Origin of the sequence: Pseudomonas sp. JDS08PS003, from assembly GCF_045013505.1 — a bacterium.
GTDB lineage: Bacteria > Pseudomonadota > Gammaproteobacteria > Pseudomonadales > Pseudomonadaceae > Aquipseudomonas > Aquipseudomonas protegens_B.
In genome coordinates, this window is the sequence record NZ_CP120724.1 from 1,140,669 (window position 1) to 2,055,837 (window position 915,169).

Sequence of the window (915,169 nt, forward strand, 5' to 3'; positions counted from 1 at the left end):
GAGCATGCAGCTCGCGTTTGACCTGGGATTTGCTTTTCTCCCCATCGAGGGAGTCGTCGTAAGAATCAACCATGGTGGCAGTCCGCAAAGAAACGCCGCCATGATAACCAGTCGAGGGCCGCTTGTCCGGCCCGGTCGCTCGCCGGCCTTAATCGAAAGCAGAATTTGAGTGGAGAACAGCATGAGTGCAGCACAAAGCGTCGGCCCACAGGCTTTGCCGGCCCTGCAGGAGCAAGTCGAGCAGATCGTTGCCGAGGCCAAGCGCCAGGGGGCCAGTGCCTGCGAAGTAGCGGTGTCCCTGGAGCAGGGGTTGTCGACGTCGGTGCGCCAGCGGGAAGTGGAGACCGTGGAGTTCAACCGCGACCAGGGCTTTGGCATCACCCTCTATGTGGGCCAGCGCAAGGGTTCGGCCAGCACTTCTGCCAGCGGCCCCGAGGCCATTCGTGAAACCGTGGCCGCGGCCCTGGCGATCGCCAAGCACACCTCCGAAGACGAGGCCTCGGGGCTGGCCGATGCATCCTTGATGGCCAAGGACCTGAAGGACTTCGACCTGTTCCACGCCTGGGACATCACCCCAGAGCAGGCCATCGAGCAGGCCCTGGCCTGTGAAGCAGCGGCCTTTGCTGCCGACAGCCGGATCAAGAATGCCGACGGCACTACCCTGAGCACCCACCAGGGCTGCCGGGTGTATGGCAACAGCCACGGTTTCATCGGTGGTTATGCTTCCACCCGCCACAGTCTGAGCTGCGTGATGATTGCCGAGGCCAATGGCCAGATGCAGCGCGACTACTGGTACGACGTCAATCGCCAGGGCCAGTTGCTGGCCGACCCTGCGAGCATTGGTCAGCGTGCCGCCCAGCGCGCAGCTAGCCGGCTTGGCGCCCGTCCGGTGCCGACCTGCGAAGTGCCGGTGCTGTTTTCCGCGGAACTGGCCGGTGGCCTGTTCGGCAGTTTTCTCGGCGCGATTTCCGGTGGCAACTTGTATCGCAAATCATCCTTCCTTGAAGGTGCATTGGGCCAGCAACTGTTTCCCCAGTGGCTGACCATCGATGAGCGTCCGCACCTGATGCGCGCCATGGGCAGTTCGGCGTTCGATGGTGATGGCCTGGCCACTTACGCCAAGCCGTTCGTCAAGGATGGGGAGTTGGTGTCCTATGTGCTGGGCACCTATTCCGGGCGCAAGCTGGGCATGCCGAGCACCGCCAATGCCGGTGGGGTGCACAACCTGTTCGTCACCCATGGCGACGAAGATCAGGCTGCGCTGCTGCGGCGCATGGGGCGTGGTCTGTTGGTGACCGAGCTGATGGGGCATGGCCTGAACATGGTCACTGGGGATTATTCCCGTGGTGCAGCGGGTTTCTGGGTCGAGAACGGCGAAATCCAGTTCGCGGTACAGGAAGTGACCATTGCCGGTAATTTGCGGGACATGTTCAAGCAGATCATTGCCGTGGGTAACGACCTGGAACTGCGCAGCAACATTCGCACCGGCTCGGTGCTGATCGAACGCATGACTGTCGCCGGCAGCTGACCGCCGTCCTGAGTCACCCCAACGCGCCACCTCCCCGGGTGGCGCGTTTTTTTATGCCTGGCGCTTTGTAGAGCTGGCTTGCCAGCGAAGGCGTCCTGACGTCCGACACCAGGCGCAAGAGCCCATTCGCCGGCACGCCGGCTCCTACAAAAGTTGGGCGAAAATCGTACAAGCCAGATTGATTTGATTCTCAATATCATTTAATAATGAAAATCATTATTCAATGAGCCCAGGTCATGAGTTCTGCCTTGCACGAGCAGCCCTACCTCGAAAGCTGGCGCTGGATGAGTCGCCAGATCCGTTGCGCACTGGAACCGGACGAACCGCGTCTGATCGAGCATTACCTCGCCGAGGGCCGCTACCTGGCCTGCTGCACCGCGATGTCGGCCTGGACCGTCGCCGAAACCTCCTTCCGTTTGTTGATCGATACCGCTACCGATACTGCGCTGCCCTGGCACTGGCGAAGCCTGTGCCTGGATCAGGCCTGGCGGCCTTTGCGCGACATGGAGCGGTTGTCTTTGTGCAAGTGCCGGCTCAAGCGCTGGCAAAGCCATGCCTGGCAACTGGCGACCTGCTCGCTGCTGCCTTCCATTCCTCTGATTGAACTGGTGCAAGGATTTCCCGATGAGTAATACCCGTATCGAACGCGACAGCATGGGCGAGCTGCAAGTCCCGGAGCAGGCCCTGTATGGCGCGCAGACCCAGCGTGCGGTGGATAACTTTCCCATCAGCGGGCAACGCATGCCGGCAGCCTTCATTCGTGCGCTGATCCTGGCCAAGGCCGCGGCGGCCAAGGCCAACGTCGAGCTTGGGCAGCTCAGCGCGTCCCAGGGCAAGGCCATCGTCGATGCCGCCCAGGGCTTGCTGGAAGGCGACTTTATGCAGCACTTCCCGGTGGACATCTTCCAGACCGGCTCCGGTACCAGTTCCAACATGAACGCCAACGAAGTGCTGGCGACCCTGGCCAGCCGCTTGTTGGGCGAGCCGGTCAACCCCAATGACCACGTCAACTGTGGCCAGAGCAGCAACGACATCATTCCTACCACCATTCACGTCAGCGCAGCCCTGACCCTGCATGAGCAATTGCTGCCGGCACTGGTGCATCTGGTGGAGGTCATCGAGCGCAAGGCGGTGCAGGTGCACCCCTTCATCAAGACCGGTCGTACCCACCTGATGGATGCGATGCCGGTGCGAATGAGCCAGGTACTGGACGGTTGGGCACAGCAGCTCAAGGCCAATATCGCTCACTTGCAGGACCTGCTGCCGAGCCTGCAGGCCCTGGCTCAGGGCGGCACCGCGGTGGGCACCGGAATCAACGCTCACCCCGAGTTCGCCGCGCGCTTCAGTCAGCAGTTGAGCAAGCTGACCCAGGTGCAGTTCACCCCGGGCAAGAACCTGTTCGCCCTGATCGGCTCACAGGACACGGCGGTCACGGTATCCGGCCAGCTCAAGGCCACTGCGGTGTCGTTGATGAAGATCGCCAACGACCTGCGCTGGATGAACTCCGGCCCATTGGCGGGGCTTGGCGAAATCGAGCTGGAGGGGCTGCAGCCGGGTTCCTCGATCATGCCGGGCAAGGTCAATCCGGTGATTCCGGAAGCCGTGGCGATGGTCGCAGCCCAAGTCATTGGTAACGACAGCACCATCACCGTGGCCGGGCAGTCGGGCAACTTCGAGCTCAACGTGATGCTGCCGATCATCGCCCAGAACCTGCTCGGCAGTATTGAGCTGCTGGCCAACTCCAGTCGCCTGTTGGCGGACAAGGCGATTGCCAGCTTCAAGGTCAACGAACCCAAGCTCAAGGAAGCGCTGTCACGCAACCCGATCCTGGTGACTGCTCTGAACCCGATCATCGGTTATCAGAAGGCCGCAGAAATCGCCAAGACCGCCTACAAGCAAGGTCGCCCGGTGATCGACGTGGCGCTTGAACTCACTGATCTGCCACGCAGCCAGCTTGAGGTCCTGTTGGACCCGGAAAAACTCACCGCAGGCGGCGTGTAATTCCAACACCGCTTTGGAGGCTCACCATGGAGCACTGGAAACGCACGATCGAAAGGGCCAATCGTCTCTTTATGCAGGGCGAACTGGTGGACGCTCGCGAGTTCTACCTGCAGGCATTGGCCTTGGCCCAGGTGTTGTTCGAGCGCTGGGGGGATGCCGACGAGGCGGTGGCAGCCTGTGTGATTTCCCATCACAACCTGGCAGACCTGCATTTGCGCCTGAACCAACCGGAGGAGAGCGCGGAGTACCTCTGCGCGATCCATCAGCGCTTGCTGCAAACCATGCAGGACAACCGCCTCAGCCCTGCCTTGCGCGAAGCGGCTTTGCGCCAGAGCAGCAAGACCTACGTCGAACTGCTGAATTTCATCGGTGATCACGGTGAGTACCCCCGTACTCATCGTTTGCTGGACAGCAACGTCGCGGGCCTGTCAGCCGACAGCCCGCTAGCCGACAGCCCCTCTTACGGAGCCCATTGATATGTCCTTTACCTTGCCTGCACTGCCTTATGCCTATGACGCGCTGGAACCGCACATCGATGCGCAAACCATGGAGATTCACTACAGCAAGCACCACCAGACCTACATCAACAATCTCAATGCCGCTGTAGAGGGCACTGAATGGGCGAGCTGGGAAGTCGAGAAACTGGTGGCCAGTGTCCAGCAACTGCCGGAAAAACTTCGGGCCGCGGTGATCAACCAAGGGGGAGGCCACGCTAACCATTCGCTGTTCTGGGCGGTCATGACCCCAGCAGGTGGCGGTAAGCCCGAGGGTGCCCTGGGTCAGGCAATCGAGCAGCAACTGGGTGGTTTCGAGAGCTTCAAGGAGGCGTTCACCAAGGCTGCGCTGACCCGCTTCGGCAGTGGCTGGGCCTGGCTCAGCGTGACTCCGGAGAAAAAACTGGTGGTGGAAAGCAGCGGTAACCAGGACAGCCCGCTGATGAATGGCAACACGCCGATTCTCGGTCTGGACGTGTGGGAGCACGCCTACTACCTGCGTTATCAGAACCGTCGGCCGGAATACATCAATGCGTTCTACAACGTGATCAATTGGCCGGAAGTCGCGCAACGCTATCAGGCCGCGATGGCCTGATACCTCCATTCATAACAAGATCTAAGGCCGATTATGGGCACTGAAACACTGGCGATCAGCAGCGGACGGATGTTTCGTTATGCCTTCGGTTCGCTGTTGCTGTTGGCGGGGACCGCGTTGCTGGTGGCTCAAGGGCTGAGCTGGCTGAATCTGGAACCAAGGTTGTTGCGCGCCTTGCAGGGTGGCTCGATCTGCGCATTGGGCACGGCACTAGGGGCGGTCCCGGTGCTGGTGATCCGCAGAATGCCGATGGCCGTGAGCGATACGTTGCTGGGTTTTGGCGCTGGGGTGATGCTGGCGGCGACGGCGTTTTCGCTGATCGTTCCCGGTATTGCCGCCGCTCAAGACTTGGGTTTGTCTGCCTGGGGCTCCAGTGGCCTGGTTTGCGCCGGCATCATGCTGGGTGCCTTTGGTTTGTTCCTGGTGGATCGCAAGGTCTCGGGCGCGAGCCCCGAAGTCCTGGTCGGCACGGCGGAACATCCGGTGATTGCGCCACGCATCTGGCTGTTTGTCTTCGCCATCATTGCCCACAACATTCCGGAAGGCATGGCGGTGGGGGTGTCGGCAGGGGGCGGCATGGCAGATGCGGACAGCCTGGCCATGGGGATTGCCCTGCAGGATGTGCCGGAGGGACTGGTGATCGCACTGGTGCTGGCGGGGGCGGGGATGTCGCGGGTCAGGGCATTCCTGATTGGCGCCGCTTCAGGTTTGGTGGAGCCGGTCTTTGCCTTGCTCTGTGCCTGGTTGGTGAGTCTGGCGCAGGTGCTGCTGCCGCTGGGGTTGGCCCTGGCGGCGGGAGCCATGTTGCTGGTGGTGACTCACGAAGTGATTCCCGAGTCCCGTCGCAATGGTCACGAAAAGCTCGCCAGCCTCGGCTTGTGCATCGGCTTTTGCCTGATGATGGTGATGGATACGGCGCTCGCCTGAGGGGCGCTTGGCGAGTGGCCCGGAGGGGCTTACTCGCCCTCGTCGAAGTAGTTGTTGATCAATGCCACCAGCGCATTCAGCGCTTCCTGTTCCTGCTCGCCTTCGGTCTTCAGATGAATCTTGGTGCCCTTGCCTGCGGCGAGCATCATCATGGCCATGATGCTTTTGCCGTCCACCATGGATTCCGGGCTCCTGCCGGCGCGGATCTGGCAGGGGAACTGCCCCGCTACGCCGACGAATTTGGCTGAGGCACGGGCATGCAGGCCCAGTTTGTTGATGATTTCGATTTCCAGAGCTGGCATCGCGGGGTAGATCCTTTCAGCTAAGGTCGCGGTGGCGAACCTGGACGTTCTTCAGGGATTTTTGCAGGACCTGGCCCAGGCGCTCGGTCAGGTACACGGAGCGGTGGTGCCCGCCGGTGCAACCAATGGCAATGGTTACATAAGCGCGATTGCTGGCAGCGAAACGTGGCAGCCACTTGAGCAGATAGCTGGAGATGTCCTGGAACATTTCCTCGACATCGGGCTGTGCGGCCAGGTATTCGGCCACAGGTGCGTCCAGCCCGGATTGGGCGCGTAGTTCGGGCTTCCAATACGGATTGGGCAGGCAGCGCACGTCGAATACCAGATCGGCGTCCACCGGCATGCCGCGCTTGAAACCGAAAGACTCCACCAGGAACGCAGTCCCGGGTTCGGGTTGGTTCAGCAGGCGCAGCTTGATGGTGTCCCGCAGTTGGTAGAGGTTCAGATTGGTGGTGTTGACCTTGAGGTCGGCCAGATCGACGATGGGGCCCAGCAGCTGGGTTTCATCGTGGATGGCTTCGGCCAGCGAGCGATTGGCACTGCTCAGCGGGTGACGCCGCCGGGTTTCCGAGAAGCGCTTGAGCAGGGTTTCCTCGTCGGCGTCCAGATAGAGCACGTCGCACTGGATATGCCGGCTGCGTACTTCTTCCAGCAACTCGGGGAAGCGCGACAGATGGCTGGGCAGGTTTCGGGCGTCGATGGAAACCGCCACCAGAGGTTGTGCCAGTTCCGTGTGAATCAACGCGCGCTCGGCCAGCTCGGGCAGCAAGCCGGCGGGAAGGTTGTCGATGCAGTAGTAGCCGTGGTCCTCAAGAACATCGAGGGCGGTGCTTTTACCTGAGCCGGAGCGGCCGCTGACAATGATCAAGCGCATGATTACTGACCGTTTTGCTCGTCCAGGACAACCTGATACAAGGCTTCATTGCTGGTGGCACTGCGCAGTCGGTCACGGACTTCCTTGCGATCGAGCATGCTGGCGATCTGCCGGAGCAGTTCCAGGTGTGCGTCGGTAGCGGCTTCCGGAACCAGGAGGACGAACAGCAGATCCACAGGGGCACCGTCGATGGCGTCGAAGTCGATTGGAGCGTCCAGGTGCATCAGCGCACTGATAGGCGACTCGCAGCCTTTGAGGCGGCAGTGGGGAATGGCGATGCCGTTGCCAAAACCGGTGGAACCGAGTTTTTCACGGGCGATCAGGCTCTCGAAGACATCCTGCATCTCCAGATCAGGCACTTCGCGGCTGATCAGGTTGGCAATTTGTTCGAGGGCGCGTTTTTTACTGCCGCCCGGCACGTTCACCAAGGAACGGCCGGGGGTCAGGATGCTTTCAAGTCGGATCATGGGAGGGGAGTGTTAGCGACCCGTGCCTTGGAGAAGGTGGAGTTGCTTTTCCTTATGCTTTTTCAGTTGGCGGTCAAGCTTGTCCGTGAGCAGGTCAATTGCGGCATACATATCGTCATGTTCTGCATTGGCGACGACCTCCCCACCGTGGATGTGCAGGGTGGCTTCGATTTTCTGCTTCAGCTTCTCGACAGCCATGGTGACCTGCACATTGGTAATCTTGTCGAAGTGCCGCTCCAGCCGGTCGAGTTTCTCGCCGATGTAAGCGCGCAGAGGTTCAGTCACTTCGAGTTGGTGTCCACTGATGTTGACTTGCATACAGCTTCTCCTTCGTTGCCAGTGCATAACGCGGCAGGCTGGGTTGCCTGCCACCTAGACCGCGTTTGAAACCGACTTTCGACCTGTTTCAAACACACTCTGAAACGCTGTGGCCAGCCCGGCGGCTACATCAACCGCTTCCGTTCGCTGGAAGGCGCGATCCCAAGGGATTCGCGGTACTTGGCGACGGTACGACGGGCTACCTGAATGCCTTGTGCCTCCAGTAAACCAGCGATCTTGCTGTCACTCAACGGCTTTTTCTGATTTTCCGCAGCCACCAGTTTTTTGATGATCGCGCGGATCGCCGTGGACGAGCATTCGCCGCCTTCGGAGGTGCTGACGTGGCTGGAGAAAAAGTATTTCAGTTCATATATGCCCCGGGGGGTATGCATGAATTTTTGCGTGGTCACACGGGAAATGGTCGATTCGTGCATGCCCACAGCTTCGGCGATGTCGTGCAGAACCAGAGGTTTCATGGCTTCATCGCCGTACTCCAGGAAGCCCCGTTGGTGCTCGACGATCTGAGTGGCGACTTTCATCAGGGTTTCGTTGCGGCTCTGCAGGCTCTTGATGAACCAGCGAGCTTCCTGCAACTGATTGCGCATGAAGGTGTTGTCGGCACTGGTGTCGGCGCGGCGAACAAAGCCGGCGTACTGTGCGTTGACCCGCAGGCGTGGCACGGACTCCTGATTCAATTCCACCAGCCAGCGCTCGTTGTCCTTGCGCACGATGACGTCCGGGACCACGTATTCGGCTTCGCTGGATTCGATCTGTGAGCCCGGGCGCGGGTTGAGGCTCTGCACCAGTTCGATGACCTGACGCAGTTCGTCTTCCTTGAGCTTCATGCGGCGCATCAGCTGGCTGTAGTCGCGACTGCCCAGGAGGTCGATGTAGTCACTGACCAGGCGCTGGGCTTCGCTCAGCCAGGGAGTTTTTGCTGGCAGTTGGCGCAGTTGCAGCAGGAGGCATTCGCCCAGGTTGCGGGCGCCGATGCCGGCCGGCTCGAATTGCTGGATGCGGTGCAGGACGGCTTCGATCTCGTCCAGTTCGATGTCCAATTCCGGATCGAAGGCCTCGAGAATTTCTTCAAGGGTCTCGTCCAGGTAGCCCTGATTGTTGATGCAATCGATCAGGGTCACGGCGATCAGGCGGTCGGTATCCGACATCGGCGCCAGGTTCAATTGCCAGAGCAGGTGGCTTTGCAGGCTCTCGCCGGCCGATGTGCGAGTGGTGAAGTCCCACTCATCGTCATCGCTGCTGGGCAGGCTGCTGGCGCTGGTCTGGTAGACGTCTTCCCAGGCGGTGTCCACCGGCAGTTCGTTGGGGATGCGTTCGTTCCATTCGCCTTCCTCGAGGTTATCCACCGTGGGGGCGGTTTCCTGGTAGGAGGGTTCCTGGATCTCGGTGTTGGGTTTGGACTCTGTGTTGTCGGCCAAGGGGTCGCTGTTGTCGAAGTCTTCGCCATCTTCCTGGCGTTCGAGCATCGGGTTGGACTCCAGGGCTTCCTGGATTTCCTGTTGCAGGTCCAGGGTCGACAATTGGAGCAGGCGGATGGCCTGTTGCAGCTGCGGTGTCATCGTCAGCTGCTGGCCCATTCTCAGGACTAGCGATGGTTTCATGGCAGGGGCTTAACACCTTATTTGCCGGCGCACATGCGCCATCCACTACAGGGCGCCGGAGCGCCAAACATAAGCAAATTATATGCCTGAAACTGAAGTGTTTGCCTAGAGCGCTGTAACAATAAAATTTGTAGGGATTTATTGTTCCTGGCGCTCTGGCATCTAGCCCGACACCTCAGCCTTTACAGGCGGAACTCATGGCCCAGGTAGACTTCCTTGACCAGTTCGTTGGCCAGGATGGTCTCGGAGTCGCCTTCGGCGATCAGTTGCCCGTCATTGACGATGTAGGCGGTTTCACAGATGTCCAGGGTTTCGCGGACGTTGTGGTCGGTGATCAGCACCCCAATGCCCTTGGCCTTCAGGTGGTGGATGATCTGCTTGATATCGCCGACCGAGATCGGGTCCACGCCGGCAAAGGGTTCGTCCAGCAGGATGAACTTGGGGGCAGTGGCCAGGGCGCGGGCGATTTCCACGCGGCGGCGTTCACCACCGGACAGGCTCATGCCGAGGTTGTCGCGGATGTGATTGATGTGGAATTCCTGCAGCAGGCTTTCCAGTTCCTGGCGACGGCCGGCCTTGTCGAGTTCCTTGCGGGTCTCGAGGATGGCCATGATGTTGTCGGCCACCGACAGCTTGCGGAAGATCGAAGCTTCCTGGGGCAGGTAGCCGATGCCGGCGCGAGCGCGACCGTGCATCGGTTGGTGGCTGACATCCAGGTCGTCGATCAGGACGCGGCCCTGATCGGCCTGGACCAGGCCGACGATCATGTAGAAGCAGGTGGTCTTGCCGGCGCCGTTGGGGCCGAGCAGGCCGACGATCTGGCCGCTGTCGATGGACAGGCTGACATCACGCACGACCTGGCGGCTCTTGTAGCTCTTGGCCAGGTGCTGAGCTTTCAGAGTTGCCATTACTGGGCCTTTTGCTCGTCGGTTTTCTTTTTCGGCTGGATGACCATGTCGATCCGCGGACGTGGTGCGGTGACCGAGCTGCCATTGGCGCGACCGGCGTTAGCCACTTGCTTGACGGTGTCGTAGACGATCTTCTCGCCTTCGGTGGTGTTGCCGTCGTTGATGACCTTGGCCTTGTCGATCAGCACGATGCGATTCTGCTGAGCGTGGTACTGGATGGTCACAGCGTAGGCCTGAACCGGTTTCGGGTCGGTCTGCTTCTGCAACTGCTCGAAGTAGGCGAGGTTGCCCACCGACGTCACTACGTCGATTTCGCCGCTCTTGGCTCGGGTGATGGTCACGGTGTTGCCGGTGATCTTCATCGAACCCTGGGTGATGATCACATCGCCCTTGTAGGTGGCCACGCCGTTCTTGTCGTCCAACTGGGCGTCGTCGGCCTGGATGCGGATCGGCTGTTGGCTATCGTTCGGCAGAGCCCAGGCGCTCACGCTTCCCAGTGCTGCGCCCAGACTGAGCAAAATAGGGAGGGTTTTAACGAGCCTCATACTGTCCTCTTACGTTCGATAGCAGGTTCATCCTGCCGTCTTTCAAATACGCTTTCATTCCCTTGGCCGTAGTCACGCCGCCGGCGCCGTCGATTCTAACGGCTTGCTCGGTCTGCGCATATTGCTTCTGCGGGAATACTGTCATGCGGCTGGTGGTGATCAGCAGGTTGCGGTTGTGCTCATCGGTGCGGGAAACCCGTACCGAATCGATCAGTTCGACCTCGGTGCCGTCCGGATTGACTTCGCCTCGCTCGCTCTGGACGTGCCAGGGGAAAGTGGTGCCGCGGTACATCTGCAGGTCCGGTTTGGTCAGCAGCGTCACTTCGCTGGCCTTGACGTGCTCCACTTTGTCCGAGGTCATTTCGTACTGCAGCTTGCCGTCAGGCAGGTACTGCACGCTGCGGGCGTTGATCACGTAATAGTCGATGGCGTTCTCGTCGACCTGCACTACCGGCTTGTCGAGGAAGCGCTCTGGGCTGATGTTCCAGTAACCGACCGCCGCGAACAGCAGGGCGATGATCCCGAATATCAGGATGTTGCGAATCTTTTTACTCAGCATGGGTGGGCTCTATAGGTAAGCGGCGTTGGCTGCTTCAAGGCGGTCCTGGGCTTGCAGGATCAGCTCGCAGAACTCCCGGGCAGCGCCTTCGCCGCCGCGGGCTACGGTGGTGCCGTGGGCGTGCTCGCGGACAAAGCCGGCTGCGTTGGCCACCGCCATGCCCAGACCGACACGGCGGATCACCGGCAGGTCGGGCAGGTCGTCGCCCAGATAGGCGACCTGTTCATAGCTTAGGCCCAGTTGGGCAAGAAGTTCGTCCAGCACCACCAGCTTGTCTTCACGACCCTGGTACAGGTGGGGGATCCCCAGGTTCTTGGCCCGGCGTTCCACTACTGGAGTCTTGCGCCCGCTGATGATCGCTGTCTGCACTCCGGCGGCCATGAGCATCTTGATGCCCTGGCCGTCGAGGGTATTGAAGGTCTTGAACTCGCTGCCGTCTTCAAGGAAGTACAGGCGACCGTCGGTCAGTACGCCGTCGACGTCGAAAACCGCCAGCTTGATGTTTTTACCGCGTTGCAGCAGGTCGGTACTCATTACATCACTCCCGCGCGCAGCAGATCGTGCATGTTCAAGGCGCCGATCGGACGGTCTTCCTTGTTCACCACCACCAGGGCGCTGATTTTATGGTCTTCCATGATCTTCAGTGCTTCGGCTGCCAGCATATCGGCACGTGCAGTCTTGCCGTGAGGGGTCATGACCGAGTCGATGGTGGCGTGATGGATATCGATGGCACGATCCAGGGTGCGGCGCAGGTCGCCGTCGGTGAAGATCCCGGCCAGGCGGCCATCGGCCTCCAGGATCACGGTCATGCCCAGGCCCTTGCGGGTCATCTCCATGAGCGCGTCCTTGAGTAGGGTGCCCCGTTGCACCTGCGGCAGCTCAGTGCCTTCGTGCATCACATTCTCTACCTTGAGCAGCAGGCGGCGGCCCAGGGCACCTCCCGGATGGGAGAAGGCGAAGTCTTCGGCGGTGAAGCCGCGGGCTTCCAGCAGGGCCACGGCCAGGGCATCGCCCATCACCAAGGCAGCTGTGGTAGAGGAGGTAGGGGCCAGGTTCAGCGGGCAGGCCTCATGCTCGACATGCACATTGAGGTTGACGTCCGCGGCCTTGGCCAGCGGCGACTCAGGGTTGCCGGTAAGGCTGATCAACTGGATGCCCAGACGCTTGATCAAGGGCAGCAGGGTGACGATTTCGTTGGTGGAACCGGAGTTGGAGAGGGCCAGGATCACGTCGTCGCGAGTGATCATGCCCATGTCGCCATGACTGGCTTCGGCCGGGTGGACAAAGAAAGCCGTGGTGCCGGTGCTGGCCAGGGTGGCGGCGATCTTGTTGCCGATGTGCCCGGATTTGCCCATGCCGACCACTACCACTCGGCCTTTGCTGGCCAGAATCATCTCGCAAGCGCGTACGAAATCTGCGTCGATATGGGGCAGCAAGCCTTCTACTGCCTGAAGTTCGAGGCGGATGGTGCGTTGTGCTGACTGAATCAGGTCGCTGGATTGGCTCATGTCTGAAATCGTATAGCCCGATGAAAAGGCGGCGATTATAGCGGTAATGAACAAATCCCTCACGCAAGTTCGTCAGCCTTTATCCGGCTGGTATTGGGATTCATCCGATTATGCCTGTCTTGGACCTGAACGTTCACGGCTTCGGCCTTGGGGGCTCCGTATCAGCAGTGATATAGTTCGCCGCCAGTTCGGCCTGCCCAGGGGCACGTACTCCCGGCAGGGAGCCAAGCGTCCGAGTGATAGGCTGCATCGCAAGGAGTTTAGATGAGTGCCGATAACGCCTACGCGGTCGAGCTGAAGGGATTGTCCTTCAAGCGCGGTACGCGCAGCATTTTCAATAACGTGGATATCCGTATTCCGCGGGGCAAGGTCACCGGCATCATGGGGCCTTCAGGCTGCGGAAAAACCACCCTGTTGCGCTTGATGGGCATGCAGTTGCGGCCCAGCAGCGGCGAAGTGTGGGTCAACGGCCAGAATCTGCCGACCCTCTCGCGCAGTGATCTGTTCGATGCGCGCAAGCAAATGGGCGTTCTGTTCCAGAGCGGCGCGCTGTTCACCGACCTGGACGTGTTCGAGAACGTAGCCTTTCCGCTACGTGTGCATACCCAACTGCCGGACGAAATGATCCGTGACATTGTCCTGCTCAAGCTGCAGGCCGTTGGCCTGCGCGGCGCAGTGGACCTGATGCCTGACGAGCTGTCCGGCGGCATGAAGCGCCGTGTTGCTCTGGCTCGTGCCATTGCCCTGGATCCGCAAATCCTCATGTATGACGAGCCCTTCGTTGGCCAGGACCCCATCGCCATGGGCGTATTGGTGCGCCTGATCCGTTTGCTCAACGATGCCCTGGGCATTACCAGCATCCTGGTTTCCCATGATCTTGCGGAAACCGCGAGCATTGCCGATTACCTCTATGTAGTAGGTGATGGCCAGGTACTGGGGCAGGGAACTCCTGACGAACTGATGGACTCCGACAATCCGCGTATCCGTCAATTCATGAAGGGCGATCCCGACGGCCCGGTGCCGTTTCACTTTCCAGCGACGGATTACCGCGCAGATCTCCTGGGGAAGCGCTGATGCGCAAAATATCGTTAATCGAGAGGATTCGCCTCTTCGGTCGTTCAGGCATCGATGTCCTGGCGGTACTGGGGCGTTCCACGCTGTTCCTGTTTCATGCGCTGCTGGGGCGTGGCGGCATTGGCGGCAGCTTTGGCCTGCTGGTCAAACAGCTGCACTCCGTGGGCGTGATGTCTCTGGTGATCATCGTCGTGTCCGGGATTTTCATCGGCATGGTGCTGGCGCTGCAGGGCTTCAATATTCTCTCCAGCTACGGTTCGGAGCAGGCCGTCGGGCAAATGGTTGCCCTGACCTTGCTGCGGGAGTTGGGGCCGGTGGTGACTGCGTTGCTGTTTGCCGGTCGTGCCGGTTCGGCGCTGACCGCGGAAATCGGCAACATGAAGTCCACCGAGCAACTCTCCAGCCTGGAGATGATCGGGGTCGACCCGCTCAAGTACATCATTGCGCCACGCCTGTGGGCGGGCTTCATATCCCTGCCGTTGCTGGCGATGATTTTCAGCGTGGTGGGTATCTGGGGCGGTTCCTGGGTGGCTGTCGACTGGCTGGGCGTCTATGACGGTTCCTACTGGGCGAACATGCAGAACAGCGTGACCTTCAGTGGTGACGTGCTCAACGGTGTGATCAAAAGTATTGTTTTTGCGTTTGTAGTGACCTGGATCGCCGTATTCCAAGGCTACGACTGTGAGCCCACTTCAGAGGGGATCAGCCGTGCCACTACCAAGACCGTGGTGTATGCCTCGTTGGCCGTACTCGGCTTGGACTTTATTCTGACCGCCTTGATGTTTGGAGATTTCTGATGCAAAACCGCACCCTGGAAATCGGTGTCGGCCTTTTCCTGCTGGCCGGCATCCTGGCTTTGCTGTTGCTTGCCCTGCGGGTCAGTGGCTTGTCTCCGACTGCGAGCACCGATACCTATAAACTTTACGCCTACTTCGACAATATCGCCGGTTTGACGGTCAGAGCTAAGGTGACCATGGCCGGTGTGACCATCGGCAAGGTCACGGCGATCGATCTGGACCGTGACAGCTTCACCGGCCGGGTGACGATGCAACTGGAAAAACGTGTGGATAATCTGCCGACCGACTCCACTGCATCTATCCTGACTGCTGGCCTGTTGGGTGAGAAATACATCGGTATCAGCGTGGGCGGGGAAGAAGCCTTGCTCAAGGATGGTGGAACCATCCACGACACCCAGTCGTCGCTGGTGCTGGAGGACCTGATCGGTAAATTCCTGCTCAATACCGTTAGCAAAGACGCCAAATGAGGAGTTTTTCGATGATCTCTATCTTGCGACGTGGCTTGTTGGTCTTGCTGGCGGCCCTGCCGTTGCTGGCCAATGCGGCAAGCACGCCTTCCGCGCATGATCTGGTGCAGGACACGACCACTCGTCTGCTGGCGGACCTGGCGGCCAATAAAGAGAAGTACAAGCAAAGCCCGAACGACTTCTATAACGCCTTGAACGGTATTGTCGGGCCGGTGGTGGACGCCGATGGCATCTCTCGCAGCATCATGACCGTGAAGTATTCGCGCAAGGCAACCCCGGAGCAGATGACGCGCTTCCAGGAAAACTTCAAGCGCAGCCTGATGCAGTTCTACGGCAATGCCTTGCTGGAGTACAACAACCAGGGCATCACGGTTTCTCCTGCCAAGGATGAAAGCGGTACCCGTACCAGCGTGGATATGCAGGTCAAAGGCAACAACGGCGCGATCTACCCGGTGTCCTACACCCTGGAGAAGATCAACGACGAGTGGAAAGTGCGCAACGTGATCATCAACGGCATCAATATCGGCAAGCTGTTCCGTGATCAGTTCGCCGACGCCATGCAGCGTAACGGCAACAACCTGGACAAGACCATCGACGGCTGGGCCGGCGAAGTGGCCAAGGCCAAGGAAGTCACCGAAGACGCCGCACATAAGGCTGCGCAATGAGCGAGTCCGCCGTACGCCTCGGGGACGCCGGGGAGTTGCTGATCAGCGGTGTGCTGGATTACCGCAGCGGCCCGGGTCTGCGCAAGCAGGGCCAGGCATTGATCAAGTCGAGCCCGGCTGCGGCATTGGTGCTGGATTGCTCGGCAGTGGAAAAGTCCAGCAGTGTCGGCCTGGCCCTTTTGCTGGCCTTCATGCGTGATGCCCAGGACCTCGGCAAGGCGGTGAGTGTGCGTGCCTTGCCCGAGGACATGCGGGAAATTGCCGAAGTATCCGGGGTCACCGAGATCCTCCTCCATCCGTAGTAACCCACATCTATATAGAAGCCCCCCGTCAGAGTCCTGCTATGCGGGGTTCGCAGGCGCGGGGCTTTTTTGTATGATGTCCGACCCGCGCGCACAGGGCGCCGATTGAGGTTGAGCATGCAGGCCAACGAAGTGAAGAGCTTTCTTGAGGGAAAGCTGCCCGGAGCTCAGGTAGAAGTTGAGGGCGAAGGCTGCAACTTTCAGCTGAACGTGATTAGCGACGAACTGTCGGCCTTGAGCCCGGTGAAGCGTCAGCAAAGCATCTATGCCCATTTGAATCCATGGATTGCCGATGGCAGCATCCACGCGATCACTATGAAATTTTTCAGCCGCGCGGCCTGGGCCGAGCGCACCTGAGCCCAAGGGCGTCGAGACTGTTATGGATAAATTGATTATTACCGGCGGCGTTCGCCTTGATGGCGAGATCCGCATTTCCGGGGCCAAGAACTCCGCGCTGCCGATTCTGGCGGCAACCCTGCTGTGCGATGGCCCGGTCACCGTGGCCAACCTCCCGCACCTGCACGACATCACCACCATGATCGAGCTGTTCGGTCGCATGGGCATTGAGCCGGTGATCGACGAGAAACTGAGCGTCGAAATCGATCCGCGCACCATCAAGACCCTGGTGGCGCCGTACGAGCTGGTGAAAACCATGCGCGCCTCGATCCTGGTACTGGGCCCGATGGTTGCCCGTTTCGGCGAAGCCGAAGTGGCCCTGCCTGGCGGTTGCGCCATCGGTTCGCGTCCGGTGGACCTGCACATCCGTGGCCTGGAAGCCATGGGCGCAGTGATCGACGTTGAGGGCGGCTACATCAAGGCCAAGGCGCCTGAAGGCGGCCTGCGTGGCGCGAACTTCTTCTTCGATACCGTGAGCGTGACCGGTACCGAAAACATCATGATGGCCGCCGCCTTGGCCAAGGGCCGCAGCGTGCTGCAGAACGCCGCCCGCGAACCTGAAGTCGTCGACCTGGCGAACTTCCTGATCGCCATGGGCGCGAAGATTTCCGGTGCCGGCACCGATACCATCACCATCGATGGCGTCGAGCGTCTACATTCGGCGATCTACAAAGTGATGCCTGACCGTATCGAAACCGGTACCTACCTGGTGGCTGCAGCCGTCACCGGCGGCCGGGTCAAGGTCAAGGACACCGATCCGACCATCCTTGAAGCCGTTCTGGAAAAACTCAAGGAAGCGGGCGCTGAAGTTACCACCGGCAGCGACTGGATCGAGCTCAACATGCACGGCAAGCGCCCCAAGGCGGTCAACGTGCGTACCGCTCCGTACCCAGCGTTCCCGACCGACATGCAGGCGCAGTTCATTTCCCTGAACGCGATTGCCGAAGGCACTGGCGCGGTGATCGAGACCATCTTCGAAAACCGCTTCATGCATGTTTATGAACTGCACCGCATGGGCGCCAAGATCCAGGTCGAAGGCAATACTGCCATCGTCACTGGTACCGAGATACTCAAGGGCGCGCCAGTCATGGCCACCGACCTGCGGGCCTCGGCCAGCCTGGTGATCTCGGCCCTGATGGCCGAAGGCGACACCCTGATCGATCGCATCTACCACATCGACCGTGGTTATGAGTGCATCGAAGAGAAGCTGCAGATGCTCGGCGCCAAGATCCGCCGCGTACCGGGCTAGTTGCATGGGCACAAGGAGGTGCCCACAGTCGAATCTGTTCCACGTCGAGCCTGTCTTCAGGCTCGACGCATGTCTGGCGCCGTTTGCGTCCGGGCATCAGTCGCCGCATAAGGACTTACGTTACTCATGTTGACCATCGCACTGTCCAAGGGCCGTATCCTCGACGACACGTTGCCGCTTCTGGCTGAAGCGGGCATCGTGCCAACCGAGAATCCGGACAAGAGCCGCAAACTGATCATCCCCACGACCCAGGACGACGTTCGCCTGCTGATCGTACGTGCCACTGACGTGCCGACCTATGTCGAGCATGGCGCTGCCGACCTCGGGGTGGCCGGCAAGGACGTCCTGATGGAGTACACCGGCCAGGGCCTGTACGAACCGCTGGACCTGCAGATTGCCCAGTGCAAGCTGATGACTGCCGGTGCTATTGGCGCCGCAGAACCCAAGGGCCGCCTGCGTGTGGCCACCAAGTTCGTCAATGTGGCCAAGCGTTACTACGCCGAGCAGGGCCGTCAGGTAGACATCATCAAGCTTTACGGCTCGATGGAGCTGGCACCGCTGATCGGTCTGGCAGACAAGATCATCGACGTGGTCGACACCGGCAACACCCTGCGGGCCAATGGTCTGGAGCCTCAGGAACTGATTGCCACCATCAGCTCCCGCCTGGTGGTCAACAAAGCTTCCATGAAGATGCAGCACGCCCGTATCCAGGCGTTGATCGATACCCTGCGCAAGGCAGTGGAATCGCGACACCGCGGCTGATTCACATGCGTGGCCTTGAGCCGCGCCCATCTATCCGCGTCATAGCCAGAATGCTCAGGTGCCCACGCGGATGGCTTGGTAGTCTTGCGGCGCCTGAGCTTTGCAAATCCAAGCTTGCCCTTTTGTGCACTCGCCAATCATTGAGGCCTTCGCTATGACCGCTCCGACTGCAATTCGCCGACTCAACGCTGCCGACCCGGATTTCGCCCGTCATCTGGATCATCTGCTGAGCTGGGAAAGTGTCTCTGACGATTCGGTCAATCAGCGGGTGCTGGATATCATCAAGGCCGTGCGTGAGCGCGGCGATGCGGCGCTGGTGGAGTTCACTCAGCGCTTCGACGGCCTGCAAGTGGCTTCCATGGCAGACCTGATCCTGCCTCGCGAGCGTCTGGAACTGGCCCTGACCCGGATCACCGTGGCTCAGCGCGAAGCCCTGGAAAAGGCCGCGGCGCGGGTGCGCAGCTATCACGAGAAACAGAAGCAGGACTCCTGGACCTACACCGAGGCCGACGGCACGGTGCTGGGCCAGAAGGTCACGCCGCTGGACCGCGCCGGCCTGTATGTGCCGGGGGGCAAGGCCTCCTACCCGTCGTCGGTGCTGATGAACGCGATTCCGGCCAAGGTCGCGGGTGTCACCGAGGTGGTGATGGTGGTGCCGACCCCCCGTGGTGAAGTCAACGAACTGGTGCTGGCCGCCGCCTGCATCGCCGGAGTCGACCGGGTGTTCACCATCGGCGGCGCCCAGGCTGTGGCCGCGCTGGCCTATGGCACCGAAAGCGTGCCCCAGGTGGACAAGGTCGTCGGCCCGGGCAACATCTATGTGGCTACCGCCAAGCGCCACGTGTTCGGCCAGGTCGGCATCGACATGATCGCCGGCCCGTCGGAGATCCTCGTGGTCTGCGATGGCCAGACCGATCCGGACTGGATCGCCATGGACCTGTTTTCCCAGGCCGAGCACGACGAAGACGCCCAGGCGATCCTGGTCAGCCCGGACGCCGAGTTCCTCGACAAGGTGGCGGCGAGCATCGCCAAACTGCTGCCGACCATGGAGCGCGCGGAAATCATCAACACCTCGATCAATGGCCGTGGCGCCCTGATCAAGGTTCGTGACATGCAGCAGGCCATTGAAGTGGCCAACCGTATTGCCCCCGAGCACCTGGAGTTATCCGTGGCCGACCCGCAAGCCTGGCTGCCGCAGATCCGCCACGCCGGGGCGATCTTCATGGGCCGCCACACCAGCGAAGCGCTGGGGGATTACTGCGCCGGGCCGAACCACGTGCTGCCAACCTCCGGCACTGCGCGCTTCTCTTCACCGCTGGGGGTGTATGACTTCCAGAAACGCTCGTCGATCATCTTCTGCTCCGAGCAGGGCGCGTCCGAGCTGGGCCGAACCGCCTCGGTGCTGGCCCGTGGCGAGTCGCTGACTGCCCACGCCCGCAGCGCCGAATACCGCATCGTCGATGACCAAGACCAGGGGCAATGAACATGAGCAAATTCTGGAGTCCGTTCGTCAAGAACCTGGTGCCCTACGTGCCGGGCGAACAACCCAAGCTGACCAAGCTGGTCAAGCTCAACACCAACGAAAACCCCTATGGCCCGTCGCCCAAGGCCCTGGCGGCGATGCAGGCCGAGCTCAATGACAACCTGCGCCTGTACCCCGATCCCAACAGTGACCTGCTCAAACAGGCGGTGGCCTGCTATTACGGGGTGCAGGGCAACCAGGTATTCCTCGGCAACGGTTCCGACGAAGTCCTGGCGCACATTTTCCATGGCTTGCTGCAGCAGGATAAGCCGTTGCTGTTCCCGGACATCAGCTACAGCTTCTACCCGGTCTACTGCGGCCTGTACGGCATCGACTTCGAAGCGGTGCCGCTGGACCCGCAGTTCCAGATCTGCGTCGCTGACTATGCCAAACCCAATGGCGGGATCATCTTCCCCAACCCGAACGCGCCCACCGGCTGTCTGCTGGCCCTGGACGCAGTGGAGCAGATCCTCCAGGCCAGCCCGGATTCGGTGGTGGTCGTGGACGAGGCCTATATCGACTTCGGTGGCCAGACCGCCATCAGTCTGGTGGACCGCTACCCAAACCTGCTGGTGACCCAGACTCTGTCCAAATCCCGTTCCCTGGCTGGCTTGCGGGTGGGCCTGGCGGTGGGGCACCCGGATCTGATCGAGGCCCTGGAGCGGATCAAGAACAGCTTCAACTCCTACCCTCTGGATCGTCTGGCCATTGTTGGCGCAGCAGCGGCCTTCGAGGATCGCGAGTACTTCACCCAGACCTGCCAACTGGTGATCGACAGCCGTGAGTGGGTGATCGCGCAGTTGCAGGCCAAGGGCTTCGAAGTGCTGCCATCGGCAGCCAACTTCATCTTTGCCCGCCACCCGCAGCACGACGCAGCAGGTCTTGCCGCCAAGCTGCGGGAGCAGGGGGTGATCGTGCGTCACTTCAAGCAGGAACGGATCGCCCAATTCCTGCGGATCAGCATCGGCACGCCGGAGCAGAATCAGGCGCTGATCGACGGATTGGGGCAGCTCTAAGCCGCAAGCCGCAAGCTAGAAGCCCAGAGCAAATGCTTGGAGCTTCTCGCTTGCAGCCACAAGCTTGCCGCTTGTTGCTGCAGCCCCCGGCTGCCCTCATTCGTGGTGCGGTTCGCCGAGGAAGGTCAGGGAGCTGAACAGTCCGCGTGACGCCACATCCGGGTTGTCCTTGAGCGGCACTTCAAGCTCGGCAGCGATCACGTTCAGGCCTTCATTTCTCACCAACACTTGAGCGCGTCCCTGGGCATCGGTTTCGGTGCTCAGGGTGCTCGGTGCATTGCGGTAGTCTCCAATCAACTTGACCCCGGCCACGGGCTGCCCATCCAGCAGTACCCGCACCGGCAGGCTGTTGCCCTGGCCCACGGTCAGCGGGTCGACTTCCGGCAGAATCAGCAGTTTGAGCTGTTCCAGTTTGGGCAGCTTTGCCCCCGGCTGATAGATCGCCAGGCTGTACTTGAAGGTGTGGGTCGAGGCGATAGCCCCCGGGACTTTACTGCGCCCCTGGTTGATCCAGCGCTTGTCCGCCGTCTGCGACCACGGACCGTTATCCAGTGCCACGGCCAGGGCCGCCGGTGGTTTGAGTGGTTGCAGGCGCGCGTGGTCGGCCAGGCGTTGCACGCTCACCGGAATCATTCTGGCCGCGCCGTCGTAGGCCCAGGCACCGCTGACCTTCTTGGCCTTGAAGGCGTCGTCTTCGGCACCGTGGCCGTAGACCACTTCGATATTGCCGCGGCGCTGTTCGGTCCACAGACCGTGGGCCCAGGCCTGGGTTGTACCCAGCGTAGCGAGCAGGCCCAGAAGGGCGATTGATTTGAGGTTGTGCATGGCGATTTCCGGCTACAGGTTGAGTGTCAGGCTGACGGTGAAGTTGCGCGGCTCGCCGGGGTTGACCCAGTAGTTGCTGTAGGAGCGCTCGTAGTACTTCTCGTCGAACAGGTTGTTCAGGTTCAGGCCCAGGGTCAGGTTATCGCTGGCCTTGTAGTGAGCCAGCAGGTCCAGGGTGCGGTAGGCCGGCAACTCGAAGCTGCCTCCGGCCTCGCCCGAGCGATCGCCGACGTAGGTCAGGGCGGCGCCGACGTCCGAGCCTTTGAACCGGCCGTCCTGGAACTCATAGACGCCCAGCAGGCTGCCACTGTGTTTGGCCACGCCGAGTATGCGGCTGCCGGCAGGGATCGCCCGATCGCCCTTGGTGACCTCGGCATCGATCAGCGCATAGGCACCGATCACCCGAACCGCGTCGGTCAACTGGCCGGTCACTTGCGCATCGAAGCCCTGGCTGCGGGCCTTGCCCATGGCGCGGCTGGCGTCGGTGCCGGGGTCCAGGGCCAGGACGTTTTCCTTGTCGATATGGAAGGCGGCGAGGGTCGCACTCAGGCGTTCGTCGAACAGCTCGCTCTTGATCCCCACTTCATAACCGACGCCTTCCTCGGGCTTGAACGACTTGCCTGCCGCATCCAGCCCGTTGTTGGGCTTGAACGAGGTGGAGGCGTTGGCGAACAGCCCCAACTGCGGAGTCAGTTGATACAGCAGGCCGGCGCGCTGGGTCAGGGCGTCGTGAGTCTGGCGGCTGCGCTTGCCGGTGGTGTGGTCGTCGATCTTTTGCTCGAAGTGTTCAAAGCGGGCGCCGATCATGCCGCGCAGGCGGTCAGTGAAGATGATCTGGTCCTGCAGGTTGAGGGCCTGGCTTTCGACATGCTCGAAAAAGTCCGTGCCGGAGCGTTTGCCGTTGGGCTTGGCCTGACCGTAGATCGGGTCGTAGATATCGACGGCATAGGCGCCGCCGGCAATGGTGGTGACCCGCTCGTTCTTGCGGTAGTTCTCATATTCGCTGCCGATCAGCAGCTCGTGCTGCCAACTGCCGATGTCGAACAGGCCGCGCAGTTCCAGTTGGGTGATGCTGTCGTGCCAGTTGTTATCGCGCTCGCGGTAGCGCCGGTTGACTGTGTGCTGGTTGGCATTCAGCGGGCGGGTTTCCGAGGCAAAGCCCCACAACTTGCCTTCCTTGTAGTGGCTGGCCAGGCGCAGCTTCCAGCTGTCGTTGAGGTGATGTTCCAGGGCGGCCTGGAGCATGTTGTTGTGGTTGTCGATGTTGCCGTCGCTGGGTTCACCGAGGAAGGTCGAGCGCGAGACGCCGCTCCAGCGGTTGTTGGGCGCGACGATGCCGCGGTCGAAGGTCGAGCTGTGACGCACGAATTCGCTCTCCACCAGCAGGCTGGTGTTCGGGTTCAGTTGCCAACTGAAGGAAGGGGCGACGAACACCCGGCGGCTGTCCACGTGATCGCGGAAGCTATGGTTGTCCTCGACTGCCAGGTTCACCCGGGACAGCAGGTTGCCCTGGTCATCCAGTGGAGTATTGAGGTCCAGAGCGGTGCGGTAGCGATCCCAGCTGCCGGCGCTGGACTGCAGGGTGGCGAAAGGCTCGGGCTGGGGTTTCTTGGTGACGATGTTCACCGTGCCGCCGGGATCGCCTCGGCCGTAGAGGCTGGCCGCCGGGCCTTTGAGTACTTCGATGCGCTCGATATTGGCGGCATCCGGGGTGCTGGGATAACCGCGGTTGGCGCTGAAACCGTCCTTATAGAACTCCGAGGTGGTGAAACCACGGATGCTGTACTCATATAGGGTCAGCCCGCCGAAGTTGTTCTGCTTGGAGACTCCGCCAGCAAACTCCAGGGCCCGTTCGACATTGCTGCTGCCCAGGTCCTTGAGCACGCTGGCGGGGATCACGCTGATGGATTGCGGGATGTCACGAATGGCTGTGTCGGTCTTGGTGGCGCTGGCCGAGCGAGTGGCACGATAGCCTCTGACCGGGCCGGTGGCCGATTCGTATTCGGTGGTGATGCGGGTGGTTTCAAGTTCCAGCGACTGCGGTTCTTCGGCGAGCAGGGGGTCTGCCAACAGGCCTAGGGTCAGGCCTGCCAGGGGGAGGATTTTTCGGGACGTCATCGGGCTGTTCCAATAGCAATATTGAAACAATATAACATGACCAATGAGAATGTATGCTGTTAGCCCGGCATGGCCGGGCGCACATTCACTCTTCTTCTTTGACCGGTGCGGGTGGCGGACGCAGGCCGATTTCTGCGGTCAGCTTGAGCTCCTTGCCGTTGCGCATGACCTGGATCGAGACTTTGTCCGTCGGCTTGATCCGCGCCACTTGATTCATGGAGCGACGACCATCGCCGGCGGGTTCGCCGTCGATGCTGAGGATCACGTCTCCCAATTGCATACCGGCTTTCTGCGCCGGACCGTCGCGGAAGATCCCGGCCACCACGATCCCGGGACGCCCGGCCAGGCCGAAGGACTCGGCCAGCTCCTGGGTCAGCGGCTGCACTTCGATGCCCAGCCAGCCACGGATCACCTGGCCATGCTCGATGATCGATTTCATCACCTCCATGGCCAGTTTGATCGGGATCGCGAAGCCGATGCCCTGGGAACCGCCGGATTTGGAGAAGATGGCGGTGTTGATCCCGGTCAGGTTGCCGTTGGCGTCTACCAGTGCGCCACCGGAGTTGCCCGGATTGATCGCGGCGTCGGTCTGGATGAAGTCTTCGTAGTTGTTCAGGCCCAACTGGTTGCGCCCGGTGGCGCTGATGATGCCCATGGTCACGGTCTGGCCGACCCCGAACGGGTTGCCGATGGCCAGGGCGACGTCGCCGACGCGAACGTTTTCCGAGCGGCCGACAGTGATCGAAGGCAGTTTTTTCAGGTCTATCTTGAGCACCGCCAGGTCGGTTTCCGGATCGCTGCCGATGACCCTTGCCAGGGTTTCACGGCCATCCTTGAGCGCCACCACGATCTGTTCGGCACCGGAGGTCACGTGGTTGTTGGTCAGCAGGTAGCCTTCGGGGCTCATGATCACCCCCGAGCCCAGGCTCGACTCCATGCGCTGCTGCTTGGGCAGGTTGTCGCCGAAGAAGCGTCGGAACTGGGGGTCCTCAAACAGCGGATGCGCAGGCTTGTTGATCACCTTGGTGGTGTACAGGTTGACCACCGCAGGCGCGGCAATCACGACCGCATCGGCGTAGGACACGGGCCCCTGCTGGGTGCTGGTGGTTTGCGGAGCTTGCTGCAGGTTGACGTCCAGGCTGGGCAACCCGACCCATTGCGGATAACGCTGAATAATCAACAACGCGATAAGCACGCCGGCCAGTAGCGGCCAGCCAAAAAAACGCAGAGCCTTGAGCATTGAGCAAGTCCTGGGTGGTTACGAAGGGCTGCGCACGGCCCATAATGTCGCGCATTATACGAGGCCGCGCGCGCCTCTGAACGGGATATTTAGGAGTCTTTTATGGCCGTTGCCCTGAGCACATTGGTGGAAGAAGCGGACCGCTACCTGGGTAGTTCACGCATCGCCGACTACTGCCCCAATGGCTTGCAAGTCGAAGGACGCCCGCAGGTGATGCGCATCGTCAGCGGCGTGACCGCCAGCCAGGCGTTGCTGGACGCAGCGGTGGAGGCCAAGGCCGATCTGGTCCTGGTGCATCACGGTTATTTCTGGAAAGGCGAGAACCCCTGCATCACCGGAATGAAGCAGCGTAGGCTGAAAACCCTGCTCAAGCACGACATCAGCCTGCTGGCCTATCACTTGCCCCTGGACCTGCACCCAGAGGTAGGCAACAACGTGCAACTGGCCCGCCAGCTGGATATCACCGTGGAAGGCCCGTTGGACCCGGGCAATCCCAAGGTCGTTGGCCTGGTGGGCTCACTCAGCGAGCCCCTGACTGCACGGGATTTTGCCCGGCGAGTGCAGGAAGTGATGGGCCGCGAACCGTTGCTGATCGAAGGCAGCGAGATGATCCGCCGGGTCGGCTGGTGCACCGGCGGCGGCCAGGGCTACATCGACCAGGCGGTCCAGGCCGGCGTCGACCTGTATCTGAGTGGTGAGGCTTCGGAACAGACCTTCCACAGCGCCCGGGAAAACGACATCAGCTTCATTGCTGCCGGTCACCACGCTACCGAGCGTTATGGCGTCCAGGCCCTGGGCGACTACCTGGCCCGGCGCTTTGCCCTGGAGCACCTGTTCATCGACTGCCCCAACCCGATCTGACCTCGTGTAGGGGCCGGCTTGTCGGCGAAAAGGTCTTGAGCCTTGAGGTGCGTCTGAAAGCGCCTTCGCTGGCAAGCCAGCTCCTGCGTCGGCCGTCTGGTCAGGTGTTTTGATGCCTAACCGGGCGGTATATTCATATATCGTTTCGTTCTAGTTGGCGCCCTGATTAGAAGCAGGTCGCTGTGCTAGCATGCCCCGCTCGAACACGGCCCGATGGCCGTCCATAAGAAAGCTTTCGTGAGTAGCCATGGTCGACAAACTGACGCATCTGAAACAGCTGGAGGCGGAAAGCATCCACATCATCCGCGAGGTGGCCGCCGAGTTCGACAACCCGGTGATGCTGTACTCCATCGGTAAAGACTCCGCCGTGATGTTGCATCTGGCCCGCAAGGCGTTCTTCCCCGGCAAGCTGCCGTTCCCGGTGATGCACGTCGATACCCAGTGGAAATTCCAGGAAATGTACAAGTTCCGCGACCGCATGGTCGAGGAACTGGGGCTGGACCTGATCACCCACGTCAACCCTGACGGCGTGGCCCAGGGCATCAACCCCTTCACCCACGGCAGTGCCAAGCACACCGACATCATGAAGACCGAGGGCCTCAAGCAGGCTCTGGACAAGCACGGTTTCGACGCCGCATTCGGCGGTGCCCGTCGCGATGAAGAGAAGTCCCGCGCCAAGGAGCGCGTCTACTCGTTCCGCGACAGCAAGCACCGCTGGGACCCGAAGAACCAGCGCCCCGAGCTGTGGAACGTCTACAACGGTAAGGTCAACAAGGGCGAATCGATCCGCGTGTTCCCGCTGTCCAACTGGACCGAGCTGGACATCTGGCAATACATCTATTTGGAAGGCATCCCGATCGTGCCGCTGTACTTCGCCGCCGAGCGTGAAGTGATCGAGAAGAACGGCACCCTGATCATGATCGATGACGAGCGCATCCTCGAGCATCTGTCCGATGAAGAGAAAGCCCGCATCGTCAAGAAGAAAGTGCGTTTCCGTACCCTTGGCTGCTACCCGTTGACGGGCGCGGTGGAGTCCGAGGCCGAGAGCCTGACGGACATCATCCAGGAAATGCTCCTGACGCGAACTTCCGAGCGCCAGGGCCGGGTCATCGACCACGATGGCGCCGGCTCGATGGAAGACAAGAAACGTCAAGGTTATTTCTAAGGGGCTGTCATGTCGCATCAATCTGATTTGATCAGCGAGGACATCCTCGCGTACCTGGGCCAGCACGAACGTAAAGAGCTGCTGCGCTTTTTGACCTGCGGTAACGTCGATGACGGCAAGAGCACCCTGATCGGGCGTCTGCTGCACGACTCGAAGATGATCTACGAAGACCATCTGGAAGCCATCACCCGGGATTCGAAGAAGGTCGGCACCACCGGTGACGACATCGACCTGGCGTTGCTGGTGGATGGCCTGCAGGCCGAGCGCGAGCAGGGCATCACCATCGATGTCGCCTACCGCTATTTCTCCACCGCCAAGCGCAAGTTCATCATCGCCGACACCCCCGGCCATGAGCAGTACACCCGCAACATGGCCACCGGTGCTTCCACCTGTGACCTGGCGATCATCCTGGTGGACGCCCGCTACGGCGTGCAGACCCAGACCCGTCGCCACAGCTTCATCGCCTCGTTGCTGGGGATCAAGCACATCGTCGTGGCCATCAACAAGATGGACCTCAAGGACTTCGATGAAGGCGTGTTCGAGTCGATCAAGGCCGACTACCTGAAATTTGCCCAGGGTCTGAAGCTGCAGCCCACCAGTCTGCACTTCGTACCGATGTCGGCGCTCAAGGGCGACAACGTGGTGAACAAGAGCGAGCGTTCGCCCTGGTACACCGGGCAGTCGCTGATGGAAATCCTCGAGACCGTGGAAGTGGCGGGCGACCGCAATTTCACCGACCTGCGTTTCCCGGTGCAATACGTCAACCGTCCGAACCTGAACTTCCGTGGTTTTGCCGGCACCCTGGCCAGCGGCATCGTGCACAAGGGCGACGAAGTCGTGGTGCTGCCGTCGGGCAAGAGCAGCCGGGTCAAGTCCATCGTCACCTTCGAGGGTGAGCTGGAGCAGGCCGGCCCCGGCCAGGCCGTGACCCTGACCATGGAAGACGAGATCGACATCTCCCGCGGCGACCTGCTGGTGCATGCCGACAGCGTGCCGCCGGTCACCGACAGCTTCGAAGCCATGCTGGTGTGGATGGCTGAAGAACCGATGCTGCCGGGCAAGAAGTACGACATCAAGCGTGCTACCAGCTACGTGCCGGGCTCGATTGCCAGCATCGTTCACAAGGTCGATGTGAACACCCTGGAAGAGGGGGCGGCCAGTGCGCTGCAACTGAACGAGATCGGCAAGGTCAAGGTCAGCCTCGACGCGCCGATCGCCCTGGACGGCTATGAAAGCAACCGCACCACGGGTGCTTTCATTGTCATCGACCGCTTGACCAACGGCACCGTCGGCGCCGGCATGATCATCGCCCAGCCAGTGGCCCATGGCAGCGCCACCCACCACGGCAAGCTGGCCCATGTGGCCACTGAAGAGCGTGCTCAGCGTTTCGGCCAGCAACCGGCAACCGTGCTGTTCAGCGGCCTTTCGGGCGCGGGCAAGAGCACCCTGGCCTACGCGGTGGAGCGCAAGCTGTTCGACATGGGGCGCGCGGTGTATGTGCTCGATGGCCAGAACCTGCGGCATGACCTGAACAAGGGCCTGCCACAGGATCGTGCCGGGCGGACCGAGAACTGGCGTCGTGCGGCTCACGTTGCCCGCCAGTTCAACGAAGCCGGCCTGCTGACCCTGGCCGCGTTCGTGGCGCCGAGTGCCGAAGGGCGCGAGCAGGCCAAGGACCTGATCGGCAAGGATCGTCTGTTGACGGTTTACGTCCAGGCATCGCCTGCGGTGTGCGCCGAGCGTGATCCGCAGGGGCTGTACGCTGCCGCTGGGGACAACATCCCGGGCGAATCCTTCCCGTATGACGTGCCGCTCAATGCCGATCTGGTGATCGACACCCAGGCGCTGTCGTTGGAAGACGGCGTCAAGCTGGTGCTGGATCTGCTGCGTAAACACGGCGCGATCTAAGCCGTAGCAAAAAGCCCGCAGCCGAGTGATCGGCTGCGGGCTTTTTTGTGCGCTTCAGATAGCGTTCGCCGGCAAGCCGGCTCCTACGGACCTCTGTGTAGGAGCTGGCTTGCCAGCGAAGAGGCCCTCAGGGTTTGGCCGGATACTCGCGATGCAGCACTTCCAGCAGCGCATCCTTGTCCAGCCACTGCTGGTTGATCCAGCCCTGGAATTCCTGGCGATAGGCCGTGTCCTGCTCGTAGTTCTTGCCAATGAACTGCGGCGGAATCTGCACTTCCTCAAAGCGCACCACCACATCCTTGACCCTGCCGCACAGCAGGTCCCAGAAACCGGGGCGTCCAGCGGGGTAGTGGATGGTCACATCGATGATCGATTGCAATTGCTCGCCCATGGCATCCAGGACAAAGGCGATACCGCCGGCCTTGGGTTTGAGCAGGTAGCGGAACGGCGACTGCTGCTGAGCATGCTTGCCCTCGGTGAAGCGTGTGCCTTCGACGAAGTTGAAGATCCCCACCGGGTTGTTGCGGAACTTCGCGCAGGTCTTGCGGGTGGTTTCCAGGTCCTTGCCCTTTTTCTCCGGATGCTTTTCCAGGTAGGCCTTGGAGTAGCGCTTCATGAACGGAAAGCCCAGGGCCCACCAGGCCAGGCCAATCACCGGTACCCAGATCAGCTCCTGCTTGAGGAAGAATTTCAGGGGGCGGATACGCCGGTTGAGCACGTACTGCAAGACCATGATGTCGACCCAGCTCTGGTGGTTGCTGGTGACCAGATAGGAGTGCTGGTAATCCAGGCCTTCAAGGCCGCTGAGGTGCCAGCGGGTGCGGCACACCAGCTGCATCCAGGCCTTGTTGTTGCTGATCCAGGCTTCATGGGTGTGATTCATCAACCAGTGGGTAAAGCGCTGGGTGAGGGCGAAAGGCAGGGCCTTGAAGATCGCCACGCAGAACAGGAACGAGCACAGCAGGATAGTGTTCAGCGCCAACAGGATGGAGGCGATGATCCCGCGCACTACGGCAGGTAGGAATTCCAGCATTTAGACATCCATAGGTCGGTTGGCGGCTTGAATTGCGGTCAGGGCAATGGTGTAGACGATGTCGTCCACCTGGGCGCCCCGGGGCAGGTCGTTCACAGGCTTGCGCAGGCCTTGCAGCATCGGCCCCAGGCTCACGCAGTCGGCGCTGCGTTGCACGGCCTTGTGCGTGGTGTTGCCGGTGTTGAGGTCGGGGAACACGAAGACCGTGGCCTTGCCCGCCACCTGGCTGTTGGGTGCCAGTTGCCGAGCGACGTTTTCGTTGGCCGCGGCATCGTATTGCAGGGGGCCGTCGATCAGCAGCGAGCGCTGGGCTTCATGGGCCAGCAGGGTCGCCTCGCGGACTTTCTCCACTTCTTCGCCACTGGCCGAGTCGCCGCTGGAGTAGCTGATCATGGCCACCCTTGGGGTAATGCCGAAGGCCGCTGCCGAGTCGGCACTCTGCAAGGCGATCTCCGCCAGTTCGCTGGCGCTGGGGTGTGGGTTCATCACGCAGTCGCCGTAGATCAGCACCTGCTCGGGGAACAGCATGAAGAATACCGAGGACACCAGGGTGCAGCCCGGGGCGGTCTTGATCAGTTGCAGGGCCGGACGGATGGTGTTGGCGGTGGAATGAATGACCCCCGATACCAGGCCGTCCACTTCGTCCAGGGCCAGCATCACGGTGCCGATGACCACCGGGTCTTCCAGTTGCTGCTCGGCCATGGGCGCGTTGAGGCTCTTGCTCTTGCGCAGGGCCACCATGGGCTCGATGTAGCGCTCGCGAATCAGGTCCGGGTCGAGAATCTCCAGGCCTTCCGGCAGTTCGATGCCCTGGGCCCGGGCGACCGCGTGAACCTCTTCCGGCTTGGCCAGCAGCACGCAGCGGGCAATGCCCCGAGCCTGGCAGATGGCGGCGGCCTGTACGGTCAAGGGTTCGCTGCCTTCAGGCAGGACGATACGCTTGTTGGCTTCCTGTGCCCGCTGGATCAACTGATAGCGGAACACTGCCGGCGACAGGCGCATTTCCCGCGGAGTGCCGCAGCGCTGGTGCAGCCAGTTGGCGTCCAGGTGGCTGGCGACGAAGTCGGTGATGATTTCCGCGCGCTCGCGGTCATCGATGGGGATTTCCTTGTTCAGGCCATTGAGCTGGTTGGCGGTGTCGTAGGAACCGGTGCTCACCGAAAGTACCGGCAAGCCGGCGTTCAGGGCTCCACGGCACAGCTCCATGATCCGTGGATCGGGCAGGGTGTCACTGGTCAGCAGCAGGCCGGCCAGGGGCACGCCGTTGATGGCCGCCAGGCTCACGGCGAGGATGATGTCGTCGCGATCGCCGGGGGTCACCACCAGCACGCCGGGCTTGAGCAGTTCCACGGTGTTGCGCATGGTGCGGGCGCAAATGATGATCTTGGTCATGCGCCGGGTTTCATAGTCCCCGGCATTGAGCACCTGGGCGCCCATCAGGTCCGCAACGTCACGGGTGCGCGGTGCGTTCAGTTCCGGCTGGAAGGGAATGCAGCCCAGCAGGCGGAAGTCGCCGCTGCGCAGTAACGGTGAGTGCTCCTTCAAGCGGGCGGAGAACGCCTCCATGCTTTCATCGGTACGCACCTTGTTGAGGATCACCCCCAGCACTTTCGGGTCCCGCGGCCCGCCGAACAACTGCGCTTGCAACTCGACCCGGCCGGACAGTTCGGTGAGCACTTCGTTTTCCGGAGCAGAGACCAGGATCACTTCGGCATCCAGGCTTTTGGCCAGGTGCAGGTTGACCCGGGCGGCGTAGCTGGCGCTGCGGGTTGGCACCATGCCTTCGACGATCAGTACATCCTTGCCGATGGCGGCCTGCTGGTAGAGGGTGATGATTTCCTCTAGCAGTTCATCCAGCTGGCCATCGCCGAGCATGCGTTCCACATGGGCCAGGCCCAAGGGCTGCGGTGGTTTCAGGCCGTGGGTACGGGCCACCAGTTCGGTGGACCGCTCGGGGCCGGTATCACCCGGATGCGGTTGGGCAATGGGCTTGAAAAAGCCGACCTTGAGGCCGGCCCGTTCCAGGGTACGCACCAGCCCGAGGCTGATGGAGGTCAGACCCACACCAAAATCGGTGGGCGCGATGAAAAAAGTTTGCATGCGAATTCTCAGAAGGTGCATGGCAAAGGCGACGGTCTAAGGCCGTCTGCCTGCTAGTCAGACGCTAAGGTTATCGTTTCCCGGGTCCTGAGCACACCAGCCGCAGGCAAAGGGCTGGCCTATTTTTTCTGTGCGCTGCCTTGGGTCCAGGACCCAGGCTCGGGATTGCCAGGGCGGCTGGTGGCGCAGGTGCTGGGTGTGGCCGCAGGACAGTTGCGCCACCCAGTGGCCGTCTTCATCCTGATGAAATCCCAGGATTGTCGACGGATTTTTCCCGTTCCGTTGGTCTGGGTTCCGTTCGCTTTCGAGCGATTGCTTCGCTAAACTTGGACGTTCTTCATTCTTATGCAAAAGGTCCCGCCCCATGCTGATCGCCGCCAATAAGGCTGTCTCCATCGACTATACCCTCACCAACGACGCTGGTGAGGTCATCGACAGCTCTGCCGGCGGCGCCCCGCTGGTTTACCTGCAAGGTGCAGGTAACATCATTCCTGGTCTGGAAAAGGCTCTGGAAGGCAAGCAAGTCGGTGACGAACTGAAAGTTGCCGTAGAACCTGAAGATGCCTACGGCGAATACGCCGCCGAACTGGTCAGCACCCTGAGCCGCAGCATGTTCGAAGGCGTCGACGAACTGGAAGTGGGCATGCAGTTCCACGCTTCCGCTCCGGACGGCCAGATGCAGATCGTGACCATCCGTGATCTGGACGGCGACGACGTTACCGTCGACGGCAACCACCCGCTGGCCGGTCAGCGCCTGAACTTCCAGGTCAAGATCGTTGCCATCCGTGATGCCAGCCAGGAAGAAATCGCTCATGGTCACGTCCATGGCGAAGGTGGCCATCACCACTGATTTTCTGCGCTAAGCTCAAGCTTACTGGAGAGGCGCCCGAGGGCGCCTTTTTAGTCCGCGGCTTTTGGCTGTACTGTCGAGAGGCTGTTTTCTGTAAGAACACAGGAATTTGGAGTTCGTCATGAGTGCTTTTCACGACCTTAAATTGAAAGCCCTGGATGGTCAGGAGCTGCCGCTCGCGCCCTTCAAGGGGCAAGTCGTGCTGGTGGTCAACGTCGCCTCCAAATGTGGTCTGACACCACAATATGCGGCGTTGGAAAATCTCTACCAGCAATACAAGGCCCAGGGATTCAGCGTGCTGGGGTTACCTTGCAACCAGTTCGCTGGGCAGGAACCGGGCACCGAGCAGGAGATCCAGGAATTTTGCAGCCTCAACTACGGGGTGACCTTTCCCTTGAGCAGCAAACTGGACGTGAACGGTCCCGAGCGCCATCAGTTGTACCGTTTGCTGGCGGGCGAGGGCGCCGAGTTTCCTGGGGATATCACCTGGAACTTCGAGAAATTCCTGCTGGGCAAGGACGGTCGGGTACTGGCGCGTTTCTCGCCCCGTACCGCTCCCGATGATCCGACAGTGGTCCAGGCCATCGAAAAGGCCCTGAGCTAACCACTGACGGGCACCTCTTTCACGCCGCTGCAATGCGGCGTTTTTGCATCTAAATCACTCAAATCAATAATGCTGTGCAGCGCTATGAGGGGGCAATATTATCCTCATCATAAGTGCGCCGGGGCAGGTACCCGGCGCAGTCTTGTGCGTCGAGTCTCGACTCAAGCCTTTTTGTCGGAGTGCAGCATGCCTGTTCAAGCCTTGTTCAAACCCTTTCAACTCGGCGCGCTGGAGCTGCCGACCCGCGTAGTGATGGCGCCGATGACCCGTTCGTTTTCTCCGGGCGGCGTGCCCAACTCCAAGGTCATCGAGTATTACCGCCGCCGTGCTGCTGCGGGTGTCGGCCTGATCATCACCGAGGGCACCACGGTGGGCCACCAGGCCGCCAATGGTTACCCCAATGTGCCGCAGTTCCATGGCGAGGCGGCCCTGGCCGGCTGGAAGAAGGTGGTGGATGCGGTCCACGCTGAAGGCGGCAAGATCGTTCCGCAACTGTGGCATGTGGGCAATGTGCGGCGCCTGGGCACCGAACCGGACGCCAGCGTGCCCGGTTATGGCCCGACCGAGAAGCTCAAGGACGGTAAGGTGCTGGTGCACGGCATGACCCACCAGGACATCCAGGAAGTGATCGCTGCCTTCGCCCAGGCCGCCAAGGATGCCCAGAGCATCGGCATGGACGGCGTGGAAATCCATGGCGCCCACGGCTATCTGGTGGACCAGTTCTTCTGGGAAGGCGCCAACCAGCGCACCGACGAGTACGGCGGCGACCTGGCTCAGCGCTCGCGTTTCGCCATCGAATTGATCCAGGCGGTACGGGCTGCCGTCGGCCCGGATTTCCCGATCATCCTGCGCTTCTCCCAGTGGAAGCAGCAGGACTACAGCGCACGTCTGGTGCAGACCCCGGAAGCTCTGGGCGCCTTCCTCAAGCCGCTGGCAGATGCGGGTGTGGATATCTTCCACTGTTCGACGCGACGCTTCTGGGAACCGGAGTTCGAAGGTTCCGATCTGAACCTGGCAGGCTGGACCCGCAAGCTCACCGGCAAACCCACCATTACCGTGGGCAGCGTCGGCCTGGACGGCGAGTTCCTGCAGTTCATGGTCGACACCGACAAGGTGGCGCAGCCGGCCAGCCTGGAAAACCTGTTGCAGCGTTTGAACAATGAAGAGTTCGACCTGGTGGCCGTGGGCCGTGCCTTGCTGGTGGACCCGGATTGGGCGCAGAAAGTCCGTGACGGCCGCGAACAGGACATCCTGCCGTTCAGCCGTGAAGCACTGATGTCCCTGGTTTAACGCCTGGCTCCGGGCGGTGAGGGGGGCAGCCTCCTTGCCGCGCCGAGTGCTTCTGTGGCGCTGCGTGGTTCCAGCACCGCCTCGATCATCCCTTCGTAATCCGCTGCCGGTGCTTGCTGGCAGGCACTGCGCAACTGATCCTCGAACTGTTCGATCACAGCCGGCCAGCCCTGGCGGCTGGCGTGTTGACGGGCGTTGAGGCGTACCCGGCGCAAGGTTTCCACTTCTTCCAGCAACCAGCTGGCGGCATCACAGAACGCGCCTTCATCTCCGGGCATGGCCAGCACGCCGTCATAGCCATGGCGGATATGCTGGGCGGCGGCTGCCTGATCGTAGGCCACTACCGCCAGCCCGGAAGCCAGGGCCTCGAGCACCACATTGCCGAAGGTTTCGGTGAGGCTGGGAAACAGGAACACATCCCCCGAAGCGTAATGGGCTGCCAGGGCCTCACCACGCTGACTGCCACAGAACAGGGCTTCGGGCAGGCTCTTTTCCAGGGCCGCCCGTTGCGGTCCGTCACCCACCACGATCAGTTTCATGTTCCGCTTTGGATAAGTGGCCTTGAGCTGCTCGAAGCAGCGCTTGAGCAGGCCCAGGTTCTTCTCCGGAGCCAGGCGCCCGACATGGATCACCGCCAGGTCATCGTTGCCCAGGCCCCAGCGCGTGCGCAGCTCATTGAGGCGTTTGGCCGGATGGAACAGTTGGCTGTCGACGCCCCGGGACAGCAGGGCCAGGCGTTCGAAGTGCCGACGCTCCAGTTCCAGGCGCTGGCTGGCGCTGGGCACCAGGGTCAGCTTTGAGCGGTTGTGGAACCAGCGCAGGTAATGGGTCAGCAAGCGAGTCAGCAAACCCAGGCCGTACTGGGTGGAATACTGCTGGAAGTTGGTATGGAAGCCACTGACCACCGAGATCCCCAGGCGTTTCGCCGCCCGCAGCGCGGACAGTCCCAGTGGGCCTTCGGTGGCGATGTAGAGCACGTCCGGGCGTTGGCGTTTCCAGCGCCGCAGCAGTTTGTGCATCGACGACTGGCCCCATTGCAGCCCCGGATACCCCGGCAGCGGCCAGCCGCGGCACAGCAGCAGGGCCTCGTCGCTGGGGCGGCTCTGATCACATCCCTGGCGCGGGCGCACCAGTTCCACTTGATGCCCACGGGCACGCAGGCCATCACACAGGCGACCAAGGGTATTGGCCACGCCATTGATTTCCGGTGGGAAGGTTTCAGTGATGAGGGTGATGTGCAGAGCTGTCGTCATGGCCTCAGTGTCGACTGAGGCCATGTCGTCATTGTGACGTCTGGATGATGGATTTATGACGCTCCAGCCTTATTTGGCCGGCAGGTTCTCCACCCCGCGCTCACGGACCCAGAACAGCGTCGCACCGGCCACGGCGGCCGGCATCATCAGGATATTGACGAACGGGATCATCAGCGCCAGGTAGACGATGCCGCCAAAGCCCAGGCTCTGCCAGCGCTTCTGGCGCAGCCAGGCGAGCATGTCCTGCCAGCTCATCTTGTGGTTGTCCGCCGGGTAGTCGATGTACTGGATAGCCATCATCCAGACGCCGAACAGCAGCCACAGCGGCGCGGCGATCAGGTTGACCACCGGGATCAGCGACAGGATGAACAGGCCGATGGCCCGGGGCAGGAAGTAGCCGAGCTTGCGCATTTCCCGGGACAGGGTGCGGGGGATCATGGCGATCAGTTCGCCCCAGCTGAAGGGCGGGAAATCATCGGTGCCACGGACCACAGTTTCGACTTTTTCCGATAGAAAGCCGTTGAAGGGGGCGGCGATGATGTTGGCCAGCATGGTGAAGGTGAAAAACACCATCAGCACCACCAGCACCATGAACAGCGGCCAGAGGATGTAGCTGAGAAAGCTCAGCCATTGCGGCAGGGTCGGCATCAAGGTGTCGATCCACAGGCTGAACTGGTGGCCGGCGAAATAGATCAATCCGACGAACAGCACCAGGTTGATCACCAGGGGCAGTAGCACGAACAGGCGCAGGCCGGGACTGAGGACCAGCTTCAGGCCCTCACGCAGGTATTGCGGGCCGGACAGTACGGGGGCGGGCATAGAGTGCTCCGAGCAGTTGGAAAACGCGCCGACCTTACCGGCTTTGCGCAGGGGGCGAAAGCACCGTGAACAGGTCGACATCAACGGTAACAAAGACCCTTTCAAAGGGGCCTGCTGAGGATAGAGACCGCCTATGAGCTGGATTGTTAAACCGTATTTCCTTAATCTTCGCCCCCTCTATACGCTTCACCCATTATTTTTTGGACGGGCGAGTTCAAGCCTTCCCCAAGGTTTCGCCGTCCTTTTTTATTCCAGCCGGCAATCCGGCGTTCCGCGCCAGGTCACCCGGGCCGGTCGATAGGAGTGAGTCATGTCTGAAGTACGCCATTCGCGTGTGATTATTCTCGGTTCCGGCCCTGCCGGTTACAGCGCTGCGGTCTATGCCGCCCGCGCCAACCTGAAGCCGTTGCTGATCACCGGCATGCAGGCCGGTGGCCAACTGACCACCACCACCGAAGTCGACAACTGGCCTGGCGACGTACACGGCCTGACCGGCCCGGCGCTGATGGAGCGGATGCGCGAGCACGCCGAGCGTTTCGAAACCGAAATCGTCTTCGACCATATCAATGCCGTGGACTTCGCCGCCAAGCCTTACACCCTGACCGGCGACAGCGCGACCTACACCTGCGATGCGCTGATCATCGCTACCGGCGCCAGCGCCCGTTACCTGGGACTGCCTTCGGAAGAAGCGTTCATGGGCAAGGGTGTATCGGCCTGCGCTACCTGTGACGGTTTCTTCTATCGCAACAAGCCAGTGGCTGTGGTCGGTGGCGGTAACACCGCTGTCGAAGAAGCCCTGTACCTGGCCAACATCGCCAGCACCGTGACCCTGATCCACCGTCGCGAAACCTTCCGCGCCGAGAAGATCCTGATCGACAAGCTCAACGCCCGCGTGGCCGAAGGCAAGATCATCCTCAAGCTCAACGCCAACCTGGACGAAGTCCTGGGTGACAACATGGGCGTTACCGGTGCCCGCCTGAAGAACAACGACGGCAGCTTCGACGAGCTGAAAGTCGACGGCGTGTTCATCGCCATCGGCCACACCCCGAACACCTCGCTGTTCGAAGGCCAGTTGACCCTCAAGGACGGTTACCTGGTCGTGCAGGGCGGTCGTGACGGCAACGCCACTGCCACCAGCGTCGAGGGCATCTTTGCCGCCGGCGACGTGGCCGACCACGTGTACCGTCAGGCCATCACCTCGGCCGGCGCCGGCTGCATGGCAGCACTGGACACCGAGCGTTACCTGGACGGTCTGCAGAACGCTGCACACTGATACCCAGGCCATAAAAAAACCGGCGTAAGCCGGTTTTTTTATGGGTGTTGCATTGTAGGAACCGGCTTGCCGGCGAAGAGGCCCTCGAGCCTTGCGCTGCCTATGTTGGCGCCTTCGCTGGCAAGCCAGCTCCTACAGAGTGCGGCTCAGCGGCGGGTCAGCGGTTGGGCTGCGAACTTCACCCCGGCCAGGCCGTGAGCGATCAGGGCGCGGATATTGCCGTGGTCAGTGCCTTCGGGGGTGGCCAGTACCGAGCGGTAGTGCTCGCCGAAGGCCAGCAGCGCCTCTTCGTCGCTCAGGCCTTCCAACAGGGCCAGGCCCAGGGTCTTGCACGAGCCTTCGTTCTGCCCGGCGGCGTTTTCCACGCCGCCGTTGTTGAAGGCCTGGGGCTGGTAGTCGTAACCGGCGGCGACAAAGGCCAGGGTGTCGGCAAAAGCGTGTTCACCGCTGTTCAGGCTGGCGCGCAGGGTGTTCAGATCAGTCATGGGGCTTTCCTTTGGCGAACGCCGCTTGCTGCTCGGCGCTGGCTTCTTTCTGGTAGAGATTTTTCCATTCGGCGTAGGGCATGCCGTACACCACTTCGCGGGCGTCATCGAGGCTGACCTCGATCTGGCGTTCGTCGGCCTCGGCCTTGTACCACTTGGACAGGCAGTTGCGGCAGAACCCGGCCAGGTTCATCAGGTCGATGTTCTGCACGTCCTTGCGGCTGTCCAGGTGGGCCACCAGGCGGCGAAAGGCCGCGGCTTCCAGTTCCAGGCGTTGTTGTTCGGTCATGGGTTTCTCCGGGACATTGGCAAGTGCCAAGACAGGCACTTGCCGCTGTGGCTGTTCTCTATGCGCCAGCGCGGCTGGCCGCGAGGGTGATCGATACCGATTCGGCAAAGCGCAGGGCGTGGGGTTTGTCGACTTCGACCTCGGCGTACTGCACCGAGAGGTTGCTCATCACCAGGTCCAGCAGTTCCTGGGTCAGGCGCTCCAGCAAGGCGAAGCGATTGCCTTCAACGTGGGCAATGATTGCCTTGGTGATGGTGCGGTAGTTCAGCGCGTGATCGATGTCGTTGTCGCGCACCGCATCCTGGGCGGGATACAGGATGGTCAGGTTGATCAGCACATCCTGCTTGTTGAGGATCTCTTCCTCGTTGATTCCGATATAGGTCCGCAGGAGCAGGTCCTTGACTCGGATACGAGCCATTCCTGGCTGAAGTTGTGGCATTGCTACTTGCTCCGTCCAATCAATTGCAGGAATTCCTGGCGAGTGGTGCTCGAGTCGCGAAAGGCGCCGAGCATCACCGAGGTGTGCATGGTGGAATTCTGTTTCTCGACGCCGCGCATCATCATGCACATGTGCTTGGCTTCGATCACCACCGCGACGCCCGCGGCCTGGGTCACGCTTTGCACCGCGTCGGCGATTTCCCGGGTGAGATTTTCCTGGATCTGCAGGCGCCTGGCGAACATATCGACGATCCGGGCGATCTTCGACAGCCCCAGCACCTTGCCAGTAGGAATATAAGCCACATGGGCCTTGCCGATGAAGGGCAGCAGGTGATGTTCGCACAGGGAGTACAGCTCGATGTCGGCGACTATCACCATTTCGTCGCTGTCGGAGGCGAACAGTGCGCCATTGACGATCTCTTCCACCGACTGGCTGTAGCCATGACACAGGTACTGCATGGCCTTGGCCGCGCGCTTGGGGGTATCGAGCAAACCTTCGCGCTCGGGGTCTTCACCGAGGCCCTTGAGGATCTCGCGGTAGTGTTGGGGCAGGGAAAGGCTCATGCAAGGTCCTCGTGGGGGCCGGCTTATTTGACGTGCCGCCCGCCGTTGACGGTCAAGGTGGTGCCGGTGACATAGGGGTTGTCCAGCAGATAGCGCAGGCTCTGGTAGATCACTTCGCTGCCGGGTTCGATGCCCAGCGCGGATTTGGCCAGGGCCTTGGTGCGGTACGCCGCGTCGTCGTCGGGGTTGAACAATAGCAGGGCGGGAGCGATGCCGTTGACCTTGATTGTCGGGGCGTATTTGGCCGCGAAGGACAGCGTCAGGCTGTCCAGCCCGGCTTTGCTGGCGCAGTAGGCGATGTGCTTGCTGCTGCCCTTGCGGGTCACGTCGTCGCTGATGTGGATGATGTCCGCCGGGCTCGAGCGCTGCAGCAACTGCGCGCAATGCAGGTTGATCAGGTAGGGCGCGAGCATGTGCACGTTGAACATCTGGGTAAAGGCGGCGGTTTCCTGGCCGGGGCTTTCTTCCAGCCATTGCGAGGCGTTATGGACGATGGCTCGCAGGCGATCGGTGTGGCTTTTCACTTCGCTGATCAGGGCCAGGATTCCGGCTTCGCTGGAGAAGTCGGCATGCAGCAGGATCGCACCCTTTTCCCGCAGGGTCTGCAGGCCCGGGCGGTCGCTGCGGTAAGTGACAATCACCGGCTGCCCGTCTTCCAGCAGGCGCAGTGCGCAATGCAGGCCGACACGCTGGCTGGCACCAGTGATCAGGATCGGGGCGGGGGAGGCGTTCATGGAGGGCTCGCGTCGCGGGTAGGGGAAAACTATACCAGCGGGGAAGGCCTTGTGCCTTTAGGCAAAGGGCTTCGCTGGCAAGCCAGCTCCTACACAAGCCAGCTCTTGCGCAGTATGTAGGAGCCGGCTTGCCGGCGAATCACGGATTCTGCGTCGAAGGGGCGCTCGGAAGCGGGCGGGCCGGTGTGCTGTTGAGCCAGTTGGCCAGTAGGCGGGTGGACAGCGGAATGAAGAAGTAGACCATCAATGGGGTCAAGGCCAGGGTGCTGACAAACACTCGGGGCAACAGGCTCAGGTCGCTGAGCAGGGGGCCGAGGACGAAGTTGAACAGCAGCGATACCGGGAAGAACGCCAGCCAGATGGCGACGGCCTGTTTCCAGCGCGGTGGCCGTTGCCCGGCTGCGCCGAACCAGCCATCGATACCGCTGACCCGATGTTCCGATGGGTGGGCAAACAGGTCGCTGCCCCGAGCCAGCCAGGCGGTACGCGAAGCGGAGTGTTCCCAGGTGTGCAGGGTCTGTTCGTCGGCGAAGCGGAAGATGATCTGGAATTCGTCGTCGTCAGGTGGCGGGGCCAGAACGCCGGAACCCAGATAGCCGGGAAAATCGGTGGCCAGTTGTTCGCCTTCGCGCAGCCAGGCGATCAGGTCCTGGTAACGGCCGTCGGCAACGCGCCGGGCAACCATCAGGGTGACGGGTGAGGTAGACATTATGTATCTCCGTAAAACCAATGCGCGGCCTGGGTAAGGCCGTCGCTTGACGTGGCACCGGGGTAGTGGGCCGCGCCTGAAACAAGCAAGGATTATTCCTGATTGGCGCGATGGTACCAATGACACCGGTCGGTTTTTCTCGCGCTTGAAGCATTTGCACCTGGGGGGAGTAGAATGGCCGCCACTTTGTTTATCGGTGTTTTCTCCCCAGATGCCCGTCATGACTGAACTTGCCCCCGTCGCTCCGGCTCCTGACCCCGCCCGTCAGGATGAGCTGTTTCCGATCCGTGAGGTGGCGCGCCTGACCGGAATCAACCCGGTGACCCTGCGGGCCTGGGAGCGCCGCTACGGTCTGATCCAGCCAACGCGCACCGAAAGCGGGCATCGCCTGTATTCCATGCACGATGTTGAGGCGGTGCGAGAGATTCTTGGTTGGATCGAGCGCGGTGTGGCGGTGAGCAAGGTCGGCAAGATTCTGGCCAAGAGCCGGGCGGCTCAGGCGCAGGTCAAGGCGCCGGTGGACGACGGCCTGCAAGGCGAATACGACCAGTGGCGCGATCAGTTGAAACTGGCGGTGAACGCTTTCGATGAAGAGCAACTGGAACGCCTCTACGGGCAGGTCTTCTCCAGCTACACCTTGCCGGTCGTATTCCAGGACATTTTCCTGCCGTTCTGGAAGCAACTGCTGCAGGACCGGGACACTTTCGGCCAGACCAGCGAGTGGTTGTTCCTGGATGGTTTTTTGCGGGCGCGGATCACACAAAGGCTGTTGTTGCAGCGTGCCACTCAGCGCCAGCAACTGCTGCTGACGGCGCTCAACCCGCAGTGCCGCGAACTGGAGTTGCTGGTGGCGGCGCTGATGCTCGGGCATGACCAGATCGGTGTCCGCCTGCTGGGGCCAGGAGCGCCGTTGGATGAGCTGACCCTGGTCTGCGAAAAACTCAGGCCTGTGGCCTTGGTGGTGTTCTCCAATCATGCGCCGACGGCGGAGTTGCCCAAGCGTCTCAAGCGTCTGGCGCTGACCCTGGACTGTCCGTTGATGCTAGCCGGGGATGCGGCGGACCTGGCTCAGGAAAGCTTCAGCGGTTCGCCGGTGGCGTGCCTGGGCAATGAGGGGCGCTTGATGCAGAAGCGCCTGCGGCAGTTCCTCAGCGGTCGCCTGGACACCTGAAGCCGCTGCCGCTCAGTCTCAGGCGTGCAGGGCCGGATGGGTATGGCGGTGCTGCTGGAGGATGAACTGGCGCAGGCGTTCGGTTTCTTCCGCGTCGCTCTGATCCAGGCGATAGGCGTAGAAACCGGCTTCGGTCTGGCGCTCGAAGCGCCCGTGCAGGGCAATCCGTTCATATCCCGAAGGGCTGAACCACTGGGCGAACTGCTTGGGCGGACGGGTCCGGTTGCGGATCTCCAGCAACACGCCCTTGAACGACACTTCCCGCACCCACAGGCGTCCGGGCTGGCCACGGGAGTTTTCCAGGGCCACCGGCTCTTCCAACGCTAAGCGCCAGGGCCGGATCATGGGGCCGTCCTCGAAGATGCTCGGCACCCCCAGGCGCAGATGCAGGGCATGGAACTCGTCTTCCACCAGATGCAGGGGGAAGGTCATCTGCTGATTGTCGAAGTGGGCCTGGATGGTGACCTTTTCATTGGCAGCCAGACGGGTCAGCAGGTCACGGATCTGCGAGCCGCCATTGACCAGCAGGCTCGATGTGGCATCGCGCACATTGAGCTGCGGGTTGTGCTGCATGGTCTGGATGAAGTCCAGTTCATCCTGGGTGAGGAGAGCGTCACGCTGCATGATGTTGCTCGAAGGGTGGAGGACAAATCGGCGGGGAATATCCCTACAGACCACTAAACCTGCGACTTATTAGAGCCGTCGGTCGCCTTGAGTGCGGCGAGTTCGGCTTGCACTGCGGCCAGCTGCTGCTCCAGCTGGAGCAAACGTTGCTGCGCCTTGATCTGCACGCTGACGTCTTTCTGCACACCAATGAAATAGGTCAGTTGATCGCTGTCGTTGAATACCGGGGTGATCGACAGCTCGTTCCAGAAGTGGCTGCCGTCCTTGCGATAGTTGCGCAGCACCTCGCGGCACGGCTGACCCTGGCTCAGGGCCTGGCGAATCCGTTCCAGCCCCGGCTGGTCACGGTCTCCGGACTGCAGGAAACGGCAGTCCTGATACAGCACTTCGTCGGCGCTGTAGCCGGTCAGTCGCTCGAAAGCCGGGTTCACGTAAATCACGATGTTGTCTTCGCCTTCCTGTTCCGCGACCACAATCCCGTCGTTGGAGGCGTTGATCATCTTTTGCAGCAGATGAGCGTTGATCATCCCGAAGTTCCGCTATCGATCAGCAAGTGCTGGATTCTAAGGCACGCTGGCACGCTGTCCACAGGCACTTTTGAGCTGTGCGGGGCACCAGAAGCGGGATTTTACTCCGTAGCTGGTAATATCCCAGTCTTTTAGTCAGCTTCAGGAACAGATTGATGAAAGTCGCCATCCTTTCCGGCTCGGTGTACGGCACGGCTGAAGAAGTCGCCCGGCACGCCGCCAAGCTCCTCAACGCCGCAGGTTTTGAGGCCTGGCACAACCCGCGGGCCACTCTGGCCGAGCTTCAGGCCTTCGCCCCGCAGGCGTTTCTGGCCGTGACCTCGACCACCGGCATGGGAGAGTTGCCGGACAACCTGCTGCCGCTGTATTCGAGCATTCGCGATCAGTTGCCCGCCGCCTGGCGCGGGCTGCCCGGAGCGGTGATCGGCCTGGGGGATTCCAGCTACGGCGATACCTTCTGTGGCGGTGGCGAGCAGATGCGTGAGCTGTTTGCCGAGCTGGGAGTGGAAGAAGTGCTGCCGATGCTGCGCCTGGACGCCAGCGAGAGCGTGACCCCGGAAACCGATGCCGAGCCCTGGCTGGCCGAGTTGATCAGCGCACTGCGGGGCTGACCGGCTGTTCCCGTAGCAGCGCCAGCCAGGCTTGCGCTGCCTTGGACAGATACGCGCCCTGGCGCCAGATGAAGGCAATGTCCCAGCGCAGATAGTCCGGGGCCTTCAGCGTCAGGCGCACCACCCCCGGCCGCACCAGGCCGCGGGCCACCACACTGGGCAGCAGCACCACGCCTTGACCGGCGGCCACCAGCGCCGCGAGAAAGTCCGCCTGGCCGCTGCGTCCCCCTTCCTTAGGCGTGAAGCCCACCTGCTGGCAGGCCTGGAGCAGCCGGTCGTTGAGCACAAAGCTGCGCTGATAGAGGAGGAAGGGTGTATCCGCCAGTTCTTCCAGGCGCACCTGGGCGTTCATCGCTAGGGGATGCTCGGCGGGCAACAAGGCATCCAGGGGCTCATCGCAGAAGGGTTGATAGGCAAATGCCGGGTCCTTGGGGGTCAGGCTGCCTCCCAGTTCCAGCTCACCGTTGCGCACCGCCTGTTCCACATTCAGGCTGCCCCCTTCGAGCAGTTGCACCTGGATATTCGGGTAGCGCCGGCGGTATTCGGCGAAACGGCTGGCGAACAGTGCATCGCTGCCCAGCAGCGGCAGACCCAGGCGCAGTTCACCCCGTGCCAGTTGGCTCAGGTCATCCAGTTCGCTGAGCAGTTCATGGCGCAGACGCAGCATGCCCTCGGCCCGTTGCAGCACCACGCCACCGGCGGCGGTGAGATGGATGTGCGAGCCCTGGCGCTCCAGCAGGGGCGTGCCGAGGCTCTGTTCCAGTTGCGCGATCTGCTTGCTGACCGCCGACTGGCTGATGTGCAGCGTCCTGGCCGCCTGGGTGAAACCGCCCTGGCGGATCACTTCGACGAAACTGCGCAGTTGTTTGAAATCCATGGTGGTGATTCCAGATTGGAATGGTTTCAAGTCTAACAATTCGCTTCGGTGATGCAGGGGCTTTTCATAAAATAGGCCCTTGAGAGGACTGAACCACCATGAACATTTCCACCTGCAAACGCCTGGGCCGCCTGATCTGTGAACTGGCGGTGCTGCTGGCCATTTACTTTCTCGGTTGCCAGCTGGCCATCTGGCTGCCCTGGCCGATTCCCGGCGGGGTCATCGGCCTGGCGCTGTTGCTGCTGGCCTTCGCCCTGGGCTGGGTCAAGCCGGCGGCGTTGCAACTGGGGGCCGGCCTGCTGATGGCGGAGATGCTGCTGTTCTTCATTCCGGCGCTGATGAGCTTGCTGGACTACGGCGGCCTGCTGCGTCAGGACGGCTGGCGGATTCTGCTGGTGATCGGCATCAGCACCCTGCTGGTGATGCTGGTGACCGCACTCACGGTGGAGATGGTCTGCCGCTGGAGGGTGCGCCATGAAGCTTGAACTGATGCCGATGTTCTGGCTGGCCCTGACCCTGGGGGCGTATCTGTTCAGCCGCTGGATCTATCGGCGCACCGGGCGCTACCTGCTGTCGCCGCTGATCCTGGTGCCGGCCCTGCTGTTGGCGGTTGCCGTGCCGCTGCACACCGCCTATGCCGAGTACGCCGCCAACACCCACTGGCTGATGCTGGTGCTGGGGCCGGTGACCGTCGCCTTCGCCATTCCCATCTGGCAGCAGCGGCAGTTGCTGATACGTCACTGGTCGGCCCTGTTGCTGGGCATGCTGGCGGGCAGCGCCGCGTCCATCGGCAGTTCCTTCGGCCTGGCCAAGGCCCTGGCCCTGGACAGCTCGGTGACCCTGTCCCTGGTGCCACGCTCCATCACCACGCCGTTTGCCATGCCCCTGGCCCATGACCTGGGCGGCGTGCCTGAGTTGACGGCGGTGTTCGTGATGTTCACCGGGGTGTTCGGCGCCATGCTCGGGGGTGTGCTGCTGCGCTGGCTGCCCCTGCGCAGTGCCCTGGCCCGGGGCGCGCTGTTTGGCGTCGGCGCCCACGGAGCCGGAGTCAGCCGGGCCCATGAAGTCGGTGGGGAAGAGGGTTCGGTGGCCGGTCTGGTGATGGTGCTGACCGGGTTGCTGAACCTGTTCGCCGCCCCTTTGCTGGCGTCGGTGCTTTGACGTAAAGCCGCGGGCCAGAGCCTGTTTGCCGGCTGACCCGCTCGGTCATCAAGCTGGCTGCCAATGCAACTCCGCAGCCGACGCGGGCTGTCTAGACTCTGAGGGTTCTCTCATCCAATAAGAACCATCACCGAGGTCCTTGCCGTGAGCCTAGCCCCCGTTCAATCGACACCGAGTGTAAAAAACCAAGTCAGCGCCATCGAGTGGCAAACCCGCCTGGATCTCGCCGCCTGCTACCGCCTGGTGGCCATGCATGGCTGGGACGACCTGATCTTCACCCACATCTCCGCCAAGGTACCGGGAACCGAAGACTTCCTGATCAACCCGTTCGGCATGATGTTCCACGAGATCACCGCCTCGAGCCTGGTGAAGGTCGACCAGGCCGGTAACAAGCTGATGGACAGCCCCTACGAGATCAACCCGGCGGGCTACACCATTCACAGTGCCGTGCACGCGGTGCGCCACGATGTGCTCTGTGTGCTGCATACCCATACTGCCGCAGGGGTCGCGGTGTCGGCGCAGAAGCAGGGCGTGCTGCCCATCAGCCAACAGTCGCTGTTCGTGCTGTCGAGCCTGGGCCATCACCCTTATGAAGGCGTGGCCCTGAACCCCGAAGAGAAAGAGCGGCTGCAGGCCGACCTGGGGGACAACAGCTTTCTGCTGCTGCACAACCATGGCTTGCTGACCTGCGGCGCCAGCATCGCCGACACCTTCCTGATGATGTTCACCTTCCAGCGTGCCTGCGAGATCCAGGTGCTGGCGCAGAATGGCGGCGCCGAGCTGATCAGCATTCCCGCGTCGATCCTGGCCGGGGCCAAGGCGATGATCGCCGGGGTCACCCGCAGTGCCCAGGGCATGGGGGGCGTACTGGCCTGGCCGGCCCTGTTGCGCAAACTCGATCAACTCGACCCGGGTTATAAAGTCTGATGCCTATCGCCGAGATTCCTCTTTGTGTCTGGCGCAAGCACGGCAAGGACTTTGTGTTTCGCGGCCAGCACATTCGTTACTGGGTGGCGGGGCAGGGCGAACCGCTGCTGTTGATCCATGGATTCCCCACGGCCAGTTGGGACTGGCATTACCTGTGGCAACCCCTGGCGCGGCGCTATCAGGTGATCGCCTGCGACATGCTCGGCTTCGGCGATTCGGCCAAGCCTCTGGACCACGAGTACAGCCTGCTGGAGCAGGCCGACTTGCAGCAGGCGCTGCTGGCTCATTTGCGGATCCAGGAGCCGCTGCACCTGCTGGCCCATGACTACGGCGACAGCGTCGCCCAGGAACTGCTGGCCCGGCATTACGAAGAGCGGATCGAAATCGCCAGCTGCGTGTTCCTCAATGGCGGTCTGTTTCCGGAAACCCATCGCCCGGTGCTGACCCAGAAGCTGTTGCTCAGCCCTGTGGGCTGGATGCTCGGGCGGGTGTTCAGCCGCCAGGGGCTGGCGAACAGTTTCCGGCAGATCTTCGGCCCCCAGACGCGCCCCAGCGAGTCGGTCCTGGATGATTTCTGGAGCCTGGTGCAAAGCAACAACGGGCCGCGCATCCTGCACAAGTTGATCGCTTACATCCCCGAGCGGCGGGCCCAGCGCGAGCGTTGGGTCGGCGCCATGCAACGCGGCGAGGTGCCGCTACGGGTGATCGATGGCGCCCAGGACCCGATTTCCGGGGCGCACATGGTGGAGCGCTATCGTCAGTTGATCGCCGAGCCGGACACGGTGCTGCTGCCGGGTATCGGCCATTACCCACAGATTGAAGCGCCGTTGCCGGTGCTCAAGCATTACCTGGGGTTTCGCGACAGGTTGCTCGCGCCGCCACGCCAGGCAGTGGGCTCCTGAGCGCCAGGGCCACTGTGTGGCCCAAGGCAGGGGCGCGGTCTTGAGCGGGCGGGGCGATTATCCCGCTGTCTTATTGGGCACCATTCAGGCCCGGACGTTTTTATTGTGACCGCCGGCCGCCTGCCTGACACTCGAAGGATTGTCCATTGGCCCTGCTGGAGTTCGGTATGAGTGAGTCTGTGCGCTTGGAAGACAAAGTGGTGATCATCACCGGAGCCGGCGGAGGCTTGGGGCGGGCCCATGCGTTGCTGTTTGCCAAACATGGGGCCAAGGTGCTGGTCAACGACCTGGGGGGCTCGGCCCAGGGCGAGGGCGCCAGTGCCTCGGCCGCGGATCGGGTGGTGGCGCAGATCCGCGAGGCCGGGGGCATCGCCGAGGCCAACCATGACTCGGTGACCGATGGCGAAAAGATCGTGCAGAACGCCCTGGATGTGTTTGGCCGGGTCGATGTGGTGGTCAACAACGCTGGCATCCTGCGGGACAAGACCTTCCACAAGATGGAGGACACCGATTGGGACCTGGTGTACCGGGTGCATGTGGAAGGGGCCTACAAAGTCACTCGCGCCGCCTGGCCGCACCTGCGGGACCAGGCGTATGGACGGGTGATCTTCACCGCCTCCACCTCGGGCATCTACGGCAACTTCGGCCAGTCCAACTACGGCATGGCCAAGCTGGGCCTGTATGGCCTGACCCGGACCCTGGCGATCGAGGGGCGCAAGAACAATATCCTGGTTAACGCCATTGCCCCTACCGGTGGCACGCGCATGACCGAAGGCCTGATTCCGCCTCAGGTGTTCGAGCAGCTCAAGCCGGAACTGGTGAGCCCGCTGGTGGTGTACCTGGGCAGCGAGCAGTGCGAGGAAACCTCCGGCCTGTTCGAGGTAGGCGGCGGCTGGATCGGCAAGGTGCGTTGGGAGCGCAGCCTGGGCGCCGGTTTCGATCCGCACCAGGGCTTTTCGCCGGAAGATGTGGCGGCCCACTGGCAGCAGATCTGCGATTTCGAGGGGGCGTCCCACCCCAAGGACAACATCGAAGCGCTGAAAGAGATGATGCAGAATCTGCAAAAGTACGCACTCTGACTTCCATCCGGGGAGGTCTTGCGGTCCGGTGATCGGCGCCCTGCGTTGCTGATCACCGGGCGGTCTTTCCAGGCTTGAAAATAGCCGGTCAATGACGCATCGGGCCTTGAGCCCCGGCGGTTGTACTCCTGCAGCGTTCGTCTCTATGCTCGACGGTTACCGAACGAACAAGGAGCGCTTGATATGTACGAGTCAAAGGACCAGCCGGTATTGTCGAGATTGCTGTTTATCCGACGCTTATGTGTTCACGGCCTGGTGGTTCTGGCCCTGATCATCTTTTCGGTTTTGCTGGGTATCAGCGGTCTGCTGTACTTCGAACAGGACATTTCCTTTCACGACGCCTTGTATGACGCAGCCATGATCCTTGGCGGCATCGGGCCCATCAACATGCCGCAAACCCCTGGCGGCAAACTGTTTTTTGCCACGTACGGGCTTTATACCAATCTGGTTTTTGCCGCCACCCTGGGCTTGATCCTGTCACCGGTGGCGCACCGTCTGCTGCACAAGTTTCATTACGATGAAAGTGATGACGACCGCCTGTAAGTGCAACTTGGCTTTTATATTCCAGGCATAAAAAAGGCCGCTGCAAGAGCAGCGGCCAAAGTAAGACGTTAGATCAAGGAGCTACAAAATCAACGTCGGTGAACCTGGGGTAGCGGCCTGAACTGAAGCCCTTCAAGCCTGCTGGAAATCTGTTTCGGGAAACGGCCGCCGGGCGCTTTGCGCGGCAGTGGCGTGGCGCTGTTTGCCGTGACTGCGAGGCAAGAATAAGCCCTGGCGTGACCTGGAAAAATAGCGATTCAGGACAAGGACTGTTACAGCATGAGCAACAGTCAAGAGGGGGCGCAGCACCTGTATCGATGCACTTGATGGGCTCGTATCCAGCCCGTGGATACGCCTCTGAGCGGCCCCCGTGGCAAGGGCACTCATCCTTTCGGGCGACAACTCGAATACCTCCTTGGTGCGCTTATCGGCCGTGGTACCCCGGCAGTAGGGTGAGCCTCCTGTCACTCACCGGGGAAGACGCATGACAAGAACAACAATGCGCGCCATCTTCAAACCGCAGGCGCTGGCCGTCGCGGTGGCGTTGGGCTGTAGCTCCCAGGCTCAAGCGGTCTCGTTCAACATCGGAGAAATCGAAGGGCAGTTCGACTCGTCGTTATCGGTCGGCGCCAGTTGGGGCATGCGCGATGCCGACCGGGCGTTCGTCGGTACGGTCAACGGCGGCACCGCGCAGTCTTCCACCGGCGACGATGGCCGCTTGAACTTCAAGAAGGGCGAGACCTTCTCGAAGATCTTCAAGGGCCTGCACGACCTTGAGCTCAAGTACGGCGACACCGGCGTCTTCGTTCGCGGCAAGTACTGGTACGACTTCGAACTCAAGGACGAAGACCGCGAGTTCAAACCCATCAGCGACCACAACCGCAAGGAGGGCGCCAAGTCCTCGGGGGCGCAGATTCTCGACGCCTTCGTCTACCACAACTACTCCATTGCCAACCTGCCGGGTACCGTGCGCGCCGGCAAGCAGGTGGTCAGCTGGGGCGAAAGCACCTTCATCGGCAACTCCATCAACAGCATCAACCCGGTGGACGTCTCGGCCTTTCGCCGCCCCGGGGCCGAGATCAAGGAAGGTCTGGTGCCGGTGAACATGCTGTTCGCTTCCCAGGGCCTGACCAACCAGTTGACTGTGGAAGGCTTCTATCAGTTGGAGTGGGACCAGACCGTGGTGGACAACTGCGGGACCTTCTTCGGCAACGATGTGGTGGCCGATGGCTGTACCACCGGCTACACCGTCGGCAGCCCGGCGATCGCACCGTTGCAACCGGTGGCAGCGGCCTTCGGCCAGGGCTTTCAGGTAACCCGCGAGGGGGTGATCCTGCCCCGCGGCGGTGACCGCGACGCCCGGGACTCCGGGCAGTGGGGTGCGGCCCTGCGCTGGCTCGGCGACGACACCGAGTACGGCTTGTACTTCATGAACTACCACGCGCGCAGCCCGGTGGTGAGTACCACCACGGCCAACATCAGCCCGGCCACCTTGGGGGCTATCGGCGCCGCGGGAGCCGCGGCCGCTCCCACTGTTCCCGGCGCGGGGGCCAGCCTGGTGCAAAGCGTGATGCTCGGCCGTGGCCAGTACTACCTCGAATACCCGGAGGACATCCGCCTGTATGGCGCCAGCTTCTCCACCACCTTGCCCACGGGCACTGCCTGGACCGGCGAGATCAGCTACCGGCCCAATGCCCCGGTGCAGGTCAACACCAACGACCTGACCCTGGCCCTGCTCAACCCCATCGCCGGGGGCGCGGCTTCACCGATCAAGACCGCCATGGGCGCCGACAACACTGGCTACCGGCGCAAGGAAATCACCCAGATCCAGAGCACCATGACCCAGTTCTTCGATCAGGTGCTGGGGGCCGATCGCCTGACCCTGGTGGGCGAAGCGGCGATCGTCCGGGTCGGTGGCCTGGAGGACAAAAGCAAGCTGCGCTACGGCCGTGATTCGGTCTACGGCCAGTACGGCTATGGCGGCGACACCGACGGGTTTGTCACCGCCACCTCATGGGGCTATCGCGCCCGGGCCATCCTCGACTACAGCAACGTGATCGGCGGGATCAACTTCAAGCCCAATCTGTCCTGGTCCCATGACGTCAACGGCTATGGCCCCAACGGCTTGTTCAACCAGGGCGCCAAGGCCCTCAGCGTTGGCGTCGATGCCGATTACCGCAACACCTACACCGCCAGCCTCAGCTACACCGACTTCTTTGGCGGGCGCTACAACACCCTTACCGACCGGGATTTTCTCGCGTTGAGCTTTGGCGTGAACTTCTGAATCGGCTCAAGAAGGAGAACTTGAATGCGCAAGATGATTCTGCAATGCAGCGCCCTGGCACTCGGCCTGTGGGCGGCCAACCTGATGGCCGCAGTGAGTCCGGAAGAAGCCGCCAAGCTGGGCACCAGCCTGACTCCCGTGGGGGCGGAAAAGGCCGGCAACGCCGATGGCTCGATTCCGGCCTGGACCGGCGGCATCCCGAAGAACGCCGGGGCAGTGGACAGCAAGGGCTTTCTCGCCGACCCCTTCGCCACTGAAAAGCCGCTGTTCATCATCACCGCGGCCACAGCGGACAAGTACCAGGACAAGCTTTCCGCAGGGCAGTTGGCGATGTTCAAACGCTACCCGGACAGCTACCGGATTCCGGTCTATCCCACCCATCGCAGCGTCGGCCTGCCACCGGAGATCTACGAATCGGCCAAGCGCAGCGCGCTGAACGTGACCACCACCAACGACGGCAACGGGTTGGCCAATTTCACGGGCAACCGCTACTACGCCTTCCCGATTCCGAAGAACGGCATCGAGGTGCTGTGGAACCACCTGACCCGCTATCACGGCGGCAACCAGAAACGCATCATCACCCAGGCCACCCCCCAGACCAACGGCAGCTACACCTCGATCCGCTTTGAAGAGGAAGTGGCGGCGCCCCAACTGATCCCCGACCTGGACCCGGCCAAGGGGGCCAACGTGCAGAACTTCTTCAAGCAGTCGGTGACCGCTCCGGCGCGGCTGGCGGGTAACGTACTGCTGGTCCATGAAACCCTGGATCAGGTCAAGGAGCCCCGTTCGGCCTGGATCTACAACGCCGGGCAGCGCCGTGTGCGCCGCGCCCCACAAGTGGCCTACGACGGTCCGGGGACCGCGGCCGACGGGCTGCGGACTTCGGACAACTTCGACATGTTTTCCGGAGCGCCCGATCGTTATGACTGGAAACTGGTGGGCAAGAAGGAGATGTACATCCCCTACAACAGCTACAAGCTGGACTCCCCGAGCCTCAAGTACGACGACATCATCAAGGCTGGGCACATCAACCAGGACCTGACCCGTTACGAACTGCACCGGGTCTGGGAAGTGGTGGGCACGGTCAAGCCCAACCAGCGGCATATCTATGCCACCCGGCACATGTACATCGACGAGGACAGCTGGCAGGTGGCGCTGGTGGATCACTACGACGGTCGTGGCCAACTGTGGCGAGTGGCCGAAGGGCACGCGCAGTATTACTACGACCATCAGGTTCCGGCCTACACCCTGGAAGCCCTGTATGACCTTAACGCTGGTCGCTACCTGGCCCTGGGCATGAAGAACGAGGAAAAGCACAGCCTGGAGTTCGGCTTTGCCGCCAAGGCTGCCGACTACACACCGGCCGCGTTGCGCGCCAGCGGGGTGCGCTAGGCAGCGGTGACGCACGAGTACAAAGGCGACCGTGCGGTCGCCTTTTTTATGGGGCTGGATCAGCCCGCTGAATACTTCTTCAACAGGTCGGGAGGTCGGGGCTAGGGTGGGAGCACGCTGGCTAAAACTATAAAAAGGCATGCTGCAATGACTGCCATGACTCGTTGTCCAGAGCGTTCCGGGTTCATGCCCCGTTTGTCTTCCCATCATTTTCCACGTGGCCACCTGAGTACGCCGTTGCTGGCCTCCAGTGCGCGGGTCAAGTTGTTGTGTGCACCCGCCGGCAGTGGCAAGACTGCACTGCTCAGCGAATGCCTGCAGCAGGCGCCCGCTTCGTGCCGGGTCATCTGGTTGCCTCTGGGTGGTGCGCGCCAGAGTCCGGAAGACTTGTGTCGTGCCCTGGCCGCGGCCCTGGGCCAGGCCGATGCCGATCCGACCGCGTTGCTGCAGCACCTGGCCCATCTGCCCAGTCCGGCCTGGCTGTGCATCGATGACTATTGCCGGCTGCCGGCGGCGGACCTGGACGGGCTGCTGGACCGCTTGCTGAGCATCGACAATCCCTTGCTCACCTGGTGGATCGGCAGTCGCCGTCGCCCCCAATGCAACTGGCCCCGCCTGTTGCTGGACGACCAGCTCTACGAACTGGACGGCAGCGCCCTGGCCTTCAGCCAGAGCGATATCGAGCAACTGTTGCAACGCTTGCCGCAACCTTTGTGTGCGCAGACCGCCAGCCGCATCCTGCAACGCAGTGGCGGCTGGTGTGCCGGGGTGCGTATCGCCTTGCTCGATGGCAGCGAGCGGGTGACCCAACCCTGCAAGCCAGGGCGCCCCAACACCTTGCTGGAATACCTGGAGCACGAGCTGTTCAGCGTGTTGCCGGCGGAGCTGGCGGAGGTCTGGCAAGTGCTGGCCCATATGCCGCGGTTCAACGCCGAGCTGTGCGAGCATCTGTTTGGCGCCGGGGAAGGGGCCCAGTACCTGCGTACCCTGCAGGACCTGGCCTGCTTTATCGAACCCTGGGAAGGCAGCGCCGACTGGTTGCAGGTGTTCCCGCCCCTGGCCCGGCTGATGCGGGACGAAGCCTGGCCCACCGGGCGCTCCTGGCATCGACGGGCTTGCCAGTGGTTTACCGCTCAAGAGGACTGGCAGTCGGCCTTTGAGCAGGCGCTATTGGCCGAGGAGTATGACGTCGCGGTCAGCTTGCTGGAGCATTTCAATTTCGAGTTCCTGTTCCAGCAGCACAACGGGTTGTTGCTGTTGCAACTGCATGAGCGGCAGGGCGCCGAGTTGCTGCTGGGCAGTCCGCAGTTACTGGGGTTGCTGGTGGCGGCCATGCTGTTCGCCGGACGCTTCGAACAGGCCGGGCAATGCATGGCCCAGATGGCACGGTTCGCACCGCAACCTTCGGCCGTTGAACAACGCCAACTGCTGGCTCGCTGGCAGGCACAACAGGGTTGGCTGTTGCATTTGGCTGGGCGGATGGACGCCGCGCGGCAGCACTTTCTCGACGCCTTGAGCGAACTGGCAGACAGCGCCTGGACCACCCGTTTGCTGTGCCTGTCCGGGCTGACCCAGCAAGCACTGCTGTGCGGTGAGCTGGATGTGGCCCAGTCCCTCAATCGCGAGGCGCTATGTCTGGCCCGGGCCCAGGATGCGTTGCTATTCGAAGGCTTGCTGGAGCTCGACCATGCCCAATTGCTGGAGCAACGCGGCGCGCCCCATCGAGCGCAAAGCTTGCTGGAGCAGGTGATCGAGCGTTTGTCCGGGCAAGCGCTGCGTGCCACGCCCTTGCTCGGGCGCCTGGCCTTGCGCCTCGGCCGGCTGGCGTTGCGCCAGGGACACGATGGGCAAGCGGCCGAGTATTTTCGCCGAGGGCTCGAGGACTGCCTGGTCAGTCATGACAAGCGCGCTTTGTATGGATTTCTCGGTGAAGCCCAGTTGGCGGCCAACCAGGGCGACTACGCCCAGGCGTTCGTTCGCCTGCGGGACGCCGAGCGGCTGATGCAGCAACGGCAGATCCCCGACACTGTCTACCGTGGCGTGCTGTTGCAGGTCAGCAGCCAGCTCTGGCTGCAGCAGGGCCGGCCGGAGTTGGCCCACGAAGCCTTGAGCCGGTTGCTCCGGCACTTTCGCGGGCCCCAGGCCCTGCAGGCGCCGCCGGCCACCCTGGAGTTGATCCCGAGCATCGAGTACCTGCTGGTGTTGGCCGAGGTTGATCTGGGGCGGGCCCAGGCGCCGGTCGCCACGTTGCAGGGGCTGCTGGCGCGGGCCCAGCGCCACGGCATGCTGGGGCTGGAGGCGCAGGTGCAGTTGGCCCTGGCCGAGGTGGCCTTCACCCTCGGCGATCAAACCTTGGCGGCGCAGGCGTTGCAGGCCGGGCAGGAGCTGGTGGCACGCTGCAATCTGCCCCAGGCCCTGCATGAGTTGCACCTGCGGCAGCCGGCGTTGTTGCAGGCGCTGGACCGCTCACAAACCACGCTTGCGGTGGCGCCGCAGGAGAGTCAGGACAGCCTGCTCAGCCTGCGGGAGTTGCAAGTGCTGCAATTGATCGCCCAGGGCTGCTCGAACCAGCAGATTGCCGAGCAGCTGTTCATTTCCCTGCACACGGTGAAGACCCATGGGCGCCGGATTCACAGCAAGCTGGGGGTGGAGCGGCGGACCCAGGCGGTGGCCAAGGCCCAGGCCCTGGGGCTGATGAGTTGAGGCGCGCCGGTTATTCGGGCTGCGGTTGATAACCCATGCGCCAGCTCACTGCAGAGCTGGCCGCCAGCAGGCGTTGGGCTGCGGGTCCATGTTCATCGGCGTGAAACAGCGATGTCGGCCCTACCACTGTCAGCACCGCGGCGATCTTGCCGGTGGCATCGAACACTGGCGCCGACAGTGCATCGACCCCAGGCATCAGCAAACCGTGGACATGGTGCAGGCCGCGCTGGCGAATCTGCTCGGCCAGTGCGTCGTGGACCTGTGGATCGGCCAGCGCATGGGGGCTGCTTGTGGACAGCTCCTGCTGACGCAGATCGAGGGTTTCCCGCTGTGGCAGGTAAGCGTTGAACACCAGTCCGGTGGATGAGCTGAGCAGGGGCAGCACCGAACCCAGTTGGGTGACCACGGTCACCGCCCGCACCGCCGGCTCGATGTGCACCACGGTCGCGCCCTGATTGCCCCACACCGCGAGGAAGCAGGTTTCGTTCAACTCATCCCGCAGCTCCGCCAGGGGCAGGGCGCCCACCTTCAAGACATCCATGCTGCCCAGGGCCGCCAGTCCCACCCGCAAGGCTTCACGACCCAGGCCGTAATGATTGGTGGCGGTGTTCTGTTCGGCAAAGCCGCTGGCGATCAACGCCTGCAGGTAACGGTGCACCTTGCTCGCGGGCATCTGCACATGTTCGGCCAGGCGCGAAAGAGAAGTGGCCGGTGACAGTTCGGCCAGGGCCTTGAGGATGTCGGTGCCGACTTCGGCCGAGCGGACTTTCTGTTTACCGGTGCTGTCGCTGGTGCTGCGCGGCTTTTCCATGGAGGTGTTGGGGTCCCGTGACAAGTGGCGGTCTTTATAGCTTGACGCTCCTGGGCAATCAAATTACGTTATGCGTAATTTGATTACGATAAAAATAACCCAGGCGTGCCGATAACTCTTGTTAAGGAGTGGTGGGCCCCTGCCTACTCCAACTTCCAGGAGGCTCCATGAACCTCGATTCTTCGGCGTCGGCCCTCAGCTATCAATCGGGCTTCGGCAATGAATTCGCCAGCGAAGCCCTGCCAGGCGCGCTGCCCGTCGGCCAGAACTCCCCGCAGAAAGCGCCCTACGGCCTGTACACCGAACTGTTTTCCGGCACCGCCTTCACCATGACCCGCAGTGAAGCCCGGCGTACCTGGATGTACCGCATCCAGCCCTCGGCCAATCACCCGGCGTTTGCCAAGCTCGAACGGCAACTGGCGGGCGGCCCCTTGGGAGATGTGACCCCCAACCGCCTGCGTTGGAACCCGTTGCCGATCCCTGCCGAGCCCACCGATTTCATTGATGGCCTGGTGGCCATGGTGGCCAACTCTGCAGCGCAGAAGCCTGCGGGCATCAGCGTCTATCACTACCGCGCCAACCGTTCCATGGAGCGAGTGTTCTTCAACGCCGACGGTGAAATGCTCCTGGTGCCGGAACTGGGCCGCCTGCGCATTGCCACCGAATTGGGCGTGCTGGACCTGGAGCCCCTGGAAATCGCCGTGCTGCCCCGGGGCCTGAAGTTCCGCGTCGAGCTGCTGGACCCACAGGCCCGTGGCTACATTGCCGAAAACCATGGTGCGCCGCTGCGCCTGCCGGACCTGGGCCCCATTGGCAGCAACGGCCTGGCCAATCCCCGGGACTTCCTGACCCCGGTGGCCCACTACGAAGACCTCAAGCAGCCCACCACCCTGGTGCAGAAGTTCCTCGGCGAACTCTGGGGCTGCGAGCTCGACCATTCGCCGCTCAACGTGGTGGCCTGGCACGGCAACAACGTGCCCTACAAATATGACCTGCGCCGCTTCAACACCATCGGTACTGTCAGCTTCGATCACCCGGACCCGTCGATCTTTACCGTGCTGACCTCACCCACCAGCGTGCCTGGCCTGGCCAACCTCGACTTCGTGATCTTCCCGCCGCGCTGGATGGTGGCCGAGAACACCTTCCGTCCACCGTGGTTCCACCGCAACCTGATGAACGAATTCATGGGCCTGATCCAGGGCGCCTACGATGCCAAGGCCGAAGGTTTCCTGCCCGGCGGCGCGTCCCTGCACAGCTGCATGAGCGCCCATGGTCCGGACGGCGAGACCTGCACCAAGGCGATCAACGTCGAGCTGCAACCTTCGAAGATCGACAACACCATGGCCTTCATGTTCGAGACCAGCCAGGTGCTGCGTCCCAGCCAGTTCGCCCTGGAATGCCCTGATCTGCAGAACGACTACGATGCTTGCTGGGCCTCGCTGCCCGCCACCTTCAACCCGAATCGGAGATAACCCATGACCTCAACCATCACCCGTAGCTGGGTCGAGTCCGCCAACGGTCACCCCGACTTCCCGTTGCAGAACCTGCCCCTGGGGATCTTCAGCACCCAGGGTTCGGCGCCCCGCAGTGGCGTCGCCATTGGCGAACAGATTTTCGACCTGGAAGCGGCGCTGGACGCCGGCCTGTTCGAAGGCCAGGCCAAGGCCGCGGTGCAAGCCGCCCGTGGTGGTCAGTTGAATGCTTTCTTCCAGCTTGGCCGTCCAGCCCGTGTTGCCCTGCGTGAGCGCCTGCTGGAACTGCTGGGCGAGGGCAGCAGCCTGCGCGGCAAGATCGAAGCCCAGGGAGCGAAGCTGCTGCCCCTGGCGGCGGACTGCCAGATGCACCTGCCGGCCAAGATCAATGACTACACCGACTTCTATGTCGGCATCGAGCACGCGCAGAACGTCGGCAAGCTGTTCCGTCCCGACAACCCCCTGCTGCCCAACTACAAGTACGTGCCCATCGGCTACCACGGTCGCGCCTCGACCATCCGCGCTTCTGGTGCCGATGTGCGCCGGCCCAAGGGTCAGACCTTGCCAGCCGGGCAGAGCGAGCCGACCTTCGGCCCATGCGCACGCCTGGACTATGAACTGGAACTGGGTATCTGGATCGGCCAGGGCAACGAGATGGGCGAGCCCATCGCGATTGGCGATGCAGCCGAGCACATTGCCGGTTTCTGCCTGCTCAACGACTGGTCGGCGCGAGACATCCAGGCCTGGGAATACCAGCCGCTGGGGCCGTTCCTGTCGAAGAGCTTCATCACCAGCATTTCGCCCTGGGTGGTGACTGCCGAAGCCCTGGAGCCGTTCCGCCGGGCCCAGCCCCAGCGCCCTGAAGGCGACCCGCAACCCTTGCCGTATCTGCTGGACAAGCGCGATCAGGACGCAGGTGGCTTCGACATCGAGCTGGAAGTGCTGCTGATCACCCAGGCCATGCGCGAGCAGGGCTTGCCGGCGCACCGCCTGACCCTGAGCAACACTCAGCACATGTACTGGACCGTGGCACAGATGGTGGCGCACCACAGCGTCAACGGCTGCCAGTTGCAGGCCGGCGACCTGTTCGGTTCGGGCACTTTGTCCGGCCCGCAGAGCGGACAGTTCGGCAGCCTGCTGGAGATCACCGAAGGCGGCAAGAAACCTATCGAGCTGGCCTCCGGCGAGGTGCGCAAGTTCCTCGAAGACGGCGATGAAATCATTCTGCGCGGGCGTTGCAGCCGCGAAGGTTTCGCCTCCATCGGCTTCGGCGAATGCCGGGGCACTGTCCAGCCGGCCCGCTAAGGGGAGCGCCTTATGCAGCTCTATACCTACTACCGTTCCACGGCGTCCTACCGGGTGCGCATCGCCCTGGCCCTCAAGGGCCTGGAGTTCCAGGCCATCCCGGTCAACCTGCTGGTGCCCAAGGGCGGGGCGAACCGCCAGCCGGAGTACCTGGAGATCAACCCGCAGGGTCGGGTTCCGGCCCTGCGCACCGATGAAGGCGATCTGCTGATCCAGTCACTGGCGATCATCGAGTACTTGGAGGAGCGTTATCCACAGGTGCCGCTGCTGTCCGAGGATCTGGTCAGCCGCGCCCAGGAGCGGGCGGTGGCCGCCATCATCGGCTGCGACATCCACCCGCTGCACAACTCCAGTACCCAGAATCTGCTGCGGGAATGGGGGCATGAAGAAGACCAGTTGCTGGTGTGGATCGACCATTGGATCAGCCAGGGTCTGGCCGCCCTGGAGCAACTGATCGGTGATCACGGCTTCTGTTTCGGCGATGAGCCGGGGCTGGCCGATGTGTTCCTGATTCCCCAGCTGTACGCCGCCGAGCGCTTCAAGGTGTCCCTGGACGGCTATCCACGGATTCTCCGGGTCGCGGCCCTGGCCGCGGCGCATCCGGCGTTCCAGGCCGCGCACCCGGCCAACCAGCCCGACACCCCGGCCTGAGCCTGCACGCTGCCCCAGCTTTCGGGGCAGCGTGGCATCCGTATTACCTAGGCCCCGCAACGGGGCCTGAGCGGTCACCACCTGTGACCTGCGCAACACTGCTGCTCATAACCATAAAAAACGAACAGGTACCTTGCGATGCAAAATCAGATTGCCAGCTTTCGTGCTGCGCTCGACGCCCGCCCGGTGTCCCGCTATCAGTGGTTGCTCCTGTTGCTTCTCGCCTTGTTGCTGGTCACTGACGGCTACGATGCCCAGGTCCTGGGTTATGTGGTGCCGGCCCTGGCTCAGGACTGGGGCCTGGAAAAGTCCGCCTTCGGTCCGGTGTTCAGTGCCAACCTGCTGGGCTTGACCCTCGGCTCTCTGGCAGTGACACCGCTGGCGGACCGTTTCGGGGTACGGCGGATTCTGCTCTGTTGCGTGCTGATCTACGCCAGCCTGACGGTGCTGATGGTGTTCGCCAATTCCCTCCACAGCCTGATGGCCGCGCGCTTTATCTGCGGGATCGGCATGGGCGGTGCGATGCCCAGCGCCATGGCCCTGATGTCCGAGTATTCGCCGCCGCGCCTGCGCACCTTGATGGTGACCCTGGCCGCCTGCGGTTTCTCGTTCGGTGGCGCTGCCGGTGGTTTTGTCGCTGCCGGTTTTATCGATCGCTTCGGTTGGGAGGCGGTGTTCCTGGCTGGTGGGATCACGCCCTTGCTGCTGTTTCCGTTCTTGGTCTGGCGCCTTCCCGAGTCCCTGCCGCGCTTGCTGCGGGACGCGCCGCCCTATGCGCGCTTGCGCAAGGTCACAGCGCAGATGCTTGCGGACTGGCAGCCACCGCCCGTTGTCAGCGGCCCCGGTGAAGCACCGGCAGGCAGCAAGCTCACAGTGGTGGAGCTGTTCCGCCAGGGCTATGCGCGACCCACGCTGCTGATCTGGTCGACCTTTTTTGTCAGCCTGATCCTTCTGTATTTCATGATCAGTTGGTTGCCGACCTTGCTGCTGGAAAGTGGCCTGGCCCTGAAACAGGCCAATCTGGTGACCTCAATGTTCCTCTTCGCCGGCACCCTGGGGGCGATCTGCATGGCCTGGTTCGCCGACCGCCTCAAGCGCAAGGTGCGCCTGCTGGCGGCCGTGCTCGGCGCCGCGGCTCTGTGCACCGTGCTGCTGGGCCTGAATCACGACAACCCGCGTTATCTGGTGGTGTTCGTGTTTGCTGCCGGCTTTTGCATCATCGGCGGGCAACTGACCCTCAACGCCTTCGCCAGCAATTTCTATCCGGCGCAGGTGCGCGCCACCGGTACCGGCTGGGCGCTGGGGGTGGGACGCTTCGGTTCGATCCTGGGGCCGTTGTTCGGCAGCATGCTGCTGGCGATGCATATCCCGGTGCAGCAGATTTTCTTCTTCTGCGCGATTCCGGCGGTGCTGGCGGCCGTGCTGATCATCCAGGTGCGCTCGCCGTCCGAGGCTTGCGCGGGTGACGCGGGAGCGGCCCCCGAGCTGCAGGCGCCGCTCAAATCCTGAGGTGCTGTCGGTTCAGCGTGCCAGGTGCTTGATCATCGGCACGCAGGCCAGGGTCAGGCCCCGGGGTGACTGGTACTGGGCGATTCGCTCGCCGACGAAACCGCAATGACGGTAGAAGTCGGCGGCATTCAAGGTCGAATCCAGGATCAGGTGCGGCAGCTCGGCTTGCTGTGCCCGCTCTTCAAGGTACGCCATCATCTGCCGGCCAATCCCCTGGCCCATGTAGGCCGGGTCGACGAACACTGCGTCGACCTGTCCGGTCTCCAGGTCGAGCAGGCCGCTGGCGGTTACCAGGTCGTCGATGACGGCCACGTAGCCGGTGCTTTCCACCACTTCGATGAAGTAGTCCGCCAGGCTGCCGGCGGTCCAGATCTGCAAGTCGGCGTCGGGGTAGTGGCCGCGGCACTGGTGGTTGATGGCTTGGTTACGAATGTCGAAGACCCGTTGCGCGTCATCGCCATGAGCTTTTCTGATCAGCATGCTGTACCCGTTCCGTGGAGTGAGCCGAGCATCCTGCCAGAGCCCGGGAGGGGCTGTCATGCGGCCCTGGCCTGGATCAGCAGCAGCCCCCAGCCGGTCAGCAGCGTACCGTCCGCTCGCAGCAAGGGTTGCATGGCCTTGTGCAGCTCGTCCTTCAACAGTGTGCAGGTGGCGGGTGTCAGGCGGTCAAGGTCGTAGGTTTCCCCCAGGGCGTCCCAGAACTCCTCGAAGGTGGGGGTCCATTCAAGGTCCAGTTCTTCGAATTGCACGTCACGGAAATGGCGCGCCAACAGCTCTCGCCAGCCACTCTGGGACTGGGTGCGTGGGTCCACCAGAGGCAGGGGCGCTAGCCGGTCGCGTTGGGCGGCGGCACGAAAGGCCTGCAAGTAGCGCAGGCCCGGTTCGCCGAGGAGAAAGCTGCGGCCGACGATGGCCGACAGTTGTCCGCCCCGGGCCAGGACTCGATGCACCTCGGCCAGTACCTGTTCGATATCGCTCATGAGCATCAGCGCCAGGTGCGAGACCACGGCGTCGATGCTGCCGGTGGCCAGGGACAGGGATTGGGCGCGCTCATTGAGCAACACACTGCGCTCCCCGAGACGGGCGCGTGCAGCCTGCAGTTCGGTGCTACTCATGTCCACGCCGATCAATCGCGCCTCGGGGTACTCGCCGGCTAGCAGGTCCAGCAGAAAACCGTCGCCGCAGCCCAGGTCCAGGAGTTGGGCGCCAGGCCGAGCGGTGGCGAGTGTGGCGGTCAGCATGTCGTAGGAGGAACCGCGTCCCGGCAGGCTCAACCCGGAAAAGGCCGGTGGCGTGGTGCCGGGGCGCCGCTGGTGAAAGTCCTGAAGAAAGCGTTCGGCACTGTTCATGCTGTTCATCCTTGATGCAAGCGGTGAGTGGAGGTGGCGCGCGGGTATTGTTGCACGCAAGCAGTGCCCAGCTCTCAATGGACGATGTTGTTGGGCGGCAGATGCCCCAGACGTTCGGTCAGGCGCAGACGCTGGATCGGGTCGTCGCTGAGCAGCAGCGCGTGTTCCAGGTCGAAACGCTCGGCATTCGGGCACTCCAGGCGTTGATAGAGGCTGGCCCGGGCCAGGTAGTCGGCGGCGCTGCCGTTGCCCAGCTCCAGCACGCGCTCGGCATTGATCAGGGCCCCCAGGTTGTCGTCGTAGGACAGGTGCAGCTGGCGCAGGTTGCGCGACAGGCGCTGGAACATCTGCAGCGGCTCGGCACTGGCCAGGTGTTCGGCGCTGAGCTTGATATGGGCGCCGTACTGGCGTTGCAGCAGTTCCCGGCAGTCGGCGGGGTACAGCCGGCGTCCGCCGCAGGGGTTCAGCAGATGGTCGGCGCCGGGCACCCGCAGCAGAAAGTGCCCGGGGAAGTTCACCCCCACCAGGGGAATCTGCAGCCGTTGTGCCAGCTCCAGAGCAATCAGCGCCAGGGCCAGGGGTTGCCCGCGGCGCGATTCCAGGACCTTGTCCATCAGCGCCGCCTGGGGACGCAACGGAAGGTGCTCGTCCTGCTGAAAGCCCAGGTCGTTCATCCGCCGCAACAGTGGCTGGCCCAGTTCGTTCGCCGGCAGATGAGGCAGGCTGCTGCCGATCTGCAGCTGGATCTCCTTGAAGGCTTCCAACTGACGCTCGGGCACCAGTTGCGGTGCATGTTCGGCGGCAATCCACAGGGCCGCTTCCAGCAGGGCTGGGGGCGAGCGGTGCAGGCAGGCGAAAAAGGCTTGGCGCGGGTTCATCTCAACCTCCGACGGATGCCTCGTTTTAGCCTCGTGGCGCAGGTTCGTCCAGTGCTGACACAGGTGGTAGCAGGTTATTTCCCAAAGCCTGCAAATGCCTGCGGCTTATTCCAGCGTGGCGCAGCAAATTCCAGGCGCAAGCCTATACTGGCGACTACAAGAAGTGATTCGGGAGCCCGTCGATGTTCGCTCTCATGCACAGCACCCGCCTTGAATCGCTGCACCTCAGCGTCGACCCCAGCACCGGGTTGAAGGCAGTGATCGCCATCCACAACAACCGCCTGGGGCCCGCCCTGGGCGGTTGCCGTTATCTGGCCTACCCCGACACCACCAGTGCCGTGGAGGACGCTGCGCGACTGGCCCAGGGCATGAGCTACAAGGCGGCCCTGGCTGGCTTGCCTCAAGGTGGCGGTACCGCGGTGATCATCCGTCCCGCCCATGTGGAAAACCGCGCGGCGCTGTTCGAGGCCTTTGGCCGTTGCATCGAGCAACTGGACGGGCGCTACATCACCGCCATCGACAGCGGCACCTCGGTGGCCGACATGGACTGCATCGCCCAGCAGACCCGATACGTCACCAGCACCAGCGCCGCCGGAGATCCGTCGCCCCACACTGCCATGGGGGTGTTCGCCGGGATTCGCAGCACCGCCATGGCCCGCCTGGGCAGCGACAATCTGGAAGGTCTGCGGGTGGCGATCCAGGGCCTGGGCAACGTCGGCTACGCCCTGGCCGAGCAACTGCACGCCGTCGGGGCCGAGCTGCTGGTCAGCGACATCGATGCCGGCAAGGTGCAGTTGGCCATGGAGCAACTTGGGGCGCATCCCGTCGCCAATGATTCGCTGCTCAGCACCCCTTGCGACATTCTCGCCCCCTGCGGTCTTGGCGCCGTGCTCAACAGCCTCAGCGTGGCCCAGTTGCGCTGCGCGGCGGTGGCCGGTTCGGCCAACAATCAACTGACCAACCTGCAAGTTGCCGATCAACTGGAACGGCGCGGGATTCTCTATGCGCCGGACTACGTGATCAATTCGGGTGGCCTGATCTATGTGTCCCTCAAGCATCGCAATGAGGAACTCCCGGTGATCACGGCGCACCTGTCGAAGATCAGCCTGCGGCTGACAGAGATCTTCGCCCACGCCCAGGCGGAAAAACGTTCCCCGGCGCGGGTCGCGGACGAACTGGCGGAACGGGTGCTGTACCGCTAGGCCTCCCTGTCTTAACCCTGGGGCCTGCCCTCTGTAGTATCTGGGCCCGGGCAAGGTTGCAGGGCTGAGCCCAATCCCTCACGGCCCCACTGACAAGGAATGTATTCGACGATGCCTCAAGTGCTGGATAGTGGTCTGGATGAGCAGTTGTCTTCGCTGTTGCGCTCAGGTGCGGATATTCGATCGATATGCCAGCTTCTTGTGCGATACCGGAATAGGGGCTTTGGCGCGCAGGCTGTGTACAACTTTCTGGCGTCGTTCAGGCATGACGCATCGGATGAACTCGAAGACAGAGTCCTGGAAGCCATGGATATAGCATCCGGATATTGCCCGCCAGGCTGCCGGGTGTGGGAGGTCGCGCCATGACCGCAGCCAATACGGACAATCTATCGAGCAGGTGTTCTGTCAGGGATCTGCAGTTGTACGCTGCGGCGTGCCTGGAGGCTTACTGCCTGAGTAAAGGTATTGCTCATCCTGCTGTAGATGACTTGATAAAGCACCTTGAGAACTACCCGGAAAAAGATCGTTTACTGGCCTGGGACAGGGCCGGAGCGCAACTGGCATTGAATGGACGAGGGGATGACTTGCCACCGAGTCTTGTTGCTTTGATAGCGCCTGAAGATATCGAGGCGTTCTCCAGCATCGTCGACAGCGCGGTTGAGGTTGGAATGGTCGACCTGTATGGAGGTGCGACCGATTTGCCTGTGATGTTCATGGGCCAGATCACTGCGATATTGCGTCGCAACCTTATCGATTTGCCCGAGCCCCAAGGCGCGTCAGTCGTTTAACCGGCGGCTGCATAACGGGCGCTCCATGATCGGCACACATGAAAAAAGCCCTGTGCCATGGACACAGGGCTTATTCAATTCGCGTGAAGCCTATTTCGCAGCCTTGGCTGCTTTCGCCGGCTTGGTCGGCGCCTCGACTTCAGCAGGTTGCTGCGCTTGAACCACCTCCACCACGGGAGCGGGGGCGCTGAGCAACTCGGACAATGCATCCGGCTGGCTCTTGAAGGCCCTGGCAAATACATCGCGGTTCTTCGCCATGTAGATCCCGGCTTCTTCCACTTGTTGTTCGCTCAGCGACGGCACTGCTTTTTGCAACACTTGCGCCAGCACTTCAGCCAGTTCGAGCATTTTGTCATGACGGTCAGCTTCGGCTTTATCCATGAACAAGCGCTCCAGATCTCGGCTGCTGCGGTATACCACTTCGACGGCCATTCACCACCTCACATGCCTTCACGATAATGGGTCTGTATAAATACTGTATCTATATACAGGTCGAGAGAATAGGCGAAACCTTTTCCCTTGGATAGTGGCTTTTTAATGTAGACGGAATTTTTTTCCCGGGCCGATTGTTACGCGGCCGTGCCTCGTTGCGGGCGGCCACCATCTCATTGACGGCTCCTGGCCTTTTTTCTGCATGCAGAACAACCGTCACGTCCAATCCGCATCATCCGGTCGAACCGACCTAAGGAAGAACCATCGTGAAAATCAATTGGGCCGAGAACCTGCGGCAGAACGTCCATCAACTGGCCGAGTCCCTGGGCAACCTGTTTGTCGAGTCGTTCCACTACCTGGCGCTGTTCGCCATCGGAGCGGTGACCGCCTGGGCGGCAGTGATGGAATTCCTGCAGATGATCGAGGCGGGCCACATCAAGATCGATGACATCCTGCTGTTGTTCATCTACCTGGAATTGGGGGCGATGGTCGGTATCTACTTCAAGACCAACCACATGCCGGTGCGCTTTCTGATCTACGTGGCGATCACTGCGCTGACCCGGCTGCTGATTTCCAACGTTTCCCACCACAACCCGCCGGACCTGGGGATCATCTACCTGTGTGGCGGGATTCTGCTGCTGGCCTTCGCCATTCTGGTGGTGCGCTACGCCTCGTCGCAATTTCCTTCGGTGAAGATCGAGCATCCGCAACGCAAGATCGGCGCGGGCTCCGGCGAGCACCCGGAAGTGGAGAAAGGCGAGCTCTAAAACCTCAAGGCCTGGGGCGCAGGCTTTTGGCCGACGGGCGGCAGCAGTGCGAGGCTGTCGCCATTGGTCATGGCTTCGAGGATGGCTACGGCGCTGTGGCCCTGCTCGATGGCGATGCCGAATTGAATGCTTTGCACCAGGCGCTTGATGCGCTGCGGGTCATTGCGCTGGGCTGCGCTGATCATGCGCTTGGCCACCACCCGGCCGGCCTGGGACAGGGTCAGCATGATGCTGCCGTCCAGGCCCTGGATGCTCAGGTTGACCTGATAATCCGGGGTGAAGGTGTCGGTAATCAGTTGAAAGGGGTTGTCCATGATGCGTCACCGCCTGATTGGATCGTGCAGTCATTGACTGGCAGGGCGCGGAATTAGTTCGCGATTCCAGACCGCTGACCGGTCGTTTGCCGAGGCTTGCCTACGTCCGTGTTGCTCAAGGATGAACAAAGCAAGGGGCATGCCGGGAACCTCGACGGGCAATGATTGCGGGGACAAAAAAGCGGACCACAAGGTCCGCTTTTTTTATTCCGGCCCGTTTCAGGGCACGACCGAGTAAATGATCGCAGACAGTGCGATCAGGCCGATCAGCACCACGAACAGGTTCGACAGTTGACCCGAATACTGGCGCAGCGATGGCACGCGCCGGATCGCATACATCGGCATCAGGAACAGCAGGCAGGCGATCACCGGTCCGCCCATGGTCTCGATAATGCGCAGAATGCTCGGGTTGAAGGTGGCCACGGCCCAGCAAGTGAGGATCATGAACAGCGCGGTGATCTTTTCCAGGCGGGTGGACGACAGCGAGCGCCCCCGCAGGTTTTTCACGATCAGCCCCTGGAAGCCTTCGCTGGCGCCGATGTAGTGGCCCAGAAACGACTTGGTAATGGCCACCAGCGCGATCAGCGGTGCGGCGTAGGCAATCACCGGGGTCTGGAAGTGGTTGGCCAGATACGACAGGATCGAGATGTTCTGCTCCTTGGCCGCCGCCAGGTCCGCCGGCGACAGGGCCAGCACGCAGCTGAAGCAGAAGAACATCACCGTCAGCACCATCATGGTGTGGGACATGGCCAGGATGCCGCTGCTCTTGCGCTCGGCCTGGGCGCCGTAATGGCGCTTCTGATCCACGGCGAAGGCCGAGATGATCGGCGAGTGGTTGAAGGAAAACACCATCACCGGAATCGCCAGCCACAGGGTCTTGAAGAACAGCGGCAGGGGCATGCCCTCGCTGGCCGAAGCGAAGAACGCGCCGTTCCAGTTGGGGATCAGGCTCAGGGCCAGCAACAGCAGAGCGGCGACGAAGGGATAGACCAGCAGGCTCATGGCCCGCACGATCACGCCCTGGCCGCAACGCACAATCGCCATCAGCCCGAGGATCAGCAGCAGCGACAGCAGCGCCCGGGGCGGCGGCGTCAGGTGCAACTGGTGCTCCATGAAGCTGCTCAGGGTGTTGGTCAGGGCCACGCTGTACACCAGCAGAATCGGGAAGATGGCGAAGAAGTAGAGCAGGGTGATCAGCTTGCCGGCACCGACCCCGAAGTGTTCTTCCACCACCTCGGTGATGTCCCCGGAGCGTCCGGAGAGGACGAAGCGGGTCAGGCCGCGGTGGGCGAAGAAGGTCATGGGGAAGGCCAGCAGCGCCAGTACGATCAACGGCCAGAAGCCACCGACCCCGGCGTTGATCGGCAGAAACAGGGTGCCGGCGCCGATGGCGGTGCCATACAGGCCAAGCATCCAGGTGGTGTCGTGCTTGCTCCAGCCTTGCCGGGCTGTTGCGGTGTCGCGTGATGTGGCTACAGCGGGATTTTCGGCAGCAGGTGTGGGTACATCGGTCATCGGTATCGCCTCGTTATTATTTTTGCTCGGGCTCACGTGTTACGGACGGTCAGGGAAGGCTCCTCAGCATTCCACCCAGCTCACCGCCAGGCCGCCCCGTGAAGTTTCTTTGTATTTGTCATGCATGTCGGCGCCGGTATCGCGCATGGTGCGGATCACCCGGTCCAGGGAAATGAAATGCTTGCCGTCACCGCGCAGGGCCATCTGGGTGGCGTTGATCGCTTTCACCGCGGCAATTGCGTTGCGCTCGATGCAGGGCACCTGCACCAGGCCGCCCACTGGGTCGCAGGTCAGGCCAAGGTTATGTTCCAGGCCGATCTCGGCGGCGTTTTCCAGTTGCTCGGGCGTGGCACCGAGGACTTCCGCCAGGCCCGCGGCGGCCATGGCGCAGGCTGAACCCACTTCACCCTGGCAGCCGACTTCGGCGCCGGAGATGGAGGCGTTCTTCTTGCAGAGGATGCCCACTGCCGCGGCTCCCAGGAAAAAGCTCACGACGTCGTCGTCAGAGGCCTGGGGATTGAACTTCATGTAGTAGTGCAGCACCGCCGGGATGATCCCCGCCGCACCGTTGGTAGGGGCGGTGACCATGCGTCCGCCGGCGGCGTTTTCCTCGTTGACCGCCAGGGCATAGAGGTTGACCCACTCCATGGCCGAGAGGGTCGAGGTGATGACATTCGGCTTGCCGATTTCCAGCAGGCTGCGGTGCAGCTTGGCGGCGCGCCGCGGTACATCGAGGCCACCAGGCAGGATGCCTTCGTGGCGCAGGCCCTGTTCCACGCATTCGCGCATCACCGACCAGATATGCAGCAGGCCGCTGCGGATTTCGGCGTCGCTGCGCCAGGCTCTTTCGTTGGCCATCATCAGCTCGCCGACGCGCAACTGGTGGGTCTTGCACAGCGCCAGCAGTTCAGCCGCGCTGTTGAAGTCGTAAGGCAATTCGACGCTGGCGCCGGCTTCGGTTCCGGCCTCGACCTGGGCCGCTTCGATGATGAACCCGCCGCCTACCGAGTAGTAGGTCTGCTCCAGCACGATGCCCTGCTCGCCGAGTGCGGTCAGGGACATGGCATTGGGGTGGTAGGGCAGGCTTTGGTCCAGCAGGAGCAGGTCCTGTTGCCAGTCGAAGGCGATGTTCCTGCGCCCCCCCAGCAGCAATTGGCCGCTGTCGCGCAGTTGCTGGATGCGTGGGCCGATGCTGCCCGGATCGATGCTGTCGGGCCATTCGCCCATCAGCCCCATGACGCTGGCGCGGTCGGTGGCATGGCCGACACCGGTGGCGGAGAGGGAGCCGTAAAGGCGGATCTGCACCCGCTGTACCTGATCCTCCAGGCCCAGGTCGAACAGCGCCTGGGCGAAAGTGGCGGCGGCGCGCATCGGGCCCACGGTGTGGGAACTGGAAGGACCGATACCGACTTTGAAAAGATCAAAAACACTGATAGCCATGCTAAAGCCTTACAAGCAATGGAAGGTGGATCGCTGCCATTTTTTGTAGGCCAAGCGCAATGTCGGCGATACTGCCCGGGTCGGTCGATACTGACCAACGAAACTTCCTAAGAGATCCTTTAGCAGGACTAAACGATGAGCCGTCAGTTTCATGCCCAGACCTATGTCTGGCTGCATGTGTTTTCCTGTGCCGCGCGGCACCTGTCCTTTACCCGTTGTGCCGAAGAACTGCACATCACTCCCGGGGCGGTCAGCCAGCAGATCCGCCAGTTGGAAGAGCGCCTGGGTTTGCGCCTGTTTCACCGTCGGCCCCGGGGTGTGGAACTGAGTGCCGAAGGCCAGCGGCTGGCGCTGACGGTGAGCGAGGCCTACGGCAGCATCGATGCGGAACTGCGGCGCCTGGACGCGGGAATGATCAGCGGCACCCTGCGTCTGCGTTCGATCCCCTCGTTTCTTGGCAAGTGGCTGACGCCCCGTTTGCCGCGGCTGCAACAGCGTTATCCGGAGATCCAGCTGCGGCTGGTGGCGGAGGACAGCAGCGTAGCCCTGCATGAAGGCGACTTCGATCTGGCCATCGACCTGAACGACGGCAGCTACCCCGGCTTGCAATCCACCGCGTTGCTGGACGAGCAGATCTTCCCGGTCTGCGCGCCGACTCTGCTAAGGGGTCGTCCGCCGTTGCACGGACCGGCGGACCTGGCGCATTTTCCATTGCTGCACGACATCACCGCCTGGCGCGGCAGCTATGAATACGCCGAATGGGAGTTCTACCTGAATGCCATCGGCTTCGAAGGCGCGGATGTGCGTCGTGGCCACACCTTCAACCGCAACCACCTGACCATCGAGGCGGCGATCGCCGGCATGGGCGTGGCGATTGCCCGGCGTACCCTGCTCAATGACGAACTGGAGCGCGGCACCCTGATCGTGCCTTTCGGTCTGGCAGTGCCCAACCACAAACGCTACGTGTTGCTCTATGCGCCGGGCGCCCTGAGCCATCCGGGTGTGCGCGCGGTGCATGACTGGCTGGTGGAGGAAGCGGAGATCTTTCGCGGTTTGCACCCTCTGGGTGAGGGGCAATTGTGAGGGTTTGAGCGAGGAAGCTGAATCGAGTCAACTCCCGACCTTAACAGCGCCTTTGCAGTTTGTCCGGCTTTATTTGCGTATGAATATTTATCTTTTTTAAGGGGTTGAAATGTTCGCCGCCGTGCCTAATTGTGTAATCAAGAGGTCACGAAATGCAGGTTCCAACACACTGCCTTGACCCTCTTACGAGCAAGCTGAAATAAGGGAAGAACTATGCAAATCCAAGTCCATAGCGATAACCATATTCAAAGCAGCCTTCGGATGGAGGAGTGGGTGCGCAGCACCGTTGAAAGCACGCTCGAACGCTACGAAGAAGACCTGACCCGGGTAGTGGTCCACCTGCGGGACGAGAACGGCGGCAAGTCAGGTCCGGACGACATGCGCTGCCAGCTGGAAGCCCGTCCGAAAGGTCACCAACCGATTTCCGTGACCCACAAGGCCGACACCCTGGAACAGGCCCTCGATGGCGCCACCATCAAGCTGGAAAGTGCCCTGGAGCACATGTTCGGTAAACTGCGCGGCAAACGTGCGGCGGCGGTGCCCAGCAGCGATGGCACCGAGGCGGATGCTCTGCTCGAAGAAGAATTCCTGGAAAACCAACAGGCCGCGCTCAATAGCTGACGGCTGAGTTTCTCCCCCAACCAACGGGCCTGCATTGCAGGCCCGTTTTGTTGTGGGCGAGAAAAAGTCAGAACGCCACTGAAGTCTGTACGTAAAGGGTGCGCGGCTCACCCACGTACTTGCCCTTGTTGTTGTCGTCGAAGGAGCGGGTGAAGTACTGGTGGTTGAAGATGTTCTTCACGCCCACCGCGACATTCAGGTCCGACAGCTGCGGACCGAAGTCGTAGCCGGCGCGAGTGCTGAAGAGCATGTAGCCGGGGATGCGGCCGTTGCTGCCGTCAACGCTTTCGCGTGACGTGTTGGCGTTGTCGGCGAACTGGCCGCTCTGGTAGCTGCTGTCGAGGTTGAGCTTCCACGGACCTTCGGTGTAGCTCACCCCCAGGGTGCCCTTGTGCTTGGAGGAGAAGGGCACGCGGTTGCCCTTGTTCGGGCCGTCCTCACGAATCGTGGCATCGACGTAGGCATAGGTGGCGTAGACGTTGAAACCGGCCAGCGCCGGATCGAGGCCGTCCAGGGCGTAGTTGATGCTGCTCTCGATGCCCTGGTGGCGGGTTTCACCCCGGGCGATCACCGTGTCGTTGGTCTGGTTGCTGTCGTACTGGTTGTCGAAGTTGATCAGGAAGGCGCCGATCTCTGCCCGCAGGGTGCCGTCGTCATAGCGGGTGCCCAGTTCCCAGGTACGGGCCTTTTCCGGTTTGACCTCGCCGCTGGCCACGCGGTTGGGCATCTGGCTGTACTGCACGCTGCCGAAGGAGCCTTCGGTGTTGGCGTAGAGGTTCCAGCTCTCGTTGAGGTGATACATCACATTCAGCGCCGGCAGCGCGGTGTTGTAGTCGCCTTTGTATTTAACATTGGTGAGGTTGTTGCTCTGCTGCGACTCGATCATCTCGTAGCGGATGCCCGGGGTCAGGGTCCACTTGCCGATATCGATCCGGTCGTCGACGAAGAACGCGTGGGCCTCGGTGCCACCGCGGGTATCCCGGTCGTTGCGGCTGTTGGTGGTGGGCAGTTGCTGGTTGGCGGTCAGCGGTGTGCGATAGCGCAGTTCATGCCCGGCTTCGTTGATGTAGCGGTAGCCGACGCCCACTTCATGGCTGCTGTCTCCCAGGTCGAAGCCCTGGGCGAAGCGGGTTTCCAGGCCACGTACCCAGTACTCGCGGGGTGACAGGGAGAGGAAACTGCCCTGGTCCAGATAGCCGCTGCGCAGGGTCTTGGTGAAGAAGCTGTTGACGGTGAACTCCCGGCGATCTTCCTGATAGCGATAGCCGACGTTGAACATCGTGCGTCGACCCCAGAATTTGTCATAGGGACGGGTGGACTGATACGGGTCGGCCTTGTAGTTCGCCACGTTCAGGCCACCGGGCATGTCCGCTTCACCCTCGTAGTACTGGGCCATGGCATTGAAGCTGTTGGCCTCGTCGAGCTGGTACTTGCCCTTGAGGATCAGGTCGTCGATCTGCGTGTCGCTGTGTTCGCGCCAGTCGCCGCCGCGGGTGCCGGAGTACAGCAGGGCGCCACCCAGGCCGTTGTCGGCCGTGCCGCCGGCCAGCAGGTTGGCGCTGGTCTTGAAACCGTCATGGCTGGAGGAGGGGCTGGTCTCGGTCTGAAAACCACCCTTGACCGTCGGTGCGTCGGGAATCGCCCGGGTCACGAAGTTGACGATGCCGCCGACGTTCTGCGGGCCGTAGCGCACGGCGCCGCCGCCACGCACCACGTCCACGGCATCCATGTTGCCCATGCTGATGGGGGCAAACGACAGTTGCGGCTGACCGTAGGGGGCGAAGGGTACCGGGATGCCGTCCATCAGCACCGTGGAGCGCGAGGCCAGACGCGGATTGAGGCCGCGAATGCCGAAGTTCAGGGCCATGTCGTGGCTGCCGGTGCCGTTGTTGTCCGGTGCATTGACCCCGGGAATCCGATTGAGCACGTCCCGGGCCTGGGTCGCGCCCTGACGCTCGAACTCTTCCCGCCGAATTACGTCCCGGGCGCCGGGGTGCTCGAAGACATCGCTCTGCTGGGCATCGCCGAGCCAGTCACCGACCACGCTGGAGGCTTCCAGCTGCACCGACGCCGGGGCAGTCTCGGGGCTGGCCGGTTGCAGGCTGAAGGCGTTGCTGCCCTCGGCTCGGGCTTGCAGGCCGGTGCCTTGCAGCAGGGCGTCGAGGCCTTGCTGCGGGCTGTACTGGCCTTCCAGGCCACGGCTTTGCACACCGCTGGTGACCTGTGAACCGAAGGAAATCAGCACCCCGGCTTGCCGGCCGAACTGGTTCAGCGCGTTCTCCAGTGAGGTCGGGGCAATGTGATAACTCTTGGCCTGGGCCTCGGCGGCTTGGACCAGGGGCAGGCTGGCCAAGCTCAGGCTTGCCCCCAGCAGCAGGTGACGCAGGGTGCGGGCCAGGGGCGTGAGGCGGGTGGGTTGCTCGGTCATGAACGGTGATCCTGAGAAGGGGGAATCAAGGTGGCTTTCCTTCTCTGTCACCCGAGCCCTGGAAAACGGCTCACCTGAATTGAAAGTTTTTTTCCGGTATGGAAAACACTCAGCCAATCACCGGCCAGACTTAGGCCCGCGCCTGGACGGTGACCCAATAACGGGTAAAGCGCCGCACCCGCACCGGCAGGCTGATTTCCAGCAGCTCGAGAATCCGCTCGCTGTCATCCAGGGGATAACTGCCGGAGATCAGCAGGTCCGCCACCTGGGCGTCGCAGTTCAACTGGCCACGACGGTAGCGCCCCAACTCGTCGAGGAAATCCGCCAGGCGCATATGGGCCGCCACCAGCATGCCTTCGCTCCAGGCACCGCTGCCGGCATCCAGGGCCCGGGGCGGCTTCCAACTGCTGTGGGTGAAATTCAATTGTTGTCCGGCCGCGACTTGAGGCGGCAGTGCGCTGTAGTGCGAAGGCGTCACACTGACCGTTCCGGAAAATACCGCCAACTGACTGTGCTCCTTGAACTGGCGCAGGTTGATCCGTGCGGCAGCGGGTCGTACCTGCCCCTGGGCGGTCTGTACCAGCAGCGGCCGGGCGTCCTTGCCGGCGCTGAGCATGATCTCGCCCTCCAGCAGGCGGATCAGTCGTTGCTGTCCATCGAAGCGCACATCCACCGCGCTGCTGGTGTTGAGCTGCAGCTGGCTGCCATCGCTCAGTTGCAAAGTGCGCCGCTGGCCCAGGGAGCTGCGGTAGTCCGCCAACAGCGGCGGCAGCGGGTTGTGTTCCCGCAGGCCCCAGGCGGCGGCCGAGCCGGCACCGAGAATCAGCAGCAGCTTCAAGGCCTGGCGCCGGCTGGCGGACTTCGGCGCATTCAAGGCCGCGTGGGCCAGGGGCGAGGACAAGCCGCGCAAGCGCTGATTGACCCGTTGAATATGCTCCCAGGCTCGCTGATGTTCGCTGTGGGCGTCGTGCCATTGCTGCCAGGCCGCTTGCTGGCGCGGGCTCAAGGCGCCGCCTTGCATTTCGATCAGCCAGTGCACGGCCTGTTCGGCCACGGGGTTGCTGAAGTCGGGCTGGCCATTGAGGTGTGGATTCATCGAGGCGCTCACAGGGCGAAATAGCAGCGCATGGCGGCTTTGTTCAGATGACGTTTGACCGTGGCGATGGAGATGTTCAATTGCTCGGCAATCTGGCCGTAGGTCAGGCCATCGAGCTGACAGAGCAGAAAGGCCCGCTTGACCGGGCGTGGCAGGCCGTCGAGCAAGGCGTCCAGCTCCATCAGGGTCTGCAGGATGATGGCCCGCTCCTCTTCGGAGGGGGCCACCTGCTCCGGCATCTGCGCCAGGGTTTCCTGATAGGCCCGCTCCAGGTCCTGGCGTCGGAAGTGGTTGAACAACACCCGTTTGGCGATGGTGGTGAGAAACGCCCGGGGTTCGATCAGGGTCGGAGTTTCCCGGGCACTGAGTACGCGAATAAAGGTGTCCTGGGCCAGGTCGGCGGCACTGTGGGGGCAGCCGAGCCGGCGCCGCAGCCAAGTGTTCAGCCAGCTGTGATGGGCTTGGTAGAGGCCTTCGACGGTAGCGCAATGGGACAAGTCGGACGCTCCTGCACCTATAAGGCGCATAAGAGAACAAGAATTGTTCGCATTGTAGTGGTGCGACATGGCATTCGGCAATCAGCCCGGACCGACGGAAACGAACGGTTTTGTCAGTGTTTTTTTGCGCATGAGAATATTTATCATTAGTATTGTCCGCCTGTTTCTCCCCGACGGCCTGTGCAGTGCCCCGGGCATCCCCTCGCTTCAAGGTTCAAACATGAAAAGCAAGGCCGGCGGAATTCCCGCTTCCTATCGTCTGGCAGTGGTGTCGCGGGTCTGTGCCGCGGTCCTGGGTGGTTATCTGCTGGCGGCGCTGTCCAGCGTCTGCCTGACCCTGCTGCTGCCCATTCCCAGGGCCGACGCCGTGCTCAGCGGGATGATGGCCTCCTTTGTGTTCTATCTGCTGGCGGTGCTCTGGTGCTTCTCCTGTCGCACTGCCTGGCAGGCCTGGTTCGGCCTGTTGCTGCCAAGCCTGGTGCTGGCGCTGGTCGCCGGCAGCGCCTATTGGGTGGCATTGCCATGAAGGAAGGTTTCCGTCAGTCCATGGCCTGGCTGCACACCTGGGGCGGGCTGGTGTTCGGCTGGTTGCTGTTCGCGATTTTCTTCACCGGGACCCTGTCCTACTTCAAGGAAGAAATTACCCACTGGATGCAGCCGGAAGCCCCGGTCCGGGCCGTGAATGCCGATACCAGCCTGGATCGCGCCCAGCGTTACCTGGAACAGCACGGCCAGGGTGCACAGCGCTGGTTCATCAGCCTGCCCGATGCGCGCCAGCCGCTGCTGTCGGTGGCCTGGCAGGCGCCGAGCGCCCCGGGCGAGCGTGGCGACTTCACGGAAAAACTCCTGGACCCCAGCACCGGCAGCGAACTGCAGGTGCGCGATACCCGTGGCGGCGAGTTCTTCTATCGCTTTCACTTCCAGTTGCAAATGCCTTATCCCTGGGGGCGCTGGTTGTCGACCCTGGCCGCCATGGTGATGTTCGTGGCCCTGATCAGCGGCATCATCATCCACAAGAAAATCTTCAAGGACTTCTTCACCTTCCGGCCCCGCAAGGGCCAGCGCACCTGGCTCGACGGGCACAACGCGGTGGGCGTGCTGGTGCTGCCATTCCACCTGATGATCACCTACAGCAGCCTGGTGATCTTCATGTCCATGGTCATGCCGGCGAGCATCCTGGTGGCGTACAAGGGCGACAGCAGTGCTTTCTTCAAGGACTTGCGGCCTGCCAGCAACAGCACCCCGGCGGCCGGGCAGCCGGCAGCGCTGACGGCCCTCGACCCGCTGCTCAAGCAAGCCCTGGAGCATTGGCCGGGGGGCCATGCGCAGCGGCTGGTGGTCAACCACCCGGGGGATGTGAACGCCTCGGTACACGTCATGCGCCACAGTGCCGACCGGGTGGCCCGGGATCTTGGCAGCACCGTGTCGTTCAACGGGGTCACCGGCCAGCCGTTGGAGGCCAGCCCCGAACAGTCCCTGCCCATGGCCATCGGCGGCAGTTTCTATGGTTTGCACATGGGCCTGTTCGCCGGTCCGGTGTTGCGCTGGCTGTACTTTATCTGCGGCCTGGCGAGCACCGCGATGATCGGCACCGGGCTGGTGATCTGGCTGGGCAAGCGCCAGCTCAAGCACGCCAAGAGCGGGGTCATGCCCTTTGAGCTGCGCCTGGTGGAAGTGCTGAACATTGCCAGCATGTCCGGGCTGGTACTGGCGGTGGCCGGCTTCTTCTGGGCCAACCGGCTGTTGCCGGCAGCCTTCGCCGAGCGCGCCGACTGGGAGGTCAACAGCTTCTTCATCCTGTGGGGCCTGAGCCTGGTGCATGCCGTGGTCCGGCCCGGGCGGCGAGCCTGGGTCGAGCAATTGAGTCTCGCCGCCTTGCTGTTCACCTGCATCCCCTTGCTGGACGCTGTGACCAGCCCGAGCCTGATGGACGGCTTCATGGTGCGTGGCGACTGGATGCTGGCGGGCTTCGACCTGGCCTGCCTGAGCAGCGGCCTGTTCCTGGCCTGGGCGGCGCGCAAGATGCATCGCGGCCAGCAAGCACCGGCCCGTGCTGCGCCCCGTGCGGCACGGCAACGGCCACTGGCCCCTGAAACCAAGGTGAACTGATGTTGCTGGCGCTGCTGCTGTGTTTTGCCGGATTCACCGGCCTGTGCCTGTCCCTGGACCGGCATCACGGCGAGCTGCTGGGGCACAAGCCCACGACTCGGCGCCGCCATGGCCTGCGCCTGGGAGGCTGGTTGCTGCTGGGCCTGTCGTTGGCGGCGGCAGTGCAGGACACCGGCTGGAGCCTGGGGCTGGTGCAGTGGTGCGCCGTGCTGATGTGCAGTGCCTTGCTGCTGGTGTTGCTGCTGCCCTATCGCCCGCGTCTGGTGCTGTCGATGGCGGGGGCCAGTCTGTTGGCCAGCCCCCTCGCGGCCCTGGCCCAGTTCTGAGGGAGCGGCCCGTGATGAGCGCCCTGCCGCCGGAGCCCGGCGATCTGGATCACCCCGATCTGCGGGGCAGTCGTGCGCATTTTCTCCAGGTGTTCCTGTCCCAGCGTTCGCAGATGGAAGCCCTGGTCAGCCGCCGGGTCGGCTGCCGGGCCACCGCCGCGGATCTGGTGCAGGACCTGTTCCTGCGCTTCTGGCGCCGGCCTCTGGTGCAGGTCGAAGAGCTCAGCACCTACCTGCTGCGCTGCGCCGGCAACATCGCCATCGATCATTTGCGCAGCGAAGGTGCACGGGTGCGGGTCAGTGAAGGCTGGCTGCCGGAGCAGCAGGACAACCAGGGCTGCGAGCCCCAGGCCGCCCTGGAAGCCGGCAACGACCTGCGGCACGTGGAGGCCGCCCTGCGCAGCCTGCCGCAGCGGACCCGGCAGATCTTCCTGCTCAACCGTATCCACGGGCGCAAGTACGCCGAGATTGCCAAGGTCATGGGCCTGTCCCAAAGCGCCGTGGAAAAACATATGATGCGCGCCCTCGAAGCCTGCAAGGCCAGCCTGCGGGAACCCTCGACCACGCGCACGCCAAGGAATGCACCGTGAATCAGCGCTCCAGTGTCATCCCGACGCCCGCCCAGGAACAGGCCGCCCTGGCCTGGCTGAGCCTGCTTCACGACCAGCCCAGCAGTGGCGACCAGGCCACCTTCAGCCAATGGCTGCAGGCCGATCCGGCCCACGTCGAAGCCTATGCCCAGGCCCAGGTGCTGTGGGAGTTGAGCGAACAGCCGGCGCGGACCCTGGCGGATGAAGACGCCCTGGCCCTGCAGGGCCTGCTGCGCGCCATGGATGGAGCCAGGGCTCGGGCCCGGCGGCGCTGGTCGGCGGGGTTGGCCATGGCCGCCAGTGTACTGCTGGTGGTCGCCCTGGGCGCCGGCTGGCAGCCGGGCCGTTGGGTCGATGACCTGGGAGCCGATTACGTTTCGGCACCGGGCCAGGTCCGCACGGTGATTCTTGCCGACCAGAGTCAGGTAACCCTGGACGCCGACAGCGCCATTGCCGTGGACTTCAGCCGCGGCGAACGGCATGTGCAGCTGCGTCGTGGCGCTGGTTTCTTCAGCGTCAGCCACACCGGCGCGCCCTTTGTGGTAGCGGCCGGGGAGGGCGAAGCGCGGGTCCTGGGCACCCAGTTCGAAGTGCGTCTGCAAGCGGACGGTGCCCAGGTTACGGTGCTGTCCGGGCGTGTCGGGGTCACGGCTGCCCAAGGCGCGGCGCAGCAGGTGCTCGGTGCCGGCCAGCAGGTGGCGTACGGTCATGGTCAGGCGACCCCGTTGCAGGGTGTCGACAGCGAGGCGCAACTGGCCTGGCGCCAGGGTTGGCTGAACTACTACCACGCGCCCCTGGCCGTGGTGGTGCAGGACCTGCGGCGCTATTTCCCCGGACGCATCCTGCTGCTCGATGACCAACTGGCAGCGCGTCGGGTCAGTGGCAGTTTCTCCAGCAAGGACCCTCAGGCGGTCCTCGATTCCTTGCAGGCGGCCCTGGGCTTCGAACAGCACCAACTCCTCGGCAGGCTCATAGTCCTGCGCTGAAAGGCCCGTCCCAGAGCTCCCGAACATTCATCGATATCACACGGTTCTGTCACCAAACCGTTACATCAGGCGCGGATGATCTGCGGATTCCTGAGCACATGGTCAGGATCGGCGAGGGTTGTGATTCAGCTCTCACAAGGGAGGGAAGGCTGAAGCGGGAGCAAGACGATGCGCAGCTGGGATGTCGCTAAAAAGAAGAAGGCCCACATCGAAATCATTCCGATGATCGATGTGATGATGTTTCTCCTGGTGTTCTTCGTACTGATCAGTCTCAACGTGATTCCCGCCGTGGGAATCAAGACGCAGTTGCCGGTCGCCAGTACCGCGCAACAATTGAAGCCGCAAAACAAGGCGGTGATTACCCTGGGCTTGCAAGAACGCCTGCAACTCGACGGCCAGGATCTGGATGAAGGGGCGCTGTTGGCACAACTCAAAGTGCTGAACAACGGCAGCGAAAAGTTGGTGATCATTATTAATAGCGATCAGGGTGTTGAAGTTAAACGCCTGGTTTCGGTGATGGACTTGCTCAAGGGCAATGGCTTCTCTTCCGTCTCCATCGCTACGCGCAAGTCCTGACGCCATGTTCGGTTTATATAGAACTCGCAAGTGGCTTGCGTGCCTGCTGCCGGCCGGCCTGCTGTTTCTGCTGATCTATGCCAGTCAGTTGCAACAGTTGCAGATCAAGCCGGTGTACGACGAAAGCACGGTGGAAATTGCCCTGGTGGATGCGGCGGAACTGGTGGCCGCGGCAGAGCCGCCACCGCCTGAACCCGAGCCGCTGCCGATCGAGCCCGAGCCACCGCTGGTGGTGCCCGACGAAGAACCGCTGGTGATCGAGCCGCCCAAGCCCAAGCCGGTGGTCAAGCCCAAACCCCCAGCGCCCAAGCCGTTGCTGGCCAAGCCGCAACCGCCCAAGCCGGCTCCGGCTCAGGTGGCCAGGAGTGCCCCCGCGCCGCAGCCTGCGGTGGTTGCAGCGCCGCAACCGGCGGTGGCGCCAGCGGCTCCCGCACCGGCTCCGGCCCCCGCACCCGCGGCGCCCGCCAGTGCCATCAAGGAAAGCCTGTACACCGCCGCTTTGCGCAAGGAACTGGAAAAGCACAAGCAATACCCCAGTGGCCGCGAGGCCTCGCTGCAACGTCCCCAGGGCGATGTAGTGATCTGGCTGGAAGTCGATCGGGCCGGCAACGTGCTCGACAGTGGCATCGAAAACAAGGCGCCGAACATGTTGCTCAATCGCGCCGCGCAAACCAGTTTGCGCCGCGTGGAGAAAGTTTCACCGTTTCCCTCGGACGCGTTCTCCGGCAAGAACAAGCAACGTTTTACCGCGACCTTTAGTTACAACGTGGAATAAACCCATCACCTATTAACGAAAGTTGTAAGCAAGGGATTGACCCGTGAAGATCAATAAACTTTATGCCCTGCTTCTGGCATCGGGCCTGGGCAGTTTTGCGCCATTGGTTATGGCCGACGATACAGTGGACGTCGGTTCGGTGAACGTTGCCGGTAAACAGACCCTGGGCAACGGCCACATGATCAAGGAAGAAAGCGCCAAAGGGCGCTCCACCGTGACCAAGGAGGCCATGGATCAGATGGCCCCCACTGCCAACGCCGTGGACAAGCTCAAGTACACCCCGGGGATCAACGTCTCCAGCACCGACGCCACCGGCCTGAGCGGCACCAACTTCACCATGCGCGGGATGAACTCCGACCAGGTCGGGCTTTCCGCCGACGGTTTCCCGATCAACGATTCGGGGGACTACAGCATCTACCCGAACCTGATGGGCGACCCGGAGAACTTCAGTGAAGTCTTCGTCACCCAGGGCTCGTCGGAAGCCGACGGCCCGCACATCGGTTCCAGTGGCGGCAACATCGGCCTGGTGACCGTGCGCCCGACCAAGGACTTCGGCGTCTTCGCCAAGCAGTCCATCGGTTCGAACAACGTGCGCAAGAGCTTCGCCCGTCTCAACACCGGTGACTTGGGCGGCTTCAAGACCTGGGTCTCGGCGTCCCACACCGAGGGCGACAAGTGGCGGGGCAAGGGCACCCTGCGGGCCGACAAGGTCGAGTGGAACACCCTGTTCGAAGACGGCAACGGCAACTCCACCAATGCCATCGTCAAGTACAACCTGCAGGAAAACTACAACTACAACAGCCTCAGCAAGGCCCAGTTCCAGAATCAGGGCCGGCGCCTGGACTACTCGGAAAGCACCGTGTTCAAGAACGGCAGCGTGTCCCAGTCCTACAAGCTCAACCGCAACCCCTTCGAAAGCGTGACCGCCTCGGTCACCCAGCGCTTCCAGCTGCGCGATGACCTGAGCCTGACCTTGAACCCGTACTACGTGTGGTCCAACGGCGGCAGCTTCAGCGGCCAGACCGCCACCAGCTTGTCCGCCTCGTCGAACAAGGCCGGCAACTACAACTTGGCCGGCTTGCCCAGCGGCACCTACTACCGGCCTTCGTGGACCGAAACCTGGCGCCCCGGGATGACCACCAAGCTCAAGTGGGACCTCAACGAAGAGCACAGCCTGGACGTCGGCTACTGGTACGAGCGCGCCCGCCAGCGCCAGACCCAGCCCTTCATCGGGATCAAGGGCAATGGCGCCCCGGAAAATGTCTGGGGCGACTACAACGGTTCCGACCAACTGGTGGACCGCAACGGCGCCACGGTCCAGGGCCGTCACCAATACACCGTGACCCCGGCGCAGAAACTCTGGGTGCAGGACACCTGGCAGGCGACCCCGGACCTGACCCTCACCGGGGCCCTGGCCTACCAGTACGTGGAACGTGACGGCAACAACCTCGGCAGCCTCACCGACAAGCCGGAAAAACGCGACGCCAAGTACCACGAGTTCCTGCCCAGCTTCAACGCCAAGTACCAGATCGACCCGAGCAACCAGGCCTTCTACAACGTCACCCGCAACATGCGCACGCCGCCCAACTACGTGCTCTACAACAAGGGTGATTCCATCAGCCTGAAACCCGAGCTGAGCTGGAACCAGGAACTGGGTTGGCGCTACAGCGAAGAGAACATGGCCCTGAGCGCGACCCTGTTCTACATCAGCTTCAAGGACCGGCAGATCTCCACCACCGACGTCAACGGCGACTACGTAGTGGCCAACGTCGGCGAAGTGAAGAACCGCGGCCTGGAGCTGGAGTGGAGCGGCAAGTTGCCACACAACTTCAACTACTACGCCTCGTACACCTACACCAAGTCCGAGCAGATGGACGACCTGAGCAACAAGAACGTGCTGCTGCCCACCTCCGGCAAGCAACTGGCCAACGTGCCGGAAAACATGTTCAACCTGAGCCTGGGCTACGACGACTCGCGCTACTACGGCAACGTCGTCGGCAAGTACGTCGGCGCCTTCTACGGCGACCTGACCAACGACGAGAAGATCGCCGGACGCACCGTGGTGGATCTCAATGCCGGTATCCACTTGCCGGTGGACAAGAAAGTGCTGAAGTCCGCGACCCTGCGCTTCTCCATGCTCAACGTGTTCGACAAGGAATACCTGGCCTCGACCCGCACCGTGTCGTTCAACACCCAGCGCACCAATGGCCTGGCACCGAGCACCGCCTACTACAACGTCGGTGAGGAACGCACCGCGATGGTCTCCCTGGAAGCCGGGTTCTGATCCGTTTCAGGCACACGAGGAAATGACGATGGACATGAATCTGCTGCACGACATCACCTTCTACACCATGTACGGCGCTGCTGCGATTGCCGCCTTTATCGCGGTAGAGCGGGGCATCTACTTCAGTTTCAGCCTGCGCCAGGCGAAGAAACTGGAGGCCGTGCTCAACCCGAAGATGCACAGCGTCGACGACCTGCCCGCCGAACTGCGTGAGCGCAACAGCCTGCCCCTGGAAATGGTCGCCGAGCTGTTTGCCCACAAGCAGGGACTGGCCAGCCACAAGGACCTGGAAGACCTCAGCGAGTCGATCTACATCGCCACCCGCAGCAAGCTGATGCACGGTCTGTGGCTGCTGGAAACCGTGGTCACCGCCGCGCCCCTGCTGGGGCTCTTGGGCACCATCCTGGGGATCATCGACACCTTCAAGGCCTTGGCCGAGACCGGCGTCAGCGATCCGGGCGAAGTGTCCAAGGGCATCGGCACCGCGCTCTACGCCACGGCCCTGGGTATCGCCATCGCCCTGGGCAGCATGATCTTCCACAACCACTTCCAGGACCGGGTCGAGCGCATCACCGACCACCTGAAGATCCTCCTGCTGCGCGCCGGCATGGGCACCGCGCTGAAAGCTCCAACGGCCGCACCAGCGGTGCATGGCGGCCTGCAAACCGCCTGATGAGTTGCCCTCTGTAGCCGCTGGTGATCGACGCTGGGGCCCCTGTTGTTCAGGGGGCTGCGCCGGCTGATCACCAGCGGTCTTTTTTTGCCGATTTGCCAAGGACTCTATCCATGTCCCGTCTTCGTCCCATGCCCCGGATGCTGGGTGCACTGACCCTGGCCCTGGTCACCCTGGCCGGTTGCAGCTCGGTGCCACGCGAGCCGCAACCGGTGGCGGTGAACATCGTCGCCATCAACGACTTGCACGGCTATCTGCAGGCCAACCCCTTCAGCGTCAAGGATCCCCAGGCCCCCGGCGGTGTGCGCAAGCTGCAGGCCGGGGGCATCGCCACTCTGGGCGGCATGCTGACCCAGTTGCGCCAGCAGGACCCGCAATTGCTGTTCATCGGCGCCGGCGACCTGGTGGGCGGCAGCCCGCCGCTGTCGGCCATGTGGGCCGACGAACCGACCCTGGAAGCCCTGCGCCACATGGGCATGAAGCTCAGCGCCATCGGCAACCACGAACTGGACAACGGCAAGGCCGAGTTCCTGCGCCAGCTCAACGGCGGCTGCCAGTCATCACGGCCGGACAAGGCCTGCCAGTTCCGAGCGAATTACCCGGGCAGCGGTTTCCCCTACCTGGCGGCCAACCTGCTGGACAGCGACACCGGCAAACCGCTGTTGCCGGCCTATCGCATCGAAGAGGTGCGCGGGGTCAAGGTGGCCTTCGTTGGCGCGGTGCTGCGGGACGTGGCTTCGGTGGTCAGCGCCAAGGGCATGCGTGGCCTCAAGGTTGCCGATGAAGCCGAATCCATCAACCAGCTGATCCCCGAGCTCAATGCCCAGGGCGTTAACGCCATCGTCGCCGTGGTGCACCAGGGCGGCGCGACCCCGGAACCGTTCGACAAGCAGGACTGCTCGCAACTCGGCGGCGATATCGTCGACGTGGCCAAGCGCCTGGACCCGGCGGTGGACGTGCTGATCAGCGCTCACTCGCATCAGGGCTACCTGTGCAAGGTCGGGCCATTGCTGGTGACCCAAGGCAATTCCTACGGCCACCTGCTGACCCATCTGACCCTGCAAGTGACCCCGGGCCAGCACCGGGTGGCGAGCATCCAGGCGCTCAACCTGTTGGCCGACCCGGCCCGTTATCCACAGGACCAGGACTTGGCGAAGCTGCAACAGGAGGTCGAGGCCCGCAGCAATCAGGTGCTGCTCCAGCCGGTGGGGGCGATTGCCGCCTCGCCGATTGCCCGGCGCGCCGACAACGCCGGGGAAATGCCCATCGGCGACCTGATCGCCGATGCCCATCTGGCGGGGGGCCGGGCCAACGGTGCGCAAATCGCCTTCATGAATACCGGCGGCATTCGCAGCGATCTGGCCCTGGAGCCGGGGCAGACCCAAGTGAACTACGGGCAACTGGCGACCCTGCAGCCGTTCAACAACAACCTGATCGCCTTCGACCTCACGGGGCGGCAGATCGAACAGGTGCTCAACCAGCAATGGAAGGGCGCGGACGATGCCAATATCCTGCAAGTGTCCCAGGGCTTCAGCTACCGCTGGGATGCCAAGCGTCCGCTGGACAGCCGCGTGGTGCCGGGCAGTGTGCGTCTCAATGGCCAGCCACTGCAGGCCGACGGCAGCTACCGGCTGGTGATGAATGGTTTCCTGGCCGACGGCGGTGACCGCTTCAGTCTGTTCAAGAGCGGCCTGAACCGCAGTGACCTGGGGGTTTCCGACCTGGAGGCGATGTTGCAGTACCTCAAGGCCATGGACCAGCAGCGTAGGCCGGTGGGTTCCAGCAGCAGCGCCGGGCGTATCCAGCGCAGCAACTAGCGCCCTGCGATCCCTGTAGCCGCCGGTTGCCGCGGCTACAGGAGACGCTCCCGAGCCGCGCCGGGGGGCATGCTTGTCAGGTCCCTGAAAATATTTTCAAAAAACAGGTGAGGTCTTTGCGCTCGACGTCCGTGTAATGCTTGAAAGTGCGATTAATTCGCATTCACAGCGCTTTTACACACGAGTCTCAAGCATGAAGTCCAGGGCACATTCGGCGGCAAACGGTTCGGTCAAACGGTGGTTCGGCGCTTCGGCGCTGGTGGTGTCGGGGTTGGCCTTGCTGCCCCTGAGCGTGGCGCAGGCGGCCGAGGCCGGCAGTGCGCAACACAATTCGCTGTTCAACTTTGCCATCGCGGCCAAGCCGCTGCCCCAGGCCCTGAGCGATTTCACCCGGGTGACCGGGATCAGCGTGGTCTACACCGACGAAGCGCCTTATGCGTTCAAGGCACCGGCCCTCAGTGGCCAGTTCAGCGCCGAACAGGCCCTGCAGCGTCTGCTGGGCGGTTCCGGCTTCACGTACCGGCGCAGCGACGCGCACACCCTGGTCCTAGAACCCTTGCCCAACAGTGGCGCACTGAACCTGGGGGCCACCAGCATCACCACCCAGGGCATCGACGACAGCACCAGCTACCAGCCACCGGCCACCACTTCGGTGGCCCGTTCCCAGGCGCTGAACCAGGAAATCCCGCAGATCATCAACGTAGTGCCGGCTCAGGTGCTGCGGGACCAGACCCCGCGCAATCTGGATGACGCCCTGAAGAACGTCAGTGGCATCACTCAGACCAACACCCTGGGCGGCACCCAGGATGCGGTGCTGCTGCGTGGTTTCGGCGACAACCGCAACGGCTCGATCATGCGCGACAGCATGCCGGTGGTGCAGGGCCGCTCCCTGAACGCCACGGCGGACCGGGTGGAAGTGATCAAGGGCCCGTCGTCGCTGCTCTATGGCATCCAGGACCCGGGCGGGGTCATCAACATCGTCAGTAAGAAGCCTGAACTGCAGCAGTCCACGGCCCTGACCGTGCGTGGCTCGACCTACGGCTCGGGCAAGAACGGCAGCGGCGGCAGCCTCGACACCACCGGACCGCTGGGTGATTCCGGGCTGGCCTACCGCTTGATCGTCGACCACGAGGACGAAGACTACTGGCGCAACTTCGGCACCCATCGCGAATCCCTGGTGGCGCCGTCCCTGGCCTGGTACGGCGAGCGCACCAAGGTGCTGCTGGCCTATGAGCACCGTGAGTTCCTGACCCCCTTCGACCGTGGCACCGCCATCGACCCCAAGACCAACCACCCGCTGGACATCCCCGCCACCCGACGCCTGGACGAGCCGTTCAACAACATGGAAGGGCGCTCGGACCTGTATCGCTTCGAAGTCGACCACGAGCTCAGCGACGACTGGAAGGCCCACTTCGGCTACAGCTGGAACCGCGAGACCTACGACGCCAGCCAGGTGCGCCTGACCGCGGTGAATGCCAACGGCACCCTGACCCGGACCATGGACGGCACCCAGAACGCCCTGACCACCGACCGCTACGCCACCGTCAGCCTGGAAGGCAAGGTGCAGCTGGGCGGCATGCGGCATGATCTGGTGTTCGGCCTGGACGACGAGTACCGCAAGATCTACCGCGCCGACCTGATCCGCGGCAAGAGCACCAGCTTCAACTACCGCAACCCGGTGTATGGCCAGCAAGTGGCGGGAACCAACGTCAGCGCCCCGGACAGCGACCAGACCGACTTGCTGCGCAGCGACTCGCTGTTCTTCCAGGACGCCATCCACCTCACCGACCAGTGGATTCTGGTGGGCGGCGGGCGCTTCCAGGAGTACGACCAGTACGCCGGCAAGGGCCGGCCGTTCCACGTCAACACCAACAGCAACGGGCAGAAGTTCGTGCCCCGTGCCGGCCTGGTGTACCGCTACACCGACCAGCTGTCGTTCTATGGCAGCTACACCGAGTCGTTCAAACCCAACTCCAGCATCGCTCAACTGGCCGGGGGCAGCGTGGTGCTGGACGGTTCCATCGCTCCGGAAGAAGCCAAATCCTGGGAACTGGGGGCCAAGCTCGACATGCCAGGGCGCATCACCGCCAGCGCGGCGCTGTTCGACATCATCAAGCGCAACGTACTGGTGACCACCGCCACGGCCACCGAGACCGTTTCCAGCGTCGCCGGCGAAGTGCATTCCCAGGGCCTGGAACTGGACCTGACCGGACAGCTCACCGATCAGTGGAGCCTGATCGGCAGCTATGCCTACACCGACGCCGAGGTCACCAAGGACACCCAATACAAGGGCAAGCAACTGCAGAACGTGGCCAAGAACACCGGCTCGCTGTCGGCGGTCTACGACTTCGGCAGCCTGATCGGCGGCGACCGCCTGCGGGTGGGGGCCGGGGCCCGCTACGTGGGTGAGCGTGCCGGTGACGCGCCCAACAGCTTCGACCTGCCGGGCTACACCGTGGCCGATGCCTTCGCCACCTACGACACTCAGGTCGAAGGGCAGAAGGTCAAGTTCCAGCTCAACGTGAAGAACCTGTTCGACAAGACCTACTACACCTCGTCGGTGAGCAAGTTCTTCGTGTCCATGGGGGACGCTCGCCAGGTGTCGCTGTCCAGCACCCTGGAGTTCTGATGAGAACCCTGATCCTGGGCTGGGCCTTGGCGTTCTGTGGCGTGGCCCAGGCGGCCGTGCCGACGGATGAACGCCTCTACCACCGTGAGCAGCAAGTGCTGTTGCCGGGGTCCGGCAGCAGTTGGGGCTTCATCGCCCTGGACCCGACCCGGCCCTACCTGTTCCTGGCGCGGCGGGAAAACGGCCTGAGCGTGTTCGATGTCGACAAGCAGCGCCCGGTGCGGACCATCGAGCAGTCGCAGGGGGCCAACGGCGTCGTGTTCGTCCCGGAGCTGGATCGCCTGCTGTTGCTCAATACCGACGGCAGCCTGGGGGTGGTGGAGTTATCCACACTCAAGCTGCTCAAGCGTATCGCCGTGACCAAGAGCAACCTCAACAGCGCGGTGTACGAGCCGCGCACGGGGCAGGTGATCATCGTCAGCGGGCGCCGGGCCGATCGTTCGACCCTGTTCGTCTTTGATCCCAAAGAGCAGCGGATCAGCGCCGCCCATGAGTTGGCGGTGAAGAAGATCGACCCGTTGCTGCTCAAGGGGGATGGCAGTTTCTTCTTGCCGATGCGCGATGAGGGCGTCGTGGCGCGGCTGTCCTCCAGCAGTTTCAAGGTCCTGGATCGCTGGCAGTATTCCGACTGCCCGCGGCCCAGTGCTCTGGCCCAGGATGAACAGCGCGGGCGGCTGTTCGTTGCTTGCCGCGGTGAACGGCCGGTGCTGCTGGTGCTCGACCGTGACAGCGGCGCGCTGAAAGCCAGCCTGCCGATCACCCGCGACGTCAACGCCCTGGCCTACGATCCGCAGGCTCGGCGCTTGTTGATTGCCAGTGGGGTGGACGCCAACCTCAGCGTCATCGTCCAACTCGATGCCGACCGCTACCGGCCCCTGGGTACCGTCAGCACCCAGCCCATGGCCTACAACATGGCGTTCGACCCGCGCAGCCAGCGGGTCTATCTGGCGGCCATGGACTTCACCCAACCGGCCGCCAGCCCGGACGAGCCAAGGCCGGACCCGCTGTTTCATGCCAATACCTTCAAGGTCATCACCCTGGCGCCCTAATCAGCGCCAAGTGCCAGGGCTTGCGCTTGCGTCGCACAGTCGCCGCTGGCGCTCAGGCCCTTGGCGCGAACGGCCAGCAGCTCTTGCCGGGCGACGGCGAAGTCGGCCTGGAAGGTCGGGTTGGTGTGCAAGCGGGCCACGGTGGTTGCGCCAATCTCACGGCCTTCACGCACATCGCTGTACCAATGCACGTTGCACACCATGCGACTTTCCGAATAGGCCCGGCCGCGGGCCCAGAGCGCGTTGCCGTGTTCGGGGGCCAGTTCGCTCAACAGCAGCGCCCAGGTCCAGCCGATGGCGCTGTGGCCCGAGGGGTAGGAACCATCTGCGGCCAGCTTCGCCTCATCTTCCGGGGTGCAGCTGGGCTGCTGGTTATAGACGAAGGGCCGGGTGCGCTGGTAGCGCTTCTTTGCGCCATAGGTGGCCAGCCCGGCATCGGTCAGGGTCCGCCGTAAGACTCTGTACAGCGCAGGTGTTTGCTGCTCGCTGATTGGCGCATTCAGGGCACAGGAAAACGTCTCTGCGGCGGCGGGGAACTTCAGGTTGGCATCGCTGGCGGCCAACTCCCAGCGTTTGCTGCCACGCAAGGCCTGGCTTTTTTCAGCCATGCTCTGGTCCAGCGCGAAGGCTGGAGTCCCCACCGCAGGAGGTGGCGGTAACAGCGACAGACTATTGGGCAGGTCCTGCTGTTTCAGATAACCGATCAAGTAACCCGGTCGGAACTCCGGGACACTTTCCGGTTGAGCACTTTGTTCGGCCAGCGCTGGGTTGATCAGGCTTAAAAACAATAGACCGGCCAAACGTTTTGATAGAAGACGTTGCATGTGGATATCACCTCTAAAAGTTAGATCCGCTACATCGGTTCTGCTTGTTGGATTACTTGATGTTCCAGGCGTAATTGAACATCAGTCGCGTATCATCGGTATCGCGGATGAAGTTTTTGGCATAGTTGGAGCGATAGAGCGCACTGCGCAGGCGCACACTTAAATTCTTTAGTGGACCTTGTTGCACGACGTAACGCAGTTCGTTATCCAACTCCCATGACTTGCCAATGGTTCGGCTGCCGGTGATCTCGGCATGGCTGCCGGATATATAACGGCTGTTGAAACTCAGGCCCGGCAAGCCCAGGCTGGCGAAGTCATAGCCATAACGAAGTGCCCAGGAACGTTCCTTGGCATTGGCGAAGTCGCCCAGTACCGATAAGTTGATCAAGTTGGCATCGGCACCCAGGATGTTGGCATAACCGGTGTCTCCCAACATTCGCTGATAAGCCAGGCCAAGGCTGTGGCCTTTATAGGCATAGCCGAGCAACCCCTGCAGGGCGCGGTTGTCGATCTTGCCGCCTTTGGCATTGCCGTAGTCGTTCATCAGGCTCAAGCGCAGATCGCTGCTGAACGTTCCCGCTCCCCAGGGGCTCTTGTTGACCAGGGTGAAAACCTGCTGGCGGTAGATGTCCTCCAGTTGGGCGACATGCAAGCGAGCCAGCCATTGCTTGTGGAATCGGTAGTCGACGCCCGCCATGTCGAAGTGTTCCGCCGTCGCACCCTGGCCCTGAAAGCGTCGGTTCAAGGGGCTCAAGGTCAGCGGCGTGTACTGCGTGGCGTTGCGCTGCATGACCCGGCTCAGGCGTCCGGCGGTAAACTCCAGGTCATCGATTTCATTCGACGTCAGCAGCCCGCCTTCAAAAAACTGCGGAAACAGGCGGCCGTCATTGGGTTTCAGCGTCGGCAGTACCGGCGGCACCAGCGCGCCGAGCTTGAACAGGGTCTTGCTGGCCTTGAGCTTCCCGGCCAGGGCCAGTTTCGAATAGTCATCCTCTGCCCGGCCATCGCGTGCCACCTTCAGCAGCCCGGTGCCGGTTCGGCCGGGCGCGGAATCCAGCTTGATGCCGAGCATGCCGATGGCGTCGGCACCCACACCCAGGCTGCCCTCGGTAAACCCCGAATCCAGGCGCAAGAGGAAACCTTGTGCCCATTCTTCACGGGTGGGCGCGGTGCCTTCGCGATAGTCCCGGTTGAAGTAGTAGTTGCGCAGCTCCAGGCGCGCGCTGCTGTCGTCAAGCAGTTCGGCGTTTACTGGGAGGGCCAGCACCGAGGCATACAGTAGAGTGGAGCGATTGATCCATTGTCGTGGCAAGTGTCTTGAAGGCATTTCATCGTTCTCTGTTTTTGTTGTTTTAGGAACAAGTCGATTGGGGCTTATGTGTCGAGTCTTTGCAGCTTTGTTTAAATGTTATGAGGGGTGGGTGGAAGTTGTGGGTATTGCTTTTTTGGGGGTTGAAGTTGATTGGGGTGAAAGCCTGCGGCTGCTTGTTGAATTTTTGCGTAGTGCCTGGGATTCAAGGCCTAAAGACTAAGTTGGGCCTGGTGTTAAACAAGAATCATCAGCTCTGTGAATGGGGTGATAACTGAAGTTGTAAAATAATGACCTGTTTATTTTTTTGATTGTCATACAGGTACTTGTTGAAAGTGCTCTTTTGCGGAGAACTGCGTAGGAGTTTCTTAATTGTTTGGTAAGAGTTTTCCTGCTTAGGTAAAGAATTTGAGTAATTTACTTTTTCAGGCGTGCTGATGCGGGCTTTGGCGTAAGCAGTGGCATGCAGAGGAGGGGTATGGGTAATCCGAAGCTCAGCGCAGGAACGCCAGGCGGTAGTCCCCCGGTGTTCCCCCCAGGGCCTGGCGGAAGCGATTGTTGAAGTGGCTGGCACTGGCAAAACCACAGGCCAGTGCAATCTCCCCCAGGGGCTGGGCAGTGGTGCGCAGCAGGTGCCGGGCCCGGCTCAGGCGTCGGGCCAGCACATATTGGTGGGGCGGCAGGCCGAAGCTTGCGCGGAACATGCGGGCGAAGTGGTATTCGGAGAGGGCGCACAACCCCGCCAGTTGGCCCAGGCTCAGGGGCGCTTCCAGCTGGCTGTCGATGTAGTCCACCAGCAGGCGCCGCTGGTGCGCGGCCAGCCCGCCCTTGAGCCGGGCACCCTGGCGTGGGCCCACTTGATGGAGCAGGGCATGGCTGAGCATCTCGTGGGCCAGGCTGCTGGTCAGCAGGCGCTCGCCGGGCTCGTCCCAGTTCAGGCGGATCAACTGCGCAAAACGCCGGGTCTGCTCGGGGTCGTCGAGAAAGGTGCTTTCCCGCAGTTGCAGCTCCCGGGGCTCGCGGTCCAGCAGGGTGACGCAGCCCAGGGCGAATTGCTCCGGGCTGAAATACAGATGGGCCAGACGGATATCGCCGTTGATCACCCAGGCCGACTGGTGCTCGGCGGGCAGGATGCACAGTTTGCCCGGGCCGCCCTTGCTGCCGGGCTGGTCGCGGCGAAAGGTGCCGGTGCCACCCGCCAGATAGCAGGACAGGGTGTGGTGGCTGGGCGCCTCATATTCCTGGGCGTCGTGATGGTTGCTCCACAAGGCTGCGGACAAGCCGTCACCGAGCTCGGCGCTGTGCTCCAGGCGAGCATTGGGCGAGCGGTTGAGGGCTTGGAAGACTTGCAGGGTATCCAGTGCGGGCATGGTGGTGACGTCAACATGGGTGCGGTTGCCGGTGTTTCGCATCCTACTCCGTAGCACCCGTGCTGCCAGCCCGGCACCGATAAAAAGCGCAAGTTTGTGCAAGCGCGGGCAGGGGCGGCGCTGGAAACTGTGCTCCTTATAGAGGAGTCGTGCCATGAACCTATCGCTGTACCTGTTGACCGTGCTGATCTGGGGCACCACCTGGATCGCCCTGAAACTGCAACTGGGGGTGGTGGCGATTCCGGTGTCCATCGTCTATCGCTTTGCCCTGGCGGCCCTGGTGCTGTTCGTCCTGCTGTTGCTCAGCCGCAAGCTGCAGCCGATGAACCGCCGTGGCCACCTGATCTGCCTGGCCCAGGGACTGTGCCTGTTCTGCATCAACTTCATGTGCTTTTTGCACGCCAGCCAGTGGATTCCCAGTGGTCTGGTGGCGGTGGTGTTTTCCACCGCGACCTTGTGGAACGCCCTCAATGCGCGAGTGTTCTTCGGCCAGAAGATCGCCCGCAACGTATTGCTCGGCGGCGGTCTGGGGTTGCTGGGGTTGGGGCTGCTGTTCTGGCCAGAACTGGCTGGCCACAGCGCCAGTCCGCAAACCCTGCTGGGCCTGGGCCTGGCCCTGCTGGGCACCTTGTGCTTCTCGGCGGGCAACATGCTCTCTAGCCTGCAGCAGAAAGCCGGACTCAAGCCGCTGACCACCAATGCCTGGGGCATGGCCTACGGCGCGACGATGCTGGCGGTGTATTGCCTGTCCCAGGGCATTGCCTTCGACGTGGAATGGACCACCCGCTATATCGGCTCGCTGCTGTACCTGGTGATACCGGGTTCGGTGATCGGCTTCACCGCCTACCTGACCCTGGTCGGGCGCATGGGCCCGGAGCGCGCGGCCTATTGCACCGTACTGTTCCCGGTGGTGGCGCTGAACGTCTCGGCCGTTGCCGAAGGCTACCAATGGACCGCCCCGGCCCTGGTGGGGCTGGTGCTGGTGATGCTGGGCAACGTCCTGGTGTTCCGCAAACCCAAGCCGTTGGTGACAGCCAAAGCAGCCACCGCCTGACCAGGCGCCGGCTTGTGTAGGAGCTGGCTTGTCAGCGAAAGCGGTTTCAAGGTTTGCGCAGAACTTGCGGGCCCCTTCGCCGGCAAGCCGGCTCCTACGGGGGAGGCGTTGCCAGTGAAGAGGCCGTCAAGGTGAGCCGATCAGCCCTTCCACACTTGCGGGTTGACCAGGTCTTGCGGCCGTTCACCCAGCAGGGCACTGCGCAGGTTGCTCATGGCGCGCTCGGCCATGGCGTCGCGGGTTTCATGGGTGGCCGAGCCAATGTGCGGCAAGGTCACCGCATTCTTCAGCTGGAACAGCGGCGACTCCGCCAGCGGCTCTTTCTCGTACACATCCAGGCCGGCGCCACGGATCTGGCCCTTCTGCAAGGCTTCGATCAGCGCCGGCTCATCCACCACCGGGCCCCGGGAAATGTTCACCAGGATCGCACTGGGCTTCATCAGCGCCAGTTCCCGATGGCTGATCAGGTGCCGGGTCTTCTCGCTCAACGGCACTACGAGGCAGACGAAGTCAGCCTCCGCCAGCAGCTGCTCCAGGCTGCGAAATTGCGCCCCCAGCTCCTGTTCCAGGGCGGTCTTGCGGTTGTTGCCGCTGTAGAGGATCGGCATGCCGAAGCCCAGGCGGCCACGCCGTGCTATGGCCGCGCCGATATTGCCCATGCCGACGATGCCCAAGGTCTTGCCGTGCACATCGCCGCCGAACAATGCCGGGCCGACGCTGGCCTGCCATTGCCCGGCCTTGGTCCAGGCGTCCAGCTCGGCCACCCGGCGGGCGCTGCTCATGAGCAGGGCGAAGGCCAGGTCGGCGGTGCTTTCGGTGAGCACGTCCGGGGTGTTGGTGAGCATCAGCCCGCGTTCGTTGAAGTAGCCCAGGTCATAGTTGTCGTAGCCCACCGAGATGCTCGACACCACTTCCAGCCGCGCGGCATTTTCCAGCTGCGCGCGGCCCAGCTTGCGGCCGACACCGATCAGACCGTGGGCCTGGGGCAGGGCTTCATTGAACTGCGCGGCGATGTCCCCGAGCTTGGGGTTGGGCACTATGACCTCGAAGTCCTGTTGCAGGCGTTCGGTCATCTCGGGGGTGATGCGGCTGAAGGCAAGTACAGTCTTTTTCATCGCGGGAAGACTCGTCAGGCGGGAGAGAATGCCAAGCAAGCTAACATTTTTGCCGCCGCTACCAAAGCACCCCGCCACGGGCCTGCGTGTGTAGGAGCTGGCTTGCCAGCGAAGGCGGCATCCAGGTTTGCGCAGGACGTGCGGGCCTCTTCGCCGGCAAGCCGGCTCCTACGGGGTGGGTGGACGCCCCGGCGGTCAATTGGCCAGGCGGGCACCGCTCAGGCTGCCACTCGGTTCATAGGCCGCCAGTTCCGCCTGGTGCGCGGCGAGGATCTCCGGCAGGGAACCGCGCAGGTATTCGACCCAGGTCTTGATCTTGGCGTCCAGGTACTGGCGCGACGGGTAGATGGCGTACAGGTTCAGTTCCTGGGAGCGGTACTTGGGCATGACCCGTACCAGGGTGCCGTTGCGCAGGCCTTCGATGGCGGCGTACACCGGCAGTACGCCAACCCCCATGCCGCTGATGATCGCGGTCTTCATGGCGTCGGCAGAGTTCACCAGGAACGGTGAGCTGTTGATGGTCACCATCTCCTGGCCCTCGGGACCGTCGAAGGTCCATTTCTCCAGGGGAATCACCGGGCTCACCAGGCGCAGGCAGGCATGGTTGAGCAGGTCGCTGGGCTTGTGCGCGCAGCCGTTGGCTTTCACGTAGGCCGGGGACGCGCAGACGATGCTGTAGGTAATCCCCAGGCGCTGGGAGACGAACCCCGAGTCCGGCAGCTCGCTGGCCAGGACGATGGACACGTCGTAGCCCTCGTCCAGGAGGTCCGGCACGCGATTGGCCATGGTCAGGTCGAAGGTCACGTCCGGGTGGGTCTTGCGGTAGCGGGCGATGGCATCGATCACGAAGTGCTGGCCGATGCCGGTCATGGTGTGCACTTTCAGTTGGCCGGCGGGGCGGGCGTGGGCGTCGCTGGCTTCGGCCTCGGCTTCTTCGACGTAGGCCAGGATCTGCTCGCAGCGCAGCAGGTAGCGCTTGCCGGCTTCGGTCAGGGCGATACGGCGGGTGGTGCGGTTGAGCAGGCGGGTTTGCAGGTGAGCCTCAAGATTGGAGACTGCGCGCGAGACGTTGGCCGTGGTGGTGTCCAGTTGCACTGCAGCGGCGGTGAAACTACCGGCTTCGGCGACGCAACTGAAGGCGCGCATGTTTTGCAAAGTGTCCATGGGGTGCTCTCAGGGGAGATGGCAAATTGTGACACGAAGTTACGGGGGCTTGGATAGGCGACCAAGGGATTATCGCGTTTACGGTAACAAAGATTCACAGGAATCCCAGCTTATCGCCGCCCCGACCGCCCCCTAGAATTGCGCCGATCCGTAGGGGCCGGTTTTTCGGCGATCCGCGCAACGCGGTGTAGCAGGCGTATCGCTGCGCCGGCCAGCCGACTTCTACGAGAGAAATATTCCCCCCCGATCTCAGGAATTCGCAGCAGTGCCGCGTCGCATCAGCAGAGGGTTCAAGACCCTCAGTGTTTGGGCTTTATCGTTAGCAATCAGCGGCTGCATCGGAACCGGAGGCATTGCCCCACAAGGCAAGACACTTCCCGCTAATACATTGGCCACCGACGAGGCGATCCGGAGCGCCGCGCAAGATGCCCACTGGCCCAGTGCCCAGTGGTGGCAGGCCTATGGCGACCCGCAGCTGAACCGCTGGATCACTCTCGCCGTGCAGGGCAGTCCGAGCCTGGCCATGGCCGCTGCCCGGGTGCGTCAGGCAAAAGCCCTGGCCGGTATCGCCGAGTCGGCCGAGTCGCTGCAGGTCAAGGGTGACGCTACCCTCAAGCGCCACAACTGGCCCACCGATCAGTTCTACGGCCCCGGGGCCCTGGCCAACACCACCACCTGGGACAACAACGCCGCCCTGGGCTTGAGTTATGTCCTGGACCTCTGGGGCCGGGAAAGCAACAGCACCGAGCGCGCCGTGGACCTGGCCCACATGAGCGTGGCCGAAGCCCGCCAGGCCCAGCTGGAACTGGTGAACAACGTGGTGCGCAGCTACATCCAGCTGTCCCTGCATTTCGCCCAGCGCGACGTGGTCCAGGCCACCTTGAAGCAGCAGCAACAGATTCTCGAACTGGCGCAACGGCGCCTGGACGGCGGCCTCGGCACCCATTTCGAAGTCAGCCAGGCCGAGGCGCCGCTGCCGGAAACCCATCGCCAACTGGACGCCCTGGACGAAGAAATCGCCCTGACCCGCAACCAACTGGCAGCCCTGGCCGGCAAGGGCCCGGGAGAGGGCGCGCAGTTGCAGCGGCCAAGCCTATCCCTGGGCGCGGCGCTGAAACTGCCGTCGGCCCTGCCCGCCGAACTGCTGGGCCAGCGCCCGGACGTGGTCGCCAGCCGCTGGCAAGTGGCGGCCCAGGCCCGTGGCATCGATGTGGCCCACGCCGGCTTCTACCCCAACGTCGACCTGGTGGGCAGCATCGGCTTCATGGCCACTGGCGGCGGGGCCCTGGAGTTCCTCACCGGCAAGAAACTCAACTACAACGTCGGCCCGGCCATCAGCCTGCCGATCTTCGACGGCGGACGCCTGCGCTCGGAGCTGGGTGAGGCCAGCGCCGGCTACGACATGGCCGTGGCCAAGTACAACCAGACCCTGGTGGACGCGCTGAAAAGCATCTCCGACCAGTTGATCCGCCGCGAGTCCATGGACAAGCAGCAGGCCTTCGCCGCCGAGTCGGTGGCTGCTGCGCAGAAGACCTACGACATCGCCACCGTGGCCTTCCAGCGTGGCTTGACCGACTACCTCAATGTGCTTAACGCCCAGAGCCTGCTGTTCCACCAGCAGCAGATCCAGCAACAGGTGCAGGCCGCGCGCCTGACCGCTCAGGCGGATCTGGTGACGGCCCTGGGCGGCGGCCTGGAGGCTGGACGCGACGTCCCGTCAGAAAGCCAGACTCAAGCGCCCAAGACCCCGGCGGCCCTGGCCGTCTTTGACCACTGAAGCAGGCCCCCATGACTTCCTTGCCCGCCCCTTTGCGCTGGCTGTACTCCCTAGAATGGCGCCGGGGTTTCTTCGACTGGGCGCGCAGCGACGGCGTGACCTGGGTTTATATCTTCAAGGTCCTGGCCGCCGCGTTCCTCACCCTGTGGCTGGCCATGCGTCTGGAGTTGCCGCAACCGCGCACGGCGATGATCACCGTGTTCATCGTCATGCAGCCGCAGAGCGGACAGGTGTTCGCCAAGAGCTTCTACCGCTTTCTCGGCACCCTGACCGGCTCGGCGGTGATGGTGGCGCTGATCGCCCTGTTCGCCCAGAACACCGAGCTGTTCCTGGGTTCCCTGGCGATCTGGGTCGGCATCTGCTCGGCCGGTGCCGCGCGTTATCGCAACTTTCGCGCCTACGGTTTCGTCCTCGCCGGCTACACCGCGGCGATGGTCGGCTTGCCGGCCCTGGCCCATCCGGAAGGCGCCTTCATGGCGGCGGTGTGGCGGGTGCTGGAGATCTCTCTGGGGATTCTTTGCTCGACCCTGGTCAGTGCCGCGATCCTGCCGCAGACCGCCAGCGCCGCCATGCGCAACGCTCTGTACCAGCGCTTCGGCGTGTTCGCCCTGTTCGTCACCGACGGCCTGCGCGGGCGCAGCCAGCGCGACAGCTTCGAAACCAGCAACGTGCGTTTCATCGCCGAGGCCGTGGGCCTGGAAGGGCTGCGCAGCGTCACCGTGTTCGAAGACCCGCACATGCGTCGGCGCAACGGCCGCCTGAGCCGCCTGAACAGCGAGTTCATGGGCATCACCACGCGCTTCAACGCCCTGCACCAGTTGCTCGAACGCCTGCGCAGCAGCGGCGCCGACCATGTAGTGGCGGCGATCAAGCCCGGCCTGCAGGACTTGGCGGAGCTGCTGGACGGCTTCTCCGGCCGGGCCCTGACCAGCCCCGACGCCGCGCGCCTGGTCACGGCCCTGGCGGCCTACAAGGCTGAGCTGCCGGCGCGGGTGCGCAGCCTGCGGGCCGCTTTCCAGGAGAGCGGCCCAAGCGACGCCGAGCAGCTGGATTTCCACACCGCCTACGAACTGCTTTATCGCTTCGTCGACGAAATGCACAGCTATGCCCAGACTCATGCGTCCCTGGCCGACCACAGCCACGAGCGCGAGCGCTGGGACGAGCCCTACACGCCGCAGACCAACTGGCTGGCCTGCGCCGCCTCGGGCATCCGCGCGGCCTTTGTGTTGGTGGTACTGGGCAGCTACTGGGTGGCCACCGCCTGGCCCAGCGGCGCCACCATGACCCTGATCGCCGCCGCCACCATCGGCCTCTCGGCGGCCACGCCGAACCCCAAGCGCATGGCGTTCCAGATGGCCTGCGGGACCTTTATCGGCGCCCTGGTGGGCTTCGTCGAAATGTTCTTCGTGTTCCCCTGGATCGACGGCTTCCCGTTGCTGTGCCTGATGCTGGCGCCGGTGATCGTGCTCGGTTCGTTCCTTGCGTCCAGGCCCAAGTACGCCGGGGTCGGCCTGGGCTTGCTGATCTTCTTCAGCACCGGTTCGGTGCCGGACAACCTGACCGTCTACAACCCCTACACCTTCATCAACGACTACATCGCCATGGTCATGGGCATGCTGGTCTGCGCCGCGGCCGGGGCGATCATCCTGCCGCCCAACAGCCGCTGGCTGTGGCGGCGCCTGGAGCAGGACCTGCGCGGCCAGGTGGTGTACGCCATCAGCGGCAAGCTCAAGGGCCTGGCCTCCAGTTTCGAAAGCCGCACCCGCGACCTGCTGCACCAGGCCTATGGCCTGGCGGTGGGCCAGCCCAAGGTGCAGAGCGAACTGCTGCGCTGGATGTTCGTGGTGCTGGAAGTCGGCCACGCCATCATCGAGCTGCGCAAGGAACAGGCGATCCTCCCGGTGCACCCGGCCTATGCCGAATCCCAGCCCTGGCGCCAGGCGATCCGGGTCATGGGCCGCTCCCTGGTGCGGCTGTTCCTGCAGCCCAGCCAGAGCAACCTGGAACGCGGGCTGATCGCCGTGGACCACGCCATCAGCCGGGTCCAGGCCACCGACGAACCCTTTGCCCCGCACTTCGACACCTCGGCCCTGCGCCGGGTCAAGAGCTACCTGCACTTCATCCGCACTTCACTGCTCGACCCGCAATCGCCGCTGGCGGCCTATGCCGTGGCCAAGCCGGCGGCGCCTGCACCCCAAGGACTTGACCATGCCTCGTGAAATCGCCTTCCACGGCGTTTACATGCCCACCATGACCCTGATGTTCTTCATCGCCGCGGCCCTGGCCTGGGCCCTGGACCGGTTCATTTCCGGCTATGACCTGTATCGCTTCTTCTGGCACCCGGCGCTGCTGCGCCTGAGCCTGTTCTGCTGTCTGTTCGGCGCCATGGCGCTCACTGTCTACCGTTGAGACCCCCGCAATGAAAAAGTTTTTCAGCCTGCTCGCCACCCTGCTCGTGCTGGCCTTGGCCCTGTGGATCGGCCGCACCCTGTGGGAGCACTACATGTACACCCCCTGGACCCGTGACGGCCGGGTGCGCGCGGACATCATCAACGTCGCCGCCGACGTCACCGGCGAAGTGGTGGACGTGCCGGTCAAGGACAACCAGCTGGTGCGCAAGGGCGATCTGCTGATGCAGATCGACCCCGAGCACTACCAGATCGCGGTCAAGCAGGCGCAATCGCTGGTGGCGTCGAAGAAGGCCACCTGGGAGATGCGCAAGGTCAACGCCCGGCGCCGCGCCGACATGGACAACCTGGTGATCTCCAAGGAAAACCGCGACGACGCCGGCAACATCGCCGACTCGGCCCTGGCCGACTACCAGCACGCCCAGGCCCAGCTGGAAGCGGCGGAACTCAACCTCAAACGCACCCAGGTGCGGGCGGCGGTGGATGGCTACGTCACCAACCTCAACGTGCACCGTGGCGACTACGCGCGCATTGGCGAGCCGAAGATGGCGGTGGTCGACATGAACTCGTTCTGGGTCTACGGCTTCTTCGAAGAAACCAAGCTGCCCCACGTGCGCGTGGGGGATAAAGCCGACATGCAACTGATGAGCGGCGAAGTGCTCAAGGGCCACGTGGAAAGTATTTCCCGCGGCATCTATGACCGCGACAACCCGGAAAGCCGCGAACTGATCGCCGACGTCAATCCGACCTTCAACTGGGTGCGCCTGGCCCAGCGCGTGCCGGTGCGCATCCACATTGACCAAGTGCCGGAGGGCGTGCTGCTGGCCGCCGGCATCACCTGCACCGTAGTGGTCAACCCCGAACCCCTGTAGGCGCAGGCTTGTGTAGGCGCAGGCTTGCCAGCGAAGGCGTCGTCACAGGCGGTGCAAGGCTTGCGGGCCCCTTCGCCGGCAAGCCGGCTCCTACGGGAAACTGCGCGGTCTATCTGACAGCTGTAGGAACTGGCTTGCCAGCGAAGGCGCCGGCCCAGGCGATGCAAGACTCAAGGGCCTCTTCGCCGGCAAGCCGGCTCCTACGGGGGGCGGTTATTTGTAGCTTTTCTGCATGATCGCCAGGGACTTCTTCGCCGTGGCTTCCAGGCCGTCGTTGACGTGGTTGATCGCGGCCACCAGCTTCGGGTTCTGCAGCACGTCGACACCGGGGTAACGCTGCTGGGCCAGGCGCGAGACGATGATGTACTGGGTCACCGCGTAATGCAGTTTGAACTGGCCGCTGTCCCGGGCCTTGGCGATGGCCGCTTTGACAAAGGCCTGGCGCTCGGCTGTGGTCATGCCCTGGAACAGGTCGGGGAGATCGAAATGGATCTCGGCGGAGAAAATCGCCACCTCCTCATCCCGCGCCTCGTCATACATCACCTGCTTGCTGGTCACCCGCGCCTTCAGCTCGCCAAAGCGCTGTTCGCCTGCGGCCAGCTGCTCAGGGCTCATCTTGCCTTTCAAGGCATCCAACTGGCTGGTGTCTTCGGTGTTGTCGATAACCTTCAGCCAGGCGTAGGCCTTCACCAGATCGCCGGACTCTTCGGCGGCGTCGGCCAGGCTCTGCTGTGGTTCCGGGTTGCCGTGCAGCGCCGAGCGCTCCAGCCAGCGCAGGGCCAGGTCCCGGTCCTTGGGGATGTCCTTGTCGCCGAACCAGTAGGTGGCGTACATGCCGTACTCGGCGCACCAGTCGTTCTGCGAGGCGGAGTAGGCGATGTAGTTGAAGGACTCGCGGTCGCGCTCGGCCTTGGGTTTGTCCGTTTCCTGATCGGTGGTGGTGGACAGGTAGCAGAAGGCCCGGGTGTAGTGCGGCGCGGCCATGGCGAAGCAGCCCTTGGCGTTCTTGTAGTCCTCGATCTCGTTCAGCTTGTAACCGATGCCGTACAGCAGATCGGCCTCCATGGCCGGGTTGCAGTACTCGTTGGCGCTGACCTTGGGCAAGACGCTGTCCAGCGTCAGCTTGGGCAGGGTGTCATTGAGTTCGGGGACTTTCGGTTCGGTGTTTTCCGGAGCCGTGGAGGCGCAGGCCGCCAGCAAGACAGCCAATGCCAGTGGCAGCGCGTTGAACAATTTCAATGGATATTCCCTGATCGGCGAATGAAAAAGGCGCGCATGAAATCAGGCTGGGACGGGAGAAGGACGAGCGTTAGCCATTCCGTGCTTGGGTGTCGACACCAGCGATTCCATGCTGCATGAGCCCTAAGGGCTCAAGGTCGCGCATTCTACTGGGATTGAGAGGGCGTACAACCCAAACCGCGGCATCTGGTTGACCGCGGCAAGGGGCCCTGAGGCCTTGAGCGGGTGACACCTCGGCGACGGCTTCAACAGCGTTAGCGCCGCCGCTCCCGTTATGGCTTGCGCTTGGCCAGAATGATTTTGGCCTTGGCTACGGTGTCTTCCACGCTCAGGTCATCGTCCTCCAGCAAGGCCTGCAGCCCTGGGTCTTGCCACAGGTCCACGGCCGGGCCGGCGCTTTGCACAAGGCGGGAAATCAAGGCGTAGGCCACCAGTTGACCGCGCGTGTGGAACTTCGGGTAGAGGTCCTGCATGTCCACCAACTGGGCGACGAAAGCATGCCGTTGCTCAGCGGACATGCCCTCGAACACCTCCGGGTTGCTGTAGTACAGATCCCCTGTGCCCAGGACAATGACGTCCTGGCGCAGCGCCTGCTCAATATCCTTTTTGGGGGTGAGTTGGCTGAGCAGCCGGGTGTAGTGCTGCTCGCCTTCGGCCATCTGCTGAGGGCTCATCTTGCGTTTCACCGCTTCGAGCGTTTGGGCGTCATCCAGGGTTCGGGCCCAGGCATAGGCCTGCGGGAAATTATTCTGTTCGCTGTTCCAGCGCACCATCTCCTGTTGCGAGTCCTGGTCGCCGTGCCGAGCGGCGCGTTCCAGCCAGCCCATGGCCAATTCCTTGTTCGGGGGCTGGTCCAGCTTGCCGACGTTATAGATGTCGTACAGGCCAGCTTCCGCGCAGGATTCATTCTGCTTGGCGGCGTAGGCGATGTAGTTGAAGGCTTCGCTTTTGTCATAGTCCTTTTGCCTGGAGCCGACAATCCCGCCCAGGATGCACAGGCTGCCGGTGGCGCGGGGGGCGGCCATGATCAGGCAACTGCGGGCCATTTGGATTGCCTTGCTCGCCAGCAGGGTACGGCTTGAGCCATGCAGCACCTCGTCCTCATTGAACAGTCGGATGCCCAGGCCGACCAGCCGTTCGCTGTCCATCTCCGGCGTGCAGTAGGGGTTGGCCTCGACCTTGGGCAGGATCTGTTCGAGGCTCAAGTCCGGCAGGGAGGCATTGAGTTTTTCGTCCGGTGACGAGGCATTGCAGCCCAGTAGCAAAGCGAACAGGGTCAACGGCAGCGCATGACGACATTTCAATGGGGCAGATCCCTAATCGGCGAATGAACAAAGGTGTGCCGCGCCACCGCTGTAGGCGCTGGCCTGCCAGCGAAGGTGGCCGCAAGGTTTGCACCCGACTTGTGGGCCTCTTCGCCGGCTAGGCGGCTCCTACGGGAGGCACGCAGCACACCCGAAAAACGTGGTAGCTGGCTTGCATGCGTGGGGATCAGAGCTTGGCGCTCAATCCAAAACGCTTCATCAAGCCCTTCTCCAGCAGACCCTTGGGCAGCAGATTGGCCAGCAACGGCAAGGCGCGGCTGCCATTGCCCAGGCGCACCAGGCGCGGCGGATTGTCCTGCTGCACCGCCTTGAGCAAGCCCGCGGCAAATTCGCTGGCCGGGGTCGGCTTGTCCTGGGAGGCCTTGGCCCGGGAGCGGATGCCTTCGCGCAGCGGCCACCAGGGCGACTGTTCGTTGAGCAACTGTTCGGCTTCATGCCCGGCGTTCTTGGCAAAACTGGAAGCAATGGCCCCGGGCTGCACTTCCATGACCCGGATGCCGAACGGCGACAGCTCCATGCGCAGGGCGTCGCTCAAGGCATGCACCGCGGCTTTCGAGGCGCAGTAGGCGCCGGCAAACGGCGTCACCAGCACCCCGGACACACTGCCGATATTCACCACCAGGCCGCGGCTGCGGCGCAGTACCGGGAACATCGCCCGGGTCACCCCGACCACCGAGAACACATTGGTTTCGAACTGGCGTTGCATGGCTTGCACGCCGCCATCCAGCAGCGGGCCCATGGCGCCGTAGCCGGCGTTGTTGATCAGCACATCGAGGCCGCCGTATTGCTGGTTGATCTCCTCGCCCAGGGCGCTAAGGGCCAGGCCGTCATTCACGTCCAGTTGCACGGCCTTGAAACCGGCGGCTTGCAGGGTGTTCACGTCCTCGGCTTTGCGAGCGGTGGCGAGCACGGTGAAACCGGCGTTCTTGAAGGTGTCTGCCAGGGCGCGGCCGATGCCGCTGGAACAACCGGTGATCAACGCTACGGGCATGGCGCGGTCCTTGTGCTGGGGTGAGGGGCGGGGCGAATCAGTCGGAGAAACTACCCTGTAAACGCTCGGCGCGAAACTCCAGGGTTTGCGGGCGATAGCCCGGGCGCAGCGGTGGCAGCGGCAGGCAGTCTTCCCAGCTGGCTCCGGCCTGCAACTCGCCGGGGCCACGGTAGCGCGGGGCGCTGTACTGGTTGTCGGCGAGGTTGACCGTATCCCCCGGGGCGTAGGCAGCGACCCGCCAGCGCAGTTCGACCAGGGGCACCTTGTTACCGTTGTTGAGCTTGACCTGCAGTGGGCGGTCGGCGGGGCAGTGTTCCGGCGCGTAGGTCAGGCGCAGCTCCAGGCGCGCCAGTTGCTGGGCTTCGCGGTTGTCCAGCCAGACCACCCAGCAGGCCACCAGGGCCAGGCCGAAAGCAGCAGCGAGGGACACGGGAAGGGCTTTGGCGGGGTAGCGCAGAAGCAGGATCAGCCAGGTGATGACCAGCAGAACGCCGATGAACATGACGCGAGCCTCGGGGAAAAGGAGGGGACATCCTACCTAAGCGTAGGTGGGCTTGGCGATGGAGTAGGGCTAGGACAAATTATTACTCAAGACGATGAAGGTTGATTTTTTGTGGATAACATAAGGTCTCTTATTGGCTTTCTTTGCCTATAATGGATCTTATATTGTCCATAGTTTGAATAATTTATCAGCCGGTCGGAGGCAGACGCATTCTTATGTCGCTTACCCGTTTTATGTACACACCGTCCGAGATTACGGCCGAGATCGGAAAAAACGCGCAGGCCCTCAGGTTGTCAAAAAACCTGTCGCGCAAAACCCTGGCTGAGAAATCCGGGGTGCCGGCGTCGACCATCAAGCGTTTCGAGCTGCAGGGAGCCATTTCCCTCGAGTCGATGGTGCTGATTGCGGCGGCGTTGGATGAACTCGATCCGCTGCTCAAGTTGTTCAAGCCACCTTCGCCAAACACGCTGTTTGAGCTGCAAAACTCCAAACGCCAGAGGGGCACCCGATGACCGAGCCAGGCGTCAAGAAGTACAAGCCGATCGAGGAACTGGGTGTCTTCATGCACGGCCGGCAGGTGGGAGTACTGAGCTGGAATCGCCAGGGCTGCTACTTCACTTATGCCAAGGACTGGTTGAGCCGGGGCTTCAATCTGTCGCCGCAACTGGCCTTCGACGAGAAGCCGCAGCAACCCGATAGCCAATTGTTCCTGGGCATTCATGGGGCCTTCGCCGACTCCCTTCCCGATGGCTGGGGCTTGCTGCTGATGAAGCGTTTTTTCACCGCGCAGTATGGATCGCGGGTCGCCAATGGTCTGACTCAACTCGATCGGCTGGCCTACATCGGCAACCGTGGGATGGGCGCCTTGGAGTACTACCCCATGGCGGAAAAAGTGGAGCGCGAGCCCATCAGCCTTTCACTGCTGTACGAGGCTTCGGTCCAGGTACAGGTGGGGGAGACGGTTGACGTTCTGAAGGCACTGCGGATTGCCGGTGGCTCGCCAGGTGGCGCAAGGCCCAAGGCCGCCGTTGCCCTTTCGGAAGATCTGGCGCATGTCGTTTCGGCTTTCGACCCCTTACCGGAGGGCTACGGGCACTGGATCGTAAAATTCAGGGCCCTGCAGGAGCCCTGGTCCATGGGCGCGATTGAGTATGCCTACGCCCGCATGGCTCGCGCGGCGGGGGTCGAAATGGCCCATTGCGAGCTGATAACGGTGCCCTCTGAAAAGGGATGGAACGAGCGCTTCTTTGCCAGCCGGCGCTTTGATCGCAGGCACAACGAGAAAGTCCACATGATGACCGCTGCCGGAATTCTGCATGCGGACTTCAGAGTTCCGTGCCTGGACTACAAGGACTTGTTGAGGCTGACATTCGCGCTGACCAGGAGCGCCAAGGAAGTGGAGAAAATGGCCCGGCTCATGGTGTTCAACGGCCTGGCCCATAACTACGACGATCATGCGAAGAACTTCGCCTTCCTCTACGAAGAGGGGCAGGGCGGCCAGGACGGGCAGTGGCTTCTCGCGCCCGCGTATGACCTGACCTTCTCCACCGGCATGGGCGAGCACACTACCGCGTTCGACGGCCAGGGGCGCCCGTCCAGGAAGGCGATCAGGCGCTTGTGCGCGGACTACAAGTTCCTCAAGCCGGATGACTACATTGATCAGACGCTGGAGGCGCTGGGCAACTGGGAAGTGGTGTTTGGCGAAGTGGATGTTCCGGCCGTCGATGGAAAGGAGATATTCGAGACGCTAGAGGATGTTCGCCAACATCTTTAAGAATAAAACCTGGTGAAAAAAGCCCCCCTGGCTAGGAACTCCCCTGTACCCAGTGTGTTGAGGGTTTACTCACCCGGGCCTCTGTGTTCCGCGCAACTCGCCCATCTCCATCAGCTGTTTTCGAGCCATCCTTAGGTTTGAGCTCACGCATGGGGGCGGATCGGCTAGTCAGGTGTATTTCAGCAAACCTGCGAACTTGATTGGCTAATTCCTGGTCGCGGGATATTCAAAACTAATGTTCGCGAAATGTTTTGTAATATTTTATAGGGGCATGCCCTATAAGTTTTTACCCTCCTCGTTTGTCCTGTATTTGATCAAGGCGAAAAACCACGATCGCTTGGAATGCGTTAGTGAAAGTAATAGCGCGCTAGAGCCATATACGGAAATTTGATCAGAGGGTTGCACGATGCCAGACCACTTTATTAGTGTGAGAAACGAAGAGACGCTATCTACAACTTCAAATCCTACACCCGGAATGAATTTTTCAAATCGATCGTCATTTACCATACATGCAGCGAAGGCGGGGTCGAGCATGGGTAATAACACGACCAAGACCGGGCATGTTTTTTTAGAGATTGATACGCCTGGCTATCGAGGTTCTATAGGTTTTAGTCCAGGTGAGAAATACGACACCTCACGTGACAATATTTCGCTCAATGATCGAGAGATTTACAAGGAAACAAGTTCCCATCGATTTGAACTTCCTGGTAGTCCGAAGTTTGAGAATATGATGAATATTCTTACGGCGCAGGTTAGAGGCTATGCAAGCGGTGCAATAGACCCTGGGGACTACAATCTCTTGTTCAATAACTGCATCCATTTTGTAGAGAAACTGCTTTCAAAAGCGGGTATAGAAATTGATCTGGCCACAACGCCGGATGGGGTGGCCAAGGAAATAAGCAAAGTTCCGGAAAAACTTAAAACCCCACTCCTTATCGATTTGGATGGGAGCGGTATAGCTACCTTGCCAATTGAGCACGGTGTCAAATTCGACTTTGATGGAGAGTCGCATCCTATTAATACCGGGTGGGCAGGTACAAACAGTGGGTTTCTTGTCATGGATAGAAATAATGACGGCATCATAAATGATGGGACAGAGCTTTTCGGAGACCGTACGCCTTTGCCAACCGGTGGAACGGCTGCAGATGGTTTCATTGCACTCGCTGCTCTAGACAGCAATCTTGATGGGTTTATCGACAAGAATGATAGCGCGTGGGCGGATCTGAAGATCTGGCAAGACATCAATAGCAACGGGGTTTCGGAGGCAAGTGAGCTTTACTCATTGATCGACATTGGCTTGAAAAATATTGATCTGTCCTTTACCAGGGATTCAATTTTAGATAAGCACGGAAACATCCACGAATTAAATTCGTCGGTAACCTGGAATGATGGTCGGGTCACGGATATAACAGATGTTTTGTTCAAGGTTTTTGATCCTGAGGAAAGTAATGATCTTTTGAGTTTCATTTCGCAGGACTTTTCGATTGATGTGGTCGGGTCAAGATTCGCTGCTGAAGAGGTTTATTCATGATGAGCCGAACGCCCGTCAGCTGCGCTAGCATTGTCTCTTTATCGTTGCTACTTCTATCCATGCCGGCAGCCTCGGATAATCATATGAAAAATACAGCTTTTACCTTGCCCCCGGCAATTGTTAAGAAATTGGACTATCCGCCGGGTCTGCAAATAAACAATTACCCTAAGGACAGCGAAGAGTTTTCCAATGTGCTCAAGCTCTCCAGCATGGGTAACGCGCACTTCAACTATATTCTTGGCAGGATTTATAGCGACGATAGGCTGGATGAGTCGGAAAAAGACTATAAAACCAGTCTGCTCTATTATGAAAAAGCGATTGGTTTGTATCCGCGCCACCCAGACGCGCTTACAAATCTAGGCGTTCTCTATCAGCGTGGTTTAGGAACAAAAAAAGATATTGATAAAGCAATCGCCTTGTATGAAAGAGCTGGCGAGGTTGGGTCGATTATAGCCTACAATAACTTGAGCGTTATCTACGCTATGGGTAATGAAGTTCCGCAAGATTTCAAAAAAGCAAAAATATATAATCAAAATGCTGCTCATTTGGGTGATGCGCAAAGTATAGAGCTGTTAAAGCATTGGGATTACTATGTTGAGGTGTCTTCAACACAAGATGAGAAAAAAATAGAGCAGATTGCAGAGAAGTATAAAAAGATCGAATCGCAAAAAGTACCGAGTCAATAGGCCGTATTTTATAGTCAATAGTTGAACTGCCCCCTACCTGGAAAGGCAGGGGGCATCGAGATAAATCTGCCCCCTTTTTTGTAATGCATGCTGCAAAATCAACAGGTTTCTTACGTTGTCGGTTCCGTCATTCTATTGCGAGCAACAAGCGCGGAAGACTTGCAGCGACGGCAAGAACCGCAGCTCACGCACATGGCTATTTTCAGCAACTTTCCTGGCGGAGATGGGCAAGGCGCTGATCGATGATGTGGGATTGGGGATGAAGGATGAGGTATTGCAGGCCTGATCGTTGCTTCTTGATCAGGACGTCGAAAGGGCGCTACGTCTTTGTGGGAGGGGGGGTAGTGCTTTTTCTTGCCGCTTGAAGCTCGCCCCTTGCCCCTGCTTCCAAAAAAAATCCCCCTGTCCAAGCGCCTGCGGATAGGGGACGCAGGCGCCTGGAAAGGGGGAGCACAAAGGTCTTGCTGCCAACGACTCCCTGCTTTTACTTGCAGCTTGCCGCTTGAAGCTTACGGCTGCATCTACTCGCAGCTTGCCGCTTGAAACTCGCCGCTGTTACTGAGCGATGGTTTTCACCGAGACGCCACGTTCCACCGGCGTCGAGCGCCCGTAGATATCTTCAAAGCGCTCGATGTCGTCTTCGCCCAAATAGCTGCCCGATTGCACTTCGATGATCTCCAGCGGAATCTTCCCGGGGTTGCGCAGGCGGTGCACCGAGGCAATCGGGATGTAGGTGGACTGGTTCTCGGTGAGCAGGAACACGTTCTCGTCACAGGTGACTTCGGCGGTGCCGCTGACCACGATCCAGTGTTCGGCGCGGTGGTGGTGCATCTGCAACGACAGGCAGGCCCCCGGCTTGACCGAGATGTGCTTGACCTGGAAGCGGCCGCCCATGTCCACGGAGTCGTAGGAGCCCCACGGGCGATAGACTTCGCAGTGGTTCTGGGTTTCGCTGCGGCCCTGTTCGTTGAGGGTGTTGACCATCTGTTTCACCCCTTGGACCTTGTCCTTGTGGGCGATCATCATGGCGTCCTTGGTTTCCACCACGACGATGTTGTCCAGGCCGATCACCGACACCAGTTTGCCGTTGCCGTGGATCATGCAGTTGTGGCTGTCCTGGATCACTACATCGCCTTTGCTGACGTTGCCGTTGGCGTCCTTTTCATGCACGTCCCACAGCGACGACCAGCAACCCACGTCGCTCCAACCGGCGCTCAGGGGCACCACGCAGGCGCGCTGGGTTTTTTCCATCACCGCGTAGTCGATGGAGTTGTCCGGGCAGCAGGCGAAGGTGGCTTCGTCGATGGTCACGGTGTCCGCGTCCTGCTGGCTGCGTTCCAGGGTCAGCAGGCAGGTGTCGTAGATGTCCGGGTCGTGTTTCTTCAGCTCTTCGAGGAAGCGGCTGGCGCGGAACAGGAACATGCCGCTGTTCCAGAAGTAGCCGCCGGCCTCGACGAATTCGGTGGCGCGCTTGACGTCGGGTTTCTCGACGAAGTGCGAGACCCGGCTCACGCCTTCCGGCAGCAGCGCGTCGTTGCTGGACTTGATGTAGCCGTAGCCGGTTTCCGGTTTGGTTGCCGGGACGCCGAACAGCACCATCTCGCCACGCTCGGCGGCCACGGTGGCCAGGGCCAGGGCCCGTTGCAGGGCTTTCTGGTCGTCCAGGACGTGGTCGGCGGGCAGCACCAGCATCAGTTCATCGCGGCCTTCGTTGACCAGCATCATCGCGGTCAGGGCCACGGCGGGCGCGGTGTTGCGGCCGAAGGGCTCCATGAGGATGCGCTGGGATTCGAGTTTGCGCGTTGCCAACTGCTCGTTGACGATGAAGCGGTGGTCCTTGTTACAGACCACGATGGGGGTGTCCATGCCTTCGAACACCAGGCGCTCCAGGGTTTGCTGGAACAGCGTGTGTTCGCCGGTCAGGGCGAGGAATTGCTTGGGGAATTGCTTGCGCGAAAGCGGCCAAAGACGTGAGCCGCTACCACCTGACAAGATCACCGGAATCATGTTGTTACTCCTTCAAACATCGTATGGGTTAGAGCTACTGCGTTCTGTCGTTTCACTCTTGTTTTTGTTTGGTGCCCGGATGCCTTGCCTGTCCATTGTAGGAGCCGGCTTGCCGGCGAAGGGGCCTTTGAGCCTTGTGCTGGGCTTGAGGACGCCTTCGCTGGCAAGCCAGCTCCTACACAGGGGGCGCGGCGTGCATCCGGAAATTCGTTAGCGGGTCGACACTGGGCGTTTCACCCACACCGGCGACAGGCTGCTGCCGTTGCCGGTGACGTAGAGCACCGCCGCTTCGCCGCGCTCCAGGGCCACGGGCTTAAGGTCGCTGACTTTTTTCTCACCGTCGTACAGGGCGAAGCTGACCTTCACCGGGTTGATTTCGCGCTCGCCGCGGCCTTTGGCGGCCACGGCCTTGACCACGTCGGTCTTACCGTCGGCGGTCTTCAGGGTCAGGGCCTTGTCGCTGAGGTTCTGCACCCGCACCAGGGACTTCTGCTTGTTCTTGAACGGCGGCTCTTCGATCAGTTGTGGCTGGCCGCTGGCGTTGTTGACCAGGGTGTAATAGTGGTCGGCGGCGAGTTTCACCGGCACGGTCTGGCTGCCCACTTTGGCGCTGTAGTCGCCACCGGGCATGAAGCTGAAGTCACTGCTGGCCAGGGGCGCAACGTCGCTGACGTTGGTGCTGCCAACCGTGGCGCTGACTTCGCTGTTGCTGGCGTTGTACAGGCGCACGAAGGTCGAGCCTTTGGGCGCGGTCGGGCCGTACAGGGCGGCGTCGCCACCGGCGAATACCGGAGCTGATAGCAGGCCCAGGCCCGCGGCCAATACGGCAGCTTTCAGGGATTTGGCAGCGAGACGACGAGGAGTAGTAGTGAAAGTCATGAGTGTTACCTCTTTTCAGTTTTGCGCCCGGTCGGGCGTCTCGGATTTGTTGAGTACAGCTACGTTCTGTTGGCGAGCACCGGCTTGCTTGAGCTCTGCGACCCACTGCGGGTCGGCGTCGCCGATTTCGTTGTTCACAGGCAGATAGCGTTCAGGGAATTCCCAGATCAGCACCTGGGGCGGGTTGTTCTTGAAGTCGTCGCTTTTCAGGTAGCTGAGCATCGGCAGGATCGGGCCGTGGCCGTCTTCGGCGTAGCTCAGCACGTCGCTGTGCAGGGCCTGTTTCAGGGCGCCGACGAAGTTCCAGCTGGGGTTGGCGCTGTAGCTGGTGCCCACCAGGGTCACCGGTACTTCGCGGTCGGCAAACAGCGCGTCGTCGGCGGCCGGCTGCTCTTCGCTGGCCCGGGTCACGCGCTTTTGCAGGGGCTCTTCGGCCGGCATCAGGTTTTCGAACAGCGGGTCCAGGGGCAGGAAGCGGCGCAGGTCGCCCTTATGTTCCACGGTCTCTTGGGTCTCGGTGACGAAGCGCTGTGGCTGACCGCTGAGCGGGGTCTTGGCGGCGATGGTCAGGGCCAGTTGGCGGGCGACGATCTCGGCGCCGGCGGGGGTCCAGTGGGTGTCGGTGCGCAGGAACACTTGCTGGCCCTGTTGCTTGGCCTGTTGCAGGGGGCCCAGCAGGTCGGGGGCGAGGATCTTGTCGGCGGCGACCCGGGCGTGGAAGTCCTGGTAGAGGTTGGCGTGGATCCGCGCCGGGCGCACCTCGTCCAGGTGTTCCGGGTACAGGCGCACCTTGGCCGGGACGATCGCCATCACCAGTTTCACCCCGTGCGCCTTCAAGGTCTGGCGCACGCCTTCCACCAGGGCGTAGTTGCCCTGCAGGTTGAGCTCCTCGTTGACCACCGGGTTGAACTCTTCATCGCTGTACAGCCACTGGTCACGGCCCAGGACCACGCCCGGACGGCCTTCGTTGAACAGCTTGAGGTCCAGGGCGGCCCAGAGGTTGGTGCCCAGGCGCTTGATCGGAAACTCTTCGTCGTAGTGAGTTTCCACAGCTTTGGTCCAGCGCCCGTTGAGCACCGTGGCCTCGGCGTTGGTGCTGAAGCCGAAGAAGCTGCGCACCGACCACAGGCCCAGGACCGTCAGGGTCAGCAGGAACAGGGCGATGTAGAACAGACGTAATGAGCGGGTCATGTCAGATCCCTCAGAACTGGAAGTAAAGGAACGGCGAGAAGCTTTGCGCCGAGAGTTTGAGAATCGAGGCGATGAACAGCAGCAGCACCAGGCCCCGCATCACGTAGCGCGACCAGTCGGTGGTCCAGTAGGCCGGTTGCACCTGGGCCTCGGTGCCCACGGTGTAGCCCGGTTGATGGATGCTGCCGGGGTTGTCGCCGGGTACGGCCTTGATCAGCCCCGGTTGTGCGCCGGCCGGGCCGTCCGCTTCGCTGCCTGGTTCAGGCTTGGCCTTGTTCGCTGGCGGGTTGCGGTAGAGGTCGCGCAGGCCGAAGAACGCCAGGGTGGCGTAGGCCAGGACCAGGGTCGCCACTTGCAGGCCGGTGAGGCTGGCGCGGTTGAGTTCGGACAGCGACCAGTCGCCAAAGCTGAACATGGCGCCGTACATGCGCCCGGCCACGTGCAGGTTTTCGGCACGGAAGATCACCCAGCCCATGACCACCAGGAGGAAGGTCAGGGCCCAGCGGATCGGGTTCAGGCTGCGTGGGGTGGTGTTGATGCCCAGGGCCTTTTCGATGGCCAGCCACATGCCGTGCCAGGCGCCCCAAACGATGTAGGTGATGTTCGCACCGTGCCACAGGCCACCGAGCAGCATGGTCAGGAACAGGTTGCGGTAAGTCATCAGCGTGCCTTTGCGGTTGCCGCCCAGGGTGATGTACAGGTAGTCGCGCAGCCAGGTGGACAGGCTGATGTGCCAGCGCCGCCAGAACTCGGTGATCGACTGGCTGATGTAGGGCTGCTTGAAGTTTTCCATGAAGCGAAAACCCATCATCAACCCCAAGCCGATGGCCATGTCGCTGTAGCCGGAGAAGTCGAAGTACAGCTGCGCGGTGTAGGCCAGGGCGCCGAGCCAGGCATCGCCCGTGGTGGGGTTTTGCAGGGCGAAGCAATGGTCGGCGACCACCGCCAGGGTGTCGGCGATAAACACCTTCTTGATGAAGCCCTGCATGAAGCGGGTGCAGCCTTCGGAGAACTTGTCCAGGGTGTGGGTGCGGTTGTTGAACTGCTCCGCCAGGTCGCGAAAGCGCAGGACCGGGCCGGCGATCAGGTGTGGGAAGATCGCCACGAACGCCGCGAAGTCGATGAGGTTGCGGGTAGCCGGGGTGTCGCCCCGGTAGACGTCGATGATGTAACTGATGGACTCGAAGATGTAGAACGAGATCCCGATCGGCAACAGGATGTGGGTCAGGATGAACGGTTCCAGACCGTAGGAGGTCATGATCGCGTTGATGCTGTCCACGCCGAAGTTGGCGTATTTGAAGTAGCCGAGGATGCACAGGTCGACGCCGACGCCGAGCAGCAGCCAGCGTTGGGCGGGTTTGGTCCGGACCCCAGCCGCACCGACTTTCAGGCCGATCCAGTAGTTCCACAGGGTGACGCCGGCGAACAGCGCCAGGAAGTCCACCCGCCACCAGGCATAGAACACATAACTGGCGATCAGCAGCAGCAAGTTGCGATAGCGTTGCCCGCTCAAGTAGTACAAGCCGAGAAAGATCGGCAAGAACAGAAACAGGAACACATTGGATGAAAAAACCATCCCGATCTCTCCGTGTTTAACCAATAGTCAGAGGCCGGAGCCCCCCCAAACCCCCCCGTGAAAAACCGGGGGAAGCGGTACTGCGTGTAGCGCGACCTCTGTAGGAGCCGGCTTGCCGGCGATGGCGGTCTTGAGAGCGAAGACGTCCTTGAGGGCCCCTTCGCTGGCAAGCCAGCTCCTACGGTGGGTTGTTCCCATGTGCAGCGTGGGAACGATTCGAATCAGGAGCCTTTTTCGTGGGCCGGGTCGTAGACCTTGGTCAGGTCGCCCCCCAGGCGGAAGGTCTTGAACGGCTGCATCTTGTGTTTGCGCTCCAATACATCCGGGGCGCAGGTGTAGAGGCTGCAGAAGGGTTCGAGCCAGGCGAATTTCGAGTCGACCTTGAGGTCGCTCATGTCCTGCTGCTTACCGTTCTTCTTCTCGAAGTCGTCCGGGTCTTTCACCCCAGCCAGCACTCGGTCACCCAAGCGCTTGAGGGCGCCGTTGTTTTCCTGGCGCAGATCCACGCCATTGACCTGGGCGAAGCTGGCGATCATCGCCAACGGCGGCAGGGCGTAGTTGTGGTAGGCCAGGGCGCGCTGCTGACGCTTGAGTTCGTTGGGCAGAAAGCCGTCGGCGTCGATCTGGTTGGCGCCGACCTTGTATTCCTTTACGGCCCAGTCGAACAGGTCGCGGCGGTTGGTGGCGATGGAGGTCGCCATCACTGACCAGGCGGCCCAGTAGGAGTGGTTGTTGGTCTTGTCCAGGGGCAGGTTGTCCCAGTCGCTGACCACCTGATCGGCCATCTTGCTGAACCAGGCCTCAATCTTCTGTGCCTGTTCCTGATGGGTGGCCAGGGGATGGGAGTCGGAGAATTTCAGCCGCAGGTAGGCCGAAGCCATGCTGCCCAGGGCCCATTTGCGCATGGACTTGCCGGTGTGGTTGAAGTCCTTGGACATCAGCGCGTCGGCCTGGGCCCAGGCACTGAGCCAGCTCAGGGTGCAGTCCAGCTGTTGCGGGCGGCCGTCACGCATGAACTGCATGACCCTTTTGCTGGTGCCGCGCTCGATCTTGGTGATGTCCGCGGTGGTGTCGCGAAAGGCCTGTTCGGACTGGGTATTCAGGGTTGCCCGGGCCTTGTCCGAGCCTTCGTACTTGCTGCGAAATTGCAGGGCGCCGGTGTAGGGCGCCGGCATGGCGTCGCAGCCTTCGCTGTCGTCACCGCTCTTGAACTTGTCCACCGGGGCGTAATAGCCCTGGGGTGGACGCAGCGGCGCGGCGGCCTGGGCGCTGCCGGCGAGGATGGCCAGGCCCAGCAGGCTGGGCATCAGCAAGTGTTTCAAGGATGTGCTTTGCATAGGAAACCTCATTGCCCGATCTGCGCGGTGCGTTGCTCGGCGCCCGGGAATACGTTGCGTTTGCAAATTTTCGCTTCGACCTTCTGCCCGGCAGTGCCCGCTTCCGGGCCCTGGATTTCCACCGCCAGCAGGTTCTGCATGGCCCAGTCTTCGTCAGTGCGCAGTTCGAAGGCGAAGCGTCCGTCGGTGTCGGATGTTTCCGGCTTTTCGATCTTGATGTCCTCGTGGCGCCCGTTCATGTACCAGAGGGTGGCTTGCAGGGTTTTCACCGAAGGGTCGGCGAAGCGGATGTCGACCTGATGGCCGCTGTTGCGCAGGTCCAGGTTCTTGCTGTTGACCAGCAGTTCGTTCTTGCCCGGCTTGAGGGTGGTGCTGCCGGTCATCTGCGCATCCTTGCCCTCGCAGCCGTTGTCCAGCAGGGCCATCATCTGTCGGTAGATGGTTTCCTGATCCAGGCGGTACAGCGGCGAGAACTCCCAGATCAGGATCTTCGGCGGGCTCTTCTGGAATTCCTCGCTGCCCAGGTACTGCAACATCGAGCCTTCCAGGCCGCCGCCGGGGAAGGCCACGTTGAGGATGTCGGCGCCGATGGACTCTTCCAGGAAGCCGGCGAAGTTGTAGTTCTTGCCACTGTGGCTGGTGCCCACCAGGGTGATTTGCGGGTTGCCGGAATCACCGAACAGGTCGCCGTCCGCCGCTTCGCCCTTGGGCTCGGTGGTGAACTGGTCCATGTACTGGATGGCGTAGCTGGTGCCGCACAGTTGCCCGGCCATGTTGTGCAGGGTGCCGGTCTTGCCCATGCGCCCGGACTTGTGGGTCTCGAATTCACGCCGTGGAATGTCGGCGAAGGCCGGCAGTTGCTTGACCTTGTCGGCGACGATCCTGGCGGTGCGTTGGGCGCCGTAAGGCGTCCAGTGCTGGTCGCCGCGGAAGTAGAAGTCGTGGGCCGGCAGGGTGTCCGGCAGTTCTTCGTTGGTCAGCGGCGACAGGTCCGGCACCACGTAGCCCATTTGGGCGAAGCGCCCGAGCATGGCTTTGTAGTTGGTCAGGGCCTTGTCGTAGTCGAAGCGGGCCTTTTGCGCCGGGTTGAGCTTGTTGCGGTTCACCAGGCCACGGGTCGGCTGATAGACCACCACCAGCTCCACGCCCTTGCTCTTGAAAGCTTCGTGCAACTGCTTGAGGCGACGGTAGCCTTCCGGTGTGGTGTTGAATTCGGTGCGCAGGTCTTCCTGGGTGCGGAACAGCCAGTCGCCCTGGGCTTGCACCAGGGTGGTGAAGTTCTGCTGGTAGCGGGTGGTGTAGTTCTTCGCATCATGGGCGGCCGGGCACAGGTTGCAGCACGGCTCGGCGGTGAAGTTCGGCGCCTGGGGCTCATCGGCGCGGGCGCCGGCGCTGGCGGCGAGAATGCCGGCGGTCAGCGCCGACAGGCTCAACAGTTTGATCAGGTGTGGGGGCATGACAGTCATCCTCAATCGCGCATTTCGGTCTGGCGTTCGACGGGGTCGATCAGCACGGCTTTTTGCTGGCGAACCATCAGGTCGAGGATTTCATCCTGGCGCTCGCCAAGGATCCCCGAGAAGCTGATGCCGCTGCTTTTGGTCGGCGCGAGCATGGACACGCGATACAGCTCCACGCTCAACGGCGAGTCGATGGACAGCGGGCCGCTGCCATTGGCCGCCAGTTCGCCGCCGACCACGATCAGCGAAACCTGAGCGTCGAACGGGTCGAGCTTGATGTCGCGGTCGGTGTCGGAAAGGTCCTTGATGTGGCCGTAGACGCCGGTCAGGCCGTTGGCCATGGCGACGTTTTCGTACAGGCGAATATTCACGCTGTTGCGAATGCGGATGCCGTGGCGTTTGTTGCTGATCACCTTGTTGCCCCACAGCAGGTTGTCGGCACTCTCGTAGAGGGTGATGCCGTCGGTGTGGTTGCGGTAGATCTCGTTGTAGGCAATCAGGTTGTTGACGCTGTTACGGTCGATCACCAGGCCCGAGAGTTTGTTGTCGTAGCTACGGTTGTTGAAGATGAAGCTGTCGTTCACTTCCCGGGAAATGATGATGCCGTGCTTCTTCTTCGTCCCGTGGACGGTGTTGTCGGCGATGATCAGCCGGTGCGAACGGTCGTGGGGGTCGATGCCGTAGACGATGTTGTCTTTGTAGGTGTTGCCCTTGACCACGAAGTCGCGGGTTTCGTAGCAGTAGAAGCCGTACCACATGTCCGAGAATTCCGAGCCGATGATCCAGCCGGTGGGTTCATCGCGCTTGAGTACCTTGGCCATGTTCGGCGTGTACTGGGAAATACTCACGCCGTAGGACTTGGAGTTGGCGTAGCCGAAGCTGGCCATCTGGCTGTTGACGATGTAAGTCTCGGTGCCGCCCCAGGCCAACAGGAACGGGCGGAATTCCTTGGGCGAGCGGAAGGTCGCCGGGCCGTTGTCTTTCTCGCGCCAGCCCGTGACCTTGGTGTCGCGCACAAACAGCTGGCCATCGTTGACCAGGAACGAGCCGCCCTCCTGGGACAGGCGCAGCTCCTGGGTCTGTTTGTCGATTTCCAGGATGCCCTTGCGTCCGACCACGATCGGCAAGCGCGCGAGGAATACACCCGGCGCGGTTTCGCTGATGTACTGCTTGGGCAGTTTCTTGGCCAGGTCTTTGAGGTTGATGTAACCGTCGTCGATAAAGATCGCCTGGGGAATGCCGTGTTGGCGCACCACCCATTCGGCCATCTTGTTGTCACCGCCGATAAAGTCCTTCAGGGCGTCTTCCTGCATCATCCGGCGCACGCTGATCTTGCCCGGCTTGCTGCGCACGATCTTCGCCGCAGCGGCCTCGGCGGTGTAGCCGGAGAGGTCGGGCAGGGTCGGCGTGGCCAGGTTCAACGGCTCGGTGGGCGCGCTGCTGACAGTGTAGGTCTTGGCCTGTTGCAGCTCCTTGGCGACGATCGGCGCCTTGGCCGGCTCGACAGTGGCGAACGCCGAGCTGCTGGCCAGCAACAGGGCGCCGGCCAACAGGCTGATGGCGCCTTTCGCAGCGGGGCTGTTCATGGGGTAGCAGTTCATTTCGGGCACTCCCTTCGCGGCTCGCATCAGAAGCGCCAGATCACGTCGATAAAGGCGCGGTGCATGTACGAGTCGACGTCTTTGCCATAGGCATCGCCGGGCTTGAACACACCGCCACGAAAACGCACCAGGGCCGACGGCTCATCGATGGACTGGCTCAGGGCCGCCGGCAACAGGCCCTGCTTGAAGTACTTGGTGACCACCAAGTCCATTTCCTGCCCCAGGTCTTTCTTGCCGTCTTGCAGCGGCAGCGAGGTGCTGGAGAGCAGGTTGCCGTCGCCGTCATAGTCGTTGTCCACGGCGTTGATGCCGTTGCTGCCGACGGCCTTCTTGCCGTCCACGCGCCAGAACTTGTGGTAGATCAGGCTGGCGTCGTATTCGTCGTTGAGCATCCAGGAACCGAACAGGGTGGCGGTCTGCATGTTGTTCATTTCGCCGCGATAGGCTTCGCCGAAACGGTGCACGCGGGAGCGGGTGCCGGTGTAGTTGGAGCGGTTGCTTTCCAGGCCGTTCTGCTCGTAGTCGCCGCTGGCGCGGGCATAGGCGGCGCCGACTTGCCAGTTCGGGTCCAGGCGCAGGCGTACGCCCAGGTCCGTGGCCCAGCCGTCGAGGTTCTCGCCGCGCTTGGCCTGGGCCGGGCGGTTGCCATTGGCGTCCAGTGCGTTGACCGTGTCGCGGTCGCCGCGCATGCCGGTCAGGCTGGCCCAGTAGTTGACGGTGTTGGTGTTGCGCCAGTTGTAGGCGTCGCTGTCGGCGGTAAGGCCGAGCCAAGTGAGGTCGCCGTTGTCTTTCTTGTCCAGGGAGTCGGCTGCTTCGCCGGGCACCGGATAGTCGAGCTTGCCGTCATCGTGGGTGTGATGACCGCGAATCCCCACCCAGTTGCCTGGGGTCCACTGGTAAGCCGCGTCGCCGTAGACGTGCAGGCGGTCTTTATCCTTGGGCGCCAGTTCCTTGAGGTCGGTGCGGTACTCGCTGAAGCGCTCGGCGGCGCCAACGTTGGCCCGCAGCAAGGTGGTGTCGAAGGTCCAGTTCAGGGCTTCGATGTTGGTGTCGCGCCACTGGCCGTCGTCGTTGCGCAGGCGTTGGCGGCCCAGTTTCAACTGCTCGCCGGGGTAGGGCGTGAAGCCGCTGTAGCCGATCCAGAACTCACGCAGGGCCAGGTAGTTTTTCTTGGTCTTGCGGTCGTCGTTGCTCGACTGCTGGGTACCGTCGGCGTCCGACTGCTGCAGGGTATCGGTTTCGATGATGTCGGTGGAGGTCACCGCCTGGCCCATGGCGTAGGCGCTCCAGGCACCGCGTTCACCGTAGACCCAAGGCCGCAGGTCCAGGCCCAGGCCGTTGACGTCGCCGCCGCGCTGGGTGCCGAGGTCGCGATCATCTTCGGATTGGCCGGTGATCTTCACTTCCAGGCCGAAGTTCTTGGTGTCGGTGATGGCTGCCAGCGACGGGGTCGCCCAGATCAGCGCGAAGCCCAGGCTCAGGCCCAGCTTTGACAGGCTGAAGCGGCCAGGGGCGGCAGTGGTGAGTGGAAACTTGAGCGTCATAGGGATTCCTCGCCGTCTTCTTCCTGCAGCGCGTGCAGTTGCAGCGTGTTCTGGGTCAGGGCGCCACGCACCGCCTGTTCCTGTTGCAGCAGGCGCTGGGCTTCGGCGCGCTGGCCGGGGGGCAGTTGTTCATCCAGCTGTTGCGCCAGTTCGTTGGCCTGGGGCGTGTCCTGGACCTTGGCCAGCTGGCTGAAGACGTAGGCGTTGATCGGGTTGGGCGCGGTGCCGCGGCCCTGGGAAAACAACTGGGCAATGGCGAAGTCGGCGCTGTTCTGGCCATTGCGGGCAGCGGTCAGCAGGTGGTCCAGGGCCTTTTGCGGGTACACCTGGCCCAGGTAGCCACGGCGGTAGATCTGCCCCAGGTAGTAGTCGGCGGCGACTTCGCGGCCCACGGCTTTCTGGAAATGCGCCTCGGCCACCTTGGCGTCGGCGGGCACCCATTTGCCTTCGTAGTAGAGCTTGCCCAGCAGCAGTTCGGCGCGGGGCTGGTCGGCGGCGCGGCCGTTGTCCAGGTATTCCATCATCTTGTCGACGTCACCCAGTTCGGGGAAGTCGTAGAGCAGTTGGGCCAGGCTGACCCAGGACGCCGGGTAGCCTGGGGCCACTTGCTCCAGCAGGGCCTGGGCGGTTTTTTCATCCGGCTTGCCGAGGCTGGCATCGCCCAGCACGCGGGCCACGCTGTCGACTCGCTGGGCGCTGACCGTGCCACGGCTGTAGCCAGCCTGCAGCTGCTTGAGCAGCTCGGCCTGTTGCTCCGGCTGGCCGCGTTTTTGATAAACGGTGGCCAGTTCCACGTAGCAGATGTCGGTGCTGTTGAGTGCGGCCTTGCAGATGGTTTCCACCTCCGCCAGGTGCTGGTCGTAGCTGCCTTGGGTGCGGTACAGCAGCACCTGGGCCAGGCCGGCTTCCGGGTAACCGGCGCTGCGCCATTGGCTGATCTGCTGCTGGGCGTTGATGTTGGGGAAGCTGTGGGGGTATTGCAGGTACAGCATCGCCAGGGGAATCAGGGTGTTGCCTTCACCGTTGGCAAAGGCTTTTTTCAACAGGCCTTCGGCTTCGTGCTGCTCGGCCTCGGTGGAGCCGGGCTTGGCCACCAACAGGCGGCCAAGGCGCGCCTGGGCCCGGGGCGACACATCAGCCGCAGCGCGATAGGTGGCCTCGGCCTGCTTGATCTGCGCCGGGTCGCGGCTGTCCACCTGGATGTCGGCCAGACCCACCTGGGCTTCGCTGTAGCCCAGGTCTGCCAACTGGCGGTAGTTCTGTTCGGCCAGGGCGGTGTCGCCGCGCTTCAGGGCTTCGTTGGCCAGGCGCTGGTCCGGCAGGCCGGCGCAACCGGCCAGGCTCACGGCCAGGGCCAGGGCGCACAGGGCCAGATGGCGGCGGCCTTGAGGCTTATCGAGTGCGCAGCACTCGCCAATGAAAAGACTAGTCACAGGCATGTCCTCCGCTCAGAGACCGGCGGCCATGGCTTTGTCGATCAACCAGTTCATCGAGGGACCGCGGTCGCTGCTGACTTCCACCGGGCGACCGGCGAAGGCGCTGCTCAGGGGCGCGTCGGGTTTGATCTGCACGCGGATGTCGGAGGACAGGTCGTTGCTGTTGAGGCTGGTGCTGCTGACGATGGTGCCGCGGCGCACGGTGTCTTCATCGGCAATCTGGAAGTTGACCTTGGTGCCTGGGCGGACATCAGCGAATTGACGGTAAGAGAAGCGCGCTTCGACGTTGGCCTGGCTGCCCCGCGGGACCAGTTGGAAGATCACGTCGCCTTTGCTGGCGTACTGGCCGTCGGCGACCATTTGCTGGGCCACGGTGCAGTCGCAAGGGGAGGTCAGGGTGCCGGTCATTTGCTTGCCGAACAGCTCCTCGACCTTGGCCGGTTGCAGTTGGTCTTCATCCAGGTGGCCTTTGAGCACGTCGAGCATGCTGGTGCTGAAGGTGGCCAGTGGCGCGCCCTTGGCGGCGATACCGTCGCTCTGCACCAGGCTTTGTACGGTGCCGTCGCGCGGCATGGTGACGTTCATCCCCGGGACGCTGACCAGGCCGGCCTGGGCGTGGCTGACGAAGTACATGCCGTACACCGACTTGAGGATGAAACCGAACGCCGCCAGGCCCACCACGAAGATCCCGGCGCTGAAGGTCACGGCCCGCAGACGGCCCATGGCGGTCATGCCGCTGCCGCTGTCCTTGGTCTTGCGCGCCTTGGTGAAGTTGTCGCGCTGCAGGGTGGCGAGCACGTCGCCCATGCTGACGATGTCGCCGGCCAGGTGCGAGGTGATCAGGTGGCGCAGGGTGGAAATGTCCTGGGGCTCGAGGTTCTGGAACTGGCAACCGACGCGCCCGTTCTGACGATCGAAGGAGCGGATCTGCAGTTCAACGTCCATGGCCAGGCCGAGGTTGTCGATGACGAACTGCAGACGGCCCTTGTGTACTTCGCCGACCTTGAGCATCTGCTGCCCGGCGTTGAAGCTCAGGCCACCGGCAGAGAGGTCGTGGACCCGCACTTCAAGGGGTTTGGCCTCGTTCCCGAAGAAGCGCAGCTTGGCCGGGATCTTGACCCGGGCGTGCTGGCGTTGGGCTTCGGATTCATGCACTACGTTGACGTTCACGGCGGTGTTCATAGAGTCGATTTCCTAGTTAATTCAGGCAAGTCGGGTCAGACCATCAGCAGCAGCACGGCGACGAATACGCTGCCGGCCGAGAAGGTCATGGTTCGAGACGACCAGGTGTTGAACCAACGTTGAAAGCTGGCGAGATCACGGGTCAGTTTGGTGTCCTGGCGGGTCCAGGATTGCTGGTCGAGGCGGAAGAACACATAGATCTTCACCAGGGCGCCGACGATCTGGTTGTAATAGAGAATCAGCGGATAGGCCGGGCCGATCCGGTGCCCCGAGCAGGACAGCAACAGGGTCAGGATCAAGCGGGTGATACCGATCCACAGCAGGTACGCGAGGATGAAGGCGGTGCCGTACTTGAAGCTGGCGATGATGGCCACGGTCAGGCCCAGCAGTGAGGTCCACATGGACACGCGCTGGTCGAACAGCACCACGCTGGTGAACAGCCCCAGGCGTTTCATGCCCAGGCCCAGAGCCCGGGCGTTCTGCCGCAGGTTGTTGCCGTACCAGCGGAACATCAGCTTGCGGCTGGCCTTGATGAAGCTCTTTTCCGGCGGGTGCTCCACGGTGTTGATCGCAGCGTCGGGCACGTAGAAGGTGTCGTAGCCCAGGCGCATCAGGCTGAACCAGCTGGACTTGTCGTCGCCGGTGAGGAACTTGAAGCGGCCCAGGCGCCAGTGTTGCAGGGAGTCGCTTTCCACGTCGGCGATGAAGTCCGGGTCGGTGACCACGGTGGCGCGGAACACCGACATGCGTCCGGTCATGGTCAGCACGCGCTTGGACAGGGCCATGGAGCACATGTTGATGTGGCGCTGGGCGAAGCGCAGCTTGTGCCACTCGCTCATGATGTAGCCGCCGCGCACTTCGCAGAATTCGTTGGTGGTCAGGCCGCCGACGTTGTCGAACAGCTGGAACCAGGGCACGGTCTTGCGCACGACGCCTTCGCCGAGCACGGTGTCGCCGTCGATCACCGCCACTACGGCGCGGTTGTCCGGCAGGTGGCGGGAGATGGCGCGAAAACCGAAGGCCAGGCCGTCGCGCTTGCCGGTGCCGGGGATGCGCACGAAGTCCAGCTTGACCCGCTCCGGCGGGTTCATCCGCGCCCACAGGCTTTTCACCAGCAGCTCGTCGGACATCTCCACGATCGAGCAGACCACGGTGGTGGGGAAGCCGCAGTCGATGGCTTCGCGGATCACCGAACCGTAGACCTGGGCGGTGGTCAGCGCATCGATGCGAAAGCTGGTGACCATCAGGAACACGTGGGACGGGTCCGCCGCGCTGCCGAGCTTGCGCACCTTGCGCCGCAGGTGCGGGTAGACCACGTAGAGAAACAGCATGCCGCGCACGAAGTGCGTGGCACCCATGGAGTAGCGCCAGATGCCCACGGCGCCAATCAGGAAAATGAAGTCCTTGGACTGCGAGTCGAAGGTCGATGTGGGCAGCAACAAGGCCATGCCCATCAGCAAACTCAAGTAAAACAGCCAACCGGCGGCCTGAAGCAGGCCGTGCTTTAGCCTGTGCATAATCTGCGTCCATCAAGGTCTCGGGCGAGCCTGTGGGGTGGCCCGAGGGGGGTTAAGGCAGGCATGGAGATTTGGGAGGGCCAGATCGCTGGCAAGCCAGCTCCTACGGGGATGGGGTAGGAGCCGGCTGGCCGGCGAAGCCTTACCAGCAGATCCCTTCGGTACGGCCTTTGGCGCAGGTGGCCTTGGACATGAAGCCCACCAGGTCGATGACCTGCTTGCCGTGGGGCACGTCTTCGGCCAGGGCGCGGAACTTCTCGTCGCGGTTGCCGAGGATGATCACGTCGGAGTTGCCGATCACCGCGTCGAAGTCCGAGTTGAGCAGGGACGAGACGTGGGGGATCTTCGACTCGATGTAGTCCTTGTTGGCACCATGGACCCGGGCGTATTCGACGTTGCTGTCGTAGATGCTCAGGTCGAAGCCCTTGCCGATGAGCATTTCCGCCAGCTCCACCAGCGGACTCTCGCGCAGGTCGTCGGTGCCGGCCTTGAAGCTCAGGCCGAGCAGGGCGACCTTGCGCTTGTCGTGGCTGGAAACGATGTCGAAGGCGTTCTGCACCTGGGACTCGTTACTGCGCATCAGCGAGTTGAGCAGCGGCGCCTCGATGTCCAGGGAGCTGGCGCGGTAGGTCAGGGCGCGCACGTCCTTGGGCAGGCACGAGCCGCCGAAGGCGAAGCCGGGGCGCATGTAGTACTGGGACAGGTTGAGGGTCTTGTCCTGGCAGACCACGTCCATCACTTCACGGCCGTCGACACCCACCGCCTTGGCAATGTTGCCGATCTCGTTGGCGAAGGTGACCTTGGTGGCGTGCCAGACGTTGCAGGTGTACTTGATCATCTCGGCGACTTCGATGTCCTTGCGGATGATCGGCGCGTCGAGTTCTTCGTACAGCGCTTGCAGCACGTCACCGGAGGCCTGGTCGAACTGGCCGATCACGGTCATGGGCGGGAAGTCGTAGTCTTTGATCGCGGTGCTTTCGCGCAGGAACTCGGGGTTCACCGCCACGCCGAAATCCACCCCGGCCTTCTTGCCCGAGCAGTCTTCGAGAATCGGGATCACCACGTTCTTCACTGTGCCCGGCAGCACCGTGCTGCGTACCACGATGGTGTGGCGGGTGGCCTTGTCGCGCAGGACGAAACCGATCTCGCGGCACACCGATTCGATGTAGTCCAGTTCCAGGTCGCCGTTCTTCTTGCTCGGGGTGCCGACGCAGATCATCGACAAGTCGGTATCGCGAATGGCTTCGGCGAAGTTGGTGGTGCCGCGCAGACGAGCGGTCTGGATTCCTTGCGCCAGAAGTTCACCCAGACCCGGTTCGACGATGGGCGATTTGCCGGCGTTGATCAGGTCGATCTTGTCTTTGGAGATATCTACGCCAACCACTTCATGGCCCCGTGCGGACAGGCAACCGGCACAGACTGCACCGACGTAACCCAAACCAAATATGCTGATGCGCATCGCATTTACCTCTGTGTTATTCACGCCATTAAATGGCCGGAGTTAATGTTTGCCAGCTGTTGTTGCGCACTCGGAAGTACAACGAAGTACGTTGTAGTGCCGTGTGCAGGCAGACTAAGTTCCGAGTGACTAAATAAATGCACTCAAGTTGTGCGCAACCGATCCTTGTTGTTTTGACTTGCCCTTGAATGTTGCCGGCGGCTCCTGCTACAGGTTTCCCGAGAAAAACCACTCGATGTCCTTCGAATGGCTGGAGGCCATGTATTCAGGGCTTTCCAGTTGATTTCTGCGGTCCTTGAAGGCCAGCTGTTCCTTGGCTCGTTAGGGGATAGTTGAGGTGCCTTATCTCCTGTTGTTTACCCGTTAGTTCAAGTTTGTGACTCATTGGTCAAACCAGTGTCGGAACTTGATTGGTTTTACTGAGCCCGTGTAAGTCATCTCTTACAACCTCGTTGAGAATCGTTACCGGTGGTATGAGCGGTGTCTGAAGGCATAGTTCCTGCCCACTCATCCTGTTTTTAGAAATTTCTTGAAATATTGAGAAAGATGGCACTGCTCTCAAACTGATAGCACTTAAGGTTTGAGCCTTTAGTTATGGGGAGTTGAAGCGAGGGGGTACTTTTGTGCCACTACTGAATAAAAAAAGTGGTGCCACTACTGAAAAAAATCAGCGCTGTCGAGTGAAAGAAAAGTTATAGAAATAGATGAAAGTTTCATGGCGCCAAAAAAATGGCTTTATAAAGGCGGGGAATGTGCGGGTGATCACATTCTGGCGCGCTCGCCGGGTGGAAACGAGCGCGGCAGGGGAACGCTTTATTCCGGTGCGTGGTCGCGCAGGAACACCAGGTTGTCGGCTTTGGATTGTTCCGCACTGAAGCGGTAGCCCTGGACGTCGAATTGCTTGAGTTGCGCTGGATCGTTGATGCGTTCCTGGATGACGAAACGGCTCATCAAGCCCCGGGCCTTCTTGGCATAGAAGCTGATGATCTTGTACTGGCCGTTCTTCAGGTCCTTGAACTCGGTATTGATGATCCGCGCGTTCAGGGCTGTGCGTTTGACTGCCGAGAAGTACTCGTTGGAGGCCAGGTTGAGCAACAGGTCGTCGCCCTGATCGGCCAGGGCTTCGTTCAGCCATTCACTGATGCGGGTGCCCCAGAAGGCATACAGGTCCTTGCCCCGGGCGTTGGCCAGCTTGGTGCCCATTTCCAGGCGATAGGGCTGCATCAGGTCCAGGGGGCGCAGCAGGCCGTAGAGGCCGGAGAGCATGCGCAGGTGTTGCTGGGCGTAATCGAAGTCCGCTTCGCTCAAGGATTCGGCGTTGAGCCCGGTATAGACGTCGCCCTTGAAGGCCAGCAGCGCCTGCTTGGCGTTGTCCGGAGTGAAGGCCGGGGTCCAGCTGCCGAAACGCGCGGCGTTGAGCCCGCCGATCTTGTCGGATACGTGCATCAGCTCGCTGATCTGTGCCGGGGTCAGTTCCCGCAGTTGCTGAATCAGTTCCTGGGAGTGGTCGAGGTATTGCGGCTGGGTGAAGCGCTGGGTAACCGGCGGTGTTTCGTAATCGAGGGTCTTGGCGGGTGAAATCACCATCAGCATGGGGTCGTCTCCTTTTGGCGTCGGGGGATTCTAGGGGCTCGGGCGTTCGGACTCCACCTATGATGGCGATAGCCATGACCGCTGATCGCGGTTCGCCGGCAAACCGGCTGCTACACGGCCCTGCAGGAGCTGGCTTGCCAGCGAAGGGGCCCTGATTCCTGGCGCAGATCGGCTATAGTGCCGCGCGGGTTTTGTTCTGGAGGCATCCCTTTGCGTATCGCGTTTTTCTTCTCGGCCTGGCTTCTGAGTTTCAGTGTGCTGGCGGCGCCCAATGATGTGGCGACCCTGGATCGCAGCACCTGGCCGGAAAAGCTCGACAATCCGACCCTGTTCGACGTCGCCTCGCGGGCCGAGATCCTGACCTTTGCCCGCACCTTGCTGATCAGCGAGGCCTGGGACGAGGCTTCCCTGAAGCAGCGCCTGGGCTTGCGCATGATCAACATGGAGGCGATCTTTGAGCTGCGCGAGCATCTCTGGAAGCGCCTGCTGGACAACTACAACTTCGCCCAGCAGAGCTGCGACCAGGACGCTTCGTTCTGCTATCTGGTGGAAAACATGCAGCAACTGCGCAAGCAGGCCGGCAAGTTCCACCTGGCGGAGGATTCCTACTACGCCCGTTGGGGCGAGCCGAGCCGGACTTTCCATGAGCAGTACCTGGACGAATTGCTGCGCAAGGCGGCGCTGGCCCCTCAGACCAGCAGCGAGGTGCTGCGCTACGGCGACTACGAACGCAACGGCGACGAACTCAACGACCGGCTGTTTCTGCTGACCTTCGACAGCGCCGCCAACCTGGCGCCGGACAACACGCCCTGGCTGACCAGTTACCTGCGCAAGGCCAATCTCAGCGGTACGTTCTTTGTCCTGGGCAACGACATCCAGAACCGCCTCGACAAGGCGTCGGTGGCCAGCCTGCAATCCCTGTACTCCAGGCAGTGCGTTGGCGTGCAAGGCTGGGAGTTCCGCTCCCACAGTCACTGGCAGGACTGGCAGTACTCGATCCAGCGCAGCGCCGATCTGGTGAAGAGCAAGCTGCCGGAGAACTACGTGCCCTTGTTCCGCCCGCCCTTTGGCCAGCGTCGTGCCGATGCCCAGGACTTCTTCAATGCCCAGGGCATGCAGGTGGCGTTGTGGGACATCGACGCCCAGGATGGCGCCGGCAAGCTCAAGGCCGAGGACAGTGGTCAACGGGTACTGACCTTGATGTTGCTATGGCGACGCGGGGTGATTGCCTTCAATGCCAAACAGGATGGGGTCAAGAGCAGCTTGCCCTGGTTGCTGGCGCAGACTGCGCAAAGCGGCATCGGTTGGGAGGATTGTCAGGACGCGTTTCGCTGAAACGGCCAAGTGCCCGGAAACACGGGGTATGGGCGCTAAAGGGGGCGGATTTCAGCGGGATTTCGAGGCAGGCGGACTTTCGACTTTAACGGTGCTGGGGCAACGCGCCAAGGGCTTTTCGTCACCCTGAAAAATAAACATCAAAAAAGCGTCAAAGTGCGTTTTCCTGTCACGGTTTTTGGAGTATTACGAACTTAGACCGCCGAAACCTGCGACACAGGTGGCGTCTCCCAAGACTCCTTGTGTGTGCAGCTCACCTGAACCCCTGCGGGTGAATTCGGTGGTCATTCGAGGCGCGATACCCCATGGTATTGCGTCGACTGGCTCCCACATAAGGTGACCGAGTATGGATGACCACGGACGTAGCTCTTCTTCCAACCAGCCAATCCTTTATGTACTCGATACCAATGTATTGATTCACGATCCCAACGCCTTACTGAATTTCGAAGAACACCACGTCGCCATCCCCATGACCGTCCTCGAAGAGCTGGACAAGCTCAAGAGCGGGCACCACAGCGTTGCCGCCGAATGCCGTCAGGCGATCCGTCTGATCGACAAGACCCTGGGCGAGGCTTCCCCCGAGGACGTCGAGCTGGGGGTTCCGATCCAGCGCGGCAAGAGCGGGCCCAAGGGCTTGCTGTCGATTCTGATGAGCAAGCGCAACGAGCCCAACAGCCTGTTGCCGGAAAACCTCAACGACAACATCATCATCAACCAGTTGATCGACCTGCACGCGCGCAACAAGGACTTGCCCGTGGTGCTGGTGACCAAAGACATCAATATGCGCCTCAAGGCGCGGGCCTGCGGGATCGCCGCCGAGGACTACAGCACCGACCAGCTGGTGGACGACGTGTCCCTGCTGCCCAATGGTTTCCACAACATGAGCGGCTCGTTCTGGGACCGCGTGAGCAAGGTGGAAACCCGTCAGGACCACGGCCGCACCTGGCACCAGGTGCAGTTGATCGACAACCTGCCGGCGGTGCATATCAATGAATTCATCATCGACGAACAGGGCTTTGTCGGCTGGATCAAGGAGATCCGCGCCGATGTGCTGCTGATCCTCGATCTGCATCAGGAACCCCTGTTGCACCAGGAAGCCTGGGGCCTGAAACCGCGCGACATCTATCAGGGCCTGGCGCTGTACGCGTTGCTCGACCCGGACATCCACCTGGTCAACCTGTCCGGCGCCGCCGGTTCCGGCAAGACCATCCTGGCCCTGGCCGCTGCCATCGAGCAGACCATGGTCAGCAAGCGCTACCGGCGCATCATCGCCACCCGCAGCGTGCAGGGGCTGGACCAGGAGATCGGCTTCCTGCCGGGCACCGAGGCGGAGAAAATGGAACCCTGGCTGGGTGCCATTACCGACAACCTCGAAGCCTTGCATATGGATGACGAGAACACCCATGGCAGCGTCGATTACATCCTCAGCAAGGTGCCGTTGCAGTTCAAATCCCTGAACTACATCCGCGGTCGCAGCTTCCAGCAGAGCCTGATCCTGATCGACGAATGCCAGAACCTGACCCCGCACCAGATGAAAACCATCATCACCCGTGCCGGCGCCGGTTCCAAAGTGGTGTGCCTGGGCAACCTGGCACAGATCGACACCCCTTACCTGTCGGCCACCAGCTCGGGGCTGACCTACCTCACCGAACGCTTCAAGGACTTCCCCAATGGCGTGCACATCACCCTGCAAGGGGTGCCGCGCTCGATCCTGGCGGAGTACGCGGAAAGCCACCTGTAACTTCAATCCTTCCAGCACGGGCGACCTTCGGGTCGCCCGTTTTGCATTCGGCCTGGGGCACTGGGTTATTCTGCGGCTCCCCGCCGCCGAGCGCTTCCCAGTTGGAAAACACCGGATGACCCGCGTTTCCCTGCGCAATATCGATCTGAATCTGTTGGTGGTGCTCGATGCCTTGCTGACGGAAAAGCACGTGACCCGCACCGGCGAGCGCCTGCACCTGAGCCAGCCGGCGATCAGTCATTCCCTGGGCAAGCTGCGGGTGCTACTGGATGACCCGTTGCTGATCCGCCAGGGCAACGATGTGCTGCTCAGCCCGCTGGCCCGCAGCCTGCAAGCGCCCCTCAAGGACATCCTCAGTCAGATCGAAACCCTGTTCGGCAAGTCCCTCGACTTTGATCCGGCCAGTTCCCAGCGGATCTTTCACCTGGCGATGTCGGATTACGGTGCGGCGATCGTACTCCCCAGGTTGCTGGTGCGCCTGCGTGGCGAGGCGCCCTTGATGCGCCTGGTGGTGACCCAGGGCAGCCGCCACGAGATGTTCGAGCAGATCGCCCTGGGCAAGATCGACCTGGCCCTGGGGGTGTTTCCCAGCCCTTCGGATGAGATCGTCAAGGAGGTGTTGTTCGAGGAAACCTTTTCCTGCCTGGTGGACCGCGCCACCCTCGATGGTGACGGCGGCCTGGACCTGACGGCTTATCTGCAGCGTCCCCATCTGCAGGTGTCGATGGACGGCTGTTTCAATGGCGAAGTCGATCACCGCCTGGGGGATGAGGGACTGCAGCGGCAGATCGCGGTCAGCGTGCCCCACTGGGGCATCGCGCCGGGGATGATCCGTGGCACCGACCTGATTCTGACCGTGGCCAGCCGCACCCTGGACGAGATCCCGCTGCAGGAAGGGCTGCTGCGGCTGCCCCCGCCCTTGAACATTGCGCCCTTCAAATTCGTGCAGATCTGGCATTCGCGTTTCAACGATGACCCGGCCCATCGCTGGTTGCGTGAACAGGTCAAGCTGGCCAGCCAGGCCAAGGCCTGAAATGACGCCTCAGCCGCGGGTGGTGATGACGAAACCGCCGATCACCACCAGCACGCCAATGAGTTTCTGCAGGCTGATGTCTTTGCGTGGCAGGCCCACCAGCCCGAAGTAGTCGATGATCAGCGAGATCAGCAACTGGCCGATGATCACCGCCATGATGAAGTTCAGCGCCCCCAGGCGTGGCGCCATCAGCAGTGCCACGGTGATGTAGAGCACTCCGGCCATGCCGCCCATCCAGATCCACCAGGGGCCTTGCAGCGCGGCCATGAGATTGGGCTTGGGCACTTTGATGAACAGCAGCAGGCCACCCAGCACCAGCAGGCTGACCAGCAAGGAAACGCCGGTGGCCCACAATGGATGCCCCAGCAGGGTGCCCAGGCGGGCGTTGGTCCCGGCCTGGAGGGGCACGGCGAAACCGGCGAGCAGGCTGAGCAGGATCGAAACGAACAAGGCCATGAAGCGACTTCCTTTTGCGGTTTTTTGCGCTGTTGTACGTTGATCCGCAGTCGGGCTCCAATTCGTTGTTTTGATGCGGGTTATTCGCCAGGCTGATTGCCGGTTGGCGCTGCCGGGCGCCGGGCAGATGCCCCGTGCGAAAAACTGGCCTGCAGGTTTACAATCGGCCCACCTGATCAGGAGTAACACCGTGCTGACTCATCTCGATTCCCAAGGTCGCGCCAATATGGTCGACGTCACCGATAAGGCCGTGACCTTCCGCGAGGCAGTGGCCGAAGCCCGGGTGCGCATGCTCCCGCAAACCCTGCAAATGATCGTCAGTGGCGGTCACCCCAAGGGCGATGTGTTCGCCGTGGCGCGCATCGCCGGAATCCAGGCGGCGAAGAAAACCAGCGACCTGATTCCCCTCTGCCATCCGTTGATGCTCACCAGCGTCAAGGTCGAGCTCAGTGCCGAAGGCGAGGACAGCGTGCGCATCGTGGCGCGTTGCAAACTGTCGGGGCAGACCGGGGTGGAGATGGAGGCGTTGACCGCCGCCAGCGTCGCCGCGCTGACGATCTATGACATGTGCAAGGCCGTGGACCGCGGCATGACCATCGAAGGCGTGCGGGTACTGGAGAAAACCGGCGGCAAGAGCGGTCAATACCGGGCGCGGGCGGCTGACGCATGAAGATCCAGGTCAGGTTTTTCGCCCGTTACCGTGAGGCACTGGGGCTCGACGCCCTGGAGATTGAAGGGTCGTTCGCCTGTGTCGACGATGTGCGCCAGGCGCTGTTGTCCCGTGACGGGGCCGCCGTGCTCGCCGAACAGAATCTGATGTGCGCCCGCAATGAGGACCTGTGCTCGCTGGACGAGCCCTTGGCGGACGGTGATGAAGTGGCGTTCTTTCCCACTGTGACCGGAGGCTGAGATGGCGATCCGAGTGCAATCCGCGGCCTTCGATCCGGGAGCTGAAGTCAACGCCATGCACGCCGCCGATACCGGGGTTGGCGCAGTGGTGAGCTTTGTCGGTTACGTGCGCGACTTCAATGACGGCCAGGATGTCCACGGCATGTTCCTCGAGCATTATCCGGGCATGACCGAAAAGGCCCTGGCCAAGATCGCCGCCGAAGCTCAGCAGCGCTGGCCGCTGTTGCAGTTGGAGGTGCTGCACCGCATCGGTGCCCTGGAGCCGGGCGAGCCCATCGTCTTCGTCGGCGCGGCCAGTGCCCATCGCCAGGCGGCTTTTGATGCCTGTGCCTTTGTCATGGACTACCTCAAGACCCGTGCACCGTTCTGGAAAAAGGAAAACACCGCCGACGGCCCCCGTTGGGTGGAAGGCCGCGACAGTGATCACGCTGCGGCCGATCGCTGGAAAGAATGATCCCCTGATCCTCGCTGGTGGGGCCTGAGCAGGCCGCCATTCAACCTTCAATCGACTGCGACTGTTCCCGCTAACCGCTGGGGATAAGTCGCTGCGCGCGTCGTTGACGATGTGTACGTAAAAGTCCAGTATGGATTAACAAGTACAAGTTGAGTCTTTACCGTTTTACCTCTTCCTTCTGTCTTGCCAAACCAACAACAACCCGCGAGAGAACGAACATGAAAAAACTCCCCCTCATCAGTGGCCTGGTCTTGAGCCTGTTGGCGTGCAGCAGCCTGATGGCCGCCGAGAAAACCCTGCGCCTGGGCATCGAGGCGGCGTATCCGCCGTTCGCCTTCAAGACTGCCGACGGCAAGATCGGTGGTTTCGACTACGACATCGGCAACGCCCTGTGCGCGCAGATGCAGGTCAAGTGCGAGTGGATCGAGGGTGAGTTCGACGGCCTGATTCCCTCGCTGAAGGTGAAGAAGATCGATGCCGCGCTGTCCTCCATGACCATTACCGCGGAACGGCGTAAATCGGTGGATTTCACCCACAAGTACTATTTCACTTCATCGCGCCTGGTGATGAAGAAGGGCGCGGTGGTGGACGACCAGTACGCCAGTCTCAAGGGCAAGACCGTGGGTGTGCAGCGTTCCACCACCACCGATCGCTTCGCTACCGAAGTCTTCGAGCCCAAGGGCATCAAGGTGGTGCGCTACAGCAACAACGAAGAGATCTACATGGACCTGGCGGCCGGGCGCCTGGACGCGATCTTCGCCGACACCATTCCTCTGGATGATTTCCTGTCGATGCCACGGGGCGCCGACTACGCCTTTGTCGGTCCTGAGTTGAAAGATCCGAAATACGTCGGCGAGGGCGCCGGAATTGCTGTGCGCAAGGGCAACGGTGAACTGGTGGGCGAGTTGAACAAGGCCATCGATGATATTCGCGCCAATGGTGAATACCAGAAGATCCAGGCCAAGTACTTCAAGTCGGATATTTATGGGGATTGAGAGATTGCGGCGTTCTTGAGGACGCCTTCGCGAGCAAGCTCGCTCCTACAGGTGTTGTGCAATTGCGTGTAGGAGCGAGCTCGCTCGCGAACCTTTATTGTCCCTTCAATTCCTTCAGGTGCTTGTACACCGTCGCCCGGCCCATGTTCAGCACGTTGGCCACATAGTTGGAGGCGCTCTTGCCCTTGAAGGCACCTTCGGCGTGCAGGGCCAGTACCAGTTCGCGCTTGTGATCGCGGGTCAGCAGGTTCAGCCCCAGCTGGCGCTCGCGCAGCCAGTTGTGCAGGAAGGTGTTGATGCGCTCTTGCCAGTCATCACGAAACAGCGAGTCGGGCTGGGGAATCAGTTTGCTGGGTGAGAGAAACAGGTCCAGCGCGGCCTTGGCATTTTCGAACAGCGAGATATTCAGGTTGATGCACAGCACGGCCATTGGCTGACCGTGGCTGTCGCGCAGCACGCTGCTGAGGCTGCGGATCTTCTGGCCGTCCCAGTTGAGCTTTTCATAGGGGCCGATGTTGCGTTCGCTGCTGTCGCCACTGAGCAGGTCTTCCAGGGCCGCATCGTCGCCCACTTCACGCTTGGACAGGTTATTGGCGATGTAGTCGATTTTCTGCGTGCGCAGGTCGTGGAGCACCACCTCGGCATGGGGGAAGAACAGCGTGGCAATGGCGTCGGCAATCGCCCGGAAATTGTCCAGGGCAGGGTCCTTTGCGGGTGAGGTCATGGGTCGTACTCCAGGCGGCTTCAGCGCCCGCCGCTAGCGGGCGCTGGGAGTGTGCCGCAATCGTTCGGGCGCGTCACCCCGAGGGCGGGTTCAACCGAGGCGGGCAGGGGAGAGCATGGCGGACTCCAGGCCGAAGCGGGTCAACTGTTCCGGCAGGGGTTGGCCACGTACCAGGGCGGCGCTGGCCTGGCCCATGGCCGGAGACGTCTGGATGCCATAGCCGCCTTGTCCGGCGACCCAGAACAGCCCGGGTACCTGTGGATCGAAGCCGGCCAGCAAGTCACCGTCGCTGACGAAACTGCGCAGGCCGGCCCAGGTCCGGGTCGGACGACGAATGCTCAAGGTGGTGGCTTCTTCGATCTGGTAGATGCCCAGGGCAATGTCCAGCTCTTCGGGCTGCACATCATGGGGCTCCACCGGGTCGGCGTTGGCCGGCGAGCCGAGGAACATGCCGGCGTCGGGCTTCATGTAGAAGGATTCGTCCAGGCTCACCAGCATCGGCCAGCGGTGGCTATCGAGCCCTTCCGGGCCGGCGAAGATAAAGGCCGCCCGGCGCTTGGGTTGCAGGCCCTGGGGGCGGGCACCGGCCATGACGCCGATCTGATCGGCCCAGGCCCCGGCAGCGTTGATCAGCACCGGAGCGCTGAAATCCTGGCCGCTGGTTTGGACCTGCCACAGCCCTTGTTCATCACGACGCAGTCCCAGCACTTCATGGTCGGTATAGAGCTGGCCCTGATGACGGCGGATGCCCCGCAGGTAGCCCTGATGCAGGGCGTCGGTGTCGATGTCGCTGGCACTGGGGTCGTAGAGGGCGCCATGGACCTTTTCGCGACGCAGGATCGGCAGACGAGCGCAGGCTTCGTCTGCACTGAGCAGTTGCATCTCCGGCACCGTGGCCTTGGCGCTCAGGTACTGGTTGTTCAGTTCGGCCGGATCGCCGGTGAAGTCCACGGTCATTTCTCCTCGTGGCGTCAGCAGCGGGTGGTCGCAGAAACCCTCCGGCGGGTGGTCGAAAAAGTCCCGGCTGGCCAGGGTCAGGGCCCGCACCTGGGCGGTGCCATAGGCGGCGGTGTAGAGCGCGGCAGAGCGGCCGGTGGAGTGATAGGCCGGGTGAGACTCGCGCTCCAGCACGATGACGCGGCCGTGGCGCGACAGCCAGAAACCGGTGGAGGCCCCGGCGATACCGCCGCCGATGATGATGAAGTCTGCCTGGATCATTCAAAGCTCCTGGAAAAGTGCAAGTGACGGGCCCTTAGTGCGGCTGCCGCAGGTGGTACAGGGCATTGGCCAGGGCGATGTCTTCCAGGCCCAGGCCGATGGAGCGGAAGAACACATGGCGTTCGGCACTGGGGCGTTGAGCCTGGTTGCTCAGTAGCTCCGGCAGGTCGCCGAGAATTGCCGCGCTGTCCCAGCCGTGCTGTTCGCCGGCAATCAGCATCTCGCCGGCCGAGCCCGGGGTGGTACGGCGATAGTCACAATAGACCTGCATCTGCTGCAGTGCGGCGGGCGGCACTTCATGGGCCCGTGGTGCATTGGTGCTGATGGAGGTGATCAGCGCCGGCTTGCTGAGGGTGCGTGGGTCGATGACCGGTCCGGCGGACGAGGTGCAGAGCATGATCACGTCCGCATCTTCGACAGCCTCTTCAAGCTGCTGGACGATTTGCAGGCGCGGATCGAGGGCCTTGAGGTGCGCATGCTCTTCGGCGGATTTACTGGCCAGGCTTGGGGAATAGAGACGGATGCTCTGCCATGGGCGCAGGTCTTTCACGTAGTGCAGATGAGCCTGGGCCACGGCGCCGCTGCCGATGATTGCCAGGTGCCGGGACTCGGGCGTAGCCAGTGCCTCGACGGCGACCGCCGTAGTGGCGGCGGTGCGTGCGGTGGTCAGTTCGGCGGCGTCGCACAGCAGCAGGGGCTGGCCGCTGTCCATTGACATCAGCAGGGTCCAGGCGGTGACCAGCGGGCCTTCGGCGCGAACGATGTAGGGCGAGGTCTTGACCCCGTAGACCCGATCTTCAGCCAGCACGCCCAGGTAGTTGATGAAGTCGCCGGCGCCCTGGGGAAATTCCACCAGTTGTTGTGCCGGTTGTACGGCGAGTCCGGCGGCCAGGTCGCGAAACAGTTTGCGCAGGGTCTGCGGGACGTCGATTTGCGCGAGCAATTGGCGGGCTTCGGTTTGGGCAATCAGGTAGGGCGTGCTGGGCATGTAGGCGTTCCCAAAGAATTAAACTCATTTGTCCATTATGGACTTTTAGTTTCTGCGGGCAATATCCAGGCAAAAAAAAACGCAGCCTGTGGTCGGGCTGCGTTTTTCAGATGGGCTAGGCGCTCTGGGAGCGCCGGTTATCAGGCTTGCGGGCGTTTGCGCTCCACCGGGCGCAGCAGTTCTGCGGGCGGCATCTCGCAGCTGATCTTGCGCCCCAGCAGGGCTTCGATTGATGGCAGCTGGTAGGAGTCGTCCTCACCGGCGAAGCTGATGGACACGCCGTCGGCCCCGGCACGACCGGTACGGCCGATGCGGTGCACGTAGTCGTCCGGCACTTCCGGCAGGGTGAAGTTGATCACGTGGCTGATGCCGTCGATGTGAATGCCGCGACCGGCCACGTCGGTGGCTACCAGGACCCGGATCTTGCCTTCGCGGAAGCCTTCCAGGGTCTTGATCCGCTTGTGCTGCGGTACGTCGCCGGACAGCTGGGCGGCGTTCACGCCGTCGCGAACCAGGCGTTCTTCGATGCGCCGCACTTCATCCTTGCGGTTGGCGAAGACCATGACCCGCTCCCAGCCGTTGTCGGTGACCAGGTTGTACAGCAGCTTGTACTTGTCGGCCCCGGCGACCGCATAAATGTGCTGTTCGACGTTTTCGCTGGCGACGTTTTCGGACTCGATCTCGACGATGGACGGGTCGGTGGTCCACTGCTTAGCCAGGTTCATCACGTCTTCGGTGAAGGTGGCGGAGAACAGCAGGGTCTGACGTTCGCTCTTGGGCGGGGTCTGACGAATGATCTGACGCACTTGCGGGATGAAGCCCATGTCGAGCATGCGGTCGGCTTCGTCCAGCACCATCACTTCGACCATGTCCAGGTGCACGTCACCGCGCTGGTTGAAGTCCAGCAGGCGGCCCGGGGTGGCCACCAGGATGTCGCAGTGGCGAGCTTCCAGGTGCTTGAGCTGCTTGTCGAAATCCATGCCGCCGACGAAGGTCATGACGTTGAGGCCGGTGTATTTGGTCAGGGCCGCGGCGTCCTTGGCGATCTGCACCACCAGTTCCCGGGTCGGGGCAATGATCAGCGCCCGTGGTTCGCCCATGTAGCGTTCTTTCGGCGGCGGGGTCTGCAGCAACTGGGTGATGATCGAGATCAGGAACGCAGCGGTCTTGCCGGTGCCGGTCTGGGCCCGGCCGATGGCGTCTTTGCCCGCCAGGGTAAAGCCCAGTACCTGGGCCTGGATCGGTGTGCAGTAGGGAAAGCCCAGGTCCTGGATGGCGTGCATCAGTTCCGGAGCGAGCTTGAAGTCGTGGAAACGGGTCTTGCCTTCCTGGGGTTCCACCACGAAGTCTTCGAGTTTCCAGGTGCTGACCGCTGGTTTTGGCGGCCGCGGGCGGCGCGGTTGCTCAGGTTTGGGTTGCTCGGCCTTGGGCTTCTCTTGGCGCGGCGCTGTGGGAGCGGAAGGGGCGGCCGGTGTGTTCACCGGTTCTTTTTTAGCTGCGGTAGCAGGTGCGCTCCGTTCCGGCTGACGGCCGTCATTACGGCTGCTGGAACTGGGGGAAGGGGCACTGGGGCTTGGCGCGAGCGGCTCAGCCTCGCTTTTACCGAAGATTTTCTTGAGTGCTTTGAGCACGGTCATCTCATCAATTGGTTAAGGAATGTACGCCGGCCAGTGTAATGCAAGAAACGGGCGCGGCGTAGTCTGTTGCTCGTGGTCCAGGTGCGAGGCGTTTGTTCTAGCGCAAACGCTCGCTCAGCCAGGTGCCGATATCGCGGATTTCCTCCGGTAACACCTCGTGTCCCATTGGGTATTCCTGCCATGTCACGGTGACACCATGCTGTTTCAGGTACTCATAGGCGGTGCGGCCCATGGCGTTCTGCACCACTTCGTCGTACTGGCCGTGCAGTGACAGCACCGGAATCCGCTGTTGGCTGGCGCAAAGTTGCAGTTCATCGCCAAAGGTCGGTGCGTAGGTGGAGAGGGCAAGTACGCCACCCAAGGGACCCTGCCATTTGAGGAAGGCGGTGTGCAGTACTACGGCGCCACCCTGAGAGAAACCCGCTAGGAAAATGCGCGATGCGTCTATTCCGCTGGTGCGTTGTTCTTCGATCAGTCTGATGACTTCGTCAGATGATTCGTCGAGCTGTTCGCGACTGATCGCACGAGCCGGGTTCATGGCCAAAATGTCGTACCAGCTGGGCATGGCGTATCCGCCATTGATGGTCACGGCACGGGTCGGTGCCTGGGGCAGGACGAAGCGGGTGCTCAAGAGTTTTTCCTGCAGCATCTCGGCCACCGGCAGGAAGTCGTAACGGTCCGCTCCCAGGCCATGAAGCCAGATCACACAGGCGTCTGCGGGCTTGCTGGGCTGAAGAATCAAGGGCTCGGTCATGGCTGCTCCATTTGTGTGCGTGCGCGCTGATTGAGTGCGAGGTTAAGGGGCGCGCCCGGTTGATCGGTGAAGAAGATGTCGCACGGTTGAACGTTTTGCTATTGACCACTGGCTGAAACGCTTTAGCCGAAACTGTGGTACGGGCTTTGCTATGGCTCGGAAAGAGGAGCGGATGTGATAGCACGCTCTGCCGGCGGTAACACTAACAGGCTACCGCGGGCGATGGCATACCCAGCTCCTCTGATACAGGTTCGCCTACGGCCGCTACGGGCTCTGTGAACTGCAAAGGGCTACAGCCCGTTCGGCCGATTGGTGAGATGTAGGTCCCCCATTACGTGGATTTCTCCTACTAGACTCATAGCGAAGGTCTTACGCCGCTTGACCCTATAAAAAAGCCGACACGGGTCAACAGCGCCTCATGAGGGTGCGGCAGGACTCAAGCTCCGACACAACAAGAGCAAAACTGGAGGTTTGAATGAAGATGTTGAAATCCACCCTGGCCGTCGTGACGGCGGCCACGGTACTGGCTACAAGCGGTTTCGCACAGGCGGGTGCGACCCTCGATGCAGTACAGAAGAAAGGTTTCGTACAGTGCGGCGTCAGTGATGGTTTGCCGGGATTCTCGGTACCGGACGCTACCGGCAAGATTCTCGGCATCGACGCCGATGTCTGCCGTGCCGTGGCCGCAGCCGTATTCGGCGATGCGACCAAGGTCAAGTTCAGCCAGTTGAACGCCAAGGAGCGCTTCACTGCGCTGCAATCCGGTGAGATCGACGTGCTGTCGCGCAATACCACCTGGACCAGCTCCCGCGATGCGGGCATGGGCCTGATGTTTGCCGGCGTCACTTATTACGACGGCATCGGCTTTCTGGTGAACAACAAGCTGGGTGTGAAAAGTGCCAAGGAGCTGGACGGTGCGACCATCTGTATTCAAGCCGGTACTACCACTGAGCTGAACGTGTCGGACTACTTCCGCGGCAATGGTCTGAAATACACCCCGATCACCTTTGACACCTCCGATGAGAGTGCCAAGTCCCTGGAGTCCGGTCGTTGCGACGTACTGACCTCCGACAAGTCCCAGCTTTACGCACAGCGCAGCAAGCTGGCGACTCCGACCGATTATGTCGTACTGCCGGAAACCATCTCCAAGGAGCCTTTGGGCCCGGTGGTGCGTAAAGGCGACGAAGAGTGGTTCAGCATCGTCAAGTGGACCCTGTTCGCCATGCTTAACGCCGAAGAGGCGGGCGTCACTTCGAAAAACGTCGAAGCTGAAGCCAAGTCCACCAAGAACCCTGATGTAGCACGTCTGCTGGGCGCGGACGGTGAATACGGCAAAGACCTGAAACTGCCGAAGGACTGGGTAGTACAGATCGTCAAGCAAGTAGGTAACTACGGTGAAGTGTTCGAGAAAAACCTCGGCAAGAGCACGCCACTGGCCATCGACCGCGGCCTGAACGCGCTGTGGAACAACGGCGGCATCCAATACGCACCACCTGTGCGCTGATGGTTCTATCACCCGGCGGGCCAACCGCCGGGTGATGTTCTGTTCCATTATTCCTGGGGCACTTCATGCAAAATACAATCGGCGCACCCAAGCAGAGGCTTAGCCTCAGCGACCCGCGTGTGCGCGCCTGGTTATTCCAGATCATCACCATAGTGGCGGTGGTTTCGCTGGGCTGGTTTCTGTTCGACAACACGCAAACCAACCTCCAGCACCGGGGTATTACCTCGGGTTTCGACTTTCTTGAGCGCAGCGCCGGTTTCGGCATCGCTCAACACTTGATTGCCTACACCGAAGCGGACAGCTATGCCCGGGTCTTCGTCATCGGTCTGCTCAATACGCTGCTGGTGACTTTTATCGGGGTGATCCTGGCCACCTTGCTGGGGTTCATCATCGGGGTGGCGCGGCTGTCGCAGAACTGGATCATCAGCAAGCTGGCGACGGTGTATGTGGAAGTGTTCCGCAACATTCCGCCGCTGCTGCAGATCCTGTTCTGGTACTTCGCGGTGTTCCTGACCATGCCGGGGCCGCGCAACAGCCATAACTTCGGCGACACCTTCTTCGTCAGCAGTCGTGGCTTGAACATGCCGGCGGCGCAGATGGCTCCGGGGTTCTGGGCGTTCGTTGCGAGTGTGGCGCTTGCCGTGATCGCCATCGTGCTGATGTGCCGCTGGGCCAACAAGCGCTTTGAGGCCACCGGGGTGCCGTTCCACAAGTTCTGGACCGGCCTGGCGTTGCTGCTGCTGATTCCGGCATTGTGCACGCTGGTCTTCGGCTCGCCCGTGCATTGGGAATTGCCGAAGCTGCAGGGCTTCAACTTCGTCGGCGGCTGGGTACTGATCCCCGAACTCTTGGCCCTGACTCTGGCCCTGACCGTCTACACCGCGGCGTTTATCGCCGAGATCGTGCGTTCCGGGATCAAGTCGGTCAGCCATGGCCAGACCGAAGCGGCGCGCTCCCTGGGGCTGCGCAACGGTCCGACCCTGCGCAAGGTGATCATTCCCCAAGCCTTGCGGGTGATCATTCCGCCGTTGACCAGCCAATACCTGAACCTGGCGAAGAACTCGTCCCTGGCGGCGGGTATCGGTTACCCGGAAATGGTTTCGCTGTTCGCCGGTACGGTGCTCAACCAGACCGGTCAGGCCATCGAGGTCATTGCCATCACCATGAGCGTGTACCTGGCAATCAGCATCAGCATTTCCCTGCTGATGAACTGGTACAACAAGCGCATTGCGCTGATCGAGCGGTGAGGAAGCGCCCATGACGACTCATACTTTCAAGCCCGATATGCCGCCGCCCAGCAGCAGTATCGGTGTGCTGGCGTGGATGCGCGCCAACATGTTTTCCAGCTGGCTCAACACCCTGTTGACCCTGTTTGCCTTCTACCTGATCTACCTTGTGGTGCCGCCGATCCTGCATTGGGCGATCCTCGACGCCAACTGGGTCGGCACCAGCCGTGCCGACTGCACCAAGGACGGCGCCTGCTGGGTGTTCATCCAGCAGCGATTCGGCCAGTTCATGTATGGCTACTACCCGGTGGAGCTGCGCTGGCGGGTGGACCTGACCGTGTGGCTGGCAGTGATCGGCGTGGCCCCCTTGTTCATCTCGCGCTTTGCCCGCAAGGCGATCTACGGCCTGTGTTTCCTGGTGTGGTACCCGGTGGTGGCCTACACCCTGTTGCACGGCGGCTACCTGGGTCTGAGCAATGTCGCCACCAGCCAATGGGGCGGCCTGATGCTGACCCTGGTGATCGCCACCGTGGGGATTGCTGGAGCCTTGCCGCTGGGAATCTTGCTGGCGCTGGGACGGCGTTCCAACCTGCCGGCGATCCGCGTGGTCTGCGTGACCTTCATCGAGTTCTGGCGCGGCGTGCCGCTGATCACGGTGCTGTTCATGTCCTCGGTGATGCTGCCGCTGTTCCTGCCCGAGGGCATGAACTTCGACAAGCTGCTGCGAGCGCTGATCGGGGTGATCCTGTTCCAGTCGGCCTATGTGGCCGAGGTGGTGCGTGGTGGTTTGCAGGCCATTCCCAAGGGCCAGTACGAAGCGGCCGCCGCCATGGGCCTGGGTTACTGGCGCGCCATGGGCCTGGTGATTCTGCCTCAGGCCCTGAAGCTGGTGATCCCCGGCATCGTCAACACCTTCATCGCCCTGTTCAAGGACACCAGCCTGGTGATCATCATCGGCCTGTTCGACCTGCTCAACAGCGTCAAGCAAGCCGCCGCCGACCCCAAATGGCTGGGCATGGCCACCGAAGGCTATGTCTTCGCGGCCCTGGTGTTCTGGATTTTCTGTTTTGGTATGTCCCGCTACTCCATGCATCTGGAGCGTAAGTTGGACACAGGCCACAAGCGTTAGGAGTACCTCCATGAGTGAAGCGAGCAAAAAGCCTGTGGGCCCTGAAGGCATTATTCAGATGCAGGGTGTGAACAAGTGGTACGGCCAGTTCCACGTGTTGAAGGACATCAACCTCAACGTCAGGCAGGGCGAGCGCATCGTCCTGTGCGGGCCCTCGGGTTCGGGCAAATCCACCACCATCCGTTGCCTCAATCGCCTGGAAGAACACCAGCAGGGGCGCATTGTGGTGGACGGCGTGGAGCTGACCAACGACCTCAAGCAGATCGAGGCCATTCGCCGGGAAGTGGGCATGGTGTTCCAGCACTTCAACCTGTTCCCGCACCTGACCATTCTGCAGAACTGCACCCTGGCGCCGATGTGGGTGCGCAAGATGCCCAAGCGCAAGGCCGAGGAAATTGCCATGCACTACCTGGAGCGGGTGCGCATTCCGGAGCAGGCCAACAAGTACCCGGGCCAGCTTTCCGGTGGTCAGCAGCAACGGGTGGCGATTGCCCGGGCGCTGTGCATGAAGCCCAAGATCATGCTGTTTGACGAACCCACCTCGGCCCTGGACCCGGAAATGGTCAAGGAGGTGCTGGACACCATGATCGGCCTCGCCGAAGACGGCATGACCATGCTCTGCGTGACCCACGAAATGGGCTTTGCCCGCACCGTGGCCAACCGGGTGATCTTCATGGACAAGGGCGAGATCGTCGAGCAGGCGGCACCGAACGACTTCTTCGACAACCCGCAGAATGATCGCACCAAGCTGTTCCTGAGTCAGATCCTGCATTGATCCTGCTGCAGGACCCGCGCTGAAGATAAACCCGGACTGGCTCCGGGTTTATTTTTGCCCGGCGTTCAACTGCCGGCAGCGCCGAGCTGTTGTTCGGATGAGTCGCGGGAGGCAGAGGGCGCCAGTTGCGGTTCGCTGAGATCCAGTACGTCCTTCATCAACTGCGGGTGGCGATCCAGCAGGCGCATCAGCATGTACAAGGGCTGAGGTGCGCTGACTTCGCCGCGCTCGTAGCGGGAAAAGGCATTGTGCCCGCCGCTCGAAAGCAGCCTGACGGCTTCTTTCTGGGAAAGGTGCAGCTTGCGGCGGATGCGCTTCATGTCTGCAGCGACGATCTGCCGATACTCCTCCAGCAATTGGTCGCCCGCGGCCGCGTAACGTTCTGCGCTCGCTGCGTCGAATTCGATTTCATTGCATTCCTGGCATTCCCAGCCGGCCAGGCCATGGAGGTGACGCAACAGGTGCCGGTAGTCGATGAGCTCGCTGCGTTGCTCGAACGCCAGCATGCCGCTCGGGGCGCCGCAGCTGTAGCACTGTTGTCGTTTCATGTTTCTGCCTCCTTGAAGGAGATCACTGGAGGCCCATGCCGGGGCGCTGGGTGATCTTGATGTAGAGCGTCCGGTTATCGATGCCGGTGTAATACACGTCCTGCCACACCCGGTGATCGTGATAGGTGGTCATCGATTTGTAGAACATGCTGCCCTGGAGTCCGGCTATCACTCGTTGCATGGCGGCCAGGGACAATCCGAGTTCCTTGCCGCAGAGCAACGCACTTCGAGTGAAGGCTTGTGCCCCTTGCCGAACGACCTGTGCCTTGATCAACGACAGGTCGTAATGAGGTGTTTTCTTTTCCATGAGACACCCTTGAGGCTTGACCGAAACTACCCTTATAGGGTTTTTTGTCAAGGCCTGTTTGAGATGGCGAAAGTGCCTCCTCCAGCCTAAAACGTTGAACTCTCGGAAAAGCCTGAATACCATGTCGGGCAATTCGTCCGATGATTGGATGAAAGAGTGAGTTCAATGAGCGAAATTTCCCCTCTGATCAAACGTTCCCTGGTCGATCAGGCCCTGGAACAGCTGCGCCTGCGCATCACCAATGGCGCCTGGGCTGTCGGCCAGCGCTTGCCCACCGAACCGGAACTGGCCAGCGAACTGGGCATCAGCCGCAACACCGTGCGCGAAGCCATGCGCGTGCTGGCGTTCTCCGGGCTGATCGAGATCCGCCAGGGCGACGGCAGCTACCTGCGGGCGGTGGCCGATCCCCTGGACATGCTCCAGGCCCTGTCCCAATGCTCCCTGGAACAGGCCCGGGAAACCCGGCAGATCCTAGAAGTGGAGGCGGTTGGCCTCGCGGCCCTGCGTCGCACCGACGACGACCTGCGCACCTTGAACGAAGCCTTGCAGGCCAGCGGCGGGCATTTTCATGGCGATCTGGAAAGCTACATCGCCTGCGATCTGGTGTTTCATCAGGGCCTGGTGGATGCCGCACACAATCCGACTCTCAGTCAGCTGTACCGCTATTTCTCCAGTGTGGTGGGCGCCCAGTTGCGCCAGGCCTTGACGGTCACTCCGCGTCGCCAGGACGTCTTCGATCTCCACCAGCACCTGCTGGATGCCATCGAGCAGGGCGACCCCGAGCGGGCCAAGCACCTTTCCCGCCAGTTGATCAACGAATCCTGAATCCGAGACCTATATGTCCAACCACCAGGCCCCCCCGAACACCCCGTCGCCTCCAGAGTTGTTGATTGACGCCGAGGCCGATGACGAAGAAGTCCAGCAGGCTCCGCCACCTTTGCGGCGGCCCTGGCTGTTGCTGCTGGGGCTGATCCTGGTGGCGTTGAACCTGCGTCCGGCGCTGTCGAGCATGGCGCCGTTGCTCAGTGACGTATCCCAGAACCTGGGCCTGTCGGCCGCCAAGGCGGGGTTGCTGACCACCTTGCCGGTGTTGTGTCTGGGGCTGTTTGCTCCTTTGGCGCCGCTGCTGGCCCGGCGTTTCGGCGCCGAACGGGTGGTGCTGGGGATTCTCCTGACCCTGGCCCTGGGCATTGTCCTGCGCAGTTCCCTCGGTGAGTTCGGCGTCTTTGCCGGGAGCATCCTGGCAGGGGCCAGCATCGGCGTGATCGGGGTGCTGCTGCCGGGCATCGTCAAGCGCGACTTCGCCCGGCATGCGGGAACCATGACCGGGGTCTACACCATGGCCCTGTGCCTGGGGGCGGCCATGGCGGCAGGGGCGACAGTGCCCTTGAGCCATCACTTTGATGACAGCTGGGCCATGGGCCTTGGCTTCTGGGTGGTGCCGGCGTTGGTGGCGGCGCTGTTCTGGTTGCCTCAAGTGGGGCAGAAACACGGCGCTCACCATGTCGCCTTCCGTGTCCGCGGGTTGCTGCGTGATCGTCTGGCCTGGCAGGTGACCTTGTACATGGGGCTGCAATCGTCCCTGGCCTACATCGTGTTTGGCTGGTTGCCGTCGATCCTGATCGGTCGTGGTCTGACTCCAACCCAGGCCGGACTGGTGCTGTCGGGTTCGGTGATCGTGCAACTGGCCAGCTCCCTGGCGGCGCCCTGGCTGGCGACTCGCGGCAAGGATCAGCGTCTGGCCATTGTGATTGTCATGTTGATGACCTTGGGCGGCCTGTTCGGCTGTCTCTATGCGCCGCTTGACGGCTTGTGGGGCTGGGCCATTCTGTTGGGCCTGGGGCAGGGCGGCACTTTCAGCCTGGCCCTGACCTTGATCGTCCTGCGTTCACGGGATACCCATGTGGCAGCCAACCTGTCGAGCATGGCCCAGGGCATCGGCTACACCCTGGCGTCCATGGGGCCGTTTGCCGTGGGGCTGGTGCATGACTGGACCGGCGGCTGGAACGCCGTGGGCTGGATCTTCGCTGTGCTGGGCAGTGGGGCGATCATTGCCGGGCTGGGCGCCGGCCGTTCGCTGTATGTGCAGGTGCAAAGCGAGAGAATCTGATGGGCGTCACTGTCGGTATTTGCACGGCAAATGCCGATAGTTTTCTCAAGGTGTGCGGATTATTGTGCAGGCATCCCTTTGCCCTTTCGGAGTCCGCCCATGAGTGATGCCCACCGCGCCCTGATCACTGAGTTCTATCAGGCCTTCCAGCGGCTCGATGCCGAGGCCATGAGCGCTTGCTATACCGAGGACGTCGTATTCAGTGATCCGGCCTTCGGCGAATTGCGCGGGCGTGACGCTGGCGACATGTGGCGCATGCTCACTTCCCGGGCCAAGGACTTTTCCCTGACGTTCGATCAGGTGCATGCCGACGAGCGCTCGGGTGGTGCGCACTGGGTCGCCACTTACCTGTTCAGCCAGACCGGCAACACGGTGGTCAACGATATTCAGGCGCGCTTCGTGTTTCGCGATGGCAAGATCTGTGAGCACCACGACCATTTCGACATGTGGCGTTGGGCGCGTCAGGCCCTGGGAGCCAAGGGGCTGCTGCTGGGCTGGACGCCGTTCTTGAAAAATGCCGTTCGCGCCCAGGCCCGCAAAGGCTTGAAGGCTTTCCAGGGCGGCCGTTGAAAACCATCCTCTGCTAAGATCGCGGCTTGTTATCCACAAGCCTCGATGCCCTTTGTGACCAGCCCCGATCCCTCTCCCGTCGTTGAAGCCGCTTCGCCAGTGGCGGACAGCAAACCCTGGTTCGTCTACCTGGTGCGTGCCGCCAATGGGGCCTTGTATTGCGGCATCAGCGATGATCCGCAGCGGCGTTTCGCCAAGCACCAGAGTGGCAAGGGCGCGCGGTTTTTTCTCTCCAGCCCCGCCGTGGCGCTGGTCTATACCGAAGCCTGCCGGGACAAGAGCGAGGCTCTGCGCCAGGAGCGGTTGATCAAGAAACTCAGGAAAAGCGCCAAGGAATGCCTGGTGGCTTCTGCCGGTGCAACCGCATCAATCTGACTGATAGGTTCTCATCAGTTGGATCTGTAGGCCGTCCACGGATTGCGCGCTAAGCTCAGCGTTCTCCCTCTTCCGGCGGAACCCAGCATGTCAGAGTTGATCCTGCACCATTACCCGACTTCTCCATTTGCGGAAAAAGCCCGCCTGCTCCTGGGCTTCAAGGGCCTGTCCTGGCGCTCCGTGAAGATTTCCCCGGTGATGCCCAAGCCTGATCTGACTGCCCTGACCGGTGGCTATCGCAAGACGCCGGTACTGCAGGTCGGTGCTGATATCTATTGCGACACGGCTTTGATCGCCCGGCGTCTGGAGCAGGAAAAGGCCTCGCCGGCGCTGTTCCCTGAAGGCCAGGAAATGATCAGCGCGACCTTCGCCGCCTGGGTCGACTCGGTGGTGTTCCAGCATGCAGTGACTCTGGTGTTCCAGCCCGAATCGGCAGCTGCACGCTTTGGCAAGTTGCCGCCGGAAGCAGTCAAGGCCTTCATGGCCGACCGCGCCGCGTTGTTCAGTGGCGGCAGCGCCAGCCGTCTGCCCCTGGAAGTGGCCAAGCATCAATGGCCAACCATCATGACGCGTCTGGAGCAGCAACTGCAGCGCGAGCCGGGGGACTTCCTGTTTGGCGAACCCTCGATTGCCGATATCGCCCTGGCTCACCCGCTGTGGTTTCTCAAGGGCACGCCGGTGACGGCGCCGCTGGTGGACGCGTATCCGGCGGTGGCCGCCTGGTTGGCGCGGGTGCTGGGCTTTGGTCACGGCTCTTTCACCGAAATGAGCGCCGAAGAGGCGCTTGAGGTGTCACGCAGCGCTACCCCGGCAGCCCTGCCTGATGAGCCGTTTGTCGATCCCAACGGCTTCGCGGCGGGGCAGCAGGTGGTGATTGCCGCCACCGATTATGGTGTTGATCCTGTAGCGGGAGAGTTGCTGTTCGCCGGCACTGAAGAGTTGATCCTGCGTCGCGAAGACTCCCGAGCCGGTGTGGTGCATGTGCACTTCCCGCGGTTGGGTTTCCGTATCCAGGCGCAGTGATCGAGGAGAAGCAGGCTGGTGTAGGAGCTGGCTTGCCAGCGAAGGCGCCCTCAAGATCGGTGCACGATCTGCTGGCCGCGCCGCCCAGCTCCTACTGACGTTGCAGCGCAGCCATGATGGCCTCGGGGTCGTAGGTGCGCAGCAGGGTTCCATTCACATCCAGGATCGGAATCCCGGCACCGCCCAGTTCGGTATAGGCCTTGCGCGCCTCGGCATCTTTCTCGATGTCGAACTCCTGATAGGGAATGCCCTTCTGATCGAGAAAGCGCCGGGTGGCCTTGCAGTAGCCGCACCAGTCGGTGGCGTAGAGCACGACCCGGGCCTGGCTACGGATCTCTTCGCTGACCACCGCCGAAGGGTTGAACAGTCGTTCGATCTTGCCCCAGTTCTGATAGACCACCACCACCAGCAGGATCAGCAGGAACTTCTTCAGTACTCCCTGGAGCATCAGTTGCGGCGCTTGAGCTGGTCAGTCAGTTGGGTCGGCAGGCCCTTGATGATCAGGGTTCCGGCTTCTTCGTCGTACTCGATCTTCGAGCCCAGCAGGTGGGCCTCGAAGCTGATGGACAGGCCTTCGGCGCGACCGGTGAAGCGGCGGAACTGGTTGAGGGTGCGCTTGTCTGCGGGAATCTCCGGCGACAGGCCGTAATCCTTGTTGCGGATGTGATCGTAGAACGCCTTGGGACGGTCTTCGTCGATCAATTCAGAGAGTTCTTCCAGGCCCATGGGTTCGCCGAGTTTGGCCTGGCTGCTGGCGTAGTCCACCAGGGTCTTGGTCTTTTCCCGGGCCGAATCTTCCGGCAGGTCTTCGCTTTCGACGAAGTCGCTGAAGGCCTTGAGCAGGGTACGGGTTTCGCCCGGGCCGTCGACGCCTTCCTGGCAGCCGATGAAGTCGCGGAAGTACTCCGAGACCTTCTTGCCGTTCTTGCCCTTGATAAAGGAGATGTACTGCTTGGACTGCTTGTTGTTCTGCCACTCGGAGATGTTGATCCGCGCGGCGAGGTGCAGTTGGCCCAGATCCAGGTGGCGGGACGGGGTCACGTCCAGCTGGTCGGTCACGGCCACACCTTCGCTGTGGTGCAGCAGGGCGATGGCCAGGTAATCGGTCATGCCTTGTTGGTAATGGGCAAACAGCACGTGCCCACCCACCGACAGGTTGGACTCTTCCATCAGCTTCTGCAGATGCTCCACCGCCACCCGACTGAAAGCGGTGAAGTCCTGGCCGCCGTCCAGGTACTCCTTCAGCCAGCCGCTGAAGGGGAAAGCGCCGGACTCGGGATGGAACAGGCCCCAGGCTTTGCCCTGTTTGGCGTTATAGCTTTCATTGAGATCGGCGAGCATGTTTTCGATGGCCGCGGACTCTGCCAGTTCGGAGTCTCGGGCATGAAGAACTGCGGGGCTGCCGTCGGGTTTTTTGTCGATCAGGTGGACGATGCAATGACGGATCGGCATGGGCTTCTCGGCTGATTGAAGGGGGAGGGCGGGCTCCCCGAAAAAGTGCCCAGTGTACCGCACCCGCTGGTTTTGGCGTGGTTTGCCAGGCGATGAACGGCCTGTGGGTAAGGCTTATGCATTTTTTTACCGATTTAGAGCAATAAAGCTGACCAAATGGCTAGGTAGAGGCGGATATTTCCCCGTCTGTGTGCTAGTTTTGCCCCGTCTTACGCGATGTCTCAGCGTTAAGCGTGCATTCAGCATTTGTCGGGTCGAACCAAACCCTGATTTCGGTATCTATAACCCCGATCTGTCGTGGTTGTAACCGGGGTGCCAGATTCACAAGATCTGGCTCGATGGCTGACACTGCACTCTGCAATCCAAATGAATTTGATAGGGAAGGAACACCACAATGGCTATTACTAAAGACCAACTGATCGCTGATATCGCTGAAGCTATCGACGCGCCGAAAACCACCGCGCGTAACGCCCTGGACCAACTGGCCCAGATCGTTGCTGATCAATTGGAAAATGGCGGCGAAATCACTCTGCCAGGTATCGGCAAACTGAAAGTGACCGAGCGTCCTGCCCGTACTGGCCGTAACCCATCGACTGGCGCTGCCATCGAAATCGCTGCCAAGAAAGTTATCAAGCTGGTTGTGGCTAAAGGCCTGACCGACGCTGTTAACAAGTAATACTTGCAGTGAAACCGTGCTCAGAAGTCTTCCGGGCACGGTTTGTGTGACACCGATTCACGCAAGGTGAATCGTCTTTGAATCCCCCGCCTCTTTAGCTCTTCCTAACCCAGCGTTCCTGACCCCAGGCCTGTTGCTGTGCCTTGTCCTTGAAGGTCCAGGCGACGAAGCGGCTCTGTTTCTGTCCCTGGGACATTTCCACCACTTGGCTTTCCAGTACTCCGGCTTTTTTCAGTGCGCTTTCAATGGCTGGCAGGTTTGAAGCCTTTGACACCAGGGTGCTGAACCACAGCACTTGCTGGCCGACGCCTGCGCTCTCGCTGATCAACTGACTGACGAAACGGATCTCACCGCCCTCGCACCAGAGTTCCCGTGCCTGGCCGCCGAAGTTCAGCACTGGCAGCTTGCGCTTGGGATCGGCCTTGCCCAGGGCTCGCCACTTGCGCTGGCTGCCGCGTGTCGCTTCGTCCAGGGAGGCATGGAAGGGTGGGTTGCACATCGTCAGGTCGAAGCGCTCGGTACTTTCCAGCAGGCCGGTGAGGATCTGCCTGGGATTGCCTTGCTGGCGCAGGCTGATGGCCTTGTTCAAGCCGTTGGCCTGGACGATGGCCTTGGCCGCAGCCAGGGCGGTGCTGTCGATGTCCGAACCGAGGAATTGCCAGCGGTAGTCGCTGTAGCCGATCAGGGGGTAGATGCAGTTGGCGCCGACGCCGACATCCAGCACCCGCACGGCCGCGCCACGAGGGATTTCACCCTGGTTGTGGCTGGCCAGCAGATCGGCGAGGAAATGCACATAGTCGGCGCGGCCGGGCACTGGGGGGCAGAGAAAGTCCGCCGGAATGTCCCAGTGGGCAATGCCGTAGAAGGCCTTGAGCAGGGCCCGGTTGAACACCCGCACGGCGGCCGGGTCGGCGAAGTCGATGCTTTCCTTGCCATAGGGGTTGAGGATCACGAATTGCCCCAGCTCCGGGGTGCTCTTGATCAGTTGTGGGAAGTCGTAGCGCCCCTGGTGGCGATTGCGCGGGTGCAGGCTGGCTTTTTCCCGGGGGGCGGCGGCTTTGGCTGGGGAGGCAGGCTTGGGTTTTTTGCGCGCAGGCTTGGGAGTGTTGGGGGCGGTCATGGGGGGATCGATTCGGGGCTGGTTCAAAGTGGCGGGCATTGTCCCATATCTTGCGGCGTTGGGGCGGGAGGCTTCGCCGCCGGCAAGCCGGCCCCTGCCAAAGCACCGTCTACCGGTAGGAGCTGGCTTGCCAGCGAAAGCGATCTGCCGCCAATAAAAAAGGGAGGCCTTTGCGGGCCTCCCTCTTTCACGCTGCGCGAATCGCCGTTACAGGCTGGAGATCCGTGCGTGCTGCTCTGCCAGCTTGCCCAGAGCCTGTTCGGCTTCGGCCAGTTTGGCGCGTTCCTTCTCGATCACTTCGGCCGGAGCCTTGTCGACGAAGGAGGCGTTGGACAGCTTGCCGCCCACTCGCTGCACTTCGCCTTGCAGGCGCTGGATTTCCTTGTCCAGGCGCGCCAGTTCGGCGCCCTTGTCGATCAGGCCGGCCATGGGCACCAGCACTTCCATCTCGCCTACCAGAGCGGTGGCGGACAGCGGCGCTTCGTCGCCGGCACCCAGCACCGTGATGGATTCGAGTCGGGCCAGCTTCTTCAGCAAGGCTTCGTTCTCGGTCAGACGACGCTGGTCTTCAGCGCTGACGTTCTTCAGGAACAGGGCCAGGGGCTTGCCCGGGCCGATGTTCATTTCCGCGCGAATGTTGCGAGTGCCGAGCATCAGGCCTTTGAGCCATTCGATGTCGTCTTCGGCGGCCTGGTCGATGCGGGCTTCGTTAGCCACCGGCCAAGGTTGCAGCATGATGGTCTTGCCTGTACTACCTGCCAGCGGCGCCAGGCGCTGCCAGATTTCCTCGGTGATGAACGGCATGAACGGATGCGCCAGGCGCAGGGCCACTTCCAGCACACGTACCAGGGTGCGACGGGTGCCGCGCTGGCGTTCAACCGGCGAGTTCTCGTCCCACAGCACGGGCTTGGACAGCTCCAGGTACCAGTCGCAGTACTGGTTCCAGATGAACTCGTACAGGGCCTGGGCGGCCAGGTCGAAACGGAACTGGTCGAGCTGACGGGTGACTTCGGCTTCAGTGCGCTGCAGTTGCGAGATGATCCAGCGGTCCGCCAGGGACAGCTCGTAAGCCTCGCCGTTCTGGCCGCAGTCTTCGCCCTTGTCCAGCACGTAGCGCGCGGCGTTCCAGATCTTGTTGCAGAAGTTGCGGTAACCCTCGACGCGGCCCATGTCGAACTTGATGTCGCGACCGGTGGTGGCCAGGGAGCAGAAAGTGAAGCGCAGGGCGTCGGTGCCGTAGCTAGCGATGCCGTCGGCGAATTCGGCGCGGGTCTGCTTCTCGATGGCTTTCTGCAGTTTTGGCTGCATCAGGCCGGTGGTGCGTTTCTGCACCAGGGTTTCGAGGTCGATGCCGTCGATGATGTCCAGCGGGTCGAGGACGTTGCCCTTGGACTTGGACATCTTCTGGCCCTGGCCATCGCGGACCAGGCCATGGACGTACACCGTCTTGAACGGAACTTGCGGCGTGCCATCCTCGTTCTTCACCAGATGCATGGTGAGCATGATCATCCGGGCGACCCAGAAGAAAATGATGTCGAAGCCGGTGACCAGCACGTCGGTCGGGTGGAAGGTCTTGAGGAAGTCGGTCTGTTCCGGCCAGCCCAGGGTGGAGAAGGTCCACAGGCCCGAGCTGAACCAGGTGTCGAGCACGTCGTTGTCTTGTTGCAGGGCAACGTCCGGACCGAGGTTGTGCTTGGCGCGGACTTCGGCTTCATCGCGGCCGACATAGACCTTGCCCGACTCGTCGTACCAGGCCGGAATCCGGTGGCCCCACCACAGCTGGCGGCTGATGCACCAGTCCTGGATGTCGCGCATCCAGGAGAAGTACATGTTTTCGTACTGCTTGGGCACGAAGGCGATGCGACCGTCTTCCACGGCAGCAATGGCAGGTTCTGCCAGCGGCTTGGTGGAGACGTACCACTGGTCGGTAAGCCATGGCTCGATGATGGTGCCGGAGCGGTCGCCCTTCGGCACTTTCAGGGCGTGGTCGTCGACGCTGACCAGCAGGCCGGCGGCGTCGAAGGCGGCAACGATCTGCTTGCGCGCCTCGAAGCGATCCAGGCCCACGTACTCGGCCGGGATCTTGCCGTCGATGGTTTCGTTGAGGCTGCCGTCCAGGTTGAACACCTGGCAGGCCGGCAGTACGGCGGCGTTCTTGTCGAAGATGTTGAGCAGCGGCAGGTTGTGGCGCTTGCCGACTTCGTAGTCGTTGAAATCGTGGGCCGGGGTGATTTTCACGCAGCCGGTGCCGAACTCAGGGTCGCAGTAGTCATCGGCGATGATCGGGATGCGACGGCCGACCAGGGGCAGTTCGACGAACTTGCCGATCAGCGCCTTGTAGCGCTCGTCTTCAGGGTTCACCGCGACGGCGGAGTCGCCGAGCATGGTTTCCGGACGGGTGGTGGCGACGATCAGGTAGTCGTTGCCTTCAGCGGTCTTGGCGCCGTCGGCCAGCGGGTAGCGCAGGTTCCAAAGGAAGCCTTTCTCGTCGTGGTTTTCCACTTCCAGATCGGAAATCGCTGTGTGCAGTTTGGTATCCCAGTTCACCAGGCGTTTGCCGCGGTAGATCAGGCCGTCTTCGTGCAGGCGGACGAAGGCTTCCTTCACCGCTTCCGACAGGCCGTCGTCCATGGTGAAGCGCTCGCGGCTCCAGTCCACGGAGGAGCCCAGGCGACGGATCTGGCGGCTGATGTTGCCCCCGGACTGATCCTTCCACTCCCAGACTTTTTCGAGGAATTTTTCCCGACCCAGATCGTGGCGATTCTGGCCCTGGGCTTCGATCTGACGCTCCACCAGCATCTGTGTGGCGATACCGGCGTGGTCGGTACCCGGCTGCCACAGGGTGTTGCGACCCTGCATGCGGCGGAAGCGGATCAGGGCGTCCATGATCGCGTTGTTGAAGCCATGGCCCATGTGCAGGCTGCCGGTGACGTTCGGCGGCGGGATCATGATGGTGTAGGAGTCGCCCGCGCCTTGCGGGGCGAAGTAGTTCTCGGACTCCCAGGTCTGGTACCAGGAAGTTTCAATGGCGTGCGGCTGGTAGGTCTTATCCATGCGCGGCGGGACCCTATTGGCATTTATTCAGGAAAAGCCGGGAAGTATAGCGGAGGGGGGCAGTTGCAAGCCACTGGACAGCAGTCCAAGTGGCAAGCTTTAAGTCGCAAGGAACGCCTGGTCGTATTTTTCCGGCAGCTTGGGGGGGGAGGCGCAGCTTGTCGCTGCGGCTACGGCTTGCCGTTGGTGGCTGCTGCGAGCAGGCGTTCCAGGCGGGCGTCGAGGCGGCGCTTGATTTCGGTTTCGATGTGCGGAGCGAAATCGTCGATCACGTCTTGCATGATCAGCTGTGCGGCGGCGCGCAGTTCGGTATCCAGGTGCAGCAGGGCATCGGCACTGTTGCTGGCAGGGGCGGATTTGGCTACGGGAGCCGGTGCTGGAGCAGGGGCTGGTGCCGCCACTTGAACTGGGGCAGGGGCCGGTGCAGCTTGCGGTTTGGCTTGCGCTGCGGGAGCGGCTTCGGTTTCGGCAGGTTGCTGGCTGCCCACCATGTCGAACAGCAGGGGGATTTGCACTTCGCCGCTCACAGTCTCGGTAAGCAGCGGCGGTTGCAGATTGTCATCGCCGAGCAGTTGGCGGATCGACTCGAGATCGTCCAGCAGATGCGCGGGCTTTTGCAGCGGGTTGGGAGTGTCCATCGGGTGCTCAGAGTCGCTGTAAACGGTGATCTTGCAGAGGATAGCCCTGTTCGCGATAGAAACGGAAACTCTCGCGGGCCGCCTGACGAATAGTCGGATCTTCCACCACCACTTCGGCAATTCGGGCAAAGCGCGGTGCGAAGGTCGGTACTTTCAGGTCCAGGTTCACCAGCAGGTCGTTGTGGTCGCCGGGGTCCTGGCCCAGGCCGAGCACGATCAGGCCGTCGGCTTCGCTTTCCGCCGAGCCGTGGGGAACAAAGGCTTCGCCCTTGAAGCGCCACAGGCGGGCATCGAGCTCGTCCCGTTGTTGCGCGTCGCTGCAATGCAGGTAGATGCGATGGCCCATGCGCCAGGCCTTGTCGGTGAGTTTGCAGGCAAAATCCAGGCGCGCAGCAGGGTCCGCGCTGGGAAGAATATAGAAGTCGACTTTGGTCATTGGGATTCCTGAGCCGGGGAGGGCGCTGCCTTCAAGCGACGCCCTCCGCAGTCATGGTTTTCAGGCTTTGGCGCGGTCCAGCAGGTATTGGGTCAGCAGGGGCACGGGACGGCCGGTGGCGCCCTTGTCCTTGCCGCCGCTGGTCCAGGCGGTGCCGGCGATATCCAGGTGCGCCCAGTTCAGGTTCTTGGTGAAGCGCGAGAGGAAGCACGCGGCAGTGATGGTCCCGGCCTTCGGCCCGCCAATGTTGGCGATGTCGGCGAACGGGCTGTCCAGTTGCTCCTGGTACTCATCGAACAGCGGCAATTGCCAGGCGCGGTCGTCGGCTTGCTGGCCGGCGCTGAGTAGTTGGCCGATCAATTCGTCGTTGTTGCCCAGCAGGCCGGACGTATGGGCGCCCAGGGCGACCACGCAGGCACCGGTCAGGGTGGCGATGTCGATCACGGCCTGGGGTTTGAAGCGTTCGGCGTAGGTCAGGGCGTCGCACAGCACCAGGCGGCCTTCGGCGTCGGTGTTGAGGATTTCCACGGTCTGGCCGCTCATGGTGGTGACGATATCGCCAGGCCGTGCAGCGCCGCCGCTGGGCATGTTCTCGGCGCAGGCCAGGATGCAGACCAGGTTGATCGGCAGTTGCAGTTCGAGCACGGCACGCAGGGTGCCGAACACGCTGGCGGCGCCGCCCATGTCGTATTTCATTTCGTCCATGCCGGCGCCCGGCTTGAGGCTGATGCCGCCGGTGTCGAAAGTGATGCCCTTGCCCACCAGGGCAAACGGCTTCTCGGACTTCTTGCCGCCGTTGTACTGCATGACGATCAGGCGTGGCGGCTGGTCGCTGCCCTGGCCTACGGCATAGAACGAGCCCATGCCCAGTTCCTTGATCTTCTTCTCGTCGAGGACTTCGACTTTCAGACCCTTGAACTCCTTGCCCAGGGCCTTGGCCTGTTCACCCAGGAACGTCGGGTGGCAGACGTTTGGCGGCTGGTTGCCTAGGTCGCGGGTAAAAGCCATGCCGTTGGCGATGGCCTGGGCGTGGGTCACGCCGCGCTCGACTTCAGCCTGGGCGGCCTTGATCGTCAGCAGGGTGATTTTCTTCAGGGCGCGGGGTTCTGCTTTCTGGCTCTTGTAGCGGTCGAATACGTAGCCGCCGTCCACCAGGGTTTCCGCCAGCAGACGGGTCTTGCCGTAGCTGTCGCGACCTTTGACCACGACTTCATCCAGAGCCAGCACGGCATCGCTGCCACCCAGCCCCTTGAGGGTGGCGAGTACACCACTGATGATCTTGCGGAACGGGCGGTCGCCCAGCTCCTCATCCTTGCCGACGCCCACCAGCAGCAGGCGTTCCGCCTTGAGCTTGGCCACACCGTGCAACAGCAGGCTCTGACCGACCTTGCCGGCCAGGTCGCCGCGCTTGAGCACGGCGCTGATGGCGCCGCCGCTGAGTTCGTCGAGTTGCTTGGCCACGTTGCCGAGTTTGCGGCCTTCGCCGACGGCGACCACCAGGGTGGCGGTCTTCAACGTTTCCGGGCTAGCGCTTTTTACAACCAGTTCCATGTCTGGGTCCCTGAATGAATGGTCAAAGAGCGCAGGAAAGACTCCGGCGCGGGGCTTATCTATATAGAAGAAGACGTCGCGTGCTGCCGACGACAAAGCCGCCAGTTTGAACCTCGCCGCTTGCGGCTGACAACCCTCGTCTTGGCCAAGTTCGCCGCTTTAGAGCGCCGGGTGAGCATCCTCCGTGACAGGCGCGCGCAATCACAGGATAATGCGCCATCTTTTTTCGGCGGCCCTGCATTTGGGGTCGGCTCGATACGTTTGCTTGTTCGGCCGCCTTAGCCTGACAACCCTGGAGTGTCTGGTTTGATCGTCTTTCGTTATCTATCCCGCGAAATCCTGCTGACCCTGAGTGCCGTGAGTGCGGTGCTGCTGGTCATCATCATGAGCGGGCGCTTCGTCAAGTTCCTCGCACAAGCCGCCTCGGGCGCCCTGGACCCGGGCTCGCTGTTCCTGATCATGGGCTTTCGCCTGCCGGGTTTTTTGCAGCTGATCCTGCCATTGGGGCTGTTCCTGGGCATTCTCCTGGCTTACGGCCGGCTCTATCTCGAAAGCGAGATGACCGTGTTGTCGGCTACCGGCATGAGCCAGCAGCGTCTGCTAGGCATGACCATGATCCCGGCGGCCCTGGTGGCCTTGCTGGTGGCCTGGTTGAGCCTGAGCCTGGCGCCGCAGGGGGCCAACCAGTTCCAGTTGCTGCTGAACAAGCAGGACGCCCTGACCGAGTTCGACACCCTGGTGGCCGGGCGCTTCCAGGCGCTCAATGATGGCACTCGGGTGACCTATACCGAGCAGCTGTCCGAGGATCGCACCAATCTTTCCGGGGTGTTCATCTCCGAAAAGCGTCTGAGCCGGGAGAAAAAGGACCAGGGCATTTCGGTGCTGGTGGCCGAGAAGGGGCACCAGGACATTCGTCCCGACGGTAATCGCTACCTGATCCTGGAAAACGGCTATCGCTATGACGGCAATCCAGGTGAGGCCAACTATCGGGTGATCAAGTACGACACCTACGGCGTGCTGCTGGAGCGACCGGATGTCAGCGACGAAGTCACCGATCGCGATGCCATGCCCACTGCTGACCTGATCGGCAAGGATGACCTGCGGGCCCGTGCCGAGTTGCAATGGCGTCTGTCCCTGCCGTTGCTGGTGTTTATCGTGACCTTGATGGCGGTGCCGTTGTCCCGGGTCAACCCGCGCCAGGGCCGCTTCCTCAAGCTGATCCCGGCCATCCTGCTGTATATGGCGTACCTGACCATCCTGATCGCGGTACGTGGCGCCATGGAGAAAGGCAAGATCTCGCCAACCCTGGGGCTGTGGTGGGTTCACCTGCTGTTCCTGGGCATTGGCCTGGGCTTGATGTACTGGGAACCGTTGCGTTTGAAAATGGCGAGTCGTCGCAGCATGAAGGAGATGGCTCGTGGTTAAGCTCGATCGCTACATCGGTAGCAGTGTGTTCATGGCTATTCTTGCGGTCCTGGGGATCATCCTCGGGCTGGCTTCGCTGTTTGCCTTCATCGATGAAATGGGCAGTGTCAGCGATACCTACACCGTGATGGACGTGATGAGCTACGTGGTCCTCACCGCCCCGCGCCGGGTTTATGAAATGTTGCCGATGGCCGGCCTCATCGGCTGCCTGATCGGTCTTGGCTCCCTGGCCAGCAACAGCGAACTGACCATCATGCGTGCTGCCGGCGTCTCTGTCGGTCGTATCGTCTGGGCGGTGATGAAACCGATGCTGGTGCTGATGCTGGTGGGTGTGCTGGTGGGCGAATACGTAGCGCCGGCCACCGAGACCCAGGCTCAGGCCAGTCGCGCCCTGGCCCAGGGTTCCGGTGATGCCCAGAGCTCCAAGCACGGCCTGTGGCACCGTCAGGGCGAGGAGTTTATCCATATCAACGCAGTGCAGCCCAATGGCCTGCTGTATGGCGTGACTCGCTACCACTTCGATGACAATCACCACATGTTGTCGTCGAGTTTTGCTCGTCAGGCACGTTTCCACGAAAACTACTGGCAGCTGACGGATGTCACCACCACCTATTTCCGTGAAGGTCACACCGAGGTCATCAGCGTTCCCGACGAGCGTTGGGACGTGGCTCTGAGCCCGCAACTGCTGAGCACCGTGGTCATGGCGCCGGAGTCTCTGTCTATCAGTGGTCTGTGGGGCTATATCCATTATCTGGCCGACCAGGGCTTGAACAATGGTCGTTACTGGCTGGCGTTCTGGGTCAAGGTGCTGCAGCCGCTGGTGACGGCGGCCCTGGTGCTGATGGCGATTTCCTTCATTTTCGGACCGCTGCGTTCGGTGACCCTGGGTCAGCGAGTGTTCACGGGCGTATTGGTGGGTTTCACCTTCCGCATCGCTCAGGACCTGCTGGGGCCTTCGAGCCTGGTGTTCGGTTTCTCGCCGCTGTTCGCGGTGCTGGTGCCGGCGGGTATCTGTGCCATTGCAGGCTTCTGGCTATTGCGCCGGGCCGGCTGATTCAGCGGCTCTGTCAGGTTTTTAGCGCAACGCCCCGGTCCCTGGATCGGGGCGTTTTTGCATTTGACAAACGCTGACAGGCGAGCGTGACGCTCGTGCCGAGTATCAGGTACAATTCCCGGCTATTTTTCGGCGGGCCCTGCCTGCAGCCTTTTTGAGTGTTCATCCGTGAGTGATTTGAGTCATATCCGCAATTTCTCCATCATCGCCCACATTGACCATGGCAAGTCGACTCTGGCCGATCGCTTCATCCAGATGTGCGGCGGCCTGGCCGAGCGCGAAATGGAAGCCCAGGTTCTGGACTCCATGGACCTTGAGCGTGAGCGCGGGATCACCATCAAGGCCCACAGCGTCACCCTCTATTACAAAGCCAAAGATGGCATTACCTACCAGCTGAACTTCATTGATACCCCGGGCCACGTGGACTTCACCTATGAAGTCAGTCGCTCCCTGGCGGCCTGTGAAGGTGCACTGCTGGTGGTGGACGCTGGCCAGGGCGTTGAAGCCCAGTCGGTTGCCAACTGCTACACCGCCATCGAGCAAGGTCTGGAAGTGATGCCGGTGCTGAACAAGATCGACCTGCCCCAGGCCGATCCTGAACGGGTCAAGGAAGAGATCGAGAAAATCATCGGTATCGATGCCACTGACGCCGTGACTTGCAGCGCCAAGACCGGCCTGGGCGTGGACGAGGTGCTCGAGCGCCTGGTGACCACCATTCCGGCACCGACCGGCAATATCGAAGACCCGCTGCAAGCGCTGATCATCGACTCCTGGTTCGACAACTACCTGGGCGTTGTGTCCCTGGTGCGTGTGCGTCACGGCCGGGTGAAGAAGGGTGACAAGATCCTGGTGAAATCCACCGGCAAGATCCACCTGGTGGACAGCGTCGGCGTCTTCAACCCCAAACACACCGCCACCACTGACCTCAAGGCCGGTGAAGTGGGCTTCATCATCGCCGGCATCAAGGACATTCACGGTGCGCCGGTGGGTGACACCCTGACCCTGAGCTCGACCCCGGACGTGGAAGTGCTGCCAGGCTTCAAGCGCATCCAGCCGCAGGTCTACGCCGGCCTGTTCCCGGTCAGCTCCGACGACTTCGAGGATTTCCGCGAAGCGTTGCAGAAGCTCACCCTCAACGACTCGTCTCTGCAGTACACCCCGGAAAGCTCCGACGCCTTGGGCTTCGGTTTCCGTTGTGGCTTCCTCGGCATGCTGCACATGGAGATCATCCAGGAGCGCCTGGAGCGCGAATACGACCTGGACCTGATCACCACAGCGCCGACAGTGATCTTCGAGCTGCTGCTGAAGAACGGTGAAACGATTTATGTCGACAACCCGTCCAAACTTCCGGATCTGTCGGCGATTGAAGACATGCGCGAGCCGATCGTGCGGGCCAACATTCTTGTGCCGCAAGAGCACCTGGGCAACGTCATAACCCTGTGCATCGAGAAGCGCGGCGTGCAGCACGACATGCTGTTCCTCGGTAGCCAGGTCCAGGTGACCTACGATCTGCCGATGAACGAAGTGGTACTGGACTTCTTTGACCGCCTGAAATCCACCAGCCGCGGCTATGCTTCGCTGGACTACCATTTCGACCGTTATCAATCGGCTAATCTGGTCAAGCTGGATGTGCTGATCAACGGTGAGAAAGTCGACGCCCTGGCGTTGATTGTCCACCGTGACAACGCCCATTACAAAGGGCGTGCGTTGACCGAGAAGATGAAGGAGCTGATTCCTCGGCAGATGTTTGACGTGGCAATCCAGGCCGCCATTGGCGGGCAGATTGTGGCGCGGACAACCGTCAAGGCTCTCAGAAAGAACGTACTGGCCAAATGCTACGGCGGCGACGTCAGCCGTAAGCGCAAGCTGTTGGAAAAGCAGAAGGCCGGTAAGAAACGCATGAAGCAAGTGGGCAACGTGGAAATTCCACAAGAAGCCTTCCTTGCTGTGCTCAGGTTGGATAGTTAGGTCCTATGTCACTAAATTTCCCGCTGTTGCTGGTCATCGCTGTCTTTGTCTGCGGTCTCTTGGCGTTGCTCGACCTGGTGTTTCTGGCACCGCGTCGGCGCTCGGCCATCGCCAACTATCAGGGCAGCGTCAGCCAGCCGGATGGGCTGGTGGTCGAAAAGCTGAGCAAGGAACCGCTGCTGGTTGAATACGGCAAGTCGTTCTTTCCGGTGCTGTTCATTGTCCTGGTGCTGCGTTCGTTCCTGGTGGAACCGTTCCAGATTCCATCGGGCTCGATGAAGCCGACCCTGGATGTGGGCGACTTCATCCTGGTGAACAAGTTTTCTTACGGGATCCGCCTGCCGGTGATCGACAAGAAAGTCATCGAAGTCGGTGATCCGCAGCGCGGCGATGTCATGGTGTTCCGCTACCCAAGCGACCCCAACGTCAACTACATCAAGCGTGTAGTCGGCCTGCCGGGTGATGAAGTGCGCTACACCAGCGACAAGCACCTGTTCGTCAACGGCCAGTCGGTGGCAGAGCAGTTGGTTGGGGCTGAACCCGGCACCTTGGGCAGCGCCGAGCTGTACAAGGAAAAGCTCGGTGCCGTCGAGCACTTGATCCGCAAGGAAATGAGTCGCTACCGGCCCGCGCCGGACGGGCGTTGGGTGGTGCCTGCCGGGCATTACTTCATGATGGGCGACAACCGCGACAACTCCAACGACAGTCGCTACTGGGACGATCCGAGTATTCCCAAAGACCTGCTGGGCATGGTTCCCGACAAGAATATCGTCGGCAAGGCCTTCGCAGTCTGGATGAGCTGGCCCGAACCGAAACTCAGCCACCTGCCGAATTTCTCGCGGGTTGGCCTGATCAAGTAATCACACACGGCGCTGTTGAACACAGCGCCGAATGCTTTTCTGGCTCTTGTATAAAACGCCCTTGCCCTCGGGCATCGCGTAACAGCCTTATGGCCAGAAGCATGCAGTCAACGATATTCAGGATGTGGATTTGAACACAGCGTTAATTGCCACCCGCACCTCGTGCGCGGCCCCTAGGATGGCGAGTTTCGGCAACGAAATCAGCGTGGGTAAACCGTGAGCGTTTCTTTGAGCCGTCTCGAGCGTCAGCTCGGTTATACCTTCAAGGATCAGGAGCTGATGCTCCTGGCACTCACCCATCGCAGCTTTGCCGGGCGTAACAACGAACGCCTGGAGTTCCTCGGTGATGCCATTCTCAACTTCGTGGCCGGCGAGGCGTTGTTCGAGCGCTTCCCCCAGGCCCGCGAAGGCCAGCTGTCGCGTTTGCGCGCACGCCTGGTGAAAGGTGAAACACTGGCGGTACTGGCCCGTGGTTTCGACCTGGGCGAATACCTGCGCCTGGGCTCCGGCGAGTTGAAGAGCGGCGGTTTCCGTCGTGAATCGATCCTCGCCGATGCCCTGGAAGCCCTGATCGGTGCGATCTACCTGGACGCCGGCATGGAAACGGCCCGTGACCGCGTGTTGTCCTGGCTGGCCTCGGAGTTCGAGAGCCTGACCCTGGTAGACACCAACAAGGACCCCAAGACCCGGCTGCAGGAGTTCCTCCAGTCTCGTGCCTGTGAACTGCCGCGCTATGAAGTGGTGGATATCCAGGGCGAACCGCACTGCCGGACATTCTTCGTTGAATGTGAAGTCACCTTATTGAATGAAAAAAGCCGAGGTCAGGGTGTGAGCCGTCGTATTGCCGAACAGGTAGCGGCCGCCGCAGCACTGATTGCCCTGGGCGTGGAGAATGGCCATGACTGATTCAACCGCAACACGCTGTGGCTATGTCGCCATCGTCGGCCGCCCCAACGTGGGCAAGTCGACGCTGCTCAACCACATCCTCGGCCAGAAGCTGGCGATCACTTCGCGCAAGCCTCAGACCACACGCCACAACATGCTCGGGATCAAGACCGAAGGCGCCATCCAGGCGATCTACGTCGACACCCCCGGCATGCACAAGAGCAACGAAAAAGCCCTCAACCGCTACATGAACAAGACCGCTTCGGCGGCCTTGAAAGATGTGGACGTGGTGATCTTCGTGGTTGACCGCACCAAGTGGACCGACGAGGACCAGTTGGTCCTGGAGCGTGTCCAGTACGTGCAGGGTCCGGTGATCCTGGCGATCAACAAGACCGACCGCATCGAGGACAAGGCCGAGCTGATGCCGCACCTGACCTGGCTGCAGGAGCAACTGCCGAACGCCGAGATCGTGCCGGTTTCCGCGCAGCAGGGGCATAACCTCGAAGCCCTGGAAGGCCTGATCGCCAAGCACCTGCCGGAGAACGAGCACTTCTTCCCGGAAGATCAGATCACCGACCGCAGCTCGCGTTTCCTGGCTGCCGAACTGGTGCGCGAGAAGATCATGCGCCAGTTGGGTGCCGAGCTGCCGTACCAGATCACCGTGGAAATCGAAGAGTTCAAGCAGCAGGGCAAGACCCTGCATATTCACGCCTTGATCCTCGTCGAGCGCGACGGTCAGAAGAAAATCATCATTGGCGACAAGGGTGAGCGGATCAAGCGCATCGGCATGGAGGCGCGCAAGGACATGGAGCTGCTGTTCGACTCCAAGGTCATGCTCAACCTCTGGGTCAAGGTCAAGGGCGGCTGGTCCGACGACGAGCGCGCCTTGCGCTCCCTGGGCTACGGCGACCTCTGATGCACTTCGCCGGCAAGCCGGCTCCTACACCTTCCTGTAGGAGCCGGCTTGCCGGCGAACAGCTGCAACCCCTTCTTCGGACCCGGTTCCCTCTCTTCCCCTGAGATCCCCCGCAACCATGTCCAGCAACGCCCCAGTCGGCCAGCTCGCCTACGTCCTGCACAGCCGCGCCTACCGCGAAAGCAGTGCCCTGGTGGATTTCCTTACCCCCCAAGGTCGCCTGCGTGCTGTCCTGCGTAATGCACGGGGCAAGGCCGGTACCCTGGCGCGACCCTTCGTCCCTCTGGAAGTCGAGTTTCGCGGCCGTGGCGAGCTGAAGAACGTCGGACGTATGGAAAGTGCCGGCATTGCATCCTGGCTCAATGGCGAAGCGCTGTTCAGTGGTCTGTACCTGAATGAACTGCTGATCCGCCTGCTGCCGGCGGAAGATCCCCATCCGGCCGTATTCGACCACTACGCGGCAACCTTGCTGGCCCTGGCTGAAGGGCGGCCCCTGGAGCCGCTGCTGCGGGCCTTCGAGTGGCGTTTGCTGGATGATCTGGGTTACGGCTTCGCCCTGGACAGTGACATCCACGGGGCACCCATTGCTGCCGATGGCCTGTATCGCCTGCAGGTGGATGCCGGCCTGGAGCAGGTGTTCCTGCTGCAACCGGGTCTGTTCAACGGCACCGAGCTGTTGGCCATGGCCGAGGCCGACTGGAGTGCTCCTGGCGCGTTGTCGGCAGCCAAGCGCCTGATGCGCCAGGCCCTGGCAGTGCATCTGGGCGGGCGTCCTCTGGTCAGTCGCGAGCTGTTTCGCAAGCCCTAGGCGTGGCTGCCGTTTTGGCCGCTCGCCGCGATAGCCCAGCTGGCGCCGTCATTCTGCGTTCGAGCAAATGGCAACAGACCCTGTTCTCCCCGTATGCTGTGCGCCGAATCTTCATTCATTCAGGAGCGCTTTCGTGACCACCAGCAATCGCATTCTTCTTGGCGTGAACATTGATCACGTTGCCACCCTGCGCCAGGCCCGCGGCACTCGTTACCCTGATCCGGTCAAGGCCGCGCTGGACGCGGAAGAGGCGGGCGCCGACGGCATCACCGTGCACCTGCGCGAAGACCGTCGGCATATCCAGGAGCGCGACGTGCTGCTGCTCAAGGACGTGCTGCAGACCCGCATGAATTTCGAGATGGGCGTCACCGAAGAAATGATGGCTTTTGCCGAGCGCATCCGCCCGGCGCATATCTGCCTGGTGCCGGAAACCCGTCAGGAGCTGACCACCGAAGGCGGTCTGGATGTGGCGGGTCAGGAGGCGCGGATCAAGGCGGCGGTGGAGCGGCTGTCGAAAATCGGGTCCGAAGTGTCCCTGTTCATCGACGCCGACGAGCGTCAGATCGAGGCCTCCAAGCGCGTCGGAGCGCCGGCCATCGAGTTGCACACGGGCCGCTATGCCGACGCCCAGACGCCGAGTGAAGTGGCCGATGAGTTGCAGCGTATCGTCGACGGGGTTGCCGTGGGTCTGGCACAGGGGCTGATCGTCAATGCCGGTCATGGCCTGCATTACCACAACGTTGAAGCGGTGGCAGCGATCAAGGGCATCAATGAACTGAACATCGGCCATGCCCTGGTGGCTCATGCCCTGTTCGTCGGTTTCAAGGGCGCGGTGGCCGAGATGAAAGCGCTGATCCTGGCGGCTGCGGCCAAGGCCTGAATGGACTTCGCCGGCAGGCCGACGCCTACACAACCTCTGTAGGCGCCGGCCTGCCGGCGAATGCTTTTAGAGCGGCGGATTCTCTTCCGTCGGCTTGGTCTTGTTGACCCCCGGCACATGCAGGTTGCCCTCGGCAACCTGATCGCCTTCCAGCTGCGGCTGGGTCACCCAGGTCAGGATGTCGTAGTAGCGGCGGATGTTGGCCACGAAATGCACCGGCTCGCCGCCTCGGGCATAGCCGTAGCGGGTCTTGCTGTACCACTGCTTCTGTGACAGCCGCGGCAGCATCTTCTTCACATCCAGCCACTTGTTCGGGTTCAGGCCTTCCTTCTCCGCCAGCTTGCGGGCATCGTCCAGGTGGCCGGTGCCGACGTTGTAGGCCGCGAGGGCGAACCAGGTGCGATCCGGCTCCTCGATCTTGTCGTCCAGTTGTTCCTTGATATAGGCCAGGTACTTGGCGCCGCCGCTGATGCTCTGCTTGGGGTCCAGACGGTTGGACACCCCCATGGCCTGGGCGGTGTTCTGGGTCAGCATCATCAAACCGCGTACGCCGGTCTTGGAGGTCACCTCGGCCTGCCACATGGATTCCTGGTAACCCACGGCCGCCAGTAGTCGCCAGTCGACCTTTTCCTGCTTGGCCGAGGCCTTGAAGTGCTTTTCGTACTTGGGCAGGCGCTGCTGCAGGTGCTGGGCGAAGGTGTAGGCGCCGACATAACCGAGCACGTCCACGTGACCGTAATAGCGGTCCTTGAGGCGTTGCAGGGTGCCGTTCTTCTCGACCTTGTCGAGGAAGCTGTTGATCTCGTTGAGCAGGCTGTTGTCGTCACCGGCGGCCACCGCCCAGCTCTGGCTGCGGGCGTCCCCAAGGTCGAAGGCCACCCGCACATTGGGGAAGTACACCTGGTTCATCGCCAATTCATTGGAGTCCACCAGGGTCAGGTCGATCTGTCCCTCGTCCACCATGCGCAGCAGGTCCACGACTTCCACGGCGTCGGACTCTTCGTATTCGATACCGGGGTACTTGAGCTTGAGCTCCGCCAGTTGCTCGGCGTGGCTGCTGCCCTTGAGCACCATGATGCGCTTGCCCAGCAGATTTTGTGCGCTGGTGGGGCGGGACTGGCCATTGCGATAGATGACTTGCGGGGTGACTTGCAGATACGGATGGGAAAACCGGACTTGCTGCTTGCGCTGTTCGCTGCTCACCAGGCCGGCGGCGGCCAGCACCGGGCCCTTGGGTTGGCCCAGCTGGTTGAACAGATCGTCGAGGTTGTCGGCGGTCTCGATCTTCAGCTCCACCCCCAGATCGTCGGCGAAGCGCTTCACCAGCTCGTACTCGAAGCCGGTTTCGCCGTTGCGGTCCTGAAAGTAGGTGGCGGGGCTGTTACGGGTGATCACCCGCAGCACACCATCCTCCTTTACGCGCTCAAGGGTGCTGGGTTTCTCAACACAGGCGCCGAGCATCAGGAAGAGTCCGGTTACGATGAGCCACTTGGCGCAGCGCGGACGTAAAGCCATAGGGGAAAACATTGGCGCAGTATACGCAAAGGATAACGGCCGCCATATCTCGACAGCGAAGGGCTTGTCTGCTAGCGCTGGGCGGCCTGGGCTGGAGGCCTCAAGAATGGGGCTTCGGCCGTCAATGTGACGATTAAAATAACCCACGGTAATGACCTTGATGAGCCTTTGTTATAGGCCGTCGGGGCCGGACCGACGTCCGGGGGCGCCCCGGTTTGCGTTTCGAGTGCCGATGCCAACGGTTTACGTTAGAATGCACGGCCTCAAAGCACACCCCCTTCCCGAGGCTGTCCCGAAGATGTTGATCCTGCGCGGCGCTCCTGCCCTTTCTGCCTTTCGCCACAGCAAACTCCTTGAGCAACTGAGCCAGAAGGTTCCGGCTGTCAGTGGCTTGTATGCTGAATTCGCTCACTTCGCCGAAGTCACCGGCGTCCTGACCGGCGACGAACAGCAGGTGCTTGCGCGCCTTCTGAAGTACGGCCCCAGCGTTCCGGTACAAGAGCCGACTGGTCGTCTGTTCCTGGTCCTGCCACGTTTCGGCACCATTTCTCCGTGGTCGAGCAAGGCCAGTGATATCGCCCGCAATTGTGGCCTGGCGAAGATCCAGCGCCTGGAGCGCGGCATTGCTTTCTACGTCGCCGGTGAATTCAGCGACGCTGACGCACAGTTGATCGCCGAAGCGCTGCACGATCGCATGACCCAGATCGTCCTGGGTAACCTGGAGCAGGCTGCCGGCCTGTTCAGCCACGCCGAACCCAAGCCGCTGACGGCCATCGACATTCTCGGCGGCGGTCGCGCAGCGTTGGAAAAAGCCAACAGTGAGCTGGGCCTGGCCCTGGCCGAAGACGAAATCGATTACCTGATGAGCGCCTTTCAGGGCCTCAAGCGCAATCCCCACGACATCGAACTGATGATGTTCGCCCAGGCCAACTCCGAGCATTGCCGCCACAAGATCTTCAACGCCAGTTGGGATATCGACGGCCAGAGCCAGGAAAAAAGCCTGTTCGGCATGATCAAGAACACCTACCAGATGCACAGCGAAGGTGTGCTGTCTGCTTATAAGGACAACGCGGCGGTCATCGTCGGTTCCGTTGCTGGGCGTTTCTACCCGAACCCTGATACCCGCCAATACGGTGCGGTGCAGGAGCCGGTGCACATCCTGATGAAGGTCGAGACCCACAACCACCCGACCGCCATTGCTCCATTCCCCGGCGCTTCCACCGGTTCCGGCGGCGAAATCCGTGACGAAGGCGCCACCGGTCGCGGCGCCAAGCCGAAAGCCGGCCTCACCGGCTTTACCGTGTCCAACCTGCAGATCCCGGGCTTCGAACAGCCTTGGGAAGTGCCGTATGGCAAGCCAGAGCGCATCGTCACCGCCCTCGACATCATGATCGAAGGCCCACTGGGTGGCGCGGCGTTCAACAACGAATTCGGCCGTCCGGCCCTGACCGGTTATTTCCGTACCTTCGAGCAATCCATTACCACGCCTCGTGGCGATGAAGTTCGTGGTTACCACAAGCCGATCATGCTGGCGGGCGGCATGGGCAACATCCGTGACGAGCACGTACAGAAAGGCGAGATCACCGTCGGCTCCAAGCTGATCGTCCTCGGCGGCCCGGCCATGCTCATCGGCCTGGGCGGCGGCGCCGCATCTTCCATGGCCACCGGCACCAGCTCGGCGGACCTGGATTTTGCTTCGGTACAACGTGAAAACCCGGAAATGGAACGCCGTTGCCAGGAAGTCATCGACCGTTGCTGGCAGCTGGGGGACAACAACCCCATCAGCTTCATCCACGACGTGGGCGCCGGAGGCCTGTCCAACGCCTTCCCGGAACTGGTCAACGACGGTGGCCGCGGCGGTCGCTTCGAACTGCGCAACATCCCCAACGACGAGCCGGGCATGGCCCCGCACGAAATCTGGTCCAACGAATCCCAGGAACGTTATGTTCTGGCAGTGGGCGCGGCAGACTTCGAACGCTTCAAGGCCATCTGCGAGCGCGAGCGCTGCCCATTTGCGGTGGTCGGCGAAGCCACTGCCGAGCCACAGCTGACCGTGACCGACAGCCACTTCGGCAACAGCCCGGTGGACATGCCTCTGGAAGTGCTGCTGGGCAAGGCCCCGCGCATGCACCGTTCGGCGGTTCGGGAAACCGAGTTGGGTGACGATTTCGATCCGAGCACCCTGGACATCGCCGAGAGCATCGAGCGCGTCCTGCATCACCCGGCGGTGGCCAGCAAGAGCTTCCTGATCACCATCGGTGACCGCACCATCACCGGCCTTGTGGCTCGCGACCAGATGGTCGGCCCGTGGCAGGTGCCGGTGGCTGACGTGGCCGTGACCGCCACCAGCTTCGACGTCTACACCGGTGAAGCCATGGCCATGGGCGAGCGCACTCCGCTGGCCCTGCTGGATGCCCCGGCGTCCGGCCGCATGGCCATCGGCGAGACCCTGACCAACATCGCGGCGTCGCGCATCAACAAGATCAGCGACATCAAGCTCTCGGCCAACTGGATGTCCGCTGCCGGCCACCCGGGTGAAGACGCGCGTCTGTATGACACCGTCAAGGCGGTGGGTATGGAGTTGTGCCCAGAGCTGGGCATCACCATCCCGGTGGGCAAGGACTCCATGTCCATGGCCACCCGCTGGAACGAAGAGGGCGTGGACAAGAGCGTCACCTCGCCGCTGTCGCTGATCGTGACTGGCTTCGCACCGGTCGCGGACATTCGTCAGACCCTGACCCCGCAACTGCGCATGGACAAGGGCACCACCGATCTGATCCTGATCGACCTCGGTCGCGGTCAGAACCGCATGGGCGCCTCGATCCTTGCCCAGACCCACGGCAAGCTCGGCAGCCAGGCGCCGGACGTTGATGACGCCGAGGACCTGAAAGCTTTCTTCGCAGTGATCCAGGGCCTCAATGCCGACGGTCACCTGCTGGCTTACCACGACCGTTCCGACGGTGGTCTGCTGGTCAGCGCCGTGGAAATGGCCTTCGCCGGTCACTGTGGCCTGAACCTGAGCCTCGACGCTGTAGCGGAAAACGCTGCGGAAATCGCCGCCATCCTGTTCAACGAAGAGCTGGGTGCGGTGATCCAGGTGCGCCAGGATGCCACTCCTGATGTGCTGGCCCAGTTCAGCGCCGCCGGTCTGGGCGACTGCGTGGCCGTGATCGGCCAGCCGATCAACAACGGTGAAGTGAGCATCTCCTACAACGGCGAAAGCGTATTTACCGGCCAGCGTCGCCTACTGCAGCGTCAGTGGGCAGAAACCAGCTACCAGATTCAGCGCCTGCGGGACAACGCCGAGTGCGCCGAGCAGGAATTTGACGTCCTGCTGGAAGAAGACAACCCGGGCCTGAGCGTCAAGCTGGGCTTCGACGTCAACCAGGACATCGCCGCGCCTTACATCAAGAAGGGCGTGCGTCCACAGGTGGCGGTACTGCGTGAGCAGGGCGTCAACGGCCAGGTGGAAATGGCAGCGGCCTTTGACCGCGCCGGCTTCAACGCCATCGACGTGCACATGAGCGATATCCTCGCTGGTCGTGTCGACCTCAACGACTTCAAGGGCATGGTTGCCTGCGGCGGCTTCTCCTACGGCGACGTACTGGGCGCCGGTGAAGGCTGGGCCAAGTCGGCGCTGTTCAACAGCCGCGCGCGGGATGCCTTCCAGGGCTTCTTCGAACGTACCGACAGCTTCACCCTGGGTGTGTGCAACGGTTGCCAGATGATGTCCAACCTGCACGAGCTGATCCCGGGTAGCGAGTTCTGGCCGCACTTCGTGCGCAACCGCTCCGAGCAGTTCGAAGCCCGGGTGGCCATGGTCCAGGTCCAGGAGTCGAACTCGATCTTCCTGCAGGGCATGGCGGGTTCGCGGATGCCGATCGCCATCGCCCACGGTGAAGGCCATGCGGAGTTCGAAAGCGAAGAAGCGCTGCTGGAAGCCGATCTGTCCGGTTGCGTGGCCCTGCGCTTCGTCGACAACCACGGCAAGGTCACCGAGCGTTACCCGGCCAACCCGAACGGTTCGCCGCGCGGGATCACCGGTCTTACCAGCCGCGACGGTCGCGTCACCATCATGATGCCGCACCCTGAGCGGGTATTCCGTGCCGTGCAGAACTCCTGGCGTCCGGATGACTGGAACGAAGATGCGGCGTGGATGCGCATGTTCCGCAACGCTCGCGCCTGGGTGAACTGAGGCTGATGTACAAGCTCAGCTTCTTCGTGCCTCCCAGCCATGTGGAGCCGGTCAAGAGCGCCGTATTTGCCGCCGGTGGCGGACGTATCGGCGCCTATGACCAGTGCGCCTGGCAGGTGCTCGGCCAAGGCCAGTTTCGCCCGTTGGATGGCAGCCAGCCGTTTCTCGGGCAGACCGGTCAGGTGGAGCGAGTGGAGGAATGGAAAGTCGAGCTGGTGGTGGCCGATGAACTGATTGCTGATACAGTGGCGGCCCTCAAGCAGAGCCATCCCTACGAGACGCCGGCTTATGAAGTCTGGCGCCTGGAAGCGTTCTGAGGTTGTCCACCGATAAAAAGCCCGCTGAACCGGAGACGGTCAGCGGGCTTTTTTGTGGGTCTTTGCCTGTAGGAGCCGGCTTGCCGGCGAAGGCTTCTTCAGGCTCCCGCCTCCACCTTCCTGTGCAGCAGCGTTTGCAGAGCCGCTTGCAATCCCCCGGCCTTCTCGCCAATCACCACGTGCCAGATATCTCCCTCCATGCGCCGCATACCCTGGCAGCCCAGGCTCTTGAGCGCCGACTCCGACAGGCTGCGGCTGTCACTCAGTTGCACCCGCAACCGGGTCAGGGCCACGCAATCCATCTGTAGCAGGTTGTCCCGGCCTCCCAGAGCGCTGAGCCACTGCTGGGCTTCCTGGGTGGAAATGTCGATCTGCTGTGGTGCTTCTACGGGCGACGGCGTCACCGTGACGTTGGCCGAGGCTGGCAACGCCAGGCGGATCTGGTCGGCAATGCTGTCGGCCATTGGTCCCACCACCACCTGCAAACTGCCACCCTTGCCGGGGCGTACCACGGCCATGGCGCCCAAGGTTTTCAGTTCGGCGTCCGCGGCCAGGTTGCGATCCGCCAGCTCCAGGCGCAGGCGAGTGGTGCAGGCGCCAACGGTGATCAGGTTGCGCGCACCGCCCAGGGCCTTGATGTAGGCCGCGGCGCGCTGATCGGCGTTGAGTTCGGACTTCTCGCCGGAGGGGCTGTCCTCGCGTCCCGGCGTTTTCAGGTTGAAGCGGCGGATACAGAAGTCGAACACCAGGTAGTACACCACCGCATACAGCAGCCCCACCGGAAACACCTTCCAGCCATTAGTGGAACGGCCCCAGCCCAGGGCCATGTCAATGGCGCCTCCGGAGAAGGTAAATCCCAGGTGGATGTTCAGCAGATTGGTCAGGGCCATGGCCAGCCCCGTCAGCAGTGCATGCACCAGGTACAACAGTGGTGCGAGGAACATGAAGGCGAACTCGATGGGCTCGGTGACCCCGGTGAGGAAGGAGGTCAGGGCCATGGACAGGAAGATCCCGCCCATCACCTTGCGCCGCTCCGGCACGGTGTTGCGGTACATCGCCAGGCAAGCGGCTGGCAGGCCGAACAGCATCATCGGGAACATCCCGGTCATGAACTGGCCGCCCTTGGGATCGCCGGCGAAATAGCGGGTCAGGTCGCCAGTGACCACCGCACCGGTGCTCGGGTCGGTGAAGCTGCCGAAGATGAACCAGGCCATGTTGTTGAGGATGTGGTGCAGGCCGGTGACGATCAGCAGGCGATTGAACACACCGAAGACAAAGGCACCGAAGCTGCCGCTTTCCAGCAGTAATTGGCCGAAGCTGTTGATGCCGTGCTGGATCGGCGGCCAGATCAGACCGAACGCCACCCCCAGGCCCACGGCGGTAAAGCCGGTGGCGATGGGCACGAAGCGGCGGCCGCCGAAGAACGCCAGGTACTCCGGCAGTTTGATGTCCTTGAAGCGGTTGTACAGCGCGCCGGCCATCAGCCCGCTGATGATCCCGGCGAGCATGCCCATGTTGATGCTGGCATCCAGCACCTTGAGGGTCGAGATCATCACCAGGTAGCCAATGGCCCCGGCGAGTCCGGCGGTGCCGTTGTTGTCCTTGGCAAAGCCCACGGCGATGCCGATGGCGAAGATCAGCGCCAGGTTGCCGAAGATCGATTGCCCGGCATCGTGAATGATGGCGATGTTCAGCAGGTCGGTATCACCCAGGCGCAGCAACAGGCCGGCAATGGGCAGGATGGCAATGGGTAGCATCAGCGCCCGGCCGAGGCGTTGCAGGCCCTCGATGAAATACTGGTACATGGCGTCTCTCCTGGAATTCTTGTTATGAGTGCAGAGGCCAAAGCCGTTCGCAGGCCTGACGGACTGCGGCAGCGCCGGGCAGGTTGAGCAGCGGTTGGCTGAGGTGGCGGCATTGGCCGGCGTCCAGTTGGCGCACCCGGTCCTTGATCTCGCCGACCTGAGACGGGCTGACCGACAGCTCGCTGACCCCCAGGCCAATCAGGACGGGGGTGGCCAGCGGATCGGAAGCCAGTGCACCGCAAACCCCGACCCAGCGACCATGGCGCTTGGCGCCGGCACAGGTCTGGGCGATCAGCCGCAGCAGGGCGGGGTGCAGGGCGTCGACCCGCGCCGCCAACCCGGCATGATCACGGTCCATGGCCAGGGTGTACTGGGACAGGTCGTTGGTGCCGATGGACAGGAAGTCGGCATGCTCCGCCAGTTGCTCGGCCATCAGCGCGGCAGCCGGTACTTCGATCATGACTCCCAGCTCCGGGCGCTGGCTCAGGCCCAGTTCCACCGCGAGCTGATCCAGGCGCTGACGGATATGCAGCAGTTCGGCCACTTCGGTGACCATCGGCAGCATGATCCGGCAGCGCTGCACGGGGCTGACCTGGAGCAGCGCCCGCAGTTGCTGGTCCAGCAGTTCTGGGCGGGCCTGGGCCAGGCGGATGCCCCGCAGGCCCAGCACCGGGTTGGCCTCCACTGGCAGTGGCAGGTAGTCCAGTTGCTTGTCGCCGCCGACATCGATGGTGCGGATGATCACTGGCTTGTCGCCCATGGCATCCAGTACCGCCTGATAGGCCTGTAGCTGTTCGGCTTCATCCGGAGCGGTCAGGCGATCGACGAACAGGAACTCGGTGCGCAGCAGGCCGACGCCATCGGCACCACCCTGGTGGGCGTCCCGGGCTTCATCGCTGGAAGCCACATTGGCCGCCACCTCGATCTGCTGGCCGTCCTGGGTCAGGGCGGACTCATGGGCATGTTGCTGTTGCAGTGCACGGCGCTGGCGCTGGGTTTCACCAGCCTGTTGCACCTGTGCGATGCGCTGCGGGCCGGGCGCCAGTTCCAGGCGCCCGCCGTTGGCATCCAGCACCACCTGGCGGCCAGCGTCGATGCACAGCACCTCCGGACCCAGGGCCACCAGGCAGGGCAGGCCTTTGCCCCGGGCGAGGATCGCCACATGGGAGGTGGCGCCGCCGGCGGCCATGCACAGTCCGGCCACGCCCTGGGCGCTAAGTTGCAGAAGATCGGAAGGGGTCAACTCCTCGGCGGCGACGATCGCCCCGGGCGGCAGATCGTAGTGCCAGGCCTCCCCCAGCAGGGCGCGCAGTACACGTTGCTGCAGATCCCGCAGGTCGTTGGCGCGTTCGGCCAGCAGTGCGCTGCCCAGTTGCTGGAGGATTTGGCATTGCTCGGCAATCGCCGCGCTCCAGGCATGGGTGGCTGCGCGCCCCCGGGCAATGGCGGCTTCGGCGGCGTCCAGCAGGGTCGGGTCTTCGAGCAGGGCCAGGTGGGCGCTGAAGATGTCCTGTTCCTGCTGGTCGCGGCGTTGCCGGGCCTGCTCCAGGGTGTGGCGGATTTCCTCGCGCACCTGGTGCAGGGCTGCGCGCAATGCTTGCCGTTGGGGCTCGGGCGGATGCTGACCGTGATCGTCAGCCAGGACCATGGCGTTGAGTCGCACCAATGGCCCGCACACCAGGCCTGGCGCGGCGCAGACGCCCGGCAGCACGCCATCTTCCACGGGGCGTTGGACGACTGGGGCCGGTGCCGGGATTTCGCCATGGGCATCTGCGGCCATCGCGGTACCGAGGGTCTGCAGCATTGCCTGCAAGGCATCCTGGCAATCGGCGCCCTGGCAATTGACCAGCACTTCATCCTGCTCACCGATGCCCAGGCTCATCAGGGCGATCAGGCTGGTGCAGGGGGCGCTCTTGTCCTTGAAGGTCAACTGCGAATGGCTGTTGAAACTCAGGGCGGTCTGGCGCACCAGGGCGGCTGGGCGGGCATGCAGACCGCCGCGATGGGCAACCTTGATTCGGGCGCTGGCCTGCTGCTCGGATTGCTCTGGCGCCAGCGGTTGCGGGTCAGCGTTGGCACGGCGGCTGATGTGCAGCAACGGCTCGCCCACCTTGACCGCGGACAGGGTCAGCGGGCGCAGGTCGAAGCCCTCGCCGTTGGTCAGGATCAACAGGCTGATCAGGCTTCGGCAATGCTGCGCCACATGGTCCAGGTCAACCCGCAGCAGGGGCTGGCCGGCGCTAACCTGCTGGCCTTGCTCCACCAGCAGGGCAAACCCTTCACCTTGCAGTTCGACGGTGTCCAGGCCCAGGTGCAGCAGCAGTTCGGCGCCGTTGGCCGCCCGCAGGGTCACGGCGTGTCCGGTGCGAGCCACTTGGATCACTTCACCGGCGCAAGGCGCGTGCAGGGTGTCATTGAGCGGGTCGATGGCAATCCCGTCGCCCATGGCGCCGCTGGCGAACACCGGGTCGGGGACGTTGCGCAAGGGCACTACAGGCCCGCTTAACGGGGCACTGAGCGTCAGGTCGTTATTGTTGTTGTGCATGGCGCAGTACTCATCGATCAAAGGGGCTTAGTGCGTGCGGGTCACTTTGCTCAGGTGACGCGGCTGGTCGGGGTCCATGCTGCGGGCCTCCGCCAGGCCGGCGGCCATCACATAGAAACTCTGGATTGCCAGGATCGGGTCCAGCGCCGGGTGTTCGGCGCGGCTCAGGGTCAGGTCCCGTTCGCCGATGTCATCCGGTGCTGCCAGCAGCACCTTGGCGCCGCGCTGGCGCATGTCGGCAGCGAGGCTCAGCAAGCCGCCCTGTTCCGCGCCACGTGGGGCGAACACCAGCAACGGGTAGTCGTGGTCGATCAAGGCCATCGGGCCGTGGCGGACTTCGGCGCTGCTGAAGGCTTCGGCCTGGATCGCCGAGGTCTCCTTGAGCTTGAGCGCGGCCTCCTGGGCGATGGCGAAGCCGGCGCCGCGGCCGATGACCATCAGCCGCTGGCAATCGCGCAGGGCGTTGATCGCCAGGTCCCAGTCCTGGGTCGCGGCTTGCTGCAAACCTTCGGGCAATGCCAGGCCGGCTTCCAGCAACTGGTTGTCCTCGTTCCAGTGACCGATCAGGCGGGCGCTGGCGCTCAGGGTGGCGATGAAGCTCTTGGTGGCGGCCACGCTCTGCTCGGCACCGGCGTACAGCGGCAGGGAGAATTCGCTGGCGGCTTCCAGAGGGCTGTTTTGCGCATTGACCATGGCCACGCTCAGGGCGCCGCGTTTGCGCAGCAGGCGCACGCTGTTCACCAGGTCCGGGCTTTGTCCCGATTGCGAGAATGCAAACACCGCCTGGCCGCTGACCCGCAGGGGCGCCTGTTGCATGGTCACCACCGACATCGGCAGCGAGGCCACCGGGATGCCTACCTGTTGCATGGTCAGGTAGGCAAAGTAGCTGGCGGCATGGTCGGAACTGCCCCGGGCCACGGTCATTGCCACTTGTGGTGGCTGGCGGCGTAGGCGGCCGGCGACTTCGATTAGCGACGGGTCCAGGTGCTTCAATTGGCTGCTCACGGCAGCGTACGAGGACAGCGCCTCTTCAAGCATTTTTGAAGTCAATGTCTTCTCCTTCGACCATGACGGCGGTCAGTGTGAGTGCGCGGTCCAGGCGCACGCTGTCGGCCCAGCTGCCAGGTTGCAGGCGGCCGCGTTCAGGGATGCCGAGGTAATCGGCGGGAAATTGCGACAGGCGCTGGGAGGCTTCGGCCAGGGGCAAACCGATTTTCACCAGATTGCGCAGGGCCTGGTCCATGGTCAGGGTGCTGCCGGCCAGGGTGCCGTCGGCCAGGCGTACACCCCCCAGGCACTTGGTCACGGTGTGGCTGCCCAGCTTGTACTCACCGTCGGGCATGCCGGCGGCCGCAGTGGAGTCGGTGACGCAGTACAGGCAGGGGATCGAGCGCAGGGCCACGCGCATGGCGCCGGGATGCACGTGCAGCAGGTCGGGGATCAGTTCGGCGTACTGGGCATGAGCCAGGGCCGCACCGACGATGCCCGGTTCGCGGTGATGCAGTGGGCTCATGGCGTTGTACAGGTGGGTGAAGCTGGTGGCACCGGCGGCAAGGGCGGCCACGCCTTCTTCGTAGCTGCCCAGGGTGTGGCCGATCTGCATGCGCACGCCGCGGGCGCTGAGGGCGCGGATCAGTGCGTCGTGGCCGGCGATTTCCGGGGCGATGGTGATCACCCGGATGGGCGCCAGTTGCAGGTACTTCTCCACTTCCGCCATGAGCGCGGTGTGGGCGAAGTTGGGTTGTGCACCGAGCTTGCCGGGGTTGATGTAGGGGCCTTCCAGGTGCACCCCGAGGACCCGGGCACAGCCATGGGGGCGCTGCTCGGCGTAGGTTCCAAGCTCAGCCAGAACCTGGCTGATTTCTTCGCTGGGGGCGGTCATGGTGGTGGCCAGCAGCGAGGTGGTGCCGAAACGCACATGGGTACGGGTGATGGTCTCGAAGGCTGTGCGGCCTTGCATGACGTCCTTGCCGCCGCCGCCGTGTACGTGCAGGTCGATGAAGCCCGGCAGCAGGTAGGGCAGGTCGTTGTCCGCCGGGTCGCAGGGGCTGCCTTCGATGGCGCTGACCTTGCCGTCCCGATGAATCAGGCGGCCACGGACCCAGCCTTGGGGCGTGAGGATATTGTCTTCGGACATGGGCGTTTCTCTGGCTCCAGGGGGCGGATTCAGCGTCGCAGTTCAGCGACGAAGTCGTAGTAGTCGTTGCGGCAGTAGGTGTCGGTGACTTCGATCGGTGTGTTGTCTTCCAGGTAGCCGACCCGGGTCATCAGCAGCATCGCGGTGCCGGGGGCAATGCCCACCAGGGCGGCGAATTCGTCCGAGGCATTGATCGCCTGGATGTGCTGCAGGGCTCGGACCACGGGACGGCCGATGCTGTCGAGGTACTCGTAGAGCGAATCGCCGACGGCCTCGGGCTGGGCAATGATGCTGGCCGGCAAGGTACTCATCTCGATCGCCATGACCGCATCGTCGGCTTTGCGCAGGCGCTTGAGGCGCGCCACCTTGTCGTTGGGCGACAGGCCGAGGCGGATCAGCTCTTCGTGGGTCGGCGGGGTCAGTGTGCGTTCCAGCCATTGCGAGCCGGGGACGAAACCTTTCAGGCGCAGCATTTCGCTGAACCCGGAAAGGCGCGACAGCGGTTGCTCAAGGCGCGGGGTGATGAAAGTGCCGGAGCCCTGGCTGCGCCGAATCAGGCCCCGTTCGAAGAGGACTTCCAGGGCCTTGCGCGCAGTCACCCGGGAGATGCCCAGCAGTTCGCTGAGGTTGCGTTCCGAAGGCAGTGCCTGCTCGGCTTTCCATTGGCCGGAGTGAATCGCGGCTTCCAGGTTGCGCGCCAGTTGCAGGTACAGCGGGGTCGGCTGAGTGTCGTCGGGACGCAGGGGCAGGAGGTGGTTCATCTGTAGGTTTTCCGATGCGGTTATTAGGTTGTTGTCGCCCGGTAATGCCGAAAAACTAATACCACTTAAATACCATGTCAACGCCACTGATCGGGTGTTGGCGCCGTAAATCGGGCACTTTCGGGGTGCTTTAGAGGATAAAGGATTGAAGTGGTATTAGGCAGGTCTGGCAGCGATGGCCAAAACCTCAGGCGGCGACCCGCAGCGGATCGCCAAGTGGTATGCGCGCTCTCGGGGCGCGCCAGGGAGGAAAATATTTTTTGCGCAGGAGGGATTAAGGGCGGATTTCGATCATGGTGCCGTCTTTGACCAGGCCCCAGACTTCGCGCATGTCGACATTGCGCATGGCGATGCAGCCGTCGGTCCAGTCGAGAGTGTGAAAGTACTGCTCGGGAAACTCTTCGGTGTCCGGGGTGCCATGGATCATGATCATGCCACCGGGGTTGACCCCTTCACGGCGCGAGCGCGCGGAGTCGGTGATGTTCGGGTAGGAGATGTGCATGGCCAGGTTGTAGCGATCACTGGTCTTGCGCCAGTCGAGCCAGTAAAGGCCTTCCGGGGTGCGTTTATCGCCTTCCATGAGCTTGGGGCCCTTGGGTTTCTTGCCCAGGGAAATCCGGTAGGTTTTCAGTGGTTTGCCGCCATTGATCAATTGCAGTTGATGGGCGGATTTGAGCACCAGGACTTTTTCGATGACCTTGCCGTCCAGGGTTTCCACCGTGGAGGCTTGAGACAGAGCGACGAAGGAACAGCACAGCAGGGCAAGCAACCAGCGCATTGACACGATATCCCCAGGCGCGCACAGGTTCCGTGCACGTTTTTATTGTTTAACTGATGGCAGGCTGAGAGAGCGGCGGAATGGATTCGGAGCGCACGGCAAATGCCTGTGTCCGCCGGTCAGCGAAGAAGCATTCTAAGGTACGGCCGACGGTGCGGAAAGCCAGCTCGGACCAAGGGATATCGGCTTCGTCGAACAGCTGCACTTCCAGGCTCTCGGGGCCGGCGGCGAAGTCCAGGTCGGCCAGTTCCGCGCGAAAGAACACGTGCACCTGGCTGATGTGCGGTACGTCGATCAGGGTGTAGATGTTCAGGTTGCGTACCCGGGCGCAGGCCTCCTCGTAGGTTTCGCGGATGGCCGCCTGTTCCACGGTCTCGCCGTTCTCCATGAAGCCTGCCGGCAGGGTCCAGTAGCCCAGACGCGGCTCGATGGCGCGCCGGCAGAGCAATACCTTGCCCTCCCAGGTGGCCAGGCACCCGGCGACGATGTTGGGGTTCTGGTAGTGAATGGTCTGGCAGTGATTGCAGACGAAACGCAGGCGCGAGTCGCCTTCGGGAATGCGCTGGGTCACCGGGTTGCCGCACTGGCTGCAAAATTTCATGTGGGGTATCCGAAAAGGCTGGGGCTATCTTGGCGCGCCGCCCGGTTGTCGGCAAGTTGTCGTTACAGGTGCGGGGGTTGGGCCTCTGATTGGATTGGTGCATGATGCACGGTAGCCAACAGATCGAGATGCCTCATGCTGGACGAGCTACTTCATCGGGTAAGCCATTACACGCCAAGAACGCTGGAGACCGACCGTCGTTTTCCCGAGGCTGCGGTGCTGGTGCCCATCACCCGCAGCGATGAACCGGAGCTGGTGCTGACCCTTCGCGCCAGCGGGCTTTCGACCCATGGTGGTGAAGTGGCCTTTCCCGGTGGCCGGCGCGATCCGGAAGACCCGGACCTGATCTTCACCGCGCTACGGGAGGCCGAGGAAGAGATCGGCCTGCCGCCGGGATTGGTGGAAGTCATCGGGCCCTTGAGTCCGCTGATTTCCCTGCATGGGATCAAGGTCACGCCTTACGTCGGGGTGATTCCCGACTATGTCGAATACCAGGCCAATGATGCCGAGATCGCCGCCGTTTTCAGCGTCCCCCTGGAGTTCTTTCGCCAGGACCCCCGTGAACACACCCATCGCATCGACTATCAGGGTCGCAGTTGGTACGTCCCCAGCTACCGCTTCGGCGAGTACAAGATCTGGGGCCTGACCGCGATCATGGTCGTCGAACTGGTCAACCTGCTGTACGACGCCAAGATCAGCCTGCATCACCCGCCGAAAACCTTTATCGATACCTGAAGCCATCGCCTCGCATGGCATGAACCCGCGGCTGCCTGAGCCATGAGGACAATAAGATGAAATACCGCCTGGGCGATGCCCGAGTCGACACCCATCCACAGAGCTGGGTGGCCCCGAATGCCACGCTGGTGGGCAAGGTCAAGCTGGAGGAGGGGGCCAGCGTGTGGTTCAACGCTGTGCTGCGTGGCGACAACGAGTTGATCCTGATCGGCAAGCACAGCAACGTCCAGGACGGCGCCGTGATGCATACCGACATGGGGTTTCCGCTGACTCTGGGCACCGGCGTGACCATTGGTCATAACGCCATGCTGCATGGCTGCACCGTGGGCGACTACAGCCTGATTGGCATCAACGCGGTGATTCTCAATGGCGCGATGATCGGCAAGAACTGCATCATCGGCGCCAACTCGCTGATCGGCGAAGGCAAGGAAATACCTGACGGTTCGTTGGTCATGGGCTCGCCGGGCAAGGTGGTACGCGAACTGACCGAACCCCAGAAGAAAATGCTCGAAGCCAGCGCTGCCCACTACGTTCATAATGCTCAACGTTATGCCCGAGACCTGGTTGAGCAAGAACAATGACAACCCCTGAAAGACCCGTTGCCTCGCCTTGCGTGAGCATCTGCGCCCTGGACGAACAAGACATCTGTACCGGTTGCCAGCGCACCGTGGATGAAATCACCCGCTGGAGCCGCATGGACAATACCGAGCGCCGTGCGGTCCTGGCCCTGTGCCATGAACGGGCCAAGTCCAGCGGGCTGCTGTGGATGATCGGCTCCAGTTCGGCGAGCTGATCCGCCCTTGTCGCCGGCAAGCCTGGTGTGGGTGGCTTGCCGGTGAAAGGGTTTCTTGGCCCAAACCCGCGCCTGCAGTAACCTGTTCACCTTCCTGACAGGTACTTTTCGCCCTCATGCTCTTCCTGATCACCTATATCAGCAGTGTCGTGCTGATCAACTATGCCTTTTCCGTTGCCCCGCACCTGGACATCATCTGGTCGGCCTGGGGCGGGCTGGTCTTCGTCCTGCGCGACATGGTGCAGACCCGCTTTGGCCACGGCGCCATCATTGCCATGCTGGCGGCCCTGGTGCTGTCCTACGTGACCTCCGACCCCACCATCGCCCTGGCCAGTGCCACCGCCTTTGCCGTTTCGGAATGCATCGACTGGCTGGTGTTCAGCATCACCAAGCGACCCCTGCACGATCGTCTGTGGATAAGCTCGGCCCTGAGCATTCCCCTGGATACTTTCATCTTCTTCGGCATGATCGATGCCCTGACCCCGGGGGTGATCTTCACCGCCCTGGGTTCGAAATTCGCCGGGGTCACCGTGGTCTGGTTGGCCATGGCTTGGCGTTTGCGCAAAGCGGCGTGCGCCGGCTGAGCCAAAGGCTGCGGTTCATGTAAAATGCCGCGCTCTTTCCCCATGGGTCGCCCGCCTGGCGCTCGGCCCTCGATGATCCGCTCCTTTGAGGACCTTCAGATGACTCGTATCGGAACTCCATTGTCGCCAACCGCGACCCGCGTCTTGCTTTGTGGCTGTGGTGAGTTGGGCAAGGAAGTGGTGATCGAGCTGCAACGCCTGGGTGTCGAGGTGATTGCCGTGGACCGCTACGCCAATGCGCCGGCGATGCAGGTGGCCCATCGCAGCCACGTGATCAACATGCTCGACGGTGCGGCCCTGCGGGCGGTGATCGAGGCCGAGAAGCCGCACTTTATCGTTCCGGAAATCGAAGCCATCGCCACCGCGACCCTGGTGGAACTGGAAGCCGAAGGCTTCACCGTAATCCCCACCGCCCGGGCCACCTCCTTGACCATGAACCGCGAAGGCATCCGGCGCCTGGCCGCCGAAGAGCTGGACCTGCCGACCTCGCCGTACCATTTCGCCGACACCTTCGAAGACTATTCCAAGGCCGTGCAAGACCTGGGCTTCCCGTGCGTGGTCAAGCCGGTGATGAGCTCCTCGGGCAAGGGCCAGAGCCTGCTGCGCAGCGTCGACGACGTGCGGAAAGCCTGGGACTACGCCCAGGAAGGCGGCCGTGCCGGCAAGGGCCGGGTGATCATCGAAGGCTTTATCGACTTCGACTACGAAATCACTCTGCTGACCGTGCGCCACGTTGGCGGCACCACCTTCTGTGCCCCGGTCGGCCATCGTCAGGAAAAGGGCGACTACCAGGAATCCTGGCAGCCCCAGGCCATGAGCCCGAAAGCTCTGGCCGAGTCCGAGCGCGTGGCCAAGGCGGTGACCGAAGCCTTGGGCGGCCGTGGTCTGTTCGGCGTGGAGCTGTTCATCAAGGGTGATCAGGTGTGGTTCAGCGAAGTGTCGCCGCGTCCCCATGACACCGGCCTGGTGACCCTGATTTCCCAGGATCTGTCGCAGTTCGCCCTGCATGCGCGGGCGATCCTCGGCTTGCCGATTCCGCTGATCCGCCAGTTCGGGCCATCGGCTTCGGCGGTGATTCTGGTGGAAGGCAAATCCACTCAGACCGCCTTCGCCAATCTGGGGGCTGCCCTGAGCGAGCCGGACACTGCGTTGCGTCTGTTCGGCAAGCCGGAAGTCAACGGTCAGCGGCGCATGGGCGTGGCCCTGGCCCGTGATGAGTCCATCGAAGCCGCCCGGGCCAAGGCGACCCGCGCTGCGCAAGCGGTAGTGGTCGAGCTCTGAGAAGCATCGCGAGCGAGGTCGCTCCCACAAGGTTTGCATTGAACCTGTAGGAGCGAGCTCGCTCGCGAAGCGGCCGCTCAGGCAATCCGATTCAGATCGTTATTCCGCGTTTCCTTCAAGCACAGCACCGCGATCAAGCTCAGGATCGCCGCCCCCGAAACATAGCCACCCACCCAGCTCAACCCGCCCATCGTCACCAGTTTCTGGGCGAAGAAGGGTGCCGCCGAAGCACCGACAATGCCCCCCAGGTTATAAGCCGCCGAAGCGCCGGTATAACGCACGTGGGTCGGAAACAGTTCCGGCAGCAGAGCGCCCATCGGGGCGAAGGTCACCCCCATCAGGAACAGCTCGATGCACAGGAACAGCGCCACGCCGGCGGTGGAGCCCTGAGTCAGCAAGGGTTCCATGGTGAAGCCGGAGAGAATCGCCAGCACGGCACCGACAATCAGCACCGGTTTGCGCCCGAAGCGGTCACTGGCCCAGGCCGACAGTGGAGTGGCCGCAGCCATGAACAGCACGGCGAAACACAGTAGGCCGAGGAAGGTTTCCCGGCTGTAGCCCAGGGTCGAGACGCCGTAGCTCAGGGAAAATACCGTGGAGATGTAGAACAGCGCGTAGCACACCACCATCGACGCGGCGCCCAGCAGCACTGGCAGCCAGTACTGGCTGAAGAGCTCCACCAGCGGCATCTTTACCCGTTCCTGGCGTGCCACGGCGTTGGCGAATACCGGGGTTTCGTGCAGCTTCAGGCGCACATACAGGCCCACCATTACCAGCGCGGCACTGAGCAGAAACGGAATACGCCAGCCCCAGGAGCGGAACTGCTCGTCATCCAGGCCCATGGCCAGGGCCAGGAACAGGCCGTTGGCGGCGAGAAAGCCGATGGAGGGCCCCAGTTGCGGGAACATGCCGAACCAGGCGCGCTTGCCTTGCGGAGCGTTCTCGGTGGCCAGCAGGGCAGCCCCACCCCATTCGCCTCCCAGCCCCAGTCCCTGGCCGAAGCGCAGTACGCAGAGCAGGATCGGCGCCCAGGCGCCGATGCTGGCGTAGCCTGGCAGTACGCCGATCAGGGTGGTGCACACGCCCATCAGCAGCAGCGAGGCAACCAGGGTCGACTTGCGTCCAATACGGTCGCCGAAGTGGCCGAACAGTGCCGAGCCCAGGGGGCGGGCAAGGAAGGCGATGCCGAAGGTCAGGAACGCCGAGAGCATCTGGGCGGTGCCGGAGGTCTGGGGAAAGAATACCGGCCCTATCACCAGCGCGGCGGCGGTGGCGTAGACGTAGAAGTCGTAGAACTCGATGGCCGTGCCAATAAAGCTGGCGGTGGCCACTCGCGTCGTGGAGTTGGCAGGTTGAGCAGGCGCGGAGGCGCTGTAGGCGGTGCTGGTCGTCATGCGGATATCCCTGACAGTCTGTGCTCCAGTGGAGCGAATTATTATGGTCGAGCACCCAGGGATGTGGGTTTGGCGCGGTCGCTGCTCGGGATGGGAGCCGCGTCGAACAGTGGCGGATGATGGCTGCAGGATCTCGCTGAGTGCGGGTAGCACGCGGGGCTGCGGAGCTTGGGTAAGCCGCCCGATTATAGAAAGGCCCCTAACGATTCAACAAGGGCTTCAGGGACGGGGGAGCGTCAGGCGATGACGGGGGTGCTGCTGGTGTGCCAGATCAGCACGCGGCTGACACGATTTTCCTCGGTTTCGAGGATCTCCAGGCGGTAGCGGCCGATCTTCAGGCACACGGCGCTGTCGGGGATGGTCTCCAGTGCTTCGGTGACCAGGCCGTTGAGGGTCTTGGGGCCGTCGCTGGGCAGGTGCCAGCCCAGGCTCTTGTTGAGTTCACGGATCGAGGCAGCGCCTTCCACCACATAGCGGCCGTCGGCCTGGGGGTGGATGTGGGGGTTGTCCAGGCTGTGCTCGCTTTCGAACTCGCCGACGATTTCTTCGAGGATGTCTTCCAGGGTGACGATGCCCAATACCTCACCGTATTCATCCACCACCATGCCCAGGCGCCGTTGCTGCTTGTGGAAGTTGAGCAGTTGCAACTGCAAAGGGGTGCTTTCGGGGACGAAGTAGGGTTCGTGGCAGGCCGCCAGCAGGGCTTCTTTGGTCAGGCTGGCGTCGGGCAGCAGGTGGCGGATCTGCCGGGTATTGAGTACCGCCTCCACCTGGTTGATATCGCTGTGGAACACTGGCAGGCGCGTACGTTTGTTCAGGCGCAACTGGGCGATGATCTCGTCGATGGAGTCGTCCAGGTTGATGCCGTCGACTTCGCTGCGAGGCACCAGGATGTCATTGACGGTGATGTTGTCCAGGGCATGGATGCCGGACAGCGGGTGATGTTCCTGGGGGGCGGGTTCTTCATCCTGCAGGGCCGGGTCGTCGTCGCTGTGTTTGACCGCGCCGGTCTTGGTGGCGAAAGGGCGCAATAGCAGTTGGCCGATGGCCTGGAGCAGCCAGGCCAGGGGATAGACGATCTTCATGGGGATGGCGAGCAGGCTGTTGCCAAAGCTCAGGGTGCTTTCCGGGTAGCGCAGTGCCAGGGTGCGGGGCAGGTATTCGGCCAGCACCAGCAAACCACAGGTGCTGATCAGGCAGGCCAGCCAGGGGCCGTTTTCCGCCCAGTAGAACAGTGCCACCAAGGTGCTGATGATCACTGCCAGGACTCGGCACAGGGTGTTGCACAGGATCAGGCTTTCCTTGGGAAAGGCCAGTCGCGCCGTCGGCTTGTCGCCCGGGCGCGAGCCGTTGCGTTGGGTCAGCAGGTGCTGTTGGGCAGCATCGATGGCCGTGAACAGGCCTGACCAGACGATGAGCAGGGCGATTACCGCAAGCATGGGCCCGGAGGGCAGGGAGTCGGTCATGGCCGGTCGTCAGATGTGCAGGATGTATTCACGAACCAGCTTGCTGCCGAAGTACGCCAGCATCAGCAGGCAGAAACCTGCCAGGGTCCAGCGAATCGCCTTGTGTCCGCGCCAGCCCAGACGGTTGCGGCCCCACAGCAGTACGCTGAACACCACCCAGGCCAGGCAGGCCAGCAGGGTCTTGTGCACCAGGTGCTGGGCGAACAGGTTCTCGACGAACAGCCAGCCGGAGATCAGCGACAGCGAGAGAAGGGTCCAGCCGGCCCAGAGAAAGCCGAACAGCAGGCTTTCCATGGTTTGCAGGGGTGGGAAGTTCCTGATCAGTCCGGAGGGGTGCTTGTTTTTCAGCTGATGGTCCTGCACCAGCAGTAACAGGGACTGGAACACCGCGATGGTGAACATGCCGTAGGCCAGGATCGACAGCAGGATATGGGCGAGAATCCCCGGTTCCTCATCGATCACAGGCACGGTGCCGGTAGGCACGAACTGCGCCAGTAGCGCAGTCAGGGCGCCGAGGGGGAACAGCAGTACCAGCAGGTTTTCCACGGGAATCCGCCAGCAGGCCAGCAGGGTCAGGGCGATGACCGCTGCGGCGATCAGGCTGGCGGCGCTGAAGAAGTCCAGGCCCAGGCCGACCGGGGTCAGCAAATGGGTCAGCAGGCTGATGCCGTGGGCGAGCAGGGCCAGGATGCCCAGCATAACCAGCAGGCGCTTGTTCGCCTTGGCGCCTGTGGCCAGGCGAGAGCCTTGATAGAAGGTCGCAGCGGCATAAAGGACGGCGGCGGCGAGGGTGGGTAGCAAACTGGGTGACAAGGGGAGCATAAATCCTGTTAGGCAGGCCCGAAAGTCGCTGAGTTTGGCATAGAACCCACAGCCCTGAAAGACCACGCAAGCAGACGGCGAGGTGTCCGCCACGCACAGTCTTCGCTATAATCCGCGACCTGCCCACGCCGCAGGCTCATCGAGCTCTTGTTTATTAAGCTCTGGGCCGCCATTACCCCGGTCTACCTTGGGCCTGAAAGGATCGAGCATGTTTGAAAACCTAACCGACCGTCTCTCGCAGACGCTGCGCCATGTCACTGGCAAGGCCAAGCTGACCGAGGACAACATCAAAGACACCTTGCGTGAAGTGCGCATGGCGTTGCTCGAGGCTGACGTCGCATTGCCGGTGGTCAAAGACTTCGTCAACTCGGTGAAGGAGCGTGCGGTCGGCACCGAAGTGTCCCGTAGCCTGACCCCGGGCCAGGCCTTTGTGAAGATTGTCCAGGCCGAGCTGGAAAGCCTGATGGGCGCGGCCAACGAAGACCTGAACCTCAGCGCCGTGCCTCCGGCAGTGGTCCTGATGGCCGGTCTGCAAGGTGCGGGTAAGACCACCACTGCCGGCAAGCTCGCGCGCTTCCTTAAAGAGCGCAAGAAAAAGAGCGTGATGGTGGTGTCTGCTGACGTATACCGTCCGGCAGCGATCAAACAGCTGGAAACCCTGGCCAATGACATTGGCGTGACCTTCTTTCCTTCTGATCTTAGCCAGAAGCCGGTGGCCATTGCCGAGGCGGCTATAAAGGAAGCGAAGCTCAAGTTCATCGACGTGGTGATTGTCGATACCGCCGGTCGCCTGCACGTCGACAGCGAGATGATGGACGAGATCCAGGCGTTGCACGCGGCCATCAAGCCGGTGGAAACCCTGTTCGTGGTCGACGCCATGACTGGCCAGGACGCCGCCAACACCGCCAAGGCCTTTGGCGACGCGCTGCCGCTGACCGGTGTGATCCTGACCAAGGTCGACGGTGACGCCCGTGGTGGTGCCGCGCTGTCGGTACGGGCCATCACCGGCAAACCGATCAAGTTCATCGGTATGGGTGAGAAGACCGAGGCCCTGGAGCCGTTCCACCCTGAGCGTATTGCTTCGCGAATTCTCGGCATGGGCGACGTGCTCAGCCTGATCGAGCAGGCCGAGCAGACTCTCGACAAGGAAAAGGCCGACAAACTGGCCAAGAAGCTGAAGAAGGGCAAGGGCTTCGACCTCGAAGACTTCCGCGATCAGTTGCAGCAGATGAAGAACATGGGCGGCCTTGGTGGTCTGATGGACAAGCTGCCGAATATCGGCGGGGTTAACCTGTCGCAGATGGGCAACGCACAGAACGCCGCTGAAAAGCAGTTCAAGCAGATGGAAGCCATCATCAACTCCATGACCCCGGCCGAGCGCCGCGATCCTGAGCTGATCAGCGGTTCGCGCAAGCGTCGGATCGCAATGGGCTCTGGCACCCAGGTGCAGGACATCGGTCGCTTGATCAAGCAGCACAAGCAGATGCAGAAGATGATGAAGAAGTTCTCCGCCAAGGGCGGGATGGCCAAAATGATGCGCGGCATGGGCGGAATGTTGCCCGGCGGCGGCATGCCGAAAATGTGAAGAATCCGCGCCGACAGTCATGTCGGCGCTTTTCCACGGGGACGTGGAATCTCGAGCAAACCCTCGATTGGGGCGCGCTCACTCGCTGCCGCTTGCGGCGGCTCCATAGCAAATCTGAGTGGCAGCCGATAGGCGCCGGAAAAAGTCATTTGCAAAAGTCCGGATATTCCTTAGAATATGCGGCCTTTCGGGCACCCATGCCCGCTGTGCATTTAGATTTGCAGCACCGACTACAGGAACGATGTTCACATGCTAACAATCCGTCTTGCCCTTGGCGGCTCCAAAAAGCGCCCGTTTTACCACTTGACCGTGACCGACAGCCGTAACCCACGCGACGGTTCGCACAAAGAACAAGTTGGCTTCTTCAACCCGATCGCTCGTGGTCAAGAAGTCCGCCTGTCCGTGAACCAAGAGCGCGTAGCCTACTGGCTGAGCGTTGGTGCACAGCCTTCTGAGCGCGTTGCTCAGTTGCTGAAGGAATCGGCTAAGGCTGCAGCCTGAACCCTATGAACGCGACGCCAGCTCCTGCTGATGATTTGATCGTTATCGGCAAAATCTACTCTGTTCATGGCGTTCGCGGCGAAGTGAAGGTCTTTTCCTTTACTGATCCGATTAAAAACCTGTTGGACTACAAAACCTGGACGCTCAAGCGCGAAGGTAGCGTGAAACAGGTTGAGCTGGTCAGCGGACGCGGGAACGACAAGTTCCTGGTCGCAAAGCTCAAGGGTCTTGATGATCGCGAAGAAGCTCGTCTTCTGGCCGGTTACGAGATCTGCGTGCCGCGCAACCTGTTCCCTGAACTGACCGACGGCGAGTACTACTGGTACCAGCTACAAGGTCTCAAGGTTATCGACACCCTCGGGCAACTGCTCGGGCAGATCGATCACCTGCTGGAGACCGGCTCGAACGATGTAATGGTGGTCAAGCCTTGCGTTGGCAGCCTGGATGATCGTGAACGCTTGTTGCCCTATACCGAGCAATGTGTGTTGAGCGTCGACCTGGCGGCAGGCGAGATGAAGGTGGAATGGGATGCGGACTTCTAAGCGTGGCTAACTTGCGCGTAGAAGTGATCAGTTTGTTTCCCGAGATGTTTTCCGCCATCAGCGAATACGGCATAACCAGCCGCGCGGTGAAACAGGGGCTCTTGCAGCTCACCTGTTGGAATCCGCGGGACTACACCACGGATCGACATCACACTGTGGACGATCGCCCGTTTGGCGGTGGCCCTGGCATGGTGATGAAGATCAAGCCCCTGGAGGATGCACTGGTTCAGGCCAGAAACGCAGCCGGGGAGGGTGCGAAGGTGATTTACCTGTCGCCCCAAGGCCGTCAACTGAATCAGTCGGCGGTACGCGAGTTGGCGAATGAGGATGCATTGATCCTGATTGCTGGTCGTTATGAAGGCATTGACGAGCGTTTTATTGAAGCTCATGTCGATGAAGAGTGGTCGATTGGCGACTATGTACTCTCCGGTGGCGAGCTGCCGGCGATGGTCCTGATTGATGCGGTTACGCGACTGCTGCCCGGAGCTTTAGGGCATGTGGATTCCGCGGAGGAAGATTCCTTCACGGACGGTCTGCTGGATTGCCCGCACTACACCCGACCGGAGGTGTATGCGGATCAGCGTGTTCCCGACGTGTTGCTAAGTGGCAACCACGCACACATCCGGCGTTGGCGTTTACAGCAGTCCCTTGGTCGGACCTATGAACGACGCGCCGATCTTCTGGAAAGCCGCTCGCTTTCTGGAGAAGAGAAGAAGCTGCTCGAGGAATATCTCCGCGAGCGGGACGATAGTTAACAACGTATCGATGGTAGATCCGACGATTTACCTTAGGAGCACAGCATGACCAACAAAATCATCCTTGCACTCGAAGCAGAGCAGATGACCAAAGAGATCCCAGCCTTTGCCCCGGGCGACACCATTGTCGTTCAGGTGAAAGTGAAGGAAGGCGATCGTTCCCGTCTGCAGGCGTTCGAAGGCGTAGTTATCGCCAAGCGCAACCGCGGTGTGAACAGCGCGTTCACCGTACGTAAAATCTCCAACGGTGTTGGCGTAGAGCGTACTTTCCAGACCTACAGCCCGCAGATCGACAGCATGGCTGTTAAGCGTCGCGGTGACGTGCGTAAAGCCAAGCTGTACTACCTGCGCGACCTGTCGGGTAAAGCAGCTCGCATCAAGGAAAAACTGGTTTAAGTCCAGCTTCCGATGCAGAAAAAAGCAGCCTACGGGCTGCTTTTTTGTTGCCTGTCATTTAGTGCTCGGAGCGGTTCAGCAGGGCGCAGACGGTGTTGGCGATCCGTTCCAGCAGTACCTCGTCATAAGGCAGCCAGGGCAGGGCGGTCAATTTGCCACTTTGTGCCGCCAGGGCCACTTCCACGGGTTCTCCATCGCGCGTCACGCGCCCGGTGACCAGATGCACCGCATGCTCGCCGACGCGGACATGGCGCCCCTCCATCGACAACACCCCCTCCTCGATAAGCGTGGCGAAAGCCGTGCTCAGTACGTGTTGGCGCATCAGCGTCATCTGGGTGAGATTGTGCTCGGCCAACAGATTCAGGCGTTGCTCGCGCTTGGCCGCTGGCATTTGCGGCAAGGATTGGCCGGTGGCAGTCTGTGCCAGTTCTTCGATGGCGAAACTGCTGACGCTGACCAGTAGGTCGATGGCCCGGCAGGCCTCTGAAAACACCTGCGGCGGCACATCCAGCAGCAGTATTGGCTGCCAGTATTTATCGACGCGTCGAGCGAAGCTTGCGCTACCGGACAGGCAGTGCCCCTGCAGCCCCGGATAGAGTGCTGCGTCCACCGCAAAACTCACCCGGATATCACCCAGGTTGCGGCTCAGGCCGCTGTCCCTGTCGATCTTCCAGCCTTCGCGGCGGGCCAGGCCGATCAGTGGGCGGATGGACAGGCTGTAGCCGGCGAATGCCTGGCAGGTATGGCTTTCCCGCTCTTGCTGGGACGGCAGGTAGTACTCGCGAAACACCTGGCGCAGCGGTTGTTTGATCCGGCGTTCGCTGATCAGGTTTTGCCAGGCGTGGCGCTCTGCGGCGCTGGCTGACAGCGGGTGCCACAGTGAAATTCTGCACCCGGCATCCAGGCTTAGCGGCTGGCCCCAGGGGTCTACCGCTTGCGCATCCGCGTTCAGCAGGAAGCTGCGGCGTTGGGCATGCCCGCAATGGGCAACCCAGACCAATGAGCGGGCAAAGGGCGAGCCCACGGCGGAGTCCGCCAATTGCTTTCGCCAGTCGCTGAAAGACAGCTCAAAGGCTTGCCACAGTCCGGACTCCAGGCAACTGGCCAGAAGCCCGTGCTGGGCCTTGCTCGGCGTGCTGGTGGGGGCCAGACGCAGGGCGATTTCGGGGCGTTGGGCCAGGCCGCGTTCGGCAGGTTTGAGGTTGCGTGTGAGTTTTTTCTGGATACTGGCATGCCGCACCAGGCTCAGGGCGTTGCGCAGGGCCTGCACGCTTTCCGGGGTTGGCACCTGCTCGATGCAGTGCCCCAGTGCAATGGCCAGGGACTGTGACGGGGCGGTCTTGGCCTGGGTCGGGGCGACGCAGGCCTTGGGCAGCAAAATGTCCATTAGCGGTGGCAGCCAGGAGGCATCGCGCAGCAGGGCGACCCGGGCGGCGCGGGCGATCACCGGGGTGTCATGGGTGGTGAAGGCGCCATCGGCCACATAGGGTGTGGCGCCGCTGTGGATAGCGTCCAGGCGCAGGGCTGCGGTGCTGAGGATCTGCTGTGAGAATTCGACGTAGGCCGCGTCATCCACCAGCACCCTGGCCGGGTCAGCACTCAGGTGATGATGGCCGGTCCAGTACTCGCTGCCGGCCAGGACCTGCTGTGAGCGGGGTTCCAGTTGCCCAAGCCGTTCGAACTCCTGCCGGGCGTAGGGGGCATCGGCGTAGTGCTGTTCCACGCAACGCCGCAGCGCCGCCTGAGCCTCTTCATCCACCCATTGCGCCAGCACGTACGCCTGGTGGTAATTCGCCGCCCACTGTGTGCAGGGTTCATCGAGGGTCCTGCGCAGTTCCTCGGCCAGGGCGGCGTTCGGTGTACCGCTGAAACAGGCGAGTTGCTCCACCGCCTCCTGCCAATTCAGGCAGGTGCGCAGCGCCTCTAGCAGGGTGGTTTGATCGAGGGCTGGGCTCAGTTCCAGTTGTGTGGCCTGCTGCACAATCGAGGTCGCCAGTTGCTGCGCAGCCGGGTTGGCAGGGTCGCGCAGGGCTCGGCGGATAGCCGGCCACAGGCTGCCCAGTTGAGCGGGTGTCAGTGGGCTGATGTCGAGCGGCGGGCCCAAGAAATTCGGATGATCCACTCTGTCGGCGTTCAGGCGTTGCTGCAGGTGTGCGACGAGCGAAGGCGTGGGCAGGGCATCCATGGCGGCGGGTCTCCGTTTTCAGTGCGCGGATGATCGCATTTTTTATCGCCGATCGTGGCCTCTGACCCCAGCCGGGTTCTTTCGGCCCCTGCTGGGCGGCGATATACTCGCCGACCCAATAAAGTGTGATCGCCCGCGCCGTGCAGCCTGCACGGGACACCTAGGGTGAGTCACGCACTCCCGGCGCTCCTGGTCTGTTGTTATCCACAGGCAGGCGGCCCCCGATTGTTCCCATCAAGCCTTTGGTCGCTGCCTTGCAGCGCTCATCGGTGTTCCATGCCCGCAGCGTGCCCCTGCGCGGATCTATCCATTCAGGCAGTAGTCCGATGACCCTTCGTGAGCAAGAAATTCAGCGCCGCACCGAGCTCTCGGTGACCCGCGTGACCAAGGCGGTATTCCCGTCCACCACCAATCACCACAACACCCTGTTCGGTGGCACTGCCCTGGCATGGATGGACGAAGTTTCGTTCATTGCTGCCACGCGTTTCTGTCGCTTGCCGCTGGTGACGGTGTCCACCGATCGGATCGACTTCAATCATCCGATTGCCGCCGGTTCGATTGTTGAGCTGGTAGGTCGGGTAGTAAAGGTGGGCAACACCAGCCTCAAGGTCGAGGTGGAGGTGTTTGTCGAGAGCATGAGCTGCGACGGAAGGGAGAAGGCCATTCATGGCCTGTTCAGTTTCGTCGCCATCGATGACGACAAGCGTCCGGTGCCGGTGCTTCCAGGATTCGCAGCGTAGTAGCCGGCTTGCCGACGAATGGGGCTCGGGCCTCTTCGCTGGCAAGCCAGCTCCTACGGGATCTCGGTTGTGTAGGAGCCGGCTTGCCGGCGAAGGCGTTCTTGCGGGTCTCTTCGCTGGCAAGCCAGATCCTACAGGGGAACTCGGTTACAGGGACTCGGGCAGGATCAGGGCCAGCAGGGTCCAGCCAGCCGTCGGCTTGAGGTCGCTTTCTGGGGTGACTACATGCACCCAGCCGTTGCTGTCGCGGGCGAACAGCAGGGTCGCGCGTTCGCCGTGCAAAGTCTGGTAGTCGCCCCAGCCAAAGGCTTCGGTCAGGTGCGTGCTGTATAGCTCGGCGCCCTGGCCCAGCAGGCTCGCCAGTTTGGTGTAGGTCAAGGCTTCGCTGCCCAGAAGCTGGCCGCGATGTTCGTGGCTGGCGCGGTGCTTGTCGGTGCGTCGGCTTTCCTGGCTGTTGGCCAGGGCGTAAAGGCGCTGATGGCCAAAGTCGTGACGAAAGCGCATGGCCGCCAGGGTGTTGAGTTCGCCTGAAGGTGAGAGCGCCAGCAAATGCCCCAATCCCACGAGATCCAGATGCGCGTCGGCGTGCTGCGAGGCCGGATTGCCGAAATAGGTGGGCAGGCCTTCCATGCGTGCTGCACGGATATTCTCCCAACTGGAGTCGGTCAGCAGCACTCGGCTGCCCAACTGCTGCAAGGCCTTGCCAATGGTGCGTGCCGGGCCGTTGGCGCCGACAATCAGGAAGCCGCTGGGGGCCGGTTCGGCCACTTTCAACAGGCGCGCCAAGGGCCGGGCAGTAGCGCTTTGCAGGACCACGGTACCGATGATCACGGCAAAGGTCAGTGGCACCAGCAGCAACGCCCCCTCGTGACCGGCTTCATCCAGGCGGATGGCGAAGATGGCCGACACCGCTGCTGCGACAATCCCCCTTGGTGCAATCCAGGCCAGCAAGGCGCGTTCACGCCAGTTGAGGCTGGAACCGGCAGTGGACAGCAACACGTTCAGCGGGCGAGCGATGAACTGGATCACCAGCAGCAGTATCAGCACCAGCGGCCCCAGGGCGATCAGTGCCTTCAGATCCAGGCGCGCTGCCAGCAGGATGAATAGCCCGGAGATCAGCAGCACGCTGAGGTTTTCCTTGAAGTGCAGGATGTGTCGCACGTCCACGCCCTTCATATTGGCCATCCACATGCCCATCAGGGTCACCGCCAGCAGCCCGGATTCGTGCATCACCTGATTGGAGGCGATGAAGATTCCCAGGACTGCGGCCAGGGTCGCCAGGTTGTGCAGGTACTCCGGTAGCCACTGGCGACGCATGATGGTGCCCAGGACCCAGCCGCCGGCGATGCCGAACAGGCTGCCGCACAGAATCACTCCGCCAAAGGTCAGCAGGCTGTGGCTCAGGCCCTCACCGGCGGCACTGGCGATGATGAAGCTGTAGACCACCACTGCCAGCAGGGCGCCGATAGGGTCGATGACGATGCCCTCCCAGCGCAGGATATTGGCGATCGAGGCCTTGGGTCGCACCACTCGCAACATGGGCACGATCACCGTCGGCCCGGTGACCAGCGTCAGGGTGCCGAACAGCAGCGCCAGCATCCAGTCGAAGCCCAGCAGCCAGTGAGTGGCGAGGGTGATCACCGCCCAGGTGGACAGCGCGCCGATGGTCACCAGGCGGTGCACCACGCTGCCGATTTCACGCCATTCCGAGAGGTGCAGGGTCAGGCTGCCTTCGAACAGGATCAGCGCCACCGCCAGGGATACCAGAGGCATCAACAGCGGGCCGAACATCTCCTGGGGGTCGAGCCAGCCCAGCACGGGGCCTGCGAGAATGCCGCTCAGCAGCAGGAACAGAATGGCCGGCAGTTTCAGTCTCCAGGCCAGCCATTGGCAACCCAGTGCCGCCGCGCCGATGCCGCCGAAGGCCAGCAGAATCTGTTGTTCACTCATCAATGCACCCTGTTCCTTGAAATGGCTGGCTATGAAAGACTAGCGACCCTCTGCGCAGTTCACTATTTTTTTACGCGTGGCCCCTGGGCCGTGCCTTTCGAGTCTTTATGCCCGCCATCGACCACCCCCTGATCGACCGTTTTCTCGATGCCCTGTGGCTGGAGAAAGGCCTGTCCGACAACACCCGCCATGCCTATCGCAGTGACCTGGCGCTGTTCAACGGCTGGTTGCAGGAGCAGGGGCTGGAGTTGCCGCGGGCCGGACGCGAACTGATCCTCGATCATCTGGCCTGGCGCGTGGAGCAGGCCTACAAGCCCCGGTCCACGGCCAGATTCCTCTCGGGAGTGCGTGGCTTCTATCGCTATTTGCTGCGAGAAAAGCTGATCGAGATCGACCCGACCTTGCAGATCGACATGCCGCAACTGGGGCGTCCGCTGCCCAAGTCTCTGTCGGAGGCCGATGTCGAGGCGTTGCTGGCGGCGCCGGACTTGAGCGAAGCCATCGGCCAGCGCGACCGCGCCATGCTGGAGGTGCTCTACGCCTGCGGCCTGCGGGTGACCGAGCTGATCAGCCTGACCCTGGAGCAGGTCAACCTGCGCCAGGGTGTGTTGCGGGTCATGGGCAAGGGCAGCAAGGAGCGCCTGGTGCCCATGGGCGAGGAAGCGATTGTCTGGGTCGAGCGATACATGCGTGATGCCCGGGCCGAGCTGCTGGGCGGGCGGCCCAGCGATGTGCTGTTTCCCAGCTCGCGTGGCGAGCAGATGACGCGGCAGACCTTCTGGCACCGGATCAAGCACCAGGCCAAGGTGGCCGGAATCGGCAAGGCGCTGTCGCCTCACACCCTGCGCCACGCCTTCGCCACGCACTTGCTCAATCACGGTGCCGATCTGCGAGTGGTGCAGATGTTGCTGGGCCACAGTGATCTGTCCACCACCCAGATCTATACCCATGTGGCCCGTGCCCGTCTCCAGGATCTGCACGCCAAGCATCACCCGCGGGGTTGATTTGGCTCCCGGGCGGCGCTTTGCGTCGCCCGTAGTCGGTGCCGGCAAACAGATGTGGTAGGCTTTGCCGGTTTGCAAAACGGGTGTTTGCGGGCCGTTGCCATTGCGACCGCTCCAAGTTGCCCATTTGCCCGCCTTCAGGAGTTCCCATGCGTTTGACCCAGATTTTTGCCGCCGCCTCCCTGGCGTTGCTCAGCACCTTCGCCATGGCCGATGACAGTGCCGAGAAAGCCATTCGCAAAAGCCTCGAGACCCTGCAGCTCGAAGTGCCGGTGGAGAGCATTACCGCCAGTCCCCTGGCCGGTCTGTACGAGGTCAAGCTCAAGGGCAGTCGCGTACTCTATGCCAGTGCCGACGGCCAGTTCGTGGTCCAGGGCTATCTGTTCCAGCTCAAGGACGGCAAGCCGGTGAACCTGACGGAAAAAACCGAACGCCTGGGTATTTCCAAGTTGATCAACGGTATTCCGGTCGCTGAAACTGTGGTCTATCCGGCTATCGGCGAGACCAAGACCCACATCACCGTGTTCACCGACACCACCTGCCCGTATTGCCACAAGCTGCACGCTGAAATACCGGCGCTGAACAAGCTGGGTGTCGAAGTGCGCTACGTCGCCTTCCCGCGTCAGGGCCTGGGTTCGCCGGGTGATGAACAACTGCAAGCGGTCTGGTGCTCGGCGGACAAGAAAGCCGCCCTGGACAAAATGGTCGACGGCAAGGAAATCAAGGCCGCCAAGTGCGAGAACCCGGTTTCCAAGCAATTCGCCCTGGGCCAGTCGATCGGCGTCAATGGCACGCCGGCCATCGTCCTGGCTGATGGCCAAGTCATTCCCGGCTACCAGCCGGCACCACAGATCGCCAAACTGGCCCTGGGTGCGAAATAATCCTGCATCGTCACGCTAGCCTTTGACGATCATGGCCCGCCGGTGAATGCCGACGGGCCATTAATAGAGAGCCGCGCTGTTTGCGGCTGTTTTCCACGGCCGGCCTAGAGTCGGCCGTTTTATGGGGAGTTCAGAGTGAATCCGGTCAAAGTAGGCATCTGTGGGCTGGGTACTGTCGGTGGCGGTACCCTAAACGTACTTCAGCGCAACGCCGAGGAGATTGCCCGCCGTGCCGGGCGTGGAATCGAAGTAGCGCAGATTGCTACCCGTACGCCAAAGCCGCAGTTCCAGACGACCGGTATTGCGATTACCCACGATGTCTTCGCCGTCGCCACCAACCCTGAAATCGATATCGTCATCGAGCTGGTGGGCGGCTACACCGTGGCCCGTGAGCTGGTGCTCAAGGCCATCGAGAACGGCAAGCACGTGGTCACCGCAAACAAGGCGCTGATCGCCGTCCACGGTAACGAGATTTTCGCCAAGGCCCAGGAGAAGGGCGTGATCGTGGCCTTCGAAGCCGCCGTGGCCGGTGGCATTCCGGTGATCAAGGCGATCCGTGAAGGGCTGTCGGCCAACCGCATCAACTGGCTGGCGGGGATCATCAACGGCACCGGTAACTTCATCCTCTCGGAAATGCGCGAGAAGGGCCGCACCTTCGAAGACGTGCTGGCTGAAGCCCAGGCCCTGGGTTACGCCGAAGCCGATCCGACCTTCGACGTTGAAGGCATCGACGCTGCCCACAAGCTGACTATCCTGGCGTCCATCGCCTTTGGTATCCCGCTGCAGTTCGACAAGGCCTACACCGAAGGCATCACCAAGCTGACCACGGCCGACGTGAACTACGCCGAAGCCCTGGGCTACCGCATCAAGCACCTGGGTGTGGCGCGCCGCACCGAGGCCGGCATCGAGCTGCGGGTACACCCGACCCTGATCCCGGCCGACCGCCTGATCGCCAACGTCAACGGCGTGATGAACGCGGTGATGGTCAATGGCGATGCTGCCGGTTCGACTCTGTTCTACGGTGCTGGCGCGGGTATGGAGCCGACCGCTTCGTCGGTGGTGGCCGATCTGGTGGACGTGGTTCGCGCCATGACCAGCGACCCGGAAAACCGCGTGCCGCACCTGGCCTTCCAGCCTGATTCCCTGTCCGATCACCCGATCCTGCCGATCGAGTCCTGCGAGAGTGCCTACTACCTGCGCATCCAGGCCAAGGATCACCCGGGCGTACTGGCTCAGGTGGCGAGCATTCTTTCCGAGCGCGGCATCAACATCGAATCGATCATGCAGAAGGAAGTGGAAGAGCAGGATGGCCTGGTGCCGATGATCCTGCTGACCCACCGTGTTCTGGAGCAGCACATCAACGATGCGATTACCGCGCTGGAGGCCCTGCAGGGCGTCGTCGGCCCAGTGGTTCGTATCCGCGTCGAACATTTGAATTAATGAAGCAGCCGCAAGTGGCGAGCGGCAAGCGCCAAGTCAGAAGCTGATCGGCTTTGACTTGAGGCTTGAAGCTTGCGGCTTGAGGCTCAAACCGAAGGTTTGTCCCCATGCGCTATATCAGTACTCGTGGCCAGGCACCGGCCCTGAATTTCGAAGATGTGCTGCTGGCAGGTCTGGCCAGTGATGGCGGTCTCTATGTGCCAGAGAACCTGCCGCGCTTTACCCAGGAAGAAATCGCTTCCTGGGCCGGCCTGCCGTATCACGAGCTGGCGTTCCGGGTCATGCGCCCGTTCGTCACCGGCAGCATTCCGGATGCCGTATTCAAGAAAATCCTGGAAGAAACCTATGCGTCGTCAGAGCAGGGCGCCTTCTCCCACGGCGCCATTGCCCCGCTGCGTCAGCTCAACGGCAATGAGTGGGTGCTGGAGCTGTTCCACGGCCCGACCCTGGCGTTCAAGGACTTCGCCCTGCAACTGCTGGGTCGCCTGCTGGACTATGTGCTGGAGAAGCGCGGCGAGCGCGTGGTGATCATTGGTGCCACTTCCGGTGACACCGGTTCGGCGGCCATCGAAGGTTGCAAGCGTTGCGACAACGTCGACATCTTCATCCTGCATCCGCACAACCGCGTCTCGGAAGTGCAGCGCCGGCAGATGACCACCATCCTCGGCGAGAACATCCACAACATCGCCATCGACGGCAACTTCGACGACTGCCAGGAAATGGTCAAGGCCAGCTTCGCCGACCAGGGCTTCCTCAAGGGCACCCGTCTGGTGGCAGTGAACTCGATCAACTGGGCGCGGATCATGGCCCAGATCGTCTACTACTTCCACGCGGCCCTGCAGCTGGGCGGTCCGGCGCGCTCCATCGCGTTCTCGGTGCCCACCGGCAACTTCGGCGACATCTTCGCCGGTTACCTGGCACGCAACATGGGCCTACCCATCAGCCAGCTGATCGTCGCCACCAACCGCAACGACATCCTGCACCGCTTCATGAGCGGTAATCAGTACGTCAAGGAAACCCTGCACGCGACCTTGTCGCCGTCCATGGACATCATGGTTTCGTCGAACTTCGAGCGCCTGCTGTTCGACCTCCACGGTCGCAATGGCGCGGCACTGGCCGGTCTGATGGACAGCTTCAAGCAGGGCGGCGGTTTCAGCGTCGAAGAAGATCGCTGGACCGAGGCGCGCAAGCTGTTCGACTCCCTGGCGGTGAACGACGAGCAGACCTGCGAGACCATCGCCGAAGTCTTCGAGCAGACCGGCGAGGTGCTCGACCCGCATACCGCGATTGGCGTCAAGGCCGCCCGTGAGTGCCGACGCAGCCTGGATACGCCGATGGTGATCCTGGGCACCGCGCACCCGGTCAAGTTCCCGGACGCGGTGGAGAAGGCCGGTGTCGGCAAGGCTCTGGAGCTGCCGGCGCACCTGTCCGACCTGTTCCAGCGCGAAGAACGCTGCACGGTCCTGGCCAATGACCTGAAAGCGGTGCAGGCTTTTGTCAGCCAGCACGGCAATCGTGGCAAGCCACTCTGATCCCTTGGTCTTGTCGTCCACGAAGCCCGTCTCCTGACGGGCTTTGTTTTTTCATCTACAAGCTTGGCCCGTCAGGGGCAGGGAGGCCCGGATGATGCTTCGTCTAACTTACAGGGTACGGCGTGTCCTGGGCCTGCTCGTGGCGGGCCTGCTGAGCTGGGCCGTACTCTGGGGTGTCGCGCTGGCCGGCACGGCGAAGAACCTGCCTTTCAAACTGGTGCCGGCGTTCGTCGAGCTGGAACCCCTGACCCTGGCGCCCAACGAGCGCCAATGGCTGGCGACGCATTCACGCCTGAGGGTGGGGATTGCCATCGACGACTACCAGCCCATCGACATCACCCGGGACCGCAATCGCTATCAGGGCATCAGCGCCGATTACCTCAGCCTGGTGGGCGAGCGATTGGACGTGACAATGGAAGTCCTGGGGTTTTCCGAGCGTGAGCAGGCGGTTGAAGCGCTGCGCAACGGCACCATCGATGTGCTGACCAGTGCCAATGGCTATGAGCGCGGCCTCTCGGGGCTGCGCTTCACCAGCGACTACATGCCCGACAGGGCCGTGGTGGTGGTGCGCCGCGACGGGTCGAGCCCCAGTGATGATCTGGCCGGCAAGAAACTGGTGCTATTGGACGGCTATGCCAACGCCGAACAGGTTCATGCGGCGTATCCGAACAGTCAGATCATGCTCTCGCCTAACCTCTACAGTGGCCTGGAAGCATTGAACCAAGGGGACGCCGACGCCTTCATCGGCAATGAGATCATCGTCCGAGCCTACAAGGCCTTGCGCCCTTATCTGGCGGTGCATATTCAGGATGAAAGCCGCTTGCCGCCGACCGGCTTCGCCTTTGCCACCCGTGACGACAACGCCCTGTTGGCAGGCATGCTGGAGCAGGCGCTACAGAGCATCGACGAATCCTTGCAGCGGGAAATACAGGCCCGCTGGACCACCGGCCTGGGGGCGAACATCTCCGGCGAGCGTATCGAGCTCAGCGCCGAGGAGCAGGCCTGGATTCTCCAGCATCCCCATGTGATGGTGGCGTCCCAGCAGTACCCGCCCCATGTGTTCAAGGACAAGGAGGGGCGCTGGGCCGGCCTGAACATCGATCTGCTCAACCGCATTTCGCGCATGACCGGCCTGCATTTTGTGCACAAGGAGAGCCTGTCCACAGCGCAGACCCTGGAGTGGCTGGAGAGTGGACAGGCGCAGATGAACTCTACCCTCACGGCCAGTGAGGACCGGCGGTTGTTCCTGAATTTCTCCCATGCCTTTGGTGGTGCTGCCTGGGTCTTTGTCGTGCGCCCCGAGGATCGCCGCCTCAGCAGCCTGGAGCAGATGGCCGGTGAGGTACTGGCGTTGCCGGCGCGGCACACCCTTGAGAGCTACATCCGGCGCTACTATCCCGATATTCGGCTGCGCAGCGTTGCCAGCTATGAGGAGGCTCGGGCTCTGGTCAGCAGTGGTGAAGCCATGGCCACCATTCAGAACGAGGTCCAGGTCCAGGCGCTGGGGTTGGGGCCCGCTGACGATGGGTTGCGGGTGGGGCGCAGCGTTGAAGGTACCTGGTCCGCCGACGAGTTTTCTGTGCGCAAGGATCAGCCCGAGCTGCTGAGTATCCTCAACAAGTCGCTGGAGGCGCTGCCGGTGGCGGAGCTCAGTGCTATCCGTCTCAAATGGCTGGGGGCCACGCCGGTGCCGATGCCGGTCTGGCAGCGGGTGCCGACCTGGGTGTACTGGGCCATTTCCACCGCATTGCTGTTCGGTCTGATTTCCCTGGCCTGGAGCAGTCGGCTCAAGCTGCAGATTCAGCAGCGATTGCAAGCCGAGCAGCGGCTCAACGATCAGTTGGTGTTCATGCGGGCCCTGCTTGACGGCATTCCCAACCCGATCTTTGTCCGTGATCTGCAGGGGCGCCTGATCACCTGCAACAAGAGTTATGAACAGCAGTTGGGGACGAGCCTGGAGCTGATTCAGGGGCGCCAACTGACGGAGCTGGATCTGTTGCCCGCGGCCACCGCTCGCCAGCTGCATGGCGAGATCATGCAGTTGCTGGCGTCCGAGGAGTCGGTGTTTGCCGACCGCCAGGTGGAGACGCGCAACGGATCGATCCACGCCTATCAATGGACGGTCCCGTTCTACAGCGCCGAAGGCCGTCTGCAGGGCTTGCTGGGTGGCTGGATCGATATCACCGAGCGCAAGCGCCTGGAGAACCAGTTGGTGGAGGCACGTCAGTCCGCCGACCAGGCCAATGCCGCGAAGAGCGCTTTTCTCTCCACCATGAGTCATGAGATCCGCACGCCGATGACCGCCATCATTGGCTTGCTGGAGCTGGAGAAAGAGCAGGCCAGGGTGCGTGGCGCGCCATTCTCCGAGGCCCTGCGGGTGGCCTATCAGTCTGCCCAGGAGTTGATCAGCCTGATGGGTGACAGCCTTGATCTGGCCAAGATCGAGGCCGGCCATATGCAGTTGGTGCCGCAGGTCACCGCCCTCAAGCCCTTTTTCGACAGTGTCCGGCAGCTCTTCGAGGTGACCGCGCGCAACCAGGGAGTGCACCTGCAACTGGTCTTCAACGAGGAAGCCCGGGGGCGTTACCTCTTTGATCCGTTGCGCCTGCGCCAGGTCCTGCACAACCTGTTGAGCAACGCCTTGAAGTTCACCGCTGAAGGTGAGGTACGGGTGACGGTGGAGCGCCAGCCTGATGAGTCCGGTGTCCCGTGTCTGCGTATCAGCGTCGCGGATACCGGCCCGGGGATCAGCGCCGAGCAGCAGGCGAAGATATTCACGCCCTTTGTCCAGGCGGATGCAATGACCTCTTCGACCTATGGCGGCACTGGGCTGGGGCTGAGCATCTGCCGGCAGTTGATCGAGTTGATGGGCGGGCGCATTCACCTGCTGAGTGAGCCTGGGGCCGGGACCGTTGTTGTCATCGAGCTGTATCTGGAACGGGTCAGCGAGGATCTCGATCCGCAAGTTTCGCCGCCTGCCGAGCGTCCGCCGAGCCGCAGCATCGAAGTGCTGGTGGTGGATGACTTGAGCGCCAATCGCATGGTCCTGAGCCAGCAACTGATGTTTCTCGGGCATCGGGTCGTGGCCTGTGGCGATGCCCGTGAGGCGCTGCAGCGGTGGCGCTCCGGGACCTTTGATGTGCTGATGACCGACTGCAACATGCCGGGCATGAGTGGCTACGCCCTGACCGAGGCCATCCGCCAGATCGAGGCGCAGGAAGGGCGCTCGCCCTGTCCGGTGATCGGTTGCACGGCCAACGCGTTCGAAGACGAGCGAGAGCGTTGCGAGCGTGCGGGGATGGACCAGTTGCTGGTCAAGCCGGTGACCCTGGATCAGTTGGCCCAATCTCTGGCCCGATTCCTGCCGTCGCCGTCATTCAACATCCAGACCTTGCGCGGCATGACCCAGGCCGACGAACACGTGTTGCAGCGCATGTTGCAGGAGTTGTTGCGCAACCTTGGCGAAGAGCAGCAGGCGCTGGAAGAGGCCTTGGCGGTGCGGGATTGGGGGCGCCTGGGAGGCACCCTGCACCGGCTCAAGGGTGTGTGTTGCCTGATCGACGCCTTGCCCCTGGCCAAGGCCTGTATCGAGCTGGAGGTACTGGTCAAGGAGCGGCGAGAGCAGGCGCTGGGCAGCCAATGGCCGCTGCTGCTTGAGGTCATTGGTATTTTGCGCAGCGATATTCAGACGGCTCTGGACGAATAAGACTTGTCCTATGTGTGATTGGGACTTGTCTGATTACCGTGTCGGCCCGTAGTGGACTGTTCCCACCTGCGCCGTATCGGAGGTTGCCCCCATGCATTCGCTTAAAGTGCTGATTCTCGAAGACAACTCGTTCCAGTTGATGGCCTTGCACCAGATGCTCAACGCCAATGGCGTTTTCAACGTGCTGACCGCCGAGAACCAGGAGTCCGCACGGCGTTCGCTGGACAGCAAGGGACCGGTGGATATCGCCATCTGCGATCTGTACCTGGAGCAGACCGATGGCCTGGAGCTGATCCGCGAACTGGCCCTGCAGCAGCAGGCCAAGGCCTTGATCATTCTCAGCGACGCAGAGCCGGATGTGCTCGAAGGCACGGCCGGCATGGCCCGTGAGCTGGGGTTGAAAGTGCTCGCGTGCCTGCCCAAGCCGGCTTCGGCGGCGGTGATCGGCGACTTGCTCTGTGCCTATCAGCAGCACTCCAGGTCAGACGGCCTCGAATTGAACCAGACATTGCTCCGGGACTTGCTGGGCCTTGAGCCTTTTGTCTTCGAGGCTGTGACTCAGGACGAGGGGCTGGCAGCGGTGCTGGGTTGTGGTGTTGCACATTTTCAGCCGGTCATTCACCAACACGGCGGTCTTCAAGGCGTCGAGGCGCTGGCTCGCTGGCAGCACCCCGAGCGGGGCTTGCTGATGCCTGGCGAATTTCTTCCGCTGATCGAGTTCGCCGGCCTGCAAGAGGTTTTCACCTGGCACATGCTGGAGCAGGCACTCGAGCTGGTGGCCGGAGTGAAACTGGTGCTCGGCTATTGGCTGCCGATTGCTGTGAACATTCCCATCGGCATCCTCGAGCGGCCGTTGTTCCCTCGTCAGTTGGAGGCATTGCTGAGGCGCTTCGAAGTGCCGGCGCGGATGCTGACCCTGGAAGTCATCGATACCACGCAACTGCAGACCGACACCGCCCATGTCGAGGCGCTGCTGCGCCTGCGGATGATCGGCTGCAAGTTGTCCATCGGCGATTTCGGTACCGGAGGAACCAGCCTGCAGCGCTTGCTGGAGCTGCCTTTCACCGAGCTGAAGATCCCTCCGGTGTTTGTCGCAGGCATGGCCGCCGATGAGCGCAAGCGGGCGCTGGTCGGCGGTGCGATGAGCATGGCGCGACGCATGTCCCTGGGGGTGGTGGTGACCGGTATCGAGACCGAGTCCGACTGTGTGGCGGCCAGGGGCTTGGGGGCGGCTCATCTGCAGGGGTGTTTTATCGCCCCGCCGATGGGCGCCGCCGAGATGCGCCAATGGCTGGCCGAGACCCCGGGGCTGGGCTGCAACGGCCTTGATGAGCAGACCACCGGTTTGTGTGCCTAGGACAGTCCGTGTTCCTGGACGTAGATATACAGCGCGGCTTCGCTGGCCAGGCCCAGTTTGCGCATGGCGCTGACTTTCTGCGCGCTGACAGTCTGTTTGCTGCGGTTGAGCTGAGCGGCGATGGTTCCCACCGCATGGCCGGCGGCCAACAGGCGGATCACTTCCAGCTCCCGGGGCGACAACTGATCCTTGGAGACCAGTCGATCCGGCCCCACTTCGCCGGCAAGGCTCAATGCCCGCTTGATGGCCTGGGCCACATAGCGTTTGTGCTGTCGCGCATGGGCAATGGCTGACGGCAGTTCATCGGCCAGGCTGGCCTTGCTCAGCAACCCCGTCACCCCCAGGTCGAGGATCGAACGAAACAGCCCGGCGTGGTTGAGCATGGTCACCACCACGATGGGCAGATCGGGATGATGCCGGCGCAGTTGTTCGATCAGGCGCAGGCCGTCGTTCTGCTGCTCCTCGGGCATCATGAAATCCGTGACCAGCACATCGCATTCGGTCTCCTGCATCAGCTGGCTCAGGGCGGAAGGCGAACTGGCCTCGCCGACAATGGCCAGGCTGTCGTCCTGCTCCAGCACGGCGCGCAAGCCGATCAGGAAGATCGGGTGGTCGTCGGCAAGGATGATGCGCAATTTGTTGTTCGACATTGCTTTCAAAGCTTGGGCTCCAATGCAACGGCGGCGTGGTTTGCGCCTGGTCGGCCGTTTTATATCTGTCATGTTACCCGTGCATGCTCGAATGACTCAGGTCGGCAGCAGTAGGCGTGGCGAACTTTCTTCTCTGAGCGATGGTCACTTGAATGTCAGAAAGCTACCGGCATTTTTGTTTTCGAACCTCTAATTCGAGCTATTGAGTGGTGATCTAGATGGAAAGTATCAGTCTTTTGTTGAGTGAGTCGCTGAGTCCCTACCAGGTCACACTGACGCCTTGCGGCGCTTATGGCGAATGTCTGGTGAGCCTGAAGAACGCTGCAGGCGCAATCGTCGTGGAGCGTGAGGTCAATCAGGCCCAGCTCACCGACAAGCGTTTGCTCACCGATGTAGTCGATGGCTTGCACCGTGATGTGCTGATCGCCGAAGGCCGGCTGGAGCCTTGTGTGATCGCCGCGTTGCGCCATGTCGCTGAAGGCAAGGTGTTCGATCAGCGCAGTTGATGCAAATTTTTACGGAACCTTCCCGTCACCCGGTCAGTCAGACTCAGTATCAGCAGGATCAGGCATTGTGCTCCGGTGCTTGTAACCTGCTGGTACGGGTCGTAAAAGACCACGTTTAACCCCGAGTCGTCTCCCCACTTCTCGGGGTTTCTTTTTGCCCGGGATTTGTCAGTGGTCGTGCAGATCGTGGAAATAGGCCTGGGCGTCGGCACGGTACTGGTCACGCATCTCGGGCTCCAGCCAGGTGGCGTACAGCTCAACCAGTCGATCCTCACGCAGCTTGAGCAGGGCCTGGTTGATCCGGGCGATGGCTTGTCGCCCTTGGGCGGTCTTGCTGCAGCCGATATGGATCTCCTGATACTTCTGGGTGCCCTGGATCGGATAGAACTCCAGCTCCTGCGGGTCTATGCCTTGCTGCATCGCCTGGTAGCGAATCTCTGGCCAGTAGCCCAGCAACAAGCGCAGGCGACCCAGGCGTTGCATCTGCAACAGGCTGCCCAGGGCGTCGTTGCCGTGGTGGGCATTGACCGAATCCGCGGGTGCTTCTTGCAGCAGGTTGTCGACTTGCTGGCCATAGCTGCGCTCGGCGACCACTCCGACTTTTTCCTGGCCGCTGGCGAGCAGGGCGCGCAGATCGACCTTGCCCTGCTGGAGGAAGTGGGCCAGGTGTTCATGGTCGGCGCGGCGGATCACCAAGCCATTGCTCAGGACCCGGAAGCTGGTGATGGAGAAGATCACCCACTGTTCGCGTTCCTTGTTCATGATCAGCGACGGGTCGCAGACGAAGGTCGGCTCGCGCAGCATCTGCATGCCCCGGGCGCGATTGACCCGGACTATCTGTTGTTGGTACTCCGGCAGGCTGGCGATCAGTTGCGGCATCAGCAGGTCGATGACCCCGTGTCCTTTCTGTTCACCCTCGAAAATGCTCAGGGGCGGCAGGTCTCGCAGCAGCCAGAGCAGTGTCTCCTTGGGTTCGCTGGAGGCGTTCGGCAGCCACAGCAGGGCGAGCAGAAACATCACGCAGCGCCGAAAGCGACCGCGTAGCAAGGGGTGTTTTGCGCCGGACAGGGCGCTGATGGAGAACCGGTTTTTCAGCTTAGATCGCCCCAGAGTTGCGCAAGTGTTGAATCTGTTCGCTGCTGTAGCCCAGGCTCGCCAGGACTTCTGTCGAATGCTCACCGAGCTCGGGTCCGACCCAGTCCGCGGAGCCGGGCGTCTCAGAGAGTTTCGGCACGATGCCCGGCATCTTGAAGGCCTTGCCGTCGGGCAGCTTGGCCTGGAGGAACATTTCCCGAGCGAGGAACTGCGGGTCGTGGAACATGTCTTCGGCACTGAAGATCCGGCTCGCCGGGACGTCAGCCTGATTCAGCCGCTGCAGTACCTGGTCCAGGGGCAGGGATGCCACCCAGCGGTCGATCACGCCATAGAGTTCATCGCGGCGGGTATCCCGTCCATCGTTGCTGGCCAGGGCCGGATCGTTGGCCAGATCGTCGCGGCCAATGAGCAGCATGAAGCGCTTGAAGATCGCATCGCCGTTGGCGCCAATCTGCACATGCTTGCCGTCCAGGCTGGTATGGATCGAGGAGGGGGTGATGCCGGGCATGATATTGCCGCTGCGCTCGCGGATAAAACCGAACACATCGAACTCCGGGACCATGCTTTCCATCATGGCGAAGATCGCCTCGTACAGCGCCACGTCCACCACTTGTCCCTGGCCGCCGTTGACCTCGCGATGACGCAGGGCCATCAGTGCGCCGATCACGCCCCAGAGGGCAGCGATGGAGTCGCCAATGGAAATCCCGGTGCGTACCGGCGGACGATCCTCGAAGCCGGTGATGTAGCGCAGGCCGCCCATGGATTCGCCTACCGCACCGAAACCGGGCTGGTCCTTCATCGGTCCGGTCTGGCCGAATCCGGACAGGCGCACCATCACCAGTTTCGGGTTGAGGGCGTGCAACACATCCCAGCCCAGGCCGAGCTTTTCCAGGACCCCGGGGCGGAAGTTTTCGATCAGGATGTCGGCCTCGGCCAGCAGCTGTTTGAGCACCGCCAGGCCGTCCGGGTGCTTGAGGTTCAGGGTCAGGGATTTTTTGTTGCGGGCCTGGACGAACCACCACAGCGAGGTGCCTTCATAGAGCTTGCGCCACTTGCGCAGCGGATCACCGCCGTCCGGAGACTCGACCTTGATCACCTCGGCACCGAACTCGGCGCAGATGCGCGAGGCGAAGGGGCCGGCGATCAGGGTGCCGAGTTCGATCACTTTCAATCCGGCGAGGGGCTTGCTGAGGCTATTCATGGGGCATCCGCTGGGCAGGAAAATCCGCCTAGCCTAGACCATTGGTTGCCATTAAGGCAGCGCTGGGCGGTGGCCTTCCTTCATTATTTCCAGGTCGATGCCGGGATAATTGTGCTTCTCATTCTCTTGGGTGGCGGGTTTAATGGCGCGGTTCATGAGAAAGGCGGTTGCAAATCGCTCAATGTGGTCTATGTCCCGTCACGGGGCCGGCGGTTTGTTTCGAGCGAATCGATAGAAAACTCTTGTTACAAATACCCCTTTAAAAAATTACATGTGATGAATTGAAAACCTTACATGTGATGCTCTAGTCTGTGCGCCATGGAAAACAAATCCTCAGCCCATTACCAACGTTTATTCCGCCAGCGCCTGCGTGATCAGGGTCTGGTGAAAAAGGAAGTCTGGATACTGCCCGAGAACGCCCAGGCGTTGCTGGCGGTTGAACGCAAACTGCGTCAGCCCTTCGAAGGGCTGGCTCCTGTGGAAAAGGATGGAGAAATGAGCATGCCGCAGATCTGGAATGCCCGATCGTTGTGCCAGGCCCTGGCAGCCACCGAGCTGTTCAATAGCGGCGAAGCCAGCGTTGAGCTGCTCGAGGGTGCCGAACCGAGCTTGCACGTGACCATGCGCGAATACGGTGACCTGCCGTTGTTCGTCGCCTTGTCCGGCGAGCAGATCCTGGTAGAGGGGCTGCTCTGGCCGCAAAGCGAAGTCACCGATGTGCAGGCCTTCAACGAAGAAGTGCTGCTCAGCCGACAGTTGTTCCCGCTGTCGAGCATCGGCCTGGAAACCCGTCTTGGCGGCGAGCGCTTCTACATGATGTTCGGTGCGCTCAGCGCCACCTCGATCCTCTCCAACGTGCTCTACGAGATCGAAACCCTGGCCAGCAACGTGATCAGGGCTACCGAGGCCTATGAAGGCTACTTGAAGGCTCAGGCCTGACCTGGAGGAATGCACATGAACGTATGGAGCAAGTTGCTTACCGCCCTGCGCGGTGGCGCCAATGAAGCGGGCGAAGCCCTGGTGGACAGCCAGGCCCTGAGGATTCTCGATCAGGAAATCCGCGACGCCGACCAGGAACTGCGCAAGTCCAAGGAAGCCCTGGCCGAGATCATGGCCCGGCAGAAACTCGCTGCCGAGCGTGCCAATGGCAGCGCGGCGAAGATCGCCGAGTATGAAAGCTATGCCCTCAAGGCCCTGGAAGCGGGTAATGAACATCTTGCCCAGGAAGTAGCGCAGAAGATCGCCAACCTGGAAAATGACCTGGCGGTCGAGCGTGAGCAGGCCGATGGTTTTGCCGCCAGCGTGGCCCAATTGCGCAAGGCCGTGACCCAGGCCGAAGGCAATATCAAACATTTGAAACAGCAGGTGGATACCGTCAAGGCCACCGAGAGCGTGCAGAAAGCCCAGCAGGCCGTGGCTCAGCGCTACGGTGGTTCCCAGAGCAAGCTGCACACCGCGGTGGAATCTCTGGAGCGGATCAAGCAGAAGCAGGCCGAGCGTGCGGCGAAGATGGAAGCCGCAGCCGAACTGGCCAGCACCAGCAACCCGGACGATGCCCTGGATGCCAAGTTGCGTGAAGCCGGGATCGTTGCCGGCAACACCAGCGCCGACAGCGTGCTGGCGCGCCTCAAGGACCGTAGCAAGTCCTGATTCACCGTTGTTGTAGGGGCGGGGCCGATTGGCCTTGCCCGGCTTTTTCAGGGATAGGAAAGCAATGGAAATCTTCCTGCAGACAGTGTTGTCGTTCCCCACAGTGCTGTTCAGCTTCATGCTCTGCCTGGCAGTGATCTACTGGGCCGTGGTGGCCATGGGCATGCTTGAGGTCGACCTGCTGGACTTCGAGGCCGACTCGCTGCTCGAAGGCGCTCACGCCACTGAAGGTCTGGCCGGGCTGCTGATCAAGTTCAAGCTCAACGGGGTGCCGGTCACCCTGGTGCTGACCCTGCTGATGTTCTTCAGCTGGTTCTTGACCTATTTCGCCGAACTCTATGTTCTCAGCCACCTGCCCCTGGGTTGGTTGCGTTATCCCCTGGGCCTGTTGCTGGCAGTGGTTGCACTGTTCCTGGCGGCGCCCATCAGCGCGGCAATCTGCAGCCCGCTGCGTCCGCTGTTTCACAAGATGGAAGCCACCAGCAGCCAGTCGGTGCTGGGGCAGACGGCTGTGGTGCGTAGCGGCAGAGTCACCCTGGAACACGGCGAAGCCGTGCTCGAGAACGGCGGCGCGGGCCTGATCCTGCGTGTGCGTGCCGATGAGGCGCGAGCTTTCAAACGCGGCGATCGCGTCGTGTTACTGGAGTATCTGGAGGCGCAACACGCCTATCGGGTCATTACCGAGGACGAGTTTCGCGGCCTCTGAGCCCGGACTTCCTCAGAATCAAAGGAGATTGATTGCATGAATTTACCGTCGCTGCTGCCCATCCTGCTCGGGATCGGCCTCGTCGTTCTGGTGGTCTTCGGCCTGCTGGCCCTGTTCAAGGCCTTCTACATCAAGGTCCCCCAAGGCACGGCGCTGATCGTCAACGACATGTCCTCGACCCCCAAGGTGCACTTCACTGGCGCCCTGGTGTACCCGGTCATCCACCTCAAGGAGTTCATGCGCATCTCGCTGATCACCCTGGAGGTCGACCGTCGGGCCAAGGATGGTCTGATCTGCCGCGACAACATGCGCGCCGACATCACCGTGGCCTTCTACCTGCGGGTCAATGAAACCCAGGAAGACGTGCTCAAGGTGGCCAAGGCCATCGGTGTCGACCGTGCCTCCGACCGCGCTGCGGTCAACGAGCTGTTCAACGCCAAGTTCTCCGAAGCGCTGAAGACCGTGGGCAAGCAGTTCGACTTCGTCCAGCTGTTCGAGAACCGCCAGGACTTCCGCGACCGCATCATCGAGATCATCGGCAACGACCTCAACGGCTATGTGCTGGAAGACGTAGCCATCGACTACCTGGAGCAGACCGCCAAGCACTCCCTGGACCCGAGCAACATTCTCGACGCTGAAGGTATCCGCAAGATCACCGAGTTGACTGCGGCGCAGAACGTCATCACCAACGAACTGGAGCGCAACCAGGAGCTGGCGATCCAGAAGAAGAACGTCGAGACCCGCGAAGCCTCGCTGTCCCTCGAACGCCAGCAGGCCGACGCCGAAGCCCGGCAGAAGCGCGAGATCGAAACCATCCGCGCCCGCGAGGAAGCCGAGACCGCCAAGGTCAAGGAAGAGGAACGCCTGAAGGCCGAGCAAGCACGTATTCAGTCCCAGCAGGAAATCGACGTTCGCACCGAGAACCATCATCGCGAAGTCGAAGTGGCCCAGCAGAACCGTCAGCGTGCGGTGGTCATCGAAGTTGAGAAAGTCACCCGCGCCAAGGACCTGGAAGTGGTGGCCCGCGAGCGTGAAGTGGAACTGCAACGCATCGAGAAAGAAAAGGCTCTGGAAGAGCAGCGCAAGAACATCGCCACAGTGATCCGTGAGCGGGTAGCGGTCGAGAAGACCGTGGCCCAGGAAGAAGAGCGGATCAAGGAAGTGCGCGAAGTGTCCGAAGCCGAGCGCGCCAAGCAAGTGGTGGTGATCCAGGCTCAGGCCGAAGCCGAGCAGGATCTGGTGCGCCAGGTCAAGCAGGCTGAAGCCGACGAGACCCGCTCCAAGCACAAGGCTGTGGAAATCAACAACCTGGCCCAAGCCGAACTGGAAGCGGCGGCCAAACAGGCCGAAGCCAAAAAGCGCCTGGCCGAAGGCCTGGAAGCCGAGCGCGCTGCGCCTGGCCTGGCGGATGCCCGCGTGCTGGAAATCACCGCAGCAGCCCAGGAAAAAGAAGGCCTGGCTCAAGCCCGAGTACGCACCGAGCAGTTGATTGCCGAAGCCCGTGGCGAGCAGGAAAAAGGCCTGGCCGACGCCCGCATCATGGAAGCCCAGGCGGCTGCCAAAGAGAAGGACGGCCTGGCAGAAGCCAAGGTCATGGAAGAGAAGCTCGGGGCTCAGGCCCGTGGCGAAGAGCAACTGGGCGCGGCCAAGGCCAAAGCCACCAAGGACCTGGGTTCGGCTGAAGCCGAAGTGCTGCTGCAGCGTCTGAACGCCGAAGCCGAAGGCCTGGGCAAGAAGTTCGGTGCCCTGGACTCCCTCAGCGACAGCGCACGTCAGCACGAAGAGTTCCGCATGCAATTGGAGAAGAACTTCGAGGAAGCGATGGCCGCCATCGCCGCCAACAAGGAAATCGCCAAGGACCAGGCCGAAGTGCTGTCCGCCGCCCTCAGCAAGGCCAAGATCGAGATCGTTGGTGGCGAAGGCGACTTCTTCAACTCCTTCGCCAAGTCGCTGTCGGTGGGCAAGGCCATCGAGGGCGTGGTGGGCAAGAGCCCGGTGGTCCAGGACGTCCTGGCACGCCTGCTCAATGGCAAGGGCGCTCCGGCCGTAGCCGCTGAGCTGGCCGCCGCTGCCGTTACGCGCAAGGCCGACGCTCCGTCTGCCGAAGCCTGAAATGCCTGACCACAGCTGATTCGCCAGCCCTCACCTGATCCTGTAGCTACCGTTTTTATCGACGGCTGCAGGGCGGGTGTCAGGCTGCGGGTTTCAGCTGGCTGGTTTCAGGTGCTGGGCTCCAGGTTTGAGGAGCCCGCTTTTTTGCACACCGCCGTAGATCCAGGAAGGCCACGATGTCGGACGCTCAAGTCGCAACTCCCCCACAGGACGTATTGGACAAGGCAGTCGCCGAAGGCGGCGCCTATGAGGTGCTGCAAAAGCGCCTGCTGGACCAGGGCCAGCGCCTGCGGGCCACCACTGACGACCTCAACCAGAGGCGTCTCGACGAGTTCGGCAACAGCCGCATGGAAGTGGTCGGGCGGGTGCGCATCCGTACCGAGAACAACTGCATCGCCCGGGACATCGTCCAGGTCGGCGACTGCCTGTTGTTTGGCTACAACGTCTTTATCGGCCTGAAGAAGGAAACCAGCGTCGCCGACGTGTTTTCCCTCTACCGGCTGGTGGAAGAGGGCGAAGGCTACGAAGCCGAGCCCGTGCCCCTGGAAGGCAGTTTCCTGGCGGCCCAGGGCTTCCTCAACGATTTCAACGAGCTCTACACCTATTACAAGAACACCCGCCTGCTGCAACTGGCGATCCGTGACGGCAAGTTGCTGGCGAGTTTCCAGATCGGCGAGCGCGTCACCGATGTGCGGGTGTTCCGTTGGTCGATCTCGGTGGACGGACGGGACGTCCGTTACATCGACAATCGCGGCGAGCGAGATATCGCCCTGCCGGCGCCCTTCGACTTCGAATGGAAGAAGGCCACCCGCGAGATGGTGGTCGAAGGCCGCTTCCCGCACCTGAACATCCTCGACACGGTGTTCGTCGAAACCATCGGCGGCGACCTGACCATCAAGGTCGAGAACAACACCGAGTCGGGTCTGGGCATCTACCGTGAAGAGGTGCTGGACAAGACCCAGTCCCTGGACGACTCGCAGATCGAATTCGCCCGCCTGGGCAGCCTGATCCTGCTCAAGGTTTTGCCGTACCGCGAAGAGCAGTGGCGCTATCTGGTGTTCAACAGCCTGACTCGCCAGGTGGAGCGCATCGACGCCATCGGCCTGGCCTGCGTGCAGCTGCCGGAAGACCACGGGATCATCTTCCCCGGCGGCTATTACCTGCAGAGCGGCGAGTACAAGACCTTCGAACAGTCCATGGAAGGCATGCGCTTCAAGCGCTCGGTGCGCTCGCCCAACGGTGAAGATGTGCAGTACATCTTCTACCACCCGGAGCAGGGCCGCTCGGTGCTGCTGACCTACAACATGATCAACCGCCAGTTGCAGAACCCGCTGTTCGGCCACGGCTACGCGCGCCTGGAAGACGGGCGCATGGTGATCTTCGCTGCCGAAGGCGACGAGCCGACCCGGGTGCATCCGATGCAGGTCTGGCAGACGCCGTTCTTCACCGAGGAATACGCCGCGCGGCAACCGACCCGCAGCGGTTTTCTCGGACGCATCGGCAATGCCGAACTGGTGCGCAGCGTGTCCGATCTCTACGACCTGTGCCGCGAGATCGATACCCCGGCGGTGTCGGTGCAGCGCTATTCGCTGCTGTGTCAGAACACCCGGCGCCTGTTCGACGTGTACCACTGGCTGGGCAGCGCCGAGCTCGACGGCCTGGCGCCGCTGCTGCGGGAAGTGGCCTCCACCTCGGAGCTGGTGCTCGACGAATACGAGAAAGTCGAAAGCATCCGTCGCCAGTCGGACCAGGCCATGGTGGCCGCCGAGGCCAAGCAGAAAGCCCTGCTGGACAGCCTGCTGGTGGACAGCTGGGATCAGGTGCAAAGCTTCGTCGATGCTCTGAACGGCATTACCGCCCAGCGCGGGCTGCTGCTGACCATTCGCGACTACCGCTACATCGACGTGGCGCGCATCGATGCCATGGAAGCCGACCTGCTCAAGGCCCAGGAGCGCACCGCCGCCGGCACTGCGACCTTCCTCGCCAGCGATCAGGCCTTGCAGCCTTTTGTGACCCAGCTCGAAGCCCTGGACGCCCAGGCGCAGAAAGCCGAAACCGTGGCCCAGCTCAGCGAGCCCTTGGGCGCCCTGCAAGCCATGGCCGGCGACCTGGACATGTTGTCGAGCCTGATGGCCTCGCTACAGATCGACGACGCCACCCAGCGCACCCGGATCATTGAATCCATCTCGCAGATCTACGCCCGCCTGAACCAGGCCAAGGCCCGTGCCGAACAGCGGCGCAAGGGGCTGGGTTCGACCGAGACCGTGGCGCAGTTCGGGGCCCAGTTCAAACTCTTCAGCCAGGGCATCACCAATGCCTTGGCCCAGGCCCAGGACCCCGAACGTTGCGACGAGCAGCTGTCGCGGTTGCTGGTGCAGCTGGAGGAGCTGGAAAGCCGCTTCGGCGATCACGAACAGTTCCTCGGCGACATCCTCGGCAAGCGCGAGGAGTTGCTGGAAACCTTCGAGGCCCACAAGCAATCCCTGCTCGACGAGCGTCAGCGCAAGGCCCAGGGCCTGCTGGACGCGGCGCGGCGGATTCTCGACAGCCTCGGCCGGCGCACCGCCAAGTTCACCCAGGCCGAGGAGCTCAATGCGTTCTTCGCCGCCGACCCGCTGATCCTCAAGCTGCGGGAACTGGCCGAGCGCCTGCGCGAGCTCAAGGACAGCGTCAAGGCCGACGATGTCGAGTCGCGCCTCAAGGGCGCCCGGGATCAGGCCGTGCGTGCCTTGCGCGACAAGACCGAGCTGTTCGAAGAGGGCGGCAACGTCATCAAGCTGGGGCCGCGCCACCGTTTCAGCGTCAACACCCAGGAGCTGGACCTGACCCTGATGCCCCGGGGCGACGAACTGCACCTGCACCTCACCGGCACGGACTTCCTCGAACCTCTGCGCGACCCCGAGCTGGAGGCCCTGCGCGACTTCTGGCAGGTGGCCCTGGAGTCGGAATCGGCCCAGTTGTACCGTGCCGAATACCTCGCCGGGCAAGTGCTGGACGCTGCCGATCGAGGCGTGGAAGGCCTGAGCCTGGAAAGCCTGAAACCCTTGCTGGCGCACCCTGAAGAACTGGCGCGGGTGATCCGCGACTTTGCCGCGCCGCGCTACAAGGAAGGCTACGAGAAGGGCATCCACGACCACGACGCCGCAGCGATCCTCCTGCAACTGCTGCCCCTGCGCGACAGTGCCGGCCTGTTGCGTTTCGGCGCCACGGCCCGTGCCTTTGCCAGCCTCTACTGGGATCGCCAGCAGGAACAGCCGCAACCCCGGCAATGGGTGGAACGTGCCCGTACCAGCCGGCATATCCAGCAACTGTTCGGGCGTCGCGAAGGCTTGCAGCAGTTGCAGGAGGAAATCCTCGTGGCACTGGGTGACTGGCATCAGCAGCACGCCTTCACCCTGGCCGTGGAGCTGCTGCCCGAGGCTGCCGAGTACCTGGTCCAGGAGCTGGCCGCCGAACGCATTGAATTCACCTTCAGCAAATACGCCAAGCAGCTGCAGGAAGCCCTGACCCTGCGCCTGCAGGGCGCGCGGATGTCGGACGACTACCAGCAGGCCCTGGCGCGGCTGGTGGAGCGCCCCGCTGCGCAGTGGGCACTGACCGAGAACTGGCTCTCGGCCCTGTGCGCCGAGGGCGAGTTCGCCGAGTGGGCCGACTACGTGCCTGAGGCGGTGGCCCTGTCGCTGCTGCGGGAAGACTTTGCCAAGCGCATCACCGAAGTCGATCTGCGGTTCAAGGTCGACAACCTGATGGGCGAACACCCGCGCATCCAGGAGCGCAGCCTGTCCCTCACCGTGGACGGCTTCTTCGCTCGCCTACGGGCCCACCGCGAACAATTCCTGCCTGGCCTGCAGCGTTACCAGAGTTTGCGCCAGGGCATCATCGGCCGTGAACGCTCGGCCCTGCGCCTGAGCGAATTCAAGCCGCGGCCGCTGAGCTCCTTCGTGCGCAACAAGCTGATCAACGATGTGTACCTGGGCTTTATCGGCGACAACCTGGCCAAGCAGATGGGCACTGTGGGCGAGAACAAGCGCACCGACCTGATGGGCCTGTTGATGCTGATTTCGCCACCGGGCTACGGCAAGACCACCTTGATGGAATACGTGGCGCACCGCCTGGGGCTGATCTTCATGAAGATTAACGGCCCGGCCCTGGGGCACCAGGTACGTTCCCTGGACCCGGCCCAGGCACCGGACGCCACTTCGCGCCAGGAACTGGAGAAACTCAACCTGGCCCTGGAGATGGGCAATAACGTGATGCTCTATGTCGACGACATCCAGCACACTCACCCGGAATTCCTGCAGAAATTCATCTCGCTGTGCGACGGCACCCGGCGCATCGAAGGCGTGTGGAAAGGCCGCACCAAGACCTACGACATGCGCGGCAAAAAGTTCTGCGTGGTGATGTCGGGCAACCCGTACACCGAGTCCGGCGAGGTGTTCAAGATCCCCGACATGCTGGCCAACCGGGCCGACATCTATAACCTCGGCGACACCCTGGGTGGCATGCAAGAGGCCTTCTCCCTGAGCTACATCGAGAACGGCCTGACCTCCAACCCGGTCCTGGCGCCATTGGCCACCCGCGACATGGCGGACGTCTACCGCTTCGTCGCCAAGGCCGAGGGCAAGGCCTTCTCCAGCAACGAACTGAGCCACAGCTACAGCGGTGCCGAGATCAACGAGATCACCACCACCCTGCAACGCCTGATGCAGGTGCGCGACGTGGTGCTGCGGGTCAACCAGCAGTACATCGCCAGCGCCGCCCAGGCCGACCAGTACCGCAGCGAGCCGCCGTTCAAGCTGCAAGGCAGCTACCGCAACATGAACAAGATGGCGGAGAAGATCTCGGCGGTGATGAACGACGCCGAGCTCCTGCAACTGCTGGCCGACCACTACCAGGGCGAATCCCAGTTGCTGACCACCGGCGCCGAGGAAAACCTGCTCAAGCTCGCCGAGCTGCGCGGTAACCAGACCCCGGAGCAGAGCGAGCGCTGGACCCAGATCAAGCGCGACTTCGTGCGCAACCGCTCCATGGGCGGCAGCGACAGCGATGTCGGTACCCGCGTGGTGGCCCAGCTCAACGATCTGGTGGAAGGCGTACGCGGCCTGGCCCGACCCGCGCAGCAGCACGAACTGCGCGACGTGCTGGAAAACCTCTCCGAGCACCTGGAGAACAGCTTCCTGCCGCTGATCAAGGTCATGCACAAGAAGATCGACGTCGACCTGCACAGCCACCAGCGCATCGGCGACATCGCCACGCGTGTGGATGAGTTGAGCCGCATGCTTAGCAACGGTGATGTGCCCACCCTCAAGGACCCCCAACCGTAGGAGCCGGCTTGCCGGCGAACAGCCAAGGATCACGACATGGATTTTGCCCACCTGGACCAGCAGCTGCGCGACAGCCTGCTGGACCTGAAACTGAGCAACGAAGAGCGCGACGAGCTGCGTCAACTGGGCAGCGAACTGGGCCAGGACCAGGTGCGCTACATGCGTAACCGCGCCTTTGATCTGGTGCGCGAACTGGCGCTGACAGACAGCGCCAATGTGCTGCCGGCGTTGAAATGGCTGGAGCAGGTGGTCAAGACCCTGGACGCCAACAGCGCCCCGGTGCGCGACATGGCCAGCGCCCACTTCAGCCCCGGTGAAGACTGCCGGCGCAAGATCCGCGACCTGTGCCGCCAGGCGCGAATCTCGGTGGATATCTGCGTGTTCACCATTTCCGACGATCAACTGAGCGACGAAATCCGCGCCTGCCACCAGCGCGGCGTGGCCGTGCGGGTGATCAGCGACAGTGAAAAGCAATTCGATGTCGGCAGCGATATCGCCGCGTTACGCGAGGCCGGCGTGCCGGTGCGGATCGACGACACGCCGTTCCACATGCACCACAAGTTCGCTGTGTTCGATGGCCGGACCCTGCTCAACGGCAGCTTCAACTGGACCCGCAGCGCCACCACCGGCAATGAGGAAAACCTGCTGGTGATCGACCACCCGCAACTGGTGGCCAGTTATCTCAAGGAGTTCAACGAGCTGTGGAGCCGCTACGCGCCGCGTTAAGGCGTGCAGCGGCGGGCCTCAATACGGCCTCAGGCGGCGTTCGGGTAACCCCAGGCGCTCTCGGCGGCCAGGCTGTCGATCAGCTTCTGGCGCAGCTCATGGGCTTTTTCCGGGGCACTCTGGCGCAGGGTTTCCAGGGCCAGGTGCAACTGCTGCACCGGGTTTTCGCCAATAAACAGGTTGCGCAGTTCCAGGCCGGCAATCGCCTCCTCGAAGCGTTGCTGGCGGATATGGTTCAGCACCATGGCCTGGCTCAATTGGCTGGCATAGGCCGCCCGCTGTTCCAGGCGACTCTTTAGCTCGGCGGCTTTTGCCTGATCGTCGATGTAGACGTAGCTCAGCGCCAGCTGTTCCAGGAAGAAGGCTTTTTCCGCTGGGTCCAGCGTCGCATTTTGACTGTCGTCGTCGAGCGCTTGCACAGCCTGATCCAGCAGTTCGCCGGCTTGCCGGGTTTGTTCCAGGTCGTGGAGCAGCTTGGCCTGCAACGCCAGTTTCATCGGACGATCGGCGTATTCGAGCTGGGTGTTGAGATGCGCCATTTCCTCCAGGTTATTGCGGATCAGCCAGCTGTCGCGGCGCAGGCGCGGCAGGGCGGCCTGCACCCGCAGTTGGGTTTCCAGGATCAGCAGGCGCAACCACGGCCATTGCTCATCGCCACGCAAGGTCTCCAGTGCCAGCAAGGCTTGCTCCAGCAGATGGGCGCACCATTGCGAGTGTTCCTCGACGTAGTTGCCCCACAGACAGATCAGGCACCAGATACGCTGCGGGGTCGAGACGGCGCCGGCCTGCAAGGCCGCCTCGGCCTCGGCCATCTCGTTGCGCGCGACATGCCAGTTCAACAGGCTCAACAGCAGCTCGCTGGCGTCCGACTCCGGCACCTGGGCGATCAGCTGTGTAGCCAGATCCGGGCGCTTGGCGTCCAGAATCAGCTTGAGTAACGGTGGGTAGCCGAAGTAGTCGTCGGGCTCGGGGTTTTGCGCCAGCAGTTCGAATCCGGCGTCGAATTCCCCGGCTTGCATCAGCAGGGTCACGACGATGATTTGGGCCGACTCGGGCAATTGCGCGGCCATGGCCGGGAACTGCGCGTCCTGCCCCTGGGCGCGGTACTCGAGCAGGGTCTGTTCCAGTTCATGCAGGTCCAGTTTGTTGGCCGGCTGTTTGAGTAGCAGTTGCCAGGCCAGGCCGATGCTGATGGCGGCTTTGTCGGCCAGGCCCAAGCTGCGTTGCAGGGCAGCCAACTGCCGATGCTCGCTGGCGGAGTCCTGGCTCAACTGCTCGACACCGAAGGTCACCAGCAAGGCGCGGGCCTGCTCGTGTTCACCGCTGGCCACCAGCAGTGGGATGCGCAGCATGGGCGCTGAGGGCAGGGGTTGATGCAGGCGCTCCAACAGGCTTAGCACCGCCTGTGGGCCGTCCTTGTCGAGCAAGGTTTCGAGCAGTTGGTCCAGGGCCATGGGCTGGTAGGTTTCATCGAGTTCGGCCAGTACTTCCAGGGCCTGTTCCTGGTCGCCTTGTCGGTACAGCGCCGCAGGCATCTGCATCAGCCCCAGTTGCCGGGCTTTGCCCGTCAGGCGCTGGGCCAGTTGCAAGCCCACTTGCGGTTCGATGGCGCTCAGGTGCGCCGCGCGATTGATCTGCGCTGCCTCGTCCAGGGTGATACCCAGGTCATTGCCGCTGCTGCTCTTGTTGGCATACACCACCAGCAGCGAGATCACGCCGGTAATGACCAGCAGGATGATAAGCACTTCCATGATTCGGTTTTCCTTTGGTGCGGGTCGGGGCCTGGCGCGTTGCATGGGGGCGCCCTGGACAACGGGTTGCAGCCAGGCGGGTGTCGGTCCGGGAGGCGGTCAGTTCGCCTGAGAGGTGCGCCAGGCCATGCCGCTGCTAAAGCTCTCCATCAGTTGCTGCTGAAGTTCGCTGGCTCGCTCGGGGGCCCGTGTGTGCAGCTCCTCCAGGGCCTCATACAGGCGCGACAGAGGCTTCTTGTCGCTGAGCAAGACGCTCAGGTTCAGGGCTTCGATGGCCTGGGCGAAGCGCTGGTGCTCGATGTGATTGAGCAGCAGGTCCTCTTCCAGGTCGCGACTGCCGGCCTCCAGGCTGTGCAATCGATCCTGCAGGACCTGGGCCTGCTGCGCCTCGTCGATGCTCAGGTAGGCGCTGGCGATGTCCTCCAGGTAGAAGGTTTTGTCCATCTCATCGACCTCCGGCAGGGTGTCGCTGTCCAGCAACGCCAGGGCCTGCTCCAGCAGGGTCCTGGCCTGGGCCGTCTGCCCCAGGTCGTGCAGTAGCTTGGTCTGCTCGCGAATGCACAGCAATTGCTGTTCGCCGTCCTCCTGCTGGTGCAGGCTGTGCAATTCCTCAAGGCCGCTGCGTACCAGCCAGCTGTCCCGGCGATGGGCCGGCAGCCGGCTTTGCAGCTGTAGCTGGGTTCGCAGGGCCTGCATGCGCATGCCGCTCCAGAACTCATGGTCATTCTTGTACCCGTCGATCTGTTGCAGCGCCTTGGCCAGCAGTGCCTCGGCCCATTGCGGGTGCGTGGCGTGGTGCTGTTCACAGAGGCTGAGCATCAGGCCCGGATGCTGGCTCGGTTCAGTTTCCAGGATCAGTAACAGAGCCTCGGCTTCTGCGGTCTGGCCTTGTGTCGCCATGTGGCTCAGCAGGCTCAGCAGCAGGCTGTAGCGATGCATGTCGGGGGCCTTGTCCAACAGGCGCAGGGCGTTATCGATCGGCGGCAGGGCCAGGGCCAGGTCCAGCAGTTCGCTGTGCGTTGTGTAGTAGAGGTCTTCGCTGATGGGGGCCAGCAGACTGAGGGCAGAGTCCAGTTGACCGGCCTTGATCAGGGCGGCGACTGCCTGGGCCTGTTCTTCTGCCGGCAGTGGCGCGGCCCGCGTGAGGATCGAGTCGAACTGACCCAGGGTCGCGCAGGCCTCGAACAGCCTGCGCAGAATCGACTGGCGATGGCTTTCCTCGGATGCCTCAAACGTCGACCAGGCGTGCTCGACGCTGGCCAGTGCCGCGTCCTGCATCCCGGCCTGATGTTGCAGGTGCGCCAGGATCAGCAGGTTGCCGATGCTCTGGCGTTCCTGGGCGGCCTGCTGTTGCGGGTCACTCAGTTCGCCCAGCACAGCCAGGGCCCGGTCCTGTTCGCCACGGGCCTGGAGGATACGCACTTGCAGCAGCGGCCAGCTGGGCAGGGATTGCCCCCAGTTCTCCAGGAGTTCCAGGCAGGCTTGGGTATCGTCGGTGTCGAGCAGTGTTTCGATCAGGGTATTGAGCACGTACTCCCGGGCGTGGGGCGGCAGTTGCTGGTAGATCGCCTGGGCCTGGGCCTTGTGTCCGGCCAGGTAGAGCTCGCTGGCCACCAGCTGCAAGGCCAGTTCCCGGGCCTCGCCGGGTAGCGTCTCTGCCAGTTTCAGCGCCAGCAGCGGCTCGGCCTTGCTCAGCAGCAGGGTCTGATTGATCTGGGCGGTGAGGTTGCTGGTCAGCTCCAGACCCTCGTTCCGATCGGCGGTTTTCTGGCGGGAGTACAAAATCAGTGCGATGAACACCAGCACGATGACAAGCAGGGTGACAAAGAGGGTCATGGACGTCCTTTTCTATTGCACAGCGGTTCTGGTGCGGTGCGCGCCAGCCGGTTTGCGCGGGGTTATAAAGCCATGGCTACAGGCTGGCAACCGACTTTACCCAGCCAATGCGTTTCAGCGGATGTCATCCAGGGCAGGGGTGGCCCGGTCAGTGGTCGGGCAGGGCGGCAGGTTTCGGGTTAGACTTGCCGCCTTTTCGCACACTCAAGAAGCCCGCACATGGCCCAGCCGTCCACCACCTACAAATTCGAACTGAACCTGACCGACCTCGACCGCGGGGTCTACGAAAGCGTCAAGCAGACCATCGCCCGTCACCCTTCGGAAACCGAAGAGCGCATGACAGTGCGACTGCTGGCCTACGCCTTCTGGTACAACGAGCACCTGTCGTTCGGTCGGGGTCTGTCGGATGTGGACGAGCCGGCCCTGTGGGAAAAGAGCCTGGACGATCGCGTACTGCACTGGATCGAAGTCGGCCAGCCGGACGCCGATCGCCTGACCTGGTGCTCGCGTCGCACCGAGCGCACCAGCCTGCTGGCCTACGGCAGCCTGCGGGTCTGGCAGACCCGGGTGGTGGACGCGGTGAAGAACCTGAAGAACCTCAACATCGCCGGCGTGCCCCAGGACGTCCTCGAGACCCTGGCCAAGGACATGCCGCGCGTCATCAAGTGGGACGTGATGATCAGCGAAGGCACGATCTTCGTCACCGACGATCGCGGTCAGCACGAAGTCCAGTTGGAATGGCTGCTGGGCGAGCGCGGCTGATCGCCCGCTCCGCACCTGAACGATCCACCGTCCCCCAAGAGAAGTTGCTGTTAGCCCATGCGTATCGAACCCCGTGAGTTGCCCGCCGTCCTGCCCTTTCTCGGCGATCTGCCGCCACTGCTGACCCGCCTTTATGCCGCCCGTGGCGTGCAGTCGGTGGAGGAGCTGGACAAGAGCCTGGCGCGGCTGATCCCGTATCAGCAGCTCAAGGGCATCGACGCCGCGGTGGACCTGCTGGTGACCGCTCTGGACCAGCGCCAGCGCATCCTCATCGTCGGCGACTTCGACGCCGACGGCGCCACCGCCAGCACCGTGGGCTTGCTGGGCCTGCGCCTGCTGGGCGCGGCCCATGTCGATTATCTGGTGCCCAACCGTTTCGAATACGGCTACGGCCTGACCCCGGAAATCGTTGCCGTGGCCCTGCAGCGCGAGCCGCAGCTTTTGATCACCGTAGACAACGGCATCTCCAGCGTCGAAGGCGTGGCGGCGGCCAAGGCAGCAGGCTTGCAGGTATTGGTCACCGACCACCACTTGCCCGGCCATGAACTGCCGGCGGCGGACGCCATCGTCAACCCCAACCAGCCGGGCTGCGAGTTCCCCAGCAAGGCCCTGGCCGGGGTCGGGGTGATCTTCTATGTGCTGATGGCACTGCGCGCACGCCTGCGCAGCCTGGGTCGCTATGAAACCCGGCCGCAGCCGAACATTGGCGAGCTGCTGGATCTGGTGGCCCTGGGCAGCGTGGCGGACGTGGTGCCCCTGGACGCCAACAACCGCATCCTGGTGCATCAGGGCCTGGAGCGGATTCGTGCCGGTCGCGCGCGGCCGGGGCTCAAGGCGATTCTCGAAGTGGCCAAGCGCGATCACTCGCGTATTACCTCCACCGACCTGGGTTTTATCCTTGGTCCACGGCTCAACGCCGCCGGACGCCTGGACGACATGAGCCTGGGTATCGAGTGCCTGCTCAGCGACGACGTTTCCGCCGCTCGGGCCATGGCCGCTCAGCTGGACGAACTGAACCAGGACCGCAAATCCATCGAGCAGGGCATGCAGCGCGAAGCCCTGGCCCAGCTCAAGGAATTGCCGGTGGAGTCGATGCCGTTCGGCCTGTGCCTGTTTGATGCCGACTGGCACCAGGGCGTGATCGGGATTCTCGCCTCGCGCCTGAAAGAGCGTTACCACCGCCCGACCATCGCCTTTGCCGATGCTGGCGACGGCATGCTCAAGGGCTCGGCCCGTTCGGTGCCGGGCTTCCATATCCGTGACGCCCTGGACGCGGTGGCCGCGCGCCATCCGCAACTGATCAGCAAGTTCGGTGGCCACGCCATGGCCGCCGGTCTGTCCCTGCCGGAGCAGAACTTCCCGGCCTTCGCCGAGGCTTTCGACGAAGAAGTGCGGCGCCAGCTGCGCGAAGAAGACCTCACCGGGCGCCTGCTGTCGGACGGCAGCCTGGCCGTGGAAGAGTTCCACCTGGAACTGGCCCGCGCCCTGCGCCATGCCGGGCCCTGGGGCCAGCACTTCCCCGAGCCGATGTTCCATGGCGTGTTTGAACTGGTGGAGCAGCGCATCGTTGGCGAACGCCACCTGAAAGTGGTGCTGCGCAGCGAATGCGGCTCGCTGAAACTGGACGGCATCGCCTTCGGCATCGACCGCGAAGTCTGGCCCAACCCCACCATCCGCTGGGTGGAACTGGCCTACAAGCTCGACCTCAACGAGTTCCGGGGCCAGGAAACCGTGCAGTTGATGATTGCCCATATTGAACCGCGCTAAGGGACGCTGTGGCTGGTTTCGCCAGACTTTGGGGAAACGGGATGGCGGAATGTCTCTTTCTTTTGTAAGGGGTTTCCGAGCGCACTCCCGGGCGCTTGTGGCGATCTACTCAGCTGACTAGTCTCGGTTCATCACTGCCTATCAGTGATCGGGAATAGCAGCCCGGGTCGAACGCAAGCGATGCCATCAGCACTGCAATTCATATTTGCAGTGTGCTGTTATGGCAGCTGTGCGTGGGGGCGCTTTCGGGCGCACCGGTTCCTCGACTCGGTCTGCTAGCCCGCGTACAGCCGCCACCTTTTTAAACGTCTAGCAGCGTTAGGTGTGGAGGCCTCATCGTCGAGGAACTGCACCATGAAAAAGATCGTCCCGATCCGCCTGTTTCCCCTCCTTCTTCCCGTCGTAATCCTGACCACGATCTGGCCAATGAAAGGGTTCGCCATGCCCTGGCCATTATCGGCGTAGAGGGTTCGCTGATCGCGACGCTGCAACCCACCACCGCTGGTCCTGCGGGCCCCGATAACCCCTTCACTGTGCGCCCCGGTATCAGTGCCGAAGAAGCACAGCTCCACGTTTCCATGCTGCTCAAGGCCGCCGAGGAGGTGTCCGACGAGATCACCGAGCAGGCCAGTGGCGTAGAGCGCGGGTTGATCTGGTCGCTGGTGCATTCGGTGGAGATGGCCCGTGGCGTGGTGGAGGCCTTGCTCGATGGCAATCGCAGGGGCCCTGCGATTTGACGCTCCGCCAGCCGCTGTCCCGCCGCAGCGGCTGGCGTTTGTGCCGCCCGGGCGCAAGGTTTTTGCCCGGGCAATCATCAGGAACCCTGCTGGCGGCAGTGTTGTCGACTAGTCTCTAAGCACTGTCTGATTGGCCTTGTGACCTTTTGTCATTCTTCTACCCGCGGGGGCGGGCGCTTCACTTCGCAGTCACTCGTCGACCGTTCAAACAGAACCCTGGAGCCTGACCATTGACCGAGAGGTGCCCCATGAGTCTGCTGCTTGAACCCTATACCCTGCGTCAACTGACCCTTCTCAACCGCATCGCGGTGTCGCCCATGTGCCAGTACTCGTCGGTGGACGGATTGGCCAACGACTGGCATCTGGTGCACCTGGGCAGCCGCGCCGTCGGCGGCGCCGGGTTGATCTTCACCGAGGCCACGGCGGTCACCGCCGAGGGCCGGATCACTGCCCAGGACCTGGGCCTGTGGAACGACGCGCAGATCGAACCCCTGCAGCGCATCACCCGTTTCATCACCGCCCAGGGCGCGGTGGCGGGTATCCAGCTGGCTCATGCCGGGCGCAAGGCCAGTACTCATCGACCCTGGCTGGGCAAGTCCGGCAGCGTCAAGCCCGAGGACGGCGGCTGGGTGCCGGTGGGGCCGTCACGGATTGCCTTCGACCCGCAGCACACGCCGCCCACTCAGCTGGACGAGGGGCAGATTGGCGAGATCATCCAGGCCTTCGTTGCGGCCGCCAAGCGCGCGCTGGTGGCCGGTTTCAAAGTGGTGGAAGTGCATGCCGCCCATGGCTACCTGTTGCATCAGTTCCTGTCGCCCTTGAGTAATCAGCGCCAGGATCAATACGGCGGTTCGTTCGAAAACCGCATTCGCCTGGTGTTGCAGGTGACCGAGGCGGTGCGCGGGGTGTGGCCCGAGGAACTGCCCCTGTTCGTGCGGGTGTCGGCCACCGATTGGGTGGAAGACGGCTGGAACCCGGACGAGACCGTGGAGTTGGCGCGGCGCCTCAAGGACCTGGGGGTGGATTTGATCGATGTGTCGTCCGGAGGCACTGCGGCCAATGCCGAGATTCCCACCGGGCCGGGTTATCAGACGCGCTTTGCCGAGCGAGTGCGCAAGGAGTCGGGCATGGCCACCGGGACCGTGGGGATGATCACCGAACCGGCCCAGGCGGAGCATATTTTGCGTACCTGTCAGGCGGACATCATCTTCCTGGCCCGCGAGCTGCTGCGGGACCCTTACTGGCCGCTGCATGCGGATGACGACCTGGGCGGGCGCAAGGCGATCTGGCCGGCGCAGTATCAGCGGGCGACCCACAGGGACCAGCCGATTCATGAGTCGGATTTGCGCGATTAAGGTCCTGCCGATGTAAAAAAACCGGCCCGTGTGGGCCGGTTTTTTGTGCCTGGCTTCAGGACGCCTGCGCTGGCAAGCCAGCTCCTACGGAGGCGGTGCGGTCTGTAGGAGCCGGCTTGCCGGCGAAGGGGCCCGTAGGGCGGGCCAGGGGCCGTCAGCCGATCACGGGTATTTGCGTTTGTCCGGTGCCGGCGGGAAGTACTGGTACAGCCAGGTCTCGCTCAGGGTGCGGTCGTGGGTGCGGATGAACAGCCGCAGTTCCACCGGTTCGACGCTGTCGTTGGTTGGGTACCAGTCGAAGAGAATGCGGTAGCCCTTGATCTCGTCCAGTACCAGGATGCTGAAATCCTTAACCTCACCGTTGGAGGCGCTGATTACCGGTTCGATGCCGGTGCCGGCTGGCAGGCGATCCAGGCCGCCACCGGTGAAGTCCACGGCAAAGCGTCGGGCCCAGACTGGCGGGTAGTGCTCGCCCGGAGCCCAGCCTTCGACGAAGCCGCCCATGCCGGAACGGGTGGCGTGGACCCGCGCCAGGGGCGTGCCCACCGGCGGCAGGGCGCTCCAGTAGAGCTTGTAGCCGTAGTTCAGGGAGTCGCCGGCGGCCACCGGTTTTTTCGGGGTCCAGAAGGCCACGATGTTGTCCATGGTTTCGCCGGTGGTGGGGATTTCCAGCAGGTCGACGCTGCCTTCGCCCCAGGCGGTGGTGGGCTCGACCCACAGGCTCGGACGGCGGCTGTACCAGTCCACGGTGTCCTGGTAGCTGGCGAACTCGTGGTCGGTCTGCACCAGGCCGAAGCCTTTCGGGTCCTTGTCGGCGAAGGCGTTGAACTGCAGGTTCGTCGGGTTGTTCAGCGGGCGGCAGATCCACTCGCCATTGCCGCGCCACATGGCCAGGCGGTCGGAGTCGTGGATCTGCGGGTGGATGGTGTCGCACATGCGTCGTTCATGGGTGCCGCAACTGAACATGCTGGTCATAGGTGCGATACCCAGCTGTTCGATGGCGGTGCGGGCATTGATGTGGGCATCGACGTCCATCACCACGCGCTCGGCCTGACAGTCGATGTCGAAGCGGTAGGCGCCGGTGGCGCTTGGCGAATCCAGCAGGGCGTAGACCACGAAGCGGGTGCTGTCCTTGTCCGGGGTCTCGAACCAGAACTGGGTGAAGTCGGGGAATTCCTCGCGGCGTTTGGCGTAGGTGTCGATGGCCAGGCCTCGGGCCGAGAGGCCGTACTGGCCGGTAGCGTCCACCGCACGGAAGTAGCTGGCGCCGAGGAAGGACACCACGTCGTGCCTGTCCAGCTCTGGTGCCTTGAACAGCTTGAAGCCGGCAAAACCCAGGTCGCCCTTGAGCTGGGCGGTGTCGACGCTGGTGTTCTGGTAGTTGAACAGCGCGGGCCGGAAGTGCACTTCCCGCGCCTGGCGAGTCTTGGGATCGACGCTGTGCATGCGCACCGGCTGCTTGAAACCCATGCCCACATGGAAGAACTGCACATCCAGCTGGCCGTTCAGGTCATTCCACAGCGAGTGCTGGCCGTCGTACTGGATGGCGTTGAAGTTCTGCGGCGTCATCTGCGCCAGGGTCGGTGGCAGCACCTGCTTGGTGTCCACGTACTGGCTGGCGGCCAGTTGCTTGGCCTGGGCCTTGAGGCGCTCGAAGTCGAATGCCTGGGCTTGGCCGTCAGCGGCGCCGGCCCAGGCCCTGGCTGCCAGCAGACCGCTGGCCGAGAGGCCGGTGTAGGCCGCCAGGGCCATGGAGGCTTTGAGGAGATTCCTGCGGTGCATAGGTGAACCTTGTACGGGGAAAGATCCCCAGCCGTTCCTGGCTGCATGAGGGGATCGCGAGGGATAGTTCGGTCATGCCATCGGCCAAACGCAACGGACTGTAAACAGACGCCGGATAGAATAAACGGTTCGCCAGGGGCAGAAAAATGATTAGCTTGTGTCCATTGGTAACCACCGATCAGCTTCAGGAACCCCTTCCATGCTGCACCCGCGCCGGCTCACCGAAGACGATATCCAACGGCTCAAGTTGATCGACCGCGCCGAGGTCATCGATGAGTTCTACCGCCTGCAGGACGGCGTTCTGCTGCGCTATGCCCAGCATGAAGTGGTGGAGGGCTGGCCGCAGGGCGAGGCTGAGCATGACGCGCTGATCTTGCAGCAGTGTTACCAGCGCGGCGGCTGGTTGCAGGGGGTGTTCGATGGCCCGGCTCTGGTGGCGGCGGCGGTGGTCGATTGCCTGCCCATCGAGGGCGCCGGGCTGGACTTGCGGCAGTTGAAGTTCCTGCATGTGAGCCGGGCTTATCGCGGCCTTGGCCTGGGCCGGCAACTCTTCGCCCTGGCACGGGAGCAGGCCCTGATCATGGGGGGGCAGGGCTTGTACGTGTCGGCCACGCCGTCGCGGCATACCGTGGATTTTTATACCGGCCTGGGCTGTGAGCCATTGGCCGTCCCGGACCCGGAACTGCTGCGCCTCGAGCCCGAGGATATCCACCTCTATCTGCGTCTGGTCTAAGCCTGGAGGGGCTTGCGCCAGTTCGGCCAGGCACCGATGGTCACCGCCCGCAGCAGCCACTCGCAGGGACCGTACTGATGAGTACGCAGCCACAGGGCGCTGAGTTGCATCTGCAGCAGGTAGATGGCGATCACCAGAACGGGCATCCACAGCGGCGACAGATGGTTGATCAGCCCCAGTCCGTAGCCGGTGAACAGCAGGCAGAGGATCAGCGATTGCAGCAGGTAGTTGCTCAGTGACATCCGTCCCAGAGGGGCCAGGCGTTGGCACAGACGCTGGCCCGAAGGGGAGTGAAAGGCCCTGAGCAGCAGCATGGCGTAACTGGCCGAGAGCAGCGGCGCGGTCAGTTGGCTGATGCCGTAGCCGATGACTTCCAGGCCGCCACCAGGGGCGTAGGCTGCCCAGTATCCGTAGAGCAGGGCGCCACCCAGGCCGAGGGGCAGGGTCAGGGCCAGCAGCCCTGGCAGTCTGCGCTCAAAGCGGTAAGGCGCCACCAGCAGGCCTTTGCGCCCGGCTACATAGCCCAGCAGGAACATCGCCAGGGTGCTGGGGCCCTGCAGCAGCCACAGGGCAGAAGCGGTCTCCAGCAGGTGAGAGGCGTTGTAGGCCAGGGTGTCCAGGGCATCGCCGCCCAGGGCCATGTCCTTGAGCGCCGGTTCGCCGTCGGCGGCGCCGGTGTAGAGGCCGGCGTTCAGCAGTTCGACACCGAACAGCAGGATCAGCACGGCGGTTCCCGTGATCAGCACAATCGCCAGGGTCGCCGCCCACCTTGCCGACAATCCGCGCAGCGCCAGCAGCACCAGGCCCAGCAGGGCGTACAGCGAGAGGATCTCGCCGTAGAACAACAGCGCACCATGCGCCAGGCCGATGGCCAGCAAGGCCAGTTGCCGACGCAGCATGCGCGGCACGAAGCGCTCCCCCGAACGTTCGGCGGAGGCCATCTGCAGGGTGAAGCTGTAGCCGAACAGAAAGGAGAACAGCAGGTAGAACTTGGCCTCGAAGAGGACCGACACCAGCCAGCGGATCAGATGATCGAGGCTGCTGGCATAGGCTGGATTGCTGACCGGCGAGGTGTAGTACGGGTCGGCGAAGGACCAGATGTTCACCGCCAGAATGCCCAGCAGAGCAAAGCCGCGCAGGGCGTCCACGTGCTGCAGGCGTGCCGCCTGGACGGGCAGGTGCGCACTCATCTCCAAGGTCCTGGCAGCGTGGTGGGTTCTTGGGGGGCGGGAAGCATGGGACGGCCTTTCGGTACTTGAGTGAACGCTCAATTAACGCGATCAGGCCGTGTGTGGGCAATCAAACTCTTGTGAAAAAGAGTCAAAAAGCGTGATGCCCACCCTCCACTCCATGGGGGCAGACCACAGGGGTCTCAGCTCCCCACTGGAGCCTGGGCATCCAGGCACTGGGCTTCGCCGGCGGGCGTTTCGCCTTTTTTCGTCCACCAGGTCAGGGGCCGGAGGCTGTTCAGATCGCCGCGCTTGATCGCTTCCCGGTAGCAGGCCAGGGCTCGGGGGCCATCGGTGGTGCCCCACTTGCCCTCGGCGTAGCCGCTGCCCAGGTAGTAGTAGGCGCTGGCCGAGTTCAGTTCCCGGGCAGTGCGCAGCACCAGCTCTTCGGACTTGCGCGGTTGTTGGCATTGGGTGATGGAGCCATCGCCGAGCGGATCGCAGTAGTACATGGACAGCATCAACGCCGCCTCGGCATCGGTCTGGGCGTAAGGCAGCAGCAATTCTTCCGGTTCCCCGGGCTTGAGTTCCGGCGCCATGCCCGAGTAACCCAGGCTCACCGCCTGCACTGCCGCCGTGGCCGAGCCATGCCGGGCGGCGTCCAGCAGAATCTGCTGGCCCAGCTCGAAAAAGTACTTGGTCAACAGGTACTGCTCCCGACCGCCGTAGCCCAGGAACAGATCGGCCTTGCGCATCTGCCGCTGCAGGGCGGTTTCATTGGCCGGGGCGTCCTGGTTGAGCAGACCGTCCATGGACCATTGCTCTACCCGCACCAGTTGCCAGCAGGCGCCCTGTTGAAAGACGAAGGCCTGGACCACGTCGCCCATTGGGTCGTGCACCACCAGGGTCTGGCTCTCCCAGAAGGATTGCAGCCCGGCCCGAGCCTGGGCCTCTGGATCGAGCAGGGTCAGCAGGTGACGGGTATCGCCCGTCAGTTTGTGCCGGGTGGTGACCTCGCGGCCGTACTCGTCATGGGTCGGTCGCTGTTCGATCAACGGCGAGTCGGTGAACGCCTGCTGCAGCTCCGGGCTGCTGGCAAAGGCCTTGGCGAAGGTCGGCAGGTCGCTGGACGGGCAGGCGGGGGCAGCGGCCTGGGCTGCCTGGGTGGTGGCGCCAAGCAACAGGACGGCGAGCAACGGGCGCAAGAGATGGCGAAGGGCGGGCATCGGCGAACTCATCAAGGTTGGAGGCGGAGCGTCGGTCATGGTGTGTCTGGCGGAGGTGTCGGCGCGAAGCAGCGGCACAGCCACTGCGCCAGCCAGATTGCCAGCAGCAGCGGTACGCTCATCAGGAAGCAATAGACGTAGCCACGTATCGGATGGTCGGGAAACATCGCCCAGGCGGTGAACAGCACCAGGGCGCCGACCAGGCCCAGCTTGGCCTTCAGGTTGGGCACCAGGGCCACCAGCACGCTGACGATGATCAGCAGATGGAGCAGAAGTTCCACCATCACTCCCAGGCCGAAGCCCTTGGCGATGGAACCGAAGTGGCTGCGATACACCGCTATGCCCCAGAAATGTGCCAGATAGAACAGCGGCGCCGGCAGCGACAAGGGCACCAGGCCGGTGATGATGCGTATCAGGTGATAACGGCCTGCGGCGTCCAGGCTCATGGGCGGCACTCGTGGGCGGTGGCGGAGGTCTGTCGGGGCATGGGCGCATCCTTGCTGCCGGAAGGTCTTCATCGATTCCGGTCGGTGGCGCCGGGTTTTTTCAGGCGGCGGATAGTGCCGTAACTCGGGGCGCTAATCCAGTCTGGCGACCTGAGTGGGGGCTGATGGAGGGCCTTTGATGCAGGCATTTCCGGCGCGGGGCCCCTTCGCTGGCAAGCCAGCTCCTACAAGGGGGGGCTGCCCGTGGGAAAGCAACATTCAGAAGCACTATCGTCCCCCTGAACCTGGGCACTTCTCTCTAGGCTTACGGCCTTATGTGTCGATGTGACACCTAATTTTCCGGAGGCGGCAGATGAACACCCGTGGATTGCTCGATCAATTACTCAGGTCCGGTCAGGAGTTGCTGCAGAACAAGACCGGCGCGGCGCCAACGGACAAGCCCCGAGCCGATTCCGCCGGCCTCGGCGGCTTGCTCGGCGGCAAGGCCGGCGGGCTGGGCGGACTGCTGTCCGGAGCGGGCGGCGGGGCCCTGGCGGCCGGCGCCATGGGCTTGCTGCTGGGCAACAAGAAGGCCCGCAAGTTTGGCGGCAAGGCCCTGACCTATGGCGGCTTGGCAGCCCTCGGCGTGCTGGCCTACAAGGCCTACGGCAACAGGCAGGCGCAACAGGGCAGCGCTCCACGCAACGAGCCGCAGACCCTCGACCGGCTACCGGCGCAGCAAGTGGAGCTGCACAGCCAGGCGATCCTCAAGGCCCTGGTGGCAGCGGCCAAGGCCGATGGTCACGTGGACGAGCGTGAGCGGGCACTGATCGAGGGCGAGTTCCGCAAGCTGGACAACGACCCGCAATTGCAAAACTGGCTGCACAGCGAGTTGAACAAACCCCTGGACCCGGCGGATGTGGCCCGTGCCGCCAGCACCCCGGAAATGGCGGCCGAGATGTACCTGGCCAGCGTGATGCTGGTGGATGAAGAACACTTCATGGAAAAGGCCTATCTGGACGAGCTGGCGCGCCAGTTGCAGCTGGCGCCGGGGCTCAAGGCCGAACTGGAAAAGCAGGTGCGTCAGAGCGGTCTCTGAAGCACCTGGAACTTGCCCTTTGCCAAGGATGGCGGTTCTGCCGGAAGGAATTGCCGAAATGCCCTCTAGTGGTCTGAAAATGCCCGCTGAGCCGCCATCCAGAGCGGGTGCACAAAGATGCCGAAAGTGCCATTCGGGTTGTTAAACCACCCATAAAACCTGCCTCGTCCTCGGCTATACTCCTCCCATTTTTGAATGGCCTCGAGGACTGACTGTGAAGAACTGGACGTTGCGCCAACGCATTTTGGCGAGCTTTGCGGTGATTATCGCCATCATGTTGTTGATGGTCGTCGTCTCGTACTCGCGCCTGTTGAAGATCGAGGCCGGTGAAGAGCGCATGCGCAATGACGCGGTGCCTGGGGTCTATTTCAGTTCCATGATCCGCAGTGCCTGGGTCGACACCTACCTGCAGACCCAGGAAATCATCGGCCTCAAGCAGAATCAGGACATCAGTTCCGAAGACAAGGCGGACTTCAAGGCCTTCGAAGAGCGTCTGCAGACCCAAATGGACAATTACAAGCAGACCATCAACAGTCGCGAGGACCAGACCGAGTTCGATGCCTTCGAGAAAGACCACCAGGATTTCAATCGCATCCAGGCCGCGGTACTCGACCTGCACCAGAAGCGCCAGGAAGCCGAGGCGATCCGCCTGTTCAACGAACAGCTGACCCCGGCCTGGATTGCCGGCCGCATGAAACTCAACGACATCATCAGCGAGAACAAGGCCGTGGCCGACTCCGCCACCGCCGCCATCGACGATGCGGTGGCCGCGGCCAAGGTCAGCATGGGCGTGTCGTTGCTGGTGGCGATTTTCGTCGCTGGTCTATGCGGCCTGCTGTTGATGCGGGCGATCATGGCGCCGATGAATCGCATCGTGAGCATTCTCGAAATCATGCGCACCGGTGACCTCAGCGGCCGCTTGAACCTGGAGCGCAAGGACGAGTTCGGCGCGGTGGAAACCGGCTTCAACGACATGATGACCGAGCTCACCGCCCTGGTATCGCAGGCCCAGCGTTCGTCGGTGCAGGTCACCACATCGGTGACCGAGATTGCCGCCACCTCCAAGCAGCAACAGGCCACCGCCACCGAGACTGCCGCCACCACCACGGAAATTGGCGCCACTTCGCGGGAAATCGCCGCGACCTCCCGGGATCTGGTGCGCACCATGACTGAAGTGTCCAGCGCGGCCGATCAGGCCTCGGTGCTTGCCGGCTCCGGCCAGCAGGGTCTGGCGCGCATGGAAGACACCATGCACTCGGTGATGGGCGCCGCGGATCTGGTGAACGCCAAGCTGGCGATCCTCAACGAGAAGGCCGGCAACATCAATCAGGTGGTGGTGACCATCGTCAAGGTTGCCGACCAGACCAACCTGCTGTCGCTGAACGCCGCCATCGAGGCGGAGAAAGCCGGTGAGTACGGCCGCGGCTTTGCCGTGGTGGCCACTGAAGTGCGACGTCTGGCGGATCAGACCGCCGTCGCCACCTACGACATCGAGCAGATGGTCCGTGAGATCCAGTCGGCGGTGTCGGCGGGGGTCATGGGCATGGACAAGTTTTCCGAAGAAGTGCGTCGCGGCATGGCCGAGGTGCAGCAGGTGGGCGAGCAACTGTCGCAGATCATCCATCAGGTCCAGGCCCTGGCGCCTCGGGTGCTGATGGTCAATGAGGGGATGCAGGCCCAGGCCACCGGCGCCGAGCAGATCAACCACGCCCTGGTGCAACTGGGGGACGCCAGCAGCCAGACCGTCGAGTCCCTGCGCCAGGCCAGCTTTGCCATCGATGAGCTGAGCCAGGTGGCCGTGGGCCTGCGCAGCGGCGTTTCGCGTTTCAAAGTCTGATGGATGAGCTCGCGCACAAGCGCGGCGCCGCAGCCGGGGCGCGCAGTGCTCTGTTCTTGGTGTTCCGCATCGGTCAGGAACGCTATGCGCTACAGGCCGTTGATGTGGTGGAGGTGTTGCCGCGCCTGCAGCTCAAGCCCATTGCCCAGGCACCGTCCTGGGTCGCTGGGGTCTTTGCCTATCGCGGGGTGGTGGTGCCGGTCATCGACCTGTGCGAGCTGACGTTTGGGCGCGCGGCGCAGCTGCGTACCAGTACCCGACTGGTGCTGGTGCACTACCGTGGCGACGTCGCCCAGCCGCCGCGGGTGCTTGGACTGCTGCTGGAACAGGCCAACGACACGCTGCGCTGCGCCCCCCAGGAATTTCAGCCCTATGGCCTGGACAACCGCCAGGCGCCGTATCTGGGGCCGGTGCGCGAAGATGCCCAGGGGCTTTTGCAATGGGTGCGGGTCGATGACTTGCTGGGCGCTCAGGTGCGTGAGTTGCTGTTTCCTGCCGAGCCTCTGGACCCGGCGTCGCTTGAGGAGCCTCGATGAGCGACGAACAACGGTTTTTCGACTTTCTCAAGGAGCGAATCGGCCTGGATGTCGCCTCGGTGGGCCCGGCGATCATCGAGCGCGCGGTGCGCCAGCGCTGCAACGCCCTGGATGCCCTCAGCAGCGACGAATACTGGCAAAAGCTGCAAGGTTCACGGGATGAGCAGCAGGCACTGATCGAGGCCGTGATCGTTCCGGAAACCTGCTTTTCCGTTATCCGGAATCCTTCGCCACTCTGGTCAAGCTGGCCAAGGAACGTCTGTCACAGATCAAGGGCATGCGCGCCTTGCGCCTGTTGAGCCTGCCGTGCTCCACCGGCGAGGAGCCCTACTCGATTGCCATGGCCCTGCTGGATGGCGGCCTGGCTCCGCACCAGTTCAAGGTCGACGGCCTGGACGTCAGTCCGTTGTCGGTGGAACGGGCTCGGGGGGCGGTCTATGGCAAGAATTCCTTTCGTGGCCAGAACACCGAGTTCCGTGAACGGCACTTTTGTGCCGAGGGCGATCGTTATCGCTTGAGCGAGCGGGTTCGCGAGCAGGTCCGGCTGCAAGTGGGCAATGTCCTGGAACCGGGGTTGCTGGCCAGCGAGCCGCCTTTCGATTTCGTCTTCTGTCGCAACCTGCTGATCTATTTCGACCAGCCGACCCAGCACCAGGTGTTCGAGGTGCTCAAGCGCCTGACCCATGAAGAAGGGGTGCTGTTCATCGGGCCTGCCGAGGGCAGCCTGCTGGGGCGTCTGGGCATGCGCTCCATCGGTATTCCCCAGTCCTTTGCCTTCAGCCGGCACTCTGAACCCGAGCCTGCACCGGTTCCGGTGGCCTTGCCCCAGCCCTTGTCCTTGCCGCTGCCACCGCGCAATCCGCCGCCTGTAGCGCCGCGCCAGCGCCCCTTTGCCGCCCGCGCGGCCCAGGCCCCGGTGGCCGAGAACACGCTGGCGGTCAGCGATGCCGCGAGCCTGCTGGCCAACATTGCCGCCTTGGCCAATGAGGGCAAGAGCGCGCAGGCCCGTGCCGCCTGCGAGCGTTATCTGCAACAGCACGAGCCTGTGGCCCAGGTGTTCTACTGGCTGGGGCTGCTCAGCGATGTGGCCGGCAACGCCATGGAAGCCCAGGGCTTCTACCGCAAGGCCCTGTACCTGGCTCCCCAGCACCCTGAAGCCCTGGCGCACCTGGCGGCGCTGTTGGCATCCCAGGGCGATGTCGCCGGAGCCCAACGATTGCAGGAGCGCGCTGCCCGCAGCACTCGCACTGCCGACAGTGAGTTGAAACGATGAGCCATTCCTACTCATTGGACGTGACCCGTGAAGATGCGCAGGCCATCGACGATTGCTGGAACCGTATCGGCATCCACGGCGACAAGTCCTGCCCATTGCTCGCCGAGCATATCCATTGCCGCAATTGCGCGGTCTACTCCGCCGCCGCCACGCGCCTGCTGGATCGCTATTCGTTGCGCCAGGAGGACCGGGAGCACGCGGTGGTCCTGGAGGCCGACAGCGATGTGGTCACCCGTTCGCTGCTGATGTTCCGTCTCGGCGAAGAGTGGCTGGGGCTGGCGACCCGTTGCCTGTTGGAAGTGGCACCGTTGCAGGACATTCACTCCTTGCCCCATCAGCGTTCGCGGGCGTTGCTGGGGGTGGCCAACGTGCGCGGAGCCCTGGTGGCCTGTCTGTCATTGACTGAGCTGCTGGGCCTGGATGGCACGCCGGTGGTCGCTGCCGCGGGGCGGGTCATGCCGCGGATGCTGATCATTGGGGCCGAGGGCGGCCCGGTGGTGGTGCCGGTGGATGAGGTGCACGGTATCCATGCCATCGACGAACGCATTCTCAACGGTGCCTCGCTCTCCGGAGAACAGGCCAATGCCAAGTACACCCGTGGCGTGTTGCAATGGCAGGGACGCAGCCTGCGTTTGCTGGACGAGGAGCAACTGCTCTCGGCCGTGACCCGGAGCCTGACATGACCCCCGATCAAATGCGCGATGCCTCGTTGCTGGAGCTGTTCAGCCTGGAAGCCGAGGCCCAGACCCAGGTACTCAGTACCGGGCTGCTGGCCCTGGAGCGCAATCCAACCCAGGCCGACCAGTTGGAAGCCTGCATGCGCGCCGCCCACTCGCTCAAGGGCGCGGCGCGGATTGTCGGGGTCGATGCCGGGGTCAGCGTTGCCCACGTGATGGAGGATTGCCTGGTCAGTGCCCAGGAAGGGCGACTGTATCTGCAACCCGAGCATATCGACGCCCTGTTGCAGGGCACTGACCTGTTGATGCGTATTGCCAGTCCCGGAGGCGTCGAGACAGTGGCGCCGGATATTCCGGGCTATGTGGCGTTGATGGAGCAGTTGCTGGCGCATGGACCGGGAGTGCCAAGCGTGCCGGCCCAGGCAAGCGCCCCGCCAGAGCCGGAGTTCGAAGCACCAGTGGCGCCCATGGCGCAGTTGCCGAGGGAGCTGGAGCCCTTGTCGCCACCGAGCGAACCGGCCCTGGAACCGGCAGTGAGCAACGGGCGCCCGGGCAAACGCATGACCGAGGGTGGCGAGCGGGTGCTGCGGGTGACCGCCGAGCGCCTCAACAGCTTGCTGGACCTTTCGAGCAAATCCCTGGTGGAAACCCAGCGGCTCAAGCCTTACCTGGCGACGATGCAGCGCCTCAAGCGGATCCAGAGCAACAGCCTGACCGCCCTGGAAAACCTCAACCTGCACCTCAAGGAACACGCGCTGAGCCTGGAGGCTCAGGAGGCCCTGGAGGATGCGCGGCGCTTGCTGGCCGAGTCCCAGCAATTGTTGGCGGAGAAGACCGCCGAGCTTGATGAGTTTGGCTGGCAGGCCAGCCAGCGGGCCCAGGTGCTTTATGACACGGCCCTGGCCTGTCGCATGCGGCCCTTTGCCGATGTCCTCACCGGTCAGGTCCGCATGGTCCGCGATCTGGGGCGCAGCCTGGGCAAACAGGTACGCCTGGAGATCGAGGGTGAGAAAACCCAGGTCGATCGCGATGTGTTGGAGAAACTCGAAGCACCGCTGACTCACCTGCTGCGCAATGCCGTCGACCACGGCATCGAGCTGCCCGAGCAGCGCCTGCTGGCGGGCAAGTCGGCGGAGGGGGTGATTCGTCTGCGGGCCTCGCACCAGGCCGGTCTTCTGGTGCTGGAGCTCAGTGATGACGGCAATGGCGTGGATCTTGAGCGCTTGCGCCAGAGCATTGTCGAGCGTCAGCTGTCGCCGGCCCAGACCGCCGCTCAGCTCAGCGAGGAAGAACTGCTGACTTTCCTGTTCCTGCCGGGCTTCAGCCTGCGGGACAAGGTCACCGAGGTTTCCGGACGCGGTGTCGGCCTGGATGCGGTGCAGCATATGGTGCGGCAACTGCGTGGTGCGGTAGTGCTGGAGCAGACCAGCGGCCAGGGCAGCCGTTTTCACCTGGAAGTGCCCTTGACCCTGTCGGTGGTGCGCAGCCTGGTGGTGGAGGTCGGCGACGAGGCCTACGCCTTCCCGTTGGCCCATATCGAACGTATGTGCGACTTGGAACCCGAGGCCATAGTCCAGGTGGAAGGGCGTCAGCATTTCTGGCACGAAGGGCGGCATGTGGGCCTGGTGGCGGCCAGTCAGCTGTTGCAGCGGCCGGCGACCGAGACCGACGCGCCAACCCTGAAGGTGGTGGTGATTCGCGAGCGCGACGCGGTGTACGGGATCGCCGTGGAGCGCTTTATCGGCGAGCGTACCCTGGTGGTGCTGCCGCTGGACGACCGCCTGGGCAAGATCCAGGATATTTCCGCCGGGGCCTTGCTCGATGACGGCCGGGTGGCACTGATCGTGGATGTCGAGGACATGCTGCGTTCGGTGGACAAGCTGCTCAATACCGGCCGCCTGGAGCGCATCGCACGCCATCACCAGCAGCACGCACAGGCCGCGCGCAAGCGTATTCTGGTGGTGGATGACTCACTCACGGTGCGTGAACTGCAGCGCAAGCTATTGATCAATCGCGGCTACGATGTGGCCGTTGCCGTGGACGGCATGGATGGCTGGAATGCTTTGCGTTCGGAAAGCTTCGACCTGCTGATCACCGATATCGACATGCCGCGAATGGATGGAATTGAATTGGTCACACTCTTGCGTCGCGACAATCGCCTGCAGTCCCTGCCGGTGATGGTGGTGTCCTACAAGGATCGTGAGGAAGACCGGCGCCGTGGACTGGATGCCGGTGCCGACTATTATCTAGCCAAAGCCAGTTTCCATGACGACGCCCTGCTCGATGCGGTGGTGGAGCTGATTGGAGGAGCGCGGGCATGAAGATAGCGATAGTCAACGACATGCCCATGGCTGTGGAGGCCTTGCGTCGGGCCCTGGCCTTCGATCCCAGCCATGAGGTGGTGTGGGTCGCCACCAATGGCGCCGAGGCGGTGAAATATTGCGCCGAACTGACGCCGGACCTGATTCTCATGGACCTGATCATGCCGGTCATGGATGGCGTCGAGGCCACGCGGCGGATCATGGCCGAGTCGCCTTGCGCCATTGTGATCGTCACCGTCGACCGCCAGCAGAATGTGCACAGAGTGTTCGAGGCCATGGGCCACGGCGCGCTGGACGTGGTGGACACCCCGGCGCTGGGCGCGGGCAATGCCCAGGAGGCGGCGGCGCCGCTGCTGCGCAAGATCCTCAATATCGGCTGGCTGATCGGCCAGCGTGGCAGTCGGGTGCGTTCGGCGCCGGTGCCGCTGCGCAGCGGGGCGCCACGCCAGAGCCTGGTGGCCATTGGCTCCTCCGCCGGTGGCCCAGCGGCCCTGGAAGTGCTGCTCAAGGGCTTGCCAAAGGACTTTCCCGCCGCCATCGTGCTGGTCCAGCATGTTGACCAGGTGTTCGCCGCGGGTATGGCCGAGTGGCTCAGCAGCGCCTCCGGCCTGCAGGTACGGCTGGCCCGGGAAGGTGAGCCGCCGCAAAGCGGCACGGTACTGCTGGCAGGCACCAACCACCATATCCGCTTGTTGAAGAACGGCACCCTGGCCTATACCGCCGAACCGGTGAATGAAATCTACCGGCCCTCCATCGACGTGTTTTTCGAGAGTGTTGCCAGCTATTGGAATGGCGATGCGGTGGGGGTGCTGCTGACCGGCATGGGCCGCGATGGTGCCCAGGGCTTGAAGTTGATGCGCGATCAGGGTTATTTGACCATCGCTCAAGACCAGAACAGTAGCGCGGTGTATGGCATGCCCAAGGCGGCCGCTGCCATCGGTGCCGCCGCAGAGATTCGCCCACTGGACAAGATCGCTCCACGTTTGCTGGAGATATTTGCCAAATGACTGATAAACGCAGCTGTCCTGGCCAGGTAGTAACTCAGGTGACAACCCATGAATGATTTACAGCTCGACGAATTCAAGACCGACGAAAACGCTGCGATGGTGTTGCTGGTGGATGACCAGGCCATGATCGGCGAGGCCGTGCGGCGTGGGTTGGCGAATGAGGAAAACATCGACTTCCACTTCTGCGCCGATCCTCACCAGGCCATCGCCCAGGCCATCCGCATCAAGCCCACGGTGATCCTCCAGGATCTGGTAATGCCGGGGCTGGACGGCCTGACCCTGGTGCGCGAATACCGTAACCATCCGGCGACCCAGAACATCCCGATCATTGTCCTCTCCACCAAGGAAGACCCGCTGATCAAGAGCGCGGCCTTTGCCGCCGGGGCCAACGACTACCTGGTCAAGCTGCCGGACAACATCGAGCTGGTGGCGCGCATCCGCTATCACTCCCGCTCCTACATGACCCTGTTGCAGCGCGATGCCGCCTACCGTGCGTTGCGGGTCAGTCAGCAGCAGTTGCTGGACACCAACCTGGTGCTGCAGCGGCTGATGAACTCCGACGGCCTGACCGGGCTGTCCAACCGCCGGCACTTCGACGAATACCTGGAGCTGGAATGGCGTCGGGCAATGCGTGAGCAGAGCCAGCTGTCGTTGCTGATGATCGACGTCGACTACTTCAAGACCTACAACGATACCTTCGGCCACCTGGAGGGGGATGAAGCCCTGCGCAAGGTGGCCACGGCGATTCGCGAGGCCAGCAGCCGGCCTTCCGACCTGCCGGCGCGTTACGGTGGCGAAGAGTTCGTGCTGGTGCTGCCCAACACTTCGCCGGGCGGGGCGCGACTGGTGGCGGAGAAGCTGCGCCAGACCGTGGAAGCCCTGAAAATCCCCCATATCGCGCCGGTGGAGGGCGCCAGCCTGACCATCAGCATCGGGCTCTCCACCATAACGCCGCAGCCCAACAGCCATTGCCGGCAGTTGATTTCGGCCGCGGACAAGGGGTTGTACCTGGCGAAAAACAATGGCCGCAATCAGGTCGGGATCGAGTAGGCGGGTTCGGCGTGCGCTCTAGGCGTCAGCCATTTGCGTGGCCGGCGCCTGATCCTGTGGGACCTCCACCAGGGTGTCTCTGAACAGGTAGTAGCTGTGGCTCGCGGTGTGCCGACAAGTGAGCTTTACCGCTTCGATGCGATAGGTGGTGTAGGTGTTGAGTGTCTTGTCGATGAACCAGTTGTTCAGCAGGTTGCCAGGGGCGATCGGGTAGTCGCCAAAGCGGTAGTCCATGTAGCCGCCCCTATGGACGTGGACCCAGCGACAGCTGAACCTGGCCTGCAGCCATTGGGTTCGCTCACCGACCTCATCCACCAGCATTCTCGTGCGGTAGTAGATCCACCACCACAAAAAGATCAGCCAGGGCACTACCAGGGCGCAGGCCAGCGCCGGTGAGACCATCAGCCAGATTCCCATCAATGGCATAAAGGCCAGTGCGCTGAAGAGCGCGGCGAAAAACGCCTGGACGCCTCTCCCGTTTCGGCGCTCCCTGCGCTGGATGTTTTCTATTTCTGCGCTGTTGAGTGTGCGTCCCATGAGCCTACTGCTTGCGTGTCATTTCAGGTGGGATTGTATAGCGCCGGCCGGTCTCAAGGGCGCCATGGTTGTACATCGCGGCCTGTGAGTATCGAAGGCGGTGTGACTTGCCGAACAGGGCTTGCAGGTAAGGGAGGGCAATGAAATTCAGTGTGCACTTGGATTTCAGTGGGGCTGTCGCTGAAATTAGATGGCTGATTGGCCTCTAAAGCCGCTAAGCGGGCTGCCGTGATTCGGTGATTCCGTTATAATCTCCGGCTTTCAAAAGTTCGCCAACGAGTGCCGCCCCCCATGGAAATCAACCCGATCCTGAACACCATCAAGGACCTGTCCGAGCGCTCCGAAACTATTCGGGGGTATCTTTGACTACGATCAAAAGCATGAGCGTCTGACCGAGGTCAATCGCGAGCTTGAAGATCCGAGTGTCTGGAACAAACCCGAATACGCCCAGGAACTGGGCCGCGAGCGCGCAGCGCTGGCACAGATCGTCGAGACCCTGGACGAACTGAACGGCGGCCTGGCCGATTGCCGCGATCTGCTGGACATGGCGGTCGAGGAAGAGGACGAAGGCGCGGTGGGCGATGTTGTCGCCGAGCTGGCCCGTCTCGAGGAAAACCTCGCCAAGCTCGAATTCCGCCGCATGTTCAGCCACGAAATGGACCCGAACAACGCCTACCTGGACATTCAGGCCGGCTCCGGCGGTACCGAGGCCCAGGACTGGGCCAACATCCTGCTGCGCATGTACCTGCGCTGGGCCGACAAACGCGGTTTCGACGCGACCATCATGGAGCTGTCGGCCGGTGAAGTGGCCGGGATCAAGGGCGCGACCGTGCACATCAAGGGCGAATACGCCTTCGGCTGGCTGCGCACCGAGATCGGCGTACACCGCCTGGTGCGCAAGAGCCCGTTCGACTCCGGCAACCGTCGCCACACCTCGTTCTCCGCGGTGTTCGTCTCGCCAGAAATCGACGACAAGGTGGAAATCGAAATCAACCCGGCAGACCTGCGGATCGATACCTATCGTTCTTCCGGTGCCGGTGGTCAGCACGTAAACACCACTGACTCGGCCGTGCGTATTACCCACGTACCGACCAACACCGTGGTCAGCTGCCAGAACGAACGTTCCCAGCACGCCAACAAGGACACCGCCATGAAAATGCTGCGGGCCAAGTTGTACGAGCAGGAAATGCAGAAGCGCAACGCGGCTTCCCAGGCCTTGGAAGACACCAAGTCGGACATCGGCTGGGGTCATCAGATTCGTTCGTACGTGCTCGACGCGTCGCGGATCAAGGACCTGCGCACCAACATCGAACGCAGCGACTGCGACAAGGTGCTCGACGGCGACATCGACGAGTACCTGGAAGCCAGCCTGAAATCCGGACTGTAAAAAGACGCGATACAGGATCGGCTGATTCAACGCGATCCCTGTAGGAGCCAGCTCTGCTGGCGATCCCCGGGCCGCAAGGCCCGGGGGCAACGAACCTGATGGAATATCTAAAGACATGAGCGACCAACAACTCGACCCGCAAGCCCTGCAACAGGAAGAAAACTCCCTGATCGCCCTGCGCAAGGAAAAGCTTGCTGCCGAGCGCGCCAAGGGCAATGCCTTCCCGAACGACTTCCGCCGCGAAAACTACTGCGAAGATCTGCAGAAGAAGTACGCCGACAAGACCAAGGAAGAGCTGGCAGAGGCGGCGATCCCGGTCAAGGTTGCTGGTCGCATCATGCTCAACCGTGGCTCGTTCATGGTCATCCAGGACATGACTGGGCGGATTCAGGTCTACGTCAACCGCAAGACCCTGTCCGAAGAAACCCTGGCCGCGGTGAAAACCTGGGACATGGGCGACATCATTGCCGCCGAAGGCACCCTGGCCCGTTCCGGCAAGGGTGACCTGTACGTTGAAATGACCCACGTGCGCCTGCTGACCAAATCCCTGCGCCCGCTGCCGGACAAGCACCACGGCCTGACCGACACCGAGCAGCGCTACCGCCAGCGCTACGTTGACCTGATCGTCAACGAAGACGTGCGTCAGACCTTCCGCGTACGTTCGCAAGTCATTGCCCACATCCGCAGCTTCCTGATGAAGCGCGACTTCCTCGAAGTCGAAACGCCGATGCTGCAGACCATTCCTGGCGGCGCCGCGGCCAAGCCGTTTGAAACCCACCACAACGCGCTGGACATGGAAATGTTCCTGCGTATCGCGCCTGAGCTGTACCTCAAGCGTCTGGTGGTTGGTGGTTTCGAGAAAGTGTTCGAGATCAACCGCAACTTCCGTAACGAAGGCGTTTCGACTCGTCACAACCCTGAATTCACCATGTTGGAGTTCTACCAGGCCTACGCCGACTACGAAGACAACATGGACCTGACCGAAGAACTGTTCCGTGAACTGGCGCAGCTGGTGCTGGGCAGCACCGACGTGCCGTACGGCGACAAGGTGTTCCACTTCGGTGAGCCGTTCGCCCGTCTGTCGGTGTTCGACTCGATCCTCAAGTACAACCCTGAGCTGACTGCCGATGACCTGAACGACATCGACAAGGCGCGTGCCATCGCCAAGAAGGCCGGCGCCAAGGTGCTGGGCTTCGAAGGTCTGGGCAAGCTGCAGGTGATGATTTTCGAAGAGCTGGTCGAGCACAAGCTGGAGCAGCCGCACTTCATTACCCAGTACCCGTTCGAAGTGTCGCCGCTGGCCCGTCGCAACGACGAGAACCCCAACGTCACCGACCGTTTCGAGCTGTTCATCGGCGGCCGCGAGATCGCCAACGCCTATTCCGAGCTCAATGACGCGGAAGACCAGGCCGAGCGCTTCATGGCCCAGGTGGCGGACAAGGACGCCGGCGACGACGAAGCCATGCACTACGACGCCGACTTCGTCCGTGCCCTGGAATACGGCATGCCGCCAACGGCCGGTGAAGGTATCGGCATCGACCGTCTGGTGATGCTGCTGACCAACTCGCCGTCGATTCGCGACGTGATCCTGTTCCCGCACATGCGGCCACAAGCTTAAGCGTTGTGAATAAGAAGCCGCCTTCAACAGGCGGCTTTTTATTGTCTGGCTGCAACTGACGTACCGCTTCTAATTCTGTGTGATTTTTAAGAGGGAATACCTGTCGTGAACCGCGCAATTGCTCAAGAAGGTGCAGCCGGCATCGCCACTGCGGTGGCTGAAAGTGTTCAGTACCAGGGTCGCAAGGCCAGCCGGCAGGGCAGTGAGCAGCGTAGACAGGAGATTCTTGATGCCGCCATGCGCATTGTGGTGCGTGACGGTGTGCGGGCCGTGCGCCATCGTGCGGTGGCCGCCGAAGCCGGTGTGCCCTTGTCGGCCACCACCTATTACTTCAAGGATATCGATGACCTGCTCACCGATACCTTCGCCCAGTACGTGGAACGCAGCGCGGCGTTCATGGCCAAGCTGTGGGCCAGCAATGAAGGCCTGCTGCGGGAAATGGTGGCCTACGGCGACGGCAGCGCCGCGTCCCGTTCGCAGCTGGCCGATGATATCGCCCGACTGACCGCCGATTATGTGCAGCGCCAGTTGCACAATCGTCGCGAGCACCTGATGGCCGAACAGGCCTTCCGCCAAGAGGCACTGCTCAACCCGCGCCTGGCGCAGCTGGTGCGCTCGCACCAGCAGATCCTGCTCCAGGGCACCTGCCAGTTCTTCCAGGTCCTGGGCTCCCGGGAGCCGCAGCAGGATGCCAAAGTGTTGACGTCTATAATCGGCCGGATGGAATATCAGGGCCTGCTCAACGGCACCGAGCCGCTGGCCGAGGAAGAGATGCTCGGCATTCTCACGCGCTACATGCATCTGGTTCTGGCTTCGGTCTGACGCGCCTGGCACGGCTGACCGGCTGCGGCCTGTCGGTCGTAGCCCGCGCCAGCGGCTAGAGTCATTCTGGAGTTCATAGGAGAGTTGCATGCAAGCCTGGCGCATTCTGATTGCCCTGTCGTTCCTGCTGCTCAGTGGTTGCCTGGTTGCCTTCAAGGACCCGCTGCCGGCTGAACAGGCGGCGCCTGCCCAATTGCTGGGCAAGTGGGCCAGCAAGAATGCCTGGGGCGAGCCGCTGAATATCCAGCTCAGCCAGATCGGCGCCAACCGCTACCGCGCTTCGAGTTACCCCGGTGGCACGGCGCGCCCGCGCGACGCCTATGACTTCACCGTGTCCCGGCACGGTAACCGCTGGTACCTGTCGGCCGCAGTGCCCCAGGCTTTTGGCGGGCACTACAGCATTGCCGGGTTCGAGCTGACGGCAAAACACGAACTGGTGCTCTATACCCTGGATCTGGAACAGATTCGCCAGGCCCTGGGTCAAAAGGCCTTGAGCGGCGAAGCCATGACCACGGCCGAGGGGGATGGGGTGCTGATTAGCAGCCCGTTGCCCGAGGTCTTCGCCTACCTTGATAACCCCGCCAATTCCGACCTGTTCGTCGAGGCGGCGCGCTTCAAGCGTGTGGGCAAGTGACCCTGCGCTACAGACCCATTCAATAGGAGTTTCGGGTGGACGATTACCAGCAGACGATACGCACTTTGTCCGATCGCATAGTGCTGGCACAGACACCGATCCGTGTGCTGGATGCGGTGAAGTGGGACGAGAACATCCGCAAGGGCTTTCTCAAGGCCAAGGGCAAGGAAATGCCGGCGGTGGATCGCGCCTATTACGAAGGGCGGCCGCTGTCCTTCGATTCGGGCGCGGTGAAGCTGGAGTTCCAGAACATCGAGCGCGACATCACCCGCCAGTTGGGCCAGTTCAATCCGGTGGGCCAGATCATGCGCCGCATGTGCAAGGAATACCGCATGGTGGTGCGCATGCTCGAAGCCCGGGGGACCGCTGATTTCGGGCTGATTTCCCAAGAACTTTACGGCGCCGCGTCCGATGCCTTCCACGCTGGTGATCCGACCCTGGCGGACCTCGGGCTGATGATGTCCGACTACCTGAACAACATCGACGGCCGCGGCGACCTCAAGGACGAACCCAAGGTTCTCAGTGCCAAGGAGGCGGTGAGCCTGCTGCAAAGCCGGTTGAACAAAGTGTTCGGCGAGGCCGAGGAAACCATCCGCGTATTCGAGTCCGACGGCATTGTCGCCGACGCGGCGGCGGGTGCCGACTACATCAAGATCCGCAGCGATGCGATGTTCAACGAGCGTGATGTGCGGGCTTTGGAAGTCCATGAGGGGCTGGTGCATGTGGGCACCACCTTGAACGGTCTCAACCAGCCCATCTGCACCTTCCTGGCCAAGGGCCCGCCGTCGTCCACGGTGACCCAGGAAGGCCTGGCGATCCTGATGGAGATCATCACCTTCGCCTCCTACCCGAGCCGCCTGCGCAAGCTGACCAACCGCACCCGAGCCATTCACATGGTGGAGGAGGGCGCTGACTTTCTGCAGGTGTTCGAGTTCTTCCGCGAACAGGGTTTCGAGATGGCCGAGAGCTACGGCAACGCCAGCCGGGTGTTCCGCGGTTCGGTGCCCAACGGGCTGCCGTTTACCAAAGACTTGTCCTATCTCAAGGGCTTCATCATGGTTTACAACTACATTCAGCTGGCTGTGCGCAAGGGCAAGCTGGAGCAGATCCCCTTGCTGTTCTGCGGCAAGACCACCCTGGAAGACATGCGAACCTTGCGCCAACTGGTGGATGAAGGCCTGGTGGTGCCACCCAAGTACCTGCCCGACCAGTTCCGCGACATGAATGCGCTGTCGGCGTGGATGTGTTTCTCCAACTTCCTCAACCACCTGAGCCTGGACCGGATCGAGGCGGACTACTCCAATATCCTTTGAATTTTTCCGGGGGCGCACATGGACGTATTCATAGATACACGGAGTGGCCGATGATGCGTTTGTTGGCCGCACTGACGTTGCTGCTGTGCCTCACTGGCTGCAGCTCGCTGCTGTTCTATCCCGAGCCAGGACTGCCCTTCACCCCCGAACGGGCCAAGCTTGAATACCGTGACATTACCCTGACCACCGCCGACGGCCTCAAGCTGCACGGCTGGTGGCTGCCTGCCAAGCCGGGCGTGGCCGTCAAGGGCACGGTGCTGCACTTGCACGGCAACGGCGGCAACCTGGCCTGGCATCTGGGGGGCAGTTGGTGGCTGCCGGAGCAGGGCTATCAGGTATTGCTGCTGGACTACCGCGGATATGGCTTGTCCGAAGGTGCGCCGAGCCTGCCGGCGATCTACCAGGATGTCGACGCCGCGTTCAAATGGCTGGACCAGGCGCCGGAGGTTCAAGGCAAACCCTTGATCGTCCTCGGACAAAGCCTTGGGGGCGCCCTGGCCATTCACTATCTGGTGGAGCACCCCGAGCGTCAGGCCCAGCTCAAGGCCATCGTCCTTGATGGTGTGCCGGCCAGCTACCGTGATGTCGGGCGTTATGCCCTGAGCACGTCCTGGCTGACCTGGCCGTTGCAGGTGCCTTTGTCGTGGCTGGTGCCGGACGCCGACAGCGCGGTTCACCTCCTGCCGCGCCTGACTGGCGTGCCGAAACTGATCTATCACAGCATCGACGATCCGATCGTGCCCCTTTCCAATGGCATCCGGGTGTATCAAGCTGCGCCGCCACCGCGGGTCCTGCAGCTGACCCGCGGTGGCCACGTGCAAACCTTTGCCGATCCGACCTGGCGCCGCGTGATGCTGCGCTACCTCGACGATCCGCAGCATTTCGACGGGTTGCGCCGCCTGGGGGAAATCCCCAACTACCCGGCGACCCCGAATTCAGCAGTTGAACCTCCAGAGAGTCCGCAATGAGTGAAGAACGCAACGCCATTCCAATGATCATCACCGGTATCTGCAGCATCATCGTTACCGTGGGTAGCCTGTGGTACTACGGCTACCTGCACTTCGCCAAGCCGGAGGACGCGTTGTTGCTCAGCGACTTCACCATGCTCAAGACCGTGCCCGGCGAAGACTACAAGATCTCCCTGCAACCGGCCGATGAAGTGGCCCAGTGCATCGATGGCGTGCTGGTGCTGTTCGACACCCAGCAGAAGGGGCTGACCGGGGTGCTGGTGAACAAGAAGAAGCAAGCCGTGCGCTGCATGGGCCAGGAAACCCCGCAGTTGGAGCAGTGATCGGTTCGCCGGCAAGCCGGCTCCTACAGGGGTAATCGCATAAAAAAACGCCGCCGACCTGAAGAGGTCGGCGGCGTTTTGTTTGACCTGCCTATAAAGGCAGGGTGCCCCGTCAGTTGCGGCTGATGGCCGAACGTGGCGCTACCGGCTGGTTGTCGTTGGAAATGGTCACTTCCACGCGACGGTTCATGGCGCGGCCGGAAACACTGCCGTTATCGGCTACCGGATACTCCTTGCCATAACCCTGGCTGACGATACGCGCCGGGTCGACGCCCATGCGGATCAGGGCCATCTGCACCGAGCCGGCACGGCGCTCGGACAGAGACTGGTTGTAGGAATCGCTACCGGTGCTGTCGGTGTAGCCTTCGACGATCACCTTGCGGTCCGGGTTCTCCTGGAGGAATTGCGACAACTTGTTGATGTTCACCAGGCCGTTGGATTTCAAGTCGGACTTGTTGGTGGCGAACAGCACGTCACCGAAGGTCACCAGGGTGCCGCGATCGGTCTGCTTGGCGTTGAGGCTGTCCTGCAGTTGCTTGATCTGCGCGTTACGGGCATCGAGGATGGCGCGGGCGCGCTGGTCGCCGGCGTCCTTGAGCTTGGCTTCGGCGGTCCGCAGAGCGATGGTTTCCTTGGCCACTTCAACCCGCTGGTTGGTCAGGTAGGCCAGTTGGTCGACCTTCTTCTCGTCATCCTTGTTCAGGTACGCCTTGTCGGCCTTGTCCATCCAGTCGGCGGCGTCCTTGGTTTCCAGGGCCGCGACTTTGCTGGCCTGCGGGTTGGCCTGCAGGGCGGAGAAGTTGGTCCGGGCGTTTTCCAGGTTGGCGTTAGGCGGGGTGGAGCAGGCCGCCAGGGCTACGCTCATGGCCAACAGGGCAGGGATCATCAGTTGTTTGCGCATAATGGTTCGTCCTTTCAATCAAATACGAGTACGTGGGAATCGGCGGCGGCTTACTGCACGCTGCGCATACCTTCCTGACGCAGTTCCTGAACGCCTTTCTGCGAGTCTTTCAGCGCTTGCTCAGCCTTGGCTGCCTGGGCCTTGCGCTCTGCTACGCGGGCATCCCACTCGGCTTGTTCAGCCAGGCGACGGGCTTCGTCGTACTTCTTGTCGTGCATGGCAATCTCGGCTTGCTTGAGCTTGTCCTGGGCCGACTTCATTTCCACGGCGGCGAACTCGGTACCACCGGCGCTCACTGCGCTGTTGACCGCAGATTGCGTGACCGCGTACTGCTCGGAAGGCGGGTTACCGGCACAACCGGCCAGTACCATGCTGCTACCGAGGGCCAGCGCGGCCAGCTTCAGCCCGCGCAGAGAGGTGAACGAGGATTTGGCAGTGCTGATCTTCATGGTCTTCAACTCCATTGGGTAACTCCTGAAAACATCAATATCCATCCCGGTCCTGGCGCCGTGACGCTGAGTGACGACGAGCGCTGATGGCAAAATTTGAAACGGCCGTTCCAGTGATGGCTAATGGGTGTGACCCGAGGCTTTTTTGAATAGTTCAGAGAAAGATGGCGATTGGCCGGAAAAAAATCTGACGCCTTGGTCAGGGCTCTAAATCCGGAACTTTTGCCGTGCGCAGGGGTATCCCCGGCCCTTTTCAGGACCGGGAACGATGGTTTTCAACAGGGAAACGAGCGGCGGCGGACTCAGTGTTTCGGCTTGTCGGTCTGGCTCGACATCAGTTGCAGATGCTGGCGTGACAAGGCCAGAAAGCGAGGGGTGGGGCCGATATCTTCGTACAGCGGATCGCCTTCCTCGTCGGTGGCCACCACGTGCTGACCCTGGATGTAGGGGAAGCTTGCCTCGAGCTCTTCCAGGGCGGCGCCGATCAGCTCGCCAAGGAGCTCTTCGGTGTGGCGTTTGGGGTACATCTCGGAGAGGGCGGCCAGGCGTGCGGCGGCTTCCATATCCAGGTGAATCCGGTAGCCGGTCTTGGTCAGGCGACCCTTGGCGTTTTCTTCCCAATGTTGCGCGAGTTCACGGATTTTCATGATGACCTCAATGAACACCTGCTCGTGGCAGGTTGGGTTGAGTGACCGGCCCGGGCCGGTGCGTGGCCCTTGTGCGGCCTACTGTTGAGACTAGCTCCATCGCCGAAGGTTGGGCGCCGGTTTGCCACGTGCTTGCTAAGGGACGCGTGCAAGCGGCACTCTTGAGCCTTCCGTGCCGCCTTGAGTCTGCTGGAGAACACCTCGATGACCGATATTGATGCGCGCTTGCGCGAAGACGTTCACCTCTTGGGAGAACTGTTGGGCAATACCATCCGTGACCAGTACGGGGAGGCTTTCCTCGACAAGATCGAGCAGATTCGCAAGGGCGCCAAGGCCGATCGCCGGGGTTCACCGGGGGCCGAATTGAGCGCCAGCCTTGACCAGTTGAGCGAGGACGAACTGCTGCCGGTGGCCAGGGCCTTCAACCAGTTCCTCAACCTGGCGAACATCGCCGAGCAGTATCAGTTGATCCACCGTCGCGACGAGTCGCAGCCGGCGCCGTTCGAAGCCCGGGTGCTACCGGAGCTGCTGGCGCGTCTGCGGGCCGCAGGGCATTCCGCCGATGCCCTGGCCCGGCAGTTGGGGCGCCTGGAGATCGAGCTGGTGCTGACCGCTCACCCCACCGAAGTGGCGCGCCGTACCCTGATCCAGAAATACGATGCCATTGCCGGGCAACTGGCGGCCCAGGACCATCGCGATCTCACCAGCGCCGAGCGCGGGCAGATCCAGGAACGCCTGCAGCGCTTGATTGCCGAAGCCTGGCACACCGAGGAAATCCGCCGTACTCGGCCGACACCCGTGGATGAGGCCAAATGGGGGTTCGCGGTGATCGAGCACTCCCTGTGGCAGGCCATTCCCAACTACCTGCGCAAGGCCGACAAGGCGCTGTTCGAGGCTACCGGGCTGCACCTGCCGCTGGAATCGGCGCCGATCCGCTTCGCTTCGTGGATGGGCGGCGACCGTGATGGCAACCCCAATGTCACCGCCAGCGTGACCCGGGAGGTGTTGTTGCTGGCGCGCTGGATGGCTGCCGACCTGTATCTGCGGGACGTCGATCACCTGGCCGCCGAACTGTCCATGCAGCAGGCCAGCGCGGCCTTGCTGGCCAGGGCCGGGGACAGTGCCGAGCCGTATCGGGCACTGCTCAAGCAATTGCGCGAGCGTCTGCGGGCTACCCGTAACTGGGCGCATGCGGCGCTTGGCGCTCCGGTACCGGCGGGGCCCGAGGTCTTGCAGAACAACCGTGATCTGCTGGAGCCGCTGCAGCTGTGCTACCAGTCGCTGCATGAATGCGGAATGGGGGTGATCGCCGATGGTCCGTTGCTCGATTGCCTGCGGCGGGCAGTGACGTTCGGCCTGTTCCTGGTGCGTCTCGATGTGCGTCAGGACTCCAGTCGGCACACCTCGGCCATGACCGAGATCACCGACTATCTGGGCCTGGGCCGCTATGAAGACTGGAGCGAGGAAGACCGCATCACCTTCCTGATGCGTGAACTGAGCAGTCGCCGCCCCTTGCTGCCGGGTTATTTCAAACCCTCGGCAGACACGGCGGAGGTGCTCGCTACCTGTCGCGAGATCGCCGTCGCCCCAGCGGCTTCCCTGGGTTCCTACGTGATTTCCATGGCAGGCGCGGCCTCCGATGTGCTGGCGGTGCAGTTGCTGCTCAAGGAGTCCGGAGTGTTGCGGCCGATGCGTGTGGTGCCGCTGTTCGAGACCCTGGCGGACCTGGACAACGCCGGTCCCGTGATGGAGAAACTGTTGCACATGCCGGGCTATCGCTCACGCCTGCAAGGGCCCCAGGAAGTGATGATCGGCTATTCCGACTCGGCCAAGGATGCCGGGACCACCGCCGCGGCCTGGGCGCAGTACCGGGCTCAGGAACGGTTGGTGGATATCTGCCGTGAACAGCAGGTGGAACTGCTGTTGTTCCATGGTCGCGGCGGTACTGTCGGGCGCGGCGGCGGTCCGGCCCACGCGGCGATCCTGTCGCAGCCTCCGGGTTCGGTGGCCGGGCGCTTCCGCACCACCGAGCAGGGGGAAATGATCCGTTTCAAATTCGGCCTGCCGGACATCGCCGAGCAGAACCTCAACCTCTATCTGGCGGCGGTACTGGAAGCCACCTTGCTGCCGCCGCCCCCTCCGGAGCCGGCCTGGCGCCACCTGATGGACGAACTGGCCAGCGACGGGGTCCAGGCCTATCGCGCGGTGGTGCGGGACAACCCGCAGTTTGTCGAGTACTTCCGTCAGTCCACCCCGGAGCAGGAGCTGGGACGCCTGCCCCTGGGCAGTCGGCCGGCCAAGCGCCGCGCCGGTGGCATTGAAAGCCTGCGGGCCATTCCATGGATCTTCGGCTGGACCCAGACGCGCCTGATGCTGCCGGCGTGGCTTGGCTGGGAGGCGGCCTTGAGCAAGGCGCTGGCCCGGGGCGAGGGTGAGTTGCTGGGGCAGATGCGTGAGCAATGGCCGTTTTTCCGCACCCGTATCGACATGCTGGAGATGGTCCTGGCCAAGGCCGATGCTGACATTGCGCGCTCTTATGACGAGCGCTTGGTTGAGGCGGAACTGCTGCCATTGGGTGCGCATTTACGCGACCTATTGTCGCAGGCCTGCGCGGTGGTCCTGGGCCTGACCGGGCAGTCGCAACTGCTGGCCCACAGCCCCGACACCCTGGAGTTCATCCGCCTGCGCAATACCTACCTCGACCCGCTGCATCTGTTGCAGGCGGAGTTGCTGGCGCGCTCGCGCAAACAGGAGGCGCCGCAAGGAAGCCCCGTGGAACAGGCGCTGCTGGTCTCCGTGGCGGGTATTGCCGCCGGTTTGCGCAATACCGGCTGAGGCTGCAGAGGGCGGCGGGGCTGCTTTGGCACAGCCCTGGTCGGGACAATCCCAAGGTGTCGTGCAGATTCATCTGGCGACACTTTGTTATGGGGTTGCGACTTGTTCTACCGTGCCGATGGGGCACAAAAGGGCCGGGTTCCTCCGACTTTCGACTGCTTGTGTGCGCTGTGTCGGCTGTGTATCTTGATCAGCCTTTGGCCGTTTGGGCGGTCACTATCCTATTTTTGAGATTGGCCCCACGAGGCGAATCCGAGCGTTTCTAAATAAAAAATTGAGGAGCACATCGATGCGCGTAATTCTGCTGGGAGCTCCCGGGGCCGGTAAAGGTACTCAGGCAAAGTTCATCACCGAAAAGTTCGGCATTCCACAGATCTCCACCGGCGACATGCTGCGTGCTGCGGTCAAGGCCGGCACCGAGCTGGGCCTCAAGGCCAAGAGCGTGATGGACAGCGGTGGCCTGGTGTCTGATGACCTGATCATCAATCTGGTCAAGGAACGCATCAGCCAGGCCGACTGCGCCAATGGGTTCCTGTTCGACGGCTTCCCGCGCACCATTCCTCAGGCTGAAGCACTGGTCAAAGCCGGTGTGGAGCTGGACAACGTAGTGGAAATCGCTGTTGACGACGAAGAGATCGTCCAGCGTATCGCCGGTCGTCGTGTGCATGAGGCTTCGGGCCGGGTGTACCACACCGTCTATAACCCACCGAAGATCGCTGGCAAGGACGACATCACCGGTGAAGACCTGGTGCAGCGCAAGGACGACACCGAAGAAACTGTGCGTCATCGCCTGTCGGTCTACCATTCCCAGACCAAGCCACTGGTGGAGTTCTACCAGCAGCTGGCCGCCGCTCAGGGGAAGCCGAAGTACAGCCATATCCCTGGCGTAGGTTCGGTGGAAGTGATCACCGCCAAGGTGCTCGAAGCCCTGAGCTGAGTTGCCTGATCGTTTGATCGTTCAACGGCCCGCTTGCGGGCCGTTGCTGTTTATAATGCGTCACTTTTTTCAATGCCGATGGAACCCCCGATGAGCACCTTGCTGGCCCTGGACACCGCGACTGAAGCTTGCTCCGTTGCTTTGCTGCATGACGGCAAGGTTACGAGCCATTACGAGGTGATCCCCCGCCTGCATGCGCAGAAGCTGTTACCGATGATCAAGGAACTGCTGGCCAATGCCGGTACCACCTTGCAAGCGGTGGATGCCATTGCCTTTGGCCGTGGACCTGGCGCCTTCACCGGCGTGCGGATTGCCATTGGCGTGGTGCAGGGGCTGGCCTTCGCCCTGGAACGTCCGGTGCTGCCGGTGTCCAACCTGGCGGTGCTGGCCCAGCGCGCCTTGCGTGAGCACGGTGCGACCCAGGTTGCCTCGGCCATCGATGCGCGCATGGATGAGGTCTACTGGGGTTGCTATCGGGAAACGGCCGGCGAAATGCGTCTGGTGGGGGCCGAGGCGGTGTTGCCGCCAGAAGTCGCCGCCTTGCCGGAAGACGCCGCTGGAGACTGGTTTGGTGCGGGCACCGGCTGGGGTTATGGCGAGCGCATCGCGGTCACGCTCAGTGGTCAGGATGCGGGCATGCTGCCCCACGCTGAAGACCTGTTGACCCTGGCTAAATTCGCCTGGGAGCGGGGCGAGGCGATAGTCGCTGACGATGCGCAACCGGTCTATCTGCGCGACAAGGTGGCCACGCCCAAAGCCCGTTGAGGGTTGTCCAAGTGTCTGCGGGGGTTCAGATTTCTTCGGTGTAAAACGGCCAATCGTCTGGTTTTCAGAGTCGATCCTGCGCGGTTTTAAACCTTTTGGCTTTTCTGTGTTCTAGTTATCACTTGGGCATTTGCTAAGTCGAAGCAGTGCCGCTAAATTGCCATCATTGACCCCGGGCTTTTCAGTATGCGCATAGACGGCATCTCCTCTCAGTCCTACCCCATCAAGCGCAAGCCTCGTAAAGGCTTGGCGTTGGTAGATGAGTCTCTGGACGATGCCGAGGCCATTGAAGTCCAGTCCGAACCTTCGGCCCAAAGCCGTTCCCAGGCTTCTGCTCCCCGCACCGGTAATCTCCCCGCCCGTCCACAGGACATGGTCTTTCAGCGCGCGATGAAAAGGAGCGTGGCCAATGCCCTGGCCAGCTACCTGACCACCGCCGGTTTTGTCGATTGGGATCTGGAAGTGGTGGGGCTCGATCTGCATATCTGATGCTGCCTTATTTCCTGGGTTGTCCTTCCTGGAGCGAAAACGCCTGGCGTGAGTACCTGTACCCGGAGGACGCACGACCCAATGATTTCCTCGGCCTGTATTCCCAGGTCTTCAATGCCGTGGAAGGCAACACCACCTTCTATGCACGGCCCGCGCCCGGCACCGTGCAGCGCTGGGCCCAGATCATGCCCGAGCACTTTCGTTTCACCGCCAAGTTTCCCGGTGATATCAGCCACGGCGGAGACCTGCGGGAACAACTGAGCGCTGCCGAGACCTTTATCCAGTTGCTCAGTCCCCTTGGGGAACGCGTGTCGCCCTTGTGGCTGCAGTTGCCGGCCACCTTCTCCCCGCAGCGCCTGGCGGAACTGGCGGGCTTTATCGATGGTCTGGAGCGGCCGCTGGCGGTGGAGGTCCGGCATCCGGAGTTCTTTGCCAAGGGCGATGCGGAGCGCATGCTCAACCGACTGTTGCGTGAGCGTGGCGTCGAGCGGATCTGCCTCGATCCGCGGGCCCTGTTCAGTTGCACATCCACCACTCCCGCAGTGCTGCACGCCCAATCGAAAAAGCCCAAGGTGCCACCGCGTCCTGCGGCGTTCACCCAATTTCCCCAGGTGCGCTTCATTGGCCATCCGGAGCTTGAGGCCAACGATCCGTTTCTCGTGCCCTGGATCGACAAGGTCGCCGGCTGGATCGAAGAGGGGCGTACCCCTTATGTCTTCCTGCACACCTCGGACAATCGACTGGCTGCTGAACTGGCCCGCCGCTTTCATGGCCAGCTGATGCAACGTTTGCCTGGCTTGCCCGCCTTGCCTGAGTTATACAGAGAGCCCGCCGCGGAGCAGCTCGGCTTGCTCTGAGGCGGTTTCATTGCCTTCTTCTGGAGCGAGCAAATGGACGCGCAAACCCTTCGAGCCAATGCCTTCAAGGCCCTGCATGAACGTGCCGGCGCCTTTGTCATTCCCAACCCCTGGGATGCCGGTTCCGCGAAGATGCTGGCCGGTCTCGGGTTCGAGGCTCTGGCCACCACCAGCGCCGGTTATGCCTTCTCCCTGGGGCGTCCGGATGCCGAGGGCGCCGTCAGCCTGGAAGACACCCTGGACAATGTGCGCGCAATAGTCGGTGCCAGCAGCCTGCCGGTGGCGGTGGACTTGGAAAACGGCTTTTCCGACAGCCCTGAAGGTTGCGCCCAGGCGTTGCTGTTGGCGGCAGCCAGTGGTGTGGTCGGAGGTTCGATCGAGGACGCCAGCGGTCGCGCCGACGACCCTATCTATGACTTCAATCTGGCCGTGGAGCGTATCGAGGCCTGTGCTGCCGCCGTGCGCAGCTTGCCATTTCCCTTCATCCTGACTGCCCGGGCGGAGAACCTGCTCCATGGCCGTGATGATCTGCCTGACACCATTCGCCGCTTGCAGGCCTTTGCCGAAGCCGGTGCCGATGTACTCTATGCGCCAGCCCTGCGCAGCGCCGAGGAGATTTTGCAGGTGGTGCGGGCTGTAGCGCCCAAGCCGGTAAACGTGCTGATGTCCGGTGGCCTCAACCTGAGCGTGGCGCAATTGGCGGAACTGGGGGTCAAGCGCATCAGTGTCGGTTCGGCCCTGGCCCGGGCCGCCTACGGGGCTTTCTACCGGGCTGCGGAAGATATCCGTGAGCACGGTTGCTTCGATTTTGCCGACCGCGCGATGCCGTTCCGGCAGATCAATCAATTATTCAAGCAGCCATAAAACGGGACATTCTGTGCGGGTGGTGAAAATTCTGGGCGTCCTGTTGTTGCTGGGCGCCTTGTTGTTGATCGGCATACGCCTGGGCTGGGTGCCGCTGGCGGATGCCTGGAACCCTTGGGCGCCGCTGGATCTAAGGGCCAAGCCGAATCTGTTGACCCGCTTCAAGTTGGCGCGACTGCGGGACGATCCGCAGTTGTGCGACGAGGTGCTTGGCCGCTCCGGCCTGCGCATCAGCCGCCAGCCTGACAGTCGGGGCGATGTGGCCTGCCCATTGAGCAACACCTTGCGCGTGCAAGGTGGCGATGTTGCCTTGAGCAGCAGCTTTCTCGCCAGCTGCCCGCTGGCGGTGGCCTTTGCCCTGTATGAGCGCCATGGGCTGCAGCCCGCGGCGCAGGCGGTGTATGGACAGCGCGTGGCGCGGGTCGATCATCTGGGCAGTTTTGCCTGCCGCAATATGTACAGCCGTGAGAATGGTGCTCGCAGTCAGCACGCCAGTGCCAATGCCCTGGACATTGCCGGTTTTCGACTGGCGGACGGGCGCAGCATCAACGTGCTCAGGGATTGGCCGAAGGACAGTGATGCGGGACGCTTTTTGCGGCTGGCCCGGGACGGTGCCTGTGGTGCATTCAATGTGGTGCTGGGGCCGGACTACAACAGTGCCCATCACAACCATTTTCATCTGGATGTAGGGCCTTGGTGGATATGTCGCTGAGGAGGGGGCTCAGGCGGCGATGCGCAGGTTCTGCAGAATCAGCGGACGCGCCCAGCCGATGTCGAAGTCCATCTGCCGTTGTTGTTCGATAAGCTCCTGCGCTGGGAATGGCTCGGCCGGTTTATCCAGCAGGTCCAGTTCGAATTCGGCGATGGGCAGGTGCAATGGACGCGGTTCCGGCGCCGGGCCGGGAGTCGGTAGCGGTTGGCCGGCATTGAGCACGATCGGGCGAACCCAGCCACTCTCAAAGTCCTGCTGACGTTGCTGGGCAACGATTTCTTCTGGAGGGAAGGGCGGAGCCGGCTTGTCCAGCAGGTCCATTTCGAATTCGGCGATCGGCAGGAACAGCGGCTCAGGGGGGCGAACCTCGGTGTCCTGAACATCGCAATGGCGCTGGTTGACGATCTGCGTCAGTACATCGGTGCCGCCAACCGGCTCCACGGGACCATCGATGGCCACCGCAGGCAGCCCTTCAACGTTCGCGCCTTCCCCCTGTTGCTCGGCCAGGGCCTGGGCAAAGAAATCCTGCCACAGATGGCTGACGCCGCTCAGTGCCTGGGAATTGCGCAGGCCATAGTCGCCGTGGGGCGAGATATAACCTATCGATGTGCGTTGAATGTCTGACATTGCTCTCGGTCGACGCTGAGCTCTGGCAAAATGGCCGATAGTTCTGTTATCGGCAGTTTTTGCCGATCATTAATTTTTTGAGTGTGTTTTCAGATGAATGAGCAACCCGCGGCCTGCCGCATCAAAGTCGAGGCCTTGGACGCTGGATTCGCGCCGCAGGCTCAGCAATGGGCACAACGCCTGGGACTGCCGTTGCAGATCGAGGAGGCCGAGTTTGCCCTGCAGGTGGGTGAGCTGGGGCTGCAATTGCAGCAGCTGGGCGCCGATGCGCCAGGGCCGGTGCGGGTGGACTTCGTTGAAGGCGGCGCGGCCCATCGGCGGCTTTACGGTGGCGGCAGCGGGCAGATGATTGCCAAGGCGGTGGGCGTTGCTCAGGGCGTGCGGCCACGGGTGCTGGATGCCACGGCAGGCTTGGGCAAGGATGGGTTTGTCCTGGCGACCCTGGGCTGCGAGATGAGCCTGATCGAGCGCCAGCCGTTGATTGGTGCGCTGCTGGAGGACGGGCTGGCCCGTGGTGCGCTGGACGCCGAGGTGGCGCCTATCGTTGCCCGCATGCACTTGCTCAAGGGCAATTCCATCGAACTGATGCGCAACTGGGAGGGCGAGCCGCCCCAGGTGATCTACCTCGATCCGATGTTTCCCCATCGGGAGAAAAGCGCCTTGGTGAAAAAGGAAATGCGTCTGTTCCGGCCGCTGGTGGGGGACGACAATGACGCTCCGGCACTGCTGGCCGCCGCCTTGGCCCTGGCCAGCCATCGGGTGGTGGTCAAGCGCCCGCGCAAGGCACCGTGCATTGAAGGGCCGAAGCCAAGCCATGGACTGGAAGGGAAATCCAGTCGCTACGACATCTACCCGAAGAAGGCCCTCAAGGCCTGAATCCGATGCAGGCGCCGGCTTGCTGGCAAAAGCGGTTTCAGGGGAGGGTTCCTGGTTGTAGGAGCCGGCTTGCCGGCGAAGGCGATCTCAGGGCCTCTTCGCTGGCAAACCAGCTCCTACACCAGCCTGCTCCCGCACATGCCGGTTTCTACGGCCGATAGGCGCGCATGAACAGATCCACCACTTCCTGCACGTGCTCTTCTGCAGCCGCGCCTCTCAAGGGCTCGCCGCAACCATAGAGCAGGCGGAAGTTCGCCCCGCCCTTGAGCATGCAGAAGAAATGCTCGGCGGCATTGCGCGGCTTGTCGATGTGCAAGGTGCCCAGCTGATTGATTCGCCCCAGCAGCCGTTCCATACCCTGCAGAACGCGCTCGGGGCCGGCCTCAATGAACATTTGCGAGAGCTTGGGGTCCTGGTTGCCCAGGGCCATGATCAAGCGATGGAGGTTCACCGACTCATCGCTGTTGATCAACTGATGAAAGCCTCGTGCGATGTTCAACAGGACGCCTCGCACCGGTGTGTCGGGCGTCAGTTCGTAGATCAGCGTGGGCAGCTGCTCTTCGCACTTGGCCACCACGGCGGCAGTGAACAGGGTCTCTTTGTCGTTGAAATGGCTATAGACCGTGAGCTTTGAAACGCCGGCTTCGGCGGCGACCGCATCCATGCTGGTACTGGCGTAGCCATTACTCAGAAACAGGGTTTTCGCTGCTTCGAGAATGGCCTGACGTTTGGCCAGATCCTTGGGCCTGCCTGGCCCAACGTTTGCGGAGTGATTGTCGGACATTTTTTTCGCTGTTAATACTGGACTGGTGAGTTTGCTATTAATAACATACCGGCCAGTATAATTATTCCAAGCACCATTAGCGAAAGGTCGCCGCCATGTTCCGCTATGCCTTGCCAGTCAGCCTGGCTTTTTTTCTGTCTGCTTGTGGGCACGAAGAGCCCGTTCAAATTGGCGTCCGACCGGCCATGGTGGTCCAGCCAGAGCCTTCGGCACGGGCCTCGGACAGTTATCCGGGCGAGGTGCGAGCCCGCTACGAACCCGACCTGGCGTTCCGTATCGGCGGCAAGGTCAGTCGACGACTGGTGGAGGAAGGCGAGCGGGTCAAGGCCAATCAGCCCCTGGCCGAACTCGATCCCCAGGATGTACGCCTGCAACTGGAGGCCACTCGGGCCCAGGTTACGGCGGCCACCGCCAACCTCAATCTGGTGCGTGCCGAGCGTGATCGCTACAAGACCCTGCTGGAGCGGCAGATGGTCAGCCATTCCCAGTACGACAACGCCGAAAACCTCTACCGTGCCGGTGAAGCCCGCCTGAAGCAGATCAAGGCCGAGTTCGACGTGGCCAACAACCAGGCCGGTTATGCCGTGCTGCGTGCCCCGCAGGATGGCGTGGTGGCCAAGCGCGCAGTGGAAGTGGGTCAAGTGGTGGCGGCCGGGCAGACAGTCTTTACGCTCGCCACTGACGGTGAGCGCGAGGTGCTGATCAGCTTCCCCGAGCAGAACTACGGTCGCTTCAAGGTCGGCCAGCCTGTCTCGGTTGAGCTCTGGACCCAGCCGGGCCAACGCTTCGATGGGCGCATCCGTGAGTTGTCCCCGGCTGCCGATCCCAAGTCCCGGACCTTTGCTGCACGCATTGCCTTCAGTGCCGGCAAGGTTCCGGCGGAATTGGGCCAGAGCGCCCGGGTGTTCATCCAGAGCGCTGATGCGCTGTCGCTGTCGGTGCCGTTGTCGGCGCTGACTGCCGAAGGTGGCGCGACCTACGTTTGGCGAGTCGATGCCAACAACACCTTGCACAAGACGCCGGTACGGGTCGGTGCTTTCGGTGAGAAGACAGTGCCGGTGCTCGAAGGCTTGAGCGCCAGCGATTGGGTGGTGGCAGCCGGGGTGCATGTGCTCCATGAGGGCTTGCAGGTGCGCCCGGTGGATCGCTCCAACCGTGTGGTCAATCTGGCGGTCAAGGAGTAGTCCCCGATGGGTTTCAACCTTTCCGCATGGGCGTTGCGCAATCGTCAGATCGTCCTGTTCCTGATGCTGTTGCTGGCGATTGTCGGTGCGCTGTCCTACACCAAGCTGGGCCAGAGCGAAGACCCGCCTTTCACCTTCAAGGCCATGGTGATCCGCACCAACTGGCCGGGGGCCACGGCCCAGGAAGTCTCGCGCCAGGTCACCGAGCGCATTGAAAAGAAACTCATGGAAACCGGCGAGTACGATCGCATCGTTTCCTTCTCCCGCCCCGGGGAATCCCAGGTGACCTTCATTGCCCGGGATTCGATGCACTCCAACGAGATTCCCGAACTCTGGTATCAGGTTCGCAAGAAGATCAGCGACATCCGCCAGACCCTGCCGCCGGGTATCCAGGGGCCGTTCTTCAACGATGAGTTCGGCACTACCTTCGGCAATATCTATGCGCTGACCGGACAGGGCTTCGACTACGCCGTGCTCAAGGACTACGCCGACCGTATCCAGATCCAGCTGCAGCGGGTCAAGGACGTGGGCAAGGTCGATCTGCTGGGCCTGCAGGACGAAAAGATCTGGATCGAGCTGTCCAACGTCAAGCTGGCAACCCTGGGCCTGCCCCTGGCAGCGGTGCAAAAGGCGCTGGAGGAACAGAACGCGGTGTCCACTGCGGGGTTCTTCGAGACCCCCAGCGAGCGGGTGCAATTGCGGGTATCCGGCAATTTCCAGACGGTGGAGCAGATCCGCAATTTCCCGATTCGGGTCGCCGACCGCACCTTTCGCATCGGTGATGTGGCGGATGTGCGCCGGGGCTTCAATGATCCACCGGCACCGCGCATGCGCTTCATGGGTGATGACGCCATTGGCCTGGCCGTGGCGATGAAGGACGGCGGCGACATCCTGGTGTTGGGCAAGGCCCTGGAGGGCGAGTTCTCCCGCCTGCAGAAAAGCCTGCCGGCGGGGATGGAACTGCGCAAGGTGTCCGACCAGCCGGCGGCGGTGAAGACCGGGGTCGGCGAGTTTGTCCGGGTGCTGGCCGAGGCCCTGATTATCGTCCTGCTGGTGAGTTTCTTCTCCCTGGGCGTGCGTACCGGCATGGTGGTGGCCCTGGCGATTCCCCTGGTGCTGGCGATCACGTTCGCCACCATGTACTACCTGGGGATAGGCCTGCACAAGATTTCCCTGGGCGCCCTGGTGCTGGCGCTGGGCCTGTTGGTGGACGACGCGATCATTGCGGTGGAAATGATGGCGATCAAGATGGAGCAGGGTTTCGACCGGATCAAGGCCGCCAGCTTTGCCTGGACCAGCACCGCCTTTCCCATGCTCACCGGTACCCTGATTACCGCAGCGGGCTTTTTGCCGATTGCCACGGCCCAGTCCGGCACCGGCGAGTACACCCGCTCGATCTTCCAGGTGGTGACCATTGCCCTGGTGGCGTCGTGGATTGCTGCCGTGGTGTTTGTTCCCTATCTGGGGGAAAAGCTTCTGCCGGACCTGGCCAAGATCCACGCCGCCAAGCACGGCGCCGAGTCCAATCCCCATGGCACGCCTTTCTACCAGCGCGTGCGCCGGGTGGTGGGTTGGTGCGTGGAGCGGCGCAAGACCGTGATCGTCCTGACCATCCTGGCGTTCGTCGGCTCGGTGATGCTGTTCCGTTTTGTTCCGCAGCAGTTTTTCCCGGCCTCCGGCCGCCTGGAGTTGATGGTCGACCTGAAACTGGCGGAAGGCGCTTCCCTGAGCAACACCGCCGATGAGGTCAAGCGCCTGGAGGCGATGCTCAAGGATCACCCGGGCATCGATAACTATGTGGCCTACGTGGGTATCGGCTCGCCGCGTTTCTATCTGCCGCTGGACCAGCAACTGCCGGCCACCAGCTTTGCCCAGTTCGTGGTGCTGGCCAAGACCATCGAAGAGCGGGAGAGCCTGCGGGGTTGGCTGATCGCCACCCTCAATGAACAGTTCCCGGCCCTGCGCTCCCGGGTCACGCGCCTGGAGAACGGTCCGCCAGTGGGTTACCCGGTGCAGTTCCGGGTCACGGGTGAGCACATCGAAGAGGTTCGCGCCCTGGCGCGCAAGGTGGCGGCCAAGGTGCGGGAGAACCCCCACGTGGTCAACGTTCACCTGGACTGGGAGGAGCCGAGCAAGGTGGTCTACCTGAATATCGATCAGGACCGGGCCCGGGCGCTGGGTGTCAGCACCGCCAACCTGTCGAAGTTCCTGCAGAGCTCGCTGATCGGTTCCACCGTCAGTCAGTACCGTGAGGACAACGAACTGATCGAGATTCTCCTGCGTGGAACCCAGCAGGAGCGCACAGAGCTGGCACTGCTGCCAAGCCTGGCAGTGCCTACCGATAACGGTCAGAGCGTGTCGCTGTCCCAGGTCGCGACCCTGGAGTACGGCTTCGAGGAAGGGGTGATCTGGCACCGTAATCGCCTGCCCAACGTTACCGTGCGTGCCGATATCTACGGCAAGGAACAGCCGGCGACGTTGGTGCAGCAGATTCTGCCCACCCTGGAGCCGATCCGTGCCGAACTGCCGGACGGCTTCTTGCTGGAGGTGGGCGGCACTGTCGAGGACTCGACCCGTGGCCAGAACTCGGTGAAGGCTGGCGTACCCCTGTTCATCGTGGTGGTGCTGACCTTGCTGATGATTCAGCTGCGCAGCTTTTCGCGCACGGCCATGGTGTTCCTCACCGCGCCCCTGGGGCTGATCGGGGTCACCCTGTTCCTCCTGGTGTTCCGCCAGCCTTTCGGCTTTGTGGCCATGCTCGGCACCATTGCCCTGTCCGGGATGATCATGCGCAACTCGGTGATCCTGGTGGACCAGATCGAACAGGACATCAAGGCCGGCCTGCGTCCCTGGGATGCGATCATCGAAGCCACTGTGCGGCGTTTCCGTCCCATCGTGCTCACCGCCCTGGCGGCGGTACTGGCGATGATTCCGCTGTCGCGCAGTGTGTTCTTCGGGCCGATGGCGGTGGCCATCATGGGCGGCCTGATTGTTGCCACGGTCTTGACCCTGCTGTTCCTGCCGGCGCTGTATGCGGCCTGGTTCCGGGTCAGGAAGGACTGAGCCGGGCAACGCGCAAGGCATCAACCAGGGCCGGGTAGAGATTGCCCGGCCTGGTTTTTGCGGGGCACAGGCTTCCCAGCCATTGGGCAACGCGCTTCTCGAACATCCGCTGCCAGGGCTCCAGGACCAGCAGGCTTGGGCCGCGGAGTCGTCAATGGACTGCAGGCCGTTGAGGGCACCATGATCGGAGCGCCAGCTCCGGCATTTCATCCAGGGCCCCTGGCCCCTTTCCAGGGAACCTGATCTCAGCAGGAGGCGCCCATGCAGCACGCGACCCAGGTACAGCTACTCAAGAAAGCCCTGGCGCTGGCCGAGCAGGGCATTTCCGATGGCGCCGAAGCGGCGAGTGCCTTGCCCGCCAGGGTCTACCTCGATGAACAGCGTTATCAGCGCGAACGCCAGATGCTGTTCCGGGAACCCCTGCTGGTGGCGCGTTCGACGGAAATTGCCGCCGGGCATTTTCTCACCCGCGACCTGCTGGCTCCCTTGTTGCTGAGCCGCGATCCCTCGGGGCGGCTGCGGGCCTTCCTGAATGTCTGCAAGCACCGTGGTACGCAATTGGTGAGCGATGTTACCGGTGCCAATCGGGTGTTTGTCTGTCCTTATCATGGCTGGTCCTATAACCCCGACGGACAACTGCGAGGCATTCCCCATGCCTATGGTTTTGCCGATATCCAGAGGGCTTGCCTGAACCTGACCGAGGTGCCGGTAGCCGAGCGCTTCGGCGCGGTCTGGGTGCGTCATTCACCAGGACCGGCCCTGGACCTTGCGGCCTTCTTCGGTGAACAGATCCTGGCGGATTTCGACAGTTTCGCCATAGACCGCCATGTCCTGTTCGACCCCCAGGACATTCGCCGCCCGGTGAACTGGAAGCTGACCATCGACACCTTCCTGGAGAACTACCACGTCGCCAAGGCCCATCAGGCGACCATCGATCATCTGTTCTGGCCCAACCTGGGACTGTTCGAGCGCCATGGCCGGCATATCCGCAACTTCTATGTGAAGCGCAATCTGCAGGAACTGCGGGACTTGCCCGAGAGCCAGTGGGACCTGCGCCGCCACGGCAACCTGCTGTATTTTCTCTGGCCCAATACCCTGGTGCTGGTGGAGCCCGATCACCTGGATTTCTCCACGGTCTTTCCTGACGGGCCGCTGGCCACACGAGTCCTCGGGCATACCTTGTTGCAGCAGGAGCCGGCCAGTGACCAGGCTCTGCGCTATTTCCAGAAGAACAATCAGATTCTCTACAGCGCCCTGGAGGAAGACTTCGCCATGGCGGCACAGGTACAGGCAGGGATTCGCGCCGGAGCCAGCGAGCAGCTGTGGCACGGACGATTTGAAGTGGCGTTGAAGTGGTTTCACCAGGCGCTGGATGTTGCGCTGGACGATCCACAGGTGCGGGAAGGGGCGAGTCTGCAAGTACACGGCGAGCGCTGAGCGCTCGCCGGCAACTTGTGGCCTTGCCCGCTAGGCAGTGGGCAAGGCCACAGGACGGATCAGAGGGTGCCGAAGACCTTCTTGGCCAGGCTGGTAGCTGCAGCCGCCGGGTTCTGGCGAATGGTCTCTTCCTGCTTGCCGATCATTTCGAACAGGCCATTGAGGGCCTGCTCGGTCACGTAACCCTCGATATTGGCGCTCTTGGCATCCAGCACACCCAGGGTCGCGGCCTGGCCGGCGAAGGAGTTGTATTGCTTGGCCAGGCCAACCTGATCGGTGGCTTGCTTGACGATAGGCAGGAACTTGGCGCGGATCTGCTCGCGGCTGCTCTTGTCCAGATACTGGGTGGCGGAGTCCTTGCCACCGGCGAGAATGCCCTTGGCGTCAGCCACGGTCATCTTCTTCACCGCATCCACCAGCAGTGCTTGCGCTTGCGGCACGGCAGCCTCTGCGGCCTTGTTCATGCTGGTTTCCAGTTGATCGACCTGATCACCCATGCCGAACTGTTTCATTTTCTTCGCGACTTTGCCGAGGTTGCCCGGCAGTTCGATGCGCACATCGGGGTTGTTGCTGAACCCACCGGGCGTCCCCAGCTGTTTGACGGCGATCTGTGCGCCTTGGGTCAGGGCATCCTTGAGGCCACCGCTGGCGTCACCCTGGGACAGGTCGCTCAGGGACAGGGCCAGGGCACTGGCGGAGATCAGCAGGCCAGCGCATAGGCTGGTGAAACGGAGCGAGGTACGGAGCATGGCGGCTTCCTTGGGCAATGAAAATTAACGTACAGCGTCGACACGGAGTTTCAACGGCTGGGGATCCTTGCCGTCGAGGTTGACCCCGTTGTGTTCGGTGGTGATGAACATCAGCTTGCCGTCCAGTTCGATCCGCGCGCTGACCGCATAGCGGTGGCCGGGCTTGACCTGGGCCGGGTCGTAGCTGAGGTGGAAGGGCAGCGGCACCTGGCCTTTGACCGGACCATTCTGCTCGGCCAGGACCACCGCCGGAGCGTCCGCCAGGGATACGTCCTGCAGGCTCACGCTCAAGGTGGCGGCAGGCGGCAGGGCGATGCGTTGCAGATAGAAGACTTCGCCGTCGAGGCTGGCTCTGGCTGCGGGGTGCATGGCTTGGCAGGCTCCAAGCAGCGCAGTGGCTGCCAGCAGGGTGAGTTTTTTCATGACGGATCTCCGTATCGAGGGCGCCGCAGGTTCTGCGGCGCCGATAAGAATCTAGTCGTTTTGCGCCGGTGCCGCGAGCTGGTCGGCGGCATCTTCGCTGCGGTGCAGGGCGACCTGGCGGATCGACAGGCGAATCTCCGCCGGCAGCACCCGTTTGGCTGCGCCTTCGGCCAGTTCCCCCAGCAGTGGGTGGTAGCTCAGCTTGCCGGCTTCGTCGCGGCGCAGCACGCCTTGATCCAGCAGGGTCTGGATGAAGTGGCGGAACAGGCTCTTGTCGAAGAACTCCGGGGCATTGAGGCCATGGAGGATCGACAGGCGCTGGGCCATGACGGTGCACAGGTCTTCCAGTTCTTCGGCGCTGATACTGTTCTGGCCGCTGTTGAGCAACAGGGAAATGGCCATGTAGAAGCGCTGCAGGGTCTGGGCGATGCTCTTGGAGAGCAGGGTCAGCAAAACAAAATGCCGCGAGCTGGGCGCCGGGCGCAGGTACAGGTCTTTCTCGAAGCGCAGCAGGCCCTGTTCGACGAAGGCCTCCAGCCATTGATCCACCACCGCATCCAGTTCTTCCAGGGGCCAGCGGATGAACAACTCCGCCTGCAGGTAGGGATACAGCGCACGGGTGTAGCGCAGGATCTGTTCGCGGCTCATGCGCGATGAACTCTGGAAGAAGCTCGCCAGCAGCGCCGGCAGGGCGAAGATGTGCAGCACGTTGTTGCGGTAGTAGGTCATCAGGACGGCGTTCTGCTCGTCCAGGTAGAGGATCTTGCCCAGGGCGTCGCTCTGCTCGGCCAGCAGATTCATGTCCTTGACGTGCTGGATCAGCGCCTGGCCGTCGCCTTCCGGCAAGGTGGTGTGGGGCGAGTAGGGCACGCGCCGCAACAGTGCCAGGTACAGGTCCAGGACCCGGGCCATGGCCCGGTCGTCCAGGGCCAGGCGGCTGGTGGACAGCAGGGCCAGGGCTACCAGGTTCACCGGGTTGATCGCCGCAGCTTCATTGAGGTGCTGGGCCACCCGCTCGCCCAGACGGTTGGTGGTTTCGTTGAGCCAGGCCGGGCGGTATTGCGGGCCCAGTTCCTGGGTGCGCCAGTCCGGTTGTTCCTGGTCGAGGAATTCCGCCAGTTTGATCGGTTCGCCGAAGTTCACCGCCACCTGGCCAAAGCGCTGTTTGAGGGCACCGATGACTTTGAAGATGTCGAAGATCGACTCCTTCTTCTTGCTTGCGCCGCGCAGTTCGCCCAGGTAGGTGCGGCCTTCCAGAACCCGCTCGTAGCCGATGTACACCGGCACGAAAACGATGGGCATGCGTGAGGAACGCAGGAAGCTGCGCAGGGTGATGGCGAGCATCCCGGTCTTGGGCTGCAGCATGCGCCCGGTGCGCGAGCGGCCGCCCTCGACGAAGTACTCCACCGGGAAGCCCTTGGTGAACAGGGTGTGCAGGTACTCGTTGAACACCGAGGTGTACAACGGATTGCCCTTGAAGGTGCGGCGCATGAAGAAGGCCCCGCCGCGGCGCAGCAGGCTGCCGATCACCGGCATGTTGAGGTTGATCCCGGCGGCGATGTGCGGCGGGGTCAGGCCGTTGCGGAACAGCAGGTAGGACAGCAGCAGGTAGTCGATATGGCTGCGGTGGCAGGGCACGTAGATCACTTCGTGGCCCTGGGCGATTTTCTGCACGCCTTCGAGGTGGTTGACCTTGATCCCGTCGTAGATCTTGTTCCAGAACCAGCTCAGCACCACTTCCAGGAAGCGGATCGCGGTGTAGGTGTAGTCCGAGGCGATCTCGTTGCCGTAGCGCAGGGCCTGGGCCTTGGCCTTTTCCGGGGAGATCTTCTCGCGCTCGGCTTCGTCGAGGATCGCCTGTTTCACCAGAGGCTGGTTGAGCAGGCCCTTGACCAGGTTGCGCCTGTGGGAGATGTCCGGGCCGATGACCGCGGCCTTTAGGTTGCGAAAGTGCACCCGCAGGATGCGCTGGGCCATGCGCACGGTGCGCTCGTGACCCTTGTTGTGCTCGATCAGCTCCCGCAGGTTGATCGGGGCCGAGAACTGCACCCGGGTCTTGCGCCCCAGGATCATGATGCTCAGCAGCCGACGCAGGCGTCCGGTGACCGCCCAACTGTCGGCAAACAGCAGCTTCCAGGGGCTGGACTCGCTGTCCGGGGACTGGCCCCAGAACACGCTGACCGGAATGATCTGCGCATCTTCGGCTGCGTTCTGGGTCAGGGCGCTGACCAGCCGGGTCAGGGTCGGTGGTGCGCCGCGCTTGTCCTGGCGGCCGAGCCAGTCGGGTTCCGGGGTCAGGTAGAAGAACGCCGCGGGCTCCAGCAGGTTGCCCACCGACACCGGCAGCACCGGGCGTGGCAGCCCGGCCTTGGTGCATTCGGTATCGACCACGGCGAGGTCGGTCAGGGATGGGTTTTGCAGGACGTAGAACACCGGCCGGCTGCGGTCGAGGTCGAGGGTGAAGGACGACTGGTTGATGGTTTCCGAGCGGACCCAGAGGTACAGCAGTCGGCGCAAGGTGCCAAACACAAGACGGCGGATCGGGGAACGGGTCATACGGCTTCTGCGTGAGTGAGTAGAAAACCGAGCAACTGCTCGGGAGCGGTAGTGTGCCGGATTCGTCGAAAATCGGCAAAAAAGCGCCGAAACAAGATTGAGTTGAGAGTTTTTACGCCTGTCATATACTCGGCCGACTCTCCCGCGGCCGTATTGCCTCCAGTCATAGAGAGGCAGGTCGAGGGAAAGTTCTCAAGGTTTGGTTGCAGCGCACCAACCCAATAATAAAAAAATGAGGTATGGATTCATGACTACTCGTGAGACCGGCAACGTGAAGTGGTTCAACGACGCCAAGGGCTACGGTTTTATCCAGCGTGAAGGTGGGGCGGACGTGTTTGTCCACTATCGGGCGATCCGTGGCGAAGGCCACCGCTCGCTGACCGAAGGCCAGCAGGTGGAATACGCCGTGGTCGAAGGCCAGAAAGGTCTGCAAGCCGAAGACGTCGTCGGCTTGTAACCAACCTTGTAGGAGCTGGCTTGCCAGCGAAAGAGGGGCGCTGGCGATGCAATGCTCAGGGGCCTCTTCGCCGGCAAGCCGGCTCCTACGGGTATGCGGTGTTCAGGCGGTGCGCCAGGTAATCTCTTCTTCGCCGTCGGTGCTGATGCGAATCCAGCGATCGGCGGTCTCTTCACCTTCTTCCTCGACCCAACTGCCCGGTGCGCAGCGCACTTCCACATTCAGCGCGGCAAAGGCGGCGCGGGCACAGGCAATGTCGTCGTCCCACGGGGTCTGGTCGCTTTCCAGGTACAGGCTGTTCCACTTGCCAACGGCCTTGGGCAGCCAGGTCACGGGTACTGTGCCTGCTGTGCATTTGTAGGTCTGACCCTTCTGTACCCACTCGCTGCAAGGGCCGAGCACGGCGCCGAGCCAGGTGGCGATGGCCTTGTAGTCGACGTCGGCGTCTTTCAGGTAAATCTCGATATCGGGCTGGCGCATGGATGTCCTCATTGCCGGTCTGAAAAATCCATTCGCGGATTTCTTCGACCCCGGGCCCATGCCCGCGGTCGTTGGGTTAAGTGGGGTTATTGCAGCACGAAGTAATCGTAGCGCATCGACACGCTGACCTCGAAAGGCTCGGCCTGCTCGATCACTGCGGCCCGTCGTTCGGCGCTGGCGCGCCAGCCGTGGGGCGTCATGGCCAGTAGATTGGCGCGATCTTCCGGGCGTTCCAGGCGCAGCTTGAACTCCAGGGTTTCGCTGTGAGCCAGGGCCATGCCAGGCGGCACCAGGGCCAGGTGCTTGTCGTCGGTGTATTCGCGCACTTCGTCGTACAGGCGTTCACGCAGTTCCATCAGGTGGCCGCTGGTAGGACCGACTTTCATCAGGCCGCCGCCGGGGCTCAACAGGCGCTTGGCCTCCAGCCAGTCGAGGGGGCTGAAGACGCTGGCGAGAAACTGGCAGCTGGCATCGGCCAGGGGAATGCGCGCCATGCTGGCGACCATCCAGGTCAGTTGCGGGGCGCGACGGCAAGCGCGTTTCACTGCCTCCCGGGAAATATCCAGGGCGTAACCATCGGCACCGGGCAGGGACTCGGCCAGTTGCGCGGTGTAGTAACCCTCGCCACAGCCGATGTCGACCCAGCGCTGGGGCGCGCGTTCTGCCGCCAGTTCTGCCAGGCGTCTGGCCACCGGGGCGTAATGCCCGGCGTTGAGGAAATCGCGGCGGGCCTCGACCATGGCCTGGTTGTCGCCCGGGTCACGGCTGTTCTTGTGCTGCACCGGCAGCAGGTTCAGGTAACCCTGGCGAGCACGGTCGAAGCGATGCCCGGCCGGGCAGACCACGCCATTGTCCACGGCGTTCAGCGGGGCGCTGCAAAGAGGACAGGCAAGCATCAGGCAAGCAACTTGATCAGGGTCTGGTAGTAGATCTCGGTCAGCACATCCAGGTCACTGGCCAGGATGCGCTCATTGACCTGATGGATGGTGGCGTTGACCGGGCCCAACTCCACCACCTGGGTGCCCAGGGTGGCGATGAAACGCCCGTCGGAAGTGCCGCCGCTGGTGGACGCCTTAGTCTCGCGACCGGTGATCTGCTTGATGCTGGCCGAGACCGCGTCCAGCAGGGCGCCGGGTTCGGTGAGGAACGGCAGGCCGGACAGGGCCCACTCCACGTGCCAGTCCAGGCCGTGCTTGTCGAGGATCGCAGCAACCCGTTGTTGCAGGCCTTCAACGGTGGATTCGGTGGAGAAGCGGAAGTTGAACACCGCCACCAGATCACCTGGGATCACGTTGGTGGCGCCGGTGCCGGAGTTGAGGTTGGAGATCTGGAAGCTGGTGGGCGGGAAGAACGCATTGCCGTCGTCCCAGTGCTCGGCCGCCAATTCCGCCAAGGCCGGCGCCGCCAGGTGGATCGGGTTCTTGGCCAGGTGCGGGTAGGCCACGTGGCCCTGTACCCCACGCACCGTGAGCTTGGCGCCAAGGGAGCCGCGGCGGCCGTTCTTGACCACGTCGCCCACCAGGCTGGTGCTCGAAGGCTCACCGACGATGCACCAGTCCAGGCGCTCCTTGCGTGCTGCCAGACGCTCCACCACCGCCTTGGTGCCGTGGTGCGCCGGGCCTTCTTCGTCGCTGGTGATCAGGAAGGCCACCGAGCCCTTGTGGTCTGGGTAGTCGGCGACGAAACGCTCGGCGGCCACCAGCATGGCGGCCAGGCTGCCTTTCATGTCCGCCGCGCCGCGACCGCAAAGCATGCCGTGTTCGTCGATCAGGGCTTCGAACGGGTCGTTCTGCCAGGCCTGGACCGGGCCGGTGGGCACCACGTCGGTGTGGCCGGCAAAACACAGCACTGGGCCATCATGTTGGCCATGAGTGGCCCAGAAGTTGTCCACGTCCTCGATGCGCATCGGTTCCAGCTTGAAGCCGGCGTCGCCCAGGCGCTGCATCATCAGCTTCTGGCAGTCGGCGTCGATCGGCGTCACGGAAGGGCGGCGGATCAGATCACAGGCAAGTTGCAGGGTCGGCGAAAGCTCGGCATGGGCCGTCATGGGTCACTCCGGTGCAAGGCATTGTGTAGGAGCCGGCTGTGCGGCGATGGCGGTTGGGCAGAAATACCGTGGCGCTCTGTTCGCTGGCAAGCCAGCTCCTACAAGGGGTGGGCGGGGCGCGCAAAATGGCGGGTATCTTAAAGCAAAACGGCGGCCTGAGGCCGCCGTTTAGTGCTTTGGATCGATTTAGGCTGCAGGAGCCGGCTCGGGTTGTTCCGAAGGTTTTGGCAGTGACGACAGGAACGCCATGACCAGTGCCGCCACATAGGGCAGCGACTGCACCAGGAGCATGGTCACCCAGAAGCGCATGTCGTTGCTTGGTAGGCCCTTTTGTACCAGGAAGATCCCCAGTGCCGCGCCCCACAACAGCAGCATGATGAACAACTCTTCCCGTGCTTCCGAGATTGCCACCCAGAAACCGTGGTTGTCGGCGTTCTTCGGTGTGCGGAAGAACGGGATGCTGCTGGTGAAGAAGCCGTAAAGCACTGCCTTGGCAATGGTGTGGGACAAGGCCAGGCCCGCCAGGGCCGCGCAGAACGCGTCCTTGAGGTTGACCCCTACTGCTCGGCGGTAGAGGAAGATGATCTTGCCGACTTTGAACACGAACAGCGCCAGGGGCGGGATGGCGAAAATCAGCAGCGGCGGGTCGACCCGTTGCGGCACGATGATCATCGCCGCCGACCACAGCAGGGCGCCGAGGGTGAAGAAGATGTTCATGCCGTCCGCGACCCACGGTAGCCAGCCCGCGAGGAAGTGGTAACGCTGGCCACGGGTCAGCTCGGTGTCCTTGCCGCGCAGCAGGCTGGCGGTATGGCGCTTGATGATCTGGATCGCGCCGTAGGCCCAGCGGAAACGCTGCTTCTTGAAGTCGATGAAGGTATCGGGCATCAGGCCCTTGCCGTAGCTTTCGTGGTGGTACGCCGCCGACAGGCCTTTCTCGAACACCCGCAGACCCAGCTCGGCATCTTCGCAGATGCACCAGTCGGCCCAGCCCAGTTCTTCGAGCACCGAGCGCCGGGTCATGGTCATGGTGCCGTGCTGGATGATCGCGTCGCGGTCATTGCGAGTGACCATGCCGATATGGAAGAAGCCCTTGTATTCCGCATAGCAGAGCTTCTTGAAGGTGCTTTCGTTCTGGTCGCGATAGTCCTGGGGCGATTGCACGATGGCGATCTTCGGATCGGCGAAGTGCGGCACCATGTGCTTGAGCCAGTTGCGGTCGACGCAGTAGTCGGAGTCGATCACCGCGATCACTTCGGCATCCTTGGCGGTGTGCGGCAGCAGGTAGTTCAGCGCCCCGCCCTTGAAACCGGCCAATGGCGCGACGTGGAAGAACTTGAAGCGCGGGCCCAGGGTTTCGCAATAGGCCTGCACCGGCTCCCAGACCGCCGGGTCCTTGGTGTTGTTGTCGATGATCAGGACTTCGAAGTCCGGGTAATCGAGGTTGGCCAGGGCGTTGAGGGTCTGTTTGACCATCTCCGGCGGCTCGTTGTAGCAGGGCACGTGAATCGAGACTTTCGGCCGATAGTTGGAGTCGCCTTCCACCGGCAGGAACTCGCGCCGGCGCTTGTGGATCCACACCGCCTCGGCCAGTTCATGGGCTTCGGTGAGCAGTACGATAAATACCCCCAGCGCGCCGAGGGCCAGCAGGAAGCCCACCGTCAGGCTGAACCAGGTGCTGTATTGCTGGCTGTAGTCGTAGCCGATCCATACCAGCACCGAGCCGCAAAGGAAGGCGATGAAGGTCAGGAAGGTCCGGCCACGCTGGCGCAGGGCCGAGCCGTCGATCATCAGCAGGGTCAGAGACAGCAGCGCCAGCACCACCGAACCGATAGCCAGCACCCGCCATTGCGGGATCGCCACCACTGGGCCTTCGAAGTTGAACTTCTGCTGGCGCGCGGCGTTGAACACGCCCCAATAGGCGCCTACCGAACCTTCGTCACTGGCCTTCCACGGCTGGTCGAAGGCTTCGATGACGAAGTAGTTGTAGCCCTGGCGGTTGAGCTTGTTGACCAGGGTGCGCAGGTAGATCGCCTGGTCTGCCGGGCTGGCGTCAGCCCCACCGCGCATGCGGCCGTTGCTCGGCCAGCCCACTTCGGACAGCAGCAGCGGTTTTTTTGGAAACATCTTCTTCAGGTCACGGGCGCGGTCGAGGACGAACTGTCCGGCCTTGTCCACCGGGATGAACTCCCAGTAGGGCAGGATGTGCGCGGCGATCAGGTCGACGTGCTTGGCCAGTTCCGGGTGTTCTTCCCAGACGTGCCACTGCTCAGAAGTGGTGACCGGGACTTTCACCGCGGCGCGGACCCGGTCGAGAAGCACCGACAACTGGTCGGCGGTGATTTCCTTGCGGAAGATCGCTTCGTTGCCCACCACTACGCGGACTACGCTGCGGGAGCTGTTGGCCAGCTCGATGGCGCGCATGATTTCCCGCTCGTTGCGCTCCAGGTCCGGGCTGATCCAGATCCCCAGGGTTACCCGCAGGCCGAACTCTTCCGCCAGCTTGGGAATGTCTTGCAGGCTGCCGTCCACCGAATAGGTACGGATGTTGTCGGTCAGCTTGCTCATGATCTCCAGGTCGCGACGCATTTCATCGTCGGACGGGAACTGGTCCTTCTGCGGGAACTGGCCCTGCTGGAAAGGCGAGTAGGAAAAACCGGAGATCTGTTCCGGCCAGTCGGGGGCCGAGACCGGGCGATTGATCAGCGCCCAGAAACCGGTGAACAGGGCGGCAATGGCCAGCACTATCACCAGATTGAGTCCAAATTTACGCGATGACATAGCTATTTCGGGTTCCAAAAGGTGTGGAACGAGGGAAGGGTTGGCAGGCGCCAAACGGCGGGCATCCTACACCGGCCCTCAACTGAGCGTACAGCGCACAGAGGAAAGCCAGACCTTGGGCACTGTATTCGGGTTTAAGTTCTTTACTTGTAGCTTCAAGGTTAAAACTTGTCGCCTTGAGGCCCTATAATGCGCGCCGGTTTTTTAGGTGATGGTCATGAGTACAGAAGATCCACGGTTTGCCGGCGTCGCCCGTTTGTATGGCATTGAAGGTCTGGAGCGGCTGCGGGCGGCCCATGTGGCGATCGTCGGGGTCGGCGGGGTCGGTTCCTGGGCGGCGGAAGCCATCGCCCGTTGCGGGGTGGGTGAAATTTCGCTGTTCGACCTCGACGATGTCTGCGTCAGCAACAGCAACCGGCAACTGCATGCCCTGGACAGCACCGTGGGCAAGCCCAAGGTCGAAGTCATGGCCGAGCGCCTGCGGGGCATCAACCCGGACTGCCGCGTGCACGCGGTGGCGGATTTCGTCACCCGGGACACCATGGCCGAGTACATCACCCCGGACATTGATTGCGTGATCGACTGCATCGACAGCGTGAATGCCAAGGCGGCGCTGATCGCCTGGTGCAAGCGGCGCAAGATCCAGATCATCACCACCGGCGGCGCCGGCGGGCAGATCGACCCGACCCTGATTCAGGTCTGCGACCTGAACCGCACCTTCAACGACCCATTGGCCTCCAAAGTGCGTTCCACCCTGCGTCGTGACTACGGTTTCTCGCGTACCGTGACCCGGCATTACAGCGTGCCCTGCGTGTTTTCCACCGAGCAGCTGCGTTATCCGAAGCCGGACGGCAGCATCTGCCTGCAAAAGAGTTTTGTCGGCGATGGGGTCAAGCTCGACTGCGCCGGTGGCTTTGGCGCGGTGATGATGGTCACCGCGACCTTCGGCATGGTGGCGGCGACCAAGGCGGTAGACAAGATCGTTGCCGGCGTGCGCCGCCCATCTGAACGCAGCAAGCCCGGCGCATAAGGCCGGATTGCACAGACGCTGGTTGTTGTAGGAGCTGGCTTGCCAGCGAAAGGGAACCAGAGGGCGATGCTCGGCTTGAGGCCCTGTTCGCCGGCAAGCCGGCTCCTGCGGTGCAGAGGGTGGGCGGCTCCTATAGAGCCAGTTCGCCCATGCGCTGCAGTACGGCATTCAAGCCGTTGCTGCGCGATGGCGAGAGTTGACGTGACAGGCCCAACTGGTTGAACCAGTCGGCCAGGTCCACTTCCTGCAACTGCTGCGCCGTCAGGCCATTGACCCGGGCCAGCAGCAAGGCCACCAAACCGCGAATCAGCCGCGCGTCGCTGGCGGCGGCGAACTGCCAGCGCCCCTCATGCAGGCTTGCCACCAGCCAGACCTGGCTCTCACAACCCAGCACCCGATTGGCTTCGATCTTGTCCGCTTCGTCCAGGGCCGGCAGGCGCTCGCCCCATTGCATCAGCAAGCGCGCACGCTGCTCCCAGCCTGGGGCTTGCTGAAAGACCTCCAGGGCGGCAACGGCATCGTCCGGCAGGCTCATCGCAGCAGTTCCAAGGCCTGATCCAGAGCCTCGAAGAAGCGCTCCAGGTCCTCGGAATCGTTGTACAGCGCCAGGGATACGCGAATCGCCCCGGCGAGGCCGAAGCTCTTCATCAGCGGCATGGCGCAATGGTGACCGGCACGTACGGCAATGCCCTGTTCGGTCAGCAGGTGCGCCAGGTCGGCGTTGTGCACGCCGTCCACGACGAAGCTGACCAGAGCCAGTTGCGGCGTGCCCAGCAGGCGGATGCCGTTGCGTGCCTGCAAGCCCTGCAACAGATAGGCGTGCAGCGCGGCTTCATGTGCGGTGACTGCTTGCTGATCCAGGGCGCCAAGATAGTCCAAGGTAGCCCCCAAGCCGATAACCCCGGCAATTGGTGGTGTACCGGCCTCGAACCCCAGGGGCGCCGGGCGAAAGCTGGCGTGCTGGTAGTCGGCGTCCTGGACCATTTCTCCGCCGAACTGCCAATGACGCAGGCGCTTGAGCGCGGCATGGCGGCCGAACAGCACGCCGACGCCGTCCGGACCATAGAGTTTATGGCTGGAGAATACATAGAAGTCGCAGCCCAGGGCCTGCACATCGTGACGGCCATGAACCACGCCCTGGGCGCCGTCGATCACCGTCAGTGCGCCCTGGGCCTTGGCCATGGCCAGCAGTGGCGTCAAGGGTTGCCAGGCGCCAAGCACATTGGACAACTGGCTCACCGCCAGCAGGCGAGTGCGCGGGCCAATCAGGCGGCTTGCCGCATCGATGTCGATCAGACCGTCGGCATCCAGGGGCAGGATCAGCAGCTTGAGATCGCGACGTTGGGCCAACTGTTGCCAGGGCAGCAGGTTGGCATGGTGTTCAAGGGCGCTGATGACGATCTCATCGCCGCTTTCAAATTGATGCTCCAGGCCATAAGCCAGGAGGTTCAGCGCGCAAGTGGCGCCGTGGGTGAAGACGATCTGCCCGCTGTCACCGGCATTCAGCCATTGGCCGACCTTGCGGCGACTGTCCTCGAAAGCCTGGGTAGCGTGGGCACCGGGCAGGTGCTGCGCGCGATGCACGTTGGCCGCGCCATTGGCGTAGTAGTGGGCCAGGGCGTCCAGCAGGGCTTGGGGTTTTTGCGTGGTGGCGGCGTTGTCCAGGTACGTCTGGTCCTGGCGATGCAGGGCGGCGATGGCCGGGAAGTCGGCGCGCCAGGGGGAGGGTACAAGCATGGTGGCAGAACTCGTTTGAACAGGCCGGGCGCCGATGATAAGCGCCCGGCCGGTTCCAGTGAAACCGAATCGCTGCTTAGTTGTGAGCGTGCAGCGCTTCGTTCAGCTCGATGGCCGACTTGTGGGTCTTGCACTCCACGGCGCCGGTTTCCGAGTTGCGACGGAACAGCAGGTCCGGCTGGCCGGCCAATTCACGGGCCTTGAGCACTTTGACCAACTGGTTGTTCTCGTCCAGCAGCGCCACCTTGGTGCCGGCGGTCACGTACAGGCCCGACTCCACGGTGTTGCGGTCGCCCAACGGAATGCCGATACCGGCGTTGGCGCCGATCAGGCAGCCTTCGCCGACCTTGATCACGATGTTGCCGCCACCCGACAGGGTGCCCATGGTGGAGCAACCGCCGCCCAGGTCCGAACCTTTGCCGACGAACACGCCAGCCGATACGCGGCCTTCGATCATGCCCGGGCCTTCGGTGCCAGCGTTGAAGTTGACGAAGCCTTCGTGCATGACGGTGGTGCCTTCGCCGATGTAGGCGCCCAGGCGGATCCGCGCGCTGTCAGCGATACGCACGCCGCTCGGCACCACGTAGTCGGTCATTTTCGGGAACTTGTCCACGGAGAACACTTCCAGCAGCTCGCCGCGCAGGCGCGCTTCCAGTTGGCGCTCGGCCAACTCGCCCAGATCGATCGCGCCCTGGCTGGTCCAGGCCACGTTCGGCAGCAGCGGGAACACCCCAGCCAGGCTCAGGCCGTGCGGCTTGACCAGACGGTGGGACAGCAGATGCAGCTTCAGGTAGGCCTCTGGAGTGGAGGTCAGCTGGGCGTCTTCGGCCAGCAGGGTGGCGACCAGCGGCTTGTGGCTTTCGGCCAGGCGGGTCAGCAGGGCTGCCTGGGTGGCGTCGATGCTCTTCAGCGCGTCGGCCATTTGCGCGGCCTGGGCAGTGGTGAAGGTGATGGCCTGGTTGCCTTCGCTGTAACCGAGGATCGGTGCGACAGCGGCAACGATTTCGGCGGCAGGGTTGAGCAGTGGCGATGCGTAGAACACTTCCAGCCAGGCGCCTTGACGATTTTGGGTGCCGACACCGAATGCCAGGCTGAACAGAGTAGTGGACATGCAGTTACCTCTTGCGAAATAGAGTGAGCAGGCTTACTTGAGCGCCGCTGCGTAAAGGTCTGGCTTGAAGCCAACCAGGGTCTTGTCTCCGAGGTCGAGCACCGGGCGCTTGATCATCGAAGGTTGCGCGAGCATCAGTTCAACGGCTTTCGCCTGGTCGAGATCGGCTTTGCTTTCGTCATCGAGTTTGCGAAAGGTCGTGCCCGCGCGGTTCAACACCACCTGCCAGCCGTGCTCGTCGCACCACTGATTCAGGTGCTCACGGTCAATGCCGGAGGTTTTGTAATCATGGAAGTCATAGCTGACAGCGTGTTCATCGAGCCAGGTGCGCGCCTTTTTCATGGTGTCACAGGCTTTGATGCCGAAAAGGTGCAACGTTTTGCTTGAAGCGGTCAAGGAATTGCCCCCTTTGGAGATGCTGGAGATGAAAGGTCACGGATTATGCCACGACCGCAGCGCTTCGGCGTCGGCCTGAAATCGGCTTTGTCGCAGGTTGTTGCACAGCAGATCATGGGGGTTGCGACTTTTGTGCAGCGGTCAGTACCGAGTTTAAGCGGCTAATATGGCACTTCGTCGGCGATTCTCAGCTGAGATGAGTACGATTTTTCTTGTTGAGCCTTGGATTTTCGCTTTATGCAAACTGCCTATACCGTCCTCATCCTGCTGATGCTGGTGAGCCTCTCGCGATTGGTCGGACGGGTGATTCCGCTGCCCTTGCCTCTGGTACAGATTGCCGCCGGCGCCTTGCTGGCTTGGCCGACCCTGGGTTTGCACGTGGCTCTGGACCCGGAACTGTTCCTTTTCCTGTTCCTGCCACCCCTGTTGTTTTCCGACGGTTGGCGCATGCCCAAGCGCGAGTTCTGGCGCTTGCGAGGCCCGATCCTGACCCTGGCGGTGGGCCTGGTGCTGTTCACCGTGGTCGGTGCCGGGTATTTCATTCACTGGCTGCTGCCGACCATCCCGTTGCCGGTGGCTTTCGCCCTGGCCGCGGTGCTGTCGCCCACCGACGCTGTAGCGGTGTCGGCCATCTCCCAGAACCGCCTGCCAACCCCGCTGATGCACATGCTCCAGGGCGAGGCCCTGATGAACGATGCCTCGGGCCTGGTGACTTTCAAGTTCGCCCTGGTGGCCGCCGTTACCGGAGTGTTTTCTCTGGCCAATGCCAGCCTGACCTTTGTGCTGGTGGCGGTGGGTGGCTTGGCGGTCGGTGTGGCCCTGAGCTGGCTGGTCGGGCGCCTGCGGGCCTGGATGATCGCCCGAGGCTGGGACGATCCGGCGACCCATGTGGTGTTCATGTTGCTATTGCCGTTTGCGGCTTATGTGCTGGCCGAGCGCCTGGGGGCCTCGGGCATTCTCTCGGCGGTGGCGGCGGGAATGATGCAGAGCTGGCTCGACCTGCTGCCGCGCCAGACCAGCACCCGACTGCTCAATCGCAGCGTCTGGTCGCTTCTGGAGTTCGCCTTCAATGGCCTGATCTTTCTACTGTTGGGGCTGCAGTTGCCTGACATCATCAAGGCTGTGGTCAGCCATGAGACTTCGCTCTGGCCGACCCTGTTCTATCGCTGCCTGGATGTGATGGCGATCTTCCTGGTGCTGTTGGTGTTGCGCTTTATCTGGGTGCAGAGCATCTGGCGTCTGTCCGGGCTGCTGCGGCGCTGGCGCGGCAAGGGCGAGCTGACCCTGGTGCCCACGGCGCGCTCCTGCTGGTTGCTGACTGTGGGTGGGGTACGTGGGGCGGTGACCTTGGCCGGTGTGATGTCGGTGCCCTTGTTCCTGGGCGTCGGGGAGGCATTTCCCGAGCGTGACCTGCTGATCTTTATCGCCGCCGGAGTGATTCTGCTGTCCCTGGTGGCGGCCTGCATTGCCCTGCCGCTGCTGTTGCGCGGTATCGTCAAAAGCCCGGACGACAAACGCCGTGGGGAAGTCCGCGATGCTTGGCGCAAGACCGCCGAGGCGGCGATCCATGCCCTGGAAGCCGAGGAAGTGGCTGAAACCAATGAGGCCCCCGATGCGGCCCAGGCGGCACTGGCCACCGAGCTCAAGGGCCGTTTGATGGCTGAGTACCGGCATCAGTTGGAGGTCTACAACGATTCCGCGGAGGCTCAGGCCCTGGCATTGCAGATGGACTTGCTGGAACGGCGCCTGCGGCTCAAGGCCCTGCGGGCGCAACGGCTGGAGTTGTACCGCCTGAGCCGACATCACCAGATCGGTGACGATGTACTGCGCGAGGTGTTGGCGGACCTGGATTTGAGCGAGGCGAATCTGGGGCAGGTGAAGTGAGCGAATAACGCTTTCGCCGGCCAGCCGGCTCCTACCAGGAGGGGGTAGGAGCCGGCTGGCCGGCGAAGGGTCTCAAGCGCGACGCAGAACGAAATCGCGAATCCGTTCCGCTGCTTCCACGCACTCCGCCAGCGGCGCGACCAGCGCCATGCGCACACGCCCAGCGCCTGGGTTAGTACCGTCCACATCCCGCGACAGGTAGGAACCCGGGACCACGGTCACGTGCTCTTGCTCGAACAGGTCGCGGCAGAAGGCAGCGTCATCCCCGGCCACGTTCGGCCACAGATAGAAGCTGCCATCCGGGCGCTGTACGTCCATCACGGGCGAGAGAATCGCCAGCACTGCATCGAACTTTTCGCGGTACAGGGCGCGGTTGGCGCGTACGTGTACTTCATCGTTCCAGGCAGCGACGCTGGCCAACTGGGTCTGCACCGGCATGGCGCAGCCGTGGTAGGTGCGGTACAGCAGGAAACCCTTGAGGATGTCCGCGTCGCCGGCGACGAAACCGGAGCGCAGGCCCGGCAGGTTGGAGCGCTTGGACAGGCTGTGGAACACCACGCAGCGCTTGAAGTCCTTGCGGCCCAGCTCGACGCAGGCGCTGAGCAGGCCCGGCGGCGGGGTCTGTTCGTCGAAGTACAGCTCGCTGTAGCACTCGTCGGCGGCAATCACGAAGTCGTGCTCATCGGCCAGGGCGATCAGTTTCTTCAGGGTGTCCAGCGGGATCAGCGCGCCGGTGGGGTTGCCTGGGGAGCACAGGAAGAGGATCTGGCAGCGCTGCCAGATTTCGGCCGGCACGGCGTCGAAGTCCGGGTTGAAGCCGTTTTCGTCGAGGCACGGCAGGTAGTGCGGCTTGGCCCCGGCGAGGAAGGCTGCGCCTTCGTAGATCTGATAGAAGGGGTTGGGGCTGACCACCAGCGCGTCGTCGCCGCGGTTGACCACGGTCTGGGTGAAGGCGAACAGCGCTTCGCGGGTGCCGTTGACCGGCAGGACGTTACGCGTCGGGTCAATCCAGCCGGTCGGCACGCCGAAGCGTCGCTCGCACCAGCCGCCGATGGCTTCACGCAGGACGGGGATGCCCAGGGTGGTGGGGTAGACCGCCATCTGGTCGAGATTGCTGGCCAGGGCCTCGGCGACAAAGCTGGGCGAGCGATGTTTGGGTTCGCCGATGGACAGGGCGATGGGGCGCTTGTCCGGATTGGGGGTCACTGTGCCGAGCAAGGCGCGCAGCTTTTCGAACGGGTAGGGTTGCAGCTGGTTCAGAGCGTTGTTCATTGGTGCGTTTTCTCACTCAAAGCGGCGGTTCAGACCTGTCAGATGCTCAGGCGGGTCATTTCGATAGTCGGTTCGTGGCTGACACTCAACTGTTCGACGATCGCATCCTGCAAGCGGCTGCACAGCTGTGGGTCGGAAAGAGGCTGGTTGTGTGCATCGGTAATGAAGAACACGTCTTCCACGCGCTCGCCCAAGGTGGCGATCTTGGCGTTTTGCAGCGACAGGTCGAACTCCAGGAAGATCTTGCCGATCCGCGCCAGCAGGCCCGGACGATCCGGGGCGCTGAGCTCCAGCACGGTGACCGGGCGCTGGGCGTCGTTGTGGATGGTCACCTCAGGGGCGAAGGCAAAATGCTTGAGCTGGCGCGGCACCCGGCGCTGGATGATGGTCGGGTAGTCGTCGGGGTTGCGCAGGGCGTCGGTCAGTCCCTTGCGGATCTGCTCGACCCGCTGCGGGTTGTTGCCGATGGACTCGCCGTCGTTGTCCAGGACGATGTAGGTGTCGAGGGTGAACTGGCTGCTGGAGGTAATGATGCGCGCGTCATGGATGTTCAGGTTGAGCTGGTCCATGGCGGCCACGGTCACGGCGAAGAAGTCGTGCTGGTCCGGGGCGTAGATGAAGATCTGGGTGCCACCCTCGAACTCGCGCTGGGTGATTTCCTTGATTAGCACCAGCGGCCCGCCATCGGCCGGTTGCTGGAGGATCGCGTCGCTATGCCAGGCCACATCGCCGGCGGTGTGACGCAGGAAGTAGTCGTCTCCCAGTTGCGACCAGAGCTGCTCGACTTCGTCCGGATCGGTGCCGTTGCGCACCAGGATGTCCAGGGCGGCGCTTTGGGTCTGACGGATCTGCTCTTCGCGGTCCACCGGGTTTTCCAGGCCGCGCCGCAGGGCGCGCTTGGTTTCGGTGTAGAGCTGGCGCAACAGGCTGGCGCGCCAGGAGTTCCACAGGGTCGGGTTGGTGGCGTAGATGTCGGCGACCGTGAGTACGTAGAGGTAGTCGAGGCGGGTCTGGTCGACCACGCTCTGGGCGAAGTCGTGGATCACCTGCGGGTCGGACAGGTCCTTGCGCTGGGCGGTGGTGGACATCACCAGGTGGTTCTGCACCAGCCAGACGATCAACCGGGTGTCCCAGAGAGGCAGCTGGTGGCGCACGCAGAAGGCTTCGGCATCCACTGCACCGATTTCCGAGTGGTCACCGTGGCGGCCCTTGCCGATGTCGTGGTACAGGCCGGCCAGATAGATCAGCTCGGGCTTGGGCAGCTTGCCCATGAGCTTGCTGGCCAGCGGGAATTTCTCGGAGATCGGCGTGTACTGCATCTTGCGCAGGTGCTTGATCAGATTCAGCGTGTGGGCGTCCACCGTATAGATGTGGAACAGATCGTGCTGCATCTGCCCGACGATGAAGCCGAATTCCGGCAGGTAACGCCCGAGGATGCCGTAGCGGTTCATCCGTCGCAGGTTCCTGTGAATCCCGATCTCGCATTTGAACAGTTCGATGAACAGGCTGGTGTTGCGGATATCGTGACGAAAATCGTCGTCGATCAGGTGCCGGTGTTCCCGCAGCAGGCGGATGGTGTCGGCCCGTACGCCCTTGATTTCCGGGTGCTGGGCCATCAGCACAAAGATTTCCAGCATGGCGAACGGCGTGCGCTTGAATACGTTGTCGTTGATCGCCTCGATGTAGCCGTCGTGCAGTTGGAAGCGGGCGTTGATCGGCTGCGGCGCAGCTTCGTCCTCGGGGGCGAGGATCACTTCTTCGAAGTGCTGGATGATCAGGTCGCTCAGCTGGGCGATGCTCATCACCACCCGGTAGTACTGCTGCATGAAGCTTTCGATGGATTGCTTGGCGTCTTCACCGCTGAAGCCCAGCAGTTCGGCGATGGAGCGCTGGTGGTCCAGCAGCAGGCGGTCTTCGGCGCGGCCGGCGAGCATGTGCAGGGCGTAGCGGACCTTCCACAGGAACTCTTGGGAGGAGGCCAGCAAGGCGTTCTCGCTTTCCACCAGGAAGCCTTCGCCGGCCAGGGCTCGCAGGTTCAGGGTCCCGTACTGACGGCGGGCGACCCAGAGAATGGTCTGGATATCCCGCAGGCCGCCGGGGGAGCCTTTGACGTTTGGCTCCAGGTTGTATTCGGTGTCGTTGTACTTGTGGTGGCGGGCTTTCTGCTCGGTGTGCTTGGCCAGGAAGAAGTCCTTGCTCGGCCACATATGTGCGGTGCTGGTGACGTCCAGCATGCGCTGGCGCAGGTGCTCGGGGCCGGCAATGGTGCGGCTTTCCATCAGGTTGGTGATTACCGTCAGGTCGGCCCGGGCCTCTTCGGCGCATTCGTCCACCGAACGCACGCTTTGCCCGACTTCCAGGCCAATGTCCCAGAGGAGGGTAAGAAAGCGTTCGATGGAGTCGCGAAAGATCTCGTGATCGGCACTGTCCAGAAGGATCAGCAGGTCGATATCGGAATAGGGGTGAAGCTCGCCGCGGCCGTAGCCGCCGACCGCCACCAGGGCAATGTCGGCGTCTTCGCTCCAGCTGAACTGGTCCCAGGCCTTTTGCAGGATGTTATCGATGAACCAGGCGCGGTCTTCGATCAGCCGACGGATTTCCCGTCCGCTGCGAAAGCGGTTGTCGAGCACTTCTCGTGCCTGACGGATGGCTTTCTTGAAAGCGGCGATGGGGCTGGCCTTCAGTGCCAGTTCCGCCTGGAACTGGCCACGGTCGAAGAGTTCGGGGTCCACCTGCGGCATCGATTGGCTTTCCTGTCTATCTATAAGGTCGGGATGCGGCGTTGTGGATCAGGCAGACACCCGGGCGATGGTGTCATCGCTGCGCAGGGTGAAGATCTCATAGCCGGTTTCGGTGACCAGCAGGGTGTGCTCCCACTGTGCCGAGAGCTTGCGGTCCTTGGTGATGGCGGTCCAGCCGTCGCCCAGTACCTTGGTGTCGGCCTTGCCCTGGTTGATCATCGGCTCGATGGTGAAGGTCATGCCGGCCTTGAGTTCCATGCCGGTGCCCGCGCGACCGTAGTGCAGGATCTGCGGCTCTTCGTGGAACACCTTGCCGATGCCGTGGCCGCAGAACTCGCGAACCACCGAGAAGCCGTTCTTTTCCGCGTGTTTCTGGATCACTTCGCCGATGTCGCCCAGGCGGCAGCCCGGTTTCACCAGTTCGATGGCTTTGTACATGCATTCCTGGGTGATCTGCGACAGCCGCTCGGCCCAGACCGGGACGGTGCCGACGTGGAACATGCGGCTGGTGTCACCGTGGTAGCCGTCCTTGATGACGGTGACGTCGATGTTCAGGGTGTCGCCATCCTTCAGCGGCTTCTCGTTGGGAATGCCGTGGCACACCACATGATTGATCGAGGTGCAGATGGACTTGGGGAAGCCCTTGTAGTTCAGCGGTGCCGGGATCGCACCCTGCACATTGACGATGTAGTCATGGCAGATGCGGTCCAGTTCTTCGGTGGTGACACCGGGTTTGACATGCTCGGCAATCATTTCCAGGACTTCGGCGGCCAGTTTGCCGGCGACACGCATTTTGGCGATGTCCTCGGGAGTTTTGAGGGTGACGGTCATACAGGCTCTCTTGACGCTCAATGGCGCGGTAAACACGGAATGGCTTGAAAACCTGCCCCTGCAAGGCTGGAACCGGGATGGAACCGGTGAGGTTTTCAGAAGCCGCAAAGGTGCGATTCTAACAGAGGCTCAGCGCAAATCTGAGGTTCTGCTGGCGCTTGTCTCTATACAATGGTGCATTCTGGGCTGAATCCAAGAGCAGGGCAAAAACTGCACGGAGCGGAGGATGTGAATCCGGGTTCCGTTTTGGCCCACGCTGTGGTATAAAATGCGCCGCTTTCCGGGGATGTCCCGAAAAGCTCAAACCCACACACGTGTCGACACGATGACCTGGGTGCCCTCAGCACATGCTGTTGGTTGGTCATTGGGATACGTGGAGGCCTAACCCGACTTATTAAGGAACTATCATGTCCCAAGTCAACATGCGCGATATGCTGAAGGCCGGTGTGCACTTCGGTCACCAAACTCGTTACTGGAACCCGAAAATGGGTAAGTACATTTTCGGTGCGCGCAACAAGATTCACATCATCAACCTTGAAAAAACCCTGCCAATGTTCAACGAAGCTCTGACTTTCGTAGAGCGTCTGGCCCAGGGCAAAAACAAGATTCTGTTCGTCGGCACCAAGCGTTCCGCTGGCAAGATCGTTGCTGAAGAAGCAGCACGTTGCGGTTCGCCGTACGTCGATCACCGCTGGTTGGGCGGCATGCTGACCAACTACAAAACCATCCGTGCTTCCATCAAGCGTCTGCGTGACCTTGAAGTGCAAGCAGAAGACGGCACCTTCGCCAAGCTGACCAAGAAAGAGGCGCTGATGCGCACTCGCGATCTGGAAAAGCTGGATCGTTCCCTGGGTGGTATCAAGGACATGGGCGGCCTGCCTGACGCACTGTTCGTGATCGACGTTGACCACGAGCGCATCGCGATCACCGAAGCCAACAAGCTGGGCATCCCGGTCATCGGCGTTGTCGATACCAACAGCAGCCCGGAAGGCGTTGACTACATCATTCCAGGCAACGATGACGCCATTCGCGCCATCCAGCTGTACATGGGTTCGATGGCTGACGCTGTGATCCGTGGTCGCAACAACGTTGCTGGCGGCACCGAAGTGTTCGAAGAAGCTGCAGCACCGGCGGCTGAAGCCTGAGTAACTGACGCTTAGCGTTTACTCAGTACGCAAAAAGGGGGCTTGGCCCCCTTTTTGCCAACTCGAAAATCATTTCGTCTTTGCGCCCTGACAGTTTCTGTAATGCGGGGCTGTTATGAAATGAGTTCGAGGTAGCGCCCAAGAATTGAACGCCCGTTCGATCGGGTGGAATGGTTGAAAACCTATCCAAGAGGATTTTGAAAATGGCAGAGATTACTGCAGCGTTGGTCAAAGAACTGCGCGAGCGTACCGGCGAAGGCATGATGGATTGCAAAAAGGCCTTGACCAAGGCTGGCGGCGACATCGAGAAAGCCATTGATGACATGCGTGCTTCCGGCGCCATCAAGGCTGCCAAGAAAGCAGGCAACGTAGCTGCTGAAGGCGCTATTGCCATCAAGGACGACGGTAAAGTCGCTGTCCTGCTGGAAGTGAACTCGCAGACCGACTTCCTGGCTCTGCAGGACGACTTCAAGGCATTCGTTGCTGCCAGCGTGGAAAAAGCTTTCGCTGACAAGCTGACCGACGCAGCTCCGCTGATCGAAGCTCAAGAAGCTGACCGTCTGATCCTGGTGGGCAAGACTGGCGAGAACGTCAACATCCGTCGTCTGGCTCGCGTTGAAGGTGACGTGGTCGGTACTTACCTGCACGGTAACAAGATCGGTGTTGCGGTTGTCCTGAAGGGCGGTTCCGTTGACCTGGCCAAAGACATCGCCATGCACGTAGCGGCAAGCAACCCTGAGTTCCTGCTGCCGTCGCAAGTTTCCGCCGAAGCCATCGAGCGCGAAAAAGCTGTGTTCCTGCAGCTGAACGAAGACAAGATGAAAGGCAAGCCAGCCGAAATCGTTGAAAAAATGATCGCTGGCCGTATCAGCAAGTTCCTGGCTGAAGCCAGTCTGGTTGAGCAGGCTTTCGTCAAGGATCCAGAAATCACCGTAGGTGCTCTGGCCAAGAAAGGCGGCGCTGAAATCGTTTCCTTCACCCGTTTCGCAGTAGGTGAAGGCATCGAGAAGAAAGAAGACAACTTCGCTGAAGAAGTTGCTGCACAACTGGCTGCTGCCAAGCAACAGTAAGACGGTTTTTCAACTGTCGCCCAGAAGAGGCTGCCCGCTCACGCGCGCAGCCTCTTTTCAAATGGGCAGGGTAATTTTGTTGTTTATCCTCGGAACCGGTTTACAAAGTCGTGTTCTGATGGCGCTGTGACAGCGTCAAGCTAGAGTGAACGCAGGCTGCAAACAGCCCGCAAAGAATTTTTAAAATACGCCGCAGGAGAGATTCGCAATGGCTCAGCAGGGCAGTGGTTATCAAGCTCGCTATAAACGCATTCTACTCAAGCTTAGCGGCGAGGCCCTGATGGGCTCGGAAGAGTTCGGGATCGACCCCAAGGTGCTGGACCGCATGGCGCTGGAAGTTGGCCAACTGGTCGGCATCGGTGTGCAGGTCGGTCTGGTGATTGGTGGCGGTAACCTGTTCCGCGGCGCGGCACTGAGTGCTGCCGGGATGGATCGGGTCACAGGCGACCACATGGGCATGCTGGCCACTGTGATGAACGCCCTGGCCATGCGCGACGCGCTGGAACGTGCGAATATCTCGGCCATCGTGATGTCGGCTATTTCCATGGTGGGTGTGACCGATCACTATGACCGTCGCAAGGCAATGCGCCACCTGAACTCCAAAGAGGTGGTGATCTTCGCGGCCGGTACCGGTAATCCGTTCTTCACTACCGACTCCGCAGCCTGCCTGCGAGCCATCGAGATCGATGCCGATGTCGTGCTCAAGGCAACCAAGGTCGACGGTGTTTACACTGCAGACCCGTTCAAAGACCCGCATGCCGAGAAGTTCGATCATCTGACTTACGATGAAGTGCTGGATCGCAAGCTGGGAGTGATGGACCTGACGGCCATCTGCCTGTGTCGCGACCATAAGATGCCGCTGCGGGTATTCAACATGAACAAGCCCGGCGCCCTGCTGAACATCGTGCATGGTGGCGCTGAAGGAACCCTGATCGAGGAAGGCGAGCAATGATCAACGAAATCAAGAAAGACGCTCAAGAGCGCATGAAGAAATCCCTGGAGTCCCTGGCGCATGCATTCAGCCGCATTCGTACTGGCCAGGCTCACCCAAGCATCCTGGCGGGTGTGATGGTGCCTTACTACGGCGCTGATACGCCGATCAATCAGGTGGCAAACGTTACCGTGAAAGATGCCCGCACCCTGCAGGTCGTGGCTTTCGAACGCAACATGCTGGCGGCCGTGGACAAAGCGATCCAGAGCTCCGGCCTGGGCTTCAACCCGACCAACCTGGGCGAACTGCTGCTGATCACTATGCCGGCCCTGACTGAAGAGACCCGTAAGGGCTTCACTAAGCAGGCTCGTGAAGCGGCTGAAGACGCTCGCATTGCGGTGCGTAACGTGCGTCGTGACGCGTTGAGCCAGTTCAAGGATCTGGTCAAGGAAAAAGAGATCAGTGAAGACGACGAGCGTCGTGCTGCTGACGATATCCAGAAGCTGACCGACAAGTTCGTGGCGGAAATCGAAGTGGCCGTTAAGCAGAAAGAAGCGGACTTGATGGCCGTATAAGGGTCAGGCGTTTTCATGGAAAAGACCAAGCAGCCAGTATCGTCCTCGGTACCGCGACATGTCGCGATCATCATGGACGGTAACAACCGCTGGGCAAAAAAACGCTTTATGCCGGGTGTTGCCGGGCATAAAGCGGGTGTTGACGCGGTACGTGCAGTGATTGAAGTGTGTGCCGAGGCCAAGGTCGAAGTGCTGACCCTGTTTGCCTTTTCCAGTGAAAACTGGCAACGCCCGGCCGATGAAGTCAGTGCCTTGATGGATCTGTTCTTCAAGGCGCTGCGGCGTGAGGCCAAGCGTCTTAACGAGAACAACATCAGTCTGCGGATTATTGGCGACCGATCGCGCTTCCATCCCGAGCTACAGGCGGCGATGCGTGAGGCGGAGGCCATTACTGCGGGCAGTGATCGTTTCATTCTGCAGATTGCTGCCAATTACGGCGGCCAGTGGGATATCGCCCAGGCTGCCCAGCGCCTGGCGCGTGAGGTCCAGGCCGGGCATCTGCGTCCCGAGGACATTACTCCGGGCCTGTTGCAGACCTGTCTGGCAACCGGCGACTTGCCGTTGCCTGACCTGTGCATCCGTACCGGTGGCGAGCATCGCATCAGTAATTTCCTGCTGTGGCAGCTGGCTTATGCCGAGCTGTATTTCTCCGACCTGTTCTGGCCGGACTTCAAACACGAAGCCATGCGCAATGCGCTGGCCGATTACGCCTCTCGACAGCGACGCTTCGGTAAAACGAGCGAGCAGGTCGAGGCTGGAGCCCGGGTTTAATGCTTAAACAACGAATCATTACTGCGCTGATCCTGCTGCCGATCGCCTTGTGTGGGTTTTTCCTGCTCGAGGGATCGGGTTTTGCCCTGTTCATCGGTTTAGTGGTGAGCCTGGGTGCCTGGGAGTGGGCGCGTCTGGCAGGTTTCGAGGCGCAGCCGGCTCGGGTGGCTTACGCGGTCGCGGTCGCGGCGCTGCTGTTCTTGATGCATCTGGTGCCGGGTGTTGCGCCTTGGGTGCTGGGTGCCGCGGTGCTGTGGTGGGGGCTGGCGACTTTCCTGGTGCTTACCTATCCGCGCACCAGTGAGCAATGGTCCGGGGCGGCCCCCAAGCTGCTGATCGGCCTGTTGATCCTGTTGCCGGCCTGGCAGGGCCTGGTGTTCATCAAGCAGTTGCCGCTGGGCAATTGGTTGATCATGGCGGTAATGGTGCTGGTTTGGGGGGCAGATATCGGTGCCTACTTCTCCGGCAAGGCCTTCGGCAAGCGCAAGCTGGCTCCTCAGGTGAGTCCTGGCAAGAGCTGGGAGGGCGTCTATGGCGGCCTTGCATTGAGCCTGGTGATCACCGCAGTGGTCGGGCTGGTGCGTGACTGGACCTTTGGGCAGATTCTGCTGGGGCTGTTGGGGGCTGCCATTGTGGTCTTTATTTCGGTGGTCGGTGACCTGACCGAGAGCATGTTCAAGCGTCAGTCCGGCATCAAGGACAGCAGCAATCTGTTGCCTGGGCACGGTGGTGTGCTTGATCGGATCGACAGTCTGACAGCGGCCATTCCGGTGTTTGCGGTGCTGCTGTGGATGGCTGCACTGTGAGTCGTGTGCAACAGATCACGGTTCTGGGGGCTACAGGCTCCATTGGTCTGAGTACGCTGGATGTGATAGCTCGTCATCCGGACCGCTATCAGGTGTTTGCCCTTACCGGGTTCAGCCGCCTGGCTGAGCTGCTGGCATTGTGCGTGCGCCATGTGCCGCGTTTTGCGGTGGTGCCCGAGTTGGCGGCGGCGAGGACTTTGCAGGACGATCTGCGAGCTGCTGGCCTGTCGACTCGAGTGCTGGTGGGGGAGCAGGGTTTATGTGAAGTCGCTTCGGCGCCTGAAGTCGATGCGGTAATGGCAGCAATTGTCGGGGCTGCGGGCCTGCGCCCGACCCTGGCGGCGGTGGAGGCCGGCAAAAAGATCCTCCTGGCCAATAAAGAAGCGCTGGTGATGTCCGGCGCACTATTCATGCAGGCGGTAGGCAAGAGCGGCTCGGTGCTGCTGCCTATCGACAGCGAGCACAACGCGATTTTCCAATGCATGCCTGGGGATTTTTCCCGGGGCTTGAGTCAGGTCGGGGTGCGACGGATTCTGTTGACCGCCTCGGGCGGTCCATTCCGTCAGACGCCTCTGGCCGAGCTCGAGCATGTTTCGCCGGAACAGGCGTGTGCCCATCCTAATTGGTCCATGGGGCGCAAGATCTCCGTGGATTCGGCGAGCATGATGAACAAGGGGCTGGAGCTGATCGAGGCCTGCTGGTTGTTCGATGCCAAGCCTTCCCAGGTCGAGGTGGTGGTGCATCCGCAGAGCGTGATTCATTCCCTGGTGGATTATGTCGACGGCTCAGTGCTTGCACAGTTGGGTAATCCGGATATGCGCACGCCTATCGCCAACGCCCTGGCTTGGCCGGAACGTATCGACTCCGGTGTGGCCCCGTTGGATCTGTTCGCGATTGCCCGTCTTGACTTCCAGGCGCCCGACGAGCAGCGGTTCCCTTGCCTGCGTCTGGCGCGTCAAGCTGCCGAGGCGGGTGACAGTGCTCCGGCGATGCTCAATGCGGCCAATGAAGTGGCTGTTTCGGCCTTTCTTGATCGGCGCATCCGTTACCCGGAGATCGCGAGTATCATCGACGAAGTTTTAGCCCTTGAGCCTGTAGTTGCAGTCAATGAGCTCGATGCAGTGTTTGCGGCAGATGCCAAGGCCCGAAGCCTGGCAGAACAATGGTTGCAGCGTAACGGGCGATAGGATTCGCGACCGGGCGAGTGGCGGCGAATAGGATTGCGGAGAAAGTAGATGAGCGCGCTCTATATGATTGTCGGCACCCTGGTAGCCCTGGGTGTGCTGGTCACCTTCCACGAATTCGGTCACTTCTGGGTCGCGCGTCGCTGTGGCGTCAAGGTGCTGCGTTTCTCCGTGGGCTTTGGCATGCCGTTGCTGCGCTGGCACGATCGCCGCGGTACCGAATTTGTGATCGCCGCCATCCCTCTGGGTGGCTATGTGAAAATGCTCGACGAGCGTGAAGGCGAAGTGGCCCTCGATGAGCTCGACCAGTCCTTCAATCGCAAGTCCGTACGCCAGCGTATCGCTATTGTTGCCGCTGGCCCGATCGCCAACTTCCTCCTCGCTCTGGTGTTCTTCTGGGCCCTGGCGATGCTGGGCAGCCAGCAGGTACGACCAGTCATCGGCGATGTTGAGGCGGGCAGTATCGCCGCCAAGGCTGGGCTCAGTGCCGGCGAGGAAATCGTTGCCATCGATGGTGAGCCGACTTCCGGCTGGGCGGCGGTGAATCTGCAGTTGGTGCGCCGTCTTGGTGAAAGTGGAACGCTGCAGGTGCAGGTGCGCGAGCAGGGTGCGACGGTTGATTCTCCTCGTCAATTGATGCTGGACAAGTGGCTCAAGGGCGCCGACGAGCCGGACCCGATCCGCTCTCTGGGGATTCGCCCATGGCGCCCGGCGCTGCCACCGGTGCTGGCTGAACTCGATCCGAAAGGCCCGGCCCAGGCTGCCGGCCTGAAAACCGGCGATCGTCTGCTGGCGCTGAATGGGCAATCGCTCAATGACTGGCAGCAAGTGGTTGATTGGGTCCGTGTGCACCCTGATACGAAAATTGTGCTGCATGTCGAGCGCGATGGTGCTCAAATCGACGTCCCCGTGACCTTGGCCAGCCGCGGCGAAAGCAAAGCACCCAATGGCTACCTGGGGGCAGGGGTGAAAGCTGTCGACTGGCCAGCGGAGATGCTTCGCGAGGTCAGTTACGGCCCGCTGGAGGCGATTGGCGAAGGGGCCCGACGGACCTGGACCATGAGCGTCCTGACCCTCGAATCACTGAAGAAAATGTTGTTCGGCGAGCTCTCGGTAAAAAACTTGAGTGGACCGATAACCATTGCTAAAGTGGCGGGCGCTTCTGCCCAGTCGGGCATTGCTGATTTCTTGAATTTCCTTGCTTATCTGAGTATTAGCCTGGGTGTTCTGAATTTGTTGCCCATCCCGGTACTGGATGGTGGGCATTTGTTGTTTTATCTGATCGAGTGGGCGCGTGGTCGTCCCTTGTCGGATCGGGTGCAAGGTTGGGGGATACAGATCGGTATCAGCTTGGTGGTCGGAGTCATGCTGCTTGCTCTGGTCAACGATCTGGGTCGTCTGTAACGCTTCGCTGAATTGCGAATCTGCCGCATTTTGCGGCAGTTTGTTTATTGCCAGTTGGAATAAGAAAGGACTTCATGAAACGTCTGCTGCTAACTGCGGTTCTCACCGTATTGATGATCGCCGAAGTTCACGCCGAGTCCTTCACTATCTCCGATATCCGCGTCAACGGCCTTCAGCGCGTTTCCGCGGGTAGCGTCTTTGGTGCCTTGCCGTTGAACGTCGGCGAGCAGGCGGACGACCGTCGCCTGGTGGAATCCACTCGTGCGCTGTTCAAAACCGGCTTCTTTCAAGACATTCAGCTGGGCCGCGATGGCAACGTCCTGGTCATCACGGTAGTCGAACGGCCGTCGGTTGCCAGTATCGAGATCGAAGGCAACAAGGCGATCTCTACTGACGACCTGATGAAAGGACTCAAGCAGTCCGGCCTGGCGGAAGGTGAAATCTTCCAGCGTGCGACCCTTGAAGGCGTGCGTAACGAGCTGCAGCGTCAATATGTCGCTCAGGGCCGTTACTCGGCCACCGTTGAAACCGAAGTCGTGCCGCAGCCACGTAACCGGGTTGGCCTGAAGGTCAAGATCAACGAAGGCACAGTCGCAGCCATCCAGCACATCAACGTGGTAGGCAACACCGTCTTCCCCGATGAGGACCTGATCGGCCTGTTCGAACTCAAGACCACCAACTGGCTGTCGTTCTTCAAGAACGACGACAAGTACGCCCGTGAAAAACTCTCCGGTGACCTGGAGCGTCTGCGTTCCTACTATCTGGATCGTGGCTATATCAACATGGATATCGCTTCGACCCAGGTGTCCATCACTCCGGACAAGAAGCACGTCTACATCACCGTCAACGTCAACGAAGGCGAAAAATACAGCGTTCGTGACGTGAAGCTCAGCGGTGACCTGAAAGTCCCTGAAGATCAAGTCAAGGCGCTGTTGCTGGTGGAGAAGGGCCAGGTGTTCTCGCGCAAGCTGATGACCACCACTTCCGAACTGATCACTCGTCGTCTGGGTAACGAGGGCTACACCTTCGCCAACGTCAACGGCGTGCCTCAGCCTCATGATGAAGACCACACCGTGGACATCACCTTTGTGGTGGACCCGGGCAAGCGTGCCTACGTCAATCGCATCAACTTCCGCGGCAATACCAAGTCCGAAGACGAAGTGCTGCGTCGTGAGATGCGCCAGATGGAAGGCGGCTGGGCTTCGACCTACCTGATTGACCAATCCAAGACCCGTCTTGAGCGTCTGGGCTTCTTCAAGGAAGTCAACGTCGAGACCCCGGCTGTACCGGGTGTTGATGACCAGGTTGATGTGAACTACGCGGTTGAAGAGCAGGCTTCCGGTTCGATCACCGCCAGCGTTGGTTTTGCCCAGAGCGCCGGTCTGATCCTCGGTGGTTCGATCACCCAGAACAACTTCCTGGGTACCGGTAACAAGGTCAGCATTGGCCTGACCCGCAGTGAATACCAGAGTCGCTACAACTTCGGCTACGTTGACCCCTACTGGACCGCCGATGGCGTGAGCCTGGGTTACAACGCCTTCTATCGCACCACTGACTACAAAGACCTCGATGTCGACGTGGCCAGCTATGCGGTGGACAGCCTCGGTGCTGGCGTCAGCGTGGGCTATCCGATCAGTGAGACTTCGCGTCTGACCTTCGGCCTGACTGCGCAGCAGGACAAGATCAAGACCGGCCTGTACACCGTCGACGAAATTTTCGATTTCGTGAACAAGCAGGGCGACAGCTACCTCAACTTCAAGGCGTCGGCCGGCTGGTCCGAGTCGACTCTGAACAAAGGTGTACTGGCCACTCGTGGTCACTCGCAAAGCCTGGTTCTGGAAACCACTACTCCAGGTAGCGATCTGTCGTTCTTCAAGCTCGACTACCGTGGCCAGTTGTTCACTCCGCTGAGTGAGAACTACACCATGCGCTTCCATACCGAACTGGGTTATGGCGACGGCTTTGGTGATACCAAGGGCTTGCCGTTCTACGAGAACTACTATGCTGGTGGTTTCAACTCGGTACGTGGCTTCAAGGACAGTACGTTGGGTCCGCGCAGTACTCCGAGTCGTGGTGCGAAAGTCACGGGTAACGTCGGTACAGCTGCTGACCCGGATCAGGATCCACTGCCATTCGGCGGTAACGTATTGATCCAGGGTGGTGCCGAGTTGCTGTTCCCACTGCCTTTCGTCAAGGATCAACGCTCGCTGCGTACCTCCTTGTTCTGGGATGTGGGTAACGTCTTCAACTCTCGCTGTGAAAGCACGTCCAACACCATTGCGGCGTCGAATGTGAAAACGCAGTGCAACGATATCAGCCTGAGCAATCTGGCCAGTTCGGTGGGTGTTGGTGTGACTTGGGTCACTGCTCTGGGGCCATTGAGCTTTGCCCTGGCGATGCCGATCAAGAAACCGGATGACGCTGAAACTCAGGTGTTCCAATTCTCTCTCGGTCAGACTTTCTAAGAGCTTGACCCAAGATAACGACAATGGATTTTGTAGGGGTGCATCGTGCGTAAGTTGACTCAATTGGTTCTCCTGGCCTCCGTACTGGTCGCGAGCCCGGCATTCGCCGAAATGAAAATCGCTGTTCTGAACTATCAGATGGCGCTGCTGGAATCCGATGCGGCCAAGAAGTACGCAGTGGATGCCGAGAAGAAATTCGGTCCGCAACTGACCAAGCTGAAAACCCTGGAAAGCAGTGCCAAGGGGATTCAGGACCGCCTGGTTGCCGGTGGCGACAAAATGCAGCAAGGCGAGCGTGAGCGTCTGGAGCTCGAGTTCAAGCAAAAGGCTCGGGATTTCCAGTTCCAGTCCAAGGAGCTGAACGAAGCCAAGGCTGTTGCTGACCGTGAAATGCTCAAGCAACTGAAGCCGAAGCTGGACAGCGCCGTTGAAGAAGTCATCAAGAAAGGTGCTTTCGACCTGGTTTTCGAGCGTGGCGCAGTGATCGATGTCAAGCCTCAGTACGACATCACCCGCCAGGTTATCGAGCGCATGAATCAGCTGAAGTAAGCCATGACCGCGACCATAAAACTCGGCCAGTTGGCCGAGTTCCTCGGCGCCACCCTGAGTGGTGACCCGGAGAAGGAAATCACTGGGCTAGCCACCTTGCAGGAGGCTGGCCCAGCTCAGTTGAGCTTTTTGGCAAATCCGCAATATCGCAAGTACCTGGTGGACTGCCAGGCCGGCGCGGTATTGCTGAAGGCCGCTGATGCCGAGGCTTATGCCGGCGATGCATTGGTGGTGGCCGATCCTTATCTGTCCTACGCCCGTATTTCCCATCTGTTCGATCCCAAGCCCAAGGCGCCAGTGGGTATTCATCCGTCTGCGGTGATTGCCGCCGATGCACTGGTGGACCCGGCGGCCAGCGTTGGCCCGTTTGCAGTGATCGAGAGCGGTGTGCGGATTGCGGCCGGAGTGACCATCGGTGCCCACTGCTTTATCGGTGCCCGCTGCGAAATCGGCGAAGGCGGCTGGCTGGCCCCGCGGGTGACCCTGTACCACGACGTGCGTATCGGCAAGCGGGTAGTCATCCAGTCGGGTGCGGTGCTCGGCGGTGAAGGCTTCGGCTTCGCCAATGAGAAAGGCATCTGGCAGAAGATCGCGCAGATTGGCGGTGTGACCATCGGTGACGATGTGGAAATCGGCGTCAATACGGCGATTGACCGCGGCGCCCTGGCAGATACCGTCATCGGTAACGGCGTGAAGCTGGATAACCAGATTCAGATTGCCCACAACGTCCAGGTCGGTGATCACACTGCCATGGCTGCTTGTGTGGGAATTTCCGGCAGCACCAAGATCGGCAAGCACTGTATGCTCGCCGGCGGTGTGGGCCTGGTAGGGCACATCGAGATTTGTGACAACGTATTCCTCACTGGAATGACCATGGTGACCCACTCGATTACCGAGCCGGGCGCTTACTCTTCCGGTACGGCCATGCAACCTGCTGCCGAGTGGCGCAAAAGCGCGGCACGCATCCGTCAGCTCGATGACCTTGCGCGGCGTTTGCGCCAGTTGGAAAAGCGCGTTGGGGACGTGACCCCTGACGGCAATGCTTCATCAGATGGCTGATACCATTTCCATATCAAGTGTGCACAGCCGCTAGACTGCCTCCTTGATTTGCTAGAGGGGCGTGCGTTAGTCGCGCGCTCCCACTCTTTACTACAGGCTTCCCCCCGAAATGATGGACATCAACGAGATTCGCGAATACTTGCCTCACCGTTACCCTTTCCTGTTGGTGGATCGGGTAGTGGATCTGGATGTCGAGGGCAAGTGCATTCGTGCCTACAAGAATGTCAGCATCAACGAACCATTCTTCAATGGTCACTTCCCAGCGCATCCGATCATGCCGGGCGTGCTGATTATCGAGGCCATGGCGCAGGCTGCGGGCATTCTCGGTTTCAAGATGCTCGACGTGAAGCCAGCCGACGGCACCCTTTATTACTTCGTCGGCTCCGACAAGCTGCGTTTCCGTCAGCCTGTGCTGCCGGGTGACCAGCTGATTCTTGAAGCCAAGTTCATCAGCTGCAAGCGCCAGATCTGGAAGTTCGAGTGCCAGGCGTCGGTAGACGGCAAGCCTGTCTGCTCCGCTGAAATCATCTGTGCGGAACGCAAACTATGAGTTTGATTGACCCTCGCGCAATCATCGATCCGACGGCCGTCCTGGCCGACGACGTTGAGGTTGGCCCGTGGTCGATCGTCGGCGCTGGTGTGGAAATCGGCGAGGGTACAGTGATCGGGCCCCATGTGATTCTCAAGGGCCCTACCCGGATCGGTAAGCACAACCGCATCTACCAGTTTTCCTCGGTAGGTGAGGACACGCCTGATCTCAAGTACAAGGGCGAGGAAACCCGCCTGGTTATCGGTGACCACAATGTGATCCGCGAAGGCGTGACCATTCACCGTGGCACTGTCCAGGACCGTGCCGAAACCACCCTGGGCGATCACAACCTGATCATGGCGTATGCCCACATTGGCCATGACAGTGTCATTGGCAACCACTGCATCCTGGTCAACAACACTGCGTTGGCCGGGCATGTGCACGTGGATGACTGGGCGATTCTCTCCGGCTTCACCCTGGTGCATCAGTACTGCCATATCGGCGCCCACAGCTTCTCCGGCATGGGCACGGCCATAGGCAAGGATGTGCCGGCATTCGTCACGGTGTTCGGCAACCCTGCCGAAGCCCGCAGCATGAACTTCGAAGGCATGCGCCGTCGTGGCTTCAGCGAAGATGCAATCCATGCACTGCGTCGCGCCTACAAGACGGTCTATCGTCAAGGGCTGACGGTGGAGCAGGCCTTGGCCGAGCTGGCCGAGCCAGCTGTACAGTTCCCCGAAGTCGCGGTCTTTCGTGACTCGATCCAGTCTTCGACTCGCGGCATCACCCGTTAATCATGAACACTCTGCGTATTGCGCTGGTGGCTGGCGAAGCCTCCGGCGACATTCTCGGCGCCGGTTTGATGCGGGCCCTCAAGGCTCAGCACCCGGCTGTCGAATTCATGGGCGTCGGCGGTCCGCTGATGGAGGCCGAAGGCCTCACTTCCTACTTTCCCATGGAGCGCCTGGCGGTCATGGGGCTGGTGGAGGTTCTCGGGCGCCTGCGTGAACTGTTGGCTCGGCGCAAGAAGCTGATCCAGACCCTGATCGCTGAAAAGCCGGATGTGTTCATCGGTATCGATGCCCCGGATTTCACCCTGAATATCGAACTCAAGCTGCGTCAGGCCGGGATCAAGACGGTGCACTACGTCAGCCCGTCGGTCTGGGCCTGGCGGCAGAAACGGGTACTGAAGATTCGCGAAGGCTGCGATCTGATGCTGACCCTGTTTCCCTTCGAGGCCCGCTTCTATGAAGAGAAGGGCGTACCGGTGAAGTTTGTCGGCCACTCGCTGGCCGATGCCATTCCGCTGCAAGCCGATCGCGCTGCAGCGCGTGTGGAGCTGGGCTTGCCTGATGGTCCGCTGGTGGCCTTGATGCCCGGCAGCCGTGGCGGCGAAGTAGGGCGCCTGGGTGCCTTGTTCCTCGATGCCGCCCAGCGGTTGCGAGCCATGCGCCCCGGTGTGCGCTTCATCATGCCGTGTGCCAGCGCGGAACGTCGGGTCCAGCTGGAAGAGTTGCTGGCCAGTCGTGACCTGCCGCTGACCTTGCTCGATGGTCAGTCCCACAAGGCCCTGGCCGCTTGTGATGCGGTGTTGATCGCCTCCGGTACCGCGACTCTGGAAGCCTTGCTCTACAAACGTCCTATGGTAGTGGCCTATCGCCTGGCGCCGCTGACCTTCTGGATTCTCAAGCGCATGGTCAAGAGTCCGTATATTTCCTTGCCGAACTTGCTGGCTCAGCGTTTGCTGGTGCCTGAGTTGCTGCAGGACGACGCCACTGCCGAGGCCCTGGCTCAGACGCTGTCGCCGCTGATCGATGGCGGTGAAGAGCAGACCCGCGGCTTTGACGAGATCCACCGAACCTTGCGCCGTGATGCGTCCAACCAGGCCGCACAAGCGGTGCTTGGGCTGATCGGCAAAACCCTGTGAGTAATTCAAAGATGCAGATGGGCCTGGATTTCACCCTGGTGGCGGATGCCGAGGACCTGGTGGCCGGTGTCGACGAAGTCGGCCGTGGCCCCTTGTGCGGGGCGGTTGTCACTGCTGCGGTGATTCTTGATCCACAACGGCCGATTCTCGGCCTCAACGACTCGAAGAAGCTCACTGAGGCCCGCCGCGAGAAGCTGTTCGACGAAATCTGCGAAAAGGCCCTGAGCTGGTGTATTGCTCGGGCTGAAGTCGAAGAGATCGACGAACTGAACATCCTCCATGCCACCATGCTGGCGATGCAGCGAGCGGTGGAGGGCCTGAGCGTGACGCCGAAGCTGGCGATGATCGATGGCAACCGTTGCCCGAAGCTGGCGATGCCGGCCGAAGCGGTGGTCAAGGGCGATAGCAAGGTTCCGGCGATCGCTGCAGCGTCGATTCTGGCCAAGGTCAGCCGCGACCGGGAAATGGCCGCTTTCGAGCTGATCTACCCGGGTTACGGTATTGGTGGCCACAAGGGTTATCCGACGCCGGTGCATCTGGAAGCCCTGGCCCGCCTGGGGCCGACGCCGATTCACCGGCGTTCCTTCGCCCCTGTGCGGCAAGCTTATGAAGCCCGTGAGGCGCAGGGCGAGATTCAGTCCTGAGGCTGATGTTTTAGTCGGGGCCCGGTACAATCCGGGCCTTGTTGTTTTCGCGCTTATTACAGGATCACTATGCCGGCTTCATTCGTTCACCTGCGCCTGCACACTGAATACTCCCTGGTCGACGGTCTGGTGCGGATCAAGCCGCTGGTCAAGGCCCTCACCGGCATGGGCATGCCTGCGGTGGCGGTCACCGACCAGAACAACATGTGCTCTCTGGTCAAGTTCTACAAAAACAGCATGGGCGCCGGGATCAAGCCGATCTGCGGTGCCGACCTGTGGTTGTCGAACAAGGACCCGGATAACCCCCTGAGTCGCATCAGTCTGCTGGTGATGAACGCCATGGGTTATCGCAACCTCACCGAACTGATTTCCCGCGGCTTTATCGATGGTCAGCGCAACGGCCAGATCATCATCGAGCGTGAGTGGGTGGCGGAGGCCGCAGAAGGCCTGATCATGCTCTCGGCGGCCAAGGAGGGCGAGATCGGCATGGCCCTCATCGCCGGTGACCTTGAGGTCGCTGAAACCCTGGCTCGGGAGTGGATGGCAGTCTTCCCGGACCGTTTCTACCTCGAAGTGCAACGTACCAATCGGCCCAATGACGAAGAGCAACTGCACGCCGCGGTGGCCCTGGCAGACAAGATCGGTGCGCCGCTGGTGGCCACCAACGATGTGCGCTTTATCAAGCAGGAAGACTTCGAAGCCCACGAAACCCGAGTCTGCATCGGTGAAGGTCGGGCCCTGGACGATCCGCGTCGCTCGAAGAATTACAGCGACCAGCAGTACCTCAAGAGCGCCGAGGAAATGGCCGAGCTGTTCAGCGACCTGCCCGAGGCGCTGGAAAACACGGTTGAGATCGCCAAGCGCTGCAATATCGAGGTCAAGCTGGGCAAGCACTTCCTGCCCGACTATCCCATTCCCGATGGCATGACCATCGATGAGTACTTCCGTAAGGTTTCCTTCGACGGCCTGGACGAGCGCCTTAGTGTGCTGCTGCCCAGGGACACCACCGAAGACTACGAAGCCAAGCGCCAGGTCTACGTCGACCGGTTGAATTTCGAGCTGGATATCATCATCCAGATGGGGTTCCCCGGTTACTTCCTGATCGTTATGGACTTTATCCAGTGGGCCAAGAGCAACGGCGTTCCGGTAGGCCCTGGCCGGGGGTCGGGTGCCGGCTCCCTGGTGGCCTACGTGCAGAAGATCACCGACCTGGACCCGTTGGAATACGACCTGCTGTTCGAACGTTTCCTTAACCCGGAACGGGTTTCCATGCCCGACTTCGACGTCGACTTCTGCATGGACGGTCGCGACCGGGTGATCGACTACGTGGCCGAAAAGTACGGTCGCAATGCGGTAAGCCAGATCATCACCTTCGGTTCCATGGCGGCCAAGGCGGTGGTGCGCGACGTGGCGCGGGTTCAGGGCAAGTCCTACGGCCTGGCCGACCGTCTGTCGAAGATGATTCCCTTCGAAGTCGGCATGACCCTGGAAAAAGCCTACGAGCAGGAAGAGATCCTGCGGGACTTCATCAAGGTCGATGAAGAAGCGGCGGAAATCTGGGAGATGGCGCGCAAGCTTGAGGGCGTGGTGCGTAACGTCGGTAAACACGCCGGTGGTGTGGTAATTGCTCCGACCAAACTCACTGACTTCTCGCCGATCTATTGCGATGAAGAGGGCGGCGGCCTGGTTACCCAGTTCGACAAGGATGACGTCGAGGCTGCTGGCCTGGTGAAGTTCGACTTCCTCGGTCTGCGAACCCTGACCATCATCGACTGGGCACTGAAAACCATTAACCGCGACCGCGCCAAGGTCGGCGAGGAACCGCTGGATATCGCCTTTATCCCGCTGGACGACAAGCCGACCTATAGCCTGTTGCAGAAAGCTGAAACCACCGCGGTGTTCCAGCTTGAATCCCGGGGCATGAAGGAGCTGATCAAGAAGCTCAAGCCCGACTGTCTGGAAGACCTGATCGCACTGGTGGCCCTGTTCCGTCCGGGGCCGCTGCAATCGGGCATGGTGGATGACTTCATCAACCGTAAACACGGGCGCGCCGAGCTGGCCTATCCGCACCCGGACTATCAGTACGACGGCCTGCAGCCGGTATTGGCGCCGACCTACGGCATTATCCTGTACCAGGAACAGGTGATGCAGATCGCCCAGGTCATGGCCGGTTATACCCTCGGCGGTGCGGACATGCTGCGTCGAGCCATGGGTAAGAAAAAACCCGAGGAAATGGCCAAGCAGCGTGGCGGTTTCATTGAGGGTTGCGCCAGCAACAACATCGATGCCGACCTCGCGGGCAACATCTTCGACCTGGTGGAAAAGTTCGCCGGTTACGGTTTCAACAAATCTCACTCCGCCGCCTACGGCCTGGTGTCCTACCAGACCGCCTGGCTCAAGGCTCACTACCCGGCGCCATTCATGGCGGCGGTACTGTCTGCGGATATGCACAACACCGACAAGGTCGTGACCTTGATCGAGGAAGTGCGGACCATGAAGCTGCGCCTCGATGCGCCAGACGTGAACACTTCCGAGTTCAAGTTCACGGTGAACGATGAAGGTCGCATCGTGTATGGCCTGGGCGCGATCAAGGGCGTGGGCGAGGGACCGGTGGAAGCTATCACCGAAGCCCGTGAGGGAGGTCCCTTCAAGGATCTGTTTGATTTCTGCGCCCGAGTCGACCTCAAACGCATTAATAAACGTACCCTGGATGGTCTGATTCGCAGTGGTGCTCTGGACCGTCTTGGCCCGCATTTCTTCGATGAGCCCAAGGCGTATCAGGCCAACATCGACCAGAACCGCGCGGTGTTGCTGGCAGCCATGGAAGAGGCGATCAAGGCGGCGGAGCAAACTGCCCGTACCCACGACAGTGGCCACTCCGACCTGTTCGGTGGTGTGTTTGTCGAGGAAGACGCCGATGTTTATGCCAATCATCGCAAGGCCAAGGAACTGACCCTCAAGGAGCGCCTGAAGGGTGAGAAAGATACCCTCGGCCTGTACCTGACCGGGCACCCGATCGATGAATATGAAGGCGAGATCCGCCGCTTCGCCCGTCAGCGCATCATTGACCTGAAACCGGCCCGGGATACCCAGACGGTGGCGGGCATGATCATTGCCCTGCGGGTGATGAAGAACAAAAAGGGCGACAAGATGGGTTTCATCACCCTCGACGACCGTTCGGGACGGATCGAGGCCTCCTTGTTTGCCGACGCTTTCCACTCGGCGCAGTCGCTGTTGCAGACCGACGCCATGGTGGTAGTGGAGGGCGAGGTCAGCAACGATGACTTCTCCGGCGGCCTGCGCCTGCGGGTCAAGCGGGTAATGAGCATGGAGGATGCGCGGACCAACCTGGCGGAAAGTCTGCGCCTGAAAGTTCATACTGATGCCCTCAAGGGCGATCAGCTACGCTGGCTGGGGGACTTGTTCAAGCGCCACCGCGGTGCGTGCCCGATTACCATGGAGTACACCCGTAACGATGCCAAGGCCTTGCTGCAGTTTGGCGAGAACTGGCGGATCGACCCGGCAGACAGCTTGATTCAAGCCCTGCGTGACCAGTTCGGGCGAGACAACGTCTTCCTCCAATACCGTTGACGGTGAGGTGCCATCATTGCGCCTCATCGTCACTTGAATTTTTAATCTCGACCTCAACGCGTCCGTCCCTTAAGGTAGGGCGCGAATAGACAACCGGCCGGCCCAAGCCCCCTTGGACGTCGAGCCCAGACGGACGCCTATGAACCCGAATTTTCTTGATTTCGAACAGCCGATCGCCGACCTGCAAGCCAAGATCGAAGAGTTGCGCTTGGTCGGTAATGACAATTCGCTGAATATCGGCGATGAGATTTCCCGCCTGCAGGACAAGAGCAATACCCTGACCGAAGACATCTTCGGCAAGCTCACCAGCTGGCAGATCGCACGTCTGGCGCGGCACCCGCGTCGTCCGTACACCCTGGATTACATCCAGCACATCTTCACCGAGTTCGACGAGCTGCATGGCGATCGCCACTTCTCTGACGACGCCGCGATCGTCGGCGGCGTAGCTCGCCTGGACGAGCAGCCGGTGATGATCATCGGTCACCAAAAGGGCCGCGAAGTGCGCGAGAAGGTCCGCCGCAACTTCGGCATGCCGCGTCCGGAAGGCTACCGCAAGGCCTGCCGCCTGATGGAAATGGCCGAGCGCTTCAAGATGCCGATCCTGACCTTCATCGACACCCCGGGCGCTTATCCGGGTATCGACGCTGAAGAGCGCAACCAGAGCGAAGCCATTGCCTGGAACCTGCGAGTCATGGCGCGCCTGAAGACTCCGATCATCGCCACCGTGATCGGTGAAGGTGGTTCTGGCGGTGCCTTGGCCATTGGCGTTTGCGACCAACTGAACATGCTGCAGTACTCCACTTACGCGGTGATCTCGCCGGAAGGCTGTGCCTCGATCCTGTGGAAAACCTCGGAAAAGGCCGCTGATGCCGCCGAAGCAATGGGCATCACCGCCGAGCGCCTGAAAGGCCTGGGGATTGTCGACAAGGTCATCGGCGAGCCATTGGGCGGCGCCCATCGTGATCCAGCCGCCGCGGCTGCCTCGATCCGTGCCGAACTCAGCTCGCAGCTGGCAATGCTCAAGGAAATGGACAACGACACCCTGTTGGCTCGTCGTTATGACCGCCTGATGAGCTACGGTCTCTGATCGAGCGCTGCTCCCCCTTGTAGGGGTACGCTTGCTCGCGACCCAGGCGCCGCAGTCGTTAAGATTGCGGCGTCGTCCTTTCTCGCGCACATGCTCCTACAGGGCTTGAAGCTCAATGAATTCTCTCTCCGCCAAACTTCTAAAAAGCCTGGCGCCCTGGCGTGAAGCCGCCCATTGGCGTATCGCCTTCTCCGGTGGGCTTGACTCCACCGTCCTGCTGCATCTTCTTGTCGATTTGGCGCAACAACATCGCCTTCCACGGCTCACGGCTGTGCACGTTCATCACGGGCTGCAAACGGCGGCGGATGCTTGGCCGGCCCACTGTCGGGCGGTCTGCGATGCTCTGGGTGTGCCGTTGCAGGTGATTCATGTCCAGGTAAAGGCCGGTGCCAGTCTCGAAGGGGCCGCCCGGGAGGCACGTTATGGGGCGTTCGAGCGCTTGAACGCTGCCAACGAGTTGCTGCTGATGGCGCAGCATCGTGACGATCAGGCCGAAACCCTGTTGTTTCGACTGTTGCGCGGTGCCGGCGTCAGGGGGCTGTCGGCAATGCCGGAAAGCCGACCTTTGGGCGCAGGGCACCTGCTGCGGCCTTTGCTTGGCGTATCCCGTGCCGAACTTGAACGTTATGCCGCTGAGCATTGCCTGAGCTGGGTCCAGGACCCTTCAAATGCCGATCATCAATATTCGCGCAATTACCTGCGGCATCAGGTGATGCCGTCGCTGCTTGCTCGCTGGCCTCAGGCCGCGACCAGCATGAGTCGCAGCGCCGGCCACCTGAGAGAAGCGCAGGGCCTGCTCGATGAGTTGGCGATGATGGATCTGGCGACAGCCGAGGTGGAAAGCGACTTTCCCTGGCTGGACTTGCCGTCACTGGCCCTTGCTCCTCTGCAGCAGTTGTCCCCGGCCCGGCAGCGCAATGCCTTGAGCCACTGGTTGAGCAAACTTGGCCGTTTGCCGGATACCGATCATTGGACCGGCTGGGAGAACCTGCGGGATGCCAGCGCCGAGGCGCGCCCGCAATGGCGTCTGGCCGATGGCGAAGTGCATCGCGCGGGAGGGCGGATCTGGTGGCTGTCCGGCGCCTGGTTGCAGCCGGTTAAGAGTGGGGTCGAATGGCCGGACCCGGGGAGCCCGTTGCAGTTGCCGGACAATGGCCAGGTGTTTTTCGTCGGACCGGCGCCACGGGGTCCGTTGCACATCCGTTACCGGCAGGGTGGGGAAGTCATGCAGGTGGCAGGACGTGGTCATCGTGACCTGAAGCGTCTGCTCAATGAAGCCGGACTACCAAGCTTCGTCCGTGGCAGATTGCCGCTGCTGTATCAGGATGAGCGGCTGCTGACGCTGGCAAACTTGCCGGAGCCCGGCGCAAAGCCCCAGGCAGGCTGGCAATTGCATTGGCGACCACTGACTAGCGATCAAGGTTTGAGCTGAAAGGGGCTTTCCGGTAGACTACGCTCCCTTCTTGATACAACTTCTGTGGATTCGCCTGAATTGCAGGAGTTGCCGATTACCAAGCAGTCTTTGCTGGGCGATTCCAAAAAATGTGTAGCGAGCAACCTACCGGTGTTTTTGCATCCGGTCTGTCACCACGCGGCGGTTTTTTTGAAAGGTGCACTGTGATTAATGCAGGTGATCGGGGGCTTCGGCCTTCCTTCGCTTTCCCCGGCGGCACTGACCGCTTTAACGCAGACTTCTAGGGTTTTTCATGACGCGCTACATATTCGTCACGGGCGGTGTTGTTTCTTCATTGGGGAAAGGCATTGCCTCGGCTTCATTGGCGGCCATCCTGGAGGCGCGGGGGCTTAAGGTCACCATGCTCAAGCTGGACCCGTACATCAACGTCGACCCGGGCACCATGAGCCCGTTCCAGCACGGTGAAGTGTTCGTCACCCACGACGGCGCCGAGACCGACCTGGACCTGGGCCACTACGAGCGGTTCATCCGCACGACCATGACCCAGAACAACAACTTCACCACCGGCCGCGTGTACGAGCACGTGCTGCGCAAGGAACGCCGTGGTGATTACCTGGGCGCCACCATCCAGGTGATTCCGCACATCACCGACGAGATCAAGCGTCGCATCATCAAGGGCGCTGGCGATGCCGACGTGGCCCTGGTGGAAATCGGCGGTACCGTGGGCGACATCGAGTCGCAACCGTTCCTCGAAGCTATCCGCCAACTGCGGGTCGAAGTCGGCTCCAAGCGCGCGATGCTGATGCACCTGACCCTGGTTCCGTACATCGCCACCGCTGGCGAGACCAAGACCAAGCCGACCCAGCACTCGGTGAAGGAACTGCGCTCCATCGGTCTGCAGCCTGACGTGCTGATCTGCCGCTCCGACCATCCGGTGGATGTGTCCTCGCGTCGCAAGATTGCCTTGTTCACCAACGTTGAAGAGCGTGCGGTGATCTCCCTGGAAGACGTCGACACCATCTACAAGATCCCAGCCGTGCTGCACGCTCAGGGTCTGGACGATTTCGTCGTCGAGCGTTTCGGCCTGCAATGCAACGGCGCCGATCTGTCCGAGTGGGAAAAGGTGGTGGACGCCAAGCTCAACCCTGAACACGAAGTCACCATCGCCATGGTCGGCAAGTACATGGAGCTGCTGGACGCCTATAAGTCGCTGATCGAAGCGATGAGTCACGCCGGCATCACCAACCGCACCAAGGTCAACCTGCGCTACATCGATTCCGAAGACATCGAGAACCAGGGGACCGCGCTGCTGGAAGGCGTCGACGCGATCCTGGTTCCTGGCGGCTTCGGTCTGCGTGGCGTGGAAGGCAAGATCACCGCCGTGCAATACGCTCGCGAGAACAAGGTGCCGTACCTGGGTATCTGCCTGGGCATGCAAGTGGCGGTTATTGAGTTCGCCCGTAACGTCATGGGTTGGAAAGATGCCAACTCCACCGAGTTCGATCGCACCAGCGGTCATCCAGTGGTCGGCCTGATCACCGAGTGGGAAGACGCCACCGGCGCCGTCGAAGTGCGTACTGAAGCTTCCGACCTGGGCGGCACCATGCGCCTGGGCGCTCAGGACTGCCTTCTGGAGCCGGGCTCCAAGGTCCACGACTGCTACGCCAAGGACGTGATCATCGAACGTCACCGTCACCGTTATGAAGTGAACAACAAGCTGTTGCCGCAACTGATCGAGGCGGGCCTGAAGATTTCCGGTCGCTCCGGCGACGGCGCGCTGGTTGAAGTGGTCGAGGCTGCGGATCATCCATGGTTCGTCGCTTGCCAGTTCCACCCTGAGTTCACCTCGACGCCACGTGACGGTCACCCATTGTTCAGCGGTTTCGTCAAAGCTGCATTGGCTCAACACCAGAAGAAGGCTTGAACCTGATGGCGCAGAAGATCATCCGCGTAGGCAACATCGAGATCGCCAACGACAAGCCGATGGTGCTGTTCGGCGGTATGAACGTGCTGGAAAGCCGCGACATGGCGATGCAGGTCTGTGAAGAGTACGTACGGGTTACCGAGAAGCTCGGTATTCCTTACGTGTTCAAGGCCAGTTTCGACAAGGCCAACCGTTCGTCGGTGACCTCTTACCGTGGCCCCGGCCTGGAAGAGGGCATGCGGATTTTCGAAGATGTGAAGCAGGCCTTTGGCGTGCCGATTATCACCGACGTCCACGAGCCGGCCCAGGCCGCGGTGGTCGCCGAAGTCTGCGACATCATCCAACTGCCGGCGTTTCTCTCGCGGCAGACCGACCTGGTGGTGGCCATGGCCAAGACCGGCGCGGTGATCAACATCAAGAAGGCCCAGTTCCTCGCGCCTCAGGAAATGAAACACATCCTGAGCAAGTGCGAAGAGGCGGGTAATGATCAGTTGATCCTCTGCGAGCGCGGTTCCAGCTTCGGTTACAACAACCTGGTGGTGGACATGCTCGGCTTCGGCATCATGAAGCAGTTCGAATACCCGGTATTCTTCGACGTGACCCATGCCCTGCAAATGCCGGGCGGTCGCGCCGATTCTGCTGGCGGTCGCCGGGCCCAGGTCACTGACCTGGCCAAGGCCGGCATGAGCCAGTCCCTGGCTGGCCTGTTCCTGGAAGCCCACCCGGATCCGGACAACGCCAAGTGCGACGGCCCTTGCGCTCTGCGTCTGGACAAGCTCGAGCCGTTCCTGGCTCAGCTCAAGGCTCTGGACGAACTGGTCAAGAGTTTCCCCACGGTAGAAACCGCGTAAAACCGGCGACTTCCTCTGTAGGAGCCGGCTTGCCGGCGAAGGTGTCCTCGCGGACCCGTTCGCTGGCAAGCCGGCTCCTACAAGAATGCAATTTGACCCACAAGTTATAAATCGAGCGGTACTCAGCGTTTTCGTCAACTTTGGAGTGTTTACAACAATGGCAAAAATCGTCGACATCAAAGGTCGTGAAGTTCTCGACTCCCGTGGCAATCCCACCGTCGAAGCGGACGTGCTTCTCGATAACGGCATCATCGGCAGTGCTTGCGCGCCGTCCGGTGCTTCCACCGGCTCGCGCGAAGCGCTGGAGCTGCGTGATGGCGACAAGAGCCGTTACCTGGGCAAGGGTGTGCTCAAGGCGGTAGCCAACATCAACGGTCCGATCCGCGACCTGTTGCTGGGTAAAGACCCGATCGACCAGAAGGCGCTGGATCAGGCGATGATCAAGCTCGACGGTACTGAGAACAAGGCCACCCTGGGCGCCAACGCGATCCTCGCCGTGTCCCTGGCCGCTGCCAAGGCTGCCGCTCAGGACCAGGACCTGCCCCTGTATGCTCACATCGCCAACCTCAATGGCACCCCAGGCGTCTACTCGATGCCGGTTCCGATGATGAACATCATCAACGGTGGCGAGCACGCTGATAACAACGTCGACATCCAGGAGTTCATGGTGCAGCCGGTCGGCGCCAAGTCCTTCTCGGAAGGTCTGCGCATGGGCACCGAGATTTTCCATCACCTCAAAGCCGTGCTGAAGGCCCGTGGCCTGAACACCGCTGTGGGCGATGAAGGTGGTTTCGCACCCAACCTGGCTTCCAACGAAGACGCGCTGAAAGTCATCTCCGAAGCCGTGGCCAACGCCGGTTACACTCTGGGCACTGACGTGACCCTGGCCCTGGACTGCGCCGCCAGCGAGTTCTACGAAGACGGTAAATACAACCTGTCCGGCGAAGGCCAGGTGTTCACCGCCGAAGGTTTCGCCGAGTACCTGAAAGGTCTGACTCAGCGCTACCCGATCATCTCCATCGAAGATGGCCTGGACGAGTCCGACTGGGCTGGCTGGAAAATCCTTACCGACAAGATCGGCGAGAAAGTGCAACTGGTGGGTGACGACCTGTTCGTGACCAACACCAAGATCCTGAAAGAAGGCATCGACAAGAAGATCGCCAACTCGATCCTGATCAAGTTCAACCAGATCGGCACCCTGACCGAAACCCTGGAAGCCATCCAGATGGCCAAGGCTGCCGGTTACACTGCCGTGATCTCCCACCGCTCCGGTGAAACCGAAGATTCGACCATCGCCGACCTGGCTGTGGGCACCTCGGCTGGCCAGATCAAGACCGGCTCCCTGTGCCGTTCCGACCGCGTATCCAAGTACAACCAATTGCTGCGTATCGAAGAGCAATTGAATGGCAAGGCCAAGTACAACGGTCGCAGCGAGTTTCGCGGCTAAGCCGTAGATGGTAAAAAGACACCGGATTGTGTCGGGAAAATCGCTACAGCGAGTTTTTTGCCACTAATCTGATGCCTTAAGAGTACAAGCCTGGGTCTTCCAGGCTTCGTGCTATCAGTAGGTTCGAAGTTGTTGGCATGGCTGTCTTTTTTCACTGGATACCCGATATTCGATGCGCAGTCCCAATTGGTTGTTCCTGGTCTTGCTCTTGCTGCTGGCTGGCTTGCAGTACCGCCTGTGGGTGGGGAATGGCAGCTTGGCCCAGGTAGCTGACCTGACTCAGCAGATTGCCGACCAGCACGCTGAAAACGAGCGTTTGCTGGAGCGAAATCGCGTACTCGATGCGGAAGTCATGGAGTTGAAGAAGGGCATGGAGACCGTTGAAGAACGGGCTCGCCATGAGTTGGGCATGGTCAAGGAGGGTGAAACCCTCTACCAGTTGGCCCAATGAGCGATAGATTGCCGGCCTTCTGGGCCGTGATTCCTGCCGCGGGCGTCGGTGCCCGTATGGCCGCGGACCGTCCCAAGCAATACTTGCAATTGGGCGGACGCACTATTCTCGAACACAGCCTCGGCTGTTTCCTCGACCATCCTGGCCTCAAGGGGCTGGTGGTCAGCCTGGCGCTTGACGATCCTTACTGGCCAGCCCTGGCCTGTGCCCATGACTCGCGGATTCAGCGGGTCGAAGGTGGCGCCGAGCGTTCCGGGTCGGTACTCAATGCCTTGCTTCATCTGCATGCTCAGGGCGCGGCCGATGAGGATTGGGTTCTGGTCCACGATGCCGCACGACCGAACCTGTCTCGCGATGACTTGGACAAGCTGCTGGGCGAGCTGGCGGACGATCCTGTAGGCGGCCTGCTGGCGGTGCCGGCCCGTGACACCCTGAAGCGGATCGACAAGCACGGACGGGTGCTGGAAACCGTGGACCGCAGTCTGATCTGGCAGGCCTACACACCGCAGATGTTCCGCCTTGGCGCCTTGCATCGCGCCCTGGCCGACAGCCTGGTAGCGGATGTAGCCATCACCGATGAAGCATCGGCAATGGAATGGGCCGGCCAGGCACCACGCCTGATCGAAGGGCGCTCCGACAACCTCAAGGTCACTCGTCCCGAAGACCTGGAGTGGCTGCGTCAGCGCTGGTCCAATCGGCGCTGATCCGTACTGTGGCTACAGGCCCCGGTATTCCGGGCGTTCGGCCAGGCCTTGCTTTAGATAATCCACCAACTTGCGCACTTTTGGCGACAGGTGCCGTTGCTGCGGATACAGGGCCCAGACCGCGGTATTGGGCGGCTGATGGGCTTCCAGCAGGGAGATCAAGGTGCCGTTCTGCAGGTGCTCCAGAACGTAGTAGTCCGGCAGTTGGCACAGTCCGACGCCTTGCAAGGCCGCATCCAGTACGGCTTGACCGCTGTTGCAGCGCCAGTTGCCCTGTACCCGCTGTGAGAACTCGCGCCCATCCAGCTCCAATTGCCAGATATCCGAACTGCCGATCAGGCAATTATGACGGCTCAGTTCCGACAGGCTATGGGGGCGCCCGTAGCGCTCCAGATAGGAGGGCGAGGCGCACAGGTACATGCGTCGCGGTGCCAAGCGAGTGGCCACCAGGCGTGAGTCCTGCAGCCGCCCGAGCCGAATGGCCAGGTCGAGTCCTTCGTGCACCAGATCCAGAGGGCGGTTGCTCAACTCGATGTCCACCCGTAATTGCGGGTAAAGCCCCATGAAACGGGTCACCAGCGGCACGATAAAACGCTCGCCATAGGCCACGGCGCAGGTCATGCGCAGCATGCCCTTGGGCTCGCTGGCCAGGTCCCCTACGGCCCGCAGCGCTTCTTCGCGGCCGTCCTGCAGGCGTTGGCAATGCTGGAGAAAGGTCTGTCCGGCCTCGGTCAGGGTGACTCGGCGGGTACTGCGATACAGCAGACGCGTCTGCAGGCGCTCTTCGAGGCGCACCACCTGACGGCTGATATGGGAGGAGGACACTCCCAGGCGCTCGGCAGCGGCGGTGAACTGGCTGCATTCGGCTACTGCAACAAACTCGTCGATGCCTTCCCAACGGTTTTCACTCATTGATTATCCCTGTACGGCAATAATGTTTTGCTTTTACCTGGATTATTCATCGCATTGCGCTGTTTTACACTCACCTCCTCGTTTTTATTCGCTGGAGAGTCAGGATGATCAAGTCACGTGCTGCCGTAGCCTTCGAGGCCAAGAAGCCCCTGGAAATCGTCGAAGTGGATGTCGCCATGCCCAAGGCTGGCGAGGTACTGCTGCGGGTGGTTGCTTCCGGCGTCTGCCATACCGATGCCTACACCTTGTCCGGTGCTGACCCGGAAGGCATCTTTCCGGCGATTCTCGGCCATGAAGGTGGTGCAGTGGTGGAGGCGGTGGGCGAGGGTGTGACCTCGGTCGCCGTCGGTGATCATGTGATCCCGCTGTACACCCCGGAATGTGGCAAGTGCAAATTCTGTCTTTCTGGCAAGACCAACCTCTGTCAGGCAATTCGCGCTACCCAGGGCAAAGGCCTGATGCCTGATGGCACTAGCCGTTTTTCCTACAAGGGCCAGCCTATTTTCCACTACATGGGTACTTCGACGTTCTCCGAGTACACCGTGCTGCCGGAAATTTCCGTGGCCAAGATCCCCAAGGAAGCGCCTCTGGAGAAGGTCTGCCTGCTGGGTTGCGGCGTAACCACCGGTATCGGTGCGGTGATCAACACCGCCAAGGTCAAGGCTGGTGACACCGTGGCTATCTTTGGCCTGGGCGGTATCGGCCTGTCGGCGGTGATTGGTGCGGTCAAAGCCAAGGCTGGGCGCATCATTGCCATCGATATCAACCCGGCCAAGTTCGAGATCGCCAAGCAATTGGGCGCCACCGACTGCGTCAATCCGAAGGATTTCGACCGTCCGATCCAGGAGGTCATCGTCGACATGACTGACGGCGGCGTGGATTTTTCCTTCGAATGCATCGGCAACGTACAACTCATGCGCGCCGCGCTTGAGTGCTGCCACAAAGGCTGGGGCGAATCGGTGATCATCGGTGTGGCCGGTGCCGGCCAGGAAATTTCGACCCGTCCCTTCCAACTGGTGACCGGCCGCGTCTGGCGCGGTTCGGCATTCGGTGGCGTGCGTGGCCGCAGCGAGCTGCCAAGCTACGTGGAAATGTCCCAGACCGGCGAGATCCCTCTAGATACCTTCATTACCCACACCATGGGTCTGGAAGACATCAACAAGGCATTCGACTTGATGCACGAAGGCAAGAGCATTCGTTCCGTCATTCATTTCTAAAAGCAGCGGCAAGCCGTGAGTGACAAGCGGCAAACGGGAAGCACCTGTTTGTGGCTCGAAGCGTGCGGCTTGTGGCTGGGGAGATTGCCATGAGTCTGGAAAACCTTTCCTGCCAGAAGAGCTTCGGCGGCTGGCACAAACGGTACAAACATCATTCTCAGGTGTTGGGCTGCGACATGGTGTTCGCTGTGTACCTGCCGCCGCAGGCCGAACAGGGCGGCAAGCTGCCAGTGCTGTATTGGCTGTCCGGCCTGACCTGCACCGACGAGAACTTCATGCACAAGGCCGGTGCCCAGCGCATGGCTGCGGAACTCGGGCTGATTATCGTCGCTCCCGACACCAGCCCTCGTGGGGCCGGCGTCCCTGGCGATCCGGAGGGCGCCTGGGACTTCGGCCTGGGAGCGGGCTTCTACCTGAATGCCACCCAGGAGCCCTGGGCTCAGCACTACCGCATGCATGACTATGTGGTGGACGAGTTGCCAGCGTTGGTGGAAGCACACTTTCCTGCGTCGCAAAAACGCGGTATCAGCGGGCACTCCATGGGCGGGCACGGGGCATTGGTCTGTGCACTGCGTAATCCTGGTCGTTATCAGTCGGTGTCGGCTTTCGCTCCCATCAGTAATCCCATGGATTGTCCTTGGGGGCAGAAAGCCTTTTCCCGATATCTGGGAGAGGAGCGCTCTCGATGGCGCGAATGGGACGCGAGCGTGCTGCTTGCAGATGCCGGGGAGAAGCTTGCGTTGCTGGTGGACCAAGGGGATCGTGATGACTTCCTTGCGACCCAACTCAAGCCCGAAGTGTTACAGCAGGCGGCAAAGAATGCCGGTCATGAACTGACGTTGCGTTTGCAACCGGGTTACGACCATAGCTACTTTTTCATCGCCAGCTTCATAGACGACCACTTGCAGCACCATGCACGTGCTCTTAACGCCTAATGCCTGCCAAAGCAGGTAGAATCACGCCCTGACTTTTTCGGGGCGTTTTTTTATGCGTATTGGCCACGGCTACGATGTGCACCGTTTCGCTGAAGGCGACTTCATCACTTTGGGTGGTGTGCGTATCGCCCATCATTCTGGGTTGCTCGCCCATTCTGACGGTGACGTGTTGTTGCATGCACTCAGTGATGCCCTGCTGGGCGCCGCGGCGCTAGGGGATATCGGCAAGCATTTTCCGGACACCGATCCGCAATTCAAAGGTGCCGACAGCCGTGTTCTGCTGCGTCACGTTGTCGCGTTGATCCATGCCAAGGGCTGGAGGATCGGCAACGTCGACAATACCATCGTCGCCCAGGCACCGAAGATGGCGCCTCATATCGAAACCATGCGGGCCTTGATCGCCGAGGACCTGCAAGTCGAACTGGATCAAGTGAACGTGAAGGCAACCACCACCGAAAAACTCGGTTTCGTTGGCCGCGAGGAAGGTATTGCGGTGCATTCCGTGGCCTTGTTGCTGCGCCCATGAATGAACTGCAACTGTTAGGCCCGCGGGCCTATGGCGAGGCCTTGGGCAGCGCCGTACTCAAAGCTACTGCCGAAGACTTTCAAGTCGATGAGGTGCTGGATATCCCGCTGAGCGGTGAGGGCGAGCACCTGTGGCTGTGGGTGGAAAAGCGTGGCTTGAACACCGAGGAGGCGGCACGCCGGATCGCCAAGGCGGCCGGTGTGCCATTGCGCACCGTCAGTTACGCCGGGCTCAAGGATCGACAGGCGCTGACTCGTCAGTGGTTTAGTGTGCAGTTGCCCGGTAAGGCCGATCCCGATCTTGGCGCCGCGGAAAACCACACCCTGAAAATCCTCAAGGCCACCCGCCACAAGCGCAAATTGCAGCGTGGTGCCCATGCGGCCAATGGTTTTACCCTGCGTTTGACAGAGCTCAAGGCGGATCAGGCGGCTATCGATGAGCGTTTGAAACGGATCGCCCAGCAGGGGATCCCCAACTACTTCGGGGCTCAGCGTTTCGGTCATGGCGGTGGCAATCTGGTGGATGCCCGTGACTGGGCGTCCCGTCAGGCCCTGCCGGAGCAGCGCAATGTGCGTTCGCGGTTGTTGTCCACGGCCCGTAGCTACCTGTTCAATCAGGTGCTGGCGGCGCGAGTGGCGGACGGCAGCTGGCAGCAGGCGCAAGTGGGTGATCTGCTGGCGTTTACCGACAGTCGCAGCTTTTTCATGGCCGGGCAGGCCGAATGCTCGGACCCGCGCCTGGCGATTCTCGACTTGCATCCCACTGGCCCTTTGTGGGGCGAGGGCGAGTCTCCTGCGGCTGGTGCAACCCATGATCGCGAGCAAGAGCTTGCAGGCGCTGAGTCGGCACTGTGCGATTGGTTGATAAAAGCCGGCATGAGCCATGAACGACGCATTCTGCGGCTGCCCATTGGCGGTTTGACGTGGCATTATCCCGAGCCTGACATTCTGCAACTGGAATTCGTCCTGCCGGCCGGGTGTTTCGCCACCGCATTGGTGCGTGAACTCGTCGATCTGGTGCCGGTGGGGCAGACGGACAGCTCATGCGTATTCTGATTTCTAACGATGATGGGGTAACTGCACCCGGTATCGCTGCGCTGCATGCTGCGCTGGCGGATTACGCCGAGTGTGTGGTTATCGCACCGGATCAAGACAAAAGCGGCGCCAGCAGTTCGCTGACGCTCGACCGTCCGTTGCATCCGCATACCCTCGGCAATGGCTTCATCAGCATCAACGGCACACCGACCGACTGTGTTCACCTGGGGCTTAATGGCCTGTTGGAGCATGAGCCGGACATGGTGGTGTCGGGGATCAATCTGGGGGCCAACCTGGGTGATGACGTGCTGTATTCCGGAACGGTCGCCGCTGCGCTTGAAGGCCGTTTCCTGCAGCGCCCGGCGATTGCCTTTTCGCTGGTGTCGCGGCAGGTAGAAAACCTCGCCACCGCAGCCCATTTCGCGCGCAAGCTGGTGCAGGCTCAGGGCTTGCTGGATTTGCCACCACGGACGGTGTTGAACGTGAATATTCCCAACCTGCCGCTTGATCATATCCGTGGCATACAACTGACCCGCCTGGGCCATCGCGCGCGCGCGGCGGCACCCATGAAGGTCGTCGATCCCCGTGGCAAGTCGGGTTACTGGATTGCCGCCGCAGGGGACGCCGAAGATGGTGGTCCGGGTACTGACTTTCACGCGGTCATGCAAGGTTATGTGTCGATCACGCCGTTGCAGTTGGATCGCACCTTCAATGAAGCGTTCAGGAGTCTGGACGGCTGGTTGGAGGGGCTGCGCTGATGGCTCGTGAGCAAGACGATTTGCTGCGACGGGGAATCGGCATGACTTCCCAGCGTACCCGCGAGCGCCTGATCCAACGGCTTTACGATGAGGGCCTGTCCAATCCCCAGGTATTGGAGGTCATTCGTCGCACGCCACGGCATCTCTTCGTTGATGAAGCTCTGGCTCACCGTGCCTATGAAGACACGGCACTGCCCATCGGCCATAACCAGACTATCTCCCAGCCTTATATGGTGGCTCGCATGAGCGAGCTGCTGCTGGCGGCAGGTCCGCTGGACAAAGTGCTGGAGATCGGTACCGGCTCCGGCTACCAGACGGCGGTGCTGTCGCAGTTGGTGGAGAGGGTGTTTTCGGTAGAGCGGATCAAGGTCCTGCAGGATCGGGCCAAGGAGCGCCTGCAGGAACTGAACCTGCGTAATGTGGTGTTCCGCTGGGGCGATGGCTGGGAGGGCTGGCCAGCGTTGGCGCCTTACAACGGCATCATCGTCACCGCCGTTGCCACCGATATTCCTCAGGCACTGCTGGATCAACTGGCGCCTGGTGGGCGCCTGGTGATTCCTGTGGGTGCCGGAGAAGTGCAGCAGTTGATGCTGATCATTCGTGAAGAACATGGCTTTGCCCGACATGTCCTGGGCGCGGTACGGTTTGTGCCTTTGCTCAATGGGCCATTGGCCTGAGCATTTATCGACCCTGGGTGAATTCTGTCTGCTTGGCTGTGTCTTAGTGCCGTATTGATCGTCAATGAGTGGGACGGCGATCAATGGCAATCTCTTGCGACTGTGTGTTGCGCTTTGCCAGCAATAAAACGCCGGCCTCCAGTTATACTTGCGTCATTTCATGCCTGAGCCAGGTAATTAATATCGTCAACCACCATAAAGGGAGCGGCGGGTGAGTCTCACAGTCATTGCGCAGCGTATGGGTATAACAAGCTTTCAGCGACTGATGATTGGCCTTGTCTTGAGTTCCTTGTTGGTCGGCTGCTCCAGCACCAAGTCCAGCAGTGTGGGTGTGGTTGAACGCAGTAATAACGCGGCGCCTCAGCGCCCTACCGTGACCACGGGACAATATGTAGTACGTCGTGGGGATACACTGTTCTCCATCGCGTTTCGCTACGGCTGGGATTACAAGGCGCTGGCAGCGCGTAACAATATTGCCGAGCCCTATACCATCCATCCGGGGCAAACCATTCGCTTTGATGGTCGCACGGGTACTGCGCCGACAACTGTGGTTACCAGCACCCAGTCCGGTGCCTCGTCCTCCAGCAAAACCACGGTTATTCGTCGTCCGGCGGGGGCTGTCATTGCCCCGGCAACAAGTGCTGCAACGCCTCCTGCAAGCAAGCCGGCGCCCGCTCCGGTTGCGCCTGCGGGGCCTGCTCCGACGGGCTGGGGCTGGCCTTCCAACGGTGTTTTGATTGGAAAATTTTCTTCAAACGGTAGTTTGAATAAAGGCATTGATATCGCCGGAGATTTGGGACAGCCTGTTTTAGCTGCGTCTGATGGGACGGTGGTTTACGCCGGGAGTGGCTTAAGGGGCTACGGCGAATTAGTCATCATCAAACACAACGAAACCTACGTCAGTGCTTACGGCCACAACCGCAAGCTATTGGTTCGGGAGGGACAGCAGGTCAAAGTCGGACAGACAATTGCCGAGATGGGATCAACTGGTACAGACCGGGTGAAACTGCACTTTGAGATTCGCCGACAAGGTAAACCTGTAGATCCGCTGCAATTCCTGCCACGTCGTTGATCCGTTACCAGCCTGTTCCGCTCACGTAGAGGGAACAGGCTCCAGCGTTGCCAGGGATATAGGCGCCGCTTGAGCCTGAGGTCGAACTCACCAAAGGACTATAACAATGGCTCTCAGTAAAGAAGTGCCGGAGTTTGACATCGACGATGAGGTTCTCCTTATGGAGAGCAGTATCGATATGGATTCGATGTCGAATAATGAGGGGGCAACTCCACCTTCCGTTCGCGCCAAATCCAAAAGCTCCGCTTCACTTAAGCAACACAAGTACATTGATTACACGCGTGCGCTCGATGCGACGCAGTTGTACCTCAATGAAATCGGCTTTTCTCCATTGCTCTCTCCCGAAGAGGAAGTGCACTTTGCGCGTTTGTCGCAGAGTGGCGACCCAGCCGGGCGCAAGCGCATGATTGAAAGCAACTTGCGACTGGTGGTGAAAATCGCCCGGCGCTATGTCAATCGTGGGTTGTCGCTGCTGGACCTGATCGAAGAGGGCAACCTCGGCCTGATCCGGGCAGTGGAGAAGTTCGACCCGGAACGCGGCTTCCGCTTTTCGACCTACGCCACCTGGTGGATTCGCCAGACCATCGAACGGGCGATCATGAATCAGACCCGGACCATCCGGTTGCCGATTCATGTGGTCAAAGAGCTCAACGTCTACTTGCGCGCCGCCCGTGAGTTGACGCAAAAACTCGATCATGAACCCTCTCCCGAAGAAATCGCCAACCTGCTGGAGAAGCCGGTGGCTGAAGTCAAACGCATGCTCGGTCTGAATGAGCGGGTTTCTTCGGTTGATGTCTCGCTGGGACCGGATTCGGATAAAACCCTGCTGGATACCCTGACTGACGATCGTCCGACGGATCCTTGTGAACTGCTGCAGGACGATGATCTGTCGCAAAGCATCGATCAATGGCTTTCCGAACTGACCGAAAAGCAGCGTGAAGTGGTGGTTCGCCGCTTTGGCCTGCGAGGTCATGAGAGCAGCACTCTTGAGGATGTCGGCCTGGAGATTGGTCTGACCCGTGAGCGGGTTCGACAAATCCAGGTTGAAGGCCTCAAGCGCCTGCGGGAGATCCTTGAAAAGAATGGATTGTCCAGTGAGTCGTTATTTCAGTAACGTCTGGAACTGATCCGTAAGAGCCCCGATTTATTCGGGGCTTTTTATTGGGTGATTGTTTTGACTCTGAGTTCTCGGATTCTGCTCAGGGTTGGGATTACTCTTAACTTGCGTGTAAGCAATAGATTACGTTTTCGTAAGTGTTCGGTTCTCGGTTGCTTCAGACTTGCCTAAAATACTCTAGGCTGTTTTTTATATTGTTGATTTATAAGGTGTTTTTTAATTTAGTTATTCGTGTCCGACAAGTTTTTACGGGAATAGTGCGATTGCTCTTACCTGGGAACTCTCTAATATCAGCCCTGTGTCGACGGATAGACACAGCCATCAAGGACGATGGTCAGGACATCGCAGGAAGCGATTCATCAGGACGATGAAAAGGAACACAGGGACTAGGGAAAAATGTGGGCGGGTCATACCGCCCCTTTTTTTGCCTGTCGAAAAGTCCCGAGTGCAAGAACCCCGTTCCCAGAAATACAAAAAGGCCCGCAAGGGGCCTTTTCAGGAACGCGGGGGCAATCAGCGTTCGAGGTCTTTGATCTTGCCTTTGACGCCATCCCACTCTTCGGCATCCGGCAACGATTCTTTCTTTTCAGTGATGTTCGGCCAGATCTCTGCCAGCTCGACGTTCAGCTGAATGAACTCCTGCATCTCTTCCGGGACTTCATCCTCGGAGAAAATGGCTACAGCCGGGCACTCAGGCTCGCACAGCGCGCAGTCGATGCACTCATCCGGGTGAATCACCAGGAAGTTCGGCCCTTCGTAAAAGCAGTCCACCGGACAGACTTCTACGCAGTCGGTGTACTTGCACTTGATGCAGTTGTCGGTGACGACGAAGGTCATTTCTAATTCTCTCCTCAGGCGGCGGCAGCGGAGCCCCTACATGACGGGGTCGCCAGGTTTGGGAGCGATAGTCTGCGAACCAGGCTAATAGTCCGCAGCATCCCAAACCGCGCGAGATTCTAACAGCTTGAAGGCGTTCGCGTTAGATGCGTGTCTTCAATGTATAGAGCATTTCCAGTGCCCGGCGTGGCGTCAGGTCATCCAGATCCAGTTTGGCCAGTTCATCGAGGACTGGGTGCGGCAGGCTGGCAAACATGTCGCTTTGCTGGGGAACCGAGGTTTTACCCGGCGCTGGAGGCGCCACTTCATGGGGCAAACTGGTGGTTTCCAGACGGCTCAAGTGCTCCCTGGCGCGGGTGATGACAGCGCTGGGAACCCCCGCCAGCTGGGCTACCGCCAGGCCATAGCTCTGGCTGGCAGGGCCGGGCAACACATGGTGCAGGAAGACGATACGCTCGTTGTGTTCAGTGGCATTGAGGTGCACGTTCGCCACCAGCGGCTCGCTTTCCGGCAGTACGGTCAGTTCAAAATAGTGGGTGGCGAACAGGGTGTAGGCCCGCAGGTGGGCGAGACGTTCTGCCGCAGCCCAGGCCAGGGACAGTCCGTCAAAAGTACTGGTGCCACGACCCACTTCGTCCATCAGCACCAGGCTGCGTTCAGTGGCGTTGTGCAGGATGTTCGCGGTTTCACTCATTTCCACCATGAAGGTCGAGCGACCTCCGGCCAGGTCGTCGCTGGAGCCGATCCGGGTAAAGATCCGATCCACCAGGGACAGCTCACAGCTCGCCGCCGGGACAAAACTGCCGATATGGGCCAGCAGTACGATCAACGCAGTCTGGCGCATATAGGTGGATTTACCGCCCATGTTCGGACCGGTGATCACCAGCATCCGGGTGTTGTCGTCCAGGTTCAGGTCGTTGGCCACAAAAGGCGTGGTCAGTACTTGCTCCACCACCGGGTGACGGCCCTGGGTGATGCGCATGCAAGGTTCGCTGACAAAACGCGGGCAATTGAGGTCCAGATTCAGCGCGCGCTCGGCCAGGTTGCTGAGCACGTCCAGCTCGGCCAGGGCGCCGGCAGTGTCCTGCAGCGGCGGCAGGTGGCTGATCAGGGTTTCCAGCAACGCGTCGTAGAGCATCTTTTCCCGGGCCAGGGCACGGCTCTTGGCCGATAGCGCCTTGTCTTCAAACTCCTTGAGTTCTGGAGTGATGAAGCGTTCGGCGCCCTTCAGGGTCTGACGACGAATGTAATCCGCCGGTGCCTGTTCGGCTTGCTTGCTTGGCAGCTCGATGAAGTAGCCATGAATACGGTTGTAGCCGACCTTGAGGTTGGCCAGACCGGTACGGGCTTTTTCCCGGGCTTCCAGGTCGATCAGGAACTGCCCGGCGTTCTCGCTCAAGGATTGCAGTTCGTCGAGCTCGGCGTCGTAGCCGGTCTTGAGCACGCCGCCGTCGCGGATCACCGCCGGCGGGTTGTCGATGATCGCCTTGGCCAGCAGCGCTGCCAGCTCCGGGTAGGTGCTGGTGGTGGCTGCCAGTTGCTTGAGGTGGTCCGCCTCCAGTTCAGTCATGGCTTCTTGCAGCTCCGGCAGCGCGGCCAGGGCATCACGCAAGCGAGCCAGGTCCCGCGGACGGGCATTGCGCAAGCCGATTCGCGCGAGAATCCGTTCGATATCGCCGATTTCCTTCAACTGCGGCTGCAGCCGTTCGAAACGGTAGCCATCCAGCAGGCAGGTGATCGAGGACTGACGCGCCTGCAAGACCTTGAGATCCCGCAGCGGGCGGTTCAGCCAGCGAGTCAGAAGGCGGCTGCCCATAGCGGTCTGGCAGCGATCGACCACCGATTGCAGGGTGTTGTCGCGTCCGCCGGCCAGGTTGGTGTCCAGCTCCAGGTTACGGCGACTGGCACCGTCCAGCACCACCGTGTCGTCCAGGCGTTCGTGCCGCAGGCTGCGCAAGTGGGGCAGGGCGGTGCGCTGGGTTTCCTTGGCGTAGCTCAACAGGCATCCGGCAGCGCCGATGGCCAAGGTCAGGGTCTCGCAACCAAAGCCCTTGAGGTCCTGGGTGGAGAATTGCTGGCAGAGGCTCTTGTGGGCCGAGTCGCGCTCAAAGTCCCAGGGAGCGCGACGTCGGACACCCCGGCGTTTTTCCGCCGGCAGGCCTTGTGGCCAGTCGTCGGGGATCAGCAGCTCCACTGGATTGATGCGTTCCAGCTCCGCCAGCAAATTCTCCCAGCCCTTGATTTCCAGGACGCTGAAATTGCCGCTGGTGATATCCAGCACCGCCAGGCCGAACAGGCGCTCATCGCCCAGCACGGCCGCGATCAGGTTGTCGCGGCGCTCGTCCAGCAAGGCTTCGTCACTGACAGTGCCCGGGGTGATGATGCGTACCACCTGACGTTCGACAGGGCCTTTGCTGGTGGCCGGGTCACCCACTTGCTCGCAGATGACCACCGACTCGCCGAGCTTGACCAGCTTGGCCAGGTAACCTTCGGCGGCGTGGTAGGGAATGCCACACATGGGAATCGCCTGCCCCGCCGACTGTCCGCGCGCCGTCAGGGTGATATCCAGCAGCTTGGCGGCCTTCTTCGCGTCTTCGTAGAAGATCTCGTAGAAGTCGCCCATGCGGTAGAACATCAACTGATCAGGGTGCTGGTTCTTGAGGCGCCAGTACTGCTGCATCATCGGCGTGTGGGAGGACAGATCGGAGGTATTTTTACTCATTGGTATTTAGGCGGATTCATTGAATGGGTGAAGCAAAGGAGCGCTGGGCTCGGCTTTTTGCAGATGGCGGCAAGGTTACCATGGGTGCCCTGGCCTCGCAGACACCAAGGCACTACTGTGTTTGTCCGGTAAATGCAGCACAAATATGCAAAACAGCATTTGTCATTGACTAAAAGTTCGAGCAATATGCGTTCTATGCAAATACGCAATGTTTCTACCGTCTTAAGAGAGCTGCTGGATCGCGACGGAATCTCCCCTACGGAGCTTCACCGTCGGACCGGTGTGCCTCAATCCACCCTCTCGCGGATTCTCAGCGGGAAGATCGTCGATCCTTCGGATAAACACATCTCGCGGATTGCCGAATACTTCCAGGTGAGCACCGACCAATTGCGCGGACGCGTGAATATCGCGCCAGCTCGGGCTGCTGCGCCCCGTGACGAGATTCATTCGGAACTCAAGGACATAAGCCTGTGGGACGACGATACCCCTGTCGATGACGACGAGGTGTCGGTTCCTTTTCTGCGTGAGGTTGAATTGGCTGCTGGATCAGGAAGATTCGTCATCGAGGAGAGCGAGCGCGCCAGCCTGCGGTTCGGCAAGCGCAGCCTGCGGCACAACGGCGTGCAGTTCGACCAGGCCAAGTGCGTCACGGTGCGGGGCAACAGTATGTTGCCGGTGCTGCGCGATGGCGCCACGGTCGGGGTCAATGCCGGTAAGTGCGCCATCGGCGATATCGTCGATGGCGACCTGTACGCGATCAACCACAATGGCCAACTGCGAGTGAAGCAGCTGTATCGCCTGCCCACCGGGATTCGCCTGCGCAGCTTCAACCGCGATGAGCATCCGGATGAGGACTACAGCTTCCAGGAGATCCAGGAGGAGCAGATCAGCATCCTCGGTCACGTCTTCTGGTGGGGCATGTACGCCCGCTAAGCCATCACCGTCAGACAAAGCCCGCCACTGAGCGGGCTTTTTTTCGTCCTCGAAAAATCCCCCGACCTGCATTTATGCGGGCTCCATGCGCTCGCGCAATTCTTGCGCATAAATAAATGCGGTAATGCATTGACTGCATATGCATGAATGCATATTATCCATCTCAAGCCGTTCAACAACGGCTGCAACGACGCTCTTTAGTGGCAAAGCAAAGGCAGCGATGAACCGGCCTCGACGGTTCAGAGGGTTGGCAACTGACCCGGGTGTGCAGCGTAAAGCACCAGAAGCAGTTATCCGGCGGACAGGGTCGCGGTCGGAGGAACAATTTGAATGGGTCCGTACCGCACCAGTAGTGCCGAAAGACCAAGGTTTGCATTACTGAAAAGCCCGGGCGACCGGGCTTTTTGGAATGCCTGCCTAACGTGGGCCACCAACAGACAGGGACCCCTTGAAACATCGTTATCAGCCTTCTATCAACTGGCCATCTCGCTGGCCTCAATCCGCACGGGAGACGTGAATGACAAACGAGCAACAAGCGTTGCTGGACATGCCGATCTGGCTGGTCATCGTCCTGGCGCTGGTCGGTGGCGTTTCCGGCGAAATGTGGCGCGCCGACAAGGAGGGCGCCCGTGGCTGGTCGCTGCTGCGGCGCCTGGCGCTGCGCTCCGGAGCCTGCGTGGTCTGCGGGGTCTCGGCGATCATGCTGCTGTATGCCGCCGGCGTCTCGATCTGGACCGCCTGCGCCTTTGGCTGTCTGACCGCCATGGCCGGCGCCGACGTCGCCATCGGCCTCTATGAGCGTTGGGCGGCCAAGCGCATCGGGATTTGCGAACCGCCTTCCCGGGATTCGCATTCGGATCAGCCTTGAACCCTGATCGGCTCCGGCTCTCAACAAGGTCCACCGGCCCAGCCCTCAATGGCCGGGCCGCTTCGACCTTATTCTGGAACTAGACAATGAACGAACTGACCCAGCTAAAAGACGCCATCACGTCCACGATCAAGCTGGCGATGCCCCATCTGCATACGGTTGAGGCATTCCCCAAGGCGCTTCAGGACGCCACTGAGCCGGCGCTCTACTTTGCCGTCACGGCGCTGGACCAGGCCGCCGACCCGGGTGACGGCCGCTGCTGCATGCGTGCCACCTTGGAGGCCCGGTTGCGGGTTGATCCCGAACTTGCCCAGGCGCCGTTGCAGGCGGCCATTCTGGCGGCTCAGTTAATCGAGCTGCTGCGTTGCCAGCAGTGGGATCTGGAGTTTGTCGAAGGCGCAACGGCGGTGTGGGCCAAGCCTGCCGGCACGGTTGCGGAATCGGCTTACCGGGCCGAGTGGATCGTGCAGTGGCAGCAGCTTATCTACCTTGGCCAAGAGCAATGGTCCTGGCCGAATCAACCACCTGGCACGCTGGTGTTGGGGTTCAGCCCCGATACCGGCCCCGGTCACGAGGGCGGCTACCAGTCGCCGGAGCACATGGCGTGAGTTACGTGTCTGCAACCCACGACCGCATGATTGCCGGCCTGATCCTGCCTTGCAGCGTGGTCGGCGTGGATCTGGCTGCCGGACTGGTGCGGGTTTCCGATGGCGCCGGCTGGACCAGCGCCTGGGTGCGCTGGCACAGCCAGGCCGCGGGCAAGGCCCGACACTGGCGAGCACCGAGCCTGGGTGAGCAGGGCGTGCTGATCAGCCCCAGCGGCGAGCCGGCCCAGGGCACTTTTGTCCCCGGTCTGTATGGCAATGCCGGTCCCCAGCCGGACAACCGTGATCACGTTGAGGTCTGGCGTTTCGAGGATGGTGGTTCGCTGATCTATGACTGGCAGGCCAAGAGTTACAGCATCAGCCTGCCCAGCGGCACGGTGACCATTCAGGTCGGCGGCAGCTCGGCGGTGGTGACTGACAGCGCCCTGACCGGCAAGGCCGACAGCATCACCCTGACGGGTGCAATCACCTTGAATGGCGATGTGCAAATCAACGGTGGGAGCTTGAAGCACAACGGGGTCAATGTCGGTTCGACCCATACCCACCCGGGTGTGATGCCGGGTCCCGGTTCAACTGCAACACCGCAGTGATCCTCGCGGGTCGTCGCCCTCACGACTCCTCTCTCACCGAACACCCCATCCACCCGCCCAGAGCGGTTTTTTGTACCCGGAGAAGCCTATGGCCACCCCTAAGAAAACTCCCGGTCGCCCTGCGGGCACCGGCACTGTGGTGTTTCGCGACACCTTGTACACCTCACGTCTGTTGATCCTGCCGGATGGTCGCCAGTTGCTGGTAGCCCAGGGGCAGTTGTCGGTAAAGGCCGGCGATCTTGCCGCCCTGGACTACCTGAACACCCACCCGGATCTGCAAGTGCAGGAGTGATGTGATGATCGGAATGGATCGCCGTACCGGCCTGTCGCTGTCCGGCATCGAACATGTGCGGCAGTCCATCGAAGACATCCTGACCACGCCGCTGGGCAGTCGGCGGATGCGCCCGGAGTACGGCAGCAACCTGCGCCGTTACGTCGACTTGCCGGTAACTGGCGGCTGGAAAAGTGCGGTGCAGGCCGAAGTGGCCCGAGCGCTGTTGCGCTGGGAGCCCCGGCTGAAGCTGGAGCGGGTCAGGGTGGTTGCGGTAGTGGGAGGTCAGATCAGCTTTCAACTGACCGGCCAGTACCTGGGCGATAGCGCGGTTTTGGAGGTGACGGCATGAGTACGTTGGACTTGTCGGCGCTGCCGGCGCCGCAGGTGCTTGAGGCCCTGGATTTTGAGGCCTTGTACCAAGGCAAGCTGGACACCTTTCGCCGGCACATGGGCGACAACTGGACGGCCAGTCTTGAAAGCGATCCAGTCAGCAAACTGCTGGAGCTGTCGGCTTATGGCGATATGCAGCTGCGGGCCCGGGTCAACGATGCGGCCAAGGCGCTGTTGCTGGCCCATGCCAAGGGCACCGACCTGGATCACCTGGCGGCCAACGTCAAACTGCAGCGCTTGGTGATCCAGCCCGCAGACCCGCAGGCGGTACCGCCGTTGGCAGAGGTCAAGGAGGCGGATGATGCGCTGCGCGAGCGGGTGCAGTTGGCCTACGAGGGCCTGACCACCGCCGGGCCGCGCAACAGCTACATTCTGCATGCCCGCAACGCTTCCGCGCTGGTAGCAGACGCCGAGGCCGAAAGCCCGTCGCCGGCGCGGGTGACGGTCACGGTGTTGAGCCTGGAAGGCAATGGCGCGGCCAGTCCTGACTTGCTGGCGACGGTTACCGCAGCCCTCAACGATGAAGACGTGCGACCGCTGGGGGACCGGGTCACGGTTCAGAGTGCCCAGGTCTTGCCGTATCGCATCGACGCGGTGCTGCACATGAAGGGCTCCGGCCCGGAAGGTGACGCTGCCCTGGCTGAAGCCGAGCGCAAGCTGGCCACCTGGGTCAACCCACGCCGGCGCCTGGGCATCGAGGTGGCCCGTTCGGCCATTGATGCGCAATTGCATGTGGCCGGCGTGGCTCGGGTCGATCTGGCGGGTTGGCAAGACCTCACCCCGACCAAGGCTCAAGCGGCGTATTGCACCGGTTACAGCGTCACGCTGGGGAGCTGAGATGACCCGCCTACTGCCGATCAATAGCACGCCGCTGGAGCGCGCCCTCGAGGCGGCCAGCACAGGCGATACCGCCATCATGCTGCGCACCCTGTACAACCCGTCGACCTGCCCGGTGCATCTGTTACCGCAGTTGGCCTGGGCCTGGTCGGTGGATCGCTGGGACCCGCGCTGGTCCGAGACGGTCAAGCGCAACGCCATTCGTGCCTCGTACTTCATCCACGCTCGCAAAGGCACCATCGGTGCACTGCGCCGGGTGGTGGAACCGCTGGGCTACCTGATCGAAGTGGTCGAATGGTGGCAGACGGTCCCTGAAGGCGAACCGGCCACCTTTGCCCTGAAAGTCGGCGTTCTGGACACCGGTATCACTGAGGAAATGTACCAGGAGCTGACCCGGCTGATCGACGACGCCAGGCCTGTCAGCCGGCACATGACTGGCCTGGCCATCAGCCTGGAAAGCTCCGGAGTGATTGGTCTTGGCGCCTATGAATATCAGGGCGAAGACATCGACGTTTACCCCCCGACACCCCGCGATATCGAAGTGACCGGCCGTTATGGCCAGGTCATGTGTATTGATGAAACAGACACCCTGGATGTGTACTCATGATTGATTCCAACAGTCAGTTCTTTGCCATTCTCACGGCGGTGGGCGAGGCGAAACAGGCCAACGCCACGGCCCTGGGCACGCCCTGGACCTTCAAGGAAATGGCGGTCGGCGATGCCAACAGCACCGACCCCATCCCGAACAAGGCGCAGACCAAGCTGATCAACGAATGGCGCCGCGCCCCGGTCAACCAGGTGCGCACCGACCCGGCCAACCCCAACATCATCATCACCGAACAAGTGATCCCGCCTGATGTTGGCGGGCGCTGGATTCGTGAGATCGGCCTGTTCGATGCCGACGGCGATCTGGTGGCGCTGGCCAACTGCGCACCGAGCTTCAAGCCCCTGCTGGTTCAGGGCACCGGCAAGACTCAAGTCATCCGCATGAATTTCATCGTGACCAGCACCGCGCAGATTGTGCTGAAGATCGATCCGGCGGTGGTGCTGGCCACTCGTGAGTATGTCGACAATGCAGTCGTGCGTTCGCTACCCAAAGACAAGAAACCCGGCGAGTTCACGAGGCTCAAGGTTAACAACCAAGGGATTGTGGTGTCAGGCGACAATCCGTCAACGCTGGCCGGAATGGGTATCAAGGATACCTACACCAAGGCAGAGATCGAATCGATGTTGGCTCAAGCCTCGTCGCTGCCGGTGGGATCAATGGTGGCGTTTCCCCAGACCAGCGTGCCGTCAGGTTTTCTGGAGATCGATGGCAGCGTGCAACGGATTGCCGTCTATCCAGATCTTGCCGCGTACCTCGGCACGGCATTCAACAAGGGCGATGAAGGCGCGGGCAATTTCCGCCTGCCAGAGTCACGAGGAGAATTTTTACGTGGCTGGGACCATGGGCGTGGGGTCGATGCGGGACGAGCCCTTGGGAGCAACCAAGGGCAATCAACCGAAGGCCACTACCATGTCACGGGCGTCAACGACACAGCCTCCAGCACGATAGTCCAGGCCGCCAGGGGCGCAGACTTTTGGCCGTTTGGGGTATCAGCCATTGGTGTTCCTAGCTGCAACACGGTCACTAGTGCGGTTTTCACTCCCTCCGGTGAAGATTCGTGGCTGAACACAGGCCCTAACGTTTCCTCTGGGAGTGGCGATACTCGCCCCCGCAACCTTGCGGTGATGTGGTGCATCAAGGCGTGGAGCGCGCCTGTCAATCAGGGAAATATCGACGTTGCGGTTTTGGCCCCGCTTGCAGCTCATGCGACTGAGAACAATCAGGGGACCGCGAAAGTCGGAACCCAGACTCAGGTGAATGCTGGTACTGATGATTCAGTGATGGTAACGCCGAAGAAGCTACGGTGGGGCTTCTCTATCTCGTTCGCGCAAAATGGTGGAGTCTTTTTGCCATTCTGGCTAGGCGGGTTGGTTATTCAGTGGGGGGTGATCATTACCACCGGCGGCAGAACAGGCCCGTTTGGTAACTTCGCTTTTCCCTTCGCTTTCCCGACAAGTGTGCTTTCAATCATAGGCTCGTCAGCAGCGAACAACGCCAATAGTGGGCTTGATCTCGCAGCAAGCGGTATTCCAATTGTTGCATTTGACTCTGTGTCTACCACTGGCGCGCGCTGGCGAACCGATAGCAACAACGGCACAAATATGGCGAACGGAATCCCTGTTCGCTGGCTGGCCTTCGGCTACTGATAAGGGGTGATATGGACAGGCTATATAGCAAGACGACTCAAACGACTTATGTCCCTGGTTTACACGTATCAATTCCAGAAGACGCGGTAGAAATCTCTGATGCTCTGTATTTGGCAGTTATTGGCAATCCGGCTCCCGGCAAGGTCCGTGCGCACGATGAACGGGGCCTGCCTTATCTTGTAGATGCGCCATTTGTTGAGCGTGATCTTTCTGTAGAAGAACGGATATGGCGCGATGCAGAGCTGGCATCTGTCATGTGGCTGCGCGAGCGGCATCGGGATCAATTGGAAATTGAAGCCCCTACGACGCTGACAGGTGAGCAGTTCAAGGAGCTGCTTGTGTACATGCAATCGCTACGCAACTGGCCCCAATCCCTGGACTTTCCACAAACCGAACTCCGCCCAGCACCTCCATCCTGGATCGCCGAACAAACCCCATAAACGCCCCGCACCGCCGGGGCGTTTTCCTTTCCGCTCCCCATTAATCAAACATCCCTTACAGCCCCCTTCACCCGGGGCTTTTTCATGTCTGGAGTTTATCCATGAGTGGTTTTTTCCACGGCGTTACCGTGACTAACGTCGACACCGGCACGCGGACGATTTCGCTGCCGTCGTCTTCGATCATTGGCCTGGTGGACACCTTCACCGAAGGCCCGACCGCCGCTGCCAAGGTCAATGACCTGCTGCTGATCACCAACGAGCGCGAGGCCATTGCCGCCTGGGGGCCGGATGCGGCCATCACCAAGGCCTGCCAGGCCATCTACCAGCGGGCCAAGGCGGTGATCGTCGCTTGTGGCGTGGCCAAGATGACCGACGCGGCCGAGCAGACTTCGGCGATCATCGGCGGGGTGCTGGCCGACGGTAAGCGCACCGGCCTGCAGGCGCTGCTGGACGGCAAGAGCCGTTTCAACGCCCAGCCACGTTTGCTGGTCACCCCCAAGCACAGCGCGACCCAGGCGGTCGGTACTGCCCTGGTGGCCCTGGCTGACAAGCTGCGTGGCCTGGCCATTCTCGATGGCCCCAACACCACCGACGAAGCGGCCATGGCCTATGCCAAGAATTTCGGCGCCAAGCGCGCCTATATGGTCGACCCGGGTGTTCAGCACTGGGACAACGGCGCCAATGCCACCGTCGATGCGCCGGCCTCGGCCTGGGTCGCCGGTCTGTTCGCCTGGACCGACAACGAGTACGGCTTCTGGGCCTCGCCGTCGAACAAGGAGTTCGTCGGCATCACCGGCACCAAGCGGCCGATCGAGTTCCTCGACGGCGATGAAACCTGCCGCGCCAACCTGCTGAACAACGCCAATATCACCACCGTCATTCGTGACGCGGGCTTCCGCCTGTGGGGCAACCGCACGCTGTCCAGCGATCCGAAGTGGGCCTTCGTCACCCGGGTGCGGACCATGGACATCGTCATGGACGCCATTCTCTTCGGCCACAAATGGGCAGTGGACCGCTCGATCACCGCGACTTACGTCAAGGACGTCACCGAGGGCCTGCAGGCGTTCATGCGTGATCTGAAGAACCAGGGCGCGATCATCAATTTCGAGGTCTACGCCGACACCGAACTCAACACTGCCAGCCAGCTGGAGCAGGGCAAGGTGTACTGGAACATCCGCTTTACCGACGTACCTCCCGCCGAAAACCCCCACTTCCGGGTCGAGGTCACCAACCAGTGGTTGACCGAAGTCCTCGACCAAGCCGCTTAAGGAGCCGCAGCAATGGCAATGATTCCCGAAACCCTGGCGAACATGAACCTGTTCGTCGATGGCATCAGCTTTCAAGGCGACGTGCCGAGCCTGACCCTGCCCAAGTTGACCCTCAAGACCGAGGAGCATCGAGTCGGCGGCATGGATGTGCCGGTGGAACTGGACATGGGCATGGAGAAACAGGAAGCCGGCTTCACCACCACCGGCGTGCGCCGTGAGTCGCTGAAGCTCTTCGGCCTGGCCGATAGCAGCGGTTTCAACGGTGTGTTCCGTGGGGCGTTCAAAGGGCTCAAGGGCAAGGTCACTCCGGTGATCGTCACCCTGCGCGGCATGCTCAAGGAGGTCGACATGGGCGACTGGAAATCCGGCGACAAGGCCGAGATCAAGCACAACGTGGCCCTGACTTACTACAAGCTCGAAGTCGACGGTCGACTGATCTACGAGATTGATGCCCTGGGCATGAAGCGCGTGATCAACGGCGTCGACCAGCTCGCCGCCCAACGTTCGGCCCTGGGCCTGTAAGGAAGACACCCCATGTCTCAAGCAATCGACAAGACCCCGAGCTGGATGACCCTGAGCAGCGACAGCGTGATGGTGGCGCTGAGCAAACCGGTGGAGATGAACGGCGTGGTCTGCGACAAGCTCACCCTGCGTGCGCCGACGGTGCGTGATGTGCGCGCCGCCAGTGCCGCCGGCGTTGGTGACGATGAACAGCGCGAGCTGATGCTGTTTGCCAGCCTCGCGCAAATCAGCACCAAGGACCTGGAGAGCATGGCGCTCAAGGACTATCAGCGCCTGCAGGCCGGCTATTTTCGCCTGGTGCAAGACGACGAGCTTTGATCCTGCGGTGATGAAAATGGCGGCAAAGCGGCTCGCCAGCGAGCTGCATTTTTCCGCCGAGGAAATCATGACCATGGGCTTTTCCGACATGGTCTGGTGGCTCACGGATTGAGCCCGTCACCCAAGGAGCAGGAGAAACAGATGGCGAGCAAGCGGGTATCGGGGGCGGTGGTGATTGGTACAGCCCTCAGTTCGACGTGGGACGCCGCCTTCAAGACGGTGGAAGGCCGGATCAAGCAGCTGGAGCAGCAGGGCAGTAAGGCCAGGGTGCTGGAAAAGACCATCGGCCAGACCCTGCGCCTGCAGAAGGAATGGAAAAAGGCCCATGACACGGGCGATTCCTCGGCAGCCGGGCTGTTGCGTCGGTTGGAGAAGAGCCGGGAGGGGCTGCGCCAGCAAGGTGTTCAGGTGCACAAGCTGCGTCAGGAATATGAGGCGCTGGGTAATGTGGCCCGGGGCTCTGCTCTGCAGGCCCGGGGGCACCAGCAGATCGGCCAGGGCAAAGCCGACTTCAAGGCGGCTTATGGCTTGGCCAAGGACGGGATCGGCAAGCTGGCCATCCCGGTCAAGATCAGTGCCGATTATCAGGCACTGATCCGTGATATCGCGATCAAGGCCGGTGTGGCCAACCAGCCTCAGGAAGCGCAACTGAGCCGCACGGTCATTCAGACCTCGCGTGACACGGGAATGGCCCGCAACGAGGTGGCCGCTCTGGTGAGCCAGATGACTGCCAGCGGCATGTCACTGGCCAAGGCGCAAGGCTACGCAGGGCTGGCCGCCAAGTTCGCGGTGGGGCAGGGCGCGAGTGTCGATGACACGGCGAAACTGATGCGGGCCCTGGAGTTGAAAGCCGGAATCAGCGACCCCAGGGTCATGGAACAGGCCCTGGAAGCCATCGCCCTGCAGGGGCAGGCGGGCAACTTCGAGGCGGCCGACATGGCGCGCCTGCTCCCGGCACTGCTCAAGAGCGCGAGCCGGGAAGGACTCACCGGTATGGATGCGGTGAGTCAGTTGGGGTCGATGCTGCAAGTGCAGATGAACACCGCTGGCAGTGCTGATGAGGCCGCGGGCCAATTGCAGAACTGGATAGACAAAATCGGTTCCAGTGAGGCGGTCAAGGCTTATGAAGACGCCGGCATTGATTACCAGGCTTCGCTGAATACCGGTATCCAGAAGGGCATGTCGAGCCTGGAGGCGAGCTTTGCCCTGGCCATGCGTTACGTCAGGGCCATCGACCCGGCCAAGGCGGCGAAGATGGCCGAGGCTCAGGCGCAGATCAGCAAGGAAACCGACCCGGCGAAGGCCAAGGCCATGCTCGAGGCTTTGGAAGAGTCCCTGCGTACCGGTGATCTGTTCACCGATATGCAGATCAAGGCGGCCTTGTTGGCCCAGACCCAGGGCCGTCAGCAGTACGAGCAAGTGAAGAAGGATTCGTTGAGCGCTTCGGGGGTTCTCGCCAAGAACCTGGCCGAGCGTCGACAAGCCTCCGCGCAATTGTGGAAGGAGAGCGAGCAGGCGGTCGACGATGGCATGCGTGCGGTGGGAGAGGCCCTGCGCCCGGCCACGGATCTGGTGGCCCAAAGCATCACGGTGGTGGTCGGCAAGCTGACCGAACTGGCGGAGAAGGCCCCGTCATTGGTGCTGGGGGTGACCGCCCTGGGCGCCGCTTATGTCGCGGTGAAAAAGCTGATGGCCGTCTACACCATGGGCAAGGGCCTGCTGAATGTCTTGCGGGGTGGGTTGCAGATCGATCCCAAGGTGGCGAAGCGAGTGCCTGGCCGCAACGCCGGGGGCATCGACTGTTTTGAGCCCTTGGTTGACTGCGGCTTGGACAAAAAACGCCGCCAGGGCCGTGGCGGGCGCAGATCGCCCAGGGGTGAGCCTCGTTCCAGAAGCTCAGGTGGCAAAAGGTTCAAGAGCCCTCTGACGCCCAGTGGTCTGGAGAGACTGGCCAGAGGAGCGGCCGCGCCAGGCATGTCCAGCGCTGCGATGAAAGGTGCCGGCTCCTTGGCCAAGGGTTTTGCACCATTGCTCAAGGGCGGCGCGGTTCTCTCGGTGCTCGGTGCCGGTTTCCAGGTTGCGGACACCTATCTGAATGCCAAGACCCAGGATGAAAAAGCCGAAGGCTATGGCGAGGCGGCAGGCAATCTTGCAGGCGCCGCTGCCGGAGCAGCAGCAGGGGCCGCCATTGGTTCCGTGGTGCCGGTCATCGGTACTGTTATTGGTGGGCTGGTGGGCGGTGCACTGGGCGCCTGGGGCGGTTCGGCCGCTGGTGGAGCCTTGGGTAAAAAGATGTTCGGCTCCGACGACTCGCTCAAGCAAATGCCTGCAGCCGGTCCGCTGATGATGCGCAACGCCGGGCAGAACATCCCGCCGGTCATGGGCGATATCGCCAAATCCTTCCAGCCGGGGCAGACACCTCCGCTGATGGGGCAGGCCGTGCGTTCGATGGCCAGCCCGTCGCCGTCGGCATCGACCTCTTCGCTGCTCAAACCGGCGGAGCCGTTTACATCGGCGGCGCCACCTTCGATCGAACAACAGTTCAGCTTCGCGCCTTACCTGTCGATCTCGGTCCAGGGCGATGTCAGAGATCCCGCGCAACTGGCCCGGGAGCTGGAACCCTATCTGCGCTTTCAGTTCGACGAATACAGCCGTCAGGCGGCCGGTCGTCAGTTGTTCGACGCGGCACACGTTTAAGGAGGTGGCATGGCCTATATGGAACAGCTGCAATCGGGGCTCACGTCCCTGGTGGCGGCAGCAGAGGCGGGGCGGCGCAGCGCCGATGAGATGCTGGGCCCCATGAATGGCGCTATCAGCGATATCACCGGCGCTGCTTCTGAGCTGGAGAACCTGCCCAGGGTCGGCCCGGTGCTGGGCGCCAAGCTGCAACGCACGATGCGCAGCATCGGCGCGGCGCAGTCGGCGGTGGGTGAAGTCGCGGCCAAGTACAGCCAGGCCGTGACCGTGGCGGGGCAGATGCAGCAGCGTCTTGGCGCCTTGCAGGAACAGGTGGCCAAGGCCGGCGCGGCGATCAACCGCATCGGCGGGCAAATCAGCCCAGCCCTGGGCAACATCTTCCCTTCCGGTGCGCTGGCGCCTCAGGACACCCCGGCGGCGGAGGCGGTAAAACCCTTCCCGCACCTGTTGATCCTGCAGCCCCTGGGGGCCGGTGCCGAGCCTTTCTACTTCAACCTCGACACTGCGGCCTTCGATGAGCTGCGCCGCCAGACCGGCTTTCGCTGGGCGGCCCAGGAGCGCTTGAGCCGCGGCATCGCGCAGCAGGCGGTGGGGCAGGGCGACGACAAGATCTCCCTCAAAGGCACGATCTACCCCGGGTTCAAGGGCGGGCTGGGCCAGTTGCAGACGTTGCGCAGCATTGGTCGGCGCTTGCAGCCCCTGAGCCTGACCACGGGCTACGGCGAAGTGCTGGGCACCTGGTGCCTCATCAGCATCGACGAGGACCAGAGCCACCTGCTGGCAGGCGGCATTCCCCGCAAACAAGGCTTTTCACTGGAGTTTGTGAGCTATGGCAACGACCTGCAGAACCTCTGACGGTGATCTGCTCGATACCCTGTGTCATCAGTATTACGGACACCTCAATGGCAGCGTCGAGGCGGTGCTGGACGCCAACCAGGGCCTGGCCGATGAGCCACAACCCTTTCGGGCCGGGGTACTGATCCTGTTGCCGGATCTGCCGATTCGGGCCGAGGCGATGGTTCAGCTATGGGACTGACCTTGCATCCAATCAACAGACCCCGTCGTGTACGGGGTCTTCATTTTCTGGAGCACGGAGCATGACCCCAGTCTTTCGCATCCTGGCCGATGGCCGGGATATTACGGCGCAGATCAACGACCGGCTGCTGACGCTGCGCACCTCGGACAAACCGGGAATGGAGTCGGATGAGTTTGAACTGCGTATTGATGACCGCGACTCGGCGGTTGCGCTGCCCAGTCGTGGCGCCAGCATTGAAATCTTCCTCGGCTACGCCGGCCAGACACTGACCCGGCTGGGGCGCTACACGGTGGATGAAGTGGTGGTGAGCGGGCCGCCGGATTCGATCGAGATCCGCGGCAAGGCCAGCGACATGCGCGGCAGCGGCAAGACCACCCGCAGCGGTAGTTGGGAGAACGTGGCGCTGGCGCAGATTGTCCGCGACCTGGCGGCCCGCAACGGCTGGGCGCCCGTCTGCCCAGTCACCACCAAGGTGCTGCGGATCGATCAGCTCAATGAGTCCGACTTCAACTTCATCACCCGCCTGGCCCGGCAGTACGACTGCACCGCCAAGGTGGCCGAAGGCAAGTTGCTGGTGCTGCCCCGCCAGGCCGGGTTGAGTGCCAGCGGCAAGGCTCTGGGCGTGGTCACGCTCAGCCGCAGCGACGTCAGCCGCTATCAGTTCCGCCTGAGTGACAGCAGCACCCACAAGGCGGTGCAGACCCGGCATCAGGACAAGAAGAGTGGCACGCTCAGGGTGATCGACCTGGGCAACAGCGACTCACCGGACAGCGTGCCGGCAGTACACACCGATCGGCACCTGTACCCGAACAAGTCCGCCGCCGAGCAGGCGGCCAGTGCCCGTTTGGCCGCTTTCAATCGCAGCAATGCCAACGTCCGCCTGGAGATGCCGGGGCGCACCGACCTGTTCGCCGAGCGCCTGATCAATGCCCAGGGCTTCAAGCCCGGCCTGGATGGCCACTACCTGGTGGACTCGGTGGAGCAGATGTTCAACCCGTCCGGGTGGAGCACCACGGTCGAATGTAACGGCGGCAAGCAAGGCAAAGCCAAGGCCAAGGGCAAGAAAAACAGCGCCAAAAAACCACTCAGAGTGGTGCAGCTTTAACCCTTCAACGGCGCCGCGAGCATCCTCGCGGGCGGCTCATTCGGATCGTCCCCGATCCAGCATTCACTTCCTTTCAAACCACGCGGAAAATCCGCAGGAGTATTCATGAATCCAGGCATCAGCAGCCCGGCCTCGAAGCGAGGCATCCGGCATTTTTTTCAGGCATTGATCGCGGGCTGCACCCTGTTGCTGGCAACCGCAGCCCATGCCGAGCCCTTTGTTCTGGCCTACACCGACGGCCAGGTCGAAGCGTCCTACAGCAATCTGCAAACGTTCTACCGCAACCTTTCTGCCGTCGGTCTGGGCAGTACTTACGGGCTGACGGTCACCGGCCAGTTGCATCAGGAGGGGATGAACCAAACCACCGAAAACATCATCCGCTTCGCCCAGTCCAAGTCCCTGCCGCTGTATCCGACCGTCTCCGACTACAACGAAGGCATTGGTGATTTCGACCCGGCCATTTCCCACTCCATCGTCAACGACAAGACCTTGAGTGCCGGCAGCATCAAGCAACTGGTGACGCTGGCCAAGGACGGCGGTTTTGCCGGTATCAACCTGGATTTCGAAAAGGTCGAGCCGAGGAATGCCAAGGCGTTTTCCGCCTATGTCAAAGCCCTGGGCAACGCCCTGCATGCCAGCAACAAGAAGCTGATCATCAGCATCCCGCCCAAATCCAGCGACCGCGAGCCCGAATACCTCCAAGGCTACGACTACAAGGCCCTGGGCGCGGCGGTGGATTACTTCCAGGTCATGACCTATGACCAGGTCGGGCCTGGGTGGAGCAGCGGCGGTTTCCACGATGAAGTCTGGCCCGGCCCCGAGTCGGGCGCCGACTGGCAGCAGGCGCTGCTCAGCTACGCCGTTTCGCGAGTCGCGCCGAGCAAGGTCCTGGCGGGGCTCCCGGCTTATGGTCAGGACTACAGCATTGGCAATCGGGTGCACTGGTCGGCTTACCAGGAAGTGATTACCGAGCATCGCGCCGCTACCCATCTGGACGCCGCTTCGGCAACGCCTTACGCCACCTGGGGCCCGGTCAAGCGCTTCGCCGATGGCGTGGAATGGACCCCGGAGCGGGCGCAACCGGTGCTCTGGTACGACGATGCCAAGAGCATCAAGACCAAGACTGCATTGGTCGCCAAGCTGGGGCTGGGCGGTACCAGTGTCTGGGCCATGGGCTATGAAAATGCCGAATTCTGGACGGCGCTGCAGGCCGGGCTCAAGGCCGGTGCTGAGCTGTTGTCGGCGGGGCGGGAGTGAGCCAGGCCAGTACCAGAGTTCCGGGACTGCCCCGGGTAACGTTCGACGGATAGAGAGTACTGCCCCATGAATGACGAAGACCTTGCGGCGATCAATCGACTGATCGCTGCGCTCCAGGCCCAGACCGATGGCCAGGTAGCCTTGAATAGCGCGATCCGCCTGCTGGCGCAGAGCAATCAGGCACTGGTGGACTTGATCAAGAGTCGCGAGCCAGACCCCAACGCTCCCCCTTATCTGGATGGCTCGTCGGCCCCTTGAACCAAGGGTTCCAGCGTCTTGAGCTTCCTCCCCCGAGTAACACTCACAGCCCGCCATCGCGGGTTTTTTATTGTTTGATGGAGAACACCTGATGTCGATTCTTACCCAAGGTACGCAAATCTTTGCCCTGGTTCCGCCTGTCTCCGGTAGCGGCCCCTACACCGTGCTGGAAATCGAGCACGCCACTTCCTTCGACCCGGGTGGTGCACCCGCCGAGCAGATCGAAGACACCAGCCTCAACGCCGAAGAGCGCAGCTACAAGAAGGGCCTGCGCACTCCAGGCACTGCCAGTCTCGGGCTGAACGCCGACCCGGCCAACGCCAGCCATATCCGCCTGCACCAACTGTCCGAAGCCAATGGCGATACCAGCGTCAAATGGGTCGTCGGCTGGTCCGATGGCAAGGGTGTAGTCCCTACCCTCAATACCAAGGGTGACAACTTCGAACTGCCCACCACCCGTACCTGGTTCGCCTTCGACGGCTACGTCTCGGACTTCCCGTTCAACTTCGCCCTGAACGCTGTAGTGACCACCACCGTCACCATTCAGCGCACCGGCGGTTCCACCTGGATCAAGAAGGCCTGAGCCACGCCATGAACCTCAAGCAGCTGAAAGCCAAGGGCGGCATCGTCGATGCCCTGCCCGTGAAGAAACAGGTGAGCTGGACTCACCTTGACAGCAAGACTGGCAAGGAAGTGACCGACACCTTGACCCTGCATGTTCGCCGGCAGTCTTTCGGGGTTATCGAGCGCCTGTTTGCCGAGAGTGGCAGCGAGCTGAGCCGTAATGCCCGCTACATCGCCGCGTCGGTGGCCTTGGGCGCTGACGGCTCGGAAGCCCTCAGCTACGACGATGCCTACGGGCTGGAGCCGTCCCTGGGGTTCCTGATTCTCAATGCGGTGAATGAGGTCAATGGCACCGGTGGCGCCGCAGCAAAAAACTGACCGCCGCCGATGAGTTCTGGCACGAGTTGGTGCTGAACGGAGTCGGCGGCCGGACCATTGCCGAAGCCAAGGAACGCGTGACCTACCAGGAAGCCCTGGCATGGGGGCGCTATATCGACCGATATGGCTCCTTGCATACCGGTAGGCGGCTGGAGGCGGGCAGCGCCCTGGTGGCGCTGCAGACCCACCGGCTGGGCGGAGGCATGGCGGAGTTGCTGGACTTCATGCCTCACGAACAACGTTTGGGGTTGTCACTCGAACGTGCAATGAACGAGTGGCGCTGACCTCAGGCCACTTTCCCCAAACCCGTTTCGACGGGTTTTTTATGACCCGGAGAAACCTATGGCAACTGCTTCCCAGAGGAGTTTGCAGCTGGACCTTGGCAGCCTGGAGCGGGCCCTGGACAAGGCCCAGCGTATTACCGACCAAGGCATGCGCAGCATGCAGAGGCGTGTCGAGGAGGCCAGCAAGAAAATTGCCGAGGCGATGGCGACTTCCTCTGCTTCCGCGTTGGGCGCAACCTCCAATGCCTTCGATGGCCTGCGTAAGGCCTATGACCCGGCTGCCAGAGCGGCCGATGATTTTGTAAAGAGTCAAAGTTCCTTGAGCGCACTGCTCCAGCAGAACAAAAGTGCTGGAACCGAGTATGCGCAGTCCCTGGAAGTATCTGGAAAAAAGCTGGGGGCGTACTCCGACGAGATGGAGAAACTGCGTAATTCAGGTGCTCTAGCTGTCTCTCAGTTAGGCAGGGGGAGTCGTCAACAGGCACTGGCCGCCCAACTTAGCGCGAACGATGAAGAATATGCTTTGGCGCGTAAGGCTCTGGATAAGCAGTTTCCTCAAGGCGCGGTTCAGTCGCCAGCGACCTATGCCGACAAGTCGGGGATCAAGTTCCCGGCGGGAGATGCCTATGGCCGTGGGGCCGAACAGGGCGACGACTATGCCACCAAGCTTGATGAGCTGAAGACCAAGCACAGTGACATGGCCCTGCAGATTCAAAGCAACTATGTACAGATGAGCGAAGCACTCGGCGACTGGAAAAATGGTGCCTCGTCGGCTTTGGATGACTACATGAATAACGCCGGTAACGTCGCCGCTCAGTCGAAGGCGGTGTTCACCAGTGCGTTTGAGCAGATGGATGCCGCGATCCTCCAGTTCGCTACCACGGGCAAGTTCTCCTTTTCCGATTTCGCCAAGTCGGTGCTCAAGGACATGGCGATGTTGGCGGCGAAGACGGCGGCGTCCAAAGCGTTGAGTTCGTTGTTTGGAATGGCCAGTTCGGCGGTCATGGGATGGTTTGGGTCTACTGCTGCGCCTGCCCCGACGACCGCTTCGGTCGGCTCCTCAAGCTACACCTTCAATCCTCAGTTGAACCTGGACTCCAGCTTCAAGTACGCCAACGGCGGTGTTTTCACCAATGGTGTCGCTACCGGTCCGACGCTGGCGCCTATGGCCCTGTTCGGTGAGGCCGGACCAGAAGCAATCATGCCCCTGAGTCGTGGTTCCGATGGCTCGTTGGGGGTCGTTGCGTTGGGCGGGGGACAATCCGGCACCACCAGCAACCAGCAGGTGGTCATCCAGCAGACCATCAACGTACCCGACGGACAGGCCGGTGCCTCGGGTGCAGGCACGAACTCCCAGAGCCTGGCCAATGCCTACGCCAGCGCGGCGAAGCAGGGCGCGGCCGAACAGATCGCCCGAGACCTGAAACCGGGCGGCCAGATCTGGTCCGTCATCAACGGCCGCTGATTTCCAGCGGCGGCAACGGCTCACGCCCGGAGAAAAGACATGACTATCGAAACATTCATTTGGGTACCCAAGATCGAGCCCGTGGGCAGCGTCGAGTTTCGCCTCAAGTCGGCGCGCTTTGGTGATGGCTATCAGCAGGTTGTCCAGGACGGGATCAACAACAAGACCCAGTCCTGGCCGCTGACCTTTGTCGGCGACGACAAGAAGATCAAGCCGATCATCAACTTCATCGACGCCCATCAAGGAGCCAGGCCTTTCTATTGGACCCCGCCGTTGGGCGAGCAGGGGCTGTACCGCTGCAAGACCTACCAGCCCTCGCCGTTGGGCGCAGGGATTTACTCGCTCAGCGCAACTTTTGAACAGGCATTTCATCCATGACTATCGATCCGATCCACCTTGGTAGTGCTCCCAATGATGGCAGCGGGCAGAACCTGCGTTCGGGGGGGCAGACCATCAATGACAACTTCGCTGAGCTGGACACCCGTACTGCAACAGCACAAGCCACAGCCGAGCAGGGAGTTGCGCAGGCCGTAGCCGCCAAGGCCAAGGCTGATGCGGCGATTCCGGCATCAGCTCTAGGAGCCACTGTGGCTCAATTGGTCAACGGAACAGTACCGGTATCTCAACTACCGAGTTTTGTTGACGACGTGCTGGAATTTGCGACCCTTTCTGTCTTTCCAGTGGTGGGTGAGGCGGGCAAGATCTACATAGCCACGGACACAAACAGCTTATACCGCTGGACTGATGGAGGCAGGCAATACCTCTTGCTCAGTGCTGCGAAAGGTATTAACTCAGATATAACCGAGCTTGCAGGGCTTACGACTGCGCTTAGCGTCTCGCAGGGCGGGACAGGTGGCAAAGATCAAGCGGGCGCAATGGCTGGCCTGGGGCTTGGAACAGCCGCGACTGCGAATATAACTACGAGCGTGACAGACAGCACAGTTGGCCGGGTGTTGAAGGTAGGCGACTTTGGCGTTGGCGCCCCATTACTTAAGAACACTGGAACTCCTGATGCAAAAATTGCGCAGGATGCGGGTGCACAGTTCAGTTACCTTTCTGCAAGTGATAAGGCACCAGGAATGGTTGCGGATGGTGCTCTGGCTACATTCGGTGCAAACACTGACTATGCGTTCCAGTTGGCTATGGACTGGAGAAACGGAGCCATATACAGCAGGTATAAAGCTGCAGCGGCGCCCACTTTATGGAGAAAGCTGGTAACTGAAAATAGTTATATGCCCCGCCTTGCTAACGGTGACCTGAATAATTACACCGCCAACATTCAGCTATGGGCAGACCACACCTGCATTAATGTTCCTTTTACATCGAACTGGTATGTAGAGGTTATAGGGGTAAGAGAACAGGGACCGGCGTACAGTGTCCAGAGAGCCACAAATATGGGCACCGACATGGTGTATGTACGCCAGTGCATTGCCAATACCTGGGGAGCATGGGAAAAGACTTCGGTCGAGACGATCACCAACGCCAACGGTACCGCCACAAAGTTTCCTGACGGGACGATGATTTGTCGCACTGTCCGAAAAGAGGCTGGGCCTACAAATATTGCTGTCAATGCAGGTCTTTTCATTAATTCAGGAATCCCCTTTCAGTGGCCTGTTGCGTTCGTCGGTGATCTTCCAATGGTAAACGCATCCTCAGAATCTTATTCGGTCTCGTTTAGCTGGGCTGCATTAAACATCGCTCCATCCCTAACTGGGATACAGGATGTCAGAACTGTATCGACGGCAAATGGCGCTCTTGCAAAACTATGCGTATCAGCAGTAGGGAGGTGGAAGTAATGATAAAGATTTATCTTTCGCCAATCCTTATGGACGGCAGGCTTGAAGTATTAACTAATGGCTACGAACTGACGGTGTGTGGTGACGTCTTCGACTTTTCCGAGCTTCCGCTTGGCTATGAACTCGCGCTTACCGACATCGATTCAATTTTTTTTGCAGGTCCGGCCATAATGTCTGCTGATGGTGATCTGGAAGTAACTCTGCTGCAGCCCTATAGCGATCCTGATGCGCCGATGAGCACCCGCTTTCCCGAGCCTATCCTTGTGAGTACCGATGGCCCAGTTACTCTCCCTCAACAAGATGAGCTTGCGAATGAACTTCGATAATGCAAGGAAGACCCCGACACAGCACGACGTTGATATCACCTTGGCAAAACAGTATCTCGCGTCCACTGACTGGTACGTTATGCGCCTTGTTGAGACTGGAAAACCCATACCTGGAGATGTTGCTGCCAAGCGAGCTGAAGCGAGACTCAGCATCAACGAGCAGTGAAGTGCCCGTAAGCACCATCAGCCCGCCATCGAGCGGGTTTATTTTTGCCCGAGGAATCACCATGCCGATCACGGCCGATATCCAGACCCTGGAGCCAGGCGCGTGGGTGGAGCTTTTTGAGCTCGACGCCACCAGCCTCGGCGCCGAGCTTTATCGCTTTCACGGTTACCCCCAGCAGTCGTCGATCTTCTGGCAGGGGCTTGAGTACTCACCCTGGCCGATTCAGGCCGAGGGTTTTGAAATGACCGGCAAGGGCGCGCAGCCGACTCCGACGCTGTCGGTCGGCAACGTCGGCGGTTTCATCACTGCCCTGGTGCTGTATTTCGAGGACCTGGTCGGGGCCCGGTTGATTCGTCACCGGACCCTTGGCAAGTATCTGGATGGCCAGCCTGAAGCCGACCCCGAAGAAGAGTTGCCGCCAGACATCTGGTATGTCGAGCGCAAGTCTAGCGAAGACAACGAAGTGGTGAAGTTCGAACTGGCCAGCGCCCTGGACTTCAACGGTGTGCAACTGCCACGACGGCAGATCGTTGCCAACGTTTGCTGGTGGCTCAGTTGTGGAGGCTATCGCGGGCCTTATTGCGGCTACAACGGTGGTCCGGTGGCGGATCTCAACGATGTGATCGTCACCGATGCGGCCAAGGATAAATGCGGTGGTCGGTTGAGCAGTTGCAAGCTGCGTTTCGGTGAAAACAACCCGCTGCCCTTCGGTTCATTTCCAGCGGCAGGGCTGCTACGGAGCTGAGCATGAACAAGGAAAATCGGGCCGCCATCGAGCGCCACGCGCTGGCCGAGTACCCCAAGGAGTGTTGCGGGCTGCTGATCCGCGAGGGGCGCAAGCGGGTCTATGTGCCCTGTCGCAACACCGCTGTCACGCCCAGCGAACATTTTCGCCTGGCGCCCGAGGATTACGCGGCGGCGGAAGAGCGCGGCGAGATGCTGGCGGTGATCCACAGCCATCCGGATTGTCCGCCGGCTCCCAGCGAGGCGGATCGGGTTGCCTGCGAGGCATCGGGCTTGCCCTGGTACATCCTGGAAGTGCGCAAGGACGATGACGGCACCTTGCGCAAGGGCGACTGGGCGAGTCTGCTGCCCACGGGGTATCAAGCGCCGTTGATTGGCCGAGCCTTTGCCCACGGCATTCACGATTGCCTGAGCATCATCCTGGACTACTACCGTCGTGAACTGGGTATCGAATTGGGTAGCTACCAGCGTGAAGACGGCTGGTGGGAAAAGGGCGGCAACCTTTATTTAGATCATCTGCCTCAGGCCGGATTCGAGCGAGTCAATGACCTGCGCCAAGGCGATGTGGTGCTGATGCAGATCCGCTCGCCGGTGCCCAATCATGCGGCGATCTATCTGGCTGACGGCGTGCTCAAGAGCGAGCCGGAGCACTTCCCCGCGCCAGGCTCGATCCTGCATCACCTCTATGGACGCGACAGCAAACGGGACACCTATGGTGGTTACTGGGACGAGGTAACAGTCAGCATCTGGCGACATCGCCAGCTCATGGCTATGGATTGAAGTGCATCGTCTTTCCTTGAATTCAACCGGGGATCTTGTTCCTGGGAGTGATGTGATGAATCAGCAAAAAATCCGCGTCATCCGTCTCTACGGCACTCTGGGCGCACGTTTTGGCCGAGTGCACAGGCTGGCGGTCAGTAATGCCTCGGAAGCGGTAAGAGCCCTGTGCATCCTGATTCCGGGGTTCGAGGCTTTCCTGATGGAGTCCAAGGACCGCGGACTGACCTACTCGCTTTTTCTTGGGCGCGACAACATCGGTCACGACCGGTTGAACGCGCCCAGTGGCAACAGCGATATCCGCATTGCGCCGGTAGTGATCGGCAGCAAGCGTTCAGGTGGGCTGCAAACCATTATCGGAGTGGCCCTGGTGGTGGCCGCGTCGTACTTCTCCGGGGGCACGTTTGCCGCTGGTGGCACAACACTGATCGGCGGCACTGGCACCACGGGCTGGACCATGGCCGCGCAGATGGGCATCGCCCTCGCCATGGGCGGGGTCATGCAGATGATGTCGCCGCAGCTCAAGGGGCTGGGGGCCATGGACCGTCCCGACAACCGCGCCAGCTACAGTTTCAATGGTGCGGTCAATACCAGTGCCCAGGGTAATCCGGTGGGGTTGCTGTACGGTCAGTTGACCGTTGGCAGCTCGGTGATCAGCGCCGGGATCTATGCCCAGGACCAGCTCTGAACCCAGCTGGTTCCACCCTTTACTTGAAGCCCGCCTTGGCGGGTTTTTTATTGCCAGGAGAACCCCATGGGCTTGGCCGTAGAACGACAAAAGATGCAAACCGTGCTGCTGTCCGGCTCTTTGGCAAGGATGTTCGGACGTGAGCATCGAGTAGCCATTACGGGTGGCTTCAAGGAAGTGATGGGGTACTTCCGTCAGTTCCCCGGCTTCGAGCGCCACATGCTGCAAAGCGCGGAAAAAGGCTTGCGATTCGCGGTGTTCAATGGACGGCGCAACTTGTCCGAGACCGATATTCATCAGCCTCTGGGCAAAGAAGTCATTCGCATCGCCCCGGTCCTCAGCGGTTCGAAGCGTGCTGGTGGATTGCAGACCATTCTGGGTGCAGTGCTGATGGCCGTGGCTTATTTCAACCCCTTTGGATACCTAACCGGCCCTGCTGCCTCGTTTCTGTTTATGACGGGGGCGAGCATGGCGATGGGGGGCGTCATGCAAATGCTGGCGCCTCTACCAAAGGGGCTCGCTGCTCAGGATCGGCCGGAAAATCGCCCCAGCTACAGCTTCAACGGCCCGGTCAACACCAGCGCCCAGGGGCGTCCAGTGGGTCTGTTGTACGGTCAGTTGACCATCGGCAGCGCCGTGATCAGTGCCGGCATCTACGCCGAAGATCAACTCTAACCCCTCCTGTCTTCAACCAGCCTGCCGTTGCGCGGGCCTTATTTCGCCTGAAGGAAAGCCATGACTGACCTTACTCTCGCTGGCAGTAAAGGCGGCGGCTCCAAGCCCCGTCCCTCCGTGGAGGCGCCAGACAGCCTGCAAAGCACGGCTTATGCTCGGATCCTCGATCTCGTCAGCGAGGGCGAGATCGTGGGCTTGAAGAATGGCAAGCGCTCGGTGTTTCTCAACGAGACGCCCCTGGCCAACGCCGATGGCAGCCTGAACTTCTCCGGGGTCACCCTCGAGACCCGCAATGGCAGCCAGGACCAGACCTACATCCCGGGATTCCCGGCGGTGGAAAACGAATCTTCGGTGGCGGTGGAGTTGCGCAGTGACCAGCCCTGGAGCAAGGCCATCACCAACCTGCAACTGTCGGCCGTGCGCATTCGCCTGGCGGTCTCGCGGCTGGCGCAGACCAACACCAGCAATGGCGACACCAACGGTTATACGGTGCGCTATGCCATCGACCTTTCCACCGATGGCGGTGCTTTCGTGGAAGTGTTGCAAGCAGCCTTCAGCGGCAAGACCTCGAGCAAGTACGAGCGCTCCCATCGCGTCGATCTGCCTGCCGCTACTGCTGGCTGGACGGTTCGTGTACGACGCCTGACACCGAACTCCACCAGCGGAGCGATCGCCGACACCACCAGTGTCGAGTCCATCACCGATGTGATCGACGCCAAGTTGCGCTACCCCGGGTCGGCGATCATCGGCCTGCAATTCGATGCCTCGCAGTTCCAGTCGATCCCCACCCGTTCCTTCGAACTGCAGGGGCGGATCATCCGCGTACCCAGTAACTACGACCCGCTGACTCGGATATATAGCGGCGTCTGGGATGGCACCTTCAAGTCGGCCTGGACCGACAACCCAGCCTGGATCTACTACGACCTGCTGCTGCACCAGCGCTATGGCCTGGGGCATCTGCTCAACGCCGCCCAAGTGGACAAGTGGGAGCTGTACCGCATCGGCCAGTACTGCGACCAGCCGGTCTCCGACGGCAAGGGCGGCACCGAACCACGCTTCACTTGCAATCTCTACCTGTCCGTTCGTGCCGACGCCTTGAAAGTGCTGCAGGACCTGGCGACCACCTTCCGCGGCATGGCCTATTGGGGCGCCGGTTCGGTGATGGCCGTGGCCGATATGCCGGAAGACCCGGTGTACACCTACAGCAACGCCAACGTGGTCGACGGCAAGTTCGTCTACGGCGGCTCGGCGAAAAAGACCCGCTACAGCGTAGCGTTGGTCAGTTGGAACGACCCGGCCGACTTCTACCGGCAGAAGGTCCAGTACGTCGATGACCCGGAAGGCATTGCCCGCTACGGCGTGCAGCAGACCGAAATCACCGCCACCGGTTGCACCTCCCAGGCCCAGGCCCAGCGCATCGGTAAATGGGCGCTGCTGACCAACCGCCTGGAAACCGAAAGCGTGAGTTTCGCCGTGGGCCTGGATGGCACCCTCGCACGCCCTGGGCAGATCATCCGGGTGGCGGACAACGACAGGGCAGGGCGCCGGATTGGCGGCCGACTGCGTTCCGCGACCCTGGATACCCTGGTGCTCGACGCCGACGTGAAGGCCTATCCGGGGGACACCGTCACCCTGATCATGCCCACCGGCAAGGCCATCTCGCGGGTGATCAAGTCAGTGGGCTATCCACTGACCTGGAACAGCACGGGGATTACCTGGGACAACGGTGACATCACCCTTGATACCACCGGCTTTCCTGCCGAAGTTCAGCGGGTGGTGCTGGAGAAGAAGCTGGAGGAACTGCCGCCAGAGCAATCGATGTGGGCGATCGATTCGCCGACCTTGGCAGCCCAACAGTTTCGGGTGCTGTCGGTGGCTGAAGACTTCAGCGATGACTCCATCAAATACAGCATCAGCGCGGTCAAGCATGTACCCAGCAAGTTTGACGCGATTGATAACGGCGCGCGGATTGAACGGCCGCCGGTGACAGTGATACCGCCGAGTGTGCAACGGCCGCCGAGCAATGTTCGGGTGAGCAACGATCACTTTGTCGATCAGGGCAGTGCGGTCAGCGTCATGACCATCGAATGGGATCGCCCCGAAAGCGCGATTGCTTATGAGGTTTACTGGCGCAAGAACGATGGCGAGTGGGTGTTCGCCGGGCGCACCGGTGCGACTTCGATTGAAGTGAGCGGGATCTATGCCGGTCGTTATGTGGCCAAGGTGAGAGCGATCAACTCTTTGGATATTGGCTCTGTGTTCGCGACTTCGACTGAGACTGTACTGAATGGCAAGACCACGCCACCACCGGTGGTGGCGTCGTTCACCGCCGAGTCGATTGTGTTTGGCATCAAGTTGAAGTGGGGCATTCCGGCGGGTGTTGTCACTGCGGATCTGCAGCGAACCGAGATCTGGTACAGCCAGACCAATGACGTCGGAACGGCTATTAAGTTTGGTGATTACGCTTATCCGCAGACGGATCTGACGATCATGGGGTTGGCCGCTGGAGTACGGTTTTTCTTCTGGGCCCGGTTGGTGGATCGCATTGGCAATATCGGTGCGTTCTATGGACCTGTAACTGGCCAATCTTCGGCTGATGCCGGCCCGATTCTGGATTACCTGAATAACCAGATTACGGAAACCCAGTTGAGTCAGCATCTTCTGGAAAAGATCGATTCAGGTGGAGGTGCTCAGGTTGAAGTTGAGGCTGTAAAGAAAGAGCTAGCGGCGATGTACTCAATCAAGACCCAACTGACGGTAGACAACAAACCGTACCTGGCAGGCATCGGCATCGGCGTCGAGAACGACGAAGGAATGATCACCAGCCAAGTGCTTATCGCGGCCAGTCGTTTTGCAATCATCGATCCAAATACCAACGATGTTTTCCATCCGTTTGTAGTTCAGAACAATACTGCTTATATAAAGTCGACATTTATTCAGGATGGCTCAATCAGCAATGCGAAAATTGGCGACTATATCCAGTCAGATGATTACTTTGAGGGGAGTCGCGGGTGGCGCCTAAGCAAGGTTGGAAATTTTGAGATGAACGGTACCGGACAAGGAGGCAAGCGAGTAGTGACAAATACGTCTGATAAGTATTACGACAAGAACGGAATTCTGCGAATAAAAATTGAGGTTACATGACAGTTAAGTTTGAACTATACAATGCCGATGGAACTCTCCAGCTCGACATTAACACCAGAATTTCGAAGGTGTTGGGGTCTGGTGAGATACAGGTCGCAGGGGGGCGTCTAACGGATCCCGGATTCAATAGTGGCGCAATATGGTTCTACTTCATCCAGCCAATATCCGCATTGACTGATACATCGGGATCAAGCCCGCCCTTCGAGATTAAAAACCACTGGGAGCCTGGAGGGCCATTGGTAACGTTCTCATCACTGACACCGGCCATTATGAAAATTGTGTGGGGGATATACTGATGTCGGCATCAATTGAGATATTCAATGATGAATTAACCGTGATGATCAACGACCAATTCAGGTGTCACAGTCTAGCGGCCAAGGGGGGCGGGAGAACGGTTCAGGTAAGCGCGGGAACTGGTGGGGAGGCCACCGTAAGCTACAGGACGAGCAGCTCTACAGCTCCAGTGATCGCGGTGTACTGTAACGCGCTCGTTGTGGTTGAACCGAGGGCTGTAGGCCCCAACAATTACAGCTGGCGTATCCGATCGATGATGCAGACCCCGTCCGTGGGTTTTGAATGGTTTGTATTTGACTTGCCGGATGTAGGCATTGATGCGGGCGGAATGATTCAGCTGTTCAACAAGAGTGGGGATATTGTCTTTGATAGTAACTTGAAATACATGCGCGTTATAAAGATTCTATCTGCCGGTCGAAACACCCATTTCGAAAAGTCATACACCAACGTCCCTACTGGAAGAAAGTATGCTTACAGTGCTGGCAATGCTTCATATACATATCAGAGGGCCAGGGGGTCATTTCTTGCTAACAATGTTTGGGAGCACACCATCGACTACATGTATTACAGTTCAGCCGGTCAGTTAGGTCAGCAGTTTGTGCATGGTGGAAGGGAGCGTTACTTAGGGACATCTGTTACCGGTCCGGCAAACTTCGGATTTTTCAGGCGCCAATCAGAGAATAGTACGGGTATGATTATTGACGTAACCGATTTTTAATAATTAACACATCAAGTAATGAACCTGGTCGACGTATGCCAACAGCCAGCCGCAGCGCCTTGAGCGACAGCTCGGCATCGGCGGTCCTGGAAAAGGCCCAGCCGACGATCCGACGTGAAAACAGATCCATCACGATTGCCAGGTACAGCCAGCTTCCACCGACGCGAATGTAAGTGATGTCTCCGGCCCAAAACGTATTGGGTGATGCAGGATTAAAGCGACGATCAAGGACATTGGCTGCGGTATTGCTGGGCTTTCCGGTTCGACGATAGTGAGCGTAACGGGCTCTTCGCCTGACCAGACCAAGGTTTTTCATCAGACGGCCCATACGATGGCGCCCAATCACTACGCCCTGCTTTTTAAGCTCCCTGGCAAATCCCCGGGCACCCAGGGCACCTCGATGCTCCCGGTGCAACTGCCGAATGGTCTTTTCCAGTTGCCGCTCGACCCGAGGTTCAGACCGGGCCACGGGCTTGGCGTAATAGCTGCTGCGAGGCACGCCCAGAAGTCGGCAGCAGTGCCGAATGGAGAGCTGTCCTTTCAAACCCTCGATCATTTGATTCGGCTGAACAGCACCTTCAGATGAGAGGGCAATTGCTTTTTTAGGACGCTATTCTCGGCTTCCAGCAGGGCGAGCCTGGCCTGCAGTGAATCAATCAGTTCCTGGTCCTGAGGGCGTGTGGGCAGCAAGGCTCCTTCATGCTCCTTGCGCCATCTGGCGACCCAGCGTCGCAGTGCTGTAGGCCCAACCCCGGTTTGCTCACACGCCTTAGGCACCGAGTAATTCATTTCCACGACCAAGCGAATGGCTTCAGCCTTTTCTTCAGCGCTAACAACCCGAAATCCCATGATGCTTCCTTAGGTTGAAACTCCTACAGAGTGGTCCGGGAATATTGAGCCACAACACTGATGGGAAGCGGGGCAAAAATTCGATGACCTGCGACCAGATTTCCACGATTTCTTGGAGCAAACCATGAAAATCATCCCTCTCTATACTCAGATACGCACTTATTGTCCCTGCCTCGCCAACCGTGTAGGGATTGCTATTGATTTGCCTTCGCTGGACGCAGTGAGTGCTCTACAAACACCTGCTGTTTATGTCGTGCCTTTGGCCGACCTTACAAGTCCTGGCACCACTCAAAATGCCACTTCTTCAACCATCCGCGACCGCTTCGAAGTCGCCTTGCTCCTCGACGCCAGCAACCCACAACAAGCCCTCGACCAACTCCATGACCTGCGCGCCGAAGTCTGGCGGGCCCTGGTCGGCTTCAAGCCCGGTGCCGAGTACAACCCGATCCAATACGACGGTGGCGAGCTGGTGTCGCTCAACGCCACCCGACTGCTCTACCGCCTGCGCTTTTTCGCCGAGTTCCAGCTGGGCCGCAATCTGCCCAGTCAGCCGGCGGAGACCTGGCATGAACGTGAACTCGACGGCTTGCCGTCCTTTACCGGGGTCACGGTGCGGGTCGATGCCATCGATCCGGCGGACCCCAATCTGCAACGTCCAGGCCCCGACGGGCGCCTGGAGCTGACTTTTTCAGGAGAGCTGAAGCAATGAGCAAACGCATCACCGTGCTGCCGGTCGCCGGCCGCGCCGTACCGGACCCGGAAGCAGGCGATCTGCTGCCGATAGAAGGCCGCGAAGTGCCGGACAACGCCTGGTGGCGCCGACGTCTGGCCGATGGCGATATCACTAGCAAGGCCGTGAAAGCGGCGAAATCTCAAGGAGCCAAATAATGGCGATCGGTTTCAGCAATATCCCGGCGGACATCCGTGTTCCGCTGTTCTACGCCGAGATGGACAACTCGGCGGCCAATAGCGCGTCTTCGGCCATGCGCCGTCTGATCGTTGCCCAAGTCAATGACAACCAGACTGGCGATGACATCGGCAAGCTGGTGCTGGTGTCCAGCGTGGCCCTGGCCAAGAGTATCGGTGGGCAAGGTTCGATGCTCGCTTCGATGTATGAAACCTGGCGCAAGACCGACCCGGTGGGCGAGATCTGGTGCTTGGCGCTGCACAGCACTGAAGGCAGTGTGGCCAAGGCTGAGGTGAAGATCACCGGCGCCGCCAGCGAAAGCGGCCTGCTCAACCTTTACGTCGGTGGCGTGCGGGTGCAGGCATCCATCGTCAGCGGCGCCACTGCCGCTCAGGCGGCCAGCGCCCTGGCGTTGAAGGTCAATGCGGCGGTGGATCTGCCGGTGACCGCGGCAGCCGTCGATGGCACTGTGACCCTGAGCGCCAAGTGGACCGGCGACAGCGGCAACGACATCAGTCTGCAACTCAACCGCCTGGGCAAGAGCAATGGCGAACAGACCCCGGCGGGCCTGACCCTGGTGCTGGGCAAGATGGCCGGTGGCACCGGTGTGCCGGATCAGGTGGCTGCGCTGGCGGCCCTGGGCGACGAGCCTTTCGAGTTCATCTGCATGCCCTGGACCGATACGGCCAGCCTCAATGCCTGGCAAGCGGTGATGGACGACAGCACTGGTCGCTGGTCCTGGGCCAAGCAGTTGTTCGGTCACGTCTACAGCGCCAAGCGCGGCACCGTCGGTACCCTGGTGGCGGCCGGTCAGGCGCGTAACGATCAGCACATCACCATCCAGGCCCTGGAAACCGGCGTGCCACAACCGGTCTGGGTTCAGGCCGCGGCCCTGGCGGCACGGACGTCGGTGTTCATCTCTGCCGATGCCAGTCGCCCGACCCAGAGCGGTAGCCTGCCGGGTATCGATCCGGCGCCGGCCAGCGAGCGTTTTACCCTGACCGAGCGTCAATCGCTGCTGAGCTACGGCATCGCCACCGCCTACTACGAAGGCGGCTACATGCGCATTCAGCGGGCGATCACCACCTACCAGAAGAACGCCTACGGCCAGGCCGACAACTCCTACCTGGACAGCGAAACCATGCACCAGTCGGCGTTCATCGTGCGTCGCCTGCAAAGCGTGATCACCAGCAAGTACGGGCGCCACAAGCTGGCCGCCGACGGCACCCGCTTCGGCGCCGGCCAGCCGATCGTCACCCCGAGCACCATTCGCGGTGAGCTGATTGCCCAGTACGCCAAGCTGGAGCTGGAAGGCCATGTGGAGAACGCCGAACTGTTTGCCGAGCACCTGATCGTCGAACGCGACGTGCAGGACCCGAGCCGGGTCAACGTGCTGTTCCCGCCGGACTACATCAACGGCCTGCGAGTGTTCGCGCTGCTCAATCAATTCCGTCTGCAGTACGACGCCGCGGCCTGAGCCGGACCTGCATCACTGCGCTTTTTCAGCCCGCCTTGAGCGGGCTTATTTTTTGGGAGAAACATCATGGGTCAACTGATTGCGGGCACCTGCTACGTCAAAGTGGACGGCGCTCAACTGACCATCAGCGGCGGCTGCGAAGCACCGCTGATGGCCGTCAAGCGGGAAACCGTGGTTCCGGGTTTCTACAAGGAAACCGACCTCACCCCGTCGTTCAAAGTCACCGCGCTGCACACCCCGGACTTTCCGCTCAAGCAGCTGATTGCCGGTTCCGACATGACCGTCACCTGCGAGTTCGCCAACGGCAAGGTCTACGTGCTGGCCGGTGCCTACCTGGTGGACGAGCCTATTGCCAAGGGCGACGACGCCAGCATCGAACTGAACTTCGAAGGGCAGAAGGGGACCTGGCAATGAGCAATGCGGTGAAGCTGCAGGTGCCCATCGAGGCCCACGGCGAGCCTCTGGCCGAACTCACCCTGCGCCGTCCGACGGTGCAGGAAGTGCGAGCGATCAAGGCACTGCCGTACAAGATCGACAAGAGCGAAGAAGTCAGCCTCGACATGGATGTCGCGGCCAAGTACATCGCGGTCTGCGCCGGTATTCCACCGTCTTCGGTGAACCAGCTGGACCTGGTGGACCTCAACGCCCTGAGCTGGGCGGTGGCGAGTTTTTTCATGAGTGCGGCATCGCAGCCATCGCCGACCTGATCGCTGTCGTCTATGACCTGGCCTGGTTCTGGAAGGTCGACCCCGAACAGATGATGGCCAGGCCACTGGATGTGCTCCGGGAATCCCTGGAGCACGCGCAACGGATCAATGCGATGCAGCAGGTGCAGTGATGGCAGACACACAAACCGTAGAGAGGAAGTCGGTGCTGTTGACCGGCATCGACGAACTGTCACCCAAACTCGTCGCCCTTCAAGGCAAGGTCGACTCTTTCAAGAAAAACCTTGAACAGGCCGGGCTGGGCAAGCTGAACATCAGCGGCCTGTTCAAGGGCGGCAGCCTGATCACCCCGTTTCTGGATGGGATCAAGGCCTGCGACGCGTTCAAGGGCAAACTGGCCGAGGTTGGCGATTCCAGCGCGTCGGCCGATGCAGCCAAAGGCATGAATGTATTCAGTCAATCCATGGCCAAGGTGTCCTCGGCCATTGATGCTGCGCTGGCGCCGGCGGTGGGGGCACTGGTGGTCGGTCTGGAGCCCATGCTCAACAGCGTGGGGACGCTGCTCGACGACAACCCGAAGCTGGTTGAGGGGCTGGCGATGGGTGCCATTGCCTTCTCGGCGATGCAAACCGCCGTGACCGGGGCGACCCAGGTGCTTGACCTGATGGGCACGGTGGCTAAGGCCAACCCGGTGATGTTGATTGCCATGGGCATTGCTCTGGCAGCCGGGGTGATCATTGCCAACTGGGGGCCGATCTCGGCCTTTTTTGTCAGTCTCTGGGAGGGCGTAAAGAATCTTGCAGCGCAGGCGCTGGAAGGACTGAAGACCCTGTTCAGCTGGACACCCCTGGGCATGCTGATCGGCAACTGGGGGGCCATTACGGCGTTCTTTGCCGGGCTCTGGGACAGCATCAAGGCGCTGACTGCATCGGTCGTCGGCTTCCTCAAGGAGGTGTTCTCCTGGTCGCCTCTGGGGCTGATCATCGATAACTGGGGCGGGTTGACGGGCCTGTTCGCGTCCATCTGGGAATCGCTCAAGGCCTTGACGGTACCGGCGATGGCCTTTCTAAAAGGCCTGTTCGATTGGGTGCCGATGGACATGATCACCAAGAGCTGGGGCGCGGTCACCGGTTTCTTCGCGTCGATCTGGGCAGTGTTGCAAACGGGCATCCAGGCGATCAAAACGGTGTTCCAGACGCTGTTCGACTTTTCTCCGTCCGTGTTGCTTTACAACAACTGGGGGGCTGTCAGCAGCTTCTTCAGCTCGATCTGGGCGGCGCTGCAACCGGGTATCGATGCGATCAAGAAGGTCCTGCAAACGCTATTCGACTTCTCTCCGCTGGTGGTTCTTTATAACAACTGGGGCGCAGTTACGGGCTTTTTCAGTTCGATCTGGGCCGAATTGCAACCGGGTATCGACTCGATCAGAAAGGCCATTGAGGTCCTGTTCGACTGGTCGCCGATGGAGCTGATCATGACCAATTGGGCCCCCATCGCCGATTGGTTTTCCGGGCTGTGGAGCAAGCTTCAAGCACTGATGGTTCCGATCAAGGAGCTGTTCGAAGGTGGTTTCGGAGGGCTGATTGCCACGGTCACCGGTAAGGTCGAAGGCTTTACCGAGGCGCAAAGGCAAATCAACGCTGAGGGTAAAGGCGGGTTGGCATCACCCTTTGCCACAACCCAGGGCAGCTCTCTGACCCAGAATTCCAGTGCCCTTATCCAGCAGAACGCTGCCAACAACCGCACGCAACTTGAGGGCGGTTTGACCGTGCGTTTCGAAAACGCCCCGGCAGGCCTGCGTGCCGAACAGGCCAAGACCAATCAACCAGGCCTGAACGTGGCTTCGACCCTGGGCTATCGCTCACTTTCCCTAGGAGGTTCCCATGGCGGATAACTGGCGTGATCGTTTGTTGCCCGCATCCTTTCGCGGCGTGCCGTTCTGGGTCGATCAGGCGAAAACCCCGGTGGGCCAGAAAGGTCAGTTGCACGAGTACCCGCAGCGCGACCAGCCGTTTTTCGAGGGCCTTGGCCAGCAGGCGAAGATTCATTACCTGACGGCCTTTATCGTCGGCGCCGATTGCCTGGAGCAGCGCGACAGGCTGCTCAAGGCCCTGGAGGAGGGCAGCGGCGAGCTGGTGCACCCCTGGCTCGGGCGGATGCAGGTCAAGGTCGGTGAATGCGAGATGACCCAGAGCCGCCAGGACGGCGGTCTGGTGACCTTCAGCCTGAAGTTCTACCCGGACCAGCCGCTGCGCTTTCCCTCGGCGGCGGTCAATACCCAGCAGCAGGTGCTGGTGGCCAGCGATACCTTGCTGGGGGCGGCGGTGCTGCGGTTCGAGTTTGCCACCAACCTGATCAAGCAGGCGCGGATTGGCGTGGCGTCTTTGCGCCAGGGGTTGGCGGACGTGTATCAGGTCATCGAGCACGAGTTCAAACCGCTGATTGAGTTCTATGGCGACCTCAACACCCTGGTCAAGGCGGTCAAGGAAATACCCAAGGAGCTGAGCACGGAGTTCAAGGGGTTGCTGGAGGATGTGCGCGGGCTCAAGGACTTTGCCCGTACCGGCTATCGGCAGATGCTCGCCGATATTTCCCAGCAGGTGGAGGCGGCCAGGCGCATTGATGCGCCGAAGCTGACCACCGGCAAGGACACCACGGCGGCGGCCGAAGCCGTGGCGAACCTGGTCCAGGATGCGCTGTTGGTGCAGATCGCCCGGCTGGTGTCGGCGTTGCCGGTGGCCACACCAGTGGTGAAGCTCAAGAACACACCGCCCCTGGCGCAGCAGGCCAGCCGTCCGGTGCAGCGCCTGGAGGTGCCGGTGGCCGACGATGTGCTGGCGCTGCGCGATCAGTTCAATGAGCTGATCTGGCAAGCCGCGCTCAAGGCCGACGCGGTGCATTACCAGGCGCTCAACACCCTGCGCCAGCAGGTGCAGGGGCACCTCAATGCGGTGGCGTCCTCGGGGGTGCGGCTGGTCAGCCTCAGCCCCAAGAGCAACCTGCCGGCGCTGGTGCTGGCCTATCAGCGGTTTGCCGATGCGACGCGGGTCGGCGAAGTGGTGCAGCGCAATCGGGTGGCCCATCCGGGCTTCCTGCCGCCGGCCAACCTGCAAGTCGCTCGGGAGTGACCCATGGACGAACTGGCAAACATTGTCACTCTGACGGTGGACGGACTGGATTACAGCGGCTGGAAAAACGTCGAGATCAGTGCGGACCTGGAGCGTCAGTTCCGCACCTTCAGCCTCAACATCACCTGGCAATGGCCGGGGCAGGATGCGCAGGTGCGCATCCGCCCGGGCGCTCGCTGCCAGGTGCGCATCGGCTGCGACCTGGTGCTCACCGGACATATCTACAAGGCGCCGATCAGTTACGACGGCAAGCAGATCAGCCTGAGCGTCCAGGGCAGCTCGCTGACCCAGGACCTGGTGGATTGCGCGGCCATCAACCGGCCGAGCCAGTGGCGCCAGCAGGATGTGCTGAGCATCGTCCGCGCCCTGGCAGGGTCCTACGGGGTTGGGGTCCGCAGCGAGATTGCCCCGACCAGCAAGCTGCACACCCACAGCATCGTGCCGGGGGAGACGGTGTTCGCCTCCATCGACCGTTTGCTGACCCTGTACCGGGTGTTCTCCACCGATGACACCGACGGTTACCTGCTGCTGGCGGCACCGGGCAGTGGCGGTCGCGCCAGCGATGCCCTGGAGCTGGGCAAGAACATCCTCTCGGCCAATGCCGCAATGGATTTTTCCGCGGTGTTTTCCGAATACCGGGTGATCGGCCAGCACAAGGGCAGCGACCAGAGCAGCGGTGCCGCGGTCAGCGAGGTGTCGGGTCAGGCCAACGACGCCAGGGTGTCCCGCAAGCGCGTGACCGTGATCAACGAAGCCGCGCAACTGAGTGCCGAACTGGCTCAGCAGCGGGCCGACTGGGAGTGCGGCACCCGCACCGGCAAGGCCCTGACCACCACCTACCAGGTGCAGGGCTGGCGCCAGAGCAACGGCGACTTGTGGAGGCACAACACCCTGGTGCGAGTGATCGATCCGGTGCTGGATGTTGACCGGGACATGCTGATCTCCAAGGTCACCTGGTCGCTGTCCGAGCAGGGATCGATCACGACTTTGCAGGTGGCGCCGCCCCACACCTTCGATGCCAACCCGGCACCCGCGAAAACCTGATACCCGCGTCCATCCGTAGGAGCCGGCTTGCCGGCGAAAGCGCCCTCACAGACAACGCCGAAGACCTGTTCACCGGCAAGCCGGCTCCTACCTCCCAAGGAACTCAGCATGAGCCTACTGACACGCCTGTTGGCGCGGGGCACCGTGGTGCTCGCCAACTCGGCCAACAAACTGCAATCGCTGCAAATGCGCCTCACCGCCGGCGAGGTCAACGACGACATGGAGCATTTCGAGCCTTACGGGTTCACCAGCAATCCCCTGGCCGGCGCCGAGGGCATTGCCACCTTCCTCGGTGGCGACCGTTCCCACGCGGTGGTGCTGGTGGTAGCGGACCGGCGCTATCGCCTGCAGGCCCTGGCCGCCGGCGAAGTGGCGATCTACACCGACGAGGGCGACAAGATCCACTTCAAGCGCGGCCGCATCATCGACATCGACACCGCGACCCTGAATATCCGCGCTAGCAGCGGCGTCAACATCGATACACCGACCCTGACCCAGAGCGGCAAGATCGTCTCCCAAGGGGATCAGATTGCCGCCGGCATCAGCCAGATCAACCACGTCCACAGCGGCGTGCAACCCGGCCCGGGGCAGACCGGCGTACCGGTGGGAGGTTAAGCATGTTTGCCACCTATGACCTGAAGAACGCCCTGACCCGGGCCGTGGAAATCAGCCTGTTCACCTGGCGCCGTGCCGCCGATGACGACGCCCTGGACGACGACCAGCGCTATGGCTGGTGGGGCGACAGCTTTCCCACGGTGGCCGACGACCGCATCGGCTCGCGTCTGTGGCTGCTGCGGCGGGTCAAGCTCAGCCGGCAGACCCAGCTCGACGCCGAGTTCTATGCCCGCGAGGCCCTGCAATGGCTGATCGACGATGGCCACTGCAACGCCGTGGAGATCATTACCGAGCGCCTCGACGCCCAGCGCCTGAACCTGCGCACGGTGCTGATCCTGGCCGACGGTGAGCGCCTGGACATCAACCCCATTCACAGTTGGCAGGTGACCTATGCCGTTTGAAACCCCTTCGCTGCCGGTGCTGATTCAGCGCACCCAAAGCGACCTGGCCAGCGATTCGCTGCGCCAGTCCGATGCCCAAGTCCTGGCCCGGACCTTGAGCGGTGCCGCCTTTGGCCTGTATGGCTACCTGGACTGGATCGCTGAGCAGATCCTCCCGGACAAGGCCGATGAGTCGACCCTGGAGCGCATCGCTGCGCTGCGTCTGAACCAGCCACGCAAGGCGGCTCAGGCCGCCCGTGGCAGCGTCAGCTTCAACGCCGCGGCCGGTGCCGTGCTGGATGTCGACACCCTGCTGCAGAGCAGCGACGGTCGCAGCTACAAGGTGACCGCCGCCCGCACCACCAGCGCCGGGCTCAACAGCATCACGATCCAGGCCGTGGATGCTGGCACCCTGGGCAATGCCGATGCTGGTCTGAGCCTGATCGCGGTGCAGCCGGTGCAAGGCATCAGCAATCCCTTCACCGTTCTGGCCCCGGGTCTGAGCGGTGGTGTGGCCGAAGAAAGCCTCGAGTCGCTGCGGGCTCGAGTGATCCGTTCATACCGGATCATTCCCCACGGCGGCTCAGCGGACGACTACGAAACCTGGGCCCTGGAGTGCCCGGGGATCACCCGCGCCTGGTCCCGACGCAATTACCTGGGGCCGGGCACTGTGGGCCTGTTTGTCATGCGTGACGACGACCCGCAGCCGATCCCCAATGCCGAGCAACTGGCGCTGGTTCAGGCCTATATCGAGCCGCTGCGCCCGGTCACCGCCGAGGTGCATGTACTGGCCCCGGTGATGCTGCCGGTGACCTACAAACTGCGCTTGACCCCCGACACCAGCGCGGTGCGCGCCGCCGTCGAGGACCAACTGCGCGACCTGCACAGCCGCGAGGCCGGCCTGGGCCAGACGCTGTTGCTGAGCCATATCCGCGAAGCCATCAGCAGCGCCACCGGCGAACAGGATCACCGCCTGCTGGCGCCTTCGGCCGATGTCCCGGCGGCGAACAACCAACTGCTGGTCTTTGGAGGTTGTGAATGGCTGCCATAAGAAGTGCCGCCCAGTACCAGGGCCAACTGCGCAGCTTGCTGCCCAGCGGCCCGGCCTGGGACCCGGAGCGGGTGCCGGAGCTCGAACGGGTACTGCAGGGTGTGTCCCAGGAGCTGGCGCGCATCGACGCCCGGGCCGTGGACCTGCAAAACGAAATGGACCCGGCCAGCGTCAGCGAACTGGTGACCGATTGGGAAAAGGTCATGAACCTGCCCGATCCCTGCCTGGGCCTGACCCCGCTGTTCGAAGACCGGCGCCTGGCCGTGCGCCGCCGTCTGCTGGCAGTAGGCAGTCAACGCGCCGCCTACTTCGTCGAAATCGCCCGTAGCCAGGGCTATCCCAATGCCAGCGTCACCGAACTGAGCACCCCGCGCATGGGCCGCTCACGTTTCGGTCACGCCCATTTCGGCACCTGGCGGGCGAATTTCATGTGGACCCTCAATACCGGCGGCCGCCTGCAACTGGGCCGGCGCTTCGGCGCGAGCTATTGGGGCGAACGTTTTGGCATGAACCCGGGCAGCGCCCTGGAATGCCTGATCCATCGCAGTACACCGGCGCATACCCAGGTGTACATCAACTATGACTAGAGAAGACAAGAACAAGTGGATTATCCGAAAAGTGTTCCCAGCGTAGGGCTGGTGAACGGCAAGTTTGTCGACGAGAACCCGGTGACCGGGCAAGTCGGCTCACTGATTTCCTCGGAATGGGGAAACGCGGTTACCGACGAATTGCTCAATGTGATTCGTGCGGGTGGGAAGGCGCCGGCCGAGGCCGAGCATGATCAGTTGCTGGCGGCGATCAAGGCGATCGTCCGGGATTCGATTCCGCCAGAAAAGATTCGCAGCACTTTGGCCGAGTACGGCATCACCGACGCCTACACCAAATCGGTGACCTACACCAAGGCGGAGATCGAGGCGCTGCTGAAGAACATGTCGGCCTTGCCAGTGGGGGCCATGGTGCCGTTTCCCAAGGGTACGGTGCCGGCGGGGTTCCTGGAAGTGGATGGCAGTGTGCAGAGCGCTGCGACCTATCCGGATCTGGCGGCTTACCTGGGGACGACCTTTAACACCGGGGGCGAGGGCGCGGGCAATTTCCGTTTGCCGGAATCGCGGGGGGAGTTTCTGCGGGGTTGGGATCATGGGCGTGGGGTGGATGCGGGGCGGGCACTCGGTAGCGAACAGCAGGATGCGTTGCAGAACATCACGGGTGAATCGTCAACGTTTCCCACAGGAAACACCGCGCCGCTAAACAGTTCGGGGGTGTTCAAAACGAATGCTCGATCTGGTGTGCCTACTGGTATTGCAGGAGGCGGGGCTTGGAGTTCTGCATCCTTGGACTTTGATGCAAGCCGAGTGGCTAGAACTGCTGCAGAAACCCGTCCTCGCAACCTGGCGGTCATGTGGTGCCTCAAGGCTTGGAACGCACCGGTCAACCAGGGAAACATTGATGTCGCTGCTCTAGCTGCCGAAGTTCAGAAGCTCAAGGCGCTATCGGGTAGCAGCTATCAGGGACTCTACGTTTCTGCGTCAGGCACCAATGCATTGATTTCCGTGAAGGCACGTAGCCTGATTGTCGGCAAAGGGAGTGCGGCACAGGCATTGAGTGCAGTGGACCTGAGCATCAACCTGCAAACCACAGGTCTGAACGGCCTTGATAGCGGGGTGGTTGCGGCTTCCAGTTGGTATAGCGCTTGGGTTGTCTCCAATGGCACTCAGGTCGCCGGTATTGCTGCGTTGATGCCGACAGTCCAGTGTTCGACCATCGTCGGTTCGGCAGTCGTGACCGGTATTACCAGCACTACGTCAATGCGTGTTGGAATGCCGTTTGGTGGGGCAAGCTTTCCGCCAGGAACCTTCATCAAGTCTGTCGACTCGTCGAGTCAGGTCACGGCGAGCGTGCCAGCGACCGTGACCGCCGTAGATACAACGCTGAGGTTTGTGTTTGAACCGATTATCCCCGCAGGTTTCATTGCGACGCGCGTGAGCGCATTTTTTACAGACGCTACGGCAAACAGATACCCACTGTCTTATGTACAGTTCGGCCGGAGCAGTCGTTACAAAGTTGCGTCAGGTTCGAATCTGGCATCCCTTCCAATGATGGCGTCGGGGGCGATGGGGGCAGCCACAGCTCTTGTTGGTGTTAGCATTTTTCAGTTTGTGCCACCAACGGCCACAGGTATCTGTCTTCAACTACTGGGGGCGACCAACAGCAACTCTTCAGCTGCACCAAACGCAAGTTACATCGGTGGTTATATTGGGCCCAATAGTCCACCGCTCAATAGTACCGGCTCTACTAATACGCAGCACAATACTCAGGGACGATTTCTGCTGGAAGAGCCAAGAGTTTACTACTGGGGAGCAGGCGCCGCAGGGCTGATGTGTTATGGCTGGGAGGACGATGTATGAGTTGGGCTGTACGAAATGATGGTGTTCAGGGATGGCGAGCGATAGGGACTGTTGATGAGCTATTTTCGAATGAAATTTATTCAGAGTTTGAGCCTGCACAGGTGATGCCTTCCCCACGCAGTATTGAAGAACTTTCTGTTCTAGCGAAGGTTCGACGAAGTGAATTGCTAATGTTTGCAACGCACAGAATGGGCCCATTACAGGATGCAATGGATATCGGTTGCATTACAGACGTAGAAGCCAAACAACTTTTATTGTGGAAAAACTATCGAATCAGCCTTAATCGAATTGAGGAGCAGGATTTCGTTTCGAGTGATTTTCAGTGGCCTCTGTCTCCAGATGAAATTTTGACTCAATAAACGCCCCGCCTCGCCGGGGCGTTTTCTTTTCCAGTTTTCTAACTATGTCCACACCGAACTCCGTCGGTGTGGATGAATGACAACGAGAGGACAGACGAGTGGATTATCCAAAGAGTGTGCCAAGTGTTGGGTTGGTTAATGGGAAGTTTGTCGACGAAAACCCGGTCACGGGGCAAGTGGGCTCACTGATTTCTTCCGATTGGGGAAATGCAGTGACCGACGAATTGCTCAACGTGATTCGTGCGGGTGGGAAGGAGCCGGCTGAGGCCGAGCATGATCAGTTGCTGGCGGCGATCAAGGCGATCGTTCGGGATTCGATTCCACCGGAGAGGATTCGCAGCACCTTGGCCGAGTATGGGATCACCGATGCGTATACCAAGTCGGTGACCTACACCAAGGCCGAGATCGAGGCGCTGCTGAAGAACATGTCGGCCTTGCCGGTGGGGGCCATGGTGCCGTTTCCCAAGGGGACGGTGCCGGCGGGGTTTCTGGAGGTGGATGGCAGTGTGCAGAGCGCTGCGACTTATCCGGATCTGGCGGCTTATTTGGGGCCGACGTTCAATACGGGGAGCGAAGGAGCAGGTAACTTCCGCTTGCCTGAGTCGCGAGGGGAGTTTTTGCGCGGGTGGGATCATGGGCGTGGTGCTGATAGCGGGCGGGTTCTAGGTAGCCTTCAACTTGATGCACTACAGAACATAGTCGGGGTGATACTAACTGATGGAGTAAACGGAAATCCTACAGGTGCTTTTCTATCTGAACCTGGAATTCCTCAGGCCGCAGCTCCTACGATTCCTGGAAACTCGAGTAAGCTCACATTCGATGCGTCTCGTGTTGTTCGTACGGCTGTCGAGACTCGTCCGCGCAACCTGGCAGTAATGTGGTGCATCAAAGCCTGGAACGCCCCCGTGAATCAGGGAAACATCGACGTCGCTGGCTTGGCTGCAAACGTTTCAGCATTAGACGCCAGGCCCCGTGGTCTGGGTGATGGGCAGACCTGGCAGAACGTCACGGCTAACCGTGTTTCTGGCACTGTTTACACAAACACAACGGGTCGGCCAATTCAGGTACATGTGGCGATCTCGTCCAACAGCAGCAGCATTTATGCCAAGGTTGGTGCCATAGACTTATCTTTCTCGGCCTATCACGCAGCATTTGTAGTGCCTGCTGGAGCCACTTATACAGTCACACTTGTCAGTCCTATTAATTTGTGCTGGTCGGAGTTGCGCGCATGAAGTACTTCTACAACTCCGAAACGAACGAAGTCCATGCTTACGATGAGGACGCCCCTGAGCACTTCATCCCGAGCAGCTTATTGCCAATGTCCGAAACGCAGATAAAAGCCTATATCGACAGTGCGACATCTGCGTTGCCTACCAAAGAAGATACGGAGCGCAACTGGCGTGATATCGAACTGACTTCGTTGAAGTGGCTGCGCGAGCGTCATCGCGATCAGCTTGAAATTCAAACCCCGACCAGCATTGATAGGGAGCAATTCAACGAACTGCTGGTGTATATGCAGGCGCTGCGTGACTGGCCGCAATCGGCGAGCTTTCCCGATGCAAATTTCCGTCCGATGGCGCCGTCCTGGGTGACCCAGCAGATTCAATAAACGCCCCGCACCGCCGGGGCGTTTTCTTATCCGACTTACAAACACCGACCATGCCAATCACTGAACAACAACTGCAACAAATCATGCCTAACGCCCGCCGCCAAGCGGGCGTTTTTGTTTCTCCACTCAACACCGCCATGGCCCATCGGCAGATCGATACACCGAAGCGCCAGGCGGCCTTTCTCGCCCAGATCGGTCACGAATCCGGGCAACTGCTATATGTGCGCGAGCTGGGCAGTGATCAATACCTGAGCAAGTACGACACCGGCACGCTCGCGGCACGCCTGGGCAACACACCGGAGGCTGACGGCGACGGCCAGCGTTATCGCGGGCGTGGTCTGATCCAGATCACCGGGCGCAGCAACTATCGCCAGTGCAGCCTCGGGCTGTTTGGCGATGAGCGCCTGCTGGAGTTGCCGGAACTGCTGGAGCAGCCGCAATGGGCCGCCGAGTCGGCGGCCTGGTTCTGGGAGCGCGGCGGACTCAATGCCCTGGCTGATCGCGATGAGTTCAACAGCATTACCCGCCGCATCAATGGTGGTTTGAACGGCTTGCAGGATCGCCTGCAACTCTGGGCCAGGGCGCGGGCGGTGCTTTGCCTGCCCGTGGTCTGAATCCCCTGCCTGATTGGGGGCTGATGGCCGCGGATCGGCAGGCCCATTTCTTTCACGGATAGCAGGAGTGGTTTGATGAACTTCAGCGGTTGGCTGGCCGTAGCCCTGGCGGCTGCGTTGCTTTATGCCCTTGGTTTTGTCAGCGGCGCCGGCAGTGAACGCAGTAAACACCAGCGCCTCGACGAGGCTCGGCTGCAGCAATCCTTCGAACAAGGCCAGGCCCTGGGCACGGTCAAGGAGAAGGTGGTGGTCGAGTACGTCGATCGCGTAGTCAAGGTCTATCAGGCGGGCGCCACTCTCACCAAGGAGGTTCCTATCTATGTCTCGAAAGCGGCTGATAACGCCTGCGTTGTGCCTGATGGTTTTGTCCGGGTGCACGACGCCGGCGCCGCCAACCTGCCCGTGGCCGCAGGCCCCAGCGTCGCTGATGGCGCCGCCTCGGGCCTTGCACTCTCTACCGTCGCCGCCAGCGTCGTCGACAACTACAGCCAATGCCACGCCAACGCCGAGCAACTGAAGGCGTTGCAGCAGTGGGTGCGTGAGTCTCAGGCGTTGTTGCAAGGCGCCTCGGCGATGCACTGATGGCCTTGAGGCTGGTATGAAAAATGGATCGCTGCCGCGGTTTGTGTCGGCACGTGGTGTGACTGAAATCAAATGGACTTGTCGATGTTAAAAGAATGCAGATGCGGTCATTGCAAACGACTTCTCGCCCGCGTGGGTGAGTTTACCGAGCTCCAGATCAAATGTTCCCGCTGCGGAACCTTGAACCATGTGAAGGCCTCGAGCCTCGAGCAATCGCCTATGAGCGACATGAGAGCGGACTTTTCCGCGACTGATCATTCGACTCAATAGGTATCAACATGGCTTGGATTAGATACGACTTTACCGATAACGGTTCTTCTATACTGCCTGCGCGCTATTACATGGCGCCGAACCAGTATCTGCAGTCCCCCAACAAGCGCTTCAAGTTGCTCTTTCAGCCTGATGGCAACCTCGCGCTTTATGACGGTGCTCAGTTGGCGTGGGTCGCCGATCAGAACACGCCCTTCACTAATGTGAGCAAGGGCAACAAAAAAGACCCCATGATGGTCTTCATGAACTATGGCTTCGTACTGGATGACCCACTGCGTGGCCGTATCTGGTCGACGACACCCAGCGATCCCACCATGGGCTCTCGCGAAGATGCGTCCTTGCGAGCGTTCACTCAGGTTCAGGATGACGGGAACATCGTCACCGTCGACACCATCCCTCACTGGTATGCGCCCAACGGTCGCGTGTTCACTCCGGCTGTCGGGGCGGCCATGATCATTGGTGGTACTACGGAGTTGGTACCGGGGCAGTTCTACAGTGCGGGCGATCACTCCCTGGTTTTCCAGAGTGACGGCAATCTGGTGGTTTACGGCCCGAACTCCAGCGTCGTCTGGGCGACCTACACCCAGAACAAAGGCGGCGTGAGATGCGTGATGCAGGATGACGGTAACCTGGTGATCTACGCAGCGAACAATGCCGTCGTGTGGCAAAGCGGCACCGCCGGCCGTCCCGGCGCCACTATCCGCTTGCAGGCCAACGGCAGCTTCACGATCGTGACCGAGCGGCCGATCTGGGCTCGCTTCGGGTACACCCCGACCATCAAGCCGCCCCGTGTCTTCTACCCGGACCACAAGTGGAAAACCGGTAGCTACACCTGGGACAACGTGTTCTAAAAAACAGCAATGAGCCCCGTGATAAGGCGGGGCTTTTGCATCTCTTCTTCGAGACTTCAGTGGGTTTGCTTATGTAGCTCGCCCATTGAGAAAGCCATGAGCTTCGACCCCATCGCCTTTGAGCGACATGAAAGCGGCACTCTCCGTGACCGACCATTCCATTCAAAGGTGAAAAATATGAACGCAGTAACCATGGGCAAGCACTTCATTACCGTATTCCCAAAAGGGATTGTGGAGATCGTTTCGGCTGCTCAAAACACGGGTGGCCTGATCATCCAGACGGGTTTGATCAAGACCTCGACAGGTGTCGTCGATCTGTATGTGGGACCGACCGGTTCTTCCATCTCCAATGCGGCGATCATCTTCTCTGGCAATGGCTCTACCATTTCCGGCAGCGACTCCGAGATTGTCATGCCGTACCCGATCCGTATTCCCGCGGGCCAGGCATTGTGGGCATATGCATCCACTCCAGGCGGTGCAATCGCATTGACCTGGGACTTGCTGGCCTGACCTTTCTGCGCAGGGAAGGCTGGTGAATAGTCATTGGTGCTTTTGTTCATTCCGGCAGGCTTGGGTAGCGGGGTGCCAGCGCTAGCTTCGTGGCTGGCGCTGTTCCTGGCGCGGGGCGGGACTGTTCGAGACCACCTCATCTGAAGCAGTGTTCCAGAGCCGTCCGGTTTCCTGACAGCTTGTCACTTGCAAGCCATCTTGCCTGGTGTACGGTAGGTGCACGCCAGCCCCATCAGGAGAGGATCGTGAAAGAAATTACCCAGCTTGCCGCTGAACTCGGCCGGCGTTTGCAGGTTCTGAATACCCACGTCACCACCGCGGAGTCCTGCACCGGCGGTGGGATTGCCGAGGCGATCACGCGGATCCCGGGCAGCTCGGCCTGGTTTGAGGCCGGTTATGTCACCTACTCCAACCGCCAGAAGACCCTGCAATTGAATGTGCCGGCCGATTTGTTCAATTCGGTCGGTGCGGTCAGTCGAGAAGTGGTGGAGGCCATGGTCCGGGGCGCGCAGGCCAAGAGTCATGCGCATTTTGCGGTGGCGGTCAGTGGTATCGCCGGGCCGGATGGCGGTTCTGCGCAGAAGCCGGTAGGTACGGTGTGGCTGGCCTGGGGCGCGGGAGAGACGTTGACCACCGAGTGCCGACACTTCCCCGGGAATCGCGATGAGGTTCGCCGACAAACGGTGAAGGCCGCGCTAGAGGGGTTGCTGCAACACGCTGCAGCAGAAATCGCAAATCAGGGGTAGGCGATCCTCGAGCGCTGTGGAATAATACTGGCTACTTATACAGGTGTTGGCCGTCAGGCCTTATTGATTACGTGAGGACTTTAATGGACGACAACAAGAAGAAAGCCTTGGCTGCGGCCCTGGGTCAGATCGAACGTCAATTCGGCAAGGGTGCCGTAATGCGTATGGGCGATCACGACCGTCAGGCGATCCCGGCCATTTCCACTGGCTCTCTGGGTCTGGACATTGCTCTGGGCATTGGCGGTCTGCCAAAAGGCCGTATCGTTGAAATCTACGGCCCTGAGTCGTCCGGTAAGACCACTCTGACCCTGTCGGTCATTGCCCAGGCGCAGAAAGCCGGTGCCACTTGTGCCTTCGTCGACGCCGAGCACGCGCTGGATCCGGAATACGCCGGCAAGCTGGGTGTCAACGTCGATGACCTGCTGGTTTCTCAGCCGGATACCGGCGAGCAGGCCCTGGAAATCACCGACATGCTGGTGCGTTCCAACGCGGTTGACGTGATCATCGTCGACTCCGTGGCGGCCCTGGTGCCCAAGGCTGAAATCGAAGGCGAGATGGGCGACATGCACGTGGGCCTGCAAGCCCGCCTGATGTCCCAGGCGCTGCGTAAAATCACCGGTAACATCAAGAATGCCAACTGCCTGGTGATCTTCATCAACCAGATCCGTATGAAGATCGGTGTGATGTTCGGCAGCCCGGAAACCACCACCGGTGGTAACGCGCTGAAGTTCTACGCTTCGGTTCGTCTGGACATTCGTCGTACCGGCGCGGTGAAGGAAGGCGACGAAGTGGTCGGTAGCGAAACCCGAGTCAAGATCGTCAAGAACAAGGTGGCTCCGCCGTTCCGTCAGGCCGAGTTCCAGATTCTTTACGGCAAGGGTATCTACCTCAACGGCGAGATCATCGACCTGGGCGTGCTGCACGGCTTCCTGGAAAAATCCGGTGCCTGGTACAGCTATCAGGGCAACAAGATCGGTCAGGGCAAGGCCAACTCGGCCAAGTTCCTGCAGGACAACCCGGAAATCGGCAACGCGCTGGAGAAGCAGATCCGCGAGAAGCTGCTGACCGCTTCGCCAGACGTCAAAGCCAATCCGGTCAAAGAGACCGAAGACGATATGGCCGACGCTGATATCTGATTGATCCAATGACCGCCGTACTCGATACCCTCGTCGCGGTGCGGCGAACTGCAATGGACCTGCTCGCGCGACGCGAGCACGGTCGAGTCGAGCTGACGCGTAAACTGCGTCAGCGCGGCGCCTCTCCTGAAATGATCGAAGCCGCCCTGGACCGTTTGACGGAAGAGGGTCTGCTTTCCGAATCCCGTTATCTCGAAAGTTTTGTTTCCTATCGTGCCCGCTCAGGTTACGGGCCGATGCGTATTCGCGAAGAGCTCAGCCAGCGTGGCTTGCAGCGAGGTGATATCGATCTTGCTCTGCGTGAGTGCGGTATCGACTGGCAGGAGCAGTTGCGAGACGTCTGGCAGCGCAAGTTTGCCGGGCAGCTTCCTGTGGATGCCCGAGAACGGGCCAAGCAAGGGCGCTTTCTGAGTTACCGCGGGTATTCCATGGACATGATCGGCCGCCTGTTGAGCGGCCGAGGGGTGGATGACTGAGGTTATACCCGCTGCATGATGCAGCGGGCGACGGTGCTTATCAGCTGACTTTGCTGGTTTCTCGCACGCGTTGGCGGGTCTCGGTTTGTTGCTTGGTCCAGTTCTCGGGCAGGTTGATAAAGTCGATCAGTTCCCGCAGACGGCCGTTGTCACGAGCGTTGAAAACGAACGATAGCCGCGCCAGATGGCTGAACTGAACTTCGTCGTGCTCCTCTCCTCTGTAGGCATGTTGCTGAAACTGGCCGCTCAAGCACAGGTCGGCGAATGCTGTCTGCATGTGTTCCAGCGCCTGTTCATTGAGGCTGTGGTTCATGCGGATGACAAACTCCTGCTTCAGCCAACGGCTGGAGTGGAAGTTGGCGTAGAACTGCTGGATTTCCTTAACTGCCTCTTCTGTACTGTGTACCAGGCGCACCAGCTTCATGTCGCTGGGCAGGATGTAGCGATTGGCCTCCAACTGGTTATGGATGAAGTCCAGGGCGCCTTGCCAGAACTGTCCGCCAGGTGCGTCCAGTAACACCACCGGTACCAGAGGGCTTTTGCCGGTCTGGATCAGGGTCAGTACTTCCAGGGCTTCATCCAGGGTGCCGAAACCGCCTGGGCAGAGCACCAGGGCATCGGCTTCCTTGACGAAGAACAGCTTGCGGGTGAAGAAGAAGTGGAACGACAGCAGGTTCTCCGTACCGCCGACGGTGGGGTTGGCATGTTGCTCGAAGGGCAGGGTGATGTTGAAGCCCAGGCTGTGTTCCAGGCCCGCGCCGTCATGGGCCGCGGCCATGATGCCGCCACCGGCGCCGGTGATAACCATCAGGTCCGAACGGGCCAGAGCGGCTCCCAGTTCCTTGGCCATGGCATAAAGCGGATGCTCGCTGGGCGTTCGCGCGGAGCCGAATACCGTCACTTTGCGCCGGCCCTTGAACTGTTCCAGTACCCGGAAGGCATGTTCCAGCTCGCGTAGCGCTTGCAGGGTAATCTTGGCGTTCCAGCGGTTGAGGTCGTCCTCGGCCATGCGCAGGACGGTGAGAACCATGTCGCGATAGAGGGGGATATTCGGGCTGTTGGGGGCAATCTGGTTGAGTTGCGCTTCGACCTGGCTTGTGAGGTCGACGCCCTTGCTTTGGAAATGACGAGTTAACAGGTCATTCGATTGGTAAGGCATTCAGCTTCTCCTTCTGCGCAGAACCTTGTGCACGACCGAAGTATTCGAACGTGCCACGACACAGCCTGTGTCGCTGCCTGCTCAGCCCAGCGTGTGAGCAATTCTCCTGTCCCGATCACCGCTGACCGTCGCTGGGCCGCAATCGAGGTATCCACAGAGGTTCTGCTTTCCTTTATTAAGAAAAAATTGCACTGCAAGACGTACAAGAACGGCCTCCTGAACCGTCCTGGAACAATCGATGGGAACCTTCGGACATGACTTGATCATGTGCCCATAAAGTCTTGGCTGGCAACCGCTTCTTGGTGAATTTACCAGCCTTGGCACCATTGGTCAGGCGCCAAGGCAAGGGCTCGTGGCTCTGATTTACTAAAGTGCAGCGCTGGGTTCAGGAGCCGGGCCCAGGAAGGGGTCGCGGCCATTCGTCCGTGCAAGCCGAGGGCAGGGAGGCAAGGGATGACCACTGTCGTGCTGGAAGTCGATCCGCAGTTGTACCAGCTGTTGCAAGCTGCTGCGGCGGCCCATCATTTGAGCCTTGAGGAAGAATGCCGACGCCGGTTGGCGGGGGAGGAGCGGCCTTCGCGATATCTGCAGGCCCTGGTGGCGGAGTTGCGCGCCGATGATCAGCAGCGGCGCGCGTCCCGTTCTTGATTCACTTCTTCTTTGGCGCTTTCTGAGAAGGGCAATCCGATTCCTGGAAGCGCGCCGAGGCTACAGGGCGATTGGTGCGGTTTTCGGTGAACTCGTAGCGCATGACTGCGCCTTTGGCCATCAGCTTGCGGTAGTTGGGGTTGCGGCAGACGCTGGCGCCCAGTTGCAAGTAGACGGCCTTGGGGTTGGCACGCATCTGTTCGGCGTGGCCGGCCTGGACGCTGAGGTGGTTGATCAGTTCCTTGCCTTCAACGGTATAACCCTGATCGAGAATGTTCTCGTTGACTTCCCGGGGAGTGCCGACGTTGCTTTCCGCAGCGACCTTCTCCAGCATTTTGCTCAGTTCGAACTCTTGCAAGGACGCAGCCTGGACACCCAGGGGCAAGGCCAGCAGAAGGGCGACGGTAGGGATGGTAAAGCGCAACATGAAACTCTCCTGGTGCAGTGACTGATGCTTCGACCAGCCACTCGACTGTGCGTTCAGTGGCGACGAATTATAGGGGGAGAGCTAGGAAGGCGGTACAGGTTTGAACAGATAGCTCTGATAAACTTGTCCCACTTTTTACCCCTTCGAGTTATTTCCGTGTCGATTCCTGTCCTTTGCCGGTGTGCTCAGCGATGAGCCATGCGGTATCCCGTTTACGTGATCTGCGCATGGCTCGTGCGGTCAAACCCTTTTTTGCACGGGGCTCACGGGCTGAGCGCTGCCCGCGTTGCCGAGTGATTCCCAGTCATTGCCTGTGTGCCTGGCGGCCCAAGGTCAGCGCCGAGTCGGCCATGTGCCTGGTGATGCACGATGTGGAGCCGCTCAAACCGAGTAATACCGGCTGGTTGATCGCCGATGTGATTGCCGATACCTGGGCGTTTCACTGGTCTCGTACCGAGGTCGATCCGCAATTGCTGGCTTTGCTTGCCGATCCGCAGTGGCAACCCTATATCGTCTTTCCCGGAGAGTTCGTGGCCCCCGAGCGAGTGGTCAGCGAGGTCCGGCAGCAGGAAGGCAAGCGCCCGCTGTTCATTCTGCTGGATGCCACCTGGAGCGAAGCCCGCAAGATGTTTCGCAAGAGCCCCTATCTTGAGCACTTGCCGGTGCTGAGCCTGTCTTCCGAGAAGCTCTCGCGCTACAAGTTGCGGCGCTCCAAGCGTGATGATCATTTCTGTACCGCCGAGGTAGCCGCTCTATGCCTGGAGTTGGCGGGGGACGAGCAGGTCAGCCAGGTAATGGATGCCTATCTTGACGTATTCAGCACTCATTACCTGTCGGCGAAGTTCCAGAAGGCCATCGATCCGCAGGATGAAGTGCATTCCCGGCTCAAGCCCTTTGTGTAGTGGTAGCCGTTACCTGGGATTTTTGCGGCCATAGTTGGGCCACTAGCATGCCGCTGAGCATGAGTGCACAGCCGAAGTAACCGCGCAGTTGCAGTGATTCATTCAGCAGCCAGGCACCGGCAATCGCGGCAAACACGGCTTCGAGGGACAGAATGATCGCCGCATGGGAGGCGATCGCGTCTTTCTGGGCAATCACTTGCAGGGTGTAGCCGACGCCGACAGCAATCACGCCCCCGTAAAGAATGGCCGGGCCGGCGGCGACAATCGCGTTCCAGTGAATCGGCTCCAGGCACAGCGCCAGGGCCAGGCTCACCACCGAACAGGTGGCAAATTGCAGGAAGGCCAGGCGAATCGGGTCGTGTCGGCTGGCGAATACTCCCACCAGGATTACGTGTGCGCCCCAGACAAAGGCGCCGATCAGTTGCAGCCAGTCGCCAGATGCAACGTGAAAGCTGTCGCTGACGCTCAACAGGAACATGCCCACCACGGCCAGCATCGCGCCGAGCCAAGTACCCAGGCCTGTCTTGTGGCCAATCAGCAGTCCCAGCAGCGGCACTACAATGACGTAGAGTCCGGTGATGAACCCGGCATTGGTTACGCTGGTAAACATCAGGCCGACCTGCTGCAGGTTGATCCCTAGGGCAAGGGCCAGGCCCATGAGCACGCCGCCCAACAACAGGCCACGATTGAGCAGGGGTTCGGCTTGGCGGTCAGCGGGCGTTTTGCGCAGTACCAGCGGTAGTAGGCAGAGTGAGCCCAGGGCGAAACGCAGGCCGGAATAGAGGAAGGGGCCGATATGATCCATGCCGGAGGTTTGTGCGACAAACGCTGAGCCCCAGATGACGGCGGTGATCAGCATCAGGACATCGGCACGCAATGCTTGGCTTCGCATGAGGGCTCTCTTATTAGTTAGCTGGCTAAGATGCCGCAAAGCTTCAAGCTTGACCACCCTGGCTTCGCTGGGCATGCTTGGCGCCGATTAGGGCGCCAGCGCTGTTTGAACCATCGTTTTGCTCAGGCTTTTCGCGGCGTTCGTGCTCTTTGGGTGTCGCACTCTGGCGAGCCCCCGTGTTGCTTGGGTGAGGGCTGAATGCATCAGTCCTGCCATGAAAAACAGGATCATTTGAAAAATGGCCACATACGAAATCCTGATTGCCGATGACCACCCGCTTTTTCGCAGTGCACTGCATCAAGCCGTCACTCTGGGCTTGGGCCCTGATGTGCGTCTGGTGGAAGTGGCGAGCATCGCCGAGCTGGAAACCCGCCTCACCGAAAAAGCTGACTGGGATCTGGTGCTGCTGGACCTGAACATGCCCGGTGCCTACGGTTTCTCAGGCCTGGTGTTGTTGCGCGGGCAGTATCCGCAGATTCCAGTGGTGATGGTTTCGGCGCAGGAAGAAGCGTCCGTCATGGTTCGTTCCCGCGAGTTCGGGGCCAGCGGTTTCATTCCCAAGTCCAGTTCTCTGGAAGTCATTCAGCAGGCGGTGCGCAGCGTCCTTGATGGCGACGTCTGGTGGCCGCCGCAAGCCTTTGAAGAAGTCAGTGTCTCGGCGGAAGCCAAGGCTGCCAGCGAAGGCCTGGCAAGCCTAACGCCTCAGCAGTTTCGGGTTCTGACCATGGTCTGCGAGGGGTTGCTGAACAAACAGATCGCTTATGAGCTGAGTGTTTCCGAGGCGACGATCAAGGCTCACGTGACGGCAATTTTCCGCAAACTCGGGGTTCGCACCCGCACCCAGGCGGCCTTGCTCTTGCAACAACTTGAGTCAATTTCCAGCCATTAACCGGCTGCTTGTTCACGCTTTTTTGACTTTGGTTGAACTAGCTTCCCCACTCCTTTTTCTTCAGTTGCTCAGCTTATGTCGCCTTTCAAAGGTCAAACCGGTCTTAAACGCATCCTCAACGCCGCGGGCTATTCGTTCGATGGCTTGCGCGCCGCCTTCACCGGCGAGGCAGCATTTCGTCAGTTGGTGTTGCTCAACGTGATCCTGATTCCCTTGAGCTTCCTGCTCAACGTCAGCCGGGTCGAGCGCGCGCTGCTGATTGCCGTGTGTCTGCTGGCGTTGATCGTCGAGTTGCTCAATTCGGCGGTGGAGGCAGCGATCGATCGCATTTCCCTGGATCGTCACCCGTTGTCGAAGAACGCCAAGGACATGGGCAGCGCAGCGCAGTTTATTGCCTTGAGCATGATCACTATCGTCTGGGCAGTGATCCTGATCTAAGGAATGCTCGGCAGGACGATTTCGTCGCTGCGCTGTACCCCGGCGGTAAAGGAACGGCACAGTTCGAGGAACTCGCGCATGGCTGAAGTCTGATACTTCTGTTTATGCCAGATGAAGTAGAACTGCCGGGCCAGATCCAGGCCCGGTGTTTCCACTGGCACCAGGCTGCCACGACGAAAGGCATCCCTCAGCGCCAGTCTGGAGATGCAACCAATCCCCAATCCCGACTCCACGGCACGCTTGATGGCTTCGGTGTGCTCCAGCTCCAGGCGGATATTCAGCGCGCTGCGGTGGTGACGCATGGCCTGGTCGAAGGTCAGTCGGGTTCCGGAACCCTGCTCGCGGAGGATCCAGGCTTCGTGGGTCAGCTCTTCCATGCTGGCGTGGCCGCGTTTGGCCAAAGGGTGCTGGGGCGCGCAAAACACCACCAGCTCATCCTCGACCCAGGTTTGCACCTCGATATCCGGATGACTGCAGTCGCCTTCGATTAGACCCAGATCAATTTCGTAGTGGGCCACCTGTTGCACGATATGCGCAGTGTTTTGCACATGGAGCTTCACCTGGCTTTCCGGATGCACCTGCATGAAGCTGCCGATCAGCAGGGTCGCCAGGTAATTGCCAATGGTCAGGGTGGCGCCCACCGAGAGCGAGCCGAATCCGGACTTGCCATTGAGCAGGTCCTCGATCTCCTTGGCCTGGTCCAGTAGTGCCACCGCTTGTGGCAAAAGCTGTTTGCCCAGGGCGTTGAGGCTCAGGCGCTTGCCGGCGCGATCAAACAGCTGGCAACTGGATTGGCGCTCGAGTTCGGTGATCGAGGTGCTGGCCGCCGATTGCGACAGGGCCAGAAGCCCGGCAGCACGAGAAACGCTCTCTTGCTGGGCGACGGCGACGAAGACTTGCAGTTGACGGAGAGTAAATCGCATATCGATATAACCGATAACCCTTATCTTAATAATCCAGTTAACAGATATTGTCGCCGCCATTAGAATGCTGTGCAATTGCGCTCATGGTCAGCGCAGGCAATTTCTAGGAGCCCCCGTACATGAGCAACATGAACCACGAGCGTGTCCTCAGTGTTCATCACTGGAATGACACTCTGTTCAGCTTCAAGTGCACCCGCGATCCGGGTTTGCGCTTCGAGAACGGTCAGTTCGTGATGATCGGCCTGCAACAGCCCAATGGCCGTCCGCTTATGCGTGCCTACTCCATTGCCAGCCCGAACTGGGAAGAGCATCTCGAATTTTTCAGCATCAAGGTTCCAGACGGTCCGTTGACTTCCCAATTGCAGCATTTGAAGGAAGGCGACGAGATCATCATCAGCAAGAAGCCAACCGGTACCCTGGTACTGGATGACTTGAAACCGGGCAAACATCTGTACCTGCTCAGCACTGGTACCGGCCTGGCGCCATTCATGAGCGTGATCCAGGATCCGGAAACCTACGAGCGTTTCGAAAAAGTGATCCTGTGCCACGGCGTACGCTACGTCAACGAAGTCGCCTACCGCGAATTCATCACCGAGCATCTGCCGCAGAACGAGTTCTTCGGCGAAGCACTGCGTGAGAAGTTGATCTACTACCCCACCGTGACCCGTGAGCCGTTCGAGAACGAAGGCCGCCTGACCGACCTGATGCGCAGCGGCAAACTGTTCCGCGACATCGGCCTGCCGCCGATCAACCCCCAGGACGACCGCGCCATGCTGTGCGGTAGCCCGAGCATGCTGGATGAAACCAGTGAAGTGCTCAACAGCTTCGGCCTGACCGTTTCGCCGCGCATGCGCGAGCCGGGTGACTACCTGATCGAGCGCGCTTTCGTCGAAAAGTAGGAACGAGCTTGCTCGCGAAGACCGCCCAGGCAGCGCATCCGTGCTGACTGGGCGGGTGCTCCCAGACACAAAAAAGCCCGCGTTGCCTGAAAAGGCAACGCGGGCTTTTTCGTTTCCAGGGTTCAGCCGGCGAGGACCACTTCCAACACCCGGATCAGCCCAGGCTCGGGGTAATGCCAGCGCACATCCAAGTCCCAGAACTGCGCACCGTATTCCCGCTCGGCAGTGGGCACCTGATAGGCCGGGCGCGGGTCCTGGGCCAGACACTGCTCGATGAGTTCTACCAAGGGCTCCTGCAGACGCTGAGCGTGGGTCTTGGCCTGTTGCAGGGCATTGTCCTGCCACTGCACTGGAATCAACTGTGGTGCAGCACTAGCGATCTCATTGCTCGCCGTGGCAATGATGTCGGCGTAGGGCACGTAGGGTTTGATATCGAGGATTGGTGTGCCGTCCAGCAGGTCGATGCCAGAGATCCACAGGCGATTGGCCTCGACCTTGTCCAGCTTGACCACCGACTGGCCAATACCGTTGGGCCTGTGGGTAGCGCGTGTGGCGAAGACCCCCATGGACTTGTTGCCCCCCAGGCGCGGCGGGCGCACCTTGAGCCGGGGTTTCTCCTCCAGGGCCTGGTGAAACAGGAACAGCAGCCAGACATGACTGACTTGCTCCAGCCCCTGCACCGCATCGCCCTGATCGAAGGGCGCCACCAATTCCACTACCCCACGGGCGGCGGGTGCCAGTTGCGGCTGGCGCGGGATGGCGAACTTCTCCTTGAAACAGGAACGCACGAAACCGATGGGAGAAACGCTGTAGGTCATGTTCTGGGGTCGAGGCTGGGAGAGGGGGAGCCATGATAACCCGTTCGCTGGCAAGCCAGCTCCTACAACGCCCAGCGCCATCCGTAGGAGCCGGCTTGCCGGCGAAGCACACGACACCGATCAGAGACTGAACCCACCATCCAGAGGAATGACATTCCCGGTCATGTAAGCCCCCGCGGTGCTCGCCAGGCTGATAGCCAGGGCCGCCATTTCTTCTTCCCGGCCCCAGCGCTTCATCGGGATCAACGCCGTATCCTCGGCCAGGGCCTGTTCATCATTGCCGATGTGCTGGGTCATCTTGCTGGGGAAACGTCCCGGAGCGATGACATTGACGTTGATGTGCTGGCTCACTAGCTCCCGGGCCAGAATGCGCGACATCTGGTGCAGGGCCGCCTTGCTCGGACCATAGGCGTAGGCCTGTTCGCCAAAGGAGCTGATCCCGGCCACCGAGCCAATGTTGATGATGCGCGCCGGATTGGCCGCCGAGCCGGCCCCGCGCAGCAGCGGCAGCAGTTGCTGGATACAACTGAACACCGAGGTCACGTTCAACTGCATGACCTTCTCCCAGCCCTTGGCCGGGTAGCTTTCCAGGGGCGCGCCCCAAGTGGTGCCAGCGTTGTTCACCAGAATGTCCAGAGCGTCCAGTTGCTGGCCCAGTGCGGCGGCGAGTTGCTGCACGCCTTCTTCGCTGGCCAGGTTGGCGGCCAGTCCCCGGCAGTCGCCAAACGCTGCCAGTTCCTCGGCGGTTTGCCGGCAGGCCTCGGGATCACGGGCACAGATATAGACCCGGGCGCCGGCCTCGACGAAGGCCTTGGCGATCATCTTGCCGATGCCACGAGTGCCACCGGTCACCAGGGCGGTGCGGCCTTGCAGGGAAAAGTAGGGATGCATGACGAGTCCTGAGGGGATGTGGGTGTGTGCCTACCCTAGTCTTCAGGCGTTCGTCGCGGAGCCACTATTGTCTTGCGCAATAGCGGCTCATCAGAGGCGCTGACGGTGTGCGTCGACGCTCAGCCGCGTACTCGCAGGGTCAGGCCCTTGAGAAAGTTGCGCAGCAACTGGTCGCCGCAGGGACGGTAGTTGGTGTGGCCGAATTTGCGAAACAGCGCGCTGAGTTCGGGCTTGGACACTGGGAAGTCGGCGGCCTTGAGCACGGCGTGCATGTCGTCTTCCTTGAGTTCGAAGGCTACGCGCAGCTTCTTCAGGATGATGTTGTTGGTCACCGGCAGTTCGATCGGCAGCGGCGGACGGCTTTCATCCTTGCCGCGCTTGAAGATCACCAGGCCGTCGAGGAAATGCGCCATGACTTCGTCCGGGCAGTGCACGAAGCCTTCTTCCTCGTCCTTCTTCAGGTAGCTGACGATGTCGTCCAGGCTGACCTTGAAACCGGTGAGCTTGATGATTTCCACGACCTTCTTGTCGCTGATATCGAGCATGTAGCGCACGCTGCGCAGTACATCGTTATGAATCATGGTTACAGTCCTGATCAATGCGCGTGGAGCGCCGCGCCAGGGCACGGCGTCTGAATGGGGGAGGTTTTAGAACTTCTCTTTGGTCGACAGGTAACGCCACTGGCCCAGTGGCACTTTGCCGATGGACACGCCGCCGATCCGGATGCGGCGAATGGCGACGACCTTGAGGCCGACGGCTTGGCAAAACAGCGCGATCACGCCTGGCTGCGGATTCTTCATGGCGAAGCGCAGGCGGTTTTCGTTCTGCCAGCTGGCCTTGACCGGTGGCAGCTCGTGGCCTTTGTAAGTCAGGCCGTGGTTCAGGCGGTTGAGGCCGTGATCGATCATCTCGCCTGCGACCTCGACCACGTATTCCTGCTCGATCTTGGCCGCATCGGCCGTCAGCTTGCGCAGCACTTTCCAGTCCTGGGTGAACACCAGCAGGCCACTGGCGTTGGGCTGCAGGTCTTCACTGGCGGTCAGGCGCAGGAAGTGCCCGCGTAGCGGACGTTTGCCGTAGCGGTGCTCATCCGACAGGCTGTCGGCGCCGATGGATGCCAGGGCGCTGTCCAGGTCCTGGCCGGCGGGCACGTTGAGCAGAATGGTCACCGGCTCCGGGGCAGTGGCCTTGGCCTCGGGGTCGAGGATGACCTTTTGCGCGCCGACCTTGAACTGCGGTTCGTCGATGACTTCGCCGTCTACGGTGACCCAGCCGCCCTCGATGAACAGCTCAGCCTCCCGGCGGGAGCAGCCGACCAGTTCGATGAGGCGTTTGGAGAGACGAATCGGGTCAGTCATGACAGGGGCCGTAACAAAAGAGGGCAGCTATTGTACCTGCCTGGCGCCGGTTAATCGCGGGTCCATTTGCCCGCTGTGGCTTTTAGCCGCGTCGGGCCTGCAGTTGTGGTTGTTTCAGGCGCATGTGCAACAACGGGTAAGGCTGGCCCATACCGTCCTGCTCAGAGCGGCCGACCACTTCGAAGCCTTGCTTGAAGTAGAAGCCCAGGGCCTGGGGGTTCTGTTCATTGACGTCCAGTTGCTGAGCATTCAGGTGTTCCACTGCGTAGTGCAGCAGGTGCCGGCCCAGGCCCTGGCCGCGATGGGCCGGGTCGATGAACAGCATCTCGATCTTGCCTGCCGCCACGCCTGCGAAACCGGTGATGCGTTGCCGCTGATCCCGGGTACAGATCAGCATTACCGCATCCAGGTAGCGGGTCAGCACCAGGTTTCTCAGCAGCTCTATATAGCTGTCCGGGAGAAAGTCGTGGGTGGCGCGCACCGAGTCTTCCCAGACGCGGACCAGTTCCGGGTAGTCGCTGAGTTTCGGTGTGTGGATGACCGAGTGGTGGCGCATGCCGCTGCCCCTGATGTGATTGGCAAGGGCTAACGATAGACCGAAAAAAGCCCCGCATCTCGTCGCGAGAGCGGGGCTTGGCAGTTTTTTTACGCCTTACAGGGTTTCGGCCCAGAGGTCGTATTCGTCGGCGTCGGTGACCCGGCACCAGACCTTGTCACCCGGCTTCAGGTCGCCTGCACCGTCGATGAACACGTTGCCGTCGATTTCCGGCGCATCGAAGAAGCAGCGGCCCACGGCGCCATTCTCGTCGACTTCATCGATCAGCACTTCGATTTCCTTGCCGATGCGCTGTTGCAGGCGTGCCGAGCTGATTTCCTGCTGGTGCGCCATGAAGCGCTCCCAGCGGTCCTGCTTGACCTCGTCCGGGACCACTTCCAGGTCCAGGTCGTTGGCCGGTGCGCCTTCCACCGGCGAGTACTGGAAGCAGCCGACGCGGTCCAGCTGGGCTTCGGTCAGCCAGTTCAGCAGGTACTGGAAGTCTTCCTCGGTTTCGCCAGGGAAGCCGACGATAAAGGTCGAACGGATGATCAGCTCGGGGCAGATCTCACGCCAGTTCTTGATTCGCGCCAGGGTCTTGTCTTCGAAGGCCGGACGTTTCATGGCCTTGAGCACTTTCGGGCTGGCGTGCTGGAACGGGATATCCAGGTACGGCAGGATCTTGCCGGCGGCCATCAGCGGGATCAGCTCGTCAACGTGCGGGTACGGGTACACGTAGTGCAGGCGCACCCAGACGCCCAGGGTGCTCAGGGCCTCGCACAGTTCGGTCATGCGGGTCTTCACCGGCGCGCCGTTCCAGAACCCGGTGCGGTATTTGACGTCGACGCCGTAGGCGCTGGTGTCTTGGGAGATCACCAGCAGTTCCTTGACCCCGGATTTAACCAGACGCTGAGCCTCGTCGAGCACATCGCCCACTGGGCGGCTGACCAGCTTGCCGCGCATCGACGGGATGATGCAGAAGCTGCAGCTGTGGTTGCAGCCTTCGGAAATCTTCAGGTAGGCGTAGTGTCGCGGGGTCAGCTTGATGCCTTGTGGCGGCACCAGATCGATCAGCGGGTTGTGGTCCTGTTTCGGTGGCACCACTTCGTGCACGGCGTTGACCACCTGCTCGTACTGTTGCGGACCGGTGACCGCCAGCACGCTAGGGTGCACGTCACGGATATTGCCTTCTTCCACGCCCATGCAGCCGGTGACGATGACCTTGCCGTTTTCCTTGATGGCTTCGCCGATCACTTCCAGGGATTCGGCCTTGGCCGAGTCGATGAAACCGCAGGTGTTGACCACCACGACATCGGCGTCCTGGTAGGTGGACACAACGTCATAGCCTTCCATGCGCAGTTGAGTAAGGATGCGCTCGGAGTCGACCAGAGCTTTTGGGCAACCCAGGGATACGAAGCCGACTTTCGGGTTGGCCGGCGCGGAGGGGGTGGACATGTCTAACCTCGGTATTGGGTGTCGAGCCACTTGGGGGGCAAGTGCGACGGTTGGGCGCTGGCTGCGCCTCTGATCAAAAAGTGCGCAATTCTAGCGATGGTCGACGCGCTTGACCAGCTTTATGCAGGGGAAATACGACCAGCGCTGGACTATGCTTCGTCCCGTTATGCCCGGTTGCTTTCATACGGCGTTAGTTGGCGCCTTAGTGGTAATAAGAATCTGCAAATTACATGGCAAACTGCGCAACTTAAGAGAATAGCGCTTGTATAACCTTGCGCTTTCTATATAAGAAGCCCCGGTCTTGAGTAGTAGGAGTCATTGATGGGTCAGGCAAGTAGTCAGGCGGCGAGTGGCGAGCACTCCGGGGGCAAGCCTCTGGGAATGCTGGTGGCGGCGGTCGGGGTGGTGTATGGCGATATCGGCACCAGTCCGCTCTACACCCTCAAGGAGGTGTTTGCCGGCCATTATGGGGTTCAGGTCAATCATGACGGGGTGTTTGGCATCCTGGCCCTGATTTTCTGGTCGTTGGTCTGGGTCGTCTCGATCAAGTACGTACTGTTCGTCCTGCGGGCCGACAACCAGGGCGAGGGCGGCATCATGGCCCTGACCGCGCTGGCCAGGCGGGCTTCCGGTTCCTATCCACGCTTGCGTTCGATGCTGGTGATTCTGGGCCTGATCGGGGCGGCGCTGTTCTATGGCGACAGCATGATCACCCCGGCGATTTCCGTGCTGTCGGCGGTCGAGGGCCTGGAGCTGGCATTCAGCGGCCTGGAACACTGGGTGGTGCCAATGGCGCTGGTGGTACTGGTGGCCTTGTTCCTGATCCAGAAACACGGCACTGATCGCATCGGCAAGCTGTTTGGCCCGGTGATGGTGGCCTGGTTCGTGGTCCTGGGCGGGCTGGGGGTCAATGGCATTCTCCAGCACCCGGAAGTGTTGCAGGCGTTGAACCCGATGTGGGGCGTGCGCTTCTTCATTGTCCATCCGGGCATGGGGGTCGCCATCCTCGGGGCGGTGGTTCTGGCATTGACCGGTGCCGAAGCCTTGTATGCCGACATGGGGCACTTCGGGCGCAAGCCCATTGCTCGGGCCTGGTTTGCCCTGGTGCTGCCGGCGCTGGTGCTGAACTACTTTGGCCAGGGCGCGCTGCTGCTGGAGAACCCTGAAGCCGCCCGCAACCCCTTCTACCTGCTGGCGCCGAGCTGGGCCCTGATTCCGCTGGTGGTGCTGGCCACTCTGGCCACAGTGATCGCGTCTCAGGCGGTGATTTCCGGGGCCTTCTCCCTGACTCGTCAGGCGATCCAGCTGGGTTACATCCCGCGGATGCACATTCAGCACACTTCCAGCGCCGAGCAGGGGCAGATCTACATCGGCGCGGTGAACTGGGCGCTGATGGTGGGTGTGATCCTGCTGGTGCTCGGTTTCGAGTCCTCCGGTGCCCTGGCTTCGGCCTACGGCGTGGCGGTGACCGGGACCATGCTGATTACCAGCATCCTGGTGTCGGCAGTGATCCTGCTGCTGTGGAAGTGGCCGCCGATGCTGGTGGTGCCGCTTCTGGTGGGATTTCTCCTGGTGGACGGGCTGTTCTTCGCTGCCAACGTGCCGAAGATCTTCCAGGGCGGTGCCTTCCCGGTACTGGCGGGGATCGTGCTGTTCATCCTCATGACCACCTGGAAGCGCGGCAAGGAATTGCTGGTGGATCGCTTGGACGAAGGTGGGCTGCCGCTGCCAATCTTTATCGGCAGCATCCGCGTACAGCCGCCACATCGGGTACAAGGCACCGCCGTGTTCCTCACCGCCCGTCCGGACGCCGTGCCCCACGCCTTGCTGCACAACCTGCTGCATAACCAGGTGCTGCACGAACAAGTGGTGCTGTTGACGGTGGTCTACGAGGATATTCCGCGTGTACCTGCACAGCGGCGCTTCGAGGTGGATTCCTACGGCGAAGGCTTCTTCCGGGTGATCCTGCACTTTGGTTTCACCGATGAACCGGACGTCCCGGAAGCCCTGAAACTGTGCCACCTGGACGAGCTGGACTTCAGTCCCATGCGCACCACGTACTTCCTCAGTCGTGAGACCGTGATCGCCTCCAAACTGGTGGGCATGGCCCGCTGGCGCGAAGCGTTGTTCGCCTTCATGTTGAAGAACGCCAACGGCAACCTGCGCTTCTTCAAACTGCCGGTGAACCGGGTGATCGAACTGGGTACTCAGGTCGAGATGTAATCCTGACCAGACAAAAGCCCCCGTTGCCTTGCGGCAGCGGGGGCTTTTTCGTTTCTACGGTTCTGTAGGAGCGGGCTTGCTCGCGATGACGGACTGGTAGCCGACATCGATGCTGATGACTGGACGGTTTCTCCCGGAGCCCTCCGGCCCCGAGATCGCCCCTGGTCTTTACGCGGCTAGCGCCTGCACCACATCGTCCACGACCGCCTTGCCGATGGTGGTCAGGTAGTGCGCCGTCCAGGCGTGACGGTCGCTGTCCTTGCTGTAGGCGGCGTCCTCGGCAAAGGCCTTGGCCAGGGACAGCAGGTCGGAGGCTTGGGCCAGGGCTTCGCCAATGGGCAGGCCGGGGCTGACCTGAAACAGCGGCAGGTCGGAGCGATAGATGAAAGGTGTGAGGCCGACGGTTTTCAGTTCACGAGGTGCAGGTGGACTTGTTTGGCTCATGGTCATACTCCTTAACTCAAAGAAGTTGCCACGTTCGTTTCCAAGCGAATGGGTGGCAGCTGTGCGCGGGTTGGAAAACCGGGAGTTAAGAACCGGCACGCCTAAAGGCGTCCCACGCACAGCTGCCATAACACAGAACTGCAGCGGTAAACCGCTGCAGTCGTGACGGGGTGCTGTTGCGCTTAACTCTTCGGGTTTCCAAGCCCGGCCGCTGAAGGATCAGCGACACCCGGAGCCTAGCCCGTCGAAGCGCAGGCCAACAAGGCAGCAAAGTGCCCAAAACGCACCCCCTACACAACTCTCGGAGTTTGCCTACAAGCTGCGCGGGAGTCATCCGCCATTACGCGCGCTTCAACGAGGCAACTAGACAGCGGATGTAAAAAAGCCCCTGCAACCTGAGGCTGCGGGGGCTTTGTCGGGCTAGGCTCAGCTCACTCTTGAGCGGTGGCCTGATCCTTGGTCTGGCGCTTTTCGATGGCGTCCACCAGGCGCTTGGCCAGCGCCGGGTAGTTCTCATCGAAGTGATGGCCGCCCGGCAGCTTCATGGCTTCACCGACCGCAGTCTTGTCGGTGCAACCGCTTTCGTCGACTTCTTCCTCACCGTAGATGCACACCACCTTGGCGGCGGGGAGCTTGGCCATTTCCGGGCCGGTGGCGGCTTCCTTGCCGGCATTGCCCAGCCAGCCTTCGACTTCGATCTCGAAGCTGCCGGTACGGGCGAAGGCCAGCAGGATAATGGCGTCGATGCGCTGCTGTTCGGCTTCCGGCAGGCGGTTGTAGATCGCTGGCAGCACGTCGGCGCCGAAGGAGTAGCCGGTCAGCACGAAGCGCTTGGTGCCCCACTTCTGCCGGTAGTGTTGCATCAGCTCGGTGAGGTCGACGGCGCTTTGCTCAGGCGTCTTGTGCTGCCAGTAGTAGCGCAGGGTGTCGATGCCCACCACCGGGTAGCCGATCTTGGCCATTTCACCCGCCACGTCACGGTCCAGGTCGCGCCAGCCGCCGTCGCCGGAGAGGAACAGGGTCACGGTGTCCTTGGTCTGGCCGGCCGGTACTTCCACCACGGGAATGTTCAGGCCGCCGTTTTCCGAACCCACCAGCAGCTTGCGCAGCTCATTGTTCAGCACTTGCGGCAGGTGAATGTCGTAGTCGCTGATGCTGGTGGTGGCGTTGGGGGTGTCGCGGACGAAACCGGCGCTTTCATCGTCGGGGTTGTCGTTCCAGGCCACCAGCCAATGGCCGTGGGCCAGGGTCTTGGGCAACGGATCGGTGCAGCCCGGGGCCGGGTTGATGGTGAAGCCAACTGACACTGCCTGGGCCTTGTCGTCGTTCTGGGAGGCGATCCAGCGCCAGGCCAGGGCGGCGCCCGGGCCAATGCCGCTGACCAGGGTGGCTGGGCCGTTGAGCTGGGGCAGGGCACTTTGCAGGGCTTGTTCCTGCAGTTTGCAATCGTCCTTGGGCAGGATCACCTGGACGATTTGCGCCGCACCGCTGCGGCTCAGGGCCAGCAGTTGTTTGTCGGTCAGGGTCGAATCAGGCAGCACCGCCACCACCACCCGGGCCTTGGCCTTAGTGCCTGGGGTCACTCGGGTCAGGGTCGAACCGTCGGCCTGGGTCAGTTGTTCCAGAGTGGGTTCAGGGGCGGGACGGTTCCACCACCAGTAGCCGCCACCCGCAATCAAAGCCAGCACCACCAGTGTGGCCAGCAGATACCGCCAAGAGCGTTGAATCATCAGCGTTTCACCAATCCAGTCAGGCCGCCTGCGATCAGGGCGGCGGTGTCGGCCAGTGCCACCAGCGGGTCGAGCCCGGCCGGCACGGCCATGTAACGGGGTTCCCAGTCGGGCTGGAACTTGTCTTTGAAGCGGCGCAAGCCTTGGAAGTTATACAGTTGCTCGCCGCGACGGAAGACCATCGAGCCGAGGCGTTGGGTCAGCGGCGCGCCACGGCGCGGTTGCAGGCCGGACAGCGGCACCATGCCCAGGCTGAAGCGGGCGTATCCATGATTTTTATAATGCTGGATCAGGCCGACCATCATGAACTCCATGGTCAGCTTCGGCGCGTCCGGGTGCGCGCGCATCAAGTCGAGGCTGGCCAGGTCATGGCCGTAGGTCTCGAGCAGGTTGGCGAAGGCCACCGGGCGTCCTTCAAAACGAATGATGGCGATGCGGAAGTGCTTCAGGTAGTCGTCGCTGAAACGGCCCAGGGAAAAGCCTTTCTCGCGGACATTCTTGCCGGTCAGCCAGGCGTCGGAGATCACCTTCAGCTCGTCCATCGGCGCTTGGCCGGGTTCGTGGATCTCCAGCGACAGGCCGTCGCGGGTGCCACGGTTCCAGGTGTAGCGCAGGTCCTTCATCTCTTTGCCCTTGGCTTCGAGATCAAAGCGCTTGAGGTCAACCCGGGCCTCTTCACCGAGCTTGATCGCGGTCAGGCCGATGTCCATGTAGTAGGGCAGGTTCTCCGCCCGTACCTGGTAGAACACCGGGCGCGCGTGGTGCAGGTCGCACAGGTCGCGGAACTGCCAGATCATTTCCGCGCGCTGCTGGGTCGGGCCGATGGGGTCGTACAGCGCCACCAGGCTGCGGCCGCGGCGAGCGTACATCAGGAAGGCGTCGTCGTTGGGGTGGAACAGCAGCGCCTTGTCCCCGGTCAGGGCCAGGCCACCATCGGGTTGAGAGGAGGCCATGAGGATCTTCGCGGCCTTGTCCAGCTCGTCGCTGGTGGGCAGGTGGATGACCGGGCGTGCGGTGCGCAGCAGCCAGGTCAGGGACACCACCAGCAACAGCACCGCGGCTCCCAACAGCGAGCGCAGGCCCCGGGGGGCGTCGGCGTCGAGGGTGAACTGCCACCACAGTTGGTGGCTGTAGGGCACGTCCTGATAGGCGAACAGCAGCAGCCAGATGGAGGCACCGAGCACGCAGACGCTGGCCACCAGGTACAGCGGCGAGAAGGGCAGTTCGGTGAGGCGGCTGGGGCGATAGAACGAGCGCCGGAACACGGCCAGCAGGCTGGCGGTGAGGGTCATCAGGCAGGCTTCTTCCCAGTCAAAGCCTTTAAGCAGCGAGAGCAGGGCGCCCACCAGCAACAGAATGGTGGTGAGCATCCATGCGGCAGACAGGCGCCGGCGCAGGCCTTGGGCCAGCAGCAGGCAGAGCACGCCGATCAGGCTGGCGCCGAAGTGCGAAGCGTCCACCAGGCGGTGGGGAATCAGGAAACCGATGTGCTGCAGGCGGGTATCGATTTCCGGGGTGGCGCCGGAGAACAGCAGCACCACGCCGGAGAGGAACACCAGCACCGCCAGGATCGGCGCCGCCAAGCCGGAAGCTACCCGCAGGGATTGCCGGGTCTGGAACAGGCGCTGGGCTTCGTTGATCAGCAGCAGGACGCAGGCCACCAGCATCGGCAGCACCACGTAGATCAGGCGATACAGCAGCAATGCTGCCGCCAGGGGCGCGGCACCGAGCTTGTCGGCGAACGCCGCCAGCAGGATGGCTTCGAACACCCCGACGCCGCCGGGCACATGGCTGAGCACACCAGCGGCCAGGGCCAGCAGGTACACCAGCAGGAAGGCGCCGAACGGCGGTGCCTCCGGCAGCAGCAGGTAGAGCACGGTGGCGGCTGCGGCGACGTCCAGTGCGGTGATGATCAGTTGCAGGAAGGTCAGGCGGCGTCCAGGCAGGCGCAGGGTGCGGCGCCCGACCCGGACCAGCAGGTTGTCGCGCAGGGGCTGCTCCGGCAGGCGTCGGCGATAGATACCGACCGCCAGTACCGCGCCCAGCAGCAGGACGGCAATGGCAATGCCGGCCAGCAGGCTTTCAGGCAGGCGCAGGGCCGCCGAGGCTGCCGGCAAGTTGCTCAGGGTGGCCAGGGCCGCCAGCGGTGGCAAGGCACAACCCAGAGAGAGGCTGGCAAACAGGGTCATGTGTGCAACGTCGGAGGCCCCCAGCCCGTGACGTGCATACAGGCGATAACGTACCGAACCGCCGGATAGCAGCGACAGACCGATGGCGTTGCCGATGGCGAAAGCGGTGAAGCCGCCCAGGGCCAGGGTGCGGCCGGGCAGGTTGACCCCGGCGTAACGGCTGGCGGACCACTCGTACCCCAGCAGAATGATGAAGCCGACGATGGTCGCGCCCAAGGCGCCGAGCAGGGCCGGCTTGGGCACCTCGAGGATCGAGTCGTGCAGGGCGTAGAAGTCCAGCTCGCTGAGCAGGTGACGGCAAGCGATCAGGGCAATGGCGAACAGCAGCAGGGTTATGGCCAGGCCCAGGGGTTGGCGGTACTTGCTCAACAGGTCCAGCCAGCGCAAGCGAGTGGCTGTCACAGGTTGAGTGGCGGTAGTGGTATCGCTGTCTTGTGAATCAGACGTGTTGGCGCGCATCAATCACCTCGTGGATTGTGCGCGACAGGATGGGGGTATCCAGCCAAGTTACCAATCCCTGTAGAAAAAATAGTTTCAAATATTAACGCGTCTCACCGTGGCCCGGCGACCCTGGGCAATGGCCACCGGGTGGTCGCTCGAGACAGAGCATAGCTCGCATCTTGAAGGGTCGAAGCATCGCTAACGGCTCGCAACACTTTGCCAGGTCATTGTTGCGAAAGGACTTTTTCAACAGATACAAAAAAGGCCACTCTTTCGAGCAGCCTTTTTTGATGTTTGGTTGCGGGAGCCGGATTTGAACCGACGACCTTCGGGTTATGAGCCCGACGAGCTACCAGACTGCTCCATCCCGCGTCTGTGTGGCGGCATTCTACAGGCGAACGACTGAGTGTCAACCGTTAATGGTCCAATAGGTCAAATAAACGTCGAATGGCCAGTTCTGTCTCTTAAGTCATCGACAGCTAAAGAGTTTTGCTTGTGCCATGTTTGAGAGGGCGCAGTACAAAACAGCCACGCACAAAAAAGGCCACTCTTTCGAGTAGCCTTTTTTGATGTTTGGTTGCGGGAGCCGGATTTGAACCGACGACCTTCGGGTTATGAGCCCGACGAGCTACCAGACTGCTCCATCCCGCGTCTGTGTGGGCGAATTCTACAGCGTCGCGAGATGCTGTCAATCAATAAATTTTAAAAAAGGCTTCCGGTTCAATCGCTTAGCGTCTGGCCTGAGGTGTTTTAGGAGGCTTCGACCTAGGTAAAACGTGGCTTGTAGCTCTATTGATGAGTTTGTGGTCATTGAGAAAATAAATTCACTCCGCCGCTGTGCTCGTTGATCTGAGATGCAAGGTACTGGTGCTATATACAGGTGTCGGTAGATACTGGCTGCCCGCTTTGATTTCAACGTCGGCCTTTAATGATCTCTGCCTTTATATGATGCAGCGCAAAATCATCCACATTGACTGTGATTGCTTCTACGCCGCCATCGAAATGCGCGACGACCCGCAACTGGCCGGCAAGCCGCTGGCAGTGGGTGGTTCCGCAGATCGACGCGGGGTGATCGCCACCTGCAACTACGAGGCGCGGGCCTATGGCGTGCGCTCGGCCATGTCGTCGCGGCATGCGCTGACGCTGTGCCCGGACCTGGAGATCGTCAAGCCGCGCATGGATGCCTATCGCGAGGCATCGAAAGAGATTCATACGATCTTTCGTGACTACACCGACCTGATCGAACCCTTGTCCCTGGATGAGGCCTATCTGGATGTCTCCGATAGCCCGAACTTCGCCGGTAGCGCCACGCGCATTGCCCAGGACATTCGTCGGCGGGTCTCCAATCAGCTGCATATCACGGTGTCGGCCGGCGTCGCGCCCAACAAGTTCCTGGCCAAGATCGCCAGTGACTGGAAAAAGCCCAACGGATTGTTCGTGATTACCCCGGATCAGGTGGAGGATTTTGTCTCCGAACTGCCGGTGAGCAAATTGCATGGGGTGGGCAAGGTCACGGCGGACAAACTGGGGCGCCTGGGTATCGTCGACTGCCTGCAGTTGCGTGATTGGAACAAGCTGGCCCTGGTGCGCGAGTTTGGCAGTTTCGGCGAGCGGCTGTGGAGCCTGGCACGAGGGATCGATGATCGGCCGGTGCAGAATGACAGCCGGCGGCAGTCCATCAGCGTGGAAAACACTTACGACGTGGACCTGCCCGATCTGGATAGCTGCCTGCAGAAACTACCGGAGCTGATGGAGACTCTGGCAGGGCGCATTGCACGTATCGACAGCAGTTATCGGCCGGGCAAACCCTTCGTCAAAGTGAAGTTCCACGACTTTACCCAGACCACTCTTGAGCAGGCGGGGGCCGGACGGGATCTGGAGAGTTATCGGCAGCTGCTGACCCAGGCCTTCAAGCGTGGCGGCAAGCCAGTGCGGCTGTTGGGGATTGGAGTGCGACTGCAGGATCTACGTGGTGGTCACGAACAGCTGGAGCTGTTTCGGGGCGTGTTGTAGGCGCTGGCTGGCTGGCGAATTGGGCGTCGCGATTGATCCGCGGCGTGGTATTCGCCGGCAAGCCGGCTCCTAGTGAATCAGTGACCGGGATCGGCGACCAGACGGCCGGCGTTCTTGGTCAGGGACTTGAGAAACTCGCTCTGCAGTTCCGGATCGTTGCGGGTCAGCTCGATCAGGCTCTGCTCCAGCTCGCTGGCTTCTTCTTCCAGCCCCAGCTCCGACAGGCGCTTGACCCGGTGTACCCACTGGCTCACTTCGTCATCTTCCAGGTCGTCGTAAATCAGTGCGTGGGCTTCCAGTAGCTTGCCGCGAAGGCTGCTGCTGAGACTCAGGGATGAGTCGGAATGCACTTCGTCCTGAGCATCCTCGACGCTGATCTGCAACTTGCCGATGTGGTTCAGGTCCTGTTCGGAGAACGGGTTGTCCAGCAGGTTCAACCGCAGCACACCATTGCGATCGGTACTCAAATCGTAGGTTTGCTTGCCGGCTTTGACCTGCACTGGACGCTCGCTCCAGGGCAGGCTCGAATACTCCAGGCGCTTGTCACGCTGGACTTCATCGATGGCCGCCAGGTTCTGCTGGGCGCGACCGTGGGACGGCATGTTCATGAACGGGTTGAGCCCGGACACGCCATAGCTGACCCAGTCCTTGGTGACGCTGTCTGGCAGGTTGCCCAGAGCAAACACGTTGACCACATTGGCGCCGACGCCGGCCACCAGGGCCACCGCGCCCAGCGGGATCTCGTAGATTTCCCGCCAGGGTTGGTAGGGCGTATAGCGATCGTAGCGGCGAGTGACCTCGAACTCAGTCACTTCGAAGGTCTTCTGCTCGTGGATGCGTACCCGGCGTTGCGGCAGCTCAAGCACCTTAGGCTCACCGACATCGATCTGCAGGCTATGGTCGAGCAATTTGCGCTCGACCCGCTCCTCGTGCTCGCTGCGTTGTGACATCTGGTTGGCACAGCCGCTGACCAGCAGGGCGCCGCACAAGGCGGCGCCACCGAGGCTTAAGGTGTTTCGCTTGAACATGACTTCTCTATCTGGTTTCAGCGACGGATACGGGCTTGGAGGAAGGACAGGACATCGGCCACTGGCAGCGCTTGCGCCTGGGCTTCGGTACGGCTCTTGTATTCCAGGTTGCCTTCGGCGAGGCCGCGGTCGCTGACCACGATCCGGTGAGGAATGCCGATCAGCTCCATGTCCGCGAACTTGATGCCCGGGCTGGTCTTTTTGTCGCGATCGTCCAGCAGCACTTCGAAACCGGCGGCAGTCAGTTCTGCGTAGAGTTTGTCGGTGGCTTCGCGAACCTGCTCGGTTTCGTAGCGCAGTGGCACCAGGGCGATCTGGAACGGCGCCAGGGTGTCGCTCCAGATGATGCCGTTTTCATCGTTGTTCTGCTCGATGGCAGCGGCCACCACGCGGGACACGCCAATGCCATAGCAGCCCATTTCCAGGGTGACCGGCTTGCCGTTCTCGCCCAGCACTTCGCACTTCATCGCCTTGCTGTACTTGTTGCCCAGCTGGAAGATGTGCCCGACTTCGATGCCGCGCTTGATTTCCAGGGTGCCTTTGCCGTCCGGGCTCGGGTCGCCGGCCACCACGTTGCGCAGGTCGGCAACAGTTGGTACGGGCAGGTCACGTTCCCAGTTGACGCCGAAGTAGTGCTTGTCGTCGATGTTGGCACCGATACCGAAGTCGCTCATCAGCTCCACCGAACGGTCGATGATGATCGGCAATGGCAGGTTCAGCGGACCCAGGGAACCAGCGCCGGCACCAATGGCGTCGCGCAGTTCGGCGTCCGTGGCCATGACCAGCGGGCTGGCTACGCCAGGTTGCTGGGCGGCTTTGATTTCATTGAGCTCGTGGTCGCCACGGATCACCAGGGCGATCAGCTTGCCTTCTTCCTCGGCGCGCACGATCAGGGTCTTGATGGTCTTTTCAATTGGCAGATTGAATTTTTCCACCAGGGCCGCGATGGTCTTGGTTTCTGGGGTGTCCACCAGGCGCAGATCTTCAGTCGGCGCCGGACGGGAGGTTTCCCGTGGCACGGCTTCGGCTTTCTCGATGTTCGCCGCGTAGTCGGAACCGTTGCTGAAGACGATATCGTCTTCGCCGGACTCGGCCAGCACATGGAACTCGTGGGAGCCGGCACCGCCAATCGAGCCGTTATCGGCTTCCACCGGGCGGAAGTTCAGGCCCAGGCGGCTGAACACGTTGCAGTAGGCCTGGTGCATGCGGTCGTAGGTGACCTGCAGCGATGCCTGGTCGGCGTGGAAGGAGTAGGCGTCCTTCATGATGAACTCGCGACCGCGCATCAGACCGAAGCGTGGGCGGATCTCATCACGGAATTTGGTCTGGATCTGGTACAGGTTGAGCGGCAGTTGCTTGTAGCTGCTCAGCTCGTTGCGGGCCAGGTCGGTGATCACTTCTTCGTGGGTCGGGCCGGCACAGAAATCGCGACCGTGACGGTCTTTGAAGCGCAGCAGCTCAGGGCCGTATTCTTCCCAGCGACCGGATTCCTGCCACAGTTCAGCCGGTTGAGTGCTCGGCATCAATACTTCAAGCGCGCCCGCGGCGTTCATTTCTTCGCGAACGATGGCTTCAACCTTGCGCATTACCCGCAAGCCCATCGGCAGCCAGGTGTACAGGCCGGAAGCCAGTTTACGGATCATGCCGGCGCGCAGCATCAGCTGATGGCTGATCACGACCGCGTCGGAAGGCGTTTCTTTCTGTGTGGCGAGCAAATATTGACTGGTGCGCATGGTAGGCCGTTGTCGGTTGCTGAAGACTGGAAGTGACGGAGCATTGTACGGGCGAGTTCCGCTGGCGTACAGGATTGCGCTTTGAGGGGGCGGGAGCCGCGGAGAAAAGCCTGCAACTCCCGGGATTTTCTAGGATTCTTCGCCCGCGACAGCGCCCTTGGCGGGCTGCTCCGACTGGTCTTTCGGTCCTGCGCGACGGCTCTCCTGGAACCAGTGAATGGCGATCAGAATCAGCGTCGGCACCCCGAGTATCGAAGTGATGAGGAAGAAGTCGTGATAGCCGAATTTTTCCACCATGACCCCGGAATAGCCGCCGATCAGGCGTGGAAGCAGCAGCATGATGGAGCTGAGCAGGGCGTATTGAGTGGCGGAGAACTTGAGGTTGGTCAGGCTCGACAGGTACGCGACGAAGGCTGAAGTGGCCATTCCTGAACTGAAGTTGTCCAGGGAAATGGTGACAATCAGCATTTTCAGGTTCGGGCCCATGTCGGCGAGCATGAGGAACAGCAGGTTGGTGCCGGCGGACGCGGCACCACCGATGAACAGGATCGGCAGGATGCCGAAGCGCACGATCAGCAGGCCGCCCATGCCGGCACCGAGCAGGGTCATGATCAGGCCGAAGATCTTGCTGACTCCGGCAATCTGGTCCTTGGTGAAACCCTGGTCGATATAGAACACATTGGCCATCACGCCCATGACGGTATCCGACATGCGATAGGTGGCGATCAGACCGAGCAACAGAAAGGCTTGCCAGCGGTAGCGCAGGATGAAGTCGTTTACCGGGGTCAGCACCGGCGCCAGGCCCCGACGGCCCATGGCTGACAGGCACAGGGTGCTGAGCGTGATGTAGAGGATCGCCCGCAGGAAGGCCCGGTCTTCCAGCAGCAGGTCCAGCAGGCTCACGCCGTCGAAGATCACACTGGCGAAGTCGGTGTTGTAGAGCTGGGTAAAGGTGGCTGGCACCGAAACCAGGAGCACGATCAGGACGAATACCGAGATCAACTGGTGGGCGAAGCTGTAGCGCCCTGCCGACAGTTGGGTGCGCAATGGCACCGCAGGTTCACGCATCAGCAGGGTAGTGATCAGTGCTGGAATCATCAGTACGCCGAACAGCACATAGGTACCGGTCCAGGCTGAGTGCTTGTAGCTGAAGCCGGTTGAGCCAAAGCCTTCGGCGAAAAACAGGGCGCCGGCGGTGGCCAGCAGTACCGCGACCCGGTAACCGGACATATAGCTGGCGGCCAGGGCGGCCTGTCGACTGTCGTCGGCGATTTCCAGGCGGTAGGCGTCGATGGCGATGTCCTGGGTCGCCGAAGCAAAGGCAACGACCACCGCAATGGCAATCAGCCAGGACAGGTGTTTTTGCGGGTCGCAAAAGCCCATGCCGATCAGGCCGAGAATCACCAGGACCTGGGCCAGTACCAGCCAGGAGCGACGTCGGCCGAGCTTGCCCAATAGAGGCAGGCGCCATTGGTCGAGCAGCGGCGACCACACCCATTTAAAGGCATAGGCCAAACCGATCAGGCTGGCGTAACCGATGGTTTCACGGGCCACACCGGCCTCGCGCAACCACACCGAAAGAGTCGAGAACACCAGCATGTAAGGCATGCCGGCAGCGAAACCAAGCAGCAACAGCACGAGCGTCGAGGGGCTGGCATAGGCGGCAAGTGCGGCTCGCCAGGTTTTACGGGGCATGGGCTGAAGTCTGCCTCAGATTACGGAAACAAAGCGCGCACTCTAACCGCTGTGCTCTACCGGGCGCCAGCCATGGCACTGAATATCCACGCGATTGTTCAGGATAGAGACACCTTCGTCGCGCAGTCTGGCGCGTTGCTCGTCGCCTGATGGGCTGCCGACGGGCAGGCTGATGCGGCCCCCGGCGCCGAGTACCCGGTGCCAGGGCAGGCTGGTATCGGCGGGTAACTGACTGAGGGTGCGTCCAACCCAGCGTGCGGCCCGGCCCAGACCGGCCATTTCCGCCAGTTGGCCATAGCTGACGACCTTGCCTTCGGGGACTTGGGCCAGGGTCAGGTACAGCGCCGTGCGTCGGATTTGCGCGGGGTTTTGCGAGTCTTCGCCGTGTTCGGTCACTTTCGCGGTTCCAGATAGAGGAAGGGGCGCTGGTCGGTTGTGAGGGTGAAATCCGGATGAGTATTGAACTCACTCTCGATACTCGGGTCACTCCTGACTAAGGCTTGTTCAGCAGGAATAATGCCGTTTTTTTTCGCAAGATCGAGTCCTGTATTGCTTATGTTGCCTAGAACGTTGCTGTGTTTCGCGGTGCTCAGCGCCTCCATGCCTACCCTGGCCGATACCGTCTGGTTGAAGAATGGTGATCGGTTGAGCGGCAAGATCAAGGTTTTCGACGGCGGTAAGCTGTTGATCCAGACCGATTACGGTGGTGCTATTTCCATCGACTGGAAGCAGGTCAAGACCCTGGAAAGCGATCAGGAGTTGCTGGTCAAGCAAGATGCTTACATCGGGGAAAAGGCCAAGTCGTTACAGGCGGCGGAGGAGGGCAAGGTCGTCCTGGCCAACGGCGAGGCGCCCAAGACCGTGGAGCTGGCCAGCATTCAGCAGATCATGAAGCCCAAGCCGCTGGTAGAGGACATGGTGTGGAAGGGTAATGTCGACGTGGCCATGGACTACAAGCGTGCAGAGAAGGACACCGATGACTATGACATTGACTTCAAGACCTCGGCGCGCCATGGCGCTTGGCGCCACAACGCCCAGGGCGAGTACAACCGCGAGTTCCAGAATCATGTGGTGACCACCGACAACTGGAGTGCCGAGTACGCTCTGGACCGCTTCATCACTGAGAAGTGGTTCTGGGAAGGACGCCTGACCTATAAGCGCGACAAGGTCGAGGATCTGGCACGGCAACGGGTGGTGGGTACGGGTCCCGGTTACCAGTTCTGGGACGATGAGCTGGGGGCATTTTCCTTGGGCTCGCTGCTCAACCGCACGGATTACGAGTACGCCGATGGCGGCAAGGACAGCTTCTATTCACTCGCGATGAAGTGGGATTACAACCGCTACCTGATCGGCAAGCGGGTGGAGTTCTTCACCAATGGTGAAGTGGGCAGGCCGCTTTCCGGGGTCGCCGACTACGCGCTGGATGCGGAGATGGGGCTGCGCTACAAGGTTACGGACTGGGCATCGCTAAACCTCAAGGCGGAAAAGGATCTGATCCGCGGTACCGAGGACAGCGACCTGGACAAGACCCGCTATACCGTGGGCTTCGGCGTGACTTGGTAACTTGGTGTCGGCCAGGTGCATTCGTCAGGATGCGCCTTGGCTGCTGGTAGCAAAAAAATCTGCGAGCACAAAAAAACCCCGCTGTTGAGGGCGGGGCTTTTTACTGGATCAGTACAAGTTAGATAACTTGAACTTCTTCAGCTTGCATGCCTTTCTGACCGCGGGTAGCGATGAAAGAAACCTGTTGGCCTTCTTTCAGGCTTTTGAAGCCGTCGGATTGGATAGCTTTGAAGTGTACGAACAGGTCGTCACCGGATTGTGGAGTGATGAAGCCGAAGCCTTTTTCATCGTTGAACCACTTAACGGTACCGGTTTGGCGATTAGACATGGTGTATCTCCTTGGACAAAGTTAACTGCGACTCAGGAAAAGCCCTGGCCGAGACTGAGTGCAAAGAGCAGGAAAAATTCTTGGAGATGGTTGGATCGAAATTCAACATCGTGTAGAGATTCTCAGTGACACAAGCAACACAGTGGCGCCACCTTAACCCTTTTTCCTGAACGTGCCAATGGTCAGTGCGAAGGTTTCTCGGTTTTCGTGACTGACGGCGGGTCGCTCGTCGCCGAGCCCTTGAAAAATGCGGGGTGAGGCGAGAAAAACGCCCCAGACTTTGAACCCGACCCCGCGCCCCGGTAAGATGCCGGACAGATTTTTTTCACCTCGTTATTTCAGGACACCCGCCATGAGCATCAAATCGGACAAGTGGATTCGCCGCATGGCGCAAGAGCACGGCATGATCGAGCCCTTCGTAGAGCGCCAGATGCGTGGCGAAGGCCCGGATCGGCTGATCTCCTTCGGGGTGTCGAGTTACGGCTACGACGTGCGTTGCGCCGATGAATTCAAGGTGTTCACCAACATCAATTCGGCCACTGTCGACCCCAAGAACTTCGATGAAAAGAGCTTTGTCGACATCAAGAGCGACGTCTGCATCATCCCGCCAAACTCCTTCGCCCTGGCCCGCACCGTCGAGTACTTCCGCATTCCGCGCAACGTGCTGACCATCTGCCTGGGCAAAAGCACCTATGCCCGTTGCGGCATCATCGTCAACGTGACTCCGCTGGAACCCGAGTGGGAAGGTCACGTGACTCTGGAATTTTCCAACACCACCACCTTGCCGGCCAAGATCTACGCCAATGAAGGCGTGGCGCAGATGCTGTTCCTGGAGTCGGATGAAGAGTGCGAAGTGTCCTACAAGGACCGTGGCGGCAAATACCAGGGCCAGCGTGGTGTGACTCTGCCGCGTACCTGAGTACGTCCGTCTGACAAATAGCGGGAATTCCTGAGCGCACCCACACTCTATTGGGTGTACTTCCGGTATGCGCAAGGCGTACCGGGCATAGCTCAGGAGTGCCCCATGAAGATAGATCCGCGAATCAGCGCCACCTTGGCCAGGCTGGAACCCAATCAGGTTGGGGTATTGGCTTGGAGCCTGCTGGCACATCCGCCTGTCAACATGGCAGGCGGCATTCCCGGTCAGCCCGACCCGGACTCTCCGCAACCCCCAGAACCCACCGAACCTGGCGAGCCCACTTTGCCGGACGAGCCGCCGCCCGCGCCTGTGGCGTGATCTCACTGGATGCCGACAGTAGCCCCGTCCGCGGCAATCCTGCGCGGACGGTGGCGTACCACGCGGGCGCTACTTCAGATTGCCACTGAGAAACTGCTGCAGGCGCTCGCTTTTCGGGTTGCCCAGCACCTCCTCAGGAGCACCTTCCTCCTCCACCAGGCCCTTGTGCAGAAACAGCACTTGACTCGACACCTTGCGGGCGAAGCTCATCTCGTGGGTGACCATGATCATGGTCCGGCCTTCCTCGGCCAGGCCCTGAATCACCTTGAGCACCTCGCCCACCAGCTCCGGGTCCAGGGCTGAAGTGGGTTCGTCGAACAACATGACTTCCGGCTCCATGGCCAATGCCCGGGCGATGGCCACCCGCTGCTGCTGACCGCCGGAGAGGAACGCCGGGTACTGACCGGCGACCCGGGCCGGCAGGCCGACCTTGTCCAGATAGCGCCGAGCGCGCTCCTCGGCGTCCCTGGTACTGACCCCCAGCACTCGGCGCGGGGCCATGGTGATGTTTTCCAGCACAGTCATGTGGCTCCACAGGTTGAAATGCTGGAACACCATCGCCAGGCGCGTACGAATCCGCTGCAGCTCGGCAGGATCGGCCACGTGCATGCCGTGGCGATCGCTGACCATGCGGATCGGCTGGCCATCCAGGCTCATGGCGCCGTTGTCCGGGGTTTCGAGAAAGTTGATGCACCGCAGGAAGGTGCTTTTGCCCGAACCGCTGGCGCCGATCAGGCTGATCACGTCACCGGTCTTGGCCTTGAGAGACACACCTTTGAGCACTTCATTGTCGCCATAGCATTTATGCAGGCCTTCAACGGTCAGTTTGTACATGGGGCTTGCATCCTCAAGGCGAAAGTAGATAGCCGCTGCGATAGGCCTCGCGGCCGGCGACATGGGCGATCACCATGCCGGCGGTGGCCATGCGCCGCAGCGAGCGGGCATACAGGAGCCCGGCATTGTTGCAATGGATAGGGGTAACCCGGTCATTGATCGGATCGATGATTTCAGCCACCAACTGCCCGGCCTCCAGGTATTCCCCCGGTAGCGCAGCGAACACCAGCAGACCGCCCACCGCTGTCGTCACCGGTTCGACCGCCGCCAGCGGCGTGGCTGGGAAGGGCAGCTCCGGCAGCGGTGGAATCTGGCCGGCGATGGCACCGAAGCGGGTCAGGTAGTCCAGCATGGCCTGGCAGTCGAGGCTGGCCAGGCCGTGGTTGACGTCACCCTGGCCACGCAGCTCGACGGTGACCGCAAAACTGCCCGCGGGAATGGCGAAGTGTTCGCCGAAGCGCTGTTGCAGTTGCCACCACAGCAGGCTGAAGCACTCGTCGAACGACCAGGCCGCGGAATCGGTGGCCAGGAGGCAGGCCTCGGCACCGAGGTAGCGGGCCAAGGGCTCTACCTGCGGCCAGGCTTCGGGGGTGGTGTACAGGTGCGCCACAGCTTCGAAATCGCAATGCAGGTCCAGCACCATGTCGGCATCGCAGGCCAGCCGTTGCAGGGTCAGTTGCAGCGACTGCAATTGCGTCTGTGGTGAGTGACGGGCCAGGGCATCGGCCAGGTGTCGGCGGATCAGGTCGAGGTTGTGCTGCGGATCGTGATTGAGCAGCCCTTCGATGGCGTTGCCGACCTCTTCACTGAGGTCGACGAAGCCGCGATTGAAGTTCTGCCCGCTTTCCAGCTGGTAGCGGCCCAGGGGCACGTCCATCAGTACCTGTTCCAGGCCCACCGGGTTGGCTACCGGCACCAGGACTATTTCATGCAACAGGCGACCGGCGGCCTCCAGTTCCGTCAGGCGCTGCTTGAGGTGCCAGGCCACCAGCATGCCGGGCATTTCATCGGCATGCAGGGAGGACTGGATGTAGACCTTGCCTTGGGCCTGGGCGGGGCCGAAATGAAAACTGTGGACCTGACGCGCGGTGCCCGGCAGCGGAGCGAGCAGGTCGTGGATCTCGTGGCGCATTGATGATTTCCCGGCAGCAAGTCCTAGTGGGTCGGTCCGAGGAAGGCCAGCCAGCGGCGTTCGGCAAGACGGAACAAGCCCACCAGGGTGAAGGTCACGCACAGGTAGATGATGGCGGCGATACCGAACGACTGAAAAGTCAGGAAGGTCGCCGAGTTGGCGTCCCGGGCGATTTTCAGGATGTCGGGAATGGTCGCGGTGAAGGCTACCGTGGTGGAGTGCAGCATCAGGATCACTTCGTTGCTGTAGTAGGGCAGCGAGCGGCGCAGGGCCGAGGGCATGATCACGTAGGCATACAGCTTCCAGCCGCTCAAACCATAGGCCTTGGCTGCCTCCACTTCGCCGTGGGCCATGCTGCGGATCGCCCCGGCGAAAATCTCCGTGGTGTAGGCGCAGGTATTCAGGGCGAAGGCGAGGATGGTGCAGTTCATCGCATCACGGAAGAACGAGTCCAGCAGCGGTTGTGCGCGGATCGCGGCGATGCTGTAGATCCCGGTGTAGCAGATCAGCAACTGGATATAGAGCGGCGTACCCCGGAACAGGTAGGTGTAGAACTGCACCGGCCAGCGGACGTAGCGCTTGGGCGAGACCCGGGCGATGGACAGTGGGATCGACACCAGGAAACCGATGCAGATTGAGGCGCTGAGCAGCCACATGGTCATGGCCAGCCCGGTCATGTGGTACCCGTCGCTGTAAAGGAAGGGACGCCAGTATTCCTGCAGGAGTTCGATCATCGCACGGCCTCCCGGGCGCCAGCGGCGTAGCGCCGTTCAAGCTTGCGCAGTACGAAGTTGGAGGCGCTGGTGATCAACAGGTAGATCAATGCTGCCAGGACCAGGAAGTAGAACAGCTGATAGGTGCTCTTGCCGGCATCCTGGGCCGCCTTGACCAGATCGGCCAGGCCGATGATCGACACCAGGGCCGTGGCCTTGAGCATCACCATCCAGTTGTTGCCGATACCCGGCAGGGCGAAGCGCATCATCTGCGGGAAGACCACGAAGCGAAAGCGCTGGCCGCGCTTGAGGCCGTAGGCGGTGGCCGCTTCCACCTGGCCCCGGGGCACGGCGAGGATCGCCCCGCGAAAGGTTTCGGTGAAATAGGCGCCATAGATGAAACCCAGGGTGATCACCCCGGCGCTGAAAGGGTTGATCTCGATGTATTCCCACTCCATGAAATCGGTGAAGGAGGTCAGCCAGGTTTGCAGGCTGTAGAAAATCAGCAGCATCAGTACCAGGTCCGGCACTCCGCGGATCAGGGTGGTGTAGAGCTGGGCCGGGACCCGCAGCAGGGCGAGGCTGGACAGTTTGGCGCTGGCGCCGAGCAGGCCGAGCAAGACGCTGACCAGAAGCGACAACACCGACAACTTGATGGTCATCCAGGTACCTTCCAGCAGCAGAGGGCCGAAACCCTTCAGGCTGAAGGCGGAAAGCCCCAGGTTTTTTAGAAGTTCTTCGAGCATTGATCAATGACCCGTGGCGATAAAAAAGGCGCCCATCGAGGATGGGCGCCGGCAGGTTATTTACCGCTGTAGAGGTTCAGGTCACCGAAGTGTTTTTTCTGGATGGTGGCGTAGGTGCCATCATCGTGTAACGCTTTGATACCTTTATCCAGGAGCGCTTTCAGCTCTTTGTTACCTTTCGAGATACCGACTGCGGTCTTCGCTGGCAGCAGTGGGTCTTCCACCGGCTTGCTGACTTCGTAGTCCGCGCCCTGCGGCGATTTGAGGAAGCCCAATTCGGCTTGGAGCATGTCCTGGATCGAGGCGTCCAGGCGCCCGGAAGTCAGGTCGGCATAGACCTGATCCTGGTTCTGATAGGCCTGGGTCTTGACCCCGGCCTTGTCCAGCACGGCCTTGGCATAGGCTTCCTGAATGGTGCCTTGCTCATAGCCCACGGTCTTGCCCTTGAGCGAGGCGGTGTCTTCGCTCAGACCCGAGCCTTTCTTGAATACGAACGAGGTGGGGCCGGAGAACAGCTCGTTGGAGAAGTCGATGACTTTTTCACGGGCCGGGGTAACGGTCATGGAAGAGATCACACCGTCGAATTTATTGGCCTTGAGGCCGGGAATCATGCCGTCGAAGTCACTTTCGACCCATTTGCACTTGACCTTCAGCTCGGCGCAGATGGCGTTGCCCAGATCAATATCGAAGCCCACCAGGCTGCCGTCGGCGGCCTTGGACTCGAAGGGGGCGTAGGACGGATCGACGCCAAAGCGCAGTTCCTTGTATTCCTTGGCCAGCGCGGAGCCGGCGGCCATGCAGAGAGCCAGTGCAGAAAGGGTCAGCAATGCTTTTTTCATTATTCAATCCCTAAGAACCAATATGAGCGCTTGTGGCGCATGAGTACTGTTACTGGAACGCATAAGACTTATTGAAAGTAGCAATTTCCGAACCAGAGTCCCGAACAGGTGTTTTAAAAGCTGCTGATCGCGCTTGCACAATGCCTGTCGTGCACTGAAAGGGGGCGTGTTGGTGGTGTGGCGCCAAGAGGGGGCGCGATGGCCGCAAGTGGGCCGCAGGCCGGAGCAGAGCGGATGTCTGCCGACTTGATCGCAACTGGAGGGATTGAACAGTGATCGTTATGGGGCAAACCCGCTGACGCAGGATGCGCCGGCGGGTTCGGTCGTGAAGGCTACTTGCCCGGGACCAGGGTCAGGCGGGTCTTGCCGTAGCTGCGCTCGAAGTTCTGCGGCTGCATCGGGAAACTCAGGTACTGGGCCTTGAGCCAGCCGTCGATGCCGTTGGCGTAGTTCGGGCTCACCGGGTTGCTGGATTGGCCACTGCTGTTGAGACCCATCAGCGGCTCGCTCAGCGCGAAGTCGACGACGAAACGCAGGGCCGGGGTCGTGGTAATGGCAAAGTCCTGTCCCCAGCGATAGCCGGCGCTGTTGACGGTGTTCTGGTCGCCACCGGCCTGCAACGGGCCGCGCATTGTCTGGCCATTGTTGTAGGTCCAGTGGTAGCTGTGCAACTTGCCCCACTGCCAGGCCTTGCGGTCCGTGCCCAGCAGTTGCTCGCCCGAACTGACGGCCGCCGCCAGGCTGCGGGCGAGAATGGCCGGCTTGTCCTCTTTTTGCCCGTTACGCGAGTCGCCCCAGAACGGGCTGTCTTCCCGGCTCAGAAGATGGTCGGCCTGGGCCGAATAGGACAGGCCCGCGTTGGCAACGAAGGCCTGCCAGGCGACGCCGGGCTCTGGGCCGAGCTGTTTGAGGAAGGTCTGCTTGGCGCTTTCCTGGAGGAACAGTTCGTAGAGTGCGGCGTCGGCGGAGCCGGCACTGAGCTTGCCGTCGAACGCCATCAGCCGGCTGTAGGCTTCCCGGGCCTTGGCGCGGTCTGCATCGGGCAGGGTGTCGATGGCGTTTTTCAGCGGCTGGGCCATGCCCGGCGCCTCGAACATCTTTTTCAACTTGGCCGCGAACAGGGTGGTCTGGTCGTACTGCAGGGCAATCAGGCTGCGGTTGTCCTGCTTGCCGCCCGACAGCCATTGGCCGATGCGCTCGGCCCGCTCCGGAGCCTCCCAGGAGTTGGAGAGCTGCATGCCATAACCGCGGGAGATCACCCGCTGGTTGGCGGTGGCGATCCAGCCTTGCGCCGGGTCCTGGTCATAAGGGTGGAGCATCGGGTCGGCGTAGCCATCCCAGTCATAGCGTCCGTCCCAGCCGGGAGAGGGCAGCAGGCCTTCGCCCTCGCGGCGGTTGGGGAAGCGCCCGGTGACCTGCCAGCCGATGTTGCTGGCATCGGCATAGACCATATTCAGGGCAATGGCGCGGATCTCGCGGCTGGCGTCGGAGGCCTTCTCCACATTCTGTGCCCGTGACAGATCGAAGAAAGCATCCAGGCTCTTGTCGTCCTTGAGCTCCGGCATTTGCAGCGCCAGGCCGTAGCCACTGGCCAGGGCATTGTTGGCGTTGATCCCCAGGGTGCTGTTGAGCAATGGACCGTGGCGGGTTTCGTACACGGCTTCGCGAATCGGCCGCTGGCCTTTGACGAAGTAGGTCTCGTTGCGAACGATGACCGGCTGCCATTTTCCGTTGTTCTGGTAGTACAGGGCATTGCCCTGACGCTTGAGTTTTTCCAGGAACAGGTCCTGGTTGTCGCCCATCGCCGAGCTCATGCTCCAGGCCAGCTTGCCGTTGAATCCTTGCACAATGGTCGGTAAACCGGCGATCGAGGCCCCAGCTGCCTGATATTTCGGTGCGCGGATCTGTACGTAGTACCAGGCGCTGATCTGGCTGTCGCTGGCCAGCAGGCTGCGACCGCTGCGAGTGCGCTGCGGGGCGACAGCCAGGTTGCTGCCGGCGGTGACGCCCAGTGAATTGAGGGCCGACATCTGCTTGGCAGCCAGGCTCAGTTCGCTCAAACCCGGCACATGCAATGCCAGCCCCTTGAGCTTGTCGGCCTCGGCCATGGGCAGCGGCTCATCGGGGTAGCTCGGGGTCAGCCAGGGCAGTTTGTCGCTGCCGACCTTTTGCGCCAGTACCAGGCTGTTGATCTCTTCCAGCAGATTGGCGGACTGGCCGAAATTCAGCAGGCAGAAGATCAGTGCCGAGTCCTCGGCCTTCCAGTATTCAGGAATGTAGCCACGAGCGGCGAGGTCTGGCGGCAGCTTGTCGCGGTAGCGGAACAGATAGGCGTTGACGCCCCGTGCGTAGACCTCGAAGAAACGTTTGATCCGTGGCGACGAGGCCTTGTACAGCTCGTCGGCGCTTTTCTTCAGGTTCACCGCACGCATCAGGCGGTCGACTTCCAGCACCTCGGCGCCGGACATCTCCGCCAGGCGGCCCTGGGCCAGCAGGCGCAGGGTGACCATCTGCTCGATACGATCACTGGCGTGTACATAGCCCAGGGTGAAGAGCGCGTCGTGGAAGCTGTTGCTTTCGATCAGCGGTACACCGACGGCGCTACGTCTGACCGAAACGTTCTGCGCCAGGCCCTTGAGGGGCTGTACGCCCGAGGTGGGTGGCAGGCTGTTTTGGGTGTTCCAGGACTGGCAACCGGCCAGGCTGAGAGCACCGGCCACTGCCGCGGCAACGCCGAACCGGGGAAGAAAATGTGAGAGGGCTGGCGAGGCCATGGCAAAGCTCCTGCGGGGGGGTAGCGTCGATAAAGGCGCTACGTTAGTGAGCAGGCGAGTGCCGCGCAAGCGGGGGCAGGAGGTATTTCTCGAGCGCGCCACAAATAGTTATCGCCGGCGCGTCGGTAGCTGGCCAAACCCGTAGGAGCCGGCTCGCCGGCGAAGAGGCCTTGGAGCCCGGCCTGGCCTTTGCAGGCCATTCACTGGCAAGCCAGCACCTACAGGAGCTGGCCGGTGCAAGGCTCAAGAGGCGGGATTGACCTGCTCGACCAGGGCGTAGGCGCGCTCGGTAGCCGGCCGCCCCTGGATGCTGTTGAACCAGCGCTGCAGATGAGGGAAGTCCTCGAGTTTCTGGCTCTGTTTCTTGTACGACGCGATCCACGGATAGATCGCCATATCGGCAATGCTGTAGTCACTGCCGGCGACGAACGCCCGGTCTGCCAGGCGCCGGTCCAGCACGCCATACAGCCGCGCCGTTTCGTCCACATAGCGTTTGATGGCGTAGGGGATCTTTTCCGGGGCGGACTGGCTGAAGTGATGGTTCTGTCCGGCCATCGGCCCCAGCCCACCCATTTGCCAGAACAGCCATTGCAGGGCTTCCTGACGCCCCCGCAGGTCCTGGGGCAGGAACTGTCCGGTTTTTTCCGCCAGGTACAAAAGGATCGCCCCGGACTCGAACAGCGACAGCGGTGCGCCGCCATCTGCCGGTTCATGGTCGACGATGGCCGGAATGCGGTTGTTGGGAGCGATCTTCAGGAATTGCGGCTTGAACTGTTCGCCCAGGCCAATGTTGACCGGGTACAGGGTGTAGGGCAGGCCGGCTTCTTCCAGGAACAGGGAGATCTTGTGGCCGTTGGGGGTGGTCCAGTAGTACAGATCGATCATGCAGCGCTCCAAAAGGAATGGGTCCTTGTTAAACGACAGCAAACTCCGGCATTAGGTCGTCCTGTGTGCAATGGGTGGCTTGCCTGAAACAGAAGGTGATGTTGAAGTCGGCAAAATTCAATGATGCTCCAACGGAGAATGCTCAATGCCCATTCCGGCCGACACGGCGCTGATACTCATCGATCAACAGCAAGGCATCCTGCACCCCCGGCTCGGTCCACGAAACAATCCTGAGGCAGAAGAGCGGATGCTCGAGTTGCTGGCCCATTGGCGCACCCGGGGTTGGCCGGTGATCCATGTGCAGCATCTGTCGCGCTCGACGGATTCGGTGTTCTGGCCCGGGCAGTCCGGTGTGGAGTTTCAGCCGCGCTTTCGCCCGCAAACGGGGGAGGGGCTGATTCAGAAACAGGTGCCGGATGCTTTTTGTGGCACCTCGCTGGAGGCGGATCTGCGCCGACAGGGGATCGGACAGTTGGTGATAGTCGGTGTTGCCACCAACAACTCGGTGGAGTCGACGGCGAGAACCGCCGGTAACCTGGGCTTTGCGGTATGGGTAGTGGCCGACGCCTGCTTTACCTTCGACAAGCTCGACTTCGCCGGTCGCGCCCGTTCTGCCGAGGAAGTGCATGACATGTCGCTGGCCAACCTGCACGGCGAGTACGCCACGGTATTGAACCTGGCGCAGCTTTTTTAGGAGAGGTCGGACGGCGAAGTCGCGCGGACAAGCCTCTCCCGCGATCAGATCAAGCGCCGTGGCACTTCTTGAACTTCTTGCTGCTGCCGCATGGGCAAGGATCGTTGCGGCCAACGTCTTTCAGCGCGTTGCGTACCGGCTCCTGGTGGGCGTGGTTGCAGTGCGGACCGTGAACATGGCCATGGTCATGATCATGGTCGTGGTGGTCATGATCGTGGTTGCAGTCAGGGCCATGGACATGAGGTTGCTGGGTCATTGCAGGTTACTCCGGGATAAAATCACCGGGAATTATCACGCCATTGCGCTTCAGGTGCACGTCCTGGCCGATGAATAATCCGATTTCCAGCTCGCCTTCGAGGCGATAGGGGATCGGCCGTTCGGGCTTGCGCAACAGTTTCACCACATCGCGAATCTGCGGCCACAGGTTGGTCCGCACCGGGACTTTGAAGAAGCGGCTGCTGTGGGGCGAGACGGTGAACCAGTGTTCGTGCTCGCCCTCGCTGAGCAGAAAGCGCTCCAGGTAGACCCGGTAGGTCAGGCGGCGCACCGTCAGGTCGCTGTCATTGGGGTTGTCGACCCGCAGGTGCAGGGTGAAGCGCTGCTCCAGCAGGTTGGCCTTGACCACCTCGACCTCGACCAGGTGTACCGCAGGGTCCAGGTTCTCATCGGTGAACCAGGACACGCACCCCGACAGGCTCAGCAGTCCGAGCAGGCAGACGGCCCGTAATGCGCGCAGCTCACCGATCATTGCAAGACTCCCTTTGAACCCCCTGTACCCGTCCTGGGCTTGGGGTGCCTGGCCTGCAAAGGCTCAGCGTGTGAAATAGCCGGCGCAGCACTTCTTGAATTTTTGCCCGCTGCCACAGGGGCAGGCGTCATTGCGCCCGGCATTCAGGGGCACCGTGGGCTCGATGAAGTACCAGCGTCCCTGATTCTGCACGAAGGACGAGCGTTCGCGATGGCTGTGTTCGCCCTGGCTGTCATGCCAGCGAGCAGTGAAGGTGACGAAGGCATGTTCCGGCTGACCGCCGAAGACCTCCGAGCTTTCCACCTCCAGCCCCAGCCAGGTGCTTTGTGCGCTCCAGTCACTGATGGATTGGCGATCCAGGCCTGCCTGTTGTATCGGCAGTGTGGTGGCCAGCAGGTAATCCACCTGCCCCAGTACATAGGCGCTGTAGCGCGAGCGCATCAGGGCTTCGGCGCAAGGGGCGGGATGGCCGGCATGGTAGTGGCCGCAGCAGGCATCCAGGAGGTTGCCGCTGCCACAAGGACAAATCGAGGCGCTCATTGTGTTACCACCAATACTTTCCAAAGTTTTCCGGGTTCGCCCAGAAGCGAGAGTTGAGCCAGTCGGGCACTTGTTTGTATTCAAGCAGATCGTAGGTAAACAGGGTCAGTACCTGTTCGTCCCGCTGGAAGCGTTCACTGGCCTGCAGGGCCAGGGAGAAAAAGTCGGTCTCCTGCCAACCGCAGGCACACAGGTCGGCCAGCACGGCAATCCGGCTGGCATTGAGGTTGCGAATGCCCCCAAGCAGGTTCAGACCATCGCGCTTGGGCAGATGCTCCAGGCAGTCCACTGCCAGAGCCAGGTCGAAACGCCGAGCAGCCAGCTCCGCAGGCAAGGGGCCGGGGGCCGCCTGCGCCACCTCGGTACCGGGGTGAGCCTCCTTGAATGCGGCCAGGGCGGGGAAGTCGCTGGCGCCGATCAGCAGCAATTGTTGGGGGGCGTAACGGTCCAGTAAGGCCGCCAGAGCCTGCTGGGGAGTACGGGTAGAAATTCCGGCGCTCATTTTAGCTCCTCGATCAGAACGCCCAAGACTAGCGTGCCGGCACCCTTGGGCCTAGAGCGGTTCGCCACTAAATCGGCGAACCTCCCGTATTTACGGGGCGAAATCAGTGATAGCCCGGTGCTGGCGCAGTTGAAATGCGCAGTCTTTACTCCGTGAATCGGCCTCGAGCCGATCCCTCAGGAGAAATCAGATGAGCATCATTCGGACGGCAGTACCCTTGGTTCTGTTAACCAGTGTGTTGACTGGTTGTGCAGGTTTGCAGAAAACCGACTGGCCAATCTGCGCCGCAGTCGGCGGCGTCACGGGCGCGGCGTTGGGCGCCACCGAAAGCGCCTCGTGGGCGGGCGGTGGCGCATTGGTGGTCGGTGGTCTGGCAGGTGCCTACTGCTGGGTAAAAGGTGATGGCGATGAAGACGGCGATGGCGTGCCGGACAGCCGTGACAAGTGTCCACATACCCCCAAAGGCGTGCAGGTCGATGCCAATGGTTGCCCACCGCCGCCACCAGTGGTGGAAGAAGTCGTGGTGGTCAAGGAAGAAACCATCGTCATTCGCGATGTGTACTTCCATTTCGACTCGGCCAAGTTGACCGACGCCGACAAGACCAAGCTCAACACCGTAGTGAGCCGCCTGAAACAGGAAGCGCCGACTGCACAATTGCGCGTGACCGGCCACACCGACAGCGTCGGCAGCGATGCCTACAACCAGAAACTCTCGGACAAGCGTGCCCACTCGGTCGTGGACTACCTGATCAGCAACGGTATTCCTCGCAACAGTTTCGTGTCAGTGACCGGAGCCGGTGAAAGCAAGCCGGTGGCGGACAACAAGACTGCCGAAGGCCGGGCGATGAACCGTCGTACGGAGATCCAGATCAACCGTTGAAAGCCTATGCCTGCGCGGCTTGTGTCGCCGTCGATGGCAGTCTTTACTCCTGTGTGACCGGTCTTGCCGGTGACACAGGAGTATTCATGATGAACCTTCTCCCTCGGACCGTGTTCCCGGTCCTGTTGCTCGGCGGCCTGCTGACAGGTTGCGCAACCCACAGTGATGGTACTGCCCCCCTCAACCAACGCACCTGGCCCATCTGCAGCCTGCTCGGTGGCCTGGCCGGCGGTGGCTTGGGAGCGATCGAGAGTGGTAGCTGGGCGGCTGGAGGTGCGGCCCTTGGGCTGATCGGTGGTGGCTTGATCTGTTACGCCCAGGATGGTGATGAGGATGGCGATGGGGTATTCGATCGTCGTGATCATTGCCCGGACACCCCGTCCAACACCGCGGTGGACGATCGCGGGTGCCCGCTGCCCCAGTATCCGGCGGTGGTCAAGGCGCCGGAGCCCGAGGCTGCAGCCCCTGCGGAAGTGATCACCCTCAGTGATCAGGGCAATGTGCTGTTCGCCTTCGACTCCGCGGAGTTGACTGCCGAGGCCCGCAACCAGTTGCAGGGGCTGATGGCCAAGCTGGCCAATGCCGATGTGGTGAGCATCAAGGTGCTCGGGCATACCGACAGCCAGGGTTCCGATGCCTACAACCAGAAACTATCGGAACGTCGAGCCAGCAGTGTCGTGGCCTTTCTTGTTGGACAGGGCTTGGCGTCGGACAAGATCAGCAGCCAGGGCCTGGGAGAAAGTCAGCCGGTAGCGGATAACGACAGTGAGCAGGGGCGAGCAAAGAATCGCCGCGTGGAACTGCATATCCAACGTTGAAACCAGGCGGCTCGGGTCGGCGATCCTCGCCGATCGGGCCGCTAAACAGACGCTTCGGGAAGAATTTTCATCGCCCTCTGGCGTATCCCCGGGGTAAGTCGTTACTGTGCGCGCAAAGAATAATTCACAAGGGGAGCGTATGAAGGTCTTATGGGGGATGGGAAAATTTCTGACCTTGGTCTTTTGGCTGGTGGTGCTGATCAATATGGTCAAGCCATTGGTCAATCCGTTGCACCTGCTGGTCAACCTGGCGGGTAGCCTGTTGCTTTTGACCCATTTGCTGGAACTGTTGCTGTTCAACGGCAGCCTCAAGGATCGTCCATATCCCTGGCGTGATCGTTTACAAATCCTGCTGGTGGGGATCTTCCACCTGCAAACCCTTCCCGCTGTTGCTCCTGTTGTCGAGACCGACCATGCGTAAGTTTTGCCTGCTGGCCCTGTTCTGCAGTCCTCTAGCCGTGGCCCAGGTGGTCCAGGTCGAAACCAACTCCTTCATGCGCCTGCCCAATACCGCCAGCACCCTGCAGCTGGAGCGTCTGGACGTGGCGGATTACGGCACCCTGCTGATCCCGGCCAATGTCACCGAGCTCAAGGTCGACGAACTGCGCCTGGGGCGTGACGCGCGGATTGCCATCGTGCCTACCGGGCAAAGCCTGCAACTGATTATCCGGCATGCGCAGTTGGAGAACGGCAGTCAGATCAGTTCCCGTGGTGCGCCGGGCACCTATGAGAAAGTGGCCAAGCCGGGGCGCAATCTGAACCTGCGAATCGAGTCCTTGAAGGCCGAGCAACTGTCCGTGGACGCCCGTGGTGGCACGGGTGCTCCCGGTTATGTCGGCCTCGACGGAGCCAATGGCCAGGAGCCGGGTTGCACCTGGGGGCAGGCCGGGCGCGGCGCCGACGGTGACAACGGCGGTGACGGCCGGCCGGGGGCTTCGGGCGCCCAGGTCCGGGTGGAGTTGCCCCGTGATTACCCCAGCGAGCAAATCAAGGTCCTGGTCGATGGCGGCGCGGGCGGCCTGGCCGGTGCCGGCGGCAAGCCGGGGGCCGGGGGCAAGTCCAAGGGCTGCCTGGTCTACCGAACCGACGGCGGCAAAAGCGGGCGTCCCGGTGCTCAGGGGCAGCCAGGGCCCGCAGGCGAGGCGGGGTCGCTGACGGTCCAGCGTTTGTAGTCAGCCTCGAAAGATGGATGCTTCCAGCCGCCCGCTCCTGTAGCGGGCGGTTGCTTTCAGAAGGTTGGCCGTGCCGCAGCCAGGGCGACCAGCAGCAGACCAATGATCAGATTGATGCCCACCAGGCGACGGATCTTCCCCAACGCCGCCGCAGCGATCGGCCAGTCCTGGGCCGCTACCGCCTTGTGCAACTCCGGCAGTTGCAGGGATTGGATACGGATGAACAGGGCGGTCATCACCAGGTAAACCCCCATCATCACTTGCACATAACGCGGTGCGGTTTCAAAACCGCTGAAGCGCAGGTGCAGCAGGCCGATACCGCTGATCGGCAACAGCACCACCGCTGCCCAGACCCAGACGAAAAAACGCGGAAACACTTGCGCCCAGAGCTGTAGTCGCGCCGGTCCCTCTAGGGCCGCCACGGCTGCCGGGCGCAGGACCATCCAGGCGAAAAACATGCCGCCCACCCAGACCAGGGCGGCCAGTACATGCAGGGTGTAGGCAAGGGCGAAAGCGGTCATTCGGGTACTCCGTTCTGCGCGACATGAATTAGCGGGGTATGATAGCGGCCGATTCGAACCACTGAAAATTTATCCAGCGTTTTGTGCGCCCGAAAAACCATGATCAGCAACGAACTCAAAACCACGATCCAGGGCGCCTACTCGCGTTTTCTCGAAGCCAAGAGCCTCAAGCCGCGTTACGGCCAGCGCCTGATGATCGCCGAAGTGGCCAAGGTCCTGGGTGATATCGACACCGACGACGAGGGCCGGCGCAGTGGCGACCCGGCGGTGGTCGCGGTGGAGGCCGGGACCGGTACCGGCAAGACCGTGGCCTACAGTCTGGCGGCCATTCCCACGGCCAAGGCCGCCGGCAAGCGCCTGGTAATCGCCACCGCCACCGTCGCCCTGCAGGAACAGATCGTCTACAAGGACCTGCCGGACCTGATGCGCAACAGCGGGCTGAACTTCAGCTTCTCCCTGGCCAAGGGCCGCGGGCGCTATATGTGCCTGTCCAAGCTCGACATGTTGCTTCAGGAAGGTCACGCCCAGACCGCCACCGCCCAGCTGTTCGAGGAAGAAGGCTTCAAGATCGAGGTCGATGAAGCCAGCCAGAAGCTGTTCACCAGCATGATCGAGAAGCTCGCCGGGAATAAATGGGACGGTGACCGCGACAGCTGGCCCACCGCCCTGGAAGACGCCGATTGGGCACGTCTGACCACCGACCACAGCCAGTGCACCAATCGACATTGCCCGAACTTCGGCCAGTGCGCCTTCTACAAGGCCCGGGAAGGCATGGGCAAGGTGGACGTGATCGTCACCAACCACGACATGGTCCTGGCCGACCTGGCCCTGGGCGGCGGCGCGGTACTGCCGGACCCGCGCGACACTCTCTATGTGTTCGACGAAGGCCACCACCTGCCGGACAAGGCCATCGGCCACTTCGCCCATTACACCCGGTTGCGCTCCACCGCCGACTGGCTGGAGCAGACCGCCAAGAACCTCACCAAGTTGCTGGCCCAGCACCCGCTGCCGGGGGACTTGGGGCGCTTGATCGAGCAAGTGCCGGAGCTGGCGCGGGAGATCAAGACCCAGCAGCAGTTCATGTTCAGCGCCTGCGAGCAGATCGCCGACTTCAAGACCGGCGAAGACATGGAAGGCCGTGAGCGGCCACGCCATCGCTTCGTCGGCGGGCTGATCCCCGACCACATGCGCGAGATGGGCATCGAGTTGAAGAAGGGGTTCTCCCGTCTCACCGATCTGTTCACCCGCCTCACCGAGCTGCTCAAGGAAGGCATGGATGGCGAGGTCAATATCGGCATCGCCAGCAACCAGGCCGAAGAGTGGTATCCGCTGTTCGGTAGCCTGCTGGCGCGGGCTTCGGGCAACTGGGAACTGTGGACCGCGTTCACCATCGAAGACCCGGAAGACAACCCGCCCATGGCCCGTTGGCTGACCCTGGCCGAGAGCGGTTCGCTGTTCGACATCGAGGTCAATGCCAGCCCGATCCTTGCGGCGGAGATGCTCCGGCGCAATCTGTGGAACGTGGCCTACGGCGCCCTGGTGACTTCGGCGACCCTGACCGCCCTGGGCACCTTCGACCGCTTCCGCATGCGTGCCGGACTGCCGAAGAAAGCCGTGACGGCGGTGGTCCCCAGCCCGTTCCATCACGCCGATGCCGGGGTGTTGCGCGTTCCCGACCTGCGCGCCGACCCGCGGGATGCACCGGCGCATACCGCAGCAATCATCCGCGACCTGCCGGAACTGGTGGAGGGCTCCCGGGGCACCCTGGTGCTGTTCTCCTCGCGCAAGCAGATGCAGGACGTGTTCGACGGCCTGGACCGTGACTGGCGCAAGCAAGTGTTCATCCAGGGCAACCTGTCCAAGCAGGAAACCCTCAACAAGCACAAGGCCCGGGTCGACGGTGGCGATTCCAGCGTGCTGTTTGGCTTGGCGAGCTTTGCCGAAGGGGTGGACTTGCCCGGTGCCTATTGTGAACACGTGGTGATCGCCAAGATTCCGTTCTCGGTACCGGATGATCCGGTGGAAGCGGCGCTGGCGGAGTGGATCGAGGCCCGGGGCGGCAATCCATTCATGGAGATCTCGGTGCCGGATGCTTCTCTCAAGCTGGTTCAGGCCTGCGGCCGCCTGCTGCGTACCGAGCAGGACCGCGGCACCATCACCCTGCTGGACCGCCGACTGGTCACCCAGCGCTACGGCAAGGCTATCCTCAATGCCTTGCCGCCATTTCGCCGAGAAATATCTTAAGCAAGGCGCGCACCTTTGCGCGCCGTGCTGTCTATTTCATGTCACCGCTTCAGCACCGGCCGTTTATCGGTCTTTAGGGAGAGCCAGGTTCATATGATTCGCCGTTCGTTGCCCGCTGTACTTGCCCTGTTGTTTGCCGCCCCCGTCCTGGCGGCCCCTGCCGGCCAACAGACGCTGTTCAACTTTGTCCGGCCTGCCGCTGTGGTGCAGGTGGCGACACAAGATGCCAGCCTGCCACAGTCCAATGCGGAGCAAACGGCCGAAGGTGAAGTGCTGCGGCGAATCACCTTCAACCCGACCAGTCGGCCCAGCCTGAGTCTGAGCCCACAAAGCGGCGCCTGGGACTGGTCGCAGTCGGGGATGATGAGCCTACGCATCCAGAGCGCGATGAACTGGGCCTTGACCCTCTATGTGACCATTCAAAGCAACGACGGCAAGACCCTGGTCAGCCGCGTCGATCTGCCGGCGGGTCCGGCGCAGACCCTGCTGGTGCCGCTGGTGGCCAGTACTCCTCTGAGCCAGGGCATGAAGGCCGCACCGCCGATGCCGATGACCGTGGACGGCCAGCGCATCCTGCTGGCCAGCAGCGAAGGGCAATTGGACCGCAGCCAGGTGGTGTCGGTGACCTTGTCTCTGGATAGCCCCAAAGCCGCCCAGAGTATCCTCCTCGAACGTTTTGGCGTGCAGGATGGCGAGGGCGTGGTCAGGGCGGTCTACGGTTCTCTGGTGGATGGCTACGGCCAGTCGACCCGGGCCCGCTGGCCGGAAAAGATCGCCAGCGACGATCAGCTCAAGGCGGCCGATGCCAAGGAGCAGCAGCAACTCAAGGCGTGGCTTGGCGAGCGCGAGAAGACTTCCCTGGACAAGTTCGGCGGCTGGGACAAGGGCCCGAGCTTCAAGGCCAGCGGCTTCTTCCGCACGGAAAAACGTGATGGCCGCTGGTTCCTGGTAACTCCGCAAGGTCACCCGTTCTACTCCCTGGGCGTCAACACCGTGGCCCCGGACAACAGCCAGACCTATGTCGCCGGGCGTGAGTGGATGTTCAGCGCCTTGCCCAAGAACGGCGAGCCTCTGGCGAGCTACTACGGTGAGGGCGACAACCGTGGCGGCAACGGCGCCGACCAGGGACGTGGTTATAACGCCGGCCGCTGGTACGACTTCTATCGGGCCAACCTGCAACGCACCTACAGCGCCCCCTGTGCGATGGGCAGCGAAGCCCCGGCCGAAGCCTCCAGTAACGAGCCCAAGCCAGCGGCGCCTGAAGCCGCCGCAGTCCCATGTGCGACACCGGCCTTCGATGAGCGACGCTGGGTCAGCCACACCCTGGACCGCTTGCAGGCCTGGGGATTCAACACCATCGGCAACTGGAGCGCGCCGGCGCTGGGGTTGGCTGACCGGGTGCCCTACACTTTGCCGTTGTCCATCGTTGGTGACTACGCCAGCATCAGCACGGGCAGTGATTGGTGGGGCGGCATGCCGGACCCTTTCGATCCGCGCTTTGCCATGGCCACTGAACGCGCCGTGGCCATCGCCGCCCGCGACCATCGGGACGATCCCTGGCTGATCGGCTACTTTGCCGACAACGAGCTGGCCTGGGCCGGCCCCGGTGACGATCCGAAAGCCCGCTATGCCCTGGCTTACGGCACCCTGCGCCTGACCACCGATGTGCCGGCCAAACGGGCCTTCCTCAAGCAATTGCGGGACAAATACCGCAATCAGGCGGGCCTGTCGAAAGCCTGGGGCATCGATCTGCCGGCCTGGGAGTTGATGGAAGACCCAGGGTTCGTACCGCCGCAGCCAAGTCCCGAGCACCCGGAGATCGAGGCTGACTTCAAGTATTTCCAGAAAGTCTTTGCCGAGACCTATTTCAAGACCATCGCCGACTCGCTGAAGTGGCATGCCCCCAACCATCTGCTGCTGGGCGGTCGCTTTGCCGTCAGCAACCCCGAAGCGGTGGCGGCCTGTGCCCAGTACTGCGATGTGCTGAGCTTCAACATGTACACCCTCAAGCCTCAGGACGGTCAGGACTTTGCGTACCTGCGCAGCCTGGACAAGCCGGTGCTGGTGACCGAGTTCAATTTCGGCTCCCGGGACCGTGGCCCGTTCTGGGGCGGCGTGACCGAACTGGCCCGGGAGGAAGATCGTGGACCGGCCTACGCCAATTTCCTCAAGCAGGCTGTGAGCGAGCCATCGATTGTCGGTGTGCACTGGTTCCAGTATCTCGACCAGCCTGTAACCGGGCGTCTGCTGGATGGTGAAAACGGCCATTTTGGTCTGGTGGGGATTACCGATGTGCCCTTCCAGGGGTTTGTCGACAGCGTGCGCAAGAGCAACCTGCAGGCTGTGGATCAATTGGGCAAGGAGGCGCAAAAGGCCCGAGTCCAGGCACAACAGGCAGCGGCTGCCGAACACGGCTCCGGGGATGAGGGCAAGGGCCGCGGAGCCAAGGAAGCGGGCGCGCGCGCCGGTGGCCACTCCGGCAACGGCCACTGATCTGTCCAGGGCTCTGGATCAATGAGCGGAGCCCTGTCGGTTGTTCCCAAATCGGTTCAGGGCTGGAACAATGCGCGCCACGTTGTCGAGCATTGTCGTGGGGAGAGTCAGGGTGCAGATTCAAGGTCATTACGAACTTAAATTCGAGGCGGTACGCGAAGCCTTCGCGGCGCTTTTCGAAGATCCCCAGGAGCGCGGCGCGGCGCTGTGCATCCAGATCGGCGGGGAAACGGTCATTGATCTGTGGGCCGGCACCGCCGACAAGGACGGTGCCGAGGCGTGGCACAGCGATACCATCGCCAACCTGTTCTCCTGCACCAAGACGTTCACTGCGGTCACCGCCCTGCAATTGGTGGCCGAAGGCAAGCTCAAGCTGGATGCGCCGGTAGCCAATTACTGGCCGGAATTCGCCGCGGCAGGCAAAGCCGCCATTACCCTGCGCCAATTGCTCTGTCATCAGGCGGGCTTGCCGGCCCTGCGCGAATTGCTGCCTGCCGAGGCCCTCTACGACTGGCAGACCATGGTCGATGCCCTGGCCGCCGAGCAGCCCTGGTGGACGCCGGGAGAGGGCCACGGCTACGCGGCCATCACTTATGGCTGGCTGGTCGGCGAGTTGATCCGGCGTGCCGATGGGCGCGGGGCGGGAGACTCCATCGTGGCCCGGGTCGCCACGCCTCTGGGGCTGGACTTCCATGTCGGCCTGGCTGACGAGGAATTCCATCGGGTGGCACATATCGCCCGTGGCAAAGGCAATGTCGGTGACGCCGCGGCGCAGCGCCTGCTGCAAGTGACCATGCGCGAGCCGGATGCGATGACTACCCGGGCGTTTACCAATCCACCGTCTATCCTGTCCAGCACCAATAAACCCGAGTGGCGGCGCATGCAGCAACCGGCGGCCAATGGTCACGGCAATGCCCGCAGCCTCGCCGGGTTCTACAGCGGCCTGCTCGATGGCAGCTTGCTGGAAGCCGATATGCTCGAAGAGCTGACCCGAGAGCACAGCCTGGGCATGGACAAGACGTTGTTGACCCAGACTCGCTTCGGCCTGGGTTGCATGCTCGACCAGCCTCAGGTGGCCAATGCCACTTTTGGCTTGGGCGCGCGGGCATTTGGGCATCCGGGGGCCGGGGGCTCCATCGGTTTTGCTGACCCTGAGCATGATGTGGCATTCGGTTTTGTGACAAATACCCTGGGGCCTTATGTATTGATGGACCCCCGGGCACAGAAGCTGGTGCGGGTTTTGTCGGATTGTCTGTAAAAAGGTTGCTGTTAAGAACTTTTTTGCTTAAACATGCTTGGAAAGCTGCAGGACGGAACCCTGTGGCTTTTATAATTTCCAAGCGTCTGTTTGTACCGGTCATGTAGACCGAATTTTTTATCTCATTTTGTGGATATCCCATGTCGTCGAACAAGTCTCTAGCCTTGGCCATCTGCCTGACCGTCACTGGTTGTGCACAAACCCCACAAAATGAAGCGGATGGCGGCCATTGGTGGTCGTTCGGGTCCGATAAGGCCAGCAGCAAGGAAGCCCCGCAGGCCGCTGAAAAACCCGTCACAGCCGAAGCGCCAGCTCCTGCCGCTCCTGCGGGCAAGCCGGCAGTGGCGGCCAAGCCCGCAGCTCCTGCGGCCGCTGCCGGTAAAACCACCGCTTCCGCGAAGCAGGCGGCGCCAGCTGGCAAAGCTCCGGTTGCCGCCAAGCCGGCAGCAGCCGAGCCAGCTCCTGCTCCTGCCCCTGTAGCCGCAGCACCTGCCGCTCCTGCCGCCAAGGCCGAGAGCAGCAACTGGTGGTGGCCGTTCTCTTCCAAGGATTCCGCCGACAAGCCTGTGGCTGAGGCCAAAAAGGCCGAGCCGGCTCCGGCTCCAGAAGTTGCCAAGGCCGCAGACTCCGAGACCCACTGGTGGTGGCCGTTTGCCAAGAGCCAACCCAAGCCACTGAGCAAGGTCAACGTGGCGGACATCCCGATGCCCGACCCGAAAATCACCCAGGCCTGGCTGGACGACTACGAGCCACGCCTGCGTGAAGCGGTTAAGGACAGCAAGCTGCAAATAGAGCGTCGTGAAAATGTGCTGGTAGTGACTGCGCTGGTCGACGCGTCCTTCAACCCGGACCGTCCAGCCATGCTGCTGCCGGTAACCCTGGGCCCATTCACCCGCGTGGCCAAGGCCGTTGAAGGCGATCCCAAGACTGCCGTACTGATTCTCGGCCACGCCGATGCGACTGGCCCGACCCTGGCCAACCAGAAGCTGAGCCGTGATCGCGCCCAGTCTGTTGCTGCCATCTTCAGCCTCAGTGGCTTGAAACAGGACCGCCTGATGCTGCGTGGCATGGGTTCGGTCATGCCGCGTGCAGCCAATGACAGTCCTCAAGGCCGTTCGCTGAACCGTCGAGTGGAAATCATGCTGACCCAGCGCAGCACCATGCTGGGCCTGCTGAGCAAGTACAACCAGCCGACGCCGTCCGAGACCGAAATGGTCGCCGTGCAGGACGCCAAGCCGCCCGTTCCTGCCGCCACCGGCAAAAAGGCCGCAGCGTCAGCGAAGAAGTCCACCGTTGCCAAGAAGCCGGCAGCCAAGAAGGCTCCAGCGAAGAAAGCCGCAGCTCCAGCGAAGAAAACTACGGCTACCGCTCAGGCTAAAAACTGATTCTCAAGGATAAGGAAGCAGGCATGACTCAGTCTCTGGCTGATATGCGCCGGGATTACACCCGCGATGGTTTGTCCGAGGCCCAGGCCCCGGGCGAACCTTTTGCGCTGTTTCACCAGTGGTTTGCCGATGCGGTGAAAACCGAGCAACCACCGGTAGAGGCCAATGCCATGACGCTGGCGACTGTCGATACCGACGGTCGTCCCCATTGCCGCATCTTGTTGCTCAAGGGGTTGGATGAACAGGGTTTCACCTTCTTCACCAACTACGAAAGCGCCAAGGGCGAGCAACTGGCCGCGCGCCCTTTTGCCGCCATGACCTTCTTCTGGCCGACCCTGGAGCGTCAGGTTCGGATCGAAGGAAGGGTGGTCAAGGTCACTCCCCAGGAGTCTGATGCCTACTATCAGGTGCGCCCTCTGGGGAGTCGGTTGGGGGCCTGGGCTTCACCGCAAAGCCGGGTGATCGCCGATCGCGACCAGTTGCAGGAGTTGCTCAAGGCCACTGAGGCGCGCTTCAGCGATAGCCAGCCCGATTGCCCGGAACATTGGGGTGGTTATCGCCTGCTGCCCGAGCGCATCGAGTTCTGGCAGGGGCGTCCCAGCCGTCTGCATGACCGTTTGAACTATCGCCTGCAGGCGGGGCAGTGGAGCCGGGAACGTTTGGCCCCCTGAAACGCGCAGATCACTCGCCGGGATAACCGGCCGCGGCGGCTTCCAGCCATTGCGGCAGGTCCCGGCGTTTTACTTTCTGGCGTTGGGCCTCGGCCAGCTGTTGCAGCATGAATTGCTTCTTCTGTTCATCGGTTCCGGCCAGGGACAAGGCCAGGTCCCGGTCCACCCAGCGCTTGATGCGCACGTAGAGCCACCAGTGAAAATACAGGCCGGCGATGGTGGTCACGATGATGATGAAGTAATCCATGAAAAATCCTTTGCTCGGTGGCGCTATGCTGGAAACCGGCGTTACCGTATTGAGAAGGTTCAGCGTTCATACAGTCTGTACTTTGGCTGAATGAAACCAATTTTATCCGGGCTGCGCCGTGACAGGCGTCAAGCTGCGGAGTCTAATGTCCATCTGTCCTTTGGAGTTGATCCTATGCGTAAGTCTGTTTTGCTGGTTGCGTCTTTCACCACGATGGCAATGTTGCTCGGCGGCTGTGCCTCAAACCTGACCGGTGACTCTTACTCCCGTGATGAAGCGCGTCGTGTGCAAACCGTACGCATGGGCACCATCGAGTCCCTGCGTCCAGTGAAAATCGAAGGTACCAAGACCCCGATCGGCGGTGCTGCCGGTGCTGTCATCGGCGGTGTGGGCGGCAGCGCCATCGGCGGCGGCCGTGGCAGCATCGTCACTGCGGTGATCGGTGCGGTAGCTGGTGGCCTGCTGGGTTCGGCCACTGAAGAAGGTCTGACCCGTACCCAGGGCGTGGAGATCACTGTCCGTGAAGACGACGGCAGCATGCGTGCCTATGTACAGCAGGTACAGGAAAACGAAGTGTTCCGTGTTGGTGATCGCGTGCGCATCATGAGTGTCAACGGCACCAGCCGCGTTACCCGCTGATATTTCTGCTACAAAACAAAACCCCGACCAGGCAACTGGTCGGGGTTTTGTGTTTTCAGGCTGGCTGATCCTGCTTGATCAGGAGGTCAGCGCCGTGTTCTTGCGGCTGGCGGCGGCGGTAACCGCATAACCGATCAGTGCGGCCAGCAACGAGCCGGTGAGAATCCCCATCCGGTCCATGCCGGCGTATTCGCTGCTACCGGGCACGAAGGCCAGGGAGCCGACGAACAGGCTCATGGTGAAGCCGATCCCGCACAGAATCGCCACACCGAGCACCTGTCCCCAGTTGGCGCCGGCAGGCAGGGAGGTGAGCCCGGTCTTGATCGCCAGCCAACTCAGGCCGAACACGCCGATGGTCTTGCCCAGCAACAGGCCGATGGCGATCCCCATAGGTACATGGTGGGTGAAGCTCTCAAGCGTTACGCCGCTCAGGGACAAGCCGGCGTTGGCGAAGGCGAACAGCGGCAAGATGCCAAACGCCACCCAAGGATGCAGTGCATGTTCCAGTGCCTGGGCCGGCGAGGGTTCGGCATTGCGGGTACGCAGGGGAATACAGAAGGCCAGGGTCACGCCGGCCAGCGTCGCGTGGACCCCGCTCTTGAGCACGCAGACCCAGAGGATCAGGCCGATGATCATGTAGGGCCCAAGTTTCACCACCCCCATTCGGTTCATCGCCACCAACGCAGCGATACAGGCGGCCGCCAGCATCAGCGACAGGGTCGACAGGGCGCCGGAGTAGAAGATCGCGATGATCACGATGGCTCCCAGGTCATCGATGATCGCCAGGGTCATCAGAAACAGCTTCAGCGACGTGGGGACACGCTTGCCCAGCAGGGCCAGAACCCCCAGGGCGAAGGCAATGTCAGTGGCCGTCGGAATCGCCCAGCCATTGAGTGCCGCCGGGTTGTCACGGTTGAGAAACCAGTAGATCAGGGCCGGTACCAGCATGCCGCCAATGGCTGCCAGGCCTGGCAGGACGATCTGCGAAGGCTTGGACAACTGGCCTTCCAGGACTTCGCGCTTGACCTCAAGGCCGATCAGCAGGAAGAACAGGGCCATCAGGCCGTCGTTGATCCACAGCAACAGCGGCTTGGCAATCTTCAAGGCACCGATCTGGGCCACTACCGGGGTTTCCAGCAAGCCGTTGTACAGCCAGGACAGTGGTGAGTTGTTGATGATGAGAGCCAGGATGGCAGCGGCGATCAATAACAGACCGCTGGCAGCTTCCATGGCAAAGAAACGAGTGAAAGTGCTACGCAGAGGCAAGGTCGCTCTCCATCTAAATCTAAAAAAGGTGGCACACCCTAACCCGTACAGTTAGTTGTTAAAACAAAAGTTATATTCTTTTTTGTTATATGTAGCAGGCAAGCGGCCTGCTGAAAAAGCTCCCTTGCAGTTGTGTTTCCAATTGCTTACCAGCTGTACCTGTCAGGGGCTGGAGATATTTCCTAACATGTCCGTCGCCAGGGGCTTACAGATGGTTTTCCTCCAGGGAACAATCACCTGATTGCGCCGAACCCGGATCACCTAAGCTGGGTGCATTTCATTTTCTTGCGCCGGTACGGCGTTCGATCCGACGAGAATAGAACATGAGCGACAATCGCCAGTGGGCCCGTGAGGCCATCCGCATCATCGAAGCCGACTTCCAGCGCAGTGCCGACACCCATCTGATTCCGCTGGCGCTTCCAGGCCAGCCGGGTATCGAACTGTATTTCAAGGATGAATCCAGCCATCCCACCGGCAGCCTCAAGCACCGCCTAGCCCGCTCGTTATTTCTCTATGCCCTGTGCAATGGCTGGCTCAAGCCCGGCGCGCCAGTGATCGAGGCCTCCAGTGGGTCCACGGCGATTTCCGAAGCCTATTTCGCCCGTCTCCTGGGGCTGCCTTTCATTGCCGTGATGCCAGCCACTACCTCCCAGGAAAAGATCGCGCAGATCGCCTTCTATGGCGGCAAGAGCCATCTGGTGCAGGACCCGACACAGATCTATGCCGAATCCGAGCGCCTGGCTCGGGAGAGCGGCGGCCACTTCATGGACCAGTTCACCTACGCCGAGCGGGCCACCGACTGGCGGGCCAACAACAACATCGCCGAGTCGATCTTCCAGCAGTTGCGTTTCGAGCGTTACCCGGAGCCTAGCTGGCTGATCTCCAGTCCGGGCACCGGCGGCACTACTGCGACCCTGGGCCGCTACGTGCGCTATCGCCAGCACAGCACCCGGGTGCTGTGTGCCGACGCCGAGCGTTCGGTGTTCTTTGATTTCTACCAGAGCGGCGATGCCAGTTTGCGTCTGGATTGCGGTTCGCGGATTGAAGGCATTGGCCGGCCACGGGTCGAGGCTTCCTTCCTGCCCAAGGTGATCGACGCCATGGTCAAGGTGCCGGATGCCTTGTCCCTGGCGGCCATGCACTACCTGGCCCAGCGCCTGGGTCGCCGGGTCGGCGGTTCCAGCGGCACCAACCTGATCGGCGCATTGATGGCCGCGCAGCAGATGGCCGCCGCGGGCGAGACGGGTTCGATCGTGGCGATTCTCTGTGACGGTGGCGAGCGCTATGCGACCACTTACTACGATGAGCAGTGGCTGGCGGAGCAGGGGTATGAGTTGGATGCCTTGATCGATTCGGTAGCGGCCAGTGTCGAACGTGGCGAGGCACTACCCGCCAGCGTATTGCGCGCCGGCATCTGAACCTGTCGTAGGAGCCGGCTTGCCGGCGAAGGGGCCCTTGAGCCGTGCGTTGTTCTGGATGACGCCTTCGCTGGCAAGCCAGCTCCTACGGTAGACGGTAGGAGCCGGCTTGCCGGCGAAAGGGCCCGTCCGTCAGGCCTGAATCCCGAGGATGTCCCGGGCCACGGCTTCGGCAATGCGAATCCCGTCCACACCGGCGGAAAGAATCCCCCCGGCATAACCGGCGCCTTCACCGGCTGGATACAACCCCTTCACATTCAGGCTCTGCATCGATGCGTCACGAGTGATACGCAGCGGCGATGAGGTGCGGGTCTCGATCCCGGTCAACACCGCGTCGTGCAGGGAGTAGCCCTTGATCTGCCGCTCGAAGGCCGGCAAGGCTTCGCGAATGGCTTCGATGGCAAAGTCCGGCAGGGCCGGGGCCAGATCGCCCAGGCTCACCCCCGGCTTGTAGGACGGCTCGACGCTGCCCAGAGCGGTAGTGGGTTTGCCGGCGATGAAGTCGCCCACCAGCTGCGCCGGAGCCTGATAGTTGCTGCCACCCAGGACAAAGGCGTGGGACTCCAGGCGTTCCTGGAGTTCGATGCCCGCCAATGGGCCGCCCGGGTAGTCCACTTCAGGAGTGATGCCTACCACGATGCCCGAGTTGGCATTGCGCTCGTTGCGCGAGTACTGGCTCATGCCGTTGGTCACCACCCGGTTCGGCTCGGAGGTGGCCGCGACCACGGTGCCGCCCGGGCACATGCAGAAGCTGTAGACCGAACGGCCGTTCTTGGCGTGGTGCACCAGCTTGTAGTCGGCGGCGCCGAGTTTCGGGTGGCCGGCGTACTTGCCCAGGCGCGCGCTGTCGATCAGCGATTGCGGGTGTTCGATACGGAAGCCCACCGAGAACGGCTTGGCTTCCATGTACACGCCACGGCTGTGGAGCATGCGGAAGGTGTCGCGGGCGCTGTGGCCCAGGGCCAGGATCACGTGCCGGGAGTGCAGTTGTTCGCCGCTGGCCAGTTCCACGCCCCGCAGTTGGCCGTCTTCGATCAGCACGTCGGTGACCCGCTGCTCGAAGCGCACCTCACCGCCCAGGGCGATGATCTGCTGGCGCATGTTTTCCACCACGCCGGTGAGGCGGAAGGTGCCGATGTGCGGCTTGCTGACGTAGAGGATTTCGTCCGGCGCACCGGCCTTGACGAACTCGTGGAGCACCTTGCGGCCGTGGTGTTGCGGGTCCTTGATCTGGCTGTAGAGCTTGCCGTCGGAGAAGGTCCCGGCGCCGCCTTCGCCGAACTGCACGTTGGACTCGGGGTTGAGCACGCTTTTACGCCACAGGCCCCAGGTGTCCTTGGTGCGCTGGCGCACTTCCTTGCCGCGCTCGAGGACGATCGGCTTGAAGCCCATCTGGGCCAGCAACAGGCCGGCAAAGATGCCGCAAGGGCCGAAACCCACCACGATCGGTCGTTCGTTCAGGTCTGCCGGAGCCTGGCCCACCACCTTGTAGCTGACATCCGGCGCCGGGTTGACGTTACGGTCGTCGGCGAACTTGAGCAGCAGCGCCGCTTCGTCGCGCACGTTGAGGTCGATGGTGTAGATGAAGCACAGCTCGGAAGACTTCTTGCGCGCATCGTAGCTGCGTTTGAACAAGGTGAAATCGAGCAGGTCATCGCTGGCGATCCCCAAGCGCTGCACGATAGCGGCGCGCAGGTCTTCATCGGGATGGTCGATCGGCAACTTGAGTTCGGTGATTCGTAACATGACAGGATCCGGGTAGGCGGTGCGCAACAGTGCGCCGGCTTGCTTTGCACAAACCGGCGATTATAAGCCGCAATCCACCGTCGCCGTGAGGCTAAAACCGCTGCTCGTCGAATCAGTCGTTGCGCGAGCCGCCGAAATAGCCGCAACCGCGCTGGACCTGACCATCCACCCGCAGCTCGGCGCTCAGGTGCTGGACGCTGCCGGTAACGGGGTCGACGCAGCGTTGCGGTGCGACCCAAAGCTCCACGCGCTGGTGATTGGCCTCGCTGGTGAGGTTGAAACGACCGTCGCCCAGTTGCTCTTCCAGATAGGGCAGGGCCAGGGTTGGTTGGCCGGCGCGCTCGATCATCATGCCCTTGGCACTGACATCGACATTCCAGGCCGGGTTCTTGCTGCCGGCCCGCAGGATCAGACGCTGGAAATTCGGGTCGTTGCAGGCACTGCCGGAACGTTCGATGCGATACAGCTGGCGCAGGTTCAACTGCCCGTCGCTACTGCCGCTGGCGGAAAACTTGCCTCGCAGGTCGGCGAACAGCTTGCCCTGTTTCTCAGCCAGGGTAGCGGCCTCTTGCAGCACACTGGTATCGCCGCCGTCGCGGACCACATAACGGCGATCTTCGGTGCAGGGCTTGAACAGCAACTTGCCGTCTGCCGCACTGAGTTCCCCCTGCATCCGGGTCAGCCCGGCCATGGATGGCGCCTCGGGTTGTGAGTTGAACATCGGCAACATCTGGCAGCCGGCAAACAGCGGCAACAGGGCGAAACAAAGCAGTGAACGGGCGGTGCGCATCATTGGGCCTCCAAGCGGAAGCCGACACGTTACGCAGCCCGCCCGGTCACCACAACCCCGGATTGAACGCGGCAGCGCCATCAACCGTAGGAGCCGGCTTGCCGGCGAAGAGGCCCTGAAGCCTTGTGTGGTTCGGGAGGACGCCTTCGCTGGCGAGCCCTACACAAGCCGGATCAGCCGACGTGGTAGGTCTGGCCGGTCTGCAGGCCTTCCACGCTCTTGGCGTAGGCCAGGGCCACGTCGGCCGCCGGCACCGGCTTGAAGCCGCGGAAGTAGGGGGCGTAGCTGCCCATGGCTTCCTGCAGCACGTTGGGGCTGATGGAGTTGACTCGCAGGCCCCGGGGCAGCTCGATGGCGGCGGCCCGCACGAAGCTGTCGATGGCGCCGTTGACCAGGGCGGCCGAGGCGCCGCTGCGGATCGGGTCGTGGCTCAGCACGCCGGTGGTGAAGGTGAAGGAGGCGCCGTCGTTGGCGTATTCGCGGCCGATCAGCAGCAGGTTGACCTGGCCCATCAGTTTGTCCTTGAGGCCCAGGCTGAAGTGCTCGGCGGTCATTTCCCCCAGCGGTGCGAAGGTGACGTTACCGGCGGCGCACACCAGCGCATCGAAGCGCCCGGTCTTTTCGAACAGCGCGCGGATCGACTGGCTGTCGCTGATATCCACCTGGAAGTCACCGCTGGTGCGGCCGATACGGATCACTTCGTGACGCTGGGACAGTTCCCGGTCTACCGCCGAGCCAATGGTGCCGTTGGCACCGATCAAGAGAATTTTCATGGGCTGTTCCTCAAAGGGGGGGGGACGAGGTTGCAGTCTAGAGTGGTTTTTTTTGTGGATTAACGCGCTAATAGGCAACCTTTGGTTTTCAAATGGAAACAATCCGTGAGCGAGATGGATGACCTGGCGGCATTTGCAGTATTGGTGGAGGCGGGCAGCTTTACCCTGGCTGCCCAGCAACTGGGGTGCAGCAAGGGTCAGTTGTCCAAGCGCATCAGCGCCCTGGAAGCCCGCTACGCCGTGGTACTGCTGCAACGTACTACCCGTCGCCTGGACCTGACCGCCGCCGGCGCGGCGCTTCTGCCTCAGGCCCAGGCGCTGGTGGTCCAAGTGGAGCGGGCCCATCAGGCCCTGGCCCGGCTCAAGGACGATATGGCCGGCCCGGTGCGCCTGACGGTTCCGGTGTCCCTGGGAGAGACCTTTTTCGATGGCCTGCTGCTGGAGTTCTCCCGGCACTACCCCCAGGTGCAGATCGAGCTGGACCTGAGCAACAGTTACCGCGACCTGGCCCGGGAGGGGTTTGACCTGGCGGTGCGTTCGGAGGTGGCCAATGATCAGCGCCTGGTCGCCCGGCCGCTGCTGGCCTGGCATGAGATGACCTGTGCCAGCCCGGCTTACCTTGAGCAATACGGCGAGCCGCAGACTCCCCGGGAGCTGGCCGAACATCGCTGTCTGCTCAACAGTCATTACAGCGGACGGGAGGAATGGTTGTATCACCAGCGCCACGAGCTGTTGCGAGTGCGCGTCAGCGGGCCCTTCGCCAGCAACCACTACAACCTGCTGAAGAAAGCCGCCCTGGCGGGAGCAGGCATCGCCCGGCTGCCTTCCTATGTGCTGCACAGCGATCTGGCCGACGGTCGCCTGCGCTGGCTGCTGCGGGATTACCAGACCCGCAGCATGCCGATGTATCTGGTGCATCCCTATCAGGGCGGCCTGCCCAAGCGTACCCAGGTGTTGGCCGATTACCTGATGGACTGGTTCCGCCGCAGCGGCGAGGCCCTGGATCGCCTCTAGGGCCGCTCGTCGTTACAGCGCGCGGCGATAGCGACGGGCGAGCAGTTGATCGAGAGAGAACACGCCCGGGCCTTTGGCCGTCAGCAGTAGAAGGATGGCCGCCCAGGTGCCGTGGGTCGGGTAGGCATCCGGGTAGACGAACAACTGGATGGTCAGGGTCATCCCCAGCAGCGCCAGGGCGGAAAAGCGCGTGGCCAGGCCCAGCAGGATCAGCATCGGGAAACAATGCTCGGCAAAGGCCGCCAGGTGCGCCGCTACTTCCGGCGTCAGTAGCGGCACGTGGTATTCGCTCTGGAACAGGGGAATGGTCGAATCCGCCAGACGCGGCCAGCCCAGCTGGAAGGTGCCGTCGATCAGGTCGATGGCCAGCCCCTCGACCTTGGTCTGGCCGGATTTCCAGAACACCGCGGCGATGGAGAACCGCGCGATAAAGGCAATCAGGCTGTAGGGAATACGCTCGAACCCTTGAATGATTCGGTTCAGCAGTCCACTAACGGGGGCAGGATTCTGGGTGTTCATGGTCAAGCCTTTTGGTGAGGTTGCAGGTCGATAACGGCGCCGTGGCCCAGCAGCAGGCCCAGGCACTGGCCCAGGTCGAAATCGGCTTGGGCATCCAGGGCATAGGCGGCAGCGATTTCCAGCGGCCAGTGGTTGTGCAGACTGTCGATGAAGGTGGCGCTGCCGGCGTCCAGCGCGATGACCTCCACCTCCAGGGCATTGCGCAGCACCAGGGCGTACTGGCCCTGATACAGGTCGAACGCAGGCCACGCCGCCTCGCTCTGGTGAGCGGCCCACAAGCTGACGACGGCGAAGTGTGAGTGCAGGGTGCGCAGCGACGGATGCAACAGCAGGCGCACCTGCCCGAGGCTGTCTGGCCGGCTCATCGCCGCCGCCAGGTGCGCCGGGTCCAGGGGGCGTGCGTCGGCGGCGTGATAGGCCTCGACCCGCAGCCGTTCCAGGCGCGCCACATCGGCCAGATAGGGCAGGGCGGCGGCGGGAGCAAAGCCCTGGATAAAGTCGCCCAGGTCCTGGCCGTAGTCGCTGAGCAAGGGGCTGTGGGGCGCGAAGTCCTGCACATAGTGACGGGCCATGGCGTCGAAGAAGGCCTGGCCCACCAGTTGCGCCACCACCGGGTAGGTCGCCGAAAGGGCGTTGATCAACGAGCTCTGCACATTGTTGCGATAGACCGCGAAGCGGCTGGCCGGATCGGCGCCGTTGCTGCTGCACAGCCCCGCAGGACAGATCGCCTCGCTGCTCAGCAGGGCGTTGGCAAAGGCGGCTTGGCTGCTCATGGCTGCACCCGGGCACGCTGCAGCAACGCCTGGGCCTGATCGGCCTCGACCACCAGGGTCGCCAGGCTCGGCACCTGATTGTCCCGCTCGATCAGGGTGGCCATGGGGCCGATCCTCTTCAGCGTTTGCCGATACAGGGCCCAGACTTCCTGGTCCACCGGAGCGCCGTGATCGTCGATCAACAGACGGTCACCGAGGTTGTCTCGGTCTTCGGCGAACCCGGCCAGATGAATCTCGCCCACGGCGTGCAGCGGCAGTGCCTGCAGATAGGCCAGGGGATCGCGTTGGTGATTGATACAGGAAACGTAGAGGTTGTTGACGTCCAGCAGCAGGCCGCAGCCGCTGCGCCGGATCACCTCCTGGATGAAGTCCGTTTCGTCCAGGGTCGAGCGCTGGAATTGCAGGTAGGTGGCCGGATTCTCCAGCAGCATGGTTCGCCCCAGATGGTTCTGCAGCTGATCGATGTGTTCGCAGACCCGCCGCAGGGTCGGCACGTCGTAGGCCAGGGGCAGCAGGTCATTGAGAAACACCGGGCCGTGGCTGGACCAGGCCAGGTGTTCGGAAAAGGACTGGGGTTGATAGCGCTCGATCAAGACCGCCAGGCGCTGCAGATGCTCGGTGTCCAGGGGCCCTTCGCCGCCAATGGACAGGCCGACACCGTGCAACGACAGCGAATAGTCTTCGCGGATCAACCCCAGGTAATGATGGAAGGGCCCGCCCGCCACCATGTAGTTCTCGGCGTGCACCTCGAAAAAACCGACATCGGGTCGCTGTTCGAGGACATCCTTGAAGTGTTCGCTCTTGAGCCCCAGGCCTGCACGGGGCGGCAGGCACGAGGCGGACGCCTGAATGTCGTGGCGGGGACGCTGGATCAGGGTTGTGTTCATCATCGACACTCAGGCAGGCGCGGGATCAGGACTTGGCTTTGAAGGCTTCGAGCTGGCCGAAACCGGTGGGCGAGGTGCTGCTGGCGGTTTTTTCGCAAGTGCCTTTTGGCACCAGTTTCCAGGCGTTGGCCTGGTCATTGAGCTTGGAGGTCCCGGCGCAGGTGGTGCCGGCGCCCGCGGCACAGTCGTTCTTGCCCTTCATGGCCACGCCGAAGCATTTCTCCATGTCGCCGGCCGCCTGGGCGGTGGTGGAGACGGCAGCGATGCTCAGGGCGGAGCCCAGAGCCAGGACCAGGGCGGTAGCGGACAGGGTGCGAGTGTTGCTCATGGTGTTTCTCCAGATCGGGGTGGGTTAAGGAAGCATTCGTGCTTGCTTACCCCTCTAGAGAAGGCTCATCGGCATTCGTTACAGGTGGGGACAGTTTTTTATTCCGGGATAAAAAAAACGGCCCCGAAGGGCCGTTTTCATTGACGCAGGTGCTTAGCCGCCCAGGTAGGCTTCACGCACCTTCGGATCGGTCAGCAGCGACTCGCCGGTACCTTGCATCACCACCCGGCCATTCTCCAGCACATAGGCGCGGTCGGCGATCTTCAATGCCTGGTTGGCGTTCTGCTCCACCAGGAACACCGTCACGCCGTCGCGGCGCAGCTGTTCGATGATGTCGAAGATCTGCTGGATGATGATCGGCGCCAGGCCCAGGGACGGTTCGTCCAGCAGAAGCAGCTTGGGCTTGCTCATCAGCGCACGGCCGATGGCGAGCATCTGCTGCTCGCCGCCGGACATGGTGCCGCCGCGCTGAGTGAAGCGCTCCTTGAGCCGTGGGAACAGCTCCAGGACCTTGTCCATCTGCTCCTGGTAGTCGCCCTTGTCGGTGAAGAAGCCGCCCATGGCGAGGTTCTCTTCCACGGTCAGGCGGGCGAATACCCGGCGGCCTTCCGGCACCACGGCAATGCTCTTGCGCATGATCTGCGCCGAGCTTTGTCCCACCAGCTCTTCACCCAGGTAACGGATGCTGCCGCTGTGAGCCTGTGGCGAGCCGCAGAGGGTCATCAAGAGGGTGGATTTGCCGGCACCGTTGGCGCCGATCAGGGTGACGATTTCGCCCTGGCGGATCTCGACGTTGACGCTGTGCAACGCCTGGATCTTGCCGTAGTAGGTGGAAACGTTTTCGAACTGCAGCATTTACGCTTCCCCCAGGTAGGCTTTGATCACTTCGGGATTGTCGCGGATCTGTTCCGGCGTACCGTCGGCCAAGGGGGTGCCCTGGTTGATCACGACGATATGGTCGGAAATGCTCATGACCAGCTTCATGTCGTGCTCGATCAGCAGCACCGTGACGTTGTGCTCCTCGCGCAACACGCTGATCAGCGCTTTGAGGTCCTCGGTTTCCTTGGGGTTGAGGCCGGCGGCCGGCTCGTCGAGCATGAGAATTCGCGGGCGGGTCATCATGCAGCGGGCGATTTCCAGACGCCGTTGCTGACCGTAGGCCAGGGTGCCGGCGGGACGGTTGGCAAACTCCCGCAGGTTGACCTTGTCCAGCCAGTAGCCGGCGTACTCCATGGCTTCGCGCTCGCTCTTGCGGAACGCCGGGGTCTTGAACAGACCGGCCAGGAAGTTGGTGTTCAGGTGACGGTGCTGGGCGATCAACAGGTTCTCGACCGCGGTCATGTCCTTGAACAGCCGTACGTTCTGGAAGGTTCGCACCACGCCCTTGCGGGCGATCTTGTGGCCCGGCAGGCCTTCGATCGGCTCACCGTCCAGGAGGATGCTGCCGGCGCTTGGCTGGTAGAAACCGGTCAGGCAGTTGAACACCGTGGTCTTGCCGGCCCCGTTCGGGCCGATCAATGCCACCACTTGTTTTTCCTTGACGGTCAGGGCCACACCGTTGACCGCCAGCAGGCCGCCGAAGCGCATCGACAGGCCCGTTACTTTGAGGATCTCACGGCTCATTTGCGCAGCTCCATGTGAGGACGTTGCATGGGCAGCAGACCTTGAGGACGCCAGATCATCATCAGCACCATCATGGCGCCGAACATCAACATCCGGTATTCGCTGAATTCACGCATCATTTCAGGCAAGAGGATCATCACGATTGCCGCCAGGATCACACCCAACTGCGAGCCCATGCCACCCAGCACGACGATGGCGAGGATGATCGCCGACTCGATGAAGGTGAAGGACTCCGGGGTTACCAGGCCTTGGCGCGCGGCGAAGAAGCTGCCGGCGAAACCGGCGAACGCGGCGCCCAGGGTAAAGGCCGAGAGCTTGATCACGGTGGGGTTCAGGCCCAGGGCGCGGCAGGCAATCTCGTCTTCACGCAGAGCTTCCCAGGCACGACCGATAGGCATGCGCAGCAGGCGGTTGATGACGAACAGCGCCGCCAGCGCCAGCAACAGGGCCACCAGGTAGAGGAAGATCACCTTGTTGATCGAGTTGTACTGCAGGCCGAAGAACTCGTGGAAGGTCTGCAGGCCTTCCGCTGCCTTGCGCTCGAAGGTCAGGCCGAAGAAGGTCGGCTTCTCGATGTTGCTGATGCCGTTCGGACCACCAGTGAGATCGGTCATGTTGCGCAGCAGCAGACGGATGATTTCACCAAAGCCCAGGGTCACGATTGCCAGGTAGTCACCTCGCAGGCGCAGCACCGGGAAGCCCAGCAGGAAGCCGAAGGTGGCCGCCATCAGGCCGGCGATCGGCAGGCAGATCCAGAAGCTCAGGCCGAAGTAGTGCGACAGCAGCGCGTAGCTGTAGGCGCCGACGGCGTAGAAGCCCACGTAACCCAGGTCCAGCAGGCCGGCCAGACCGACGACGATGTTCAGGCCCAGGCCCAGCATCACGTAGATCAGGATCAGCGTGGCAATGTCCACCGCGCCGCGAGAGCCGAAGAACGGCCAGACCAGAGCGCCGAGGATCAACGCCAGGATGATCCAGCGCTGGGTGCTGGGCAGGGTCAGGAAGTTGCTGGCCTTGGCCGGAATCAGCGGCATGCTGGGAGAAGACTTCCAGGCGGCGCTGATCTGGCTATGGAACAGCACCCGCAGGAACATCAGCACCGAGCACAGCGCGATGGTGGCGAGGATGGTCGGGCTGGTGTTGTGGACTTCCAGGTTGATGCCGACGATGGTCAGTTTCAGGCCCAGCACCGGGTAGGCGACGGCCCAGACCAACAGGGCGCTGAACAGCGCCGATTTAAGATTCCTAGTCATACTTTCTCAACCTCCGGACGGCCCAGAATGCCGGTCGGACGGAACAACAGCACCAGAACCAACAGGCCGAATGCCACAACGTCCTTGTACTGGTCGCCGAACACGTCGGCACCAAAGGCTTCAGCCACCCCCAGCACCAGCCCGCCGAGCATCGCGCCCGGAATGCTGCCGATGCCGCCCAAGACCGCCGCGGTGAAGGCCTTCAAGCCCACCAGGAAACCGGCGTTGGGGTTGATCACACCGTATTGCATGCTCAGCAGCACGGCGGCGATGGCCGCCAGTGCGGCGCCGATCACGAAGGTCAGGGCGATGATGTTGTTGGTATTGATCCCCAGGAGGTTGGCCATCTTGATGTCCTCGGCGCAGGCACGGCAGGCGCGACCCAGGCGAGAACGGGAGATGAACAGCGTCAGGCCGAGCATGGCGACTAGAGTCACCACGAATACCACGATCTGCATGTAGGAAATCAGCACTTCATGTGCGCCACCTGGCCCGATGGAGATGTTGCCCGGGATCAGGTTAGGGATGGATTTGTCCTTGGAGTCTTGCGCCAGCAGAACGGTGTTCTGCAGGAAGATCGACATGCCGATGGCGGAGATCAGCGGGATCAGGCGGTTACTGCCACGCAAGGGGCGGTAGGCGATCCGTTCGATGCTGTAGCCGTAGGCACTGGTGACGACGATGCTCGCGATAAAGGCTGCGGTCATCAACAGCGGGACGCTGTCGAGTCCCATCATGGCCAGCCCGGCGATGGCGATGAACGCCACATAGGAGCCGATCATGTACACCTCGCCGTGGGCGAAGTTGATCATTCCAATGATGCCGTAAACCATCGTATAGCCGATGGCGATCAGGGCATACGTGCTGCCAACGGTGAGACCGTTAACCAGCTGTTGGAAAAAGTGATAGATGTCAGGCATTACAACGCTCCTAAAAACCTGATACGCATTTCACTGGTGGAGTCATTTTCCCGCCCAGGCCCCGTGGATCTGCACCCACTTCGGGCTGGGTTTTGCCAGCGAACCGCTGATGACGGTTTTGAGATTTTCAGGTGGGCGGGATTCCGGATCACGGAACACAGGCCCATACATTCGTAAAACAAAGCCCACGGCGAGCCGTGGGCTTTATTGGCAGTCAGTCAGGGCACGCCTTACTGAGGAGAGACTTCGGTTTTAGGTTTGCCGAAGTGCCACTCGTAGACCACGAATTTGAAGTCTTTCAAGTCGCCCTTGGCGTCGAAGCTCAGGTCGCCAGTGGGGGTCTTGAAGGTGCCGGCGTGGATGGCTTCAGCCACCTTGGCCGCGTCTTCGCTCTTGGCGTTGGTGATGGCACCCGCGATAACTTCAACGGCGGAGTAGGAAGGGAATACGAAAGGACCGCTCGGGTCTTCTTTCTTGGCCTTGAATGCGTCAGCCAGGGCGACGTTGGCCGGGTCCTGATCGAAGGATTTGGGCAGGGTGACCAGCAGGCCTTCGGACGCGTCCTTGGCGATCTGCGAGATGGAGTCGTTACCCACGCCTTCCGGACCCATGAACTTGGCCTTCAGGCCTTTTTCCTGGGATTGGCGCAGGATCAGGCCCAGCTCCGGGTGGTAGCCGCCGTAGTAGACAAAGTCGACGTTGGCTTGCTTGAGCTTGGCGATCAGCGAAGAGAAGTCCTTGTCGCCGGCGTTGATGCCTTCGAACACGGCAACCTTGGTGTTTTTCTTCTCCAGGGTCTGCTTCACGGCAGTGGCGATGCCTTCACCGTACTGCTGTTTGTCGTGGAGTACGGCCACGACTTTTGGCTTCACGTGGTCGGCGATGTAGTTACCGGCGGCGGGGCCTTGGGCGCTGTCCAGGCCGATGGTGCGGAACACCATTTTGTAACCACGGGCGGTGATGTCCGGGCTGGTGGCAGCCGGGGTGATCATGATCACGCCTTCGTCTTCGTAGATGTCGGAAGCGGGTTGAGTGGAGCTGGAGCACAGGTGGCCGACCACGAACTTGACGCCATCGTTGACCACTTTGTTGGCCACCGCCACGGCTTGTTTTGGATCACAGGCGTCATCGTATTCAACGGCTTCGAGCTTCTTGCCGTTGACGCCGCCCTTGGCGTTGATCTGTTCGATGGCCATTTTGGCGCCACTGAACTGCATGTCGCCGTATTGGGCTACAGGGCCGGTCTTGGGGCCGGCGATACCGATCTTGATGGTGTCAGCTGCGAACGAATGGCTGGCAACCCCGGCCAGGACCATAGCGGCAAACAGTTTGGAAATCTGCTTAGTAGCCTTATTCATAGTGCTCCACTCTTACTGTTGTAATTTTTATAGTTCCGGCGGCCTTGGTCGCAGAACCGAATCAGATATATCGCGATATCCGTCGGAAATGCCCCTGGCAACTGTACCGGTACAGTGTAGAGCGCCGGTTGTTCGCTTGAAAAGCTGGCGGCTGGGGGCAAAAACGCGGAGTGTCGCTTAATTGAAAGAAAAAGACAGATTTGCGGCGTGGCTTGCGCCCGGTTCGGCGTCAGTCCCTGGCGCTTCTGAGCTTCTCGATCGGTGACGCGTTTGCTTCTGGGTTTTTCTGCCAGAGCACCGACGTTATGATTGCGCCGATTTCATTTCTGGACAGTCCCATGACTCAAGAACCTAGCACCCTCTATGCCAAGCTGCTTGGTGAGACCGCATCTATCAGCTGGAAGGAACTGGAGCCGTTCTTTGCCAAGGGCGCCCTATTGTGGGTCGATGCCGACCTGGATCTGATCGAGGCGGCCCAGGCGGTGGCGGAGAATCAGGCGCAAAAAGTCGCGGCCTGGCTGGCCGAAGGGAAGGTTGAAAAGCTGTCTGCGACGCGGGCGTCCGATCTGTTGGAGCGTGATCCGCAGTTGTGGGCAGTGGTGGTCTCACCCTGGATTCTGACCCAGGAGAGGGCGTCGCGCTGAAGGTGTGCGCCGATTTGGTGCGCTGTTTTGTCGGACAAAAGTGTGTAGCCGAGTAACCGTGAATCCAGTGATGGCATCTTGCCGTGGAGAAAGGCCCCACAAGGGTTTCAGCCAAGGTGACGTTCACGGAAGGGGCACAGTTTCAAGCCCGTCCGACGAGCTGCTTAATTGTTTCGTGGTGTAAGCAAATTGACCCTTCGCCGGCGAGCCGGCTCCTGCACCTTGCAGGAGCCGGCTCGCCGGCGAAGCTCTTCTTAATAGGCCGTCTTGCCCGTGTGGCTATTGAGGGAGATGACCCGAGTCTTGCCGATGCGGTGACGGTAGATCTCGCGCAGGTACTTGATGGCCTTCTTCACGCAATCGCGCGACAGACGGATGTCGTTGATCGAGACGAACTTGTCCTTGTCGTTGATCAGCTCGCGGTATTTCTTCTCGTACATCGGCTTGATCGCGTACCAGTTGGTGTCGAGGATCTTCGCCGGGTTCTCGAATTCGTTGAGCAGATCGTCGATGCGGTCTTCGTCGAACTGGTCGCTGACGATGAAATCCAGCACCGAGTTGTCCAGGGTGTCGTCGAAGCGGTACGGATTGCGCGCAAAGCAACGCTTGATAAAGGCCACGATCAGGGTCAGGAAGTCATCCGACAGGCACGGGCTCTTGGCGATCAGGGTGGTCAGCGACAGGTTGGCCGAGGCGCCGATCACCAACGCGTAGCGCTTGAGGGTGGTGTTGGGGAACAGGCTGTTGAGGTGGGTCTTGAGCCGGTTCAGGTCCATGTAGGACAGCTTGTAGTCCTTGGGCAAGGACACGATCGAGACCACCGACGAGCAGTTCTTGAAGAAGTGCAGGTCGTGCAGCGCCGCAGCGTCATAACCCGAGGCCTTGTACTGCTCCAGGGCTGCGCGATAGCGCTTGGACTCGATAGGCAGCAGGCTGATGCCTTCGATGGCCTGGGTCACCTTGTTGAAGTGCGGCAGGTCGATGGAGCGGAAGAACAGGTCGTCGATGTTCAGGCGCTGCGGCTCTTTCTCGAACACCTTGAACTTGTCGCCGGTGGGCACCGGTTGCTCCGGCACCACGGATTCGGCGTAGGCGATCGCCACCGGGCCCGCCAGGCTCATGAACAGGTCGTTGGCGTCCAGGCGGATGGTCTCGCCGATGTCGATGCCGGCCCGACGGAAGTAGTTCTGGTCGTAGTCGGTGGTCACTGCCTGAGCGGTGAGGATGTTGAAGATCTGTTGGGAGATGTACTGGTTGGCGTGCTTCTCCATGGCGTTGACGTCAATGTTCTGGATGTTGCCGTCATCGCTTTCTTCGGCGTAGCGCATGATGTCGTTGGAGATCAGCATCATCGCGTTCCATGGGCGGATACGCCCCATGACGCTGGCTTCACTGCTGTCTTCATTGTCGAAGTTGTAGGAGAAGTCCCACTCTTCCGAAAGGTATTTGCACAGCAGGCGGCCGGCGTTGATGTGCAGCGCCTCGGACATTTCGCTGCGATGGTCCGAAATGTTCGGCAGCACGCAGATGCCGCTGGTGAAGATCGGCTCGAAGACGAAGGAGTGCCCGCTCTTGCTGTCGTGCTCGTCCATCGGCTTGGTGTCGAAGGTCTTGTTCATGTACGAGTACTGCTGGGCCAGGCCGAACTCCGAGGCCATGCCCGAACCGGTACCGCCGCCGGCGCTGAAGATCGAGAAGTACAGGCGCGACTGGTTGGCCTTGATCCCGCAGGAATCGATCAGGTACGAGTGGATCATTTTCCAGTCGGGGCTGGAGAAGCGCTGGGTGTCCTTGTTGAGGATGATCTTGGCCAGGTACTGGCCAAGGATCGGCGCGTTACCGGCGCCACCGGCGTGGACTTCCGAGAGGTCCATGATCTTCATTTTGCTGTAGTCGCGGATGAAGCCGCTCTTTTCGCCCTTGCGCGAGAAGCGGATGCGTCCGGCGATGTCCTTGTCCAGGTCGCCGAGCATCACCAAAGGCTCCACCAGGAATACCGGTTTGCTGGCTTTGTTCTGGCCCAGGCGCAGGTTCTGGCGGATCCACTGGCCGGGGCTGTAGCCACCGCCTTCGTAGGACTTGTCTTCGTTGTTGAATTCGTTGAGGTAGAACTTGCGGGCGTTGTACACCAGCTCCGCCACGTCCAGGGCAATGTTGGAGCCGCAGCGACCCAGGCCGATCAGGCACACCGACGGGAATTCCTGGTCGCGGCGATTTTCCTGCTCGTCTTCCAGGTGCGGCGGGCGCGGGAACACGGAGTCGCGCAGGCCATCGAGGTTGTCGAGGATGCGGTCGGTGTTGGTTTCGGTGAAATACAGGTACTGCTGGGTCGACAGGGGGCGTGAACTGGACAATGGCTTCGTATCTGAGTGGCTTGATGTGGGGGAGGTCAGCGTCATCTCGGAGACTGCGTTGGCAGGATTGTTTTTAGAAGTCATTGTGCGCCATATGCCTGGTCTGGTTGGCTCGAGGACGAGGTGTCAGCGAACCATCACGGAATGGGACCTCGCCGCTGCGTGGAGCGCGAATTTTGCCCAAGGCGTCAGGGTATTTTCTGAGCGTCGCTCGGGGGAATCCTTTCCTGAATCATGATGAATCGGCCAGTATTCGATGATCTTTAATCAAATGAGGGCAATATGATGTCAGCGTTACCTTCACTCGGGTTTGCCGGGATCGGCCTGATGGGGCTGCCCATGTGCCGGCGCCTGCTGGCTGCGGGCTATGGGCTGACGGTGTGGAACCGCAACCCGGAGAAATGCGCGCCCCTGGTGGCTGCCGGGGCGCGACAAGTGGCCACACCGGCGCAGCTCTGCGAGCACGCGGATCTGCTGCTGCTGTGCCTGGCCAACACCGAGGTGGTGCGCGAGGTGGTGTTTGCTGCCGATGGCATCGCCCAGGGCGCCCGGGACGGGCAACTGCTGCTGGACCTGTCCAGCCTGGAACCCACCGCCACCCGGGAGATGGCTGCGGCGCTGGCCCGCGACACCGGCATGGCCTGGGTCGATGCCCCGGTTTCCGGTGGAACCCCCGGCGCCGAGTCCGGCAGCCTGGCGATCATGGTGGGTGGCGAGGCGGCGGATATCGAACGGGTTCGCCCGGTGTTGCTGGCCCTGGGGCAGCGGGTGACGCACATGGGCGCTGTGGGTGCTGGTCAGGTCACCAAGGCCTGCAACCAGATGATTGTCGCCTGCAATGCCCTGGTGATTGCCGAAGTGGTGGCCCTGGCGGAGCGTTCCGGCGTGGATGCACGATTGATTGCCGAGGCCCTGGCCGGCGGTTTCGCCGACTCCAAACCGTTGCAGATCCTGGCCCCGCAGATGGCCGAGAGTCGTTTCGAACCGGTGAAATGGCATGTGCGGACCCTGCTCAAGGATCTGGACGGGGCGGTGAAGTTTTCCCGGGAACAGGGTTCGGCTACGCCGATCAGCGGATTAGCTGCGCAGTTGATGCGTCTGCATGGTGGCCAGGGCTATCTGGAGCAGGACCCGGCGACCCTGGTTCGCCTCTATCGAGACCCGGCATCCGCGGATTGAGCCCATCGTGGCGCTGGTTCAGTTCATCCAGTACCCGGCTCAGGTCCTGCAGCGGCACTGGGCGACTGAGCAGGTAGCCCTGCAGGTAGTCGCAGCCGTAGTGTTCGAGGAACTGCTGCTGCTCCAGGGTCTCGACCCCTTCGGTGACCACTTGCAGGTGCAGGGTGTGGGCCATGACGATGATTGCCTGGACTATCTCCCTGTCCTGGGTCGACTTGGGGATGTCCTGGATGAACGAGCGATCGATCTTCAGGGTATTGAGCGGCAGGCGCTTGAGGTAGGCCAGGGATGAGTAACCGGTGCCGAAGTCGTCGATCGACAGCGATACGCCCAGGCCGCGGATCTGGTTGAGCAGCGCCAGGGTGCTGGCGATGTTGCCCATCAGGGCGTTTTCCGTGACCTCCAGTTCCAGGCGTTGCGGGGCTACCTGGGCTTCTCGCAGGGCGGTTTCGATTTCCCCGGCCAAGGTTTCACGGGTCAGGTTCAGGGCCGAGCAGTTGACCGCGATCTTCAGCTCGCCACCGCCGTTTTGGGACAGGTAGGCCAGGTCCTCGCAAGCCTTGCGCAATACCCAATTGTCCAGCTCGGCGATCATGCCGTTGGTTTCGGCAATTTCGATGAAGCGATCCGGGGGCAGCAGTCCGTGCTGGGGATGTTGCCAGCGGATCAGGGCTTCGAGCTTGGTGACCTTGCGCAGCTTGAGGTCGTAGATCGGCTGGTAATACAGCAGCAGCCCTTGATCGTCGCGCAGGGCATTACGCAACTCTTCTTCCAGTTGCAGCTCCAGGGTGGCGCGAGTCTTCAGCTTGGAACTGAAGAAGTGCAGGCTGTTGCGCCCGGCATCCTTGGACTGATAGAGCGCCAGGTCGGCGTTCTTCAGCAACTCCTCGCACGTCTTGCCGTCGTCGGGGAAGACACTGATGCCGATGCTGGTGGTCATCACCATGCGCCGGCCCCCCAGTTCGATCGGTTCCTTCATCTTCTGCATGATGCGCTGGGCCATGTGCCGTGCCTCATCGCGCTCATAGAGGTTGATGAGAATGCAGAATTCATCGCCACCCAGGCGTGCTACCACGTCTTCATGGCTGCGGGTGGAGCTCTTGATGTGTCCGGCGATGACCTTGAGCAACTCGTCGCCGGCATCGTGGCCCAGGCTGTCGTTGATTCGCTTGAAGTGGTCGATGTCGAGGAACATCACCGCCAGCATGCCGCCGAAGGTGTTTTTCTCCATGAGTTTTTCTGCGAACAGCTGGTTGAAGCCACGGCGATTGATCAGGTTGGTCAGGGCGTCGTAATGAGCCACCTGCTGCAGAGAGACCCGGGCCTGGTCCAGTTGCGAGAGCAGGGCGTTGACCCGGCGCAGGTCGCGTTCCTTGTGCTGCAATTTCTTGTCCGCCAGGGCTGCACTGATACCGCTGGCGATGATCAGGAGGGTGATCACGCTGAGGGTCAGACCCAGTTGCATGTGGCCGTTGGGTGCCACGGAGGTGGGCAGGCTGCCCGCAGGCACCACCAGGGTCATGGACCAGATGCCGGTGAAATGCATCAGCACGATGGCGCCCCCCAGCACCAGGCTGCTGGTGTACTTGAGCAGTTGATGGAACATCCCGCTGCCATCGCGCAGGTGCCGGGACAGCAGCAGCGCGGCCAGGCTGCAGCCGATCGCCACCAGCAGCGACAGCCCCATGAGCTGCGGCTGGTAGTACAGGCTGGCGCTTGAACGCATGGCGGCCATGCCCACGTAGTGCATGCAGCAGATGCCCAGGCCGATCCACACCGAGGCCACGCCGTAGCGCCATAGCGGCAGCTCGATATGGCTCAGGATGTTCATCGCCAGCCAGGCGGCGACCAGGGCGATAAACATGGAAAGCAGGGTCAATGGCAGGTCGTAGTGGATCTCCAGGGGCACTTCGAACGCCAGCATGGCGATGAAGTGCATGGCCCAGATGCCGCCCGCCAGGCAGCAGGCACCGACCCAGCGCCACAGGCGTTGGCTGGTTGCTTGCTCGACGTGGCTGACACGTTCTGCCATATCCAGGGTAGCGAAGCTGGCGGCACAGGCCACCAGGTAAGCCAGCAGCACCAGGACCGGGTTGTGGCTGCATTGCAGAACCACTTGCCCGTTATCTGGAAGCTCGGTGATGAAATGCAGACCCAGCCAATCCATAGCATGCCCATCTCTGAGTCATCTGGTGTCGGCGGACCCGCACGCCAACAAGTGCTTGCAGTATAGAGGGCACCCGTTGGCTGCAATGGGAGGTGGCAATCTGGCTCTAATGATTTGCTTATGAGCCCTATCGCCAATGGTGCTAAGCGCTTTTCTCGAACCAGGGTTCGTGGTCCACGGGTTCCAGGGGCGCCAGGCCGAAGGCGGCCCGGGCGGCGTCGCAGTCGCTGTTGTGCTGGCCGTCGGCCCAGGAGGCTTCGAACTCCCGGCAGGGGCTGGAGCGCTGCTCGTAAATGGAGCAGCTCACGCCCTGGCCGACCTCGCCTTCAAGGGAGATGCAGCGCGGCGACTTGCAGTCGGTGCCCAGCATGGCTACCCGAGTGGGACTGATGCTCTGCACCAGATCGTCGGGGACCGTGCCGCCGGATGAGGCGCATTCGCCCCAGAAAAAAGACACACGAAAGTATGAACAGCAGGCACCGCAATTCAGACACGGACTGGCTTCGGACATAGGCGTATTCAAAGGGAGAGGGAAGGGTAAGGGGGGCAGGCAAGGCGGCTATTCTAGGCTTCCCATCGGCCTTGGGAAGGGGGGGCGCAAGGTATTTTTTCAGCCTTGGCCAAGCCCTTGAAAAGACTGGGAAAGCCCCGGGTACCGCGGGCTGTGGCGGATTCGCCGCGCCGCGCCGCAAGGACTTCGAAGGCCGCAGCCGGGGCCAGCATGCGATGGTTTGATATCAGGCTGACGAATGATCACAGACAGCTACGCCCAGCCTGACTAGATTGCAGCTTCCAGGCTCGCTCGCGTCTGGCCGAATAACAATAAAGAGATCGACCCATGGATAATTCGACTCAAGCGGCAAATGCCTGGCGCATTCTGTTCCTGTTGTTTTTGGCAAACCTGTTCAACTTCTTCGATCGCACCATTCCCGCCATCATCATCGAGCCGATCCGCATGGAATGGCACTTGAGTGACTTTCAGCTGGGGATCATCGGCACCGCCTTTACCCTCGTCTATGCCATCGCCGGCCTGCCCCTCGGGCGCCTGGCCGATACTGGCTCGCGGAGCAAGCTGATGGGCTGGGGCCTGGCGGTGTGGAGCGGGCTGACTGCGGTCAACGGCATGGTCGGCAGTTTCTGGAGTTTCCTGCTGGTGCGCATGGGGGTGGGCATTGGCGAGGCGAGCTACGCACCGGCGGCCAACTCGCTGATCGGCGACCTGTTCCCTGCGCACCGCAGGGCCCGGGCCATGGGCATCTTCATGCTCGGGCTGCCCCTGGGGCTGGTGCTGGCCTTCTTCACCATAGGGGCGATGGTCAAGGCGTTCGACAGCTGGCGGGCGCCGTTCTTTATCGCCGCGGTGCCAGGCTTGGTGTTGGCGGTGTTCATGTTCTTCATCAAGGAGCCCAAGCGCGGAGCGGCGGAAGCGGTGAAGGTGGCGCAGGTGCCTATCGACCGACCGATTCGCCGGGTGCTGGCGATTCCGACCTTTCTCTGGCTGACCCTGGCCGGGCTGACCTTCAACTTCGCCACTTACGCCTGCAACTCGTTCCTGGTGCCGATGCTGCAGCGTTACTTCCTCATGCCCTTGCAGGAGGCGGCAATGGCGACGGGGCTGATTGTCGGTGTGACCGGGTTGGTGGGTTTGACCCTGGGCGGCTGGTTCGCTGACAAGATTCATCAGCGGATTGCCAACGGCCGCCTGCTGTTCGCGGCCTGCAGCCTGATCATTTCGACCTTGGCCACCGGCTGGGCGTTGCATGCCGGGCGCGTCGAGATCGGGGTATTTGTCGCGGTGTTCAGTGTCGGCTGGCTGTTTGCCTACAACTTCTACACCTGCGTCTATACCGCCTTGCAGGACGTGGTCGAACCCCGTTTGCGGGCCACTGCCATGGCCTTGTTTTTCGCCGGTCTGTATCTATTGGGCGGCGGATTGGGGCCGGTGGTGGTCGGCGCGCTGTCGGATCACTTCGCCCACTCGGCGATGTATGCCGCCGGTGCCGAGCTGATGACCGAGGAATTCAAGGCCATCGGCCTGCACGACGCCATGTACCTGATTCCGGTGGCGTTATTCCTGACCCTGCTGTTTCTGTTCCAGGCTGCGCGTTGCTTTGTGCGCGATGCCCAGCGCATGAAGGAGGGATTGGCACTGGCCGAGCCTGCGGCGACGGCGTTGGCGGTTTGATCTGGCAGATGAAAAAAGGCCCGCATGATGCGGGCCTTTTGTTTAGCGCTTGGAGCCGGGCAATCAGCCTGCCACCAGCACCCGGATCGCTTCCAGGCGCAAGGCGGCTTTTTCCAGCATCGCCAGACCCTGTTCCCGTTGCTTGCGCAGGGCTACCAGCTCGCTGTCACGGACGGTCGGGTTGACCGCCTGCAACGCGGTCAGGCGCGCCAGCTCTTCCTCGGTATCGGCTGCCAGCCGGCGTTGTGCCTCGGCCACGCGCTCGGCGTGACGCGGTGCGACCTTGGCTTCACCGGCGTTGATCTTCGGCGCCAGTTGGTCGCGCTGGGCCTGGATGAACTTGTTGGCGCTGGCCTTGGGCACGCTTTCCAACTGGTCGTTGAGGGTCTCGAAGGCCACCCGTGCCGACAGGTCGTTGCCATTGGCATCCAGCAGGCAGCGCAGGGCGGCCGGTGGCAGGTAGCGACCCAGTTGCAACGAACGTGGAGCGACCACCTCACTGACGTAGAGCAGCTCAAGCAGCACGGTGCCGGGTTTCAGCGCCTTGTTCTTGATCAGTGCCACGGCGGTGTTGCCCATGGAGCCGGACAGCACCAGGTCCATGCCGCCCTGTACCATCGGGTGCTCCCAGGTGATGAACTGCATGTCTTCGCGGGACAGCGCCTGGTTGCGGTCGTAGGTGATGGTCACGCCTTCGTCGTCACCCAGAGGGAAGCTGGCATCAAGCATCTTCTCGCTGGGCTTGAGGATCAGGGCGTTTTCCGAGTGGTCTTCGCTGTCGATGCCGAAGGCGTCGAACAGGGTTTCCATGTAGATCGGCAGGGCGAACTGGTCGTCCTGTTCGAGGATCGCTTCCACCAGCGCATCGCCTTCACCGGCGCCGCCGGAGTTGAGCTCCAGCAGACGGTCGCGGCCGGTATGCAGCTCGGCTTCCAGGCGTTCACGCTCGCCGCGGGCTTCGTCGATCAGCGCTTGCCACTCGCCGTCGTCGGCGTTTTCCAGCAGTGGCAGCAGGCGTGGGCCGAACTGGTGCTGCAGGGCGTTGCCGGTCGGGCAGGTGTTGAGGAAAGCGTTCAGCGCTTCGTGATACCACTGGAACAGACGCTCTTGCGGGCTGGTTTCCAGGTACGGCACGTGCAGTTCGATCACGTGTTTCTGGCCGATCCGGTCGAGACGGCCGATGCGCTGCTCCAGCAGGTCCGGGTGCGACGGCAGATCGAACAGCACCAGATGGTGGGCGAACTGGAAGTTGCGGCCTTCACTGCCGATTTCCGAGCAGATCAGCACCTGGGCGCCGAACTCTTCATCGGCGAAGTAGGCGGCAGCCCGGTCGCGTTCGAGGATGTTCATGCCTTCGTGGAACACCGTGGCCGGGATGCCGGAGCGCACGCGCAGAGCGTCTTCCAGGTCCATGGCGGTTTCCGCGTGGGCGCAGATCACCAGGACCTTGGTGCGCTTGAGCATCTTCAACTGGTCGATCAGCCATTCGACCCGCGGGTCGAATTTCCACCAGCGCTGTTCTTCATCGGCGGCATCGGGCTGGGCCTGGAAGCTGACTTCCGGATACAGCTCGGCGTGTTCACCCAGGGGCAGTTCCAGGTATTCGTCCGGGCACGGCAGCGGGTAGGCGTGCAGCTTGCGCTCCGGGAAACCCTGCACGGCGGCGCGGGTGTTGCGGAACAGCACGCGGCCGGTGCCATGGCGGTCCAGCAACTCGCGCACCAGGCGTGCGCTGGCTTCGCTGTCGCCATCGTTGACCGCGGCCAGCAGGGCTTCGCCTTCGTTGCCGAGGAAACCGTGGATGGTCTTGTGCGCCTCGGGAGACAGGCGGCCTTTATCCATCAGTTCTTGCACCGCTTCGGCCACCGGGCGGTAGTTCTCGCTCTCGGCGCGGAAGGCCGCGAGGTCGTGGAAGCGATTCGGGTCCAGCAGGCGCAGGCGGGCAAAGTGGCTGTCCTGGCCCAGTTGTTCCGGGGTCGCGGTCAGCAGCAGCACGCCAGGGATGGTCTCGGCCAGCTGTTCCACCAGGGCGTATTCCGGGCTGACCTGATCTTCGTGCCACACCAGGTGGTGGGCTTCGTCCACCACCATCAGGTCCCAACCGGCGGCGAACAGCGCGTCCTGGGCCTTCTCGTCATCCACCAGCCATTCCAGGGCCACCAGGGCCAGCTGGGTGTCTTCGAATGGGTTGCTGGCATCGCTTTCGATAAAGCGTTCTTCGTCGAACAGCGCCACTTGCAGGTTGAAGCGACGACGCATTTCCACCAGCCACTGGTGCTGGAGGTTTTCCGGAACCAGGATCAGCACCCGGCTGGCGCGACCCGAGAGCAGTTGGCGATGGATCACCAGGCCGGCCTCGATGGTCTTGCCCAGGCCCACTTCGTCCGCCAGCAGGACCCGTGGCGCGATGCGGTCGGCGACTTCACGGGCAATGTGCAACTGGTGGGCGATAGGTTGGGCGCGCACGCCACCCAGGCCCCAGAGCGAGGACTGCAGTTGGCGGCTGGTGTGTTCCAGGGTGTGGTAGCGCAGGGAGAACCAGGCCAGCGGATCGATCTGCCCGGCGAACAGACGGTCGCTGGCCAGACGGAACTGGATGAAGTTCGAGAGTTGGGTTTCCGGCAGGGTAACGGCTTCGTTCTGCCCGTTGAGGCCGTGATAGACCAGCAGGCCGTCGACGTCGTCGACTTCCTGAACAGTCATTTTCCAGCCTTCGAAGTGGGTGATGCTGTCCCCTGGAGAGAACCTCACGCGAGTGAGGGGCGCATTCCGTAGCGCATACTGGCGGGTGTCGCCAGTGGCCGGATAGAGCACGGTCAGCAAGCGACCGTCCTGTGCCAGAACGGTGCCTAGGCCTAGCTCGGCTTCGCTGTCACTAATCCAGCGTTGCCCCGGTTGATACTGCTGCGCCATGCTGCCTGACTCCCGCTTTGAAAAAGCCGACTATCTTAACGGAACGACGCTTCCAGTCCAAAGAACTCTGATAAAAACCCCTGGAATAAAAGGTAGCGTACAGCGGCGTTCGTCGGCCCCGAGGGCACTATCGGCTGACGACTGGGTCACAGTTTTGCGACCGATGGCTCAAGTCGCCCATGCCGCAGCCGACAGACTGCCGACAGGAGACCAATAACATGCTGCCACCGATGCTCCCCTTGAGTGCCGTGCCCATCACCGCCCAGCAGGACCCGATCCGGCAGCGTCCGGATATCCCGCCAGTGGTGCCGGTGCAGGAAAGCTCCAATGAAAGCACCATCGACTTGCAAAAGCGCGATGCCGAGCAGTCGGCCCTGCTCTTGCGCGAGGAGCAGCAGCGCCAACAGGAAAAGCAGCGGCGCAAGCGTGAGGCCGATGAGGATCCGGAGCAGCATCTGGCCGTACCCGGCGACGAGTTGAATGCCGACAACACCGTACCGGTGGCTCCGTTGATCGAGGATGCCCCGCGCCAGGGGCTGTGGGTGGACGTGCAGGTCTAGCTTGTGGGGCCGCGTTCGGCCAGTTCCGTCAGCGCCTCCAGCAGGCACTGGATTTCCGCTTCGGTATTCAAATAGCTCAAGGCGATCCGGGCAATCTGGGTCAGGCCCCGGGCCTGCATGTCCAGCGGGGTGTAGGCCACGCCGTTGGCACCGATATTGATGCCCCGGCGAGCCAACTCTTCCTTTAGTTCAAAACCGTCCCAGCCCTTGAGCGTGAAGGCAATCAAGCCTGACTGCTGACCGGCGGCGCCCAGGTCCTGGCGCTGCAGGCCGGGCAGGCGGTCGAGGTCCTGGCGGAGCCTGTCGGCGAGGCTCCTGATCCGCTGGTGAATGGCTTCGATGCCGATGCTGTTCAGTTCCTGCAAGGCATTGGCCAGTCCCGCCAGCAGCACCAGCGAAACTTCGCTGGTTTCGAAGCGCCGCGCATCGTCTCGCAAGCTGAAGCCCTGGCCGTTCCAGGGGGCTGACAAGACATCCCGCGGCAGTGGTTGCAACTGTTCCAGGAAGCCCGGCCTGACATAGAGCAGGGCCGTGCCCCGTGGCCCGCGCAGGTATTTGCGTCCTGCGCCTTTGAGCACATCGCACCCCAGCGCCTGTACATCACAGGGCAGTTGCCCCAGGGCCTGGCCGGCGTCGATGAAATAGGGAATGCGCCAATCCCGCGCCAGTTGGCCAACGGCGGCGGCCGGATTGATCAAGCCGCCGTTGGCCGGCAGCCAGGTCAGGGCGATCAGACGCACGCGCGAGTCGAGCATGGATTCCAGTGCCTCCACCGAAACCGCACCATTGTGATCGCAGGGGATGACTTCCAACTGGGCCCCGGCGCCCACGGCTTGGGCCAGGCACGCCAGATTGCCACCCCATTCGTGGCGCCCCACCAGAATCCGGTCGCCCGCTTGCCACGGCGGCAGGGCACTGAAGGCCATGCCCCAGGCTGCCGAGCCGCTGCTGGCAAAGGCGATTGCGGCGGGGCAGGTATTGAGCAGCCGGGCCGCGGCCTCACGGGCCTGTTCCTGCAGCTGTGCGCCGGTGATGGCGGCTTCCATCGGCCCTTCACGGGCTTCCCGTTGCAACTGCCCGAGCATGGCGTCCAGGGTGCCCTGGCTGGGCAATGAAGCACCCGCGTGGTTGAAGTGGCAGACCTGGGCGCAGCCGGGTGTGGCCAGGCGCAGACGGGCGAGGTGCTGTGGGTCCAGGGGGGTCATGGCTTGAGTTCGAAGATCGCGTCGACCTCCACGGCGACCCCGGCGGGCAGGCTGGCCACGCCCACCGCCGTGCGTGCGTGCCGGCCTTTCTCGCCCAGGGCGTTGACCAGCAGGTTGGAAGCGCCATTGGCCACGCTGCCATGGCTCTGGAAAGCGGCACTGGCGGCAATGAATACACCGAGCCGGCTGATGCGCTGCAGCCGCGACAGGTCGTCGTCCAGCGCCGCGCTCAACTGGGCCAGCAAGGCCAGGGCCGCGAGCTCGGCGGCCTGGGTGCCTTGCTCCACCGTCAGACTCTCGCCGAGACGGCCCAGCAGGGTCGGTTGGCCCTGTAACAAGGGAATCTGTCCGGAGATGAACAGCAGGTTCTGGCTGCGTACATGGTTGACGTAGTTGGCGATCGGCTGGCTGGGGGCGGGCAGTTCAAGCCCCAGTTGCTTAACGCGGTGTTTCAGGGAATCGCTCATGGGCAGTCCTCGGATGCAAGGCCTGCAGCATCGGCGTTCAGTCCAGGAGCGACAAACGGATAGATCTAATTCGATGTATCTGAATTTCTCATGGGTCGAGCCCTTGCTCCAGCAGCCATTGTGCAAAGCAGTCCAGTGCCGGGTTCGACGGTCCTTCAGCGGTCACCAGCCAGTAGCCGATCTGACTGCACAAGGGCGGCAGGTCGAAGGCATCCACCAGGCTGCCCTGGGCCAGGTGGCGTTGGATCAACTGGCGACGCCCCATGGCGATGCCCTGGCCGGCCACGGCGGCCTCTACCACGATGTTGTAGTCGTGCAGCATCACGCTGGGGAGGGAGGCAAGGTCCATAGCCTGTTGCCTGCTCCAATCATCCCATTCGAAGGGTTGATGGGAGCGAGCCATCAGCAAGGGGCCGCTGGCCAGGGAGGTGGCTTTGAAGCCAGGGCTGCAGACCGGTGACAGCTGCTCGGCGAGAAAGCGCGTGGCCCGCACCTTCGGCCAGTTGCCCTTGCCGTAGCGAATGGCCAGGTCGACTTCGGCGCCGGCGACATCCGCCAGGTCGATGGCCGGTTGCAACTCCAACTGGATCTCCGGATGGCGGCGGGTGAAGTCCGCCAGGCGAGGCGCCAGCCACAAGGTGGCGAAGGACGCCAGCAGACCGATGCGCAGTACTGGCTGGCGAGGTGGGGCAAGCAGCGCTTGGGTGGCTTGGGCGATCTGTTCCAGGGCCGGGCGAATCTGTCGGTAATAGGTGTCACCGGTGGCGGTCAGGTCGATGGCGCGGGTCCGGCGTATGAACAAGCGTTGGCCCAGGTGCTGTTCGAGTTTCTGCACTTGATGGCTGACCGCGCTCTGGCTCACGCACAGTTCCCGAGCCGCCTTGATAAAGCTCAGGTGGCGGGCCACGGCCTCGAATGCGCGCAGGGCCAGTAGCGGCGGCAGGTGCTTGGGCATTTCCACATCAGGCTCCGGGGGGCGTTTCGCAAAGGGCCATTGTGCGGATAAAAACTCTTCGCGGCAGCGACTTTATTACCGGAGTGTCGGTCTGATCACTGGTCAGGTGCGGCGGCACGTCGCATTATTGGCACATCCGCCAGGGCCGCTCTGCATCCTGTAGCAGTGCGGTTGATATTGACTTCCCAGTGATGCCAGCCAAGCCATGAATCAAGACGACAAGCTGATCGACCTGAATGCCGAACGCGCCAAGCGCGTACATGACCTGAACGAGAAGCGCCTGAATGAAGTGCGCCAGGCATTCGAGCAGGCCATGCCTTTGGGCAAAGCCAAGAAAAAGTCGAAAAACAAACCGAAAAAGCGCTGAACTGGGCGCTTTCTGTTGATACAGGTCAGTTATTCCCCCTTCCTCGCGCCCAGTCTTGGGCGACATTGACCCCGGTCAATTTTCCCCGCCGCCTCTTTGGTTAACTTAGCCCCATCGCAACAGGGCAAGAGCAGGAGGCCAGTCATGTTTTTCGACAATGTGGTGATCGCCGGAGTGCTGACTGTCGGCCTCATGGTTCTGTTTTTCGCAGGGTTTGGATTCTTCATCTGGAAAGACGCGAATAAGCGTAAAAAACCTTAAGTCTCTCCAGAGCAACGAGCACGCAAGGCATTTTGGGCAACTTCGGTTGCCCTTTTTTTTGCCTGTCGAAAAGCTCAAGGCATAAAAAAAGGTGCGTCCCGAAGGGCGCACCTTTTTTGTTGGCGCTGGGGTATCAGGTCCCGAGGACTTTCGACGCCGCCCAGAACAGACCGGCGGACAGGGCCACGGTCGCCGGCAGGGTCAGGACCCACGCCAGGAGGATGGTCTTCACCGTACCGCCTTGCAGGCCGCTCTTGTTGGCGACCATGGTCCCGGCCACGCCGGAGGAGAGTACGTGGGTGGTGGAGACCGGCAGGCTGAAGATGTTCGCCAGGCCGATCAGGCCCGCGGCGGTGATCTGTGCCGACATGCCCTGGGCGTAGGTCATGCCCTGTTTGCCGATCTTCTCGCCAATGGTCAGCACCACACGCTTCCAGCCGATCATGGTGCCCAGGCCCAGTGCCAGGGCGACAGCCAGGATCACCCAGAACGGCGCGTACTCGGTGGTGGCGGTCAGGTCCTTGCGCAGCTTGTCCAGGTCAGCCTTTTCACGGGCCGACAGGTTCGGCAGTTTGCCCACTTTCTTCGCCGTGTCGTCCAGGCACAGCAGGTAGCGGCGCACTTCGATGCGGCTTTCCGGCGACAGCGAGTGGTAGTCGGCGACACCCTTGAGGCTGCTCAGCAGGGCGCTGATGGTGGGCTCGGTCTGTTGCGGGTTGCAGCGGAACTTGCCCGGCAGGTCGTCTTTCACGCTCTTGCCCAAGGCCAGGAATTCGCCCAGTGAGTCGTGGTTGCGCTCATAGAACTGACTCAGGTGCAGGGTCGCGTCGCGGGTACGCTCGATCTGGTAGGTGGTGCTGTTGAGGTCCAGCACGAACTGCGCGGGCACGATGCCGATCAGCACCAGCATGATCAGGCCAATGCCCTTCTGACCATCGTTGGAGCCGTGGACGAAGCTCACGGCCATGGCCGAGATCACCAGTACCAGTCGGTTCCAGAACGGTGGGTGCTTCTTGTCATCGACTTTGCGGCGTTGTTCCGGGGTCTTGTGCATCTTCGAGATCGGACGCCACCATTTCAGGCCGATCAGTACCAGCGCAGCAATAAGGAAGCCGGCCATCGGCGAGAACACCAGGGAGGCCCCGATATCGATCGCTTTCTGCCAGTTCACGCCGTCCCCCAGGGGGATGTCGTTGAGCAGGGCGTTGGCCAGGCCGACACCGAGGATCGAGCCGATCAGGGTGTGGGAGCTGGAGGCCGGGATGCCGAAGTACCAGGTGCCCAGGTTCCAGGCGATGGCCGCGGCCAGCAACGAGAAGACCATGGCCAGACCGTGACCGGTGTTGACATTGATCAGCAGCTCGACCGGCAGCAGGTGAACAATGGCATAGGCTACGCCGACGCCGCCCAGCAGCACACCGAGGAAATTGAAGACACCGGAAAAGAACACGGCCAGGTGTGGCGGCATGGCTTTGGTGTAGATGACAGTGGCAACCGCGTTTGCGGTGTCATGAAAGCCGTTGATGAACTCGTAGGCGAGGACAAAAGCCAGGGCGAGCAAGAGGCTCACAAGCACCCAAGCATCCAGTCCGCTGAATAAATCGATCATGAAGGTTTTCTGACCCGGTCATAAGGGGGCGCGATTATGCCAGAAAACCCTGCTAATCAATGCACAAGGTGCTCACCGGTAACATTCTTCAACGAAAAAACTGACCGGGAGCAGAGTTTTCGCCGATTCCCGCCCAGCGCGGCAAGTCATTGAGTTTATTGGCCCAAAGCACGACGCCGGGGCTTCTAGCCCGGGGATGAAAGGGTTAAAACGCTTGTATGAAATTTCAACGAAAGGGCCTGCCGGGTACCGTTTCTCGCTGTGGGTGGGGCGAGGCGGTGAAGGGCCCGGGGTAGCGAGCATCAATGGTCTGCCTGGCCGCTGGGGTGATCGAGCGGACAAGAGAGCAAGCCCTGAAAAACTCAGGCCGTCAGCATTATGGCTGTTCGGCCTTGAGCTCTTTTTCCATCTTTTGCAGTTCTTGGGTGAACGCCTGATCGCGAATACTTGCGCGTTTGCGCCAAGGTTTGCGTTCAGGTTCCGGTTGGGCGGCATAACGGGTGATCTCGCCGCCGTAAACTTCCTTGTAACGTTGTTCCTGGCGCTCAAGTTCCGCGCGCAGTTCGTCTTTCGTCACAGTGTTACCTAATTGAGTAAGGGTCCATTCCGGTGCAACGCATTGCCTGGGGGGCGACTATCAAGAAAGCGGACTGTTTGCCTGCTCAGGCCTTGGGTCCTGTTCTTTCCAGCCAGCCTTTTGTTGCATGCGGCCACGTCACCGGATGAAAACGACTGTCGTAGCAACAGTGTTGTTTGTTGCAAGCGGATTGGCCGAATCTGGTTTGGGGTCAAGCGCTTGCGGCAGGTGACCGATTGCAGCCTGAATCACCTGAGCGAGGTACGAGCGGGACTGATTCCGCGCTACTCACTCCGGCAGTATAGCTTCGGCGAAGAATAACTCTATGGTTAGAAAGTTTAAAACAGCCAACTTTATTGTGAGCGTTTTGTGACACGAAAGTTCTAATGAATTCCTACACGGTGCTTCCCGTCTTCGCACTCCGCTGGCTGAATTCTATATGGGGCGAGTCCGCTCTTGATACAAGTGGCAGGCCTGAAGATAGCCACTGAGTCCGCCTCCTGCTGGCGATTATTACTATGAGTTTTTGCAATAAAAGAGTGGGTGGGTGGTCGGCAACGGCCAGCATCGTTGATTGCGATTATCGGTCGACGGTTCGATAATCGCCCAATCTTGCAGGGGCCGGCTTGTGCTGCCTCTCCAATACGGCTTGTAATACGGAAGAATTTCATCGCAGAGACCCTGAAATGAACGATCAGATGCGTAATTCCTTTACCTCAGTGGCGCCGCCCATCGTGGCTTCGGCGGCGAAGAGGATTCAGGCGTTGACCGGTGACCCGGATTTCATGACGTCTCTGGCCCGAGGCCTGGCGGTGGTGCAGGCGTTTCAGGAGCGCAAGCGCCACCTGACCATTGCCCAGATCAGCCACCGCACGGAGATTCCTCGGGCGGCAGTGCGCCGCTGCCTGCATACCCTGATCAAGCTGGGATACGCCACCACCGATGGGCGTACCTATTCGCTGCTGCCCAAGGTGCTGACCCTGGGTCATGCCTACCTGTCGTCGACGCCCCTGGCGGTTTCCGCGCAGCCTTATCTGGACCGCATGAGCGAGCAACTCCACGAAGCCTGCAACATGGCCACCCTGGAAGGTGACGACATCCTGTATATCGCCCGTTCGGCCACTACCCAGCGGTTGATTTCCGTCGATCTTTCGGTGGGCGGCCGGCTACCGGCCTATTGCACCTCCATGGGGCGGATTCTGTTGGCCGCGCTGGATGATTCTTCGCTGCATGAATATCTGGAACATGCCGATCTACAGGCCAAGACCAGTCGCACCCTGCACACCCCGGAGGCGTTGCTGGAGTGCCTGCAGCAAGTGCGTCAGCAGGGCTGGTGCATCGTCGATCAGGAACTGGAGCAAGGGCTGCGTTCGATTGCCGTGCCGGTCTACGATGCTTCGGGCCAGGTACTGGCGGCGTTGAACGTCAGCACCCACGCGGGCCGGGTCAGCCGCGCCGAATTGGAACAGCGTTTTCTACCCGGCCTGCTGAGCGCCAGCCGTGATCTGAGCGCCCAGCTGTTTGCTTAAGCTGTTCGATAAACGCACAGATCCGCCTTTGACGAATTGACGCTCTTTCCCCTGGCTCATTAATGTCGCGGCAGCGTCATCGGCGGCCAGCCGGCATTGCCAGGCTGCCGCCGCCGACCCGTCCAATAATAATGAAGAGGCCAACTCATGAGCATGCTCTCCCTGCGTCGTTGCCGTGACCGTTCCTGCCGTCCCGCTCGAATCGCCTGATTTTCGCCACCCTTTCTACGTGACCTGATCAGCCCTTGGCGGCCTGTGCTCGCCTGCGTTTTAGTGTGGAAATAAAAACAATGAATCAACCCCAATCCGCTGTAGGGAACTGCCTCGATGTGCAGTCCTTCATCAATTCCCAGCCGCTGTCCCGTTACCAGTGGCGAGTAGTGATCCTGTGTTTCCTGATTGTCTTCCTCGATGGCCTGGACACCGCGGCCATGGGCTTCATCGCCCCGGCGCTGTCCCAGGACTGGGGCATCGACCGTGCCAGCCTCGGCCCGGTGATGAGTGCAGCGCTGATCGGCATGGTCTTCGGTGCCCTGGGTTCCGGGCCCCTGGCTGACCGTTTTGGCCGCAAGGTGGTGCTGGTAGGGGCGGTGCTGCTGTTTGGCGCCTTCAGCCTGGCTTCGGCCTACAGCACCAACGTCGACCAGTTGCTGGTGCTGCGCTTTCTTACCGGCCTGGGCCTGGGGGCGGGGATGCCCAATGCCACCACGCTACTCTCGGAGTACACCCCCGAGCGCCACAAGTCGCTGCTGGTGACCAGCATGTTCTGCGGGTTCAACCTGGGCATGGCGGGCGGTGGTTTCATTTCCGCCAAGCTGATCCCGGCCTTTGGTTGGCACAGCCTGCTGCTGATCGGCGGTGTCCTGCCGCTGATCCTGGCCCTGGTGCTGGTGGTCTGGCTGCCGGAGTCGGCGCGTTATCTGGTGGTGCGCAATCGCGGCACCGACAAGGTGCGTAAGACCCTGGCTCCCATCGCTCCGGCCATCGTCGGCGAGGCCGGCAGTTTCAGCGTGCCGGAACAGAAGACGGTGGAGGCGCGCAACGTTTTTGCCGTGATCTTCTCCGGCACTTACAGCGTCGGCACTCTGCTGCTGTGGCTCACCTATTTCATGGGCCTGGTGATTGTCTACCTGCTGACCAGCTGGCTGCCGACCCTGATGCGCGACAGTGGCGCCAGTATGGAGCAGGCGGCCTTTATCGGCGCCTTGTTCCAGTTCGGTGGGGTGCTCAGCGCGGTCGCCGTGGGTTGGGCCATGGACCGTTTCAATCCGCACAAGGTGATTGGCTGCTTCTACCTGTTGGCCGGGGTCTTCGCCTACGCCGTGGGACAAAGCCTGGGCAACATCACCGTGCTCGCCACCCTGGTGCTGATCGCCGGCATGTGCGTCAACGGTGCGCAATCGGCGATGCCTTCCCTGGCGGCGCGTTTCTATCCGACCCAGGGACGGGCCACCGGGGTGTCCTGGATGCTCGGCATCGGCCGTTTCGGCGCCATTCTCGGTGCCTGGATGGGCGCCACCCTGTTGGGCCTGGGCTGGAACTTCGAACAGGTACTGACCGCGCTGGTGATCCCGGCGGCGCTGGCCACCACAGCGGTAGTGATCAAGGGCATGGTCAGCCATGCGGACGCCACCTGACAGGCAATAAAGGCCAGGATTGAGTGCGGGGCCGAGGATCGATAGCCCTGCAACAATCCGTTCGATAATCGAACGCTCAGTCGATTATCGGATTGTTTGGGGTAGTGCTCCGGCTTAATCTTCAGTCACTGCGGCGCGCCCAGAGCGCCTTTTTCTCCAGTCGCTGAATAACAATCGGGAGACCCCATCCATGGCTGAAATCCTTTCGCTGCACGACGCGGTGAAGCAATTCGTCAACGACGGTGACACCGTCGCACTCGAAGGCTTCACCCACCTGATCCCTACGGCCGCAGGTCATGAAATCATCCGCCAGGGCAAGAAAGACCTGACCCTGGTGCGGATGACGCCTGACCTGATCTACGACCAGTTGATCGGTGCCGGTTGCGCTCGCAAGCTGATTTTCTCCTGGGGCGGCAACCCGGGTGTTGGCTCCCTGCATCGTCTGCGGGACGCCGTGGAAAAGCAGTGGCCACAGCCCCTGGAAATTGAAGAGCACAGCCACGCCGACCTGGCCAACGCCTATGTGGCCGGAGCCTCCGGACTGCCATTCGCGGTACTGCGCGCCTATGCCGGCTCCGATCTGCCCAAGGTCAACCCATTGATCAAGACCGTGACCTGTCCCTTCACCGGTGAAGTGCTGGCGGCGGTGCCTTCGGTGCGTCCCGACGTTACGGTGATTCATGCGCAGAAAGCCGATCGCAAGGGCAACGTCCTGCTGTGGGGCATCCTTGGGGTGCAGAAAGAGGCCGCCCTGGCCGCCAAGCGCTGCATTGTCACCGTCGAGGAAATCGTCGACGACCTGAATGCGCCGATGAACGCCTGTGTACTGCCGACCTGGGCCCTGAGCGCGGTCTGCCACGTGCCCGGCGGTGCCCATCCGTCCTATGCGCACGGCTACTCCGAGCGTGACAACCGCTTCTACCAGGCCTGGGACCCGATCGCCCGCGACCGTGAGACCTTCACCGCGTGGATCAACGAATACATCCACGGCAGTGCCGACTTCAGCGAATTCCAGGCCAAGCTGGCCGCAGCTTCGGAGGCCCAGTAATGACCTACTCCACCAATGAAATGATGACCGTGGCCGCGGCCCGTCGCCTGCAGAACGGTTCGGTATGCTTCGTCGGCATCGGCCTGCCGTCCAAGGCCGCCAACCTGGCGCGCCTGACCTCGTCGCCGGACGTGGTGCTGATCTACGAGTCCGGCCCCATCGGTGCCAAGCCCAGCGTGCTGCCGCTGTCCATCGGTGACGGTGAACTGGCGGAAACTGCCGACACCGTAGTCCCCACCGGAGAGATTTTCCGCTACTGGCTGCAGGGCGGACGCATCGATGTGGGGTTCCTCGGCGCGGCCCAGGTCGACCGTTTCGGCAATATCAACACCACGGTGGTGGGTGATTATCACCGGCCCAAGGTGCGCCTGCCGGGCGCCGGCGGTGCGCCGGAGATCGCCGGTTCGGCGAAGAGCGTGCTGATCATCCTCAAGCAGTCTTCCCGCTCCTTCGTCGACAAGCTGGACTTCATCACCTCCGTCGGCCATGGCGAAGGCGGCGACTCGCGCAAGCGCCTGGGCCTGCCCGGGGCTGGTCCGGTGGGGATCATCACCGACCTGTGCATCATGGAGCCGGAAGCCGGTACCCACGAATTCGTCGTCACCTCCCTGCACCCGGGCGTGACCCGCGAGCAGGTCGTGGCCGCCACCGGCTGGGCGATCCGTTTTGCCGAACAGGTGGCCGAGACGGCCGCGCCTACCGAAGTCGAACTGACCGCCCTGCGTGACCTGGAAGCACGCACGGCCGCGGCCCATGGCCAAGCCCCCGGAGAAGCCTGATGCGCGACGTATTCATCTGTGATGCCATTCGTACCCCCATCGGCCGCTTTGGCGGCGGCCTGTCGGCGGTGCGCGCCGATGACCTGGCGGCGGTACCGATCAAGGCGCTGATGGAGCGCAACCCGACGGTGGACTGGAATGCCGTGGACGAGGTGTTCCTCGGCTGCGCCAACCAGGCCGGTGAAGACAACCGCAACGTGGCGCGCATGGCACTACTGTTGGCGGGCCTGCCGGACAGCGTGCCGGGCGTCACCCTCAACCGCCTCTGCGCCTCGGGCATGGATGCCATCGGCACCGCCTTCCGCGCCATTGCCAGTGGCGAGATGGAACTGGCCATCGCCGGCGGCGTCGAGTCCATGTCCCGTGCGCCCTTTGTCATGGGCAAGGCCGATGCCGCCTTCTCGCGCAACATGAAGCTGGAAGACACCACCATCGGCTGGCGCTTCATCAACCCGCTGATGAAAGCCCAGTACGGTGTGGATGCCATGCCCCAGACCGCCGACAACGTGGCGGACGACTATAAAGTGTCCCGCGCTGACCAGGACGCCTTCGCCCTGCGCAGCCAACAGCGCACCGCCGCGGCCCAGGCCGCGGGTTTCTTCGCAGAGGAAATCGTCCCGGTGCGCATTGCCCACAAGAAGGGCGAGAGCGTGGTGGAGCAGGACGAACATCCACGGGCCGACACTACCCTGGAAGCCCTGGGCAAACTCAAGCCGGTCAACGGCCCGGACAAGACCGTCACCGCCGGCAATGCGTCCGGGGTCAACGACGGCGCTGCCGCACTGATCCTGGCTTCGGCCGAGGCGGTCAAGAAACACGGCCTGACTCCACGTGCGCGAGTGCTGGGCATGGCCAGTGCCGGTGTGGCGCCGCGGGTCATGGGCATTGGCCCGGTGCCGGCGGTGCGCAAATTGATCGAGCGCTTGGGTGTGGCCGTCAGCGACTTCGATGTGATCGAACTCAACGAAGCCTTCGCCAGCCAGGGCTTGGCGGTCCTGCGGGAACTGGGGCTGGCGGACGATGCGCCGCAGGTCAATCCCAATGGCGGCGCCATTGCCTTGGGTCACCCGTTGGGCATGAGCGGCGCACGCCTGGTACTGACGGCCTTGCACCAGTTGGAAAAGAGCGGCGGCAAGAAAGGCCTGGCCACCATGTGCGTGGGTGTCGGCCAAGGGCTGGCACTGGCCATCGAGCGGGTTTGAATGCCTGCCCTATATAAGAAGAGAACGAGGAACCACCATGAGTGACAAGCCCGGTTACCGGCGCCCGCAAGCGGGTACTCAGCCTGATTATCTGCACCCGGCCTACCAGTCGACCAACACCCGTTCGCCGTCCAAGCCGCTGGTGTTCCTGCCGCATTCGCTTTCGGAAATCACCGGCCCGAGCATCGGTGCCGAGTCGATCCAGGAGCGGGACAACGACCTGACGGCCCAGCACGAAGGCCAGCCTCAGGGCGAGCGCATCATCATCCACGGTCGGGTTCTGGACGAGAACGGCCTGCCGGTGCCGGGCATCCTGGTGGAGATCTGGCAGGCCAACGCCGCCGGTCGCTACAACCACGACCGCGACTTGCACGACGCGCCCCTGGACCCGAACTTCACCGGTACCGGGCGTACCGTGACCGACGCCGACGGCTGGTACCAGTTCCAGACCATCAAGCCCGGCGCCTACCCCTGGGGCAACCACCACAATGCCTGGCGTCCGGCGCATATCCATTTCTCGCTGTTCGGCCCGAGCATTCTTACCCGCCTGGTGACCCAGATGTATTTCCCCGGCGACCCGCTGCTGGAATATGACCCGATCTACAACTGCGTGCCGGACACCCGTGCCAAGGAACGCCTGATCGCCAGCTTCGACCTGGAGAAAACCATTCCTTCCTACGCCCTCGGTTACCGTTGGGACATCGTCCTGCGCGGCCGCGATGCCACGCCGATGGAGAAATAACATGAACCTGACCGCGACCACGTCCCACACCGTCGGCCCCTACTATCACATCGGCCTGACCTGGCTGAACCGCGAAGACCTGACCGAGGAAGGCACCCTGGGCGAGCGGGTGGCAATCACCGGCCAGGTGGTGGACGGCAACGGCAACTTCGTCAACGACGCCATGCTGGAAGTCTGGCAAGCCAACGCTGCCGGCAAGTACCGCCACTGCGAGGATGAGCAGGCCAAACCCCTGGACCCGAACTTCCAGGGGTTTGGCCGAGTCCCGGTGGACGCTGAAGGGCGCTTTCGTTTCACCACCATCAAGCCGGGCACGGTGCCAGGTCTCAAGGGCGCGACCCAGGCCCCGCACCTGGTGGTGCTGGTGTTCGCCCGTGGCCTGGTCAAGCACCTGCTGACCCGGATCTATTTCGAGGGTGAACCGGCCAACGCCGCCGACCCCTTGTTGGCCTGCGTACCCGAGGAGCGTCGTACCACCTTGCTGGCCAAGGCCGATGCCGAGGGCCGCTATCAGTGGAACGTGATCCTCCAGGGCACCGACGCCGAAACCGTGTTCTTCGACTACTGACCTGGGGCACCGCTGCCTGCATGGCAGCGGTGACAGGGAACGGGAATGTTGCCAAGTGTGTCTAGACTCACACTGTCCCCCACGAGTGAAAAACCATGACTACAACGACAAGTCACTACACCGCAGAGGAGCGCAGCAAAAGGATCTTTGCCATTGTCGGTGCCTCCTCCGGCAACCTGGTGGAATGGTTCGACTTCTACGTCTATGCCTTTTGCGCCATCTACTTCGCTCCGGCCTTCTTCCCCTCTGACGACCCCACCGTGCAACTGCTCAACACCGCTGGGGTATTCGCCGCAGGGTTCCTGATGCGCCCCATCGGCGGCTGGCTGTTCGGCCGGGTCGCCGATCGTCATGGGCGCAAGAACTCGATGATGATCTCGGTGCTGATGATGTGCGCCGGCTCCCTGGTCATCGCCTTCCTGCCGACCTATGCCAGCATCGGTGCCTGGGCGCCGTTCCTGCTGTTGGTGGCGCGCCTGTTCCAGGGCTTGTCGGTGGGCGGCGAGTACGGCACCACCGCGACCTACATGAGCGAAGTGGCGCTCAAGGGCCAGCGTGGTTTCTTCGCTTCCTTCCAGTACGTGACCCTGATCGGCGGACAACTGCTGGCGGTGTCGGTGCTGGTGATCCTCCAGCAGTTCCTCGATGAGGCCGAGCTCAAGGCCTGGGGCTGGCGCATTCCCTTCGTGATCGGCGCCATTGCGGCGGTGATCTCGTTGCTGCTGCGTCGCTCGCTGAAAGAAACCACCAGCAAGGAAATGCGCGAGAACAAGGATGCCGGCAGCATCGCCGCGTTGTTCAAGAATCACTCGGCGGCCTTTATCACGGTGCTGGGCTACACCGCCGGCGGCTCGCTGATTTTCTACACCTTCACCACCTACATGCAGAAGTACCTGGTGAACACTGCGGGCATGCACGCCAAGACGGCCAGCTACATCATGACCGGCGCGCTGTTCCTTTATATGTGCATGCAGCCGCTGTTCGGCATGCTCGCTGACAGGATCGGCCGGCGTAACTCGATGCTCTGGTTCGGCGCCCTGGGCACCCTGTTCACGGTGCCGATCCTGATGACCCTGAAGACCGTCACCAGTCCGTTCCTGGCCTTCGTGCTGATCACCCTGGCTCTGTCCATCGTCAGTTTCTACACCTCCATCAGCGGCCTGGTGAAGGCCGAGATGTTTCCGCCCCAAGTGCGGGCGCTGGGGGTGGGCTTGGCTTATGCGGTGGCCAATGCGATCTTCGGTGGCTCGGCGGAATGGGTAGCCCTGAACTTCAAGAACATGGGCATGGAAAACACCTTCTACTGGTACGTCACGGCGATGATGGCGATTGCTTTCCTGTTCAGCCTGCGTCTGCCGAAACAGGCGGCGTACCTGCACCACGACCTTTGACCCATGCACCTGCGCCCGCCCAGGACGCAGGTGCAGCAAGGACTGTTTATGACCCTACCTGCGAGCAATCAGCTGTTCGATGCCTACTTTACTGCCCGGGAAATGCGCGGAGTGTTCTGCGATCAGGGGCGGGTCCAGGCCATGCTCGACTTCGAGGCCGCCCTGGCCCGGGCCGAGGCGCGGACCGGGTTGATTCCCAGCGCAGCGGTTGCCGCCATCGAGGCAGCCTGCCGCGCCGAACTCTATGACTTCCAGGCCCTGGGCGAAGCGATCGCCACGGCCGGCAATTCGGCGATTCCACTGGTCAAGGCCCTGGGCAAACAGATCGCCCGGAGCGATGCCGAGGCCGAGCGCTATGTGCACCTGGGCGCCACCAGCCAGGACGTGATGGACAGCGGGCTGGTGCTGCAATTGCGGCGCGCCGTGCACTTGCTGGAGCAGGACCTGAACCGTCTGGGCGGCATACTTGCGGCCCAGGCCAAGCGCTATGCCGACACGCCTCTGGCCGGCCGAACCTGGCTGCAACATGCTACGCCGGTGACCCTGGGCATGAAGATTGCCGGTTGGCTGGGGGCCGTGACCCGCAGCCGCGAACGGCTGCAGCAACTCAAGCCGCGCCTGCTGGTGCTGCAGTTCGGTGGTGCTTCCGGAACCCTGGCGGCCCTGGGCGAACAAGCCCTGCCGATTGCCCAGGCCCTGGCGCAAGAGCTGCAGTTGAGCCTGCCGGAACAGCCCTGGCACACCCAGCGCGACCGTCTGGTGGAGTTCGCCTCGGTGCTGGGCCTGCTGGCCGGCAGCCTGGGCAAGCTGGGGCGGGACATCAGCCTGTTGATGCAGACCGAAGCGGCGGAAGTCTTCGAGCCTTCGGCGCCGGGCAAGGGCGGTTCGTCCACCATGCCCCACAAGCGCAATCCGGTGGGCGCGGCGGTATTGATCAGCGCCGCGACCCGGGTTCCGGGGCTCTTGGCCACGATGTTCGCCGCCATGCCCCAGGAGCACGAGCGCAGCCTCGGCTTGTGGCACGCCGAATGGGAAACCCTGCCGGAGATTTGCTGCCTGGTGTCGGGGGCCCTGCAACAAGCCTTGCTGGTAGCCGAGGGCCTGGAGGTCGACAGCGCACGCATGGCGCGCAACCTTGACCTGACCCAGGGCCTGGTCCTGGCGGAAGCGGTGAGCATTGAACTGGCCCAGCGCCTGGGGCGGGAGACTGCCCATCACCTGTTGGAACAATGCTGCAAGCGTGCGGTGGCCGAACGACGCCATCTGCGCGAGGTATTGGCGGACGATGCCCAGGTCAGCGCCGAGCTTTCGGCGCCAGAGCTGGATCGTCTGATGGACCCGGCGCAGTACCTCGGTCAGGCCCAGGCCTGGGTCGAGCGCGCCGTGGCTGAACATTTTGCCTTGAAGGCCTGAAGGAGACTGCTGTGGGATTCGTGAAACTCGCCAAGGGCGATCTGCACTATCAACTCGAAGGGCCAGAAGGCGCGCCGGTACTGGTGCTGTCCAACTCCCTGGGCACCGATCTGCACATGTGGGACAAGCAGATCGCGGCGTTCACCCGGCACTTTCGGGTGTTGCGCATGGACACTCGCGGCCATGGCCTTTCGCTGGTGACCGAGGGGCCCTACAGCATCCAGCAACTGGGCCAGGATGTGCTGGCGCTGCTGGACGCCCTGGATATCCAGCGTGCGCATTTCTGCGGTCTTTCCATGGGTGGCCTGATCGGCCAGTGGCTGGGGATCAATGCCGGCGAACGCCTGCACAAGCTGGTGGTGTGCAACACCGCGGCGAAGATCGGCGAGCCGTCTGTGTGGAACCCGCGGATCGAGACGGTTCTACGTGACGGTCAGGCGGCCATGGTGGCGCTGCGCGATGCCTCCATTGCCCGCTGGTTCACCGAAGATTTTGCCGCCGCGCGTCCTGACCAGGCCAAGCTGATTACCGACATGCTCGCTGCCACTTCGCCCCAAGGCTATGCCGCCAACTGCGCAGCGGTGCGGGATGCGGATTTCCGTGAGCAACTGGCAGCGATCAAGGTGCCGACCCTGGTGATCGCCGGCAGCGAAGACGCGGTGACGCCGCCTTCCGGCGGGCACTTTATCCAGCAGCACGTGGCCGGCGCCGAGTACGCCGAGTTTTATGCCGCGCACCTGTCCAACGTCCAGGCCGGTGACGCGTTCAGCGACCGTGTCGTGGAATTCCTGCTGGCCTGACCCCGGATTCAAGGAGCCCTTTGTGGACGAGAAACAACGTTATGACGAAGGCATGCAGGTACGCCGCGCCGTACTGGGCGATGCCCATGTGGACCGCAGCCTGAATGCCCTGAACGAGTTCAACTCGGAATTCCAGGAAATGATCACCCGCCATGCCTGGGGTGATATCTGGACCCGTCCGGGCCTGCCGCGGCACACCCGCAGCCTGATCACCATCGCCATGCTGATCGGCATGAACCGCAACGAAGAACTCAAGCTGCACCTGCGGGCCGCGGCCAACAACGGCGTGAGCCGCGCCGAGATCAAGGAAGTGATCATGCAGAGCGCGATCTACTGCGGCATCCCGGCGGCCAATGCCACCTTCCACCTGGCCGAATCGGTGTGGGACGAACTGGGCATCGAATCCCGCAGTTGAGGCGCCGGAGCTGCACCGCATGGTTTCAGACGGTGGCCAGAATGAACACCCGCTTGAACGGGAACAGCGTCCGGCCATCGCCTTCGGGCGGATAGTAGCGATGTACCCGTGCCAGGTAATGGTTGAGGAAGCATTGTCGTTGCCGGTCGTCCAGGCTCAGGAGTACGGGGCGCAAGGCCGAGACCTTGACCCAGTCGAAGATCGGCGACTGGCCTTCCACGACCTGCAGGTGTTCGGTTTCCCAGATGTCCAGTTCCCGAGTCAGGGGCGCCAGCAAACGGTAGTAGCCATCCAGCGACAGTACCCGGCGCTCGGCCATGAACGCCCGCAGCTCCGGGGTGCCCAGCGGCTTGCCGTCCGGTCCTGCCTGCTCCAGGCTTTCGAGTATCAACTGATACCACAGGGCATCGCGCCAATTGGGCATATGCGCCGCCAGGCAGCCGCCGGGGGTGAGCTGGTTCAACAGGCGCGGCAGCAGGTGTTCGTGGTCACTCATGAAGTGCAGCACTGCGGCAGCGAACAACAGGTCTGCAGGCTGTTTGGCTTTCCATTGCAGCAGATCGCACCTGCGCCACAGCGCCTTGATCGGCAGGCAGCTGGCTTCGGCAAGCATTTCCGAGGAACTGTCCACGCCTGTCAGCTCCGCGTAGGGCCAGCGCTGCGCCAGCAGTTGAGTGGCGATACCTGTTCCGCAACCCAGGTCGTAGATGTGATGGGGGTGCTGCAGGGCGACATGATCCAGTAGTTCGACCGCAGGTCGTTCTCGCAGGCGCACGAACTGCTGATAGGCCTGGGGATCCCATTGGGTACTGAGGTTCCTGGCCGTGGTCGGCTGAGGCTTGGTACTCATGTAAACATCCTTTTTAAAGTTGTCGTCCAATGACATTCAGAGTTCTGAGGAGCAGGGCTGCGCCACGTCGTGTGTCCTCTTCACGCAGCAGCGAGAGCAGCCCGTACAGGCTGGGAGCGGTACCGTGCGCTGAGGTTTCGGCCTTGGCCATGCGCAGTGCATTGCCCAGTATCCAGCTGGCAGCGGTGGCTTCTTCGAACTGTTGCGCAAGTTTTTCGATCATTGCCTGATCGAGCATGTCGATCAGGTCGCAAAGCAGTGACAACAGGTCGACCAGGTTGTCCAGGCGAGCGCTGTCCAGCAGCGGCTGGAGCTTTTTCATCAGGGCTTCCAGGCCTGGCGTGCCGGCAAGTTCAGGCTTGGTCGCCCTTGGACCAGGCATGCTTGGATCAAAGCTATCCATGGCGTTGTCTCCTCCCTGTGCAGGGTCATAGCATTCCGCGGGCTACGGCCCAGTACAGGCCGCGATTGAATCCAGTGCGCAGCAGGCCACCCAACTTGCTCGATGGGGTGGGCAGAACGTCGTGGGCGTAGTCGTACCAAAGGGGCATGCCGGCATTGAGGCCCATTTGCGCGACCGCCTGGACCCTGCCGTCATAAACCGCCTCGGGAGAGCCCAGGCGGATTTCTCCGGCAATGTTGTTGGCAATCACCGGGGCCTGGTTGTGGCAGGCGCCGCCGGCCTTGCTGATCGGCAGGTCGACGGTATCGCCAATCACATAGACCCGCTCCAGGCCATAGACTTGCAGGGTTTCGTGATGGGTCGGCAGCCAGCCCTCGTGGTCCTGTGCCTGCGACGCACCGGATTCGAGCACGGCGTCTACGGCCCGAATCGGTGGGGTGGCCATGAGAATGTCGAAAGGCTGTTCAGCGCCTTCCTCCGAGTAGGCGATACGCCGATCCGGGTCGACCCTGGCCAGGGTGAAGCCGCGCTGGAAGCGGATGTTCCTCTGTTCGAAGAGATCCGGCAGCACCTCGCCGACCGGGCGTTGCAGGAACAGGCAATTGCGCAGTAGCTGGGCCGTGCTGGGGTAGGTGTAGATGATCTCGACCCGATCCCGTACTCCACGCCGCCGCAGGAAGTCATCGAGCATCAGGGTCGTTTCTACCGGCGCGATGCCGCATTGATGAGGAACATTGGGTGTTTGCGGAAACGACACGGTGATGAACACCCGGCCCTTTTCGATCCGGCTCAGGCGCTGTGCCAGTTGCCGGGCAGGCTGGTATTGGTAGAAGTGGTCGCCGGCTTCCTTGAGCCCCTCGATCCGTTCCGGTGCCGGCACGCAGCCGGTGGCGACCACCAGGAAATCGTAGCCAAGGCGCTTGCCGCTGCGAGTGTGCAGGCTCTGGCCGGCAAAATCGAAGCGGGTGACGGGGTCGACCTCGAAGGTTATTTCGGGGCGTAGCAGGGAGCGTTCGGGCCGCTTGAGTTCTTCGTGGAAGAACAGGTTGAACGCCACATACATGAAGGCGGGCTTGTAGAAATGATCCGGCGATTCGGACAGCAGGGTGATTTTGACCTCGTTCCTGAGTATCTCCGGGTAGAGCTTGCTGACCAGTTGATTGGCCAGGATGGTACCGCCTACACCACCTCCGACAATGACGATGTGCTTGCTCACAACGCAGACCCTCCAGGGCTACGTCAGCTTCACGTATGACATCCGATGGATAACGGAACTGAATCGATAGATTTCGTTCATGGAAGCGAGCGTTGCCCGCCGAGAGTAAATACCCCTTCACTTTATCTGTGTATCGGAGTGCTTTTTACTAAGCCCGACCAGCGGACCTTTTCTCGGACGCCGCGGTTCAATGCCGGCAACTGCGGGGGGCCGGCCCTTTGGCTGGGCCGGCCCCTTGGTAGAAGGGGCTTACAGCAGGCTGATGGGGTAGCTGACGATCAGGCGGTTCTCGTCGAACTCGTTGTTGCTGAAGTCCCGACGCATGGTGGAGTTGCGCCATTTCAGGTTGAGGTTCTTCAAGGTGCCGCTCTGTACGGTGTAGGCCAACTCACTTTCTCTACCCCATTCCTTGCCGTCGCTGACCGTGGCGGTGTGCACGTTGCTGCCGCTGATATAGCGGTTCATCAGGGTCAGGCCGGGAACACCCAGCGCGGCGAAGTTGTAGTCATGGCGCACTTGCCAGGACTTTTCCTTGGCGTTGTCGTAGCTGGCGTTGTAGCTGTCGTTGGCCAGGGTCCCGCCGCTGGTGCCGTTGACCCGCATCCAGGCACTGTCGCCGGTGAGTTTCTGCAGGCCGACGTAGAAGGTGTTGCCGCCGTACTTGGCCGAGAACAGGCCGGACCAGGTGCGGTTTTCCATGTCGCCGGCCCGGGCGCTGCCGTCTTCCTTGCCGTAGAAGAAGCCCAGGTTGGCCCCCAGGGTCCAGTCACCCAGGGGTTGGGTATGGGTCAGGTTGACGAACTGCTGACTGTAGATGTCCTTGAGCTCGGCATTCCACAGGCCGATCTGGGTGCGCTTGTCGTTGAAGGCGTATTCCGCCCCTTGGAAGTTGAAGCGATCCGAGGTGAAGGCCGCTTTGCCGAACATCGTCATGTCGCTCATGCTGCTGTCATCGCGGGGGCTGTTGCCGCGGAACTGGCCGCCGTAGAGCGTCAGACCGGCGATTTCCTTCGAGGTGATCTGGCCGCCGCGGAAGGTTTGCGGCAGCGAGCGACCGTCATCCGAGCGCAGGATCGGCAGCACCGGCATCCATTCGCCAACCTTGACCTCGGTCTGCGACAGCCGGGCCTTGAAGGCCACTCCCAGGCGCCCGAAGTTGTTCGCCGGGCGCCCGTCGTGGTCCAGAGGCAGCAGCTGGGTGCCGCCGGTGCCCCTGCCGCCGTCGAGCTTCAGCGAGTACAGGCCCAATACGTCCATGCCGAAACCGACAGTGCCCTGGGTAAACCCGGACTTGGCGTCGAGGATGAAGCTCTGGGTCCACTCTTCAGCTTTGCCCTGGGCCTTGGTCGGGTTGGTGAAGTTGCGGTTGATGTAGAAGTTGCGCAGGTTCAGGTTGGCCTGGGCGTCTTCGAGAAAGCCCGACTCTTCGGCCATGACCGGCAGTGCGGTGCTGGTCAGCGCCAGGGCCAGAAGGCTGGGCAGCAGGTGTTGCGGCGGGGTGATTGGCTTCATTCGTCGGTCTCTCTAATTGTTAGGGGTGCAACGATCCACTGCCGCAAAAAGCCCATGCGGACAGCTTTCAAGGTTTGGGAGGTGGTGCTTGCAGGATCAGCCGGAGCGGGCAGGACGTGAGGGCATAGCATCGAACCTGTTGTTATTGGTGTGTTCGGGTGCCGGGAATGGTGCGTCGCGGATCAGGGCCGATCAATTGGCGAACGCGGGTTCTGGGCGATTAACGAACACTTATCAAGTCGGGTGTGGCGGGGCGTCCAAGGGACATATCCCTGATTAATCCTGAGGTTGTCCACGCCGATCGATCAATGTTGGAAGTTACGCTGTTTCCATGACGCTGCGGGCGGCATCGGATTTTTCAATACAAGGGCTTATTGCTTTGGTTGTAAGTCATTGTCCTTGAGTGTTGCTCTTGTATAAAAGATATATGGGTAATCGCCAGTAATACTTGATATTCGGTGTTATCGATTATCGTAAAAAGGTTTAAGTGAAAGGTTTGCGCTCGCTGGAAAAGCAGGGTTGCCTTGCTATATTGAAGTTCCTCAGGGCGGATAGGGATAAGTTTTAAGTTTCGTCAGGAGAAGGATTGTTGTTGTGATTTGAATATATAAGGAGAAATACCATGGGTACTAAAGTCAATCAGGAACGCTTGGCATCGGTAGTAGGTCGCGCACTTCTGGATAAGGAGTTCGCGGCGCAGTTGCATCAGGATCCTGAAGCGGCAGCCAAAGGCATCGGTGTGCACCTGAGTGCTACCGAAGTGGGCGCAGTGAAAAGTATCGATACGGCAAAACTGACCAGCGCCGGTTCGGCGATTCGCGACAAGATTGGCGTTGCAGCAATCTTTGACACTCAACAGCAACAGGCACGCATGGACTGAGCGAGGCGTGTGCAGTCCGGTGTGTCGCACTCAAGCTTTCATGAATGCGGCACACCGGAACCGGGATTCAAGGTCATAGTGGAGTGCCTGTCCGTGTCCATCACCTTGGTGTCGATGCAGGAAGCCGACTTCAGTCGTTTCGCCCAGCGAGCCCTGGATGAGTATGCCGCCGGCATGGTGGCTGCCGGTGAGTGGCTACCGGAGCAGGCATCGTTCCAGGCTGCAGAGGTGTTCCGCCAGTTGCTTCCGCAGGGTCGTCTGAGCACGCACAACCACTTGTGGCGGGCGCTTTATGCGGGGCGGGCGGTGGGCGAGTTGTGGATCGCCGAGCGCCAGGTGGGCCCTCGACGGATTGCCTTCATCCTCGATCTCTATATCGAACCGATCGAACGTCGCCGGGGTTACGCCAGGCAGACGCTGCTGGCCGGTGAGTCGGCGGCGCGTGAGTGGGGGTGTGACGAGATGCGTTTGCATGTCTTCGGCCACAACCAAGGGGCGCGTCGTCTTTATGAACTGCTGGGCTATGAAGTCGCCAGCCTGACGATGAACAAGCCCTTGCCGTGACCTTAAGGGAAGGTTGAACCATGGACAGTGCTAACAGTAAGCAAGCAGAACTTTCCTTCGATGAACTATTTCAGGGCACTACTTTTCTCCCGGACAGTGAGCCGGAGCGATTTCTGCAGTTACAGGAACAAGTTGCAAAAAATAGATATACGATGTTTGTCGCGTTATATGCCGAACTGTCAAAGTTGTTTGCCGCTGATGCTGCGTTGAGTCCATTTTTTAAGCAGGCGCTGGATATTATTCTGTCTGCGCCAAGTGCTCGCTCCAAACTTGTTGGACATCCAGTGTTTCAGATCTGGAGTATTCTGACATTTCGCGATGTCAACTATCTGTTGACTGGAAAGACGCAGGATGAGGGTGAAGTTAAAGCCAGGCTCCTGGAGTTTGCGCCAGTACTGCAACGGATCGAAGCTTCGCAGGATGCACAGGTCGATGAGCAATACCCGCCGGTTTATCGATTCGATGTCGACCCGTTGATCACCCAGGTCACGCCGCCCAGTTATGACTATCCGCCAGATGAACTGACCCAGCGTCAGCTGGAGAAGGCGGGTTACTCCAAAGCCTTTTTCAAGGACGTCATGCAGCTTGCCCTGCAGCGGATCAAGCATACCTGGCCGGCCTGTCATGAACAGTGGCAGGTGCTGGTCAAGGCCGTGTGCTATTTACCCGACGGCAGTTTTCGCAGTTGCTCGGCGTCCCGTTATACCGGGGTGATCCTGCTATCGAGCCGGGACAACTCGATACTCGACATGGAAGAGTCGCTGGTGCATGAAGCGACCCACCAGTTGCTGTACAACATCGTCGAAGTCGCCGCGGTGGTTGAGCCCCACGCCTCCAAGGAGGCCCTGTACACCTTGCCCTGGTCGGGGCAGCAGCGTGACTTGTATGGCTACTTCCATGCCTTTTACGTCTACATCGCCCTGGTCAAGTACCTGGAGCGGGTCCAGGCCCGTCCGGCGGAGGAAATGCGCCGGGCCGAGCAGCGCATGCTGTTTATCCTGCGGGGGTTGAGCAAGGCGCTGGCGGATTTCGAAACCGCGTCGGGTTTCACCGCGCAAGGGCGAGAACTGCTGGGCAACCTGATGCAAGAGGTGCATCGGCTGGAGCGGCGTCATGCCGGATTGCTGAGTCGGGGCGCGGGGGCCAGCACCGTTGCGGCGCCCCTGCACATGACGGCCTGAGCCGGGGAGGCGGACATGCAAAACTTCGATTCTTCGCGTTTCCCGGAAGCCGGGGTAGGGCTGGAATACCATTTGCCGCAGGGTGCCGGGGCTGAACCAGGCGGGCTTGATCCCACCATCGAGCGGATCCTGGGTGAAGGGCTGCCGTACTTCGATTACCTGGAATTCCAGCCCACCCACTGCATTCTGCAGCCGCGGCTGAACGAGCTGGGCGGACGGGTGCCGGTGCTGCTGCACTCCTCCAGCCTGTCCCTGGGCAGCGTCGGCATCGAGATGGACCGGGAGTTTTTGCACATGACTCGCCGTCTGTGCGACCGGACCTCATCCCCCTGGCTGGCGGAGCATATTTCCTGGTCACGGTTTCAGGGGGGCGATACCCAGCATTTCATTTTGCCGAGCCTGGCCCGTGAAGTGGCCGATACGGTGGTGGCCAACGCCATCGAGCTGCAGGCCTTCACCCGGACCCCCCTGGTGCTTGAGAACGCCCCTCGGCTGTTTTCCATGGACATTGGCCAGGAACTTTCCGAAGGCGGGTTCATTTGCAGTGTGGTCGAGCGCAGTGACAGTGGCTTTCTCCTGGACCTGGACAGTGCCATCAGCACCGCCAGGGCCCTGGGCTACGACTTGCGCGATTACCTGCGGTCGTTGCCGCTGCAGCGTTTGATCGAGGTGCATATCGGCGATCCGCGGCGCGACTGGGACATCCTGCGCCAACTCTTGCAGTGTGCGCCGCTCAAGGCCGTCACCATCGAGTGGGACATTGCCGATCGAGCCGAGGACCCGCAGTTGTCGGCGCTGATCAAGGAGATCAAGGCCCTGCGGCCCGAGCCTCTGTTCTGGCAGGCCGCGTCTGTATCCAGTGCGCCGGCTCCGGCAGCCGCTGCGGTGGATGGCCGGACCTTGTTCCAACTGCGGCCGGGGACCTGGCTCGGTTTTGCCCATCAGTCCTTTTCCCTGCGCGATCGCCGGCGCGACCTGGACCTGGAGTTGTCGACGGAGTTTCTGCCATTGGTGCGGCACTTTCTCTGCCCACGGTCCCTGGACAGCGCACTCTTGCTACCCGGCGCGTTGCAGGACGAGAGCCTGGCGGTGCTCCAGGAACTGATTGATTTGGGGCTGTTGCAGCCCGGGCAGTCCCAGGGCCTCGCCGAGCCCGAGGAGGCCGGCGATATCTGGGCCCACTGGCAGGACGCCCTGGATTTCTACCTGGGGACTCGCACCCAAACCGCTACGCCCTACATCAGCGTGGCGCAGATGGAAGAGCAACTGGCGGGCAAGGCCTTGCAGCAGCGTCAGCCGTCGGCCTTCAAGGACTACTTTTCACACCCGTTCCTTGCCCTGGACAATCCTCTGCTGGCACCTGCACAGGTGCTTGGCCAGCGGAACCTGCTGGATGCCCTGAACGATCGCGAGACTTGCCGGACCTTCGACGGTTCGCCCTTGAGCGCCCGGCAGTTGTCCCAGCTGCTGTATTACACCTGGGGTGCCAGCCAGATGCGTCGCAACCCCATGGGCGACTTTTTCCTGAAGAAAACCTCGGCTTCCGGCGGCTCCCTGCATGCCATCGAGGTCTATCCGATCCTGCTCAATGTGCAGGGCTTCGAGGCGGGCTTGTATCACTATTCGGTGCGCCGGCACGGGCTCGAACTGCTGTCGCGAGAGGACCCGAGGGCGTGGATTGGCGCGGCTTGTGGTGAGCAGGACTGGATCAGCAAGGCCGCCGTGGTGTTTCTGTCCACCGCGCGGCTCGAGCGCCTGGCCTGGAAGTACCCGGGCAGCCGGGCCTTGCGCGTGGCGTTGATGGACTGTGGCCACCTGAGCCAGAGCTTCGCCCTGGTGGCCACGGCACTGGGGCTCAAGAGCTGCACCACGGCGGCCTTGCGCGACGAGACTTTCGAAAACCGACTGGGCCTGGATTACCTGCGCGAGCCGGTGTTCCTGCTCAATGGTGCCGGCGGTTGAGGGGAGGGCGCGGCGAGGCATAAAAAAACCCACCGTCAGGTGGGTTTTTCATACAGACAGGCTGTGCTTCAGAACAGGTGCAGCGCCGGGGCCTTTTCAGCCAGTGGCTCGTTCTTCGCGGTCTGTTCGCTCCAGCCGCCGCCGAGGGCCTTGTACAGGTTGACCTCGCTGGTCAACTGCGACAGGCGATCGGTGATCAAGGCCTGCTGGGCACTGAACAGCGAGCGCTGGGCGTCGAGGAAGGTCAGGTTGCTGTCGACCCCGATGCGATAGCGACGCTCGGCCAGGCGGTAGTAGTCCTGGTTGGCGTTGACGAAGTCACGCTGGGCCTGCAACTGCTGGTTGTAGGTCTGGCGTGCGGCCAAGCCATCGGAGACTTCCTGGAAGGCCGTCTGGATGGACTTCTCGTACTGCGCGACGGTGATGTCTTTCTGGATCTTCGAGTAGTCCAGGCTGGCTCGCAGGCTGCCGGCGTTGAAGATCGGCAGATTGATCTGCGGCTGGAACAGCCAGGTCCCCGAACCGCCCTTGAACAGGCCGGACAGATCCGGGCTCAAGGTGCCGGCGTTGGCCGTCAGGCTGATGCTCGGGAAGAACGCCGCCCGCGCCGCGCCGATATTGGCGTTGGCCGCTTTCAGCTTGTACTCGGCTTCGAGGATGTCCGGACGCCGTTGCAGCAGCTCCGACGGCAAGCCCGCCGGCAGATCGCTCAGCAGGTCGGCCGCCAGCGGCTGGGCCTTCGGCAGATTGGCCGGAATCGCCGCACCCAGCAGCAGGGTCAGGCTGTTTTCGTCCTGGGCCACCTGGCGGGTGTAACGGGCCAGTTGCACCCGGGCGTTTTCCACCGAGGTCCGCGACTGGCTCAGGTCCAGGGCCGACGCCACGCCCACTTCGTTGCTGCGCGAGGTCAGCCGGTAGCTTTCCTCGTAGGCACCGAGGGTGTCCTGGGTCAGTTTCAGCAGCTCCTTGTCGGCCTGCCAGGTCATGTAGGCATTGGCCACGCTGGCCACCAGGCTGATCTGGGTGCTGCGCCGGGCCTCTTCGCTGGAGAAGTAGGTCTGCAGGGCTTGCTCGCTCAGGCTGCGAACCCGGCCGAACAGGTCCAGTTCGTAGGCGCTGACGCCCACGGTGGCCGAGTACTGGCTGGTGATCCCGGCTTCGCCGGTCTGCGACATGCGTGCCGGAGTACGCTGGCGGCTGCCGCTGGCGTTGGCCGACACCGCAGGGAACAGGTCAGCCCGCTGGATCTGGTACTGCGCAGCGTAGGCGTCGATGTTCAGCGCCGCGACCCTGAGGTCGCGGTTGTTTTCCAGAGCGGTCTGGATCAGCTGCTGCAGCGCCGGGTCATGGAAGAACTGCCGCCAGCCCTGTTCGGCGGCCGCCACGTTGGCGGCCTCCTTGGGCGAGTAGGCAGGGCCTTGCGGGAATTGCGCCGCCACCGGCGCTTGCGGTCGCTGATAATCCGGTATCAGCGAGCAACCACTTAGCGCAATGGCGGTGATTGCCAGGGAGAGTAGCGACTTGCTCATTGGCCAGCCTCATTAGGAGTTGCAGTAGTTTCTGATTGGTCCGCTTTCCTGCGGCCCATGGACGACACGGTGACGAAGAACAATGGCACCCAGAAGATCGCCAGGATCGTCGCGGTGAGCATACCGCCGATGACCCCGGTACCGATCGCATGCTGGCTGCCCGAGCCGGCGCCGGTGGAGATGGCCAGTGGCACAACCCCGAGGACGAAGGCCAGGGAGGTCATGATGATCGGCCGCAGACGCATGCGGCAGGCTTCCACCGCGGCGTCCACCAGGGAGCGGCCCTGCTCGTGCAGTTCCTTGGCGAACTCGACGATCAGAATGGCGTTTTTCGCCGCCAGGCCGATGGTCACCAACAGTCCCACCTGGAAGTACACGTCGTTGGACAGACCCCGCAGGCTGGTGGCCATCAGTGCACCGATGATCCCCAGAGGTACCACCAGCATGACCGCGATCGGAATCGACCAGCTTTCATACAGGGCGGCCAGACACAGGAACACCATCAGCAGGGACAAGGCATACAGCGCAGGTGCCTGGGAGCCCGACAGACGTTCCTCGTAGGACAGGCCGGTCCAGGAAATGCCCACACCCGGCGGCAGCTTGGCGGCAATGGCTTCTACTTCGGCCATGGCCTCACCGGTACTGTAGCCAGGGGCTGGAGCACCGAGGACTTCCATGGCTTCCACGCCGTTGTAACGGGCCAGTTTCGGCGAACCGTAGATCCACTCGCCCTTGGCGAAGGAGGAGAACGGCACCATGGTCCCGGCACTGTTGCGTACGTACCACTTCTTCAGGTCTTCAGGGCTCATGCGAGCACCGGCCTGACCCTGGATGTAGACCTTCTTCACTCGACCGCGGTCGATGAAGTCGTTGACGTAGCTACTGCCCAGGGCAATCGACAGGGTGTTGTTGATATCGGTGAGGGTCACGCCCAGGGCACTGGCGCGCTCGTCATCGATGGTCAACTGATACTGCGGTTCATCGTTCAGGCCGTTCGGACGCACCTGGGACAGCACTTTGCTCTGGGCGGCCATGCCGAGGAACTGGTTGCGTGCAGCCATGAGTTTCTCGTGGCCGATACCGGCGCGGTCCTGGAGGAACACGTCGAAACCGGTGGCGTTACCCAACTCCAGTACGGCCGGAGGGGCGAAGGCGAACACCATCGCGTCACGGAAGCTGAAGAAGTGCTGCTGGGCGCGGTTCGCCAGGTTGAACACGCTGTTTTCCGCGGAACGTTCGCCCCAGGGCTTGAGCATGATGAAGGCCATGCCCGAGCTCTGGCCGCGACCGGCAAAGTTGAAGCCGTTTACGGTGAACACCGAGGCAACGGTGTCCTTTTCCTTGTCCAGCAGGTAGGCGCGCATTTCATCGACTACCACCTGGGTCCGTTCGGCACTGGAACCGGCTGGGGTCTGCACCTGGGCGAACAGAACGCCCTGGTCTTCTTCCGGCAGGAACGCGGTCGGGATGCGGGTGAACAGCCAGATCATGCCCAGGACGATCAATACATAGGCCAGCAGGTACGGGACCTTGTGGCGCAGCATGTTGCCGACGCCGCGCTCGTAGCTTTTCACGCTGCGATCGAAGGTACGGTTGAACCAGCCGAAGAAGCCCCGCTTCTCGTGATTCTGCCCCGCAACCACAGGCTTGAGCATTGTGGCGCACAGGGCCGGGGTGAAGATCAGGGCCACCAGCACCGACAGGGCCATGGCCGAAACCACGGTGATCGAGAACTGCTTGTAGATCACGCCTGTGGAGCCGCTGAAGAAGGCCATCGGCAGCAGTACCGCGGACAGCACCAGGGCGATACCCACCAGGGCTCCCTGGATCTGGCCCATGGATTTCTTCGTTGCTTCCTTGGGTGACAGGCCTTCCTCGTGCATCACCCGTTCGACGTTTTCCACCACGACGATGGCGTCGTCCACCAGCAAGCCGATGGCCAGCACCATGCCGAACATGGTCAGGGTATTGATGCTGAAACCGGCCGCCGCGAGGATGCCGAAGGTCCCCAGCAACACCACCGGTACCGTCATGGTGGTGATCACCGTGGCGCGGAAGTTCTGCAGGAACAGGAACATCACCAGGAACACCAGGACGATCGCTTCCACCAGGGTTTCAACCACACCCTTGATGGATTCGGTCACCACTGGCGTGGTGTCGTACGGGAACACCACCTTCATGCCTTGCGGGAAGAAGGGTTCCAGGTCGCTGATGGTCTTGCGCAGCGCCTTGGCGGTGTCCAGGGCGTTGGCGCCGTTGGCCAGTTTCACCGCCAGACCGGAAGCCGGCTTGCCGTTGAACTGGGCGCTGATGGCGTAGTTCTCGCCGCCAAGCGCGACGTCGGCGACGTCACCCAGACGTACTTGCGAACCGTCCTTGTTGACCTTCAGCAGGATTGCCTTGAACTGCTCGGCAGTCTGCAGGCGGGTCTTGCCGATGATGGTGGCGTTCAACTGCTGGCCGGGCAGGGCGGGCAGGCCGCCGAGCTGGCCGGAGGAAACCTGAACGTTCTGCGCGGCAACCGCGGTCTTCACGTCCACCGGGGTCATGTTGAAGTTGTTCAGCTTGGCCGGGTCGAGCCAGATCCGCATGGCGTACTGGGCACCGAACACCTGGAAGTCACCCACACCCGCGGTCCGCGAGATCGGGTCCTGCATGTTCGACACGATGTAGTTCGACAGGTCGTCCTTGGACATGCTGCCGTCCTCGGAAACCACGCCGATCACCAGCAGGAAGTTCTTCACCGCCTTGGTCACGCGGATACCCTGTTGCTGCACTTCTTGAGGCAGCAGCGGGGTGGCCAGGTTGAGCTTGTTCTGCACCTGTACCTGCGCGGTGTCCGAGTTGGTGCCCTGCTCGAAGGTCGCGGTGATGGTCATGCTGCCGTCGGAGTTACTCTCCGAGGACACGTAACGCAGGTTGTCGATACCGTTGAGCTGCTGTTCGATCACCTGGACCACGGTGTCCTGCACGGTCTGTGCAGAAGCGCCTGGGTAGGTCACGGAGATCGCAATCGCCGGAGGGGCGATGCTCGGGTACTGGTTGATCGGCAATTTGAGGATCGATAGAGCCCCGACCAACATGATCACCAGGGCAATTACCCAGGCGAAAATCGGACGGTCGATAAAAAATTTCGACATGGTTTACTCCCCTTTGCCGCCTGCAGCTTTGTCAGTTGCCTGTGCAGGGGCCGGGTTCTTCGCTGCTACGTTGGTTGCTTCGCTGGCCTTGACTTCAATGCCTGGCTTGACGAATTGCAGACCTTCGGTGATCAGACGGTCACCGGCTTTCAGGCCATCTTCCACCAGCCACTGGCTACCGACGGTGCGGCTGGCCTTGAGCTGGCGCAGCTCGACCTTGTTGTCCGGGCCAACCACCAGAGCGGTCGGAGTGCCTTTCAGGTCGCGGGTCACGCCTTGTTGTGGCGCCAGGATCGCTGCACTGTTCACCCCGGCTTGCAGCTGGGCGTGGACGAACATGCCCGGCAGCAGAGTGTGCTGAGGGTTGGGGAACACGGCGCGCAGGGTCACCGAGCCGGTGCTTTCATCCACCGAGACTTCGGAGAACTCCAGCTTGCCTTCGAGCTTGTACTGGCTGCCGTCTTCCAGGGTCAGTTTGACCTTGGCGGCGTTGTCGCCAACTTTTTGCAGGCGACCGCTTTCCAGCTCGCGGCGCAGCTCCAGCAACTCAACCGAGGACTGGGTGACGTCGACATAGATCGGGTCCAACTGCTGGATCACCGCCATGGCATCGGCCTGGCCGTTGCTGACCAGAGCGCCTTCGGTCACCGAGGAACGGCCAATGCGGCCGGTCAAAGGCGACAGCACCTTGGTGTAGCGCAGGTTGATCTGGGCGCTTTGCAGGGAGGCTTCCGATTGCAGACGGTTGGCCACGGCGGTGTCGTATTCCTGACGGCTTACGGCTTGCTCGTTGACCAATTGCTTGTAGCGATCGGAAATCGACTGTGTGGACTGCAGATTAGCCTGAGCACTCTTCAGCGTTGCCTCGTAGATCGACGGATCGATCTGATAAAGCTGCTGACCTTCCTTAACATCTCCGCCTTCTTTGAACAGACGCTTGAGAATGATCCCGTTTACCTGTGGGCGAACTTCGGCGATGCGGAACGCGGTGGTCCGGCCCGGGAGTTCGGAAGTCAAGGTAAAGGCTTGTGGTTGCAGGGTGACGACGCCGACCTGAGGGGCTTGAGGGGCTGGTGCCGCCTCTTCCTTTTTACATCCGCTGAGCAGCGATGCCAGGGCGACGGCAGTGACCAGAGCGGTAACAGCTGGCTTGAGTTGCATGAAGATCCTCGGGTCAGGCACGCAAGATGCGCACAAGAAAAGTGGAAGGGTAAAAAGAGTTGGCTGAGTGGATTAGTAGCTTGCTAAGGAATATACTTACGTTCATGGTTGTTTGTAAATACCCTGGCGGCGTACCCATCCGGTTACAAAAGCCCCTGTAGGTGTTGAATTGTAGGCTGGGCAAACGGCACTCGAGATGCCGTTCCATATTTATTCAGAAGGTCTTCACGCATCGCTGAAAGATCCTGATCGAGGTTTTACTGCCATGGTCCGTCGTACCAAAGAGGAAGCTCAAGAAACCCGCAGCCAGATACTCGAGGCCGCCGAAAAGGCCTTTTACGAGCGTGGCGTGGCGCGTACCACCCTGGCCGATATCGCGGCACTGGCGGGGGTGACGCGGGGTGCCATTTATTGGCACTTCAGCAATAAGGCCGATCTGGTGCAGGCCATGCTCGACAGCCTGCGTGAACCCTTGGATGAGATGGCTGCCGCCAGTGAAAATGTAGATGAAATGGATCCGTTGGGCTGGATGCGCAAGCTGCTCATTCATTTGTTTCATCAAGTTGCCCTGGACCCGAAAACCCGACGCATTAATGAAATTCTGTTTCATAAGTGCGAATTCACCGATGAAATGTGCGATCTGCGTCGCCAACGTCGCGCCGCCAGCCTGGACTGCAACCTGCGTATCGAGCTTGCGCTGACCAATGCAGTGAATCGTGGGCAATTGCCCGAAAACCTCGACACGATGCGGGCGGCTATCAGCATGCGCGCCTTTATCGATGGCATCCTTTATCAATGGCTGCTGGCCCCTGACAGCTTCGCTCTGCACACCGAGGCAGAGCGCTGGATCGACATCGGGCTGGATATGCTGCGCTTGAGCCCGAGCCTCCGTCATTAAGACAAAATGCGTAATTGAGTCCAGTTGTGTCAAGATTTACGGCGAGGGAGATTCATTCCAGCGCTCGCCAGATCGCGATGGGGTGCTTTTATATACGGGCTGGCTGCATCTTGATAGATAGCGAGCTACGTATTTTGTAGGGATTTTGTTGCGGGTGTGTGAATGAGTGTGAACCCTTCACCGTTCAAAGGCGCAGAACAGCCAATCAAGGGTATCGCCCTGATTTGTCTGGCGGTTCTGCTCTTCGCCAGTCACGACACGCTGTCCAAATACCTCTCGGCCTTTTACCCCATCGTCATGGTGGTCTGGGCGCGTTATGTGGTTCATACGCTGCTGATGCTGGTGGTGTTCGTCCCCCGCAGCGGCTTTTCCGCGGTGGTGCGAACCAAGCGTCCCGGCCTGCAACTGCTCCGGGCCTTGTGTCTGATCGGCACCAGCCTGCTGTTCACCACCGGCCTGCGCTATATCCCCCTGGCGGAAGCCACCGCGGTCAACTTCCTTGCGCCCTTGCTGGTCACGGCCTTGTCCGTGCCGTTCCTGGGCGAGCGGGTCAGCCGCGGGCAATGGCTGGCGGTGCTCGCGGGCTTCGTCGGGGTGCTGATCGTGGTGCGTCCCGGTGGCGTACTCTTCACTCCGGCGATCCTGCTGCCCCTGGGCTCGGCGCTGTGCTTCGGCTTTTATCAGTTGCTCACCCGCAAGCTCAGCGGCATCGACAGCCCCACCACCAGCAACTTCCTGACCGGGATCTTCAACAGCCTGATCATGAGTGCGTTGTTGCCGTTCTTCTGGAGCACGCCGAGCTTTGTCCACGGCTTGTTCATGATCGGCCTCGGCACCTGCGGCATGCTTGGCCATATGCTGCTGACCCAGGCCTTCCGCCATGCCGCGCCGGCAATGCTGGCGCCGTTCAGCTACGGGCAGATTCTGTTCGCCGGCCTGTATGGCTACCTGATCTTCGGTCATACCCCAGACAGCTATGGCCTGATCGGCATCGCGGTGATCTGCCTGAGCGGCCTGGCGGTGGCCTGGACGCAACGCAAGCGCTGATCCCGGCGCTCACAAAAAAGCCCCGGCTCGCGAGAGTCGGGGCTTTTTATTTACCGATCCAGGCTTACAGCGTCGGATAGTCGATGTAACCGACCGGGCCCTTGCCGTAGAAAGTTTGCGGATGCGCCTCGTTCAACGGGGCGTCGGCCTTCAGGCGGGCCGGCAGGTCCGGGTTGGCAATGAAGGGCACGCCGAACGCCACGGCGTCAGCCTTGCCGGCGGCCAGCCAGGCATTGGCACTGTCCTTGGTGAAACGCTCGTTGGCGATGTAGGGGCCGCCGAAGGCCGCTTTCAGCTGCGGACCCAGGCTGTCAGCGCCTTCTTTCTCGCGGGAGCAGATAAAGGCGATGCCGCGTTTGCCCAGCTCGTGGGCTACATAAGTGAAGGTCTCCGCCAGGTTGTCGTCGCCCATATCATGGGAGTCGGCACGGGGTGCCAGGTGCACGCCCACTCGGCCGGCGCCCCAGATGTCGATGGCGGCGTCGGTGACTTCCAGCAGCAGGCGGGCACGGTTCTCCAGGGAGCCACCGTACTGGTCGGTGCGCTGGTTGGTGCTGCTTTGCAGGAACTGGTCCAGCAGGTAGCCGTTGGCGCCGTGGATTTCCACACCGTCAAAACCGGCGGCCTTGGCGTTTTCCGCACCGACCCGGTAAGCGTCGACGATGTCGGCGATCTCAGCGGTTTCCAGGGCGCGCGGGGTTGGGTAGTCGGCCAGTGGACGCACCAGGCTGACATGGCCCTTGGGCTGGATGGCGCTTGGCGCCACTGGCGTTTCACCGTCCAGGTAGGACGGGTGGGAAATCCGGCCCACGTGCCACAGCTGTAGGAAGATCTTGCCGCCGGCGCCGTGCACCGCCTTGGTCACGTTGGACCAGCCACGCACCTGGTCGTTGGACCAGATGCCGGGAGTGTCCGGGTAGCCCACGCCCATTGGGGTCACCGAGGTGGCCTCGCTGAGGATCAGGCCAGCGGAAGCCCGCTGCACGTAGTACTCGGCCATCAGTGCATTGGGTACGCGGCCAGCGTCGGCGCGGCAGCGGGTCAGCGGCGCCATGATGATGCGGTTGGACAGCTCGAGGTCGCCGATCTTGATCGGATCAAAGATAGTGGTCATGGAATGCAGCCTTCTATATAGGAAAGAAACGGGTCAGTGGGTCGCAGGGGCCAGTTCGGCGTTGCCGCCCTGGCGAAAGGTAATCAACGTCACCAGCAGGGCCAGGATCGCCAGGACCGCCGCCGCCAGTGGCACGCTGGTCAGGCCGAAACCGTGGGCGATGACGCTGCCGCCGACCCAGGCGCCCAGGGCGTTGCCGATGTTGAAGGCGCCGATGTTCAGGGTCGAAACCAGGTTGGGGGCAGCCTTGCCGAAGGTCACCACATTGACCTGCAGCGCCGGTACCGCGGCAAACGAAGCGGTGGCCCAGAGGAACAGGGTGATCTCGGTGGGAATCAGCGCCACGCTGGTCCAGGTCAGCACGGTGGAGACCACGGCCATGGCCGCGAACACGCCGATCAAGGTGGCCCCCAGGCGCTTGTCCGCCAGCTTGCCGCCGATGATGTTGCCCAGGGTCAGGCCCAGGCCGATCAGCAGCAGGGTCCAGGTCACGCCCTGGGGCGAGACGCCGGTGACGTCGCCGAGCAGCGGCGCAACGTAGGTGAAGAGGGTGAACATCGACGCGGCAAACAGTGCGGTCATGCTCAGGGACAGCCAGATCCCCGCGCCCTTGAGGGCTGCCAGTTCCGCACGCATGTCGAGTTTTTCCTCATCGCGCTTGGCCGGCAGGAAGCGCAGCAGGCCGATCAGCGCCACTACACCGATTACCGTCACCGCCCAGAAGGTCGAACGCCAGCCGGCTGCCTGACCCAGGGCGGTACCCAGGGGCACGCCGAGTACATTGGCCAGGGTCAGGCCGGTAAACATCAGGGCCACGGCCGAGGCGCGCTTGTTGGCGGGCACCAGGCCGGCAGCCACCACTGAACCAATACCGAAGAAGGCACCGTGGCACAGCGCAGTGATCACCCGGGCGAACATCAGCACGTTGTAATCACTGGCCAGTGCACACAGCAGGTTGCCGACAATGAAGATCCCCATCAGCGCCACCAGGGCTGCCTTGCGCGGCAGGCGTGCGGTGGCCAGGGCCATGAACGGCGCGCCGATGGCCACGCCCAGGGCGTAGCCGGTAACCAGCCAGCCGGCGCCGGGAATCGACACCCCGAGGTCCGCCGCCACATCGGGCAAAAGCCCCATGATGACGAACTCGGTGGTGCCGATGGCGAAGGCACTCAAGGCCAGGATGATGAGTGAAAGGGGCATTGTCGGGTCCTTGTCAGATCAGAGCTGTTGGCTCATTTGCTTGAGGAACTGCTGGATGACTTCCTCATTGCGTTTGAAAAAATGCCATTGGCCGACTTTCCGGCTGCTGATCAGGCCTGCACGTTGCAAGGTGGCGAGGTGGGCGGAGACGGTCGACTGCGACAGGCCGCAGCGTTGATCGATCTGTCCGGCACAGACGCCGTGCTCATTGCTGTGAGCCTGATCGGGAAATTCGACTGTCGGGTCTTTCAGCCAGTGCAGGATTTCCCTGCGAACCGGATGTGCCAGGGCTTTTATTATTTCGTCGAGGTCGAGGGACATGGCGGTGCTCGTTTTCCATAAAACGTTGTATCGCGATGAAGCGAAATTTAAATCGTTATTTCGCGATATACCAATATGATTTTGGTCTTAAATCATTACTTATCGGTATATCGAGTTATAACGATATGTTGGGCGCAGTGCTAAGCTGCGCAAATGAATTATCTCGCACATCTGCACCTTGGCGGCCAGCGCCCGGGTCAATTACTCGGCAGCCTGTATGGCGATTTCGTCAAAGGGCGCCTGCAAGGGCAGTTTGCCCCCGAGGTCGAGGCGGCGATCCAGCTGCATCGGCGCATCGATACCTACACCGACAGCCATCCTCTGGTGGCGGCGGCACTGTCGCGTTTCTCCCTGACCCGACGGCGTTACGCCGGCATCGTCATCGACGTGTTTTTCGACCACTGCCTGGCCCGGGATTGGCAGCATTACGCCGATCGCCCCTTGCCGCTGTTCACTGCCGAGGTGTATCGGGTGCTGGCGGCCGAACCGCAGTTGCCAGCGCGCCTGGCGCAGATTGCGCCCTATATGGCGGCGGATGACTGGCTGGGTTCCTATCGCGAATTTGCGGTGCTGGAGCAGGTGTTGCGAGGGATTGCCCGGCGCCTGTCACGGCCAGAGGAACTGACCGCGGCGATGGGCGAGTTGGAGCGGCTGTATCAGCCGTTGAGCGAAGATTTTCGTGCCTTCTACCCGCAGTTGCAGGCATTCGCCGCGCAGCACACCCAGTTACCCTGACGAACGTTCCCCCGGTAGGAGCTGGCTTGCCAGCGAAGGCGCCTTCATGAATGACGCCAGGCTTGAAGGCCTTTTCGCCGGCAAGCCGGCTCCTACAGAGAGTTTCAGGCGGCGACCAGTTCGCCGTTGTGGCGTGGTTCGGCGGGCTGTACGACATCACCGAACAGGGCTTTGTGCACCGCTTGCTGGGCCTGGAAGGCCAGCGCCGCACGTTCCTGGCCCTGGCAGGCAATGGGCTTGAGCACATGGATTTCCACTCGGCCCTGATCGTTGGCAAATAGCCGCATCAGGTGCGAGAGCAGGTCGTCGTCGCCAATGAAGGGGGCCAGGGTGTCGATCTGGCCATCGCGCAAATAACGGATCGCCACGGGTTGCAGGGATACCTCGGCATCGATGGCGCTGGCCAGCAGGCGTCCGTGGAAGGTGCGCAGGCCACGGCCGTCGGTGGTGGTGCCTTCGGGAAACAGCAGCAGCGGGTGCTGCTCCTGCAGGTGGCGGGTCATTTGCTTGCGGATCAACTGGCTGTCACCGGCCCCACGACGGATGAACAAGCTACCGGCTTTGGCCGCCAGCCAGCCCGCCACCGGCCAGGTGCGCACTTCGGCTTTGGACAGAAAGGACAGCGGCGTGAGCATGCCCAGCAGCGGAATATCGGTCCAGGACACGTGATTGCTGACCCAGAGCATCGGCTGGCGAGGCAACTCGCCGTGCACCGTGACCCGGAACGGCAGGGCATTGCTCAGGCGTGCCATGAAGAACCGTGACCAGCGCTGGCGCCGGACCATGGAATGGGCAACACCCAGGCGCTCCAGCAGGCCAAAGATGCTGGCCATGCTCAGGCCCAGCGCCACCACCAGCAGTACCCGGGCGATGCGCCCGTAGACCCGCAACCGGCGCATCAGACCGCCGCCTTGAAGTGCCGGGCATACCGCGGGCACAGCTCGTCGCGCTTGAGCAGGATGAACACGTCGGCCACCTGGAAGTCCTGGTCCCAGCAGGGTTCGCCGCAGATCTTCGCCCCCAGGCGCATGTAGGCCTTGAGCAATGGCGGCATCTCGGCGATGACATTGGAAGGGATGTCCAGGCTGGGCAGCGGGTTCTTCGGCTCGGCCCGCAGGTGTTCGGTACTCAGGTAACGCTCCCGCAGTCGCTGCATGATGGCCTGGGCCTGGATGCCGCCGTCCTGCATCGGAATGCTGGCGCACCCCATCAGGTAGCTGTAGCCGCCCTGATTGAGCACTTCCGCCAGCTCGCCCCAGAGCACGGCGATGGTGCCGCCGTTGCGATAGGCCGGGTCGACACAGGTGCGGCCGATTTCCAGGATGGGGCCCTTGAGGTGCGTCAGGCCGTGCAGGCTGAACTCTTCCTCGCTGTAGAAACGTCCCAGGCTGCTGGCGGCCTGATGGTCCAGCAGGCGGGTGGTGGCTACCAGGCGCCCGGTGTTCAGGTCGCGGACACCGATATGGCTGCAGTGAACGTCATAGTCATCCATGTCCAGACCCAGTTCCGCGCCCTTGAGCTTGGCGTTGAACTCGCCGCTGAAGACGTTGAAACGCAGGGCCTGGGCTTCCTGCAGGGCCTGGGCGCCGATCAGGCGTTCGGCTTGCAGGCGGCGTTCAGTGCCGGTGTCGCTGATGCGGGCGATCTGAGTCATTGTGAATCTCCGTGCGGGCTACCGACCCGCCTTGGGTTGCAGCCAATCGACTTTGTTGTGCAAAGTCAGGCTATGTAGCCCCGGTGTCATCGCCATGAAGCTTTGGTGATGCTTATATGACAGCCCCTGAGGATCTTCGAATGCCCTGGCAAGCCCTGCTCGAGAGCCGTGAACGACTGCCCGTCAACCCCGATCTGGCCGAGGGCTACGGGGCTTTGCTGGCCCATTTGGGCAGCGTTACGCCCTTCGAACTGGCGGTGCTCGGGGGCCGCCTGATGGAGACTCCGGGGCTGGCGTTCCTGGTGGGCTACCAGGCAGCATTGCGCATGTTGTGGCCCAGTGCGCCGCAAAGCCTGGGGGCTTTGTGCGCGACCGAACGCCGCAGCCTGCGCCCGGCGGACATGCAGACCCGGCTGGAGGATCTGCGCCTGCAAGGGCGCAAGGATTTCGTGACCGCCGGTGATGCTGCCGACTGGCTGTTGGTGGCGGCGCGCAGCGAGGCCCCGGGTGAGCGGGCAGCATTGCGCCTGACCGTGGTCTATGCCGGAGAGCCTGGGGTCAAGGTCCAGACCCTGCCGGCCATCGCCCTGATGCCGGAGATCAGCCACGGCTGCCTGTTGCTGGAAAACGCCGCCTGCGAACTGCTGGCCGGCGATGGCTGGGAAGCCTATGTCAAACCCTTCCGCACCCTGGAGGACATCTATGTCCTGAGCGCCATGCTCGCCTGGCTGTATGGCGTGGGGCAGGACAGTGGCTGGCCGCAGCCCTTGCAACTGCAGTTGCTGGGATTGCTTGCGGGCTGTGCCGAAGTCAGTCGGCAGAATCCTTCCTTGAGTGGCGGGCACATTCTATTGGGTGGTTTGTTCACGCAGTTCCAGGTATTGCGGCCTGAAATCGACGCCGCCTTCGCCAATGGCCCTGAGCGTTGGCGCAGCCAATGGTCCCGGGACCAGGCCCTGCTGGACCTGGCTGCCAGCGCCCGGGAGCAACGCCTGGCCAAAGCCCTGGCCTCGTTTTAGCAACGGCGCCCCCTTGCGTAGGAGCCGGCTTGCCAGCGAAGGGGCCGGATGGTTTTGCACAAGGCTTGATGCTCCCTACGCCAGCCAGTGCCAACAAACGAGGGCGCTTGCAGTGAAACTGTCATCCGCCTCAACTAGGCTCGGCCACTGACGTCATTCGAGGCTCATCCATGGTCAAAGGTCCGATCCTGCTGGCGTTGCTTGTATGCCTCAGCCTGCCGGCCTGGGCCGAGGAGTGGCCGGCGCAGCAATGGAGTCGAGGCCCGGTCGTCGATAGCCCGGCGCTCAAGGCTCTGGAGGACTACGCCTTCGTGCCCAGGGACGACCAGTCCCACAAAGGCATTCGTACTGATGCCTTGCTAGTGATCCGCGATGGCCAGGTGCTTTACGAGCGCTACGCCGGCGCCACCGGACCCCAGACGCCCCATCTCATCTGGTCGGCCAGCAAAAGTCTGTTGGCGGTAGTGTTGGGCGTTGCCTACGGTGAAGGCCGCTTCCAGCTCCAGGACCCCGCGGCACAATATTACCCGGCGCTACAGGCGCATCCGGCCATCACCCTGGGTGACTTGTTGCACTGGGCCTCGGGTCTGGACTGGCAGGAAGACTACGAATACGCCCCCCTCAATTCCTCAGTGGTGGCCATGCTCTACACCCGCGGGCATCGGGACATGGCGGCATTTGCTGCACAGCAGGCGCGCTCCACTCCACCGGGGCAGGCCTTCCGTTACTCCAGCGGCGATAGCAACCTGCTGGCGGCCAGCCTGCGGGGGATGGTGGGGGCGGACCAGTATGCGGACTATCCCTGGCGTGCCCTGTTCGAACCGCTGGGCATCACCCAGGCGGTGTGGGAACGCGACGCCGTCGGCACCTTCGTGGCGTCTTCCTACCTCTACCTGACGGCCCGCGATCTGGCCCGTGTCGGCCTGTTGATGCAGCGCGAGGGTCGCTGGCGTGATCGGCAGTTGCTGCCCAGGGCCTGGGTCGAGTTCAGCCGCACGCCCTTCGCTGGCTATCGGGCCAACCAGGATGAGGCGGTGGCGGGCGGGCACTGGTGGCTCAACCGCTCGGTGGACGGCGCGCCCCAGCCCTGGCCCGATGCTCCAGCGGATACCTATGCGGCCCTGGGGCACTGGGGACAGGCGCTGTATGTCCTGCCTGCACAGCGCCTGGTGATCGTGCGTTACGGCGACGACCGCGATGGCAGCTATCGGCACAATGAGCTGCTCAAGCGAGTCCTGGCGGCTTTTTCCAGCAAGGGGCAGCCATGAGACGCCGGGCCTTTTTCCGCCGTCATCCGCTGCTCGGCCTGGTGCTGGTGGCGTTGCTCCTGTTGCTGGGCTGGAGCTGGCAGCAACGGGAGGCCCTGCAAGCCTTCCCGGATATCCTCGGTGCCTACACCGCCAAGGAGTACTGCTCCTGCCGCTACGTGATGCAACACCCCGCCGACTACTGCCGGGCCTATGTACGCCAGTACCTGCCCATCAGCGGTTTTAGCGATGAACCGCAGAGCCGACGTGTCACCGCCAGCGCCCTGGGGCGTACCCACAGCGCGCTCTGGCTGGGCCCCCGGGAAGGCTGCCGCCTCGATCCCTGATCCTGGATCAGGCATCGCTGCAGATTATGTGTTCCATCCAGTGGAACCACATTTGATTGTCCTGTGCTCCGGCTCGCGGTTATCTGACGCAGAGCTTCGAGCACGCTCCTGCGCCTCGTGCAACGCTCCGAAAAAAAGAACGGGAAGCCACCCGGCCCAGAGGAGATACGCCATGACCCGACACCAGCACATCCTTGCCTGGCTCAACGACATTGCCAGCGATCTGCGGGCCATCCGCCAGGATATTCATGCCCACCCGGAACTGGGGTTCGAAGAGCAACGCACTTCGGCGCTGGTGGCTCGTTGTCTGGAGGAGTGGGGTTATGAAGTGCACACCGGCATCGGCCGAACCGGGGTCGTGGGCGTTCTGCGCAACGGCACGGGCACGCGCACCCTGGGCCTGCGGGCGGACATGGACGCCTTGCCGATCATCGAGAACACCGGAGTCCCCTACAGCAGCCGCCATGGCGGTTGCATGCACGCCTGCGGGCATGACGGCCACACCACGATCCTGCTGGGGGCGGCGCGCTACCTGGCGGCGACCCGAGCGTTCGACGGCACCCTGAACCTGATCTTCCAGCCCGCGGAAGAGGGCCAGGGCGGTGCCGAGGCGATGCTTGCCGATGGCCTGCTGGAGCGCTTCCCCTGTGATGCGCTGTTCGGCCTGCACAACATGCCCGGGCTGCCGGCCGGTCACCTGGGCTTTCGCGAGGGGCCGATGATGGCGTCCCAGGACTTGCTCGAGGTGATTGTCGAAGGCGTCGGCGGCCACGGCTCCATGCCGCATCTGGCGGTGGACCCCTTGGTAGCCGCGGCCAGCATGGTCCTGGCGTTGCAGACGGTGGTGGCGCGCAATATCGATGCCCAGGAAGCGTCGGTGGTGACGGTCGGCGCCCTGCAGGCCGGCGAGGCGGCCAACGTGATTCCCCAGCAGGCGTTGTTGCGCCTGAGCCTGAGGGCCCTCAATGCACCGGTGCGCGAGCAGATGCTGGAGCGGGTCAAGGCGATCATCCAGACCCAGGCCGAGAGCTTTGGCTGCAGCGTCAGCATCGACCATCGCCCGGCTTATCCGGTGCTGATCAACAGCCCGGAAGAAACCGAGTTTGCCCGGCGGGTCGGTGTCGAGCTAGTGGGGGCCGAAGCGGTCAATGGCAACACGCCGAAGCTGATGGGCAGCGAAGACTTCGGCTGGATGCTGCAGCGCTGCCCCGGCAGCTACCTGTTCATCGGCAATGGCGTAGCGCAACCGATGGTGCATAACCCGGGTTACGACTTCAACGACGACATCCTGCTCACCGGTGCGGCCTATTGGGGTGCCCTGGCGGAGAGCTGGCTCAAGCCCGTCTGAGCCTTCCTGTTCCTGTAGCGCTGTTCGGTCCGGGCGTTCCATGCGCCCGGCACTTTTCCGAGCCCGCAAGAAGGCTCAAAAGTTTCAAGGAACCTCCCATGAGCGTCTCGATACCCTCTGTTTCCAAGACCCGGCAGGTGGTTGCCGCCGTGGTTGGCAACGCCCTGGAATGGTATGACTTCATCGTCTATGGCTTTCTCGCCAGCTTTATCGCTCGCCAGTTTTTTCCGGCTGAAGATGAGTACACCTCGCTGCTGATGGCCCTGGCCACCTTCGGCGTGGGCTTTTTCATGCGCCCGGTGGGCGGCGTGCTGCTGGGCATGTATTCCGACCGCAAAGGCCGCAAGGCGGCCATGTTGGTGATCATCCAGCTGATGACCCTGGCCATTGCGATGATCGTCTTTGCCCCCAACTACGCGGCCATCGGCCTGGGCGCGCCGTTGCTGATCGTGGTGGCGCGGATGCTTCAGGGCTTTGCCACTGGGGGGGAGTACGCCAGCGCCACGGCCTACCTGGTGGAAAGTGCCCCGGCGGACAAGAAAGGCCTGTATGGCTCCTGGCAACTGGTAGGACAGTGCCTGGCGGTGTTCAGCGGAGCCGCGATGGTGGCGGCGGTGACCCACTTCTTTTCACCACAGACCCTGGATCTCTGGGGCTGGCGCCTGCCGTTCGTGATCGGTCTGCTGATCGGTCCGGTGGGGCTGTGGATTCGCAAGTACATGGAGGAGCCGGAGGCCTTCATCGAGGCGCGCAAGCAGGTGCGTGGCAAGGGGCCGGGGCTGTGGCAGGTGGTGTCGGCCTACCGCCGGGCAATCCTGGTGTCCATGGGCCTGTGCTGCGGCGGCACCGTGTCTTTCTATGTGGTGCTGGTGAACATGCCGACCTTCGCCCACACCAACCTCGGCCTGCCTCTGGATCAGGTACTGCTGGTGCAGATGTTGGCCGTGGCCCTGATGACCGTGGTGATTCCCTTTGCCGGAGCACTGTCGGACCGCATCGGCCGGCGCCCGGTGCTGATGGCCTTCACCCTGGCGTTTTTCGTCATGGTCTATCCCTTGTATGTGTGGGTCGCCGCGGCGCCGTCCATTGAGCGTCTGCTGGTGATGCAGATGTTGCTGTGCGGTGCCATTGGCGGTTTTTTCGGTCCCGGTCCTACGGCCCTGGCCGAGCAGTTTCCCATCGAGGTGCGCTCCACTGGGGTATCGGTGGCGTATAACGTTACGGTGATGCTGTTCGGTGGCTTTGCGCCCTTGATCGTGACCTGGCTGAGCAAGGTCATGGCCACGCCGGTGGCGCCATCCTTCTATGTCTTGCTGACCTCGATCCTCAGTCTGCTGGGTATCTACTGCATGTACGACGCGGTCAGAGACGACAAACCCGATGCCGTGACCCTGGGAGGCGAGTCTTGATCAAGCACAGCGAACCAATGGCCAACGAATCCATCGTCGAGCTGGACGCCCTGGCGCTTTCCCGGGCGATCCATGCCCGCGAGCTGTCCTGTTGCGAGGTGATGCAGGCTTATCTGCAGCAGATCGAGCGTTACAACCCCGGCGTCAATGCCCTGGTCTCCCTGTGCGATCCGCAGGACCTGCTGGCCCAGGCCGATGAGCGTGACCGGCAACTGGATCGGGGACAGTCCATGGGCTGGATGCATGGCATGCCCCAGGCGATCAAGGATCTGGCAGCCACTGCGGGGCTGACCACCAGCATGGGGTCGCCACTGTTCGCCGATCAGGTACCCCAGGTGGATGCCATCAGCGTGGCCCGGGTCCGGGCCAGCGGCGCGATCATTGTCGGCAAGAGCAACGTGCCGGAGTTTGGCCTGGGCTCTCATACCTACAACCAGTTGTTCGGCACCACCGGCAATGCCTACGACAGCAGCCTGAGCGCCGGCGGCAGCAGCGGCGGTGCGGCGGTGGCCCTGGCCTTGCGCATGCTTCCAGTGGCCGATGGCAGCGACATGATGGGCTCGCTGCGCAATCCGGCGGCCTTCAACAACGTGTTCGGCATGCGCCCCTCCCAGGGGCGGGTGCCATTCGGCCCGACCCCTGAGCTGTTCGTGCAACAACTGGCTACCGAAGGACCGATGGGCCGCACGGTGGCTGATGTGGCACGGCTGTTGAGCACCCAGGCCGGTTACGACCCGCGGGTGCCCTTGTCCCTCAAGGAAGATCCGGCGTTGCTGCAGGCGCCTCTGCAACGGGATGTACGCGGACTGCGCCTGGGCTGGCTGGGGGACTACAACGGGTACCTGGCCATGGAGCAGGGAGTCCTGAGCCTGTGCGAAAAGGCCCTGGCCGACTTCACCCGTCTGGGCTGTGAAGTGGAAAGCTGCCAGCCGGAGTTTTCCATGGCACAACTGTGGGACTGCTGGCTGGTGCACCGGCACTGGCTGGTCCAGGGTTCCCTGGGGCTGTTGCACAACGACCCGGACCAGCGCCGCTGGCTCAAGCCCGAGGCACGGTGGGAAGTAGAGGGCGCGGCCAACCTCAGTGCCGCGGACGTGTATCGCGCTTCCCAGAGTCGCAGCGATTGGTATCGCGCCTTGCTGCGACTGTTCGAGCGTTACGATTTTCTGCTGCTGCCTACGGCCCAGGTGTTCCCTTTCGATGCACGGCAGGCCTGGCCAAGGCAGATCGATGGGCAGGAAATGGACACTTATCACCGCTGGATGGAAGTGGTGATCGGTCCGACCCTGGCCGGTCTGCCCAGTATCAGCATTCCGGTGGGGTTCAATCTGTCGGGCCTGCCCATGGGCTTGCAGATCATCGGGCCGGCCCAGGCCGACCACGCTGTGCTGCAACTGGCCTATGCCCACGAACAACTGACGCAATGGGTGCGGCAACACCCTCCGGGTAATCTGCTGTAACCAGGCAAATGCCGTTGATAGGGTTCTGAGGCCCGCATCTTGCTGGGTAAAACCTTTACCCATCCTCAGTCAGGGAGTTCGGACTATGGCCAGCAAGGTAGAAACCGGCAGCGTGCGTTCCGTGGAACGGGCCCTGGCCATCGTCGAGTTGCTGGGTCAGCACCAGGCCTTGGGCCTGGAGGAGCTGCACTACCTGACGGGCCTAGCCAAGGCCACGGTGTCGCGCATGTTGCTGACCCTGCAGGAGCAGGGCTGGATCTACCGTGGCCTCAGCGATCGGCGTTATCGCCTGAGCGCTCGCAGCCTGTTCGGTGACAGCCGGCAACGTTTCAAGCGCCATCTGGTGGAGCAGGCAGCGCCCTGGATGCTGGAGTTGAGTGCACGCACCGGACTGGTCAGTGACCTGTCGAGTTTTGACGGCGAGCACCTTGAGGTCCTGGAAAGTGCGGTGCCTTCGGTGTTGCGCAAGCGTTACCCGACCAACAGCCGGATTGTCGGCCAGCACGCCAGCCTGTTTCATTCGGCCATGGGCAAGGCTTGCCTGGGGGCCCTGGCCAGTGATGAAGTCGCGCGTCTGGCCGAGCGTGAGCGAGTGCCGGCCGAAGACCGGCAACAGGCTTGCGCTCAGTCCCAGCATCTGGGGTTCGGCCAGCGTACCGAGGGGCACTGGGAGTATCCGGTGCGCCTGCCCTTTCTGATTCGCGCGGTGGCCTTGCCGTTGCAGGCCGAAGGTCGGGTGATCGGCAGCATCGCCCTGCATTGGCCGATGGACCTGAGCTGTGTCGAACTGGTGCGCAATCGCCACTTGGGATTGCTGGCCGACACCATCGAGCAATTGCAGAAGTCCATTGCCTGAGCCATTCCCCGTCTGCAACGGCTGAGCCCCACTTGAGCGCGGTGTTTGCCAGCCCCCTGGCAGCCGGTTAAGGTGGCGCCTTCTGTTCACGGGAGCTTGCATGCGTACGCCGATCCGCCTTCTTCTCAGCCTGCTCGGGGTACTGGCCCTGCCGGCCCAGGCCAACTGGTACCTGGACAACGAGTCTTCCCGGGTGTCCTTCGTGACCACCAAGAACGCCAGCATTTCCGAGGTCCAGCGCTTTCTGGTGTTGCACGGCAAGGTCGACGCCAAGGGCCTGGCCCAGTTGCAGATCGAGCTGGACTCGGTCAGCAGCGGCATTCCTCTGCGGGATGAACGCATGCGCCAGGAGCTGTTCCAGGTCCAGCAGTTTCCCGAGGCGCAGATCACGGCGCAGATCAACCTGCGGCCGATCAACGACCTGGCCCCCGGGGCGCAGATCGAGTTGCTGCTGCCGGTCACCGTGGCCCTGCACGGCCAGGAACACACCTACAACGCCGAACTGCTGGCCACTCGCCTGGATGAGCGGCGTTTCCAGGTGGTGACCTTGGAACCCCTGGTCCTCAATGCCGAAGACTTCAACCTGGCGCCGGGCCTCGACAGCCTGCGCAAGGTGGCTGGCTTGTCGGCCATCAGTTTCTCGGTACCGGTGGGTGCGGTACTGATCTTCACGGCGCGCTGAAATGCGCGGAGCGGTGTTCCCCTGGCGTGAAGGCAACCGCTTCGAGCTGCTGATCGACGGTCCCCAGTTCTTTCCGCGCATGCTGGTGGCCATTGCTCGCGCCCAGCAACAGGTGGAGCTGGAGCTGTATCTGGTGGAAGCCGGTTCATGTGCCGAGGCTTTGGTCCGGGCCCTGGTCCAGGCTGCCGAGCGCGGGGTACGGGTGCGCTGTCTGTTCGATGACTATGGCAGCCTGGCCTTTACCCAGGCCTTGCGCCTGCGCTTGACCAAGGCCGGTGTCGAGTTGCGTTTCTACAACCGCCTGAAGTGGCGCCAGGGCTTTCTCAACCTTTACCGCGACCATCGAAAACTGCTGTTGGTGGACCAGTCCCTGGCCGTGGTGGGCGGTACTGGGGTTACCGATGAGTTCTGGCAGCCCGAGGACAACAGCTGCGATTGGCATGAAGTGATGGTGGAGATCGCCGGGCCCACGGTGCAGGACTGGCAGAGGCTGTTCGATCGCCAGTGGAGCGCCAACCTGCGCAGGGGCGCCTGGCGGCCCAACGTCGATTTTGGCCTGCCCCATCTGCCCCGTGTACCTGACTCGGGGGAGGGCATGGGCCGTGTGGCTTATGCCGACTCGCGTCAGCATCGCGACATCCTGCATTCACTGATTCGTGCCCTGCACAGCGGCCAGCAACGCATCTGGCTGGCCACGCCTTATTTCTTGCCCACCTGGTCGGTGCGGCGCTCATTGCGCAAGGCGGCCGCCCGGGGCGTCGACGTACGCCTGTTGCTGACCGGGCCGCACACCGACCATCCGGCCGTGCGCTATGCCGGGCACCGTTACTACCCGCGCCTGCTCAAGGCCGGCGTGCGGATCTTCGAGTATCAGCCGCGTTTCCTGCATTTGAAGATGGCGCTGGTGGACGACTGGGTCAGTGTGGGCTCGTGCAATTTCGACCACTGGAACCTGCGCTTCAACCTGGAAGCCAACCTGGAAGCCCTGGACCCGCCACTGACGCGCTCCGTGGCGGCGAGCTTCGAGGCGGACTTTGCCCAGAGTGAAGAGATCAGCCTGGCGCAGTGGCGCAACCGGCCGTTGTGGCGGCGGATCAAGCAGCGGATCTGGGGCTGGGTCGACCGCCTGGTGGTCAACCTGCTGGATCGTCGCGGCTAGGCGCCAAGGGCAGAGGCGTAACCGGCCGGCGCTGTTTCAGCGCCGACCCGTCACAGGGGATCAGAGCAGTTCGAAGCTCTGTTGCTTGACGTCCTGGGAATCCAGGCCGATCTGTACATTGAAGTCGCCCGGTTCCGCGGCGTACTTGAGCTGCGCGTTGTAGAACTTCAGGTCGTCCTCGGTGATGGTGAAGTGGATGGATTTCTCTTCACCGGCCTTGAGCATGACTTTCTGGAAGTTCTTCAATTCCTTGATCGGGCGGATCATCGAGCCGGCCACGTCCTGGATATACAGCTGCACCACGGTTTCGCCGTCACGCTTGCCGGTGTTCTTCACGGTCACGCTGGCATCGAGCTTGCCGCTCTTGTTCAGGGTGGTGGAGGACAGCGCCATGTCTGAAAGGCTGAAGCTGGTGTAGCTCAAGCCATAGCCGAACGGAAACAGGGGGCCGGTGGTGTCGTCGAAGTACTGCGAGGTGTAGTTGCCTGGCTTGCCCGGCGTGAACGGCCGGCCAATGGTCAGGTGGTTGTAGTAGGTGGGAATCTGGCCCACGGAACGGGGGAAGGTGATCGGCAGCTTGCCCGACGGGTTGTAGTCGCCGAACAGTACGTCGGCAATGGCGTTGCCGCCTTCGGTGCCGCTGAACCAGGTTTCCAGGATGGCGTCGGCTTGCTGGTTTTCTTCCAGCAGTGACAGCGGACGGCCATTCATCAGCACCAGCACCAGAGGCTTGCCGGTGGCCTTGAGGGCCTTGATCAGCTCCCGCTGGCTGGCGGGAATATGCAGATCGGTGCGGCTCGAAGACTCGTGGGACATGCCACGGGACTCGCCCACCGCGGCCACGATCACATCCGACTGCTTGGCCGCCTTGACCGCTTCGTCGATCATCTGCTGCGCAGAGCGTGGGTCGTCCACCACTTCCGGGGCATCGAAGTTGAGGAAGTTCAGGTAATCCACCACCTTTTTGTCGGCGGTGATGTTGGAACCCCGGGCGTAGACCAATTGGGCGTTGTCGCCCAGAACGTTGCGCATGCCGTCATACAGCGTCACCGACTGTGCCGGAACGCCGGCGGCGGCCCAACTGCCCATCATGTCGATCGGCGCCTTGGCCAGGGGGCCTACCAGGGCGATCTTCGCGGTTTTCTTCAGCGGCAGGGTGTCGTTCTGGTTCTTCAGCAGCACCAGGCTGCGGCGGGCAATGTCCCGGGCGTCGCTGCGGTGCAGGCGGCTTTCGGCGTTGGTGTCGGCCGGGTCGTCCTCGGCCTTGCCGATACGCACATAAGGGTCCTTGAACAGGCCCATGTCGTACTTGGCCGCCAGCACTTCACGCACGGCGTTGTCGATGTCCTTCTGCTCGATCTCCCCGGACTTGAGCAGCCCCGGCAGTTCCTTGCCGTACAGCGAGTCGTTCATGCTCATGTCGATGCCGGCCTTGATCGCCAGCTTGGCCGCTTCGCGACCGTCCTTGGCGACGCCGTGGCGGATCAGCTCGATGATCGCCCCGTGGTCGCTCACCGCCAGGCCCTTGAAGCCCCACTCCTTGCGCAGCAGGTCGTTCATCAGCCAGGTGTTGGAGGTGGCCGGCACGCCGTTGATGGAGTTCAGGGCCACCATCACTCCGCCGGCACCGGCGTCGATGGCCGCGCGGTAGGGCGGCAGGTAGTCCTGGTACATCTTCACCGGGCTCATGTCGACGATGTTGTAGTCGCGACCGCCTTCCACGGCGCCGTACAGGGCGAAATGCTTGACGCTGGCCATGATGCTGTCCGGCAAGGCCGGGCTCTGGCCCTGGTAGGCCTTGACCATCACCTTGGCAATCCGCGAGACCAGATAGGTGTCTTCACCGAAGCCTTCGGAGGTACGGCCCCAGCGTGGATCGCGGGAGATGTCGACCATGGGTGCGAAGGTGATGTCCAGGCTGTCGGCGCTGGCTTCCTTGGCGGCGATGCGCCCGGAGCGGCCGATGGCGTCCATGTCCCAGCTGGACGCCAGGGCCAGGCTGATGGGGAAGATGGTCCGGTGGCCGTGGATCACGTCATAGGCGAAGAACATCGGGATCTTCAGCCGGCTGCGCATGGCCGCGTCCTGCATCGGCCGGTTTTCCGGGCGGGTGATGGAGTTGAAGGTGCCGCCGATGTTGCCTGCGGCGATTTCCTTGCGGATCAGCTCGCGAGGCATTTCCGGGCCGATGCTGATCAGGCGCAACTGGCCGATCTTCTCTTCCAGGGTCATGCGCTGGAGCAGATCGCTGATAAAGGCTTCTTTGTTTTCCAGGGGGACCGGGGCAGATTCGGCCAACACAGGGTGACTGGCCAGGCTGACCAGCAGGCCCAGCAAACACAGCTTATTCATGAATAGTGTTCTCAGGGGCTCAAGACCGACGCATGAGTGACGCGTCGAACAGCCAAAATTTAGGGAGCGACTATTGTTGTTCAGATAATTCCCGCACACTTCTGAACTCTTTTTCGCGCTGGGCATCTTTTAGCCCATCAGCCCGATGCATTCCAGTGGCGCAGGCAGATTTTGCCCCACAGGATGTGTGAAACCGGGCAAAAGATTCTTTTCCATCAGGTTGTGCAAGGAGCCCCACCCATGAACATCACCCAAAGCCTGCGCTCGAGCTGGCCCGTTGCCGCCCTGTTGCTGCTCACCAGCCTGCTCAGTGGTTGTGGCATCAACAACATTCCGACCCTCGATGAGCAGGTCAAGGCCGATTGGGGCCAGGTGCAGAACCAGTACCAGCGTCGTGCCGATCTGATTCCCAACCTGGTGGAGACCGTCAAGGGCTACGCCAAGCATGAAGAGGAAACCCTCACTGCGGTGATCGAGGCCCGGGCCAAGGCCACTTCGATCCAGGTGGACGCCAGTACCCTGGACAACCCGGAAAAACTCAAGCAGTTCCAGCAGGCCCAGGATCAGTTGAGCGGTGCCCTGAGCCGCCTGATGGTGGTCTCCGAGCGCTACCCGGATTTGAAGGCCAACCAGAACTTCCTGGCCCTGCAATCCCAGCTTGAAGGCACCGAGAACCGCATCGCCGTGGCCCGCCGCGACTTCATCCTCGCGGTGCAGAAGTACAACACCGAGATCCGCACTTTCCCCGGTCGCCTGTGGCACAGCCTGATGTACAGCGACTTGCCGGTGCGTGCGTCCTTCGAGGCCACCAGCCCTGACGCCGACAAAGCGCCGCAAGTGAAATTCTGATGAGCCTCGGGCAGCGCGTGCTGCAAAGCGCGCTGCTGTCGCTATGCCTGGTGAGTGGCGCCGTATCGGCGCAACAGCCGTTCCAGTTCCAGTTCCGACTCCGACAGCAGCCGGAGCGGTGGTGGCAGTTTTGGCGGAGGCGGGGCGTCCGGCACTGGGTAGCGCAAGCGGACAATCATTGAGGATGAGGTGCTGATGCGACTCTATAAAATCGGCCTGGTGCTGTTGCTCTGGGTCTTTGCGGTCACGGCCCAGGCCGAGCTGAAGTTCCCGGCTCTGAGTGGGCGGGTGGTGGACAACGCCCAGTTGATCGAACCAACCATCAGCGCCCAGCTGACTCGGCAGTTGCAAGCCCACGAACAGGCCACCGGCGAGCAGTTGGTGGTGGTGACCCTGCCTGACTTGCAAGGTGCCAGCATTGAGGACTACGGCTATCAGCTGGGGCGTTACTGGGGCATTGGCCAGAAGGACAAGAACAACGGCGCGCTGCTGATCGTTGCCCGGGACGAGCGCAAGCTGCGCATTGAAGTGGGTTATGGTCTGGAGGATCGCCTGACCGATGCCCAGGCCTCGGTGATCATCAATCAGGTGATTACCCCGGCGTTCAAGACTGGACAATTCAGCAAGGGCATCAGCGACGGCGTCTCGGCCATGCTGCTGGTGCTCGGTGGCACGCCGCTGGACCAACCGAACCCGGTGTATGACAGCGTCGAGAGCAGCGACCAGGACGATTTTGTCCAGCGTCATCCGTTGCTGTTCATCTTCCTGGTGCTGCTGTTCATCCTGGTGGTGATAGTGGCGCAGGCGCTCGGGTTCATCACCACCACCAGCGGGCGCGGCGGTGACGGAGGCGGTGGCTTCGGCGGTTTCGGCGGTGGCGGTTTTGGTGGCGGGTCCGGCGGTGGTGGCGGCTTCAGCGGGGGCGGTGGCAGTTTTGGCGGCGGCGGTTCCTCCGGCGGCTGGTAACTGAAAATAAAAAGAGGGTATCCAACGACATGGCATTACTGAGTGAGTACGAACAACGGCAGGTGGCCGAAGCCATCGCCCGAGTCGAACGCCAGACCGACGCCGAACTGGTGACGGTGCTGGCCGCCCGGGCCGACGACTATGCCTACATCCCGTTGCTCTGGGCCAGTCTGCTGGCGCTGGTGGTGCCGGGGCTGGTGCACTACGCCACCGGCTGGCTGAACATGCACCTGTTGCTGCTGGCGCAATGGGCGACCTTCATCGTGCTGTGCCTGGTGTTCCGCCTGCCCAAGATCACCACCCGGCTGATCCCGCGGTCGGTGCGCCACTGGCGCGCCTCGAACCTGGCCCGGCGGCAGTTTCTCGAACAGAATCTGCACCACACCGTGGGCGGTACCGGGGTGCTGATCTTTGTCAGCGAAGCCGAGCGCTATGTGGAAATCCTCGTGGACGAGGGCATTTCCAAGCGTCTGGATAACAAGCAGTGGAACGGCATCGTGCGCAACTTTACCCAGCAAGTGCGCCAGGGCCAGACCCTGCAGGGCTTCCTCGACTGTATTGAAGCCAGCGGCGAGTTGCTCAAGACCCATGTGCCCCTGACCCAGGTACGCAACGAATTGCCCAACCGCCTCGTAGTGCTCAACTGAGCCCGCCGCCGTAGGAGCCGGCTTGCCGGCGAACAGGCCCCTGAGTCTTGCACCGCCCTTGAGGACGCCTTCGCTGGCAAGCCAGCTCCTACGGCGTTGCGATATCGGTGTTGTTCATGCAGGAGCCGGCTTGCCAGCGAATGGCCCCTGAGCCTTGCACCGCCCTCGGGCGAGGATTTTTTACCGTCGGGTGAATAACTTCGTGCCCCGACGGGGCTAGCTCCCTAAAATACCTGCCACTCCCTGATTCACACCCCGCATTGCCCGAGGCACCTGCCCCCATGTCTGTCACCGCACCTTCCGCCCGTCCCGCGCCGGATCATCACGCCCAGTTCCTGCAATTGCTCGACACCAGCCTTGCGCAAAACGCCTTTATCAAGCTGGTACTGGCCAAGCACGTGGGCCCGGAGGCGGACCTGCAACGGCTGATCATCAAGCAACTGACGGTCAAGGAGCAGCCGTGCCTGTCTTTCGTCTATCGCTACAAGACCCGTGACATCACCAAGAACTTCCCCCTGGACGAGGGCGTGGCCACCATCGCCGGGCTGCTGCCGGCCTCGTTCAAGAATGCCCATCTGCTGACCCTGACCGACGAAGTGCAGCTGGAATACAGCAAGAAGGGCAAGAGCTCGCTGTTCAAGGGCAAGCCGCAAACCCAGCGCGATGTGCCGTCCGCCGAGCACAACCGCGAGAAGAACCGCTTTCTCGACCTGAGCCGACCTTTCCTGGCCGATCTTGGAGTGACCAACAAGCAGCACGAACTGATCCCGGCCATGTCGCGCAAGTGGAAGCAGATCAACAAGTTCATCGAGGTCTTCAGCCACGCCCTGGGCAGCTCGCCGATCAAGCTCGACCAGCCGGTGCGGGTCGCGGACTTCGGCTCCGGCAAGGGCTATCTGACGTTCGCCATCCACGATTACCTGCGCAACACCTTGCAGGCCCAGGGTGACGTCACCGGTGTCGAATTGCGTGAGGACATGGTGACCCTGTGCAACACCGCCGCCGCGCGTCTGGAGCATCCGGGCCTGGTGTTCAAGTGTGGCGATGTGCGCAGTGTGGCCCCCAGCGAACTGGACGTGATGATTGCTCTGCATGCCTGTGATATCGCCACCGACTACGCGATCCACACCGGCATCCGCTCCGGCGCGGCGATCATCATGTGCTCGCCGTGCTGTCACAAGCAGATCCGCCTGCAGATCCAGAGCCCGGCGCTGCTCAAGCCGATGCTGCAATACGGCCTGCACCTGGGGCAGCAGGCGGAGATGGTCACTGACAGCCTGCGGGCCCTGTTCCTCGAAGCCTGCGGTTATGAAACCAAGGTCTTTGAATTCATCTCCCTGGAACACACCAACAAGAACAAGATGATCCTTGCGGTCAAGCGTGCCGAGCCGGTTGACCCGACCCAACTGCTGGCCAGGATCGAAGAGCTCAAGGCCTTCTACCAGATCAGCGAACACTGCCTGGAAACCCTGCTCAAGGCCGACGGCTATCTACAGAGCAGCAGCGCCAAGCAGTAAGCTGCAAGCCACCAGTCTGGAGTTTCACGCCAGCAGCTTGAGGCTTACAGCTTGCCGCTGTAGTAAGTGGCTATTACCCGGGCTGGCGGATTGGGACTACCTTGAGTACTCATTCCGCCCACGTCTTTCCCTGAAAGGAGTCCACTCCATGGCCGCGAAAAAGATCCTCATGCTGGTTGGCGATTACGTCGAAGACTACGAAGTGATGGTGCCGTTCCAGGCACTGCTGATGGTCGGTCATACGGTGCACGCCGTGTGCCCGGACAAGAGCGCCGGGCAGACCGTGCGTACGGCGATCCACGACTTCGAGGGCGACCAGACCTACAGCGAGAAACCGGGTCACCTGTTTGCCCTCAACTTCGATTTTGCCCAGGTCAGCTCCGCTGATTACGACGCCCTGCTGATCCCCGGCGGACGTGCACCGGAATACCTGCGCCTGAACGAAAAAGTCCTGCAACTGGTCAAGGAATTCGACCAGGCCGGCAAGCCGATTGCTGCGGTGTGCCATGGCGCGCAACTGCTGGCGGCAGCGGGCATCCTCGAAGGTCGTGAATGCAGTGCCTATCCGGCCTGTGCCCCGGAAGTGCGTCTGGCCGGTGGCACTTACATCGATATCCCGGTGACTGAAGGTCACGTCCAGGGCAATCTGGTCACCGCCCCAGCGTGGCCGGCGCACCCCAGCTGGCTGGCGGGTTTCCTGGGCCTGCTGGGCACCCGCATCACCCTTTAAGCGAGGACCACGTCATGTGCGAGCTGTACGTCAAGGCCGACCCGATTCTTTATGAATCCCGTTCCCGCTCGTTGCGTATCTGTGGCGTGGTCACCACCTTGCGCCTGGAAAACCAGTTCTGGGACATCCTCAGCGAAATTGCCGAAGTGGACGGCATGACCACCAACCAGCTGATTGCCAAGCTGTATGAAGAGGTCATGGACTATCGCGGCGAAGTGGTGAATTTCGCCTCCTTCCTGCGGGTCAGTTGCACCCGCTACCTGAGCCAGCGCCGCAGCGCCCCCGATCTCAGCCTGGTACGCCGCAACGCTTTGTAAGTCCTCGTGTCGTGCATCGCACCTGGCGGCGCTTTCGCTGGCAAGCCAGCTCCTACGAGGCTTACGGCGTTACATCTTGTAGGCGCCGGCTTGCCGGTGAAGAGGCAGGCCATCGTGGCATGCCTTCACTGGCGCCGGGGGGATTGGCTGCAGGCGGGCAGGGCGCCCGGACGAGGCGCGGGCTGAGCGGTTACAGGCCCAGGCGCGCCAGTTGGCGCAGGTCGGCGATCACCGCCGGGTTGCCGCCCTCCAGCACATCCAGGCGAATCTGTGCGATCAGCGATTTCAGCAGTTCGGTCTGGGTCATCCGGGTTGCCTCCAGCAGACGCGCGAGATCCTCAGCCACATAGTGGTTGACCTTCAGCGACAGGCGCTTCATTGCCGGCACGGCAGGCAACTGGCGGGCCTTGGCCTGTTCCGCCAGGTACGTGGCGAAACCCTCGTGTACCTGCTCCAGGCCAGGCTCGGCGGGGGCGCTGAAGTAGTAGCTGAAGAACAATTTGCGCATCTGTACCCCGGCGTCCTCGGCCACCGAGTGCATCGCGGCATCCAGCACGTCGAGGTAGACCGCTGGCAGCCGCGCCTCGATGGAGGTCAGTTGCTGGCGGCGCGCTTCCTTGATCGCCGGCGTCGACTGGGGCGGGATGGCTACCACCGTGGCGCACAGGTCGCAGACCCCCACCAGGATCTCCCGGGCCTGGCCGTTGCCGTCGCTGAACGGTACGTCGCGGCGGGTGTAGGTGATGCCCACGACCTGCTGGCAATGCTCACAAAGCGCCTTGCCCCGGTCGCCCTGCAGATAGAGTTTCATGGGTTGCCCTCATCGGTGAACGCTGATGAACCACACATCTGGCTCGATAAAGTAGAACTTGATGTACCAGCCCGCCTTATTCAGCACATGGACGGCAAGGTCCGGGGCGCTGTGGTGGGCACTGCACTGGTGGTCGGTGCCCTTGCAGGCGCCGATGACCTCGATCAGTTGGCCGGCCGAAACCTCACCGGTGGCCAGCAGGTTCTTGACCTCGATCGAGCCGCGGCATGCACATAGTTGCCGCTCTGTAGTGCATCGATCAGGTCCCGCCTGACCTTCCTGAAGCCTCTGTCCATGATGCTTTCTCGTTTGTACGACGAATGTCGTACATAATCAATGGGAAGTCGGCTGAAAGCGCCCAAAGGCATTTCAGCGGTTTTCAGGGGGGAGTCGATCTTAGCCCGGCAGGCGCGGGCGGCAGGGCTTGGCTAAAGGCTTGCAATACATCCGTGATGGCCAACGGCTGGCCTGCTGCGGTGCATCCGATGCACCGCAGCCAGTTGCCGTCAGAAGAAGCGGGTCACGCTGATCTTGGCGTTGCGTCCGACGCTGTAGGCGTTGTCGCCGCTGAGGGCCGGACGGTAGTCGCGGTTGAACATGTTATCCAGGGTGAAGTTGACTTCAGTGCCCTTGAGATAGGCTTGTTGGGGCTTCCAGTTGGCAAACAGGCCCTGCACGTTGTAGCGATCATTGCCGTACTGGTCCCAGTAGGAATCACCCAGGCTACTGGCCGGACCGCTGGGGTATTTGTCGCTGGGCAGGCGGTCGGTCTGGCGTACCCACTGGCCCTGCCAGCCAACCTGGGCATCCCATTGGGGAATCTTCAGCCCCAGGGTCGCCACCCACTTGCGTGGCGGAATGTCCCGGGCCCAGACGTTCGGTCCCCAAGGGTTGGTATAGGCGCCTTGGTGCTTGCCGGTGATCCATGAGTAAGACAGGGCGCCGAACAGGTAGGTGGAGTCGTAGTAGCTCTCGACTTCAAAGCCTTTGATGGTCAGGTCGCCGATGTTGCGATACACCGACATCGGCGATTCCTTGCACACCTGAGAGATGCTCTTGCCAGTGCTCAACTGCTCCGCACAGCCGATGCCGGTGGCCTTGAGGATCTCGTTGGTGATCTTGTTCTGGAACACCGTGGTGCGGATCTGCGCGTTGTCGTTGTCGGTCAGCACCTTGGAGAAATTATGGATGGTCCCTGCTCGCAGTGCGGTGATGCGCTCCGGGTCCAGGTTACGGCTGGTGGCCGAGCGCGTGCTGCCGGGGGCCTGAACTTCGTACTGCTCGTCGATTACCGGTGCGCGCCAGGTCTTGCTGTAGTCGGCGAACAGCGCCAGGTTCGGATTGACGTTCCAGAACGCCGAGAGGCGCGGCGACCAGCCGGTGTAGGTCTTGTCACCATAGTCATGGCCGTCCTTGGGGCTGGTGCTGTTGTACAGCGGCGCATCGTTTTGCTCGCCACGGTTGCGTACATGGTCGTAGCGCAGCGATGGGGTCAGGGTGAAGTCCCCCAGAGTTACCGCGTCCTGGATGTAGAAGGCGTTGTTGTCGACCTTGCCATGGGGCATGAAGCCCGGCTGGTAGTGGCCGTAGTTGTACTTGGGCACTTCATAGGTCTTGCCCGGCATCCACATGTCCACCTCGCGAGTGTGCTTGCGGATCTGCGCACCTGTGGTGAAGGCGTGTTCCAGAGGGCCGGTGCTGAAGCGGCTGGTATTGGTCACTTCGAGGATCTTGTCCTCGTAGCCCACGGTGATCTTGCGACCGCCAGTGACCGGTTGATAGAAAGCGGTCGGGCCGCGCTCGTCGGTCTGGTCGGTCTTGGAGTTGGAGTATTGGACCTTGAGGTCGACCCAGGGGTTGTCTACCGGCTGATACTCGTACTTGGTCAGCCAGGTGGTGTCGACGGTATTGCGCTGAGCCAGGTAGCGCTTGGTGGCGCCGTCATAACCGTACTTGTCGATGTTGGCCTTGCTGGGCGGCGCCGGGTAGGTCTTGGCCGAGAAGGGCGCCCAGATGTCACTGTTGGAGCGCATGTAGCTCAAGCCCAGGCGATGCTCGTCGGTCAGTTGCATGTTGAACTTATAGAGCTCGCCGTCCAGGTCCTGAGCTGTGTTGGGCTGGCGCTTGGGGTTGATCAGGTATTCATTGCGCGGGTCGGGAATGGAACTGGCCAGCTTCATGTCGTCGCCGTCGCGCTTGGTCCAGTAAGCCAGGGCATCGAAGCGATGGTCATCGGAACGGCCATAGACGGCAGAGGTGTAGGCCTGTTGATGGTCGTTGCTGCTGTAGCCGTACTTGACCATGGCGCCGACATTGCGTCCGTCCTGCAGCAGGTCCGGGGCATCCTTGGTCTCGGTGTGCACGGTGCCGCCGAAGCCGCCGTTCCCGGTCTTCGGCGAGTGCGGGCCTTTCTCCACTTCCACCCGACGGATCAGTTCCGGCTCGATGAAGATCACTCCCTGCTGGTAGCGCTCGAAGCCGCTCTTGGTGGCGCCGTCGACGGTGATCGGTACGTCTTCGGCGTCTCCCAGGCCCCAGATGTTGATGGTCTGGCCGCCGGGTTTGAGCGAGCCGCCCAGGCTCACGCCGGGCAGGGTGTCGATCAGGCTGACCACGTTGTTGGACTGGTGGCGATCGATTTCCGTCTGGTTCAGGGTCGAGCGGCCAACACTGGCGGCGTCCACCTCGGTGCCATTGCCGATCACGCTCATGGCCCCCAGTTGCAAGGCCGAACCACTGCTGAGGCTGGTCTCGGCAGGGCGCACGATGTAGGTGTTGTCGACCTTCATCAGGTTGAACTGGCCGTTCTGCAGCAGGGCGCGGATCGCCTCTTCCGGGCTGTAGTCGCCTTGCAGGGCCGGGGCCTTGGCATTGCGCAGCAGTTGCTCATCGAACAGCAGCTGGATCTTTGCCTGCTGGGCGATCTGGCTCAGGGAGGCGGCCAGAGGCTGCGCCGGCAGCTGGAAATGCAGCGGCCCGGCATGGGCCTGCAGGCTGAATGCCAGGCAGGCGGCGAGCAGGGTCGGGCGGGTACGGACTAACGGAACAGGCAAGAACGCGCGAAACATGACTTCCCCCAGAGCGGCTTAAAGGCCAAAAAGGCGCTGCGGACAGATCGCAGACAGGAGGAAGACGCGGCAGTGAAAAAAAACCTCATATGCGAATGCAAAATATTCTCATATAAAATTCAGCGGGCTTCGATTTTCAGCCGACCGTTGGCCTGTACCCGGGTTTTTACCGGGATCAGGGCCGGTAGAGCCTTGACCAAGGCATCCGGATCGTTGACGTCGAGGTTGCCGGAAACCTTGTAGGCGCTCAGCGGGCCCTCGGCCAGTTGTACCGGCTGGTGGCGGTACAGGTTCAGCTCGTCCACCAGGCTCGCCAGGTCGCGGTTGCGAAAGGCCAGGCGCCCGCTGCGCCAGTCGGCCACCTCGTCGCGGTCCAGGGGCTGCTGGCGCAGGGTGCCTTTTTGCAGGTCATAGGTGGCCTGTTGTCGAGCGCTCAGCAGGGTCAACTCCCCGGGCTTGCCGTCCGGGCTGAAGGCCACCTGGCCGTGGGCCACGCTGACCACCAGTTGGCGCTGGCCGCGACGCACGTCGAAGGCGGTGCCCACCACCCGCACCTTGGCCTCGCCGCTGTGCACCCACAGCGGACGTTCCTTGTCGGCGGCGACTTCCAGGTACAGCTGGCCCAACTGCAGGTAGATGTTGCGCTGATGGGCGCTGAAATCGATGGTCACCTGGGTATTGGCGTTGACGTACAAGGTGCTACCGTCCGGCAGCTTGAAGGCCCGTGCCCCCTGTTCCTGGGCCGCGATCTGCTGCCGGTAGGGGGCCTGGGGCGTGCCCAGGTTGACCGCCAGCACCGCGCACAGCAAGGCGGCGGCCACTGCCAGGGCCGGCCGCCAGAGTGGCGTCTTGCGCCGGGGGAGCGGCACCGGGCGGCTCAGTTGCTGCAACTGCGCCAGGTCGTCCCACAGCGCCTCGAATTCGGCGTAGGCCCGGGCATGGGCCGGTTCACTGATCCAGCTATCGAAGGCCTTGCGCGTGGCGCGATCCGGATCATTGCGGTTACGGGCGAACCAGCTGGCGGCCTGAGCATCGATCTGTTCGCTGTCGAGGTCGTCGTGGGTGCCGGGAAAGCGGGTCATTCAGGCTGCTCCTTGCCATTTTCTCGTTGTAGGTGCTGCTTGCAGTGCAGCAGGGCAAAGGCGATGTGTTTCTCCACCATGCTCACGGAAATCCCCATGCGTTCGGCGATCTGCGCCTGGCTCAGCCCTTCGAAGCGGTGCAGCATAAGGGCTTCGCGGCGGCGCGGCGAGAGTTGGGCGAGGACTTCTTTCAATTGCTCCAGGCGTTGCAGGCGCTGGATGGCGGGCAGCGGCTCATGCTGTTCGTCGGCCAGGGGTTCGCTGTCGAAGTTTTCTTCGAGGTGGGGCTCGTGGTGCACCTTGGAACGCACTTGCTGGCGTCGCCAATGATCGCGCAGCAGATTGCGCGCCATCTGGAACAGAAAGGCCCGGGGCTGCTCGACCTGGGCCCGATCACGGTAATCGAGCCATTGGGTGAACACGTCCTGGGTCATGTCCGCCGCGTCGCTGGCGTTGTCCGTGCGTTTACGCAGGAAATGCAGGATGTCCGCATAGAACCCGCGAACAGAGTCCGCCGACGCAGAGTCGGTCTTGGAGCGAGACATGGATATCCTTCTTGACGACGCGGTGAGCACAAGGTCGCGAATGATATCGAGAATTATTGCTATTTGTCACTTGCGCAAATTGACGATCAGCCAGCACCGCCTTCGCGCTCTAAATACCCCTCTTCGCGGGAACGGGCTTGCCAGCGAAGGCGCCCTTGCAGGCGATGTCAGGCTGCGCCCTCTTCGCCGGCAAGCCGGCTCCTACAAGGGGGAAGCACGGCATGTCGGCGCTGGCTTGCCAGCGAAAGCCCCCACAAAGGCTCAGATCACGAAAAAGCCGTGGGTGCCGTCGCGCCGCAGTTGTTCCACCAGGCCAAACTCCCAGTCCAGGTAACCCTGCATGGCTTCCCTGGGGTTGTCGGTGCCTTCATAGGGGCGGCGGTAGCGGTCGATCCGTGGCGCGGCCAGTTGCTGGCGGCTTTCCTCCAGGGGCAGGCCGGCTTCGATCCAGGCTGCGGTGCCACCGCTCAGGAGAAACACCGGACGCTGGGTCAGGGCCTGCAATTGCGGCACTACAAAGCGTGCCAGCAGGCTGCTGCCGCAGGTCAGGACAAACCGCTCGGGCTGGGGCAGTTGGGCCAGGGATTCCTCCAGTTGGCTGGGCAGGGCCCACCAGGCACCGGGGATATGGCGTTGCACGTAGTTGGCGCTGGCGGTGAAATCCAGAACCAGGGTGCCGGGTTCCTGCAGCCAGTCGGCCAGGGTGCGCGGGCTGATCTCCTCGGCCGGGGCCACATCCGGCAAGGGCGCCTGCCAGGGACCGCGCACGCTGAAGTCGCTGTCGCGCAGACCGTCGAGCACCGCCACCTGCCAGCCCATCTGGGCCAGCCAGGACGCGCTCATGTTGGCGCGCACGCCGTCGTTGTCCACCAGCACCAGGCGCGCACCGCGAACGCTGGCGAAGTGATCGGTTTCCTGCACCAGTTGCCCCCCGGGCGTGGAGCGGGCTGCGGGCAGGTGGCCGGCGGCGAATTCCTCCGGAGTACGTACATCGAACAGATAGCTGGTGCGCTTGGGATCGGCTTGCCAGCGCCGCCACTGGGCGAGATCGATGCGCGCCACGTCAGCCTGATCCGCTACCGCCCGTGCCGCCGTTTGCGCCTGCGCCCGCTGGGCCTCATTCACCGCCTTGAACCGGCGGTTCTGGCCGTGCTCCAGTTTCTGCCCGGCCAGGGTCCAGCCGATGGTGCCGTTGCGCAGGGCCGCCACCGGATTGGGAATGCCGGCGTTCACCAGGGACTGGGTGCCGATGATGCTGCGGGTGCGTCCGGCACAGTTGACCACCACCTGTGTCCGCGGATCGGGGGCCAGTTCACGCACCCGCAGCACCAGTTCGGCGCCGGGCACGCTGGTGCTGCCGGGGATGCTCATGGTCTGGTATTCGTCGAAGCGTCTTGCATCCAGCACCACCAGATCGGCCTGCTGGTCGAGCAGCGCCTGGAGTTCTTCGGCGGCCAGGGATGGGGTATGACGCTCCGCCTCCACCAGTTCGCCAAAGGATTTGCTGGGGACGTTGACGTCCTTGAACAACTCACCACCGGCGGTGCGCCAGCCATCCAGGCCGCCCTCAAGCAGGGCGACATCGCTGTAGCCCAGTTGCCGCAGGCGGGTCGCCGCACGTTGGGCCAGCCCTTCGCCCTGGTCATAGAGGGTAATCGGGGTGTCGCGCCGGGGGATGCGCGCATAGACCTCCAGCTCCAGTTTCGACAGCGGGATATTGGCGGCGAACAGCGGGTGGGCTTCGGCGAAGGGCGCCTCTTCACGGACATCGATCAGCGCCAGTTCCTGGCGGTCGAGCAGGGCCTGACGGATGTGCGCCGGGCTGCGGGTAGGGAAATCGGTCATTGCAGGGGCTCCTTCGACAAGTCCCAGAGGTTAGGCAGCAAGCGGTTGGAATAACCGGAGACAAAGGGCTTCTCGTGACCGTCCGGATCGTATACGGCACGGCGTACCGCACCGATATTGGCGCCATACACATGGATGCTGATGGACACCCGGTCGGCGTAGGCGTTGCTCACCTGATGGATGTCGCCAATGCGCGGCGACACGGCCTCCACTTGCCCCGGCACCAGGCGTATCGGAGCCCCCGCAGGTTGCAGGCGGCCGTCCGCCAGGCGTTCGAAACCCTGGGAGTCTTCGGCGCCGCGGAGCATGCCGATCAGCCCCCAGGCCCGGTGATCGTGGATTGGCGTGCGCTGCCCCGGCCCCCAGACAAAGCTGACGATGGAGAAGCGCTGGCGCGAGTCGGCATGCAGCAGGAATTGCTGGTAGCGCTGTGGGTCCGGCTCGGCGAACTCATCGGGCAGCCAATCGTCCCGGCTCACCAGGCGCTGCAGCAGCGTGGCCCCTTGATCCAGCACCCGGGCCTCATCGGGGGCGCTGTCCAGCAGCTCGGCCAGGGCGGCGATGAAGTCCCGCAGGCGGGCGAAGTTGGGTGAAGCAATGGCGATTGTTTCGGCGTTGTGGGGCATGGGCTCCCTCCGTGGACACAAGGCAAATGACGCGAACTACACGGGCGAGCTAAAAGGTATTATTCTTATCGAACATTTTTCCAGTCATTTATTATGCGAAAAAAGAATGAAGATAGATGATCTGAATGCGTTCGTTGCGGTGATCCGTTGCCAGACCATCAGCCAGGCGGCCGATGCCCTGCAATTGACCCAGCCGGCCATCACCCGCCGGGTGCAGAATTTCGAGGAAGCCCTGGGGGTGGAGTTGCTGGATCGCAACACCAAGCCACTCAAGCCCACCAGCATGGGCCTGCGGGTTTATGGCCAGTGCCTGGAAGTGCTGCGCAGCATCGATGCCCTGAACGAGTTGGTGGCCAATGACGGCGCCCCCAGCGGCGCCTTGCGCATCGGTGTGCCGCAGACCATTGGCGATGTGGTGCTGCTGGATGCCCTGAGCCAGCTGAAGACGCTCTATCCGCAATTGCAGACGTCGGTGGCCACGGGGTGGGGCAGCCACCTGCTGAGCAAGGTCGAGAACGGTGAGCTGGACGTGGTGGCTGCGCTGTTTCCCGCTGGCAAGGTATTCCCCGAAGGCGTAGTGGGGCGCTCCCTGGGCAGCATGAATCTGGTGGTGGTAGCGGCCAAGGGCGAGGTGCGCAAGCGTTCCTGCAAGCTGGCCGACTGTTACCAGCGCGGCTGGGTGTTGAATCCCGATGGCTGCGGTTTTCGTGCGGGCCTGCAACGAGCGTTGAGTGCCCAGGGCCTGACTTTGCAGATCAACCTGGAAACCTTCGGCACCGAGCTGCAACTGGGGCTGATCGCCAATGGCCTGGGGTACGGCCTGGTGCCGCTGCCGTTGCTGGAGAACAGCAGCCACCGCGACAAACTGGAGATAGTGCCGGTGAGCGACTTCAAGCCGGTGATCGACCTGTGGCTGGTACACCCGCGCTTCCTCGGCAACCTGCAAGAACCGGTGAGCCTGTTTGGCGAGATGGTCGCCGCCCGCGTCGGCTAGTCACGGGTGCGGCGCAACGGGTGCTTGCAGGTGCTGGCTTGTTGCAAGAGCGGGCTAGTCGGCAAAGGCTTCGGCAGGGGCAGCACAACCCGCAACGGCCCCTTCGCCGGCAAGCCGGCTCCTACAGGGGGGGGGGGGGGTTATCCTTTGTTTGCATATATATCTATTTGCTGAATGCATTTTTTGTATATTAAGTTAGAACCAAAACGAATTTCACGGACGTTTTTTATGTAGTTAGCATGGGGCTCGAACGCGCTGAAATAGGGATGTTGAAATGCCTGCGCAAGCCCCGCTGACCTTGTCCTCCCGCTGGACCGAGCGCCCCGGATTGAAGCTCCTGGGCAACCTGCTGTTACGCCTGATCAGCCCGCTGTTACTCCTGCTGCTCTGGGAACTGGCCTCCCGCACCGGGCTCTTGCCGACACGGATCATCGCCGCCCCCAGCACCATCGGCGACACCCTGTGGCAGATGCTCGGCAGTGGCGAGTTGGGCGGACATCTGTGGGTGTCCCTCAAGCGCGCCCTCAGCGGACTGGCCATCGGTGTCAGCCTGGGCACTGTCCTGGCCCTGCTGGCGGGCCTGTCCCGGCGTGGCGAGATCGCCATCGACTCGCCGATGCAGATGCTGCGCACCCTGCCATTCCTGGCCATAGTGCCGCTGTTCATTCTCTGGTTCGGGGTTGGCGAGACGCCAAAGATCGCCCTCATTGCCCTGGGCACCACCTTTCCCATCTACCTCACCCTGTTCTCCGGTATCCGCAGCCTCGACCCCAAGCTGGTGGAGGCAGCGACGCTGCTGGGCCTCAAGCGCTGGGAGCTGATCGTCCACGTGATCCTGCCCGGTGCGTTGCCGGCCTTTTTCGTCGGCCTGCGCTACGCCTTCGGCATCAGTTGGTTGGGGCTGGTGGTGGTGGAGCAGATCAACGCCAGCGCCGGCATCGGCTATCTGGTCAATGACGCCCGGGATTTCATGCGCACCGACGTGATCGTCATCTGCCTCTTGGTCTACAGCGTATTGGGCCTGGGCATCGACAGCCTGGTGCGCGGCCTTGAACGTTTCGCCCTGGCCTGGCGGCCGACCTTCATCAGGAACTGACCATGACTGTATTACTGCCCCAGCCGGGCCGCGTGCGCGCCGCCGTCGAATGCCGCGGCGTCAGCCGACGCTTTGCCGGGCAAGCGGTCCTGGATGGCCTGGACCTGGAGATCGCCCCGGGGGAGTTCGTCGCCCTGTTGGGCAGCAGCGGTTCGGGCAAGACCACCTTGCTCCGGGCCCTGGCCGGGCTGGAACCGGTAGATGAGGGGCAGTTGCAGGTGCCCACTGCCATGGCCGCAGTCTTCCAGGAACCACGGCTGATGCCCTGGAAGCGCGTATGGCGCAATGTCGCCCTCGGTGTGCGCGGGGCCCAGGTGCGTGAGCGGGCGCTGGCGGCATTGGCCGAAGTAGGGCTGGGTCATCGCCTCGGTGCCTGGCCCGGCACCCTGTCCGGCGGCGAAGCCCAGCGCGTGGCCCTGGCCCGGGCCCTGGTGCGCGAGCCGCAGTTATTGCTGCTGGACGAGCCCTTTGCCGCCCTCGACGCCCTGACCCGAATTCGCATGCATCAGCTGATCATCCGCCTGTGGCGGGTGCATACCCCGGCCGTGTTGCTGGTGACCCACGATGTCGATGAGGCATTGCTGCTGGCCGACCGAGTGCTGGTACTGGCCAACGGGCAGATAGCCGAACAGCTACCGATTCGCCTGCCGCGTCCGCGTCAGGCGTCCACCCCGGGGTTCCAGCAACTGCGTGCGCGGCTGCTGCAACTGCTGGGGGTTGAAACCGAGGCCGAGCCGGCCGTCAGCGTCTCCCACCCCTTGAGCAGGACTGCCAGCCGATGAGCCTTTCCACTGTGCAACCGTCCCCGTCCGTAGCCCGTTCCTCGCTGGATGCGGACTCTGCCGAGTTCGCCGATCTGCTGCAGCAGTTGAGCGAGGAGTTCGCCGCCACTGCGGCCCATTACGATCGTCATAGCGAGTTTCCCCACGCCAACCTGCAGCGCCTACACGAGCATGGCCTGCTGGCCTTGACGGTGCCCCGGGCCCTGGGGGGCAGTGAGGCGACCCTGGCCCAGGCGCGCCGAGTGATCGGCGCCGTGGCCCAGGGTGAGCCCTCCACTGCGCTGGTGCTGGTGATGCAGTATCTGCAGCACACGCGGCTGCAACAGAACAACGCCTGGCCCCTGCATCTGCGTCAGCAAGTGGCCCGTGAAGCGGTACAGGACGGCGCCTTGATCAACGCCCTGCGGGTCGAACCGGACCTGGGCACCCCGGCCCGTGGCGGGTTGCCCGCGACCTTGGCGCGGCGGGTCGAAGGCGGTTGGCGGCTGAGCGGGCGCAAGATCTACTCCACCGGCATTCCCGGGCTGACCTGGCTGGCGGTCTGGGCCCGCAGCGATGATGCCGAGCCGCAGGTGGGCACCTGGCTGGTGCACCGCGACAGCCCCGGCATCAGCGTCGAGGAAACCTGGGACCACCTGGGCATGCGCGCCACCGGCAGTCACGACGTGATCTTCGACGAAGTGTTCGTGCCCCTGGAACAAGCGGTGGACATCCAGCCGGCCAACGTTCCGCGCCCCTCGGAGTTGGACAGCAAGGGTGTGCTCTGGCTGGCGGTGCTGCTGTCGGCGATCTATGACGGCGTGGCCCGGGCCGCCCGCGACTGGCTGCTGAGCTGGCTGGCCCAGCGCACCCCGGCCAACCTTGGCGCGCCACTGTCGAGCCTGCCGCGTTTCCAGGAACTGATCGGGCGCATCGATGCCTTGCTGTTCAACAATCGGGTGCTGCTGGATGCGGCCGCCGAAGGGCGGATCGCCCCGGGGGAGGCGACCCAGATCAAGTACCTGGTGACCAGCAACGCCATCAGCGCCGTGGAGCTGGGCATCGAAGCCATCGGCAACCCCGGGCTGGCCCGGGGCAATCCCATCGAGCGGCATTACCGCGACGTGCTCTGCAGCCGGATTCACACGCCGCAGAACGACGCGATCCTTGGCGCTGTCGGGCGTGCCGCCTTTGCCTTGCCCAGCCGGGGAGCCCAGGTGTGACGCGGATCGCCAGCCAGCTCGACGAGGGCTTCAACCAGCAATTGCGCCAGTGGCTGCCAGGCGTCGAGGTACTGAGCCTGCCCCGCGGGCTGCCCAGCGATCTGCCCGGGGATATCCAGGTGCTGCTGGCGGCGCCCCATGCCGATTTTCGTGATGCTCCAGAGCCGCCTGCGGGTTGGCCCTTCGGCCTGCAGTTTGTGCAACTGGTGACCTCGGGCCTGGACTATTTTCCGCGCTGGCTGTTCGCCCGGTTGCCGGTGGCCAGCGCCCGTGGCAGCACCGCCGAGAGCATCGCCGAGTTTGCCCTGGCGGCGATTTTCGCGGCCGCCAAAGACCTGCCCCAGGTGTGGATCGATGATGCCGAGCACTGGCGGCAACGGCCGCTGGCCTCGGTGGCCGGCAGCACCTTGGGCCTGTTCGGTTTTGGCAGCATCGCTCGGGAGCTGGCGCCCAAGGCCCAGGCCCTGGGCATGCAGGTGCTGGCCCTGCGGCGTTCGCAACGGCCCTTTGATGTGCCCGGAGTCGAGCCTGTGGCCAACCTGCATGAGTTGTTTGCCCGGGCCGACCACCTGCTGCTGGCGGTGCCGCTGACCGAACAGACCCGGCAGGTCATCGACGCCGAGGTACTGGCGGCGGCCAAGCCCGGTCTGCACCTGATCAATATTGCCCGGGGTGCCCTGGTGGATCAGACCGCCCTGTTACGGGCCCTGGACGTGGGGCAGATCGCTCGCGCCAGCCTGGACGTGGCCGATCCCGAGCCGCTGCCCGCAGGCCATCCGTTCTACCGTCATCAACGCATTCGCCTGTCGCCTCACACCTCGGCCAACTCGCCTCGGGTCTACCTGAATATCGCTCGTTTGCTGGAGCGCAACCTCCAGCGCTGGCGTGCGGGGCTGGCCCTGGAAAACCCGGTGGAGATCGAACGTGGCTACTAGCCTCGCCAGCCATTGGCCCCCACAACCCCTCTGAAGGAGAGCCGCCATGACGGCGCATTTTCGTCCCGCGGTGTATGACCTGCCCCGCGACGGCAACACGGTTTTGCGCTGGGAGCATCCGCCCCAGCAAGCCACCGTCGAGCTTGAGCGCCAGCAGCGCAAACAGAGCCTTGCCGCTGCCTTCCGGGTGTTCGCCCGGCTGGGTTTCGACATGGGCGGCGCCGGGCATATCACCGTGCGTGATCCGCAGCGCCCGGACCATTTCTGGGTGAATCCGGTGGGGGTGTATTTCGGCCATATCCGGGTCAGTGACCTGTTGCTGGTCGATCCCCAGGGCGCCATTGTCGAAGGCGAGGGCGCCTTGAACCTGGCGGCCTTCGCCATCCATGCAGCACTCCACGAAGCCCACCCGCAAGTGGTGGCCGCCGCCCATGCCCATTCCCTGTACGGCAAGGCCTGGTCGAGCCTGGGCCGCCTGTTGGACCCGCTGACCCAGGACGCTTGCGCCTTCTATGAACAGCACGGGCTGTTCGACAACTTTTCCGGGGTGGTGCTGGAGGCCAGCGAGGGCGCGCGGATCGCCGCCGCGTTGCAGGGACGCAAGGCGTTGATCCTGCAGAACCACGGGCTGCTCACCGTTGGCGAAACCGTCGAGGCGGCCGTCTGGCGCTTCATTGCCATGGACAACGCCGCCCAGACTCAGCTGTTGGCGGAAGCCGCCGGCACACCCAGGCCCATTCCCCATGATGTGGCGCGCCACACCGCGCGCCAGGTCGGCACCGAGTTTGGTGGCTGGTTCAGCTTCCAGCCTTACCGCGAGCGGATCGTGCGCGAAGAACCGGATTTTCTCGATTAAGGACAAGCTCATGCAGCGTCGTCGATTTCTGCAACTCTCGGCCCTTGCCGGCCTGGCCGGTGCTTTGCCGCGTCTGGGCCTGGGGGCCCCGGCGGACCTGTCCGGGGTCACCCTGAATGTCGCCACCTACAAGGGCGCAGCGCCGAGCTTCTTCCCCGAGGCGGGCATCGAATCGCCGCCCTACAAGGTCAAGTACGCCGAGTTCACCGGCGGTAACCTGAGCTTCGAAGCCCTGGTCAGCGGCACCCTGGATATCTCGCCGATGAGTGAGATCCCGCCGATTTTCGGGATCAAGAACCACGCCCCGGTGAAACTGATCGCGGTGCTGACCGGCGACGTCAACAACCAGGCGTTTATCGTGCCCAAGGGCTCCAGGGTGCAGTCGGTGGCCGAACTCAAGGGCAAGCGCGTTGGCTATATCCGCTCCACCAGTTCCCACTACTTCCTGCTCAAGGCGTTGAAGGAGCAGGGGCTGGGCTTTGCCGACATCGTGCCCATGGCGCTGACTCCGCAAGATGGCTTCGCCGCCTTTCAGAATGGCGCGCTGGATGCCTGGGTCAGCTTCGGCTACTTCATCCAGCTGGCGGAACTGCGGGCCGGGGCCCGGGTACTGAAGACCGGCCAGGGCTACCTGTCCGGCAACTACGTGATTGCCGCCAACCAACAGAGCATTGCCGATCCGCTCAAGCACGCGGCGATCACCGACTACATCCTGCGCGAATACCGTGCCTGGCAATGGATCGCCAGCCATCCCGAGGAATGGGCCACCAAGAGCGCGAAGATCCTCGGCATGCCCCGGGAAGTGTTCCTGGCCCAATACCGTGCCCAGAGCGGCCCACGGCTGTTGCAACCGGTGGACGACGCGGCGGTGAAATCCCAGCAGGACGTGGCCGATCTGTTCTTTGAAGCCGGTGTTCTGCCCCAGCAGCTGGATGTTTCCGGCCTGTGGGACCGCAGCTTCCACTGGAGCTGAGCCTTCACCCCGTAGGAGCCGGCTTGCCGGCGAACAGGTCCTTGAGTCTTGCATCGATCTTGTGGCCGCCTTCGCTGGCAAGCCAGCTCCTGCAGGGCAGCGTTTCTATTGGCCACGGAGGCCTTATGTTCACCCGATCCTTGCTGTTGCTGGCGCTGGTCAGTCCCTGGGCGCTTGCCGCCAGCCCTGCCGCTTCACTGCACCAGCGCCTTACGGTGCTCGACAGCCACCTCGATACCCCCATGCAACTGGCTCGCCCCGGCTGGGACATCACCCAGCGCCATCGTTATCAGGACGACCTGTCCCAGGTGGATCTGCCGCGCATGAAGGAGGGCGGCCTGGATGGCGGTTTCTGGGCCATCTTCACCCCCCAGGGCCCGCTCAATGCCGAAGGCCGGACCCTGGCCAGTGAGCATGGCCTGGCAGTGCTCACGCGGATTCGCGACCTGATCGCCGCCCACCGCGAGGACTTTGCCCTGGCCCTGAGCGCCGCCGATGTGCCGGCGATCATCGCCCGTGGCCAGCGAGTGGTGTTTATCAGCATGGAGAATGCCGAGCCTCTGGCAGCCGATCCCGGGCGTTTGCTCACCTACCATCGCCAGGGCTTGCGCATGCTCGGCCTGGTGCACTCGGCCAATAACGACTTCGCCGACTCGGCCACTGCCCTGCCGCAGTGGCAGGGCCTGAGTCCTGCGGGCCGCGATCTGGTGGCCGCGGCCAATCGCCTGGGCATCCTGCTGGATGTGTCCCACGCCTCGGATCAGGTGTTCGACCAAGTGCTGGCGCTGTCCACGGCGCCGATCATTGCCTCCCACTCCAGCAGCCGGGCCATCACCCACCATCCCCGCAATCTGGATGATCGGCGCCTGCGGCAACTGGCGGCCAAGGGGGGTGTGGTGCAGGTCAACAGCTTTGCCAGTGACCTGATCAACCTCGTGCCCAATCCCGAGCGTGACAAGGCCTTGGGGCCGCTGTACCGCGAGTTTCGCCTGGCCGCCAGCCTGAGCCCCGGGCAGGTGGCGGACCTGGCCGAGCGGATTCGTCAGGTGGAGATGCGCTACCCGCAGCCCAGGGCAACCCTGGACGACTACCTGCAGCACCTGTTGCACATCCTTGAGGTGGTGGGGCCGGACCATGTGGGCATCGGCGCCGACTGGGATGGCGGTGGAGGGGTGCAGGGACTGGAGGATGTGGCGCAGCTGCCGCGAATCACCGAGCGCTTGCTGGCGGCGGGGTACGGCGAAGCGGACCTGGCGAAGATCTGGGGCGGCAATCTGCTGCGAGTCCTCGACGCCGCCCAACGGGTAGGAGCCGGCTTGCCGGCGAATGGACCCTGAGGCTTGCGGGGCGCTGGAGATGGCCTTCGCTGGCAAGCCAGCTCCTACCGGGAGAGGAGGCCTGTTTGGTTTTTTGGGCTATGCGCGGGGCGCAGAATCTTCTGGCTTGAATATGAAACAAAGTAATATTTGCATATGCTTAAAATGTATTTCTCTTATTAAATGAGCGCCCCTAGGATGGCTTCCCATAGACCCAAGTGACTGCATAAGTCCATGGGCTATAACCGAACGCACTATCCATCCGCAGCAGGGAGCGCTGGCATGCCACTGACCAGAAGACAATTGATCGCCCGTATCGCCGCTGTCGGCGGGGTCCAGGCGGCGAGTGCGGTCATGGGCCTGTTCGGCGGTCCGGGCAACGCCGAGGCCTACGAGGAGAACTATGCGTCGCTGCCCACAGCCGCCCTGGGCAAGGGGGCTTCGGTGGTGGTAATCGGCGCCGGAATCGGCGGTCTGGTCAGTGCCTATGAACTGAACAAGGCCGGGTTCAAGGTCACGCTGCTGGAAGCCCGGGACCGGGTCGGCGGGCGCAACTGGACCGTGCGCCGCGGTGATCGGGTGGAATACAGCGACGGCAGTGCGCAAGTCGCCGAGTTCGATGACGGTTTCTATCTCAATGCCGGGGCCGGTCGCTTGCCCAGTCACCATCAACTGATGCTCGGCTACTGCCGCGAGCTGGGGGTCGAACTGGAGGTACTGGTCAACACCAGTCGCAATGCCCTGGTGCGTCCGGACCTGAACCAGCCGGCCCTGCAGATCCGCCAGGCGGTCAATGACAGCCGCGGGCATTTTTCCGAGCTGCTGGCCAAGGCGGTCAATCGGCATGCCCTGGACCAGGAGTTGACGGCGGCCGATCGCAGCAACCTGCTGAGCTTCCTGAAAACCTGGGGCGATCTCTCGGACAAGCTGGAATACCTGGGATCGGCCCGCTCCGGCTACAAGGTCTGGCCCGGTGCCGGTGACCAGCTGGCGCAGAAGAATGATCCGCTGCCATTGCAGACCCTGCTCAACCCGGCGCTGACCACGGCGCTGATGATCGATGAGTACCCGGAATTCTCGCCCACCATGTTCCAGCCCGTGGGCGGCATGGACCGCATTCCCCAGGCCTTTGCCCGACGCTTGCAGGGGCAGTTGCGGCTGCACAGTGAGGTGCGTTCCATCACCAATCACAGTGACAGCGTCGAGGTGGTCTACCTGGACCGGCGCAGCGGTCGCACCCAGAGCCTGAAGGCCGACTACGTGATCAGTTCCTTGCCCTTGCCGCTGTTGGCCAAGGTGCAGAACAACTTCAGTGCCCCGGTACGCCAGGCCATCGCTGCGGTGCAGTTCGGCTACGCCAACAAGGTGGCCTGGCAGTCCCGGCGCTTCTGGGAAAGCCAGTACCAGATCTATGGCGGGCTGTCTTTCATCAATCAGGAAGCGTCCGGGCTGTGGTACCCCAGCGGTGGGTTCAACCAGGCCGAAGGGGTGTTGGTGGCGGCGTACAACAACGGTGAAACCGCGCGCAAGTTCGGTGAGAAAACCCTGGCCCAGCAGATCGAGATCTCCCGTCAGGCGGTGGAACTGCTGCACCCCGGTCACAGCCATGAACTGCGCAATCCTCTGGTGATTGCCTGGAGCAAGATCCCCTACAACTTCGGGCCCTGGATCAGCCATGAAGTGGCCGAACCGGACTACAGCCTGCTCAACCAGCCCCAAGGCCGGGTCTACCTGACCAGCGACGGCCTGGCCCACAGCGGCGTGGGCATCTGGCAGGAAGCCGCCGCCGGTGCAGCGCGGCGCGTGGTGCGCCACCTTTTTGAACGGGCGCAAGGCTCGTCGCTACAGCAAACGGCCTGAAAAAGCCGAGCATTTACCTTGTTCTGCACAAAAAATTACCTGATCGAAATGCAGGCAGTTTTCGTACAGAACAGCAGTAACCCATGCCGGGTAGCGGACCTCCGAGGCTGGCACACACAACCTTGGAGCGTCTTTGCATGTCTGTAAAACATACCGTCGTAGGGCTGGGGCTGTTGCTTGCCGCCAGCAGCAGCTGGGCCGCGGGTATCCAGCGCGTGCCGTCCACCTATCCCAATTCACCGATCCTGCAGTCGGTGACTTTGCCCGCCAACAGCGAGGTGACCTACCTCTCCGGCCTGTTGCCGGACCCGGTGGACCCCAAGGCGCCCAAGGAGCAGATCCATGCCGCCGGCAACACTGAGGCCCAGGCCCGGGTGGTGCTGCGCAAGGTGCAAACCCTACTCGCCAGCCAGGGCTTGACCCTGGGGGATGTGGTGCAACTGCGGATCTACCTGGTGGGCGACCCGGCCCTGGGTGGCAAGCTGGATTTCGATGGCCTGCAAGTGGCTTTTCGCGAGTTCTTCGGCACCGAGAAACAACCGCTGAAACCGGCCCGGACCACGGTGCAAGTGGCAGGGCTGGTGTTGCCCGGGGCCCTGATCGAAGTCGAAACCGTCGCCGCCCGGTCGCGCTGAGCGCCATTCAAAAGGATCTGAAGTCATGGGTATTTCCTTGCATAAAATCGTTCGCGGCGCCGCGCCCCTGAGCCTTGGCCTGTTGAGCCTGACAACCCCTGTGGAGTTGCTGGCCGCTGACGAAACCCTGGGCACGGTGGTGGTCACCGGGGTCCGTGGCAGCCAGCAGCGCACCGTCACCAACAGCCCGGCGCCTATCGATGTGATCGACAGCGAGCAGTTGCGCAGCATCGGTCAGAACGGTCTGAAAGAAATGCTCGGGCGCCTGCTGCCGTCGTTCAACGTGCCCACCATCAACGGCGGCGGTACGGCGTTCCTGGTGCGTGGGGTGAGCATGCGCGGCCTGGGCGGTGATCAGGTGCTGGTGCTGATCAACGGCAAGCGCCGGCACAACTCGGCGCTGATCAACAACGGTGCCCGGGTCGGCAACGCCTCGGTGCCGGTGGACCTGGACCTGATTCCCACGGCCGCCATCGAGCGTATCGAAGTGCTGCGCGACGGCGCCGCAGCGCAATACGGCTCCGACGCCATCGCCGGGGTGATCAATATCATCCTCAAGCGCAATGCCGAAGGCCTGACCGCGGACACCACCCTGGGCCAGTACTACGACGGTGACGGCACCACCGGCCACGAAGCCTTCAACTGGGGCAGCAAGCTGGGGGAGGACGGCGGCTTCGTCAACCTGTCCTGGGACGCCAAGCTCCAGGAGCCTTACGAGCGCTCCAGTGCGGCCAGCGGCCAGCTGTACTTCAATCAGCCCAATGGCTCGCCGGACCCTCGGGAAAGCAATCGTCAGGGCTGGGGCACCGAGTACGGCCTGGGCCGCGACCGCACCACCAGCCTGGCCTACAACGCCGAGCTGCCCCTGGCCGACGACCTCAAGCTGTACTCGTTTTCCACCTTGAGCTACCGCAACAGCAACAAGAACCTGGGGCACCGCAAGCCCACCGATATCACCAGTCTGGCGGGAGTACCCAACGCACCGTATCCCAATGGCGGCCAGGCGCGGCGGGAGATCCGCGAGACCGACTTCCAGATCGCCGGTGGTGCCAAGGGTTTGGCGGGCGGTTGGGACTGGGACCTGTCCAGCACCTACGGCAAGGACCGCGGGGTACTGGATACCGCCAACAACTTGAACATTTCCAACGGCCCTTACGGCCAGCACGACTTCCACCTGGGCAATCTGGTGTTTGACCAGTGGACCAACAACCTGGACTTCTCCCGGGCCCTGGACATCGGCTGGAGCAGCCCGCTGGAAACCTCCTTCGGCGTGGAATACCGCTGGGAGAAATACGCGCTGGAAGAGGGCGAGCCCAACTCCTACAACCAGGGCAGCTACGTCCCGGCCACCGGTCCCTTTGCCGGCGTGGTACCGGACCCGGGGCTGTTCTCGGTCAACGGCACCACGCCGGAAGACGCCTACAGCCTCAAGCGCCACAGCGAAGCCGCCTATGTGGATTTCGGCCTGAACATCACCCCCAACTGGTACGTCGGCGCAGCGGCGCGTTATGAGAAATACAACCTCGGCGTGGGCGATACCACCAGCGGCAAGCTCACCACCCGTTATGAGTTCATACCTGGCTATGCGGTACGGGCGGCGGTGAGCAACGGCTTCCGCGCACCGTCCCTGGCCCAGAGCGTGTTCTCCACCACCAGCACCGTGACCCAGTTCGGCGCCGGCGGCACCACCAGCTCGGTGCGGACCAAACAGATGCGCCCCAACTCGCCGGAAGCCATTGCCCTGGGGGCCAAGGACCTGGAGCCGGAAACCTCGCGCAACTACAGCCTGGGCTTCACCGCCGAACCCACCGAGCGCCTGCGCCTGACCGCCGACTTCTACCTGATCGACATCGACAAGCGCATCCTCCAGACCGGCATCCTCAAGGGCCCGGCGGTGTCGCAGATCCTGGTGGAGAACGGCCTGTCGCCGAACCTCGCCGGGCAGTACTACACCAACGCCGCCGACACCCGGACCAAGGGCGTGGACCTGGTGGCGGACTACAGCCAGTCGTTCGGCGAGTACGGCACGGCCAAGTGGAGCGTTGCCTACAACCACAACAAGACCACCATCCGCGACCTGGCGCAGACCCCGGCGGCCCTGTCGCGCCTGGGGGCCGGCTATGTGCTGTTCGACCGCCAGCAGCAGATCGACCTGACCAAGTCGACGCCCAAGGACAAGTGGATTCTGTCCAGCAACTACAAGGTGGGCGACTGGACCACCAACCTGCAGTTGACCCGCTTTGGCGAGTACACCGAAGGCTCGAACCTTGCGGCCAACGACCGTACCTACAGTGCCAAGTGGATCACCGACCTGGACGTGGCCTACGACGTGACCCAGAACCTCACCGTCGCGGTGGGGGCCAATAACCTGTTTGACGTGTACCCGGACAAGATCGGCCTCAAGGCCTGGGCGGGGACTTATGAATACGGGATGTTCTCGCCTTATGGCCTGGGCGGTGGTTATTACTACAGCCGCGTCAGCTTGGCGTTCTAGGCATGGTCAGCATCGATCTCGTAGGAGCTGGCTTGCCAGCGAAGGCGGCCGCATGACGGGTGCAAGGTTCAGGGGCCAGTCGCGGCTCCTACAAGGGGTGGTGTTGTGTTTGTGGGTGGGCACTGCGCTGGCGCAGCCGGCGTTGCGGGTTTCCAGCCAGAAGCAGTCGCTGAAGATTCTGCTGCAGGCCGCCGGCGAGCTGGAGCAGGTGCCGTATCCCATCGAGTTCGCGTCCTTTGCCGCCGCCGCGCCCACCGCCGAGGCGCTGGCGGCCGGGGCGGTGGACATCGGCAGCCTGGGGGATGCGCCGTTCGTGTTCGCCGCCGCCGCCGGGGCGCCGATCAAGACCGTGGGGGTGATCAAACTCAAGGTCACGCCCACGGCAGTGGCGATTGTGGTCAATAACGACTCGCCGCTGCAGGATGCCGCCAGCCTCAAGGGCCAGCGCATCACCACCACTCGCGGCTCCATCGGCCATTTCCTGGCCCTCGCCGCCCTGCGTTCGGCGGGGCTACACGGCGCGGATGCGCAGTTCATCTTCCTGCAGCCCGCCGAGTCCCGCAGCCTGCTGAGCAATGGTCAGGCCGATGCCTGGTCGACCTGGGACCCCTACACCAGCATGGTGCAGATGGAGGGTGGAACCCGGGTGCTGGTCAGTGGCGAGGGCCTGTTCGCCGGGCACATGTTACTGGTGGCCAATGATCAGGCGATCCATGACAAGCCGGCACAGATTGCCGATTTCCTCCGGCGCCTGGATCGCGCCTATGCCTGGGCCAATCAGCATCAGGCCGAGTTTTCCCGCATCCAGGCCGGCTACAGCGGCCTGCCGGTAGAGGTCCATGAACGCTCCAACCGCTACTCCGTGCCCCGACGCATTGCCGTGGGGCCGTCGGTGGTGGCGGACGTGCAGCACACCGCCGATCTGTATCGCGAGGAAGGCATCATCCGCCAGTCTTTCGATGCCTCGGCTTACATGGACGAACAGTTCAATGAAGTTGAATGAATAGATGGCATTTTTATTAATTAAGCTCGGGAGGAATGAATAAATATCCCTTCAATAATGTCCGCTGTTTAACTTAACTATCAGCAAATTTCATAGTGTCCGCGCAGGCCGTTAAAGTTGTCGGTGATGGCCGCTATTTACCTGATTTTCTATACATTTTTAAGTTTGGATATTAGAGATAAAGGGTATTTCACAAGGCATTGGCAACTGCCTAAAGTGGCCTTGAAATAAATTATTACGTTCTGCCAAAGATGTACTTCGTCGCTACTTCCAGGGAATAAGGGAGCTTGCATGTTCACAGTCACTACTGCCGACAAACTTGAAGCGCGGCATATCCTCGATGTCGTTGAAAAACGTTCTTATGGCGTCCAGCTCAAAGGTTTCTGTCCGCCGGACACCTTGCAGGTGGCGCGGGATCATCTGTACCAGCAGGAGCTGCGCAGCGCCTTCAGCCAGCAGCAGGAATTCGTCCGCGTCGGCAAGGCCTATATCGAGATCCAGGATGAGCAGAGCCGCGCCGAATACCATGCCCTGGCACTGCCCAATATCCGCAAGATCCGCAACCTGTTCCGGCCCCTGGCCTCGCCCATCGACGAGCTGCGCCTGCTGCTGGATGAGGTCTGGCCCCAGGGCGCCCACCTGCTGCAGGTAGGCGGGCAGAAGTGCTTTGTCGGCATCGCCCGCTTCCAGGGCTCGGGGGTCGATCTCACGCCCCATACCGACAAGCTCGAACGCAACGCGCCGCAGGGCCACAGCCCGCCACTGCTGACCCAGCTGTCCACCAACATCTACCTGGAAATCCCCGAGGACGGCGGAGAGTTGGAGATCTGGGGCATCGAGCCGGACGAGGAGGAGTACAACCGCCTGCGCGGCGAACGAGCCTACGGCATCGAGCGCCATCTGCTGCCGCCGCCGGATTTCGTGATCAAGCCCGAGCCGGGCGACCTGATCCTGCTCAACCCGCGGCTGATCCACGCGGTACGCCCCTCGGCCAGCAGCACCCGGGTCACCCTCGGGGTCTTTATCGGTTACTACGGCGAACAACAGCCTTTGGCCTACTGGAGCTGAACTCATGAGCAAGGTGCAGGAAATCAATCTCAAGGCCTACTTCAACAAGGGCGGCGAAGAGCACGAATTCGATGGCAAGCGCGTGGTCCTGGCGGTCAGCGTTGGCCAGGAATATCACGAAGACCAGAAGCTGCGTTCCACCATTCACCTGATCAACCAGTCCGGCTTCAGCCACGTCAAGGTGGTGGTGGCCGACACCCTGCAACGCCACAACAAGCACGGCAAATCTCCGGGGGAGGCGTTGTCGGCGTCGATCCGCGACGGCGATGCCTGGCTGGCGCGCAACCAGGACATCCTCGATGGCCTGCGGGTGCCCTATCACATCACCCGCTGGAACCAGGAACTGGCCAGCGACCGCTATGCCGAGTTGCGTCAGCAACTGGACCGGATCTATCAGCAGCGCGAGGAATTGCGCGAAGCCATCGACAGCACCATCGGCGTGTTCACCGAGCGTTTGCGCCTGCGTGACGAGCACGCGGACATCGAACGCGCGGCGGCCCAGTGCCGCGAATACATCCTGGAAGAGATCCCCATCATCCTGCCGCTGTGGGCCGATGAGGGTTATCACTACGTGCTCTACCCGCAGCAGATGACCACGGCCATGGCCACCAGTCGCGAGCTGTTGATCGAACCCCACAGTCCGGATCGGGTGCGCTGGCTGCCCCTGAAGTTCAAGAAGCGCGGGATTCCGATTCCGTTCACCTTGCCTGGGGCCATTCACCCGAACTGGACCAGTGGCGCGATCGCCATCTGATCCGCCGCGATCAATGTAGGAGCTGGCTTGCCAGCGAAGACGTCCTTGCGGGCGGTGCAGGGCTCAAGGGCCTGTTCGCCGGCAAGCGGGCTCCTGCAGAGCGGTTTTTTTATGACTGACAAGGAGTTTCCATGGGCGTTTTTGCGCAACAGCAACGCAAATGGTGGGCATTGCTCGGAGTGAGCATTGCCAGTTTTCTCGGCTGTGTGGATTTCACCATCGTCAACACGGCGCTGCCGGCATTGCAGACCGATCTGGGGACCTCGGTGGACAGTCTGCAGTGGGTCATCAATGGCTTCATCCTGGCGCTGTCGAGTTTCATGGTGCTGGTGGGGCGCCTGGCCGACTTGCATGGACGCAAGCGGGTGCTGTTCATCGGCTTGACGGTGTTCGGTCTGGCGTCGCTGGCGGCTGGGCTGGCGACGCAGATCGACACCCTGATCGCTGCCCGGGTGATCCAGGGGCTGGCCTGCGCCGTGCTCTACACCGCGTCGGGGGCCATTGTCTCCAGCACCTTCGACAGCGCCGAACAGGGCAAGGCCTTCGGCGTGCTGTTCGGCGTCAATGGCGTGGGGCTGGCAATCGGGCCGGTACTGGGGGGGCTGATCACCAGTGGCTTTGGCTGGCAGTGGATTTTCCTGATCAACGTGCCCTTCGTGCTGCTGAGCCTGGGCATCTGCAGTTTCAGCGTGAAGGAGTCCCGCTCGGCAGAGGCCGGTGCACGACTGGATGTATGGGGCGCGTTGCTGTTGCTGATCGGCTTGCCGAGCCTGGTGCTGGTGATCGTTCAGGGTGGAACCTGGGGCTGGGGCTCGCACCTGACTCTGGGTCTGATCGCCCTGGCGACCCTGGCCCTGGTGGCCTTCCTGGCGGTGGAGAAACGGGTTGCGGCGCCGATCATCGATCTCAAGCTGTTCGCCAACCGACGCTTTGTCGCCGGGGTCGCGGCAAGTTTCGGTCTGGCGCTGTTCTACTGCGTGGCGTTTTTCGTCATGCCGCTGTATCTGGCGCAGATCCGTGGTGAGTCGGTGCAGGCCAGCGGCTTGCTGTTATTGCCCACCACCTTGGGGGTGGCGCTGCTGTCGCCGCTGGTGGGACGGCTGGTGGACCGCAAGGGCCCGGCGCTGCTGATCAAGACCGGGCTGCTGCTGTTCGTGCTGTCGGCGCTGTTGCAGGCCGGGTTCGACCGCCAGACGTCGCTGGCGTATCTGCTCGGCGCCTTCGTCATCATGGGCCTGGGTTGGGCCAGTATTCTCGGGCCGTCGACGGTGCTGGGGATTTCCTCGGTGCCTCAGGAAGTGGGCTCGGTGGCCATGGGTTCGCTGATGACCCTGCACAACGTCGGCGGTGGCGTGGGGCTGGCGGTGGGGGTGGGCTTGTTCCACTACTTTTCCGCGACGCCGCTGGACGATGCCCAGGGCGCCTTTCTCAACGGTTATCGCGGGGTGATGGGGTTTCTGGCCGTGGCGACGCTGTTGGTCTGGGCCACGGTGAGCCTGTTGCTGCGTACCGCCCCGGCTACCCTGGCGGCGGCCGAGGAGGGCGCCGGTCATGGCTGAGCGCAGCGGGCAGATGGGGCTGGGGGCCTTTCTCTCCGGCTCCGGCGCCCACGGCGGCAGTTGGCGCCATCCCCGGGCGGATGCCGATGCCTCGTTGAATTTCCAGCGCTACCGACACTACGCCCAGACCCTGGAGCGCGGCTGTTTCGACGCGCTGTTTCTCAACGACAACGTGGCTGTGGGGGATCTCGATCCCCGGGTGCTGGCCCGCAGTTCCTACAGCTTGCGCTGGGACCCCTTGACCCTGCTGCCGGCGCTGGCCGTGGTGACCCGGCATATCGGCCTGATCGCTACCGCCAGCACCACCTACAACGAGCCCTACAACCTGGCGCGCAAGTTCGCGTCCCTGGACCACCTGAGTGAGGGGCGTGCCGGTTGGAACCTGGTGACGGGGTTGATCGGCGCAGAGAACTTCAATTACCCCGAACCCCCCAGCCATGCCGAACGTTACGCCCGGGCCGAGGAGTTTTTCACGGTGGTCAGCGGCCTGTGGGACAGCTGGGCCGATGACGCCTTCCCCCGGGACAAGGCCAGCGGCCAGTGGTTGCAGCCGCACAGGATGCACTTGCTGGAGCATCGTGGCCGGCACTTCCAGGTACAGGGCCCGTTGAATGCGCCGCGTCCGCTGCAGGGCTGGCCGGTGATCGCCCAGGCCGGGTCTTCGGGCCCGGGCTGCGAGCTGGCGGCCCGCTGTGCCGAGCTGGTGTTCACCGCCCAGAGCGACCTGCAACAGGCCAAGGATTTCTACGTCGGGCTCAAGGAACGACTTCCCCATTACGGTCGCCATGCCCGGCAGTTGAAGATCTTCCCGGGGATTGCGCCGACGGTCGGCCGGACCCTCAGCGAGGCCGAGGAGAAGTATCAGCAATTGCAGGAGCTGCAGGACCCGCAGGCCCAGCTCAGGGCGCTGTCCTACTTGCTGGACCTGGGCATCGACCTGTCGACACTGCCCCTGGATGCCCCAGTGCCGCTGTTGGCAGACGCGGCGCCCACCGAGCGGCACAAGAGCCGTCGGCAACTGGTGGTGGAACTGGTCCGCCGGGAGCGGCCAACGCTGGCGCAGCTGCTGCGCAGCCTGTCCGCCAGCGGGCACAAGGTACTGGTGGGGACGCCAGGGCAGATCGTTGATGAACTGGCGACCTGGTACGAGGAGTACGCCGCCGATGGCTTCAATGTGCTGTTTACCCATTTGCCGGGAGCCATCGAGGATTTCGTGCAATTGATCACCCCTGAGCTGCAACGCCGGGGCCTGTTTCGCCAGCGCTACACGGGGCACACCCTGCGCGAACACCTGGGGCTTGCGCGAGTGGAAAACCGATTTTTCAGTCAACGGGGCAATGGCTGAATCGCTTAAAGAGTCTTTACTCTCAAGGCGCAACGCCCATCGATCAACGCAAGGAGCCACAGCATGTCCGGATGGTATGAGTTGAAGAAAAGCAGCAACGGTCAGTTTCGTTTCGTGCTCAAGGCGGCCAACGCCGAGACCATTCTCACCAGCGAGCAATACACCACTCGCGCCGCCGCGGAGAACGGCATTGCCTCGGTGCAGACCAACAGTCCCCTGGAGGAGCGCTACGAGCGCAAGAGCGCCAAGGACGGCAAACCCTATTTCACGCTGAAGGCGGCCAATCACCAGATCATCGGCAGCAGTGAAACCTATTCATCGGAGGCGGCCCGGGACAAGGGCATCGCCAGCGTCAAGGCCAACGGTCCGAGCCACAACATCAAGGACCTGACTGGCGTTTAAACCCGGTTCGGCAAAGCCCCGGCCGCTTGGCCTGATCAGGGGCAAGGCCGCATGGCTGCGCCGCCATCTGCCCGGCTGAAACTCGTCGCCCGCGATGGCGGCGAGCTTTGGTTCGAGCTCCTGGCGGACGCCAGCCGCTTGGCGACTGAATTCTGGCGAAATGCCATCACTTGCATTATCCTCCGCGCCCGTCACCGGGCGGTCGGCATGCCTGGCGCACTGGTTGACGTTATCGATCATTGTCCAAGGGATTTGCGACCTCATGATTCGCCCTCTCGTATTACTCGCCGCGCTGCTGGCGCTGAGCGGTTGCTACAGCCTGTCTTCCACGAAAATCGCCGAGAGCATGCGCCCCGATTCGCAGTCGGGGGTGGCCTATGTGGTGGGCGTGGTCGGCATCTGGCCGAAGGCGGTGCACACCGCCAACGAACAGATGCTGCTGATTCGCCCACGGGGCGGTGAGGGGTTCGCCTCGGCGCGCTTGTACAACCAGGTCTACGGTCGCACCCCGCGCGATGTGCGCGAGACCTGGCACGGTATCGGCAGCCTGTTCGTGATGCCGCTCAAACCCGGGCGCTACGAGATCTACAACCTGCACTTCGACCGCGGCAACGCCACTTCCTGGAGCCGCGAAGACTTCTCCATCCCCTTGGAACTGGAAGCCGGCAAGGCCTATTACGTCGGTGATTTCCGCGCCGGCTGCCTGTCGGCGGCGGGGGCCAAGTGCGTGTTTCTGCACAGTGACCACCTGGAGCGCGACGCCGCTCTGGTGCGCGCCAAGTACCCGCAGGTGCCGAGCCTGCAACGGGTCGATCTGCAGAAGATGGAAGACGTCACGTCGCTGATCGTCAAGGAGCAGGGGCCCAAGGCGTCAATGCTCAAGGCCATGCTGTCGGGGGATCTGTAATGCGCAGTGGTTGGTGGTTGTTGATGGTGTTGATGCTGGGGCTTGGCGGTTGCCAGACCAGCCATAGTCTCAAGCCGGCCGAGGTGGATTATCAGCAGAGGTTGCCGGCCATCAGCGTCAGTGTGATCGGGCCCATTCCCGGCGGCCTGATCCGTGACGAACTGCGTCGTCGCGGCACCTTCGAGCAGGTGCAGTCGGGGTTCAGTACCGATGGCTACAACGTGATAGTGATGGCGAACAGTGATTACTTTGGCTGGCAGAACATTCCCATGGGGCTGCTCAGCGCGATGACCTTTTTTATCGTGCCGGCCCGGGCCACCTGGGACAGTCAGGTGATGTTCCATGTCAGCCGTGGTGACCAGCCGCTGGCCAAGTATCGGGTCAGTAATCAGACCCGGTCCTGGCGCGGCTGGGCCAATCTCGATGGCGGCCAATACCAGCATGTGCAGCGCATCACCGACGACTTCATCGCGCAGATGCTGCAGGACCCGCTGTTCAAGGCCAAGGCCCCGGTGGCGCTGAGCAGCCACTGAGCGACCGTTGAACGTGGCCCATGCCAAAGCCCGGACGGTGTCAGCCGTCCGGGCTTTTTTGTCAGGGATTCAACCCAGGGTATGCAGCAGCGTCTGCAACTGTTGGCGACCGCCCGGGTTCAGGGCAAACACCGGCCGGCGTGGCTCGCCGGCGTTCAGTCCGGCCAGTTCCAGTCCGGCCTTGACCGTGGCCGGCAAGCCGCCCTTGAGGATGAAGTCCAGCAGCGGCAACTGACGGTAGAACAGTTCCCGGGCCCGTTGCAGGTCATGGTTCAGCACGGCCTGGTACAGATCGAGATTGAGCTGGGGGATCAGGTTCGCCGCCGCCGTGCACCAGCCGCGGGCACCGGCAGCGAAGGCTTCCAGGGCCAGGGGGTTGCAGCCGTTGTAGAACGGCACCTGGCCTTCGCCCAGCAGTTGCAGCTTGTGCATGCGCTGGATGTCGCCGGTGCTTTCCTTGACCAGGGTGACGTTCTCCACGGCGTGGAAAATCTTCAGGATCAGCTCCACCGACATGTCGGTGCCGCTGGTGGCCGGGTTGTTGTAGAGCATGATCGGCACGCCGATGCTGGCGCCTATGGCCTGGTAGTGGGCGAGGATCTCGGCTTCGCTGAGCTTCCAGTAGGAGGCCGGCAGTACCATCACCACGTCGGCGCCCTGGGCTTCGGCAAAACGCGCGCGGCGGATGGCCTTGGCGGTGGTCAGGTCGGAAACGCTGACGATGGTCGGCACGCGTTTGGCCACGTGGCGGATGCTGAACTCGGCGACCTGATCCCATTCCGCATCGCTGAGGTAGGCACCTTCACCGGTGCTGCCCAGGGGGGCGATGGCGTGGACGCCGGCGTCGATCATGCGGTCGATGGAGTGCCCGAGGGCGTCCAGGTCCAGGCCCTCGCCGTGGGGGCCGAAGGGGGTGACGGTGTAGCCGATGATGCCGTGGATATCGGGTGTAGACATGGTGCAACTCCTAGCAAGGCATAAGGGTGTGGATCAGTTCAGGCAGTCGGCGTGTTTTTTCAGGTTTTGCCGAGCGTAGTAGTTGAAGGCGGCGCCATGGCGCTTGGGCTTGGAGATCCAGTCGTGGGCTTCACGACCCAGCTCAGGGAGGATCGGCTTGATGGTGCCGGCGGCCATCGCCAGCAGTTGCAGCTTGGCTGCGCGCTCGATCAGTTGGGCGATGACACAGGCTTCCTCGATGCTGGCCCCGGTGGACAGCTGACCGTGGTGGGAAAGCAGGATCGCGCGCTTGTCTCCCAGGGCTGCGGAGATGATTTCGCCTTCTTCGTTGCCCACTGGCACCCCGGGCCAGGGTTCGAGAAAGGCACAGTCCTCATACAGCGGGCAGAGGTCCATGTGCGATACCTCGAGGGGCACTTCCAGCATCGACAGCGCGGCAACGTGGGTCGGATGGGTGTGGATGATGCAGTTCACGTCCGGGCGGGCGCGGTACACCCAGCTGTGGAAGCGGTTGGCCGGGTTGGGCATGCCGTGGCCTTCCAGGACTTCCAGGTCTTCGTTGACCAGCAGCAGGTTGCTGGCGCTGATTTCATCGAAACCCAGGCCCAATTGCTGGGTGTAGTAGGTGCCTGGCTGCGGACCGCGGGCGGTGATCTGCCCGGCGAGGCCCGAGTCGTGACCGTTCTCGAACAGAATGCGGCAGGTCAGGGCCAGCTTTTGCCGGTCGGTCCACGTATTATCCGCCAGTGTATTTTGCATCTGGGTCAGGGCTTGCTTGATCAGTTGGTCCTTGGGCAATGCTAATGTCTTGGCCATATCGGGGTCCTTGGTGAGGGTGCAATGGACGTCGGGTCTGCACTTCACCTGCTACTTGCAAGGTCGTTGGGTGAATGCTGATGACACTAAAGAGGCTATATGACACTTTGTGTCATTGGCAAGCGCCAATCGTTGTTTTCTAGATGGATTAATCGCTCCACATGTCTATCCGTTTGAAATTATTGAGAAAAAAACTTGGCGTGACCCTGGAGGCCCTGGCTGAAAAATCCGGGATGACCAAGAGCTACCTGTCGAAAGTCGAGCGCGGGTTGAACACGCCGTCGATTGCAGCCGCCTTGAGGCTGGCCAAGGCGCTGAACGTCAAGGTCGAGGAGCTGTTCGCCGAGGACAGCATCAGCCTGGACAGCTACAGCCTGGTGCGCAGCGACGAGCGCCAGTCATTGGCAGCCAACGGGCAGACGCCGGGATATGCGGTGCTGGCCCATCAGGTCAGTGAACGCAATCTGCTGCCGTTCATCATCTACCCGGCCAAAGAGTTCAGTGACAAGACCTTCAAGGAACACCTGGGGGAGGAGTTCCTGTTTGTTCATGAAGGCCAGGTGGAAGTGGACTTCATGAACGAGCGGGTGATTCTCAACCGTGGCGACGCGCTGCACTTCAATGCCCAAAAGCCCCATCGCATCCGCTCCCTGGGGGACGAGCAGGCGCAGTTGCTGGTGGTGGTGCACAGCAGCGAGGACTGAGGGCGCTCATCCGCCAGGAGCCAGCCGGGCGGTGGAGCCTTGTGTTGCTTCTGCGGCCGCCTTCGCTGGCAAGCCAGCTCCTTGCGCCAGTCGTGAGATCTGCGGGGCTGATCAGCGTTCTACGGGGACTGACAGCGCCGGGTTGCCCAGGGCGTGGGTCTTGGAGTCGAAGAAGCGCAGGCTCAGCTCCAGGCCCTCGAACAGCTTGGCGTAGTGGCGCTTCTGGTGCTGGATGAAGGCTGCGCTGCGTGGGTAGATGGAGATGGCCAGGGTCTTGGTGGCCGACTGGCGGATCGCCTGCACCAGATGCTGGTCCTGGGGGCCGAGGTTGTGGCCGAAGATGCACAGGGCGCCGCTGTGGTCCAGCAGCTGCTGGTAGCAGAACGACAGGTAGTCCGAGCTGCGGATGGTCTTGAGCTTGTCCGCCAGGGGCCCTTCGCTGACAAACAGCGGCACGTCGTCCAGGGTCTTGAGGGTGTTGTTGATGGCGAAGCTGCCCAGCAGGGTGCCTTCGGTGGAGCTCAGCTTGCGTGCGCTGCCGTCCAGGTTGCGCACCAGGTGCAGGCCGCCGTGGAGGTAGAGCAAGCGGGTAGCGGTGCTGGAGGTGGTGCCCAGTGCGAAGGCCGGATCGGCGCCGTGGAACAGGTCGTCGATGCCTTGGCTGTCATGCTGTACCGCCCAGTAGTTGAGCAGGTCGTAGTTGCTGGTGAACACCGTGGGATAGCGTCGCAACTCCTGGTTGATCGCCGCCAGGCTTTGCGGCTGCACCAGGCGCCAGGGGATGTGCACCGCATGCACGGTGTTGATCAGGGCTTCCTTGATGGCGTAGTAGCGGTTGCGCGGCGCCGCCGAGCTGACCGCCAGGGCCTTGTTGACCCGGCTGGTGGTTTTCAGGGCGCCCAATACCTGTTCGAAGCTGCGGGTCTGCAGGGCTTCGAAGACGCTGAGCTCGGACTGGCTCAGGGGCTTTTCTTCCACTGTGCGAGCGTTTTCGAACAGCGAGTCGTAGGCAAAATCCTCCCACACGGCACGGCTGGCACCGTTGCCGATCAGCAGGCCACTGAACGGCGTGCTGGTGACCAGGGCGTTCCAGTCTTCAAGTTTGGCGTCAAATTCCTGGAAATCCGTCATCGCGGTCATTGGTCTCAAGGCAGAAGGTAATCAGGGCGCCGACTTTATCACGACCGACCCTTGAGCCAGATCAAGATCGCCCGTGACCGATGAGTCGATCCTGTCGGGCAGACATGAATCGACACCCGCATTGGGCATTCGCCTGGAGACCTCCTCATGAGCAGCACCTTCTTTATCCCAGCCGTCAACATCATGGGCATCGATTGCCTGGACGAGGCCATGAGCGCCATTCGCAATTATGGGTTTCGCAAGGCGCTGATCGTCACCGACGTCGGGCTGGCCAAGGCCGGGGTGGCGGGCATGATCGCCGAGAAGCTGGCCATGCAGGACATCGACTCGGTGATCTTCGATGGCGCCAAGCCCAATCCGAGCATCGCCAACGTCGAGCAGGGGCTGGCGCAGTTGCAGCAGTCCCAGTGCGATTTCGTGGTTTCCCTGGGGGGCGGCTCGCCCCATGACTGCGCCAAGGGCATTGCCCTGTGCGCCACCAACGGCGGGCATATTCGCGATTACGAAGGCGTCGATCAGTCGAGCAAGCCGCAACTGCCGCTGATTGCCATCAACACCACCGCCGGCACCGCCAGCGAGATGACCCGTTTCTGCATCATCACCGACGAGTCGCGCCACGTGAAAATGGCCATTGTCGACCGCAACGTTACGCCCCTGCTGTCGGTCAACGATCCGGCGCTGATGGTGGCGATGCCCAAGGGCCTGACCGCCGCCACCGGCATGGACGCCTTGACCCACGCAGTGGAGGCTTATGTGTCCACCGCCGCCAACCCGATCACCGACGCCTGTGCGTTGAAAGCCATCAGCATGATCAGCGCGAACTTGCGCCAGGCGGTGCACGACGGCAGCGATTTGCTGGCCCGGGAGAACATGGCCTATGCGCAGTTCCTCGCCGGCATGGCCTTCAACAACGCTTCCCTGGGCTTCGTGCATGCCATGGCCCACCAACTGGGCGGTTTCTATGATCTGCCCCATGGAGTGTGCAACGCGGTACTGCTGCCCCATGTGCAGAGCTTCAACGCCAGTGTCTGTGCCGAGCGCCTGACCGATGTGGCCCACGCCCTGGGCGCGGACATTCGTGGCTTCAGCCCGGAGGAGGGTGCCCAGGCTGCAATTGCGGCGATTCGTGTTTTGGCTCGGGATGTGGAAATTCCTGCCGGGCTGCGCGAGCTGGGTGCCAAGTTGCAGGACATACCGGTGCTGGCGGCCAATGCCCTGAAAGACGCCTGTGGCCTGACCAACCCGCGTCCGGCGGAGCAGCGGCAGATCGAAGAGATTTTCCGTAGCGCGTTTTGAGGAACGAGTAAGTCCGTTTCGCTGGCAAGCCAGCTCCTACAAGTGAAGCGTTCACCAACGTGCCAGGGGCTGCCGGCGGGTATGGAAAATTCGCAGAATCTGGAGCCGGTCCCCGCGCACCCGGTAGGGAATCAGGTAAGGCCAGCCGGATATCACCCACCCCCGGGTGCCGGGTAGCCGGCCTGAGGATCGGCCTGAGCAATATGGCGGCCTTATTCCCGGACCCGTGCTCCCAGCGTTGAAAGCGTCGGCGGGGCAGAGGATAGTGCGACCTGAAACCGCGCTGTATCCGCCTGTCACAAGGAGTCGTGAATGTTCCGTCGCTCTTCTCTGATCCCGCTTCTGGGCAGCCTGGCGCTGCTGGCCGGCACCACATCCGTAGCGGCTCAGTGCCTGCCGCCGCCACGCAACGCCGAGGTTCCGGGCTTTTCCTTGTGCAAGGACTGGCCGGCCTTTGACGACCAGAGCATCAGCCTGCTGTCAGAACAAGTCCCGGACCCCAGCGACACCGGCGACGGGGACGGCACTTACAATCTGCAACTGGCAGTGCTGGAGCGCAACAGCGGCAAGCCCCTGGCCAGTTACAGACAGCCTGTGGCTTTCGTCTCCGACGCCTTCCGCCTGGAAAGCGTGACGCTCGACACCGGGCGCTTCCAACTGGCGCCAGAAGTGCGGGCCTTTGGGGTTCGGGCGGCGTTCGAGGGCTCCTCCCGGGTCAACCCCTTCAATCAGATCTGGCTCAGTCTCTACGTGCGCGAAGGCAGCACCCTGCGCCCGGTGCTGGAGAAGTTCCTGGCCCGCTCCTACAACGGCGAGTGGGATGGCCAGTGCACCGGCGAGGGCACTGAAACCACTCGCACCCTGGATATCGCCAAGACCCGCAGCCATGGCTATGCCGACCTGATCGTGCGTTCGGTCAGCGTCAGTACCCGGAGCGAAAAAGTGGGGGAGGAGTGCCAGTCCAAGTCCGTGACCGCCAAGCCGGTGCTCATCACGCTGCATTACGATGGCCAGCGTTACGTCCTGCCCAATGGTTACAGCGGTATCTGAAGGAGTTTTGATGAAGTGGCTTGAACCATGGGGTCTGGGCCTGGTGCTCTGTGCCTGGTTGGGGGGTGTCACGGCGGCGCAGGCGCACTGTGACAACACGACGGATATCCCCGGAGAGCTCTATGTCTGCAAGCCCTGGCCCGCGGAGCCGGAACTGAGCATCAGTGCCCGGGCGACGCCCATGCCCGGGAGCCAGGCTGGCGACGTCAGCAGCTACAGCCTGGACGTATCGCTGCAGGACATCGACTCCGGTTGGACCCTGGCCAGCAACTACAAGGATTCCGCTCTGTTCTCCGATGCCGTGGCCCTGCAAGGGCTGCAGATCGACACCGGGCGCTACCGCTTGAACGAAGAGCAGCGGGCCTTTGGCCTGCGGGTTCTCTATCACCACAGCTCCAGTGCCATGCCCTACGAGAAAAGCGTGCTGACCCTGTATCGACGTGAAGACAAGGAGGTCCTGCCGCTGCTGGAAGGATTGGTGGTGGATGAAAGCACCGGCGAGTTTGGTTGGGGCGGCGAATGCGTGGGCCGCTCCCGGACCCTGCACCGGACCCTGGAAGTCGGCAGCGGCCAGCGCAACGGTTACGCCGATCTGATCGTGCGTACCCGTGAAGTCAGTACCGAGCATTTCAAGGGCCGCGACGGCTGTGAAAGCCGTGACCTGGCGCCCAGGAACACGCTGGCGACCCTGCACTATGACGGCCGGCGCTACGTGTTGAGCAAAGCCCTGAAAGGACAGTAATCGATGCTCACCGGCCTCAATCACCTGACCCTGGCGGTCAGCGACTTGCCCCGCAGCCTGGCCTTCTATCACTCGCAGTTGCAACTGCGTCTGGAGACTCATGTCGGTGACTTGGCTTCGCGATTACGGGCCTGTCGCGAACATCCTTACGCTGGGATGCGCTTTTACCCCGCCGACTGAGGCGCCGCTAGCGGAAGCAGCTGACGAAAGCCGCTGGTGGCAAGGTGCCTTGATCGTGCAGAATCCGGCAGATTCATTCTGTGCCTGGCGTTTCCGTGAGGTGCATCCGTTCTGGAGTCTTGTTGATGACCTCATCGCTGTTACTGGCCGTTATCGCCTCGGGTTTCATTTACGCGATCACCCCCGGACCAGGAGTCCTGGCGGTCTTCGGTATTGGCGCCTCCCGTGGTCGGCAGGCCGGCGCCGGGTTTCTCTGCGGGCACCTGCTGGGCGATGTGGTCTGGTGCAGTACGGCGCTGATCGCCATTGTCGGCGCCCGGGAAATCGGCAGCGACGCCTTCAATATCCTCGGGGTGCTCAGCGGTCTGTACCTGTTCTGGCTGGGGCTGCGGGCGATTCGCAGTCGTGGTAGCAATGGCGATGAACCTCAGGGCGCTGCGCGCAATCCGTTCTGGCACGGGATCATCTTCGGCCTGACCAATCCCAAGGCCTATCCGGTGGCGGTGGCGACGTTCACCGCGCTGCTGTCCAGCCGTGCGGAGCTGCTCAGCTGGTCCATGCTTCCCGGCCTGATTGCCCTGAGCTTCCTTGGCGGCCTCGGCGCTTACGCTATTCTGATCGGCGTGGTCGGTGCGCGTCAGGTACGCAGTTGGTATCAGCGTCACGAGCTGGCGATCACCCGGGTCTGCGGGGTGATGTTCATCGGTTTTGCGATCAATGCCCTGTTGCATGCGGTGCCGGGGTTGATCGGTAACAAGGCATAACGTACCGCGCGGGTTGCGACGGTGCGCAGTCGGTGGCGATCCCACCTGACCGGGCTCAAGGGATGGGTACTCAGTGCATTTTTCATGGGTAGTAGCTTTCTCTGATGGCAACCAACAATTCCGCGCCTCTGGCGAGCTTTATCGATCTGCTTCTGGACGCTGTGTGCGCAGTGGATATCGATGGGCGCTTCGTGTTTGTCAGTGCCGCCTGCGAGCGGGTCTTCGGCTACACCGCCGATGAACTGATCGGCCGGCCGATGATCGAGCTGGTGCACCCGGCCGATCGTGAGCGCACCTTGCAGGCCGCCCGGGAAATCATGGGGGGCGTGCCCAAACCGAATTTCGAGAACCGTTACCTGCGCAAGGACGGGCGGGTGGCACACATCCTCTGGTCGGCGCGCTGGTCGGAAGTGGACCAGTTGCGCATCGCCGTGGCTCGGGACATTACCGAGCGTAAACAGGCCGAATCGAAACAGGCGGCGTTGTATGCCATTTCCGAAGCGGCCCATGCCACCGAGGACCTGCTGGTGCTGTTCAAGCATGTGCATCGGATCATCGGCGAGTGGCTGCCGGCGCTCAATTTCGTTCTGGCGCTGTACGACGAGCGCAGCGATAGCCTGAACTTTCCCTACCACGTCGATGACTGCGAAAGCAGCCCGGAGCAGCCCGGGACCTTGATCGGGCGTTTCTGCACGCAAGTGCTGCGGCACGGCCAGTCCTTGCTGCTGGCACCGGAGTGTCCGTTGAGCCGGGATTTGTGGAACGAGTTCGCCGTCGCTCAAGGTCCTCGCTGCTGGCTGGGCGTACCACTGAATTCGCAGAAGGGCACCATCGGTGTGCTCATGGTCAAAAGTGCACCCGGCGCACAAGGCTACGGTGATGCAGAGCTGGAATTGCTGCAGTACGTCAGTGCCCAGCTCGCCGCTGCCATCGAACGCGCGCAATTGCATGCGCGCCTGCATTACATGGCCGAGTACGATCAACTGACCCATCTGCCTAACCGCGAGCTGCTGCGCGAGCGCTTGCGTTCAGCCCTGGCTCGGGCCCGGCGCGAGTCGGGACGCATGGCCTTGCTGTATGTCGACCTGGACAAGTTCAAGGAGGTCAACGACACCTGCGGGCATGCTGTGGGCGACATGCTGCTGCAAGCAGTGGCCAATCGCCTCAAGGGCTGCGTGCGGGAAACCGACACCGTGGCGCGCATGGGCGGCGATGAGTTCGTGGTGCTGCTCGAGAGCGTGCAGCACAGTGACGATGCCGAGCATGTAGCCGAGAAGATTCGCCGCGCGCTAAACGAGCCCCTGCGCCTGGATGGCCATTCCCTGCGTATCCTGCCGAGTATCGGCATTGGCCTGTACCCCGAACATGGCCTGGAAGAAAAGCAGCTGTTCAAGCACGCCGATGAGGCGATGTACGCGGTCAAGCGCGAGCGCAAAAGCCGCTCCAGCGCCTGAAGTCATGGCCAGGGGCAGGGCTCTGGTCCAGGCCTGAAAGAGTCGCCGTTCGTCGTACCGGCGGCGATTGTTGTAAACCTTTGTGGCTCCGGGTTTTCCCAATGCAGGCGGGTGCTGTGGCTCCCGCCGTATTGATTTGCAAGAGGAGACTCCCCGCATGAACCCCATGGCCACAATCCTCGGTCGTGCCGGCCTGGCCTTGTTGCTCGGCCTTGGCGCCAGCAACGCCCTGGCCCAGTCCCCCGCGGCCTTTATCGACGACGCTTCGGCCAAGGGCATGGCCGATATCGAAGCCAGTCGCCTGGCGCATCAGCAAACCTCGTCCCGGGCGGTCAAGGAATACACCATTCAGGTGATCAACGATCGCACCACCGCCAATCAGCACCTGGCAAAAATCGCCAGGCAACTGGACCTGCCGGTGGCCCCCCGAGAGCAGGTAGTGGACCAGGCCAAGCGCCTGATGCCACAGGTGCCCGAGGGTGCGGATTTCGACCGCGCCTATGCCGCGAGCCAGATCAAGGCCACTGAAGCGGCGATCCGGCAGATCCAGCAACAGGCGCAAACCAGTGAAGTGCCGGAGCTCAAGGCCTTCGCCGAGGAAACCTTGCCCAAGCTGGAGAACCACCTGCAAATGGCCAAGGCCATCCAGGCCGGACGCCCCGGCGATCGCCTGGATGGTTGAGTGGTGATCAACCAACGCTGTCTGCTTACACCTCAGAACATTCCTTCGCACAATAAAACAGGATTGTGCTGGAGCCGCCGGGCCTGTGGGCTTAACGTGGCTCGGATCAGGCGACGCATGGCGCGCCGCGAGGCTCAAGGAGGTAGCAGATGGCGCAGGTACCCAGCGCGTCGATCATCGATCTGTATCATCAGGCGGAAGACTATTTCTTCGTTTCCATCTCCCAGTTCTATCGGCGCTTCGGCTCCGATCTCAGTGCCTATTGCACTGGGGTCGAAGCCAGCAGCCTGAATCTGTTGATGATGACGGACCAGGCTGGCGACAACAGCGAGCAACTGGCCGAGGGCGTGGCGTTCCTGCAGCGCACCGGCATGCCGTTCTGTGTGGTGATCCCTCAGGCGCAGGTGTCGCGGGTCAGTCTGCAGTTGCAACAGCAGAACCTGATGCCCGCGGACAAGACCACTTGCATGGTGCTGGATCTGGCGACCTATGAAGCGCAGGAGGTACTGGTGCCACTGGCGGATGTGCGTTGCACCGATGAGCATCTGGACGATTGGGGGCTACCGGTGGAGAGTGCGTTCGAGCCCGATGGTGGGGGCATCGAGCAGTACCTGGAACGGCATCGGGCGGCGTTGCAGGCCGGCAGGGCGCTGCGCCATTTCACTCTGTATGTCGACCAGCGTCCGGTGAGCGCCCTGACGCTGTCCCTGGGGCCGGGGGTGGCGCGGCTGGATGATATCGGCACTTTGCAGGAGTGCCAGGGGCGGGGCTATGCCACGGCGCTGATTCACTCGGTGCTGCGCCTGATCCAGGCCCAGGGCGCGAAAATCTGTGTGCTCGAAGCCTCCCTCGACGGCCTGTCGATCTACCGCAAGGTCGGCTTCACGGGCTTGTTCGACTACTGCACCTTCTGCCAGGAGTAAGTCCTGGCTAAGTCGTGGCGTTGAGCCGGAACTGCCGTGGACTGAGTCCGGTCAGGGACTTGAATTGCCGGCTGAAGGCGCTGTGGTCGGTGTAGCCGCATTGCAATGCCACCTCGGTGATGGGCTCCTGGGTCAGCAGCAGCCGTGAGGCGTGTTCCAGGCGTGCCTTGTGGATCATCTGCCGGGGCGTGAGGTGGAAGATGCGCTTGCAGTAGCGCTCCAGCTGCGCCGTGGACAGGTTGGCGATGCGGGTCAGGTCCTGCAGGCGGATGGCTTCGCTGTAGTGCTCGCGGATATGCCGGTCCACGGCCGCCAAACGCTCGTAGGCCGGATGGGTGTCACGGGCTGCCTGCAGGTCCAGGGAGATGCCGGCCATGCCGATGATCTGTCCGTCACGTCCATACAGCGGCAGTTTGTGGGTCAGGCACCAGCCGGGTTCACGGCTGCCGTACAGGTGCAATTCCAGTTGGCCCTTGATGGTGATGCCCTGGCGCAGCACGCGCTGGTCCTGCTCGGTGTAGACCGGGCCGAGCACCGCCGGAAAGACTTCTGCGGAGGTCTTGCCGAGCAATGGCCGGATGTTCTTGAAGCCGCAGCGCTGGGCCAGGGTCAGGTTGGCGATCAGGTACCGGGCCTGCAGGTCCTTGATGAAGAACACCGCGCTGGGAATGCAGTCCAGCAGGGGCGTGATCGGAGCCATGCTGGCCAGCAGGCTGTTGATGTCCCCGAGGGATTGGGCGGCGATGGCCCTGGGCAAGTGGTGGAGCTGTGCGCTATCGATCATCGTCGGCCTCTCTCTAGGGGGCTTGGGGGATGGATCTGTGTCGATAAAGCCAGGGGGTACAAAAGGGCTGTGCAAGCTGGCCGGGTATTCCCGGCCAGGGTGGGTTCAGGGGCTCAGTCTGCGGCGTCGTGGCAGGTCTCGTCGAGCATCAGGGTGGCGACCCGGGCCGGGACCAGCGGCGTTCGCGGGGCCACTATGGGCCAGTTGAACAGGCGCTGGGCAGCGTTGGCGCAGACCCGGCCCTGGCAGGCCCCCATGCCGCATCGGCTGTGCAACTTGGCGCTGGGCCAATCGGCTGCCGCCGCCACCGCAGCGTAGGGCACATCTTCGCAACGGCACAGCAGCGTCTCGGGGCGGGCCAGTTCGAGGATCTGCGGTTGCAGCTCGAAGTGACGCTGCAACTGCCTGGCAAAGGCCTGCCAGTGTTGGCGCTGGCGGATCAAGCTGGCCGCTCGGACGCTCTGGCCGCTGGCGACGCAGCCGGCAATCTCGCCTTCGATCAGGGCCAGTTCGCTGCCACCGATGCCGGTGCATTCACCGGCGGCAAGGACCTGGGGCAGGCTGCTGCGCTGCTGGTGGTCGACCACGATGGCGCCGTGTTCCAGGTGACAGCCCAGATGGCTGGCCAGACGGGTATTGGGCACCAGGCCGAAGCCGCAGGCCAGGTAGTCGCAGGGGATTTCTTCGCTGCGTCGACCCTGGCGGATGCGCACCCCTTGCAGGTGCCGGTCCCCCAGGGCCTCCACCACATGGGCGTTGCAACGGTAGGCCGGGGTGGCCAGCTTCAGGGCCTGGGCCAGCTTGCTTGGCCAGCGCCACAGCTGGCCGGCGAAACCCAGCACGGAGGCTGCGGGGGCCTGTTCCAGCACCCGCACCACGCGGGCGCCGGCCTGGCGCGCGGTGGCGGCGCTGGCCAGCAGCAAGGGGCCGCTGCCGGCGATCACCAGGGTTTTTCCATTCACTTGCAGGCCATTCTTCAGCAGCGCCTGCAGGCCTCCGGCGCCGGTGACCCCGGGCAGGGTCCAGCCGGGAAAGGGCAGCAGCAATTCCTGGGCGCCGCAGCACAGGATCAGGTGTTCAAAGTCCACCTGCCAGGCCTGCTGTGCATCCTCCAGCAACAGGCGTTGCGGGCCCAGGGCGGCGATGATGCGGGTGGCGCTGAGGTAGCGCAGCGCCGGGTGCTGCAGGACCTTGAAACGCTCGGCCTGGAGGGCTGTGGGCGGGTGCCCGGGGCCATTGCGCCAGATCTGTCCGCCGGGCCGCGGGTTGTCATCGATCATCAGGATCGAGGTCGCGCTGTGGCTGGCGGCCTGGGCGGCGGCGAGCCCCGCCGGGCCGCTGCCGACTATGACTATCTGGCAGTGCAGGCGTTGGGCGCTCATTGGCTGCGCTCCACTTGCATGCCATCCCGGCACAGGGTCTGGCAGGCCAGTTGACGGCGACCGTCGATGGTCATTCGACATTCCTGGCACATGCCCATGCCACAGAACGGCGCTCGTGGAGCACCGCTGCAGGCGGTGCGGGTATAGGGCATGCCGCTGTTGGCCACGGCGGCGGCCACCGTGAGGCCGGAGCGGATCTCCAGCGCTTGCTGATCCAGGTAGATGATCACGGGCGTTCTCCTGTCAGGGTGGCGAAGCGTCCGGGCCGATAGGGGCGGGGGTCGATCGCCGGGCATTCGCAGAGCATCAGGTCCACCAGCAGCCGCGCGCTGCCGGGGGCGGTTGTCACGCCCAGGCCTTCATGGCCGACGGCCAGCCACAGGCCCGGCTGTTGCGGGTGTTCACCCAGGATCGGCAGGCCGTCCGGAGTGGCGGCGCGAAAGCCGGTCCAGGCGCGGATACCGTTGAGCGTTGCCAGCTCCGGCAGGTATTCCACTGCCCGTTGCAGCATGGGCGCCAGTACGGCCGGTTCGACTTGAGGATCGAGGGTGTCGAACTGCCGGGACGAGCCGATCAGCAACTGGCCGGTTGGACGCGGCTGGACGTTGAAGGCCACCGAGGTGCCGTCACTGGCGTGGGCACTGGCGGCGTAGCCCAGTTCTACCAGTTGATGCTGGACCTGTTGCGGGTAGCGGTCGGTGATCAGCAGGTGGCCCTTCTTTGGCCGCAGGGGCAGGGCCGGCAGCAGTTCCCGGGCGGCGAGACCGTTGGCCAGCAGCACCCGGGGCGCGCGCAGGACCCGGCCGTCGTCCAGCTCCAGCTGATCGCCGGCAACCCGGCGCACGTGGCCGTACTGGCGCTGGATCAGTGGATGGCTGCTGAGCATCCAGTGGGCGGTGGCCGGGGCATAGAGAATGCCGTCCCCGGGGATCTTCAGGGCGCCTCCCAGGCCCTGGCGCAGCATCGGCTCCAGCGCCGCCAGTTGCCGGCCGTCGAGCAGTTGGCCGGTGACGCCGTGGTCTGCCAGGGTCTGCTGCTTGGCGCGCGCCAGGTCCATTTCCTCGCGGTCGGCGGCCAGCCACAGGGTGCCGCAGTTGCGATAGGCACAGGCCTCGGGCAGACGTTCCCGCAGTTGCCGCCACAGGTCGATGGAGTAATGACTCAGGGCCAGCTCCGCCGGGTTGTCGTCCATGGCCACCAGATGCCCCATGCCGGCCCCGGTGGCGCCGCCACGGGCGTCGTCCAGCACCTGCACCCGCAGGCCGCGGCCGGCCAGTTCATGGGCGCAGGCGGCACCGATGATGCCGGCGCCGACCACGATCACGTCGGCCTCGCCCTGGGAATTCACGAGCCGATGCCCCAGGCGAACGGGTCGCTGTCATCGAGCAGCAGGGTCGCTTCGGCGCTGATGTGGGCGCTACCACGCAGGGTGGGAATGATCCGCTCGCCGGCCTGCTCGTAGTGGGCGCTGAACTGGCTGCCGATGACGCTGGCCTGGCGCCAGGTCTGGCCCGGAGCGAGCTTGCCGTCCGCGGCCAGACAGGCCAGCTTGGCGCTGGTGCCGGTGCCGCAGGGGGAGCGGTCGTAGGCCTTGCCGGGACAGAGCACGAAGTTGCGGCTGTCGGCCTGTGGGTCGTCGGCGAACAGTTCGATGTGGTCGATGACCTCGCCCTCGGCCCCGGTCACCCCGGCGGCTTCCAGGGCCTCGCGCACGCGCCAGGTGTATTGGGTCAGGGCTTCGACATTGTCCAGGGCAATGTCCTGGCCGCGTTCGCTGATCAGGAAGAACCAGTTGCCGCCCCAGGCGATGTCGCCATGCACCGTGCCGTGCCCCGGCACTTGCAGCGCCACCTGGGTGCGGTAGCGATAGGCGGGGACATTGCGCACGCTCACTGACAGGTCGTCATGCAAGGTGGCCTCCACCGTGCCCACCGGGGTTTCGATGCGGTGCACGCCGTAGTCGATGCGGCCCAGGTGGTACAGCGAGCGCACCAGGCCGATGGTGCCGTGGCCGCACATGCCCAGGTAGCCGCTGTTGTTGAAAAAGATCACGCCGGCACAGGCATCCCCGGCCTGCGGTTCGCAGAGCAGGGCCCCCACCAGCACGTCGCTGCCCCGGGGTTCGAGGACGCAGGCGCGGCGCCAGTGATCGTGCTGACTGCGCAGGGTCTGGAGGCGCTCGGCCATGGAGCCACGGCCCAGCTCGGGAAAGCCGTCGATCACCAGGCGAGTGGGTTCACCCCCGGTGTGTGAGTCGATCACGGTTATTTTTTTCATGGCGGCACCTGACGGGAAAGAGCTACAGAGTGGCCTTGGCGGGGGCGGCGTTGCTTGTGGGTTTTCGCTGTTGCAGATGACGAAATCGGCACAGTCACGCCATGGCTCCTGTGGCGCTGGAGCCACAGTGGGGCGAGGGGCGAGTGTGCCGATTTCGTCTCTTGCAGGGACGAAAAGCCTCAAGCTGCGAGGGGGATAAAAGGCGACTCTGGTCTGGGTTTTCAACGTCAGTCGGCCCCGCCGACCTCACACAAGGACAAGACCATGAGCCGTAAAGCCATCCAATGGAGCGGTGTGTTCCCCGCTGTGACCACTCAATTCAAAGCCGATTTCTCCCTCGACCTGCAGGCCACCCACAAGGTCATGCGCAACCTGGTGGACGATGGCGTATCCGGCCTGGTGGTGTGCGGCACCGTGGGGGAGAACACCTCCTTGAGCACCGCGGAAAAACTGTCAGTGATCGAAGTCGCCAAGGACGCCGCCGGCGGCCGGGTGCCGGTGATCGCCGGGGTGGCCGAATTCACCACCGAGTTCGCCCGCCATACGGTGCGCGAAGCGGCCAGGGTCGGAGTCGACGGGGTGATGGTGATGCCGGCCCTGGTGTACTCGGCCAAGCCCCATGAAACCGCGGCGCATTTTCGTGCGGTGGCCACCGGTACCGACCTGCCGGTGATGGTCTACAACAACCCGCCGATCTACAAGAATGACGTCACCCCCGAAGTGCTGATCGCCCTGCAGGACTGCGAGAACATCGTCTGCTTCAAGGATTCTTCCGGCGATACCCGGCGTTTCATCGATCTGCGCAACGCGGTCGGCGATCGCTTCGTGCTGTTCGCCGGCCTTGATGATGTGGTGGTCGAGAGCGTGGCGGTGGGGGCCGAGGGCTGGGTCTCGGGCATGTCCGTGGCCTTCCCCAAGGAAGGCGAGACCCTGTTCCGCCTGGCCAAGGAAAAGCGTTTCGAGGAGGCCCTGGCCCTGTACCGCTGGTTCATGCCGCTGCTGCACCTGGACGCTCGTCCGGACCTGGTGCAGTGCATCAAGCTCTGCGAAGAACTGGTGGGCCGTGGCTCGTCCATCACCCGGCCGCCGCGTCTGGCACTGCAGGGTGAAACCCTGGCCGAAGTCAAAGCCATAGTCGCCAAGGCCCTGGCCACGCGCCCGAGCCTGCCGGACGTCGGCCTGTAGAAACTGGCCTGTAGGAGTGGGTCGGGCGCCCTGGGTGGGGGCGCCCGCTTTTGGAACATCACACGTGCTGCAAGCGTCGAGCGGTTCCGCCGACGTGACATTCGACCTGCCTATTCCAATAACCTCAAAAAGGCGCAGCCCCATGTCAGGCAAAGGTAAATTCAAGAAACAACTCTCTCTGGTGGACCTGACCTTTATCGGTCTGGGTGCGATCTTCGGTTCCGGCTGGCTGTTCGCTGCCAGCCACGTTTCGGCGATTGCCGGGCCGGCGGGGATCTTTTCCTGGCTGCTGGGCGGGTTCGCCGTGCTGCTGTTGGGCATCGTCTATTGCGAGCTGGGAGCCGCCCTGCCGCGGGCCGGTGGCGTGGTGCGTTACCCGGTGTTCTCCCATGGCCCGCTGCTGGGCTACTTGATGGGGTTCATCACCCTGATCGCCTTTTCCAGCCTGGTGGCGATTGAAGTGGTGGCGGCCCGGCAATACGCCGCGGCCTGGTTCCCGGCATTGACCCACGAAGGCTCCAGCAACCCGACCATCATCGGCTGGCTGGTGCAGTTTGCCCTGTTGTGCCTGTTCTTCTGGCTCAACTACTACAGCGTCAAGACCTTCGCCAAATCCAACAATTTCATCAGCCTGTTCAAGTTCATCGTGCCGCTGCTGGTGATCGCGGTGCTGTTCACCTTCTTCAAGCCCGACAACTTCCACGTCCAGGGTTTTGCCCCGTTCGGCCTGTCGGGAATCGAGATGGCGGTCTCGGCGGGGGGCATCATCTTCGCCTACCTGGGGCTGACGCCGATCATCTCCGTGGCCAGTGAAGTGCGTAATCCCCAGCGCACCATTCCCATCGCGCTGATTCTCTCGGTGCTGCTTTCGACCTTGATCTACGGCCTGTTGCAACTGGCCTTTCTGGGGAGCATTCCCACGGAAATGCTGGCCAACGGCTGGAGCGGCATCAGCAAGGAATTCTCCCTGCCGTACCGCGACATTGCCCTGACCCTCGGGGTCGGCTGGCTGGCCTATCTGGTGGTGGCCGATGCGGTGATCTCCCCCAGCGGCTGCGGCAACATCTACATGAACGCCACGCCACGGGTGGTGTACGGCTGGGCGCGGACCGGGACCTTTTTCAAGATCTTCACCCGCATCGATGAACAGTCCGGCATCCCGCGTCCGGCGTTATGGCTGACCTTCGGCCTATCGGTGTTCTGGACCCTGCCGTTCCCCTCGTGGGAGGCACTGATCAACGTGGTTTCGGCGGCCCTGGTGCTCAGTTATGCGGTGGCCCCCATCAGCGTCGCGGCGTTGCGCAAGAGTGCACCGCAGATGCCGCGGCCGTTCCGGGTCAGGGCGTTTGCCTTGCTCGGCCCGGTGTCCTTCGTGATCGCGGCGTTGATTGTCTACTGGTCCGGCTGGGGCACGGTGTCCTGGCTGCTGGGGCTGCAGATCCTGATGTTTGTGATCTACCTGCTGTGCAAGCGCCTGGTACCCACCGATCACCTGAGCCTGGGGGAACAGGTCCGCTCGTCCCTGTGGCTGATCGCCTTCTACGCGTTGACCATCCTCATTTCCTACCTGGGCAGCTTCGGCGGTATCGGCGCCCTGAGTCACCCCTACGACACCCTCACCGTCACTCTCATGGCCCTGTGCATCTATTACTGGGGGGCCAATACCGGGGTGCCCAGCGCCAAGCTGGTGCTCGATGGCGATGAGGTGGAATGACCACGATCACGATCACGATCACGATCACTTTCACGCAGACGAGGTAATCCATGACTGTTACGGGACAGATGCTGATAGGTCACACCGCCGTGCTTGGCGGCAATGGCTCGGTTCATGGGCTGGCCGCCGCCAGTGGCGAGGTGTTGCAACCGGCTTTCGGTGGCGCCTCGGCAGCTGAGCTCGAGCGCGCCTGTGCCTTGGCCAAGGCGGCCTTCGATCCTTATCGCCAGCTGCCGCTTGCACAGCGGGCGGCATTTCTGGAGAGCATTGCCAGCCATATTCTGGCGTTGGGCGAGGAGCTGATTGAGCGCTGTCAGTTGGAAACCGGCTTGTCCCGGGCCCGCCTGGAAGGTGAGCGGGGGCGCACCGTCGGCCAGTTGCGCCTGTTTGCCCAGGTGGTCCGTGACGGCGGTTTTCTCGGGGTCAGGATCGACCCGGCGCAACCTGAGCGTCAGCCTCTGCCCCGGGTCGAGCTGCGCCTGCGGCATATCGGCCTGGGCCCGGTGGCGGTGTTTGGCGCGTCGAACTTTCCCCTGGCGTTTTCCGTGGCCGGCGGTGACACCGCCTCGGCCCTGGCGGCGGGTTGCCCGGTGATCGTCAAGGCCCACTCGGCGCACCCCGGTACATCAGAGCTGGTGGGGCAGGCCATTGTCCGGGCCGCGCAGAGCCTGGGGTTGCCCGAGGGGGTGTTTTCGCTGCTGTTCGACAGTGGCCGGGCCATCGGCCAGGGGCTGGTGGCGGACCCGCGGATCAAGGCGGTGGGGTTCACCGGCTCGCGCACGGGCGGGATCGCGCTGATGCAGATCGCCGCCTTGCGCCCTGAGCCGATTCCCGTGTACGCCGAGATGAGCTCCATCAACCCGGTGCTGTTGTTGCCCCAAGCCCTGGAGGCACGGGCGGAGCAGATTGCCCTGGCGTTCGTTGCCTCGCTGACCCAGGGCGCCGGGCAGTTCTGTACCAACCCGGGCTTGATCCTGGCCCTGGAAGGCTCGGCATTGCAGCGCTTTGAACACGCTGCCGCAGCAGCCCTAGATACACAGGCGGCGCAGACCATGCTCACTCCAGGCATTCACCGCAGTTACTGCCAGGGCGTTGCCGCCCTGGCGGCCCATCCCCAGGTGCAGGTCTTGGCCCAGGGCCTGGCGGGGCAGGGCAGCCAGGCCCAAAGCGCGTTGTTTGCCACCTCGGCCGAGGCCTTCATGGGCTGCGCAGCATTGCGCGAGGAGGTCTTTGGCCCGGCTTCGTTGATCGTTCGTTGCCCGGACTTTGCTGCCTTGCAACAGGTGCTGCAAAGCCTGGAGGGCCAGTTGACCATTGCGCTGCACCTGAGCGATGGCGACCACCCCCAGGTCCGGACGTTGCTGCCGCTATTGGAGCGCAAGGCCGGACGCCTGTTGGTCAACGGCTTCGGCACCGGGGTCGAAGTGGGCCACGCCATGGTTCATGGCGGTCCGTTCCCGGCCACCTCCGACAGTCGCAGCACCTCGGTGGGCAGCCTGGCGATCCAGCGTTTTCTGCGTCCAGTGTCTTACCAGGATCTGCCGGAGTTGTTGCTGCCTGTCGAACTGTCCAGCGGCAATCGGTTGCAGGTGCCGCAACTGATCGATGGCCAGGGGCCGATCAGCCCCACAACAAACTCTCCCACAGGAGCTTTCACTCACCGCTCATAGAGGTTCCACCATGTCTGAATACATCACCCTGTCACTGGACGAAGTCCGCAGCCTGTCTTTCCAGGTGCTCAGCCGACATGGCCTGTCCGACGCTCACAGTCGGGCGATCGCCGAGGTCATCACCCAGGGCCAGCGTGACGAATGCCATTCCCACGGGGTGTATCGCCTGCTGGGCTGCGTGCGCTCGGTGCGCGAAGGCAAGATCGACCCCCGGGCCGAGCCCAGCTTGCGGCATGTCTCGCCCGGGGTGCTGGAAGTGGATGCCCATTACGGCTATTCCTTGCTGGGTTTCCACACTGGCTTGCCGGTCCTGGCGGAAAAGGCCCGCAGCCAGGGGATCGCCGCCATGGTGATCAAGCGCTGTTTCCACTTCTCCGCCCTGTGGCCCGAGGTCGAGGCGATTGCCGCCACCGGGCTGGTGGGCCTGGCGATGAACCCCAGTCACAGCTGGGTGGCTCCGGCCGGTGGCCGGCACCCGGTATTCGGCACCAACCCCCTGGCCTTTGCCTGGCCGCGACCGGGGGGCGATCCTTTTGTTTTCGACTTCGCCACCAGCGCCATCGCCCGCGGCGACATCGAGTTGCATGCACGCCAGGGCAAGCCGATTCCCGGGCACTGGGCCATCGATGCCGACGGCGAGCCCACCACGGATGCCAAGGCTGCATTGCGCGGTGCCATGCAGACCTTTGGCGGACACAAGGGCTCGGCCCTGGCAGCGATGATCGAATTGTTGGCCGGGGCCCTGATTGGCGACCTCACCAGTGTGGAATCCATGGCCTTCGATGAGGGCGTCGGGGCTACGCCTTGTCATGGTGAGCTGGTGCTGGCGTTCGAACCCCAGGTGTTTCTGGGGCAGGGGTATCAAGCGGGACTGGAGCGGGCGGAGGGCTTGTTCGCAGGGATTGCCCGGGATGGTGCGCGGTTGCCGTCCCAGCGCAGGTTCGAGGCGCGGGCGCGCAGCCTGGAGCACGGGGTGCAGATTCCTCGGGAGTTGCTGGAGGAGATCCGGCGTTTGCTTTAGGGGGTGTTTGCCGGCGGGCAGGGACTGGGTTCATGTGACGCCTTCGCCGGCAAGCCGGCTCCTACAACCTCCGTAGGAGCCGGCTTGCCGGCGAAGAGGGCAAGCCCTTAGAAACGCAGGTTGGCCGCCAGCTCGGCAGAACGGCCCGGAGCGACGATGGCGAACATGCCGACGTGGGAGGCGTCGTAGTAGGTCTCGTCGGTGAGGTTGAGGACGTTGAACTGCAGGTCCAGGTTCTTGTTCACCCGATAGGCCAGCATGGCGTCGTAGCGCCAGTAGGCATCGAGGCTGCGGGTGTTTTCGTCGTTGGTGTAGCGCTCGCCCACATAGTTGGCGCCGGCACCGATTTTCAGGCGGTCGGTGAGCATGTAGGTGCTCCAGACCGAGGCGCTATTGGGGGCGATGAACTTCATCTGGTTGCCGTTGAAGTTGGATTTTTCACCCGAGGCGTACTTGACGGTCTTGGCATCCAGGTAGGTGTAGCCCGCCACCACTTCCCAGAGGTCGGTCAGGTGACCGGTGGCGCTCACTTCAAACCCTTTCACTTCGACATCGCCATCCAGGGTTACTTCGTTGCTGATCGGGTCGTAGGTCCGGGCGTTGGTCTTCTCGGTCTTGAACACGGCTGCGGTCAGGGCCAGGCGCTCGTTGAGCAGGTCCCATTTGGTGCCCAGTTCGAGGCTGCGGCTCTTTTCCGGGTCCAGGTTGCTGAGCCGGCCGCCCGCTGCGCCATCGGCGCCGCCCGACTGCCCGGCGGTTTCGCCCGAAGGGTTGAACGAGGTGCCGTAGGACAGGTAGATGCTGCCGTAGGGCAGGGGCTTGAAGACGATGCCACTTTGGTAGGTCCACATATTGCTGCGGTTGCTTTGGCTGGGGTCCCTGACGTGATAGGCGTCATAGCGCACACCCAGGTTCAGGTCCCATTGTTCGTGCAGGGCCAGGGTGTCCATCACGTAGACGGCACGGTTGTTGTGTTTGGTGGCGGTGTGCTGGCCGTTGCCCCGTGGTATCGGGGTGAACGGGTCCTTGGGGTTGGGCTGGTTCAGGTCGCCGAGATCGGCACTGCGGGAGTTGCCGTAGCGATTCTTGACGTCGATCCGTTCCCGGGAAAACTCCAGGCCGGCGCTGTAGCTGTGGCCGATGGTTCCTGTGTCGAACTTGCCGAAGATATCGGTCTGGTTGATCAGCGAGGCGTTGGTCACGTTGCGCCCGCGAGCGGTACGTTGCACGGTGTTCGCCCGCTCCTGCGCCGCCGAGGCGATCGGCCGGCTCATGATGTAGTCCTGCATGCTGCGGCCCTGGCGGGTGGTGTTGCGCAGGGTCAGGTGCTCATTGAAATCATGTTCCAGCTGCAAGGTCGCGAGGTCTGCCGAGGTCTTGCGGAAGTCGCGCTTGGTGAGGCCGTAGAAGTTGTCCCGATCGACCTTGACCGGCTTGCCGCTGATTTCCGACACCGGAATGCCCTGGTCGGGCATGTCGTCGGTCTGCATGTGGTAGTAGCTCAAGGTGCCGCGGGTCGCGGTGCCCAGGCCGAAGGAGAAGCTCGGTGCCAGGCCCCAGCGGCTGACTTCGACGTTGTCTCGCCCCGGGGTGTCGGCTTCGTGCTTCATGGCGTTCAGACGCAGGGCCATGTTCTGTTCGGGCAGGTACTGGTTGAGGTCGAGGGTGCTGCGGCGCTGATGATCGGTGCCCAGGGTCAGGCTGCCGGTGGCGAAGTTTTCCTGTTGCGGCACCTTGCTGATCAGGTTGATGGTGCCACCGGTGGAACCGCGTCCCGAGTAGGCCGAACCCGGGCCTTTGACGATCTCGATCTGCTCGTAGTTGAAGACTTCATGGTTCATCCGGCCGACATCGCGGATGCCGTCGATCATGATGTCGGTGCTGGCCTCGAAGCCGCGGATGAAGGGGCGATCCCCCAGCGGCGTTCCGCCTTCCCCGGCGCCGAAGGTGATGCCCGGGGTGGTGCGCAAGGCGTCGGTCAGGGTCGACACCGCACGTTCCTGCATCAGGGTGTCGGTGATGATGGTCACCGACTTCGGCGTTTCCCGCAGTGGCGCGGTGAACTTCACCGAGTCCGAGGCATCGCGCTTGTAGCCAGGCTGATGCACCCCCTGTACATGGGTCGGGGCCAGGGTGACAGGAGTCGCCTCGGTGGGACGCTTGGTGTCTTCAGGAGTGGCTCCCAGGCTGGCTTCGCTGAGGGCCATCAGACCGAGAGAGGTGGACCACAACTTCCAGGGTTGTGGGCGGGCGGGACTGGACATTGAGATAGAGCCTCCGTTTTATTTGGAAGCGATTCTCATTAGATAATTATTATCATTCAATCAGATAGTTCTGAACAATGGTGTCGAAAAGTGTATGCGTGGCTGTATACGAGGTGAGGGGGCTTGATCGGGTCTGCTGTGCGGAGCGACGTGTTTCTTGCGGCGGGCTGTTTTATTTTTCCGCCCACCGCTGTTTCATGGTCGACCATCAACCCAGGAGATCACGGATGAATCTGCACTTCGACACCCCCAACCTGATATTGCGTCCACGCACGCTCGAACACTTCGAGGCCTGCTTGCGCATGGACCTGGACCCTGAAGTCACGCGCTTCACTCCGGGGATCTGGGACGGTGGGCAATGGCATCGGGATTTCCTGCAGTTGCGCATGACCCAGAACTTTGGTGAGCGATGCGGTTATTGGGCGATCTTCGCCAAGGAGGCCCCGAACGATTTTCTGGGCTGGGTCTCGTTCATTCCGTTCGACGCCGTGGGCCCCGAGCTGGAGATGGGCTGGCGTCTGGTGCGGCGTGCCTGGGGCCGGGGGGTTGCCTCTGAGGCCGCCAGGCGCATTGTCGAGCACGCCTTTGCCGACCCGGAGGTCGAGCGGATTGTCGCTGATGCTCACATCGACAATGGCGCCTCGTTGGCGGTGGCTCGTAAGATAGGTTTTCGTTTCACTCACGACGGCGAATTTGAAGGGCTGCCAAGCCGTTTTTTCGAAATGACCCGTGAGGATTTTCTTCAGCTGTCTGCCACCGGTTGAAGGGCTGCTAGCGATGGGGAGACGGGGCGCCGTCCTGTGGCACCCCGCAATGAAGGCCGTTGCCGGTCAGTTGCCGGTCAAAGGTGACGGCTGACCCACCACAGCACCAGGAAGGCGATGACTGCGGCCAGGGCTGACAGCTGGAACAGATTGATCAGCCATTTCAGGCCCAGGGGGAAGTTCTTGTAGTCCCGTACATCCATGCCGCCATTGCGCAGAAAGAGGTGGGGCATGGCGAACATCCCGCCAATGCACACCAGCATGCACAGACGGCTGAGGGGGTCCTTGCCCAGCAGCGGCATGCGAATGGCGATGACCCGGCAGCGGGCCAGGTACTTGACCATGTCATCGATCTTGAAATAACCCAGGTAAACCTGGATCACCAGGGACACCAGTCCGGACATGACCACCAGAATCCAACCCGCGGTATAAATATCTTTGGCGTTGCACATATCTATTCAGTGACCTCCTCAAGCTTCACGACCAGGCGTTCAGCGTCGCACTCCTCCAGTGAGCCCTGGCACGCAGGGCAGCCGACCACCATAGCACCCCTGGACCAAGGGCGGGCGCAGGGCTCCCCGGGGCCTTGGGCAGGGGTGTTGTTGCGACCATAGCCAGGGGCTGGCCCGGTCGACATGAGACGAGTACCAAAGAACGGGGGGGGGCGTGCAGAAGGGGAGGGGTCAGAGCTTTGCGCAACGCTCCACGTCGGCCTGGGTAGTGACTTGGGTATCGATGCCCAAACGGTACTTGCAGTAGTCGATGATCATCTGCCGGTACTCGGGGGTGAGTTTTTCCACGCGCCGGTAATCGCCGTCATTGGCGTGGATATTGAAGAACTCCAGGCGCAGAGTCGGGGACTGTTTGATAAACCAGCGGGTGTGGGTCTCAGCTTCTTCCAGCTCGGTGTAGTAGCCGACGTTGAGCACCACCAGCAGGCCGACGAACAGCAGGAAGACGAGTTTTTTCATGGTACGGCTCCATCCGTGGGCAGGGCGGCGCATGGTTCCGGCTTTGCTTCTGCTTGGCAAGGGCCTGGTCATGAATTGTCACGCTTGTCGCCGGCAGGTTCAGCCAGCAGACAGTCGCAGACTGTTAAAAGATTCGGACGCCCGGCAGGAGCAGGGTAGTGACAAGGGGGCAAGGAGGTCGGGACGCTGGAACCGGCCTTGTGATGCAGTAACAAAGAAAGCGATCTGCGGATCGCTTTTTTTGTCCTCGCAAGGTGCGCACCTGCCGATCTGCCAGGGGTTGCAGAGGGCGGCTGGAACAGGGTGCAATAGCCGGCAAGGTCTCTTTGTCATTGGGCGCAAGCGCTCTGGACCGGTCCTTTCAAGGTCGCGATAAATTTTCCAGGGAAATACCGTTCGTCCGACGGATGGAATTGGCAAGCACTAGTCACTGCGTCATGCTGTCGATGGATGTCGTAATGCCACTACTTTGGGCGCGGCCCGTTTCCAGGTGGCGTTTTCCCCCTGCGATGCTGAGATAGGTTTTCTGATGAGTGTGTTGATCCTGCCTGAGGCGCGGTATGCCCGATAAGGCGTTGGCCGAGGAGCAGCGCCTGGCTGCCCTGTATGCCCTGGAGCTGCTGGACACGGCTCGTTGCGAGCGTTTCGATCGTATTTGTCGTCTGGCGGCGGAATACTTCAAGGTACCCACGGCCCTGATCACCCTGGTGGATCGGGACCGCCAGTGGTTCATGTCGCGAGTGGGTTTTGTCGCCGAGCAGACCCCTATCGATCAATCGTTCTGCGCCTACACCATCAAGTCCGGTGATGTGTTTGAAGTGGAAAACGCCCGCCGGGATGTGCGCTTTCATGCCAATCCGCTGGTTACCGAAGATCCTTGCATCGGCTTTTATGCCGGCGCGCCGCTGATCACGTCCACTGGCCACGCCATCGGCAGTTTGTGCGTCATCGATAAACAGCCCCAGCGCTTGAATGCCATTGAACGCCAGCAACTGCGGGATCTGGCGTCCCTGGTGATGGAGCAGATCGAACAGCGTCAGCGCCAGACCCGTCGCGATCCAGTCAGCAGTCTGCCCAATCGGGAACAATTCCAGAGCGACCTGTACGACCTGGCGGAACAGCATCCTGGCGAAAAGCGCGTGCTGGTGCTGGTGGATGCGGTGGACATGACCGTGGCTCACGAGCTGACCCTGGCCATGGGCATGGCTCCGTTCGAAATCATCGTGCGCTTTCTGGCCCAGCAACTGCTCGCCTACCTGGGACGGCATGTGCGGGTGTATCACGTCTCGGTCAAGCGTTTTGGCTTCCTGCTACCGGCAGCGCCGGGCATCGAACGTTTTCTCGAAGGGCTGGTGCGGCGTTTGCGGCGCCAGCCGCCGGGCCTTGAGCTGCCGATGATTCCGGGGGTATGTGCGGGCACCGTGGAGTTCTCCACGGACCGCGATGCGGTGCCGGACGTGCTGCGCAAAGCCATGTTCGCCCTGGAGCTGGCGGCCTTGAAGCGCAGCACCTGGGCGCCCTATGACGTGGTGCGGGATCAGGCCTATCGACGTGCCTTCAACTTGGCCTCGGACATCAGCGAAGCCCTCGACAGCGGACAGATCTACCTGATGTTCCAACCGCGCTTTGCCCTGCCCGACGGTGCCCAGGTCAGCGCCGAGGCACTGATCCGCTGGGATCATCCCTGGCTGGGACCGGTTTCCCCGGCGGAATTCATTCCGGTCATGGAGCGTAACGCCTTGATCCACCGGGTGACCCATTGGGTGATCAACGCGGTGCTTGAGAGGCTGCACAGCTGGGGCTCCAGCGATGTACAGCGCCTGTCGATCAACCTGTCCCCCCAGGATTTCGAGGACCAGGACATTGCCGATGTGCTCAGGGATGCCTGCCTGCGTCACCGTATCGATCCTCGGCGCCTGGAGGTGGAGATCACTGAGGGTGCCTGGCTGCGTTCCAACCCAAGGGTGCTGGATCAGTTGAGCAAGATACGTGGCCTGGGCATGGACGTGGCCATCGATGATTTCGGTACCGGCTACAGTAACTTCGCCTACCTGCATCAGATTCCCGCCAATGTGGTGAAACTCGACAAGTCCATGGTCACGGACCTTGAGAGCAGCGCCCAGCACCAGAAGATCACCCGTTCGGTCATCGCCCTGGCCAGGGAGTTGGGCTATCGCACCGTGGCCGAGGGTATCGAGAGTTTCAAATGCCTGCAGATGCTGCGGGCCTTTGGCTGCGACGAAGCCCAGGGCTATTTCCTGGCCCGGCCCATGGCCCAGGAAAAATTCCTCGCTCGCAGCGGGGCCCGGCGTTTTCCGTTGCAGGGTGGCATCTAGACGCCTGCTAAGGGCGATGGCTGCCTCAACGCTGGGCAGCCACCAGCAGCATCATTGGCCGTTCCCGCTCTTCTTCCAGCGCCGGTTGCTGAAGCACCTGCTGCGCCGTGGGGCCCCACTCTTCGACATGACGAATGCTGAACCCTGTGTCGATCAGAGTGTTGAGCAGGGTGCCCAGGGTCCGGTGCTGCTTGATCACGCCTTCCGCCAGCCAATGGGTTACCCGCTCGCCTTCCTGCTGGTAGCTGTCCAGCGGCCAGGACTTGCGGCCCTGGTCATCCACCCGCCAACCCGGGTTGCGCGGAGCCATGAAGATCGGGTGCTCGATGGAGAACACCAGACGCGCCCCGGGTACCAGGGCGGCATGGACCTGGGTGAACAACCCGCGCAAGTCCTTGATGTAGTGCAGGGCCAGGGAGCTGTAGGCCAGGTCGAAGCGGCAGGTGGGCAGGCTCAGGTGTTCCAGGTCGGCCCGCTGATAATCGATGTTGGGTGCCGAGGTGCTGGCGCGAGCGGTCGCCAGCATCTTTTGCGAAACGTCCAGGCCCAGTACCTGCTGGGCTCCCTGTTCGCTGGCCCAGCGGCTGAACCAGCCATAACCGCAGCCCAGGTCCACCACCTTGAGCCCGTTCATGGCAGGCAGTAGTGCCTGCAGGGCCGGCCATTCCGGTGCCGCATCCAGGCCGCCGAGGGAGCGGCCCATCTGGCTGTAGCCCTGAAAAAAGGTCGGATCGTCGTAAATGTTCTGGGTCATGTAGCGTTTCCTTCAGGTTCGTGTGCAGCCGTGGTGTCGGGCGGACCATACAAAAGATGCGGCTGAGGGTTTTCCTCTGACCCTGTCACGGCGGATTTTCACTCAGTGTGGGTTATGCATTATCGTGCGCCACGCCTCAAACGATCAGCGTCGTCATCGACACCAACCCAACCGATACCGGTGGGTGATCGTCTGTAAGGGCCAATCGAATCCCCCGAACCCGGGTCTGTACCCTAAGCGAGGAATCTTGGGCAAAGCGAGAGTGATAGGCACGACAGTAGAGGCTATTCATGCTGCCGAGATGGCATTGGGGCGAACCTTGCCCAGGTCGTTCGTGGACTGGCTTCTGGAGCACAACGGCAAGGCGCTGGGGGGGCTGGAAGTATTTCCTGTCTTTGATGCGCGTGATCCCCGCAAGACCTGGGAGTCGATAGTCCGGCATTTCGAGCAGGGCTGGCAGGCCTGGCAAGACACCTTCTCCGACATCGCGCTCGACTTCTCCAGCCTGCTGCCGTTCGCTCAATTTGGCACGGGCGACTATTACTGCTTCGATTACGCCGTACTGGGTGATACCGGTGAGCCGGTCGTGGTGCTCTGGTCCCATGAGACGGGCCGAACCTGCGTCGTTGCGGATGGCTATGCGGCCTTCTTGGCCAATCCTGATCGGCAGTGCCAGGCATCAGGCTGATGCGCTCTTGGCAAAGGTCGGTGCTTAAACAGCGGCGCCCCAATCATCTGCACGAGGCTTGGGCTTGATTCGCCAGGTTTGCTGCTGGGGGGGAGGAGATCGTTTGAGTTAACGACTTGAGAAGCTACTACAGATATCTGCGCGAGCCCGCAGATTGGGGAAGTGGAGCGGGTGAAGGGAATCGAACCCTCGTTATCAGCTTGGGAAGCTGGAGTAATGCCATTATACGACACCCGCTCGAACGGCTGACTTTGTACCAGATGTGGCCGGGGATTTGAAGTTTTTCTTTATCTGACTTGTGCTTGCGTGTCGGTTGAGGTCGCCACAGGTGCGTCACGCGCCAGGAAAAACAGGGTTTTTCAAGACGGGGTGACGGCCTGTGGCGACGGGGTTTCAGATGGCTCGTGCATGCTGATCCTGAACATAGTGTGGACGCGAGCGGTTGTCGTACTGAGTTGGCTTGAGGAAACCCATGAGTGCCTGGCGACTGTCGCGGCAGGCTGCCTTGTGTTCCATATCGAGAAAATGCCCGGTGGCCTGGATGGTGCTGAAGCTTGAATGCTGCACGTGGTTGGCGAACAGACGGGCGTCGTGGGCCGAGGTGTATTCGTCCCATTCACCGTTGATGAACAGCACCGGTACTTGGATGTTCTTCGCCGCCCGCAAGTAGCACTGGCGATCGCCGTTGAGCACATGGCTGATGTGGAAGTGCATCTGCCCGTACTCGTGCTCCGCCAGGCTGCTGACGTGGCGATAGTTGAAACGCTTGAACAGCGATGGCAGGTGCTTGCCGATGGTGTCGTTGACCAGGTGACCGACGCGATGGCGGTCGAGGCTGCCAAGGTAGTCGACGCCGCGCTCCAGGTAGTCGCGCATGGGTTCGTTGATCACCGGCGAGAACGAGCTGATCACCGCCTTTTCGATGCGTCGTGGACACTGGGACAGGGCCTGCAAGGCCGCGGCGCCGCCCCACGAGAACGACAGCACATGCTCGGCGGCGAAGTGCTCGATCAACTCCAGCAGGATCTGCCCCTCCACTTCCTTGGTGAGCATCCGTTCGTGCCTGTTGTGGGCCTTGGACCGTCCCGCGTAGGGCTGGTCGTAGAGCACCACGTTGAATTGCGGGTGCAGGTTCTTCACGGTCTGGGCAAATGACGCAGTGGTGGCCATCGAGCCGTTGACCAGAATGATGGTCTTGTCTGCGGCATCTGCGCGATAGAACTCCGTGTAAACCCGATACTGACCCTGTATATCCAGCACAGCGATTTCTGGCCTCATGTCATAAGACTCCTGGCAAGCGGGTATGCGCGCAACATTGAGTGTGCACGGGCAATGTGACAGGTAGGCATACGCCTGGAATGGGAGCCCATGTCGATCCGGTAATGCAGGTCGACGGGTGTTGTTATAGGCGGGCGATTTACCGGGTTGAATGCAGAGCAGGCAGGGCTCAGGCCGGCAAAAGGTTTCTTAGATATGTGTTGGTGACTCGTCGGTCACATTTCGGCCGACGGACTGATTCAAGCAGGGCAACCGGGAACCTGCAAGTGCATTGGACAAATTGTTCGACAGCTTCTGCCCAGCGGTCATTCAGAGGGCAGGGGGCATCAGATCAGGCGGATTTCGTCTGCGCTGAGGGGGCGGTATTCGCCGGGGGCAAGGCATTTATCCAGCACCAGTGGTCCCATGCGTTCGCGGTGCAGGCGCACAACCTTGTTGTTGAAGTGACCGAACATCCGTTTGACCTGGTGATAGCGCCCCTCGACGATGCTCAGTCTGGCGCTGCGGGGGCCGAGGATCTGCAACTGCGCGGGCAGGGTGGTGAGGTCCTCGAAGGCGAAATACAGGCCCTGGGCGAAGGTCTCGATGTACTCGGGGCCAATCTGCGCTTCGGTCTCCACGTAGTACAGCTTGGGCAACTTGGTCTGCGGCTGGGTCAAGCGTCGCGACCAACTGCCGTCGTTGGTGATCAGCATCAGTCCGGTGGTGTTGTAGTCCAGGCGCCCGGCGATGTGCAGTTCCTGAGGGTCCGGCTCGTGGATCAGCTCCAGCACGGTTTTGTGCTCGGGGTCTCGGGTGGCGCTGACGCAGCCCATGGGTTTGTGCAGCATGAAATAGCGCGCCGGCTTGCCGCTCTGGAGCACTTCCTCATCCAGCTCGACACGACTGAACTCCCGAACCTCGGCCTTGGGGTCGCTCACTGGCTGGCCGTCGATGCGGATGCGTCGTTGCACCAGCAACAGGCGCACCTGCTGACGGTTGAAGCGGGGCAGGTTGCTGAGGAAACGGTCAATGCGCATGGTGATCGGCGGCTGGGGGCAAGGTGAGGAGGTTCAGGAGCGCGGTAAGGTGCCGGCGCGCAACTGCGCCTCGACCCCGGCACAGCGGGGGCACAGGCAGGAGCGGTCGCGCAGTTGTGGCGGCAAGGCTTCGATGATTGCCGGGTCGATGCTCACGCTGTAGCACCAGCAGGCTTGGTCCGCCGTCCGCGGGTCGGCCAGGGTGCAGTCGTTGCGGGCACCGCAGGCCGGGCAAAGGTCAGGTTCATTCATGGCTGGAGTGAGGCATTTCCACACAGGTTCGATTGCGTCCGCTCTGCTTGGCGCGGTACATCGCATGGTCGGCACGGGACAGCAGGCTGTGCAGGGTGTCTTCCGATTGCAGAGCGGTCAAGCCGATACTGACGGTTAGTTGCAGAGGCTGCCCTTCATAGTAGTAGCGCTGTTGTTCGGTCTGCAGGCGGATCTTCTCGGCGATTACCAGGGCGGCGCTGCTCTCGGTGTCCTTGAGCAGGACGATGAACTCCTCGCCGCCCCAGCGGCAGACGATGTCGGACTGGCGCAGGCAATCCTGCAGGTCCCGGGCAAAACCGCTGAGCACCAGATCCCCGGCCAGGTGGCCGTAGGTATCGTTCAGGCGCTTGAAGTGATCCAGGTCCAGCAGCAGGGCGCACAGTGGGGTCAGGTCCCGTCGCGCCTCTTGCAGGGCCTGGGCTGCCAACAGGTCGAAGCCGCGGCGGTTGGGCAGGCGGTTGGGCAGGCGGGTGAGGCTGTCGAGGGTGGCCTGGGCCTCGATCTTGCGCTGGTAGCGGCGCACCACGCCGCTGAGCAGGATCAGCACGATGCTGGTAATCACCAGACAGATCAGCAGGTTCAGGTACAGCGACTGGCGGATGCTATTGAGGGCGCCGTCTTCGCGCTTGTCGACGAACAGGTACCAGTTCAACTCGGGAATGAAGCGAACATTGAGAAAGTGCCCCTGGCCCTGGGTCGAGTACTCATAGCTGCCGCTGTGAGGCTTGGGCTGCTGGTTCATCAGTTCCTTGAGGCTGTCCAGGTCATGCAGGGACTGGCCGCTGCGGGCGCCCTGGGGCCCGCCGTCGGCGCCGGTGAGGACGATGCGGCCGAAGGTGTCGACGAAGTACACACTGCGCTGGTAGCGCTGCTGGTACTTGTCGATCAGCTTGATCACCGCGTCCACCGTCAAGCCCACTCCGGCCGCCCCGATGAAGCGGTCCTGGTAGTCGTAGACCTTGTAGTTGATGAAGAAGGTCAGTTTGTCCTGGTTGGCCAGGTCCGGATCGACGTTGATTTCGTAGGGCGTGGCCATGTCGCGTACGCGAAAGTACCAGGCGTCTCGGGGCTCATCGACCTTGACCTTCTTCAGCACGCCCTTGGCCTGGTAATAAGTGAGGCTGGTGTTGGAGACGAAGAACGCGGTGTAGGCCTCATAGTGGGTCATGACCTCGTTGAGGTAACGGGTCATCTGGGTGGGGTTGTGTTCACCGGCCACCACCCAGTCACGCATGAAGGTATCGCGGGCCATCATCGAGGAGATCAGGACCGGACGTACCAGGTCTTTCTGGATTTCCGAGTACACGGTGTCGGAGGTCAGGGGCAGTTCGGTGTTGACGATGCTGTCGCGGATCGAGTCTCGGGAAGCGTAGTAGCTGAGCAGGGAGGTGGCGAGGAAGCCACTGCCCAGCAAGGTGATCAGTGCCAGTACCAGCGAACGTTGCGAATACAAGGGAGAACGAAGCGGCATGGCGATTCCGTGATAGTGGCCCGATGACTCATTCTAGTGGCACGGCTTGGAAATAACTCGTTCATCAGCGCACTGAATTGTCTCGGAATCGATACACGGCATGGGGCTTTTCCGGTGCCGGAAGCGCAGGTCCCGAGTCGTCCTGATTAGGCGGTTACCGGCGGTCGAGGACTTGTATCAATGTGTTGCCAAAATCGCACCAGAAGGGGTTTTCGCGGTCAGATATTTCGTCAGTCGGCCTGTTGTCGGCTGCCGCCTGCCAGCGTCGCTGGCGTGGCTTCTTCGCGGTCCAGGAGGCCGCCATGTATCGTCGACTTCTGCTTGTTGCATTACTGGGTCTGAGTCTTAGCGCGTGTGTCCCTTATTACGGTGGAGGTTCAAGCTATTACAGCTCCGAAGTCTACAGTTCCCCCGCGCCTGCCTATTACTACGGTGGCGGGTCTTCCTATTACTCCACTGGCCGCAGTTACTACGCACCACGCTACTACCAGCCGGCGCCCCGTTATTACCAACCGGCTCCGCGCTACTACCAGCCACCTCGGGCGGTGTACCGACCTTATCCGAACCAGGGCTGGGGCGGGCATGATCGCCACAGCAACTGGGGCAACAACAATTGGGGCAACAACGGTGGCAACCGGGATTGGGGCGGTCACGGCGGACGTGGCGATCGTGACCGTGGCGACCATGGGCGAGGCGGTCGCGGTCATTGATTCCCAGTGGGCCACAAGCCTGTAGCCGCTGCCGGCGGCTCCAGGCTTTTTAGTAATCCGTCAGGTCCGCCAGAGGATGGCGGCCTTCCCAGGCCTTGTGAAAATGCGCTTCCACCACCGCTTCGGGCACGCTGTTGATATCCGACCAATGCCAATGGGGCTGATGATCCTTGTCGATCAGGCGGGCACGCACCCCTTCGGCGAATTCCGGGTGCCGGCAGCAGTTCAGGCTCAGGGTGTATTCCATCTGGAATACCTCGGCCAGGGACAGGTAGCGGGCACGGCGGATCTGCTCCCATATCAGGTGCGCGGTCAGCGGGCAGCCCTCGACCAGCGTCTTGGCCGCTCGGCTGTAGAGAGCATCGCTGTGGTTCTGCAACTGGCTGATGGCACGCCAGGCACAGGCCACGTCACTGACGTCCAGCCAGGCATCGATCTGCTGCCGACGCGGCAGCCATTGGGCGTCGGGCAGTTGAGCCAATGCTTCCTGCTGCAAGGCCTTGAGCAAGCTGTTGAGTTGCCTTGGTGTCTGTTCCTGCCAGTTCAACTGCAACAGCCCCTCGATCAGTGCTTCCTGTTGTTCGTCCAGCAGGAAGCGGTCGGCGAGGTTCAGGTCCAGGGCATCGCGGCCATTCATGTGGGCGCCGGTCAGCCCCAGGAACAAGCCGAGCTTGCCGGGCATCCGCGAGAGGAACCAACTGGCGCCGACGTCGGGATACAGGCCGATGCTGATTTCCGGCATTGCCAGGCGACTGCTGGGGGTGACGATACGAATCCCGGCGCCTTGCAGCAGGCCCATGCCGCCGCCGAGCACATAGCCGTGGCCCCAGCAGATTACTGGTTTGGGGTAGGTGTGCAGGCGATAGTCGAGACGGTATTCCGCTGCGAAAAAATGCCCGGCCAAGGCCGGCACTTCGCCGGGGTGATCGAGGCAAGCCTGGGCCAGGCTGCGTACCTCGCCGCCGGCACAGAAGGCCTTGGTGCCGTTACCCCGCAGCAGCACACAGACCACTTGCGGATCCTTGGCCCAAGCGTCGAGGCGCTCGCTCAACTGCTGGATCATGGGCAGCGACAGGGCATTCAGGGATTTTTCCGCGTCCAGGGTGGCAATGGCGATGCGTGCGCCATCGGTGCCGGTGAGTTCTTCGACGTGCAGGTTCATCGTGACCTCGAGGGGAAATAGGAGCGATCAGTATGATCGCTGGTAGGGAAAGTGCCGGTTCTGTGTCAGATCAATTGACAAGCGAAGTCGGCTTTCCTAGGGTGCGGCCATTGTTTTTTTCACGGGCCAGGCCATGACTGCTGACGATCGTATCAAACTCGAACCGAGCTGGAAGGAGGCGCTGCGTGCCGAATTCGAGCAGCCCTACATGGGCGAACTGCGCGAATTCCTGCGCCAGGAACATGCCGCCGGCAAGGAAATCTATCCACCGGGTCCGATGATCTTCAATGCCTTGAACTCGACGCCGCTGGACAAGGTCAAGGTGGTGATCCTCGGCCAGGACCCGTACCACGGACCGGGTCAGGCCCACGGTTTGTGCTTCTCGGTACAGCCCGGGGTGCCAGCGCCACCCTCGCTGGTGAACATCTATAAAGAGCTCAAGCGTGACCTCAACATCGACATTCCTAACCACGGCTACCTGCAAAGCTGGGCCGACCAGGGCGTGCTGATGCTCAACACCACCATGACCGTGGAGCGGGCCAACGCGGCGTCCCATGCGGGCAAGGGTTGGCAGTTCTTCACCGATCGGATCATCGAAGTGGTCAGCGAGCACCAGCCGCACCTGGTGTTCCTGTTGTGGGGGGCTCACGCCCAGAGCAAGCAGAAGCTGATCGACGCCACCAAGCATCTGGTGCTGACCTCGGTGCATCCTTCGCCGCTGTCGGCCTACCGCGGCTTTCTCGGTTGCGGGCATTTCAGCCGCACCAACAAATACCTTAAGCAGAACGGCGAGACGCCCATCGAGTGGCGCCTGCCGCCGGTATGATCAAGGCCCTTTCGCCGGCAAGCCGGCTCCTGCATTCCCTGTAGGAGCCGGCTTGCCGGCGAACAAGGTTCTCAGTCCCTGTTCCAATGCCGAAACAACGGCTCCGCGAGAAACAGCACGAACAACAACCTCATCACCTGCATGGCGGTCACCAGTGGCACCGACAGTTGCAGGGTCTCGGCCGTGAGGCTCATTTCCGCGATACCGCCGGGCATCATGCCCAATGTCAACGAGCGTAGATCCAGGTGGGTCAACACACTCAGGCCCAGTGCCGCGAGGCCGGCGATCAGCATGGTCAGGGCGGTGCCGATCAAGGTCCGTCCCATGAACGACGGCGCACGGCGAAAGAACTGTCGATTGAAGTGACAGCCCAGGCCGCTGCCAATCAGCCATTGGCCCACCTGACTGCCGCCCTCGGGCAGGCCAATGTGCAGGTCCCAGGCGATGCTCACCGTAGCGCTGAGCAGCAAGGGGCCGAACAGCCAGGGGTTGGGTTGACGCAGACGCTGCCAGATCCAGGCCAGTAGTGCGCCCGCCGGAAACAACAGGGCCAGCCACTGCCAGTCCACAGTGGTGGCATGCAGGGCGGGGGTACCTTCTCCTAGCAGATATTTGAAGGCCGCTGGCACGCAGAGCACCACGGTCAGTACTCGCAGGCTCTGTCCAGCCGCCACGCGGCTGAGCACCGCGCCATTGCGCGCGCCCAGATTGACCATCTCCCCGGAGCCACCGGGCATGCTGGAGAAAAATGCAGTGGCCCGGTCCTCTCCGGTACGCCGCAGCAACCAGACTCCGACCACGCTGGACAGGCTGGTCACCAGGGCACCGAAGAAGATCAGGCCAAAGTGGCTCATGACCTGCGCCATCACCAGTGGGGTGAAGTGCAGGCCAATGCCGATGCCGACGACCCATTGCCCACATTTGCGGCCGCCGGGAATTTCCGCCAATTGCCAGGGCGTCAGGCAGCGCACCAGGATGATCGCCAGCAGCGAGCCGACCATCCAGGGCAGCGGCCAGCCGATCTGGCTGGCGAGATAACCGCCAGCCAGGCCCACCAGGGGCGTGCCCCACCATTGTCTGAAGCGGGCTTCAGACATCGGCCACGGCACGTTGCTGGGCCGAACGCTTGCGCCAGATACGCAGCAGCGGCATGAACAGCATGATGAGGGTCAACACCCAGACCCCGACCGTGATCGGGCTCGACCAGAGGATCTCTAGCGCGCCATTGGAGATCGACAGCGCCCGGCGCAGGTTCTGTTCCATCAAACCGCCGAGGATGAAACCCAGCAATACCGGGGACAACGGGAAGTCGAGCTTGCGCAGGATGTAGCCGAAGATGCCGATGCCCACCATCAGGAACAGGTCGAAGGTGGTGGCGTGCACTGCGTAGACACCAATCCCGGTAATGATCGCGATCACCGGCACCAGGGCCCAGTTCGGTACGGCGAGGATGCGGGTGAAGATGCGGATCATCGGGATGTTGAGGATCACCAGCATGATGTTGGCGATGAACAGGGAGGCGATCAGGCCCCAGACGATATCCGGCTGCTGCTGGAACAACAGCGGACCGGGGGTGATGTTGTACAGCGACAGGGCGCCGATCATCACCGCCGTGGTGCCGGAGCCGGGAACGCCGAGGGTCAGCATCGGCACCAGGGCACCGCAGGCCGAGGCGCCGATGGCGGTTTCAGGGGCCGCCAGGCCGCGCTTGTCACCTTCACCAAAGGTGCCGCTGGCGCCGGCGATGCGCTTCTCGGTCATGTAGGCCACGGCGCTGGCCAGGGTTGCGCCGGCACCGGGCAGTACGCCCATGATGAAGCCCAGCAGGCCGCAGCGGATGTTCACCACGAACACCGAGGCCGCTTCCTTGAAGTTGAACATCATGCGTCCGGTGGCTTTCACCGCTTCCTGGCCGCGATGGGTCTTCTCCAGCAGCAACAGGATCTCGCTGATGGAGAACAGGCCCAGCACCAGCACCACGAACTGGATGCCGTCGGTGAGGTGGATGTTGTCCCCGGTGAAGCGGTACACGCCGCTGTTGGCGTCGATGCCCACCGCCGACAGGAACAGGCCGATCAACGCGGCAATGAAGGTTTTCAGCGGTCGATCGCCGGCCATGCCGCCGAGGCAGACGATGGCGAACACCATCAGTACGAAGTATTCCGCCGGACCGAAGGCGATCGCCCACTTGGCCAGCAGCGGGGCGAACAGCACCATGCCGCAGGTGGCGATGAAGGCGCCGATGAACGAACTCCAGGCCGAGAGTGACAAGGCCACGCCCGCCAGGCCTTTGCGTGCCATGGGGTAGCCGTCCAGGGTGGTCATCACGGTGGAGGCTTCGCCAGGAATGTTCAGCAGGATCGAGCTGATGCGGCCGCCGTATTCGCAACCCAGGTACACCGCCGCCAGGAGGATCAGCGCCGACTCCGGCGGCAGGCCCAGGGCGAAGGCAATGGGGATCAACAGGGCCACGCCGTTGATCGGGCCCAGGCCCGGGAGCAGGCCGACCACGGTGCCGATCAGGGTGCCGGACAGGGCGGTGACCAGGTTGTAGGGGGTCAGCGCAACGCCGAAGCCCTGGCCCAGATAACTGAGGGTATCCATATCAATTCTCCAGAACGTCGAGCAGGCCGAGGGGCAGTGGTACGTCCATGACCCGGTCGAACAACCAGTAGAGGCCGACACTGAGCAGGCTGATGATCACCAGGCTCGGTAGCCAGCGGCCGCCGTAGAGCCGTGCCATTGGTACACCGATGAGGATGCTGGCGACGATGAAGCCCAGGGGTTCGAAGGTTCCGGCGAACACCAGCAGCAAGGCGACGCAGACTGCGATCTTGCTCAGGGTTGCACGGTCCAGGGGCGGTTCTTCTTCACTGTGCTTGATGGGGGCCGGACGCAGCAGCATGTACAGCAGGGCCAGGCCCATCAGGCCGAGCATCAGCAAGGGGAAGGCCCGCGGGCCCACGGGTTCGTAGGAAAAGGCCGCCTGATACGGCCAGGCCATCAGTGCCAGGCCGGCACAGGCCAGCAGCAACACCGCAGCGAAGAGACGTTGAACGAGCATGGCTAACTCCCGGGCGCGGCCCTCGATGCGCGAGGGCCGGGCCGTCAGAAAGGGTCGGTCACTGGATCAGGCCGAACTCTTTGGCCAGGGTCTTGTAGTCGGCCACCTGTTTTTTCACATAGGTGTCCAACTCGGGGCCGGTGAGGGCGAAGGGGAAGAGTTCGCGCTGATCACGCAGCTTGGCGAACTCTTCGGAGGCCAGCAGCTTGTCGAAGGCATTTTTCCACCAGGCGTATTCCTCGTCGGTGACTTTCGGCCCGAGGTAGAAACCGCGTACCACTGGCCAGACGATGTCGTAGCCCTGCTCCTTGGCAGTGGGGATGTCTTTCATTTCCGGCTCGTCCAGACGCTGTTCGGAGAACACCGCCAGCAGGCGCATGTCGCCAGCCTGGATATGGGGCATGGAGTCGGAGATGTCGGTGCTGCCGACCTGAATGTGTCCACCCAGCAGGGCGGTGGCGATTTCACCGCCGCCTTCCAGGGCGACGTAGCGCAGGTCCCGGGGGTTGATCCCGGCGGCCTTGGCGATCAGTGCGGTCTGCATCCAGTCCTGGCTGCCCACGGTGCCGCCGGAACCTATCACTACCTTGCTTGGATCTTTCTTAAGAGCCTGGACCAGATCGTCGAGGGTCTTGTAGGGCGAGTCGCTTTTCACGGCGATGGCCCCGTAGCTGGTGCCGACCGCTGCCAGCCAGCGCACTGCGCTTTCATCGAAACGGCCGAACTTGCCCTGGGCCAGGTTCAGCAGCGAGCCGCTGGACCAGGCCACCAGGGTTCCGGCGTCGGCGGGACGCTGGGCCACCACGGCGTTGTAGGCCACGGCACCGACACCGCCAGGCATGTAGGTCACGCGCATCGGCTTGGTGAGGAGTTTTTCGTTGACCAGGGCGCTTTGCGCCAGCTTGCAGGTCAGGTCGAAACCGCCGCCGGGGGAGGCCGGTGCGATGCATTCCGGGCGCTTGGGCTCGGCGGTCGCGGCCAGCAGTTGGCCGGCGAACAGCAGGCAGCCGGCGGCGAGGGCTAGTTTGCGCAGTGAAAGGTCCATGAACGTCTCCACAGGAGTTGTTGTTATCGGTATGTCCGGGTCATCCCCGACCCTTTTTCCGCAGGAGCCGGCTTGCCGGCGAAGGAGGCCTTGGTTTTGTACAGGGCTTGCGGGCCTCTTCGCTGGCAAGCCAGCTCCTACGACGCAGCGTGATACGGGTGGCTTACCACAGGGCCACGCTGTAGCTCACCAGCAGGCGCACTTCATCCGCGTCGCGAGCCGAGTAGTTGGAGCGGTAGGTGGCGTTGCGCAGGCGCACGGCGACGTCCTTGAAGGTGCCGCTTTGCACTACGTATTTGACCTCGGTGTTGCGTTCCCACTCTTTGCCGGTGTCGCCGTTTTTCAGGGCGATGTTGTCGCCGCTGAGGTAGCGGGTCATGAAGCTCAGACCGGGAATTCCCAGCTTGGCGAAGTCGTAGTCGTAGCGGGCCTGCCAGGAGCGTTCCTCGGCCCCGGCGAAGTCGTTGATCTGCACGAAGTTCACCAGGTACGGATCGCTGCCATCCACGTAGGGGAAGGCGCTGTCGCCGGACATGTGCTGGTAGCCGGCGCTGAGTTTATGCCCGTTCAGGGCATAGCTCACCAGGCCGTTGAGGGATTTGTTGTCGATCTTGCCGCCCCGGGCCTGGCCCTGGTCGTCGCTGATGGCCAGGCGCAGGTCGGTGCCGAAGGTGCCCGGCCCCATGGGCTGGGAGGCTACCAGGCCGAGGAAGTGCTGGTTGTAGACATCGTCCAGTTGAGCGAAGTGGTAGCTGCCGGCGATCTTGTCGGTGAACTTGTAATCCAGGCCGCCGAAATTGAAGTGCTTGCCGGCCACGGTGCCGGCGAAGCGGCTGTTCTTGTTGTTGAGGCGGATGTCCTCGTAGTTGCTGTCGTCGCGGTCCTTGGCCTTGTCCAGGCGGCCGCCGGTGAAGGTCAGGTTCTTGATTTCCTTGGAAGTCAGCAGGCCGCCTTCGAAGGTCTGCGGCAGGATGCGCCCGTCGTTGGGCTTGAGGATCGGTAGCTCGGGGATCAGGCTGCCGATTTTCAGTTCGGTGGCGGAGATCTTCACTTTGCCGGTCAGGCCGAGCTTGGAGTACTGGTTGGCCGCGCGTCCGTCGTCGTGGGTCGGCAGCAGGCCGGTACCGGTGCGGTCGGGGCTGGAGTCGAGCTTGACCCCGAGCATGCCCAGGGCGTCCAGGCCGAAACCCACGGTGCCTTCGGTGTAGCCCGACTGCAGGTTGAGCATGAAACCCTGAGCCCATTCATCGCGCTTGGATTGCTGGGCGCTGGTGCCGTCGCGAAAGTCGCGATTGAAGTACATGTTGCGGGTTTCGAAGGTGGCGCTGCTGTCTTCGAAGAAGGCGGCCTGGCTGAGTGGGGCGAAACCGGCGAGGGCGGCGGCGCTGGCCAGGGCGGTCGGGGTCAAACGGGAAAAACGCGCGGGCTGGACAGCCTGAGGGTGCGAGGATGGCATCCTGGAGTACTCCGTTATTGTTCTTATTTTGACGAAAACGCTTCGAGGCGTTTTGCGTATCAGCGGCCGTCAAGGCCAGGGCAGTCGAGACTGTCCGTAGTCGGACTCTAAAGGGCCAACCTTTCGCTAACCTTTCAGCGTACTTTCACGGTTTTCGGGCTTCACAGCGGCGGTTGCGGCGGTACACTCCGCGCCAAAGAGTGGCGTCGATCCCCCCGGAACGAGGTAAGAAAACATGCGAGTCCTGCTCGTCGAAGACCATCTGCAACTGGCCGAAAGTGTCGCCCAGGCGCTCAAGAGCACCGGCCTGACCGTGGATGTGCTGCACGATGGCGTGGCCGCCGACCTGGCCCTGGGCAGTGAGGAATACGCCATGGCGATCCTCGACGTCGGCCTGCCGCGCATGGACGGTTTCGAGGTGCTGGCGCGCCTGCGGGCCCGGGGCAAGAACTTGCCGGTGCTGATGCTCACTGCCCGCAGCGACGTCAAGGATCGGGTCCATGGTCTGAATCTGGGGGCCGACGATTACCTGGCCAAACCGTTCGAACTGACCGAGCTCGAAGCTCGGGTCAAGGCGCTGTTGCGCCGTAGCGTGCTGGGGGGCGAGCGCCAGCAGCGTTGCGGCGTGCTGGCTTATGACCTGGATACCCGGCGCTTCACCCTGGGTGAGGAATTGCTGACCCTGACGTCCCGCGAGCAGGCCGTGCTCGAGGCATTGATTGCCCGTCCTGGCCGGGTGATGAGCAAGGAGCAATTGGCCTCTCAGGTGTTCGGCCTGGATGAGGAGGCCAGCCCGGATGCCATCGAGATTTATGTCCACCGTCTGCGCAAGAAGCTCGATGGCCATGCGGTGGCCATCGTGACGTTCCGTGGCTTGGGTTATCTGTTGGAAAGCCGCGATGCATAGGCCCAGCAGCCTGCGCTGGCGGTTGTTGTGGAACCTGGCTCTGCTGCTGGTGGTGCTGATGCTAGCCAGCGGCTTGAGTGCCTACTGGAACGGCCGTGAGGCCGCTGACACCGCCTATGACCGCACCTTGCTGGCCTCGGCACGGACCATTGCCGCCGGGTTGTCCCAGCGTGACGGCAGCCTGAGCGCCAATGTGCCCTATGTGGCCCTGGATACCTTTGCCTACGACAGCGCCGGGCGCATCTATTACCAGGTCAACGATATTCACCAGCAACTGATCTCCGGTTACGAAAACTTGCCCGGTCCGCCACCGGGTACTCCGCGTACCGATGACTATCCGGCTCTGGCGCGTTTCTACGACGCCACCTACCAGGGCCAGAACGTGCGGGTGGTGAGCCTGCTCAAGGCGGTCAGCGAGCCGAACATGAACGGCATGGCGGAAATCCGCGTGGCGGAGACCGACGAGGCGCGGGTCGCCATGGCTCGCAGTTTGATGGCCGACACCTTGCTGCGCCTGGGCATGCTGGCCATTGGGGCGTTGCTGCTGGTGTGGTTTGCGGTGAGTGCCGCCTTACGCCCGCTGGAACGTTTGCGCGGTGCGGTGGAGGAGCGCCAGCCCGATGACTTGCGGCCACTGCCGCTGGTTTCGGTACAGCGTGAGTTGTGGCCTCTGGTGCGGGCCTTGAACCATTTTACCGAACGCCTGCGGGGGCAGTTCGAGCGCCAGGCACAGTTCATTGCCGAGGCCGCCCATGAATTGCGTACACCGCTGGCGGCACTCAAGGCCCGCCTGGAGCTGGGACTGCGCTCCAGTGAGCCGGACACCTGGCGCACGACCCTGGAAAGCGCGGCCCAGGGCACCGATCGCCTGACCCACCTGGCCAATCAGTTGCTGTCCCTGGCCCGGGTGGAAAATGGCGCCCGGGCCATCGCCGAGGGGGGCGCACAGTTGCTCGATCTCAGCCAGCTGGCCCGGGAGCTTGGCATGGCCATGGCGCCCCTGGCCCATGCCAGAGGGGTGGCCCTGGCCTTGGAAGCCGACGAGCCGGTGTGGCTCAAGGGCGAGCCCACCCTGCTCAATGAACTGCTGAGCAACCTGGTGGACAACGCCCTGGCCCACACGCCGTCGGGCGGCAATGTGGTGCTGCGGGTATCGGCGCCGGGGGTGCTGGAGGTGGAGGACGACGGGCCGGGAATTCCCCTGGAGGATCGCGACCGGGTCTTCGAGCGTTTTTACCGGCGTAATCAGCAGGTGGCCGGTTCGGGGTTGGGGCTGGCGATCGTGGGGGAAATCTGTCGCGCCCATCTGGCACAGATCAGTCTGCACGATGGCGAGCCTTCGGGGCTGAAGGTGCGGGTGAGTTTTATCGCCGGATGAGGATCAGTAGAGCATTGAGCGGGATTCTTGCAGATCGTTGCACATGGCCTTGTTGTCCGGGTCGATCCCCAGCTTCTTGAACGCCGGCACGCTGAAGGCGTCGATACGCGAGAGAGGGTGATCAGTGTCTTTGTGGCAGTACAGGGTCGCCACCTGGACCAGGTCGACGTAGTCGATCCCGGTGGTCTGGCGGTTGAATTCCAGGTAGTGCCCGGGGATTTCCACCAGTTGCTCGGGGAACTCCCAGACCCGTAGCAGCTTGTCCCCCAGCAGCGGGTGAATGCGTTCGATCACGTGATTGAGGCTGACCGGGTCGGAAAGCAGTTCGTAGTGGTCTTCGGCGTAGGTCAGGATCGGCAGCACGCCGATCTGGTGTACCAGGCCGCCGAGGGCCGCCTGGTCGGGCTTGAGCTGGGTGTAGCTGCGGCACAGGGCATAGCTGACCCCGGCCACTTCCAGGCTGCGGCGCCAGACATCGTGCATTTTCTGTGCAACCACCTCGGAGCGGGCATTGAAGATCTGCTCCATCACCAGGCCGATGGCCAGGTTGCTGCTGTAGTTGACTCCCAGACGAGTGATTGCGGTGTGCAGGTCGGTGACTTCCTGGGCCGCCCGCAACAGTGGGCTGTTGACCACCTTGATCAGTCGCGCCGACAACGCGGTGTCGCGGCCTATCACTTTGCTCAGGGTGCTGACGCTGATTTCCGGGTCTTCGGCGGCCTGGCGAATCTGCATGGCCACCTCCGGTAGGGTTGGCAGAACCAGGTCATCATTGTCGATGGCCTCCACCAAATCCTGTTGGACCTTTTCCGCCAGCTCAGTCATTTCAGTTCTCTAGGGTGTTGCAGGAAAGGGGGAGTCGGTCAGCGCTGGATTTCGCGATCGCGGTCCAGTTGGTACGGCAGGTCAAGCAATTGCAGACCGGGCCCTTCGAGTGCGCCCAGGTGCAGGTTGCCATCTTCTACCGCTTCGGCTTGCAACACGGCCAGCAGTTCCACTTGATCGGGTGCCTGGGCAGCCAGGACCACTTCGCCGATGGAGCTGTTGTGGGTCGGGGAGAACAGCGGGGTGCCTGGGACGGGGAGCTCGCCGGCGGGCAATGCGAGTCGGTAGAGGCGGCGCTTGAGCTTGCCCAGGTATTGCATGCGGGCGACGATTTCCTGACCGGTATAGCAGCCTTTCTTGAAGCTGACGCCGCCTACGGCCTGGAGGTTGAGCATCTGTGGAATGAACAGTTCACGGGTCTGTGCCATGACCTGGCCGAGGCCCGCGCGGATCTGGCCTAGCAGCCACTGATTGAGCTCGCCCTGGGGTAGTTGCGCAGCCAGTTGCTGGCCCAGGCTCTCGGCGCGTTCCGCCGGGACCCAGAGTTCGACGCGCTTGCTTGAGGCGCGCACGGCAATCAGGCCATCGGCGCGGACTACGGCGCCGTCTTCCTGGGGCAGTTCAAGGCCCAGGCCGCTCAGGCTGGAGTCGGCATTGCTGAGGCCGAAGCGCGCCCAATTGGCGCTTTCATCGGTGAGCTTGGCCTTGGAGAAGACTGCGTATTTCTTCAGGTCTGCCAGTTGCGGCTCAAGCAGTTCGCTGGCCATGGCCAGCAGGCAGCCGTCACCCTCCAGGAGGATACGAAAACTCGACTGCATGCGGCCTTTCTGGTTGCAACGGGCGCCCAGGCTGGACTGGCTGTCGCTGAGGTAACTGAGGTTGCAGGTCAACTGACCCTGAAGGAATTTGCTGGCATCAGGGCCGCGGACGGCGAGGACGCCTTCGTGGGACAGGGGGCAGAAAAAAGCGGAGTCAGCCATGGTTCATCGCAGGGTAAAAAGTCTGGGGCACATCATAAGGGGGCGCCCCTGAAATGGATAGTTCACAAAGGACGGGTGGTGACCGACCAAAGCCGACTGTTCTCGTGTTCCCCGGGCTGTATACTTGCGCTCTATTTGAGGAGCGCTCCATGGTTGAAGATGTTGAACTGAATCGCCTCTACTGGCACAGCCGTCGCGGCATGCTTGAGCTGGACGTATTGCTGGTGCCGTTCGTCAGGGAGGTGTACCCGCATCTCAATGAGACTGATCGCGAGTGCTACCGCAAGTTGCTGGAGTGTGAGGATCAGGACATGTTCGGCTGGTTCATGGAGCGCAGCGAATCCGAGGATCCTGAGCTGCAGCGCATGGTTCGCATGATTTTGGACCGTGTCCAGCCCAAGTAGGCTGTTCGAGTGCCGCTGGCGTGCTTCACGGCAACTGCTGGCGGCCTACCTGCTGGCCCAGGCATTCGCCCTGGTCGCCATTTTTCTGCTGGATATCCCGTCTGTGGCCAAGGGGCTGGGCATCCTGCTGTGCCTGGTGCATGGCGGTTGGGTGCTGCCTCGACAGATTTTGTTGACCCATTCCCGCGCATTCAGCCGCTTGCGGCACTCGCCTGAGGGCTGGCAGTTGTGGAGTCCGGCCACGGGGTGGCAGGTGGTGCAGTTGCGGCCGGACAGTCTGGCGTTACCGCTGATCGTGGTGTTGCGCTTTCGTCTGCAGGGCGAGCGCTGGGTGCGCTCCCTTTGTGTTCCCAGGGACGCGCAGACAGCCGATGAGCACCGGCGTCTGCGGGTGCGGCTCAAGTTCGGCCGGCGTAGGTGGGCGGCAGCAGAATAGTGTCGCGTGCCTCGGGCAGCAGCTGCGGGTAGTCGAGGGTGTAGTGCAGACCTCGGCTTTCCTTGCGCTCCATGGCCGAGAGAATCATCAGCTCGGCCACCTGGGCAAGGTTGCGCAACTCGATCAGGTCACGGCTGACCTTGTAGTTGCTGTAGAACTCGTCGATCTCGTCCAGTAGCAGGCGTACCCGGTGTTGAGCCCGTTGCAGGCGTTTGTTGGTCCGCACGATACCGACGTAGTCCCACATGAATCGCCGCAGTTCGTCCCAGTTGTGCGCAATGATCACGTCTTCGTCGGAGTCGGTGACCTGGCTGGCATCCCAGGCCGGCAGGGCGATGGGAATCGAGATCTGGGGCAACTGCTGGAGAATGTCGGCTGCTGCCGAACGGGCGTAGACGAAACACTCCAGCAACGAATTGCTGGCCATGCGGTTGGCTCCGTGGAGGCCGGTAAAACTGGTTTCGCCGATGGCATACAGGCCTGGCACATCAGTGCGCCCCTGTTGATCGACCATCACGCCGCCGCATGTGTAGTGAGCGGCCGGCACCACCGGGATCGGCTGTTGGGTGATGTCGATGGAAAATTCCAGGCAGCGTTCATACACGGTGGGGAAGTGGGTCTTGATGAAGGCTTCTGGTTTGTGGCTGATATCCAGGTAGACGCAGTCGATCCCCAGGCGCTTCATTTCATGGTCAATGGCCCGGGCGACGATATCCCGGGGAGCCAGCTCGGCCCGGGGGTCGAACCGCTGCATGAAGCGTTCACCGTTGGGCAGCTTGAGGTGGGCGCCTTCACCGCGCAGGGCCTCGGTGATCAGGAAGCTCTTGGCCAGGGGGTGATACAGGCAGGTGGGGTGGAACTGGTTGAACTCCAGGTTGGCCACCCGGCAGCCCGAGCGCCATGCCATGGCGATGCCGTCGCCACAGGCACTGTCGGGGTTGCTGGTATAGAGGTAGACCTTGGCCGCACCGCCGGAGGCGAGGATTACGAAGCGGGCGCCAAAGGTATCCACTTCACCGGTGCCGCGGTTGAGCACGTAGGCGCCCAGGCAGCGATCACCTTCCAGGCCCAGGCGTTTCTCGGTGATCAGGTCGACGGCAACCCGTTGCTCCAGCAGTTCGATATTGGGGTGTTGTCGGGCCTGTGCCAGTAGTGTCTTGAAGATGGCCGCGCCGGTGGCGTCTGCGGCATGAATGATCCGTCGGTGGCTGTGACCGCCTTCTCGAGTCAGGTGGAACTCGAAGCCATTGTCGTCGCTGCTGGCGTCTTCATCACGGGTAAAGGGAACCCCCTGGTCGATCAACCATTGGATGGCCTCACGGCTGTGTTCCACGGTAAATCGCACTGCATCCTCGTGGCACAGGCCGCCACCGGCGTTGAGGGTGTCATCGACATGGGATTCGACAGTATCGGTATCGTCCAGCACGGCAGCGACGCCGCCTTGAGCCCTGTAGGTCGAGCCATTGGCCAGATCGCCCTTGCTCAGGACGGCAATACGCAGGTGGCGGGGCAGTGTCAGGGCCAGGCTCAAGCCGGCGGCGCCGCTGCCAATCACCAGAACATCGTGTTGAAACTGTTGGCTCATTTGAAGGATTCCGCTCAAAGCGACCCAGGACGGGGTTGGCGCAAGACGCCTGAATCGGCGAGTCATGGCAGCCACACAGCCCACTAGTATATAGAGGGGGGGATCGGCACAATAGTCGCGCCTTCAGGGCATTGTGCGACTTCGCTGAGCAGAAGCGTTGCTCTCGATCACCCAGGTATTCGAAGCATTCCAGGTTGCGAAACCGAGTGTTCGAAGAAGTAGGGCGGTTTTTCTCTTCACCGTTACACAATCTTCGTTCAGCACAGCTATAAAGATTGGGAACTTTTGCCAAGGCCCCAAACTCAATAGAAGGTTGCCTGAAAGAAGGGACAGCGTCGGTTCTGGCCAAGGTTTGCAATCTGGCCCTTGTGACAGAAATCGACGACAGGATTATTCGCGCAGCCGGCCTTGCCCGCGCTGCGTTTTTCGTGCGTGCCGGATCAGAGCCCGCAGGAAACTTGCTTGGAGGGGGAGAACTTTTGCGAAAAGCCCGAGTCTATGTTTGCAAGCCTGATCAATTAGTGATGCAAGCCTCCTCCGAGCTTATCGAGGAGTGTTCATGCTAACCCAGGAAGAGGATCAGCAGCTGGTCGAACGCGTTCAACGCGGCGACAAGCGAGCGTTCGATCTGCTCGTGCTGAAATACCAGCACAAAATTCTCGGGTTGATCGTGCGTTTCGTGCACGACACCCATGAAGCCCAGGATGTCGCACAAGAAGCCTTTATCAAGGCTTACCGTGCACTAGGTAATTTTCGAGGGGACAGCGCGTTTTACACGTGGCTGTACCGTATCGCCATCAACACGGCGAAAAACTATCTGGTTTCACGCGGCCGTCGGCCGCCGGATAGCGATGTGAGTTCTGAGGATGCTGAGTTCTATGACGGCGATCATGGCCTGAAGGATCTCGAGTCGCCGGAACGTGCATTGCTGCGGGATGAGATCGAGGGCACCGTCCATCGAACCATCCAGCAACTGCCTGAAGATTTGCGTACAGCCTTAACTTTACGTGAATTCGATGGTCTGAGTTACGAGGACATTGCCAGCGTCATGCAGTGTCCGGTGGGTACCGTGCGCTCCCGGATTTTCCGCGCTCGGGAAGCCATCGATAAAGCCCTGCAGCCGTTGTTGCAGGAAACCTGAGACAGCGGCGACAGCCAAGAGAGGAACCGCCATGAGTCGTGAAGCCCTGCAGGAATCGCTGTCCGCGGTGATGGATAACGAAGCGGACGAACTGGAATTGCGTCGGGTATTGAATGCCGTCGACGAAGTAGAAACCCGTGAGACTTGGGCCCGTTATCAAATCGCCCGGGCAGCTATGCACAAGGAGTTGCTGCTTCCACGTCTGGACATTGCCGCTGCCGTTTCTGCAGCTCTGGCTGATGAGGCCGTACCGGCCAAAGTGTCCCGCGGACCTTGGCGCAGCCTGGGCCGCCTGGCGGTAGCTGCGTCGGTGACTGTGGCGGTCTTGGCCGGTGTGCGTCTGTACAACCAAGACGAGATCGCGGGCGTTGAACTGGCTCAGCAAGCCGGTCAGCCAACCCTGGCGACTCCACAAGTAAAAGGCCCTGCTGTATTGGCCGGCTACAATGAAAGCTCGGAAGCCACTGGCCCTATGGCTAATGGTGTATTGCAAGGGCAGCCAGGCTGGCACGATCAGCGTCTGCCGAGCTACCTGCGTCAGCATGCTCAGCAAGCTGCACTAAAAGGTACTGAAAGCGCACTGCCTTATGCCCGTGCGGCAAGCTTGGAAAACCGCTAAGGAGGATCATGCGCGCCATACCTCTACTCTCGCTTCTGCTTAGTGGCTGGTTTGTGGTTCCAGCCCACGCCGATGAAGCCCAGGACTGGTTGCAACGTCTTGGGCAAGCGGAACAACAGCAAAGCTTTCAGGGCACTTTCGTTTACGAGCGTAACGGTAGTTTTTCTACCCATAACATCTGGCATCGCGTCCAGGATGGAAAGGTCCGTGAGCGTCTGATTCAGCTCGATGGATCCGCTCAAGAGGTGGTGCGTGTCGATGGTCGCACCCAGTGCGTCAGCGGTACGTTGGTGGCAGGGTTGGGGGATGCTCCGGACTCTGCGGCCCGTGCGCTGGACCCGCAAAAGCTCAAGAATTGGTACGACCTTGCCGTTATCGGCAAGTCTCGTGTGGCTGGGCGTCAGGCAGTGATCGTTTCGGTTACGCCCAAAGATCAGCATCGCTACGGCTTTGAGTTGCATCTGGATCGGGAGACCGGCCTGCCGCTCAAATCCCTGTTGTTGAATGACAAGGGACAGCTGCTGGAGCGCTTCCAGTTCACTCGTCTGGATACTACAGATGTACCCGAAGACGCCGAGTTGCAAGCTGGTGCTGACTGCAAGCCGGTGAGCCTGGACAGCAACAAGGCTTCGGCCATCAAAACTGCGCAAACCTGGCATTCCGACTGGCTGCCTCCAGGTTTCGAGCTGACCAGTAGCTCCGCCCGCAAGGATCCGGAAACCAAGACCCTGGTCAACAGCTTGCTGTATGACGACGGCTTGGCGCGGTTCTCGGTATTCCTCGAGCCGCTCAACGGTGCGACGGTTACCGATACCCGGACTCAGCTCGGTCCGACTGTCGCCGTATCGCGTCGCTTGACCACGCCCGATGGCGAAATGATGGTCACCGTGGTCGGGGAAATCCCTATCGGTACCGCTGAACGAATCGCACTGTCGATGCGTTCCGATGCCACCGCCAAGCAATGAGCCTTTATTGGTTGTGTAAGAGGTCGGTAATGCCTACTCCACAATTGAGAAGATGAAATGTTTGGTGAGCAATTTCATTTGCAAAATCCCCAGAGTTTTTTTATAGGTCAGAACCCCTCGGTTCTGACCTTATTTGTCGTTCCTGGAACAAAAGTACCGCCCCTGTCTGTTCGGTACTGCTTGCTCCATATCGCTTAACCACGCTCGTCGTAACGGGAGCCGTATGTCGATACCACGCTTGAAGTCTTACTTCACCATTCTTGCCACCGTGCTGGTGCTGGGACAGGCCGTGTCTGCCCAGGCAGCCGAGTTGCCTGATTTCACCCAACTGGTCGAACAGGCCTCGCCTGCAGTGGTGAACATCAGTACCACACAGAAACTGCCTGATCGCCGGGTCTCCAACTCGGCGCAGATGCCCGATCTGGAAGGCCTGCCGCCAATGTTGCGGGAGTTCTTCGAGCGCGGCATGCCGCAGCAGCGCTCTCCGCGAGGGGATCGCCAGCGTGAAGCCCAGTCCCTGGGCTCGGGTTTCATCATTTCCCCGGATGGCTACATCCTCACCAACAATCACGTGATCGCCGATGCGGACGAGATTCTCGTGCGCCTGGCCGACCGCAGCGAATTGAAAGCCAAGCTGATCGGCACCGACCCACGCTCCGACGTGGCACTGTTGAAGATCGATGGCAAGGACCTGCCTGTGCTGAAGCTGGGTAAATCCCAGGACCTGAAAGCCGGGCAATGGGTCGTGGCTATTGGGTCGCCATTTGGCTTCGACCACACAGTGACCCAAGGCATCGTCAGCGCTATTGGTCGCAGTCTGCCAAACGAAAACTACGTACCTTTCATCCAGACCGACGTGCCGATCAACCCGGGTAACTCGGGGGGGCCGCTGTTCAACCTGGCGGGGGAAGTGGTGGGGATCAACTCGCAGATCTATACCCGTTCCGGCGGCTTCATGGGGGTGTCCTTCGCGATCCCTATCGACGTTGCCATGGACGTTTCCAATCAGCTCAAAACCGGGGGCAAGGTCAGTCGTGGCTGGCTGGGCGTAGTGATTCAGGAGGTCAATAAAGACCTGGCTGAATCCTTTGGCCTGGAAAAACCTGCCGGTGCACTGGTTGCGCAGGTTCAGGACGGCGGACCAGCGGCCAAGGGCGGCCTGCAAGTGGGTGACGTGATTCTCAGTCTTAATGGCCAGCCAATCGTGATGTCGGCGGACCTGCCGCATCTGGTAGGGGCGCTGAAGGCCGGAGCCAAGGCCAACCTGGAAGTGATCCGTGAAGGCAAGCGCAAGAATGTCGAACTCACCGTGGGCGCCATTCCTGAAGAAGACAAGGATCTGAGCATGCTGCCCAAGTCCGGTGTCGAGCGCAGCAGCAACCGTCTCGGCGTAGCCGTGGTCGAGCTCAATGATGAGCAGAAGAAGACTTTTGACCTCAAGGGCGGCGTAGTCATCAAGGAAGTCCAGGACGGCCCAGCGGCGCTGATCGGTCTGCAGCCGGGTGACGTGATCACCCATCTGAACAACCAGGCGATTACCACCGCCAAGGAGTTCACCGAAATTGCCAAGGCGCTGCCGAAGAACCGTTCGGTGTCCATGCGCGTACTGCGTCAGGGGCGAGCCAGTTTCATTACCTTTAAACTGGCCGAGTAATCCGTCTGACGGAATGCTCGCGCAATAAAAAGCCCGCCTCGTAAGAGGCGGGCTTTTTTATGCTGCCTGGAAACATCAGCGCATCATGTCCTTGACCATCTGCTCCTGATCCATCATCTCCCGCTGGCGAGCGTCGATTCTCGATGACAGTGGGAAGTTGCTGCCGGCCCGCCGTTTGGCGAAGTCCAGCTGCTGGATGGCCTGGCGGTAGTCGCCGACCAGGGCGAAGTACTCGGCCCGGGCCTGGTGCAGGCCAATGATGTTGCCCGACAGGCCGCGAGTTTCCGCCACCAGATACCAGACATCCGGATCGTCCGGACGACTTTTCAGCAAGCCCTCCAGGGCCTTTTCCGCATCCGCCGGGCGGTTCTGCTTGAGCAGCAGGTCCACCCGGATCTGGTTCAGCGGGTAATTGCCCGGGTACAGATTGAGCATTCGCTCCACCCGGGCCTGAGCATCCGGCAGGCGGTTGTTGGCCATGTCCAGTTCGATCTGGGCCAGGTTGTAGGTGACGTCATTGGGGGATTTGGCCAGCAGCGGCTTGAGGTTTTCCCGGGCTTCGTTCCACTGGCTGCCCTTGATCTGGGCGATGGCCAGACCGTAGCGGGCAATGTCGTTCTTCGGGTTTTCATCGAGCTGTGCGCGAAAGCGCTTCGCAGCCAGCCCTGGAGATTCTTCGTAGTTCAACTGCACCCGGGCACGGATCAGTTGATAGCGCAGGCTGTCCTCGGTGCCTCCAAGCTTGGCCTGTTCCGCGCGGTTGCGGGTGTCTGCGATCCGCGATTCGGTGACCGGGTGCGTCAGGAGAAATTCCGGTGGCTTGGCGTCGAAGCGGTATTGACGCATCAGACGCTCGAACATGGTGGGCATCGAGCGCGGATCGTAGCCAGCCTTCTCCAGGTTGAGAATGCCGATGCGGTCGGCTTCCTGTTCGTTTTGCCGGGAAAAGCGTCGCTGTTCCTGGATGGCCGCGGCCTGGGTGCCGGCGATGGTGGCGATCCCTGCATCCCCGGCGCCGGCGGCGGCGATCACGATCCCAGCCAGCAAGGCGGCCATCATTGGTACCTGCATGCGCTGCTGGGCTTCGACACCGCGGGCAAAGTGGCGTTGGGAAAGGTGCGCCAGTTCGTGAGCCAGCACCGAGGCGTATTCACCCTCGGTCTGGGCATTGAGAAACAGGCCGCCGTTGACCCCGACAATCCCACCTGGGGCGGCGAAGGCGTTGAGCTGCGGGCTGTTGATCAGGATGAACTCCAGGCGCCGGTCGTTGACCTGGCTGGTCTCCACCAGTTTGTAGACGCTGGTTTCGACATAGTCCTTGAGTTGCGGGTCGTTGAGCTGCGAGACCTGGCTGCGCAGCAACGCCAGCCAGGCACGGCCCAGCTGGTATTCCTGTTGTGGAGAGACGATGGATGAACTGGCATCACCGAGTGACGGCAGGTCGTCGGCGAAGCCCGGTGAGGCGAGCAGGCAAGCGAGCGTCAGCAGGGTAGGGCGCAATAAATTCATGCACAAAGCCTTAATCGACAAAGGCTCTACTGTAGCTGGACACCTGGCCGGGGACCAGACAAAGCCAGTGAAAACTCTGAGGATAAAAAAGTGCTTTCAGGCAAATTCCGACGTCTACCTTATCGAGCCTTTACCTCGGCGCAACAGCGCTCTGGTTTCAGGCTTGTTTATTGCCGACGGCTTTGCCTTGCAGGGTATTCTAGGCGTCTTGAATTGATGATCGGAGTAAGCCCATGACCGATGTTGTCGCCCATGACGCCGTGCTGGATGCCAGTGGGCTCAACTGCCCGCTGCCACTGCTCAAGGCCAAGATGGAACTCAATCGCCTGGCCAGTGGCGCGGTGCTCAAGGTCATTGCCACCGATGCCGGGTCCCAGCGTGACTTCCGCACCTTCGCTCGCCTGGCCGGTCATACCCTGTTGCGCGAAGAGGACGAGGCCGGAGTCTATCGTTACTGGCTGAAAAAGGCCTGACGGCCCATCACCGCTTTCATCTAAGGATCATTGATGTTCAAAGTGCTACGTGACTGGATACAGCGCTACTTCTCGGATGAAGAAGCGGTGGTGCTGGCTGTGCTGCTGTTCCTGGCCTTTACCGCTGTCCTGACCTTGGGCGGGATGCTGGCGCCTGTACTGGCGGGCATGGTCCTGGCTTACCTGATGCAGGGGCTGGTGGTGAGCCTGGAGCGCCTGCACCTGCCCGGTGGGGCGGCGGTGGGGCTGGTGTTCGCCCTGTTCATGGGGCTGCTGCTGGTGTTCATCCTGGTGGTGGTGCCGTTGCTTTGGCACCAGTTCGTCACCCTGTTCAACGAGTTGCCGGGCATGCTTGCCAAGTGGCAGTCGCTGTTGCTGCTGTTGCCAGAGCGCTATCCGCATCTGGTATCGGACGAGCAGGTACTGCAGGCCATCGAAGTGGCTCGGGGCGAGATCGGCAAGTTCGGGCAATGGGCGCTGACCTTCTCCCTGTCCAGCCTGCCCTTGCTGGTGAACATCATGATCTACCTGGTACTGGTGCCGATCCTGGTGTTCTTCTTCCTCAAGGACCGGGCGATGATCAGCCGTTGGGTCATTGGCTATCTGCCCCAGGAACGGACCCTGATCACCCGGGTCGCCCATGAAATGAACCGACAGATCGCCAACTATATCCGCGGCAAGGTGATCGAGATCGTCATTTGCGGTGGTGTGACTTACATCGCCTTCGTCGCCCTGGGCCTGAACTACGCGGCCCTGCTGGCCCTGCTGGTGGGGATTTCGGTGGTGGTGCCCTATGTCGGCGCAGTAGTGGTAACCGTGCCGGTGGCGCTGATCGCGCTGTTCCAGTGGGGCTGGAGCGACCAGTTCATTTATCTGATGGCGGTCTACGGGATTATCCAGACCCTGGATGGCAACGTGCTGGTACCGCTGCTGTTCTCCGGCGCGGTGAATCTGCATCCGGTGGCGATCATCTGTGCGGTGCTGCTGTTTGGCGGGTTGTGGGGCTTCTGGGGGATTTTCTTTGCCATTCCCCTGGCCACCTTGTTCAAGGCTGTGCTGGATGCCTGGCCGAGGAAGGACCCGGTGGTGGCGCCTTTACTCTAGATAACGCGGGGCGGCTGATTCAGCCGCCCCGTTGGTTTCAGGCCTTGTTCAGTGCCTGGGCTGCAGCCAGTACAGCGTCGACGTGGCCCGGAACCTTGACCCCGCGCCATTCCTGGCGCAATACGCCGTCCTTGTCGATCAGGAAGGTGCTGCGGTCAACCCCCAGGTATTCCTTGCCATAGAGCTTCTTCAACTTGATCACGTCGAACAGCTGGCAGACGGCTTCGTCCTTGTCGCTGATCAGCTCGAAGGGGAACTCCTGTTTGCACTTGAAGTTCTCGTGGGACTTCAGGCTGTCGCGGGAGATGCCGAAGATCTCGGTGTTGGCGGCCTGGAAGGCGGCGTACTGATCACGAAAGCCCTGGCCCTCGGTGGTGCAGCCTGGGGTGCTGTCCTTGGGGTAGAAGTAGATCACCACTTGCTTGCCCTTGAGGCCGGACAGGCTGACGGTCTGGCCGCTGGTGGCAGGGGCCTGGAAATCGGCAATAGGTTGATCGATAGCAACGGCCATGGGGCTTCCTTACATAGGGTTCTGTGGGCGCCAGGGTTCGATCAGCGCATCGAGGTTCATGGCATCGGCAAAATCCAGGAACTGGTCGCGCAACCAGCTGATCTGGGTGCCGGCGGGCAGGGTCACGGTAAAGGTGGCGTTGAGCATGGTGCCGCCTGTTTGCGGAGCCTGGTAGGTATCGCAGGTGAGGTTTTCCAGCTCGACATGGTGGTCGATGAAGAACTGGCACAGCTCATTGACGATGTCAGAGCGGTACGCCGCGCTGACGTAGGCGACATAAGGCAAGGCCTGGGGGCGGCTTTCCAGGGCGGCGCTGCGCACCACGTTGACCGTGAAGGCGTGCTTCTTGGCCAGGGATGACAGGCTGCTTTCCAGGCGCGCCAGGGCGTCCCAGCTGCCGGAAATCTCCAGCACCAGGGCGCTGCACTCGCCATGCCGGGTCAGGCGCGAGGTCACTACGGCGCAGCGGTTTTCATGGCTGGCGCGGCACAGGACGTTGGTCAGCTCCATGGGGTTGGCGCCAAGGGCACTGATGACAAGGAATTGTTCGCGAACTGTGGGGGTGGACATGCAGCATTCCTAAAGCGATGAGCGGTCGATACTTTTGACAAGCCAGTGCCGGGCAAGTGTTGCAAGCGGATCTTCTGGGCCTTGAACCACAAGCCGGCGACAGGTCCCGATACGTCCGGAACACAGGCTGGCAATGCAGGAATGGGGCTTTGGAGAAGCGACAGGCAGGCGATAACCCGGTTTACACGCTTATCGGTAGCGATCAAAGCCTGAAGGGTAGCGAAAACCATCGCTCAGGGGAATGCTCACGGCGCGGGACTTCGCTTGTGCAAGGAACTTGGCGCCAGTACCATTACCGCTCTCTTTTTCCGGCAGGAGCGGTTGCATGATTGCGGGCAGTATGGTGGCACTGGTCACACCCATGGATGCACAGGGAAATCTCGACTGGGACAGCCTGAGCAAACTGGTGGACTTCCACCTGCAAGAGGGCACCAACGCCATCGTGGCGGTCGGCACCACAGGTGAATCGGCCACACTGGATGTCAACGAGCACATCGAGGTGATTCGTCGGGTGGTGGCCCAGGTTGCAGGGCGCATCCCGGTGATTGCCGGTACCGGCGCCAACTCGACGCGTGAAGCGATCGAACTGACCACCAACGCGAAGATTGCCGGCGCCGATGCATGCCTGCTGGTGACCCCGTATTACAACAAGCCGACTCAAGAAGGCCTGTACCAGCATTTCCGCGCCATTGCCGAGGCCGTGGACATCCCGCAGATCCTCTACAACGTTCCAGGCCGCACCGCATGCGACATGCAGGCCGAGACCGTGATCCGCCTGTCCTCCGTGAAAAACATCATCGGGATCAAGGAAGCCACCGGCGACCTGCAGCGCGCCAAGGCCATCCTGGCCGGTGTGCCCGACGATTTCCTGGTGTACTCCGGCGATGACGCCACTGCCGTCGAGCTGATCCTGCTGGGCGGCAAGGGCAATATCTCGGTGACTGCCAACGTCGCGCCTCGGGCCATGAGCCAGATGTGCGCCGCGGCCATGGCCGGCGATGCCGCCAAGGCCCGCGAGATCCACGAAACCCTGATGCCGCTGAACAAGACTCTGTTCATCGAATCCAACCCTATTCCCGTGAAATGGGCCCTGCACGAAATGGGTTTGATGCCGGACGGTATCCGTCTGCCGCTCACCTGGCTCAGTGCCGCCTGTCACGAACCGCTGCGGCAGGCCATGCGCCAGTCCGGCGTCTTGGTTTAATTGAGGAAGTACAACGCATGAAGCGAATGGCCGGACTTTCCGCACTTGCCTTGATTATCTCCAGCACCAGTGGCTGCGGTTGGATCTGGGGCCCGGAAGGCTACTTCCGTGACCGGGGTAGCGATTACCTGCAAGCGCAACAAACAGCACCGATGCAACTGCCGCCGGATGTCCAGACCTCCAAGCGTCTGGATCCGCTGCTGCCGATCCCGCGCAACGTGGCCGACGACAACGTCAAGGGCGAGTACCAAGTACCTCGTCCGCAGCCGCTGTCGGCCATTGCCGACGCCAGCGACTACACCCTGCAGAAGAGCGGCGATTCGCGCTGGGTCATGGCCCAGCATCCACCGGCCGAAGTCTGGCCAGTGGCGGTGCAGTTCTTCCAGGACAACGGGTTCCGTCTGGATCAGCAACGTCCGCAAACCGGCGAGTTCAGCACCCGCTGGCAGCGTTCCGACGAGCTTTCCGCTGCCGTGGCCAAGCGCCTGAGCAGCGCCGGCGTCGCCGCCGACAGCGAAACCCGCGTACGGGTCCGTATCGAACCGGGCGTGCAGCGCAATACCAGTGAAGTCTACGTGGTCAGTGCCGAGCGTCCCGCCGGCAGCACCGCTGACGTGGAGTTCACCAATCGCTCGGTCAACACCGGCCTGGACGCCGCGCTGGTGGACGATATGCTGGCCAGCATGAGCCGTACCTCCGAGAAGGGCGGTTCAGTGTCCCTGCTGGCGGCCCGTGATTTCGATACCCCAAGCCGGGTCAGCCTCAGCGAAGACGGCAGCGGCAATCCGGTGCTGAACCTGGGTGCCGACCTCGATCGCGCCTGGTCCAGCGTAGGCCGCGCCCTGGAGCAGGGCGAGTGGCGGGTTGAGGACATCAACCGCAGCTTGGGCCTGTACTACATCAACCTGGCGGAAAAAGCCGAGAAGAAGAACGACGAGCCGGGCTTCTTCGGCAAGTTGTTCGGCAGCAAGCCGGCCAAGGAAGAGATCGAAGCCCGTGCCGAGCGCTATCAGGTTCGCCTGAGCAAGGTGGGCGACAACGTCCAGGTGACCGTCGAGAAGAACATCAACACCGTGGCGCCGGCCGATGTGGCGCGCAAAGTGTTGGGCGTGATTCAGGACAACCTGGGCTGATCAGATGCGTTTTGCCGTTCTCGGCAGTGGTAGCCAAGGGAATGGCACGCTGATCGCCAGTGCTGACACTTACATCCTGGTGGATTGTGGTTTCTCCCTGCGGGAAACCGAGCGGCGCCTGCTGCGCCTGGGCGTTCATCCCTCGCAGTTGAGCGCCATCCTGGTGACCCACGAACATGCCGACCACGTGCATGGCGTGGGTTTGCTGTCTCGGCGCTACAATTTACCGGTCTACCTCAGCCAGGGCACGTTGCGCGGGATGCGCAAGCCGGTGGAGGCTGCGGGTTTTGTCCGCGGTGGCGAGCAACTGCAGATCGGCGCCTTGTGCATTGACGTGATTGCCGTCGCTCATGACGCCCAGGAACCTACGCAGTTTGTCTTCAGCGACGGTCAGCGGCGTTTTGGCCTGCTGACCGACCTGGGTTCCTACTGTGCCGGCGTACTGGAAGGCTACCGTGGCCTGGATGCCTTGATGATCGAGGCCAACCATTGCCGGGACCTGTTGGCGCGCGGCTATTACCCGTACTTTCTCAAGCAGCGGGTTGGCGGCGACGAAGGGCATTTGAACAACCATCAGGCCGCAAGCCTGGTGGCCGAATTGGGATGGCAGGACCTGCAGCATCTGGTCCTTGCTCATCTGAGCAGCAAGAACAACCTGCCGCAGCTGGCCCGGCAATGTTTTGTCGACACCCTCGGGTGCGACCCGGACTGGCTGCAACTGGCCGATCAAGATTCAGGGCTCGACTGGCGCCACATCGCCTAGCCCACCTACTTAGCAAGCGGAGCCCATCATGGAAAAACGTGAAGAACTCTACCGCGGCAAAGCCAAATCGGTTTACAAGACCGACGACGCCGACCGCTTGATCCTGCTGTTTCGCAACGACACCTCGGCGTTCGACGGCAAGCGCATCGAGCAACTGGACCGCAAGGGGATGGTGAACAACAAGTTCAACGCCTTCATCATGCAGAAACTCGAAGCCGCCGGCGTGCCGACCCAGTTCGACAAGCTGCTGGGCGACAACGAGTGCCTGGTGAAGAAGCTCGACATGATCCCGGTGGAGTGCGTGGTGCGTAACTACGCGGCCGGCAGCCTGGTCAAGCGCCTGGGTGTGGAAGAGGGCATGAAGCTCAATCCTTACACGTTCGAGCTGTTCCTGAAGGACGACGCCAAGGGCGACCCGTTCATCAACGAATCCCACGTTGTGGCGTTCGGCTGGGGCACCGTCGAGCAACTGGCGCGCATGAAAGAACTGTCGCTCAAGGTCAACGAAGTCCTGAGCAAGCTATTCGATGACGCTGGCCTGCTGCTGGTGGACTTCAAGCTGGAATTCGGTGTGTTCAGCGACGGCTCCATCGTCCTGGGCGACGAGTTCAGCCCGGACGGCTGCCGCCTGTGGGACAAGGACACCAAGAAGAAGATGGACAAGGACCGCTTCCGCCAGGGCCTCGGTGACGTGATCGAAGCCTACGAAGAAGTCGCTCAGCGCCTGGGCGTACCGCTGTAATCGACGCAAGCATCTGATAGCACGGAAAAAATTTGCTCGGGGGCTTCGCATCCGGCAAAGGTGCTGTTATGATGCGCGCCGTTGGAGAGATGCCAGAGTGGCCGAATGGGACGGATTCGAAATCCGTTGTACCTTCACCGGTACCTAGGGTTCGAATCCCTATCTCTCCGCCATACAAATGAAAGCCCCGGAAATCGTCGATTTCCGGGGCTTTTTTGTTGCCCGCTGTTTTTTCCGAAACCGCTTTCCCGCCGCGCTCCAAGCCATCACCCAGTCCTCTCGGACGTTCCTTGTTCGGCCTGACTTTATTCTGCCGTTGTGGCTTCCTTCTCGCCCAACTCCTGTTGTCGATCTCAATAGCTCCAGTGGCCAAGTTTATTCGTGGTCGTTGGAGTTGTATTCATCTACGGCCTTATTAATAAACTATTAAATTTAAATGCTGTTGTCCGGTATCCAATGGATTTATCTGGATATTGACTCGTGGGTGCTGTTTTTAAGGCTGTAGGAAATTTCTTATAGAGCTCTGGGACTGTTCCTGTAATTCGAGTCGGCGTGGTCTTGATCTAAAACAATCGGCTATTCGATATGGTGGCTTCCTGCTGGCAAGCCTGGCCCGCTTGTGTGACTGAAGTGGGTCATCGAACTGGAAGTCAGCAGTATTCATAAACGTTTGAAGGCAGAGCAGGTCTTTTCTTCTATTGCGGTGGCAAGAGTGTTTGTCGACCTCTTTCAGATAGGGAAGATCTTTGTGCTTACTCTATTGAGCTATTGGGAAAAGGAAATCAGATGAAACGCAACTCTCTCTTGTCCATGGCAACTTCCGGTTTGATGCTGGCTGCATTGATCCCGACATTTGCCCAGGCTACCGACGGTGTAGTGAACTTTAGTGGCAGCATCACTGACGTGACCTGCGAGATCAACGGCAAGGCGCCCGGCGAAAACAACGTGACCAACGTTGAGTTGGGCACTTTCTTGCCTACGCACTTTGCAAAAATCGGTACCACGTCCGACTTGAAACCCTTCGAGCTGAAACTCTCGGGTACTAACTGCAAGAACGACTCCAAGGTGTCCATCGAGTTCGATCAGGTCAATAACATTGACCCTGCTACAGGCAATCTGAAGCTGATCGGCAGTGCACCGGCAACCGGTGTACAGATCCAGATCTACAACGACAACGCCGCTCAACCGCAGAAGATTGTCCTGGGCCAGGCCGAGACCACGCCGCAAGTGGCAACGGTTTCCGGCAACGCCGCGACCCTCAAGTACAAGGCCGCTTACGTCTCTACGGCAGCTTCGGTCGGTGCCGGTTCGGGTGTTTCCTTCATTCGCTACACCCTGGCTTATCAGTAACAGTCGTTAGTTATTAAGGGGCAGGTCATGACGCCGACAGCGCGTTTTGTACATTCTCTCGTTATCGGTGTCATGTTCCTGGGGCTGTTTTCGGGAGCTGCGCATGCAGGGATAGTTCTACAAGGGACTCGGTTGATTTATCCGGCCGAAGCCCGAGAGGTTACATTGAAAATAAGTAACTCCGGTCCTGTTCCTCTTTTGGCGCAAAGTTGGATCGATAGAGGGGAAGCCAATAAGGCCCCTGAAGAAATACAAGTACCTTTCCTGCTGGCGCCGGCTGTCAGTCGTTTGGAGTCTGGAGACTCGGCAGTGCTGCGCCTGTCTTATTCGAAAGAGCCGTTGGCGACCGATCGCGAATCATTGTTCTGGCTGAATGTATTGGAAACTCCGCCCCGCAAGGAGAAGGATGAAAACGTACTGCAGTTTGCATTTAGAACGCGTATCAAGATTTTCTTTCGGCCGCCCAATCTTGACGGTGTTGTTGACTCGGCCGCTGAAAAACTCAAGTGGGAGTTCAATCGGGCCGGTCACTTGAGTTCCGCCCCGACAGGTCCGCAAGTGCCTGTTGTCAAGGTATCCAACCCAACGCCTTACTACGTGTCTTTCGGTCGTATAGAGGTTGAACTGGGAGGTCGTCAGTTTGCCCTTAAACCGGGAATGGTCGCGCCGTTTGCCAATGAGTCGTTCGCTTGGCCGGCGACAGCTCCGAAAGACCCGGCCAAGGCCTCCATCAACTATGAAGTGATCAACGATTTCGGTGGCCGCCGATCGCTGAAGAGTTCGCTGCTCTAGTTGGTTTCTTAATTCAACTTCGCTCGTTTGTCCGCTTGCTCAGTCTTGAGCGCGTTGGGATCTCGTTATGTTGAGTGTTCAGTGCCATAGGCGCGATGTATCTGCGCGCCCCGGTGTTCGGTGTGGTCGGGGTTCTGCTCCGGTTGTGCAGACGCTGTGTCTGGCGGCGCTGATGGGGCACTCGACGGTCCTGGTCGCGAGCGAGGAGGGGCCCCAGCAGAACAGTGGCGAACGCGTGCTGTTCGACAGCCAGATGTTGTTTCAAGGCAAGGAGACACCCATCGATACTTCGCGCTTTGAGCAATTGGGCTATATCGCGCCCGGCAAATACCTGCTTGATCTGCTGGTGAGTGGCCAATGGCGGGCGTTGCTGGAGGTCGAGTTCCGTGCCAGCGACGAGCCTCAGGGTAGCCGGCCGTGCTTCGATCGCGCGTCACTGCAGCAGTTGGGGATCGACCTGCACAAGGCCGATGCCGCGCTGGGGGCCGGGGCGTCCCACCCGCTCATGAGCGAGGGGTTGTTCTGTGGCGACCTGGGCAGCTACATCCCCGGTGTAACCAGCCGCATCAATATCGCCGAGCAGAAGATCGACCTGTCCGTGCCGCAGTTCTTCCTCCAGCCGAACCAGTCGAAGACCTACGTCGATCCGGCGAGCTGGGATTCCGGCGTGTCCGCGGCGGTGCTCAATTACAACACCAGCCTGTTCAGCTCCCAGAGTCGTGGACAAAGCCAGACCCATGGCTACGCCGGACTCAACATGGGGCTCAACATCGGCGCTTTGCGCTTGCGCCACAGTGGTACCGCGACCTGGTCGCCGGAATTGGGCAGCCGCTATCAGCGTGGCTACATCTATGCCCAGACCGACCTGCCGGACTGGAGCTCACAGTTGCTGGTGGGGGAAAGCGTGACCGATGCCGATCTGTTCGATTCGGTGTCGTTTCGCGGCGTCCAGTTGGCCAGCGACTCGCGCATGTTGCCCGACACCCAGCGTTACTACGCACCGCAAGTGCGAGGCACCGCCAGCACCAACGCCAAGGTCTCGGTGTATCAGCGCGGCTATCTGATCTACGAGACGGCGGTCGCCCCGGGCCCCTTCGAAATCTCCGATTTGCAGGCGGCCAGCTTTGGCGGTGACCTGGAGGTAACAGTTACCGAGGCCAATGGACAAACCAGCCGTTTTACCGTGCCTTTTGCCACCACCGTGCAATTGCTGCGTCCGGGTACCTCACGCTACAGCCTGACCGCCGGCCAGGTCACCGACCCGGGGCTTGGCGGCGAGCAGTATGTGGCCCAGGGCACCCTGCACTACGGGCTGAATAACCAACTGACCGGCTACGCCGGTACGGCAGTGACCGGCAGCTACATGTCGGCCCTGATCGGCAGTGCGTTGAATACCTCCGTGGGCGCATTCGCTCTGGACCTGACTCAGGCCAAGACCGAACTGCCCCGCGAAGGCAGTCTGCAGGGGTCGAGCCTGCGCCTTTCCTACAGCAAGAACCTGCCCATCAGCGGTACGCAGTTTTCCCTGTTGGCGTATCGCTATTCCACCCGTGGCTATCTGGGGCTGCATGACGCCATTGCCTTGCAGGACTACGTGGAGCGTGGCGCCGGGGCCGAGTCGTTTTCCCGCGTGCGGGACCGCCTGGATGTGAACATCAACCAGCAACTGGGCGAGGGTGGCGGTCAGCTTTATGTCACTGGCTCCAGCCTCAAGTACTGGAATCGCCAGGGCCAGACCCTGAACTTCTCCCTGGGCTACAGCAATCAGTGGCGGGGCAACAGCTACTCCTTCATGGCCCAGCGCATGCGCGCGTCCAGCAATGGCTCTGGAGGTGGAGTCGGGGCGGACAACACCTATTTCAGCTTCAGTCTGTCGATCCCCCTGGGACGCGAGGGTCGCCGAGCAACCACGGTCAACGCCTACGCCAGTCATGACAAGAACTCCGGTGCGCACTACACCAGCGGTGTTTCCGGAGCCCTGGGCGAGCGCGGCGATGCCACCTATGCCGTGTCCGCGTCCCATGATCAGCGCCAGCGCGAGACCTCGACCAACGCCAGCTTCAACTACTTCATGCCCGAGGTCTCCCTGAGTTCGAGTTTTTCCCAGGGCAGCGACTATCGCCAGGAGTCCCTGGGGGCTTCCGGAGGCATGGTCCTGCACTCGGGCGGCCTGACGTTCTCCCAGACCCTGAGTGAAACCTCAGGCCTGGTGTATGCCCCCCATGCCAAGGGTGCCAGGGTTGGCTATGCCCAGACGCGGGTGGATGGACGCGGCTACGCCGTGGTGCCGAGCCTGAGTCCCTATCAATTGAACACCGTGGACATCGACCCCAGCGGCATGGCCGACGATGTCGAACTGCAGGTCAGTTCACGCAACGTCGCGCCGGTAGCGGGCGCGGTGGTGATGCTCTCTTATCCCACCCGCAGGGCCAGGGCGTTCCTGATCGATAGCCGGCAGCCCAATGGCCAGCAATTGCCGTTTGCCGCGGTCGCCGTCGATGACCAGAGCGGTGCCGAACTGGGCGCCGTCGGCCAAGGCAGTCGTCTGGTACTGCGTTCCGAGCAGGACCAGGGAACCCTCCGTGTGGAATGGGGCCACGAACCGGATCAGCGCTGCCTGATCGACTACCAGTTGCCGCCTCGTGATCCGGCGTCCGCCACCGGTTATGACCTGCTCCAGCTTCCTTGTCGGGCAGTGCCCGCTGGCGACGCGAGCCCAAGCCAGGGGGGGCAGTCTTGATGCGCTTTCTGGAGGGACGTGAGATCCCATGCCGAGCCGGTCTTGGCCGCTGGCTGCTGGCGGCGCTACTGCTCTGGTTCAGTGCCTGGGCCCAGGCCGATCTGTCGATCGCCGGCACCCGGTTCATCTTCCCCGCAGATACGTCCGTCATGAGCATCCGGGTCGGCAACATCGGCCAGGCGCCGATCCTGTTACAGGCCTGGCTGGACAAGGGCGATGCCAAGGCCAGTCCCAGTGGGTTGGCAGTGCCGTTCGTGCTGTCGCCGCCGATCTCCAGGCTGGAACCGCAACAGCGGGCGGCCCTGATGCTGCGTTACAGCGGCGAGCCTTTGCCCTCTGATCGCGAGTCAGTGTTCTGGATCAATTTTCTGGAAGTGCCATCTCGGCTGCCGGTGACCGAGAACGTCTTGCGCCTGGCCTATCGCATGCGCATGAAGCTGCTGTATCGCCCCCAGGGCCTGGCCGGTAGTGCCGACCAAGCCGTGCGCCAACTGCGCTGGAGCTTCGCCGCTGCGGGCAAATCCGATGCGGCGCTGCTGGTCGGCAACCCGACGCCGTATTACGTGTCCTTCGCCGAATTGACGCTGGGCAGCAGCGCTCGAGCCAACACCTTGCAGGGCATCACCGTGGAGCCTTTTGGTTCGGCGCGGATCGCCCTGCCTGAAGTACCAGGAATTACCCCGGATCAGGCGGTGGTTCATTACCAAGTGGCAACAGACAGCGGGGAGACGCTGAGTGGAAGTGCGCGGATACAAGACTGAAGTTGCCTTGGGCAAGTCTTTGAGTGGGTCGGTTTTCGGGGGCCTTGAAGGCGCTCGACAACATTTTTCCAGAGGCTGTTTGAGCCTGCTCCTGCTGCTGCCGGGGCTGGCGACTGCCGCTGGGTATGTGCCCAACGCGGGACAGGCGATGCGTGATATCGAGTCCACCCAACCGGCTTTGCCGGAACCGGCGGAGCCGGAGTTGGACCTGCCTGCGGTCAAGCCGCCGAGCGCTTCTGCCCCGGATACCTCGGGTATCCGCCTAGAGGTCAACGACTTTGTGCTTGTGGGCAACCAGGCGTTCTCCAATCAGACCCTGCTGCCGTTGCTGGCGGACCTCAAGGGCCAGGAGCTGGACCTGAATCAGTTGCGTGCGGCTGCCGAACGCCTGACCACCTATTACCAGGGCCAGGGCTACATGTTGGCCCGGGCCTTCCTGCCGGCCCAGGACATCGAGGACGGCGTGGTGCGCATCGAGGTCATCGAGGGCCGTTACGGCCGTATCGAACTGCACAACCAATCCCGGGCCCTGGACTCGGTGATTCGTGGCCCTTTGTCGTCACTCAAGAGCGAAGCCCCCGTGTTCAGCGATGACCTCGAGCGCAGTCTGCTGTTGTTGAGCGACCTGCCTGGAGTACGGGTCAAGGGCACCTTGCGCGCCGGTGAGCAGCGCGGCACCACCGACCTGCTGATCAATGCGCAGCCCGGTCCCTGGGCCAGCGGCAGCCTGGAGGCCGACAACTATGGCGGCTACTACACCGGCGAATATCGACTGGGGGGCAGCCTCAACCTCAACAACCCCTTGCGCCTGGGCGACCAGCTCAACCTGCGGGTATTGGGCAGCGATGAGGATCAGCGTTATTACCGCGCCGCCTACAAGCTTCCGGTAGGCCCCTGGTCCACCAGCCTGGGCGTGGCTTATTCGCAGATGAACTACGAGTTGGGCAAGGTCTTCGAACTGCTGGAGGCCCACGGCCAAGCCAGCATCGGCAGCGTCTTTGTCACCCAGCCGCTGATCCGCAGCCGCACCTTCGATCTCAGCGCCCAGCTGCAATACGAGGACAAGCGTCTGCGCGATGACATCGACCTGTTCGAAGTCAGTAGCAAGAAACACGTGGAACTCTGGAGCCTGGGTCTCAACGGCAATTTTCAGGACAGCCTGCTCGGCGGCGGCCAGACCTTCTTCTACCTCACTTATGGCAGCGGGCGGCTGAGCCTCGACGATCCAGGGGATCAATGGCGTGATCACTTCACGGCCGGTACGGCCGGCGGTTTTCAGAAGTTCAACCTCAATGCCGCGCGCCTGCAGTACCTGAGCCCGCGCTTTCAGCTCTACACCCAGTTCAACGCGCAATGGGCTTCAGCCAACCTGGACAGCTCGGAAAAGTTCGGCGTGGGCGGTCCTTTTGATGTGCGTGCCTATCCCCAGGGCACCGGCAGTGGCGACCAGGGTTGGCAGGCCAGCCTGGAGTTGCGCTACGCCCTGGCCCCTCGCTGGCAGCTCAAGACGTTTGTCGACCACGGAGCGGTGGAGGTCAACAAACGTCCCTGGACCCGCGAAGAGAACCGCCGCCAGCTCTCGGGCGCCGGTGTGGGCGCCAGTTGGAGTGGGCCATCGCAACAGATCAGCGTGACCAGCGCCTGGCCCCTGGACAACAGCAAGGAAGGCAGCGGGCCCGAGCGCACACCGCGGGTCTGGGCCAGCGCCACACAGTATTTCTGAAGGCCTGCGTGCACTTCGGATGCAGTGCCGTCCTGCAAATGTTGCAGGGCGTTAATTGATAGATGAGGAGTCAACGTGAACAAGGTTTATGCATTGGTATGGAATCAGGCCCAGGGCTGCTGGAGTGTGACCGACGAAGGCGCCCGTCGTCGCCGTCGTTCCGGAACCCGCAAAGGCCTGGTGGTAATGGTCGCCGGTTTGTTGGGCCTGGGCGGTTTGCCCGCGGCTTTCGCCTTGCCGACTGGGGGAACAGTGGTCTCCGGGACGGCGGATATTCTGACGTTCGATAACGGCAAGCAGATGTCGATCAACCAGCACACCGACAAGTTGATCACCAACTGGAACGACTTCAGTGTGCGAAACGGTCAGACCGTGACCTTCAGCCAGCCGACCAAGACCTCTATCGCCCTGAACCGGGTGATCGGCGTCAACGGCAGTGACATCCAGGGGCAAATCAAGGCTAACGGCCAGGTGTTCCTGATCAACCCCAACGGGGTGGTCTTCGGCCAGGGCGCGCAAGTGAATGTCGGCGGCCTGGTGGCCTCGACCCAGAACATCACCGATGCCAACTTCACTGCCGGCAACTACAAGTTTGCCGGCACCTCATCGGCGCGGATCGTCAACAACGGCACCATCACCGCTGCTGACGGCGGCAACGTGGCGCTGCTCGGCAAGACCGTGATCAACGACGGCACCATCAAGGCCCAGAAGGGCCGGGTAGCCCTGGGCGGTGGCAATGAATTCACCGTCAGTTTCGACGGCAGCAACTTGCTGGACCTGCAAGTGGACGCCGCGGCGATCAATGCGCTGGTGAGCAACGGCGGCCTGCTCAAGGCCGACGGTGGACAGGTGCTGATGACCGCCAAGAGCGCCGGCTCCATGCTGCAGACCGTGGTCAACAACCAGGGCGCCATCGAAGCCAACACCCTGTCACGCAAGGCCGGCAAGATCACCCTGGACGGTGGCGACATAGGTGTAGTCAACGTCGGCGGCTCGATGAGCGCCAGTGCGCTGACCTCGGTGGGTGATGGTGGTGTGGTCGAGACCAAGGGCGCCAATACCAAGGTGCAACTGGCCGCGCGGGTCAACACCCTGGCCAACAATGGCAAGGCCGGCACCTGGAAGATCAGCTCCGACGAGGTCAAGGTCAGCCCTACCGCCACGGCCGGTAGCAACACCGTGTATGCCGATACCCTGGCGCACAACCTGGCCACTACCAATGTCGAGCTCAACAGCAAGAGCGGTGACGTTTCGGTGGATGGAGCCATTGCCTGGACCAGCGGCAATCAACTGAGCGTCAACTCGGCCCAGGACATCCATATCAATAGCGGCCTGAAAGGCAGCGGCGGCGGTACTCGCATCGAGCTCAATGCCGAGCGGGACATCAAGCTCAATGGCGCGGTGGAGCTCACCGGGATCAACAGCAGTCTGGGTCTGGACTATGGCAACGCCTATGCCCTGGGCACGGATGGCCGGGTCACGCTGTCCGGCAGCGGCGCCTGGTTCGACGCCAATGGCGATCTGTACAACGTGATCCAGAACGCCGCGCAGTTGCAGGCGATCGGTACCAGCCTCGATGGCCTGTACGTACTGGGCAATAACATCGCCGGCAGCGGGATCATCAAGTCCATTGGTGGCAGCAACACGTTCACCGGGACCTTCGATGGCCTGGGCAACACGATCAGCGGTTTCACCGTCAACACCGACGGCCCTTACGGTGGTCTGTTCGGCAAGTCGTCGGGTGACATCAGCAACCTCAAACTGGCCTCCATGACCATCAACGGTACGACCTCCAACGCCGGCTTCGGCAATATCGGTGGGCTGGTGGGCTTGAACAGCGGCCGGATCAACAACGTCAGTGCCACCAATCTGCGGGTAGTTGCCAACAGCAATCAGAACAACTACCTCGGTGGCCTGGTGGGGATCAACTCCGGTGGCACCATCGATCGTGGAACCATGGCCGGCACTGTTACCGGTAATGGCTACACCCTCGCTGTCGGCGGGCTGGTAGGGGAAAACCGCAACAGTTTCGCCGGTGCGGGCTCCATCACCAACAGCAGCACCAACGTGCAGGTCCTGGGCACCATGCAGATCAGTCCCGTTGGCGGTATGGGCGGCCTGGTGGGGGTCAACAAGGGCGGGTCGATTGCCGACTCTTCCAGTGCCGGCACCGTCGGCACCGGTTTCAACCGTTACGTCCAGGACCCGAACCTGGGTGGGTTGGTGGGCTACAACCAGGGCGGCACCATCGAGCGCGCAAGCTCCTCGGTCAACGTCTGGGGTTATGCCGCCAGCAACATCGGTGGCCTGGTGGGCTTCAACAACAACGGCACCGTCACTGACTCCAGCGCCAGCGGTGCGATCACCGGCACGGGGTCAGCGGCAGCAGGCGGCCTGGTTGGCTTGAACCAGAACAGCGTGCTGAACAACGTCAGCGCTTCCGGCAGGGTTGCCGACTCGACCGGTGCCAATGTTGGCGGTCTGGTGGGCAAGAACGACCGGAGTGAAATCCACACGGCTGAAGCCACCGGTGAGGTTCTGGGTGGTGGCAGCGGCAACATCGGCGGCCTCATCGGGCACAACTTTGCCGGCACTACCGAATATGCAGTGGCTCGCGGCAAGGTCACCGGCGGCACCCTGAGCCATATCGGCGGGTTGGTGGGGTTCAACGATGGCGACCTGAGTTCAGTCGAGGCCAGCGGTAATGTCAGCGGCGGCGCCAGCAGCTTTATCGGCGGCCTGGTGGGGACCAACGGCGATTATGTGGATCACCGCATTGATACCGCGTCGGCCAAAGGCAACGTCGTGGGCGGTGCCCAGAGTACCGTTGGTGGCCTGGTCGGGCAGAACAATTCGCGGATCGCCAACTCCTTGGCCAATGGTGAGGTGAGTGGTGGCAGCTATGCCCGCCTGGGTGGATTGGCCGGCTTGAACATGGGGGATATTCGTCAGTCCGTGGCCTACGGCAACGTCAAGGTCCTCGCGAACGGCAAGCAGACCTACGGTGGTCTGGCCGGTGTCAACTACGGAATCCTGGCCTACAACACCGCGTTGGGGCAGGCGACCCAGGTACCGCTGGTTGGCCTCAATCAGGGCGATATCCGCAACTGATGAGGTAGTACAGGGGAAACGCAGTCTCTCGATACGCCGTGCGGGTGCAGGGCGTATCGAGGCTGCTGGCGGGTACCTGCTTGTCCCGTCCCTTGTCTGTTCTTTGCCGATGGCCGGAAGCAGCCGGCCATCGCTGTGCAATCCATCTCGCTTGTGCATCACGCAGCCGTTTTCAGGGGGCGTGGCACACAGGCGCAGACTGGGAGAATGACAGATGATTCGCCAATGGCTCAGGCTTGTAGCTGATCGGAAACGACGTTCCCTGTGGGTGAACGCAATACTGCTGACAGGGCTGTTTTCAGGCGTGTCCAGCGGTGCTGCGCAGGCGGCCACGGTGAATGGCTTTGCGCTGAACTGTGAGTTCAGCAACGGTGATGGCACGCCGTGGGTGGCGGTTACGCCGTTGGACGGCAGGGCCAAGGAGGGCGACGTGTTGTGGCAGCGCGCGGTCAGCCTCTATACCAACTTCCGCTACTCACCCTCGGGGAACCGGGTACGAGAGTTGGTGACGGTTGGCAACTGGAGTGGCGGTACGCCACAGCGCTTTCAATCCGCACCGACCAACGTCGAAGGCATAGGCTTTCGCGTAGCAGTGAACCCTCAGGATGGCGGGCCTCTTACCCTGACACAAACCCCCAAGCTGATCGCCCTGGAAAAGAGCGATTTGAGCTATGACACCGGCGGACGTCCCTTTGGGACCATGATTACTCGCTTCACTCAATCACTGATCCTGACAGTACCTCCGGATCAGTTGCCCAGCGGCAAACTGACCGTCGACAGTGTGGTCGGCAGTTCCAACCTGATGCTCTATGCATTCGACTTGCCTGCCAACCTGGCGAGTCTGGGTGCCGAGGTGGCCTGGCCCACCGACAGCAATCCCCCAGGCATCTGCCGGCACAATTATCCATTGATGGGTCCCGAGCTGATCAGCATGGGCGGCGGCGGACCGATCGTGATTCCCAATACCTGTGTGGTTGAGGGCTACAAGACCATCCCTGTTCCTTTGGGGCGCTTTGCCCTGACGGACTTTCCCAAGGTCAACGACACCTCGCCACAGGTGCCTTTTCGCATTGAGCTGAGTCGTTGTGCAGCCAATGCCAAACCGCGCATCAGTTTCACCGACAAGTCCGCTGCCTCAATGGCCCCGGGAATTCTCGGTCTGAGTTCCTCGACCCAGTCCCGGCCCGCCAAGGGCTTCGGCATTGTGGTGATCAACGACCTGACCCGGCTCCCGATCCAATACAGCGGCGAGAGCTACGAGATGCAGCGCGTGGGTGATGGCGCAAGCATTCCCTTGCGGGCCAGCTACATCCGCACCGGCAATGACAGTGAAATCGAAGCCGGCCAGGCCAATGGCGCTGCGGAGTTCACCTTTACCTTCCCCTGACCACGACAGGCACCGAGCAAGCCCTGTTGCGCCATGGATTGCCTTGGCGCAGGCGCGCCTGTGCCCTGCGTGCCCCCTAAACAACGCTTCAACGGTCCCACTGGATCTTTGGATGTTGTGCCGCCCTGCAAAGGTTTGCAGGGCGTTGTTCAACCGATAAGGAGTATTTGCATGAACAAGATTTACGCGTTGGTCTGGAACCAGGCCCAGGGTTGCTGGAACGTGACCCATGAAGGGGCGCGCCGTCGGCGCCGCTCGGGCCCGAGCAAGGGCCTGGTGGTGGCGGCCGCCAGTCTCCTGGCATTGGTCGGCTTGCCCTCGGCCTTCGCCTTGCCGACAGGCGCTGAAGTGGTGTCCGGGAGCGCTGATATGCAGACCCAGGGTCAGCACCTGTCCATCAATCAGCACAGCGACAAACTCATCACCCACTGGAAGGATTTCAACGTGGGGGCCGAGCAGTCGGTGACCTTCAACCAGCCCAGCAGCACCTCGATCGCCTTGAACCGGGTGATTGGCGTCAATGGCAGTCAGATCCAGGGACAGATCAATGCCAACGGCCGGGTGTTCCTGATCAACCCCAACGGGGTGGTCTTCGGTCAGGGCGCGCAAGTGAATGTCGGCGGCCTGGTGGCTTCGACCCAGAATCTCAGCGATGCCGATTTCAAGGCGGGCAACTACAAGTTCGCCGGGACTTCAGAGGCGCAAATCGTCAACCGCGGCTCCATCACCGCCGCTGACGGTGGCGCTATCGCGCTATTGGGGGCGAATGTGCGCAACGAGGGCACGATCAAGGCCCAGGGCGGGAGCGTGGCATTGGGGGCGGGCAATGGCTTCACCGTCAGTTTCGACAACAACCAACTGCTGGACCTGCAAGTGGATGCCGCAGCGGTCAATGCGCTAGTGAGCAATGGTGGCCTGCTCAAGGCTGACGGCGGACAGGTGTTGATGACCGCCAAGAGCGCCGGCTCCATGCTGCAGACCGTGGTCAATAATCAGGGCACCATCGAAGCCAATACCCTGTCGCAAAAAGCCGGGCGGATCACCCTGGATGGCGGCGATGTGGGGGTGGTCAGTGTTGACGGTACGCTGCAGGCCAGTGCGCTGGGTGGCGAGGGCGATGGCGGGGTGATCGAGACCCGGGGCGCGACCACTCGGGTACAGTTGCCGACCAAGGTCAACACCCAGTCCAGGGATGGCCAGACCGGAACCTGGAAGATCGCCAGTAACACCGTCAAGGTCGGCTCGTTCATCAGCGCCAAAAGCAATACCGTCCATGCCGATACCTTGTCGCGCAACCTGGCCACGACCCATATCGAACTGGCCAGTGGCAAGGGCGATGTGGCGGTGGACAACGGGGTCTTCTGGTTCAGCGGCAACCGCTTGACCCTCTCTTCGGCCAAGGACATCCGCCTGGATGACAGCCTGTTTGCCGGCGGCGCCAATGCCCGGGTCGAGCTCAATGCCCAGGGTGATATCAAGCTCAACCGTCAGCTTGTGCTGAGCGGCAGCAACAGCAGTCTGGGGATGAACCACGGTGGTGATGTTGCCCTGGGCCAGAACGGACGCGTCACGCTGTCCGGCAACGGTGCCCGCTTTGACGCCAATGGCGCCGCCTACAGCGTCATTCAAAATGCCACGCAGTTGCAGGCGATCGACAAAGACCTGGCGGGCCGCTACGTCCTCGGCAACTCCATCAACAGTAGCAACCACCTCACCTCAATAGGTGGACAGCAGGGCTTTAGTGGCATCTTCGATGGCCTGGGCAACACCCTCAGCGGTTTGACAATCAACAGCAACGGCACCGATGGCGGGCTGTTCGCCCGTTCATCCGGCAGCCTCAGCAACCTCAATCTGGCCTCGATGACCATCAACGGAGCCGCCTCCGGTTCCGGTGCGGTCGGTGGTCTGGTCGGGCGCAACAGCGGGAGCATTGCCAACGTCAGCGCCAGCGATCTGCGGGTGAATGCCAAGAGCCGGCAGGACAACGTGGTCGGCGGGCTGGTGGGGAGCAACTCCGGCGGTTCCATCGATGCGTCGTCCATGAGCGGCGTGGTGCTTGGCAATGCCTACACCTCGGCGGCCGGTGGCCTGGTGGGCGAGAACCGTCAGGGAGCGGCCGGTGGTGGCACCGTGACCAACAGCCGTGCCGATGCCCGGCTTACCGCCAGCATCGCCAGCAATCCCCAGGGCGGAGTGGGTGGATTGGTGGGCATCAACGATCAAGGACTGATTGCCAATTCCGCAAGCTCGGGAGTGGTCTCCAGTGGTGCCAGCTACAGCTACAAGGGCACGAACCTGGGCGGTCTGGTGGGTTACAACCAGGGCGGCCGTATCGAGGGTTCCCACTCCTCGGTTGCGGTATCCGGCAACGGCGCGAGCAACGTTGGAGGCCTGGTCGGTCGCAACGAATCGGGCCGGATCAGTGACTCCGTCGCCAGTGGCGCGCTGAAGGGTACAGGCTTTGCCACGGCCGGCGGCCTGGTGGGACTCAACCACGACGGTGTGCTGCGCAACGTCAATGCCAGCGGCTCGGTCAATGCGGTCAATGGCCTGCATGTCGGTGGCCTGGTCGGGCAGAACATTGATAGCGACATCCGCCTTGCCGAAGCGTCCGGCAAGGTTCAGGGCGCCAGCAACAGTCATGTGGGCGGACTGATCGGCTACAACGCTGGCGGGCTTGTCGCCAATGCGCTGGCCTTGGGCGATGTCGAGGCCAAGGATCAAAGCCATGTAGGCGGGCTCATCGGTTACAACGCAGGGAACCTGAAAGCGGTCGAGGCCCGCGGTGAAGTCAGTGCCGGCGCCAAGAGCATGGTCGGCGGCCTGGTGGGGACCCATGGCGTTGACAAGGGTGACAGCCTGATCGACACGGCCTCGGCCAAGGGCAATGTCACAGGAGGCAGCTACAGCAGAGTCGGCGGCCTGGTGGGGCAGAACAACGCCCGGATCGCCAACACGCTCGCCAGCGGCGAGGTCACGGGCAACCGGGATGCTCAGTTGGGTGGCCTGGTGGGCCTGGACCTGGGCGACATTCGTCAGTCCGCAGCCTTCGGCAATATCCAGGTGGTTGCTGGCTACGATAGGTGGAATGACCAGTAACTGATGGGGCGTCCCCGCTAATACCGGGGCCGGTTTCGGGTACGTCATGGCAAACCATGGCGTACCCGATGTCTCCCTGCTGATTGCAATAACTGAAAATCTGCCTTGGCGTCTGCTTCAGACGCCGAGGCTTTCCAGATCCCGGGCCAGCATCACCAACTGGTGGGCCAGGGAGCTTTCGAGTTTTTCGCTGGACAGCTGGAAGCTCGGGGCGCCGCAGGTCAGGGCCATGATGCTGCCGTCGGCCAGGCGCAGCGGTACTCCGGCACCATTGACGTTGCGGTCCCATTCTCCCAGTGACAGGCAGAAGCCAAAGGCTTCGTATTCACGGAAGGAGTCCTCCAGGGACTTTTCCAGGGCCGGCCATTCATCGCCGACTTTTTTCGCCACTTCCCGCAGCAGATGGTCACGCTCGATTTTCGGCGTGGCCGCCAGATAGGCGCGTCCCGCGGCACTGGTGGCAAGGGGCAGGCGCAGTCCGGGTTCCATGCGCAGACTGGCCACTTCCGGCGGGCGGCTGCTGTCCACGTGAATCATCGACAGGCGATCGCGGCAGGTCAGGCTGACCGTGGTGTTGGTGCGCCGGGAGAACTCGTCCATGAAGGGTTTGCCCAACTGGCGAACCCGCAGGCTGGCGGAGTAGGCGTAACCCAGGGCCAGTACCGCCGAATCCAGCTGGTACTTCTCCAGGTCCTGGTTGTACTTGAGATAGCCCAGCTGCGTCAGGGTGTAGGTCAGGCGCGATACGGTGGGTTTGGGCAGGCCGGTGATGCGGGCGATGTCCTGGTTGCCGCGCACCGCGTGACCGTGGGTAAAGGCCCGCAGGACTTCCAGGCCACGGGCCAGGGCTTCGACGAACTTGCGGTCTTTGGGCGCTTGTTCCGGGGAGTCGTTCGGGTCGTGCATGGGGTCTTCCGGTAGGGGCTGGTGCCGGGCGCAATGCCAGTTGACCACACAGCGGGTTCTTGGAAACAAGGGAAAAATGTTATCCCGGAACCGCTTGAATTGAAATCGACGATTCCTTCTCGGAACCCTGTTGCGCCAGGCAGGCACTTGTCTCGTCAGGCGGTCGTACCCTGGTCGATCCGCAGTCGGCAGCGTGCCGCCTCAGCGACTATCGAGGCGCAGGCGGCCACGCTTGAATACGCCCTCGGCGCTGGCCAGCAGCCGATCCTCGGCATCCAGCAGGTCGCAACTGGCCATGAAGATCTTCACGCCGCCGCCCCGGGTGCGGGCCACGGCGCGGACCTCGGTCCCCGGTGGCGTGCTCGCCATGTAGTTGATGTTCAGCGACAGGGTCAGCGCCAGCCGCCATTGCTCGGGGTCGGCGTGCCAGGTTCCGCTCATGCCCATGGCGGTGTCGGCCAGGGACGCGATGACGCCGCCGTGCAGATTGCCGGCCTGGTTGAGGTGATGGGGCTGGACGGTGACTGCGATGACGGTCTGCGCCTGCTGGTATTCCTGCAGGTCCAGGCCGAGGTGGGCGGCGAAGCCGCTGAACAGACCTTGCAGTATCGGCGCGTCAGGTACGGCACTCATAGGCGATGGCCCTTGGGGTCAGGTCCTGGTCCGTGTCGTGGGAGGCGGGTGTTGCCCATGACCGGCAGACAGTGATTTTTCTGATTGTGTTTCGCACAGGCATTTGCACGTTGAAATGCAGAATGTCAGCGAATAATCTACCGGTCAATACGGAATGATATTCCGCACAGCGAAATATAAGTGATTGAAATGAACCGGGCGCATGGGGCAGGATCGACCCGGTCCGGTGGCGACACCCCGATCAATCCAGGGCTTTGAAGGAGGCTCCATGTCCACTCCCCGTACTCAGCGTCCCCATCACCGTGTCTGGCCCAAACGCTTGCCCCTGGCGCTGACGGTGCCGGCCACGTCGCTGTGGTTCAACCTGGAAGTGGCCGCCCAACGTTACCCGGACAAAGTGGCGTATCGCTTCTTCGGTCGGGAACTGAGTTTTTCGGCCTTGCGCGCCCAGGCCCTGGCCCTGGCCGGCTGGTTGCAGAGCGTGGGTGTCGAGTCCGGGGATCGGGTGGCGCTGTACCTGCAGAACTGCCCGCAATTCATCGTCGCCTACTACGCCATCCTGCGAGCGAACGCGGTGGTGGTACCGGTCAACCCGATGAACAAGGTGGAGGAGTTGAGCTATCAGCTCGGTGATTCTCAGGCGCGGGTGCTGATCTGCGCGGCGGACCTGGCGCCGATTGCCCAGGCGGCCAATGCCACCCTGGCTCCCGAGCAGCAGTTGCGCGAACTGCTGGTGACCCGCTACAGCGATGCCATGCCGGCGCCTGCGGACCTGCATCCGGCGGAAGCCCCCAGCCCCGAGATCGATGCCTGGTTGCGCAGCGAGCCGCCCTTGACCACGGGCTACCGGCACTGGTGTGAAGTGCTCGACCTTTCCTTGAGCCCCGGGGCCCATAGTGCCCAGGCCGACGACCTGGCCATGCTGCAATACACCTCGGGCACCACCGGCCATCCCAAGGGGTGCATGCACAGCCATCGCAGCCTGATGAGCAATGCTGTCAGCGGCAGTTGGACCCAGTCCACCGTCGAGTCGGTGGGCCTGGGGGTGGTGCCGTTCTTCCACATCACCGGCCTGGTGTGTTTTGTCCTGCGGGCGGTGTTCGACGCCACCAGCACGGTGATCATGCCGCGCTGGGACCGGGAGCTGGCCGGGCGCCTGATTTCCCGTTATCGGGTGACTCACTGGACCTGCATCCCGACCATGATCATCGACCTGTTCGCCAGCCCCAACTACCAGGGGTTCGAGCTGTCCAGCCTGGTGCATATCAACGGCGGCGGAGCAGCGATGCCGGAGGCGGTGGCGCAGCGCCTGAGGGAGGAGTTCGGCCTGACCTTTCTCGAAGGCTACGGGCTTACGGAAACCGCCGCCGCCAGCCATGGCAACCCGCCTGAGCGGGCCAAGCTGCAATGCCTGGGCATGCCGTTCTTTGGTGTGGACTCGCGGGTGGTCGATCCACTGACCCTCAAGGAACTGGAGCCGGGCCAGGTGGGGGAAATCATCACCTTTGGTCCGATGCTGTTCAAAGGCTACTGGCGCAACCCCGAAGCGACCGCGGCGGCTTTCGTCGAGTTCGAGGGCAAGCGCTTCCTGCGCACCGGCGACCTTGGCCACATGGACGAGGAGGGGTACTTCTTTCTCACCGATCGCCTCAAGCGAATGATCAACAGCAGCGGTTTCAAGGTCTGGCCGGCGGAGGTGGAAGCCCTGCTGTTCAAGCACCCGGCGGTGCATGAAGCCTGTGTCATCGCGGCCCAGGATGCCTACCGCGGAGAAACCGTCAAAGCCCTGGTGGTCCTGCGCAGCGAGGCCGTTGGCCGCACCAGCCCAGAGCAGATCATCGACTGGGCGCGCGAGCACATGGCCGCCTACAAAGTGCCGCGGTTGCTGGAGTTCGTCGACAGCCTGCCCAAGTCCGGCTCCGGCAAAGTCATGTGGCGCGTGCTCCAGGAGCGCGAGGCCATCAACCCCTGAACAGCGATTCCCTTGATGCAGTAACCAACGACTGCGCCGGAGACGACAATGACTACAAAAATAATAACTGTCCAAGATCCGCACGCTTCACCCGACCCAGCCCGGCAGCTCGACTCGCTGTACGCGAAGATTCGCTGGCGCCTGCTGCCGCTGCTGATGCTCTGCTACATGATCGCCTTCCTCGATCGGGTCAATATCGGCTATGCCCAACTGCAGATGAAACAGACACTGCCGTTTGGCGACGCGGTCTATGGCCTGGGTGCCGGGATCTTCTTCATCGGCTACTTCCTCTTCGAAGTCCCCAGCAACCTCATGCTCAAGCGCAGTGGTGTGCGCAGGACCCTGTTGCGCATCATGTTCTGCTGGGGGCTGGTGGCCGCGGCGATGATGTTTGTCTCCACACCGTTGCAGTTCTACATCCTGCGCTTTCTTCTGGGGGCCTTCGAGGCAGGGTTCTTTCCGGGGGTGATCCTGTATTTCACCTACTGGTTTCCGGCGCCGCGCCGCGGGCAGGTGATCGCCATCTTCATGACGGCCGCCGCCGTCGCCGGACTGATCGCCGGCCCCGTCTCGGGGAGCATCCTCAAGTACCTCAATGGCGTGGCCGGCTTCAATGGCTGGCAATGGATGTTCGTGATCCAGGGCCTGCCGGCCAGTGTGCTGGGGGTGGTGGCTTTTCTGTACCTGCAGGACAGCCCGGAACAGGCCAGGTGGCTCAGTTCAAGGGAGCAGCGATTGCTCAAGGAGGACATGGCCCAGGACCTGAAAAATGCCCGGCACAAGTCCCAGGATAGCCTGGCGCAGATGTTTCGCGACCCCAAGATCTATCTGTTGTCCATGGCCTATTTCATGTTCCTCGGCGCGACTTACATGCTGGTGTTCTGGATGCCGAGCCTGATCCAGAGCTGGGGCTCCCAGGACCTGTTGCAGGTCGGGCTGATTACCGCGATCCCCAATATCGTGGGCATCGTCGGTACGGTGCTGATCGGCTTGCACTCCGACAAACACCGGGAACGCCGCTGGCATTTCGTCGGCTGCATGGCCATTGCCGTCTTCGGCCTGGCCATCACCACCTTGCTCAACGGCCATCTGCTGCTGTCGGTGACGGCCTTGTGCGTGGCCTACATAGGGATCAAGGCCGGTACTCCGATCTTCTTCGCTCTGGTCAGCGAGTACCTGTCGGTGGCGGCCACCGCCGGGGGCATCGCCTTTATCAGCAGCCTGGGCAACCTCGGGCCGGCTGTTACGCCCTGGCTCAACGGAGTGATCAACAGCCATACCGGCGGGCATGTCTCCAGCATGTACCTGGGGATCGTGATGTACCTGCTGGCCGGCGCGCTGGTACTGATCACCGCGCGTACCGCCAGAGCCCCTCGAACTGCAGCGGCCCTGGCCGAATCATGAACCCCCTCGCCATTGGCACAGGAGCCAGAGCATGAGCTTGCCCAACATCCTTTCCCAGCGTTTGCGCTTGCCGGTGGTGGCGGCGCCGCTGTTCATCATTTCCACCCCTGAACTGGTGATCGCCCAGTGCAAGGCCGGCATCGTCGGCTCGTTTCCGGCCTTGAATGCCCGGCCCGCCGAGCGCCTCTCGGAGTGGATCGAACAGATCACCCAGGCCCTGGCCGAGCACGATCGGCTGCACCCGGACCGGCCCGCGGCGCCTTTCGCGGTGAACCAGATCGTGCATCGTTCCAACGACCGGCTGGAGCAGGACATGGCGGTCTGCGTGGAGCACAAGGTGCCGATCATCATCACCTCCCTGGGGGCTCGTCCCGAGATCAACCAGGCGGTGCACAGCTACGGTGGCATCGTGCTGCACGACGTGATCAACAACCGCTTTGCCCGCAAGGCCATCGACAAGGGAGCCGATGGCCTGATTGCGGTGGCGGCCGGTGCCGGAGGCCATGCCGGCACCCAGTCGCCCTTTGCCCTGGTACAGGAAATCCGCCAGTGGTTCGACGGCCCGCTGCTGCTCTCGGGGGCCATTGCCTCGGGCCGTTCGATCCTCGCGGCCCAGGCCCTGGGAGCCGATCTGGCCTATATCGGCTCGGCCTTTATCGCCACCCAGGAAGCCAACGCCGTAGCGGCCTACAAAGAGATGATCCGCCAGTCGGGGGCGGAGGACATTGTCTACACCGACCTCATCACCGGGGTGCATGGCAACTACCTGAAAGCCTCGCTGACCGCGGCCGGCCTGGACCCCGAGGCGCTGCCCAGCAGTGATCCCTCACAGATGAACTTCGGTGCGGATCGGCAGCGCCCCAAGGCCTGGAAGGAGATCTGGGGCTGCGGCCAGGGCATCGGCGTGCTGGACGCGGTGCCGGCCGCCGAAGCGCTGGTGGAGCGTCTGGCCGCGGAGTATCGAGAGGCTTGCCAACGGCTTGGCCGCCAGGTGTTCTGAGTCGCTGCGGCTTGATAGCGCTGCCGGCACTTGCCGGCAGCGTCGTTTCCGGGGCCGCTGTTCCCGGCTACCAGAGCTTGAGGCTGTATTCGAGGATCAGCCGGTTCTCATCCACATTGGCAGCATGCTTGGCGCGATACACCACGTTGCGCCAGCGCAGCCCCAGGTCCTTGAGCGGGCCGTTCTGGATCACATAGGCCAGGTCGGTATCCAGCTCCCGCTCCCGGGCCTGCCGCTGGTCGAGGGTGAATTCATTGCTGCGCACATAGCGGCTCATCAGGCTCAGGCCGGGCAGGCCCAGGGCGGCGAAATCATAGCGGTAGCGCACTTGCCAGGAGTCCTCCCCGGCATGGACGAAGGACTTGTAGGTCGAGGTGTTGAAGCCGTAGGGGTCGGTGCCGCTGATAAAGGGCATGCCGCTGCGGCCGCTCTGGTCCTGATAGATCAGGCTCAGGGCGTGGCCGCGATAGGACAGGGTTTGCATCAGCCCCAGGTTGCGGTTGTCGACCTCGGTCCGACCCAGGCCGGCGCTCTGGAAGTAGCGCAGCTCGGATTTCAGCGAGAGGCTTTTACCCAGGGCTGCCGTGTGGGTCAGATTGCCGTAGTGCTGCCGGTAGTTGTCCTTGAGTTGGGCATGAAAATAACCGGCCTTGAGCTCGGGGCGGATGCTGTAGCTGGCTCCGCTGTAGGTGAACCTGTCACTGGCGATCCCACCGGCGACCTGCCGGCCGTTGCGGGCCAGGGCGACCATCTGCAGGTCTTCATGGTCCGTGGAGTTGCGCTGGCGCACGCTGTCGAAGCGCCCCAGGGTCAGGGTCAGATCCTGGATATCGTTGGACACCAGTTGCGTGCCCTTGAAGGTTTGCGGCAGCAGGCGGGTGTCATTGCGAAAGGCGACTGGCAGCAGCGGTTCGTGGATGCCGGTGCTCAAGACGCTGCTGGCGACCCTGGCCTTGGCGGTCAGGCCGAAGGAGCCGTACTGGTCGGCCACATCGCCATTGCGGTCCGCCAGCAGCGCCCCGGTATGGGCGGTGCCGCCGCCGGAGTCCAGCTTGATGCCCTGCAGGCCTAGCCCATCCACCCCCAGGCCGACGCTGCCTTGGGTAAAGCCGGACTGGTAGCGCAGGACAAATCCCTGGGCCCATTCTTGCGCCTTGCTCTGGGGCGGACGGTCGCCATGGAAATCGCGATTCATGTAGAAGTTGCGAGCCCCAAGGGTCAACTGGCTGTCGTCGATGAATTGCGCCTGGCACATCAGCGGCAGCACACAGCCGCCCACCAGGGTGGACAAGGGCAAGCAGGGATTGGAAGTGGAGTGCATGGTGTTCACCGGTCTTGTTGTTTTTATAGTGAGAAATGCGGCGCTGGGTCGCTGCCGGAGCGGCCGTGGAAAAGCCCCGGACGCGACCGCTCCTGACCCTGCCGTGAGGCGGGGCCATTGAGGAGGCAAGTAGCGGGAGCAGGGACTCAGTGCAGCAGGGCCATCAGCGCAGCGTGATGGGGCACGCTGCGCTCCGGGCAAGGAAGGCGGCGACACCTGCCGCCCTTTTGGCCAGGGCCTGTGGTTGCCTGCCCGAGAGACTCATGGGGTCGGTGCTTGACCGAGGGCGATGTAGCGTTGCAGGTGATGATCCTCGTCCCCCAACTGGTGGTCGATCATCACCAGCCGCTTGGCGTAATGGGCCAGTGGCAGCTCCCAGGTCATGCCGATACCGCCATGCAGCTGGATGCATTCCTCGGCCACCAGGGCGCCGATGCGACCGATGCTGACCTTGGCCGCCGACAGGCTGCGTTCGCGGGTCAGGCGGTCGGCGTCCAGGGCGGCAGCGGCGTTGATCACCGCCGAACGAGCCTGCTCGATCTCCAGCAACAACACCGCCATGCGATGCTGCAGCGCCTGGAAACTACCGATAGGACGGCCAAATTGTTGCCGGGTGCGCAGGTAGTCCAGGGTCGCCAGCTTGGCCACTTCCATGGCGCCAAGGGCTTCCGCGCAGAGCGCCAACAGGCCCCGGCCGATGGCCCGCTCGAGGATCGCGTGGCCCTGATGCAAGGGCCCCAGCAAGGCCTGTGCCGGCACTTTTGCATGGTGCAGGCGCACTTGCGCGACGGGGCCGCTGTCGAGGGTCGGGCAGGCCTGGATCTCCAGGCCCGGGGTGTCCGCCGGCACCAGGAACAGCGAGATGCCCTGGCTATCGTCCAGGGCTCCGGCCGTGCGTGCCGCGACCACCAGCAACCCGGCCTGGCGGCCGTTGAGAACCATGCTCTTGATACCGTCCAGACACCAGCCGGCAGAGTCCGCCTCGGCGCGGCAGGCGACCCGGTTGGTTGCATAGTGGTTGCCGGGCTCTTCATGGGCCAGGGCGGCGATCAGGCTGCCGTCGATGATTGGCCCCAGGTGTATTTTCTGCGCCTCGGTGCCGGCGCTGGCGATGGCCTCGCCGGCCAGCACGGCACTGCCCAGCAGAGGCTCCACCAGCAGTCCGCGGCCTATTGCCTCGAAGACCAGGGCCAGGTCGAAGCCGCCGCCACCGAAGCCGCCGTCGGCTTCACTGAATAGGGCGCCGATGACTCCCAGGTCCGCCAGTTGGCGCCAGATATCGGGGTTGAAACCCAGGTCGGACTGCAGGCTCTGCTGACGTTTTTCCAGGTTGTATTGCTGGGTGATGAAGCGGTTCAAACTGTCGGCGAGCATGCGCCGTTCTGCGCTGTGTTCGAAGTTCATGTGCGCGCCCTCAGAGCCCGAGAATCATTTTCGAGATGATGTTTTTCTGGATTTCATTGGAGCCGCCGAAGATCGACAGCTTGCGATTGTTGAAGTACTGCGCCGCGGCGCTGGCCGCGAACCCGGGGCCGGTGTCCAGCGCTTGGGCGTTGGCGTCATCCGGCATGAGCCGGGCTTCGGGGCCCATGGCCCGACGCAGCAGCGCGCTCAGTTCCTGGCGGATCTCCGTGCCGCAGATTTTCAGCATCGAACTTTCCGCACCGGGAGCACCGCCGCCGGCCACGGCGGCGATCACCCGCAGGTTGGTGGTCTGCATATTGGCCAGGTCGATCTCGACCCGCGCCAGGCGGGCGGCGAACTGCGGGTCCTGCAGCAGCGGCTGGCCATTGCGGGTGCGTTGCGCGGCCAACTGCTTGACCCGTTGCAGCGCCGCCATGGACAAGCCGACCCCGGCGATATTGGTCCGTTCGTAGGTCAAGAGGTACTTGGCGCAGGTCCAGCCCTTGTGTTCTTCGCCCACCCGATTGGCCACTGGTACTCGCACGTCGGTGAAGAAGACTTCGTTGATTTCGTGATCGCCCTCCAGGGTGATGATCGGCCGTACCTCGACCCCGGGGCTGGCCATGTCGATCAGCAGGAAGCTGATGCCTTCCTGGGGCTTGGCTTCACGGTCGGTGCGTACCAGGCAGAAAATCATGTTGGCGTGCTGGCCGAGGGTGGTCCAGGTCTTCTGGCCGTTGACCACATACTGATCGCCGTCGCGCACTGCGGTGGTTTTCACTGCGGCCAGGTCCGAGCCGGCACCGGGTTCCGAATAGCCCTGGCACCACCAGTGGCGGCCGTCGAGAATCCGTGGCAGCCAATAGTCCTGCTGCTGTGGGGTGCCGTACTTGATCAGCACCGGCCCTAGCATATTGACGCCGAAGGGCACGATGCGCGGCGCATTGGCCAGCCCGCACTCGAGCTCGAAGATAAACTTTTCCACGGGGCTCCAGCCCGGTCCGCCAAAGGCTTCGGGCCAGTGGTTGGCCAGCCAGCCCCGGGCATTGAGCAGCGCGTGCCATTGCTCCATGTCGGCCTTGGACAGACGCTCGCCTGCGGCCACCTTGTCACTCAGGTCGGTGGGCAGGCGTTCGGCGAGAAAGCTTCGTACCTGGTCGCGGAAGGCTTCTTCTTGTGGGGTGAAACTCAGGTCCATAGCGACGTCCTCAATAGATTTCGAACAGCGCAGCGGCGCCCATGCCGCCGGCGATGCACATGCTGACCACGGCGTACTTCACGCCCCGGCGGCGTCCCTCGAGCAGCACATGCCCGGCCAGGCGCGCGCCGGTCATGCCGAACGGGTGACCCAGGGCGATGGCACCGCCGTTGACGTTCAGGCATTCGTCGGCGATGCCCAGCCGCTGCTGGCAGTAGATCGCCTGGGAGGCGAAGGCTTCGTTGAGTTCCCAGAGGCCAATGTCCTCGACCTTGAGGCCGTGCCGGGCCAATAGCCTGGGCACCGCGAACACCGGGCCGATGCCCATCTCGTCGGGCTCGCAGCCGGCCACCGCCATGCCGCGGAACACCCCCAACGGGGTCAGGTTGGCGCGGGACGCTTCCCGGGCCTCCATCAATACGCAGGCCGAGGCGCCGTCGGACAGTTGCGAGGCGTTGCCGGCACTGATGAAACGCTCCGGGCCCTGCACCGGCTCGAGCTTGGCCAGGGCCTCGTAGGTGGTGCCGCGACGGTTGCAGGTGTCGGCCTCCACCGTGACCTGAAGCTGGCTGACCACGCCACTCTGTTTGTCGGTCAGCGCCATGGTGGTGCTGCAGGGGATGATTTCCTCGCGGTAGCGGCCGGCCACTTGTGCGGCTTCGGTCTTGCGCTGGCTCTCTACCGAAAAACGGTCCTGGGCCTCGCGACTGATGCCATAGCGCGCGGCGACGATGTCGGCGGTTTCGATCATCGGCAGGAACAGTTCCGGCTTGTGCTGCAGGAGCCAGGGGTCGAGGTCCGGGTCGTCGCTGGCGCCGCGGCCACGGATCTGGGAAATGCTTTCCACGCCGCCGGCGATGATCGCCGGGGCACCGTCCACCACGATGCGTCCCGCCGCCATGGCAATGGCCTGCAGCCCGGAGGCGCAGAAGCGGTTGACCGTGGTGCCGGCGATGCTGATGGGCAAGCCGGCACGGACTACCGCCAGGCGCGCGACGTTGCGCCCGGTGGTGCCTTCGCCGTAGCCGCAACCGAGGATGGCATCTTCGATCAACCCTGGATCGATGGCGGCCCGCTCGACCGCGGCGCGCACCGCGAAGGCGGCGAGTGTGGGGCCGGGAGTGATGTTGAATTCGCCGCGATGGGCCTTGGTCAGGGGCGTGCGTGCAGTGGAGACAATAACGGCTTCGCGCATGGGACGTGCTCCTTGGTCAGTGGCTGTGGTTGAGGCTGTCGAAGTTCTCGCCGCGCTCTACCAGCTGCACCAGCAAGGGCGAGGCTTTCCAGAACAGCGGATCTTCTTCGGCGAATTCGCGGATATCCGCCAGGACCTGAGGCAGGCCGTACTGGTCGGCATACTTGAGCGGGCCGCCGCGATGCCGGGGGAAGCCGTAGCCATGGATAAAGGTGATGTCCACGTCCAGAGGGCGCAGGGCGATGCCTTCATGCACCACGTTGGCGCCTTCGTTGATCATCGCCGCCATGTAGCGCCGCAGGATCTCCGGGTTGCTGAAGGTGCGGGGCGTGATGCCGGCCCGGGTGCGCTCGGTATCGATGATCGCCAGCACGTCCGGGTCCTGGCTGGCGCTGCGCGGGCCCTGGGCATAGAGGTAGTAGCCGCGACCGGTTTTCTGCCCGAACCAGCCGCGCTCGCACAGGCGGTCGGCAATCTGTACATAGCGGGCCCGGGGATCGCGGGTGGCGGCTTTGCGCTGGCGGGTCGCCCAGCCGATGTCGCCACCGGCCAGGTCAGCCACCTGGAAGGGCCCCATGGGGAAGCCGAAATCACGCAGGGCCTGGTCGATCTGATAGGGCGAGGCGCCGTCTTCCATCATGTAGTCAGCGGCCTGGCGATAGACCGCGAGGATCCGATTGCCGATAAAGCCATCGCAGACCCCGGCACGCACCGGCACCTTGCGCAGTTTCTTCGCCAGTTCGAAGGCGGTGGCGACGACATCCGCGGCGACCTTGGCCGGGACCACGATCTCCAGCAACTTCATGATGTTGGCAGGGGAGAAGAAGTGCAGGCCGATCACGTCCGCCGGTCGCGAGATGCTCTGGGCAATCGCGTTGATGTCCAGGTAGGAGGTGTTGCTGGCGAGCACGGCGCCGGCCTTGCACACACGATCCAGTTCGGCGAATACCGCAAGCTTGGCCGCCATGTCCTCGAACACTGCCTCGATCACCAGATCGGCCTGGGCCAGGTCCTGGTAGTCGGTGCTGGCGCTGAAGCGGGCCAGGGTCGCGGCTTTGTCGGCCTGGGTCAGGCGGCCTTTGTCGATCAGGGTGTCGTAGACCTTCTCGACATTGCCGCGTCCGCGATTCAGGGCGTCCTGGTCGCGTTCGATCATGGTCACTTCCAGGCCCGCGTCGAGGGCCGTCACGGCGATGCCGGCGCCCATGGTGCCACCGCCCACCACGCCCACCCGGGCAATGGCACGAGGCACTGCCGCGCGGGTCTCGGGGGCCTTGAGCACTTCCCGTTCAGCGAAAAAGGCATGCACCAGTCCGGCACGCTGCGGGCTGTCGAGGCACTCCAGAAACAGTCGGCGTTCTTCCCGCAGGCCGTCTTCGAACGATTGATCGAGGGCCGCTTCCACGGCCTGGATGATGTGCAACGGCGACAGCAGGCCCCGGGATTTCTGCGTGGCCTGCTGGCGGGCGGCATCTATCGCTTCGCGCTGGGCGGCGGGCTCGCTCAGGGCCTGGGCATCCCGGGTGCGTCGAACAGTGGCGCCCTGTGCCAGCAACTGACGCAGATAGGCCAGGCCTTCGGCCAGGGCGTCATCGCTGTCCCCCAGACGGTCCACCAAACCCAGGTCCAGGGCCTCCTTGGCGCTCAGATGGCGCCCGCTGAGCATCAGTTCCAGAGCCGCTTTGGCACCGATCAGGCGTGGCAGCCGCTGGGTGCCGCCGGCCCCGGGGAGCAAGCCCAGCAACACCTCTGGCAGGCCGAGTCGGGCGCTGCCGGTGGCCAGGCGGTAATGGGCGGCGAGGGCAACTTCCAGGCCTCCTCCCAGGGCCACTCCCTGGATTGCCGCCAGCACCGGTTTGCTGCTGTCCTCGATCCGCTTGACCACCTCCGGCAGTGCCGGCGCCTGGGGCGTCTTGCCGAATTCGCGAATGTCGGCGCCGCCACAGAAGTGCCGTCCTGCGCCGACCAGCAAGAGGGCGTCGACCGCCGGGTTATTGCTGGCGCTGTCGATGGCCGCCAGCAGTCCGCCGCGGATCTCCACCCCCAGGGCGTTGACCGGCGGGTTGTTGAGGGTCAGTACCAGGATGTTTCCGTGTAATGCGGTTTCGACGATGGGCAGGGCTGTTTGGCAACTCATTGCAGCAGTCTCCGGGGTGAAGGGCAGCGAGAGGTCGATGGGCGCGGCATGGCGTTGAGGGTGACCAGCAGAACAACACCCACAGTCACCGGCAGCTCGATTCCGCTATTTGAATCACTTGGCGAAAATAATCCTGGCATCAATGAATAATTGGGTCAATACGGAATAGTGTTTCGCAGTGCGGAATTAATAAATTGTTTTAGCTGTAAATCGACCCTCCATGACAGGTTTTGCATCGAAGTCTGGTGTTTGACATATTTGATTTGTGATCACATATTGTCGGACACAAGAACCACAACACAGGTAGATTCCATGTCTGAAGCTCCTATATCTCAAGGTCCAATCCCTCTTCCCACGTTGCGTCAGGTTTCTCGCGATACCTTGCAGGAGCAGGTGTACCGGCAGATTCGCGAAGCCTTGATGAGTGGGCGTTTTCAGCCCGGTCAGAAGTTGACCATTCGTGGCCTGGCCGAAGCCCTGGGTTCCAGCCCCATGCCGGTACGCGAGGCCCTGCAGCGCCTGAGTGCGGAAAATGCCTTTGAGGTCACGGAAACTTCCCGCCTGCGGGTGCGGATGATGACGCTGGAGCGTCTGCGGGAGATCCGTGATGCGCGGGTGGCCCTGGAAGGGCTGCTGGCGGAAAAGGCCCTGCAACATCTGCAAAAGACCGATCTGCAGGAGATCACCGATCTTTGCCGGCAGATGCAAAAGGCTGCCGATGAGGTGGATGTGTCCCGTTACCTGTGGACCAACTTTGCCTTTCACCGGCGTATCTATGCCGTGGCCCGAGCCGAGCTGACCATGGCCGCGGTGGAGAATTTCTGGCTGCACATGGGGCCCTGTTTCGCCCTGGTGGCGCCGGACCAGGCCCACTTGCAACGTTCCATGGAGGCCCACAATCGCATCGTCGAAGCCCTGGCCGCCGGCGATGGTCCGGGAGTGCGAGCGGCTGTCACCGACGACATCATGCAAGCGGCGGATTCCCTGGGCCGGCTGTTGGCCAAGAAGCCTGGGGCGGCGGTCAAAGGAGGTCGGGCATGAGCATCTTGCAGCGGTTGCAGCCTTATCCGGGCTTGCGGGTGATGATTTCCGGCGGCGCAGCGGGCATCGGTGAAGTGCTGGCCAGGGCCTATCTCGAAGCCGGGGCCCAGGTGCACGTCTGCGATGTCAGTGAGGCGGCCCTGGCGGCGTTCCGCGATCGCTACCCCCAGGCGCTGGCGACTCGCACCGATGTCGGTGATCCGGCACAGATCCAAGCGCTGTTCCAGCTTCAGGTGGAGCATTTCGGCGGTCTTGATGTACTGGTCAATAACGCCGGCATCGCCGGGCCGACGGCAGGCATCGATGCGGTCAGCGACGCCGACTGGCAGCGCACCATCGATATCAACCTGACCGCGCAGTACCGTTTTGCCCACCACGCAGTGCCCTTGCTCAAGGCTTCGGACAACGGCCATCTGCTGCACATCGCCTCGGTGGCCGGGCGCCTGGGATATGCCTGGCGTACGCCTTATGCGGCCACCAAGTGGGCCATCGTCGGGCTGATGAAGTCCCTGGCTGCCGAGCTTGGGGCCAGCGATATCCGGGTCAATGCGTTGTTGCCGGGGATCGTCGAGGGGCCGCGCATGGACGCGGTGATTCAGGCCCGGGCCGAACAGACCGGGGTACCGGTGGCCGAAATGCGCCAGGAGTACCTGAACAAGATCTCCCTCAAGCGCATGGTCAGTGCCGAGGACGTGGCCGCCATGGCGCTGTTTCTCTGCTCGCCGGCGGCTCGCAACATCACCGGTCAGGCGATCAGCGTCGACGGCAACGTCGAGTACCTCTAGCCGCGCCGGCTGGCCGCGCTGGCGAGGACCGCCGGCGCTGAAATCTGCACGCGACACCCTGGGATTTTTTTCATCAAGAATAAAAGTCGGAGTACCGTCATGCCTGGAAAAACACCCGTCATCATCACCTGCGCCGTTACTGGTGCCATTCATACCCCGTCCATGTCGCCCCACCTGCCGATCACGGCCGGGGAGATTGCCGCCGAGGCCATCGCCGCCGCCGAGGCCGGGGCGGCCATCGTCCACCTGCATGCCCGGGACCCGGAGGACGGGCGGCCGAGCCAGGACCCCGAGCTGTTCCGGCGTTTTCTGCCGCAGATCAAGGGCGCCTGCGACGTGGTCATCAACCTCACCACCGGTGGCGCCCCCACCATGGGCGTCGAGGAGCGCCTGCAGCCGGTGCTGGAATTCAAGCCGGAGCTGGCCTCGCTGAACATGGGCTCGATGAACTTCGGCCTGTACGAAATGCTCAACCGCTTTACCGAGTTCAAGCACGACTGGGAGCGGCCGTACCTGGAAGAGAGCGACGACCGGATCTTCCGCAACACCTTCCGCGACATCGCTCATATCCTCAGCGCCTGTGCCGAGAATCGCACCCGCTTCGAGATCGAGTGCTACGACATCGGTCACCTGTATACCGCGGCGCATTTCCTCGAGCGCGGCCTGCTCAAGGCGCCGCTGTTCATCCAGTCGGTGTTCGGCCTGCGGGGCGGCATCGGTGGCCATCCCGAGGACCTGGCGCACATGCGCCGCACCGCCGATCGCCTGTTTGGCGATGCCTATCACTGGTCGATCCTCGGCGCCGGACGCAATCAGATTCCCCTGGCCACCATGGGCCTGGCCATGGGCAGCCATGCCCGGGTCGGCCTGGAGGACTCGCTGTGGGATGGGCCCGGCAAACTGGCGGCCAGCAACGCTGATCAGGTGCGGCGCATTCGCACGGTCATCGAAGCCCTGGGCGGCCGTGTGGCGACCCCGGCCGAAGCCCGGGCCCTGCTCGGGCTCAAGGGGCGTGACCACGTCGCGTTCTGACCCTTGAAGGCCCGTGTCAGCGGCCCTGGCTCCAGGCCCGCTGACGATCCCGCATAACAACTACAAAGGGATATGCCCCATGAACACTGCAACCACTGCAGCGCCCCGGGACCCGCAACAGCTGACCCGCCTGATGTTTCTCAAGCTCATGCCACTGTTGATCGCGGCCTATGTCCTGAGCTTTCTCGACCGCACCAACATCGCCCTGGCCAAGCACCAACTGGATGTGGACCTGGGTATTTCCGCCGCTGCCTATGGCCTGGGTGCCGGGTTGTTCTTCCTCACCTATGCGCTATCCGAAGTGCCCAGCAACCTGATCATGCACAAGGTCGGGGCGCGCTTCTGGATTGCCCGAATCATGGTCACGTGGGGGTTGATCTCCGCCGCCATGGCCTTTGTCCAGGGCGAGACCTCCTTCTATGTGCTGCGCCTGCTGCTGGGGATCGCCGAAGCCGGCCTGTTTCCCGGGGTCATGCTGTACCTGACCTACTGGTTCGACCGCCGGCAGCGGGCCCGGGCCACCGGCTACTTTCTGCTGGGGGTGTGCCTGGCCAATATCATCGGCGGTCCGCTGGGCGCCGCGCTGATGAAGATGGACGGCCTGTTGGGCTGGCATGGCTGGCAGTGGATGTTCCTGATCGAAGGGCTGCCGGCGGTATTGTTCGCCTGGGTGGTCTGGCGGCGCCTGCCGGACCGTCCGAGCCGCGCGCCCTGGTTGAGCGCCGAGGAGGCCCGGGGCATCGAGCAGCGTCTGGCTGACGAAGCCGATGAGGGCGCGGGGCAGGGCGGGCATTCGTTCCGGCAGTGCTTTACGCCGCAGATCCTGTTGGCGATCTTTGTTTACTTCTGTCACCAGATCACCATTTACACCGTGATCTTTTTCCTCCCCAGCATCATTGGCAAGTACGCCAGCCTGAGCCTGATGAGCGTCGGCCTGCTGACCTCCTTGCCGTGGATCGTCGCGGCAGTGGGGGCGATCAGCCTGCCGCGGCTGGCCACCAGCGCGCAGCGGGCACGGCGCTTGCTGGTCTGCGGCTTGCTGACGATGGCGGCAGGGCTGCTGATCGCGGCCTTTTCCGGGCCGGTGTTGAGCTTGCTGGGATTCTGCGTGGCAGCGCTGATGTTCTTTGTGGTGCAGTCGATCATCTTCCTCTACCCGGCGTCACGGCTTAAAGGCGCGGCCCTGGCGGGAGGCCTGGGCTTTGTGAACTCCTGCGGACTGCTGGGCGGTTTTGTTGGCCCCTCGGTCATGGGGGCGATCGAGATGAGCACCGGCGATGCCATGAACGGCCTCAAGGTGATCGCCCTGGTGCTGGTAATGGCTGCCCTGGCTGCATTGCGTTTGCGTCAGGGGCAGGAGGATCAGCGTCCGGTGCGCCCCATGGCCGCGGTTGCGCACCCTGTTTCGGGGCGTTCAAGCAGCTTGTGAACGCTTGCAGCGCAGGCTGCGTTGTCGAGAGCTCTGGTCAAACGCCCGGTGCAATGCACCGGGCGTTTTTCGTTGGGCGGATGTTCGCGGCTTGCACAGTACTTAGGTCCAGAACCGGCCGGCAGTCAATTGAACTGGTGGTTACAGCACTGAATTTCTACCGTTTATCACGTGTTTGCAGTGTAGGGGGGGTATATATAAGAAGTGTCTTATTTATTGACTGTTTTTAATCTGTTTAGTGGTTTTTTAATAGTGCAGGTTTCCAAGAAAAATCTTGTTCATTTAGGGAGTGCTCCTCGTTACATGAAGATTGGTCGTTATTCTAAAAGAAGAGGGCGGTCGGTATCGTAATGCTCGCTCTGAATGGAATGCAGATGCCTGTTATCGATATGCATTTTATTGTGGGCGAGAGCAGTTGATCGAGGTTGTTGTGGTGTTCAACTCATGTTTCGTTGGCTCGAAGTTCAGCAAGGTTGTATGTCTCGAGAGGACGATGTTGTTTTGAATGCTGTGCTCTTAGACGGTTTTTAATAATAGGGAATCAGATGAAACTTAAATCTTTTGCATCCATGGCGGCCTCCGGGTTGCTGCTTGCGGCACTGACTCCGGCAGTGAGCTACGCAGAGACCGGTGTCAACTCCGGCAACGTGAAGTTCGAAGGCCTGATCTCCAGTGTCAGTTGCAAGGTTCAGGTCGATGCCAACGAATCCGGAGCGAACACCGGCACAGTCAAGTTCGGCAACGTCCTGCCTTCGGTTTTCGCCGGCGGCATCGGCACGGCTTCCGAGTTCAAGGAATTCAACATCAACCTCAGTGGCGGCGGCTGCACCGACGGCTCCAAAGCCGCCGTCAGCTTCCACAAGGATGGTTTCATTGATAACGCCACCGGCAACCTGCGTCTGATCGACAGCGGTTCCGGTTCGGCCTCGGGCGTGCAGATCCAGATTCACAACAACGGCGCCACGCCCGGGAAAATCGACCTGTCGGAAAACAACAATCAGCAGGTTGCCGAAGTTGTGGGCAATAAGGCCGTGCTGAAGTTCAAAGCCTCCTATGTGGCGGTCAGCGACGCAATCGTCGAAGGTCGTGCCGATTCCAATATCAACTTCGATGTGACGTACAACTGACGTCTGTCAGTTACATAAGGAGTTGCTCATGGCGCCGAAAGCGCATGTGTTTAAAACGTTCGTTATCGGCGCCCTCTTTCTGAGTTTGTTCTCTTCGACAGTCAATGCAGAAATAGTCATTCATGGTACTCGTGTGGTTTATCCGGCGAATGCCCGTGATGTGACACTGAGAATGAATAATCCAGGCAGTATGCCGATATTGGTTCAGGCCTGGATTGATGATGGTGATGCCAGTAAGGCACCTGAAGAAATGAAAGTCCCCTTTCAACTTACACCGGCACTCAGTCGCCTGGAACCCAATGCCGCGGCGGTGCTGCGTATTGGTTATTCGAAAGAACCGTTGCCCGCTGATCGTGAGTCACTGTACTGGCTGAACATTCTGGAAGTTCCGCCACAACAGAAACAGGATGAAAACCGATTGGCCTTTACTTTTCGGCACCGGATCAAGTTGTTCTTTCGTCCTGCGGACTTGAAGGTCAATGTCAACTCGGCGGTGGAAAAACTCAGTTGGAAGTTTGAGCCCGTGGGAGTGGCCAAAGACCAGGCCGCAGGTCCGGTCATTCAGGTATCCAATCCCACGCCTTATTACCTGTCTTTCAGCAAGGTCGAGGTGCAAGTGCAAGGACGCACCGTCGACCTGGGGGCCGGGATGGTCGCGCCCTTTGCCCGTGAGTCCTTCGCCTGGCCGGTAAGCGCTGAAAGAGCGCCACGCAATGCGGCGGTGCGCTTTGAAGTGGTCAATGACTTCGGTGGCCGGGTGCCGCTTGAAAAGAACCTTCTCTAGTTGCCCTGTTAATTCAACTCCGCTCTTGGCCCTGGTTATTAAGCGCTGAGTTCATTGGTATCGATTATGTTCAGTGTGCAGCCCTTCTGGCCGGGTTTTCCTGTGCTCGCGCGAGTCTGTCCTGGCGATGGTCCGGCCCTGCTCTTGCGAGCACTATCGGTGCTGGCCGGGCTGCTGGGGCTGGCGGCTTCTGTGGCTGCCCAGCCGACCACCGCTGATCAAGCCTCGGTATCGGAGTTGTCCGGCGACGCGCCTCAGAACAGCCCTGTGTTCTTCGATACCCAGATGCTGTTCAAGGGGGCGGGAACCCTCATCGACACGCAGCGCTTCGAGCGCGCGGGTTACGTGGCGCCGGGCAAGTACCTGCTGGACGTGCGGGTCAGTGGCGCCTGGCGCGGGCTGATCGAGATCGAATTGCGCGAAAGCGATGACCCCCAGGGCAGCCAGCCCTGCTACGACCGCGAGTTGCTCACGCAATTGGGCATCGACCTGCACAAAGCCGATGCCGCACTGGCGCCTGCCAGCCATCCGCTGCAAGGCGATGGCCTGTTCTGCGGGGACCTTGCCAGTTACATCCCCCGCGTCACCACCAGGGTCAACATGGCCGAACAGCAGCTGGAACTCTCGGTGCCACAGCTGTTCGTGCTGCCTGAAGTCGCCTCCAGCTATGTCGATCCGGCCAGTTGGGACTCGGGCATCAACGCTGCCCGGCTGAACTACAGCACCAACCTGTTCAGCTCCCAGAGCCGTGGCCAGCGCAGTACCAACGGTTATGCCGGATTGAGCATGGGCCTGAACCTGGGAAACCTGCGCCTGCGTCACAGCGGCACCTTGTCCTGGTCGCCCGACAGCGGCAGCGATTATCAGCGGGGCTATATCTACGGCCAGACCGACCTGACCGACTGGCGTTCGCAATTACTGGTGGGGGAGAGCGTGACCGATTCCGAGCTGTTCGATTCGGTGTCGTTTCGCGGGGTCAAGTTGTTCAGCGATGAACGCATGCTGCCCACCACCCAGCGCTATTTCGCCCCGGTGGTGCGCGGCACGGCCAATAGCAACGCCAAGGTCACGGTGCAGCAGCGTGGTTACCTGGTGTATGAAACCACCGTCGCCCCAGGCCCTTTCGAGATTGCCGACCTGCAGGCCGCCAGCTTTGGCGGTGACCTGGAGGTGACGGTCACCGAGGCCGATGGCCGTACCCAGCGTTTTACCGTGCCCTTTGCCACCATGGCCCGCCACCTGCGTCCCGGCGTCACCCGCTACAGCCTGACCGGCGGTCAGGTGATCAGGGCCGGAGGGCGTGGCCTGCACCAGTATGTGGCCCAGGGCACCCTGCAACGCGGGCTGGACAACCAGGTCACCGGTTATGCCGGTGCCTCGCTCACCGGCAGCTACATGGCCGGGCTGATCGGTGCGGCGCTGAACACCGAGTTCGGCGGTTTCGGCCTCGACCTGACCCAGTCCCGCACCGAGGTGCCGCGCAACGGCAACCTGCAGGGCACCAGCCTGCGTCTTTCCTACAGCAAGAACCTGCATGACAGCGGCACCCAGTTCTCGTTGCTGGCTTATCGCTATTCCACCCGGGGCTACCTGAGCCTGCGGGACGCCATCGATCTTGAGGACTTCGTCAACCGAGGCGCGCGCTTCGAAGACTTCGCCCGGGTCCGCGATCGCTTGGATGTGACGATCAACCAGCGGGTGGATGGTATCGGCGGTAACTTTTACCTCAACGGCTCCTCCCTCAACTACTGGAACAGCCGCGGTCAGGCCCGCAACTACGCCATGGGCTACAACCACAAGTGGCGCGGCCTCAGCTATGCCCTAAGCGTCCAGCGTACCCAGGGTTCGAGCCAGTTCTCGGGGCGTCGCACCCGCAGTGAGAACACCTTGTGGAGCCTCAGTCTGTCGCTGCCTCTGGGGGGCGTCGCCGGGCGTTCCACCCTGGCCAATGCCTTTGCCAGTCACGACCAGAATTCCGGTGCCCGTTACTCCAGCGGCATTTCCGGTTCACTGGGCGAGCACGACACGGCGTCCTATGGCGTCTCGGTGTCCCATGATGCCCAGCCGCGGGAAACCTCGACCAACGCCAACCTGAGCTACTACCTACCGCAGGTGACCCTGAGTTCGAGCCTGTCCCAGGGCCGTGACTATCGGGCCCAGTCGCTGGGTGCCTCCGGCGGCATGCTCCTGCATTCCGGGGGCCTGACCCTGTCCCAGACCCTGAGTGAAACCGCAGCCCTGGTGCATGCCCCCCATGCCAGCGGCGCCAGTGTCGGCTATGCCGGTACGCAGGTGGACGGACAAGGTTATGCGGTGCTGCCGAGCCTTGCGCCCTATCAGCTCAATACCGTGGACCTGGACCCCAGCGGCATGGATGAGGATGTCGAGCTGCAGGTCAGTTCGCGCAATGTCGCGCCTCGGGCGGGGGCCGTGGTCAGGCTGTCCTACCCGACCCGCAAGGCCCGGGCGTTTCTGATCGACAGTCGGCAGGCCGATGGCGCGCCGCTGCCCTTTGCCGCCAGTGCCCTGGACGCCGACAGCGGCGATGAGCTGGGGGCGGTGGGGCAGGGCAGTCGCCTGGTGCTGCGCAGTGAGAAGGACCGGGGCCGCATCCGTGTGCAGTGGGGCGAAGGACTCGGCGAGCGGTGCCTGATCGACTATGTGTTGCCAGTGCCTAAGGCGCAACCGGGCAACGATTCGCTCCTGCTCGAGCTGCCATGTCACGACGTGTCGCTGCGCAGCGCCGTCACCGTGGAGCCTGCATCTTGAGTGGCCGCCTTGCTCGTGTGGTGCGTTGCGTGCGCCTGCTGGGGACGGCGCTGCTGCTGTTCAGCCAGGGCGTGCGCGCCGATCTGTCGATTGTCGGCACACGCTTTATCTATCCCCAGGGGCTGGCGGCCTTGAGCATCCGGGTCGGTAATCTCGGGACGTCGCCGCTGCTGCTGCAGACCTGGCTGGACAAGGGCGATGCCTCGGTCGATCCGAGCCGGCTGGCGGTGCCATTTGTGCTTTCGCCCCCGCTTTCGCGGCTTGATCCGCAGCAGAGCTCTGTCTTGTCGCTGCGTCATAGCGGCGAGCCGCTGCCAGCCGATCGCGAGTCGGTGTTCTGGCTCAACTTTCTGGAAGTGCCTGCCCTGCGGCCCCTGAGCAGCAATCAACTGAGCCTGAGCTATCGCTTGCGCATGAAGCTGTTGTATCGCCCCAAGGGTCTGCCGGGTCACGCCGACGAGGCGGCGCGACAGCTGGGCTGGAGTCTGCAAGCGACCGCGCAGACGGGTGGGGCTGCGACGCTCAGCGTGAGCAATCCGACGCCGTACTACGTGTCCCTGGCTCGGGTGGATGTGGGCGACCAGCACCACTCCATGACTGTGCAGGGCATCACCGTCGAGCCGTTCGGCTCGGCGCGCCTGCCTTTGCCCGCCGCGCCGGTCTTGAGCGGCGGCGCGGCAGAAGTTCGATACCAAGTGGTTTTAGACAGTGGGGAGACGCTGAGTGGAAGTGTGCAAGTACACCTGTAGTGGTACGCCAGCCGGACTGTCGGCTGGTGTGGGCAAGGGGCGAGGTCCGGGGCGGGTGCGAGTGCCGTTGGCTCTGCGCTCGGGGATGTTGCTGGCGCTGTTGTTGCCCGCGCTGGCGCAGGCCCAGATGCGGGTTCAGGTACCCAGCGCCGGACAGGCCATACGGGATATCGAAGCCACCCAGCCGGCGCTGCCGCCGCCCACCGATGACGTGCAGCTGGATGTGCCCAAGGCCGAGCGTTCGACGCCAGCCCCGGACACTTCGGGGGTGCGCTTGCAGGTCAAGGCCTTCGTCATCGAGGGCAATCAGGTGTTCAGCGATCAGGACCTGCAGCCGCTGCTGGACGATTTGCGCGGTCAAGAACTGGACCTGGGCGGTTTGCGTGACGCAGCGCAGCGCATCACCGCCCATTACCAGCAACAGGGCTATCTGCTGGCCCGGGCCTTCTTGCCGGCCCAGGAAGTCGATGGCGGCGTGGTGCGCATCGAGGTCATGGAAGGTCGCTATGGCCGGGTCGAACTGAGCAACCAGTCCCGTGCCCGGGATGGCGTACTGCGTGGGCCGCTGGCCGCACTGGACGATGGCGCGGCGGTCAACAGCGCGGATCTTGAGCGCAGCCTGCTGCTGCTCAACGACCTGCCCGGGGTCAGGGTCAAGGGTACATTGCGTGCGGGTCAGGCCCCCGGCACCAGCGATCTGCTGGTGGATGCACAGCCCGGTCCCTGGGCCAGCGGCAGCCTGGAGGCCGACAACTTCGGCGGCTACCACACCGGCGAGTTCCGCCTGGGGGGCAGCTTCAACCTCAACAACCCCCTGGGCCTGGGGGACCAGATCAACTTGCGCCTGCTGGGCAGCGATCGGGACCAGCGCTACTGGCGCGGCGCCTATCAACTGCCCGTGGGGCCCTGGTCGACCCGGGTCGGTGCGGCCTATTCGCACATGAGCTACGAGCTCAACAGAAAGCGTGTGAAGAAGCTGGAGATGAACGGCCAGGCCAGTGTCCAGAGTGTCTTCCTCGCTCAGCCGATCCTGCGGGGGCGGACCTTCGACCTGAGTGCGCAACTGCAGTACGAGAACAAGCAACTGCGTGACGACATCGACCTGCTTGAGCTGAGCAAGCGCAAGCACATCGAGTTGTGGACCCTGAGCCTGGGTGGCAACCGTCAGGACCGGTTTCTCGGCGGTGGCTACAACCAGTTCAGCCTGTCCTACGGCTCGGGCCGCCTGACCTTCGATGACGCCTTTGAGCAGCGCCTGGATCGCTATAGCGCCGCCACCGGCGGCGGCTTCGCCAAGACCAACCTGCAGGTTGCGCGCCTGCAGCGCCTGGGCGACCGCTTCCAGCTCTATGCCCAAGTCAATGCCCAGTGGACCTCGGCCAACCTCGACAGCTCGGAAAAGATGGGGCTCGGCGGCCCCTACGGCGTGCGCGCCTATCCCCTGAGCGCCGGTATTGGTGACCAGGGCTGGCAGGCCGGTCTGGAGCTGGGCTACGCCCTGGCACCCGGCTGGCAGCTCAGCCTGTTTGCCGACAAGGGCTATGTGCAGGTCAACCGCCTGCCCTGGACGAGCGAAATCAATACCCAGCGCCTGCAAGCGGCGGGGCTGGGGGCACGCTGGAGCGGCGATCAGCGGCAACTCAACCTGAGCAGTGCCTGGCCTCTGGATAACCAGAAGGCCGGGGACGGTCCCGAGCGCACCCCGCGGATATGGGTGAGCGCGACACAGTTTTTCTGAAGGCCTGCGTGTGCTTTGGAAGTAGTGCCGTTCTGCGAAAAACAGCAGAGCGTTTAAACGTCAATAAGGAGTCATTGTGAATAAGATTTATGCGTTGGTATGGAACCAGGCCCAAGGTCGCTGGAGCGTGACGTGCGAGGGCGCGCGGCGCCGGCGTCGCAGTGGTGGGCGCAAGGGGTTGCTGGTGATGGCGGCGGGGTTGCTTTCCCTGGGTGGGCTGAGCCCGGCGATGGCGCTGCCCCAGGGAAACGTTACGGTTAGCGGCAGTGCTGACTACAACGTCACGGGTAACAACATGGTGATCCAGCAGCACAGTGACAAGCTGGTGACCAACTGGAACGAGTTCAACATCGCCGCCAATCAGTCGGTAACCTTCAACCAGCTGGGACGCGAGTCCATCGCCCTGAACCGGGTGACCGGCTTCAAGGCCAGCAACATTCAGGGCGCGCTGAATGCCAACGGCCAGGTGTTTCTGATCAACCCCAACGGGGTGTTGATCGGCCAGGGCGCCCAGGTCAACGTCGGCGGCCTGGTGGCCTCGACCCGTGACATCAGTGACGATGACTTCAATAACGGTCGCTACCAGTTCACCGGAAAGTCGGCGGTCGAAGTGATCAACGACGGCAAGATCACCGCCGCCGATGGCGGCTACGTGGCGCTGCTGGGTGCGCGGGTGCGCAACAACGGCGAAATCGTCGCCAATCAGGGCGCCGTGGCCCTGGGGGCCGGCAACGATTTCACCCTGAGCCTGGGTAACGACAATCTGATCAGCTTGCAGATCAACGGTGCCGCCGCGGATGCGTTGGCGCAGAACACGTCGTTGCTCAAGGCCGATGGCGGCCAGGTGCTGATGCTGGCCAAGAGCGCCAATGCGCTGACTCAGGCGGTGGTCAACAACCAGGGCGTGATCGAGGCCAATACCCTGTCCAACAAGGATGGACGCATCGTTCTGGATGGCGGCGAGCGTGGCGTGGTCAATGTGGGGGGGCAATTGAAGGCCAACGCCTTAGCCGCCGACGGCAACGGCGGTACGGTTCAAACCTCGGGCGCGGTCACCCGGGTCGAGCTCAATGCCGAGGTCGATACCCGCTCCAGGAGCGGTCGCACCGGCACCTGGGTCATCGAGTCCAATGAGGTCAAGGTGGGCTCCACGGGCGTGTCCGGCAACCCGACCCTGATCGACAGCACCCTCTCCCAGAACCTGGACAAGACCAACCTTCATCTGCGCAGCCGCAATGGCGATGTGGCGGTGGACGCTGCGGTCGAGTGGAAAAGCGGCAACCAACTGACCCTGAGCTCCGCCAAGGACGTCAAGGTCAATCAACGGATCAGCGCCACGGGTGCCAACTCGCGTCTGGAACTGAACGCCGCCAAGTCGGTCCGGCTCGACAGTCACGTGAGCCTTACCGGCGCCAACAACAGCCTGGGGGTCAATCATGGCGAGCAACTGGTGGTGGGCGACAAGGGACTGGTGACCTTGTCTGGAAAGAGCGCCGGGTTTGACAACAATGGCAAGCAGCACAAAGTGATCCAGAACAGCCAGCAGTTGCAGGCCATCGGCAACAAGCTCGATGACCACTATGTGCTGGGCAATCAGATCAAGGGCTCGGGGAGCATCAACTCGATTGGCGGCGACCAGGTGTTCACCGGCTCCTTGAACGGCCTGGGCAATACCATCAGTGGCTTCACCATCAACAGCTCGGGCCTGTATGCCGGATTGTTCGGCCAGTCCTCCGGCAGCATCAGCGATCTGAAGCTGGCCTCGATCACCGTCAACGGACAAAACAGCCGCAACGGCTTCAGTGAAATTGGCGGTCTGGTGGGGCGTAACAGCGGCAGCATCGAACGGGTCAGTGCCAGCGATATGCAGGTCTCTGCCAATAGCGACCAGCGCAACAAGGTCGGCGGCCTGGTGGGGGTCAACTACGGTGGGTCGATCAAGGACTCTTCCATAGCGGGTTCGCTGTACGGCGGCGCCCATACCTCGGCCATCGGCGGCGTGGCCGGGGAAAACCGCTTCGGCAGTGTCAGGGCCGGTCTCATCAGCGGCAGTTCCAGTCATGTCGATATCACCACCAAGATGTTTAAACAGGCCATGGGCGGCGCCGGAGGACTGGTTGGGGTCAACAAGGGCGCAGTGATTGTCGACTCGTCGAGCAAGGGCACCATCGGTACTTACAATCCGCTCTACAAGGGACTGAACCTGGGCGGGTTGGTGGGCAACAACCAGAACGGCACCATTACCGGCTCCAGTTCCTCGATGACCGTGTACGGCGCGCTGGGGAGCCATATTGGCGGTCTGGTCGGGTTCAACCGCTCTGGCATCATCCGCGGGTCCAGTGCCAGCGGTAACGTCCACGGGGTGGGCAGCGAGGCCGCTGGGGGGCTGATCGGCTCGCAGCAGAACCAGAGCGTGGTCAGCAACGTCCAGGCCACCGGGAATGTCATTGACCTGGCCGGCATGAATCTGGGGGGGCTGGTAGGAAAAAGTGACGACAGCACCATCAGCGGCTACATCGAGGCCAAGGGACAGGTCAAAGGGGGAGCGAAGGCCAACGTCGGCGGTCTGGTCGGCAGCAACATCGGTGGCCTGATCTACGATGCCAAGGCGCTGGGCGCGGTGGAGGGCTATGCCAGCAGTAATATTGGCGGGCTGGTGGGCTACAACGATGGCGACCTGGTCTCGGTCGAGGCCCATGGCAAGGTATTTGGCGATACCTACAGCTCAGTGGGCGGACTGGTGGGCTTCAACTCCAACTACTCCAACCACGTCATCGAGCGTGCCGTGGCGACTGGCAATGTCCATGGAACCTGGCACAGCAAGGTCGGGGGCCTGGTCGGCGATAACCAGTCGCGGATCGTCAACTCCGAGTCCCGTGGCCGCGTCAGTGGCGGCTGGCGTACCACTCTGGGTGGGCTGGTGGGCGTGAACGAGGGGCAGATCCAAGGCTCGAAATCCACCGGCAAGGTCGATACCGTCTGGGCCTACTTCCAGACGTATGGTGACCAGATCGGCCTCAACCACGGTTCCTACTCGTCGGCCCGGGTGTCCAGCGGCCTGATGGACTAAGGCGCGTCGGCAAGACCTCGACCCGGCTGCCAGGGACTGCCCCTGGCACGCCGGGCACTTGCAACTTGTTGACTATCGATTGACCCGCTCCCGGGGCGCCGCAGTGTGCACCCGGGGCCGGCTTGGAAAAAGAGGCAATGACCGATGAGTGATCCATGGCTCAGGCTCCTCAGCGATGGGCGACGGCCCGGTCCGTTGATGCGCGCGATCATCCTGGCGCTGTTGTGCGTGCAAGGGGGCGCACCGGTGTACGCTGTTACCGAGGGCAAGGCCAAGGGGTGCGCGTTCAGTAGCTATGGCGGCACTGCCCAGGACTGGTTAGAAATCACGCCATTGACCCGGAGCACGCCGGTGGGTTCGGTATTGCAGCAGCGTAACGTGAACCCGGTGATCGAATACACCACCGAGGAATCTGCTACCCAGGAGCAGCATGAGTTGGTGTCCGCCGCGCATTTGCCCGGGGTGAGATTTCCCGACGGCATCATTCCGACCAATATCGATGGCATCAGCTTCAAGGTGACGGCCTATCCTACCGGCGCGGGCCCTCATGTCCTCACGGGCAATTTCTATCCCCGGGTACTGGAAAAGTACGGCGTGGAGCACTCAAGCGACGCGTTGAAAAAGGTAGTCACGGCCTACGTGTATTCGCTGATCCTGACCCGACCCGCCGACGAGTTGCCCAAGGGCACGCTGGTGGTCAACAGCTTGAGCGGTGCCCAGGTGGCGCTGTACGCGCTGGATCTGGACAAGGGGGCGGTGGCGGTCGGGCAACATTTGCAGGAGCTGCCGCAATACGACAATAGAGAGCGGTGTTCGAAACAACTGCTGCTCAACGAGCACGACCTGCTTGGTTCCGAAGGCGTCAAGTTCACCGCCAAGTGCCAGGTGGTCACCCGCAACGTTACGCTGCGCCTGGGCAGTCCCTCGACCCATGACTTTCCCACGCTGGGCTCGACCTCGCCGCCCTCGGCCGTGGCCAGGCTTGAGGTCAACGACTGCTCGTTCAACAGCCTGCCGAAGGTCTCGTTCAGCGCCGAACCCGCCTCGCGCTGCGACCCGACAGGGATCCTGGGGCTGACTCAATCGGCTCAGGATCAGGGGCGGTCTGTCGCCAAGGGCGTTGGTATCGTCATGTTCAACGAGCAGATTCCGCGTATTCATTGCAATGGCACCCCATATGCCATGGAGCGCCTGTTGGGCAGCGATAGCGCCAGCTTCAGCTTTCGCGCCCAGTACATTCGCACCGGTCCGATCACCGAGGGATCGGCCAACAGCAACGCCCAGTTCAACTTCACCTTCGACTGAAGCCCCGGCGGCTGGCCTCGGGTGTTTACCTGGACGCCAGGCCCCAGGCCTTTCTACACTGACCTCCGTCTGGGGACCGGGGGCAACACCGATGAATCGCAATGAACTGCGCAAGGCCGACATCAACCTGATGGTGGTGTTCGAGGCGTTGATGCTGGAACGCAATGTCACCCGGGTGGCGGAGAAGCTGTTTCTCGGCCAGCCCACCATCAGTTCCGCACTCAACCGTTTGCGAGCGATGTTCAACGATCCGCTGTTCATCCGCGTCGGCCATCGCATGGAGCCCACGGCGCGTGCCGAGCAGCTTATCCAGCACTTGTCGCCGGCCCTGGATGCGCTGTCCTCGGCCCTGAGCCTGACCCACGATTTCGATCCCGCCAGCAGCACCATGACTTTCCGTATCGGCCTGTCCGATGACGTCGAGTTCGGCCTGCTGCCGCCCTTGCTGCGAGCCCTGCGCCAGGAAGCACCACAGGTGGTGGTCGTGGTGCAGCACGTGGACTACTGGCGGATTCCCGACCTACTGGCCTCCGGCGACATCACCGTCGGCATCAGCCAGACCCGGGGCCTGCCGGCCAATGCCAAGCGCAAGTTGCTGCGGCATATCCAGCCCAGCGTGCTGCGGGCCGATGCCAGCGATACGCCGCTGAGCCTCGACGAATACTGCGCGCGGCCCCATGTGCTGGTGTCCCACACCGCCAATGTCGCCGGCTTCGCCGATGAGTGGCTGGCGGAAATCGGCCGCACTCGCCAGGTGGTGCTGTCGGTGCCGCAGTACAGCTCATTGCCGGCCCTGCTGGCCGGAACCACGCTGATCGCCAGCCTGCCCGACTACGCGGCTGCGGCCATGGCGGCCTCGGGGCAGTTGTACGCCGAGCCGTTTCCGTTCAAGACGCCGACCCTGGACCTGTCCATGGTCTGGCTCAGCCATGTCGACACCGATCCCGCCGAGCGCTGGCTGCGCTCGCGCCTGGAAGCCTTCATGAGCGAGCGGGCTCCCCTGGCGGCGCCCTTGTAGCCGTCGCTTGGCAAGCGTCCCGACGCCTGCTTTGCTCTGTAAGTCCCTGTTCAAACGTCAAACCAGCGGAGTGTGCCCATGAGTCGTTCCCGTTCCCTGTTGCGTGGGCGAGGCAGCCACGACAGCGGCAAGGTTGGCATGGTCGAGCTGTTCTTCGACCTGGTGTTCGTGTTTGCCGTGACCCAGTTGTCCCATTCCCTGCTGGCCCATCTGTCCCTGGGCGGGGCGCTGCAGGTGGCGTTGCTGATGGTGGCGGTGTGGTGGGTGTGGATCTTCACGTCGTGGATCACCAACTGGCTGGACCCGGAAACCCTGCCGATCCGCCTCGGGTTGTTCGTGCTGATGGTGGCGGGGTTGCTGCTGTCGTCGTCGATTCCCCAGGCCTTTGGTGAGCGCGGCCTGCTGTTTGCCGGTGCCTATGTATTCATGCAGGTGGGGCGCACCGCCTATTCCCTGTGGGCGGTGCGCGGCGAGCCGTTGAACATGACCCGCAACTTCCAGCGAATCCTGTTGTGGCTGATGTTCTCGGGGCTTTTCTGGATCGCCGGCGGCCTGCTGGAGGGCCCGCAGCGGCTGGCCTTGTGGGGGCTGGCCCTGGCCATCGAAGTGCTGTCGCCATCGTTGTATTTCTGGGTGCCGGGGCTGGGGCGTTCGACCCTGGCCGACTGGAATGTGGAAGGCAATCACATGGCCGAGCGCTGTGGCCTGTTCGTGATCATTGCCCTGGGGGAATCGCTGCTGGTGACCGGCGCCACCTTCGCCGAGTTGACCACCAGCGCCCAGGGCCTGCTGGGGTTCGTGGTGGCGGTGCTGGGCAGTATCGCCATGTGGTGGGTGTACTTCGACAGTGGCGCCGAGCGGGCCCACCACCGTATCGCCCATTCCGACGACCCGGGGCGTCAGGCGCGCATTGCCTACACCTATCTGCACCTGCTGATCGTGGCCGGGATCATTGTCAGTGCCGTGGCCGATGAGCTGGTGCTGATGCATCCGGAGCACGCCAGCCCGGCCGGGGTGCTGGTGATAGTCGGCGGTCCCTGGCTGTTTCTCTTGGGCTGCGCTCTGTTCAAGTGGGTGATGAACGACCGGCCGTTACCGCCGCTGTCGCACCTGGCCGGGCTCGCGGTGCTGTTGCTGTTGTTGCCGGCTGCCTGGAATCAGCTGTTTTCCGCCCTGGCCCTGGGCAGCCTGACCACCCTGGTGATGGTGCTCGTGGCCGTCTGGGAAACCCTGGCCCTGCGCGAGCGGGCAGCGACAGCGGGGCAATAAGGCCTGGGGATAATGCAAGCGCGAGCTCGGGCCTTGTGTAGTATGGAGCGCCTTTTCCCCCTGACAGACCAGGAGTTCTGCCATGCCGCACCTGCATATGGAATACACCGCCAACCTGCCCCAGCTGGACGTCGACAAGGCGCTGCTGCGGCTCAATCACGGGCTGGTGGCCTCCGGGCAGTTTGCCGATGAGTTCGATATCAAGAGCCGGGCAGTGAAGGTCGAGTCGTTCCGGGTCGGCACTGGCCTGGGTGAGCGGGCCTTTGTCCACGTCAAGCTGGCCCTGCTCAGCGGCCGCTCGCCGCAGATCAAGAAGCAATTGTCCGAGAGTCTGCTGGCTTTGCTGCAGGACCTGGCGCCTTGGCCGGCTGAGCTGGCGGTGCAGTTGTGCGTGGAGATTATCGACATCGACCGCGCCTCCTACAGCAAGGCCGCCGTCGGTCTCTGATGGGGGCCGGGCCTAAAGCAGGCCCTGTTCGGCGCAGGCCTTGACCACCTGTTCACGGAACCAGGTCTGCGCGCTGTCCTGATCGGTGTTCTGGTTCCATTGCATGTCCAGGGTGAACCCCGGCAGGCCGCTGGGGGCCTCGCAATGGTTGAACACCGCTTCGTTGGCCAGCAGGGCCTGGATGCGTCGGGGCAGGGTCAGGATAAAGTCGGTGCCAGTGATCATTTTCAGCGCCGCGCTGTAGCTGTTGGAGCGGGCGACGATCTGCCGCTTGTGCGCCTGGCGGGCCAGCCAGCCATCCACCATGTTGCTGTCCGACGTCCAGGGCGTAGGAAAAACGTGGCGCCGTTCGATGAACGATTGCAGGCTGAAACGCGGCTCCTTGGGCGGCGTGGCGCGCTTGTCGAAGACGCACACCAGATCGTCCTCCAGCAGCATCTGCGACTTGAAGTCGGCATGGCTGCGATGGAAGTTCGGACCAAAGCAGATCACCAGATCAACACTGCCGTCACGCAGTTCCTCGGCAGGAATATCGCTCTCAAGCTTCTGCACATTGACCGTCACCGGCAGGTCGGCGTAGTCGAACCCCTTGAGCAGGCGCGGCAGGATCAGCAGCTCGAAGTATTCCGGGGCGCAGAGGTTGAAGGTCACGGCCTGGCGGGTCGGATCGAAGGCCTGCACGCCGCTGTGGCACAGGTTGATGCTCTCCAGGATCTTCAGCACGTGGCTGTACATGCTGGTGGCCTTGTAGGTCGGGCGCATGCCGGTGCGGGTGTTGATGAACAGCTCGTCTTCAAAGCCGTTGCGCAGTTTCTTCAGGCAGTAGCTGACGGTCGACTGACTGACGCACAGGGTTTCCGAGACCCCGGTGACACTGCTTTGCTCGTACACCGCGATAAAGACCATCAGGTCCTGCATGTCGAGTTTTCTGAGCACGTTGCTGATGAGCATCTGTTCCATCCCGCTGGGCACCTGGCGCCGGTGGCGCACAAACCGGGTCGATGCTAGCGGAACGATCGTCCTAATCAAATGCCCGGGGTGGGAATTGGCGGACAGCATCCGGACATTAAATTCCGATAACACGACCTGTGCAGTTTCTCGCAGAATAATGTCCCCTGTCTCAGGGCCATTTCAGGTCATGGCAGATGCGGGACGGCTGCCGCGCACCAGGCCGAACATGCCCAGGGCCACCAGCAGAGCACCGAGCCCTTCTCCCGGGTGCGGACGCTGGCCCAGCCACAGCCAGTGGAACAGGGTGAGAAACAGGGTGCTCAGATAGATATAGGAAATCACCGTGGACGGGGCGATGACGCCAATGGCCCGGTGCAACAGCCAGAAGGTCGCCAGGGTCGCGAACAGGGCCAGGTACAGCAGCCACAGCAGGTCGTTGCCGCCGAGCAGGGCGGCGCTGCGCCAGCCGCCGCTGACCAGGCTGGCGGCAAACAGGAACAGCGCACCGAAGAGCATGTTCCAGAACGTCATGGCAGCGGGGCTGCGACCTTGCAGGCTGCCGGCCTTGAAGCGCTGGCTGAGGGGCGAATAGGCCGCCATGGCCAGGCAGCCCAGGGCATAGACAGCCATGGCATACAGGGAGGGCAACTGCCCCGGCGCGCCCCCCTTGAGCACCAGCAGTAATGCCCCGGCACCGGCCACCAGCATCGGCAGCAGGCGGCGTTGCTGGCTGCCGCCGGGCAACAGCCAGCCTTCGAACGCCAGGGTCAGCAGCGGCACCAGGGTGAACAGGGTCCCGGTGTTGACCGCCGAGGTGTAGCGCAGGGCCTCGAACAGCGAACCGAAGTACAGCGCCAGCAGCAGCCCCAGTACCGCGTGGGCGCCCAATCCGGCCCGGGTCGGCGCCGAAGCGCCGTTGAACCACAGCAGGGGCATGAACATCAGTGCCGAGAACAACAGGCGCAGGGCGGTCAGCAGTACCGGGTCGATGGCCTGGCTGACCTGGGCGGCCGCGAAGAACGAGGCAGCGATCAGCGCCGCCCAGAGCAGCATGCCGAGGTTGGCTTGGGTAAAACTCACAGGACTCATGCAGGCCTCCCGGGCCGAGGCTCAGCGGATGTGCCGGGCGTAATGCCGAGGGTCGAAGCGCAGCACCATGAGGATCATCACCGCCATCACTGCCGTCAGTGACCACCAGGCCCATTCGAAGCTGCCCAACTGGTCGCGGATCATCCCTGCCAGCAGCGGCGACAGCCCGGCGATCAGGTAGCCGATGCCCTGCACGAAGGCGGTCAGGCCGCCGGCCCGGCGCGGGTCGGGCAAGTGGTCCAGGGACACGATCAGGCTCATGGGAAACAGTCCGCCAATGCCCAGGCCCAGCAGGCACGGCCACAGCAGGCTCAGGTGTTGCGGGCTGAGGATCAGGCCGCAGAAGCCGACGATGATCAGTACCAGCAGGGCCACCAGCACCAGGCGACGATCCTGGCTGCGGTTGGCGATGGCGGGGGTGACCAGTCCGGAAATCACTTCCATGGCGGTGAGAAAGCCCAGCAGCAGGCCGGCGTTCTGCTCGCTCCAGCCGTTCTCCACGTAGTAGGGCGCCAGCCACGCCAGCACGCAGGTGTAGGACGCGGTGCCAAGACCGAAGAACACCGCCAGCAGCCAGGCCCGACGATTGCCGCTAAAGGATTCACGTCCGCCGCCGGAGGCCGGCAGGCTGGGCAGCGAGCCGCGCTGGGCGTACCAGAACACCAGGGCCAGCAGGGCCAGGGCGGCCCAGATCGCCAGGGCCAGGCGCCAGCTGCCGCTGTGGTTCATCACCAGTGGGGCGAAGGACGCCGCGATGGCCGCGCCGCCCATGATCGAGGTGACATACAGGCCCATGAACAGCGAGACGTTATCGGCAAAGCGCGACTTGATCAGGGCCGGCATCAGCGCCTGGATCAGGGCAATGCCGACACCGGCCAGCACGGCGCTGAGAATCAACTCCGCCGCCGAGTCCATGAACAACCGCGAGACCGTGGCCAGCCCGATGATCAGCAAGGACAGGACCACAGTGCGGTGTTCGCCCAGGCGCTGACTGATGGCCATGCCGAAGAACATCGCCAGGCCCATGGCCATGACCGGCAACATGGTCAACAGGGACGCCAGGCTGAAACTCAGGGGGATATCGCCACGGATGCCCGACAGCAGAGGGCCGACGGCGGCCATCGACGGCCGCAGATTGAGGGCCACCAGGACCACACTGACCATCAGCCAGAGTGCGGGGCGGGTGCTTGCACGAACGTTTTCCATAACCAGACCTTCAAGGAACAGGGGGCTGATTAGGCGGCGTGGCTCAGGGAAGGGGCAAATCAGAAAGTCTGCGGTGTTATTTAAAAATTAAATAAGCTGCAAGCTGCAAGCGTGAAGGCCTGAACTTGCAGCTTGGCGCTTGAAGCTTGCCGCTGCCTTTAGAAGGGCTTGGTTGGCAGGTACTTGCCGTCCAGGGTGATGACCGCGCGGGAGCCGCCTTCCGGGTCCTCGACCTTCTTGATGTCCAGCTTGAAGTTGATGGCGCTGATGATGCCGTCGCCGAACTGCTCATGCACCAGGGCCTTGAGGGTCGAGCCGTAGACCTGGAGCATTTCATAGAAGCGGTAGACGGTCGGGTCGGTGGGGATGCCACCGGCGATGCTGCCCCGCAGGGGAATGCTCTGCAGCAGGCGGCTGGCGTCCTGGTCCAGGCCGAGCTTGTCGCATACCCGATCGGCGGCAGCGGCGGGCAGGGCATGCTGGCCCAGCAGGGCGGCGGTGACGAAGGCCAGGCTCAGCCCGGTACCGTCGGCAAGGTCCTGCCACGACAGGTTCTTACGGGCCTTGGCGTCGATGATGGTGTCGGCCAGGGCCAGGCGTGGAGCTTGGGCAAATTGGGATTGCAGCATGGGAATGTTCCTCTTGGATGATGAAGGGGGCTGCTCAGGCAGCGGTTGTAGCGTGGCTGGCCAGGGCGCAGGTCTGCGGGTGCTCGGCCAGGGAGACAAAGCGCTGGCTGCTGCCGTCGAGGGCGGCGATGGCGCCGCTTTCGATGTCATACACCCAGCCATGCAGGTTCAGCCGGCCCTGTTCCAGGGCCAGGGCCACCGAGGGATGAGTCTTCAGGTTAGCCAACTGGGCGATGACGTTGTCCCGCACCAGGGCGTCCAGGTGGTCGGCGGGCGAGGCATGCTGGCGGGCGGCGTTGATCACCTTGGCCGACTCGGCGTGGCGCAGCCAGTTGGCCACGGCGGGCAGGTGGTCGAGGCATTTGCAGGTGGAGATGGCGGTCATTGCGCCGCAGTCGGAATGGCCGCAGATGACGATGTCGCTCACCCCCAGCACCGCTACTGCGTATTCCACGGTGGCCGACACGCCACCGGGTTCCGGGCCGTAGCTGGGGACGATGTTGCCGGCATTGCGAATCACGAACAGGTCGCCGGGTTCCTGCTGGGTCAGTAACTCGGGAACGACCCGACTGTCGGAGCAGGTGACGAACAGAGTGCCGGGGCTTTGGGTGCTGGCCAGTTGCTTGAACAGCTCGCTGCGTTGTGGAAAGGCTTCGCGCTGGAACTTGAGGAAGCCGTCAATGATGTTCTGCATGGGATGGTCCTTGCGTCGCTGATGGGGCAAGGATGGAAGTTTTCAGCTATAGCGTCCAAGACCGGCTTATTATGCTTTCCATAAGTCCTGCCTATAGTTGGAGCCTTCATGCTCTTGCGTCATATCCGTTACCTGCTGGCCGTGGCCGAGCACTGCAATTTCACCCGTGCCGCCGAGGCGCTGCATGTCTCCCAGCCGACCTTGTCGCAACAGATCAAACAGTTGGAGGAGTCCCTGGGCACGCCGCTGTTCGACCGCTCCGGGCGCAGCGTGCGACTGACCGATGCCGGCCAGGCCTATGTCGTCTATGCGCGCCGCGCCCTGCAAGACCTGCAGGCAGCCAAGCGGGCGATCCATGATGTGCAGGACCTGAGCCGCGGCTCATTGCGGTTGGCGCTGACCCCGACTTTCACTGCCTACCTCACCGGCCCCTTGCTCAGCCGCTTCAACCAGCAGTACCCGGGGATCGACCTGAGCCTTGAGGAAATGACCCAGGATCGCCTGGAAGCGGCCTTGGCCGAGGACCGCCTGGACCTGGGGATCGCCTTTGCCGGCGAGCACCTGGGGGAAATCCAGAGCCAGCCGCTGTTCACCGAAACCCTGAGCCTGATGGTCGGCCTGCACTCTGCGCAGCAGGACTGCCAACCCCTGAGTGCAGCGGCCCTGGGCCAACAGTCCCTAGTGCTGCTCAGCACGGACTTCGCCACCCGCCGGCATATCGACCTGTATTGCCGGCAACAGGGCATTGCGCCGCGTATCGCCATCGAGGCCAATTCGGTGAGTGGGATTGTCGAGATCGTGCGCCGCGGGCAGTTGGCGACCCTGCTCCCGAGTGCTATCGCCCGCGAGCAGCCGGGTTTACGGGCATTGGCCCTGCAATCACCCCCGGCGCCCCGCAGCGTGGTGCTGCTGGAGCGCCGGGGCGCCTATCGCAGCGCCGCCTGCCAGGCCTTTGGGCAGATGCTGCTGGACCAGGACTACGGCGCCGCCAGCCACTGATTCACCACCTGCTCATAGGCGCCGGTGGCCTTGCTCAGGTGCAGCCACTGGTCGACGTAGCTTTTCCAGGCCATGTCGTCCCGGGGCAGGAGAAAGGCCTTCTCGCTGTATTGCAGGTAGCGCTCGGGGTTGACCGCGCACAGCCCCGGCTTGTGCTTCTGCTGGAAGCGCGCTTCCGAAGCGTCGGTGATCATCACGTCGGCCTGCCTGGCGAGCAATTGATCGAAGATTTTCACGTTGTCGGCGAACAGGATCAGCTCGGCCTTGGGTACATGGGCCCGGGCAAAGACTTCGTTGGTGCCGCCCGGCGGTTCGATCAGGCGCACCGAGGGCTGGTTGATCTGCTCCAGGGTTTCATAGCGCTTGAGGTCCTGGCAGCGCACCAGGGGAATCTTGCCGTCGATCCCCAGGGGCTGGCTGAAGAAGGCTTTTTTCTGCCGTTCCAGAGAGACGGAAATACCCCCCACGGCGATATCGCATTGCTGGCTCTGGAAGTCCGCCATCAGGGTCTTCCAGGTGGTATTGATCCACTTCACCCGGACCCCGAGGCTTTGCGCCAGGGATTCGGCCATGGCGATGTCGATGCCCTCGTAGTGGCCGTCGTCGCGCAGGTAGCTGTAGGGCTTGTAGTCGCCGGTGGTGCAGACCGTGAGGTGGCCACGTTCGAGCACCTGGTCCAGATGGGAGGTCGGCTCCTGGGCGAAACTGAGGGCGGGGGCACTGAGGCCGAGCAGAGTGCAAAGCAAGAGGCGGGGCAGCATGGGGTCGTTCCTTGAAGTGACGGGCGGGACGCGGTGCCGAAGCATTATTGGCATCGGCCCCTGCTCGGGCAAGGGTGGTCTGGCACCCTGCCCGGATAAAACCGCCCGAGGGGCTTTCGACCTTTTTTTCACGAACGACTGGTTAACCTGTGGCTTCTGGATACCTACAAGAGTTCGCCAGTCATGTCGTCTCACCCCCCACCGTCCATCGAGCTGGAGTTCGCTCGACGCTATGACCAGGAGCACGCCCGTGTCTGCGGTGAGCCCCGGCCTGCCGGGCTCGCCGCACGTCTGGCGCTCTGGCGCACGGCGCGCCTGGTACGTCATGCCCTGAAAGTGGCCGGGGAGCCGGGACTGATCCTGGATGTGGCCTGTGGTGCCGGGCGCTACTGGCCGGTGCTGGCCGAGCATGGCAACCGGGTGATCCTGGCGGCGGACCCTTCCCAGGACATGCTCAATCATGCCCAGACCCATCACCCGGCCAGCCTGCTGCAACGGGTCAAGACCTTTCACAGCTCGGCTTTCGACATCGGTCTGTCGGCCAATGCGGTGGACAGCATCATCTGCATGCAACTGTTTGCCCATGTGACCCGCAGCGAGGATCGCCTGGCGCTGCTGCGGGAGTTTCATCGGGTCAGCCGTGATTCGGTGATCGTCGCGGCCCGGGTCGAGCCGTTGTTCAATATCCTTGCGGCCACGCCGGGTGAGTCCGCGGCGTCACTGGCGATCGGCAGGGTGCAGTTGGAAGGCGAGTTCAAGCAGGCCGGTTTCGAGGTCGTGAGCCAGCAGGATTTCCTGCCCGGTTGTGCGGCGGCGCGGGTCTATGTCCTTAGAAAACCCAGCTAGGTTCTGCACGAAAACTGCCTGCGTTTCGACCATGCCGCGTTAAAAACAGGCTCGCAATGCTCATGTAGGCCCCTACACTCCGCTTGCTCGCCTATTTTTGCCTTGCCTGATCTTCACTCGGCGAGCTTTCGTACAGAACCCGATTCCGACTCTCGGACTATTCTTGCCGTCCGGCAGAAGGTTTCGCACCTGCTCTTGTCGGGTGAATGCTCAGAAATCGCCGGAGGCGATATATACTGCGCGCCATTCTTCAAGGGAGAGCCGTGTGGCCATCGATATACATTGGATTCGCGACAACGATAGCCTCGGTCAGCTTTGCGCCGAGTGGCAGCAGCTGCCATTCGTCGCCCTCGACACCGAATTCATGCGGGTCGACACTTTCTATCCCATCGCCGCCCTGTTGCAGATCGGCGATGGGCAGCGCGCTTACCTGATTGATCCTTTGACCATCGACAACTGGAAGCCCCTGGCGGCCCTGCTGGAGAACCCGGCGGTGGTCAAGGTGGTGCATGCCTGCAGCGAGGACCTCGAAGTCCTGCTGCGCCTGACCGGCAGCCTGCCGGCGCCGCTGTTCGACACGCAACTGGCGGCCGCCTACCTGAACCTGGGTTTTTCCATGGGCTATTCGCGCCTGGTGCAGGAAGTCCTGGGCATCGAACTGCCCAAGGGCGAGACCCGCTCCGACTGGCTGCAGCGCCCGCTCTCGGAAACCCAGGTCAGCTACGCCGCCGAAGACGCCGTACACCTGGCCCAGGTCTTTACCGAACTGCAGCCCAAACTGTCCGAGGACAAATACCGCTGGGTGCTGGAAGACGGTGCCGAGCTGGTGGCCAACCTGCGCCGCGAAGTGGACCCCAACGAGGTCTACCGTGAGGCCAAGCTGGCCTGGAAACTCTCCCGTGCGCAGCTGGCCGTGCTGCGTGAGCTCTGTGCCTGGCGTGAGCGTGAAGCCCGTGCCCGCGACTTGCCGCGCAACCGCATCGTGCGTGAACACGCCCTCTGGCCCCTGGCCAAGACCCAGCCCGATACGCTGGCGGCGCTGGCCAAGATCGAAGACATGCACCCGCGCACCGTGCGTCAGGACGGCGAATTTCTCCTCGACCTGATCAAGCGCACCGCAGCCCTTGGCCCGGACCAATGGCCGCCGGCCGTACCCGAGCCGTTGCCGATCGAAGCCGCGGCCCTGCTCAAGCGCCTCAAGGCCGTGGGGCAGGCCGAGGCCGAGCGTCTGGGCATCGCGCCGGAAGTCATGCTGCGCAAGAAAACCCTGGAAAGCCTGCTCAAGAGCGGCTACCCCAAAGGGCCTTACCAATTGCCTGATTCGCTGCGTGGCTGGCGCCGCGAATTGATGGGCCAGGCGCTGCTGGACAGCCTGGCCACCGCCGGAGAACAGCCTTGAAACGTATCTGCTCCATCTATAAAAGCCCGCGCAAGAACGAGATGTACCTCTACGTACTGAAAAGCGAGGCCCTGGAACGCGTGCCGGAAAACCTGCTGCTGGCTTTCGGCAAGCCGCAACATGCCTTCGACCTGGTGCTGAGCCCGGAGCGCAAGCTGTCCCGGGAGGACATCCACCAGGTGCTGGAAAACCTCGAGAAGCAGGGCTATCACTTGCAGATGCCGCCGGCAGAAGACGAGTACATCGAGCACCTGCCCGAAGAGTTGCTGCGCCGCAATGATCCGGTCTGACCTGTAGGGGCTCGGTCCCGAGCCTCTGTTAAATGCAACTGACTGACCTGGCCACCGCCTTGATCGATGGAGCAATACTCCGTCGGCGGCGGCCTGCACCGTTTTTTAAGGTTTGAACCATGCGCGTTCTGATTGCCGAACACGATCACGCTGTTTATGCCCGCCTGTTGCGTCAGGTGGCACCGGAGCTGGACGTACTGACCAGTGGCGACTCTGCCGAGCTGTCGCGCCTGGCGGCGGATTGCCCGGTTTGGCTGGGCCAGCCGGACCTGCTGGCGACCCTGTTACGTCAGGGCCATCAGCCCCAGTGGCTGCAATCCACCTGGGCCGGCATCACCCCGTTGCTGGCCGACGGCCTGCCCCGGCATTACCGCCTGACCCGGGCGGTAGGCATCTTTGGCCAGGTGATGGCCGAGTACGTGCTTACCTACATCCTTGGCCATGAGCGCGAAGTGCTGGCGCGGCTGGTCAGTCAGGTGGAGCGCAAGTGGGACAACCGCCTGGGCCAGAGCCTGGTGGGGCGCAAGGTGCTGATCGTCGGCACCGGCGACATCGGCCAGAGCGTGGCGCAATTTCTGCTGCCCTTTGGCGTGAAGCTGTACGGCATCGCCAGCCAGGCGCGGGAGCAGGCCCCCTTTGTCGAAGTGGCGGGCCTGGAAGACCTGGGACGCTTGGTGGGGGAGGTGGATTATGTGGTCAATCTGCTGCCCAACACTCCGAGCACTCATGACCTGTACGACGCGGCGCTGTTCAAGCAATTCAAGTCCACGGGGCTGTTCATCAACGTGGGCCGGGGTGTTTCCGTGGTCGATGGGGACTTGGTGCAGGCCCTCAAGGATGGGCATCTGGCGGGGGCGGTGATCGATGTCTGCCGCCAGGAACCCTTGCCGCAACGACACCCGTTCTGGACGGCCTGGGGCTTGCTGCTGACGGGGCACAGCTCGGCGCCGACCTCGCCGGAACTGATGGTGCAGTTGTTCGTCGACAACCTGCGGGCCTATGAGGCCAAGCAGGCCTTGCGCGGCGAAGTGGATTTCGCCCGCGGCTATTGAGAGAGGCCTGATCGTAGGAGCGAGCTTGCTGGCGAAAGCCGCGCTTGCCAGGCCAGCGCGGCGCCCTTTAGGGCTTCGCGAGCAAGCTCGCTCCTACAGGGCCGATTCTTTGTTACAGGCTGAAATCGCCTTCGGCCACCGTCTCGCTCAGTGGACGACGCGGGCTCGGCTCTTCCCGGGCCTGCAGGTAGTCGGCCAGGCTCGACTTGTCTCCCAGCTTGCCCACCGCTACCGCAGCGTGCAGCGCATAGCCTTCGGGAATCTTCAGCTCCTTGCGGGTCAGCTCCTGATCGAAGCCGGCCATGCCGTGGGTGTGCCAGCCGCTGAGGCTGGCCTGCAGTGCCAGGTGGCCCCAGGCCGAGCCGGTGTCGAAGGTGTGCCACAGGGCCGGGGTCTCTTCCGTGGCGCCAGGGGCGGTGAAGGTGGTCTTGGAAATCACGATCACCAGGGCCGAGGCATGTTGCGCCCAGCCACGGTTGAACTCGTTGAGCAGGCCGAGGAAGCGCTCCCAGTTCGGCGTATCGCGCCGGGCATAGAGAAAGCGCCAGGGTTGCGAGTTGTAGGCCGAAGGGGCCCAGCGTGCCGCTTCGAAGAAGCTCAGCAGGGTTTCTTCAGGGATGTTTTCGCCGGTGAAGGCCCGTGGCGACCAGCGCTGGGTGAACTGCGGGTGGATGGCGTAATCGGCAACGCGAGGATTGGCGCTCATGCAAAGACTCCAGGCAACGTTTGAGATAGATGGGGTAAACCGGCAGGCGCAGTTGAGCTGGGCGAAGGGGTTTTCCTGACCTTGTGGGGTTCGTCGGGTGCGACGCGGTCGAGCGTTAATGGCACACGGACGCGGGGTGGTCCGAGGGGCAAAGCTACTGTGCGGGCCTGCCGCTGACAAGCCCCGGCCTACCGACAGTCGTAAGCGCTTGGCCCGCCGGGCCTTCGGCACTAGACTGGCGGCCTTTTCACCCTCGGATACTGATGCTTGAGCCATGGCCGCCAAAGTCGAACCTTTCTGGATACGCAAAACCCTCGAACAGCTCGACCAGGACGAATGGGAGTCGCTGTGCGATGGCTGCGGTCTGTGCTGCCTGCAAAAGCTTGAGGACGAGGACGACAACAGCGTCTATTACACGCGCATCGCCTGCAAACTGCTGGACCTGAAAACCTGCCAGTGCAGCGACTACCCCAACCGTCGGGCGTCGGTGCCCGACTGCATCCAGCTGACCCCGGGCAAGGCCGACGAATTCAAGTGGCTGCCGCCCACCTGCGGCTACCGCCTGGTGAGCGAAGGCAAGGACCTGCCGCTCTGGCACCATCTGGTGTGTGGCGATCGCGATGCGGTGCACCACGAACGTATTTCCCAGTCCGGGCGCATGCTGGCCGAAGGCAGCGTGGCGGAAGAGGACTGGGAGGATCATCTGATTTTCCGCGCCGGCTGAGGATTCGCCGCGTTGGCTGCAGAACCAGGTTACCCAGGAAAGGAGTGTGTATGAGGGTGGGGGCGAAACTGGCGCTGGCCGCTGCGATGCTGGCATTGAGCGCATCGGCCTTTGCGGCGAAGAAAGTCGATCTGGATTATCACGTGCGTTTCCTGCCCCAGAGCGATCAGGCCGAGGTGCGCCTGACCCTGGCCGATGGTTCGGCCTTGCGCAGCCTGGACTTCGACCTGGGCCGGGACGGCGACTACAGTGACTTCAAAGCCGACGGCCAATGGCAGGCTGGGGCGGCGGATGCCGCCGGCCAGCGTGGTGTCTGGCGTCCGGCCAGCGGCAAGGCCAGCCTCAGCTACAGGGTGCGCCTGAGTCACAGCATCAAGAAGGGCAGCTACGACAGCCGCAGCACCGCCAACTGGGCCTTGCTGCGGGGCGAGACGCTGGTGCCGCCGGCCAGGCTCGACCAACAGGACGGCATCGAACTGGTGGCGCGTCTGGATTTCGACTTGCCGGCCGGTTGGAAAAGCATCGAGACCGCCTGGCCACGTATCGGCAAGAATCGCTTCCGCATCGACAATCCTTCGCGGCTGTTCGACCGTCCCGCCGGCTGGATGCTGGCCGGCAACCTGGGCAGTCGCCGCACGCGTCTGGGAGCAACCGAAGTCAGCGTGGTGTCGCCCCTGGGCCAGGGCATGCGCCGTATGGACGTGCTGACCCTGCTGACCTTTGTCTGGCCGCAAGTACAGGCGGTGTTCCCGCGTCAGCCCGGCAAGCTGTTGATCGTTGGTGCGGCCGATCCGATGTGGCGCGGCAGTCTGGCGGGGCGTGACTCGCTGTTTCTCCATAGCCGTCTGCCCCTGGTCAGCGAGAGCGGCAGCAGCCCGCTGTTGCGGGAGCTGGTGCAGTCATTGTCGCGAATCAACGACAGCCAGGGCAGCGATTGGATCAGTGAAGGGCTGGCGGAGTACTACGGCATCGAACTGTTGCGCCGGGCCGGAGGCATCAGTGACGAGCGCTATCAGGTGCTGCACAAGCGTCTGGTCCGGGACAGTCACAAGGTCGACAGTCTGCGGGGCGAGCAGGTGGACAGCGCCACCTTGGCCAAGGCCGTGCTGCTGTTGCAGGAGCTGGATCGGGAAATCCGCCTCAAGACCCGCAACAAGCGCTCACTCGACGATGTGCTGCAAGGGGCGATGCGCCTGGAAAGCGTCAGCACCGCCGAGTTCATCCAGCTCAGTGAAAACGTGCTGGGCGAATCGTCCAAGGTCCTCGACACCCCCTTGCTGCACTGATTCGCCCCGGTATCAGGCCTTGGGCACTTTCACTTCATCATTGCTGGCCGTCTTGGCATGGCGCCCGGCGGCTTCGGCATTGGCCTTCAGATTGCGCAGCTCTTCCCCGGCGCGTTCGATCTTCGTGCGCACGTTGTGCATGTCCTGGCGGCTCTTCTCCAGCAGGCTTTTCGCCGAGCTGTGTCCGGTAATCCCCCGGGCCAGGGCGACGCCACCGATGGCGACTTGAATCAGGCCGAACACGCCGCCGCGGCGCAGGCCCTTGCCCATCATCACCACGCCACCGGCCAGGGAGCCGATGCGCTCCCAGCCCTGGACGTTCTGGGTCGGTTGGCTCGGCAAGGGTGTGGCTTCGATCGTTTGCAGCTGTTTGCGCTCGCTCATGCTCTGTCTCCAAGGGCGGTGTGGGATACAAAGCTGACTGCACCAGGGCGTCGCTGGTTCCCGGGGATTGATCGGCGGGTTTTCAGTACTTTGGACCGGAGCGGGTGTTGTTGCCTTTGGCCAGGCGATCGTAGAGCACCACGTTGACCGTGGCCGCCAGGTTCATGCAGCCGGTGGTGGGGATGTAGACCACGTCTTCGCACCAGTCGCGGATCTCCTTGTCGAGGGAGCCGTCTTCCGGACCGAAGATGTACAGCGCGCGATCCGGGTGGGTGTATTCCGGCAGCGCACGGGCGCCTTCCACCAGTTCCACGGCCACCGGGATGCAGCCCAGGGGGAGGATTTTCTTCAGGTCGTCGATGCCGATCAGGGGAATGTCCTGGTGGACTTTCTTGGTGTCGGTGACGAAGTCGCGGGCACGTTCATAGCGCTTGCCGGTGTAGAACACCGAGGCGACGCCATAGCAGCCGGCGGCGCGCATCACCGAACCGACGTTCTCCGGCGACTTGGGGTTATACAAACCGATGCAGCTGTACCTTTTGTTTGCCACGAGCGAGGAGCCTTGGGGAAAAGAGCGCGATTATACGGGGATTGGGCGGGGTGTGGCGGGGTGTTCGGCGGTTCACGGGCAATCCGCTCCTGCAGGAGCGGATTGCCCGTGAAGCCGTTATTCGCCGTCTTTCTTCATCAACCCGGCCAGGGCGGCGAACGGGTTGTGGGTTGCCTTGGCGACTTTCGGGGTGCTCAGGGAGCCTTCACCGAAGTACTGCTGGTCGGTGTAGCGCGAGTGCTCGTTGTCGTGGCAGTACAGGCACAGCAGTTCCCAGTTGGAACCGTCCTGGGGGTTGTTGTCGTGGTTGTGATCGCGGTGGTGTACGGTCAGCTCGCTCAGGCGCTTGCCGGAGAATTCCCGGGCGCAGCGGCCGCAGACATGGGGGTACATCTTCAGCGCCTTGTCGCGGTAGCCCATTTCCCGGTCGCGCTGGGCGTCGGCAAGGATACGGTCCAGCTTGGCGGTGTTGGACGGAGGAGTGGACGAACTCATGGGTTCACCTTTGTAGAAGGACTAATGACGGTAATGGACAAAGTTTAGCTCAGGCCTTGAGCTTCTCGGCAATCCAGATGGTGTGCCGGGTGCCGCGATTGCCATGGGCGAAGACCTGCACTTGCTCGGCCTTGAAACCGGCCTTGCGCAGGCGCTCGGAGAATTTCTGGTCGGCGCTGGCGGACCACACCGCGAGGATGCCCTTGGGCCGCAGGGCCCGGGCACAGGCACCCAGGCCGGCGCTGGAGTAGAGCCAGCTGTTGGCTTTCTGGGTCAGGCCTTCAGGGCCGTTGTCGACGTCGAGCATGATCGCGTCGAAGCCCTGGGGTTCGGCCTGCAGGACCTTGGCCACGTCTTCCAGGCGGATCACCGTGCGCGGGTCCAGCAGCGGCCGGCCGGACTTTTCCCCGAGCGGGCCACGGTTCCATTCCACCACCCCGGGCACCAGTTCGGCCACCACCACCTCGGCGCTCTGGCCCAGGTGCTTGAGGGCCGCGGCCAGGGTGAAGCCCATGCCCAGGCCGCCGATCAGCACCCGCGAGTTCGGGCGCCCGGCGACCTTGCTGCAGGGAATCTGCGCCAGGGCATCCTCGGAGCCGTGCATACGGGTGTTCATCAATTGGCCGCCGTCGCCGCCCTGGATCTTGATGACGAAATCCTCACCGTATTCGAACAGGCACAAGGCACCGCCGTTTTCAGGAATCGGAGTAGTGTCCAGCAGTACGAAACGTTTCATGGAGATCTCATTGAGGAAGGCAAAAGCTCCCGGTTGGGAGTAGCCTGACGCCAGACAATAGCAATGGAGCCATTGATGAAGCGCACTATTCTAACGGTGATTGCCCAAGCGGCGCTCGCCCTGACCGCAGCCCTGGCGCTGAGTGCTGGCCCGGCCCTGGCCGACGAGCCGCAAAGCGCCCCGGTGGTGACCCCGACGCCGACCCTCGGCACCCCGGGCACGGCCACCCCCACGCCTTATCCGCAAGTGACCCCGCCCAGTACGCCGAAAGCCGGGAGCAGTGGCAGCGCGCCCTTGCTACCGCCGATCGATATGCCCAAGCCGCCCAAGGACCAGACTCTGCCGGGGCTGGAGCAGAACGACAACAAGGCCAAGGTGCAAGGAGCCTAGATCTGCTGCGCGAGCAACTGGCCGTCGGCCATGCGCAGGCGCTTGGACAGGGAAATAGCCAGGGCGCGGATGATCTTGGCGGCGATCTTCGGCGCATCGTTGAGCATCTTCTCCAGGGAATCCTTGCCCAGGTTGAGCAACTGGCAGTGACTGGCCGCTACGCAAGTGGCGGAGCGTCGCTCGCCATCGAGCACCGCCATTTCGCCAAAGGCCCGGCCGCTGCGCAGGGTGGCGATGGTCAGGGGCTGGCCGTCGTGGTGGGTCTTCTGCACGGCCACCTGGCCGCTGTGGATGATGCACATGAAGCTACCGGCATCGCCCTCATGAAAGATCGCTTCGCCCTCGGCGATGCTGCTGATGCTGAAATAGCCGGCCGCCGCGTTGAAGTCGGCGGGCAGCAGTTGATCGAACAGGCCGCAGTCCATCAGCCAGTCGCGGATCTCGTTGTTCAGTAAGGTGGGTTCAGACATGGGATCAGGGTCTTTTTCTTGTGTCTGTTGCACGGGCGCAAGCCCGGTCCGGCGGTTGCCGGCGGCGGTCCAGTGTTAAGACAGGAGCGCCGCGGGTAGTTCCTCAGTCCAGGCCCAGAATGTTCAGGATAAAGGCATATTCGAGGGCTACGTCACGTAATCCCTGGTAACGGCCGCTCATGCCGCCATGACCGGCACCCAGTTCGGTCTTGAGCAGCAGCGGGTTGTCGTCGGTCTTGGTGGCGCGCAGTTTGGCCACCCATTTGGCGGCTTCCCAGTACTGCACGCGACTGTCGTTGTAACCGGCGATCACCAGGGTCGCCGGGTAGGCCTGGGCCCGGACGTTCTCATAGGGGGCGTAAGCCTTGATCCGCTCATAGACCTCAGGCTCCTCGGGATTGCCCCATTCGTCGTACTCGGTGACGGTCAGTGGCAGGTCCGGGTCGAGCATGGTGTTGAGCACGTCGACGAAAGGCACTTCGGCGATGGCCGCCCGGAACAGCTCGGGACGCTGGTTGAGCACGGCGCCGATCAACAGGCCGCCGGCACTGCCGCCGCTGATGGCCAGTTGTTGGGCGCTGGTCAGGCCCTGGGCGATCAGGTGTTCGGCGCAGGCGATGAAGTCGCTGAAGGTGTTCTGTTTGTGCTCCTGCTTGCCGGCGCGATACCAGGCTTCCCCCAGCTCGCCACCGCCACGCACATGGGCGATGGCAAAGGCCACGCCGCGATCCAGCAGGCTCAGGCGGGCATGGGAGAACCAGGGATCGAGGCTCTCGCCATAGGCGCCGTAGCCATACAGGTACAGCGGTGTCGGTTGGCCCAGGCACTCGCGCTTGACCACCAGGCTGATGGGCACCTGGGTGCCGTCGGCAGCGGTGGCCCAGAGGCGCTGGCTGACATAGGCGTCGGCATCGAAGGGGCCCAGCACCGGGGTTTCCTTGAGCACCTGCTGTTGACCGTCGGCCAGTTGCAGCTGGCGCACCTGGGCCGGGCGATTCAGCGCCTCGTAGCGCAGACGGATGCGATCGCTGGAAAACTCCAGGCTGTTCTGCACGTGCAGGCTGTAGGCCGCGTCCGGCAGTTGCACGCGATACACGGGCAGGTCCTGGGGATGCACTTCGATGATCGGCAGGCCGCCTTCGCGCAGGCTCAGGGTCATGGCGCCGGCGTTGAGGGTCACGCCGTCGAGCATCACCTCGGGATTGTGCGGGACCAGCAGCTGCCAGTCGCTTTCTTCGGGGATGGCACCCTGGTCGGCTGCCTGATACAGGGCGAAGTTGATGCCCTCGCGGTTACTGCGGATGAACCAGGTCCACTGGCCGTCGAGTTGACCGTGATCGACATCGTATTCGTGGCCCTCGACCCGTGGCGCCAGGCAGGTGAACGGCAGCTGCGGCTGCGCGGCGTCCAGGGCCCAGGTTTCGCCGGTGGTCTTGCTGCCCAGGGACAGCAGCAATTGGCGCTCGGAGCTTGAGCGGTAGCAGTGCAGGAAGAAGCGTCCGTCCGGCTCGTGGAACACTTCCTCGGCGGCAGTGCCGTCCAGACGGTAGCGGAACAGTTTGTGCGGGCGATGGGTGTCGTCCAGCTCGCCGAAGAACAGGGTCAGGCTGTCGTTGGCCCAGGTCATGCTGCCGTCGCAGTTGTCGAAGGACAGCTCGCTGACCTTGCCGTTGGACAGCTCCTTGATGAACAGGGTGTAGATTTCCTCGCCGGTGGTGTCGAGGCTGTAGGCCAGGCGCTGGTGGTCGGGGCTGATGCTGAAGGCACCGAGGGAGAAGAAACCGCCGTTGGCCAGGGCGTTGGGGTCCAGCAGCAGCTGTTCGCGGCTTTCGTCCACCGTCAGGCTGTCGTCTGCCGGGCGCGGGCAGCGATAGTGCCGGGCGTATTCGTCACCGGCGGTGGTGCGGGTGTAATACAGGTACGGGCCCCAGGGGGAGGGCAGGGACAGGTCGGTTTCGAGGATCCGTCCCTTGATCTCCTGGAACAGTGTCTCGCGCAGGGGCGCCTGGTGGGCCAGCCGGGCTTCCTGGTAGCTGTTTTCAGCGTTCAGGTAGTCGAGCACCGCGTCGGTGTCGCGTTCCTGCAGCCAGGCATACGGGTCAGCGCCTTCGGCCTTGTGGGCAATCGGGGCGCTGCTGTCGTTGGCGGGTAGGGGCATGGGTGGCTCTCGAACGAAGACAAATGAGGGCTTGGCAGACGGCGGTGCAGCCTGACACGGGAAAAGTCGTTATCATAAGCGCCTCTTTGCCTGCCTTGCCATGGACACCATGACCGAGAACGACTATCTGATCGCCTGGGGCCTTTACGCCTTTGCCGCTTTGGGCTGCCTGCTGGTGTGGATGCGCCTGACCCGCTGGATGTGGCGCTGGCTGCGCGAGCCGCTGCGTGTACTGATGGCAGTGCTGCTGTTGAGCCCCACCATCATCGACCCTGTCAAAGAAAAATATGCCCCGGCCGTGGCCATCACTGCCCTGGATATGGCCTTCAAGGTCGGCAACAACGCCTGGCGCGCAGTGTCCGATCTGTTCATGTACGGCATGATCGCCTTTGGCGTCTACCTGCTGTTCGTGCTGATCCGCTGGCCCATCGAGCGTGCTGCCGAGGAGCGCCGCCAGCGCAACGAAGCGGCGCAAGCCGCGGCCAAGGCTGCCGAAGTGGAGGATGACCAGCCCTTTGGCGGCGCCGGCAATGACCGTTATGGTCGTCCGCCTGCTGCGGGCACCCCTCTGAACACGCGGGTCGAGCCGCGTCTGTAACCTGGCCCCGGCATTGCAGCGAGAGTCCGAGCATGTGTGAGTTATTGGGCATGAGCGCCAATGTACCGACCGATATCGTCTTCAGCTTTACCGGGCTGATGCAGCGCGGCGGCCGTACCGGCCCCCATCGCGACGGTTGGGGTATCGCTTTCTATGAAGGCCGTGGTCTGCGCCTGTTCCAGGACCCGGCGGCCAGCAGCGAGTCGGAAGTGGCCAACCTGGTGCAGCGCTACCCGATCAAGAGCGAAGTGGTGATCGGCCACATCCGCCAGGCCAACGTCGGCAAGGTCTGCCTGGCCAACACCCATCCCTTTGTCCGTGAACTCTGGGGCCGTAACTGGTGCTTCGCCCATAACGGCCAGTTGGCGGACTTCCAGCCCCAGGCCAGTTTCTATCGCCCGGTGGGGGATACCGACAGCGAGGCGGCGTTCTGTGACCTGCTCAACCGGGTACGCGAAGCCTTTCCCGAGCCGGTGGAGGTCGAGCAGTTGCTGCCGACCCTGATCCAGGCCTGCAGCGAATACCGCAGCAAAGGCGTGTTCAATGGCTTGCTCAGTGACGGTGACTGGCTGTTCTGCTTCTGCTCCACCAAGCTGGCGCAGATCACCCGACGTGCCCCATTCGGTCCGGCCCGGCTCAAGGACGTCGATGTGATTGTCGATTTCCAGGCGGAAACCACCCCCAACGACGTGGTCACGGTGATCGCCACCGAACCCTTGACTGAAAACGAAACCTGGACCCGCTACCAGCCGGGCCAATGGAGCCTGTGGCGACGCGGTGAATGCGTCAGCCACGGCCAGACCGAATAAGGACATCCCTATGTTGCTCAGTTATCTGCGGCTGGTGTTGTTCGCCGCCGGCCTGTTGATCGGTGTGCAAGTGCCGGGTTTCATCAGCGATTACGCCAAGCGCGTCGAGGCTCACCTGATTGAATCGCAGAACAGCCTGCGGGGCTTCCAGGGCACCGCCGCGCAGTTTTTCAAGGGCGACCTGAACGCCCTGGTGGCCCATTACCGGGCCAGCGAGGACCCGGTGTTTCGCAGCGATGCCGAGAGCCTGAGCGGCTTGCTTCATCGTCAGTTGGCCCTGGACAAGCAATACCAGGCGATGCAGGGCCCCTGGTACATCCGCCTGCTGCAAGTGGCCCTGGCAGCCGACCCGGATATCCGCAAGGAAACCTGGGATGGCTACAGCTACCAGATCCTGCTGACCCCGGAAGCGATGATCTGGGGCATGAGCGGCGCCTTGCTGCTGTCCTTCGGACTTGAGTGCCTGTACCGCCTGATCGATTGGGTGGTGCTGGGAGGCCGGCGTTTGCGCCAGAGCCGTCCGATCGAAGAGCGCGACCTCAAGGGCCTCTGAGCGCCCCGCACTGCAGGTGCCGGCAACACCTGCACAAGGCTGGCGCATTCGCTGGCAAGCCAGCTCCTACGGATGTCGACTCGCCAGCGGGGTTTGTGTAGGAGCCGGCTTGCCGGCGAAGAGGCCTGCAAGACCTGCACAAGGCTGAAGAGTGCATTCGCTGGCAAGCCAGCTCCTACGGATGTCGACTCGCCAGCGGGGTCTGTGTAGGAGCCGGCTTGCCGGCGAAGAGGCCCGCAAGACAGGCACAAGGCTGAAGAGTGCATTCGCTGGCAAGCCGACGCCTATGCGGGCTCAATCAGGATGATGTGCTCCTGGCCCACTTTCTGCCCATAGCGCTGCACCACGCGCTGGCACAGCTCCACGATATCCTCCACCAGCTCCACGCCTACGCGCCACGACACCACCACCTGCAGGTTGGGCGGGCGCTGGTCGATGGCCAGCAAGGTCAGTTCGCCACGGGCCAGTTCCTCGCGCACCAGCACCGGCGGCAGGGCGCCAATCCCGAAGCCGTCCCTGAGCAGGCGGGTGATGGCCGACACCGAGTTGACGCAATTGAGCCGTGGCGCCAGCACCCCGTTGGCCTGCATCAGGCTCAGCACCTGCTGGTGGGGCAGGGAGTTCTTCGAATAGGTGATGATTCGCTCTCGGGCCAGCTCGGCGAGATTGGCGTAGTCGCGGTTGTAGATCGAATTGCTGGCGGCAATCCAGCCCACCGGGTGGCTGGCCAGCTCCAGGCTGCGGATGCTTTCCTGGCGCAGCAGGTCGGTCTGCAGCACCAGGTCGAGAAAGCCTTTTTGCAGCTGGTCGCACAGGTTCAGCGAGGTGTCGGCCACCAGTTCGATGTCCACTTGCGGGTAGTGGTCCATCATTTCCGCCACCAGGGGGCTGAGCCAGGTGTGGATCACCGTGTCCATGACCCCGATGCGAATCCGTCCGACCTTGCTCGACGGCGCCTCGATGGACTGTTTCAGCACGTGCAGGGTGTCGAGCATCTGCTCGGCGTGCTCCAGCACCTTGAGGCCTTCCGGGGTCAGGCTGACGCCCCGCGAGTCGCGCAGGAACAGCTTCACCCCCAGTTCGCCTTCCAGCACCGCAATACGGCTGGAGATCGCCGCCTGGGTGGTGAAGAGTTTTTCCGCGGTGAGGCTGAAGCTCTTGAGCCGCGCCACCCAGACGAAGGTTTCGAGAAACTTGAGATTCATGGGATCAACTTTTCTTATGCCTTGGGGCGGTTTTTATTAGTTGGACGCCGGTTGTGCCTGAACCGAAGAATGGCCCAACCCACGATATGCGTCGTCGGGGCCCAGAACAATACCAACAACACTACCCTGGAGATCGCCATGAGTGCGCCCGAAACACTGGCCGCCAAGGCTTCGCGCCGCGCCGGCCCGTTTGACTGGTACCGGGACATCAACCAGCAGGAACGCCGGACATTCTGGAGTTGCAAGATAGGTTATGGCCTGGATGGCATGGACACCCAGATGCTCAGCTTCGTGATCCCGACCCTGATCGCGCTGTGGGGCATCACTTCCGCCGAAGCCGGCCTGATCCATACCAGCACCTTGCTGGCCTCCGCCCTGGGCGGCTGGATCGCCGGAATTCTTTCCGACCGCATCGGCCGGGTACGCACCCTGCAACTCACGGTGCTGTGGTTCGCCGTCTTCACCTTTCTCTGCGGTCTTGCGCAGAACTACGAACAGTTGCTGATCGCCCGCACCTTGATGGGGTTCGGCTTCGGCGGCGAGTGGACTGCCGGAGCGGTGCTGATCGGCGAAGTGATCCGCGCCAAGAACCGTGGCAAGGCGGTGGGCATGGTGCAATCCGGCTGGGCCCTGGGCTGGGGGCTGACGGCGCTGCTGTATGCGCTGCTGTTCTCCCTCTTGCCGCCGGAAGATGCCTGGCGCGGGCTGTTTCTGCTGGGCATCCTGCCGGCGATTTTCGTGATCTTTGTCCGTCGCCTGGTCAAGGACCCCGAGGTCTACCGGGAAACCAAGGCGCGTGAAGTGCCAAGCAACCCGGCGCGGTTCTACGAGATCTTCGCCCCGGGGATTCTCAGCACCACCTTGCGCGCCTCCTTGCTGGCGGCAGGGGCCCAGGGCGGCTACTACGCCATCACATTCTGGCTGCCGACCTTCCTCAAGACCGAGCGCGGCTTGAGCGTGCTCAGTACCGGCGGCTACCTGGCCATGGTGATCGCCGGCTCCTACGTGGGGTATGTGATCAGCGCCTACCTGACGGATATTCTCGGCCGCAAGAAGAACTTCGTGCTGTTCGCCGCCGGTTCTTTCACCATTGTCCTGCTCTACACCCAGTTGCCGGTGAGCAACGCAGTGATGCTCTGGCTGGGCTTTCCCCTGGGCTTTTTCGCTTCGGGCATTTTCAGCGGCATGGGGGCGTTCCTGACGGAACTGTTCCCCACGCGCATCCGCGGTTCCGGCCAGGGTTTCTGCTACAACAGCGGCCGGGCGCTGGCGGCGCTGTTCCCACTGCTGATCGGCCTGTTGAGCCAGCATGTGCCGCTGAGCGTGGCCATTGGCACCTTTGCTGCGGTGTCCTACGGCGTAGTGGTGCTGGCGGCCCTGAGCCTGCCGGAAACTCGTGGCAAGGAACTCGAGGCCCGCTAACTGATAATCTGCGGGAGCATTGCGCGACCGCCCCGCAACCGAACCTTATAAGAACCACAGGAGCACTGACCGTGAGCCGCCTGTTATTGAATTGCGACATCGGCGAAAGCTTTGGCAACTGGACCCTGGGGCTGGATGCCGAGGTGATGCCTTTTATCGACTGCGCCAACATTGCCTGCGGCTTCCATGCCGGCGACCCAGGCATCATGCGCAAGACCGTGGCCCTGGCCCTGGCCAACGGCGTGCGCATCGGCGCCCATCCGGCGTATCAGGACCTGGCAGGCTTTGGCCGCCGCTCCATGAGCTACTCGCCCCAGGAAATCCAGGACCTGCTGCACTATCAGATCGGTGCGCTGGACGGCATCTGCCGGGCCCAGGGCGGCCGGGTCGAGTACGTCAAACCCCACGGCGCGATGTACAACGACATGATGGCCAAGCCCGCCCAGTTGCGGGCGGTGATCCAGGCGGTGGCGGCCTACGACCCGCAGTTGCCATTGATGCTCATGGCCACTCGCGACAACAGCGCGGCCCAGGCCTTGGGCGATGAATACGGTGTGACCCTGTGGTTCGAGGCCTTTGCCGACCGTGCCTACGACAACGCCGGGCATCTGCTGTCGCGGCAGTTGCCGGGGGCGGTGCACCATGACGCGCAAACGATTCTCCAGCAGGCCCTGACCATTGCCCGGGGCGAAACCTTGACCGCCAGTGACGGCAGCGCCTTGCTGCTGCACGCCAACACCCTGTGCGTGCATGGCGACAACGCCAGTTCGGTGGCGGCGGTGCAGCGCATTCGCGAAGCCCTGAACCAGCAGTCCGGCCTATGAAGCCACAGGTTGAAGTAGTCGCCATCGACTGCCTGATGGTGCGGCTGTTCGAGGTGATCGCCGAGGACAACATGCCCTGGATGCTGGCCGCCGCCGAGGGCCTGCGCCAGGCTTTCGGTGAACAACTGATCGATCTGGTGCCGTCCTACACCACGCTGATGGTGCATTACGACCTACAGGCCTTGAGCCCGTCCGAGGCCCGCGCGCGGATCGAGCTGGCCTTGACCGATCTGGCGCCCGGTAGCGCTCAGGCTGGGCGCGAGCATGTATTGCCGGTGTGGTACGACCCCAGTGTAGGGCCTGAACTGGCGCTGCTGTCCCGGCGCAGCGGGCTGTCGGTGGCCGAAGTGATCCAGCGTCACAGCCAGCGTGAGTACCAGGTGTTTGCCCTGGGCTTCGCTCCCGGGTTCGCTTTTATGGGGCTGGTGGAGGAGCGGTTGGCGGCGCCCAGGCTGAACACCCCGCGCAAGCGTGTGGCAGCGGGTAGCGTCGGCATTGCCGAGCGCCAGACGGCGGCTTATCCGGTGGTGTCGCCGGGGGGCTGGAACCTGATTGGTCGCACCCCGAGTCGACTGTTCGATCGCGAGCGCGAGGGCTACAGCCTGATGCAACCTGGGGATCGGGTGCGTTTTACCCCGGTGGAGCATGCCGAGTTCATCCGCCTGGGGGGCGATGACACGCCGCTGGAGGTGCCGGCATGAGCCGCCTGTCGATCGAGGCCAGCACGCCTTTGTGCCTGCTGCAGGATGGCGGACGCTTTGGCGTGCGCCACCTGGGGGTGACCCAGGGCGGGGCGTTGGACTGGGTGTCCATGTCCTGGGCCAACTGGCTGCTGGGCAACGCCCTGGATGCACCCGTGGTGGAAATCACCCTGGGCGGTTTCACCCTGCTGGCCGAGGACTATTGCCTGCTGGCCCTGGCCGGGGCCGATCTTGGGGCCTATGTCGATGAGCGGCCTTTGACCCCGGGGCGCAGTTTCATCCTGCAAAAAGGCCAGCGCCTGCGATTCACCCAGCCGTTCTTTGGGGCTCGGGCCTATCTGGCGGCCCCTGGCGGTTTCGATGCGCCCAAGGTGTTGGGCAGTTGCGCCAGTGTGCTGCGCGAGGCTCTCGGTGGGCTTGATGGTTACGGTCGGGCGCTGAGTGAGGGGGGAGTGCTGAGCTATTCGGGAACCGGTGGTGCGCTCAGGAGTCTGTCGGCTGCGCAGTTGCCGGATTGGCAATCCGCTGCACCGCTGGAGGTGATCCTGGGTGCGCAGATCGGCCAGTTCAGCGGGTTGAGCCTGTTCGACGCCTTCAACAGCACCTGGACCCTGGACAGCCGGGCGGATCGCATGGGAGCTCGCTTGCTGGGGCCGACCTTGCAGTATCAGGGCCGGCCAATGATTTCCGAGGGCATTCCCCTGGGGGCGATCCAGGTGCCGCCGGACGGCCAGCCAATCGTCCTGCTCAATGATCGGCAGACCATTGGCGGCTATCCGCGATTAGGGGCGTTGACGCCGCTGTCACTGGCGCGCCTGGCGCAGTGTTTGCCGGGCAGTGAGCTGCGTTTGACGCCGGTGGTGCAAGAGACGGCGCATCGGCAGCAGGTGGCGTTCCTGCGCCGGTTCGGGTGAGGGGCTGAAGAGCTTCGCCGGCAAGCCGGCTCCTACAGGGTTGTGTAGGAGCCAGCTGGCTGGCGAACGGGTTTATTTGGACAGGAAGCGCATGCCTTCTTCCAGGCCGCGCAAGGTTAGCGGGTACATCTGGTCCTCGATCAGATCGCGGACGATGTTGGTCGAAGCGGTGTAGCCCCAGGTGTCTTTCGGGTAGGGATTGATCCAGATGAGCTTCTTGTACTTTTCCATGAAGCGCTGCATCCACACGTAGCCGGCTTCTTCGTTCCAGTGCTCGACGCTGCCGCCGGCCTGGGTGATTTCGTAGGGCGCCATGGCGGCGTCACCGACGAAGATCACTTTGTAGTCGGCGCCGTACTTGTGCAGCAGGTCCTGGGTCGAGGTGCGCTCGGAGCCGCGGCGCATGTTGTTCTTCCACACCGATTCATAGATGAAGTTGTGGAAGTAGTAGTACTCCAGGTGCTTGAACTCGGTCTTGCAGGCCGAGAACAATTCCTCGCAGATCTTCACGTGGGCATCCATGGAACCGCCGATGTCGAACAGCAACAGCAGCTTGATGCTATTGCGTCGCTCCGGGCGCATCTGGATGTTCAGCAGCCCGGCATCGCGGGCGGTGTGGTCGATGGTGCCGTCGATGTCCAGCTCCTCCGCCGCCCCCTGGCGCGCGAACTTGCGCAGCCGGCGCAGGGCCACCTTGATGTTGCGGGTGCCCAGCTCCACCGAGTCGTCGAGGTTCTTGTATTCGCGCTGGTCCCAGACTTTCACCGCCTTGCCCTGGCGCTTGCCGGCGTCGCCGACGCGGATGCCTTCCGGGTTGAAACCGCCGGAGCCGAAGGGGCTGGTGCCGCCGGTGCCGATCCACTTGTTGCCGCCGGCGTGGCGTTCCTTCTGTTCTTCCAGGCGTTTCTTGAACTCTTCGATGAGCTTGTCCAGCCCGCCCAGGGACTGGATCTGCGCCCGTTCTTCATCGCTCAGGGAGCGCTCGAATTCCTTGCGCAGCCAATCCTCGGGGATCAGCGCCTGCAGGTGGTCATCGAGCTTTTCCAGGCCGTTGAAGTAGGCACCGAAAGCCCGGTCGAACTTGTCGAAATGCCGTTCATCCTTCACCAGGATCGCCCGGGCGAGGTAGTAGAACTCGTCCATGTCGGCGAAGGTCACGCGCTGCTTGAGCGCGTTGATCAGGTCCAGCAGCTCGCGTACCGACACCGGCACCTTGGCCGCGCGCATTTCATTGAACAGGTTGAGCAGCATGTCTATCGCTCTCTAATAATCTTTGGGTCTGTTCAGAAGCTCGCCGAGCGGCGATCAGGCAAGGCAAAAACAGGAGAGGAAGCGGAGTTTAGCCTGCTAAATGAGCATTCCGAACCTGTTTTTAACGCAGCATGATCGACGCGCAGGCCGCTTCTGGGCAGAGCCTAGCGATTTCCGCGACGGCTCATGAATGCCAGGCGCTCCAACAGTTGTACATCCTGCTCGTTTTTCACCAGGGCGCCGGCCAGGGGCGGGATGGCCTTGGTCGGATCACGCTCGCGCAGCACCGCTTCGCCGATGTTGTCGGCCATCAACAGCTTGAGCCAGTCCACCAGTTCCGAGGTCGAGGGCTTCTTCTTCAGGCCCGGCACTTTGCGCACGTCGAAGAACACGTCCAGGGCTTCGCTGACCAGGTCTTTCTTGATGTCGGGGTAGTGCACGTCGACGATTTTCTGCAGGGTGGTGCGGTCGGGGAAGGCGATGTAGTGGAAGAAGCAGCGACGCAGGAAGGCGTCCGGCAGCTCTTTCTCGTTGTTGGAGGTAATGATGATGATCGGCCGCTGCTTGGCCTTGATGGTCTCGTCGATTTCGTAGACGTAGAACTCCATCTTGTCGAGTTCCTGCAGCAGGTCGTTGGGGAATTCGATGTCCGCCTTGTCGATTTCGTCGATCAGCAGGATCACCCGCTCCTCGGACTCGAAGGCTTCCCAGAGCTTGCCTTTTTTCAGGTAGTTGCGGATGTCGTGGACCTTGTCCACCCCCAGCTGGGAGTCGCGCAGGCGGCTGACCGCGTCGTACTCGTAGAGGCCCTGGTGGGCCTTGGTGGTGGACTTGATGTGCCAGGTGATCAGCTTGGCGCCAAAGGATTCGGCCAGTTGCTCGGCGAGCATGGTCTTGCCGGTGCCGGGTTCGCCCTTGACCAGCAACGGCCGCTCCAGGGTGATGGCGGCATTGACTGCCAGCTTCAGGTCATCGGTGGCGACGTATGCACGGGTGCCTTCGAACTTCATCTGCAATTCCTCGAACGGTGACGGCGAGCTGCCCGGGGCAGGTCGATTGAATGGGGAGTGATGGCGCGACTATAACGCGCTGCCCGGTCGACTGTGAACGTGGACGCCCCATTCAGTCTCTGAATGGAGCGTCACGGGGTGACTCAGTCAGTCGAGGGCTTGGGTTGTTCGTAACGGGCATTGAAGGCCTGGATGAACCCGTTGCGCAAAATCTGCAAAAACGCCTGGAATGCGCTGATATCTTGCTGGTGCACGCTGCCGCTGAGTTCGACCCGGGTGGCGAACTGGTTCTTGCGCTGGTTCTTCAGCAGGTTTTCCCCGGCTCCCACCAGGGCTTCCCATACCGAGCGCAATATCCCCTTGTTGCGGTTCTGCACATCCTGCTGCCAATTGAAGATTTCCACGTCCCGCAGCAACGGCTTGATATAGCCGTGCAGTTGGCCCTTCTCGGCCTGGGCTTCGATCACCACGTCGCCGTGGCCGGCATTGAAGTCGAACTTGCCGTAGGCCGAGGCGAAGTCGTTGAAGCGCTTGAGTTCGATATCCCGGGCCCGCAGACGGAATTCGAAGTCCTCGAAATTGCTCAGGGGATCGAAGGTGGCGGTGCTTTCCATGGGGGCCTGGCCTTGCAGCAGGGCCTTGCCGTCGAAGCGCGCATCGCGCTTGCCCTGGGTATCCACCACGTTGGTCAGGTTGTAGAAACTGGCATTGACCTGGGTGGCGCCGATGTTCACCGGGGGGGTGGAACTGAAGTTGCGAAAGTGGATCTTGCCGTCGCTGATCCGCACCTCGTCGAGGGTGATGGGCAACAGCTTGCCCAACTGGGCCCGCCAGTCGGTGCCTTCACCGGTCTGCGAGGCTTGCTTGTCCGCGCCGCCATCGACGAAGTTCAGCTCCGGCTGGACGAACTGTACCTTGGCCACCACGGCGTGGTCGTACCACAGGGAATGCCAGCTCACCGCCAAGTCGATCAGCGGCGCCTTGACGAAGGGCACCGGCACCTTGCCGCTGACCTTGACGATCTCCAGCCCGTTGATGCGGTAGGCGCCGCGCCACAGGGCCAGGTCGATATCGCTGATCTGGCCACGGTAGTCGCCCATGTCCGCCAGTTTGTCATTCAGGTAGTCGCGCACCAGATAGGGCAGGGTGAAGTGCAGGGCCAGCAGCAGGACCAGCAGGCCGGCCAGGGTCCATAGGGGCCAACGGTAACGACGTTTCATGATCAGCAGTCTCCAGCCGTATAAAGGCATTGACTGCCTGGGGCCGCAGTCGTTCGGCGCGACTGGACGCTCAAGGGCACCAGGCATACCCTTGAGGACTTCTTCACTGCTGCATAAGGACCCAGCCATGAGCCGAATTTTTGCTGACAACGCCCATTCCATCGGCAACACGCCCTTGGTGCAGATCAACCGCATCGCCCCTCGTGGCGTGACCATCCTGGCCAAGATCGAAGGGCGTAACCCGGGCTACTCGGTGAAATGCCGGATCGGCGCCAACATGATCTGGGACGCGGAAAGCAGCGGCAAGCTCAAGCCGGGCATGACCATCGTCGAGCCCACCTCGGGCAATACCGGGATTGGCCTGGCCTTCGTCGCGGCCGCCCGTGGCTACAAACTGATGCTGACCATGCCGGCGTCCATGAGCATCGAGCGGCGCAAGGTGCTCAAGGCCCTGGGCGCCGAACTGGTGCTCACCGAGCCGGCCAAGGGCATGAAAGGGGCGATTGAAAAGGCCGCGGAAATTCTCGCCAGCGATCCGTCCAAGTACTTCATGCCACAGCAGTTCGATAACCCGGCCAACCCGGCGATCCACGAGAAAACCACCGGTCCTGAAATCTGGAACGACACCGACGGCGCCGTGGACGTGCTGGTGGCCGGGGTCGGTACAGGTGGCACCATCAGCGGCGTGTCGCGCTACATCAAGAAGACTCAGGGCAAGCCGATTCTCTCGGTGGCGGTGGAGCCGGCCACTTCGCCGGTGATCAGCCAGAAACTGGCCGGTGAAGAAATCAAGCCCAGCCCCCACAAGATCCAGGGTATCGGCGCCGGTTTCGTGCCGAAGAACCTGGATCTGGAAATGGTCGACCGGGTCGAGCTGGTGACCGATGAGGAATCCAAGGCCATGGCCCTGCGGCTGATGCAGGAAGAGGGCATCCTCTGCGGCATCTCCTGCGGAGCGGCAATGGCGGTGGCGGTGCGCCTGGCGGAAACCCCGGAAATGCAGGGCAAGACCATCGTGGTGATCCTGCCCGATTCCGGGGAACGCTACCTGTCGAGCATGCTCTTCAGCGATCTGTTCACCGAGCAGGAAAACCAACAGTAAGCGCGGGTCAGGCATTCGCCCGTAGGAGCCGGCTTGCCGGCGAATGCTGACCCATATCAGGCCAGGGCCTGGCTGCTTATGCTACTTAACGCCTTTGTTGCATAACCGTTAACGCTGAATGTTGGGTTGTGCGGGTTTTTCCAGGGCCCAGGAGTGTTTATCATTGCCGGCTGCCAGGTCGGGTGAACATTCCCCTACAGGTACCTATTTCCTAGGAGTCGTTGCATGAGCTTTTCCTTTACCGCCAAGGTCGCGGTGTTGTCGCTGTTCGTCGGCAGCATTCTCTACGTGCACCTGCGCGGCAAGGCGCGTCTGCCGGTACTGCGCCAGTTCGTCAACCATTCGGCGCTGTTCGCCCCTTATAACGCATTGATGTACCTGTTCTCCGGGGTGCCTTCCAAGCCCTACCTGGACCGCAGCAAGTTCCCCGAGCTGGATATCCTGCGGGACAACTGGGAAGTGATCCGCGAAGAGGCCATGCACCTGTTCGACGAGGGTTACATCCGCGCTGCCGAGAAGAACAACGACGCCGGCTTCGGCTCGTTCTTCAAGAAGGGCTGGAAGCGTTTCTACCTCAAGTGGTACGACAAGCCACTGCCCTCGGCCGAGGCCCTGTGCCCGAAGACCGTGGAGCTGGTGAGCGCCATTCCCAACGTCAAGGGCGCGATGTTCGCCCTGCTGCCCGGTGGCAGCCACCTGAACCCGCACCGCGACCCCTTTGCCGGCTCCCTGCGTTATCACCTGGGGCTGTCGACCCCCAACTCCGACGCGTGCCGGATCTTTGTCGATGGTGAGGAATACGCCTGGCGTGACGGTGAAGACGTGATGTTCGACGAGACCTACGTGCACTGGGTGAAGAACGAAACCGACGTCACCCGGGTCATCCTGTTCTGCGACATCGAGCGTCCGCTGAGCAGCCGCCTGATGACCCGTATCAATCGCTGGGTCAGCGCCCAGTTGGGTCGTGCTACTGCGCCGCAGAACCTCGACGACGAGCGCGTCGGCGGAATCAACCAGGCCTATGCCTGGAGCAAGCGTTTCAGCGACAGCTTCAGTGGTGTGGTCAAGCAGTGGAAGCGTCGCAATCCCAAGCTCTACCGCATCCTGCGCCCGGTGCTGGCGGTGGTGGTGCTGGTGGTCTTGTGGAAGTGGCTGTTCGGATAAATCTTGCAATGAATATCGGGCGCTGGTTATATTCGGCGCTCGATGAGTCAGCCGACTCATGGTTTTTCCCTTCAAGAAAGATCAGCACATGGCCTTTTCCCCCCTCAACGCGGTAGTGCTTTCAGCGGTCAACGCTGGCGTCGTGCCGTGTGGGAATCAGCAGCCTGTGCAGATCGGTCAGTACCCCCCACCTGTCAGTAGCACGCCGGTGTACGCAGTCGTATCACCGCCGGGCGTTGGCTTTTCGGGCTGATCAGCAATCGCTGCTGTTCCCTGTGCCCGCCTGAACCAAACACTACTGAACTTCAGCCTTGGCTGAATTGGCTTCTTGCCTGATTACAGGTGGTTTTCATGTTGCTCATTTCCAAAAAGTCCGCGCTTGCGGCGGCTTCCACGAGCCTGTTCGTCCTGCTCTGGAGCAGTGGCGCCATCTTCTCCAAATGGGGCCTCACCCAGGCTTCGCCCTTTGCCTTCCTGCTGCTGCGCTTCATCATCGCCCTGATGGGCCTGGTGCTGCTGATGCCCCTGCTCAAGCTCCACCTGCCCCGGGGGCGTCGGGCCATGGGATTTGCCGTGGCTACAGGCCTGGTGCTGCTGGGTGCTTATCAGATCTTCTACATCCTGGCCCTGGACCTGAAGGTCACGCCCGGCGTCATGGCCACCATCATGGGGGTGCAGCCGATCCTCACCGTGGTGCTGATGGAGCGCCAGCGTTCCTGGCGTCGCCTGTTCGGCCTGAGCCTGGGGCTGGCGGGGTTGATCATGGTGGTCTACCAGGGCATCGGTCTGGCGGGGATCTCCATCTCCGGGATGCTCTGCGGCCTGCTGGCGCTGGTGAGTATGACCGCTGGCTCGATCATGCAGAAACGCATCACCGACAACCCTCTGGGCACACTGCCAGTGCAGTACTTGGCGGGGCTGTTGCTGTGTTCCTTGTTCGTGCCGTTCCAGCCGTTTCACTTCGAGTACAGCGCCGGACTGCTGGTTTCCGTGCTGTGGATGGGGCTGGTGGTGTCGGTGCTGGCCACGCTGCTGCTGTATCGGCTGATCGCCCAGGGCAATCTGGTGAATGTCACCAGTCTGTTCTATCTGGTGCCGGCGGTGACGGCGCTGATGGACTATGTCTTTTTCGGCAACCGTCTGGCATTGCTGAGTCTGATCGGCATGGGACTGATCATTGTCGGGCTGGTATTTGTGTTCCGTAAGAGCGCTTGATCCACCCAGGCAGTTGTCTCCCCGACGACTGCCGACTACGCCGGCCGGGTGCAATGCCCGGTCGGTGACTGGATTCATCGGCAGCATGAGCAAACAACCATAGCGCCAGCTGCTGGCCATGTGCCATTATGTTGATGAAGGTCTCTGACCGGTGAAAAAAAGCTCGTTTTCAATCCCTTGAAGGTGATTCGAAGTGTGCTGAACGAGCTTTCAAGGTTCTTTTGATAACCAGATGTTTGGACTTTCTTTGGTGTATTCCAAATTAGTCCATCAGATAAACCTTAAAAATTAAAGCCGGTACCTAGACTGACGACATATTCCTTATACAAAGGAGAGTCAGTATGAACGCAGCGTTCGCTTCCACCGCTTTCGGCTTGCTTTTGGGACTATCGAGCAGCTGCTTTGCTGCTGCTCCAATCGCACAGGGGATCATCCGTTTTACCGGCAGTATCGTTGAGAGCAATTGTACCTCCAGCGCCGCCAGTACCGGGCTTAGCCTGCGCCAGTGTCCTCAAGGCTCCCGCGGCGCCGCGATCGACGTAGCACGTGTGGGAGCAGTGGCCAGCGTCAGCGCTCTGGATCATTCCGCCGTCAAGCTCAAGCTCCTGACCGACAGCGGTTCCCAGGGACGCTATTACGACCAGCACTATGCCTTTGTCGACCAGGCCGGGAAGGCCGTAACCTCCGGCACTTACCTGATTACCCTGAACGTTCCATAAGACCTCTGGCGGTGTTCATGCCGGGTTCATCCAGGTCGAGACACCGGCTTCAAACCGGCGTTTTCACCGCCGGCCGCAGCACCAGCCACAGGGCGGCGGCAATCAGCGCGCCGCCATACAGATGAGCCATGGACAATGGCTCATCCAGCAGCATGGCCCCCCATAACACGCCGAACGGCGGAATCATGAAGGTCACGGTCATTGACCGCACCGGTCCGATGGCGCTGAGCAGACGGAAATACAGCACATAGGCAAACGCCGTGCAGCCCAGGCCCAAACCCAGCAGCGACAGCCACACGCTCCAGCCACCCCAACTGGCCGGAGGCTGGCTGATGGCGTTGTAGACGAACAGGGGCAACAGCAGCAGGGTGGCACCGAGCATGCTGCCCAGTGCCGAGAGGCGACTGTCCAGGCCGCCGGCCTGATCCAGCCAGCGCCGCGCAAGGAAGCCGGCGAAGCCGTAGCAGGTGGTGGCCATCAGGCAGGACAGGGCGCCCAGCAGCAGTTCATGGTCGAAGGCCACGGGGCCGGCGCGGGTGAGAACGCCCACGCCGAACAAGCCCAGGCAGACCCCGGCCATCTTGCTCAAGCTCAGGCGCTCGTGAAAAAACAAGCCGCCGATCAACACCCCCATCAACGGCGTGGTGGCATTGAAGATCGCCGAATAGCCCGCCGGCAGCACCAGGGCCGCCACTGAGTACATCGTTGCCGGAATCCCCGAGTTGATCACCCCGAGCAGCAGTACGGTCTTGAACTTGCCGCGAAAATCCCAATCGATCCGCATCAGTGCCAGCATCACCAGCAAGCCGGCAGCGGCAATCGACACCCGGAAGAACGCCGTGGGTACGCTGCCCAGCACCGGGGCGATGATGCGCATGAATAAAAAGCTCGCGCCCCAGATGGCGGCCAGCGACAACAGACGCAGGAGATCGACAAGTCTCACGGAAGGATCCTTCGGTTTGAAGGCGGGGATCTTGCCCAGCACTGGCGGGCATGGCAAACCTTATTGGCGCACAGGGCGACGAAGCCCGACACTCCGTTTGTTGCGATCAATGATCCGCCACCCAAGCTTGGGGAGCAGGGCGACTGCCGGGTCATTTTCCGGCGTACGCTTGATCACAAAAATACGCTTCTCCTCAAGCCGTTTCACTGGCTAAGCTCTGGCATCGTAAATTCCCGCAGAGGTCTACTTATGCCGCAGCCATGGCCAGCCGCCGATATCGCTCGAATGATCCTCGATGGCTTCGACGACTACCGCGAGCACTTTCGCCAGATTACCGATGGTGCCCGGCAACGCTTCGAGCAGGCGCAGTGGCAGGAAGCGCAAAAGGCCTCGGCGGCGCGGATCAACCTCTATGAGGAAAAGGTCGGGGAGACCGTAGCCCGGCTGCACCAGGCCTTCAGTGACGATTCGCTGATGGATGTCAGCCAGTGGCCACTGGTGAAAAGCGCCTACATCAGCCTGATCGACCTGCGCTTCGACGATGAGCTGTCCGAGACCTGGTACAACTCGATCTTTTGCGGGCTGTTCAGCCATGACCTGATCAGCGACGGCTGCATGTTCATTCACACCACCCGCCCCAGCCTGCGCCGGGCCCGGGCCGCGCAGACACGCAGCTACAAGCCAGCGGGCGAACTGGCCAACATGCTCGAACAGGTATTCGCCGACTACCGCTTCAGCGAGGGCTATGCCGACCTGCCGGGCGACCTGCGGCGCCTGGAGGCGCAACTGCGGGAGAACCTGCCGGACTGGGTGTGCAAGGACCCGGAGTTGACCCTGGAGCTGTTTTCCTCGGTGCTTTATCGCAACAAGGGCGCCTACCTGGTGGGGCGCATCTTCACCCACGAAGAACAGTGGCCGCTGGTGATCCCGCTGCTGCATCGTGAAGGCCGGGGCATCCAGATCGATGCACTGATCACCGACGAAGCCGATGTCTCGATCATCTTCTCCTTCACCCGCTCGTATTTCATGGTGGATGTGCCGGTGCCGGCGGAGTTCATCGGCTTCCTCAAGCGCATCCTGCCGGGCAAGCACATCGCCGAGCTGTACACCTCCATCGGGTTCTACAAGCACGGCAAGTCGGAGTTCTACCGGGCGCTGATCAACCACCTGGCCAACACCGACGACCGCTTCATCATGGCCCCCGGTGTGCGCGGGATGGTCATGAGCGTGTTCACCCTGCCGGGCTTCAACACCGTGTTCAAGATCATCAAGGACCGTTTCTCGCCGTCGAAGAACGTCGACCGGGCCACGGTGATCGAAAAATATCGCCTGGTGAAAAGCGTCGACCGGGTCGGGCGCATGGCCGATACCCAGGAGTTTGCCGACTTCCGTTTTCCCCTGAGCAAGTTCGACCCGGCCTGCCTTGAGGAACTGCTGGAAGTGGCGCCGTCCACTGTGGCCGTGGAAGAGCAGACGGTGCTGATCCGCCACTGCTGGACCGAGCGCCGCATGACCCCGCTCAACCTCTACCTGGAGCACGCCAACCCGGATCAGGTACGCGAGGCCCTGGAGGATTACGGCCTGGCGATCAAGCAACTGGCGGCCGCCAACATCTTCCCCGGCGACATGCTGCTGAAAAACTTCGGCGTGACCCGTCACGGTCGGGTGGTGTTCTACGACTACGACGAGATCTGCTACCTCACCGAAGCCAACTTCCGTCACATTCCGGCGCCACGTACGCCGGAAGACGAGATGGCTTCCGAGCCCTGGTATTCTATCGGCCCCCACGACGTGTTCCCCGAGGAGTTCCCGCCGTTCCTGTTCGCCGATGCCAGCCAGCGCAAGCTGTTCGACCAACTGCACGGCGAGCTGTACAACGCCGACTACTGGAAGGGCCTGCAGGACGCCATCCGCGCCGGCAAGATCATCGATGTCTTCCCTTACCGGCGCAAAGGCCTGGAAGACGAATAGACGTGTAGGAGCCGGCTCACCGGCGAAGGCGTCCTCACCGGCCCTTTCGTCGGCAAGCCGGCTCCTACGTATTGCCTGGACTTTTCTGCGACAATCGCGGCCTGCCTAAATAGACGACATTTTGCGTACCTGATGACTTCCGAATCGCCTGCAATCGACCAACTGTTGAAAAACCTCGATCAAGCCATGCTCGCCGACCGCCACCGGTTGCGCCGGCAGCTGCTCGAACTGCGCAAGAAGCCCGACGAGGCCAAGCTCGCCCAATGGCTGGAGCGGATGCAGGCGTCCTGCAACCTGGTGACGGCGCGGCGCGACAGCGTGCCGCCGATTCGCTATGACGACAGCCTGCCGATTGCCGCCAAGCGCGACGAGATCAAGGAGGCGCTGCTCAAGCATCAGGTGCTGATCATTGCCGGTGAGACCGGCTCGGGCAAAACCACTCAGTTGCCGAAGATCTGCCTGGAAATCGGCCGTGGCCAGCAGGGGCTGATCGGCCATACCCAGCCCCGGCGGATTGCCGCCCGCAGCGTCGCCAGCCGGGTCGCCGAAGAACTGGCCACGCCCCTGGGTTCGCTGGTGGGCTATCAGGTGCGCTTCGAGGACCAGAGCGATTCCAGCACCCTGATCAAGCTGATGACCGACGGCATCCTGCTGGCGGAAACCCAGAACGACCGCTACCTGGAACGCTACGACACCATCATCGTCGACGAGGCCCACGAGCGCAGTCTGAACATCGACTTCCTCCTCGGCTACCTCAAGACCCTGTTGCCACGGCGCCCGGATCTCAAGGTCATCATCACCTCGGCCACCATCGACCTGGAGCGCTTCTCCAAGCATTTCGATGATGCCCCCATCGTCGAAGTCTCCGGCCGCACCTTCCCGGTGGACACCTGGTATCGCCCCCTGACCCTGGAGCAGGACGAGGAGGGCAACCGGGTCGAGGACGACCTGACCGTGGATCAGGCGATCCTTGCCACCCTGGATGAGATCGCTGCCTATGAGCGCAGCGAACGTCGCAGCCCTGGAGACGTGCTGGTGTTCCTGCCGGGGGAGCGGGAAATTCGCGATGCCGCGGAAATGCTGCGCAAGGCCCAGCTCAAGCACACCGAGATCCTGCCGCTGTACGCGCGCCTGTCGCCGGAGGAGCAGCAGCGGATCTTCCAGTCTCACCCCGGTCGCCGGGTGGTGCTGGCGACCAACGTTGCCGAAACCTCGCTGACCGTGCCGGGCATTCGTTATGTGATCGACAGCGGTACTGCACGCATCAGCCGCTACAGCTACCGGGCCAAGGTCCAGCGCCTGCCCATCGAGGCGGTGTCCCAGGCCAGTGCCAACCAGCGTAAAGGCCGTTGCGGCCGGGTCGAGCCGGGGATCTGCGTGCGCCTGTACAGCGAGGAGGATTTCCTCGGTCGGCCGGAGTTCACCGATCCGGAGATCCTGCGCACCAACCTGGCGGCGGTGATCCTGCAGATGCTGCATCTGCGCTTGGGTGAAATCACCGCGTTTCCGTTTATCGAACCGCCGGATGGCAAGGCCATCAGCGACGGTTTCAACCTGTTGCAAGAGCTCTCGGCAGTGGACCGCAACAGCCAGTTGACGCCGCTGGGCCGGCAGCTGGCGCGCCTGCCGGTGGACCCGCGCATGGGCCGCATGCTGCTGGAAGCGGCCAAGCTCGGCAGCCTCCAGGAAGTGCTGATCGTTGCCAGTGCGATGTCGATCCAGGACCCCCGCGAGCGTCCGCCGGAGCGCCAGCAAGCCGCCGACCAGGCTCACGCACAGTGGAAGGACGTGGACTCGGACTTCGCCGGGCTGGTCAATCTGTGGCGCGGCTTTGAAGAGCAACGCCAGGCCCTGACCGCCAGCCCGCTGCGCAACTGGTGCCGCAAGAACTTCCTGAATTACCTGCGCCTGCGGGAGTGGCGCGACTCGCACCGGCAACTGAGCCTGATCTGTCGTGACCTGCAACTGAGCCTGAACAAGGAACCGGCGGACTACCCGAAACTGCACAAGGCGGTGCTGGTGGGTTTGCTGAGCCAGATCGGCCAGAAGACCGAAGACGGCGACTACCTCGGCGCCCGTCAGCGGCGCTTCTGGATTCACCCGTCCTCGGGCCTGGGCAAGAAACGCCCGCAATGGCTGATGACCGCCGAGCTGGTGGAAACCACCAAGCTCTATGCGCGCATGGTGGCCAAGATCGAGCCGGACTGGATCGAGCCCCTGGCCGGCCATCTGGTGAAGAAGAACCACTTCGAGCCCCATTGGGAGAAGAAGCGTGGCCAGGTGGTGGCCTACGAGCAGATCACCCTGTTCGGGCTGATCGTGGTCGGTCGCCGGCCGGTGCATTACGGTCCGGTGGACCCGGTGGTGTCCCGCGAGTTGTTTATCCGCGAAGCCCTGGTGCGCGGCGAGATCCAGTCCAAGGCCAAGTGCCTGAGCGCCAACACCCAGTTGCTGGAACAGCTCGACGCTCTCGAAGCCAAGGCCCGGCGCCGGGACATCCTCGCGGACGAGGAAACCCTGTTCGCCTTCTACGACGAGCGCTTGCCGGCGGAGATTCACCAGACCGCGACCTTCGACAGCTGGTACCGGGTCCACAGCCAGAAGAACCCACAACTGCTGATCATGCGCGAGGAAGACGTGCTGGCCCGCGAGGCCAGTGAAGTCACCGCCAAGCAGTATCCGGACACCCTGCATATCGGCGACCTGGAGCTGGCCCTGAGTTATCACTTCGAGCCCAACCACCCCCGGGACGGCGTGACCCTGCGGGTGCCGGCGCCCTTGCTGCCGGCGCTGCCCGCCGAACGCCTGGAGTGGCTGGTGCCGGGGCTGATCGAGGCCAAGTGCATCGCCCTGGTGCGCAACCTGCCCAAGGCCCTGCGCAAGAACTTCGTGCCGGTGCCGGACTTCGTCAAGGCGGCCCTGCAGCGCATGGTCTTCGCCGAGGGCTCGCTGCCCCAGGCCCTGGGCCGCGAACTGCTGCGCATGACTGGTGCCCGAGTCAGCGACGAGGCTTGGAGCGAAGCTGAGCAACAGGTGGAAAGCCACCTGCGGATGAACCTGGAAATCGTTGATGCCCAGGGCAAGTTCCTCGGCGAAGGCCGGGACCTGGCCGAGCTGACGGCGCGGTTCGCCGAAGCCAGCCAGGCTGCCCTGGCGGTGCCGCAGACCGCCAAGGGCCAGCAGCCGGTGGAGGCCAAGGTGTTCGCCGCGGTCGCAGAAAAGACCCAGCAGAAGATCGCCGGGCTGTCGATGACGGTGTATCCGGCGCTGGTCGAGGAGGCCGGGACCGTCAAGGAAGGGCGCTTCTCCACCGCCGCCGAGGCTGAGTTCCAGCACCGCCGGGCCTTGCAGCGCCTGCTCTTGCAACAACTGGCGGAGCCGGCCAAGTTCCTGCGCGGCAAGCTGCCGGGGCTCACCGAGCTGGGCCTGCTGTACCGCGAGCTGGGCCGGATCGATGCGCTGGTGGAAGACATCCTCCTGGCCAGCCTCGACAGCTGCATCCTCGACGGCGAAGCCACGCTGCCTCGGGATGGCGCGGGCCTGGCGTCCCTGGCCGAGCGCAAGCGCGGCGCCTGGACCGAGCATGCCGAGCGCCTGGCGCGCCTGACCCTGGAGATCCTCAAGCTCTGGCACGGTCTGCAAAAACGCTTCAAGGGCAAGATCGACCTGGCCCAGGCCGTGGCCCTCAACGACATCAAGTCCCAGCTGGCGCATCTGGTGTACCCCGGCTTCGTACGGGAAACCCCGGCCTTGTGGCTCAAGGAAGTGCCGCGCTACCTCAAGGCGGTGGAGCTGCGCTTCGAGAAGCTCGGCAGTCAGGTGCAGAAGGATCGAGTCTGGAGCACCGAACTGGCCGGCCTCTGGAGCCAGTACCAGACCCGGGCCCAGAAGCATGCCCAGGAAGGCAAGCGCGACCCGCAACTGGAACTGTATCGCTGGTGGCTGGAGGAATACCGGGTGTCCCTGTTTGCCCAGCAACTGGGGACCAAGGTGCCGATTTCCGACAAGCGCCTGAGCAAGCAATGGAGCCAGGTAGACGTCTGACCCAATGCCCCCTCGTAGTAGCTGCCGCAGGACGCCCCGGTAGGGAGGGCGGTCCCGCCGATCTTGCAGTTGCGGCGAAATATCGGAGGTTATGGCAAACTCCGCCGTCATAAATGCCGGCCCCGGTTATCTGCACCACAGGCAGCCCGGGCGGATCGGAATAAAGCGATGCCAGGGACTGCTCCCCACCGGGGGCCGTCCCTTTACGGTTTGGCACGACGGTGCCAAGACCTTTTGCCTCATCACACTAGAGGAACGACCGTGCATAACGTCGTCATCAGCGGCACCGGCCTGTTTACCCCGGCCAACAGCATTTCCAACGAAGAGCTGGTGGAATCTTTCAATGCCTACGTCCACCAGTTCAATAGCGACAACGCTGCCGCCATCGAGCGCGGTGAAGTGCAGGCCCTGACGGAATCCAACGCCGCTTTCATCGAAAAAGCCTCGGGGATCAAAAGCCGCTTCGTCATGGACAAGGACGGCATTCTCGACCCGCAACGCATGGCCCCGCGCCTGCCGGAACGCTCCAACGACGAGTGGTCGGTGCTCTGCCAGATGGCGGTCGCCGCCGCCGAACAGGCCCTGCAACGAGCCGGCAAGACCGCCGCCGACATCGACGGGGTAATCGTTGCCTGTTCCAACCTGCAGCGTGCCTATCCGGCCATCGCCATTGAAGTCCAGGCTGCCCTGGGCATCCAGGGCTTCGGTTTTGACATGAACGTGGCCTGTTCTTCGGCGACCTTCGGCATTCAGGCCGCCTGCAACAGTGTGCAACTGGGTCAGGCCCGGGCGATCCTGATGGTCAACCCGGAAGTCTGCACCGGGCACCTGAACTTCCGTGACCGCGACAGCCACTTCATCTTCGGCGACGCCGCCACCGCGGTGATCGTCGAGCGGGCTGACCTGGCTACCTCCAAGCACCAGTTCGAGATCGTCAGCACCAAGCTGCTGACCCAGTTCTCCAACAACATCCGCAACAACTTCGGTTTCCTCAACCGCGCGGCGGAAGAGGGCGTGGGTGCCCGGGACAAGCTGTTCGTCCAGGAAGGCCGCAAGGTATTCCGTGACGTATGCCCGATGGTCGCCGAACTGATCGCGGCCCACCTGGAAGAAAACCAGCTCAATGTTGGCGACGTGAAGCGCTTCTGGCTGCACCAGGCCAACCTCAGCATGAACCACCTGATCGTCAAGAAACTCCTGGGCCGCGAAGCCACGGTGGAAGAGGCGCCGGTGATTCTCGATACTTACGCCAACACCAGTTCGGCGGGCTCGGTGATTGCCTTCCACAAGTACCAGGATGATCTGGCCAGCGGCTCCCTGGCCGTGCTCAGTTCCTTCGGTGCGGGTTATTCCATCGGTAGCGTACTGCTGCGCAAGCGTTGATCTAGGCTGAGTCGAGGTGTGGCGCGAGGCCTGGTTGGCGCGTCACACCCCATTCAAACCCGCATGATGAACGAGGCATGAATGGCCGCTGCTGATGACACGCAACTGCTAGAACGCCTTTTGGCGGGCGAACAAAAGGCTTACAAGGAACTGGTGAGCACTTACCAGAGCGCCATGCGCGCCGTGGCATATGCCATTGTCGGCAACCGCCACGCCGATGAAGTGGTGCAGGACGCCTGGCTGTCGGTGGTGCGCAACTTGTCAGGGTTCCAGGGGCGTTCCAGCCTCAAGACCTGGCTGCTGACCATCACCGCCAACGCCGCCAAGGGCCGTTACAAACAGAATCGTCGGGAAGTGCTGATGGATGACTTGCCTGCCCCTCACGGCACCGTGGGCGACGAGCGCTTCTCCTCTTCCGACGGTCACTGGCTGGTGGCGCCTTTTGCCTGGCACGAAGACACCCCCGAAGCCCTGCTGACCGAATCCGAGTTGCGCGAGTGCCTGGAGCACACGCTGCTCAGCCTGTCGGAACTGCAAAGCAGTGTCCTGCTGCTGCGCGAGCGCCAGGGCCTGGAGCTGGAAGAGATCTGTAATCTTCTCGGGCTTACGCTCTCCAATGTCCGGGTGCTGTTGCACCGGGCGCGCTTGAAAGTCTTCGCCACCGTGGAGCATTTTGAGGAAACCGGCCAATGCTGACCTGTAAGGAACAAGTGGCACGTTCCAGCGACTACCTGGATGGCCAGCTGAGTTTTCGCGAGCGCCTGATGGTTCGCCATCATCTGCTGTTCTGCCCCAATTGCCGGCGTTTCATTCGTCAGATGCGCCTGCTCCAGGCCACGTTGCGGGTGCTTCCCGAGCCGCCTCTGGAAGGCCTGGACGAACTGGCCGAACGCCTGGCTGCCGAGAACAAGCGCGACCTCTGACCTTCCCTCCATGCGGATGCCGCTGTGCATCCGCATCTGCCATCAATCTGTCATCCGATCGAAGGTGACAGTGCTGCAATGTCCCCCCATCCCCCCGCAAATCCTCACGAAAGCGCTCTAGCACGGGCTTCTCGTCTTATTTCATTTCGAAGTAAAAAAGTTCCCCTGTAATTAAATCTTTATCTATCAGCAACCCGGCTGAAATAACCCATCGCCAAGATTCCCACCCAACACCAGCGGGCCAACCCCGCGTGTTTTCCAACGCTACAGACCACCAATTAGGGGAACTCTTCGATGATCCGTAAGCACTTCGCCGGTTTTGCCGCCAGCGCCCTGGCCCTGGCAGTAACCGCCCAGGCTTTCGCTGGCACCGTCACCACCGACGGCGCCGATATCGTAGTCAAAACCAAGGGCGGCCTTGAGGTTGCTACCACCGACTCCGCATTCAGCTTCAAGCTGGGCGGTCGTCTGCAAGCCGACTATGGCCGTTTCGACGGGTTCTACACCAAGAATGGTGACACCGGCGACGGCGCCTACTTCCGCCGCGCCTATCTGGAATTGGGCGGCACCGCCTACAAGGATTGGAAATACCAGATCAACTACGACTTCTCCCACAACTCGGGCACCGCCGATGACGGTTACTTCGACGAGGCGTCCATCTCCTATGTGGGCTTCAAGCCGGTGACCATTCGTGCCGGTCGTTTCGATGCCGACTTCGGTCTGGAGAAGGCCACCAGCTCCAAGTGGGTCACCTCCATGGAGCGTAACGCCGCCTACGAGCTGGCCGACTGGATCAACTCCCACGAGAACGGCATGGGGCTGCAGGTCAGCTCGGTGGTGGCCGACATGGCTTACCTGTCCGGCAGCGTCTCGGCCAAGGACATCAACGACAGCGATGGCGACAGCGTCAAGCAGTTCAACGCCCGTGCCGTGTTTGCCCCGCTGCATGAAACCGGCAACGTCCTGCACTTCGGCCTGGACTTCGCCAGCCGCGACCTCAGTGACACTGCCTTCGACTCGCGGATTCGTCCTCGCCTGGGCGTGCGTGGCATCGCCACCAACGGCGGCAACGATGCCGGCACCAACGGCAACCGTGCCACCTTTGGTGGCGGCGCCGGCCTGAACGCCTCGAACCTGACGGCAGCAGGTGCTTATGACAATGACCGAGTGTTCGGCGGTGAGTTCGCCTTCGCCAGCGGCCCGTTCTCGGCCCAGGCGGAATACCTGACTCGCAAGCTCAAAGCCGACAGCAACGCTTACAAGGACGTCAAGGCCAGCGGTTTCTACGGCCAACTGGCCTACACCCTGACCGGCGAATCCCGGGTCTACAAACTCGACGGCGCCAAGTTCGACACCATCAAGCCCGAGAACAAGCAGTACGGTGCCTGGGAAGTGTTCTACCGCTACGACAACATCAAGGTCGATGACAAGAACATCGTCGCCGCCACCGCTACCCGTGAAGTCGGTGATGCCAAGGCCAACATGAACACCATCGGGGTCAACTGGTACGCCAACGAGGCGATCAAGATTTCCGCCAACTACATCAAGGTCAGCACCGACAAGATCACCAACAACGTTGGCGATGACAGCGGTGATGCCCTGGTGGCTCGAGTGCAGTACGTGTTCTAAGGCTGTTGCAACATCCAGGTAGAGCTCTTTCTCATCCGTTATAGCTCCTCTCGTTTTGACCCCGCTACGGCGGGGTTTTTTTATGCCTGAGCACGGCAATACGCTGTTTTTGCAGTGAAGTTGACAGCGACCGAAGGACGCTAGTTACCCCCTTGGCAGGCGTCAAATTTAAAAAACAAATAATGTCTGGATAGTTCCCGTCGAGATTTTTTTCGCTGTTGAAATTCGCCGTAAATTGCCCTCGCCGCAGCTGTTGGCAAAGGTGCTCATGGGCCAGTCGATGCGGGGGAATGGTGGATAAAGCGAGGGCGTCGAGACGGTTTTTTTTCTTGAGTGATTTTCTTTCTTAAAAAATATTACGGTTTCTTAGAGCGAAACTAGTGCGGTTGACAGCCTCTGAAAGGCTATGGAAGTATCAAAAAAGATCGCAGGTAAAATGTTGAAAAAGTTGTCGGGCAGATAGTGTTCTACACGGAGTTTTGTAGAACTGGTCAGGCTGCTTGTTGCCAGGGAAGTTAGAGTTTTAACTGGATTGTTAATACGCTGGTGGCCGGGGCTGATTTGTTTGCTCATGCCCGGGCCCGATAAACCCTTCAAGGAAGTGAAGGGCAGGGCAGAGTAATTAAGTACCCCTGTACCGGGGGTCGCAAGGGATTGCTGATATGACGAAAGTTGAACTTTACGACCCGACACTGCGGGACGGTAATCACGCGCTCGGGCACCGCCTTGGTCTGGAGGACATCAGTGCCTATTGCCGCGCCGTGGATGCCTGCGGGCTCTATTGCGTGGAGGTCGGCCATGGCAACGGCCTGGGGGCTTCCTCCCTGCAGTTGGGGCTGGCTCCCCACAGTGATGAGGCGATGTTGAGCACCGCCCGGGAAGCCTTGCAGCAGACCCGCCTGGGGATTCATGCGATTCCCGGGTTCGCCAAGCTCGATCATCTGCACATGGCCATCGAGCAGGGTGTGGATGTGCTGCGCATCGCCTGTCATTGCACCGAAGCCGATACCACCGCGCGCTACATCGAATTCGTCAAGTCACGGGGCGCCGAGGCCCAGGGCGTGCTGATGATGACCCACATGGCCAGTGCCCGGACCCTGCTGGAACAGGCTCGACTGCAGGTCGGCTATGGTGCCGACGCCATTGTGCTGATGGATTCCGCCGGGGCCTACATGGAGCAGGACGCCTTTGAAAAGGTCTCGCTGCTGGCCCAGGAGTTGCCGGTGCCCATCGGTTTTCACGGGCATAACAACCTGGGGCTGGCGGTGGCCAACAGCCTGAGCGCTGCCAGGGCCGGTGCGCGGTTGCTCGACGGCACCATCAATGGCCTCGGCGCCGGTGCCGGCAATACCCCCCTGGAAGTATTGGGCGCGGCGCTGATGAAGCTCGGTCTGCTGGACGAGGCCCGGGCCTTTGCCATGATCGCTGCCTCGGAGCAGACCACCGACCGGATCAAGAACGCTCAGCCCCATATCAGCGCCATGAACATTGTCAGCGGTTTGTACGGGGTGTTCTCGGGTTTTGAAAAACCGGTGTTGAAGGCGGCACAACAACATGGTGTCGAAGCGGTGGATATATATCGCGTGCTGGGGAAAAGAAGAGTAGTGGCAGGTCAGGAAGACCTGATTATTGAAGTTGCGATGAATCTGGCCAAGGCGCTGTGAATTCAACTGACTTCCCATAAGCAAGGAGAGCGCTTTATGGTACTTAGAGTCGCGATATTAGGCAGCGGTAATATTGGTTGTGATCTTTTATTGAAGGTCATGCGCAGCCCTTATTTGCAATGTGATTATTTTATAGGGCGCAATGAACACTCGGCGGGGCTGGAGTATGCGGCGAAACTGGGAGTGCGTTGCGATCATCGCGGTATTGATAAGTTAGTTGAACATCTGGATGAAGTTGATGTGGTGTTCGATGCCAGCAGTGCCCAGGCCCATCTGCAACATGCCCAATTGTTGGAGGGGCAAGGCAAGTTGCTGATCAACCTGACCCCGGCGGATACCGGCGTCTGGTGTGTGCCGACGATCAATTCGAACACACTGCGGGATGTGGAGAACCTCAACATGGTCACCTGCGGTGGCCAGGCCTCCCTGCCGATCGTGCACGCGCTGCGGCGCACCGGGCAGCACCTGAACTACGTGGAGGCGGTGTCGTCGATTTCCGCCCGCAGTGCCGGCGCCGCAACCCGGCTGAATGTGAACGAGTACCTGTGCACCACGGAGAAGGCCCTCAAGCATTTTTCCGGCGCCCCGAGCGTCAAGTCGATCCTCAACATCAACCCGGCCGATCCGCCGGTGGACATGCAGACCACGATCTTCGCCCTGATAGACAAGCCGGACATGTCCGAGCTGCGGCACAGTGCCCGCGTGATGCTCGATCAGGTGCGCCAGTACATGCCCGGCTACTCGCTGATCATGGAGCCCAGCCTGATCGACGGCAAAGTGGTGACCATGGTCCGGGCCAGGGGGGCAGGGGATTACTTGCCGGCCTATGCGGGCAATCTGGACATCATCACCAGTGCGGCAGTCCGGGCCGCCGAAGATCGTTACCGGAACTGAACCCAGGACGGGTTCGAGGTTTATCTCAGGAGAGTGTCGACATGACCACGGTATATGGAACCTACGGGCCGAAGCTCAAGCGACTGCCCGAGTGGGTCAAGCGCGTGACCGACTTCGTCTACGAGAAGTTGGGCCGACGTCAGCATTTCTACAGCGGTGAAAGCGCCTTCGCCCAGGAGCGCGGAGCGGAGTTCGCCCGGCGTCTGGCCCAGGGCGAGAGCCTGTACCTGCTGGGGGTCGGCCCCTTTGGGCACAACACCGGCGTGGCCCTGATCAAGGTCAGTGCCAAGGATGGCATCAACATCATCGCCAACAACGAGGAGGAGCGCTTCAGCGCGGAAAAGCACTCCAACAAGTTTCCCGAACACAGCCTGGCGGAGATCCGCCTGATCATGGCCAACCGCAAGATCAGCGCGCAGGACATCTTCTGCATTCTTGGCAGTTGGGACTACATCCGCGCCCTGGGCTTTGACCTGAAAATCATCTTCGAGCATGCCCCCAGCAGCCTGACCCTGCTCAACCCGCGGCACGACCCGAACTTCAACCTCAGCCACTTGGTCAAGGGCCTGGGAGCGCCCAAGCGGATCTCCCAGAGCCTGGGCCTGGAAACCACCCAGCCGCTGATCGGCATGCATCACCACAACAACCACGCCTACCTGGCCTACGCCTTGTCGCCGTTCGCCCGGGAGCCTGAGCCGGTGATTCTCACGGTGCTCGACGGCACCGGCGACAACGGCGCCATTTCGCTGTACGAAGTCCGCGACGGCCAGGTCATCTGCCACCGGCAGAATCAGAGCACCATCGACTCCCTGGGCTACCTGTATGGCTATATCAGCTCGACCCAGGGCGGCTGGAGTTTCCTCAGCTCCGAAGGGCGCTACATGGGGGCCGCCGCCTGGGGTAATGCCAGCCGCCTGACCAATCCCTATTACAAGCGCCTGCGGCAGATCCTGTATTTCGCCGAGGAAGGCAACATCCACGTCAACCGGACCATGGTTAACTGGCACATCAAGAGCCACACCGAACCCTATGGCCAGCCGTTGATCGACATCCTCGGCGCGCCCATCGCTCCGGGGGACATGTGGAACCCGGACAGCGTGCTCAGCGTCGATGACATCGAGCATTCGGACATCACCCAGGATCGGGTCGACAAAGCCCAGGCCCTGCAACTGGTGTTCGAGGACGCGCTGTTCCATATCGTCGACCACCTGATCCGCAAGACCGGCGCCCACAAGCTGGTGCTCACCGGCGGCACGGCGCTCAATTGCATTGCCAACATGCACCTGGTCCAGCACTTCGATCGGGACTACTTCAAGCGCTACCTGGGTCAGGACCAGTGCCTGAAGATCTGGGTGCCACCGATCCCCAGCGACTGCGGTGTGGCCCTGGGCGCGGCGCTACAGTTCGCCATGCGCAATGGCGCCGCGGCGCGCAACGATTTCGCCAGCCCGTACCTGTGTGGCCTGGCACCGTCCACTGCGCAGATCCAGCGCGCGGTGGTCGAGGAGCAGGGGGTCGAGGCCCGCAAGATCGGCTCCCTGAACCAGGCGGATTCCCTGGCCGAGGTGGCGCGCTTCATGGCCAGCCTGGTGTGCAATAACGCGGTGATCGGGGTGTTCCAGGGGCCGGCGGAAACCGGTCCGCGGGCCTTGGGCAATCGCAGCATCCTGGCCAACCCGTGCAATCCCAACACCCTGGAACTGCTTAACTCGAAAGTGAAGTTCCGGGAGAAGATCCGGCCGTTGGCGCCCATGGTCACCCTGGAAGAAGCCCACCGGCTGTTCGAGCTCGATGAAGGGGCCAAGACCGACGATTACTCGGCCTACAACTACATGGTGCTCACCGCCCGGGCGCGCCCCGAGGCCCGCAGCCGGGTTCCGGCGGTGGTCCATGTGGACGGCACCAGTCGCCTGCAGATCGTGCGCCAGTCCCTCAACCCGCTGATCCACGCCTACCTCAAGCAGATGGGGAAACAGTGCGGAGTCGAGGCCTCGGTGAACACTTCGCTGAACGTCGGCAGCCCGATCGCCCAGACCCCGGCTCATGCCCTGCAGACCCTCAAACGGGCCAAGGGCATGGACGCACTGATCATGGTCGGCGCCAGTGGCGACATCTTCGCAGTGTGGAAAACCGACAGCGACTTCAAGCGGCGGCTGGCGGTGTTCGAAGCCCAGGCCCTCGACGTCATGCCTACCTGACAGGCCCCTACTTACTCGAATTCCGGAGAGCATCATGACCGACAACACTCAACCTCAGGCCACCAACAAGTACCGTAACAACCTCAAGGCTTTCGATTACGGCAACCAGTTCTGGGACGAATCCGAACGCAACGGCCTGGCGGGCATCGTCGCCAATCTGGTGGGGGACGGCAGCCTGGAAACGGCCGATGGCCATCGATTCATCAACGTCAGTTGCTGTTCCTATCTGGACCTGGATTCCCATCCGAGCATTGTCCAGGGTGCGATTGACGCCTTGCATCGCTACGGTGTGCTGGACCACTGCATTTCCCGGATCCGCATCCAGATTCCGGCGCTGCTGGAGCTGGAGGCGTCGCTCTCGCAGCTGTTCGAGGCCAAGGTCATCACCGCCATTTCCGCAGGCGCGGCCACGGCGGGCATTCTCCCATTGCTGGCGTCCGGGCACCTGACCCAGGGCGTGCGCCCGGTGATGGCTTTTGACAAGTTCGCGCACTTTTCCATGAGCCTGTACAAGCCGGTGTGCGGCGACGAGACCGAAGTGTTCACCATCGGCCACAACGACATGAATGCCCTGGAAGACCTGTGCCGCAAATACCGCAAGGTCGCCTACGTCGCCGACGGCACCTACAGCATGGGCGGCCACGCAGCCCTTGGGGACCTGCTGACCCTGCAGGAAAAGTACGGCCTGTTCCTCTACCTCGACGACTCTCACTCGCTGTCCATCGTCGGTCGGCACGGCGAGGGCTATGTCCGTTCACACATCGATCAGGTCAATGAGAACACCATCATTGTCGCCACCCTGAACAAGGCGTTCGGCACCAGTGGCGCGGCCATCATGTTCGGTCCCAAGGGCAAGCAGGTGGAGGACATCCTGACCCGTTTCGGCGGGCCGATGGCCTGGTCGCAGCCGATGAACACCGCGGCCATCGGCGCTTCCCTGGCATCCGCCGAGCTGCATCGCGGCCCCGAGCTGGCGCTGCGGCAGAACGCCCTGTCGCGCAACATCCAGCTGTTCGACGAGTTCATCCGTACCGAGCAGGCCGGCAATGCCTTTCCGATCCGCCTGGTGCAGTTGCCCAACGACAAGGTGATCCGTAGCGGCCGATTGCTGTTCGAAAACGGCTTCTATGTGTCGCCGGTGTTCTTCCCCATCGTGGCCAAGGACAACGCCGGGCTGCGGGTCATGTTGCGCTCCACCATCAGTGAGGAGCAGGTGCTGTCCATGTGCGGCCTGCTGCGTGATTGCATCGAGTCCTGAACCCCCATCCATTGCTGCGAGTGTCCGGTTATGCAAACCCGTGGTTATTCGGTTGCCCCCATTCCCCGGTTGCCCCGTTCAATCCTTTACACCCCGGCCTTCAACCTCGAGCGGCTGCAGGGTGCTCGGGAGGCGGGGGCCGATGTCTGCCTGATCGACCTGGAAGATTCGGTGCCCCCGGCCAGGAAAGCCCAGGCCCGGGAGCATTGCCTGCAACTGCTCAAGGCCCCGGCGTCTGCTTCCCGGGTGGCGGTGCGGATCAACGAACTGCGCTCGCCCCAAGGCCTGCTGGACCTTGAGGCCTTCATCCGCCATGGCGTGGCGCCGGACATCGTGATGCTGACCATGGTCCGCGATGCCTGCGAACTGGAGATCGTTCGTGCCCAGCTCAGCGGCCTGGAGCACCCGGTGCAGCTGTACGTCACCGTGGAGACCCTGGAGGCCATTGACGCCATCGACAGGATTGCCAGCCAGTGCTCGGGGCTGGTGTTCGGCTCGGCGGACTTTGCGGCCGAGCTGGGGGTGGAAATCGGCTGGGAAAACATGCTCTACGCCCGTCAGCGCATCGCCAACGCGGCGGCGCGCTACGACATCGCCGCCATCGACACCGCCTGCTATCACCTGGACGACCCGCAGCTGTTGCTGGAGGAAAGCCGTGCGGTCAAGGCCTTGGGATTCCATGGCAAGGCCATCGTCCATCCACGCCAGCTGGCCACGGTCATGGAGGTGTTCAGCCCCAGCCCCGGCGAGCTGGAACGGGCCCGGGAGATCCTGCGTCGGGCGGAGCACAGCCAGGGCGAAATCTTCACCCTGGATGGCGACATGATCGGTCCTCCATTCATCAAGAAGGCCCGCAAGCTGCTGAACAATTTCACCCAGGAGCCACATCCATGATCTCGACCCTGCAACGGCTGGACAACGGTGAGTACCTGGAGTCGCCGGGGATGTTCTTCGAGGACTTCAAGCCCGGCGACGTGATTCGTCACTGGCCCGGGCGCACCGTGCTGGAAACCGACAACACCTGGCTGACCCTGCTGTCGATGAACCATCACCCGCTGCACTTCGATCAGGAGTACGCCAAGGACACGGAGTTCGGCAAGGTCCTGGTCAACAGCGTGGTGACCTTCGCCATCATCAATGGCATGTCGGTGCAGACCATGAGCTTTCGCACCCTGGCCAATCTGGGCTGGGATCAGGTGCGGCTGTCGGCCCCGGTGTTCATCGGCGACACCCTCTACGCCAAGTCGAAGGTCCTGGCCATCCGTCCCAGCCGTTCACGGCCGGGGCAGGGGATCGCCACCATCGAGACCGAAGGCTTCAAGGCCGATGGCAGCGTGGTGCTCAGTTACCAGCGGTCATTCCTGGTGCCGCGGCGCGAGCCTCTGGCGCTGCCTGTGGTGGAACAGGAGGCCCCATGAATTTTCTCAGTCTCGATCGCCAGGCCATGGCCCGGGCACTGTCCATGCACGAGGCCATCGAGGCCCTGCGCCAGGCCCTGGCACCGGCCATGGCGGATGGCGTGCAAGTGCCGGCGCGAACCATCATGACCCTGGGCGCGAGTGCCGACAGCAACCAAGTGCTGGTGATGCCGGCAGCCCTGCCACTGGCCCAGGCCGTGGCGGTCAAGGTCTCGACCATCACCCCGGACAACCCTGGTAGCGGCCGGCCGCTGATCCATGCCCTGGTGATCCTGCTCAGCAGCCAGACCGGGGAAATCCTGGCGCTGATGGAAGGCGCCCAGCTGACGGCCCTGCGTACCGGGGCCATGGCCGGGCTGGCCACCGACCTGCTGGCGCGGCCTGAATCCCGGGTACTGGCGGTGATCGGCGCCGGGGTCCAGGCCCGCAGCCAGATCGAGGCGGTCTGTGCGGTGCGGCCCATCGAACAGCTGTTGCTGCATTCCAGGTCCCTCGACAAGGCCCGGGCCCTGGCGGCCTGGGTCAGCGATCGCGGGCTGTGCACGCAGGTCATGGTGACCGACAGCGTGGCCCAGGCGGTGCGCACGGCGGACGTGATCTGCACCGCCACCTCCACGGCCAGCGCAGAGCCTTTGGTGCGGGCAGCGGATGTGCGCCCCGGGACCCATATCAATGCCATCGGCGGGGTCGATGAAATTGCCTGCGAGATCGATCCGCTGTTGCTGGGACAGGCAGCGGTGTATGTCGAGGAGCGCGATGCTGCCCTGCGTGAGGCCGGCGAGCTGATTCAAAGCCTGCGCCTGGGGGTGCTGATGCCTGGCGATGTGCAGGAAATCGCCAGCCTGCTGGGCGGGGCCGCCGACCCTCGGCGCATCGGCAGCAGCCTGTTCAAGTCAGTGGGCACAGCGATCCAGGATGTGGCGGTGGCGGCAGCCTTGCTGCGCGCGGCACGGACCAAGGGGTTGGGCACACGCATCAGCCTCTGAAACCAAAGTGCCTGGAGCCCAGGCACGACAAGGATGAATACATGGCAGAACAACGATTGTCCGGCAAGAACGTGCTGATCACCGGCGCCAGTCATGGCATTGGCCAGGCCATTGCCCTGGCCATGGCGCGAGAAGGGGCCAATGTGGCGTTCACCTATCAGCGCGATGAAGCCGCCGCGGCCCAGGTGCTGGGTCAACTGCAGGAGTTGGGAGTGAAGTGCCAGGCCTTCCAGGTGGATGCGGGGGAGGCCAGTGCCGCGTCGCAACTGGCCGGGCAGGTCCTCGCTGTGTTCGATGAGCTGCATGTGCTGGTCAACAATGTCGGCATCACCACGCGCACGGGATTTCTCGAAACCAGTGTCGAGGACTACCACAAGGTGATGAATGCCAACCTGCGGTTTCCGTTCTTTCTGACCCAGGCGGTGATCGCCCATATGCTCGAACGGCGGATCGCCGGCAGCGTGATCAACGTGTCTTCCATCAGCGCCTTCAAGGCCATCAGCCAGATGGCTCACTACCAGTCGTCCAAGGCAGGGCTGTCGATGCTGTCCAAGAGCCTGGCCTATGAGTTCGCCGCCCAGGGCATTCGGGTCAATACCCTGTCGCCCGGGCTGACCGCCACCCAGGGCAACCGCAACCAGTGGCAGAACGATCCGCAGTTGTGGCGCGAACGGGGCAAGGACATTCCCATGGGCCGGGCCGGCACTCCCCGGGATCACGCCGGCGCGGCGGTGTTTCTGGCCAGTGACGAAGCCGCCTGGGTGACCGGCGCCGACATCGTGATCGATGGCGGCGAAGCGACCCTCTGATTCACCCCCACCGAGGGCTTGTCCCTCATTCCCATCAGGAAGCGCGATCCATGAATTTTGAAGAGCTCAATCGCCCGTTGTTCGATGTGTTTGGCCAGCGCAATCCGCAGTTGATCAAGCCTCAGGGGTTCAAGGCGACCCCCTTTCCCCTGGCGCTGTTTCCCGCTGCGGCCTTCAAGGCGGTGGCCGCTGACTTGCGTCTGATTCTGGCGGCGCAGTCGCGGATACTCGCCCATTTGCTGACCCTGCACAGTCGCGAGGACATCCTCGAACTGTTCAATGTGCCGGTCCAGGTCCGTGACCTGGTGGATTGGTCGCTGCTGGAAAAGGGCGGACGGTTGATCGGCCGGGCGGACGTGCTGCTGAGCCAGGACGGCCAGTACCAGCTGTGCGAGCTGAACATCGGCCCGGCCATCGAAGGCCCGCAGTTGCACGAATTCTGCTCGCGCTTTCTGGAGTCGCGAGGGGTGCAGCTCAGTGGGTTCGAACACGGGCAATCGCCTTATGTCGATCTGGCGCGGTTGATCCAGCGCTTGTGCAAGGAGCAGCGGCGCAGCCGGGTGGTGCTCCTGGATCTTGAAGCCTATGACCACTGGGGAGGCGCTTCGGCCTACCAGCCGTTGTTGCGCCATGTGCGTCAGGCCTGTCCGGACCTGGAGGTGGTGCTGATCAAGGAGCATCAGTACCAGGCGCAGTGGCTGAGCGCCGAAGAGGGCGCGCGAACCCTGGTCTATCGCCTGTTCCTGGAGGAGGAAATCGTCGATGGCGGCGATCTGGTGCGGCGTATCTGCGGCTCGGGTGCCTTGCTGCTCAACACCTTTGAAAACTACGTGAGCGGCTGCAAGTCATGGTTTTCGCTGTTTCATGAGCCGGCGCTGCGGGCGGTGCTGGACGAAGAGCAGCGCGCCGCCATCGATCGCCGGATACCGCTGACGGTGCGGGTCAGTGCGCAAAACCTTGAGGGCCTGCTGCAGCGGCGCCAAGAGCTGGTGTTCAAACCGTGCAACTCCACCGGTGGCAAGGGGGTGATCCTCGGTGAGGAAGCCACTGACGAACTGATCCGCGCCAGTATCGGTCCAAGACACGGTGAATGGATTGCCCAGGCCACTATCCGCCAGCGCTCCTATGGCTTGCCCCAGGCCTTCTGGAACCGGCCGGTGGAGCAGTTCGTGGTGTTTGGCCTGTACTACATCAATCAGCAGATGTCGGGTCTGTATTTTCGCTGCAACGGTCGCTCCAGGGCGGTCAATGTACTGTCCGGCGGTATGCCGGGCTGGGCGCTGCCGATCACCGACCAGGAGCACCGGTTGCTGCTGGCGGAACTCAAGATACAGGAGCATGAGTCGTGCCCCTTAGCGCAATGAACCAGGGTCTGGGGGGGCAGGCTCCCCCGGGCGGGAGACGTGGGCCGGCCCATGGTTGAAAGAACCTTCAGTTGGACGCGCTACGCAACCCTGCCCAGGGAGGTCCATGTGGTGCTGTTCGGCACCCTGTTGACCCGCGGCGCGTTCTTCATGATCTGGCCGTTCCTGGCGATTTTCCTGTACCAGGACTATCACCTGAGCGCGACGCTGATCGGCACCCTGCTGGCGGTGGCCATGGTGGGCGGCGCGCTGAGCAGTATCTACACCGGCTGGCTGTCGGACCGCTTCGGGCGACGGCGCTTGATTCTGGCGGGCGCCTTGTTGAGCGCGCTGTCGTTCCTGCTGTTCATCAAGGCCGGCTCGGTGTTCTGGTTCGGCGTGGCCGTGGCCGGAGTGAGCGTGGGCTGTTCGCTGCTGGAGTCGACCTGCAAAGTGCTGATCGGCGATTACGTGGAGGATCTGCAGTCCCGGGAACTGGCGCTGTATGCCAACTATTTCCTGGTGAACGTCGGTGGTTCCATCGGGCCGTTGATCGGCATGTTGCTGCTGTCCAGCGTGCGCTCCCTGGTGTTCGCCGCCTGCGCCCTGGTGTACACGATTTTCGGCCTGCTGCTGTGGCGTCTGCTGCGGGACAAGGAGGCCCGGGCGCAGCGGCATACCAGCGCTCCGACCCCCAACTTCCTGGTGGCCTTCGGTGCGGTGCTCAAGCATCGGCGATTTACCCTGCTGATGCTGTGCAACACCGTGGCGGCCTTTGTCTATGCCTCGTTCGATTCGACCCTGCCGCAGTACCTGGCGCGCAGCGAAGTGCAGGACCCAGTGACCCTGCTGGTGATCCTGATCACCCTCAACTCGCTGATTGTGGTCTTTACTCAGTTTCCTCTGTTGCGCTTGTTGGAGGCCTATTCCACTCGCTGTCGGCTGTTCTGGGGCATGGCCCTGATGCTAGCCTCGCAGCTGGTGTTCGCCGGCTCGCCGGTGACACTGTTCTGGGGGCTGGCGCTGGCCACGCTGCTGTTGAGCGTGGGCGAGCTGATCGTGTTCCCGATCTTCAGCATCGAAGTCGACCGGCTGGCTCAGGAGAGCCTGCGCGGCACCTATTTCGGGGTCTCCAGCCTTTATCGGGTGGGCATCGCCCTGTCGCCGATCTACGGTGGCGGCATGCTCGATCTGGTGGGGGGGCAATGGATGTTCATAGGGCTGGCCGCGTTGTGCGGGCTGGTCATGGTGGTACAAAATTACGCCGTCAGGTAAAGGGCAGGGTTGCCGCCTGAGGTTCGAAATCTTCAAGGATGAGGTGTATCCGACATGTCTGTAATGCGCATTCTGGACCAACGTTTCGCGGCCGCCCTCAACGGCCTGGGCGCCACTGACAGTCCGCCGGTGATCCAGCTGGCCAGCCGTCCCGAGTTCGGCGATTTCCAGATGAGTGGAGTGATGGCCGCGGCCAAGAAGCTGGGCCTGGCGCCGCGCGAACTGGCCCTGCAACTGGTGGAGCGGGTGGACCTGCGGGGCATCGCCGAGCACCTGCAGATCGCCGGGCCGGGCTTCATCAATATTTCCCTCGACAAGGACTTCCTGCGCGAGCGCCTGGAGCATGCGCTGCTGACCCGCAACCTGGGAGTCGAGCCGCAGCCGGCCAAGCGGGTGATGGTGGAGTACGCCTCGGTCAACCTGGCCAAGGAAATGCACGTCGGGCACCTGCGCGGCAGCATCATTGGCGACGCCCTGGCGCGGATCAATCTGTTCATGGGCCAGGACGTGATCCTGCAGAGTCATGTCGGCGACTGGGGCACCCAGTTCGGCATGCTCCTGGCTTATATGAAGGAGGCCACCGACACCTGTCGGCAGGACTACGAACTGCGGGACCTGAACCGCTTCTACCAACAGGCCAAGCTGCGCTTCGACGAATCGGAGGATTTTGCCCGCCGTGCCCGGGATTATGTGGTCCGGCTGCAACAGGGAGATGCCGAGGTGCTGCGCATGTGGCACACCTTCGTCGAGGTGTCGCTGTCCCACTCCCTGGATATCTTCCAGCGCCTGGGCCTGTTGCTCAAACAGTCGGACATCCGTGGCGAGAGTTTCTACAACGATGACCTGCAGCCCCTGGTCCAGGCCCTGCAGGACAAGGGCCTGCTGACCGAAAGCCAGGGCGCCAGGGTGGTCATGCTGGCGGAGTACGCCAACAAGGAGGGCCAGGAGGCGGCCTTTATCGTGCAGAAGCAGGGCGGTGGCTTTCTCTATGCCACCACGGACCTGGCGGCGATCCGTTTTCGCATTCGTCAGCTCAAGCTCGACCGCTGCCTGTATGTGGTGGATGTGCGCCAGTCCCTGCATTTCCAGCAGTTGTTCCTGGTGGCGCGCAAGGCCAGCTTCCTGCCGCCCCAGGCAGATTTTGAGCATGTCAGCCATGGCACGATCAAGGGCGCCGATGGCAAGCCGTTGAAGACCAAGTCCGGCGAGTCGGTCAAGCTCGACGCGTTGCTGACCGAGGCGGTGGAGCGGGCCGAGGTGCTGATCGCCGCGAAGAACAATGGGCTGGACCCCCAGGCCCGTCAGCACGTGGCCCGGGTGGTGGGCATCGGCGCGCTGAAGTACGCCGACCTGTCCCGTCATCGCAACACCGACTATGTGTTCGACTGGGACGCGATGCTGTCCTTCGAGGGCAATACCGCGCCTTACCTGCAATACGCCTACACTCGGGCCAACCGCGTGCTGACCCGGGCCGGGAGCGTCAAGGAACAAGGCCTGCAGATCATCGAGCCCCATGAGCACAGCCTGGCCATCGAGCTGCTGCGTTTCGAGGATGTGATGTTGCAAGTGCTGCGTGAAAGCCTGCCCCATGTGCTTTGTGCCTACCTGTACGGGCTGGCCACGGCGTTTTCGCGTTTCTACGAGTCCTGCCCGGTGATTGCTGACGAGCGCGTCGATGGTTCGCGGCTGAAACTCTGTGAGTTGACCGCCCGCACGCTGAAGGAGGGCCTGGGGCTGTTGGGGATCGAGGTGGTCGACACCATGTGATGCCCTATGCGTGGCCGAGGCGGGGCGCGTGCCTCGCCTCGGGCAAAGGGCTCAGGGGCAGGCGGTTTCGTGCAGGTACAGCCACTGCACCGAATCGTCCCGGACCCGGATGATCGCCAGTGACAGGCGCGAGGTCTGGCTCTGGTTCAGGCAATGGGTTTCCTTGTAGCGGATCGCCGCGCTGTGGCCTTCGTGCCACAGGCAGTGCAGATCGCTGATGATGATTTCCAGCCCCGTTCGGGTGCCCAGGGCGCCGCGAAACAGCTGCTCCACCTGTTCCCGGCCGACTATCGCGCCGCTGGTGGTCACCATCTGGAAATCTTCGGCGAACAACGGCAGCAGTTGTTCGATGCAGGCTGCGCCATCCCCCCGTTGATCGGTGAAGACACTGTGAATCAGTTGATGAATCCAGTGCACGCTGTACTGCGCCTGTTTAATGATCGAGTTGGGCATGGGAGGCCTTTTGTGGGTTGAGTCTGCCGAGGGCCGGCAAGGGAAGCAGGCCGGCCAGGGCGGCCAGCAGCAGGCTCAGGTGATAGGCCGCGAGAGCGTCCAGGTACCTGAGCAGGAGGTTGTAGAGCATCAGCAGCAAGGCCGCGCCAAGGCTGAAGGCCATCTGCCGGTTGATGTTCCAGATCACACTGGCCTTGTGCGTGTCGCTGCCGCTGAAGTCCAGCAGGGCGGTGGTCTGGGCGGTATTGGCGCCGGCGCCGCCGCCAAGGCCCATCAGCAGGTAGGCCAGCATGATCAGCGGCAGGTCGGACGTCGCATTGACCCAGCACAGCGTGACGATGCCGGCGCTGTGCAGCACCAGGGCGATGGCGAACAGTCGCGGGGCGCCGATGCGGTGGTAGTAACGCCCGCAGGCCAGCATCGCCAGCAGCGCGCCGGCGGCATACAGCAACATGAACATGCCGCTGTGTTGCGCGCTCAGGTGCAGGCTGTCCTGCAGGAAGAACAGGCTCAGCAGGTTGACGCCGGTGAAGATCCCGGGAATCGCGTGGTAGATGCCCACCGACAGGCCGAGGCGGGGATTGTTCAGCAAGTGCAGATCGACGATGGGCTGTGGGCAAGCCTGGCAGTGCCTGCGGTACAGCGCGGCGAACAGCAGGCCGGCCGCGAGGCAGAGTAGGGCCTGATAGGCCGGGTAGCCGCTGCCGTACAGCGACATGCCCAGCAGCAGGCTGCCCAGGCTGGCGCTCACCAGCAGCAGGCCGCGCAGGTCCGGGCGGGCCGGATGCGCCGTGCGTTCGCTGCGGACCCAGCGCCAGGACAGCAGCGCCGCCAGCAATGACAACGGCAGGCTGGCGAAGAACACCCAGCGCCAGGAACTGTGGTCGACGATCGCGCCGCCCAGGGTCGGCGAGAGTGCCGGCGCCAGCAATGCCACGGCCATGATCAGGGTCGAGATGCGTGCCCGTTGCGGGCCCTGGAATAGGTTGAAGGTCAAGGCCTGCCCCAGGGGAATCAGCAGGCCGCCGGCCATGCCCTGCACCAGTCGCCAGAACACCAGCCACCTGAAGTCGTCGGCCAGCCCGCATAGCAGGGCCGCGCCACTGAACAGCAGCATCGAGGCGCTGAGGATCTCCCGGCTGCCGAAGCGTCCTGCCAGCCAGGTGCTGATGGGAATCACCAGGGTCAGGCCGAGCATGTAGGCGTTGGCGACCCAGGCCACGCTGGCGCTGGATACCTGCCAGTGCGCGGCGATGCTCGGCAGGGCCACCGCCGACATGAAGATGTTCACGCAGTCGATAAAGAATCCGAGAAGAAATACCACCGCCACTTTGTATCTGTAGGTCATGCCGCCTCCGTATTTCCCGCAGCATAGGGAGCCTGGGCGGAGACTGTCGAGGGGCCTATACTTGACGCATTGTTTAATAGGATTTGACAGTGAGCGAGACCTTTCACGGCCAATTGCATCGGGTGCAGACCTTTCTCGCGGTGGTGGACTTTGGCTCCTACACCCGCGCCGCGCAGTATCTGGGCATCAGCAAGGCCATGGCGAGCCTGCATATCAAGGCGCTGGAGCAGGCCCTGGCCAGTACCTTGCTGATCCGCACCACACGGCATATCGCCCTGACGGAAAGCGGCCAGGACCTGTATGACGAATTCAAAGGGATTGTCGCCAATATCGATACGGCCTTTGACAACGTACTGCATGGGCGTAACCGGGTTTCGGGCAAATTGCGCATCAGCTCCACGGCGGAGTACGCAGAGACTTTCGTGCTGCCGATCCTGCCGTTGTTCACGGCGCGCTACCCCGAAGTGCGCCTGAGTTACCACTTCAATTCGTCGTTGAATGACTTGGTGGCGGAAAAGCTCGATCTGGTGATTCGCCTCGGCCACCTGGCGGACTCGGGGTTCAAGGGCCGCAAGCTGGCGGACTATGGCATCGCCCTGGTGGCCAGCCCGGACCTGCTCCATGGCCAGGAACTGCTGCAGGCCGAGGATCTGAGCTGCTTGCCGTGGATCGGCAACAGCAATCTGGCGGGGCCGCCCAGCTGGACCTTCAATCATCCGCGTCGGGGCGAGGTGGAGGTGCGGGTCAACCCTGGGCACGAGTCCAATTCGGCAACGGCGATTCGCGCCCTGGCCCTGGCCGGCCTGGGGCTGGCGGTGCTGCCGGAATGGCTGGTGCTCGACGACCTGGCCAATGGGCGCCTGGTGCGGGTGCTGGCGCAGTACAGCCTGGCGCCGCAGCCGGTGCATGTGCTGTTTCCCAACAGCGCCCACTTGCCGCGCAAGTCCCGGGTGTTCATCGATTTTCTTGCGGAGCATCTGGGGCGTTGAGCTCGCGCCAGGGCCGTGGCTGTTTCGGTGAGTCCGGGGATGGGGGATACTCGCCGGGTTGTCCGATCTGAATCCCGGGGACCCCAATGCCGCTGCAATCCTTGAACAGTCTGTCTGCCGTCGATCCTGTGCAATGGGATGGCCTGCTCAAGGACGGGCAACCCTTTGTCCGTCACGCCTTTCTCAGTGCCCTGGAAGACAGTGGCAGCCTGGGCCCGCGCTCCGGCTGGCAGGCCGAGCACCTGCTGCATGTGGAAGACGGCCGGCTGCTGGCGGCCCTGCCCAGTTATCGCAAATGGCACTCCTACGGTGAATATGTGTTCGATCACGGCTGGGCCGATGCCTGCGCGCGGGCCGGGATCGACTACTACCCCAAGCTGCTGACGGCGGTGCCGTTCAGCCCGGTCAGCGGCGCCCGGGTGCTGGCGGCGACCCAGGCGGATGCCTTCGAGCTGCTGAAAAGCCTGCCCGGCTACCTGGAGATCGAAGGGCTTTCCAGCGCCCATATCAACTTCACCGATGACTTCAGCGATCAGGCCCTGGAACAGCAACCGGGCTGGTTGCAGCGCCTGGGCTGTCAGTTCCATTGGCAGAATCGCGGCTACCGGGACTTTCAGGATTTTCTCGACGCCTTGAGCTCGCGCAAGCGCAAGCAGATGCGCAAGGAGCGCGAACAGGTGGCGGGGCAGGGCTTTGATTTCCAGTGGTTCGAAGGCCATGAACTGGACGAAGCCCAGTGGGATTTCGTCTATGCCTGCTACGCCAATACCTATGCGGTGCGGCGCCAGGCGCCGTACCTGACCCGGGCCTTCTTCAGCCTGCTGGCCGAGCGCATGCCCGAGGCGATTCGCGTGGTCCTGGCCAAGCAGGGCGGCCGACCGGTGGCCATGGCGTTCAGCCTAGTGGGGGGCGACAGCTTCTACGGCCGCTATTGGGGCTGCCTGGCGGAGTTTGACCGCCTGCATTTCGAGACCTGTTTCTATCAGGGCATGGAGTACGCCATCGCCCAGGGGCTGCAGCGCTTCGACGCCGGGGCCCAAGGCGAGCACAAACTGATTCGGGGCTTCGAGCCCGTGATCACCCGCTCCTGGCATTACCTGCGTCACCCCGGGCTGAATGCCGCGGTGAAGGATTTCCTGCAACAGGAGCGGGCCGGGATTCGCGCTTATGCCGAGGAGGCGAGGGACGCCTTGCCCTATCGGCAGGCGTGATCCTCGCCGCCTTTGCTCAGCTGTCTTCCTTGCCCAGCCAGCGGTAGAGCACGGCGCCGATCACCGCGCCGAGGATCGGCGCCAGCCAGAACAGCCACAGCTGATGCAGGGCCCAGCCGCCGACGATCAGCGCCGGTCCGGTGCTGCGGGCCGGGTTGACCGAGGTGTTGGTCACCGGGATCGAGATCAGGTGGATCAGCGTCAAGGCCAGGCCGATGGCGATGGGCGCCAGCCCCGCCGGGGCGCGTTTGTCGGTGGCGCCCAGAATGATCACCACGAACATTCCGGTCATCACCAGCTCACAGACAAACCCCGCGGCCATTGAATAGCCGCCGGGTGAGTGTTCGCCATAGCCGTTGGAGGCCAGCCCCGAGGCCAGCTCGAAGCCGGGCTTGCCGCTGGCAATGAAATACAGCAGCGCTGCGGCGATGACTCCACCGATCACTTGCGCCACGACATAGGCCGGCAGTTCCCTGGCCGGAAAGCGTCCGCCCACCACCAGGCCCACGGACACGGCGGGGTTCAGGTGGCAGCCGGAAATATGGCCGATGGCGAACGCCATGGTCAGTACCGTCAGGCCGAATGCCAGGGCCACCCCCAGCAGACCGATGCCGACATTGGGAAACGCCGCCGCCAGCACAGCGCTGCCGCACCCGCCGAGAACCAGCCAGAAGGTCCCGAGCAATTCAGTCATGGAACGTTTGAACAAAGACATGAGTGAGTCCTTGATAGGTCAACCTATCAACGCGATACAACTGTTATGCATCCCGCGGGTTAACTACAGGTTCTGTCCCGGAACCTAGGCTCAGTACAGCAGGCTTTTGGCGCAATTCCAGCCCGTCAATAAAAACGCCAGGGCCCCTGGAAACAGGGCCCTGGCGTTTATTGGTGGGCGTGGGACGAAGGTTTTTGCGCTATCAGTCGATACCGACAAAACCTCCGGTCTGGTGCTGCCACAGGCGCGCGTACAAACCGCCATGGGCCAGCAGTTCGGCGTGGGTGCCGGCCTCGGCAATGCGCCCCTGTTCCAGGACGATCAGGCGGTCCATGCGGGCGATGGTGGAGAGGCGGTGAGCGATGGCGATTACGGTCTTGCCCTGCATCAGGGTTTCCAGGCTTTCCTGGATCGCCGCCTCCACTTCCGAGTCCAGGGCCGAGGTGGCTTCGTCCATGATCAGGATCGGCGCGTCCTTGAGCAGCACCCGGGCAATGGCGATGCGCTGGCGCTGGCCGCCGGACAGCTTGACCCCGCGCTCGCCGACGTGGGCATCGAAGCCGGTGCGGCCCTGGGCGTCGGAAAGCTGCGGGATGAACTCGTCGGCGCGAGCCTTGCGCACCGCTTCCCAGAGTTCCTCGTCGGTGGCATCGGGGCGGCCGTAGAGCAGGTTGTCACGTATCGAACGGTGCAGCAGCGAGGTGTCCTGAGTGATCATGCCGATGCGCTCGCGCAGGCTTTCCTGGGTCACCTCGGCGATGTTCTGGCCGTCGATGAGGATCTGTCCGCCCTGCAGGTCGTAGAGGCGCAGCAGCAGGTTGACCAGGGTTGATTTGCCGGCCCCGGACGGGCCGATCAGGCCGATCTTCTCCCCGGGACGGATGTCCAGGTTGAGGTCGCTGATGACCTTGTTGGCCTTGCCGTAATGGAACTCCACATGCTCGAAGCGCACGCCGCCCTTGGCCACCGCCAGCTTCGGCGCCTGCTCGCGGTCAGTGAGTTGCAGCGGTTGGGCGATGGTCTTGAGGCCGTCCTCGACCATGCCGATGTTCTCGAAGATGCCGTTGATCACCCACATGATCCAGCCGGACATGTTGACGATGCGGATCACCAGGCCGGTGGCCAGGGCAATGGCCCCGGCGCTGATCAGTGATTGGCTCCACAGCCACAGGGCCAGGCCCGTGGTGCCGACGATCAGCAGGCCGTTGAGGCTGGTGATGGTCACGTCCATGGCGGTGACCACACGACCCGCCAGCTGGCTTTTCTCGGTCTGCTCGGCGATGGCTTCGCGGGCGTAGCTCTGCTCGAAATGGGTGTGGGCAAAGAGCTTGAGGGTGGTGATGTTGGTGTAGCCGTCGACGATCCGCCCCATGAGTTTAGAGCGGGCGTCGGAGGCGTCCACCGAGCGCTTCTGGATGCGTGGCACGAAGTAGCGCATGGCGCCGATGAAGCCGGCGATCCACAGCAGCAGGGGAATCATCAGGCGCCAGTCGGCGTCGGCGAACAGCACTAGGGAGCCGATGGCATAGATGGTCACATGCCACAGGGCGTCGATCACCTGCACCGAGGAGTCCTGCAGCGAATAGCCGGTCTGCATGATGCGCTGGGCGATGCGCCCGGCGAAGTCGTTCTGGAAGAAGTTCAGGCTCTGGCGCAGCACGTAGCTGTGGTTCTGCCAGCGGATCAGGCTGGTCATGCCGGGGTTGATAGTCTGGTGCATCAGCAGGTCGTGCAGGCCGACCATCAGCGGCCGGAACAGCAACGCTACCACCGCCATCCAGGCCAGTTCCAGGCCGTGGTCGGTGAACACCTGGACGCTGGGCGTGCCCTGGGCCAGGTCGATGATGGTGCTCAGGTAGCTGAACAGCGACACCTCGATCAGGGCCACGAACAGGCCCACCACCAGCAGGGCGACGAAGCTGGGCCAGACTTGCTTGATGTAGTGGAAGTAGAAGGGCAGGACCCGATTGGGTGGGGTGGCGCTGGGAGCGTCGCGAAAGATATCGATCAGTTGTTCAAAACGACGATAGAGCATGGGGTCTGAAGCCCGTTATGCGGGCTCTCCTGTTCTGAAAGCGGACGGGGCGCCGGGTAGGGCGCCGCCGTCGGGACAGGCTGCTGGGTTCAGTCGATACGCTTGGCCGACTTGATCAGCACCGGGTCGATCGGCACGTTCTGCATGCCTTGCTTGGTGGTGGTCTGGGAGTTGACGATCTGGTCCACCACGTCCATGCCGCTCACCACCTTGGCGAATACGGCGTAGCCGGCGTCGCGGCCCGGGTCGAGGAAGGCGTTGTCGGCGACGTTGATGAAGAACTGGCTGGTGGCCGAGTTGGGGTTCGAGGTGCGGGCCATGGACAGGGTGCCGCGTACGTTATGCAGGCCGTTGGAGGCTTCGTTCCTGATCGGGTCGCGGGTGTCTTTCTGCACCATCTGTGCGGTGAAGCCACCGCCCTGGACCATGAACCCCGGGATCACCCGGTGGAAGATGGTGTTGGTGTAGAAACCGCTGTCGACGTAGTCGAGGAAGTTCTTGCTGGAGATCGGTGCCTTGACCGGGTCCAGTTCGACTTCGATCTTGCCGAAGCTGGTATCCAGCAGGACGTGAGGCGCCTTGGCCGGTTGGGCGGCCATCAGGTTGGCAGCGAACAGCACGGAGCCGGCGACGAGGGCGATTTTTTTCAGCATGGTTCAGTGATCCTGGGTGGTGGTGTCGACTGTGGTTATGAAGTCCAGCAGGGTGTGGTTGAAGCGCTGCGGCTGGTCCAGCGGCGTGGCGTGTCGGGAGTCCTCGATCACCACCAGCCGTGCATCCGGCAGCAGTTTGACATAAGCCTCTTTGACCGCCACCGGGGTGTAGTCGCGGTCGGCGCTGACGACCAGGGTTGGACAGGTGATCCGGCCCAGACGTTCCTGCACTCCCCAGCCGACGATGGCGTCGAAGCTGGCGAGATAAGCACGTTTGTCGTTTTTTGCCCAGCGCTCGGCCATCTTTTGCCGCAGCTCGCCCTGCTCCGGCTTGGGAAACAGGCGCGGCCCCAGGGCCTTGCCGATGGCGCCCGGGCTCAGCACTCGGGCCAGGCTCCAGCGCTTGAACCACTGCCAGTAGTCATTGGCGCTGCGTAGCTTGACCTCGGGGGCGCTGTTGACGATGCACAGGCTCTTGAGCAGTTGCGGCTGATCCACCGCCAGCTGGAAGCCGATCATGCCGCCCATGGACAGCCCGACGTAGTGCGCGGGGCCCAGGTTCAGGTGCTCGATCAGCGCCACGATGTCGGCGGTAAAGCCCGGGATGCTGTAACGCTCCCGGGGTTTGTCGGAACGTCCGTGACCGCGAATGTCCGGGATGATCAGCCGGTAGCGGGCCGAGAGTTCGGGGATCTGTTTTTCCCAGTCCAGGGCGCTGGAGCCCAGGCCGTGAACCAGCAGCAGGGGGTCGCCCCGGCCGTATTCCTCGTAGTGCAGGGTGCAACCTTCATGCTCGAAATACGCCATGGCAGAACTCCTGTTCTGATGAGTGGGACGTCAGGCTTGCTCGGGTGCGGCAAAGGGCGCATCCAGGGGCGCGGTGTCGAAGGTGCGCAGCAGTTCCACGAGGATCTGCGTTGCCGGGCCCAGGGGTTTGTCCTTGTTGGAATAGAGGAAGAAGGTCGGATGGCGGCTGCCGCCCTGATCTAGGGGCAGGACCTTGAGCAGGCCTTCGCGCAGCTCCCGTTCGATCAGGTGCCGGGGCAGCCAGGCAAAACCCAGGCCGCTGCTGACGAAGGTCGAGGCGGTGGCCAGGCTGCCCACGGTCCAGCGTTGTTCGGCGCCGAGCCAGCCCACGTCCCGCGGTTGCTGGCGGCCGGAGTCGCGGATCACCACTTGCAGTTGGCTTTCCAGGTCCTGGAAATGCAGTTCACGTTGCAGGCGGTGCAGGGCGTGTTCCGGGTGGGCCACGGCGACGAACTCCACTGAACTCATCTCGGTGCCCAGGTAACCGGGAATGTTGAAGCCGCTGATGGCCAGGTCGGCGACCCCCTCGAGCAGCACTTCCTCGACCCCGGACAGCACTTCTTCGCGCAAGCGCACGCGGCAGCCACGGCTTTGCGGCATGAAGGCGGTCAGGGCGCGGACCAGGCGCGCATTGGGGTAGGCGGCGTCCACCACCAGCCGTACTTCGGCTTCCCAGCCTTGTTCCATATGGTGGGCCAGGTCTTCCAGCTGGCTGGCCTGCTTGACCAACTGCCGGGAGCGGCGCAGCAACACGCCGCCGGCTTCGGTGAGTACCGCCTTGCGGCCATCGATTCGCAGCAGCGGCACGCCGAGCTGGTCTTGCATGCGCGCCACGGTGTAGCTGACCGAGGATTGCGAACGGTGCAGGGCTTCGGCGGCCTGGGCGAAGCCACCGTGATCGACCACCGCCTGCAGGGTGCGCCATTGATCCAGGGTCACGCGGGGCGCTTTCATGAGGGACTCCTCTTGTCCTAAGCTGGCGCTCCTTATTGGAGACTGCCGAATGAGAAAATTCTGTTGTGTGTTGCTGGCTCTACTGCCCCTGAGCGCCTGGGCCTATCCCATCGATGTCGAGAAGCAGTTGAACGGCCAGAGTATCGACTACACCACCTTCGATACCGATGAAGACATCGGCTCCATCCAGTTGAACAACTACGGCAAGAACGACGCCGTGTGTTCGGTGGTGTTTCGCAATGGCCCCGAGGCGCCCCGCACCCGCAAGGTGGAAGTGGCGGCCGGCAAGAGCAAGAACGTCACCGCCAAGTTCAATCGCAAGATCATCAAGCTGCGCCTGGACCTGAACTGTCAGGCCAAGTGATAGACCCTGGGCCGGCCCGGCATACTGCGCTGGGGCTGGCTCCGCTTATAAACGAATTTGTTGATTGGTTATAGCAGTTATTTGCGCTTTTTCATCGATATCACTCTGTTTAATCTGCGCTCCATCGACTTACGCATACCCCGATGGAGGCTTCAGCCATGTCCCGCGTCCTGATCATTGAAAGCAGCGCTCGCCAGCAGGATTCCGTATCCCGGCAACTGACCCAGACCTTTATCCAGCAATGGCAGGCCGCCCACCCTGGCGACTCGATCAGCGTCCGTGACCTGGCCCGCAACCCGGTGCCGCACCTGGACGCCAATCTGCTGGGTGGCTGGATGAAACCTGCCGAGCAGCGCAGCGCCGCCGAGCAGGATTCCCTGCAGCGCTCCAATGAGCTGACCGAGGAACTGCTGGCCGCCGACGTGTTGGTGATGGCCGCGCCGATGTACAACTTTGCCATTCCCAGCACCCTGAAGGCCTGGCTCGACCATGTGTTGCGCGCCGGGGTGACCTTCAAGTACACCGACACCGGGCCACAAGGCCTGCTGACTGGCAAGCGTGCCTATGTGCTCACTGCTCGGGGCGGTATCTACGCCGGCAGCAGCGCGGACCACCAGGAACCCTACCTGCGTCAGGTCATGGGCTTTATCGGCATCCACGACGTCGAGTTCATCCACGCCGAAGGCTTGAACCTGGGCGGCGACTTCCATGAGAAGGGCCTGAACCAGGCCAACGCCAAGCTGGCCCAGGTGGCCTGAATCGCCGCTGGCGAATTGATGCCGTCGCTCTGGCGCAGGCTCGCGACGCGGTAATCAGCGGCGTTAATCCGCAGATAATCCCCAGGTGTTCAAGTAGCGCCTGCGGATCCCCTTCAAGCCGGTTCGCGCATCGAACCTCCCTTTGCACTGGTTGCTCCTTCAGTGCCGACGCCCGATTGCACGCCTAGCGAGATCGGGCTTTTTTTTGCCCGGGATTTCATCTGTACCGGCAAAACCGCTATCGTCGCCGCCATTCAAGATGAGGCGAACATGGGCTATCTACTTTTTGTCACCCTGATCCAGGCGTTTTCCTTCAGCCTGATCGGCGAATACCTGGCCGGTCATGTCGACAGTTACTTCGCGGTGCTGGTGCGGGTGCTGCTGGCGGGACTGGTATTTCTCCCGCTGACTCGCTGGCGCCGGGTGGAACCGGCCTTCATGCGTGGCATGCTGCTGATCGGTGCCCTGCAGTTCGGCATCACCTACGTGTGCCTGTACCTGAGCTTTCGGGTGCTGACGGTGCCGGAGGTGCTGTTGTTCACCATCCTCACGCCTTTGCACGTGACCCTGATCGAAGACGCCCTGAACCGACGCTTCAATCCCTGGGGGCTGCTGGCGGCGCTGGTGGCGGTGGCGGGCGCGGTGGTGATTCGCTACGACAGCGTCAACCCGGACTTCTTCATCGGCTTCTTGTTGCTGCAACTGGCCAACTTCACCTATGCCGCCGGACAAGTGCTGTACAAGCACCTGGTGGCGCGCTACCCCAGCGACCTGCCGCATTACCGGCGTTTCGGCTACTTCTACCTGGGGGCGTTGCTGGTGGTGCTGCCGGCGTTCCTGCTATTCGGCAAGGCCCACTTCCTTCCAGATGCACCGCTGCAATGGGCCGTGCTGCTGTTTCTCGGGCTGGTGTCCACGGCACTGGGGATGTACTGGTGGAACAAGGGCGCGTGCCTGGTGACCGGTGCCACCCTGGCGGTGATGAACAACCTGCATGTGCCGATAGGCCTACTGATCAACCTGCTGATCTGGAACCAGCATGAAGACCTGGGTCGGCTGATGCTGGGTGGGCTGGTGATCCTCGCCGCGGTATGGATCAGCCGCCGCGGCGTCCCGTCCCGCCTGACAACCTGACCCGTAGGAGCCGGCTTGCCGGCGAAGAGGCCCGCAAGTCTTGCGCCTGAGCGGCCGACGCCTTCGCTGATCTGTAGGAGCCGGCTTGCCGGCGAAAGGGTCCGCAAGCCTTGCACCTGACGGGCCGACGCCTTCGCTGGCAAGCCAGCTCCTACGAGGTTACAGCGCCTGTTTTTCGATCTGCGGCACGTGGCTGGCCCCCAGTACCGCCGGCAACAACCCGGCCCGTAGGTCGGTGCCGCTGGGTTGCTGGTACAGGTTCAGGCCAAATTCCGGCATCACCGCCAGCAGGTAATCGAAGATGTCCCCCTGGATGCGCTCGTAATCCACCCAGGCCGTGGTGCGGGTGAAGCAGTAGATCTCCAGCGGAATGCCCTGGGCCGTGGTCTGCATCTGACGCACCATGCAGGTCATGTTCGGCTGGATCTCGGGATGGCTCTTCAGGTACGCCAGGGCGTAGGCGCGAAAGGTGCCGATATTGGTCATGCGCCGACGGTTGGCCGACAGTGCGGCGACGTTGCCCTGGGCTTCGTTCCAACTCTTGAGCTCGGCCTGCTTGCGCCCGATGTAGTCGGTGAGCAGGCGCACCTTGCTCAGCCGCTGCTCTTCGTCGTCATGCAGAAAGCGCACGCCGCTGGCATCGATGTACAGGCTGCGCTTGATCCGCCGGCCGCCGGATTGCTGCATGCCGCGCCAGTTCTTGAACGACTCGCTCATCAAGCGCCAGGTCGGGATGGAAACGATGGTCTTGTCGAAGTTCTGCACCTTGACCGTGTGCAGGGTGATGTCCACCACGTCGCCGTCGGCGCCCACCTGGGGCATCTCGATCCAGTCGCCGACCCGCAGCATGTCGTTGCTGGTCAACTGCACGCTGGCGACGAAGGACAGCAGGGTGTCCTTGTAGACCAACAGGATCACCGCCGACATGGCGCCCAGACCGGACAGCAGCAACAGCGGCGAGCGGTCGATCAGGGTGGCGACAATGATGATCGCGCCAAACACGTACAGCACCATCTTCGCCAGTTGCACATAGCCCTTGATCGAGCGGGTGCGGGCGTGTTCGGTGCGGGCGTAGATGTCCAGCAGGGCGTTGAGCAGGGCGCTCAGGGCCAGGAGCTGGAACAGGATGGTGAAGGCCATGGCCAGGTTGCCGAGGAACAGCAGGCTGGTCTTGCTCAGCTCCGGCACCAGGTGCAGGCCGAACTGGATCACCAGGGACGGGGTCATCTGCGCCAGGCGGTGGAATACCTTGTTGTGGCGCAGGTCATTGAGCCAGTGCAAGGCCGGCTGGCGCCCCAGCAGCCTGACGGCGTGCAGGACCAGGTAGCGGGCCACTCGTCCGAGTACCAGGGCGACCACCAGTAACAGGGCCAGGCCGATGCCGGCGTGCAGGAGAGGGTGTTGATCGAGGGCTCCCCAGAGATCCTGGGTATCGAGCCAGAGCTGTTTGAAGTCCATGGGCTAAAACGATTCTTCTATATGGAACAAGGGGGGGATTAGAGCATTTAACCCTGGCAAAGTTACGGTTAAGGACAAATCGGTTAACAAAAAACCAACTCTTTGCGACCGTTTGCACAAAGAAACTCGGCCTTCGCGCTCGAAACCGTTACCCTATGCAGCTGTTTTTTTGCATATCTTCGAGGTAGCACCCGTGTTTTCCCAATTCGCCCTGCACGAACGCCTGCTCAAAGCCGTGGCCGAGCTTAAATTTGTCGAGCCGACGCCGGTGCAAGCAGCGGCTATTCCGCTCGCGCTGCAAGGGCGTGACCTGCGGGTGACGGCACAGACCGGCAGCGGCAAGACTGCCGCCTTCGTCCTGCCGATCCTCCATCGCCTGATCGGCCCGGCGAAGATCCGCGTCAGCATCAAGACCCTGATCCTGTTGCCGACCCGGGAACTGGCCCAGCAGACCCTCAAGGAAGTCGAGCGTTTCTCCCAGTTCACCTTCATCAAGTCCGGCCTGATCACCGGCGGTGAAGACTTCAAGGTCCAGGCTGCCATGCTGCGCAAAGTGCCGGACATCCTCATCGGCACCCCGGGGCGCATGCTGGAGCAACTCAACGCCGGCAACCTCGACCTCAAAGAAGTCGAAGTTCTGGTGCTCGACGAAGCCGACCGCATGCTCGACATGGGCTTTGCCGAAGACGTGCAGCGCCTGGTGGACGAATGCCCGAACCGCCAGCAGACCATGCTGTTCTCCGCCACCACCGGCGGCTCCGGCCTGCGGGAAATGGTTGCCAAGGTCCTCAACAACCCTGAGCACCTACAACTCAACAGCGTCAGCCAGCTGAACGAAACCACCCGTCAGCAGATCATCACCGCCGACCACAACCAGCACAAAGAACAGATCGTCAACTGGCTGCTGGCCAACGAGACCTATCAGAAGGCCATCGTCTTCACCAACACCCGGGCCATGGCCGACCGCATCTACGGCCGCCTGGTGGCCCAGGATTACAAGGCTTTCGTCCTGCACGGCGAGAAGGACCAGAAGGACCGCAAGCTGGCCATCGATCGCCTGAAGCAGGGCGGGGTCAAGATTCTGGTGGCCACCGACGTCGCCGCCCGTGGCCTGGACGTGGACGGCCTGGATCTGGTGATCAACTTCGACATGCCGCGCAGCGGCGACGAATACGTGCACCGCATCGGCCGTACCGGCCGCGCTGGCAACGATGGCCTGGCCATCTCGCTGATCTGCCACGGCGATTGGAACCTGATGTCGAGCATCGAGCGCTACCTCAAGCAGAGCTTCGAGCGCCGCACCATCAAGGAAGTCAAAGGCACCTACAGCGGCCCGAAAAAGGTCAAGGCGTCCGGCAAGGCCGTTGGCGTGAAGAAGAAAAAGACCGACGCCAAGGGCGACAAGAAAAAGTCCGTGGCCAAGTCGCCGACCAAGCGCAAGACCGCCAATCGGCCGAAAAGCGACAGCCTGGTCAGCCAGGACGGTCTGGCGCCGCTCAAGCGCCGCAAGCCACAGGCGCCGGCAGCCGAATAAGCCTGCCGCCAGCGGTAAACGAAAAACCCGGACCTGGTCCGGGTTTTTTTTGGGCTGGCTTTCAGAGCTACTCCGGGCCTCGATGGCTCAACTGGCCTTGGGTTTCCCGGCCCATTCCGGCATCCCGGGCAATCTGGGCCATGCCCTGAGTTTTGGCTAAGTAGACCAAGTTCGAAGAGACGCTTCTGGCGGATCAACAGTCCGCTACCAAGAAACCTTTCCTGAAGATTCAGAAGTGTCTGATGTGTCGGTTATTGGGGTTAATCCAGTATCGGCACCCACTGCAAGGCCCGGATTCCGGGGGTGTACGCAGTTTGTCGGGGCGTTCAGCGCTTATTTGACGCCAAGATGGTGGCACATTAACATCGCCCGCCCTGTCTTGACCCTTGCTGCCCTTTCGAAGGACCGAATATGTCTATCCCCACCCTCGGGATGAGGTTGTGCTGTGCCTTGTCTTGCCTGCTGCTAGTCGGCACCGTGCACATGGCTGTTGCCGCTCCCTTGCCCGCACCGACCTTCAACCCCGGCGACCAGGACCTGATCCGCGATCGGCAGAATCGCCTGCTGGAAGAACAGCAGCGGCGTCTCGAAGAACTCAAGGACCTGCCCGGCAAGAGCACCGCGCCTGTGGCGCCCAGCGCGCCCAGCGATAGCCGCTGCTTCCCGATTCAGGACATCCAGCTCAAAGGCGCCGATTCGCTGTCCGCCAGCGAACGCGAGAGCCTGCTCAAGCCCTACATCGGCCAGTGCCTGGGGGTGGCCCAGCTCAACGAGCTGCTCAAGGTCATCACCAACCGCTATATCGAAAAGGGCCTGGTCACCAGCCGTGCCTACCTGCCGCAACAGGACTTGTCCAGCGGCCACCTGCAAGTGCTGGTGGTGGAGGGCAAGCTCGAAGGGCTCAAGGCCGCGGAAGACAGCAAGCTCAGCGCCCGCGAGTTGAACATGGCCTTTCCCGGCAGCAGCGGTGAGCTGCTCAACCTGCGGCAGATCGAGCAGATGGTCGACCAGCTCAACCGCCTGCCGTCGAACCAGGCGCAGATGGAACTGGCCCCAGGGCAGGCCGTGGGCGGCAGTCAGGTGCTGGTCAAGAACAATGCGCAAAAGCCCTGGCGCGTCGGCCTGTCGCGCAGCAACGAGGGCCAGAAGAGCACCGGCGAGCAGCAGTGGGGCAGCTCTTTGGAATGGGACAGCCCCCTGGGATTGGCCGACCAACTGGTGCTGCGCGGCGGCCACGACGCCGTCAGCGACCACCAGAAAACCTCGCGCAACGCCATGCTCTACTACAACCTGCCGTTTGGCTGGTGGAACCTCAGCTACAGCTACAGCCAGAGTGAATACCGCTCCCTGGCCCAGGCCGTTGGCTTCAACTTCAAGCAGACCGGCGACAGCCAGAACCATCAACTGCGGGTGGAGCGGGTGATTCATCGCGACGCCGTGAGCAAGACCTCGCTGAACAGCGGCCTGAGCTACCTGCGCACCAACAACTACATCGAAGACAGCAAGCTGAGTAACAGCAGCAACCGTCTCAGCGAAGCCCAGTTCGGCATCAACCACGGCCGGCGCATCGGCAGTGCCTTCCTCAACCTCGACCTGGGGCTGCAGGACGGTATTGGCGCCTTCGATGCCCAGCGCGAAAACCAGCGCGACAAATACGGCAATCGCCAGGCCAACGCCCGCTACCGCAAGTACACCGCCACCGCCAGCTACCTGCAGCCGTTCAAGCTGTGGGAAGAGTCCCTGGTGTTCAGCAGCCTGGTCACCGGCCAGCGCAGCGAGGATGTGCTGTTCAGCTCGCAACGCATGAGCCTGGGCAGCCAGTCCTCGATCCGTGGCTACAAGGACCAGAGCCTCAATGGCGACAGCGGCTACTACTGGCGCAACGACCTGCGCTGGAGTCGCCCGGTGACCTGGGACTGGCTGCGCCCGGTATTCGCCGAGTACGGCACGGGGCTGGGCTATGACCTCGGCGCGATCCGCAACGACCGCTACAACGCCGAGCAGCATGGCCGGGTCTCCAGCGACTCCATCGAGTTCTTTGCCCGGGGCAAGAACCTCGCCGCCAGCGTGACCTTTGCCCATTCCCTCGAACGGCCCGAAGCCCTGAGTGAACGCGAAGCACCGATCTATTTCCGTCTGGACCTGTTCCTTTAATTGCGCTCTTTACCCGAGATACATGACATGGACGCTCGTCAGTTTGCCTTTCTGGCCCGCCAGCCTTCCGCCACCCTGCAAGCGCGGGATACGTTCTGGGGGCTGTCCAAACGCGGACTGGCGTTCATCCTGGCCAACATGATGTTCTGGCAGCCCGTGGTGGCGATGGCCGACGGCATCGTGGTCAACGGCAGCGGCACCAGTCTCGGTCAGGCCGGCAATGGCGTGCCCATCGTCAACATCGCCGCCCCCAATGGCGGTGGCTTGTCCCATAACCAGTTCAGCGACTACAACGTCGGCCAGCAGGGCGTGATCCTCAACAACGCCATCAACCGTACCCAGGAAACCCAACTCGGCGGGATCATCCTCGGCAACCCCAACCTGGGTGGCCGCGCGGCCAATGTGATCCTCAACGAAGTCAACGGCGGCAGCCCCAGCCAGCTCAAGGGCTACACCGAAGTGGCCGGGCAATCGGCCCATGTCATCGTTGCCAACCCCTATGGCGTGAGCTGCAACGGCTGCGGCTTTATCAACACCCCGAAAGCCACCCTGACCACCGGCAAGCCGGTGATCGAGAACGGTCAGATCCAGCGTTATCAGGTGGACCAGGGCAGCGTGTCCATCGAGGGCGCGGGGCTCAATGCCAGCAACATCGACCAGTTCGAAATCATCACCCGTAGCGCGAAAATCAACGCCGAGATCCAGGCCAAGCACCTGGCGGTGATCGCCGGGGCCAACGATGTCGATGCCAAGACCCTCAATGCCACAGCCCGCGCCGCCAACCCAGCGGAGGCACCGCAACTGGCCATCGACTCTTCGGCCCTGGGCGGCATGTACGCCGGGGCCATCAAGCTGGTGGGCACTGAAGCTGGGGTCGGGGTCAAGCTCGACGGCAAGCTGATCGCCAGCGGCGGTGATATCCAACTGGATGCCAACGGCCAGTTGCGCATGGTGGAGGCAAGCGCGGAGAAGGGCGCGGTGGCGATCAAGGCGCAAAGCCTCGATGCTAAGGGCGCGGTCTACGCCGGCACCGATCTCAAGGTGCAAACTCAAGACGACCTGAACAACCACAGCACCCTGGCGGCGGCCAACAGCGTCACCCTCGGCAGCGGCGGGCAACTGAACAACCACGGCATCATCGAAGCCGGGGTCAACCTCGACAACAGCCGCAACCCGAACGGCGATGTCACCCTGACGGCGCAAAACCTGAACAACACTGGCAAGAGCGTGGTGGCCAGCCGTGATTTGACGGTCACGACTACCCAGACTTTGACCAACCAGGGCGGCACCCTGAGCGGCCAGCGCCAGGTGACGGTCAGTGCCGGGACTCTGGATAACAGCCATCAGGGCAAGCTGCTGAGCGCCGAGCGCCTGCAACTCAATGCCGATCAGGTGCGCAACGGCCAGGGCGGTCTGATCAAGAGCCAGCAGTCCCTCAACGCCACCCTGGGCCACCTGGGCAACAGCGGCGGCGAGCTGTCGAGCCAGGGCAGCAGCACCCTGGTGCTGGCCGGGATGGACAACCTCACCGGCGTGGTACTGGCGCAACAGACCCTGGAGATTACCGGTACTGCGGAACTGGACAACCAGGGCGGGCTGCTGTCTGGCTGGCAGGGCCTGACCCTCAAGGGCATCGGCCTGAACAACAGCAACAAAGGCACCGTCTCCAGCCTCAAGGGCGCTGTCGACATCACCCTCAACAACGCCTTGAACAACAGCCAGGGCGGTGGCCTGGTCAGCCAGCAGGCCCTGGACGTCAAGGCCGCGAGCCTCGACAACAGCCTCAAGGGCGTGATCTCCAGCGCGGGTGCACAGAGCCTCAAACTCAGCGAGCGGCTGGACAACAGCCAGGGCGGTTCCCTCGACAGCGCCACCACCCTGACCCTGCAGGCCATGGCCCTGGGCAACCAGGGCGGCACAGTCAACGCCAGCGGCGACCTGGAATTCATTGGTGGTGACCTGGACAACAGCCACGGCACCTTCACCGGCAAGCAGGGCGTCACCCTCGACCTGCTGGGACACTTGATCAACAACCAGGGCACGCTGTCTGCCGCCGGCCCCTTGCTGCTCAAGCGCAGCACTAAGGTTGAGAACCAGGGCGGCGACCTCTCCAGCCAGCAGTGGCTGCGGCTGTTCACCGAACACTTGGACAACCGGCAGAAAGGCCGGGTAGCGGCCAATGATTCAGTGTTGATCAGCGCCAGTGGCGAAGTGCAGAACAGCGATGGCGGAGAGATCCTCAGCCGCGAAGCCGACCTGCAACTCAATGCCGAGCGTCTGGACAGCGCCAAGGGCCTGCTGCAGGCCAAGACCAACCTGGGCCTCGATGTGGCAGCCGCCGCCGGCAACCAAGGCGGGCAAGTGATTGCCCAGCAGGGCGACCTGACGCTCAAGGCGGCCCACCTCGACAACCGCGCGGGCAAGGTCTCGGCCCTCAACGGCGGCGCCACTCTGGAAACCGCCGCCGATGGCCGCCTCGACAACCGTGACGGCGCGCTCTTCGCCCAGCAGGCGCTGCATATCAGCGCCAAGGACCTGGACAACAGCGCCGGCCAGATCAGCGCCCGGCAGATCGAGCTGGAACTGGCTGGCGCCCTGGACAACCGCCAGGGCCTGATCGAAAGCCGCAGCACCCTGGCCACCGCCGCCGCCAGCCTGGACAACCAGCGCGGGCAACTGCGGGCCCTGGGTCTGGCGAGCAAAACCCGCTTCGATATCGGCGGCACTTTCGACAACCGCGACGGCTTCCTGGAAACCGCCAACCACGACCTGGCCTTCGACGCCGGCGGCTTCAACAACCGCGGCGGCAGCCTGCTGCACAGCGGCAGCGGCATGTTCGGCATCTCCATGGCCAACCTCGAAGACGTCGGCGGCCGCCTGAAGACCGCCGGCCAACTGACCCTGGAAGCCGAGCGCTGGACCAACAGCAGTGCAATCCAGGCCGACCAGTTGCTGGTCAAGGTCGACCACCTGACCCAGACCGCCGATGGCCAGCTCCTGGCGGGCAACGGCCTGACCGGCAGCGGCAGCCACTGGAGCAACGACGGCCTGATCGGCAGTGACGCCGCGCTCAACCTCGACCTGAGCGGCAACTACAGCGGCAAGGGCCGCCTGAGCAGCATTGGTCAACTGGACCTGCATGCCGCCCAACTGGATCTGGCGGACAGCGCCAGCATCGCCGGCGGCGCCAACAGCACCCTGAAGGTCGACGGCGCGCTGAACAGCGCCGGGCGCATCACCGCCAGCCAGAAACTGCAACTGAACGCCGCCAGCATCCACAACCTTGGCACCCTGGGCAGCGGCGAAGACCTGAACCTCAACGCCGCCACCCTGGTCAACGACCACGGCCTGATCTCCAGCGGCGGCAATATGCAGCTGCTAACCACCAGCTTCACCAACCGCTACGCCCAGGTGTACAGCCTGGGCACCGCGCTGATCGCCAAGGACGACCAGCAAACCCGCGCCGACCTGCTGGACAACCGTTCCGGGGATATCGAAAGCCTCGGCAAGCTGAGCATCGCCGCCACTACTGTCAACAACGTCATGGACGTGCTGCAGTACACCGAGCACGAAAAGAGTGCGGCCAGTATCACCCGCTTGCCGTGTGAGTGGATTGGTTGCGACGACCGCGGAGGCGGCCGCATCAACGGCTTCTGGGAAGTGGCCGAAACCGATCGTCTGCGAGTGACCAACAGCAGCGCCGCCGCCAGCCTCAACAGCGGCGCCGACCTGCAGATCGACACCCAGACCCTGACCAACACCAGCAGCCTGATCACCGCGGTCGGCGACCTCAACGTCAAGGCCGAGACCGTCCACAACCAGGGCCTGCAACCCCAGGAAATCACTACCCTGCGGCGTTATCAGAGCTTCGTCAACGAGACCGGTAACGCCGCCGCCCATGCCGCCGCGTTCAACGCCCGCAACAACCCGACGCCCTCGGCCAGCTTCGCTTCCGACCTCAGCGGCTTTATCGCCTGGACCGGGGTATTGCGGTCTTCCAGCAGCAAAGTGGTGGATGGCGACCAATCCTTCGCCGCCACCCTCCAGGCCGGTGGCAAGGTCAACCTCAAGGCTGACAAAACCCTCGACAACAGCGTGATCCGCTCCTTCTACGAGTACGTCGGCGCCGGCAAGACCCTGACCGACACCGGCGTTGGCAACGGCTACTCGACGCCGATCCGGATCAACCCGCAACTGCCCCCGGAACTGGCCCAGCAACAGGTCAACCCCCTGGTACTGCCGGGCTTCACCCTGCCCACCAGCGGCAACGGCCTGTTCCGCCTCAGCGGCCAGGGCAGCACCTTGGCCCAGGCCCCGACGCCTGCGCAGATCGCCGGCCTACCGGACGCCGCAAGCCTGTCCCGGCCGCACAAGTACCTGATCGAAACCAACCCGGCGCTGACCAACCTCAAGCAGTTCATGAGCTCGGACTACCTGCTGTCCCACCTCGGCTACAACCCGGACCAAAGCGCCAAACGCCTGGGGGACGGTTTCTACGAACAGAAACTCATCCAGCAAGCCATGGTGGCCCGCACCGGCCAGCGCTTTATCGACGGCCAGGACAGCAACGAAAAGCTCTTCAAGCACCTGATGGACAACGCCCTCCAGAGCAAGCAACAGCTTGACCTGTCGGTGGGCGTAACCCTGACCTCCGAGCAAGTCGCCGCCCTGACCCACGACATCGTTTGGCTGGAAAGCCATGAAGTGAACGGCGAACAGGTGTTGGTGCCAGTGCTGTACCTGGCCCAGGCCAACAACCGCCTGGCGCCCAACGGCTCCCTGATCGCCGGCAAGGACGTGAGCCTGATTGCCGGCAAGGACTTGAACAACGTCGGCACCCTGCGCGCGGCCAATGACCTGTCGGCGGTGGCGGGGGAGAACCTGGTCAATAGTGGGTTGGTGGAGGCGGGCAAGGGCCTGAATCTGACGGCGGGCAAGGATCTGCTGAACAAGGCCGGTGGTGTTGTCGCAGGGCGCGATGTGGCCTTGACGGCAACTGATGGGGACGTGGTTAACGAGCGCACTTTGACTCGCCATCAGAGCTCCACTTCCATCAGTAATGAGCAGCGCGATTTTGTTGATAGTGCAGCGCGTATCGAGGCCGCCAACAATCTGACCCTGACTGCAAGCCGGGACCTGAAAAATACCGGCAGCGCATTGACCGCAGGCGGTGATGCGGTGCTCAGCGCTGGGCGTGACCTGTCCATTACGTCCACCGAACAGGCGAACAGCAGCAATGGCCAGTTCAAGAAAGATCTCTGGACGCGTAGTCAGACCACACAAAATGCCAGTGACGTCCAGATAGCCGGCAGTCTGAAAGCAGCAGCGGGTCAAGACATTCAAGTTGTGGCGAGCAAGGTTGCTGCCCAGCAAAGCTTGTCGATGGTTGCAGCGCGAGATGTGACCATCGAGTCTGCGGCGAATGCGGGTCATAGCTCGTTCAAAACCAGTAACGGTAGAAGTTCTGACGATCAGGTTCGCCAGCAGTCTTCACGCGTAGAGGCGGGTGGTGATCTGTCGATCAAGGCAGGCCAGGATCTGACGTTGGTGGCCAGCCGGGTTAAAGGGGGGCAGAACGTCGCCCTGGATGCCGCTCGCGATCTCAATGTGCTGTCGGCAAAGGATGAAACTGCCTCTTTCATGTCCAAGAAGGGCAAAGGCTCCTTTGGTCAGAGCAGCAGCAAGCAACAGGAGAGTTACCACAGCACCAACGTCGCCTCTGTGGTTGAGGCCGGGAAAGACCTGACCCTCAACACCAGCAAGAAAGCCGATGGCGGCATGAGCATCAACGGCGGCCGCGATGTCACGCTGATCGGTAGCCAGCTCAAGGCCGGTGCAGACCTGATGGTCGGCGCCACCGGCGATGTGGCGATCCTCTCTGGCGTCGAGGAGCACGGCTCCTACAGCAAGAAGACCAAGTCCGGTTTCCTTGGCCTGTCCAAAAGCGGCAAGAGCCAGTTGCAAACCACCGCGACCCAGGTCGGCAGCGAGCTGAGCGCTGGCAACGATGTGGTGCTGGCAGCAGGCAACGATATCCGCCTGCGGGCCAGTGAAGCCACGGCCGGCAACGATGTGGAACTGCGCGCCGGGCTGGTCAAGGACACAGGTGACATCAATCTGGTTTCGGCCAACGACACGGCCTACAGCCGCAGCGAGCAGTACAAGAAAAAGGTCGGGCTTTCCTCCTCCGGGGCCAGCGTCTCCTTTGCTTCGGCCAAGGAGTCCGGGCGCCAGGCGCAAAGCAGTACCAGCGTGGGCAGCCAGGTGTTGGCCGACCGCGATGCGAGCCTGAAGGCCGAGCGCGACATCAACGTGGTGGGCAGTGGCATCAGCGCCGGGCGCAATGTCAGCCTAGACGCCGGACGTGACGTCAATGTCGTGGCGGCACAGAACAGCTCGGCGGAGCAGGACTGGAAGAAGAGCAAGCAAGTCGGCGTGGGCGTCAGCAGCGACGACAACGGTGTCAGCCTCTTCGCCGGTGCCGAGCGCAACAAGGAGAAGAATCGCGTTGAAACCCAGACCGCCGCCGCCAGCCAGATCAGCGCCGGTGCAGATCTGTCGGTCAACGCCAAGCGCGACATCAATCAGGTGGGTTCCGACCTTCGGGCCGATCACGACATCAATCTGGTGGCCGGCCGCGACATCAAGATCGACGCCGCCCGGGAAGTGCGGGTGACCGAGCAGCAGCGTGAAAGCGAGCGCAATGGCCTGGGTGTCACCCTTAACCACAACTATGGCAAGACCAAGGACGCGGTCAATGGTGCCGGCGACGGTGAAAACAACACCAGCAAAGCCTCCAGCACCCTCAAGGCCATCGACTCGGTCAGCCAGTTCCTCGCCGGGCCGACCGCTGACGTCAAGCTTGGCAACAGCAAGCAAAGCAGCAGCCAGGAGATCATCGAGCAGAGCAACCGCTCCTCAACCCTGCACGCCGGCAACGACCTGAATCTCACGGCCAACAACGACGTGACCGTCAAGGGCAGCCAGCTGGGTGCCGGGCGCGACATCAACATCAAAGGGCGCGACGTCACCCTGGATGTGGCCAAAGGCAGCATCAGCGAGGAAACCAGCAACACCGAGATGTGGGGCGGCATTCACGGCGGCACCAGCGGTGGCTTCAAGATCGGCGTCGGCGGCAGCTTCGGCACCGCCAGCACCGAGAGCAGCCAAGGCTCCTCCACCGTCACCCAACTGGATGCCGGGCGCGACATCAACCTCAAGGCCAGCAACGACCTGAACCTGATCGGCACCCAGGCCCAGGCCGGACGCAACATCGACCTGGATGCCGGTAACGACCTGAACATCCGCGCCGCGCAGAACGACCACAGCAGCGAGAACAACCGCAACAGTGGTGGTGGGGAGATGGGCTTCACCTTTGGTTCAGAAGGCGTGGGCGTCTACGCCAGCGTCAGCATGGGCAAAGGCAATCTGGAGCGTGAAGGCGAGCGCCAGCAAGAGGCTTATCTCTATGCCGGGGAGCGTCTGGGCTTCACCAGTGGCAAGGACACCAACATTTCTGGTGCCAACCTGCGTGGCGATGAAGTGATCGGGCGTGTCGGGGGAGACCTGAACGTCGCTTCGGTCGCCGATACCGGCAAGGTCAAGGGCAAGGAATTCGACATCAGCGTCACCGCCACCTTTGGTCCTGCTCCGGGGCTCAGTGGCTCGGTCGGTTATGGCCAGACCACCGGCAAGACCGACTGGGTTGAAGAGCAAACCCGCATCACTGGCAAGAACAAGGTCGATATCCGCACCGAAAACCACACCCAAATCGACGGTGCGCTGATCGCTGCTGACAACGGCAACCTCAAGCTGGACACCGGCACCCTGGGCTTCAGCGATATCGCCGGCAAGGACAAGGAACACGGCTATTACCTGAACGTGGGCGGCACCTACAGCTCCGGTAGTGGCACCACACAAGACAGCAGCCAGGTGGGTAAAGGCAAGGAAGGTGAAACCGGCTGGAGCGTCAGCGGCTGGGATTACCAGAAGGACCGCGAGCAGATCGTGCGCGCCACCGTCGGGGCGGGCGAGATTGTGGTGCGCAAGGATGTCGAGACCGGGGCTGATTCAACGGCCGGGCTGAATCGGGATGTGAGCAAGGCGTATGAGATCACCAAGGATGAGGAGTCGCGTACGGATTTGTATGCGAGCAGTTCTTCCCTTGGAGCGGTGGCGAGCCCGAAGAAGGCGTATGAGCAGTGGAAGAAGAGTGTTGAGTTGTATGGGGAAAAAAGCCGGGAGACGATGGTAAAGCTGACCCTTCTCTTGGCCAGCATGGGCGTTCTAATCGCGTCGCCAGACAATCTTCAGGGCACATCCGAAGACATTAATAGAGTCCTGGTAGAAACCGAAAACTATCTAAAAGCCTTCAGTAAGGATGAGAACAGACGTGCGGAGGCTATTGAGTTTCGCCTGAGGGAGCAGTTGGGAGACTTAAATTCCGATGGGGAAAAGATTCTTCTCGCTCGGATGAAGGAAATTGTCCGCGAAAGCCCTGAGAAATCAGTTGAACTGACAGCAATGATTTCCACTCTGAGAGGTTCTCCTACAACGGCGCAGAATTATGTACAAGGGGTAGCCTATGTTGGAGTAATGGCAGCACTTGCTGCGGCTCTGGTCTATCCTACTTTGACACCTGAAAGTCAAGAGCGGATGCGTAACTCTGCTAATTCGATGATTAAAGCTGTAAGCCAAGATTTCGCTTTAACAAAGGAGCAAATGCAGAACCAACTCAAGGTTACGATGGCAGCCTGGGAAATGGTCACCCTCATGCCGTTCCCAGTTCATCTACTTGATGACGAAAACCGAAAGCTGGTTAATCCGATTGTTATTACATCAGGATGGAACCCCGCCAGCGGGGGCTACGCTGAGGGTGGCGGAGTTATTACAACGCCGCATACCGGCGGTACTCAGCTGGATGGAGTGCAGAAGGATGGTGCCTATGTGACTCCGGAGCACAAGCTGAATCCGGGGGTGATGTATAGTGATGGCGGAGCTGAGAAAGATATAAATAGTGTTGCCGATAAAATATTGTCGGCTAATCGTGTAGGCAGTGGTTTGAAAGATGATATGTCACATATTGCAGCTAGCTATCTTGCAAAGGAACAGCTCGCGGCGGGTAAGACCTTTACGTTAACAGGTGGTGATGGAGTAGATAGAATATTGTTGCAAACATCGGGTGATCTTAATGGAAAGTCAGGTATATATGAGTATATTCTTGATCCCTCGGGTAATGTGACTCACCAGCGATTTATTGAGAGGGGATTGATAAATGGTATCGCGAATCAACGTCCGCCTAAGGTGAAATGATATGTACTTTCCTGAAATTCCAAATTCGTTTATCTATAGTTGTACGTTTCTGTGTTGGCGTGATGTGCTCTGGGGTTATCAACGCAAGCTGATAGGTTGGGAGTTTGTCGTAGAGATAGCAGATTTTTATGTGTCTAATGGCTCAGTTAACTCATTGGAAGTGGATCTAATTTGCTTTGGGAAGCTGGATATTCAGGAAATTGAAAGCACTCTGTATTCCCTTGCTGAGCACGAAGATGAGTCGCTTGGTTTGGAGTCTCAAAAAAAATGGTTGTTTATTGCTCTTAAATGGTTGTTTGAAAATAAAGATAATGTCGCTGACCCGCTTGGGGTAGTTGAGTTGATTTACGAAGACTTTGATTTTCCTTTTGAAATAGAAAGTTTCGTGCGCTATATGCCACCGCAGGATGGGTATAAGCCTGGGGAACACAGTAGTCAACAAAATATAGAAAGGCTTTTTTGCAATTGGCAGAGCTATTTAGAAGGTGCGGCAGAGGCTTTCAAAATGAAAGTGTGAAGTTAAAATAGGAACGCTGGTGGCGAAAGGTTTTCCAGTGGTGTCTACTTAACTGATGTTGAGTGTGAGTTTGTATTTTTGGCCGGTTTTGGGTGCTGTTCTAGATGGTGCTCCGCTACGATGGGTACACCAAAATAGGTGACTGTTTCAGGTATTTGGTCCCGACAGTTTAGGCTTCGATTGAGGGCTTTCCTGAGCCATTGCGAAAAGGGATTGCTGTTTCAGAGAGTCTGGATTTTACCGTTGATCGGTTGTTTGATAACGAACGAATTAATGAATAATTCCAGCAAATGTACCAAGGCTAAAGGGGGTGGCTTTACACCGCCCCTGGCTGCTTATTCTGATAGCTGACTTTGCAACCGTCGCCCCGCAACATCCATCAAATCACACCCATCGCGCAGCAAAATGCGGCACACCAGCGACAGTTCCTGCAGCACCACTGCATCTTTGGGCGCGTCATCACAAATCGCGAAGTTTTCCAGCAGTTGAGTCACAGCGCGAATGCGGTAAGCCGCTGCATCGTGAAGGACGTCAATGGGGGCTTGGGTATCGATCAGCAGTGAGGGAATGTTGCAGTCGTGGCCGGTAATCGGCATGTATCTTTTCATGGTTAGTTCTCTGGTAATGGGAGTGATGCTGTCCCTACCGTCGCCAAACGAAAGGTGGCAGCTGTACGCAGGTTGGCGAACCGGCACCAGACAAGCAACAGCTTGATCTCTCGGTGGGCGTGACCCTGACCTCCGAGCAAGTCGCCGCCCTGACCCACGACATCGTTTGGCTGGAAAGCCATGAAGTGAACGGCGAACAGGTGTTGGTGCCAGTGCTGTACCTGGCCCAGGCCAACAACCGCCTGGCGCCCAACGGCTCCCTGATCGCCGGCAAGGACGTGAGCCTGATTGCCGGCAAGGACTTGAACAACGTCGGCACCCTGCGCGCGGCCAATGACCTGTCGGCGGTGGCGGGGGAGAACCTGGTCAATAGTGGGTTGGTGGAGGCGGGCAACCGCCAGGATCTGCTGGCGGGCAACCATCTGGTCAACCGCGCCGGCGGCATCATCGCCGGGCGCGACGTCACCCTGACCACCACCCAGGGCGACGTGATCAACGACCGCACCCTGACCACCCACCAGAGCAGCAGCGAAGACTACGTCCGCGAGCAGCGCCGCGACTTCCTCGACAGCGCCGCCCGCATCGAGGCCGGCAACAGCCTGAGCATCGATACCGAACGGGACTTCGACAGCAACGGCAGCGTCCTGCACAGCGGTGGCGACACCCGCATCAAGGCCGGTCGCAACGTCAGCCTCAACGCCGTCGAGCAAGTGGTCAGCAACGACCGCGGCATCGGCAACCTCGATCAGAGCAAAACCCAGCACAGCGCCACCCTGGAGAGCGGTGGGAACCTGAGCATTGAGGCCGGAGGCAACGTCACCGCCGTCGCCAGCCAGATCGACGCCAAGGGCGACGTCTCGATGACGGCCAAGGACCACCTGACCCTGGCCTCGGCCGCCAATGAACAACACTGGGCCAGCAAGACCGGTACCACCAAGAGCGAAGAGGATCGCGTCCACCAACAAGCCACCACGGTGACGGCGGGCGGGGATGTGATGCTCAAGTCCGGCCAGGACATGACCCTGATTTCCAGCAAGGTCAAGGCTGGGGATGAAGCCTATCTAGTGGCCGGTGGCGAACTGAACCTGCTAGCGGAGCAGGACAGTGAGCATTCGCTGTATGACATGAAGAAGAAGGGGGGCTTTGGCAACCTGCAGACCCAGCGTGACGAAGTCACCCGCACCACACATATCGGCAGCGAAATCAGTGCCGGAGGCAACCTGACGCTCAAGAGCGACGGTGACCAGAGGTATCAGGTTGCCAAGCTGGAGAGCGGCAAGGACATCACTCTGGATAGCGGTGGCGCTATCACATTCGAAGCTGTCAAGGATCTACACCAAGAGAGCCACGAGAAGAGCAAGAGCAGCTTCGTCTGGAACTCGATGAGTGGCAAAGGCAACACCGATGAAACGTTGCTGCAAAGCCAACTGATCGCGCAGGGCGATATTGTGATCAAGGCCGTTGAGGGGCTGAAGATCGACATCAAGCAGGTCAACCAACAGAGCGTTAGTCAGGCCATCGACGCTATGGTGCAGGCCGACCCGCAACTGGCCTGGATCAAGGAGATGGAGGCGCGTGGTGACGTCGACTGGCGGCAGGTGAAAGAGCTGCACGACAGTTTCAAATACAGCCACTCTGGGCTGGGCGGTGGAGCAGCCATCATCATCGCTATTGTCGTGGCCTACTTCACCGCCGGTGCAGCGAGCGGACTCATTGGCAGTGCAGCTAGTGCTACGGCCGGTTCAGGTAGTGCCATGGCAGCCGGTACGGCGGCGACAGCAACTACGGCGGCCACTTCAGCTGGTTGGGCAAACGTGGCACTCACAGCCATAGCCTCTTCCGCTGCCGGATCAACGGCCGTCAGCACCATCAATAACAAAGGCAACCTTGGAGCGGTAGTCAAAGACATCACCTCGAAAGATGCACTGAAGGGTTATGTTGTGACCGGCGTAACGGCCGGCCTGACAGCTGGTCTTTATGACCAATGGACTGGCACCGAGACCGCAACAGGTACCTCTCCGGCTATTGACGGCCATGCCGGGCAACTGGCCAATAGCGGCACCGTCACCGGCGCCACGCTCAACATTTGGCAGGGCATTGGCCAGTTTGCCGCCAACCAAGCGCTACAGAATGGCACCTCAGTCTTGCTAGAGCGCGCGTTAGGCGGCGATGCCAAACTAAGCGACGCCCTGCGCACCAGCTTGGCTAACGCCTTCACCGCAGCAGGGTTCAATTGGGTCGGTGACCAGAGCGGGCCCGAAAAATGGGACCTCAAAGAGGGCCGCCTGCCCAAGATCGGTCTGCACGCTATCATGGGCGGCCTTGCAGCGGAGGCGGCGGGCGGCGACTTCAAGACAGGTGCCTTGGCTGCTGGAGTGAACGAGGCACTGGTTGGCTCGCTGTGGGATCAATACAGGCAGATGTCCTACGATGAGAGAAAAAAGCTACTTGTGATGAACTCGCAAGTGCTCGGTGTGCTGGCCGCCGCCGCGCAAGGCGGGGACGAGAAAGCCATGCAGACTGGCGCCTGGGTGGCGGGGAATGCTACGCAGTACAACTTCTTTGAACACCTGCCTCCAGGTTTGGCAGAGTATGGACAGGCAGCCACTACACTCACGGAGAGCATGCAGCAGCAAGGAGCAACTGCTGATGAAATAGCTCAGGAAAAGCTGGATCTTGCTCGAGGTCGAGGTTTCGAAGGTGTTCAACCTGCTACTGAATTCACCAAGGCCTGGGCTATGTTTATGGCCGGTGAACTCAGTGGCATGGGGCTGGCTGCGGCGTTAGGTAAGTTCCTTTCGGGAGGTGCGCGAGGGGGAGTCGCAGCGGGGCAGGCTGCAAAAGGTAAACTTAGAATAGATCCAAATGGAAGTTTCTCTCAGTCAGAGATAAATTCTGCATACTATATGGCTGCTCAAGGTAAAAAAGTTGAGCTGCGTCGCCCTGTTGGTACGAGAGCAGAAGGGAAAACTTCAGATCTTCTGGTCGATGGTGTTAGCTATGATGTATATACCCCTACAACGGGTAATGCGGACCGAATAATTTCTGCGATAGCAAAGAAAAATACGCAAGCTGAGGGGATTGTTCTAGATTTATCTAGAAGCACCGTTACCAGAGAGCAGTTGGGAGATGTCCTGCGGAGAGTTAATGGTTCAGGGGCGAAAAAAATTAATGATATCGTTATCATAGGTAAGTGAAATGCCATCAATGCTCTGTAAATGTGGTAATAAGTTAAGTTTTGGTGAGATACCGAATCCAATTGAATGGCTTTTGATTTCAGATGAGAAATTTGACAAGTTCCAAGAGGGGGTGGATTTGGAGGCGATTTATCGAGAGATGAATAGTGCCCTAAAGTGTTCTCGTTGTGGAAGATTATGGGTGTTTTGGAACGGCTTTGATTCTGCCCCAGTGTCATATACTCAAGAATAGTTAGTTATTCTCAGTGAAGTCGCGGCAAAAGGAATACTTACACCTAAAGACTTTCCTGAGGTCTCAACAAAAATAAGCCAGAGGCAGAATCGTCATACTGCAGGGACACAGCAGCTTGAGGAGCGGGGGAGCGTTGGTTTCGTGAACAGTGTTTCAGATGCTCAAAAAGTGCTTGACGCTTACCACTCCGGCCAAGTGAAAATCCCAGGAAAGAATGGTCAAGATTTTCCAGTGGTTAAATTTGAGGGTGTTACTGGAACTAACGTGAATCTCGGCGTTGGTATAACTGATCAGCCGACTAACGTATTTGTTATCAAGGGAACAAAAAAGCCGAGCATTTTCCCCACCAATCCAAACTGAAGTCAGAAATGAGTGATCAGCCTGTGCTGGAAGATTGGAACTTTCAAGTGCTAATGCTTGTTCAGGCGTTGGTAGGGGCGGTCTCTGCCAACTTTAGAGTGGTCGCATTGCTGTGGTGTGGCGATGAGTGGGTATTGAGGTTCTATCTTGAAGAGAACCTTGAGGATGACGTCGAGGAGGTTGAAGATATTGTTTGTCAATATACGGCATATCAAAATTCTAGCTTGAGATGCCGTTCTGAATTGATTGTGGGTAGCGAAAGACTTCCGGTGTTATCTGAGCTTGGGCGGGTCGTGTACCGTCGCAGAGAGGCCATTGGCAGTTAGTTGCTGCAAAGGAAGTAGCAGTTCCTTCGGATGCTAAGTGGAACACTTCTGTATCACAAGCGGATGGAGATTTCGGCGCTCTGAATCAACTGGCTCCAATAAATAAACCAGCCTTTTTTGATCCTAAAAATTCAGCTGCTGGATTTATAAGTAATGGGAGGATTAAAGCGGCTGATTTAGAAAAGCTAATTCCGCCAGGTGTTCCTGATAGCTTTAAGTCCTCAGCAATGATAGTTGATGGAAGTAAATTTCAGTATAGTTTTGGTGGATAGAAGATTGAGATAGAATGGCATTCTCAAGATTTGAATGCGGCAGTGAAATACCCAGGATCTAACTCAGGGGCAGGATGGGCTGCTCATATAAAAATAGGTAATAAATTGTTAGGCCAAGATGGTAATCTTTATAGGAAGGCTTCAAATTTTACTCATATTCCAGTGGGTTTTTAGATGAAAGATATTTCCTACTATGAATCATTGCCTGAGTTGTTGGGTGAGGAAAGTTTGCACTCTGAGTTTGTGGAGGTTTTAGATGCCTATGGTCATGGAAAGCATGGGAGAGGGGTGATTGTAAAAATTATTCTCGAGCTTAGTGATCGCCAATGGAGCTCGTATTCTTATATGGATGAAACTCTGAAGGCTAGAGTGGAAGACGTATTGTTGAAAGTCTGGGATGGCACTGATCTAGAGTATGTTGAGGACGTTATCGCTATTTCTGCACGGCTAGGTCTTGTTCGGTTTTTTGAGTTTTTATATTCTCGTCAAGATTGTGAGATGTCGGATGAAGTTGCGGCGGAAATTAAAAGTGCAGTTGTCGAGCTCGGAGGGAATATTGATGATCCGTATAGTGGTATGAAATGATTTTTTGTGCTGCTGTTTGGTAGGAGGGGGACTTTCGGCAGTAGTACGATTTTTCTAGTTTATATAAAATTACAAAGACTGTGTGAAATAGGGATGGATAACATGATTAAGATTTTCTGCAAGACTGCTGCTGTTCTCTCGATAGCCCTGCTTTATGGCTGTGCCTCAGCCCCATCAATGGAAAAAATGCAAGCCGAAGTCGCGCAGTACTCGTTGCCCAAACCTGCAGTTGCCGATAAAGGGCTGGTATACGTCGTTCGCCCCAGCAATGTGGGAATGATGGTGCGTTTCAATGTCTTCTTGGATGATAAAGAAGCCGATTCGGAAATGGGCTACAACCGTGGTAACCAGTACATCTATTTTTACGTCACTCCTGGTCAGCACGTGATCAGCTCCAAGGCTGAAAACTGGTCAGATATGCCTGTGACGGTTAAGGCTGGCGAGGTTATCTACCTCAAGCAAGAAGTTGAAGTCGGCATGATTATGGCCCGCAACAGCTTGAAGGTGTTAAGTGATGTAGAGGGGCGTTATCTGGTCAAAGATGCAGGCCTGGGCACTATTGCCAAAGAGAGCAAGTAGCCTTTGATCGATCGGTATACGATCTACTGAGAGCGAAAAAGGGCGACCTTTAAACCATCCTTATGTTGATAGGCTTTTGATGGGCGATGCAGCGCTAGCAATTGACATGGATGGAGATGTGATTGTTGAAGGAGATCATAGATATATAGCCGAAAAAATCATCAGGCAGGGAACCTAGTGTAAGGCCTGGAGCGTTATCTTCAAAAAAATTGATCTAAAAAGGCCTATTGGTGATTTAAGATTTTATCCAGTGGTTTGATGAGTGGCGCTAAAATGATTGGGTCGCATTCGTGAACGCTACATTGACCTGTTCAGTAATGAGAGGTGCTGACCTTTCAGGTTAAATTGCTGCTTATGCTGATTTTTCTTAGGCTGATCTTTTAATGGCGAATTTGAAAAATGCAGATTTGGGGGGGACGTTAAAGATGCTGACTTGTGTGGCGCTAATTTTGACGTCAGGCGAATAGAAGAACTAAGTGTGATGAAAAAAATTCTATGGCCAGAAGGGTTTTATCCTGCGCTCCACGGTGCGGTTAAGGTTAAGGCTTAGTATTGGGTTTTTAAGTAAGTGTTTACGGTGATAGCCCTATTTTATCGATGGAGAGATACATTGTGAGTCAGGTAGAGTCAACTAGTCCAATAGGTACTTATGATCTGGCAGGCCCTATAAAGCGCCTAGCTGGATACGTTGTTGATATGGCGGTTGTATTTTTTATTCTGTTTTTGAAAAGCTTCATGCTGCATTTGTCTGTTCGCTTCAGCTCAGAACTGGGTCTGACGGTTTTTCAGGGGGTTGATTATTTCTTGACTTTGCTTGCTCTCGCCTACTTTTTGTTTTGCGATGCACTGCCCAATGGGCAAAGTCTGGGGAAGCGTCTATTCAAGATGACTGTGGTTGGCTTTCCTTATGGACCATCCTGTACCCCGCTTCAATCAGCCTTGAGAAATTTGCCTAAAGCGTTATTCAGTATTTTGGATGGTGTATTTGTATTATTTGGTTTGCGTCGACGACTTGGCGATATGTTGGCTAGAACTGTTGTTATCAATTTGTGAAAAAATAGAGTCGAAAAGAGCGGGATAAAGGTAGAGTCGAGGTGTTTGAAAAGTATTGGACTTGTCTTGCCGATGCGGAGTGTTTGACGAAACACTGAAGGTGCTGAGTGATCGAGAGACTATCATCTGGTCTACTACTATGTACCAAGACTAAAGGGGCGGCTCTAATACCGCCCCTTTTTGCTTATGCTGATAGCTGACCTTGCATCCTTCGCCCCGCCACATCCATCAAATCACAGCCATCGCGCAGCAAAATGCTACACACCAGCGCCAGTTCCTGTAGCACCACTGCGCCTTTGGGCGCTTCATCAGAAACCGCGAAGTTTTCCAGCAGTTGAGTCACGGCGCGAATGCGATACGCCGCTGCATCGTGCAGGACGTCTATGGGGGCTTGGGTATCGATCAGCAGTGAGGGAATGTTGCAGTCGTGGCCGGTTATAGCTTGATAACGCGTCATTTATTGAGCCTCTTTAGTTTGACTGAGGACTCTGTAAATCAGGTCGCCAAACCCGGTCGTCCTTTCAACGACCCCTCGACTATATCCAGCGCTCCCCCTGTCCTTAAAGCCCCATTCCTGTTGGATCGTCTGCTTCTGCCGTAAGGCAATTCCTAATTTGCCGAGAGTATCTTTTCGAGCCGGTCCGCCGCGATTTTCCTGGCTTACAATGCCGCCGCTTATCGCCATGCCACCGGTGGTTTTCAGGTGGCGGTGCGTTGTTGAAAACCTTCTCAAGGAAGATCCGTCATGCGTCTGTTGTCTCTGCTGTTCACCCTCGTTCTGCTCGCCGGTTGTGCCTCCACCCCGGACTATTACATCTCGCCCAAGCCGGTGCAGATTCCCGCTACCGCCACTTACTGGATCGATACCTTCAACCTGCAGTTGGTCGGCGAGAGCGAGCGCTTTCTGCCCGAGGACAAGTTGCGCCAGCAACTGGGCATGGAGTTGATCCGGCAATTGGGCAATGCCAATCGCTACGCCGCCACTAAGGACAGCGCCGACTACCTGCTGGATGTGAATGCGGTGTACAAGCGCCGCCTCAGTGACTCCAAGGGCGGGCTGGTGTCGATGGTCGTCGATGACAATACGATCCTTGCCAGTGTCGATTTCGGTTACAAGGTTCAGGTCAAGCGCGACGGCGTCGAGGTGTTGCATTTCGCCCAGGAACGCAATGGTTTGCAGCCTGCCGGGGCCATGGGCCAGTTGCGCAATATGAAGACCATGTTGGGGGCGATCACCAACAGCGGTAATTCGGATGTGGAGAACTTCTACATTCGTGCTCTGCCGAGGTTCATCGTTCGTGATATCACGGCCATTCCTTCTCGTTGAGAAGGGGCGGGCGGCGATGAATTCTCTCTGTCCAACTCGGGTGTTATGCTCGCGCACGCCAGGTTGCTGGCTATCTGCCACGGATGTATTGGGCCCCGTTCGATGAGGGGCTCCGGGTCATCCAGGCCGTTGCGTAGAAGCTGCCGGCAACGCTGCAACCGATTTTAAAGTGGGGGGTGGAAGCCCCCTTCGCCTATTCACCTGTCAATGGATGATGGAGCCTCGGCGTCGTGGCTCCACCCCGGGAATATGCCCATGCTCATGAATTACCTCGAACGCTCCATGTCGGCCTTGCGCTCCATCGGTATCACCTTTCCCAAGCAGGAGATGCCGGTCCTGGCGCTGCTGGACAAGGTGGCGGTGTACGACGTTGAGCGGGTGACTCAGATCGCTGCCACCCTGCAGCAGGCCACGGTGTTCAACGCCGCGGTGCGTGACAAGTTGCAGGGCATGGATATCAGCACCCGCTATGCGGATATCGCCACCAGCTTCGATTCGATCCGCAACGATGCCCAGCAGATGATGGAGTGGATGGCCGACGGCAAGTTGCAGTTCTCCGAGCGCATACAGCTGGCGTGGTTGAACATGCGCCGCGGCTCGATTCCGGATCGCTTCGAGAGCATCCGCGAGAATTACCTGGCGGTGGCCAAGTCGGCCAATGAGCAGATCCAGCTGGAAACCCTGATCCTCGAGGCGTACCAGGATTACCGCCTGGCCATGAAGTCGGCCGAGGTGGATGCCTGTGAGGTGCAGAAAATCGCCCAGGCGCAGATGGACGCCGGGCGCAAGGCCCTGGCTGATGCCAGTGCCGCCCTGGAAGTGGCAGGGCTGGCGGCGGCGGATCAGCCCAAGCTGGAGCTTGAGCGGGACGTGGCCCTGCGCAATCTGCAGGACGAGGACAAGCGCTTTCAGATCATCACTGACATCGCCGATCAGTTGAAGGCCGCCTATGGCGCGGCGGAGCTGGTGTTCGCCCGGCTCAATCAGTACCACGCGGTGAAGGAGCGCCTGTATCAGCGGGCGGTGAGTTTCTTCGCTACCAACGAGATTGTGCTCACCGGGCTGGCGGCGGGTTTCACTTCTTCCGGCGGTCTGGCGGAAACCACCCAGACCCTGAACGCCATGACCGATGGCATCAACACCAGCCTTGAAGTGCAGGCGCGGGTGGGTGGCGATCAGCTCAATGCGGCGCTCAAGGCCGGTTACGGTTCCAGCCTCAAGGCCAGTTCGGTGAAGGCCTTGGCCGATGCGGTGGTGGAGTTCCAGGCCAGCAGCCTGAGCCTGATTCAGGAGCTGCGCAAGGAGTCGGCATCGGCCGCCGCCGAGATTGAGTCGGTGACCGAGGACAGCAAGCGCCGCTTCACCGCGCTCCTGCAGAAGGGGGTGTGAGGTGAGCGGGGTTTCTATCAGCGAACAGATGGGCGCCATGGCGCTGATCGATGAGCTGCGCCACAACCAGACCGAGATCCAGAAGCACCTGGACCTGCCCAAGCACCGCAAGGCGGTGGCCGAGCGTATTCGCGAGTTCTACAAGGCCCAGGGCGTCGAGGTCGAGGACGCCCTGGTGGAGCAGGGGGTGCGCAAGTACTTTGCCACTCGCCTGACTTACGAAGCGCCGACGCTGCGCTGGTGGGAGCAACGTCTGGCAGACGGTTACCTGCGTCGTAACCACTGGCTGAAATGGGTGGCGATCTGGACGCCTATCGTCCTCTATTCGCTGTATGCCTGGACCCACGTGATCATCGATTTCAAGGAGCAGCGCCGTTACACCTATGCCGATCTGGTGAGCTTGCAGAACGAGGCGCACTCGCGCACCCAGCAGGTGTTTTTGTTGCAGGAGCAGATCGCTCAGCTGGAGCCTGCGGTCGCCAATTCCCAGGTGGCGTCAGCGGGGCGTTTGCTGGACAAGGCCAAGGCTCGGTTGGCAACGGCTCGCCAGCAGACCACGATCAAGTTGCCGCAGTTTGCCGTGCCTGAGGAGCAGCGTAGTTTCAACGACGGTGTGATGGTCTCCAATGCCAAGACCGACTTGAGAAGAAGCATCACCTCGCTCAAGGATGTGCGGGCGCAACTGGATGAAATCGACACCCTTCTGACGGCAGCGCAGAAACTCAAGAGCCTGACCGCCAGTCGCGAGTTTCTCGTGGCCAGCAAGGTCGTGCCCGAGGTTGCGGCGGCGGCCAAAGAGGCTCAAGGGGCCTTGGATGATGCTGACACCAGGGGCGTGGCGGTAGCCATGGCCAAGGTCGAGCAGGCCATCAGGCTGACTGACCAGCAAAGCCTGAACCCCAACTACCTCGCCACCCTTGAGGCGGCTCGGGCCAGCGTGCGCCAGATGAACTTGAGCCAGGCGGATGCGGCGCAGTTCCAGCCGCTGTTGAGCAAGGTGGAGCAGGCGATCCAGGCCCTGGATGTGGCAACTACCACCGGTGGGCTCAAGGAGATCGAGCAGTTGCTGGCGTTTGCCAAGACGCCCTTGACCCTGGACATCGTCAGCCGTGCCGGTGAGAAATCCATGGTCGAGCGCAACTTCGACGCCACCGGGGGCAAGAGCTGGTACCTGCTGATCGAGGCCACCGATGCGGCCGGCAATGTGCTGCCGGTGCCGATCACCAGTATCGAGACCGGTGAGAAGCGCTACGCCAGTGTCTTCGGCGTGCGGGTCAATCAGGCCACCTATCAGGAGGTCAAGAACGACAAGCTGGCCGACGGCCATGTGGATAACCGGCGCCTGGGCAGCAAGGATGCCAATTCCTTGAGCTTCAAGTTCCTCAAAGGGCGGACCACCGCCAAGCCTGACTACATCCTGGAGTGGTGATGAGCGCGAACAGCATGATGGCGACCCTGAGTGAAAACTCCCGGCGCTACGAGTATGAACTGCGCAAGTTGCAGCAGGAGTTGTCCAACGCCCATGAGCGGGAATTGCGTCTGGAGCAGGACATCAGCGACGCCCTGGCGCGGATTGCCGGTCACCAGCTCAAGGGCGGTGGCCAGCAGTCGGCCGAGGTCAAGCGCTTGCTTGACCAGCGCAACCAGGGCGAAGCGCAATTGCGCGAGCGCCTGGCCACGGCCGAGGCCGCGGTAGCGCAGCAGTTGCAGGCGGCGATGGGCGTGTCCGGAGAGTTGCAGACCCGGGTGGCGGGCATCGATCGGCAACTGGCCGATGACCCGGCCTATCAGCGCCAGGTGCAGGCACTGCGCGAAGCCGAGGCGGCGCGGGTGGCGGCATCCGAATCCTATGAGGAGCTGCGTGATGAATGCCGGACCAAGCTGCAGGGTTTCCAGGTGGACCGGTTGTACACGTACCTCAAAGGTCGCAAGTTCGGCACCGAGGGTTATCCGCGCTGGACGCCATGGCGGCAATTGGACCGCTGGGCCGCCAGGCTGTGCAACTTCACGGAAAACTGGCGCACCGAGCAGACCCTGTTGGCCATTCAGCAGGCCAACGAAAGCGCCGCCAGTCGCCTGGAGAAAGAAGAAGCCGCGCAGCAGGCCAAGCTGTCGCAGCTCTACCAGGAGGCTTCCACCGGCGGTGACTTCATTGTGCTTCAGCAGCGTTTGCAAGCGGCCTTGCAGGCGGTGGAGGTGGCCAAGGCCCAGGCCAACGAGGTACATGCGAGCCTGGATGCCTACAGCTCAAAACGTGACGAGTACCTGGCCCAGGCGTCGACGTTGCTGGCTGAACAATTGGCCGAGATGAGCGACCACAAGCTGGAGCGCCTGGCGGCACAAACCGCCGGCAAGGAGGACGATGCGCTGGTACGCAAGGTGCGTGAGCTGCGTGCGGAGCTGGATGAGTTGCGGGTGCGTGTGCCGTTTCTGCAAGGCCAGTGCGAGGAGGCGCAGAACGAGTACGAGCGCGCCAAGCAGTTGGAGCGCAGCCTGTTGGCCAGCGAGGCCGGTCGGGCCAGCCAGAACGCTTCGAGCCGCAGCAATGTCGACTCGCTGATGGTCGGGTTCATGAAGGGGGCGCTGTCGGCTGCCCAGGCAAGCAGTAGCCGCAGCTCCGGATCATCAGGCTCCAGCAGTCTGTGGGGCAGTTCCAGCAGCTCGTCTAGTAGCTCGCCCAGCAGTTCCTCCAGCAGCACCCGCTCCCGTGACAGTGGCGGCTTCTCCACCAGCGACAGTCTCTAGCACAGCGCAGGGTTCAAGGCGCAAGGCACGGGGGAGCATGGGCTCCCCCGTGTCGTTTCTGGCTGGCGACGGTGCTGCGTTACAGCTTCTTCACCGGAATGCAGATCTCACACTCCAGCTCTCCCGTCTTGATGTCGTAATACGCATCCGCCGGATAGCGCTCGAACGCCGGGCGCGGGTCGAACTGCATGCCGCTCTTGGGCAGCCAGTCGCGGCACAGTTCGATCCAGGCGTCGGCGATAGCCGGGCCCAGGCCGCGGTAGTGGGCCACGGCGTAGAGGCCGCCGGGCAGGGTGGTGACGACGGCGGGGGCGCTGACCTTGAAGTCTTCGGGCACTTCGACGCAGGCGTCGTAGCGGCATTTGTCGGCGGGGGTGAGGTCCGGGTCGTCGTGGCCGATGCCGTAGCGCACGCGGTTGAACAGCTGGTGTTCGAGCATCCACGGCGCGGCGGTTTCGCGCCAGAAAACGCCAATGCCCGGGCCGTAGGCGCCGATGTAGCGCAGGTAGGCCACGCGGGTCGCGGGCAGTTGCTGCAGGGTGACGTTCATGCTGGTTTCCTTCAGATGAATGAAGGCGTCAGGATCGTCGAAGGCCGGGATGTGGGTCTGATCAGGATTGCTCAATTCACGCAGGCGGCGTTCGCGGATGTCGTCTAGGCGACGGTGCCAGCGTTTCGGTTCGGTGTCGCGCCAGGTGCTGGGGGACACCGAGAAGTGTTGCTTGAAGGCCCGGGAGAAGGCTTCGCCGGAGCCGAAGCCCACATCCAGGGCGATTTCCAGGATCGAGGCTTCGGGTCGGCTGGCCATCAGATAGGCACCGCAGGCCAGGCGCCGACGCCGCAGGTAGGCCCCCAGGGGCTCGCCGACCCAGGCACTGAACAGGCGGTGGAAGTGGTAGGGCGAGAAATGCGCCACCCGCGCCAGGTCCGCCAGCTCCAGTGGCTGGTCCAGGTGTTGGTCGATGTGCTCCAGCACCCGGTTCATGCGCAGGGTGTATTCATGGAGGCTGTGGTAGGCGGCGCTCATGTTTGCAGATTAGTTGGCTGTAGAGGGGGGGCACGCAGTTTGCCGCAGATTTGTACTGTCGGTCGCTACGATTCGCCGGCAAGCCGGCTCCTACACATGTCCTGTGGGAGACGGCTTACCGGCGAACAGGATATCAAGCGTCACCACAGCAATGCTGGCTTCCCTTGCCTTCGGGCGTCTGTTCGTAGCGGTCATGGAGGCGAACCCAGTCCATGATCTGCTCTTCATTGCGCCCCTTGGGCGTCAGGTCGAGGAAGTTATAGGCCCCCACCAGCAGGTCCAGCCCACGGGCATAGGTGGAGTAGGTGTGAAAAATCTCACCCTGGTCATTGCGATAGAACAGGCTCAAGCCGGGCAACTCGGCCTCATCGCCACTGGCCTGTTCATAGTTGTAGGTCGCCGTGCCTGCGGCCAGTTGCTGGGCGCTGAGGCTGACACCGAAGTCCTGGTTGAAGTCGTCACCGGCACTGGAGTACCAGTCGAAGCGCCAGCCCATGCGTCGACGGAAGTTCTGGAATTGGGCATAGGGCGCGTGAGAGACAGCCACCAGGCTCACGTCGTGATGGGCCAGGTGCTGGTTGGCGCCGTCGAAGTGGTCCGCAAGGAAGGAGCAGCCCTTGCAGCCTTCTTCCCAGCCGGCGCCGAACATGAAGTGGTAGACCAGCAACTGGCTACGCTCGCCGAACAGTTGCGCCAGGCTCAGTGGCCCGTCGGGGCCTTGAAAGTGGTAGGGCTTGTCGATCTTGACCCAAGGCAGCGCCCGTCGCTCGGCACTGAGCTGGTCGCGCTGGCGGGTAAAGGCCTTTTCATGGATCAGGTGCTGTTTGCGTGCGCGCAGCCATTGTTCCCGGGAGACCACGGGGTGATCGGTAGTGCTCATGGCGTTTCTCCTCAAGGCAGGGGGCATGGGTCTTACACACGCTAGTCGTTTGGCGCAGGGCGGGATCGACAAGCTGCCCAGCGGTTTTCCGATCAGGGGTCTGGCTGGCGCGGCGTATTTCCTGAACGGCTGAAAACCCGGTCGGTCACAACCTATGAAAGGCCTTTCATTCTCATGTCTGGAGGTTGAACCGCAATGACCACTTATAACTGGGATCTGATTGAACGACTGCTGCACGAAGTGCAGAACGGCGCCGGCCACAGTTTCACGCCTCGCCCCTACGCCGAGCAGCATGCGGCGGCCAAGGAGGCGGAAGGTGAGCCCACCGGCAATCTGGATGAGCTGAAAGTCACCGCCACCCAGTACGAAAAGTTGCTGCTGGACCGGGGTTTTATAGAAACCAGGCCCGAGGAAGAGGGCGGCAACGGCGAGAACTTTGTACTGACGCCCCGCGGCTCAAGCCTGCTGTGTCTGATCGACAGCAGTATTCCGGGCAACGATCACCCGCGTCAGGTGCTGGATGAACAGGCTGATGCTCTGGATCCGGATACCTTTGACGAGGTGGCCTCCAGGGCGCAGATCGCCTAGTTTCGCGCCGCTAGCCCTGGCGGGCGTTCTGCAGGCATTTCAGGGCGGTGAAGTCCTTGCGTACGCCGTCGATTTTCTTCAGCAGGCGTTGGCGTTGGTCCTGGCTGCTGGCGGCCATCAAGTCCACCAACAGGCTGCGTGCGGCCTGTTCGGTGTGGGCGTAGGCCTGGCGGTAGTCGTCTGTCCATAAACTCTCGCGGTTGACCAGCAACTGCTCGATGCGCTGTGGGAAATCGCTGTCTTGGCGTTGCGCCACCGCGGCGCTGAATTGCGCCTGCCAGTGAACGCGGTTAGCGATCCACTGCTGGTTCTGCTCTCCCAGGGAGGCGGACCATTGCTCGATTCGTTGTTGCTGGCTGGGGTTCAGGGGGCCGAGCCAGGCATTCAGGCGCTTGCTCATGCGCTGACTGCGCTGTTGGATCTGTTGCGCCAGTGATGGCGTGAGGTATTGCTCCCGGTGTTCCTGCTGGTCCTTGGCGAAGGCATTGTTCATCTCTTTGACTTGCCCGTCGTCCAGGCCCTGGAGCAGCTCCACAGCGGAAGGGGTGATCTGCCGTGCAGTCTCGGCGATGGCCTGCTTGGCTTCCCGGGTTCGTGCCAGCAGGTCCTGATCACTGACCTGATTGTTCTGCACCATCAGTTGCAGGCGATCGAGCCAGCCCAGATAACCGGGTAACTGGGTGCTGCAATGCCAACTCAGGTGCTGCTGCAGACGCTGGTTGAACCAGCTTTTCTGCTCGCTGTTCATGTCCAGGTAGTCGTTGAGGGTCCAGGGGATGATCACATCCAGGTTGCGATAGGCTAGGCCGACTCGGCTGCAGGCGCCTAGCAGCAGGCAGAGGATCAGTAACAGGATAAGCAGGGGCCACCGGCGCGCCATGTTCGAGTCCTTGCGAATGCGGGTTCCTGCATCTGAACCCGGAAGGCCCCCGGCAGTTCAGCCGCTGGGTGGAAGGTCGGCAGTGATGAACAGGGAGTTGGCTGAAACCATTGATCCAGAGAGCGGCAAGGATAGCGGCCAGGGACTGCGGATAAGGGCCGTTGGTCGACTTTTAGTACTAGGGGGAGGGGAGAAGGGTGCCAGTCCTAGCGCTTTGAGGGCAAAGCGCTAAGGGACCAGGATAATGCGGGGGAATTACTTCTTGCCGAGGCTGATCTGCTTGGATGGGCCGAAAGTCTGGCCGCTGACGCCTTTGGCAATTTGCTGGATTTCGCCGCCCGATTTCAGGAAGGCCGCGATTTGTTCGTTGATCGATTCGCTGGTTTCAACGGCGGGAGCTGGTTTTGCTTTGCTGTTGGAGGCTTTTACTCGCATGGCGGCCATTTAACCTTTTGGAAAATTAATTTGGCCAGGCATCTTATCAGAAATACTTGACAATTGCTTGGTAAATATCCTCTGAAACAGAAGGTCGCTTTTTTGGCTTTTTTCCTAAGTTGATCTCGCTGACATCTTCCTAAGTGGCTGTTTTAAATAAAGACCAGCTTCTGAAAATGCCGGCTGGTGGCTGTTTGCCCCTACCCGGTAGGTCGCTGTTTGCCTGACGAATGGCCGCTTGATCGCCAGTGAAGCTAGAAAAACCAAGGCTCTTCACGGATTTTTCCGGTCCGGGGCTCAGGAGCGCCAACCTGTGCCTGGAAAACAGGTAGAATGCCGCCCACGCAATGAGGGTATTGGAAATGGCTTTAGTCGGGCGCTACAACAGTTTGCAAGTGGTTAAACACACTAACTTTGGTTTGTATCTGGACGGAGGGGCGGACGGCGAGATATTGCTGCCCAATCGTTATATTCCCAAGGACATTCCCAGTGAAGATGAAGACTGGTTGAATGTTTTTGTTTATCTGGACAGTGCCGACAAGTTAATCGCAACTACCGAAAAGCCGAAAGTTCAAGTTGGTGAGTTTGCCAGCCTTAAAGTCGTCGAAGTTAACAGTATCGGGGTATTCCTGGATTGGGGATTGCCCAAGGACCTGTTGCTGCCCTACTCCGAAGAAAAGCGCCAGATGAATGCTGGCGAATACTGCGTGGTGCATGTCTACCTGGACAAGCACACCCGTCGTATCACCGCCACGGCCCGCCTGGACCGCTACCTGGACAAGACTCCGGCCAACTACAAGGTTGGCCAGGAAGTCGACCTGCTGGTGGCCGAGTCCACCGACATGGGCTTCAAGGCGATCATCAACAACAAGCACTGGGGCCTGATTCACAAGAACGAAGTGTTCAAGTTCCTGCGCTCCGGCATGCAAGAGAAAGGCTTCATCAAGGAAGTACGGGCCGATGGCAAGATCAGCCTGAGCCTGCAACCGGTGGGTGAAGAAGCAGCCACCAGCCTGAACTCGAAGATCCTCGCCAAGTTGCGGGAAAACAATGGCTCTCTGGCGGTCAGCGACAAGAGCGATCCGGCATTGATCAGCAGTTTGTTCGGGGTCAGCAAAGGCAACTTCAAGAAGGCCATCGGCGCGCTCTATAAACAGGGCCAGATTGTCATTCACGCGGATCGTATCGAGCTAAGCTGATACTCATTTCGCCCAGGGGTGGACGGGTGTAAACCTCCACCTTCTCTATGTCTCGGGTTACTTGTCTTTCCCGGTGCGGCCCGTCTTGCAGCACGATGGCTGGCCGCGTCCCTGGGGGCGTTGTCCTTTCCACAGCGGGTAGCTGTCATGTCGATGAATCAATCTGAGGGGCTGCGGTGAGCATCGAGCGACGCAACGCCGATGGCTTTGCCCTGCAGGTGATGCTGGGGTTGTGCCTGATCTGGGGCGTGCAGCAGGTGATGATCAAATGGGCGGCGGCGGATATTGCCCCGGTGATGCAGGCGGCTGCGCGTTCGGGGATTTCGGCGCTGCTGGTGGCCCTGCTGATGTGCTGGAAAGGGGGCTGGTCCCAGGTCTCCAGTACCTGGCGCGGCGGTTTACTGGCCGGTGCCCTGTTCGGTCTGGAGTTCCTGTTCATTGCCGAGGGGCTGAAGCTGACGAGCGCCGCGCATATGTCGGTGTTTCTCTATACCGCGCCGATCTTCACCGCCCTTGGGGTCAATTGGCTGTTGCCCAGTGAGCGGCTGCGGCCGTTGCAATGGTTGGGGATCATCCTCGCTTTCATTGGCATCAGCATCGCCTTTGCCGGAGGGATCTCCCTGGACAATCTGGATCGGCGCATGCTCCTGGGCGATGTGTTGGGACTGCTGGCGGGGCTGGCCTGGGGCGCGACCACGGTGGTGGTACGTGCCTCGCGACTGTCGGAAGCGCCAGCCACACTGACGCTGTTCTATCAGTTGATCGTCGGTTTCGTCGGCTTGCTGCTGATTGCGGTGCTCAGCGGCCAGGTGACCCAGGTCAGCCTGACCCCGGTGGCCGTGGCCAGTGTGTTGTTTCAGGGGCTGGTGGTGTCGTTCTTCAGCTACCTGACCTGGTTCTGGCTGCTGCGTCGCTATCTGGCGGCGAACCTGGCGGTGTTTTCCTTCATGACGCCGATGTTTGGCGTGACCTTCGGCGTGTTGTTGCTGGGTGAACCCTTGAGCCTCAACTTCGTGCTGGGGGCGCTGCTGGTGTTGTTGGGCATCACCTTTGTCAGCGCCGAGCAATGGTTGCGCCGGCGCATCAAGCGCTTTCTATAACGCCGCTGCCTAGGAGACCGCCGGGCAGCGCTGTGTCGCGGGTCGCGGTTGCCAGAGCAGGCCACCGCTGATCAGCAAGCCGGAACCGGCGGTCACCAGCGCCAATTGCAGGCTGGCGCTGAAGTGACTGCTCAGGGCCGCCAGCAACGGGCCGCTCAATTGCCCCGCGGCAAAGCAGGCGGTGAGCAGACCGGCGTTGCGCTGGGCCGACTGCGGCGCCAGTTCCCGGGAACGCTGCATCACCAGCTGCATGCAAGCCAGGAACGGTGTGCCGCACAGCAACACGCCCAAGACCAACCCCAGGCCGCTGTCCAGCAGGCAGGCAAAGACCCCGGCGGCTTGCAGCCACAGGGTCGCCATCAACCATTGGCGAGTACTGTGCGGGGTGTGCCGGCGCAGGCTGACCAGGGCCACTCCCAGGGCGGCAGCCAGGCCGAAACCGGGCCAGAACAGATCGGCTTGCCACTGACCTTGAAAGCGCGCGCTGGCCATTTGCGAAAGAAAGGTCGCCGGGATGATGTAGCCCACCCCGTACAAGCCATAGACCAGCCCCAGGCGGCCCACGCTCTGCTCATTGCCTCTCGAGTCCTGGGCGGCCGGACTGAGGTTTTTCGAGGCCTGTGGCAGGATCGGCAGGATCACCAGCAGCATCAGCAGGGCCACCAGCCCATACAACAGCCACAGGTTGGCGGAGCCTTGGCCCAGCAGGTTGGAGCCCAGGGCCAGCAGGCCGGTGAGCATGATGCCCAGCCCGGGACCGGCGAACACCAGGGCTCCCAGGCGTGGCCGGCCCGCCGCCAGCGCCAGGGGCTGGCTCAGGGCGGTGATCATCACCAGCACCCAGGCACTGGCCACGCCCGTGCCGAAGCGCAACAGCAGGTGCGGCCAGAAGCCCTGGGCCCAGAATGAGGCCAGGGTCAGCAACACGCACAGCCACAGTCCACCCAGCAGCCGTGCCCGTACCTGTTTCGGCTGGCGGGCGAACATGGCGTCCAGTGCACCGCAGAAGTAGCCCAGGTAGTTGGCGGCGGCAATCAGGCCGGCGGCGGTCAGGTCGACCTGGCCTTCGCCGATCAGGTGCGGCAGCTGAGGAGTCAAGGCAAAGCGGCCAATGCCCATGGCCATCATCAGGGCAATGAAACTGGCGAGCAGGCGCAGCAGCGGGGACATGGTGGGGGTTCCATCGGCAAGGACAATGACCGTCAGGCTAGGACTGATTGACTTTCTGTAAAAATGAATAATAGTGAGTAACTTGTTCAGTTTTGGAGAATGTCATGGAGTTCAGCCAACTGCGCATCTTTCAGGCCGTGGCCGAGGAAGGTTCCATCACCCGGGCCGCCGAGCGCCTGCACCGGGTGCCGTCGAACCTCTCGACCCGGCTCAAGCAGTTGGAGGAGCAACTGGGCGTCGAGCTGTTCCTGCGCGAGCGTCAGCGCTTGCAACTGTCGCCGGCGGGCAAGGTGCTGCTCGATTACGCCGCGCGGCTGTTCGCCCTGCACGATGAAGCCCATGCCGCGGTACAAGGCGGTCAGCCGGCCGGGGATTTCGTCCTGGGCACCATGTACAGCACGGCGGCGATTCATCTGCCGGCGCTGCTGGCGCGTTACCACCGGACCTATCCGGCGGTGAACCTGCAGGTGCAGTCCGGGCCCAGTGGCGAGCTGCTGGAAGGCCTGCTCAGCGGGCGCCTGGACGCGGCCCTGGTGGATGGCCCCCTTGAATTAGCAGGGCTGGATGGGGTGCCCTTGTGCGATGAGACCCTGGTGCTGATCAGCGAGGCCGATCACCCGCCGGTGCGCACCGCCCGGGATGTGGAGGGGCGTGCGGTGTTCACGTTTCGCCAGGGTTGCGCCTATCGCATGCGCCTGGAGTCCTGGTTCGCCCACTATCACGCGGCGATGGGCCGGGCCATGGAGATCGAGTCCTACCAGGGCATGCTGGCCTGTGTGATCGCCGGTTCCGGGGTGGCGCTCATGGCCCAGTCGATGCTCGACAGTCTGCCGGGGCGCGAAAGCGTGGCAGTGCATGCCCTGGCCGAGCCGTTCGCCCAGACCACCACCTGGCTGATGTGGCGCAAGGGCATGCTCGGGGCCAACCTCAATGCCTGGATCGAACTGCAGCAGGGGGCCGCCGGGCAGGCGCCACAGGCGCTGCGGGCCAATGGCTGAATAGCCTTGGCCGATTCGCTTCAATCCAGTAACAGTTCATTGCTATTGCGAGGCAGCGCGCGGGAAAAGTTAGGACTATTATCTGCTTGAGGCGGCGCAGTATCGCCGCTCGGCACGACCCTGAGGGGGCACTATGAAAGACAAACTGCAAAGCTGGCTTCACGACCTTGGCGTCGCACTGGGCCTGATCGAGCCACCGCTGCAACCGGTGCCGATTCCTACCGACGAAGAACTGCGGCGGCGTCAGCAACGTCGTCGTTGAGCTCGAGGCGAGAGCGGAGTGCAGACTCCGGCTCTCGTCAGTGTTTTCTGGCCGGCAGTCGCTCGGCCACCCACCCGGGACAATCGGGTCAATCCTGATTTTGCCGGGACTTTTCCAGCAACCATTGCACCAGGTCGCCGACCTTTTCCAGGCGCCAGAGCGCTCGCTGCTCTTCCCGGGGGGAGATGCAGAGGTCGAACCTGTCCTCCAGGCGCCAGAGCAGCGCTTCGATATCCTCCCTGTCCAGCCCGAGTGCCTGCAGAGTGCTGTGGTCATCGAAGTCGATGAGTTCACCCAGTCCCCGGCGGATAAGCAGGTGCACGGCCACGCGCGCTTCGGCCCGATTCATCGCGTTGCTCCCGAGGGATTAGCGGGTCAGGCGGGGCGGGCAGCGTCGGCGCGGGTCTTTTCCAGAATCACCTGGCTGAGCTCGCTGATGGAGTTGATTCGGTACAGATCAAGCTCCGGATCAAGGCGAATGTTGAACTCGCATTCCAGGCTGTAGAGCAGGGCCTTGAGGTCCAGGGAGTAGGTGTTCCGGGCGCGGGCCTGGCAGGGGGGGATTGGCCACTTCTGGGCCATCTGGGTCTCGATGGCGTGGCGGATGCTTTGCTGGATGTCGAAACGGTCCATAAACACCTCGGGGCAGGGGAGAGGTTCTTATTGTTTTATGACCCCGTCCAAGGGTGAAGCGATAGCGTGCCCTAAGGCTGCCAGCGATCCTTGTACTGTTCAGGAACAGTCGTCGCTGAGTCAGATTACAGCACAGGTTTTTTCCGGCGGTGGTGACCACTCGTCCAGTGGCTGGCTTCCGGGATCGAGCTGCAGGCCACGCCATCCGGCGTTGTGGCACTTTTTCGTGGACGAAAAAAAACGGATGCGGCCACCGACGCCGCACCCGTCGAAGAAAAGCTTCAGGCGTCCGACTTCAGGTCAGATCGCGTTGGCCAGAGGCGCCGAGCGCCGGGAAACCAGGCTCACCACCACGAAACTCACCAGGCCCACGGCCAGGCTGTAGTAAATCGGCGTGTTGGCATCCAGGCCGTCCTTGAACATGAACACCAGGGCGGTGACGAAGCCTAGACCCATGCTGGCGATGGCGCCGGCGGTGGTGGCGCGTTTCCAGAAGATGGCGCCGATCAGCGGGATCAGCATGCCGCCCACCAGCAGGTTGTAGGCCAGGGTCAGGGCGCTGATCACGTCGTTGACCACCAGGGCGATGCCCAGCACCACGATGCCGGTGAGGAAGGTGAACAGGCGGTTGATCCCCAGGCTCGATTGTTTGCCGCCCCGCAGTCGTGGCAGCAGGTCTTCGGTCAGGGTGGTGGAGGCGGCCAGCAGGCCGGCGCTGGCGGTGGACATCATCGCGGCCAGGGCGGCGGCGATCACCAGGCCGCGGATACCGTCCGGCAGCGAGGCTTTGACGATGGCGGCGAAGGCGTTGTTGACGTTGTCCAGGTCCGGCAGCAGGACGTGGGCAGCCATGCCGATCAGGGCACAGGCCAGTCCGTAGAGGATGCAGTAGAAGCCCGCCAGGGTACCGGCGTATTGCGCGACTTTCTCGGTCTTGGCGGTGAACACCCGTTGCCAGATGTCCTGGCCGATCAGGATGCCGAAGAAGTAGATCATGAAGTAGGTGATGATGGTGTCCCAGCCAATGGTGGTGAAGCTGAAACTGGACGCCGGCAGCTTGGCCACCAGCTCATCCCAGCCACCCACGCGGTACAGGCAGATCGGCAGCAGGATGAACATCAGCCCCACGGTCTTGATCACGAACTGGACGATGTCGGTCAGGGTCAGGGACCACATGCCGCCGATCGCCGAATAGACCACCACCACGCCGCCGCCCAGCAGGACCGAGATCCAGAACGGCAGGCCGAACAGCACTTGCAGCACGGTGCCGATGGCGAGGATTGAGGTCACCCCGATCATCAGCGCATAGGCCAGCATGATCACCGCACTGGCCTGGCGGGCCATGGGGTTGTAGCGCTTTTCCAGGACCTGGGTGACGGTGAAGATGCGCAGCTTGAGCAGCGGCTTGGCCAGCAGCAGGTTCAGGGCAATGATCCCCGCGCCCAGGGCGGCGCACAGCCAGAAACCGGAAATGCCGTGGACGTAGCCCAGGCGCACGGTGCCGACGGTGGAGGCGCCGCCCAGGACCGTGGCAGCCATGGTGCCCATATACAGGGTCGGCCCCAGGTTGCGTCCGGCCACCAGGTAGTCCTCGTGGGTCTTGGCCTTGCGCATGCCGTAATAGCCGAGCACGAGCATGCCGGCGGCATAGATGAGTACGACAAATAGATCTAAAGCCATGGTGGCGTGTCTCCGATTATCTTTTTTATGTGAAACAAACAGGTCAAGCGGGCTTGGGTGGGAGCCGGCTGTTCAGCGAAGGAGTCTTCAAACCTTGTGCAAGGTTCAAGGCCCGTTCGCCGGCAAGCCGGCTCCTGCGGTAATCAGGCGGTTTGGCGCTGGGAACGGCGCTGGGCTGTCTCGGTTGTTTGACTGCGTGGGTCGTTGGGGCCGTACACCGTTGCCGGTTCCGGGAACAGGCTCAGCAGGATCAGGTACACCAGGGACGCAAGCCCCAGAGTCACTGGCAGGCTGATGTCGATGCCGTCGGCGAGGTTGCCCAGGGGGCCGACGAACTGCCCCGGCAGGTTGACGAAGCACAGGCCCACCAGTGCACTGGGAATCCACGCCCCCAGCCCGCGCCAGTTCCAGCCGTGCTGGAACCAGTAGCGGCCGCCGCGCTCGCCGCGGGTGAAGACTTGCAGGTCGTCCGGGCAGTAGTAGCCGCGACGTACCCACAGGCCGATGAGCATGATCACCATCCAGGGAGTGGTGCAGGTGATGATCAGCACGGCGAAGGTCGACACGCTCTGCACCAGGTTCGCCGCAAAGCGCCCGATGAAGATGAAGGCAATCGACAGCACCCCGATCAGCAGGGTCGCCTTGACCCGCGACAGCACCCTCGGGAACACGCTGGACATGTCCAGCCCGGTGCCATACAGCGAAGTGGTGCCGGTGGACATGCCGCCGATCACCGCAATCAGGCACACCGGCAGGAAGAACCAGCTCGGCGACACCGCCAGCAGGCCGCCGACGTAGTTGTTGGCGGCGATGTAGTCCGGCGCCTTGATCGCAACGATGGTGGCTGTGGCCAGGCCGAACAGGAACGGGATCAGGGTGGCGAACTGTGCGGCGATCACCGCCAGCATGATTCGACCCTTGGGGGTCTCCCGGGGGATATAGCGCGACCAGTCGCCGAGGAAGGCACCGAAGGAGATCGGGTTGCTCATCGCCACCAGCGCGGCCCCGATAAAGGCGGCCCAGAATCCGGCCTGGCCCAGGGCCACGGTGCCGGCAAAGTGGCTATCGAAGGCCGGCGCGAAGGCGAAGACTCCCAGCAGGAACAGCAGGCTGGCGGCCCACACGGCGATGCGGTTGACCCACAGCATGAAGCGGAAGCCGTAGATGCACACCGTCAGCACCAGGATCGCGAACAGGCCGTAGGCCAGGCCCAGGCTCAGATCGGTTTCCGGCAGGTCGATCAGGCGTTTGGCGCCGCCGATCAGCGCGTCCCCCGAGCTCCAGACCGAGAGTGAGAAGAAGGCGATGGCGGTCAGCAACGACAGGAACGAACCGACAATCCGTCCGTGCACACCGAAGTGGGCACCGGACGACACGGCGTTGTTGGTGCCGTTGATCGGCCCGAACAGTCCCATGGGGGCCAGGATCAGCGAGCCCAGGGTCACCCCCAGGACAATGGCCCAGACCCCGGCCTGGAACGACAGGCCGAAGAGTACCGGGAAGCTGCCCAGCACCGCAGTGGCGAAGGTGTTGGCGCCGCCGAAGATCAAGCGAAACAGGTCGCCGGGGCCGGCGTCACGCTCGTGGTCCGGGATCTGTTCAACCCCGTTGGTTTCAATGCTGCTAAGGCTTTTTTCTTTGTTGTTGTTATTCATGATCTGCTCCGATCACATTGGCTAAGGGGGTGGCAGCCCTTCCGGCATAGCGGACAAATGTTCGTGACAGGCCAGCCATAGGCCTTGTTGTTGTTTGCGAAACACAATGGTTTCGCGTTCCTGGCTGAAGTGTTGCTCCCCTTGCATGCGCAGCTGTGTGGCCACGTCATGAATAAACACGGCGACGTCACCCTGCAGGCTGACGACGGCGTTGCTCGAGGTGCACGAAAGCACCTCGAAACCCTGCTCGGCGCGCCATTGATCCCACAACGCCTGGTAGGCATCGCGCGACAGCAGTGGCTGAGCAAGGGTGTAGAAGACGAAGCTGGCATCGCTGCTGAACGCCGCGAAGTAGGCTTCGCGGTCGTTGCGGGCAAAGGCCGATACCAGTTCGGCTGCGGCGTTGAGGACGTTCTCGTGCTCGCTCATGGCCGGGACTCAGCGATGGGCTACGCCAGGCAGTACGCAGAGCATTTCGTACAGCAGGTTGGCGCCCAACAGCGAGGTGTTGCCGGTGGTGTCATAAGGTGGCGAGACCTCCACCAGGTCGCAGCCCACCAGGTCCAGGCCCTGGCAGCCACGGACGATCTCGATGGCCTGGATGGTGGTCAGGCCGCCGATTTCCGGGGTGCCGGTGCCCGGAGCCCAGGCCGGGTCGATGCCGTCGATGTCGAAGCTCAGGTACACCGGACCATTGCCGACTTTCTCGCGGACTTCGGCCATCAAAGGTTCCAGGGACTTGTGCCAGCACTCTTCGGCCTGGACCACACGGAAGCCCTGTTTGCGGCTCCAGTTGAAGTCTTCGGCGGTATAGCCCTGGGCACGCAGGCCGATCTGCACCACGCGGTCGCAGTCCAGCAGGCCTTCTTCCACCGCACGGCGGAAGGTGGTGCCGTGGGCGATCTTCTCGCCGAACATGTGGTCGTTGACGTCCGCGTGGGCATCGATGTGCACCAGCCCGACCTTGCCGTGTTTCTTGTGGATGGCCCGCAGGATCGGCAGGGTGATGGTGTGGTCGCCGCCCAGAGTCAGGGGGATCACGTTGTGTTCGAGGATGCCGTCGTAGGCCTCTTCGATGATGCGCACCGCATCCAGCAGGTTGAAGGTGTTGATCGCCACGTCACCGATATCGGCCACCGACAGTGAGTCGAACGGGGCGGCACCGGTGGCCATGTTGTATGGGCGGATCATCACCGATTCGGCGCGGATCTCCCGTGGGCCGAAACGGGTGCCGGCGCGCAGCGAGGTACCGATGTCCAGGGGCACGCCGACGAACGCAGCGTCCAGGCCGGCAGCGGATTGCAGATGGGGAAGACGCATCATGGTGGCGATGCCGCCGAAGCGCGGCATTTCGTTGCCGCCCAGTGGTTGGTGGAGAATCTTGTCCACGGGATAGGCCTCATCGTTGTTTTATATTTATGGGGTCGGCGGCACAGCCCAAGCTGCCCGTACAACCGAGTGGAGCCGATTCTGCGAAATGTAGTGAGGGGAAAGAATCGCTACGAACAAATACTTAGTTCAGATTTTTCTAAACTAATGGTCGGGCTCGCGCTAGACTTCCGCGCTGCTTCCAGGGCCCTGCCTGGCGAGGGAGCGAGCACCCGCTCGGTGGCGTAGCCTCCGTTATCCGGGTTGCAGGGTCAGACTGAAAGTGCGCATGGAGGTCATCGAGGTTGCTTGGCCGCCCGGCGGGAGCAAGCTCTCTTGGCACAGGGAAGTGGTCGTTTTGCCTGTTATCGGAGCCCGTCATGGCCAACGCTTTACCTGATCTGAAACTATTGCGCATCTTCGTCAGCGTGGTGCGACATCAGGGGTTCGCCAATGCCCAGCACGAACTCAATCTCTCGACGTCGGCCATCAGCACCTACATGAGCCAGCTTGAAGGCGCCCTCGGGCTGGTGCTCTGTCACCGTGGCCGTGGCGGGTTCAGCCTGACCAGCAAGGGTGAGCTGTTCCACCAGGAAACCTTGCGTCTTCTTGGGGAGCTGGAGGGCTTTGAACAGTACGCCGCGGCCCTCAAGGGCGAGTTGCGCGGCACCCTGAACCTGGGGGTGATCGACTCCACCGTCAGCGACAAGGCCCTGCCGTTCGCCGAGGCCATCGGTGCCTATAGCCAGGAGCATCCCGCAGTGCATCTGCACCTGTCGGTGATGAGCCCCCATGAACTGCAACTGGGGGTCCAGGACAACCGCCTGGACCTGGCCATCGGTGCCTTTTCCACGCGCATGAGCGGTCTGGTGTACATGCCGCTGTACCGCGAGCAGCACTGGCTGTATTGCAGCAACCGGCATCCGCTGTACAGCGAGCGGCGCATCCCGGAGCAGGTCATCACCCAACAGCGCATGGTCGGCCGAGGCTACTGGAGCCAGGCAGAACTGGCCCGGCATGGTTTCAAGCACAGCGCGGCGACCGTCGAGAGCATGGAGGCGCAGTTGATCCTGGTGCTATCCGGCGCCTACATCGGCTACCTGCCGGAACACTACGCCCAGGCCTGGGCCGACAAGGGCGACCTGCGAGTGTTGCTGCCGGCGACCTTCGGCTACCAGGCGCCTTTCTCGATGATCATGCGTCGTGGCCGTGGTCGTGAACCCCTGATCCAGACCTTTCGCGATCTGCTCAAGGCCCAGCTCAACCAGTCATAAGGAATTTCCATGTCCAGAGCACGCTGCGAGCGTTGCCTGCGTCCCACAGGCCATTGTTTGTGCCCGCTGATCCCGGATTTGCCCAGCCGCACCCGGGTGCTGTTGTTGCAGCATCCCAGCGAGGTCAACCACGCCTTGAACACGGCGCGGCTGGCGGCCTTGGGGCTGAACAATGCGCAGTTGCGGGTGGGCGAGGTGTTCGAGGATCTGCCGGCGCTGCTCAACCGCCCGGGCTACCAGGCCCGCCTGTTGTTTCCGGCGGACGATGCCCAGCCGTTGCAGGCTTATGCCGAAACGGATGAACCGCTGCTGCTGGTGGTGCCCGACGGTACCTGGCGCAAGGCCCGTAAGCTGTTGCACCTCAATCCGCTGCTGGCGGCCCTGCCGCGGGTGACCCTGGCCGCTGCGACGCCCTCGCGCTATCGCTTGCGCAAGGCCCCGGGGCCGGGTGCGCTGTCGACCCTGGAAGCCATTGTCCAGGCGTTGCAGGTACTGGAGGCGCCGGCCTCCTTCGAGCCCTTGCTGCGCCCCTTCGAGGCTCTGATCGAAGGGCAGATCGCGGCGATGGGCGAAGACACCTACCAACGCAACCACGGCGCCAAACCCTGACCTCTTGTCTGTAGGAGCGTGCTTGCCCGCGCAAGCACTCTCAAGCCTGCTGCAAAGTCAGAGGGCCTTGCGCCGGCAAGCCGGTTCCGACCTACGCTGCAGTCAGCGTTCGCGCATGGCTTCGGTGCGGGCCTTGAGCACGGGCTTGAGCAGGTAGTCCAGTACGCTTTTCTCGCCGGTGATGATGTCCACCGTGGCCACCATGCCGGGGATGATCAGCAGTGGGTTGACGTCGCCTCCCAGGTGGTTCTTGTCGGTGCGCACCTGGATCAGATAGAAGCTGTTGCCCTTGTCGTCGGTGATGGTGTCGGCACCGATCAGTTCCAGCTTGGCACTCAGGCCGCCGTAGATGGTGTAGTCATAGGCGCTGAACTTGACCATGGCTTTCTGACCGGGGTGGAGGAAGGCCACGTCCTGGGGCCGGACCTTGGCTTCGATCAGCAGGTTGTCTTCCATGGGCACGATTTCCACCATGTCGCTGCCGGGCTGGACCACGCCGCCGATGGTATTGACCTTGAGCTGCTTGATCACGCCATGCACGGGCGATACCACCGTGGTGCGGTTGACCCGGTCGTCGATGGCGATCCCCGACGCGGTGATCTTCGACAGGTCGGTGCGTTTCGCGTTGAGTTCCTTGGCGGCATCGGAGCGGAAGGTCTGCACCGATTCGTCGATCTTGCTCTTGATCTCGTTGATGGCCGACTCGGCCCGTGGAATGGCCAGGGTGGTGGCGTCCAGGGAGCCGCGAATCTCCACCGCGCTGCGCTTGAGTCGCAGGATCTCCACCGGTGACACGGCGCCAGTGCCCACCAGCGGCGTCGACATATTCATCTCTTGATTGAGCAGAGCCAGGCTGGAGCTGTATTGCCCCTGCTTGGAGCGAAATTCCGCCAGTTCCTGGGTCTTCTGCCGCAGTTGTTCGCTGAGGGTGCGCTGTTCGCTGGCCAGGCGCCGCTGGCGCTGGTCGTACAGCGAGCGTTCGTCTTCCGCGACTTGCGGCGCCTTGCTCACCACCTCGGCGGACGGGCTGAACGGTTTGCCCTCGGCTTCGGCGGACAGCCGCTCGACCTGGGCCATCAAGGCAAAGCGATCGGCCTCGCTCTCGCCCTTGTTCGAGCGAAAGCGTGTGTCATCCAGGCGCAGCAGGGTCTGGCCCTTGTCCACCATCTGCCCCTCACGGACGAAGATCTCGGTGACAATGCCGCCTTCCAGATTCTGGATCACCTGGACCTTGCTCGAAGGAATGGCCTTGCCTTCGCCCATGGTGACTTCCTGGAGCACCGCGAACCTGGCCCATACCAGGGCACAGAGGATCAGCGCGGCGGCGATCCAGACCGTCAGCCGTGAGCCGCGGGGTGAGTCCTGCAAGGAGGCTCCGGCGGTTTCCGGCATGAATTCGCTTTCCGCGCTGCGGCGAAAACTGCCCAGGTAACCCCGGGGCGACGATGGTGTAGACATGCTCGGCACTCCTAGACGGCTGCAGAGCCGACACGGCCCTTGCGCAGTGCATCGATAACCGCGTCTTTCGGTCCGTCGGCGACAATCCGTCCTTCGTCCAGAACCACCAGGCGGTCCACCAGACTGAGCATCGAGGTGCGGTGGGTCACCAGCAGCAGGGTCTTGCCCTGGACCTTGGCGTGCAGGCGCTGACGCAGAGCGTCTTCGCTGCTGTTGTCCATGGCGCTGGTGGGTTCGTCCAACAGCAGGATCGGCGGGTCCAGCAGCAGGGCCCGGGCCAGCAGCACCGCCTGACGCTGGCCGCCGGACAGCAGTTGCCCGCGTTCACCCACCGGTCGGTCGAAGCCTTGGGGGTGCTGGCGGGCCAGCTCGGTGACCCCGGTCAGCTCGGCGACTTCGAGCATTCGGGCATCGCTGACGTAGCGCGCACCCAGGGTCAGGTTGTCCCGCAGGCTGCCGGCCAGCAGTGGCAGGTCATGGGCGACGTAGCCGATCTGCTGACGCAGGTCGGCCACATCCAGTTGCCGTAGGTCCAGGCCGTCCAGCAGCAGTTGGCCTTCCTCCGGGGCGAGAAAGCCCATCAACAGCCGGGCCAGGGTACTTTTCCCCGAGCCGCTGCGGCCGATGATGCCGACTCGCTCTCCGGGCTTGAGGCTGAAACTGATGTTGTTCAGCGCCGGGGTGCTTTGCCCCGGGTAGCGAAAACTCACTCGACTGATTTCCAGGGCGCCTTGCAGCTGAGTGCGTTCCAGAGGCCGCTGGCGGGCATCGCGTTCCTGGGGCAGGGCCATCAACGCATCGGTGCTGCGCATGGTCAGTTGTGCCTGTTGGTAGCGGGTGATCAGCCCGGCGATCTGTCCCAATGGCGCCAGGACTCGGCTGCCGAGCATATAGCTGGCCACCAGGGCGCCGACGCTGAGGTTGCCGGCGATGATGCTGTAGACCCCGGCGACAATGGTGGCCATGCCGGACAACTGCTGAATGAACAGGGTGCCGTTGGTGGCCAGGGCCGAGAGATTGCGGGCGTGGCTGTCGAGGCGGGTCAGGGCGCCGTGGGTGCTTTCCCACTTGTGCTGGCGTTCGCTTTCGGCGCTGCAGGCCTTGAGGGTTTCCAGGCCGCCGAGGGTCTCGATCAACAGCGCCTGGCGTTCGGCGCCCAGGGCCAGGCTTTTTTGCACGGTGTCCCGCAGGCGCACCTGGATCAGCATGGCGAAGACGATGGTGATGGGGAACGCCAGTACCGGGATCACCACCAGCCAGCCCCCGAGCAGGCCGATCACCACCAGCATCAGCAGGGCAAAGGGCAGGTCGATCAGGCTGGTCAGGGTCACGGCCGTCAGAAATTCGCGCAGGCCCTGGAAGTCGTGGATGCTTTGGGCGAAGCCGCCAATGGTGGCCGGCCGGGCCTTCATGTTCATGCCGGTGATGCGTTCGAACAGGGTGGCGGAGAGGATCACGTCGGTCTTTTTCCCGGCCTGGTCCAGCAGGTGTGCCCGCACCACCCGCAACACCAGTTCGAAGCCGGTGCCCAGCAGCAGGCCCAGGGTCAGGACCCAGAGGGTCGAGGTGGCCTGGTTGGGCACCACGCGGTCGTAGGTCTGCATCACGAACAGCGGCACCATCAGGCCCAGCAGGTTGATCAGGAAGCTGGCGAGAATGGCGTCGCTGTAAAGCCAGCGGGAGAGTTTCAGGGTGTCGCGAAACCAGGCATCGACCCTGGGCACCAGGGGGCTACGCAGGTCTTCGAGCTCGTGACGGGGGCGGGCGAACAGGGCCTGGCCGCTGTACTCCCGGGCCAGTTCCTCGCGGCTGACCCACTGCTCGCCACCTTCGGCCTCGCTGGGCAGGAGCAGGGCCTGGCCATCCTCGCCCCAGCGCCTGAGCACCGCACAACGACCGTCGTGGAGGATCAGCAGCACCGGCAGGTTGAGGGCGGAAATCGCCCCCAGTTCCCGGCGCAGCAGGCGTGCCTGAAGGCTGGCCCGGGCCGCGGCCCGGGGTAGCAGGTCCAGGCTCAGGCGTTGCTTGTCCAGGGGCAGGCCTGCGCTGAGGCTGCCGCGGCTGACATTGCAGCCGTGGAGTCGGCACAGGATCAGTAATCCGTCCAACAGCGGGTCATCGAAGCTGGCACGCGGATCGGCGTGCGGGCTCCCGGGTTCGAGGCTGGTCAAATCGAGTCCTCCACGGGACTACTTCATTTCCGGCAGGCGCGCCTCGCTTTTCACTTCGCTCTGGGCGATGGCTTCGGCCGGCACCACGACTTTTTCCTTGCTCAGCAGTTCGCCCATGTTGGCCAGGACCCGGTACATGGAGAACTCTTCGGTGTAGCGCACTTCGGTGTAGCGGCGGTTGGCGTTGTACAGCTCGTTTTCACTGTCCAGAACGTCGAGCAGGGTGCGTTGGCCGAGGCCGAACTGGTCCTGGTAGGCGGCCCGCACCCGGGTGGTGGTTTCCGCATATTCCCGGGCGGTGGGGGTCTGTTTCTTGGCGTTGAGCATGGCGTTCCAGGCCAGGGTGATGTTTTCGTTGAGCATGCGCAGCGCGTTGTTGCGGATGTCCATGGCCTGGTTGATCTTGTGCGCGTCGGACTGCAGGCGGGCCTTGTCACTGCCACCGCGGAACAGGTTGTAGTTCATGATCACCCCGACCCGCCATTCATTGTCGTGGCCCAGGTCGCCCTGCACATTGTCGTTGGCGTTGACTGCGGCCTCGGCGTCGAAGCGCGGATAGAAGGGCGACTTGGCCACCTCGTACTGACTCTCCGCCGCCTGGATGTCAGCCTGGGCGGACTTCAGGTAGGGGTTGTTCAGCAGCATGCTCTGTTTGGCATCGTTGAGGTTCTGCGGGACTTCGCCGCGGATCGACGGCAGGCTTTCCAGCTCGTCGGGCAGGCGTCCTACCGCGCTGTAGAAGTTGGCCTCGGCATCGGCCAGGTCGACCTGAGCGGTGTCGTAGTTGTTTTCCGCCAGGGCACGCCGGGCCTTGGATTGGTCGAGGTCGGCGGTACTGCCCACGCCCTGCTGGCTGCGCAGGCCGATCTGGTCGTTGACCCGCAGGTGGGCCTGCAGGTTGTTCTTGGCCAGGGTCACCAGTTCACGGCGCTTGAGCACCTCCAGGTACACCTCGATGGTGCGCAGGGCCAGGCTTTCGGCGGTGCCGCGCGTGTAATAGGCCCGGGAGTTGACCACCGACTGGGTGCGGCCCACTTCATTGGCCGTGTTGAAACCATCGAAGAGCATCTGCCGCAGGCGCAGTTCCGACTGGGTGTAGTTCAGGGTCTCGGTGTTGTGGTTGCCAGTGCCGCGTGCCACACCGTAGCCGCGGGTGGTGGTGTTGTCGCTGTAGCCTCGGCCGTAGCCGGCATTGAGGTCCAGGCTGGGGTAGAAGCCGCCCTTGGCCACCTTCACATCCTCGTCCGCAGACAGCCGGTTGTTCTGGCTGGCGCGAAGTTCAGGGTGGTTGTCCAGAGTGCTCTGGATCGCTTCAGTCAATGACATGGCCTGGGCCGGGTTGGCACAGAGTGAGGCCAAAAGAATTGCACCGCTGAGGGGGGTGAAAACGCGCATGGGTGTCTCTCCCTGATCCAGTGAAACTGTGTTTTCGTCAAAAATATGACTAAAAAATTGAGACTTAACCGTCTCATCTTGTTTACAACAGAGCTAAGAACATCCAGAAGGATAGCTAAGAAAAAAATCTCATAAGTTTTATGCCAAAAAAAACTTATGCATGTTTGTCAAAGCAAGACATTGTTCCAAGCGAAGGCCCAGATTTTTCAGGTGTTGAGGCATTTCCTGCAGTTTCTGGGGACGTTCAAATTTCAGGTAGTTCAGGGCGGGGAAGTGGTTACAAGGACGGAGGTGCGAAGCAGGTCTTGGCGGCATTTTTTTGGCGAATCCGCTTTTTGACCTGTTCCACACAACGTAGTTGGTGAGCGATCCGAGGCGCGGACGAGGCCGTTTTGTCCGGCGCGCTGCGGTATCAGCCGTCCGACTGGTAGCAAGGGAAGGCGGGACATCAAGACTGGCACGCTTCGCCATGGGAGCGACGCTGCCAGGCACAGGGTCTGTTCAACCACGGGTCAACGCCGTCTGCACTGCCGCTAGCAAGCGGATGCCGATTGTTCTCGGCATCGGAGGAGTGCACATGGCAACGTTAATCGGCATTGTGACCCAGGTGATCGGGCAGGTTTATGCGGTAGCGGCGGATGGCGCCCGCCGGGCCCTGGTGGAAGGGGACCGGCTGTTTGTCGGTGAGCAGTTGGTCACTGGAGCCGAAGGCGCGGTGGCGGTGCATCTGCAAAATGGCCAGGACCTGACCCTGGGCCGCGACAGCAGTCAGCAACTGACGGCGCAACTGCTCGACCATCAGGCCACCCATGTCGATACCCCCGAAGTGCCGGCGCCCACTGATGCGCAACTGAGCGATGTGGAACAACTGCAAAAGGCCATTGCCGCCGGTGATGACCCGACCCAAAACGCCGAAGCCACGGCGGCGGGGCCCACCGGTACCGGTGGCGCTCCAGGTGCTCAGGGCGGCGGTCACAGCTTCGTCCTGCTGGAAGAGGTCGGGGGCCGGGTCGAGCCGGTGATTGGCTTTCCGACAGCCGGCTTCAACGGCATTCCCGAGTTTGTCCCTGAACGCCTCGATGGCCTGGTGCAGCTCAATGGCGCGACACCCAATAACCCGGTGAGCCTGAGCGGGCTCTCGGTGGAGGGCGGCGAGCTGACGGTCAATGAAGCCAACCTGGAGCAGGGCTCGGCAAGCAACCCGGCGGCCTTGACCCAGAGTGGCACCTTCAGTGTCTCGGCCCCGGATGGGCTGTTCAGCCTTAATGTCGGTGGCATCAATGTGGTCAGCGGCGGCGTGGCGGCGGCCTTTCCGCAATCCATTGCCACCGGCCTGGGCAATACCCTGACCATCACCGGCTTCAACGCGGCCACCGGGGTGGTCAGCTACAGCTACACCCTCAATGGCAATGACCTGCATTCTGCGGGCGATGGCACCAACAGCCTGAGCGAGCACTTCAGTGTGGTCGCCAGCGATAGCAACGGTGACTCGGCCAGCAACTCCCTTGACGTCAATATCACCGACGATGTGCCGACAGCGGTCAATGACAGCAACCCGGGCACTGCCTCGGAAAGCCAACTGACCCTGAGCGGCAATGTACTGATCAATGATGTGCAGGGCGCCGATCGGGTGGCTTCCGGCCCCATAACCGCTGGCACCTTCACTGGCACCTACGGCACCCTGGTGCTGGCGGCCGATGGTAGTTACACCTACACCGTTCACCCCACTGATCCGGCCTTCCTGGCGCTCAAGGGCGGCGGCAACGGCACTGAAACCTTTGCCTACACCCTGACCGACGCCGATGGCGACGCCAGCACCGCCAACCTGGTGCTGCAGGTGCACAACAATGATGATCCGGTGCTGCTGCGAGGCCTGGAAGTCCAGGGGGGCGAGCTCAGCGTCTACGAGAAGAACCTGACCACCGGCAGCAGTCCGGATACCCCGGCCCTGACCCAGAGTGGCACCTTCACGGTGACCGCCCTGGACGGTCTGCAAACCCTGACCGTGGGCGGCATCACCCTGGTCAGCGGCGGCAGTGCCAGCGCCGTGCCGCAGTCGATCACCACCGGCCTGGGCAATACCCTGACGATTACCGGCTTCAACCTGGCCACCGGAGAGGTCAGTTACAGCTACACCCTCAATGGCAACGATGCCCATCCGAGCGCCAACGGCGCCAACAGCCTCAGCGAGCATTTCAATGTAGTGGCCACTGATGTGGATGGCAGCAGTGCCAGCGGCTCACTGGATGTGAACGTGGTGGACGACCTGCCCACGGCGGTCAGCGACAGCAACTCCAGCACGGCCTCGGAAAGCCTGTTGACCCTGAGTGGCAACGTCTTGACCAATGATGTGCAAGGCGCGGATCGGGTGGCTTCCGGCCCCATTACCGCAGGCACCTTCACTGGCACCTACGGCACCCTGGTGCTGGCGGCGGATGGTTCCTACACCTATACCCTGCACCCCACCGATCCGGCGTTCCTGGCGCTGGGCGGTGGCGGCAATGGCACTGAAACTTTCGCCTACACCCTGACCGACGCCGATGGCGACCCCAGCACGGCGAACCTGGTGCTGCAGGTGCATAACAACGACGATCCGGTGACCTTGAACGGCCTCGAAGTCAACGGCGGCGAGCTCACTGTCTATGAGAAGAACCTGACCACCGGCAGCAGTCCGGATACCCCGGCCTTGACTCAGAGCGGCAGTTTCACGGTGACCGCCCTTGATGGTCTGCAGAGCTTGAACGTGGGGGGCATCAGCGTGATCAGCGGCGGGGTGATTGCGGGGTTCCCGCAATCCATCGCCACTGGGCTGGGCAACACCTTGACCGTCACCGGTTATGACGCCGGCACCGGGGTGGTCAGCTACAGCTACACCCTCAACGGCAACGACGCCCATCCGACGGCCAATGGCGCCAATAGCCTCAGCGAGCATTTCAGTGTGCTGGCCACTGATGTGGACGGCAGCAACGCCAGCGGCTCCCTGGACGTCAACGTGGTGGACGATCTGCCCACCGCAGTCAACGACAGCAACCCGGGCACTGCCTCGGAAAGCCAACTGACCCTGAGCGGCAATGTGCTGGCCAATGATGTGCAGGGCGCCGATCGGGTGGCTTCCGGCCCCATCACTGCCGGCACCTTCACTGGCACCTACGGCACCCTGGTGCTGGCGGCGGACGGTAGTTACACCTACAGCGTGCACACCAGTGATCCGGCTTTCCTGGCGCTCAAGGGCGGGGGCAGCGGCAGCGAAACCTTCACCTACACCCTGACCGATGCTGATGGCGACCCCAGCACCGCGAACCTGGTGCTGCAGGTGCACAACAACGACGACCCGGTGACCTTGAATGGCCTGGACGTCAACGGTGGCGAGCTCACCGTCTATGAGAAGAACCTGACCACTGGCAGCAGCACAGATACTCCGGCCCTGACCCAGAGCGGCAGCTTCACCGTGACGGCTTTGGACGGTGTGCAGAGTTTGAGCGTCGGCGGTATCAGCGTGGTTGCCGGCGGTGTGGCGGCGGGCTTCCCGCAAAGCATCACCACCGCCCTGGGGAACACCCTGACGATTACCGGCTACAACGCCGGCACCGGGGTCGTCAGTTACAGCTACACCCTCAATGGCAACGATGCCCATCCAAGTGCCAATGGCGCCAACAGCCTCAGCGAGCACTTCAATGTAGTGGTCAGCGATGTGGATGGCAGCAGCGCCAGCGGCTCCCTGGATGTCAACGTGGTGGATGATTTGCCCTCGGCGGTCAACGACAGCAACTCCAGCACGGCCTCGGAAAGCCTGTTGACCCTGACCGGCAACGTCTTGACCAATGATGTGCAAGGCGCGGACCGGGTGGTTTCCGGCCCAGTCACTGCGGGTACGTTTACCGGCACCTACGGCACTCTGGTGCTCAACGCCAACGGTTCCTATACCTATACGCTGAACACCTCGGATACCGACTTCAAAGCCCTGCATGGCAATGGCAATGGCACAGAAACCTTCGCCTACACGCTCACCGATTCCGATGGCGACCCCAGCACAGCGAATCTGGTGCTGCAGGTCCACAACAATGACGACCCGGTGACCTTGAACGGCTTGGACGTCAACGGTGGCGAACTTACCGTCTACGAGAAAAACCTGACCACCGGCAGCGGCCCGGATACTCCGGCGTTGACCCAGAGCGGCACGTTTACCGTGACCGCGCTGGACGGTTTGCAAACCCTGACTGTGGGCGGCATCAATGTGGTCAGTGGTGGTGTGGCCGCGGGCTTCCCGCAATCGGCAACGACGGCGCTGGGCAATACCCTGACTATCACTGGCTACAACGCCGGCACCGGGGTCATCAGCTACAGCTACACCCTCAACGGCAATGACGCCCATCCGACTGCCAACGGCGCCAACAGCCTCAGCGAACACTTCAACGTAGTGGCCACCGATACCGATGGCAGTAGCGCCACCGGCTCATTGGATGTGAACGTGGTGGATGACCTGCCCACCGCAGTCAATGACAGCAATCCGGGCACGGCTTCGGAGAGCCAACTGACCCTGACTGGCAACGTCTTGACCAATGATGTGCAAGGCGCGGATCGGGTGGTTTCCGGCCCTGTCACCGCGGGTACGTTCACTGGCACCTACGGCACCTTGGTGCTCAACGCCAACGGTTCCTACACCTACACGCTGAACACCTCGGATGCCGACTTCAAAGCCTTGCACGGCAATGGCAACGGCACAGAAACCTTTGCCTATACCCTGACCGATTCCGATGGTGACCCGAGCACGGCCAATCTGGTGCTGCAGATCCACAACAACGACGATCCGGTGACCTTGAACGGCTTGGACGTCAACGGTGGCGAACTCACCGTCTATGAGAAAAACCTGACCACCGGCAGCAGCCCGGATACCCCGGCCCTGACCCAGAGCGGCACGTTTACCGTGACGGCTGTGGATGGCGTGCAAACCCTGACCGTGGGCGGCATCAATGTGGTCACTGGCGGTGTGGCCGCGGGCTTCCCGCAATCGGCGACGACGGCGCTGGGCAATACCCTGACCATCACCGGCTACAACGCCGGCACCGGGGTCGTCAGCTACAGCTACACCCTCAACGGTAACGATGCCCATCCGAGCGCCAACGGCGCCAACAGCCTCAGCGAACACTTCAACGTAGTGGCCACTGATACCGATGGCAGTAGCGCCACCGGGACTCTGGATGTGAATGTGGTGGATGACCTACCCACCGCAGTCAACGACAGTAACCCCGGCACGGCCTCGGAGAGCCAGCTGACCCTGACCGGCAACGTGCTGACCAACGATACTCAAGGGGCTGACCGAGTGCCCAGCGGGCCAGTGACTGCCGGAACCTTTACCGGCACCTACGGCACCCTGGTGCTCAATGCCAACGGTTCCTACACCTATACGCTGAACACCTCGGATGCCGACTTCAAAGCCTTGCACGGCAATGGCAACGGCACAGAAACCTTTGCCTACACGCTCACCGACTCCGATGGCGACCCGAGCACGGCCAATCTGGTGCTGCAGATCCACAACAATGATGACCCGGTGACCTTGAATGGTCTGGACGTCAACGGTGGCGAACTTACCGTCTACGAGAAGAACCTGACCACCGGCAGCAGCCCGGATACTCCGGCTCTGACCCAAAGCGGCACGTTTACCGTGACCGCGCTGGACGGTTTGCAAACCCTGACTGTGGGCGGCATCAATGTGGTCAGCGGCGGCGTCGCGGCGGGCTTCCCGCAAAGCGTCACCACCGCCCTGGGCAACACCTTGACCATCACCGGCTACAACGCCGGCACCGGGGTCATCAGCTACAGCTACACCCTCAACGGCAATGACGCCCATCCGAGCGCCAACGGCGCCAACAGCCTCAGCGAACACTTCAATGTGGTGGCTACCGATACCGATGGCAGCAGTGCCACCGGGACTCTGGATGTGAATGTGGTGGATGACCTGCCCACGGCGGTCAACGACAGCAATCCGGGTACGGCCTCTGAGAGCCAACTCACCCTGACGGGCAACGTGCTGACCAACGATACTCAAGGGGCTGACCGAGTACCCAGCGGGCCAGTGACTGCGGGTACGTTTACCGGCACCTACGGCACCCTGGTGCTCAACGCCAACGGTTCCTACACCTACACGCTGAACACCTCGGATGCCGACTTCAAAGCCTTGCACGGCAATGGCAACGGCACAGAAACCTTTGCCTACACGCTCACCGACTCCGATGGCGACCCCAGCACGGCCAATCTGGTGCTGCAGATCCATAACAATGACGACCCGGTGACCTTGAACGGCTTGGACGTCAACGGTGGAGAACTCACCGTCTACGAGAAAAACCTGACCACCGGCAGCAGCCCGAATACCCCGGCCCTGACCCAGAGCGGCACGTTTACTGTGACGGCTGTGGATGGCGTGCAAAGCTTGACCGTGGGCGGCATCAATGTGGTCAGCGGTGGTGTGGCCGCGGGCTTCCCGCAATCGGCAACGACGGCGCTGGGCAACACTCTGACCATCACCGGTTACAACGCCGGCACCGGAGTCATCAGCTACAGCTACACCCTCAACGGCAATGACGCCCACCCGACCGCCAACGGCGCCAACAGCCTCAGCGAGCACTTCAATGTGGTGGCTACCGATACCGATGGCAGCAGCGCCACGGGGTCATTGGATGTGAACGTGGTGGATGACCTGCCCACCGCAGTCAACGACAGTAACCCCGGCACGGCCTCGGAGAGCCAACTGACCCTGACTGGCAACGTCTTGACCAACGATGTACAAGGCGCGGATCGGGTGGTTTCCGGCCCAGTCACCGCGGGTACGTTCACTGGCACCTACGGTACCCTGGTGCTCAATGCCAACGGTTCCTACACCTACACGCTGAACACCTCGGATGCCGACTTCAAAGCCTTGCACGGCAATGGCAACGGCACAGAAACCTTTGCCTATACCCTGACCGATTCCGATGGTGACCCGAGCACGGCCAATCTGGTGTTGCAGATCCATAACAATGACGACCCGGTGGTCCTGAACGGCCTTAACGTCAACGGTGGCGAGTTGACGGTCTATGAGAAGAACCTCAGCGATGGCAGCAGCCCCAATACCCCGGCCCTGACTCAGAGTGGCACCTTCACGGTGACCGCCCTGGACGGCCTGCAAACCTTGACCGTGGGCGGCATCAATGTGGTCAGTGGCGGTGTGGCCGCGGGCTTCCCGCAATCGGCAACGACGGCGCTGGGCAATACCCTGACCATCACCGGTTACAACGCCGTTACCGGCGTGGTCAGTTACAGCTACACCCTGCTGGACAACGAGGCCCATCCAACGGCGCTGGGCGCCAACAGCATTGCCGAACACTTCAATGTGGTGGCCACCGACGGCGACGGCAGTACGGCGTCCGGGGTGATCGACGTCAACATCGTCGACGACCTGCCCGGCGCGGTGGCGGACACTGCCAGCGGGATGGAAGGCGCCACCATCAATGTCAGTGTGCTGGGCAATGATGTGCTGGGCGCCGATGGCGCAGCTGTGGGGGGCGCGGTGGTCGGCGTACGTGCCGGCAGCAATACCGCCACTTCGGCCATCGGTGGGCTGGGCAGCAGCATCGCCGGTACCTACGGCACCCTGACCCTGGATGCCGCCGGCAACGCGGTGTACCACAGCAATCCGAACTCGGTGAGCCCGCCCGGAGCCAGTGATGTTTTCACCTACACCATCCGCGACAGCGATGGTGATGAGAGCACCACCACCCTGACCATCAATGTCACCGACAGCGGCCTCAAGGCGGTGACCGATCAGGACGTCACTGTCTATGAGAAAGCCCTGGACCTGAATAAGGATGGCCAGGACCTGGCCGCCGGCACCGTGACCGGCAGCGATCCGGGTTCCACCGCGGAAACCGCCAACGGCACCCTGGTGGGATCGGTCACCGGCGGCTCCGGAGGCATCACCTTCAGCCTGGTGGGCAGTGCAACGGGCAGTTACGGGCAGATTCTGCTCAACCCCAATGGCACCTATACCTACACCCTGACGTCGGCGCCGAAAACCACCCCCAACGCCAACGATGGCGCCAATACCCTGAGCGAGAGCTTCACCTACAAGGCCACCGATGCCCTGGGCAACAGCACCACCGGCAGCATCCTGGTGAGCATTGTCGATGATGTGCCCAAGGCGGTGGCCAGCGAGCGCTCGGTGACAGCGGTAGAGGTAGATTCCAACCTGCTGCTGGTGATCGATGTGTCCGGCAGCATGGCTGATCCTTCCGGTGTCTCCGGGCTGACGCGGCTGGACCTGGCCAAGCAGGCCATCAGCGCCTTGCTCGACAAGTACGACAACATGGGGGATGTCAAAGTCCAGCTCGTCACCTTCAGCAGCACCGCTACCGACCGGACTCCGGTATGGGTAGACGTGGCCACGGCCAAGGCGATTGTCGCAACATTAGTGGCAGGCGGCGGGACCAACTACGACGCGGCGGTGGCGGCGGCGAAGCTGGCCTTTGTCACCAGTGGCCAGCTCAGTGGCGCGCAGAATGTCGGTTACTTCTTCTCCGATGGCGCACCGACCTCGGGCCAGGAAATCGGCACCGCGGACGAGACGGCCTGGAAAGCCTTCCTCGATGCCAATGGCATCAAGAATTATGCGATCGGCCTGGGCACTGGAGTCAGCAATGCCAACCTCGATCCGCTGGCCTATGACGGCAGTACCCACGTCAACACCAATGCGGTGGTGGTCACCGACCTGAACCAGCTCAATTCGGTGCTGGCCGGCACGGTGCAGGGCTATCCGGTCACCGGCAGCCTGTTGGGGGATGGCGGCAGCTTTGGCGCCGACGGTGGGTTCATCAAGTCGATCGTGGTGGATGGCGGTACCTACACCTACGACCCCAAAGGCAACAGCAACCAGGGTTCGCTGACCTTCAGCGGCACTACCAACAACGGCACCTTCAATACCGTCAACAACAGCGTGAGCATTGCCACCAGCAATGGCGGCACCCTGGTGGTGAACCTCGATACCGGGGACTTCAGCTACAGCTCGCAGAAGGTCACAGGCTCGGTGATCACCGAGACCTTCGGCTATTCGGTGAGCGACAACGACGGTGATCTGGCGAGCTCGACTCTGGTGGTCAAGGTCAATCCCAATGCGCCTCCGGTCGCCGGGGATGACCACGTCATCACCAACGTGCTGTCCAGCAGTGTGGCGATTCCCGGGGATGTGCTGCTGGCCAACGACAGCGACGCCAATGGCGATCCTCTGAACGCAGCGCCCACCACCTTCAACACCGGCTGGGCTGCCAGGGGTGCGGAGTTCACGGCGGCCAGCCAGCAGACCATCGGTTTTGCCGGGAATGGCAACAATGGCGCCAACCAGGCCATCACCATCGATCGCGCCTCGTTCAATGCCAACGCCGCGACCATGACCGCGGTGGTGCTGGTCAGCGGTTACCTGGGAGCCGTCACCAACACTAATGCCAACGATGAGGATGTAATCACCGTCAATCTCAAGCAGGGGGAAACCCTGAATCTGGATCACAACCTGGTAGCCGGCCACGTCACCATGGAGTACGCCTTCAACGGCGGTGCCTATACGGCGATCGCCGATGGCGGCACTTTCACGGCGGCGGCGGACGGGCCTTACCAGATCCATATCGTCAACATCACCAACACCAGCGGCAGCAACACCACGGCCGCGGAAGGCTACCAGCTGACCATGACCGTGAATTACTCCGGGGCGCAGAATGTCACCCCGGATTACCACGGTACCTACACCGCCAGTGACAGCCATGGTGGCAGCGATGTGGCGGCGGTGAGCATCTCCTACCAGGATGGACACACCCTGACCGGTACTTCCGGTGACGATGTGCTGGTGGCGGGCAGTGGCGACAACATCCTCAATGGCGGCGATGGCAACGATGTGCTGACAGCGGGCGCGGGCAACAACTCCCTGTATGGCGGCAACGGCAATGACCTGCTGTTCAGCGGGCCGGGCAATGACCTGCTGGATGGCGGCGCGGGTATCGATACCGCCAGTTACGCCCATGCCACAGCGGCGGTGACGGTCAGCCTCGGCCTGGTAGGGGCGCAGAACACCCTGGGCGCGGGCACCGACACCCTGACCGGCATCGAGAACCTAGTGGGTTCCAACTACAACGACACCTTGACCGGTGATGGCAACGCCAACGTCATTACCGGCGGCCTTGGGAACGATGTGCTCAATGGCGGTGGTGGCGATGACCTGCTGATCGGCGGAATGGGCAACAACACCCTGACCGGAGGCAGTGGCAGCGATACCTTCCAGTGGCTGCAGGGCAACAATGGGCACGATGTGGTGACCGACTTTACGCCGGGCACCGACAAGCTGGACCTGTCCCAGCTGTTGCAGGGGGAGAATGCGACTTCCGCTTCCCTGGATGACTACCTGCACTTCAAGGTCACCGGCAGTGGCGCAACCCTGGTCACCAGCATTGATGTCAGCGCGGTGGCGGGGGCGACGCCGACCCAGACCATTGACCTGGCGGGAGTCGACCTGGCCAGCCATTACGGAGTCACGCCGGGGGCGGGCGGAGTGATTGCCGGAGGGGCAGACACGGCCACCATCATCAACGGCATGCTCAACGATCACTCGCTGAAGGTGGATACCGTCTGATGGTCGTCACGGTCCTTGAGGCCGCTGCCCAGGCAGCGGCTGCAGGGGTAGCTCAGGGGCGCTGCAAGGTTTTCTGGCGCAGGATGTAAATGCTGACCAGCACGGCGCTGGTCAGCATGAAGCCTCGGGCCCAGGGCAGTGGCACCAGGTAGCACGAGAGCCCAATGCTCAGCCACATCAGGCCGATCGCATACACCTTGCCCTTGAGCGGAATGCCATTGCCATCCAGGTAGTCGCGGATCCACGGGCCCAGGCGCGGGTGTTGTACCAGCCATTGGTAGAAGCGCGGAGAGCTACGGGCGAAACAGGCGGCCGCCAGCAGCAGGAAAGGGGTGGTGGGCAATACCGGAAGGAAGATGCCGAGTACCCCCAGCGCTACGCTCAGCCAGCCGATGGCCAGCAGAACGTAACGCAATACCAGGGGGCGTTGGCCTATGGGCTTGGCCATAGGCGCCGACTCAGTGGTGGCGAGGCTTGAGCAGCGCCGGCTTTTCGTCGGGGGCGTTGCACAGCAGGTACAACGCGGTCAGGGCTTCGGGGATCTGCACGATCATGTCGTCCATCAGGTTGGCATCGCTGGCGATGTCGGAGAACTCCGGCTGCTCGTCGAACAGGCCGGAACCCACCATGATCGGCAGCAGCATCTCGCTGACTTCTTCCTCTGCGGTTTCGAACCAGGCCGCTTCCCGCAGGAACACGCCTTCCATGAAGCCGATGCACCAGCCGCGCAGGTCGGAGTCGTCCGGGTCGTCGCCCAGGTCGAGTTCGCAAGGCAGTTCGAACTCTTCGTCGGAGGCCAGTTGGCGCGCGATGTGCGCCTTGAGGGCCAGCAGGGTGGACTCGATGGCTTCGCGCTCGGCGTCGTCGCGGTAATGCGGCTCTTCGGCGAACAGGGCGTCGATCCATTCACGATCAGGAACGCTTTCCGAGCAGATTGACAGCGCGGTCAGGTAGCCGTGAGCGGCCACGTAGTCCAGCGCCTCGTCGTGCAGATCATCTGCGTCGAGGAAGACTTGCAGGCGGGTTAGTTGCTCAGCGAAGGACATTGACGGGCTACCTTGGGGAATAAACGATGCTGAATTCTAGGCTTTCTTGAGCGCTCAAGCCAGCCACGGGGCAGATTTGAGCGGTTCTAAAGGTTACCAGCGGTCCATTGTCGGCGCCCTCTGCCGGGAAGGGCTCGGGTATACTCGCGCGTTTTGTGATGCCCAGCAGGCCCGGCAGCAAGTGCGGACAAGTCCGCTAACGCATTTGTCGGTGAACCGCGCCGGCTTTTCGGCCAGTCTGCACCCAGGGAAATCGGCGATTTTTGGAGTTTTTCATGCTCGAACAGGCTCAACGCGTCCTCAAGGACATCTTCGGCTACGACAGTTTCCGTGGTCGCCAAGGTGCGATCATTGAGCGCGTGGCCAGCGGCGGCGATGCCTTGGTACTGATGCCCACCGGCGGTGGCAAGTCGCTGTGTTTCCAGGTTCCGGCCCTGCTTCGCGAAGGCCTGGCGGTGGTGGTCTCGCCGTTGATCGCGCTGATGGACGATCAGGTGGCGACCCTTGAGGAACTCGGTGTTGCGGCTGCAGCCTTGAACTCGACCCTGAGCGCCGAGCAGCAGCGTGACCTGGCGGCGCGCATTCGTCGCGGCGAGGTGAAAATGCTCTACCTGGCCCCGGAGCGCCTGGTCCAGCCGCGTATGCTGGCGTTCCTGCAGAACCTTGATATTGCTCTGTTCGCCATCGACGAAGCTCACTGCGTGTCCCAGTGGGGGCATGACTTCCGTCCCGAATACCTGCAGCTGGGTCAGTTGGCGGAAATGTTCCCGAACGTGCCGCGCATTGCCCTGACTGCCACCGCCGACAAGCGTACCCGGGAAGAGATCGTCAATCGCCTGCACTTGCAGGACGCCGAGCGTTTTCTTTCCAGCTTCGACCGACCCAACATCTTCTATCGCATCGTACCCAAGGAACAGCCGCGCAAGCAGTTGCAGGCCTTCCTCAACGAGCGGCGCAGCGATGCCGGGATCGTCTATTGCCTGTCGCGCAAGAAGGTCGACGAAGTGGCGGCCTTCCTCTGTGAGCAGGGCTTCACCGCGCTGCCGTATCACGCCGGCCTGCCCAACGAATTGCGCGCCTATCACCAGAAACGCTTCCTCAATGAGGAAGGCCTGATCATGGTGGCGACTATCGCCTTCGGCATGGGCATCGACAAACCCAACGTGCGGTTTGTGGCCCACATGGACCTGCCCAAGTCTCTGGAGGCGTACTACCAGGAAACCGGTCGTGCCGGCCGTGATGGCCTGCCGGCGGACGCCTGGATGGCCTATGGACTGCAAGACGTGCTGATGCTCAAGCAGATGCTGCAGAACTCCGAAGGCGACGAACGCCACAAGCGTCTTGAACAGCACAAACTCGATGCGATGCTGGCCCTGTGCGAGGAAACCCGTTGCCGGCGCCAAACGTTGCTGGCCTATTTCGATGAGGACATGCCCCAGCCTTGCGGTCATTGCGACAACTGCGTCGATGGCGTGCAAACCTGGGACGCCACTGAGCCGGCGCGCCAGGCACTGTCGGCCATCTATCGCACCGGTCAGCGTTATGGCGTCGGTCATCTGGTGGACGTGTTGCTGGGCAAGGATACGGAAAAGGTCCGCAGCTTCGGTCATCAGCACTTGTCGGTATTCGGGGTCGGCAAGGCCCGCAGCGAAGGCGAGTGGCGCTCTCTGTTCCGCCAACTGGTGGCTCGCGGGCTGGCGGACATCGACCTGGAAGGTTACGGCGGTCTGCGCCTGAGCGACACGTGCCGGCCCTTGCTCAAGGGTGAGGTAACCCTGGAGCTGCGACGCGATCTCAAGCCGCAAAGCACTCCGAAGAGCAGCACCAGCCAGGCCAGCCAACTGGTACGCGGTGAGGAGCGCGAGCAATGGGAGGCGCTGCGAGCCCTGCGGCGCAAGCTGGCGGAAGAGCATGGGGTGCCGCCCTACGTCATTTTCCCCGACTCGACCTTGCTGGAGATGCTCCGTAGCCAACCCGGCTCCATGGCGGAAATGGCCGAGGTCAGCGGTGTCGGCGCGCGCAAGCTGGAGCGTTATGGCGCGGCGTTCCTCGAAGTGCTGGGGGGCGGTGTGGAGGCGCCGAAAGTGGTCGCCGATATCCGCCACGAGCTGATTACCCTGGCCCGTGCCGGTATGACCCCGGTGCAGATCGCCGGGCAACTGCAGTGCACGGAAAAGAACGTCTATACCTTGCTGGCCGAGGCCATTGGCAAGCAGCAACTGTCCCTGGACCAGGCGCTGGATCTTCCGGAGGACCTGCTGGGGGAAATCCAGGACGCGTTCCTCGACGGCGAGGGCGAACTGCCGCCCGTGGCCGAGATCAGCGAAGTGTTCGCCGGACGAGTGCCCGAAGGTGTTTTGTATTGCGTGCGTGCCGCGCTGCAGTCGGAGTTTGAAATGTGAAGGGGTGCGTCAATGTTGTAACGATTCAGTCCCTTACAGGCCTTGCCTCCGGGCAAGGGTCATGCTTAGCTGACTAATAATTAGTTTTTCTTCATTTTCAGTCTGATCATGAGTGTTTTATGCCGTTAACCGATGAACACCGTTTTGGTATGCAGCTGGCGCATATGTCTCGCGGCTGGCGTGCCGAACTGGACCGCCGCCTGGCCGGGCTTGGCCTGTCCCAGGCCCGTTGGCTGGTGCTGCTGCACCTGGCCCGTTTCGAAGACGCGCCAACCCAGCGGGAGCTGGCGCAAAGCGTTGGCGTAGAAGGGCCAACCCTGGCTCGGCTGCTGGATAGTCTGGAAACCCAGGGCCTGGTTCAGCGCCAATCGGTGGTGGAAGATCGCCGGGCGAAGAAGATCGTCCTCTGTCCTTCCGCGCGGCCCTTGATCGAGCAGATCGAGACCATCGCCACTGCCTTGCGTCATGAGTTGTTCATTGGCGTCGACGATGAAGACCTACGGGTCTGCATGCGCGTTCATGGGCGCATCCTGGCTAATCTGGAAAAGTCCTGATGCCTTCAGCCGGGGTTGCCTGACCCCGGTTCGTTCTGTCTTCGCGCCCCCCTGAATTCTGCTGATTGCGCCGTCCGGTGCGGCATTTTTGCGCCTGTCAGAAGGTCTGGCCAAGGTTCAGCGACAAGGCCTTCTGGTTGTCGTCGTTGAAGCCGTAGCTGAAGTTCAATGGCCCCAGCGGCGTGTCGAAGCCCAGGAAGATGCTCGCGGCATTGATATAACCGCTGTCGAAGGCGTTGTCGTTGTTCCACACCCGGCCGCGCTCCAGTGAGCCGCCCAGGTAAAGCGGGAAATCCAGTGGCAGGTAGGAGCGCGGTGTGAGTCGGCGAAAGTACACGGCGCGGGCCAGGGTGATGTTCTGCCCGGACAAGGCGTCCTGACGGAAACCGGACAACTGCCGTGCACCCCCCAGGAGGAAACTGGAGGTCACGACATCGGCGTTGTCCAGGGTCCGGCCATAGCGCCCCCCCAGGACGAAGGTATTGGGGCCGCTGCTCAAGGCCTTGTCGAGCTTGAACTCCCACTGTCGGTAGCGATTGTCCGAACCCAGGCTCGGTTCGAACTGGCGCAGGGTCAGGCCGATGTCTTCACCGGAGTGGGGGAAGTAGACGTTGTCCAGGGAGTCGAAGGAGTACTGCAACTGGTAGTAACCCTCATTGAAGTTCTCGCTGGGCAGGTTGTGGTCGCCGATCCGTACATCGGCCTTGCCCCAGGCCTCTCCTACACCGAAACGTACTTCGCCGCTGTTGCCGATCTGCCGCCCCAGATTGAGGCCCAGGCCGTAGCGTTCCAGGCGGTATTCGGCGATCGGGTCGTTATCCAGCACCGCCTCGACATTCTGCGCTTCGGCCGCGATAAACGGCGCAATGAAGTAGCGTGAACCGGCATCCAAGGGTTGATAGAACTCGCTGTAGATTTCCTGCTGGTCGCCGATCTGCACCCGGGTCAGCCATTCCGCGCCGAGGCTGTTGATACCGTTCATGCGATAGCTGGCGCCGATGTTGAAGGCGCTGTCGCCGCGCATGTCATCGGAGAGGTTCAGGCCAAGGCGCAAGTAGTCAGTGCCGCTGCGCTTGCCCCGAGCGCTGATCACCAGGGTGTTGTCCTGGCCTTTGTGCACCACGCGGTATTGCACCTGTTCGAAGAAGTCCAGGCCGTACAGGGTGCCCATGTCGGTTTCCAGGCGGCCCAGGTCCAGCGGTTCACCGATGTGCTGGCGGATGTAGTAGCGGATCACGTCATCGCTGACCTTGGAGTCGTTCTCCACCTTGATCGCGCTGATGATCGGCGTGCGCTGGCTGGGCTGGCGCGCGGCGGTCAGCTCTGCATCCAGCGGATGGGCCGGGCGCAGGCGTGCCAGGCGGGCATCGAGGATGCGGGTGGCGCGATAACCGGCGTCGATCACCTCCTGGGCACGGCCGAAGTCGGTGACGCCGAAGCTCGACAGCGCTGGCTGGATCAGTACGTCGTCCTTGTGCAGCGCCGCCAGTTGCACCTCGGAGTTGCGCCGGGTCATCAGGGTGATGGACTGGTTGAGCACATCCACCACGGTGTTGAGTTGCTTGCGTGAGCGCAGCGGCGTGCCGATGTCCACCACGATGGCGATGTCGACCCCCATGTCCCGGGCCACATCCAGAGGAATGTTGTCGGTCATGCCGCCGTCCACCAGCAGCCGGCCATCGAGTTCCACCGGCGCGAAGACCGCCGGGATCGACATACTGGCGCGGATCACCTGGGGCAGATGGCCCTTGCGGAACACCACTTTCTCGCCACTGGCGATGTCCGTGGCCACGGCCCGGAAGGGGATCGGCAGCTTGTCGAAATCCCGGGTATCGCTGGCGTGCGCCAGCTTGCTTTCCAGGAGCAACGCCAGGTTCTGGCCCTGGATCACCCCCAAGGGCAGGCCCAGGCTGCCGTCGTCACGGAAGCTGAGTTTCTGTTTGACCAGGAAATCCCGATCGTCCTGCTTGCGCCGGAAGGGCACGTCTTCCCGGGGCGGGGCGTCGGACAGCGCCTGCCTCCAGTCGATGTTCAGGGCCAGTTTTTCCAGCTCGTCGATCTTGTAGCCCGAGGCATAGAGTCCGCCGATCACTGCGCCCATGCTGGTACCGGCAATGGCGTCAATGCGGATGCCTTGCTCCTCCAGGGCCTTGAGTACGCCGACATGCGCCAGGCCGCGGGCGGCGCCTCCCGACAACACCAGACCGATTTTCGGTCGCGGCGCTTCACTGGATTGAGCAAGCAGGGGCAGCAGGCAGAGGAACAGGCAGGACAGCAGGCGGCGCATCGTGGTTCTCGGGGACGGGCGATAAAGCCGGCTATTATAGCGACGCCCTTGAACTCAGGAGTCGGCCGTACCATGACTGAACGTAAACCCGAAGTGATCATCACCTATTGCACCCAATGCCAGTGGCTGTTGCGAGCTGCCTGGCTGGCCCAGGAGTTGTTGAGCACGTTCAGCGATGACCTGGGCAAAGTGTCCCTGGAGCCTGCTACCGGTGGCACGTTCCGCATCACCTGTGATGGCGTGCAGATCTGGGAGCGCAAGGCCGATGGCGGTTTTCCCGAGGCCAAGGTACTGAAGCAACGGGTCCGCGATCAGATCGATCCGGAGCGCGACCTGGGGCACAACGATCGTCGTCAGTGAGAGCCGGCCGGCGCCTGCGCGGTCTTGTTGCCTGAGCCGGCGGACAGTCGGCTCGACACCACGATCGCCACAATGATCAAGGCCCCGCCCATCAGCATGCGCAGCGTCGGATTCTCGCCGAACAGCAGCCAGGCCACGGTAATCCCATAGACAGGCTCCAGAGCGAAGACCACCGCCGCGGTGCGTGCCTTGATCACTGCCAGGCTGGCGACAAACAGGCTGTGGGCCAGACCGGTGCAGAAGATCCCCAGCAGACTGATCCACAGCCAGTCCATGGCCCGGACCTGGCCAAGCTCCGGTGCCGCCACCGGTAACAGGCACAGGGCTACCACCACGTTCTGGCAGAGGGCTGCCTGCACCGCTGGAATACGTCCGGAGCTGGCGCGGTTGTTCAGTGACAGCAGGGCGAACAGCAGGCCCGACCCCACGGCCCAGAGCAAGCCGGTGGTGGCCTGGCTGGCCAGATCGAAGTCCGGGGTCACCAGCACCAGGCCGATGCTCACCAGGATCACCAGCAGAATCTCGTTGAAGCGGATTCTCTCGCGGAAGATCAGGCCCTCGAGAATCACCGTGAAGGCCGGGAAGCTGGCGAAGCCCAGGGTGGCAATGGCCACCCCGGCAACTTTTACCGCGACGAAGAAGCTCACCCAGTGGCCGGCCAGCAGCAGGCCGCTGAGCAGCAGGCGCCGCCAATCGGTAGCGACGAGTTTCTGCCAGGGGGTGTTGCTGGCCAGACGGGCGAAGACGCCCAGGGCGAGTACGGCAAAGGCGGCGCGACCGAACACGATAACGGCAGGCGAAGCGGCGGCCAGCTTACCGAACACGCCGGTGAGGCCGAACATCAGGGCGCCGATATGCAGGGCGCCAAGGGCGGTACGCGGAGTCATCTCTATCCTTAGCCACAAGACGGGCAGTAATGGCCTTAGGCTTTGTACGAAAAGCCTTGATACTCGGTGATGCTGCGTTGAAAACGGTCTCGTGCGCGAGTCCGATCGGAATGCTCATTTACAACCCGTAAAGTCGAACGCGACCCCGACCGTTCCTCGACCGTTTTCGCCTTGCCTGAGCTTCGTCTCAAAACTTTTCGTACAGAGCCTTAGGCGGCAACGGGCTCAGTCTACGGGCGGACGACCTGTTGGTCTGTCGCGATCCTGGCGTTTTTTGTCGAGGGATTAGCGTCTGCCCCTTGACGCAGTTGGCGCGGCGAGTGGCCGTACTGGCGCAGTATCGCCGCGGCAAAGGCACTCTGGGAGCTGTAACCCACGCGACTGGCTATTTCGCCCATGGGCAAGGCTGATCCGCGCAACAGTTCCAGGGCCATGTGCAGGCGCCGGCGCCGCACATACTCCATGGGGCTGGCCCCGCACTCGGCGATGAACCGTGCATGCAGACGGGCAGCGGACAGCCCGGCGATACGGGCCAGGTCGGCCACCTGCAAGGGGTGGGCGGCGTGACGATCGATGTGGGCATTCAGGGCGGCATAGGGCAGGCGGCGCTCGCCAGGCTGGCTGTCGGCGCTATGGTTGAGGCTGGCCAGCAGCAGGACTGCGCCTTGCTGGGCAATCAAGGGGTCGTCCACCGGGCTGTCCGCCAGCCAGTTGACCAGGCGGCTCTGGCTTGGCCCCAGGACCCGATGTCGGGGGGCATCGAGCAAACGCCGGCTGGCCTCGGCATGTTCGCCCAAAGATTGTTGCACCCAGTGTTCACCGGGTATGTCCAACACCAGGCAATGGCTTCCGCTGGGGCTGCCGCAGACATGCCGGGCACCGGCCGGTACCACCACGAAGCTCTGTTGCTGGACCTGGCTGCCCTGGCCCTCGACTTCGAAATCGAGCTGGCCGCAAAGGCCGAACACCAGTTGTGCATGCTCGTGGCTGTGGGCGATCAGGTCGTGGCTGTAGTGGCGCAGGGTGAGGATAGATCCCATCACGGTCTCCTTGGCAGACCCGCAGTCTACACCGGCGGTCGGAGAGTTCGCGCTGTCATCGCACTGCCGCATTTTTGTCATGGGCTATTAATCGCTGGGGCGCAAGCTCGCAAAAAATCCCGGAGAGCGTCCATGACCCATGTCGAACTCGCCAAGCCCAGCCGCAAGCAACGGGTACGGACCTTATGGATTTCCGATGTGCATCTGGGCACCCGGGATTGCCAGGCGGAACACCTGGCGCAGTTTCTCAAGGGGTATCAGGCCGACCGTATCTACCTGGTTGGCGACATCATCGATGGTTGGAAGCTGCGGGGCGGCATGTACTGGCCCCAGGCCCATACCAATGTGATCCGCCGCTTGCTGACCATGAGCAAGCGCGGCACCGAGGTGATCTACGTCACCGGCAATCACGATGAATTCCTGCGTCGTTACTCCAAGCTGATTTTGGGCAATATCCAACTGGTGGACGAAGCCGTGCACGTCACCGCTGACGGCCGCCATCTGCTGGTGATCCACGGTGACCAGTTCGACGTCATCACGCGATATCACCGCTGGCTGGCCTTTCTTGGCGACTCGGCCTACGAGTTCACCCTGACCCTCAATCGTTGGCTCAATCATTGGCGAGCGCGCTATGGCTACGGTTACTGGTCGCTGTCGGCCTACCTCAAGCACAAGGTCAAGACTGCGGTGAGCTTTATCAGCGACTTCGAGGAGGCCATTGCCCACGAGTGCGTCAAGCGCGAGTTGCACGGGGTGGTTTGTGGCCACATTCACCATGCCGAAATCCGCAAGGTGGGGGAGGTGGATTACCTCAACTGCGGTGACTGGGTGGAGTCCTGCACGGCTTTGATCGAGCACTGGGACGGCAGTATCGAGCTCTATCGCCTGGCCGAGGCCCAGGCCCGGGAAGCCCAGCTTAAGGCTGAGCGCATGAAGTTGGCGGAGCCGGCCTGAGCGATAGCTTGTCGATAAGGCTTCAGGTGGGGCTGGACTGCTCCATCGCGGCCTTGTACAGCGACGTTCGGGGCTGGGCGAACAGCCGTTGCAACATAGGTTCGAAGAAGCTCAGGGGCAGGCTTTCATAGTCGGGATCAAAGGCTGCCGCATCGTACTTGGCGCAGAATTCGGCGGTGCGCTGGTACAGCGGATGTTCGCGGAATTGGTCCCGCAGATGGCGGTCCATGCCCAGGTGATGAAAGAAGTAGTAACCCTGGAAGATTCCATGCTTCTCCACCATCCACAGGTTTTCCGGGCTGACAAAGGGCTTGAGTATGGCCGCGGCGATATCCGGGTGGTTGTAGGAACCCAGGGTGTCGCCGATGTCATGGAGCAGGGCACAGATCACGTACTCCTCATCGCGTCCGTCATGCCAGGCACGGCTGGCGGTCTGCAGCGAATGGGTCAGGCGGTCCACCGGAAAACCGCCGAAGTCGCCCTCCAGCAATTGCAGGTGAGTGATGATCCGCGCTGGCAGTTGTTTGGCGTAGGCAGTGAAATCCGCAGCGATGATCGCCCAGTCTTCCTGGGTGCCGTCCTGCATGTGGGTGAAGCGCGCGTGAGCATTCATCGGCCGGACTCTTGTTGTTATGGGCTGGACTGGAGTGTATGCCTGCGTCCCGTCACCGCAGTGGCTGTGCGGGACGGCTTGTTGTCCGGCCGGGCCTAGAAGGGGACCTTGCCGAGAATCATGTCGCGGTACATGACGAAGTCCCCCAGCAGGCTGTACAGCGGATGCTGGAAGGTGGCCGGACGATTTTTCTCGAAGAAGAAATGCCCGACCCAGGCAAAGCCATAACCGGCAACCGGCAAGGCCAGCAGTAGCAGCCAGGCGCCTTTGCCGATGGCCAAGGCCAGGAGAAAGATCACCAGACTGGTGCCGATGAAGTGCAGGCGACGGCAGGTGCTGTCGCTGTGTTCACTCAGGTAATAGGGGTAGAACTCGGCGAAGCTATTGAACTGTCGGATGTTTTCCATGGCCGCGATCTCTGTGCTTGTTGTTCTGTGAGCGGATGTTCTGCGGGGAGCTTATTTGAGTCTAGAGTCCTTGGCGGCGCTGGCCAGTGACAATAGGCGCCACTTTAGTATCCTTGGAAAATTGGCCGTAGCATGCGGCTCATCATGTAAGAAATCCTCATGAGCGAACGAACGACTTCTGCAAGCTGGGCCTTGGGAATAGTCAAGGCCCTGGAGATGGACGGCCTGGATTGCCGCGCTTTGTTCAAGCAGTTGGGGCTCGACTATGGCGCCCTCGACGACCCCGACGCGCGTTTCACCCAGGATTCGATGACGCGGCTCTGGCAGCGGGCTGTCGAGTTGTCCGGCAACCCGGCGATTGGCCTGAACATGGGCAAGGTGGTTCGCCCGGCGTCCTTCCATGTGGCCGGTTATGCACTGATGTCGAGTCGCACCCTGGCCGAGGGTTTTCAGCGCCTGGTGCGTTATCAACGGATCATTGCCGAAAGTGCTGACCTGAGTTTCCGTCTTTTACCTGAGGGTTATGCGCTGATCCTGACGGTGCATGGCGATCATCTGCCCCCCACCCGGCAAAGCTCCGAGGCCTCGCTGGCCTGCGCCCTGGCCTTGTGTGGCTGGTTGACGGGGCGCGCCCTACAGCCGCGCAAAGTGCTGTTGCAAGGGCCGCAACCGCAGGATGTGCAGCCATACAAAGACATGTTCCATGCGCCGCTGGTGTTCGCTGCGCCCTTTGATGCGCTGATTTTCGAGCGAGCCGACATGGAAGCGCCCCTGCCTACTGCCAACGAGGCCATGGCTTTGTTGCACGATCGCTTTGCCGGCGAATACCTGGCGCGTTTCTCCGAGAGCCGGGTGACCCACAAGGCACGGCAAGTGCTGTGCCGTCTGCTGCCGCAGGGCGAGCCCAAGCGCGAGATGGTGGCGCAGACCCTGCACCTGTCCCAGCGTACATTGCAACGCCGCTTGCAGGAGGAGGGCACCAGCTTCCAGACCCTGCTCGATGACACCCGCCGCGAGCTGGCCGAGCAGTACCTGGCGCAGCCACGCATGACCTTGCTGGAGATTGCCTACCTGCTGGGGTTTGCCGATCCGAGCAATTTTTTCCGTGCGTTCCGCCGCTGGTTCGATGTCACGCCCGGTGAGTACCGGGCGCGGTTGCTGGCGTTGCCGGGTTCCATCAATGACGCCAGAACGCCGGAATGCACAGCACGAACACCGTGATGATTTCCAGCCGGCCCAGGAGCATGCCCAGGGACAGGATCCACTTGGCGGCGTCGGGCAGGGTGGAGAAGTTGCCCGCCGGGCCAATGGTTTCTCCCAGGCCCGGACCCACCCCGGATACGGTGCTGGCAGCGCCGGTCAGGGCGGTCATCCAGTCCAGGCCCAGCAGCGACAGGGCGAGGGCGATCATGCAGATGGTGATGGCGAAGAAGAACGAGAAGGTCAGGATCGAACGGACGATTTCCTCGTCCAGGCGATGGCCGTTGTACTTCTGCTTGATCACCGCCCGGGGATGGATCAACTGATTGAGGTTGGCCTTGAGCAGGATATAGGCGACCTGGAAGCGGAAAATCTTGATCCCGCCGGCAGTCGATCCCGAACAGCCGCCTACGAACCCCAGGTAGAAGAACAGCATCAGCGAGAAGTTGCCCCACAGGCTGTAGTCACCCAGGGCGAATCCGGTGGTGGTGACCACCGAGGTCACGTTCAGCGCGACGTGGCGCAGGGCATCCAGCCAGTGCAGGTCGGTGGTCCACCAGTACCAGGTGCCGAGCACCAGCCAGGTCACCAGCAGCATGCCCAGCAATCCCTGGACCTGCTGATCCTTGATCAGCGCCCGACGGTTGCCCCGCAGGGTCGCCACATAGAGGGCGAAGGGCAGGCTGCCGAGGATCATCACCACCACCGCCACCCAGTGCACCGCCGGTTGTTTCCAGTGAGCCAGGGACTCGTCGGAGGTGGAGAAACCACCGGTGGAGATCGCCGACATGGCGTGGTTGATGGCGTCGAAGATGCTCATCCCGGCCCACCAGAAGGCCAGGCTGCCGCAGATGGTGATGCCGACGTAGCTGGCGACAATCAGGCGCGCCACCATGTGCGAGCGCGGCATGACCTTTTCCGAGCGGTCCGAAGACTCGGTCTGAAACAGGCGCATGCCACCGATGCGCAGCAACGGCAGGATCGCCACCGCCATGCCGATAAAGCCGATGCCCCCCAGCCAGTGCAGCATCGAACGCCAGATCAGGATGCCCGGGGACATGCTGTCCAGGCCGCTGAGCACGGTGGCTCCGGTGGCGGTGATGCCTGACATGCTTTCGAAGAAAGAGTCGGTGTAGCTGATGTGCTGGGTCAGCAGGAACGGCAGGGCGGCAAAGATACACACCACCACCCAGCTGGAGACCGTCAGCAGGTACATGTCCCGCGGGCGCAGGTGAATATGTTCGGGACGGCCGGGAATCACCAGGGCCAGGCCGGCGATGAAGGTGATCATGCTGGCCCAGAGGAAAGACGGCAGGTCGCCGGTGCGTTCGAAGATCACCAGTGTCGCCATCGGCACCACCATGGCGATGGCCAGGGTGATGAGGAAGATGCCGATGATGAAACCAATGATCCTTAAGGTCGGCAACGCCATGTGTTCCGCTCGGGCTGGTATGAGAAGGGCGCCCATTCTACCTAGGGTGCAGGGCATGTAAACCGGCACCCGGCTGGCAGATACCGCTAGAATAGCCGGACATTTTTTTCAGGAGGTGGCCGATGGAGGCTCTCGACGCTTTGCTCAACCGTGTTTCCGTGCCGCGCCTGGTGGAGCCAGCCCCCACTGCGCAGCAACGCGAAGCACTGTTCGCTGCCGCCTTGCGGGCGCCGGATCACGGGCAACTGCGCCCTTGGCGCTTTCTCACTGTCGAGGGGCAAGCCCGTGATCAGTTGGGCGAGTTGCTGGTGGAGGCGGTGCAACTGCAAGGCGGCGACGTGACCCAGGCAGCCTTGGACAAGGCTCGCGCCATGCCTCTGCGTGCGCCACTGGTGGTTGTGGTGGTCGCTTGCTTGCAGGAGCACTTCAAGGTGCCCAAGAGCGAGCAACTGCTGGCGGCGGGTTGTGCTGCCCACGGTATTCTGCTGGCGGCCTATGCCCAGGGTATCGGCGCGGTATGGCGCACTGGCGAGTTGTCCTATTCGCCCCACGTGGCCAAGGGGCTGGGCCTGGCGGACGGCGAAGAGATCATCGCCTTCCTTTACCTGGGCACGCCGCTGAACGAACCGCGGGTCGCACCGAAAGTCGACATCGCCGAGTTCGTCAGTGCCTGGACGGCCAGGGCCTGATTTTCCCCTTCGAACGCTAAGTCCCTCGCGGGCAAGCCCGCTGCTGTCGAACCTCGCAGCAGCGGCTTGCCCGCGTTGCATTCAAGCCTGCACCACGGCCCCCGGGACCTGGGGCAGCTCCAGCGTGGCGATGAATCCGCCCTGAGGATGGTTGTCCAGTAGCAGGCTGCCGCCGTGGCGTTCCGCTGCGCGGCGGGCGATGGCCAGCCCCAGGCCATGGCCCGGAGCGCTCTGTCCTGGTGCGCGGAAGAACGGCTCTCCCAGTTGTCGCAGGTGTTCGGCTTCCACGCCGGGGCCATGGTCGCGCACGCTGATCTGGAGCTTTTCGCCATGGCGCAGGGCCGTGACTTCGATCGGTTGCCCGGCAGGATTGAAGCGCTGGGCGTTGCGCAGCAGGTTATCCATCGCCCGTTCGAGCATGGTCGGCCAGCCCCGCAGGCTCAGTTGCGGTTGGGCATCGATCTGCACCTGCTGCTCGGGGCAGGCCAGTTGCGCGTCTTTTTGCAGGGCCAGCAGCAAGGCGTTGAGGTCGACTTCTTCGGCGCTGGCGTTGTCCGCATCGACCCGGGCCAGCACCAGGATCTCGCTGATCAGTGCCTCCAGGCGATCGCATTCCCGGGTCAACCGCGGCCAGAGTCTCTCCCGCTCTTGCGGGGCGGCGCGCTCCGCCAATGCCAGGGCGATACGCAGGCGCGCCAGGGGCGAGCGCAGTTCGTGGGAGACATCCCTGAGCAGTTGCCGCTGGCTGCCGATCAGGCTCTGCAGGCGTGAACCCATGCGGTTGAAGTCTCGGGCCAGCACGCCAAATTCGTCACGGCGATTGGCCAGACGCGCCAGGCTGTTCTGCTGATAAGTGGCCTGGCCCAGGTCGTGTACCGCGCCGCGCAGGCGACTCAAGGGGCGGGTGATGGACAGGGTCACCAGCAGACTGAACAGGGTCAGTACCACCAAGGCAATGGCCAAGGCGCTGAGGGGCCAGGTCAGGCTGTCGCGATGCCAGGCGTCCAGTTCCGGATGGGGGATGCGGTAGATGAACAGGTAGGTGTCGCTGGTTTTCGGGCTGGTGTATTCCGCTGTCAGGCGGCGCCAGGGCAGGTGGCGGTCATCGTTGTTCTGCCGGGCTTCGAAGGCGGCGGCGCGGCGCGGGAAGGTCCCGCGGACCACCGGGTCGCCACTCTCGTTGAGTACCTGGACGTCAATATGGTATTGGCGCTTGCGCTGCTGGAGGATGTCCTGGGCAGCATCTTCGCCCTGGGTCTCGTAGGTTTGCGTCCACTCCTCGGCGAGGCTGTTGAGGCCTGGGTGGCGACTGAGAATCCAGGCGTCCTGGTTGAGCATGTGCCCAAGCAGGATCGACAGTCCTGCAACCAGGGTGATGGCCAGCCAGAAACTGGCCAGGATGCGCCAGAACAATGAACGCACAAGAACTCCTCGAACGCGAAAGCCCAGTGGGGGGAGGCCACTGGGCTATAGGGTGAACTCTAACGCATTATTGCGCTTTTTGCGGTTGTTGCGCTTTCCAGGCCTTGAACTGAGCCCATTCGGCGCGACGTTCCTCTTGTTTCTTGATAATGGCGTCGAATTCCTTCTGCTGCTCGGGTTTGAGCAAGGCGCGGATATCGGCCTGGGTCTTCTGGTGTTTGGCGTCCAGTTCATCCTTCATGGCTTTCTGGTCGGCCGGCGAGAGTTTCTCCAGATACTTTTCCACCACTGCCTTGCGGTCGTGCATTTGCTCGCCCATCAGCTTGCCGATCTGCTGGCGTTGTTCACGGCTCAGATCCATTTGGCTGAAGGGGCCTTTGCCGCGCATGTGTTCGCTGTGCCGAGGGCCGTCCATCGGGCCCATCGGGCCGTTGCCTTCAGGCATGGCCATGGCCACGGTTGGCAGGGCGGCGGCAAACATCAGGGCGATCAGGGTCTTGCGCATGGTGTGTCTCCTTGTCTCATTCCCGGTAAGTTCCGGATGAGTTCAGGTTACCCAGATCAAGGTCAGCGGCAGTCAGCGGAGGGTAAAGCTTGGGTAAAGAAGGTATTTCCGTGCCCTGACAAATGCGTCAGGGCACGTTGCAATCACAGGCTGTAGTAATAGCCGCGGCTGCGCAGGGCGACGATCCGCGGGCGGCCGTCGGAGTGGGGGCCGATCTTCTTGCGCAGGTTGCTGACGTGCATGTCCAGGCTGCGGTCGTACAGGGTCAGTTTGCGACCCAGGGCGATCTGCGCCAGTTCCTGTTTGTCCAGGGGCTCGCCCGGCTGCTTGAGCAGGGCTTCCAGCAGGCGGCTTTCGGATACGGTCAGGGTGATGTCCTGATCGTCGATGTTGACCACGCCGCGAATCGGACTGAAGCACAGGTCTCCCAGCTCCAGCTGGCTGGACGCTGCCACCGGGTGGCTGCGGCGCAGCACGGCGCGCAAGCGGGCGGTGAGTTCGCGAGGGTCGCAAGGCTTGGCCAGGTAGTCGTCGGCGCCCAGCTCCAGGCCGAGGATACGGTCCAGGGGCTCGCCACGGGCCGACAGCATCAGTACCGGCAGGTCGGGGTGGTCGTTGCGCAGTTGCTTGAGCAGCTCCAGGCCACTGCCGTCGGGCAGCATCACGTCCAGGACCACCGCAGCCGGTGCGGTTTCCGACAAGGCCCGGCGTGCGCTCAGGCCATCGTGGCAGGCCCGTACTTGAAAACCTTCCTGGCCGAGCCAGCTGCTCAGGAGCTCGCACAGCTCCTGGTCGTCATCAATCAGTAACAGGTCGCTCATGAATCACTCAATTTAGCCATTGTCGACGCTTGCGATGTCCGCCACTGGCAAAGATACCGCAGAGCAGGGCGATGAGGGCCACGCCGCCGCCGGTGACAAACCATTGCTGCTGGTCGGTCAGCAGGCGCGGCACCGGGTTGGCCTGGGCCTCCTTGAGTTGCAGCTTGAGGCGCTGGTTCTCCTGGCGCAAGCGGGTCAGCTGCGGGCTTTCCCGTTCGGCATCGGCACTCTGCAGTTGTTTGCTCAGCTCTTCACGCAGGCGTTCGCTTTCTTTCAAGCGTTGCTGCAACTCGGTGATCTGACTGCCGGCGCTCAGGGACAGCGGCGTCGAATGACCGGATTCCTGGGCTTCCTCGGCAAGGGCCGGAGCCCCGATCGACAACATGACCAACAGCAGGCACAGCGGACCTTGGCGCATCGAAACTCCTGATTCCAATCGAGTGTTGGGCAGGTTGTCGGCCGTCAAACGAGAATAATGAGCGATTGAGAACGCGATGAGCCGTGAAGGTTCATCGCGTCAGGGAGGATTTACGGCATCGATTGCCTGAACGGCTTGACCTGCACATGGGCATAGACGCCGGCGGTCACAAAGGGGTCGGCGTCGGCCCAGGCTTGGGCGGCACTCAGGGAGTCGAACTCGGCGACGATCAGGCTGCCGGTGAAGCCGGCGGCGCCAGGGTCATTGCTGTCGATCGCCGGGTGCGGGCCGGCCAGCACCACACGCCCTTGGTCCTTGAGCACTTGCAGCCGTTCCAGGTGCGCCGGCCGGTTGGCCAGGCGCTTTTCCAGGGAGTTGGCGACGTCTGTGGCAATGATTGCGTAAAGCATGTCAGTCCTCGGTTTTCGGGGTGGTGGGATCGGCGTCATGCAGGTGGCGCGACAGGTAGACACCCTGGCCCACCAGGAACAATACAGTCATGCCCAGGCTGCCGAAGACCTTGAAGTCGACCCAGATGCTCTGGAAGGTGAAGGCGACGAACAGGTTGGCGGCGCCGCAGAACAGGAAGAAGGCGATCCAGGCGATGTTCAGGCGGGTCCACACTGGGTCCGGCAGGGTCAGGGCGTGACCCATGATGCGCTTGATCAGCAGGCGATCACCGATGAAGTGGCTGCCGATAAAGGCCAGGGCGAACAGCCAGTTGACCACCGGCGCCTTCCATTTAAGGAAGGTTTCGCTATGGAAGGCCAGGGTCAGGCTGCCGAAAACCAGGCAGGCGATCAGGGTCAGCCATTGGCTTTTTTCCAGTTTGCGTTGGGAAATGAACAGCGCGCCGTAGACCACCAGGGAACTGATGATCAACACCGCGGTGGCGCTGTAAATACCGCCCACGGTGACTTCGTGACCGGCAAGGTCGACGACCCGGGGATCGATTTTGTAGACGATGAAAAACAGGAACAGCGGGATGAAGTCGATGAATTGTTTCACAGTGGCAGCCAGAAGCAGGATGTGGCGGCATAATAACAAACATCCTTGGTAGCGAAAGCGCCAGCTGACTTGAGGTTTTATCGTCCTGTGAATGTTGATTTGCACTGCCATAGCACGGCCTCCGATGGTGCCCTGGCGCCCGCGGTTCTGGTTGCGCGTGCGTACGAGAGAGGCGTGCGAATCCTGTCCTTGACCGACCACGACACCCTCGAAGGCCTAGCGGAGGCTCGCCAGGCTGCACAGCAATTGGGCATGCAACTGGTCAATGGCGTCGAGCTGTCTTGCACCTGGGGCGGCGCCACCATTCATGTGCTGGGTTATGGATTCGATACCCAGGCTCCGGCCCTGGTGGCGGCCATCGACAAACTGCACGAGGGGCGCTGGCTGCGCTCCGAGGAGATCAGCCGCAAGCTGGCCCTCAAGGGCATGCCCGGGGCGCTGGAAGGCGCCAGGGCAATCCAGCAGGAGTTGGGGGACAGTGGCAATGCCCCGGCGCGGCCGCACTTTGCCGACTATCTGGTACGTGCCGGTTTTGTGAAGGATCGTGCCGAAGCCTTTCGCAAATGGCTGGGGGCGGGAAAACTGGGGGACGTCAAGCAGCACTGGCCGACTCTGGAAGACACCGTCGGCACCCTTCGCGAGGCGGGGGCCTGGGTCAGCCTGGCGCATCCCTGGCATTACGATTTCACCCGCAGCAAGCGTCGCCGCTTGATTGCCGACTATATTCAAGCCGGTGGCCATGCAATCGAGGTGGTCAATGGCCACCAACCTGCAGAGCAAGTGGGCAGTTTGGCTATCCTTGCTCGTGAATTCGGACTGCTGGTCAGCGCCGGCAGTGACTTTCATGGCCCAGGAGGCTGGTCCGAGATCGGCGAGTATCGTCCGGTTCCGGAGGACCTGCCGCCACTTTGGTGTCGGTTCAAACATGAGCCAATTATTGCCGCCTGAACAGGTAGAGACAGTGAGTCAATTTTTCCAGATCCACCCGGAAAACCCACAGCCACGCCTGATCAAACAGGCTGTCGAGATCATTCGCGGCGGTGGCGTGGTGATTTATCCCACGGATTCGTCATACGCCGTTGCCTGCCAGATGGGCGACAAGGGCGCGATCGAACGAGTGCGGCGCTTGCGTCAACTGGACGACAAGCACAACTTCGCCCTGATCTGCAGCGACCTGTCGCAGTTGGGGCTGTTCGCCAAGATCGACACCGGCACTTTCCGCCTGCTCAAGGCCCATGTGCCGGGGCCTTACACCTTCATTCTCAACGCCACCCGGGAAGTCCCGCGCCTGCTGCTGCACCCCAAGCGCCGTACCATCGGCCTGCGGGTGCCGAGCAATCCCATTGCCCTGGCGCTGCTGGCCGAACTGGGTGAGCCGCTGATGAGTGTCAGCCTGATCATGCCCGGCGATACCGAGGCACTGAGCGACCCTTATGAAATGCGCCAGTTGCTGGAGCATCAGGTGGACCTGATCATCGACGGCGGCTTCGGCAGTACCGAGTCCTCCACGGTGATCAGCCTCGCCGATGGCGAACCGGAAGTGATTCGCGTCGGTTGCGGCGACCCTGCGCCGTTCATGGCCGAGGCCTAGATGTCCGTATTGGAAACCGTCGACGAGCAGGCCGGCGCCCAACAGGAACTGCCATTCGCCATGGTCTACGGCCAGGCGGTCATGGAAATGCCCCTGGACCTGTACATTCCCCCGGATGCCCTGGAGGTCTTCCTCGAAGCCTTTGAAGGCCCGCTGGACCTGCTGCTGTACCTGATCCGCAAACAGAACATCAACATCCTCGACATCCCGGTGGCGGAAATCACCCGCCAGTACATGGGCTATGTGGAACTGATGCAGTCGGTGCGTCTGGAACTGGCCGCCGAGTACCTGGTGATGGCGGCGATGCTGGCCGAGATCAAGTCACGGATGCTCCTGCCGCGCTCCGCCGAGATCGAAGAAGAAGAGGACGATCCCCGGGCCGAGCTGATTCGCCGCCTGCAGGAGTACGAGCGTTTCAAGGCCGCCGCCGAAGGCATCGACGGCCTGAGCCGGGTCGGTCGCGACGTCGTGGTGCCCAAGCTCGACGCCCCGCAGGCCCGGGCGCGCAAATTGCTGCCGGATGTGGCCCTGGAAGAGTTGCTGATGTCCATGGCCGAGGTGCTGCGCCGTGGCGACATGTTCGAAAGCCATCAGGTCAGCCGCGAGGCCTTGTCCACCCGCGAGCGCATGAGTGATGTGCTGGAGCGCCTCAAGGGCGGCGGTTTCGTGCCCTTTGTCGAGTTGTTTACGGCAGAAGAGGGGCGCCTGGGAGTGGTGGTGACCTTTATGGCGATCCTCGAACTGGTCAAGGAATCCCTGGTCGAGCTGGTGCAGAATGAGCCCTTTGCGGCCATCCACGTACGGGCGCGAGCCGAATAACGAGCTTAAATCATGAACCTGAATGAACCCCGCGAGCTGGCGCCCCTGCTCGAAGCCTTTCTGTTGGCCTCGGGAAAACCCCAGTCCCTGGAGCGCCTGTTCGAGCTCTTTGAAGAAGCCGAGCGGCCGGACCCGGCCGTCTTCAAGAAGGCCCTGACCCTGCTGGGCAAATCCTGCGAAGGACGGGCTTTCGAGCTCAAGGAAGTGGCTTCCGGCTATCGCCTGCAGATCCGTGAAAAGTTCGTCCCCTGGGTTGGCCGCCTGTGGGAAGAGCGGCCTCAGCGTTATTCCCGGGCCATGCTGGAAACCATGGCTCTGATTGCCTACCGCCAGCCCATCACCCGGGGCGAGATCGAGGATGTGCGCGGCGTGGCGGTCAATAGCCACATCGTCAAGACCCTGCTCGAACGCGAGTGGATTCGGGTGGTGGGTTACCGCGATGTGCCGGGCAAACCGGCGATGTTCGCCACCACCAAGGCTTTTCTCGACCATTTCAACCTGAAGAACCTCGATGACCTGCCGCCCCTGGCCGAACTGCGGGAGATCGAGGCCGAGCCGGTGCTGGAGTTCGACGATGTGCCGGTGCCCGAGCACCTGCAGCAACTGGCCGATGCCAGCGCCGAGCCGGAAGAGCCCAAGGAAGAGACCAGCTTCCATACCCTGCTGCTGGAGCTGGACTCTATGGAGGAGGGGATCAAGACCGACTTCGACGACTTGCATCGTGATGGCGCGGTTGAGCCTGGGAACTCTGAGCCGGTGTTCGATCACCCAGAAGTGCAAGCCGAGCCTGGCATCCCTGGTGACGACTCCGATGAGTTTGCGGTCGAGCCCGAAGAGGAGCCGCAGTTTGAAGCCGAGGACGATGTGCTGGGTGTTGCCGAGGCTCGGGCCAAGTTGCTGGCTGCCGTTGCAGCCCTGGAGCCTTCGGAGCCTGAGCCTGAGCCTGAGCTGAGCGAAGAAGAGGCCGAAGCCCTGGCCCTGGCTGAAGCCATCGAAAACGAACGCCGCCTGCTGGACGACTGACCGTGTAGGCGCTGGCTTGCCAGCGAAGGCGTCAGCCGGTTTTGTGCAAGGCTTGTGGGCCTTTTCGCCGGCAAGCCGGCTCCTGCAGGTGGCGGGCACCGGTGGGCGGAAAAAAGCCAGGGCGGCGACTTATCAACTAGTCTGTGATGCGCAACCGCCGCCATGAGCGTATGATTCGCGACCCTTTGGCGATCCCTTCGCCAGAGAACCTGTTTTCACGTCTTCAGGCCGCTCAAGCCTGAAGCGACACACCGGGAGGTGCCCAGATGAGCGATACCGATCAGAACGACCAGGAAATCCGTCCAGCCGGCGAGAAGCTGCAGAAAGTCCTCGCCCGCATCGGCGTCGGCTCGCGCCGCGACGTCGAGTCCTGGATCAGCCAGGGCCGGATCAAGGTCAACGGCAAAGAGGCCACCCTCGGCCTGCGTGTCGACCTGCATGACGCCATTTCCATCGATGGCAAGGTGATCAAGCGCGAAGAGGCCGCCGAATCGGTGCGCCGCGTGATCATGTACAACAAGCCCGACGGCGAGATCTGCACCCGTGACGACCCGGAAGGTCGCCCCACCGTGTTCGACAAGCTGCCGCGTCCGAAAGAGGGCCGCTGGATCAACATCGGCCGGCTGGACATCAACACCACCGGCTTGCTGATGTTCACCACCGACGGTGAACTGGCCAACCGCCTGATGCACCCGTCCTACGAGATGGACCGTGAGTACGCGGTACGGGTCCGTGGTGAAGTTGACGACGAGATGATCGAACGCCTCAAGGCAGGCGTCATGCTCGAAGACGGCCCGGCCAAGTTCACTGACATCAAGCAGGCTCCCGGTGGCGAAGGTTTCAACCACTGGTACCACTGCGTGGTGATGGAAGGTCGCAACCGTGAAGTGCGTCGTCTGTGGGAGTCCCAGGGCCTGGTGGTCAGCCGTCTGAAGCGCGTGCGTTTCGGTCCGGTGTTCCTCAATTCCGACCTGCCCATGGGGCGCTGGCGCGAAATGAGCCAGTACGAAGTCGACGTGCTCAGCGCCGAAGTCGGCCTGACGCCGGTGGCGCTGCCACAGCTCAATGCCAAGTCCAAGGACAAGCTGGAGCGCATGCAGCGCAAATCCTCGCGTCCGGTGGGCAAGAGCGAGCGTGTACGCACCCTGCGCCCGGCCAATGGTGCACCGGCCAACCCGCGTGCGTCCCGCGAGCCGCAGATCGAAGGCGAGCGTCCAGGGCGCAAGCCGGCAGCCCGTCAGGATGGCGAGCGCGGACCACGCGCACCGCGTCCGGCAAGCGGTCGTGGTACTCCGGTAGCCGAGCGTCCGGCGGACACTAAGCGTCCGGCCAAGCCTGCACCGAAGTCCAAGCGTCCAAGCCTGGTGCTGGACAAGGACGCACCGTCCGGCAAGCGCCGTGGCGCCCCGGCCGGTAGCGGCCAGCGTCCTGGCTTCGGTCGTCGCAAGCCGGAATAAGCCTCGGCCCGCCGACAAAAAACGCCAACCTCCGGGTTGGCGTTTTTTTTTGCCCGGTGCTTCGTAGGAGCCGGCTTGTCGGCGAATAGGCTCTCGAGCCTTGCTCAAGGCTCATGATCGCTTTCGCTGGCAAGCCAGCTCCTACACAAGCCAGCTCCTACACAAGGTGAAGTTAAAAGGCGAACTGGCCGTCAAACACCGGTTTGTGGTCTACCGTCAGCACGCCGGCGCTGAAGATCAGGTCCAGGTGGTGGCTGCCCTTGGCTCCGCCTCCCAGCCCCAGATGCAGGCCGCAATGACGCTCTTCAAAGCCGGAGTTGCGTCCGTACAAGGACTTGATCCCTTCGTTGGTGCCGATCCCCAGCTCCTCGATACGTCGGTTCGACGGGTTGGCGTCCAGGTACTTGTTGAAGTCATTGGCCAGCCCGGGCACCTGGGTGGCGACCTGGCGGATGCTGGAGTTCTCGATCCACAGCTCCAGCGGAATCTGCAGCACCCCGTATTTGCGCGCAAAGGGGATGGTGCTGAGGAAGGTGCCGAGGAATTTCACATGACCATTGATCGCGTCGCTGTGGGTGGCGATCTCACCCGGCGCCAGGTCGTAATTGCCTACGCCGTTGATGTCGGTCCACTTCTTCACGCTGTCCAGGGGGGCCTCGAAATAAGAGCCCTGGGGGTCGCTGAAGCTCAGGGTGCTGGCGTGGGACAGGCGTCGGATCAAGGTGGCATTGAGGTCGGCGATGCGTTGTGGTTCGACGCTGAAGGTGTCGTAGAAATAGTCGCCGTAATCCTTGAACAGCAGGGACTTCTTCCAGTGTTCGGCCATCAGGCCATGTAGGGGGCGGAGGAATTCCGGGCCATCGGGGCGTGGCTGGGGCAGGGTCGAGGAGTCGTAGAAGAAGATGTACAGGTCACAGTCGATGATCGCCTGGGCGAGGCGTTCGGCCGGCTCCAGGTCCAGGCGCAGAGCGCTGACAGCCAGGGGCGTGGCCTGGCGCGACTGTTCGATGATGGCGTTGGCCATGGCCTGGTATTCGGCGGTATGGCCGATCACCACTTTCCAGGCCTGTGCGCCGCTCAGGGCCGGATGGCGTTCGAGGTAGTACAGGAAATGGCGGATGGCGCGGGTCTGGTCCATAAAACCTCCCTGGAGGACAAAGGTGACCGGGGCAGGCCCGAGGCCTGCTCCGGTCCGGGCGCCTTACATCGGCCACATCGCCGTGCCGAACGGCACCACCGCATCGGCCTGCATCATTTCCACTGCCGCATCATGGGTTGCCGCTTCGAACCAATCGTCCAGTTGCAGTTCGGTTTCCAGGTCTTGTTCCAGTGTTTGCATGGTGACTCTCCTAGATGACATAGGGCATAGCAGTCCATTGGCGGAGCGGATCAACAGCGGCGAACGGGATGGTTGCGAGGGCTGTTCATCCACTCCTCGTACTTGTCGGACGAGGCATCCGGCAAGTGGCTGGAAACCTAGTTCAGGGCATTTTGAAGTGCAAAAAAATAATTAGATTATTTTCTACTGAACTTTATTTTCTATTTTTAGGGCGAAATTTTATTGCCTGAAAACAAAAAGCTAAGGCTTTTTCCGGTGCCGGAGGGTGTGCGCGTCAATTTGCAGTCGCTGCGCTGGTCGATCTGGTTTGGCAAATTTACGTTACGCGATGTAAAGAAAATATTACGAAATCTTCCGTGTTTTGCCCTGAATCGGCCAAGGTCCGGATGCTGTAAGGAAAAGCTGCCGCCGGGCGCCGGGCAATCTGGCCGTGGAGGCTCTGGCCCGCTTGTTCCGGGGCGCCAAGGCAGGTGAGATGCACACCTGCCTGCGTACAGGTGCATAACAAGAAGGAGGCGCAATGAACGCCGTAACCGACTTTCACCGACACCCTTCGAAGGGCGATGGTCATCGCACCTTCATCGACGACCCCACTCGGTCCGTCCAAATTTCCGCCGCCGATGCCGAGCATCGAGCAGGCCCCGCAGGATCCCGGTTACCGGCACGCTGATACAGCGGTGTCTGGCGGCAGGGGGTCAGGGGTGTACAATGCGCGGCGTTTTAACTGTGACCCAACTGCGTACCCGCGCACTTTGCGTCTGCGCCGCGTGTTTCAGCCTGCTCCCAGGGCGCTGAAGACACTGCTGCCGGGCCAATAAACTCAAGGTTATCCACCTTGTTCACTCCGCCGCGTCACGAGCGTGGTGGGTTCGATTTCGTCACAGATAAAAACAAACAGGTGACGCATGACCGTTAGAAAAACGCTGAACTTCGGGTGCCTGCGCTGGGGTTTGCTCCGCGCCGCTTAAGCCTTCACCGGGCGGCAACGTCTTGCAAACATCATCAAACCTTGCGTGAGAACCTTTTCATGAGTGGACAAAACTCGCATTCGGGCGAGCTGAAACGCGGCCTGAAAAATCGCCATATTCAACTGATTGCCCTGGGCGGCGCGATCGGTACCGGTTTGTTCCTGGGGTCGGCCGGGGTGCTCAAATCCGCCGGTCCATCGATGATCCTCGGTTACGCCATCTGCGGTTTCATCGCCTTCATGATCATGCGCCAGCTGGGCGAGATGATCGTCGAAGAGCCGGTGGCCGGTTCCTTCAGTCACTTCGCCCATAAATACTGGGGCGGCTTCGCCGGTTTCCTTTCCGGCTGGAACTGCTGGATTCTCTACATCCTGGTGGGTATGTCGGAGCTGACCGCGGTCGGCAAGTACGTGCACTACTGGTGGCCGGATGTGCCGACCTGGGCCTCGGCAGCGGTGTTCTTCGTGATGATCAACGTCATCAACCTGGCCAACGTCAAGGTGTTCGGCGAGGCCGAGTTCTGGTTCGCCATCATCAAGGTGGTGGCCATCGTCGGCATGATTGCCCTGGGCAGCTACCTGCTGGTCAGCGGTAACGGCGGCCCGCAGGCATCGGTGAGCAACCTCTGGTCCCATGGCGGCTTCTTTCCCAACGGCGTCAGCGGCCTGGTGATGGCCATGGCGATCATCATGTTCTCCTTCGGCGGCCTGGAAATGCTCGGCTTCACTGCAGCCGAGGCCGACAAGCCGAAAACCGTGATCCCCAAGGCGATCAATCAGGTGATCTACCGCATCCTGATTTTCTACATCGGCGCCCTGGTGGTGCTGCTGTCGCTGACCCCGTGGGACACCCTGCTGGTGACCCTGAATGCCTCCGGCGACGCCTATAGCGGCAGCCCGTTCGTCCAGGTGTTCTCGATGCTGGGCAGCAACACCGCCGCGCACATTCTCAATTTCGTGGTCCTGACCGCGGCGCTGTCGGTGTACAACAGCGGCACCTACTGCAACAGCCGCATGCTGCTGGGCATGGCTGAGCAGGGCGATGCGCCGAAAGTCCTGGCCAAGATCGACAAGCGCGGCGTGCCAGTGATGTCGATCCTCGCTTCGGCGGTGGTGACCTTCGTTGCCGTGGTGCTCAACTACCTGATTCCCCAGCACGCTCTCGAGTTGTTGATGTCCCTGGTGGTGGCGACCCTGGTGATCAACTGGGCAATGATCAGCTACTCGCACTTCAAGTTCCGCCAGCACATGGACCGCACTGGCCAGACCTCGTTGTTCAAGGCCTTGTGGTACCCCTACGGCAACTACGTCTGCCTGGCGTTCGTGGTGTTCATCCTCGGCATCATGCTGATGATCCCGGGCATCCAGATCTCGGTGTACGCGATCCCGGTGTGGGTGGTGTTCATGTGGGTCTGCTACCTGATCAAGAACAAGCGCAGTGCCCAGCATGCGCTGCAGGCGGCCAGCCCTTCGCTGAAGTAAGCGCGGCCCCGGCAATGACTAACCCGGCTCCGGCCGGGTTTTTCATGCCTGTGATTTTTGTTGGGCATGCAGATCGCCTTCGCCGGCAAGCCGGCTCCTGCGAGGGCTGTCTCTTGCAGGCGCTGCCTTGCCAGCGAAGAGGCCCGCAAGAGCGTGGAGAATGGGGGTATCCTGTGCGCCCTGAAGACGGATTCCTGTTCCATGCTGGTGATTTCCAACAACGTGCATCTGCCGGATGCCGAGATCGAGCTGACCGCCATCCGCGCCCAGGGCGCCGGCGGGCAGAACGTCAATAAAGTGTCCAGCGCAGTGCATTTGCGCTTCGACATTCCGGCCTCGTCCCTGCCGCCGTTCTACAAGGAGCGGCTGCTGGCGCTGCGCGACAGTCGCATCACCAGTGACGGCGTGATCATTCTCAAGGCCCAGCAGTACCGCACCCAGGAGCAGAATCGCGCCGATGCCCTGGAGCGTCTCACCGAGCTGATTCTCAGTGCCATCAAGGTGGAAAAGAAACGTCGTCCGACCAAACCGACCCTGGGCTCGAAGAAGCGCCGGCTGGAGACCAAGGCCAAGCGCGGCAGCATCAAGGCCGGCCGCGGCAAGGTGGACTTTTAGCGGTTCTCACGTTCCTTGCGCAGCTTGGGCGCCTGGTAATACAGGTACAGGCTCAGCAGCAGGCCGCAACACGCGGCGATGGCGGCAAACAGGAAGATCGAGGCAAAGCCGAAGCCGGCGGCAATCGCCCCGGCCAGCGGCCCGGTGATGCCCAATGACAGATCGATGAACAGCGAGTAGGCGCCCACCGCCGCGCCGCGGCTGGAGGCTGGCACCAGATTGACCGCTTCCACGCCCAGTGCCGGGAACACCAGAGAGAAGCCAAAGCCACTCAAGGCCGCGCCGGCCAGGGCCCAGCTGGCATCGGGGGCCAGCCACAGCAACAACAGGCCGAGGGTTTCCACCGACAGGCAGGCAATGGCCACGCGAAAGCCGCCGAGGCGGTTGATCAGGTTGCCGAACAGCAGGCGCGCGCCAATGAAACTGGCACCGAACAGGCTCAGGCACAGCACCGCGTTGGACCAGTGCTGGGTCGTGTAGTACAGGGTGATGAAGGTGGCGATGGTGCCAAAGCCGATGGAGCCCAGGGCCAGGCCGCAACCATGGGGGAAGACTTTGCCCAGTACATGGATGAACGGCAGGCGCTCTCCGGCGACTATCGGCGCGGCGAGTTTTGGCCAGGCCAGTAGCAGGCCGAGCACCGCCAGCAGAATGATGCTTACCCCCATGCTCCACAGGCCCAGGCGATTGACCAGCCATACCCCCAGGGGCGCGCCGATGGCCAGGGCGCCATAACTGGCGATGCCGTTCCAGGAAATCACCTTGGCGGTGTTCTGTGCACCGACCCGGCCGATGCCCCAGCCAATTGAACCCGATCCCACCAGGCTTTCCGCGCTGCCCAGTACCAGGCGGCCGATCAGCAGGCTGACCAGGCTCAGGGTCGGCAGGCTCTGCAGCCAGGCGGAAAGCAGCATGAACACCCCGCTCAGGCCGCAGCCGGCCAGGCCGTACATGACAGCACGCTTGCTGCCCAGGTTGTCGATGATGCGCCCGGCGTAGGGGCGGCTGAGGAGGGTGGCCAGGTATTGCACGCTGATCACCAGGCCGGCGATCACCGCACCGAATCCCAGGTCGCTATGGACGTAGCCCGGCAGTACCGCCAGGGGAATGCCGATGTTCAGGTAGCCGATAAAGGTGAACAGGACGATGGAGACGACTTGCAGCGTGACCGCCAAGGGGCGCTGGGTATCTGGCATGGGCATGGGTCCACTGCGACAGCTAAATAGATAGGCTGCTTATGATACCGATGTAGACGGGAATGCAGGGGGAGAAATCGACGCGTTGTTCAGAACTTTCCTGATTGATGGATTGAATCAGGCGTCTTTGGCGTTCAGCAGATGGGTGGTGACCAGGGCGGCCAGGGCGTTTTCCTGGGTGCCAAAACGGGCCAGCAGGGCGGCCTGTTTTTCCGGACTGAGGCGATTCCAGACCTCGATCATTTTTTCCGCAGTACCCATCAGTACGCTGGCCTGGGTTTCGCTGAAGGAGTCGGTCATGGTTCGGCAGAGGCTCGGGGGGTGAGGATTCAGGCGGTGTGGAAAGCGCTTGAGTAGCGCTTTCCACACGGTCTGGTTACAGCTCTTTTTCAGTCTTCGCTGTCGGCCTTGCGGCTGTCGGCGGCTTCTTGCACTACAGGCTTTTCAGCACTGGCTTGTGGCGTGGTTGTCTGCTCAGTTTCGTGCAGGCTTGGGAAGGGGAGATTCGGAATCTCATGCATGTCGTTGCTCCTCGCAAAGTCTGTTTTTTAAATCGCTGGGTAGGTCCGCGCTTTTAAAAAGCCTGGGCAGGATACAGCACTGGAAATGACAAAAAGATTTTTATCGCGATTTTGGGATGAAAGGGCAACGCCGCAGCAGGAACCGGCTTGTCGGCGAAGGCACCCTCAAGGCCACCCGCGCCGGCAAGCACGCGCTCTGCTTTTAGACGACCCGAGCGATCGCCTCGGCCAACAGGCTCAGGCGCGAAGCGTCGATTCCGGCGACGTTGGCCCGGCCGGAACTGACCATGTACACGCTGTGGTGTTCACGCAGTTCCTTGACCTGAGACGGGCTCAGGCCGGTGTAGGAGAACATGCCGCGTTGCACGCCGATGTGGGCGAAGCGCTCGGCCAGGCCGTAGGGCTGCAAGGCTTCCAGCAAGCCGGCGCGCAGTTGGGCGATGCGCTGGCGCATGGCTTCCACTTCGTCGGCCCAGAGGCTTTTCAGCTCCGGGTCGCCGAGGATGGTGGCGACCACTGCGGCCCCGTGATCCGGTGGCGTGGACCACAGGTTACGGGCGATATGGGCCAGTTGACTGCGCACGTCCAGGAGCTTTTCCGCATCCCGGGTACAGACAATCAGGGCCCCGGTACGATCGCGGTACAGGCCGAAGTTCTTCGAGCAGGAGCTGGTGATCAGCACTTCCGGCAGTTCGGCGGCGAACAACCGCACTGACCAGGCATCCTGTTCCAGGCCGTCGCCAAAGCCCTGGTAGGCGAAGTCGATCAGCGGCAGCAGGTTGCGCTTGCGAACCACCTCCAGCACCCGTTGCCAGTCGGCCTGGCTGAGGTCGAAACCGGTGGGGTTGTGGCAGCAGGCGTGCAGCAGCACCACGTCGCCCTCGGGCACCCGGTTCAGGGTGTCCAGCATGGCCTCGACGTCCAGGCGGTTGTCGCTGCCCACGTAGGGGTAGTGACTGACCTTGACCCCGGCTGCGGCGAAGATGGTTTCGTGGATCGGCCAGGTCGGGTTGCTCAACCAAACGCCGCGGCCCGGCAGGCACTGGGCGATGAAGTCGGCGCTCAGGCGCAGGGCTCCGGTGCCGCCCGGCGTCTGGGTAGCGCCGGCGCGCTGTTCGGCGATGAGTGTCGAATCGCTGCCCAGTACCAGTTCATTGATCACCTTGCCGAAGGCCGCGTCGCCGTGGCCGCCGATGTAGGTCTTGGTGGTCTGGCGGTCTACCAGGCGCTGCTCCGCCAGCTTCACCGATTGCGGGATCGGCGTCAGGCCCTGGGCGTCCTTGTAGACCCCCACGCCGAGGTCGAACTTGCGCGGGTTGGGATCGTTGGCGTAGGCCTCCATCAGGCCGAGAATCGGATCGCCGGGTACGCGGCCGATGGCATCGAAATGCATTACTTGCGTCCCTCTGCGGTCTTGGCCACTTCGTCGGTGCGGGCCGCCATGATGAAGTCGTTACGGTGCAGGCCCTTGATCGAGTGGCTCCACCATGTCACGGTGACCTTGCCCCATTCGGTGAGCAGGCCTGGGTGATGGCCTTCGGCCTCGGAGATCTCGCCCATGGCATTGGTGAAGGCCAGGGCGAATTTGAAATTCTTGAACAGGAAGACTTTTTCCAGTTGCATCACGCCGTCGCGAACTTCGATGTTCCAGTCGGGGATCTGCTTGATCAGTACCGGCAGTTCTTCGTCGCTGACCTGAGGGGCATCGGCGCGGCAGGCTTCGCAATGGGCTTGGTTCAGAGCGGTCATGGTGTGTTCCTGAGTTCGATTCTTGTTGGAAGTTACTATCTTTCGCAGCCGCCCGCGAGGGCGGGCTGCTCAGGCCGCCTTGGGTTTTGGCGGGAACTTGGGTGCGTGCAGACCCAACTGCATGCCTTGATGAACCAGGGCCATGATGTCTTCATGGGCCAGGTCGAACAGGCGCTTGAGGTTGGGCAGGGCGAAGTAGATGGGTTGCAGGATGTCGATGCGATAAGGCGTGCGCATGGCTTCCAGCGGGTCGAAGGCTTGGTGCTCCGGCTCTTCGGACAGGCTGTACACGGTTTCCTTGGGCGAGGAGAGGATGCCACCGCCGTAGATGCGCCGTCCGGTCGGTGTGTCCACCAGGCCGAACTCAATGGTCATCCAGTACAGGCGCGCCAGATAGACACGCTCCTCCTTGGTGGCTTGCAGGCCGAGCTTGCCGTAGGTGTGGGTGAATTCGGCGAACCAGGGATTGGTCAGCAGCGGGCAGTGGCCGAAGATCTCGTGGAAGATGTCCGGTTCCTGCAGGTAGTCCAGTTCTTCGCGGGTACGAATGAAGGTCGCCACTGGAAAGCGCTTGCTGGCCAGCAGTTCGAAAAAGGTCTGGAAAGGAATCAGTGCCGGCACCCGGGCCACTTGCCAGCCCGTGGTTTCGCCGAGGACCTTGTTGATTTCGCTCAGCTGCGGAATGCGGTCGTGGGGCAGGCCGAGCTTGTCGATGCCGTCCAGGTACTCCTGGCACGCGCGGCCCTCGATCACTTTCAACTGGCGCGTGATCAGGGTGTTCCACACCGCGTGTTCTTCGGGTGGATAGTCGATAAAACCTTGCGCGTCGGGCTCGCGGGCCACGTACTGCGTCTGCTTCATGCTGCTCTCCTGCCAGGGGATGCGTTCTTGTTATGTGTGACCCCAGTGATACCCCAGGGTGCGACGCTTTGCAGCAGTTGGCCGCCGGTGGCGGAGGGGCGTAGAGCGTCATTTTGTAAACTAATCGTTACGATTTTGCCTGGGGCTCCCAAGTATTGTGGGTTTCCGGTTTGAAAAAGCCCTTTGCTGTCACATAATCTTGACGATTATCTGTGCCATCCCGCAGAAAGTTTGCAAATGCCGGCGTCAAAAGCGTCGGCTTTCGGCGTTTATGCCCTCCATTATCCGCTTCGGGGCTTTCTTCATGCGTATCAAAGTTCACTGCCAGAACCGCATCGGCATACTGCGGGACATCCTCAATCTGCTGGTGGAATACGGGATCAACGTGGCTCGGGGCGAGGTAGGTGGCGAGCATGGCAATGCCATCTATCTGCACTGCCCGAACCTCATCAACCTGCAGTTCCAGGCGTTGCGCCCCAAGTTCGAATCCATCGCCGGGGTGTTTGGCGTCAAAAGGGTCGGGCTGATGCCCAGCGAGCGTCGGCACATGGAGCTCAATGCGCTGCTGGGGGCCCTGGAGTTCCCGGTGCTGTCCATCGATATGGGCGGCTCCATTGTGGCCGCGAACCGGGCGGCGGCGCAGTTGCTGGGCGTGCGGGTGGATGAGGTGCCGGGGATTCCACTGTCACGCTACGCCGAGGATTTCGATTTGCCGGAGCTGGTACGGGCCAACCAGTCGCGGATCAACGGGCTGCGGGTCAAGGTCAAGGGCGACGTGTTCCTGGCGGATATCGCCCCGCTGCAATCGGAACACGATGACAGCGAAGCCATGGCCGGCGCGGTATTGACCCTGCACCGGGCGGATCGGGTAGGGGAGCGTATCTACAATGTGCGCAAGCAGGAACTGCGGGGCTTTGACAGTATTTTCCAGAGCTCGAAAGTCATGGCGGCGGTGGTGCGGGAAGCCCGACGCATGGCGCCACTGGATGCGCCGCTGCTGATCGAAGGCGAGACCGGCACCGGCAAGGAGTTGCTGGCCCGCGCCTGCCACCTGGCCAGCCCTCGGGGCCAGTCGCCGCTGATGGCCCTCAACTGCGCCGGGCTGCCAGAATCCATGGCCGAGACCGAGCTGTTCGGCTATGGCCCCGGGGCCTTTGAAGGGGCTCGGGCCGAGGGCAAGCTCGGGCTGCTGGAGCTGACGGCCGGTGGCACCCTGTTTCTCGATGGTGTGGGCGAGATGAGCCCGCGCCTACAGGTCAAGTTGCTGCGCTTCCTCCAGGATGGCTGCTTCCGCCGTGTCGGCAGTGACGAGGAGGTATACCTGGATGTGCGGGTGATCTGCGCGACTCAGGTGGATCTGTCCGAGTTGTGCGCACGGGGCGAGTTTCGCCAGGACCTGTACCACCGACTCAACGTGCTGTCCCTGCATATTCCGCCACTGCGCGAATGCCTCGACGGTTTGACGCCCCTGGTGGAGCACTTTCTCGATCAGGCCAGTCGCCAGATCGGTTGTCCGCTGCCGCGGCTGGCTCCGGCGGCCATGGAGCGCCTCAGCCACTACCACTGGCCGGGCAATGTCCGGCAGTTGGAGAACGTACTGTTTCAGGCGGTCTCGCTGTGTGATGGCGGCACGGTCAAGGCCGAGCATATCCGTCTGCCGGACTATGGCGCCCGCCAGCCGCTGGGGGATTTTTCCCTGGAGGGCGGCCTGGAGCAGATTGTCGGGCGCTTCGAAAAGGCCGTGTTGGAAAGCCTTTATGCCGAGCATCCCAGCAGTCGGCAGTTGGGCAAGCGCCTGGGGGTTTCCCATACCACCATCGCCAACAAGCTGCGGCAGTACGAGGTCGGAAAGGAATCGCCGGAATGAAAAAAGCCCCGCTTATGAAGCGGGGCTTTTCGTTTGGCTCGGGACTGGCGGTCTTCAGATATGGAAGTAGCCGACACAGGAGTCAAAAGGCAGGCGCTTGAGTTCGATCTTGTTCATGTCGAACACTTCGCGCAGGGCCTTGGTTTCGCCCGGGAAGTTGCGGTAGGCGACTTCGTCGAGGACCACGATGGCGCCCTTGGGCATGTATGGCAGGAAGGTTTCCAGGGCGACCTTGGTCGGTTCGTACAGGTCGGTGTCGAGGATCAGCATGGCCACCACCAGGTCCGGGCGCGACTTGACGAATTCCGGCACGGTCTTGCAGATGTCGCCCTTGACCAGCTCGCAGCGCGGGATGCGGTTCACCGGACGCAGCAGGTCGTTGGCATCGATCATGTCCTGGATCAGCGACTGGTCGGTGTCGGAGAACATGCTTTCGTTGATGTCGGCCGGGTCCTCGTCCTTGTTGATGCTGGTGAAGCCTTCGAAGGTGTCGAAGCCGACGATGGAGCGGTTGATGGCATAGGGCTCGAGGATCATCGACAGGTGCATGTAGAGCATCAGCGAGTTGCCCTTGTACACGCCGCACTCGATGATCGCCCCTGGTACATCCATGACCTTCTTGAACAGCTCCATGCGCGACAGCGCGGCGGTGACGTTGATGCGGTTGGCGAAGACGAAGGGCGCGTCGGCAACGTACTCGGCGTCGACCCGCTTGAGTACGCCGGCGCGGGTTTCGTTGTATTCGGCTTCGGCGGGGGTAAGGCGACGTTTGGTCATGGCTTGAATCCTTGGAAATTCGAGAAGTCGTGGGCGTGGAAGTAGTCTTTGAAGCCGGAGCCGACGTCAGGGCAGGCGCTGTCGACGTTGGGGGCTCCGCGGTTGTGTTTCAGGTCTTCGAGGTGCATCAGGCGGAAGTCCACGCTGAAGCGGGTGCGGTCAGTGCGGTTGGGGACGGTGCCGTGCAGGTGCGAGCCGGAGAACACCAGCATCTCACCGGAGTTGCCGGCGATGCGCAGCTCGGAGCTGTCGTCGATCGCCTCCACGGGCACCGGGTGGACCCGCACTTCTTCGGTCAGGTTGTCCTTGGCCTTGTGCCGCTGGTTGCTGATCCAGTCCTTCAGGCTCCAGTCTTTCGAGGTGTTGGCCACCGGCTTCTCGAAGTAGCTGGGGTTGATCATCATGGTCTGGTCCGGGGTGATGGTGTAGACCGGCATCCAGGTGTTGATCTGGCAGTCCACGCTGCCGTACCAGCTGTCGCGATGGGGTTTGTAGGCGTAGCTGACGCCGGCGTGCAGGTAGTCGTAGTTGGGCACGACCCGCAGGCGCGGTACGTCGAAAATGTAGTCCCGAGGATCGATGCCGATCTCGTGAATGAAGCCAAGGATCAGATCCTTGACGCGCTGGCTGTTGGTGAACTGGCCCTTGAGTCGGGTAACCCGGCTGACGAACTCTTCCACCGGCATCATCGTGTGCAAAGCCTGGTGGTTGGTTTCACCATCAAACGCCGCGGTGATGCTTTCCTTGGCGAACCCGCAGAGGTCTTTTGCGGTGGCCAGGTCGGTGTCCAGGAAGATATCCCCGGAATAGATGGCGTCCTTGAAGTCAGCTGTCTTGCGCAGCTGATTGAGGTACAGGTTCAAAGTGGTTCTCCTTGGCAGTCACTGGCTTAGGTGTCGGCCACCCCCCCGCAAACTGAAGTCGCGATAGCCAGTCACTGTGCCTTGCAAGATCTGTTCACAAAGTCTCCGGCCCGGAGGGCGGGTCTGATCCGCGTCATGCGACCGATGCTTGCCGTTAGCGGCATAAGTCCGCCGTTTTTTCGTCTCTCGTTCCGCCCTGAAAATCCCGTTGCTCGCGGCAAAGCCCCGGCCCGCATGGGGAGCGTTGCTGTCAGTGAAAGTTGGTGTAGAAATTGCTTGCGCCATGCTCAGTACAGTGTGGGGCGGCAAACGTCCGGCAGATGAGGAACGATTGTGGACAAGTACCTTTATGTGGCAATGACCGGCGCCAGCCAGAATGCTCTGGCGCAAAAGGCTCATGCCAACAATCTGGCGAACATCTCCACCAACGGTTTTCAGCGCGACCTGGAGCAGGCGCGCGCGATGCCGGTGTTTGGTGACAGTTTTCCGGCGCGGGCCTTTGCCATGGGCGAACGGCCAGCAACGGATTTTACTCCCGGCTCCATGGTGGAGACCGGTCGTGACCTGGACGTGGCCGTCAGCGGCAAAGGCTGGATCGCCGTACAGAGCCCGGATGGCAGCGAAAGCTATGTGCGCACCGGCAGCTTGAATGTCGATGCGCTGGGCGTGCTGCGTGCCGGCAACGGCATGCCGGTCATGGGCAATGGCGGTCCTATCGCCGTGCCGCCCGAGCAGAAGATCGAAGTCGGCCAGGACGGCACCATCAGCATTCGTGCCATGGGTGAAGGTCCGCGGGTCATGGCTGAGGTCGATCGCATCAAGCTGGTCAATCCGGATATCAAGAACCTGACCAAGGGGCTGGACGGGTCGATCAAGACCAAGGACGGCCAGCCGGCGCCTGCCGATGCCAATGTGCAGCTGGTGTCGGGCTTCCTGGAGTCGAGCAACGTCAATGCCGTGGAAGAAATGACCGCGGTGCTGGCCTTGTCCCGCCAGTTCGAATTGCACGTCAAGATGATGAACAGCGCCAAAGAAGACGACCAGGCCATGGCTCGGGTCTTGCAGATCAGCTAATTACCAGTATCTAGCGCCGTAAAACAGGCGCGAGAGGAGAATCGAATGCTTCCGGCTCTATGGGTTGCCAAAACCGGTCTGTCCGCCCAGGACACCAACCTGAGTGTTATTTCCAACAACCTGGCGAACGTCTCGACCACGGGTTTCAAACGTGATCGCGCCGAGTTCCAGGACCTGCTGTACCAGATCAAGCGTCAGCCCGGTGCTCAGTCGACTCAGGACAGCGAACTGCCAACCGGCCTGCAGGTCGGTACCGGTGTGCGCATCGTCGGTACGCAGAAGAACTTCACTGCCGGCAGCCTGCAGACCACCGAACAGCCTCTGGACCTGGCCATCAATGGCCGTGGCTTCTTCCAGATCCTGCAGCCCGATGGCACCACGGCCTATACCCGTGACGGTACTTTCCACCTCAACTCCGACGGCCAGATCGTCACCGCCAGCGGTTTCGCCCTGGAGCCTGCGGTGGTCGTGCCCAACGACGCGCAGACCTTCACCGTGGGTCAGGACGGCACCGTATCCATCACCATCGCCGGCAACCCGGCTTCCCAGGTGATCGGCAACCTGCAAACCGCCGACTTCATCAACCCGGCGGGCCTGCAGTCCCAGGGCAACAACCTGTTCCTGGAAACCGCCGCCAGCGGCGCGCCGCAAATCGGTACCCCGGGCCTCAACGGCTTCGGCACCACACTGCAGAACACCCTGGAAGCGTCCAACGTCAGCACCGTTGAGGAGATGGTCAACATGATCACCACCCAGCGTGCCTACGAGATGAACTCCAAGGTGATCTCCACCGCGGACCAGATGCTCTCGTTCATAACGCAGAAGCTGTAATCAAGTCTTGAGGTCGCCACGGGTCTGAAGTGGCGCACCGGCAACATCGTGAGGAAGGGTCATGAATCGGTTTATTTGTGTTCTAGCGCTGAGTGGGAGTGCCGTGCTCGCGGGCTGTGTTGCCCCGCCGCCCAAGCCCAATGACCCTTACTACGCACCGGTGTTGCCGCGCACGCCGCTGCCTTCCGCGTCCAACAACGGTTCGATCTATCAGGCCGGCTTCGAGCAGAACCTCTACAGCGACCGCAAGGCGTTCCGGGTCGGTGACATCATCACCATCACCCTGAACGAGCGGACCAACGCCAGTAAGGGTGCCAACTCGGCCCTGACCAAGACCAGCTCCAACAGCATCGGCCTGACCTCGCTGTTTGGTGCCGTACCCAACACCAACAACCCGTTGGGCGATGGCGACCTGACCCTCAATGCCGGCTACAGCGGCAATCGCGCCACCAAGGGCGACAGCAAGGCCGCGCAGAGCAACAGCCTGACCGGTTCGATCACGGTTACCGTGGCCGATGTACTGCCCAACGGCATCATCGCGGTGCGCGGCGAGAAGTGGATGACCCTCAACACTGGCGATGAGCTGGTGCGGATTGCAGGTCTGGTGCGGGCGGACGATATCGCCACGGATAACACCGTGTCTTCGACCCGAGTGGCAGATGCACGCATTACCTATTCGGGCACCGGCTCGTTTGCCGATGCCAACCAGCCTGGCTGGTTCGATCGTTTCTTCCTCAGTCCGCTGTTCCCTTTCTAGGTGATGAGAAGCCTCATGTTCAACTTCAAGCACCTGATGGCGGCGGCCTTGTTGCTGTCCACTTCCCTCGGCGTTCAGGCCGAGCGGTTGAAGGACATCGCCAGTATTTCCGGCGTGCGTTCCAACCAGTTGATCGGTTACGGCCTGGTGGTCGGGCTTAACGGCACCGGCGACCAGACGACCCAGACCCCGTTCACTCTGCAGACCTTCAACAACATGCTGTCGCAGTTCGGCATCAAGGTGCCGGCCGGTTCCGGCAACGTGCAGTTGAAGAACGTCGCTGCAGTGTCCATCAGTGCCGATCTGCCAGCTTTCGCCAAGCCGGGTCAGCAGGTGGATATCACCGTTTCGTCCATCGGTAACTCCAAGAGCCTGCGTGGCGGCACCCTGCTACTGACCCCGCTCAAGGGTATCGACGGCAACGTCTACGCCATTGCCCAGGGCAACCTGGTGGTGGGCGGTTTCGATGCCGAGGGGCGTGACGGCTCGAAGATTACTGTCAACGTACCGTCTGCCGGGCGCATTCCCGGTGGTGCTTCGGTGGAGCGCGCCGTACCCAGCGGTTTCAACCAGGGCAACAGCCTGACCCTGAACCTTAACCGTTCGGACTTCACCACTGCCAAGCGCATTGTCGACAAGATCAACGACATGCTCGGTCCGGGTGTGGCCCAGGCCATCGATGGCGGTTCGATCCGGGTCACCGCGCCTCTGGACCCAAGCCAGCGCGTGGACTACCTGTCGATCCTGGAGAACCTGGAAATCGATCCGGGGCAGGCGGTGGCCAAGGTCATCATCAACTCCCGTACCGGCACCATCGTCATTGGCCAGAACGTCAAGGTGTCGCCGGCAGCGGTGACCCACGGCAGCCTGACCGTGACCATCACCGAAGACCCGATCGTCAGCCAGCCCGGTCCGCTCTCCAACGGCCAGACTGCAGTAGTTCCCCGTTCGCGGGTCAATGCCCAGCAGGAAGCCAAGCCGATGTTCAAATTCGGCCCGGGCACCACCCTGGACGAGATCGTCCGTGCGGTGAACCAGGTGGGAGCCGCTCCAGGCGACCTGATGGCGATTCTCGAAGCCTTGAAACAGGCCGGCGCCTTGCAAGCCGACCTGATCGTGATTTGAGGTGACGGCCATGGATATACGTAAGAGTGGATTGATCGGCAGTGGCGATTCCGGGTCCTATTCCGACCTCAATCGCCTGCAGCAACTCAAGGTTGGTGACAAGAACGGCGAAGCCAACGTGCGCAAGGTGGCGCAGGAGTTCGAGTCGCTGTTCCTCAATGAAATGCTCAAGTCCATGCGCAAGGCCACCGATGTCATTGGTCAGGACAACCCGCTCAATACCCCGGCCGCCAAGCAGTATCAGGACATGTACGATCAGCAGCTGGCAGTGTCCCTGTCTCGCGAGGGGGGTGGTATCGGCCTGGCCAATGTGCTGATGCGCCAGATGATGAAGAACAAGCCGGCTCAACCGGGTGCGACCCACACGGCCTTGACGGCCGCGGCGCCGGTGGCCACTCCGACCCCGATTGCCGCCGGTACCACCGCCCAGGATGGGCCGCTGAGTCGGGTCAATGGCCAGCGCCCAATGTGGGCCTCGCGTGCCCAGGACCCATTGCGCAGCACGGTGTCGCATAACGATATGGCGTTGCTCAATCAGCGGCGCCTGTCGTTGCCGAGCAAGCTTACCGATCGCCTGTTGACCGGTATCGTGCCATCGGCGGGTGCGACTGCTGACGCCTCTACCCAGAACCTGGCGCCTGCCCGCAATAGTGCAGCCGCCGATGCGGTGCTGCGTGGCGAGTGGCGGGTCAATCAGGGCTACGCCGCGTCCCAGGGCAAGATGCGCGTGTATGGCCGGGCCATGGCTCAGCCGCCGTTGGCGCCGGCCAAGCGCGCCTTCAGTTCCGCAGATGATTTTGTCGCCACCATGTTGCCGATGGCGCAGCAGGCGGCCCAGCGCATCGGTATCGATCCGCGTTACCTGGTGGCCCAGGCCGCGCTGGAAACGGGCTGGGGTAAATCGGTGATGCGTCAGCAGGATGGCAGCAGCAGTCACAACCTGTTCGGTATCAAGGCCAACAAAAGTTGGCAGGGCGCACAGGCGCGAGCGATCACCAGCGAGTTCCGCGATGGGCAGATGGTCAAGGAGACGGCGGCGTTCCGCTCCTATGACTCCTACCAGGACAGCTTCCACGATCTGGTGACCTTGCTGCAGAGCAATAATCGCTATCAAGAAGTGCTGAAGGTTGCCGATAAACCAGAACAGTTTGTTCGCGAGTTGCAAAAAGCCGGGTATGCAACGGACCCGGATTACGCTAGCAAGATTTCGCAGATAGCCAAGCAGATGAAGAACTACCAGAACTACGCTGCGGCGGGCGTTTCCACGAATTTATAAGGTCTGAATCATGAGTTTGCTCAATATTGGGATGTCGGGGCTGGCCGCCAGCCAAACGTCGTTGGTGACTACGGGTAACAACATTGCCAACGCCGACACCGCCGGGTACTCGCGCCAGCAGACCGTGCAGGGCACCAAGGCCTCTGCTCAATTCGGCAATGTCTTCATCGGCACCGGTACCACCCTGGCGGACGTACGCCGGGTGTACAACAGCTTCCTCGATGCCCAGTTGCGCACTGCCACGTCCCTCAACAGTGACGTTGCGGCCTACCAGGGCCAGATCAGCCCGATCGACCAGTTGCTGTCGGACAATGGCACCGGCATGAACGGCGCCCTGACCAAGTTCTTCGCTTCTCTGCAGAACCTCAACGCCAAGCCTACCGATGAGGCCTCCCGGCAGTTGCTGCTCAGCGACACCCAGGCCTTGAGCAACCGTTTCAACTCGGTGTCCAGCCAGCTCAACGAACAGAACAGCAACATCAACGGCAACATGGCGAGCATGGCCGATCAGGTCAACAAGCTGGCCAATACCGTTGCCCAGCTCAACCAGAAGATTTCCGAACTGTCGACCAACGGCAACGGCATGCCCAACGACCTGTTGGACGCCCGTAACGAAACCGTACGCCAGCTGTCGACCTTTATCGGTGTTCAGGTGTCGGAGCGTGGCTCCAGCCTCGACCTGTACCTGGGCAGTGGCCAGCCGCTGGTGATGGGCAACTCCGCCAACACCCTGGAAGTGGTGCAGGGCAAGAACGACCCGACGCGCTCCATGCTGCAGCTCAATCGCGGCACCAGCACCGTGGACATCACCAACGTCACCACCGGTGGCGAGATTGGTGGTCTGTTGCGCTATCGCAGTGAAGTGCTGGACCCGGCCATGAACGAGCTGGGGCGCGTGGCCCTGGTGGTTGCCGACCAGATGAACAGCCAGATGGCCCAGGGCATCGACAAGAACGGTGAGTTCGGCGGCAACCTGTTCAACGACATCAACAGCCTGCGGATGATCAGTCAGCGCAGTATGGCCAGCGCCGCCAACAGCGCAGGCTCGGGCAACTTCGATGTGACCATCAAGGACACCGGCAAGCTGAGCACCGGTGACTACACCGTGACCTTCAGCAGTGCCACGGATTACACCGTCAAGCGTTCCGACGGCAAGGACATGGGCACCTTCAGCACCACGACCAGCCCGGCGCCAGTGATCGACGGTTTCTCGCTGAACCTCAATGGCACGGTGGCCGCTGGTGACAGCTTCAAGATCACCCCGACCCGCAATGCGGCGGCCACTATCCAGACGGAAATGACTGACGCCAAGCGCCTGGCTTTGGCTGCGCCGTTGAAGGCCGAGATTGGTGCCGGGGTCAAGAGCTCCCTGAGCATCTCTGCGCAGCCGTCCCTGGCGGTGCCGATCGACAGCTACAACACTGCCAGCAAGCTGGAGATGCAGACGGCGCTGAAGAACTCCGGCCCGGTCAAGGTGGTGTTCAACGCGGCGTCCGGCGGCAGCCAGACCTACGATTACTTTGACGCCAAGGGCGTCAAGATGGGCAGCGGCTCTATCGTGCCGGGGCAGAGCAATGTCCTGAACCTGCAGGTCAAGATGCTCGATGCCAGCGGCAACCCGATCACCGACGGTGGCACGCCACCCGTGACCAAGACCTTCACGGTGCAGATGACCGTTGCCGGTTCGCCCAATGCCGGCGACAACATGAACATTTCGGTGAATGGCGCCGGTTCTTCCGATAACCGCAACGGCCTGACGCTGTCGGGTCTGCAGACCAAGCAGACCGTTGACACCGGTTCGGCGAGCAAGGGCATCACCCTGGTGGATGCCTACGGCAAGCTGATCGAGAACGTCGGCGCCAAGGCCAGCCAGGCCAAGCTCGACAGCGCTGCCAACGGTTCCATCCTGGCCAACGCCAAGGGCGCCCGCGACTCGCTGTCCGGGGTCAACCTGGATGATGAGACCGGCAACCTGGTCAAGTTCCAGCAGTACTACACAGCGTCTTCGCAGATCATCAAGGCTGCGCAGGAAACCTTCAGCACGCTGATCAACAGCCTTTAAGGAGTCGTAGCCCATGCGCATTTCCACCGCCCAGTTTTACGAGACTTCGGCTGCCAATTATCAGAAGAACTTTTCCAACGCAATCAAGAGCGGCGAAGAGTCCAGCAGCCTGGTCCGGGTCAAGACCGCCGCCGACGATCCGGTGGGCGCTGCCCGCCTGCTGCAGTTGGGTCAGCAGGCCTCCCTGCTTGATCAGTACAAGGCCAACAGCAACTCGATCAAGGCTTCTCTGGGCCAGGCCGAGTCGGTGATGACCAGCATCAACAACGTCCTGGACCGGGCCAAGCAACTGGCCACTGGCGCCGGCAGTGCCGGTTACACCGATGCTGACCGGCAGGCCAATGCTTCCGAGCTGGGGCAGATCGAAGAGCAACTGCTGAGCCTGATGAACTCTCAGGACGAAAACGGCAAGTATCTCTTCGGTGGTTCCAAGGACGACGTTCCGCCGTTCAGCCGCAACTCCGATGGCACCTACAGCTACAACGGTGACCAGAGCAGCCTGAAGCTGCCGGTGGGCGACACCATGATGATGGCTGCCAACAGCACTGGCTGGGATGTGTTCCAGCAGGCACTCAACACCAGTCGTAGCCAGGTCACCATGACCTCGCCGGCGGTGGATGATGGACGGGTTTCCCTGTCCAATGGCCAGATGACCAACAGCGGCACCTACAACAGCCAGTTCCGCGCTGGCGAGCCTTATACCGTGTCGTTCGTCAGCGGTACTCAGTTGAAGATCCTCGATGGCAGCGGCAACGATGTGACTGCCGAGGCCAGCAAGGGCGGCGTGGTCGGCACTTCGCCGAACCAGACCGTGAGTTTCCGTGGTGTCGATCTGAACCTGAACATCAATCTCAAGTCCGGCGATGTCGCCAACACGGTGCTGCCGGGGCATAGTTTTACCTTGGCCTCGAAGCCGGACACCTTCAACGTTGCGCGTTCTCCGGGCAACCCGAGCATGACTCAGGTCTCAGCCACCAGCGTGACTGATCCGGTGGCTTACAACTCGACGTTCCCGAGTGGCTCTGCAGTGCTCAAGTTCACCAGCGCCACCAACTTCGATCTGTATGCCGCGCCGCTGACGGCAGACAGCAAACCGGTGTCTTCGGGTGTGGTAGGCCCGGGCAATATCGCCACCGCGGCAGGTGTGAGCTTCACCCTGACGGGCGCTCCTTCGCCGGCCGCCAACGATCAGTTCAGCGTGGCGGTCAACACTCACGAAACCCAGAACGTCCTGGACACCGTGAGTCAGTTGAAAAACGCGTTGAACGTACCCACCGACGGTAACGTCCTGGCGACCCAGAAGCAGCTGGCCGACCTCGCGTCGGGGATGGCCAACCTGGCCAGCGGTGTTGATCAGCTGTCCATCGGCATCAGCTCCATCGGTGGTCGTGGTTCGGCTCTGGCTACCCAGAACGAAATCAACGAAAGTCTGTCGGCAGCCAACGTCACCACCCGTTCTGCCATCAGTGATTCCGATCCGGCCGAAGTCATGACTCGCCTGACCCTGCAACAGACCATGTTGCAGGCCTCGCAGTTGGCCTTCAGCAAAATCACCCAGCTCGGCCTGTTCAACAAGGTCTGAGAACATGGCGTTCGGGCTGCGGCTCGAGCGCCATGACCGTCGAGCCGTCAGCCGTCTTTTTAAGCGGTCCTGCAGCCCTGGTCCTTCTGGCCGGGGCTCGCCGCTCGAGAGTTTCCAGCCGTGAACCCAGCCCCTCTAGTCAGCATCGTCATCCCCGCCTTCAACCCGCGTTTCTTCAGCCAGGCCCTCGACAGTGCCTTGGCCCAGACTTACCAGCCCCTGGAAATCGTCATTTGCGACGACAGCGCCGACGATCAGATCCAGCGTATCGTCGAAGCCGTGGCCGAGCCTGCGCACCCTGTGCGTTACCTGCGCAACCCGCAACGCCTGGGGCTGCAGAAGAACGTTCTGCGTTGCGTTGAAGAGGCGCGCGGCGAACTGATCAAGGTGTTGTGCGACGACGATCGGCTGTTTGCCCCCAGCATCGCCCTGCAGGCGCCGGTACTGATCGACAACCCGGATATCAATCTGGTGTGTGCACTGCGGGTGTTCAGTGATGCCGGGAATTTCATCCTGCCGCCGCGGGTCGACAACTGCCGTTTCACCTACAACGATGCCGTGCTCAAGGGCGAGGACATGCTGGCGATCTTCGAGAGCACGCCACGCAATTTCCTTGGCAACTTCAGTTCGGCCCTGATGCGTCGTGCCGATGTGCTGGAGCTGCTGCCGGCATTGATCCAGGAGGGCGCAGGTTTTGTCGCGCTGCTGGATTTCGCTCTGTTCATCTGCCTGATGCGCCGTGGCAATCTCGCGGCGCTGGTGACGGTGCTCAGTTGCGAGCGCCTGTACTCGGGGCGCCTGAGCGCGACCCCGGAAATGCTCAAGCTGGCCAAGAATGAGTGGGAGTGGCTGGTGCAGATGCTGGCCGCCCGCAGTGGCGAGTCGGCGCCGGCGGCAGGCTGGGTACGGTATGTCGATATGGCTCGGGAGGCCGGGCAGCCGCGCAACTGGCAGGAGCTGTGCGTGACCCGTGTGCTGGGCAATCGCAGTACCGTGGTCGATGGCCGGGTCGGTGGCGAGAGCATCAGTTACGAGGATTTCTATCGCGAGTGGCTGTCGGTACGCAAGTTCTCGGCGGTGGAGCAGCGGCTGATGCCTCAGCGCATTGACAGCTGGCCGCGGCGGGTACAGCTGGTGCCGGTGGTTCTCGACTTCGAGGGCGATGGCCAGGCGCTTGCCCGGACTCTGGACAGCATTGATGGCCAGCTGTTCGCGCCTGCCGCAGTGCTGCTGTTGTCGGCGGGCGAGGAGCCGATGCGTGAGCGGGTCCTGCACCAGCCTCTGCGCGACGACTGGGTACAGCAGCTCAATGAGCTGGCCCCGCAGTTGGAAGGTTGCGACTGGTTCTATCTGTTGCAGGCCGGTGACCGTCTGCAGGAGTCGGCGCTGCTGATCCTGGCCGAGCGCATCGCCAATACCCCGGCCATGCTCTGTGCCTACAGCGATGAAGGTGCGCTGGTGGAGGGGGAGTCGTCGGAACCGGTGTTCAAGCCTGACTTCAACCTCGACCTGATGCGCTCCTACCCCTATGTCGGCCGTGCCCTGGCTTTTTCCCGCGAGCGCTTCATGACCGAGGGCGGCTTCGATCCGCTCCATGGCGAATTGGCGCCCCATGATCTGCTGTGGCGGATGGTGGAAGCGGCGGGGCCCCAGGCGATCGAGCACATTGCCGATATCCAGCTGGAGTCCGAGTTCAGCTTCGCCCAGTGGCTGTCCCGGCCCCAGGTGATCGAGGCCAGCGAGGGGCTGGTGGCGGCGCATCTGCAGCGGATCGGTGTGGAGCACCGGATTGTTCACGATGATTTGCCTCTGCTCAACCGCATCGACTACCTGCATGGCAGCCGGCCGCTGGTGTCGATCATCCTGCCGTGCGGCGACTCCCTGGCGACCCTGCAGCGCTGTGTTGAAAGCCTGATCGAGCAGACGGCCTACAACCACTACGAAATTGTGCTGGTGGATGCCGGCAGTCGCGACCCGGCCATGGCCGACTGGCTGACGGCCATGGCTCAGTTGGGTGGTGCAATGCTGCGGGTCCTGCCTTATGTCGGTCCGCACAGCCATGCTGCGCTGATCAACAGTGCGGCGAGCCAGGCTCGTGGCGACTACCTGTTGCTGCTCAATCCGGGGGCGCTGATCTGTAGCGGCGACTGGCTGGATGAGTTGCTCAATCAGGCTCAGCGTCCAGAGGTGGGCGTGGTGGGCGCGCGGATTCTGGCTACCGATGGCTCTATTCTCCATGCCGGCCAGGTGCTGGGCATGGCCGGGCCTGCGAGCTCACCCTTTGTCGGCGAAGCCATGGATGCCCGGGGCTACATGCAGCGGCTGCAGGTGGTGCAGAACTGGAGTGCGGTCAGTGGTGATTGCCTGATGGTGCGCAAGGAGGTCTTCGACAGCCTGGGCGGCCTGGATGAGCAAGCCTTCGCCGGCGAGCTGGGTACCACCGACCTGTGTCTGCGGGTCGACCGCAACGGTTATCTGGTGGTCTGGACGCCTCACGCCACCCTGATGCTGCGGCCGGCGTCGCCTGCCAGTGACGACAGCGAGCAACTGCTGGCCCGTGAAGCCGAGCAAGAGCGTTTCTATCAGCAGTGGATGGCCAAGGTCGCTCGCGATCCGGCCTACAACCCGGCCCTGAGCCTGGGCTACTCCAGCTTCAGTCTGGAGCCCTCCTTGCGCAACAATTGGAATCCGTTCTGCAGTCGGGCCTTGCCCTTGATCCTCGGCTTGCCGGTCAACAGCTCTGCGGTCGGACATTACCGGGTGACAGGTCCCCTGACGGCGCTGGAAGAGGCGGGGCGGGCGATTGCCCGGGTGGCCTACGAGTCGCCGTCCACGGCGGACATCGAGCGCCTGTCACCGGATAGCATCATCCTGCAGTGCCGCTACAGCGAAGGGGCGGCCAGCGACATTCTGCGGATGAAAAAATACTCCAGTGCCCTGCGGGTCTTCGAGCTCGACGACTACATCGTCAGCGCGCCGAAGAAAAACACCCACGCTCGGAACAAGCCGGTGAACACCGAGCAGATGCTGCGCGAAGGTATCGCCTTGTGCGATCGCGTGGTGGTGACCACCCAGCCCCTGGCCGATGCTCTGTCGAGCATGCACAGCGACATTCGCGTGGTGCCCAACATGCTGGCGCTGGACCCCTGGGCCAGTTTGACCAGTCGCCGTGGTACCTCCAGCAAGCCGCGGGTGGGCTGGGGTGGTGGCACTAGTCATACCGGCGACCTGGAAATCATTGCCGAGGTGGTACGCGAGCTGGCCAACGAGGTCGAGTGGGTATTCTTCGGCATGTGCCCTGATGACTTGCGTCCTTATGTGCACGAGTTTCACTCCCTCACCAGCCTGCAGAGCTATCCGTTCAAGTTGGCCAGCCTGAATCTGGATCTGGCGCTGGCGCCGCTGGAGTTTCATATCTTCAACGACTGCAAGAGCAACCTGCGGCTCTTGGAATACGGTGCCTGCGGTTACCCGGTGATCTGCACCGACACCGAGGCCTATCGCGGTTTCCTGCCCTGCACCAAGGTCCGCAGCAACAGCACCGAGGAATGGTTGCAGGCGATCCGCATGCACCTGTCCGACCCGGCAGCCAGCTACCGCATGGGGGATGAGCTGCGAGAAGCGGTGCATCGCGACTTCATGCTGCGCGACGACAACCTGCGGCACTGGCTGTGGGGATGGTTGGCGGACTGATCGATCCCCGGGCCGGCGACTGCCACCGTCGCTGGCCGGTGTTTTGGGCAATCTTCTGTTCGGGGGGGGGCTCTCGCTGCCTTCTGCGGCGCCTGCGGGCGCCGCGCACGCAATTGGCGCACTTCCTGCAAGTCTTCAGCAAATCGCCATAAATCCTTCACTGCGGCGCGGTGCAAGGGACCCTTTGGTTGCGATGAATGATCTGCATCTGGCGCCGCGCCAGTCCTGAAAGGGCTGGCCTGGCCCACGAAGAGCAAGAGGACAGCGATGAAGGCAGTAATTCTGGCAGGTGGACTGGGTACGCGAATCAGCGAGGAGTCCCACCTCAAGCCCAAGCCCATGATCGAGATCGGTGGCAAGCCAATTCTTTGGCACATCATGAAGCAGTATTCCGCCCACGGGATTCATGACTTCGTGATTTGCCTGGGCTACAAGGGCTACGCAATCAAGGACTTCTTCGCCAACTACTTCCTGCACACTTCGGATGTGACCTTCGACATGCGCAACAACCGCATGGACGTGCATCAGAATTACAGCGAGCCATGGAGCGTGACGCTGATCGACACCGGCGAGGAAACCATGACCGGCGGACGGTTGCGCCGGGCCGGGCGCTACCTGCAGGAAGACGAGGCCTTCTGCTTCACCTATGGCGATGGCGTCTCCGATCTGGATATCAGTGCCCTGGTGGACTTCCACAAGTCCCACGGCAAGCTGGCCACCGTCACTGCCGTACAGCCCCCGGGCCGCTATGGCGCCCTGGATCGCGATGGCGACCAGGTCTTGGGTTTCACCGAGAAACCCCGTGGCGACGGTGGCTGGATCAACGGCGGGTTCTTCGTGTTGTCGCCCAAAGTGCTGTCCTACATTGATGGCGATAGCACCACCTGGGAGGCCGAGCCCCTGATCCAGCTGGCCAAGGATCAGCAACTGAGCGCCTACGAGCATTCGGGGTTCTGGCAGTCCATGGATACCCTGCGGGACAAGAATCATCTGGAACAGCTCTGGCAAAGCGGGGAGGCCCCGTGGAAGCAATGGGACTGAGCCAGGAGTTCTGGCGTGGCAAGCGTGTCCTGCTGACCGGGCATACCGGTTTCAAGGGCAGTTGGCTGAGCCTGTGGCTGCAAAGCCTGGGGGCCCAGGTCAGCGGATTCGCCCTGGACCCGGGGACCGAGCCGAGCCTGTTCGAACTGGCCCGGGTGGCCGAAGGCGTCGACGATCATCGTGGCGACCTGCGGGACCTGGGCAGTCTGCTGGAGCTGATCGCCCAGGTGCAGCCGGAAATCGTCCTGCACCTGGCGGCCCAGCCCCTGGTGCGCGAGGCCTACCGCGATCCGCTGGGGACCTACTCAAGCAACGTCATGGGCACCCTCAACCTGTTGGAAGCGATCCGTCAGGTCGGTGGGGTACGTGCCTGTGTCCTGGTGACCACCGACAAGGTCTACGCCAATCAGGAATGGCTGTGGCCCTATCGGGAAAACGAAGCCCTGGGCGGCCACGATCCCTACAGCAGCAGCAAGGCCTGTTGCGAGTTGCTGGCCCAGTCCTATGCCTCATCCTTCTTTGCTGCCGAGCGTTATGCCGAGCATGGCCTGGCCCTGGCCACGGCCCGGGCCGGCAACGTGCTGGGCGGTGGCGATTTTGCACCCGAGCGGTTGATTCCCGATGTGCTCAAGGCCTGGTCGGCCGACGAGCCGGTGACCTTGCGTTATCCCCAGGCGGTACGCCCCTGGCAACACGCCCTGGAGCCCCTGGCCGGTTACCTGCAACTGGCGGCCGGCCTGTACCTGGACGGCCCGCAATACGCCGGTGCCTGGAACTTCGGGCCCGGTGAGCAGGACATGTGCAGCGTCGGTGAAGTGGTGGAGCTGCTGGCCCGGCATTGGCCCGAGGCCCCGGGCCTGCGGATCGAGCCCAGTGAGCTGCACGAAGCCGGCCTGCTGCGCCTGGACAGCAGTCGTGCGCGCCAGCTGCTGGGCTGGAAACCCCGTTGGACGCTGCAACAGTGTCTGGTGCAAACCCTGGACTGGCACTTGGCCTGGAAGGGCGGTGCGGACATGCGTGCCGTGACCCTTGGGCAGTTGAACCTGTACCGGGGGGCGCTGTGAGCGAGTTTCAGGTCCTGGCTCTGCCAATGGCCGGGTTGTTCGAGGTGCGCCACAAACGCTTCGAGGATCAGCGCGGGCATTTCTCCCGGTTGTTCTGCGAGGGCAGCCTGAGCGCTTTTGGCCAGCCCTTCCATATTCGCCAGATCAACCACTCCTGCACCCGCGAACGGGGCAGTGTGCGTGGCCTGCATTATCAGACCGCTGCCCGGCCCGAAGCCAAACTCATCAGTTGCTTGCGGGGTGAAGTCTGGGACGTGGCGGTGGACCTGCGCCCCGAGTCGCCGACCTTTCTGCATTGGCATGCCGAGCACCTGCGCGGCGGCGATGGGCGCAGCCTGTTGCTGCCGGCGGGTTTCGCCCATGGCTTCCAGGCCCTGAGCGACGATGCCGAGCTGCTCTACCTGCACAGCGCCGACTACGCCCCCGAGCACGAGGCCGGGTTGTCGGCGCTGGACCCGCGACTGGCGATCCACTGGCCGTTGTCTGTCAATAATCTGTCGAACCGGGATGCCAGCCACCCCTTGCTCGATGCTGCCTTCGCTGGAGTGAGACTATGAATTGCCGCGGTTGTGGCGCATGCCTGAGCCTGCCTCTGATCGACCTGGGCACCTCACCGCCATCCAACGCTTACCTGCGTGCCGAGCAACTGGATCAGGCCGAGCAGTGGGTGCCGCTCAAGGTCCAGGTGTGCCAGCAATGCTGGCTGGTGCAGACCGAGGACTACACCCGCGCCGACCACCTGTTCGACGCCGACTATGCCTATTTCAGTTCGTTCTCCAGCACTTGGCTGCAGCACGCCCGGGACTATGTGGCGCAAATGGTCGAGCGTTTCGGCTTGGACGCCCGCAGCCGAGTAGTGGAAGTAGCGGCGAACGACGGCTACCTGCTGCAGTACGTGGCCCAGCGTGACATTCCCTGCCTCGGGGTCGAGCCGACTCGCAGCACCGCCCAGGCGGCGCGGGCCAAGGGCTTGCAGATCCGCGAGCTGTTCTTCGGCCGTGGCACTGCCGCGCAGTTGCTGGAGGAGGGCTGGGCCGCGGACCTGATGGCGGCCAACAACGTGCTGGCCCATGTGCCGGACATCAACGATTTTCTCTGCGGTTTCGCGACGTTGCTCAAACCGACGGGGGTGGCGACTTTCGAATTTCCCCAATTGCTGACCCTGATGGCCGGCCAGCAGTTCGACACCCTGTACCACGAGCACTATTCCTACCTGTCGCTGACCGCCGTCCTGAGCTTGTGCCAGCGCAACGGCCTGGAAGTCTTCGATGTCCAGACCCTGCCAACCCATGGCGGTTCGCTGCGGGTCTTCGTGCAGCGTATCGACGGTTCGCGTCGGCCAGTGCAGGACAGCGTGGCGCAGCAGTTACTGTTGGAGCAGCGCGCCGGGGTGAACACGCCCGAGTATTACCAGACCCTGGCGCCGGCGGCAGAGCGGATCAAGCACGAGCTGTTGCGCTTCCTGCTCCAGGCCAAGGCCGAAGGCAAGCGCGTGGTGGGCTACGGCGCGGCAGCCAAGGGCAATACCTTGCTCAATTACGCGGGGATCAAGGCCGACTTGCTGGCCTGGGTCGCCGACGCCAGCCCGCACAAGCAGGGCAAGTTCCTGCCGGGGAGTCGTATCCCGGTGGTGGCGCCCGAGCGCATCGACCAGGAGCGACCGGACTATGTGCTGGTGTTGCCGTGGAACCTGTTGGGCGAAGTCAGCGAGCAACTGGCCCAGGTGCGGCAATGGGGCGGGCGTTTCGTGATTGCCGTGCCTGAGTTGAAGCTGCTGTGAACGGCATGAAGGTGCTGGTCACCGGCGCCACCGGCTTTGTCGGCCGGCATCTGGTTGCAGCCTTGCTGGCCCGGGGTTGCCGGGTCCGTGCGCTGGCCCGTGATCTGGGCAAGGCGCGGCAGATGCCCTGGTTCGACGCTGTGGAGTTCCGCGCGCTGGATGTGCATGACCCGCACCTGGATGTCGCCGCCCTGGTGGACGGGGTCGACGCCTTGGCCCATCTGGCCTGGCCCGGATTGCCGAACTACCAGGCGCTGTTTCACCTGGAGCACAACCTGATGGCCGACTATCGCTTTATCAAGGCGGTGGTCGAGGCGGGGGTGGGCCAGGTGCTGGTCACCGGTACCTGCTTCGAGTACGGCATGCAGAGCGGACCTTTGACAGAGCAGACCGAGGCTTGCCCAGGCAATCCCTACGGCCTGGCCAAGCACAGCCTGCACCTGTTCCTCCAGGCCCTGCAGCAGCACGTGCCCTTCAGCTTGCAGTGGGCGCGGCTGTTCTACCTGCATGGTCCGGGACAGAATCCCAAGAGCCTGCTGGCGGCTCTGGATCGGGCCATCGACGCCGGTGATGAGGTGTTCGACATGTCCGGCGGCGAGCAGTTGCGGGACTACCTGGCCATCGAGGAAGCGGCCGGCTACCTTGCGGCGCTGCTGCGCCAGCGGGCGTTTTCCGGTGTGGTCAATTGCTCCAGTGGCCGGCCGATCGCCGTGCGTTCCCTGGTGGAACAGCGCATCGCCCAGCGCGGTTCATCGATTCGCCTGAACCTGGGGCACTACCCGTACCCGGACTACGAGCCCATGGCGTTCTGGGGCTTGAACCAACGCTTGCAGCAAATAACAGGAGCCGAACATGGCGCATGAGTTGTATCGGGTCGCCGACTTGCCGGTGTTGCAGAACCGTACCTTCGCCGATGCCCAGAGTGCCCGCGCCTCGGCTGCTGCGGACATCGTGCTGGTGCAGGACCTGCAAAGCGGGCTGATCTTCAATCAGGCCTTCGATGCCGACAAGCTCAGTTACGACAGCGACTACCAGAACGAACAGGCCCATTCGGCGCAGTTCCAGCAGCACCTGATGGATGTGGAGGGCATCATCGCCCGGCACTTCAAGGGGCGCGAGCTGATCGAAGTCGGTTGCGGCAAGGGCTATTTCCTCGAACTGCTGCGCAGCGAGGGCTACGCCATCACCGGCATCGACCCGGCCTACGAAGGGGCCAACCCCGAGGTGATCAAGGCGCCTTTCACCCGTGGCCTGGGGCTGGCTGCCGAGGCCATCGTGCTGCGTCATGTGCTGGAGCATATTGCCGATCCGCTGGCCTTTCTGGCAGAGATTGCCGATGCCAACCAGGGCGGGCAGATCTATATCGAGGTGCCATGTTTCGACTGGATTCTCGAGCATCGCGCCTGGTTCGACGTGTTCTATGAGCACGTCAATTACTTCCGCCTCGAAGACCTGCAGCGCATGTTCGGCACCGTGCATGAGGCCGGGCATCTGTTCGGCGGCCAGTACCTGTACGTGGTGGCGGACCTGGGCAGCTTGAAGTCGTCGTTGCCGGCGCCGAGCCGGCCGTTGCAGATGCCGGCGGATTTCACCGCCAGCATCGAGTGCGCCAAGCGCATCATCGAGTCGGCGCCGCACACCGCGGCCGGGATTTGGGGCGCCTCGTCCAAGGGCGTGATCTATTCGCTGTTCCTGCAACGGGCCGGCGTGGCGGTGGATCAAGTCGTCGATATCAACCCGGCCAAACAGGGCCGGTACCTGCCGCTCAGTGGCATGCGTGTGTCATCGCCACAAGAAGCCATGGAGGCACTGCCGGCAGGCGCCAACCTGTTCGTGATGAATTCCAACTACCTCGAAGAAATCAAGCGCATGACCGACGGCCGTTATGTCTATCACGCCGTCGACAGCGCTTCGTTCAGCTAATTTGCCATTGAGATCCGAACATGACCGAGCACAACGTCATTCAAGCCTTTGAACAAGAATGCCAGGCGCAGATCAGCGCCCAGGGCCAGGATGAGAAGCTCAAGGGCCTGGCCCGTGACTTTTTCAACGAGTCGGCGACCCACAAGTACAGCTATCACTTTTCCTGGATGGGGCGGCCGATCATTCAGCTGCCCCAGGACATGATGGCGATGCAGGAGATCATCTGGCAGGTCAAGCCGGACCTGGTGATCGAATGCGGTATCGCTCACGGCGGCTCGATCATCTACTACGCCTCGCTGCTGGAGTTGCAGGGCCATGGCGAAGTGCTGGGCATCGACCTGGATATCCGTCCGCATAACCGCGAAGCCATCGAGCAGCATCCGATGAGCAAGCGTATCCGCATGATCGAGGGTTCGAGCATCGATCCGGCCATCGCCGAGCAGGTACGGGCCGCCGCAGCCGGCAAGAAGGTGATCCTGGTCCTGGACTCCAACCACACCCACGAGCACGTGCTCGAAGAGCTGCGTCTGTATGCGCCGCTGGTGTCGGTGGACAGCTACTGCGTGGTCATGGACACCGTGGTTGAGGACATGCCGGAAAGCTTCTTCCCGGATCGTCCCTGGGGGCCGGGTGACAACCCGAAAACTGCGGTCTGGGCCTATCTGGAGGAGAACCGCGATTTTGAAATCGACTATCAGATGCAGAACAAGCTGCTGATCACCGTGGCGCCGGACGGTTACCTGCGTCGGGTTCGTTAACTATCAATGGTTGCAGGTTCAAGGCGTTTGGCCGGTTGTGGGGAAGTACCTATGTGGGTTGGAGACAAAGCAATGAATGACAAAGCACCCCTGAGTGAGCGTTTCACCCTTGTGCTGTTGTCCCACAACCGCAAAGCGTTCATGCAGCGCACCTTGCAGTATTACAGCACCTATCCGTGCTCGATCCTGGTACTGGATTCGTCGCTGGAGGCGGATGAGTCCCTGGCGCAGCTCTATCCCCAGGTCGACTACCGGCATCTGCCGCAGTTCGGCTACAAGGGCCTGCAGGACAAGCTGACCTATGGTATGAGCCTGGTGACCACGCCTTACATGGCGTTCGCTGCCGATGACGATTTTCTCCTCCACGATGCGCTGACTAGCTCCCTGGAGTTTCTCGAGGCCCATCCCGACTACGGGCTGTGCCACGGCTACGGGATGATGTATCTGGCCCGGGCTTCGGAAACCAATTACTACCGCCGTGATCGCCGGGTCATGGAGGACTATGACTCCCATGATGCCCAGGATCGGGTAATGAACTTCATGGGGCATTTCCTGCCGCCGTTCTATGCGGTGACCCGCACCGACCTGCTGCGCCAGTGGTATGAGCTGCTGCCGCCGGGGGTGAGTTTCGAATGGCAGGAAATCGGTCATTCCTTCTTCCTGCTGGCCTGTGCCAAGGCGCGGATCCTGCCGATTCCATTTGCCGTGCGTGAGGCCAACTACGGGGCTTCGGAGCACAACACCAATGTGCTGACGGTGCTGACCTACAAGGACGCGCAATCGGTGGCCCAGCGTGAGGCCTTCGCCGAATTCCTCGCTTCGTTGCCCACCGGTTTCAGTGGCCAGGACCCCGAGCAGGTGAAGCAGATCGCCCTGGACAGTTTCACCGCCATGGCCGATTGCCTGCTCAGCGGACGTTCCCTCAAGGGCACGGCGATCTTCCGTTCGGCCTGGGTCGAGGTCGGGGCCGAGCCGGTACGCTCCTTCGGTCCCGAGCAGTTCGTCGAGATGCCCTTCTACAACCAGCCGATGTTCGATCTGCTGACCCAGTTGGAATTCCTCATGCACGCCATGCCCACCGGGCGCCTGCAGCTCAAAGAGCTGGAGGGCGTGTGGCTGCGTCAGGAAGAGTTGATGCGGGTTCATCCCAACGATACGCCGGAGAGTCTGCGCGCCCGGTTGTGGGAAGCGCTGACCCTGAACCTGTTCAACCGCGAGGTGGTCAAGCGCCTGGCCGAGTCGATGCAGGACAGCGACGAGCCCGAGGAGGCGCGCAAGCTGCAGGCCTGGGCCGAGCGCCTGGCATCGGTGCCAGGCTCTGACAGTCGTGCCCTGTTCAACGTGACCGAGTCGGGACGTTTGCTCAAATGGCTTGAGGCCCGTGCTCCGGAGCCGGCAAAGCTGAATGCCATCGCCGCGCACCTGGCCCGTCATGCCGGTGGCCCGCAGGTGCAGATCCTGTTGCTGGACCTGGACGCTGACCTGGTCAAGTTGCAGGCCACGCTCGACAGTCTGCTGGCCGGTCATTACAAGGCGTTCAAACTGGTGGTATTCACCACCGGCGAGCTGCCGGCCACCACCACGGCCCAGGACACCTTGCACTTCGTCAAGGTCACGGAAAGCAACTACGTCGAGCGCATCAACCAGGCCATGGCCCAGTCCCGTGCCGACTGGGTAGTGTTGGCCGAGGCCGGTGACCAGTTCACCGCCAGCGGCCTGCTGCGGGCGAGCCTGGAGTTGCTCGGCGCCGAAGGCATTCGGGCCGTGGCCATGGACGAGATCCAGCGCCGTGCCGATGCCACCTTGAGTTCGGTGTTCCGCCCCGGGGTCAACCTGGATCAACTGCAAGGCACGCCGGCGCTAATGGCCCGGCATTGGCTGCTGGACCGCGAGACGGTGCTGCAGATCGGTGGTTTCTCCCGTGAGCTCAAGCAGGCCCTGGAACTGGACCTTGTATTACGCCTGATCCAGGACGGTGGCCTGGGCGGACTGGCCCACCTGGCCGAGCCCTTGCTGATTTGTCAGGCCCCAGGGGACAAGGCGGAAGCCGAAGAACGGCAGGTGCTGACCCGGCACCTGGCCGCACGAGGCTATCGCGCTCAGGTTGGTTCGGCGCAGCCGGGCACCTATCAGATCGAGTATCAGCACGCCGAGCGGCCGCTGGTGTCGATCATTCTGCCCAGCCAGGACAATTTCGCGGAGTTGCAACGCTGCCTGGTCAGCGTGCTGCAGCGCACCCGCTACCAGCGCTATGAAGTGCTGATCGCCGAAAACCACAACCAGAGCGCCGAGCTCGACAGCTGGCTGACCAGCCTGGAAGGCCGCGGCGAGCGCATTCGCGTGTTGCGCAGCGGCCAGCGCCTGAGCGCTTCGGCCCTGTACAACATGGCGTGCCGGGAAGCTCGGGGCGAGTACCTGGTGCTGCTCTCGGCCGATGCTGAGGTGGTCAACGCCAACTGGATCGAGAGCCTGCTCAACCAGGCTCAACGCCCGGAAGTCGGGATTGTCGGCGCCAAGCTGGTGAACGAAAATGGCGTGACCACCCAGGCCGGGTTGATCCTGGGTTTTGACGGCCACCTGGGTGCCGCCTTCGCCGGTGAGGCCAGGGAGGCAGCGGGCTACATGAATAGCCTGTGGGTGGAGAAAAACTATTCAGCGGTGTCCGGTGCCTGCCTGATGATCGCCAAGGTGCTGTTCGAGGCGGTGGGCGGGTTGGACGAAGAGCATTTCGACCAGGCCTTCGCCGATGTCGACCTGTGCCTGAAAGTGGCTGATGCCGGTTACCTCACGGTACTGACGCCCCAGGCCCAGGTGCAGCATCCGGGGACTTTGCCGCAACACCCACAGGCGGCCGCGGCCCTGCAGGACAAGTGGGCGGCGCGCTTTGCCCAGGATATTGCCTATAACCAGAACCTGGCGTTGAGCGGCAAGGGCTTTACGCTCGGTACCGCCAGTGGTGTGGATTGGCTACAGATGATTGCCAATTGATTGCTGTCTCGAGGGAACCCAGCATGCTCAATAGTCTTTTGAATGTCCGCTTTGCGCATCGTGACTTGACGCTTGCTTGCAGAGGGAGACTGTCATGACTCCCTACAGGATTCCCTATGGCTGCCAGAGCATCAATCAGGCGGACATCGATGCGGTGGTGCAGGTGCTCCAGTCTCCCTGGCTGACCCAAGGGCCGACGATCGAGCGTTTCGAGCAGGCCCTGGCCGACTACTGTCAGGCCGGGCATGCCGTTGCCGTGTGCAATGCCACGGCGGCGCTGCATATCGCCTGCGTGGCGGCGGGCCTGGGGCCGGGCGACTTTCTGTGGACCAGCCCCAATACCTTTGTCGCTTCGGCCAACTGTGGGCGTTACTGCGGTGCCCAGGTGGACTTTGTCGATATCGATCCCCATACCTGGAATATGGATGCGGCTCTGCTGGCGCAGAAGCTCGAGTTAGCCGAACGCAACGGCACCCTGCCGAAGGTGGTGGTGGTTGTCGCATTTGCTGGACAGAGTGCCGACATGCAGGCCATCGCCGGGCTTGCCGAGCGCTACGGATTTGTCTTGATCGAAGACGCGGCGCACGCCGTGGGTGCCTCCTACCTGGGGCGTCCAGTGGGTTGCGGAACCTATGCGGCAATGACCATCTTCAGCTTTCACCCGGTGAAAATCATCACCAGTGCCGAAGGCGGGATGGTGCTGACCAACCGGCCGGAGTTCGCCGAGCGCCTGCGCCGTTTGCGCAGTCATGGCATTACCAGCGACCCGGCACTGATGCAGGTCCCGGATACTGGCCTGTGGTACTACCAGCAACTGGAACTGGGCTTCAACTATCGGATGACCGACTTGCATGCTGCACTGGGACTTTCTCAAATGTCCCGGCTCGACGAGTTCGTGGCTCGACGTCGGGAGCTGGCGGCACGCTACCAGATGTTGCTGGCCGACCTGCCGCTGACCTTGCCGGTGGCGCAGAGCGGGGCCGACTCGGCTTGGCATCTGTATGTGGTGCGCCTGGATCTGACCCGTATCCGGCTGACCCAGAAGCAAGTCTTTGACGAATTGCGTGCGGCGGGACTGGGGGTGAACCTGCATTACATTCCCGTGCACCTGCAGCCTTATTACCAAGAACAGGGCTTCGCCGAGGGTGATTACCCCGAGGCTGAACGTTACTTCCTGGAAGCCCTCAGTCTGCCCCTTTTTCCAGAGCTGACCGATGAGTTGCAAGACGAAGTGGTGGCGCACCTGCAGCGGATTCTGGATTGAGAGGTAGTGATGACGGTTTTTTCCTGGCCTGGGATGTGCTGCGTCCAAGCGGCTGCGAACGCTCCAGGCTGTCTGCCTGAGTCAGGGGCGTGCAAGTTGGAGCCAGGCCTTTGAGTTGTGTGGCGTTGATTCCTGCCCGAGGCGGCAGCAAGCGTATTGCACGCAAGAACCTCAGGGCCTTCGATGGTGTGCCGATGCTCGCTCGCTCCATCGACAAGGCATTGAGTTCCGGGCTGTTCCAGCGAGTGGTGGTCAGCACCGACGATCCGCAGATCGCCGAACTGGCGCTCGCCTGTGGCGCCGAGGTGCCGTTTGTTCGGCCACAGTCCCTGGCAGATGACTTCACCGGCACGGCAGCGGTGATTGTCCATGCCTTGCAGGTGTTGCAGGAGCAGGGACAAGCGTTCGAGTACGCCTGTTGTATCTACGCCACCGCGCCCTTGCTGCAGGTGCGTTATCTGCGCCAGGGGCTGGAGACGCTGGTGCAGCACCCGGACAAGGCGTTCGCCTTCTCGGTGTGCAGCTTCGGCTTTCCCGTGCAGCGGGCGCTGACTCTCGATGAGCAAGGGGCGCTCAATGCCCTGTACCCGGAATTTCGTCAGAGCCGTTCCCAGGATCTGCCACTGGCCTATCAGGATGCAGGGCAGTTCTACTGGGGCAGGAGCCAGGCCTGGCTGGAGGGGGAGGTGCTGTTCTCACCCCGCAGCCTGCCGGTGATCCTGCCCCGTCATCTGGTGCAGGACATCGATACCGAAGAAGACTGGCGGCGAGCGGAATACCTGTACGCCGCACTGAAGGCCGCAGGAGAGCTGGAGTGAGGGTACTGATCCGCGCCGATGCGTCGCCGGTCATCGGCAGCGGCCACGTGGCCCGCTGCCTGACCCTGGCCCAGGAACTGCGCCGCCAGGGCGCTGATGTAGCGTTCGCCTGTCGGCGTCTGCCCGGTCATCGCCTGGAGGCGCTGCGGGCCGAGGGCTTCCAGGCCTTTGAGTTACCGGAGTGCTACGTCGACGAGCATCCAGAGTTGGGGATCGAGGCGCCCTTGCCCTGGCAGGCGGACATCGCCGCGCTGCAGCTGGTATTGGTCGCTCAGCCGGCCTTCGACTGGGTGCTGGTGGATCATTACGGTCTCGATCATCTATGGCAGAGCGCCGCTCGCCAATGGGCGCCGAGGATCGCCGCGATCGACGATCTGGCCAACCGCAAGCATGCCGTGGACCTGTTGCTGGATCAGAATTTCAGCGGCAGCGCCGAGGCCTATTCCGGGTTGTACGACGCGTCGTGCCGGACCCTGTTCGGTCCGCATTACGCCTTGTTGCGCGAAGAGTTTCACCGCCCCCCCATATCGATCCGGCCACAGCCGCGGCGCTTGTTGGTGAACTTCGGCGGTTTCGATGCCGCCGGCCAGACCCACAAGGCCATGTTGGCACTGCTGGATTTCCACGATCTGCAGGTGGACTTCGTCGCCGGCAGCGGCAACCCGGACTGGCAGGCCATGCAGGCCCTGGCCGCCGAACGGCCGCACTGGCGACTGCACAGCTATGTGAAGGATTTTGCCGGGCTGTTGGCCGAGGCAGACCTGTGCCTGGGCGCGGGAGGCGGTACCAGCTGGGAGCGAGCGGTGCTGGGGGTGCCTACGCTGTGCATCACCGTGGCCGCTAACCAGGAGGCCAATGCCCGGTTGCTGGCCGAGGCGGGTGCCCACTTGTACCTGGGGGCCTGTGAACAGGTCAGCGTGGAGCAGGTGCGCCAGGCCCTGAGCCTGTTGCTGGACAATCTGGGGCTGCGTCATAGCCTGTCCCGCCGGGCCCGCGAGCTGGTGGATGGTCGGGGTGTGCAGCGAATGGCAGCGGCGTTGTTCACTGTGGCACTGCGTTTGCGTCCGGCGGCTGTGGATGATGCCCGGTTGCTGTTCGAGGGGCGCAATGCCGAACTCGTCAGGCGTTGGTCCCAGCAGCCCGAGGCGCTTGAGTGGCCGGACCATGTGCGCTGGCTGGAGGCCGCTGTGAATGATCCGCAGCGGCTGTTGCTGATAGCGGAAATAGCCGCGGGGGCGGTGGGGGTGCTGCGCTATGACCGCCAAGGCATTCAGGCGGATGTGTCGATTTACCTGTTTGCCGAGCACCTGGGACTAGGTTGGGGGCGGGCGTTGCTGGAGCAGGGCGAGGCTTGGCTGATGCGCCATTGGCCCGATGTGCAGCGCCTGGGGGCTCGGGTGCTGGCAGAGAATCAGGTTTCGCTGACATTGTTTCGCCGGGCCGGCTATTGCCAGGCGCCTTGTGAATTCACCCGTGTGTTGAAGGAACATCTGGATGACTAGTTTCAAGATCGGCTCGCGCTCTGTGGGCGCCGGTGCTGCGCCGTTGATCATCGCCGAGATGAGCGGCAACCATAATCAGTCGCTGGATGTGGCTCTGCAGATTGTCGAGGCCGCGGCCAAGGCTGGTGCCCATGCCCTGAAGTTGCAGACCTACACCGCCGACACCATGACCCTGGACCTGGATCAGGGGGAGTTTTTCATCAAGGACCCGGATAGCCTCTGGGCTGGCTCATCGCTGTACGACCTGTACCAGCGTGCCCATACGCCCTGGGAGTGGCACGAGCCGATCTTCGCCCGGGCGCGGGAGCTGGGCTTGCTGGCGTTTTCCACGCCGTTCGACGAGAGCGCGGTGGACTTTCTCGAAAGCCTCGACGTCCCGGCCTACAAGATCGCCAGTTTTGAAAACACCGACCTGCCGCTGATTCGCCGGGTCGCCGCCACCGGCAAGCCGCTGATCATTTCCACCGGCATGGCCAGCATCGCCGAGCTGGACGAAAGCGTGCGGGCCGCCAGGCAGGCCGGCTGCCGGGATCTGGTATTGCTCAAGTGCACCAGCACCTATCCGGCTTCGCCGGCCAACAGCAACCTGTTGACCATCCCTCATCTGCGGGAGCTGTTCGGCTGTGAAGTGGGCCTGTCCGATCACAGCATGGGGGTTGGGGTCTCGGTGGCTGCTGTGGCCCTGGGCGCCACGGTGATCGAAAAACATTTCACCCTGGACCGTTCGGCCGGAGGGGTCGACGCCAGTTTTTCCCTGGAACCGGGGGAACTGGCCAGCCTGGTGCTGGAAACCGAGCGGGCCTGGCAGGCCATGGGGCAGGTGCGCTATGGCGCCACCCAGGCCGAGAGCAAGTCGCTGATGTACCGTCGGTCGCTGTATGTCACCCGGGACATGCAGGCTGGGGAACTGTTCAGCGCCGACAATGTGCGGGCAATCCGTCCCGGACTGGGGCTGGCTCCCAAGCACTACGATGCGCTGCTCGGGCGTCGTGCGCGTCAGGCCCTCAAGCGCGGCACGGCACTGGACTGGGCGCTCATCGATTAAGCCTTTGTGTGGCTGATTCGGCAAAATAGCGTGACCTGTGAGTCATAACGTGCATCTTCACTGTATTGTATTGCCCGGGAAGATGGCGCCAGCCCTGCGTGACAGGACCCGTGATAGCCCTTGGTTCTTCCCGATGCCGTTGTGTTCGGCGCAAGTATCTGTGTTTCTTTCGGCAGCCCCTGCTCAGTGACTGAGCGGGGGTATTGAGCTGTTTATTATTGGGAAGCCGTAATGATTGGCATAAAAAGCATTGCGAGCTACGTGCCTGTAGCCGGCGTGGACAATTACGCACAAGGTGCAAAGTTCGCCAAGGATGAAGACTTCATCCTGGGCAAGATCGGTTCCGCTTTCCTGCCGCGCAAAGACGCCGGGCAAGAGACTTCCGATCTGTGTGTCGAAGCGGTCAATGCCCTGTTCGCCAGCAACCCGGAACTCAAGCGCGAAGCCATCGACGTATTGATCGTGGTCACCCAGAACGGTGACGAGGAAGGGCTGCCCCATACCGCCGCGATCGTTCAGGACAAACTGGGCCTGCCGACCACGGTGGCGGCCTTCGATATTTCCCTGGGCTGTTCCGGGTATGTCTACGGTATCTATGCCATCAAGGGTTTCATGGAAGCTGCAGGCCTGAAGAACGGCCTGTTGGTCACCGCCGATCCTTATTCGAAGATCGTCGATCCCGAAGACCGCAACACCACCATGCTGTTCGGCGATGCCGCCACCGCCACCTGGCTGGGCGAGGGGGCGACCTGGCAGTTGGGCAAGGCCAAGTTCGGCACCGATGGCTCCGGTGCTCCGCACTTGAAAGTCAGCGATGGCGTGTTCTTCATGAACGGCCGCCAGGTGTTCAACTTCGCACTGCTCAAGGTGCCTGCCCACCTGCACGAGTTGCTGGCCGAGTCGGGCTTGCAGCCTGACGATATCGATGCCTTCTGCATTCACCAGGGCAGTGCTGCGATTGTCGACGCCGTGGCCCGGCGTTTCGAGGGCGATCCGAACAAGTTCATCAAGGACATGGTGGAAACCGGCAACACAGTTTCCTCGAGCATTCCGCTGCTACTGGAAAAGCATATGTTCGATTCCAGCTGGAAGCGCGTGGCCTTGAGTGGCTTCGGTGTTGGTTTGTCCTGGGGGTCGGCGATCATCTATCGCTCCTGACGCTCAGCTTCCGGCGGCACACGTAGCGCTCAAGGTGTAATCTTGAGCGCTATTTTTTTGCGCGAGTGATAAGCGAGGCAGCATGAGCGACAGCTTGGAACACAATGCCCGGGTCCTGGGCGAGCGTTGGCCGGTGCTGCTGGAGCGGCTGCTGGCTGAAGACAGTGATGCGCTGCAGGCGGACCTGGTGGAGGGGCTGGGTTCGACCCTGAGCATCGCCGGTATCCAGCTCACCAGCCGCCATGATCGCACCCGTGAGGCGCATACCCAGGCCGCCAGCCTGCCTGAGGCGCCGGTCCTGCATCTGTACGGCTGCGGCCTGGGGGACCTGCAACGGGCGTTACTCCAGCGGCCGGAGTTGACGCGTCTGTACGTGCACATCCTCAATGGCGCGGTGTTCAGGTTGGTGCTGCAACTGCTTGATCAGCAGGACTGGCTGGCCGATCCACGGGTCGAGTTGCTGTATGCCGGCGATCTGCCGGAGATTCAACTGCCGTTCTTCGCCCTGCCGGCCGAGTTGGTGCTGGCCGATGATTACAGCGCGAAGATTCGTGACCGGCTGATCAGCGAGACCCATCTGTCTTTCAACAATCGTCTGTTCTCGGCCGATGCGCCGGACATCGCTGCGCGTCTGGCCGCCATCGAGCCCTGGGTTCGGGCGGATCGCGATGTTGCCGAACTGTTCGATCTTCATGCTGGGCGCGAGGTGTTCGTGATCGCTACGGGGCCGAGCCTGGAGCAGCATTACCAGGCATTGCGTGCGGTAGCCGAACAACCTGAGCGGCCGTTGTTGATCTGTGTGGATACGGCCTATCTGCCTCTGCTCAAGCAAGGCATCCGGGTGGATCTGGTGGTCAGTATCGATCAGCGAATCTCCACGGTGCATCTGCCGGGCCAGGGTAGTGACGGCGTCGTCCTGGTCTATATGCCCCTGGCGGACCCGTTGGTTCTTGAAGGTTGGCGGGGGCCGCGGTATGTGGGCTATTCCTCCAGTCCGGTATTCCAGGCGTTGCGCCAGCGGATACCGCGGGCGCAGTTGCATGCTGGAGGCAGTGTGATTCATCCGGCCGTGGATCTGGCGGTGAAGATGGGAGGCAGGCGGATCACTCTGTTTGGTGCGGATTTCGCATTTCCTCAGAATCGAACTCATGCCGGGTGGCAGGACGGTGATCTCGGGCCTCAGGCCGGCGTGGCCCGGCATTGGGTGCTTGACGGCCATGGGCAGCGGGTCAAGACCCAGCTCAACTTTCGTAGTTATCTGTGCGAGCTGGAGCGTTACATCGCGAGTCGGCCCGAAGTGGTGTTCTTCAATACCAGCCGCAGTGGCGCGATGATCCTGGGCACCACCTTCCATGGGGATTTTGTTCAATGAAGCGACTTGAGCCTGTGTTTGATCGTGCCCGGGAAGTTGCCGATCTGTTCCGCCTGGGCCGAGATGTGGAGGCTGTAGGAGGCATGGTCGAGTTGTTCGAGCCCATACAGTTGCGGGTGGATAGTGCGTCGGTGTCGGTTCAGCAGGACTGGGCCCAGTTGCTGGGCCTGATGCTGGCTTGCCAGGAGATGCAGAACTGGCTGAGCCTGGCTGATTATCTCGAATATGAACTGGTGGATTGGCTGCAGGGTGAACTGGGTAGCTGAAAGGTTTTTTCTTGTTGCCTGCCAGGGCGGTTTTGGCGAGGGTTTTCTGACGTCATTTTTTTCGCTTGTCGATGGGCTTAACCCCTTGTTTTCCAAGGGGTGGCAGGGTGATGGCAAATATTTTTGAAAAAGCCCTAAAGCAACTTGCATTGGCGACGATAACTATTACGAAGGTTCTCTAGGCCATTACCCGGCGGTTGCCAGGGCCGGAAGCCGCAGTACCCAACCAACGAGGAATTCGTCATGGCTTTAACAGTAAACACTAACGTCACGTCGTTGAACGTTCAGAAAAACCTGAACCGCGCTTCCGACGCTCTGTCGACTTCGATGACTCGCCTGTCTTCCGGCCTGAAAATCAACAGTGCAAAAGACGACGCCGCCGGCCTGCAGATCGCTACCCGTATGACTTCGCAGATCCGTGGTCAGACCATGGCTATCAAGAACGCCAACGACGGTATCTCCATCGCCCAGACCGCTGAAGGCGCGATGCAAGAATCCACCAACATTCTGCAGCGTATGCGTGAACTGGCTGTACAGGCACGAAACGACTCCAACGGTACTCAAGACCGTGTTGCTCTGAACAAAGAATTTGGTCAGATGTCGGACGAACTGACCCGTATCGCCAAGTCGACCAACCTGAACGGCAAGAACCTGATCGACGGTACTGCTGGCACCATGACCTTCCAGGTCGGTTCCAACACTGGCGCTACCAACCAGATCACCATCACTCTGGCCAGCGGCTTCGACGCTGCAACCCTGAGCGTGGGTTCCGCGACCATCGCCATCACCGGTACTGACAGCACCACTGCTGAAGCCAGCACCAAAGCCGCTATGGACGCCATCGACAAGGCGCTGCAGACCATCAACTCCAGCCGTGCCGACCTCGGTGCTGCCCAGAACCGTCTGACCAGCACCATCTCCAACCTGCAGAACATCAACGAAAACGCCAGTGCTGCACTGGGTCGCGTACAAGATACCGACTTCGCTGCTGAAACTGCCCAGCTGACCAAGCAGCAGACTCTGCAACAAGCTTCGACCGCAGTTCTGGCCCAGGCCAACCAACTGCCATCCGCTGTACTGAAACTGCTTCAGTAATAGCTGGCTAAGCTTTGGCGGGGGAGTGCGCTGGTCGTGCTCTCTCGCTTTTTTACTTTAAGAGGTGATGGACATGGATATGAGCGTGAAGCTGAACTTGTCTTATCCAGCGGCCAAGCCGGTGACGCCTGTTGCTGACAAGCCCGTGGAGAAGCCTCGAGAGGTGGTGCCTGCTGTGGCTGAGACCGCCAGTCAGGACAGTAAGAAAGGTGCTCAGACCGAGCAGGAAAAGTTGAAGATGGCCGTCCAGGAAATCGAGAAATTTGTCCAGTCGGTCAAGCGTAACCTGGAGTTCTCGATCGACGAGCCCTCCGGCCAGGTTGTGGTCAAGGTGATTGCCAGCGATTCGGGTGAGGTGGTTCGTCAGATCCCCAACGAAGAAGTGCTGAGATTGGCCAATAGCTTGAATGACGCCAGCAGCCTGCTGTTCAGCGCGAAAGTCTGATAGCTGGCATGAAATTTGTTGCTGTGTTCTTTTGGACGTTGTAGTGGTCAAAAGACCGGCGGCACACTGAAGGGAGATACACATGGCAAGTCCAATTCTACCGGGTACCGGTCTAGGTTCCGGCCTCGACACCGGTGCTATCGTCAAGGCGTTGGTTGCGGCTGACAAAGCGGCCAAGCAGGGTCAGATCGACCGTGCAACTGCCAGCAACAGTGCGAGTATTTCCGGTATCGGCACCTTGCAATCGCTGTTGTCGACTTTCCAGAGCACTCTGTCGGTCACAGGGCTTGGAAGCTCGGTCAATCCTTCCTTTGCCGGTTTTGCGGCTACCTCCAGCGACAATAAAATCGTGGATGCCACGGCCGACAACTATGCGGTGGCTGGCAAGTACACTGTTGAAGTGGCTAATATTGCAACTTCGTCAAAAGTGGCCAGTAAGGCTTTTGCCGGAGGAAATACCAGTGCCATTCCGAGTGGTACGTTGAACATCACTCAAAATGGCATTAACTATCCGCTGACAATCGGCGCGAATGCGACGTTGCAGTCGGTGCGTGACTCGATCAACGCCGATTCCAAAATGGCCATGTCCGGAATCAGTGCCAACATCGTGACCGACTCGTTCGGTTCGCGTCTGGTGATTGGCTCTGAGAAGACTGGTGCGGGCTCTGATATTTCTGTCAGTGGTATTGCTGGGTTGGAAGTTGACGGCACCCAGCCCATGGGGGCCGGCGCTGCGGCATCGGGCAACATTGGTGGGCTTGCCAAGGATGCGGTTTTCAGCGTCGATGGCATGCAACTGACCAGCAAGACCAATACCGTTACTCAGGCTGTTTCCGGTCTCAAGCTCAACTTGGTGGCCAAGACTGATAAGCCGATCACTATCACTGTTGCGACCAACACTGAAGGTCTGAAGACTTCGATTCAGAAGTTTGTCGATGCTTACAACGCGGTGGCCAATGGCATTTCGACCCTGACCAAGCCCTCGCTGGACGACAACGGCAAGCTGACGGTCCCTGCTCAGTTGACCGGTGACGCTCTGCCTCGTTCGATTCTGGCGGCGATTCGTGCGCCGTTGTCGGAGGTGGGGGCGGGTGACAAGTTGACAGTGCTGGCGCAGTTGGGGATTACCACCAACCAGAAGACTGGTGCCCTGGACTTCGACGATAAGAAGTTCACCGTTGCCATGACCGACAAAAAGCTCGGTGGTGAAGTGCAGAAGCTGTTTTCCGGAGATGGCACCAATCCGGGCCTGCTTGATCGCATGACTTCCGCTATCAAGCCGTTCACTCAGGGCGTAGGCACCATGACCGAGGGGATTCTCACCACTCGGACCAAGACCCTGGATATCACCAAGAAAAAGCTCAGCGATCAGCAGGATGCCCTGGATCGTCGAGTGGCGACGCTGACAGCGGTACTGACCAAGAAGTACAACGACATGGATACTCTGGTGGGCAAGCTGAAGGCCACTGCCAGTAACATCACGTCGATGTTCGAAGCGTTGAACGCACAGAAAAAAGGCTAATATCCAGCCTGCGCCAAAAGCCCGGCAGCGTTTTTTCAGCGCTCCGGGCTTTTGCATTTGATCTAAAGTTTTTTGACGTTGCGTCGATACATTGCTTATACGAACCCTTGAGTTTTGAAGAGGTATCACATGAATCCGATGTTAGCCCTTCGGCAGTACCAGAAGGTGGGTGCACAGGCACAGACCTCAGAAGCCAGTCCGCATCGTCTGGTGCAGATGCTGATGGAAGGCGGTCTGGATCGTATTGCGCAGGCCAAGGGCGCAATGGAGCGCAAGGATATCGCCAACAAGGGCGTGTTCATCGGCAAGGCCATTGGCATCATCGGTGGCTTGCGTGAGGGGCTGGACCTGGAAAACTCCATGGATGCCCTGGGGGATCTGGATGGTCTCTACACCTACATGATGAAGCGTCTGACTGAAGCCAATATCAAGACCGATCCGAAGATTCTCGATGAGGTCGCTGATCTGCTGCGCACGGTCAAGGAAGGCTGGGATGCCATCGCTGCACCGGGTCCGCAGTTCTAAGGAGGAACACCATGAGTGCTGTCCTGCAACGCATCGAAGAAACCCGCGAGGCTCTGGTTGGCGCCTTGGCCGAGCGCAACTGGCAAGCCATTGGCGAGTTGGACCTGGCCTGCCGTTCGTGCATGGAGGATGTGCTCGGCGAGGCTCAGGTTGACGAGGTCGCCTTGCGGGACAATCTGGAGGAGTTGTTGGGGGTTTACCGGCAGCTGCTTGAGGTGGCTACCGGAGAGCGTCAGGCGATAGTCGACGAGATGTCGCAGATCACCCAAGCACAGAACGCGGCAAAGGTTTACCATTTGTTCGGTTAATGTTGAGTTAATCCGAACGTTGCGCGCCATAAATTTGACTGTGCACGCATTTTTGACTTAACTAGTGGCTGTTTTCAGATTTCAGGCGTCTATAAGGCAGAAAATGCCTAAAGCGCGTCTAGCTTGCCCCTCATTCTGGGCATTGAGTTGACTAGGGAAGTTGCTATTGCATGTGGCGTGAAACCAAAATTCTGCTGATCGATGACGATAGCGTGCGCCGCCGCGACCTGGCGGTGATTTTAAATTTTCTTGGTGAAGAAAATTTACCCTGCGGTAGCCATGACTGGCAGCAGGCTGTCGGCTCTTTGTCGTCAAGTCGTGAAGTAATTTGCGTCCTCATCGGGACTGTAAATGCTCCTGGCGCACTTTTGGGCTTGTTAAAGACACTCTCAACCTGGGATGAGTTCCTTCCGGTTTTGTTAATGGGCGAAAATTCTTCCATCGACTTGCCCGAAGACCAGCGTCGTCGAGTGCTTTCCACTCTGGAAATGCCTCCTAGCTACAGCAAGTTGCTCGACTCCCTGCACCGTGCCCAGGTCTATCGTGAAATGTACGATCAGGCCCGCGAGCGCGGTCGTCACCGAGAACCCAACCTGTTCCGCAGCCTGGTAGGCACCAGTCGTGCGATCCAGCACGTGCGGCAGATGATGCAGCAAGTGGCGGATACCGATGCCAGCGTGCTGATCCTTGGTGAGTCCGGGACCGGCAAGGAAGTGGTAGCTCGTAACCTGCACTACCACTCCAAGCGGCGTGACGCGCCATTCGTTCCGGTCAATTGCGGAGCCATTCCTGCAGAGTTGCTGGAAAGCGAGTTGTTCGGCCATGAGAAGGGTGCATTCACCGGGGCCATTACCAGTCGCGCCGGGCGCTTTGAGCTAGCCAACGGCGGCACCTTGTTCCTCGACGAAATCGGCGATATGCCGCTGCCGATGCAGGTCAAGCTGTTGCGGGTGTTGCAGGAGCGTACCTTCGAGCGCGTAGGTAGCAACAAGACCCAGGGTGTCGATGTGCGAATCATCGCAGCCACCCATAAAAACCTTGAAAGCATGATTGAAGTGGGCAGTTTCCGTGAGGACCTGTACTACCGCCTCAACGTGTTCCCCATCGAGATGGCGCCATTGCGTGAGCGAGTGGAAGACATTCCGCTGCTGATGAACGAGTTGATCTCGCGCATGGAGCATGAGAAGCGCGGTTCGATCCGCTTCAACTCTGCTGCCATCATGTCCCTGTGCCGGCATGGCTGGCCGGGTAACGTCCGCGAGCTGGCCAACTTGGTTGAGCGCATGGCGATCATGCACCCGTATGGGGTGATCGGTGTGGTCGAGTTGCCCAAGAAATTCCGCTACGTCGATGATGAAGACGAGCAGTTGGTAGACAGTCTGCGCAGCGACCTGGAAGAGCGGGTGGCGATCAATGGCCATGCGCCGGACTTCGCCGCCACCGCCATGCTGCCGCCGGAAGGCCTGGATCTGAAGGATTACCTCGGTAGCCTGGAGCAGGGTCTGATCCAGCAAGCGTTGGACGATGCCAATGGCATTGTGGCTCGGGCTGCAGAGCGCCTGCGCATTCGTCGCACCACTCTGGTGGAGAAGATGCGCAAGTACGGCATGAGTCGTCGTGAGGGCGATGAGCAGGCGGATGATTGACGCCTGTTTTTCAAGTCGTTGAAAGCCGTGTGGTTTTTTTTTAGGCACGGGTATTGCTAAGTCTCTTGCAACGTTCCGTTTAACTGACGGTCAGCCACGCGAGAGAGCACGATGCCCCAAGCCGCCCAGATGTCTCCTGCCCCCGATGCTCCGGGGCAATCGTCGTCCGTAGAGCAGGCAAGTCGGCTAGGTCTTGAGCAGGCCTTCGCTTTGTTCAACCAGATGTCGAGCCAACTTACTGACTCCTACAGCATGCTTGAGGCTCGGGTGACTGAGCTCAAGGGTGAGTTGGCTGTGGTCAGTGCCCAGCGGATGCAGGAACTGGCGGAAAAAGAGCGTCTGGCCAACCGTCTGCAAAATCTTCTCGACCTGTTGCCCGGTGGCGTCATCGTCATTGATGGCCACGGTATTGTCAGCGAAGCGAACCCGGCGGCATGCGATCTGTTGGGGTTGCCGCTGGAAGGGCAATTGTGGCGCAACATCATTGCCCGCAGCTTTGCGCCCCGTGAGGATGACGGTCATGAGATTTCCCTGCGCGACGGCCGGCGTCTATCGATAGCTACCCGCTCGCTGGATGCCGAGCCCGGGCAGTTGGTGTTGCTTAACGACCTGACGGAAACCCGTCATCTGCAGGATCAGTTGGCTCGCCACGAGCGTCTGTCCTCGCTGGGCAAGATGGTCGCTTCCCTGGCACATCAGATTCGCACGCCGCTCTCGGCGGCCCTGTTGTATGCCAGTCACCTCACCGAACAGGAACTGCCGGTGGCCACTCATCAGCGTTTCGCCGGGCGCCTCAAGGAGCGCCTGCACGAGCTGGAGCATCAGGTGCGCGACATGCTGGTGTTCGCTCGTGGTGAGTTGCCCCTGACCGATCGTCTGACCCCCAAGTCTCTGCTGCAATCACTGCAAGCCGCGGCCCTGACCCATGTTCAGGATGTTGCCGTGCGCTGGCAGTGCGACAGTCATCAGGGTGAATTGCTGTGCAATCGCGACACCCTGGTGGGGGCCTTGCTCAACCTGATCGAAAATGCCGTGCAAGCCAGTGCCGGCGCGGCGCGGCTCAAGGTGCACCTGTACAGTCGTGGTGACACCCTGCGGCTGTGCATCAGTGACAGCGGCAGTGGTATCGATGCGGCGGTCCTGGAGCGTCTGGGTGAGCCGTTTTTCACCACCAAGGCCAATGGAACCGGGCTTGGCCTGACGGTGGTCAAGGCGGTGGCCCGTGCGCATCAGGGAGAATTGTCGCTGCGTTCCCGTCCTGGGCGCGGTACTTGTGCGCTGGTGACATTGCCTCTGTTCTCCAGTGCTCATGGAGTGGAGTGAAGGTAATGGCAATCAAGGTTCTACTGGTTGAAGACGATCGTGCATTGCGCGAGGCCCTGGCAGACACACTGCTGCTGGCCGGCCATGACTACAAGGCGGTCGGCAGTGCGGAAGAGGCGCTGGAAGCGGTCGCCTTGGAGTCCTTCAGCCTGGTGGTCAGCGATGTAAACATGCCTGGCATGGACGGCCATCAGTTGTTGGGTCTGTTACGTGCCCGCCAACCGCAGTTGCCGGTATTGCTGATGACCGCCCATGGCGCCGTCGAACGAGCAGTGGAGGCCATGCGTCAAGGCGCTGCCGATTACCTGGTCAAGCCGTTTGAGCCTCGGGCCCTGCTCGAATTGGTGGCGCGCCATGCACTGGGTTGTCTGGGTGCGAGCGAGGATGAGGGGCCGGTAGCCTTCGAACCGGCCAGTGCGCAATTGCTGGAATTGGCCGCGCGCGTGGCTCGCAGTGATTCCACTGTGCTGATTTCCGGCGAGTCCGGCACGGGCAAGGAAGTGCTGGCGCGTTACATCCACCAGCATTCCCATCGGAGCACCCAGCCCTTTATCGCCATCAACTGTGCGGCGATTCCCGACAACATGCTCGAAGCCACCCTGTTCGGTCACGAGAAGGGTTCTTTCACCGGGGCCATCGCCGCACAGCCCGGCAAGTTCGAGCAGGCCGACGGTGGCACTATTCTCTTGGACGAAATTTCCGAAATGCCCCTGGGACTGCAAGCCAAGTTGCTGCGGGTGTTGCAGGAGCGTGAAGTGGAGCGGGTGGGGGCGCGCAAGCCTATCGCTCTGGATATCCGGGTAGTGGCCACCACGAACCGCGACTTGGCAGGAGAGGTGGCGGCCGGACGTTTCCGCGAAGATCTGTATTACCGTCTTTCGGTGTTTCCTCTAGCCTGGCGGCCATTGCGCGAGCGTACCGCCGATATCCTGCCGCTGGCTGAGCGTCTGCTGGCCAAACACGTCAATAAAATGAAACACGCCGCCGCCAGGCTCTCGGCTGAGGCGCAAGCGTGCCTGCTGGCTTATCCGTGGCCGGGCAACGTCCGGGAGTTGGACAACGCTTTGCAGCGGGCATTGATCCTGCAACAGGGCGGTCTGATCCAGCCGGAAGATTTCTGTCTGGCCGGGCCCGTGGCCTGTGCGCCCCTGCCGGCACTGGCTCCTGCCGTTCAGTCGGCGTTGCGCGGCGTGGCCGGCGAGGATGAGGGCCCACCCCAGGAGTCGGGCGGCCTGGGGGATGATCTGCGGCGCCGGGAATTCCAGATGATCATCGATACCCTGCGTTCCGAACGTGGGCGGCGCAAGGAGGCGGCGGAGCGTCTGGGCATCAGTCCGCGCACCCTGCGTTACAAATTGGCGCAGATGCGTGACGCCGGAATGGACGTCGAGGCTTATCTGTTTGCGACCTGATTACTGATATGCAAAGCCCTGGATGGGCTTTTGTCGAGTTGGGCCATGGAGCTGGCACCCTTGTTGCTAACACCTCACTAACCGCACAGTGAGCGTCAAAAAATTGCGGGTCGTCAGAGAGAGTAGACCATGAGCCAAGGTGTTGAATTTAATCGGTTGATGCTGGATATGCGGGCCATGCAGATGGACGCGATGTCGCAGCCCAAATCCGCCGCAGTGGCAGAGGTCAGCGGCAGCAGTTTCGCTGACATGCTTGGCCAGGCCGTGAACAAGGTCAATGACACCCAGCAGGCGTCCAATCAGTTGGCCGGCGCCTTCGAGATTGGCAAAAGCGGTGTGGACCTGACGGATGTGATGATTTCCTCGCAAAAGGCCAGTGTGTCCTTTCAAGCCTTGACCCAGGTGCGCAACAAACTGGTTCAAGCGTATCAAGACATCATGCAGATGCCGGTTTAAGGACGAGATTGAGTCATGGCAGAAGCAGTCGCCGATAACGTACCGGCCAAGGCCACCCCGATAGACGGTAAACCGCCGCTGTTCGGTTTGTCCTTCCTGGAAAACCTGTCCCAGATGACCATGCTGCGTCAGGTTGGCCTGTTGGTAGGCCTGGCCGCCAGCGTGGCGATCGGCTTTGCCGTGGTGCTGTGGTCCCAGCAGCCCGATTACCGGCCGCTGTACGGCAGCCTGGCCGGGATGGACGCCAAACAGGTCATGGATACCCTGGCTTCTGCCGACATTCCCTACACCGTCGAGCCCAATTCCGGTGCCTTGCTGGTCAAGGCCGATGACCTGCCACGTGCCCGCCTGAAACTGGCTGCTGCCGGGGTAGCGCCGGGTGACGGCAACGTCGGCTTCGAGATCCTGGATAAAGATCAAGGCCTGGGCACCAGCCAGTTCATGGAGGCGACCCGTTATCGTCGCGGCCTGGAAGGCGAACTGGCCCGCACCATCTCCAGCCTGAACAATGTCAAGGGTGCCCGGGTGCACCTGGCGATTCCGAAAAGCTCGGTGTTCGTCCGTGACGAGCGCAAGCCCAGTGCTTCGGTACTGGTAGAGCTGTATTCCGGCCGCTCCCTGGAGCCGGGCCAGGTCATGGCCATCGTTAATCTGGTGGCTACCAGCGTCCCCGAATTGAGCAAGTCCCAAGTTACAGTGGTCGACCAGAAGGGCAACCTGCTCTCCGATCAAGCGGAAAACTCCGCGCTGACCATGGCTGGCAAGCAATTCGACTACAGCCGTCGTCTGGAAGGCATGCTGACCCAGCGGGTGCACAACATCCTGCAGCCGGTGCTGGGCAACGATCGCTACAAGGCTGAAGTTTCCGCGGATGTCGACTTCAGTGCCGTTGAATCCACCTCCGAGCAGTTCAACCCCGACCAGCCGGCCTTGCGCAGCGAGCAGTCGGTCAACGAACAGCGCTCCAGCAGCAATGGCCCGCAAGGCGTTCCGGGTGCCCTGAGCAACCAGCCGCCATCGCCGGCTTCGGCGCCGCAAACCACCGGTGGGGCTACCGCCGCCGCTGGCATGGTACAGCCAGGTCAGCCGCTGTTGGACGCCAACGGTCAGCAGATCATGGATCCGGCTACCGGCCAGCCGATGCTGGCACCGTATCCGTCGGACAAGCGTCAACAATCCACCAAGAACTTCGAGCTCGATCGCTCCATCAGCCACACCAAGCAGCAGCAGGGGCGTCTCAATCGCCTGTCGGTAGCGGTAGTGGTGGACGATCAGGTCAAGGTCAATCCGGCCAACGGCGAAACCAGCCGTGCTCCCTGGAGCGCCGACGAATTGGCGCGCTTCACTCGCCTGGTGCAGGACGCAGTGGGCTTCGATGCCAGCCGTGGCGACAGTGTCAGCGTGATCAACGTGCCGTTCTCCGCCGAGCGTGGGGAAGTGGTCGCCGATATTCCGTTCTACTCGCAGCCGTGGTTCTGGGACATCGTCAAACAAGTGTTGGGTGTGTTGTTCATCCTGGTGCTGGTGTTCGGTGTCCTGCGTCCGGTGCTCAACAACATCACTGGCGGCGGCAAGAACAAGCAATTGGCAGGACTGGGCAGCGACGTCGAGCTGGGCGGCATGGGTGGCCTGGACGGCGAGCTGGCCAACGACCGCGTCAGTCTCGGCGGCCCGCAAAGCATTCTGCTGCCGAGCCCGAGCGAGGGTTATGACGCTCAGTTGAACGCAATCAAGAGTCTGGTGGCTGAAGACCCGGGTCGTGTGGCTCAGGTCGTGAAAGAGTGGATTAACGCAGATGAGTGATAACCGAGCCGCTACCGCCAAACTGACCCGGGTCGACAAAGCCGCGATTCTGCTGCTGTCCCTGGGTTCCACCGATGCCGCGCAAGTGCTGCGCCACATGGGGCCCAAAGAGGTTCAGCGTGTGGGTGTGGCCATGGCGCAGATGGGTAACGTGCACCGCGAGCAGGTCGAGCAGGTGATGAGCGAGTTCGTCGACATCGTCGGCGATCAGACCAGCCTCGGCGTCGGTTCCGACGACTACGTGCGCAAAATGCTCACCCAGGCCCTGGGCGAAGACAAGGCCAACGGCCTGATCGACCGCATCCTCCTGGGTGGCAACACCAGTGGCCTCGACAGCCTGAAGTGGATGGAACCGCGGGCCGTGGCCGACGTGATCCGTTACGAGCACCCGCAGATCCAGGCCATCGTGGTGGCTTACCTCGATCCGGATCAGGCCGGTGAAGTGCTGGGCAACTTCGACCACAAGGCGCGCCTGGACATCATTTTGCGGGTTTCCTCGCTCAATACTGTGCAGCCGGCGGCCCTGAAAGAGCTGAACCAGATTCTCGAGAAGCAGTTCTCCGGCAACTCCAACGCGTCCCGTACCACCTTGGGCGGTATCAAGCGCGCAGCCGACATCATGAACTTCCTCGACAGCTCGATCGAAGGCCAGCTCATGGATTCGATCCGCGAAGTCGACGAAGACCTGTCCGGTCAGATCGAAGACCTGATGTTCGTGTTCAACAACCTGGCCGATGTCGATGACCGCGGTATCCAGGCCCTGTTGCGCGAAGTGTCCTCCGACGTCCTGGTTCTGGCCCTCAAGGGTTCGGACGAAGGGGTCAAGGAAAAGATCTTCAAGAACATGTCCAAGCGTGCGGCGGAGCTGCTGCGCGACGACCTGGAAGCCAAGGGCCCGGTTCGCGTCAGCGACGTGGAAACTGCGCAGAAGGAAATCCTCACTATTGCCCGCCGTATGGCCGAAGCCGGAGAGATCGTTCTCGGCGGGAAGGGCGGCGAAGAAATGATCTAAGGTCGCTTTATGTCGTCCAGCAGTGATGAGTCCCAAAGCGAACTGATTCGTGCCCGGGACGTCGAGGGTTTTGACGTCTGGGCACTGCCCAGTTTCGATCCCGAGCCGCCCGAGCCTGAGCCCGAGCCTGAAGAGGTGCCGGAAGAAATCGAGGAAGTGCCCCTGGAAGAAGTCCAGCCACTGACCCTCGAAGAGCTCGAGAGCATTCGCCAGGAAGCCTATAACGAAGGTTTCGCCACCGGCGAGAAGGAAGGCTTCCACAGCACCACGCTCAAGGTTCGCCAGGAGGCTGAAGTCGCCCTGGTCGCCAAGTTGCAAGCGCTCGAACAGCTGATGGTCAATTTGTTCGAGCCCATCGCCGAGCAAGATACGCAGATCGAAAAATCCCTGGTGGATCTGGTCAAGCATGTCACCCGTCAGGTGATCCAGCGTGAGCTGGCGATGGATTCCAGCCAGATCGAACACGTCATGCGCGAGGCTCTCAAGCTGCTGCCCCTGGGGGTTGGCAATGTGCGCCTGTACGTCAATCCGCAGGATTTCGAGCAGGTCAAGAGCCTGCGCGAGCGGCACGAGGAAAGCTGGCGCATCGTCGAGGACGAGGCGCTGCTGCCCGGCGGTTGCCGGGTCGAGACCGAGCACAGCCGCATCGATGCCAGCATCGAAACCCGGATCACCCAGGCCATGGACCAACTGTTCGATCAGTTGCACGAGCAGTCGCTGCACCCGGCAGCTGCGGACCTGAGCCTGGACCTCGGCCCACGGACTCCGGCTGCGCCGGATGTCGACGCCGCAGAATCCACCGTCACAGAGCAAGCCGAGCCTGCGGAACACCCCGATGCGCCTTGATCGCACCAGTTTCGGCAAGCGCCTGGGAGGTTACGCCGAGGCCATCAAGCTGCCGGGCCAGCCGATTCTTGAAGGCCGCCTGCTGCGTATGGTCGGTCTTACTCTTGAAGCTGAGGGACTGCGCGCCGCCATGGGCACCCGCTGCCTGGTGATCAACGATGACAGCTATCACCCGGTCCAGGTCGAGGCGGAAGTCATGGGCTTTTCCGGGAGCAAGGTGTTCCTGATGCCCGTAGGCAGCGTGGCCGGGATCGCTCCTGGCGCCCGGGTTGTCCCTTTGGCCGACACCGGGCGCCTGCCTATGGGCATGGGCATGCTCGGGCGTGTACTGGATGGCGCCGGGCGGGCTCTGGATGGCAAGGGCGGCATGCGTGCCGAAGACTGGGTGCCGATGGATGGCCCCACCATCAACCCCCTCAAGCGCGACCCCATCAGCCAGCCGCTGGATGTGGGCATTCGCAGCATCAACGGTTTATTGACGGTGGGCCGCGGTCAGCGCCTCGGTCTGTTCGCCGGTACCGGTGTGGGCAAGAGTGTGCTGCTGGGCATGATGACTCGCTTCACCGAGGCCGACATCATCGTGGTCGGGCTGATCGGCGAGCGGGGTCGTGAGGTCAAGGAGTTCATTGAGCACATTCTCGGTGAGGAAGGCCTCAAGCGTTCGGTGGTGGTGGCTTCGCCAGCGGACGATGCGCCGTTGATGCGTTTGCGGGCGGCGATGTACTGCACGCGGATTGCCGAATATTTTCGCGACAAGGGCAAGAACGTCCTGTTGCTGATGGACTCCCTGACTCGTTTCGCCCAGGCCCAGCGGGAAATCGCTCTGGCCATCGGCGAGCCGCCGGCCACCAAGGGTTATCCGCCTTCGGTGTTCGCCAAGCTGCCCAAGCTGGTGGAGCGGGCCGGTAACGCCGAGGCCGGTGGGGGCTCGATTACCGCGTTCTATACCGTGCTGTCCGAAGGTGACGACCAGCAGGACCCGATCGCCGACTCGGCCCGGGGCGTGCTCGACGGGCATATCGTGCTGTCCCGGCGCCTGGCCGAAGAAGGGCACTATCCGGCCATCGATATCGAGGCCTCCATCAGTCGGGTCATGCCGGCGGTGATCAGCCCCGACAATATGGCCAGGGCGCAATACTTCAAGCAGCTGTGGTCGCGTTATCAACAGGCTCGGGACTTGATCAGCGTTGGCGCCTACGTCGCCGGTGGCGATCGCGATACCGACACCGCAATTTCCCTGCAGCCGGCGATGGTCGCCTACCTGCGCCAGGGGCTTAACGACAACGTCAGCCTGGGTCATAGCCAGACCCACCTGGAAATGCTGTTCGCTCCAGCGACGGGAGGCTAACCGGCCATGGCCGACAGCCGTGCGGCGCGTCTGGCGCCGGTGGTGGACATGGCGGAAAACGCCGAGCGTACCGCTGCCCAGCGTCTGGAGTACTTTCACGGCCAGGTACGTGTGGCCCAGAGCAAGCTGGGGGACCTGGAGCGTTTTCGTGGCGACTACCAGGAACAGTGGGTCGAGCGCGGCAAGCTCGGCGTCAGTGGTCACTGGTTGATGAACTATCAGTATTTTCTCAGTCAGTTGGATACCGCCGTGGCCCAGCAGCGGCAAAGCCTTGCCTGGCATCAGAACAACCTCGATCGCGCTCGCGAGGCTTGGCAGCAGGCTTATGCGCGGGTGGAAGGGCTGCGCAAGCTGGTGCAGCGTTACATCGATGAGGCTCGGGCGCTTGAGGACAAGCGCGAACAGAAGCTACTGGATGAACTTTCCCAGCGCCTGCCCCGTCAGAATCCTTATTGAGAGCGCTCATTTTTCGTCCGCAGGTTGTTCGCCGGGTCAGTGGGTGCTAAACCTTTTAAACGTCGTCAATGACAAGGAAGCAGTCACATGTCGGTCGTTACAGAAATATCCCCGGACGGGCAGAAACTCACGATTTCCATCAGGGGGCGCTTCGATTTCGGGCGCCACCAGGAGTTTCGTGAATCCTACGAGCGCCTAAACCGGACGCCGGAGTCCATCGTGGTGGACCTCAAGGAAGCCACTTACCTCGACAGCTCGGCTCTGGGCATGCTGTTGCTGTTGCGTGATCATGCCGGTGGCGACAATGCCGATGTCCGGGTGATCAACAGCAACTCGGATGTGCGCAAGATCCTCGCCATCTCCAATTTCGACAAGCTTTTCGACATCAGTTGAGCGATATGCGCTCGATGGCCGAGCCCCTGTGTGTGCTGATCGCCGAGGATGGCGCGGCGGACCGCTTGCTGCTGTCCAGTATCATTCGGCGCCAGGGGCATCAGGTGCTGGCGGCCAGCAATGGGGTCGAGGCACTGGCGTTGTTCGAGCAGCAGCGTCCGCACATCGTGCTGATGGACGCGATGATGCCGGTGATGGATGGCTTTGAGGCGGCGCGACGGATCAAGGCCCTGGCGGGCGAGACGCTGGTGCCGATCATCTTCCTCACTTCCCTGAGTGAAGGCGAGGCGCTGGCTCGCTGTCTGGAGGCGGGCGGCGACGACTTTCTGGCCAAACCCTACAATCCGGTGATCCTGGGCGCCAAGATCAACGCTATGGACCGCTTGCGGCGCCTGCAGGAAACCGTGCTGGCGCAGCGCGACCAGATCACTCGTCACCATGATTACTTGCTCAATGAGCAGCGGGTGGCCAAGGCGGTGTTCGACAAGGTTGCCCACTCCGGTTGCCTGGATGCGTCGAACATCCGCTACCTGCAATCGCCTTATGCACTGTTCAACGGCGACTTGCTGCTGGCGGCCTACACCCCGGCGGGTGACATGCATGTATTGCTGGGGGACTTCACCGGTCATGGTTTGCCTGCGGCGGTGGGGGCCATGCCCCTGGCCGAGGTGTTTTATGGCATGACCGCCAAGGGTTACGGGCTGCCGGAAACCCTGCGGGAGATGAATGCCAAGCTCAAGCGCATCCTGCCGGTGGATATGTTCTGTTGCGCAACCCTGCTGTGCCTGAGTAACCAGCGGCGGGCGGTGGAGGTGTGGAACGGCGGCATGCCCGAGGGGTATTTGTATCGTGAAGCCAGCAGCGCGCGTACGCCTTTGGTGGCGCGCCATCTACCTCTCGGGGTGCTGAGTGCCGAGGCCTTCGAGGATCACACTGAGGTGTTCCCCATGGCGCCGGGTGATCGGGTATTCCTGCTGTCCGACGGGGTGATCGACACTTGTAATGCCGAGGATGAGTTGTTTGGTGTGGAGCGGTTGCACCGGGTGTTTGCCGCCAACCGTGAGCAGGAGCGGCTGTTCGAGGAGATTCAACAGGCCCTGGAGGACTTTGGCGGCAGTGCCCGGGACGACGTGAGCATGGTCGAAGTCGGCTTGCCGGAATTTCCCAGGCTGGCGCCGCCGGCCCCGGTGTACTCCGACAGCGGCCAGTCCTGCCCGCTGGACTGGTCGGTGAGCTTCGAGTTCCGCGCCGCTACCCTCAAGCGCTTCAACCCCTTGCCGTATCTACTGCAGTTGTTGCTTGAAGTGCATGGCCTGCGCTCCCAGAGCGGGGCTTTATATAGCGTACTGGCCGAGCTCTATTCCAATGCGCTGGAGCACGGTGTGCTCAAGCTCGATTCCCGGCTCAAGCGCGATGCTGAGGGCTTTAGTCGCTACTACCGCGAGCGATCGGTGAGGCTGGCGGAGCTGGAGGACGGCTTTGTCCGGGTGCATTTGCAGGTGCAGCCCCTGGACACGGGAGGGCGCCTGATCGTGCGGGTCGAAGACAGTGGCGAGGGCTTCGATGTCGCGGCGATCCTGGCCCGGCCCAACGATACCGGGCGCTTGTCGGGGCGCGGCGTCAGCCTGATCCGACAGATGAGCCGCCAGGCGGTGTGGGCGGACGACGGGCGCAGTGTCTGCGTGGAGTTTTCCTGGGAGGCTCTGGCATAATCCTGGGGTTCTTGATCAAGGAGTGAACAAGTGGCTGAGATACATCTGGACCACACGGTGCTCAACGCATTGCAGGAAGTCATGGAGGATGAATACCCCGTCCTGCTGGACACTTTTGTCTGCGATTCCGAGGAGCGGATGCGACTGTTGCGCAAGTCCGAGGATGCTCTGCAGCTAGTGGCAACCGCCCACAGTCTCAAGGGCAGTAGCAGCAATATGGGGGCTATCCGCCTGGCGGAGCTCTGTCATGAGCTCGAGGTGCGGGCCGGACAGTCGGCCATTGATGGCATTCGTCAGCTGGTGGGGGAGATCGATGGCGAGTTCGCCATTGTCCGGCGCCTGTGCGAGCAAGAACTGCAGCGTTTTCACTGCTGAGAAACGACCTTTTATCAGCTGGTTGATAAAACTGGCTCGACCTTTGCAGTCAAGTCTCTCAACTGTACCTATGATCCCCGTGCAGCGGAGACTGTCCCATGGCTGTTACCCCTAATTCGCTTCTTCAGGCCACTGCTCAGGCCAACGCTAAGTCCAAGACTCAAGCGGCCCCTGCCAGCCCGTTGGCAAGCGTTGCCGAGCCTGGGGACAAGGCGTCCAGCTTTGCGCAGCTCTATGCCAAAGAGTCCCAGAGCAAGCCGCAGAACAAGCCGCCGGCCCTCGCCGACAACTCGCCCAAGCCCGTGCGTGACAAGAGCGTCGACAACAGTCCTAAGAAGGATGTTGCCAGCGATCAGTCTGCCGCGCCGCAGCCAGCGGTTGCCGATAGCGGCAAAACCTTGCCTGCCGATAAGTCGGCGAACAGCGACAGCAAGCCTGCCGCTGCCGCCAGTGATGACAGCAAGCCGGCCGACACCACGCAGGCCGATGCCTCGGTGAATCCGGCGCCGGTGGACCCGAGTCTGTTGCCGGCGATCCAGCCGCAACCTCAGGTTGCTGAAGTGCCGCCGCCGGTAGTGGTTGCGCAACCTCAGGTGGAAGTGCCCGTGGCGCCGCCAGCCGTGGTGGCGGCAGCGGTAGTGCCGACGGTGGCGCCTGTGGCGGAGCCGCCCAAGGAGGCGTTCGATCCCGAGGCCGATCCACTGGATGCCTTGCCGGCGGTGCGTCTGGCCATGGAGCAGGGCGGACACGTCTCGGCCTCCAGTCAGTCTCAGCCCAAGGCTGCGCCAGCGAACGCCAATGCCGACGGTCAGTTGACGTCGGTGCAGAACTTCGCCAATGGCATGGCCGGCATGCTTGAACAGCAAGCCAGCAAGAACAGCACCGAGCAGGGCGGCGAAAAGGCCTTCACTGGTCTGATTGCCGACGGCCTGAAAGACCTCAAGGGAGCGTCCAGCGATACCCGGGTGGATGACTTCGCCAATCGTCTGGCGGCCCTGACCCAGGCGGCGACGCCGAAGACCGCCAATGCGGTGCCGGTCAACCAGCCGCTGGCCATGCACCAGAGTGGCTGGACCGATGAAGTGGTCAATCGGGTGATGTACCTGTCCAGCGCCAACCTCAAATCGGCGGATATCCAATTGCAGCCTGCGGAGCTTGGTCGCCTGGATATTCGTGTGCACATGATTCCTGATCAGCAGACCCAGGTGACCTTCATGAGTGCCCACGCCGGCGTTCGTGAAGCCCTGGAAGGGCAGATGCACCGTATGCGCGACATGTTCAACCAGCAGGGGTTGGGGCAGGTGGACGTCAATGTTTCCGACCAGTCCCGCGGCTGGCAGGGTCAGGAGCAGGCGCAACAGGAGCAGAACCGCAGGAGTGGTTCCAGTACCAGTGGCACGCGCCTGGACGGTGGCGACGAAGAGTTGCCCCATGGCGTGGCTGAAGTGGCTGCCCCGGTACAGACCGTGATCGGCACCAGTGCTGTGGACTATTACGCCTGATTGAGTGACAGAAGGGGCGTGGCGAGACAGCTCGTCATGCCCCTTGCTTCTCCCTCCCCGCTGTTTATCCCCCTATTTCAGACAAATCTGGCATAACACTTGCTCTTGCCTTGCCGTGCGACTGTGAACCCCCGAATAGTGACGGATTATTGGCATGGCGAAGAGCGAAGCAGCAGAAAAACCCACCGCAGGGAAAAGCAAACTCAAGCTTATCCTCTTGATTGTCCTGGCGTTGTTGCTGGCCATCGGCTTGTCGGTCGGCGCCACCTGGTACTTCATGCACAGTGCTCAGAGCAAGCCTGCGCCGGCTGCAGAAACCGCCAGCAACGTCAAGCCGGCAGCGATCTACGAGCCCATGGCCCCGGCCTTCGTCGCCAATTACACGCAGAACGGCCGTCAGCGCTACATGCAGGTGAGCATTACCCTGCTGGCGCGCAACCAGGCAGACCTGGACGCGCTGAAAGTGCACATGCCGGTGATCCGCAACAACCTGGTGATGCTGTTCTCCGGACAGAATTTCGACACCCTGGCGACTCCGGTCGGCCAGGAAATGCTCCGCCAGAAGGCCACTGCCAGCGTCCAGGAAGTGGCGCAGAAAGAGGTGGGCAAAGTGGTGGTCGAGCAGTTGCTCTTTACTAACTTCGTACTGCAGTAGGAACACGACATGGCCGTGCAGGACCTGCTGTCCCAGGATGAGATCGATGCGCTGCTCCATGGCGTCGACGACGGTCTGGTACAGACCGAACACGCTGCCGAACCCGGCAGCGTCAAAAGCTACGACCTGACCAGCCAGGATCGCATCGTCCGCGGACGCATGCCGACCCTGGAAATGATCAACGAGCGTTTCGCCCGCTATACCCGGATCAGTATGTTCAACATGCTGCGTCGTTCCGCCGATGTGGCGGTAGGTGGCGTGCAGGTCATGAAGTTTGGTGAATACGTGCACTCGCTGTATGTGCCCACCAGTCTCAACCTGGTGAAGATCAAGCCGCTGCGTGGTACGGCGCTGTTCATTCTCGACGCCAAGCTGGTGTTCAAGCTGGTGGACAACTTCTTCGGCGGCGATGGCCGTCACGCGAAGATCGAAGGGCGTGAGTTCACGCCTACCGAACTGCGGGTGGTGCGCATGGTGCTGGAGCAGGCCTTCGTCGATCTGAAGGAAGCCTGGCAGGCGATCATGCCGGTCAATTTCGAGTACATAAACTCTGAAGTGAACCCGGCCATGGCCAACATTGTCGGCCCCAGCGAAGCCATCGTGGTGTCGACCTTCCACATCGAGCTCGATGGCGGCGGCGGCGATCTGCACGTGACCATGCCGTACTCGATGATCGAGCCGATCCGCGAAATGCTCGACGCCGGCTTCCAGTCCGATCTGGACGACCAGGACGAGCGCTGGAGCAAGGCCCTGCGCGAAGACGTGCTGGACGTGGCCGTACCGCTGAGTGCCACGGTGGCCCGTCGTCAGTTGCGCCTGCGGGACATCCTGCACATGCAGCCTGGCGATGTGATCCCGGTGGAACTGCCGGAAGACATGATCATGCGCGCCAACGGCGTGCCGTCGTTCAAGGTCAAGCTGGGTTCCCACAAGGGCAACCTGGCGCTGCAAGTGATCGAGCCGATCGAGCGCCGTTGAGCGGCGCTCCAACCTGTTTGCTGTTCAATGAATTTTTGCCCGTCGAGGACCCAAGATGGCTGACGAAATTAACTCCCAGGACGACCAGGCGCTGGCCGATGAATGGGCTGCTGCACTGGAAGAAACCGGTGATGCCGGCCAGGCCGATATCGACGCCTTGCTGGCCGCTGACGCAGGCGCCGCATCCGGTTCCGGGCGTTTGCAGATGGAAGAGTTCGGCAGCATGCCCAAGAACCATGAGCCGGTCACGCTCGACGGTCCCAACCTGGACGTGATTCTTGATATCCCGGTATCGATCTCCATGGAAGTGGGTAGCACCGATATCAACATCCGCAACCTGCTGCAGCTCAACCAGGGTTCGGTGATCGAGCTTGACCGCCTGGCCGGCGAGCCGCTGGATGTGTTGGTCAACGGCACCCTGATCGCTCATGGCGAGGTGGTGGTGGTCAACGAGAAGTTCGGTATTCGCCTGACTGACGTGATCAGCCCCAGCGAACGCATCAAGAAGCTGCGCTAAGTGAACAAGCTGCTTGGCGTGGTTGTGCTCGGCTTGCCCCTGGGCGCCCTGGCTGCAGAGTCGGCTGCGACCGCTGCGGTTGCAGCCCCGGCAGTGGGCAGCGTCAGCGGGCAGTTGACCCAGCTGGTACTGGGGCTGCTGCTGGTGATCGGGCTGATCTTCTTCCTCGCCTGGCTGCTGCGCCGAGTGCAGCAGGCCGGTCCCGCCGGCAAAGGGCAGGTGATCGAGCTGATCGGCTCTCGGGCCCTGGGGCCGCGGGATCGTCTGGTGCTGGTGCAAGTGGGCAGCGAGCAGATTTTGCTGGGCCTGACCCCGGGCACTATCACCCCGTTGCATGTACTCAAAGAGCCGGTGCAGGTGCCCAGTGCCGAGCAGGCGACGCCCGAGTTCGCCCAGCGCCTGATGGAGCTGTTGGGCAAGGATCAGAAGGATAAGAAGTAATGCCGTTGCGCATCATCTTGACGTTGGCACTGATGTTGGCGGCGCCGCTGGCGCTGGCGGCCGACCCGTTGTCGATCCCGGCGATCACCCTGGGCACCAACGCCAGCGGTCAGCAGGAATACTCGGTCAGCCTGCAAATCCTGCTGATCATGACTGCGCTGAGTTTCATTCCGGCGTTCGTCATGCTGATGACCAGCTTTACCCGGATCATCATCGTCTTCTCGATCCTGCGTCAGGCCCTGGGCTTGCAGCAGACACCGTCGAACCAGATCCTCACCGGCATGGCGCTGTTCCTGACCATGTTCATCATGGCTCCGGTGTTCGACCGGGTGAACCAGGATGCCTTGCAGCCTTACCTGGCGGAAAAGCTCACGGCTCAGGATGCAGTGGCCAAGGCCCAGGTGCCGATCAAGGACTTCATGCTGGCGCAGACTCGCAGCAGTGACCTGGAGTTGTTCATGCGCCTGTCCAAGCGCACCGACATCGCCAGCCCTGACCAGGCACCCCTGACCATTCTGGTGCCGGCCTTCGTCACGTCCGAGCTCAAGACGGCCTTCCAGATCGGCTTCATGATCTTTATCCCGTTCCTGATCATCGACCTGGTGGTGGCCAGTGTGCTGATGGCCATGGGCATGATGATGCTTTCGCCGCTGATCATTTCCTTGCCGTTCAAGATCATGCTGTTTGTCCTGGTGGATGGCTGGGCCCTGATCATCGGTACCTTGGCGGGCAGTTTCGGTGGTGTTTAAAACCTTGTTAGCGGGTGCTCGACAATGACTCCAGAAGTCGCGGTAGACCTGTTTCGCGAAGCCCTCTGGCTGACCACCATGATGGTGGCGGTGCTGGTGGTGCCCAGCCTGCTGGTGGGGTTGATGGTGGCCATGTTCCAGGCGGCCACCCAGATCAACGAACAGACCCTGAGCTTCCTGCCGCGCCTGCTGGTGATGCTGGTGACCCTGATTGTTGCCGGTCCCTGGCTGGTGCAAACCTTTATGGAATACATCCGTCAGTTGTACGGCAGTATTCCTCAGCTGATCGGCTGAGCCGATGTCCCTGTTGGCGCTGACCGACACTCAGATCAGTACCTGGGTGGCGAGCTTCATGTTGCCGCTGTTCCGGGTCACCTCGCTGCTGATGGTGATGCCGATTTTTGGTACCACTCTGGTGCCGCGTCGCGTGCGCCTGTATTTCGCCCTGGCGATTACCGTGGTCATAGTCCCGGGCCTGCCACCCATGCCTGAAGTGCATGCCCTGGATCTCAGTGGCCTGCTGCTGATTGCCGAGCAGATTCTGATCGGTGCGGTGCTGGGGTTTTCCCTGCAGTTGTTCTTCCAGTCCTTTGTGGTCGCCGGGCAGATCGTGGCGATCCAGATGGGCATGGGCTTCGCTTCCATGGTCGACCCCACCAACGGTGTCTCGGTGGCGGTGATCGGGCAGTTTTTCACCATGCTGGTGACCCTGCTGTTCCTGGCCATGAATGGCCATCTGGTGGTTTTTGAGGTCCTTACCGAAAGCTTCACCACCCTGCCGGTGGGCGGCGGCCTGATGGTCAACCACTACTGGGAGTTGGCGGGCAAGCTGGGTTGGGTCCTGGGGGCGGCGTTGCTCCTGGTGCTGCCGGCGATCACCGCCTTGCTGGTGGTCAACATCGCCTTTGGCGTGATGACCCGAGCCGCCCCGCAGTTGAACATCTTCTCCATCGGCTTTCCCCTGACCCTGGTGCTCGGCATGGGCATTGTCTGGATCAGCCTGGCCGACATTCTCAACCAGTATCAACCGCTGGCCTCCGAGGCCTTGCAGTTCTTACGCGAACTGGCAAAGGCGCGCTGAGCCATGGCAGAAAGCGAGAGCGGTCAGGACAAGACAGAAGACCCCACGGAGAAGCGCAAGAAGGACTCCCGGGAGAAGGGTGAAATCGCCCGTTCCAAGGAGCTCAATACCCTGGCCATCATGCTGGCGGGGGCGGGCGGTCTGCTGGTTTATGGGGGCGGTCTGGCTCAGGATCTGCTGGAAATCATGCGCCTGAACTTCTCTTTGCCCCGGGAAGTGCTGCTCAGCCCGGGCGCCATGGGACTGTACCTGCTGCACTCGGGCAAGATCGCCATCCTGGCGGTGCAGCCGGTGCTGTTGACCTTGCTGCTGGCGGCCGTCATCGGGCCGATATCCCTGGGGGGGTGGCTGTTTGCGGGCAAGAGCCTGGCGCCCAAGTTCAGTCGGATGAATCCGGCCAACGGCCTCAAGCGGATGTTTTCGTTCACTGCGTTGATCGAGTTGCTCAAGGCTCTGGCCAAGTTCGGCCTGGTGCTGTTCGTGGCGCTTTCGGTGTTGTCGTCGGACATTGACGACCTGCTGCGGATCGCCCACGAACCGCTTGAGCTGGCGATCATCCACAGTGTCCAGGTGGTGGGTTGGAGCACTTTGTGGATGGCTTGCGGGTTGATTTTGATCGCCGCGGTGGATGTGCCGGTGCAGCTGTACCAGGCCCATAAGAAGCTGTTGATGACCAAGCAGGAGGTGCGTGACGAGCACAAGGACCAGGAAGGTCGGCCTGAGGTCAAGCAGCGGATTCGCCAGACCCAGCGCGAGATGTCCCAGCGGCGGATGATGGCAGCGATCCCCGAGGCCGACGTGGTCATCACCAACCCGACCCACTACGCCGTGGCTCTCAAGTACGACGCCGAGAAGGGTGGGGCGCCGGTGTTGCTGGCCAAGGGCAGTGATTTCTTGGCCCTGAAAATCCGCGAGATTGCCGTGGCCCATGAAGTGATGTTGTTGGAGTCCCCGGCCCTGGCGCGTTCCATCTATTACTCCACTGAGCTTGAGGAAGAGATCCCGGCGGGGCTTTACTTGGCGGTGGCCCAGGTCCTGGCCTATGTCTACCAGATTCGCCAGCACCGTGCAGGCAAGGGCAAGCGCCCGGACCCGCTCAAGGACTTGCCGATTCCTACGGATCTGCAGCGCGACACTGGCGGCAAGCAGTCCTCGGGCGGCCCCATCGATCCTGTCTAGTTCCAGGCATGCAGGCGCTGGCTTGCCAGCGAATGCGCCTTGCTTATGTCAGAAAAATGGCTAATTGCCATTATCTCGCCTTGTAACTCTGTTCCTTGCAGCCGGCCCTGCGACGCTTCGTTTGCCGACGAGGGCGGCCCCGCGATCCTGTTCGCCGGCACGCCGGTTCCTCCTGGTTCAGGGCGCGATTGCGCCGCTGCGGCAAAGTTGGAAGGCTTCTTGCAGTAGCAGCCCCGAGCCGCTTCAGGCGTCAAAAGTTTGCTTTACGGAACGGGGTAAATCGGTGGATCGCTCTCAGTTAATCAACACGGCTCGCAGTAACCTGGTCGACCTCGGTCGAGGCAACCTGGGTGTACCTGTGCTGCTGTTGGTCATGCTGGCCATGATGATGCTGCCAGTGCCGGCGTTCCTGCTGGATGTGTTCTTCACCTTCAACATCGCCCTGTCGATTGTGGTCCTGCTGGTCTGCGTGTACGCCCTGCGACCGCTGGATTTCGCGGTGTTCCCGACCATTCTGCTGGTGGCCACCTTGCTGCGGTTGGCACTCAACGTGGCCTCGACCCGAGTGGTGATGCTCCACGGCCAGGAAGGCCATGCCGCGGCCGGTAAGGTGATCCAGGCCTTCGGTGAGGTGGTGATCGGCGGTAACTATGTCGTGGGTATCGTGGTCTTTGCGATCCTCATGATCATCAACTTCGTGGTGGTGACCAAGGGTGCCGGACGCATCTCCGAGGTGAGCGCGCGCTTCACCCTGGATGCCATGCCCGGCAAACAGATGGCCATCGACGCCGACCTCAACGCCGGCCTGATCGATCAGAATCAGGCCAAGCTGCGTCGTCTGGAGGTGGCCCAGGAAGCCGAGTTCTACGGCTCCATGGACGGTGCCAGCAAGTTCGTTCGCGGCGACGCCATCGCCGGCCTGCTGATCCTCTTCATCAACCTGATCGGCGGTATGGCGGTCGGTATCTTCCAGCACAACATGACCTTTGCCGACGCCGGCAAGGTCTATGCCTTGCTGACCATCGGTGACGGTTTGGTGGCGCAACTGCCATCGCTGCTGCTGTCCACTGCGGCCGCCATCATGGTGACGCGTGCTTCGGGTTCCGAAGAAATGGGCAAGCAGATCAACCGGCAGATGTTCGCCTCGCCCAAGGCGCTGGCGGTGGCCGCGGGCCTGATGGCGGTGATGGGGTTGGTGCCGGGCATGCCGCACTTCTCCTTCCTCAGCCTGGCAGCGGTGGCTGGCGGTGCGGCTTATCTGGTCTGGAGAAAGCAGAATCTGGTCAAGGTCCAGGCTCTGGAAGAGGTCCAGCGTCAGCAGGACCTGCTGCCTTCTCCGGCTCGGGCCATGGAAACCAAGGAGCTGGGTTGGGACGATGTGACCCCGATCGACATGATCGGTCTGGAAGTTGGCTACCGCCTGATTCCCCTGGTGGATCGCAACCAGGGCGGACAGCTGCTGGCGCGGATCAAGGGGGTGCGCAAGAAGCTCTCCCAGGACCTGGGCTTCCTCATGCCCACTGTGCATATCCGTGACAACCTGGACCTGGCCCCCAGTGCCTATCGCCTGACTCTGATGGGGGTGATCCTGGCGGAGGCCGAGATCTATCCGGATCGCGAATTGGCGATCAACCCCGGGCAGGTCTACGGCACCCTCAACGGTATCTCTGCCCGTGACCCGGCCTTCGGCCTGGAGGCGGTGTGGATCGAAATCAGCCAGCGGCCTCAGGCGCAGTCCCTCGGCTACACCGTGGTGGATGCCAGTACCGTGGTCGCCACCCACTTGAACCAGATTCTGTACAAGCACTCCAGCGAGCTGATCGGTCACGAGGAAGTGCAGCAGCTGATGCAGTTGCTGGCCAAGAGTTCGCCGAAGCTGGCGGAGGAGTTGGTGCCGGGTGTGCTGTCGTTGTCGCAGTTGCTCAAGGTTTTGCAGGCGCTGCTGGCCGAACAGGTGCCGGTACGGGATATCCGCAGCATTGCCGAGGCTATCGCCAACAATGCCGCCAAGAGTCAAGATACTGCCGCTTTGGTTGCCGCGGTTCGGGTCGGATTGTCTCGCGCCATCGTCCAAAGCATTGTAGGTACTGAGTCTGAGCTGCCAGTGATCACCTTGGAGCCAAGGTTGGAACAAATTTTGCTCAGCAGTTTGCAGAAGGCAGGACAAGGCCAGGAAGAAGGCGTTCTGCTGGAGCCAAGCATGGCTGAAAAGCTGCAACGTTCGCTGATCGATGCGGCGCAGCGTCAAGAGATGCAAGGTCAACCGGTGATTCTGTTGGTAGCGGGTCCGGTCCGCGCCATGCTCTCGCGGTTCGGGCGTCTCGCCGTTCCCGGGTTGCATGTGTTGGCGTACCAGGAAATTCCCGACAACAAGCAAGTGACCATCGTTGCGACAGTAGGGCCCAACGGCTGAGGTAGTGGGTTATGCAAGTTAAGCGTTTTTTCGCCGCCGATATGCGTCAGGCCATGAAACTGGTTCGTGATGAATTGGGCGCTGAAGCTGCCATTATCGGCAACCGGCGGATTGCCGGGGGGGTCGAGCTGACGGCTGCGCTGGATTACAAGTTGTCGGCGTTGTCGCCACGGGTTCCGAACATGGAACTCGAGGACGAGTTGCGCAAGACCCAGTCGCGGATCGTCACCGCCCAGGCCGAGCTGAGCCTGCGGGGCGAGGGCGACAGCGCCTCGATCACCAATCGCCAGTTGTTCGCCGGTCTGCCATTGACTGCCGCCGAGCCGCTGATCGAGCCGACCCTGACCGAGCGTCCGCGCCCGGCGCCGGCTCCTGCTGCTCCGGCGCCCGATAATCGGGCTCTGGACTCCATGCGTTTCGAACTCAACGGTCTGCGCGAGCTGCTGGAAGTGCAACTGGGCTCTCTTGCCTGGAGCCAGTTGCAGGGCAGTCGCCCCGAGCAGGCCAACCTCTGGCGTCGCCTGCAGCGCATCGGCCTCTCCGGCCCGCTGTCTCGCGACCTGCTGGCACTGATCAGCGAAATCGACGAGCCTCGCCAGGCCTGGCGCATGTTGCTGGCACACCTGGCGCGGATGATCCAGACCCCGGAAGTCGAGCCGCTTGAAGAGGGTGGCGTGATCGCCATGGTCGGCCCTGCCGGCATGGGCAAGACCACCACCCTGGCCAAACTGGCAGCGCGCTATGTCCTCAAGTACGGCGCGCAGAACATCGCTCTGGTGAGCATGGACAGCTTCCGTATTGGCGCCCAGGAGCAGCTCAAGACCCTGGGGCGTATCCTCAATGTGTCGGTGACCCATGTCGATCCAGGCCAGTCCCTGGCTCAGGCCCTGGACCCGCTGCTGCGCAAGCGCGTGGTATTGATCGACACCGCCGGCCTGCAAGCCAGCGACCCGGCGTTGCGCATGCAACTGGAAAGCCTGGCCGGTCGTGGGATTCGGGCGAAGAATTACCTGGTACTGGCCACCACCAGCCAGAAGCAGGTGCTGACCGCTGCCTACCACAGCTACAAGCGCTGCGGTCTGGCCGGTTGCATCCTGACTAAACTGGATGAAACAGCCAGTCTTGGCGAGGTCTTGAGCCTGGCCATCAGTCACGAATTGCCGGTGGCCTATCTCACCGATGGTCCACGGATTCCCGACGATTTGCACCTGCCTCGCCGGCACCAGTTGGTGAGTCGCGCTGTCAGCGTGCAGATGCAGGAAGAACCCAGCGAAGAAGCCATGGCCGACATGTTCGCTGACCTCTATCACAGCCCGACCAAGCGGGTCGGCTGAGGTAGACATGAATAGATTGCAGTGTATCTACATCGATGGTCTGCCATGCATTGTTCCAATGGTGAACGCGCAGCCAGTTATGTGGCCCCGTCTAAGTAAGACAAGGTAAAGAAAGAACATGGGCAGCATGCATCCCGTACAGGTGATTGCGGTGACCGGCGGCAAAGGTGGCGTCGGCAAGACTAATGTGTCAGTGAACTTGTCCCTGGCTCTGGCTGAGCTCGGCCGGCGAGTCTTGCTGCTGGACGCCGATCTGGGACTGGCCAACGTCGATGTCCTGTTGGGTCTGACCCCCAAGCGCACCCTGGCGGATGTCATCGAAGGGCGCTGTGAGCTGCGCGACGTGCTGCTCCAGGGGCCTGGCGGCATTCGCATCGTTCCGGCCGCTTCGGGTACCCAAAGCATGGTGCACCTGAGCCCCGCCCAGCACGCCGGTCTGATCCAGGCCTTCAGCGACATCGGCGACAATCTCGATGTACTGGTGATCGACACCGCTGCAGGTATTGGTGACTCGGTAGTCAGTTTCGTCCGCGCGGCCCAGGAAGTGTTGCTGGTGGTCTGTGACGAACCGACCTCCATCACCGACGCCTACGCGCTGATCAAACTGCTCAACCGCGACTATGGCATGAACCGTTTCCGGGTCTTGGCCAACATGGCCCAGAGCCCTCAGGAAGGGCGCAACCTGTTTGCAAAATTGACCAAGGTCACGGATCGCTTCCTGGACGTGGCCTTACAATACGTCGGCGCAGTTCCCTACGACGAAAGCGTACGCAAGGCCGTGCAAAAGCAGCGTGCGGTCTATGAAGCCTTTCCTCGTTCGAAGTGTGCATTGGCGTTCAAGGCCATCGCGCAAAAAGTCGATACCTGGCCGTTGCCAGCGAACCCACGCGGGCATCTGGAGTTTTTTGTCGAGCGGCTAGTGCATCAAACAGCGGGACCGGTGCTATGACTGCCAGCGGCTACAACCTCTACAAGAAGTCGGCACGTGACAGCCAATACGAACTGATCGAGCGCTACGCGCCCCTGGTCAAGCGTATTGCCTATCACCTGCTGGCGCGGTTGCCGGCCAGTGTTCAGGTGGAAGACCTGATTCAGGCCGGGATGATCGGTTTGCTCGAAGTGTCGACCAAATACGACGCGAGCAAGGGAGCGAGTTTCGAAACCTACGCGGGTATCCGTATCCGTGGGGCGATGCTCGACGAGGTTCGCAAAGGCGATTGGGCACCGCGTTCGGTGCACCGTAATACGCGCATGGTCAGTGATGCCATTCGCGCAATTGAAGCTAAAACCGGTCGTGACGCTAAAGATCACGAGGTTGCGGCCGAACTTCAATTGAGTCTCGACGATTATTACGGGATTTTGAACGACACCTTGGGCAGCCGCCTGTTCAGTTTCGACGACCTGTTGCAGGACGGCGAACATGAAGGGCTGCATGAGGATGGCGCCAGTGCTCATCTCGAGCCGTCACGGGACCTGGAGGATGAACGCTTCCAGGCTGCGTTGGCGGATGCGATTGCCAATTTGCCGGAGCGCGAGCGACTGGTGTTGGCGCTGTACTACGACGAAGAGCTGAACCTCAAGGAAATCGGTGAGGTCCTGGGGGTCAGCGAGTCGCGGGTCAGCCAGTTACACAGCCAGTGCGCAGCCCGCTTGCGGGGGCGTTTGGGGGAGTGGCGAGCGCGCTGACAGGCAGTGTGGGGACACTGCGATCAGGACCGGTGAAGCAAGCGCTGCACCGGTCTTGCGGTATGTGCTCCATGCAGTCGTTGTGTGTTATGCCGAATTGATTGAATGGCGCGTTCAGGTGCTGGATGCGTTTAAGACTGCTTGGAGGTCGAATTGGACAAGAACATGAAAATCCTCATCGTTGATGACTTTTCAACGATGCGGCGGATCATAAAAAACCTGTTGCGTGATCTGGGTTTCACCAACACGGTCGAGGCCGACGATGGCACCACTGCCATTCCGGTACTCAACAGCGGGAGCATCGACTTTCTGGTAACAGACTGGAACATGCCGGGCATGACCGGTATCGACCTGCTGCGCCACGTGCGTGCCGATGAAAAACTCAAGCACCTGCCGGTATTGATGGTTACTGCTGAAGCCAAGCGCGAGCAGATCATCGAAGCTGCCCAGGCCGGCGTAAACGGCTATGTCGTCAAACCATTCACGGCTCAGGCGTTGAAAGAGAAGATCGAAAAAATCTTCGAACGCATCGGTTGAGACGCGTAGCCATTCCGCCACGGGGGAGCTATGGAGCATAACGAATCTTCACTGGGCGACTTTGAGTCGACCCTGAAAAAACATGCGCTGGAACTGGTCGAAAGCCTTGAAAAGGGCAGGTTCGGCGAAGCGGTGCAATTGATCCATGAGCTCAATCAGACCCGTGACCGCGGCCTGTATCAGGAAGTGGGCAAGCTCACCCGCGAGCTGCATAGCGCAATCGTCAATTTCCAGATTGACCCGCACATGCCGCAAGCCGAGGAAGTTTCACAGATCACGGATGCCACTGAGCGCCTGTCCTATGTGGTCCGGCTCACGGAAGCCGCAGCCAACCGCACCATGGACCTGGTAGAGAGCAGCACCCCGTTGGTCAACGGCCTGAGCACTGAAGCCCAGGCCTTGAGCGCAGACTGGGGGCGCTTTATGCGGCGTGAGGTCGGCGCTGAAGAGTTTCGCGAACTGGCACGCCGGGTCGACAGTTTCCTGACGCGCAGCGAGCAGGAAACCCGCACCGTATCGGGCCACCTCAACGACATTCTGCTGGCGCAGGATTACCAGGACCTGACCGGTCAGGTGATCAAGCGTGTGACCCAGTTGGTCACGGAAGTCGAAAGCAATCTGCTCAAACTCGTCTTGATGGCCAGCCAGGTCGATCGTTTCGCCGGCATCGAACATGACCGTGAATCGATCCTCGCTGAAAAAGATCCGCAAAAACATCTCGCCAAGGGTGAAGGTCCGCAGATTCATGCCGATAAACGGGAAGACGTTATGTCCGGTCAGGACGATGTAGACGATTTGCTTTCCAGCCTTGGATTCTAGGAGCACCCATTAATGAGCTTCGGCGCCGATGAAGAGATCCTTCAGGATTTCCTGGTTGAGGCCGGCGAGATTCTAGAGCAACTGTCCGAACAACTGGTCGAGCTGGAAAGCCGGCCAGATGATGCGGACTTGCTCAATGCAATTTTTCGCGGTTTTCACACTGTTAAAGGGGGCGCCGGCTTCCTCCAGCTCAATGAGCTGGTGGAGTGCTGCCACATCGCCGAGAACGTCTTCGACATCCTGCGCAAGGGTGAGCGGCGAGTCGACTCGGAACTGATGGACGTGGTGCTTGAGGCTCTGGACGCGGTGAACGGCATGTTCAGCCAGGTCCGTGAGCGCACCGAAATTACTGCCGCGACACCGGAACTGCTGGCCGCCTTGGCGCGCCTGGCCGAACCCGCCGGTGCCGAGGCTCCAGCGCCTGTTGTGGAAGAGGTGGCTGAACCCGTTGCCGAGCCTGAGGCCCAGGGCGGGGATATCACCGATAACGAATTCGAATTGCTGCTCGATTCGCTGAATGCCGCCAAGGCCGACGCCGAGGCTGCGCCTGCCGCTGCTCCAGTGGCTGCGGGCGAGCCGGCCAGCGATGAAATCACTGACGCCGAGTTCGAGTCGCTGCTGGACCAACTGCACGGTAAAGGCCAGTTCGCCGCCGATGCGGTGGCCCCGGCTGCGGCCAACGCCACGCCTGGCGCAGCCGCCGGTGGCGACGAAATCACCGACGACGAATTCGAGGCCTTGCTGGACCAATTGCATGGCAAGGGCACCTTTGCCGTGGATGCGCTGGATTCGGCCGTGGCTGCGGCGCCTGCTCCGGCAGTGGCTGCGCCAAGCGCGGCAGCCGCTGGCAGCGACCTGATCACCGATCACGAATTCGAATCGCTGCTGGACGAGTTGCACGGCAAGGGCAAATTCTCCGAAGCCCCGGGTGCGTCGAAGCCGGCCGTGGCGGCGGCAGCTGCACCTGCGGCAGCCGCTGCGACAGCCAGCGCTGCAGTCGCCAAGCCAGTGGCGAAGAAGCCCGAGGCCAAGGCTGAAGCACCGAAGCCGGCCGCGGCTCCAGCCCCGGCTCCTGCTCGCGCGGCGGCTGCGCCGCCAGCGGAAAAGCCTGCCAGCGAAGCAGAAACCACGGTGCGGGTCGATACCGCGCGCCTGGACGAAATCATGAACATGGTGGGCGAGCTGGTTCTGGTGCGTAACCGTCTGGTGCGCCTGGGTCTCAACAGCGGCGACGAAGCCATGTCCAAGGCCGTGTCGAACCTCGACGTGGTGACGGCCGATCTGCAGACCGCGGTAATGAAAACCCGCATGCAGCCGATCAAGAAGGTTTTCGGGCGCTTCCCGCGTCTGGTTCGCGACCTGGCCCGGCAGCTCAAGAAAGAAATCAACCTGGAACTGGTGGGGGAAGAAACCGACCTCGACAAGAACCTGGTAGAGGCCCTGGCCGACCCGCTGGTGCACTTGGTGCGCAACGCGGTGGACCACGGCATCGAATCGCCGGAAGAGCGCGAAGCCTCGGGCAAGTCCCGCGGTGGCAAGGTGGTGCTGGCGGCGGAACAGGAAGGCGATCACATCCTGCTGTCGATTTCCGATGACGGCAAGGGCATGGACCCGAACGTACTGCGGGCCATCGCCGTCAAGCGCGGCGTGATGGACAAGGACGCGGCCGACCGCCTGAGCGACACCGAGTGCTACAACCTGATCTTTGCCCCGGGCTTCTCCACCAAGACCGAGATTTCCGACGTCTCCGGTCGTGGCGTGGGCATGGACGTGGTGAAGACCAAGATTTCCCAGCTCAACGGTTCGATCAATATCTACTCGACCAAGGGCCAGGGCTCGAAGATCGTCATCAAGGTGCCGTTGACCCTGGCGATCATGCCGACCCTGATGGTGATGCTGGGTAACCAGGCGTTCGCTTTCCCGTTGGTCAACGTCAACGAGATTTTCCACCTCGACCTGTCCCGCACCAACGTGGTGGACGGTCAGGAAGTGGTGATCGTGCGTGACAAGGCGTTGCCCCTGTTCTACCTCAAGCGCTGGCTGGTCAGTTCCGCCGCTCATGAAGAGCAGCGTGAAGGCCACGTAGTGATCCTTTCGGTGGGCACCCAGCGGATCGGCTTTGTCGTCGACCAGCTGGTAGGTCAGGAAGAAGTGGTCATCAAGCCCTTGGGCAAAATGCTTCAGGGAACCCCGGGCATGTCCGGCGCCACCATTACCGGTGACGGCCGCATCGCTCTGATTCTCGATGTTCCGAGCATGCTCAAGCGTTACGCCGCACGGCGTATTTGATTCGGCGGGGAGGGGCGGTTGGCCTCGCCCCACCTAACGGAGTGTTTATGGCAGTCAAAGTCCTGGTGGTGGACGATTCGGGTTTTTTCCGCCGCCGCGTCTCGGAAATTCTTTCAGCGGATTCGAATATCCAGGTCGTCGGTACGGCGACCAATGGTAAAGAGGCGATCGATCAGGCCCTGGCGCTTAAGCCGGACGTGATCACCATGGACTACGAGATGCCGATGATGGATGGCATCACCGCAGTGCGGCATATCATGCAGCGCTGCCCGACGCCGGTCCTGATGTTCTCTTCCCTGACCCACGAAGGCGCTCGAGTGACCCTCGACGCGCTGGATGCCGGGGCTGTGGATTTCCTGCCGAAGAATTTCGAAGACATCTCGCGCAATCCCGAGAAGGTCAAGCAACTGCTGTGCGAGAAAGTCCACAGCATTTCGCGCAGTAATCGCCGTTTCAGCAGCTACAGCGCCCCGGCGCCGCAACCGGCTGCTCCAGCTCCGGCGCCGTCGAGCTTTGGCGGCAGTCGTCCAGCGCCTGCACCTGCACCTGCTCCAGTCCGTGCTCCGGCACCGGCTGCCGGCCCGGCATCACCGGCGCCCAAGCGCAAGGCCTACAAGCTGGTGGCGATCGGTACTTCCACCGGTGGCCCGGTGGCGCTGCAGCGGGTCCTGACCCAACTGCCGGCCAACTTTCCGGCACCTATCGTACTGATTCAGCATATGCCGGCGGCCTTCACCAAGGCTTTTGCCGAGCGTCTGGACAAGCTTTGCCGTATCAGCGTCAAGGAAGCGGAGGATGGCGACATCCTGCGTCCGGGCCTGGCGCTGCTGGCTCCTGGCGGCAAGCAGATGATGATCGACGGTCGTGGTGCGGTGAAGATTCTTCCTGGCGACGAGCGCCTGAACTACAAGCCGTGCGTGGACATCACCTTCGGTTCTGCAGCCAAATCTTACAGCGACAAAGTTCTGGCGGTGGTACTGACCGGTATGGGCGCTGACGGCCGTGAAGGTGCTCGCCTGCTCAAGCAGGGTGGCAGCGCGGTCTGGGCCCAGGATGAAGCCAGTTGCGTGATCTACGGCATGCCCATGGCCATCGTCAAAGCCAACCTGGCGGATGCGGTGTACAGCCTGGATGACATCGGCCGGCATCTGGTCGAGGCCTGTCTCTGATGGATGTGCTCAGCCTTATCGGGATCATCATGGCGTTTGTCGCCATCATCGGCGGCAACTACCTGGAAGGTGGTCACCTGTCGGCTCTGGCCAATGGCCCGGCGGCACTGATCGTGCTTGGCGGGACCATTGGCGCTGCCTTGCTGCAGTCGCCGTTGAGTGCCTTCAAACGGGCCATGCAGATCCTGGTGTGGATTCTGTTTCCACCTCGGGTGGATCTGCCCGGAGGTATCGATCGGGTGGTCAACTGGAGCCTGACGGCGCGCAAGGAGGGCCTGCTGGGCCTGGAAGGCGTGGCGGATGCCGAGCCGGACACCTATTCGCGCAAAGGCTTGCAGCTGTTGGTCGACGGTGCCGAGCCGGAAGCCATCCGCAGCATCCTTGAAGTGGACTTCTACACCCAGGAGAGCCGCGATATCGAGGCTGCCAAGGTCTTCGAAAGCATGGGCGGCTATGCGCCGACCATCGGCATCATCGGTGCGGTGATGGGCCTGATTCACGTGATGGGTAACCTGGCGGACCCGTCGCAGTTGGGCAGTGGTATCGCCGTGGCCTTCGTCGCCACTATCTACGGGGTGGCCAGCGCCAACCTGGTGCTGTTGCCGATCGCGGCCAAGCTCAAGGCCATTGCCTTGCGCCAGTCCCGTTACCGGGAAATGTTGCTTGAAGGCATTCTGTCGATTGCCGAAGGCGAAAACCCCCGCTCCATCGAGTTGAAGCTGCAAGGCTTCATGGACTGATTATGGCTCGTCGTCGCCAGCAAGAAGAACACGTCAACCACGAACGCTGGTTGGTTTCCTACGCCGACTTCATCACCTTGCTGTTCGCGTTTTTCGTGGTCATGTACTCCATTTCCTCGATCAACGAGGGCAAGTACAAGGTGATTTCCGAAGCCTTGATCGGGGTCTTTACCGACTCCGATCGCAGTCTCAAGCCGATTCCCATCGGTGACGAGCGGCCCAAGACCGTGACCCCGGCCAAGCCGCTGGTCAAGGACAGCGAGCAGACCGACGCTGGCATCTCCGGTGGCAGTGATCCGCTGAAAAGCATCGCCGATGACATCAGCGCCGCCTTTGGCGACTTGATCAGCTCCAACCAGATGACCGTGCGTGGCAACGAGTTGTGGGTGGAGATCGAACTCAATTCCAGCCTGTTGTTCGGCAGCGGCGATGCCATGCCCAGCGATCAGGCGTTCACCATCATCGACAAGGTGGCGAAGATCCTCAAACCCTTCGACAACCCGATTCATGTCGAAGGCTTCACCGACAACCAGCCGATTCAGACCGCGCAGTACCCGACCAACTGGGAGTTGTCTTCGGCCCGGTCGGCGAGCATCGTGCGGATGCTGGCAATGCAGGGGGTGAACCCGGCGCGCATGGCTTCTGTGGGGTATGGCGAGTTCCAGCCGGTGGGCAACAACGCCACCGCCGAAGGCCGGGCGCGCAATCGCCGAGTGGTCCTGGTGGTGTCGCGCAATCTCGATGTGCGCCGCAGCCTGACCGGCACCGGAACCGCCAATGCGACACCGGATGCGGCACTCAAGCGTGCTGGCACACAAACTGCACCAACCCCAGTGAAAACACCGGTACAGGGAAGCGCCGTCAATTCTCCGTCACCTGCTTTATAACTTAGCGCTATGTCTCGCCCCGCTGTGGCCGGGCGGGAGGAACAAACCGAATGAGAGTCTGGGCAGTTGCCAATCAAAAGGGTGGTGTCGGTAAAACCACCAGTTCCATCGCTTTAGCCGGTTTGCTGGCCGAGGCGGGCAAGCGCGTGGTCGTGGTCGATCTCGACCCCCACGGTTCCATGACCAGCTACTTCGGCTATGACCCGGACAGCCTGGAGCACAGCAGCTACGACCTGTTCCTGCACAAGGGCAATGTGCCCCAGGACCTGCCGGGCCAGTTGTTGCTGGGCACCAGCCATGAGCGCATTTCATTGTTGCCGTCGAGCACCGCTCTGGCCACCCTCGAGCGCCAGTCGCCGGGGCAGAGTGGCCTTGGCCTCGTGATCGCCAAGAGCCTGGCGCAGCTGTGGCAGGATTTCGATTACGCGGTGATCGACAGCCCGCCGTTGCTCGGTGTGTTGATGGTCAACGCCCTGGCGGCCAGCCAGCAACTGGTGATTCCGGTGCAGACCGAGCACTTGGCGGTCAAGGGGCTGGAGCGCATGGTCAACACCCTGGCGATGGTCAATCGCTCGCGCAAGCAGCCGCTGCCGTTCACCATTGTGCCGACCCTGTTCGATCGCCGGACCCAGGCTTCCCTGGGCACTCTGCGGATTTTGCGGGACAAGTTTCCTGAAGAGATCTGGCAGGGTTATATCCCGGTGGATACCCGCTTGCGGGATGCCAGCCGGGCAGGGGTTACCCCTTCTCAGTTCGATGCCAAGAGCCGCGGTGTACTGGCCTACAAGGCCTTGCTCAAGCATCTGCTGGCCCAACAACTTGTGGCGCAGGTGGCTTGACGTGAAGCGTTATTCAAGTCACTCGACAGCCCGGCCGATAACCCCTACAGATCACTGTATCGGGGTTTTTGCGTGGGCATCCTCATGAACCGTCCTCTGGATATCAAGAGCCGGCCCCAGCTGGCGCTGCAGTCGTACCTGGACGCTTTGCTGCAGGATGCTACCGAAGAGGAACAGCTACCGGAGCCGCCGGTCCAGGTTGCTCCGCCGGCCCCGCCGGTAACACTTGCGGCTTCCAGCGAAGTACTGGATGAGTTCCAGGCTGCAGTACTGGAAGAGCAGGCGCGGGACGCACAGGCCCAGCACCAGGCGGCACCCGCCGCCCGGGATGCTGCACCTGCATCTGCGCCGCTGACACCGGCAGTAATGGAAGCACCGCAACCCTTGCCGAGTTCGATCTCGCCGGTGGTGCCGCTGCTCCAGGCCCTGGTGCCGCCATTGGTGGAAGTTCACCTGCCGCCGAGCAATACACCGCCTCCGGTCACCGGTAGCGACCGTCCCAGCTGGGCGGCCGAGCCTTTCGAATGCCTGTTGTTCGATGTCGCCGGCCTGACCCTGGCAGTGCCGCTGGTATGCCTGGGGTCGATCTATTCCCTGGCAGGGCAGGAACTGACACCGCTGTTCGGCCAGCCGGAATGGTTCCTCGGCATCCTGCCGAGCCAGGCCGGCAACCTGAAGGTGCTGGATACCGCGCGCTGGGTCATGCCCGATCGCTACCGCGATGATTTCCGCCAGGGCCTGCAGTATGTGATCTCGGTCCAGGGCTACGAGTGGGGGCTGGCAGTGCATCAGGTCAGTCGCTCCCTGCGCCTGGACCCCAACGAAATCAAGTGGCGCAGTCATCGTGGTCAGCGCCCGTGGCTGGCCGGCACGGTGATTGAACATATGTGTGCCTTGCTCGACGTTGCTGAACTGGCCGAGTTGATTGCCACCGGCGGCGCCAAGCAGATGGCTATCAGTCAAGCGGCCCACAAGCCGAAGTAAACCAACAACAGGCCGCGTCCGTCGGATGTGGCCACACAGAACACACGCCGTTTTCAACGGTTTTTTGAGGGGTCAGGGTATGAATAAGTCGTCGTCTGCACAGGGTTCCGAAGATCCGATCCTGCAATGGGTCACCTTCAAGCTGGATAACGAGTCCTACGGCATCAACGTGATGCGCGTCCAGGAAGTCCTGCGCTACACCGAGATCGCTCCGGTACCGGGTGCCCCAAGCTATGTGCTGGGGATCATCAACCTGCGCGGCAATGTGGTCACCGTGATCGACACCCGTCAGCGTTTCGGCCTGGTGCCTACCGAAGTCAACGACAACACCCGGATCGTCATCATCGAAGCCGACAAGCAAGTGGTCGGGATCATGGTCGACAGCGTGGCGGAAGTGGTTTACCTGCGTCAGTCGGAAGTCGAAACCGCGCCAAACGTCGGTAACGAAGAGTCGGCCAAGTTCATTCAGGGCGTCTGCAACAAGAACGGCGAACTGCTGATTCTGGTTGAGCTGGACAAGATGATGAGCGAAGAGGAATGGTCGGAACTGGAGAGTATCTGATTGATCCTCGAGGTAGCGGTGATTGTCCTGGCGATCCTTTGGGTCGCCACTGTGGCGCTATTCCTGTCGTACACCCGCAATCAGCGGCAGATCGCTGCGCAACAGGCCGAAGGCGATGCCGTGCGCGACCAGCGGATCAAGGAACTGGCCAAGCGCGTTGACCATTACCAGAGCGGTACGGTGCGCATGGGCGAGGATCTGCACGAACTGCGAGCGGTAGTGGGCCCCTTGCCGGACAAACTGGCCCAGCTGGAGCAGCGTGACCCTTCCAGCCTGTCCTTCGCCCAGGCCGCGCGCCTGGTGGGCATGGGCGCCAGTGTTGACGAGCTGACCCAGTCCTGCGGCTTGACCCAGGCCGAGGCGGAGCTGGTCAGCAAGCTGCACAAAGGCTAGCCACAAGTCGCAAGCTTCCTCCGGGGAGCTTGCGCTTTAGCGCCTGCTGCGGCCTTTCTTCAATAATCGTCACCGCGCTCGGTGATGTCCTTCTCCAGCTCCACCTGATGCGGATCATGCCCGGCCGGAAACTTGCCCTTGAGGTTCCAGGCGAAGGCGATGATTTCGGCGATGGTCCGGTACAGCTCCGGTGGAATGCTCTCGCCCAATTCCAGACGCGCCAACAGCTTCACCAGCTCGGCATTTTCATAGATCGGCACTTCATAGTCCCGGGCGATCTTCAGGATGGCTTCCGCCAGTTCATCGTCGCCCTTGGCAGTCAGGGTCGGGGCTTGCTGGCCGTCGTACTTGAGGGCAATGGCCTGGCGTGGAGGAGGTGTGTGCTTCATGCGGTTTCGTCGACCCAGCGTTGTTCCAATCGGGTTTGCGGGCCCTGGGGCGGGATGCCCAGGTGGCAGTCCAGGTCGCCGACATCCAGCCCCGAAGCCAGCAGGCGTTCCCGCAGGCTGCCCAGGTGGCTTTCGATCAGGCTCGCGGTGTAGGGGCGTTCGGCCCACAACTGGCTGGACAGCCGGCCTTGAATCAGTTGTGCCTGGACCTGTAAGGGGCCCAGGGGCTCCAGGTCGAAGGCCAGATCGAGCCGCCACAAGGGCTGCTTGGGTTCTCGCTCTTCACGTTTTTGTTGCGGCTCCGGCTCCGGCGCTTCTTCGCGCTGCATTTTGACCTGCAAGGGCACGATGTCCTGCAGGTTGCGCATGGGGATTTCCAGCTGCCAGGTGGTCAATTGCCGGCCATCGTCGGTCTGGCCGCTCTGCTCCAGACTCGCCAGTTGATGGCTCTGCAGGCGTGATACCGCAGCGGCGGCCAGGCGCAGCAAGTGCTCCAGATCACCTTCACCCTCCAGGCTTTGCAGCAGCCGTGCCGGCAGCGGGAAGCCGCTGGGCGGCGTCTTGGCGCTGACCTGGCCGAGGGTGCCCAGGGCACTGCGCACGAAGCTCGGTAATGACTGCGCCAGGGTGTTGGCGGCGATGATCGCGTTGAAACTGCTGGAGGCGGGCAGGGCCGGCGTCAACTGCGCGATCAGGCGCAGCAGGTCGCCCTTCATGTCCGGAGCCTGCCCCGGGTTGGCTCCGGCCAGTAGCTTGGCTTCCAGGAACAGGCCGCTGCCCAGCAGGGCCTGGGCCACTCCCCGGGGGCTGCTCAATTGCTGTGGGTCCGGTAGGCCGGCCAGTAGTCGCTCCACGGCGGCCCGCAGGTCGGCTGAAACAGTGGGCAGTGGGCTGTCGGCTGGCAGGTTCTGCAGAACGTTGATCAGTCCGCTCAGGGAGCCTTGGCGGCTTTGCTGGCTAGACAGCTGAGCAGCGATGGCCAGCTGTTCCTGGCGGTTGCTCAGGGGGACGAAATTCAGGGTTTGCGAGTCTGAGACCAAGGCGCTGAGCAGGCTGCCGATACGCAGCGGCTGCGGGCTGTCGATGCTCAGGGTAGCGCCACTTTGCGCGGTGTTGAGCAGGCTTACCAGGGAGCGGTAGATCGCCGGCTGATTGTTGCCCTGAGGCAGGGCTTGCGTGGTCAGCACCTTGCCCTGGAGCAGGGTGCCGGCCGGCAGTTGGGTGGTATCCAGGCGAGTCAGGGCGGCAACGTTGGACGCGATGGCCTGCTGCACGGTGATCGCCAGATTACCCGCAGACGGCTGGGTGACCGCCAGGCTGGTGCCCTGGGGCAGCGGTTGGCTGCTGGTGGCCTGCACGGTGGTTTGCCGGCCGTTGTCCAGGGTGACCTTGAGCAGCAACTGGAAGGTCTGGTCGGCCTGCTTGAGGGACAGCACTTCGGCCTTGGCACTCTGGCCTGCGGCAATCAGGCCTTCAATGGGTTGCACCAGCTTGAGCAGTTCGCCGCTGATCACCTGCGGGCGCGAGGTGCCGGGAGCGGGCGCCTGGGGCAGCGGGAGGATGTTCATTTCGCCTGTCATTCGGACACAACCTGTGGAAATTAGCCCTCATTAGCGTAGGGCTTCGCATGTATAATGCCGCTCGTCTTTGGGGGAGTGGTGAAAACATTGCAAATGTTTGACGCAGCTCTCTAGAACAGGCCGCCAATGCATTTATCCTGCATCCCTTTAACGGCCGCTCCATCGCCGACTTGAACCCGTAAAGGCCCGCTATCCCTTGACCAGCCCTCTTCTCGAAGCCGTAGCACTCGCCTGTGAGCGCGACTGGCGGATGCTGTTTGAACACCTCGAGTTGCGTCTGACGGGCGGAGACATGGTGCAGATCAGTGGCCCCAACGGCAGTGGCAAGACCAGCCTGCTACGTCTGCTGGCCGGCCTGATGCAACCCACCAGCGGTCAGGTACTGCTCAATGGCCAGCCCTTGCATGCCCAGCGTGCCGAACTGGCGCGCAATCTGTTGTGGATCGGCCACGCCGCCGGAATCAAGGATGTCCTGACCCCCGAAGAAAATCTCAACTGGCTCTGTGCTCTGCACCAGTCGGCAACGCGCGACGCCATCTGGCAGGCCCTGGCTGCCGTCGGCCTGCGCGGCTTCGAAGACGTCGCTTGCCACACTCTGTCCGCTGGCCAGCAGCGCCGTGTGGCCCTGGCCCGGCTGTATCTGGACGGGCCGCCGCTGTGGATTCTCGACGAGCCCTTCACCGCCCTGGACAAACAGGGTGTGGCCCAGCTCGAGGAGCACCTGGCCAATCATTGTGAGCGTGGCGGCATGGTGGTCCTGACCACTCACCACACTTTGACCCGCATGCCGGCGGGCTACCGCGATCTGGATCTGGGGCGGTGGGCGGCATGAGCGTCTTTGCCCAATTGCTGGCCCGTGAAGCGCGTTTGCTGTTTCGACGCCCGGCGGAGCTGGCCAACCCTCTGGTGTTCTTCGCCATCGTCGTTGCACTGTTCCCGTTGGCCGTGGGACCTGAGACAAATCTGTTGCAAACCTTGTCTCCAGGGCTGGTCTGGGTAGCGGCCTTATTGTCCGTCCTGCTCTCGCTGGACGGGCTTTTTCGCAGTGATTTCGAGGACGGATCCCTTGAACAGTGGGTCCTTTCGTCGCACCCCCTGCCTCTTCTGGTTTTGGCCAAGGTACTGGCACACTGGGCCTTTTCCGGCCTGGCACTGGTATTGCTTGCACCCTTGCTGGCCTTGATGCTCGGCTTGCCTACCGCCTGCCTGCCGGTGTTGTTGCTGTCATTGCTGCTGGGCACTCCGGTGCTGAGCCTGCTTGGCGCAGTGGGTGCAGCCCTGACGGTGGGGTTGAAGCGTGGTGGCTTGCTGCTGGCGTTGCTGATCCTGCCTTTGTACATCCCGGTACTGATTCTCGGCAGTGGCGCCCTGCAGGCGGCACTGCAGGGCATGCCGGCGACAGGTTATCTGCTGTGGCTTGGGAGCCTGACCGCCCTGGCAGTGACCCTTACACCCTTTGCAATAGCTGCTGGCCTGAAGATCAGCGTCGGCGAATAATGAGGTCTGGTTGTTTTTTAACCAGTAAAGACCCTGGCTGTTCGTGAAAGCGAAGAGCAACCGTGATGGAAACAACGAATGAACTGGACTTGGTTTCATAAGCTCGGCTCGCCTAAATGGTTTTACGGCATCAGCGGCAAGCTGCTGCCCTGGCTGAGCGTCGCCGCCGTGTTGCTGATCGGCATCGGCGTGGTCTGGGGCCTGGCCTTTGCGCCACCGGACTACCAGCAAGGCAACAGCTTTCGCATCATCTACATCCATGTGCCGATGGCGATGCTGGCCCAGTCCTGCTACGTAATGCTGGCGGTGTGCGGTGTGGTCGGGCTGGTGTGGAAAATGAAACTGGCCGATGTCGCCCTGCAATGCGCGGCGCCCATCGGGCATTCGATCACCTTCCTGGCCCTGGTAACCGGGGCAATCTGGGGCAAGCCGACCTGGGGCTCCTGGTGGGTCTGGGATGCGCGACTAACGTCGATGCTGATCCTGCTGTTTCTGTACGCAGGTCTGATTGCGCTCAATGCCGCCATCAGCAATCGTGACAGCGCCGCCAAGGCCTGCGCGGTGCTGGCGATTGTCGGCGTGGTGAATATCCCGATCATCAAATACTCGGTGGAGTGGTGGAATACCCTGCACCAGGGGGCGACTTTCACCCTCACCGAAAAGCCCGCCATGCCGGTGGAAATGTGGTTGCCGCTGCTGCTGACGTCCTTGGGTTTCTATTGTTTCTTTGGCGTGCTGCTGTTGCTGCGCATGCGCCTTGAGGTGCTCAAGCGCGAAGCCCGGACCAGCTGGGTCAAGGCCGAAGTCCAACGCAGCCTGGAGGCCGCATAATGAGTTTTGCATCCTTCAGCGATTTTCTTGCCATGGGCCATCACGGCCTCTACGTCTGGTCGGCCTATGGCATTTGCCTGGTCGTCCTGGCTCGTGAGCTGGTGGCGCCGATCCTGGCCCGCAAGCGTTATCTGCAACAAGAGGCGCGTCGTCTGCGCCGGGAGAACGGTAAGTGAATCCGCTGCGTAAAAAGCGTCTTTTGATCATCCTGGCGATTCTGGTCGGCGTCGGCATCGCCGTCGGCCTGGCCCTGAGTGCGCTGAAGGAAAACATCAACCTGTTCTACACCCCGACCCAGATCGCCAACGGCGAAGCACCGCTGGACACGCGGATTCGCGCTGGCGGCATGGTCCAGGCCGGCTCCCTGCAGCGTTCCGCCGACTCCCTGGACGTGAAATTCGTGGTCACCGACTTCAACAAGTCGGTGACCATCACTTACCGCGGCATCCTTCCGGACCTGTTCCGTGAAGGACAGGGCATCGTCGCCCTGGGCAAGCTCAACGCCGATGGCGTGGTGGTGGCCGATGAAGTGCTGGCCAAGCACGATGAGAAATACATGCCGCCGGAAGTCACCAAGGCCCTGAAAGACAGCGGTCAGTCGGCACCGACACCAGCGAAAGAGGGTTAAGCCATGAGTTCCGCACTGTTCGTTCCCGAACTCGGCCACCTGGCGATGATCCTCGCCCTGTGCTTTGCCCTGGTCCAGGCCGTGGTGCCATTGCTGGGCGCCTGGCGCGGCGATCGCCTGTGGATGAGCCTGGCCCAGCCGGCCGCCTGGGGCCAGTTCGCCTTCCTGGTGTTCGCCTTCGGCTGCCTGACCTACGCTTTCATGAGCGACGACTTCTCGGTGGCCTATGTCGCCAGCAACTCCAACACCGCCTTGCCCTGGTACTACAAGTTCAGCGCGGTGTGGGGCGCCCACGAAGGCTCGCTGCTGCTCTGGGCGCTGATCCTCGGAGGCTGGACCTTCGCCGTATCGGTGTTCTCGCGCCAGTTGCCGCAAGTGATGCTGGCCCGGGTGCTGGCGGTGATGGGCATGATCAGCACCGGCTTCCTGCTGTTCCTGATCATGACCTCCAACCCGTTTTCGCGGATTCTGCCCCAGGTGCCGGCGGACGGTCGCGACCTCAACCCGCTGTTGCAGGACATCGGCCTGATCGTCCACCCGCCGATGCTGTACATGGGCTACGTCGGTTTCTCGGTGGCCTTCGCCTTTGCCATCGCCGCGCTGCTCGGCGGTCGCCTGGACGCTGCCTGGGCACGCTGGTCGCGGCCCTGGACCATCGTCGCCTGGGCCTTCCTCGGCATCGGTATCACCCTGGGCTCCTGGTGGGCCTACTACGAACTGGGCTGGGGCGGCTGGTGGTTCTGGGACCCGGTGGAGAACGCGTCCTTCATGCCCTGGCTGGTGGGCACGGCCCTGATCCACTCCCTGGCGGTTACCGAAAAGCGCGGTGTGTTCAAGAGCTGGACCGTGCTGTTGGCCATTGCCGCCTTTTCCCTGAGCCTGCTGGGGACCTTCCTGGTGCGCTCCGGGGTCCTGACGTCGGTGCACGCCTTTGCCTCGGACCCTGAGCGCGGCGTGTTCATCCTGATCTTCCTGCTGTTCGTGGTGGGAGGCTCGCTGACCCTGTTCGCCCTGCGGGCGCCGGTGGTCAAGAGCCATGTGGGCTTCAACCTGTGGTCCCGGGAAACCCTGCTATTGGGTAACAATCTGGTGCTGGTGGTAGCGGCGTCGATGATCCTGCTGGGCACCCTGTATCCGCTGGTGCTGGACGCCCTGACCGGGGCCAAGCTGTCGGTAGGCCCGCCGTACTTCAATGCGCTGTTCATTCCGTTGATGGCGTTGCTGATGGTGGTGATGGCGGTGGGCGTGCTGGTGCGCTGGAAAGACACTCCGGTGAAATGGCTGGCGGGCATGCTCGGTCCGGTGCTGCTGGGCAGCGTGGCCTTGGCCGTGGTGGCCGGCATTGCCTACGGTGACTTCAACTGGGCGGTGCTGGCGACCTTCCTGCTGGCGGCCTGGGTGCTGCTGGCCGGGGTCCGCGACATCTTCGACAAGACCCGCCACAAGGGCCTGATCAAGGGCCTGCCGAGCCTGACTCGCAGCTATTGGGGCATGCAGCTGGCGCACCTGGGCATTGCGGTCTGCGCCCTGGGCGTGGTGCTGTCGAGCCAGAACAGCGCCGAGCGCGACCTGCGCCTGGAGCCGGGCGAGTCCATGGAACTGGCCGGTTATCACTTCATTTTCGAAGGCGCCAAGCATTTCGAAGGGCCGAACTTCACCTCCGACAAGGGCACCGTCCGCGTGGTCCGCAACGGCAAGGAAGTGGCGGTGCTGCATCCGGAAAAACGCCTGTACACCGTGCAGAGTTCGATGATGACCGAAGCCGGCATCGATGCCGGTTTCACTCGTGACCTGTACGTCGCCCTGGGCGAATCCCTGGGTGATGGCGCCTGGGCAGTGCGGGTGCACGTCAAGCCGTTCGTGCGCTGGATCTGGTTCGGCGGCCTGCTCACCGGGTTCGGTGGCTTGCTGGCGGCGATGGATCGGCGTTATCGGGTCAAGGTTAAAAGCCGGGTGCGCGAAGCGCTGGGCATGACAGGAGCCACCGCATGAGACGCTGGATGATGATGTTGCCCCTGGCGGTGTTCCTGGTGGTGGCGGTGTTTCTCTATCGCGGGTTGTATCTGGACCCGGCCGAGCTGCCGTCGGCGATGATCGGCAAGCCGTTCCCCGAGTTCTCCCTGCCCTCGGTGCAGGGCGACAAGACCCTGACCCGCGCCGACCTGCTGGGCAAGCCGGCCTTGGTCAACGTCTGGGGCACCTGGTGCATTTCCTGCCGGGTCGAGCATCCGGTGCTGAACAAGCTCGCCGAGAAGGGCGTGGTGATCTACGGCATCAACTACAAGGACGTCAACGCCGACGCCCTGAAGTGGCTGGCCGAATTCCACAACCCCTACCTGCTGGACGTGCGTGACGAGGAGGGTTCCCTGGGGCTCAACCTGGGTGTCTACGGTGCCCCGGAAACCTTCTTCATCGATGCCAAGGGCATCATCCGTGACAAGTTCGTCGGGGTGATCGACGAAGTGGTGTGGCGCGAACAGCTCGCCGCCAAGTACCAGGCCCTGGTAGATGAGGCCAAGCCATGAAGCGCTGGTTAGCCGCCGCTATCCTCGGCCTGAGCATCGCTGGTGTGGCCCACGCTGCCATTGATACCTACCAGTTCGCCAATGACACTGACCGCGAAAGGTTTCACGAACTGACCAAGGAACTGCGCTGCCCCAAGTGCCAGAATCAGGACATCGCCGATTCCAATGCACCGATTGCCGCCGACCTGCGCAAGGAGATTTTCCGCATGCTCGGCGAGGGCAAGGACAATCAGCAGATCATCGACTTCATGGTGGATCGCTACGGTGACTTCGTGCGTTACAAGCCGGCCCTGACCGGCAAGACCGCCTTGCTCTGGTTCGGCCCTGCCGGCCTGCTGCTGGGCGGCCTGGTGATCATTGCCGTGATTGTCCGGCGTCGTCGCGTCGAGCGCAGCGACAGCCCGAACACGCTTTCCGTCGAAGAGCGTCAGCGCCTCGACCAACTGCTGGATAAAAACCACCCATGATTGATTTCTGGCTTGCAGCAGGTCTGCTGCTCCTGATCGCCCTGAGTTTCCTGTTGATCCCGGTATTGCGTGAGCGTCGTGCCCAACGTGAAGAGGATCGTACCGCGCTGAACGTGGCGCTTTATGAAGAGCGCGTGGCTGAGCTGCACGGCCAGCAAGCGGAAGGCGTGCTCAGTGCCGAGCAGATGGACGCGGGGCGTGCGGAAGCAGCCCGGGAACTGTTGGCGGACACCGAAGGCAGCGGCCCGGCGCGGACCTCGCGCCTGGGCAAGCCGCTGCCGTTGCTGGCGGCGTTGCTGGTACCGGTGCTGGGCCTGGGTCTTTACCTGCACTTTGGTGCCAGCGACAAGGTCGAGCTGACCCGGGAATTCGCCCAGGCGCCGCAGTCCATGGAAGAAATGACCCGGCGCCTGGAGCGCGCGGTGGCGGCCCAGCCGGATTCTGCCGAGGGCCTGTATTTCCTTGGGCGTACCTACATGGCCCAGGACCGTCCAGCGGACGCGGCGAAGATCTTCGAGCGCACCGTGGCCCTGGCCGGACGCCAGCCCGAGCTGTTGGGGCAATGGGCCCAGGCGCAGTACTTTGCCGATAACAAGCAATGGTCGGACAAGGTCCAGGGCTTGACCGATGAAGCGCTGAAGGCCGATCCCAATGAAGTCACCAGTCTCGGGTTGCTGGGTATCGCCGCCTTCGAAGGCGGGCGTTTCCAGGAGGCCATCGATTACTGGAAGCGCCTGCAGGCTCAATTGCCGCCGGAGGACAACTCCCGTGCCGCGTTGCAGGGGGGCATCGATCGCGCCAGCGAGAAACTGCTGGCGGCCGGCGGCAAGGTCGCGGCCGAGCCTGCGGTCAAGGCCAAGGGCGCCTTGCTCAAGGTCCGGGTCGATCTGGCCGCGGAGCTCAAGGCCAAGGTCCAGCCGGGTGACAGTGTGTTCATCTTCGCCCGCGCCACCCAGGGCCCACCCGCGCCGTTGGCAGCCAAGCGCCTGACCGTCGCCGATCTGCCGGCCACTGTGGAGCTGGGTGATAGCGACGCGATGATGCCGCAGTTGAAACTGTCGAACTTCCCTGAAGTCCAACTGGTTGCGCGCATTTCCCGTGCCGGCCAGCCAACGGCCGGCGAGTGGGTCGGGCAGAGCCAGCCCCTGTCCAGCAGCACCACTGCCGCGCAACAGCTGACCATCGACAGTCCGGATCAATAATCAGAGAAGCCGCCATGACCGCCATCGCTCGTATCACCCTGTTGTCACTGGTCCTGGGGTTGAGCGCTTGTACGGTCCACCGGCCGGCGCCGACCTCCTCTGAACCCATCCCGCCCGCGGGACCGAGTACGCGCCCGGTCCCGTCCACGGCTCCCGCTCCCGGCAAGCCCGGCGCGCCGGTTCCCGCCGCCAAGCCTCTGCCACGCACCTCCGCCAGCTTCGCTCCGCCACCCGGCGGGCACAGCCACTGGGATGCACGGCTGGGGGTCTATGTGCTGGATAACCAGAACAACACCTTCTATCGCCAGCGCACCTATTACCGTTGGAACAACGGCTGGAGCCGTTCCATCAGCCCCGACGGTCCCTGGGAAGACACCGACATCCATGGTGTACCCGCAGGGCTGGGGCGCCAGTTCCAGTAATCTGCAACGCTATTGCCTGACTGCATAGGCGCGGGCCAGAGCCCGCGCCGGCCTTGCCGCGGTCAGCGGATTATTTAAGCCCCGCCCAGGCTGGCCGATACAGCGGGGTGTTCCTGAGTATCAGCCGTTGAGCGCCCGATGAAGAAAGACCTGAACAAACCCTATGTCGCGCCGATGGTGTTTTGGCTGGCTGTGGTCTGCGTCCTGCTGCTGTTGTACGGCCTGGGGCCGGCGGACGTGCCGGAGCTGATCTATTTGTCCGTGGCACCGGTGTACCTGCTGGTGGCCTTCGCTTTCATGTACTACGTCTTCTGCTGGAGCCTGATCTCGGTTTTCCGCTTGGGGGAGGTCGGCTGGAAGAAAGTCGACTACGGCTGGCTGCTGCTGGCTGCCCTGGCCCTGATCAGCGCCACCCAGGCGGTGCGGGTGGACTGGTTCCAGAGTGACTACCAGTTGGCACAAAGTGCCCGGGACGCAGCGCAGCGCAGATTGCTGGCCGAGATCGACGACATGCTCGGCAACGCTCACTGCAAGGCGGCGCTGGAGCTGCATGAGCCTCAGGATGCCGCCCAGGTCAGCAACCTGTGCGAACGCTTTGGCACATTGGAGCGTTCTGCCGATGGGCGTCTGTCGGCTTTGGCCGTGATCAAGGTGCAGCAGGCCCTGGGCGACCTTCGTGGTGAGTATTCAGCGCCGCTGGTGCAGCAATGGCTGCAGCGCCTGGGGGAAAGCTTCAGTGAGCTGGAGCACCAGCGGGCCGAGGTGCAGCGCTTGCATGGCCTGACTGAGGTCAGTCAGACCGAGAGGCTCTATGGCTACTGCGCACCTTTGCTGCTGGTGATCGCCTTGGCGCTGCGGGCGTCCAAGGTTACCGGCGAGGTACTGCTCAAGGCGCCACGCCGGCGCAAGCTGTGGCTGATCGTCAACCGGCGGGTGGTGATCGACGGCCTGGGCTTTGTCCGCGGTGCCCGTGCGCGTCTGGACGAAGCCCTGAGGAACTGGCGTGTGGCCCATTGGGGCGTGGTGCACCTGTCCTGCCCGTTCATTGCCGGGGCCAGTCCCCAGGACACCCCGGTCCCGGTGATCCCAGGTTTCTACGAGAACGAGTTCCAGCTCGCCAGTCTTGGCGAGTTCGACAGCAGTGAGTTCGTCCAGTGGGCCGCGATCCAGACCATCGACGTCCTGTATCTGGTGGGTGAAACCGACCTGAGCCTGATCGACCGGCTGCGGCGCTGGGGTGAGGCGACGAATATCGAAGTGCTGGTGCGCGAGCGTATCTGAGGCCAGGGTTTCAGAGACGTTCCAGCAACTGCTCCACATAGTCCACAAACGCCCGGGCCTTGGCACTCACCAGGCGCCCGCCGGGAAACACGGCCCACAGCTGTTGCCGGGGCAGTTGCCAATCCGTGAGCACGGCCTTGACCGCACCCTTGGCCAGCTCCGGGACAAACATCCATTGCGAGGCCATTGCCAGCCCCTGGTGGGCCAGTACCGATTCACGCAAGCCTTCCGCGGCATTCACTCGAACCCTGCCGCTGACACTCACCCGTTGCTCGTCGTCGCCTTGGGCAAAGTGCCAGAGATTGCCAGGCCCCCGGCTGTAGATCACCGCCTGATGCCCGGTCAGTTCACCGGGATGCTGCGGTTCGCCGTGCTCGGCGAAGTACTCGGGAGTGGCCAGCAGCAGGCGCGGGCACTCGGCGATCTTGCGGGCGATGAGGGTCGAGTCGGCAAGGCTGCCCATGCGCAGGGCCACATCCACTCCCGCCTCCACCAGATTGATGGTGTGATCATCCATCACCACGTCGATCTGCAACTCGGGGTGGCGCTCGAGAAAGGGCCCCAGGTGAGGAACGATATGCAGGCGGGCGAAGGTCACCGCAGCGCAGATACGCAAGGTGCCGCGCAACTGGGAGGCCGAGCCCCGGGCGGCACTTTCCGCTTCGCTGGCTTCCTCCAGGGTGCGTTTGGCCCGTTCGAAGAAGGCCAGGCCGGCTTCGGTGGGGCTCAGGCCGCGAGTGGAGCGCAGCAACAGCCGCACCTGCAGATAGGCCTCCAGCTGGGCGATGCTTTTCGACACGGCGGGCTGACCCAGGTTCAGGCGCCGGGCGGCAGCGGAGAAGGAGCCGCTTTCCACCACATGTACAAAGGTTTCCATCGCGGCCAGGCGGTCCATCGGTTGTCCTTGCTGGGTTGAGAAGGGGTCACTTGGGGAGTGTGCGCCCAAACGTTTATCGGGTCCTGGGCGCACGGCCTAGGTGCGGGCCGCGCGGCGGTTGTCCGCCACCAGCAGGAAGCGCAGCAGGGCCAGCAGTGGAAACCCACTGCCCACCAGCACCACTCCGAGCCAGCCGCCGTGTTCGTACACCGCACTGGCAATCGATGAGCCGAAGGCGCCGCCGATGAAGATGCTGGTCATGTACAGCGCGTTGAGGCGACTGCGACTGTGGGCGTCCAGGGCATACACCGCCCGTTGGCCGAGCACCATGTTCATCTGCACGCAGAAATCCAGGACCACCCCGGTCACTGCCAGGCCGATGACGCTGTAGGCGGGATGGATCAGTGTCGGGATAAAGCTCAGGGCCGCCAGGAGCATGGCCAGCAGCGAGGCGATGCGGGTATGGCCGGCATCCGCGAGGCGTCCGCTGATGGGGGCGGCGATGGCGCCGATGGCACCCACCAGGGCGAAGATCGCGATCTGGCTTTGTGACAGACCGTGATGCCGTGCCAGTTCCAGGGGCGCGGCGGTCCAGAACAGGCTGAAGGTGGCGAACATGCAGCCCTGATAGAAGGCTCGTTGGCGCAGGACCGGTTGCTGGCGCAGCAGGCCGCCCAGGGAGCGCAGCAGTTGGCCATAGGTGGCGCTGTGGGCCGGCTGGCGCTTGGGTATGGTCAGCATCAATACCAGGCTGATGCCGGCCATCAGCACTGCGGCGGCGATGAACATCGCGCGCCAGCCGAAGAGGTCGGCCACCACGCTGGACACCGGTCGGGCCAGGAGAATCCCCAGCAGCAGGCCGCCCATGATGCCGCCCACCACTCGTCCCCGGGACTCCTCGGGGGCCAGGTGCGCAGCCAGGGGAATGAGGATCTGCACCGAGACCGAACTGAAGCCGATCAGCAGCGATACCAGCAGGAAAGCGTTGGGCTGCTGGGTATACGCAGCCCCCAGCAGGCTGGCGATGGCCACCACAGTGGTGATGATCATCAACCGGCGGTTTTCCAGCAGGTCGCCCAGGGGCACCAGGAAGAACAGGCCCAGGGCATAGCCGATCTGGGTCAGGGACACGATCAGGCTGGCCAGGGAGCTGGACAGGCCCAGGTCCGGGGCGATCAGCTCGATGATCGGTTGTGCGTAGTAGATGTTGGCGACGATGGCGCCGCAGCAGAAGGCGAACAGCAGCACCATGCCTCGGGTCATTGTCACGTTGCTGGCGGGCAGCACCTGGGTCGTGGAAGTCATCAGGTTTCTCTTGGCGGCGAAAGGATGGAGCGAGGTTAAGAGACCGCGGGGTAACGCAGTAGAGAGGGCGGGGCGATAGCATTCATTCCTGCTGGGAATAAATGCCTGATTCATGGCGCTCTGGAGATTGCCGGGGCGTGCCGCTGCCGAGGGCTGATGATACATTTACTTACATCTTGTTCGATAGCATGCTCATGTTCTTTACGGCCCCGGGGGCAGCATGCTGCTGCCTTGCACTTTTTCAGTTGAGGAAATCCGTTCCATGAATCGGTCTTTGCTTGGTCTGTTGTGCAGGGTTCAATGCCTGGCCCTGATGCTCATGTTGGGCAGTGTTGCGGCCCAGGCCCAGGATGCTCCGGGCATGCGCATGGGGGTGCGCGGGGAAATCACCGGGATCAGCGGCGATGTCGTGCGGGTGCATGTCAACAGCGGCGAGAACGTCAGTGTCGAGCTGACGCCGCAGACCCAGGTGCGTGGAGTGACCCTGGCCAATATCGAGGACATCAAGCCCGGCAGCTATATCGGCTCGGCCGCGATGCCCATGGCCGACGGCACCCTCAAGGCCCTGGAAGTGCATGTGTTTCCACCGCAACTGGCCGGTACCGGCGATGGTCATCGCCCCTTCGACCTGGTCAAGGGCAGCAGCATGACCAACGGCCGCGTCGGTGATCTGGTGGTGAGCAATGGCCGCACCCTCACCGTCAATTACAAGGACGGGCAGCAGAAGATCCTGGTGCCGGACGATGTGCCCATCGTCAATCTGGCGCCGGGGGATCGCAGCCTGCTCAAGGCCGGGGTCAAGGTGGTGATGTTCGTCACCCAGAGCGCCGATGGCAAACTCACTGCACAGTCGATTTCCGCAGGCAAGGACGGAGTCGCACCGCCGATGTAAGGGCACGCTGCACTGGGCGGTGATGTTGCATTGGCAACCGTGCGCTGAAGCTTGCATTGCCAAATGTTGCTGCGCCGCGCTTGCAGTGGAAGTCGCAGAGGCCTTGGTTTAGGGTTTCCGGTCGTTCAGTGCGGTGGGAGTCCCTTATGGAAAAGTCAACGTTCAACCCAGCCAGTGTGTTCAATTCCCTGCAATACGGTTTCAGCCAGGCGGTGGAGGTGCGGGGTGGCCGGCGCCTGCTGCTGTCCGGTCAGGTGGGGGTGGATGAGCAGGAGCGCACCGTGGGACCTGGCCTGCGGCAGCAGACCGAGCAGGCCTTCGACAATATCGAGAGGGTCCTGGCCGAGGCTGGAGGTCAGTTGGCGGATGTGGTGATGTTGCGGATCTACATCGCCGAAGCGGCGCGGGATCAGCAGGAGCACATCAGTGCGGTATTGCTGGAGCGTTTTGCCAGCCAGCCACCGGCGTCCTCATGGATCATCGTCAGCGGATTGTCGCTGCCGGAGTGGTTGATCGAAGTCGAGGCCGAGGCGGTGCTGGATGAGTGTCATCAGGCGGCCGAAGCTGCGCAGTTCAGTTCGGCGCGGGCTCTCTGAGTCTCGGATTGGCGGCATAAAAAAAGCGACCTTTACGGTCGCTTTTTTATTGGCCTATCCGTGTCACTTGGCGTTGGTGTAGATCTGGTCGAAGATCCCGCCGTCGTTGAAGTGGGTCTTCTGCACGCTGCGCCAGTCACCGAAGGTTTTTTCCACCGACAGGAAGTCGACTTTCGGGAAGCGGTCGGTGTACTTGGCCAGGACTTTCGGGTCCCGTGGGCGCAGGTAGTTGTTGGCAGCGATTTCCTGGCCTTCCGGCGACCACAGGTACTTCAGGTATTCCTCGGCCGCAGCGCGGGTGCCTTTCTTCTCCACCACCTTGTCCACCACCGACACCGGTGGCTCGGCTTCAGCGGAAACGCTTGGGTAGATCACTTCGAACTGATCGCGACCGAATTCGCGGGCGATCATTTCCGCCTCGTTCTCGAAGGTCACCAGCACGTCGCCAATCTGGTTGGTCATGAAGGTAGTGGTGGCGGCGCGGCCACCGGTGTCCAGTACCGGTGCCTGCTTGAAGAGCTTGCCGACGAAGTCCTTGGCCTTGTTCTCGTCGCCGCCGTTCTTCAGTACGTAGCCCCAGGCCGAGAGGTAGGTGTAGCGACCGTTACCCGAGGTCTTGGGGTTGGGCACAATCACTTGCACGCCGTCCTTGAGCAGGTCCGGCCAGTCTTTCAGGGCCTTGGGGTTGCCCTTGCGGACGATGAACACCGTGGCCGAGGTGAAGGGGGCGCTGTTGTTCGGCAGGCGCGTCACCCAGTTGTCCGGCACCAGTTTGCCGTTGTCCGCCAGGGCGTTGATGTCGGTGGCCATGTTCATGGTGATGACATCCGCCGGCAGGCCGTCGATCACCGAGCGTGCCTGTTTGCTGGAGCCGCCGAAGGACATCTGCAGGGTGATGTTTTCGTTGTGCTCGGCTTTCCAGTGTTTCTGGAAGGCCGCGTTGTAGTCCTTGTAGAAGTCGCGCATCACGTCGTAGGACACGTTGAGCAGGGTCGGTGCGGCCTGGGCGACGCTGCCCAGGGCCAGGCCGGCGGCCAGAAGCGAGGCGCTGAAGAGTTTTTTCACTGCACATTCCTTTTGTTCGAGAGTGAAGGCAATTTGCCGCCGACTATAGCCGGGGCGCTATATCTCTTTAAAGATTAAAAAGTACTTTGCTTATTCCAGTTTCTTGAACAGCGCATTGCCACAGCGAGAGCAGAAGGCGGCGGCCGGTTCGTGGCTGTTCTTGCGGCACACCGGGCAGTCGTGCTTGAGCTGTTCGCCGCGCATGGCGCTGGCCAACTCCGCGGTGAAAATCCCGGTAGGCACGGCAATGATCGAGTAACCGGTGATCATCACCATGGACGAAATCATCTGGCCGATCACGGTCTTGGGCACGATATCGCCATAGCCTACGGTGGTCAGGGTCACGATGGCCCAGTAGATGCCCTTGGGGATACTGGTAAAACCATGCTCCGGGCCTTCCACCACGTACATCAGGGTGCCGAACACCGTGACCAGGGTGCAGACGCTGAGCAGGAACACCAGGATCTTCTGCTTGCTGCCGCGCAGGGCATCGAGCAGGTAATGGGCCTGTTTCAGGTAGGGCGACAGCTTGAGCACGCGGAAGATCCGCAGCATGCGGATGATGCGAATGATCAACAGGTACTGGGCGTCGCTGTAGTACAGGGCAAGGATGCCGGGGACGATCGCCAGCAGGTCCACCAGGCCATAGAAACTGAAGGCATAGCGCAAGGGTTTGGGGGAGCAATACAGGCGCAGTCCGTACTCGATGGCGAAGATCAGGGTGAAGCCCCATTCGATGTAGGCCAGGACGTCGGCGTAGTTGCTGTGCACCTCGTCGATGCTGTCGAGGATCACGATCACCAGGCTGGCGAGGATGATCAGCAGCAAGGTCGTATCGAAGCGTCTTCCCGCCATCGTATCGGTCTGGAAGATCATCACGTAGAGGCGCTGGCGCCAGTTGTCGCGGTTAACCATGGGAGTCGCCTGAATCAAAGATCAGCGAAGCCTAGGGGGAGTTGCCGGGGGAGCGCAAGGTGCGTTGTCCCCAGGGGTACGGCCCAGGACCCGAGTGGCGGCATGCACCAGCCAGCAGGCCAGGACGAAGGGGGCGGTGAGGGGTGTCAGCCCCAGGGCGACGATGCCCGGGGTGATCAGCAGCGCCAGGCACATCCCTGCCAGTGGTCGCCACGGACGTCGCGACCCTTGGCCCAGGGCCAGGGCCGCCAGTGCACAGTTGTAGCCGCCCAGGCCCAGCAGGGCCCGGTCGGGCTCATGCAGCCATAGCGCCATGGCCAGGCCGCTGGCGGAACCGAGCAGGGCCCAGGTCGCGGCGCGGCGGTTGGCCAGCAGCAGGCCGAGGAGAATCAGCAGCCCGGCCAGTGGCTGGCCGAGGAACATGATCTGGCCCAAGCCCTGGAACACGCCGCTCAGCAGGCTCCACAGGGACAGGTCGGGCACCGCCTGGGGCATGAGTTGCAAGGGTTCCATCAGGCCCAGCAACAGCCAGCCCAGGACCACGAAGGGCGCGGTGTAGGCCGGCAGGCTTGCGGGGCTGCGGGCCCGTTTCAGCCATTGCTGGGTGATGATCGCACTGAGGCCGCCGGCGGCGATGATCAGCGGCGGCAGCAGCACCGACCAGGGCAGGTACTGGCTCAGCAGCAGGCCCAGGAGCACGCCGTTGTAGCTGAAGAGTCCGGCTTGCCGGTCGGCCTTGGCGTAGCCCCGTTGCTGGGCGGTGAGCAGGCCGGCCAGGGCACCGAGCAGGGCTCCGCCGAGCAGGGCGGGGGCGCTGATCAGGATCGCCAGCAGGCACAGCAGGCCGCACAGCGGGTGGCGCTGGAGGAAAATCTGACTGAAACCGTTGAGCAAGGCAGTGGCCCAGTCGGGGCAGAAGGCATTGAAAGACTGTGAAGGCATGACGAAAGTCGGCGGAGGCGGCGGCCGTCGCACGCAGCGTTCGACCCGAGCGGCATCCTCTTCGGGAGGCGCGCTGCAGGTCGGGGGCGCTGCGGCGGCAGTGGCGGCGGGTCAGAGAAGGGTTTCGACGCGCAGGGAGTTGGTGGTTCCCGGCTGGCCGAACGGCACGCCGGTGGTGATCACCACGGTATCCCCGCGTTTGGCCAAGCCCTGGGCCTGGGCGATTTCCAGGGCCGTGGCACAGACCTCGTCCACTTGGCGCAAGCGGTCATTGACCACCGAGTGCACCCCCCAGGCCAGGCTCAAGCGGCGTGCTGTCTGCAGGTTCGGCGTCAGGTTGAGGATAGGTACCGAAGGACGTTCCCGGGCGGCACGCAGGGTGGAACTGCCGGACTCGCTGTAGTTCACCAGCACCGCCACCGGCAGGATGCTGCACACCCGGCGGATCGCGCAGCTGATGGCGTCGGAAACCGTGGCATCGGCCTGGGGGCGGCTGACGTCCAGCTGAGTCTGGTAATCCGGTCCGGTTTCCACCTGGCGAATGATCTTGCTCATCATCTGCACCGCTTCCAGCGGGTACTCACCGGAGGCGGTTTCCGCCGAGAGCATTACCGCATCGCTGCCTTCGGCCACGGCATTGGCGACGTCGGTCACTTCGGCGCGGGTGGGCGCCGGGGAGAAACGCATGGACTCCAGCATCTGTGTGGCGACCACTACGGGTTTGCCCAGCTGACGGCAGGTAGTGATGATGTTCTTCTGGATCTGCGGCACGCTTTCCGCCGGTACTTCCACCCCCAGGTCGCCTCTGGCCACCATGATCGCGTCGCTCAGTTCGGCGATTTCCCGCAGTTGGGCCACCGCGGAAGGCTTTTCGATCTTGGCCATCAGGTAGGCCTTGTCGCCAATCAGGGTGCGGGCTTCACGGATGTCTTCCGGACGTTGCACGAAGGACAGCGCCACCCAATCCACGCCCAGTTCCAGGCCGAAGCTCAGGTCGCGGCGGTCCTTGGCGGTGAGCGGGCTGAGGTCGAGCACTGCCTGGGGCACATTGACGCCCTTGCGGTCCGACAGCTCGCCGCCATTGAGCACGGTGGTCTCGATGGCGTCCGCCTGCTTGACGATGACCCGCAGGCGCAGCTTGCCATCGTCCAGCAGCAGGTCCATTCCGGGCTCCAGGGCCGCGATGATTTCCGGGTGCGGCAGGTTGACCCGCTGGGCGGTTCCCGGCGTCGGGTCCAGATCCAGGCGCAGAGCCTGGCCCCGCACCAGCTGGACCTTGCCCTCGGCGAAGGTGCCGACCCGCAGTTTCGGTCCTTGCAGGTCCATGAGGATGCCCAGGGGATGGTTCAACTCGCGTTCGATCTGGCGAATCCACTCATAACGCTGGGCATGGTCGGCGTGGCTGCCGTGGCTGAAGTTGAGCCGGAAGATGTTCACGCCGGCCTGCACCAGTTCGCGGATGTCCTCGATGCTGTCGGTGGCTGGCCCCAGTGTGGCGAGGATTTTGACTTTCTTGTCAGGCGTCATGTTTGGGGTTCTCGAGGATCAGGATGGCGCGGAAGTCGTTGACGTTGGTACGGGTCGGCTCGGTGACGATCAGGTCGCCCAGGGCTGCGAAGTAGCCATAGCCATTGTTGTTGTCCAGCTCGTCGCTGGCGCTCAGGCCCAGGGCCGCAGCACGAGCGTAGCTGTCCGGGGTCATGATCGCCCCGGCATTGTCTTCTGAGCCGTCGATGCCGTCGGTATCACCGGCCAGGGCGTAGATCCCGGGATGACCCTTGAGGCTGTCGGTGAGGCTCAGGAGGAACTCGGCATTGCGGCCGCCACGCCCCTTACCGCGCACGGTAACCGTGGTTTCACCGCCGGAAAGGATCACACAGGGCGCCGCCAGTGGCTGGCCGTGCAAGGCCACCTGACGGGCGATGCCGGCGTGGACCTTGGCCACTTCCCGGGATTCGCCTTCCAGGTCGCCGAGGATCAGCGGGCTGTAGCCGGCCTGGCGAGCTTTCACCGCGGCGGCTTCCAGGGATTGCTGGGGGCGGGCGATCAACTGGAAGTGGCTGCGTTCCAGGCACGGGTCGCCGGGCTTGACGGTTTCCGAGTCGGGGCTCTGCAACCAGTTGCGCACTGCTGTCGGCACTTCAATGGCGTAGCGCTTGAGAATCGCCAGGGCGTCGGCCGAGGTGCTCGGATCGGCCACTGTGGGGCCGGAAGCGATGACGGTGGCCAGGTCGCCGGGGACGTCGGAAATGGCATAGGTGTAGACCGTCGCCGGCCAGCAGGCCTTGGCCAGGCGTCCGCCCTTGATCGCTGAGAGGTGCTTGCGCACGCAGTTCATCTCGCCGATGGTGGCGCCGGACTTCAGCAGGGCCTTGTTGATAGCCTGCTTGTCGGCCAGGGTGATGCCGGCGGCGGGCAGGGCCAGCAGCGCCGAACCGCCACCGGACAGCAGGAAAATCACCCGATCCTGTTCCGACAGGTTGCTGACCAGTTCCAGTACTCGCTTGGCCACGGCCAGGCCGGCCGCGTCGGGCACCGGGTGAGCGGCCTCGACCACTTCGATCTTGTTGCAGGGGGCGCCGTGGCCGTAGCGGGTGACCACCAGCCCGGAGACTTCGCCCTGCCAGCTGCGTTCCACGACCTGAGCCATGGCCGCCGCTGCCTTGCCGGCACCGATGACGATGACGCGGCCGCTGCGGTCGCTGGGGAGATGGGCTTCGAGAACCTGTTGCGGATGGGCGGCGTCGATGGCTGTGGCGAACAGCTCTCGGAGGAATTGTTGCGGATCGACCGACATGGCGGGCTCCCGGATTTCTTGTTATGGGGGGCTTGAAACGGGTGTAGCCGCCACCTCAGGCGGCGACAAGGTCAGCAGGGCCTGTCCCTGGCCCGCCGTGAGGCGTTTCCTGCGAACCTTGGCGCAGCCTGTGGCAGCGGCTACGGATGCTGCTTATTTCTTTTCGCGGATGGAGAAGTTGGCCATGTGTTCCAGGCCCTTGATCAGGGCCGAGTGGTCCCAGTTGCCGCCACCAATAGCGGTGCAGGTGCTGAACACTTGCTGGGTATTGGCGGTGTTGGGCAGGTTGATCCCCAGCTCGCGCGCGCCACTGAGGGCCAGGTTCAGGTCCTTCTGGTGCAGGTTGATGCGGAAGCCCGGATCGAAAGTGCCCTTGATCATGCGTTCACCGTGCACTTCGAGGATCTTCGACGAGGCGAAGCCGCCCATCAGCGCTTCACGCACCTTGGCCGGGTCGGCACCGTTTTTCGAGGCGAACAGCAGGGCTTCGGCCACGGCCTGGATGTTCAGGGCGACGATGATCTGGTTGGCGACCTTGGCGGTCTGGCCGTCACCGTTGCCACCCACCAGGGTGATGTTCTTGCCCATGCTCTGGAACAGCGGCAGGGCGCGCTCGAACGCCTGGCTGTCACCGCCGACCATGATGCTCAGGGTCGCGGCCTTGGCCCCGACTTCACCGCCGGACACTGGCGCGTCCAGATACTGCGCGCCTTTCTCGTTGATCTTGGCGGCGAAGGCCTTGGTCGCGGTGGGGGAGATGGAGCTCATGTCGATGACGATCTTGCCCTTGCCGATCCCGGCGGCAACGCCGTCGGCACGCAGCAGTACGTCTTCGACCTGGGGAGTATCGGGCACCATGATGATGACGAATTCGGCTTCCTGGGCCACTTCCCTGGGCGAGGCCAGAGCCACTGCGCCGGCGGCAATCAGGTCGGCCGGGGCCTTGCCATGGTGTTCCGAGAGCAGCAGGGAGTGACCGGCCTTCTGCAGGTTCGCGGCCATAGGGTGGCCCATGATGCCGGTGCCGATAAATCCGATTTTAGCCATGATAAAAATCCTCTATTCAACGGGACCTTGTAGGAGCTGGCTTACCAGCGAAAGCGGCCACGAGGGCGGCGCAAGGCTTGCGGGCCTGTTCGCCGGCAAGCCGGCTCCTACGCAGGTACAGGGTCAGATTGCGTTGTGGGTTTTCAGCCAGCCGAGGCCCGCTTCGGTGGTGGTCAGTGGCTTGTATTCGCAGCCGACCCAGCCCTGGTAGCCGATGCTGTCCAGGTGCTCGAAGAGGAAGCGATAGTTGATTTCGCCGGTGCCTGGTTCGTTGCGCCCGGGGTTGTCCGCCAGCTGGATGTGGTTGATCTGGCTGAGGTGGTTGGCCATGGTCCGCGCCAGGTCACCTTCCATGATTTGCATGTGATAGATGTCGTACTGCAGGAACAGGTTGGCACTGCCCACCTGCTCGCGGATCGACAGCGCCTGGGCGGTGTTGTTGAGGTAGAAGCCGGGAATGTCACGGGTGTTGATGGCTTCCATCACCAGCTTGATGCCGACGGCCTGCAGTTTGTCGGCAGCGTACTTGAGGTTGGCGACGAAGGTCTTTTCCAGCAACGCGGCGTCAGCCCCCTGGGGGCGGATGCCGGCCAGGCAGTTGATCTGGGTGTTGCCCAGGACCTGGGCGTAGGCGATGGCCAGGTCGACTCCGGCACGGAACTCCTCGACCCGGTCGGGCAGGCAGGCGATACCGCGTTCCCCCTTGCCCCAGTCGCCGGCCGGCAGGTTGAACAGCACCTGGGTCAGGCCGTGGGCATCGAGTTGAGCCTTGATTTCGGCAGAGCTGAATTCGTAGGGGAACAGGTATTCGACGCCACTGAAGCCGGCATCGGCGGCGGCCTTGAAGCGGGCGAGGAAGTCCTGTTCGGTGAACAGCATGGACAGGTTGGCGGCAAAGCGCGGCATGGTGATCTCCTGTGAATCGGTGAAGCCTGTAGAGCGGGCGAAGGCTGCGGTCGGGCTGCCCCGGCAGTGCCTCTTGAAGAGGGTGCGGGGCAGATCTCGGCCAGGCTCTGCGAACCTGATGGCAGCCTGGGGTTGCGGCTACAGGGTTTAGTCGAGCAGGGAAATTGCGGTAGGGGCGTCGTTGCCCACCAGCGCCAGGTCTTCGAACTCGTTGACCGCGTTGATTTCGGTGCCCATGGAAATGTTGGTTACGCGCTCCAGGATGATCTCCACGACCACCGGTACCTTGAAGGTCTGGAGCATTTCCTGGGCCTGGCGCAGGGCCGGCTGGATGTCCTTGGGTTCGAACACCCGCAGGGCCTTGCAGCCCAGGCCTTCGGCGACCGCAACGTGGTCCACGCCGTAGCCGTTGAGCTCCGGTGCGTTGAGGTTGTCGAAGGACAGCTGTACGCAGTAGTCCATCTCGAAGCCGCGCTGGGCCTGGCGGATCAGGCCCAGGTAGGAGTTGTTCACCACGACATGGATGTACGGCAGGTTGAACTGCGCCCCTACTGCCAGCTCTTCGATCATGAACTGGAAGTCGTAGTCGCCGGACAAGGCCACCACCTGGCGGTTCGGATCGGCCTTGACCACACCGAGGGCGGCGGGGATGGTCCAGCCCAATGGGCCGGCCTGACCGCAGTTGATCCAGTGGCGTGGCTTGTAGACGTGGAGGAACTGCGCACCGGCAATCTGCGACAGGCCGATGGTGCTGACGTAGCAGGTGTCCTTGCCGAATACCTGGTTCATCTCTTCATAGACCCGTTGCGGCTTGACCGGCACGTTGTCGAAGTGGGTCTTGCGGTGCAGGCTGGCCTTGCGCTGCTGGCAGTCATGCAGCCAGGCGCTGCGATCTTTCAACTTGCCGGCGGTCTGCCATTCGCGAGCCACTTCCAGCAGCACGGTCAGGGCGCTGCCGGCGTCGGAGACGATGCCCAGGTCCGGCGTGAATACCCGGCCGATCTGGGTTGGCTCGATGTCCACGTGAATGAACTTGCGGCCTTCGGTGTAGACGTCCACCGAGCCGGTGTGACGGTTGGCCCAGCGGTTGCCGATGCCCAGCACCGCGTCGGATTTGAGCAGGGTGGCGTTGCCGTAGCGATGGGACGTCTGCAGGCCGACCATGCCCACCATCTGCGGGTGATCGTCAGGGATGGTGCCCCAGCCCATCAGGGTCGGGATCACTGGAATGCCGGTCAGCTCGGCGAACTCCACCAGCAGGTCGCTGGCATCGGCGTTGATCACACCGCCACCGGCCACCAGCAGCGGGCGCTCGGCCTGATCCAGCAGGGCCAGGGCTTTCTCGGCCTGGATCCGGGTCGCGGTTGGCTTGGCCAGGGGCAGGGGCTGGTAGGCATCGATATCGAATTCGATTTCCGCCATCTGCACGTCGAATGGCAGGTCGATCAGCACCGGACCAGGACGGCCGGAGCGCATTTCATAGAAGGCTTTCTGGAAGGCATAGGGCACCTGGCCCGGTTCCAGCACGGTGGTGGCCCACTTGGTCACCGGCTTGACGATGCTGGTGATGTCCACGGCCTGGAAGTCTTCCTTGTGCAGGCGGGCCCGGGGCGCCTGGCCGGTGATGCAGAGAATCGGGATCGAGTCGGCCGAGGCGCTGTACAGGCCCGTGACCATGTCGGTGCCGGCCGGGCCGGAAGTGCCGATGCACACGCCGATATTGCCGGCCTTGGTGCGGGTGTAGCCCTCGGCCATGTGCGAGGCGCCTTCAACGTGGCGAGCGAGGACGTGATCGATGCCTCCGACTTTCTGCAGCGCGGAATACAGCGGGTTGATGGCGGCACCCGGGATGCCAAAAGCGGTATCGACCCCTTCGCGGCGCATCACCAGAACGGCGGCTTCGATTGCTCTCATTTTGCTCATAGTTTTGTGCCTCTTACGTTTTGTAATTGTATACAAGTGGCTTTTCGCAAAGTGTATTCACGGCGGACGGCGCAGGTCAATGGATTTTCTTGAGGGGTAACGGCTTTTGACCAGGCCTCGATAAACCGGCGTCCTTTTGTCGCATGAGTTGGTTTTCGAGAATTATTGTATACAAAAATTAATTTCATTGTGTTCTATTTGCGGTATCGGACTTCTCCTACAAGAAGCTTCCACCAGACTTTCTCAATAACAAGATAAGGACGGCACCCATGAGCGCTTTAACCTTGAAAGTCGCAATCAACCTGGCCAATCAGGCCATCAGTGCGGGACGCCAGATCAGCGCAGCGCCGCTGACCATTGCGGTGCTGGATGCCGGTGGGCATCTGGTGACCTTGCAAAGAGAGGATGGCGCCAGCCTGCTGCGTCCGCAGATCGCCATCGGCAAGGCCTGGGGCGCGATTGCCTTGGGCAAGGGCTCGCGCCTGCTGGCCCTGGACGCACAGCAGCGTCCGGCGTTCATCGGTGCCTTGAATGGTCTGGGGCAGGGCAGTGTGGTGCCGGCCCCGGGTGGGGTGCTGATTCGGGATCAGACGGGGGCGGTGATTGGTGCCATCGGCATCAGTGGCGACACTTCGGACATCGATGAGCAATGCGCAATCAGCGCTATCGAGGCCCAGGGCCTGGCGGCGGATGCTGGCGTTACCGCCTGACCAGGGCGCGCTGTCGCGGGCCCTGGCCTGCGACAGCGACTACAGGGATATGGAAACGTGGTCGGAGTGCTGTCAGCGGTCCGGTTCGCAGCCTTTGAGCACCAGGCGGATGATGGTCTGCGCCGCCGCCTCGTAGTCTTCTTCGGTGAGCTTGGCCTTGCCGGTCACCACCGATATCTGCCAGTCGAAGTCGGCGTAGGTCTGGGTCGCAGCCCAGATGCTGAACATCAGATGGTTGGGATCGAGGGGGGCGATCTGGCCGCGGTCGATCCAGCTCTGGATGCATTCGATATTGTGCTTGGCCTGGGCGTTGAGCTGTTCCACCTGCTCCGGGCTCAGGTGCGGCGCACCGTGCATGATTTCACTGGCGAACACCTTGGAGGCAAAGGGCAGGTCGCGGGAGATGCGGATCTTCGAGCGGATGTAGCCGCTGAGCACTTCACTGGGTACGCCGTCGGCATTGAACGGAGTGGAAGCCTGGAGGATCGGTTCGATGATGCTTTCCAGCACCTCGCGGTAGAGGTTTTCCTTGGACTTGAAGTAGTAGTAAACGTTGGGCTTGGGTAACCCGGCCTTGGCGGCGATGTCGCTGGTCTTGGTCGCTGCAAAGCCCTTGTCGGCAAACTCTTCACTGGCGGCCCGCAGGATCAGTTCTTTATTGCGCTCGCGGATGGTGCTCATAAACCGGGGGATTCCTTGCCTGTTCGGGCGGTTGCGCATGGTAGCACCGGCGTCGCGAGGGGCTCAAGAATGCCCGCTGGCCGTAGTTTCCCGCTTCCGGCATCTCGCCTGTCCAGCCTCTGGCGCGGTATGCTGCGCGCCTTATTTCACGCAGGGAAGCCTGGCCCATGGCAGGAAGCAGTTTGCTGGTTTTGATCGACGACATCGCCGCCGTTCTCGATGACGTGGCCTTGATGACCAAGATGGCGGCGAAGAAGACCGCCGGGGTATTGGGCGACGATCTGGCGCTTAATGCCCAGCAGGTTTCCGGGGTTCGCGCCGAGCGGGAAATTCCCGTGGTCTGGGCCGTGGCCAAGGGCTCGTTTCGCAACAAGTTGATCCTGGTGCCGGCGGCGCTGGCCATCAGTGCCCTGGCGCCCTGGCTGGTGACGCCACTGCTGATGATCGGCGGCGCCTACCTGTGTTTCGAAGGCTTCGAGAAGCTGGCGCACAAGTACCTGCCCCACGGCGACGATGCCGCCGAACATGCGCAGACTCTGCAGGCGCTGGCGGACCCTCAGGTGGATCTGGTGGCCTTTGAGAAGGACAAGATCAAGGGCGCGATTCGTACCGACTTCATCCTTTCCGCGGAAATCATCGCCATTACCCTGGGCACGGTGGCAGGCGCTTCCCTGAGCCAGCAGGTGGTGGTGCTCTCGGGGATTGCGATTGTCATGACCGTCGGCGTCTATGGCCTGGTGGGCGGCATCGTCAAGCTCGATGACCTGGGGTTGTGGCTGGCGCAGAAGCCGGGTGCCCTGGCCAAACGCATCGGTGGCGCCATCCTGCGAGCGGCGCCGTGGATGATGAAGAGTCTGTCGGTGATCGGCACGGCGGCGATGTTCATGGTGGGCGGCGGCATCCTCACCCACGGTGTTCCAGCCGTGCATCAAATGATCGAGGGCCTGGCCGAGCGTAGTGCCGGAGTCATAGGCGCGGCGTCGGCGATCATGCCGACCCTGCTCAATGCCGTGGCCGGGATCATTGCCGGTGGGCTGGTACTGCTGGCCGTGACGCTGCTGGGCAAAGGCTGGCGCGCCCTGCGCGGCTGAATCCAGGCTCAGCCTGGGGCCGCTATCCGAGCCGGCGACGCAGCAGCTGGCTGTTGGCGGCACCAGCGTCGCCAGGTGAACTGCAATTGCAGGATCGCTGCACGGGCCATTTCCTGGGCTTGCACCGGCAGCGTCCGATCCTTGTCCAGGGCCTTGAGCAGGGCGATCGAAGCGGCGTCCAGTCGTTCGCTGCGATCCGGCATCGGGCCGCCGTGCTGGAGTAGCGCCGCCAGGTGCGCCAGGTAATGGTCACGTTCAGCTCCCAAGGCGCCTGCGGCGCTGGCCAGGCAACTGCGCAGTTGCAGCAGTTCGTCACCCAGGTCCAACCCCAGCAGGCCGTTGTCCCAATGCACGCGACGATTCTCGGGCTGCATCTGCCAATACCTCGACACGCGGATCAGGCGGTCGGCCATGCGTCCGCCAAACCAGCTTTCGGCCTGTTCCGGTGGTCGTGAAGTGAGTTGTGCCAAGTCAAACAGCGAGGCCTTGAACATCCGTCGGTAGTGATGTTCTCCCGGGTTGAGGCTGACCAGGCGCAACACCACCACGGCGATGCCGACCCCGATCAGGGTGGCCATGGCCTTGTTCAGAAAGGCGCCGAGGTCGTAGGTCATCAGATTGCCGGGGCCGACATTGTTGATAAAGAAGATGCAAAACGCCGAGGCGATCGGCGCGATCTTCGGCCGGCTCATGCACAGAGAGGCGAAGAACAAAGGCGGGGCCAGAGCCAGACACAGCAGGGGAAACCCATTCCAGCCGGGCAGCAGGCCAAGGCCGACGAACCCGGCCACGGGGATCGACAGGGCGATCCCCTTGAAGAAGTTCAAGCAAGAGGCCGCCGGGTTCTCGCGACCGGCGAACAGGCTCAATACCACCCCGCAAATCGACACCGCGCCCAACCCCGAAGGCCAGGCGGACAGCAACCAGAAGCTGGCCACGGCGAGAAAGGCCAGGGCACTGCGCAAGCCCCCCAACACCCCTTGCTGGATATCCCGGTGCCAGGACAGGGCACCGGGCGCACCCGGTGGCACCCGGCCCTGTTCCACGGCCTCGATGCTCTGGACGCTTTGTTCGACCCGCTCCAGTACCTGGGCCAGTTGCACCAGGCACAGATGGCCTTCGGCCGATAGCCACGGATCCTGCAGGGCTTGTCCCAGTCGTTGGGTCAAGGGGGCCAGGGTTGCGTCGGGCGCGGTTTCGAGGGCGTGGATGGTCTCGCGGATCAATGGCTCCAGGCGTTGCGCGGAAGTGGTGTCGAGCATCTGCCGTTGCCTGGCCACGCCTCGGGCGCAGCGGAGCAGACCCAGCAGGTCGCGGCTCAGTACCCGCAGCGCCTGTGAGCGACGGCGCCCTTGAGGGCCCTCGAACCAGGCGTGATCACGCTGTGCGTCCACAGTGACGATGCGTCCCAGGGCTTCCAGCAAGCCCTTGCGCTGGTCCTCTCCCTGCAGCTCCGAGGCGGCGGCGTGGCGCCCGGCGAGCCAGGCCGCTCGCCCCTGGAGCGCCAGCGTCTGTTCGACCCGGCGTGGCCAGAGGACGATGCTCGCCACCGAGGCGCAGAGGATCCCCAGGCCGATTTCCGAGCAGCGCGCCACGGCCTGATCGAATACCTGCAACGGTGCGGCAGTGGCGGGCAGGGCGATGATCGCGGCGGTGTATCCCGCCAGTACGAAGCCATAGGCGGCATGATTGCGCAGCAGCGAGGCGCCGGTGGTGCAGAAGGCCAGCCACAGGGCCATGGCCAGTAGGAACAGCAGCGGCGCCTGGCCCAGCGTGGCGATCAGCAGGATCGAGGCGACTGCCCCGACCAAGGTTCCCAGCAGGCGGTAGGCGCCCTTGGCCAGGACCATCCCGCTGCTGGGCTGGCTGACAATGAATACGGTGGTCAGGGCCCACTGCGGTTGTTCAAAATTCAGACGCAGTGCGAGGTACAGGGCTAGTCCGCCGGCGATCAGGTTCCTGAGGGCGAACAGCAGATCAGAGAGGGACGGGGCGAACAGTGCGGGCCAGACATCGGCGACGTGAAGGGTAGGGATTTTCATGCTTCAGGCACATTGATAGCTAGCTAATTATTAGCATCGTATCTATGTTGCCAGGGGATGCCAACCGGCTTTTTCAGCCCTTGCTGGGGGTGGCTTGAAGCGGGAGGGGCGGCAGTGCCCCGCCAGATGGGCGGGGCGGGCGGGACGCAGACTACTCGGCGATCTGCAGTTTGCGCGATTCGGTGTACACGTAGCGCACCTTCTCGTATTCGAACGGCGAGTTCAGCTGGCCATAGCGGAAGCTGGTCTGGTAGCGCTTGTCGACACCACGCAGCACCCAGATCTCGGGGTGGTTGCTGCTGACTTCCGAGACGTTGAGGAAGTTGATCGCCGATTCGGCGGTGTAGTCCACTGCCAGTCCGGCCGTGTCCCTCAGGTTTGACGGGCCGAGGATCGGCAGCACCAGATAGGCGCCGCCGGGTACGCCATAGAAGCCCAGGGTCTGGCCGAAATCTTCGCTCTGGCGTGGCAGGCCCATCTTGGTGGCCGGGTCCCACAGGCCGGCAACGCCGATGGTGGTGTTGAGCAGCAGGCGCGCCGTGGTTTCCATCGACCGCTGGCCCTTGAACTGCAACAGGCTGTTCATCAGGTTCGGGACGTCGCCGAGATTATTGAAGAAATTGCTGACCCCGGTGCGCAGGAAGCTCGGGGTCACATAGCGGTAACCGTCCACCACCGGCAGGAACACCCACTGATCGAAGCGGTAGTTGAAGTGGTAGACCCGACGGTTCCATGACTCCAGCGGGTCATAGATATTCAGGGCATTGAGGGTCGAACGCTCGAACTCGCGCTGGTCCAGCCCCGGGTTGAACTTGAGTTTCTTCAACGGCTCGGTGAAGCCGTCGGGGTCGTGAACCGTGGGGGTGTGGGCCTTGCTGTTGTCGGCTTGGGTATAGCCTGCGCAGAGCAACGCAGCGATAAGCAGGAGATGTTTAGCCACGGAAGAACTCCAGCATGGCGTCGCTGTTGACGCGGTAGTTGAGGTTGCCGCAATGGCCGCCATGGGGGTAGACGGTCAGGCGGTCGCCAAAGGTCTTGCGCAAGAAGCCCAGGTCGCCGGGGCCGAGGATCACGTCGTCGGCGTTGTGCATCACGGCGATCTTCGGGCTGGCCTTGAGGTAGTCCTGCAGGGCATAGAGGCTGACCTGGTCGATCAGTTGCAGCAGGCTGCCGCCGTCGGTGCGGGCGCGCCACATCGGGATCACCTGTTCGGTCAGGTAGCAGTCGAAGTCGCACTGCAGGGCGCGCTTGAGGAACGGGGTAAGGCTGGTGCCTTCGCGGATCGGGTACTTGGGCGGAATGATCAGGCCGCGGCGGTTGATCAGGTCCGAGGTGAAGGCGATGTCCGCTGCCGAGAAGCGGAAGGAGGTACCGATCAGCATGGCCATCTGCTCGTTGGTCAGATGTTGCTTGGACTGCTGGAAGTCATAGAGCAGGGCGTCGTTGAGGTCGATGTAGCCCTTCTGCTGGAAGTAGCGGGTCAGCTTGCCCAGCACCAGTTCATAGAAGGTGGTGCTGTTGTTGATGCCCTTGACCTCGGTCTGTACCAGCTTGTCGAGGTTGGTGATCGAGGTATAGAGGTTGACCGGCGGGTTGAGCAGCAGCACCTTCTTGAAGTTGAAACTGCGTCGGGTCTCATCCAGCTTGCTGATGAATGCTGCGTCCAGGGCGCCGAGGCTGTAGCCGGTGAGGTAGAACTCGGTGATCGGCAGCTTGGGGTGCTGGGCCCGTACGGCCTGCATGACCCGGTACATGTCTTCGGCGTCTTCCTGGCTCACCCCGGGGGTGGCGAAGCGCGAGGCGGCACTGATGAAGTCGAAGCTGGTGGGCGAGGACAGCTGCACCACATGGTAGCCGGCCTTGTAGTAGAGCTTCTTCAGGTACTCGTTGAGGCTGCTGTCGTAGCGCGCACCGGTACCGGCGATCAGGAAGATCAGTGGCGCGGCGTGGTCCTGGGTGGCGATGCGGTAGGTGAGCTTCTTCACCGCCCAGAAATTGTCCGGGAGGATGAACTCGCGCTCCGGCCGCAGGTTCAGGCTGTAGTCGGACTGATGGATGTCATCGTTGGCGGGAAGTTCCGGGCGCAGCTCCGGGGGGGTGGTGGCGATGGTGGCTTCAAAGGGGTTGGTCAACGGGTAGCCATAGCTGGCCGGGTCGACATCCACCGCCAGTGCGGACGCACTCAGGATAAGGCCGCCGAACAGGGCAGCGAAGCGCAAGGAACGAAGCATGACTGTATCCCTAGAAGGAAGGTACCGAATGAGGTTCGCAGGCTATGACCACCGCGCTGCTGCCGAAGTGCCATGGGTGGGCACAAATAACCCCGGCCACAGGCCTGCTGGGAGGTGATAGTAGCCGGACGATACACTTTGCCGCTATTTGCTGAACAGTTATCTGTGCGTCGCGCTTGCCAAGCGTCCGTGGACGATTATGCTGGGCGCCGTTTTGATTGTTCGGAGTGTTTCATGTCCCGCCGCCTTCCCGTGATTCTGCTGCTCGGTGTCCTGCCGCTGTGGCTGGCTGCCAGTTATGGCCTGCGCTATGGCTTTATGGAGGATGCTCGGTGGGTGGGCGTCTGTGTCGATGAGGCCGGTCGCTGGGAGTGTTCGCTACGTTCCAGCCTGGGCTGGATGATCCACTTCAAGGTGCTGGGCTGGAGTGCCTTGGGCGCGGCGCTGCTGGGGTTTGTCGTGCCCGGTCGTGCTGGCTGGGGGCTGGCGGTGTTGGCCTTGCTGGTGGGTATTCCGGCCCTGGCCTTGTACAACACCACGCTGGCGGTGTTCGCGGTGGTGATTGCAGCCTTGCGCCTGGTGCGCGCCGCCAGGCCCTAGCCGCAGGTTTTGCCTGCGGCCGGGATGAGGGTCAGGCGATGCGAGCCCTTAGACTGCGCCATAGCGCGGCCACCATCAGCAGGCTGACCAAGGCCCAGCCCCAGGCCTGCTGGTTGGCCAGGCCTTCCTGATACAGCTGCGGAGCGATACCGGCACCCAGGATAAAGGTCAGCAGGGCGATTTCGCGGCGTGGCACTCGCACCGGGCGGCACAGGTAGACCACTGCCGGCAGCAGCAGGGCGGCACTCGGGAAGCTGCGGTAGCGCGGGTCGAACACCAGTTCCAGCATCATCACTGCAGCGGCGAACCCTGCCGTTGCCAGCAACCAGCCTGCACGCTTTTCCAGGGCATTGAAGGCCCGCAGGCGCCAGCCTTCGCGAGGGCTCAAGGCCAGGGCGGCATGGGCCAGAATCAGCAGGTTCAGGCCCAGCAGCAGTCCGGCCCAGCACCATTCGCCAGTGAAGCGGCTGGTGACCCGCGCCAGTTCGCCCCAGGTACCGATGGTGCAGGCCGCCAGTGCGCCCAGCAGCGGCAGTAGCAGCGCAGCACGTCGACCGCGAACCCCGCCACCCAGGATCAGGGTGCCGAGGAATATCACTGCGCCCGCGCCCAGCCATTGTGGCCAGTAAGGCAGATTGGACACCGGGCCTGCGAGGATGCCCTTGTCCTGGCGATCGGCATCGAACAATCCCCAGTAACCGCCGACAGCGCCTTCGCTGGCACGTTTCCAGGGCTGATCGAAGGCTTCGATCAGGTTGTAATGCCAGCCGTTCTGTTCTGCCAGGGCTACGAAGCCGCGAATAAACTTGGCCTCGTTGACCCGGCTCGGCAGTGCGGTTTCCCGCTGGCGGCCTTCGCTGGGCCAGCCGGTTTCACCGATCAGCACGTCCTTGGGGGCAAAACGGTTGCCGAAGACCTGGCGTACCTCGGCCACGTGGTTCAGGGCCGCATCGATGTTCGAGGGGTCGTCTTCCCAGTACGGCAGCAGGTGAATGGTGAGGAAGTCTACCGTTGGTGCGATTTCCGGGTGCTTGAGCCAGAACTCCCAGACATCGGCATAGGTGACCGGCTGCTTGACCCCGGCCTTGACCTTGAGGATCAACCGTGCCAATTGCGGGCCGGTGACTTCCTTGCGCAGTAATGCCTCGTTGCCGACGATCACCGCGCTGACGACATCCGGGTCGGCATTGGCCGAGGCGATCAGCAGGTCGATTTCCTTCTCGGTGTCCACCGGGTTGCTATTGACCCAGGCGCCGATCATCAGCTTCAGGCCGTGCTTGCGCGCCAGCTCAGGCAGGGCTTCGAGGCCGGTCATGGAATAGGTGCGGATGCATTCGAAGCGCGTGGCCAGCAGTGCCAGGTCGGCGTCCATGCGTTCGGGGCGCAGTTTGAACGGCTGGTCGAAGGGCGATTGGTCCTTGTCGAATGGCGTGTAGGAGGCGCATTGCAGTTTGTGGCTGGCGCTGGCGACGTCCGGCAGCGACACCGGCCGGCCAAGGCCGTACCAGTAGCCACAAAGGGCCAGCAGGCCGAGCAGGCAGGCGAACAGATAAGCAAGGGTGGGGAAGCGGGCTGTGGCGGGCATGGTCAGGCCGTAGTGGAACAAAGCGGGGCATCTTACCCGCATTTGTCCACAGCTTGGTGGCTCGCATGATTTTGACATGCAAAGTTTGGGCGGGCCCTTTGTTGGAGTGGTCGCAGCGCCTGGTTACTGGCTATCTGATGTCGTTGCTGGTTGCCTTGAGGTCGCAGGCAGAGCAGGTCGCGGGCGGTGGCGGGTTGATGATCGAAGCATCAGTACTCCGCTGATGATCGAACGCGTTCGCGGTGAGGCGTGATGGGGGCGCTGAGCACCATAACCATACGTTGACGTGCCCGGCAGCCGCCTGGCACTGCACTTTTCGGGGAAGTAACGATGAAGATGCGACGACTCTTAGGCGCAGGTGCCGCACTGGTACTTGCCATCAGCTCCACTCTGGCCAGTGCCGACAGCAAAACCCTGAGCATCGGCTACGTCGACGGCTGGTCCGACAGCGTGGCGACGACCTATGTGGCGGCGGAGGTGATCAAGCAGAAGCTCGGTTATGACGTCAAACTGCAAGCGGTGGCGACCGGGATCATGTGGCAGGGCGTGGCCACCGGCAAGCTCGACGCCATGCTCTCGGCCTGGTTGCCAGTGACCCACGGCGAGTACTGGACCAAGAACAAGGACAAGGTGGTGGACTACGGTCCCAACTTCAAGGACGCCAAGATCGGCTTGATCGTGCCGGAGTATGTCAAGGCCAAGACCATCGAGGACCTCAAGACCGATACCAGCTTCAAGAACAAGATTGTCGGCATCGACGCCGGGTCCGGCGTGATGCTCAAGACTGACCAGGCGATCAAGGATTACGGCCTGGACTACAAGCTGCAGGCCAGTTCCGGTGCGGCGATGATCGCCGAATTGACCCGTGCCGAAGAGAAGCAGGAATCCATCGCCGTGACCGGCTGGGTGCCGCACTGGATGTTCGCCAAGTGGAAACTGCGCTTCCTCGAAGACCCGAAAGGCGTGTATGGCGCCGCTGAAACCGTCAACAGCATCGGCAGCAAGGGCCTGGAGAAGAAGGCGCCGGAAGTGGCAGCGTTCCTGAAGAAGTTCCAGTGGGCGTCGAAGGATGAAATCGGCGAAGTCATGCTGGCCATCCAAGACGGCGCAAAACCGGATGTGGCGGCCAAGGACTGGGTGAGCAAGCACCCGGATCGGGTTGCCGAGTGGACAGCTAAATAGTCGCCAGGCGTCTAGAACAAGGGTTGCGAGGCCGCCCGCTGAAATCAGCGGGCGGCCTTGTGTTTTTTGGGGTGGAAAGCTGGCGAGGTGGCTAATGTCGTTCTAATACTAAGGTCGTCTGGAACCTGCCTCACAGCCGCATAGAGTGGATTAGGTTCTACCTAAAATCTGTGCTGCGAGGATAAAAACAATGAACGACAGCATTTACCTCTCGATTCAAAACAGTCCGCGTTTCAAGGAGCTGGTCAGTAAGCGAGAGCGGTTCGCCTGGATTCTCTCGGCGATCATGCTTGGGCTTTACTCGGGCTTCATTCTGTTGATCGCTTACGGTCCGCAGATCCTGGGCGCCAAACTCAGTCCAACTTCATCCATCACCTGGGGTATTCCCATTGGTGTCGGCTTGATTGTCTCGGCCTTCATCCTGACGGCCATCTATGTGCGACGCGCCAACGGCGAGTTCGATGACCTGAACAATGCGATCCTGAAGGAGGCTCAGCAATGATCCGACGTCTATTCGCAGCACTCGGTCTTGCCGCTTTCGCTCCCGCCCTCTGGGCCGCAGACGCTTTGACCGGTGAAGTCCACAAGCAACCCCTCAACGTCTCGGCGATTGCGATGTTCGTGGTCTTCGTCGGTGCCACTTTGTGCATCACCTACTGGGCCTCCAAGCGCAACAAGTCAGCTGCCGACTATTACGCCGCCGGTGGCAAGATCACCGGTTTCCAGAACGGCCTGGCGATTGCCGGTGACTACATGTCGGCGGCGTCCTTCCTGGGGATCTCCGCGCTGGTGTTCACCTCCGGCTATGACGGACTGATTTACTCCATCGGTTTCCTGGTGGGCTGGCCGATCATTCTGTTCCTGATCGCCGAGCGCCTGCGTAACCTGGGCAAGTACACCTTTGCTGACGTGGCGTCCTATCGCCTCGGGCAGACTCAGATCCGCACCCTATCGGCCTGTGGTTCGCTGGTGGTGGTGGCGTTCTACCTGATCGCGCAGATGGTAGGGGCCGGCAAGCTGATCCAGTTGCTGTTCGGTCTCGACTACCATGTGGCGGTGATCCTGGTGGGGATCCTGATGTGCCTGTATGTGCTGTTCGGCGGCATGCTGGCCACCACGTGGGTACAGATCATCAAGGCGGTGCTGCTGCTGTCCGGTGCGTCCTTCATGGCGCTGATGGTGATGAAGCACGTCAACTTCGATTTCAACACCCTGTTCTCCGAGGCGATCAAGGTTCACCCCAAAGGTGAGGCGATCATGAGCCCTGGCGGTCTGGTGAAGGACCCGATATCGGCGTTCTCCCTGGGGCTTGCGCTGATGTTCGGTACTGCCGGCCTGCCGCACATCCTGATGCGCTTCTTCACTGTGAGCGATGCCAAGGAAGCCCGTAAGAGCGTGCTCTACGCCACTGGCTTCATCGGGTACTTCTACATCCTGACCTTCATCATCGGCTTTGGCGCAATCCTGCTGGTGAGCACCAATCCGGCCTTCAAGGATGCCGCAGGCGCCTTGCTGGGTGGCAACAACATGGCGGCGGTGCACCTGGCCAATGCGGTGGGTGGCAGCGTGTTCCTCGGCTTCATCTCGGCGGTGGCCTTCGCCACCATTCTGGCGGTAGTGGCAGGCCTGACCCTGGCAGGTGCTTCGGCGGTGTCTCATGACCTCTATGCCAGTGTGATCAAGAAGGGCAAGGCCAACGACAAGGATGAGATTCGCGTTTCCAAGATCACGACCGTGGCCTTGGGCGTGCTGGCCATCGGCCTGGGGATTCTCTTCGAAAGCCAGAACATTGCGTTCATGGTGGGCCTGGCGTTCTCCATCGCAGCCAGTTGCAACTTCCCGGTGCTGCTGCTCTCCATGTACTGGAAGAAGCTCACCACCCGTGGCGCCATGATTGGCGGCTGGCTGGGTCTGGTCAGCGCCGTGGCATTGATGGTTCTCGGCCCGACCATCTGGGTGCAGATCCTGCATCATGAGAAGGCGATCTTCCCGTACGAGTACCCAGCGCTGTTCTCGATGATCATTGCCTTTGTCGGTATCTGGTTCTTCTCCATCACTGACAAGTCGGCTTCGGCGGCCAATGAGCGGGCCTTGTTCTTCCCGCAGTTCGTGCGTTCGCAGACCGGCCTGGGCGCCAGTGGGGCGGTGTCGCACTGAGTGGGTCCTGTGTAGCGGCTTCTATATAGAGGCGGTGTAGTAGCGAAATGCCCTGGTCGAGAGACCGGGGCATTTTTTTTGCCTGTCGGTGGTGGTGGTGTGTGGGGCTGGAGGGCCTCTTCGCCGGCAAGCCGGCTCCTACGGGTGTATTGGTGTCGTGAGGAGGAGGAGGAGGAGGAGGAGGAGGAGGAGGAGGAGGAGGAGGAGGAGGAGGAGGAGGAGGAGGAGGAGGGCAGAAACAAATACGACCTCTGTTAGAGGCCGTATCCGGTGCAGCTAAGACGTGTGCGCAAGGCAGGTCTTACTTGCGGTCTTCCAGCTTGGTGATGTCGCGCGATTCGTAGCCGGTGTACAGCTGACGAGGACGGCCGATCTTGTAAGGGCTGGAGAGCATTTCTTTCCAGTGGGAGATCCAGCCGACGGTACGCGCCAGGGCGAAGATCACGGTGAACATGCTGGTCGGAATGCCGATCGCCTTGAGGATGATCCCCGAGTAGAAGTCGACGTTCGGGTACAGGGAGCGTTCGATGAAGTACGGATCGGTCAGGGCGATTTCTTCCAGGCGCATGGCCAGTTCGAGCTGAGGATCGTTGTTGATGCCCAGTTCTTTCAGGACTTCGTCGCAGGTCTGCTTCATCACGGTGGCGCGCGGGTCGCGGTTTTTATACACGCGGTGGCCGAAGCCCATGAGTTTGAACGGATCGTTCTTGTCCTTGGCCTTGGCGATGAACTTGTCGATGTTCGATACATCGCCAATTTCGTCGAGCATGGTCAGCACGGCTTCGTTGGCGCCGCCGTGGGCAGGGCCCCAGAGCGCGGCGATACCGGCAGCGATACAGGCGAACGGGTTGGCACCCGAAGAGCCGGCAAGGCGTACGGTGGAAGTCGAGGCGTTCTGTTCGTGGTCGGCGTGGAGGATGAAGATCCGGTCCATTGCCTTGGCCAGCACCGGGCTGATCGGTTTGATCTCGCACGGGGTGTTGAACATCATGTGCAGGAAGTTTTCCGCGTACGACAGGTCGTTGCGCGGATACATCATCGGCTGACCCATGGAGTACTTGTAAACCATCGCTGCCAGGGTCGGCATCTTGGCTACCAGGCGCACAGCGGAGATTTCGCGATGCTGCGGGTTATTGATGTCCAGGGAGTCGTGGTAGAACGCCGAGAGTGCACCCACTACGCCGCACATCACCGCCATTGGGTGGGCGTCGCGGCGGAAACCGTTGAAGAAGCTCTTCAACTGCTCGTGAACCATGGTGTGGTTCTTCACGGTGCTGACGAACTGGGCTTTCTGTTCGGCGGTGGGCAATTCACCGTTGAGCAGCAGGTAGCAGGTTTCCAGATAGTCCGACTTTTCAGCCAGTTGTTCGATCGGGTAGCCGCGGTGCAACAGAATGCCGTTGTCGCCGTCGATATAGGTGATTTTCGACTCGCAGGAGGCGGTCGACATGAAACCCGGGTCAAAAGTGAAGCGGCCCGTGGCCGTCAGGCCCCGAACATCAATTACATCGGGACCAACGGTGCCGGTTAAAATGGGCAGCTCGACGGGGGCTGCGCCCTCGATGATCAACTGCGCTTTTTTGTCAGCCATGTGGCCTCCTATTTATGCTTGAAATCATCAGACAGACCCCCCACGCAGGGCCCGCACCACTATAGTGAGATAAATCTGAATGTCAATTTGCCTAAAGTCTTGTCCCAGAAGGCTTTGGGAGGGATTTTTTAGCGAAATTCACTGCCATTTACGCCTTTTATAAGGCTAACGCAATCAGCTATTAGGGGAAGGTGTTTGCGTTGTCATTAGTAGCCTAACTGTCTATACTCGGCCACCGACCTCCGTAGGCTTCTGGGCCCGCTTTATTGGGGGTCGCACTCCCTGGGTAGTGGTTACCTGACCAGTGCACTCCCCAACAACTTTGCCCTGATTGTTAGGGGCTCTTCAGTGTGAAAAAAGCCGTGAATAGCCAACGACCTGTAAACCTAGACCTAAGGACCATCAAACTCCCCATCACCGGCGTTACGTCGTTTCTTCACCGTGTTTCCGGCATCATCCTCTTCCTGGGCATCGGCATCATGCTTTACGCATTGAGCAAATCCCTGGGCTCCGAGGAAGGCTATGCCGAGGTGAAGGCGTGCTTGACCAGTCCGCTGGCCAAATTCGTTGCATGGGGCCTCCTGTCCGCCTTGCTGTATCACTTGGTGGCCGGTGTACGCCATCTGATTATGGACATGGGCATCGGTGAGACGCTGGAAGGCGGCAAGCTGGGCTCGAAAATCGTTATCGCCGTATCCGTGGTGGTAATCGTTCTGGCGGGAGTTTGGATATGGTAACCAGCGTTACGAACCTGTCGCGTTCGGGCCTTTATGACTGGATGGCACAGCGTGTGTC

General features: G+C 62.0%; 847 protein-coding genes, 4 tRNA genes and 6 pseudogenes (2 of these 857 only partly in view). 539 read left to right on the plus strand and 318 right to left on the minus strand.

All coding sequences use genetic code 11. The features are described from left to right. A protein-coding gene (gene yjgA / locus P7C00_RS05090) for a ribosome biogenesis factor YjgA (RefSeq protein WP_123727460.1) crosses the window boundary here: on the minus strand, positions 1–73 show its beginning. 449 nt of this gene lie to the left of the window's left edge; the window shows 73 of its 522 coding nt (coding positions 1–73); its start codon is at positions 71–73; its stop codon lies beyond the left edge, outside the window. A 108-nt stretch (positions 74–181) separates the two neighbouring features. Here yjgA and pmbA point away from each other — a divergent pair, with 108 nt between their 5' ends. The 6 genes from pmbA to P7C00_RS05120 all read left to right on the plus strand — a co-directional run bounded on the left by pmbA (position 182) and on the right by P7C00_RS05120 (position 5,545). Further along, positions 182–1,528 (plus strand): metalloprotease PmbA, encoded by a 1,347-nt coding sequence (pmbA, locus tag P7C00_RS05095; RefSeq protein WP_404938232.1) that lies wholly within the window; start codon positions 182–184, stop codon positions 1,526–1,528. 236 nt (positions 1,529–1,764) lie between these two features. Further along, entirely contained in the window at positions 1,765–2,160 is a 396-nt protein-coding gene (locus tag P7C00_RS05100) for a FagA protein (RefSeq protein ID WP_102861146.1), read from the plus strand. Next, the gene (locus P7C00_RS05105) at positions 2,153–3,529 is read left to right on the plus strand and encodes a class II fumarate hydratase (protein ID WP_404938233.1); all 1,377 of its coding nucleotides are present in this window, start codon (positions 2,153–2,155) and stop codon (positions 3,527–3,529) included. Before P7C00_RS05100 ends, P7C00_RS05105 begins: the two co-directional genes overlap by 8 nt. A gap of 26 nt (positions 3,530–3,555) precedes the next feature. Next, the gene (locus tag P7C00_RS05110; protein WP_404938234.1) at positions 3,556–4,005 is read left to right on the plus strand and encodes a hypothetical protein; all 450 of its coding nucleotides are present in this window, start codon (positions 3,556–3,558) and stop codon (positions 4,003–4,005) included. Between the two features lies 1 nt (position 4,006). Continuing rightward, positions 4,007–4,618 (plus strand): superoxide dismutase, encoded by a 612-nt coding sequence (locus P7C00_RS05115; RefSeq protein ID WP_404938235.1) that lies wholly within the window; start codon positions 4,007–4,009, stop codon positions 4,616–4,618. A gap of 33 nt (positions 4,619–4,651) precedes the next feature. Then, a complete protein-coding gene (locus P7C00_RS05120; protein ID WP_213664737.1) occupies positions 4,652–5,545 on the plus strand; it encodes a ZIP family metal transporter in 894 nt (297 codons plus the stop codon). 29 nt (positions 5,546–5,574) lie between these two features. Here P7C00_RS05120 and P7C00_RS05125 read toward each other — a convergent pair whose 3' ends face one another. The 10 genes from P7C00_RS05125 to P7C00_RS05170 all read right to left on the minus strand — a co-directional run bounded on the left by P7C00_RS05125 (position 5,575) and on the right by P7C00_RS05170 (position 12,645). Continuing rightward, positions 5,575–5,847, minus strand: coding sequence for an HPr family phosphocarrier protein (locus P7C00_RS05125; RefSeq protein ID WP_041115979.1), 273 nt, complete (start codon positions 5,845–5,847; stop codon positions 5,575–5,577). 16 nt (positions 5,848–5,863) lie between these two features. Next, a complete protein-coding gene (rapZ, locus tag P7C00_RS05130) occupies positions 5,864–6,721 on the minus strand; it encodes an RNase adapter RapZ (protein WP_011059266.1) in 858 nt (285 codons plus the stop codon). A 2-nt stretch (positions 6,722–6,723) separates the two neighbouring features. After that, on the minus strand, positions 6,724–7,188 hold the full coding sequence (gene ptsN, locus P7C00_RS05135) for a PTS IIA-like nitrogen regulatory protein PtsN (protein ID WP_011059267.1): 465 nt from the start codon (positions 7,186–7,188) through the stop codon (positions 6,724–6,726). Between the two features lie 12 nt (positions 7,189–7,200). Continuing rightward, a complete protein-coding gene (gene hpf / locus P7C00_RS05140) occupies positions 7,201–7,506 on the minus strand; it encodes a ribosome hibernation-promoting factor, HPF/YfiA family (protein ID WP_016966642.1) in 306 nt (101 codons plus the stop codon). Between the two features lie 125 nt (positions 7,507–7,631). After that, on the minus strand, positions 7,632–9,125 hold the full coding sequence (locus P7C00_RS05145; protein WP_102861151.1) for an RNA polymerase factor sigma-54: 1,494 nt from the start codon (positions 9,123–9,125) through the stop codon (positions 7,632–7,634). Between the two features lie 182 nt (positions 9,126–9,307). Then, positions 9,308–10,033: an LPS export ABC transporter ATP-binding protein gene (gene lptB / locus P7C00_RS05150; protein WP_011059270.1), complete on the minus strand. Its 726-nt coding sequence runs from the start codon at positions 10,031–10,033 to the stop codon at positions 9,308–9,310. Next, positions 10,033–10,578 carry a lipopolysaccharide transport periplasmic protein LptA gene (lptA, locus tag P7C00_RS05155; RefSeq protein ID WP_123727467.1) on the minus strand — a complete coding sequence of 182 codons (546 nt, stop codon included), beginning with the start codon at positions 10,576–10,578 and terminating at the stop codon, positions 10,033–10,035. The genes lptB and lptA overlap by 1 nt, the downstream gene beginning before the upstream one ends. After that, positions 10,565–11,137: an LPS export ABC transporter periplasmic protein LptC gene (gene lptC, locus P7C00_RS05160; RefSeq protein WP_346633622.1), complete on the minus strand. Its 573-nt coding sequence runs from the start codon at positions 11,135–11,137 to the stop codon at positions 10,565–10,567. Before lptC ends, lptA begins: the two co-directional genes overlap by 14 nt. A 9-nt stretch (positions 11,138–11,146) precedes the next feature. Beyond that, positions 11,147–11,671, minus strand: coding sequence for an HAD family hydrolase (locus P7C00_RS05165; RefSeq protein WP_346633621.1), 525 nt, complete (start codon positions 11,669–11,671; stop codon positions 11,147–11,149). Then, positions 11,671–12,645 carry a KpsF/GutQ family sugar-phosphate isomerase gene (locus P7C00_RS05170; protein WP_346633620.1) on the minus strand — a complete coding sequence of 325 codons (975 nt, stop codon included), beginning with the start codon at positions 12,643–12,645 and terminating at the stop codon, positions 11,671–11,673. Before P7C00_RS05170 ends, P7C00_RS05165 begins: the two co-directional genes overlap by 1 nt. Before the next feature lie 264 nt (positions 12,646–12,909). Here P7C00_RS05170 and P7C00_RS05175 point away from each other — a divergent pair, with 264 nt between their 5' ends. The 10 genes from P7C00_RS05175 to hisC all read left to right on the plus strand — a co-directional run bounded on the left by P7C00_RS05175 (position 12,910) and on the right by hisC (position 20,895). Next, positions 12,910–13,719 carry an ATP-binding cassette domain-containing protein gene (locus tag P7C00_RS05175; RefSeq protein WP_123727471.1) on the plus strand — a complete coding sequence of 270 codons (810 nt, stop codon included), beginning with the start codon at positions 12,910–12,912 and terminating at the stop codon, positions 13,717–13,719. Then, complete coding sequence (mlaE, locus tag P7C00_RS05180) at positions 13,719–14,516, plus strand: lipid asymmetry maintenance ABC transporter permease subunit MlaE (protein WP_123727472.1); 798 nt, start codon at positions 13,719–13,721, stop codon at positions 14,514–14,516. Before P7C00_RS05175 ends, mlaE begins: the two co-directional genes overlap by 1 nt. Next, positions 14,516–14,983: an outer membrane lipid asymmetry maintenance protein MlaD gene (gene mlaD, locus P7C00_RS05185; RefSeq protein ID WP_011059277.1), complete on the plus strand. Its 468-nt coding sequence runs from the start codon at positions 14,516–14,518 to the stop codon at positions 14,981–14,983. The genes mlaE and mlaD overlap by 1 nt, the downstream gene beginning before the upstream one ends. 11 nt (positions 14,984–14,994) lie before the next feature. Then, positions 14,995–15,648, plus strand: a complete 654-nt coding sequence (locus P7C00_RS05190) for an ABC transporter substrate-binding protein (RefSeq protein ID WP_346633619.1) — start codon at positions 14,995–14,997, stop codon at positions 15,646–15,648. Continuing rightward, positions 15,645–15,950, plus strand: a complete 306-nt coding sequence (locus P7C00_RS05195; protein WP_346633618.1) for an STAS domain-containing protein — start codon at positions 15,645–15,647, stop codon at positions 15,948–15,950. Before P7C00_RS05190 ends, P7C00_RS05195 begins: the two co-directional genes overlap by 4 nt. A gap of 117 nt (positions 15,951–16,067) precedes the next feature. After that, positions 16,068–16,307 carry a BolA family protein gene (locus P7C00_RS05200; protein ID WP_011059280.1) on the plus strand — a complete coding sequence of 80 codons (240 nt, stop codon included), beginning with the start codon at positions 16,068–16,070 and terminating at the stop codon, positions 16,305–16,307. Positions 16,308–16,329: 22 nt separating this feature from the next. Next, a complete protein-coding gene (murA, locus tag P7C00_RS05205; RefSeq protein WP_102861160.1) occupies positions 16,330–17,595 on the plus strand; it encodes a UDP-N-acetylglucosamine 1-carboxyvinyltransferase in 1,266 nt (421 codons plus the stop codon). 126 nt (positions 17,596–17,721) lie between these two features. Continuing rightward, positions 17,722–18,357 (plus strand): ATP phosphoribosyltransferase, encoded by a 636-nt coding sequence (hisG, locus tag P7C00_RS05210; protein WP_011059282.1) that lies wholly within the window; start codon positions 17,722–17,724, stop codon positions 18,355–18,357. 154 nt (positions 18,358–18,511) lie between these two features. Further along, complete coding sequence (gene hisD, locus P7C00_RS05215; RefSeq protein WP_011059283.1) at positions 18,512–19,840, plus strand: histidinol dehydrogenase; 1,329 nt, start codon at positions 18,512–18,514, stop codon at positions 19,838–19,840. A 2-nt stretch (positions 19,841–19,842) separates the two neighbouring features. Next, a complete protein-coding gene (gene hisC, locus P7C00_RS05220; protein WP_404938236.1) occupies positions 19,843–20,895 on the plus strand; it encodes a histidinol-phosphate transaminase in 1,053 nt (350 codons plus the stop codon). 96 nt (positions 20,896–20,991) lie between these two features. On the opposite strand, the gene P7C00_RS05225 is transcribed toward hisC, so the two are convergent. From P7C00_RS05225 to algW, 3 genes are all read right to left on the minus strand, one after another. Then, the gene (locus P7C00_RS05225; RefSeq protein WP_404938237.1) at positions 20,992–21,720 is read right to left on the minus strand and encodes a DUF4198 domain-containing protein; all 729 of its coding nucleotides are present in this window, start codon (positions 21,718–21,720) and stop codon (positions 20,992–20,994) included. Positions 21,721–21,732: 12 nt separating this feature from the next. Continuing rightward, entirely contained in the window at positions 21,733–23,838 is a 2,106-nt protein-coding gene (locus P7C00_RS05230; RefSeq protein WP_404938238.1) for a TonB-dependent siderophore receptor, read from the minus strand. Between the two features lie 85 nt (positions 23,839–23,923). Beyond that, entirely contained in the window at positions 23,924–25,078 is a 1,155-nt protein-coding gene (gene algW, locus P7C00_RS05235; protein WP_346633613.1) for a Do family serine endopeptidase AlgW, read from the minus strand. Positions 25,079–25,180: 102 nt separating this feature from the next. Between algW and P7C00_RS05240 the strand changes: the two genes are divergently transcribed. The 3 genes from P7C00_RS05240 (at position 25,181) to cysN (ending at position 29,012) form a co-directional block, all read left to right on the plus strand. Next, a complete protein-coding gene (locus tag P7C00_RS05240) occupies positions 25,181–25,939 on the plus strand; it encodes a Nif3-like dinuclear metal center hexameric protein (protein WP_404938239.1) in 759 nt (252 codons plus the stop codon). 247 nt (positions 25,940–26,186) lie between these two features. Continuing rightward, positions 26,187–27,104: a sulfate adenylyltransferase subunit CysD gene (cysD, locus tag P7C00_RS05245; RefSeq protein ID WP_011059289.1), complete on the plus strand. Its 918-nt coding sequence runs from the start codon at positions 26,187–26,189 to the stop codon at positions 27,102–27,104. Between the two features lie 9 nt (positions 27,105–27,113). Beyond that, the gene (gene cysN / locus P7C00_RS05250) at positions 27,114–29,012 is read left to right on the plus strand and encodes a sulfate adenylyltransferase subunit CysN (RefSeq protein WP_346633612.1); all 1,899 of its coding nucleotides are present in this window, start codon (positions 27,114–27,116) and stop codon (positions 29,010–29,012) included. A gap of 127 nt (positions 29,013–29,139) precedes the next feature. Here the strand turns inward: cysN and P7C00_RS05255 are convergent, their stop codons facing one another. The 3 genes from P7C00_RS05255 to P7C00_RS05265 are packed head-to-tail and all read right to left on the minus strand — an operon-like array spanning position 29,140 to position 32,541. Next, entirely contained in the window at positions 29,140–30,045 is a 906-nt protein-coding gene (locus tag P7C00_RS05255; RefSeq protein ID WP_346633611.1) for an acyltransferase, read from the minus strand. Continuing rightward, entirely contained in the window at positions 30,046–32,145 is a 2,100-nt protein-coding gene (gene pta / locus P7C00_RS05260; protein ID WP_346633610.1) for a phosphate acetyltransferase, read from the minus strand. Positions 32,146–32,202: 57 nt separating this feature from the next. Next, positions 32,203–32,541, minus strand: a complete 339-nt coding sequence (locus P7C00_RS05265) for a DUF3565 domain-containing protein (RefSeq protein ID WP_346633609.1) — start codon at positions 32,539–32,541, stop codon at positions 32,203–32,205. On the opposite strand from P7C00_RS05265, the gene P7C00_RS05270 reads away from it, so the two are divergent. The 3 genes from P7C00_RS05270 to P7C00_RS05280 all read left to right on the plus strand — a co-directional run bounded on the left by P7C00_RS05270 (position 32,510) and on the right by P7C00_RS05280 (position 34,889). Continuing rightward, the gene (locus P7C00_RS05270) at positions 32,510–32,995 is read left to right on the plus strand and encodes a peptidylprolyl isomerase (protein WP_123727481.1); all 486 of its coding nucleotides are present in this window, start codon (positions 32,510–32,512) and stop codon (positions 32,993–32,995) included. The genes P7C00_RS05265 and P7C00_RS05270 overlap by 32 nt on opposite strands. A gap of 121 nt (positions 32,996–33,116) precedes the next feature. Continuing rightward, entirely contained in the window at positions 33,117–33,599 is a 483-nt protein-coding gene (locus tag P7C00_RS05275; RefSeq protein ID WP_102861170.1) for a glutathione peroxidase, read from the plus strand. 186 nt (positions 33,600–33,785) lie between these two features. Further along, positions 33,786–34,889 (plus strand): NADH:flavin oxidoreductase, encoded by a 1,104-nt coding sequence (locus P7C00_RS05280; protein WP_402890618.1) that lies wholly within the window; start codon positions 33,786–33,788, stop codon positions 34,887–34,889. On the opposite strand, the gene P7C00_RS05285 is transcribed toward P7C00_RS05280, so the two are convergent. Together P7C00_RS05285 and cysZ are read right to left on the minus strand one after the other, a co-directional pair. Then, positions 34,886–36,166, minus strand: a complete 1,281-nt coding sequence (locus P7C00_RS05285) for a glycosyltransferase family 4 protein (protein WP_404938240.1) — start codon at positions 36,164–36,166, stop codon at positions 34,886–34,888. The genes P7C00_RS05280 and P7C00_RS05285 overlap by 4 nt on opposite strands. Before the next feature lie 45 nt (positions 36,167–36,211). Further along, the gene (cysZ, locus tag P7C00_RS05290) at positions 36,212–36,961 is read right to left on the minus strand and encodes a sulfate transporter CysZ (protein ID WP_346633606.1); all 750 of its coding nucleotides are present in this window, start codon (positions 36,959–36,961) and stop codon (positions 36,212–36,214) included. 310 nt (positions 36,962–37,271) lie between these two features. Here cysZ and trxB point away from each other — a divergent pair, with 310 nt between their 5' ends. Next, entirely contained in the window at positions 37,272–38,234 is a 963-nt protein-coding gene (gene trxB / locus P7C00_RS05295) for a thioredoxin-disulfide reductase (RefSeq protein WP_060837566.1), read from the plus strand. A gap of 146 nt (positions 38,235–38,380) precedes the next feature. On the opposite strand, the gene P7C00_RS05300 is transcribed toward trxB, so the two are convergent. The 6 genes from P7C00_RS05300 to P7C00_RS05325 all read right to left on the minus strand — a co-directional run bounded on the left by P7C00_RS05300 (position 38,381) and on the right by P7C00_RS05325 (position 41,453). Then, positions 38,381–38,719 (minus strand): HopJ type III effector protein, encoded by a 339-nt coding sequence (locus P7C00_RS05300; RefSeq protein ID WP_346633605.1) that lies wholly within the window; start codon positions 38,717–38,719, stop codon positions 38,381–38,383. Then, positions 38,712–39,008, minus strand: coding sequence for a DUF1244 domain-containing protein (locus P7C00_RS05305; RefSeq protein ID WP_007929830.1), 297 nt, complete (start codon positions 39,006–39,008; stop codon positions 38,712–38,714). Before P7C00_RS05305 ends, P7C00_RS05300 begins: the two co-directional genes overlap by 8 nt. Before the next feature lie 58 nt (positions 39,009–39,066). Beyond that, entirely contained in the window at positions 39,067–39,447 is a 381-nt protein-coding gene (folX, locus tag P7C00_RS05310) for a dihydroneopterin triphosphate 2'-epimerase (RefSeq protein WP_404938241.1), read from the minus strand. A gap of 2 nt (positions 39,448–39,449) precedes the next feature. After that, entirely contained in the window at positions 39,450–40,010 is a 561-nt protein-coding gene (gene folE / locus P7C00_RS05315) for a GTP cyclohydrolase I FolE (protein ID WP_346633603.1), read from the minus strand. Between the two features lie 23 nt (positions 40,011–40,033). Further along, positions 40,034–40,744: a dihydromonapterin reductase gene (folM, locus tag P7C00_RS05320; RefSeq protein WP_404938242.1), complete on the minus strand. Its 711-nt coding sequence runs from the start codon at positions 40,742–40,744 to the stop codon at positions 40,034–40,036. A 139-nt stretch (positions 40,745–40,883) separates the two neighbouring features. Further along, positions 40,884–41,453: an antibiotic biosynthesis monooxygenase gene (locus P7C00_RS05325; protein ID WP_346633601.1), complete on the minus strand. Its 570-nt coding sequence runs from the start codon at positions 41,451–41,453 to the stop codon at positions 40,884–40,886. 211 nt (positions 41,454–41,664) lie between these two features. Between P7C00_RS05325 and P7C00_RS05330 the strand changes: the two genes are divergently transcribed. Further along, positions 41,665–42,624 (plus strand): MerR family transcriptional regulator, encoded by a 960-nt coding sequence (locus P7C00_RS05330; RefSeq protein WP_404938243.1) that lies wholly within the window; start codon positions 41,665–41,667, stop codon positions 42,622–42,624. An 18-nt stretch (positions 42,625–42,642) separates the two neighbouring features. Here the strand turns inward: P7C00_RS05330 and P7C00_RS05335 are convergent, their stop codons facing one another. Both P7C00_RS05335 and P7C00_RS05340 read right to left on the minus strand, forming a co-directional pair. After that, positions 42,643–43,248, minus strand: coding sequence for a hypothetical protein (locus P7C00_RS05335; protein ID WP_346633599.1), 606 nt, complete (start codon positions 43,246–43,248; stop codon positions 42,643–42,645). 53 nt (positions 43,249–43,301) lie between these two features. Beyond that, entirely contained in the window at positions 43,302–43,775 is a 474-nt protein-coding gene (locus P7C00_RS05340) for a PAS domain-containing protein (RefSeq protein ID WP_317071491.1), read from the minus strand. A 155-nt stretch (positions 43,776–43,930) separates the two neighbouring features. Here P7C00_RS05340 and P7C00_RS05345 point away from each other — a divergent pair, with 155 nt between their 5' ends. Beyond that, positions 43,931–44,386, plus strand: coding sequence for a flavodoxin (locus tag P7C00_RS05345; protein WP_346633598.1), 456 nt, complete (start codon positions 43,931–43,933; stop codon positions 44,384–44,386). Here P7C00_RS05345 and P7C00_RS05350 read toward each other — a convergent pair. Next, positions 44,367–45,263, minus strand: a complete 897-nt coding sequence (locus tag P7C00_RS05350) for a LysR family transcriptional regulator (RefSeq protein ID WP_346633597.1) — start codon at positions 45,261–45,263, stop codon at positions 44,367–44,369. The genes P7C00_RS05345 and P7C00_RS05350 overlap by 20 nt on opposite strands. Positions 45,264–45,361: 98 nt before the next feature. Between P7C00_RS05350 and P7C00_RS05355 the strand changes: the two genes are divergently transcribed. The 9 genes from P7C00_RS05355 to P7C00_RS05395 all read left to right on the plus strand — a co-directional run bounded on the left by P7C00_RS05355 (position 45,362) and on the right by P7C00_RS05395 (position 56,254). Further along, a complete protein-coding gene (locus P7C00_RS05355; protein WP_404938244.1) occupies positions 45,362–45,748 on the plus strand; it encodes a CidA/LrgA family protein in 387 nt (128 codons plus the stop codon). Next, positions 45,738–46,424 (plus strand): LrgB family protein, encoded by a 687-nt coding sequence (locus P7C00_RS05360; protein WP_346633595.1) that lies wholly within the window; start codon positions 45,738–45,740, stop codon positions 46,422–46,424. The genes P7C00_RS05355 and P7C00_RS05360 overlap by 11 nt, the downstream gene beginning before the upstream one ends. A gap of 144 nt (positions 46,425–46,568) precedes the next feature. Next, entirely contained in the window at positions 46,569–47,351 is a 783-nt protein-coding gene (locus tag P7C00_RS05365) for a class II aldolase/adducin family protein (RefSeq protein WP_346633594.1), read from the plus strand. Continuing rightward, positions 47,351–48,253 (plus strand): alpha/beta hydrolase, encoded by a 903-nt coding sequence (locus P7C00_RS05370; RefSeq protein WP_346633593.1) that lies wholly within the window; start codon positions 47,351–47,353, stop codon positions 48,251–48,253. The genes P7C00_RS05365 and P7C00_RS05370 overlap by 1 nt, the downstream gene beginning before the upstream one ends. 167 nt (positions 48,254–48,420) lie before the next feature. Continuing rightward, positions 48,421–49,332 carry an SDR family oxidoreductase gene (locus P7C00_RS05375; protein WP_346633592.1) on the plus strand — a complete coding sequence of 304 codons (912 nt, stop codon included), beginning with the start codon at positions 48,421–48,423 and terminating at the stop codon, positions 49,330–49,332. A 183-nt stretch (positions 49,333–49,515) separates the two neighbouring features. Further along, positions 49,516–49,875 (plus strand): hypothetical protein, encoded by a 360-nt coding sequence (locus P7C00_RS05380; RefSeq protein WP_346633591.1) that lies wholly within the window; start codon positions 49,516–49,518, stop codon positions 49,873–49,875. A gap of 484 nt (positions 49,876–50,359) precedes the next feature. Continuing rightward, positions 50,360–52,159 (plus strand): DUF1302 domain-containing protein, encoded by a 1,800-nt coding sequence (locus P7C00_RS05385; RefSeq protein WP_346633590.1) that lies wholly within the window; start codon positions 50,360–50,362, stop codon positions 52,157–52,159. A gap of 24 nt (positions 52,160–52,183) precedes the next feature. Beyond that, positions 52,184–53,551, plus strand: a complete 1,368-nt coding sequence (locus tag P7C00_RS05390) for a DUF1329 domain-containing protein (protein WP_346633589.1) — start codon at positions 52,184–52,186, stop codon at positions 53,549–53,551. A 147-nt stretch (positions 53,552–53,698) separates the two neighbouring features. Beyond that, positions 53,699–56,254, plus strand: coding sequence for a LuxR C-terminal-related transcriptional regulator (locus tag P7C00_RS05395; protein WP_404938245.1), 2,556 nt, complete (start codon positions 53,699–53,701; stop codon positions 56,252–56,254). Between the two features lie 10 nt (positions 56,255–56,264). On the opposite strand, the gene P7C00_RS05400 is transcribed toward P7C00_RS05395, so the two are convergent. Further along, complete coding sequence (locus tag P7C00_RS05400; protein ID WP_123727503.1) at positions 56,265–57,065, minus strand: IclR family transcriptional regulator; 801 nt, start codon at positions 57,063–57,065, stop codon at positions 56,265–56,267. Positions 57,066–57,232: 167 nt separating this feature from the next. Here P7C00_RS05400 and hmgA point away from each other — a divergent pair, with 167 nt between their 5' ends. From hmgA to P7C00_RS05420, 4 genes are all read left to right on the plus strand, one after another. Then, a complete protein-coding gene (gene hmgA, locus P7C00_RS05405) occupies positions 57,233–58,537 on the plus strand; it encodes a homogentisate 1,2-dioxygenase (protein ID WP_404938246.1) in 1,305 nt (434 codons plus the stop codon). Between the two features lie 3 nt (positions 58,538–58,540). Beyond that, positions 58,541–59,842: a fumarylacetoacetase gene (gene fahA / locus P7C00_RS05410; protein WP_346633586.1), complete on the plus strand. Its 1,302-nt coding sequence runs from the start codon at positions 58,541–58,543 to the stop codon at positions 59,840–59,842. 12 nt (positions 59,843–59,854) lie between these two features. After that, the gene (maiA, locus tag P7C00_RS05415) at positions 59,855–60,493 is read left to right on the plus strand and encodes a maleylacetoacetate isomerase (protein ID WP_404938247.1); all 639 of its coding nucleotides are present in this window, start codon (positions 59,855–59,857) and stop codon (positions 60,491–60,493) included. 138 nt (positions 60,494–60,631) lie between these two features. Further along, positions 60,632–62,002, plus strand: coding sequence for an MFS transporter (locus tag P7C00_RS05420; RefSeq protein WP_404938248.1), 1,371 nt, complete (start codon positions 60,632–60,634; stop codon positions 62,000–62,002). Between the two features lie 12 nt (positions 62,003–62,014). On the opposite strand, the gene P7C00_RS05425 is transcribed toward P7C00_RS05420, so the two are convergent. The 3 genes from P7C00_RS05425 to P7C00_RS05435 all read right to left on the minus strand — a co-directional run bounded on the left by P7C00_RS05425 (position 62,015) and on the right by P7C00_RS05435 (position 64,229). Next, a complete protein-coding gene (locus P7C00_RS05425) occupies positions 62,015–62,482 on the minus strand; it encodes a GNAT family N-acetyltransferase (protein ID WP_346633583.1) in 468 nt (155 codons plus the stop codon). A gap of 56 nt (positions 62,483–62,538) precedes the next feature. Beyond that, positions 62,539–63,351 (minus strand): class I SAM-dependent methyltransferase, encoded by an 813-nt coding sequence (locus P7C00_RS05430; RefSeq protein ID WP_404938249.1) that lies wholly within the window; start codon positions 63,349–63,351, stop codon positions 62,539–62,541. A 74-nt stretch (positions 63,352–63,425) separates the two neighbouring features. After that, positions 63,426–64,229: a SirB1 family protein gene (locus tag P7C00_RS05435; RefSeq protein WP_404938250.1), complete on the minus strand. Its 804-nt coding sequence runs from the start codon at positions 64,227–64,229 to the stop codon at positions 63,426–63,428. Between the two features lie 182 nt (positions 64,230–64,411). On the opposite strand from P7C00_RS05435, the gene P7C00_RS05440 reads away from it, so the two are divergent. Both P7C00_RS05440 and P7C00_RS05445 read left to right on the plus strand, forming a co-directional pair. Further along, positions 64,412–65,431: a Glu/Leu/Phe/Val dehydrogenase dimerization domain-containing protein gene (locus tag P7C00_RS05440; protein WP_346633580.1), complete on the plus strand. Its 1,020-nt coding sequence runs from the start codon at positions 64,412–64,414 to the stop codon at positions 65,429–65,431. A 362-nt stretch (positions 65,432–65,793) separates the two neighbouring features. Beyond that, entirely contained in the window at positions 65,794–66,219 is a 426-nt protein-coding gene (locus tag P7C00_RS05445; protein WP_404938251.1) for a hypothetical protein, read from the plus strand. A gap of 177 nt (positions 66,220–66,396) precedes the next feature. Here P7C00_RS05445 and P7C00_RS05450 read toward each other — a convergent pair. Further along, a pseudogene (locus tag P7C00_RS05450) lies at positions 66,397–66,651 on the minus strand (YebG family protein); the annotation flags it as partial. Between the two features lie 266 nt (positions 66,652–66,917). Between P7C00_RS05450 and P7C00_RS05455 the strand changes: the two are divergent. Then, positions 66,918–67,418, plus strand: coding sequence for a phosphate-starvation-inducible protein PsiE (locus P7C00_RS05455; RefSeq protein WP_047283972.1), 501 nt, complete (start codon positions 66,918–66,920; stop codon positions 67,416–67,418). Here P7C00_RS05455 and P7C00_RS05460 read toward each other — a convergent pair. From P7C00_RS05460 to P7C00_RS05470, 3 genes are all read right to left on the minus strand, one after another. Further along, positions 67,415–67,732 carry a DUF3509 domain-containing protein gene (locus P7C00_RS05460; RefSeq protein ID WP_346633578.1) on the minus strand — a complete coding sequence of 106 codons (318 nt, stop codon included), beginning with the start codon at positions 67,730–67,732 and terminating at the stop codon, positions 67,415–67,417. The genes P7C00_RS05455 and P7C00_RS05460 overlap by 4 nt on opposite strands. 219 nt (positions 67,733–67,951) lie before the next feature. Further along, entirely contained in the window at positions 67,952–69,247 is a 1,296-nt protein-coding gene (locus P7C00_RS05465) for a serine/threonine transporter (protein WP_404938252.1), read from the minus strand. A gap of 63 nt (positions 69,248–69,310) precedes the next feature. Beyond that, complete coding sequence (locus tag P7C00_RS05470) at positions 69,311–70,687, minus strand: L-serine ammonia-lyase (protein WP_212805967.1); 1,377 nt, start codon at positions 70,685–70,687, stop codon at positions 69,311–69,313. A 135-nt stretch (positions 70,688–70,822) separates the two neighbouring features. Between P7C00_RS05470 and P7C00_RS05475 the strand changes: the two genes are divergently transcribed. Together P7C00_RS05475 and P7C00_RS05480 are read left to right on the plus strand one after the other, a co-directional pair. Beyond that, entirely contained in the window at positions 70,823–71,770 is a 948-nt protein-coding gene (locus P7C00_RS05475) for a LysR substrate-binding domain-containing protein (RefSeq protein ID WP_346633576.1), read from the plus strand. A 213-nt stretch (positions 71,771–71,983) separates the two neighbouring features. Next, on the plus strand, positions 71,984–72,391 hold the full coding sequence (locus P7C00_RS05480; protein ID WP_123727515.1) for an HPF/RaiA family ribosome-associated protein: 408 nt from the start codon (positions 71,984–71,986) through the stop codon (positions 72,389–72,391). Positions 72,392–72,458: 67 nt separating this feature from the next. On the opposite strand, the gene fecA is transcribed toward P7C00_RS05480, so the two are convergent. The 3 genes from fecA to P7C00_RS05495 form a co-directional block, all read right to left on the minus strand. Continuing rightward, a complete protein-coding gene (gene fecA / locus P7C00_RS05485) occupies positions 72,459–74,819 on the minus strand; it encodes a TonB-dependent Fe(3+) dicitrate receptor FecA (RefSeq protein WP_404938253.1) in 2,361 nt (786 codons plus the stop codon). 130 nt (positions 74,820–74,949) lie between these two features. After that, a complete protein-coding gene (locus P7C00_RS05490; protein ID WP_404938254.1) occupies positions 74,950–75,915 on the minus strand; it encodes a FecR domain-containing protein in 966 nt (321 codons plus the stop codon). A gap of 8 nt (positions 75,916–75,923) precedes the next feature. Then, positions 75,924–76,442 (minus strand): sigma-70 family RNA polymerase sigma factor, encoded by a 519-nt coding sequence (locus P7C00_RS05495; protein WP_404938255.1) that lies wholly within the window; start codon positions 76,440–76,442, stop codon positions 75,924–75,926. Positions 76,443–76,632: 190 nt separating this feature from the next. On the opposite strand from P7C00_RS05495, the gene P7C00_RS05500 reads away from it, so the two are divergent. The 12 genes from P7C00_RS05500 (at position 76,633) to P7C00_RS05555 (ending at position 90,226) form a co-directional block, all read left to right on the plus strand. Continuing rightward, on the plus strand, positions 76,633–76,938 hold the full coding sequence (locus P7C00_RS05500; protein WP_346633572.1) for a DUF3649 domain-containing protein: 306 nt from the start codon (positions 76,633–76,635) through the stop codon (positions 76,936–76,938). Next, positions 76,935–78,521 (plus strand): PepSY-associated TM helix domain-containing protein, encoded by a 1,587-nt coding sequence (locus P7C00_RS05505; protein WP_404938256.1) that lies wholly within the window; start codon positions 76,935–76,937, stop codon positions 78,519–78,521. Before P7C00_RS05500 ends, P7C00_RS05505 begins: the two co-directional genes overlap by 4 nt. Then, positions 78,521–78,847: a DUF3325 domain-containing protein gene (locus tag P7C00_RS05510; protein ID WP_346633570.1), complete on the plus strand. Its 327-nt coding sequence runs from the start codon at positions 78,521–78,523 to the stop codon at positions 78,845–78,847. The genes P7C00_RS05505 and P7C00_RS05510 overlap by 1 nt, the downstream gene beginning before the upstream one ends. 14 nt (positions 78,848–78,861) lie before the next feature. After that, on the plus strand, positions 78,862–79,437 hold the full coding sequence (locus P7C00_RS05515; protein WP_123727522.1) for an RNA polymerase sigma factor: 576 nt from the start codon (positions 78,862–78,864) through the stop codon (positions 79,435–79,437). Further along, positions 79,434–80,423, plus strand: coding sequence for a FecR family protein (locus P7C00_RS05520; protein WP_404938257.1), 990 nt, complete (start codon positions 79,434–79,436; stop codon positions 80,421–80,423). Before P7C00_RS05515 ends, P7C00_RS05520 begins: the two co-directional genes overlap by 4 nt. Before the next feature lie 168 nt (positions 80,424–80,591). Next, the gene (locus P7C00_RS05525) at positions 80,592–80,999 is read left to right on the plus strand and encodes a biopolymer transporter ExbD (RefSeq protein WP_060837609.1); all 408 of its coding nucleotides are present in this window, start codon (positions 80,592–80,594) and stop codon (positions 80,997–80,999) included. A 4-nt stretch (positions 81,000–81,003) separates the two neighbouring features. After that, complete coding sequence (locus P7C00_RS05530; RefSeq protein ID WP_337154164.1) at positions 81,004–81,774, plus strand: energy transducer TonB; 771 nt, start codon at positions 81,004–81,006, stop codon at positions 81,772–81,774. 43 nt (positions 81,775–81,817) lie between these two features. Beyond that, complete coding sequence (locus tag P7C00_RS05535) at positions 81,818–84,058, plus strand: TonB-dependent receptor (protein WP_346633568.1); 2,241 nt, start codon at positions 81,818–81,820, stop codon at positions 84,056–84,058. Between the two features lie 28 nt (positions 84,059–84,086). Then, entirely contained in the window at positions 84,087–84,731 is a 645-nt protein-coding gene (locus tag P7C00_RS05540) for a MotA/TolQ/ExbB proton channel family protein (protein ID WP_161466216.1), read from the plus strand. 113 nt (positions 84,732–84,844) lie between these two features. After that, positions 84,845–86,548 (plus strand): bifunctional metallophosphatase/5'-nucleotidase, encoded by a 1,704-nt coding sequence (locus tag P7C00_RS05545; protein ID WP_346633567.1) that lies wholly within the window; start codon positions 84,845–84,847, stop codon positions 86,546–86,548. Between the two features lie 193 nt (positions 86,549–86,741). Further along, the gene (locus P7C00_RS05550; RefSeq protein ID WP_404938258.1) at positions 86,742–89,177 is read left to right on the plus strand and encodes a TonB-dependent siderophore receptor; all 2,436 of its coding nucleotides are present in this window, start codon (positions 86,742–86,744) and stop codon (positions 89,175–89,177) included. Beyond that, the gene (locus P7C00_RS05555; RefSeq protein WP_404938259.1) at positions 89,177–90,226 is read left to right on the plus strand and encodes a hypothetical protein; all 1,050 of its coding nucleotides are present in this window, start codon (positions 89,177–89,179) and stop codon (positions 90,224–90,226) included. The genes P7C00_RS05550 and P7C00_RS05555 overlap by 1 nt, the downstream gene beginning before the upstream one ends. On the opposite strand, the gene P7C00_RS05560 is transcribed toward P7C00_RS05555, so the two are convergent. The 3 genes from P7C00_RS05560 to P7C00_RS05570 form a co-directional block, all read right to left on the minus strand. Beyond that, positions 90,223–91,050, minus strand: a complete 828-nt coding sequence (locus tag P7C00_RS05560; protein WP_404938260.1) for an acid phosphatase — start codon at positions 91,048–91,050, stop codon at positions 90,223–90,225. The genes P7C00_RS05555 and P7C00_RS05560 overlap by 4 nt on opposite strands. A gap of 52 nt (positions 91,051–91,102) precedes the next feature. Next, complete coding sequence (locus P7C00_RS05565; protein ID WP_404938261.1) at positions 91,103–92,377, minus strand: OprD family porin; 1,275 nt, start codon at positions 92,375–92,377, stop codon at positions 91,103–91,105. A gap of 476 nt (positions 92,378–92,853) precedes the next feature. Further along, positions 92,854–93,729: a helix-turn-helix transcriptional regulator gene (locus P7C00_RS05570; RefSeq protein WP_346633737.1), complete on the minus strand. Its 876-nt coding sequence runs from the start codon at positions 93,727–93,729 to the stop codon at positions 92,854–92,856. 154 nt (positions 93,730–93,883) lie between these two features. Here P7C00_RS05570 and P7C00_RS05575 point away from each other — a divergent pair, with 154 nt between their 5' ends. After that, on the plus strand, positions 93,884–94,783 hold the full coding sequence (locus P7C00_RS05575; RefSeq protein ID WP_404938262.1) for a DMT family transporter: 900 nt from the start codon (positions 93,884–93,886) through the stop codon (positions 94,781–94,783). Between the two features lie 140 nt (positions 94,784–94,923). Here P7C00_RS05575 and P7C00_RS05580 read toward each other — a convergent pair whose 3' ends face one another. Next, positions 94,924–95,898, minus strand: coding sequence for a 2-hydroxyacid dehydrogenase (locus tag P7C00_RS05580; protein WP_404938263.1), 975 nt, complete (start codon positions 95,896–95,898; stop codon positions 94,924–94,926). A gap of 195 nt (positions 95,899–96,093) precedes the next feature. Further along, positions 96,094–97,062, minus strand: coding sequence for a LysR family transcriptional regulator (locus P7C00_RS05585; protein WP_404938264.1), 969 nt, complete (start codon positions 97,060–97,062; stop codon positions 96,094–96,096). A gap of 265 nt (positions 97,063–97,327) precedes the next feature. Here P7C00_RS05585 and P7C00_RS05590 point away from each other — a divergent pair, with 265 nt between their 5' ends. Genes P7C00_RS05590 through P7C00_RS05605 form a run of 4 tightly spaced genes read left to right on the plus strand, consistent with a single transcriptional unit; the run spans position 97,328 to position 102,119 of the window. Then, complete coding sequence (locus P7C00_RS05590) at positions 97,328–98,839, plus strand: efflux transporter outer membrane subunit (protein WP_404938265.1); 1,512 nt, start codon at positions 97,328–97,330, stop codon at positions 98,837–98,839. An 11-nt stretch (positions 98,840–98,850) separates the two neighbouring features. Further along, positions 98,851–101,058 (plus strand): FUSC family protein, encoded by a 2,208-nt coding sequence (locus P7C00_RS05595; RefSeq protein WP_346633558.1) that lies wholly within the window; start codon positions 98,851–98,853, stop codon positions 101,056–101,058. Then, the gene (locus P7C00_RS05600; protein ID WP_007930063.1) at positions 101,048–101,248 is read left to right on the plus strand and encodes a DUF1656 domain-containing protein; all 201 of its coding nucleotides are present in this window, start codon (positions 101,048–101,050) and stop codon (positions 101,246–101,248) included. Before P7C00_RS05595 ends, P7C00_RS05600 begins: the two co-directional genes overlap by 11 nt. Positions 101,249–101,258: 10 nt before the next feature. Next, on the plus strand, positions 101,259–102,119 hold the full coding sequence (locus P7C00_RS05605; RefSeq protein WP_346633557.1) for an HlyD family secretion protein: 861 nt from the start codon (positions 101,259–101,261) through the stop codon (positions 102,117–102,119). A gap of 213 nt (positions 102,120–102,332) precedes the next feature. On the opposite strand, the gene P7C00_RS05610 is transcribed toward P7C00_RS05605, so the two are convergent. From P7C00_RS05610 to P7C00_RS05625, 4 genes are all read right to left on the minus strand, one after another. After that, complete coding sequence (locus tag P7C00_RS05610; protein ID WP_404938266.1) at positions 102,333–103,358, minus strand: sel1 repeat family protein; 1,026 nt, start codon at positions 103,356–103,358, stop codon at positions 102,333–102,335. A 272-nt stretch (positions 103,359–103,630) separates the two neighbouring features. Continuing rightward, positions 103,631–104,662 (minus strand): sel1 repeat family protein, encoded by a 1,032-nt coding sequence (locus P7C00_RS05615; protein WP_404938267.1) that lies wholly within the window; start codon positions 104,660–104,662, stop codon positions 103,631–103,633. A 187-nt stretch (positions 104,663–104,849) separates the two neighbouring features. Next, the gene (locus tag P7C00_RS05620; protein ID WP_404938268.1) at positions 104,850–105,674 is read right to left on the minus strand and encodes an SDR family oxidoreductase; all 825 of its coding nucleotides are present in this window, start codon (positions 105,672–105,674) and stop codon (positions 104,850–104,852) included. Between the two features lie 37 nt (positions 105,675–105,711). Continuing rightward, positions 105,712–106,176, minus strand: coding sequence for a multidrug transporter (locus tag P7C00_RS05625; RefSeq protein ID WP_346633553.1), 465 nt, complete (start codon positions 106,174–106,176; stop codon positions 105,712–105,714). A 215-nt stretch (positions 106,177–106,391) separates the two neighbouring features. Here P7C00_RS05625 and P7C00_RS05630 point away from each other — a divergent pair, with 215 nt between their 5' ends. The 5 genes from P7C00_RS05630 to P7C00_RS05650 all read left to right on the plus strand — a co-directional run bounded on the left by P7C00_RS05630 (position 106,392) and on the right by P7C00_RS05650 (position 110,453). Next, positions 106,392–106,688 (plus strand): helix-turn-helix domain-containing protein, encoded by a 297-nt coding sequence (locus P7C00_RS05630; RefSeq protein WP_072451362.1) that lies wholly within the window; start codon positions 106,392–106,394, stop codon positions 106,686–106,688. After that, positions 106,685–107,950 carry a type II toxin-antitoxin system HipA family toxin gene (locus tag P7C00_RS05635; protein WP_404938269.1) on the plus strand — a complete coding sequence of 422 codons (1,266 nt, stop codon included), beginning with the start codon at positions 106,685–106,687 and terminating at the stop codon, positions 107,948–107,950. The genes P7C00_RS05630 and P7C00_RS05635 overlap by 4 nt, the downstream gene beginning before the upstream one ends. A gap of 532 nt (positions 107,951–108,482) precedes the next feature. Continuing rightward, entirely contained in the window at positions 108,483–109,481 is a 999-nt protein-coding gene (locus tag P7C00_RS05640) for a hypothetical protein (protein ID WP_404938270.1), read from the plus strand. Positions 109,482–109,564: 83 nt separating this feature from the next. Further along, positions 109,565–110,167: a tetratricopeptide repeat protein gene (locus tag P7C00_RS05645; protein WP_346633550.1), complete on the plus strand. Its 603-nt coding sequence runs from the start codon at positions 109,565–109,567 to the stop codon at positions 110,165–110,167. Positions 110,168–110,282: 115 nt separating this feature from the next. Beyond that, positions 110,283–110,453, plus strand: a complete 171-nt coding sequence (locus tag P7C00_RS05650) for a DUF3077 domain-containing protein (RefSeq protein WP_404938271.1) — start codon at positions 110,283–110,285, stop codon at positions 110,451–110,453. A gap of 269 nt (positions 110,454–110,722) precedes the next feature. Here the strand turns inward: P7C00_RS05650 and P7C00_RS05655 are convergent, their stop codons facing one another. The 13 genes from P7C00_RS05655 to yaaA form a co-directional block, all read right to left on the minus strand. Further along, the gene (locus P7C00_RS05655) at positions 110,723–112,174 is read right to left on the minus strand and encodes a mannose-1-phosphate guanylyltransferase/mannose-6-phosphate isomerase (RefSeq protein ID WP_346633548.1); all 1,452 of its coding nucleotides are present in this window, start codon (positions 112,172–112,174) and stop codon (positions 110,723–110,725) included. Between the two features lie 210 nt (positions 112,175–112,384). Further along, positions 112,385–113,053: an alginate O-acetyltransferase AlgF gene (locus tag P7C00_RS05660; RefSeq protein WP_404938272.1), complete on the minus strand. Its 669-nt coding sequence runs from the start codon at positions 113,051–113,053 to the stop codon at positions 112,385–112,387. A gap of 15 nt (positions 113,054–113,068) precedes the next feature. Further along, positions 113,069–114,244, minus strand: coding sequence for an alginate O-acetyltransferase (locus P7C00_RS05665; protein ID WP_404938273.1), 1,176 nt, complete (start codon positions 114,242–114,244; stop codon positions 113,069–113,071). A gap of 10 nt (positions 114,245–114,254) precedes the next feature. Then, on the minus strand, positions 114,255–115,820 hold the full coding sequence (locus P7C00_RS05670; RefSeq protein WP_346633545.1) for an MBOAT family protein: 1,566 nt from the start codon (positions 115,818–115,820) through the stop codon (positions 114,255–114,257). 221 nt (positions 115,821–116,041) lie between these two features. Continuing rightward, the gene (locus P7C00_RS05675; RefSeq protein WP_404938274.1) at positions 116,042–117,157 is read right to left on the minus strand and encodes a mannuronate-specific alginate lyase; all 1,116 of its coding nucleotides are present in this window, start codon (positions 117,155–117,157) and stop codon (positions 116,042–116,044) included. 8 nt (positions 117,158–117,165) lie between these two features. Beyond that, the gene (locus P7C00_RS05680; protein ID WP_404938275.1) at positions 117,166–118,614 is read right to left on the minus strand and encodes an alginate O-acetyltransferase; all 1,449 of its coding nucleotides are present in this window, start codon (positions 118,612–118,614) and stop codon (positions 117,166–117,168) included. Between the two features lie 11 nt (positions 118,615–118,625). Next, positions 118,626–120,215 carry a mannuronan 5-epimerase AlgG gene (gene algG, locus P7C00_RS05685; RefSeq protein WP_404938276.1) on the minus strand — a complete coding sequence of 530 codons (1,590 nt, stop codon included), beginning with the start codon at positions 120,213–120,215 and terminating at the stop codon, positions 118,626–118,628. A gap of 26 nt (positions 120,216–120,241) precedes the next feature. Further along, a complete protein-coding gene (locus P7C00_RS05690) occupies positions 120,242–121,759 on the minus strand; it encodes an alginate export family protein (RefSeq protein ID WP_404938277.1) in 1,518 nt (505 codons plus the stop codon). Beyond that, positions 121,756–123,198: an alginate biosynthesis TPR repeat lipoprotein AlgK gene (gene algK, locus P7C00_RS05695; RefSeq protein WP_404938278.1), complete on the minus strand. Its 1,443-nt coding sequence runs from the start codon at positions 123,196–123,198 to the stop codon at positions 121,756–121,758. The genes P7C00_RS05690 and algK overlap by 4 nt, the downstream gene beginning before the upstream one ends. A gap of 9 nt (positions 123,199–123,207) precedes the next feature. Further along, positions 123,208–124,377, minus strand: coding sequence for an alginate biosynthesis protein Alg44 (locus P7C00_RS05700; RefSeq protein ID WP_346633539.1), 1,170 nt, complete (start codon positions 124,375–124,377; stop codon positions 123,208–123,210). Between the two features lie 35 nt (positions 124,378–124,412). Continuing rightward, positions 124,413–125,894, minus strand: a complete 1,482-nt coding sequence (gene alg8 / locus P7C00_RS05705) for a mannuronan synthase (RefSeq protein ID WP_404938279.1) — start codon at positions 125,892–125,894, stop codon at positions 124,413–124,415. 142 nt (positions 125,895–126,036) lie between these two features. Beyond that, positions 126,037–127,353: a nucleotide sugar dehydrogenase gene (locus P7C00_RS05710; protein WP_404938280.1), complete on the minus strand. Its 1,317-nt coding sequence runs from the start codon at positions 127,351–127,353 to the stop codon at positions 126,037–126,039. An 813-nt stretch (positions 127,354–128,166) separates the two neighbouring features. Continuing rightward, the gene (gene yaaA / locus P7C00_RS05715) at positions 128,167–128,946 is read right to left on the minus strand and encodes a peroxide stress protein YaaA (RefSeq protein ID WP_346633537.1); all 780 of its coding nucleotides are present in this window, start codon (positions 128,944–128,946) and stop codon (positions 128,167–128,169) included. Between the two features lie 210 nt (positions 128,947–129,156). On the opposite strand from yaaA, the gene P7C00_RS05720 reads away from it, so the two are divergent. The 3 genes from P7C00_RS05720 to P7C00_RS05730 all read left to right on the plus strand — a co-directional run bounded on the left by P7C00_RS05720 (position 129,157) and on the right by P7C00_RS05730 (position 133,055). After that, positions 129,157–130,281, plus strand: coding sequence for a polysaccharide deacetylase family protein (locus tag P7C00_RS05720; RefSeq protein ID WP_404938281.1), 1,125 nt, complete (start codon positions 129,157–129,159; stop codon positions 130,279–130,281). Positions 130,282–130,627: 346 nt separating this feature from the next. Further along, positions 130,628–132,022 carry a PhoH family protein gene (locus P7C00_RS05725; protein ID WP_060837639.1) on the plus strand — a complete coding sequence of 465 codons (1,395 nt, stop codon included), beginning with the start codon at positions 130,628–130,630 and terminating at the stop codon, positions 132,020–132,022. Between the two features lie 115 nt (positions 132,023–132,137). Then, a complete protein-coding gene (locus P7C00_RS05730) occupies positions 132,138–133,055 on the plus strand; it encodes a LysR family transcriptional regulator (protein ID WP_404938282.1) in 918 nt (305 codons plus the stop codon). 9 nt (positions 133,056–133,064) lie between these two features. On the opposite strand, the gene P7C00_RS05735 is transcribed toward P7C00_RS05730, so the two are convergent. Continuing rightward, positions 133,065–133,511 (minus strand): DMT family transporter, encoded by a 447-nt coding sequence (locus tag P7C00_RS05735; RefSeq protein ID WP_404938283.1) that lies wholly within the window; start codon positions 133,509–133,511, stop codon positions 133,065–133,067. A 190-nt stretch (positions 133,512–133,701) separates the two neighbouring features. Here P7C00_RS05735 and moaC point away from each other — a divergent pair, with 190 nt between their 5' ends. From moaC to P7C00_RS05755, 4 genes are all read left to right on the plus strand, one after another. After that, positions 133,702–134,181: a cyclic pyranopterin monophosphate synthase MoaC gene (gene moaC / locus P7C00_RS05740; RefSeq protein WP_404938284.1), complete on the plus strand. Its 480-nt coding sequence runs from the start codon at positions 133,702–133,704 to the stop codon at positions 134,179–134,181. Further along, on the plus strand, positions 134,178–134,420 hold the full coding sequence (locus P7C00_RS05745; RefSeq protein ID WP_346633532.1) for a MoaD/ThiS family protein: 243 nt from the start codon (positions 134,178–134,180) through the stop codon (positions 134,418–134,420). The genes moaC and P7C00_RS05745 overlap by 4 nt, the downstream gene beginning before the upstream one ends. A gap of 1 nt (position 134,421) precedes the next feature. Beyond that, positions 134,422–134,874 carry a molybdopterin synthase catalytic subunit MoaE gene (gene moaE / locus P7C00_RS05750; RefSeq protein WP_346633531.1) on the plus strand — a complete coding sequence of 151 codons (453 nt, stop codon included), beginning with the start codon at positions 134,422–134,424 and terminating at the stop codon, positions 134,872–134,874. A 218-nt stretch (positions 134,875–135,092) separates the two neighbouring features. Next, positions 135,093–135,869, plus strand: coding sequence for an ABC transporter substrate-binding protein (locus P7C00_RS05755; RefSeq protein WP_346633530.1), 777 nt, complete (start codon positions 135,093–135,095; stop codon positions 135,867–135,869). A gap of 94 nt (positions 135,870–135,963) precedes the next feature. Here P7C00_RS05755 and P7C00_RS05760 read toward each other — a convergent pair whose 3' ends face one another. The 5 genes from P7C00_RS05760 to P7C00_RS05780 form a co-directional block, all read right to left on the minus strand. Then, positions 135,964–136,593 carry a transcriptional regulator gene (locus P7C00_RS05760; protein ID WP_346633529.1) on the minus strand — a complete coding sequence of 210 codons (630 nt, stop codon included), beginning with the start codon at positions 136,591–136,593 and terminating at the stop codon, positions 135,964–135,966. A 90-nt stretch (positions 136,594–136,683) separates the two neighbouring features. After that, the gene (locus P7C00_RS05765; RefSeq protein ID WP_404938285.1) at positions 136,684–137,811 is read right to left on the minus strand and encodes an NAD(P)/FAD-dependent oxidoreductase; all 1,128 of its coding nucleotides are present in this window, start codon (positions 137,809–137,811) and stop codon (positions 136,684–136,686) included. Between the two features lie 34 nt (positions 137,812–137,845). After that, entirely contained in the window at positions 137,846–138,799 is a 954-nt protein-coding gene (locus P7C00_RS05770; RefSeq protein ID WP_404938286.1) for an ornithine cyclodeaminase family protein, read from the minus strand. Positions 138,800–138,939: 140 nt separating this feature from the next. Continuing rightward, on the minus strand, positions 138,940–140,436 hold the full coding sequence (gene rhlB, locus P7C00_RS05775; protein WP_346633526.1) for an ATP-dependent RNA helicase RhlB: 1,497 nt from the start codon (positions 140,434–140,436) through the stop codon (positions 138,940–138,942). A 97-nt stretch (positions 140,437–140,533) separates the two neighbouring features. Then, a complete protein-coding gene (locus tag P7C00_RS05780) occupies positions 140,534–141,190 on the minus strand; it encodes an alpha/beta hydrolase (protein WP_346633525.1) in 657 nt (218 codons plus the stop codon). Between the two features lie 475 nt (positions 141,191–141,665). Between P7C00_RS05780 and P7C00_RS05785 the strand changes: the two genes are divergently transcribed. The 4 genes from P7C00_RS05785 (at position 141,666) to P7C00_RS05800 (ending at position 145,824) form a co-directional block, all read left to right on the plus strand. Then, entirely contained in the window at positions 141,666–142,694 is a 1,029-nt protein-coding gene (locus tag P7C00_RS05785; RefSeq protein WP_041116089.1) for an amino acid ABC transporter substrate-binding protein, read from the plus strand. Between the two features lie 65 nt (positions 142,695–142,759). After that, positions 142,760–143,941, plus strand: coding sequence for an amino acid ABC transporter permease (locus tag P7C00_RS05790; protein WP_346633524.1), 1,182 nt, complete (start codon positions 142,760–142,762; stop codon positions 143,939–143,941). Positions 143,942–143,951: 10 nt separating this feature from the next. Further along, entirely contained in the window at positions 143,952–145,049 is a 1,098-nt protein-coding gene (locus tag P7C00_RS05795) for an amino acid ABC transporter permease (RefSeq protein ID WP_346633523.1), read from the plus strand. Positions 145,050–145,059: 10 nt separating this feature from the next. Continuing rightward, positions 145,060–145,824 (plus strand): amino acid ABC transporter ATP-binding protein, encoded by a 765-nt coding sequence (locus tag P7C00_RS05800; RefSeq protein WP_041116093.1) that lies wholly within the window; start codon positions 145,060–145,062, stop codon positions 145,822–145,824. A 65-nt stretch (positions 145,825–145,889) separates the two neighbouring features. Here P7C00_RS05800 and P7C00_RS05805 read toward each other — a convergent pair whose 3' ends face one another. Beyond that, on the minus strand, positions 145,890–146,372 hold the full coding sequence (locus P7C00_RS05805; RefSeq protein ID WP_404938287.1) for a type II toxin-antitoxin system MqsA family antitoxin: 483 nt from the start codon (positions 146,370–146,372) through the stop codon (positions 145,890–145,892). Further along, positions 146,369–146,679 (minus strand): annotated as a pseudogene (locus tag P7C00_RS05810) (type II toxin-antitoxin system MqsR family toxin). Before P7C00_RS05810 ends, P7C00_RS05805 begins: the two are co-directional and overlap by 4 nt. 165 nt (positions 146,680–146,844) lie before the next feature. Here P7C00_RS05810 and P7C00_RS05815 point away from each other — a divergent pair. The 5 genes from P7C00_RS05815 to P7C00_RS05835 all read left to right on the plus strand — a co-directional run bounded on the left by P7C00_RS05815 (position 146,845) and on the right by P7C00_RS05835 (position 150,757). Beyond that, on the plus strand, positions 146,845–147,504 hold the full coding sequence (locus P7C00_RS05815; protein WP_346633520.1) for a FadR/GntR family transcriptional regulator: 660 nt from the start codon (positions 146,845–146,847) through the stop codon (positions 147,502–147,504). A 13-nt stretch (positions 147,505–147,517) separates the two neighbouring features. Further along, a complete protein-coding gene (locus P7C00_RS05820) occupies positions 147,518–148,789 on the plus strand; it encodes a CynX/NimT family MFS transporter (RefSeq protein WP_346633519.1) in 1,272 nt (423 codons plus the stop codon). Between the two features lie 99 nt (positions 148,790–148,888). Next, positions 148,889–149,359, plus strand: a complete 471-nt coding sequence (locus tag P7C00_RS05825; protein ID WP_346633518.1) for a nuclear transport factor 2 family protein — start codon at positions 148,889–148,891, stop codon at positions 149,357–149,359. A gap of 45 nt (positions 149,360–149,404) precedes the next feature. Continuing rightward, a complete protein-coding gene (locus P7C00_RS05830) occupies positions 149,405–149,734 on the plus strand; it encodes a GIY-YIG nuclease family protein (protein WP_346633517.1) in 330 nt (109 codons plus the stop codon). Positions 149,735–149,821: 87 nt separating this feature from the next. Next, complete coding sequence (locus P7C00_RS05835) at positions 149,822–150,757, plus strand: glutathione S-transferase family protein (protein ID WP_350023633.1); 936 nt, start codon at positions 149,822–149,824, stop codon at positions 150,755–150,757. Between the two features lie 91 nt (positions 150,758–150,848). Here P7C00_RS05835 and P7C00_RS05840 read toward each other — a convergent pair whose 3' ends face one another. Together P7C00_RS05840 and yejK are read right to left on the minus strand one after the other, a co-directional pair. After that, a complete protein-coding gene (locus tag P7C00_RS05840; protein WP_346633515.1) occupies positions 150,849–151,205 on the minus strand; it encodes a glutaredoxin family protein in 357 nt (118 codons plus the stop codon). Next, positions 151,205–152,209, minus strand: coding sequence for a nucleoid-associated protein YejK (gene yejK / locus P7C00_RS05845; protein WP_011059411.1), 1,005 nt, complete (start codon positions 152,207–152,209; stop codon positions 151,205–151,207). Before yejK ends, P7C00_RS05840 begins: the two co-directional genes overlap by 1 nt. A 394-nt stretch (positions 152,210–152,603) precedes the next feature. Here yejK and P7C00_RS05850 point away from each other — a divergent pair, with 394 nt between their 5' ends. Further along, positions 152,604–152,885, plus strand: a complete 282-nt coding sequence (locus P7C00_RS05850; RefSeq protein WP_003440137.1) for an HU family DNA-binding protein — start codon at positions 152,604–152,606, stop codon at positions 152,883–152,885. A gap of 94 nt (positions 152,886–152,979) precedes the next feature. On the opposite strand, the gene rlmF is transcribed toward P7C00_RS05850, so the two are convergent. From rlmF to P7C00_RS05875, 5 genes are all read right to left on the minus strand, one after another. Next, positions 152,980–154,005 carry a 23S rRNA (adenine(1618)-N(6))-methyltransferase RlmF gene (gene rlmF, locus P7C00_RS05855; protein WP_404938288.1) on the minus strand — a complete coding sequence of 342 codons (1,026 nt, stop codon included), beginning with the start codon at positions 154,003–154,005 and terminating at the stop codon, positions 152,980–152,982. A 207-nt stretch (positions 154,006–154,212) separates the two neighbouring features. Next, positions 154,213–157,059: a valine--tRNA ligase gene (locus P7C00_RS05860; RefSeq protein WP_346633513.1), complete on the minus strand. Its 2,847-nt coding sequence runs from the start codon at positions 157,057–157,059 to the stop codon at positions 154,213–154,215. A gap of 170 nt (positions 157,060–157,229) precedes the next feature. Then, entirely contained in the window at positions 157,230–157,697 is a 468-nt protein-coding gene (locus tag P7C00_RS05865) for a DNA polymerase III subunit chi (protein WP_346633512.1), read from the minus strand. Between the two features lie 7 nt (positions 157,698–157,704). Beyond that, the gene (locus tag P7C00_RS05870; RefSeq protein WP_404938289.1) at positions 157,705–158,133 is read right to left on the minus strand and encodes a DNA polymerase III subunit chi; all 429 of its coding nucleotides are present in this window, start codon (positions 158,131–158,133) and stop codon (positions 157,705–157,707) included. A 60-nt stretch (positions 158,134–158,193) separates the two neighbouring features. After that, on the minus strand, positions 158,194–159,684 hold the full coding sequence (locus P7C00_RS05875) for a leucyl aminopeptidase (RefSeq protein ID WP_404938290.1): 1,491 nt from the start codon (positions 159,682–159,684) through the stop codon (positions 158,194–158,196). A gap of 306 nt (positions 159,685–159,990) precedes the next feature. Here P7C00_RS05875 and lptF point away from each other — a divergent pair, with 306 nt between their 5' ends. From lptF to pdxJ, 8 genes are all read left to right on the plus strand, one after another. Next, on the plus strand, positions 159,991–161,109 hold the full coding sequence (gene lptF, locus P7C00_RS05880; RefSeq protein WP_404938291.1) for an LPS export ABC transporter permease LptF: 1,119 nt from the start codon (positions 159,991–159,993) through the stop codon (positions 161,107–161,109). Next, entirely contained in the window at positions 161,102–162,163 is a 1,062-nt protein-coding gene (gene lptG / locus P7C00_RS05885) for an LPS export ABC transporter permease LptG (RefSeq protein WP_404938292.1), read from the plus strand. Before lptF ends, lptG begins: the two co-directional genes overlap by 8 nt. Before the next feature lie 168 nt (positions 162,164–162,331). Next, a complete protein-coding gene (gene lepA / locus P7C00_RS05890; RefSeq protein ID WP_123727581.1) occupies positions 162,332–164,131 on the plus strand; it encodes a translation elongation factor 4 in 1,800 nt (599 codons plus the stop codon). A gap of 5 nt (positions 164,132–164,136) precedes the next feature. Further along, positions 164,137–164,991 (plus strand): signal peptidase I, encoded by an 855-nt coding sequence (lepB, locus tag P7C00_RS05895; RefSeq protein ID WP_346633507.1) that lies wholly within the window; start codon positions 164,137–164,139, stop codon positions 164,989–164,991. Between the two features lie 216 nt (positions 164,992–165,207). After that, positions 165,208–165,897, plus strand: a complete 690-nt coding sequence (gene rnc / locus P7C00_RS05900) for a ribonuclease III (RefSeq protein ID WP_102861278.1) — start codon at positions 165,208–165,210, stop codon at positions 165,895–165,897. Then, positions 165,890–166,792, plus strand: coding sequence for a GTPase Era (gene era, locus P7C00_RS05905; RefSeq protein WP_404938293.1), 903 nt, complete (start codon positions 165,890–165,892; stop codon positions 166,790–166,792). Before rnc ends, era begins: the two co-directional genes overlap by 8 nt. A gap of 118 nt (positions 166,793–166,910) precedes the next feature. Beyond that, on the plus strand, positions 166,911–167,600 hold the full coding sequence (gene recO / locus P7C00_RS05910) for a DNA repair protein RecO (protein WP_047301927.1): 690 nt from the start codon (positions 166,911–166,913) through the stop codon (positions 167,598–167,600). 133 nt (positions 167,601–167,733) lie between these two features. After that, positions 167,734–168,480 carry a pyridoxine 5'-phosphate synthase gene (pdxJ, locus tag P7C00_RS05915; protein ID WP_060842554.1) on the plus strand — a complete coding sequence of 249 codons (747 nt, stop codon included), beginning with the start codon at positions 167,734–167,736 and terminating at the stop codon, positions 168,478–168,480. Positions 168,481–168,546: 66 nt separating this feature from the next. Here the strand turns inward: pdxJ and mltF are convergent, their stop codons facing one another. Continuing rightward, on the minus strand, positions 168,547–170,007 hold the full coding sequence (mltF, locus tag P7C00_RS05920) for a membrane-bound lytic murein transglycosylase MltF (RefSeq protein ID WP_404938294.1): 1,461 nt from the start codon (positions 170,005–170,007) through the stop codon (positions 168,547–168,549). Positions 170,008–170,293: 286 nt separating this feature from the next. Between mltF and purL the strand changes: the two genes are divergently transcribed. Together purL and P7C00_RS05930 are read left to right on the plus strand one after the other, a co-directional pair. Next, positions 170,294–174,190, plus strand: coding sequence for a phosphoribosylformylglycinamidine synthase (gene purL / locus P7C00_RS05925; RefSeq protein WP_346633505.1), 3,897 nt, complete (start codon positions 170,294–170,296; stop codon positions 174,188–174,190). Positions 174,191–174,195: 5 nt separating this feature from the next. Further along, positions 174,196–174,507, plus strand: coding sequence for an NGG1p interacting factor NIF3 (locus tag P7C00_RS05930; protein ID WP_404939917.1), 312 nt, complete (start codon positions 174,196–174,198; stop codon positions 174,505–174,507). A gap of 98 nt (positions 174,508–174,605) precedes the next feature. Here the strand turns inward: P7C00_RS05930 and nagE are convergent, their stop codons facing one another. The 7 genes from nagE to P7C00_RS05965 form a co-directional block, all read right to left on the minus strand. Then, a complete protein-coding gene (gene nagE / locus P7C00_RS05935; RefSeq protein WP_404938295.1) occupies positions 174,606–176,312 on the minus strand; it encodes an N-acetylglucosamine-specific PTS transporter subunit IIBC in 1,707 nt (568 codons plus the stop codon). A gap of 22 nt (positions 176,313–176,334) precedes the next feature. Next, on the minus strand, positions 176,335–178,857 hold the full coding sequence (gene ptsP / locus P7C00_RS05940; protein ID WP_404938296.1) for a phosphoenolpyruvate--protein phosphotransferase: 2,523 nt from the start codon (positions 178,855–178,857) through the stop codon (positions 176,335–176,337). Positions 178,858–178,884: 27 nt separating this feature from the next. After that, positions 178,885–179,907 carry an SIS domain-containing protein gene (locus P7C00_RS05945; RefSeq protein WP_404938297.1) on the minus strand — a complete coding sequence of 341 codons (1,023 nt, stop codon included), beginning with the start codon at positions 179,905–179,907 and terminating at the stop codon, positions 178,885–178,887. Beyond that, positions 179,888–180,994, minus strand: a complete 1,107-nt coding sequence (gene nagA / locus P7C00_RS05950) for an N-acetylglucosamine-6-phosphate deacetylase (protein ID WP_346633501.1) — start codon at positions 180,992–180,994, stop codon at positions 179,888–179,890. The genes P7C00_RS05945 and nagA overlap by 20 nt, the downstream gene beginning before the upstream one ends. 29 nt (positions 180,995–181,023) lie before the next feature. After that, a complete protein-coding gene (locus P7C00_RS05955; RefSeq protein WP_404938298.1) occupies positions 181,024–181,755 on the minus strand; it encodes a GntR family transcriptional regulator in 732 nt (243 codons plus the stop codon). A gap of 274 nt (positions 181,756–182,029) precedes the next feature. Then, positions 182,030–182,533, minus strand: a complete 504-nt coding sequence (locus tag P7C00_RS05960) for a L,D-transpeptidase family protein (protein WP_346633500.1) — start codon at positions 182,531–182,533, stop codon at positions 182,030–182,032. 49 nt (positions 182,534–182,582) lie between these two features. Next, positions 182,583–183,134 (minus strand): NUDIX hydrolase, encoded by a 552-nt coding sequence (locus tag P7C00_RS05965; RefSeq protein ID WP_404938299.1) that lies wholly within the window; start codon positions 183,132–183,134, stop codon positions 182,583–182,585. A 135-nt stretch (positions 183,135–183,269) separates the two neighbouring features. Here P7C00_RS05965 and P7C00_RS05970 point away from each other — a divergent pair, with 135 nt between their 5' ends. The 5 genes from P7C00_RS05970 to purT all read left to right on the plus strand — a co-directional run bounded on the left by P7C00_RS05970 (position 183,270) and on the right by purT (position 186,527). Next, complete coding sequence (locus P7C00_RS05970) at positions 183,270–183,869, plus strand: CoA pyrophosphatase (protein ID WP_102878492.1); 600 nt, start codon at positions 183,270–183,272, stop codon at positions 183,867–183,869. A 56-nt stretch (positions 183,870–183,925) separates the two neighbouring features. After that, a complete protein-coding gene (locus P7C00_RS05975) occupies positions 183,926–184,450 on the plus strand; it encodes a gamma carbonic anhydrase family protein (protein ID WP_404938300.1) in 525 nt (174 codons plus the stop codon). Continuing rightward, positions 184,447–184,662, plus strand: coding sequence for a DUF1289 domain-containing protein (locus P7C00_RS05980; RefSeq protein ID WP_025127551.1), 216 nt, complete (start codon positions 184,447–184,449; stop codon positions 184,660–184,662). Before P7C00_RS05975 ends, P7C00_RS05980 begins: the two co-directional genes overlap by 4 nt. A gap of 116 nt (positions 184,663–184,778) precedes the next feature. Beyond that, positions 184,779–185,246, plus strand: coding sequence for a preQ0 transporter (locus tag P7C00_RS05985; protein ID WP_346633497.1), 468 nt, complete (start codon positions 184,779–184,781; stop codon positions 185,244–185,246). Between the two features lie 99 nt (positions 185,247–185,345). Then, positions 185,346–186,527: a formate-dependent phosphoribosylglycinamide formyltransferase gene (gene purT / locus P7C00_RS05990; RefSeq protein WP_404938301.1), complete on the plus strand. Its 1,182-nt coding sequence runs from the start codon at positions 185,346–185,348 to the stop codon at positions 186,525–186,527. Positions 186,528–186,604: 77 nt separating this feature from the next. Here purT and P7C00_RS05995 read toward each other — a convergent pair whose 3' ends face one another. The 3 genes from P7C00_RS05995 to P7C00_RS06005 form a co-directional block, all read right to left on the minus strand. Next, a complete protein-coding gene (locus P7C00_RS05995; RefSeq protein ID WP_404938302.1) occupies positions 186,605–187,921 on the minus strand; it encodes an MFS transporter in 1,317 nt (438 codons plus the stop codon). A gap of 236 nt (positions 187,922–188,157) precedes the next feature. Continuing rightward, positions 188,158–189,387, minus strand: coding sequence for a transporter associated domain-containing protein (locus P7C00_RS06000; protein ID WP_346633494.1), 1,230 nt, complete (start codon positions 189,385–189,387; stop codon positions 188,158–188,160). Between the two features lie 9 nt (positions 189,388–189,396). Further along, positions 189,397–190,209, minus strand: a complete 813-nt coding sequence (locus P7C00_RS06005; RefSeq protein ID WP_123727600.1) for an inner membrane protein YpjD — start codon at positions 190,207–190,209, stop codon at positions 189,397–189,399. Positions 190,210–190,417: 208 nt separating this feature from the next. On the opposite strand from P7C00_RS06005, the gene ffh reads away from it, so the two are divergent. From ffh to rplS, 5 genes are all read left to right on the plus strand, one after another. Further along, a complete protein-coding gene (gene ffh / locus P7C00_RS06010; RefSeq protein ID WP_346633493.1) occupies positions 190,418–191,794 on the plus strand; it encodes a signal recognition particle protein in 1,377 nt (458 codons plus the stop codon). A 249-nt stretch (positions 191,795–192,043) separates the two neighbouring features. Next, positions 192,044–192,295: a 30S ribosomal protein S16 gene (rpsP, locus tag P7C00_RS06015; RefSeq protein WP_007927680.1), complete on the plus strand. Its 252-nt coding sequence runs from the start codon at positions 192,044–192,046 to the stop codon at positions 192,293–192,295. 5 nt (positions 192,296–192,300) lie between these two features. Continuing rightward, the gene (gene rimM, locus P7C00_RS06020) at positions 192,301–192,837 is read left to right on the plus strand and encodes a ribosome maturation factor RimM (RefSeq protein WP_346633492.1); all 537 of its coding nucleotides are present in this window, start codon (positions 192,301–192,303) and stop codon (positions 192,835–192,837) included. Continuing rightward, on the plus strand, positions 192,819–193,592 hold the full coding sequence (gene trmD / locus P7C00_RS06025) for a tRNA (guanosine(37)-N1)-methyltransferase TrmD (protein WP_170001093.1): 774 nt from the start codon (positions 192,819–192,821) through the stop codon (positions 193,590–193,592). Before rimM ends, trmD begins: the two co-directional genes overlap by 19 nt. A 45-nt stretch (positions 193,593–193,637) precedes the next feature. Then, the gene (gene rplS / locus P7C00_RS06030) at positions 193,638–193,988 is read left to right on the plus strand and encodes a 50S ribosomal protein L19 (RefSeq protein ID WP_007927677.1); all 351 of its coding nucleotides are present in this window, start codon (positions 193,638–193,640) and stop codon (positions 193,986–193,988) included. Positions 193,989–194,046: 58 nt separating this feature from the next. Here rplS and P7C00_RS06035 read toward each other — a convergent pair whose 3' ends face one another. Further along, positions 194,047–196,173: a DUF4132 domain-containing protein gene (locus P7C00_RS06035; protein WP_404938303.1), complete on the minus strand. Its 2,127-nt coding sequence runs from the start codon at positions 196,171–196,173 to the stop codon at positions 194,047–194,049. Between the two features lie 326 nt (positions 196,174–196,499). Between P7C00_RS06035 and P7C00_RS06040 the strand changes: the two genes are divergently transcribed. Then, positions 196,500–196,913 carry an acyl-CoA thioesterase gene (locus P7C00_RS06040; RefSeq protein ID WP_102861301.1) on the plus strand — a complete coding sequence of 138 codons (414 nt, stop codon included), beginning with the start codon at positions 196,500–196,502 and terminating at the stop codon, positions 196,911–196,913. A gap of 147 nt (positions 196,914–197,060) precedes the next feature. Here P7C00_RS06040 and P7C00_RS06045 read toward each other — a convergent pair whose 3' ends face one another. Continuing rightward, complete coding sequence (locus P7C00_RS06045; protein WP_404938304.1) at positions 197,061–198,863, minus strand: cation:proton antiporter; 1,803 nt, start codon at positions 198,861–198,863, stop codon at positions 197,061–197,063. 107 nt (positions 198,864–198,970) lie between these two features. Here P7C00_RS06045 and xerD point away from each other — a divergent pair, with 107 nt between their 5' ends. The 6 genes from xerD (at position 198,971) to P7C00_RS06075 (ending at position 208,783) form a co-directional block, all read left to right on the plus strand. Continuing rightward, a complete protein-coding gene (gene xerD, locus P7C00_RS06050) occupies positions 198,971–199,867 on the plus strand; it encodes a site-specific tyrosine recombinase XerD (protein WP_346633489.1) in 897 nt (298 codons plus the stop codon). A gap of 149 nt (positions 199,868–200,016) precedes the next feature. Continuing rightward, a complete protein-coding gene (locus P7C00_RS06055; protein ID WP_123727604.1) occupies positions 200,017–200,748 on the plus strand; it encodes a thioredoxin fold domain-containing protein in 732 nt (243 codons plus the stop codon). A gap of 135 nt (positions 200,749–200,883) precedes the next feature. Continuing rightward, the gene (locus P7C00_RS06060; RefSeq protein WP_346633488.1) at positions 200,884–202,188 is read left to right on the plus strand and encodes a homoserine dehydrogenase; all 1,305 of its coding nucleotides are present in this window, start codon (positions 200,884–200,886) and stop codon (positions 202,186–202,188) included. Positions 202,189–202,295: 107 nt separating this feature from the next. Further along, on the plus strand, positions 202,296–203,720 hold the full coding sequence (gene thrC, locus P7C00_RS06065) for a threonine synthase (protein WP_404938305.1): 1,425 nt from the start codon (positions 202,296–202,298) through the stop codon (positions 203,718–203,720). A 91-nt stretch (positions 203,721–203,811) separates the two neighbouring features. Further along, positions 203,812–207,426, plus strand: coding sequence for an ATP-binding protein (locus tag P7C00_RS06070; protein WP_404938306.1), 3,615 nt, complete (start codon positions 203,812–203,814; stop codon positions 207,424–207,426). Between the two features lie 91 nt (positions 207,427–207,517). Beyond that, a complete protein-coding gene (locus P7C00_RS06075; RefSeq protein WP_404938307.1) occupies positions 207,518–208,783 on the plus strand; it encodes an EAL domain-containing protein in 1,266 nt (421 codons plus the stop codon). Here P7C00_RS06075 and P7C00_RS06080 read toward each other — a convergent pair. After that, complete coding sequence (locus tag P7C00_RS06080; protein ID WP_346633485.1) at positions 208,780–209,433, minus strand: response regulator transcription factor; 654 nt, start codon at positions 209,431–209,433, stop codon at positions 208,780–208,782. The genes P7C00_RS06075 and P7C00_RS06080 overlap by 4 nt on opposite strands. Before the next feature lie 218 nt (positions 209,434–209,651). Here P7C00_RS06080 and P7C00_RS06085 point away from each other — a divergent pair, with 218 nt between their 5' ends. After that, positions 209,652–209,939: a DUF3509 domain-containing protein gene (locus P7C00_RS06085; RefSeq protein WP_346633484.1), complete on the plus strand. Its 288-nt coding sequence runs from the start codon at positions 209,652–209,654 to the stop codon at positions 209,937–209,939. Positions 209,940–210,107: 168 nt separating this feature from the next. Here the strand turns inward: P7C00_RS06085 and P7C00_RS06090 are convergent, their stop codons facing one another. Both P7C00_RS06090 and P7C00_RS06095 read right to left on the minus strand, forming a co-directional pair. After that, on the minus strand, positions 210,108–210,956 hold the full coding sequence (locus tag P7C00_RS06090; RefSeq protein ID WP_346633483.1) for a TIGR02285 family protein: 849 nt from the start codon (positions 210,954–210,956) through the stop codon (positions 210,108–210,110). 79 nt (positions 210,957–211,035) lie between these two features. Continuing rightward, positions 211,036–212,235 (minus strand): CaiB/BaiF CoA-transferase family protein, encoded by a 1,200-nt coding sequence (locus P7C00_RS06095; RefSeq protein ID WP_346633482.1) that lies wholly within the window; start codon positions 212,233–212,235, stop codon positions 211,036–211,038. 318 nt (positions 212,236–212,553) lie between these two features. Here P7C00_RS06095 and P7C00_RS06100 point away from each other — a divergent pair, with 318 nt between their 5' ends. The 6 genes from P7C00_RS06100 to P7C00_RS06125 all read left to right on the plus strand — a co-directional run bounded on the left by P7C00_RS06100 (position 212,554) and on the right by P7C00_RS06125 (position 222,753). Then, positions 212,554–213,174, plus strand: coding sequence for a YjfI family protein (locus P7C00_RS06100; protein ID WP_346633481.1), 621 nt, complete (start codon positions 212,554–212,556; stop codon positions 213,172–213,174). A gap of 15 nt (positions 213,175–213,189) precedes the next feature. After that, positions 213,190–213,885, plus strand: a complete 696-nt coding sequence (locus P7C00_RS06105) for a PspA/IM30 family protein (protein ID WP_194237948.1) — start codon at positions 213,190–213,192, stop codon at positions 213,883–213,885. Positions 213,886–213,949: 64 nt separating this feature from the next. Then, positions 213,950–214,591 (plus strand): OB-fold-containig protein, encoded by a 642-nt coding sequence (locus P7C00_RS06110; RefSeq protein ID WP_194237949.1) that lies wholly within the window; start codon positions 213,950–213,952, stop codon positions 214,589–214,591. A gap of 36 nt (positions 214,592–214,627) precedes the next feature. Continuing rightward, positions 214,628–216,703, plus strand: a complete 2,076-nt coding sequence (locus tag P7C00_RS06115) for a flotillin family protein (RefSeq protein WP_346633480.1) — start codon at positions 214,628–214,630, stop codon at positions 216,701–216,703. Positions 216,704–216,879: 176 nt separating this feature from the next. Continuing rightward, positions 216,880–222,027 (plus strand): DNA repair ATPase, encoded by a 5,148-nt coding sequence (locus P7C00_RS06120; protein ID WP_404938308.1) that lies wholly within the window; start codon positions 216,880–216,882, stop codon positions 222,025–222,027. A 36-nt stretch (positions 222,028–222,063) separates the two neighbouring features. Beyond that, positions 222,064–222,753 (plus strand): phospholipase D-like domain-containing protein, encoded by a 690-nt coding sequence (locus P7C00_RS06125; RefSeq protein ID WP_346633478.1) that lies wholly within the window; start codon positions 222,064–222,066, stop codon positions 222,751–222,753. A gap of 29 nt (positions 222,754–222,782) precedes the next feature. Here the strand turns inward: P7C00_RS06125 and P7C00_RS06130 are convergent, their stop codons facing one another. Together P7C00_RS06130 and P7C00_RS06135 are read right to left on the minus strand one after the other, a co-directional pair. Continuing rightward, a complete protein-coding gene (locus P7C00_RS06130; RefSeq protein ID WP_404938309.1) occupies positions 222,783–224,504 on the minus strand; it encodes a hypothetical protein in 1,722 nt (573 codons plus the stop codon). 99 nt (positions 224,505–224,603) lie between these two features. Continuing rightward, positions 224,604–226,340 (minus strand): hypothetical protein, encoded by a 1,737-nt coding sequence (locus P7C00_RS06135; RefSeq protein ID WP_404938310.1) that lies wholly within the window; start codon positions 226,338–226,340, stop codon positions 224,604–224,606. Between the two features lie 219 nt (positions 226,341–226,559). On the opposite strand from P7C00_RS06135, the gene P7C00_RS06140 reads away from it, so the two are divergent. The 4 genes from P7C00_RS06140 (at position 226,560) to P7C00_RS06155 (ending at position 230,961) form a co-directional block, all read left to right on the plus strand. Then, positions 226,560–227,102, plus strand: coding sequence for a YaeQ family protein (locus tag P7C00_RS06140; RefSeq protein ID WP_346633475.1), 543 nt, complete (start codon positions 226,560–226,562; stop codon positions 227,100–227,102). A gap of 57 nt (positions 227,103–227,159) precedes the next feature. Beyond that, a complete protein-coding gene (gene recJ, locus P7C00_RS06145; protein ID WP_053156512.1) occupies positions 227,160–228,869 on the plus strand; it encodes a single-stranded-DNA-specific exonuclease RecJ in 1,710 nt (569 codons plus the stop codon). Between the two features lie 419 nt (positions 228,870–229,288). Further along, a complete protein-coding gene (locus P7C00_RS06150; protein ID WP_404939919.1) occupies positions 229,289–229,606 on the plus strand; it encodes a hypothetical protein in 318 nt (105 codons plus the stop codon). Between the two features lie 248 nt (positions 229,607–229,854). After that, positions 229,855–230,961, plus strand: a complete 1,107-nt coding sequence (locus P7C00_RS06155; RefSeq protein ID WP_123473881.1) for an NADH:flavin oxidoreductase/NADH oxidase — start codon at positions 229,855–229,857, stop codon at positions 230,959–230,961. Positions 230,962–231,123: 162 nt separating this feature from the next. Here P7C00_RS06155 and P7C00_RS06160 read toward each other — a convergent pair whose 3' ends face one another. After that, positions 231,124–232,743: a glucan biosynthesis protein D gene (locus P7C00_RS06160; RefSeq protein ID WP_404938311.1), complete on the minus strand. Its 1,620-nt coding sequence runs from the start codon at positions 232,741–232,743 to the stop codon at positions 231,124–231,126. A gap of 199 nt (positions 232,744–232,942) precedes the next feature. On the opposite strand from P7C00_RS06160, the gene P7C00_RS06165 reads away from it, so the two are divergent. Then, on the plus strand, positions 232,943–233,476 hold the full coding sequence (locus tag P7C00_RS06165; protein WP_404938312.1) for a GNAT family N-acetyltransferase: 534 nt from the start codon (positions 232,943–232,945) through the stop codon (positions 233,474–233,476). On the opposite strand, the gene P7C00_RS06170 is transcribed toward P7C00_RS06165, so the two are convergent. From P7C00_RS06170 to P7C00_RS06180, 3 genes are all read right to left on the minus strand, one after another. Beyond that, positions 233,473–234,666: a DUF418 domain-containing protein gene (locus P7C00_RS06170; RefSeq protein WP_404938313.1), complete on the minus strand. Its 1,194-nt coding sequence runs from the start codon at positions 234,664–234,666 to the stop codon at positions 233,473–233,475. The two genes, P7C00_RS06165 and P7C00_RS06170, sit on opposite strands and share 4 nt — an antisense overlap. A 182-nt stretch (positions 234,667–234,848) precedes the next feature. Beyond that, a complete protein-coding gene (locus P7C00_RS06175; protein WP_404938314.1) occupies positions 234,849–235,871 on the minus strand; it encodes a hypothetical protein in 1,023 nt (340 codons plus the stop codon). A gap of 35 nt (positions 235,872–235,906) precedes the next feature. Continuing rightward, a complete protein-coding gene (locus P7C00_RS06180) occupies positions 235,907–236,317 on the minus strand; it encodes a hypothetical protein (protein ID WP_123727618.1) in 411 nt (136 codons plus the stop codon). 352 nt (positions 236,318–236,669) lie between these two features. Between P7C00_RS06180 and P7C00_RS06185 the strand changes: the two genes are divergently transcribed. The 8 genes and pseudogenes from P7C00_RS06185 (at position 236,670) to P7C00_RS06220 (ending at position 246,096) form a co-directional block, all read left to right on the plus strand. Beyond that, a complete protein-coding gene (locus P7C00_RS06185; protein ID WP_404938315.1) occupies positions 236,670–237,395 on the plus strand; it encodes a tellurite resistance TerB family protein in 726 nt (241 codons plus the stop codon). A gap of 214 nt (positions 237,396–237,609) precedes the next feature. Beyond that, positions 237,610–239,232 carry a methyl-accepting chemotaxis protein gene (locus P7C00_RS06190; protein WP_404938316.1) on the plus strand — a complete coding sequence of 541 codons (1,623 nt, stop codon included), beginning with the start codon at positions 237,610–237,612 and terminating at the stop codon, positions 239,230–239,232. Further along, positions 239,232–239,768 carry a chemotaxis protein CheW gene (locus P7C00_RS06195; protein WP_402890280.1) on the plus strand — a complete coding sequence of 179 codons (537 nt, stop codon included), beginning with the start codon at positions 239,232–239,234 and terminating at the stop codon, positions 239,766–239,768. Before P7C00_RS06190 ends, P7C00_RS06195 begins: the two co-directional genes overlap by 1 nt. Further along, a pseudogene (locus P7C00_RS06200) lies at positions 239,765–241,041 on the plus strand (CheR family methyltransferase). The gene P7C00_RS06195 and the pseudogene P7C00_RS06200 overlap by 4 nt, the downstream one beginning before the upstream one ends. Then, positions 241,038–241,724, plus strand: a complete 687-nt coding sequence (locus tag P7C00_RS06205; RefSeq protein ID WP_404938317.1) for a chemotaxis protein CheW — start codon at positions 241,038–241,040, stop codon at positions 241,722–241,724. Before P7C00_RS06200 ends, P7C00_RS06205 begins: the two are co-directional and overlap by 4 nt. After that, complete coding sequence (locus tag P7C00_RS06210) at positions 241,721–244,039, plus strand: hybrid sensor histidine kinase/response regulator (RefSeq protein ID WP_404938318.1); 2,319 nt, start codon at positions 241,721–241,723, stop codon at positions 244,037–244,039. The genes P7C00_RS06205 and P7C00_RS06210 overlap by 4 nt, the downstream gene beginning before the upstream one ends. Further along, complete coding sequence (locus P7C00_RS06215; RefSeq protein WP_110652336.1) at positions 244,036–245,046, plus strand: chemotaxis response regulator protein-glutamate methylesterase; 1,011 nt, start codon at positions 244,036–244,038, stop codon at positions 245,044–245,046. Before P7C00_RS06210 ends, P7C00_RS06215 begins: the two co-directional genes overlap by 4 nt. Positions 245,047–245,094: 48 nt before the next feature. Continuing rightward, on the plus strand, positions 245,095–246,096 hold the full coding sequence (locus P7C00_RS06220; RefSeq protein WP_025127597.1) for a PleD family two-component system response regulator: 1,002 nt from the start codon (positions 245,095–245,097) through the stop codon (positions 246,094–246,096). Between the two features lie 18 nt (positions 246,097–246,114). Here the strand turns inward: P7C00_RS06220 and P7C00_RS06225 are convergent, their stop codons facing one another. Next, complete coding sequence (locus P7C00_RS06225; protein ID WP_346633461.1) at positions 246,115–246,522, minus strand: hypothetical protein; 408 nt, start codon at positions 246,520–246,522, stop codon at positions 246,115–246,117. A gap of 402 nt (positions 246,523–246,924) precedes the next feature. Between P7C00_RS06225 and prfB the strand changes: the two genes are divergently transcribed. The 7 genes from prfB to P7C00_RS06260 all read left to right on the plus strand — a co-directional run bounded on the left by prfB (position 246,925) and on the right by P7C00_RS06260 (position 253,698). Next, a protein-coding gene (gene prfB / locus P7C00_RS06230) for a peptide chain release factor 2 (protein WP_100255254.1) occupies positions 246,925–248,020 on the plus strand; the annotation gives its coding sequence in 2 pieces (ribosomal slippage) (positions 246,925–246,996 and positions 246,998–248,020; 1,095 coding nt in all). A 115-nt stretch (positions 248,021–248,135) separates the two neighbouring features. After that, on the plus strand, positions 248,136–249,638 hold the full coding sequence (lysS, locus tag P7C00_RS06235) for a lysine--tRNA ligase (RefSeq protein WP_102861335.1): 1,503 nt from the start codon (positions 248,136–248,138) through the stop codon (positions 249,636–249,638). Positions 249,639–249,743: 105 nt separating this feature from the next. Beyond that, the gene (locus P7C00_RS06240) at positions 249,744–250,460 is read left to right on the plus strand and encodes a TetR family transcriptional regulator (RefSeq protein ID WP_346633460.1); all 717 of its coding nucleotides are present in this window, start codon (positions 249,744–249,746) and stop codon (positions 250,458–250,460) included. Between the two features lie 88 nt (positions 250,461–250,548). Further along, positions 250,549–251,094, plus strand: a complete 546-nt coding sequence (locus P7C00_RS06245) for a hypothetical protein (protein ID WP_346633459.1) — start codon at positions 250,549–250,551, stop codon at positions 251,092–251,094. A gap of 35 nt (positions 251,095–251,129) precedes the next feature. Next, positions 251,130–252,407: a flavohemoglobin expression-modulating QEGLA motif protein gene (locus P7C00_RS06250; RefSeq protein ID WP_346633458.1), complete on the plus strand. Its 1,278-nt coding sequence runs from the start codon at positions 251,130–251,132 to the stop codon at positions 252,405–252,407. A 53-nt stretch (positions 252,408–252,460) separates the two neighbouring features. Further along, a complete protein-coding gene (locus tag P7C00_RS06255; RefSeq protein ID WP_346633732.1) occupies positions 252,461–253,375 on the plus strand; it encodes an alpha/beta hydrolase in 915 nt (304 codons plus the stop codon). Continuing rightward, complete coding sequence (locus tag P7C00_RS06260) at positions 253,372–253,698, plus strand: hypothetical protein (RefSeq protein ID WP_011059491.1); 327 nt, start codon at positions 253,372–253,374, stop codon at positions 253,696–253,698. Before P7C00_RS06255 ends, P7C00_RS06260 begins: the two co-directional genes overlap by 4 nt. A gap of 112 nt (positions 253,699–253,810) precedes the next feature. On the opposite strand, the gene P7C00_RS06265 is transcribed toward P7C00_RS06260, so the two are convergent. From P7C00_RS06265 to P7C00_RS06275, 3 genes are all read right to left on the minus strand, one after another. After that, positions 253,811–254,599 (minus strand): OmpA family protein, encoded by a 789-nt coding sequence (locus tag P7C00_RS06265; protein ID WP_346633457.1) that lies wholly within the window; start codon positions 254,597–254,599, stop codon positions 253,811–253,813. Positions 254,600–254,649: 50 nt separating this feature from the next. Next, complete coding sequence (locus P7C00_RS06270) at positions 254,650–255,063, minus strand: DUF4398 domain-containing protein (RefSeq protein WP_016967758.1); 414 nt, start codon at positions 255,061–255,063, stop codon at positions 254,650–254,652. A gap of 287 nt (positions 255,064–255,350) precedes the next feature. Further along, the gene (locus tag P7C00_RS06275) at positions 255,351–255,695 is read right to left on the minus strand and encodes a pilin assembly protein (RefSeq protein ID WP_404938319.1); all 345 of its coding nucleotides are present in this window, start codon (positions 255,693–255,695) and stop codon (positions 255,351–255,353) included. A 204-nt stretch (positions 255,696–255,899) separates the two neighbouring features. Here P7C00_RS06275 and ppc point away from each other — a divergent pair, with 204 nt between their 5' ends. The 7 genes from ppc to P7C00_RS06310 all read left to right on the plus strand — a co-directional run bounded on the left by ppc (position 255,900) and on the right by P7C00_RS06310 (position 263,154). After that, a complete protein-coding gene (gene ppc / locus P7C00_RS06280; protein WP_404938320.1) occupies positions 255,900–258,530 on the plus strand; it encodes a phosphoenolpyruvate carboxylase in 2,631 nt (876 codons plus the stop codon). 289 nt (positions 258,531–258,819) lie between these two features. Continuing rightward, positions 258,820–259,467, plus strand: a complete 648-nt coding sequence (gene adk / locus P7C00_RS06285) for an adenylate kinase (protein ID WP_346633454.1) — start codon at positions 258,820–258,822, stop codon at positions 259,465–259,467. Positions 259,468–259,557: 90 nt separating this feature from the next. Continuing rightward, the gene (gene tsaB / locus P7C00_RS06290; RefSeq protein ID WP_346633453.1) at positions 259,558–260,232 is read left to right on the plus strand and encodes a tRNA (adenosine(37)-N6)-threonylcarbamoyltransferase complex dimerization subunit type 1 TsaB; all 675 of its coding nucleotides are present in this window, start codon (positions 259,558–259,560) and stop codon (positions 260,230–260,232) included. Between the two features lie 186 nt (positions 260,233–260,418). Beyond that, the gene (locus tag P7C00_RS06295) at positions 260,419–260,721 is read left to right on the plus strand and encodes a hypothetical protein (protein WP_346633452.1); all 303 of its coding nucleotides are present in this window, start codon (positions 260,419–260,421) and stop codon (positions 260,719–260,721) included. Further along, a complete protein-coding gene (locus P7C00_RS06300) occupies positions 260,718–261,578 on the plus strand; it encodes a DUF72 domain-containing protein (protein ID WP_404939921.1) in 861 nt (286 codons plus the stop codon). Before P7C00_RS06295 ends, P7C00_RS06300 begins: the two co-directional genes overlap by 4 nt. 33 nt (positions 261,579–261,611) lie before the next feature. Then, positions 261,612–262,442, plus strand: coding sequence for an oxaloacetate decarboxylase (locus P7C00_RS06305; protein ID WP_404938321.1), 831 nt, complete (start codon positions 261,612–261,614; stop codon positions 262,440–262,442). 13 nt (positions 262,443–262,455) lie between these two features. Further along, positions 262,456–263,154: an extensin family protein gene (locus P7C00_RS06310; RefSeq protein WP_404938322.1), complete on the plus strand. Its 699-nt coding sequence runs from the start codon at positions 262,456–262,458 to the stop codon at positions 263,152–263,154. 9 nt (positions 263,155–263,163) lie between these two features. Here P7C00_RS06310 and P7C00_RS06315 read toward each other — a convergent pair whose 3' ends face one another. Next, entirely contained in the window at positions 263,164–263,781 is a 618-nt protein-coding gene (locus tag P7C00_RS06315) for an energy transducer TonB (protein WP_346633449.1), read from the minus strand. 93 nt (positions 263,782–263,874) lie between these two features. Between P7C00_RS06315 and P7C00_RS06320 the strand changes: the two genes are divergently transcribed. Further along, the gene (locus tag P7C00_RS06320) at positions 263,875–264,657 is read left to right on the plus strand and encodes a class I SAM-dependent methyltransferase (RefSeq protein ID WP_346633448.1); all 783 of its coding nucleotides are present in this window, start codon (positions 263,875–263,877) and stop codon (positions 264,655–264,657) included. Positions 264,658–264,805: 148 nt separating this feature from the next. Here the strand turns inward: P7C00_RS06320 and P7C00_RS06325 are convergent, their stop codons facing one another. Then, positions 264,806–265,441: a TetR/AcrR family transcriptional regulator gene (locus P7C00_RS06325; RefSeq protein WP_404938323.1), complete on the minus strand. Its 636-nt coding sequence runs from the start codon at positions 265,439–265,441 to the stop codon at positions 264,806–264,808. Positions 265,442–265,536: 95 nt separating this feature from the next. On the opposite strand from P7C00_RS06325, the gene P7C00_RS06330 reads away from it, so the two are divergent. The 3 genes from P7C00_RS06330 (at position 265,537) to P7C00_RS06340 (ending at position 271,125) form a co-directional block, all read left to right on the plus strand. Continuing rightward, a complete protein-coding gene (locus tag P7C00_RS06330; protein WP_346633446.1) occupies positions 265,537–266,625 on the plus strand; it encodes an efflux RND transporter periplasmic adaptor subunit in 1,089 nt (362 codons plus the stop codon). Between the two features lie 6 nt (positions 266,626–266,631). Then, positions 266,632–269,688 carry an efflux RND transporter permease subunit gene (locus P7C00_RS06335; protein ID WP_346633445.1) on the plus strand — a complete coding sequence of 1,019 codons (3,057 nt, stop codon included), beginning with the start codon at positions 266,632–266,634 and terminating at the stop codon, positions 269,686–269,688. Positions 269,689–269,949: 261 nt separating this feature from the next. Then, positions 269,950–271,125: an aromatic ring-hydroxylating dioxygenase subunit alpha gene (locus P7C00_RS06340; RefSeq protein ID WP_404938324.1), complete on the plus strand. Its 1,176-nt coding sequence runs from the start codon at positions 269,950–269,952 to the stop codon at positions 271,123–271,125. Positions 271,126–271,184: 59 nt separating this feature from the next. Here P7C00_RS06340 and P7C00_RS06345 read toward each other — a convergent pair whose 3' ends face one another. The 3 genes from P7C00_RS06345 to plsB are packed head-to-tail and all read right to left on the minus strand — an operon-like array spanning position 271,185 to position 274,853. Next, a complete protein-coding gene (locus P7C00_RS06345) occupies positions 271,185–271,874 on the minus strand; it encodes a DUF4197 domain-containing protein (RefSeq protein WP_102878539.1) in 690 nt (229 codons plus the stop codon). Between the two features lie 24 nt (positions 271,875–271,898). After that, positions 271,899–272,297 carry a YbaY family lipoprotein gene (locus P7C00_RS06350; protein WP_346633443.1) on the minus strand — a complete coding sequence of 133 codons (399 nt, stop codon included), beginning with the start codon at positions 272,295–272,297 and terminating at the stop codon, positions 271,899–271,901. A gap of 51 nt (positions 272,298–272,348) precedes the next feature. After that, the gene (gene plsB / locus P7C00_RS06355; protein ID WP_346633442.1) at positions 272,349–274,853 is read right to left on the minus strand and encodes a glycerol-3-phosphate 1-O-acyltransferase PlsB; all 2,505 of its coding nucleotides are present in this window, start codon (positions 274,851–274,853) and stop codon (positions 272,349–272,351) included. Between the two features lie 247 nt (positions 274,854–275,100). On the opposite strand from plsB, the gene P7C00_RS06360 reads away from it, so the two are divergent. Next, positions 275,101–275,310, plus strand: a complete 210-nt coding sequence (locus P7C00_RS06360) for a cold-shock protein (RefSeq protein WP_011059510.1) — start codon at positions 275,101–275,103, stop codon at positions 275,308–275,310. A 102-nt stretch (positions 275,311–275,412) separates the two neighbouring features. On the opposite strand, the gene P7C00_RS06365 is transcribed toward P7C00_RS06360, so the two are convergent. The 4 genes from P7C00_RS06365 to P7C00_RS06380 form a co-directional block, all read right to left on the minus strand. Beyond that, positions 275,413–275,790: a hypothetical protein gene (locus P7C00_RS06365; RefSeq protein WP_346633441.1), complete on the minus strand. Its 378-nt coding sequence runs from the start codon at positions 275,788–275,790 to the stop codon at positions 275,413–275,415. A gap of 86 nt (positions 275,791–275,876) precedes the next feature. Then, positions 275,877–276,686, minus strand: a complete 810-nt coding sequence (locus tag P7C00_RS06370; RefSeq protein WP_404938325.1) for a putative RNA methyltransferase — start codon at positions 276,684–276,686, stop codon at positions 275,877–275,879. Further along, the gene (gene dapE, locus P7C00_RS06375; RefSeq protein WP_404938326.1) at positions 276,686–277,837 is read right to left on the minus strand and encodes a succinyl-diaminopimelate desuccinylase; all 1,152 of its coding nucleotides are present in this window, start codon (positions 277,835–277,837) and stop codon (positions 276,686–276,688) included. The genes P7C00_RS06370 and dapE overlap by 1 nt, the downstream gene beginning before the upstream one ends. Positions 277,838–278,023: 186 nt before the next feature. Continuing rightward, a complete protein-coding gene (locus tag P7C00_RS06380) occupies positions 278,024–280,618 on the minus strand; it encodes a glycosyltransferase (RefSeq protein WP_346633438.1) in 2,595 nt (864 codons plus the stop codon). A 217-nt stretch (positions 280,619–280,835) separates the two neighbouring features. On the opposite strand from P7C00_RS06380, the gene tcdA reads away from it, so the two are divergent. Beyond that, entirely contained in the window at positions 280,836–281,648 is an 813-nt protein-coding gene (gene tcdA / locus P7C00_RS06385) for a tRNA cyclic N6-threonylcarbamoyladenosine(37) synthase TcdA (protein WP_404938327.1), read from the plus strand. A 130-nt stretch (positions 281,649–281,778) separates the two neighbouring features. Here tcdA and P7C00_RS06390 read toward each other — a convergent pair whose 3' ends face one another. From P7C00_RS06390 to P7C00_RS06405, 4 genes are all read right to left on the minus strand, one after another. Next, on the minus strand, positions 281,779–282,183 hold the full coding sequence (locus P7C00_RS06390; protein WP_404938329.1) for a SufE family protein: 405 nt from the start codon (positions 282,181–282,183) through the stop codon (positions 281,779–281,781). Beyond that, positions 282,180–283,385, minus strand: coding sequence for a cysteine desulfurase (locus P7C00_RS06395; protein ID WP_346633436.1), 1,206 nt, complete (start codon positions 283,383–283,385; stop codon positions 282,180–282,182). Before P7C00_RS06395 ends, P7C00_RS06390 begins: the two co-directional genes overlap by 4 nt. 76 nt (positions 283,386–283,461) lie before the next feature. Next, a complete protein-coding gene (dapD, locus tag P7C00_RS06400) occupies positions 283,462–284,496 on the minus strand; it encodes a 2,3,4,5-tetrahydropyridine-2,6-dicarboxylate N-succinyltransferase (RefSeq protein ID WP_015634328.1) in 1,035 nt (344 codons plus the stop codon). Between the two features lie 33 nt (positions 284,497–284,529). Further along, a complete protein-coding gene (locus tag P7C00_RS06405) occupies positions 284,530–284,838 on the minus strand; it encodes an arsenate reductase (RefSeq protein WP_404939923.1) in 309 nt (102 codons plus the stop codon). 291 nt (positions 284,839–285,129) lie between these two features. Here P7C00_RS06405 and P7C00_RS06410 point away from each other — a divergent pair, with 291 nt between their 5' ends. After that, complete coding sequence (locus P7C00_RS06410; protein WP_404938331.1) at positions 285,130–286,776, plus strand: Na+/H+ antiporter; 1,647 nt, start codon at positions 285,130–285,132, stop codon at positions 286,774–286,776. A gap of 72 nt (positions 286,777–286,848) precedes the next feature. Here P7C00_RS06410 and dapC read toward each other — a convergent pair whose 3' ends face one another. From dapC to map, 3 genes are read right to left on the minus strand one after another with little or no spacing between them, the layout of a single operon-like run. Next, complete coding sequence (dapC, locus tag P7C00_RS06415; protein ID WP_404938333.1) at positions 286,849–288,048, minus strand: succinyldiaminopimelate transaminase; 1,200 nt, start codon at positions 288,046–288,048, stop codon at positions 286,849–286,851. 38 nt (positions 288,049–288,086) lie between these two features. After that, on the minus strand, positions 288,087–290,789 hold the full coding sequence (locus P7C00_RS06420; protein WP_404938335.1) for a [protein-PII] uridylyltransferase: 2,703 nt from the start codon (positions 290,787–290,789) through the stop codon (positions 288,087–288,089). A 48-nt stretch (positions 290,790–290,837) separates the two neighbouring features. Next, complete coding sequence (gene map, locus P7C00_RS06425; RefSeq protein WP_068580424.1) at positions 290,838–291,620, minus strand: type I methionyl aminopeptidase; 783 nt, start codon at positions 291,618–291,620, stop codon at positions 290,838–290,840. A gap of 407 nt (positions 291,621–292,027) precedes the next feature. Here map and rpsB point away from each other — a divergent pair, with 407 nt between their 5' ends. From rpsB to ispD, 23 genes are all read left to right on the plus strand, one after another. Further along, positions 292,028–292,765 (plus strand): 30S ribosomal protein S2, encoded by a 738-nt coding sequence (rpsB, locus tag P7C00_RS06430; protein ID WP_011059524.1) that lies wholly within the window; start codon positions 292,028–292,030, stop codon positions 292,763–292,765. A gap of 203 nt (positions 292,766–292,968) precedes the next feature. Next, a complete protein-coding gene (gene tsf / locus P7C00_RS06435) occupies positions 292,969–293,835 on the plus strand; it encodes a translation elongation factor Ts (protein ID WP_346635931.1) in 867 nt (288 codons plus the stop codon). Between the two features lie 208 nt (positions 293,836–294,043). Then, positions 294,044–294,787, plus strand: a complete 744-nt coding sequence (pyrH, locus tag P7C00_RS06440) for a UMP kinase (protein WP_011059526.1) — start codon at positions 294,044–294,046, stop codon at positions 294,785–294,787. Then, positions 294,784–295,341 carry a ribosome recycling factor gene (frr, locus tag P7C00_RS06445; RefSeq protein ID WP_123727653.1) on the plus strand — a complete coding sequence of 186 codons (558 nt, stop codon included), beginning with the start codon at positions 294,784–294,786 and terminating at the stop codon, positions 295,339–295,341. The genes pyrH and frr overlap by 4 nt, the downstream gene beginning before the upstream one ends. Positions 295,342–295,356: 15 nt before the next feature. Beyond that, on the plus strand, positions 295,357–296,112 hold the full coding sequence (gene uppS / locus P7C00_RS06450; RefSeq protein ID WP_317071628.1) for a polyprenyl diphosphate synthase: 756 nt from the start codon (positions 295,357–295,359) through the stop codon (positions 296,110–296,112). Then, a complete protein-coding gene (locus P7C00_RS06455; protein ID WP_346635923.1) occupies positions 296,112–296,918 on the plus strand; it encodes a phosphatidate cytidylyltransferase in 807 nt (268 codons plus the stop codon). The genes uppS and P7C00_RS06455 overlap by 1 nt, the downstream gene beginning before the upstream one ends. Beyond that, on the plus strand, positions 296,915–298,105 hold the full coding sequence (gene ispC / locus P7C00_RS06460) for a 1-deoxy-D-xylulose-5-phosphate reductoisomerase (RefSeq protein ID WP_346635922.1): 1,191 nt from the start codon (positions 296,915–296,917) through the stop codon (positions 298,103–298,105). The genes P7C00_RS06455 and ispC overlap by 4 nt, the downstream gene beginning before the upstream one ends. A gap of 48 nt (positions 298,106–298,153) precedes the next feature. Beyond that, positions 298,154–299,506, plus strand: coding sequence for a sigma E protease regulator RseP (gene rseP, locus P7C00_RS06465; protein ID WP_404938337.1), 1,353 nt, complete (start codon positions 298,154–298,156; stop codon positions 299,504–299,506). Between the two features lie 74 nt (positions 299,507–299,580). Next, positions 299,581–301,971 carry an outer membrane protein assembly factor BamA gene (gene bamA / locus P7C00_RS06470; RefSeq protein ID WP_346635920.1) on the plus strand — a complete coding sequence of 797 codons (2,391 nt, stop codon included), beginning with the start codon at positions 299,581–299,583 and terminating at the stop codon, positions 301,969–301,971. Between the two features lie 45 nt (positions 301,972–302,016). Continuing rightward, positions 302,017–302,520, plus strand: a complete 504-nt coding sequence (locus P7C00_RS06475) for an OmpH family outer membrane protein (RefSeq protein WP_102861373.1) — start codon at positions 302,017–302,019, stop codon at positions 302,518–302,520. Between the two features lie 3 nt (positions 302,521–302,523). Then, complete coding sequence (gene lpxD, locus P7C00_RS06480; protein ID WP_346635919.1) at positions 302,524–303,579, plus strand: UDP-3-O-(3-hydroxymyristoyl)glucosamine N-acyltransferase; 1,056 nt, start codon at positions 302,524–302,526, stop codon at positions 303,577–303,579. Between the two features lie 109 nt (positions 303,580–303,688). Continuing rightward, positions 303,689–304,129: a 3-hydroxyacyl-ACP dehydratase FabZ gene (fabZ, locus tag P7C00_RS06485; RefSeq protein ID WP_007924058.1), complete on the plus strand. Its 441-nt coding sequence runs from the start codon at positions 303,689–303,691 to the stop codon at positions 304,127–304,129. Next, positions 304,126–304,902, plus strand: coding sequence for an acyl-ACP--UDP-N-acetylglucosamine O-acyltransferase (gene lpxA, locus P7C00_RS06490; protein ID WP_346635918.1), 777 nt, complete (start codon positions 304,126–304,128; stop codon positions 304,900–304,902). The genes fabZ and lpxA overlap by 4 nt, the downstream gene beginning before the upstream one ends. Before the next feature lie 2 nt (positions 304,903–304,904). Next, positions 304,905–306,035: a lipid-A-disaccharide synthase gene (gene lpxB / locus P7C00_RS06495; RefSeq protein ID WP_404938339.1), complete on the plus strand. Its 1,131-nt coding sequence runs from the start codon at positions 304,905–304,907 to the stop codon at positions 306,033–306,035. A gap of 11 nt (positions 306,036–306,046) precedes the next feature. Further along, positions 306,047–306,679: a ribonuclease HII gene (gene rnhB, locus P7C00_RS06500; protein ID WP_102861377.1), complete on the plus strand. Its 633-nt coding sequence runs from the start codon at positions 306,047–306,049 to the stop codon at positions 306,677–306,679. Positions 306,680–306,748: 69 nt separating this feature from the next. Next, complete coding sequence (dnaE, locus tag P7C00_RS06505) at positions 306,749–310,270, plus strand: DNA polymerase III subunit alpha (RefSeq protein WP_404938341.1); 3,522 nt, start codon at positions 306,749–306,751, stop codon at positions 310,268–310,270. 139 nt (positions 310,271–310,409) lie between these two features. After that, entirely contained in the window at positions 310,410–311,357 is a 948-nt protein-coding gene (locus P7C00_RS06510; RefSeq protein WP_015634338.1) for an acetyl-CoA carboxylase carboxyltransferase subunit alpha, read from the plus strand. A 115-nt stretch (positions 311,358–311,472) separates the two neighbouring features. Then, complete coding sequence (gene tilS / locus P7C00_RS06515) at positions 311,473–312,789, plus strand: tRNA lysidine(34) synthetase TilS (protein WP_404938343.1); 1,317 nt, start codon at positions 311,473–311,475, stop codon at positions 312,787–312,789. 274 nt (positions 312,790–313,063) lie between these two features. Further along, on the plus strand, positions 313,064–314,695 hold the full coding sequence (locus tag P7C00_RS06520) for a CTP synthase (RefSeq protein WP_123727663.1): 1,632 nt from the start codon (positions 313,064–313,066) through the stop codon (positions 314,693–314,695). A gap of 5 nt (positions 314,696–314,700) precedes the next feature. Continuing rightward, positions 314,701–315,546, plus strand: a complete 846-nt coding sequence (gene kdsA, locus P7C00_RS06525; protein ID WP_011059542.1) for a 3-deoxy-8-phosphooctulonate synthase — start codon at positions 314,701–314,703, stop codon at positions 315,544–315,546. Positions 315,547–315,703: 157 nt separating this feature from the next. After that, complete coding sequence (eno, locus tag P7C00_RS06530) at positions 315,704–316,993, plus strand: phosphopyruvate hydratase (protein WP_123727664.1); 1,290 nt, start codon at positions 315,704–315,706, stop codon at positions 316,991–316,993. Positions 316,994–317,165: 172 nt separating this feature from the next. Then, positions 317,166–317,444 carry a cell division protein FtsB gene (gene ftsB / locus P7C00_RS06535; protein ID WP_011059544.1) on the plus strand — a complete coding sequence of 93 codons (279 nt, stop codon included), beginning with the start codon at positions 317,166–317,168 and terminating at the stop codon, positions 317,442–317,444. Next, positions 317,441–318,148: a 2-C-methyl-D-erythritol 4-phosphate cytidylyltransferase gene (gene ispD, locus P7C00_RS06540; RefSeq protein ID WP_346635915.1), complete on the plus strand. Its 708-nt coding sequence runs from the start codon at positions 317,441–317,443 to the stop codon at positions 318,146–318,148. The genes ftsB and ispD overlap by 4 nt, the downstream gene beginning before the upstream one ends. Positions 318,149–318,160: 12 nt before the next feature. Here ispD and P7C00_RS06545 read toward each other — a convergent pair whose 3' ends face one another. Next, positions 318,161–319,060 carry a LysR substrate-binding domain-containing protein gene (locus tag P7C00_RS06545; protein WP_346635914.1) on the minus strand — a complete coding sequence of 300 codons (900 nt, stop codon included), beginning with the start codon at positions 319,058–319,060 and terminating at the stop codon, positions 318,161–318,163. A 104-nt stretch (positions 319,061–319,164) separates the two neighbouring features. Here P7C00_RS06545 and P7C00_RS06550 point away from each other — a divergent pair, with 104 nt between their 5' ends. The 8 genes from P7C00_RS06550 (at position 319,165) to rpoS (ending at position 326,393) form a co-directional block, all read left to right on the plus strand. Next, positions 319,165–320,277: an S-(hydroxymethyl)glutathione dehydrogenase/class III alcohol dehydrogenase gene (locus P7C00_RS06550; protein ID WP_404938345.1), complete on the plus strand. Its 1,113-nt coding sequence runs from the start codon at positions 319,165–319,167 to the stop codon at positions 320,275–320,277. Between the two features lie 83 nt (positions 320,278–320,360). Beyond that, on the plus strand, positions 320,361–321,212 hold the full coding sequence (gene fghA / locus P7C00_RS06555; RefSeq protein ID WP_346635929.1) for an S-formylglutathione hydrolase: 852 nt from the start codon (positions 320,361–320,363) through the stop codon (positions 321,210–321,212). Between the two features lie 52 nt (positions 321,213–321,264). After that, on the plus strand, positions 321,265–321,738 hold the full coding sequence (gene ispF, locus P7C00_RS06560) for a 2-C-methyl-D-erythritol 2,4-cyclodiphosphate synthase (RefSeq protein ID WP_123727669.1): 474 nt from the start codon (positions 321,265–321,267) through the stop codon (positions 321,736–321,738). Continuing rightward, on the plus strand, positions 321,735–322,793 hold the full coding sequence (gene truD, locus P7C00_RS06565) for a tRNA pseudouridine(13) synthase TruD (RefSeq protein WP_346635912.1): 1,059 nt from the start codon (positions 321,735–321,737) through the stop codon (positions 322,791–322,793). The genes ispF and truD overlap by 4 nt, the downstream gene beginning before the upstream one ends. Further along, positions 322,781–323,530: a 5'/3'-nucleotidase SurE gene (gene surE, locus P7C00_RS06570; RefSeq protein WP_102861388.1), complete on the plus strand. Its 750-nt coding sequence runs from the start codon at positions 322,781–322,783 to the stop codon at positions 323,528–323,530. The genes truD and surE overlap by 13 nt, the downstream gene beginning before the upstream one ends. A 41-nt stretch (positions 323,531–323,571) precedes the next feature. Then, on the plus strand, positions 323,572–324,207 hold the full coding sequence (locus P7C00_RS06575; protein WP_170001073.1) for a protein-L-isoaspartate(D-aspartate) O-methyltransferase: 636 nt from the start codon (positions 323,572–323,574) through the stop codon (positions 324,205–324,207). A gap of 211 nt (positions 324,208–324,418) precedes the next feature. Continuing rightward, on the plus strand, positions 324,419–325,279 hold the full coding sequence (locus P7C00_RS06580) for a peptidoglycan DD-metalloendopeptidase family protein (protein ID WP_346635911.1): 861 nt from the start codon (positions 324,419–324,421) through the stop codon (positions 325,277–325,279). Between the two features lie 106 nt (positions 325,280–325,385). Then, entirely contained in the window at positions 325,386–326,393 is a 1,008-nt protein-coding gene (gene rpoS / locus P7C00_RS06585; protein WP_016964675.1) for an RNA polymerase sigma factor RpoS, read from the plus strand. A gap of 516 nt (positions 326,394–326,909) precedes the next feature. On the opposite strand, the gene fdxA is transcribed toward rpoS, so the two are convergent. Beyond that, entirely contained in the window at positions 326,910–327,233 is a 324-nt protein-coding gene (gene fdxA, locus P7C00_RS06590) for a ferredoxin FdxA (RefSeq protein ID WP_007908827.1), read from the minus strand. 142 nt (positions 327,234–327,375) lie between these two features. After that, positions 327,376–329,955, minus strand: coding sequence for a DNA mismatch repair protein MutS (gene mutS, locus P7C00_RS06595; RefSeq protein WP_346635910.1), 2,580 nt, complete (start codon positions 329,953–329,955; stop codon positions 327,376–327,378). Positions 329,956–330,141: 186 nt separating this feature from the next. On the opposite strand from mutS, the gene P7C00_RS06600 reads away from it, so the two are divergent. The 33 genes from P7C00_RS06600 (at position 330,142) to P7C00_RS06760 (ending at position 357,625) form a co-directional block, all read left to right on the plus strand. Beyond that, positions 330,142–330,888 (plus strand): XRE family transcriptional regulator, encoded by a 747-nt coding sequence (locus P7C00_RS06600; RefSeq protein WP_123727674.1) that lies wholly within the window; start codon positions 330,142–330,144, stop codon positions 330,886–330,888. Positions 330,889–331,405: 517 nt separating this feature from the next. Continuing rightward, the gene (locus P7C00_RS06605) at positions 331,406–331,756 is read left to right on the plus strand and encodes a phage holin family protein (RefSeq protein WP_123727675.1); all 351 of its coding nucleotides are present in this window, start codon (positions 331,406–331,408) and stop codon (positions 331,754–331,756) included. A gap of 86 nt (positions 331,757–331,842) precedes the next feature. Further along, positions 331,843–332,364, plus strand: a complete 522-nt coding sequence (locus P7C00_RS06610) for a hypothetical protein (RefSeq protein WP_346635909.1) — start codon at positions 331,843–331,845, stop codon at positions 332,362–332,364. Beyond that, entirely contained in the window at positions 332,361–332,951 is a 591-nt protein-coding gene (locus P7C00_RS06615; protein WP_404938347.1) for a phage baseplate assembly protein V, read from the plus strand. The genes P7C00_RS06610 and P7C00_RS06615 overlap by 4 nt, the downstream gene beginning before the upstream one ends. A gap of 88 nt (positions 332,952–333,039) precedes the next feature. Then, complete coding sequence (locus P7C00_RS06620; RefSeq protein ID WP_123727678.1) at positions 333,040–333,243, plus strand: hypothetical protein; 204 nt, start codon at positions 333,040–333,042, stop codon at positions 333,241–333,243. Positions 333,244–333,247: 4 nt separating this feature from the next. After that, entirely contained in the window at positions 333,248–333,574 is a 327-nt protein-coding gene (locus P7C00_RS06625) for a GPW/gp25 family protein (protein ID WP_102861399.1), read from the plus strand. Next, complete coding sequence (locus tag P7C00_RS06630) at positions 333,571–334,452, plus strand: baseplate J/gp47 family protein (protein ID WP_404938349.1); 882 nt, start codon at positions 333,571–333,573, stop codon at positions 334,450–334,452. The genes P7C00_RS06625 and P7C00_RS06630 overlap by 4 nt, the downstream gene beginning before the upstream one ends. Before the next feature lies 1 nt (position 334,453). Then, complete coding sequence (locus tag P7C00_RS06635; protein WP_404938351.1) at positions 334,454–335,059, plus strand: phage tail protein I; 606 nt, start codon at positions 334,454–334,456, stop codon at positions 335,057–335,059. Next, entirely contained in the window at positions 335,056–336,705 is a 1,650-nt protein-coding gene (locus tag P7C00_RS06640) for a phage tail protein (RefSeq protein ID WP_404938353.1), read from the plus strand. Before P7C00_RS06635 ends, P7C00_RS06640 begins: the two co-directional genes overlap by 4 nt. Positions 336,706–336,716: 11 nt before the next feature. Further along, positions 336,717–337,145 (plus strand): phage tail protein, encoded by a 429-nt coding sequence (locus P7C00_RS06645; protein ID WP_404938355.1) that lies wholly within the window; start codon positions 336,717–336,719, stop codon positions 337,143–337,145. Between the two features lie 101 nt (positions 337,146–337,246). Beyond that, positions 337,247–338,413, plus strand: coding sequence for a phage tail sheath subtilisin-like domain-containing protein (locus tag P7C00_RS06650; protein WP_404938357.1), 1,167 nt, complete (start codon positions 337,247–337,249; stop codon positions 338,411–338,413). Positions 338,414–338,425: 12 nt separating this feature from the next. Further along, positions 338,426–338,935: a phage major tail tube protein gene (locus P7C00_RS06655; protein WP_123727684.1), complete on the plus strand. Its 510-nt coding sequence runs from the start codon at positions 338,426–338,428 to the stop codon at positions 338,933–338,935. A 12-nt stretch (positions 338,936–338,947) separates the two neighbouring features. Then, a complete protein-coding gene (locus P7C00_RS06660; RefSeq protein WP_404938359.1) occupies positions 338,948–339,253 on the plus strand; it encodes a phage tail assembly protein in 306 nt (101 codons plus the stop codon). 141 nt (positions 339,254–339,394) lie between these two features. Then, positions 339,395–341,950, plus strand: a complete 2,556-nt coding sequence (locus tag P7C00_RS06665) for a phage tail tape measure protein (RefSeq protein WP_404938361.1) — start codon at positions 339,395–339,397, stop codon at positions 341,948–341,950. A 9-nt stretch (positions 341,951–341,959) separates the two neighbouring features. Continuing rightward, entirely contained in the window at positions 341,960–342,805 is an 846-nt protein-coding gene (locus P7C00_RS06670) for a phage tail protein (RefSeq protein WP_404938363.1), read from the plus strand. Further along, positions 342,780–342,986, plus strand: coding sequence for a tail protein X (locus tag P7C00_RS06675; protein WP_123473858.1), 207 nt, complete (start codon positions 342,780–342,782; stop codon positions 342,984–342,986). The genes P7C00_RS06670 and P7C00_RS06675 overlap by 26 nt, the downstream gene beginning before the upstream one ends. Before the next feature lie 61 nt (positions 342,987–343,047). Then, complete coding sequence (locus P7C00_RS06680) at positions 343,048–344,091, plus strand: phage late control D family protein (protein ID WP_404938365.1); 1,044 nt, start codon at positions 343,048–343,050, stop codon at positions 344,089–344,091. Between the two features lie 105 nt (positions 344,092–344,196). Further along, a complete protein-coding gene (locus P7C00_RS06685; protein ID WP_404938367.1) occupies positions 344,197–345,348 on the plus strand; it encodes a glycosyl hydrolase family 18 protein in 1,152 nt (383 codons plus the stop codon). A gap of 66 nt (positions 345,349–345,414) precedes the next feature. Then, positions 345,415–345,606, plus strand: a complete 192-nt coding sequence (locus P7C00_RS06690) for a hypothetical protein (RefSeq protein WP_404938369.1) — start codon at positions 345,415–345,417, stop codon at positions 345,604–345,606. 91 nt (positions 345,607–345,697) lie between these two features. Next, positions 345,698–346,189, plus strand: coding sequence for a phage tail tube protein (locus P7C00_RS06695; protein ID WP_016964892.1), 492 nt, complete (start codon positions 345,698–345,700; stop codon positions 346,187–346,189). An 8-nt stretch (positions 346,190–346,197) separates the two neighbouring features. Next, positions 346,198–346,548 (plus strand): phage tail assembly chaperone family protein, TAC, encoded by a 351-nt coding sequence (locus P7C00_RS06700; RefSeq protein ID WP_404938371.1) that lies wholly within the window; start codon positions 346,198–346,200, stop codon positions 346,546–346,548. Positions 346,549–346,577: 29 nt separating this feature from the next. Beyond that, positions 346,578–346,832, plus strand: coding sequence for a hypothetical protein (locus P7C00_RS06705; protein WP_404938373.1), 255 nt, complete (start codon positions 346,578–346,580; stop codon positions 346,830–346,832). A gap of 58 nt (positions 346,833–346,890) precedes the next feature. Beyond that, a complete protein-coding gene (locus tag P7C00_RS06710) occupies positions 346,891–348,297 on the plus strand; it encodes a phage tail tape measure protein (protein WP_404938375.1) in 1,407 nt (468 codons plus the stop codon). 39 nt (positions 348,298–348,336) lie between these two features. Next, complete coding sequence (locus P7C00_RS06715; RefSeq protein ID WP_404938377.1) at positions 348,337–348,675, plus strand: phage tail protein; 339 nt, start codon at positions 348,337–348,339, stop codon at positions 348,673–348,675. Beyond that, positions 348,672–350,093, plus strand: coding sequence for a hypothetical protein (locus P7C00_RS06720; RefSeq protein WP_404938379.1), 1,422 nt, complete (start codon positions 348,672–348,674; stop codon positions 350,091–350,093). Before P7C00_RS06715 ends, P7C00_RS06720 begins: the two co-directional genes overlap by 4 nt. After that, positions 350,093–350,419, plus strand: coding sequence for a hypothetical protein (locus P7C00_RS06725; protein WP_404938381.1), 327 nt, complete (start codon positions 350,093–350,095; stop codon positions 350,417–350,419). Before P7C00_RS06720 ends, P7C00_RS06725 begins: the two co-directional genes overlap by 1 nt. Further along, complete coding sequence (locus P7C00_RS06730) at positions 350,406–350,585, plus strand: hypothetical protein (protein ID WP_404938385.1); 180 nt, start codon at positions 350,406–350,408, stop codon at positions 350,583–350,585. The genes P7C00_RS06725 and P7C00_RS06730 overlap by 14 nt, the downstream gene beginning before the upstream one ends. A gap of 61 nt (positions 350,586–350,646) precedes the next feature. Beyond that, the gene (locus P7C00_RS06735; protein ID WP_019093175.1) at positions 350,647–351,330 is read left to right on the plus strand and encodes a phage minor tail protein L; all 684 of its coding nucleotides are present in this window, start codon (positions 350,647–350,649) and stop codon (positions 351,328–351,330) included. Between the two features lie 2 nt (positions 351,331–351,332). Next, the gene (locus P7C00_RS06740; protein ID WP_404938387.1) at positions 351,333–352,109 is read left to right on the plus strand and encodes a C40 family peptidase; all 777 of its coding nucleotides are present in this window, start codon (positions 351,333–351,335) and stop codon (positions 352,107–352,109) included. 55 nt (positions 352,110–352,164) lie between these two features. Then, on the plus strand, positions 352,165–352,794 hold the full coding sequence (locus P7C00_RS06745) for a tail assembly protein (RefSeq protein WP_404938389.1): 630 nt from the start codon (positions 352,165–352,167) through the stop codon (positions 352,792–352,794). Between the two features lie 66 nt (positions 352,795–352,860). Further along, positions 352,861–353,469 carry a tail assembly protein gene (locus tag P7C00_RS06750; protein WP_404938391.1) on the plus strand — a complete coding sequence of 203 codons (609 nt, stop codon included), beginning with the start codon at positions 352,861–352,863 and terminating at the stop codon, positions 353,467–353,469. A 60-nt stretch (positions 353,470–353,529) separates the two neighbouring features. After that, the gene (locus P7C00_RS06755; protein WP_404938393.1) at positions 353,530–356,613 is read left to right on the plus strand and encodes a phage tail protein; all 3,084 of its coding nucleotides are present in this window, start codon (positions 353,530–353,532) and stop codon (positions 356,611–356,613) included. Between the two features lie 295 nt (positions 356,614–356,908). Then, entirely contained in the window at positions 356,909–357,625 is a 717-nt protein-coding gene (locus P7C00_RS06760) for a hypothetical protein (protein ID WP_404938395.1), read from the plus strand. Here P7C00_RS06760 and P7C00_RS06765 read toward each other — a convergent pair. Both P7C00_RS06765 and P7C00_RS06770 read right to left on the minus strand, forming a co-directional pair. Continuing rightward, positions 357,603–358,181 carry an IS3 family transposase gene (locus P7C00_RS06765; RefSeq protein ID WP_404938397.1) on the minus strand — a complete coding sequence of 193 codons (579 nt, stop codon included), beginning with the start codon at positions 358,179–358,181 and terminating at the stop codon, positions 357,603–357,605. The genes P7C00_RS06760 and P7C00_RS06765 overlap by 23 nt on opposite strands. Continuing rightward, entirely contained in the window at positions 358,178–358,474 is a 297-nt protein-coding gene (locus tag P7C00_RS06770; protein ID WP_092308884.1) for a transposase, read from the minus strand. Before P7C00_RS06770 ends, P7C00_RS06765 begins: the two co-directional genes overlap by 4 nt. Positions 358,475–358,598: 124 nt before the next feature. On the opposite strand from P7C00_RS06770, the gene P7C00_RS06775 reads away from it, so the two are divergent. From P7C00_RS06775 to recX, 24 genes and pseudogenes are all read left to right on the plus strand, one after another. Then, positions 358,599–359,183: a hypothetical protein gene (locus P7C00_RS06775; RefSeq protein ID WP_404938399.1), complete on the plus strand. Its 585-nt coding sequence runs from the start codon at positions 358,599–358,601 to the stop codon at positions 359,181–359,183. Beyond that, positions 359,180–359,362 carry a DUF2635 domain-containing protein gene (locus P7C00_RS06780; protein WP_123727692.1) on the plus strand — a complete coding sequence of 61 codons (183 nt, stop codon included), beginning with the start codon at positions 359,180–359,182 and terminating at the stop codon, positions 359,360–359,362. The genes P7C00_RS06775 and P7C00_RS06780 overlap by 4 nt, the downstream gene beginning before the upstream one ends. Then, positions 359,362–360,858 (plus strand): phage tail sheath subtilisin-like domain-containing protein, encoded by a 1,497-nt coding sequence (locus P7C00_RS06785; RefSeq protein WP_404938401.1) that lies wholly within the window; start codon positions 359,362–359,364, stop codon positions 360,856–360,858. The genes P7C00_RS06780 and P7C00_RS06785 overlap by 1 nt, the downstream gene beginning before the upstream one ends. A gap of 66 nt (positions 360,859–360,924) precedes the next feature. Further along, positions 360,925–361,272, plus strand: a complete 348-nt coding sequence (locus P7C00_RS06790; protein ID WP_016965085.1) for a phage tail tube protein — start codon at positions 360,925–360,927, stop codon at positions 361,270–361,272. After that, positions 361,269–361,565: a phage tail assembly protein gene (locus P7C00_RS06795; RefSeq protein WP_041116251.1), complete on the plus strand. Its 297-nt coding sequence runs from the start codon at positions 361,269–361,271 to the stop codon at positions 361,563–361,565. Before P7C00_RS06790 ends, P7C00_RS06795 begins: the two co-directional genes overlap by 4 nt. Positions 361,566–361,695: 130 nt before the next feature. Further along, positions 361,696–363,417: a phage tail protein gene (locus P7C00_RS06800; RefSeq protein WP_404938403.1), complete on the plus strand. Its 1,722-nt coding sequence runs from the start codon at positions 361,696–361,698 to the stop codon at positions 363,415–363,417. Further along, positions 363,407–364,651 carry a DNA circularization protein gene (locus P7C00_RS06805; RefSeq protein WP_404938405.1) on the plus strand — a complete coding sequence of 415 codons (1,245 nt, stop codon included), beginning with the start codon at positions 363,407–363,409 and terminating at the stop codon, positions 364,649–364,651. Before P7C00_RS06800 ends, P7C00_RS06805 begins: the two co-directional genes overlap by 11 nt. Before the next feature lie 3 nt (positions 364,652–364,654). Continuing rightward, complete coding sequence (locus P7C00_RS06810) at positions 364,655–365,695, plus strand: phage baseplate assembly protein (protein ID WP_404938407.1); 1,041 nt, start codon at positions 364,655–364,657, stop codon at positions 365,693–365,695. Between the two features lie 108 nt (positions 365,696–365,803). Further along, on the plus strand, positions 365,804–366,310 hold the full coding sequence (locus P7C00_RS06815) for a phage baseplate assembly protein V (protein WP_123727696.1): 507 nt from the start codon (positions 365,804–365,806) through the stop codon (positions 366,308–366,310). A 2-nt stretch (positions 366,311–366,312) separates the two neighbouring features. Continuing rightward, positions 366,313–366,711 (plus strand): phage GP46 family protein, encoded by a 399-nt coding sequence (locus P7C00_RS06820; RefSeq protein ID WP_346635891.1) that lies wholly within the window; start codon positions 366,313–366,315, stop codon positions 366,709–366,711. Further along, positions 366,701–367,741: a baseplate J/gp47 family protein gene (locus P7C00_RS06825; RefSeq protein WP_404938409.1), complete on the plus strand. Its 1,041-nt coding sequence runs from the start codon at positions 366,701–366,703 to the stop codon at positions 367,739–367,741. The genes P7C00_RS06820 and P7C00_RS06825 overlap by 11 nt, the downstream gene beginning before the upstream one ends. Beyond that, the gene (locus P7C00_RS06830) at positions 367,729–368,328 is read left to right on the plus strand and encodes a putative phage tail protein (RefSeq protein WP_346635889.1); all 600 of its coding nucleotides are present in this window, start codon (positions 367,729–367,731) and stop codon (positions 368,326–368,328) included. The genes P7C00_RS06825 and P7C00_RS06830 overlap by 13 nt, the downstream gene beginning before the upstream one ends. Positions 368,329–368,343: 15 nt before the next feature. Next, a complete protein-coding gene (locus tag P7C00_RS06835; protein WP_404938411.1) occupies positions 368,344–370,146 on the plus strand; it encodes a phage tail protein in 1,803 nt (600 codons plus the stop codon). Beyond that, positions 370,143–370,505, plus strand: a complete 363-nt coding sequence (locus tag P7C00_RS06840; protein ID WP_404938413.1) for a tail fiber assembly protein — start codon at positions 370,143–370,145, stop codon at positions 370,503–370,505. The genes P7C00_RS06835 and P7C00_RS06840 overlap by 4 nt, the downstream gene beginning before the upstream one ends. A gap of 98 nt (positions 370,506–370,603) precedes the next feature. Then, positions 370,604–371,444 (plus strand): annotated as a pseudogene (locus tag P7C00_RS06845) (phage tail protein); the annotation flags it as partial. A 289-nt stretch (positions 371,445–371,733) separates the two neighbouring features. Continuing rightward, complete coding sequence (locus P7C00_RS06850; RefSeq protein ID WP_346635885.1) at positions 371,734–372,114, plus strand: phage tail assembly chaperone; 381 nt, start codon at positions 371,734–371,736, stop codon at positions 372,112–372,114. Positions 372,115–372,164: 50 nt separating this feature from the next. Continuing rightward, positions 372,165–372,728, plus strand: a complete 564-nt coding sequence (locus tag P7C00_RS06855; protein WP_072451141.1) for a glycoside hydrolase family 19 protein — start codon at positions 372,165–372,167, stop codon at positions 372,726–372,728. 75 nt (positions 372,729–372,803) lie between these two features. After that, on the plus strand, positions 372,804–373,310 hold the full coding sequence (locus P7C00_RS06860) for a hypothetical protein (protein ID WP_404938415.1): 507 nt from the start codon (positions 372,804–372,806) through the stop codon (positions 373,308–373,310). An 84-nt stretch (positions 373,311–373,394) separates the two neighbouring features. Further along, positions 373,395–373,580: a Com family DNA-binding transcriptional regulator gene (locus tag P7C00_RS06865; RefSeq protein ID WP_404939925.1), complete on the plus strand. Its 186-nt coding sequence runs from the start codon at positions 373,395–373,397 to the stop codon at positions 373,578–373,580. An 8-nt stretch (positions 373,581–373,588) separates the two neighbouring features. Further along, positions 373,589–374,431: a putidacin L1 family lectin-like bacteriocin gene (locus P7C00_RS06870; protein ID WP_404938417.1), complete on the plus strand. Its 843-nt coding sequence runs from the start codon at positions 373,589–373,591 to the stop codon at positions 374,429–374,431. A gap of 96 nt (positions 374,432–374,527) precedes the next feature. Continuing rightward, entirely contained in the window at positions 374,528–374,941 is a 414-nt protein-coding gene (locus tag P7C00_RS06875) for a hypothetical protein (RefSeq protein ID WP_346635881.1), read from the plus strand. 245 nt (positions 374,942–375,186) lie between these two features. Further along, the gene (locus tag P7C00_RS06880; RefSeq protein ID WP_346635880.1) at positions 375,187–375,687 is read left to right on the plus strand and encodes a CinA family protein; all 501 of its coding nucleotides are present in this window, start codon (positions 375,187–375,189) and stop codon (positions 375,685–375,687) included. Positions 375,688–375,770: 83 nt separating this feature from the next. Then, positions 375,771–376,823, plus strand: coding sequence for a recombinase RecA (gene recA, locus P7C00_RS06885; protein ID WP_011059579.1), 1,053 nt, complete (start codon positions 375,771–375,773; stop codon positions 376,821–376,823). An 8-nt stretch (positions 376,824–376,831) separates the two neighbouring features. Beyond that, positions 376,832–377,299, plus strand: a complete 468-nt coding sequence (gene recX / locus P7C00_RS06890; RefSeq protein ID WP_194237500.1) for a recombination regulator RecX — start codon at positions 376,832–376,834, stop codon at positions 377,297–377,299. Positions 377,300–377,339: 40 nt separating this feature from the next. On the opposite strand, the gene P7C00_RS06895 is transcribed toward recX, so the two are convergent. Further along, the gene (locus P7C00_RS06895; RefSeq protein WP_346635879.1) at positions 377,340–378,458 is read right to left on the minus strand and encodes an LOG family protein; all 1,119 of its coding nucleotides are present in this window, start codon (positions 378,456–378,458) and stop codon (positions 377,340–377,342) included. A gap of 453 nt (positions 378,459–378,911) precedes the next feature. Here P7C00_RS06895 and P7C00_RS06900 point away from each other — a divergent pair, with 453 nt between their 5' ends. Then, positions 378,912–379,106: a hypothetical protein gene (locus P7C00_RS06900; protein ID WP_110594975.1), complete on the plus strand. Its 195-nt coding sequence runs from the start codon at positions 378,912–378,914 to the stop codon at positions 379,104–379,106. Position 379,107: 1 nt separating this feature from the next. Here P7C00_RS06900 and P7C00_RS06905 read toward each other — a convergent pair whose 3' ends face one another. Further along, positions 379,108–379,533 (minus strand): quorum-sensing-regulated virulence factor family protein, encoded by a 426-nt coding sequence (locus P7C00_RS06905; protein WP_194237498.1) that lies wholly within the window; start codon positions 379,531–379,533, stop codon positions 379,108–379,110. A 191-nt stretch (positions 379,534–379,724) separates the two neighbouring features. On the opposite strand from P7C00_RS06905, the gene P7C00_RS06910 reads away from it, so the two are divergent. Further along, positions 379,725–380,435, plus strand: a complete 711-nt coding sequence (locus tag P7C00_RS06910) for a tRNA-uridine aminocarboxypropyltransferase (protein ID WP_110594976.1) — start codon at positions 379,725–379,727, stop codon at positions 380,433–380,435. Here P7C00_RS06910 and P7C00_RS06915 read toward each other — a convergent pair. Beyond that, positions 380,419–381,327 (minus strand): DMT family transporter, encoded by a 909-nt coding sequence (locus tag P7C00_RS06915; RefSeq protein ID WP_404938420.1) that lies wholly within the window; start codon positions 381,325–381,327, stop codon positions 380,419–380,421. The two genes, P7C00_RS06910 and P7C00_RS06915, sit on opposite strands and share 17 nt — an antisense overlap. A 238-nt stretch (positions 381,328–381,565) precedes the next feature. Here P7C00_RS06915 and erdR point away from each other — a divergent pair, with 238 nt between their 5' ends. After that, positions 381,566–382,216 carry a response regulator transcription factor ErdR gene (gene erdR / locus P7C00_RS06920; protein ID WP_060837817.1) on the plus strand — a complete coding sequence of 217 codons (651 nt, stop codon included), beginning with the start codon at positions 381,566–381,568 and terminating at the stop codon, positions 382,214–382,216. Between the two features lie 75 nt (positions 382,217–382,291). Next, positions 382,292–382,654, plus strand: coding sequence for a diacylglycerol kinase (locus P7C00_RS06925; RefSeq protein WP_123727711.1), 363 nt, complete (start codon positions 382,292–382,294; stop codon positions 382,652–382,654). Here the strand turns inward: P7C00_RS06925 and P7C00_RS06930 are convergent. Then, a complete protein-coding gene (locus tag P7C00_RS06930) occupies positions 382,651–383,577 on the minus strand; it encodes a LysR family transcriptional regulator (RefSeq protein ID WP_060842641.1) in 927 nt (308 codons plus the stop codon). The two genes, P7C00_RS06925 and P7C00_RS06930, sit on opposite strands and share 4 nt — an antisense overlap. 119 nt (positions 383,578–383,696) lie before the next feature. Between P7C00_RS06930 and fpr the strand changes: the two genes are divergently transcribed. Next, a complete protein-coding gene (gene fpr, locus P7C00_RS06935) occupies positions 383,697–384,476 on the plus strand; it encodes a ferredoxin-NADP reductase (protein ID WP_003198368.1) in 780 nt (259 codons plus the stop codon). Between the two features lie 122 nt (positions 384,477–384,598). Here the strand turns inward: fpr and tsaA are convergent, their stop codons facing one another. The 6 genes from tsaA to rimO all read right to left on the minus strand — a co-directional run bounded on the left by tsaA (position 384,599) and on the right by rimO (position 389,533). Further along, the gene (gene tsaA, locus P7C00_RS06940; protein WP_194237496.1) at positions 384,599–385,294 is read right to left on the minus strand and encodes a tRNA (N6-threonylcarbamoyladenosine(37)-N6)-methyltransferase TrmO; all 696 of its coding nucleotides are present in this window, start codon (positions 385,292–385,294) and stop codon (positions 384,599–384,601) included. Positions 385,295–385,414: 120 nt separating this feature from the next. Then, positions 385,415–386,185, minus strand: coding sequence for an SDR family oxidoreductase (locus tag P7C00_RS06945; RefSeq protein ID WP_346635877.1), 771 nt, complete (start codon positions 386,183–386,185; stop codon positions 385,415–385,417). Positions 386,186–386,304: 119 nt separating this feature from the next. Then, complete coding sequence (locus tag P7C00_RS06950; RefSeq protein WP_194237494.1) at positions 386,305–386,766, minus strand: DUF1456 family protein; 462 nt, start codon at positions 386,764–386,766, stop codon at positions 386,305–386,307. A 66-nt stretch (positions 386,767–386,832) separates the two neighbouring features. Next, entirely contained in the window at positions 386,833–387,543 is a 711-nt protein-coding gene (locus P7C00_RS06955) for an rRNA pseudouridine synthase (protein ID WP_404938422.1), read from the minus strand. An 82-nt stretch (positions 387,544–387,625) separates the two neighbouring features. Beyond that, complete coding sequence (locus P7C00_RS06960; protein ID WP_041116280.1) at positions 387,626–388,099, minus strand: GNAT family N-acetyltransferase; 474 nt, start codon at positions 388,097–388,099, stop codon at positions 387,626–387,628. 96 nt (positions 388,100–388,195) lie between these two features. Further along, the gene (rimO, locus tag P7C00_RS06965; RefSeq protein ID WP_011059594.1) at positions 388,196–389,533 is read right to left on the minus strand and encodes a 30S ribosomal protein S12 methylthiotransferase RimO; all 1,338 of its coding nucleotides are present in this window, start codon (positions 389,531–389,533) and stop codon (positions 388,196–388,198) included. Between the two features lie 381 nt (positions 389,534–389,914). Here rimO and P7C00_RS06970 point away from each other — a divergent pair, with 381 nt between their 5' ends. Then, positions 389,915–391,756: a potassium transporter Kup gene (locus P7C00_RS06970; RefSeq protein ID WP_373873504.1), complete on the plus strand. Its 1,842-nt coding sequence runs from the start codon at positions 389,915–389,917 to the stop codon at positions 391,754–391,756. A 168-nt stretch (positions 391,757–391,924) separates the two neighbouring features. Here the strand turns inward: P7C00_RS06970 and P7C00_RS06975 are convergent, their stop codons facing one another. The 5 genes from P7C00_RS06975 to P7C00_RS06995 all read right to left on the minus strand — a co-directional run bounded on the left by P7C00_RS06975 (position 391,925) and on the right by P7C00_RS06995 (position 397,211). Continuing rightward, a complete protein-coding gene (locus tag P7C00_RS06975) occupies positions 391,925–392,200 on the minus strand; it encodes a DUF3077 domain-containing protein (RefSeq protein WP_404938424.1) in 276 nt (91 codons plus the stop codon). 431 nt (positions 392,201–392,631) lie between these two features. Continuing rightward, the gene (locus P7C00_RS06980; protein WP_404938426.1) at positions 392,632–393,930 is read right to left on the minus strand and encodes a virulence factor family protein; all 1,299 of its coding nucleotides are present in this window, start codon (positions 393,928–393,930) and stop codon (positions 392,632–392,634) included. Next, positions 393,930–396,578: a bifunctional lysylphosphatidylglycerol flippase/synthetase MprF gene (gene mprF, locus P7C00_RS06985; protein ID WP_041116286.1), complete on the minus strand. Its 2,649-nt coding sequence runs from the start codon at positions 396,576–396,578 to the stop codon at positions 393,930–393,932. Before mprF ends, P7C00_RS06980 begins: the two co-directional genes overlap by 1 nt. 277 nt (positions 396,579–396,855) lie before the next feature. Beyond that, positions 396,856–396,932 (minus strand) — tRNA-Met (locus tag P7C00_RS06990). A 202-nt stretch (positions 396,933–397,134) separates the two neighbouring features. Next, positions 397,135–397,211 (minus strand) — tRNA-Met (locus P7C00_RS06995). 294 nt (positions 397,212–397,505) lie between these two features. Between P7C00_RS06995 and dinB the strand changes: the two genes are divergently transcribed. After that, positions 397,506–398,573: a DNA polymerase IV gene (dinB, locus tag P7C00_RS07000; protein WP_346635874.1), complete on the plus strand. Its 1,068-nt coding sequence runs from the start codon at positions 397,506–397,508 to the stop codon at positions 398,571–398,573. 77 nt (positions 398,574–398,650) lie between these two features. Here the strand turns inward: dinB and P7C00_RS07005 are convergent, their stop codons facing one another. From P7C00_RS07005 to P7C00_RS07020, 4 genes are all read right to left on the minus strand, one after another. Further along, entirely contained in the window at positions 398,651–399,601 is a 951-nt protein-coding gene (locus P7C00_RS07005) for a hypothetical protein (protein WP_123727721.1), read from the minus strand. A gap of 17 nt (positions 399,602–399,618) precedes the next feature. Continuing rightward, positions 399,619–401,334: a proline--tRNA ligase gene (locus P7C00_RS07010; protein ID WP_404938428.1), complete on the minus strand. Its 1,716-nt coding sequence runs from the start codon at positions 401,332–401,334 to the stop codon at positions 399,619–399,621. Between the two features lie 129 nt (positions 401,335–401,463). Further along, on the minus strand, positions 401,464–403,029 hold the full coding sequence (locus tag P7C00_RS07015) for an AmpG family muropeptide MFS transporter (protein ID WP_404938430.1): 1,566 nt from the start codon (positions 403,027–403,029) through the stop codon (positions 401,464–401,466). A gap of 42 nt (positions 403,030–403,071) precedes the next feature. Next, the gene (locus P7C00_RS07020; protein WP_346635871.1) at positions 403,072–403,425 is read right to left on the minus strand and encodes an MGMT family protein; all 354 of its coding nucleotides are present in this window, start codon (positions 403,423–403,425) and stop codon (positions 403,072–403,074) included. A gap of 159 nt (positions 403,426–403,584) precedes the next feature. On the opposite strand from P7C00_RS07020, the gene P7C00_RS07025 reads away from it, so the two are divergent. Further along, positions 403,585–404,592 (plus strand): DUF481 domain-containing protein, encoded by a 1,008-nt coding sequence (locus P7C00_RS07025; protein ID WP_404938432.1) that lies wholly within the window; start codon positions 403,585–403,587, stop codon positions 404,590–404,592. Positions 404,593–404,710: 118 nt separating this feature from the next. Here the strand turns inward: P7C00_RS07025 and P7C00_RS07030 are convergent, their stop codons facing one another. Next, positions 404,711–404,920 (minus strand): cold-shock protein, encoded by a 210-nt coding sequence (locus tag P7C00_RS07030; protein WP_002554837.1) that lies wholly within the window; start codon positions 404,918–404,920, stop codon positions 404,711–404,713. 352 nt (positions 404,921–405,272) lie between these two features. On the opposite strand from P7C00_RS07030, the gene dcd reads away from it, so the two are divergent. Both dcd and P7C00_RS07040 read left to right on the plus strand, forming a co-directional pair. Further along, on the plus strand, positions 405,273–405,839 hold the full coding sequence (gene dcd / locus P7C00_RS07035) for a dCTP deaminase (protein ID WP_016965530.1): 567 nt from the start codon (positions 405,273–405,275) through the stop codon (positions 405,837–405,839). A gap of 105 nt (positions 405,840–405,944) precedes the next feature. After that, positions 405,945–406,157, plus strand: coding sequence for a hypothetical protein (locus P7C00_RS07040; protein WP_404938434.1), 213 nt, complete (start codon positions 405,945–405,947; stop codon positions 406,155–406,157). 69 nt (positions 406,158–406,226) lie between these two features. Here P7C00_RS07040 and P7C00_RS07045 read toward each other — a convergent pair whose 3' ends face one another. From P7C00_RS07045 to P7C00_RS07075, 7 genes are all read right to left on the minus strand, one after another. Next, complete coding sequence (locus P7C00_RS07045; RefSeq protein ID WP_346635869.1) at positions 406,227–406,991, minus strand: ATP-binding cassette domain-containing protein; 765 nt, start codon at positions 406,989–406,991, stop codon at positions 406,227–406,229. Positions 406,992–407,004: 13 nt separating this feature from the next. After that, positions 407,005–408,123 (minus strand): succinylglutamate desuccinylase/aspartoacylase family protein, encoded by a 1,119-nt coding sequence (locus tag P7C00_RS07050; RefSeq protein ID WP_404938436.1) that lies wholly within the window; start codon positions 408,121–408,123, stop codon positions 407,005–407,007. Between the two features lie 23 nt (positions 408,124–408,146). Next, the gene (locus tag P7C00_RS07055; protein ID WP_346635867.1) at positions 408,147–408,857 is read right to left on the minus strand and encodes an ABC transporter permease; all 711 of its coding nucleotides are present in this window, start codon (positions 408,855–408,857) and stop codon (positions 408,147–408,149) included. Next, positions 408,854–409,582, minus strand: a complete 729-nt coding sequence (locus tag P7C00_RS07060) for an ABC transporter permease (RefSeq protein WP_346635866.1) — start codon at positions 409,580–409,582, stop codon at positions 408,854–408,856. Before P7C00_RS07060 ends, P7C00_RS07055 begins: the two co-directional genes overlap by 4 nt. A gap of 56 nt (positions 409,583–409,638) precedes the next feature. Then, a complete protein-coding gene (locus P7C00_RS07065; RefSeq protein WP_346635865.1) occupies positions 409,639–410,421 on the minus strand; it encodes a transporter substrate-binding domain-containing protein in 783 nt (260 codons plus the stop codon). 332 nt (positions 410,422–410,753) lie between these two features. Further along, positions 410,754–413,195: a penicillin acylase family protein gene (locus P7C00_RS07070; RefSeq protein ID WP_404938438.1), complete on the minus strand. Its 2,442-nt coding sequence runs from the start codon at positions 413,193–413,195 to the stop codon at positions 410,754–410,756. Positions 413,196–413,438: 243 nt separating this feature from the next. Continuing rightward, entirely contained in the window at positions 413,439–414,080 is a 642-nt protein-coding gene (locus P7C00_RS07075) for a glutathione binding-like protein (protein ID WP_404938440.1), read from the minus strand. Between the two features lie 145 nt (positions 414,081–414,225). Here P7C00_RS07075 and P7C00_RS07080 point away from each other — a divergent pair, with 145 nt between their 5' ends. Further along, the gene (locus P7C00_RS07080) at positions 414,226–414,774 is read left to right on the plus strand and encodes a cysteine hydrolase family protein (RefSeq protein ID WP_346635862.1); all 549 of its coding nucleotides are present in this window, start codon (positions 414,226–414,228) and stop codon (positions 414,772–414,774) included. 49 nt (positions 414,775–414,823) lie between these two features. On the opposite strand, the gene P7C00_RS07085 is transcribed toward P7C00_RS07080, so the two are convergent. From P7C00_RS07085 to P7C00_RS07100, 4 genes are all read right to left on the minus strand, one after another. Continuing rightward, the gene (locus tag P7C00_RS07085; protein WP_016965285.1) at positions 414,824–415,030 is read right to left on the minus strand and encodes an SEC-C metal-binding domain-containing protein; all 207 of its coding nucleotides are present in this window, start codon (positions 415,028–415,030) and stop codon (positions 414,824–414,826) included. 6 nt (positions 415,031–415,036) lie between these two features. After that, positions 415,037–415,522, minus strand: a complete 486-nt coding sequence (locus tag P7C00_RS07090; RefSeq protein ID WP_346635861.1) for an LEA type 2 family protein — start codon at positions 415,520–415,522, stop codon at positions 415,037–415,039. Between the two features lie 63 nt (positions 415,523–415,585). Beyond that, on the minus strand, positions 415,586–416,062 hold the full coding sequence (locus P7C00_RS07095; protein ID WP_404938442.1) for a YchJ family protein: 477 nt from the start codon (positions 416,060–416,062) through the stop codon (positions 415,586–415,588). A gap of 4 nt (positions 416,063–416,066) precedes the next feature. After that, positions 416,067–416,564 carry a DUF6231 family protein gene (locus P7C00_RS07100; protein WP_404938444.1) on the minus strand — a complete coding sequence of 166 codons (498 nt, stop codon included), beginning with the start codon at positions 416,562–416,564 and terminating at the stop codon, positions 416,067–416,069. Positions 416,565–416,754: 190 nt separating this feature from the next. On the opposite strand from P7C00_RS07100, the gene P7C00_RS07105 reads away from it, so the two are divergent. From P7C00_RS07105 to P7C00_RS07120, 4 genes are all read left to right on the plus strand, one after another. Then, a complete protein-coding gene (locus P7C00_RS07105) occupies positions 416,755–417,444 on the plus strand; it encodes an OmpA family protein (protein WP_346635858.1) in 690 nt (229 codons plus the stop codon). Between the two features lie 89 nt (positions 417,445–417,533). After that, the gene (locus P7C00_RS07110) at positions 417,534–418,262 is read left to right on the plus strand and encodes an OmpA family protein (RefSeq protein ID WP_346635927.1); all 729 of its coding nucleotides are present in this window, start codon (positions 417,534–417,536) and stop codon (positions 418,260–418,262) included. A gap of 139 nt (positions 418,263–418,401) precedes the next feature. Further along, positions 418,402–418,683, plus strand: coding sequence for a DUF1145 domain-containing protein (locus P7C00_RS07115; RefSeq protein WP_346635857.1), 282 nt, complete (start codon positions 418,402–418,404; stop codon positions 418,681–418,683). Beyond that, positions 418,676–419,434, plus strand: coding sequence for a collagen-like protein (locus P7C00_RS07120; protein ID WP_346635856.1), 759 nt, complete (start codon positions 418,676–418,678; stop codon positions 419,432–419,434). The genes P7C00_RS07115 and P7C00_RS07120 overlap by 8 nt, the downstream gene beginning before the upstream one ends. A gap of 56 nt (positions 419,435–419,490) precedes the next feature. Here the strand turns inward: P7C00_RS07120 and P7C00_RS07125 are convergent, their stop codons facing one another. Further along, complete coding sequence (locus P7C00_RS07125; RefSeq protein ID WP_346635855.1) at positions 419,491–419,955, minus strand: CopD family protein; 465 nt, start codon at positions 419,953–419,955, stop codon at positions 419,491–419,493. A 99-nt stretch (positions 419,956–420,054) separates the two neighbouring features. On the opposite strand from P7C00_RS07125, the gene dinG reads away from it, so the two are divergent. From dinG to pdxH, 5 genes are all read left to right on the plus strand, one after another. Next, on the plus strand, positions 420,055–422,199 hold the full coding sequence (gene dinG, locus P7C00_RS07130; RefSeq protein WP_102878618.1) for an ATP-dependent DNA helicase DinG: 2,145 nt from the start codon (positions 420,055–420,057) through the stop codon (positions 422,197–422,199). A gap of 93 nt (positions 422,200–422,292) precedes the next feature. Beyond that, the gene (locus P7C00_RS07135; RefSeq protein ID WP_404938446.1) at positions 422,293–424,692 is read left to right on the plus strand and encodes a beta-galactosidase; all 2,400 of its coding nucleotides are present in this window, start codon (positions 422,293–422,295) and stop codon (positions 424,690–424,692) included. Between the two features lie 112 nt (positions 424,693–424,804). Further along, positions 424,805–425,950 (plus strand): serine hydrolase domain-containing protein, encoded by a 1,146-nt coding sequence (locus P7C00_RS07140; protein ID WP_404938448.1) that lies wholly within the window; start codon positions 424,805–424,807, stop codon positions 425,948–425,950. 140 nt (positions 425,951–426,090) lie between these two features. Beyond that, positions 426,091–427,335 (plus strand): OmpA family protein, encoded by a 1,245-nt coding sequence (locus P7C00_RS07145; RefSeq protein ID WP_404938450.1) that lies wholly within the window; start codon positions 426,091–426,093, stop codon positions 427,333–427,335. Between the two features lie 23 nt (positions 427,336–427,358). Then, on the plus strand, positions 427,359–428,006 hold the full coding sequence (pdxH, locus tag P7C00_RS07150; protein ID WP_346635851.1) for a pyridoxamine 5'-phosphate oxidase: 648 nt from the start codon (positions 427,359–427,361) through the stop codon (positions 428,004–428,006). Positions 428,007–428,016: 10 nt separating this feature from the next. On the opposite strand, the gene P7C00_RS07155 is transcribed toward pdxH, so the two are convergent. Further along, positions 428,017–428,253: a hypothetical protein gene (locus P7C00_RS07155; RefSeq protein ID WP_123727741.1), complete on the minus strand. Its 237-nt coding sequence runs from the start codon at positions 428,251–428,253 to the stop codon at positions 428,017–428,019. Between the two features lie 174 nt (positions 428,254–428,427). On the opposite strand from P7C00_RS07155, the gene P7C00_RS07160 reads away from it, so the two are divergent. Beyond that, positions 428,428–428,892: a glycine zipper 2TM domain-containing protein gene (locus P7C00_RS07160; protein ID WP_025127763.1), complete on the plus strand. Its 465-nt coding sequence runs from the start codon at positions 428,428–428,430 to the stop codon at positions 428,890–428,892. A gap of 78 nt (positions 428,893–428,970) precedes the next feature. On the opposite strand, the gene nhaA is transcribed toward P7C00_RS07160, so the two are convergent. Continuing rightward, entirely contained in the window at positions 428,971–430,158 is a 1,188-nt protein-coding gene (gene nhaA / locus P7C00_RS07165; RefSeq protein WP_346635850.1) for a Na+/H+ antiporter NhaA, read from the minus strand. Between the two features lie 323 nt (positions 430,159–430,481). Here nhaA and P7C00_RS07170 point away from each other — a divergent pair, with 323 nt between their 5' ends. Next, complete coding sequence (locus tag P7C00_RS07170; RefSeq protein WP_404938452.1) at positions 430,482–431,576, plus strand: PLP-dependent cysteine synthase family protein; 1,095 nt, start codon at positions 430,482–430,484, stop codon at positions 431,574–431,576. Between the two features lie 132 nt (positions 431,577–431,708). On the opposite strand, the gene P7C00_RS07175 is transcribed toward P7C00_RS07170, so the two are convergent. The 3 genes from P7C00_RS07175 to P7C00_RS07185 all read right to left on the minus strand — a co-directional run bounded on the left by P7C00_RS07175 (position 431,709) and on the right by P7C00_RS07185 (position 434,885). After that, positions 431,709–433,322, minus strand: a complete 1,614-nt coding sequence (locus tag P7C00_RS07175; protein ID WP_404938454.1) for an NAD(P)/FAD-dependent oxidoreductase — start codon at positions 433,320–433,322, stop codon at positions 431,709–431,711. Between the two features lie 112 nt (positions 433,323–433,434). Next, positions 433,435–434,112 carry a hypothetical protein gene (locus P7C00_RS07180; RefSeq protein WP_346635926.1) on the minus strand — a complete coding sequence of 226 codons (678 nt, stop codon included), beginning with the start codon at positions 434,110–434,112 and terminating at the stop codon, positions 433,435–433,437. A 173-nt stretch (positions 434,113–434,285) separates the two neighbouring features. Beyond that, positions 434,286–434,885: a short chain dehydrogenase gene (locus P7C00_RS07185; protein ID WP_346635847.1), complete on the minus strand. Its 600-nt coding sequence runs from the start codon at positions 434,883–434,885 to the stop codon at positions 434,286–434,288. A 105-nt stretch (positions 434,886–434,990) separates the two neighbouring features. Between P7C00_RS07185 and P7C00_RS07190 the strand changes: the two genes are divergently transcribed. Next, entirely contained in the window at positions 434,991–435,899 is a 909-nt protein-coding gene (locus P7C00_RS07190) for a LysR family transcriptional regulator (protein WP_346635846.1), read from the plus strand. A 12-nt stretch (positions 435,900–435,911) separates the two neighbouring features. Here the strand turns inward: P7C00_RS07190 and P7C00_RS07195 are convergent, their stop codons facing one another. The 9 genes from P7C00_RS07195 to P7C00_RS07235 form a co-directional block, all read right to left on the minus strand. Further along, a complete protein-coding gene (locus P7C00_RS07195; protein WP_404938456.1) occupies positions 435,912–436,418 on the minus strand; it encodes a DoxX family protein in 507 nt (168 codons plus the stop codon). Positions 436,419–436,420: 2 nt separating this feature from the next. Then, positions 436,421–437,191: a DNA-binding domain-containing protein gene (locus P7C00_RS07200; RefSeq protein WP_346635844.1), complete on the minus strand. Its 771-nt coding sequence runs from the start codon at positions 437,189–437,191 to the stop codon at positions 436,421–436,423. Beyond that, the gene (locus P7C00_RS07205; RefSeq protein ID WP_404938458.1) at positions 437,188–438,078 is read right to left on the minus strand and encodes a DUF692 domain-containing protein; all 891 of its coding nucleotides are present in this window, start codon (positions 438,076–438,078) and stop codon (positions 437,188–437,190) included. The genes P7C00_RS07200 and P7C00_RS07205 overlap by 4 nt, the downstream gene beginning before the upstream one ends. 25 nt (positions 438,079–438,103) lie before the next feature. Then, positions 438,104–438,406 carry a DUF2282 domain-containing protein gene (locus tag P7C00_RS07210; RefSeq protein ID WP_346635842.1) on the minus strand — a complete coding sequence of 101 codons (303 nt, stop codon included), beginning with the start codon at positions 438,404–438,406 and terminating at the stop codon, positions 438,104–438,106. A gap of 153 nt (positions 438,407–438,559) precedes the next feature. After that, entirely contained in the window at positions 438,560–439,261 is a 702-nt protein-coding gene (locus P7C00_RS07215; protein ID WP_123727752.1) for an ABC transporter ATP-binding protein, read from the minus strand. Beyond that, complete coding sequence (gene livG / locus P7C00_RS07220; RefSeq protein ID WP_060837861.1) at positions 439,262–440,029, minus strand: high-affinity branched-chain amino acid ABC transporter ATP-binding protein LivG; 768 nt, start codon at positions 440,027–440,029, stop codon at positions 439,262–439,264. Continuing rightward, a complete protein-coding gene (locus P7C00_RS07225) occupies positions 440,026–441,282 on the minus strand; it encodes a high-affinity branched-chain amino acid ABC transporter permease LivM (RefSeq protein ID WP_346635841.1) in 1,257 nt (418 codons plus the stop codon). The genes livG and P7C00_RS07225 overlap by 4 nt, the downstream gene beginning before the upstream one ends. Beyond that, complete coding sequence (livH, locus tag P7C00_RS07230; RefSeq protein ID WP_346635840.1) at positions 441,279–442,202, minus strand: high-affinity branched-chain amino acid ABC transporter permease LivH; 924 nt, start codon at positions 442,200–442,202, stop codon at positions 441,279–441,281. Before livH ends, P7C00_RS07225 begins: the two co-directional genes overlap by 4 nt. A gap of 230 nt (positions 442,203–442,432) precedes the next feature. After that, the gene (locus tag P7C00_RS07235) at positions 442,433–443,560 is read right to left on the minus strand and encodes a branched-chain amino acid ABC transporter substrate-binding protein (RefSeq protein WP_346635839.1); all 1,128 of its coding nucleotides are present in this window, start codon (positions 443,558–443,560) and stop codon (positions 442,433–442,435) included. A gap of 338 nt (positions 443,561–443,898) precedes the next feature. Here P7C00_RS07235 and P7C00_RS07240 point away from each other — a divergent pair, with 338 nt between their 5' ends. Further along, a complete protein-coding gene (locus tag P7C00_RS07240; RefSeq protein ID WP_102878633.1) occupies positions 443,899–444,204 on the plus strand; it encodes a DUF2288 domain-containing protein in 306 nt (101 codons plus the stop codon). A 254-nt stretch (positions 444,205–444,458) separates the two neighbouring features. Here the strand turns inward: P7C00_RS07240 and P7C00_RS07245 are convergent, their stop codons facing one another. Beyond that, entirely contained in the window at positions 444,459–446,642 is a 2,184-nt protein-coding gene (locus P7C00_RS07245; protein WP_346635018.1) for a hypothetical protein, read from the minus strand. Positions 446,643–446,840: 198 nt separating this feature from the next. Here P7C00_RS07245 and P7C00_RS07250 point away from each other — a divergent pair, with 198 nt between their 5' ends. Then, the gene (locus P7C00_RS07250) at positions 446,841–447,737 is read left to right on the plus strand and encodes an NAD(P)-dependent oxidoreductase (RefSeq protein ID WP_346635017.1); all 897 of its coding nucleotides are present in this window, start codon (positions 446,841–446,843) and stop codon (positions 447,735–447,737) included. Here P7C00_RS07250 and P7C00_RS07255 read toward each other — a convergent pair. Beyond that, on the minus strand, positions 447,628–449,904 hold the full coding sequence (locus tag P7C00_RS07255; protein WP_404938460.1) for a putative bifunctional diguanylate cyclase/phosphodiesterase: 2,277 nt from the start codon (positions 449,902–449,904) through the stop codon (positions 447,628–447,630). The genes P7C00_RS07250 and P7C00_RS07255 overlap by 110 nt on opposite strands. A gap of 142 nt (positions 449,905–450,046) precedes the next feature. Next, complete coding sequence (locus P7C00_RS07260) at positions 450,047–450,415, minus strand: YkgJ family cysteine cluster protein (RefSeq protein ID WP_346635015.1); 369 nt, start codon at positions 450,413–450,415, stop codon at positions 450,047–450,049. Between the two features lie 327 nt (positions 450,416–450,742). Between P7C00_RS07260 and P7C00_RS07265 the strand changes: the two genes are divergently transcribed. Then, positions 450,743–452,089: a spinster family MFS transporter gene (locus P7C00_RS07265; protein ID WP_404938462.1), complete on the plus strand. Its 1,347-nt coding sequence runs from the start codon at positions 450,743–450,745 to the stop codon at positions 452,087–452,089. Between the two features lie 63 nt (positions 452,090–452,152). Here the strand turns inward: P7C00_RS07265 and rapA are convergent, their stop codons facing one another. Further along, complete coding sequence (rapA, locus tag P7C00_RS07270; protein ID WP_346635013.1) at positions 452,153–455,002, minus strand: RNA polymerase-associated protein RapA; 2,850 nt, start codon at positions 455,000–455,002, stop codon at positions 452,153–452,155. A 218-nt stretch (positions 455,003–455,220) separates the two neighbouring features. Between rapA and P7C00_RS07275 the strand changes: the two genes are divergently transcribed. Then, on the plus strand, positions 455,221–455,562 hold the full coding sequence (locus P7C00_RS07275) for an aspartate-semialdehyde dehydrogenase (protein WP_346635012.1): 342 nt from the start codon (positions 455,221–455,223) through the stop codon (positions 455,560–455,562). Here the strand turns inward: P7C00_RS07275 and P7C00_RS07280 are convergent. From P7C00_RS07280 to P7C00_RS07290, 3 genes are all read right to left on the minus strand, one after another. Further along, positions 455,559–456,767, minus strand: a complete 1,209-nt coding sequence (locus P7C00_RS07280) for an aminotransferase class V-fold PLP-dependent enzyme (protein ID WP_346635011.1) — start codon at positions 456,765–456,767, stop codon at positions 455,559–455,561. The two genes, P7C00_RS07275 and P7C00_RS07280, sit on opposite strands and share 4 nt — an antisense overlap. After that, on the minus strand, positions 456,764–457,234 hold the full coding sequence (locus tag P7C00_RS07285) for a RidA family protein (RefSeq protein ID WP_404938464.1): 471 nt from the start codon (positions 457,232–457,234) through the stop codon (positions 456,764–456,766). Before P7C00_RS07285 ends, P7C00_RS07280 begins: the two co-directional genes overlap by 4 nt. Positions 457,235–457,322: 88 nt before the next feature. Then, the gene (locus P7C00_RS07290) at positions 457,323–458,189 is read right to left on the minus strand and encodes a LysR substrate-binding domain-containing protein (protein WP_404939927.1); all 867 of its coding nucleotides are present in this window, start codon (positions 458,187–458,189) and stop codon (positions 457,323–457,325) included. 205 nt (positions 458,190–458,394) lie between these two features. Between P7C00_RS07290 and P7C00_RS07295 the strand changes: the two genes are divergently transcribed. Further along, positions 458,395–458,556 carry a hypothetical protein gene (locus P7C00_RS07295; RefSeq protein ID WP_177435099.1) on the plus strand — a complete coding sequence of 54 codons (162 nt, stop codon included), beginning with the start codon at positions 458,395–458,397 and terminating at the stop codon, positions 458,554–458,556. A 144-nt stretch (positions 458,557–458,700) separates the two neighbouring features. Then, on the plus strand, positions 458,701–458,817 hold the full coding sequence (ccoM, locus tag P7C00_RS07300; protein WP_015634423.1) for a cytochrome c oxidase subunit CcoM: 117 nt from the start codon (positions 458,701–458,703) through the stop codon (positions 458,815–458,817). A gap of 133 nt (positions 458,818–458,950) precedes the next feature. On the opposite strand, the gene P7C00_RS07305 is transcribed toward ccoM, so the two are convergent. Further along, positions 458,951–460,426, minus strand: a complete 1,476-nt coding sequence (locus P7C00_RS07305) for an inorganic phosphate transporter (RefSeq protein WP_102861490.1) — start codon at positions 460,424–460,426, stop codon at positions 458,951–458,953. A gap of 376 nt (positions 460,427–460,802) precedes the next feature. Next, positions 460,803–461,003 carry a hypothetical protein gene (locus P7C00_RS07310; protein ID WP_102861491.1) on the minus strand — a complete coding sequence of 67 codons (201 nt, stop codon included), beginning with the start codon at positions 461,001–461,003 and terminating at the stop codon, positions 460,803–460,805. A gap of 686 nt (positions 461,004–461,689) precedes the next feature. On the opposite strand from P7C00_RS07310, the gene pcaR reads away from it, so the two are divergent. The 11 genes from pcaR to pcaC all read left to right on the plus strand — a co-directional run bounded on the left by pcaR (position 461,690) and on the right by pcaC (position 472,527). Further along, positions 461,690–462,532 (plus strand): pca regulon transcriptional regulator PcaR, encoded by an 843-nt coding sequence (pcaR, locus tag P7C00_RS07315; protein WP_016962563.1) that lies wholly within the window; start codon positions 461,690–461,692, stop codon positions 462,530–462,532. Positions 462,533–462,822: 290 nt separating this feature from the next. Further along, a complete protein-coding gene (locus P7C00_RS07320) occupies positions 462,823–464,169 on the plus strand; it encodes an MFS transporter (protein ID WP_404938466.1) in 1,347 nt (448 codons plus the stop codon). 190 nt (positions 464,170–464,359) lie between these two features. Beyond that, on the plus strand, positions 464,360–465,217 hold the full coding sequence (locus P7C00_RS07325) for a CoA transferase subunit A (protein ID WP_102861493.1): 858 nt from the start codon (positions 464,360–464,362) through the stop codon (positions 465,215–465,217). Further along, on the plus strand, positions 465,217–465,996 hold the full coding sequence (locus tag P7C00_RS07330) for a CoA-transferase subunit beta (RefSeq protein WP_346635007.1): 780 nt from the start codon (positions 465,217–465,219) through the stop codon (positions 465,994–465,996). The genes P7C00_RS07325 and P7C00_RS07330 overlap by 1 nt, the downstream gene beginning before the upstream one ends. Further along, positions 465,993–467,198 carry a 3-oxoadipyl-CoA thiolase gene (gene pcaF / locus P7C00_RS07335; protein WP_180988376.1) on the plus strand — a complete coding sequence of 402 codons (1,206 nt, stop codon included), beginning with the start codon at positions 465,993–465,995 and terminating at the stop codon, positions 467,196–467,198. Before P7C00_RS07330 ends, pcaF begins: the two co-directional genes overlap by 4 nt. A 37-nt stretch (positions 467,199–467,235) precedes the next feature. Then, a complete protein-coding gene (gene pcaH, locus P7C00_RS07340; protein ID WP_123727765.1) occupies positions 467,236–467,940 on the plus strand; it encodes a protocatechuate 3,4-dioxygenase subunit beta in 705 nt (234 codons plus the stop codon). 1 nt (position 467,941) lies between these two features. Next, positions 467,942–468,508 carry a protocatechuate 3,4-dioxygenase subunit alpha gene (gene pcaG / locus P7C00_RS07345; protein ID WP_404938468.1) on the plus strand — a complete coding sequence of 189 codons (567 nt, stop codon included), beginning with the start codon at positions 467,942–467,944 and terminating at the stop codon, positions 468,506–468,508. A 95-nt stretch (positions 468,509–468,603) separates the two neighbouring features. Beyond that, positions 468,604–469,899, plus strand: a complete 1,296-nt coding sequence (locus P7C00_RS07350) for an MFS family transporter (RefSeq protein WP_346635005.1) — start codon at positions 468,604–468,606, stop codon at positions 469,897–469,899. Positions 469,900–469,947: 48 nt separating this feature from the next. Then, on the plus strand, positions 469,948–471,312 hold the full coding sequence (locus P7C00_RS07355) for a 3-carboxy-cis,cis-muconate cycloisomerase (RefSeq protein WP_346635004.1): 1,365 nt from the start codon (positions 469,948–469,950) through the stop codon (positions 471,310–471,312). Between the two features lie 11 nt (positions 471,313–471,323). Further along, entirely contained in the window at positions 471,324–472,112 is a 789-nt protein-coding gene (pcaD, locus tag P7C00_RS07360) for a 3-oxoadipate enol-lactonase (RefSeq protein ID WP_346635003.1), read from the plus strand. Positions 472,113–472,134: 22 nt separating this feature from the next. Further along, positions 472,135–472,527: a 4-carboxymuconolactone decarboxylase gene (pcaC, locus tag P7C00_RS07365; protein WP_346635002.1), complete on the plus strand. Its 393-nt coding sequence runs from the start codon at positions 472,135–472,137 to the stop codon at positions 472,525–472,527. Between the two features lie 25 nt (positions 472,528–472,552). Here pcaC and P7C00_RS07370 read toward each other — a convergent pair whose 3' ends face one another. The 4 genes from P7C00_RS07370 to P7C00_RS07385 form a co-directional block, all read right to left on the minus strand. Further along, positions 472,553–473,377 (minus strand): methyltransferase domain-containing protein, encoded by an 825-nt coding sequence (locus P7C00_RS07370; protein WP_346635001.1) that lies wholly within the window; start codon positions 473,375–473,377, stop codon positions 472,553–472,555. Between the two features lie 13 nt (positions 473,378–473,390). Then, entirely contained in the window at positions 473,391–473,780 is a 390-nt protein-coding gene (locus P7C00_RS07375) for a hypothetical protein (RefSeq protein WP_346635000.1), read from the minus strand. Positions 473,781–473,805: 25 nt separating this feature from the next. Further along, positions 473,806–474,996 carry an FAD/NAD(P)-binding oxidoreductase gene (locus tag P7C00_RS07380; RefSeq protein ID WP_346634999.1) on the minus strand — a complete coding sequence of 397 codons (1,191 nt, stop codon included), beginning with the start codon at positions 474,994–474,996 and terminating at the stop codon, positions 473,806–473,808. A 249-nt stretch (positions 474,997–475,245) separates the two neighbouring features. After that, positions 475,246–476,508 (minus strand): OprD family porin, encoded by a 1,263-nt coding sequence (locus P7C00_RS07385; protein WP_346634998.1) that lies wholly within the window; start codon positions 476,506–476,508, stop codon positions 475,246–475,248. Between the two features lie 622 nt (positions 476,509–477,130). Between P7C00_RS07385 and P7C00_RS07390 the strand changes: the two genes are divergently transcribed. From P7C00_RS07390 to P7C00_RS07405, 4 genes are all read left to right on the plus strand, one after another. Then, positions 477,131–477,388, plus strand: coding sequence for an Os1348 family RiPP precursor (locus P7C00_RS07390; RefSeq protein WP_346634997.1), 258 nt, complete (start codon positions 477,131–477,133; stop codon positions 477,386–477,388). Positions 477,389–477,481: 93 nt separating this feature from the next. Continuing rightward, positions 477,482–477,952, plus strand: a complete 471-nt coding sequence (locus P7C00_RS07395; protein WP_346634996.1) for a GNAT family N-acetyltransferase — start codon at positions 477,482–477,484, stop codon at positions 477,950–477,952. 20 nt (positions 477,953–477,972) lie between these two features. Beyond that, positions 477,973–479,133 (plus strand): aKG-HExxH-type peptide beta-hydroxylase, encoded by a 1,161-nt coding sequence (locus tag P7C00_RS07400; protein WP_404938470.1) that lies wholly within the window; start codon positions 477,973–477,975, stop codon positions 479,131–479,133. Positions 479,134–479,148: 15 nt separating this feature from the next. After that, the gene (locus tag P7C00_RS07405) at positions 479,149–481,095 is read left to right on the plus strand and encodes a DUF692 family multinuclear iron-containing protein (protein ID WP_404938472.1); all 1,947 of its coding nucleotides are present in this window, start codon (positions 479,149–479,151) and stop codon (positions 481,093–481,095) included. 68 nt (positions 481,096–481,163) lie between these two features. Here the strand turns inward: P7C00_RS07405 and adeC are convergent, their stop codons facing one another. Genes adeC through emhA form a run of 3 tightly spaced genes read right to left on the minus strand, consistent with a single transcriptional unit; the run spans position 481,164 to position 486,925 of the window. Further along, positions 481,164–482,624, minus strand: coding sequence for an AdeC/AdeK/OprM family multidrug efflux complex outer membrane factor (gene adeC / locus P7C00_RS07410; RefSeq protein ID WP_346634993.1), 1,461 nt, complete (start codon positions 482,622–482,624; stop codon positions 481,164–481,166). After that, complete coding sequence (locus P7C00_RS07415; protein ID WP_346634992.1) at positions 482,621–485,764, minus strand: efflux RND transporter permease subunit; 3,144 nt, start codon at positions 485,762–485,764, stop codon at positions 482,621–482,623. Before P7C00_RS07415 ends, adeC begins: the two co-directional genes overlap by 4 nt. Positions 485,765–485,767: 3 nt before the next feature. Then, entirely contained in the window at positions 485,768–486,925 is a 1,158-nt protein-coding gene (emhA, locus tag P7C00_RS07420; protein WP_346634991.1) for an efflux RND transporter periplasmic adaptor subunit EmhA, read from the minus strand. Positions 486,926–487,190: 265 nt separating this feature from the next. On the opposite strand from emhA, the gene emhR reads away from it, so the two are divergent. Continuing rightward, the gene (gene emhR, locus P7C00_RS07425; RefSeq protein ID WP_346635024.1) at positions 487,191–487,823 is read left to right on the plus strand and encodes an efflux system transcriptional repressor EmhR; all 633 of its coding nucleotides are present in this window, start codon (positions 487,191–487,193) and stop codon (positions 487,821–487,823) included. Positions 487,824–487,985: 162 nt separating this feature from the next. Then, entirely contained in the window at positions 487,986–488,870 is an 885-nt protein-coding gene (locus tag P7C00_RS07430) for a DMT family transporter (RefSeq protein ID WP_346634990.1), read from the plus strand. 64 nt (positions 488,871–488,934) lie between these two features. Here P7C00_RS07430 and P7C00_RS07435 read toward each other — a convergent pair whose 3' ends face one another. From P7C00_RS07435 to P7C00_RS07445, 3 genes are read right to left on the minus strand one after another with little or no spacing between them, the layout of a single operon-like run. After that, positions 488,935–489,984 carry an alkene reductase gene (locus tag P7C00_RS07435; RefSeq protein WP_404938474.1) on the minus strand — a complete coding sequence of 350 codons (1,050 nt, stop codon included), beginning with the start codon at positions 489,982–489,984 and terminating at the stop codon, positions 488,935–488,937. A gap of 33 nt (positions 489,985–490,017) precedes the next feature. Further along, positions 490,018–491,184 (minus strand): MFS transporter, encoded by a 1,167-nt coding sequence (locus tag P7C00_RS07440; RefSeq protein ID WP_346634988.1) that lies wholly within the window; start codon positions 491,182–491,184, stop codon positions 490,018–490,020. Positions 491,185–491,202: 18 nt separating this feature from the next. Further along, the gene (locus P7C00_RS07445) at positions 491,203–491,505 is read right to left on the minus strand and encodes an ArsR/SmtB family transcription factor (protein ID WP_404938476.1); all 303 of its coding nucleotides are present in this window, start codon (positions 491,503–491,505) and stop codon (positions 491,203–491,205) included. Between the two features lie 153 nt (positions 491,506–491,658). Here P7C00_RS07445 and P7C00_RS07450 point away from each other — a divergent pair, with 153 nt between their 5' ends. Beyond that, positions 491,659–492,240: an ACP phosphodiesterase gene (locus P7C00_RS07450; protein WP_404938478.1), complete on the plus strand. Its 582-nt coding sequence runs from the start codon at positions 491,659–491,661 to the stop codon at positions 492,238–492,240. 104 nt (positions 492,241–492,344) lie between these two features. On the opposite strand, the gene P7C00_RS07455 is transcribed toward P7C00_RS07450, so the two are convergent. Both P7C00_RS07455 and olsB read right to left on the minus strand, forming a co-directional pair. Next, on the minus strand, positions 492,345–493,139 hold the full coding sequence (locus P7C00_RS07455; RefSeq protein ID WP_404938480.1) for a lysophospholipid acyltransferase family protein: 795 nt from the start codon (positions 493,137–493,139) through the stop codon (positions 492,345–492,347). Then, a complete protein-coding gene (gene olsB, locus P7C00_RS07460) occupies positions 493,139–493,894 on the minus strand; it encodes an L-ornithine N(alpha)-acyltransferase (RefSeq protein ID WP_346634985.1) in 756 nt (251 codons plus the stop codon). The genes P7C00_RS07455 and olsB overlap by 1 nt, the downstream gene beginning before the upstream one ends. 140 nt (positions 493,895–494,034) lie before the next feature. On the opposite strand from olsB, the gene P7C00_RS07465 reads away from it, so the two are divergent. The 9 genes from P7C00_RS07465 (at position 494,035) to P7C00_RS07505 (ending at position 503,421) form a co-directional block, all read left to right on the plus strand. Next, entirely contained in the window at positions 494,035–494,913 is an 879-nt protein-coding gene (locus tag P7C00_RS07465) for an acyl-CoA dehydrogenase (protein ID WP_404938482.1), read from the plus strand. Between the two features lie 170 nt (positions 494,914–495,083). Further along, positions 495,084–496,181: a serine hydrolase domain-containing protein gene (locus P7C00_RS07470; protein WP_404938484.1), complete on the plus strand. Its 1,098-nt coding sequence runs from the start codon at positions 495,084–495,086 to the stop codon at positions 496,179–496,181. Further along, on the plus strand, positions 496,178–496,507 hold the full coding sequence (locus P7C00_RS07475) for an amidase (protein ID WP_346634982.1): 330 nt from the start codon (positions 496,178–496,180) through the stop codon (positions 496,505–496,507). The genes P7C00_RS07470 and P7C00_RS07475 overlap by 4 nt, the downstream gene beginning before the upstream one ends. A 172-nt stretch (positions 496,508–496,679) precedes the next feature. Beyond that, the gene (locus P7C00_RS07480) at positions 496,680–497,855 is read left to right on the plus strand and encodes a M20 aminoacylase family protein (RefSeq protein ID WP_404938486.1); all 1,176 of its coding nucleotides are present in this window, start codon (positions 496,680–496,682) and stop codon (positions 497,853–497,855) included. A gap of 98 nt (positions 497,856–497,953) precedes the next feature. Next, positions 497,954–499,264, plus strand: a complete 1,311-nt coding sequence (locus tag P7C00_RS07485) for an MFS transporter (RefSeq protein WP_346634980.1) — start codon at positions 497,954–497,956, stop codon at positions 499,262–499,264. Positions 499,265–499,281: 17 nt separating this feature from the next. Beyond that, positions 499,282–500,724, plus strand: coding sequence for an amidase (locus P7C00_RS07490; protein WP_404939929.1), 1,443 nt, complete (start codon positions 499,282–499,284; stop codon positions 500,722–500,724). Between the two features lie 85 nt (positions 500,725–500,809). Beyond that, positions 500,810–501,580, plus strand: a complete 771-nt coding sequence (locus P7C00_RS07495) for an IclR family transcriptional regulator (protein ID WP_404938488.1) — start codon at positions 500,810–500,812, stop codon at positions 501,578–501,580. 100 nt (positions 501,581–501,680) lie between these two features. After that, positions 501,681–502,262 (plus strand): YceI family protein, encoded by a 582-nt coding sequence (locus tag P7C00_RS07500; protein ID WP_346634978.1) that lies wholly within the window; start codon positions 501,681–501,683, stop codon positions 502,260–502,262. Between the two features lies 1 nt (position 502,263). After that, complete coding sequence (locus tag P7C00_RS07505) at positions 502,264–503,421, plus strand: phospholipase D-like domain-containing protein (RefSeq protein WP_404938490.1); 1,158 nt, start codon at positions 502,264–502,266, stop codon at positions 503,419–503,421. A gap of 60 nt (positions 503,422–503,481) precedes the next feature. Here P7C00_RS07505 and bglX read toward each other — a convergent pair whose 3' ends face one another. Continuing rightward, complete coding sequence (gene bglX / locus P7C00_RS07510) at positions 503,482–505,773, minus strand: beta-glucosidase BglX (protein ID WP_404938492.1); 2,292 nt, start codon at positions 505,771–505,773, stop codon at positions 503,482–503,484. A gap of 240 nt (positions 505,774–506,013) precedes the next feature. On the opposite strand from bglX, the gene P7C00_RS07515 reads away from it, so the two are divergent. From P7C00_RS07515 to P7C00_RS07540, 6 genes are all read left to right on the plus strand, one after another. Continuing rightward, positions 506,014–506,622, plus strand: coding sequence for a LemA family protein (locus tag P7C00_RS07515; RefSeq protein WP_346634975.1), 609 nt, complete (start codon positions 506,014–506,016; stop codon positions 506,620–506,622). Positions 506,623–506,817: 195 nt separating this feature from the next. Then, positions 506,818–507,588 (plus strand): TPM domain-containing protein, encoded by a 771-nt coding sequence (locus P7C00_RS07520; RefSeq protein ID WP_404938494.1) that lies wholly within the window; start codon positions 506,818–506,820, stop codon positions 507,586–507,588. A 29-nt stretch (positions 507,589–507,617) separates the two neighbouring features. Next, positions 507,618–508,235 (plus strand): TPM domain-containing protein, encoded by a 618-nt coding sequence (locus tag P7C00_RS07525; protein WP_404938497.1) that lies wholly within the window; start codon positions 507,618–507,620, stop codon positions 508,233–508,235. Positions 508,236–508,516: 281 nt separating this feature from the next. After that, on the plus strand, positions 508,517–509,752 hold the full coding sequence (locus tag P7C00_RS07530) for a class I SAM-dependent methyltransferase (protein WP_404938499.1): 1,236 nt from the start codon (positions 508,517–508,519) through the stop codon (positions 509,750–509,752). 148 nt (positions 509,753–509,900) lie between these two features. Next, positions 509,901–510,482, plus strand: coding sequence for a DJ-1/PfpI family protein (locus P7C00_RS07535; protein ID WP_346634971.1), 582 nt, complete (start codon positions 509,901–509,903; stop codon positions 510,480–510,482). 14 nt (positions 510,483–510,496) lie between these two features. Continuing rightward, positions 510,497–510,799 (plus strand): ribbon-helix-helix domain-containing protein, encoded by a 303-nt coding sequence (locus P7C00_RS07540; protein WP_346634970.1) that lies wholly within the window; start codon positions 510,497–510,499, stop codon positions 510,797–510,799. A 190-nt stretch (positions 510,800–510,989) separates the two neighbouring features. Here the strand turns inward: P7C00_RS07540 and P7C00_RS07545 are convergent, their stop codons facing one another. The 6 genes from P7C00_RS07545 to P7C00_RS07570 all read right to left on the minus strand — a co-directional run bounded on the left by P7C00_RS07545 (position 510,990) and on the right by P7C00_RS07570 (position 518,776). Then, positions 510,990–511,610: a hypothetical protein gene (locus P7C00_RS07545; RefSeq protein ID WP_346634969.1), complete on the minus strand. Its 621-nt coding sequence runs from the start codon at positions 511,608–511,610 to the stop codon at positions 510,990–510,992. Positions 511,611–512,116: 506 nt separating this feature from the next. Then, the gene (locus tag P7C00_RS07550; RefSeq protein ID WP_404938501.1) at positions 512,117–514,678 is read right to left on the minus strand and encodes a TonB-dependent hemoglobin/transferrin/lactoferrin family receptor; all 2,562 of its coding nucleotides are present in this window, start codon (positions 514,676–514,678) and stop codon (positions 512,117–512,119) included. A gap of 119 nt (positions 514,679–514,797) precedes the next feature. Continuing rightward, positions 514,798–515,760: a FecR family protein gene (locus P7C00_RS07555; protein WP_404938503.1), complete on the minus strand. Its 963-nt coding sequence runs from the start codon at positions 515,758–515,760 to the stop codon at positions 514,798–514,800. Further along, positions 515,757–516,305, minus strand: coding sequence for an RNA polymerase sigma factor (locus P7C00_RS07560; RefSeq protein ID WP_346634966.1), 549 nt, complete (start codon positions 516,303–516,305; stop codon positions 515,757–515,759). Before P7C00_RS07560 ends, P7C00_RS07555 begins: the two co-directional genes overlap by 4 nt. A 261-nt stretch (positions 516,306–516,566) precedes the next feature. After that, positions 516,567–518,150 carry a rhodanese-related sulfurtransferase gene (locus tag P7C00_RS07565; RefSeq protein ID WP_404938505.1) on the minus strand — a complete coding sequence of 528 codons (1,584 nt, stop codon included), beginning with the start codon at positions 518,148–518,150 and terminating at the stop codon, positions 516,567–516,569. Beyond that, complete coding sequence (locus P7C00_RS07570) at positions 518,147–518,776, minus strand: cysteine dioxygenase (protein ID WP_404938507.1); 630 nt, start codon at positions 518,774–518,776, stop codon at positions 518,147–518,149. Before P7C00_RS07570 ends, P7C00_RS07565 begins: the two co-directional genes overlap by 4 nt. 106 nt (positions 518,777–518,882) lie before the next feature. Between P7C00_RS07570 and P7C00_RS07575 the strand changes: the two genes are divergently transcribed. The 19 genes from P7C00_RS07575 to P7C00_RS07665 all read left to right on the plus strand — a co-directional run bounded on the left by P7C00_RS07575 (position 518,883) and on the right by P7C00_RS07665 (position 539,490). Further along, on the plus strand, positions 518,883–519,770 hold the full coding sequence (locus P7C00_RS07575; RefSeq protein ID WP_123723323.1) for a LysR family transcriptional regulator: 888 nt from the start codon (positions 518,883–518,885) through the stop codon (positions 519,768–519,770). Positions 519,771–520,044: 274 nt separating this feature from the next. Next, positions 520,045–520,866: an ABC transporter permease gene (locus tag P7C00_RS07580; protein ID WP_346634963.1), complete on the plus strand. Its 822-nt coding sequence runs from the start codon at positions 520,045–520,047 to the stop codon at positions 520,864–520,866. 2 nt (positions 520,867–520,868) lie between these two features. Then, the gene (locus tag P7C00_RS07585) at positions 520,869–521,648 is read left to right on the plus strand and encodes an ABC transporter ATP-binding protein (RefSeq protein ID WP_404938509.1); all 780 of its coding nucleotides are present in this window, start codon (positions 520,869–520,871) and stop codon (positions 521,646–521,648) included. Next, positions 521,645–522,850, plus strand: a complete 1,206-nt coding sequence (locus tag P7C00_RS07590) for an acyl-CoA dehydrogenase family protein (RefSeq protein ID WP_404938511.1) — start codon at positions 521,645–521,647, stop codon at positions 522,848–522,850. The genes P7C00_RS07585 and P7C00_RS07590 overlap by 4 nt, the downstream gene beginning before the upstream one ends. After that, positions 522,847–523,785 carry a D-isomer specific 2-hydroxyacid dehydrogenase family protein gene (locus tag P7C00_RS07595; RefSeq protein ID WP_404938513.1) on the plus strand — a complete coding sequence of 313 codons (939 nt, stop codon included), beginning with the start codon at positions 522,847–522,849 and terminating at the stop codon, positions 523,783–523,785. Before P7C00_RS07590 ends, P7C00_RS07595 begins: the two co-directional genes overlap by 4 nt. A 46-nt stretch (positions 523,786–523,831) precedes the next feature. Then, entirely contained in the window at positions 523,832–524,641 is an 810-nt protein-coding gene (locus P7C00_RS07600; RefSeq protein WP_404938515.1) for a class II aldolase/adducin family protein, read from the plus strand. Between the two features lie 10 nt (positions 524,642–524,651). Continuing rightward, positions 524,652–525,614, plus strand: a complete 963-nt coding sequence (locus P7C00_RS07605; protein WP_404938517.1) for an ABC transporter substrate-binding protein — start codon at positions 524,652–524,654, stop codon at positions 525,612–525,614. Between the two features lie 125 nt (positions 525,615–525,739). Next, positions 525,740–526,951, plus strand: coding sequence for a dipeptidase (locus P7C00_RS07610; RefSeq protein ID WP_404938519.1), 1,212 nt, complete (start codon positions 525,740–525,742; stop codon positions 526,949–526,951). A 261-nt stretch (positions 526,952–527,212) separates the two neighbouring features. Beyond that, positions 527,213–528,790 (plus strand): flavin monoamine oxidase family protein, encoded by a 1,578-nt coding sequence (locus P7C00_RS07615; protein ID WP_404938521.1) that lies wholly within the window; start codon positions 527,213–527,215, stop codon positions 528,788–528,790. Positions 528,791–528,927: 137 nt separating this feature from the next. Then, positions 528,928–529,425, plus strand: a complete 498-nt coding sequence (locus tag P7C00_RS07620) for a RidA family protein (protein ID WP_404938523.1) — start codon at positions 528,928–528,930, stop codon at positions 529,423–529,425. A 25-nt stretch (positions 529,426–529,450) separates the two neighbouring features. After that, complete coding sequence (locus P7C00_RS07625; RefSeq protein ID WP_404938525.1) at positions 529,451–531,919, plus strand: TonB-dependent receptor plug domain-containing protein; 2,469 nt, start codon at positions 529,451–529,453, stop codon at positions 531,917–531,919. A 52-nt stretch (positions 531,920–531,971) separates the two neighbouring features. Further along, the gene (locus P7C00_RS07630) at positions 531,972–532,922 is read left to right on the plus strand and encodes an aliphatic sulfonate ABC transporter substrate-binding protein (protein ID WP_404938527.1); all 951 of its coding nucleotides are present in this window, start codon (positions 531,972–531,974) and stop codon (positions 532,920–532,922) included. A gap of 291 nt (positions 532,923–533,213) precedes the next feature. Then, a complete protein-coding gene (locus P7C00_RS07635; RefSeq protein ID WP_404938529.1) occupies positions 533,214–533,990 on the plus strand; it encodes a 2OG-Fe(II) oxygenase in 777 nt (258 codons plus the stop codon). A 4-nt stretch (positions 533,991–533,994) separates the two neighbouring features. Continuing rightward, complete coding sequence (locus tag P7C00_RS07640) at positions 533,995–534,744, plus strand: tRNA-dependent cyclodipeptide synthase (protein WP_123726342.1); 750 nt, start codon at positions 533,995–533,997, stop codon at positions 534,742–534,744. Positions 534,745–534,875: 131 nt separating this feature from the next. After that, positions 534,876–536,303, plus strand: coding sequence for an MFS transporter (locus tag P7C00_RS07645; protein WP_346634952.1), 1,428 nt, complete (start codon positions 534,876–534,878; stop codon positions 536,301–536,303). After that, positions 536,296–537,648: an LLM class flavin-dependent oxidoreductase gene (locus P7C00_RS07650; RefSeq protein ID WP_404938532.1), complete on the plus strand. Its 1,353-nt coding sequence runs from the start codon at positions 536,296–536,298 to the stop codon at positions 537,646–537,648. The genes P7C00_RS07645 and P7C00_RS07650 overlap by 8 nt, the downstream gene beginning before the upstream one ends. 63 nt (positions 537,649–537,711) lie before the next feature. Then, on the plus strand, positions 537,712–538,050 hold the full coding sequence (locus P7C00_RS07655; protein WP_404938534.1) for a YegP family protein: 339 nt from the start codon (positions 537,712–537,714) through the stop codon (positions 538,048–538,050). Between the two features lie 262 nt (positions 538,051–538,312). Next, the gene (locus P7C00_RS07660) at positions 538,313–538,957 is read left to right on the plus strand and encodes a hypothetical protein (RefSeq protein WP_346634949.1); all 645 of its coding nucleotides are present in this window, start codon (positions 538,313–538,315) and stop codon (positions 538,955–538,957) included. Continuing rightward, complete coding sequence (locus P7C00_RS07665; protein WP_404938536.1) at positions 538,957–539,490, plus strand: hypothetical protein; 534 nt, start codon at positions 538,957–538,959, stop codon at positions 539,488–539,490. Before P7C00_RS07660 ends, P7C00_RS07665 begins: the two co-directional genes overlap by 1 nt. 69 nt (positions 539,491–539,559) lie before the next feature. Here P7C00_RS07665 and P7C00_RS07670 read toward each other — a convergent pair whose 3' ends face one another. Beyond that, on the minus strand, positions 539,560–540,447 hold the full coding sequence (locus P7C00_RS07670; RefSeq protein ID WP_404938538.1) for a dihydrodipicolinate synthase family protein: 888 nt from the start codon (positions 540,445–540,447) through the stop codon (positions 539,560–539,562). A gap of 33 nt (positions 540,448–540,480) precedes the next feature. Then, complete coding sequence (locus P7C00_RS07675) at positions 540,481–541,263, minus strand: aldolase (protein ID WP_346634946.1); 783 nt, start codon at positions 541,261–541,263, stop codon at positions 540,481–540,483. A 161-nt stretch (positions 541,264–541,424) separates the two neighbouring features. Here P7C00_RS07675 and P7C00_RS07680 point away from each other — a divergent pair, with 161 nt between their 5' ends. Then, positions 541,425–541,967 carry a helix-turn-helix domain-containing protein gene (locus P7C00_RS07680; protein ID WP_404938540.1) on the plus strand — a complete coding sequence of 181 codons (543 nt, stop codon included), beginning with the start codon at positions 541,425–541,427 and terminating at the stop codon, positions 541,965–541,967. Positions 541,968–542,078: 111 nt separating this feature from the next. On the opposite strand, the gene P7C00_RS07685 is transcribed toward P7C00_RS07680, so the two are convergent. Continuing rightward, positions 542,079–543,098 carry a DUF4917 family protein gene (locus P7C00_RS07685; protein WP_404939931.1) on the minus strand — a complete coding sequence of 340 codons (1,020 nt, stop codon included), beginning with the start codon at positions 543,096–543,098 and terminating at the stop codon, positions 542,079–542,081. A 156-nt stretch (positions 543,099–543,254) separates the two neighbouring features. Between P7C00_RS07685 and yiaY the strand changes: the two genes are divergently transcribed. Next, positions 543,255–544,403, plus strand: a complete 1,149-nt coding sequence (yiaY, locus tag P7C00_RS07690; protein ID WP_404938542.1) for an L-threonine dehydrogenase — start codon at positions 543,255–543,257, stop codon at positions 544,401–544,403. Positions 544,404–544,454: 51 nt separating this feature from the next. Here the strand turns inward: yiaY and P7C00_RS07695 are convergent. Further along, positions 544,455–544,586 (minus strand): annotated as a pseudogene (locus P7C00_RS07695) (type II toxin-antitoxin system RelE/ParE family toxin); the annotation flags it as partial. A gap of 129 nt (positions 544,587–544,715) precedes the next feature. Between P7C00_RS07695 and P7C00_RS07700 the strand changes: the two are divergent. From P7C00_RS07700 to P7C00_RS07730, 7 genes are all read left to right on the plus strand, one after another. Beyond that, the gene (locus tag P7C00_RS07700) at positions 544,716–545,453 is read left to right on the plus strand and encodes a hypothetical protein (RefSeq protein ID WP_346634944.1); all 738 of its coding nucleotides are present in this window, start codon (positions 544,716–544,718) and stop codon (positions 545,451–545,453) included. 10 nt (positions 545,454–545,463) lie between these two features. Further along, entirely contained in the window at positions 545,464–546,195 is a 732-nt protein-coding gene (locus tag P7C00_RS07705) for a hypothetical protein (RefSeq protein ID WP_346634943.1), read from the plus strand. A gap of 3 nt (positions 546,196–546,198) precedes the next feature. Next, positions 546,199–546,375 (plus strand): VOC family protein, encoded by a 177-nt coding sequence (locus P7C00_RS07710; RefSeq protein WP_346634942.1) that lies wholly within the window; start codon positions 546,199–546,201, stop codon positions 546,373–546,375. Between the two features lie 125 nt (positions 546,376–546,500). After that, on the plus strand, positions 546,501–547,139 hold the full coding sequence (locus tag P7C00_RS07715) for a LysE family translocator (protein ID WP_346634941.1): 639 nt from the start codon (positions 546,501–546,503) through the stop codon (positions 547,137–547,139). A gap of 104 nt (positions 547,140–547,243) precedes the next feature. Next, entirely contained in the window at positions 547,244–548,593 is a 1,350-nt protein-coding gene (locus P7C00_RS07720; RefSeq protein WP_404938544.1) for a diguanylate cyclase domain-containing protein, read from the plus strand. A gap of 157 nt (positions 548,594–548,750) precedes the next feature. Continuing rightward, positions 548,751–549,275, plus strand: a complete 525-nt coding sequence (locus P7C00_RS07725) for a DUF4142 domain-containing protein (RefSeq protein ID WP_346634939.1) — start codon at positions 548,751–548,753, stop codon at positions 549,273–549,275. Positions 549,276–549,424: 149 nt separating this feature from the next. After that, entirely contained in the window at positions 549,425–550,198 is a 774-nt protein-coding gene (locus tag P7C00_RS07730) for a GNAT family N-acetyltransferase (protein ID WP_404938546.1), read from the plus strand. Positions 550,199–550,205: 7 nt separating this feature from the next. Here the strand turns inward: P7C00_RS07730 and P7C00_RS07735 are convergent, their stop codons facing one another. The 5 genes from P7C00_RS07735 to P7C00_RS07755 form a co-directional block, all read right to left on the minus strand. Continuing rightward, positions 550,206–550,982 (minus strand): AraC family transcriptional regulator, encoded by a 777-nt coding sequence (locus P7C00_RS07735; RefSeq protein ID WP_346634937.1) that lies wholly within the window; start codon positions 550,980–550,982, stop codon positions 550,206–550,208. Positions 550,983–551,095: 113 nt separating this feature from the next. Next, positions 551,096–552,364 (minus strand): FAD-dependent oxidoreductase, encoded by a 1,269-nt coding sequence (locus P7C00_RS07740; protein WP_404938548.1) that lies wholly within the window; start codon positions 552,362–552,364, stop codon positions 551,096–551,098. Next, positions 552,361–552,594 (minus strand): (2Fe-2S)-binding protein, encoded by a 234-nt coding sequence (locus P7C00_RS07745; protein ID WP_346634935.1) that lies wholly within the window; start codon positions 552,592–552,594, stop codon positions 552,361–552,363. Before P7C00_RS07745 ends, P7C00_RS07740 begins: the two co-directional genes overlap by 4 nt. Then, positions 552,591–553,712 carry an NAD(P)/FAD-dependent oxidoreductase gene (locus P7C00_RS07750; protein WP_404938550.1) on the minus strand — a complete coding sequence of 374 codons (1,122 nt, stop codon included), beginning with the start codon at positions 553,710–553,712 and terminating at the stop codon, positions 552,591–552,593. Before P7C00_RS07750 ends, P7C00_RS07745 begins: the two co-directional genes overlap by 4 nt. Next, positions 553,709–554,641: a 4-hydroxyproline epimerase gene (locus tag P7C00_RS07755; protein WP_404938552.1), complete on the minus strand. Its 933-nt coding sequence runs from the start codon at positions 554,639–554,641 to the stop codon at positions 553,709–553,711. Before P7C00_RS07755 ends, P7C00_RS07750 begins: the two co-directional genes overlap by 4 nt. Before the next feature lie 264 nt (positions 554,642–554,905). On the opposite strand from P7C00_RS07755, the gene P7C00_RS07760 reads away from it, so the two are divergent. The 4 genes from P7C00_RS07760 to P7C00_RS07775 all read left to right on the plus strand — a co-directional run bounded on the left by P7C00_RS07760 (position 554,906) and on the right by P7C00_RS07775 (position 560,231). Beyond that, a complete protein-coding gene (locus P7C00_RS07760) occupies positions 554,906–555,826 on the plus strand; it encodes a dihydrodipicolinate synthase family protein (protein ID WP_110595058.1) in 921 nt (306 codons plus the stop codon). Positions 555,827–555,968: 142 nt separating this feature from the next. Then, a complete protein-coding gene (locus P7C00_RS07765) occupies positions 555,969–557,540 on the plus strand; it encodes an APC family permease (RefSeq protein WP_346634932.1) in 1,572 nt (523 codons plus the stop codon). Between the two features lie 50 nt (positions 557,541–557,590). Beyond that, positions 557,591–559,210 (plus strand): aldehyde dehydrogenase (NADP(+)), encoded by a 1,620-nt coding sequence (locus P7C00_RS07770; RefSeq protein ID WP_404938554.1) that lies wholly within the window; start codon positions 557,591–557,593, stop codon positions 559,208–559,210. A gap of 10 nt (positions 559,211–559,220) precedes the next feature. Beyond that, a complete protein-coding gene (locus tag P7C00_RS07775; RefSeq protein ID WP_404938556.1) occupies positions 559,221–560,231 on the plus strand; it encodes an Ldh family oxidoreductase in 1,011 nt (336 codons plus the stop codon). Positions 560,232–560,338: 107 nt separating this feature from the next. On the opposite strand, the gene P7C00_RS07780 is transcribed toward P7C00_RS07775, so the two are convergent. After that, positions 560,339–562,495: a TonB-dependent receptor gene (locus P7C00_RS07780; protein WP_404938559.1), complete on the minus strand. Its 2,157-nt coding sequence runs from the start codon at positions 562,493–562,495 to the stop codon at positions 560,339–560,341. A 227-nt stretch (positions 562,496–562,722) separates the two neighbouring features. On the opposite strand from P7C00_RS07780, the gene P7C00_RS07785 reads away from it, so the two are divergent. Beyond that, on the plus strand, positions 562,723–563,259 hold the full coding sequence (locus P7C00_RS07785; RefSeq protein ID WP_404938561.1) for a GNAT family N-acetyltransferase: 537 nt from the start codon (positions 562,723–562,725) through the stop codon (positions 563,257–563,259). 77 nt (positions 563,260–563,336) lie between these two features. On the opposite strand, the gene P7C00_RS07790 is transcribed toward P7C00_RS07785, so the two are convergent. Together P7C00_RS07790 and P7C00_RS07795 are read right to left on the minus strand one after the other, a co-directional pair. Next, complete coding sequence (locus P7C00_RS07790) at positions 563,337–563,711, minus strand: hypothetical protein (protein WP_110595061.1); 375 nt, start codon at positions 563,709–563,711, stop codon at positions 563,337–563,339. Between the two features lie 231 nt (positions 563,712–563,942). Beyond that, complete coding sequence (locus P7C00_RS07795; RefSeq protein WP_346634926.1) at positions 563,943–564,230, minus strand: hypothetical protein; 288 nt, start codon at positions 564,228–564,230, stop codon at positions 563,943–563,945. Between the two features lie 560 nt (positions 564,231–564,790). On the opposite strand from P7C00_RS07795, the gene P7C00_RS07800 reads away from it, so the two are divergent. After that, on the plus strand, positions 564,791–566,566 hold the full coding sequence (locus P7C00_RS07800) for a sensor domain-containing phosphodiesterase (protein WP_346634925.1): 1,776 nt from the start codon (positions 564,791–564,793) through the stop codon (positions 566,564–566,566). 25 nt (positions 566,567–566,591) lie between these two features. Here P7C00_RS07800 and P7C00_RS07805 read toward each other — a convergent pair whose 3' ends face one another. Then, positions 566,592–567,320 (minus strand): class I SAM-dependent methyltransferase, encoded by a 729-nt coding sequence (locus P7C00_RS07805; protein ID WP_346634924.1) that lies wholly within the window; start codon positions 567,318–567,320, stop codon positions 566,592–566,594. Between the two features lie 301 nt (positions 567,321–567,621). Here P7C00_RS07805 and P7C00_RS07810 point away from each other — a divergent pair, with 301 nt between their 5' ends. After that, positions 567,622–568,008, plus strand: a complete 387-nt coding sequence (locus P7C00_RS07810) for an SMI1/KNR4 family protein (RefSeq protein ID WP_404939933.1) — start codon at positions 567,622–567,624, stop codon at positions 568,006–568,008. A 163-nt stretch (positions 568,009–568,171) separates the two neighbouring features. Here P7C00_RS07810 and P7C00_RS07815 read toward each other — a convergent pair. The 5 genes from P7C00_RS07815 to P7C00_RS07835 all read right to left on the minus strand — a co-directional run bounded on the left by P7C00_RS07815 (position 568,172) and on the right by P7C00_RS07835 (position 572,049). Beyond that, positions 568,172–568,245: transfer RNA gene (locus P7C00_RS07815), tRNA-Gly, on the minus strand. 156 nt (positions 568,246–568,401) lie between these two features. Then, positions 568,402–569,286: an alpha/beta hydrolase gene (locus tag P7C00_RS07820; protein ID WP_346634923.1), complete on the minus strand. Its 885-nt coding sequence runs from the start codon at positions 569,284–569,286 to the stop codon at positions 568,402–568,404. A 326-nt stretch (positions 569,287–569,612) separates the two neighbouring features. Further along, the gene (locus P7C00_RS07825) at positions 569,613–570,305 is read right to left on the minus strand and encodes a pseudouridine synthase (protein WP_346634922.1); all 693 of its coding nucleotides are present in this window, start codon (positions 570,303–570,305) and stop codon (positions 569,613–569,615) included. A 33-nt stretch (positions 570,306–570,338) separates the two neighbouring features. After that, positions 570,339–570,557, minus strand: coding sequence for a cysteine-rich CWC family protein (locus P7C00_RS07830; protein WP_102861583.1), 219 nt, complete (start codon positions 570,555–570,557; stop codon positions 570,339–570,341). Beyond that, positions 570,550–572,049: a diguanylate cyclase gene (locus tag P7C00_RS07835; RefSeq protein ID WP_404938563.1), complete on the minus strand. Its 1,500-nt coding sequence runs from the start codon at positions 572,047–572,049 to the stop codon at positions 570,550–570,552. The genes P7C00_RS07830 and P7C00_RS07835 overlap by 8 nt, the downstream gene beginning before the upstream one ends. 302 nt (positions 572,050–572,351) lie before the next feature. On the opposite strand from P7C00_RS07835, the gene P7C00_RS07840 reads away from it, so the two are divergent. Next, entirely contained in the window at positions 572,352–572,759 is a 408-nt protein-coding gene (locus tag P7C00_RS07840; RefSeq protein WP_346634920.1) for a hypothetical protein, read from the plus strand. Between the two features lie 49 nt (positions 572,760–572,808). Here P7C00_RS07840 and P7C00_RS07845 read toward each other — a convergent pair whose 3' ends face one another. Next, on the minus strand, positions 572,809–573,921 hold the full coding sequence (locus P7C00_RS07845) for an enoyl-CoA hydratase/isomerase family protein (protein ID WP_404938565.1): 1,113 nt from the start codon (positions 573,919–573,921) through the stop codon (positions 572,809–572,811). Between the two features lie 133 nt (positions 573,922–574,054). Here P7C00_RS07845 and ung point away from each other — a divergent pair, with 133 nt between their 5' ends. After that, entirely contained in the window at positions 574,055–574,747 is a 693-nt protein-coding gene (gene ung, locus P7C00_RS07850) for a uracil-DNA glycosylase (protein ID WP_404938567.1), read from the plus strand. Between the two features lie 71 nt (positions 574,748–574,818). On the opposite strand, the gene P7C00_RS07855 is transcribed toward ung, so the two are convergent. From P7C00_RS07855 to P7C00_RS07875, 5 genes are all read right to left on the minus strand, one after another. Next, positions 574,819–575,844 (minus strand): AbrB family transcriptional regulator, encoded by a 1,026-nt coding sequence (locus P7C00_RS07855; RefSeq protein ID WP_346634917.1) that lies wholly within the window; start codon positions 575,842–575,844, stop codon positions 574,819–574,821. After that, positions 575,837–577,351, minus strand: coding sequence for a tripartite tricarboxylate transporter permease (locus tag P7C00_RS07860; RefSeq protein WP_404938569.1), 1,515 nt, complete (start codon positions 577,349–577,351; stop codon positions 575,837–575,839). The genes P7C00_RS07855 and P7C00_RS07860 overlap by 8 nt, the downstream gene beginning before the upstream one ends. Position 577,352: 1 nt before the next feature. After that, positions 577,353–577,811, minus strand: a complete 459-nt coding sequence (locus P7C00_RS07865; protein ID WP_404938571.1) for a tripartite tricarboxylate transporter TctB family protein — start codon at positions 577,809–577,811, stop codon at positions 577,353–577,355. A 58-nt stretch (positions 577,812–577,869) separates the two neighbouring features. Continuing rightward, complete coding sequence (locus tag P7C00_RS07870) at positions 577,870–578,856, minus strand: tripartite tricarboxylate transporter substrate binding protein (protein ID WP_346634914.1); 987 nt, start codon at positions 578,854–578,856, stop codon at positions 577,870–577,872. 163 nt (positions 578,857–579,019) lie between these two features. Further along, complete coding sequence (locus P7C00_RS07875; RefSeq protein ID WP_404938574.1) at positions 579,020–580,312, minus strand: OprD family porin; 1,293 nt, start codon at positions 580,310–580,312, stop codon at positions 579,020–579,022. 235 nt (positions 580,313–580,547) lie between these two features. Here P7C00_RS07875 and P7C00_RS07880 point away from each other — a divergent pair, with 235 nt between their 5' ends. After that, a complete protein-coding gene (locus P7C00_RS07880; protein ID WP_346634912.1) occupies positions 580,548–581,219 on the plus strand; it encodes a response regulator in 672 nt (223 codons plus the stop codon). Further along, a complete protein-coding gene (locus tag P7C00_RS07885) occupies positions 581,212–582,597 on the plus strand; it encodes a sensor histidine kinase (RefSeq protein WP_346634911.1) in 1,386 nt (461 codons plus the stop codon). Before P7C00_RS07880 ends, P7C00_RS07885 begins: the two co-directional genes overlap by 8 nt. Before the next feature lie 3 nt (positions 582,598–582,600). On the opposite strand, the gene P7C00_RS07890 is transcribed toward P7C00_RS07885, so the two are convergent. Continuing rightward, the gene (locus P7C00_RS07890) at positions 582,601–583,422 is read right to left on the minus strand and encodes an HDOD domain-containing protein (protein ID WP_346634910.1); all 822 of its coding nucleotides are present in this window, start codon (positions 583,420–583,422) and stop codon (positions 582,601–582,603) included. 38 nt (positions 583,423–583,460) lie between these two features. Beyond that, positions 583,461–584,402, minus strand: a complete 942-nt coding sequence (locus P7C00_RS07895; protein ID WP_346634909.1) for a folate-binding protein YgfZ — start codon at positions 584,400–584,402, stop codon at positions 583,461–583,463. A gap of 149 nt (positions 584,403–584,551) precedes the next feature. Between P7C00_RS07895 and P7C00_RS07900 the strand changes: the two genes are divergently transcribed. Next, on the plus strand, positions 584,552–584,806 hold the full coding sequence (locus P7C00_RS07900) for a succinate dehydrogenase assembly factor 2 (RefSeq protein ID WP_011059785.1): 255 nt from the start codon (positions 584,552–584,554) through the stop codon (positions 584,804–584,806). Next, positions 584,790–585,242: a protein YgfX gene (locus P7C00_RS07905; protein WP_404938576.1), complete on the plus strand. Its 453-nt coding sequence runs from the start codon at positions 584,790–584,792 to the stop codon at positions 585,240–585,242. Before P7C00_RS07900 ends, P7C00_RS07905 begins: the two co-directional genes overlap by 17 nt. On the opposite strand, the gene nadB is transcribed toward P7C00_RS07905, so the two are convergent. Beyond that, on the minus strand, positions 585,205–586,827 hold the full coding sequence (gene nadB / locus P7C00_RS07910) for an L-aspartate oxidase (RefSeq protein ID WP_346634907.1): 1,623 nt from the start codon (positions 586,825–586,827) through the stop codon (positions 585,205–585,207). The genes P7C00_RS07905 and nadB overlap by 38 nt on opposite strands. 559 nt (positions 586,828–587,386) lie before the next feature. Between nadB and rpoE the strand changes: the two genes are divergently transcribed. The 4 genes from rpoE (at position 587,387) to P7C00_RS07930 (ending at position 591,206) form a co-directional block, all read left to right on the plus strand. After that, positions 587,387–587,968 (plus strand): RNA polymerase sigma factor RpoE, encoded by a 582-nt coding sequence (rpoE, locus tag P7C00_RS07915; protein WP_007930230.1) that lies wholly within the window; start codon positions 587,387–587,389, stop codon positions 587,966–587,968. A gap of 31 nt (positions 587,969–587,999) precedes the next feature. Next, positions 588,000–588,587 (plus strand): anti sigma-E factor RseA C-terminal domain-containing protein, encoded by a 588-nt coding sequence (locus P7C00_RS07920; protein ID WP_346634906.1) that lies wholly within the window; start codon positions 588,000–588,002, stop codon positions 588,585–588,587. A gap of 8 nt (positions 588,588–588,595) precedes the next feature. After that, complete coding sequence (locus tag P7C00_RS07925) at positions 588,596–589,552, plus strand: MucB/RseB C-terminal domain-containing protein (protein ID WP_404938578.1); 957 nt, start codon at positions 588,596–588,598, stop codon at positions 589,550–589,552. 223 nt (positions 589,553–589,775) lie between these two features. After that, a complete protein-coding gene (locus P7C00_RS07930; protein ID WP_123726268.1) occupies positions 589,776–591,206 on the plus strand; it encodes a DegQ family serine endoprotease in 1,431 nt (476 codons plus the stop codon). Between the two features lie 75 nt (positions 591,207–591,281). Here P7C00_RS07930 and P7C00_RS07935 read toward each other — a convergent pair whose 3' ends face one another. Continuing rightward, entirely contained in the window at positions 591,282–592,715 is a 1,434-nt protein-coding gene (locus P7C00_RS07935) for a M48 family metalloprotease (RefSeq protein ID WP_346634904.1), read from the minus strand. A gap of 233 nt (positions 592,716–592,948) precedes the next feature. Here P7C00_RS07935 and P7C00_RS07940 point away from each other — a divergent pair, with 233 nt between their 5' ends. Next, the gene (locus tag P7C00_RS07940) at positions 592,949–593,188 is read left to right on the plus strand and encodes a sulfurtransferase TusA family protein (RefSeq protein WP_346634903.1); all 240 of its coding nucleotides are present in this window, start codon (positions 592,949–592,951) and stop codon (positions 593,186–593,188) included. Positions 593,189–593,221: 33 nt separating this feature from the next. Further along, entirely contained in the window at positions 593,222–594,292 is a 1,071-nt protein-coding gene (locus P7C00_RS07945; protein WP_346634902.1) for an AI-2E family transporter, read from the plus strand. Positions 594,293–594,329: 37 nt separating this feature from the next. Here the strand turns inward: P7C00_RS07945 and P7C00_RS07950 are convergent, their stop codons facing one another. Beyond that, the gene (locus P7C00_RS07950) at positions 594,330–594,803 is read right to left on the minus strand and encodes a peroxiredoxin (protein ID WP_346634901.1); all 474 of its coding nucleotides are present in this window, start codon (positions 594,801–594,803) and stop codon (positions 594,330–594,332) included. Between the two features lie 9 nt (positions 594,804–594,812). Further along, a complete protein-coding gene (locus tag P7C00_RS07955; protein ID WP_346634900.1) occupies positions 594,813–595,373 on the minus strand; it encodes a glycine cleavage system protein R in 561 nt (186 codons plus the stop codon). A gap of 325 nt (positions 595,374–595,698) precedes the next feature. Here P7C00_RS07955 and dapA point away from each other — a divergent pair, with 325 nt between their 5' ends. The 13 genes from dapA (at position 595,699) to P7C00_RS08020 (ending at position 614,178) form a co-directional block, all read left to right on the plus strand. After that, a complete protein-coding gene (gene dapA / locus P7C00_RS07960) occupies positions 595,699–596,577 on the plus strand; it encodes a 4-hydroxy-tetrahydrodipicolinate synthase (RefSeq protein WP_102878721.1) in 879 nt (292 codons plus the stop codon). 17 nt (positions 596,578–596,594) lie between these two features. Then, a complete protein-coding gene (bamC, locus tag P7C00_RS07965; protein ID WP_346634899.1) occupies positions 596,595–597,710 on the plus strand; it encodes an outer membrane protein assembly factor BamC in 1,116 nt (371 codons plus the stop codon). 4 nt (positions 597,711–597,714) lie between these two features. Next, on the plus strand, positions 597,715–598,473 hold the full coding sequence (locus P7C00_RS07970) for an MBL fold metallo-hydrolase (RefSeq protein WP_123726262.1): 759 nt from the start codon (positions 597,715–597,717) through the stop codon (positions 598,471–598,473). A 28-nt stretch (positions 598,474–598,501) separates the two neighbouring features. Then, positions 598,502–599,215, plus strand: coding sequence for a phosphoribosylaminoimidazolesuccinocarboxamide synthase (gene purC / locus P7C00_RS07975; RefSeq protein WP_058433542.1), 714 nt, complete (start codon positions 598,502–598,504; stop codon positions 599,213–599,215). Positions 599,216–599,298: 83 nt separating this feature from the next. Beyond that, positions 599,299–599,388, plus strand: a tRNA-Ser gene (locus P7C00_RS07980). Positions 599,389–600,001: 613 nt separating this feature from the next. Then, a complete protein-coding gene (locus tag P7C00_RS07985; protein WP_346634898.1) occupies positions 600,002–600,565 on the plus strand; it encodes a fimbrial protein in 564 nt (187 codons plus the stop codon). 27 nt (positions 600,566–600,592) lie between these two features. Beyond that, positions 600,593–601,357: a molecular chaperone gene (locus P7C00_RS07990; RefSeq protein WP_404938580.1), complete on the plus strand. Its 765-nt coding sequence runs from the start codon at positions 600,593–600,595 to the stop codon at positions 601,355–601,357. Between the two features lie 172 nt (positions 601,358–601,529). Then, entirely contained in the window at positions 601,530–604,097 is a 2,568-nt protein-coding gene (locus tag P7C00_RS07995; RefSeq protein WP_404938582.1) for a fimbria/pilus outer membrane usher protein, read from the plus strand. Further along, a complete protein-coding gene (locus P7C00_RS08000; protein WP_404939935.1) occupies positions 604,097–604,858 on the plus strand; it encodes a fimbria/pilus periplasmic chaperone in 762 nt (253 codons plus the stop codon). Before P7C00_RS07995 ends, P7C00_RS08000 begins: the two co-directional genes overlap by 1 nt. Positions 604,859–604,937: 79 nt before the next feature. After that, positions 604,938–606,581: a ShlB/FhaC/HecB family hemolysin secretion/activation protein gene (locus P7C00_RS08005; RefSeq protein WP_404938584.1), complete on the plus strand. Its 1,644-nt coding sequence runs from the start codon at positions 604,938–604,940 to the stop codon at positions 606,579–606,581. Positions 606,582–606,656: 75 nt separating this feature from the next. Beyond that, on the plus strand, positions 606,657–609,692 hold the full coding sequence (locus tag P7C00_RS08010) for a GLUG motif-containing protein (protein ID WP_346634894.1): 3,036 nt from the start codon (positions 606,657–606,659) through the stop codon (positions 609,690–609,692). 268 nt (positions 609,693–609,960) lie between these two features. Then, positions 609,961–611,079, plus strand: coding sequence for a fimbrial protein (locus tag P7C00_RS08015; protein WP_346634893.1), 1,119 nt, complete (start codon positions 609,961–609,963; stop codon positions 611,077–611,079). Between the two features lie 171 nt (positions 611,080–611,250). Further along, positions 611,251–614,178, plus strand: a complete 2,928-nt coding sequence (locus P7C00_RS08020; RefSeq protein WP_404938586.1) for a GLUG motif-containing protein — start codon at positions 611,251–611,253, stop codon at positions 614,176–614,178. 117 nt (positions 614,179–614,295) lie between these two features. On the opposite strand, the gene P7C00_RS08025 is transcribed toward P7C00_RS08020, so the two are convergent. Both P7C00_RS08025 and P7C00_RS08030 read right to left on the minus strand, forming a co-directional pair. After that, entirely contained in the window at positions 614,296–615,084 is a 789-nt protein-coding gene (locus tag P7C00_RS08025; RefSeq protein WP_123726470.1) for an IclR family transcriptional regulator, read from the minus strand. Between the two features lie 201 nt (positions 615,085–615,285). Further along, positions 615,286–615,717, minus strand: coding sequence for a PaaI family thioesterase (locus P7C00_RS08030; protein ID WP_221809106.1), 432 nt, complete (start codon positions 615,715–615,717; stop codon positions 615,286–615,288). A 268-nt stretch (positions 615,718–615,985) separates the two neighbouring features. On the opposite strand from P7C00_RS08030, the gene P7C00_RS08035 reads away from it, so the two are divergent. The 3 genes from P7C00_RS08035 to P7C00_RS08045 are packed head-to-tail and all read left to right on the plus strand — an operon-like array spanning position 615,986 to position 620,093. Beyond that, positions 615,986–617,689, plus strand: coding sequence for a long-chain fatty acid--CoA ligase (locus P7C00_RS08035; RefSeq protein WP_404938588.1), 1,704 nt, complete (start codon positions 615,986–615,988; stop codon positions 617,687–617,689). Positions 617,690–617,737: 48 nt separating this feature from the next. Then, entirely contained in the window at positions 617,738–619,093 is a 1,356-nt protein-coding gene (locus P7C00_RS08040; RefSeq protein ID WP_404938590.1) for an MFS transporter, read from the plus strand. Positions 619,094–619,124: 31 nt separating this feature from the next. Further along, entirely contained in the window at positions 619,125–620,093 is a 969-nt protein-coding gene (locus P7C00_RS08045) for an NAD(P)H-dependent flavin oxidoreductase (RefSeq protein ID WP_404938593.1), read from the plus strand. 67 nt (positions 620,094–620,160) lie between these two features. Here P7C00_RS08045 and P7C00_RS08050 read toward each other — a convergent pair whose 3' ends face one another. The 5 genes from P7C00_RS08050 to P7C00_RS08070 all read right to left on the minus strand — a co-directional run bounded on the left by P7C00_RS08050 (position 620,161) and on the right by P7C00_RS08070 (position 627,348). Then, entirely contained in the window at positions 620,161–621,414 is a 1,254-nt protein-coding gene (locus P7C00_RS08050; protein WP_404938595.1) for an OprD family porin, read from the minus strand. Between the two features lie 261 nt (positions 621,415–621,675). Next, positions 621,676–622,818 (minus strand): acyl-CoA dehydrogenase family protein, encoded by a 1,143-nt coding sequence (locus tag P7C00_RS08055; RefSeq protein WP_404938597.1) that lies wholly within the window; start codon positions 622,816–622,818, stop codon positions 621,676–621,678. A gap of 10 nt (positions 622,819–622,828) precedes the next feature. After that, positions 622,829–624,016: an acyl-CoA dehydrogenase family protein gene (locus P7C00_RS08060; RefSeq protein WP_404938599.1), complete on the minus strand. Its 1,188-nt coding sequence runs from the start codon at positions 624,014–624,016 to the stop codon at positions 622,829–622,831. A 10-nt stretch (positions 624,017–624,026) separates the two neighbouring features. Further along, positions 624,027–625,211, minus strand: coding sequence for an acetyl-CoA C-acyltransferase (locus tag P7C00_RS08065; RefSeq protein ID WP_404938601.1), 1,185 nt, complete (start codon positions 625,209–625,211; stop codon positions 624,027–624,029). Between the two features lie 16 nt (positions 625,212–625,227). Next, a complete protein-coding gene (locus tag P7C00_RS08070; protein ID WP_404938603.1) occupies positions 625,228–627,348 on the minus strand; it encodes a 3-hydroxyacyl-CoA dehydrogenase NAD-binding domain-containing protein in 2,121 nt (706 codons plus the stop codon). 312 nt (positions 627,349–627,660) lie between these two features. Here P7C00_RS08070 and P7C00_RS08075 point away from each other — a divergent pair, with 312 nt between their 5' ends. The 14 genes from P7C00_RS08075 (at position 627,661) to P7C00_RS08140 (ending at position 645,912) form a co-directional block, all read left to right on the plus strand. Then, positions 627,661–628,389 (plus strand): GntR family transcriptional regulator, encoded by a 729-nt coding sequence (locus P7C00_RS08075; RefSeq protein ID WP_404938605.1) that lies wholly within the window; start codon positions 627,661–627,663, stop codon positions 628,387–628,389. Then, positions 628,386–629,174 (plus strand): SDR family oxidoreductase, encoded by a 789-nt coding sequence (locus P7C00_RS08080; RefSeq protein ID WP_346634883.1) that lies wholly within the window; start codon positions 628,386–628,388, stop codon positions 629,172–629,174. Before P7C00_RS08075 ends, P7C00_RS08080 begins: the two co-directional genes overlap by 4 nt. A gap of 99 nt (positions 629,175–629,273) precedes the next feature. Continuing rightward, positions 629,274–630,206 (plus strand): 3-keto-5-aminohexanoate cleavage protein, encoded by a 933-nt coding sequence (locus tag P7C00_RS08085; protein ID WP_404938607.1) that lies wholly within the window; start codon positions 629,274–629,276, stop codon positions 630,204–630,206. Positions 630,207–630,285: 79 nt separating this feature from the next. Further along, on the plus strand, positions 630,286–631,635 hold the full coding sequence (locus P7C00_RS08090) for an MFS transporter (protein WP_404938609.1): 1,350 nt from the start codon (positions 630,286–630,288) through the stop codon (positions 631,633–631,635). Between the two features lie 545 nt (positions 631,636–632,180). Further along, the gene (locus P7C00_RS08095; protein ID WP_404938611.1) at positions 632,181–632,762 is read left to right on the plus strand and encodes a fimbrial protein; all 582 of its coding nucleotides are present in this window, start codon (positions 632,181–632,183) and stop codon (positions 632,760–632,762) included. A gap of 28 nt (positions 632,763–632,790) precedes the next feature. Next, a complete protein-coding gene (locus P7C00_RS08100; protein WP_404938613.1) occupies positions 632,791–633,546 on the plus strand; it encodes a molecular chaperone in 756 nt (251 codons plus the stop codon). A 66-nt stretch (positions 633,547–633,612) separates the two neighbouring features. Beyond that, complete coding sequence (locus P7C00_RS08105; RefSeq protein WP_404938615.1) at positions 633,613–636,315, plus strand: fimbria/pilus outer membrane usher protein; 2,703 nt, start codon at positions 633,613–633,615, stop codon at positions 636,313–636,315. Beyond that, complete coding sequence (locus P7C00_RS08110; RefSeq protein ID WP_404938617.1) at positions 636,312–637,064, plus strand: fimbria/pilus periplasmic chaperone; 753 nt, start codon at positions 636,312–636,314, stop codon at positions 637,062–637,064. The genes P7C00_RS08105 and P7C00_RS08110 overlap by 4 nt, the downstream gene beginning before the upstream one ends. An 85-nt stretch (positions 637,065–637,149) precedes the next feature. Next, positions 637,150–638,802: a ShlB/FhaC/HecB family hemolysin secretion/activation protein gene (locus P7C00_RS08115; RefSeq protein ID WP_404939937.1), complete on the plus strand. Its 1,653-nt coding sequence runs from the start codon at positions 637,150–637,152 to the stop codon at positions 638,800–638,802. Between the two features lie 76 nt (positions 638,803–638,878). Then, positions 638,879–641,872 (plus strand): GLUG motif-containing protein, encoded by a 2,994-nt coding sequence (locus P7C00_RS08120; protein WP_404938619.1) that lies wholly within the window; start codon positions 638,879–638,881, stop codon positions 641,870–641,872. A 198-nt stretch (positions 641,873–642,070) separates the two neighbouring features. After that, positions 642,071–643,177, plus strand: coding sequence for a fimbrial protein (locus P7C00_RS08125; protein ID WP_404938621.1), 1,107 nt, complete (start codon positions 642,071–642,073; stop codon positions 643,175–643,177). 91 nt (positions 643,178–643,268) lie between these two features. Beyond that, positions 643,269–644,195, plus strand: a complete 927-nt coding sequence (locus tag P7C00_RS08130) for a LysR substrate-binding domain-containing protein (RefSeq protein ID WP_404938623.1) — start codon at positions 643,269–643,271, stop codon at positions 644,193–644,195. 78 nt (positions 644,196–644,273) lie between these two features. Next, positions 644,274–645,464, plus strand: a complete 1,191-nt coding sequence (locus P7C00_RS08135) for a low temperature requirement protein A (RefSeq protein ID WP_346634872.1) — start codon at positions 644,274–644,276, stop codon at positions 645,462–645,464. A gap of 82 nt (positions 645,465–645,546) precedes the next feature. Continuing rightward, positions 645,547–645,912 (plus strand): 5-carboxymethyl-2-hydroxymuconate Delta-isomerase, encoded by a 366-nt coding sequence (locus P7C00_RS08140; RefSeq protein ID WP_346634871.1) that lies wholly within the window; start codon positions 645,547–645,549, stop codon positions 645,910–645,912. A 12-nt stretch (positions 645,913–645,924) separates the two neighbouring features. Here P7C00_RS08140 and P7C00_RS08145 read toward each other — a convergent pair whose 3' ends face one another. From P7C00_RS08145 to P7C00_RS08165, 5 genes are all read right to left on the minus strand, one after another. Further along, positions 645,925–646,863: a LysR family transcriptional regulator gene (locus P7C00_RS08145; protein WP_346634870.1), complete on the minus strand. Its 939-nt coding sequence runs from the start codon at positions 646,861–646,863 to the stop codon at positions 645,925–645,927. 180 nt (positions 646,864–647,043) lie between these two features. Continuing rightward, positions 647,044–647,952, minus strand: a complete 909-nt coding sequence (locus tag P7C00_RS08150) for a DMT family transporter (RefSeq protein ID WP_346634869.1) — start codon at positions 647,950–647,952, stop codon at positions 647,044–647,046. A 21-nt stretch (positions 647,953–647,973) separates the two neighbouring features. Beyond that, complete coding sequence (locus tag P7C00_RS08155; RefSeq protein ID WP_346634868.1) at positions 647,974–649,158, minus strand: cyanate transporter; 1,185 nt, start codon at positions 649,156–649,158, stop codon at positions 647,974–647,976. Positions 649,159–649,316: 158 nt separating this feature from the next. Further along, positions 649,317–649,787, minus strand: coding sequence for a cyanase (gene cynS, locus P7C00_RS08160; protein WP_123726455.1), 471 nt, complete (start codon positions 649,785–649,787; stop codon positions 649,317–649,319). Between the two features lie 34 nt (positions 649,788–649,821). Beyond that, the gene (locus tag P7C00_RS08165) at positions 649,822–650,481 is read right to left on the minus strand and encodes a carbonic anhydrase (protein WP_346634867.1); all 660 of its coding nucleotides are present in this window, start codon (positions 650,479–650,481) and stop codon (positions 649,822–649,824) included. 108 nt (positions 650,482–650,589) lie between these two features. Here P7C00_RS08165 and cynR point away from each other — a divergent pair, with 108 nt between their 5' ends. Further along, entirely contained in the window at positions 650,590–651,480 is an 891-nt protein-coding gene (gene cynR, locus P7C00_RS08170; RefSeq protein WP_404938625.1) for a transcriptional regulator CynR, read from the plus strand. On the opposite strand, the gene P7C00_RS08175 is transcribed toward cynR, so the two are convergent. After that, positions 651,459–652,241 (minus strand): transporter substrate-binding domain-containing protein, encoded by a 783-nt coding sequence (locus tag P7C00_RS08175; RefSeq protein ID WP_404938627.1) that lies wholly within the window; start codon positions 652,239–652,241, stop codon positions 651,459–651,461. The genes cynR and P7C00_RS08175 overlap by 22 nt on opposite strands. Positions 652,242–652,424: 183 nt before the next feature. On the opposite strand from P7C00_RS08175, the gene P7C00_RS08180 reads away from it, so the two are divergent. The 4 genes from P7C00_RS08180 to P7C00_RS08195 all read left to right on the plus strand — a co-directional run bounded on the left by P7C00_RS08180 (position 652,425) and on the right by P7C00_RS08195 (position 655,828). Beyond that, positions 652,425–653,087: a methyltransferase domain-containing protein gene (locus P7C00_RS08180; RefSeq protein WP_346634864.1), complete on the plus strand. Its 663-nt coding sequence runs from the start codon at positions 652,425–652,427 to the stop codon at positions 653,085–653,087. Positions 653,088–653,352: 265 nt separating this feature from the next. Next, entirely contained in the window at positions 653,353–654,486 is a 1,134-nt protein-coding gene (rnd, locus tag P7C00_RS08185) for a ribonuclease D (protein WP_346634863.1), read from the plus strand. After that, positions 654,483–654,776, plus strand: coding sequence for a YcgL domain-containing protein (locus tag P7C00_RS08190; RefSeq protein ID WP_072451013.1), 294 nt, complete (start codon positions 654,483–654,485; stop codon positions 654,774–654,776). Before rnd ends, P7C00_RS08190 begins: the two co-directional genes overlap by 4 nt. A gap of 119 nt (positions 654,777–654,895) precedes the next feature. Continuing rightward, positions 654,896–655,828 (plus strand): D-2-hydroxyacid dehydrogenase, encoded by a 933-nt coding sequence (locus P7C00_RS08195; protein WP_346634862.1) that lies wholly within the window; start codon positions 654,896–654,898, stop codon positions 655,826–655,828. 112 nt (positions 655,829–655,940) lie between these two features. Here P7C00_RS08195 and P7C00_RS08200 read toward each other — a convergent pair whose 3' ends face one another. Beyond that, positions 655,941–656,534: a nitroreductase family protein gene (locus tag P7C00_RS08200; RefSeq protein ID WP_123726448.1), complete on the minus strand. Its 594-nt coding sequence runs from the start codon at positions 656,532–656,534 to the stop codon at positions 655,941–655,943. A gap of 274 nt (positions 656,535–656,808) precedes the next feature. Here P7C00_RS08200 and P7C00_RS08205 point away from each other — a divergent pair, with 274 nt between their 5' ends. Then, the gene (locus P7C00_RS08205) at positions 656,809–657,258 is read left to right on the plus strand and encodes a YcgN family cysteine cluster protein (RefSeq protein ID WP_102861635.1); all 450 of its coding nucleotides are present in this window, start codon (positions 656,809–656,811) and stop codon (positions 657,256–657,258) included. 50 nt (positions 657,259–657,308) lie between these two features. Next, positions 657,309–658,544: a hypothetical protein gene (locus P7C00_RS08210; RefSeq protein WP_404938629.1), complete on the plus strand. Its 1,236-nt coding sequence runs from the start codon at positions 657,309–657,311 to the stop codon at positions 658,542–658,544. Between the two features lie 12 nt (positions 658,545–658,556). Here the strand turns inward: P7C00_RS08210 and P7C00_RS08215 are convergent, their stop codons facing one another. The 4 genes from P7C00_RS08215 to P7C00_RS08230 all read right to left on the minus strand — a co-directional run bounded on the left by P7C00_RS08215 (position 658,557) and on the right by P7C00_RS08230 (position 660,709). Then, a complete protein-coding gene (locus P7C00_RS08215; RefSeq protein ID WP_346634860.1) occupies positions 658,557–658,928 on the minus strand; it encodes a DUF2892 domain-containing protein in 372 nt (123 codons plus the stop codon). Between the two features lie 82 nt (positions 658,929–659,010). After that, on the minus strand, positions 659,011–659,478 hold the full coding sequence (locus tag P7C00_RS08220; RefSeq protein ID WP_102861638.1) for an RNA methyltransferase: 468 nt from the start codon (positions 659,476–659,478) through the stop codon (positions 659,011–659,013). Between the two features lie 117 nt (positions 659,479–659,595). Beyond that, on the minus strand, positions 659,596–659,973 hold the full coding sequence (locus P7C00_RS08225) for a YajD family HNH nuclease (RefSeq protein ID WP_346634859.1): 378 nt from the start codon (positions 659,971–659,973) through the stop codon (positions 659,596–659,598). Positions 659,974–660,022: 49 nt separating this feature from the next. Then, positions 660,023–660,709 carry a spermidine synthase gene (locus P7C00_RS08230; RefSeq protein WP_404938631.1) on the minus strand — a complete coding sequence of 229 codons (687 nt, stop codon included), beginning with the start codon at positions 660,707–660,709 and terminating at the stop codon, positions 660,023–660,025. 75 nt (positions 660,710–660,784) lie between these two features. Here P7C00_RS08230 and P7C00_RS08235 point away from each other — a divergent pair, with 75 nt between their 5' ends. Continuing rightward, a complete protein-coding gene (locus tag P7C00_RS08235) occupies positions 660,785–661,099 on the plus strand; it encodes a hypothetical protein (RefSeq protein WP_123726443.1) in 315 nt (104 codons plus the stop codon). On the opposite strand, the gene P7C00_RS08240 is transcribed toward P7C00_RS08235, so the two are convergent. Next, a complete protein-coding gene (locus tag P7C00_RS08240) occupies positions 661,096–661,569 on the minus strand; it encodes a cyclic nucleotide-binding domain-containing protein (protein ID WP_346634857.1) in 474 nt (157 codons plus the stop codon). The genes P7C00_RS08235 and P7C00_RS08240 overlap by 4 nt on opposite strands. A 103-nt stretch (positions 661,570–661,672) precedes the next feature. Further along, a complete protein-coding gene (locus P7C00_RS08245) occupies positions 661,673–663,727 on the minus strand; it encodes a S9 family peptidase (RefSeq protein ID WP_404938633.1) in 2,055 nt (684 codons plus the stop codon). Positions 663,728–663,827: 100 nt separating this feature from the next. Here P7C00_RS08245 and P7C00_RS08250 point away from each other — a divergent pair, with 100 nt between their 5' ends. From P7C00_RS08250 to P7C00_RS08260, 3 genes are read left to right on the plus strand one after another with little or no spacing between them, the layout of a single operon-like run. Continuing rightward, positions 663,828–664,325 carry an MFS transporter gene (locus tag P7C00_RS08250; RefSeq protein ID WP_346634855.1) on the plus strand — a complete coding sequence of 166 codons (498 nt, stop codon included), beginning with the start codon at positions 663,828–663,830 and terminating at the stop codon, positions 664,323–664,325. A gap of 32 nt (positions 664,326–664,357) precedes the next feature. Next, positions 664,358–665,134, plus strand: a complete 777-nt coding sequence (locus P7C00_RS08255) for a class II glutamine amidotransferase (RefSeq protein ID WP_123726440.1) — start codon at positions 664,358–664,360, stop codon at positions 665,132–665,134. 10 nt (positions 665,135–665,144) lie between these two features. Continuing rightward, a complete protein-coding gene (locus tag P7C00_RS08260; RefSeq protein WP_346634854.1) occupies positions 665,145–665,687 on the plus strand; it encodes a DUF2937 family protein in 543 nt (180 codons plus the stop codon). A 284-nt stretch (positions 665,688–665,971) separates the two neighbouring features. Here the strand turns inward: P7C00_RS08260 and P7C00_RS08265 are convergent, their stop codons facing one another. Then, positions 665,972–666,892, minus strand: a complete 921-nt coding sequence (locus tag P7C00_RS08265; protein WP_346634853.1) for a LysR family transcriptional regulator — start codon at positions 666,890–666,892, stop codon at positions 665,972–665,974. A gap of 138 nt (positions 666,893–667,030) precedes the next feature. Between P7C00_RS08265 and P7C00_RS08270 the strand changes: the two genes are divergently transcribed. The 4 genes from P7C00_RS08270 (at position 667,031) to P7C00_RS08285 (ending at position 670,753) form a co-directional block, all read left to right on the plus strand. Next, positions 667,031–668,314 carry an MFS transporter gene (locus P7C00_RS08270; RefSeq protein WP_404938635.1) on the plus strand — a complete coding sequence of 428 codons (1,284 nt, stop codon included), beginning with the start codon at positions 667,031–667,033 and terminating at the stop codon, positions 668,312–668,314. Positions 668,315–668,385: 71 nt separating this feature from the next. Further along, complete coding sequence (locus tag P7C00_RS08275) at positions 668,386–669,138, plus strand: 5-oxoprolinase subunit PxpA (RefSeq protein ID WP_346634851.1); 753 nt, start codon at positions 668,386–668,388, stop codon at positions 669,136–669,138. After that, on the plus strand, positions 669,135–669,839 hold the full coding sequence (gene pxpB / locus P7C00_RS08280; RefSeq protein WP_404938637.1) for a 5-oxoprolinase subunit PxpB: 705 nt from the start codon (positions 669,135–669,137) through the stop codon (positions 669,837–669,839). Before P7C00_RS08275 ends, pxpB begins: the two co-directional genes overlap by 4 nt. Next, positions 669,836–670,753: a biotin-dependent carboxyltransferase family protein gene (locus tag P7C00_RS08285; protein ID WP_346634849.1), complete on the plus strand. Its 918-nt coding sequence runs from the start codon at positions 669,836–669,838 to the stop codon at positions 670,751–670,753. The genes pxpB and P7C00_RS08285 overlap by 4 nt, the downstream gene beginning before the upstream one ends. A 72-nt stretch (positions 670,754–670,825) precedes the next feature. Here P7C00_RS08285 and P7C00_RS08290 read toward each other — a convergent pair whose 3' ends face one another. The 3 genes from P7C00_RS08290 to P7C00_RS08300 all read right to left on the minus strand — a co-directional run bounded on the left by P7C00_RS08290 (position 670,826) and on the right by P7C00_RS08300 (position 674,234). Further along, positions 670,826–672,004, minus strand: a complete 1,179-nt coding sequence (locus P7C00_RS08290) for a VWA domain-containing protein (protein WP_123726433.1) — start codon at positions 672,002–672,004, stop codon at positions 670,826–670,828. Positions 672,005–672,168: 164 nt separating this feature from the next. After that, complete coding sequence (locus P7C00_RS08295; RefSeq protein ID WP_346634848.1) at positions 672,169–673,014, minus strand: MoxR family ATPase; 846 nt, start codon at positions 673,012–673,014, stop codon at positions 672,169–672,171. Positions 673,015–673,157: 143 nt separating this feature from the next. Next, the gene (locus P7C00_RS08300) at positions 673,158–674,234 is read right to left on the minus strand and encodes a DUF748 domain-containing protein (RefSeq protein ID WP_346634847.1); all 1,077 of its coding nucleotides are present in this window, start codon (positions 674,232–674,234) and stop codon (positions 673,158–673,160) included. Positions 674,235–674,361: 127 nt separating this feature from the next. Here P7C00_RS08300 and cysK point away from each other — a divergent pair, with 127 nt between their 5' ends. The 4 genes from cysK to P7C00_RS08320 all read left to right on the plus strand — a co-directional run bounded on the left by cysK (position 674,362) and on the right by P7C00_RS08320 (position 678,434). Next, the gene (gene cysK / locus P7C00_RS08305) at positions 674,362–675,336 is read left to right on the plus strand and encodes a cysteine synthase A (protein ID WP_221809074.1); all 975 of its coding nucleotides are present in this window, start codon (positions 674,362–674,364) and stop codon (positions 675,334–675,336) included. Between the two features lie 225 nt (positions 675,337–675,561). Further along, complete coding sequence (locus P7C00_RS08310) at positions 675,562–676,500, plus strand: aspartyl/asparaginyl beta-hydroxylase domain-containing protein (protein ID WP_346634846.1); 939 nt, start codon at positions 675,562–675,564, stop codon at positions 676,498–676,500. A gap of 351 nt (positions 676,501–676,851) precedes the next feature. Beyond that, the gene (locus P7C00_RS08315) at positions 676,852–677,715 is read left to right on the plus strand and encodes a DMT family transporter (protein ID WP_346634845.1); all 864 of its coding nucleotides are present in this window, start codon (positions 676,852–676,854) and stop codon (positions 677,713–677,715) included. Positions 677,716–678,056: 341 nt separating this feature from the next. Further along, positions 678,057–678,434 (plus strand): type 1 fimbrial protein, encoded by a 378-nt coding sequence (locus P7C00_RS08320; RefSeq protein ID WP_346634844.1) that lies wholly within the window; start codon positions 678,057–678,059, stop codon positions 678,432–678,434. Between the two features lie 49 nt (positions 678,435–678,483). Here P7C00_RS08320 and P7C00_RS08325 read toward each other — a convergent pair whose 3' ends face one another. After that, the gene (locus tag P7C00_RS08325; protein ID WP_346634843.1) at positions 678,484–679,377 is read right to left on the minus strand and encodes a DMT family transporter; all 894 of its coding nucleotides are present in this window, start codon (positions 679,375–679,377) and stop codon (positions 678,484–678,486) included. Between the two features lie 249 nt (positions 679,378–679,626). On the opposite strand from P7C00_RS08325, the gene aceK reads away from it, so the two are divergent. The 17 genes from aceK (at position 679,627) to argS (ending at position 702,939) form a co-directional block, all read left to right on the plus strand. After that, positions 679,627–681,348 (plus strand): bifunctional isocitrate dehydrogenase kinase/phosphatase, encoded by a 1,722-nt coding sequence (gene aceK, locus P7C00_RS08330; protein ID WP_346634842.1) that lies wholly within the window; start codon positions 679,627–679,629, stop codon positions 681,346–681,348. A gap of 132 nt (positions 681,349–681,480) precedes the next feature. Beyond that, on the plus strand, positions 681,481–685,392 hold the full coding sequence (hrpA, locus tag P7C00_RS08335; RefSeq protein WP_404938640.1) for an ATP-dependent RNA helicase HrpA: 3,912 nt from the start codon (positions 681,481–681,483) through the stop codon (positions 685,390–685,392). Between the two features lie 261 nt (positions 685,393–685,653). Further along, positions 685,654–686,775 (plus strand): beta-ketoacyl-ACP synthase III, encoded by a 1,122-nt coding sequence (locus P7C00_RS08340; protein WP_346634840.1) that lies wholly within the window; start codon positions 685,654–685,656, stop codon positions 686,773–686,775. An 81-nt stretch (positions 686,776–686,856) separates the two neighbouring features. Continuing rightward, positions 686,857–687,471: an RNA polymerase sigma factor gene (locus P7C00_RS08345; RefSeq protein WP_346634839.1), complete on the plus strand. Its 615-nt coding sequence runs from the start codon at positions 686,857–686,859 to the stop codon at positions 687,469–687,471. Then, entirely contained in the window at positions 687,465–687,698 is a 234-nt protein-coding gene (locus tag P7C00_RS08350; RefSeq protein WP_123726423.1) for an anti-sigma factor, read from the plus strand. The genes P7C00_RS08345 and P7C00_RS08350 overlap by 7 nt, the downstream gene beginning before the upstream one ends. A gap of 294 nt (positions 687,699–687,992) precedes the next feature. Continuing rightward, positions 687,993–689,327: an OprO/OprP family phosphate-selective porin gene (locus P7C00_RS08355; protein ID WP_346634838.1), complete on the plus strand. Its 1,335-nt coding sequence runs from the start codon at positions 687,993–687,995 to the stop codon at positions 689,325–689,327. A 662-nt stretch (positions 689,328–689,989) separates the two neighbouring features. After that, positions 689,990–690,991, plus strand: a complete 1,002-nt coding sequence (gene dmpG / locus P7C00_RS08360; RefSeq protein ID WP_404938642.1) for a 4-hydroxy-2-oxovalerate aldolase — start codon at positions 689,990–689,992, stop codon at positions 690,989–690,991. 36 nt (positions 690,992–691,027) lie between these two features. Next, the gene (locus P7C00_RS08365; protein WP_346634836.1) at positions 691,028–691,885 is read left to right on the plus strand and encodes an acetaldehyde dehydrogenase (acetylating); all 858 of its coding nucleotides are present in this window, start codon (positions 691,028–691,030) and stop codon (positions 691,883–691,885) included. Positions 691,886–691,926: 41 nt separating this feature from the next. Further along, positions 691,927–694,083 carry a carbamoyltransferase C-terminal domain-containing protein gene (locus P7C00_RS08370; protein ID WP_346634835.1) on the plus strand — a complete coding sequence of 719 codons (2,157 nt, stop codon included), beginning with the start codon at positions 691,927–691,929 and terminating at the stop codon, positions 694,081–694,083. Between the two features lie 34 nt (positions 694,084–694,117). Beyond that, positions 694,118–695,341 carry an aminotransferase class I/II-fold pyridoxal phosphate-dependent enzyme gene (locus P7C00_RS08375; protein ID WP_346634834.1) on the plus strand — a complete coding sequence of 408 codons (1,224 nt, stop codon included), beginning with the start codon at positions 694,118–694,120 and terminating at the stop codon, positions 695,339–695,341. A gap of 30 nt (positions 695,342–695,371) precedes the next feature. Then, complete coding sequence (locus P7C00_RS08380; RefSeq protein ID WP_346634833.1) at positions 695,372–696,235, plus strand: CoA ester lyase; 864 nt, start codon at positions 695,372–695,374, stop codon at positions 696,233–696,235. Beyond that, the gene (locus P7C00_RS08385; protein ID WP_346634832.1) at positions 696,232–696,759 is read left to right on the plus strand and encodes a MaoC family dehydratase; all 528 of its coding nucleotides are present in this window, start codon (positions 696,232–696,234) and stop codon (positions 696,757–696,759) included. The genes P7C00_RS08380 and P7C00_RS08385 overlap by 4 nt, the downstream gene beginning before the upstream one ends. Continuing rightward, a complete protein-coding gene (locus tag P7C00_RS08390) occupies positions 696,756–697,745 on the plus strand; it encodes an ornithine cyclodeaminase family protein (RefSeq protein WP_404938644.1) in 990 nt (329 codons plus the stop codon). Before P7C00_RS08385 ends, P7C00_RS08390 begins: the two co-directional genes overlap by 4 nt. Positions 697,746–697,786: 41 nt before the next feature. Beyond that, on the plus strand, positions 697,787–698,554 hold the full coding sequence (locus P7C00_RS08395) for an SDR family NAD(P)-dependent oxidoreductase (protein ID WP_404938646.1): 768 nt from the start codon (positions 697,787–697,789) through the stop codon (positions 698,552–698,554). A gap of 50 nt (positions 698,555–698,604) precedes the next feature. Continuing rightward, positions 698,605–699,918: a hypothetical protein gene (locus P7C00_RS08400; protein WP_404938649.1), complete on the plus strand. Its 1,314-nt coding sequence runs from the start codon at positions 698,605–698,607 to the stop codon at positions 699,916–699,918. A 51-nt stretch (positions 699,919–699,969) separates the two neighbouring features. Beyond that, complete coding sequence (locus P7C00_RS08405) at positions 699,970–701,172, plus strand: MDR family MFS transporter (RefSeq protein WP_404938651.1); 1,203 nt, start codon at positions 699,970–699,972, stop codon at positions 701,170–701,172. Between the two features lie 54 nt (positions 701,173–701,226). Beyond that, positions 701,227–702,939 (plus strand): arginine--tRNA ligase, encoded by a 1,713-nt coding sequence (gene argS / locus P7C00_RS08410; protein WP_404938653.1) that lies wholly within the window; start codon positions 701,227–701,229, stop codon positions 702,937–702,939. 51 nt (positions 702,940–702,990) lie between these two features. Here argS and P7C00_RS08415 read toward each other — a convergent pair whose 3' ends face one another. Both P7C00_RS08415 and P7C00_RS08420 read right to left on the minus strand, forming a co-directional pair. Beyond that, the gene (locus P7C00_RS08415) at positions 702,991–703,392 is read right to left on the minus strand and encodes a DUF4440 domain-containing protein (protein ID WP_404938655.1); all 402 of its coding nucleotides are present in this window, start codon (positions 703,390–703,392) and stop codon (positions 702,991–702,993) included. Further along, a complete protein-coding gene (locus P7C00_RS08420) occupies positions 703,373–704,740 on the minus strand; it encodes an MFS transporter (RefSeq protein ID WP_404938657.1) in 1,368 nt (455 codons plus the stop codon). The genes P7C00_RS08415 and P7C00_RS08420 overlap by 20 nt, the downstream gene beginning before the upstream one ends. Before the next feature lie 83 nt (positions 704,741–704,823). On the opposite strand from P7C00_RS08420, the gene P7C00_RS08425 reads away from it, so the two are divergent. Then, a complete protein-coding gene (locus P7C00_RS08425) occupies positions 704,824–705,729 on the plus strand; it encodes a LysR substrate-binding domain-containing protein (protein ID WP_404938659.1) in 906 nt (301 codons plus the stop codon). An 86-nt stretch (positions 705,730–705,815) separates the two neighbouring features. Beyond that, entirely contained in the window at positions 705,816–706,940 is a 1,125-nt protein-coding gene (locus P7C00_RS08430) for a GNAT family N-acetyltransferase (protein ID WP_404938661.1), read from the plus strand. Between the two features lie 16 nt (positions 706,941–706,956). On the opposite strand, the gene aqpZ is transcribed toward P7C00_RS08430, so the two are convergent. From aqpZ to P7C00_RS08455, 5 genes are all read right to left on the minus strand, one after another. Further along, positions 706,957–707,655 carry an aquaporin Z gene (gene aqpZ / locus P7C00_RS08435; RefSeq protein WP_346634822.1) on the minus strand — a complete coding sequence of 233 codons (699 nt, stop codon included), beginning with the start codon at positions 707,653–707,655 and terminating at the stop codon, positions 706,957–706,959. Between the two features lie 202 nt (positions 707,656–707,857). Then, positions 707,858–709,690: an ABC transporter ATP-binding protein gene (locus tag P7C00_RS08440; protein WP_123726408.1), complete on the minus strand. Its 1,833-nt coding sequence runs from the start codon at positions 709,688–709,690 to the stop codon at positions 707,858–707,860. Positions 709,691–709,779: 89 nt separating this feature from the next. Continuing rightward, entirely contained in the window at positions 709,780–710,343 is a 564-nt protein-coding gene (locus P7C00_RS08445) for a peptidylprolyl isomerase (RefSeq protein WP_123726407.1), read from the minus strand. 3 nt (positions 710,344–710,346) lie between these two features. Next, positions 710,347–711,150: an alpha/beta fold hydrolase gene (locus P7C00_RS08450; RefSeq protein WP_404938663.1), complete on the minus strand. Its 804-nt coding sequence runs from the start codon at positions 711,148–711,150 to the stop codon at positions 710,347–710,349. Between the two features lie 30 nt (positions 711,151–711,180). After that, positions 711,181–712,104 carry a LysR family transcriptional regulator gene (locus P7C00_RS08455; RefSeq protein WP_123726405.1) on the minus strand — a complete coding sequence of 308 codons (924 nt, stop codon included), beginning with the start codon at positions 712,102–712,104 and terminating at the stop codon, positions 711,181–711,183. Positions 712,105–712,153: 49 nt separating this feature from the next. On the opposite strand from P7C00_RS08455, the gene P7C00_RS08460 reads away from it, so the two are divergent. The 3 genes from P7C00_RS08460 to P7C00_RS08470 all read left to right on the plus strand — a co-directional run bounded on the left by P7C00_RS08460 (position 712,154) and on the right by P7C00_RS08470 (position 714,360). Next, on the plus strand, positions 712,154–712,468 hold the full coding sequence (locus P7C00_RS08460; protein ID WP_346634820.1) for a 3-phosphoglycerate kinase: 315 nt from the start codon (positions 712,154–712,156) through the stop codon (positions 712,466–712,468). A gap of 158 nt (positions 712,469–712,626) precedes the next feature. After that, on the plus strand, positions 712,627–713,226 hold the full coding sequence (locus P7C00_RS08465; RefSeq protein WP_346634819.1) for an FMN-dependent NADH-azoreductase: 600 nt from the start codon (positions 712,627–712,629) through the stop codon (positions 713,224–713,226). A 270-nt stretch (positions 713,227–713,496) separates the two neighbouring features. Next, complete coding sequence (locus P7C00_RS08470) at positions 713,497–714,360, plus strand: carboxylate/amino acid/amine transporter (RefSeq protein WP_346634818.1); 864 nt, start codon at positions 713,497–713,499, stop codon at positions 714,358–714,360. Between the two features lie 159 nt (positions 714,361–714,519). Here P7C00_RS08470 and P7C00_RS08475 read toward each other — a convergent pair whose 3' ends face one another. After that, positions 714,520–715,818 (minus strand): mechanosensitive ion channel family protein, encoded by a 1,299-nt coding sequence (locus P7C00_RS08475; protein WP_346634817.1) that lies wholly within the window; start codon positions 715,816–715,818, stop codon positions 714,520–714,522. 193 nt (positions 715,819–716,011) lie between these two features. On the opposite strand from P7C00_RS08475, the gene P7C00_RS08480 reads away from it, so the two are divergent. The 4 genes from P7C00_RS08480 (at position 716,012) to P7C00_RS08495 (ending at position 729,335) form a co-directional block, all read left to right on the plus strand. Continuing rightward, positions 716,012–717,352: a DEAD/DEAH box helicase gene (locus tag P7C00_RS08480; protein WP_346634816.1), complete on the plus strand. Its 1,341-nt coding sequence runs from the start codon at positions 716,012–716,014 to the stop codon at positions 717,350–717,352. A gap of 411 nt (positions 717,353–717,763) precedes the next feature. Continuing rightward, positions 717,764–719,506, plus strand: coding sequence for a ShlB/FhaC/HecB family hemolysin secretion/activation protein (locus P7C00_RS08485; protein ID WP_404938665.1), 1,743 nt, complete (start codon positions 717,764–717,766; stop codon positions 719,504–719,506). A gap of 27 nt (positions 719,507–719,533) precedes the next feature. Further along, positions 719,534–728,818: a hemagglutinin repeat-containing protein gene (locus P7C00_RS08490; RefSeq protein WP_404938667.1), complete on the plus strand. Its 9,285-nt coding sequence runs from the start codon at positions 719,534–719,536 to the stop codon at positions 728,816–728,818. A gap of 1 nt (position 728,819) precedes the next feature. After that, a complete protein-coding gene (locus P7C00_RS08495) occupies positions 728,820–729,335 on the plus strand; it encodes a DUF2247 family protein (protein WP_346636456.1) in 516 nt (171 codons plus the stop codon). 335 nt (positions 729,336–729,670) lie between these two features. On the opposite strand, the gene P7C00_RS08500 is transcribed toward P7C00_RS08495, so the two are convergent. Further along, the gene (locus P7C00_RS08500) at positions 729,671–729,943 is read right to left on the minus strand and encodes a hypothetical protein (protein ID WP_346636455.1); all 273 of its coding nucleotides are present in this window, start codon (positions 729,941–729,943) and stop codon (positions 729,671–729,673) included. Between the two features lie 92 nt (positions 729,944–730,035). Here P7C00_RS08500 and P7C00_RS08505 point away from each other — a divergent pair. The 6 genes and pseudogenes from P7C00_RS08505 to P7C00_RS08530 all read left to right on the plus strand — a co-directional run. After that, positions 730,036–733,140, plus strand: a pseudogene (locus P7C00_RS08505) (DUF637 domain-containing protein); the annotation flags it as partial. Positions 733,141–733,444: 304 nt separating this feature from the next. Next, a complete protein-coding gene (locus tag P7C00_RS08510; RefSeq protein ID WP_404939939.1) occupies positions 733,445–733,732 on the plus strand; it encodes a polymorphic toxin type 50 domain-containing protein in 288 nt (95 codons plus the stop codon). Positions 733,733–733,740: 8 nt separating this feature from the next. After that, entirely contained in the window at positions 733,741–734,058 is a 318-nt protein-coding gene (locus tag P7C00_RS08515; RefSeq protein ID WP_404938669.1) for a hypothetical protein, read from the plus strand. Positions 734,059–734,504: 446 nt separating this feature from the next. After that, positions 734,505–734,915: a hypothetical protein gene (locus tag P7C00_RS08520; protein WP_404938671.1), complete on the plus strand. Its 411-nt coding sequence runs from the start codon at positions 734,505–734,507 to the stop codon at positions 734,913–734,915. Positions 734,916–735,101: 186 nt separating this feature from the next. Continuing rightward, positions 735,102–735,494, plus strand: a complete 393-nt coding sequence (locus P7C00_RS08525) for a DUF2846 domain-containing protein (protein ID WP_235436954.1) — start codon at positions 735,102–735,104, stop codon at positions 735,492–735,494. 612 nt (positions 735,495–736,106) lie between these two features. After that, positions 736,107–736,547, plus strand: a complete 441-nt coding sequence (locus P7C00_RS08530) for an RDD family protein (protein WP_305948760.1) — start codon at positions 736,107–736,109, stop codon at positions 736,545–736,547. Positions 736,548–736,731: 184 nt separating this feature from the next. Here P7C00_RS08530 and P7C00_RS08535 read toward each other — a convergent pair whose 3' ends face one another. After that, entirely contained in the window at positions 736,732–737,004 is a 273-nt protein-coding gene (locus P7C00_RS08535; RefSeq protein ID WP_404938673.1) for a hypothetical protein, read from the minus strand. Between the two features lie 288 nt (positions 737,005–737,292). Here P7C00_RS08535 and P7C00_RS08540 point away from each other — a divergent pair, with 288 nt between their 5' ends. From P7C00_RS08540 to P7C00_RS08555, 4 genes are all read left to right on the plus strand, one after another. Next, positions 737,293–737,874 (plus strand): hypothetical protein, encoded by a 582-nt coding sequence (locus P7C00_RS08540; protein ID WP_404938675.1) that lies wholly within the window; start codon positions 737,293–737,295, stop codon positions 737,872–737,874. A gap of 261 nt (positions 737,875–738,135) precedes the next feature. Further along, complete coding sequence (locus tag P7C00_RS08545; RefSeq protein ID WP_404939941.1) at positions 738,136–739,263, plus strand: merozoite surface protein 3b; 1,128 nt, start codon at positions 738,136–738,138, stop codon at positions 739,261–739,263. Position 739,264: 1 nt separating this feature from the next. Beyond that, positions 739,265–740,692 carry a DUF6384 family protein gene (locus tag P7C00_RS08550; protein WP_404938677.1) on the plus strand — a complete coding sequence of 476 codons (1,428 nt, stop codon included), beginning with the start codon at positions 739,265–739,267 and terminating at the stop codon, positions 740,690–740,692. Next, entirely contained in the window at positions 740,692–742,008 is a 1,317-nt protein-coding gene (locus P7C00_RS08555) for a hypothetical protein (protein ID WP_346632055.1), read from the plus strand. The genes P7C00_RS08550 and P7C00_RS08555 overlap by 1 nt, the downstream gene beginning before the upstream one ends. A 79-nt stretch (positions 742,009–742,087) precedes the next feature. On the opposite strand, the gene P7C00_RS08560 is transcribed toward P7C00_RS08555, so the two are convergent. Both P7C00_RS08560 and P7C00_RS08565 read right to left on the minus strand, forming a co-directional pair. Further along, a complete protein-coding gene (locus P7C00_RS08560; RefSeq protein ID WP_404938679.1) occupies positions 742,088–743,035 on the minus strand; it encodes a GyrI-like domain-containing protein in 948 nt (315 codons plus the stop codon). Positions 743,036–743,168: 133 nt separating this feature from the next. Then, positions 743,169–743,915, minus strand: coding sequence for a thioredoxin family protein (locus tag P7C00_RS08565; RefSeq protein WP_346632053.1), 747 nt, complete (start codon positions 743,913–743,915; stop codon positions 743,169–743,171). A 195-nt stretch (positions 743,916–744,110) separates the two neighbouring features. Here P7C00_RS08565 and P7C00_RS08570 point away from each other — a divergent pair, with 195 nt between their 5' ends. Beyond that, positions 744,111–744,503 carry a transcriptional regulator gene (locus P7C00_RS08570; protein ID WP_346632052.1) on the plus strand — a complete coding sequence of 131 codons (393 nt, stop codon included), beginning with the start codon at positions 744,111–744,113 and terminating at the stop codon, positions 744,501–744,503. A gap of 10 nt (positions 744,504–744,513) precedes the next feature. Here the strand turns inward: P7C00_RS08570 and P7C00_RS08575 are convergent, their stop codons facing one another. Both P7C00_RS08575 and P7C00_RS08580 read right to left on the minus strand, forming a co-directional pair. After that, positions 744,514–745,383 (minus strand): DUF6279 family lipoprotein, encoded by an 870-nt coding sequence (locus tag P7C00_RS08575; protein WP_404938681.1) that lies wholly within the window; start codon positions 745,381–745,383, stop codon positions 744,514–744,516. 255 nt (positions 745,384–745,638) lie between these two features. Continuing rightward, positions 745,639–745,827 (minus strand): hypothetical protein, encoded by a 189-nt coding sequence (locus P7C00_RS08580; RefSeq protein ID WP_016962619.1) that lies wholly within the window; start codon positions 745,825–745,827, stop codon positions 745,639–745,641. A 353-nt stretch (positions 745,828–746,180) separates the two neighbouring features. Here P7C00_RS08580 and P7C00_RS08585 point away from each other — a divergent pair, with 353 nt between their 5' ends. Both P7C00_RS08585 and P7C00_RS08590 read left to right on the plus strand, forming a co-directional pair. After that, a complete protein-coding gene (locus P7C00_RS08585) occupies positions 746,181–747,017 on the plus strand; it encodes a S1 RNA-binding domain-containing protein (RefSeq protein ID WP_060838083.1) in 837 nt (278 codons plus the stop codon). Between the two features lie 176 nt (positions 747,018–747,193). Beyond that, on the plus strand, positions 747,194–748,117 hold the full coding sequence (locus tag P7C00_RS08590; protein ID WP_102878814.1) for a DMT family transporter: 924 nt from the start codon (positions 747,194–747,196) through the stop codon (positions 748,115–748,117). A gap of 9 nt (positions 748,118–748,126) precedes the next feature. Here P7C00_RS08590 and P7C00_RS08595 read toward each other — a convergent pair whose 3' ends face one another. Beyond that, positions 748,127–749,287, minus strand: coding sequence for an MFS transporter (locus P7C00_RS08595; protein WP_404938683.1), 1,161 nt, complete (start codon positions 749,285–749,287; stop codon positions 748,127–748,129). 104 nt (positions 749,288–749,391) lie between these two features. Here P7C00_RS08595 and P7C00_RS08600 point away from each other — a divergent pair, with 104 nt between their 5' ends. Beyond that, complete coding sequence (locus tag P7C00_RS08600; RefSeq protein WP_346632049.1) at positions 749,392–750,285, plus strand: putrescine utilization regulator PtrR; 894 nt, start codon at positions 749,392–749,394, stop codon at positions 750,283–750,285. 133 nt (positions 750,286–750,418) lie between these two features. Then, positions 750,419–750,547: a PA1414 family protein gene (locus P7C00_RS08605; RefSeq protein ID WP_011059908.1), complete on the plus strand. Its 129-nt coding sequence runs from the start codon at positions 750,419–750,421 to the stop codon at positions 750,545–750,547. 88 nt (positions 750,548–750,635) lie between these two features. Here the strand turns inward: P7C00_RS08605 and P7C00_RS08610 are convergent, their stop codons facing one another. From P7C00_RS08610 to speB, 6 genes are all read right to left on the minus strand, one after another. Continuing rightward, the gene (locus P7C00_RS08610; RefSeq protein ID WP_346632048.1) at positions 750,636–750,896 is read right to left on the minus strand and encodes an acyl carrier protein; all 261 of its coding nucleotides are present in this window, start codon (positions 750,894–750,896) and stop codon (positions 750,636–750,638) included. Between the two features lie 26 nt (positions 750,897–750,922). Next, the gene (locus tag P7C00_RS08615) at positions 750,923–751,180 is read right to left on the minus strand and encodes an acyl carrier protein (protein ID WP_346632047.1); all 258 of its coding nucleotides are present in this window, start codon (positions 751,178–751,180) and stop codon (positions 750,923–750,925) included. A gap of 300 nt (positions 751,181–751,480) precedes the next feature. Continuing rightward, entirely contained in the window at positions 751,481–752,860 is a 1,380-nt protein-coding gene (locus tag P7C00_RS08620) for a sodium:solute symporter (protein ID WP_346632046.1), read from the minus strand. Positions 752,861–753,003: 143 nt separating this feature from the next. Beyond that, positions 753,004–754,515, minus strand: a complete 1,512-nt coding sequence (locus P7C00_RS08625; RefSeq protein ID WP_346632045.1) for a cytosine permease — start codon at positions 754,513–754,515, stop codon at positions 753,004–753,006. Between the two features lie 21 nt (positions 754,516–754,536). After that, entirely contained in the window at positions 754,537–754,944 is a 408-nt protein-coding gene (locus P7C00_RS08630) for a YybH family protein (protein ID WP_404938685.1), read from the minus strand. A gap of 9 nt (positions 754,945–754,953) precedes the next feature. Then, positions 754,954–755,904: an agmatinase gene (speB, locus tag P7C00_RS08635; RefSeq protein ID WP_011059912.1), complete on the minus strand. Its 951-nt coding sequence runs from the start codon at positions 755,902–755,904 to the stop codon at positions 754,954–754,956. 359 nt (positions 755,905–756,263) lie between these two features. Here speB and P7C00_RS08640 point away from each other — a divergent pair, with 359 nt between their 5' ends. After that, positions 756,264–757,157, plus strand: a complete 894-nt coding sequence (locus P7C00_RS08640; RefSeq protein WP_102878817.1) for a LysR family transcriptional regulator — start codon at positions 756,264–756,266, stop codon at positions 757,155–757,157. Positions 757,158–757,166: 9 nt separating this feature from the next. Beyond that, positions 757,167–757,766: a DTW domain-containing protein gene (locus tag P7C00_RS08645; protein WP_346632043.1), complete on the plus strand. Its 600-nt coding sequence runs from the start codon at positions 757,167–757,169 to the stop codon at positions 757,764–757,766. A 102-nt stretch (positions 757,767–757,868) separates the two neighbouring features. Here P7C00_RS08645 and P7C00_RS08650 read toward each other — a convergent pair whose 3' ends face one another. From P7C00_RS08650 to P7C00_RS08660, 3 genes are read right to left on the minus strand one after another with little or no spacing between them, the layout of a single operon-like run. After that, the gene (locus P7C00_RS08650; RefSeq protein WP_346632042.1) at positions 757,869–759,224 is read right to left on the minus strand and encodes an HlyD family type I secretion periplasmic adaptor subunit; all 1,356 of its coding nucleotides are present in this window, start codon (positions 759,222–759,224) and stop codon (positions 757,869–757,871) included. Between the two features lie 11 nt (positions 759,225–759,235). Further along, positions 759,236–761,395: a type I secretion system permease/ATPase gene (locus tag P7C00_RS08655; protein WP_404938687.1), complete on the minus strand. Its 2,160-nt coding sequence runs from the start codon at positions 761,393–761,395 to the stop codon at positions 759,236–759,238. Between the two features lie 18 nt (positions 761,396–761,413). After that, positions 761,414–762,790: a TolC family outer membrane protein gene (locus P7C00_RS08660; protein ID WP_346632040.1), complete on the minus strand. Its 1,377-nt coding sequence runs from the start codon at positions 762,788–762,790 to the stop codon at positions 761,414–761,416. Between the two features lie 577 nt (positions 762,791–763,367). Between P7C00_RS08660 and P7C00_RS08665 the strand changes: the two genes are divergently transcribed. Further along, complete coding sequence (locus P7C00_RS08665) at positions 763,368–773,435, plus strand: retention module-containing protein (protein WP_404938689.1); 10,068 nt, start codon at positions 763,368–763,370, stop codon at positions 773,433–773,435. 52 nt (positions 773,436–773,487) lie between these two features. Here P7C00_RS08665 and P7C00_RS08670 read toward each other — a convergent pair whose 3' ends face one another. Next, complete coding sequence (locus P7C00_RS08670; RefSeq protein ID WP_123723905.1) at positions 773,488–773,883, minus strand: YbaN family protein; 396 nt, start codon at positions 773,881–773,883, stop codon at positions 773,488–773,490. Positions 773,884–773,893: 10 nt separating this feature from the next. Continuing rightward, positions 773,894–774,481: a YecA family protein gene (locus P7C00_RS08675; protein WP_041116614.1), complete on the minus strand. Its 588-nt coding sequence runs from the start codon at positions 774,479–774,481 to the stop codon at positions 773,894–773,896. 275 nt (positions 774,482–774,756) lie between these two features. Between P7C00_RS08675 and recQ the strand changes: the two genes are divergently transcribed. Together recQ and P7C00_RS08685 are read left to right on the plus strand one after the other, a co-directional pair. Continuing rightward, positions 774,757–776,883, plus strand: a complete 2,127-nt coding sequence (gene recQ / locus P7C00_RS08680) for a DNA helicase RecQ (RefSeq protein WP_346632038.1) — start codon at positions 774,757–774,759, stop codon at positions 776,881–776,883. A gap of 119 nt (positions 776,884–777,002) precedes the next feature. Beyond that, complete coding sequence (locus P7C00_RS08685; RefSeq protein ID WP_102864082.1) at positions 777,003–777,437, plus strand: MarR family transcriptional regulator; 435 nt, start codon at positions 777,003–777,005, stop codon at positions 777,435–777,437. Between the two features lie 97 nt (positions 777,438–777,534). Here the strand turns inward: P7C00_RS08685 and P7C00_RS08690 are convergent, their stop codons facing one another. After that, a complete protein-coding gene (locus P7C00_RS08690) occupies positions 777,535–779,724 on the minus strand; it encodes a patatin-like phospholipase family protein (RefSeq protein ID WP_346632037.1) in 2,190 nt (729 codons plus the stop codon). A gap of 72 nt (positions 779,725–779,796) precedes the next feature. Between P7C00_RS08690 and P7C00_RS08695 the strand changes: the two genes are divergently transcribed. Then, positions 779,797–780,084: a SelT/SelW/SelH family protein gene (locus P7C00_RS08695; RefSeq protein ID WP_346632036.1), complete on the plus strand. Its 288-nt coding sequence runs from the start codon at positions 779,797–779,799 to the stop codon at positions 780,082–780,084. Here the strand turns inward: P7C00_RS08695 and P7C00_RS08700 are convergent. Together P7C00_RS08700 and P7C00_RS08705 are read right to left on the minus strand one after the other, a co-directional pair. After that, positions 780,078–780,971 (minus strand): DMT family transporter, encoded by an 894-nt coding sequence (locus P7C00_RS08700; protein WP_346632035.1) that lies wholly within the window; start codon positions 780,969–780,971, stop codon positions 780,078–780,080. The genes P7C00_RS08695 and P7C00_RS08700 overlap by 7 nt on opposite strands. 230 nt (positions 780,972–781,201) lie before the next feature. Beyond that, positions 781,202–782,011 (minus strand): AraC family transcriptional regulator, encoded by an 810-nt coding sequence (locus P7C00_RS08705; protein WP_346632034.1) that lies wholly within the window; start codon positions 782,009–782,011, stop codon positions 781,202–781,204. Between the two features lie 132 nt (positions 782,012–782,143). Between P7C00_RS08705 and P7C00_RS08710 the strand changes: the two genes are divergently transcribed. Beyond that, positions 782,144–782,965: a UDP-2,3-diacylglucosamine diphosphatase gene (locus P7C00_RS08710; protein ID WP_346632033.1), complete on the plus strand. Its 822-nt coding sequence runs from the start codon at positions 782,144–782,146 to the stop codon at positions 782,963–782,965. A gap of 22 nt (positions 782,966–782,987) precedes the next feature. Here the strand turns inward: P7C00_RS08710 and P7C00_RS08715 are convergent, their stop codons facing one another. Together P7C00_RS08715 and P7C00_RS08720 are read right to left on the minus strand one after the other, a co-directional pair. Then, positions 782,988–783,578 (minus strand): HD domain-containing protein, encoded by a 591-nt coding sequence (locus tag P7C00_RS08715; RefSeq protein WP_404938691.1) that lies wholly within the window; start codon positions 783,576–783,578, stop codon positions 782,988–782,990. 95 nt (positions 783,579–783,673) lie between these two features. Further along, positions 783,674–783,985 (minus strand): DUF962 domain-containing protein, encoded by a 312-nt coding sequence (locus P7C00_RS08720; RefSeq protein WP_346632031.1) that lies wholly within the window; start codon positions 783,983–783,985, stop codon positions 783,674–783,676. 159 nt (positions 783,986–784,144) lie between these two features. Here P7C00_RS08720 and P7C00_RS08725 point away from each other — a divergent pair, with 159 nt between their 5' ends. Beyond that, positions 784,145–785,206 (plus strand): AraC family transcriptional regulator, encoded by a 1,062-nt coding sequence (locus P7C00_RS08725; protein ID WP_404938693.1) that lies wholly within the window; start codon positions 784,145–784,147, stop codon positions 785,204–785,206. On the opposite strand, the gene P7C00_RS08730 is transcribed toward P7C00_RS08725, so the two are convergent. Then, entirely contained in the window at positions 785,163–786,617 is a 1,455-nt protein-coding gene (locus tag P7C00_RS08730) for a TrkH family potassium uptake protein (protein WP_346632029.1), read from the minus strand. The two genes, P7C00_RS08725 and P7C00_RS08730, sit on opposite strands and share 44 nt — an antisense overlap. A gap of 122 nt (positions 786,618–786,739) precedes the next feature. On the opposite strand from P7C00_RS08730, the gene P7C00_RS08735 reads away from it, so the two are divergent. Beyond that, the gene (locus P7C00_RS08735; protein ID WP_346632028.1) at positions 786,740–787,306 is read left to right on the plus strand and encodes a nitroreductase family protein; all 567 of its coding nucleotides are present in this window, start codon (positions 786,740–786,742) and stop codon (positions 787,304–787,306) included. 81 nt (positions 787,307–787,387) lie between these two features. Here P7C00_RS08735 and P7C00_RS08740 read toward each other — a convergent pair whose 3' ends face one another. The 6 genes from P7C00_RS08740 to P7C00_RS08765 all read right to left on the minus strand — a co-directional run bounded on the left by P7C00_RS08740 (position 787,388) and on the right by P7C00_RS08765 (position 791,480). Next, positions 787,388–788,728, minus strand: a complete 1,341-nt coding sequence (locus tag P7C00_RS08740; protein ID WP_404938695.1) for an ATP-binding protein — start codon at positions 788,726–788,728, stop codon at positions 787,388–787,390. A gap of 67 nt (positions 788,729–788,795) precedes the next feature. After that, the gene (locus tag P7C00_RS08745) at positions 788,796–789,233 is read right to left on the minus strand and encodes an LTXXQ domain protein (protein ID WP_346632026.1); all 438 of its coding nucleotides are present in this window, start codon (positions 789,231–789,233) and stop codon (positions 788,796–788,798) included. Between the two features lie 143 nt (positions 789,234–789,376). Then, entirely contained in the window at positions 789,377–790,054 is a 678-nt protein-coding gene (locus P7C00_RS08750; protein WP_346632025.1) for a response regulator transcription factor, read from the minus strand. A 7-nt stretch (positions 790,055–790,061) separates the two neighbouring features. After that, positions 790,062–790,472, minus strand: a complete 411-nt coding sequence (locus tag P7C00_RS08755; RefSeq protein ID WP_346632024.1) for a translation initiation factor 2 — start codon at positions 790,470–790,472, stop codon at positions 790,062–790,064. Positions 790,473–790,582: 110 nt separating this feature from the next. Continuing rightward, entirely contained in the window at positions 790,583–790,882 is a 300-nt protein-coding gene (locus P7C00_RS08760; protein ID WP_402894414.1) for a YciI family protein, read from the minus strand. 1 nt (position 790,883) lies between these two features. Continuing rightward, entirely contained in the window at positions 790,884–791,480 is a 597-nt protein-coding gene (locus P7C00_RS08765) for a septation protein A (RefSeq protein WP_346632022.1), read from the minus strand. Between the two features lie 87 nt (positions 791,481–791,567). Between P7C00_RS08765 and P7C00_RS08770 the strand changes: the two genes are divergently transcribed. From P7C00_RS08770 to rluB, 5 genes are all read left to right on the plus strand, one after another. Then, entirely contained in the window at positions 791,568–792,428 is an 861-nt protein-coding gene (locus P7C00_RS08770) for a PHP domain-containing protein (RefSeq protein WP_123723920.1), read from the plus strand. A 13-nt stretch (positions 792,429–792,441) separates the two neighbouring features. Next, complete coding sequence (locus P7C00_RS08775; protein WP_102864113.1) at positions 792,442–793,071, plus strand: L-threonylcarbamoyladenylate synthase; 630 nt, start codon at positions 792,442–792,444, stop codon at positions 793,069–793,071. A 120-nt stretch (positions 793,072–793,191) separates the two neighbouring features. Further along, on the plus strand, positions 793,192–793,890 hold the full coding sequence (locus P7C00_RS08780; protein WP_185073381.1) for a ScpA family protein: 699 nt from the start codon (positions 793,192–793,194) through the stop codon (positions 793,888–793,890). A 12-nt stretch (positions 793,891–793,902) separates the two neighbouring features. After that, the gene (gene scpB / locus P7C00_RS08785) at positions 793,903–794,913 is read left to right on the plus strand and encodes an SMC-Scp complex subunit ScpB (protein WP_404938697.1); all 1,011 of its coding nucleotides are present in this window, start codon (positions 793,903–793,905) and stop codon (positions 794,911–794,913) included. Between the two features lie 266 nt (positions 794,914–795,179). After that, positions 795,180–796,370, plus strand: a complete 1,191-nt coding sequence (gene rluB / locus P7C00_RS08790; protein WP_346632020.1) for a 23S rRNA pseudouridine(2605) synthase RluB — start codon at positions 795,180–795,182, stop codon at positions 796,368–796,370. A gap of 172 nt (positions 796,371–796,542) precedes the next feature. On the opposite strand, the gene P7C00_RS08795 is transcribed toward rluB, so the two are convergent. Beyond that, positions 796,543–797,508: a leucyl aminopeptidase gene (locus P7C00_RS08795; RefSeq protein ID WP_346632019.1), complete on the minus strand. Its 966-nt coding sequence runs from the start codon at positions 797,506–797,508 to the stop codon at positions 796,543–796,545. A 63-nt stretch (positions 797,509–797,571) separates the two neighbouring features. Then, a complete protein-coding gene (locus P7C00_RS08800) occupies positions 797,572–797,709 on the minus strand; it encodes a hypothetical protein (protein WP_178116200.1) in 138 nt (45 codons plus the stop codon). A gap of 1,027 nt (positions 797,710–798,736) precedes the next feature. Here P7C00_RS08800 and P7C00_RS08805 point away from each other — a divergent pair. Next, the gene (locus tag P7C00_RS08805; protein WP_404938699.1) at positions 798,737–800,158 is read left to right on the plus strand and encodes an amino acid permease; all 1,422 of its coding nucleotides are present in this window, start codon (positions 798,737–798,739) and stop codon (positions 800,156–800,158) included. 201 nt (positions 800,159–800,359) lie between these two features. Further along, positions 800,360–800,773, plus strand: a complete 414-nt coding sequence (gene arfB / locus P7C00_RS08810; protein WP_011059943.1) for an alternative ribosome rescue aminoacyl-tRNA hydrolase ArfB — start codon at positions 800,360–800,362, stop codon at positions 800,771–800,773. Here arfB and P7C00_RS08815 read toward each other — a convergent pair. The 6 genes from P7C00_RS08815 to phhA all read right to left on the minus strand — a co-directional run bounded on the left by P7C00_RS08815 (position 800,770) and on the right by phhA (position 805,100). Continuing rightward, positions 800,770–801,969: an MFS transporter gene (locus P7C00_RS08815; protein ID WP_346632016.1), complete on the minus strand. Its 1,200-nt coding sequence runs from the start codon at positions 801,967–801,969 to the stop codon at positions 800,770–800,772. The genes arfB and P7C00_RS08815 overlap by 4 nt on opposite strands. A gap of 117 nt (positions 801,970–802,086) precedes the next feature. Beyond that, positions 802,087–802,269 carry a hypothetical protein gene (locus P7C00_RS08820; RefSeq protein WP_346632015.1) on the minus strand — a complete coding sequence of 61 codons (183 nt, stop codon included), beginning with the start codon at positions 802,267–802,269 and terminating at the stop codon, positions 802,087–802,089. Between the two features lie 89 nt (positions 802,270–802,358). Beyond that, entirely contained in the window at positions 802,359–802,490 is a 132-nt protein-coding gene (locus tag P7C00_RS08825) for a hypothetical protein (protein ID WP_258009278.1), read from the minus strand. A 202-nt stretch (positions 802,491–802,692) separates the two neighbouring features. Further along, on the minus strand, positions 802,693–803,883 hold the full coding sequence (locus P7C00_RS08830; protein ID WP_404938701.1) for an amino acid aminotransferase: 1,191 nt from the start codon (positions 803,881–803,883) through the stop codon (positions 802,693–802,695). Further along, a complete protein-coding gene (locus P7C00_RS08835) occupies positions 803,883–804,239 on the minus strand; it encodes a 4a-hydroxytetrahydrobiopterin dehydratase (protein WP_007930096.1) in 357 nt (118 codons plus the stop codon). The genes P7C00_RS08830 and P7C00_RS08835 overlap by 1 nt, the downstream gene beginning before the upstream one ends. Before the next feature lie 69 nt (positions 804,240–804,308). Then, a complete protein-coding gene (phhA, locus tag P7C00_RS08840; RefSeq protein ID WP_123723930.1) occupies positions 804,309–805,100 on the minus strand; it encodes a phenylalanine 4-monooxygenase in 792 nt (263 codons plus the stop codon). 304 nt (positions 805,101–805,404) lie between these two features. On the opposite strand from phhA, the gene P7C00_RS08845 reads away from it, so the two are divergent. Further along, positions 805,405–806,967 carry a sigma-54-dependent transcriptional regulator gene (locus tag P7C00_RS08845; RefSeq protein WP_123392028.1) on the plus strand — a complete coding sequence of 521 codons (1,563 nt, stop codon included), beginning with the start codon at positions 805,405–805,407 and terminating at the stop codon, positions 806,965–806,967. Positions 806,968–807,021: 54 nt separating this feature from the next. Here P7C00_RS08845 and P7C00_RS08850 read toward each other — a convergent pair whose 3' ends face one another. Both P7C00_RS08850 and P7C00_RS08855 read right to left on the minus strand, forming a co-directional pair. Further along, positions 807,022–807,744: a TylF/MycF/NovP-related O-methyltransferase gene (locus P7C00_RS08850; protein WP_060838116.1), complete on the minus strand. Its 723-nt coding sequence runs from the start codon at positions 807,742–807,744 to the stop codon at positions 807,022–807,024. Then, entirely contained in the window at positions 807,741–808,607 is an 867-nt protein-coding gene (locus tag P7C00_RS08855) for a hypothetical protein (protein WP_346632012.1), read from the minus strand. The genes P7C00_RS08850 and P7C00_RS08855 overlap by 4 nt, the downstream gene beginning before the upstream one ends. Before the next feature lie 333 nt (positions 808,608–808,940). On the opposite strand from P7C00_RS08855, the gene P7C00_RS08860 reads away from it, so the two are divergent. The 63 genes from P7C00_RS08860 to P7C00_RS09170 all read left to right on the plus strand — a co-directional run bounded on the left by P7C00_RS08860 (position 808,941) and on the right by P7C00_RS09170 (position 876,417). After that, complete coding sequence (locus tag P7C00_RS08860) at positions 808,941–809,681, plus strand: flagellar basal body rod protein FlgF (RefSeq protein WP_102864054.1); 741 nt, start codon at positions 808,941–808,943, stop codon at positions 809,679–809,681. Between the two features lie 45 nt (positions 809,682–809,726). Continuing rightward, complete coding sequence (gene flgG, locus P7C00_RS08865) at positions 809,727–810,512, plus strand: flagellar basal-body rod protein FlgG (RefSeq protein ID WP_102864053.1); 786 nt, start codon at positions 809,727–809,729, stop codon at positions 810,510–810,512. Between the two features lie 61 nt (positions 810,513–810,573). Next, entirely contained in the window at positions 810,574–811,269 is a 696-nt protein-coding gene (gene flgH, locus P7C00_RS08870) for a flagellar basal body L-ring protein FlgH (RefSeq protein ID WP_011059951.1), read from the plus strand. A 15-nt stretch (positions 811,270–811,284) separates the two neighbouring features. Further along, on the plus strand, positions 811,285–812,394 hold the full coding sequence (locus P7C00_RS08875) for a flagellar basal body P-ring protein FlgI (protein ID WP_123723934.1): 1,110 nt from the start codon (positions 811,285–811,287) through the stop codon (positions 812,392–812,394). Between the two features lie 10 nt (positions 812,395–812,404). After that, entirely contained in the window at positions 812,405–813,670 is a 1,266-nt protein-coding gene (flgJ, locus tag P7C00_RS08880; RefSeq protein WP_346632011.1) for a flagellar assembly peptidoglycan hydrolase FlgJ, read from the plus strand. A gap of 10 nt (positions 813,671–813,680) precedes the next feature. Beyond that, positions 813,681–815,732, plus strand: coding sequence for a flagellar hook-associated protein FlgK (flgK, locus tag P7C00_RS08885; RefSeq protein ID WP_346632010.1), 2,052 nt, complete (start codon positions 813,681–813,683; stop codon positions 815,730–815,732). A 13-nt stretch (positions 815,733–815,745) separates the two neighbouring features. Then, positions 815,746–817,314 carry a flagellar hook-associated protein 3 gene (locus tag P7C00_RS08890; RefSeq protein WP_346632009.1) on the plus strand — a complete coding sequence of 523 codons (1,569 nt, stop codon included), beginning with the start codon at positions 815,746–815,748 and terminating at the stop codon, positions 817,312–817,314. A gap of 120 nt (positions 817,315–817,434) precedes the next feature. Further along, on the plus strand, positions 817,435–821,007 hold the full coding sequence (locus P7C00_RS08895) for a glycosyltransferase (protein ID WP_404938704.1): 3,573 nt from the start codon (positions 817,435–817,437) through the stop codon (positions 821,005–821,007). A gap of 267 nt (positions 821,008–821,274) precedes the next feature. After that, positions 821,275–822,048: a glucose-1-phosphate cytidylyltransferase gene (gene rfbF, locus P7C00_RS08900; protein WP_346632007.1), complete on the plus strand. Its 774-nt coding sequence runs from the start codon at positions 821,275–821,277 to the stop codon at positions 822,046–822,048. Then, complete coding sequence (gene rfbG, locus P7C00_RS08905) at positions 822,030–823,112, plus strand: CDP-glucose 4,6-dehydratase (protein WP_346632006.1); 1,083 nt, start codon at positions 822,030–822,032, stop codon at positions 823,110–823,112. The genes rfbF and rfbG overlap by 19 nt, the downstream gene beginning before the upstream one ends. Then, positions 823,109–823,669 carry a dTDP-4-dehydrorhamnose 3,5-epimerase gene (locus P7C00_RS08910; protein WP_346632005.1) on the plus strand — a complete coding sequence of 187 codons (561 nt, stop codon included), beginning with the start codon at positions 823,109–823,111 and terminating at the stop codon, positions 823,667–823,669. Before rfbG ends, P7C00_RS08910 begins: the two co-directional genes overlap by 4 nt. Beyond that, entirely contained in the window at positions 823,666–824,892 is a 1,227-nt protein-coding gene (locus P7C00_RS08915) for a methyltransferase domain-containing protein (RefSeq protein ID WP_404938706.1), read from the plus strand. Before P7C00_RS08910 ends, P7C00_RS08915 begins: the two co-directional genes overlap by 4 nt. A 5-nt stretch (positions 824,893–824,897) precedes the next feature. After that, complete coding sequence (locus P7C00_RS08920; RefSeq protein ID WP_404939943.1) at positions 824,898–825,755, plus strand: NAD-dependent epimerase/dehydratase family protein; 858 nt, start codon at positions 824,898–824,900, stop codon at positions 825,753–825,755. Beyond that, entirely contained in the window at positions 825,745–826,815 is a 1,071-nt protein-coding gene (locus P7C00_RS08925) for a class I SAM-dependent methyltransferase (RefSeq protein ID WP_404938708.1), read from the plus strand. Before P7C00_RS08920 ends, P7C00_RS08925 begins: the two co-directional genes overlap by 11 nt. A 20-nt stretch (positions 826,816–826,835) precedes the next feature. Beyond that, positions 826,836–827,573 carry a cephalosporin hydroxylase family protein gene (locus P7C00_RS08930; protein ID WP_102878847.1) on the plus strand — a complete coding sequence of 246 codons (738 nt, stop codon included), beginning with the start codon at positions 826,836–826,838 and terminating at the stop codon, positions 827,571–827,573. A gap of 51 nt (positions 827,574–827,624) precedes the next feature. After that, on the plus strand, positions 827,625–830,561 hold the full coding sequence (locus tag P7C00_RS08935; protein WP_404938710.1) for a TIGR00180 family glycosyltransferase: 2,937 nt from the start codon (positions 827,625–827,627) through the stop codon (positions 830,559–830,561). 94 nt (positions 830,562–830,655) lie between these two features. Beyond that, on the plus strand, positions 830,656–831,825 hold the full coding sequence (gene pseC / locus P7C00_RS08940; RefSeq protein WP_346632001.1) for a UDP-4-amino-4,6-dideoxy-N-acetyl-beta-L-altrosamine transaminase: 1,170 nt from the start codon (positions 830,656–830,658) through the stop codon (positions 831,823–831,825). A 110-nt stretch (positions 831,826–831,935) separates the two neighbouring features. After that, the gene (pseF, locus tag P7C00_RS08945) at positions 831,936–832,643 is read left to right on the plus strand and encodes a pseudaminic acid cytidylyltransferase (RefSeq protein WP_346632000.1); all 708 of its coding nucleotides are present in this window, start codon (positions 831,936–831,938) and stop codon (positions 832,641–832,643) included. After that, positions 832,640–834,145 (plus strand): UDP-2,4-diacetamido-2,4,6-trideoxy-beta-L-altropyranose hydrolase, encoded by a 1,506-nt coding sequence (gene pseG / locus P7C00_RS08950; protein WP_346631999.1) that lies wholly within the window; start codon positions 832,640–832,642, stop codon positions 834,143–834,145. Before pseF ends, pseG begins: the two co-directional genes overlap by 4 nt. Next, positions 834,138–835,190 carry a pseudaminic acid synthase gene (gene pseI / locus P7C00_RS08955; protein WP_404938712.1) on the plus strand — a complete coding sequence of 351 codons (1,053 nt, stop codon included), beginning with the start codon at positions 834,138–834,140 and terminating at the stop codon, positions 835,188–835,190. The genes pseG and pseI overlap by 8 nt, the downstream gene beginning before the upstream one ends. 231 nt (positions 835,191–835,421) lie before the next feature. Next, positions 835,422–836,348: a ketoacyl-ACP synthase III gene (locus P7C00_RS08960; RefSeq protein WP_346631997.1), complete on the plus strand. Its 927-nt coding sequence runs from the start codon at positions 835,422–835,424 to the stop codon at positions 836,346–836,348. A gap of 82 nt (positions 836,349–836,430) precedes the next feature. Beyond that, positions 836,431–837,720, plus strand: a complete 1,290-nt coding sequence (locus tag P7C00_RS08965) for a 6-hydroxymethylpterin diphosphokinase MptE-like protein (protein WP_346631996.1) — start codon at positions 836,431–836,433, stop codon at positions 837,718–837,720. Then, positions 837,717–837,986: a hypothetical protein gene (locus P7C00_RS08970; protein WP_346631995.1), complete on the plus strand. Its 270-nt coding sequence runs from the start codon at positions 837,717–837,719 to the stop codon at positions 837,984–837,986. The genes P7C00_RS08965 and P7C00_RS08970 overlap by 4 nt, the downstream gene beginning before the upstream one ends. A 243-nt stretch (positions 837,987–838,229) precedes the next feature. After that, entirely contained in the window at positions 838,230–839,081 is an 852-nt protein-coding gene (locus P7C00_RS08975; protein ID WP_346631994.1) for a flagellin domain-containing protein, read from the plus strand. 73 nt (positions 839,082–839,154) lie between these two features. After that, positions 839,155–839,526, plus strand: coding sequence for a flagellar protein FlaG (locus P7C00_RS08980; protein WP_346631993.1), 372 nt, complete (start codon positions 839,155–839,157; stop codon positions 839,524–839,526). A gap of 82 nt (positions 839,527–839,608) precedes the next feature. Further along, positions 839,609–841,048, plus strand: a complete 1,440-nt coding sequence (fliD, locus tag P7C00_RS08985) for a flagellar filament capping protein FliD (RefSeq protein ID WP_404938714.1) — start codon at positions 839,609–839,611, stop codon at positions 841,046–841,048. 129 nt (positions 841,049–841,177) lie between these two features. After that, positions 841,178–841,573, plus strand: coding sequence for a flagellar export chaperone FliS (fliS, locus tag P7C00_RS08990; RefSeq protein ID WP_346631991.1), 396 nt, complete (start codon positions 841,178–841,180; stop codon positions 841,571–841,573). 11 nt (positions 841,574–841,584) lie between these two features. Continuing rightward, positions 841,585–841,881 (plus strand): flagellar protein FliT, encoded by a 297-nt coding sequence (locus P7C00_RS08995; RefSeq protein WP_102864028.1) that lies wholly within the window; start codon positions 841,585–841,587, stop codon positions 841,879–841,881. 170 nt (positions 841,882–842,051) lie between these two features. Then, complete coding sequence (locus P7C00_RS09000; protein ID WP_011059970.1) at positions 842,052–843,527, plus strand: sigma-54 dependent transcriptional regulator; 1,476 nt, start codon at positions 842,052–842,054, stop codon at positions 843,525–843,527. Positions 843,528–843,656: 129 nt separating this feature from the next. Further along, entirely contained in the window at positions 843,657–844,850 is a 1,194-nt protein-coding gene (locus P7C00_RS09005; protein ID WP_346632079.1) for an ATP-binding protein, read from the plus strand. A 5-nt stretch (positions 844,851–844,855) separates the two neighbouring features. Continuing rightward, entirely contained in the window at positions 844,856–846,262 is a 1,407-nt protein-coding gene (locus P7C00_RS09010; protein ID WP_404938716.1) for a sigma-54-dependent transcriptional regulator, read from the plus strand. Positions 846,263–846,391: 129 nt separating this feature from the next. Continuing rightward, on the plus strand, positions 846,392–846,718 hold the full coding sequence (gene fliE, locus P7C00_RS09015) for a flagellar hook-basal body complex protein FliE (RefSeq protein WP_123723956.1): 327 nt from the start codon (positions 846,392–846,394) through the stop codon (positions 846,716–846,718). A 15-nt stretch (positions 846,719–846,733) separates the two neighbouring features. After that, a complete protein-coding gene (gene fliF, locus P7C00_RS09020) occupies positions 846,734–848,521 on the plus strand; it encodes a flagellar basal-body MS-ring/collar protein FliF (protein ID WP_346631989.1) in 1,788 nt (595 codons plus the stop codon). Continuing rightward, entirely contained in the window at positions 848,514–849,533 is a 1,020-nt protein-coding gene (gene fliG / locus P7C00_RS09025) for a flagellar motor switch protein FliG (protein WP_011059975.1), read from the plus strand. Before fliF ends, fliG begins: the two co-directional genes overlap by 8 nt. Before the next feature lie 9 nt (positions 849,534–849,542). Then, positions 849,543–850,379 (plus strand): flagellar assembly protein FliH, encoded by an 837-nt coding sequence (gene fliH / locus P7C00_RS09030; protein WP_346631988.1) that lies wholly within the window; start codon positions 849,543–849,545, stop codon positions 850,377–850,379. Then, a complete protein-coding gene (gene fliI / locus P7C00_RS09035; RefSeq protein WP_346631987.1) occupies positions 850,369–851,727 on the plus strand; it encodes a flagellar protein export ATPase FliI in 1,359 nt (452 codons plus the stop codon). Before fliH ends, fliI begins: the two co-directional genes overlap by 11 nt. 6 nt (positions 851,728–851,733) lie before the next feature. Beyond that, entirely contained in the window at positions 851,734–852,183 is a 450-nt protein-coding gene (gene fliJ, locus P7C00_RS09040; RefSeq protein WP_102864021.1) for a flagellar export protein FliJ, read from the plus strand. Between the two features lie 87 nt (positions 852,184–852,270). Continuing rightward, positions 852,271–852,576 carry an STAS domain-containing protein gene (locus tag P7C00_RS09045; protein ID WP_011059979.1) on the plus strand — a complete coding sequence of 102 codons (306 nt, stop codon included), beginning with the start codon at positions 852,271–852,273 and terminating at the stop codon, positions 852,574–852,576. Between the two features lie 5 nt (positions 852,577–852,581). After that, entirely contained in the window at positions 852,582–854,288 is a 1,707-nt protein-coding gene (locus P7C00_RS09050) for a fused response regulator/phosphatase (protein ID WP_346632078.1), read from the plus strand. A gap of 30 nt (positions 854,289–854,318) precedes the next feature. Next, positions 854,319–854,663, plus strand: a complete 345-nt coding sequence (locus P7C00_RS09055; RefSeq protein WP_346631986.1) for an Hpt domain-containing protein — start codon at positions 854,319–854,321, stop codon at positions 854,661–854,663. 98 nt (positions 854,664–854,761) lie between these two features. Continuing rightward, entirely contained in the window at positions 854,762–856,165 is a 1,404-nt protein-coding gene (locus P7C00_RS09060) for a flagellar hook-length control protein FliK (RefSeq protein ID WP_346631985.1), read from the plus strand. Between the two features lie 154 nt (positions 856,166–856,319). After that, complete coding sequence (gene fliL, locus P7C00_RS09065; protein WP_346631984.1) at positions 856,320–856,820, plus strand: flagellar basal body-associated protein FliL; 501 nt, start codon at positions 856,320–856,322, stop codon at positions 856,818–856,820. A gap of 9 nt (positions 856,821–856,829) precedes the next feature. After that, positions 856,830–857,798: a flagellar motor switch protein FliM gene (gene fliM, locus P7C00_RS09070; RefSeq protein ID WP_011059984.1), complete on the plus strand. Its 969-nt coding sequence runs from the start codon at positions 856,830–856,832 to the stop codon at positions 857,796–857,798. 55 nt (positions 857,799–857,853) lie between these two features. Then, the gene (gene fliN / locus P7C00_RS09075) at positions 857,854–858,315 is read left to right on the plus strand and encodes a flagellar motor switch protein FliN (protein ID WP_346631983.1); all 462 of its coding nucleotides are present in this window, start codon (positions 857,854–857,856) and stop codon (positions 858,313–858,315) included. After that, complete coding sequence (gene fliO, locus P7C00_RS09080; RefSeq protein WP_346631982.1) at positions 858,316–858,756, plus strand: flagellar biosynthetic protein FliO; 441 nt, start codon at positions 858,316–858,318, stop codon at positions 858,754–858,756. Beyond that, on the plus strand, positions 858,756–859,505 hold the full coding sequence (fliP, locus tag P7C00_RS09085) for a flagellar type III secretion system pore protein FliP (RefSeq protein ID WP_011059987.1): 750 nt from the start codon (positions 858,756–858,758) through the stop codon (positions 859,503–859,505). The genes fliO and fliP overlap by 1 nt, the downstream gene beginning before the upstream one ends. A 24-nt stretch (positions 859,506–859,529) precedes the next feature. Next, positions 859,530–859,799 (plus strand): flagellar biosynthesis protein FliQ, encoded by a 270-nt coding sequence (fliQ, locus tag P7C00_RS09090; protein WP_011059988.1) that lies wholly within the window; start codon positions 859,530–859,532, stop codon positions 859,797–859,799. A 4-nt stretch (positions 859,800–859,803) separates the two neighbouring features. After that, on the plus strand, positions 859,804–860,586 hold the full coding sequence (gene fliR, locus P7C00_RS09095) for a flagellar biosynthetic protein FliR (protein ID WP_123723967.1): 783 nt from the start codon (positions 859,804–859,806) through the stop codon (positions 860,584–860,586). A 3-nt stretch (positions 860,587–860,589) separates the two neighbouring features. Beyond that, positions 860,590–861,765, plus strand: a complete 1,176-nt coding sequence (gene flhB, locus P7C00_RS09100) for a flagellar biosynthesis protein FlhB (protein WP_346631981.1) — start codon at positions 860,590–860,592, stop codon at positions 861,763–861,765. 283 nt (positions 861,766–862,048) lie between these two features. Beyond that, positions 862,049–864,178, plus strand: a complete 2,130-nt coding sequence (gene flhA / locus P7C00_RS09105; protein WP_346631980.1) for a flagellar biosynthesis protein FlhA — start codon at positions 862,049–862,051, stop codon at positions 864,176–864,178. An 11-nt stretch (positions 864,179–864,189) separates the two neighbouring features. Continuing rightward, positions 864,190–865,512 (plus strand): flagellar biosynthesis protein FlhF, encoded by a 1,323-nt coding sequence (gene flhF, locus P7C00_RS09110; protein ID WP_346631979.1) that lies wholly within the window; start codon positions 864,190–864,192, stop codon positions 865,510–865,512. A 118-nt stretch (positions 865,513–865,630) separates the two neighbouring features. Further along, entirely contained in the window at positions 865,631–866,461 is an 831-nt protein-coding gene (gene fleN / locus P7C00_RS09115) for a flagellar synthesis regulator FleN (RefSeq protein WP_016963180.1), read from the plus strand. After that, positions 866,458–867,198, plus strand: coding sequence for an RNA polymerase sigma factor FliA (fliA, locus tag P7C00_RS09120; RefSeq protein WP_011060003.1), 741 nt, complete (start codon positions 866,458–866,460; stop codon positions 867,196–867,198). The genes fleN and fliA overlap by 4 nt, the downstream gene beginning before the upstream one ends. A gap of 165 nt (positions 867,199–867,363) precedes the next feature. Beyond that, positions 867,364–867,735 carry a chemotaxis response regulator CheY gene (locus P7C00_RS09125; RefSeq protein WP_003183998.1) on the plus strand — a complete coding sequence of 124 codons (372 nt, stop codon included), beginning with the start codon at positions 867,364–867,366 and terminating at the stop codon, positions 867,733–867,735. A gap of 30 nt (positions 867,736–867,765) precedes the next feature. Then, positions 867,766–868,554, plus strand: a complete 789-nt coding sequence (locus P7C00_RS09130) for a protein phosphatase CheZ (protein ID WP_011060004.1) — start codon at positions 867,766–867,768, stop codon at positions 868,552–868,554. Positions 868,555–868,566: 12 nt separating this feature from the next. Continuing rightward, entirely contained in the window at positions 868,567–870,843 is a 2,277-nt protein-coding gene (locus P7C00_RS09135; protein ID WP_346631978.1) for a chemotaxis protein CheA, read from the plus strand. A gap of 47 nt (positions 870,844–870,890) precedes the next feature. Next, on the plus strand, positions 870,891–872,012 hold the full coding sequence (locus P7C00_RS09140; RefSeq protein WP_207167265.1) for a chemotaxis response regulator protein-glutamate methylesterase: 1,122 nt from the start codon (positions 870,891–870,893) through the stop codon (positions 872,010–872,012). After that, the gene (locus P7C00_RS09145; protein WP_102864005.1) at positions 872,012–872,752 is read left to right on the plus strand and encodes a flagellar motor protein; all 741 of its coding nucleotides are present in this window, start codon (positions 872,012–872,014) and stop codon (positions 872,750–872,752) included. The genes P7C00_RS09140 and P7C00_RS09145 overlap by 1 nt, the downstream gene beginning before the upstream one ends. Beyond that, positions 872,752–873,639 carry a flagellar motor protein MotD gene (gene motD, locus P7C00_RS09150; RefSeq protein WP_402894443.1) on the plus strand — a complete coding sequence of 296 codons (888 nt, stop codon included), beginning with the start codon at positions 872,752–872,754 and terminating at the stop codon, positions 873,637–873,639. Before P7C00_RS09145 ends, motD begins: the two co-directional genes overlap by 1 nt. Before the next feature lie 50 nt (positions 873,640–873,689). Beyond that, a complete protein-coding gene (locus P7C00_RS09155) occupies positions 873,690–874,478 on the plus strand; it encodes a ParA family protein (protein WP_346631977.1) in 789 nt (262 codons plus the stop codon). An 84-nt stretch (positions 874,479–874,562) separates the two neighbouring features. After that, positions 874,563–875,462: a CheW domain-containing protein gene (locus P7C00_RS09160; RefSeq protein ID WP_346631976.1), complete on the plus strand. Its 900-nt coding sequence runs from the start codon at positions 874,563–874,565 to the stop codon at positions 875,460–875,462. Between the two features lie 79 nt (positions 875,463–875,541). Further along, positions 875,542–876,024, plus strand: coding sequence for a chemotaxis protein CheW (locus P7C00_RS09165; RefSeq protein ID WP_011060011.1), 483 nt, complete (start codon positions 875,542–875,544; stop codon positions 876,022–876,024). Next, a complete protein-coding gene (locus P7C00_RS09170) occupies positions 876,025–876,417 on the plus strand; it encodes a DUF2802 domain-containing protein (RefSeq protein ID WP_123723879.1) in 393 nt (130 codons plus the stop codon). A gap of 59 nt (positions 876,418–876,476) precedes the next feature. On the opposite strand, the gene P7C00_RS09175 is transcribed toward P7C00_RS09170, so the two are convergent. Continuing rightward, a complete protein-coding gene (locus tag P7C00_RS09175) occupies positions 876,477–876,806 on the minus strand; it encodes an EscU/YscU/HrcU family type III secretion system export apparatus switch protein (protein WP_102878869.1) in 330 nt (109 codons plus the stop codon). After that, positions 876,803–878,386: a flagellar hook-length control protein FliK gene (locus P7C00_RS09180; protein ID WP_346631975.1), complete on the minus strand. Its 1,584-nt coding sequence runs from the start codon at positions 878,384–878,386 to the stop codon at positions 876,803–876,805. Before P7C00_RS09180 ends, P7C00_RS09175 begins: the two co-directional genes overlap by 4 nt. Before the next feature lie 196 nt (positions 878,387–878,582). Here P7C00_RS09180 and ccmA point away from each other — a divergent pair, with 196 nt between their 5' ends. From ccmA to P7C00_RS09235, 11 genes are all read left to right on the plus strand, one after another. Beyond that, positions 878,583–879,218: a cytochrome c biogenesis heme-transporting ATPase CcmA gene (gene ccmA / locus P7C00_RS09185; RefSeq protein ID WP_346631974.1), complete on the plus strand. Its 636-nt coding sequence runs from the start codon at positions 878,583–878,585 to the stop codon at positions 879,216–879,218. Continuing rightward, positions 879,215–879,883: a heme exporter protein CcmB gene (ccmB, locus tag P7C00_RS09190; RefSeq protein WP_060841898.1), complete on the plus strand. Its 669-nt coding sequence runs from the start codon at positions 879,215–879,217 to the stop codon at positions 879,881–879,883. Before ccmA ends, ccmB begins: the two co-directional genes overlap by 4 nt. Positions 879,884–879,961: 78 nt before the next feature. Next, entirely contained in the window at positions 879,962–880,714 is a 753-nt protein-coding gene (locus P7C00_RS09195) for a heme ABC transporter permease (RefSeq protein ID WP_346631973.1), read from the plus strand. Beyond that, on the plus strand, positions 880,714–880,890 hold the full coding sequence (gene ccmD / locus P7C00_RS09200; protein ID WP_011060018.1) for a heme exporter protein CcmD: 177 nt from the start codon (positions 880,714–880,716) through the stop codon (positions 880,888–880,890). The genes P7C00_RS09195 and ccmD overlap by 1 nt, the downstream gene beginning before the upstream one ends. Continuing rightward, positions 880,887–881,342: a cytochrome c maturation protein CcmE gene (gene ccmE / locus P7C00_RS09205; RefSeq protein ID WP_011060019.1), complete on the plus strand. Its 456-nt coding sequence runs from the start codon at positions 880,887–880,889 to the stop codon at positions 881,340–881,342. Before ccmD ends, ccmE begins: the two co-directional genes overlap by 4 nt. Before the next feature lie 3 nt (positions 881,343–881,345). Further along, the gene (locus P7C00_RS09210; RefSeq protein WP_402894265.1) at positions 881,346–883,334 is read left to right on the plus strand and encodes a heme lyase CcmF/NrfE family subunit; all 1,989 of its coding nucleotides are present in this window, start codon (positions 881,346–881,348) and stop codon (positions 883,332–883,334) included. Beyond that, the gene (locus P7C00_RS09215; protein ID WP_060838164.1) at positions 883,331–883,867 is read left to right on the plus strand and encodes a DsbE family thiol:disulfide interchange protein; all 537 of its coding nucleotides are present in this window, start codon (positions 883,331–883,333) and stop codon (positions 883,865–883,867) included. The genes P7C00_RS09210 and P7C00_RS09215 overlap by 4 nt, the downstream gene beginning before the upstream one ends. Beyond that, positions 883,864–884,334, plus strand: a complete 471-nt coding sequence (locus P7C00_RS09220) for a cytochrome c-type biogenesis protein (protein WP_346631970.1) — start codon at positions 883,864–883,866, stop codon at positions 884,332–884,334. Before P7C00_RS09215 ends, P7C00_RS09220 begins: the two co-directional genes overlap by 4 nt. Further along, positions 884,331–885,536 (plus strand): c-type cytochrome biogenesis protein CcmI, encoded by a 1,206-nt coding sequence (ccmI, locus tag P7C00_RS09225; RefSeq protein WP_404938718.1) that lies wholly within the window; start codon positions 884,331–884,333, stop codon positions 885,534–885,536. Before P7C00_RS09220 ends, ccmI begins: the two co-directional genes overlap by 4 nt. Positions 885,537–885,550: 14 nt before the next feature. Further along, on the plus strand, positions 885,551–885,958 hold the full coding sequence (locus tag P7C00_RS09230) for a hypothetical protein (RefSeq protein WP_123723872.1): 408 nt from the start codon (positions 885,551–885,553) through the stop codon (positions 885,956–885,958). Positions 885,959–886,096: 138 nt separating this feature from the next. Further along, entirely contained in the window at positions 886,097–887,239 is a 1,143-nt protein-coding gene (locus P7C00_RS09235; protein ID WP_404938720.1) for a hypothetical protein, read from the plus strand. A gap of 10 nt (positions 887,240–887,249) precedes the next feature. On the opposite strand, the gene P7C00_RS09240 is transcribed toward P7C00_RS09235, so the two are convergent. Both P7C00_RS09240 and P7C00_RS09245 read right to left on the minus strand, forming a co-directional pair. Next, positions 887,250–888,134, minus strand: coding sequence for a LysR family transcriptional regulator (locus P7C00_RS09240; protein ID WP_404938722.1), 885 nt, complete (start codon positions 888,132–888,134; stop codon positions 887,250–887,252). Positions 888,135–888,212: 78 nt separating this feature from the next. Continuing rightward, complete coding sequence (locus tag P7C00_RS09245) at positions 888,213–889,421, minus strand: MFS transporter (protein ID WP_346631966.1); 1,209 nt, start codon at positions 889,419–889,421, stop codon at positions 888,213–888,215. Between the two features lie 262 nt (positions 889,422–889,683). Here P7C00_RS09245 and P7C00_RS09250 point away from each other — a divergent pair, with 262 nt between their 5' ends. Together P7C00_RS09250 and P7C00_RS09255 are read left to right on the plus strand one after the other, a co-directional pair. Next, positions 889,684–890,313 (plus strand): hypothetical protein, encoded by a 630-nt coding sequence (locus P7C00_RS09250; protein ID WP_404938724.1) that lies wholly within the window; start codon positions 889,684–889,686, stop codon positions 890,311–890,313. 146 nt (positions 890,314–890,459) lie between these two features. Continuing rightward, entirely contained in the window at positions 890,460–890,909 is a 450-nt protein-coding gene (locus P7C00_RS09255; RefSeq protein WP_404938726.1) for a RidA family protein, read from the plus strand. 63 nt (positions 890,910–890,972) lie between these two features. On the opposite strand, the gene P7C00_RS09260 is transcribed toward P7C00_RS09255, so the two are convergent. From P7C00_RS09260 to gcl, 8 genes are all read right to left on the minus strand, one after another. After that, on the minus strand, positions 890,973–891,974 hold the full coding sequence (locus P7C00_RS09260) for a sulfate ABC transporter substrate-binding protein (RefSeq protein WP_011060028.1): 1,002 nt from the start codon (positions 891,972–891,974) through the stop codon (positions 890,973–890,975). 90 nt (positions 891,975–892,064) lie between these two features. Beyond that, the gene (locus P7C00_RS09265) at positions 892,065–892,889 is read right to left on the minus strand and encodes an ion transporter (protein ID WP_404938728.1); all 825 of its coding nucleotides are present in this window, start codon (positions 892,887–892,889) and stop codon (positions 892,065–892,067) included. A 21-nt stretch (positions 892,890–892,910) separates the two neighbouring features. Then, positions 892,911–893,831, minus strand: a complete 921-nt coding sequence (locus tag P7C00_RS09270) for an urea transporter (protein ID WP_346631964.1) — start codon at positions 893,829–893,831, stop codon at positions 892,911–892,913. Between the two features lie 111 nt (positions 893,832–893,942). Beyond that, complete coding sequence (gene pyk, locus P7C00_RS09275; protein WP_346631963.1) at positions 893,943–895,358, minus strand: pyruvate kinase; 1,416 nt, start codon at positions 895,356–895,358, stop codon at positions 893,943–893,945. Then, complete coding sequence (locus tag P7C00_RS09280; protein ID WP_404938730.1) at positions 895,348–896,628, minus strand: glycerate kinase; 1,281 nt, start codon at positions 896,626–896,628, stop codon at positions 895,348–895,350. Before P7C00_RS09280 ends, pyk begins: the two co-directional genes overlap by 11 nt. Before the next feature lie 153 nt (positions 896,629–896,781). Then, positions 896,782–897,675, minus strand: coding sequence for a 2-hydroxy-3-oxopropionate reductase (locus tag P7C00_RS09285; RefSeq protein WP_346631961.1), 894 nt, complete (start codon positions 897,673–897,675; stop codon positions 896,782–896,784). A gap of 123 nt (positions 897,676–897,798) precedes the next feature. Beyond that, positions 897,799–898,581: a hydroxypyruvate isomerase gene (gene hyi, locus P7C00_RS09290; RefSeq protein WP_253084451.1), complete on the minus strand. Its 783-nt coding sequence runs from the start codon at positions 898,579–898,581 to the stop codon at positions 897,799–897,801. A 147-nt stretch (positions 898,582–898,728) separates the two neighbouring features. Continuing rightward, on the minus strand, positions 898,729–900,504 hold the full coding sequence (gene gcl / locus P7C00_RS09295; protein ID WP_402894234.1) for a glyoxylate carboligase: 1,776 nt from the start codon (positions 900,502–900,504) through the stop codon (positions 898,729–898,731). Positions 900,505–900,773: 269 nt separating this feature from the next. Here gcl and P7C00_RS09300 point away from each other — a divergent pair, with 269 nt between their 5' ends. Continuing rightward, positions 900,774–901,214, plus strand: a complete 441-nt coding sequence (locus P7C00_RS09300; RefSeq protein WP_346631959.1) for a heme-binding protein — start codon at positions 900,774–900,776, stop codon at positions 901,212–901,214. Between the two features lie 72 nt (positions 901,215–901,286). On the opposite strand, the gene P7C00_RS09305 is transcribed toward P7C00_RS09300, so the two are convergent. Next, positions 901,287–901,895: a TetR/AcrR family transcriptional regulator gene (locus tag P7C00_RS09305; RefSeq protein ID WP_346631958.1), complete on the minus strand. Its 609-nt coding sequence runs from the start codon at positions 901,893–901,895 to the stop codon at positions 901,287–901,289. 167 nt (positions 901,896–902,062) lie between these two features. Here P7C00_RS09305 and P7C00_RS09310 point away from each other — a divergent pair, with 167 nt between their 5' ends. Next, complete coding sequence (locus P7C00_RS09310) at positions 902,063–902,986, plus strand: DUF808 domain-containing protein (RefSeq protein WP_346631957.1); 924 nt, start codon at positions 902,063–902,065, stop codon at positions 902,984–902,986. An 8-nt stretch (positions 902,987–902,994) separates the two neighbouring features. Here the strand turns inward: P7C00_RS09310 and P7C00_RS09315 are convergent, their stop codons facing one another. From P7C00_RS09315 to P7C00_RS09325, 3 genes are all read right to left on the minus strand, one after another. Next, a complete protein-coding gene (locus P7C00_RS09315) occupies positions 902,995–905,028 on the minus strand; it encodes an FUSC family protein (RefSeq protein WP_404938732.1) in 2,034 nt (677 codons plus the stop codon). 151 nt (positions 905,029–905,179) lie between these two features. Then, on the minus strand, positions 905,180–905,968 hold the full coding sequence (locus tag P7C00_RS09320) for a VacJ family lipoprotein (protein ID WP_404938734.1): 789 nt from the start codon (positions 905,966–905,968) through the stop codon (positions 905,180–905,182). Continuing rightward, the gene (locus P7C00_RS09325) at positions 905,961–907,259 is read right to left on the minus strand and encodes a serine/threonine protein kinase (protein WP_404938736.1); all 1,299 of its coding nucleotides are present in this window, start codon (positions 907,257–907,259) and stop codon (positions 905,961–905,963) included. Before P7C00_RS09325 ends, P7C00_RS09320 begins: the two co-directional genes overlap by 8 nt. 234 nt (positions 907,260–907,493) lie before the next feature. On the opposite strand from P7C00_RS09325, the gene P7C00_RS09330 reads away from it, so the two are divergent. Continuing rightward, positions 907,494–907,859 (plus strand): hypothetical protein, encoded by a 366-nt coding sequence (locus P7C00_RS09330; protein WP_404938738.1) that lies wholly within the window; start codon positions 907,494–907,496, stop codon positions 907,857–907,859. 31 nt (positions 907,860–907,890) lie between these two features. Here the strand turns inward: P7C00_RS09330 and P7C00_RS09335 are convergent, their stop codons facing one another. After that, a complete protein-coding gene (locus P7C00_RS09335) occupies positions 907,891–909,444 on the minus strand; it encodes a beta (1-6) glucans synthase (RefSeq protein ID WP_404938740.1) in 1,554 nt (517 codons plus the stop codon). 330 nt (positions 909,445–909,774) lie between these two features. Between P7C00_RS09335 and P7C00_RS09340 the strand changes: the two genes are divergently transcribed. The 4 genes from P7C00_RS09340 to P7C00_RS09355 all read left to right on the plus strand — a co-directional run bounded on the left by P7C00_RS09340 (position 909,775) and on the right by P7C00_RS09355 (position 913,041). Further along, the gene (locus P7C00_RS09340; protein ID WP_346631951.1) at positions 909,775–910,626 is read left to right on the plus strand and encodes a glycine betaine ABC transporter substrate-binding protein; all 852 of its coding nucleotides are present in this window, start codon (positions 909,775–909,777) and stop codon (positions 910,624–910,626) included. Positions 910,627–910,816: 190 nt separating this feature from the next. Beyond that, positions 910,817–911,128, plus strand: coding sequence for a DUF485 domain-containing protein (locus tag P7C00_RS09345; RefSeq protein ID WP_253125219.1), 312 nt, complete (start codon positions 910,817–910,819; stop codon positions 911,126–911,128). After that, positions 911,125–912,783 carry a cation acetate symporter gene (locus tag P7C00_RS09350; protein WP_346631950.1) on the plus strand — a complete coding sequence of 553 codons (1,659 nt, stop codon included), beginning with the start codon at positions 911,125–911,127 and terminating at the stop codon, positions 912,781–912,783. The genes P7C00_RS09345 and P7C00_RS09350 overlap by 4 nt, the downstream gene beginning before the upstream one ends. A 78-nt stretch (positions 912,784–912,861) precedes the next feature. Next, positions 912,862–913,041: a hypothetical protein gene (locus P7C00_RS09355; RefSeq protein ID WP_404938742.1), complete on the plus strand. Its 180-nt coding sequence runs from the start codon at positions 912,862–912,864 to the stop codon at positions 913,039–913,041. A 43-nt stretch (positions 913,042–913,084) separates the two neighbouring features. On the opposite strand, the gene gltA is transcribed toward P7C00_RS09355, so the two are convergent. Continuing rightward, positions 913,085–914,374 carry a citrate synthase gene (gene gltA, locus P7C00_RS09360; protein WP_011060047.1) on the minus strand — a complete coding sequence of 430 codons (1,290 nt, stop codon included), beginning with the start codon at positions 914,372–914,374 and terminating at the stop codon, positions 913,085–913,087. A gap of 350 nt (positions 914,375–914,724) precedes the next feature. On the opposite strand from gltA, the gene sdhC reads away from it, so the two are divergent. Beyond that, positions 914,725–915,111, plus strand: a complete 387-nt coding sequence (gene sdhC / locus P7C00_RS09365; protein WP_015634665.1) for a succinate dehydrogenase, cytochrome b556 subunit — start codon at positions 914,725–914,727, stop codon at positions 915,109–915,111. Continuing rightward, a protein-coding gene (gene sdhD / locus P7C00_RS09370) for a succinate dehydrogenase, hydrophobic membrane anchor protein (protein ID WP_011060049.1) crosses the window boundary here: on the plus strand, positions 915,105–915,169 show its beginning. Its footprint extends 304 nt past the window's final position; 65 of the gene's 369 nt are visible here — the first part of the coding sequence; its start codon is at positions 915,105–915,107; its stop codon lies beyond the right edge, outside the window. The genes sdhC and sdhD overlap by 7 nt, the downstream gene beginning before the upstream one ends.

Coding starts and splice junctions, on each gene's coding strand:
- P7C00_RS06745 (WP_404938389.1), top strand. CDS start 352,165: ATGAATCAGCAAAAAATCCGCGTCATCCGTCTCTACGGCACTCTGGGC.
- P7C00_RS08835 (WP_007930096.1), bottom strand. CDS start 804,239: ATGACCGCTCTGAACCAAGCCCATTGCGAAGCCTGCCGCGCCGATGCC.
- P7C00_RS08715 (WP_404938691.1), bottom strand. CDS start 783,578: ATGAATGCTCACGCGCGCTTCACCCACATGCAGGACGGCACCCAGGAA.
- P7C00_RS06270 (WP_016967758.1), bottom strand. CDS start 255,063: ATGGAGTTGAAGACCATGAAGATCAGCACTGCCAAATCCTCGTTCACC.
- P7C00_RS07260 (WP_346635015.1), bottom strand. CDS start 450,415: ATGTCCGAAGCCAGTCCGTGTCTGAATTGCGGTGCCTGCTGTTCATAC.
- P7C00_RS05355 (WP_404938244.1), top strand. CDS start 45,362: ATGAACATTTCCACCTGCAAACGCCTGGGCCGCCTGATCTGTGAACTG.
- P7C00_RS07515 (WP_346634975.1), top strand. CDS start 506,014: ATGAACATCACCCAAAGCCTGCGCTCGAGCTGGCCCGTTGCCGCCCTG.
- hrpA (WP_404938640.1), top strand. CDS start 681,481: ATGACTTCCGAATCGCCTGCAATCGACCAACTGTTGAAAAACCTCGAT.
- P7C00_RS08365 (WP_346634836.1), top strand. CDS start 691,028: ATGGTACTTAGAGTCGCGATATTAGGCAGCGGTAATATTGGTTGTGAT.
- livG (WP_060837861.1), bottom strand. CDS start 440,029: ATGAGCCGTGAGATCCTCAAAGTAACGGGCCTGTCGATGCGCTTCGGC.
- P7C00_RS07770 (WP_404938554.1), top strand. CDS start 557,591: ATGACTGTTACGGGACAGATGCTGATAGGTCACACCGCCGTGCTTGGC.
- P7C00_RS07625 (WP_404938525.1), top strand. CDS start 529,451: ATGGGTATTTCCTTGCATAAAATCGTTCGCGGCGCCGCGCCCCTGAGC.
- P7C00_RS09245 (WP_346631966.1), bottom strand. CDS start 889,421: ATGACTTCCACGACCCAGGTGCTGCCCGCCAGCAACGTGACAATGACC.
- P7C00_RS06130 (WP_404938309.1), bottom strand. CDS start 224,504: ATGGAAGTGCTTATCATCCTGCTGGTCATTACCGGCGTGATCTCGCTG.
- fliE (WP_123723956.1), top strand. CDS start 846,392: ATGAGCCAAGGTGTTGAATTTAATCGGTTGATGCTGGATATGCGGGCC.
- P7C00_RS08085 (WP_404938607.1), top strand. CDS start 629,274: ATGCCTGGAAAAACACCCGTCATCATCACCTGCGCCGTTACTGGTGCC.
- ptsP (WP_404938296.1), bottom strand. CDS start 178,857: ATGCACAACAACAATAACGACCTGACGCTCAGTGCCCCGTTAAGCGGG.
- P7C00_RS06380 (WP_346633438.1), bottom strand. CDS start 280,618: ATGTCATCGCGTAAATTTGGACTCAATCTGGTGATAGTGCTGGCCATT.
- lepB (WP_346633507.1), top strand. CDS start 164,137: ATGTCACTAAATTTCCCGCTGTTGCTGGTCATCGCTGTCTTTGTCTGC.
- P7C00_RS07845 (WP_404938565.1), bottom strand. CDS start 573,921: ATGAACCTGCACGTCGAAGAACTCACCGGCACCGATGGCGCACGCATC.
- P7C00_RS09000 (WP_011059970.1), top strand. CDS start 842,052: ATGTGGCGTGAAACCAAAATTCTGCTGATCGATGACGATAGCGTGCGC.
- P7C00_RS06665 (WP_404938361.1), top strand. CDS start 339,395: ATGGCGAGCAAGCGGGTATCGGGGGCGGTGGTGATTGGTACAGCCCTC.
- hisD (WP_011059283.1), top strand. CDS start 18,512: ATGACCGCTCCGACTGCAATTCGCCGACTCAACGCTGCCGACCCGGAT.
- P7C00_RS05505 (WP_404938256.1), top strand. CDS start 76,935: ATGAAGGAAGGTTTCCGTCAGTCCATGGCCTGGCTGCACACCTGGGGC.
- P7C00_RS07580 (WP_346634963.1), top strand. CDS start 520,045: ATGCCTGCGCAAGCCCCGCTGACCTTGTCCTCCCGCTGGACCGAGCGC.
- P7C00_RS07560 (WP_346634966.1), bottom strand. CDS start 516,305: ATGTCTCGCTCCAAGACCGACTCTGCGTCGGCGGACTCTGTTCGCGGG.
- dinB (WP_346635874.1), top strand. CDS start 397,506: ATGATGCAGCGCAAAATCATCCACATTGACTGTGATTGCTTCTACGCC.
- P7C00_RS08755 (WP_346632024.1), bottom strand. CDS start 790,472: ATGCGCCAAGGTCCGCTGTGCCTGCTGTTGGTCATGTTGTCGATCGGG.
- P7C00_RS05625 (WP_346633553.1), bottom strand. CDS start 106,176: ATGTTCATCGGCGTTCTGCTGGTCATCACCTGGCTGATCCTGCTTCTG.
- P7C00_RS07735 (WP_346634937.1), bottom strand. CDS start 550,982: ATGATCGATAGCGCACAGCTCCACCACTTGCCCAGGGCCATCGCCGCC.
- P7C00_RS06865 (WP_404939925.1), top strand. CDS start 373,395: ATGTTAAAAGAATGCAGATGCGGTCATTGCAAACGACTTCTCGCCCGC.
- nadB (WP_346634907.1), bottom strand. CDS start 586,827: ATGAGCCAACAGTTTCAACACGATGTTCTGGTGATTGGCAGCGGCGCC.
- P7C00_RS05370 (WP_346633593.1), top strand. CDS start 47,351: ATGCCTATCGCCGAGATTCCTCTTTGTGTCTGGCGCAAGCACGGCAAG.
- rapZ (WP_011059266.1), bottom strand. CDS start 6,721: ATGCGCTTGATCATTGTCAGCGGCCGCTCCGGCTCAGGTAAAAGCACC.
- P7C00_RS06645 (WP_404938355.1), top strand. CDS start 336,717: ATGGACAGGCTATATAGCAAGACGACTCAAACGACTTATGTCCCTGGT.
- P7C00_RS07225 (WP_346635841.1), bottom strand. CDS start 441,282: ATGACTAGGAATCTTAAATCGGCGCTGTTCAGCGCCCTGTTGGTCTGG.
- P7C00_RS06275 (WP_404938319.1), bottom strand. CDS start 255,695: ATGAAAATCCGTGAACTCGCGCAACATTGGGAAGAAAACGCCAAGGGT.
- P7C00_RS07730 (WP_404938546.1), top strand. CDS start 549,425: ATGGCGCAGGTACCCAGCGCGTCGATCATCGATCTGTATCATCAGGCG.
- P7C00_RS07610 (WP_404938519.1), top strand. CDS start 525,740: ATGTTCACCCGATCCTTGCTGTTGCTGGCGCTGGTCAGTCCCTGGGCG.
- P7C00_RS08210 (WP_404938629.1), top strand. CDS start 657,309: ATGAGGGTGGGGGCGAAACTGGCGCTGGCCGCTGCGATGCTGGCATTG.
- yaaA (WP_346633537.1), bottom strand. CDS start 128,946: ATGCTGATGGTGATTTCACCCGCCAAGACCCTCGATTACGAAACACCG.
- cysZ (WP_346633606.1), bottom strand. CDS start 36,961: ATGCCCGCCCCCGTACTGTCCGGCCCGCAATACCTGCGTGAGGGCCTG.
- P7C00_RS06605 (WP_123727675.1), top strand. CDS start 331,406: ATGACAAACGAGCAACAAGCGTTGCTGGACATGCCGATCTGGCTGGTC.
- P7C00_RS09255 (WP_404938726.1), top strand. CDS start 890,460: ATGGAAAAGTCAACGTTCAACCCAGCCAGTGTGTTCAATTCCCTGCAA.
- fecA (WP_404938253.1), bottom strand. CDS start 74,819: ATGACCGAGCAACCCACCCGCCTCACGCCCCTGGCCCGCACCCTGCGT.
- P7C00_RS07765 (WP_346634932.1), top strand. CDS start 555,969: ATGTCAGGCAAAGGTAAATTCAAGAAACAACTCTCTCTGGTGGACCTG.
- P7C00_RS08055 (WP_404938597.1), bottom strand. CDS start 622,818: ATGAACTTCGAACACAGCGCAGAACGGCGCATGCTCGCCGACAGTTTG.
- lpxB (WP_404938339.1), top strand. CDS start 304,905: ATGAACACTCTGCGTATTGCGCTGGTGGCTGGCGAAGCCTCCGGCGAC.
- P7C00_RS05600 (WP_007930063.1), top strand. CDS start 101,048: ATGCCTCGTGAAATCGCCTTCCACGGCGTTTACATGCCCACCATGACC.
- P7C00_RS07445 (WP_404938476.1), bottom strand. CDS start 491,505: ATGTCCCTCGACCTCGACGAAATAATAAAAGCCCTGGCACATCCGGTT.
- lpxD (WP_346635919.1), top strand. CDS start 302,524: ATGACCGCGACCATAAAACTCGGCCAGTTGGCCGAGTTCCTCGGCGCC.
- P7C00_RS05795 (WP_346633523.1), top strand. CDS start 143,952: ATGACGACTCATACTTTCAAGCCCGATATGCCGCCGCCCAGCAGCAGT.
- hisC (WP_404938236.1), top strand. CDS start 19,843: ATGAGCAAATTCTGGAGTCCGTTCGTCAAGAACCTGGTGCCCTACGTG.
- flgK (WP_346632010.1), top strand. CDS start 813,681: ATGAGTTTGCTCAATATTGGGATGTCGGGGCTGGCCGCCAGCCAAACG.
- P7C00_RS08370 (WP_346634835.1), top strand. CDS start 691,927: ATGACCACGGTATATGGAACCTACGGGCCGAAGCTCAAGCGACTGCCC.
- P7C00_RS06510 (WP_015634338.1), top strand. CDS start 310,410: ATGAACCCGAATTTTCTTGATTTCGAACAGCCGATCGCCGACCTGCAA.
- frr (WP_123727653.1), top strand. CDS start 294,784: ATGATCAACGAAATCAAGAAAGACGCTCAAGAGCGCATGAAGAAATCC.
- P7C00_RS09235 (WP_404938720.1), top strand. CDS start 886,097: ATGAAGAAAGACCTGAACAAACCCTATGTCGCGCCGATGGTGTTTTGG.
- fliI (WP_346631987.1), top strand. CDS start 850,369: ATGCGCCTTGATCGCACCAGTTTCGGCAAGCGCCTGGGAGGTTACGCC.
- P7C00_RS05440 (WP_346633580.1), top strand. CDS start 64,412: ATGTTCGCTCTCATGCACAGCACCCGCCTTGAATCGCTGCACCTCAGC.
- P7C00_RS09325 (WP_404938736.1), bottom strand. CDS start 907,259: ATGCTTCGTTCCTTGCGCTTCGCTGCCCTGTTCGGCGGCCTTATCCTG.
- rlmF (WP_404938288.1), bottom strand. CDS start 154,005: ATGACCGCCCCCAACACTCCCAAGCCTGCGCGCAAAAAACCCAAGCCT.
- P7C00_RS06635 (WP_404938351.1), top strand. CDS start 334,454: ATGACCCGCCTACTGCCGATCAATAGCACGCCGCTGGAGCGCGCCCTC.
- P7C00_RS05665 (WP_404938273.1), bottom strand. CDS start 114,244: ATGACCCGCTCATTACGTCTGTTCTACATCGCCCTGTTCCTGCTGACC.
- P7C00_RS09175 (WP_102878869.1), bottom strand. CDS start 876,806: ATGAAGCACACACCTCCTCCACGCCAGGCCATTGCCCTCAAGTACGAC.
- flgG (WP_102864053.1), top strand. CDS start 809,727: ATGCTTCCGGCTCTATGGGTTGCCAAAACCGGTCTGTCCGCCCAGGAC.
- P7C00_RS06700 (WP_404938371.1), top strand. CDS start 346,198: ATGAACCTCAAGCAGCTGAAAGCCAAGGGCGGCATCGTCGATGCCCTG.
- P7C00_RS08245 (WP_404938633.1), bottom strand. CDS start 663,727: ATGCCCCTACCCGCCAACGACAGCAGCGCCCCGATTGCCCACAAGGCC.
- moaE (WP_346633531.1), top strand. CDS start 134,422: ATGGCGATCCGAGTGCAATCCGCGGCCTTCGATCCGGGAGCTGAAGTC.
- P7C00_RS08400 (WP_404938649.1), top strand. CDS start 698,605: ATGAATTTTGAAGAGCTCAATCGCCCGTTGTTCGATGTGTTTGGCCAG.
- P7C00_RS08915 (WP_404938706.1), top strand. CDS start 823,666: ATGAATTGCCGCGGTTGTGGCGCATGCCTGAGCCTGCCTCTGATCGAC.
- P7C00_RS07295 (WP_177435099.1), top strand. CDS start 458,395: ATGAATCAAGACGACAAGCTGATCGACCTGAATGCCGAACGCGCCAAG.
- P7C00_RS08475 (WP_346634817.1), bottom strand. CDS start 715,818: ATGGACTTCAAACAGCTCTGGCTCGATACCCAGGATCTCTGGGGAGCC.
- P7C00_RS07875 (WP_404938574.1), bottom strand. CDS start 580,312: ATGCCATCCTCGCACCCTCAGGCTGTCCAGCCCGCGCGTTTTTCCCGT.
- P7C00_RS05470 (WP_212805967.1), bottom strand. CDS start 70,687: ATGGCTATCAGTGTTTTTGATCTTTTCAAAGTCGGTATCGGTCCTTCC.
- P7C00_RS07665 (WP_404938536.1), top strand. CDS start 538,957: ATGCGCAGTGGTTGGTGGTTGTTGATGGTGTTGATGCTGGGGCTTGGC.
- P7C00_RS07465 (WP_404938482.1), top strand. CDS start 494,035: ATGCCCTGGCAAGCCCTGCTCGAGAGCCGTGAACGACTGCCCGTCAAC.
- P7C00_RS07615 (WP_404938521.1), top strand. CDS start 527,213: ATGCCACTGACCAGAAGACAATTGATCGCCCGTATCGCCGCTGTCGGC.
- purL (WP_346633505.1), top strand. CDS start 170,294: ATGTTGATCCTGCGCGGCGCTCCTGCCCTTTCTGCCTTTCGCCACAGC.
- P7C00_RS07505 (WP_404938490.1), top strand. CDS start 502,264: ATGCGCGGAGCGGTGTTCCCCTGGCGTGAAGGCAACCGCTTCGAGCTG.
- P7C00_RS08345 (WP_346634839.1), top strand. CDS start 686,857: ATGGCCGCTGCTGATGACACGCAACTGCTAGAACGCCTTTTGGCGGGC.
- fliN (WP_346631983.1), top strand. CDS start 857,854: ATGGCTGACGAAATTAACTCCCAGGACGACCAGGCGCTGGCCGATGAA.
- P7C00_RS05270 (WP_123727481.1), top strand. CDS start 32,510: ATGCTGATCGCCGCCAATAAGGCTGTCTCCATCGACTATACCCTCACC.
- P7C00_RS05575 (WP_404938262.1), top strand. CDS start 93,884: ATGAACCTATCGCTGTACCTGTTGACCGTGCTGATCTGGGGCACCACC.
- P7C00_RS07720 (WP_404938544.1), top strand. CDS start 547,244: ATGGCAACCAACAATTCCGCGCCTCTGGCGAGCTTTATCGATCTGCTT.
- pta (WP_346633610.1), bottom strand. CDS start 32,145: ATGCAAACTTTTTTCATCGCGCCCACCGATTTTGGTGTGGGTCTGACC.
- P7C00_RS08735 (WP_346632028.1), top strand. CDS start 786,740: ATGGAGGCTCTCGACGCTTTGCTCAACCGTGTTTCCGTGCCGCGCCTG.
- tilS (WP_404938343.1), top strand. CDS start 311,473: ATGAATTCTCTCTCCGCCAAACTTCTAAAAAGCCTGGCGCCCTGGCGT.
- P7C00_RS09335 (WP_404938740.1), bottom strand. CDS start 909,444: ATGCCCGCCACAGCCCGCTTCCCCACCCTTGCTTATCTGTTCGCCTGC.
- P7C00_RS05525 (WP_060837609.1), top strand. CDS start 80,592: ATGCGCAGCTGGGATGTCGCTAAAAAGAAGAAGGCCCACATCGAAATC.
- recQ (WP_346632038.1), top strand. CDS start 774,757: ATGCTCGAACAGGCTCAACGCGTCCTCAAGGACATCTTCGGCTACGAC.
- P7C00_RS05330 (WP_404938243.1), top strand. CDS start 41,665: ATGCCCGTCATGACTGAACTTGCCCCCGTCGCTCCGGCTCCTGACCCC.
- P7C00_RS05995 (WP_404938302.1), bottom strand. CDS start 187,921: ATGACGACCAGCACCGCCTACAGCGCCTCCGCGCCTGCTCAACCTGCC.
- P7C00_RS08105 (WP_404938615.1), top strand. CDS start 633,613: ATGTTCAGTGTGCAGCCCTTCTGGCCGGGTTTTCCTGTGCTCGCGCGA.
- P7C00_RS07370 (WP_346635001.1), bottom strand. CDS start 473,377: ATGAGTACCAAGCCTCAGCCGACCACGGCCAGGAACCTCAGTACCCAA.
- P7C00_RS08820 (WP_346632015.1), bottom strand. CDS start 802,269: ATGACCGACTCCTTCAGCGAAACCCAGGCCAGCGTACTGATGGGTACT.
- P7C00_RS05425 (WP_346633583.1), bottom strand. CDS start 62,482: ATGCTGATCAGAAAAGCTCATGGCGATGACGCGCAACGGGTCTTCGAC.
- P7C00_RS06055 (WP_123727604.1), top strand. CDS start 200,017: ATGCGTTTGACCCAGATTTTTGCCGCCGCCTCCCTGGCGTTGCTCAGC.
- dmpG (WP_404938642.1), top strand. CDS start 689,990: ATGACGAAAGTTGAACTTTACGACCCGACACTGCGGGACGGTAATCAC.
- P7C00_RS06040 (WP_102861301.1), top strand. CDS start 196,500: ATGACCCTTCGTGAGCAAGAAATTCAGCGCCGCACCGAGCTCTCGGTG.
- P7C00_RS06115 (WP_346633480.1), top strand. CDS start 214,628: ATGAATTTACCGTCGCTGCTGCCCATCCTGCTCGGGATCGGCCTCGTC.
- P7C00_RS08375 (WP_346634834.1), top strand. CDS start 694,118: ATGACCGACAACACTCAACCTCAGGCCACCAACAAGTACCGTAACAAC.
- P7C00_RS06620 (WP_123727678.1), top strand. CDS start 333,040: ATGGCCACCCCTAAGAAAACTCCCGGTCGCCCTGCGGGCACCGGCACT.
- P7C00_RS08070 (WP_404938603.1), bottom strand. CDS start 627,348: ATGAGTTGCCAAACAGCCCTGCCCATCGTCGAAACCGCATTACACGGA.
- era (WP_404938293.1), top strand. CDS start 165,890: ATGACTGATTCAACCGCAACACGCTGTGGCTATGTCGCCATCGTCGGC.
- P7C00_RS05770 (WP_404938286.1), bottom strand. CDS start 138,799: ATGCCCAGCACGCCCTACCTGATTGCCCAAACCGAAGCCCGCCAATTG.
- P7C00_RS08025 (WP_123726470.1), bottom strand. CDS start 615,084: ATGCACGACCCGAACGACTCCCCGGAACAAGCGCCCAAAGACCGCAAG.
- P7C00_RS07490 (WP_404939929.1), top strand. CDS start 499,282: ATGGCCAACGAATCCATCGTCGAGCTGGACGCCCTGGCGCTTTCCCGG.
- pcaG (WP_404938468.1), top strand. CDS start 467,942: ATGAACCTGACCGCGACCACGTCCCACACCGTCGGCCCCTACTATCAC.
- P7C00_RS07115 (WP_346635857.1), top strand. CDS start 418,402: ATGAAGGTCTTATGGGGGATGGGAAAATTTCTGACCTTGGTCTTTTGG.
- P7C00_RS07400 (WP_404938470.1), top strand. CDS start 477,973: ATGGACAGTGCTAACAGTAAGCAAGCAGAACTTTCCTTCGATGAACTA.
- yejK (WP_011059411.1), bottom strand. CDS start 152,209: ATGCCGATCCGTCATTGCATCGTCCACCTGATCGACAAAAAACCCGAC.
- P7C00_RS09045 (WP_011059979.1), top strand. CDS start 852,271: ATGTCGGTCGTTACAGAAATATCCCCGGACGGGCAGAAACTCACGATT.
- P7C00_RS07620 (WP_404938523.1), top strand. CDS start 528,928: ATGTCTGTAAAACATACCGTCGTAGGGCTGGGGCTGTTGCTTGCCGCC.
- P7C00_RS08545 (WP_404939941.1), top strand. CDS start 738,136: ATGAATTACCTCGAACGCTCCATGTCGGCCTTGCGCTCCATCGGTATC.
- P7C00_RS07475 (WP_346634982.1), top strand. CDS start 496,178: ATGAGACGCCGGGCCTTTTTCCGCCGTCATCCGCTGCTCGGCCTGGTG.
- pseC (WP_346632001.1), top strand. CDS start 830,656: ATGACTCCCTACAGGATTCCCTATGGCTGCCAGAGCATCAATCAGGCG.
- P7C00_RS05865 (WP_346633512.1), bottom strand. CDS start 157,697: ATGGACACTCCCAACCCGCTGCAAAAGCCCGCGCATCTGCTGGACGAT.
- P7C00_RS08665 (WP_404938689.1), top strand. CDS start 763,368: ATGGCAACGTTAATCGGCATTGTGACCCAGGTGATCGGGCAGGTTTAT.
- P7C00_RS07500 (WP_346634978.1), top strand. CDS start 501,681: ATGCGTACGCCGATCCGCCTTCTTCTCAGCCTGCTCGGGGTACTGGCC.
- P7C00_RS07065 (WP_346635865.1), bottom strand. CDS start 410,421: ATGAAAAAAGCATTGCTGACCCTTTCTGCACTGGCTCTCTGCATGGCC.
- P7C00_RS07455 (WP_404938480.1), bottom strand. CDS start 493,139: ATGCGCCGGTTGCGGGTCTACGGGCGCATCGCCCGGGTACTGCTGGTG.
- P7C00_RS07725 (WP_346634939.1), top strand. CDS start 548,751: ATGAACCCCATGGCCACAATCCTCGGTCGTGCCGGCCTGGCCTTGTTG.
- fliL (WP_346631984.1), top strand. CDS start 856,320: ATGGCGAAGAGCGAAGCAGCAGAAAAACCCACCGCAGGGAAAAGCAAA.
- P7C00_RS07790 (WP_110595061.1), bottom strand. CDS start 563,711: ATGTGCAACGCCAAAGATATTTATACCGCGGGTTGGATTCTGGTGGTC.
- P7C00_RS07650 (WP_404938532.1), top strand. CDS start 536,296: ATGGCTGAGCGCAGCGGGCAGATGGGGCTGGGGGCCTTTCTCTCCGGC.
- P7C00_RS05835 (WP_350023633.1), top strand. CDS start 149,822: ATGTCAGAGTTGATCCTGCACCATTACCCGACTTCTCCATTTGCGGAA.
- P7C00_RS06175 (WP_404938314.1), bottom strand. CDS start 235,871: ATGCCCGCCCTTCGCCATCTCTTGCGCCCGTTGCTCGCCGTCCTGTTG.
- P7C00_RS05165 (WP_346633621.1), bottom strand. CDS start 11,671: ATGAGTACCGACCTGCTGCAACGCGGTAAAAACATCAAGCTGGCGGTT.
- P7C00_RS07860 (WP_404938569.1), bottom strand. CDS start 577,351: ATGGATACCCTCAGTTATCTGGGCCAGGGCTTCGGCGTTGCGCTGACC.
- P7C00_RS08750 (WP_346632025.1), bottom strand. CDS start 790,054: ATGAGCGACCTGTTACTGATTGATGACGACCAGGAGCTGTGCGAGCTC.
- P7C00_RS07855 (WP_346634917.1), bottom strand. CDS start 575,844: ATGTCTGAAGCCCGCTTCAGACAATGGTGGGGCACGCCCCTGGTGGGC.
- P7C00_RS07685 (WP_404939931.1), bottom strand. CDS start 543,098: ATGACGGATTTCCAGGAATTTGACGCCAAACTTGAAGACTGGAACGCC.
- fahA (WP_346633586.1), top strand. CDS start 58,541: ATGACCTCAACCATCACCCGTAGCTGGGTCGAGTCCGCCAACGGTCAC.
- pcaR (WP_016962563.1), top strand. CDS start 461,690: ATGAACGATCAGATGCGTAATTCCTTTACCTCAGTGGCGCCGCCCATC.
- P7C00_RS08155 (WP_346634868.1), bottom strand. CDS start 649,158: ATGGAAAACGTTCGTGCAAGCACCCGCCCCGCACTCTGGCTGATGGTC.
- P7C00_RS06110 (WP_194237949.1), top strand. CDS start 213,950: ATGGAAATCTTCCTGCAGACAGTGTTGTCGTTCCCCACAGTGCTGTTC.
- cynS (WP_123726455.1), bottom strand. CDS start 649,787: ATGCTGCAATCCCAATTTGCCCAAGCTCCACGCCTGGCCCTGGCCGAC.
- P7C00_RS08705 (WP_346632034.1), bottom strand. CDS start 782,011: ATGGGATCTATCCTCACCCTGCGCCACTACAGCCACGACCTGATCGCC.
- P7C00_RS05195 (WP_346633618.1), top strand. CDS start 15,645: ATGAGCGAGTCCGCCGTACGCCTCGGGGACGCCGGGGAGTTGCTGATC.
- P7C00_RS07835 (WP_404938563.1), bottom strand. CDS start 572,049: ATGCCGCTTCGTTCTCCCTTGTATTCGCAACGTTCGCTGGTACTGGCA.
- pyk (WP_346631963.1), bottom strand. CDS start 895,358: ATGACGCCTGACAAGAAAGTCAAAATCCTCGCCACACTGGGGCCAGCC.
- fliQ (WP_011059988.1), top strand. CDS start 859,530: ATGACTCCAGAAGTCGCGGTAGACCTGTTTCGCGAAGCCCTCTGGCTG.
- P7C00_RS05120 (WP_213664737.1), top strand. CDS start 4,652: ATGGGCACTGAAACACTGGCGATCAGCAGCGGACGGATGTTTCGTTAT.
- ppc (WP_404938320.1), top strand. CDS start 255,900: ATGACCGATATTGATGCGCGCTTGCGCGAAGACGTTCACCTCTTGGGA.
- P7C00_RS05735 (WP_404938283.1), bottom strand. CDS start 133,511: ATGGCCTTGTTCGTTTCGATCCTGCTCAGCCTGCTCGCCGGTTTCGCC.
- P7C00_RS06125 (WP_346633478.1), top strand. CDS start 222,064: ATGGATTTTGCCCACCTGGACCAGCAGCTGCGCGACAGCCTGCTGGAC.
- P7C00_RS05680 (WP_404938275.1), bottom strand. CDS start 118,614: ATGCCCCCACACCTGATCAAACTGTTGAGCCTGTCGGCGCTGACCGCC.
- P7C00_RS06795 (WP_041116251.1), top strand. CDS start 361,269: ATGAGCAATGCGGTGAAGCTGCAGGTGCCCATCGAGGCCCACGGCGAG.
- P7C00_RS05630 (WP_072451362.1), top strand. CDS start 106,392: ATGTCGCTTACCCGTTTTATGTACACACCGTCCGAGATTACGGCCGAG.
- rpoE (WP_007930230.1), top strand. CDS start 587,387: ATGCTAACCCAGGAAGAGGATCAGCAGCTGGTCGAACGCGTTCAACGC.
- P7C00_RS07385 (WP_346634998.1), bottom strand. CDS start 476,508: ATGAAGCCAATCACCCCGCCGCAACACCTGCTGCCCAGCCTTCTGGCC.
- P7C00_RS05640 (WP_404938270.1), top strand. CDS start 108,483: ATGGGTAATAACACGACCAAGACCGGGCATGTTTTTTTAGAGATTGAT.
- pcaH (WP_123727765.1), top strand. CDS start 467,236: ATGAGTGACAAGCCCGGTTACCGGCGCCCGCAAGCGGGTACTCAGCCT.
- P7C00_RS08230 (WP_404938631.1), bottom strand. CDS start 660,709: ATGAAACGTTTCGTACTGCTGGACACTACTCCGATTCCTGAAAACGGC.
- tsaB (WP_346633453.1), top strand. CDS start 259,558: ATGAGCACCTTGCTGGCCCTGGACACCGCGACTGAAGCTTGCTCCGTT.
- P7C00_RS08815 (WP_346632016.1), bottom strand. CDS start 801,969: ATGCCAGATACCCAGCGCCCCTTGGCGGTCACGCTGCAAGTCGTCTCC.
- P7C00_RS07600 (WP_404938515.1), top strand. CDS start 523,832: ATGACGGCGCATTTTCGTCCCGCGGTGTATGACCTGCCCCGCGACGGC.
- surE (WP_102861388.1), top strand. CDS start 322,781: ATGCGTATTCTGATTTCTAACGATGATGGGGTAACTGCACCCGGTATC.
- P7C00_RS08315 (WP_346634845.1), top strand. CDS start 676,852: ATGTTGCTCATTTCCAAAAAGTCCGCGCTTGCGGCGGCTTCCACGAGC.
- bglX (WP_404938492.1), bottom strand. CDS start 505,773: ATGAATAAGCTGTGTTTGCTGGGCCTGCTGGTCAGCCTGGCCAGTCAC.
- P7C00_RS08050 (WP_404938595.1), bottom strand. CDS start 621,414: ATGCACTCCACTTCCAATCCCTGCTTGCCCTTGTCCACCCTGGTGGGC.
- ffh (WP_346633493.1), top strand. CDS start 190,418: ATGTTTGAAAACCTAACCGACCGTCTCTCGCAGACGCTGCGCCATGTC.
- algW (WP_346633613.1), bottom strand. CDS start 25,078: ATGCTCAAGGCTCTGCGTTTTTTTGGCTGGCCGCTACTGGCCGGCGTG.
- purC (WP_058433542.1), top strand. CDS start 598,502: ATGGAAAAACGTGAAGAACTCTACCGCGGCAAAGCCAAATCGGTTTAC.
- P7C00_RS08515 (WP_404938669.1), top strand. CDS start 733,741: ATGAGTGATCAGCCTGTGCTGGAAGATTGGAACTTTCAAGTGCTAATG.
- P7C00_RS07430 (WP_346634990.1), top strand. CDS start 487,986: ATGAGTGTGAACCCTTCACCGTTCAAAGGCGCAGAACAGCCAATCAAG.
- P7C00_RS08255 (WP_123726440.1), top strand. CDS start 664,358: ATGTGTGAGTTATTGGGCATGAGCGCCAATGTACCGACCGATATCGTC.
- P7C00_RS07565 (WP_404938505.1), bottom strand. CDS start 518,150: ATGACCGATTTCCCTACCCGCAGCCCGGCGCACATCCGTCAGGCCCTG.
- P7C00_RS06215 (WP_110652336.1), top strand. CDS start 244,036: ATGAAGATAGCGATAGTCAACGACATGCCCATGGCTGTGGAGGCCTTG.
- P7C00_RS05850 (WP_003440137.1), top strand. CDS start 152,604: ATGGCTATTACTAAAGACCAACTGATCGCTGATATCGCTGAAGCTATC.
- recA (WP_011059579.1), top strand. CDS start 375,771: ATGGACGACAACAAGAAGAAAGCCTTGGCTGCGGCCCTGGGTCAGATC.
- dinG (WP_102878618.1), top strand. CDS start 420,055: ATGATCAGCAACGAACTCAAAACCACGATCCAGGGCGCCTACTCGCGT.
- P7C00_RS05490 (WP_404938254.1), bottom strand. CDS start 75,915: ATGAATCCACACCTCAATGGCCAGCCCGACTTCAGCAACCCCGTGGCC.
- P7C00_RS08000 (WP_404939935.1), top strand. CDS start 604,097: ATGCGCTTTCTGGAGGGACGTGAGATCCCATGCCGAGCCGGTCTTGGC.
- P7C00_RS06750 (WP_404938391.1), top strand. CDS start 352,861: ATGGGCTTGGCCGTAGAACGACAAAAGATGCAAACCGTGCTGCTGTCC.
- P7C00_RS07405 (WP_404938472.1), top strand. CDS start 479,149: ATGCAAAACTTCGATTCTTCGCGTTTCCCGGAAGCCGGGGTAGGGCTG.
- P7C00_RS07895 (WP_346634909.1), bottom strand. CDS start 584,402: ATGGCTGACTCCGCTTTTTTCTGCCCCCTGTCCCACGAAGGCGTCCTC.
- emhR (WP_346635024.1), top strand. CDS start 487,191: ATGGTCCGTCGTACCAAAGAGGAAGCTCAAGAAACCCGCAGCCAGATA.
- P7C00_RS05805 (WP_404938287.1), bottom strand. CDS start 146,372: ATGAAACGACAACAGTGCTACAGCTGCGGCGCCCCGAGCGGCATGCTG.
- P7C00_RS06870 (WP_404938417.1), top strand. CDS start 373,589: ATGGCTTGGATTAGATACGACTTTACCGATAACGGTTCTTCTATACTG.
- P7C00_RS07950 (WP_346634901.1), bottom strand. CDS start 594,803: ATGGCCGTTGCTATCGATCAACCTATTGCCGATTTCCAGGCCCCTGCC.
- P7C00_RS06455 (WP_346635923.1), top strand. CDS start 296,112: ATGCTTAAACAACGAATCATTACTGCGCTGATCCTGCTGCCGATCGCC.
- P7C00_RS05105 (WP_404938233.1), top strand. CDS start 2,153: ATGAGTAATACCCGTATCGAACGCGACAGCATGGGCGAGCTGCAAGTC.
- fabZ (WP_007924058.1), top strand. CDS start 303,689: ATGATGGACATCAACGAGATTCGCGAATACTTGCCTCACCGTTACCCT.
- P7C00_RS05230 (WP_404938238.1), bottom strand. CDS start 23,838: ATGACGTCCCGAAAAATCCTCCCCCTGGCAGGCCTGACCCTAGGCCTG.
- P7C00_RS09345 (WP_253125219.1), top strand. CDS start 910,817: ATGAACGACAGCATTTACCTCTCGATTCAAAACAGTCCGCGTTTCAAG.
- rhlB (WP_346633526.1), bottom strand. CDS start 140,436: ATGACCGTGCTCAAAGCACTCAAGAAAATCTTCGGTAAAAGCGAGGCT.
- P7C00_RS06360 (WP_011059510.1), top strand. CDS start 275,101: ATGACTACTCGTGAGACCGGCAACGTGAAGTGGTTCAACGACGCCAAG.
- P7C00_RS07120 (WP_346635856.1), top strand. CDS start 418,676: ATGCGTAAGTTTTGCCTGCTGGCCCTGTTCTGCAGTCCTCTAGCCGTG.
- P7C00_RS08175 (WP_404938627.1), bottom strand. CDS start 652,241: ATGCTGCCCCGCCTCTTGCTTTGCACTCTGCTCGGCCTCAGTGCCCCC.
- P7C00_RS05265 (WP_346633609.1), bottom strand. CDS start 32,541: ATGGAGACAGCCTTATTGGCGGCGATCAGCATGGGGCGGGACCTTTTG.
- P7C00_RS07535 (WP_346634971.1), top strand. CDS start 509,901: ATGGCCGCGAAAAAGATCCTCATGCTGGTTGGCGATTACGTCGAAGAC.
- P7C00_RS06005 (WP_123727600.1), bottom strand. CDS start 190,209: ATGCTCCCCTTGTCACCCAGTTTGCTACCCACCCTCGCCGCCGCCGTC.
- P7C00_RS08875 (WP_123723934.1), top strand. CDS start 811,285: ATGTTCAACTTCAAGCACCTGATGGCGGCGGCCTTGTTGCTGTCCACT.
- P7C00_RS05875 (WP_404938290.1), bottom strand. CDS start 159,684: ATGGAACTGGTTGTAAAAAGCGCTAGCCCGGAAACGTTGAAGACCGCC.
- scpB (WP_404938697.1), top strand. CDS start 793,903: ATGAACCTGAATGAACCCCGCGAGCTGGCGCCCCTGCTCGAAGCCTTT.
- P7C00_RS07545 (WP_346634969.1), bottom strand. CDS start 511,610: ATGAAACTCTATCTGCAGGGCGACCGGGGCAAGGCGCTTTGTGAGCAT.
- P7C00_RS06225 (WP_346633461.1), bottom strand. CDS start 246,522: ATGCCATTGATGGGAATCTGGCTGATGGTCTCACCGGCGCTGGCCTGC.
- P7C00_RS07355 (WP_346635004.1), top strand. CDS start 469,948: ATGACCCTACCTGCGAGCAATCAGCTGTTCGATGCCTACTTTACTGCC.
- P7C00_RS07880 (WP_346634912.1), top strand. CDS start 580,548: ATGCGAGTCCTGCTCGTCGAAGACCATCTGCAACTGGCCGAAAGTGTC.
- P7C00_RS09005 (WP_346632079.1), top strand. CDS start 843,657: ATGTCTCCTGCCCCCGATGCTCCGGGGCAATCGTCGTCCGTAGAGCAG.
- P7C00_RS08625 (WP_346632045.1), bottom strand. CDS start 754,515: ATGAATAACAACAACAAAGAAAAAAGCCTTAGCAGCATTGAAACCAAC.
- P7C00_RS06775 (WP_404938399.1), top strand. CDS start 358,599: ATGAAAATCATCCCTCTCTATACTCAGATACGCACTTATTGTCCCTGC.
- phhA (WP_123723930.1), bottom strand. CDS start 805,100: ATGAAGCAGACGCAGTACGTGGCCCGCGAGCCCGACGCGCAAGGTTTT.
- P7C00_RS06910 (WP_110594976.1), top strand. CDS start 379,725: ATGAGCCATGCGGTATCCCGTTTACGTGATCTGCGCATGGCTCGTGCG.
- P7C00_RS07375 (WP_346635000.1), bottom strand. CDS start 473,780: ATGGATAGCTTTGATCCAAGCATGCCTGGTCCAAGGGCGACCAAGCCT.
- P7C00_RS07590 (WP_404938511.1), top strand. CDS start 521,645: ATGAGCCTTTCCACTGTGCAACCGTCCCCGTCCGTAGCCCGTTCCTCG.
- P7C00_RS08970 (WP_346631995.1), top strand. CDS start 837,717: ATGAAGCGACTTGAGCCTGTGTTTGATCGTGCCCGGGAAGTTGCCGAT.
- P7C00_RS07175 (WP_404938454.1), bottom strand. CDS start 433,322: ATGTTACGAATCACCGAACTCAAGTTGCCGATCGACCATCCCGATGAA.
- P7C00_RS05965 (WP_404938299.1), bottom strand. CDS start 183,134: ATGAAATTTTGCAGCCAGTGCGGCAACCCGGTGACCCAGCGCATTCCC.
- P7C00_RS07470 (WP_404938484.1), top strand. CDS start 495,084: ATGGTCAAAGGTCCGATCCTGCTGGCGTTGCTTGTATGCCTCAGCCTG.
- P7C00_RS08760 (WP_402894414.1), bottom strand. CDS start 790,882: ATGCTTTACGCAATCATTGCCACAGACGTCGCCAACTCCCTGGAAAAG.
- P7C00_RS09165 (WP_011060011.1), top strand. CDS start 875,542: ATGAATAAGTCGTCGTCTGCACAGGGTTCCGAAGATCCGATCCTGCAA.
- P7C00_RS05280 (WP_402890618.1), top strand. CDS start 33,786: ATGCCTGTTCAAGCCTTGTTCAAACCCTTTCAACTCGGCGCGCTGGAG.
- P7C00_RS08080 (WP_346634883.1), top strand. CDS start 628,386: ATGAGCATCTTGCAGCGGTTGCAGCCTTATCCGGGCTTGCGGGTGATG.
- P7C00_RS07125 (WP_346635855.1), bottom strand. CDS start 419,955: ATGACCGCTTTCGCCCTTGCCTACACCCTGCATGTACTGGCCGCCCTG.
- ftsB (WP_011059544.1), top strand. CDS start 317,166: ATGCGCAGTCCCAATTGGTTGTTCCTGGTCTTGCTCTTGCTGCTGGCT.
- P7C00_RS07350 (WP_346635005.1), top strand. CDS start 468,604: ATGACTACAACGACAAGTCACTACACCGCAGAGGAGCGCAGCAAAAGG.
- P7C00_RS05675 (WP_404938274.1), bottom strand. CDS start 117,157: ATGCAAAGCACATCCTTGAAACACTTGCTGATGCCCAGCCTGCTGGGC.
- P7C00_RS09125 (WP_003183998.1), top strand. CDS start 867,364: ATGAAAATCCTCATCGTTGATGACTTTTCAACGATGCGGCGGATCATA.
- P7C00_RS08265 (WP_346634853.1), bottom strand. CDS start 666,892: ATGAATCTCAAGTTTCTCGAAACCTTCGTCTGGGTGGCGCGGCTCAAG.
- P7C00_RS06345 (WP_102878539.1), bottom strand. CDS start 271,874: ATGCTCCGTACCTCGCTCCGTTTCACCAGCCTATGCGCTGGCCTGCTG.
- P7C00_RS06785 (WP_404938401.1), top strand. CDS start 359,362: ATGGCGATCGGTTTCAGCAATATCCCGGCGGACATCCGTGTTCCGCTG.
- P7C00_RS07715 (WP_346634941.1), top strand. CDS start 546,501: ATGACCTCATCGCTGTTACTGGCCGTTATCGCCTCGGGTTTCATTTAC.
- dcd (WP_016965530.1), top strand. CDS start 405,273: ATGAGCATCAAATCGGACAAGTGGATTCGCCGCATGGCGCAAGAGCAC.
- P7C00_RS06955 (WP_404938422.1), bottom strand. CDS start 387,543: ATGACTGACCCGATTCGTCTCTCCAAACGCCTCATCGAACTGGTCGGC.
- P7C00_RS08090 (WP_404938609.1), top strand. CDS start 630,286: ATGAACACTGCAACCACTGCAGCGCCCCGGGACCCGCAACAGCTGACC.
- P7C00_RS06895 (WP_346635879.1), bottom strand. CDS start 378,458: ATGCCTTACCAATCGAATGACCTGTTAACTCGTCATTTCCAAAGCAAG.
- P7C00_RS08610 (WP_346632048.1), bottom strand. CDS start 750,896: ATGAATCGGGCCGAAGCGCGCGTGGCCGTGCACCTGCTTATCCGCCGG.
- arfB (WP_011059943.1), top strand. CDS start 800,360: ATGCTGGTGATTTCCAACAACGTGCATCTGCCGGATGCCGAGATCGAG.
- P7C00_RS08465 (WP_346634819.1), top strand. CDS start 712,627: ATGTCCCGCGTCCTGATCATTGAAAGCAGCGCTCGCCAGCAGGATTCC.
- hmgA (WP_404938246.1), top strand. CDS start 57,233: ATGAACCTCGATTCTTCGGCGTCGGCCCTCAGCTATCAATCGGGCTTC.
- P7C00_RS09230 (WP_123723872.1), top strand. CDS start 885,551: ATGACCGCCATCGCTCGTATCACCCTGTTGTCACTGGTCCTGGGGTTG.
- P7C00_RS07075 (WP_404938440.1), bottom strand. CDS start 414,080: ATGATCGATCTGTACTACTGGACCACCCCCAACGGCCACAAGATCTCC.
- ung (WP_404938567.1), top strand. CDS start 574,055: ATGACTGCTGACGATCGTATCAAACTCGAACCGAGCTGGAAGGAGGCG.
- ccoM (WP_015634423.1), top strand. CDS start 458,701: ATGTTTTTCGACAATGTGGTGATCGCCGGAGTGCTGACTGTCGGCCTC.
- P7C00_RS06915 (WP_404938420.1), bottom strand. CDS start 381,327: ATGCGAAGCCAAGCATTGCGTGCCGATGTCCTGATGCTGATCACCGCC.
- P7C00_RS05100 (WP_102861146.1), top strand. CDS start 1,765: ATGAGTTCTGCCTTGCACGAGCAGCCCTACCTCGAAAGCTGGCGCTGG.
- P7C00_RS06350 (WP_346633443.1), bottom strand. CDS start 272,297: ATGAAAAAACTCACCCTGCTGGCAGCCACTGCGCTGCTTGGAGCCTGC.
- P7C00_RS07820 (WP_346634923.1), bottom strand. CDS start 569,286: ATGAGGCCAGAAATCGCTGTGCTGGATATACAGGGTCAGTATCGGGTT.
- P7C00_RS06410 (WP_404938331.1), top strand. CDS start 285,130: ATGCAAACTGCCTATACCGTCCTCATCCTGCTGATGCTGGTGAGCCTC.
- gcl (WP_402894234.1), bottom strand. CDS start 900,504: ATGAGCAAAATGAGAGCAATCGAAGCCGCCGTTCTGGTGATGCGCCGC.
- P7C00_RS07100 (WP_404938444.1), bottom strand. CDS start 416,564: ATGAGCGCCGGAATTTCTACCCGTACTCCCCAGCAGGCTCTGGCGGCC.
- P7C00_RS06420 (WP_404938335.1), bottom strand. CDS start 290,789: ATGCCGCAGGTGGACCCCGAACTCTTCGACCGTGGCCAGTTCCAGGCG.
- P7C00_RS07550 (WP_404938501.1), bottom strand. CDS start 514,678: ATGTTTCGCGCGTTCTTGCCTGTTCCGTTAGTCCGTACCCGCCCGACC.
- pseI (WP_404938712.1), top strand. CDS start 834,138: ATGACTAGTTTCAAGATCGGCTCGCGCTCTGTGGGCGCCGGTGCTGCG.
- P7C00_RS07145 (WP_404938450.1), top strand. CDS start 426,091: ATGTCGTCGAACAAGTCTCTAGCCTTGGCCATCTGCCTGACCGTCACT.
- P7C00_RS07605 (WP_404938517.1), top strand. CDS start 524,652: ATGCAGCGTCGTCGATTTCTGCAACTCTCGGCCCTTGCCGGCCTGGCC.
- P7C00_RS07840 (WP_346634920.1), top strand. CDS start 572,352: ATGTATCGTCGACTTCTGCTTGTTGCATTACTGGGTCTGAGTCTTAGC.
- P7C00_RS05870 (WP_404938289.1), bottom strand. CDS start 158,133: ATGACCAAAGTCGACTTCTATATTCTTCCCAGCGCGGACCCTGCTGCG.
- P7C00_RS07755 (WP_404938552.1), bottom strand. CDS start 554,641: ATGAAAAAAATAACCGTGATCGACTCACACACCGGGGGTGAACCCACT.
- P7C00_RS08660 (WP_346632040.1), bottom strand. CDS start 762,790: ATGCGCGTTTTCACCCCCCTCAGCGGTGCAATTCTTTTGGCCTCACTC.
- P7C00_RS05790 (WP_346633524.1), top strand. CDS start 142,760: ATGCAAAATACAATCGGCGCACCCAAGCAGAGGCTTAGCCTCAGCGAC.
- P7C00_RS08115 (WP_404939937.1), top strand. CDS start 637,150: ATGTTGCTGGCGCTGTTGTTGCCCGCGCTGGCGCAGGCCCAGATGCGG.
- P7C00_RS09210 (WP_402894265.1), top strand. CDS start 881,346: ATGAGTTCCGCACTGTTCGTTCCCGAACTCGGCCACCTGGCGATGATC.
- P7C00_RS06875 (WP_346635881.1), top strand. CDS start 374,528: ATGAGCTTCGACCCCATCGCCTTTGAGCGACATGAAAGCGGCACTCTC.
- P7C00_RS08040 (WP_404938590.1), top strand. CDS start 617,738: ATGACTACAAAAATAATAACTGTCCAAGATCCGCACGCTTCACCCGAC.
- P7C00_RS07710 (WP_346634942.1), top strand. CDS start 546,199: ATGCTCACCGGCCTCAATCACCTGACCCTGGCGGTCAGCGACTTGCCC.
- nagE (WP_404938295.1), bottom strand. CDS start 176,312: ATGTACCAGTATTTCATCGAGGGCCTGCAACGCCTCGGCCGGGCGCTG.
- P7C00_RS08150 (WP_346634869.1), bottom strand. CDS start 647,952: ATGAGTCCTGTGAGTTTTACCCAAGCCAACCTCGGCATGCTGCTCTGG.
- P7C00_RS06390 (WP_404938329.1), bottom strand. CDS start 282,183: ATGAGCCTGCCGGACGATGCCGTTGCCGCCCTGGAGGTCTTTCAGCAA.
- fdxA (WP_007908827.1), bottom strand. CDS start 327,233: ATGACCTTCGTCGTCACCGACAACTGCATCAAGTGCAAGTACACCGAC.
- P7C00_RS08065 (WP_404938601.1), bottom strand. CDS start 625,211: ATGCGCGAAGCCGTTATTGTCTCCACTGCACGCACGCCCCTGACCAAG.
- P7C00_RS05500 (WP_346633572.1), top strand. CDS start 76,633: ATGAAAAGCAAGGCCGGCGGAATTCCCGCTTCCTATCGTCTGGCAGTG.
- P7C00_RS08405 (WP_404938651.1), top strand. CDS start 699,970: ATGGTTGAAAGAACCTTCAGTTGGACGCGCTACGCAACCCTGCCCAGG.
- olsB (WP_346634985.1), bottom strand. CDS start 493,894: ATGACTCAGATCGCCCGCATCAGCGACACCGGCACTGAACGCCGCCTG.
- P7C00_RS08445 (WP_123726407.1), bottom strand. CDS start 710,343: ATGCTGAAAAAAATCGCCCTCGTCGCCGGCTCCGTGCTGTTCGCTGCC.
- P7C00_RS08030 (WP_221809106.1), bottom strand. CDS start 615,717: ATGAGTGCCGTACCTGACGCGCCGATACTGCAAGGTCTGTTCAGCGGC.
- P7C00_RS08460 (WP_346634820.1), top strand. CDS start 712,154: ATGAGAAAATTCTGTTGTGTGTTGCTGGCTCTACTGCCCCTGAGCGCC.
- tsf (WP_346635931.1), top strand. CDS start 292,969: ATGGCAGAGATTACTGCAGCGTTGGTCAAAGAACTGCGCGAGCGTACC.
- fliG (WP_011059975.1), top strand. CDS start 848,514: ATGAGTGATAACCGAGCCGCTACCGCCAAACTGACCCGGGTCGACAAA.
- P7C00_RS05635 (WP_404938269.1), top strand. CDS start 106,685: ATGACCGAGCCAGGCGTCAAGAAGTACAAGCCGATCGAGGAACTGGGT.
- P7C00_RS07240 (WP_102878633.1), top strand. CDS start 443,899: ATGACTCAAGAACCTAGCACCCTCTATGCCAAGCTGCTTGGTGAGACC.
- P7C00_RS07985 (WP_346634898.1), top strand. CDS start 600,002: ATGAAACGCAACTCTCTCTTGTCCATGGCAACTTCCGGTTTGATGCTG.
- P7C00_RS07060 (WP_346635866.1), bottom strand. CDS start 409,582: ATGCTCGAAGAACTTCTAAAAAACCTGGGGCTTTCCGCCTTCAGCCTG.
- P7C00_RS08420 (WP_404938657.1), bottom strand. CDS start 704,740: ATGACCTACAGATACAAAGTGGCGGTGGTATTTCTTCTCGGATTCTTT.
- P7C00_RS08300 (WP_346634847.1), bottom strand. CDS start 674,234: ATGAAACGTCGTTACCGTTGGCCCCTATGGACCCTGGCCGGCCTGCTG.
- P7C00_RS06730 (WP_404938385.1), top strand. CDS start 350,406: ATGAACTTCGATAATGCAAGGAAGACCCCGACACAGCACGACGTTGAT.
- P7C00_RS05975 (WP_404938300.1), top strand. CDS start 183,926: ATGAAATACCGCCTGGGCGATGCCCGAGTCGACACCCATCCACAGAGC.
- P7C00_RS07570 (WP_404938507.1), bottom strand. CDS start 518,776: ATGCCCCACAACGCCGAAACAATCGCCATTGCTTCACCCAACTTCGCC.
- P7C00_RS05645 (WP_346633550.1), top strand. CDS start 109,565: ATGAAAAATACAGCTTTTACCTTGCCCCCGGCAATTGTTAAGAAATTG.
- ccmI (WP_404938718.1), top strand. CDS start 884,331: ATGATTGATTTCTGGCTTGCAGCAGGTCTGCTGCTCCTGATCGCCCTG.
- P7C00_RS07325 (WP_102861493.1), top strand. CDS start 464,360: ATGGCTGAAATCCTTTCGCTGCACGACGCGGTGAAGCAATTCGTCAAC.
- P7C00_RS08700 (WP_346632035.1), bottom strand. CDS start 780,971: ATGACTCCGCGTACCGCCCTTGGCGCCCTGCATATCGGCGCCCTGATG.
- P7C00_RS08565 (WP_346632053.1), bottom strand. CDS start 743,915: ATGAGCACTACCGATCACCCCGTGGTCTCCCGGGAACAATGGCTGCGC.
- P7C00_RS06155 (WP_123473881.1), top strand. CDS start 229,855: ATGAGTCTGCTGCTTGAACCCTATACCCTGCGTCAACTGACCCTTCTC.
- P7C00_RS07085 (WP_016965285.1), bottom strand. CDS start 415,030: ATGACCCAGCAACCTCATGTCCATGGCCCTGACTGCAACCACGATCAT.
- P7C00_RS09220 (WP_346631970.1), top strand. CDS start 883,864: ATGAAGCGCTGGTTAGCCGCCGCTATCCTCGGCCTGAGCATCGCTGGT.
- P7C00_RS07265 (WP_404938462.1), top strand. CDS start 450,743: ATGGATAATTCGACTCAAGCGGCAAATGCCTGGCGCATTCTGTTCCTG.
- P7C00_RS08845 (WP_123392028.1), top strand. CDS start 805,405: ATGCGTATCAAAGTTCACTGCCAGAACCGCATCGGCATACTGCGGGAC.
- P7C00_RS08395 (WP_404938646.1), top strand. CDS start 697,787: ATGGCAGAACAACGATTGTCCGGCAAGAACGTGCTGATCACCGGCGCC.
- alg8 (WP_404938279.1), bottom strand. CDS start 125,894: ATGCACAGGCTAAAGCACGGCCTGCTTCAGGCCGCCGGTTGGCTGTTT.
- ispD (WP_346635915.1), top strand. CDS start 317,441: ATGAGCGATAGATTGCCGGCCTTCTGGGCCGTGATTCCTGCCGCGGGC.
- P7C00_RS07110 (WP_346635927.1), top strand. CDS start 417,534: ATGAACCTTCTCCCTCGGACCGTGTTCCCGGTCCTGTTGCTCGGCGGC.
- P7C00_RS09215 (WP_060838164.1), top strand. CDS start 883,331: ATGAGACGCTGGATGATGATGTTGCCCCTGGCGGTGTTCCTGGTGGTG.
- P7C00_RS06685 (WP_404938367.1), top strand. CDS start 344,197: ATGAATCCAGGCATCAGCAGCCCGGCCTCGAAGCGAGGCATCCGGCAT.
- adk (WP_346633454.1), top strand. CDS start 258,820: ATGCGCGTAATTCTGCTGGGAGCTCCCGGGGCCGGTAAAGGTACTCAG.
- cysN (WP_346633612.1), top strand. CDS start 27,114: ATGTCGCATCAATCTGATTTGATCAGCGAGGACATCCTCGCGTACCTG.
- P7C00_RS05445 (WP_404938251.1), top strand. CDS start 65,794: ATGACCGCAGCCAATACGGACAATCTATCGAGCAGGTGTTCTGTCAGG.
- P7C00_RS05970 (WP_102878492.1), top strand. CDS start 183,270: ATGCTGGACGAGCTACTTCATCGGGTAAGCCATTACACGCCAAGAACG.
- emhA (WP_346634991.1), bottom strand. CDS start 486,925: ATGCAACTCAAGCCAGCTGTTACCGCTCTGGTCACTGCCGTCGCCCTG.
- purT (WP_404938301.1), top strand. CDS start 185,346: ATGACTCGTATCGGAACTCCATTGTCGCCAACCGCGACCCGCGTCTTG.
- P7C00_RS08795 (WP_346632019.1), bottom strand. CDS start 797,508: ATGGACCAGACCCGCGCCATCCGCCATTTCCTGTACTACCTCGAACGC.
- rseP (WP_404938337.1), top strand. CDS start 298,154: ATGAGCGCGCTCTATATGATTGTCGGCACCCTGGTAGCCCTGGGTGTG.
- P7C00_RS08995 (WP_102864028.1), top strand. CDS start 841,585: ATGAGTGCTGTCCTGCAACGCATCGAAGAAACCCGCGAGGCTCTGGTT.
- P7C00_RS07320 (WP_404938466.1), top strand. CDS start 462,823: ATGAATCAACCCCAATCCGCTGTAGGGAACTGCCTCGATGTGCAGTCC.
- P7C00_RS09315 (WP_404938732.1), bottom strand. CDS start 905,028: ATGAAAATCCCTACCCTTCACGTCGCCGATGTCTGGCCCGCACTGTTC.
- P7C00_RS07005 (WP_123727721.1), bottom strand. CDS start 399,601: ATGTTCAAGCGAAACACCTTAAGCCTCGGTGGCGCCGCCTTGTGCGGC.
- P7C00_RS07555 (WP_404938503.1), bottom strand. CDS start 515,760: ATGACCCGCTTTCCCGGCACCCACGACGACCTCGACAGCGAACAGATC.
- P7C00_RS08645 (WP_346632043.1), top strand. CDS start 757,167: ATGTCCAGAGCACGCTGCGAGCGTTGCCTGCGTCCCACAGGCCATTGT.
- P7C00_RS07740 (WP_404938548.1), bottom strand. CDS start 552,364: ATGAGCGCCCAACGCCTGCACTGCCAGATAGTCATAGTCGGCAGCGGC.
- P7C00_RS06105 (WP_194237948.1), top strand. CDS start 213,190: ATGAACGTATGGAGCAAGTTGCTTACCGCCCTGCGCGGTGGCGCCAAT.
- flgJ (WP_346632011.1), top strand. CDS start 812,405: ATGGATATACGTAAGAGTGGATTGATCGGCAGTGGCGATTCCGGGTCC.
- P7C00_RS08470 (WP_346634818.1), top strand. CDS start 713,497: ATGGGCTATCTACTTTTTGTCACCCTGATCCAGGCGTTTTCCTTCAGC.
- P7C00_RS09285 (WP_346631961.1), bottom strand. CDS start 897,675: ATGGCTAAAATCGGATTTATCGGCACCGGCATCATGGGCCACCCTATG.
- P7C00_RS07920 (WP_346634906.1), top strand. CDS start 588,000: ATGAGTCGTGAAGCCCTGCAGGAATCGCTGTCCGCGGTGATGGATAAC.
- P7C00_RS09270 (WP_346631964.1), bottom strand. CDS start 893,831: ATGCCTTCACAGTCTTTCAATGCCTTCTGCCCCGACTGGGCCACTGCC.
- P7C00_RS06365 (WP_346633441.1), bottom strand. CDS start 275,790: ATGCGCCAGCCCGATATCGAGATTTACCTGAAAGACGCCGACGTCGAC.
- P7C00_RS08200 (WP_123726448.1), bottom strand. CDS start 656,534: ATGAGCGCCAATCCTCGCGTTGCCGATTACGCCATCCACCCGCAGTTC.
- aqpZ (WP_346634822.1), bottom strand. CDS start 707,655: ATGTCTTTGTTCAAACGTTCCATGACTGAATTGCTCGGGACCTTCTGG.
- P7C00_RS08310 (WP_346634846.1), top strand. CDS start 675,562: ATGAGCTTTTCCTTTACCGCCAAGGTCGCGGTGTTGTCGCTGTTCGTC.
- P7C00_RS09250 (WP_404938724.1), top strand. CDS start 889,684: ATGAATCGGTCTTTGCTTGGTCTGTTGTGCAGGGTTCAATGCCTGGCC.
- P7C00_RS08290 (WP_123726433.1), bottom strand. CDS start 672,004: ATGCTGCTCAACCTGTTCAATGAAATGCGCGCGGCCAAGGTGCCGGTG.
- uppS (WP_317071628.1), top strand. CDS start 295,357: ATGGAAAAGACCAAGCAGCCAGTATCGTCCTCGGTACCGCGACATGTC.
- P7C00_RS05620 (WP_404938268.1), bottom strand. CDS start 105,674: ATGCCCGTAGCGTTGATCACCGGTTGTTCCAGCGGCATCGGCCGCGCC.
- P7C00_RS08180 (WP_346634864.1), top strand. CDS start 652,425: ATGTCGTCTCACCCCCCACCGTCCATCGAGCTGGAGTTCGCTCGACGC.
- fliD (WP_404938714.1), top strand. CDS start 839,609: ATGGCAAGTCCAATTCTACCGGGTACCGGTCTAGGTTCCGGCCTCGAC.
- P7C00_RS06960 (WP_041116280.1), bottom strand. CDS start 388,099: ATGCGCCACCACTCGGTCATCCACACACCGAAACTCAGCGACTACCCG.
- P7C00_RS09180 (WP_346631975.1), bottom strand. CDS start 878,386: ATGACAGGCGAAATGAACATCCTCCCGCTGCCCCAGGCGCCCGCTCCC.
- fliA (WP_011060003.1), top strand. CDS start 866,458: ATGACTGCCAGCGGCTACAACCTCTACAAGAAGTCGGCACGTGACAGC.
- P7C00_RS08630 (WP_404938685.1), bottom strand. CDS start 754,944: ATGAGCGAGCACGAGAACGTCCTCAACGCCGCAGCCGAACTGGTATCG.
- P7C00_RS06260 (WP_011059491.1), top strand. CDS start 253,372: ATGAGTGAAGAACGCAACGCCATTCCAATGATCATCACCGGTATCTGC.
- P7C00_RS06970 (WP_373873504.1), top strand. CDS start 389,915: ATGCTGGTGGCGGCGGTCGGGGTGGTGTATGGCGATATCGGCACCAGT.
- tcdA (WP_404938327.1), top strand. CDS start 280,836: ATGAGTACAGAAGATCCACGGTTTGCCGGCGTCGCCCGTTTGTATGGC.
- P7C00_RS05560 (WP_404938260.1), bottom strand. CDS start 91,050: ATGCAACGTCTTCTATCAAAACGTTTGGCCGGTCTATTGTTTTTAAGC.
- flgH (WP_011059951.1), top strand. CDS start 810,574: ATGAATCGGTTTATTTGTGTTCTAGCGCTGAGTGGGAGTGCCGTGCTC.
- P7C00_RS07970 (WP_123726262.1), top strand. CDS start 597,715: ATGCGTTTTGCCGTTCTCGGCAGTGGTAGCCAAGGGAATGGCACGCTG.
- dapA (WP_102878721.1), top strand. CDS start 595,699: ATGATTGCGGGCAGTATGGTGGCACTGGTCACACCCATGGATGCACAG.
- mltF (WP_404938294.1), bottom strand. CDS start 170,007: ATGTTTTCCCCTATGGCTTTACGTCCGCGCTGCGCCAAGTGGCTCATC.
- P7C00_RS06815 (WP_123727696.1), top strand. CDS start 365,804: ATGAGCCTACTGACACGCCTGTTGGCGCGGGGCACCGTGGTGCTCGCC.
- P7C00_RS07030 (WP_002554837.1), bottom strand. CDS start 404,920: ATGTCTAATCGCCAAACCGGTACCGTTAAGTGGTTCAACGATGAAAAA.
- P7C00_RS07450 (WP_404938478.1), top strand. CDS start 491,659: ATGAATTATCTCGCACATCTGCACCTTGGCGGCCAGCGCCCGGGTCAA.
- P7C00_RS08925 (WP_404938708.1), top strand. CDS start 825,745: ATGGCGCATGAGTTGTATCGGGTCGCCGACTTGCCGGTGTTGCAGAAC.
- P7C00_RS06675 (WP_123473858.1), top strand. CDS start 342,780: ATGGCAACGACCTGCAGAACCTCTGACGGTGATCTGCTCGATACCCTG.
- P7C00_RS05145 (WP_102861151.1), bottom strand. CDS start 9,125: ATGAAACCATCGCTAGTCCTGAGAATGGGCCAGCAGCTGACGATGACA.
- P7C00_RS07070 (WP_404938438.1), bottom strand. CDS start 413,195: ATGGCCTCGCCAGCCCTCTCACATTTTCTTCCCCGGTTCGGCGTTGCC.
- P7C00_RS06900 (WP_110594975.1), top strand. CDS start 378,912: ATGACCACTGTCGTGCTGGAAGTCGATCCGCAGTTGTACCAGCTGTTG.
- P7C00_RS08965 (WP_346631996.1), top strand. CDS start 836,431: ATGAGCGACAGCTTGGAACACAATGCCCGGGTCCTGGGCGAGCGTTGG.
- P7C00_RS05475 (WP_346633576.1), top strand. CDS start 70,823: ATGAGCCGTCAGTTTCATGCCCAGACCTATGTCTGGCTGCATGTGTTT.
- ccmB (WP_060841898.1), top strand. CDS start 879,215: ATGAGCGTCTTTGCCCAATTGCTGGCCCGTGAAGCGCGTTTGCTGTTT.
- P7C00_RS08440 (WP_123726408.1), bottom strand. CDS start 709,690: ATGCTCTATCGTCGTTTTGAACAACTGATCGATATCTTTCGCGACGCT.
- pmbA (WP_404938232.1), top strand. CDS start 182: ATGAGTGCAGCACAAAGCGTCGGCCCACAGGCTTTGCCGGCCCTGCAG.
- rimM (WP_346633492.1), top strand. CDS start 192,301: ATGAACGCGACGCCAGCTCCTGCTGATGATTTGATCGTTATCGGCAAA.
- P7C00_RS06205 (WP_404938317.1), top strand. CDS start 241,038: ATGAGCCATTCCTACTCATTGGACGTGACCCGTGAAGATGCGCAGGCC.
- P7C00_RS08695 (WP_346632036.1), top strand. CDS start 779,797: ATGACTGAACGTAAACCCGAAGTGATCATCACCTATTGCACCCAATGC.
- P7C00_RS05395 (WP_404938245.1), top strand. CDS start 53,699: ATGACTGCCATGACTCGTTGTCCAGAGCGTTCCGGGTTCATGCCCCGT.
- P7C00_RS07305 (WP_102861490.1), bottom strand. CDS start 460,426: ATGATCGATTTATTCAGCGGACTGGATGCTTGGGTGCTTGTGAGCCTC.
- P7C00_RS07390 (WP_346634997.1), top strand. CDS start 477,131: ATGGGTACTAAAGTCAATCAGGAACGCTTGGCATCGGTAGTAGGTCGC.
- P7C00_RS08675 (WP_041116614.1), bottom strand. CDS start 774,481: ATGTCCTTCGCTGAGCAACTAACCCGCCTGCAAGTCTTCCTCGACGCA.
- P7C00_RS07155 (WP_123727741.1), bottom strand. CDS start 428,253: ATGGATTACTTCATCATCATCGTGACCACCATCGCCGGCCTGTATTTT.
- P7C00_RS06760 (WP_404938395.1), top strand. CDS start 356,909: ATGTCGGCATCAATTGAGATATTCAATGATGAATTAACCGTGATGATC.
- P7C00_RS06800 (WP_404938403.1), top strand. CDS start 361,696: ATGGCAGACACACAAACCGTAGAGAGGAAGTCGGTGCTGTTGACCGGC.
- trmD (WP_170001093.1), top strand. CDS start 192,819: ATGGGATGCGGACTTCTAAGCGTGGCTAACTTGCGCGTAGAAGTGATC.
- P7C00_RS06070 (WP_404938306.1), top strand. CDS start 203,812: ATGATGCTTCGTCTAACTTACAGGGTACGGCGTGTCCTGGGCCTGCTC.
- P7C00_RS05435 (WP_404938250.1), bottom strand. CDS start 64,229: ATGAACCCGCGCCAAGCCTTTTTCGCCTGCCTGCACCGCTCGCCCCCA.
- P7C00_RS05815 (WP_346633520.1), top strand. CDS start 146,845: ATGAGCGAAATTTCCCCTCTGATCAAACGTTCCCTGGTCGATCAGGCC.
- rimO (WP_011059594.1), bottom strand. CDS start 389,533: ATGTCCACCCCCTCCGCGCCGGCCAACCCGAAAGTCGGCTTCGTATCC.
- P7C00_RS08605 (WP_011059908.1), top strand. CDS start 750,419: ATGAAAGACAAACTGCAAAGCTGGCTTCACGACCTTGGCGTCGCACTG.
- rpsP (WP_007927680.1), top strand. CDS start 192,044: ATGCTAACAATCCGTCTTGCCCTTGGCGGCTCCAAAAAGCGCCCGTTT.
- P7C00_RS05255 (WP_346633611.1), bottom strand. CDS start 30,045: ATGCTGGAATTCCTACCTGCCGTAGTGCGCGGGATCATCGCCTCCATC.
- P7C00_RS07440 (WP_346634988.1), bottom strand. CDS start 491,184: ATGCCCCTTTCACTCATCATCCTGGCCTTGAGTGCCTTCGCCATCGGC.
- P7C00_RS05225 (WP_404938237.1), bottom strand. CDS start 21,720: ATGCACAACCTCAAATCAATCGCCCTTCTGGGCCTGCTCGCTACGCTG.
- livH (WP_346635840.1), bottom strand. CDS start 442,202: ATGCCTGACATCTATCACTTTTTCCAACAGCTGGTTAACGGTCTCACC.
- folM (WP_404938242.1), bottom strand. CDS start 40,744: ATGAACGCCTCCCCCGCCCCGATCCTGATCACTGGTGCCAGCCAGCGT.
- folE (WP_346633603.1), bottom strand. CDS start 40,010: ATGAGCCTTTCCCTGCCCCAACACTACCGCGAGATCCTCAAGGGCCTC.
- lysS (WP_102861335.1), top strand. CDS start 248,136: ATGAGCGACCAACAACTCGACCCGCAAGCCCTGCAACAGGAAGAAAAC.
- P7C00_RS05595 (WP_346633558.1), top strand. CDS start 98,851: ATGACTTCCTTGCCCGCCCCTTTGCGCTGGCTGTACTCCCTAGAATGG.
- tsaA (WP_194237496.1), bottom strand. CDS start 385,294: ATGACCTACAGCGTTTCTCCCATCGGTTTCGTGCGTTCCTGTTTCAAG.
- cysK (WP_221809074.1), top strand. CDS start 674,362: ATGAGCCGAATTTTTGCTGACAACGCCCATTCCATCGGCAACACGCCC.
- P7C00_RS05840 (WP_346633515.1), bottom strand. CDS start 151,205: ATGCTCCAGGGAGTACTGAAGAAGTTCCTGCTGATCCTGCTGGTGGTG.
- P7C00_RS08920 (WP_404939943.1), top strand. CDS start 824,898: ATGAAGGTGCTGGTCACCGGCGCCACCGGCTTTGTCGGCCGGCATCTG.
- P7C00_RS05240 (WP_404938239.1), top strand. CDS start 25,181: ATGGCCGTTGCCCTGAGCACATTGGTGGAAGAAGCGGACCGCTACCTG.
- P7C00_RS06245 (WP_346633459.1), top strand. CDS start 250,549: ATGCAAGCCTGGCGCATTCTGATTGCCCTGTCGTTCCTGCTGCTCAGT.
- P7C00_RS06140 (WP_346633475.1), top strand. CDS start 226,560: ATGGCCCAGCCGTCCACCACCTACAAATTCGAACTGAACCTGACCGAC.
- P7C00_RS06855 (WP_072451141.1), top strand. CDS start 372,165: ATGCCAATCACTGAACAACAACTGCAACAAATCATGCCTAACGCCCGC.
- folX (WP_404938241.1), bottom strand. CDS start 39,447: ATGCCACAACTTCAGCCAGGAATGGCTCGTATCCGAGTCAAGGACCTG.
- P7C00_RS06100 (WP_346633481.1), top strand. CDS start 212,554: ATGGAAAACAAATCCTCAGCCCATTACCAACGTTTATTCCGCCAGCGC.
- P7C00_RS06165 (WP_404938312.1), top strand. CDS start 232,943: ATGCTGCACCCGCGCCGGCTCACCGAAGACGATATCCAACGGCTCAAG.
- erdR (WP_060837817.1), top strand. CDS start 381,566: ATGGCCACATACGAAATCCTGATTGCCGATGACCACCCGCTTTTTCGC.
- fliP (WP_011059987.1), top strand. CDS start 858,756: ATGCCGTTGCGCATCATCTTGACGTTGGCACTGATGTTGGCGGCGCCG.
- P7C00_RS07485 (WP_346634980.1), top strand. CDS start 497,954: ATGAGCGTCTCGATACCCTCTGTTTCCAAGACCCGGCAGGTGGTTGCC.
- P7C00_RS08260 (WP_346634854.1), top strand. CDS start 665,145: ATGTTGCTCAGTTATCTGCGGCTGGTGTTGTTCGCCGCCGGCCTGTTG.
- P7C00_RS08295 (WP_346634848.1), bottom strand. CDS start 673,014: ATGAAGTTCGAAGGCACCCGTGCATACGTCGCCACCGATGACCTGAAG.
- cysD (WP_011059289.1), top strand. CDS start 26,187: ATGGTCGACAAACTGACGCATCTGAAACAGCTGGAGGCGGAAAGCATC.
- P7C00_RS09280 (WP_404938730.1), bottom strand. CDS start 896,628: ATGTCGGTCGATCCGCAACAATTCCTCCGAGAGCTGTTCGCCACAGCC.
- P7C00_RS08730 (WP_346632029.1), bottom strand. CDS start 786,617: ATGGCGTTGCCGACCTTAAGGATCATTGGTTTCATCATCGGCATCTTC.
- P7C00_RS06825 (WP_404938409.1), top strand. CDS start 366,701: ATGCCGTTTGAAACCCCTTCGCTGCCGGTGCTGATTCAGCGCACCCAA.
- P7C00_RS05175 (WP_123727471.1), top strand. CDS start 12,910: ATGAGTGCCGATAACGCCTACGCGGTCGAGCTGAAGGGATTGTCCTTC.
- P7C00_RS06945 (WP_346635877.1), bottom strand. CDS start 386,185: ATGCATCCCTACTTTTCCCTGCAAGGCCGCACCGCCCTGGTGACCGGT.
- P7C00_RS06625 (WP_102861399.1), top strand. CDS start 333,248: ATGATCGGAATGGATCGCCGTACCGGCCTGTCGCTGTCCGGCATCGAA.
- P7C00_RS06690 (WP_404938369.1), top strand. CDS start 345,415: ATGAATGACGAAGACCTTGCGGCGATCAATCGACTGATCGCTGCGCTC.
- P7C00_RS07095 (WP_404938442.1), bottom strand. CDS start 416,062: ATGAGCGCCTCGATTTGTCCTTGTGGCAGCGGCAACCTCCTGGATGCC.
- P7C00_RS08710 (WP_346632033.1), top strand. CDS start 782,144: ATGACCCATGTCGAACTCGCCAAGCCCAGCCGCAAGCAACGGGTACGG.
- P7C00_RS09010 (WP_404938716.1), top strand. CDS start 844,856: ATGGCAATCAAGGTTCTACTGGTTGAAGACGATCGTGCATTGCGCGAG.
- P7C00_RS06135 (WP_404938310.1), bottom strand. CDS start 226,340: ATGACCCTCTTTGTCACCCTGCTTGTCATCGTGCTGGTGTTCATCGCA.
- P7C00_RS07805 (WP_346634924.1), bottom strand. CDS start 567,320: ATGACCCAGAACATTTACGACGATCCGACCTTTTTTCAGGGCTACAGC.
- P7C00_RS07520 (WP_404938494.1), top strand. CDS start 506,818: ATGCGACTCTATAAAATCGGCCTGGTGCTGTTGCTCTGGGTCTTTGCG.
- P7C00_RS06860 (WP_404938415.1), top strand. CDS start 372,804: ATGAACTTCAGCGGTTGGCTGGCCGTAGCCCTGGCGGCTGCGTTGCTT.
- P7C00_RS06315 (WP_346633449.1), bottom strand. CDS start 263,781: ATGTCAGACATTCAACGCACATCGATAGGTTATATCTCGCCCCACGGC.
- P7C00_RS08560 (WP_404938679.1), bottom strand. CDS start 743,035: ATGAGCGCCGCCTACCACAGCCTCCATGAATACACCCTGCGCATGAAC.
- P7C00_RS07285 (WP_404938464.1), bottom strand. CDS start 457,234: ATGAGCGATTCCCTGAAACACCGCGTTAAGCAACTGGGGCTTGAACTG.
- P7C00_RS08980 (WP_346631993.1), top strand. CDS start 839,155: ATGGATATGAGCGTGAAGCTGAACTTGTCTTATCCAGCGGCCAAGCCG.
- P7C00_RS06080 (WP_346633485.1), bottom strand. CDS start 209,433: ATGTCGAACAACAAATTGCGCATCATCCTTGCCGACGACCACCCGATC.
- P7C00_RS08525 (WP_235436954.1), top strand. CDS start 735,102: ATGCAAGCCGAAGTCGCGCAGTACTCGTTGCCCAAACCTGCAGTTGCC.
- P7C00_RS06035 (WP_404938303.1), bottom strand. CDS start 196,173: ATGGATGCCCTGCCCACGCCTTCGCTCGTCGCACACCTGCAGCAACGC.
- P7C00_RS05170 (WP_346633620.1), bottom strand. CDS start 12,645: ATGAGCCAATCCAGCGACCTGATTCAGTCAGCACAACGCACCATCCGC.
- lptB (WP_011059270.1), bottom strand. CDS start 10,033: ATGGCAACTCTGAAAGCTCAGCACCTGGCCAAGAGCTACAAGAGCCGC.
- P7C00_RS06830 (WP_346635889.1), top strand. CDS start 367,729: ATGGCTGCCATAAGAAGTGCCGCCCAGTACCAGGGCCAACTGCGCAGC.
- murA (WP_102861160.1), top strand. CDS start 16,330: ATGGATAAATTGATTATTACCGGCGGCGTTCGCCTTGATGGCGAGATC.
- P7C00_RS05300 (WP_346633605.1), bottom strand. CDS start 38,719: ATGACTGATCTGAACACCCTGCGCGCCAGCCTGAACAGCGGTGAACAC.
- P7C00_RS06325 (WP_404938323.1), bottom strand. CDS start 265,441: ATGTCCGACAATCACTCCGCAAACGTTGGGCCAGGCAGGCCCAAGGAT.
- P7C00_RS06770 (WP_092308884.1), bottom strand. CDS start 358,474: ATGGGATTTCGGGTTGTTAGCGCTGAAGAAAAGGCTGAAGCCATTCGC.
- fleN (WP_016963180.1), top strand. CDS start 865,631: ATGGGCAGCATGCATCCCGTACAGGTGATTGCGGTGACCGGCGGCAAA.
- P7C00_RS06405 (WP_404939923.1), bottom strand. CDS start 284,838: ATGAAAAAGGCGCGCACCTGGCTCGATGAACACGCTGTCAGCTATGAC.
- P7C00_RS07275 (WP_346635012.1), top strand. CDS start 455,221: ATGCTGCCACCGATGCTCCCCTTGAGTGCCGTGCCCATCACCGCCCAG.
- P7C00_RS05825 (WP_346633518.1), top strand. CDS start 148,889: ATGAGTGATGCCCACCGCGCCCTGATCACTGAGTTCTATCAGGCCTTC.
- P7C00_RS08580 (WP_016962619.1), bottom strand. CDS start 745,827: ATGGCCGCCATGCGAGTAAAAGCCTCCAACAGCAAAGCAAAACCAGCT.
- P7C00_RS09145 (WP_102864005.1), top strand. CDS start 872,012: ATGGATGTGCTCAGCCTTATCGGGATCATCATGGCGTTTGTCGCCATC.
- P7C00_RS05955 (WP_404938298.1), bottom strand. CDS start 181,755: ATGAACCACCTCCTGCCCCTGCGTCCCGACGACACTCAGCCGACCCCG.
- lpxA (WP_346635918.1), top strand. CDS start 304,126: ATGAGTTTGATTGACCCTCGCGCAATCATCGATCCGACGGCCGTCCTG.
- P7C00_RS07955 (WP_346634900.1), bottom strand. CDS start 595,373: ATGTCCACCCCCACAGTTCGCGAACAATTCCTTGTCATCAGTGCCCTT.
- P7C00_RS07585 (WP_404938509.1), top strand. CDS start 520,869: ATGACTGTATTACTGCCCCAGCCGGGCCGCGTGCGCGCCGCCGTCGAA.
- rpoS (WP_016964675.1), top strand. CDS start 325,386: ATGGCTCTCAGTAAAGAAGTGCCGGAGTTTGACATCGACGATGAGGTT.
- fliF (WP_346631989.1), top strand. CDS start 846,734: ATGGCAGAAGCAGTCGCCGATAACGTACCGGCCAAGGCCACCCCGATA.
- P7C00_RS06045 (WP_404938304.1), bottom strand. CDS start 198,863: ATGAGTGAACAACAGATTCTGCTGGCCTTCGGCGGCATCGGCGCGGCG.
- P7C00_RS07900 (WP_011059785.1), top strand. CDS start 584,552: ATGGTTGAAGATGTTGAACTGAATCGCCTCTACTGGCACAGCCGTCGC.
- P7C00_RS08205 (WP_102861635.1), top strand. CDS start 656,809: ATGGCCGCCAAAGTCGAACCTTTCTGGATACGCAAAACCCTCGAACAG.
- P7C00_RS06765 (WP_404938397.1), bottom strand. CDS start 358,181: ATGATCGAGGGTTTGAAAGGACAGCTCTCCATTCGGCACTGCTGCCGA.
- P7C00_RS08690 (WP_346632037.1), bottom strand. CDS start 779,724: ATGCGCCGCCTGCTGTCCTGCCTGTTCCTCTGCCTGCTGCCCCTGCTT.
- P7C00_RS07705 (WP_346634943.1), top strand. CDS start 545,464: ATGAAGTGGCTTGAACCATGGGGTCTGGGCCTGGTGCTCTGTGCCTGG.
- P7C00_RS06975 (WP_404938424.1), bottom strand. CDS start 392,200: ATGAGCCAAACAAGTCCACCTGCACCTCGTGAACTGAAAACCGTCGGC.
- P7C00_RS07670 (WP_404938538.1), bottom strand. CDS start 540,447: ATGTCTACACCCGATATCCACGGCATCATCGGCTACACCGTCACCCCC.
- P7C00_RS06905 (WP_194237498.1), bottom strand. CDS start 379,533: ATGTTGCGCTTTACCATCCCTACCGTCGCCCTTCTGCTGGCCTTGCCC.
- P7C00_RS05545 (WP_346633567.1), top strand. CDS start 84,845: ATGTCCCGTCTTCGTCCCATGCCCCGGATGCTGGGTGCACTGACCCTG.
- P7C00_RS07045 (WP_346635869.1), bottom strand. CDS start 406,991: ATGTACAAACTGACCGTTGAAGGCCTGCATAAATGCTATGGCGACAAT.
- P7C00_RS06660 (WP_404938359.1), top strand. CDS start 338,948: ATGTCTCAAGCAATCGACAAGACCCCGAGCTGGATGACCCTGAGCAGC.
- P7C00_RS07930 (WP_123726268.1), top strand. CDS start 589,776: ATGTCGATACCACGCTTGAAGTCTTACTTCACCATTCTTGCCACCGTG.
- P7C00_RS09050 (WP_346632078.1), top strand. CDS start 852,582: ATGCGCTCGATGGCCGAGCCCCTGTGTGTGCTGATCGCCGAGGATGGC.
- P7C00_RS09265 (WP_404938728.1), bottom strand. CDS start 892,889: ATGGTTAACCGCGACAACTGGCGCCAGCGCCTCTACGTGATGATCTTC.
- P7C00_RS08355 (WP_346634838.1), top strand. CDS start 687,993: ATGATCCGTAAGCACTTCGCCGGTTTTGCCGCCAGCGCCCTGGCCCTG.
- P7C00_RS08650 (WP_346632042.1), bottom strand. CDS start 759,224: ATGTCTACACCATCGTCGCCCCGGGGTTACCTGGGCAGTTTTCGCCGC.
- P7C00_RS05325 (WP_346633601.1), bottom strand. CDS start 41,453: ATGTCTACCTCACCCGTCACCCTGATGGTTGCCCGGCGCGTTGCCGAC.
- ispF (WP_123727669.1), top strand. CDS start 321,265: ATGCGTATTGGCCACGGCTACGATGTGCACCGTTTCGCTGAAGGCGAC.
- lptA (WP_123727467.1), bottom strand. CDS start 10,578: ATGAGGCTCGTTAAAACCCTCCCTATTTTGCTCAGTCTGGGCGCAGCA.
- P7C00_RS07330 (WP_346635007.1), top strand. CDS start 465,217: ATGACCTACTCCACCAATGAAATGATGACCGTGGCCGCGGCCCGTCGC.
- P7C00_RS05200 (WP_011059280.1), top strand. CDS start 16,068: ATGCAGGCCAACGAAGTGAAGAGCTTTCTTGAGGGAAAGCTGCCCGGA.
- P7C00_RS08745 (WP_346632026.1), bottom strand. CDS start 789,233: ATGCGCAAGACCCTGATCGCCCTGATGTTTGCCGCCGCCCTGCCAACC.
- P7C00_RS06095 (WP_346633482.1), bottom strand. CDS start 212,235: ATGAATAGCCTCAGCAAGCCCCTCGCCGGATTGAAAGTGATCGAACTC.
- fliS (WP_346631991.1), top strand. CDS start 841,178: ATGAATCCGATGTTAGCCCTTCGGCAGTACCAGAAGGTGGGTGCACAG.
- P7C00_RS07050 (WP_404938436.1), bottom strand. CDS start 408,123: ATGCGCCACGAGATCCACGACCTGCTCGCTCCGCTGCCGGGCACCGCG.
- P7C00_RS08380 (WP_346634833.1), top strand. CDS start 695,372: ATGCAAACCCGTGGTTATTCGGTTGCCCCCATTCCCCGGTTGCCCCGT.
- P7C00_RS07830 (WP_102861583.1), bottom strand. CDS start 570,557: ATGAATGAACCTGACCTTTGCCCGGCCTGCGGTGCCCGCAACGACTGC.
- P7C00_RS06520 (WP_123727663.1), top strand. CDS start 313,064: ATGACGCGCTACATATTCGTCACGGGCGGTGTTGTTTCTTCATTGGGG.
- P7C00_RS06220 (WP_025127597.1), top strand. CDS start 245,095: ATGAATGATTTACAGCTCGACGAATTCAAGACCGACGAAAACGCTGCG.
- P7C00_RS08455 (WP_123726405.1), bottom strand. CDS start 712,104: ATGAAAGCGCCCCGCGTGACCCTGGATCAATGGCGCACCCTGCAGGCG.
- P7C00_RS06850 (WP_346635885.1), top strand. CDS start 371,734: ATGAAGTACTTCTACAACTCCGAAACGAACGAAGTCCATGCTTACGAT.
- bamC (WP_346634899.1), top strand. CDS start 596,595: ATGAAGCGAATGGCCGGACTTTCCGCACTTGCCTTGATTATCTCCAGC.
- P7C00_RS06075 (WP_404938307.1), top strand. CDS start 207,518: ATGCATTCGCTTAAAGTGCTGATTCTCGAAGACAACTCGTTCCAGTTG.
- P7C00_RS07825 (WP_346634922.1), bottom strand. CDS start 570,305: ATGCGCATTGACCGTTTCCTCAGCAACCTGCCCCGCTTCAACCGTCAG.
- P7C00_RS09300 (WP_346631959.1), top strand. CDS start 900,774: ATGAGCGCTTTAACCTTGAAAGTCGCAATCAACCTGGCCAATCAGGCC.
- mlaE (WP_123727472.1), top strand. CDS start 13,719: ATGCGCAAAATATCGTTAATCGAGAGGATTCGCCTCTTCGGTCGTTCA.
- P7C00_RS06925 (WP_123727711.1), top strand. CDS start 382,292: ATGTCGCCTTTCAAAGGTCAAACCGGTCTTAAACGCATCCTCAACGCC.
- P7C00_RS07040 (WP_404938434.1), top strand. CDS start 405,945: ATGAAGATAGATCCGCGAATCAGCGCCACCTTGGCCAGGCTGGAACCC.
- P7C00_RS05420 (WP_404938248.1), top strand. CDS start 60,632: ATGCAAAATCAGATTGCCAGCTTTCGTGCTGCGCTCGACGCCCGCCCG.
- P7C00_RS06320 (WP_346633448.1), top strand. CDS start 263,875: ATGAATGAGCAACCCGCGGCCTGCCGCATCAAAGTCGAGGCCTTGGAC.
- P7C00_RS05110 (WP_404938234.1), top strand. CDS start 3,556: ATGGAGCACTGGAAACGCACGATCGAAAGGGCCAATCGTCTCTTTATG.
- P7C00_RS07630 (WP_404938527.1), top strand. CDS start 531,972: ATGACGGGTGCAAGGTTCAGGGGCCAGTCGCGGCTCCTACAAGGGGTG.
- P7C00_RS05460 (WP_346633578.1), bottom strand. CDS start 67,732: ATGGACAACCCCTTTCAACTGATTACCGACACCTTCACCCCGGATTAT.
- P7C00_RS07010 (WP_404938428.1), bottom strand. CDS start 401,334: ATGCGCACCAGTCAATATTTGCTCGCCACACAGAAAGAAACGCCTTCC.
- P7C00_RS06295 (WP_346633452.1), top strand. CDS start 260,419: ATGCGCATAGACGGCATCTCCTCTCAGTCCTACCCCATCAAGCGCAAG.
- P7C00_RS05745 (WP_346633532.1), top strand. CDS start 134,178: ATGAAGATCCAGGTCAGGTTTTTCGCCCGTTACCGTGAGGCACTGGGG.
- P7C00_RS06330 (WP_346633446.1), top strand. CDS start 265,537: ATGTTCCGCTATGCCTTGCCAGTCAGCCTGGCTTTTTTTCTGTCTGCT.
- P7C00_RS08285 (WP_346634849.1), top strand. CDS start 669,836: ATGAGCCGCCTGTCGATCGAGGCCAGCACGCCTTTGTGCCTGCTGCAG.
- P7C00_RS05725 (WP_060837639.1), top strand. CDS start 130,628: ATGGATGACCACGGACGTAGCTCTTCTTCCAACCAGCCAATCCTTTAT.
- P7C00_RS05540 (WP_161466216.1), top strand. CDS start 84,087: ATGGACATGAATCTGCTGCACGACATCACCTTCTACACCATGTACGGC.
- P7C00_RS05570 (WP_346633737.1), bottom strand. CDS start 93,729: ATGCCCGCACTGGATACCCTGCAAGTCTTCCAAGCCCTCAACCGCTCG.
- P7C00_RS06195 (WP_402890280.1), top strand. CDS start 239,232: ATGGATGAGCTCGCGCACAAGCGCGGCGCCGCAGCCGGGGCGCGCAGT.
- flhF (WP_346631979.1), top strand. CDS start 864,190: ATGCAAGTTAAGCGTTTTTTCGCCGCCGATATGCGTCAGGCCATGAAA.
- P7C00_RS05375 (WP_346633592.1), top strand. CDS start 48,421: ATGAGTGAGTCTGTGCGCTTGGAAGACAAAGTGGTGATCATCACCGGA.
- xerD (WP_346633489.1), top strand. CDS start 198,971: ATGCCCGCCATCGACCACCCCCTGATCGACCGTTTTCTCGATGCCCTG.
- P7C00_RS06650 (WP_404938357.1), top strand. CDS start 337,247: ATGAGTGGTTTTTTCCACGGCGTTACCGTGACTAACGTCGACACCGGC.
- P7C00_RS07180 (WP_346635926.1), bottom strand. CDS start 434,112: ATGCGCACCGCCCGTTCACTGCTTTGTTTCGCCCTGTTGCCGCTGTTT.
- P7C00_RS07810 (WP_404939933.1), top strand. CDS start 567,622: ATGGCATTGGGGCGAACCTTGCCCAGGTCGTTCGTGGACTGGCTTCTG.
- mprF (WP_041116286.1), bottom strand. CDS start 396,578: ATGCGCGCCAACACGTCTGATTCACAAGACAGCGATACCACTACCGCC.
- P7C00_RS09195 (WP_346631973.1), top strand. CDS start 879,962: ATGAACTGGACTTGGTTTCATAAGCTCGGCTCGCCTAAATGGTTTTAC.
- P7C00_RS06600 (WP_123727674.1), top strand. CDS start 330,142: ATGCGTTCTATGCAAATACGCAATGTTTCTACCGTCTTAAGAGAGCTG.
- algG (WP_404938276.1), bottom strand. CDS start 120,215: ATGAACTGCTACCCCATGAACAGCCCCGCTGCGAAAGGCGCCATCAGC.
- P7C00_RS05350 (WP_346633597.1), bottom strand. CDS start 45,263: ATGGATTTCAAACAACTGCGCAGTTTCGTCGAAGTGATCCGCCAGGGC.
- P7C00_RS06710 (WP_404938375.1), top strand. CDS start 346,891: ATGGCAACTGCTTCCCAGAGGAGTTTGCAGCTGGACCTTGGCAGCCTG.
- P7C00_RS08935 (WP_404938710.1), top strand. CDS start 827,625: ATGTGGGTTGGAGACAAAGCAATGAATGACAAAGCACCCCTGAGTGAG.
- P7C00_RS07255 (WP_404938460.1), bottom strand. CDS start 449,904: ATGGATTGGCTGGGTCTGCATTTCATCACCGAGCTTCCAGATAACGGG.
- hisG (WP_011059282.1), top strand. CDS start 17,722: ATGTTGACCATCGCACTGTCCAAGGGCCGTATCCTCGACGACACGTTG.
- P7C00_RS06790 (WP_016965085.1), top strand. CDS start 360,925: ATGGGTCAACTGATTGCGGGCACCTGCTACGTCAAAGTGGACGGCGCT.
- dnaE (WP_404938341.1), top strand. CDS start 306,749: ATGCCGGCTTCATTCGTTCACCTGCGCCTGCACACTGAATACTCCCTG.
- P7C00_RS08165 (WP_346634867.1), bottom strand. CDS start 650,481: ATGCAGAACATCATTGACGGCTTCCTCAAGTTCCAGCGCGAAGCCTTT.
- P7C00_RS05755 (WP_346633530.1), top strand. CDS start 135,093: ATGAAAAAACTCCCCCTCATCAGTGGCCTGGTCTTGAGCCTGTTGGCG.
- P7C00_RS06735 (WP_019093175.1), top strand. CDS start 350,647: ATGCCGATCACGGCCGATATCCAGACCCTGGAGCCAGGCGCGTGGGTG.
- P7C00_RS05335 (WP_346633599.1), bottom strand. CDS start 43,248: ATGCAGCGTGACGCTCTCCTCACCCAGGATGAACTGGACTTCATCCAG.
- P7C00_RS08225 (WP_346634859.1), bottom strand. CDS start 659,973: ATGAGTTCGTCCACTCCTCCGTCCAACACCGCCAAGCTGGACCGTATC.
- cynR (WP_404938625.1), top strand. CDS start 650,590: ATGCTCTTGCGTCATATCCGTTACCTGCTGGCCGTGGCCGAGCACTGC.
- P7C00_RS05555 (WP_404938259.1), top strand. CDS start 89,177: ATGAGAACCCTGATCCTGGGCTGGGCCTTGGCGTTCTGTGGCGTGGCC.
- P7C00_RS08575 (WP_404938681.1), bottom strand. CDS start 745,383: ATGGCGCGCCGGTGGCCCCTGCTTATCCTGTTACTGATCCTCTGCCTG.
- P7C00_RS07015 (WP_404938430.1), bottom strand. CDS start 403,029: ATGCCCCGTAAAACCTGGCGAGCCGCACTTGCCGCCTATGCCAGCCCC.
- P7C00_RS08595 (WP_404938683.1), bottom strand. CDS start 749,287: ATGTCCCCGCTGCTGCGCCTGCTCGCCAGTTTCATTGCCCTGATGATG.
- P7C00_RS07495 (WP_404938488.1), top strand. CDS start 500,810: ATGGCCAGCAAGGTAGAAACCGGCAGCGTGCGTTCCGTGGAACGGGCC.
- P7C00_RS08960 (WP_346631997.1), top strand. CDS start 835,422: ATGATTGGCATAAAAAGCATTGCGAGCTACGTGCCTGTAGCCGGCGTG.
- P7C00_RS07925 (WP_404938578.1), top strand. CDS start 588,596: ATGCGCGCCATACCTCTACTCTCGCTTCTGCTTAGTGGCTGGTTTGTG.
- P7C00_RS08535 (WP_404938673.1), bottom strand. CDS start 737,004: ATGACGCGTTATCAAGCTATAACCGGCCACGACTGCAACATTCCCTCA.
- P7C00_RS07575 (WP_123723323.1), top strand. CDS start 518,883: ATGAAGATAGATGATCTGAATGCGTTCGTTGCGGTGATCCGTTGCCAG.
- pdxH (WP_346635851.1), top strand. CDS start 427,359: ATGACTCAGTCTCTGGCTGATATGCGCCGGGATTACACCCGCGATGGT.
- pxpB (WP_404938637.1), top strand. CDS start 669,135: ATGAAGCCACAGGTTGAAGTAGTCGCCATCGACTGCCTGATGGTGCGG.
- truD (WP_346635912.1), top strand. CDS start 321,735: ATGAATGAACTGCAACTGTTAGGCCCGCGGGCCTATGGCGAGGCCTTG.
- gltA (WP_011060047.1), bottom strand. CDS start 914,374: ATGGCTGACAAAAAAGCGCAGTTGATCATCGAGGGCGCAGCCCCCGTC.
- P7C00_RS08125 (WP_404938621.1), top strand. CDS start 642,071: ATGCGCGCGATCATCCTGGCGCTGTTGTGCGTGCAAGGGGGCGCACCG.
- P7C00_RS07025 (WP_404938432.1), top strand. CDS start 403,585: ATGTTGCCTAGAACGTTGCTGTGTTTCGCGGTGCTCAGCGCCTCCATG.
- P7C00_RS07635 (WP_404938529.1), top strand. CDS start 533,214: ATGTTCACAGTCACTACTGCCGACAAACTTGAAGCGCGGCATATCCTC.
- P7C00_RS08140 (WP_346634871.1), top strand. CDS start 645,547: ATGCCGCACCTGCATATGGAATACACCGCCAACCTGCCCCAGCTGGAC.
- P7C00_RS05960 (WP_346633500.1), bottom strand. CDS start 182,533: ATGCGCTGGTTGCTTGCCCTGCTGTGCTGTTCCTTCGTCGCTCTGTCT.
- P7C00_RS06160 (WP_404938311.1), bottom strand. CDS start 232,743: ATGCACCGCAGGAATCTCCTCAAAGCCTCCATGGCCCTGGCGGCCTAC.
- algK (WP_404938278.1), bottom strand. CDS start 123,198: ATGCCTGTGACTAGTCTTTTCATTGGCGAGTGCTGCGCACTCGATAAG.
- P7C00_RS08060 (WP_404938599.1), bottom strand. CDS start 624,016: ATGGACCTGAGTTTCACCCCACAAGAAGAAGCCTTCCGCGACCAGGTA.
- P7C00_RS05785 (WP_041116089.1), top strand. CDS start 141,666: ATGAAGATGTTGAAATCCACCCTGGCCGTCGTGACGGCGGCCACGGTA.
- P7C00_RS05285 (WP_404938240.1), bottom strand. CDS start 36,166: ATGGCCTCAGTCGACACTGAGGCCATGACGACAGCTCTGCACATCACC.
- P7C00_RS05360 (WP_346633595.1), top strand. CDS start 45,738: ATGAAGCTTGAACTGATGCCGATGTTCTGGCTGGCCCTGACCCTGGGG.
- P7C00_RS08600 (WP_346632049.1), top strand. CDS start 749,392: ATGGAGTTCAGCCAACTGCGCATCTTTCAGGCCGTGGCCGAGGAAGGT.
- P7C00_RS08490 (WP_404938667.1), top strand. CDS start 719,534: ATGGACGCTCGTCAGTTTGCCTTTCTGGCCCGCCAGCCTTCCGCCACC.
- P7C00_RS08215 (WP_346634860.1), bottom strand. CDS start 658,928: ATGAGCGAGCGCAAACAGCTGCAAACGATCGAAGCCACACCCTTGCCG.
- P7C00_RS06610 (WP_346635909.1), top strand. CDS start 331,843: ATGAACGAACTGACCCAGCTAAAAGACGCCATCACGTCCACGATCAAG.
- P7C00_RS06550 (WP_404938345.1), top strand. CDS start 319,165: ATGATCAAGTCACGTGCTGCCGTAGCCTTCGAGGCCAAGAAGCCCCTG.
- P7C00_RS05480 (WP_123727515.1), top strand. CDS start 71,984: ATGCAAATCCAAGTCCATAGCGATAACCATATTCAAAGCAGCCTTCGG.
- thrC (WP_404938305.1), top strand. CDS start 202,296: ATGCGCTATATCAGTACTCGTGGCCAGGCACCGGCCCTGAATTTCGAA.
- P7C00_RS07170 (WP_404938452.1), top strand. CDS start 430,482: ATGAGCGACAATCGCCAGTGGGCCCGTGAGGCCATCCGCATCATCGAA.
- P7C00_RS06575 (WP_170001073.1), top strand. CDS start 323,572: ATGACTTCCCAGCGTACCCGCGAGCGCCTGATCCAACGGCTTTACGAT.
- P7C00_RS06210 (WP_404938318.1), top strand. CDS start 241,721: ATGACCCCCGATCAAATGCGCGATGCCTCGTTGCTGGAGCTGTTCAGC.
- P7C00_RS08540 (WP_404938675.1), top strand. CDS start 737,293: ATGCGTCTGTTGTCTCTGCTGTTCACCCTCGTTCTGCTCGCCGGTTGT.
- mlaD (WP_011059277.1), top strand. CDS start 14,516: ATGCAAAACCGCACCCTGGAAATCGGTGTCGGCCTTTTCCTGCTGGCC.
- P7C00_RS05800 (WP_041116093.1), top strand. CDS start 145,060: ATGAGTGAAGCGAGCAAAAAGCCTGTGGGCCCTGAAGGCATTATTCAG.
- fpr (WP_003198368.1), top strand. CDS start 383,697: ATGAGCAACATGAACCACGAGCGTGTCCTCAGTGTTCATCACTGGAAT.
- P7C00_RS07245 (WP_346635018.1), bottom strand. CDS start 446,642: ATGACTTCTAAAAACAATCCTGCCAACGCAGTCTCCGAGATGACGCTG.
- P7C00_RS05765 (WP_404938285.1), bottom strand. CDS start 137,811: ATGATCCAGGCAGACTTCATCATCATCGGCGGCGGTATCGCCGGGGCC.
- P7C00_RS08805 (WP_404938699.1), top strand. CDS start 798,737: ATGAGTGGACAAAACTCGCATTCGGGCGAGCTGAAACGCGGCCTGAAA.
- P7C00_RS07480 (WP_404938486.1), top strand. CDS start 496,680: ATGACCCGACACCAGCACATCCTTGCCTGGCTCAACGACATTGCCAGC.
- P7C00_RS07935 (WP_346634904.1), bottom strand. CDS start 592,715: ATGAATTTATTGCGCCCTACCCTGCTGACGCTCGCTTGCCTGCTCGCC.
- P7C00_RS09350 (WP_346631950.1), top strand. CDS start 911,125: ATGATCCGACGTCTATTCGCAGCACTCGGTCTTGCCGCTTTCGCTCCC.
- P7C00_RS05115 (WP_404938235.1), top strand. CDS start 4,007: ATGTCCTTTACCTTGCCTGCACTGCCTTATGCCTATGACGCGCTGGAA.
- P7C00_RS07780 (WP_404938559.1), bottom strand. CDS start 562,495: ATGTCCAGTCCCGCCCGCCCACAACCCTGGAAGTTGTGGTCCACCTCT.
- kdsA (WP_011059542.1), top strand. CDS start 314,701: ATGGCGCAGAAGATCATCCGCGTAGGCAACATCGAGATCGCCAACGAC.
- P7C00_RS06640 (WP_404938353.1), top strand. CDS start 335,056: ATGATTGATTCCAACAGTCAGTTCTTTGCCATTCTCACGGCGGTGGGC.
- P7C00_RS07760 (WP_110595058.1), top strand. CDS start 554,906: ATGAGCCGTAAAGCCATCCAATGGAGCGGTGTGTTCCCCGCTGTGACC.
- P7C00_RS08615 (WP_346632047.1), bottom strand. CDS start 751,180: ATGGACCGTTTCGACATCCAGCAAAGCATCCGCCACGCCATCGAGACC.
- P7C00_RS07645 (WP_346634952.1), top strand. CDS start 534,876: ATGGGCGTTTTTGCGCAACAGCAACGCAAATGGTGGGCATTGCTCGGA.
- P7C00_RS08720 (WP_346632031.1), bottom strand. CDS start 783,985: ATGGAAAACATCCGACAGTTCAATAGCTTCGCCGAGTTCTACCCCTAT.
- P7C00_RS06000 (WP_346633494.1), bottom strand. CDS start 189,387: ATGACCGACTCCCTGCCCTCCGGGCCCATGCTTGCGGTAATCGCCCTG.
- P7C00_RS08320 (WP_346634844.1), top strand. CDS start 678,057: ATGAACGCAGCGTTCGCTTCCACCGCTTTCGGCTTGCTTTTGGGACTA.
- P7C00_RS07680 (WP_404938540.1), top strand. CDS start 541,425: ATGTCTATCCGTTTGAAATTATTGAGAAAAAAACTTGGCGTGACCCTG.
- P7C00_RS07055 (WP_346635867.1), bottom strand. CDS start 408,857: ATGATCGAACTCCTGCAGGAATACTGGCGTCCCTTCCTTTACAGCGAC.
- P7C00_RS08390 (WP_404938644.1), top strand. CDS start 696,756: ATGAATTTTCTCAGTCTCGATCGCCAGGCCATGGCCCGGGCACTGTCC.
- P7C00_RS06545 (WP_346635914.1), bottom strand. CDS start 319,060: ATGAGTGAAAACCGTTGGGAAGGCATCGACGAGTTTGTTGCAGTAGCC.
- recX (WP_194237500.1), top strand. CDS start 376,832: ATGACCGCCGTACTCGATACCCTCGTCGCGGTGCGGCGAACTGCAATG.
- adeC (WP_346634993.1), bottom strand. CDS start 482,624: ATGAGCAAGTCGCTACTCTCCCTGGCAATCACCGCCATTGCGCTAAGT.
- P7C00_RS05690 (WP_404938277.1), bottom strand. CDS start 121,759: ATGACGCTCAAGTTTCCACTCACCACTGCCGCCCCTGGCCGCTTCAGC.
- P7C00_RS05515 (WP_123727522.1), top strand. CDS start 78,862: ATGAGCGCCCTGCCGCCGGAGCCCGGCGATCTGGATCACCCCGATCTG.
- P7C00_RS07235 (WP_346635839.1), bottom strand. CDS start 443,560: ATGAATAAGGCTACTAAGCAGATTTCCAAACTGTTTGCCGCTATGGTC.
- P7C00_RS08135 (WP_346634872.1), top strand. CDS start 644,274: ATGAGTCGTTCCCGTTCCCTGTTGCGTGGGCGAGGCAGCCACGACAGC.
- P7C00_RS05830 (WP_346633517.1), top strand. CDS start 149,405: ATGCCCTTTGTGACCAGCCCCGATCCCTCTCCCGTCGTTGAAGCCGCT.
- bamA (WP_346635920.1), top strand. CDS start 299,581: ATGAAACGTCTGCTGCTAACTGCGGTTCTCACCGTATTGATGATCGCC.
- P7C00_RS07800 (WP_346634925.1), top strand. CDS start 564,791: ATGCCCGATAAGGCGTTGGCCGAGGAGCAGCGCCTGGCTGCCCTGTAT.
- hyi (WP_253084451.1), bottom strand. CDS start 898,581: ATGCCGCGCTTTGCCGCCAACCTGTCCATGCTGTTCACCGAACAGGAC.
- dapC (WP_404938333.1), bottom strand. CDS start 288,048: ATGAACAACGCTCTGAACCAGCTGCAACCCTACCCGTTCGAAAAGCTG.
- P7C00_RS06950 (WP_194237494.1), bottom strand. CDS start 386,766: ATGATTCATAACGATGTACTGCGCAGCGTGCGCTACATGCTCGATATC.
- P7C00_RS07990 (WP_404938580.1), top strand. CDS start 600,593: ATGACGCCGACAGCGCGTTTTGTACATTCTCTCGTTATCGGTGTCATG.
- P7C00_RS07415 (WP_346634992.1), bottom strand. CDS start 485,764: ATGTCGAAATTTTTTATCGACCGTCCGATTTTCGCCTGGGTAATTGCC.
- P7C00_RS08975 (WP_346631994.1), top strand. CDS start 838,230: ATGGCTTTAACAGTAAACACTAACGTCACGTCGTTGAACGTTCAGAAA.
- P7C00_RS06820 (WP_346635891.1), top strand. CDS start 366,313: ATGTTTGCCACCTATGACCTGAAGAACGCCCTGACCCGGGCCGTGGAA.
- flhB (WP_346631981.1), top strand. CDS start 860,590: ATGGCAGAAAGCGAGAGCGGTCAGGACAAGACAGAAGACCCCACGGAG.
- P7C00_RS08020 (WP_404938586.1), top strand. CDS start 611,251: ATGAACAAGATTTACGCGTTGGTCTGGAACCAGGCCCAGGGTTGCTGG.
- P7C00_RS05660 (WP_404938272.1), bottom strand. CDS start 113,053: ATGACTTTCACTACTACTCCTCGTCGTCTCGCTGCCAAATCCCTGAAA.
- fliM (WP_011059984.1), top strand. CDS start 856,830: ATGGCCGTGCAGGACCTGCTGTCCCAGGATGAGATCGATGCGCTGCTC.
- map (WP_068580424.1), bottom strand. CDS start 291,620: ATGACCGTCACCCTCAAAACTCCCGAGGACATCGCCAAAATGCGTGTC.
- argS (WP_404938653.1), top strand. CDS start 701,227: ATGTCTGTAATGCGCATTCTGGACCAACGTTTCGCGGCCGCCCTCAAC.
- rpsB (WP_011059524.1), top strand. CDS start 292,028: ATGTCCCAAGTCAACATGCGCGATATGCTGAAGGCCGGTGTGCACTTC.
- aceK (WP_346634842.1), top strand. CDS start 679,627: ATGCCGCAGCCATGGCCAGCCGCCGATATCGCTCGAATGATCCTCGAT.
- P7C00_RS07870 (WP_346634914.1), bottom strand. CDS start 578,856: ATGGACCTTTCACTGCGCAAACTAGCCCTCGCCGCCGGCTGCCTGCTG.
- P7C00_RS07795 (WP_346634926.1), bottom strand. CDS start 564,230: ATGAAAAAACTCGTCTTCCTGCTGTTCGTCGGCCTGCTGGTGGTGCTC.
- P7C00_RS05430 (WP_404938249.1), bottom strand. CDS start 63,351: ATGAACAGTGCCGAACGCTTTCTTCAGGACTTTCACCAGCGGCGCCCC.
- P7C00_RS06695 (WP_016964892.1), top strand. CDS start 345,698: ATGTCGATTCTTACCCAAGGTACGCAAATCTTTGCCCTGGTTCCGCCT.
- pyrH (WP_011059526.1), top strand. CDS start 294,044: ATGGCTCAGCAGGGCAGTGGTTATCAAGCTCGCTATAAACGCATTCTA.
- P7C00_RS06370 (WP_404938325.1), bottom strand. CDS start 276,686: ATGCTTGCCTGTCCTCTTTGCAGCGCCCCGCTGAACGCCGTGGACAAT.
- plsB (WP_346633442.1), bottom strand. CDS start 274,853: ATGACCCGTTCCCCGATCCGCCGTCTTGTGTTTGGCACCTTGCGCCGA.
- P7C00_RS07785 (WP_404938561.1), top strand. CDS start 562,723: ATGAATCTGCACTTCGACACCCCCAACCTGATATTGCGTCCACGCACG.
- P7C00_RS07995 (WP_404938582.1), top strand. CDS start 601,530: ATGGGGCACTCGACGGTCCTGGTCGCGAGCGAGGAGGGGCCCCAGCAG.
- P7C00_RS07775 (WP_404938556.1), top strand. CDS start 559,221: ATGTCTGAATACATCACCCTGTCACTGGACGAAGTCCGCAGCCTGTCT.
- P7C00_RS07280 (WP_346635011.1), bottom strand. CDS start 456,767: ATGACCCCCCTGGACCCACAGCACCTCGCCCGTCTGCGCCTGGCCACA.
- P7C00_RS05860 (WP_346633513.1), bottom strand. CDS start 157,059: ATGGATAAGACCTACCAGCCGCACGCCATTGAAACTTCCTGGTACCAG.
- P7C00_RS05190 (WP_346633619.1), top strand. CDS start 14,995: ATGATCTCTATCTTGCGACGTGGCTTGTTGGTCTTGCTGGCGGCCCTG.
- P7C00_RS05530 (WP_337154164.1), top strand. CDS start 81,004: ATGTTCGGTTTATATAGAACTCGCAAGTGGCTTGCGTGCCTGCTGCCG.
- P7C00_RS05585 (WP_404938264.1), bottom strand. CDS start 97,062: ATGGACACTTTGCAAAACATGCGCGCCTTCAGTTGCGTCGCCGAAGCC.
- P7C00_RS08555 (WP_346632055.1), top strand. CDS start 740,692: ATGAGCGCGAACAGCATGATGGCGACCCTGAGTGAAAACTCCCGGCGC.
- P7C00_RS06930 (WP_060842641.1), bottom strand. CDS start 383,577: ATGCGATTTACTCTCCGTCAACTGCAAGTCTTCGTCGCCGTCGCCCAG.
- P7C00_RS07540 (WP_346634970.1), top strand. CDS start 510,497: ATGTGCGAGCTGTACGTCAAGGCCGACCCGATTCTTTATGAATCCCGT.
- P7C00_RS06740 (WP_404938387.1), top strand. CDS start 351,333: ATGAACAAGGAAAATCGGGCCGCCATCGAGCGCCACGCGCTGGCCGAG.
- P7C00_RS07655 (WP_404938534.1), top strand. CDS start 537,712: ATGTCCGGATGGTATGAGTTGAAGAAAAGCAGCAACGGTCAGTTTCGT.
- P7C00_RS05345 (WP_346633598.1), top strand. CDS start 43,931: ATGAAAGTCGCCATCCTTTCCGGCTCGGTGTACGGCACGGCTGAAGAA.
- P7C00_RS09060 (WP_346631985.1), top strand. CDS start 854,762: ATGGCTGTTACCCCTAATTCGCTTCTTCAGGCCACTGCTCAGGCCAAC.
- P7C00_RS08430 (WP_404938661.1), top strand. CDS start 705,816: ATGCCGCTGCAATCCTTGAACAGTCTGTCTGCCGTCGATCCTGTGCAA.
- P7C00_RS05930 (WP_404939917.1), top strand. CDS start 174,196: ATGTACAAGCTCAGCTTCTTCGTGCCTCCCAGCCATGTGGAGCCGGTC.
- lptC (WP_346633622.1), bottom strand. CDS start 11,137: ATGCTGAGTAAAAAGATTCGCAACATCCTGATATTCGGGATCATCGCC.
- P7C00_RS09240 (WP_404938722.1), bottom strand. CDS start 888,134: ATGGACCGCCTGGCCGCGATGGAAACCTTTGTACATGTGGTGGAAAGC.
- P7C00_RS05305 (WP_007929830.1), bottom strand. CDS start 39,008: ATGACCGAACAACAACGCCTGGAACTGGAAGCCGCGGCCTTTCGCCGC.
- P7C00_RS07160 (WP_025127763.1), top strand. CDS start 428,428: ATGCGTAAGTCTGTTTTGCTGGTTGCGTCTTTCACCACGATGGCAATG.
- P7C00_RS08035 (WP_404938588.1), top strand. CDS start 615,986: ATGTCCACTCCCCGTACTCAGCGTCCCCATCACCGTGTCTGGCCCAAA.
- P7C00_RS08130 (WP_404938623.1), top strand. CDS start 643,269: ATGAATCGCAATGAACTGCGCAAGGCCGACATCAACCTGATGGTGGTG.
- eno (WP_123727664.1), top strand. CDS start 315,704: ATGGCAAAAATCGTCGACATCAAAGGTCGTGAAGTTCTCGACTCCCGT.
- P7C00_RS06265 (WP_346633457.1), bottom strand. CDS start 254,599: ATGCGCAAACAACTGATGATCCCTGCCCTGTTGGCCATGAGCGTAGCC.
- P7C00_RS08145 (WP_346634870.1), bottom strand. CDS start 646,863: ATGCTCATCAGCAACGTGCTCAGAAAACTCGACATGCAGGACCTGATG.
- P7C00_RS05495 (WP_404938255.1), bottom strand. CDS start 76,442: ATGCGCCTTATAGGTGCAGGAGCGTCCGACTTGTCCCATTGCGCTACC.
- P7C00_RS07090 (WP_346635861.1), bottom strand. CDS start 415,522: ATGATCGGTGAGCTGCGCGCATTACGGGCCGTCTGCCTGCTCGGACTG.
- hpf (WP_016966642.1), bottom strand. CDS start 7,506: ATGCAAGTCAACATCAGTGGACACCAACTCGAAGTGACTGAACCTCTG.
- P7C00_RS08890 (WP_346632009.1), top strand. CDS start 815,746: ATGCGCATTTCCACCGCCCAGTTTTACGAGACTTCGGCTGCCAATTAT.
- rnhB (WP_102861377.1), top strand. CDS start 306,047: ATGCAGATGGGCCTGGATTTCACCCTGGTGGCGGATGCCGAGGACCTG.
- P7C00_RS06680 (WP_404938365.1), top strand. CDS start 343,048: ATGACCCCAGTCTTTCGCATCCTGGCCGATGGCCGGGATATTACGGCG.
- P7C00_RS06120 (WP_404938308.1), top strand. CDS start 216,880: ATGTCGGACGCTCAAGTCGCAACTCCCCCACAGGACGTATTGGACAAG.
- fliJ (WP_102864021.1), top strand. CDS start 851,734: ATGGCCGACAGCCGTGCGGCGCGTCTGGCGCCGGTGGTGGACATGGCG.
- P7C00_RS07210 (WP_346635842.1), bottom strand. CDS start 438,406: ATGAGCAACACTCGCACCCTGTCCGCTACCGCCCTGGTCCTGGCTCTG.
- recO (WP_047301927.1), top strand. CDS start 166,911: ATGTCCAGCAACGCCCCAGTCGGCCAGCTCGCCTACGTCCTGCACAGC.
- P7C00_RS08930 (WP_102878847.1), top strand. CDS start 826,836: ATGACCGAGCACAACGTCATTCAAGCCTTTGAACAAGAATGCCAGGCG.
- maiA (WP_404938247.1), top strand. CDS start 59,855: ATGCAGCTCTATACCTACTACCGTTCCACGGCGTCCTACCGGGTGCGC.
- P7C00_RS08495 (WP_346636456.1), top strand. CDS start 728,820: ATGTACTTTCCTGAAATTCCAAATTCGTTTATCTATAGTTGTACGTTT.
- P7C00_RS05465 (WP_404938252.1), bottom strand. CDS start 69,247: ATGACCGATGTACCCACACCTGCTGCCGAAAATCCCGCTGTAGCCACA.
- dapD (WP_015634328.1), bottom strand. CDS start 284,496: ATGTCCACTACTCTGTTCAGCCTGGCATTCGGTGTCGGCACCCAAAAT.
- P7C00_RS09140 (WP_207167265.1), top strand. CDS start 870,891: ATGGCAGTCAAAGTCCTGGTGGTGGACGATTCGGGTTTTTTCCGCCGC.
- P7C00_RS09340 (WP_346631951.1), top strand. CDS start 909,775: ATGAAGATGCGACGACTCTTAGGCGCAGGTGCCGCACTGGTACTTGCC.
- P7C00_RS07290 (WP_404939927.1), bottom strand. CDS start 458,189: ATGCCCAAGCACCTGCCGCCGCTACTGGCCCTGCGCGCATTCGAGGCC.
- P7C00_RS06725 (WP_404938381.1), top strand. CDS start 350,093: ATGATAAAGATTTATCTTTCGCCAATCCTTATGGACGGCAGGCTTGAA.
- P7C00_RS09305 (WP_346631958.1), bottom strand. CDS start 901,895: ATGAGCACCATCCGCGAGCGCAATAAAGAACTGATCCTGCGGGCCGCC.
- P7C00_RS07205 (WP_404938458.1), bottom strand. CDS start 438,078: ATGAACACAACCCTGATCCAGCGTCCCCGCCACGACATTCAGGCGTCC.
- P7C00_RS05985 (WP_346633497.1), top strand. CDS start 184,779: ATGCTCTTCCTGATCACCTATATCAGCAGTGTCGTGCTGATCAACTAT.
- P7C00_RS08685 (WP_102864082.1), top strand. CDS start 777,003: ATGCCGTTAACCGATGAACACCGTTTTGGTATGCAGCTGGCGCATATG.
- P7C00_RS08640 (WP_102878817.1), top strand. CDS start 756,264: ATGGCCAACGCTTTACCTGATCTGAAACTATTGCGCATCTTCGTCAGC.
- fliH (WP_346631988.1), top strand. CDS start 849,543: ATGTCGTCCAGCAGTGATGAGTCCCAAAGCGAACTGATTCGTGCCCGG.
- P7C00_RS08520 (WP_404938671.1), top strand. CDS start 734,505: ATGAAAGATATTTCCTACTATGAATCATTGCCTGAGTTGTTGGGTGAG.
- mutS (WP_346635910.1), bottom strand. CDS start 329,955: ATGAGTAAAAATACCTCCGATCTGTCCTCCCACACGCCGATGATGCAG.
- P7C00_RS05340 (WP_317071491.1), bottom strand. CDS start 43,775: ATGATCAACGCTCATCTGCTGCAAAAGATGATCAACGCCTCCAACGAC.
- P7C00_RS05510 (WP_346633570.1), top strand. CDS start 78,521: ATGTTGCTGGCGCTGCTGCTGTGTTTTGCCGGATTCACCGGCCTGTGC.
- P7C00_RS07890 (WP_346634910.1), bottom strand. CDS start 583,422: ATGACTGAGCTGGCGGAAAAGGTCCAACAGGATTTGGTGGAGGCCATC.
- P7C00_RS08350 (WP_123726423.1), top strand. CDS start 687,465: ATGCTGACCTGTAAGGAACAAGTGGCACGTTCCAGCGACTACCTGGAT.
- P7C00_RS09310 (WP_346631957.1), top strand. CDS start 902,063: ATGGCAGGAAGCAGTTTGCTGGTTTTGATCGACGACATCGCCGCCGTT.
- P7C00_RS06180 (WP_123727618.1), bottom strand. CDS start 236,317: ATGAGCCTGGACGCCGCAGGCCGTTATCACCTGATACGCATCATCACC.
- fliR (WP_123723967.1), top strand. CDS start 859,804: ATGTCCCTGTTGGCGCTGACCGACACTCAGATCAGTACCTGGGTGGCG.
- P7C00_RS05550 (WP_404938258.1), top strand. CDS start 86,742: ATGAAGTCCAGGGCACATTCGGCGGCAAACGGTTCGGTCAAACGGTGG.
- P7C00_RS06185 (WP_404938315.1), top strand. CDS start 236,670: ATGAACACCCGTGGATTGCTCGATCAATTACTCAGGTCCGGTCAGGAG.
- P7C00_RS06170 (WP_404938313.1), bottom strand. CDS start 234,666: ATGAGTGCGCACCTGCCCGTCCAGGCGGCACGCCTGCAGCACGTGGAC.
- P7C00_RS07195 (WP_404938456.1), bottom strand. CDS start 436,418: ATGAACACCCAGAATCCTGCCCCCGTTAGTGGACTGCTGAACCGAATC.
- rplS (WP_007927677.1), top strand. CDS start 193,638: ATGACCAACAAAATCATCCTTGCACTCGAAGCAGAGCAGATGACCAAA.
- P7C00_RS07250 (WP_346635017.1), top strand. CDS start 446,841: ATGATGTCAGCGTTACCTTCACTCGGGTTTGCCGGGATCGGCCTGATG.
- P7C00_RS07945 (WP_346634902.1), top strand. CDS start 593,222: ATGTTCAAAGTGCTACGTGACTGGATACAGCGCTACTTCTCGGATGAA.
- P7C00_RS07135 (WP_404938446.1), top strand. CDS start 422,293: ATGATTCGCCGTTCGTTGCCCGCTGTACTTGCCCTGTTGTTTGCCGCC.
- P7C00_RS06810 (WP_404938407.1), top strand. CDS start 364,655: ATGGACGAACTGGCAAACATTGTCACTCTGACGGTGGACGGACTGGAT.
- P7C00_RS08485 (WP_404938665.1), top strand. CDS start 717,764: ATGTCTATCCCCACCCTCGGGATGAGGTTGTGCTGTGCCTTGTCTTGC.
- rluB (WP_346632020.1), top strand. CDS start 795,180: ATGAGCGATACCGATCAGAACGACCAGGAAATCCGTCCAGCCGGCGAG.
- P7C00_RS07640 (WP_123726342.1), top strand. CDS start 533,995: ATGAGCAAGGTGCAGGAAATCAATCTCAAGGCCTACTTCAACAAGGGC.
- P7C00_RS05700 (WP_346633539.1), bottom strand. CDS start 124,377: ATGAACACCGCCGTGAACGTCAACGTAGTGCATGAATCCGAAGCCCAA.
- P7C00_RS05710 (WP_404938280.1), bottom strand. CDS start 127,353: ATGCGCATCAGCATATTTGGTTTGGGTTACGTCGGTGCAGTCTGTGCC.
- P7C00_RS07080 (WP_346635862.1), top strand. CDS start 414,226: ATGCCCATTCCGGCCGACACGGCGCTGATACTCATCGATCAACAGCAA.
- P7C00_RS06630 (WP_404938349.1), top strand. CDS start 333,571: ATGAGTACGTTGGACTTGTCGGCGCTGCCGGCGCCGCAGGTGCTTGAG.
- P7C00_RS08385 (WP_346634832.1), top strand. CDS start 696,232: ATGATCTCGACCCTGCAACGGCTGGACAACGGTGAGTACCTGGAGTCG.
- P7C00_RS05385 (WP_346633590.1), top strand. CDS start 50,360: ATGACAAGAACAACAATGCGCGCCATCTTCAAACCGCAGGCGCTGGCC.
- P7C00_RS08670 (WP_123723905.1), bottom strand. CDS start 773,883: ATGGCCAAGCCCATAGGCCAACGCCCCCTGGTATTGCGTTACGTTCTG.
- P7C00_RS08585 (WP_060838083.1), top strand. CDS start 746,181: ATGGCTTTAGTCGGGCGCTACAACAGTTTGCAAGTGGTTAAACACACT.
- P7C00_RS06805 (WP_404938405.1), top strand. CDS start 363,407: ATGGCGGATAACTGGCGTGATCGTTTGTTGCCCGCATCCTTTCGCGGC.
- P7C00_RS06780 (WP_123727692.1), top strand. CDS start 359,180: ATGAGCAAACGCATCACCGTGCTGCCGGTCGCCGGCCGCGCCGTACCG.
- P7C00_RS05605 (WP_346633557.1), top strand. CDS start 101,259: ATGAAAAAGTTTTTCAGCCTGCTCGCCACCCTGCTCGTGCTGGCCTTG.
- P7C00_RS07940 (WP_346634903.1), top strand. CDS start 592,949: ATGACCGATGTTGTCGCCCATGACGCCGTGCTGGATGCCAGTGGGCTC.
- P7C00_RS09130 (WP_011060004.1), top strand. CDS start 867,766: ATGGAGCATAACGAATCTTCACTGGGCGACTTTGAGTCGACCCTGAAA.
- P7C00_RS08095 (WP_404938611.1), top strand. CDS start 632,181: ATGAAACTTAAATCTTTTGCATCCATGGCGGCCTCCGGGTTGCTGCTT.
- P7C00_RS07660 (WP_346634949.1), top strand. CDS start 538,313: ATGATTCGCCCTCTCGTATTACTCGCCGCGCTGCTGGCGCTGAGCGGT.
- P7C00_RS05820 (WP_346633519.1), top strand. CDS start 147,518: ATGTCCAACCACCAGGCCCCCCCGAACACCCCGTCGCCTCCAGAGTTG.
- P7C00_RS07865 (WP_404938571.1), bottom strand. CDS start 577,811: ATGCTCGTTCAACGTCTCTTCGCTGCGGTGTTGCTGCTGGCCTGTGCC.
- P7C00_RS05380 (WP_346633591.1), top strand. CDS start 49,516: ATGTACGAGTCAAAGGACCAGCCGGTATTGTCGAGATTGCTGTTTATC.
- P7C00_RS06085 (WP_346633484.1), top strand. CDS start 209,652: ATGGAAAGTATCAGTCTTTTGTTGAGTGAGTCGCTGAGTCCCTACCAG.
- P7C00_RS05580 (WP_404938263.1), bottom strand. CDS start 95,898: ATGAAAAAGACTGTACTTGCCTTCAGCCGCATCACCCCCGAGATGACC.
- P7C00_RS05980 (WP_025127551.1), top strand. CDS start 184,447: ATGACAACCCCTGAAAGACCCGTTGCCTCGCCTTGCGTGAGCATCTGC.
- P7C00_RS06305 (WP_404938321.1), top strand. CDS start 261,612: ATGGACGCGCAAACCCTTCGAGCCAATGCCTTCAAGGCCCTGCATGAA.
- P7C00_RS07525 (WP_404938497.1), top strand. CDS start 507,618: ATGGCATTACTGAGTGAGTACGAACAACGGCAGGTGGCCGAAGCCATC.
- P7C00_RS05655 (WP_346633548.1), bottom strand. CDS start 112,174: ATGATTCCGGTGATCTTGTCAGGTGGTAGCGGCTCACGTCTTTGGCCG.
- P7C00_RS07885 (WP_346634911.1), top strand. CDS start 581,212: ATGCATAGGCCCAGCAGCCTGCGCTGGCGGTTGTTGTGGAACCTGGCT.
- P7C00_RS05275 (WP_102861170.1), top strand. CDS start 33,117: ATGAGTGCTTTTCACGACCTTAAATTGAAAGCCCTGGATGGTCAGGAG.
- yiaY (WP_404938542.1), top strand. CDS start 543,255: ATGAGCAGCACCTTCTTTATCCCAGCCGTCAACATCATGGGCATCGAT.
- P7C00_RS05760 (WP_346633529.1), bottom strand. CDS start 136,593: ATGACCTCACCCGCAAAGGACCCTGCCCTGGACAATTTCCGGGCGATT.
- P7C00_RS05125 (WP_041115979.1), bottom strand. CDS start 5,847: ATGCCAGCTCTGGAAATCGAAATCATCAACAAACTGGGCCTGCATGCC.
- nagA (WP_346633501.1), bottom strand. CDS start 180,994: ATGTCCGAAGACAATATCCTCACGCCCCAAGGCTGGGTCCGTGGCCGC.
- P7C00_RS07215 (WP_123727752.1), bottom strand. CDS start 439,261: ATGCTGCAGTTCGAAAACGTTTCCACCTACTACGGCAAGATCCAGGCG.
- P7C00_RS08270 (WP_404938635.1), top strand. CDS start 667,031: ATGAGTGCGCCCGAAACACTGGCCGCCAAGGCTTCGCGCCGCGCCGGC.
- P7C00_RS06670 (WP_404938363.1), top strand. CDS start 341,960: ATGGCCTATATGGAACAGCTGCAATCGGGGCTCACGTCCCTGGTGGCG.
- P7C00_RS06980 (WP_404938426.1), bottom strand. CDS start 393,930: ATGATTCAACGCTCTTGGCGGTATCTGCTGGCCACACTGGTGGTGCTG.
- P7C00_RS08500 (WP_346636455.1), bottom strand. CDS start 729,943: ATGAAAAGATACATGCCGATTACCGGCCACGACTGCAACATTCCCTCA.
- P7C00_RS07200 (WP_346635844.1), bottom strand. CDS start 437,191: ATGAGCAGCCAAGCCGCCTTTGCCAACGCCCTGCTGAGCAGCGAGGCG.
- rapA (WP_346635013.1), bottom strand. CDS start 455,002: ATGGCGCAGCAGTATCAACCGGGGCAACGCTGGATTAGTGACAGCGAA.
- P7C00_RS08830 (WP_404938701.1), bottom strand. CDS start 803,883: ATGCATTTCGATGCCATCGGCCGCGTACCCGGCGATCCGATTCTCGGC.
- P7C00_RS06655 (WP_123727684.1), top strand. CDS start 338,426: ATGGCAATGATTCCCGAAACCCTGGCGAACATGAACCTGTTCGTCGAT.
- P7C00_RS08075 (WP_404938605.1), top strand. CDS start 627,661: ATGTCTGAAGCTCCTATATCTCAAGGTCCAATCCCTCTTCCCACGTTG.
- P7C00_RS08850 (WP_060838116.1), bottom strand. CDS start 807,744: ATGACCAAACGTCGCCTTACCCCCGCCGAAGCCGAATACAACGAAACC.
- P7C00_RS08235 (WP_123726443.1), top strand. CDS start 660,785: ATGAAGCGCACTATTCTAACGGTGATTGCCCAAGCGGCGCTCGCCCTG.
- P7C00_RS05730 (WP_404938282.1), top strand. CDS start 132,138: ATGACCCGCGTTTCCCTGCGCAATATCGATCTGAATCTGTTGGTGGTG.
- P7C00_RS06720 (WP_404938379.1), top strand. CDS start 348,672: ATGACTATCGATCCGATCCACCTTGGTAGTGCTCCCAATGATGGCAGC.
- P7C00_RS05565 (WP_404938261.1), bottom strand. CDS start 92,377: ATGCCTTCAAGACACTTGCCACGACAATGGATCAATCGCTCCACTCTA.
- P7C00_RS06340 (WP_404938324.1), top strand. CDS start 269,950: ATGCAGCACGCGACCCAGGTACAGCTACTCAAGAAAGCCCTGGCGCTG.
- P7C00_RS07185 (WP_346635847.1), bottom strand. CDS start 434,885: ATGAAAATTCTCTTGATCGGTGCCAACGGCACCATTGGCTCGGCGGTA.
- P7C00_RS08195 (WP_346634862.1), top strand. CDS start 654,896: ATGCGCGTTCTGATTGCCGAACACGATCACGCTGTTTATGCCCGCCTG.
- P7C00_RS07435 (WP_404938474.1), bottom strand. CDS start 489,984: ATGACCACTATCTTTGATCCGATCAAGATCGGCGACCTCGAGCTGTCC.
- P7C00_RS06335 (WP_346633445.1), top strand. CDS start 266,632: ATGGGTTTCAACCTTTCCGCATGGGCGTTGCGCAATCGTCAGATCGTC.
- dapE (WP_404938326.1), bottom strand. CDS start 277,837: ATGACGGCCCATGCCGAGCTTTCGCCGACCCTGCAACTTGCCTGTGAT.
- P7C00_RS07105 (WP_346635858.1), top strand. CDS start 416,755: ATGAGCATCATTCGGACGGCAGTACCCTTGGTTCTGTTAACCAGTGTG.
- P7C00_RS09160 (WP_346631976.1), top strand. CDS start 874,563: ATGAACCGTCCTCTGGATATCAAGAGCCGGCCCCAGCTGGCGCTGCAG.
- P7C00_RS08620 (WP_346632046.1), bottom strand. CDS start 752,860: ATGGCTTTAGATCTATTTGTCGTACTCATCTATGCCGCCGGCATGCTC.
- P7C00_RS08415 (WP_404938655.1), bottom strand. CDS start 703,392: ATGCCCAACTCGATCATTAAACAGGCGCAGTACAGCGTGCACTGGATT.
- P7C00_RS06395 (WP_346633436.1), bottom strand. CDS start 283,385: ATGCTTGTACCCTCCCCCTGGCGCGCCGACTTCCCGGCCATCGCCGCC.
- ptsN (WP_011059267.1), bottom strand. CDS start 7,188: ATGATCCGACTTGAAAGCATCCTGACCCCCGGCCGTTCCTTGGTGAAC.
- P7C00_RS08725 (WP_404938693.1), top strand. CDS start 784,145: ATGAGCGAACGAACGACTTCTGCAAGCTGGGCCTTGGGAATAGTCAAG.
- P7C00_RS08825 (WP_258009278.1), bottom strand. CDS start 802,490: ATGCATGAGATTCCGAATCTCCCCTTCCCAAGCCTGCACGAAACTGAG.
- P7C00_RS07530 (WP_404938499.1), top strand. CDS start 508,517: ATGTCTGTCACCGCACCTTCCGCCCGTCCCGCGCCGGATCATCACGCC.
- P7C00_RS08045 (WP_404938593.1), top strand. CDS start 619,125: ATGAGCTTGCCCAACATCCTTTCCCAGCGTTTGCGCTTGCCGGTGGTG.
- P7C00_RS05780 (WP_346633525.1), bottom strand. CDS start 141,190: ATGACCGAGCCCTTGATTCTTCAGCCCAGCAAGCCCGCAGACGCCTGT.
- P7C00_RS08570 (WP_346632052.1), top strand. CDS start 744,111: ATGACCACTTATAACTGGGATCTGATTGAACGACTGCTGCACGAAGTG.
- ccmD (WP_011060018.1), top strand. CDS start 880,714: ATGAGTTTTGCATCCTTCAGCGATTTTCTTGCCATGGGCCATCACGGC.
- rfbF (WP_346632007.1), top strand. CDS start 821,275: ATGAAGGCAGTAATTCTGGCAGGTGGACTGGGTACGCGAATCAGCGAG.
- P7C00_RS06715 (WP_404938377.1), top strand. CDS start 348,337: ATGACTATCGAAACATTCATTTGGGTACCCAAGATCGAGCCCGTGGGC.
- trxB (WP_060837566.1), top strand. CDS start 37,272: ATGTCTGAAGTACGCCATTCGCGTGTGATTATTCTCGGTTCCGGCCCT.
- P7C00_RS08100 (WP_404938613.1), top strand. CDS start 632,791: ATGGCGCCGAAAGCGCATGTGTTTAAAACGTTCGTTATCGGCGCCCTC.
- P7C00_RS07700 (WP_346634944.1), top strand. CDS start 544,716: ATGTTCCGTCGCTCTTCTCTGATCCCGCTTCTGGGCAGCCTGGCGCTG.
- P7C00_RS08240 (WP_346634857.1), bottom strand. CDS start 661,569: ATGTCTGAACCCACCTTACTGAACAACGAGATCCGCGACTGGCTGATG.
- P7C00_RS08250 (WP_346634855.1), top strand. CDS start 663,828: ATGGACACCATGACCGAGAACGACTATCTGATCGCCTGGGGCCTTTAC.
- P7C00_RS08450 (WP_404938663.1), bottom strand. CDS start 711,150: ATGGCGTATTTCGAGCATGAAGGTTGCACCCTGCACTACGAGGAATAC.
- P7C00_RS08800 (WP_178116200.1), bottom strand. CDS start 797,709: ATGCAAACACTGGAACAAGACCTGGAAACCGAACTGCAACTGGACGAT.
- recJ (WP_053156512.1), top strand. CDS start 227,160: ATGCGTATCGAACCCCGTGAGTTGCCCGCCGTCCTGCCCTTTCTCGGC.
- P7C00_RS06755 (WP_404938393.1), top strand. CDS start 353,530: ATGACTGACCTTACTCTCGCTGGCAGTAAAGGCGGCGGCTCCAAGCCC.
- P7C00_RS05400 (WP_123727503.1), bottom strand. CDS start 57,065: ATGGAAAAGCCGCGCAGCACCAGCGACAGCACCGGTAAACAGAAAGTC.
- P7C00_RS06090 (WP_346633483.1), bottom strand. CDS start 210,956: ATGTTTCTGCTCGCCCTGCTGTGGCTGCCGAACGCCTCCAGCGAACCC.
- P7C00_RS09135 (WP_346631978.1), top strand. CDS start 868,567: ATGAGCTTCGGCGCCGATGAAGAGATCCTTCAGGATTTCCTGGTTGAG.
- P7C00_RS05670 (WP_346633545.1), bottom strand. CDS start 115,820: ATGGTTTTTTCATCCAATGTGTTCCTGTTTCTGTTCTTGCCGATCTTT.
- P7C00_RS06840 (WP_404938413.1), top strand. CDS start 370,143: ATGAGTTGGGCTGTACGAAATGATGGTGTTCAGGGATGGCGAGCGATA.
- P7C00_RS09155 (WP_346631977.1), top strand. CDS start 873,690: ATGAGAGTCTGGGCAGTTGCCAATCAAAAGGGTGGTGTCGGTAAAACC.
- P7C00_RS09330 (WP_404938738.1), top strand. CDS start 907,494: ATGTCCCGCCGCCTTCCCGTGATTCTGCTGCTCGGTGTCCTGCCGCTG.
- P7C00_RS06255 (WP_346633732.1), top strand. CDS start 252,461: ATGCGTTTGTTGGCCGCACTGACGTTGCTGCTGTGCCTCACTGGCTGC.
- P7C00_RS05390 (WP_346633589.1), top strand. CDS start 52,184: ATGCGCAAGATGATTCTGCAATGCAGCGCCCTGGCACTCGGCCTGTGG.
- P7C00_RS07675 (WP_346634946.1), bottom strand. CDS start 541,263: ATGGCCAAGACATTAGCATTGCCCAAGGACCAACTGATCAAGCAAGCC.